General features: G+C 72.1%; 796 protein-coding genes, 2 tRNA genes, 3 rRNA genes, 12 pseudogenes and 3 riboswitches (2 of these 816 only partly in view). Of the genes and pseudogenes, 338 read left to right on the top strand and 475 right to left on the bottom strand.

Going from position 1 to position 912109, the window contains the following annotated elements; translation table 11 throughout:
- Nucleotides 1-432, top strand: the 3' portion of a protein-coding gene (locus tag PYR72_RS38755) for a lysophospholipid acyltransferase family protein (protein WP_037725637.1). It extends 243 nt beyond the left edge of the window; the window shows 432 of its 675 coding nt (coding positions 244-675); its start codon lies beyond the left edge, outside the window; the stop codon is at nucleotides 430-432.
- Nucleotides 433-1139: 707 nt separating this feature from the next.
- Here PYR72_RS38755 and PYR72_RS38750 read toward each other — a convergent pair.
- From PYR72_RS38750 to argH, 4 genes are all read right to left on the bottom strand, one after another.
- A complete protein-coding gene (locus PYR72_RS38750) occupies nucleotides 1140-2663 on the bottom strand; it encodes an MFS transporter (RefSeq protein ID WP_275459628.1) in 1524 nt (507 codons plus the stop codon).
- Nucleotides 2660-3226, bottom strand: a complete 567-nt coding sequence (locus tag PYR72_RS38745) for a TetR/AcrR family transcriptional regulator (protein WP_275459627.1) — start codon at nucleotides 3224-3226, stop codon at nucleotides 2660-2662. Before PYR72_RS38745 ends, PYR72_RS38750 begins: the two co-directional genes overlap by 4 nt.
- 80 nt (nucleotides 3227-3306) lie before the next feature.
- Entirely contained in the window at nucleotides 3307-4278 is a 972-nt protein-coding gene (locus PYR72_RS38740) for an aldo/keto reductase (RefSeq protein ID WP_275459626.1), read from the bottom strand.
- Between the two features lie 169 nt (nucleotides 4279-4447).
- Nucleotides 4448-5881 (bottom strand): argininosuccinate lyase, encoded by a 1434-nt coding sequence (argH, locus tag PYR72_RS38735; RefSeq protein WP_275459625.1) that lies wholly within the window; start codon nucleotides 5879-5881, stop codon nucleotides 4448-4450.
- Between the two features lie 206 nt (nucleotides 5882-6087).
- Here argH and PYR72_RS38730 point away from each other — a divergent pair.
- From PYR72_RS38730 to PYR72_RS38705, 6 genes and pseudogenes are all read left to right on the top strand, one after another.
- A pseudogene (locus tag PYR72_RS38730) lies at nucleotides 6088-6915 on the top strand (hypothetical protein); the annotation flags it as partial.
- 51 nt (nucleotides 6916-6966) lie between these two features.
- A pseudogene (locus PYR72_RS38725) lies at nucleotides 6967-7356 on the top strand (hypothetical protein); the annotation flags it as partial.
- A 246-nt stretch (nucleotides 7357-7602) separates the two neighbouring features.
- Nucleotides 7603-8190 carry a pyridoxamine 5'-phosphate oxidase family protein gene (locus PYR72_RS38720; protein WP_275459624.1) on the top strand — a complete coding sequence of 196 codons (588 nt, stop codon included), beginning with the start codon at nucleotides 7603-7605 and terminating at the stop codon, nucleotides 8188-8190.
- A gap of 190 nt (nucleotides 8191-8380) precedes the next feature.
- Nucleotides 8381-9718 (top strand): ferredoxin reductase family protein, encoded by a 1338-nt coding sequence (locus PYR72_RS38715; protein WP_046773582.1) that lies wholly within the window; start codon nucleotides 8381-8383, stop codon nucleotides 9716-9718.
- 205 nt (nucleotides 9719-9923) lie between these two features.
- Nucleotides 9924-11006 carry an FMN-binding protein gene (locus tag PYR72_RS38710; protein WP_275459623.1) on the top strand — a complete coding sequence of 361 codons (1083 nt, stop codon included), beginning with the start codon at nucleotides 9924-9926 and terminating at the stop codon, nucleotides 11004-11006.
- 4 nt (nucleotides 11007-11010) lie between these two features.
- The gene (locus tag PYR72_RS38705) at nucleotides 11011-11805 is read left to right on the top strand and encodes an FAD:protein FMN transferase (protein ID WP_275459622.1); all 795 of its coding nucleotides are present in this window, start codon (nucleotides 11011-11013) and stop codon (nucleotides 11803-11805) included.
- Between the two features lie 188 nt (nucleotides 11806-11993).
- Here PYR72_RS38705 and PYR72_RS38700 read toward each other — a convergent pair whose 3' ends face one another.
- The 5 genes from PYR72_RS38700 to argC are packed head-to-tail and all read right to left on the bottom strand — an operon-like array spanning nucleotide 11994 to nucleotide 16839.
- On the bottom strand, nucleotides 11994-12530 hold the full coding sequence (locus PYR72_RS38700) for an arginine repressor (RefSeq protein ID WP_275459621.1): 537 nt from the start codon (nucleotides 12528-12530) through the stop codon (nucleotides 11994-11996).
- Nucleotides 12531-12537: 7 nt separating this feature from the next.
- Nucleotides 12538-13755: an acetylornithine transaminase gene (locus PYR72_RS38695; protein WP_275459620.1), complete on the bottom strand. Its 1218-nt coding sequence runs from the start codon at nucleotides 13753-13755 to the stop codon at nucleotides 12538-12540.
- Nucleotides 13752-14660, bottom strand: coding sequence for an acetylglutamate kinase (gene argB / locus PYR72_RS38690; RefSeq protein WP_275459619.1), 909 nt, complete (start codon nucleotides 14658-14660; stop codon nucleotides 13752-13754). The genes PYR72_RS38695 and argB overlap by 4 nt, the downstream gene beginning before the upstream one ends.
- The gene (gene argJ / locus PYR72_RS38685) at nucleotides 14657-15811 is read right to left on the bottom strand and encodes a bifunctional glutamate N-acetyltransferase/amino-acid acetyltransferase ArgJ (RefSeq protein ID WP_275459618.1); all 1155 of its coding nucleotides are present in this window, start codon (nucleotides 15809-15811) and stop codon (nucleotides 14657-14659) included. Before argJ ends, argB begins: the two co-directional genes overlap by 4 nt.
- Entirely contained in the window at nucleotides 15808-16839 is a 1032-nt protein-coding gene (argC, locus tag PYR72_RS38680; RefSeq protein ID WP_275459617.1) for an N-acetyl-gamma-glutamyl-phosphate reductase, read from the bottom strand. The genes argJ and argC overlap by 4 nt, the downstream gene beginning before the upstream one ends.
- A gap of 155 nt (nucleotides 16840-16994) precedes the next feature.
- Here argC and PYR72_RS38675 point away from each other — a divergent pair, with 155 nt between their 5' ends.
- Nucleotides 16995-17735: a VOC family protein gene (locus PYR72_RS38675; protein WP_275459616.1), complete on the top strand. Its 741-nt coding sequence runs from the start codon at nucleotides 16995-16997 to the stop codon at nucleotides 17733-17735.
- A gap of 49 nt (nucleotides 17736-17784) precedes the next feature.
- On the opposite strand, the gene PYR72_RS38670 is transcribed toward PYR72_RS38675, so the two are convergent.
- Both PYR72_RS38670 and PYR72_RS38665 read right to left on the bottom strand, forming a co-directional pair.
- Complete coding sequence (locus PYR72_RS38670; protein ID WP_275459615.1) at nucleotides 17785-19308, bottom strand: hypothetical protein; 1524 nt, start codon at nucleotides 19306-19308, stop codon at nucleotides 17785-17787.
- 171 nt (nucleotides 19309-19479) lie between these two features.
- Entirely contained in the window at nucleotides 19480-19884 is a 405-nt protein-coding gene (locus PYR72_RS38665) for a DUF5997 family protein (RefSeq protein ID WP_275459614.1), read from the bottom strand.
- Nucleotides 19885-19985: 101 nt separating this feature from the next.
- Here PYR72_RS38665 and PYR72_RS38660 point away from each other — a divergent pair, with 101 nt between their 5' ends.
- On the top strand, nucleotides 19986-20750 hold the full coding sequence (locus PYR72_RS38660) for a LysR substrate-binding domain-containing protein (protein ID WP_275459613.1): 765 nt from the start codon (nucleotides 19986-19988) through the stop codon (nucleotides 20748-20750).
- Between the two features lie 58 nt (nucleotides 20751-20808).
- Here PYR72_RS38660 and PYR72_RS38655 read toward each other — a convergent pair whose 3' ends face one another.
- Nucleotides 20809-23292, bottom strand: coding sequence for an alpha-L-arabinofuranosidase C-terminal domain-containing protein (locus PYR72_RS38655; protein WP_275459612.1), 2484 nt, complete (start codon nucleotides 23290-23292; stop codon nucleotides 20809-20811).
- A 169-nt stretch (nucleotides 23293-23461) separates the two neighbouring features.
- On the opposite strand from PYR72_RS38655, the gene PYR72_RS38650 reads away from it, so the two are divergent.
- A complete protein-coding gene (locus tag PYR72_RS38650; protein ID WP_275459611.1) occupies nucleotides 23462-23911 on the top strand; it encodes a DUF6314 family protein in 450 nt (149 codons plus the stop codon).
- Between the two features lie 15 nt (nucleotides 23912-23926).
- Here PYR72_RS38650 and PYR72_RS38645 read toward each other — a convergent pair whose 3' ends face one another.
- From PYR72_RS38645 to PYR72_RS38635, 3 genes are all read right to left on the bottom strand, one after another.
- On the bottom strand, nucleotides 23927-24502 hold the full coding sequence (locus PYR72_RS38645) for a histidine phosphatase family protein (RefSeq protein WP_037725620.1): 576 nt from the start codon (nucleotides 24500-24502) through the stop codon (nucleotides 23927-23929).
- Nucleotides 24503-24606: 104 nt separating this feature from the next.
- On the bottom strand, nucleotides 24607-25044 hold the full coding sequence (locus tag PYR72_RS38640; protein ID WP_275459610.1) for a GNAT family N-acetyltransferase: 438 nt from the start codon (nucleotides 25042-25044) through the stop codon (nucleotides 24607-24609).
- A gap of 17 nt (nucleotides 25045-25061) precedes the next feature.
- On the bottom strand, nucleotides 25062-26534 hold the full coding sequence (locus PYR72_RS38635) for a PLP-dependent aminotransferase family protein (RefSeq protein WP_275459609.1): 1473 nt from the start codon (nucleotides 26532-26534) through the stop codon (nucleotides 25062-25064).
- Here PYR72_RS38635 and PYR72_RS38630 point away from each other — a divergent pair.
- Both PYR72_RS38630 and PYR72_RS38625 read left to right on the top strand, forming a co-directional pair.
- Nucleotides 26533-27543, top strand: coding sequence for a DMT family transporter (locus tag PYR72_RS38630; protein ID WP_275459608.1), 1011 nt, complete (start codon nucleotides 26533-26535; stop codon nucleotides 27541-27543). The genes PYR72_RS38635 and PYR72_RS38630 overlap by 2 nt on opposite strands.
- A 102-nt stretch (nucleotides 27544-27645) precedes the next feature.
- On the top strand, nucleotides 27646-27843 hold the full coding sequence (locus PYR72_RS38625) for a DUF1918 domain-containing protein (RefSeq protein WP_275459607.1): 198 nt from the start codon (nucleotides 27646-27648) through the stop codon (nucleotides 27841-27843).
- Between the two features lie 24 nt (nucleotides 27844-27867).
- Here PYR72_RS38625 and PYR72_RS38620 read toward each other — a convergent pair whose 3' ends face one another.
- Nucleotides 27868-29112, bottom strand: a complete 1245-nt coding sequence (locus PYR72_RS38620) for a family 10 glycosylhydrolase (RefSeq protein WP_275460634.1) — start codon at nucleotides 29110-29112, stop codon at nucleotides 27868-27870.
- 193 nt (nucleotides 29113-29305) lie between these two features.
- On the opposite strand from PYR72_RS38620, the gene PYR72_RS38615 reads away from it, so the two are divergent.
- Entirely contained in the window at nucleotides 29306-30181 is an 876-nt protein-coding gene (locus PYR72_RS38615; protein WP_275459606.1) for a 3-hydroxybutyryl-CoA dehydrogenase, read from the top strand.
- A 192-nt stretch (nucleotides 30182-30373) separates the two neighbouring features.
- Entirely contained in the window at nucleotides 30374-30631 is a 258-nt protein-coding gene (locus tag PYR72_RS38610; protein ID WP_086759337.1) for a hypothetical protein, read from the top strand.
- A gap of 27 nt (nucleotides 30632-30658) precedes the next feature.
- Here the strand turns inward: PYR72_RS38610 and PYR72_RS38605 are convergent, their stop codons facing one another.
- The 10 genes from PYR72_RS38605 to infC form a co-directional block, all read right to left on the bottom strand.
- Entirely contained in the window at nucleotides 30659-31204 is a 546-nt protein-coding gene (locus PYR72_RS38605) for an NUDIX domain-containing protein (RefSeq protein WP_275459605.1), read from the bottom strand.
- A 98-nt stretch (nucleotides 31205-31302) separates the two neighbouring features.
- On the bottom strand, nucleotides 31303-32643 hold the full coding sequence (locus PYR72_RS38600) for a transcriptional regulator (RefSeq protein WP_275459604.1): 1341 nt from the start codon (nucleotides 32641-32643) through the stop codon (nucleotides 31303-31305).
- 209 nt (nucleotides 32644-32852) lie between these two features.
- Nucleotides 32853-33806 (bottom strand): PP2C family protein-serine/threonine phosphatase, encoded by a 954-nt coding sequence (locus PYR72_RS38595; RefSeq protein ID WP_343245554.1) that lies wholly within the window; start codon nucleotides 33804-33806, stop codon nucleotides 32853-32855.
- 299 nt (nucleotides 33807-34105) lie between these two features.
- A complete protein-coding gene (gene pheT, locus PYR72_RS38590; protein ID WP_275459602.1) occupies nucleotides 34106-36619 on the bottom strand; it encodes a phenylalanine--tRNA ligase subunit beta in 2514 nt (837 codons plus the stop codon).
- Nucleotides 36619-37740 (bottom strand): phenylalanine--tRNA ligase subunit alpha, encoded by a 1122-nt coding sequence (gene pheS / locus PYR72_RS38585; protein WP_275459601.1) that lies wholly within the window; start codon nucleotides 37738-37740, stop codon nucleotides 36619-36621. The genes pheT and pheS overlap by 1 nt, the downstream gene beginning before the upstream one ends.
- A 129-nt stretch (nucleotides 37741-37869) precedes the next feature.
- A complete protein-coding gene (locus PYR72_RS38580) occupies nucleotides 37870-39006 on the bottom strand; it encodes an ATP-binding protein (RefSeq protein WP_275459600.1) in 1137 nt (378 codons plus the stop codon).
- Nucleotides 39007-39059: 53 nt separating this feature from the next.
- Nucleotides 39060-39902 (bottom strand): RNA methyltransferase, encoded by an 843-nt coding sequence (locus PYR72_RS38575; protein WP_275459599.1) that lies wholly within the window; start codon nucleotides 39900-39902, stop codon nucleotides 39060-39062.
- Nucleotides 39903-40189: 287 nt separating this feature from the next.
- On the bottom strand, nucleotides 40190-40573 hold the full coding sequence (gene rplT, locus PYR72_RS38570; protein WP_005485307.1) for a 50S ribosomal protein L20: 384 nt from the start codon (nucleotides 40571-40573) through the stop codon (nucleotides 40190-40192).
- 121 nt (nucleotides 40574-40694) lie between these two features.
- Nucleotides 40695-40889, bottom strand: a complete 195-nt coding sequence (gene rpmI / locus PYR72_RS38565; RefSeq protein WP_006374321.1) for a 50S ribosomal protein L35 — start codon at nucleotides 40887-40889, stop codon at nucleotides 40695-40697.
- Nucleotides 40890-41020: 131 nt separating this feature from the next.
- Entirely contained in the window at nucleotides 41021-41749 is a 729-nt protein-coding gene (infC, locus tag PYR72_RS38560) for a translation initiation factor IF-3 (RefSeq protein WP_275459598.1), read from the bottom strand.
- Between the two features lie 331 nt (nucleotides 41750-42080).
- On the opposite strand from infC, the gene PYR72_RS38555 reads away from it, so the two are divergent.
- On the top strand, nucleotides 42081-42437 hold the full coding sequence (locus PYR72_RS38555; RefSeq protein ID WP_013004919.1) for a DUF1844 domain-containing protein: 357 nt from the start codon (nucleotides 42081-42083) through the stop codon (nucleotides 42435-42437).
- A gap of 78 nt (nucleotides 42438-42515) precedes the next feature.
- Here PYR72_RS38555 and PYR72_RS38550 read toward each other — a convergent pair whose 3' ends face one another.
- Complete coding sequence (locus PYR72_RS38550; RefSeq protein ID WP_275459597.1) at nucleotides 42516-43247, bottom strand: SseB family protein; 732 nt, start codon at nucleotides 43245-43247, stop codon at nucleotides 42516-42518.
- A gap of 149 nt (nucleotides 43248-43396) precedes the next feature.
- Between PYR72_RS38550 and PYR72_RS38545 the strand changes: the two genes are divergently transcribed.
- Nucleotides 43397-44473, top strand: coding sequence for a serine hydrolase (locus PYR72_RS38545; protein WP_275459596.1), 1077 nt, complete (start codon nucleotides 43397-43399; stop codon nucleotides 44471-44473).
- A gap of 9 nt (nucleotides 44474-44482) precedes the next feature.
- On the opposite strand, the gene mycP is transcribed toward PYR72_RS38545, so the two are convergent.
- Nucleotides 44483-45742 (bottom strand): type VII secretion-associated serine protease mycosin, encoded by a 1260-nt coding sequence (gene mycP / locus PYR72_RS38540; RefSeq protein WP_275459595.1) that lies wholly within the window; start codon nucleotides 45740-45742, stop codon nucleotides 44483-44485.
- On the bottom strand, nucleotides 45739-47985 hold the full coding sequence (locus PYR72_RS38535; protein ID WP_275459594.1) for a hypothetical protein: 2247 nt from the start codon (nucleotides 47983-47985) through the stop codon (nucleotides 45739-45741). The genes mycP and PYR72_RS38535 overlap by 4 nt, the downstream gene beginning before the upstream one ends.
- 645 nt (nucleotides 47986-48630) lie before the next feature.
- Between PYR72_RS38535 and PYR72_RS38530 the strand changes: the two genes are divergently transcribed.
- Nucleotides 48631-49833: an amino acid deaminase/aldolase gene (locus PYR72_RS38530; RefSeq protein WP_275459593.1), complete on the top strand. Its 1203-nt coding sequence runs from the start codon at nucleotides 48631-48633 to the stop codon at nucleotides 49831-49833.
- 28 nt (nucleotides 49834-49861) lie between these two features.
- Here the strand turns inward: PYR72_RS38530 and PYR72_RS38525 are convergent, their stop codons facing one another.
- From PYR72_RS38525 to PYR72_RS38510, 4 genes are all read right to left on the bottom strand, one after another.
- Complete coding sequence (locus PYR72_RS38525; RefSeq protein WP_275459592.1) at nucleotides 49862-50815, bottom strand: DUF2510 domain-containing protein; 954 nt, start codon at nucleotides 50813-50815, stop codon at nucleotides 49862-49864.
- A gap of 69 nt (nucleotides 50816-50884) precedes the next feature.
- Nucleotides 50885-51667 (bottom strand): 3-oxoacyl-ACP reductase, encoded by a 783-nt coding sequence (locus PYR72_RS38520; RefSeq protein ID WP_275459591.1) that lies wholly within the window; start codon nucleotides 51665-51667, stop codon nucleotides 50885-50887.
- A complete protein-coding gene (locus tag PYR72_RS38515) occupies nucleotides 51664-53040 on the bottom strand; it encodes an aldehyde dehydrogenase family protein (protein WP_275459590.1) in 1377 nt (458 codons plus the stop codon). Before PYR72_RS38515 ends, PYR72_RS38520 begins: the two co-directional genes overlap by 4 nt.
- A gap of 111 nt (nucleotides 53041-53151) precedes the next feature.
- Complete coding sequence (locus tag PYR72_RS38510; protein ID WP_275459589.1) at nucleotides 53152-54510, bottom strand: glutamine synthetase family protein; 1359 nt, start codon at nucleotides 54508-54510, stop codon at nucleotides 53152-53154.
- Nucleotides 54511-54615: 105 nt separating this feature from the next.
- Here PYR72_RS38510 and PYR72_RS38505 point away from each other — a divergent pair, with 105 nt between their 5' ends.
- The 3 genes from PYR72_RS38505 to PYR72_RS38495 all read left to right on the top strand — a co-directional run bounded on the left by PYR72_RS38505 (nucleotide 54616) and on the right by PYR72_RS38495 (nucleotide 57722).
- A complete protein-coding gene (locus PYR72_RS38505) occupies nucleotides 54616-55362 on the top strand; it encodes an FCD domain-containing protein (RefSeq protein WP_275459588.1) in 747 nt (248 codons plus the stop codon).
- A gap of 126 nt (nucleotides 55363-55488) precedes the next feature.
- A complete protein-coding gene (eat, locus tag PYR72_RS38500; RefSeq protein WP_275459587.1) occupies nucleotides 55489-56928 on the top strand; it encodes an ethanolamine permease in 1440 nt (479 codons plus the stop codon).
- Nucleotides 56929-57029: 101 nt separating this feature from the next.
- Entirely contained in the window at nucleotides 57030-57722 is a 693-nt protein-coding gene (locus PYR72_RS38495) for a gamma-glutamyl-gamma-aminobutyrate hydrolase family protein (RefSeq protein WP_275459586.1), read from the top strand.
- Nucleotides 57723-57742: 20 nt separating this feature from the next.
- Here PYR72_RS38495 and PYR72_RS38490 read toward each other — a convergent pair whose 3' ends face one another.
- Nucleotides 57743-58666, bottom strand: a complete 924-nt coding sequence (locus PYR72_RS38490) for a LysR family transcriptional regulator (RefSeq protein ID WP_275459585.1) — start codon at nucleotides 58664-58666, stop codon at nucleotides 57743-57745.
- A 70-nt stretch (nucleotides 58667-58736) separates the two neighbouring features.
- Here PYR72_RS38490 and PYR72_RS38485 point away from each other — a divergent pair, with 70 nt between their 5' ends.
- Entirely contained in the window at nucleotides 58737-59939 is a 1203-nt protein-coding gene (locus PYR72_RS38485) for a TDT family transporter (RefSeq protein ID WP_275459584.1), read from the top strand.
- On the opposite strand, the gene PYR72_RS38480 is transcribed toward PYR72_RS38485, so the two are convergent.
- The gene (locus PYR72_RS38480) at nucleotides 59866-60609 is read right to left on the bottom strand and encodes a helical backbone metal receptor (protein ID WP_275459583.1); all 744 of its coding nucleotides are present in this window, start codon (nucleotides 60607-60609) and stop codon (nucleotides 59866-59868) included. The genes PYR72_RS38485 and PYR72_RS38480 overlap by 74 nt on opposite strands.
- 7 nt (nucleotides 60610-60616) lie before the next feature.
- Nucleotides 60617-61198 carry an XRE family transcriptional regulator gene (locus PYR72_RS38475; protein WP_013004904.1) on the bottom strand — a complete coding sequence of 194 codons (582 nt, stop codon included), beginning with the start codon at nucleotides 61196-61198 and terminating at the stop codon, nucleotides 60617-60619.
- A 665-nt stretch (nucleotides 61199-61863) separates the two neighbouring features.
- On the opposite strand from PYR72_RS38475, the gene PYR72_RS38470 reads away from it, so the two are divergent.
- A complete protein-coding gene (locus PYR72_RS38470) occupies nucleotides 61864-62793 on the top strand; it encodes a 5'-3' exonuclease (protein WP_275460633.1) in 930 nt (309 codons plus the stop codon).
- Nucleotides 62794-62965: 172 nt separating this feature from the next.
- On the top strand, nucleotides 62966-63808 hold the full coding sequence (locus tag PYR72_RS38465; RefSeq protein ID WP_275459582.1) for a siderophore-interacting protein: 843 nt from the start codon (nucleotides 62966-62968) through the stop codon (nucleotides 63806-63808).
- Between the two features lie 184 nt (nucleotides 63809-63992).
- Here the strand turns inward: PYR72_RS38465 and PYR72_RS38460 are convergent, their stop codons facing one another.
- Nucleotides 63993-64793 carry an N-formylglutamate amidohydrolase gene (locus PYR72_RS38460; protein ID WP_275459581.1) on the bottom strand — a complete coding sequence of 267 codons (801 nt, stop codon included), beginning with the start codon at nucleotides 64791-64793 and terminating at the stop codon, nucleotides 63993-63995.
- Between the two features lie 219 nt (nucleotides 64794-65012).
- On the opposite strand from PYR72_RS38460, the gene PYR72_RS38455 reads away from it, so the two are divergent.
- The 3 genes from PYR72_RS38455 (at nucleotide 65013) to PYR72_RS38445 (ending at nucleotide 69092) form a co-directional block, all read left to right on the top strand.
- Nucleotides 65013-66542, top strand: coding sequence for an amino acid permease (locus PYR72_RS38455; RefSeq protein ID WP_275459580.1), 1530 nt, complete (start codon nucleotides 65013-65015; stop codon nucleotides 66540-66542).
- Between the two features lie 523 nt (nucleotides 66543-67065).
- On the top strand, nucleotides 67066-68106 hold the full coding sequence (locus PYR72_RS38450; protein ID WP_275459579.1) for a hypothetical protein: 1041 nt from the start codon (nucleotides 67066-67068) through the stop codon (nucleotides 68104-68106).
- A gap of 44 nt (nucleotides 68107-68150) precedes the next feature.
- Nucleotides 68151-69092, top strand: a complete 942-nt coding sequence (locus tag PYR72_RS38445; RefSeq protein WP_275459578.1) for an RluA family pseudouridine synthase — start codon at nucleotides 68151-68153, stop codon at nucleotides 69090-69092.
- Nucleotides 69093-69110: 18 nt separating this feature from the next.
- Here the strand turns inward: PYR72_RS38445 and PYR72_RS38440 are convergent, their stop codons facing one another.
- The 7 genes from PYR72_RS38440 to PYR72_RS38410 all read right to left on the bottom strand — a co-directional run bounded on the left by PYR72_RS38440 (nucleotide 69111) and on the right by PYR72_RS38410 (nucleotide 74760).
- Nucleotides 69111-70583 carry a cytochrome P450 gene (locus PYR72_RS38440; protein ID WP_275459577.1) on the bottom strand — a complete coding sequence of 491 codons (1473 nt, stop codon included), beginning with the start codon at nucleotides 70581-70583 and terminating at the stop codon, nucleotides 69111-69113.
- Nucleotides 70573-70704 carry a hypothetical protein gene (locus PYR72_RS38435; RefSeq protein ID WP_275459576.1) on the bottom strand — a complete coding sequence of 44 codons (132 nt, stop codon included), beginning with the start codon at nucleotides 70702-70704 and terminating at the stop codon, nucleotides 70573-70575. Before PYR72_RS38435 ends, PYR72_RS38440 begins: the two co-directional genes overlap by 11 nt.
- On the bottom strand, nucleotides 70701-71339 hold the full coding sequence (locus PYR72_RS38430) for an ATP/GTP-binding protein (RefSeq protein WP_059082001.1): 639 nt from the start codon (nucleotides 71337-71339) through the stop codon (nucleotides 70701-70703). Before PYR72_RS38430 ends, PYR72_RS38435 begins: the two co-directional genes overlap by 4 nt.
- Entirely contained in the window at nucleotides 71320-71736 is a 417-nt protein-coding gene (locus tag PYR72_RS38425) for a DUF742 domain-containing protein (RefSeq protein WP_275459575.1), read from the bottom strand. The genes PYR72_RS38430 and PYR72_RS38425 overlap by 20 nt, the downstream gene beginning before the upstream one ends.
- On the bottom strand, nucleotides 71733-72140 hold the full coding sequence (locus tag PYR72_RS38420; RefSeq protein ID WP_275459574.1) for a roadblock/LC7 domain-containing protein: 408 nt from the start codon (nucleotides 72138-72140) through the stop codon (nucleotides 71733-71735). The genes PYR72_RS38425 and PYR72_RS38420 overlap by 4 nt, the downstream gene beginning before the upstream one ends.
- Entirely contained in the window at nucleotides 72137-73777 is a 1641-nt protein-coding gene (locus tag PYR72_RS38415) for an ATP-binding protein (RefSeq protein ID WP_275459573.1), read from the bottom strand. The genes PYR72_RS38420 and PYR72_RS38415 overlap by 4 nt, the downstream gene beginning before the upstream one ends.
- A gap of 347 nt (nucleotides 73778-74124) precedes the next feature.
- A complete protein-coding gene (locus PYR72_RS38410; protein ID WP_275459572.1) occupies nucleotides 74125-74760 on the bottom strand; it encodes a TetR/AcrR family transcriptional regulator in 636 nt (211 codons plus the stop codon).
- A gap of 275 nt (nucleotides 74761-75035) precedes the next feature.
- Here PYR72_RS38410 and PYR72_RS38405 point away from each other — a divergent pair, with 275 nt between their 5' ends.
- The 4 genes from PYR72_RS38405 (at nucleotide 75036) to atzF (ending at nucleotide 81839) form a co-directional block, all read left to right on the top strand.
- Entirely contained in the window at nucleotides 75036-75860 is an 825-nt protein-coding gene (locus PYR72_RS38405; protein ID WP_275459571.1) for an urea amidolyase associated protein UAAP1, read from the top strand.
- Nucleotides 75857-76462, top strand: coding sequence for an urea amidolyase associated protein UAAP2 (locus PYR72_RS38400; RefSeq protein ID WP_275459570.1), 606 nt, complete (start codon nucleotides 75857-75859; stop codon nucleotides 76460-76462). Before PYR72_RS38405 ends, PYR72_RS38400 begins: the two co-directional genes overlap by 4 nt.
- Nucleotides 76459-79989 (top strand): 5-oxoprolinase/urea amidolyase family protein, encoded by a 3531-nt coding sequence (locus PYR72_RS38395; RefSeq protein ID WP_275459569.1) that lies wholly within the window; start codon nucleotides 76459-76461, stop codon nucleotides 79987-79989. The genes PYR72_RS38400 and PYR72_RS38395 overlap by 4 nt, the downstream gene beginning before the upstream one ends.
- Nucleotides 79990-80180: 191 nt before the next feature.
- Nucleotides 80181-81839, top strand: a complete 1659-nt coding sequence (gene atzF, locus PYR72_RS38390; protein WP_275459568.1) for an allophanate hydrolase — start codon at nucleotides 80181-80183, stop codon at nucleotides 81837-81839.
- Between the two features lie 137 nt (nucleotides 81840-81976).
- On the opposite strand, the gene PYR72_RS38385 is transcribed toward atzF, so the two are convergent.
- Nucleotides 81977-84826, bottom strand: a complete 2850-nt coding sequence (locus tag PYR72_RS38385) for a DEAD/DEAH box helicase (RefSeq protein WP_275459567.1) — start codon at nucleotides 84824-84826, stop codon at nucleotides 81977-81979.
- 229 nt (nucleotides 84827-85055) lie between these two features.
- Here PYR72_RS38385 and PYR72_RS38380 point away from each other — a divergent pair, with 229 nt between their 5' ends.
- Nucleotides 85056-85511 (top strand): hypothetical protein, encoded by a 456-nt coding sequence (locus PYR72_RS38380; protein WP_275459566.1) that lies wholly within the window; start codon nucleotides 85056-85058, stop codon nucleotides 85509-85511.
- 78 nt (nucleotides 85512-85589) lie between these two features.
- Here PYR72_RS38380 and tatC read toward each other — a convergent pair whose 3' ends face one another.
- From tatC to PYR72_RS38330, 10 genes are all read right to left on the bottom strand, one after another.
- A complete protein-coding gene (tatC, locus tag PYR72_RS38375) occupies nucleotides 85590-86549 on the bottom strand; it encodes a twin-arginine translocase subunit TatC (protein WP_275459565.1) in 960 nt (319 codons plus the stop codon).
- Between the two features lie 50 nt (nucleotides 86550-86599).
- Nucleotides 86600-86887 carry a Sec-independent protein translocase subunit TatA gene (gene tatA / locus PYR72_RS38370; RefSeq protein ID WP_275459564.1) on the bottom strand — a complete coding sequence of 96 codons (288 nt, stop codon included), beginning with the start codon at nucleotides 86885-86887 and terminating at the stop codon, nucleotides 86600-86602.
- A gap of 259 nt (nucleotides 86888-87146) precedes the next feature.
- Nucleotides 87147-87341: a hypothetical protein gene (locus PYR72_RS38365; RefSeq protein ID WP_275459563.1), complete on the bottom strand. Its 195-nt coding sequence runs from the start codon at nucleotides 87339-87341 to the stop codon at nucleotides 87147-87149.
- Nucleotides 87342-87363: 22 nt separating this feature from the next.
- On the bottom strand, nucleotides 87364-87624 hold the full coding sequence (locus PYR72_RS38360; protein ID WP_275460632.1) for a hypothetical protein: 261 nt from the start codon (nucleotides 87622-87624) through the stop codon (nucleotides 87364-87366).
- A gap of 168 nt (nucleotides 87625-87792) precedes the next feature.
- Nucleotides 87793-88794: a WYL domain-containing protein gene (locus PYR72_RS38355; protein WP_275459562.1), complete on the bottom strand. Its 1002-nt coding sequence runs from the start codon at nucleotides 88792-88794 to the stop codon at nucleotides 87793-87795.
- A gap of 15 nt (nucleotides 88795-88809) precedes the next feature.
- The gene (locus PYR72_RS38350) at nucleotides 88810-89787 is read right to left on the bottom strand and encodes a WYL domain-containing protein (RefSeq protein WP_275459561.1); all 978 of its coding nucleotides are present in this window, start codon (nucleotides 89785-89787) and stop codon (nucleotides 88810-88812) included.
- 150 nt (nucleotides 89788-89937) lie between these two features.
- On the bottom strand, nucleotides 89938-90309 hold the full coding sequence (locus PYR72_RS38345; RefSeq protein ID WP_275459560.1) for an FKBP-type peptidyl-prolyl cis-trans isomerase: 372 nt from the start codon (nucleotides 90307-90309) through the stop codon (nucleotides 89938-89940).
- A gap of 62 nt (nucleotides 90310-90371) precedes the next feature.
- Complete coding sequence (locus PYR72_RS38340; RefSeq protein WP_275459559.1) at nucleotides 90372-91367, bottom strand: FKBP-type peptidyl-prolyl cis-trans isomerase; 996 nt, start codon at nucleotides 91365-91367, stop codon at nucleotides 90372-90374.
- A gap of 131 nt (nucleotides 91368-91498) precedes the next feature.
- A complete protein-coding gene (pafA, locus tag PYR72_RS38335; protein ID WP_013004876.1) occupies nucleotides 91499-92860 on the bottom strand; it encodes a Pup--protein ligase in 1362 nt (453 codons plus the stop codon).
- Between the two features lie 9 nt (nucleotides 92861-92869).
- Nucleotides 92870-94129: an MFS transporter gene (locus tag PYR72_RS38330; RefSeq protein ID WP_275459558.1), complete on the bottom strand. Its 1260-nt coding sequence runs from the start codon at nucleotides 94127-94129 to the stop codon at nucleotides 92870-92872.
- A 108-nt stretch (nucleotides 94130-94237) separates the two neighbouring features.
- Here PYR72_RS38330 and PYR72_RS38325 point away from each other — a divergent pair, with 108 nt between their 5' ends.
- The gene (locus PYR72_RS38325; RefSeq protein WP_275459557.1) at nucleotides 94238-95260 is read left to right on the top strand and encodes a LacI family DNA-binding transcriptional regulator; all 1023 of its coding nucleotides are present in this window, start codon (nucleotides 94238-94240) and stop codon (nucleotides 95258-95260) included.
- Nucleotides 95261-95377: 117 nt separating this feature from the next.
- Here the strand turns inward: PYR72_RS38325 and prcA are convergent, their stop codons facing one another.
- The 3 genes from prcA to PYR72_RS43035 form a co-directional block, all read right to left on the bottom strand.
- Nucleotides 95378-96124 carry a proteasome subunit alpha gene (gene prcA / locus PYR72_RS38320; RefSeq protein ID WP_013004873.1) on the bottom strand — a complete coding sequence of 249 codons (747 nt, stop codon included), beginning with the start codon at nucleotides 96122-96124 and terminating at the stop codon, nucleotides 95378-95380.
- Nucleotides 96125-96193: 69 nt separating this feature from the next.
- The gene (prcB, locus tag PYR72_RS38315) at nucleotides 96194-97039 is read right to left on the bottom strand and encodes a proteasome subunit beta (RefSeq protein WP_275459556.1); all 846 of its coding nucleotides are present in this window, start codon (nucleotides 97037-97039) and stop codon (nucleotides 96194-96196) included.
- A complete protein-coding gene (locus tag PYR72_RS43035; protein ID WP_319364538.1) occupies nucleotides 96991-97224 on the bottom strand; it encodes an endonuclease VII domain-containing protein in 234 nt (77 codons plus the stop codon). Before PYR72_RS43035 ends, prcB begins: the two co-directional genes overlap by 49 nt.
- Here PYR72_RS43035 and PYR72_RS43030 point away from each other — a divergent pair.
- Nucleotides 97153-97326, top strand: coding sequence for a hypothetical protein (locus PYR72_RS43030; RefSeq protein ID WP_319364548.1), 174 nt, complete (start codon nucleotides 97153-97155; stop codon nucleotides 97324-97326). The genes PYR72_RS43035 and PYR72_RS43030 overlap by 72 nt on opposite strands.
- A 299-nt stretch (nucleotides 97327-97625) precedes the next feature.
- Here PYR72_RS43030 and PYR72_RS38305 read toward each other — a convergent pair whose 3' ends face one another.
- From PYR72_RS38305 to arc, 3 genes are all read right to left on the bottom strand, one after another.
- Complete coding sequence (locus PYR72_RS38305; RefSeq protein ID WP_005485230.1) at nucleotides 97626-97841, bottom strand: ubiquitin-like protein Pup; 216 nt, start codon at nucleotides 97839-97841, stop codon at nucleotides 97626-97628.
- A 188-nt stretch (nucleotides 97842-98029) separates the two neighbouring features.
- A complete protein-coding gene (gene dop / locus PYR72_RS38300) occupies nucleotides 98030-99541 on the bottom strand; it encodes a depupylase/deamidase Dop (protein ID WP_343245553.1) in 1512 nt (503 codons plus the stop codon).
- A 234-nt stretch (nucleotides 99542-99775) separates the two neighbouring features.
- Complete coding sequence (gene arc, locus PYR72_RS38295) at nucleotides 99776-101542, bottom strand: proteasome ATPase (protein ID WP_059082021.1); 1767 nt, start codon at nucleotides 101540-101542, stop codon at nucleotides 99776-99778.
- A 246-nt stretch (nucleotides 101543-101788) separates the two neighbouring features.
- Between arc and PYR72_RS38290 the strand changes: the two genes are divergently transcribed.
- Nucleotides 101789-102094: a ferredoxin gene (locus tag PYR72_RS38290; protein WP_275459554.1), complete on the top strand. Its 306-nt coding sequence runs from the start codon at nucleotides 101789-101791 to the stop codon at nucleotides 102092-102094.
- Nucleotides 102095-102184: 90 nt separating this feature from the next.
- On the opposite strand, the gene PYR72_RS38285 is transcribed toward PYR72_RS38290, so the two are convergent.
- The 3 genes from PYR72_RS38285 to PYR72_RS38275 form a co-directional block, all read right to left on the bottom strand.
- Nucleotides 102185-102760: a hypothetical protein gene (locus tag PYR72_RS38285; protein WP_275459553.1), complete on the bottom strand. Its 576-nt coding sequence runs from the start codon at nucleotides 102758-102760 to the stop codon at nucleotides 102185-102187.
- Nucleotides 102761-103005: 245 nt separating this feature from the next.
- Nucleotides 103006-103908 (bottom strand): tRNA (adenine-N1)-methyltransferase, encoded by a 903-nt coding sequence (locus tag PYR72_RS38280; RefSeq protein WP_037725588.1) that lies wholly within the window; start codon nucleotides 103906-103908, stop codon nucleotides 103006-103008.
- Nucleotides 103909-103961: 53 nt separating this feature from the next.
- Entirely contained in the window at nucleotides 103962-106187 is a 2226-nt protein-coding gene (locus PYR72_RS38275; RefSeq protein WP_275459552.1) for a site-2 protease family protein, read from the bottom strand.
- A 220-nt stretch (nucleotides 106188-106407) separates the two neighbouring features.
- Here PYR72_RS38275 and PYR72_RS38270 point away from each other — a divergent pair, with 220 nt between their 5' ends.
- A complete protein-coding gene (locus PYR72_RS38270) occupies nucleotides 106408-107331 on the top strand; it encodes a RecB family exonuclease (RefSeq protein ID WP_275459551.1) in 924 nt (307 codons plus the stop codon).
- A 115-nt stretch (nucleotides 107332-107446) separates the two neighbouring features.
- Nucleotides 107447-108118, top strand: coding sequence for a response regulator transcription factor (locus PYR72_RS38265; protein WP_005485214.1), 672 nt, complete (start codon nucleotides 107447-107449; stop codon nucleotides 108116-108118).
- A 100-nt stretch (nucleotides 108119-108218) separates the two neighbouring features.
- On the opposite strand, the gene PYR72_RS38260 is transcribed toward PYR72_RS38265, so the two are convergent.
- From PYR72_RS38260 to metH, 4 genes are all read right to left on the bottom strand, one after another.
- Entirely contained in the window at nucleotides 108219-109802 is a 1584-nt protein-coding gene (locus PYR72_RS38260) for an ABC transporter substrate-binding protein (protein WP_275459550.1), read from the bottom strand.
- Nucleotides 109803-109892: 90 nt separating this feature from the next.
- Nucleotides 109893-111497, bottom strand: coding sequence for an ABC transporter substrate-binding protein (locus PYR72_RS38255; RefSeq protein WP_275459549.1), 1605 nt, complete (start codon nucleotides 111495-111497; stop codon nucleotides 109893-109895).
- 397 nt (nucleotides 111498-111894) lie between these two features.
- Nucleotides 111895-112608 carry an HAD family phosphatase gene (locus PYR72_RS38250; protein WP_275459548.1) on the bottom strand — a complete coding sequence of 238 codons (714 nt, stop codon included), beginning with the start codon at nucleotides 112606-112608 and terminating at the stop codon, nucleotides 111895-111897.
- A 184-nt stretch (nucleotides 112609-112792) separates the two neighbouring features.
- Nucleotides 112793-116320: a methionine synthase gene (metH, locus tag PYR72_RS38245; protein WP_275459547.1), complete on the bottom strand. Its 3528-nt coding sequence runs from the start codon at nucleotides 116318-116320 to the stop codon at nucleotides 112793-112795.
- Between the two features lie 393 nt (nucleotides 116321-116713).
- On the opposite strand from metH, the gene PYR72_RS38240 reads away from it, so the two are divergent.
- The 5 genes from PYR72_RS38240 (at nucleotide 116714) to PYR72_RS38220 (ending at nucleotide 122633) form a co-directional block, all read left to right on the top strand.
- On the top strand, nucleotides 116714-117478 hold the full coding sequence (locus tag PYR72_RS38240; RefSeq protein ID WP_275459546.1) for an IclR family transcriptional regulator: 765 nt from the start codon (nucleotides 116714-116716) through the stop codon (nucleotides 117476-117478).
- A 326-nt stretch (nucleotides 117479-117804) separates the two neighbouring features.
- Nucleotides 117805-118593, top strand: a complete 789-nt coding sequence (locus PYR72_RS38235; RefSeq protein ID WP_275459545.1) for an MIP/aquaporin family protein — start codon at nucleotides 117805-117807, stop codon at nucleotides 118591-118593.
- Between the two features lie 101 nt (nucleotides 118594-118694).
- The gene (glpK, locus tag PYR72_RS38230; RefSeq protein WP_275459544.1) at nucleotides 118695-120233 is read left to right on the top strand and encodes a glycerol kinase GlpK; all 1539 of its coding nucleotides are present in this window, start codon (nucleotides 118695-118697) and stop codon (nucleotides 120231-120233) included.
- A 54-nt stretch (nucleotides 120234-120287) separates the two neighbouring features.
- Nucleotides 120288-121904: a glycerol-3-phosphate dehydrogenase/oxidase gene (locus tag PYR72_RS38225; protein ID WP_275459543.1), complete on the top strand. Its 1617-nt coding sequence runs from the start codon at nucleotides 120288-120290 to the stop codon at nucleotides 121902-121904.
- Between the two features lie 156 nt (nucleotides 121905-122060).
- On the top strand, nucleotides 122061-122633 hold the full coding sequence (locus PYR72_RS38220; RefSeq protein ID WP_275459542.1) for an SMI1/KNR4 family protein: 573 nt from the start codon (nucleotides 122061-122063) through the stop codon (nucleotides 122631-122633).
- Here PYR72_RS38220 and mtnK read toward each other — a convergent pair.
- From mtnK to PYR72_RS38200, 4 genes are read right to left on the bottom strand one after another with little or no spacing between them, the layout of a single operon-like run.
- Nucleotides 122619-123794 carry an S-methyl-5-thioribose kinase gene (gene mtnK, locus PYR72_RS38215; RefSeq protein WP_275459541.1) on the bottom strand — a complete coding sequence of 392 codons (1176 nt, stop codon included), beginning with the start codon at nucleotides 123792-123794 and terminating at the stop codon, nucleotides 122619-122621. The two genes, PYR72_RS38220 and mtnK, sit on opposite strands and share 15 nt — an antisense overlap.
- Before the next feature lie 15 nt (nucleotides 123795-123809).
- A complete protein-coding gene (locus PYR72_RS38210; protein ID WP_275459540.1) occupies nucleotides 123810-124856 on the bottom strand; it encodes an ABC transporter permease in 1047 nt (348 codons plus the stop codon).
- Between the two features lie 25 nt (nucleotides 124857-124881).
- Nucleotides 124882-126435 carry a sugar ABC transporter ATP-binding protein gene (locus PYR72_RS38205; RefSeq protein ID WP_275459539.1) on the bottom strand — a complete coding sequence of 518 codons (1554 nt, stop codon included), beginning with the start codon at nucleotides 126433-126435 and terminating at the stop codon, nucleotides 124882-124884.
- Nucleotides 126422-127531, bottom strand: coding sequence for a substrate-binding domain-containing protein (locus PYR72_RS38200; protein ID WP_275459538.1), 1110 nt, complete (start codon nucleotides 127529-127531; stop codon nucleotides 126422-126424). The genes PYR72_RS38205 and PYR72_RS38200 overlap by 14 nt, the downstream gene beginning before the upstream one ends.
- A gap of 565 nt (nucleotides 127532-128096) precedes the next feature.
- On the opposite strand from PYR72_RS38200, the gene PYR72_RS38195 reads away from it, so the two are divergent.
- The 3 genes from PYR72_RS38195 to mtnB are packed head-to-tail and all read left to right on the top strand — an operon-like array spanning nucleotide 128097 to nucleotide 130032.
- Nucleotides 128097-128696: a cupin domain-containing protein gene (locus tag PYR72_RS38195; RefSeq protein WP_275459537.1), complete on the top strand. Its 600-nt coding sequence runs from the start codon at nucleotides 128097-128099 to the stop codon at nucleotides 128694-128696.
- Nucleotides 128693-129427, top strand: coding sequence for an acireductone synthase (gene mtnC, locus PYR72_RS38190; protein ID WP_275459536.1), 735 nt, complete (start codon nucleotides 128693-128695; stop codon nucleotides 129425-129427). The genes PYR72_RS38195 and mtnC overlap by 4 nt, the downstream gene beginning before the upstream one ends.
- Nucleotides 129424-130032: a methylthioribulose 1-phosphate dehydratase gene (gene mtnB / locus PYR72_RS38185; RefSeq protein ID WP_275459535.1), complete on the top strand. Its 609-nt coding sequence runs from the start codon at nucleotides 129424-129426 to the stop codon at nucleotides 130030-130032. The genes mtnC and mtnB overlap by 4 nt, the downstream gene beginning before the upstream one ends.
- 59 nt (nucleotides 130033-130091) lie before the next feature.
- On the opposite strand, the gene mtnA is transcribed toward mtnB, so the two are convergent.
- A complete protein-coding gene (gene mtnA / locus PYR72_RS38180) occupies nucleotides 130092-131123 on the bottom strand; it encodes an S-methyl-5-thioribose-1-phosphate isomerase (protein ID WP_275459534.1) in 1032 nt (343 codons plus the stop codon).
- Between the two features lie 250 nt (nucleotides 131124-131373).
- Here mtnA and PYR72_RS38175 point away from each other — a divergent pair, with 250 nt between their 5' ends.
- Nucleotides 131374-132045 carry a FadR/GntR family transcriptional regulator gene (locus PYR72_RS38175; RefSeq protein WP_275459533.1) on the top strand — a complete coding sequence of 224 codons (672 nt, stop codon included), beginning with the start codon at nucleotides 131374-131376 and terminating at the stop codon, nucleotides 132043-132045.
- Nucleotides 132046-132240: 195 nt separating this feature from the next.
- Nucleotides 132241-133278 carry a PAC2 family protein gene (locus tag PYR72_RS38170; RefSeq protein WP_275459532.1) on the top strand — a complete coding sequence of 346 codons (1038 nt, stop codon included), beginning with the start codon at nucleotides 132241-132243 and terminating at the stop codon, nucleotides 133276-133278.
- Between the two features lie 71 nt (nucleotides 133279-133349).
- Here the strand turns inward: PYR72_RS38170 and PYR72_RS38165 are convergent, their stop codons facing one another.
- The 5 genes from PYR72_RS38165 to PYR72_RS38145 form a co-directional block, all read right to left on the bottom strand.
- Entirely contained in the window at nucleotides 133350-134342 is a 993-nt protein-coding gene (locus PYR72_RS38165) for a superoxide dismutase (RefSeq protein ID WP_275459531.1), read from the bottom strand.
- Nucleotides 134343-134921: 579 nt separating this feature from the next.
- On the bottom strand, nucleotides 134922-136151 hold the full coding sequence (gene mshC / locus PYR72_RS38160; protein ID WP_275459530.1) for a cysteine--1-D-myo-inosityl 2-amino-2-deoxy-alpha-D-glucopyranoside ligase: 1230 nt from the start codon (nucleotides 136149-136151) through the stop codon (nucleotides 134922-134924).
- A gap of 169 nt (nucleotides 136152-136320) precedes the next feature.
- Nucleotides 136321-137190 (bottom strand): SCO1664 family protein, encoded by an 870-nt coding sequence (locus PYR72_RS38155; protein ID WP_275459529.1) that lies wholly within the window; start codon nucleotides 137188-137190, stop codon nucleotides 136321-136323.
- Nucleotides 137154-137744: a DUF3090 domain-containing protein gene (locus PYR72_RS38150; RefSeq protein WP_013004841.1), complete on the bottom strand. Its 591-nt coding sequence runs from the start codon at nucleotides 137742-137744 to the stop codon at nucleotides 137154-137156. Before PYR72_RS38150 ends, PYR72_RS38155 begins: the two co-directional genes overlap by 37 nt.
- 97 nt (nucleotides 137745-137841) lie before the next feature.
- A complete protein-coding gene (locus PYR72_RS38145; RefSeq protein ID WP_275459528.1) occupies nucleotides 137842-138528 on the bottom strand; it encodes a histidine phosphatase family protein in 687 nt (228 codons plus the stop codon).
- Nucleotides 138529-138632: 104 nt separating this feature from the next.
- On the opposite strand from PYR72_RS38145, the gene corA reads away from it, so the two are divergent.
- Nucleotides 138633-139625 carry a magnesium/cobalt transporter CorA gene (corA, locus tag PYR72_RS38140; RefSeq protein ID WP_275459527.1) on the top strand — a complete coding sequence of 331 codons (993 nt, stop codon included), beginning with the start codon at nucleotides 138633-138635 and terminating at the stop codon, nucleotides 139623-139625.
- Between the two features lie 51 nt (nucleotides 139626-139676).
- Here the strand turns inward: corA and PYR72_RS38135 are convergent, their stop codons facing one another.
- Nucleotides 139677-140465 carry a ferritin-like domain-containing protein gene (locus PYR72_RS38135; protein ID WP_275459526.1) on the bottom strand — a complete coding sequence of 263 codons (789 nt, stop codon included), beginning with the start codon at nucleotides 140463-140465 and terminating at the stop codon, nucleotides 139677-139679.
- A gap of 282 nt (nucleotides 140466-140747) precedes the next feature.
- Nucleotides 140748-141803, bottom strand: coding sequence for an LLM class F420-dependent oxidoreductase (locus PYR72_RS38130; RefSeq protein WP_059082056.1), 1056 nt, complete (start codon nucleotides 141801-141803; stop codon nucleotides 140748-140750).
- A gap of 196 nt (nucleotides 141804-141999) precedes the next feature.
- On the opposite strand from PYR72_RS38130, the gene PYR72_RS38125 reads away from it, so the two are divergent.
- Together PYR72_RS38125 and PYR72_RS38120 are read left to right on the top strand one after the other, a co-directional pair.
- Complete coding sequence (locus PYR72_RS38125) at nucleotides 142000-142983, top strand: aldo/keto reductase (protein WP_059082161.1); 984 nt, start codon at nucleotides 142000-142002, stop codon at nucleotides 142981-142983.
- Nucleotides 142980-145259 carry a helix-hairpin-helix domain-containing protein gene (locus PYR72_RS38120; protein WP_275459525.1) on the top strand — a complete coding sequence of 760 codons (2280 nt, stop codon included), beginning with the start codon at nucleotides 142980-142982 and terminating at the stop codon, nucleotides 145257-145259. Before PYR72_RS38125 ends, PYR72_RS38120 begins: the two co-directional genes overlap by 4 nt.
- Nucleotides 145260-145316: 57 nt before the next feature.
- On the opposite strand, the gene PYR72_RS38115 is transcribed toward PYR72_RS38120, so the two are convergent.
- Complete coding sequence (locus tag PYR72_RS38115) at nucleotides 145317-145961, bottom strand: hypothetical protein (protein ID WP_275459524.1); 645 nt, start codon at nucleotides 145959-145961, stop codon at nucleotides 145317-145319.
- 48 nt (nucleotides 145962-146009) lie between these two features.
- Between PYR72_RS38115 and PYR72_RS38110 the strand changes: the two genes are divergently transcribed.
- Entirely contained in the window at nucleotides 146010-146198 is a 189-nt protein-coding gene (locus tag PYR72_RS38110; protein WP_005485166.1) for a DUF5703 family protein, read from the top strand.
- 70 nt (nucleotides 146199-146268) lie between these two features.
- Here PYR72_RS38110 and PYR72_RS38105 read toward each other — a convergent pair whose 3' ends face one another.
- The 3 genes from PYR72_RS38105 to PYR72_RS38095 all read right to left on the bottom strand — a co-directional run bounded on the left by PYR72_RS38105 (nucleotide 146269) and on the right by PYR72_RS38095 (nucleotide 149040).
- Nucleotides 146269-147204 (bottom strand): chaplin, encoded by a 936-nt coding sequence (locus PYR72_RS38105; protein WP_275459523.1) that lies wholly within the window; start codon nucleotides 147202-147204, stop codon nucleotides 146269-146271.
- A 132-nt stretch (nucleotides 147205-147336) separates the two neighbouring features.
- Nucleotides 147337-147570 carry a chaplin ChpH gene (gene chpH / locus PYR72_RS38100; RefSeq protein WP_005485162.1) on the bottom strand — a complete coding sequence of 78 codons (234 nt, stop codon included), beginning with the start codon at nucleotides 147568-147570 and terminating at the stop codon, nucleotides 147337-147339.
- Between the two features lie 144 nt (nucleotides 147571-147714).
- Entirely contained in the window at nucleotides 147715-149040 is a 1326-nt protein-coding gene (locus tag PYR72_RS38095; protein WP_275459522.1) for a M20/M25/M40 family metallo-hydrolase, read from the bottom strand.
- A gap of 198 nt (nucleotides 149041-149238) precedes the next feature.
- Between PYR72_RS38095 and PYR72_RS38090 the strand changes: the two genes are divergently transcribed.
- The 4 genes from PYR72_RS38090 to PYR72_RS38075 all read left to right on the top strand — a co-directional run bounded on the left by PYR72_RS38090 (nucleotide 149239) and on the right by PYR72_RS38075 (nucleotide 155405).
- A tRNA-Leu gene (locus PYR72_RS38090) sits at nucleotides 149239-149323 on the top strand.
- A 282-nt stretch (nucleotides 149324-149605) separates the two neighbouring features.
- Nucleotides 149606-153481, top strand: a complete 3876-nt coding sequence (locus PYR72_RS38085) for a Pls/PosA family non-ribosomal peptide synthetase (protein ID WP_275459521.1) — start codon at nucleotides 149606-149608, stop codon at nucleotides 153479-153481.
- Nucleotides 153482-153559: 78 nt separating this feature from the next.
- On the top strand, nucleotides 153560-154951 hold the full coding sequence (locus PYR72_RS38080; RefSeq protein ID WP_275459520.1) for a M1 family metallopeptidase: 1392 nt from the start codon (nucleotides 153560-153562) through the stop codon (nucleotides 154949-154951).
- Nucleotides 154952-154970: 19 nt separating this feature from the next.
- On the top strand, nucleotides 154971-155405 hold the full coding sequence (locus tag PYR72_RS38075; RefSeq protein WP_275459519.1) for a YchJ family metal-binding protein: 435 nt from the start codon (nucleotides 154971-154973) through the stop codon (nucleotides 155403-155405).
- Nucleotides 155406-155424: 19 nt separating this feature from the next.
- Here the strand turns inward: PYR72_RS38075 and PYR72_RS38070 are convergent, their stop codons facing one another.
- Nucleotides 155425-156150 carry a FadR/GntR family transcriptional regulator gene (locus PYR72_RS38070; protein ID WP_275459518.1) on the bottom strand — a complete coding sequence of 242 codons (726 nt, stop codon included), beginning with the start codon at nucleotides 156148-156150 and terminating at the stop codon, nucleotides 155425-155427.
- A 142-nt stretch (nucleotides 156151-156292) separates the two neighbouring features.
- Between PYR72_RS38070 and PYR72_RS38065 the strand changes: the two genes are divergently transcribed.
- Nucleotides 156293-156811 (top strand): gluconokinase, encoded by a 519-nt coding sequence (locus tag PYR72_RS38065; protein ID WP_275459517.1) that lies wholly within the window; start codon nucleotides 156293-156295, stop codon nucleotides 156809-156811.
- A gap of 91 nt (nucleotides 156812-156902) precedes the next feature.
- Nucleotides 156903-158300, top strand: a complete 1398-nt coding sequence (locus tag PYR72_RS38060; protein ID WP_275459516.1) for a gluconate:H+ symporter — start codon at nucleotides 156903-156905, stop codon at nucleotides 158298-158300.
- Nucleotides 158301-158379: 79 nt separating this feature from the next.
- Here PYR72_RS38060 and PYR72_RS38055 read toward each other — a convergent pair whose 3' ends face one another.
- The 3 genes from PYR72_RS38055 to PYR72_RS38045 form a co-directional block, all read right to left on the bottom strand.
- Nucleotides 158380-159003: a cytochrome b/b6 domain-containing protein gene (locus PYR72_RS38055; RefSeq protein ID WP_275459515.1), complete on the bottom strand. Its 624-nt coding sequence runs from the start codon at nucleotides 159001-159003 to the stop codon at nucleotides 158380-158382.
- Nucleotides 158987-159706 carry a molybdopterin-dependent oxidoreductase gene (locus PYR72_RS38050; protein ID WP_275459514.1) on the bottom strand — a complete coding sequence of 240 codons (720 nt, stop codon included), beginning with the start codon at nucleotides 159704-159706 and terminating at the stop codon, nucleotides 158987-158989. The genes PYR72_RS38055 and PYR72_RS38050 overlap by 17 nt, the downstream gene beginning before the upstream one ends.
- Before the next feature lie 217 nt (nucleotides 159707-159923).
- A complete protein-coding gene (locus PYR72_RS38045) occupies nucleotides 159924-161579 on the bottom strand; it encodes an FAD-binding dehydrogenase (protein ID WP_275459513.1) in 1656 nt (551 codons plus the stop codon).
- A gap of 305 nt (nucleotides 161580-161884) precedes the next feature.
- Between PYR72_RS38045 and PYR72_RS38040 the strand changes: the two genes are divergently transcribed.
- From PYR72_RS38040 to PYR72_RS38005, 8 genes and pseudogenes are all read left to right on the top strand, one after another.
- Nucleotides 161885-162787 carry a DMT family transporter gene (locus PYR72_RS38040; RefSeq protein ID WP_275459512.1) on the top strand — a complete coding sequence of 301 codons (903 nt, stop codon included), beginning with the start codon at nucleotides 161885-161887 and terminating at the stop codon, nucleotides 162785-162787.
- A 94-nt stretch (nucleotides 162788-162881) separates the two neighbouring features.
- Nucleotides 162882-163416, top strand: a pseudogene (locus tag PYR72_RS38035) (NUDIX domain-containing protein).
- Nucleotides 163417-163426: 10 nt separating this feature from the next.
- A complete protein-coding gene (locus tag PYR72_RS38030; protein WP_275459511.1) occupies nucleotides 163427-163819 on the top strand; it encodes a DUF202 domain-containing protein in 393 nt (130 codons plus the stop codon).
- Nucleotides 163816-164148 (top strand): DUF202 domain-containing protein, encoded by a 333-nt coding sequence (locus PYR72_RS38025; protein ID WP_275459510.1) that lies wholly within the window; start codon nucleotides 163816-163818, stop codon nucleotides 164146-164148. The genes PYR72_RS38030 and PYR72_RS38025 overlap by 4 nt, the downstream gene beginning before the upstream one ends.
- Before the next feature lie 142 nt (nucleotides 164149-164290).
- On the top strand, nucleotides 164291-164587 hold the full coding sequence (locus tag PYR72_RS38020; RefSeq protein ID WP_275459509.1) for a hypothetical protein: 297 nt from the start codon (nucleotides 164291-164293) through the stop codon (nucleotides 164585-164587).
- Between the two features lie 129 nt (nucleotides 164588-164716).
- A complete protein-coding gene (locus PYR72_RS38015) occupies nucleotides 164717-165628 on the top strand; it encodes an MBL fold metallo-hydrolase (protein ID WP_275459508.1) in 912 nt (303 codons plus the stop codon).
- Nucleotides 165629-165787: 159 nt separating this feature from the next.
- Nucleotides 165788-166822, top strand: a complete 1035-nt coding sequence (locus PYR72_RS38010; protein ID WP_275460630.1) for a phosphotransferase family protein — start codon at nucleotides 165788-165790, stop codon at nucleotides 166820-166822.
- 6 nt (nucleotides 166823-166828) lie between these two features.
- Entirely contained in the window at nucleotides 166829-168049 is a 1221-nt protein-coding gene (locus PYR72_RS38005; RefSeq protein WP_275459507.1) for an acyl-CoA dehydrogenase family protein, read from the top strand.
- 149 nt (nucleotides 168050-168198) lie between these two features.
- On the opposite strand, the gene PYR72_RS38000 is transcribed toward PYR72_RS38005, so the two are convergent.
- Both PYR72_RS38000 and PYR72_RS37995 read right to left on the bottom strand, forming a co-directional pair.
- The gene (locus PYR72_RS38000; protein WP_013004814.1) at nucleotides 168199-168792 is read right to left on the bottom strand and encodes a TetR/AcrR family transcriptional regulator; all 594 of its coding nucleotides are present in this window, start codon (nucleotides 168790-168792) and stop codon (nucleotides 168199-168201) included.
- A gap of 140 nt (nucleotides 168793-168932) precedes the next feature.
- Nucleotides 168933-169697, bottom strand: coding sequence for an SDR family oxidoreductase (locus PYR72_RS37995; RefSeq protein ID WP_275460629.1), 765 nt, complete (start codon nucleotides 169695-169697; stop codon nucleotides 168933-168935).
- A gap of 239 nt (nucleotides 169698-169936) precedes the next feature.
- Between PYR72_RS37995 and PYR72_RS37990 the strand changes: the two genes are divergently transcribed.
- Both PYR72_RS37990 and PYR72_RS37985 read left to right on the top strand, forming a co-directional pair.
- Complete coding sequence (locus PYR72_RS37990; protein ID WP_275460628.1) at nucleotides 169937-171196, top strand: DUF1343 domain-containing protein; 1260 nt, start codon at nucleotides 169937-169939, stop codon at nucleotides 171194-171196.
- Nucleotides 171197-171328: 132 nt separating this feature from the next.
- On the top strand, nucleotides 171329-172648 hold the full coding sequence (locus PYR72_RS37985; RefSeq protein ID WP_275459506.1) for a serine-threonine protein kinase: 1320 nt from the start codon (nucleotides 171329-171331) through the stop codon (nucleotides 172646-172648).
- A 44-nt stretch (nucleotides 172649-172692) separates the two neighbouring features.
- On the opposite strand, the gene PYR72_RS37980 is transcribed toward PYR72_RS37985, so the two are convergent.
- A complete protein-coding gene (locus PYR72_RS37980) occupies nucleotides 172693-175506 on the bottom strand; it encodes a penicillin acylase family protein (RefSeq protein WP_275459505.1) in 2814 nt (937 codons plus the stop codon).
- A gap of 335 nt (nucleotides 175507-175841) precedes the next feature.
- Here PYR72_RS37980 and PYR72_RS37975 point away from each other — a divergent pair, with 335 nt between their 5' ends.
- Nucleotides 175842-176444 carry a hypothetical protein gene (locus tag PYR72_RS37975; RefSeq protein ID WP_275459504.1) on the top strand — a complete coding sequence of 201 codons (603 nt, stop codon included), beginning with the start codon at nucleotides 175842-175844 and terminating at the stop codon, nucleotides 176442-176444.
- A 117-nt stretch (nucleotides 176445-176561) separates the two neighbouring features.
- On the opposite strand, the gene PYR72_RS37970 is transcribed toward PYR72_RS37975, so the two are convergent.
- Nucleotides 176562-177083, bottom strand: coding sequence for a hypothetical protein (locus tag PYR72_RS37970; RefSeq protein ID WP_275459503.1), 522 nt, complete (start codon nucleotides 177081-177083; stop codon nucleotides 176562-176564).
- A gap of 267 nt (nucleotides 177084-177350) precedes the next feature.
- On the opposite strand from PYR72_RS37970, the gene PYR72_RS37965 reads away from it, so the two are divergent.
- Complete coding sequence (locus PYR72_RS37965; protein WP_275459502.1) at nucleotides 177351-178427, top strand: RNA ligase (ATP); 1077 nt, start codon at nucleotides 177351-177353, stop codon at nucleotides 178425-178427.
- A gap of 40 nt (nucleotides 178428-178467) precedes the next feature.
- Here the strand turns inward: PYR72_RS37965 and soxR are convergent, their stop codons facing one another.
- Entirely contained in the window at nucleotides 178468-178968 is a 501-nt protein-coding gene (soxR, locus tag PYR72_RS37960; protein WP_275459501.1) for a redox-sensitive transcriptional activator SoxR, read from the bottom strand.
- Between the two features lie 108 nt (nucleotides 178969-179076).
- Between soxR and PYR72_RS37955 the strand changes: the two genes are divergently transcribed.
- On the top strand, nucleotides 179077-179538 hold the full coding sequence (locus PYR72_RS37955; protein ID WP_275459500.1) for a MaoC family dehydratase: 462 nt from the start codon (nucleotides 179077-179079) through the stop codon (nucleotides 179536-179538).
- A gap of 60 nt (nucleotides 179539-179598) precedes the next feature.
- On the opposite strand, the gene PYR72_RS37950 is transcribed toward PYR72_RS37955, so the two are convergent.
- From PYR72_RS37950 to PYR72_RS37930, 5 genes are all read right to left on the bottom strand, one after another.
- The gene (locus tag PYR72_RS37950) at nucleotides 179599-180327 is read right to left on the bottom strand and encodes a polysaccharide deacetylase family protein (protein ID WP_275459499.1); all 729 of its coding nucleotides are present in this window, start codon (nucleotides 180325-180327) and stop codon (nucleotides 179599-179601) included.
- Nucleotides 180324-181022, bottom strand: coding sequence for a glycoside hydrolase family 11 protein (locus tag PYR72_RS37945; RefSeq protein ID WP_275459498.1), 699 nt, complete (start codon nucleotides 181020-181022; stop codon nucleotides 180324-180326). The genes PYR72_RS37950 and PYR72_RS37945 overlap by 4 nt, the downstream gene beginning before the upstream one ends.
- Before the next feature lie 262 nt (nucleotides 181023-181284).
- Entirely contained in the window at nucleotides 181285-181911 is a 627-nt protein-coding gene (locus tag PYR72_RS37940) for a TetR/AcrR family transcriptional regulator (protein ID WP_275459497.1), read from the bottom strand.
- A 117-nt stretch (nucleotides 181912-182028) separates the two neighbouring features.
- Nucleotides 182029-182316, bottom strand: coding sequence for a YiaA/YiaB family inner membrane protein (locus PYR72_RS37935; protein ID WP_013004801.1), 288 nt, complete (start codon nucleotides 182314-182316; stop codon nucleotides 182029-182031).
- Between the two features lie 142 nt (nucleotides 182317-182458).
- Nucleotides 182459-183610 carry an acyl-CoA dehydrogenase family protein gene (locus PYR72_RS37930; protein WP_275459496.1) on the bottom strand — a complete coding sequence of 384 codons (1152 nt, stop codon included), beginning with the start codon at nucleotides 183608-183610 and terminating at the stop codon, nucleotides 182459-182461.
- Between the two features lie 75 nt (nucleotides 183611-183685).
- Here PYR72_RS37930 and PYR72_RS37925 point away from each other — a divergent pair, with 75 nt between their 5' ends.
- Nucleotides 183686-184333: a TetR/AcrR family transcriptional regulator gene (locus PYR72_RS37925; RefSeq protein ID WP_275459495.1), complete on the top strand. Its 648-nt coding sequence runs from the start codon at nucleotides 183686-183688 to the stop codon at nucleotides 184331-184333.
- A 71-nt stretch (nucleotides 184334-184404) separates the two neighbouring features.
- Nucleotides 184405-185376, top strand: a complete 972-nt coding sequence (locus tag PYR72_RS37920) for a DMT family transporter (protein WP_275459494.1) — start codon at nucleotides 184405-184407, stop codon at nucleotides 185374-185376.
- 2 nt (nucleotides 185377-185378) lie between these two features.
- Here PYR72_RS37920 and PYR72_RS37915 read toward each other — a convergent pair whose 3' ends face one another.
- The 10 genes from PYR72_RS37915 to PYR72_RS37870 all read right to left on the bottom strand — a co-directional run bounded on the left by PYR72_RS37915 (nucleotide 185379) and on the right by PYR72_RS37870 (nucleotide 197664).
- Nucleotides 185379-186719: an MFS transporter gene (locus PYR72_RS37915; protein WP_275459493.1), complete on the bottom strand. Its 1341-nt coding sequence runs from the start codon at nucleotides 186717-186719 to the stop codon at nucleotides 185379-185381.
- A 155-nt stretch (nucleotides 186720-186874) separates the two neighbouring features.
- Nucleotides 186875-187960 (bottom strand): Zn-dependent alcohol dehydrogenase, encoded by a 1086-nt coding sequence (locus PYR72_RS37910; RefSeq protein ID WP_275459492.1) that lies wholly within the window; start codon nucleotides 187958-187960, stop codon nucleotides 186875-186877.
- Nucleotides 187961-188075: 115 nt separating this feature from the next.
- On the bottom strand, nucleotides 188076-189464 hold the full coding sequence (locus tag PYR72_RS37905; RefSeq protein ID WP_275459491.1) for an aldehyde dehydrogenase family protein: 1389 nt from the start codon (nucleotides 189462-189464) through the stop codon (nucleotides 188076-188078).
- Between the two features lie 91 nt (nucleotides 189465-189555).
- Nucleotides 189556-189822: a hypothetical protein gene (locus tag PYR72_RS37900; protein ID WP_343245552.1), complete on the bottom strand. Its 267-nt coding sequence runs from the start codon at nucleotides 189820-189822 to the stop codon at nucleotides 189556-189558.
- Between the two features lie 126 nt (nucleotides 189823-189948).
- On the bottom strand, nucleotides 189949-190761 hold the full coding sequence (locus tag PYR72_RS37895; RefSeq protein WP_275459490.1) for a class F sortase: 813 nt from the start codon (nucleotides 190759-190761) through the stop codon (nucleotides 189949-189951).
- A 58-nt stretch (nucleotides 190762-190819) separates the two neighbouring features.
- Entirely contained in the window at nucleotides 190820-191497 is a 678-nt protein-coding gene (locus tag PYR72_RS37890; RefSeq protein WP_275459489.1) for a hypothetical protein, read from the bottom strand.
- Nucleotides 191498-191597: 100 nt separating this feature from the next.
- Complete coding sequence (locus PYR72_RS37885; protein ID WP_275459488.1) at nucleotides 191598-192872, bottom strand: MFS transporter; 1275 nt, start codon at nucleotides 192870-192872, stop codon at nucleotides 191598-191600.
- Between the two features lie 79 nt (nucleotides 192873-192951).
- Nucleotides 192952-194415: a citrate:proton symporter gene (locus tag PYR72_RS37880; protein WP_275459487.1), complete on the bottom strand. Its 1464-nt coding sequence runs from the start codon at nucleotides 194413-194415 to the stop codon at nucleotides 192952-192954.
- Between the two features lie 121 nt (nucleotides 194416-194536).
- Nucleotides 194537-196804, bottom strand: coding sequence for a molybdopterin oxidoreductase family protein (locus tag PYR72_RS37875; protein ID WP_275459486.1), 2268 nt, complete (start codon nucleotides 196802-196804; stop codon nucleotides 194537-194539).
- 242 nt (nucleotides 196805-197046) lie between these two features.
- Nucleotides 197047-197664 (bottom strand): TetR/AcrR family transcriptional regulator, encoded by a 618-nt coding sequence (locus tag PYR72_RS37870; protein ID WP_275459485.1) that lies wholly within the window; start codon nucleotides 197662-197664, stop codon nucleotides 197047-197049.
- Nucleotides 197665-197949: 285 nt separating this feature from the next.
- Here PYR72_RS37870 and hmgA point away from each other — a divergent pair, with 285 nt between their 5' ends.
- Genes hmgA through PYR72_RS37855 form a run of 3 tightly spaced genes read left to right on the top strand, consistent with a single transcriptional unit; the run spans nucleotide 197950 to nucleotide 201268 of the window.
- A complete protein-coding gene (gene hmgA, locus PYR72_RS37865) occupies nucleotides 197950-199275 on the top strand; it encodes a homogentisate 1,2-dioxygenase (protein ID WP_275459484.1) in 1326 nt (441 codons plus the stop codon).
- 28 nt (nucleotides 199276-199303) lie between these two features.
- On the top strand, nucleotides 199304-200053 hold the full coding sequence (locus PYR72_RS37860) for a GntR family transcriptional regulator (RefSeq protein ID WP_275459483.1): 750 nt from the start codon (nucleotides 199304-199306) through the stop codon (nucleotides 200051-200053).
- 21 nt (nucleotides 200054-200074) lie between these two features.
- Nucleotides 200075-201268, top strand: a complete 1194-nt coding sequence (locus PYR72_RS37855) for a type ISP restriction/modification enzyme (protein ID WP_275459482.1) — start codon at nucleotides 200075-200077, stop codon at nucleotides 201266-201268.
- Here PYR72_RS37855 and PYR72_RS37850 read toward each other — a convergent pair.
- Nucleotides 201255-201995: a TetR/AcrR family transcriptional regulator gene (locus PYR72_RS37850; RefSeq protein WP_275459481.1), complete on the bottom strand. Its 741-nt coding sequence runs from the start codon at nucleotides 201993-201995 to the stop codon at nucleotides 201255-201257. The two genes, PYR72_RS37855 and PYR72_RS37850, sit on opposite strands and share 14 nt — an antisense overlap.
- Before the next feature lie 63 nt (nucleotides 201996-202058).
- Between PYR72_RS37850 and PYR72_RS37845 the strand changes: the two genes are divergently transcribed.
- The 3 genes and pseudogenes from PYR72_RS37845 to PYR72_RS37835 all read left to right on the top strand — a co-directional run bounded on the left by PYR72_RS37845 (nucleotide 202059) and on the right by PYR72_RS37835 (nucleotide 204816).
- Nucleotides 202059-203027: an ATP-binding cassette domain-containing protein gene (locus PYR72_RS37845; protein ID WP_275459480.1), complete on the top strand. Its 969-nt coding sequence runs from the start codon at nucleotides 202059-202061 to the stop codon at nucleotides 203025-203027.
- Nucleotides 203024-203812, top strand: a complete 789-nt coding sequence (locus PYR72_RS37840; protein WP_275459479.1) for an ABC transporter permease — start codon at nucleotides 203024-203026, stop codon at nucleotides 203810-203812. The genes PYR72_RS37845 and PYR72_RS37840 overlap by 4 nt, the downstream gene beginning before the upstream one ends.
- 83 nt (nucleotides 203813-203895) lie before the next feature.
- Nucleotides 203896-204816, top strand: a pseudogene (locus PYR72_RS37835) (CoA transferase).
- A gap of 14 nt (nucleotides 204817-204830) precedes the next feature.
- Here the strand turns inward: PYR72_RS37835 and PYR72_RS37830 are convergent.
- From PYR72_RS37830 to PYR72_RS37820, 3 genes are all read right to left on the bottom strand, one after another.
- Nucleotides 204831-205097 carry a hypothetical protein gene (locus PYR72_RS37830; RefSeq protein ID WP_059082105.1) on the bottom strand — a complete coding sequence of 89 codons (267 nt, stop codon included), beginning with the start codon at nucleotides 205095-205097 and terminating at the stop codon, nucleotides 204831-204833.
- Between the two features lie 115 nt (nucleotides 205098-205212).
- The gene (locus tag PYR72_RS37825) at nucleotides 205213-206025 is read right to left on the bottom strand and encodes an anti-sigma factor (RefSeq protein ID WP_275459478.1); all 813 of its coding nucleotides are present in this window, start codon (nucleotides 206023-206025) and stop codon (nucleotides 205213-205215) included.
- Between the two features lie 82 nt (nucleotides 206026-206107).
- Nucleotides 206108-206650 carry a sigma-70 family RNA polymerase sigma factor gene (locus PYR72_RS37820; protein ID WP_013004778.1) on the bottom strand — a complete coding sequence of 181 codons (543 nt, stop codon included), beginning with the start codon at nucleotides 206648-206650 and terminating at the stop codon, nucleotides 206108-206110.
- 265 nt (nucleotides 206651-206915) lie between these two features.
- Between PYR72_RS37820 and PYR72_RS37815 the strand changes: the two genes are divergently transcribed.
- The 4 genes from PYR72_RS37815 to PYR72_RS37800 all read left to right on the top strand — a co-directional run bounded on the left by PYR72_RS37815 (nucleotide 206916) and on the right by PYR72_RS37800 (nucleotide 213830).
- Nucleotides 206916-208439, top strand: a complete 1524-nt coding sequence (locus tag PYR72_RS37815) for a DUF4331 domain-containing protein (RefSeq protein ID WP_275459477.1) — start codon at nucleotides 206916-206918, stop codon at nucleotides 208437-208439.
- A 136-nt stretch (nucleotides 208440-208575) separates the two neighbouring features.
- On the top strand, nucleotides 208576-210276 hold the full coding sequence (locus PYR72_RS37810; protein WP_275459476.1) for a tetratricopeptide repeat protein: 1701 nt from the start codon (nucleotides 208576-208578) through the stop codon (nucleotides 210274-210276).
- Nucleotides 210273-212018, top strand: coding sequence for a nickel transporter (locus PYR72_RS37805; protein WP_275459475.1), 1746 nt, complete (start codon nucleotides 210273-210275; stop codon nucleotides 212016-212018). The genes PYR72_RS37810 and PYR72_RS37805 overlap by 4 nt, the downstream gene beginning before the upstream one ends.
- A 60-nt stretch (nucleotides 212019-212078) precedes the next feature.
- The gene (locus PYR72_RS37800) at nucleotides 212079-213830 is read left to right on the top strand and encodes a serine/threonine-protein kinase (RefSeq protein ID WP_275459474.1); all 1752 of its coding nucleotides are present in this window, start codon (nucleotides 212079-212081) and stop codon (nucleotides 213828-213830) included.
- Here PYR72_RS37800 and PYR72_RS37795 read toward each other — a convergent pair.
- Nucleotides 213814-214620: an SGNH/GDSL hydrolase family protein gene (locus PYR72_RS37795; RefSeq protein WP_275459473.1), complete on the bottom strand. Its 807-nt coding sequence runs from the start codon at nucleotides 214618-214620 to the stop codon at nucleotides 213814-213816. The genes PYR72_RS37800 and PYR72_RS37795 overlap by 17 nt on opposite strands.
- A 317-nt stretch (nucleotides 214621-214937) precedes the next feature.
- Here PYR72_RS37795 and PYR72_RS37790 point away from each other — a divergent pair, with 317 nt between their 5' ends.
- From PYR72_RS37790 to PYR72_RS37780, 3 genes are all read left to right on the top strand, one after another.
- Entirely contained in the window at nucleotides 214938-216143 is a 1206-nt protein-coding gene (locus PYR72_RS37790; RefSeq protein ID WP_275459472.1) for a S8 family peptidase, read from the top strand.
- Nucleotides 216144-216273: 130 nt separating this feature from the next.
- Nucleotides 216274-217368, top strand: a complete 1095-nt coding sequence (locus tag PYR72_RS37785; protein ID WP_275459471.1) for a DUF5925 domain-containing protein — start codon at nucleotides 216274-216276, stop codon at nucleotides 217366-217368.
- Between the two features lie 56 nt (nucleotides 217369-217424).
- Complete coding sequence (locus PYR72_RS37780) at nucleotides 217425-218201, top strand: DUF72 domain-containing protein (RefSeq protein WP_275459470.1); 777 nt, start codon at nucleotides 217425-217427, stop codon at nucleotides 218199-218201.
- A 29-nt stretch (nucleotides 218202-218230) separates the two neighbouring features.
- Here the strand turns inward: PYR72_RS37780 and PYR72_RS37775 are convergent, their stop codons facing one another.
- Nucleotides 218231-218599 (bottom strand): GntR family transcriptional regulator, encoded by a 369-nt coding sequence (locus PYR72_RS37775; protein WP_275459469.1) that lies wholly within the window; start codon nucleotides 218597-218599, stop codon nucleotides 218231-218233.
- Between the two features lie 71 nt (nucleotides 218600-218670).
- Here PYR72_RS37775 and PYR72_RS37770 point away from each other — a divergent pair, with 71 nt between their 5' ends.
- A complete protein-coding gene (locus PYR72_RS37770) occupies nucleotides 218671-219600 on the top strand; it encodes a GNAT family N-acetyltransferase (RefSeq protein ID WP_275459468.1) in 930 nt (309 codons plus the stop codon).
- Nucleotides 219581-220084 (top strand): DUF402 domain-containing protein, encoded by a 504-nt coding sequence (locus PYR72_RS37765; protein WP_275459467.1) that lies wholly within the window; start codon nucleotides 219581-219583, stop codon nucleotides 220082-220084. Before PYR72_RS37770 ends, PYR72_RS37765 begins: the two co-directional genes overlap by 20 nt.
- A gap of 4 nt (nucleotides 220085-220088) precedes the next feature.
- Here PYR72_RS37765 and PYR72_RS37760 read toward each other — a convergent pair whose 3' ends face one another.
- Entirely contained in the window at nucleotides 220089-220748 is a 660-nt protein-coding gene (locus tag PYR72_RS37760; RefSeq protein ID WP_275459466.1) for a class I SAM-dependent methyltransferase, read from the bottom strand.
- Between the two features lie 137 nt (nucleotides 220749-220885).
- On the opposite strand from PYR72_RS37760, the gene PYR72_RS37755 reads away from it, so the two are divergent.
- On the top strand, nucleotides 220886-221020 hold the full coding sequence (locus PYR72_RS37755) for a hypothetical protein (protein ID WP_275459465.1): 135 nt from the start codon (nucleotides 220886-220888) through the stop codon (nucleotides 221018-221020).
- A gap of 101 nt (nucleotides 221021-221121) precedes the next feature.
- Here PYR72_RS37755 and PYR72_RS37750 read toward each other — a convergent pair whose 3' ends face one another.
- The 3 genes from PYR72_RS37750 to PYR72_RS37740 form a co-directional block, all read right to left on the bottom strand.
- A complete protein-coding gene (locus PYR72_RS37750; protein ID WP_275459464.1) occupies nucleotides 221122-221886 on the bottom strand; it encodes a dienelactone hydrolase family protein in 765 nt (254 codons plus the stop codon).
- A 373-nt stretch (nucleotides 221887-222259) separates the two neighbouring features.
- Nucleotides 222260-223129: an alpha/beta fold hydrolase gene (locus PYR72_RS37745; protein WP_275459463.1), complete on the bottom strand. Its 870-nt coding sequence runs from the start codon at nucleotides 223127-223129 to the stop codon at nucleotides 222260-222262.
- Between the two features lie 173 nt (nucleotides 223130-223302).
- Entirely contained in the window at nucleotides 223303-223749 is a 447-nt protein-coding gene (locus PYR72_RS37740) for a MarR family winged helix-turn-helix transcriptional regulator (RefSeq protein ID WP_275459462.1), read from the bottom strand.
- A gap of 107 nt (nucleotides 223750-223856) precedes the next feature.
- On the opposite strand from PYR72_RS37740, the gene PYR72_RS37735 reads away from it, so the two are divergent.
- Entirely contained in the window at nucleotides 223857-224231 is a 375-nt protein-coding gene (locus PYR72_RS37735) for a cupin domain-containing protein (RefSeq protein ID WP_275459461.1), read from the top strand.
- A gap of 17 nt (nucleotides 224232-224248) precedes the next feature.
- Here PYR72_RS37735 and PYR72_RS37730 read toward each other — a convergent pair whose 3' ends face one another.
- Together PYR72_RS37730 and PYR72_RS37725 are read right to left on the bottom strand one after the other, a co-directional pair.
- Complete coding sequence (locus PYR72_RS37730; RefSeq protein WP_275459460.1) at nucleotides 224249-225217, bottom strand: hypothetical protein; 969 nt, start codon at nucleotides 225215-225217, stop codon at nucleotides 224249-224251.
- Nucleotides 225214-228705: a DNA polymerase III subunit alpha gene (locus PYR72_RS37725; RefSeq protein WP_275459459.1), complete on the bottom strand. Its 3492-nt coding sequence runs from the start codon at nucleotides 228703-228705 to the stop codon at nucleotides 225214-225216. The genes PYR72_RS37730 and PYR72_RS37725 overlap by 4 nt, the downstream gene beginning before the upstream one ends.
- A gap of 185 nt (nucleotides 228706-228890) precedes the next feature.
- Between PYR72_RS37725 and PYR72_RS37720 the strand changes: the two genes are divergently transcribed.
- Nucleotides 228891-229949, top strand: coding sequence for a DUF3533 domain-containing protein (locus tag PYR72_RS37720; protein ID WP_275459458.1), 1059 nt, complete (start codon nucleotides 228891-228893; stop codon nucleotides 229947-229949).
- A 43-nt stretch (nucleotides 229950-229992) separates the two neighbouring features.
- Here the strand turns inward: PYR72_RS37720 and PYR72_RS37715 are convergent, their stop codons facing one another.
- The 5 genes from PYR72_RS37715 to PYR72_RS37695 all read right to left on the bottom strand — a co-directional run bounded on the left by PYR72_RS37715 (nucleotide 229993) and on the right by PYR72_RS37695 (nucleotide 237475).
- On the bottom strand, nucleotides 229993-231072 hold the full coding sequence (locus PYR72_RS37715; protein WP_275459457.1) for a S1 family peptidase: 1080 nt from the start codon (nucleotides 231070-231072) through the stop codon (nucleotides 229993-229995).
- A gap of 664 nt (nucleotides 231073-231736) precedes the next feature.
- Entirely contained in the window at nucleotides 231737-232639 is a 903-nt protein-coding gene (locus tag PYR72_RS37710; protein ID WP_275459456.1) for a S1 family peptidase, read from the bottom strand.
- A gap of 409 nt (nucleotides 232640-233048) precedes the next feature.
- Complete coding sequence (locus PYR72_RS37705) at nucleotides 233049-234011, bottom strand: LLM class flavin-dependent oxidoreductase (RefSeq protein ID WP_275459455.1); 963 nt, start codon at nucleotides 234009-234011, stop codon at nucleotides 233049-233051.
- 55 nt (nucleotides 234012-234066) lie between these two features.
- A complete protein-coding gene (locus PYR72_RS37700; RefSeq protein WP_275459454.1) occupies nucleotides 234067-235878 on the bottom strand; it encodes an FAD/NAD(P)-binding protein in 1812 nt (603 codons plus the stop codon).
- A 382-nt stretch (nucleotides 235879-236260) separates the two neighbouring features.
- Entirely contained in the window at nucleotides 236261-237475 is a 1215-nt protein-coding gene (locus PYR72_RS37695; RefSeq protein ID WP_275459453.1) for a DUF5685 family protein, read from the bottom strand.
- 303 nt (nucleotides 237476-237778) lie between these two features.
- Between PYR72_RS37695 and PYR72_RS37690 the strand changes: the two genes are divergently transcribed.
- Nucleotides 237779-238222 carry a cell division protein SepF gene (locus PYR72_RS37690; RefSeq protein ID WP_059082129.1) on the top strand — a complete coding sequence of 148 codons (444 nt, stop codon included), beginning with the start codon at nucleotides 237779-237781 and terminating at the stop codon, nucleotides 238220-238222.
- Nucleotides 238223-238283: 61 nt separating this feature from the next.
- Here PYR72_RS37690 and PYR72_RS37685 read toward each other — a convergent pair whose 3' ends face one another.
- Nucleotides 238284-239474 carry an acyl-CoA dehydrogenase family protein gene (locus PYR72_RS37685; RefSeq protein WP_275459452.1) on the bottom strand — a complete coding sequence of 397 codons (1191 nt, stop codon included), beginning with the start codon at nucleotides 239472-239474 and terminating at the stop codon, nucleotides 238284-238286.
- Nucleotides 239475-239575: 101 nt separating this feature from the next.
- Nucleotides 239576-241186 carry an MFS transporter gene (locus tag PYR72_RS37680; RefSeq protein ID WP_275459451.1) on the bottom strand — a complete coding sequence of 537 codons (1611 nt, stop codon included), beginning with the start codon at nucleotides 241184-241186 and terminating at the stop codon, nucleotides 239576-239578.
- 349 nt (nucleotides 241187-241535) lie between these two features.
- Between PYR72_RS37680 and PYR72_RS37675 the strand changes: the two genes are divergently transcribed.
- Together PYR72_RS37675 and PYR72_RS37670 are read left to right on the top strand one after the other, a co-directional pair.
- Complete coding sequence (locus PYR72_RS37675) at nucleotides 241536-242729, top strand: glycosyltransferase family 39 protein (RefSeq protein WP_275459450.1); 1194 nt, start codon at nucleotides 241536-241538, stop codon at nucleotides 242727-242729.
- 239 nt (nucleotides 242730-242968) lie between these two features.
- Entirely contained in the window at nucleotides 242969-243997 is a 1029-nt protein-coding gene (locus PYR72_RS37670) for a phosphatase PAP2 family protein (protein ID WP_275459449.1), read from the top strand.
- 106 nt (nucleotides 243998-244103) lie between these two features.
- Here the strand turns inward: PYR72_RS37670 and PYR72_RS37665 are convergent, their stop codons facing one another.
- Nucleotides 244104-244319, bottom strand: a complete 216-nt coding sequence (locus PYR72_RS37665) for an I78 family peptidase inhibitor (protein ID WP_275459448.1) — start codon at nucleotides 244317-244319, stop codon at nucleotides 244104-244106.
- A gap of 377 nt (nucleotides 244320-244696) precedes the next feature.
- Here PYR72_RS37665 and ctaD (PYR72_RS37660) point away from each other — a divergent pair, with 377 nt between their 5' ends.
- The gene (ctaD, locus tag PYR72_RS37660) at nucleotides 244697-246427 is read left to right on the top strand and encodes a cytochrome c oxidase subunit I (protein WP_275459447.1); all 1731 of its coding nucleotides are present in this window, start codon (nucleotides 244697-244699) and stop codon (nucleotides 246425-246427) included.
- On the opposite strand, the gene PYR72_RS37655 is transcribed toward ctaD (PYR72_RS37660), so the two are convergent.
- The 5 genes from PYR72_RS37655 to PYR72_RS37635 form a co-directional block, all read right to left on the bottom strand.
- The gene (locus PYR72_RS37655; RefSeq protein WP_275459446.1) at nucleotides 246336-247346 is read right to left on the bottom strand and encodes a YafY family protein; all 1011 of its coding nucleotides are present in this window, start codon (nucleotides 247344-247346) and stop codon (nucleotides 246336-246338) included. The genes ctaD (PYR72_RS37660) and PYR72_RS37655 overlap by 92 nt on opposite strands.
- A 59-nt stretch (nucleotides 247347-247405) precedes the next feature.
- Nucleotides 247406-248242: a hypothetical protein gene (locus PYR72_RS37650; protein ID WP_275459445.1), complete on the bottom strand. Its 837-nt coding sequence runs from the start codon at nucleotides 248240-248242 to the stop codon at nucleotides 247406-247408.
- Nucleotides 248239-249507: a glycosyltransferase family 4 protein gene (locus PYR72_RS37645; protein ID WP_275459444.1), complete on the bottom strand. Its 1269-nt coding sequence runs from the start codon at nucleotides 249505-249507 to the stop codon at nucleotides 248239-248241. The genes PYR72_RS37650 and PYR72_RS37645 overlap by 4 nt, the downstream gene beginning before the upstream one ends.
- A gap of 192 nt (nucleotides 249508-249699) precedes the next feature.
- The gene (locus tag PYR72_RS37640) at nucleotides 249700-250992 is read right to left on the bottom strand and encodes an ABC transporter substrate-binding protein (RefSeq protein WP_275459443.1); all 1293 of its coding nucleotides are present in this window, start codon (nucleotides 250990-250992) and stop codon (nucleotides 249700-249702) included.
- Nucleotides 250967-251545 carry a hypothetical protein gene (locus tag PYR72_RS37635; protein WP_275459442.1) on the bottom strand — a complete coding sequence of 193 codons (579 nt, stop codon included), beginning with the start codon at nucleotides 251543-251545 and terminating at the stop codon, nucleotides 250967-250969. The genes PYR72_RS37640 and PYR72_RS37635 overlap by 26 nt, the downstream gene beginning before the upstream one ends.
- Nucleotides 251546-251667: 122 nt before the next feature.
- Here PYR72_RS37635 and PYR72_RS37630 point away from each other — a divergent pair, with 122 nt between their 5' ends.
- Genes PYR72_RS37630 through PYR72_RS37620 form a run of 3 tightly spaced genes read left to right on the top strand, consistent with a single transcriptional unit; the run spans nucleotide 251668 to nucleotide 255943 of the window.
- A complete protein-coding gene (locus PYR72_RS37630; RefSeq protein WP_275459441.1) occupies nucleotides 251668-252180 on the top strand; it encodes a hypothetical protein in 513 nt (170 codons plus the stop codon).
- Nucleotides 252180-255302, top strand: coding sequence for an ATP-binding cassette domain-containing protein (locus PYR72_RS37625; RefSeq protein ID WP_275459440.1), 3123 nt, complete (start codon nucleotides 252180-252182; stop codon nucleotides 255300-255302). Before PYR72_RS37630 ends, PYR72_RS37625 begins: the two co-directional genes overlap by 1 nt.
- Nucleotides 255299-255943: an ATP-binding cassette domain-containing protein gene (locus PYR72_RS37620; RefSeq protein WP_275459439.1), complete on the top strand. Its 645-nt coding sequence runs from the start codon at nucleotides 255299-255301 to the stop codon at nucleotides 255941-255943. The genes PYR72_RS37625 and PYR72_RS37620 overlap by 4 nt, the downstream gene beginning before the upstream one ends.
- 17 nt (nucleotides 255944-255960) lie before the next feature.
- Here PYR72_RS37620 and PYR72_RS37615 read toward each other — a convergent pair whose 3' ends face one another.
- Nucleotides 255961-256614 (bottom strand): transglycosylase family protein, encoded by a 654-nt coding sequence (locus tag PYR72_RS37615; protein ID WP_275459438.1) that lies wholly within the window; start codon nucleotides 256612-256614, stop codon nucleotides 255961-255963.
- 534 nt (nucleotides 256615-257148) lie between these two features.
- Here PYR72_RS37615 and PYR72_RS37610 point away from each other — a divergent pair.
- Together PYR72_RS37610 and PYR72_RS37605 are read left to right on the top strand one after the other, a co-directional pair.
- Complete coding sequence (locus tag PYR72_RS37610) at nucleotides 257149-257919, top strand: hypothetical protein (RefSeq protein ID WP_013004736.1); 771 nt, start codon at nucleotides 257149-257151, stop codon at nucleotides 257917-257919.
- 179 nt (nucleotides 257920-258098) lie between these two features.
- Nucleotides 258099-258455 (top strand): hypothetical protein, encoded by a 357-nt coding sequence (locus tag PYR72_RS37605; protein WP_059082142.1) that lies wholly within the window; start codon nucleotides 258099-258101, stop codon nucleotides 258453-258455.
- 111 nt (nucleotides 258456-258566) lie between these two features.
- Here PYR72_RS37605 and der read toward each other — a convergent pair whose 3' ends face one another.
- From der to aroH, 6 genes and pseudogenes are all read right to left on the bottom strand, one after another.
- Nucleotides 258567-260033, bottom strand: coding sequence for a ribosome biogenesis GTPase Der (gene der / locus PYR72_RS37600; protein WP_275459437.1), 1467 nt, complete (start codon nucleotides 260031-260033; stop codon nucleotides 258567-258569).
- A 108-nt stretch (nucleotides 260034-260141) separates the two neighbouring features.
- Entirely contained in the window at nucleotides 260142-260822 is a 681-nt protein-coding gene (locus PYR72_RS37595; protein ID WP_275459436.1) for a lysophospholipid acyltransferase family protein, read from the bottom strand.
- Complete coding sequence (gene cmk, locus PYR72_RS37590; protein ID WP_275459435.1) at nucleotides 260819-261496, bottom strand: (d)CMP kinase; 678 nt, start codon at nucleotides 261494-261496, stop codon at nucleotides 260819-260821. The genes PYR72_RS37595 and cmk overlap by 4 nt, the downstream gene beginning before the upstream one ends.
- A 209-nt stretch (nucleotides 261497-261705) precedes the next feature.
- Nucleotides 261706-261825, bottom strand: a pseudogene (locus PYR72_RS37585) (prephenate dehydrogenase); the annotation flags it as partial.
- 104 nt (nucleotides 261826-261929) lie between these two features.
- The gene (locus PYR72_RS37580; protein WP_275459434.1) at nucleotides 261930-263015 is read right to left on the bottom strand and encodes a prephenate dehydrogenase; all 1086 of its coding nucleotides are present in this window, start codon (nucleotides 263013-263015) and stop codon (nucleotides 261930-261932) included.
- Nucleotides 263012-263374 (bottom strand): chorismate mutase, encoded by a 363-nt coding sequence (gene aroH / locus PYR72_RS37575; protein WP_013004730.1) that lies wholly within the window; start codon nucleotides 263372-263374, stop codon nucleotides 263012-263014. The genes PYR72_RS37580 and aroH overlap by 4 nt, the downstream gene beginning before the upstream one ends.
- 307 nt (nucleotides 263375-263681) lie before the next feature.
- Between aroH and PYR72_RS37570 the strand changes: the two genes are divergently transcribed.
- Entirely contained in the window at nucleotides 263682-264119 is a 438-nt protein-coding gene (locus PYR72_RS37570; RefSeq protein WP_275459433.1) for a Rieske (2Fe-2S) protein, read from the top strand.
- Between the two features lie 22 nt (nucleotides 264120-264141).
- A complete protein-coding gene (locus PYR72_RS37565; RefSeq protein ID WP_275459432.1) occupies nucleotides 264142-264846 on the top strand; it encodes a nucleotidyltransferase domain-containing protein in 705 nt (234 codons plus the stop codon).
- Nucleotides 264847-264865: 19 nt separating this feature from the next.
- Here the strand turns inward: PYR72_RS37565 and PYR72_RS37560 are convergent, their stop codons facing one another.
- The 12 genes from PYR72_RS37560 to PYR72_RS37505 form a co-directional block, all read right to left on the bottom strand.
- Entirely contained in the window at nucleotides 264866-265627 is a 762-nt protein-coding gene (locus PYR72_RS37560; RefSeq protein ID WP_275460627.1) for a nucleotidyltransferase domain-containing protein, read from the bottom strand.
- A 15-nt stretch (nucleotides 265628-265642) separates the two neighbouring features.
- Nucleotides 265643-266665: an ADP-ribosylglycohydrolase family protein gene (locus PYR72_RS37555; RefSeq protein ID WP_275459431.1), complete on the bottom strand. Its 1023-nt coding sequence runs from the start codon at nucleotides 266663-266665 to the stop codon at nucleotides 265643-265645.
- Entirely contained in the window at nucleotides 266665-267390 is a 726-nt protein-coding gene (locus PYR72_RS37550) for an NUDIX domain-containing protein (RefSeq protein WP_275459430.1), read from the bottom strand. Before PYR72_RS37550 ends, PYR72_RS37555 begins: the two co-directional genes overlap by 1 nt.
- Before the next feature lie 188 nt (nucleotides 267391-267578).
- Entirely contained in the window at nucleotides 267579-268700 is a 1122-nt protein-coding gene (locus PYR72_RS37545; RefSeq protein WP_275459429.1) for a pseudouridine synthase, read from the bottom strand.
- The gene (gene scpB, locus PYR72_RS37540; protein ID WP_275459428.1) at nucleotides 268700-269353 is read right to left on the bottom strand and encodes an SMC-Scp complex subunit ScpB; all 654 of its coding nucleotides are present in this window, start codon (nucleotides 269351-269353) and stop codon (nucleotides 268700-268702) included. The genes PYR72_RS37545 and scpB overlap by 1 nt, the downstream gene beginning before the upstream one ends.
- Entirely contained in the window at nucleotides 269350-270465 is a 1116-nt protein-coding gene (locus PYR72_RS37535; protein WP_275459427.1) for a segregation/condensation protein A, read from the bottom strand. The genes scpB and PYR72_RS37535 overlap by 4 nt, the downstream gene beginning before the upstream one ends.
- 18 nt (nucleotides 270466-270483) lie before the next feature.
- Entirely contained in the window at nucleotides 270484-271062 is a 579-nt protein-coding gene (locus PYR72_RS37530) for a hypothetical protein (RefSeq protein ID WP_275459426.1), read from the bottom strand.
- Nucleotides 271047-272183, bottom strand: coding sequence for a ParA family protein (locus tag PYR72_RS37525; RefSeq protein ID WP_275459425.1), 1137 nt, complete (start codon nucleotides 272181-272183; stop codon nucleotides 271047-271049). The genes PYR72_RS37530 and PYR72_RS37525 overlap by 16 nt, the downstream gene beginning before the upstream one ends.
- Nucleotides 272184-272604: 421 nt before the next feature.
- Nucleotides 272605-273729 carry an alanine dehydrogenase gene (gene ald, locus PYR72_RS37520; RefSeq protein WP_275459424.1) on the bottom strand — a complete coding sequence of 375 codons (1125 nt, stop codon included), beginning with the start codon at nucleotides 273727-273729 and terminating at the stop codon, nucleotides 272605-272607.
- A 165-nt stretch (nucleotides 273730-273894) separates the two neighbouring features.
- Nucleotides 273895-275985 carry a tetratricopeptide repeat protein gene (locus PYR72_RS37515; RefSeq protein ID WP_275459423.1) on the bottom strand — a complete coding sequence of 697 codons (2091 nt, stop codon included), beginning with the start codon at nucleotides 275983-275985 and terminating at the stop codon, nucleotides 273895-273897.
- Nucleotides 275986-276182: 197 nt separating this feature from the next.
- A complete protein-coding gene (locus tag PYR72_RS37510; RefSeq protein ID WP_275459422.1) occupies nucleotides 276183-276809 on the bottom strand; it encodes an NUDIX hydrolase in 627 nt (208 codons plus the stop codon).
- Nucleotides 276810-276908: 99 nt separating this feature from the next.
- Nucleotides 276909-278567: a CTP synthase gene (locus PYR72_RS37505; protein ID WP_005484920.1), complete on the bottom strand. Its 1659-nt coding sequence runs from the start codon at nucleotides 278565-278567 to the stop codon at nucleotides 276909-276911.
- Nucleotides 278568-279134: 567 nt separating this feature from the next.
- Here PYR72_RS37505 and PYR72_RS37500 point away from each other — a divergent pair.
- The 3 genes from PYR72_RS37500 (at nucleotide 279135) to PYR72_RS37490 (ending at nucleotide 284224) form a co-directional block, all read left to right on the top strand.
- Complete coding sequence (locus PYR72_RS37500) at nucleotides 279135-280937, top strand: glycoside hydrolase family 15 protein (protein WP_275460626.1); 1803 nt, start codon at nucleotides 279135-279137, stop codon at nucleotides 280935-280937.
- 230 nt (nucleotides 280938-281167) lie between these two features.
- Nucleotides 281168-282550: an FAD-binding oxidoreductase gene (locus PYR72_RS37495; RefSeq protein ID WP_275459421.1), complete on the top strand. Its 1383-nt coding sequence runs from the start codon at nucleotides 281168-281170 to the stop codon at nucleotides 282548-282550.
- A gap of 21 nt (nucleotides 282551-282571) precedes the next feature.
- On the top strand, nucleotides 282572-284224 hold the full coding sequence (locus PYR72_RS37490) for a PucR family transcriptional regulator (RefSeq protein ID WP_275459420.1): 1653 nt from the start codon (nucleotides 282572-282574) through the stop codon (nucleotides 284222-284224).
- A 21-nt stretch (nucleotides 284225-284245) separates the two neighbouring features.
- On the opposite strand, the gene PYR72_RS37485 is transcribed toward PYR72_RS37490, so the two are convergent.
- The 5 genes from PYR72_RS37485 to PYR72_RS37465 form a co-directional block, all read right to left on the bottom strand.
- Nucleotides 284246-285382 (bottom strand): glycosyltransferase family 4 protein, encoded by a 1137-nt coding sequence (locus tag PYR72_RS37485; protein ID WP_275459419.1) that lies wholly within the window; start codon nucleotides 285380-285382, stop codon nucleotides 284246-284248.
- A gap of 269 nt (nucleotides 285383-285651) precedes the next feature.
- Nucleotides 285652-287394: a DNA repair protein RecN gene (gene recN / locus PYR72_RS37480; protein WP_275459418.1), complete on the bottom strand. Its 1743-nt coding sequence runs from the start codon at nucleotides 287392-287394 to the stop codon at nucleotides 285652-285654.
- A 144-nt stretch (nucleotides 287395-287538) separates the two neighbouring features.
- A complete protein-coding gene (locus PYR72_RS37475) occupies nucleotides 287539-288444 on the bottom strand; it encodes an NAD kinase (protein WP_275459417.1) in 906 nt (301 codons plus the stop codon).
- Nucleotides 288441-289256, bottom strand: a complete 816-nt coding sequence (locus PYR72_RS37470; RefSeq protein WP_275459416.1) for a TlyA family RNA methyltransferase — start codon at nucleotides 289254-289256, stop codon at nucleotides 288441-288443. Before PYR72_RS37470 ends, PYR72_RS37475 begins: the two co-directional genes overlap by 4 nt.
- Before the next feature lie 7 nt (nucleotides 289257-289263).
- On the bottom strand, nucleotides 289264-289590 hold the full coding sequence (locus PYR72_RS37465; RefSeq protein ID WP_275459415.1) for a hypothetical protein: 327 nt from the start codon (nucleotides 289588-289590) through the stop codon (nucleotides 289264-289266).
- A 42-nt stretch (nucleotides 289591-289632) separates the two neighbouring features.
- Between PYR72_RS37465 and PYR72_RS37460 the strand changes: the two genes are divergently transcribed.
- Nucleotides 289633-289980, top strand: coding sequence for an SCP2 sterol-binding domain-containing protein (locus PYR72_RS37460; RefSeq protein ID WP_013004707.1), 348 nt, complete (start codon nucleotides 289633-289635; stop codon nucleotides 289978-289980).
- Here PYR72_RS37460 and PYR72_RS37455 read toward each other — a convergent pair.
- From PYR72_RS37455 to PYR72_RS37440, 4 genes are all read right to left on the bottom strand, one after another.
- Nucleotides 289964-290884: an ABC transporter ATP-binding protein gene (locus PYR72_RS37455; protein ID WP_275459414.1), complete on the bottom strand. Its 921-nt coding sequence runs from the start codon at nucleotides 290882-290884 to the stop codon at nucleotides 289964-289966. The two genes, PYR72_RS37460 and PYR72_RS37455, sit on opposite strands and share 17 nt — an antisense overlap.
- Before the next feature lie 46 nt (nucleotides 290885-290930).
- Complete coding sequence (locus PYR72_RS37450; RefSeq protein WP_275459413.1) at nucleotides 290931-291980, bottom strand: iron chelate uptake ABC transporter family permease subunit; 1050 nt, start codon at nucleotides 291978-291980, stop codon at nucleotides 290931-290933.
- A gap of 23 nt (nucleotides 291981-292003) precedes the next feature.
- Entirely contained in the window at nucleotides 292004-293047 is a 1044-nt protein-coding gene (locus tag PYR72_RS37445; protein ID WP_275459412.1) for an iron chelate uptake ABC transporter family permease subunit, read from the bottom strand.
- 102 nt (nucleotides 293048-293149) lie between these two features.
- A complete protein-coding gene (locus PYR72_RS37440; RefSeq protein WP_275459411.1) occupies nucleotides 293150-294178 on the bottom strand; it encodes an HAD hydrolase-like protein in 1029 nt (342 codons plus the stop codon).
- 137 nt (nucleotides 294179-294315) lie between these two features.
- Here PYR72_RS37440 and PYR72_RS37435 point away from each other — a divergent pair, with 137 nt between their 5' ends.
- A complete protein-coding gene (locus tag PYR72_RS37435) occupies nucleotides 294316-295608 on the top strand; it encodes a DUF1015 domain-containing protein (RefSeq protein WP_275459410.1) in 1293 nt (430 codons plus the stop codon).
- A 90-nt stretch (nucleotides 295609-295698) separates the two neighbouring features.
- Here the strand turns inward: PYR72_RS37435 and PYR72_RS37430 are convergent, their stop codons facing one another.
- The 6 genes and pseudogenes from PYR72_RS37430 to PYR72_RS37405 form a co-directional block, all read right to left on the bottom strand.
- The gene (locus PYR72_RS37430) at nucleotides 295699-296568 is read right to left on the bottom strand and encodes a hypothetical protein (RefSeq protein WP_275460625.1); all 870 of its coding nucleotides are present in this window, start codon (nucleotides 296566-296568) and stop codon (nucleotides 295699-295701) included.
- 111 nt (nucleotides 296569-296679) lie between these two features.
- Nucleotides 296680-297882: pseudogene (locus tag PYR72_RS43025) on the bottom strand (hypothetical protein); the annotation flags it as partial.
- A 124-nt stretch (nucleotides 297883-298006) separates the two neighbouring features.
- Nucleotides 298007-298123, bottom strand: a 5S ribosomal RNA gene (rrf, locus tag PYR72_RS37420).
- A 105-nt stretch (nucleotides 298124-298228) separates the two neighbouring features.
- Nucleotides 298229-301348, bottom strand: a 23S ribosomal RNA gene (locus tag PYR72_RS37415).
- Nucleotides 301349-301657: 309 nt separating this feature from the next.
- Nucleotides 301658-303183 (bottom strand): 16S ribosomal RNA (locus tag PYR72_RS37410).
- The 16S, 23S and 5S rRNA genes sit together here, the layout of an rRNA operon.
- Before the next feature lie 553 nt (nucleotides 303184-303736).
- Nucleotides 303737-304378, bottom strand: coding sequence for a DNA-3-methyladenine glycosylase (locus PYR72_RS37405; RefSeq protein ID WP_275459409.1), 642 nt, complete (start codon nucleotides 304376-304378; stop codon nucleotides 303737-303739).
- Nucleotides 304379-304593: 215 nt separating this feature from the next.
- On the opposite strand from PYR72_RS37405, the gene PYR72_RS37400 reads away from it, so the two are divergent.
- The 3 genes from PYR72_RS37400 (at nucleotide 304594) to PYR72_RS37390 (ending at nucleotide 306616) form a co-directional block, all read left to right on the top strand.
- Nucleotides 304594-305376, top strand: coding sequence for a sporulation protein (locus tag PYR72_RS37400; RefSeq protein WP_013004694.1), 783 nt, complete (start codon nucleotides 304594-304596; stop codon nucleotides 305374-305376).
- Nucleotides 305377-305418: 42 nt separating this feature from the next.
- Nucleotides 305419-305958, top strand: a complete 540-nt coding sequence (locus tag PYR72_RS37395; RefSeq protein ID WP_275459408.1) for a YbhB/YbcL family Raf kinase inhibitor-like protein — start codon at nucleotides 305419-305421, stop codon at nucleotides 305956-305958.
- 151 nt (nucleotides 305959-306109) lie between these two features.
- Nucleotides 306110-306616 (top strand): HNH endonuclease, encoded by a 507-nt coding sequence (locus tag PYR72_RS37390; protein ID WP_013004692.1) that lies wholly within the window; start codon nucleotides 306110-306112, stop codon nucleotides 306614-306616.
- A gap of 162 nt (nucleotides 306617-306778) precedes the next feature.
- Here the strand turns inward: PYR72_RS37390 and PYR72_RS37385 are convergent, their stop codons facing one another.
- The 3 genes from PYR72_RS37385 to PYR72_RS37375 all read right to left on the bottom strand — a co-directional run bounded on the left by PYR72_RS37385 (nucleotide 306779) and on the right by PYR72_RS37375 (nucleotide 309253).
- The gene (locus PYR72_RS37385) at nucleotides 306779-307726 is read right to left on the bottom strand and encodes an SPFH domain-containing protein (protein ID WP_275459407.1); all 948 of its coding nucleotides are present in this window, start codon (nucleotides 307724-307726) and stop codon (nucleotides 306779-306781) included.
- Between the two features lie 158 nt (nucleotides 307727-307884).
- Nucleotides 307885-308316: an NfeD family protein gene (locus tag PYR72_RS37380; protein ID WP_275459406.1), complete on the bottom strand. Its 432-nt coding sequence runs from the start codon at nucleotides 308314-308316 to the stop codon at nucleotides 307885-307887.
- Between the two features lie 145 nt (nucleotides 308317-308461).
- Nucleotides 308462-309253, bottom strand: a complete 792-nt coding sequence (locus tag PYR72_RS37375; protein ID WP_275459405.1) for an ABC transporter ATP-binding protein — start codon at nucleotides 309251-309253, stop codon at nucleotides 308462-308464.
- Nucleotides 309254-309403: 150 nt separating this feature from the next.
- Between PYR72_RS37375 and PYR72_RS37370 the strand changes: the two genes are divergently transcribed.
- Nucleotides 309404-310189 (top strand): hypothetical protein, encoded by a 786-nt coding sequence (locus tag PYR72_RS37370; protein WP_275459404.1) that lies wholly within the window; start codon nucleotides 309404-309406, stop codon nucleotides 310187-310189.
- A gap of 418 nt (nucleotides 310190-310607) precedes the next feature.
- On the opposite strand, the gene chpE is transcribed toward PYR72_RS37370, so the two are convergent.
- From chpE to PYR72_RS37355, 3 genes are all read right to left on the bottom strand, one after another.
- Nucleotides 310608-310856: a chaplin ChpE gene (chpE, locus tag PYR72_RS37365; RefSeq protein ID WP_059079463.1), complete on the bottom strand. Its 249-nt coding sequence runs from the start codon at nucleotides 310854-310856 to the stop codon at nucleotides 310608-310610.
- A 157-nt stretch (nucleotides 310857-311013) separates the two neighbouring features.
- Nucleotides 311014-311655, bottom strand: a complete 642-nt coding sequence (locus tag PYR72_RS37360; protein ID WP_275459403.1) for a response regulator transcription factor — start codon at nucleotides 311653-311655, stop codon at nucleotides 311014-311016.
- Nucleotides 311648-312793: a GAF domain-containing sensor histidine kinase gene (locus tag PYR72_RS37355; protein ID WP_275459402.1), complete on the bottom strand. Its 1146-nt coding sequence runs from the start codon at nucleotides 312791-312793 to the stop codon at nucleotides 311648-311650. The genes PYR72_RS37360 and PYR72_RS37355 overlap by 8 nt, the downstream gene beginning before the upstream one ends.
- A 244-nt stretch (nucleotides 312794-313037) precedes the next feature.
- On the opposite strand from PYR72_RS37355, the gene PYR72_RS37350 reads away from it, so the two are divergent.
- The 3 genes from PYR72_RS37350 to PYR72_RS37340 all read left to right on the top strand — a co-directional run bounded on the left by PYR72_RS37350 (nucleotide 313038) and on the right by PYR72_RS37340 (nucleotide 315847).
- A complete protein-coding gene (locus PYR72_RS37350; protein WP_275459401.1) occupies nucleotides 313038-313733 on the top strand; it encodes an SDR family NAD(P)-dependent oxidoreductase in 696 nt (231 codons plus the stop codon).
- Nucleotides 313730-314884, top strand: coding sequence for an S-adenosylmethionine:tRNA ribosyltransferase-isomerase (locus PYR72_RS37345; protein WP_275459400.1), 1155 nt, complete (start codon nucleotides 313730-313732; stop codon nucleotides 314882-314884). The genes PYR72_RS37350 and PYR72_RS37345 overlap by 4 nt, the downstream gene beginning before the upstream one ends.
- 297 nt (nucleotides 314885-315181) lie before the next feature.
- Nucleotides 315182-315847 (top strand): transglycosylase SLT domain-containing protein, encoded by a 666-nt coding sequence (locus PYR72_RS37340; RefSeq protein WP_275459399.1) that lies wholly within the window; start codon nucleotides 315182-315184, stop codon nucleotides 315845-315847.
- Between the two features lie 79 nt (nucleotides 315848-315926).
- On the opposite strand, the gene PYR72_RS37335 is transcribed toward PYR72_RS37340, so the two are convergent.
- Entirely contained in the window at nucleotides 315927-318428 is a 2502-nt protein-coding gene (locus tag PYR72_RS37335) for an FHA domain-containing protein (RefSeq protein ID WP_275459398.1), read from the bottom strand.
- A gap of 242 nt (nucleotides 318429-318670) precedes the next feature.
- Between PYR72_RS37335 and PYR72_RS37330 the strand changes: the two genes are divergently transcribed.
- Together PYR72_RS37330 and serB are read left to right on the top strand one after the other, a co-directional pair.
- Complete coding sequence (locus PYR72_RS37330; protein WP_275459397.1) at nucleotides 318671-320530, top strand: streptophobe family protein; 1860 nt, start codon at nucleotides 318671-318673, stop codon at nucleotides 320528-320530.
- Nucleotides 320531-320681: 151 nt separating this feature from the next.
- Entirely contained in the window at nucleotides 320682-321890 is a 1209-nt protein-coding gene (gene serB / locus PYR72_RS37325; RefSeq protein ID WP_275459396.1) for a phosphoserine phosphatase SerB, read from the top strand.
- Nucleotides 321891-322005: 115 nt separating this feature from the next.
- Here the strand turns inward: serB and PYR72_RS37320 are convergent, their stop codons facing one another.
- The 4 genes from PYR72_RS37320 to PYR72_RS37305 all read right to left on the bottom strand — a co-directional run bounded on the left by PYR72_RS37320 (nucleotide 322006) and on the right by PYR72_RS37305 (nucleotide 324552).
- Nucleotides 322006-322524 carry a histidine phosphatase family protein gene (locus tag PYR72_RS37320; RefSeq protein ID WP_275459395.1) on the bottom strand — a complete coding sequence of 173 codons (519 nt, stop codon included), beginning with the start codon at nucleotides 322522-322524 and terminating at the stop codon, nucleotides 322006-322008.
- A 97-nt stretch (nucleotides 322525-322621) separates the two neighbouring features.
- Entirely contained in the window at nucleotides 322622-322837 is a 216-nt protein-coding gene (locus PYR72_RS37315) for a hypothetical protein (RefSeq protein ID WP_275459394.1), read from the bottom strand.
- A gap of 179 nt (nucleotides 322838-323016) precedes the next feature.
- Nucleotides 323017-323133 (bottom strand): SGM_5486 family transporter-associated protein, encoded by a 117-nt coding sequence (locus PYR72_RS37310; RefSeq protein ID WP_275459393.1) that lies wholly within the window; start codon nucleotides 323131-323133, stop codon nucleotides 323017-323019.
- A gap of 48 nt (nucleotides 323134-323181) precedes the next feature.
- Nucleotides 323182-324552 carry an MFS transporter gene (locus PYR72_RS37305; RefSeq protein ID WP_275459392.1) on the bottom strand — a complete coding sequence of 457 codons (1371 nt, stop codon included), beginning with the start codon at nucleotides 324550-324552 and terminating at the stop codon, nucleotides 323182-323184.
- A 70-nt stretch (nucleotides 324553-324622) separates the two neighbouring features.
- Between PYR72_RS37305 and PYR72_RS37300 the strand changes: the two genes are divergently transcribed.
- Nucleotides 324623-325318: a FadR/GntR family transcriptional regulator gene (locus tag PYR72_RS37300; RefSeq protein ID WP_275459391.1), complete on the top strand. Its 696-nt coding sequence runs from the start codon at nucleotides 324623-324625 to the stop codon at nucleotides 325316-325318.
- On the opposite strand, the gene PYR72_RS37295 is transcribed toward PYR72_RS37300, so the two are convergent.
- The 6 genes from PYR72_RS37295 to PYR72_RS37270 form a co-directional block, all read right to left on the bottom strand.
- The gene (locus PYR72_RS37295) at nucleotides 325293-325628 is read right to left on the bottom strand and encodes a hypothetical protein (protein ID WP_275459390.1); all 336 of its coding nucleotides are present in this window, start codon (nucleotides 325626-325628) and stop codon (nucleotides 325293-325295) included. The genes PYR72_RS37300 and PYR72_RS37295 overlap by 26 nt on opposite strands.
- 198 nt (nucleotides 325629-325826) lie before the next feature.
- Nucleotides 325827-326594 (bottom strand): enoyl-ACP reductase FabI, encoded by a 768-nt coding sequence (gene fabI / locus PYR72_RS37290; protein ID WP_275459389.1) that lies wholly within the window; start codon nucleotides 326592-326594, stop codon nucleotides 325827-325829.
- Between the two features lie 5 nt (nucleotides 326595-326599).
- Nucleotides 326600-327319 (bottom strand): 3-oxoacyl-[acyl-carrier-protein] reductase, encoded by a 720-nt coding sequence (gene fabG / locus PYR72_RS37285; protein ID WP_059079451.1) that lies wholly within the window; start codon nucleotides 327317-327319, stop codon nucleotides 326600-326602.
- 190 nt (nucleotides 327320-327509) lie between these two features.
- Nucleotides 327510-329006, bottom strand: a complete 1497-nt coding sequence (locus PYR72_RS37280; RefSeq protein WP_275459388.1) for a hypothetical protein — start codon at nucleotides 329004-329006, stop codon at nucleotides 327510-327512.
- A gap of 3 nt (nucleotides 329007-329009) precedes the next feature.
- Nucleotides 329010-332642 carry a hypothetical protein gene (locus tag PYR72_RS37275; protein WP_275459387.1) on the bottom strand — a complete coding sequence of 1211 codons (3633 nt, stop codon included), beginning with the start codon at nucleotides 332640-332642 and terminating at the stop codon, nucleotides 329010-329012.
- On the bottom strand, nucleotides 332635-334884 hold the full coding sequence (locus tag PYR72_RS37270) for a hypothetical protein (RefSeq protein ID WP_275459386.1): 2250 nt from the start codon (nucleotides 334882-334884) through the stop codon (nucleotides 332635-332637). The genes PYR72_RS37275 and PYR72_RS37270 overlap by 8 nt, the downstream gene beginning before the upstream one ends.
- A 309-nt stretch (nucleotides 334885-335193) precedes the next feature.
- Between PYR72_RS37270 and PYR72_RS37265 the strand changes: the two genes are divergently transcribed.
- Genes PYR72_RS37265 through tyrS form a run of 3 tightly spaced genes read left to right on the top strand, consistent with a single transcriptional unit; the run spans nucleotide 335194 to nucleotide 339419 of the window.
- Nucleotides 335194-336717 carry a TldD/PmbA family protein gene (locus PYR72_RS37265; protein WP_275459385.1) on the top strand — a complete coding sequence of 508 codons (1524 nt, stop codon included), beginning with the start codon at nucleotides 335194-335196 and terminating at the stop codon, nucleotides 336715-336717.
- Nucleotides 336714-338108, top strand: coding sequence for a metallopeptidase TldD-related protein (locus PYR72_RS37260; protein WP_275459384.1), 1395 nt, complete (start codon nucleotides 336714-336716; stop codon nucleotides 338106-338108). Before PYR72_RS37265 ends, PYR72_RS37260 begins: the two co-directional genes overlap by 4 nt.
- 42 nt (nucleotides 338109-338150) lie before the next feature.
- Nucleotides 338151-339419, top strand: coding sequence for a tyrosine--tRNA ligase (gene tyrS / locus PYR72_RS37255; protein ID WP_275459383.1), 1269 nt, complete (start codon nucleotides 338151-338153; stop codon nucleotides 339417-339419).
- Between the two features lie 80 nt (nucleotides 339420-339499).
- Here the strand turns inward: tyrS and PYR72_RS37250 are convergent, their stop codons facing one another.
- Entirely contained in the window at nucleotides 339500-339781 is a 282-nt protein-coding gene (locus PYR72_RS37250; protein ID WP_013004668.1) for a GlsB/YeaQ/YmgE family stress response membrane protein, read from the bottom strand.
- Nucleotides 339782-340025: 244 nt separating this feature from the next.
- Between PYR72_RS37250 and PYR72_RS37245 the strand changes: the two genes are divergently transcribed.
- Both PYR72_RS37245 and PYR72_RS37240 read left to right on the top strand, forming a co-directional pair.
- Nucleotides 340026-340448, top strand: coding sequence for a DUF3099 domain-containing protein (locus PYR72_RS37245; RefSeq protein ID WP_275459382.1), 423 nt, complete (start codon nucleotides 340026-340028; stop codon nucleotides 340446-340448).
- Nucleotides 340449-340656: 208 nt separating this feature from the next.
- Nucleotides 340657-340896: a hypothetical protein gene (locus PYR72_RS37240; RefSeq protein WP_275459381.1), complete on the top strand. Its 240-nt coding sequence runs from the start codon at nucleotides 340657-340659 to the stop codon at nucleotides 340894-340896.
- An 18-nt stretch (nucleotides 340897-340914) separates the two neighbouring features.
- Here PYR72_RS37240 and moaA read toward each other — a convergent pair whose 3' ends face one another.
- The 3 genes from moaA to PYR72_RS37225 form a co-directional block, all read right to left on the bottom strand.
- A complete protein-coding gene (gene moaA / locus PYR72_RS37235; RefSeq protein WP_275459380.1) occupies nucleotides 340915-341904 on the bottom strand; it encodes a GTP 3',8-cyclase MoaA in 990 nt (329 codons plus the stop codon).
- Nucleotides 341905-342089: 185 nt separating this feature from the next.
- Nucleotides 342090-343715 (bottom strand): cation acetate symporter, encoded by a 1626-nt coding sequence (locus tag PYR72_RS37230; protein WP_275459379.1) that lies wholly within the window; start codon nucleotides 343713-343715, stop codon nucleotides 342090-342092.
- On the bottom strand, nucleotides 343712-344068 hold the full coding sequence (locus PYR72_RS37225; RefSeq protein WP_037728368.1) for a DUF485 domain-containing protein: 357 nt from the start codon (nucleotides 344066-344068) through the stop codon (nucleotides 343712-343714). Before PYR72_RS37225 ends, PYR72_RS37230 begins: the two co-directional genes overlap by 4 nt.
- A 388-nt stretch (nucleotides 344069-344456) precedes the next feature.
- Between PYR72_RS37225 and PYR72_RS37220 the strand changes: the two genes are divergently transcribed.
- The 3 genes from PYR72_RS37220 (at nucleotide 344457) to PYR72_RS37210 (ending at nucleotide 348659) form a co-directional block, all read left to right on the top strand.
- Nucleotides 344457-345989, top strand: a complete 1533-nt coding sequence (locus tag PYR72_RS37220) for a S8 family serine peptidase (RefSeq protein WP_275459378.1) — start codon at nucleotides 344457-344459, stop codon at nucleotides 345987-345989.
- A gap of 86 nt (nucleotides 345990-346075) precedes the next feature.
- A complete protein-coding gene (locus tag PYR72_RS37215; RefSeq protein WP_275459377.1) occupies nucleotides 346076-347497 on the top strand; it encodes a CoA transferase in 1422 nt (473 codons plus the stop codon).
- 235 nt (nucleotides 347498-347732) lie between these two features.
- The gene (locus tag PYR72_RS37210; protein WP_275460624.1) at nucleotides 347733-348659 is read left to right on the top strand and encodes a CopD family protein; all 927 of its coding nucleotides are present in this window, start codon (nucleotides 347733-347735) and stop codon (nucleotides 348657-348659) included.
- Nucleotides 348660-348684: 25 nt separating this feature from the next.
- Here the strand turns inward: PYR72_RS37210 and PYR72_RS37205 are convergent, their stop codons facing one another.
- Nucleotides 348685-349356 carry a lysoplasmalogenase gene (locus PYR72_RS37205; protein WP_275459376.1) on the bottom strand — a complete coding sequence of 224 codons (672 nt, stop codon included), beginning with the start codon at nucleotides 349354-349356 and terminating at the stop codon, nucleotides 348685-348687.
- Nucleotides 349353-350300, bottom strand: a complete 948-nt coding sequence (locus PYR72_RS37200) for a sterol desaturase family protein (RefSeq protein WP_275459375.1) — start codon at nucleotides 350298-350300, stop codon at nucleotides 349353-349355. The genes PYR72_RS37205 and PYR72_RS37200 overlap by 4 nt, the downstream gene beginning before the upstream one ends.
- Before the next feature lie 191 nt (nucleotides 350301-350491).
- Between PYR72_RS37200 and PYR72_RS37195 the strand changes: the two genes are divergently transcribed.
- The 3 genes from PYR72_RS37195 to PYR72_RS37185 all read left to right on the top strand — a co-directional run bounded on the left by PYR72_RS37195 (nucleotide 350492) and on the right by PYR72_RS37185 (nucleotide 352723).
- Complete coding sequence (locus tag PYR72_RS37195) at nucleotides 350492-351487, top strand: DEDDh family exonuclease (RefSeq protein WP_275459374.1); 996 nt, start codon at nucleotides 350492-350494, stop codon at nucleotides 351485-351487.
- Between the two features lie 106 nt (nucleotides 351488-351593).
- Nucleotides 351594-351827 carry a hypothetical protein gene (locus PYR72_RS37190; protein WP_275459373.1) on the top strand — a complete coding sequence of 78 codons (234 nt, stop codon included), beginning with the start codon at nucleotides 351594-351596 and terminating at the stop codon, nucleotides 351825-351827.
- Between the two features lie 98 nt (nucleotides 351828-351925).
- On the top strand, nucleotides 351926-352723 hold the full coding sequence (locus PYR72_RS37185) for an SURF1 family protein (protein WP_275459372.1): 798 nt from the start codon (nucleotides 351926-351928) through the stop codon (nucleotides 352721-352723).
- Nucleotides 352724-352742: 19 nt separating this feature from the next.
- On the opposite strand, the gene PYR72_RS37180 is transcribed toward PYR72_RS37185, so the two are convergent.
- The 4 genes from PYR72_RS37180 to PYR72_RS37165 form a co-directional block, all read right to left on the bottom strand.
- Nucleotides 352743-353702 (bottom strand): hypothetical protein, encoded by a 960-nt coding sequence (locus PYR72_RS37180; RefSeq protein WP_275459371.1) that lies wholly within the window; start codon nucleotides 353700-353702, stop codon nucleotides 352743-352745.
- 300 nt (nucleotides 353703-354002) lie between these two features.
- Nucleotides 354003-354191 carry a YbdD/YjiX family protein gene (locus PYR72_RS37175; RefSeq protein ID WP_275459370.1) on the bottom strand — a complete coding sequence of 63 codons (189 nt, stop codon included), beginning with the start codon at nucleotides 354189-354191 and terminating at the stop codon, nucleotides 354003-354005.
- Nucleotides 354188-356338: a carbon starvation CstA family protein gene (locus PYR72_RS37170; protein ID WP_275459369.1), complete on the bottom strand. Its 2151-nt coding sequence runs from the start codon at nucleotides 356336-356338 to the stop codon at nucleotides 354188-354190. The genes PYR72_RS37175 and PYR72_RS37170 overlap by 4 nt, the downstream gene beginning before the upstream one ends.
- Before the next feature lie 64 nt (nucleotides 356339-356402).
- Nucleotides 356403-356654 (bottom strand): DUF3311 domain-containing protein, encoded by a 252-nt coding sequence (locus PYR72_RS37165; RefSeq protein WP_275459368.1) that lies wholly within the window; start codon nucleotides 356652-356654, stop codon nucleotides 356403-356405.
- A gap of 194 nt (nucleotides 356655-356848) precedes the next feature.
- On the opposite strand from PYR72_RS37165, the gene PYR72_RS37160 reads away from it, so the two are divergent.
- Genes PYR72_RS37160 through PYR72_RS37140 form a run of 5 tightly spaced genes read left to right on the top strand, consistent with a single transcriptional unit; the run spans nucleotide 356849 to nucleotide 361979 of the window.
- Nucleotides 356849-358405: a sodium:solute symporter gene (locus tag PYR72_RS37160; RefSeq protein ID WP_275459367.1), complete on the top strand. Its 1557-nt coding sequence runs from the start codon at nucleotides 356849-356851 to the stop codon at nucleotides 358403-358405.
- The gene (locus PYR72_RS37155; RefSeq protein ID WP_275459366.1) at nucleotides 358402-359067 is read left to right on the top strand and encodes a SigE family RNA polymerase sigma factor; all 666 of its coding nucleotides are present in this window, start codon (nucleotides 358402-358404) and stop codon (nucleotides 359065-359067) included. The genes PYR72_RS37160 and PYR72_RS37155 overlap by 4 nt, the downstream gene beginning before the upstream one ends.
- Nucleotides 359064-359357 (top strand): hypothetical protein, encoded by a 294-nt coding sequence (locus PYR72_RS37150; protein WP_275459365.1) that lies wholly within the window; start codon nucleotides 359064-359066, stop codon nucleotides 359355-359357. The genes PYR72_RS37155 and PYR72_RS37150 overlap by 4 nt, the downstream gene beginning before the upstream one ends.
- Nucleotides 359358-359415: 58 nt before the next feature.
- A complete protein-coding gene (locus PYR72_RS37145; RefSeq protein WP_275459364.1) occupies nucleotides 359416-361218 on the top strand; it encodes a glycoside hydrolase family 15 protein in 1803 nt (600 codons plus the stop codon).
- 5 nt (nucleotides 361219-361223) lie between these two features.
- The gene (locus PYR72_RS37140; RefSeq protein ID WP_275459363.1) at nucleotides 361224-361979 is read left to right on the top strand and encodes an SDR family oxidoreductase; all 756 of its coding nucleotides are present in this window, start codon (nucleotides 361224-361226) and stop codon (nucleotides 361977-361979) included.
- A gap of 25 nt (nucleotides 361980-362004) precedes the next feature.
- Here PYR72_RS37140 and amaP read toward each other — a convergent pair whose 3' ends face one another.
- The 5 genes from amaP to PYR72_RS37115 all read right to left on the bottom strand — a co-directional run bounded on the left by amaP (nucleotide 362005) and on the right by PYR72_RS37115 (nucleotide 364418).
- A complete protein-coding gene (gene amaP, locus PYR72_RS37135) occupies nucleotides 362005-362583 on the bottom strand; it encodes an alkaline shock response membrane anchor protein AmaP (protein WP_275459362.1) in 579 nt (192 codons plus the stop codon).
- 6 nt (nucleotides 362584-362589) lie between these two features.
- Nucleotides 362590-363309 carry a DUF6286 domain-containing protein gene (locus PYR72_RS37130; protein WP_275459361.1) on the bottom strand — a complete coding sequence of 240 codons (720 nt, stop codon included), beginning with the start codon at nucleotides 363307-363309 and terminating at the stop codon, nucleotides 362590-362592.
- A complete protein-coding gene (locus PYR72_RS37125) occupies nucleotides 363306-363680 on the bottom strand; it encodes a hypothetical protein (RefSeq protein ID WP_275459360.1) in 375 nt (124 codons plus the stop codon). Before PYR72_RS37125 ends, PYR72_RS37130 begins: the two co-directional genes overlap by 4 nt.
- A complete protein-coding gene (locus PYR72_RS37120; protein ID WP_013004641.1) occupies nucleotides 363677-363862 on the bottom strand; it encodes a hypothetical protein in 186 nt (61 codons plus the stop codon). Before PYR72_RS37120 ends, PYR72_RS37125 begins: the two co-directional genes overlap by 4 nt.
- 70 nt (nucleotides 363863-363932) lie before the next feature.
- Nucleotides 363933-364418: an Asp23/Gls24 family envelope stress response protein gene (locus tag PYR72_RS37115; RefSeq protein WP_037728233.1), complete on the bottom strand. Its 486-nt coding sequence runs from the start codon at nucleotides 364416-364418 to the stop codon at nucleotides 363933-363935.
- 86 nt (nucleotides 364419-364504) lie between these two features.
- On the opposite strand from PYR72_RS37115, the gene PYR72_RS37110 reads away from it, so the two are divergent.
- On the top strand, nucleotides 364505-365248 hold the full coding sequence (locus PYR72_RS37110) for a nucleopolyhedrovirus P10 family protein (RefSeq protein WP_275459359.1): 744 nt from the start codon (nucleotides 364505-364507) through the stop codon (nucleotides 365246-365248).
- Between the two features lie 70 nt (nucleotides 365249-365318).
- Here PYR72_RS37110 and PYR72_RS37105 read toward each other — a convergent pair whose 3' ends face one another.
- The 3 genes from PYR72_RS37105 to PYR72_RS37095 form a co-directional block, all read right to left on the bottom strand.
- On the bottom strand, nucleotides 365319-366110 hold the full coding sequence (locus tag PYR72_RS37105; RefSeq protein ID WP_275459358.1) for an enoyl-CoA hydratase/isomerase family protein: 792 nt from the start codon (nucleotides 366108-366110) through the stop codon (nucleotides 365319-365321).
- A 159-nt stretch (nucleotides 366111-366269) separates the two neighbouring features.
- A complete protein-coding gene (locus PYR72_RS37100) occupies nucleotides 366270-366491 on the bottom strand; it encodes a helix-turn-helix domain-containing protein (RefSeq protein WP_006123601.1) in 222 nt (73 codons plus the stop codon).
- A 361-nt stretch (nucleotides 366492-366852) separates the two neighbouring features.
- Complete coding sequence (locus PYR72_RS37095; RefSeq protein WP_275459357.1) at nucleotides 366853-368451, bottom strand: ABC-F family ATP-binding cassette domain-containing protein; 1599 nt, start codon at nucleotides 368449-368451, stop codon at nucleotides 366853-366855.
- Nucleotides 368452-368705: 254 nt separating this feature from the next.
- Between PYR72_RS37095 and PYR72_RS37090 the strand changes: the two genes are divergently transcribed.
- Complete coding sequence (locus tag PYR72_RS37090) at nucleotides 368706-369134, top strand: VOC family protein (protein WP_275459356.1); 429 nt, start codon at nucleotides 368706-368708, stop codon at nucleotides 369132-369134.
- 37 nt (nucleotides 369135-369171) lie between these two features.
- Here PYR72_RS37090 and PYR72_RS37085 read toward each other — a convergent pair whose 3' ends face one another.
- From PYR72_RS37085 to PYR72_RS37075, 3 genes are all read right to left on the bottom strand, one after another.
- The gene (locus PYR72_RS37085) at nucleotides 369172-370566 is read right to left on the bottom strand and encodes a hypothetical protein (RefSeq protein ID WP_275459355.1); all 1395 of its coding nucleotides are present in this window, start codon (nucleotides 370564-370566) and stop codon (nucleotides 369172-369174) included.
- 202 nt (nucleotides 370567-370768) lie between these two features.
- A complete protein-coding gene (locus PYR72_RS37080) occupies nucleotides 370769-371896 on the bottom strand; it encodes an alpha/beta fold hydrolase (RefSeq protein WP_275459354.1) in 1128 nt (375 codons plus the stop codon).
- A 116-nt stretch (nucleotides 371897-372012) separates the two neighbouring features.
- Entirely contained in the window at nucleotides 372013-372762 is a 750-nt protein-coding gene (locus tag PYR72_RS37075) for a class II aldolase/adducin family protein (protein WP_275459353.1), read from the bottom strand.
- 308 nt (nucleotides 372763-373070) lie between these two features.
- Between PYR72_RS37075 and PYR72_RS37070 the strand changes: the two genes are divergently transcribed.
- The 7 genes from PYR72_RS37070 to PYR72_RS37040 all read left to right on the top strand — a co-directional run bounded on the left by PYR72_RS37070 (nucleotide 373071) and on the right by PYR72_RS37040 (nucleotide 381646).
- Nucleotides 373071-374321, top strand: coding sequence for an inorganic phosphate transporter (locus PYR72_RS37070; RefSeq protein WP_275459352.1), 1251 nt, complete (start codon nucleotides 373071-373073; stop codon nucleotides 374319-374321).
- A gap of 31 nt (nucleotides 374322-374352) precedes the next feature.
- Entirely contained in the window at nucleotides 374353-374574 is a 222-nt protein-coding gene (locus PYR72_RS37065) for a hypothetical protein (RefSeq protein WP_275459351.1), read from the top strand.
- A 201-nt stretch (nucleotides 374575-374775) separates the two neighbouring features.
- Nucleotides 374776-374859, top strand: a riboswitch (cobalamin riboswitch).
- A 129-nt stretch (nucleotides 374860-374988) separates the two neighbouring features.
- Nucleotides 374989-375948 carry a cobalamin biosynthesis protein gene (locus PYR72_RS37060; protein WP_275459350.1) on the top strand — a complete coding sequence of 320 codons (960 nt, stop codon included), beginning with the start codon at nucleotides 374989-374991 and terminating at the stop codon, nucleotides 375946-375948.
- Entirely contained in the window at nucleotides 375945-377462 is a 1518-nt protein-coding gene (locus PYR72_RS37055) for a cobyric acid synthase (protein ID WP_275459349.1), read from the top strand. Before PYR72_RS37060 ends, PYR72_RS37055 begins: the two co-directional genes overlap by 4 nt.
- A 163-nt stretch (nucleotides 377463-377625) precedes the next feature.
- Nucleotides 377626-379674, top strand: coding sequence for a putative cobaltochelatase (locus PYR72_RS37050; protein ID WP_275459348.1), 2049 nt, complete (start codon nucleotides 377626-377628; stop codon nucleotides 379672-379674).
- The gene (gene cobO / locus PYR72_RS37045) at nucleotides 379675-380274 is read left to right on the top strand and encodes a cob(I)yrinic acid a,c-diamide adenosyltransferase (protein WP_275459347.1); all 600 of its coding nucleotides are present in this window, start codon (nucleotides 379675-379677) and stop codon (nucleotides 380272-380274) included.
- A gap of 4 nt (nucleotides 380275-380278) precedes the next feature.
- Entirely contained in the window at nucleotides 380279-381646 is a 1368-nt protein-coding gene (locus tag PYR72_RS37040) for a cobyrinate a,c-diamide synthase (protein WP_275459346.1), read from the top strand.
- Between the two features lie 44 nt (nucleotides 381647-381690).
- Here the strand turns inward: PYR72_RS37040 and PYR72_RS37035 are convergent, their stop codons facing one another.
- Nucleotides 381691-382419: a ZIP family metal transporter gene (locus PYR72_RS37035; RefSeq protein ID WP_275459345.1), complete on the bottom strand. Its 729-nt coding sequence runs from the start codon at nucleotides 382417-382419 to the stop codon at nucleotides 381691-381693.
- A 130-nt stretch (nucleotides 382420-382549) separates the two neighbouring features.
- On the opposite strand from PYR72_RS37035, the pseudogene PYR72_RS37030 reads away from it, so the two are divergent.
- The 3 genes and pseudogenes from PYR72_RS37030 to cobC all read left to right on the top strand — a co-directional run.
- Nucleotides 382550-382915, top strand: a pseudogene (locus PYR72_RS37030) (cobalamin biosynthesis protein); the annotation flags it as partial.
- A gap of 146 nt (nucleotides 382916-383061) precedes the next feature.
- On the top strand, nucleotides 383062-384003 hold the full coding sequence (locus tag PYR72_RS37025; RefSeq protein ID WP_275459344.1) for a sirohydrochlorin chelatase: 942 nt from the start codon (nucleotides 383062-383064) through the stop codon (nucleotides 384001-384003).
- A complete protein-coding gene (gene cobC / locus PYR72_RS37020; RefSeq protein WP_275459343.1) occupies nucleotides 383993-385090 on the top strand; it encodes an Rv2231c family pyridoxal phosphate-dependent protein CobC in 1098 nt (365 codons plus the stop codon). Before PYR72_RS37025 ends, cobC begins: the two co-directional genes overlap by 11 nt.
- 28 nt (nucleotides 385091-385118) lie before the next feature.
- On the opposite strand, the gene PYR72_RS37015 is transcribed toward cobC, so the two are convergent.
- The 4 genes from PYR72_RS37015 to PYR72_RS37000 all read right to left on the bottom strand — a co-directional run bounded on the left by PYR72_RS37015 (nucleotide 385119) and on the right by PYR72_RS37000 (nucleotide 388747).
- Entirely contained in the window at nucleotides 385119-386210 is a 1092-nt protein-coding gene (locus PYR72_RS37015; protein WP_275459342.1) for an amidohydrolase family protein, read from the bottom strand.
- Nucleotides 386211-386274: 64 nt separating this feature from the next.
- On the bottom strand, nucleotides 386275-387063 hold the full coding sequence (locus PYR72_RS37010; RefSeq protein WP_275459341.1) for an amino acid ABC transporter ATP-binding protein: 789 nt from the start codon (nucleotides 387061-387063) through the stop codon (nucleotides 386275-386277).
- On the bottom strand, nucleotides 387060-387893 hold the full coding sequence (locus tag PYR72_RS37005) for an amino acid ABC transporter permease (protein ID WP_275460623.1): 834 nt from the start codon (nucleotides 387891-387893) through the stop codon (nucleotides 387060-387062). Before PYR72_RS37005 ends, PYR72_RS37010 begins: the two co-directional genes overlap by 4 nt.
- A 2-nt stretch (nucleotides 387894-387895) precedes the next feature.
- A complete protein-coding gene (locus tag PYR72_RS37000) occupies nucleotides 387896-388747 on the bottom strand; it encodes a transporter substrate-binding domain-containing protein (RefSeq protein WP_275459340.1) in 852 nt (283 codons plus the stop codon).
- Nucleotides 388748-388921: 174 nt separating this feature from the next.
- Between PYR72_RS37000 and PYR72_RS36995 the strand changes: the two genes are divergently transcribed.
- From PYR72_RS36995 to thpD, 5 genes are all read left to right on the top strand, one after another.
- Nucleotides 388922-390022, top strand: a complete 1101-nt coding sequence (locus PYR72_RS36995; RefSeq protein ID WP_275459339.1) for an aminotransferase class V-fold PLP-dependent enzyme — start codon at nucleotides 388922-388924, stop codon at nucleotides 390020-390022.
- A gap of 375 nt (nucleotides 390023-390397) precedes the next feature.
- Nucleotides 390398-390949, top strand: coding sequence for a diaminobutyrate acetyltransferase (gene ectA / locus PYR72_RS36990; RefSeq protein WP_275459338.1), 552 nt, complete (start codon nucleotides 390398-390400; stop codon nucleotides 390947-390949).
- 74 nt (nucleotides 390950-391023) lie between these two features.
- Entirely contained in the window at nucleotides 391024-392295 is a 1272-nt protein-coding gene (ectB, locus tag PYR72_RS36985) for a diaminobutyrate--2-oxoglutarate transaminase (protein WP_275459337.1), read from the top strand.
- Between the two features lie 71 nt (nucleotides 392296-392366).
- Nucleotides 392367-392765, top strand: coding sequence for an ectoine synthase (locus PYR72_RS36980; RefSeq protein WP_275459336.1), 399 nt, complete (start codon nucleotides 392367-392369; stop codon nucleotides 392763-392765).
- Nucleotides 392766-392768: 3 nt separating this feature from the next.
- Nucleotides 392769-393665: an ectoine hydroxylase gene (thpD, locus tag PYR72_RS36975; protein WP_275459335.1), complete on the top strand. Its 897-nt coding sequence runs from the start codon at nucleotides 392769-392771 to the stop codon at nucleotides 393663-393665.
- A 94-nt stretch (nucleotides 393666-393759) separates the two neighbouring features.
- Here thpD and PYR72_RS36970 read toward each other — a convergent pair whose 3' ends face one another.
- From PYR72_RS36970 to PYR72_RS36940, 7 genes are all read right to left on the bottom strand, one after another.
- Nucleotides 393760-394785 (bottom strand): maleylpyruvate isomerase family mycothiol-dependent enzyme, encoded by a 1026-nt coding sequence (locus tag PYR72_RS36970; RefSeq protein WP_275459334.1) that lies wholly within the window; start codon nucleotides 394783-394785, stop codon nucleotides 393760-393762.
- A gap of 76 nt (nucleotides 394786-394861) precedes the next feature.
- Nucleotides 394862-395470, bottom strand: coding sequence for a sigma-70 family RNA polymerase sigma factor (locus PYR72_RS36965; protein ID WP_275459333.1), 609 nt, complete (start codon nucleotides 395468-395470; stop codon nucleotides 394862-394864).
- A gap of 56 nt (nucleotides 395471-395526) precedes the next feature.
- Nucleotides 395527-396576, bottom strand: a complete 1050-nt coding sequence (locus PYR72_RS36960; RefSeq protein WP_275459332.1) for an aminotransferase class V-fold PLP-dependent enzyme — start codon at nucleotides 396574-396576, stop codon at nucleotides 395527-395529.
- A gap of 104 nt (nucleotides 396577-396680) precedes the next feature.
- A complete protein-coding gene (locus PYR72_RS36955) occupies nucleotides 396681-397403 on the bottom strand; it encodes a DsbA family oxidoreductase (RefSeq protein ID WP_275459331.1) in 723 nt (240 codons plus the stop codon).
- A gap of 110 nt (nucleotides 397404-397513) precedes the next feature.
- Nucleotides 397514-398041, bottom strand: a complete 528-nt coding sequence (locus tag PYR72_RS36950) for a GNAT family N-acetyltransferase (RefSeq protein ID WP_275459330.1) — start codon at nucleotides 398039-398041, stop codon at nucleotides 397514-397516.
- 64 nt (nucleotides 398042-398105) lie between these two features.
- A complete protein-coding gene (locus PYR72_RS36945; RefSeq protein WP_275459329.1) occupies nucleotides 398106-398714 on the bottom strand; it encodes a DUF1349 domain-containing protein in 609 nt (202 codons plus the stop codon).
- 118 nt (nucleotides 398715-398832) lie between these two features.
- Nucleotides 398833-400362 carry an aldehyde dehydrogenase (NADP(+)) gene (locus PYR72_RS36940; protein ID WP_275459328.1) on the bottom strand — a complete coding sequence of 510 codons (1530 nt, stop codon included), beginning with the start codon at nucleotides 400360-400362 and terminating at the stop codon, nucleotides 398833-398835.
- Nucleotides 400363-400509: 147 nt separating this feature from the next.
- On the opposite strand from PYR72_RS36940, the gene PYR72_RS36935 reads away from it, so the two are divergent.
- A complete protein-coding gene (locus PYR72_RS36935) occupies nucleotides 400510-401283 on the top strand; it encodes an IclR family transcriptional regulator (RefSeq protein ID WP_013004606.1) in 774 nt (257 codons plus the stop codon).
- A gap of 107 nt (nucleotides 401284-401390) precedes the next feature.
- Nucleotides 401391-402842: a penicillin-binding transpeptidase domain-containing protein gene (locus PYR72_RS36930; protein ID WP_275459327.1), complete on the top strand. Its 1452-nt coding sequence runs from the start codon at nucleotides 401391-401393 to the stop codon at nucleotides 402840-402842.
- Nucleotides 402843-402915: 73 nt separating this feature from the next.
- On the opposite strand, the gene PYR72_RS36925 is transcribed toward PYR72_RS36930, so the two are convergent.
- Nucleotides 402916-404367, bottom strand: coding sequence for an NCS2 family permease (locus PYR72_RS36925; RefSeq protein ID WP_275459326.1), 1452 nt, complete (start codon nucleotides 404365-404367; stop codon nucleotides 402916-402918).
- A 269-nt stretch (nucleotides 404368-404636) separates the two neighbouring features.
- On the opposite strand from PYR72_RS36925, the gene PYR72_RS36920 reads away from it, so the two are divergent.
- Together PYR72_RS36920 and PYR72_RS36915 are read left to right on the top strand one after the other, a co-directional pair.
- Complete coding sequence (locus PYR72_RS36920) at nucleotides 404637-405239, top strand: SigE family RNA polymerase sigma factor (protein WP_013004603.1); 603 nt, start codon at nucleotides 404637-404639, stop codon at nucleotides 405237-405239.
- Complete coding sequence (locus tag PYR72_RS36915) at nucleotides 405236-406123, top strand: hypothetical protein (protein WP_275459325.1); 888 nt, start codon at nucleotides 405236-405238, stop codon at nucleotides 406121-406123. Before PYR72_RS36920 ends, PYR72_RS36915 begins: the two co-directional genes overlap by 4 nt.
- A gap of 643 nt (nucleotides 406124-406766) precedes the next feature.
- On the opposite strand, the gene PYR72_RS36910 is transcribed toward PYR72_RS36915, so the two are convergent.
- The 19 genes from PYR72_RS36910 to PYR72_RS36820 all read right to left on the bottom strand — a co-directional run bounded on the left by PYR72_RS36910 (nucleotide 406767) and on the right by PYR72_RS36820 (nucleotide 429317).
- Nucleotides 406767-407879 (bottom strand): right-handed parallel beta-helix repeat-containing protein, encoded by a 1113-nt coding sequence (locus tag PYR72_RS36910; RefSeq protein ID WP_275459324.1) that lies wholly within the window; start codon nucleotides 407877-407879, stop codon nucleotides 406767-406769.
- A 35-nt stretch (nucleotides 407880-407914) separates the two neighbouring features.
- On the bottom strand, nucleotides 407915-409078 hold the full coding sequence (locus PYR72_RS36905; protein WP_275460622.1) for an alpha/beta hydrolase family protein: 1164 nt from the start codon (nucleotides 409076-409078) through the stop codon (nucleotides 407915-407917).
- A gap of 58 nt (nucleotides 409079-409136) precedes the next feature.
- The gene (locus tag PYR72_RS36900; protein WP_275459323.1) at nucleotides 409137-410177 is read right to left on the bottom strand and encodes a pectinesterase family protein; all 1041 of its coding nucleotides are present in this window, start codon (nucleotides 410175-410177) and stop codon (nucleotides 409137-409139) included.
- A gap of 1 nt (nucleotide 410178) precedes the next feature.
- Nucleotides 410179-411300: a pectinesterase family protein gene (locus tag PYR72_RS36895; protein ID WP_275459322.1), complete on the bottom strand. Its 1122-nt coding sequence runs from the start codon at nucleotides 411298-411300 to the stop codon at nucleotides 410179-410181.
- The gene (locus PYR72_RS36890; RefSeq protein ID WP_275459321.1) at nucleotides 411300-412607 is read right to left on the bottom strand and encodes a pectate lyase; all 1308 of its coding nucleotides are present in this window, start codon (nucleotides 412605-412607) and stop codon (nucleotides 411300-411302) included. The genes PYR72_RS36895 and PYR72_RS36890 overlap by 1 nt, the downstream gene beginning before the upstream one ends.
- Nucleotides 412608-412673: 66 nt before the next feature.
- A complete protein-coding gene (locus PYR72_RS36885) occupies nucleotides 412674-413480 on the bottom strand; it encodes a rhamnogalacturonan acetylesterase (RefSeq protein ID WP_275459320.1) in 807 nt (268 codons plus the stop codon).
- Nucleotides 413481-413615: 135 nt separating this feature from the next.
- Entirely contained in the window at nucleotides 413616-414959 is a 1344-nt protein-coding gene (locus tag PYR72_RS36880) for a sugar ABC transporter substrate-binding protein (RefSeq protein ID WP_275459319.1), read from the bottom strand.
- A 72-nt stretch (nucleotides 414960-415031) separates the two neighbouring features.
- A complete protein-coding gene (locus PYR72_RS36875) occupies nucleotides 415032-417029 on the bottom strand; it encodes a pectinesterase family protein (protein WP_275459318.1) in 1998 nt (665 codons plus the stop codon).
- A gap of 32 nt (nucleotides 417030-417061) precedes the next feature.
- Complete coding sequence (locus PYR72_RS36870) at nucleotides 417062-418588, bottom strand: glycoside hydrolase 43 family protein (RefSeq protein ID WP_275460621.1); 1527 nt, start codon at nucleotides 418586-418588, stop codon at nucleotides 417062-417064.
- A 59-nt stretch (nucleotides 418589-418647) separates the two neighbouring features.
- The gene (locus tag PYR72_RS36865) at nucleotides 418648-419529 is read right to left on the bottom strand and encodes a PmoA family protein (protein ID WP_275459317.1); all 882 of its coding nucleotides are present in this window, start codon (nucleotides 419527-419529) and stop codon (nucleotides 418648-418650) included.
- Nucleotides 419526-420701 (bottom strand): Gfo/Idh/MocA family oxidoreductase, encoded by a 1176-nt coding sequence (locus PYR72_RS36860; RefSeq protein WP_275459316.1) that lies wholly within the window; start codon nucleotides 420699-420701, stop codon nucleotides 419526-419528. The genes PYR72_RS36865 and PYR72_RS36860 overlap by 4 nt, the downstream gene beginning before the upstream one ends.
- Nucleotides 420698-421003, bottom strand: coding sequence for a hypothetical protein (locus PYR72_RS43020; protein ID WP_343245551.1), 306 nt, complete (start codon nucleotides 421001-421003; stop codon nucleotides 420698-420700). The genes PYR72_RS36860 and PYR72_RS43020 overlap by 4 nt, the downstream gene beginning before the upstream one ends.
- Nucleotides 421000-421869, bottom strand: coding sequence for a carbohydrate ABC transporter permease (locus PYR72_RS36850; protein ID WP_275460620.1), 870 nt, complete (start codon nucleotides 421867-421869; stop codon nucleotides 421000-421002). Before PYR72_RS36850 ends, PYR72_RS43020 begins: the two co-directional genes overlap by 4 nt.
- 29 nt (nucleotides 421870-421898) lie before the next feature.
- Nucleotides 421899-422855, bottom strand: a complete 957-nt coding sequence (locus PYR72_RS36845) for a sugar ABC transporter permease (RefSeq protein WP_275459315.1) — start codon at nucleotides 422853-422855, stop codon at nucleotides 421899-421901.
- 209 nt (nucleotides 422856-423064) lie between these two features.
- The gene (gene araD / locus PYR72_RS36840; RefSeq protein ID WP_275459314.1) at nucleotides 423065-424804 is read right to left on the bottom strand and encodes an L-arabinonate dehydratase; all 1740 of its coding nucleotides are present in this window, start codon (nucleotides 424802-424804) and stop codon (nucleotides 423065-423067) included.
- Nucleotides 424801-425712, bottom strand: coding sequence for a dihydrodipicolinate synthase family protein (locus PYR72_RS36835; RefSeq protein WP_275459313.1), 912 nt, complete (start codon nucleotides 425710-425712; stop codon nucleotides 424801-424803). Before PYR72_RS36835 ends, araD begins: the two co-directional genes overlap by 4 nt.
- 92 nt (nucleotides 425713-425804) lie before the next feature.
- Entirely contained in the window at nucleotides 425805-426488 is a 684-nt protein-coding gene (locus PYR72_RS36830; protein WP_275459312.1) for a GntR family transcriptional regulator, read from the bottom strand.
- Between the two features lie 165 nt (nucleotides 426489-426653).
- A complete protein-coding gene (locus tag PYR72_RS36825) occupies nucleotides 426654-427403 on the bottom strand; it encodes an MBL fold metallo-hydrolase (protein WP_275459311.1) in 750 nt (249 codons plus the stop codon).
- A gap of 1320 nt (nucleotides 427404-428723) precedes the next feature.
- The gene (locus PYR72_RS36820; protein ID WP_275459310.1) at nucleotides 428724-429317 is read right to left on the bottom strand and encodes a TIGR03086 family metal-binding protein; all 594 of its coding nucleotides are present in this window, start codon (nucleotides 429315-429317) and stop codon (nucleotides 428724-428726) included.
- Nucleotides 429318-429666: 349 nt separating this feature from the next.
- On the opposite strand from PYR72_RS36820, the gene PYR72_RS36815 reads away from it, so the two are divergent.
- Nucleotides 429667-430791: an MFS transporter gene (locus tag PYR72_RS36815; RefSeq protein ID WP_275459309.1), complete on the top strand. Its 1125-nt coding sequence runs from the start codon at nucleotides 429667-429669 to the stop codon at nucleotides 430789-430791.
- A gap of 83 nt (nucleotides 430792-430874) precedes the next feature.
- Here the strand turns inward: PYR72_RS36815 and PYR72_RS36810 are convergent, their stop codons facing one another.
- Together PYR72_RS36810 and PYR72_RS36805 are read right to left on the bottom strand one after the other, a co-directional pair.
- A complete protein-coding gene (locus PYR72_RS36810) occupies nucleotides 430875-432041 on the bottom strand; it encodes a hypothetical protein (protein WP_275459308.1) in 1167 nt (388 codons plus the stop codon).
- Nucleotides 432038-432991 carry a 5-dehydro-4-deoxyglucarate dehydratase gene (locus tag PYR72_RS36805; protein ID WP_275459307.1) on the bottom strand — a complete coding sequence of 318 codons (954 nt, stop codon included), beginning with the start codon at nucleotides 432989-432991 and terminating at the stop codon, nucleotides 432038-432040. Before PYR72_RS36805 ends, PYR72_RS36810 begins: the two co-directional genes overlap by 4 nt.
- A 274-nt stretch (nucleotides 432992-433265) precedes the next feature.
- Between PYR72_RS36805 and PYR72_RS36800 the strand changes: the two genes are divergently transcribed.
- The 8 genes from PYR72_RS36800 (at nucleotide 433266) to PYR72_RS36765 (ending at nucleotide 441039) form a co-directional block, all read left to right on the top strand.
- Nucleotides 433266-434075 (top strand): NAD(P)-dependent oxidoreductase, encoded by an 810-nt coding sequence (locus PYR72_RS36800; RefSeq protein WP_275459306.1) that lies wholly within the window; start codon nucleotides 433266-433268, stop codon nucleotides 434073-434075.
- A gap of 295 nt (nucleotides 434076-434370) precedes the next feature.
- Nucleotides 434371-435141 carry a DeoR/GlpR family DNA-binding transcription regulator gene (locus PYR72_RS36795; protein WP_275459305.1) on the top strand — a complete coding sequence of 257 codons (771 nt, stop codon included), beginning with the start codon at nucleotides 434371-434373 and terminating at the stop codon, nucleotides 435139-435141.
- A gap of 87 nt (nucleotides 435142-435228) precedes the next feature.
- Nucleotides 435229-436596 carry a sugar ABC transporter substrate-binding protein gene (locus PYR72_RS36790; RefSeq protein WP_275459304.1) on the top strand — a complete coding sequence of 456 codons (1368 nt, stop codon included), beginning with the start codon at nucleotides 435229-435231 and terminating at the stop codon, nucleotides 436594-436596.
- Nucleotides 436593-437531 (top strand): sugar ABC transporter permease, encoded by a 939-nt coding sequence (locus PYR72_RS36785; RefSeq protein WP_275459303.1) that lies wholly within the window; start codon nucleotides 436593-436595, stop codon nucleotides 437529-437531. Before PYR72_RS36790 ends, PYR72_RS36785 begins: the two co-directional genes overlap by 4 nt.
- On the top strand, nucleotides 437528-438352 hold the full coding sequence (locus tag PYR72_RS36780) for a carbohydrate ABC transporter permease (RefSeq protein ID WP_275459302.1): 825 nt from the start codon (nucleotides 437528-437530) through the stop codon (nucleotides 438350-438352). The genes PYR72_RS36785 and PYR72_RS36780 overlap by 4 nt, the downstream gene beginning before the upstream one ends.
- The gene (locus PYR72_RS36775) at nucleotides 438349-439338 is read left to right on the top strand and encodes a zinc-dependent alcohol dehydrogenase family protein (RefSeq protein WP_275459301.1); all 990 of its coding nucleotides are present in this window, start codon (nucleotides 438349-438351) and stop codon (nucleotides 439336-439338) included. Before PYR72_RS36780 ends, PYR72_RS36775 begins: the two co-directional genes overlap by 4 nt.
- A gap of 181 nt (nucleotides 439339-439519) precedes the next feature.
- Complete coding sequence (locus tag PYR72_RS36770) at nucleotides 439520-439741, top strand: hypothetical protein (RefSeq protein ID WP_275459300.1); 222 nt, start codon at nucleotides 439520-439522, stop codon at nucleotides 439739-439741.
- Nucleotides 439742-439815: 74 nt separating this feature from the next.
- Nucleotides 439816-441039, top strand: coding sequence for a TerD family protein (locus tag PYR72_RS36765; RefSeq protein WP_275460619.1), 1224 nt, complete (start codon nucleotides 439816-439818; stop codon nucleotides 441037-441039).
- A gap of 84 nt (nucleotides 441040-441123) precedes the next feature.
- Here PYR72_RS36765 and PYR72_RS36760 read toward each other — a convergent pair whose 3' ends face one another.
- The 5 genes and pseudogenes from PYR72_RS36760 to PYR72_RS36740 form a co-directional block, all read right to left on the bottom strand.
- Nucleotides 441124-442143, bottom strand: a complete 1020-nt coding sequence (locus tag PYR72_RS36760) for a 1-aminocyclopropane-1-carboxylate deaminase (protein ID WP_013004572.1) — start codon at nucleotides 442141-442143, stop codon at nucleotides 441124-441126.
- Nucleotides 442144-442725: 582 nt separating this feature from the next.
- A pseudogene (locus tag PYR72_RS43015) lies at nucleotides 442726-443364 on the bottom strand (GntR family transcriptional regulator); the annotation flags it as partial.
- Nucleotides 443365-443481: 117 nt separating this feature from the next.
- Entirely contained in the window at nucleotides 443482-445068 is a 1587-nt protein-coding gene (locus tag PYR72_RS36750) for a TROVE domain-containing protein (RefSeq protein WP_275459298.1), read from the bottom strand.
- 507 nt (nucleotides 445069-445575) lie between these two features.
- Nucleotides 445576-447030, bottom strand: a complete 1455-nt coding sequence (locus PYR72_RS36745) for an alkaline phosphatase PhoX (protein WP_275459297.1) — start codon at nucleotides 447028-447030, stop codon at nucleotides 445576-445578.
- A gap of 453 nt (nucleotides 447031-447483) precedes the next feature.
- Nucleotides 447484-449010, bottom strand: a complete 1527-nt coding sequence (locus PYR72_RS36740) for a hypothetical protein (RefSeq protein WP_275459296.1) — start codon at nucleotides 449008-449010, stop codon at nucleotides 447484-447486.
- A gap of 415 nt (nucleotides 449011-449425) precedes the next feature.
- Between PYR72_RS36740 and PYR72_RS36735 the strand changes: the two genes are divergently transcribed.
- A complete protein-coding gene (locus PYR72_RS36735) occupies nucleotides 449426-451249 on the top strand; it encodes an endonuclease/exonuclease/phosphatase family protein (protein ID WP_275459295.1) in 1824 nt (607 codons plus the stop codon).
- Nucleotides 451250-451285: 36 nt separating this feature from the next.
- Here the strand turns inward: PYR72_RS36735 and PYR72_RS36730 are convergent, their stop codons facing one another.
- Together PYR72_RS36730 and PYR72_RS36725 are read right to left on the bottom strand one after the other, a co-directional pair.
- A complete protein-coding gene (locus tag PYR72_RS36730; RefSeq protein WP_275459294.1) occupies nucleotides 451286-452029 on the bottom strand; it encodes an SRPBCC domain-containing protein in 744 nt (247 codons plus the stop codon).
- 20 nt (nucleotides 452030-452049) lie between these two features.
- Nucleotides 452050-452748, bottom strand: a complete 699-nt coding sequence (locus PYR72_RS36725; RefSeq protein WP_275459293.1) for a winged helix-turn-helix domain-containing protein — start codon at nucleotides 452746-452748, stop codon at nucleotides 452050-452052.
- Nucleotides 452749-452914: 166 nt separating this feature from the next.
- Between PYR72_RS36725 and PYR72_RS36720 the strand changes: the two genes are divergently transcribed.
- Nucleotides 452915-454012 (top strand): YihY/virulence factor BrkB family protein, encoded by a 1098-nt coding sequence (locus tag PYR72_RS36720; protein ID WP_275459292.1) that lies wholly within the window; start codon nucleotides 452915-452917, stop codon nucleotides 454010-454012.
- A gap of 832 nt (nucleotides 454013-454844) precedes the next feature.
- Here PYR72_RS36720 and PYR72_RS36715 read toward each other — a convergent pair.
- Together PYR72_RS36715 and PYR72_RS36710 are read right to left on the bottom strand one after the other, a co-directional pair.
- Nucleotides 454845-455123 carry a DUF3618 domain-containing protein gene (locus PYR72_RS36715; protein WP_013004562.1) on the bottom strand — a complete coding sequence of 93 codons (279 nt, stop codon included), beginning with the start codon at nucleotides 455121-455123 and terminating at the stop codon, nucleotides 454845-454847.
- A complete protein-coding gene (locus tag PYR72_RS36710; RefSeq protein ID WP_275460618.1) occupies nucleotides 455120-455545 on the bottom strand; it encodes a phage holin family protein in 426 nt (141 codons plus the stop codon). The genes PYR72_RS36715 and PYR72_RS36710 overlap by 4 nt, the downstream gene beginning before the upstream one ends.
- Nucleotides 455546-455696: 151 nt before the next feature.
- On the opposite strand from PYR72_RS36710, the gene dapA reads away from it, so the two are divergent.
- Nucleotides 455697-456680 (top strand): 4-hydroxy-tetrahydrodipicolinate synthase, encoded by a 984-nt coding sequence (gene dapA, locus PYR72_RS36705; protein WP_275459291.1) that lies wholly within the window; start codon nucleotides 455697-455699, stop codon nucleotides 456678-456680.
- A gap of 10 nt (nucleotides 456681-456690) precedes the next feature.
- Here the strand turns inward: dapA and PYR72_RS36700 are convergent, their stop codons facing one another.
- The 6 genes from PYR72_RS36700 to PYR72_RS36675 all read right to left on the bottom strand — a co-directional run bounded on the left by PYR72_RS36700 (nucleotide 456691) and on the right by PYR72_RS36675 (nucleotide 461205).
- Nucleotides 456691-457905 carry a WD40 repeat domain-containing protein gene (locus PYR72_RS36700; RefSeq protein ID WP_275459290.1) on the bottom strand — a complete coding sequence of 405 codons (1215 nt, stop codon included), beginning with the start codon at nucleotides 457903-457905 and terminating at the stop codon, nucleotides 456691-456693.
- Nucleotides 457902-458456, bottom strand: a complete 555-nt coding sequence (locus PYR72_RS36695; RefSeq protein WP_013004558.1) for a SigE family RNA polymerase sigma factor — start codon at nucleotides 458454-458456, stop codon at nucleotides 457902-457904. Before PYR72_RS36695 ends, PYR72_RS36700 begins: the two co-directional genes overlap by 4 nt.
- A gap of 175 nt (nucleotides 458457-458631) precedes the next feature.
- Complete coding sequence (locus tag PYR72_RS36690; RefSeq protein WP_275459289.1) at nucleotides 458632-458856, bottom strand: hypothetical protein; 225 nt, start codon at nucleotides 458854-458856, stop codon at nucleotides 458632-458634.
- A gap of 132 nt (nucleotides 458857-458988) precedes the next feature.
- Nucleotides 458989-459978 carry a 2,3,4,5-tetrahydropyridine-2,6-dicarboxylate N-succinyltransferase gene (gene dapD, locus PYR72_RS36685; protein WP_210551443.1) on the bottom strand — a complete coding sequence of 330 codons (990 nt, stop codon included), beginning with the start codon at nucleotides 459976-459978 and terminating at the stop codon, nucleotides 458989-458991.
- 370 nt (nucleotides 459979-460348) lie between these two features.
- Entirely contained in the window at nucleotides 460349-460885 is a 537-nt protein-coding gene (locus PYR72_RS36680; protein ID WP_275459288.1) for a TetR family transcriptional regulator, read from the bottom strand.
- The gene (locus tag PYR72_RS36675) at nucleotides 460885-461205 is read right to left on the bottom strand and encodes a multidrug efflux SMR transporter (RefSeq protein WP_013004553.1); all 321 of its coding nucleotides are present in this window, start codon (nucleotides 461203-461205) and stop codon (nucleotides 460885-460887) included. Before PYR72_RS36675 ends, PYR72_RS36680 begins: the two co-directional genes overlap by 1 nt.
- Before the next feature lie 349 nt (nucleotides 461206-461554).
- Here PYR72_RS36675 and PYR72_RS36670 point away from each other — a divergent pair, with 349 nt between their 5' ends.
- A complete protein-coding gene (locus PYR72_RS36670) occupies nucleotides 461555-462418 on the top strand; it encodes an AbfB domain-containing protein (protein WP_275459287.1) in 864 nt (287 codons plus the stop codon).
- A gap of 86 nt (nucleotides 462419-462504) precedes the next feature.
- Here the strand turns inward: PYR72_RS36670 and PYR72_RS36665 are convergent, their stop codons facing one another.
- The 8 genes from PYR72_RS36665 to PYR72_RS36630 form a co-directional block, all read right to left on the bottom strand.
- Nucleotides 462505-462837 carry a metal-sulfur cluster assembly factor gene (locus tag PYR72_RS36665; RefSeq protein ID WP_005477879.1) on the bottom strand — a complete coding sequence of 111 codons (333 nt, stop codon included), beginning with the start codon at nucleotides 462835-462837 and terminating at the stop codon, nucleotides 462505-462507.
- On the bottom strand, nucleotides 462834-463304 hold the full coding sequence (gene sufU, locus PYR72_RS36660) for a Fe-S cluster assembly sulfur transfer protein SufU (RefSeq protein WP_037728144.1): 471 nt from the start codon (nucleotides 463302-463304) through the stop codon (nucleotides 462834-462836). The genes PYR72_RS36665 and sufU overlap by 4 nt, the downstream gene beginning before the upstream one ends.
- A gap of 16 nt (nucleotides 463305-463320) precedes the next feature.
- Nucleotides 463321-464577 (bottom strand): cysteine desulfurase, encoded by a 1257-nt coding sequence (locus PYR72_RS36655; protein ID WP_275459286.1) that lies wholly within the window; start codon nucleotides 464575-464577, stop codon nucleotides 463321-463323.
- Nucleotides 464574-465338: a Fe-S cluster assembly ATPase SufC gene (sufC, locus tag PYR72_RS36650; protein WP_275459285.1), complete on the bottom strand. Its 765-nt coding sequence runs from the start codon at nucleotides 465336-465338 to the stop codon at nucleotides 464574-464576. Before sufC ends, PYR72_RS36655 begins: the two co-directional genes overlap by 4 nt.
- Nucleotides 465339-465345: 7 nt before the next feature.
- Entirely contained in the window at nucleotides 465346-465666 is a 321-nt protein-coding gene (locus PYR72_RS36645; RefSeq protein WP_045560919.1) for a non-heme iron oxygenase ferredoxin subunit, read from the bottom strand.
- A complete protein-coding gene (sufD, locus tag PYR72_RS36640) occupies nucleotides 465663-466856 on the bottom strand; it encodes a Fe-S cluster assembly protein SufD (protein ID WP_275459284.1) in 1194 nt (397 codons plus the stop codon). Before sufD ends, PYR72_RS36645 begins: the two co-directional genes overlap by 4 nt.
- 84 nt (nucleotides 466857-466940) lie before the next feature.
- On the bottom strand, nucleotides 466941-468365 hold the full coding sequence (gene sufB, locus PYR72_RS36635) for a Fe-S cluster assembly protein SufB (protein ID WP_275459283.1): 1425 nt from the start codon (nucleotides 468363-468365) through the stop codon (nucleotides 466941-466943).
- Nucleotides 468362-469096 carry an ArsR family transcriptional regulator gene (locus tag PYR72_RS36630; protein WP_275459282.1) on the bottom strand — a complete coding sequence of 245 codons (735 nt, stop codon included), beginning with the start codon at nucleotides 469094-469096 and terminating at the stop codon, nucleotides 468362-468364. The genes sufB and PYR72_RS36630 overlap by 4 nt, the downstream gene beginning before the upstream one ends.
- Before the next feature lie 161 nt (nucleotides 469097-469257).
- Between PYR72_RS36630 and PYR72_RS36625 the strand changes: the two genes are divergently transcribed.
- From PYR72_RS36625 to PYR72_RS36610, 4 genes are read left to right on the top strand one after another with little or no spacing between them, the layout of a single operon-like run.
- On the top strand, nucleotides 469258-470091 hold the full coding sequence (locus tag PYR72_RS36625; protein WP_275459281.1) for an AAC(3) family N-acetyltransferase: 834 nt from the start codon (nucleotides 469258-469260) through the stop codon (nucleotides 470089-470091).
- Nucleotides 470092-470101: 10 nt separating this feature from the next.
- Complete coding sequence (locus tag PYR72_RS36620) at nucleotides 470102-471025, top strand: ABC transporter ATP-binding protein (protein ID WP_275459280.1); 924 nt, start codon at nucleotides 470102-470104, stop codon at nucleotides 471023-471025.
- On the top strand, nucleotides 471022-471807 hold the full coding sequence (locus PYR72_RS36615) for an ABC transporter permease (RefSeq protein WP_275459279.1): 786 nt from the start codon (nucleotides 471022-471024) through the stop codon (nucleotides 471805-471807). The genes PYR72_RS36620 and PYR72_RS36615 overlap by 4 nt, the downstream gene beginning before the upstream one ends.
- A 59-nt stretch (nucleotides 471808-471866) precedes the next feature.
- The gene (locus tag PYR72_RS36610; RefSeq protein WP_275459278.1) at nucleotides 471867-472880 is read left to right on the top strand and encodes a COX15/CtaA family protein; all 1014 of its coding nucleotides are present in this window, start codon (nucleotides 471867-471869) and stop codon (nucleotides 472878-472880) included.
- A 36-nt stretch (nucleotides 472881-472916) separates the two neighbouring features.
- Here PYR72_RS36610 and PYR72_RS36605 read toward each other — a convergent pair whose 3' ends face one another.
- The 4 genes from PYR72_RS36605 to PYR72_RS36590 all read right to left on the bottom strand — a co-directional run bounded on the left by PYR72_RS36605 (nucleotide 472917) and on the right by PYR72_RS36590 (nucleotide 476250).
- A complete protein-coding gene (locus tag PYR72_RS36605; RefSeq protein ID WP_275459277.1) occupies nucleotides 472917-473684 on the bottom strand; it encodes a nucleotidyltransferase in 768 nt (255 codons plus the stop codon).
- A gap of 17 nt (nucleotides 473685-473701) precedes the next feature.
- Nucleotides 473702-474808: an amidohydrolase family protein gene (locus tag PYR72_RS36600; RefSeq protein ID WP_275459276.1), complete on the bottom strand. Its 1107-nt coding sequence runs from the start codon at nucleotides 474806-474808 to the stop codon at nucleotides 473702-473704.
- A gap of 55 nt (nucleotides 474809-474863) precedes the next feature.
- Nucleotides 474864-475226 (bottom strand): hypothetical protein, encoded by a 363-nt coding sequence (locus PYR72_RS36595; protein WP_037728135.1) that lies wholly within the window; start codon nucleotides 475224-475226, stop codon nucleotides 474864-474866.
- A gap of 67 nt (nucleotides 475227-475293) precedes the next feature.
- Nucleotides 475294-476250 (bottom strand): heme o synthase, encoded by a 957-nt coding sequence (locus tag PYR72_RS36590; protein ID WP_275459275.1) that lies wholly within the window; start codon nucleotides 476248-476250, stop codon nucleotides 475294-475296.
- Between the two features lie 374 nt (nucleotides 476251-476624).
- On the opposite strand from PYR72_RS36590, the gene tkt reads away from it, so the two are divergent.
- The 17 genes from tkt to fabG (PYR72_RS36505) all read left to right on the top strand — a co-directional run bounded on the left by tkt (nucleotide 476625) and on the right by fabG (PYR72_RS36505) (nucleotide 497137).
- Nucleotides 476625-478712, top strand: coding sequence for a transketolase (gene tkt / locus PYR72_RS36585; protein WP_275459274.1), 2088 nt, complete (start codon nucleotides 476625-476627; stop codon nucleotides 478710-478712).
- A 42-nt stretch (nucleotides 478713-478754) separates the two neighbouring features.
- Nucleotides 478755-479873 (top strand): transaldolase, encoded by a 1119-nt coding sequence (gene tal / locus PYR72_RS36580; protein ID WP_275459273.1) that lies wholly within the window; start codon nucleotides 478755-478757, stop codon nucleotides 479871-479873.
- Between the two features lie 5 nt (nucleotides 479874-479878).
- A complete protein-coding gene (gene zwf, locus PYR72_RS36575; RefSeq protein ID WP_275459272.1) occupies nucleotides 479879-481402 on the top strand; it encodes a glucose-6-phosphate dehydrogenase in 1524 nt (507 codons plus the stop codon).
- Entirely contained in the window at nucleotides 481399-482652 is a 1254-nt protein-coding gene (gene opcA, locus PYR72_RS36570) for a glucose-6-phosphate dehydrogenase assembly protein OpcA (protein WP_275459271.1), read from the top strand. The genes zwf and opcA overlap by 4 nt, the downstream gene beginning before the upstream one ends.
- Nucleotides 482649-483431 (top strand): 6-phosphogluconolactonase, encoded by a 783-nt coding sequence (pgl, locus tag PYR72_RS36565; RefSeq protein ID WP_275459270.1) that lies wholly within the window; start codon nucleotides 482649-482651, stop codon nucleotides 483429-483431. Before opcA ends, pgl begins: the two co-directional genes overlap by 4 nt.
- 579 nt (nucleotides 483432-484010) lie before the next feature.
- Entirely contained in the window at nucleotides 484011-484862 is an 852-nt protein-coding gene (locus tag PYR72_RS36560; RefSeq protein WP_275459269.1) for a class I fructose-bisphosphate aldolase family protein, read from the top strand.
- Nucleotides 484859-486100 (top strand): 3-dehydroquinate synthase II family protein, encoded by a 1242-nt coding sequence (locus PYR72_RS36555; RefSeq protein ID WP_275459268.1) that lies wholly within the window; start codon nucleotides 484859-484861, stop codon nucleotides 486098-486100. Before PYR72_RS36560 ends, PYR72_RS36555 begins: the two co-directional genes overlap by 4 nt.
- Nucleotides 486101-486106: 6 nt before the next feature.
- Nucleotides 486107-487522: a class I adenylate-forming enzyme family protein gene (locus PYR72_RS36550; RefSeq protein WP_275459267.1), complete on the top strand. Its 1416-nt coding sequence runs from the start codon at nucleotides 486107-486109 to the stop codon at nucleotides 487520-487522.
- A gap of 87 nt (nucleotides 487523-487609) precedes the next feature.
- The gene (locus PYR72_RS36545; RefSeq protein WP_173402927.1) at nucleotides 487610-487885 is read left to right on the top strand and encodes an acyl carrier protein; all 276 of its coding nucleotides are present in this window, start codon (nucleotides 487610-487612) and stop codon (nucleotides 487883-487885) included.
- Nucleotides 487882-488199 carry an acyl carrier protein gene (locus tag PYR72_RS36540; RefSeq protein ID WP_275459266.1) on the top strand — a complete coding sequence of 106 codons (318 nt, stop codon included), beginning with the start codon at nucleotides 487882-487884 and terminating at the stop codon, nucleotides 488197-488199. Before PYR72_RS36545 ends, PYR72_RS36540 begins: the two co-directional genes overlap by 4 nt.
- On the top strand, nucleotides 488180-489538 hold the full coding sequence (locus tag PYR72_RS36535) for a beta-ketoacyl-[acyl-carrier-protein] synthase family protein (RefSeq protein ID WP_275459265.1): 1359 nt from the start codon (nucleotides 488180-488182) through the stop codon (nucleotides 489536-489538). Before PYR72_RS36540 ends, PYR72_RS36535 begins: the two co-directional genes overlap by 20 nt.
- On the top strand, nucleotides 489535-490434 hold the full coding sequence (locus tag PYR72_RS36530) for a hypothetical protein (protein WP_275459264.1): 900 nt from the start codon (nucleotides 489535-489537) through the stop codon (nucleotides 490432-490434). The genes PYR72_RS36535 and PYR72_RS36530 overlap by 4 nt, the downstream gene beginning before the upstream one ends.
- Nucleotides 490421-492130, top strand: coding sequence for a long-chain fatty acid--CoA ligase (locus tag PYR72_RS36525; protein ID WP_275459263.1), 1710 nt, complete (start codon nucleotides 490421-490423; stop codon nucleotides 492128-492130). Before PYR72_RS36530 ends, PYR72_RS36525 begins: the two co-directional genes overlap by 14 nt.
- On the top strand, nucleotides 492127-492681 hold the full coding sequence (locus PYR72_RS36520; RefSeq protein WP_275459262.1) for a hypothetical protein: 555 nt from the start codon (nucleotides 492127-492129) through the stop codon (nucleotides 492679-492681). Before PYR72_RS36525 ends, PYR72_RS36520 begins: the two co-directional genes overlap by 4 nt.
- A 113-nt stretch (nucleotides 492682-492794) precedes the next feature.
- Nucleotides 492795-494846, top strand: coding sequence for an FAD/NAD(P)-binding protein (locus tag PYR72_RS36515; RefSeq protein WP_275459261.1), 2052 nt, complete (start codon nucleotides 492795-492797; stop codon nucleotides 494844-494846).
- A complete protein-coding gene (locus PYR72_RS36510; RefSeq protein ID WP_275459260.1) occupies nucleotides 494843-496291 on the top strand; it encodes an adenylosuccinate lyase family protein in 1449 nt (482 codons plus the stop codon). The genes PYR72_RS36515 and PYR72_RS36510 overlap by 4 nt, the downstream gene beginning before the upstream one ends.
- Before the next feature lie 129 nt (nucleotides 496292-496420).
- Complete coding sequence (gene fabG, locus PYR72_RS36505) at nucleotides 496421-497137, top strand: 3-oxoacyl-ACP reductase FabG (protein ID WP_275459259.1); 717 nt, start codon at nucleotides 496421-496423, stop codon at nucleotides 497135-497137.
- A gap of 82 nt (nucleotides 497138-497219) precedes the next feature.
- Here fabG (PYR72_RS36505) and pgi read toward each other — a convergent pair whose 3' ends face one another.
- The 15 genes from pgi to PYR72_RS36430 all read right to left on the bottom strand — a co-directional run bounded on the left by pgi (nucleotide 497220) and on the right by PYR72_RS36430 (nucleotide 518546).
- Nucleotides 497220-498872 (bottom strand): glucose-6-phosphate isomerase, encoded by a 1653-nt coding sequence (gene pgi / locus PYR72_RS36500; RefSeq protein ID WP_275459258.1) that lies wholly within the window; start codon nucleotides 498870-498872, stop codon nucleotides 497220-497222.
- 264 nt (nucleotides 498873-499136) lie between these two features.
- Nucleotides 499137-499472, bottom strand: a complete 336-nt coding sequence (locus PYR72_RS36495) for an RNA polymerase-binding protein RbpA (protein WP_010352468.1) — start codon at nucleotides 499470-499472, stop codon at nucleotides 499137-499139.
- Nucleotides 499473-499700: 228 nt separating this feature from the next.
- Nucleotides 499701-499931: a preprotein translocase subunit SecG gene (secG, locus tag PYR72_RS36490; protein ID WP_029181151.1), complete on the bottom strand. Its 231-nt coding sequence runs from the start codon at nucleotides 499929-499931 to the stop codon at nucleotides 499701-499703.
- Between the two features lie 100 nt (nucleotides 499932-500031).
- Nucleotides 500032-500808 (bottom strand): triose-phosphate isomerase, encoded by a 777-nt coding sequence (gene tpiA, locus PYR72_RS36485; RefSeq protein ID WP_275459257.1) that lies wholly within the window; start codon nucleotides 500806-500808, stop codon nucleotides 500032-500034.
- 6 nt (nucleotides 500809-500814) lie between these two features.
- The gene (locus tag PYR72_RS36480; RefSeq protein WP_275459256.1) at nucleotides 500815-502026 is read right to left on the bottom strand and encodes a phosphoglycerate kinase; all 1212 of its coding nucleotides are present in this window, start codon (nucleotides 502024-502026) and stop codon (nucleotides 500815-500817) included.
- A 135-nt stretch (nucleotides 502027-502161) separates the two neighbouring features.
- Nucleotides 502162-503172 carry a type I glyceraldehyde-3-phosphate dehydrogenase gene (gene gap / locus PYR72_RS36475; protein ID WP_059079307.1) on the bottom strand — a complete coding sequence of 337 codons (1011 nt, stop codon included), beginning with the start codon at nucleotides 503170-503172 and terminating at the stop codon, nucleotides 502162-502164.
- 269 nt (nucleotides 503173-503441) lie between these two features.
- Nucleotides 503442-506396: a M14 family metallopeptidase gene (locus PYR72_RS36470; protein ID WP_275459255.1), complete on the bottom strand. Its 2955-nt coding sequence runs from the start codon at nucleotides 506394-506396 to the stop codon at nucleotides 503442-503444.
- Between the two features lie 178 nt (nucleotides 506397-506574).
- The gene (gene whiA / locus PYR72_RS36465) at nucleotides 506575-507564 is read right to left on the bottom strand and encodes a DNA-binding protein WhiA (RefSeq protein ID WP_275459254.1); all 990 of its coding nucleotides are present in this window, start codon (nucleotides 507562-507564) and stop codon (nucleotides 506575-506577) included.
- On the bottom strand, nucleotides 507555-508634 hold the full coding sequence (gene yvcK, locus PYR72_RS36460; protein ID WP_059079305.1) for a uridine diphosphate-N-acetylglucosamine-binding protein YvcK: 1080 nt from the start codon (nucleotides 508632-508634) through the stop codon (nucleotides 507555-507557). The genes whiA and yvcK overlap by 10 nt, the downstream gene beginning before the upstream one ends.
- The gene (gene rapZ / locus PYR72_RS36455) at nucleotides 508631-509701 is read right to left on the bottom strand and encodes an RNase adapter RapZ (protein WP_275459253.1); all 1071 of its coding nucleotides are present in this window, start codon (nucleotides 509699-509701) and stop codon (nucleotides 508631-508633) included. The genes yvcK and rapZ overlap by 4 nt, the downstream gene beginning before the upstream one ends.
- Nucleotides 509698-511785 (bottom strand): excinuclease ABC subunit UvrC, encoded by a 2088-nt coding sequence (gene uvrC / locus PYR72_RS36450; protein ID WP_037728113.1) that lies wholly within the window; start codon nucleotides 511783-511785, stop codon nucleotides 509698-509700. The genes rapZ and uvrC overlap by 4 nt, the downstream gene beginning before the upstream one ends.
- 96 nt (nucleotides 511786-511881) lie before the next feature.
- A complete protein-coding gene (locus PYR72_RS36445; RefSeq protein ID WP_275459252.1) occupies nucleotides 511882-512553 on the bottom strand; it encodes a response regulator transcription factor in 672 nt (223 codons plus the stop codon).
- Nucleotides 512554-512859: 306 nt separating this feature from the next.
- The gene (locus PYR72_RS36440; RefSeq protein WP_275460617.1) at nucleotides 512860-515547 is read right to left on the bottom strand and encodes a PAS domain S-box protein; all 2688 of its coding nucleotides are present in this window, start codon (nucleotides 515545-515547) and stop codon (nucleotides 512860-512862) included.
- A 213-nt stretch (nucleotides 515548-515760) separates the two neighbouring features.
- Nucleotides 515761-517158, bottom strand: coding sequence for an extracellular solute-binding protein (locus PYR72_RS36435; protein WP_275459251.1), 1398 nt, complete (start codon nucleotides 517156-517158; stop codon nucleotides 515761-515763).
- Nucleotides 517155-518546 (bottom strand): extracellular solute-binding protein, encoded by a 1392-nt coding sequence (locus PYR72_RS36430; RefSeq protein WP_275459250.1) that lies wholly within the window; start codon nucleotides 518544-518546, stop codon nucleotides 517155-517157. Before PYR72_RS36430 ends, PYR72_RS36435 begins: the two co-directional genes overlap by 4 nt.
- Before the next feature lie 202 nt (nucleotides 518547-518748).
- Here PYR72_RS36430 and PYR72_RS36425 point away from each other — a divergent pair, with 202 nt between their 5' ends.
- The 3 genes from PYR72_RS36425 (at nucleotide 518749) to PYR72_RS36415 (ending at nucleotide 521337) form a co-directional block, all read left to right on the top strand.
- On the top strand, nucleotides 518749-519123 hold the full coding sequence (locus PYR72_RS36425; protein ID WP_275459249.1) for a response regulator transcription factor: 375 nt from the start codon (nucleotides 518749-518751) through the stop codon (nucleotides 519121-519123).
- Nucleotides 519124-519357: 234 nt separating this feature from the next.
- Nucleotides 519358-520323: a hypothetical protein gene (locus tag PYR72_RS36420; protein ID WP_275459248.1), complete on the top strand. Its 966-nt coding sequence runs from the start codon at nucleotides 519358-519360 to the stop codon at nucleotides 520321-520323.
- A gap of 102 nt (nucleotides 520324-520425) precedes the next feature.
- Nucleotides 520426-521337, top strand: a complete 912-nt coding sequence (locus tag PYR72_RS36415; RefSeq protein WP_275459247.1) for a carbohydrate kinase — start codon at nucleotides 520426-520428, stop codon at nucleotides 521335-521337.
- A 60-nt stretch (nucleotides 521338-521397) separates the two neighbouring features.
- On the opposite strand, the gene PYR72_RS36410 is transcribed toward PYR72_RS36415, so the two are convergent.
- Nucleotides 521398-522261 carry a helix-turn-helix domain-containing protein gene (locus tag PYR72_RS36410; RefSeq protein ID WP_275459246.1) on the bottom strand — a complete coding sequence of 288 codons (864 nt, stop codon included), beginning with the start codon at nucleotides 522259-522261 and terminating at the stop codon, nucleotides 521398-521400.
- Nucleotides 522262-522459: 198 nt separating this feature from the next.
- Entirely contained in the window at nucleotides 522460-525519 is a 3060-nt protein-coding gene (gene uvrA / locus PYR72_RS36405) for an excinuclease ABC subunit UvrA (protein WP_275459245.1), read from the bottom strand.
- Nucleotides 525520-525744: 225 nt separating this feature from the next.
- Between uvrA and PYR72_RS36400 the strand changes: the two genes are divergently transcribed.
- The 5 genes from PYR72_RS36400 to PYR72_RS36380 all read left to right on the top strand — a co-directional run bounded on the left by PYR72_RS36400 (nucleotide 525745) and on the right by PYR72_RS36380 (nucleotide 530019).
- Nucleotides 525745-526431: a maleylpyruvate isomerase family mycothiol-dependent enzyme gene (locus tag PYR72_RS36400; protein WP_275459244.1), complete on the top strand. Its 687-nt coding sequence runs from the start codon at nucleotides 525745-525747 to the stop codon at nucleotides 526429-526431.
- Between the two features lie 9 nt (nucleotides 526432-526440).
- Nucleotides 526441-527097: an MBL fold metallo-hydrolase gene (locus PYR72_RS36395; protein WP_275459243.1), complete on the top strand. Its 657-nt coding sequence runs from the start codon at nucleotides 526441-526443 to the stop codon at nucleotides 527095-527097.
- Nucleotides 527098-527426: 329 nt separating this feature from the next.
- On the top strand, nucleotides 527427-528326 hold the full coding sequence (locus PYR72_RS36390) for an ABC transporter substrate-binding protein (RefSeq protein ID WP_275459242.1): 900 nt from the start codon (nucleotides 527427-527429) through the stop codon (nucleotides 528324-528326).
- The gene (locus PYR72_RS36385; protein WP_275459241.1) at nucleotides 528323-529240 is read left to right on the top strand and encodes an amino acid ABC transporter permease; all 918 of its coding nucleotides are present in this window, start codon (nucleotides 528323-528325) and stop codon (nucleotides 529238-529240) included. Before PYR72_RS36390 ends, PYR72_RS36385 begins: the two co-directional genes overlap by 4 nt.
- Nucleotides 529237-530019, top strand: coding sequence for an amino acid ABC transporter ATP-binding protein (locus PYR72_RS36380; RefSeq protein ID WP_275459240.1), 783 nt, complete (start codon nucleotides 529237-529239; stop codon nucleotides 530017-530019). The genes PYR72_RS36385 and PYR72_RS36380 overlap by 4 nt, the downstream gene beginning before the upstream one ends.
- A gap of 53 nt (nucleotides 530020-530072) precedes the next feature.
- Here PYR72_RS36380 and aroQ read toward each other — a convergent pair whose 3' ends face one another.
- Nucleotides 530073-530546 carry a type II 3-dehydroquinate dehydratase gene (aroQ, locus tag PYR72_RS36375; RefSeq protein WP_275459239.1) on the bottom strand — a complete coding sequence of 158 codons (474 nt, stop codon included), beginning with the start codon at nucleotides 530544-530546 and terminating at the stop codon, nucleotides 530073-530075.
- A 103-nt stretch (nucleotides 530547-530649) separates the two neighbouring features.
- On the opposite strand from aroQ, the gene PYR72_RS36370 reads away from it, so the two are divergent.
- Both PYR72_RS36370 and PYR72_RS36365 read left to right on the top strand, forming a co-directional pair.
- The gene (locus tag PYR72_RS36370) at nucleotides 530650-531696 is read left to right on the top strand and encodes a S66 peptidase family protein (protein ID WP_275459238.1); all 1047 of its coding nucleotides are present in this window, start codon (nucleotides 530650-530652) and stop codon (nucleotides 531694-531696) included.
- Nucleotides 531697-531819: 123 nt separating this feature from the next.
- Entirely contained in the window at nucleotides 531820-533097 is a 1278-nt protein-coding gene (locus PYR72_RS36365; protein ID WP_275460616.1) for an MFS transporter, read from the top strand.
- 52 nt (nucleotides 533098-533149) lie between these two features.
- Here PYR72_RS36365 and PYR72_RS36360 read toward each other — a convergent pair whose 3' ends face one another.
- The 6 genes from PYR72_RS36360 to PYR72_RS36335 all read right to left on the bottom strand — a co-directional run bounded on the left by PYR72_RS36360 (nucleotide 533150) and on the right by PYR72_RS36335 (nucleotide 541528).
- Complete coding sequence (locus tag PYR72_RS36360) at nucleotides 533150-534250, bottom strand: ionic transporter y4hA (protein ID WP_275459237.1); 1101 nt, start codon at nucleotides 534248-534250, stop codon at nucleotides 533150-533152.
- A gap of 110 nt (nucleotides 534251-534360) precedes the next feature.
- Nucleotides 534361-535362: a TerC family protein gene (locus tag PYR72_RS36355; RefSeq protein ID WP_275459236.1), complete on the bottom strand. Its 1002-nt coding sequence runs from the start codon at nucleotides 535360-535362 to the stop codon at nucleotides 534361-534363.
- Between the two features lie 280 nt (nucleotides 535363-535642).
- Nucleotides 535643-537694, bottom strand: coding sequence for a TerD family protein (locus tag PYR72_RS36350; protein WP_275459235.1), 2052 nt, complete (start codon nucleotides 537692-537694; stop codon nucleotides 535643-535645).
- Nucleotides 537695-537741: 47 nt separating this feature from the next.
- On the bottom strand, nucleotides 537742-538320 hold the full coding sequence (locus PYR72_RS36345; protein ID WP_059079284.1) for a TerD family protein: 579 nt from the start codon (nucleotides 538318-538320) through the stop codon (nucleotides 537742-537744).
- 172 nt (nucleotides 538321-538492) lie between these two features.
- Nucleotides 538493-540622 (bottom strand): excinuclease ABC subunit UvrB, encoded by a 2130-nt coding sequence (uvrB, locus tag PYR72_RS36340; RefSeq protein WP_275459234.1) that lies wholly within the window; start codon nucleotides 540620-540622, stop codon nucleotides 538493-538495.
- A 39-nt stretch (nucleotides 540623-540661) separates the two neighbouring features.
- Nucleotides 540662-541528 (bottom strand): MHYT domain-containing protein, encoded by an 867-nt coding sequence (locus PYR72_RS36335; protein ID WP_275459233.1) that lies wholly within the window; start codon nucleotides 541526-541528, stop codon nucleotides 540662-540664.
- Nucleotides 541529-541808: 280 nt separating this feature from the next.
- On the opposite strand from PYR72_RS36335, the gene PYR72_RS36330 reads away from it, so the two are divergent.
- Complete coding sequence (locus PYR72_RS36330; protein WP_275459232.1) at nucleotides 541809-542681, top strand: glycerophosphodiester phosphodiesterase family protein; 873 nt, start codon at nucleotides 541809-541811, stop codon at nucleotides 542679-542681.
- Nucleotides 542682-542764: 83 nt separating this feature from the next.
- A complete protein-coding gene (locus PYR72_RS36325) occupies nucleotides 542765-543319 on the top strand; it encodes a methylated-DNA--[protein]-cysteine S-methyltransferase (RefSeq protein WP_275459231.1) in 555 nt (184 codons plus the stop codon).
- A gap of 139 nt (nucleotides 543320-543458) precedes the next feature.
- Here PYR72_RS36325 and PYR72_RS36320 read toward each other — a convergent pair whose 3' ends face one another.
- Nucleotides 543459-543893, bottom strand: a complete 435-nt coding sequence (locus tag PYR72_RS36320; RefSeq protein ID WP_275459230.1) for a VOC family protein — start codon at nucleotides 543891-543893, stop codon at nucleotides 543459-543461.
- 99 nt (nucleotides 543894-543992) lie between these two features.
- Here PYR72_RS36320 and PYR72_RS36315 point away from each other — a divergent pair, with 99 nt between their 5' ends.
- Nucleotides 543993-544898: a pseudouridine-5'-phosphate glycosidase gene (locus tag PYR72_RS36315; protein ID WP_275459229.1), complete on the top strand. Its 906-nt coding sequence runs from the start codon at nucleotides 543993-543995 to the stop codon at nucleotides 544896-544898.
- A 1-nt stretch (nucleotide 544899) separates the two neighbouring features.
- On the top strand, nucleotides 544900-545805 hold the full coding sequence (locus PYR72_RS36310) for a sugar kinase (protein ID WP_275459228.1): 906 nt from the start codon (nucleotides 544900-544902) through the stop codon (nucleotides 545803-545805).
- A gap of 133 nt (nucleotides 545806-545938) precedes the next feature.
- On the opposite strand, the gene PYR72_RS36305 is transcribed toward PYR72_RS36310, so the two are convergent.
- Complete coding sequence (locus tag PYR72_RS36305) at nucleotides 545939-546736, bottom strand: methyltransferase domain-containing protein (RefSeq protein WP_275459227.1); 798 nt, start codon at nucleotides 546734-546736, stop codon at nucleotides 545939-545941.
- 309 nt (nucleotides 546737-547045) lie between these two features.
- On the opposite strand from PYR72_RS36305, the gene PYR72_RS36300 reads away from it, so the two are divergent.
- Nucleotides 547046-548173, top strand: a complete 1128-nt coding sequence (locus tag PYR72_RS36300; protein WP_275459226.1) for a magnesium and cobalt transport protein CorA — start codon at nucleotides 547046-547048, stop codon at nucleotides 548171-548173.
- A 129-nt stretch (nucleotides 548174-548302) separates the two neighbouring features.
- Here the strand turns inward: PYR72_RS36300 and PYR72_RS36295 are convergent, their stop codons facing one another.
- Together PYR72_RS36295 and PYR72_RS36290 are read right to left on the bottom strand one after the other, a co-directional pair.
- Complete coding sequence (locus PYR72_RS36295; RefSeq protein WP_275459225.1) at nucleotides 548303-548731, bottom strand: CBS domain-containing protein; 429 nt, start codon at nucleotides 548729-548731, stop codon at nucleotides 548303-548305.
- 131 nt (nucleotides 548732-548862) lie between these two features.
- The gene (locus PYR72_RS36290; protein ID WP_275459224.1) at nucleotides 548863-549504 is read right to left on the bottom strand and encodes a uridine kinase; all 642 of its coding nucleotides are present in this window, start codon (nucleotides 549502-549504) and stop codon (nucleotides 548863-548865) included.
- A gap of 116 nt (nucleotides 549505-549620) precedes the next feature.
- Here PYR72_RS36290 and PYR72_RS36285 point away from each other — a divergent pair, with 116 nt between their 5' ends.
- The 3 genes from PYR72_RS36285 to PYR72_RS36275 all read left to right on the top strand — a co-directional run bounded on the left by PYR72_RS36285 (nucleotide 549621) and on the right by PYR72_RS36275 (nucleotide 552591).
- Nucleotides 549621-550304, top strand: a complete 684-nt coding sequence (locus PYR72_RS36285; RefSeq protein WP_275459223.1) for a DUF2293 domain-containing protein — start codon at nucleotides 549621-549623, stop codon at nucleotides 550302-550304.
- A gap of 153 nt (nucleotides 550305-550457) precedes the next feature.
- Nucleotides 550458-550937, top strand: coding sequence for an anthrone oxygenase family protein (locus PYR72_RS36280; RefSeq protein WP_275459222.1), 480 nt, complete (start codon nucleotides 550458-550460; stop codon nucleotides 550935-550937).
- A gap of 166 nt (nucleotides 550938-551103) precedes the next feature.
- Complete coding sequence (locus tag PYR72_RS36275; protein WP_275459221.1) at nucleotides 551104-552591, top strand: glutamate synthase subunit beta; 1488 nt, start codon at nucleotides 551104-551106, stop codon at nucleotides 552589-552591.
- 101 nt (nucleotides 552592-552692) lie between these two features.
- On the opposite strand, the gene PYR72_RS36270 is transcribed toward PYR72_RS36275, so the two are convergent.
- Nucleotides 552693-553172 carry a carboxymuconolactone decarboxylase family protein gene (locus PYR72_RS36270; protein WP_060879320.1) on the bottom strand — a complete coding sequence of 160 codons (480 nt, stop codon included), beginning with the start codon at nucleotides 553170-553172 and terminating at the stop codon, nucleotides 552693-552695.
- A gap of 47 nt (nucleotides 553173-553219) precedes the next feature.
- Between PYR72_RS36270 and PYR72_RS36265 the strand changes: the two genes are divergently transcribed.
- Complete coding sequence (locus PYR72_RS36265; RefSeq protein WP_275459220.1) at nucleotides 553220-554632, top strand: PLP-dependent aminotransferase family protein; 1413 nt, start codon at nucleotides 553220-553222, stop codon at nucleotides 554630-554632.
- A 416-nt stretch (nucleotides 554633-555048) separates the two neighbouring features.
- On the opposite strand, the gene PYR72_RS36260 is transcribed toward PYR72_RS36265, so the two are convergent.
- From PYR72_RS36260 to PYR72_RS36250, 3 genes are all read right to left on the bottom strand, one after another.
- On the bottom strand, nucleotides 555049-555852 hold the full coding sequence (locus tag PYR72_RS36260; RefSeq protein WP_275459219.1) for an SAM-dependent methyltransferase: 804 nt from the start codon (nucleotides 555850-555852) through the stop codon (nucleotides 555049-555051).
- Nucleotides 555853-555943: 91 nt separating this feature from the next.
- Nucleotides 555944-556234 (bottom strand): DUF397 domain-containing protein, encoded by a 291-nt coding sequence (locus PYR72_RS36255; protein WP_013004472.1) that lies wholly within the window; start codon nucleotides 556232-556234, stop codon nucleotides 555944-555946.
- Between the two features lie 9 nt (nucleotides 556235-556243).
- The gene (locus tag PYR72_RS36250; protein ID WP_275459218.1) at nucleotides 556244-557104 is read right to left on the bottom strand and encodes a helix-turn-helix transcriptional regulator; all 861 of its coding nucleotides are present in this window, start codon (nucleotides 557102-557104) and stop codon (nucleotides 556244-556246) included.
- 293 nt (nucleotides 557105-557397) lie between these two features.
- Here PYR72_RS36250 and PYR72_RS43010 point away from each other — a divergent pair, with 293 nt between their 5' ends.
- The 3 genes from PYR72_RS43010 to PYR72_RS36235 all read left to right on the top strand — a co-directional run bounded on the left by PYR72_RS43010 (nucleotide 557398) and on the right by PYR72_RS36235 (nucleotide 561009).
- Nucleotides 557398-558339 (top strand): ATP-binding protein, encoded by a 942-nt coding sequence (locus PYR72_RS43010; protein WP_343245550.1) that lies wholly within the window; start codon nucleotides 557398-557400, stop codon nucleotides 558337-558339.
- Entirely contained in the window at nucleotides 558330-558800 is a 471-nt protein-coding gene (locus PYR72_RS36240; protein ID WP_059084885.1) for a hypothetical protein, read from the top strand. The genes PYR72_RS43010 and PYR72_RS36240 overlap by 10 nt, the downstream gene beginning before the upstream one ends.
- Nucleotides 558801-559032: 232 nt before the next feature.
- A complete protein-coding gene (locus PYR72_RS36235; RefSeq protein ID WP_275460615.1) occupies nucleotides 559033-561009 on the top strand; it encodes an ABC transporter ATP-binding protein in 1977 nt (658 codons plus the stop codon).
- Between the two features lie 2 nt (nucleotides 561010-561011).
- Here PYR72_RS36235 and PYR72_RS36230 read toward each other — a convergent pair whose 3' ends face one another.
- Together PYR72_RS36230 and PYR72_RS36225 are read right to left on the bottom strand one after the other, a co-directional pair.
- Nucleotides 561012-561197 (bottom strand): hypothetical protein, encoded by a 186-nt coding sequence (locus tag PYR72_RS36230; protein ID WP_037693204.1) that lies wholly within the window; start codon nucleotides 561195-561197, stop codon nucleotides 561012-561014.
- A 276-nt stretch (nucleotides 561198-561473) separates the two neighbouring features.
- Nucleotides 561474-563579, bottom strand: coding sequence for an FUSC family protein (locus tag PYR72_RS36225; protein ID WP_275459217.1), 2106 nt, complete (start codon nucleotides 563577-563579; stop codon nucleotides 561474-561476).
- A gap of 349 nt (nucleotides 563580-563928) precedes the next feature.
- On the opposite strand from PYR72_RS36225, the gene PYR72_RS36220 reads away from it, so the two are divergent.
- Complete coding sequence (locus tag PYR72_RS36220) at nucleotides 563929-564342, top strand: RidA family protein (protein WP_275459216.1); 414 nt, start codon at nucleotides 563929-563931, stop codon at nucleotides 564340-564342.
- A gap of 45 nt (nucleotides 564343-564387) precedes the next feature.
- On the opposite strand, the gene PYR72_RS36215 is transcribed toward PYR72_RS36220, so the two are convergent.
- Nucleotides 564388-565176: an aspartate/glutamate racemase family protein gene (locus tag PYR72_RS36215; RefSeq protein WP_275459215.1), complete on the bottom strand. Its 789-nt coding sequence runs from the start codon at nucleotides 565174-565176 to the stop codon at nucleotides 564388-564390.
- Nucleotides 565177-565178: 2 nt separating this feature from the next.
- On the bottom strand, nucleotides 565179-566657 hold the full coding sequence (locus PYR72_RS36210; RefSeq protein ID WP_275459214.1) for an NCS1 family nucleobase:cation symporter-1: 1479 nt from the start codon (nucleotides 566655-566657) through the stop codon (nucleotides 565179-565181).
- A gap of 191 nt (nucleotides 566658-566848) precedes the next feature.
- On the opposite strand from PYR72_RS36210, the gene PYR72_RS36205 reads away from it, so the two are divergent.
- Entirely contained in the window at nucleotides 566849-567559 is a 711-nt protein-coding gene (locus PYR72_RS36205) for a GntR family transcriptional regulator (RefSeq protein WP_275459213.1), read from the top strand.
- Nucleotides 567560-567650: 91 nt separating this feature from the next.
- Here PYR72_RS36205 and pip read toward each other — a convergent pair whose 3' ends face one another.
- Nucleotides 567651-568610, bottom strand: coding sequence for a prolyl aminopeptidase (gene pip / locus PYR72_RS36200; protein ID WP_275459212.1), 960 nt, complete (start codon nucleotides 568608-568610; stop codon nucleotides 567651-567653).
- A gap of 65 nt (nucleotides 568611-568675) precedes the next feature.
- Nucleotides 568676-569422, bottom strand: coding sequence for a uracil-DNA glycosylase (locus PYR72_RS36195; protein WP_275459211.1), 747 nt, complete (start codon nucleotides 569420-569422; stop codon nucleotides 568676-568678).
- A 63-nt stretch (nucleotides 569423-569485) separates the two neighbouring features.
- Here PYR72_RS36195 and PYR72_RS36190 point away from each other — a divergent pair, with 63 nt between their 5' ends.
- On the top strand, nucleotides 569486-570010 hold the full coding sequence (locus PYR72_RS36190) for an RNA-binding S4 domain-containing protein (protein ID WP_275459210.1): 525 nt from the start codon (nucleotides 569486-569488) through the stop codon (nucleotides 570008-570010).
- Nucleotides 570011-570039: 29 nt separating this feature from the next.
- Here the strand turns inward: PYR72_RS36190 and PYR72_RS36185 are convergent, their stop codons facing one another.
- The 3 genes from PYR72_RS36185 to PYR72_RS36175 form a co-directional block, all read right to left on the bottom strand.
- Nucleotides 570040-570561 (bottom strand): DoxX family protein, encoded by a 522-nt coding sequence (locus tag PYR72_RS36185; RefSeq protein WP_275459209.1) that lies wholly within the window; start codon nucleotides 570559-570561, stop codon nucleotides 570040-570042.
- 109 nt (nucleotides 570562-570670) lie between these two features.
- A complete protein-coding gene (locus PYR72_RS36180) occupies nucleotides 570671-571360 on the bottom strand; it encodes a class I SAM-dependent methyltransferase (protein WP_275459208.1) in 690 nt (229 codons plus the stop codon).
- A gap of 93 nt (nucleotides 571361-571453) precedes the next feature.
- Complete coding sequence (locus PYR72_RS36175) at nucleotides 571454-572443, bottom strand: acyltransferase domain-containing protein (protein ID WP_275459207.1); 990 nt, start codon at nucleotides 572441-572443, stop codon at nucleotides 571454-571456.
- Between the two features lie 109 nt (nucleotides 572444-572552).
- Here PYR72_RS36175 and PYR72_RS36170 point away from each other — a divergent pair, with 109 nt between their 5' ends.
- Entirely contained in the window at nucleotides 572553-572834 is a 282-nt protein-coding gene (locus PYR72_RS36170; RefSeq protein ID WP_275459206.1) for a DUF6343 family protein, read from the top strand.
- Between the two features lie 38 nt (nucleotides 572835-572872).
- Here the strand turns inward: PYR72_RS36170 and PYR72_RS36165 are convergent, their stop codons facing one another.
- The 4 genes from PYR72_RS36165 to rpsA all read right to left on the bottom strand — a co-directional run bounded on the left by PYR72_RS36165 (nucleotide 572873) and on the right by rpsA (nucleotide 576830).
- Nucleotides 572873-573253: a tetratricopeptide repeat protein gene (locus PYR72_RS36165; protein ID WP_275459205.1), complete on the bottom strand. Its 381-nt coding sequence runs from the start codon at nucleotides 573251-573253 to the stop codon at nucleotides 572873-572875.
- 49 nt (nucleotides 573254-573302) lie between these two features.
- Nucleotides 573303-573932, bottom strand: coding sequence for a dephospho-CoA kinase (gene coaE / locus PYR72_RS36160; RefSeq protein ID WP_275459204.1), 630 nt, complete (start codon nucleotides 573930-573932; stop codon nucleotides 573303-573305).
- 85 nt (nucleotides 573933-574017) lie between these two features.
- A complete protein-coding gene (locus PYR72_RS36155) occupies nucleotides 574018-574956 on the bottom strand; it encodes a PAC2 family protein (protein ID WP_013004452.1) in 939 nt (312 codons plus the stop codon).
- A gap of 377 nt (nucleotides 574957-575333) precedes the next feature.
- The gene (gene rpsA, locus PYR72_RS36150) at nucleotides 575334-576830 is read right to left on the bottom strand and encodes a 30S ribosomal protein S1 (RefSeq protein WP_045555221.1); all 1497 of its coding nucleotides are present in this window, start codon (nucleotides 576828-576830) and stop codon (nucleotides 575334-575336) included.
- A 311-nt stretch (nucleotides 576831-577141) separates the two neighbouring features.
- Between rpsA and PYR72_RS36145 the strand changes: the two genes are divergently transcribed.
- Entirely contained in the window at nucleotides 577142-578059 is a 918-nt protein-coding gene (locus PYR72_RS36145; protein WP_275459203.1) for a class I SAM-dependent methyltransferase, read from the top strand.
- Between the two features lie 46 nt (nucleotides 578060-578105).
- Nucleotides 578106-580631 (top strand): ATP-dependent helicase HrpB, encoded by a 2526-nt coding sequence (gene hrpB, locus PYR72_RS36140; RefSeq protein ID WP_275459202.1) that lies wholly within the window; start codon nucleotides 578106-578108, stop codon nucleotides 580629-580631.
- Here the strand turns inward: hrpB and PYR72_RS36135 are convergent.
- The 3 genes from PYR72_RS36135 to PYR72_RS36125 form a co-directional block, all read right to left on the bottom strand.
- Nucleotides 580621-581613 carry a DUF3068 domain-containing protein gene (locus PYR72_RS36135; RefSeq protein ID WP_275459201.1) on the bottom strand — a complete coding sequence of 331 codons (993 nt, stop codon included), beginning with the start codon at nucleotides 581611-581613 and terminating at the stop codon, nucleotides 580621-580623. The genes hrpB and PYR72_RS36135 overlap by 11 nt on opposite strands.
- 95 nt (nucleotides 581614-581708) lie before the next feature.
- Complete coding sequence (locus PYR72_RS36130; RefSeq protein WP_275459200.1) at nucleotides 581709-581843, bottom strand: SPW_0924 family protein; 135 nt, start codon at nucleotides 581841-581843, stop codon at nucleotides 581709-581711.
- A gap of 220 nt (nucleotides 581844-582063) precedes the next feature.
- Nucleotides 582064-583842, bottom strand: coding sequence for a lytic transglycosylase domain-containing protein (locus PYR72_RS36125; protein ID WP_275459199.1), 1779 nt, complete (start codon nucleotides 583840-583842; stop codon nucleotides 582064-582066).
- 397 nt (nucleotides 583843-584239) lie between these two features.
- On the opposite strand from PYR72_RS36125, the gene PYR72_RS36120 reads away from it, so the two are divergent.
- Complete coding sequence (locus PYR72_RS36120; protein WP_275459198.1) at nucleotides 584240-585097, top strand: DUF4184 family protein; 858 nt, start codon at nucleotides 584240-584242, stop codon at nucleotides 585095-585097.
- An 866-nt stretch (nucleotides 585098-585963) separates the two neighbouring features.
- On the opposite strand, the gene polA is transcribed toward PYR72_RS36120, so the two are convergent.
- Nucleotides 585964-588690 (bottom strand): DNA polymerase I, encoded by a 2727-nt coding sequence (polA, locus tag PYR72_RS36115; protein WP_275459197.1) that lies wholly within the window; start codon nucleotides 588688-588690, stop codon nucleotides 585964-585966.
- 724 nt (nucleotides 588691-589414) lie between these two features.
- Between polA and PYR72_RS36110 the strand changes: the two genes are divergently transcribed.
- From PYR72_RS36110 to PYR72_RS36070, 9 genes are all read left to right on the top strand, one after another.
- A complete protein-coding gene (locus tag PYR72_RS36110; RefSeq protein WP_275459196.1) occupies nucleotides 589415-591694 on the top strand; it encodes an FdhF/YdeP family oxidoreductase in 2280 nt (759 codons plus the stop codon).
- Nucleotides 591695-591758: 64 nt separating this feature from the next.
- Nucleotides 591759-592247: a hotdog fold thioesterase gene (locus tag PYR72_RS36105; RefSeq protein WP_275459195.1), complete on the top strand. Its 489-nt coding sequence runs from the start codon at nucleotides 591759-591761 to the stop codon at nucleotides 592245-592247.
- An 81-nt stretch (nucleotides 592248-592328) separates the two neighbouring features.
- Nucleotides 592329-592733, top strand: coding sequence for a hypothetical protein (locus PYR72_RS36100; protein ID WP_275459194.1), 405 nt, complete (start codon nucleotides 592329-592331; stop codon nucleotides 592731-592733).
- Nucleotides 592730-593386, top strand: coding sequence for a Tat pathway signal sequence domain protein (locus PYR72_RS36095; protein WP_275459193.1), 657 nt, complete (start codon nucleotides 592730-592732; stop codon nucleotides 593384-593386). The genes PYR72_RS36100 and PYR72_RS36095 overlap by 4 nt, the downstream gene beginning before the upstream one ends.
- 280 nt (nucleotides 593387-593666) lie before the next feature.
- Entirely contained in the window at nucleotides 593667-594896 is a 1230-nt protein-coding gene (locus tag PYR72_RS36090) for a branched-chain amino acid ABC transporter substrate-binding protein (protein ID WP_275459192.1), read from the top strand.
- A 112-nt stretch (nucleotides 594897-595008) separates the two neighbouring features.
- Nucleotides 595009-595941: a branched-chain amino acid ABC transporter permease gene (locus tag PYR72_RS36085; RefSeq protein ID WP_275459191.1), complete on the top strand. Its 933-nt coding sequence runs from the start codon at nucleotides 595009-595011 to the stop codon at nucleotides 595939-595941.
- A gap of 5 nt (nucleotides 595942-595946) precedes the next feature.
- Complete coding sequence (locus PYR72_RS36080) at nucleotides 595947-597773, top strand: branched-chain amino acid ABC transporter permease (RefSeq protein ID WP_275459190.1); 1827 nt, start codon at nucleotides 595947-595949, stop codon at nucleotides 597771-597773.
- Between the two features lie 5 nt (nucleotides 597774-597778).
- Entirely contained in the window at nucleotides 597779-598690 is a 912-nt protein-coding gene (locus PYR72_RS36075; RefSeq protein ID WP_275459189.1) for an ABC transporter ATP-binding protein, read from the top strand.
- Nucleotides 598687-599403, top strand: a complete 717-nt coding sequence (locus PYR72_RS36070) for an ABC transporter ATP-binding protein (RefSeq protein WP_013004435.1) — start codon at nucleotides 598687-598689, stop codon at nucleotides 599401-599403. Before PYR72_RS36075 ends, PYR72_RS36070 begins: the two co-directional genes overlap by 4 nt.
- Nucleotides 599404-599485: 82 nt before the next feature.
- Here PYR72_RS36070 and PYR72_RS36065 read toward each other — a convergent pair whose 3' ends face one another.
- Entirely contained in the window at nucleotides 599486-600139 is a 654-nt protein-coding gene (locus PYR72_RS36065; RefSeq protein WP_152168037.1) for a response regulator, read from the bottom strand.
- A 99-nt stretch (nucleotides 600140-600238) separates the two neighbouring features.
- Between PYR72_RS36065 and PYR72_RS36060 the strand changes: the two genes are divergently transcribed.
- A tRNA-Leu gene (locus tag PYR72_RS36060) sits at nucleotides 600239-600321 on the top strand.
- Between the two features lie 83 nt (nucleotides 600322-600404).
- A complete protein-coding gene (locus tag PYR72_RS36055) occupies nucleotides 600405-601193 on the top strand; it encodes a helix-turn-helix domain-containing protein (RefSeq protein ID WP_275459188.1) in 789 nt (262 codons plus the stop codon).
- A 6-nt stretch (nucleotides 601194-601199) separates the two neighbouring features.
- On the opposite strand, the gene pyk is transcribed toward PYR72_RS36055, so the two are convergent.
- Both pyk and PYR72_RS36045 read right to left on the bottom strand, forming a co-directional pair.
- Nucleotides 601200-602636, bottom strand: coding sequence for a pyruvate kinase (gene pyk / locus PYR72_RS36050; RefSeq protein ID WP_275459187.1), 1437 nt, complete (start codon nucleotides 602634-602636; stop codon nucleotides 601200-601202).
- Nucleotides 602637-602773: 137 nt separating this feature from the next.
- The gene (locus PYR72_RS36045) at nucleotides 602774-603493 is read right to left on the bottom strand and encodes an SIMPL domain-containing protein (RefSeq protein WP_275459186.1); all 720 of its coding nucleotides are present in this window, start codon (nucleotides 603491-603493) and stop codon (nucleotides 602774-602776) included.
- Between the two features lie 209 nt (nucleotides 603494-603702).
- Here PYR72_RS36045 and PYR72_RS36040 point away from each other — a divergent pair, with 209 nt between their 5' ends.
- On the top strand, nucleotides 603703-605514 hold the full coding sequence (locus tag PYR72_RS36040; protein ID WP_275459185.1) for a 5'-nucleotidase C-terminal domain-containing protein: 1812 nt from the start codon (nucleotides 603703-603705) through the stop codon (nucleotides 605512-605514).
- A 141-nt stretch (nucleotides 605515-605655) separates the two neighbouring features.
- Here PYR72_RS36040 and PYR72_RS36035 read toward each other — a convergent pair whose 3' ends face one another.
- From PYR72_RS36035 to PYR72_RS36015, 5 genes and pseudogenes are all read right to left on the bottom strand, one after another.
- Entirely contained in the window at nucleotides 605656-607092 is a 1437-nt protein-coding gene (locus PYR72_RS36035) for a SidA/IucD/PvdA family monooxygenase (RefSeq protein WP_275459184.1), read from the bottom strand.
- Complete coding sequence (locus tag PYR72_RS36030) at nucleotides 607089-608462, bottom strand: aminotransferase class V-fold PLP-dependent enzyme (protein ID WP_275459183.1); 1374 nt, start codon at nucleotides 608460-608462, stop codon at nucleotides 607089-607091. The genes PYR72_RS36035 and PYR72_RS36030 overlap by 4 nt, the downstream gene beginning before the upstream one ends.
- A 226-nt stretch (nucleotides 608463-608688) precedes the next feature.
- The gene (gene pepN / locus PYR72_RS36025; RefSeq protein WP_275459182.1) at nucleotides 608689-611193 is read right to left on the bottom strand and encodes an aminopeptidase N; all 2505 of its coding nucleotides are present in this window, start codon (nucleotides 611191-611193) and stop codon (nucleotides 608689-608691) included.
- Nucleotides 611194-611283: 90 nt separating this feature from the next.
- A complete protein-coding gene (locus PYR72_RS36020; RefSeq protein WP_275459181.1) occupies nucleotides 611284-611805 on the bottom strand; it encodes a response regulator in 522 nt (173 codons plus the stop codon).
- Between the two features lie 182 nt (nucleotides 611806-611987).
- Nucleotides 611988-612368 (bottom strand): annotated as a pseudogene (locus tag PYR72_RS36015) (chorismate mutase); the annotation flags it as partial.
- 168 nt (nucleotides 612369-612536) lie between these two features.
- Between PYR72_RS36015 and PYR72_RS36010 the strand changes: the two are divergent.
- The gene (locus tag PYR72_RS36010) at nucleotides 612537-613448 is read left to right on the top strand and encodes a hypothetical protein (RefSeq protein ID WP_275459180.1); all 912 of its coding nucleotides are present in this window, start codon (nucleotides 612537-612539) and stop codon (nucleotides 613446-613448) included.
- A gap of 367 nt (nucleotides 613449-613815) precedes the next feature.
- Here PYR72_RS36010 and PYR72_RS36005 read toward each other — a convergent pair whose 3' ends face one another.
- Both PYR72_RS36005 and PYR72_RS36000 read right to left on the bottom strand, forming a co-directional pair.
- Nucleotides 613816-614742 (bottom strand): SDR family oxidoreductase, encoded by a 927-nt coding sequence (locus PYR72_RS36005; protein ID WP_275459179.1) that lies wholly within the window; start codon nucleotides 614740-614742, stop codon nucleotides 613816-613818.
- Entirely contained in the window at nucleotides 614742-615533 is a 792-nt protein-coding gene (locus PYR72_RS36000; protein ID WP_275459178.1) for an SDR family oxidoreductase, read from the bottom strand. The genes PYR72_RS36005 and PYR72_RS36000 overlap by 1 nt, the downstream gene beginning before the upstream one ends.
- A 64-nt stretch (nucleotides 615534-615597) precedes the next feature.
- On the opposite strand from PYR72_RS36000, the gene PYR72_RS35995 reads away from it, so the two are divergent.
- From PYR72_RS35995 to PYR72_RS35980, 4 genes are read left to right on the top strand one after another with little or no spacing between them, the layout of a single operon-like run.
- The gene (locus PYR72_RS35995) at nucleotides 615598-616389 is read left to right on the top strand and encodes an enoyl-CoA hydratase family protein (RefSeq protein ID WP_275459177.1); all 792 of its coding nucleotides are present in this window, start codon (nucleotides 615598-615600) and stop codon (nucleotides 616387-616389) included.
- Nucleotides 616382-617230, top strand: coding sequence for a CoA-transferase (locus PYR72_RS35990; RefSeq protein WP_275459176.1), 849 nt, complete (start codon nucleotides 616382-616384; stop codon nucleotides 617228-617230). The genes PYR72_RS35995 and PYR72_RS35990 overlap by 8 nt, the downstream gene beginning before the upstream one ends.
- Nucleotides 617227-617973, top strand: coding sequence for a CoA-transferase (locus PYR72_RS35985; RefSeq protein WP_275459175.1), 747 nt, complete (start codon nucleotides 617227-617229; stop codon nucleotides 617971-617973). Before PYR72_RS35990 ends, PYR72_RS35985 begins: the two co-directional genes overlap by 4 nt.
- On the top strand, nucleotides 617973-619034 hold the full coding sequence (locus PYR72_RS35980) for a nitronate monooxygenase (RefSeq protein ID WP_275459174.1): 1062 nt from the start codon (nucleotides 617973-617975) through the stop codon (nucleotides 619032-619034). Before PYR72_RS35985 ends, PYR72_RS35980 begins: the two co-directional genes overlap by 1 nt.
- 423 nt (nucleotides 619035-619457) lie before the next feature.
- Here PYR72_RS35980 and PYR72_RS35975 read toward each other — a convergent pair whose 3' ends face one another.
- From PYR72_RS35975 to PYR72_RS35965, 3 genes are read right to left on the bottom strand one after another with little or no spacing between them, the layout of a single operon-like run.
- Entirely contained in the window at nucleotides 619458-620615 is a 1158-nt protein-coding gene (locus tag PYR72_RS35975) for an acetyl-CoA C-acetyltransferase (protein WP_275459173.1), read from the bottom strand.
- A 32-nt stretch (nucleotides 620616-620647) separates the two neighbouring features.
- Nucleotides 620648-621274 (bottom strand): TetR/AcrR family transcriptional regulator, encoded by a 627-nt coding sequence (locus PYR72_RS35970; protein WP_275460614.1) that lies wholly within the window; start codon nucleotides 621272-621274, stop codon nucleotides 620648-620650.
- Nucleotides 621275-621288: 14 nt separating this feature from the next.
- Nucleotides 621289-622083: an SDR family oxidoreductase gene (locus PYR72_RS35965; protein WP_275459172.1), complete on the bottom strand. Its 795-nt coding sequence runs from the start codon at nucleotides 622081-622083 to the stop codon at nucleotides 621289-621291.
- Nucleotides 622084-622274: 191 nt separating this feature from the next.
- Here PYR72_RS35965 and PYR72_RS35960 point away from each other — a divergent pair, with 191 nt between their 5' ends.
- Nucleotides 622275-623414, top strand: a complete 1140-nt coding sequence (locus PYR72_RS35960) for an acyl-CoA dehydrogenase family protein (RefSeq protein WP_275459171.1) — start codon at nucleotides 622275-622277, stop codon at nucleotides 623412-623414.
- Nucleotides 623415-623445: 31 nt separating this feature from the next.
- Nucleotides 623446-624423 carry an acyl-CoA dehydrogenase family protein gene (locus PYR72_RS35955; protein WP_275459170.1) on the top strand — a complete coding sequence of 326 codons (978 nt, stop codon included), beginning with the start codon at nucleotides 623446-623448 and terminating at the stop codon, nucleotides 624421-624423.
- A gap of 15 nt (nucleotides 624424-624438) precedes the next feature.
- Here the strand turns inward: PYR72_RS35955 and PYR72_RS35950 are convergent, their stop codons facing one another.
- Nucleotides 624439-625158, bottom strand: a complete 720-nt coding sequence (locus PYR72_RS35950; RefSeq protein WP_275459169.1) for a VWA domain-containing protein — start codon at nucleotides 625156-625158, stop codon at nucleotides 624439-624441.
- 144 nt (nucleotides 625159-625302) lie between these two features.
- On the opposite strand from PYR72_RS35950, the gene PYR72_RS35945 reads away from it, so the two are divergent.
- Entirely contained in the window at nucleotides 625303-626232 is a 930-nt protein-coding gene (locus tag PYR72_RS35945) for a rhomboid family intramembrane serine protease (protein WP_275459168.1), read from the top strand.
- Between the two features lie 169 nt (nucleotides 626233-626401).
- Here PYR72_RS35945 and PYR72_RS35940 read toward each other — a convergent pair whose 3' ends face one another.
- From PYR72_RS35940 to PYR72_RS35930, 3 genes are all read right to left on the bottom strand, one after another.
- Nucleotides 626402-627862: a glutamate synthase subunit beta gene (locus PYR72_RS35940; protein WP_275459167.1), complete on the bottom strand. Its 1461-nt coding sequence runs from the start codon at nucleotides 627860-627862 to the stop codon at nucleotides 626402-626404.
- Nucleotides 627855-632462 carry a glutamate synthase large subunit gene (gene gltB / locus PYR72_RS35935; protein ID WP_275459166.1) on the bottom strand — a complete coding sequence of 1536 codons (4608 nt, stop codon included), beginning with the start codon at nucleotides 632460-632462 and terminating at the stop codon, nucleotides 627855-627857. The genes PYR72_RS35940 and gltB overlap by 8 nt, the downstream gene beginning before the upstream one ends.
- Nucleotides 632463-632852: 390 nt before the next feature.
- Nucleotides 632853-633581 carry a VIT1/CCC1 transporter family protein gene (locus PYR72_RS35930; protein WP_275459165.1) on the bottom strand — a complete coding sequence of 243 codons (729 nt, stop codon included), beginning with the start codon at nucleotides 633579-633581 and terminating at the stop codon, nucleotides 632853-632855.
- A 256-nt stretch (nucleotides 633582-633837) separates the two neighbouring features.
- On the opposite strand from PYR72_RS35930, the pseudogene PYR72_RS35925 reads away from it, so the two are divergent.
- The 6 genes and pseudogenes from PYR72_RS35925 to PYR72_RS35900 form a co-directional block, all read left to right on the top strand.
- Nucleotides 633838-634845, top strand: a pseudogene (locus PYR72_RS35925) (ADP-ribosylglycohydrolase family protein); the annotation flags it as partial.
- A 746-nt stretch (nucleotides 634846-635591) separates the two neighbouring features.
- Complete coding sequence (locus tag PYR72_RS35920; protein ID WP_275459164.1) at nucleotides 635592-637067, top strand: ADP-ribosylglycohydrolase family protein; 1476 nt, start codon at nucleotides 635592-635594, stop codon at nucleotides 637065-637067.
- Nucleotides 637068-637074: 7 nt separating this feature from the next.
- Nucleotides 637075-638241: an ADP-ribosylglycohydrolase family protein gene (locus PYR72_RS35915; protein WP_275459163.1), complete on the top strand. Its 1167-nt coding sequence runs from the start codon at nucleotides 637075-637077 to the stop codon at nucleotides 638239-638241.
- Nucleotides 638238-639635, top strand: coding sequence for an ADP-ribosylglycohydrolase family protein (locus tag PYR72_RS35910; RefSeq protein ID WP_275459162.1), 1398 nt, complete (start codon nucleotides 638238-638240; stop codon nucleotides 639633-639635). Before PYR72_RS35915 ends, PYR72_RS35910 begins: the two co-directional genes overlap by 4 nt.
- Nucleotides 639632-640831, top strand: a complete 1200-nt coding sequence (locus PYR72_RS35905; RefSeq protein ID WP_275459161.1) for a CoA transferase — start codon at nucleotides 639632-639634, stop codon at nucleotides 640829-640831. The genes PYR72_RS35910 and PYR72_RS35905 overlap by 4 nt, the downstream gene beginning before the upstream one ends.
- Nucleotides 640828-641682: a CoA ester lyase gene (locus PYR72_RS35900; protein ID WP_275459160.1), complete on the top strand. Its 855-nt coding sequence runs from the start codon at nucleotides 640828-640830 to the stop codon at nucleotides 641680-641682. The genes PYR72_RS35905 and PYR72_RS35900 overlap by 4 nt, the downstream gene beginning before the upstream one ends.
- 232 nt (nucleotides 641683-641914) lie before the next feature.
- Here the strand turns inward: PYR72_RS35900 and lgt are convergent, their stop codons facing one another.
- From lgt to hisI, 10 genes are all read right to left on the bottom strand, one after another.
- On the bottom strand, nucleotides 641915-642919 hold the full coding sequence (gene lgt / locus PYR72_RS35895) for a prolipoprotein diacylglyceryl transferase (RefSeq protein WP_275459159.1): 1005 nt from the start codon (nucleotides 642917-642919) through the stop codon (nucleotides 641915-641917).
- 128 nt (nucleotides 642920-643047) lie between these two features.
- Nucleotides 643048-643824 carry a thioredoxin domain-containing protein gene (locus PYR72_RS35890; protein ID WP_275459158.1) on the bottom strand — a complete coding sequence of 259 codons (777 nt, stop codon included), beginning with the start codon at nucleotides 643822-643824 and terminating at the stop codon, nucleotides 643048-643050.
- A 139-nt stretch (nucleotides 643825-643963) separates the two neighbouring features.
- The gene (gene trpA, locus PYR72_RS35885) at nucleotides 643964-644782 is read right to left on the bottom strand and encodes a tryptophan synthase subunit alpha (RefSeq protein ID WP_275459157.1); all 819 of its coding nucleotides are present in this window, start codon (nucleotides 644780-644782) and stop codon (nucleotides 643964-643966) included.
- A complete protein-coding gene (gene trpB / locus PYR72_RS35880) occupies nucleotides 644779-646062 on the bottom strand; it encodes a tryptophan synthase subunit beta (RefSeq protein WP_275459156.1) in 1284 nt (427 codons plus the stop codon). The genes trpA and trpB overlap by 4 nt, the downstream gene beginning before the upstream one ends.
- Nucleotides 646063-646618: 556 nt before the next feature.
- On the bottom strand, nucleotides 646619-647428 hold the full coding sequence (gene trpC, locus PYR72_RS35875; RefSeq protein WP_013004397.1) for an indole-3-glycerol phosphate synthase TrpC: 810 nt from the start codon (nucleotides 647426-647428) through the stop codon (nucleotides 646619-646621).
- Between the two features lie 190 nt (nucleotides 647429-647618).
- Nucleotides 647619-648086 (bottom strand): DUF2752 domain-containing protein, encoded by a 468-nt coding sequence (locus tag PYR72_RS35870; protein ID WP_275459155.1) that lies wholly within the window; start codon nucleotides 648084-648086, stop codon nucleotides 647619-647621.
- Nucleotides 648087-648159: 73 nt separating this feature from the next.
- Nucleotides 648160-648432, bottom strand: coding sequence for an HGxxPAAW family protein (locus tag PYR72_RS35865; protein WP_275459154.1), 273 nt, complete (start codon nucleotides 648430-648432; stop codon nucleotides 648160-648162).
- 167 nt (nucleotides 648433-648599) lie between these two features.
- A complete protein-coding gene (locus PYR72_RS35860) occupies nucleotides 648600-649247 on the bottom strand; it encodes a TIGR02234 family membrane protein (protein WP_275459153.1) in 648 nt (215 codons plus the stop codon).
- Between the two features lie 51 nt (nucleotides 649248-649298).
- Nucleotides 649299-650777: an anthranilate synthase component I gene (locus tag PYR72_RS35855; protein WP_275459152.1), complete on the bottom strand. Its 1479-nt coding sequence runs from the start codon at nucleotides 650775-650777 to the stop codon at nucleotides 649299-649301.
- Nucleotides 650778-650788: 11 nt separating this feature from the next.
- Nucleotides 650789-651244: a phosphoribosyl-AMP cyclohydrolase gene (gene hisI / locus PYR72_RS35850; RefSeq protein WP_275459151.1), complete on the bottom strand. Its 456-nt coding sequence runs from the start codon at nucleotides 651242-651244 to the stop codon at nucleotides 650789-650791.
- 169 nt (nucleotides 651245-651413) lie between these two features.
- Here hisI and PYR72_RS35845 point away from each other — a divergent pair, with 169 nt between their 5' ends.
- Nucleotides 651414-652049 (top strand): TIGR03085 family metal-binding protein, encoded by a 636-nt coding sequence (locus PYR72_RS35845; RefSeq protein ID WP_275459150.1) that lies wholly within the window; start codon nucleotides 651414-651416, stop codon nucleotides 652047-652049.
- Nucleotides 652050-652110: 61 nt separating this feature from the next.
- Here PYR72_RS35845 and hisF read toward each other — a convergent pair whose 3' ends face one another.
- The 8 genes from hisF to hisD form a co-directional block, all read right to left on the bottom strand.
- Nucleotides 652111-652866, bottom strand: coding sequence for an imidazole glycerol phosphate synthase subunit HisF (hisF, locus tag PYR72_RS35840; RefSeq protein ID WP_275459149.1), 756 nt, complete (start codon nucleotides 652864-652866; stop codon nucleotides 652111-652113).
- A gap of 65 nt (nucleotides 652867-652931) precedes the next feature.
- On the bottom strand, nucleotides 652932-653324 hold the full coding sequence (locus PYR72_RS35835; protein ID WP_275459148.1) for a RidA family protein: 393 nt from the start codon (nucleotides 653322-653324) through the stop codon (nucleotides 652932-652934).
- Nucleotides 653321-654049 carry a bifunctional 1-(5-phosphoribosyl)-5-((5-phosphoribosylamino)methylideneamino)imidazole-4-carboxamide isomerase/phosphoribosylanthranilate isomerase PriA gene (priA, locus tag PYR72_RS35830; protein WP_037727990.1) on the bottom strand — a complete coding sequence of 243 codons (729 nt, stop codon included), beginning with the start codon at nucleotides 654047-654049 and terminating at the stop codon, nucleotides 653321-653323. Before priA ends, PYR72_RS35835 begins: the two co-directional genes overlap by 4 nt.
- A complete protein-coding gene (gene hisH / locus PYR72_RS35825; RefSeq protein WP_037727988.1) occupies nucleotides 654049-654690 on the bottom strand; it encodes an imidazole glycerol phosphate synthase subunit HisH in 642 nt (213 codons plus the stop codon). Before hisH ends, priA begins: the two co-directional genes overlap by 1 nt.
- A complete protein-coding gene (locus tag PYR72_RS35820) occupies nucleotides 654687-654851 on the bottom strand; it encodes a hypothetical protein (RefSeq protein WP_275459147.1) in 165 nt (54 codons plus the stop codon). The genes hisH and PYR72_RS35820 overlap by 4 nt, the downstream gene beginning before the upstream one ends.
- The gene (gene hisB, locus PYR72_RS35815) at nucleotides 654848-655450 is read right to left on the bottom strand and encodes an imidazoleglycerol-phosphate dehydratase HisB (RefSeq protein WP_275459146.1); all 603 of its coding nucleotides are present in this window, start codon (nucleotides 655448-655450) and stop codon (nucleotides 654848-654850) included. Before hisB ends, PYR72_RS35820 begins: the two co-directional genes overlap by 4 nt.
- Nucleotides 655447-656556, bottom strand: coding sequence for a histidinol-phosphate transaminase (locus tag PYR72_RS35810; RefSeq protein WP_275459145.1), 1110 nt, complete (start codon nucleotides 656554-656556; stop codon nucleotides 655447-655449). Before PYR72_RS35810 ends, hisB begins: the two co-directional genes overlap by 4 nt.
- Complete coding sequence (gene hisD, locus PYR72_RS35805; protein ID WP_275459144.1) at nucleotides 656553-657875, bottom strand: histidinol dehydrogenase; 1323 nt, start codon at nucleotides 657873-657875, stop codon at nucleotides 656553-656555. Before hisD ends, PYR72_RS35810 begins: the two co-directional genes overlap by 4 nt.
- Before the next feature lie 204 nt (nucleotides 657876-658079).
- Here hisD and PYR72_RS35800 point away from each other — a divergent pair, with 204 nt between their 5' ends.
- The 4 genes from PYR72_RS35800 to ybaK all read left to right on the top strand — a co-directional run bounded on the left by PYR72_RS35800 (nucleotide 658080) and on the right by ybaK (nucleotide 662215).
- Nucleotides 658080-659663, top strand: coding sequence for an oxidoreductase (locus tag PYR72_RS35800; RefSeq protein ID WP_275459143.1), 1584 nt, complete (start codon nucleotides 658080-658082; stop codon nucleotides 659661-659663).
- Between the two features lie 179 nt (nucleotides 659664-659842).
- Nucleotides 659843-660886: a hypothetical protein gene (locus PYR72_RS35795; protein WP_275459142.1), complete on the top strand. Its 1044-nt coding sequence runs from the start codon at nucleotides 659843-659845 to the stop codon at nucleotides 660884-660886.
- 70 nt (nucleotides 660887-660956) lie between these two features.
- Nucleotides 660957-661697 carry an LON peptidase substrate-binding domain-containing protein gene (locus tag PYR72_RS35790; protein ID WP_275459141.1) on the top strand — a complete coding sequence of 247 codons (741 nt, stop codon included), beginning with the start codon at nucleotides 660957-660959 and terminating at the stop codon, nucleotides 661695-661697.
- Between the two features lie 17 nt (nucleotides 661698-661714).
- Complete coding sequence (gene ybaK / locus PYR72_RS35785; protein ID WP_275459140.1) at nucleotides 661715-662215, top strand: Cys-tRNA(Pro) deacylase; 501 nt, start codon at nucleotides 661715-661717, stop codon at nucleotides 662213-662215.
- Nucleotides 662216-662420: 205 nt separating this feature from the next.
- Here ybaK and PYR72_RS35780 read toward each other — a convergent pair whose 3' ends face one another.
- The 4 genes from PYR72_RS35780 to PYR72_RS35765 all read right to left on the bottom strand — a co-directional run bounded on the left by PYR72_RS35780 (nucleotide 662421) and on the right by PYR72_RS35765 (nucleotide 666369).
- The gene (locus tag PYR72_RS35780; RefSeq protein WP_275459139.1) at nucleotides 662421-663074 is read right to left on the bottom strand and encodes a DUF2567 domain-containing protein; all 654 of its coding nucleotides are present in this window, start codon (nucleotides 663072-663074) and stop codon (nucleotides 662421-662423) included.
- Nucleotides 663075-663108: 34 nt separating this feature from the next.
- Complete coding sequence (locus tag PYR72_RS35775) at nucleotides 663109-663969, bottom strand: ABC transporter permease (protein WP_275459138.1); 861 nt, start codon at nucleotides 663967-663969, stop codon at nucleotides 663109-663111.
- 70 nt (nucleotides 663970-664039) lie between these two features.
- Entirely contained in the window at nucleotides 664040-665065 is a 1026-nt protein-coding gene (locus PYR72_RS35770) for an ABC transporter ATP-binding protein (RefSeq protein ID WP_275459137.1), read from the bottom strand.
- Between the two features lie 80 nt (nucleotides 665066-665145).
- Nucleotides 665146-666369 (bottom strand): NYN domain-containing protein, encoded by a 1224-nt coding sequence (locus tag PYR72_RS35765; RefSeq protein WP_275459136.1) that lies wholly within the window; start codon nucleotides 666367-666369, stop codon nucleotides 665146-665148.
- Nucleotides 666370-666613: 244 nt separating this feature from the next.
- Here PYR72_RS35765 and PYR72_RS35760 point away from each other — a divergent pair, with 244 nt between their 5' ends.
- On the top strand, nucleotides 666614-666778 hold the full coding sequence (locus PYR72_RS35760) for a hypothetical protein (RefSeq protein ID WP_275459135.1): 165 nt from the start codon (nucleotides 666614-666616) through the stop codon (nucleotides 666776-666778).
- A gap of 105 nt (nucleotides 666779-666883) precedes the next feature.
- On the opposite strand, the gene dnaE is transcribed toward PYR72_RS35760, so the two are convergent.
- Nucleotides 666884-670423, bottom strand: a complete 3540-nt coding sequence (gene dnaE, locus PYR72_RS35755) for a DNA polymerase III subunit alpha (RefSeq protein ID WP_275459134.1) — start codon at nucleotides 670421-670423, stop codon at nucleotides 666884-666886.
- Nucleotides 670424-670639: 216 nt separating this feature from the next.
- Here dnaE and PYR72_RS35750 point away from each other — a divergent pair, with 216 nt between their 5' ends.
- From PYR72_RS35750 to PYR72_RS35740, 3 genes are all read left to right on the top strand, one after another.
- Nucleotides 670640-671974 carry a DUF2252 domain-containing protein gene (locus PYR72_RS35750; RefSeq protein ID WP_275459133.1) on the top strand — a complete coding sequence of 445 codons (1335 nt, stop codon included), beginning with the start codon at nucleotides 670640-670642 and terminating at the stop codon, nucleotides 671972-671974.
- 98 nt (nucleotides 671975-672072) lie between these two features.
- A complete protein-coding gene (locus PYR72_RS35745) occupies nucleotides 672073-672759 on the top strand; it encodes a hypothetical protein (RefSeq protein WP_275459132.1) in 687 nt (228 codons plus the stop codon).
- A 93-nt stretch (nucleotides 672760-672852) separates the two neighbouring features.
- The gene (locus PYR72_RS35740; RefSeq protein WP_275459131.1) at nucleotides 672853-673653 is read left to right on the top strand and encodes a DsbA family protein; all 801 of its coding nucleotides are present in this window, start codon (nucleotides 672853-672855) and stop codon (nucleotides 673651-673653) included.
- A 107-nt stretch (nucleotides 673654-673760) separates the two neighbouring features.
- On the opposite strand, the gene PYR72_RS35735 is transcribed toward PYR72_RS35740, so the two are convergent.
- On the bottom strand, nucleotides 673761-674393 hold the full coding sequence (locus tag PYR72_RS35735; protein ID WP_275459130.1) for a hypothetical protein: 633 nt from the start codon (nucleotides 674391-674393) through the stop codon (nucleotides 673761-673763).
- A 281-nt stretch (nucleotides 674394-674674) separates the two neighbouring features.
- Here PYR72_RS35735 and PYR72_RS35730 point away from each other — a divergent pair, with 281 nt between their 5' ends.
- A complete protein-coding gene (locus tag PYR72_RS35730; RefSeq protein WP_275459129.1) occupies nucleotides 674675-677935 on the top strand; it encodes a LuxR family transcriptional regulator in 3261 nt (1086 codons plus the stop codon).
- A 152-nt stretch (nucleotides 677936-678087) separates the two neighbouring features.
- Nucleotides 678088-679764 (top strand): alkaline phosphatase D family protein, encoded by a 1677-nt coding sequence (locus PYR72_RS35725; RefSeq protein WP_275459128.1) that lies wholly within the window; start codon nucleotides 678088-678090, stop codon nucleotides 679762-679764.
- A gap of 67 nt (nucleotides 679765-679831) precedes the next feature.
- Here PYR72_RS35725 and PYR72_RS35720 read toward each other — a convergent pair whose 3' ends face one another.
- The gene (locus tag PYR72_RS35720; protein WP_275459127.1) at nucleotides 679832-680401 is read right to left on the bottom strand and encodes a dienelactone hydrolase family protein; all 570 of its coding nucleotides are present in this window, start codon (nucleotides 680399-680401) and stop codon (nucleotides 679832-679834) included.
- Nucleotides 680402-680532: 131 nt separating this feature from the next.
- On the opposite strand from PYR72_RS35720, the gene PYR72_RS35715 reads away from it, so the two are divergent.
- On the top strand, nucleotides 680533-681657 hold the full coding sequence (locus tag PYR72_RS35715) for a mechanosensitive ion channel domain-containing protein (protein ID WP_275459126.1): 1125 nt from the start codon (nucleotides 680533-680535) through the stop codon (nucleotides 681655-681657).
- An 89-nt stretch (nucleotides 681658-681746) separates the two neighbouring features.
- On the opposite strand, the gene PYR72_RS35710 is transcribed toward PYR72_RS35715, so the two are convergent.
- The 5 genes from PYR72_RS35710 to PYR72_RS35690 all read right to left on the bottom strand — a co-directional run bounded on the left by PYR72_RS35710 (nucleotide 681747) and on the right by PYR72_RS35690 (nucleotide 686444).
- Nucleotides 681747-683333, bottom strand: a complete 1587-nt coding sequence (locus tag PYR72_RS35710) for a Na+/H+ antiporter (protein WP_275459125.1) — start codon at nucleotides 683331-683333, stop codon at nucleotides 681747-681749.
- Between the two features lie 72 nt (nucleotides 683334-683405).
- The gene (locus PYR72_RS35705) at nucleotides 683406-683867 is read right to left on the bottom strand and encodes a GNAT family N-acetyltransferase (RefSeq protein ID WP_275460613.1); all 462 of its coding nucleotides are present in this window, start codon (nucleotides 683865-683867) and stop codon (nucleotides 683406-683408) included.
- Between the two features lie 47 nt (nucleotides 683868-683914).
- Entirely contained in the window at nucleotides 683915-684859 is a 945-nt protein-coding gene (locus PYR72_RS35700; RefSeq protein ID WP_013004363.1) for an RluA family pseudouridine synthase, read from the bottom strand.
- Nucleotides 684860-684935: 76 nt separating this feature from the next.
- Complete coding sequence (lspA, locus tag PYR72_RS35695; protein WP_275459124.1) at nucleotides 684936-685550, bottom strand: signal peptidase II; 615 nt, start codon at nucleotides 685548-685550, stop codon at nucleotides 684936-684938.
- Nucleotides 685551-685631: 81 nt separating this feature from the next.
- A complete protein-coding gene (locus PYR72_RS35690) occupies nucleotides 685632-686444 on the bottom strand; it encodes a TraR/DksA family transcriptional regulator (protein WP_275459123.1) in 813 nt (270 codons plus the stop codon).
- 614 nt (nucleotides 686445-687058) lie between these two features.
- Here PYR72_RS35690 and ileS point away from each other — a divergent pair.
- The gene (ileS, locus tag PYR72_RS35685; RefSeq protein ID WP_275459122.1) at nucleotides 687059-690202 is read left to right on the top strand and encodes an isoleucine--tRNA ligase; all 3144 of its coding nucleotides are present in this window, start codon (nucleotides 687059-687061) and stop codon (nucleotides 690200-690202) included.
- A 255-nt stretch (nucleotides 690203-690457) separates the two neighbouring features.
- Here ileS and PYR72_RS35680 read toward each other — a convergent pair whose 3' ends face one another.
- The 16 genes from PYR72_RS35680 to rsmH form a co-directional block, all read right to left on the bottom strand.
- On the bottom strand, nucleotides 690458-691726 hold the full coding sequence (locus PYR72_RS35680) for a DivIVA domain-containing protein (protein ID WP_275459121.1): 1269 nt from the start codon (nucleotides 691724-691726) through the stop codon (nucleotides 690458-690460).
- 52 nt (nucleotides 691727-691778) lie between these two features.
- Complete coding sequence (locus PYR72_RS35675) at nucleotides 691779-692069, bottom strand: YggT family protein (protein WP_059080677.1); 291 nt, start codon at nucleotides 692067-692069, stop codon at nucleotides 691779-691781.
- Between the two features lie 50 nt (nucleotides 692070-692119).
- Nucleotides 692120-692761: a cell division protein SepF gene (gene sepF, locus PYR72_RS35670; RefSeq protein WP_037727976.1), complete on the bottom strand. Its 642-nt coding sequence runs from the start codon at nucleotides 692759-692761 to the stop codon at nucleotides 692120-692122.
- A gap of 128 nt (nucleotides 692762-692889) precedes the next feature.
- On the bottom strand, nucleotides 692890-693609 hold the full coding sequence (locus PYR72_RS35665; protein WP_275459120.1) for a YggS family pyridoxal phosphate-dependent enzyme: 720 nt from the start codon (nucleotides 693607-693609) through the stop codon (nucleotides 692890-692892).
- Nucleotides 693610-693614: 5 nt separating this feature from the next.
- Nucleotides 693615-694343: a peptidoglycan editing factor PgeF gene (pgeF, locus tag PYR72_RS35660; RefSeq protein ID WP_275459119.1), complete on the bottom strand. Its 729-nt coding sequence runs from the start codon at nucleotides 694341-694343 to the stop codon at nucleotides 693615-693617.
- On the bottom strand, nucleotides 694340-695530 hold the full coding sequence (gene ftsZ, locus PYR72_RS35655) for a cell division protein FtsZ (RefSeq protein WP_013004354.1): 1191 nt from the start codon (nucleotides 695528-695530) through the stop codon (nucleotides 694340-694342). The genes pgeF and ftsZ overlap by 4 nt, the downstream gene beginning before the upstream one ends.
- Before the next feature lie 279 nt (nucleotides 695531-695809).
- On the bottom strand, nucleotides 695810-696607 hold the full coding sequence (locus tag PYR72_RS35650) for an FtsQ-type POTRA domain-containing protein (RefSeq protein WP_275459118.1): 798 nt from the start codon (nucleotides 696605-696607) through the stop codon (nucleotides 695810-695812).
- Nucleotides 696608-696631: 24 nt separating this feature from the next.
- A complete protein-coding gene (gene murG, locus PYR72_RS35645; RefSeq protein ID WP_275459117.1) occupies nucleotides 696632-697720 on the bottom strand; it encodes an undecaprenyldiphospho-muramoylpentapeptide beta-N-acetylglucosaminyltransferase in 1089 nt (362 codons plus the stop codon).
- Nucleotides 697721-697726: 6 nt separating this feature from the next.
- Nucleotides 697727-699076, bottom strand: coding sequence for a putative lipid II flippase FtsW (gene ftsW / locus PYR72_RS35640; RefSeq protein ID WP_275459116.1), 1350 nt, complete (start codon nucleotides 699074-699076; stop codon nucleotides 697727-697729).
- A gap of 88 nt (nucleotides 699077-699164) precedes the next feature.
- A complete protein-coding gene (gene murD / locus PYR72_RS35635; RefSeq protein WP_275459115.1) occupies nucleotides 699165-700592 on the bottom strand; it encodes a UDP-N-acetylmuramoyl-L-alanine--D-glutamate ligase in 1428 nt (475 codons plus the stop codon).
- Entirely contained in the window at nucleotides 700574-701647 is a 1074-nt protein-coding gene (gene mraY / locus PYR72_RS35630) for a phospho-N-acetylmuramoyl-pentapeptide-transferase (RefSeq protein ID WP_275459114.1), read from the bottom strand. The genes murD and mraY overlap by 19 nt, the downstream gene beginning before the upstream one ends.
- Nucleotides 701644-703059, bottom strand: coding sequence for a UDP-N-acetylmuramoyl-tripeptide--D-alanyl-D-alanine ligase (gene murF, locus PYR72_RS35625; RefSeq protein WP_275459113.1), 1416 nt, complete (start codon nucleotides 703057-703059; stop codon nucleotides 701644-701646). Before murF ends, mraY begins: the two co-directional genes overlap by 4 nt.
- A 4-nt stretch (nucleotides 703060-703063) precedes the next feature.
- Entirely contained in the window at nucleotides 703064-704725 is a 1662-nt protein-coding gene (locus tag PYR72_RS35620) for a UDP-N-acetylmuramoyl-L-alanyl-D-glutamate--2,6-diaminopimelate ligase (protein WP_275460612.1), read from the bottom strand.
- 123 nt (nucleotides 704726-704848) lie between these two features.
- Nucleotides 704849-706630 carry a penicillin-binding protein 2 gene (locus tag PYR72_RS35615; protein WP_275460611.1) on the bottom strand — a complete coding sequence of 594 codons (1782 nt, stop codon included), beginning with the start codon at nucleotides 706628-706630 and terminating at the stop codon, nucleotides 704849-704851.
- 191 nt (nucleotides 706631-706821) lie between these two features.
- A complete protein-coding gene (locus tag PYR72_RS35610) occupies nucleotides 706822-707418 on the bottom strand; it encodes a hypothetical protein (protein ID WP_275459112.1) in 597 nt (198 codons plus the stop codon).
- A 139-nt stretch (nucleotides 707419-707557) separates the two neighbouring features.
- Nucleotides 707558-708514, bottom strand: coding sequence for a 16S rRNA (cytosine(1402)-N(4))-methyltransferase RsmH (rsmH, locus tag PYR72_RS35605; protein WP_275459111.1), 957 nt, complete (start codon nucleotides 708512-708514; stop codon nucleotides 707558-707560).
- Nucleotides 708515-708840: 326 nt separating this feature from the next.
- Here rsmH and PYR72_RS35600 point away from each other — a divergent pair, with 326 nt between their 5' ends.
- The 4 genes from PYR72_RS35600 to PYR72_RS35585 all read left to right on the top strand — a co-directional run bounded on the left by PYR72_RS35600 (nucleotide 708841) and on the right by PYR72_RS35585 (nucleotide 714590).
- Entirely contained in the window at nucleotides 708841-709386 is a 546-nt protein-coding gene (locus PYR72_RS35600; RefSeq protein WP_275459110.1) for a carbonic anhydrase, read from the top strand.
- Nucleotides 709387-709672: 286 nt separating this feature from the next.
- Complete coding sequence (locus tag PYR72_RS35595) at nucleotides 709673-710713, top strand: MoxR family ATPase (RefSeq protein ID WP_275459109.1); 1041 nt, start codon at nucleotides 709673-709675, stop codon at nucleotides 710711-710713.
- Nucleotides 710710-712068: a DUF58 domain-containing protein gene (locus tag PYR72_RS35590; protein ID WP_275459108.1), complete on the top strand. Its 1359-nt coding sequence runs from the start codon at nucleotides 710710-710712 to the stop codon at nucleotides 712066-712068. The genes PYR72_RS35595 and PYR72_RS35590 overlap by 4 nt, the downstream gene beginning before the upstream one ends.
- Nucleotides 712065-714590, top strand: a complete 2526-nt coding sequence (locus tag PYR72_RS35585; protein ID WP_275459107.1) for a DUF3488 and transglutaminase-like domain-containing protein — start codon at nucleotides 712065-712067, stop codon at nucleotides 714588-714590. Before PYR72_RS35590 ends, PYR72_RS35585 begins: the two co-directional genes overlap by 4 nt.
- Nucleotides 714591-714932: 342 nt before the next feature.
- Here the strand turns inward: PYR72_RS35585 and PYR72_RS35580 are convergent, their stop codons facing one another.
- From PYR72_RS35580 to PYR72_RS35570, 3 genes are all read right to left on the bottom strand, one after another.
- Nucleotides 714933-715334, bottom strand: coding sequence for a DUF3040 domain-containing protein (locus tag PYR72_RS35580; protein ID WP_059080691.1), 402 nt, complete (start codon nucleotides 715332-715334; stop codon nucleotides 714933-714935).
- 286 nt (nucleotides 715335-715620) lie between these two features.
- Entirely contained in the window at nucleotides 715621-716391 is a 771-nt protein-coding gene (locus PYR72_RS35575) for a methyltransferase (RefSeq protein ID WP_275459106.1), read from the bottom strand.
- Nucleotides 716392-716518: 127 nt separating this feature from the next.
- Complete coding sequence (locus tag PYR72_RS35570; RefSeq protein ID WP_059080693.1) at nucleotides 716519-717058, bottom strand: SAV_6107 family HEPN domain-containing protein; 540 nt, start codon at nucleotides 717056-717058, stop codon at nucleotides 716519-716521.
- 193 nt (nucleotides 717059-717251) lie between these two features.
- Between PYR72_RS35570 and PYR72_RS35565 the strand changes: the two genes are divergently transcribed.
- The 4 genes from PYR72_RS35565 to PYR72_RS35550 all read left to right on the top strand — a co-directional run bounded on the left by PYR72_RS35565 (nucleotide 717252) and on the right by PYR72_RS35550 (nucleotide 722943).
- A complete protein-coding gene (locus tag PYR72_RS35565; RefSeq protein WP_275460610.1) occupies nucleotides 717252-718211 on the top strand; it encodes an ATP-binding cassette domain-containing protein in 960 nt (319 codons plus the stop codon).
- A complete protein-coding gene (locus tag PYR72_RS35560; protein WP_275459105.1) occupies nucleotides 718183-720267 on the top strand; it encodes a YhgE/Pip domain-containing protein in 2085 nt (694 codons plus the stop codon). Before PYR72_RS35565 ends, PYR72_RS35560 begins: the two co-directional genes overlap by 29 nt.
- A gap of 35 nt (nucleotides 720268-720302) precedes the next feature.
- A complete protein-coding gene (locus tag PYR72_RS35555) occupies nucleotides 720303-720935 on the top strand; it encodes a TetR/AcrR family transcriptional regulator (protein ID WP_275459104.1) in 633 nt (210 codons plus the stop codon).
- A 499-nt stretch (nucleotides 720936-721434) separates the two neighbouring features.
- Nucleotides 721435-722943 (top strand): NAD(P)/FAD-dependent oxidoreductase, encoded by a 1509-nt coding sequence (locus PYR72_RS35550; protein ID WP_275459103.1) that lies wholly within the window; start codon nucleotides 721435-721437, stop codon nucleotides 722941-722943.
- 14 nt (nucleotides 722944-722957) lie between these two features.
- Here the strand turns inward: PYR72_RS35550 and PYR72_RS35545 are convergent, their stop codons facing one another.
- The 6 genes from PYR72_RS35545 to PYR72_RS35520 form a co-directional block, all read right to left on the bottom strand.
- Nucleotides 722958-723920, bottom strand: coding sequence for a hypothetical protein (locus tag PYR72_RS35545; RefSeq protein ID WP_275459102.1), 963 nt, complete (start codon nucleotides 723918-723920; stop codon nucleotides 722958-722960).
- Between the two features lie 56 nt (nucleotides 723921-723976).
- A complete protein-coding gene (gene metF / locus PYR72_RS35540) occupies nucleotides 723977-724900 on the bottom strand; it encodes a methylenetetrahydrofolate reductase [NAD(P)H] (protein ID WP_275459101.1) in 924 nt (307 codons plus the stop codon).
- Nucleotides 724901-725009: 109 nt separating this feature from the next.
- A complete protein-coding gene (gene thiE / locus PYR72_RS35535; protein ID WP_275459100.1) occupies nucleotides 725010-725654 on the bottom strand; it encodes a thiamine phosphate synthase in 645 nt (214 codons plus the stop codon).
- A 172-nt stretch (nucleotides 725655-725826) separates the two neighbouring features.
- Entirely contained in the window at nucleotides 725827-726192 is a 366-nt protein-coding gene (locus PYR72_RS35530; RefSeq protein WP_013004329.1) for an Rv2175c family DNA-binding protein, read from the bottom strand.
- Between the two features lie 58 nt (nucleotides 726193-726250).
- Nucleotides 726251-727468, bottom strand: coding sequence for an FAD-dependent oxidoreductase (locus PYR72_RS35525; RefSeq protein ID WP_275460609.1), 1218 nt, complete (start codon nucleotides 727466-727468; stop codon nucleotides 726251-726253).
- A 63-nt stretch (nucleotides 727469-727531) separates the two neighbouring features.
- Nucleotides 727532-727891 carry a hypothetical protein gene (locus PYR72_RS35520; RefSeq protein ID WP_275459099.1) on the bottom strand — a complete coding sequence of 120 codons (360 nt, stop codon included), beginning with the start codon at nucleotides 727889-727891 and terminating at the stop codon, nucleotides 727532-727534.
- A 52-nt stretch (nucleotides 727892-727943) separates the two neighbouring features.
- A riboswitch (TPP riboswitch) is annotated at nucleotides 727944-728055 on the top strand.
- Here PYR72_RS35520 and thiO point away from each other — a divergent pair.
- The 5 genes from thiO to PYR72_RS35495 all read left to right on the top strand — a co-directional run bounded on the left by thiO (nucleotide 728053) and on the right by PYR72_RS35495 (nucleotide 733938).
- Nucleotides 728053-729228: a glycine oxidase ThiO gene (thiO, locus tag PYR72_RS35515; RefSeq protein ID WP_275459098.1), complete on the top strand. Its 1176-nt coding sequence runs from the start codon at nucleotides 728053-728055 to the stop codon at nucleotides 729226-729228. It overlaps the preceding riboswitch by 3 nt.
- Nucleotides 729229-729242: 14 nt before the next feature.
- Nucleotides 729243-729443 (top strand): sulfur carrier protein ThiS, encoded by a 201-nt coding sequence (thiS, locus tag PYR72_RS35510; protein WP_037728334.1) that lies wholly within the window; start codon nucleotides 729243-729245, stop codon nucleotides 729441-729443.
- Between the two features lie 4 nt (nucleotides 729444-729447).
- Entirely contained in the window at nucleotides 729448-730242 is a 795-nt protein-coding gene (locus tag PYR72_RS35505; protein WP_037727943.1) for a thiazole synthase, read from the top strand.
- Nucleotides 730243-730433: 191 nt separating this feature from the next.
- Nucleotides 730434-732353, top strand: a complete 1920-nt coding sequence (pknB, locus tag PYR72_RS35500) for a Stk1 family PASTA domain-containing Ser/Thr kinase (RefSeq protein ID WP_275459097.1) — start codon at nucleotides 730434-730436, stop codon at nucleotides 732351-732353.
- A 655-nt stretch (nucleotides 732354-733008) separates the two neighbouring features.
- Entirely contained in the window at nucleotides 733009-733938 is a 930-nt protein-coding gene (locus PYR72_RS35495) for a deoxyribonuclease IV (protein ID WP_275459096.1), read from the top strand.
- 34 nt (nucleotides 733939-733972) lie between these two features.
- Here the strand turns inward: PYR72_RS35495 and PYR72_RS35490 are convergent, their stop codons facing one another.
- Nucleotides 733973-734620, bottom strand: coding sequence for a sulfite oxidase-like oxidoreductase (locus PYR72_RS35490; protein ID WP_275459095.1), 648 nt, complete (start codon nucleotides 734618-734620; stop codon nucleotides 733973-733975).
- A gap of 175 nt (nucleotides 734621-734795) precedes the next feature.
- On the opposite strand from PYR72_RS35490, the gene bfr reads away from it, so the two are divergent.
- Nucleotides 734796-735275, top strand: a complete 480-nt coding sequence (gene bfr / locus PYR72_RS35485; protein WP_013004320.1) for a bacterioferritin — start codon at nucleotides 734796-734798, stop codon at nucleotides 735273-735275.
- A gap of 19 nt (nucleotides 735276-735294) precedes the next feature.
- Here bfr and PYR72_RS35480 read toward each other — a convergent pair whose 3' ends face one another.
- From PYR72_RS35480 to PYR72_RS35470, 3 genes are all read right to left on the bottom strand, one after another.
- Complete coding sequence (locus PYR72_RS35480) at nucleotides 735295-735546, bottom strand: (2Fe-2S)-binding protein (protein WP_275460608.1); 252 nt, start codon at nucleotides 735544-735546, stop codon at nucleotides 735295-735297.
- Nucleotides 735547-735710: 164 nt separating this feature from the next.
- Nucleotides 735711-737060, bottom strand: coding sequence for a 3-deoxy-7-phosphoheptulonate synthase class II (locus tag PYR72_RS35475; protein WP_275459094.1), 1350 nt, complete (start codon nucleotides 737058-737060; stop codon nucleotides 735711-735713).
- 127 nt (nucleotides 737061-737187) lie between these two features.
- Nucleotides 737188-738708, bottom strand: a complete 1521-nt coding sequence (locus PYR72_RS35470) for a hypothetical protein (protein WP_275459093.1) — start codon at nucleotides 738706-738708, stop codon at nucleotides 737188-737190.
- 316 nt (nucleotides 738709-739024) lie between these two features.
- On the opposite strand from PYR72_RS35470, the gene PYR72_RS35465 reads away from it, so the two are divergent.
- Nucleotides 739025-740887: an anthranilate synthase family protein gene (locus tag PYR72_RS35465; protein WP_275459092.1), complete on the top strand. Its 1863-nt coding sequence runs from the start codon at nucleotides 739025-739027 to the stop codon at nucleotides 740885-740887.
- Between the two features lie 202 nt (nucleotides 740888-741089).
- Here PYR72_RS35465 and PYR72_RS35460 read toward each other — a convergent pair whose 3' ends face one another.
- The 4 genes from PYR72_RS35460 to PYR72_RS35445 form a co-directional block, all read right to left on the bottom strand.
- Nucleotides 741090-742118, bottom strand: coding sequence for a 6-phosphofructokinase (locus PYR72_RS35460; RefSeq protein WP_275459091.1), 1029 nt, complete (start codon nucleotides 742116-742118; stop codon nucleotides 741090-741092).
- 165 nt (nucleotides 742119-742283) lie between these two features.
- Nucleotides 742284-742931: a response regulator transcription factor gene (locus PYR72_RS35455; protein ID WP_059080772.1), complete on the bottom strand. Its 648-nt coding sequence runs from the start codon at nucleotides 742929-742931 to the stop codon at nucleotides 742284-742286.
- 134 nt (nucleotides 742932-743065) lie between these two features.
- The gene (locus PYR72_RS35450; RefSeq protein ID WP_275459090.1) at nucleotides 743066-744310 is read right to left on the bottom strand and encodes a DUF5931 domain-containing protein; all 1245 of its coding nucleotides are present in this window, start codon (nucleotides 744308-744310) and stop codon (nucleotides 743066-743068) included.
- Between the two features lie 63 nt (nucleotides 744311-744373).
- Nucleotides 744374-745198, bottom strand: coding sequence for a lysophospholipid acyltransferase family protein (locus PYR72_RS35445; RefSeq protein ID WP_275459089.1), 825 nt, complete (start codon nucleotides 745196-745198; stop codon nucleotides 744374-744376).
- A gap of 198 nt (nucleotides 745199-745396) precedes the next feature.
- On the opposite strand from PYR72_RS35445, the gene PYR72_RS35440 reads away from it, so the two are divergent.
- Entirely contained in the window at nucleotides 745397-746266 is an 870-nt protein-coding gene (locus PYR72_RS35440; protein ID WP_275459088.1) for an alpha/beta fold hydrolase, read from the top strand.
- On the top strand, nucleotides 746259-746975 hold the full coding sequence (locus PYR72_RS35435) for a hypothetical protein (protein ID WP_275459087.1): 717 nt from the start codon (nucleotides 746259-746261) through the stop codon (nucleotides 746973-746975). The genes PYR72_RS35440 and PYR72_RS35435 overlap by 8 nt, the downstream gene beginning before the upstream one ends.
- A gap of 108 nt (nucleotides 746976-747083) precedes the next feature.
- On the opposite strand, the gene PYR72_RS35430 is transcribed toward PYR72_RS35435, so the two are convergent.
- From PYR72_RS35430 to PYR72_RS35405, 6 genes are all read right to left on the bottom strand, one after another.
- Entirely contained in the window at nucleotides 747084-747839 is a 756-nt protein-coding gene (locus PYR72_RS35430) for an endonuclease/exonuclease/phosphatase family protein (RefSeq protein WP_275459086.1), read from the bottom strand.
- A 153-nt stretch (nucleotides 747840-747992) separates the two neighbouring features.
- Nucleotides 747993-748946: an ROK family glucokinase gene (locus tag PYR72_RS35425; protein ID WP_059080715.1), complete on the bottom strand. Its 954-nt coding sequence runs from the start codon at nucleotides 748944-748946 to the stop codon at nucleotides 747993-747995.
- Nucleotides 748947-749040: 94 nt separating this feature from the next.
- Entirely contained in the window at nucleotides 749041-749562 is a 522-nt protein-coding gene (locus PYR72_RS35420) for a DUF5304 domain-containing protein (protein WP_275459085.1), read from the bottom strand.
- A 57-nt stretch (nucleotides 749563-749619) separates the two neighbouring features.
- On the bottom strand, nucleotides 749620-750807 hold the full coding sequence (locus PYR72_RS35415; protein WP_275459084.1) for an ArsA-related P-loop ATPase: 1188 nt from the start codon (nucleotides 750805-750807) through the stop codon (nucleotides 749620-749622).
- A 117-nt stretch (nucleotides 750808-750924) separates the two neighbouring features.
- Nucleotides 750925-751365, bottom strand: coding sequence for an SRPBCC family protein (locus PYR72_RS35410; RefSeq protein WP_275459083.1), 441 nt, complete (start codon nucleotides 751363-751365; stop codon nucleotides 750925-750927).
- An 83-nt stretch (nucleotides 751366-751448) separates the two neighbouring features.
- Nucleotides 751449-752246, bottom strand: coding sequence for a metallophosphoesterase (locus tag PYR72_RS35405; RefSeq protein ID WP_275459082.1), 798 nt, complete (start codon nucleotides 752244-752246; stop codon nucleotides 751449-751451).
- Between the two features lie 307 nt (nucleotides 752247-752553).
- On the opposite strand from PYR72_RS35405, the gene PYR72_RS35400 reads away from it, so the two are divergent.
- Nucleotides 752554-754350, top strand: a complete 1797-nt coding sequence (locus PYR72_RS35400; RefSeq protein ID WP_275459081.1) for an AMP-dependent synthetase/ligase — start codon at nucleotides 752554-752556, stop codon at nucleotides 754348-754350.
- Between the two features lie 31 nt (nucleotides 754351-754381).
- On the opposite strand, the gene PYR72_RS35395 is transcribed toward PYR72_RS35400, so the two are convergent.
- Complete coding sequence (locus PYR72_RS35395) at nucleotides 754382-755968, bottom strand: GMC oxidoreductase (protein ID WP_275460607.1); 1587 nt, start codon at nucleotides 755966-755968, stop codon at nucleotides 754382-754384.
- 194 nt (nucleotides 755969-756162) lie between these two features.
- On the bottom strand, nucleotides 756163-757305 hold the full coding sequence (locus tag PYR72_RS35390; protein ID WP_275459080.1) for a glycosyltransferase family 4 protein: 1143 nt from the start codon (nucleotides 757303-757305) through the stop codon (nucleotides 756163-756165).
- 146 nt (nucleotides 757306-757451) lie between these two features.
- Here PYR72_RS35390 and PYR72_RS35385 point away from each other — a divergent pair, with 146 nt between their 5' ends.
- A complete protein-coding gene (locus PYR72_RS35385; RefSeq protein ID WP_275459079.1) occupies nucleotides 757452-758714 on the top strand; it encodes a glycosyltransferase family 87 protein in 1263 nt (420 codons plus the stop codon).
- Between the two features lie 133 nt (nucleotides 758715-758847).
- Here the strand turns inward: PYR72_RS35385 and PYR72_RS35380 are convergent, their stop codons facing one another.
- The 5 genes from PYR72_RS35380 to PYR72_RS35360 all read right to left on the bottom strand — a co-directional run bounded on the left by PYR72_RS35380 (nucleotide 758848) and on the right by PYR72_RS35360 (nucleotide 764422).
- Nucleotides 758848-760062 (bottom strand): hypothetical protein, encoded by a 1215-nt coding sequence (locus PYR72_RS35380; protein WP_275459078.1) that lies wholly within the window; start codon nucleotides 760060-760062, stop codon nucleotides 758848-758850.
- 92 nt (nucleotides 760063-760154) lie between these two features.
- Nucleotides 760155-761186: an NlpC/P60 family protein gene (locus tag PYR72_RS35375; RefSeq protein WP_275459077.1), complete on the bottom strand. Its 1032-nt coding sequence runs from the start codon at nucleotides 761184-761186 to the stop codon at nucleotides 760155-760157.
- A gap of 311 nt (nucleotides 761187-761497) precedes the next feature.
- The gene (locus tag PYR72_RS35370; RefSeq protein ID WP_275459076.1) at nucleotides 761498-762535 is read right to left on the bottom strand and encodes a C40 family peptidase; all 1038 of its coding nucleotides are present in this window, start codon (nucleotides 762533-762535) and stop codon (nucleotides 761498-761500) included.
- 270 nt (nucleotides 762536-762805) lie between these two features.
- On the bottom strand, nucleotides 762806-764149 hold the full coding sequence (locus PYR72_RS35365) for an NYN domain-containing protein (protein ID WP_275459075.1): 1344 nt from the start codon (nucleotides 764147-764149) through the stop codon (nucleotides 762806-762808).
- 33 nt (nucleotides 764150-764182) lie between these two features.
- Nucleotides 764183-764422: a hypothetical protein gene (locus tag PYR72_RS35360; protein WP_275459074.1), complete on the bottom strand. Its 240-nt coding sequence runs from the start codon at nucleotides 764420-764422 to the stop codon at nucleotides 764183-764185.
- 198 nt (nucleotides 764423-764620) lie between these two features.
- On the opposite strand from PYR72_RS35360, the gene PYR72_RS35355 reads away from it, so the two are divergent.
- Both PYR72_RS35355 and PYR72_RS35350 read left to right on the top strand, forming a co-directional pair.
- Nucleotides 764621-765376 (top strand): rhomboid family intramembrane serine protease, encoded by a 756-nt coding sequence (locus PYR72_RS35355; RefSeq protein ID WP_275459073.1) that lies wholly within the window; start codon nucleotides 764621-764623, stop codon nucleotides 765374-765376.
- Nucleotides 765373-765654, top strand: a complete 282-nt coding sequence (locus PYR72_RS35350) for an Lrp/AsnC ligand binding domain-containing protein (RefSeq protein WP_005478309.1) — start codon at nucleotides 765373-765375, stop codon at nucleotides 765652-765654. The genes PYR72_RS35355 and PYR72_RS35350 overlap by 4 nt, the downstream gene beginning before the upstream one ends.
- A gap of 31 nt (nucleotides 765655-765685) precedes the next feature.
- Here the strand turns inward: PYR72_RS35350 and PYR72_RS35345 are convergent, their stop codons facing one another.
- The 6 genes from PYR72_RS35345 to PYR72_RS35320 form a co-directional block, all read right to left on the bottom strand.
- Complete coding sequence (locus tag PYR72_RS35345) at nucleotides 765686-767056, bottom strand: aminotransferase class V-fold PLP-dependent enzyme (RefSeq protein ID WP_275459072.1); 1371 nt, start codon at nucleotides 767054-767056, stop codon at nucleotides 765686-765688.
- A 119-nt stretch (nucleotides 767057-767175) separates the two neighbouring features.
- Nucleotides 767176-767291: riboswitch (SAM riboswitch) on the bottom strand.
- A gap of 270 nt (nucleotides 767292-767561) precedes the next feature.
- Nucleotides 767562-768626 carry an anthranilate phosphoribosyltransferase gene (trpD, locus tag PYR72_RS35340; RefSeq protein ID WP_275459071.1) on the bottom strand — a complete coding sequence of 355 codons (1065 nt, stop codon included), beginning with the start codon at nucleotides 768624-768626 and terminating at the stop codon, nucleotides 767562-767564.
- Between the two features lie 134 nt (nucleotides 768627-768760).
- Nucleotides 768761-770401, bottom strand: coding sequence for a cytochrome bc complex cytochrome b subunit (locus PYR72_RS35335; RefSeq protein WP_275459070.1), 1641 nt, complete (start codon nucleotides 770399-770401; stop codon nucleotides 768761-768763).
- A complete protein-coding gene (locus PYR72_RS35330) occupies nucleotides 770398-771453 on the bottom strand; it encodes a Rieske 2Fe-2S domain-containing protein (protein WP_275459069.1) in 1056 nt (351 codons plus the stop codon). The genes PYR72_RS35335 and PYR72_RS35330 overlap by 4 nt, the downstream gene beginning before the upstream one ends.
- Nucleotides 771450-772259 carry a c-type cytochrome gene (locus PYR72_RS35325; protein WP_275459068.1) on the bottom strand — a complete coding sequence of 270 codons (810 nt, stop codon included), beginning with the start codon at nucleotides 772257-772259 and terminating at the stop codon, nucleotides 771450-771452. The genes PYR72_RS35330 and PYR72_RS35325 overlap by 4 nt, the downstream gene beginning before the upstream one ends.
- 98 nt (nucleotides 772260-772357) lie before the next feature.
- Nucleotides 772358-772978 carry a heme-copper oxidase subunit III gene (locus tag PYR72_RS35320; RefSeq protein WP_037727920.1) on the bottom strand — a complete coding sequence of 207 codons (621 nt, stop codon included), beginning with the start codon at nucleotides 772976-772978 and terminating at the stop codon, nucleotides 772358-772360.
- Nucleotides 772979-773123: 145 nt separating this feature from the next.
- On the opposite strand from PYR72_RS35320, the gene PYR72_RS35315 reads away from it, so the two are divergent.
- On the top strand, nucleotides 773124-773525 hold the full coding sequence (locus tag PYR72_RS35315; protein ID WP_037727918.1) for a hypothetical protein: 402 nt from the start codon (nucleotides 773124-773126) through the stop codon (nucleotides 773523-773525).
- A gap of 25 nt (nucleotides 773526-773550) precedes the next feature.
- Here the strand turns inward: PYR72_RS35315 and PYR72_RS35310 are convergent, their stop codons facing one another.
- The 4 genes from PYR72_RS35310 to coxB form a co-directional block, all read right to left on the bottom strand.
- Nucleotides 773551-774798: an Ig-like domain-containing protein gene (locus PYR72_RS35310; protein ID WP_275459067.1), complete on the bottom strand. Its 1248-nt coding sequence runs from the start codon at nucleotides 774796-774798 to the stop codon at nucleotides 773551-773553.
- A 144-nt stretch (nucleotides 774799-774942) separates the two neighbouring features.
- Entirely contained in the window at nucleotides 774943-775341 is a 399-nt protein-coding gene (locus tag PYR72_RS35305) for a cytochrome c oxidase subunit 4 (protein WP_275459066.1), read from the bottom strand.
- Nucleotides 775338-777077, bottom strand: coding sequence for a cytochrome c oxidase subunit I (gene ctaD / locus PYR72_RS35300; RefSeq protein WP_275459065.1), 1740 nt, complete (start codon nucleotides 777075-777077; stop codon nucleotides 775338-775340). Before ctaD (PYR72_RS35300) ends, PYR72_RS35305 begins: the two co-directional genes overlap by 4 nt.
- Nucleotides 777074-778009, bottom strand: coding sequence for a cytochrome c oxidase subunit II (coxB, locus tag PYR72_RS35295; RefSeq protein ID WP_275460606.1), 936 nt, complete (start codon nucleotides 778007-778009; stop codon nucleotides 777074-777076). The genes ctaD (PYR72_RS35300) and coxB overlap by 4 nt, the downstream gene beginning before the upstream one ends.
- Before the next feature lie 337 nt (nucleotides 778010-778346).
- Between coxB and PYR72_RS35290 the strand changes: the two genes are divergently transcribed.
- The gene (locus PYR72_RS35290) at nucleotides 778347-779723 is read left to right on the top strand and encodes a cysteine desulfurase/sulfurtransferase TusA family protein (RefSeq protein WP_275459064.1); all 1377 of its coding nucleotides are present in this window, start codon (nucleotides 778347-778349) and stop codon (nucleotides 779721-779723) included.
- Between the two features lie 125 nt (nucleotides 779724-779848).
- Here the strand turns inward: PYR72_RS35290 and PYR72_RS35285 are convergent, their stop codons facing one another.
- On the bottom strand, nucleotides 779849-780823 hold the full coding sequence (locus PYR72_RS35285; RefSeq protein ID WP_275459063.1) for a carbohydrate kinase family protein: 975 nt from the start codon (nucleotides 780821-780823) through the stop codon (nucleotides 779849-779851).
- A 135-nt stretch (nucleotides 780824-780958) separates the two neighbouring features.
- Between PYR72_RS35285 and PYR72_RS35280 the strand changes: the two genes are divergently transcribed.
- Nucleotides 780959-781171 carry a hypothetical protein gene (locus PYR72_RS35280; RefSeq protein WP_275459062.1) on the top strand — a complete coding sequence of 71 codons (213 nt, stop codon included), beginning with the start codon at nucleotides 780959-780961 and terminating at the stop codon, nucleotides 781169-781171.
- Nucleotides 781172-781284: 113 nt separating this feature from the next.
- Nucleotides 781285-782982, top strand: a complete 1698-nt coding sequence (locus PYR72_RS35275) for a hypothetical protein (RefSeq protein WP_275459061.1) — start codon at nucleotides 781285-781287, stop codon at nucleotides 782980-782982.
- A 124-nt stretch (nucleotides 782983-783106) separates the two neighbouring features.
- Here the strand turns inward: PYR72_RS35275 and PYR72_RS35270 are convergent, their stop codons facing one another.
- Nucleotides 783107-783463 (bottom strand): iron-sulfur cluster assembly accessory protein, encoded by a 357-nt coding sequence (locus PYR72_RS35270; RefSeq protein WP_013004278.1) that lies wholly within the window; start codon nucleotides 783461-783463, stop codon nucleotides 783107-783109.
- Between the two features lie 400 nt (nucleotides 783464-783863).
- Between PYR72_RS35270 and nadA the strand changes: the two genes are divergently transcribed.
- A complete protein-coding gene (gene nadA / locus PYR72_RS35265; protein WP_275459060.1) occupies nucleotides 783864-785048 on the top strand; it encodes a quinolinate synthase NadA in 1185 nt (394 codons plus the stop codon).
- An 89-nt stretch (nucleotides 785049-785137) separates the two neighbouring features.
- On the opposite strand, the gene PYR72_RS35260 is transcribed toward nadA, so the two are convergent.
- The 5 genes from PYR72_RS35260 to PYR72_RS35240 all read right to left on the bottom strand — a co-directional run bounded on the left by PYR72_RS35260 (nucleotide 785138) and on the right by PYR72_RS35240 (nucleotide 791634).
- Nucleotides 785138-788266: an efflux RND transporter permease subunit gene (locus PYR72_RS35260; protein WP_275459059.1), complete on the bottom strand. Its 3129-nt coding sequence runs from the start codon at nucleotides 788264-788266 to the stop codon at nucleotides 785138-785140.
- Between the two features lie 201 nt (nucleotides 788267-788467).
- Nucleotides 788468-789154, bottom strand: coding sequence for a response regulator transcription factor (locus PYR72_RS35255; RefSeq protein ID WP_275459058.1), 687 nt, complete (start codon nucleotides 789152-789154; stop codon nucleotides 788468-788470).
- 22 nt (nucleotides 789155-789176) lie between these two features.
- Entirely contained in the window at nucleotides 789177-790415 is a 1239-nt protein-coding gene (locus tag PYR72_RS35250) for a histidine kinase (protein ID WP_275459057.1), read from the bottom strand.
- Between the two features lie 94 nt (nucleotides 790416-790509).
- Nucleotides 790510-790788, bottom strand: coding sequence for a hypothetical protein (locus PYR72_RS35245; RefSeq protein ID WP_059080745.1), 279 nt, complete (start codon nucleotides 790786-790788; stop codon nucleotides 790510-790512).
- 45 nt (nucleotides 790789-790833) lie between these two features.
- Nucleotides 790834-791634, bottom strand: coding sequence for a PspA/IM30 family protein (locus PYR72_RS35240; RefSeq protein WP_060884980.1), 801 nt, complete (start codon nucleotides 791632-791634; stop codon nucleotides 790834-790836).
- 334 nt (nucleotides 791635-791968) lie between these two features.
- Here PYR72_RS35240 and PYR72_RS35235 point away from each other — a divergent pair, with 334 nt between their 5' ends.
- Nucleotides 791969-792598, top strand: coding sequence for a DUF3043 domain-containing protein (locus tag PYR72_RS35235; protein WP_275459056.1), 630 nt, complete (start codon nucleotides 791969-791971; stop codon nucleotides 792596-792598).
- An 80-nt stretch (nucleotides 792599-792678) separates the two neighbouring features.
- A complete protein-coding gene (locus PYR72_RS35230; protein WP_275460605.1) occupies nucleotides 792679-793392 on the top strand; it encodes a methyltransferase domain-containing protein in 714 nt (237 codons plus the stop codon).
- A 287-nt stretch (nucleotides 793393-793679) separates the two neighbouring features.
- Here PYR72_RS35230 and PYR72_RS35225 read toward each other — a convergent pair whose 3' ends face one another.
- Nucleotides 793680-793892, bottom strand: coding sequence for a hypothetical protein (locus PYR72_RS35225; RefSeq protein ID WP_275459055.1), 213 nt, complete (start codon nucleotides 793890-793892; stop codon nucleotides 793680-793682).
- 127 nt (nucleotides 793893-794019) lie between these two features.
- Here PYR72_RS35225 and PYR72_RS35220 point away from each other — a divergent pair, with 127 nt between their 5' ends.
- Nucleotides 794020-795225 (top strand): bifunctional adenosylcobinamide kinase/adenosylcobinamide-phosphate guanylyltransferase, encoded by a 1206-nt coding sequence (locus tag PYR72_RS35220; RefSeq protein ID WP_037727903.1) that lies wholly within the window; start codon nucleotides 794020-794022, stop codon nucleotides 795223-795225.
- Nucleotides 795226-795257: 32 nt separating this feature from the next.
- On the opposite strand, the gene PYR72_RS35215 is transcribed toward PYR72_RS35220, so the two are convergent.
- Nucleotides 795258-796091, bottom strand: coding sequence for a class I SAM-dependent methyltransferase (locus tag PYR72_RS35215; RefSeq protein WP_275459054.1), 834 nt, complete (start codon nucleotides 796089-796091; stop codon nucleotides 795258-795260).
- Nucleotides 796092-796282: 191 nt separating this feature from the next.
- On the opposite strand from PYR72_RS35215, the gene cobT reads away from it, so the two are divergent.
- Together cobT and PYR72_RS35205 are read left to right on the top strand one after the other, a co-directional pair.
- Nucleotides 796283-797401, top strand: a complete 1119-nt coding sequence (gene cobT / locus PYR72_RS35210; RefSeq protein ID WP_275459053.1) for a nicotinate-nucleotide--dimethylbenzimidazole phosphoribosyltransferase — start codon at nucleotides 796283-796285, stop codon at nucleotides 797399-797401.
- 397 nt (nucleotides 797402-797798) lie between these two features.
- Nucleotides 797799-798440: pseudogene (locus PYR72_RS35205) on the top strand (hypothetical protein); the annotation flags it as partial.
- Here PYR72_RS35205 and PYR72_RS35200 read toward each other — a convergent pair.
- Entirely contained in the window at nucleotides 798440-799312 is an 873-nt protein-coding gene (locus tag PYR72_RS35200; RefSeq protein WP_343245549.1) for a hypothetical protein, read from the bottom strand. The pseudogene PYR72_RS35205 and the gene PYR72_RS35200 overlap by 1 nt on opposite strands.
- Nucleotides 799313-799382: 70 nt before the next feature.
- Here PYR72_RS35200 and PYR72_RS35195 point away from each other — a divergent pair, with 70 nt between their 5' ends.
- On the top strand, nucleotides 799383-800192 hold the full coding sequence (locus PYR72_RS35195; protein WP_275459051.1) for an adenosylcobinamide-GDP ribazoletransferase: 810 nt from the start codon (nucleotides 799383-799385) through the stop codon (nucleotides 800190-800192).
- Between the two features lie 65 nt (nucleotides 800193-800257).
- Here the strand turns inward: PYR72_RS35195 and PYR72_RS35190 are convergent, their stop codons facing one another.
- The gene (locus PYR72_RS35190; RefSeq protein WP_275459050.1) at nucleotides 800258-801052 is read right to left on the bottom strand and encodes an endo alpha-1,4 polygalactosaminidase; all 795 of its coding nucleotides are present in this window, start codon (nucleotides 801050-801052) and stop codon (nucleotides 800258-800260) included.
- A gap of 374 nt (nucleotides 801053-801426) precedes the next feature.
- Between PYR72_RS35190 and PYR72_RS35185 the strand changes: the two genes are divergently transcribed.
- The 7 genes from PYR72_RS35185 to PYR72_RS35155 all read left to right on the top strand — a co-directional run bounded on the left by PYR72_RS35185 (nucleotide 801427) and on the right by PYR72_RS35155 (nucleotide 812339).
- Nucleotides 801427-802965: a leucyl aminopeptidase gene (locus PYR72_RS35185; protein WP_275459049.1), complete on the top strand. Its 1539-nt coding sequence runs from the start codon at nucleotides 801427-801429 to the stop codon at nucleotides 802963-802965.
- A gap of 293 nt (nucleotides 802966-803258) precedes the next feature.
- Nucleotides 803259-804647 (top strand): dihydrolipoyl dehydrogenase, encoded by a 1389-nt coding sequence (gene lpdA, locus PYR72_RS35180; protein WP_059080755.1) that lies wholly within the window; start codon nucleotides 803259-803261, stop codon nucleotides 804645-804647.
- Between the two features lie 61 nt (nucleotides 804648-804708).
- A complete protein-coding gene (gene sucB, locus PYR72_RS35175) occupies nucleotides 804709-806502 on the top strand; it encodes a 2-oxoglutarate dehydrogenase, E2 component, dihydrolipoamide succinyltransferase (RefSeq protein WP_275459048.1) in 1794 nt (597 codons plus the stop codon).
- Between the two features lie 256 nt (nucleotides 806503-806758).
- The gene (locus PYR72_RS35170; protein WP_275459047.1) at nucleotides 806759-807397 is read left to right on the top strand and encodes a GntR family transcriptional regulator; all 639 of its coding nucleotides are present in this window, start codon (nucleotides 806759-806761) and stop codon (nucleotides 807395-807397) included.
- Between the two features lie 380 nt (nucleotides 807398-807777).
- Nucleotides 807778-810480 (top strand): pyruvate dehydrogenase (acetyl-transferring), homodimeric type, encoded by a 2703-nt coding sequence (aceE, locus tag PYR72_RS35165; protein ID WP_275459046.1) that lies wholly within the window; start codon nucleotides 807778-807780, stop codon nucleotides 810478-810480.
- Between the two features lie 246 nt (nucleotides 810481-810726).
- The gene (locus PYR72_RS35160) at nucleotides 810727-811728 is read left to right on the top strand and encodes a WYL domain-containing protein (RefSeq protein ID WP_275459045.1); all 1002 of its coding nucleotides are present in this window, start codon (nucleotides 810727-810729) and stop codon (nucleotides 811726-811728) included.
- An 86-nt stretch (nucleotides 811729-811814) separates the two neighbouring features.
- Entirely contained in the window at nucleotides 811815-812339 is a 525-nt protein-coding gene (locus tag PYR72_RS35155; protein ID WP_275460604.1) for a DUF4240 domain-containing protein, read from the top strand.
- Between the two features lie 40 nt (nucleotides 812340-812379).
- On the opposite strand, the gene PYR72_RS35150 is transcribed toward PYR72_RS35155, so the two are convergent.
- On the bottom strand, nucleotides 812380-812664 hold the full coding sequence (locus PYR72_RS35150) for a hypothetical protein (RefSeq protein WP_275459044.1): 285 nt from the start codon (nucleotides 812662-812664) through the stop codon (nucleotides 812380-812382).
- A gap of 116 nt (nucleotides 812665-812780) precedes the next feature.
- A complete protein-coding gene (locus PYR72_RS35145) occupies nucleotides 812781-813560 on the bottom strand; it encodes a peptidoglycan recognition protein (RefSeq protein WP_275459043.1) in 780 nt (259 codons plus the stop codon).
- A 348-nt stretch (nucleotides 813561-813908) separates the two neighbouring features.
- On the opposite strand from PYR72_RS35145, the gene PYR72_RS35140 reads away from it, so the two are divergent.
- A complete protein-coding gene (locus PYR72_RS35140) occupies nucleotides 813909-815093 on the top strand; it encodes a MarP family serine protease (protein WP_275459042.1) in 1185 nt (394 codons plus the stop codon).
- Between the two features lie 83 nt (nucleotides 815094-815176).
- On the opposite strand, the gene PYR72_RS35135 is transcribed toward PYR72_RS35140, so the two are convergent.
- Nucleotides 815177-815665, bottom strand: a complete 489-nt coding sequence (locus tag PYR72_RS35135; RefSeq protein ID WP_275459041.1) for a GNAT family N-acetyltransferase — start codon at nucleotides 815663-815665, stop codon at nucleotides 815177-815179.
- 92 nt (nucleotides 815666-815757) lie between these two features.
- Between PYR72_RS35135 and PYR72_RS35130 the strand changes: the two genes are divergently transcribed.
- Both PYR72_RS35130 and PYR72_RS35125 read left to right on the top strand, forming a co-directional pair.
- Nucleotides 815758-816678, top strand: coding sequence for a TIGR01777 family oxidoreductase (locus PYR72_RS35130; RefSeq protein ID WP_275459040.1), 921 nt, complete (start codon nucleotides 815758-815760; stop codon nucleotides 816676-816678).
- 361 nt (nucleotides 816679-817039) lie between these two features.
- Complete coding sequence (locus PYR72_RS35125; RefSeq protein WP_275459039.1) at nucleotides 817040-818434, top strand: NAD(P)/FAD-dependent oxidoreductase; 1395 nt, start codon at nucleotides 817040-817042, stop codon at nucleotides 818432-818434.
- A 67-nt stretch (nucleotides 818435-818501) separates the two neighbouring features.
- On the opposite strand, the gene PYR72_RS35120 is transcribed toward PYR72_RS35125, so the two are convergent.
- The gene (locus tag PYR72_RS35120) at nucleotides 818502-819941 is read right to left on the bottom strand and encodes a hypothetical protein (protein WP_013004249.1); all 1440 of its coding nucleotides are present in this window, start codon (nucleotides 819939-819941) and stop codon (nucleotides 818502-818504) included.
- A 403-nt stretch (nucleotides 819942-820344) separates the two neighbouring features.
- On the opposite strand from PYR72_RS35120, the gene lipB reads away from it, so the two are divergent.
- The 4 genes from lipB to PYR72_RS35100 all read left to right on the top strand — a co-directional run bounded on the left by lipB (nucleotide 820345) and on the right by PYR72_RS35100 (nucleotide 823836).
- The gene (lipB, locus tag PYR72_RS35115) at nucleotides 820345-821136 is read left to right on the top strand and encodes a lipoyl(octanoyl) transferase LipB (RefSeq protein ID WP_275459038.1); all 792 of its coding nucleotides are present in this window, start codon (nucleotides 820345-820347) and stop codon (nucleotides 821134-821136) included.
- Between the two features lie 330 nt (nucleotides 821137-821466).
- On the top strand, nucleotides 821467-822432 hold the full coding sequence (lipA, locus tag PYR72_RS35110; protein WP_275459037.1) for a lipoyl synthase: 966 nt from the start codon (nucleotides 821467-821469) through the stop codon (nucleotides 822430-822432).
- A 281-nt stretch (nucleotides 822433-822713) separates the two neighbouring features.
- Complete coding sequence (locus tag PYR72_RS35105) at nucleotides 822714-822917, top strand: hypothetical protein (protein WP_013004246.1); 204 nt, start codon at nucleotides 822714-822716, stop codon at nucleotides 822915-822917.
- A gap of 217 nt (nucleotides 822918-823134) precedes the next feature.
- Entirely contained in the window at nucleotides 823135-823836 is a 702-nt protein-coding gene (locus PYR72_RS35100) for a DUF4191 domain-containing protein (protein WP_275459036.1), read from the top strand.
- A 75-nt stretch (nucleotides 823837-823911) separates the two neighbouring features.
- Here PYR72_RS35100 and PYR72_RS35095 read toward each other — a convergent pair whose 3' ends face one another.
- Entirely contained in the window at nucleotides 823912-824379 is a 468-nt protein-coding gene (locus PYR72_RS35095) for an RDD family protein (protein ID WP_059084773.1), read from the bottom strand.
- A gap of 198 nt (nucleotides 824380-824577) precedes the next feature.
- Here PYR72_RS35095 and glnA point away from each other — a divergent pair, with 198 nt between their 5' ends.
- Entirely contained in the window at nucleotides 824578-825987 is a 1410-nt protein-coding gene (glnA, locus tag PYR72_RS35090; RefSeq protein WP_013004243.1) for a type I glutamate--ammonia ligase, read from the top strand.
- Between the two features lie 145 nt (nucleotides 825988-826132).
- Nucleotides 826133-826390, top strand: coding sequence for a hypothetical protein (locus PYR72_RS35085; RefSeq protein ID WP_275459035.1), 258 nt, complete (start codon nucleotides 826133-826135; stop codon nucleotides 826388-826390).
- 11 nt (nucleotides 826391-826401) lie between these two features.
- Here PYR72_RS35085 and PYR72_RS35080 read toward each other — a convergent pair whose 3' ends face one another.
- Nucleotides 826402-826683: a hypothetical protein gene (locus PYR72_RS35080; protein ID WP_275459034.1), complete on the bottom strand. Its 282-nt coding sequence runs from the start codon at nucleotides 826681-826683 to the stop codon at nucleotides 826402-826404.
- 244 nt (nucleotides 826684-826927) lie between these two features.
- Between PYR72_RS35080 and PYR72_RS35075 the strand changes: the two genes are divergently transcribed.
- Both PYR72_RS35075 and PYR72_RS35070 read left to right on the top strand, forming a co-directional pair.
- The gene (locus PYR72_RS35075; protein ID WP_275459033.1) at nucleotides 826928-827869 is read left to right on the top strand and encodes an aminoglycoside phosphotransferase family protein; all 942 of its coding nucleotides are present in this window, start codon (nucleotides 826928-826930) and stop codon (nucleotides 827867-827869) included.
- Nucleotides 827870-828041: 172 nt separating this feature from the next.
- Complete coding sequence (locus PYR72_RS35070; protein ID WP_275459032.1) at nucleotides 828042-829226, top strand: winged helix DNA-binding domain-containing protein; 1185 nt, start codon at nucleotides 828042-828044, stop codon at nucleotides 829224-829226.
- Nucleotides 829227-829648: 422 nt separating this feature from the next.
- On the opposite strand, the gene PYR72_RS35065 is transcribed toward PYR72_RS35070, so the two are convergent.
- Entirely contained in the window at nucleotides 829649-830296 is a 648-nt protein-coding gene (locus PYR72_RS35065) for a DUF4360 domain-containing protein (RefSeq protein ID WP_275459031.1), read from the bottom strand.
- 208 nt (nucleotides 830297-830504) lie between these two features.
- A complete protein-coding gene (locus PYR72_RS35060; RefSeq protein WP_037728323.1) occupies nucleotides 830505-830819 on the bottom strand; it encodes a hypothetical protein in 315 nt (104 codons plus the stop codon).
- 176 nt (nucleotides 830820-830995) lie between these two features.
- Here PYR72_RS35060 and PYR72_RS35055 point away from each other — a divergent pair, with 176 nt between their 5' ends.
- The 6 genes from PYR72_RS35055 to PYR72_RS35030 all read left to right on the top strand — a co-directional run bounded on the left by PYR72_RS35055 (nucleotide 830996) and on the right by PYR72_RS35030 (nucleotide 837593).
- Nucleotides 830996-831355 (top strand): arsenate reductase family protein, encoded by a 360-nt coding sequence (locus tag PYR72_RS35055; RefSeq protein ID WP_275459030.1) that lies wholly within the window; start codon nucleotides 830996-830998, stop codon nucleotides 831353-831355.
- Nucleotides 831356-831515: 160 nt separating this feature from the next.
- Nucleotides 831516-832226 carry a hypothetical protein gene (locus tag PYR72_RS35050; RefSeq protein ID WP_275459029.1) on the top strand — a complete coding sequence of 237 codons (711 nt, stop codon included), beginning with the start codon at nucleotides 831516-831518 and terminating at the stop codon, nucleotides 832224-832226.
- A 314-nt stretch (nucleotides 832227-832540) separates the two neighbouring features.
- The gene (gene glnII, locus PYR72_RS35045) at nucleotides 832541-833569 is read left to right on the top strand and encodes a glutamine synthetase (protein WP_275459028.1); all 1029 of its coding nucleotides are present in this window, start codon (nucleotides 832541-832543) and stop codon (nucleotides 833567-833569) included.
- A gap of 423 nt (nucleotides 833570-833992) precedes the next feature.
- Entirely contained in the window at nucleotides 833993-834625 is a 633-nt protein-coding gene (locus tag PYR72_RS35040) for a winged helix-turn-helix domain-containing protein (RefSeq protein ID WP_275459027.1), read from the top strand.
- Between the two features lie 61 nt (nucleotides 834626-834686).
- Complete coding sequence (locus PYR72_RS35035; protein ID WP_275459026.1) at nucleotides 834687-835727, top strand: NAD-dependent epimerase/dehydratase family protein; 1041 nt, start codon at nucleotides 834687-834689, stop codon at nucleotides 835725-835727.
- A 258-nt stretch (nucleotides 835728-835985) separates the two neighbouring features.
- Nucleotides 835986-837593 (top strand): DUF1996 domain-containing protein, encoded by a 1608-nt coding sequence (locus PYR72_RS35030; RefSeq protein ID WP_275459025.1) that lies wholly within the window; start codon nucleotides 835986-835988, stop codon nucleotides 837591-837593.
- A 219-nt stretch (nucleotides 837594-837812) separates the two neighbouring features.
- Here the strand turns inward: PYR72_RS35030 and PYR72_RS35025 are convergent, their stop codons facing one another.
- Nucleotides 837813-838265 (bottom strand): hypothetical protein, encoded by a 453-nt coding sequence (locus PYR72_RS35025; RefSeq protein ID WP_275459024.1) that lies wholly within the window; start codon nucleotides 838263-838265, stop codon nucleotides 837813-837815.
- A 116-nt stretch (nucleotides 838266-838381) separates the two neighbouring features.
- Between PYR72_RS35025 and PYR72_RS35020 the strand changes: the two genes are divergently transcribed.
- From PYR72_RS35020 to PYR72_RS35010, 3 genes are all read left to right on the top strand, one after another.
- Nucleotides 838382-841510 carry an alpha-N-acetylglucosaminidase gene (locus PYR72_RS35020; protein WP_275459023.1) on the top strand — a complete coding sequence of 1043 codons (3129 nt, stop codon included), beginning with the start codon at nucleotides 838382-838384 and terminating at the stop codon, nucleotides 841508-841510.
- Between the two features lie 253 nt (nucleotides 841511-841763).
- Nucleotides 841764-843707 carry a hypothetical protein gene (locus PYR72_RS35015; RefSeq protein WP_275459022.1) on the top strand — a complete coding sequence of 648 codons (1944 nt, stop codon included), beginning with the start codon at nucleotides 841764-841766 and terminating at the stop codon, nucleotides 843705-843707.
- Nucleotides 843708-843778: 71 nt separating this feature from the next.
- On the top strand, nucleotides 843779-844471 hold the full coding sequence (locus PYR72_RS35010; RefSeq protein WP_275459021.1) for a TetR/AcrR family transcriptional regulator: 693 nt from the start codon (nucleotides 843779-843781) through the stop codon (nucleotides 844469-844471).
- Between the two features lie 18 nt (nucleotides 844472-844489).
- On the opposite strand, the gene PYR72_RS35005 is transcribed toward PYR72_RS35010, so the two are convergent.
- The 15 genes from PYR72_RS35005 to PYR72_RS34935 all read right to left on the bottom strand — a co-directional run bounded on the left by PYR72_RS35005 (nucleotide 844490) and on the right by PYR72_RS34935 (nucleotide 862245).
- The gene (locus tag PYR72_RS35005) at nucleotides 844490-844846 is read right to left on the bottom strand and encodes an isomerase (protein ID WP_275459020.1); all 357 of its coding nucleotides are present in this window, start codon (nucleotides 844844-844846) and stop codon (nucleotides 844490-844492) included.
- Between the two features lie 4 nt (nucleotides 844847-844850).
- The gene (locus PYR72_RS35000) at nucleotides 844851-846458 is read right to left on the bottom strand and encodes a SpoIIE family protein phosphatase (protein ID WP_275459019.1); all 1608 of its coding nucleotides are present in this window, start codon (nucleotides 846456-846458) and stop codon (nucleotides 844851-844853) included.
- Between the two features lie 84 nt (nucleotides 846459-846542).
- Nucleotides 846543-851987, bottom strand: coding sequence for a pullulanase-type alpha-1,6-glucosidase (gene pulA, locus PYR72_RS34995; protein WP_275459018.1), 5445 nt, complete (start codon nucleotides 851985-851987; stop codon nucleotides 846543-846545).
- A gap of 112 nt (nucleotides 851988-852099) precedes the next feature.
- Nucleotides 852100-853482, bottom strand: a complete 1383-nt coding sequence (locus PYR72_RS34990; protein ID WP_275459017.1) for an alpha-amylase family protein — start codon at nucleotides 853480-853482, stop codon at nucleotides 852100-852102.
- Between the two features lie 170 nt (nucleotides 853483-853652).
- Nucleotides 853653-854579 carry a S8 family serine peptidase gene (locus PYR72_RS34985; protein WP_275459016.1) on the bottom strand — a complete coding sequence of 309 codons (927 nt, stop codon included), beginning with the start codon at nucleotides 854577-854579 and terminating at the stop codon, nucleotides 853653-853655.
- Nucleotides 854580-854647: 68 nt separating this feature from the next.
- Entirely contained in the window at nucleotides 854648-854884 is a 237-nt protein-coding gene (locus tag PYR72_RS34980; RefSeq protein WP_275459015.1) for a hypothetical protein, read from the bottom strand.
- A complete protein-coding gene (locus tag PYR72_RS34975) occupies nucleotides 854881-855081 on the bottom strand; it encodes a hypothetical protein (RefSeq protein WP_275459014.1) in 201 nt (66 codons plus the stop codon). Before PYR72_RS34975 ends, PYR72_RS34980 begins: the two co-directional genes overlap by 4 nt.
- Nucleotides 855078-855269, bottom strand: a complete 192-nt coding sequence (locus PYR72_RS34970) for a hypothetical protein (RefSeq protein ID WP_275459013.1) — start codon at nucleotides 855267-855269, stop codon at nucleotides 855078-855080. The genes PYR72_RS34975 and PYR72_RS34970 overlap by 4 nt, the downstream gene beginning before the upstream one ends.
- Before the next feature lie 6 nt (nucleotides 855270-855275).
- Nucleotides 855276-855470: a hypothetical protein gene (locus tag PYR72_RS34965; protein ID WP_275459012.1), complete on the bottom strand. Its 195-nt coding sequence runs from the start codon at nucleotides 855468-855470 to the stop codon at nucleotides 855276-855278.
- Between the two features lie 72 nt (nucleotides 855471-855542).
- Nucleotides 855543-856526, bottom strand: coding sequence for a hypothetical protein (locus PYR72_RS34960; RefSeq protein WP_275459011.1), 984 nt, complete (start codon nucleotides 856524-856526; stop codon nucleotides 855543-855545).
- Between the two features lie 90 nt (nucleotides 856527-856616).
- Nucleotides 856617-856874: a hypothetical protein gene (locus PYR72_RS34955; protein ID WP_275459010.1), complete on the bottom strand. Its 258-nt coding sequence runs from the start codon at nucleotides 856872-856874 to the stop codon at nucleotides 856617-856619.
- A 182-nt stretch (nucleotides 856875-857056) separates the two neighbouring features.
- On the bottom strand, nucleotides 857057-858733 hold the full coding sequence (locus PYR72_RS34950; protein ID WP_275459009.1) for a glycoside hydrolase family 13 protein: 1677 nt from the start codon (nucleotides 858731-858733) through the stop codon (nucleotides 857057-857059).
- Nucleotides 858734-858919: 186 nt separating this feature from the next.
- Nucleotides 858920-859840: an ABC transporter permease subunit gene (locus PYR72_RS34945; protein WP_275459008.1), complete on the bottom strand. Its 921-nt coding sequence runs from the start codon at nucleotides 859838-859840 to the stop codon at nucleotides 858920-858922.
- 13 nt (nucleotides 859841-859853) lie between these two features.
- On the bottom strand, nucleotides 859854-860858 hold the full coding sequence (locus PYR72_RS34940; RefSeq protein ID WP_275459007.1) for a sugar ABC transporter permease: 1005 nt from the start codon (nucleotides 860856-860858) through the stop codon (nucleotides 859854-859856).
- A gap of 115 nt (nucleotides 860859-860973) precedes the next feature.
- The gene (locus tag PYR72_RS34935) at nucleotides 860974-862245 is read right to left on the bottom strand and encodes an extracellular solute-binding protein (RefSeq protein WP_275459006.1); all 1272 of its coding nucleotides are present in this window, start codon (nucleotides 862243-862245) and stop codon (nucleotides 860974-860976) included.
- 489 nt (nucleotides 862246-862734) lie between these two features.
- Here PYR72_RS34935 and PYR72_RS34930 point away from each other — a divergent pair, with 489 nt between their 5' ends.
- Both PYR72_RS34930 and PYR72_RS34925 read left to right on the top strand, forming a co-directional pair.
- Complete coding sequence (locus tag PYR72_RS34930; protein ID WP_275459005.1) at nucleotides 862735-863769, top strand: LacI family DNA-binding transcriptional regulator; 1035 nt, start codon at nucleotides 862735-862737, stop codon at nucleotides 863767-863769.
- A gap of 132 nt (nucleotides 863770-863901) precedes the next feature.
- Nucleotides 863902-864765: a phosphatase PAP2 family protein gene (locus PYR72_RS34925; RefSeq protein WP_275459004.1), complete on the top strand. Its 864-nt coding sequence runs from the start codon at nucleotides 863902-863904 to the stop codon at nucleotides 864763-864765.
- On the opposite strand, the gene PYR72_RS34920 is transcribed toward PYR72_RS34925, so the two are convergent.
- Nucleotides 864755-865690 (bottom strand): LysR family transcriptional regulator, encoded by a 936-nt coding sequence (locus tag PYR72_RS34920; RefSeq protein ID WP_275459003.1) that lies wholly within the window; start codon nucleotides 865688-865690, stop codon nucleotides 864755-864757. The two genes, PYR72_RS34925 and PYR72_RS34920, sit on opposite strands and share 11 nt — an antisense overlap.
- A 71-nt stretch (nucleotides 865691-865761) precedes the next feature.
- Here PYR72_RS34920 and PYR72_RS34915 point away from each other — a divergent pair, with 71 nt between their 5' ends.
- Complete coding sequence (locus PYR72_RS34915; RefSeq protein ID WP_275459002.1) at nucleotides 865762-866706, top strand: DMT family transporter; 945 nt, start codon at nucleotides 865762-865764, stop codon at nucleotides 866704-866706.
- Here the strand turns inward: PYR72_RS34915 and PYR72_RS34910 are convergent.
- Nucleotides 866657-869668, bottom strand: coding sequence for a bifunctional [glutamine synthetase] adenylyltransferase/[glutamine synthetase]-adenylyl-L-tyrosine phosphorylase (locus PYR72_RS34910; RefSeq protein WP_275459001.1), 3012 nt, complete (start codon nucleotides 869666-869668; stop codon nucleotides 866657-866659). The two genes, PYR72_RS34915 and PYR72_RS34910, sit on opposite strands and share 50 nt — an antisense overlap.
- A gap of 256 nt (nucleotides 869669-869924) precedes the next feature.
- Between PYR72_RS34910 and PYR72_RS34905 the strand changes: the two genes are divergently transcribed.
- The 3 genes from PYR72_RS34905 to PYR72_RS34895 all read left to right on the top strand — a co-directional run bounded on the left by PYR72_RS34905 (nucleotide 869925) and on the right by PYR72_RS34895 (nucleotide 871521).
- Nucleotides 869925-870371, top strand: a complete 447-nt coding sequence (locus PYR72_RS34905; protein WP_275459000.1) for a hypothetical protein — start codon at nucleotides 869925-869927, stop codon at nucleotides 870369-870371.
- Between the two features lie 122 nt (nucleotides 870372-870493).
- A complete protein-coding gene (locus PYR72_RS34900) occupies nucleotides 870494-871009 on the top strand; it encodes a pyridoxamine 5'-phosphate oxidase family protein (RefSeq protein ID WP_275458999.1) in 516 nt (171 codons plus the stop codon).
- Between the two features lie 68 nt (nucleotides 871010-871077).
- Nucleotides 871078-871521, top strand: coding sequence for a VOC family protein (locus PYR72_RS34895; RefSeq protein ID WP_275458998.1), 444 nt, complete (start codon nucleotides 871078-871080; stop codon nucleotides 871519-871521).
- A gap of 112 nt (nucleotides 871522-871633) precedes the next feature.
- On the opposite strand, the gene PYR72_RS34890 is transcribed toward PYR72_RS34895, so the two are convergent.
- On the bottom strand, nucleotides 871634-872995 hold the full coding sequence (locus PYR72_RS34890; RefSeq protein ID WP_005478482.1) for a glutamine synthetase family protein: 1362 nt from the start codon (nucleotides 872993-872995) through the stop codon (nucleotides 871634-871636).
- 391 nt (nucleotides 872996-873386) lie between these two features.
- Here PYR72_RS34890 and PYR72_RS34885 point away from each other — a divergent pair, with 391 nt between their 5' ends.
- The 3 genes from PYR72_RS34885 to PYR72_RS34875 all read left to right on the top strand — a co-directional run bounded on the left by PYR72_RS34885 (nucleotide 873387) and on the right by PYR72_RS34875 (nucleotide 876606).
- Nucleotides 873387-874046, top strand: a complete 660-nt coding sequence (locus tag PYR72_RS34885) for a DUF3105 domain-containing protein (RefSeq protein WP_275458997.1) — start codon at nucleotides 873387-873389, stop codon at nucleotides 874044-874046.
- A 27-nt stretch (nucleotides 874047-874073) separates the two neighbouring features.
- The gene (locus PYR72_RS34880; RefSeq protein ID WP_275458996.1) at nucleotides 874074-874694 is read left to right on the top strand and encodes a DUF305 domain-containing protein; all 621 of its coding nucleotides are present in this window, start codon (nucleotides 874074-874076) and stop codon (nucleotides 874692-874694) included.
- A gap of 157 nt (nucleotides 874695-874851) precedes the next feature.
- Complete coding sequence (locus PYR72_RS34875; RefSeq protein WP_275458995.1) at nucleotides 874852-876606, top strand: NAD+ synthase; 1755 nt, start codon at nucleotides 874852-874854, stop codon at nucleotides 876604-876606.
- A gap of 16 nt (nucleotides 876607-876622) precedes the next feature.
- Here PYR72_RS34875 and PYR72_RS34870 read toward each other — a convergent pair whose 3' ends face one another.
- The 5 genes from PYR72_RS34870 to PYR72_RS34850 form a co-directional block, all read right to left on the bottom strand.
- The gene (locus PYR72_RS34870; RefSeq protein ID WP_275460603.1) at nucleotides 876623-877165 is read right to left on the bottom strand and encodes an N-acetyltransferase; all 543 of its coding nucleotides are present in this window, start codon (nucleotides 877163-877165) and stop codon (nucleotides 876623-876625) included.
- Between the two features lie 163 nt (nucleotides 877166-877328).
- Nucleotides 877329-878561 carry an MFS transporter gene (locus PYR72_RS34865; RefSeq protein WP_275458994.1) on the bottom strand — a complete coding sequence of 411 codons (1233 nt, stop codon included), beginning with the start codon at nucleotides 878559-878561 and terminating at the stop codon, nucleotides 877329-877331.
- Nucleotides 878562-878684: 123 nt separating this feature from the next.
- Nucleotides 878685-879734, bottom strand: coding sequence for an endonuclease/exonuclease/phosphatase family protein (locus PYR72_RS34860; protein ID WP_275458993.1), 1050 nt, complete (start codon nucleotides 879732-879734; stop codon nucleotides 878685-878687).
- A gap of 183 nt (nucleotides 879735-879917) precedes the next feature.
- Complete coding sequence (locus PYR72_RS34855; RefSeq protein ID WP_275458992.1) at nucleotides 879918-880553, bottom strand: TetR/AcrR family transcriptional regulator; 636 nt, start codon at nucleotides 880551-880553, stop codon at nucleotides 879918-879920.
- Between the two features lie 78 nt (nucleotides 880554-880631).
- The gene (locus PYR72_RS34850; RefSeq protein ID WP_275458991.1) at nucleotides 880632-882209 is read right to left on the bottom strand and encodes an MFS transporter; all 1578 of its coding nucleotides are present in this window, start codon (nucleotides 882207-882209) and stop codon (nucleotides 880632-880634) included.
- Nucleotides 882210-882398: 189 nt separating this feature from the next.
- Here PYR72_RS34850 and panB point away from each other — a divergent pair, with 189 nt between their 5' ends.
- From panB to PYR72_RS34835, 3 genes are all read left to right on the top strand, one after another.
- Nucleotides 882399-883265, top strand: coding sequence for a 3-methyl-2-oxobutanoate hydroxymethyltransferase (panB, locus tag PYR72_RS34845; RefSeq protein ID WP_275458990.1), 867 nt, complete (start codon nucleotides 882399-882401; stop codon nucleotides 883263-883265).
- A gap of 410 nt (nucleotides 883266-883675) precedes the next feature.
- Entirely contained in the window at nucleotides 883676-884701 is a 1026-nt protein-coding gene (locus PYR72_RS34840; RefSeq protein WP_275458989.1) for an ATP-binding cassette domain-containing protein, read from the top strand.
- Complete coding sequence (locus tag PYR72_RS34835; RefSeq protein WP_275458988.1) at nucleotides 884698-885540, top strand: ABC transporter permease; 843 nt, start codon at nucleotides 884698-884700, stop codon at nucleotides 885538-885540. Before PYR72_RS34840 ends, PYR72_RS34835 begins: the two co-directional genes overlap by 4 nt.
- A gap of 30 nt (nucleotides 885541-885570) precedes the next feature.
- On the opposite strand, the gene PYR72_RS34830 is transcribed toward PYR72_RS34835, so the two are convergent.
- Nucleotides 885571-888951: a BTAD domain-containing putative transcriptional regulator gene (locus tag PYR72_RS34830; RefSeq protein ID WP_275458987.1), complete on the bottom strand. Its 3381-nt coding sequence runs from the start codon at nucleotides 888949-888951 to the stop codon at nucleotides 885571-885573.
- Between the two features lie 203 nt (nucleotides 888952-889154).
- Here PYR72_RS34830 and PYR72_RS34825 point away from each other — a divergent pair, with 203 nt between their 5' ends.
- Nucleotides 889155-889955 carry a site-2 protease family protein gene (locus tag PYR72_RS34825; protein WP_275458986.1) on the top strand — a complete coding sequence of 267 codons (801 nt, stop codon included), beginning with the start codon at nucleotides 889155-889157 and terminating at the stop codon, nucleotides 889953-889955.
- On the opposite strand, the gene PYR72_RS34820 is transcribed toward PYR72_RS34825, so the two are convergent.
- Together PYR72_RS34820 and npdG are read right to left on the bottom strand one after the other, a co-directional pair.
- Nucleotides 889942-890154: a hypothetical protein gene (locus PYR72_RS34820; protein WP_275458985.1), complete on the bottom strand. Its 213-nt coding sequence runs from the start codon at nucleotides 890152-890154 to the stop codon at nucleotides 889942-889944. The two genes, PYR72_RS34825 and PYR72_RS34820, sit on opposite strands and share 14 nt — an antisense overlap.
- Before the next feature lie 83 nt (nucleotides 890155-890237).
- Nucleotides 890238-890954, bottom strand: a complete 717-nt coding sequence (gene npdG, locus PYR72_RS34815; protein WP_275458984.1) for an NADPH-dependent F420 reductase — start codon at nucleotides 890952-890954, stop codon at nucleotides 890238-890240.
- A 215-nt stretch (nucleotides 890955-891169) separates the two neighbouring features.
- Here npdG and PYR72_RS34810 point away from each other — a divergent pair.
- A pseudogene (locus PYR72_RS34810) lies at nucleotides 891170-891310 on the top strand (MFS transporter); the annotation flags it as partial.
- Nucleotides 891311-891342: 32 nt separating this feature from the next.
- Here the strand turns inward: PYR72_RS34810 and PYR72_RS34805 are convergent.
- Nucleotides 891343-891573 (bottom strand): hypothetical protein, encoded by a 231-nt coding sequence (locus PYR72_RS34805; protein WP_013004186.1) that lies wholly within the window; start codon nucleotides 891571-891573, stop codon nucleotides 891343-891345.
- Between the two features lie 67 nt (nucleotides 891574-891640).
- Here PYR72_RS34805 and map point away from each other — a divergent pair, with 67 nt between their 5' ends.
- Together map and PYR72_RS34795 are read left to right on the top strand one after the other, a co-directional pair.
- Nucleotides 891641-892498: a type I methionyl aminopeptidase gene (gene map, locus PYR72_RS34800; protein WP_275458983.1), complete on the top strand. Its 858-nt coding sequence runs from the start codon at nucleotides 891641-891643 to the stop codon at nucleotides 892496-892498.
- 193 nt (nucleotides 892499-892691) lie between these two features.
- Complete coding sequence (locus tag PYR72_RS34795) at nucleotides 892692-893360, top strand: biliverdin-producing heme oxygenase (RefSeq protein WP_275458982.1); 669 nt, start codon at nucleotides 892692-892694, stop codon at nucleotides 893358-893360.
- Between the two features lie 132 nt (nucleotides 893361-893492).
- Here PYR72_RS34795 and PYR72_RS34790 read toward each other — a convergent pair whose 3' ends face one another.
- A complete protein-coding gene (locus PYR72_RS34790; protein WP_275458981.1) occupies nucleotides 893493-894137 on the bottom strand; it encodes a PhzF family phenazine biosynthesis protein in 645 nt (214 codons plus the stop codon).
- 520 nt (nucleotides 894138-894657) lie between these two features.
- Between PYR72_RS34790 and efeO the strand changes: the two genes are divergently transcribed.
- From efeO to PYR72_RS34770, 4 genes are read left to right on the top strand one after another with little or no spacing between them, the layout of a single operon-like run.
- On the top strand, nucleotides 894658-895809 hold the full coding sequence (gene efeO, locus PYR72_RS34785) for an iron uptake system protein EfeO (RefSeq protein WP_275458980.1): 1152 nt from the start codon (nucleotides 894658-894660) through the stop codon (nucleotides 895807-895809).
- A 2-nt stretch (nucleotides 895810-895811) separates the two neighbouring features.
- Nucleotides 895812-897107 (top strand): iron uptake transporter deferrochelatase/peroxidase subunit, encoded by a 1296-nt coding sequence (efeB, locus tag PYR72_RS34780; RefSeq protein ID WP_275458979.1) that lies wholly within the window; start codon nucleotides 895812-895814, stop codon nucleotides 897105-897107.
- Between the two features lie 4 nt (nucleotides 897108-897111).
- A complete protein-coding gene (gene efeU, locus PYR72_RS34775; protein WP_013004180.1) occupies nucleotides 897112-897987 on the top strand; it encodes an iron uptake transporter permease EfeU in 876 nt (291 codons plus the stop codon).
- Nucleotides 897944-899038, top strand: a complete 1095-nt coding sequence (locus tag PYR72_RS34770) for a hypothetical protein (protein ID WP_275458978.1) — start codon at nucleotides 897944-897946, stop codon at nucleotides 899036-899038. The genes efeU and PYR72_RS34770 overlap by 44 nt, the downstream gene beginning before the upstream one ends.
- Nucleotides 899039-899103: 65 nt before the next feature.
- Here PYR72_RS34770 and PYR72_RS34765 read toward each other — a convergent pair whose 3' ends face one another.
- On the bottom strand, nucleotides 899104-899856 hold the full coding sequence (locus PYR72_RS34765) for a bifunctional DNA primase/polymerase (RefSeq protein WP_275458977.1): 753 nt from the start codon (nucleotides 899854-899856) through the stop codon (nucleotides 899104-899106).
- 243 nt (nucleotides 899857-900099) lie between these two features.
- The gene (locus tag PYR72_RS34760) at nucleotides 900100-900735 is read right to left on the bottom strand and encodes a TetR/AcrR family transcriptional regulator (protein ID WP_275458976.1); all 636 of its coding nucleotides are present in this window, start codon (nucleotides 900733-900735) and stop codon (nucleotides 900100-900102) included.
- A 104-nt stretch (nucleotides 900736-900839) separates the two neighbouring features.
- On the opposite strand from PYR72_RS34760, the gene PYR72_RS34755 reads away from it, so the two are divergent.
- The gene (locus PYR72_RS34755; protein ID WP_275458975.1) at nucleotides 900840-901013 is read left to right on the top strand and encodes a DUF6243 family protein; all 174 of its coding nucleotides are present in this window, start codon (nucleotides 900840-900842) and stop codon (nucleotides 901011-901013) included.
- A 40-nt stretch (nucleotides 901014-901053) separates the two neighbouring features.
- On the opposite strand, the gene PYR72_RS34750 is transcribed toward PYR72_RS34755, so the two are convergent.
- The 4 genes from PYR72_RS34750 to PYR72_RS34735 all read right to left on the bottom strand — a co-directional run bounded on the left by PYR72_RS34750 (nucleotide 901054) and on the right by PYR72_RS34735 (nucleotide 905226).
- Entirely contained in the window at nucleotides 901054-901527 is a 474-nt protein-coding gene (locus PYR72_RS34750; RefSeq protein ID WP_275458974.1) for a GNAT family N-acetyltransferase, read from the bottom strand.
- A gap of 65 nt (nucleotides 901528-901592) precedes the next feature.
- On the bottom strand, nucleotides 901593-902609 hold the full coding sequence (locus PYR72_RS34745) for a small ribosomal subunit Rsm22 family protein (protein WP_275458973.1): 1017 nt from the start codon (nucleotides 902607-902609) through the stop codon (nucleotides 901593-901595).
- A 65-nt stretch (nucleotides 902610-902674) separates the two neighbouring features.
- Nucleotides 902675-903853: a serine hydrolase domain-containing protein gene (locus PYR72_RS34740; RefSeq protein WP_275458972.1), complete on the bottom strand. Its 1179-nt coding sequence runs from the start codon at nucleotides 903851-903853 to the stop codon at nucleotides 902675-902677.
- Complete coding sequence (locus PYR72_RS34735; RefSeq protein ID WP_275458971.1) at nucleotides 903805-905226, bottom strand: multidrug effflux MFS transporter; 1422 nt, start codon at nucleotides 905224-905226, stop codon at nucleotides 903805-903807. Before PYR72_RS34735 ends, PYR72_RS34740 begins: the two co-directional genes overlap by 49 nt.
- Nucleotides 905227-905335: 109 nt before the next feature.
- Here PYR72_RS34735 and PYR72_RS34730 point away from each other — a divergent pair, with 109 nt between their 5' ends.
- On the top strand, nucleotides 905336-906361 hold the full coding sequence (locus PYR72_RS34730; RefSeq protein WP_275458970.1) for a Gfo/Idh/MocA family oxidoreductase: 1026 nt from the start codon (nucleotides 905336-905338) through the stop codon (nucleotides 906359-906361).
- A gap of 176 nt (nucleotides 906362-906537) precedes the next feature.
- Here the strand turns inward: PYR72_RS34730 and PYR72_RS34725 are convergent, their stop codons facing one another.
- Nucleotides 906538-908199, bottom strand: a complete 1662-nt coding sequence (locus PYR72_RS34725) for an alkaline phosphatase D family protein (RefSeq protein ID WP_275458969.1) — start codon at nucleotides 908197-908199, stop codon at nucleotides 906538-906540.
- 158 nt (nucleotides 908200-908357) lie between these two features.
- On the opposite strand from PYR72_RS34725, the gene PYR72_RS34720 reads away from it, so the two are divergent.
- Nucleotides 908358-909194, top strand: a complete 837-nt coding sequence (locus tag PYR72_RS34720; RefSeq protein WP_275458968.1) for an SDR family oxidoreductase — start codon at nucleotides 908358-908360, stop codon at nucleotides 909192-909194.
- Nucleotides 909195-909537: 343 nt separating this feature from the next.
- Here PYR72_RS34720 and PYR72_RS34715 read toward each other — a convergent pair whose 3' ends face one another.
- Together PYR72_RS34715 and PYR72_RS34710 are read right to left on the bottom strand one after the other, a co-directional pair.
- The gene (locus PYR72_RS34715; protein WP_275458967.1) at nucleotides 909538-910689 is read right to left on the bottom strand and encodes an aldo/keto reductase; all 1152 of its coding nucleotides are present in this window, start codon (nucleotides 910687-910689) and stop codon (nucleotides 909538-909540) included.
- Between the two features lie 65 nt (nucleotides 910690-910754).
- Nucleotides 910755-911081 (bottom strand): nuclear transport factor 2 family protein, encoded by a 327-nt coding sequence (locus PYR72_RS34710; RefSeq protein WP_275458966.1) that lies wholly within the window; start codon nucleotides 911079-911081, stop codon nucleotides 910755-910757.
- 233 nt (nucleotides 911082-911314) lie between these two features.
- Between PYR72_RS34710 and PYR72_RS34705 the strand changes: the two genes are divergently transcribed.
- A complete protein-coding gene (locus PYR72_RS34705; protein ID WP_037727831.1) occupies nucleotides 911315-911860 on the top strand; it encodes a DoxX family membrane protein in 546 nt (181 codons plus the stop codon).
- A 163-nt stretch (nucleotides 911861-912023) separates the two neighbouring features.
- Nucleotides 912024-912109, top strand: partial view of a MazG-like family protein gene (locus tag PYR72_RS34700; RefSeq protein WP_275458965.1) — the start only. 268 nt of this gene lie beyond the right edge of the window; the window shows 86 of its 354 coding nt (coding positions 1-86); its start codon is at nucleotides 912024-912026; its stop codon lies off the right edge, out of view.

The following is a 912109-nucleotide window of genomic DNA, read 5'->3' as shown; positions in this document are numbered from 1 at the left end:
ACCGGCGTCGGCATGATCCCCGTCGACCGCGACGGCGGCCGGGGCGGTGTCGCGGCGCTGATGACCGGACGGCGGGTGCTGGACGAGGGCCGGATGTTCGGCATCTACCCCGAGGGGACGCGGTCGCCCGACGGCCGTCTGTACCGGGGGCGCACGGGCATCGCCCGGCTGACGCTGATGACCGGGGCGCCGGTCGTGCCCTTCGCGATGATCGGGACGGACAAGATCCAGCCGGGCGGTGCGGGGCTGCCCCGGCCGCACCGGGTGACGGTGCGGTTCGGTGAGGCGATGGAGTTCTCCCGGTACGAGGGGATGGACCGGGACCGGTATGTGCTGCGGGCCGTGACCGACTCGGTGATGGCCGAGGTGATGCGGTTGTCGGGGCAGGAGTATGTGGATATGTACGCGTCCAAGGCCAAGGAAGCGGCGTAGCTCCGCTGGTTGGGCGGGTGGGTGCGTGGGGGTGGGCGTTCGTTGTCGGGTGCGGGGTGGTGGGGGTTCTCGCGCCGTTCCTCGCGCCCCTGAGGGGGTGCCTGTTCGATATCGAGTGACCGGTCGTGGGGGGATTTCGCGCCGTTCCCCGCGCCCCTGAGAGGGTGCCCGTTCGATGTCGAGTGACCGGTCGTGGGGGGGGATCTCGCGCCGTTCCCCGCGCCCCTGAGAGGGTGCCCGTTCAATGTCGAGTGACCGGTCGTGGGGGGGGGATCTCGCGCCGTTCCCCGCGCCCCTGAGAGGGTGCCCGTTCAATGTCGAGTGACCGGTCGTGGGGGGGGATCTCGCGCCGTTCCCCGCGCCCCTGAGAGGGTGCCCGTTCAATGTCGAGTGACCGGTCGTGGGGGGTTTTCGCGCCGTTCCCCGCGCCCCTGAGAGGGTGCCCGTTCGATGTCGAGTGACCGGTCGTGGGGGGTTTTCGCGCAGTTCCCCGCGCCCCTGAGAGGGTGCCCGTTCGATGTCGAGTGACCGGTCGTGGGGGGTTTTCGCGCAGTTCCCCGCGCCCCTGAGAGGGTGCCCGTTCGATGTCGGGTGACCGGTTCTGGGGGGTTTTCGCGCAGTTCCCCGCGCCCCTGAGAGGGTGCCCGTTCGATGTCGGGTGACCGGTTCTGGGGGCCGCGCCCCTGGAGGGGCGCGGGGGGGGCGGGTCAGGTGGGGTTTGGTAGGTGTTGGGGGCGTAGGAGGAGCCAGGCTGTGGCTGCTGTGGCCAGGAGTACTGTCGCTCCTGCGGCTGCGGCCAGGGTCAGGCCGTGCACGAAGGCTTCCTGGGCCGCGGTGAGCATGTGCTGGGCCGTGTGCGGGGGCATGGTCGCCGCCGCCTCCACCGCTCCGCCCAGGGACTCGTGGGCCTCGGCCGGCGTGCCCGCCGGGGCCGTGAAGCCGCGGTAGACGCCCGTCACGATCGAGCCCAGGACCGCGATGCCGAGAGCGGCACCCAGTTCGTACGCCGTCTCAGAGACGGCCGAGGCCGCGCCCGCCTGCTCCTTGGGGACGCTGGAGAGGATGACGTCGGCGGTGACGGTGAAGGAGAGCCCCGCGCCGATGCCGACGATCAGCAGGGCCGCGCCGATCAGGGGGTAGCCGGTGGTGCGGTCGACCAGCGTGAGCAGGGCGAGGGCGACGCCGATGGCCGCCAGACCGCCCGCGACCACGGAACGGACCGAGAAGCGGCGGGCGGCGGCTCCGGCGACCAGGCCCGCGGCCACCGCGCCGACGGCCGCCGGCAGTTCCGCGAGCCCCGCCTCCAGCGGGCCCCGCCCCTGCACGAGTTGCAGGAACTGCGAGAGGAAGAAGACCAGGCCGGACAGGCCGAGGATGGTCAGCAGGTCGGCGAGGACCGCACCGGAGAAGCCCCGGTTGCGGAACAGGCGCATGTCCAGCAGCGGATGCGGCAGCGTCAGCTGACGACGGACGAAGAAGAACAGTCCGGCGAGGCCCAACACGCCCGCGGCGAGCGCGTTGCCGCCCACACCGTGGGAGGCGGTCTCCTTCACGGCGTACACGACACCGATCATGCCGACCAGCGACAGGCCGACGCTGAGCATGTCCCAGGGGCCCGGGCTCGGATGGCGCGACTCGGGGAGCAGCTTGATGCCGACGAGCACGAGGACGGCCATCACCGGCAGGTTGATCAGGAAGACCGAACCCCACCAGAAGTGCTCCAGCAGGAACCCGCCGACGACGGGACCGACCGCCGTGCCGGCGGAGGCCGTGGCGCCCCAGATGCCGATGGCGAGGCTGCGCTCGCGCGGGTCGTGGAAGAGGTTGCGGATCAGGGCGAGGGTGGCGGGCATCAGGGTGGCGCCCGCGACACCGAGCAGGGCCCGCGCGACGATCATCGTCTCGGGCGAGGTCGCGTAGGCGTTGAGCACGGATATCGCGCCGAACGCCGTGGCCCCGACGAGCAGCAGCTTCTTGCGGCCGATGCGGTCGCCGAGGCTGCCCGCCGACACGAGCAGGCCCGCGATGACGAACGAGTAGACGTCACCGATCCACAGGAGCTGGTTGCCCGACGGCTGCAGATCCTCACTGATGTAGGGGGTCGCGAGACCGAGGACGGTCGCGTCGACGGCCACCAGCAGCACGGCGAGCACGAGGACGGAGAGTGCGAGCCAGCGGCCCGGCCTCTTCTCCGCCTCCGTCGCGCCGGCCGGCCGCAGGGTGCTGGTCATGATTCCTCTCTCGGTTGTACGGGATGACGCAGAGCGCCGCCGAGCAGCAGCTCGGCGATCATGTGGGTGAAGTCCTTGGCGGCCACACGGCCGTCCGCGACCGCCCAGGCACCGGAGGCCAGCAGGCCGTAGAGCGCCTCGGTGAGCCAGGCCGGGGTGAGGTCGATACGGAACTCGCCGGCCGCCTGGCCGCGGGCGAAGAGGGCCGCGATGCGGTCGTCGATCCGGGACCAGCCCTCGTGCTGCCCCTCCCCCTCGAACAGCTGCGCCTCGCTGTAGAGGAAGGCGAGGAGCCCGGCGGCCGGTTCGATCTCCCGCACGAGCCGTCGTACGGCCTCGCGCGCGGAGCCCTCGGCGGGACGGGCCGCGTCCAGGGCGGCCTCGCACTCCGCGATGCCGAGCGCCTCCAGCGCCCGTACGAGCGCGTCGCGCCCCGCGAAGTGGCGGTGCAGCGTGGCCCGGCTGATCCCGGCGGCCTTCGCGACCTCGTCCATCGTCGCGGTGGACTTGCGGGTCAGCAGGGCGGCTGCGCTGCGCAGCACGTGTTCACGATCGACGGCCATGAGACAACCATAACCCATGTGAGACATTCTTGTCTCAGTGCGGGCATGGATGTCTCATGACCGTGGTCGGGGAGGCGTGGTCAGTGCCAGGGCAGCTGCGCGCGCTTGTCCCAGTAGGTCCGCGGGTCCTCGGCCAGACCGGCGAGGCCGGCCAGCTGCTCGTCGTCGAGGTCGACGACCGCCGCGTGCAGGTTGGAGGCGAGCTGGTTGGTGGTGGCGGCGCCGGAGAGGACGACACCGGCCCACGGCTGCCGCAGGACCACCGCGAGGGCGACCGCGTCGCAGCCGAGACCCGTCTGCTCGGCGACGGCCCGGAGCGCGTCCGGCGCGTGCGGGCCCGCCAGCCTGCCGTTCGCCATGCCCTCCTTGACGATCACGGTGAGCCCGGCGTCGTGCGCCTCGGCGAGCGCGGGCGCGGCGGAGGTCTCCAGCGCGTTGTACGTCGACTGCACGGTACGGAACAGGGGTTCGCCGTCCACGGTCACCGTGAGGGCGGTGCGGACGGCCTCCGCCTGGGCCGGGCCGCTGGTGGAGAAGCCGATGGTGACGCCCTGGGCGGCGGCCTCCGCCAGCCGGGCGTGGAGTTCCTTGTCGGTGAGGGCCGGGCTGTCCGGGGTCACCGAGTGGATCTGGTAGAGGTCCAGCCGGTCGCCGAGGAGTTCGGCGCTCTCGGCGCGCTGTCGCTCGTACGTCCCGAGGCTGTGGTCCTTGACCTCGTGCCGCTCGGCGTCGGTGGTCCAGCCGGCGGTGTAGGTGTAGCCCCACTTGCTGCCGACGACGATGTCGTCCAGGCCGGGCCGTGCCCTCAGCCAGTCGGCGAGGAACTCCTCCGAGCGGCCGTAGGAGCGGGCCGCGTCGAAGTAGCGGACGCCCTGGGCGTAGGCGGCGTCCAGGAGTTCGTGGGTGCGGGTGCGCAGGGCTTCGACGGTGCGGGTCTCCCCGAGGTCGGCGTCGCGGCCGAGGGTGATGTAGCCGGGGCGGGCGACTGCGGCGAGACCGAAGCCGATGTGGCAGGTGGGGGTGGTGGCTGCGGCCAGTCGGGCGAAGGGCATCGCGGGCTCCGTTCGGTCGGCTCCTTGGGGCTTCCGACCAACGTAACCCGTGATGACCTTCAACTCCCGCCTCAGAACCCGGTCCCCCTGTTCCTGGGCGGGTGCGGGCGCGTCGTGGCTTGTCGCGCAGTTCCCCGCGCCCCTGAAAAACGGGGCGCGGGCTCGGTGCCTACTTGCCGTTCTTGGCAGTGGCCCACGCGTGCTGCGTCGCCACGTCCTGCTTGATGTCCGCCAGTTGGACCGCCACCGCGCTCGGGGCCGTGCCTCCCCGGCCGTTGCGGGAGGCCAGGGCGCCCGGGACGTTCAGGACGGTGCGGACCTCGGGTGTCAGGTGGGCCGAGATCTTGGCGAACTGCTCGTCCGTCAGGTCGTTCAGCTCCTTGTCCTCGGACTCGGCGACCTTGACGCACTCGCCGGCGACCTCGTGGGCGACACGGAAGGGGACGCCCTGCTTGACGAGCCACTCGGCGACGTCGGTGGCGAGGGAGAAGCCGGCCGGGGCCAGTTCCTCCATGCGCTCGCGGTGGACGGTGAGCGTGGCCATCATGCCGGTGAAGGCGGGGAGCAGGATCTCCAGCTGGTCGATGGAGTCGAAGACCGGCTCCTTGTCCTCCTGGAGGTCGCGGTTGTAGGCCAGCGGCAGGGCCTTCAGCGTCGCCATCAGGCCCGTCAGGTTGCCGATCAGACGGCCGGACTTGCCCCGGGCCAGCTCCGCGATGTCCGGGTTCTTCTTCTGCGGCATGATCGACGAGCCCGTCGAGAAGGCGTCGTGGAGGGTCACGAAGGAGAACTCCTTCGTGTTCCAGATGATGACCTCCTCGGCGATCCGGGAGAGGTTCACGCCGATCATCGCGGTGATGAAGGCGAACTCGGCGACGAAGTCACGGGAGGCCGTGCCATCGATGGAGTTCGCGGAGCTGCCGTGCTCGAAGCCCAGGTCCCTGGCCACCGCCTCCGGGTCCAGACCGAGGCTGCTGCCCGCGAGGGCGCCCGAGCCGTAGGGGGAGACGGCCGTGCGCTCGTCCCACTGACGCAGCCGCTCCGCGTCCCGGGACAGGGACTGGACATGGGCGAGGACGTGGTGGGCGAACAGGACCGGCTGGGCGTGCTGGAGGTGCGTACGGCCGGGCATCGCCACGTCCGGGTGGGCCTCCGCCAGACCGATCAGCGCCTCCTGCAGCTCGGCGATCAGACCGCCGACCGTACGGGCGTGGTCGCGCAGGTACATCCGGAAGAGGGTCGCGACCTGGTCGTTGCGGGACCGGCCGGCGCGCAGCTTGCCGCCCAGGTCGGGGCCCAGCCGCTCCAGGAGACCGCGCTCCAGGGCGGTGTGCACGTCCTCGTCGGCGACCGTGCCGACGAACTCGCCCGAGGCCACGTCCGCTTCCAGCTGGTCCAGGCCCGCGATCATCCGGGCCAGCTCGTCCTCGGTGAGCAGACCCGCCCGGTGCAGCACGCGCGCGTGGGCGCGGGAGCCGGCGATGTCGTACGGGGCCAGACGCCAGTCGAAGTGGACCGACGCGGACAGCTTCGCCAGGGCCTCCGCGGGACCGTCGGCGAAACGTGCGCCCCAGAGCCGTACGTCACCGCTGTTGCTGCTCACTCGCGTTGCTCCTCGATCTCCGCGTACTGCGCTGTTCGCTGTCATGCATGAGTATGCAGAACTCTGCATGAATCGTCAATCTGAGAGAACTTTGGGAGATGCGGAGAAAGCTTTGAACAAACGAAACCGCTTGCTCGTAACTCTCACCGAACGCAGGCGCCGCGTTAGTTCACACCGACCACACCCGACCCGAGTGAGGCATCCGCATGTCCAGGGCTCTTCCGAAGTACAACAAGCGTCGCGTAGGGATCATCGGCGGCGCCGCCGCGGTCGTGCTCTCCGGAGCGGTCATCGCGGGTTCCGCTCTTGCCGGTGAGGGTGCCAACAACGACGGTCAGGACGCCGCCGCGTCCCCGGGCACCATCTCGTGCCCGGCGGTCGAGGGCAGCCTGCCGGCCATCCCCGCCTCCGCCAAGGCCGAGGTCGACAGCAACCTCGCCCTGCTGCAGACCCAGATCCAGGAGGCGAACAAGCGCCTCGTCGACACGGTCGGCCAGGGCGGCGCGAACTTCGTGCAGAACGCCATCCTCGGCCCGCTGGAGGACAAGCGCGTCGCGACGCTGAACCGCATCGAGACCGCCATCGGCCGCGCCGCCGCCAAGCCCGAGGGCCTGGAGAAACTCGCCCCCTGCCAGCTCAACCAGGGCGGCGCCGCCGGCGCCGGTGACCAGGCGGGCGCCGGAGCGGGTGCGGACGCCGGGGCCGGAGCGGGCGACGCCGACGCAGGGAACGCCGCGGGTGCCCCGGGCACCATCTCCTGCCCGGCCGTCGAGGGCAGCCTCCCGGCGATCCCCGCCTCCGCACAGGCCGAGGTCGACCGCAACCTCGCCCTCCTCGACACCCAGATCCAGGAGGCCAACCAGCGCCTCGTCGACACCGTCGGCCAGGGCGGCGCGAACTTCGTGCAGAACGCCATCCTCGGCCCGCTGGAGGACAAGCGCGTCGCGACGCTGAACCGCATCGAGACCGCCATCGGCCGCGCCGCCGCCAAGCCCGAGGGCCTGGAGAAGCTCGCCCCCTGCCAGCTCAACCAGGGCGGCGCCGCCGGCGCCGGTGACCAGGCCGGTGCCGGTGACCAGGCGGGCGAGGAGGCCGGAGCCGGCGCCGAGGCCGGTGCGGGCGAGGACGCGGGCAACGCCGGTGACGCGGGCAACGCGGGTGCCGAGAACAACGCGGGTGCCCCCGGCACCATCTCCTGCCCGGCCGTCGAGGGCAGCCTCCCGGCGATCCCCGCGTCCGCCCAGGCCGAGGTCGACCGCAACCTCGCCCTCCTCGACACCCAGATCCAGGAGGCCAACAAGCGCCTCGTCGACACCGTCGGCCAGGGTGGCCCCAACTTCGTCAACAACGCCATCCTCGGCCCGCTGGAGGACAAGCGCGTCGCCGCGCTGAACCGCATCGAGACCGCGATCGGCCGCGCCGCCGCCAAGCCCGAGGGCCTGGAGAAGCTCGCCCCCTGCCAGCTCAACCAGTAGTCCTCCGGCTCGGCCGGAGTGACCTCCTGCGCCCCTGAACGGGGGTGACAGGGGCCGTGGCCGCCCCGCGCGCCGGCCGGGGCGGCCACGGAAGACCCGGTTCCGGGTGGATCCCCGCACGGGGAACCACCCGGAATTCGCTTTCCCCGCCCCGGTTCGCATCCCCGGCTCCGCGCCCGGTCCACTGCCTCGCCTCTCGAAGAATTCCTTAGACAGGCGAAGTTTTTCCGTCAATAATCGTTAGACATGGGAAAGACTTACGAGCGCATCGACGGCCGCCTCCGTACCTTCATCGAGGCCCAGCCCCTCTTCTTCACCGCCTCGGCGCCCCTGTCGGCCGACGGCACGGTCAACCTCTCCCCCAAGGGCCTGCGCGGTTCGTTCGTGATCCTCGACGAACTCACCGTCGCCTATCTGGACTTCGCGGGCTCCAACGCGGAGACGATCGCCCACCTGCGCGAGAACGGCCGGATCACCCTCATGTGGTGCGCCTTCCAGGGCCCGCCCACCATCGTGCGGGTGCACGGCACCGGGGAGGCCGTCTTCCGCGACGATCCGCGCTTCGCCGGACTCCTGGCCCGCTTCCCCGACATCGACCCCACGCGGCACGGCCTGCGCGCCGTCATCGTGGTCCGGGCCGAGCGCATCCGCGACAGCTGCGGCTACGCCGTGCCGTTCATGGCGTACGAGGAGGACCGCGACCTGCACGGCAGGCGCTTCGCGCGCGAGGACGACGACTCGCTGAGCGCCTACTTCGGTTCCAAGGAGCACATCGCGACCAGCCTCGACGGTCTTCCCGGGCTGCCGCTGCCCCTGCCGCCCTCCGGCGGCTGACGCGGGGCGGACGCGCGGGCGGCACACGGGTGGCGCGGCCGTCCCGCGCCACCGGTTCTCCCGCGCGGCGAGTTGTTCACACCGTTGAACACACGGCACTCCCTGCACGTACGTGTGGGCCAAGGGTCCAGCCCACCACGGAGGAACCGTGTCCACGATCGCCGGAGGTCGCGCCGCGCGCCGCCAGACGATGCGCCGCATCCGACCTCGTCGTTCTCCCGCCGTCCCGCTGCTGATCGCCTTCTGGGCGGGCGCGGCGGCGGTGGTGTGGCTGTGGTGGGACAACACCGCGTCCATCGCGGACCAGGGCAGCAAGATGGTGAACGCCGGGCGGATCACGGGCCTGCTCGCCGGATACCTGATGGCCCTGGTGGTGCTCCAGATGGCCCGGGTGCCCGCGCTGGAACGGCGGGTCGGCTCCGACCGGGTGGCCCGCTGGCACGCGATGACCGGCCGCTACACGCTCTGCCTGGTCGTCGCGCACGTCGTCCTCACGATGTACGGGTACGCCCTCCAGGCCGGCCTCACCCACACCGCGATCCTCCAGCAGACGATCGACTCGATCAACCAGCTGCCGGACATGGGCAAGGCGGCCATCGGCACCGGTCTGCTGGTGTTCATCGGGCTCATCTCGATCGGCCCGGTGCGCAAGCGGATCCCGTACGACCTCTGGTACCACACGCACCTGCTGACGTACGCGGCCACGTTCCTGACCTTCTGGCACCAGATCACCACCGGCAACGAGTTCGCCGCCACCCCCGCGGCGAAGACCGGCTGGTACGCGCTGTACGGCACGGTGACCGCCCTGGTCGTCTGGTACCGGATCATCTCCCCGGTCAAGCTGAACCTGAAGCACCGGCTGCGGGTCGAGGCGGTCATCGAGGAGTCGCCCGGCATCGTGTCGGTGCTGATGAGCGGGCGCAAGCTGCACCGGATGGGAGCGGAGGCCGGGCAGTTCTTCCGCTGGCGGTTCCTCGCGCCGGGCATGCGGTTCAGCTCGCACCCGTACTCGCTGTCGGCGGCGCCCCGCCCCAACATGCTGCGCATCACGGTCAAGGCGATCGGCGACCACAGCTCGGCCCTGCGCGAACTGGAGCCCGGTGTCCGGGTGTGGGCGGAGGGCCCGTACGGGGCGCTCACGGCCGGCAAGCGCAGCAAGGGCAAGGTGCTGCTGGTGGCCGGCGGTGTAGGCATCACGCCGATGCGGGCCCTGTTCGAGACACTGCCCGGCGCGGCCGGGGACCTGACGCTGCTCTACCGGGCCAACAGCACCCAGGACCTGGCCCTGTGGGACGAGCTGGCGCAGATCGCCGAGGAGCGCGGGGCGCGGCTGATGTACGCGGTGAACAGCCCGGAGGGCGAACGCCCGGACATCTCGCCGGACTCGCTGCGCCGCAAGATCCCGGACATCGAGAGCCACGACGTCTTCCTGTGCGGGCCGCCCGGCTTCGCGCAGGGCGTCTACGAGGCGCTGCGCGGTGCGGGCGTCCCGACCCGCCGTATCCACCACGAGTCGTTCGAGATGTGAGCGAGTCGGCCGGCCGAAGAGCGTGATCGCGTCCGGCCGTCCGTCCCCGCCGTCCGCCCCCGGACCGTTCCAGCCGTAGGTCCGGGGACCGTCCCAGCGGCAGGTCACCAGGATCTGCCCACCCCGACTTTCTGGCCATGGGTTTCCCCACGGGTTCGCCCCAGGGGCCCCCGCGAGACTTCACACCTCAGGAGCTGAAGGAGCGATGAAGAAGAGCCACCCCATCCGGCGGACCCTGCTCGCCACCGCCGCCACCGTGTCCGGCATCGTGCTGCTGCTGTCGCTGAAGCCGGCCTCGGACGCCGGGTCGGTACAGGCCGGAGCGGCCGGGGGCGTCCCTTCGGCACAGGGCGGGGTGGCGGCGGGCGCGCAGACCCTGACGGGTTCCGCCGTCGACACCGAGTACGGCCCCGTCCAGGTCCGGATCACCGTCGACGGCGGCAGGATCACCAAGGCCGAGGCGGTGCAGCAGCCCAGCGGCGGCCGCTCCACCCAGATCAGCGGCGACGCCATCCCCAAGCTGAACCAGGCGGCGATGACCGCGGGCAGCGCCGACATCGACGCGGTGTCCGGCGCCACCTACACCAGCGCGGGCTACAAGGAGTCCCTCCAGTCCGCCCTGGACCAGGCCGGCAAGGCGCAGGACTCGGGCGCCCAGGTGCTCACGGGGACGACCGTCCAGACCGACTACGGTCCGGTCCAGGTCCGGATCACGGTCAGCGGCGGCAAGATCACCAAGGCCGAGGCCGTCCAGGCGCCGAGCGGCGGCCGCTCCACCCAGATCACCGGCGACTCGGTGCCGAAGCTCAACCAGGCGGCCGTGGCGGCGGGCAGCGCCGACATCGACGCCGTCTCCGGCGCCACCTACACCAGCGCCGGCTACAAGGAGTCCCTCCAGTCCGCCCTGGACCAGGCCGGCAAGGCGCAGGACTCGGGCGGCGGCGAGGTCGAGGCGGGCGGCAAGGCGCAGGACGGGGGCGGCGAGGCCGACAAGTCCGGGGCCGGGCAGGTGACGGGCACGCAGGTGCTCACGGGCTCCGCCGTCAAGACGGACTACGGGCCGGTCCAGGTCCGGATCACGGTCACCGACGGCCGGATCACGAACGCCGAGGCGCTGCAGCAGCCGACCGGCGGCCGTTCCACCCAGATCAGCGGCACCGCCATCCCGCAGCTCAACAAGAACGCCGTGACGGCGGGGAGCGCCGACATCGACGCCGTCTCCGGCGCCACGTACACCAGCGGCGGCTACAAGGAGTCCCTCCAGTCCGCCCTGGACCAGGCAGGATGACCCCATGAGCGAACCCGTCGGAGCCTCCGCGCCCGCCCAGCTGCGGCACGTCGAGGAGGTCATGGGCACCGTCTTCTCGTTCGACGTGCGGGGAGGCGAGCCCGCCGCGGTCAGGGCGGCGCTCGACGAGGCGGTGGCCGGGCTCCACGCCGTGAACGAGGTGTTCAGCACCTACCGCGAGGACAGCCAGATCTCCCGGCTCGCGCGGGGCGAGGTGACGATCGAGGAGTGCGCTCCCGAGGTCGGCGAGGTGCTCGACCTGTGCGCCGAGGCCGAGCGGTCGAGCGGTGGCTGGTTCAGCGCCACGTACGAGGGCCGCTTCGACCCGACCGGGCTGGTGAAGGGGTGGGCCACCGAACGGGCGGCCCGGCTGCTGGTCGACGCCGGGGCGACCGGGGTGAACGTGAACGGGGGCGGTGACGTCCAGTTGTACGGCGTCCCCGGCCCGGAGCGGCCGTGGCGCGTCGGCGTGGCGGACCCGCTGCGGCCCGGAGGGCTCGCGGCCGTCGTCACCGCCGCCGGGGTGGAGCGGCTGGCGGTGGCCACGTCCGGCACGGCCGAACGGGGCGCGCACATCGTCGACCCCCGCACCAGGAAGTCCGCGGTGACCGACCTGGTCTCGGTGACGGTGGTGGCGCCCGGCCTCACCTGGGCCGACTGCTGGGCCACGGCCGCCTTCGCCATGGGCTCCCGCGAGGGCCTGGCGTGGCTGGAGTCGCTGGAGGACACCGAGGCGCTGCTGATCACGGCGGGCGACGAGGTCCGCTGCACGGGAGGGCTGGCCGCGCGGCTGGGCTGAACGGGCCCTGGTCGAGAGGGGCGAGACTGTGCGCCGGTGCTGCCGCCGGACCGGCCGGGGTGTCGCTCACCGGCGCTTGCCGTCCCCCGCCTGCGCCCACCCGCGCCGCCCCAGCGGCACGACTGCCCGCAGGCGGGAGGGGACGGGGTACGGCTTCCGGGTAGCCGCTCCCGCCCCCGGCGCAGCCCTCAGTGCCCGTTCTGGGCGAGCCGCAGCAGATGGTCCGCCAGCGCCTGGCCGCCCACCGGATCGCGGCTGATCAGCAGCAAGGTGTCGTCACCCGCGATCGTCCCCAGGATGTCGTGCAGCTCGGCCTGGTCGATGGCCGAGGCGAGGAACTGGGCCGCGCCCGGCGGTGTCCGGAGCACCACCAGGTTCGCCGAGGCCTCCGCGGAGATCAGCAGCTCCGCGGAGAGCCGTCGCATCCGCTCCTCCTTCGCCGACCCGCCGAGCGGCGCCCTAGGGGTCCTGAAACCCCCCTCGCTGGGCACCGCGTAGATCAGGTCGCCGTCGGTGTTGCGGATCTTCACCGCGTTCAGCTCGTCCAGGTCCCGGCTGAGCGTCGCCTGGGTGACGCTCAGCCCGTCGTCGGACAGCAGCTTCGCCAACTGGCTCTGCGACCGCACGGGTTGCCGGTTGAGGATGTCCACGATCCGCCGGTGGCGTGCGGTGCGGGTCTGCGGCACGGCGGGCCCCGCCTGGTCGTGCTCCTGCGCCTGGCTCATCGTCGTCTCATTCTCCGGCTCGTCCGTCCCCGCTGGCTTCATGAGCCGCCCGTGCCGCGTCGAGGATGCCGGGCAGCGCCCGGAGGAGGGCGTCCACCTCCGCGTCCGCGACATTGAGCGCGGGCATCAGCCTGACGACATCGGGGGCGGGCGCGTTCACCAGGAAACCGGCGTCCTGTGCGGCCTGTTGCGCCAGGGGCGCGAGCGGCTCGGTGAGCACGATACCCAGCAGCAGGCCCGCGCCACGGACGTGGTCGATCATCGGGTCCCCGAGCGACTCGATCCCCTCGCGCAGCTTCTCGCTCTGCCGCTTGACGTTCTCCAGCAGCCCCTCCGCCCGGATGGTCTCCAGGACGGCGAGTCCGGCGGCGCACGCGACCGGGTTGCCGCCGAACGTGGTGCCGTGCTGCCCGGGCCGGAGCAGTTCGGCGGCCCGCCCGAAGGCGACGGTCGCGCCGATCGGCAGTCCGCCGCCGAGGCCCTTGGCGAGGGTGACGACGTCCGGCAGGACGCCCTCGTGCGCCTGGTACTCGAACCAGTGCCCGGTCCGGCCGACGCCGGTCTGCACCTCGTCGAGGACGAGCAGCGAGCCGGTGGCGGCCGTGATGGCCCGCGCCGCCTTCAGATAGCCGGCCGGCGGGACCACCACGCCCTTCTCGCCCTGCACGGGCTCGATGATGACGAGTGCCGTCTCCTCGGTGACGGCGGCGGCCAGGGCCTGCGCGTCGCCGTACGGGACGTGGGTGACGTCGCCGGGCAGCGGGTGGAAGCCGGTCTGTTTGCCGGGCTGGCCGGTCAGCGCGAGCGCGCCCATGGTGCGGCCGTGGAAGCCGCCCTCGGTCGCGACCATGTGGGTCCGCCCGGTGAGCCGGCCGATCTTGAAGGCCGCCTCGTTGGCCTCGGCGCCCGAGTTGCAGAAGAAGACCTTGCCGTCGCGGCCGAAGAGTTCGAGGAGCCGTTCGGCCAGGGCGACCGGCGGTTCGGCGACGAACAGGTTGGAGACATGGCCGAGGGAGGCGATCTGGGTGCTGACGGCCTCGACGACCGCCGGGTGGCCGTGGCCGAGCGCGTTGACCGCGATCCCGCCGACGTAGTCGACGTACTCCCTGCCGTCGGCGTCCCACACCTTGCTGCCGGCGCCGCGGACGAGCGAGAGCTTCGGGGTGCCGTAGTTGTCCATGAGCGACCCCCGCCACCGCTGGGTCAGCTCCTCGTTGGCGGTCATTCGGCGTCCCCCTGTTCCGGGTCCGGCACGACCATCGTGCCGATGCCCTCGTCGGTGAAGATCTCCAGCAGGATCGAGTGCGGGACCCGGCCGTCGATGACACGGGCCGTCTGGACGCCGTTGCGTACGGCGTGCAGGCAGCCCTGCATCTTCGGCACCATGCCCGAGGACAGGTCCGGCAGCAGCTTCTCCAGCTGGGTGGCGGTGAGGCGGCTGATCACCTCGTCGCTGTTCGGCCAGTCCTCGTAGAGGCCCTCGACGTCCGTGAGGACCATGAGGGTTTCGGCGTCAAGAGCAGCAGCGAGTGCCGCAGCCGCCGTATCAGCATTGACGTTGTAGACATGTCCGTCGTCCTGGCTACGGGCGATCGACGAGACGACCGGGATGCGGCCGTCGGCGAGCAGTGCCTCAATCGCGCCCGTGTCGATCGCGGTGATCTCGCCCACCCGCCCGATGTCGATCAACTCCCCGTCGACCTCGGGCTGGTGCCTGGTGGCGGTGATGGTGTGCGCGTCCTCGCCGGTCAGTCCGACGGCGAGCGGTCCGTGCTGGTTGAGCAGGCCGACCAGTTCGCGCTGGACCTGTCCGGCGAGCACCATGCGGACGACGTCCATGGCGTCCTCGGTGGTGACGCGCAGGCCCGCCTTGAACTCGCTGACGATGCCGTGCTTGTCGAGGGCGGCGCTGATCTGCGGGCCGCCGCCGTGCACGACGACGACATTGAGCCCGGCGTGCCGCAGGAAGACGACGTCCTGGGCGAAGGCGGCCTTGAGGTCCTCGTCGACCATGGCGTTGCCGCCGAACTTGATGACGACCGTCCTGCCGTTGTGCCGGGTCAGCCAGGGGAGCGCTTCGATGAGGATCTGGGCCTTGGGGAGGGCGGTGTGCTTCCGCGTCGTGCTCATGACGAGTACGCGCTGTTCTCGTGGACGTAGTCCGCGGTGAGGTCGTTGGTCCAGATGGTGGCCGTCTCGGAGCCCGCGGCGAGGTCGGCGACGATGTGCACCTCGCGGTAGCGCATGTCGACCTTCTCGCGGTCCTCGCCGACACCGCCGTTCTTGCAGACCCAGACGCCGTTGATGGCGACGTTGAGCCGGTCCGGCTCGAAGGCGGCGGACGTGGTGCCGATCGCGGAGAGGACCCGGCCCCAGTTGGGGTCCTCGCCGTGCAGGGCGCACTTGAGGAGGTTGTTGCGGGCGACGGAGCGGCCCACCTCGACGGCGTCGGCCTCGGTCGCGGCGTTCACGACCTCGATCCTGATGTCCTTGCTGGCGCCCTCGGCGTCCCGGATGAGCTGCTGGCCGAGGTCGTCGCAGACCTGGCGTACGGCTTCGGCGAACTCCGCGTACTCGGGGGTGACTCCGGCGGCGCCGGAGGCGAGCAGCAGCACGGTGTCGTTGGTGGACATGCAGCCGTCGGAGTCGACGCGGTCGAAGGTCGTGCGCGTCGCGGCGCGCAGGGCCCGGTCGAGGGCGTCGCTCTCCAGGTCGGCGTCGGTGGTGAGGACGACGAGCATGGTGGCGAGGCCGGGCGCGAGCATGCCGGCGCCCTTCGCCATCCCGCCGACCGTCCAGCCGTCCTTCGTCACGACGGAGGTCTTGTGCACGGTGTCGGTGGTCTTGATGGCGATGGCGGCCTTCTCGCCGCCGTGCTCGGAGAGCTGCGCGGCGGCCGCCTCGACACCCGGGAGCAGCTTGTCCATGGGCAGGAGGACACCGATGAGGCCGGTGGAGGCGACGGCGATCTCGCCCGCGCTGTGGCCGTCGAGGACCTCGGCGGCCTTCTCGGCGGTCGCGTGCGTGTCCTGGAAGCCCTTCGGGCCCGTACAGGCGTTGGCGCCACCGGAGTTGAGGACGACGGCGGAGACCCGGCCGCCCTTCAGCACCTGCTCGGACCAGAGAACCGGTGCCGCCTTGACGCGGTTGGAGGTGAAGACGCCCGCGGCGGCGAGGCGGGGCCCGTGGTTGACCACGAGGGCCAGGTCCGGGTTTCCGTTCTCCTTGATCCCGGCGGCGATGCCCGCCGCTGTGAATCCCTTGGCTGCCGTCACGCTCACGGTGCGACTCCGATCGTCGAAAGCCCCGTCGTCTCGTGGAGTCCGAGGGCGATGTTCATGCTCTGGAGGGCGCCACCGGCGGTGCCCTTGGTGAGGTTGTCGATGGCGCTGATCGCGATGATGCGGCCCGCCGCCTCGTCGTACGCGACCTGGATCTGAACAGCGTTGGAACCGTGGACGGACGCCGTGGCGGGCCACTGCCCCTCGGGGAGCAGATGGACGAACGGCTCGTCGGCGAATGCCTTCTCGTACGCGGCGCGCACGGAGTCGGCCGTGACGCCGGGCCTCGCCTTGGCGCTGCACGTGGCGAGGATGCCGCGGGACATCGGGGCAAGGGTCGGGGTGAAGGACACGGTGACCGGCTCGCCGGCGACCCCGGTGAGGTTCTGGGTCACCTCGGGCGTGTGCCGGTGGCCGCCGCCGACGCCGTACGGGCTCATGGACCCCATGACCTCGCTGCCCAGCAGGTGGGTCTTGGGTGCCTTGCCCGCGCCGGAGGTGCCGGAGGCGGCGACGATCACGGCCTCGTTCTCGGCGAGGTCCGCCGCGTACGCCGGGAACAGCGCCAGGGTGACGGCCGTGGGGTAGCAACCGGGTACCGCGATGCGCTTGGACCCCTCCAGCGCGGCGCGGGCACCCGGAAGTTCGGGGAGGCCGTAGGGCCAGGTGCCGGCGTGGGGCGAGCCGTAGAAGCGCTCCCAGTCGGCGGGGTCCTTGAGCCGGAAGTCGGCGCCCATGTCGATGACGAGCACCTCCGGGCCGAGCTGCTCGGCCACGGCCGCGGACTGCCCGTGCGGCAGCGCGAGGAACACGACGTCGTGCCCGGCCAGGGCTTCGGGCGTCGTCTCCTGCAGCACCCGGTCGGCCAGGGGCAGCAGATGCGGCTGGAGCCCGCCCAGCCGTCGGCCCGCGTTCGAACTGCCGGTCAGCGCACCGATCTCCACCTCGGGGTGTGCGAGCAGCAGGCGCAGCACTTCGCCGCCCGCATAACCACTCGCTCCCGCCACCGCCACACGTACCGCCGCCATGGAATCCTCCTCCTGGATGGCATGACTATACGTTTCGCCGCACGTTTATGCAATCGTTCTTGGTGCGGTGCGCGGGTCTCGGCCGAAAAGCGCGGGGTCCCTCCCGGGCCGGTCCGGCGCCGACGGTGTCACCGGGCGTTGCATAGGATCACCGGATGGCTCTGCGACCTGTTCAGGTGAACATCAAGGCTGTGGACGATGCGGCGCTCGGCCGGTTCTGGGCGCGGGCGCTCGGCTGGGGTGTCTCCGGCTCGGGATCGGGCGCGACCGCCGTCCAGCCCGCCGGCTTCGATTGGCGTGATCCGGTCGGCCTGGCCGTCGACGTCATCGCCGTACCGGAAGCCGGGTCGGCGGCGAAGAACCGGATGCACCTCGATCTGGCCACCACCTCCGCGGCCCATCAGCGGGAGCTGGTCGCACGCCTGCTGGCGCTCGGCGCGACACCCGCCGACGTGGGTCAGGGCGAGGTGCCGTGGACGGTCCTCGCCGACCCGGAGGGGAACGAGTTCTGCGTGCTGGAACCCCGGGAGGTCTACCGGGACACCGGGCCGGTCGCCGCGGTGGTGGTCGACTGCGTGGATCCGCGGGCCATGGCGCGGTTCTGGGACGCGGCCACGGACTGGACCCTGCGCGAGGTCACCGACGACAGTGCGGTGCTGCGTTCCGCCCGGGACGTCGGCCCCTTTCTGGAGTTCCTCCGCACGCCCGGCGCGCGGACCGGGCAGGACCGCGTCCATCTCGACCTGCTGCGGTTCCCCGACGACGACCACGAGGCGGAGACGGCCCGGCTGCGGGCCCTCGGCGCCACCGATCTCGACGTCGGCCAGGGCGAGGTGTCCTGGAGGTGCCTGGCGGACCCGGAGGGCCACCCGTTCTGCGTGCTGGCCCGCTCCTGACGCGGCACCCGCGCGGCGGACGCGTCACGCACCATCGCCCACCGTCCGGCTACGGCAGCAGTTCCTCCGCCAGCCTCCGCATCTCGGCCCGCGGGAGCGCGGGGTTGGCGGCTGCGGACTCCGCCACCTGCGGGTCGGGGTCGGCCAGCAGGGCCGTGACGACCTGGGGCGGAAGGGCCGGATGGCCGGCGGCCAGGGGTTTCGCCCGCTCGTCCGCGAGACAGGCCAGCAGGGCCGGCGCCGTCGCACGGGAGTGGCGGGCGATCTCGCGCAGCGCCCTGCGGGCCGGCGGACTGTGCCGGGACACGTGCTCCAGCAAGGAGGGCGTGGCGTCCGGGTTCGCGGCCACCCCGGCGATCACCCGGACCCCGTGCCGGTCGACCATGGCCCGCAACCGCGCCTCACCGAGGCCGGGGTGCGCGGCGACGGACGCGGCGACCTTGGCGTCGCGGTCGTCGGCCAGGACGGCACCGATCCCGGGCGGCAGATCACGCCGCCGCGCCAGAAGTCCGCGGACGACCGGGTGCGGCGACCTCGCCAGCTCCTCCACCTCGGCGGGTGTGGCGGCGGCGATCCGCGGCAGCAGGGTGCCGCCGATCCGGGTGCCGGCGGCCACGCGCGCGAGCACGTCGAGCGGCACCCGCGGGTTGTGCGCGAGCGAGCGCCGTACGTCGGGGGAGGTGTCCTCGGCGAGCGTGCGCATCAGGGCGTCGTCGATCGCGGGGTTCTCGGCGAGGTCGGCGCGCACGCCTGGCATGGGGTCCTCGGCGAGCCGGGCGTACGTCTCCGGGGGCAGCCCGGGGCGGGAGGCGAGCGCCCCGCGCAGCACCGCCGAGGGGTGCCCGGCGAGTCCCGCGACCGCGTGGGCCGGTGTGGCCGGGTTCTCCAGAGCCGCCCACAGGGTGTCCAGCGCGGTGGATGCGTGGGTGCCGTCGCAGGAGGCGCCCGGCCGTAGCTCGCAGTCATGCCGCGGGCAGTCCGGGGCGTGGGTGAACGGCGGCTCGTCGCGGTCGCAGACCAGGCAGTGCCGCGCGGGCGGCAGCCCTTCACCGCCGACGAGTGCCGCCAGTACGTCCGGCGGCGCCGACTCGTTGGCCGCCACGGCCAGGCGGACCTCGGCGTGCGGATGCCGGGCGAGCCGGGCGGCCACGTGCGGCGGGGCGCACAGGGCCAGCTCGAAGACGACCCGTATGTCCTGGTCGGCCGCGAGGGTCTCCACCACGTCCTCGGGCAGCCCGGGGCAGGCGGCCAGCTTCTCCCGGTGTTCGACCACCGGATCCGCCGCGAGGAGCCGGGCCCACGCGGGGTCGCCGACGCCCTCGTCGAGCAGGGCGAGGGCGGCGCGCGGCTGGGCCCGGGGGTCGACGTCGGCGGCGGTCAGCCGGCCCCGGTACGCCAGGGGCACTCCGTTCAGCTCGCTCCGCGAGGCCAGCGTGAGCGTCTGCGCGTGGCTGAGGTCGTCCCGGCCGGTGAGGTGGTGGTCGATGTCGTCGTCCGCCAGGGCGACGAGCCGGTCGACCAGCTCGGCCGGCAGGGCCGGATTGGCGGCGAGCCCGCACAGGAGGTGATGCACGGGGGCATCCTGCCCCGGGCCCCTGCCGGACGGCTCACGAATTTCCGCGGGCAGCGGGCAGGAGGGCGGCGGCAGGAGGGAGAGTCAGGGAGCGACGGGTCAGGAACGGCAGGGTCGGGAGCGGAGTGTCAGGAACGGGAGGGTCGGGGGCGACGGGCCGGGGACGGCGAGTCAGGACCGGCGGTCGTCCGACCGGGCCGCCCGCTCCGCGTTGCGCCGCTTGATGCGGGCGCCTTCCTTGCGGACCTCGGCCTGGGTGGCCCGCTCCTTCTGCAGCCACTCAGGGCTGTCCTGCCGGAGCGCCTCGATCTGCTCGGTGGTGAGGGCCTCGGTGACTCCGCCGCGTGCGAGGCCCGCGATGGAGACGCCCAGCCTCTCGGCGACCACGGGACGCGGGTGCGGGCCGTTGCGGCGCAGCTCCTCCAGCCAGGCGGGCGGGTCGGTCTGGAGCGCGGTCAGCTCGGCGCGGGTGACGACGCCCTCCTGGAACTCGGCGGGCGTGGCCTGGAGGTACACACCCAGTTTCTTCGCCGCGGTGGCGGGCTTCATGGTCTGGGTGGTCTGGTGCGACGTCATGGGTCAAGGGTATCGACCGCCTGCCCGCCCGCCGACCACGACCGCCCCCGGTCACCGGCCGCGATGACCGGGCCGGTGTCCGCGCCCGTTAGCCTGGTGCTGTGACAGGCTCGGAAGCACCCTCTTCGTTCCGGCTCGCCTACGTCCCGGGAGTGACGCCCACCAAGTGGGTGCGGATCTGGAACGAGCGGTTGCCCGACATCCCCCTGACCCTCCTCCAGGTCTCCCCCGCCGAGGCGTTCGGCGTGCTGCGGGACGGCGGCGCCGACGCCGGTTTCGTACGGCTCCCGGTGGACGGTGACGACCTCAGCGCGATCCCCCTCTACGCCGAGACCACGGTCGTCGTGGTCCCCCGGGACCATGTCGTGGCGGCGGTCGACGAGGTGACCACCGGGGACCTGGCGGACGAGATCGTCCTGCATCCTCTCGACGACACCCTCGGCTGGGAGCGGCCGCCGGGAGAGCCGGCGTTCGAGCGTCCCGCCACCACGGCGGACGCGATCGAGCTGGTCGCGGCCGGGATCGGGCTGCTCGTCGTCCCCCAGTCGCTGGCCCGGCTCCACCACCGCAAGGACCTCACCTACCGCCCGGTCACGGACGCCCCGGAATCGCGCATCGCCCTGTCCTGGCCCCAGGACGCGACCACCGACCTGGTCGAGGACTTCATCGGCATCGTCCGGGGCCGTACGGTCAACTCCTCCCGGGGCCGCGCCAAGCCCGCGGAGGAGAAGAAGCCGCAGCAGAAGCCCAGGCGCCCCGGCACGGGCACGGGCAAGCCGACCGGCCGCAACCCCCGGGGCGGCTCGTCCGGCGGCAGAGGCGCCAAGAGCGGCGGCAGGCCCGGAAAGCCCCGCCGCCGCTCGTAGACGCCCTGGACGGACCCCGGGCCGGCTCACCGAGCCGGGCCCGGGCCCATCCCCGCCCTCACCGCTCCTTGATCCGCAGGAACGTCACGGAGTTCGCCGGAAACGTGTAGCCGAACTTCTCGGCCACCCCGCCGAACGTGGACCTCACCGGAGCGACCGGTGTGGCCGTCTCCGTGTTCACCGCCTCCGGCGCGGCCGTCAGCGTGGTCACGTGGGCGGTGGAACGCACCCGCGCGGTCCCGAGGTCGACGGACGTACGCGCCGCCGACGGCTGGGCGTTGACGACCTTGACGATCAGCTCACCGGTCTCCGCGTCCCGCGTCACCACCTGGCGGAACGGCTCGGCCGGCTTGTCGTCGGTGAAGCTGCCCCACTCCTTGCCGTCCAGGAGCAGGGTCACCTTCCGCCCGCGCACCTCGACCTCGACGTCGTAGGCGCGACCCGTCTCGATCGTGCCCGGCTTGGAGATCAGCGAGGACTTGCCGCCGTCCACGGCCTGCTCGACCGCGCTGGTGGTGTTGTTCCAGCCGCCGAGGTTCCACCAGTAGTAGTTGCCGGTGTCCTTGACGCCGAAGGCGACGAGGAAGCCCTCCTTGCCCGCCTTCTTGGTGGCCTTCACCTTCAGGTCGTAGTCGTGCCAGGCGGTGTCGCCGGCCGAGACCATGGTGTTCTCGGCGGCCACGTCGGTCTGGGTGTACTGCCCGTCCTGGATGCTCCAGCTGCCCCGGCCGGTGTGGGTCCACTGCGAGGCGTCACCGCCGAAGTCGTCGGTGAGCAGGGTCGTGCCGTCGGCCGCGGTCACCTTCACGTCGTCGTACGCCGCCGTCGTCGCCCAGGTGGACAGGCCCACGGCTCCGGTGATGGGGCCGGAGAGGGCGGGTGTGCCGGTCGCCGTCGACGGGACCACGCGGTCGCCGACGTTGTTCATGAAGAGCTTCTGGGTCTCGTAGTTGGCGGAGTTCCATGAGGCGTGGTTGTTGAACCAGATCATGTCGGGGCTCCACTGCACGTAGTCCTCGTTGGCGAGGAGCGGCGCGTAGGAGGCGAGTTTCACGATGTCGGCGTTGCGCTCCAGGCCGGTCATGAAGGCGGCCTCGGAGAGCGCGTTCTTGAAGGCGTTGCCCTGGGAGGCGTACTCGCCGAGGAAGACCTTCGGGCCGCTCCGGTCGTAGGAGTCGTAGCGGTCGTTGTTCTGGAGGAACCACTGCGGGCTGTTGTAGTAGTGCTCGTCGACCATGTCGACCTTCGCCTCGCGGTTCAGCTTCCACGCGGTGTCGAAGGTGGCCCCCGTGTCGTCGGGGCCGGAGTTCGAGATCACCGTGATGTCCGGGTACGTCGCCGCGATGGCGGCCCGGAACTTCTTGAAGTGGGCGAAGAACTCGTTCGGCAGGTTCTCCTCGTTGCCGACGGCGAGGTGGGTGAGGTGGAAGGGCTCCGGGTGGCCCATCTTCGCGCGCTTGGCGCCCCACTCGCTGGTCACGGGGCCGTTGGCGAACTCGATGAGGTCGAGGGTGTCCTGGATGTGCCGCTGGAGGAGGGCCTCGTCCTCGGTGGACCGGTTCTGGCCGCAGCCGGTGACCAGGGCGGGCACGACGGGCAGCGGCATCGCGCCGATGTCCTCGGAGAACTGGAAGTACTCGTAGTAGCCGAGTCCGTAACTCTGGTTGTATCCCCAGAAGTTGGAGTTGGTGGCGCGCTGCTCGACGGGGCCGATGGTGTCCTTCCACTGGTAGGAGCGCTTGCGCTCCCAGTTCGAGGCCGCGCTGTAGTCCTGCATGGAGCCGGTGTTGACGAGGCAGCCGCCGGGGAAGCGGACGAAGCCGGGCTTCAGTGCGGCGATCTTCTCGGCGAGGTCCTCGCGCAGACCGTTCTTGTGGCCCTTGTAGGTGTCGCGCGGGAAGAGGGAGACCTCGTCGAGGGCGGCGGCACCGGCGGCGGCGACGGTCAGCCGGCCCGTGGAACTGGTCCGCGTCGCCCTGAGACGGACCTTGTACTTGGCCCAGCCACCCTTGACCGTGACCTCGGCGGCCTCGGCGAGGGCGCCGTCCGCGTCCTGGAGGGTGACGGTCAGCGCCGTACGGCTCTCGGCGCGTGCCCACACCGAGAAGTCGTACCGCTCGCCCTTCTCGACGCGGACACCCGTGTTGTAGCCGGCGTTGGTGACGGCCGAACCGGCGCCCAGGGAGAGGTAGTTGCGGTTGCGCTCGTTGAGGCGGCCGGCAGCGTTCACGACCCGCGCGGTGCCGTCGACGGACCAGGAGGTGAGCGGGGTGTAGGCGCGGTTGTCGGCGGTCGAGTACTCGAAGGACCGGTTCTGCACCAGCTCGGCGTAGAGACCGCCGTCGGCGGCCCGGTTGATGTCCTCGAAGAAGACGCCGTACATGGTGTCGTCGATCTTCGCCCCCTCGGTGGAGGGGTCGACGGTGATCGCGTAGTCGGTGACGTCCTCGGCGTGTGCGGGTGCCGGGATCAGGGCGGCCGTCGTCAGGAGGGCGGTGGCCGTGAGGCCGAGTCGCCAACGGGCGCGGGCGTTGCGTGACATGAATACTCCGCGGCTCGGGGTGGGGGGCATGGGGCGTGAGAAACAGGGAGTGGTTCGAAATATCAGACAATGATCAGCGCATCGAACGGCAAGATAGGGAGGTGACGAGATCAGCGTCAACGGGTCGCGCGGTACCGAAAGTGTCGGAAGTGTCGGAAGTGAAGGAACGATGAGCGATTTCCTGCCAGTTTCCGATGCCCTGGCGTATCTCTCCGGCGGCTGGCGGGTCGTGCGATCCGTGCGGGACCTCACGAGCGGGGCCGAGGGGGCGTTCACGGGCCGAACGGTTTTCAGCCCACTGAACGACGGTGGACTGCTCCACCGGGAGGCCGGAACTTTCGTGTGGCAGGGCGTCCCCCGCCCCGCCGAGCGCACCCTGCGCTTCCTGCCGGGCACCGCTCCCGGCACGGCCGACGTCCGCTTCGGCGACGGACGCCCCTTCCACGACCTGGACCTGACCACCGGCCACTGGCGTACGGAGCATCCGTGCGCCGCCGATCTCTACCGGGGCACGTTCGAGGTCCACGACGAGGACCGCTGGCGGACGCTGTGGCGGGTCGGCGGTCCCGCGAAGGACCTGCTCCTGGTCACCGACCTCAGCCGCGAGCGAGCGCGCTGAGAAGCCGGCGCCCGCCTACCGCGCGGCGCCCAGCCGCAGGTTCCAGCGTCCGGCGTGCCCCGCGACCGTGACCGTCGACAGGGGGCCGATGTCCATGTTCCAGTACGACGACGGCGGGGCCTTGAGCGCGTAGACCAGGGCGGCCCGCAGGACGGACGGCTCGGCCACGGCGACGATCCGGCAGCCCTCCTCCGCGGGCCGGGTCTCCAGCCAGCCGCCGATGCGGGAGATGAAGGTGATCAGCGACTCCCCGCCGTGCGGTGTGGAACGGGGGTCGGCGAGCCAGGCGTCCACCGCCGAGGGCTCCCGCGCCATGGCCTCACCGAGGGTGAAGCCGCGCCAGCGGCCCATGTCGCAGTCCCGCAGCGCGGGCTGGGCCAGCGGGGCGTAGCCGAGGGCGTCCCCGGTGGCCCGGCTGCGGGGCGTGGGCGAGCAGTAGCGCAGCTCGGCCGCCGCCAGGGGCACCAGCTCATGGGCGGCGCGCTGTACTTCGTCCCAGCCGGCCTGGTCCAGCGGCCGGTCGTCCTCGAAACGTTCCGCGAGCAGCGAGGAGCAGCGCGCGGCGGCGACGAACGTGACCCGAAGTGGCATGCGGCGATGGTGGAACGGGGGACTGCGCAGGTCAAGAGGCGTTACTCAGGAGTTACCAGGGGTATCGCGACGCGTACCGGCAGCGGTCGCCATCGCGCCCGGCCTCACTCGGAGACCAGCGCCATCCACCGGTCGGGCTCGGCCAGCGGCTGGAAGCCGAGCTTGGCGTAGACCCCGTGCGCGTCGTGCGTGGCGAGCAGGACGCGCCGCAGCCCGTACGGCTCCAGGTGGTCGCGGACGGCCGCGACCATGGCGGTGCCCGGCCCCTTCCCGCGCACCGACGGGTCGACGTAGACGTCGCAGAGCCAGGCGAACGTGGCCCGGTCGGTCACCACCCGGGCGTAGGCGACCTGCTCCCCCGAACCCTCCGCGTACACCCCGAAGTTGAGGGAACCGCCGATCGCCCGCTCCAGCTTCTCGCGGGGGCGGCCGAGGGCCCAGTACGCGTCGGTGGACAGCCAGTGGTGGACCCGGGCCACGTCCAGGCGGGCGGGGTCGTCGGACAGCTCGTAGCCCCCGGGGAGGGCCGGTTCGTCGTTCATGGCTGGACGTTCGCAGGTCAGAGGCCCGCTGTCGAACCTTTTACGGCGGTCGCCAGCCGCCGTACCCCTTCCGCGATCTCGCCCGCCCCCGCGACGCCCGCGAAGCTCAGCCGCAGGTGTCCGGCCGGGGGTTCGGCACTGAAGTAGGGGCGGCCGGGGGTGACGGCGACCCCCGCGCGGAGGGCGGCGGCGACCAGGGCCGGCTCTCCCCCAGAGCCGAAAGCCTGGGAGGTGCCCCCAGTGCCGTCGGGCAGGCGCAGCCACAGGTGGTAGCCGCCGGAGGGGATGTGGGGCAGGGCGAGTTCGGGCAGGCGCGTGTGCAGCTCGGTGGCCAGCGCGTCCCGGCGGTTGCGCAACTCCCGGGAGACCGCCCGCAGATGGCGGGGCCAGGCGGGGGAGCCGACGAGTTCGAGGGCGGCCTCCTGGAGGGGGCGGGGGACGAAGAAGGTGTCGACGACCTGGATGGCGCGCAGCCGTTCCAGGACCGGCCCGCGGGCGGCCAGGGCGCCCACCCGGAAGCTGGGCGAGGTGGCCTTGGTGAGCGAGGAGACGTGCACGACCACACCGTCGGGGTCCTCGGCCGCCAGGGGCGCGGGCAGGGGTCCGGCGTCCTCGTGCACGAGCCGGCGGACGAAGTCGTCCTCCACGACGAAGGCCCCCGCCTCGCGGGCGATCCGCAGCACCTCGCCCCGGCGCTCCACCGAGAGGGCGGCGCCGGTGGGGTTCTGGAAGAGCGGCTGGCAGACGAAGACCCGGGCGCCGGAGGCCCGGAACGCGTCGGCGAGCAGGGCGGGCCTGACCCCGTCCGCGTCCACGGGCACGGGCACGGGCCGCAGTCCGGCGGCCCGGGCGATCGCCAGCATGCCCGGGTAGGTGGGCGATTCGACGAGCACCGGCGCTCCGGGCGGCGCGAGGGCACGCAGGGCGGTGGTGAGGGCGGACTGGCCGCCCGCCGCGACGATCACCTCGGCGGCGGTGATCGCCCCGCCGATGCTCCGCGCGAACCATTCCCGCAGTTCGGGGACGCCCTCGACCGGCGGCCGGGCCCACACTCCGGGCCGCCGTCCGGCCCTCGACAGGGCCGCGCCCATGGCCTGCTCCGGCTGCAGGGAGGGGTGCAGATAGCCGCTGTTGAACTCGATCACGCCGGGAGGCGGAGAGGCGAGGGAGACCAGCACCCCGGAGGCGTCCACCGTGCGGGGCGACGGCTCGGCGCTGCCGTCCGCGCTCAGCGCGACCTCCTGCCAGGAGGTGTCCCCCACCGGTGTGCCGCGCTCACGGGGCCGTGCCCGGAAGGCGCCCGCCCCCGGCCGGGTCACCACGAGCCCCTCGGCGGCGAGCTGTGCCAGGGCCCGCGAGACGGTCACCGGGCTCACCCGGAACCGCTCGACGAGCGCCCGGCTCGACGGCAGCTTTCCACCCGGCGAGTAGCGGTCCAGCTCCCTCTTCAGCTGTTCCGCCAGTTCCGCACCACTGCTACGCTCATGCATGAGAGCAGAGAGTAGCGCTATCGCCAGTCCTTCAGTAGCGGTGGACCGTGAGAGCCCTTCGGCAGCGGTGGACCGTGAGCCGCGGACCGGCGGCCGGCGAGCGGAAGCCGCCGGGTCCCGGCCGGCGGACGCAACCGCGACCGTCCCCCGCACCCGCTCGGGCGGCACCCTCCAGGCCGCCCTCGGTGTCACCGCCTTCTCCCTCACCTTCCCGGCCACCGCCTGGGGCCTGGAGAGCTTCGGCCCCTGGTCGCTGGTCGCCGTGCGCAGTGTCCTCGCCGCCGTCCTCGCGGGGGGCTGTCTGCTGGCCCTGCGGGTGCGGCCGCCCGCCCGCCGGCACTGGGCGGGGCTCGCGGTCGTGGCCGCCGGTGTCGTCCTGGGCTTCCCCCTGCTGACCACGCTGGCGCTGCGGACCTCGACCACCGCGCACGCCGCCGTGGTGGTCGGCCTGCTGCCGCTGACGACGGCGCTGTTCTCGGCGCTGCGCACGGGCACGCGCCCCTCGCGCACCTTCTGGACCGCCGCGCTCGCCGGGGCCGCCGCCGTCATCGCCTTCACCGTGACGCAGAGCGGCGGCGCCCTGACCACCGCCGACCTGTACCTCTTCGCCGCCCTGCTGGTCTGCGCGGCCGGCTACACCGAGGGCGGCCGGCTGGCCCGGGTGATGCCCGGCTGGCAGGTCATCGGCTGGGCGCTGGTGCTGTGCCTGCCGCTGAGCGTGCCGGGAGCCCTGCTGGCACTGGCCCAGGAGCCGGTCCGGCTGAGCGCGCACGGGGTGGCCGGGCTGCTGTGGGTGGCGGCCGGGTCCCAGTTCCTGGGGCTGGTGGTCTGGTACCGGGGCATGGCGGCGATCGGCATACCGAAGGCCAGCCAGTTGCAGCTGGCGCAGCCGCTGCTCACACTGGTGTGGTCGGTGCTGCTCCTCGGGGAGCAGCTCACCCCGGCCGCTCCCCTGACGGCCGCCGCCGTACTGGTCTGCATCGCGGTCACCCAGCGTTCCTCCGCCTGAGGACGTCCGGGAGCCGTTCGCCGCACACCGGTCCGACCGGCGCCGCCCGCACCGGGCCGCGGTCGTGGAACGCCACTCCCGTGCGAGACGAGGAGGCCCCCGATGCAGGCAGCCGTAGGCGACACCCTGCTGGTGCACGGCAGGACCGTCGGCCACCACGACCGGACCGCGCGGGTCCTGGAAGTGCTCGGCGACGACGGCAACCCGCCCTACCGGGTGCGGTTCGAGGACGACGGGCACGAGGCGCTGATGTCTCCGGGCCCGGACACGGTCGTCCGTCACCCCGGCGAGCCCGGGTAACGGGTCCGCGCCCGCCCGGTCCCGTCAGCGCGGTGGTTCCGCCGGCCGCCGGTAGTGGTCGGCGACCACGCGGGCCATGGCCCCGATCCTGTCCTCCTCCACCTCCTTGGCGGAGAAGAACACATGTCCCCGGACCTCTGTGTGCTCCTTGGCGAGGGTGAGGTGCCGCGACAGCTCGGCCGGGTCCTGCCAGGCCGCGGGCTGCGCCGGGTCACCCGCCTTGTACAGGGCCTCCCCGATGTACAGCCGCGTCCCGCTGCCCCGGGCGGTCTCCTCCCACCAGGGCAGCAGCTCGGCGTAGTCGGCGGCCGCGAAGCCGATGTTCCAGTACAGCTGCGGGACGATGTAGTCGATCCAGTGCTCCCGGACCCAGGTCCGTGTGTCCGCGTACAGATCGTCGTACGTCTGTACGCCGGCCCGCGTGGCCGAGCCCCGTGCGTCGGTCTCGGCGTTGCGCCACACCCCGAAGGGGCTGATCCCGAACTGTGTGCCCGGGCGGATCGTCCTGATCTCCGCGGCGGTCTCCCGGACCAGCCGGTCGATGTTGTCCCGCCGCCAGGCGGCCCGGCCGGAGAAGCTCCCGCCGTACCGGTCGTACGCCGCGTCGTCGTCGAAGACCTGGCCGGCCACCGGGTACGGGTAGAAGTAGTCGTCGAAGTGCACGGCGTCGACCGGGTACTTCCGCAGGGCGTCGAGCATGGCCTCGCGCACGAAGGCGCGGACGGCGGGGATGCCCGGGTTGTAGTAGAGCTTGCCGCCGTAGGGGACGACCCAGTCGGGGTTCTTGCGCGCCGGGTGCGAGGCGACGAGACGGCTCGGGTCGGCGTGGACGGCGATCCGGTACGGGTTGAACCAGGCGTGCAGTTCCAGGCCCCGGGCGTGCGCCTCCTCGACCGCCGTGCCGAGGGGGTCCCAGCCGGGGTCCTTGCCCTGGGTGCCGGTGAGGTACTGGGACCAGGGCTCGTGCGGGGAGGGCCAGAGCGCGTCGGCGGTGGGACGGACCTGGAAGATCACCGCGTTGAGGCGGCGGGCCACGGCGGTGTCGAGGTGGGCGCGGAGTTCGGCGCGCTGCGCGCCGGCGGACAGGCCGGGGACGGAGGGCCAGTCCCGGTTGAGGACGGTGGCCAGCCACATGCCGCGCAGTTCGCCCTCGGCCGCCCTGCGGCGGCGGGGGCCGGGCCTCCCGCCGGCGACGGCGGTACCGGCCGCCGCACCGCCGGCCGCCACGAGTGTCGCCGCCGCGGTCGCCCAGAACGCCCGTCGTGACATGCGTGGCTTTCGGTGCATGGGGCTACCTCCGCGTCCCGCTTCCCGCGTGTCCGCGCCGTCGCGGACCGGTCCCGGCCAGCCTTCCATGGACACCCGGACTACTGATCGGTAGACGCCACGGGTAACGTGCGGGTTTGGCGCAGGACCGAACCAGGGGTATCTGCCAGGTACGTGGACCAGTGAAAGGGACGATGTGACGGACTTCCCGACGGGAGATCTCGCACGAGTCGGAGTCGTGGGCTGCGGCCAGATGGGAGCGGGCATCGCCGAGGTGTGCGCCCGCGCCGGACTGGACGTGAAGGTCGCCGAGACCAGCGGCGAAGCTCTGGAGATCGGCCGTACCCGGCTGTTCAACTCCCTGTCCAAGGCGGCGGAACGCGGCAAGATCACCGAGGCGGAGCGGGACGGGACGCAGGCGCGCCTCGGCTTCACCACCGACCTCGGCGAGTTCGCCGACCGTGATCTCGTCATCGAGGCGGTCGTGGAGAACGAGCAGGTGAAGACGGAGATCTTCCAGGTGCTCGACCAGGTGGTGACCCGCCCCGACGCGATCCTCGCCTCCAACACCTCCTCCATCCCGCTGGTGAAGCTCGCGGTCGCCACCTCGCGGCCGGACCACGTCATCGGCATCCACTTCTTCAACCCGGCCCCGGTGCAGAAGCTCGTCGAGCTGATCCCGGCGCTCACCACCTCCGAGGGCACCCTCAGCCGGGCACAGCTGTTCGCCGAGAAGGTGCTCGGCAAGCACGCCGTGCGCGCCCAGGACCGCTCGGGCTTCGTGGTCAACGCGCTGCTCGTGCCGTACCTGCTCTCCGCGATCCGGATGTTCGAGTCGGGCATCGCGGGCCGCGAGGACATCGACAACGGCATGGAGCTGGGCTGCGCGCATCCGATGGGCCCGCTGAAGCTCTCCGACCTGATCGGCCTGGACACCATCGTCTCCATCGCCAACAGCATGTACGAGGAGTACAAGGAGCCGCTGTACGCCGCTCCCCCGCTGCTCCAGCGCATGGTGGACGCCGGACGGCTCGGCCGTAAGACGGGGTCCGGCTTCTACTCGTACGCCTGACTACGGACGGTCAGCCCCCTTCGGTGCCCACGGGCCCGGTACCTGGAAAGGTGCCGGGCCCGTCGCATTCACACACCGTGTGCGCGACGGACACGCATATGCCGTTCGCACACTCTCCCCACGCGCCCACCAGGCGAGTTGACTGCACGTGCACAGGCAAGGGATGGAACGACTACGGAGAGGAGCGGACTCGTGGCCATCGACCCCGAGCATCCCGTGCACCACGGCGAACTCGCAGAGTTACGCCGCCGCCTGGATGTGGCGCACACACGCGTCGAAGGAGGGCTGACCCTGCTGAGCCACCGCGCCGAACAGAGCGCCAAGGAACTGGACGACCTGCACACCCGGGTCGTCACCCTGGAGCACGCCCGCTGGCCCCTGCCCGCGGTGGCGGCCCTCACGGCCCTGGGCGCCCTGGTGGTGTCCGTCTGGCAGGCGCTGGGCCGCTAGGGCCCGGGGCGGGACACCCGGAGGCTTTCAGGGCCTGGTGTCCTGCCCGAGACGCAGGTGGTGCAGCAGGAGCAGGGCTGCCGCCATGTTGGCGGCCGGGACCTCGCCGCGGGCGACCATGTCGGGAACGAGCTTGAGGGGGACCCATTCCCTGCGGTCCGACTCGAAGTCGTCCACGGGATGACCGACGTACGCGCCCTCGTCGGCCCAGTAGATGTGGTGCCGGGCGTCGGTGAGCCCGTTGGACGGCTCGACGCTCATCAGGTGGCGCAGGGGTCCCGGCCGCCATCCGGTCTCCTCCTCCAGTTCGCGGGCGGCGGCCTCGGCGACGGCCTCGCCGTCCTCGACGACCCCCGCCGCGAGTTCCCACCCCCAGCTGTCGGTGATGAAGCGGTGCCGCCACAGCAGCAGCACCTCGTTGGCCTCGTTGATCACGGTGGCCACGGCCACGGGCCGCAGCCGTATCAGGAAGTGATCGAGGCGTCGCCCGTCCGGCAACGCGACATCTGCGAGATTGACGCTGAACCAGCGATTCGAGTACACAGTTTGTTCGCTCTGTTTCGCCCACTGCATGGTTCTGCCACCTTCCGCCGATTAAGTGGCAATATCGCAGCAGGAGCTGAGGGACAGCAGGCGCACGGCCGGTGCACGGCCGCACCCCGGGCACCGCGTCAGATCGGTACGCGCAGCGCTCCGTCGATGAGTTCGGCGGCTTCGGAGGTCCCCGCGCAGCCGCTGCGCACCAGGTGTTCGCGCACCGCCCGCAGTCGGTCGCGCAGGCGCATGGACTCCGTTCCCCGCGCCCGCTCGGCCATTTCCACGGCCGTGGCCACCGCCTTGTCCGCGTTGCCCTGGCGCAGCTCGATCTGGCTGAGCATCGCGAGCCGGTGCACCCGCCCCCGGTCGTGCGCCGGGGTGCCGACGGCCGCCGCCGCGTGCTCCGCCGCGGCCGCCAGATCACCGAGGCTGAGCAGTGCCTCCGCCACCTGTACGTTCACCAGACCGGGCTGGACATAGCCGGTCTCATCGGGTTCATGACCGCGCCGGATGTGCTCGGCGGCCTGCTCGGCCCGCCGGATGCAGGACAGGGCACTCGTACCGTCGCCCAGGTGCGCGTACGCCTTCGCCTGCATCGCGTAGAGGTCGGAGGAGAGCGCGGGGGTGATGTGCCGGCCCGCGGTGCGCAGCGCCGCCTCGGCGAAGGCGACGGCCTGACGGTGCTCGCGCATGAACAGCGACTGGTTGACGAGGAGGGCGATCACATAGGCGCCCAGCCCCCGGTCCCCGCTGGCCTTGGCCAGCCGCAGCGCCTGGTGGAAGTACCGCTGGGCGAGCCCGTGGGCGTCGGAGTCGTACGCGCAGATCCCGGCGATGGCCACCAGCCCCCCGGTGGCCCGGTGCAGTTGGCGCCCGGTGGCGTCGGTGTAGCTGCCCCGCAGCAGCGGCGCGGCCTCCGCGTTGAGGAATCCGACGATCCGGGTGCGCGTGGCGACACCGCCGGCCTTGCGGTACATCTGCTCGTAGTGCGTACGGGCCGCGCGCAGCATCTCGATGTCGGCCATGCTCACGTGGTGCCGCCCGCCGCGGGACACGTCGACGTCCTCCGGCGGGTTCTCCCACTCCCAGACCGGCATCACGGCGGGTGTGCCGGTGACGGCGGGGGCACCGAGGACGTGCGGGCGCTGCTGCTCGTCGGAGCGCCACAGGGCGGTGGCGCGCTCCACGAACCCGGAGAGCCCGGCCCCGTGCGAGGAGACCGGCTCGCCGGGCACACCGAGCCCGATGTCGTCGAGGGTGACCGTCCGGCGCAGCCGTCCGGCGAGCACCTCGCAGATCAGGTCGGGCACCTGGCCGCGCGGCCGCTGGCCCTTCAACCACCGTGCCACGGCGGTGTGTTCGTATCTCAGGGCGAGCCCCCGGGCCCGCCCCGCCTGGTTGACGTGGGCGGCGAGACCGGCGTGGGAGATACCGGCTTCGTCGAGGATCGCGTCGAGCAGGGTGTTGGGCTGCATGGAGGCCCTCCGGTGGCTCGGTGCCGGCGCATCGCAGCGTAGCGCCTCCCGTTTCACACGGGGTGTGAAAGGAATGCCCGGATTCGGACGGTGCGCGCGCTGTCGCGGAGAGTTCCGGACGGGTTGACTGGGATGCCTCGCAAGAGGCCGGCCGGGCCGCCGGCTCCCCCTCGTACAGTGCGGTGGCCCTGCCGGGCGGAACGGGGCGACTACGGGGCGGGGGCGACCGGTGGGGTGTCGGGCGCGGACCGTAGGTGGCTGGTCGAGGCCCCCGGCGCAGCCGCGGATGCATGCGGCCCCGGGCCCCTGAGTACCGCCGTGCGTACACGGTCGTTGCGGAGGACCAGTATCGCGATGTCGTCCTTGGGCCGTCCTCCGGCGTGACGCAGGAGCTGGGTGAACACCGAGCGGAGTACCGCCCGGGGCAGGACGGGGCGGCCACGTACGGCTTCCGTCAGGGCGGCGGCCAGGGGGAAGAAGCGGCCCTGGCGGTCCCTGGCGTCCTCCACACCGTCCGTGTGCAGGAACAGGGCCTCGCCCGGGAGGAGCCGGCCGCAGGCGGTGACCGGGAGTTCGGCGGGCAGCGGGAAGAGTCCGAGCGGCGGGAAGGGGTCGGCGCGGGCGACCGGTGTCGCGCGGCCTGCGCCGAGCAGGTACGGCCAGGGATGACCGCAGTTCAGAGCGTGGAGGGCGCCGTCGGGGGCGATCTCCAGGAGGAGGACGGTCACGAAGTCCTCGGTGTCCGCGGTGTCCGCGGTGCTCCCCGCGTGGGCACGGTCGCGGTCCCGCAGATGCCGGGCGAGGGCGCGGTCGAGGCGGGAGAGGACCCCGGCCAGCTCGGCCTCGTCGTGGGCGGCCTCGCGGAAGCCGGCCAGCACGGCGGCGACGGTGCCGATGGCGGCGACGCCGTGTCCCCGTACGTCGCCCATCACCACCCGGACGCCGTGCTCCGTCGGGATCACCTCGTACAGGTCGCCGCCGACCCTCGCGCCCCGGTCGGCGGAGAGCAGCGCGGCGGCGGTGGCCAGTCCGTCGATCCGCGCGGGCAGCGGCCTCAGCAGAGCGCCACGCACGGCGGCCGCGGCCTCACGGGCCTGCCGTGTCTCCCGCAGCAGCACCCGCCCGACGTGCAGCAGCAGTCCGGTGCCGGCCGCGAGGCACACGGCACCACCGGCGATCCGGGCCCCGACACGGGGGGACCGCCGGCCGAACGGCCCGCGTCCCCGGGACCATGTCCTGCGGGGAAGCCCAGCCCTGACTCGAATCATGCCGTTGGCCCCCCATCAGGCCCGGACAGCGCGAAGGCCCCAGAGAGGCCGGTCCGATTCTGTCCACTGCCCGCCCCGACTGAAGTGCCCACCCCGGATTCTCACCCGAACGAGTGAGGTGCCCCCGGGCGTCCCCGGACGGATGGCCGAGCATCCGTCCGGGCACGCGGGGAACAGGGGTGCGGGACGGCGCCCTAGCTGCGCAGCACCGCGCCCGTGCGCTCGCCCGCCAGGGCGACCGCCGCGTCCCGGGCCGCCGTGGCCTCGTCCACGGTCAGCGTCCGGTCCTCGGCACGGAACCGCAGTGCGTACGCCAGGGACTTCCGCCCGTCACCGAGCTGCTCCGCGTTCTCGTAGACGTCGAACAGCCGGATGCCCTCCAGCAGCTCGCCCGCCCCCTCGCGCAGCGCGGCCTCCACGTCGGCGTGCGGCACGAACGCGTCGACCACGAGCGCGACGTCCTGCGTGGCCACCGGGAACGAGGAGATGTGCGGGGCCTGCGGGGTGGTGTTCCCCGCCTGCTCCACGGCATCCAGGTCGAGTTCCATCGCGGCGGTGCGGGCCGGCAGCCCGAGCGCCTTGAGCACCCGGGGGTGCAGTTCACCGGCGTGGCCGACGACCCGCTCGGTGCCGTCGGCGACGACCACGAACTCGGCGCACCGGCCCGGGTGCCAGGGACCGTACTGGCCCTTGCGGACGATCAGTTCGGCACCGGCCTCGCGGGCGACGGCGCGGCCCGCCTCGACGGTGTCGGCCCAGTCGGCCGGACGGCCCCGGCCCCACCAGCCGGCCTGCTCACGGGCCCCGGCGACGACCACGGCGACATGGCGCGGCTGCTCCGGCAGCGCGGCGTTCAGCGCCGCGATCTCCTCGTCGGTGGGCCGGCGGTCGACCGGGAGGGACACCGCGACGGCCTGCTCCTCGCGCGGGAGGAAGACCAGCCCCGTCTCGAACAGGGCCAGGTCGTGCGTGCCCCGGCCGTCGTTGCGCCGCAGCGCGGCCAGCAGGCCCGGCAGCAGCGAGGTGCGGAGCGCGGGCTCCTCGTCGTTGAGCGGGTTGGTGAGCCTGACGACACGCCGGGCCGGGTCGTCGGCATCGAGGCCGAGCTGGTCGAAGACCTGCTCGCCGATGAACGGGTAGTTCGGCGCCTCGACGTACCCGGCGCCGGCCAGCGCGCGGCCGACCCGGCGGTGCAGCCGCTGCCGGTGGGTCAGACCGCGGCCCGAGGGCGGCTTGGGCAGCGTGGAGGGCAGGTTCTCGTAGCCCTCCAGGCGGATGACCTCCTCGGCGAGGTCGTTGACCTCGGCGAGGTCGGGCCGCCAGGACGGCACGGTGACGATCAGGTCGTCCGTCCCGTACACGTCGCAGCCGACCTCCTGGAGGCGGCGTACGACGGTCTCACGCCCGTAGTGGACGCCCGCGACCTTGTCCGGGTGGTCCGCCGGGACGGTGATGGTGTGCGGCGCGGACGGGGTGACCACCTCGGTGACGCCCGCGTCGGCGGTGCCGCCCGCGAGGAGCACCAGCAGGTCGACGGTGCGCTGGGCGGCGGCGGGCGCGGCCAGCGGGTCGACGCCGCGCTCGAAGCGGCGGGACGCCTCCGACGACAGCTTGTGCCGGCGGGCCGTCCGCGCGATGGCGACCTGGTCGAAGTGGGCGGCCTCGATGACGACGTCGCTGGAGGCATTCTCCAGGTCGTCGTGGTCCGCGATCTCGGTGTCGGCGCCGCCCATGACCCCGGCGAGGCCGATGGGGCCGCGCTCGTCGGTGATCACCAGGTCCTCGGCGTGCAGCTTCCGCGTGACGCCGTCGAGGGTGACGATCTTCTCGCCCTCCTCGGCCCGGCGCACGCCGATGGTGCCCTGGACGAGGGAGCGGTCGTAGGCGTGCAGCGGCTGGCCCAGCTCCATCATCACGTAGTTGGTGACGTCGACGGCGAGGGAGATCGGGCGCATGCCGACCTTCTGCAGCCGGCGCTTGAGCCAGATCGGGGAGCGCGCGTCGGGGTCGAGACCGGTGACGGTGCGGGCGGTGAAGCGGTCGCAGCCGAGCGGGTCGGAGACCTGGACGGGGTGGCCGAACGCGTTCGGGCCGGGGACGTCGAGGAGCGCCGGGTCGCGCAGCGGCAGGCCGTAGGCGATGGCGGTCTCGCGGGCGACGCCCCGGATCGACAGGCAGTCGCCGCGGTTGGCGGTGACGGCGATGTCGAGGACCTCGTCGACCAGTTCCAGCAGCTCGATGGCGTCCTTGCCGACCTCGGTCTCCGGCGGCAGCACGATGATGCCCTTGGTGCCGTCGTCGCCCATGCCCAGCTCGTCGCTGGAGCAGATCATGCCGTGCGAGTTGCGGCCGTAGGTCTTGCGGGCGGAGATGGCGAATCCGCCGGGCAGTTCGGCGCCGGGCAGGACGACCACGACCTTGTCGCCGACGGCGAAGTTGCGGGCGCCGCAGACGATCTCCTGGGGCTCGCCGGTGCCGTTGGCGGTGCCGACGTCGACGGTGCAGAAGCGGATGGGCTTCTTGAACTCCGTCAGCTCCTCGATGGTCAGCACCTGACCGACGACGAGCGGGCCCTTGAGGCCGTCGCCGAGCTGTTCGACCGTCTCGACCTCCAGACCGGCCGAGATCAGCTTGGCCTGGACGTCACGTCCGGTCTCGGTGGCCGGCAGGTCGACGTACTCCCGCAGCCAGGAAAGCGGGACCCGCATCAGATCTCCATCCCGAACGGCCGGGTGAACCGGACGTCACCCTCGACCATGTCTCGCATGTCTTCGACGTTGTGGCGGAACATCAGCATCCGTTCGATGCCGAACCCGAAGGCGAATCCGCTGTACTTCTCGGGGTCGACACCGCAGGCCGTGAGCACCTTGGGGTTGACCATGCCGCAGCCGCCCAGCTCGATCCAGCCCTCGGAGGAGCAGGTGCGGCAGGGGCGGTCGGGGTTGCCGACGGACTCGCCGCGGCAGACGTAGCAGACCATGTCCATCTCGGCGGACGGCTCGGTGAACGGGAAGAAGTTCGGCCGCAGCCGGGTCTTCATGCCCTCGCCGAACAGGGCCTGGACCATGTGGTCCATGGTGCCCTTGAGGTCGGCCATGGTCAGGCCCTCGTCGACGGCCAGCAGCTCGACCTGACGGAAGACCGGGGTGTGCGTGGCGTCCAGCTCGTCGGTGCGGTAGACGACACCGGGGCAGATCACGTAGACCGGCAGCTCGCGGCTCAGCAGGGAGCGGATCTGCACGGGCGAGGTGTGCGTGCGCAGCACGACGCCGGACTCGGTGCCGCCTTCGGGACCCTGCACGAAGAAGGTGTCGGCCTCGCCGCGGGCCGGGTGGTCCGGGCCGATGTTGAGCGCGTCGAAGTTGAACCACTCGGCCTCGACCTGGGGGCCCTCGGCGACCTCGTAGCCCATGGCCACGAAGACGTCCTCGATGCGCTCCGACAGGGTGGTGAGGGGGTGGCGGGCGCCGGCCGGTACGCGGTCGTACGGCAGGGTGACGTCCACCGCCTCCTCGACCAGTACCCGGGCGTCGCGCTCGGCCTCCAGCTCGACCTGGCGGGCGGCGAGTCCCTTGTTCACCGCGCCCCGCGCCTGGCCGACCAGCTTGCCGGCGGCGGCCTTGGCCTGCGGGGGCAGGGCGCCGATCTCGCGGTTGGCGAGGGACAGCGGAGAGGTGCCGCCGGTGTGGGCGACCTTGGCCTCCTGGAGCGCTTCGAGGGAGTCCGCGGCGGCGAAGGCGGCGAGCGCCTCGTCCCGCATGCGCTCGATCTCTTCCGGTTTCAAGGCCTCGACCTCTACCGGGTCGTACGACTTATTCGGTGCCGACATCTCTTCCCGTGCTTCCGATTGGCTGACTGAAGGTCCCCGTGACCGGCGCTCAGGGCCGTGTGCAGGACACAAAGGTGCCAAAGGCCGAGTCTAACGGGGTGGTGGTGTCCGGATGCGCCCGCAGGCTGCTCAGGCCAGGTAGGCCGGAGCGCTCACGGGCAACGTAAATCGGAACTCGGCGCCGCCGAGCGGGGCGCGTCCGACGGTGATGGTGCCGCCGTGGGCTTCGACGATGCCCTTGACGATGTACAGCCCGAGGCCGGTGCCGCCGCGCTTGCTGCCCCGCCAGAAGCGGGTGAAGACGCGGTTCATGGACTCCTCCGGGATGCCACTGCCCTCGTCGCTCACCGTGACCGACGTGCCGCTGTCCTCCCCCTCACGGGGGGACGCCGTGGGCGTGACCTCAATCGTGACCGTTCCCTCGCCGTGCCGCACCGCATTTTCCAGCAGGTTGCTCAGCACCTGGTCGATCTTGTCGGGGTCGGCCCACAGGTCGGGGAGCGGCTGTCCGATCCGCAGCAGGAACCGGTCGGCGGGCTGTCCGGCGGCGACATAGGACTGGATGTGCCGTCCGACGGCCGCGCCGATGTCGACGGGCTGCCTGCGCACTTCGAGCCGCCCGGAGTCGATGCGGGAGATGTCCAGCAGCTCGGCGATGAGCCGGGTGACCCGGTTGGCGTCGGCGTCCACGGTCTCCAGCATCAGTTTCTTCTGGTCGTCCGTGAACCGCTCCCACTTGGCCAGCAGGGTGGCGGTGAACCCCTTGACCGAGGTCAGCGGCGACCGCAGCTCGTGGGCGACGGTGGCGATCAGCTCGGCGTGACTGCGTTCGGTGCGGCGCCGGGCCTCGGTGTCGCGCAGGGACACGACCACCCGCCGTACGGGTCCGGTCGGCCCGGTACGGAGGTAGCGGGCCGAGACGAGGATCTCGCGCGCCCCGGGCAGCAGCAGGTTCCGCTCGGGCTGTCCGACGCGGATGGCGAGCCCGCCGTACGGGTCGGTCAGCTGCCACCAGCGGCGGCCTTCGAGGTCCTCCAGGGGCAGGGCCCGCTCCAGCGGGAGACCGAGGGCGTCGGCGGGGGGGGTGGCGGTGATCCGGGCGGCGGCGGCGTTGAAACAGATCACGCGGCCGTGCTCGTCGGCCACGACCAGTCCGTCGGGGAGGTCGTCGGGGTCGATGCCCAGCTCGGCGAGATCATCGTGCCGGGCCGCCGTCGGGGCGGGCACGTCCCGTGCCTCCCGTGTGCCGCTCGTGCCGACCCTCATCCCCGTACCCCACCTCTCGCGTTGTGCAGTGGGCCCCCGAGCCCGTCACCCTACTAGCTGGGCGTGACGGTGCGGCACCCTCCGAAGGCGCGCTGTGCACGGGCGGACGCGTAGAGACATACGGCGGCGGCGGTCGCCAGGTTCAGGCTTTCCGCCTTTCCGTGGATCGGCACCCGTACGACGGCGTCGGCCAGCTCCCGGGTCTCCTCGGGCAGCCCCCACGCCTCGTTGCCGAACACCCACGCCGTGGGCCCGCCCATCGTTCCCTTGTCGAGCTCCGCGTCGAGGTCGTCGTCGCCCGCGCCGTCGGCGGCGAGGATCCGCACCCCGGCGTCCCTGAGCCCCGCCACGGCCTCCTCGACGGGCACGCCGACGGCGACGGGCAGATGGAACAGCGACCCGACCGAGGCGCGTACGGCCTTGGGGTTGTAGAGGTCCACGGAGGCGTCGGTGAGCACGACCGCCTCCGCCCCGGCGGCGTCGGCGCAGCGCAGTACGGTGCCGGCGTTGCCGGGGTCGCGGACGTGGGCGAGGACGGCGACGAGCTTGGGGCGGCCGGCGAGGATCTCCGCGAACGGGGTGTCGAGGAACCGGCAGACCCCGACGAGGCCCTGCGGGGTGACGGTGGTGGAGATGTCGGCGACGACGGTCTCGTCGGCGAGGTGGACGCGGGCGCCGGCCGCGTGGGCCTCGCGCACGATGTCGGCGTAGCGCTCCGCGGCCTCGGCGGTCGCGAACAGCTCGACCAGGGTGTCTCCGTGGCCGGCGGCCTCCCGCACGGCCTGCGGGCCCTCCGCCAGGAACAGGCGGTCCTTCCCCCGGAAGTTCCGCCTCGCGAGCCGGCGGGCCGCGACGACGCGGGCGGACCGAGGGGAGATCAACTCGGGGGTGGGCATGGGTCACCTTTTGGGTCTTGGGTCTTGGATCGGAGAGCTCGGGGGGTTCGGTGCGTTGTCGGGTGCGGGTGGGTGGGGCTTCTCGCGCAGTTCCCCGCGCCCCTAAAAGCATCAGGCCCCTGCGGGCCTGAAAAGCTCGGGGCGCAGCCCGTGCTTTTCAGGGGCGCGGGGAACTGCGCGACCAGCCCCCACTCGCCCGCACCCGACAACGCACCCAAAAGACCCGGGCCCACAGGCGGCTTGCACCTGCGGGCCCGGGTCATACGCGGCTCAGAGCCAGCGCAGCGTCACGCCGCCTTGGGCGCGTTCACGTCCGCCGGCAGCGCCTTCTGCGCGACCTCGACCAGCGCGGAGAACGCCGTGGCGTCGTTGACGGCCAGCTCGGCGAGGATCTTGCGGTCGACCTCGATGTTCGCGGCCTTCAGACCCTGGATGAGGCGGTTGTACGTCATGCCGTTCTGGCGGGCCGCAGCGTTGATGCGCTGGATCCACAGCTGACGGAAGTCGCCCTTGCGCTTCTTGCGGTCGTTGTAGTTGTAGACCAGCGAGTGGGTGACCTGCTCCTTGGCCTTGCGGTACAGGCGCGAACGCTGACCGCGGTAGCCGGAGGCCGCCTCGAGGATCGCCCGGCGCTTCTTGTGGGCGTTGACTGCCCGCTTGACGCGTGCCACTTTTTACTCCTTGTAGCGGGGCCGTGGTTGTCGTCACACGACCCGAAATCGATGGGGTCCCGGTCCTGACGTACGTACGGCGCGCTGCGACCGGCCGGTCAGCCGGTCAGGCGCCGCCGCGTCACTTGCCGAGAAGCTTCTTGATCTTCGCGGCGTCGCCCGGGGCCATCTCGGCGGTGCCGGTGAGGCGGCGCGTCACGCGGGACGACTTGTGCTCGAGCAGGTGGCGCTTGCCGGCGCGCTCACGGAGCACCTTGCCGGAGCCGGTGATCTTGAAGCGCTTGCTGGCACCGCTGTGCGACTTGTTCTTCGGCATAGCGCCGTTCTCTCCTCGTCAGTGGCGCTCCGGTGCCCGGTCGCGAAACCGGGCACGACGGAACGTCATTTCTTTCGGTTGACACCCTGGACCGGTGTCCAGGGCTTCCCCCGGACTCGCGTCCCGGGGACTTACGCCTCCGCAGGCTCCTCGGCCGGCGCCGCTTCGACGTCGGCCTGGCCGGCGTCGGTCTGCTCGGCGGCGTTCTGCGACTTGCCGGGATTGGCCTTCGCTTCCGCCTTCCGGGCTTCCTGCGCCTGACGGGCCTCGGCCATCGCCTCGGTCTTCTTCTTGTGCGGACCGAGAACCATGATCATGTTTCGGCCGTCCTGCTTCGGGTTCGACTCGACGAACCCGAGGTCCTCGACGTCCGAGGCGAGCCGCTGCAGCAGTCGGTAGCCCAGCTCGGGCCGGGACTGCTCGCGACCACGGAACATGATCGTGATCTTGACCTTGTCGCCCTGCTTGAGGAACCGGACGACGTGACCCTTTTTGGTGTCGTAGTCGTGCGGGTCGATCTTCGGCCGGAGCTTCATCTCCTTGATGACCGTGTGCGCCTGGTTCTTGCGCGCCTCACGGGCCTTCATGGCCGACTCGTACTTGAACTTCCCGTAGTCCATGAGCTTGCAGACCGGCGGACGGGCGTTCGCGGCCACCTCGACCAGGTCGAGGTCGTACTCCTGCGCAAGCTCCAGGGCCTTGGCAAGCGGAACAATCCCGACCTGCTCGCCGCTGGGACCGACAAGTCGCACCTCGGGAACGCGAATCCGGTCGTTGATGCGGGGCTCGGCGCTGATGGATCCTCCTCGGTAGCACCACACGACGGTCTGGCGGACCGCCGCGTCATGTCTGGTTGACATCAGGACCAACCGTCGGGAGCCACAAAAAATGCCCCGGACGAGACACAGGCGGGGCTCCATGGAATGCCGGAGCACCGCCGCGGTGTCCCGCGGGGCGCAATATCGGACAGCTCCACCGTCCGTACGGAACGGTGGTGGCCGTCTGACCGGTTGACCTGCCGTCCCGAAGGGCGGTCAGGTGGGAGTTCGGAGCCTCCACTTGCGGGCCGGGCACACAGGTGTCCAGCCGGTCTTTGACACAACCATACCGGGTTGAAACCCGGCGTGCCAATCGAGGTGCGGCGGCCTCCCGCAGGTCGGGGCGTACGCGCCGGGGCCTATCGTGTGGGGCATGAGTGAGACCCCTCCTGAGAACCCCGACTTCGACTCGATGACCCGCGACATCGCCGAGGTCCCCGCGGTCGAGGTGATCGTGACGGTCGCCGTCAACCTGATGAGCGCCGCCGCGGTGAAGCTCGGTCTGACGGAGGAGGGCGACAAGTACAAGGACCTGGACGAGGCCCGCAAGCTGGTCTCCGCCCTCGCCGGTCTGCTGGACGCGTCCGCGACCGAGATCAGCTCCTTCCACGCGGCGCCGCTGCGCGACGGCCTGAAGTCGCTGCAGCTGGCGTTCCGCGAGGCGTCGGTCGTCCCGGACGAGCCGGGCCAGGGCCCGGGCGAGAAGTACACGGGCCCGGTCTACGGCTAGGACCAGCCCCTGGTGCCCGCGCCTGTGACGAGCGCGGGCACAGGTGTGGGCACAGGCACACGCACAGGCGCCCGACCGCTACTCCCGTACGAACAAGGGCTCGCCCGGTGGCGTCGCCCCGGCCGGCAGCAGTGCCAGGTCGAGGCCGCGGACCAGGCGGGCCCGCAGTGTCTCGTCGGCGGCGAGGCGGCCGGCCACGGACCGTGCGGACGCGGCCGGGTCCGCGGACGGGTCGAGGACGAGGGCGAGGGTGCCGTCGGCCTGTCCGGGGCCGAGGTGGGCCCGGAGCACGGTCGGCTCGGCGACGACGGCGGACCGTACGGCGTCGCGGACGGCGGGGTCGGCGAGCGGGTCGGTGGTGGTGCGCCCCTCGGCGAGCGCGCGCAGGGCCGGGCCGGTCAGCTCGTAGGGGACGGGACCCGCGAGGTCGAGGACGATCGTGTCGGCCTTCTCGTGCGCGGCGGCCCGCAGGGCTTGGTGCAGGGGCACGGCGACGGGGCGGGCGGCGGGGTCCCAGCGGGCCAGGGAGTCGGTGGAGGTGAAGGCGGGCAGGGCGGTGCGGCCGCCGGCCTTCAGGGTGGGGACGGCCATGTCACTGGTCTTCTCACGGCGCAACCCGTTCTCGTCCGTCTCGACCTCGCCGAGCACGGCCACGACGGGCACGAGCAGCCGGGCTCCCCCGAGGGCTTCGAGGACGGGGCCCACGGCCGTCCGGTCCTCGGCCCAGGCGGCGAGCGCGGCGCTCAGCCGGGGGTCCGCGGAACCGTCGTCGTCGGAGAAGCCGGGGTCGGGGATGTTCTTGTTCGCCACGGTCGTCGACCCTATCGGGGCAGGTCCGCCGGGCGTCCGGCAGGCCGGAAACACGGCGGTCACCTCGCTCACGGTTTTCTCAGCTCTCCCTGACCGGGATTTAACAACCGGCTCACCACACGCACAGCACGGCACAGAACCATCGCGGCATGCCGTCCTCCCGAGCCCGTCGCCGCGCCCGCCCTGCCGTGCATCGCCCCGCCGTGCGCCGCCCGCTCCTGCACCTCGCGCTCGCCGCCCTCGTCCTGGTCGGCGGCACGGCCGCCGGGTCGGTGTACATGAGGGCCCGGGCCCTGGACGGCGCGGGTTCCGCCGTATCGTCGTCGGCGTCGTCGTCGGTGACGCCGACGGCATCGGCCTCCGCCGTACCGGAGGCGGACATGCCCGCTGAGGAGGCTTCGGTGGAACCGGTCGCGGCGCCCGCGGTGGACCACGACGCGCTGCTCGCGACGGCGCTGGCGGGGGTGACCGTCGAGGACGGGGCGGCCCTGTCGGTGGCGGTGCTGGACATGGCGTCCGGGGAGTCGGCCCGGTACGGGGACGCGCGCTTCGAGACCGCGAGCATCGTCAAGGCGGACATCCTGGCGGCCCTGCTGCTGCGGGCGCAGGACGCGGACCGGCACCTCACCGCGCAGGAGCGGACGTACGCCGCCGCGATGATCCGGGACAGCGACAACGCGTCCGCGACGGCCCTGTGGAAGGCCGTCGGGCAGGCGGACGGTCTCGACGCCGCGAACGAGCGGTTCGGGCTGACGGACACCGAGGGCGGTGACGGCCTGTACTGGGGCCTCACCCGGACCACGGCGGCCGATCAGCTCACGCTGCTCCAGCAGGTGTTCGGTGACGACGACACCTCGGAGCTGAGCGCGGCCTCGCGGGCGTACGTCCAGGAGCTGATGGGAGACATCGCGCAGGGGCAGGACTGGGGCGTCTCGGCGGCGGCGGCGGGCGGGGCCTCCGGGGCCGGGTTCGCCCTGAAGAACGGCTGGTTGCCGCGTACCGCCACCGGGCTGTGGGTGATCAACAGCATCGGCCGGGTGACGGTGGACGGGCGGGCCCTCCTGGTCGCGGTGGTGTCGAACGGCAACACGACGAAGGCGAAGGGGATCTCGCTGGTGGAGTCGGCGGCACGGGCGGCCGTCTCGGTGTTCGAGGACGGAACGGGCGGGGCGGCCGGGGCGCGTGCGGCGGCCGGGTCCGGGGCGGGCGTGGCCGGCACCTCGTAGGCGCCGGTGTCAGACCACGTACTCGTCGGGCCGGCCGCGACCGCGACCGCGCCACACCATCACGGCGACGACCAGCAGGAACGCTCCGAGTCCCCCGGCGGCGGGGGCCACCCAGCCGGCCGTCGGCTCCTCCTTCTCCACCGGGTCCGGCCCGGAACCGAAGTACTTGCCGCCGTACGACGCGGTCTTGAGGTCGTCGGAGGTGAGCGCGGCGCCCTCCCGGATGGCGGCCGCCGGGTCGACGAAGCCGAAGCCGCGGGAGTCGTCGCGGCCGCCGACGGGGGCCTCGCGGGCGGTGTCCTCCAGGAGGCGTTTGACCTGGGCGGGGGTCAGGCTCGGGTGGGCCGCCTTGATGAGGGCGGCGGCACCGGAGACGAAGGCCGCGGCGGCGCTGGTGCCCCAGCCCTCGTAGTACTTGCGGTCCGGGTCGGCGATGACGACGTCGACGCCGGGGGCGCTGACGGTGGCGTACCAGCGGCGGGTCGAGAAGGGGGCGCGGTCGCCGTCCTCGTCGACGGCGGTCACCGCGATCACTCCCGGATAGGCGGCCGGGTAGGAGATGTGGTCGCCCTTCGCGCCGCCGTTGCCGGCCGAGGCGACGACGATCGACCCCTTCGACAGCGCGTACTGGACGGCGGCGTCCTCGGAGGGTTCCGGGTGGGCGGACTCGGAGTCGTCGCCGAGGGAGAGGTTGATGACGTCGACGTCCTGGTCGGCGGCCCAGCGGATGCCTTCGGCGAGGGCGTTGCCCCGGGTGCTGCGGGCCTTGGAGCGGGCCGGGTCCTTGTCCTCCAGGATGACGCGGACGGGGAGGATCTTCGCCTCGGGGGCGATGCCGAGGACGCCGTCGGCGTTGTTCACGCCGTGTCCGTGTCCGGCGATGATCCCGGCCATGGCGGTGCCGTGCCGGGCCCAGGGGCGGTCGCCGCGCGAGGCGCCGAAGCCGACCATGTCCTTCGTCGGCAGGATGTTGCCGGCCAGGTCGGGGTGCTCGTCGTCGACGCCGGTGTCGAGCACCGCGACGGTGATGCCCGCGCCCTTGGTGGTCCGCCACGCCTCCTGGGTGTGCATCGCGTCCAGCGCCCACTGCTGGTCCCGGATGCCGTCGGCGTGCGCGGCGGTGGACGGCAGGAGGGCCAGGGAGGCGGCGAGGGGGAGGCTGAGCAGGGCCAGGCGCGGGCGCCGGGCCCGGGGCCCGGGGTGTCCGGTGTCCTGTGCCGTCGCAGGTGTCCTGGGTGTCCTGGGTGTCCCGGGTTCACCGGTGTTCATGAAGGCTGCTCCGTGGCGGACGCGGCGGTCGCGCGCAGACCGCGTTCGATGCGGTCGGCGAGGCCCTTCGCCTCGTGGCCGAGACCGGACTGGGCGGGGGCGGTGGTGGCGCCGGCCTTCATCGCGTCCTCGGCGGGCTGGGGTTCGGTGACGGTACGGCCGTCGGCGAAACCGGAGACGGCGTAGACGACGACGGGGACGTCGGTGAGGACGGAGACCGTCCAGGAGGCCCGCTGGTCGTCGCCGAAGCCGGCCGCCGCGGTGTCCTCGGCGGCGTACGGCCGCGGCATCAGGTCGGTGCGGCGGTCGAGTCCCTCCTTCGCGAAGCGGTTTCTGAGGGCGGTCATGGCGGCGGCGTCGGACTTGGTGAACATCAGGCCGACGGTGGTGACGTTGCTGCTGGTCGCGTCGGTGTAGGTGGCGCGCAGCAGGCGCAGACAGCCGACGGGGGCGAGGACCTTGCGCAGGAGGGGGTCGAAGGCGTCCGCGCAGCCGCTGTCGGGCGCGACGGCGATCCGGGTCCAGGTGCGGTCGGTGCCGCCGGGTCCGGCGCCCTCGCCCCGCACGGTGGGCGGGAACAGCTCGTCGACGGGTACGCCGTGCCACAGCTGTCCGGCGACCGCGAACGTGTCACGGGAGCCCTCGGTCCCGGAGTCGCCGCTGAGCCAGCTCCCGGCCGCCGCCCCGCCGATGAGCCCGGCGCCGAGCACCACGCACAGCGCCACGGCGGCGGCCCGCGCCGCGGTGGGCCGGGGCTTGCGGGGCTGTGCGCCGTACGGCTCCGGTGGGGTCCACGGCGAGGTGTCGGGCTGTGCGAACGTCACGTAGGGCCGCCCGGGGGATGCGCCGAGGACGCCGTCGAGGGCTTCGGCGGAGCGCCGGGACGAACCCGACGGGGGCTGCCAGGCGCCGGGACGCTCGGGTGTGAGGGGCCGCGGGTGCGGAGTGCCCTCGGGGGCCCGCTCCTCGGGCAGCGGACGACGGAGGGGCGGCGCGGCGGGGGGCGGGCCGGAGGGCGGGGCGGCACCGCCGGATGCCGTCACGCCGTCGCGGGAGGCCGACGGGCCGGGGGTGCGAGGGGGCGCGCCGTCGGTGAAGGAGCCCACCTGCCGGGTGGGCGCGCCGCCGGAGGAGCGCGATGGTGGACCGCCGGCGGAGGCTCCGGTGGCCCGCCGGGTGTCCGCGGCGTCGGAGGACGGGCCGGTGGAACGAGGGGGCGTGCCGTCGGCGGAAGGGCCGGCAGGCCGGGGCGTGCGGCTCGGGAATCCGTCGGCGCCCGGGGCCGGGTCGGCGGCCCGCCCGCCCGGGAGCCGTGCGGAGCCGGAGGACGGTGCGGGGCCGGAGGGCCGTGCGGAACCCGGGGACGCCGCGGATCCGGCGGGACGCGCGGGAGCCGTCCGGCGGGTGGTGTCTCGTGTCGACGGCGGTGCGTCGGGGAAGCGGGCCGAGGCCGGGGGCGGACCGTCCTCCCGGCGGCCGGCGGGCGGGGGGCCGTCCGGGAAGCGGGCCGAGGCCACGGGCGGGGCGTCCGGGAAGCGCGTGGGAGCGGCCGGCGGTGCGTTCAGGAAGCGGGTCCACGCCGGGGGCGGGGCGTCCGGGAAGCGGGCGGAGGCGGCCGGCGGCGGCGGGGTGGCCGGGGTGCCGCCGTTCTGGCCGGTGGTGCGCCGGAAGTCGGAGAAGCGCGGGTGCTCGCCGCGACGCGGGGCGGTGCCGCCGTCCGCGGACGCGTCAGGGGCGACGGGGCTCCGGCCGGCCGGCCGGTCGGCGTCGCGCGCCGGGCTCGGCCCGTCCGGCCGTCCGGCGGAGCCGCGCGCCGAGGTGCGACCGGGCACGGCCTGGCCGGCGCCCCGCGCGGCATCTGGGCCCGGGGCCGCCTCGCCCGGCCTCCGTACGGGGTCGGGCCCGGGCACCGCGCCGGAGCCGCGTACGGGGCCCTGGCCGGCCGGCCGCCAGGAGCCTCGCGGGAAGCCGTTCTGACGGGCAGCCGTCGGGTGGGTGTCGTTCTGACGGGCCGTCGAGGCGGTGCCCTGCGGACGGTTCGGGTCGGTGCCGTGCGGGCGGTTCGGGTCGGTGCCCTGCGGACGGGAGGACTCGGGCCCGTCGGCCGAACTCCGTTCGCCGGCGGGGGTGTTCGGCGTGTCCACCGTGCCGGGGCGTCGTCCGTCCCGGGGCGCGTCCGGCGTCGGCGCGGGCGCCGAGGACGGGAGGGGCGGAGTGCCGGGCCGCGCGGGCGCGGGCGTCACGGGAGGCCGCTGCGGGCGGCGTGGCACGGTCGGGCCGGTCCCGGCCGACGGCGCGCGGTCCGGGCGGGGCGGGGGAACCGGGGAGCCCCCCGTCGGACCGGGCCGGAACGGGGAGCCGGAGCCGGACGCACGGGTGGTGGTGCCCCGCGGAGGTGCGGTCGGGGCGGAGGAGCCGGAGGCCGGCGGACTCGTGTCCGTGGCCCGGCCGTCGGGCCCGGGCTCCCGAGACGGAGGCCGGGGCGGGGTGCTCGGCGCTTCGGCCGGTGGCGTGGCCGCCGGCTCGTGGTCCGGCGGTATGGACGGGCGGGGCGGGACCGGGGGGCGTGGGGGGATGGAGGCACGACGTGCTTCCGTGCTCATGCACCCCCCGTTTCCTCGTCCCGTGCGACCCGGAGGTCGTCCGGGCGTCCGACCGCCCGTGGGGAGCGGTCGTCACGCGTACCCGGGACGCGCCCGCCGGCAGCCGTCGTCACCACGGGCAAGCCATACCCGCGGCAGCGGATCGGCATCCCCGTCGAGGTCGTCCCTGCGTGCGCGTCACTCTACGGGCTGGGCCCCGTGGAACGGGAACCAGTCCGCCGGCCCGTGGCTTCTGCCCGGAACGTCCCCCTACCCTGCGGTAATCATGTCTGGCAGGCTTCGTGCATGACTGCGCGCGCCGCCGACCGGGCCCGGTACGACCGGGCCACAGCTCATCTCGACGCCCCTCTGGCGATCGTCGACCTCGACGCGTTCGACGCGAACGCCGACGACCTCCGGCGCAGGGCCGGCGGCAAGCCGATCCGCGTGGCGAGCAAGTCCGTTCGCTGCCGGGCCCTGTTGGAGCGGGTCCTGGCCCGGGACGGCTTCGAGGGCATCATGTCGTTCACCCTCGCCGAGTCCCTGTGGCTGGCCCGCTCCGGATTCGAGGACGTGCTCCTCGCCTACCCGTCGGCCGACCACGAGGCCTTCGCCGAACTGGCGGGCGACCCCAAGCTGGCCGCCGCCGTGACCGTGATGGTCGACGACCCCGCCCAGCTCCAGCTGATCGACGACTCCCGGCGCGGCGGCACCGAAGTCGTGCGTGTCTGCCTGGAGTTGGACACCTCGCTGAAGCTGCTCGGCGGCCGGGTGCGGGTCGGGGCGCTGCGCTCCCCGCTGCACTCCCCTGCGCAGGTGGCCGACATGGCCCGCGCGATCGCCGAGCGCCCGGGGTTCAAGCTGGTCGGGATCATGGCGTACGAGGGTCATATCGCCGGTGTGGGCGACGCGGTGGCGGGGCGGCCGCTGCGGTCGCGTGCCATCCGGCTGATGCAGGCCACCGCGAAGAAGGAGTTGGCCGCGCGGCGGGCCGAAGTGGTGCGTGCGGTACGGCGGGTGGCCCCGGACCTGGAGTTCGTGAACGGCGGCGGCACGGGCAGTGTGCAGCACACGGCCGCGGAGGACTCGGTGACCGAGATCGGCGCCGGCTCCGGGCTCTACGTGCCGCGTCTCTTCGACAACTACACCTCGTTCAGCGGGCGTCCGGCCGCACTGTTCGCGATGCCCGTCGTACGGCGTCCGGGTGTCGGGGTCGTGACGGTCCTGGGCGGCGGCTACCCGGCCTCCGGCGCGCCCGGCCCCGACCGGCTCCCCGTGCCGTATCTGCCCGAGGGGCTGAGGTACGACCCGCAGGAGGGTCCGGGCGAGGTGCAGACGCCGCTGCTGGGGGCGCCCGCCGACGACCTGCTGCTCGGCGACAAGGTGTGGTTCCGGCACGCCAAGGCCGGCGAGCTGTGCGAGCGGTTCGACGTGCTGCACCTGGTCGAGGGCGACGAGGTGACGGCGGCCGTGCCGACGTACCGCGGTGAGGGCCACACGTTCCTGTAGCCGGGGGCGGCGGGCGCGGCGCGCGGTCTCAGGAGGGGCCGAGGCTGCTGCCCACTCCCCCGCCCGTCCCGGAGTCCGCGCCCTTGTCCCCGCCCGCGTCGCCCACCGCGCGGATGCCCTCGACGATCTCGTCGATGTCGTCGAGCGGCGGGCCGTCGTCGCCCGCGTCGAGGGCGAACCGGACGAGGACCGGGGCCTCGGAGCCGCTGCTGGACGGGAAGACGAGGGACTGGACGTATCCGCCGGGTCCGGCACCGGTCGTGACGCGCCAGCGCACGTAGTAGCCGGCGCGGCCCGCGACGGCGACCGAGCCGGAGCCGACGACCTCGTGGCCGGTGATGCCGTCGTAGGGGCGCCGGTCGAGTCCGTCGCGGTCGTAGGCGTCGTCGGCCGCCTCCTCGATGTCGTTCTCGGCGAGGACCTTCGGGGAGGTCTCGGCGCTGCCGGTGACGGTCCGGGAGACGACCGTGCCCCGGCGGCACAGGCCGTTGTCGCCGGGGCAGTCGTAGAGACCGTCGTCCGTGACGAGCACCGCGTCGTCCTCGGCCGATCCGTCGCCGTTCTCCCAGCCGTCGGGGACGGGGAACGTGATGCCGTTGAGGTCGTCGGTGACGACGTCCGGGTCGCCGGTGGGCGACGCGTCGGCGGGCTTCGTCGGGGTGGGGCTGCCGTCGGGGCCGGAGGCCGGTGAGGTGGTCGCGGCCCTCGTCTCCCGGCCGCCGTCGCCGTCGCCGCCGTCGCCACCGAGCAGGAGGACGCCGCCCGTGACCGCCCCGGCGAGCAGGACGGCACCTGCGGCGGCCAGGGCCACGGCCTTGGTGCGGCCGAGGCCCCCGCGCGCGGGCGGTCCCGGCGGGAGCACCGGCGGCACGGGCTGCTCCGGCTGGCGCCGGTGGTCGGTCCACGCGGTCCCGTCCCACCAGCGTTCGGTGAGCGGGTAGGACGGGTCGCGGTACCAGCCGGGCGGCGGCGAACTGCTCATCCCGGCACTTTAATCACACCGGGCGGGACCGGTGGTCCGGTCCCGCCCGGTGTGCTGCGCCCAGGGCGCCTAGAGCGGGGTGACGTACGCGCCGGAGATGCCGCCGTCGACCAGGAAGTCGGTGGCGTTGACGAACGACGAGTCGTCGCTGGCGAGGAACGCCACGGCGGCCGCGATCTCGGTGGCGTCGGCGAACCGGCCGACCGGGATGTGCACGAGCCGGCGTGCGGCCCGCTCCGGATCCTTCGCGAACAGCTCCTGCAGCAGTGGGGTGTTGACCGGCCCCGGGCAGAGCGCGTTGACACGGATGCCCTCGCGCGCGAACTGGACGCCCAGTTCCCGTGACATGGCGAGCACACCGCCCTTGGAGGCCGTGTACGAGATCTGCGAGGTCGCCGCGCCCATACGGGCCACGAACGACGCGGTGTTGATGATCGAGCCCTTGCCCTGACGGCGCATGTAGGGGATCGCGGCCTTGCAGCACAGGTACACGGAGGTGAGGTTGACCTCCTGGACCCGCTTCCACGCCTCCAGCCCGGTCTCCAGGATGGAGTCGTCGTCGGGCGGCGAGATCCCCGCGTTGTTGAAGGCGATGTCGACACTGCCGTAGGTGTCGAACGCGGCCTTGAACAGCGCTTCGACCTGTTCGGCGTCGGTGACGTCGACCTTGACGAAGAGCCCGCCGACCTCCTCGGCGGCCGCCTTGCCGCGCTCCTCGTCGAGGTCGCCGCAGACGACGTGGGCGCCCTCGGCGGCGAGCCGGCGCGCGGTGGCGAGACCGATGCCGCTGCCGGCACCGGTGATGACGGCGGTACGGCCGACCAGGCGGCGGCAGGTGTTTTCCGATGTCACTGTGCGGAGCCCTCCGTGCTGATGAAGACGTTCTTGGTTTCGGTGAAGGCGGTCAGGGCGTCCGGGCCGAGTTCACGGCCGATGCCGGACTGCTTGAAGCCCCCGAAGGGGGTCCAGTAGCGGACGCTGGAGTGGGAGTTGACGGACAGATTGCCCGCGCGGACGGCCTGGGAGACGCGCAGCGCGCGCCCGACGTCCCGGGTCCAGATGGAGCCGGACAGACCGTAGGGGGTGTCGTTGGCGAGGCGGATCGCGTCGGCCTCGTCCTCGAAGGGGAGGACGACGGCGACGGGGCCGAAGACCTCCTCGGCGGCCACCGGCGCGTCGGACCCGACACCGGTGAGGACGGTCGGCGGGAACCAGAAGCCGGGTCCCTCGGGGGCCTTGCCGCGGATGCCGGGCGCGTCCGGGTCGACGTACGCGCGGACCCGGTCCAGCTGAACCCGGGAGATGAGCGGGCCCATCTGGGTGGCCTCGTCGGCCGGGTCGCCGACCCGGACGGACTCGATGCCGGGGGCGAGGAGGTCGAGGAAGCGGTCGTAGGCGGAGCGCTGGACGAGGATGCGGGTCCGGGCGCAGCAGTCCTGGCCGGCGTTGTCCAGGAACGCCATGGGGGCGGCCGCGGCGGCGGCCTCCAGGTCGGAGTCGGCGAAGACGATGTTGGGGCTCTTGCCGCCGAGTTCGAGGGTGACGCGCTTGAGCAGGGCCGAGCCCTTCGCCAGCACCTGCTTGCCCACGGCCGTCGACCCGGTGAACACGATCTTCGCCACGCCGGGGTGCTCGACCAGGGCGTTGCCGGTGACGCCGCCGAGGCCGGGCAGCACCTGGAACAGCCCCTCGGGGAGCCCCGCCTCTCGGGCCAGCTCGGCGAGGCGCAGCGCGGTGAGCGGCGTCGTCTCGGCGGGCTTGAGGAGCACCGCGTTGCCCGCCGCGAGCGCCGGGGCGACGCCCCACGCCGCGATGGGCATCGGGAAGTTCCACGGGGCGATGACACCGACGACGCCGAGCGGTTCGAGCATGGTGACGTCGAGACCGCCGGCCACCGGGATCTGCCGGCCGGTGAGCCGCTCCACGCCGCCCGCCGCGTAGTCGAGCAGGTCCCGGACGTTGCCGGCCTCCCAGCGGGCGTTGCCGAGGGTGTGTCCGGCCTCCCGGACCTCCAGCAGCGCCAGTTCCTCCAGGTGCTCGTCCACGGTCACCGCGAAGCGGCGCAGCAGCCGGGCACGGTCGCCGGGGGCCAGGGCGGCCCACTGCCGCTGGGCCTTCGCCGCCAGGGTGACGGCGGCGTCGACGTCCGCCGCCGTGGCGGCCGGGACGGTGGCGACGACCTCCTCGGTGGCGGGGTTCAGTACCTGCAGCTCATGCTCGGACAAGACGGGGCCTCTCACAGCGGGTGGGTCACGGGCGGGCCCGGTGACGCGGTGGCTCGGGGATGCGCTCGACGGCTCAGGGCGTACGCGGGGGCCCAGGGCGTGCGCGGGGGCTCACAGACGTTCGAAGGAACGGCGCAGCTCCCAGTCGGTCACGGCGGCGTCGAAGGCGGCCAGCTCGACGCGGGCCATGTTGGCGTAGTGCGCGACGACCTCCTCGCCGAAGGCGGCCTTGGCGACGGGGCTGTTCTCCCACAGCTCGGCGGCCTCGCGGAGGGTGGTCGGCACCTGGTCGTACCCGGCGGCGTACGCGTTGCCCGTGCAGACCTCCGGCAGTTCGAGCTTCTGCTCGATGCCGTACAGGCCGGCCGCGATGAGCCCGGAGACGGCGAGGTGCGGGTTGACGTCTCCGCCGGGGAGCCGGTTCTCGAAACGCATCGAGCGGCCGTGGCCGACGACGCGCAGCGCGCAGGTCCGGTTGTCGTACCCCCAGGCCACGGCGGTCGGAGCGAAGGAGCCCGGCTGGAACCGCTTGTAGGAGTTGATGTTGGGCGCGTAGAGCAGCGAGAAGTCGCGCAGCGCGGCGAGCTGGCCGGCCAGGAAGTGGCGCATGACCTGCGACATGTCGTGGCCGTCGGCCATGACGTTGGTGCCGTCGGCGTTCGCGAGCGAGAGGTGGATGTGACAGGAGTTGCCCTCGCGCTCGTTGTACTTCGCCATGAAGGTGAGCGAGACGCCCTCCTGCGAGGCGATCTCCTTGGCGCCGGTCTTGTAGACGGCGTGCTGGTCGCAGGTGATCAGCGCCTCGTCGTACTTGAAGGCGATCTCGTGCTGGCCGGGGTTGCACTCGCCCTTGGCGGACTCGACGGTCAGCCCGGCGGCCTCCATCTCGTTGCGGATGCGCCGCAGCAGGGGCTCGATCCGGCCGGTGCCGAGGACCGAGTAGTCGATGTTGTACTGGTTCGCCGGGGTCAGGCCCTTGTAGCCGGCGTCCCACGCCTGCTCGTAGGTGTCCTTGAAGACGATGAACTCCAGCTCGGTGCCCACGTTGGCCGTGTAGCCCAGTTCGGCGAGGCGTTCCAGCTGGCGGCGCAGGATCTGGCGGGGCGCGGCGACGACCGGCGAGCCGTCGTTCCAGGCGAGGTCGGCGATCAGCAGCGCCGTGCCCGCGTTCCACGGCACCCGGCGCAGGGTGCTCAGGTCCGGGTGCATGGCGAAGTCGCCGTAGCCGCGGTCCCAGGAGGACATCGCGTAGCCGTCGACGGTGTTCATCTCGGTGTCGACGGCGAGCAGGTAGTTGCAGCCCTCGGTGCCATGGGCGAGGACGTCGTCGAGGAAGAAGCGCGCGGCGAACCGCTTGCCCTGGAGGCGCCCTTGCATGTCGGGGAACGCCAGGACGACAGTGTCGATCTCACCTGCCGCGACGAGGGCGTGCAGCTCCTCGACGGTGAGCGGGGGTGTGCGGTCTGCCACGGGAAAGCCTCCTAGGGGCTTCTTCGGCCACCCCGGAGGCATTCAGCCATCCGGGAGCCATAAGGTATTACCCGTAACCATTAGTTGGGAAGGGGCAACGTCCACATGGCGCAGACAGGGGCGGGACCGGGCACTCCCTGGGCCGACGACCGGCTGGCGTCCGTGCTGCGTCCGGTGCGGGCCGGCAACGGCTTCGAGGAGGCGCTGGAGCAGATCCTCCAGGTCGTCCGGCTCGGCCTGGTGCCGGGCGGCGAACGGCTCCCGGCGGAACGCGAGTTGGCGGAGCGGCTCGGGATCAGCCGGGTGACGCTGCGCGAGGTGCTCAAGGTGCTGCAGGACCAGGGCCTGATCGAGGCGCGCCGCGGACGGTACGGCGGCACCTTCGTGCTGCCGCGCGTGGCCACTCCGGGGGAGGACGAGCTGCGCCGCCGGCTGAAGGGCATCGACGTCGAGGACACGCTGCGCTTCCGCGAGGTGCTGGAGGTGGGCGCGGCGGGGCTGTGCGCGGCACACGGTCTGACCAGCGAGGAGTCCGACCGGCTGCGGACGGCCCTGACCCGCACGCACAACGCGCCGCTCACCGACTACCGCCGCCTGGACACCCTCCTGCACCTCACCATCGCCGAGCTGTCCGGCTCCCCCTCGCTGGCCGGCCAGTATGCGGCCGTCCGTGCGGGCGTCAACGACCTGCTGGACTGCATCCCGCTGCTGGTGCGCAACCTGGAGCACTCCCAGCAGCAGCACACGGCCCTGGTGGAGGCCGTGCTGGACGAGGACGCCGAGGCGGCGCGGGAGATCATGCGGGAGCACTGCTCCGGCACGGCGGCGCTGCTGCGCGGCTTCCTCGGATGAGCCCGGCCCCACCCCGCGACCCCCTCCGATGAGCATGGATTTACGCCCGCTTAACGCAGGGGTATTGCTTTTCGGCCACCCACCCCACAAAGGTATGGATCCATTCCTTTGAGTGGGGAGAGCGCCATGTCCTTGAGAGACGCGGACACCGCCGACGCGGCGGACGACTACCTGGAGCGCCGGACGCTCCGCCGGGGCAGAGCCGGCTGGGTACTGCTGACCGGCCTCGGCGTCGCCTATGTCGTCTCCGGCGACTTCTCCGGCTGGAACCTCGGCCTGGCGGAGGGCGGCTTCGGCGGCCTGGCGATCGCCACGGTGCTGATGGGCACCATGTACGCCTGTATGGTCTTCGCCCTCGCCGAGCTCTCGGCGATCCTGCCCACGGCGGGCGGCGGCTACGGCTTCGCCCGCCGGGCGCTCGGCCCGTGGGGCGGCTTCCTGACCGGCACGGCGATCCTGATCGAGTACGTGCTCGCCCCGGCCGCCATCGTGATCTTCATCGGCGACTACGTCGAGTCGCTGGGCCTGTTCGGCCTGACGTCGAGCTGGCCGGTCTATCTGTTCTGCTTCGCGTTCTTCATCGCCATCCACCTGTGGGGTGTCGGCGAGGCTCTGATCGCGAGCTTCGTCGTCACCGGCTTCGCGGTCTTCGCCCTGATCGTGTTCGCCCTGGGCGCGCTGCCCGACTTCAGCGTGGCCGCGCTCGACGACATCCCGGTGGACACCTCGGCGTACGGCGCCAATTCGTGGCTGCCGATGGGGCTGCTCGGCATCTGGGCGGCGTTCCCGTTCGGCATGTGGTTCTTCCTGGGCGTCGAGGGCGTGCCGCTGGCCGCCGAGGAGACCAAGGACCCGGCCCGCGCGCTGCCCAAGGCGATCCGCTGGTCGATGGGCGTCCTCGTGGTGCTGGCGGTGATCACCTTCTTCGCCGCGGCCGGGGCGCGCGGCTCCGCCGCCATCCAGGACGCCGGCAACCCGCTCGTCGAGGCGCTTCAGCCGGACGGCAAGACCACCCCGCTCAGCCTCTTCGTGAACTACGCCGGTCTGGCCGGCCTCGTCGCCTCGTTCTTCTCCCTGATCTACGCGGGCTCCCGGCAGCTGTTCGCCCTCTCCCGGGCCGGCTACCTGCCCCGGGTCCTGTCGCTCACCAGCAAGCGCAAGGCCCCCTACCTGGGTCTGCTGGTGCCGGGCACGATCGGCTTCGCGCTGGCCACCGCCACGGGGGACGGCGGCCGGATGCTGAACATCGCCGTCTTCGGCGCCACGATCAGCTACGCGCTGATGTCCCTGTCGCACATCGTCCTGCGCCGTCGGGAGCCGGAGCTGGAGCGGCCGTACCGCACGCCGGGCGGGGTGCTCACCTCGTCGGTGGCGCTCGTCCTCGCGTGCTCGGCGCTGGTGGCGACGTTCCTGGTGGACGTGACGGCGGCGGTCATCGCCCTCGTGGTGTACGCGGTGGCGGCGGCCTACTTCGGTCTCTACAGCCGCAAGCACCTGGTGGCGAAGGCGCCGGAGGAGGAATTCGCCGCGCTGGCCGCCGCCGAGGCAGAGTTGGCGCGGGACTGACCGGGTTCCCGAGCCCCACGGGCACCCCAGGTGCCCTCAGTCCCACAGGTCCCACAGGTCCCACGAGTCCCACAGGTTCCACGAGCAAGGAGCAAGCCGGCGTGACCAGGCCGCTGATCGGTGTGAGTACGTATCTGGAGTCCGGCGCACGCTGGGGCGTGTGGGAGCTGGAGGCGGCGCTGCTGCCGGTCGGCTACCCCCGGCTCGTCCAGGCGGCGGGCGGCATCGCCGCGATGCTGCCGCCGGACGACCCGTCGTACGCCGCCGACGCGGTCGCCCGCCTCGACGGCCTGGTCATCGCGGGCGGGCCCGATGTGGACCCCGCCCGCTACGGCGCCGAGCGCTCCCCGCGCTGCGGCCCGCCCGCGCCCGCGCGGGACGCGTGGGAGCTGGCGCTGATCCGGGCGGCGCTGGACGCCGGCACGCCCCTGCTCGGCATCTGCCGCGGCATGCAGCTCCTGAACGTCGCCCTGGGCGGCACGCTCGTCCAGCACATCGAGGACCACGTCGTCGCGGCCGGTGTCTTCGGCCGCCACCCCGTGAAGCCGGTACCCGGCACGCGGTACGCGGACATCACCGCCGAGGAGGCCGAGGTCCCGACCTACCACCACCAGGCGGTCGACCGCCTCGGCACCGGCCTGGTGCCCTCGGCCCACGCTTCGGACGGCACGATCGAGGCCATCGAACTCCCCTTCCCCGCCTGGGCCCTGGGTGTCCAGTGGCACCCCGAGATGGGCGAGGACACCCGGGTGATGCGCGCCCTGACGGAGGCGTCGTCCTGCCGGGTGGGCTGACTCCCCGGTGCGTGCCGGCCTCAGTCGGCCGCGGGTGCGCGGGTCAGGCCCAGGAGGTCCCGGGCCGGGCCCGTGGGGCGGTGGCCGGTGGGCCAGACCGCGCGGAGGGATCGTCGCAGGCGGACGCCGTGGACGGGGATGGGGACCAGACGGCGGGCGGAGAGTTCCTCGCCGAGGGCCAGCTCGCTCAGGACGGCGGGTCCGGCGCCGCTCAGCGCGGAGGACTTGACCGCCGTGGTGGAGGACAGCTCGATCAGGGGGCGCGCGAGGCTGCCGAGCGCCCCCTCCAGGACCTGCCGGGTCCCGGAACCCTTCTCCCGGAGGATCAGCGGCGTGGCGGCCAGTTCGGCCGCCTCCACGGGCTTGCGGCGGCGGGCCCACGGATGGCCGGGCGCGGTCACGACGATCAGGTGGTCGTGGGCGATCACGACCGCGTCCAGTCCGGCCGGCACCGTGGGCCCCTCCACGAACCCCAGGTCGGCCTCGTCGGCGAGCAGCCGCTCCGCGACGACGGTCGAGTTGCCCGCGAGGAGCGACACCGCCGTGTCGGGGCGGGCGGCGCGCAGCGCGATGAGCCAGCCGGGCAGCAGGTACTCCGCGATGGTCATGCTCGCCGCCACCCGCAGCCGGGAGTCGCGGCGGTCCCGCAGCGCCTGCGCGCCGGCGTCGAACGCCTCGGCCGCCTCTACGATCCGCCGGGCCCAGTCCGTCACGAGCGCCCCCGCGTCGGTGAGCCGGGACCCGCGCGGCGACCGGTCGACGAGGGCGACGCCCAGCTGCCGTTCCATCGAGCGGATCCGGCTGCTGGCGGCGGGCTGGGTGATGCCCAGCTCCCGCGCCGCCCGTCCCAGCGAGCCCAGTCGGGCCACGGCCAGCAGCAGTTCGAGGGCTCCGAGATCCGGCACCCGGTGGCCCAGCCCGCCCCGCCCCTCGCTCTCGCTCATAACCCCAGCTTATGTCCCCATACAACCGGACTCCCTGGTGGGCCCCGCCGGACTTCGCGACGCTCGGCACATGGCCACCGCAGTCCGCCCCGCCCGGTCCACTCGCCCCTCCACGCCCCACCCCTCCACGCCCCGCTCCGGCACACGCGTCGGCGCACGCCCCCGCTTCCCCGCCCTCCGCCACCTCGGCCCCCACTGGTACGCCCCGGTCATGGGCACCGCGATCGTGGCCTCGGCCGGCGCCGGTCTCCCCCTGGACCTCCCGGGCCTGCGGACGGCCTGCGCGGCCGTGTGGGCGCTCGCGCTCCTCGCCCTGGCCGCCGTGCTCGGCGCCCGCGCGCTGCACTGGGCCCACCACCGTGACCGGGCCCGCGCCCACCTCCTCGACCCGGCCGTGGCCCCCTTCCACGGCTGCCTGTCCATGGCCCTGCTCGCCGTCGGCGGCGGCGCCCTCGTCGTCGGCCGGGACTGGATCGGAGTCCGGGCGGCCCTCGCGCTGGACGTCGTCCTCTTCGGCGCCGGCACGGTCGCCGGCCTGGCGGTCGCGGTCGCCGTGCCGTATCTGATGATCGTCCGGCACCGGATCGACCCGGCCGGGATCACCCCCGTCCTGCTTCTCCCCCTGGTCGCGCCCATGGTGTCCGCGGCGCTCGGCCCGCTGCTGGTGCCGTACCTGCCGGCCGGTCAGGCGCGGCAGACGCTGCTGCTCGGCTGTCTCGCCCTGTTCGGGCTGAGCCTGCTGGCCACCCTGCTCGTGCTGCCGCTGGTGTTCGGCCGGCTGATCACGGCGGGACCGCTGCCGCTCGCCCTCACACCGAGCCTGTTCCTGGTCCTCGGGCCGCTCGGACAGTCGGCCACCGCCGTCGCCCACCTCGCCGACGCGGCCCCCGGCGCCGTACCGGCCCCGTACCCGCACGGCCTCACCGCGTTCGCCGTCCTCTACGGCGTGCCCGTCCTGGGCTTCGCGCTGCTCTGGCTCGCGCTCGCCGGGGCCATGGTCGTGCGCGCCCTGCGGCGGGGCATGGGCTTCTCCCTGGCGTGGTGGGCCCTCACGTTCCCGGTGGGGACCTGTGCGACCGGCGCGCGGGGGCTGGCCCGGCTCACCGGGCTCATCGCCCTGGACGTCCTCGCCGTGGCGCTGTACGCGCTGCTGCTGGCGGCGTGGGCGACGGCGGCCGTGGGCACCGTGCGCGGGCTGGTCAGCGGCGGGCTGCTCGCAGCGCCGCGCCCAGCATCCGCGGGGCCTCGGCCAGCGACGGCCCGTACCAGGTGAGGTGGCGCCCGCTGACCAGGGCGCACGGCACGCCGGGGAACGCCTCGGGCCCGTCGTCGGCGGTGAAGCGGTACGGCTCGTCGGGCAGGACCACGACGTCCGGCGCGGCGGCCCGCAGGTCCTCGACGGGAACCCGGGGATAGCGCTCCGCGTGCCCGGCGTACAGGTGGTCCACGCCGAGGCGTGCGAGGACGTCGCCGGCGAAGGTGTCCCGGCCGAGGACCATCCAGGGCCGCCGCCAGACGGGCACCACGGCGGTCGTACGGGGGCCGGCACCGGCCACGGCGTCCGGCGGCGCGGACCACGCCGACTCCGCCGCGTCCAGCCAGCCCGGCCGGGAACGGGCTCCGCAGGCCCGCAGCACCCGGTCCAGTTCGAGGAAGGCGCCCGGCACGTCGCGCACCTCGGTGACGAGGACCTCCAGCCCCGCCTCCCGCAGGGCGGCGAGATCGGGCTCGCGGTTCTCCTCCTCGTTGGCGATCACCAGGTCGGGGCCGAGGCGGGCGATGACGTCGGTCTTCGGGTTCTTCGTGCCGCCGATGCGTACGACGTCGAGATCACCCGGGTGGGCGCACCAGTCGGTGGCGCCGACCAGCACGCCCGGCAGCGAGACGGCGACGGCCTCCGTCAGCGACGGGACGAGGGAGACGACACGGGGAACGGAGCGCACGGCGGCCTCACGAGCCCCGGCGGTGACGGTCTTCCAGGGCCTCGATGTGGTCCGCGACGGCCACCACGACCACCCGGGTCTCCGGTTCCGTGGCCCGCCAGCGATGCCGTACGCCACCGGACATGTACAGCGTGTCGCCGCGGCCGAGGCGGTGGGCACGGCCCTCGGCCTCGACCTCGACCGCGCCGTCGACGACGTACATCAGCTCGTCGTTGCGGTGCTGGACCTCGCGGCCCTCGTCGTGGTCGCCGGTGAACTCCATGGCGTGCAGCTGGTGGTGACCGCGCACCAGGGAGCGCGCGTAGGAATCGGGGGGCGTGAAACCGTCCTCGTCGGCCGCCCGCACGACGTCGACACTGCACGCCGGGTCGGCCGCGGCGAGGAGTTCCACGGCGGTGGTGCCGAGGGCGTCGGCGATGCGCTCCAGGGAGGGCCTGCTGGGCCGGGCCCGCTCGTTCTCGACCTGGCTGAGGAAGGGGACCGACAGACCGCTGCGCTCGGCCACGGCGGCGAGGGTGAGCTGCTGTGCCCGGCGCCGCCGCCGGACGGCCGCGCCCACCCGAAGGGGCTGTTCTTTGTGGTCGCCCATCGCTCCGGCTCCCTCCTCAGCTCGTCGGTCGGCTCACGGACGCCCACCGCTGGGCTCGCGAGCGCTCACTGGTCCGGTGACGGATGTCCACCCGTCCGGCACTCGTCGGGAGCACTTCTCCTGAGGAGTTCTCTGCACCCTACGCATGTTCGGCAAACCGTTTCACGCGCCCGTCACATCCCTGTGCACCGGCGGAGGGTCCATGCTCACACTTCGCGCCAGCCCCGTCACCGTCCCGCCCGGGTTTTCCCGGGCCTCCCGGGCTCCCGCGGGGAAGCGGGCGCCGGCTCGGCGACCGCGCCGGGTCGCCGCGCCGGCACACCCCGTCACCGGAGCGGTGGCACGCGCTCCCGCGCCCGCCGGAACCGTCCCGTACAGCCACGACACGGCCCGCCGGACCGCCCGCCTTCTCCTCCGGCCACGAAGTCGCCCACCGGGCAACGCAGTTGACGGTTCGCATACGACCCATCCCACCTGCACGAAGGGGCACCCGAACCGGGGCGGCCGGGCCCCCTGAAGGGTTGTCCGGATCTTTCCCGTACTCCTGTACGGAACCACGCCGGTCCGTTCGGGGCGACCGCGCACGGGCCGGGCACCCCCGGCGACGCGGGCCGGGCGCGCGCGCCGGTTGCGCCGGGACCCGGGTGTCGGTGGCGTACGGCATGATGCGGGGCGTGACCCGACGCCTGATGCTTCTCGACACCGCCTCGCTGTACTTCCGCGCCTACTTCGGGGTGCCGGAATCCGTGAAGGCCCCGGACGGCACCCCGGTGAACGCCGTGCGCGGGCTGCTCGAATTCATCGACCGCCTGGTCAAGGACCACCGGCCGACGGACCTGGTGGCGTGCATGGACGCGGACTGGCGGCCGCAGTGGCGGGTCGACCTGATCCCCTCCTACAAGGCGCACCGCGTCGCCGAGGAGCACGAGGCCGGACCGGACGAGGAGCAGGTGCCGGACACCCTGTCGCCGCAGGTGCCGGTGATCGAGGCGGTCCTGGACGCCCTCGGCATCGCGCGCGTGGGCGTCGCCGGATACGAGGCGGACGACGTGATCGGCACGTTCACCGCCCTCGCGAAGGACCCGGTCGACATCGTGACCGGCGACCGCGACCTGTACCAGCTGGTCGACGACGCGCGCGGGGTGCGGGTGCTGTACCCGCTGAAGGGCGTGGGCACCCTGCAGCTGACCGACGAGGCGTGGCTGCGCGAGAAGTACGGCGTGGTCGGGCGCGGGTACGCGGACCTGGCGCTGCTGCGCGGCGACCCGAGCGACGGACTGCCCGGCGTGCCGGGCATCGGCGAGAAGACGGCGGCCAAGCTGCTCGACCAGTTCGGCGACCTGGCCGGGATCATGGCGGCGGTGGACGATCCGGCGGCGAGGCTCACGCCGTCGCAGCGCAAGAGGCTCGACGAGGCGCGCCCCTATGTCGCGGTGGCGCCCAAGGTGGTCCTGGTGGCGGCGGACGTCCCCCTGCCGGACGTCGACACGGCCCTCCCGCACGCACCGAAGGACCCCGCGGCGCTGGAGGCGCTCGCGGAGCGCTGGGGGCTCGGCGGATCGCTGCAGCGTCTGCTCAGTACGCTGCAGGCATAGGCGCACGCCCCACAGCCGGGGCGTACGCCGGAGGGTTGGGGGCACTTCGGTGGTGAGGACTCTGAGGCGCGATTCACAGAGTGAAGTCCTCCCACGCGCCACGTGCGTGAGGTGTCAACGAGGGGGAGATGCTAACTTAGGCAAGCCTTAGCTAGGTACTTGGGAGGCCGTCATGGCAGAGCGTCCGGTACGCAGGACCCCGAAGCCCCACTCCGCGCGAGTCGTCCGCACCGAGCGGCTCACCCCGCACATGCAGCGCGTCGTACTCGGTGGCGACGGCCTCGCCGAGTTCTCACCGCGCGGGAGCACGGATCACTACGTGAAGCTCCTGTTCGGCCCCGAGGGTGTCACCTACCCGGAGCCGTTCGACATCGAGCGGATCCGCGCGGAGTTCCCCCGGGAGCAGTGGCCCGTGACCCGGACGTACACCGTGCGCGCCTGGGACCGCGAGCTGGGCGAGCTGACCCTCGACTTCGTGCTCCACGGCGACGAGGGCATCGCCGGCCCCTGGGCCACCCGTGTCCGGCCGGGCGAGCCGATCCGTTTCCTCGGCCCCGGTGGCGCCTACGCGCCCAACCCGGAGGCGGACTGGCACCTGCTCGTCGGCGACGAGAGCGCCCTGCCCGCGATCGGCGCGTCCCTGGAGGCCCTCCCCGACGGCGCCCGCGCGCACGCGATCGTCGAGGTCGCGGGCCCCGAGGAGGAGCAGAAGATCAACTCCGATGTGGAGGTCGTCTGGCTGCACCGCGGCGACCGTCCCGTCGGCGCGGCGCTGGTCGAGGCCGTCCGCGCGCTGAGGTTCCCCGAGGGCCGCATGCACGCCTTCGTCCACGGCGAGGCGGGCTTCGTGAAGGAACTGCGCCGACTGCTCCGCGTCGAACTCGCCGTTCCCCGCGAGGACTTGTCGATCTCCGGCTACTGGCGGCTCGGGCACGACGAGGACGGCTGGCAGGCGTCGAAGAAGGAGTGGAACGCGCGAGTGGAGGCGGAACAGGAGGGCACGCCGACGGCGTGACCCCCGCGCCCGGCGACCGCCGCGGCCCACGGGACCCGCACACGACACCGGCGGCCCGGAACCGTGCGGGGCCGACCCCCCCGACCGCCCCGCCTTGTCCTGCGCCGCCCCGCCCTGCCCTGGCGACGCGGGTGGCAGGGCCGCGCGGTGTGCCCGTCGAGGTGTGCGACGGCCCTGGGCGCCCTCACCCGTGCGTGAGCACGTCCACCAGCGCGGCCAGCGCGTCCCCCAGCGCCCCCACCCCCGGCCCCGCCGCCCCGCCCGGCTCGGCCATGTACACATCGCGCCGGATCTCGATCATCAGCGCGCTCACCCGCGGATCCTTCCCGTAGTACGGCAGCGGGACGTACGTGCCCGCGAACGGGCTGTCGACACCCGTGCCGCCGAAACCGGCGAACGCCTCCTCGGCGGCGGCCAGCAGGTCCGCCGGGGTGTGGAAGGGATCGGTGCCCAGACAGACGGGCGGGCGAGGGCCGTCGCCGTGCAGCTCGTAGGGCAGCGGCTCGCTCGGATACGAGTGGACGTCGACGACCACGGCCCGGCCCACGGCCTCCAGCCGGCCGGTCACCGCGGCGGTCACGGCGTCGGCGTAGGGACGGAAGTAGCGCTCCACGAGCGGCTGCCCGTCGTACCCCGGTGCGCGAAGGGGTTCCCGGTGCGTGGTCCGCGTGTAGACGGCCCCCATCCCCACCGCCAGCATCTCCTCCCGCTCGTCCGGGAAGCGCTCGGGGTCGACCACCAGCCGGGACAGCCCGTTGACGAACCTCCAGGGGCGCGCGGACGACCGTCCGGCGGCCCGCTCGGCGATCCGGTCCGTGTACGCGTCGGTGATGTGGTCCAACTCCCGCTCCAGCGCGGCGTCGTCGAGCACGATCCCGGCCCGCACCTCGGCCGGGACGACCCGTGAGCTGTGCGGCACGTGCAGCAGCACGGGCGATCCGGGCGCGCCCGGGAGGAGGCGGTGGGAGAGCGGCGCGTGCGTCATCCGGGGATCCTCGCACGGCGCCGCGGCGCCCCTGACGGTGAGGGGCGCACGCCCGCTGCGAGGCGCGCGCCCGGCGCGGGCGTGAGGATTTGGGCCCCCTCCGGACACGGTCGTGTGACACGCGCGACACAGGTCTCCCCTAATTTCTGTCGCCCGACAGGAATTCGCGCCGCTCGTGCGCGAAGGCTCGCGCCGCCCGTGCGAAAGCAGGTTGCCGCCATGACGAGCACCGCCCCCGACGTCCGCCCGGAGCCGCCCCGCTCCCCCGACGACACCTCCCTGAACGAGTTCGGCTACCGCCAGGAACTGCACCGCAGCCTGAGCAGGTACGCTTCGTTCGCCGCCGGCTTCTCCTTCATCTCCGTCCTCACCACCGTCTTCCAGTTCTTCGCCTTCGGCTACGCGTTCGGCGGCCCGGTCTTCTTCTGGACCTGGCCCGCGGTCCTGATCGGCCAGCTGATGGTGGCCGCCTGCTTCGCGGAACTGGCCGCGCGCTACCCGATATCGGGCGCGATCTACCAGTGGTCGTCCCGGCTGTCGAACCCGACCTTCGGCTGGTTCGCCGGCTGGATCATGGTGATCGGACAGATCGTGGTGGTCGCGGCGGCCGCGCTGGCGCTGCAGATGGTGATGCCCGCCATCTGGCCGGGCTTCCAGATCGTGGGCGGCGACCCCGCGCCCACCACGGCGACGGGCGCGGCCAACGCGGCCGTGCTGGGGGTGATCCTGCTGGCCCTCACCACGTTTGTGAACGTCCTCGACAACCGGGTGCTGTCCGTGATCAACCGGGTCGGCGTGACCGCGGAGATCATCGGCGCGATCCTGATCGTCGTCCTCCTCCTCACGCACTCCGAGCGCTCCCCCGGCATCACCTTCCACACGGCCGGGCAGGGCACCGACCTCCTCGGCGCCCTGCTGGTCGGCTCGTTCACGGCCGCGTACGTGATGATCGGCTTCGACAGCGCGGGCGAGATGAGCGAGGAGACCCATCACCCCCGCCGGGTGGCACCCCGCACGATCCTCACGGCACTCGGCGCGGCCGGTCTGCTCGGCGGTCTCCTCGTGCTGGCCGGTCTGCTCGCCGCGCCCAGCCTGACCGACGGCAGGCTGGGGGTGGACGGTCTGAGCTACGTCCTGACCAGCAGCCTCGGTGACGGAGTGGGGCGCCTGCTCCTCGCCGACGTGGTGGTGGCGATCGCCGTGGCCACGCTCGCGATCCAGACGTCGGCCGGCCGCATGCTCTTCTCGATGGCCCGCGACGGCCGCCTCCCGTTCGCCGCGCGGCTCGCCGCGGTCAACCCGCGCACCGGCATGCCGACCGCCCCCGCCCTGGTCGTCGGCGTCCTCGCCGCCGCCCTGCTGCTCCTCAACTTCGCCTCGCCGGAGGCGTTCCTGGCGATCGGCACCACCTGCATCGTGATGCTGTACCTGGCGTACGCGATGGTCACCGGCCCGCTGCTGATCCGGCGCCTGAAGGGCACGTTCCCCTCCCCCGGCACGGACGAGACCGGCCGCCCCCTCTTCTCCCTCGGCCGCTGGGGCACCCCCGTCAACGCCCTCGCCCTGCTCTACGGCCTCTTCATGACCGTCAACCTGGCCTGGCCCCGCGCGGAGGTCTACGACCCGGCGGGCGGCCACTGGTACTTCCAGTGGTTCACGGTCCTGTTCCTCTTCATCACGGTGACCATCGGCCTCCTGTACCACTTGACTCGAAACAGTCGGGCGCGTTCGACCGGTAACACCACCTGACCCCACCGAGTCATCGTTGACAATCGAACAGCTGTGATCGAAGCAGGGGACAACTCCAGCCAGCCTGGGTATCATTCATGACAAATTTTCAACCGAATGCGCCCCTTATGTGCCGCAGTACGCTGGCCGTACGCCCCTTCCCGGCGACCGGCAGTAGCCCGCACGCTGGGATTGCAGCCAGAAGTGGGGACTTCTTGCGGAGGCTTGGGCTATGGCATCAAGTGGCGTTGAGGTCTCGATGGTCACCCCGGACATGCTCGCTTGGAAGGGTTCCGCGCAAGCGGCTCTCGAACAGCTGTCAAGCGCAAGGGGAATTCAGGAACTGCTTCACCGATCGCACGAACTGTGGTGCGGCTCGGCCTGTGATCGCGGTACGGCCTGCTTGTACCTGCACTACCCGCGGGCCCCGGAGACAACCACCCATCCCACAACGACAAGGTCCCGATACAACAAACAGACCGCCCACCTGTACACCGTCATGGGTGACCATGGGTACGCCGGCCCGGTCACCCAACGTCACGAGGTGAACGTCTGGCCGCTGCTGGAGAAGGTCACGGAGCGGTGGGACGCAGTACGGGCACGAGGTGACAGGCCCCCCGGGCACTATGCCGACTGGACGAAGAAGCACGACGCCCGGGCCTCCGACACCGTGTCGCGCGCCTGTCGGGACACCATCCAATGGATGGCCTGCTGGTGCGGCGAGCAGTACGGCACGGACCCACTGGGGCTCCACTACATAGCCTTCGCCACTGTCATCGACGACATCTGCATACCCCCGCTCGACCTGGTCCGCGGCCGCTTTCGTATGTACGGCCGATCCGTGCCCGACCTGATACGGGCGATGGACATGGCCGGCTGGGGGCGCGACGCGGTGCACGCACTGCTGTCTCTGGTACGGCAGGCCATCGTCCAGTACGCGGAGAAGATGGACTTCCGACCCGGGAACGAACACGTCGGGCTCCAGGAGGAGCTGAATGCCTCGCCGAACATGTGGGACGGGGTCATGTTCCGGGCCAACACCGGCAACGCCTACGGAACCGCCATCATGGTGGCCCGGAACAGTGCGACCGGCCCTGTGAGCTTCCCCTGGCTCATGGACAGCGCGATCTGTGACTGCCTTTCCATGGACCTGTGCAAGTCGACGCTCGGCATCTATTCGGCGGACGACCACCAGCCGACATCGAGCAAGAATCAAGTGGAGGAGCGGAAGGCCAGCTACCGGTCGATCTACCTCGATCTCATCGACGATCTGGTCTTCACCGGCGCGCCCGAACCCCTGGTCCATTTCGGCCGCAGCGGGTTCCTCTTCGTACAGATTCAGGACCGCTACCAGGAGCGACGCCAGGGAAGGCGATTCCCGCTGGCTCCGCCGATGGTTCGCGAGCTGGAGCGACTCTTCGGCAAGGTGCCGACGGACGTATGGCTCGACGATGCGTTCATCGCGGCGAATCGCATCCGGCTCGCGGATTCCCCCGCCCCCAGCCGCTCGCAGGATGTGGATCAGCCTCACCGACTCCGGGCGAGCGACCGGGAGGACACGCGAGGCACACGACTCCTCGCCTGAACCGGCATACCGGTCGGTGCGGGCCGCTCGTATCCTTGATCCTGATGAGCCGCCGCACCTCTCCGCCCCCCTCTCCCCTGCCGCAGCGCGACGGGGTGGACGCGGTGCGGGTACGGTTGCCGGCCGATGGACTGTGGGCGACCGTACGAGATCATCTCGTGGCCCGGCTCTCGGCCGCGACCGAGGCGATCGACGCGATGCTCGACGCCGGGTCGATCGTGGATGTCGACGGACGTCCGGTGTCGAGAGACATGACGTACATGCCTGGAATGTCCGTGTGGTTCCACCGGGACCTGCCGACCGAGGAACGGGTCCCGTTCGAGATAGAAGTGCTGTACCGGGACGAGCATCTGGTGGTGGCCGACAAACCGCACTTCCTGGCCACCACTCCACGCGGCAGCCATGTGGCCGAGACGGCCCTGGCCAGGCTGCGCAGAGAGCTGGGTGTCCCGGCACTGAGCGCGGCGCATCGGCTGGACCGGCTCACCGCCGGGGTGGTGCTCTTCATCGTGCGCCCCGAGGAGCGCGGCGCCTATCAATCGCTGTTCCGGGACAAACGAGTGAGAAAAGCGTACGAGGCGGTCGCGTCCTACGACCCGACACTCGCCCTCCCCCGCACCGTGCGCAGCCGGATCGTCAAGGAGCGGGGGGTCTTGGCGGCGTGCGAGGTCCCGGGTGAGCCGAATGCCGTCAGCCGGATCGAGTTGATGGAGCACCGTGACGGGCGTGCCCGGTACCGGCTGCTGCCGAGGACCGGGCAGACCCACCAACTGCGGGTGCACATGAGTACGTTGGGGGTACCGATCCTCGGCGATCCGCTCTATCCGGTGGTCACCTCGCCCGTGCCCGCCGGCGACTTCCGGCGTCCGCTCCAACTGCTGGCGCGGAGCCTGGAGTTCACCGACCCCGTCACGGGATGCGAGCACCGTTTCGTCAGCCCGCGAGAGCTGCGGGCCTGGTCCTCCTACGAGGCATGGGCGACCTAGCCTGGGTGTCCGGTCGGATCAGGCACCTCCGAACCAGCGCAGGATGCGACGGAGCACGCCCGGCCTACGTGCCGGTTCGGCCCGTGGGACAGTCTGGGCCGCCGGGTCCACGGTGTCCGTGGAGACGGCCTCCGGCTGCTGCGCGGCAGTCCCCCGCTGGTGTGGCGGCTTCGGCGGCGCCGGGTTGACGGCAGGCCTCTGCATGACGTCCTGTGGAGGCCGCGGTGCGAACGTCACCGGCAGCTCCACCAGGTGCCGATTGGAGATGGACTCCCGCCACCGCAGCTCACCCTCCGGACAGGCGAGCCGGACGTCCGGCACCCGGGTGAGCAGGGCATCGACACCGACATCGGCGATGGCGCGACCGATGTCCTGGCCCGGGCACTCGTGAGGGCCACCGCTGAATGCGAGATGCGAGCGGTTTCCCTGCATGTTGGCCTTGAGGTCCGGACGGACTCGGGGGTCGACATTGCCCGGCGCGATGCCGAGAAGGAGTCCGTCGCCCTTGCGGATCCGCTGACCACCCAGCTCGGTCTCCTGCTTGGCGAAGTAGGCGAAGACGGTGCTGAACGGCGGTTCGTCCCACAGGGACTGCTCGACCGCCTCGGGCACGGTCATCTGACCGCCCTTCAGCTGGGCGCGGAAGCCGGGGTCGGTGAGCACCATGCGCAGCACGTTGGCGAGGAGATTGGCCGTGGCCTCGTAGGCGGCGAGAAGCACCACGCGAAGGTGCTCCCTGACCTCGTCGTCGCTGAGCCCTGCCGAGTGGGTGATGAGGTGGCTGGTGAAGTCCTCCTGGGGCTGGGCGCGACGGCGGGCGGTGAGACGGTCGAGTGCGTCCATGACGTAGGCGTGGCTGATGAGGGCGGTCTCGCTTCCCTTCAGGCAGTCACGAGCGGCATGCACCATCCGATCGTCGTACTCGTCGGGCATGCCGAGGATCTCGCACATCACCGCCATGGGCAGGTGCTCGGCGAACTGGCCGACCAGATCCGCCTTGCCGTCCTCGCAGAACTTGTTGACGAGATGCTGGGTCGCACGGTTGATGTAACGGCGGATCCCCCGGTGGTCGATGGTCGACATGGCCCCGGTGACCGCGCCGCGCAGTCGCAAGTGCTCATCGCCCTCTGCGTGGGCGCAGATGGGCTGCCAGGCGAAGTGCGGCATGAGGGGATGGTCGGGCTTGATCGTGCCCTCCCTCATCGGGGCCCACAGACGGTTGTCCTTGCAGAAGTGCGACGGCGTACTCACCATGTGCATGTTCTCGCCGTGCCCGAGCACCACCCAGATCGGCACGTCGTCGTGGAGCAGGGCCGGAGCCACCGGGCCGTGCTCCGCGCGGAGCTTCTCGTACACGGCTCCCAGGTCCTCCGCCTCGGGGCCGTAGAGGCGGCGGATCCCGTCGGGGCCCGTGCCGTGGGCGGGGCAGCCGGGGGGCGGCCCGAGGGTGGGGTCGTCCGTGCCGGTGAGGGAGTGTGATTCAGGCGTCACGGTGATCGCTCCGAGCTGAGGTGGATCCGGTGTCGGTGTCGGTGTCGGTGTCGGGAAGGCCGACGGGGGCGTACGGCGTGTACGGGATGTACGGGGCGTACGGGGATCGGGTGCGGGTCATGCCGGCGCCGCCCCCGGCACCGCCGCCCCCGACATCGCCAGGGAGTGCAGGAAGGTGGTGAGGGTCATCAGGACGTCACGGCTGGACGCCCGGCGGCGGGCGTCGCAGCGGATGATCGGGATCTCCGGGGCCAGGTCGAGGGCCTGACGCAGTTCGTCGAGGGCGTAGCGCGGCGCGTCGGGGAAGTCGTTGACCGCCACGACGAAGGGCACGTCCCGCTCCTCCAGGCGGCCCATGACGTCGAAGCTGACCTCCAACCGCCGGGTGTCGACCAGGACGACGGCGCCCAGCGCGCCCTCGAACAGGCCGTTCCACAGGAACCAGAAGCGCTCCTGGCCGGGGGTGCCGAACAGGTACAGCACCAGCTCGTCGGTGATGCTGATGCGGCCGAAGTCCATGGCCACGGTGGTGGCCGTCTTGGACTTGGAGCCGTAGTTGTCGTCGACGCCGACGCCGGCCTGCGTCATGGTCTCCTCGGTCGTCAGCGGCCTGATCTCGCTGACGGACCCCACCATGGTCGTCTTGCCGACGCCGAAGCCGCCCACGATCACGATCTTCGCCGCGGCCTGCGCGGTGTGCGGCAGGTGGTCCTCGGTCCGTGGACCCGTGATGGTGTCAGAGCTTTTGAAGTCCATGCATCACCGCTTCGAGGAGGGAACGGTCGGCCCGCGCCTGCCGGACGACCGGTGCGCGCGCCTGGACCAGTTCGGCCGTCAGCAGCTCGGTGAGCAGGACGGTCACCACGCTGATCGGCAGGTTGAGGTAGGCCGAGATCTCGGCCACGGACAGGGGTGCCTGGCAGATCCGCAGCAGCGCGGACTGCTCCGGGGCGGCGGACGGCGGCGGGTCGGCGCGCGCCACGATCAGCGTGACGAGGTCGATCGGGGCCCGCTCGCCGTCCTCGCCGGTGAGGATGTAGAGCCGCTCGGGGGCCCGGCGCTCCCCCGTCCCGCTCGGGAGGCCGTCCTCGGGCGGCGGCGGAGGAGGCGGTTCGTGCTGGGGCTGGCGCCGTTGGCGACGCGGAGGCGTCATACGGCCTGGCCGTTCCGCCGGGGCGGACTGGTGAGGTGGGAGCCGATGCGGTCGACGAGGTCGCGCATGCGGTTGCTCATCAGTCCGGGTTCGGCGACCTCGTTGGCGAGCACCGCGAGATAGGCGTTGGAGCCGGCGGCCATCATGTAGAAGTAGCCGCCGTTGATCTCGATGATGACCATCCGCATGTGGCCGTCGCTCTGCGGGATCTCACCGGCCACGGCGCCGGCCAGGCTCTGCAGCCCCGCGCACGCCGCGGCGACCCGGTCGGCGGCGTCCGGGTCGCCGCCGTGGCGGGCGATCCGCAGGCCGTCGGCGGAGAGCACGACGATCTGCTGGATGCCGGGTACGCCGTCGGCCAGATCCTTCAGCAGCCAGTCGAAATTGGCCCGTTGCTGGATCACTTGAGGTCCCCCTCGTCGTCGGCCTCGGTGCGGGCCGGCTCGGTGTTCGCGGTGCGTGCGGTGGACGGCCTCGGGTCGTCCGGGTGGTTCCTGAAGGCGTTCGGGTCGGGGTCGCCCTTGAGTCCGGCCATGAACGCCTCGACCCACATGCCGGGCGGCGGCTGCTCCTTCTCGGGCACGGGCTCCTGCCACACGGGGGCGGCGGCCATGGCGGCCTCGGCGGCGGCCTCCGCGGCGGCGGCCTCGGCGTAGCGCTGGCTGAGCGGGATCTTGCTCCGGCTGCGGCGCTGCGGCAGCCCGTTGGCCGTCCACTCGGTGACGACGGGAACGTCGTCGTCGTCCATGCCCCGGCCCATGTCCTCCGCGGAACTGGGGATACGGGGGCCGGTGGTCGGGCGGCGGCGCTTGGCCTTGCGGTTGGGGCCTTCGACGCCGTCGGTGTCCATGGTCGTCACGGCGCCGGCGCCGATGCCGTGGGCGAGGCCGGGAGCGGGCTCCTCGGTGAGCAGGTTGCGCGGGACGACGACGACGGCGCGGACGCCGCCGTAGGCGGACGGCCGCAGCGAGATCTGCATGTTGTACATGGTCGACAGCCGGCCCACGACGGCGAGGCCGAGGCGCGGGGTGTCGCCCATCTCCTGCATGTCGATGCCCTGCTGGGCCTTGGCGAGCATGTCCTCGACCTTGGCGCGGGTCTCCTCGCTGAGGCTGATCCCGCCGTCCTCGATCTCGATGGCGATGCCGGTCTGCACCTCCACGGCGGTGACGTGCACCTTGGTGTGGGGCGGCGAGTAGCGGGTGGCGTTGTCCAGGAGTTCGGCACAGGCGTGGATGACGGGCTCGACGCCCACGCCGTCGACGTTGACCTTGGCGATCGAGTCGAGCTCGATGCGGCGGTACTCCAGGATGCGGGACATGGCGCCGCGCAGCACGCTGTACAGCGGGACGGGCCGGGACCAGACGCGGCCGGGGCGGCCGCCGCCGAGGACGGCGATGGAGTCGGCGAGGCGGCCGATCAGGGCGGTGCCGTGGTCGATGCGCAGCAGGTCGTCGAAGACCTCGGGGTTGCGCCCGTGGTCCTCCTCCATCTCGCGGAGTTCGTTGTTCTGCTGGTGGACGATCGCCTGGACGCGGCGGGCGATGTTCACGAAGGAGCGCTGCGAGGAGTCGCGCAGTGCTTCCTCGCGGTCGACGATGGTGAGCAGGGTGCGCAGCAAGTCTCGCTGCGAGGACGGGAGTTCGCGCCACTCGGTGTCGCCGTCGACGACGTGCCGAATCACCTCTGAGGGGGATTCTCCGGTGCGCAGCCGGTACAGCGTGGCGGGCAGGATCTCCTTGCCCAGCCGGGTGAACTCCCGGTCGTGGGCGGCGATCCGCTGTTCGAGGAGCGCGGTCCGCCGCTGCTGTTCGGCGCGCAGTTCCCGGACCGCGCGACGGCCGCCACGCACCGCGAGGACCGCGACCGCGGTCAGCAGGAGCGTCGCGGCGGCTCCGCACAAGCCGACGGCGAGCCGGACCGGCCCCGTCACCAGCAGGACGGTGGTTCCGGTCGCCGCGGCCATCAGTATCGCCGGTAGCGGAAGCAAGCGTGCGTAGGGAAGTTCACGGCCACCGGGAGGCGATTGAACACTCACCATGTATGCCCTCTAGAGACGGTTCGGCTGATGGTCGGGTGACTTGCGGGGAGTTGCCGGAGGTTGCTCGGGTTCATCCGCGAATCAAACTGCGTCTTCGGTATTTTTTGGAACAAGCGCCCGAATACATCTCAACTCGGTGCGCTGCGGGCGAGCTTAGTCCGACCGGATCATCGCTGTGTCATATTCAGCAACCGCCTGAAATCACCCTCGCGACAGGAGTACGCTCTGGTCATTTACACGCTGGGACAGCATTCGCACACAGTGCGTGACGACGTACGGGCGTACGGGCCCGGCCTCTTGACAGGGTGAACCGGCACCGGGGAACGGATCGCCGGGGACGCCCTCGCTCAGACGCCGGCGATCCGCAGGGCGGCGTCCGCCGTTGCCTCGGCAAAGACGGAGACGGGCCGGTCGGGATCGGACCGGTGGACGAGGATGACCCCCTCGATCAACCCGAAGACGAGGTCCGTACGCAGCTCCAGGTCACCCTTGGCGAGCGCCCCGCCCGCGGCCGTGGCCGCGATCAGCTGCCGGTAGGCGTCCTTCAGTTCGGCCCGTACGGCGCGGAACCCCGCGAAGCGTTCGGCGCGGACCTCCGGGAGGAGATACAGGGCGCCGAGATTGTGGGTGCCCCCGCACAGGAGGGTGACATCGGCGCGGCACAGCTCCCGGAGCCGGTCCTCGGCAGGTACGCCGTCCCGGGCGAGGAGTTCACGGGCGTACGCGAGCGAGGGGGTGACGGTGGACTCCAGCAGCTCGGCGAGCAGCTCCTCCTTGCCGGAGACGTAGTGGTACATGGACGCCTGCCGCATTCCGGCCCGCTCGGCGACGGCCCGGGTGGTGGTGGCCGCGTAGCCCCGCGTCGTGAACAACTCGGCCGCGGCCGCGAGCAGTTCGTCGCGGGGCGGCAGTCCGCTCTCCGCCCGCCCCTGGGCCCGGGGCCTGCCGACCCGCCGCCCACCGGTGCCACCCGCGCTTCCCATGCGCTCGATCCTCGCACACGGTGTCCGCGCGACCCGGCGACCCGACGCGGGCCGGGACCCGTGCGCCCCGACGACGGGCCGCACGACCCCCGGCCCGCCGGCGAGCCGGACACCCGTGAGGGCTCGGTAACGGCACCGCAACGCACGGGACATGGCGCCGACCCGCCCGGCGCCTAATTTCTGTCGCGCGACAGAAATACATGACGAAGATCCGTGACGGACATCCGTGGCGGACGCCCCTGACAGAGATCCACGCCGCACCCGGAGGTCCCCCGATGGCGACATCGACGACGTACGGAGCACGCGACCACGCCCGCGCGCAGGAGGGCGCCCGGGCCGAGGCCATGCCCGTGGTGCCCGCCGCCCACTGGCCGGACCCGCCCCGCGCGGCCGAACGGCTGGTGTGGGCGGAGACGGTGGCGGGCGGGAACTACACCCACAAGGTGCTCGCCCGGGGCACCGAACTCCGGCTCACCGACGTCCGCGGCGACGCCTGCGCCCATCTGCTGCTGCACCACGCCGACCGCCCCTGGGAGCGGCTGAGCGTCGCCGACACCGTCAAGGTCCAGTGGAACGCCTACCTGGGCGAGGGCGTCCTGCTCCTGTCCGACCAGGGCCGCGTCCTCGCCTCGGTGGTCGCGGACACCTCGGGCCGGCACGACGCGCTGTGCGGCACCAGCACCCTCGTCCGCAACACCGAGCGGTACGGGGACGGCACCCCGCAGTCGCCGTCCCCCGCCGGACGCGAACTGTTCAAGCTGGCCGCCGCCAAGAACGGCCTCGAACCCCGGGACCTCCCACCCTCCCTCTCCTTCTTCCAGGGCGTGGAGGTCCGCGAGGACGGCACCCTCGACTTCACCGGCTCCGCCGGCCCCGGAGCCGCCGTGACCCTGCGCACCGAGCAGGACGTGACCGTGCTGATCGCCAACGTGCCGCACCCGGCCGACCCGCGCCCCGCGTACGTCAGCACCCCGCTGGAGGTGCTCGCGTGGCGCGCCGCGCCGACCCGCCCCGGCGACCCCCTGTGGGAGGCCACGCCCGAGGGCCGCCGCGCCTTCCTGAACACCGCCGAGTTCCTCACCGCGAGGGGGATCGCATGAGCACGAGGACCGTGGTCCCGGCCCGCGCCGCCTGGTCGTCGGTGATCCGCGCCGGCCAGACCCTCACCCTCACCGACCTGCACGGCAACCAGGCCGTCGACTTCCTCGTGTACGACGCCCACGACACGGCCGTCCGCTACAGCGCGCCCGACACGATCCACGCCCAGGGCGGCATCTTCCTCACCACCGGCAGCGTGCTGATGTCCAACGAGCACACCCCGCTGATGACCGTGACCGCCGACGACGTCGGCCGCCACGACACGGTCGGCGGCGCCTGCTCCAAGGAGTCGAACACCCTGCGCTACGGACACCACACCTGGTCCCAGCACGCCTGCGTCGACAACTTCCTCGCCGAGGGCGCGAAACACGGCCTCGGCAAGCGCGACCTGGTGTCGAACGTCAACTGGTACATGAACGTCCCCGTCGAGAAGGACGGCACCCTCGGCATCGTCGACGGCATCTCCGCCCCCGGTCTGGCCCTGACCCTGCGCGCCGAGTGCGACGTGCTCGTGCTGGTCTCCAACTGCCCCCAGATCAACAACCCCTGCAACGGCTTCGACCCGACGGCCGTGGAGATGACGATCACCGGGACGGGCACATGAGCTTCGACACCCTGCTGGTCGCCAACCGCGGCGAGATCGCCGTCCGGATCATCCGCACGGCCCGCGCCCTGGGCCTGCGCACGGTCGCGGTGTACTCCGACGCCGACCGCGCCGCCGCCCACGTCCGGCTGGCCGACGAGGCGGTACGGCTCGGCCCGGCACCCGCGAAGGAGTCGTACCTCGACGCGGACCTGGTCCTCAAGGCCGCCAAGGACACCGGCGCCGGAGCGGTCCACCCCGGCTACGGCTTTCTCTCCGAGGACGCGGCCTTCGCCCGCCGCTGCGAGGAAGCGGGCCTGGTGTTCGTCGGCCCGACCCCCGACCAGCTCGAACTGTTCGGCACGAAGCACACCGCGCGGGCGGCCGCCGAGGCGGCCGGCGTCCCTCTCCTGCCGGGCACCGATCTGCTGCCCTCGCTCGCCGAAGCCCTCGACCGGGCCTCCGCCCTCGGCTACCCGGTGATGCTCAAGGCCACCGGCGGGGGCGGGGGCATCGGCATGTCCGCCTGCCGGTCCGCCGCCGAACTGACCGAGGCGTGGGAGCGGGTGCACCGCGTCGCCGCGGCCTCCTTCTCCACCGCCGGCGTCTACCTCGAACGTCTCGTCGAACGGGCCCGCCACGTCGAGGTGCAGGTCTTCGGCGACGGCGACGGCCTCGTCGTCACCTTCGGCGACCGCGACTGCTCCCTGCAGCGCCGCAACCAGAAGGTCGTCGAGGAGGCCCCGGCCCCCGGCCTGCCGGACCGGGTGCGCGCACGGCTGGCCGCCGCCGCCCGTGACCTGTGCGCGAGCGTGGAGTACCGCTCCGCCGGAACCGTCGAGTTCGTCTACGACGCCGCCCGCGAGGAGGCGTACTTCCTGGAGGTCAACGCCCGCCTCCAGGTCGAGCACACCGTCACCGAGGAGATCCACGGCGTCGACCTCGTCGCGTGGATGCTGCGCCTGGCCCGCGGCGACTCCGCGGTCGTGCGGGCCCCGGCGCAGCCCCGCGGCCACGCCGTCGAGGCCCGGATCTACGCCGAGGACCCCTCGCGCGACCACCGGCCGAGCGCGGGCCTGTTGACCCGGGTGTCGTTCCCGCCGGACGTCCGCGTCGACGGCTGGGCGGAGACCGGCACCGAGGTCACCACCGCGTACGACCCGCTGCTCGCCAAGGTCGTCGCCCACGGCTCCGACCGCGCCGAGGCGCTGCGCCGGCTGGACGAGGCGCTGGCCGGAACCCGGATCGACGGCATCGAGACCAACCTGGGCCTGGTCCGGGCCGCCCTCGCCGACCATGACGTCCGGCACGCCGCCCACTCCACGGCCACCCTCGCCGGCGTGACCGACCCGACCCCCCGCATCGAGGTCGTCTCCGGCGGCACCCTCACCACCGTCCAGGACTGGCCGGGCCGCACCGGCCACTGGCAGGTCGGCGTCCCGCCCTGCGGTCCCATGGACGACCTGTCCTTCCGGCTCGGCAACCGGGCCCTCGGCAACCCCGAGGGCGCCCCCGGCCTCGAATGCACCCTCCAGGGACCGGCCCTGCGCTTCACCCACGCCACCACGGTCTGTGTGACGGGCGCCCCCGCCGAGGTGACCGTGGCCGGTACACCCGTCGCGCGGTGGGAGCCGGTGACCGTACCCGCCGGAGCCGTCCTGACCGTCGGCGCCCCCACGGAACACGGCCTGCGCACCTATGTGCTGTTCGCGGGCGGCGGCCTGGACGTGCCGTCGTTCCTGGGCAGCACGGCCACCTTCACCCTGGGCCGCTTCGGCGGCCACGGCGGCCGGGCACTGCGCACCGGCGACGTGCTGCACGGCGGCGCGGTCACGGACGGGGGCCGCCCGGTCCCGCCGCGCGACCGCCCGTCCCTCACCTCCTCCTGGCGGATCGCCGCCCTCGAAGGCCCGCACGCGGCACCGGAGTTCTTCACCGAGGAGGACATCCACGAGTTCTACGCGGCCGACTGGACCGTCCACTTCAACTCGGCCCGCACCGGCGTGCGCCTGGTCGGCCCCAAGCCCCGCTGGGCCCGCGCCGACGGCGGCGAGGCGGGCCTGCACCCCTCCAACATCCACGACACCCCGTACTCGGTCGGTGCCGTCGACTACACCGGCGACATGCCGGTCCTCCTGGGCCCGGACGGCCCCTCCCTCGGCGGTTTCGTCTGCCCGGCCACGGTCCTGTCCACCGAGCGCTGGAAACTGGGCCAGCTGCGCCCGGGCGACACGGTCCGCTTCCTCCCGGTGGCCGACGACACCGCGCCCCGCCCGGCCATCGTCGACGGCGGCGTCCTGGCCCGCGACGGCGACGTGACGTACCGCCGCAGCGGCGACGACAACCTTCTCGTCGAGTTCGGGCCCATGCAGCTCGACCTCGCCCTGCGGATGCGGGTGCACGCCCTGATGGAGGCGGTCGACGGCGCGGCCCTCGACGGCGTCACCGACCTCACCCCCGGCATCCGCTCCCTGCAGATCCGGACGGATCCGGCCGTCCTGCCCCAGCACGCACTCCTCACCGCGGTACGCCGGATCGTGGCGTCCCTCCCCCCGACGGACCGGCTCGTCGTCCCGTCCCGCACGATCCACCTCCCCCTGTCCTGGGACGACCCGGCGACCCGTGAGGCCATCGCCCGCTACATGGCGGGCGTCCGCGACGACGCGCCCTGGTGCCCCTGGAACATCGAGTTCATCCGCCGCGTCAACGGCCTGGACTCGACGGCCGAGGTCCACGACACGGTGTTCGCCGCGGAGTACCTGGTCCTGGGCCTGGGCGACGTCTATCTGGGCGCCCCGGTCGCCACGCCGCTGGACCCCCGCCACCGCCTGGTGACGACGAAGTACAACCCGGCCCGCACCTGGACGGCGGAGAACTCGGTCGGCATCGGCGGCGCGTACCTCTGCGTCTACGGCATGGAGGGCCCCGGCGGCTACCAGTTCGTCGGCCGCACCACCCAGGTCTGGTCCCCCTGGCAGCAGCGCGGCGCCTTCGAGCCCGGTTCCCCGTGGCTGCTGCGCTTCTTCGACCGGATCCGGTGGTACCCGGTGGACGCCGACGAACTCCTGTCCCTGCGCGCGGACATCGTCTCGGGCCGGTTCGTCCCGCGGGTGGAGCCCGGCACGTTCTCCCTGGCCGAGTACCAGAGCTTCCTCGCCGAACACGCCGACTCCATAGCCGAGTTCAGGGCCCGGCAGCGGACGGCCTTCGCCGCGGAGCGGGCGGCCTGGGAGGAGGCCGGCGAGTTCACCCGGGCGGAGACGGCGTCCACGCCCCCGGCCGCTCCGGCGCGGATCCCGGTCCCCGAGGGCGGCCACCTGGTCGAGGCCGAGTTCACCGCCTCCGTCTGGCAGGTGAACGTACGACCGGGCGACCGGGTGAGCGCCGGCCAGCCCCTGCTGACCCTGGAGGCGATGAAGATGGAGTCCCGCGTCCCCTCCCCCGCCGACGGCGTCGTCGACCGCGTCCTGACCACCCCCGGCACCCAAGTGGAAGCGGGCACCCCCCTGATCATCCTGACCCCGAAAAACCCTGACCCCGCCCCGTAAGGGGCACGGGGAACTGCGCGAGCAACCACGATCCCCCCGCACCCGCCGACGATCCTGCACCCCCACCCCGGATGGCGTAAGGGGGTCGAAGGGGCACAGCCCCTTCGGGAGGGGACGGGTAGGGGCGGCGGGGGCGAAAAAACTCCCAGTACCCCCGCGGCCCCACAGCACCCCACCCACCAGGAGCACGGATGCCACACTCCCCCACCCTCACCAGAGTCCACGCGGCCTACACCCGCATCGAAGCCGTCGACCGCCCCGAGATCTGGATCGACCTGCGCCCCCGCCCGGAGGTGGAGGCCGAGGCCCGAGCCCTCGACGCCCGCCTGGCCGCCGGCGCCCACCTCCCCCTCGCCGGCCGCCTCCTCGCCGTGAAGGGCAACATCGACGTCCACGGCCTCCCCACCACCGCGGGCTGCCCGGCGTACGCATACGCCCCCGCCGCCGACGCCCCCGTGGTCGCCCGTCTGCGCGCGGCCGGCGCGCTCGTCCTCGGCACCACCAACCTCGACCAGTTCGCCACCGGCCTCGTCGGCACCCGTTCCCCGTACGACGCCGTGCGCGGCGCCCACGACCCGTCGCGCATCAGCGGCGGCTCCAGTTCCGGCTCGGCCGTGGCCGTGGCCCTCGGCATCGTGGACCTGGCGCTCGGCACCGACACGGCCGGCTCCGGCAGGGTCCCCGCCGCCTTCAACGGCATCGTCGGCCTGAAACCCACCCGGGGCCTGGTCCCCACCACCGGCGTGGTCCCGGCGTGTGCCTCGATCGACTGCGTCACGGTGTTCGCCCGCACCCTGCCGGAGGCCGAGCAGGCCCTCGCCCACATGGCCTCCCCGCCCGGGCGCCCCCTCCCGCCGCTCGCCGCGCGCCCGCCGGGTCCCTGGCGCGTCGCCGTGGCCCCGCGCGAACAGCTCGGCGAACTGGACGAGGGCTGGGCAGAGGCGTACGAGTCGGCGGTGCACCTTCTGGAGGCCGCGGGCGCGGACGTACGCCCCCTCGACCTCACCCCCTTCACCGAGGCGGCGGCCATGCTGTACCAGGGCGCGTTCGTCGCCGAGCGCTACACGGCCGTCGGCGCGTTCGTCGACAAGGCGCTCGCGGACGGCGTCGACTCCCTCGACCCGACGGTCGCCGGCATCATCAGCGGGGCCCGGGACATCCCGGCCCACCGGCTGTTCGCCGACCAGGACCGGCTAGCGGACCTGCGCGCCCGCGCCCTCGCCGAACTGGGCGACGCGGACGCCCTGTTGCTGCCGACGGCCCCGGGGCACCCGACGCTCGCCGAGGTGGCCGCCGACCCGCTCGGCGCCAACGCCCGGCTCGGCCGCTTCACCAACTCCACGAACCTCTTCGACCTGGCGGCCGTGGCCGTCCCGGCGGGCGAGGTGAACGGCCTGCCCTTCGGTGTGATGCTGATCGGCCCGGCCTTCACCGACGACCGCTTGGCCCGCGTCGCCGCCCTCCTCCGGCCGGAGGCCCGGCTGGCGGTCGTCGGCGCCCATCTCTCGGGCCAGCCCCTGAACCCCCAACTCCTGTCCCTGGGCGCCCGGCTGGAGCGCACGACCACGACCGCGCCCGTCTACCGCCTGCACGCCCTGCGCACGACCCCGCCGAAACCGGGGCTGGTCCATGTGGGCGAGGGCGGCGCCGCCGTCGAGGCCGAGATCTGGCGTCTCCCGGCGGAGGGCCTGGGGCGCCTCCTGGCCGCGCTGCCCCGCCCCATGGCGCTGGGCACCGTCGAACTGTCCGACGGCACCCGGGTCCCGGGCTTCCTCTGCGAGCCGGCGGCCCTGCGCGACGCCGAGGACATCACGGAGTACGGGGGCTGGCGGGGCTACCTGTCCCGCTGACCGACGGCCCGCCCCTGGGCCGAGGCGGACCTGCCCACAAAGCCCGCACCCGGCACCCGGCACCCGGCACCCGGCACCCGGCACCCGGCACCCGGCACCCGGCACCCGGCACCCGGCACCCGGCACCCGGCGAAGCCTCACCCCACCGAGGAGTAGGCCACGACCCCCCTCAGCAGCCCGTCCACGGCCTTCCGCGCGTTCTTCCCCACGCTCGACCCGGCAGGCGCGGCCGCCGAGATCTGACCCAGCACGTCGATGACCTGCTTGCACCACCGCACGAAGTCACCGGCCGGCATCTCCACCTCCCGCAGCACCTCGTCGAGCCCCGCCCCCGAGGCCCACATGTACGCGGCCCAGGCGAAGCCGAGGTCGGGCTCGCGCTGCCCCACCCCTTCGCTCTGCGTGATCCGGAACTCCTCCTCCAGCGCGTCCAGGCGGCCCCAGATCCGCACCATCTCGCCCAGTGCGGCCTTGGCGTTCCCGGACGGCAGCTTCGGCGCCATCGCGTCGTCCGCGGCCCGTGCCTCGTACACCAGGGCGGAGACGCACGCGGCCAGCTCGGCCGGGCCGAGGCCCTCCCAGACGCCCGCGCGCAGGCATTCGCTGGCCAGCAGGTCCAGTTCGCCGTAGAGCCGCGCCAGCCGCTTGCCGTGCTCGGTGACCTCGTCCGCCCGCAGGTAGTCCAGCTCGGTCAGCAGGGCCACGATCCGGTCGAAGGTCCGTGCGATGGTGTTCGTCCGGCCCTCGATACGGCGTTCCAGCTGCGCGGTGTCCCGCTTGAGCCGGTAGTAGCGCTCGGCCCAGCGCGCGTGGTCCTCGCGGTCGCTGCACCCGTGGCACGGATGCGCCCGCAGCTCCGCCCGCAGCCGGGCGATCTCCCGGTCGTCCGCGGCGGCGGCCCGGCGCTTGCGGTGCCGGTCGGGCACGAGATGCCCGGCCTTGGTGCGCAGCGCGGACGCCAGGTCCCGCCGCGACTGGGGCGAGCGCGGGTTGAAGGACTTAGGGATCCGCATCCGCTCCAGCGCTTCCACGGGCACCGGGAAGTCCATCGAGGCCAGCCGCTTGACCTGCCGCTCGGCGGTCAGCACCAGGGGGCGCGGCCCGTCGTGCTGCTCGAACCCGCGGTGGCCGTTGGACCGCCCGGCGGGCAGCCCCGGGTCCAGCACCAGCGCCAGCCCCGCGTACTTGCCGGTGGGCACATGGATGACGTCGCCCGGCTTCAGCCTCTCCAGGGCGACGGCCGCCTCGGCCCGCCGCTGCGCCGCGCCCTGCTTCGCCAGATCGGTCTCACGGTCCTTCAGCTCGCGCCGCAGGCGCGCGTACTCCTCGAAGTCCCCGAGGTGGCAGGTCATGGACTCCTGGTAGCCCTCCAGACCCTCCTCGTTGCGCTGGACCTGCCGGGAGATCCCGACGACCGACTTGTCCGCCTGGAACTGGGCGAACGAGGTCTCCAGCAGCTCCCGCGAACGGTGCCGCCCGAACTGCTCGACCAGGTTGACCGCCATGTTGTACGACGGCTTGAAGCTGGAGCGCAGCGGGTACGTGCGCGTGCCCGCGAGTCCGGCCAGGTGGTCGGGGTTCATCCCGCGCTGCCAGAGCACCACCGCGTGGCCCTCGACGTCGATGCCGCGCCGGCCCGCACGGCCCGTCAGCTGTGTGTACTCGCCCGGGGTGATGTCGGCGTGCTGCTCACCGTTCCACTTGACGAGCTTCTCCAACACCACCGAACGGGCGGGCATGTTGATGCCGAGCGCGAGGGTCTCGGTGGCGAACACGGCCTTCACCAGGCCGCGTACGAAGAGTTCCTCGACGACCTCCTTGAACGTCGGCAGCATGCCCGCGTGGTGGGCGGCGATACCGCGTTCCAGGCCCTCCAACCACTCGTAGTAGCCGAGGACATGGAGATCCTCGTGGGGGATGGAGGCGGTGCGCTCCTCGACGAGGGCGCGCACCTTGAGCCGGTTCTCGTCGTCGTTCAGCCGCAGGCCCGCGTACAGGCACTGCTGGACGGCGGCCTCGCAGGCGGCGCGGCTGAAGATGAAGGTGATGGCGGGCAACAGGCCCTCGGAGTCGAGCCGTTCGATGACCTCGGGCCGGCTCGGGATCCAGATCCTCGACCGCTGTCTGCGCTCGCGCTCACGGTCGGCCTCGCGCATGGCCCGGCCCCGGCGGCGGTCCTGGTAGGAGGGCCGGCTCGCCTCCATCCGCGCCATCCGGGTCAGGTCCGGGTTGACGGCCTTCTTGTTGCCCTCGCCCTCCTCGAAGAGGTCGTACATCCGGCGTCCGGCGAGCACGTGCTGGAACAGCGGCACGGGCCGGTGTTCGGAGACGATCACGTCGGTGTCGCCGCGCACGGTGTCCAGCCAGTCGCCGAACTCCTCCGCGTTGGACACGGTGGCCGAGAGGGAGACGAGGGTGACCGACTCGGGAAGGTGGATGATCACCTCTTCCCAGACGGCGCCCCGGAACCGGTCGGAGAGGTAGTGCACCTCGTCCATGACCACGTACCCGAGGCCCAGCAGCGTCTGGGAGCCCGCGTAGAGCATGTTCCGCAGCACCTCGGTGGTCATCACGACCACCGGGGCGTCGGAGTTGACGCTGTTGTCGCCGGTGAGCAGACCGACCTTGTCGGCACCGTAGCGGCGGCACAGGTCGGAGTACTTCTGGTTCGACAGGGCCTTGATGGGTGTCGTGTAGAAGCACTTCTTGCCCTGTTCCAGGGCGAGGTGGACGGCGAACTCGCCGACGATCGTCTTGCCCGAGCCGGTGGGGGCGGCCACCAGGACGCCCTTGCCCGACTCCAGCGCCTGGCAGGCCTCGATCTGGAAGGGGTCGAGACCGAAGTCGTACATCTCGCGGAAGGAGGCGAGCGCGGTGGCCTGCTCGGCAGCGCGCCTACGTGCTGCCGCGTACCGCTCGGCCGGGGAGAGGTCCTCTGTCATCGTGCTTTCGAGCGTACCGGGCCCCACTGACAACAGGACGATCATTATCCGGATCAAATCCCGTTAAACCTGGGAAAGCGCAGCTCATGCCGCCCGTCGGACGCGACTTGACGACAGCAAGCGCTTTCAGAAACTCCCTTGACAATGCATGTACACAGCGACAACGATCTTCGTCGTCCGTCAGCGGACCATGACCATCTCATCGCATGTCTTCATTACACGGGGAGTTCTCTTGAAGCGTTGGAGCACGCGCGCAGCAACCGCCGGTGCCGCCATGGGGCTTGCCCTGGCCGGCCTCGTCGCCGTACCCGGTACGGCCTCCGCCGCCGCGGCCAACAAGTGCACGGACGAGCAGCACAAGACGTACGACACGATCGGGGCCAACCTCGACGTCTACGTCGTCCTGTGCGTGTCGAGGACGTCGGGCAACGACTACAAGGCCACGGTGAAGTTCCGGTGGTCGGACGGCGGTGGCGGCCTCAGCACCGGCATGGACAAGCTCAAGGTCAATCTGCGCCTGGAGCGCAACGACGTCACCCAGCGGTCCGCCAGCGCCGACTGGGCCGAGGCGACCAACTTCGCCCAGTCGGGCAATCGCGGTTTCTCGACCACGACCTTCCACAGCAACACGACCGGTGGCTGGACGGCCGACGGTGACATCGACTGGGACATCAACAACGACGGAACCGGGGGCGGCACGACTCCTCTGCAGGGCTCGCCCGAGATCTAGCGCCACCCCGGCGTCGTCCGCCGAACAATGACTGAGGGCCTACCGGTTGACCGGTAGGCCCTCACTCATGTTCGCGTCCTAGGTGACGTCGTCGTACCCGTTGATCCGCTCCCGCTCGGGCTCGGCCTGCGCGGGCAGGGCCCGGCTCGCCGAGACCGACTCGATCTCGCCGATGTCCTCGGGGGTGAGATCCAGCTCGGAGGCCTCGTCGTCGTCGGGCTTCAGGGCCTCGACGCGGGCCCGGCGCCGGTCATTGGCCAGCGCGACGCCACAGGCGCAGAAGTACAGGACCCAGATGGGGCCGGCCAGCGCCATCATCGAGATGGGGTCCGTGCTCGGGGTGGCGATCGCCGCGAAGAGCGTGATGCTGATGATCATGCCGCGCCACCAGCCGAACATCCTCTTGCCGGAGAGGACCCCGCCGAAGTTCAGCATCACGAGCAGCAGCGGCAGCTCGAAGGAGAGACCGAAGACGACGATCATCCGCATGATCAGGTTCAGCAGATCATCGAGCGGCAGCTGGTTGTCGCTTCCGATGATCGAGAACTGCAGCATGACCGAGGCCATCTTGGGCAACGACCAGTAGGCGAAGTACGAGCCCATGAGGAACAGCGGGAAGCCCGCCGCCACGAAGCCGAGGCTGTACTTCTTCTCGTTGCGGTGCAGACCCGGGGCGATGAACGCCCAGAGCTGGTACAGCCAGACCGGGGCGGCGAGTACCACGCCCGACGACAGCGAGACCGTAAGGGCGAGCGTGAACGGGCTCAGCAGACCGTTCTGCACGATGCGCGCACACTTGACCGTGCTGGTGTCCTTCGCCAGCTCGGCGAAGCTGTGTTGGCATCCCACCGCCTGGAGAATGGGATCCGTGAAGAACTGGATGATGTCCTTGTAGAACATCACCGCGAGGACCGTCGTGACGACGATCGCCAGCAGGCTCTTGACAAGGCGATTTCGCAGCTCGCGCAGGTGCTCCGCGAGGGGCATCCGCCCCTCGGGATCCTTGTCCTTCTCCGTCTTGCGGGCAGACTTGAGCAACCCACGTCCTCATCTCGTGCGGCAGGCCGGAAACCTTGTCCGGCCTTGCGTCAGCGCTTGGTCGTGTCCGTCGGCTCGGCGACCGGGCGAGCGGTGGTCACGTCGCCGGGAGAGGCCTGGATGGTGCGCTGCGCCGGGGTCTCGCCGCCGGCGTGCTGAGGCGCGGCAGCCGGGGTCGTGTCGTCCTGGCCGTCGGACTTCATGGCCTTGGCCTCGCTCTTGAGGATGCGGGCGGACTTGCCGAGCGAGCGCGCCATGTCCGGGAGCTTCTTCGCCCCGAACAGCAGGACGACGACGACAAGGATCAGAATGATCTCGGTGGGGCCGAGGTTACCCATAGCTGTCTTCCTTCTTCACCGAGGCGGCGGGGTGGGGGCTGTCCGACCGGTCGGACAGGTGTCCGAACGATCGTGCTGGCAGCGATCGTAACGCTCAGGGGTAAACGTCAGGCAATCCCCCTGCGTACTCCCGATTCGCGACCCGGGCCTCGTTCTCCGTGCCGCGACAGGCAGCGTACCTGCCGAAGGTGAGAAGGTGACAGGGCGAAGTGGCGCAAAACGCACTCGCCGGACAAGTCACAGGAGCCTCATCCGGAACTCACAGAGCGTCCGCGGAACGGGCCGCGCTCGCCGCCGCCCGCTCCAGGTCCTCCGCCGCCCGGCTGATCCTGCGCCCGGACTCCGTGACCTGCGTACCCAGCCGCCGGGCCTCCACGAAGACCCGCGCGGCGAACACCCCGAGCACGGCCAGCCCCACGAAACCCACCGTCACCGCGAACATCGCCCAGAACATGAGCCGACCCTAGCCCCTGGCCCTATCCCGCCGAATGCAGCCGCAGGGTCCGCACCCCGCCCCCGGTCAGGAGCTCCACGATCCGCTCGCCCGCGGGCTTGCGGACGGCGATGCCGCACTCCGGGCAGGTGAAGGAGTAGAACGTGGTCTTGCTGGTGGCGCCGATGGCCAGCCGCAGCGCGCTCGCGCCCAGCTCGACATGGGCCCGGCAGTCGGGGCAGCCGGCCCTGAACACCACGTCCACGGCCTTCTTCATGCCCGCGAAGGCGACCGCCACGGTCATCTCCCGGATCTCCTGGATCTCCTGCACCCCGGACTTCACGCCCGACTTCACGCCGGCCTTCACACCCGACACAACCGAACCGCCGCTCACAGCCCTCGCATCTCCTTGTTCCGGTCGTACGCCGTCGTCACGGTCCCGTCGTCGGGGACTCGCGTCAGGGACTCGTCGTCACGTCGTCACCGTCGCGGCGGCCTCGTCATAGGCCGCCAGCGCCTCACGGGCCGCCCTGCGGGCACTGTCCGCCAGATCCTGCGGGGAGACGATCCGGCCGTCGCGCCCGAGCCGCAGCGCCAGGCGGCGCAGCGAGGCCGGGTCGGGGGTGCGCAGGCTGATGCGCAGCCCGCCCTCGGGCAGCTCCTCGGCGGTGTCGTGCGGGTAGTACTCGGCGACCCAGCGCCCGCCCGGCCCGACCTCGACGACGACCTCGGGATCCTCCGCGGCGGGCTGTACCAGCGCCTGGGACAGGTCCCGCAGCTCGATCTCGGGCGGCGCGGACGGCTCGTCGAGGATCTTGATCTCGGCGACCCGGTCGAGACGGAACGTCCGCCGCGCCTCGGAGCGGCGGCACCACGCCTCGACATAGGTGTGACCCACGCTGACCAGACGGATCGGATCGATCTCGCGTTCGGTGACCTCGTCCCGGGCGGGCGAGTAGTAGCGGATCCACAGCCGCCTGCGCTCCGAGATGGCCCGGTCGACGTCCGCGAAGACCCCGCCCTCGGCCTCGAAGGTCACCGACAGCCGCGAGCTGGCACCCGCCGCCTCCCCGGCCGCGCCCTCGACCTTGGCGGTGGCCCGCAGCAGGGCCTGCCGGTCGCTCTCGCGCAGTCCGGGCAGGGTGGCCACCGCCCGGGCCGCCACCAGCAGGGCGGTGGCCTCGTCGGCCGCCAGCCGCAGCGGCTCGGCGGCCTCCGCGCCGAGCGCGGCCGGGTTGTGCCACCAGATGCGCTCGCCGTCGGTGTCGATGTCCAGCAGATCACCGCCGCGGAAGCTGGTCCCGCACATGGGCAGCACATCGAGGTCCGAGACCAGTTCGTCCTCGGTGATCCCGAAGGCGCGGGCGACGTCCTCGATCCGGGCGCCGGGCCGCTCCCGCAGATAGGTCACCAGGGAGAGCATCCGCCGGGTCTGGTCGATGGCGTTCGCCGGCCGGGCCGGTTTTCCCACCACGTTCTTAACTCCCCCTCAACCCTTGGCCACGGCACGCAGCCGGTCCACCACGTCGGCCCGCAGCTCGGCGGGCTCCAGGACCACCACGTCGGGCCCGAACTCGACCAGCCAGGCATCCAGCCCGTGACCGTACGGAATCTCCAACTCGTCCCAGCCGTCCCCGAGTTCCCGTACGGCGGAGGCCTTCGCCCGCAGCGGGTAGCCGGCGCCGGAGCGCAGCCGGATCAGCGCGGACCGGTCGGCGGTCTCCCCGGCCCAGCTCGCGACCGTCTCCCGGACCGTGACGACGTCCGGCACCTCCGCGGTGAAGGCGCCCGCACGGCTGCGGACCCTGCCGGTGATCCGGGAGAGCCGGAAGACCCGCTCCGCGCCCCGGTCACGGTCGAACCCGGCGAGATACCAGTGACCGCGCCAGCACTCCAGCGCCCACGGCTCCACATGGCGGGGCTCGGGACGCGCGGCGGTCGCCTTGCGGTAGTCGAACACGACCGGCCGCCGGTCGCGGCAGGCCAGCATCAGCGGTTCGAAGGCGGCCTCGTGCACCGGGATCCGCGGCTCCAGCGCGCCATGGGCCTCGTAGGGGTCGACCTCCTCGGGCAGCCCGGCCGCGCGCAGCTTCTGCAGGGCGCCGCTCGCGGCTCCGGCGAGACGGGCCTGCTGCCAGACCTTCGCGGCGAGCCCGAGGGCCGCGGCCTCCTCGGCGTCGAGGGTGATGGGCGGGAGGCTGTTGCTGTCGCGGCGGGCCAGATAGCCGACCTCGCCGTCGAGGTTCTCCACCGTCTCGATGACCAGGCCGAGTTCGCGCAGATCGTCCTTGTCCCGCTCGAACATGCGGTTGAAGGAGTCGTCGCTTCCCGCAGCGCCGTGGTCCGGCCTGACGGCCTCGACGTACGCCTCGATCGAATCCCGCAGCTCGCGCTTGCTGAGCGGCCGGCGCGTCCCCAGCAGACACAGCGCCAGGTTCATCAACCGCTCGGCCTTGGCAATGGCCATCGACGCCCTTCCTCCGGGTGTTTCCGCGGCACGAACCTACCGCTACGAAGCGTCGCCGCAAAAGCCGAGGGCCCATGCCCGAACAGGCATGGACCCCAGACAGTCGAGACCGGTCACGACACGGTCGGCCCTGACACGGCTTCCGGCAGATCAGACCCCGAGCAGATCGACCACGAAGATCAGCGTCTCACCGGGCTTGATCGCCGGCGTCGGGCTCCGGTCGCCGTAGGCGAGGTGCGCCGGAATGGTCAGCTGACGACGGCCGCCGACCTTCATGCCCTGCACGCCCTGGTCCCAGCCCTTGATGACACGACCGCCGCCGAGCGGGAAACGGAACGGCTGGCCGCGGTTCCAGCTGGCGTCGAACTCCTCACCGGTGGAGAAGGACACACCCACGTAGTGCACGGTCACGGTCTGGCCCGCCTGGGCCACCTCGCCGTCGCCCTCCCAGATGTCCTTGATCTCCAGGTTCGCCGGCGGCGCGCCCTCGGGGAAGTCGATCTCGGGCTTGTCAATGCTCACGTCTTCAGGCTCCTGCTTGTGTATGTACGGGACAACGCCGGACAGTCTCGCATCCCCGGGCCTCACATCTTGGCGAGGATGTCCACGGTGAACACCATCACGGAGTCCTTCTTGATGTCGCTGCCGCTGGGCGGCGTGTCCCCGTAACCCAGCTTCGGCGGGATGACGATGAGAAGGCGACTGCCCACCTTCTTGCCGGTCATGCCCTGCGACCAGCCCTTGACGACCTGCTTCAGCCCGAACGAGCTCAGCGCCCCCCGGCTGTACGAGGAGTCGAACTCCTTGCCGGTGTCCCAGAGCACGCCCTTGTACTGCACGAGCAGGCTGTCGTCGGGGCCGACCTCGGGGCCGTCGCCCTCGATGATGTAGTTCGCCACCAGCTGCGTCGGCGGGTCGACCTTCGGCACCTCGATGGAGGGGGCCTTGCCGTCGGTGTTGGTGCCCACCTTCGGCAGCTTCGCGTCGTCCTGCGCGACCTTCGTGCCCTTCGCCGAACTCTTGGCGTTGAAGGTGTCCTGGACGTCCACCACGAAGACCAGCGTGTCGGTGCCCTTGATCCCCGCCTGCGCGTTGCCGTCCTTGCCGTAGCCCCAGGTCGGCGGCACGGCCATCTCCACCCGGCTGCCGGCCTTCTTGCCCGTCAGCGCGTACCGCCAGCCGTCGATGATGCCCTGCGGGGAGAGCTGGATGACCAGCGGCGTCTTACGGTCGTAGGAGTTGTCGAAGACCTTCGCCGTCGACCAGATCTGCCCCAGGTAGTTCGCCTGGATGTAGTCGCCCTCGGCGACCGTCTTCCCGCTGCCCGCGATGACCGTCTTGACCGCCAGGTCCTTCGACGGCTCACCGCTGCCCTTGGCCACGGTCGGCTTCTCGTCGAACTTCACCCCGTCCGTGATCGCCGGCAGCGGACCGTCCACGATCTTCGGCGGCTTCGCCGCACCGCTCTCCGACGCGGACGGGCTGCTGCTGGCCTTGGCCGAGTCGGACTCGCCGTCACCACAGGCGGCGAGCGTGACCAGTCCAGCGGGAACAGCGATGAGAAGGGAGCGTCGGCGCACGATGAAGGCCTCGTATCGGTCGATCTTGTCGGATGGCGTGCGCGCAACTCTACGGCGTGCGAAGGGCGCCGTACGGCAAACGTACGGCGCCCCGCGTTGCGTTCCGGCAATCCGGGCCGGAACAATCCGCCTCACATTCCGGCGATCAGCTTCTCCACCCGGTCGTCCACCGAACGGAACGGGTCCTTGCACAACACCGTCCGCTGCGCCTGGTCGTTGAGCTTCAGATGCACCCAGTCGACCGTGAAATCCCGGCGCTGTTCCTGCGCACGCCGGATGAAGTCACCGCGCAACCGCGCCCGAGTCGTCTGCGGCGGAACCGACTTGCCCTCGAAGATCTTCAAGTCATTGCAGATCCGGGTGGCTTGACCTTTCCTCTCCAACAGGTAGTAGAGGCCACGACGGCGGTGGATGTCGTGATACGCGAGGTCTATCTGAGCGACCCGCGGATGCGACATGGTCATGTTGTGCTTGGCCCGGTACCGCTCGATGAGCTTGTACTTCATCACCCAGTCGATCTCGGTGCCGATCCGGTCGAGGTCCTCGGCCTCGATCGCGTCCAGCGTGCGGCCCCACAGCTCCAGGACCTGCTCGACGGTGCCCGTGCGGATGCCGCGGCGCTCCACGAAGTCCACGGCCTTCTCGTAGTACTCGCGCTGCACCTCCAGCGCGGAGGCCTCCCGGCCGCTGGCCAGCCGCACCTTGCGACGGCCCGTGATGTCATGGCTGACCTCGCGGATCGCCCGGATCGGGTTCTCCAGGGTGAGGTCACGCATGACCGTGCCCGCCTCGATCATGCGCAGCACCAGGTCGGTGGCCCCGACCTTCAGCAGCATGGTCGTCTCGGACATGTTCGAGTCACCCACGATGACGTGGAGACGGCGGTACCGCTCCGCGTCCGCGTGCGGCTCGTCGCGGGTGTTGATGATCGGCCGGGAGCGGGTGGTCGCCGAGCTGACGCCCTCCCAGATGTGCTCCGCGCGCTGGCTCACGCAGTACACCGCACCACGCGGGGTCTGCAGCACCTTGCCCGCGCCGCACAGCAACTGCCGGGTGACGAGGAACGGAATCAGGATGTCGGCGAGCCGGGAGAACTCCCCGTGCCGGGCCACCAGATAGTTCTCGTGGCACCCGTACGAGTTGCCCGCCGAGTCCGTGTTGTTCTTGAAGAGATAGACGTCGCCCGCGATTCCCTCCTCGTGCAGGCGGCGTTCGGCGTCGACCAGCAGTCCTTCGAGAATGCGCTCGCCGGCCTTGTCGTGAGTGACGAGTTCGGTCACGTTGTCACATTCGGGTGTCGCGTATTCCGGATGTGAGCCCACGTCGAGATAGAGGCGGGCCCCGTTCCGCAGAAACACATTGCTGCTGCGGCCCCATGACACGACACGGCGGAAGAGGTACCGCGCCACCTCGTCAGGAGACAGACGGCGCTGTCCCCTGAACGTGCACGTGACGCCGTACTCGTTCTCCAGCCCGAAAATGCGGCGGTCCATGACTGAACATTACGCCCGATCCACCGAGCTGAAACGGGGTTCGGCAGCACGGTTTGGATCATTTTCCGATGAGACCGCAACCACCGCACCCCCGGAGGGAACAGCGAGAACCCGTCCGGTGGCCAGCAGAACCAGCAACGACACCGCCCCCGCCGCACCCGGCACCACGAACCCCCACAGCGTTCCGCCCCACTCGACCACCGGCCCCGCCACCGCCGTTCCGGCCGACTGGCCCACCGTGAACGTCGTCACGATCCACGAGAACGCCTCCGTCACCGTGCCACGCGGCGCGTGCCGGTCGACAAGAACGAACACACAGGCGATGGCCGGCGCCAGGAACACCCCCGCGAGCGTCGTCAGCCCCGTCATCCCCACCGGACCCGGCATCAGCGTCAGCGGCACGTAACAGACCGCCAGAAGCGCCACCAGCACCTGCAGACGCCGCTCCGGCGCCCCACGCCACCGCCGCGCCCCGTACACCGCCCCGCCCACCAGCGCGCCCAGCCCGACACCCGCCATCAGCCACCCGTACACCGCGTCCCCACCGTGACCGTCCGCGTACGACACCGCGGCCACCGTGATCGACCCCAGCGCGACACCCACGAAGAAGAACGCGCCCAGCAGCGCCAGCAGCCCCGGAGAGCGCAGCGCACCCAGCCAGTGCGCCTCACGCGGCGCCGAACGCCACGCCCGGGAAGGCGGCGACACGACCACCCACAGCGCGCCGAGCACCCCGACGACACTGAGCACGACGAGCGCCGCCGACGCCGACCACAACGCCACGCACAGGGTCACCAGCAGCGGCCCGACCGTGAACATGACCTCCTGCGCCACCGCGTCCATCGCGTACGCCGTGTGCACCTGCTCCTCCCCGCGCAGCACCGAGGACCACAGCGCCCGCAGCCCGCCCTCCAGCGGAGGCGTGAACAGCCCGGCCACCGCCATGGCGCCATACGCCACCGGCAGCGGATCCAGCCCCGACAGGGCGAAGACGCACATGGCGAGCGCGGAGACGACGGCCGCCGGGAGCTGCACACGCGGCTGGCCGTGGAGATCCACGAGCCGCCCCAGCAGCGGCTGCCCCACGGCGTTGGCGAGGCCGTACACGGCCGCCAGCGCGCCCGCGAGGCTGTAGCTGCCGCCCTCCGCCCGGACGAAGAGCACGATCGCGATCGCCGCCGTGGCGTTCGGCAGCCGGCCCACCAGCGTTCCGGCGAGCAGCCGCGCGGCGTGCCGCGTCCTGAGGATCCCGAGATATCCGGCGGCCATGTCCTGCCTCTCGAAGGGCGCTCGACGAGCGAAGTGTTACGTATAACGTCTCCTGTCATACGTACCATGTGCCCAGCCCACCAGTCCATACGAAGGAGCACGCCGACCGTGGCACGAGGTAGCACCCGGCCCACGAGCCGTGACGTCGCCCAGGCCGCAGGCGTCTCCCAGGCCGCCGTCTCCCTCGTCCTCGGCGACAAATGGCGCGGCCGCGTCTCCGAGACCACCGCCCAACGCGTCCGCGACACCGCACGCGACCTCGGCTACCGCCCCAACCTCGCCGCCCGCAACCTCCGCCTCGGCCGCACCCGCACCGTCCTGCTCGTCGTCCCCGCCCTGACCACCGAATTCTTCGCCGGCGTCTACACCGGAGCCGCCCGCGTCGCCGCCCGCCACGGCTTCGGCGTCGTCCTCTACCCCTCCCCCGAAGGCGTCGGCCCCGCCCGCGACCCCTTCGCCTCCGCCCAGGCCGCCCTCGACGGCGTCATCGCCTCCTCCATGGCCGCCGACGCCCTCACCGCCATCCGCGGCGACCAACTCCCCCTGGTCATGCTCGACAGCGACCCCGACGGCAGCCTCGGCGCCGCCACCGTCAACCTCGACATCCGCGACGGAGTACGCCAGATCGCCGACCACCTCCTCGGCCTCGGACACCGCCGCTTCCTGCACCTCGCCGCCGACATCCCCTCCTGGACCTTCCGCGTCCGCGCGCGAGAACTGGCCACGAGGGTGGCATCGGTACCGGGCACCTCCCTGCACACGGCACCCGCGCCGATCTCCATCGAGGGCGCGCTCGCCGCGGCGGAGACGGCCCTGAGCAGGCCCGGCGGAGCCGAAGAACGACCCACCGCCGTGGTCTGCGACGACGACAAACTCGCCGCCGGCGTCTACAAGGCCGTACGACGCCTGGGACTGCGCATCCCCGAGGACGTCTCCGTCACCGGCCTCGACGACCTCGCCCTCGCCACAGCCCTCGACCCCGAGCTGACCACCGTGCGACTGGACGCGGAACTGTTCGGCGAACGCGGAATGGAGGCCCTGCTGGCCGTCCTGGAAGGACGCACACCGGCAGCAGGCGACATCCCGGTGGAGCTGGTCGTACGGGCGTCCACGGCACGGGCAGGAGCCTGAGCGCGCGCCCCGTCCGAGCACCCTGGCGCAGCCCCCTGCACACAACCACCGAACGCCGCGCGCCCCGGCCTCTACCGGCCGGGGCGCACTACGGGCGAGATCACACGCCGCTACGGACTACTCGTCTTCCTCCTCCGCGGAGCTCTCCGCCTCCGTCGTGGCGCCGTCCGCCTCCAGCAGACGGTCGAGCTGACGGCCGACGATCCGCTTGAACTTGCGCTGCTGCGGACGCGTACGGTCCAGGACCGCCACCTCCAGACGCTCCGCGGGAATCTCCCGCTGCGTGCCGTTGGTGTCACGCGACAGCGCCTGCACCGCCAGCTTCAACGCCTCCGCCAAGGACATCCCGTCCTGATGACGCTGGTCGAGATAGCTGCTGATCTGCTCGGCATTGCCACCGACCGCCACCGAACCGTGCTCGTCGACGATCGAACCGTCATGCGGCAGCCGATAGATCTGATCGCCCTCGGGGGTCTCCCCCACCTCCGCCACGACCAGCTCCACCTCGTACGGCTTCTCGGCCGCCGAGGAGAAGATCGTGCCCAGCGTCTGGGCGTAGACGTTCGCCAGACCACGAGCGGTCACGTCGTCACGGTCATAGGTGTACCCACGAAGATCGGCGTACCGCACCCCACCGATCCGCAGGTTCTCGTACTCGTTGTACTTACCGGCGGCCGCGAAACCGATCCGGTCATAGATCTCGCTGAACTTGTGCAGCGCACGGGACGGGTTCTCGCCGACGAACACGATGCCGTCGGCATACTGCAGCACGACCAGGCTGCGGCCACGGGCGATGCCCTTGCGGGCATACTCCGCCCGGTCCGCCATCGCCTGCTGGGGTGAGACATAGAACGGAGTCGACACCGGTTATCCGTCCCTTTCTGTCGGAGTCACTGGATCACCTTGATAAGGAGGGCCGTCGGGCCGGACCGGCTAGAGCAGCGCGGCCCGGGGACCGTCCGGCTGCTCCAGACGCCGCTCCAGGATCGAACGGGCGATCTCGGAGGACTCCTCGTCGGTGAGCCGGCGGAAGCCGTCCTCGGTGATCACGGTGACGATGGGATAGATCCGGCGGGCCACATCGGGACCACCGGTCGCCGAGTCGTCGTCCGCCGCGTCGTAGAGGGCCTGGACGACCAGGGTCGTCGCCTCGTCCTCGGAGAGATCGGCACGGAACAGCTTCTTCATCGCACCGCGCGCGAAGATCGAGCCCGAACCGGTCGCCGCGTAACCGCTCTCCTCGGAACGACCGCCCGTCACGTCGTACGAGAAGATCCGCCCCCTGTCCCGGTCCACGTCGTAACCGGCGAACAGCGGGACCACGGCCAGACCCTGCATGGCCATGCCCAGGTTGGAACGGATCATGGTCGACAGCCGGTTCGCCTTGCCCTCCAGCGACAGCTGCGCGCCCTCGACCTTCTCGAAGTGCTCCAGCTCCAGCTGGAACAGCTTCACCATCTCCACGGCCAGGCCCGCCGTGCCGGCGATACCGACGGCCGAGTACTCGTCGGCCGGGAACACCTTCTCGATGTCCCGCTGGGCGATCATGTTCCCCATCGTGGCCCGGCGGTCACCGGCGAGCACCACACCACCGGGGAACGTCACGGCCACGATCGTCGTGCCGTGCGGAGCTTCGATGACACCCTGGGTCGGCGGCAGCTGCCGCTTGCCGGGCAGCAGCTCCGGCTGGTGGTCCGACAGGAAGTCCATGAAGGACGACGACCCAGGCGTCAGGAAGGCAGCTGGTAGACGCCCGGTGCTACGAGTGTTGGCTTCCACGCGTTTCCTTCCACATATGTCGCAGCCCGCCTCATGACGTCGGGCCGATCCTTGAACTGCCCCAGCGCCGCGTTGCAGCTGAAGCACAGTACGCCTCGGACCCTACCCGTCTCGTGGCAGTGATCCACATGCTCGGCTGGAGCAGCAAGACAGATACAACAGATGCCCTGCTGCTCGGCGATCATCATGTCCAACTCGGCTGGCGTGAGACCGTACTTGCGCTTGAAGTAGCTGATCCGATTCCGTACAGCGCGGCATTCACGGCAGTAACTGGCCCAGCCGTCTGAAGACGATTTGTTGGGCTCCCACTCCGAGTGAGGCTTCACCTCTTCGCACTGCGGACACCGCTTATATCCCGACGGTACGAAGACCTTCGCGCGGACCTTCTTCCCCTTGGCTTCCTGACGCTGCCGGTAGTACTCGGCAGAGCACTCCCGGCAGTACGCCTGGAGGCCATCTGGCATGGACTTGTTGCTCGCGAATGCCGTACGCGGAAGGTCTTGCCTGCACCGCGAGCAACGCCTCGCCTCTGACTCTTCGTTCAATCCGAGCTTCCCCCGATTTCACCTTTGAATCAAAGGTGAAATCACTCTCCACCCTTCTGAACGAAGGACCTCACGAAATCCTCGGCATTCTCCTCGAGTACATCATCGATTTCGTCGAGTACAGAGTCCACGTCGTCGCTGAGCTTCTCCTGCCGCTCCTTGAGGTCCTCCGATGCCTGCGCCTCCGGCGCCGCCTCGGTCTCCTCGGTGGAACGGGTGGCCTTCTGCTGGCCGCCGCCGGTGTCCTTGGTCGCCATAACCCTCACCCCGCTCTGTTGCCCGACATGGTCGACAGGTCGGCATTCCTGCCGATCGGTGATGATCAGACCCTACAAGCCGGGTCCGACATTGGCCCCGTTGTTTCCACAACGTCCGGGGGCCACCTCGATGATTCCCGGACGGCGGTGTTTCCACCCTGCCCGGCTGATCACGATTGAACCCCGGTTCAGTGCCCGGAAAGCACCCTGACCAGGTCTTCTGCCGTGCGGCAGCGGTCCAGGAGCTCCTTGACGTGATTTCGCGTTCCGCGAAGCGGTTCGAGGGTTGGGACGCGCTGGAGCGAGTCCCGGCCCGGCAGATCGAAGATCACCGAGTCCCAGGAGGCCGCCGCGACGTCGTCCGCGTACTGCTCCAGACAGCGACCGCGGAAGTACGCACGGGTGTCCTCCGGCGGCTTCGTACGGGCCTCGTCGACGTCCTGCTCGGTCAGCAGCCGCTTCATCTTGCCGCGGGCCACCAGACGGTTGTAGAGGCCCTTCTCGGCGCGCACGTCGGCGTACTGGAGGTCGACGAGGTGGAGTCGGGCGGCGTCCCAGTCGAGGCCGTCACGGCGCCGGTAGCCCTCCATCAGCTCCCGCTTGGCGACCCAGTCCAGCTCTCCGGAGAGGCTCATGGGGTCGTTCTCCAGGCGGTTGAGGGTGTCCTCCCACCGGGACAGGACGTCCTTGGTCTGATCGTCCGCGTCGGCCCCGAAGCGCTCCTCCACGTACTTGCGCGACAGCTCGTAGTACTCCATCTGGAGCTGTACGGCGGTCAGGGTGCGTCCGCTGCGCAGCGTGATGAGGCGTTGCAGGGTCGGGTCGTGCGAGACCTGGTGGAGGGTGCGTACGGGCTGGTCGACAGCCAGGTCGACGGCGATGAAGCCGTCCTCGATCATGGAGAGGACCAGGGCCGTCGTGCCCAGTTTCAGGTAGGTCGAGATCTCCGACAGGTTCGCGTCGCCGATGATGACGTGGAGGCGGCGGTACTTCTCCGCGTCGGCGTGGGGTTCGTCGCGGGTGTTGATGATGGGGCGCTTGAGCGTGGTCTCCAGGCCGACCTCGACCTCGAAGTAGTCGGCGCGCTGGCTGAGCTGGAAGCCGTGTTCGTGGCCGTCCTGGCCGATGCCGACGCGGCCGGCGCCGGCGAAGACCTGGCGGGAGACGAAGAAGGGGGTGAGGTGGCGCACGATGTCCGAGAAGGCGGTTTCCCGCTTCATCAGGTAGTTCTCGTGCGTGCCGTAGGAGGCGCCCTTGTTGTCGGTGTTGTTCTTGTAGAGGTGGATCGGCTGGGCGCCGGGGAGCTGGGCGGCGCGTTCGGCGGCTTCGGCCATGATGCGTTCGCCGGCTTTGTCCCACAGGACGGCGTCGCGGGGGTTGGTGACCTCGGGTGCGCTGTATTCGGGGTGGGCGTGGTCGACGTAGAGCCGCGCGCCGTTGGTGAGGATGACGTTGGCGAGGCCGATGTCCTCGTCGGTGAGCTGGCTGGAGTCGGCGGACTCGCGGGCGAGGTCGAAGCCTCGCGCGTCCCGCAGCGGGTTCTCCTCCTCGAAGTCCCAGCGGGCCCGGCGGGCCCGGTGCATCGCCGCTGCGTAGGCGTTGACGATCTGGGACGAGGTGAGCATGGCATTGGCATTGGGGTGGCCGGGGACGGAGATCCCGTACTCCGTCTCGATGCCCATTACTCGCCGTACGGTCATGCGGCCCTCCTTGCCCGGCGGCGTCCTCGGTCGGGGACGCCGCTCAAGTACCGCTGGCGCTCCGGTGCGTGTGCGGTGCCCGTCCCCGCACTGCGCGACTCGGCGGTACGAACGAGCCTAGAACGGCTTCGCGCTGGTGGGGAGATCATTTGCGTCATTGCCTCGCTCCGGCTCGTGCCTGGAAAACAGTCGGCTGCGGGTACCCGGTGAGGGCACCCGCAGCCGCCCTGTGTTTTACAGGTACTGTCCGGTGTTCGCCACCGTGTCGATGGAGCGTCCCGTGTCCGCGCCCTGCTTTCCGGTGATCAGGGTACGGATGTAGACGATCCGTTCGCCCTTCTTTCCGGAGATTCGGGCCCAGTCGTCCGGGTTGGTGGTGTTGGGCAGGTCCTCGTTCTCCTTGAACTCGTCCACGCATGCCTGGAGGAGGTGGGAGACGCGCAGGCCCTTCTGGTTCTTGTCGAGGAAGTCCTTGATCGCCATTTTCTTGGCGCGGCCGACGATGTTCTCGATCATGGCGCCGGAGTTGAAGTCCTTGAAGTAGAGGACTTCCTTGTCTCCGTTGGCGTAGGTGACTTCCAGGAAGCGGTTCTCCTCGGATTCGGCGTACATGTGTTCCACTGCCGTCTGGATCATGCTCTGGACGGTGGTGGCCTTGGAGCCGCCGTGTTCGCCGAGGTCGTCCGTGTGCAGGGGGAGACGCTCGGTGAGGTACTTCTGGAAGATGTCCTTGGCCGCTTCGGCGTCCGGACGCTCGATCTTGATCTTCACGTCGAGCCGGCCGGGGCGCAGGATGGCGGGGTCGATCATGTCCTCGCGGTTGGAGGCGCCGATGACCACGACGTTCTGCAGACCTTCCACGCCGTCGATCTCGGCGAGCAGCTGCGGGACGATGGTGTTCTCCACGTCCGAGCTGACGCCGGAGCCGCGGGTGCGGAAGAGGGATTCCATCTCGTCGAAGAAGACGATGACGGGGGTGCCCTCGCTGGCCTTCTCCCTGGCACGCTGGAAGACGAGGCGGATCTGTCGCTCGGTCTCGCCGACGTACTTGTTGAGGAGCTCGGGGCCCTTGATGTTGAGGAAGAAGCTCTTGCCCTGGGCCTGGCCGGTGACTTCGGCGACCTTCTTGGCCAGGGAGTTGGCGACGGCCTTGGCGATGAGCGTCTTTCCGCATCCGGGGGGTCCGTAGAGCAGGACACCCTTGGGCGGGCGCAGTTCGTGCTCCTTGAACAGGTCCGGGTAGAGGTAGGGGAGCTCGACCGCGTCGCGGATCATCTCGATCTGGTTGCCGAGGCCACCGATCTGCTCGTACCCGATGTCGGGGACCTCTTCGAGGACGAGTTCCTCGACCTCGCTCTTGGGCACGACCTCGTAGACGTAGCCGGAGCGGGGTTCGAGCAGGAGGGCGTCGCCGGGGCGGATGGTGATGTCCAGCAGGGGCTCGGCGAGCCGCACCACCCGTTCCTCGTCGGTGTGCCCCTGGACGAGTGCGCGTTCGCCGTCCTCGAGGATCTCCTTGAGGGTGACGATGTCGCCGACGCTCTCGTACTCCATGGCCTCGACCACGTTGAGAGCTTCGTTGAGCATGACTTCCTGGCCTCGCCGGAGCTCTTCCAGGTCGACGCTGGGGCTGACGTTCACGCGGAGCTTTCGGCCGCCGGTGAAGATGTCGGCGGTGCCGTCCTCGTTCGCCGCGAGGAAGACACCGAAGCCGGCCGGCGGCTGTGCGAGCCGGTCGACTTCCTCCTTGAGGGCCACGATCTGGTCGCGGGCCTCGCGGAGGGTGTTGGCGAGCCGCTCGTTCTGCGCGGACACGCCGGCCAGATTGGTCTGCAGCTCGACGATCCGCTCTTCGAGAATCCTCGTGTGTCGCGGAGAGTCGGCGAGCTTGCGCCGCAGGACGGCGATCTCCTGCTCAAGGTAGGCAATCTGCCCGGACGGGTCGTCGGACCCTCGTCCCGGGCGGATGCCGCGGTTCATGTCGTCGTCGTGGGCTGCCACGGTCCTCACCTCCTCCAAGGGGAGCTGGACGCTTCCAGACCCTACCTGGGTGGGTGTCGATTGAAACCCCTAGATCACAAAGACGGTCGGGGTGTGTCCGATCTTCACCCTTGCGCTCTCCCTCACGCCAGGGGAATACCCACCGAACATGCTCGGGAAGCCGCCCCGGGTAGGGTCGAAGTGTTCAACACCCGTCAGAGCCTGCATCGTTCCCGAGCGGCTCGGCGATCTAGGCGGACAGGAGAGATGACCGTGCAGCAGGAGGCCGTGGCCGAGGGTGAGGCGCTGGAGGTCTGGATCGACCAGGATCTCTGCACCGGTGACGGTATCTGTGTGCAGTACGCGCCCGAGGTCTTCGAGCTGGACATCGACGGGCTGGCGTACGTGAAGGGCGCGGGCGACGAGTTGTTGCAGGCCCCGGGGGCGACAACGCCCGTTCCGCTGCCGCTTCTCACGGATGTGGTGGACTCCGCGAAGGAGTGTCCGGGCGAGTGCATCCATGTACGTCGCGTTTCGGACAGCGTCGAGGTGTTCGGGCCTGACGCGGAGTGACCGGCCGGGCACTCCGCGTCGGGATGTGTCTGCTTTCTCACAGCGGGTTTGCCGGGTGATCACTTCTCGTTCGCCCGGGGGTGGGCGGTGTCAGACGCTTTGTGCTCCGGCGGGCGTCGAGCGCACGAACGTCCCGTTGCGCCACTGCCACTTGACGGGGTCGGTGACGTCGGGGCAGCAGTTGGGTACGTCGGCCGACGAGTAGCCGTGCAGGGTGGCGGTGACGGCGGCGTCACGGACGGCGAGGCCGGTCACGGTCTCGCGGTTCTTCGGGTTCACGAGGGTGGCGACGACGCGGGGGCGGGCGGCGTCGGTGGAGCGGGTGAGGACGTAGACGCCGTCGGGCGGGGTGCCCATGCTGGCGTCGCAGTGCACGACGGCCACGGTTTCGGGGCGGCCGTCCCCGTCGAGGTCCCCGGACGCCTTCTTCTTCACGACGATGCCGACGGGTCCGCAGTCGAGGGGGAGGTCGGCCTCGGTGGGCTCGGGGGCCGCCACCACGGCGGGGGCGGGGTCCGCCTTGGTGACGGGCTGGGCCGCGCGTGCCGCGTCGGGCTGGAGGGCGGACGACAGCGCGACGACTCCGGCGAGGGCGGTGGCCGTGGCGAGCCAGTGGATGGGGCGGGTCTGCGCGTGTGCCAGTTCCGGGACGGCGGATTGCTGCACTAGGAGCGTCTCCTGGGGGTGCTGTGCCGGTGGGGGTGACCCGCATGGTGCCACACGTCACAGCGGGGGTGGAACGGTGGGGTGGGTGGTTTCCGCGGCTTTCCGGTGGCGCGTCAACGGGTGGGCGGCGTGCCGGAGTTCGCGGGCGCCTCCTGGAACTCCGGCACGCCGGGAGCGCGTTGTCCGGCGGGCGGCCGTCCGCGGCGCCGGGGGACGGTGTGGGCCGTCCCCCGGTGGCCGGTGGTTCAGCGGCCGGAGCCGCCGTCGGCGTTGGGGCCGGTGTAGTCCTCGCCGTAGGCGCCCTTGGAGGGGCGGCGGCGGCGCATGGGGGGCTCGACGCCGTCGGCGAGGCGGCGGGCGGTGAGCAGGAAGCCGGTGTGGCCGATCATGCGGTGGTCGGGGCGGACGGCGAGGCCCTCGATATGCCAGTTGCGGATCATCGACTCCCAGGCGCTCGGCTCGTTGAAGCAGCCGATCTCGCGGATGGACTCGACGGTCCGGGCGAGCTGGGTGGTGGTCGCCACGTAGCAGCAGACGATGCCGCCGGGGACGAGGGCCTTGGAGACGGCTTCGAGGCACTCCCAGGGGGCGAGCATGTCGAGGACGACGCGGTCGACCTCGGTGTCGCTCAGGTTGTCCTGGAGGTCGCCGACGGTGAGCTGCCAGGCGGGGTGGGGGCCGCCGAAGTAGCGTTCCACGTTGGCCTGCGCGATCTCGGCGAAGTCCTCGCGGCGCTCGTAGCTGTGCAGCATGCCCTGGTCGCCGATGGCGCGCAGCAGGAAGCTGCTGAGCGAGCCGGAGCCGACGCCGGCCTCGACGACGCGGGCGCCGGGGAAGATGTCGGCGAAGGCGAGGATCTGCCCCGCGTCCTTGGGGTAGACCACGGCGGCGCCGCGGGGCATGGACAGGACGTAGTCGGGGAGCAGGGGGCGGAGCGCCAGGTAGGCGACGTTCCCCGTGGTGCGGACAACACTGCCCTCGGGAGCACCGATCAGCTCGTCGTGCGGGAAGGAACCCTTGTGGGTGTGGAAGTTCTTTCCCTCTTCGAGCGTGAACGTGTAGTGGCGTCCCTTGGGGTCGGTGAGCTGGACCTGGTCCCCGACCTTGAAGGGCCCGCGACGGCGGGCGGCACCGGTCGGTTCGGACATGTGACCCACCCTACCGGCGATTGCGGGGGCCGCCGACCACGGTGGGCGGGAGGTCAGCTGGGCCTGGCCATCGCCTTGACGAAGGCGCGTTCCACGTCGGCGGCGGAGAGGACGCCGTAGATCTCGCCGGAGTCCTCGACCACGAGGTACTCGGTGGCGGGGGCGGCGCGGAGGGCGTCGAGGAGTTCTTCGCCGGCGAGTTCCGCGGAGACCCGCATGCCGTCGGTGAGGTCCTGGGCGAGGCCGCTGACGGCGACCCAGGGGCGGCGGTGCTCGGGGACGCCGACGATGGCGGCCTCGCGGACGAGGGAGAGGGGTTCGCCGTCGGGGTCGACGACGACGAGGGCGCGGGCGCCGGCCTCGTTGGCGCGGCGCAGTGCCTCGGAGAGGGGGGTGTCGGTCTCGACGGGGACCGCGCGGCGGGTGAGGGCGCGGGCCTGGAGTTCGGGCAGGTGTTCGCGCAGGCGCGCCATGCGGAGGCTGTTGCCGGCGCCGGTCCAGATGATGGCGGCGAGGATCGCGGCGAGCAGGGCGTCGAGGACGGTGTCCATGCCGACGCTGTCCTCGGCGGCGGAGCCGAGCAGGCCGGACTGGGTGAGGAGCGGCAGTCCGACGAGGACGGAGAGGGCGAGGGCGCGGCCGACCCAGGCGGCGGCGACGGTGCCGCTCATGGCACTGCCGGTGATCTTCCAGACGACGGCGCGGAGCATGCGGCCGCCGTCGAGGGGGAGGCCGGGGAGCAGATTGAACGCGGCCACGATCAGGTTGGAGACCATCAGTCCGGCGAGCAGGACGCCGGGGACGGTGCCGGGCTCGACGGCGATCAGGGCGAGGTAGAAGACGCCCGCGAGGACGAGGGAGAGCAGCGGTCCGACGAAGGCGAGGACGAATTCGCGGCCGGGGATCTCGGACTCCTTCTCGATCTCCGAGACGCCGCCGAAGAACTGGAGCTGGATGCGGCGGACCGGCAGTTTGTAGCGCAGGGCGGCGATGGTGTGGGCGAGTTCGTGGACGAGGACGGAGGCGTAGAAGGCGACCGCGAAGAAGAGGGCGACGAGGTAGCGCAGGGCGCCGAGTTCGGGCAGGACGCGGTCGAGCTGGCCCCCGAAGACCCAGGTGATCAGGGCGGCGACGAGGAACCAGCTGGGGGCCACGTAGACGGGCACGCCGAAGGGGCGGCCCATGAGGATGCCGCCGCCGGGCTCCTTGGGGCGGCGCCCGGCGGGCTTGGGGTCGTCCGTGTGGGCGTGGGGGCGCGTGAATGCCGCTGTGCGCTCCCGTTCGTCCTCGGGCGCCTTGTCCAGGCCGACGGGGGGCGGGGGCGGAGACGCGGGGTCCGGGTCCGGGGCGGGGCCCGGGTCCGGGGCGGGCGCCGGCTCCGACTGGGGCTGAGCCTCCGGCTGCGGCTGCGGCTGCGGCTGCGGCTGCGGCTGCGGCTGCGGCTGCGGCTGCGGCTGCGGCTGCGGCTGCGAGGAAGGCTCGGGCGCCTGGGCCGCCGAGGGGTCGCCGGCGGTGGGGGACGGCTCCGGGGTGCCGTCGCGGCCGGGGGTGTCCTGCGCGTCGGTGGGATCGGCGAGGTTCCGGCCCGAAGCGCCGGACCGGCCGGTGCCGTCCTGTGCGCCCTCCGGGTCAGCGAGGCTCTGGCCCGCGGCGGCGTCCTGGTCGGCGGGATCGCCGCCTGGCCGGGCGGCTGCCGTCGCCCCGGGGGTGCCGGTCCGCTCGGGGGCCGGCGCTCCGGAGGCCTCTGCGAGGGCGGGACCCTCGGCGGGATCGGCGGGACTCCGGCCCGGGGCGGCGGGCCGGCCGGTGGGGTCCTGCGCGCCCTCCGGGCCGGCGAGGCTCCGGCCCGCGGCGGCGTCCTGGTCGGCGGGATCGCCGCCTGGCCGGGCGGCTGCCGGCGTCCCGGGGGTGCCAGTCCGCTCGGGGGTGCCGGTCCGCTCGGGGGCCGGCGCTCCGGGGGCCTCTGCGGGGACGGGACCCTCGGCGGGATCGGCGAGGTTCTGGCCCGAAGCGCCGGACCGGCCGGTGCCGTCCTGCGCGTCCTCCGGGCCGGCGTGGCTCTGGCCCGCGGCGGCGTCCTGGTCGGCGGGGGCGTCGTCGGGTCGGGCGGCCGGCGGCGTGCCGGGGGCGTCGAGGGGTTCGGCGGGGGCGGGGGGCTCGTGCGGGGCCGGGGTGGGGGCGCCGCTCGTCGCCGGTGGTTCGGCCTCGTCGCGGTGCGCGCGCTCGGGCGCCTCGTCGCTGTCGGACCGCGGCTGCCCGCTCCCGCCGCTCGTCTCCACGATGTCCCCTCGTTCGAAGCGTCTTCCGCGCCCGGTGGCCGGGCGGAAGGGTCTGCCGTCGATGCTATGCGGTCACCGGGGCGTGTTCCGCCCCGGCACCCCCTCTTTTCTCCCCCGCGTCGCCCCGGGCACACGGGTTGCGCGGCAGGGGCACGTCGGCCGGCCGGCGGAGCGGGCCCGTGGCTGTCACTGTCAGTGGTGGGCCGTATGGTCTGAGGTCATGGAAACCAGCACCGACGGCACCGTCCCCGCCCCCGTGGGCGGCGAGGACGCCCGTCCTGCCGCGCGGGCCGCCGCCCCGCCCGCCTCGCTGTCACCGTCGCGCGCCAGTGACTTCATGCAGTGTCCGCTGCTGTACCGGTTCCGGGTGATCGACCGGCTGCCGGAGAAGCCGAGCGAGGCGGCGACACGCGGGACGCTGGTGCACGCGGTGCTGGAGAGACTCTTCGACGCGCCGGCGGCGGAGCGGACGGCGCCGCGCGCCAGGTCGCTGGTGCCCGGGCAGTGGGACCGGCTGCGGGAGACCCGGCCGGAGGTCGAGGAGCTGTTCGCGGACGACGAGGAGGGCGAGCGGCTGGCGCGCTGGCTGGCCGAGGCCGAGCAGCTGGTGGAGCGCTGGTTCACGCTGGAGGATCCGACGCGTCTGGAGCCCGCCGAGCGGGAGCTGTTCGTGGAGGCGGAGCTGGAGTCGGGGCTGAGGCTGCGCGGGATCATCGACCGGGTGGACGTGGCGCCCACCGGGGAGGTGCGGATCGTCGACTACAAGACGGGGAAGGCGCCGCGTCCGGAGTACGCGGAGGGCGCGCTGTTCCAGATGAAGTTCTACGCCCTGGTGGTGTGGCGGCTGAAGCGGGTGGTGCCGCGCCGGCTGCAGCTGGTGTACCTGGGCAGTGGTGACGTCCTGACGTACGACCCGGTGATCGCGGATCTGGAGCGGGTGGAGCGCAAGCTGCTGGCGCTGTGGGAGGCGATCCGGCTGGCCACGGAGAGCGGCGACTGGCGGCCCCGGCCGACGAAGCTGTGCGGCTGGTGCGACCACCGGGCGGTGTGTCCGGAGTTCGGCGGCACTCCCCCGCCGTATCCGCTCCAGGTGAGGCCGCCCGGGTCGGAGGCCGGCGGACAGGGCAGAATGGGGCCGGACTAGGGCCCGCCGCGGAGATCCGTCGGAGGGGCCCGGGGCCTGTTCGGTGATCAGGTCCGGGCCGCGGGGGCCCGAAGACGGTCTGATTCCGCGTCAGGCCCTAGCGAAGGAGACGTTCGTGGCCGTCCGGGTCCTACTGGTCGACGACCAGCCGCTGCTGCGCACCGGCTTCCGGATGATTCTGGAGGCGGAGCAGGACATCGCGGTCGTCGGGGAGGCCGGTGACGGTCTGCAGGCGCTCGACCAGGTACGGGCGCTGCAGCCCGATGTGGTGCTGATGGACATCCGGATGCCCCGGATGGACGGGGTGGAGGCGACGCGGCAGATCACGGGCCCCGGGCGGGACGGTCCGGCGAAGGTGCTGGTGCTGACGACGTTCGACCTGGACGAGTACGTGGTGGAGGCGCTGCGGGCGGGGGCCAGCGGGTTTCTGCTCAAGGACGCGCCGGCCAATGAGCTGGTGCAGGCGATCCGGGTGGTGGCGGGCGGGGAGGCGATGCTCGCGCCGAGCATCACGCGCCGGCTGCTGGACAAGTACGCGGAGCATCTGCCGTCGGGCGACGAGCCGGTGCCGGACACGCTGCACACGCTGACCGACCGTGAGGTCGAGGTGCTGAAGCTGGTGGCGCGGGGTCTGTCGAACGCGGAGATCGCCGCCGACCTGTTCGTCAGCGAGACCACGGTCAAGACGCATGTGGGTCATGTGCTGACCAAGCTGGGGCTGCGCGACCGGGTGCAGGCGGCGGTGTACGCGTACGAGAGCGGGCTGGTGCGCCCCGGCGCCCAGTAGCACGTAGCGCGGCGCGCGCCGCGCGCCGCGTCGCACGCGCCGAGGGCGCCCTCTCCTCCGGTGGAGAGGGCGCCCTCGGTGTGTGTGCCGTGGTGGGGTGTCAGCCCTTGCTCAGCTCCCAGAAGCGGAAGACGGTGGAGGCGTCCAGGCAGTACTCCAGGCCGTAGACGTCGTCGCCGACGACGGCGTACTGCTTGGCCTGCCAGATGGGGAGGAGGGGGACGTCGGTGGCGACGATGTTCTGCAGTTCGGCGTACTCCTTCTCCGTGGCGGAGCGCTCGGTCTGAGCGGCGGTCTTGGGGAGGAGGTCACCGGTGATGGTGGCGTTGCTGTAGTTGTTGTCCAGCACGTTGCCCTTGCCGAAGAAGGGGCCGGTGAAGTTGTCGGGGTCCGGGTAGTCGGGGACCCAGCCCTTGACGTAGACGCCGTACTTGCCGGCGGCGATGTCCTTCTCGTACCGGGCGAAGGGGACGGACTTGACGTCGGCGTCGAACAGGCCGCTGGCGTTGAGCTGCTTCGCGATGGCCTTCAGCTCCTGGTCGGTGGAGGGGCCGTAGCGCGAGGGGGTGGACCAGAGGGTCAGTTCGACCTTGTCGGTGATGCCGTCGGCGCGGAGCGCGGCCTCGGCCTTGTCCTTGGAGGGGCGGGCGCCGTAGGTGTCGAAGAACGCCGTGTTGTGGCCGGTGATGCCGGCCGGGACGATCGAGTACAGGGGCGTGGCGGTGCCCTGGTAGACCTCGTCGACGAGGGCTTCCCGGTCCAGGAGGTAGGCGATGGCCTGGCGGACGCCGAGCTTGCCGGTGACCGGGTCGTCCATGTTGAAGACGAGGTGCTGGACCTCGGCGCCGGTGCCGTCGACGATGTCGATGCCGCTGGCGGTGGAGGTGTCGGTCTCGATGTCGGAGATGTCGGAGGCGCTGAGGCCGCGGTAGGTGACGTCGAGGTCGCCCTCCAGCAGGGCCTTCTTCAGGGCGTCCTGGTCGCCGTGGAAGAACCTGAGGGTGACGCCGCTGTTCTCGACGTCGGCGGGGCCCTTGTAGTTCTCGTTGACGGTGAAGACGGCCTCGTCCTCGCCGAAGGAATCCAGCTTGTAGGGGCCGGAGCCGACGGCCTCGCCGTCCTTGCGGAGTCCGTCGGCGTCGTAGGAGCTCTCGTCGACGATCGAGCCGGCGCCGGAGGCGATCTTGCTGGGGAAGGTGGCGTCGGCGTACTTGAGGTCGAAGCGGACGGTGTGGTCGTCCGGGGTCTCGACCTTGTCGAGCATGGGGAACATGATCGCGGGGCCGGCGTCGTCGTTGATCTTGAGCATGCGGTCGAAGGAGAACTTGACGTCCTTCGCGGTGAGCGCCTCACCGTTGCTGAACTTCAGACCCTTCTTGAGGGTGCACTCGTAGACGCGGGTGCCGCTGTCCGTGAAGTCGCATTCCTCGGCGAGGTCGGGTTCGGGTTCGGTGGCGCCGTTGGGGAAGCTCAGCAACGACTGGAAGACGTTGTTGAACAGGAGCCACGATCCGGGGTCGTAGCCGGAGGCGGGGTCGGTGGCCAGGACGTCGTCGGACATCCCCATCACGATGTCGGATCCGGAGCCCCCCGGGCCCCCCGAGTCGGAGCCGCAGCCGGTCAGCAGGCCGGCGGCCAGCCCTGTCGCGATGGTCAGGACGGGCCACTGGGTGCGTATGTTCACGTATGGATGCCTTGTGTCGTCGGTGCATTGCGGGCGCTCCGGGCTCCCCCGAGGCCGCCGGGCCTCTGTCCGGAGAGTGGTGAGGTCCGGTCAGTCGGCCCGGCCGCGGGCGAGCTCCCAGAGCTGGAGCGTCGAGGCCGCGTTGAGGGCGTACTGGGCACCGGTGATGTCGTCCCGGGTGGCGACGTACTGCTTGCCCTGCCACAGCGGGAGGATCGGCACGTCGTCGGCGACGATGTCCTGGATGCCGGCGAGGCTGTCCGCGGCGGCGAGACGGTCGGCCGCTCGGCGGGACTCGGGGATCAGCTTGGCGCGGATCTCGCTGTTGTCGTACGGCGAGCCGAGGAAGTTGTCCTTGTCGAGGAAGGGGGCGAGGTAGTTGTCGGCGTCGGGGAAGTCCGGGAACCAGCCCATGCCGTAGACCCCGTACTCGCCCTCCTGCTCGGCGGGGCGGAACGTGGACCAGGGGGCGCCCTTGATGGTCACGTCGAACAGGCCGCTGTCGTCGAGCTGCTTCTTCAGCAGCTCGAACTCCTTCTTCGTGGCCGAGCCGTAGTGGTCGGTGGTGTAGTGCAGGGTCAGCTTCACCGGGGCGGTGACGCCGGCGCTCTGCAGGGTGGACTTCGCCTTGGCGACGTCCGGTTCGCCGTACTTGTTGAAGAACGAGTTGGAGTGGCCGGTGATGCCGGCCGGGACCAGCGAGTAGAGGGGTTCGGCCTGGGTGCCGTACACCTTGGCGACGAGTTCGCCGCGGTCGATCACCTCGGCCATGGCGCGGCGGACCGCCGTGCTCTTGACGGGGGCGGCGTCGGTGTTGAAGGCGAGGTAGCGGATCTCCAGGCCGGGGGACTCGATCAGGTCGATGTCGCCGCCGGGGGTGTCGGAGAGCTTGGTGATCTGTTCCGGTGTCATGGAACGGGTCATCAGGTCGATGTCGCCGTCCTTCAGGGCGGCGCCCATGGCGTCGGCGTCCGCGAAGGAGCGCAGTTCGACCTTGTCGTTCTTGGGGTCCAACTGGCCCTTGTAGTGGGGGTTCTTGGTGAACACGGCCCGGACCAGTTCGTTGTTCTCGACCTCGGCGTCCAGGGTGTAGGGGCCGGAGCCGTCGACCGCGAAGCCGTCGCGCAGCCTGCCCTTGTCGTAGTCGGCCGGGTTGACGATGCCGGCGACCGGGGTGGACAGCTTGTACGGGAGGGTGGCGTCGGGGCCGTTGAGGTGGAAGATCACCTCTTTGTCGCCCTTGGTCTCGACGAGGTCGATGGTGGACAGCAGGGCGAAGACACCGCTGTCGGCCTTGAGGGAGCGGGCGCGGTCGATGGAGAACTTGACGTCCTCGGCGGTGACCGGGGAGCCGTCGGCGAACTTCAGGCCGGAGCGCAGCGTGCAGACGTAGCGCTCGTTGCCGCTGTCGGTGAAGGAGCAGCTGGAGGCGGCCTCGGGTTCCGGTTCGCCGTCGCCGCGGGGCTGGACCAGGAGGGTCTGGACGGTCTGGCGGAGGATGTTCCACGTGCCGACGTCGTAGGCGTAGGCCGGGTCGATCGGGGCCGGGGCCTTCTTCGAGGCGGTGAACCGGTCGGTGGTGCCGACGACGATCGCGTCGCCGCTCGCGCCCGCGCCGTCGGTGGCGCCGCAGGCGGCGAGCACCGGGGCGAGCAGTCCGATCACGGCCGGCAGCACCAGGGTCTTGCGGTTCATGCTCGGTTTCTCCAGAGCTGTGGTCCGGGACGGGTGCCTGCGGGGTGGTGCGAGCGCGTCACGGGAAGTACGGCGATGTTCTCGGATCGAGATTAGCCCGCACCGCCGAAGGGGCCCGCGCGCACCGGAGTTGAGTTCCCATCACGCTGCGGAACCGGGTGTGGACACAAACGGTGTAGTGCGCACGGAATGTTTGGGTGCAGCCTTCGCCAATCGGGACACAAGGGCGTGCCGAACAGCCCTGAATGACGGGATTGGCCATGTCCCCGGTGTGTGCCGAACGCCTTGGGGAGTGGCAAACGTCACAGCCGGAAAGGGGTTCCCGGGCGGGGGAATTCAGTCATGCGGAACGCGTCGAATTCCCCGGCCGGGGCCGCTGTGCGTGATCTTGGAATTTCTAGCGCTTTCCGTTGGCCGTCGTCGTCATCAGGCCGTGCAGAAAGGGCAGGTCGACCTCTTCCAGGGAGGTCACGACGGTGCGTCGGACGGCGGGGGCGATGGGGGCGACGGACGGGACGGCGACCACGTGGCAGCCGGCGGCCTCGGCGGCGGCGACACCGGTCGCGGTGTCCTCGATGACGGCGCAGCGGGCGGGCTCCGCGCCGAGGCCGGAGGCCGCGAGGAGGTAGGGGTCGGGGAACGGCTTGGTCCGCTCGACCTCGTCGCCCGCGACGGTCAGTGAGAAGTGCTGGGGGCCGAGGGAGGCCAGGACGCGGTCGATGATGCGCCGGTGCGAGGCGGAGACCAGGGCCGTGGGGACACCGTGTGCGGCGAGTTCGGCGAGGAGTCTGGAGGCGCCGGGCATCAGGGGCAGCGCGCGTCCGATACGGGCCTCGAAGCCGTCGTTGAGCAGCCCGCTCAGCTCGGCGAGGGTGATGTCGGCGCCGGTGGCCTCGATCAGGAAGCCCGCGCTGCGGCTCATGGGGCCGCCGACCACGACATGGCGCCAGGAGTCGTCGAGGGTGTGGCCGAGGCCGGCGAAGACCTCCACCTCCACGTCCCACCAGAAGCCCTCGGTGTCCACCAGGGTGCCGTCCATGTCGAGGAGCACGGCCTGCAGCGCGGAGCCTTCGGCCGTACGGGTTCCTGGCGCGGGAATCGTCGTGGTCATCCGGCGCACCTCCTTGGGGGACGAGCAGGCCGGTTCCCGGGTGGGGAACCGGCCTGCGGTGGACCGACCAGTCTACGACGCCGCGCGGACGAACGCCTCGCGGAGCGGTGGTGCCGGGCCCGGCGGGGGGTCCGACCGGCCACGACGTGGCGCGGGGGCCGGCCGGGGCCCGTCCCGGCGGGGGCTACCGCGCGTTGAAGTACTTCGCCTCGGGGTGGTGGATGACGATGGCGTCGGTGGACTGCTCGGGGTGGAGCTGGAACTCCTCGGAGAGCTGGACGCCGATCCGTTCGGGCTCCAGCAGCTCGGCGATCTTGGCGCGGTCCTCCAGGTCGGGGCAGGCGCCGTAGCCGAGGGAGAAGCGGGCGCCCCGGTACTTGAGGTCGAACATGTCCTCGATCGCGGCGGGGTCCTCCCCGGCGAAGCCCAGCTCCGAGCGGACGCGGGCGTGCCAGTACTCGGCGAGGGCCTCGGCGAGCTGCACGGACAGGCCGTGGAGTTCGAGGTAGTCGCGGTAGGAGTCGGCCTCGAAGAGCTTGGCGGTCTCCTCGCCGATCCGGGAGCCGACGGTGACGACCTGGAGGCCGACCACGTCGGTCTCGCCGGACTCCTCCGGGCGGAAGAAGTCGGCCAGGCACAGCCGGCGACCGCGGCGCTGGCGGGGGAAGGAGAACCGGGTCCGCTCGTTGCCGTCGTCGTCCAGGATGATCAGGTCGTCGTCCTTGGAGACGCAGGGGAAGTAGCCGTAGACGACGGCCGCCTCCAGGAGGTTGTCGGTCTGCAGCCGGTCCAGGAGCCCGCGCAGCCGGGGCCGGCCCTCGGTCTCGACGAGCTCCTCGTAGGTGGGTCCGTCTCCGGTGCGGGCCTGCTTCAGTCCCCACTGGCCCTTGAAGAGGGCGCCCTCGTCGAGCCAGGTCGCGTACTCCTTGAGCTGGATGCCCTTGATGACGCGGGTGCCCCGGAAGGGGGGTGTGGGGACCGGGTTGTCGGTGGCGACGTCGGAGCGGACGTGGCCCTCCTCCGGGCGTTCCTCGACCGCGGTGACGCCGGCCGCGGCCCGGACCCGGCGCTGCCTCAGCTCGGGCAGGACGGCCCCCGGCACACCGCGCTTGACGCCGATGAGCGCGTCCATCAGCCGCAGGCCCTCGAAGGCGTCGCGGGCGTAGCGGACCTCGCCCTCGTAGATCTCGTGCAGGTCCTGTTCGACGTACGCCCTGGTCAGCGCGGCGCCGCCGAGGATGACCGGGTAGTCGGCGGCGAGGCCGCGCTGGTTCAGCTCCTGCAGGTTCTCCTTCATGATCACCGTGGACTTGACCAGGAGGCCGGACATGCCGATGACGTCGGCCCGGTGTTCCCTGGCCGCGTCGAGGATCGCGGAGACCGGCTGCTTGATGCCGAGGTTGACGACGTTGTAGCCGTTGTTGGACAGGATGATGTCGACGAGGTTCTTGCCGATGTCGTGGACGTCGCCGCGGACGGTGGCCAGCACGATGGTGCCCTTGCCCTCGTCGTCGGACTTCTCCATGTGCGGCTCCAGATGGGCCACCGCCGACTTCATGACCTCGGCGGACTGCAGCACGAACGGCAGCTGCATCTGGCCGGAGCCGAACAGTTCGCCGACGACCTTCATGCCGTCCAGCAGGGTGTCGTTGACGATGTCGAGGGCGGGCCGGGTCAGCAGGGCCTCGTCGAGGTCGGCTTCCAGGCCGTTCTTCTCGCCGTCGATGATGCGGCGCTTGAGGCGCTCCTCCAGCGGGAGGGCGGCCAGTTCCTCGGCCTTGCCGGCCTTCAGGGACTTGGCGGTGGCGCCCTCGAACAGCGCCATCAGCTTCTGCAGGGGGTCGTAGCCCTCGGCGCGGCGGTCGTGGATGAGGTCGAGGGCGGTCTGCACCTCCTCCTCGCTGAAGCGGGCGATGGGCAGGATCTTGCTGGCGTGGACGATCGCCGAGTCCAGGCCAGCCTTCGCGCACTCGTCGAGGAAGACGGAGTTGAGGAGGATGCGGGCGGCCGGGTTGAGGCCGAAGGAGATGTTGGACAGGCCCAGCGTGGTCTGGACGTCCGGGTGGCGGCGCTTGAGTTCGCGGATCGCCTCGATGGTGGCGATGCCGTCCTTGCGGGACTCCTCCTGCCCCGTACAGATGGTGAAGGTGAGGGTGTCGATGAGGATGTCCGACTCGTGGATGCCCCAGTTGCCGGTCAGGTCGTCGATGAGCCGTTCGGCGATCTCGACCTTCTTCTCCGGGGTGCGGGCCTGGCCCTCCTCGTCGATGGTGAGGGCGATCAGCGCGGCGCCGTGCTCCTGGGCGAGCCGGGTGACCTTGGCGAAGCGGGACTCGGGGCCGTCGCCGTCCTCGTAGTTGACGGAGTTGATGACCGCCCGGCCGCCGAGCTTCTCCAGGCCGGCCCGGATGACGTCGACCTCGGTGGAGTCGAGGACGATGGGCAGGGTGGAGGCGGTGGCGAAGCGGCCGGCGAGTTCGGCCATGTCGGCGACGCCGTCGCGGCCCACGTAGTCGACGCAGAGGTCGAGCATGTGGGCGCCCTCGCGGATCTGGTCGCGGGCCATCTCCACGCAGTCGTCCCAGCGGGCCTCCAGCATGGCCTCGCGGAACTTCTTGGAGCCGTTGGCGTTCGTCCGCTCGCCGATGGCCATGTACGAGGTGTCCTGGCGGAACGGGACCGTCTGGTAGAGCGAGGCGGCGCCGGGCTCGGGGCGCGGGTCGCGCGCGGTGGGCGTGAGGTCGCGGACGCGTGCGACGACCTGCCGCAGGTGCTCGGGGGTGGTGCCGCAGCAGCCACCGATCAGGGAGAGGCCGTACTCGCGGACGAAGTTCTCCTGTGCGTCGGCGAGTTCGGGGGCGGTCAGCGGGTAGTGGGCGCCGTCCTTGGTGAGCACCGGCAGGCCGGCGTTGGGCATGCAGGACAGCTGGATGCGGGAGTGGCGGGCCAGATAGCGCAGGTGTTCGCTCATCTCGGCGGGGCCGGTCGCGCAGTTCAGGCCGATCATGTCGATGCCCAGCGGCTCCAGCGCCGTCAGCGCGGCACCGATCTCGGAGCCGAGCAGCATGGTGCCGGTCGTCTCGACCGTCACCGAGACGATCAGGGGGACGTCGTAGCCGGCCGTCTCCATCGCGCGGCGGGCGGCGATGACGGACGCCTTGGTCTGCAGCAGGTCCTGGGTGGTCTCCACGAGCAGGGCGTCGGCGCCGCCCGCGAGCAGGCCCTCGGCGTTCTGCTGGTAGGCGTCCCGGATGGCGGTGAAGGTGGTGTGACCGAGGGTGGGCAGCTTGGTGCCGGGGCCGATCGAGCCCAGCACCCAGCGGGGGCGGCCGTCGCGGGCGGTGTACGCGTCCGCCGTCTCGCGGGCGATGCGGGCGCCCGCCTCGGACAGCTCGGCGGTGCGTTCGGGGATGTCGTACTCGCCCAGGGCGGTGAGGTTCGCGCCGAAGGTGTTGGTCTCCACGCAGTCGACGCCCGCGTCGAAGTACGCGGCGTGCACCGAGCGGACGATGTCGGGGCGGGTGACGTTGAGGACCTCGTTGCAGCCCTCCAGCTGCTGGAAGTCCTCCAGGGTGGGGTCCTGCGCCTGGAGCATCGTGCCCATCGCGCCGTCGGCGACCACCACTCGGGTGGCTAGGGCCTCGCGCAGGGCGTCGGATCGGGCCCGGCCGGCGGCGGCGGACGAGGGGGACGGGTTCGGCAACGAGGCCATGGAGCTGCTCCCTGGAGTGCGACGGCTGTCGGCTTTGCGGCCTCCCGGGGAGGCCGCACGCCGCAAGGGTAGCCCGGAGAGCCCCGGATGGTCAGGGCGGTCCACGGGGCGGACGGGCGTGGCGTACACGGCCGAGTGCGGTTTACTCCGACGACGCGATCAACGCCGGACACCGCTCCGACACCACTCGTACACCTCTCGATCACAGGGGCGCCGAAGGCGCACCGGAAGGACACGGGACGGGCACGGAGGTGGCCCCGCGTGGGGACCGTGTCCGAAAAGCTGTTGACGGCCATTAGCGGGAGGTCGGCAACGACCGGTAGTGTTCGGCATTGCCGAACGGTGGAAGTTCAGTCGCGTACGGCGGCCGAAGGGGACGGAGGCAGGACGGCGATGGCACGGAACATCCAGTCGCTCGAACGGGCGGCCGCGATGCTGCGCCTGCTCGCGGGCGGCGAACGGCGGCTCGGCCTGTCGGACATCGCCTCGTCGCTGGGTCTCGCCAAGGGCACCGCCCACGGCATCCTGCGCACGCTCCAGCAGGAGGGGTTCGTCGAGCAGGACGACGCCTCCGGGCGCTATCAGCTGGGCGCGGAGCTGCTGCGGCTGGGGACCACGTACCTGGACGTGCACGAGCTGCGGGCGCGCGCGCTGGTCTGGACGGACGACCTGGCCCGTTCCAGCGGCGAGAGCGTCCATCTGGGGGTGCTGCACCAGCAGGGTGTGCTGATCGTGCACCACGTCTTCCGGCCCGACGACAGCCGGCAGGTCCTGGAGATAGGCGCCATGCAGCCCCTGCACTCCACGGCCCTCGGCAAGGTCCTGGCGGCGTACGACCCGGTGGCGCACAGCGAGGTCCTGGAGGCCGAGCGCAAGCCGTTCACCGACCGGACCGTCCACGCCCTGGAGGACTTCGAGGGGGTTCTGGACCTCACCCGCGCGCGGGGGTACGCGGCCGACGTGGAGGAGACCTGGGAGGGCGTGGCCTCCGTCGCCGCCCCCATCCACGACCGGCGGCGCATGCCCGTCGGGGCGGTCGGCATCACGGGCGCCGTGGAGCGGCTGTGCCGCGCGGGCGAGCCGCGCTCCGAGCTGGTCGCGGCCGTGCGGGACTGCGCCCGCGCGGTATCGCGGGACCTGGGCGCCGCCCGGTTCTGACCGCCGCCCGCCGCGCATACGGCGAGGGCCGGGACACCCTGCGGGGTCCCGGCCCTCGCCGCGTGTGCGCGCGTCCCGCGCCCGCCCGTTCGGCCCCCGCGCGGTTGCTCACAGTGCCCTTGAGCAGCAGTTTCAAGATCGATGGGCCCGTTCGATCAATAACGATCGCGTTTTCGACAACAGAGCCCTTGACGCACCTGAGACACCGAGCAAGACTCCCGTCCATCGGTCGACATTGTCGAACACCTACCGGCAATACGCGCTAGAGTGTGACAACGCCATGGGCCGAACTCTTTCCCCCTGGACGAAGGACAAAGGAGTCGCGGGTGTCCAGCTCCGACATCTTCATCGGCGAGACCATCGGTACCGCCCTACTCATCCTGCTCGGCGGCGGCGTCTGCGCGGCCGTCACGCTGAAGGCCTCCAAGGCCCGTAACGCCGGTTGGCTCGCCATCACCTTCGGGTGGGGTTTCGCCGTTCTGACGGCCGTCTACACCTCCGCGCCGCTGTCCGGCGCCCACCTCAACCCGGCCGTCACCCTCGCGCTCGCGCTGAAGAAGGACGGCATCCCCTGGGGCGACGTTCCGATCTACTGGGGCGGTCAGCTGCTCGGCGCCATGATCGGCGCGGCGCTGGTCTGGGTCGCCTACTACGGCCAGTTCCACGCCCACCTCACCGACCGCGAGATCGTCGGCGAGCCGGTCCCGGCCAAGTCCGTCGAGGCCCGGGAGAAGGGCGCCGGCCCCGTGCTCGGCATCTTCTCCACCGGCCCCGAGGTCCGTGTCGCCTGGCAGAACGTCGCCACCGAGGTCATCGGCACCATCGTGCTCGTCCTCGCGGTCCTGACCCAGGGCCTGAACGGCGACGGCAAGGGCCTCGGCACGCTCGGCGCCCTGATCACCGCGCTCGTCGTGGTCTCCATCGGTCTGTCCCTCGGTGGCCCGACCGGTTACGCGATCAACCCGGCCCGTGACCTCGGCCCCCGCATCGTGCACGCCCTGCTGCCCCTGCCCAACAAGGGCGGGTCGGACTGGAGCTACGCCTGGGTCCCGGTGGTCGGCCCCCTGATCGGTGCCGCCATCGCCGCAGGCCTCTACAACGTCGCATTCGCCTGAGAAACACGTCGAGCCGCCGTTCCGCGGGCCCCGTTCCGCGGAACGCTCAGCACGCGCCGTACGTACAGCCCGTTGACCAGTCGACCTTTCAGGAGCACACCGTGACCGACGCCCACACCGCCGGGCCCTTCATCGCCGCGATCGACCAGGGCACCACCTCGTCCCGCTGTATCGTCTTCGACCGCGACGGACGCATCGTCTCCGTCGACCAGAAGGAACACGAGCAGATCTTCCCGAAGCCGGGCTGGGTCGAGCACGACGCCACCGAGATCTGGACGAACGTCCAGGAGGTCGTCGCCGGAGCCGTCGAGAAGGCCGGCATCACCCGTGACGACATCAAGGCCATCGGTATCACCAACCAGCGCGAGACCACGCTGCTCTGGGACAAGAACACCGGTGAGCCCGTCCACAACGCCATCGTCTGGCAGGACACCCGCACCGACGCCCTCTGCCGCGAGCTCGGCCGCAACGTCGGCCAGGACCGCTTCCGCCGCGAGACCGGCCTGCCGCTGGCGTCGTACTTCGCCGGCCCGAAGGCCCGCTGGCTGCTCGACAACGTCGAGGGCCTGCGCGAGCGCGCCGAGGCCGGCGACATCCTCTTCGGCACCATGGACAGCTGGGTCATCTGGAACCTGACGGGCGGTGTCGACGGCGGCAAGCACTACACCGACGTCACCAACGCCTCCCGCACCATGCTGATGAACCTGCACACGCTGCAGTGGGACGAGAAGATCGCCGAGTCGATCGGCGTCCCGCTGTCGATGCTCCCGGAGATCCGCTCCTCCGCCGAGGTGTACGGCGAGGTCAGCGGCGGCCGCCTCGGCGACCTGCTCGGCGGCATCCCGGTCGCCTCCGCGCTCGGCGACCAGCAGGCGGCCCTGTTCGGCCAGACCTGCTTCGACGAGGGCGAGGCCAAGTCCACGTACGGCACCGGCACGTTCATGCTGCTGAACACCGGTGAGAAGATCATCAACTCCTACAGCGGCCTGCTGACCACGGTCGGCTACCGGATCGGCGACCAGAAGCCGGTCTACGCGCTGGAGGGCTCGATCGCCGTCACCGGCTCACTGGTGCAGTGGATGCGCGACCAGATGGGCCTGATCTCCACCGCCGCCGAGATCGAGACGCTGGCGCTCTCGGTCGAGGACAACGGCGGCGCCTACTTCGTACCGGCCTTCTCCGGCCTGTTCGCCCCGTACTGGCGCTCCGACGCCCGTGGTGTGATCGCCGGTCTCACCCGGTACGTCACCAAGGCGCACCTCGCGCGCGCCGTGCTGGAGGCCACCGCGTGGCAGACCCGTGAGATCACGGACGCCATGACCAAGGACTCGGGCGTGGAGCTCGCGGCCCTCAAGGTCGACGGCGGCATGACCTCCAACAACCTGCTGATGCAGACCCTCTCGGACTTCCTCGACGCGCCCGTGGTGCGCCCGATGGTCGCCGAGACCACCTGCCTCGGCGCCGCCTACGCCGCCGGTCTCGCCGTCGGCTTCTGGAACAGCACCGACGACCTGCGCGCCAACTGGCGGCGGGCCGCCGAGTGGACCCCCCGCATGGACGCGGAGACCCGCGACCGTGAGTACAAGAGCTGGCTCAAGGCCGTCGAGCGGACCATGGGCTGGCTCGAGGACGAGAGCTGAGCCAGAGCCCTCGACGGCTCCGACACCGGCTCTGATGAGGAGTAATAACCCGACATGACCAGTCAGACCACCCTGCAGACCCTGCCTGCCCTGGGGACGCGCCCGGCGTCCGGCTCGAACCCGAGCCGTGCCGAGACCCGGGAGCAGCTCTCCAAGGCGTCGTACGACCTCCTCGTGATCGGCGGCGGCATCCTGGGCATCTCCACCGCCTGGCACGCCGCGCAGTCCGGGCTCAGGGTGGCTCTGGTCGACGCCGGCGACTTCGCCGGCGCCACCTCCTCCGCCTCCTCCAAGCTGCTCCACGGCGGTCTGCGCTATCTGCAGACCGGCGCGGTGAAGCTGGTGGCGGAGAACCACTTCGAACGCCGTGCGGTGTCCCGCCAGGTGGCCCCCCACCTGGCGAACCCGCTCACGTTCTACCTCCCCGTGTACAAGGGCGGCCCGCACGGCGCGGCGAAGCTCGGAGCGGGCGTCTTCGCCTACTCCGCCCTCTCCGCCTTCGGTGACGGTGTCGGTCACCTCCTCTCCCCCGCCAAGGCGGCGCAGGACGTGCCCGAGCTGCGCACCGACAACCTCAAGGCCGTGGCCGTGTACGGCGACGACCAGATGAACGACTCCCGGATGGCCCTGATGACGGTCCGCGCGGCCGTCGAGTCGGGTGCCGTCGTCCTGAACCACGCCGAGGTCACCGGACTGCGGTTCACCCGGGGCCGGGTCACCGGCGCCGAGCTGCGCGACCGTCTCTCCGGCGACGAGTTCGGCGTCAACGCCCGTCTCGTCCTGAACGCGACCGGCCCCTGGGTCGACCACCTGCGCAAGATGGAGAACCCGGACGCGGCCCCCTCCATCCGCCTCTCCAAGGGCGCGCACCTGGTCCTGAAGCGCACGTCGCCGTGGAAGGCCGCACTCGCCACGCCCATCGACAAGTACCGCATCACCTTCGCCCTCCCCTGGGAGGACATGCTGCTGCTCGGCACGACCGACGAGATGTACGAGGGCGACCCGGCGGATGTCGCGGTCACCGAGAAGGACACCGCCCAGATACTCGACGAGGCCGCGTTCTCCATCCGCGACCAGCAGCTCGACCGTGAACTGATCACGTACTCCTTCGCCGGACTGCGGGTCCTGCCGGGCGGTCCCGGCGACACCGCGAAGGCCAAGCGCGAGACGGTCGTCACCGAGGGCCGGGGCGGCATGCTGTCCGTGGCGGGCGGCAAGTGGACGACCTTCCGGCACATCGGCCGCACGATCATGAAGAAGCTGGAGGCCCTGCCGGGCCACCCGCTGGGCGAGGACTTCGAGCCGGTCGGCTCGCTGCCGAAGAAGCTGCCGCTGCCGGGTGTCGCCAACCCGCGCGCGGTCGCCCACCGCCTCCTCGTCGACCGCCCGGCACCCGGCCCCCGCATGGGCGCCGACACGGCCCGCCACCTGGCCACGCACTACGGCTCCCTGGCCTTCGACATCGCCCGCCTCGCCAACGAGAACCCCGAACTGGGCGAGCGCGTCCACCCCGACGCCCCCGAGATCTGGGCGCAGGTCGTCTACGCCCGCGACACCGAGTGGGCCGAGACGGCCGACGACGTCCTGCGCCGCCGGACGACGCTGACGATACGAGGTCTCGCCACGGACGAGGTCCGCACCAAGGTCCAGGACCTCCTCGACAAGAAGTGACCGACTCTCGGCGTCGGCCCCACCCCCTGACCGGGGCCGACGCCGAGCGGGACGGCCCCCTCCGGGGCGGTACCACGGCGAAGGGGCGGCTCTCCACCGAGAGAGCCGCCCCTTCGCGTCTGCCCGGATGTCAGTGCCGGGTGTTCTCATGAGCGCATGAACATCGATCACGCCGATCCCGTCGAGCTGGCCGCCCTGCGTGAGGCGTTCGCCGTGGACGACGGTGGGGAGTCGGCGCTCGGCTGGGCTGCCGTGCACGCCTTCGAGGCGGAGCACGGGGTGGTGCTCCCGGAGCCGTACCGGACCTTCGTGGCGGAGATCTCCGACGGCTCTGCACAGGGGCCGCCGGAGTACGGGCTCGTGGGGCTGGCCGCACTGCCGGACGACTGGGGGAACGACGGGGCGGACCGGGCCCTGGGCAAGCCGTTCCCTCTCACCGCGCCGTGGTTGTGGGAGGAGGACGACGGTCCGTACGAGGACGAGGACGAGGCCGTCGAAAGGGTCTTCGACCACGGCTCGATCGTGCTGGGTACGGACGGGTGCGCCATGAACTGGCATCTCGTCGTCACCGGCCCTCATCGGGGACACATATGGCATGTCACCGACGTGGGTGCCATGCCGTTCGGCGCGGAGTTCGGGCACACGACGTCCGCGCCCGGCTTCGGCGGCTGGGTGGCGCACTGGGCCGCCGGGAAGGAGTGGTTCGACGCCGAGTCAGCCCAGGGGTGAGGTCACGAGGTCGCGTACGGCCTCCGGGGAGGCCAGCTCCGTACGGCGGACGATGAGTTCGCGGCCGAGGAGCAGGGCCCGGCGGGACGCCGGGACCGGATCGGCCAGCGTCGTCAGGTCCGTCAGGTGGGCGAAGCCGATGACGCGCCGGACGAGTTCCGTACCGGCGAAGCCCAGGGACTCCGTCCACACCCGGGCGAGGAACCGCTCCAGATACGCGTCGTCGAAGAAGGGGTCGACACGGGTGGGCCAGAGCCGGCGGAACTCGGTCTCGAAGGCGTCCCAGGACAGTCCGAGCTGGTCGCCGTGGTCCGTGAGGGTGCCGAGGGCACGGGCCCGTTCCTCGGAGACGAGCGCGTTGGCCCAGTACAGGCCGAGGTCGAACCCGATGGGACCGACGAAGGAGAACTCGGGGTCGAAGGCCCGTACGACGGGGGCGCCGTCGCGTGTCCCGACCATGACGCTGCCCGAGTGGAGGTCGCCGTGCAGGAGGGCCTGGGCGCTCGTCATGAAGACATGGCGCAGGTCGGCGACCTCGGTGCGCAGGGCGGTGTCCGCGCGGAAGGCGGCGGCCAGGTCGTCCAGCCCCGGGTGCCAGTGGTTGTGTTCGTGCTCGATGTACGGCTCGGAGAGGACGACGTCCTCGGTGATCCCGCACAGCTCGGGGTTGACCGAGACGGCGATCAGCGCCTTCCGGTCGGCGGAGTCCATGCCGAAGTCGCTGGTGGCGAAGGAGAGCCGGGCGACGAGGCGGCCGATCTGTGGCGAGGTGTGCGGTCCGTAGGAGGCGCCCTCGTTCAGCAGCGTACGCAGAACCTCCAGGTCGGAGAGGTCCTCCATGACGAGGGCGAAGTTCTCGGGGTCGTAGCCGTGGATCGCGGGGATCTCCTCGGGCGCGACCTTCCCCAGCTGCTCGTACGCACGCGCCTCCGCGTCCGCCCGCTCAGGGCTCAGCGGCCAGGACGGGCCGGCGACCCGGACCCAGGGCAGCGCCTGCTTGAGGGCGAGGCTGCGGCTGCCGTCGCGGTTCGAGGCGAGGAAGACCCGGTTGACGTTGCCGTCCGACACCTCGCGGACGGTGATGTCGCCCACGTCCTCCCAGTGGCCCCGCTCGCGCAGGTACGCGGGAATGTCGTCGGTCTCCAGGATGCGGTAGCCCATGGTCGGTGAACTCCCTTATGCGGTGCGGCGCTTGGACAACGTGAAGCTGAAGACCAGGGCGAGGATGAGGACCGCGCCCTCGACGACGTCCTGGGTGTAGTACGGCAGGCCCTTGATGGTCAGGCCCGTGGTGATGATGCCGATGAGGACGGCGCCGAGGGCGGTGCCCCAGACGTTGGGGCGGCCCCGGCCGAGGACCGAGGTGCCCACCAGGGCCACGGCGACCGCCTCCAGCAGCTGGGAGGTGCCGGCGCTCACGTCGCCCTGGCCGATGCGGGAGGCCAGGATCAGGCCGCCGACGGAGGCGAGGACGCCGGAGAGGACGTAGGCCAGCGCGCGGTACGCGCCGACGCGGATGCCGGCCAGGCGGGACGCCTCGGGGTTGGCGCCGATCGCGTAGAAGACGCGGCCCCAGCGGGTGCGGGCGAGGAAGACCCAGGCGGCGACCGTCAGCGCGCCGAAGATCAGGACGGAGACGGGGATGCCGAGGACCGTGCCCCGGTCGATCTTCAGGAAGCCGGCGGTGAACCTGCCGGGGGCGGTGGTGCCGTCCTCCAGGGTCATGCCGGGGGTGATCGACTGGCCGTCGACGAGGATCAGCTTGGTGCCCTGGATGACGAACATGGTGCCGAGCGTGGCCAGCATGTCGGGGATCTTCAGGACCACGATCAGCAGGGCGTTGAGCAGGCCCGCGAGGGCGCCCGCCGCGAGGACGGCGAGGATCGCGACCGTGCCGATCTGGTTGAACACGACCATGCTCTGGGCGGCGACCGAGACACCGAGGCCGGCGACCGCGCCGACGGACATGTCCATGCCCCCGACGGCCATGGTGAGGGTGACGCCGAGGCCGAGGATGGCGGCGACGGAGACGTACCGGAGGGTGTCGAGGAGGGTCGCCGACTCGCGGAAGGATCCCTCGCTCAGCGCGAAGTACGCGAACAGCGCGACCGTGACGAAGATGAAGCCGTACTTGATGACGGCGTTCTGGACGCGTACGGCGGTGCCGGTGGCGGGCGGGAGCGTCGCCTTCGTGGGGACTTCCGTGCTCTGGGTGGTGGTCATGGCGTAGTTCCTCAGGGGGCCGGGGTCACACGGACGCCGAGATGGTCTGGATGACGCGGTCGCGTTCCGCGTCCGCGCCGTACGCGTCGAGGTGGATCTCTCCGGCGGCGAGCACGACGACCCGGTCGGCGACCTCCAGGACCTCGTCGACGTCGGCGGACAGGACGAGGACGGCGGCGCCCTCGGCGGCGAGGGCACGGGCCCGGCGGCCGATGTCGCGCCGGGCGCCGATGTCCACGCCTCGGAACGGCTCGTCCAGGATGAGGACGCGCGGAGTCTCGGCGAGCCAGCGGCCGACGACGACCTTCTGCTGGTTGCCGCCGGACAGTTCCTCGACGGTGCTGTGCTCGTCGCGGGCGACGACGCCGAGGGCGTCGACGGTGGCGCGGCCGAGGGCGTTCTCCCGGGCCGTGTTCATCAGGCCCAGCCGGGACAGGGACCTCAGGAACGGCAGGGAGATGTTCTGGGCCACCGACCAGCCGGGGACGAGGGCGTCGGCGTGCCGGTCCTCGGGGACGAGGTGGACGCCGCCGCGGATGGCGTCGGCGGGGCGGCGGGGCGTGTAGGGCCTGCCGTCCAGTGCGACCGTGCCGGTGGTGAAGGGCTCGGCGCCGAAGAGGCCGCGGGCCAGTTCGGTCTTGCCGGCGCCCAGCAGGCCGACGACGCCGGTGACCTCGCCGGTGCGCAGGTCGAGGTCGAGCGGGGTGCGGCCCTCGAAGAGGCGTACGCCCCGCAGGGAGAGGACGACATCGCCCTGGTCGCCCTCCCGGACCGGGCGTGCGGTGGTCGCCCCGTGGGCCTGGGCGAGCATCGCGCGCAGGGCGGCGTCCCAGTCGAAGGGGCGGGCCTGGTCCTCGGTGAGGCGGCCGTCCCGCAGGACGACCAGCCGGTCGGCGAGGGCGTCGATCTCGCCGAGGCGGTGGGAGACGTAGAGGACCGCGATGCCGTCGTCGCGCATGCGCTCCACGAGGGCGAACAGGCGCTCGGCCTCGGCGGCGGAGAGCGCGGAGGTCGGCTCGTCGAGGATCAGCAGGCGGGGGCGGGTGGCGAGGGCGCGGGCCAGGATGAGCAACTGGCGGTCGGAGATGCCGAGTTCGGTGACGTCCTGCTTGAGCACGGCGTCGCTCCAGTCGAGGCCGAGGCCGGCCTGGATCTCCCGGGCGCGGGCCAGCAGCCGGCCGCTGTTCAGGAACGGGTTGCCGCGGCTCTGGGCCAGTTCCTCGAAGACGAGGTTCTCGGCGACGGTGAGGCCGGGGACCACGCCCTCGCCGATGCGCTGGTGGACGGTCTGGATGCCCAACTGCCGTGCGGCCAGGGGGCTCTGCAGGGCGGCCGGGGCGCCGTCGACGAGGATCTCGCCGCCGTGGTCGGCGTGCACCCCGGAGAGGATCTTGATCAGCGTGGACTTGCCGGCGCCGTTCGCGCCGAGCAGCGCGACCACGCTGCCCGGGGCGATGTCCAGGGAGACGGAGGCGAGGACCGTCCTGCCGCCGAAGGACTTGCTGATGTCCCGCAGGCGGACGGCGGGGGCGTGCCCGCCGCCGTCCGCCCGCCCGGCGCCGGTGTCAGTGGGCGACATTCGCGATCCAGTCGGCGGTCGAGACCTGCGACAGGTTCAGCGCGGGCAGCGCCTTGCGCAGCTGGTCCATGTTGGCGATCTTCTTCTCGCGCAGGAAGTCCTGGGTGATGGCGACGGCGGGGAACTCGACGGAGGTCTTGTTCAGCTGACCGGCCAGCTCCAGGGCGGTGGTGCGGACGACGGCGGCGCCGACCGCGGACGGGTCCGTGCCCGCGGTGGCGACCCAGGGGCTGCCCTCGGCGGTGATGGCCTGGATGTCGGCGTTGGAGACGTCCGCGCCGAAGACCTTCACCTTGTCCTGGAGCTTCTTGTTCTGTACGGCGAGGACGGCTCCCTTGGCCAGCTCGTCGTAGGGGGCGAACACGCCCGCCACGTCGGGGTGCTGGGTGAGGGCGGCGGAGACGAGGGGAACGTTGTCGGTGGCCGTGGAGTCGGTGACCTTGCCGACCTTGAACTCCTGCTTCCAGCCCTGGTCGCCGACCGTGGACTTCCAGACGGTGTCGCGCTTGTCGAGGGCCGCGTAGCCGGCGACGTTGACGTAACCGACCTTGGCGTCCTTGCCGACCTCCTTGGCCATGACGTCGAGGACGGCCTTCGCCATGCTCGCGTCGTCCTGCTTGGTGGAGACGACGCCCTTGGTGCCGGTCTCCACGTCGTAGACGACGACCTTGATGCCCTTCTTCACGGCCTTGTCGATCTCCGGCTGGATCGTCGCCGGGAAGCCGTGGTCGATGATGATCGCCTTGGCGCCGGAGTTGATCGCGGAGGACAGGTCGGTGGCCTGCTTGGCGTTGTCGGCCTGGGCGTCGTAGACGGTGAGGTCGATGCCGAGGGCCTTGGCCTGCGCCTTGGCGCCGTTGCCCCACTGCTCGAAGTAGTCGCCGGCGCCGCTCTGCCGGACCAGCGCGACCTTGACCGGGCCGTCGGCGAAGGGGGCGGGCTTCTTGCCGGTGGCGGCGGCGGCCTTGGCGGCGGTGTCACCGGTGTCCTTGGAGGCGTCCGTGGACTGCGCGCAGGCCGACAGCAGCAGGGCCGAGGCGGAGGCGAGGGAGAGGGCGGCGAGGGGAAGGCGGGTACGGCGGGACGAGCGGGGCATGACGGCTCCAGGTGCGGTGCGAGGGGAGGAAGGGAGTACTCGACCCGGAGCAGGGGCGGAAATGCGCCACCGTGCGGTGCACGGCGAACGCCCGGGACGTCAGGGCGTGTCGGGGCGCGTCGGGGCTCCGGGAGTGGTCAGCGACAGCTGGCCGTGGTCGACCGGAGCAGGTCCACGTACAGCCGCCGCACGAGCAGCAGCGTCTTCATACGCAGATCATGAGAACGATTTCAGCCATGCGTCAAAGAAATGAGAGCGGTTTCTCACCACGTGAGACAACGACTACGTCACACATGGCCGGTACACGGACCGGAGTTACGATCGCGGTACCGGCACCCGGCCGGCACCCCAGTGAGGCCCCGATGACGACGATCGACGCGACGGCGCAGCGCCTGCCCGCCGGTACGCGCTGTTGTCCCGGCGCCGGTACGCGCTGTTGTCCCGGCGCCCTGTGTCACCGCTGACCGGTCGCTCGCCCCTCACGTCCCGCTCCTCCCCTCCCCCAGCCTCCCGGGTGCTTGTCTCGGTATCCGGACATCCCTTCCAGATTCATGGAGTTGCTCTCATGACCCTGCTGACCACCTGGCCCGAGTCCGGACCGGAGACCCTGGTGCGCCGCACCTCCGACCCCGTCGAGATCGCGGCCGCCCTGGCACCGCTCGGGGTGCGCTACGAGCAGTGGCCGATCCGCGAGGACGTCCCGGCCGACGCCGACAGCGAGACCGTGTTCGCCGCGTACGGCCCGGAGATCGACCGGCTCAACGCCGAGGAGGGCTTCACCACCGTCGACGTCCTCGGACTGCACCCGAGCGACGACCCCGAGTACCCGGCGCGGGCGCGGGCAGCGCGGGCCAAGTTCCTGCAGGAGCACACGCACGACGACGATGACGAGGTGCGCTTCTTCGTCTCCGGCTCCGGCATCTTCTATCTGCACGTGAACGGCGAGGTGCACGCGGTCTACTGCGAGAAGGGCGACCTGCTGGGGGTGCCGCGCGGGACGACGCACTGGTTCGACATGGGCACCACCCCGTCGTTCACCGCGATCCGCTTCTTCCACGAGGAGGACGGCTGGATCGGCAACTTCACCGGCTCCGCCATCGCCTCCCGCTTCCCGGACTACGACACGATCGACGCCGGCTACCGGCAGGACGGGGCGGCGGCGTGAGCCAGGCCCTCGGCCTCCACGCCGTCGACTCCGTGGTGCTCGACATCGAGGGCACCACGAGCGCCACGGGGTTCGTCGTGGACGTGCTCTACCCGTACTCCCGCTCTCGCTTCGGAGCGCTGCTCTCGGAGCGGAGCGGTGATCCGGAGGTCGCGCGGGCGGTGGCGCAGGTACGGGACCTCATCGCCGAGCCGGACGCCGACGAGGCGCGCGTCGAGCAGGCCCTCCACACATGGCTCGACGAGGACCGCAAGGCGACCCCGCTGAAGACCCTCCAGGGCGTCATCTGGTCCGAGGGCTTCGCCCGCGGCGACCTCGTCTCCCACTTCTACGACGACGTCCTCCCGGCGCTGCGCGCCTGGCACGCGGCGGGCGTACGCCTCCACGCGTACTCCTCGGGTTCCGTGGCCGCCCAGCGCGCCTGGTTCCGGTCGAGCCCCGAGGGCGATCTGCTGCCGCTGGTCGAGGGGTTGTACGACACCGAGAACGCGGGACCGAAGCAGGAGGCCGCCTCGTACCGCGCGATCGCGACGGCCCTCGGGCTCGCCGCGGCGCCCGAGCGCGTCCTCTTCCTCTCCGACCGGCACGGCGAGCTGGACGCGGCGCGGGAGGCGGGCTGGCGGGCCGTCGGCATCCGCCGGCCCGGGGAGCCGTACTACGAGCAGGGCGTCGGCGACCACCCCGAGGCGGGGACGTTCGACGAGATCACCATCACGAGGAGCAGCGCATGACCACCGAGATCTCGGCACTCGACCTGGAGGAGGCCGGTGCCGTCCTGGCCGCCGAGTCGGCCCGCTTCGCCTCCTTCGGCTGGATGCGCGGCACCTCGGGCAACCTGTCGGTGGTGCTGTCCCGCGACCCGCTGCGGCTGGCGGTCACCGCGAGCGGCCACGACAAGGGGGAACTGACACCGGCCGACGTGGTGCTGGTCGACGGTGCCGGTGCCGCCGTGCGGGGCGGCAAGCCGTCCGCGGAGGCCGAGCTGCACGCGCGCGTGGCCGCGCTGACGGGGGCCGGCGCGGTGGTCCATGTGCACACCGTCGCCTCCGTGGCGATGGGCCGCCGCGAGCCCGGCGGCATCGTCTTCAGGGATCTGGAGATGCTCAAGGGCATCGGCCGTCCCGCCCACGACGTGGAGGTCACCCTCCCCGTCATCGCCAACAGCCAGGACATGAAGGTCCTCGGCGACCGGCTGGAGGCCGCCCGCGACCCGCACATGCCGGCGGTGGTCGTCGCCGGTCACGGCCTGTACGTCTGGGGCGCCACGCCCCGCCAGGCCCGTCACCACACCGAAGTGGTGGAGTGGCTGCTGGAGCTGGAGCTCACCGGGCGCTGACCCACGGGCAGAGGGGCGGCCCGGTCGGTACGACCGGGCCGCCCCTCTCTGCCGCCTGCCTACCGCAGCCGCTCCCCCGGCAGTTCGCCCGCCGAGACCTCCCACACGCCCTGCTCGGTGACCAGACCCGTCACCAGACGGCCCGGGGTCACGTCGAAGGCCGGGTTGTGGCCGCGCGAACCGGCCGGGGCGGTGCGGACGCCGCCCCACTCCAGCACCTCGTCCTCGCCCCTCAGTTCGATGTGGATGTCGGCGCCGGTGGCGGTGGCGACGTCGACCGTGGTCGTGGGAGCGGCGACGAGGAAGGGGATGCCCGCGTCGGCGCAGGCCAGGGCGACGCCCACGGTGCCGACCTTGTTCGCCGTGTCGCCGTTGGCCGCGATGCGGTCCGCGCCCACGATCGCCGCGTCGACCTCGCCCCGCAGGATGGTGCCGGCGGCGGCGCCGTCGACCTGGACGTAGTGGGGTATCCCCTCCTGGAGCAACTCCCAGGCGGTCAGCCGGGATCCCTGGAGCAGGGGGCGTGTCTCGTCGGCGTAGACCACCTCCAGGCGGCCGCGCGCGTGCAGTTCCCGGACGACGCCGAGAGCCGTGCCCCATCCGGCGGTCGCGAGCGCCCCCGTGTTGCAGTGCGTCAGCACCCGCAGCGGACGGTCGACGTCCACCCGCTTCAGCAGCCAGTCGGCGCCGTACGCGCCCATCGCCCGGTTCGCCTCGACGTCCTCGCGCTGGACGGCGGCGGCCTCCTCCAGCACCGCCTCCAGCCCCTCGTCGAAGCGGGTCATGACACGGTCCACGCAGACCATCAGGTTCACGGCGGTCGGGCGGGCCGCACGGACCCGGGCCACGGCGGCGCGCACCTCCTCGGCCGGCCAGCCCTCGCGCTCCCCCTGCAGCAGCGCGAGTGCCACGCCGTACGCTCCCGCCGCCCCGATCGCGGGCGCGCCGCGCACGACGAGGCGCTGGATGGCGGATATCAGCGCGTCGACCTCGCGGATCTCGACCGTCTCGGTGCGCTGCGGCAGAACCGTCTGGTCGATGAGCGCAAGGCTGTTTCCGGTCCAGTCGACGGCGCGCAATTCCTGGGGCATAGCGGGGCACTCCTGGTGTTCCGACGGTGCCCGACACCGTACATGACCTCGGAGAATCGACGGGAACCACAGTTCGAAGCCGCGAGGGCCGGTGTGCCGGAATCCGCTGGTGCCCCGCCCACAGCGCCCGCGCGGCCGTCCGTCGCGAACGGGACCTCGGCCGATCCGGAGACTTTGGCCTGATAGAGGCGGGGAAGCCCCCATAATGGCCTGAGACATCGGATGTCTGAACGACAGGGAGGGGTCACCCATGGCAGTCACCGACGAGGCGATCGAGAAGATCAAGGGAATGATCGTCTCCGGCGCCCTGCGCCCCGGCGACCGGCTCCCGAAGGAGAGCGAGCTGGCCGCCGACCTCGGGCTGTCCCGCAACTCCCTGCGCGAGGCCGTGCGCGCCCTGTCCCTGATCCGCATCCTCGACGTACGGCAGGGCGACGGCACCTACGTCACCAGCCTCGACCCGCAGCTCCTCCTCGAAGCGCTGAGTTTCGTCGTGGACTTCCACCGCGACGACACGGTCCTGGAGTTCCTCGCCGTGCGCCGCATACTCGAACCCGCGGCGACGGCGATGGCCGCCCTGAGGATCGGCGAGCAGCAGCTGGACGCGCTGACGACCCAGCTGGACCGGCTCGGCACCGCGCCGTCGGTGGAGGAACTGGTCGCCTGCGACCTGGAGTTCCACCGGGGCATCGTGCAGAGTTCCGGCAACTCGGTGCTGTGCTCGCTCCTCGACGGCCTGTCGGGGCCGACCACCCGGGCCCGCATCTGGCGCGGTCTGACCCAGGAGGACGCCGTCAGCCGGACCCTGCACGAGCACCGCGCCATCCTGGCCGCCCTGCGCGACCGGGACGCCGACGCCGCGCGTTCCTGGGCCACGGTGCACATCGCGAGCGTGGAGCAGTGGCTGCGGTCCACACTCTGAGAAGTCGATCCGAGAAGTCGACGTAGAAGTCGATGTAGAAGTCGATCATCCGCGGCCCTCGTCGCCCACGAGGGTTTGTGCCGTGCGAACGGGGCATTGATCCGTTCACTCCCCCGTGCAAGGGGGCTGCGGAGGCTCCCGCCGCACGCCGTAAGGTTGGGGCGTACGCGAGGGCACGTCGGAAGGAGGCGCTGGGTGATCGAGCTGGAGGGGGTTCCCGAGCTGATCGACCCAGTGATGGTGGCAGCGTTCGAAGGCTGGAACGACGCCGGCGACGCCGCCTCCACCGCGGTCGCGCATCTGGACAAGGAGTGGAAGGGCGAGGTGTTCGCGGCGCTGGACGCCGAGGACTACTACGACTTCCAGGTGAACCGCCCCACGGTGTGGCTGGACGGCGGCGTGCGGAAGATCACCTGGCCGACGACAAGGTTGTCGGTGGTGCGGGTCGGCGGCGACAAGCCTCGCGATCTCGTCCTCGTCCGCGGCATCGAACCGTCGATGCGCTGGCGCTCGTTCTGCAACGAGCTGCTGGGCTTCGCCCACGAGCTGGGTGTGGAGCTGGTGGTCATCATGGGCGCGCTGCTCGGGGACACCCCGCACACGCGTCCGGTCCCGGTCAGCGGGGTCACGTCCGATCCGGACCTGGCGCAGCGGATGGACCTGGAAGAGACCAAGTACGAGGGGCCCACGGGCATCGTCGGCATCCTGCAGGAGGCGTGCACGCACGCGGGCGTCCCGGCCGTCTCGCTCTGGGCGGCGGTGCCGCACTACGTGTCGCAGCCGCCGAACCCGAAGGCGACGCTCGCCCTGCTGAACCGGCTGGAGGACCTGATCGACGTGCGCATCCCGCTGGGCGAGCTGCCCGAGGACGCGCGCGCCTGGCAGGTGGGGGTGGACCAGCTGGCGGCGGAGGACAGCGAGGTCGCCGAGTACGTGCAGACGCTGGAGGAGGCCCGGGACACGGCGGAGCTGCCGGAGGCGTCGGGAGAGGCGATCGCGCGCGAGTTCGAGCGGTATCTGCGGCGCCGTGACGGGGGCGGTCCCACGCCGGGCGGTCACGCCACGGTCGACGGCGGCGACGGGCCCGGCGGGGCGTGGAACCCCAAGGACAATCCCGGCGGGCGTACGCGGCCGCCGAAGCCGGCGCGGCCCGAGGCCGACACCGAGGCGGGGTCCGGGACCGAGGCGGGGACCGAGGCCGGAGCCGAGGACGAGGATTCGTCGGACGACTGAACGCCCCTCCGGCGACCGGTTCCCCGCGCCCGTCACCGGGCGCGAGGAACCGGCCGACGGTCACCGCGCGCTCAGCGCTTCACGGCCACCACCGCGTACGCCGTGTCCGGGGTCGGGGTCGTCGTGAAGCGGGCGTTGGGCAGGTAGAGGCGGTTGCCGTGGGCGGCGGCCGTCGTCGGGACGTCGAAACCGGCGTCGATGAGACGGTCCTCGAAGATGCCGCTGCGCCCGTCCGCGGAGAGCTTGAACACGTCGATCGCGTTCTGGCGGTTCTGGACGACGTACAGCCGCCGTCCGAGGAGCAGCAGGCCGTCACCGTTGGTGAGGGGGGCCGCGTCACCGAGGTCGACGAGTTCGGTGACGCCGGTCCCGGGGTCGACCCGGTGCAGGCCGCCCGCGCCGGACTGGACGACGAGGAGTGCCTTGCCGTCCGGGGTGCCGGTGATGCCGTTGGCGTTGACGACCTCACCGGGAGCCTGGGACCAGGCACCGCTCAGGGTGAGCGTCACGACCTTGTCCGGGGCCGGCAGCCGCCCGTGGGCGCCGAGCGGCAGGGCGTACAGGGTGGGCTGGAAGGAGTCGGTGAACCAGGCGGCGCGGGGCGTGAGGAAGACGTCGTTGGCGAAGGTCGGCGTCTTCGTGGTGAGTCGGTACGAGGCGAGGACCGCGCCGGTGCGGGCGTCCACCACCCGGGCGCCCTGGGCCCGTCCGGCGACGAACAGCCGCCCCCGGTCGTCGAGTTTGAGCCCGACGGAGGGCGTGCCGGGGCCCGCGGAGATGATGCCGCCCTGGCCGGTGCGCAGGTCGGCGCGGTAGATCGAGCCGTCGCCGAGGGAGCCCAGGTAGGCGTGGTGGCCGCCGATGGCGATGCCCTCGGGGCGGAAGCCGGGCGGCAGCGGGATGCGGTCGGGCCACGTGCTCCTGGGGGAGGCGGAGGCGGTCGCGGCGGACGAACCGACGAGCAGCGCGGCCGCGCCCGCGGCGGACGTCGTGAGCAGGGTGCGCCGGCTGAGGTGACGGGCTGAGGGGGGTTGCGGGGCCTGCGGAGGTTGCGGGGGTGCCACTGATCGTCCCTTCCACGAAGGGACCGGCAGCTGGCCGGTCCGGCCTTTCGACTGACGTGTGTCATGCCATCACATGCCGACCGGCCCCGCAGCCCTTCACGGGTCGGCCGACAGGGCCTTGACAGCCCCGGAGCGGCTTCCGACCGGATTGTGCCGGTCCGGCCCAAGCACCGCTCACGCACGGGCGGTTGCCCGGGCCCGGGGGCCCCGAGTTCCGTCCCGCGCCCGCGGAAGGCCGGAGGGAGCGGCGCGCGACGACCGGACGGTTCGGTGTCCGGGGGACGGTCGGGTACGGCCTGCCGGGGTGGCGGGCGAGGCGGGGGCCGGGCCGGGGATGTCCTCGGTGGCGGGCGCCCCGGAGCCTGTTCGCCTCCGGCTCCGCGGCGGGTGACGTTCGTGAACTCCCGCCCGGGCCGGGCCTCTTCGTGCCCCCGGCGGAACCGGGGCCGGAGCCCGGGAAAGGCGAAGGGGTGCCTCCCCCGGGCCGGAGGAGGCACCCCTTCGTCGTCGTCCCGTGTGCGAGGCACGGGATACGGGTGTCGGCTGCGACACCCGTGCAGAGTCGTTACTTCAGGTGGGTCACAGGGCGACGCCGAGCAGCGCGTCCACCGCGCGGGACACGACGCCGGGCGCACCCTCGTCCGTGCCGCCCCGCTCCTCCTGGAGCGCGGCCCAGCGGTCGACCGCGGCCAGCGCGGCGGGCGCGTCCAGGTCGTGCGCGAGGGCCTCGCGGATCTCCTCGACGAGGGCCTCGGCGGGCGGTCCGTCGGGCCGGGAGACGGCGGCGCGCCACCGGCCGAGGCGGTCGACGGCGTCCTGGAGCACCTGGTCGGTCCACTCCCAGTCGGCCCGGTAGTGGTGGGCGAGGAGCGCGAGCCGTATCGCGGCCGGGTCGACTCCGTCGCGGCGCAGCGCGGAGACGAAGACCAGGTTGCCCTTGGACTTCGACATCTTCTCGCCGTGCAGCGCCACCATGCCCGCGTGGACGTACGCCTTGGCCATGGGGAACTCGCCGGTCAGGGCCTGGGCGTGCGAGGCGCCCATCTCGTGGTGCGGGAAGGCGAGGTCGGAGCCGCCGCCCTGGACGTCGAAGCCCATGCCGAGGTGGTCGAGGGCGATGGCGACGCACTCGATGTGCCAGCCGGGCCGACCGCGGCCGAGGGAGCCGCCGTCCCAGCTGGGCTCGCCCTCGCGCGCGGCCATCCACAGCATCGGGTCGAGGGGGTTCTTCTTCCCGGCCCGGTCCGGGTCGCCGCCCCGCTCGGCCGAGAGCATCCGCATCGTGGCCGCGTCCAGGCGCGAGACCTTGCCGAAGTCGGGGTCGGCCTCGACGGAGAAGTAGACGTCCCCTTCGAGCTCGTACGCGGCACCGGCGGCGAGGAGCCGCTCGACGAGCGGGACGATGCCGGGGATGGCCTCGACGGCGCCTATGTAGTGGCGCGGCGGGAGCATCCGCAGGGCGGTCATGTCCTCGCGGAAGAGGGCGGTCTCCTTCTCGGCGAGGGCCACCCAGTCGATGTCGTCGCGCGCGGCCCGCTCCAGCAGGGGGTCGTCGACGTCCGTGACGTTCTGGACGTAGTGAACCTGCCGCTTGGTGTCGAGCCACACGCGCTGGACGAGGTCGAACGCGTTGTAGGTCGCCGCGTGACCCATGTGGGTCGCGTCGTACGGGGTGATCCCGCAGACGTAGATACGGGCGACGGGACCGGGGTCAAGGGTGATGAGCCCATCGGTCGCGGTGTCGTGGATCCGAAGGTCGCGGCCCTTGCCGGGCAGGGCGGGGACCTCAGAAGCGGGCCAGGCATGCATGCCACGAGCCTAACCCGATCGACGCGCGGCTATGCGGGGTCCCTCCGGGGGATCGGCGGGGCGCCTGCCCGCTCGGAGGTACGCCCTGTCCTGCGGCTGCGGCGGGTACGTGGCTGATCGCGCCGTTCCCCGCGCCTCCGACAGGACACGGGGCAGGCCCCCGCCCCCGTCAGACCGGGGGCCAGGGGATCGCCGGCCAGTCGCCGCTCGGCTCCGGGTGGCGTCCGCTCTTCAGCAGGGCGGCCACCCGCTCCCGCGTGGCGTCCAGCTCGGCCGGTGTGATCAACGCGACGAGCTTCGCGGCGAGCGGGCCGCCCTCGCCGAGCGCGTGGCGCAGCCGCTCCAGGACGTCCACGGCCTCGTCGGTGAGCGGTTCCCCCGCCCAGCCCCACAGCAGCGTGCGGAGCTTGTTCTCGACGTTGAAGGTGACGCCGTGGTCGATGCCGTAGAGCCTGCCCCCGGCGGCGGGCAGCAGGTGTCCGCCCTTGCGGTCGGCGTTGTTGACGACCGCGTCGAGGACGGCGAGCCGCCGCAGCCGCTGGTCGTCCACGTGCACGAGGAGCGCGGTCTCCCCCTCCCCGACCTCGGCGAAGCCGACGGCCTTCCAGCCCTCCCCGGCCTCCTCGCCCTCCACGAGGGCCAGCAGCTCGGAGCCGGGCTCGCCCTCGATCCACAGCTGGCACATGCCCTGCCCGTACGGGCCGTCCCGCAGGACGGTGGGAGGGACCAGCCCCCAGCCGGTCGCCTCGGACACCTCGTAGGCCGCGACCTCCCGCTGGGCGAGCGTGCCGTCGGGGAAGTCCCACAGGGGCCGCTCCCCGGCGACGGGCTTGTAGACGCAGGCGGCCTCGCGGCCCTGATGGGCGACCGTGCAGTACAGCACGGCGTTGGACGCCTCCCGCACCCGTCCGCGCACGGTCAGCTCGCCCTCGGCGAGCAGCAGCTCGGCGGAGGGCGGGTCGGGCGGGTACGAGCCGGCGGAGGCAGCGGAGGCGGAGGGGGTCACGCCCCGCGCCGGTATCCGTTCTGGCGCGGACATACGTGTCCCTCCGGATCGAGCGGCAGGCTGCACAGCGGGCACGGCGGCCGGCCCGCGTTGACGACGTCGAGGGCGCGCTTGGCGAAGGCACGGGCCTGCGAACCGGTGAGGCGGACGCGGAGCATCGGCGGGCCGTTCTCCTCGTCCTGGAGCATCCGCTCCTCCGCCTCGGCGAGATCCTCCTCGGAGTCCGCGTCCAGCTCGACCAGGGCCTGGGCCTCGACGATCATCCGCTCCTCGTCGCCGTCCCAGGCCAGCGCCATGGTGCCGACCCGGAACTCCTCCTCGACGGGGGCCTCCAGCGGCGCCGTGTCCGACACCTCGCTGGGCGCGACGGCCGGTACCGCGGCGCTGCCGCCGCTGCGCCGCACGACCTCGTCCAGCAGTTCGTCCATGCGCTCGGCGAGCGCGGCGACCTGCGTCTTCTCCAGCGCGACACTGGTGACGCGCTGCCCGGAGGACGCCTGCAGGAAGAAGGTCCGGCGCCCGGGCAGCCCGACCGTACCGGCCACGAAGCGGTCCGGGGGGTCGTAGAGGAACACCTGACGGGACACGTCCTGTCTCCATTGGAATCGACGTCGGGACCGGCCGCACCGGCTGCTGACTGGTTTCAGCGCCGCCGCGACCGCTTCACCCTACTGCGGTTGACGATCACGGTGCCCCCGCACCGCCCCCGACGGTGGCGTCACCGCTCGGGGGCTGCTCGCGCGGCGCCAGGGACGCGAAGTCCCCGGTGTCGCCGAGCCGGACGAGAAAGGGCCTGAGCCGGGTGTAACGGATCGCGGTGATGGAACACGGTTCGACAGAGATCCGCTGGAAGAGGTCCAGATGAAGTCCGAGTGCGTCGGCGACGAGCGACTTGATGATGTCGCCGTGCGAGCACATCAGGTACACGGCGTCGGCCCCGTGCTCGCGCTCCACGCGCGCGTTCCACTCCCGCACCGCCTCCGCGGCCCGGTGCTGCATGGTCCTCATCGACTCGCCGCCCGGGAACTCGACGGCCGTCGGATGCGTCTGGACGACCTCCATCAGCGGCTCGTCGCTCAGCTCGGCGAGCTTGCGGCCGGACCAGTCGCCGTAGTCGCACTCGCCGATGCGTTCGTCGGTGTGCGCGACGAGCCCCGGCCGGGCGTCCAGCAGGGGCCGGATCGTCTCCTCACAGCGCTGGAGCGGGCTGGTGACGACCTCGGCGATCGGCAGACCGGCCAGGCGGCCGGGCAGCGCCGCGGCCTGGGCGGCGCCGCGCTCGTCGAGCGCGATCCCGGGCGTCCACCCGGCGAGCACGCCCTCGGTGTTGGCGGTGGAACGTCCGTGCCGGACAAGGATCAACGTGGGCATGCGTCCCAGCGTAGACGTCCGCCCGACGGCCCCTCGCGGACCTGTGGACAAAGCCTGCGCGTACGGGGCGGCTGTGGACGAAGTGCCCGAGAAAGGAACCCCCTGTGATCGTCGACTGTGCCGTCTACCGCGACGGGCACCGCACCGAGGGCCCCGAGGACCTCTCCGACGCCCTCGCCACGGCCCGCGCCTCGGGCGGCTTCGTGTGGATCGGCCTGCACGAACCGTCGGAGAAGGAGTTCGCGCTGGTCACGGAGGAGTTCGCGCTGCATCCGCTGGCCGTGGAGGACGCCCTGAAGGCGCACCAGCGGCCCAAGCTGGAGGTGTACGACGATTCGCTGTTCATGGTCCTCAAGCCGGTGGCCTACGAGCAGTCCACGGACACCGTGACCGCCGGCGAGGTGATGGTCTTCCTCGGCGACGCCTTCGTGGTGACCGTCCGCCACGGCGAGGGCTCGCCCCTGGGCGTCGTCCGCCGTCGGCTGGAACAGGAGCCCGAACTGCTCGGCAAGGGGCCCACGTCCGTGCTGTACGCGATCACGGACGCCACCGTCGACCACTACCTGGACGTGGCGACCGAACTCCAGACGGACCTGGAGGAACTGGAGGCGGAGGTCTTCTCGCCCGACATCGGCGGCTCACGCAACACCGCCTCCCGGATCTACACCTTCAAACGCCAGGTCCTGGAGTTCCGCCGGGCGACCGGGCCGCTCGCCGCACCGCTCAACCGGCTCTCCTCCACGGGGAACGCCGCCGCCGTGCCCTTCGTCGACGAGAAGGCCCAGCCCTTCTTCCGTGACGTCAACGACCACCTCACCCGGGTCAACGAGTCCGTGGAGGGGCTGGACCGGCTGGTCTCCGACATCCTCTCCGCGCATTTGGCCCAGATGAGCGTCCGCCAGAACGACGACATGCGGAAGATCTCCGCCTGGGCGGCCATGGCCGCGATCCCGACGATGGCCGCCGGGGTCTACGGCATGAACTTCGAGCACATGCCGGAACTGCACTGGGGGTGGTCGTATCCGGCGCTGATGGCGCTGATGGTCGTGGCGGAGGTGCTGGTGTTCCGCCTGTTCAAGCGCCGGGGCTGGCTGTAGCCACGGGGCGGGTCTTCCGTGTCCACGCGCGCGTGGACACGGACAGGGACGTCAGGCGAACTCGGGGGCAGCCGTCGCCGGTCCGCCCAGGGCGTCGCGACGGACCGGCATCTCCAGGCTGACCATGCGGCGCCAGCCGAGGACCCGCTCGTAGGCGTACACCGCGTGGATGCCCGCGGCGAGGACGGCGGCCTTGGCCTTCGGCCAGCCCAGGATGCGGCCCATGTGGTCCATCACGGCGAGGCTGACGTCCCGGTAGACGGCGATCTCCGCGAGGGCGCACTCGCGCAGGGTCCGCTGGATGAAGCGGCCGTGTCCGGCCGCCGCGTACCGCAGCAGTTCCTCGTGGGTGTAGGCGAGGTGGTTGTCCTCGTCGTCGGAGATCATCCGGACGGCCTTGCCGATCTCGGGGTGGCGCGCGAAGTGCTTGCGGAGCATCACCATCTGGTCGGCGGCGCGCTGTTCGGTGACGCGGCTGTGGCACAGGTAGACGATGACGTCCCGCACCGAGAGGGGGTCCTCGGCCTTGAGCTTCTCGTGCGCGAGCCCGATGCCGCCGCGCTCCAGGAGCATGGTGTAGTCGGTCTCGGCCGGGACCTCCACGGGCTGCAGGCCGCGCTTCTTCATCAGGGCGTTGAAGATCCGCCCGTGCTTGTCCTCGTCGGCACCGTGGCGGGTGATCTTGGGTGCGAGCGCCCGCTCGCTCGGCGGGACGAGCGCGGCGATGCGCGCGTTCTCCCAGCCGCCCTGGGTCTCCCCGCCGGCGGCGATGGAACAGAACAGCCGGAACGACTCGTCGTTGTCGACGATCTCCTGGAACAGACTCTTGGCCGAAAGCATCGAAGGACACCTCTCTGCAGGGGGCCTGGCAGGGTCCTGCAGAAAACGAGTCAAATGGGGTGACACGAGCCGGGCAACAGCTGTGTCGGACAAATCCGCCGAACGAATGACGCCGGAACCGGGCGGGGGGCGTAACCGGGTGGAGCGTTGCCGCGTTGTCCCGGTGACGGCCGTGGCGGGGAAGACCCCCGAGCCCCCACCACGGCCGTAGTACTTTCGGATCAGTCCGCTGGGCCGATTCCCGCCGCTTCGCGGCTCTCGTCGGCCACTGCGCCGTTCGGGTTACGCGAGCCCGGCCAGCTCCATGGCCCGCGAACCGGCCCGCAGCGAGGCGATCCGCTCGTCGAGGGTGAAGCCCGCCGGGGCGAGCGTGAGGGTGGTGACCCCGGCCGCGGCGTAGGCCGTCATCCGGTCGGCGATGCGCTCCACGGAGCCGAGCAGCGTCGTCTGGTCGATCAGCTCGTGCGGGATGGCGGCCGCGGCCCCGGCCTTGTCGCCGGCCAGGTACTTGTCCTGGATCTCGGCGGCCTCCTTCTCGTATCCCATGCGCCGGGCGAGCTGGTTGTAGAAGTTCTGCTTGCGGCTGCCCATGCCGCCCACGTACAGCGCGGTGTACGGGCGGAAGGTGTCGGCGAGGGTCGTGACGTCCTTGTCGTCGCCGACGGCGAGGGGCAGGGTCGGGCAGATGTCGAAACCGTCGAGGGTCTTGCCGGCCTTCTCCCGTCCCGCTCGCAGGTACGAGACGGCCGTGTCCTCCAGGTGCGCGGCCGAGGGGAAGATCAGCAGGGCGCCGTCGGCGATCTCGCCGGTCTGCTCCAGGTTCTTGGGGCCGATCGCGGCGATGTACAGCGGGATGTGCTCACGGGTGGGGTGCACGGTCAGCTTCAGCGGCTTGCCGGGGCCGCCGGGCAGCGGCAGCGTCCAGTGCTCGCCGTCGTGCGACAGGCGCTCACGGGTCATCGCCTTGCGGACGATCTCCACGTACTCGCGGGTGCGGGCGAGCGGCTTGTCGAACTTGACGCCGTACCAGCCCTCGGAGACCTGCGGTCCGGAGACGCCGAGGCCGAGCCGGAAGCGGCCGCCGGAGAGCGAGTCCAGCGTCGCGGCGGTCATCGCGGTCATCGCGGGCTGACGGGCCGGGATCTGGAAGATGGCCGATCCCACGTCGATGCGTTCGGTCTTGGCGGCGACCCAGCTGAGCACGGTGGCGGCGTCCGAGCCGTACGCCTCCGCCGCCCAGCACACCGCGTAGCCCAGCCGGTCGGCCTCCTGGGCCACGGCCAGGTTGTCCCCGTCCATCCCGGCGCCCCAGTAGCCGAGGTTGATCCCGAGCTTCATTGAGACCCGCCTTCCCTTACCGATCAGTAACGTCCTTGTCGCCGCCGACCCTACCGGGCCGTGCCGTGTGAGAGCCCGGGAGGCCGGGGTCGTACGGCGAGCACGGGTGGGGCGGGGTTTTCTCGTGCGAGTCCTGGGGAAATCGGTTATCCACAGGCCACCACGTGACCAACCGTGGCCAGTAATGTCGCCGTTCATGGAGCAGAGACATCTCGGCCGTACCGGCCTGCGTGTGTCCCGGATCGGGCTCGGCACCCTGACATGGGGCCGCGACACGGACGAGCATGACGCCGCGGACATGCTGAAGCTGTTCTGGGAGGCGGGCGGCACGCTCGTCGACACCGCCGACGTGTACGGGGACGGCGAGGCGGAGTATCTGCTCGGGCAGTTGATGGACGGGCTCGTGCCCCGCCGTGACCTCGTGATCTCCACGAAGGCCGGCAGCGTCCCGGACCCCGACCGGCGGTTCGACGGCTCCCGCGGCCATCTCCTCGCCGCCCTCGACGCCTCCCTGGCCCGCCTCGGCACCGACTACGTCGACGTGTGGCACATCCACGCCTACGACCCCGAGACCCCGCTGGACGAAACGCTCCAGGCCCTCGACCTGGCCGTCAGCAGCGGCCGGGCCCGTTACGCCGGGGTCTCCAACTTCTGCGGCTGGCAGCTCGCGAAGGCGGCCACCTGGCAGCTCGCGGCCCCCGGGATACGCACCCGCCTGGCCAGTACGCAGCTGGAGTACTCGCTGCTGCAGCGCGGGGTGGAGCGCGAAGTGCTGCCCGCCGCACTGGACCTGGGCATCGGTCTGCTCCCGTCCTCCCCGCTCGGCCGGGGCGTGCTGACCGCCAAGTACCGCCACATCACGCCCCCGGACTCGCGGGGCGGCTCGGAGCACATGGCCCCGTTCGTCGCGCCGTACCTCGACGACACGGCGACCAGCATCGTGGACGCGGTGCAGACCGCCGCGGACGGCCTCGCGGTGACCCCGATCCAGGTGGCCCTCGCCTGGGTCCGCGACCGGCCCGGCGTGGCCGCGCCCATCATCGGCGCGCGCAACGCGCTGCAGCTCACGGGGGCACTGTCAGTGGAGAGCCTTAGTCTTCCTGACGAGATCTGCCGGGCTCTCGACGACGTGTCGGCGCCCGTGCACCGCTATCCCGATCACGACTGGAGCACGCTGTGAGCACGGAGCCCGCGACCACGGAGCCGGACGAGCCGGGGGGACGGGGCGAGGGGACGCCCGCCGACGGCACCGACGCGCCCGGCGGCCGGGAGGCCGGGGGTGAGGGCGAGGTCGCCGCCGGGGACGGGACCGACGGGAAGGACGGCACCGACGGCGACACCGGCGAGCCCGCGGGCGACACCGGCGGGGCCACGGCCGACGGAGCCGAGGCCGCGCCCGAAACCTCCGAAGCGCAGGCCGAGTTGGCGGCGCAGCGGCTGGAGCGGGAGCGGATCGAGCGGCGCAAGGCGGAGAAGACCGCACCGATCGCGAGCGGGGCCAAGCTGAGCGGCACGGCCGCCGATCTGCTGGCCGCCGTACGGGCCGTGGAGGGCGGGCAGAAGCCCACGGCCACCGCCTTCGCGGAGCCGGACCCGACTCCGCGCCGGCCGGCGCCGGAGGCCGTGCGGCGGCCGCAGCCGGTGACGCCCGCGGCCGGTGCGACGGCTCCCTCGGCGGAGACCGTCGAGGACGTCCGCGCGGTACTGGCCGAGGGCGGCGCCCCCGAGGCGCTGGTGGCACAGGTCGCGGAGGCGCTGGGAGAAGGCGCCGGCGCCCGACTGCGCGCGGATCCCTGGCAGTTGCTGCGGGTCGCCGGTGTACGGCCGGAGCAGGCAGACGGGTTCGCGCGGGCGCTGCTCGGCGCGGAGTGCGGCCCGGACGACGAGCGGCGGGGCCGCGCGGTCACCGTGTGGCTGCTGGAGCAGGCGGCCGTCGCCGGGCACACGGCGCTGGAGGCACCGGCGCTGGCGGCCGCGCTCGCCCAGCGTTCCGTGCCCGGCCCCGACGAGGCCGTCCAGAACGCCGTCGCCGAGGGCGAGGCCCTGGTCTTCCAGGACGCGCTCGACGACACCCCGGCCGCGGCCCGGCCCGCGCGCCCGTCCCACGGGACCGAGGACGACGAGGAGGACGCGGCGGAGGAACGCCCGGTCCGTGTCCTGGTCGGCCTGGAGCGGTACGCCCTCGCCGAGGAGAGCCTCGCCGACGGACTCGCCCGCGTCATGAACGCCCTGCCCAAGCAGGACACCACGGACTGGGAGGAGGCGGCCGCCTCGGCACCGCGCTCCGCCGGGGAGCTGATCCGCGCCGTCGCCGGACACGGACTCGTGCTGCACACCGGCGGCGAGGCGGCCCGCGCGGAACCGGCGGCGCTGCTCACGGCCGCCCGGGCCCTGGGACTGCGGGCGTACGCGGCGACGCACGCCGCGGACGGAAGACGGCGCCTCGTCTCCCCGCCGGACACCGCCGGGGGGCCGGGGACCGCGGACGGGGCCGACCCCGCCGCCGTCACGACCCTCGCCGGGCTGCTGTCCGGCGCCGAGGGACCGGGCCGCGACGGGGACGGGGCCCTCGCCCTCGACCTGCTGGTGGTGCTGGACGCGCCGCAACTGGACGTCGAGACCGCCGCCCTGCTGGTCGAGTCGCTGCCCGACGGGGCCCGGCTGGTGCTCAGCGGCGACCCGGGGGTGCTCTGGTCCGCCGGGCCGGGCCGGGTCTTCGCGGATCTGCTCGCCGCGCGCGTCTGCCCGCAGATCGCCTCGCGGACACCCGACCCCGGGCCCGTCGGCGAACTGGTCTCCGGGATCGGCATCGGGGAGCTGAACCAGGTCGAGGCGCCCGGCAAGGAGGTGGTGATCGTGCCGGTGCGGGACGCGGGCGAGGCGGTGCACCGGACCGCGCAGCTCGTGGTGGACTCGGTGCCGAGGGCGTTCGGGATCCCCCCCGAGCAGGTGCAGGTGATCACTCCCGGGCACGGCGGGGCGGCCGGCACGCGCGCGCTCAACACCGCGCTCAAGGAACGGCTGAACCCCGGCCCGGGCCGCTTCGGCGGGTTCGACCCGGGCGACCGCGTGGCCTACTCCCCCACGCCGGGCCGTTCGACGCCCGGCCGGGTGGTGAAGGCCGACGCCGAGGGGCTGCACCTGGAGTGCGCGGGCTCGGCCGTCGTCGTACCGAAGGAGCGGGTCGAGCAGACCGTGCGGCACGGGTGGGCGCTCACCGCGCACCAGGCCGTGGGGCAGCGGTGGACTGCCGCGGTCGTGGTGCTGCCCGGCGACGCGGCACGGCTGCTCACCCGCCCATGGGTCTACACCGCGTTCGGGCGGGCCGAGCGGCACCTGTCCGTGGTGCACGGCGTGGAGCAGGCGCTGCCGCGCGCGGTCGCCGAGACACCGGCGAAGCCCCGCACCACGAGACTGCCGGCGTTGCTGCGGGCCCAGGTGCCCCCGGTGGGCTGACGGTGCCGTATCGCCGGAACGGGGCGCCCCGCCAGTCGCCGGGCGCCCCGGGTACCTCTACCGGTCCGCGTCCAGCGGCTCCAGGTCCTCGTCGTCGTCCGGCTCGTCGTCGAAGACCGCGCTGACGTCGAAGCGGCAGACGACGCGCTGCGGATCGACCCCGTCGAAGGGTGCCTCCAGCCACTCGCCGGGTTCGGCGCTGTCGTCCGCGGCGGTCACCCAGAGCGTGGAGTCGCCCTCCTCCAGGCCGAACTCCTTGTGCCGGGAGACGATCTCGTCCGGTTCGAACTCACCGAACAGCAGCCCCAGCGCGCCGTGCACGGTGCTCGCCGCCCCCTCGGAGCCGGCCGGCTCCTCCGCCGCCTCCACGCGCCGGCCCTGTGCCAGCAGCCGCTGCGGCTCGGCCACCGTGTAGTCCCGGCGGATCAGCACGCTGAGCGCGCCGGGTTCCTCGGGGCCGGTGTACGGCGGCATGTCCTCGGTGCCGGGGATCTCGAAGGGGGTGACCTCGTCGTAGCGGTCGTAGAGCAGTTCGTCGTACTCCTCGGCGGCCGCGGCCAGCTCGTTGAACGCCTCGTAGACGGCCGGGTCGTCCTCCCCCGACCGGCGTTCGACCGCGGCCAGGTGGCGGTCGAGCGCGGTCTTGACCGCCTCGGCGGCGGCGCGTACCTCGGCAGCGGTGGGCTGCGCAGCATCAGACATAGTGCAGACGCTATCCGTACCGGGCCCCAGCCCGCACAATAGATACCGATGCCGGAATACGAATTTGTCGACGTGTACGTACCGCGCGGGGTTTCCCGCAAGGACGCCACACGCCTGCTGACGGACCATGCCGAGTACGGACACTGGGAGTTGGACCGACTGAGTCTGCTGCGTGACGGCAGCCGCAGGGTGCGGTTGCGCCGACGGATCATCCGCCAGGTGCGCGCCACCTGGTGATGCGCGCGGCATGACGGAAGCGGGCCCCGCAGTCGCGGGGCCCGCTTCCGTCATGCGGGGCGGGGGCCGGTCACAGAGCGGCGGCCCGCGCCTTGCGGTAGATCAGGGCGCCCCCGATCAGAGCGCCCGCGCCCATCGGGAGGGCGAGGCCCAGCGGCAGGTCGCTGCCGGTCCGGGCGAGCTGCGCGAGGCCGTCGGGCCGGTCGACGGTCTGGGTGCCGGGGGTGTTGGTGTCCCCGCGGGGGATCTCGTCGCCGGGCCGGACGGGCTTGTCGGGCGTCTGCGGGGACGCCTCCTCGGAGTCGCCGCCGCCGGGGTTCTCGTGCGCGCCCGCGCCGCCCCCGTTCCCGCAGTCGTTGCCCGTGACGCCGTTGCCGAGTCCGATCACGGAGATGCTGTTGCCGCACACGTTGACCGGGACGTCGATCGGGACCTGGACGCTGTTGCCGGAGCCCACGCCCGGCGATCCGCCGGTGTGACCGTCCGCGTGGGAGCCGTCGTACGACGGACCGTGACCGCCGTGGCCGTGGTCGCCGTACCCGCCGCCGCCCCCGCCGTTGGAGCAGTCGTTGCCGGTGGCCGGGTTGCCGACGCCGACCACGTCGACGGTGTTGCCGCACACGTTGACCGGGACGTGCACCGGAGCCTGGACGTGGTTGCCGGAGGCCACGCCCGGCGATCCGTGGGCGCCGCCGTCCGCGTGGGAGCCGCCGTACGACGAACCCTGACCGCCGCCCTGGCCGCCGCGTGCGTGCTTGCCGCCTCCGCCGTTGGAACACTTGTTGCCCGCCGCCGGGTTGAGCAGTCCGACCACGCTCACCGTGTTGCCGCAGACGTTGACCTCGGACTCCACCGGCGCCTGCACGGTGTTGCCGGAGAGCACGCCGGGCGAGTGGGTGGCGGAGCCCTGCGCACCGGCGTCGGCGTGCGCGGCACCGCCCGCCGCGGCGAGCACACCGGACGCGGCCGCCATCGTCATGAGGCCTTTGCGGGTGACCTGTCGCATTGCTGAATTACCTGCCTTAGCCCTGATGTTCTGAATTCTGCGCCTTGCGGGAATACCGGTCGGCCCCGGAGTGCATGGCGCGCACTCCGGGGCCGGCGGTTGTGTCAGACCCTCACCTGGTGAGGTACGACGTCACTTGTTGATGCAGGTGTTGCCGAAGGCGGGGTTCAGCAGCCCGATCACCGAGATCGTGTTGCCGCACACGTTCACGGGGACGTGAACCGGCACCTGGACGACGTTGCCGGACGCGACACCCGGGGAGCCGATGGCGGCACCCTGAGCCCCGGCGTCGGCGACGGCCAGACCCGCGCCCGCGAGAACCAGACCACCGGTGGCAGCCGCAGCGGCGACGACCTTCTTGAGCATTATTCCTCCTTGTTGGCAAAGCGACCCCAAGTAGCGAGTCACACCACCTGTAACGAGGAGGGGCAATTGGAGCTACGAGCTTATGGTCCGATTCACTCGACCCGGTCGATCTTCGTACGCGCTGCCGAATAAAAGCCGAACACGTCAGGACGCGTCGATGAAACGGTCGAGGACGCGCACGCCGAACTTCAGGCCGTCCACCGGCACCCGCTCGTCCACGCCGTGGAACATGCCCGCGAAGTCCAGCTCCGGCGGCAGCTTGAGCGGCGCGAAGCCGAAGCCCCGGATCCCGAGGTCGTCGAAGGACTTGGCGTCCGTACCGCCGGAGAGCATGTACGGGACCGCCTTCGCGGCCGGGTCCTCGGCGAGCAGCGCGGACTGCATGGCGTCCACGATCGTCCCGTCGAAGGAGGTCTCCAGCGCCTTGTCGGAGTGCACGTCCTCGCGCCGCACGTGCGGGCCGAGGATCTTGTCGAGATCGGCGAGGAACTCCTCCTCGAACCCCGGCAGGAACCGTCCGTCGACGTGTGCGGTGGCCTCGCCCGGGATGACGTTGACCTTGTAACCGGCGCCGAGCTGGGTGGGGTTGGCGGTGTTGCGCAGGGTCGCGCCGATGAGCTTGGCGATCCCGCCGAGCCGGGCGAGGGTGCCCTCCATGTCCTCCGGGTCGAGCGTGGTGCCGAGCGCGTCGCCGAGTTCGTCGAGGAAGGCCCGGGTGGTCTTGGTGACCCGTACCGGGAACTGGTGGCGGCCGAGGCGGGCGACGGCCTCCGACAGCTCGGTGATGGCGTTGTCCCGGTGGATCATCGAGCCGTGCCCGGCCGTGCCGGCCACGGTGAGCTTCATCCAGTGCATGCCCTTCTCGGCCGTCTGGATCAGATAGAGCCGGCGCTGCTCGTTCACGGTGAACGAGAACCCGCCGACCTCGCTGATCGCCTCGGTGACGCCCTCGAAGAGATCGGCGTGGTTCTTCACCAGGTGCTTCGCCCCGTAGGTACCGCCGGCCTCCTCGTCCGCGAGGAAGGCGAGCACGATGTCGCGCGGGGGCCTGCGGCCGCTGCGCAGCCGGTCGCGGACGACCGCCAGTGTCATCGCGTCCATGTCCTTCATGTCGACGGCGCCCCGGCCCCACACGCAGCCGTCCGCGACCTCGCCGGAGAACGGGTGGTGGGTCCAGTCCGCCGCGTTGGCCGGTACGACGTCGGTGTGGCCGTGGATGAGCAGTGCGGGCCGCGACGGGTCCTCGCCCTCGATCCGGGCCACCGTCGAGGCGCGGCCGGGGTGCGACTCGAAGATGCGCGGCTCCAGCCCCACCTCGGCCAGCTTCTCGGCGACGTACTCGGCGGCCTTGCGCTCCCCGGGCCCCGAGTGGTCGCCGAAGTTGCTGGTGTCGATCCGGATCAGCTCGCGGCAGAGGTCGACGACCTCGTCCTCGCCGGTCACGTGCCTGCCCGTGTCCGTCTCGTTCACGCTGGTTCCTCCCGCTGTCGCTGCTGGTGGTTCCCCCTCATCCTCCCCCCGCCCCACCGCCCGCCCCAAGACCGGGACCGGCCGGGTCACACGCCGTTCACACCCGGCGGCCCGGGGTCGGGGGGTGATCGGGGGCCCTGGAAAGCCTGGTAATGTTTCCTTCGTCGCCGCGGGGGAAACCCACACGGCACACACCCTGTCCGGGTGGCGGAATGGCAGACGCGCTAGCTTGAGGTGCTAGTGCCCTTTATCGGGCGTGGGGGTTCAAGTCCCCCCTCGGACACAGAGTGGCGAAGGCCGCGACCCCAGGGTCGCGGCCTTCGTCGCGTGAGACTGACGAAATGTGGGCGACATCTCCCCCACCAGGAAAACCCCAGGTCACGGCCCGCCCCCTTGCCCCTTCGGGCCATCCGGTGGACGCCCCCGCTTGGCCGACACGACAGGCCGTAGTCACCCGAGCACTAGAGTATTGGGCTTGTTCGGTGCCGATACGGAAATATCCCCAGGCAGACCTGCGGGCCCGTCGGCGCCCCCGGATGGTCCGGGTTCGAGAGGCGAGGATCCGATGGCCGCCGTTCACGAGAGTCCTGATCTGACGCTGCTCGACGGGGAGCTGGCGGAGGCGACCGGGGGGTTCGACGGGGCGGCGCTGTTCTCGGCCGGTCCGGCTGCGTCGCCGCGCACGCTCGTGGACGTCTTCGAGGCGTCCGTGCGGTCGTACCCGGACGAGCCGGCGCTGGACGACGGGAAGCGGCGGCTGACCTACCGGGCGCTGGCGGTCGAGGTGGAGCACCTGCGGCAGCGCCTCGGGGCGGCCGGGGTCGGGCGGGGCGACCGGGTCGGGGTGCGGGTGCCGTCGGGCACGAACGACCTGTACGTCGCGATCCTCGCGGTGCTGGCGGCCGGTGCCGCCTATGTGCCCGTCGACGCCGAGGACCCCGATGAGCGGGCCGAGCTGGTGTTCGGGGAGGCGGAGGTGCGGGCCGTCGTCGGGGCCGGGCACGAGCTGACCGTCCACGGCGCGTCCGAGGTGCCCACCGCCCGGCCCGGGGCCGGTGACGACGCGTGGATCATCTTCACCTCCGGGTCGACCGGGAAGCCCAAGGGCGTGGCCGTCAGCCATCGCAGTGCCGCCGCGTTCGTGGACGCCGAGGCGGCGCTGTTCCTGGCCGAGGAGCCGATCGGGCCCGGGGACCGGGTGATGGCCGGGCTGTCCGTGGCCTTCGACGCGTCCTGCGAGGAGATGTGGCTGGCGTGGCGGTACGGGGCCTGTCTGGTGCCGGTACCGCGCGCTCAGGTCAGGAGCGGCGCCGATCTGGGGCCCTGGCTGGTCGAGCAGGAGATCACGGTCGTGTCGACCGTGCCGACGCTGGCGGCGCTCTGGGAGCCCGAGACCCTCAACGACGTCCGGCTGCTGATCTTCGGCGGTGAGGCCTGCCCGCCGGAGCTGGCGCAGCGCCTGGTGACGGAGGGTCGTGAGGTGTGGAACACCTACGGGCCGACCGAGGCCACCGTCGTCGCCTGTGCCTCGCTGATGTCCGGCGAGGAGCCGGTCCGGATCGGGCTGCCGCTCGACGGATGGGACCTGGCCGTGGTCGACGAGGCCGGGGAGCCCGTGCCGATGGGCGGCAGCGGGCAGCTCGTGATCGGTGGCGTGGGGCTCGCGCGGTATCTCGACGCCGAGAAGGACGCGGAGAAGTACGCGCCGCTGGAGTCGCTGGGCTGGGAGCGCGCGTATCGCAGCGGTGACCTGGTGAAGGCCGAGCCGGAGGGGCTGGTCTTCCTCGGGCGCGCCGACGAGCAGATCAAGCTCGGCGGGCGGCGGATCGAGCTGGGCGAGGTCGACGCCGCGCTGCAGGCGCTGCCCGGCGTCGCGGGCGCCGCGGCGGCCGTACGGACCGCGCGGAGCGGGAACCAGCTGCTCGTCGGCTATGTGGTCACCCAGGACGGCTGGGACCAGGCGGCGGCCGTGGAGAAACTGCGGGCGGAGCTGCCGGCCGCGTTGGTGCCGCTGCTGGCGCCGGTGGCGGAGCTGCCGACCCGGACCTCGGGGAAGGTGGACCGCAATGCCCTGCCGTGGCCGCTGGCGGAGCTGGAGAGCACCGGCCCGGCCGAGGAGCTGTACGGGACCGAGGCGTGGCTCGCCGAGCAGTGGGCGGAGGTGCTGGGTGTCCCGGTCGGCAGCGCGCAGGACGACTTCTTCGCGATCGGCGGCGGCAGTCTCGGCGCCGCGCAGCTGACGACCCGGCTGCGGACCCGGTACCCGAGCGTCGCGGTGGTGGACATCTACCAGCGGCCCACCCTGCGCAAGCTGGCCCGGTATCTGGAGGAGTCGGGCGAACAGGACGGTCCGCGCCGGGCGGTGGAGCCCGTGCCCGTGCGAGCACGGCTGGTCCAGTTCCTGCTGCTCCTGCCGCTGTTCACCCTGCTCGGGCTGCGGTGGGTCGTTCCGCTGGCGGCGCTCGGGAACCTGCTCGGGCCGTACGCCTGGCTGCCGACCGCGCCCTGGTGGGCCGTGGTGGCGGGGGCGGTGCTGCTCCACACGCCGCCGGGGCGGCTGGCGGTCGCGGCGGGCGGGGCACGCCTGCTGCTGCGCGGTGTCGCGCCCGGGCGGTACGCGCGCGGCGGGAGCGTGCATCTGCGGCTGTGGGCGGCGGAGCGGCTGGCCGAGTTCAGCGGGGCGACCTCGCTGACCGGGGTGTGGCTGGAACGGTACGCGCGGGCGCTGGGCTGCCGGGTCGGTACGGATGTCGATCTGCACGCGCTGCCGCCGGTGACCGGGATGCTGAAGCTCGGGCGGGGCGCGGCGGTGGAGTCCGAGGTGGACCTCTCCGGGTACTGGCTCGACGGGGACCGGCTGGAGATCGGGACCGTCAAGGTCGGGGCCGGCGCGGTGGTGGGGACGCGCAGCATGCTGCTGCCGGGCGCCCGGGTCGGCAAGCGGGCCGAGGTGGCGCCCGGGTCGGCGGTGGCCGGGCAGATCCCCACGGGGCAGCGCTGGGCCGGGGCGCCGGCGGGCAAGCTGGGCAAGGCGAAGCGGAACTGGCCCAAGGAGCGGCCGCAGCGTGGCCTGTTCTGGCGGGTCTCGTACGGCGTGACGGGGTTCGGGCTGACCGCGCTGCCGGTGCTCGCCGGATGTGCCGCGCTGGCCGTGCTGAGCCTGTGCGTGGCCCCGGACGCCGGGCTGGGTGCGGCGATGCGGGGCGCGGCCCTCGGGCTGGTGCCGGCCACGCTGGCGTTCGGGGCGGCGTACGCGCTGCTGCTGCTCGCGGCCGTACGGCTGCTGAGCCTGGGGCTGCGGGAGGGCACACATCCGACGCACAGCCGGGTCGGCTGGCAGGCGTGGACGGTCACGCAGCTGATGGACCGGTCGCGGCAGACGCTGTTCCCGCTGTACGCCGGGCTGGTGACGCCGGTGTGGCTGCGGCTGCTCGGGATGCGGATCGGCAAGGGCGCCGAGGTGTCCACCGTCCTGGCGCTGCCGAGTCTGACGACGGTCGGCGACGGGGCGTTCCTCGCGGACGACACGCTGACCGCGCCGTACGAGCTGGGGGGCGGGTGGCTGCGGATCGGGCGGGCGGAGATCGGGCGGCGGGCGTTCCTCGGGAACTCGGGGATGACCGCGCCGGGGCGGTCGGTGCCGGACGGCGGTCTGGTGGGGGTGCTGTCGGCGACGCCGAAGAAGGCGAAGAAGGGCAGTTCGTACCTGGGGCTGCCGCCGGTCAGGCTGCCCCGGTCGGCCGCGGACGGTGACCAGAGCCTGACGTACGAGCCGCCCGCGCGGCTGCTGTGGGCGCGGGCGCTGGTGGAGCTGTGCCGGATCGTGCCGGTGTTCTGCTCGGCGGGTCTGGCGCTGCTGACGGTGGCGGCGCTCAGCGCGCTGGGCGGCTGGGCGTGGCTGCTGGGCGGGGCGGTGCTGCTCGGCGCCGGCGTTCTCGGATGTGTGCTCTCGGTCGTCGCGAAGTGGCTGCTCGTGGGGCGGCACCACCGGGGCGAGCATCCGCTGTGGAGCGGTTTCGTGTGGCGCAACGAGCTGGCGGACACCTTCGTGGAGGTGCTGGCCGTGCCGTGGCTGGCCGGGGCGGTGCCGGGCACGCCGGTGCTGAACGTCTGGCTGCGGGGGCTCGGGGCGGCCATCGGCCGGGGGGTGTGGGTGGAGAGTTACTGGCTGCCCGAGACCGACCTCGTCACGCTCGGCGACGGGGCGACGGTGAACCGGGGGTGCGTGCTCCAGACCCACCTCTTCCACGACCGGATCTTGCGGACGGATACTGTGGAACTCCGTGAGGGTGCCACCTTGGGCCCGGGCGGAATCGTCCTGCCCGGCAGCGTGGTCGGGGCCCGCACCACGCTGGGACCGGCGTCGCTGGTCATGGCCGCGGAGTCCGTTCCCGACGACACCCGGTGGCTGGGCAACCCGATCGAGGTGTGGCGCCGCTGAGTGCGGCTCGTGCGGCGACGGGGGACTCGGGGGACGATGGACGTCGTACGAGATGCGGAGCGGGGAGCAGAAGCGGCAGTGGCGGTTCAGCAGTCAGTGGGTCCGGACCCGTACTTCCCGGCGAACGGTGATGCCCGTTACCGGGTGCATCGGTACGAGCTGGCTGTGGACTACCGGCCGGGGCCGAACCGGCTGTCCGGCACCGCGCGGCTCAACGCCATAGCGGGCCGGGCGGCGCTCACGGAGTTCCAGCTGAACCTCGCCGACTTCAAGATCGGCCGGATCCGGGTCGACGGCCGGGCCCCGCACTACACCCACCGGGGCGGGCGGCTGCGCGTCCGGCCCGCCAAGCCGGTCCGGCCGGGGGCCGCGTTCACGGTCGAGGTGCACTGGTCGGGCAACCCGAAGCCGGTGAACAGCCCCTGGGGCGGGCTCGGTTGGGAAGAGCTGACGGACGGGGCGCTGGTGGCGAGCCAGCCGGTCGGGGCGCCGTCCTGGTATCCGTGCAACGACCGGCCCGCCGACAAGGCCTCGTACCAGATCTCGGTCACGACACCGTCCGCGTACCAGGTGGTGGCGGGCGGGCGGCTGCTCACCCGGACGGCGAAGGCGTCCACCACGACGTGGGTGTACGAGCAGTCGGCGCCGACGTCGAGCTATCTGGTGGGCCTGTCGATCGGCAAGTACCAGACCGTGCTGCTCGGCGACCCCGGGCCGGGCGGGGTGCCGCAGCACGGGCACATCCCGGCGCACCTGCTGACCGAGTTCTCGCGGGACTTCGCGCGCCAGCCCGCCATGATGGAGCTGTTCGAGGACCTGTTCGGGCCGTATCCCTTCGGGGAGTACGCGGTCGTGGTGACCGAGGAGGAACTCGATGTCCCGGTCGAGGCCCAGGGGTTGTCGCTGTTCGGCGCCAACCACGTGGACGGGGCGAGGGGTTCGGAGCGGCTGGTCGCGCACGAGCTGGCCCACCAGTGGTTCGGCAACAGCGTGTCCATCGCCGACTGGCGGCACATCTGGCTGAACGAGGGGTTCGCCAAGTACGCGGAGTGGCTGTGGTCGGAGCGTTCCGGCGGGCGCAGCGCGCAGCAACTGGCCGCCGCCGCGCACCAGAAGCTCGCCGCGCTCCCCCAGGACCTGCGGCTGGCGGACCCAGGCCGCAAGCTGATGTTCGACGACCGGCTCTACGAGCGCGGCGGTCTCACCGTCCACGCGGTGCGCTGCGCGCTGGGCGACGAGGCGTTCTTCCGGATGCTGCGCGGCTGGGCGGGCCTCCACCGCGGCGGCGCCGTCACGACGGCCGGCTTCACGGCCCACGCCGCCCGTTACGCGGACGGGCCGCTGGACGCCCTGTTCCGGGCCTGGCTCCAGGAGCCCGCGCTGCCGCCCCTGCCGTCCCCGCCGTCCGTCAGGGCCCCCGGGGTCCCGGCGCGGCCGCCGTATCCGCCGACGAACGCGGGGCCGGCGTAGGCGGGGCACAATGGCTGCCATGTCGTCGCGCCGCAGTGGTTCCAGGGCCGGGTCGAAGAATGCCGCACGGGGCTCTTCGCCGGGCCCCCGCGCCTGCCCCTGCGGGCTGCCCGAGGCGTACGAGAGCTGTTGCGGGCGCCGGCACGCGGGGGCTGCCGCGGCGCCGACCGCCGAGGCGCTGATGCGGTCGCGGTACAGCGCGTTCGTGGTGCGTGACGAGGCGTATCTGCTGCGCAGCTGGCACCCCCGGACGCGGCCGGCCGCCGTCGCCTTCGACACCACCATGCGCTGGACCGGCCTGGAGATCCTGGACACCCGGGACGGGTCGGCCTTCCACAGCACCGGCACGGTCACCTTCCGCGCCTCGTTCCGGGGCGGCTCGCTGCACGAGCGGAGCCGGTTCGAGCGGGTGGACGGGGCCTGGGTGTACGTGGACGGGGAGTTCCTGGACTAGGGCCCTTCCCTGACCCCGGTCAACCGGCGGCCGGGGAACGGCCGTTGGGTGCCAGGATGTCGAGTTCCTGGAGGGCGCCCGCGGTGATCTCCCGGGTGAGGCGTTCGGCCCGGGGGGCGTCGTGTTCGCGGATGGCCTCGGCGACCTGGACGTGGAGGCTGACGGCGGCCGGGTCGGGGTCGTGGAACATGACGTCGTGGTGCGTGCGGCCGGCGAGGACCTCCTCGACGACGTCCCCGAGGCGGGCGAACATCTCGTTGCCGGAGGCGTCGAGGATCAGGCGGTGGAAGGCCACGTCGTGGTGGAGGTAGCCCTCCAGCTTGTGCCCGCGCGAGTGGGCGACCATGCCGATGGCGCACTCGGTGAGCGCGGCGCACTGCTCGTCCGTGGCGTGGCGCGCGGCGAGGCCGGCGGCGATCGGTTCGACGGCGCCGCGCAGCACGGTCAGTGAGCGCAGCTGGCGGGGGCGGTCCGCGCCGGCCAGGCGCCAGCGGATGACCTGCGGGTCGTAGACGTTCCACGCGGCGGACGGGCGGACGATCACGCCGACCCGGCGGCGGGACTCGACCAGGTGCATGGACTCCAGGACGCGGACCGCCTCGCGCATCACCGAGCGGGACACCTCGAAGCCGTGGGCGAGTTCGTCCGTGCGCAGCACGCTCCCGGGCGGGTACTCGCCCGCCGTGATCGCCGGTCCGAGGGTGTCCAGTACTCGGCCGTGCAGCCCCCGGCCCGCTGTGGTCATGGGGATCAGGGTACGAGGAGGAGAGGGCGAAGAAAAAGTCAGACTTATATGGGTCCAGGGCTTGAATTCGTCGTACCTAATGAGTTTCAGTGTCGTCGACGTCGGGTGACGTTCAGATGTCGACGTAGACAGCGAGGTAGTGATGCGTACCCCTCATGTCGTCGTGGTGATGGGCGTGGCAGGAACCGGGAAGACCACGATCGGTCCCCTGCTCGCGTCCCGGCTCGGCGTTCCGTACGCCGAGGGCGACGACTTCCACCCCGAGGCCAACATCGCCAAGATGTCGGCCGGGACACCGCTGGACGACGCGGACCGGGGCCCGTGGCTGGACGCCATCGGCGCGTGGGCCCACGGCAGGGACGGGCTCGGCGGGGTGGTCAGCTGTTCCGCGCTGAAGCGCGCCTACCGGGACCGGCTGCGGGCCGCCGCGCCCGGTGTCGTCTTCCTGCATCTCGCGGGTGACCGGGCGCTCGTCGAGGACCGGATGTCCCACCGGCAGGGCCACTTCATGCCGACGGCGCTGCTGGACTCGCAGTTCGCCACGCTCCAGCCGCTGCAGGCGGACGAGGCGGGCGTCGCGGTCGACGTGGCGGGCTCGCCCGAGGAGATCGCCGAGCGGGCGGTCGCCGCGCTGCGGGAGATCGACCCGACCGTGCCGTAGGGCCGCGGTCGCCGTCACGTTCCGTTCCCCCCTCCCCCTCTTCCCCCCCACCTTCCCCACCTTCCCCACCTTCCCCACTCAAGGAATCACCGTGACCAGACTCAATGTCGAGCTGCTGGCAGCGGACCCCGTCGAGCCGATCACCTCGGCGGGACACGCGCAGCTGGGCCTGGCCGTACTGGCCGGCATCGCCGTGATCGTCGTCCTCATCACCAGGTTCAAGGTGCACGCCTTCCTGGCGCTGACCATCGGCTCGCTCGCGCTCGGCGCGTTCGCCGGGGCCCCGCTGGACAAGGCGATCCTGAGCTTCACCACCGGGCTCGGGTCGACCGTGGCCGGGGTGGGTGTGCTCATCTCGCTGGGTGCGATCCTCGGCAAGCTGCTGGCGGACTCCGGGGGCGCCGACCAGATCGTGGACACCATCCTCGCCAGGGCCGGCGGGCGGGCGATGCCCTGGGCGATGGTGCTGATCGCCTCCGTGATCGGGCTGCCGCTGTTCTTCGAGGTCGGGATCGTGCTGCTGATCCCGGTGGTGCTGATGGTCGCCAAGCGCGGCAACTACTCGCTGATGCGTATCGGCATCCCGGCCCTCGCCGGCCTGTCCGTGATGCACGGGCTGATCCCGCCGCACCCGGGCCCGCTGGTCGCGATCGACGCGGTGAAGGCCAACCTGGGGGTCACGCTGGCGCTGGGGCTGCTGGTGGCGATACCGACCGTGATCATCGCCGGACCGCTGTTCTCGAAGTACGCGGCGCGCTGGGTGGACGTGCCCGTCCCCGAGCGCATGATCCCCGCGCGGGCCTCGGAGGAACTGGAGAAGCGGCCGGGGTTCGGCGCGACCATCGCGACCATGCTGCTGCCGGTGGTGCTCATGCTGGCCAAGGCGCTGGTGGACATCGTCGTGGACGACCCCGAGCAGATGGTCCAGCGGGTCTTCGACGTGGCCGGTTCGCCGCTGATCGCGCTGCTCGCGTCCGTGATCGTGGGCATGTTCACGCTGGGGCGGGCGGCCGGGTTCACCAAGGAGCGGCTGGGTGCGACGGTCGAGAAGTCCCTCGCCCCCATCGCGGGCATCCTGCTGATCGTGGGCGCCGGCGGCGGCTTCAAGCAGACCCTCATCGACTCCGGGGTCGGGCAGATGATCCTGGAGATCTCCGAGGACTGGTCGATCCCCGCGCTCGTGCTGGCCTGGCTGATCGCGGTCGCGATCCGGCTGGCCACCGGCTCGGCCACGGTCGCCACGATCTCGGCGGCGGGGCTGGTGGCCCCGCTCGCCGCGGACATGTCGACCACGCACACCGCCCTGCTGGTGCTCGCGATCGGCGCCGGCTCGCTGTTCTTCAGCCACGTCAACGACGCCGGGTTCTGGATGGTCAAGGAGTACTTCGGGATGACCGTCGGCCAGACCGTCAAGAGCTGGTCGGTGATGGAGACGATCATCTCGGTGGTGGCGGGGGCGATCGTGCTGCTGCTGTCGCTGGTGATCTAGGGCCTGTCGTTCGGATCACGCCCGGGCCGGCTTCGGGCCGGGGAGGTGCGGAACCGGGGGCTCCCGGCCGTGTGCGGCGTCACGGCCGCCACAGCGGGTGTTCCCGGTCCGCCCATTCCCTGCTCACCGACCCGGTCCGCAGCCCCCGCCGTGCCTCGGGGTCGCCCAGGGCCATGCCGATGTGGCCGGCCAGGACGATGCCGATGGTCAGGGCCAGCCAGTCGTGGACGAAGGTCGCGCTGGTGCGCCACATCAGCGGGGTGAGGTGGGTGAACCACATCATCAGGCCGGTGGCGAGCATGACGAGGGTGGCGCCGGCGATCCAGGAGGCGTAGAGCTTCTGGCCGGCGTTGAACTTCGCGGCGGGGCGTGCGCCCGGGGTGCGACGGCGGGCGGCGCGCAGCCAGACGCGGTCGTGCGGGCCCCAGCGGTTCAGCCGGCCGAGGTCCGCGCGGAACGCGCGGGAGGCCAGGCCCGCCAGGACGGGGAGGGGCAGGAGCAGTCCGGCCCACTGGTGGACCGTCACCACGAGCGCCCGGCGGCCGACCAGTTCGGCGAAGGCGGGGATGTACAGGCAGGCCGCCGTGGCCACGCAGAGGCCCATCAGGGCGGCGGTCGTGCGGTGGATCCAGCGCTCGGCGGCCGTGAAGCGCGCGACCCGGGTCCGCGCCGGGACGGGTGGGTCCTCAAGTCGTCGGTGCATCGTCCCGCCCGTTCGATCGGCCGACCCACGCGTCGATGTCGTAGCCGCGCTCCTCCCAGTAGCCCGGCTCGACCTTCTCGGTGACCTCGATGCCGGAGAGCCACTTGGCCGACTTGTAGAAGTACATGGGGGCGACGTACAGCCGGACCGGACCGCCGTGGTTGTGGCTGATGTCCTTGTCCTGCATGCGCAGGGCGACGAGGACGTCCGGGCGGCGGGCCTGCTCCAGGGTGAGGCTCTCGGTGTACGCCCCGTCGAAGCAGGTGAAGCGGATCGCGCCCGCGGAGGCGCGCACCCCGGCCGCGTCCAGCAGCGTGGAGAGCCGTACGCCCTCGAAGGGGGTGTCCGGGACCCGCCAGCCGGTGACGCACTGCACGTCCTTGACCATCCGGGTCTGTGGGAGGGCGCGCAGGTCGGCGAGGGTGTAGGAGCCGCGTCTGTCGACGAGGCCGCCGACCGTGAGGCGGTAGTTCTCCGCGGTCCTGCGGGGGACGGACGAGGTCACCGAGTAGTAGCGGAAGCCGCCGCCGTTGGGCAGCAGGCCGGTCAGTCCGGTGGGGTCCTTCTCGGCCGCCTCGCCGAGGAACGCCTCCATGCCGCGCTGGAGGACGGGCGCGGCGACCACGCCGAGGGCGCCGAGTCCGAGGGTGCCGAGGAGGACCCGGCGGCCGACGGGCGCGCCGCGCCCCGGGTCCCTGTCCACGTCTTCGGGGTGTTCCGGCGGCGCCTGTCGCGCCGCGGGATGTTCGGGGTTCACCCACTGATTCGAACATCCGCCGCCCCCGTCGGGCCAGCGACGGCGGAGATTCGTCAGGATTCCGTAAGGCTCCCGGGGCCTCGGCGCGCTTTCCCGGGCCTCCGGCTCGATCGGTCGTGTCCGGCGCAATCGGTCGCGTCCGGCGCAACCGATCGCGTCCGGCTCAGCCCGTCGCCTTCGCCGCCGCCCGGCCCGCCGTACGGCCCGAGAACAGGCAGCCGCCGAGGAACGTGCCCTCCAGCGAGCGGTAGCCGTGGACACCGCCGCCGCCGAAGCCCGCGGCCTCGCCCGCCGCGTACACGCCCTCCAGCGGGTCGCCGCCCTCGGTGAGGACGCGGGAGGACAGGTCGGTCTCCAGGCCGCCGAGGGTCTTGCGGGTCAGGATGTTCAGGCGGACGGCGATCAGCGGGCCGGCCTTGGGGTCGAGGATGCGGTGCGGGGCGGCGGTGCGGATGAGCTTGTCGCCGAGGTAGTTGCGGGCCCCGCGGATCGCCATGACCTGGAGGTCCTTGGTGAAGGGGTTGGCGACCTCCCGGTCCCGGGAGACGATCTCGCGGCGCAGCTCGGCCTCGTCGATCAGCGGTTCCTTCGTGAGGGCGTTCATCCCGCGGACGAGGGAGCCGAGGTCCTTCTCGACGACGAAGTCGACGCCGTGGTCCATGAACGCCTTCACCGGGCCGGGGACGTCCGCGCGGGCCCGGATGAAGACGTCCTTGACGGACCTACCGGTGAGGTCGGGGTTCTGCTCGGAGCCGGAGAGGGCGAACTCCTTGCCGATGATCTTCTGGTCGAGCACGAACCACGTGTAGTCGTACCCGGTCTTCATGATGTGTTCGAGGGTGCCGAGGGTGTCGAAGCCCGGGAACAGCGGGACCGGGAGCCGCTTGCCGCGGGCGTCCAGCCAGAGCGAGGACGGGCCGGGCAGGACGCGGATGCCGTGGTTCTCCCAGATGGGGTTCCAGTTCTGGATGCCCTCGGTGTAGTGCCACATCCGGTCACGGTTGATGAGGTGGGCGCCCGCCTCCTCGGCGATGCCGAGCATGCGGCCGTCGACGTGCGCGGGCACGCCGGAGATCATCTTCTCCGGGGGGCTGCCGAGCCGCTCGGGCCAGTTGGCGCGGACGAGGTCGTGGTTGCCGCCGATGCCGCCGGAGGTGACGATCACGGCCTGGGCCCTGAGTTCGAAGGCGCCGGTGACGGTGCGGGTGCTCGGCTGACCGCGTTCGATGGCCGACGGCTCCAGGATCTCGCCGGTGACGGTGTCGACGGCGCCCGCGCTGCGGGACAGGCCGGTCACCCGGTGCCGGAACTTCAGCTGGACGAGCCCCCGGGCCACGCCCTCGCGCACCCGCCGCTCGAAGGGTTCGACGAGGCCGGGGCCGGTGCCCCAGGTGATGTGGAAGCGGGGGACGGAGTTGCCGTGTCCGTTGGCGTCGTAGCCGCCGCGCTCGGCCCAGCCGACGACGGGGAAGAACCGGACGCCCTGCCCGTGCAGCCAGGACCGCTTCTCACCGGCCGCGAAGTCCACGTACGCCTCGGCCCACTTGCGCGGCCAGTGGTCCTCCTCGCGGTCGAAGGCGGCCGTGCCCATCCAGTCCTGGAGGGCGAGCGCGTGGCTGTCCTTGATCCGCAGGCGGCGCTGCTCGGGCGAGTCGACGAAGAAGAGCCCGCCGAAGGACCAGTGCGCCTGGCCGCCGATCGACTGCTCCGGCTCCTGGTCGAGGAGGATCACCTTGCGGCCCGCGTCGACGAGCTCCGCGGTCGCCGCGAGCCCCGCGAGGCCCGCCCCGATCACGATCACATCTGCGTCGTACGACATTCGAGGACGTCCTCTCGGGAACGGGTCGGTCGAAGAAAGACAGGCCGAAGCAGGCCGGGCACGGCCTCACGCCTTGTTACCGGCCGGTCAGCAGCGCTGGCCTCAGATCCTTCGGCAGAAGGAGCGACCTAGTCAACTGCCGAGGTGGGTCCGCTCCCGCCGACAGGTTCCGGCCGGGGCGGATACAGTCGGTCCAATACGTATCGGTCCGCCCGCCGGGGCACAATTCGCTCCCCGGCCGGGATGCCTGGCGGATGCCCCGTGGCATTCCGCCGCGGCCCGTCCGACGACCCGAGGTACTCCGCGTGTCGGTTCTCGTACTCCTCCTCTCCGTCGGCGCCGCCTGCTGTCTGGGCTTCGGCTTCGTCCTCCAGCAGCAGGCCGCCGCGCACGCCCCGCTGGGCGACTTCCTCTCGCCCCGGCTGCTGCTCGACCTGATCCGGGTGCCGCGCTGGCTCGGCGGGATCGGGCTGATGGTGTGCGGGATGGCGCTGGGCGCGGTCGCGCTCGGCCGGGGCGAGGTCACTCTCGTGGAGCCGATCCTCGCGACCAACCTCCTCTTCGCGCTCGCCCTCTCCCGCCGGCAGACCCGTCAGCCGCTGGGCCGCCAGGGATGGGCGGGGCTGGTGCTGCTCGCGGGCGGGGTCACCGCGTTCATCGTCGCCGGGCGGCCGGAGGGCGGGGCGGCGGTCGGCGGTCCCTTCCGGCAGTGGCTGATCATCGGTGTCATGGTGGGGCTCGCCCTGCTGCTCACCGCCTACGCGAAGCGGTCGCGCAGGAGCGCCGCGCCGGTGCTCCTGGCGGTCGCCGCCGGGCTCCTGTACGGCGTCCAGGACGCGCTCACCCGGATCAGCGGGCAGCTGTTCGGCGCGGGCGGCTGGAGCGGGCTGCTCACCTCGTGGCAGCCGTACGGGGTCGTCCTGCTCGGGGTGACCGGGCTCCTCCTCGTGCAGAGCGCGTTCGAGGCGGCCCCGCTGCGGATGTCGCTGCCGGCGCTGACCGCCGCACAGCCGCTGGCGGGCATCGCGTGCGGGGTGGGGTTCCTGGGGGACCGGCTGCGGACGGACCCGGGGGCGCTCGCCTGGGAGGCGGCCGGGCTGGCGGGGGCCGTGGTGGGGGTGGTGCTCCTCGGGATGCATCCGGCGATGCCGTGCGGCTCCGCCGGGGCGCGGGAGGGCGTGGTGGGGGCGGGCGCGAGCGCCGTGTAGGCCGGGAGCGCGGGTCGCACGCCGGTGCGACCGGGTGGGGGCGGGCGCGCGAAGGGGCCGCACTCCCCGTTCCCGCGGCGCCCACAATGGGGCCATGAGTGCCGCCGACGAGATCCTCGACATCGTGGACGAGAGCGACCAGGTCATCGGGCAGCTTCCGCGGGGGGGAGGTGTATGCCCGGGGGCTGCGGCATCGGGCCGTGTTCGTGCTGGTCAGGGACGGTTCCGGGCGGCTGTTCGTGCATCGCAGGACCGCCACGAAGCTGGTCTTCCCCTCGCTGTACGACATGTTCGTGGGCGGGGTGGTGGGGGCCGGCGAGTCCTACGACGACGCGGCGCTGCGCGAGGCCGAGGAGGAGCTGGGCGTCTCCGGGCTGCCCCGGCCGGACCCGCTGTTCCTGTTCCTGTACGACGACGGGGCCGGGCGTACCTGGTGGTCGGCGGTGTACGAGGTGCGCTGCGAACTGCCGGTGGACCCGCAGGCGGAGGAGGTCGCCTGGCACGGCTTCCTGACCGAGGCGGAGGTGCGGCGGCGGCTGGACGAGTGGGAGTGGGTGCCGGACGGGAGGGCGGCGTACGAGCGGCTGAGGGCGCGGGAGGGCGGCCTGCCCTTCGAAGCCGACCGGTAGTGTCCTGTACGTGATCGAATTTGCACGGAACGTCCGCCTCTGGTTCGTCCCCGAGGAGGTCCGGGCGGAGGGCCGGACCCCGGACTACCGGTTCTCCCTGGCCAACGAGCGGACGTTCCTGGCCTGGCTGCGCACCGCGCTCGCCCTGATCGGCGGCGGTTTCGCGGTGGACCAGTTCCTGCCGGACCTGCGCTGGGGCTGGCGCGTCGGGCTCGCCCTGGTCCTGCTGGGCTCCGGGGTGCTGTGCGCGTTGCGGGCGGTCAACCACTGGGTACGCTGCGAGCGGGCGATGCGGCGCGGTGAGGACCTTCCGGTGTCCCGCTTCCCGGCCGTGCTCGGCATCGTCGTCGCCGTGGTGGCCGTGGCCATGGTCGTCGTGGTCCTGCTCCGGCGGGAGGGATGAGCCCGTCGTCCGCTCCCCCGGAGTCCGCCGACCGGGACCCCGGCCTGCAGCCCGAGCGGACCCGGCTCGCCTGGCGGCGTACGACCCTGACGGGTGCCGTGGTCGCCGTCCTCGCCGTCAAGTCCGCGCTGCACGGCGGGCCGTCGGCCGCGGGCATGGTGGCCGCGGCGCTGTGCGCGGTGGTGTGGCTGGGCTCCCTGGCCCTCGCCCATCGCCGCATCCAGGCCCTGGCGGCCTCCCGCCCGCCCGTTCTCACGCCCCGGATCGCCACGACGGCCGCCCTGTGCGTGATCGCCCTCGCGGTGTGCGGCGCGGCCCTGGTGTTCTGACCGCGCGGGCGCGACGGGGAGCGGCCGGGCCTGTGGAAGCCTGGGCAGATCTTGGCCTGTGCATGGAGTTTCCAAAGGGAGAATTGGGGCTTGTGTGACTAGCCTGGATATGTCACCCCCTGCCCCACCGAAGGTGAGCGCGATGACCACCCTGCACCAGGAGCACCCTGTCCACGACCACGACCACGGCCCCGCCTGCGGGCACACCGCCGTGTCGCACGGGGACCACACCGACTACGCGCACGACGGGCATCTCCACCGCGAGCACTCCGGCCACTGGGACGAGTGCGAGCCGAGCGGGCACACCGCGCACGACGAGCACGGCCATGAGCACGGCGAGGACTGCGGGCACCAGGCGGTCACGCACGGGGACCACGTGGACTACGTGCACGACGGACACCGGCACGCCGCCCACGACGGGCACTGGGACGACCACTGACCGACGGCACGTACGGCACGGGCGCCGCCGCCCGTGCCGCTTCCGTACCCCCGGTTTCCACCGGTTCGTCGCCGACTGGCAGGCTCTGACCACCAGTTGGCGACGACCGGGGGGACGAAAGGGGTCACGATGACCGCGGAAGAGCCGTACACCGTCGAGCTCGCGAGCGACGTGTACGCGTATGTGCAGCCGGACGGCGGTTGGTGCCTGAACAACTCGGGTTTCGTGAGCGACGGGACCACCACGCTGCTCGTGGACACGGCGGCGACCGAGCGCCGGACCCTCGCCCTGGGCGCCGCGCTCGACGCGACCGGCGTCCCGAGGCCCCGCCTCCTGGTCAACACCCACCACCACGGCGACCACACCTACGGCAACGGCCACTTCACCCCCACCGCCACCCTCGTCTCGCACACGGCCTGCCGCCGCGAGGCGCTCGCCAGTGGACAGCACCTCCATCTGCTGTGGCCCGGCACCGACTTCGGCGATGTGGAGATCCGGGGCGCCGACCTGACGTACGACGACCGTGTGACGCTCCACGTCGGTGACATCGAGGCCCGGGTGATCCACCCCGGCATCTCGCACACGGTCGGCGACTCCGTGGTGTGGCTGCCGCACCGGCGGGTGCTGTTCGCGGGGGACCTGGTCTTCGAGGGCGGGACGCCGTTCTTCCTGATGGGCTCGCTCAGCGGTTCGCTGCGGGCGCTGGCGCTGCTGCGCGAACTGGGCGCCGAGACCGTCGTCCCGGGGCACGGTCCGGTCACCGACCCGTCCGCGTTCGACCGGGCCGAGCGGTACATCCGGTTCGTGGCCGAGGTCGCGGAGAAAGCGCACGCGGCGGGGCTGACACCGCTGGAGGCCGCCCGGAGCACGGATCTCGGCGAGTACGCCGCGCTGCCCGAGAGCGAGCGGCTGGTGGCGAACCTGCACCGGGCCTACGCCGAGCTGGACGGGCAGCCCGAGGGCGAGGGCGTCGACCCCTTCGCCGGGTTCATGGACATGGCCACCGTGAACGGCGGGGAGATGATGACCTGCCACGCCTGACGGCAGGGTGGGCCGGAGGTGCGGATGGAGCGGACGGAGCGGACGGAGCGACGGTCCGATCACGCCGAGACTCCGATCACTTTCGGGTCACCCACTGGACGACATACCGACCGGTCGGCATCATGGACGGGTCCCGGTACGCCGCGTGGAGGAGCGATGATGCACCCAGACCACCCGCCAGGTCTCGATCCCGACCGGCTCCGCGTCCTGCTCGACGCCGAGCGGCCCGGCCTCGTGCGCGGCCCGCTCACCGGCCGGCTGATCGAGGGCGGACGGTCGAACCTGACGTACGAGGTCACGGACGGCACCGCGAAGTGGGTCGTACGGCGGCCCCCGCTGGGCCATGTGCTGGCGACCGCGCACGACATGAGACGCGAGCACCGTGTCATCAGCGCGCTGCACGCCACGGACGTGCCGGTCCCGAGCCCCGTGCTGTTCTGCGACGACGAGGACGTGCTCGGCGCGCCCTTCTACGTCATGGACTTCGTCGAGGGCACCCCCTACCGCACCGCCGAGCAGCTGGCCCCGCTCGGCCCGGAGCGCACCCGGGCCGCCGTGCTGAGCCTGGTCGACACCCTCGTCGAACTGCACGCGGTGGACCCCGCCGAGGTGGGCCTCGCCGACTTCGGGCGCCCGGAGGGCTTCCTGGACCGGCAACTGCGGCGCTGGGGCAAGCAGTTGGACGCGTCCCGCAACCGCGACCTGGCCGGCATCGACGAACTGCACGCGGTGCTGGGACGCCGGCTGCCCCGCTCCCCCGCCCCCACGGTCGTGCACGGCGACTACCGCCTCGACAACGTGCTGCTCGGCGACGACGACCGGATCAGGGCCATCCTCGACTGGGAGATGTCCACGCTCGGCGATCCGCTGACCGACCTGGGCCTGCTGGTGATGTACAGCGTCCCACTGGCCACGCCCGACTCCCCCGTCTCCACGACCGCGGCGGCCGCCGGGCACCCCGACCCGTCCGAGATCGTGGAGCGGTACGCGGCCCGTTCGGGCCGTGACGTCTCCTCGGTGTCCTGGTACACGGCGTTCGCGTGGTTCAAGCTCGCCGTGATCCTGGAGGGCATCCACTACCGGTACACACTCGGCCAGACGGTCGGCCGCGGCTTCGACCGCATCGGCGACCTGGTCCCCGTCTTCATCGACCACGGCCTGACGACGCTCGGCGCCGGCACCCAGGAAGGCTGACCCGCCATGGACTTCGCATTCGACGCCCGCACCGAGGAGCTGCGCGCCAGGCTCCTCGCCTTCATGGACGCGTACGTGTACCCGGCGGAGGCCGTGGCCGAGGAGCAGCGGGCCCGGCTGGCCTCGCCGTGGGACACGCCCGCCGTGGTGGAGGAGCTGAAGGCCGAGGCCCGCCGGCAGGGCCTGTGGAACCTCTTCCTGCCCGACTCCGAGTACGGGGCGGGGCTCACGAACCTGCAGTACGCGCCGCTCGCCGAGATCACGGGCCGCTCCCCGCAGCTGGCGCCGACCGCGCTGAACTGCGCCGCGCCCGACACGGGGAACATGGAGGTGCTGAGCCAGTTCGGCGACGAGGCGCAGAGGAAGCAGTGGCTGGAGCCGCTGCTCGCCGGTGAGATCCGGTCGGCGTTCGCGATGACCGAGCCGGAGGTGGCCTCCTCGGACGCCACCAACATCACCACGCTGATCGAGCGGGACGGCGACACGGGCGACTACGTCGTCAACGGGCGCAAGTGGTACATCTCCGGGGCCATGAACCCCGACTGCAAGATCTTCATCGTCATGGGCAAGACGGACCCGGACGGGGCCGACATCCGCCGTCAGCAGTCGATGATCCTGGTCCCGCGTGACACTCCGGGTGTCACCGTGAAGCGGGCGATGCAGGTGTTCGGGTACGAGGACCACTCGCACGGCGGCCACGCCGAGGTGGTCTTCGAGAACGCGCGGGTGCCGGCCGCCAACCTGATCGGCGAGGAGGGCGGCGGTTTCGCCATCGCGCAGGCGCGGCTCGGCCCCGGGCGCATCCACCACTGCATGCGGCTCATCGGGATGGCCGAACGGGCGATCGAGCTGATGTGCCGGCGCGCGGTGGCCCGGGAGGCGTTCGGCAAGGCGCTGGCGCAGCAGGGGGTCGTGCACAACTGGATCGCCGACGCGCGGGTGGCGGTGGAGCAGCTGCGGCTGCTGGTGCTGAAGACGGCGTGGATGATGGACACGGTGGGCAACAAGGGGGCCCACACGGAGATCCAGGCGATCAAGATCGCCACCCCGCGGACGGTGGTGGACATCATCGACCGCGCGATCCAGCTCCACGGCGCGGGGGGTGTCAGCCAGGACTTCCCGCTGGCCGAGCTGTACGCGGGGGCGCGGACGCTGATGATCGCGGACGGGCCGGACGAGGTGCACCAGCGGTCGCTGGCGCGGCGGGAGCTGAAGCGGTACGTGTGAGCGGGGGGGGTGCGTTGTCGGGTGCGGGTGCGTGGGGGCTGGTCGCGCAGTTCCCCGCGCCCCTGAAAAGCAGGGGCTGGGCTTTTAGGGGCGCGGGGAACTGCGCGAGAAGCCCCACCGGGCCCGCGGTCGCAGACGAACCCGCACCCCTACGGCCGGAGCGCCCGCAGCAGCAGGTCGGCCAGATGGTCCGCGACCTCCTGCGGGCCCATCGGCCCGTCGGGGCGGTACCACGTCGACAGGTGGTGGACCGAACCGAAGTGGTAGTCGACGACCAGGTCGGCCGGGGTCGCCCGCGAGAAGACGCCGGCCTCCTGCCCCTCCTCCACGAGCGCCCGGAACCGCTCGTGGTACCGCCGGCGTTCCGCACGGACCTGCTTGTTCTTCTCCGGGCTCAGATGGTGCATGGACCGGAAGAAGATCATCGCGTCGTCGAGGTTGTCGATGGTGGTGACGACGACATCGGCGGCGGCCCCCCGCAGCCGTTCCTCGACGGGCGCGTCGGCCCCCGCGAACGCGTCGAGCCGCTCCTGCTGGATGCGCAGCACGCGCGCGTACACCTCGTGCAGCAGATCGTCCTTGGAACCGAAGTAGTGGTACAGCGCGCCCTTGGTGACGCCCGCCGCCTCGACGATCTCCTGCACCGAGGTGCGGTCGTAGCCCCGCTCGGCGAAGAGCCGGGTGGCGGCGGCGAGCAGCCGCTGCGGGACGGGCGTACCGTCTCCGTCCGTCGTCCTGGGCACTGCCGCCACCTGCCTTCCGAGGTTCTGTCGTCGCCTGCCGGTCGCCCGCCGGCCGTCGGCCGGTCCCGGACCGGCCGGAATCGGGCGCTTCCGCCGGAGGATCATCCCACCCTCCGGCCCGCGCCCGCCGGGCAGGGCGGTCAGCCGGTCGTCTCCCACTTCTGCTGGATGTGGTTCATGTTCGTCAGCCAGCGGTCCGGATCGGCCGCCCTGGCCCGGTAGAAACCGGCCACCTCGGGGTGCGGCAGGATCAGGAAGCGGTCCTGGTCGATGCCCTCGAAGAGCGCGTCGGCCACGTCCTCCGGGTCGATCGCGGTCGGCGCGAGCACCAGGTCGCCCGCGCTGCCGGAGGCCGTCAGCATGTCGGTGCGCACGCCCTGCGGGCAGATCGCGTGGACCTTGACGCCCCGGTGGCGGTAGGTGAGGGACAGCCATTCGGCGAAGGCGTACGCCCCGTGCTTGGTGACGCTGTAGGGCGCCGCGCCGATCATGGTGAGCAGCCCGGCGGCGGAGACCGTCGAGACGAAACGCCCGCTGCCCCGCTCCAGCCACGCCGGCAGCAGTTCGTGGGCCGCCCGGACGTGGGCCATGACGTTGACGTCCCAGGCGAGCGCCCACACCTTCTCGTCGGCCGCCTCCGTCCCGCCGGAGGCGAGTCCGGCGTTCGCGCAGTACACGTCCACGGTGCCGCCGAGGGCCTCGCGCGCCGCCGGGACGATGGTGGACGCGTCCCCGGGGACCGCGATCCCGCCGATCTCGTCGGCCACGGCCTTCGCCCGGTCGCCGTCCAGATCGTTCACGACGACCCGGGCGCCCTCGGCCGCGAACCGGCGGGCCAGGGCGGCCCCGATCCCGCCACCGGCGCCCGTGACGACCACACCCGCACCCTGCACGGCTCCCACGATCGGTCTCCTTCGCCTTCGACACGACGTATCGAGAATCGGTCCACCAGGACGACCAGACTAACCGGTCGGTATGTCTGCGAGGAAGGGTGGCGCCCACGCCGTCCCGAAGGGGCGTGGCGAACCGCGCGACCGGCCGCCCACCGCCCGCGGACGACAAACCACCCACGGAACCGCTTAGCTTGCACCGAGCACCGAGCACCGCTTCCCGCGAACGCGTCCGCGACCCGGAGGTCACCCCCATGCGCCTCTCCCGCCGCACCTTCCTCGCCGCCTCCACGGCCACGGCGGCCACGGCGGCCACGGCCACCACCGCCGGCCTCACCGCCTCGCCCCCGGCCGAGGCAGCCCGTCCAGGGCTCCGCACCGGGTTCGAACGCCTCGTACGGGACGGCTACGGCGTCCTGGACGGCCAGAAGGTCGGCATCGTCACCAACCCCACCGGCGTCACCCGGGACGCCCGCCACATCGTCGACGTGATGCACACCGACGACCGTGTGGACCTCAGGGCGGTCTTCGGCCCCGAGCACGGGTTCCGGGGCACCGCCCAGGCCGGCGGCTCCGAGGGCCGGCACGACGACCCGGCGACCGGGCTGCCGGTCTACGACACCTACCTGAAGAGCGGCCGCCCCCTCGCCGACGTCTTCACCGCCTCCGGCGTGGACACGGTCGTCTTCGACATCCAGGACGTCGGCGCCCGTTTCTACACGTACATCTGGACGCTGTACGACTGCATGGAGGCGGCCCGGCTGGCGGGGAAGCGTTTCGTCGTGCTGGACCGGCCGAACCCGGTGACCGGGCGGAGCGCGCAGGGGCCCGTGCTGCACAAGGAGTTCGCGACCTTCGTCGGGCGGCAGCCCATCGCGCAGGCGCACGGGATGACGGTCGCGGAGCTGGCACGGCTGTTCAACGGGGAGTTCCTCACCTCGCCCGTACCGCTGGAGACCGTACTGATGTCGGGGTGGAAGAGGTCGCGGTTCTTCGACGACTCCGGGCTGCCCTGGGTGCCGCCGAGCCCGAACATGCCGACACCGGACACCGCTCTCGTGTACGCGGGGACGTGCCTGTTCGAGGGGACGAACCTGTCGGAGGGGCGCGGCACCACGCGGCCGTTCGAACTGCTCGGCGCGGAGGGCGTCGACCGGAGGTGGGCGGCCGCCGTCGAGGAACTCGGCCTGCCCGGAGCCCACTTCAGGGAGGCGTACTTCGCGCCGTCGTTCTCCAAGTTCCAGGGGAAGACCGTCGGCGGCGTACAGATCCATGTCCACGACCGCGCCGCGTACGACCCCGTGCGCACCGGGATCGGCCTCCTCGTGACCGCCAAGCGGGTGTGGAGCGGGTTCGCCTGGCGGCCGGACCACTGGATCGACAGGCTGACCGGCTCGGCGCGGGTGCGGACCATGATCGACGCGGGGGCGGACACCGACGAGGTCGTGGCGGGCTGGCAGGAGGAGCTGGCGGCGTTCCGCAGGGTGCGCAAGGAGTATCTGGTGTACCGGTAGCGGGGCCGGACAGATCGCGCGTTGGCGCGCCCTCCGCGCCGAAGCCCTGCGTACGGGACGTATGGCCATCCTTCGCCGGCTGCAGGACCATGCGCGTGAGCGCAGGACCAGCGGGGCCGAAGGGGGCTCGTCATGGCGGATCCGGTAATGAGCGTGACTCCCTACTGGGAACTGACCTTCGACGCCGACGGCGACGTCGACACCGGCGGGCGGGACCGGCTGTTCGCCGGGGTCCGCGGCCGCGGGATCGCCGACCTGGTGGTCTTCGCGCACGGCTGGAACAACGACCGGTCCGGCGCGACCGCGCTCTACAGCCGTTTCTTCGCCCCGTTCCCGGACCTCGTGCCGCACGCGCGGCTCGGGTACGCGGGCGTGCTGTGGCCCTCGATGCGGTTCTCGGACGAGCCGATCCCGGACATCGAACCGGCCCCGGCCGTGGCCCCCGGCCGCCCCGCGCTCGACAAGCGGACCCGGAACGCGCTGTCGGAGGTGTTCCCGGGGCGCTCGGTCCTCGTGGAGCGGCTCGCCGGGCTGCTGGAGAGCCGTGCGGACGACGGTCCGTCGCTGGAGGAGTTCGGGCGGCTGGTACGGCTGCTGGTGGAGGTGCCGCCCCAGGGGCCGCAGGGCGCGTGCGCGGGGGACACCGTCGGGGCGGGGGTGCCGGAGGGTCCGCCCGGGATGCTGTGCGGGGACACGGCGGCCGTGTGCGCGGAGTTCGCGGCGGCGCTGGCGGAGGTCGGGACCGCGGGGATGATGACCGGGACCGTGCCGGCCCCTCCCCAGGTGTGGGACGGCGCGCACGAACTCCTGCGTCAGGCAACGTACTTCGCGATGAAGCGGCGGGCGGGGACGGTCGGCGAACGAGGGCTCGGGCGGCTGCTCGGACAGCTGGCGCGGACGGCACCTGACGTACGGGTGCATCTCGTCGGGCACAGCTTCGGCGCGCGCCTGGTGTCGTTCGCGCTGCGCGGGCTGCCCGAGGGCGTGCGCACGGTGAAGTCGGTGACGCTGCTCCAGGCGGCCTTCTCGCACTACGCGTTCGCCGCGCGGCTGCCCCACGACCACGGTGCGAGCGGGGTCCTCGACGGCCGGTACCGAAGGATCGACGGGCCGTTGGTGTGCTGTCACTCCCGGCACGACTCGGCGCTCGGGACCATCTACCCGCTGGCCTCCCGGATGGCGGGCGACGCGCGGACGGTGCTGGGGCTGAGCGTGAACAGCCTCCTCGGCACCAAGTGGGGTGCCCTCGGCTACGACGGGGTGCGGGCGGTCGAGGGCACCCGGTCGTTCACCCTGGCCGACGCCCTGCGGGCCCGGCTGCCGGTCTCGGGGTGTGTGAACGTCGACGCGTCGGCGGTGGTGCGACGCGGCGGGGCGCCGTCGGGAGCGCACGGCGACATCTGTCACCGGGAGCTGGCGCGGGTGGTGCTGGCGGCGGGCCGTATCGCCTGATCCCGGCCCGCCGCCGTCACACGGACTCGCTCACCCCGGTTCGCTCACCGGTGCGAGGTGAACTCCACGACCTGCTGGAAGGTCGGCCGGTTCTGCCAGCTGATCTTGTTGTGCTTGATGCCGCCCAGGGTCCGCTGGATGATCGAGTCGGCGCACCACTGGTCGCCGGCCGAGCAGTTCGCGTCGCCGGGGTAGACCTGCGCGGCGGTCTTGCCGGCCGCCGCCTTGAGGGTGTCGATCAGGGTGGTGCGGCAGGCGCCGAGACTGCCGCCGCCGCAGTACTGCTTCGCCAGCGGGCCCCGCACCGTCTCCCCCAGCACCGAGCGGATGTCCTTGTCGACGTAGCTCCACCAGCCGTACTGGAAGGAGCTGCCGGCGTGGGAGCCGGTCGGGCCGTGCGCGGCCGACGGGGACTCGTCGACGGGCAGGTTGGCGGTGATGGCGTTGTACAGGCCGGTGCCGAGGCCGGGTTCGAACTCGGCCTTCACCAGCAGCGGCCACCAGGCGTCCAGGATGCGGATCGCCTCGGCGTGGGCGTAGGTCTTGGAGCCGGCGGAGGTCTCCGTGCGCTTCGACCCGGAGGTGACCCAGGTCTGGAGCTTGGTGACCGCCGCGGCGGCCGCCGAGTCGGTGACGGTGCTGCTGTTGATGACCTTGAGCAGGTCGGGGACGACGTCCTCGGCCCGCAGGTCGGCGAGGCCCGCCTCGGCCATGGCCTTCGTCAGCGAGGCCCGGGTGACGCCGCCCGCGGCGACCAGCTTCTTCACCCGGTCGTCGAGGAGGTTGCCGCGGTGGACGGAGCCGTTGCCCCAGGGGGCGGTGGTGTAGTCGGCGGCCTGCTTGTTGTTCCAGGAGATGTAGTAGTCCTGGTCGATGGAGTTGGGGTGCTGGGCGGGCGGGGTGTAGTCGGCGGTGTTGGTGGCCGGGTCCCAGCCCCGCCACTCGTACGCGGACCGGGCCCAGGCCGGGAACTCGGGGTCGACGCTCGCGGGCCGCACCGGGTTGTCGCCGCTGTTGTAGTAGGCGGTGTGGGTGGAGTCCGCGTAGAACCAGTTGAAGGTGTAGTTGATGTTCTGGACGGCCTTCTGGAAGGTCTCGGGGCCCTTGACGTAGTCCGGGTCGTTCAGCATCTGGAAGCCGATGATCGACTCGGCCTCGTTCATGTACGAGGAGCGCAGGGTGGTGTAGGCGACCTTCTTGCCGCCGACGGTGGCGCGGTGGGTGACGGGGCCGTACTTGGTGCGCCAGACCTGCATGCGGTAGGAGCCGGCCGCGGTGGAGTCGGCGGTGGTCGGCTTCCAGGCGTTGGTCTGTTCGATCTTCTCCATGGCCGTGCAGGTGCCGTGGTAGAGGTAGTGGACGTCGTCCTGGCACAGCTCGACCGCGTACGCGTCGATGATGTCCTGGCCGGAGGTGGTGGCGCTCCAGGCGTAGTCCTGGCCGCGGCCGAGTTCGACGTACATGCTCAGGCCGGCGAAGGAGGCGCCGCGGGCGCTGATGCCCGGGCCCTGGATCTCCTGGAGCATGAGCAGCTGGGGGGCGAAGTAGCCGGTCTGCGGGCCGAAGACGGCGACGGGGTGTCCGCTCGCGGTGTGCTTGCCGCTGACGACGAGGGCGTTGGACATACCGCGCCGGGCGGAGGTGAGGGCGTTGTCGGTGGCCTTGGCGGACAGGCTCTTGGAGGTCGAGCCGGCCGCGCTGCCGGTGCGGTCGTACACGAGGGGCTCCTCGGCCACCGTGCCGGCGTCGGGGAGGGCCATGCCCTGCGGGTCCGCGGGCTTGGTGGCGTACGGGAAGCTGCCGTCGTGGACGGTGAGGGCGGCCTCGGGGTCGTTGCGCTCGCGGAAGGACTCCCAGACCTTGGTGCCCTCGGTGACGCCGTACTTCTCCTGGGCGGCCAGCAGGGAGAGGGCGTTGTTGACCTCGCCGCCGCCGCCCGAGCCGAAGAGGGCGCCGATGACGGAGGCCAGGGCGACCAGGTCGGTGGGCTTGAACTTCTCGATGGTGCCGGCGTTGGTGATGGAGTCCTTGTGGCCGGTCAGGACGTACTCGCCGGGGAAGTAGCGGCCGCTGTCAGAGGCGTCGATGTAGGCGTTGATGCCGGCGACGTAGGCGTTGACGTCGGCGAGGGCCGTCTGCCCGCGCTCGCCGTTGGCGGCCACCGCCTTGTCGATCTGGGCCTGCAGGTCGGCCTCGGTGTAGGGGGCGTGGCGCCAGAACTCCTGCTCCAGGCCCTGGTTGGAGGGGGCGCCGCCGGCGAACGGGGTGAGCTTGCCGCGGCCGACGTGACGGAAGACGTCCATCAGCCACAGCCGGTCCTGGGCCGCCGCGTAGCCCGCGCCGAACTCGGTGCCGTACCGGGTGGTGCCCGTGATGTGCGGCACACCGGTCTTCTTGTCGCGGACGATCGTGACGTCCGTGCGGCCCGCCGGGTTCAGGGTGGAGGCGACCTGGCCGGAGGGGACGCCGAAGGAGGCGTCGTTGAAGAAGGTGTTGATGGTGGAGTTGGTGAGGCCCGGGTAGCCGGTGGCCAGGTTGTTGTAGGGGCCCAGCTGGTTGCTCGCGTTCTCCGGCATGGAGCCGAACGCCTGGTTGAGCAGGATCTGGGCCAGGGTGGCGTTGCCGTTCTGGCCGGGCGGCAGGATGTCGGAACACTGTCCGCCGCAGTGGTCGGTGACCGCTGCCGCCGCGTCGGCGGACGCGTCGGCCGCCACGGCCTGGGCAGCAGGGGAAAGAGGCGACAAAAGACCGGCAACGAGTGCGCATATCGAAGCGGCCTTGAGGAACTCCGGGAATCTGCGGGGAGTTCTCAGTCTGTCGAGGGCGGTGCGTGAGGTGCGTGGGGTGCGCCGGTACATGGCAGCTCCTGCCGACGAGGGTGGGCCGGATGTTACCGCCGGTATCCCCGGCTTTGAAGATGAACATGCGTCACGTTTTTTTGGATCATCACCTTCGGACAGGCAACGCACAGAGTGAACGGGTACTCAGAAGTAGGCGTAAGCAGACAAGAAGAAGTCAGAGGCAGTCAGACGTAGGCGGGAACGGCCCATGAACGGCTCAATGGACGACTTATGGAGGTCATCGGAAATCGGATGGAGCCGAATCGCGTGTCGATACGTCTATTCGGCGACGTCCCGACGACGACGCCGAAGTGACCGAAGTACAGGTGCAGGTGTGACGGAGGTGCAGGGCGATGGCTGGTTTCCGGAGTCTGGCAAGACAGGTGCGAGATCCCAGGTGCGATCTGGCGCTGCGGCGCTATTCGCTGCGCAAGTGCCTTGAGCGCTTCGCCCCCTACGGGCATCGGGCGACCTGGGACCACCTGTGCTCACGGGCCGGGTTCGGCCCCGAGGACCGCAACCCCGACCCGGCGCGGCTCGTGGCCGCACTGGAGGAGTTGGAGGCGGCCCGCTCCGTGTGGCTCGACTACGAGGTGGAGTTCGCGCGGCGCCGCAAGAAGGAGAAGCACGACGGGCTGCGCAGGCCGGGCAGCGTGGACGACTGGCACCGCCTGACCTGGGGCGGGTTCGGGGTCGCCTGGTGCGACGATCCGGGGGTCCACCCCCGTGAACCGCTGGCGGAGGTGTTGCGCCGGCTCATCGCCGCCCTGGAGCGCGAGCCGGGCTCGACCTGCCCGGTGTGCGAGGGCGAGCGGCTCGTCTGGAGGTACGACCTGGCCCACGAACCGTCCTCGGGCCCGGTCTGCACGGAGTGCGGAATCGTGGTGCCGCGTCCGGTGCTCACACCCGAGGCCCTGGCGGAGTCCAGGCGCGGACGGCTGCTGATCTCGGCGTAGCGCGACGGGGGTGCGCCGGGGATGCCGCACCCCCGTGCAGGTGCGGACGCGACCGCACGGGCCCCGGTCCGCGTGGAGCAAGGACGGACGGGCACGCCCACCGGCACGCTCCGGCGTCTACGGCTCGGCCACGTCCGTGTGGATGGCGAGCTTGAACTCGGCGAGGGTGAGTGCCGTGGCCCGCCTGGTGTCCCTGGGCCCCCGCGCGGTCACCTTCAGCCCGAGCGGCATGCCCTGGTGCACGAACATCTGCCACAGGAAGGTGCGGTACTGCCCGCCCCGGGTGGAGACGCTGTCCGTCGTGCCCGTCGAGTCGTACTTCTCCTGCGTCAGGTTCAGCGGATCGCGTACGAAGCGGGCGCGGTACTCCACCGCTTTCGGATCCGCGTCCCAGAAGACCATCGCCGAGAGCACGCCCCAGCCGTCGTGGCTGGGCCAGATCAGCCCGGAGCGCGGATCGGGGAACGCCGACGCGGCGGCGCCGCCGTTCGCCGGATCGTGCATCTTCCAGGGGTCGTAGGACTCCCCGGTCCGCTCGTACGGGAAGCGCACCAGGTGGTAGCCGTCGGAGTCGTAGGTGATCCGCTGCCGGCCCGCGTGGGCCTTCTCCCACTTCAGCGAACATACGACGACGCTCATCGCCGCCCCTTTCCCTTTGCCGGAGGATGCCGTTCCGCCCCCTCGTGTGCATGACACGGTTACGGGGCGAGCGGTTGCGGCACAGGGCGAGAACACGACGGGGAGCCGGGGATGCACCGGTTCGCCCCGGGCGCGCCCGGGCGCCTGCCGGTGACGGGGGGCGGGACTGTACCAGCGCCAAATCCCCTCGCTCCACCGCTTTCCCCTGACGACAGTTGAGGGCGATGACACCGCCCTGAGCGAGCCAGGAACCGAGGGAGAGCCCCGATGTCGACGCTGCGCGTCACCGCCGAAGTGCTGACGATCCACGACCACCCGAACGCCGACGCGCTCGAACTGGCCCAGGTCGGGCTGTACCGGGCCGTCGTGGCGAAGGGCGTGTACCGCACCGGGGACACCGCGCTCTACATCCCCGAGCAGTCCGTGCTCCCGGCCGAACTGATCGAGGAGCTGGGGCTGACGGGACGGCTCGCGGGAAGCGGCGCGGACCGGGTGAAGGCGGTACGGCTGCGGGGCGAGCTGTCGCAGGGCATCGTCTGCCTTCCCCGCGCGCTCGCGGACGTGGACCTCACGGCCGCCGTGACGGACGGCACGGACTTCGCCGAGCGGCTCGGCATCGTCAAGTGGGTGCCGCCGATCCCGCCGACGATGAGCGGCGAGGTCGAGTCGGCGCCGGAGCTGCTGCCCTGGGTCGACATCGAGAACATCCAGCGCTACCCCGACATCTTCACGCCCGGCGAACGCGTCGTCCTGACGGAGAAGCTGCACGGCACGGCCTGCCTGGTGACCTACTTCGCCGAGGACGGCCGCGTACAGGTCTCCTCGAAGGGCTTCGGCGCCAAGTCCCTCGCGCTGAAGGAGGATCCGCGCAACCTGTACTGGCGCGCGGTCCACGGCCACGGGGTCGCCGCGGTCGCGGCCCGGCTCGCCGAGCGGCTGGGCGCCCGCCGGGTCGGGATCTTCGGCGAGGTCTACGGCGCCGGGGTGCAGGACCTGTCGTACGGCGCCGACGGCCGTCGCGACACGCTCGGGTACGCCGTGTTCGACGTCTGCGCCGACATCGACGGCCGGGTCCGCTGGCTGGACCCGGCCGAGCTGTCCGGACAGCTCGACGGCGAACTGCCGCTGGTACCACGGCTGTACGAGGGCCCGTACGCCATCGACCGGGTGCTGGAGGTGGCCACCGGCCGGGAGACGGTCTCCGGGAGCGGGCTGCATCTGCGCGAGGGTGTCGTGATCAGGCCGGCCACCGAGCGGTACAGCCCGGTGACCGGCGGGCGGGCCGTCGCCAAGGCGGTCAGTCCGGCGTATCTGACCCGCAAGGGCGGCACCGAGTACGAGTGAGGACCGCGGCGCCCGGGTCACGGGGCCCGGGCGCCGCGGCTCAGCGGCGGCTCCCGGGCTCCTGGCGCTGCGGCCCGGCCGGTCTCGGGGGCTCGACCAGCAGACGGGAGCCGCTCTGCCACTGGCCGAAGGCGTCGTCGGGGTTGGACAGCACACAGGTGGCCAGGGAGAGACAGCCGCAGCCGATGCAGTCGGTGAGGTGGTCGCGCAGCCGGTTGAGCTGCATGATCCGTTCGTCCAGTTCGGACCGCCACGCCTCGGAGAGACGGGCCCAGTCCTCGCGGGTCGGCGTCCGCTCCTCGGGCAGCTCGGCCAGCGCCTCCCGGATCGTCGCGAGCGGGATGCCGACGCGCTGCGCGGCCCGGACGAAGGCGACCCGGCGCAGGGCGTCCCGGCTGTAGCGGCGCTGGTTGCCGGCGGTGCGGCGGCTGCTGATCAGCCCCTTGGACTCGTAGAAGTGCAGCGCAGAGACGGCGGCACCGCTTCGGGCCGACAGCTGGCCGACGGTCAACTCGTGGATCTTCTCAGGGATCTGGGGCACCCCTCCGACCTTACCCACCCCCGAAAGGGTCAGGGTCCGTTGACAGGGACCCGGACGCCGACCATGCTAAGCAGTCGCTTAGAGATTTGGGATCAGGGAGGCCGGGACATGGCAGAGCCGAGGATCTTCACGTCCGCCGAGGAGCTGAAGGCGGCGGTGGGCGAGCAGCTGGGGCACAGCGACTGGCTGGAGGTGGACCAGAAGCGGATCGACCTCTTCGCCGAGGCCACCGGCGACCACCAGTGGATCCACGTGGACCCGGAGAAGGCGGCGGCCGGCCCCTTCGGCACGACCATCGCCCACGGCTATCTGACCCTGTCGCTGCTCCCGCTGCTGGTGCCGCAGGTCCTCCGGGTCGAGAACGTGAAGATGGGCGTCAACTACGGCACCAACAAGGTCCGTTTCCCGGCGCCGGTGCCGGTCGGTTCACGGCTGCGGGCCACGGCGATCCTCCAGGAGGTCACGGAGGCCGGCGGCGGCGTGCAGGTCACGGCCGCGGTCGTCGTGGAGCGCGAGGGCGGGGACAAGCCGGTCTGTGTCGCGGAGTCGGTGTCCCGGTACTACTTCTGAACCGAGCGGCGCCCCCACCGCACCGTCGCCGGGTGCCGTGCGGGCGCCGAACCCGGCGGGCTAGGCGGGTGCCACGGCCCGGCCGGTCTGCGGTGAGATCATCCCGGCGCACAGGCCCCGGCCCGCCAGGCCCCGCGCGATGCGCGGGATGGCGGCGAGGGTGTTCGCGGACCAGTCGTGCATGAGGATGACCTGGCCGTTGGTGAGCCGGGCGGCGGCCTGCACGATGGCGTCCGCGGACGCCCCGTTCCAGTCCTGCGAGTCGACGTTCCAGAGGATCTCGGTCAGCCCGTACCGGGCGGCCACCGACCGCACCGTGGCGTTGGTCTCGCCGTACGGCGGCCGGAACAGCTTCGGCGTGCCGCCGCCCGCCGCGGCGATCGCCTGCTGGGTCCGGGAGATCTCCGAGTCGATCTGCGCCTGGCCCAGCTGGGTCAGGTGCGGGTGGGTGTAGCTGTGGTTGGCCACCCACATGCCGGCGGCGGCCTGCGCCCGGACCTGGGCGGGGTTGCCGGCGGCGTTCTGGCCCTGGTTGAACATCGTGGCCCGCAGCCCGTTCTGCCGCAGCGAGTTGAGCAGGGCCGGCGTGTTCGCGGACGGACCGTCGTCGAAGGTGAGACCGACGTACCCGCCGCAGGCGGCGGGCCGGGCCGGGGCCGCCTCGGCGGCGGTGAGCACGAAGGGCACGGTGCTCGCGAGGGCGGTGGCGACGACGAGCGACCGCTTCCCCGCCCGCCGGAGCGAGCGCCTCCCCGCCCGCCGGAGCCGGCGGCCCCGTCCGCCGCTCACGGGGCCACCGTGATCGAGGAGTTGCCGCTGCTCCGGTATCCCTCGGTGGCCATGATCATGTAGTAACGGAAGGCGCCGAGGGGCATGCCCGCACGGCCCCAGGCGTCGAAGTGGTTGCCGGTGGTGATGGTCCCGCCCGTCCGGCGCGACTGACGGACGCTCCAGTACTGGTCGAAGGTGCGGACCCCTTCGACGGAGGGGGCGTTGTACCGCGTCGTCCGGTAGATGTCGTACGTGCCGCCGTCGCTGTTGACCGTGCCCCGGTAGGTTCCGGTGGGCCGGTAGTTGCCCCAGTTGTCGACGATGTAGTACTCGACGAGCGGGTTGGCCGTCCAGCCGTAGAGGGTCAGATAGGCGTTGCCGGACGGATTGAACGAGCCGGAGTAGCTCACGGTCCTGCGGGAGCCGTTGCTCCAGCCCTTGCCCGCGACGAAGTTCCCGGTGTTGCTCCAGGAGGTCCGGTAGGAGCCACCGGAGGCCAGGGTCATGGAGACCGTGCCGGGGGCGTCGGTCCAGAAGGAGTAGTAGAACCCGTTGTCGGTGCCGGTCCGGTTGCTGGTGATGACCGTGTCCGCGTGGGCGGTGCCGGGCAGGGCCACCGCGGTCGCGGCGGCCAGCGCGGTCGTGCACAGTCCGCCCAGGAAGAGCCGGCGGCTCGGGGGCGGGGTGGGAGTGGGTGCGGATGCGTCGTTCATGCGCGCGTCCTCCTCGGGCTGTCGGGGGTTCGCCCTGTCACCCCCGGAGTGTTGGCCTGCCCCTGTCAACTGTCAATGCTTTCGGCAATGATCCCGAAACATTCGCGGGCTGTACCAGCCATGATCCACCCCACGCGAGGAGCACCGATCGCTTTCGAGCCTCAGATCCTCGAATGTTTCGAAGGCTCTGCCGACTGAAGAACCCGGGGATGAGCAGGGGAAGCGAAGGCGGCGAGGAGCGCGAGGACAGCGGGGTGCCGGGCTACTTCGGCGCGGTCACCATGCGCAGGACGAGGTCCGCGTAGAGGGAACCGACCTCGTCGGGGGTGCGCGGACCGTTGACGTTGAACCAGCGGGCGACGTCGATGCAGAGGGAGAGGATGGCGACGGTGGTACCCCGGACGTCGGGGACGTCGAAGTCACCGGCGGCGACGCCGTCCTCGATGATGCCGCGCACGGCCGCGTCGTTCTGACGGCGCAGGGTGACGATCTCGGCGCGGGCGTCGGGGCCCAGGGCGTCCAGCTCGTACTGCACGACGCGGGCCACGGTGTGCTGCCCCGCGTGCCAGCGGACGAAGGAGCGGACGGCCTCGGCGAGGCGGTCGGCCGGGCTGCCCTCGCCCCCGGCCGCCGTGCGCAGCACGTCGAGGGCCTTCTCGTGCCCGATGCGGCTGATCCGGTGGAGCAGCTCTTCCTTCGTCTTGTAGTGGATGTACAGCGCGGCGGGGCTCATGCCCGCGCGGCCCGCGATGTCACGGGTCGTCGTCGCGTGGTAGCCCCGCTCGGCGAAGGCCTCCACGGCGGCCACCAGCAGCCGCCGGGCCGCGTCCGGGTTGACCTCGCCCCACGGCTGCGGCTCGCCGCCCGCCGTCTCCTCCGCCGTACTCATCGCTCGTGCGCCCCTTCCGATGGCTGGTCACCACCATACCGTCGAAGGTGAGCGGGCGCTTAGAAGGCCCGTTCAGGGCGGTTCCGTACGGGCCGCGCCCCGCGGGGACGGGGCACGTCAGAGCTTCTCGAAGGGGTCGTGCTCCGCGAGGAGCTTCTCCAGTCTGGCCTGGTCGACCCGGCTGACGATGCGCCCGGCCTCCTGGCGGTCACGGATCACCTTGGCCAGGGTGAAGGAGGAGGTGACGAGGTAGAGGACCGCGACGGCCAGGAAGGCGCGGACCCAGGTGTCCGCGTCGAGGTGGTAGATACCGACGGTGGTGGCCGTGATGGCGACGGCGAAGGACGCGACGGACTGGCCGTAGAAGGCGGCCGTGTTCTGCTGCTTGACCGGTGTCTCACTCATGGGGACATGGTCCGGCGGCTGTGGCCCCCGCCACATCCGTCGGGATACTCAGACGGCGGCCCCTCGTACTCAGACCGGAGCGGACCCGGGTCTGCTCAGACCGGAGCGGACCCGAGTCCGCTCAGCCCGGAACGCACCCGCATCAGAACGCCGAGACTCCCGTCAGCGCCCGCCCGATGAGCAGTCTCTGTATCTGGCTGGTGCCCTCGTAGAGGGTCATCACACGGGCGTCGCGCAGGAGCTTCCCGACCGGGTACTCGTCGATGTAGCCGTATCCGCCGAAGACCTGGAGGGCGTTGTTCGCCGCGCGGACGGCGGCCTCGGAGGCGAAGAGCTTGGCCTTGCTCGCCTCGGTCGCGAAGGGCTGCCCCCGGTCGACGAGGTCGGCGACACGCCAGGTCAGGAGCCGGGCGGCGTCGACGTCGACCGCGATGTCGGTGAGGAGTTCCTGGACCAGCTGGTGGTGGGCGATCGTCCTGCCGAACTGCTCGCGCTCCCCCGCGTACCGCACCGCCGCGTCCAGGGCGGCCTGGGCGATGCCGACACAACCCGCCGCGACCGACATCCGGCCCTTGGCGAGCGCGGACATGGCGACGGTGAAGCCCTTGCCCTCCGGGCCGAGCAGGGCGGAGGCGGGGACGCGGACCTCCTCCAGCACCAGTTCGGCGGTGGCCTGGCCGCGCAGACCGAGCTTGCCGTGGATGGGCCGGCGGGTCAGACCGGGGGTGTCGGTGGGGACCAGGAAGGCGGAGATCCCCTGATGGCCGGGGGCGTCGGTGGAGCGGGCGAAGAGGAGGACGACGTCGGCCCAGGTGCCGTTCGTGATGAACGTCTTGGTGCCGCTGATGACGAACTCGTCGCCGTCCCGGACCGCCCGGGTGGTGAGGTTGCCCGCGTCGGAGCCGGTGCCGGGTTCGGTGAGGCCGAAGCAGCCGACGTACTCCCCCGCCGTGAGCCCCGGCAGCCAGCGACGCCTCTGCTCCTCGTCGCCCCAGGCCGCGACGGTCTTCGCGACCAGGCCGAGGGAGACGGAGACGATCCCCCGCACGGAGGAGTCCCCCCGGCCCAGCTCCTCGGTGACCAGGCAGTACGCGAGATGGTCGCCGCCGGAGCCGCCGTACTCCTCGTCGACGGTCAGCCCCAGGAAGCCGACCTCGCCGAGCTTCTTCACGAGGGACCGGTCGACCTGCTCCGCCCGGTCCCAGGCGACGACGTTCGGGGCGATCTCGCGCTCCACGAAGTCCCGCGCGAGCCGGCGTACGGCGGTCTGCTCCTCGCTCAGCTCCAGGTTCACGGGACCCGCCTCTCGTTCGCCGACCATTAAATTACCACTGCTAGTTTTAGGTGCGCAGCCCCTACTATGTGCGCCATGGCCAGACCGCGCAAGCCCCTGCTGAGCACCGACCGCATCGTTCAGACGGCGCGGGCGCTGGTGGACGAGGAGGGGCTGGCGGCGGTCTCGACGCGGCGGCTGGCCGCCGAACTGGGCGTGAGCGGGCCCTCGCTCTACAACCACTTCCGCACCATGGACCAGATCCTGGAGGCCGTCGCCGACTCGGTGAGCGCACAGGTCGACCTGTCGATGTTCGAGGACGGACGGCCGTGGCGGACCGCGCTGCACGACTGGGCGGTCTCGTACCGGGCCGCGCTGCGCGACCATCCCCACATCGTGCCCGTCCTCGCGCGGGGTCCCGGGCGGCGGCCCGCCGGACTGAAGGTCGCCGACGTCGTGTTCGGGGCGATGGTCGAGGCGGGCTGGCCGGCGGCGCAGGCCACCTCCATCGGGGCGCTGATGCGGTACTTCGTCATGGGGTCCGCGGTCGGGTCGTTCGCCGGGGGCTTCGTGGACGACGAGAGCGCCTACGACCCGGCCGACTATCCCCATCTCGGGCAGGCACACCTGCTGGCCGAGCAGCAGGAGAAGATCGACGAGCGGGCGTTCGAGGTGGGCTTGCGGGCGTTGCTGGACGGGCTGGAGCAGCAGTACGAGGCGGTGACCGGGCGGCAGGACGCCTGAGCCGCGTCCGGCCGAGGCCCGCGTCGGAAAACCGCGAGCCCCGACCGGGCCCCCGCCCCTAGCCTCGACCCATGGCGAACACCTCCCGGCCCGCACCCACCCGCAAGGTCGAACTGCTCGCGGCGGGGGCGGCGGCCGTCACCGTCGTGCTGTGGGCCTCGGCCTTCGTGTCCATCCGCAGCGCCGGGGAGGCGTACTCCCCCGGCGCGCTGGCGCTCGGACGGCTGCTGGCCGGGGTGGTGGCGCTGGGGGCGATCTGGTGGTGGCGCGGGGAGGGGCTGCCGCCGCGGAGTGCGTGGCGGGGCATCGCCGTGTCCGGGGTGCTGTGGTTCGGGTTCTACATGGTCGCCCTGAACTGGGGCGAGCAGCGGGTCGACGCGGGGACGGCGGCGCTGGTCGTGAACATCGGGCCGATTCTCATCGCGCTGCTCGGCGCCCGGCTGCTGGGCGACCCGATGCCGCCCCGGCTGCTCGCCGGCATGGCGGTGTCGTTCGCGGGGGCGGTCGCCGTGGGCCTGTCGATGTCCGGCGAGGGCGGCGCCTCCGTCCTGGGTGTCGTCCTGTGCCTGCTCGCGGCCGTCGCCTACGCGGCCGGGGTCGTCGCGCAGAAGCCCGCGCTGGGCGCGGCGAGTCCCCTCCAGGTGACCACCTTCGGCTGTCTCGTGGGGGCCGTGGTGTGTCTGCCGTTCGCCGGGCAGCTGGTGCGCGAGGCCGCGGCGGCGCCCGTCGCGTCGACCCTGAACATGGTGTACCTGGGCGTGTTCCCGACCGCGCTGGCCTTCACGACCTGGGCGTACGCCCTGGCCCGTACGACGGCGAGCCGGATGGGCGCGACCACGTACGCCGTGCCCGCGCTGGTCGTGCTGATGTCGTGGCTGGCGCTGGGCGAGGTGCCGGGACCGCTCACCCTCGCCGGTGGCGCGCTGTGTCTGGCGGGGGTGGCGGTGTCGCGGTCCCGGGCGCGTACGCGGCGGGCGGCACCGGACGCCGGGGCCGCGGCCCCGGACGTCGTTCCGGAGCCGCGGCCGGGGCCGTCGGCGTGAGGCTAGGACCCCGCGTCCCGGCCCTCCCCTCGTGAATCCGCCCTCCCGGCGAGGATCTTGATCGACACGAGGGCGACGACCGAGAGCCCGATGATGTACGCGGAGACCGCCATGGACGTGCCGGTGGCCTCCAGGAGCAGGACCATCAGGAACGGGGCCAGGCCGCCGCCGAGGACCGCGGCGATCTGGTAGCCGAGGGACGCGCCCGTGTAGCGCATCTCCGGGGTGAACAGCTCGGCGAACAGGGCGGCCTGCGGGCCGTACATGATGCTGAGGAAGCAGCTGGCGACGAAGGTGCCGACGGCGAGCCACAGCAGCGAGCCGGTGTCGATGAGCAGGAACAGCGGGACGGCCCACAGGGCGATGCCGGCCGCCCCGAACGCGTAGATCCGGATCCGGCCGACCCGGTCGGACAGGGCCGCGGCGGCGGGGATCAGCACCAGCTGGGTGAGGCTGACGCAGAGCGACACCGCGAGGACCGCGCCGCGTTTCATGTCGAGTTCGCGGGTGGTGTAGTCGAGGACGCCGGTGATGAGGATGTAGAACGTCGCGGTGTTCACGGCGAAGGAGCCGCCGGCCAGGAAGACCGTGCCGAGATGACCGCGCAGGATCGTCCGGAGCGGGGAACTCTTCTCCCCCTTCTCCTGCTCCGCCAGCTTCCGTTCCGCCGCCCGGAACTCGGGGGTCTCCTCCACGTGACGGTGGATGTACCAGGCGAGGCCGAGGACGAACAGGCCGACCAGGAAGGGCACGCGCCAGCCCCAGGCGGTGAACGCCGAGTCGTCGGTGGTCGCGCCCACCACGAGGAACATCGTGTTGGCGCTCACCACACCGATGGGGACGCCGAGTTGGACGAAGCTGCCGTAGACCCCGCGTTTGCCCTCGGGGGCGTACTCGGTGGCCAGCAGCATCGCACCGCCCCACTGGGCGCCGACGGCGACGCCCTGGGCGACCCGCAGGAGGACGAGCAGGACCGGAGCGGCGATCCCGATCGTCTCGTACGTGGGGAGGAGGCCGATGGCCGTGGTGGCCAGGCCCATCAGGGTGAGGGCCAGCACCAGCATGGGCTTGCGGCCGCGTTTGTCACCGAGGTGACCGGCGACGATGCCGCCGAGGGGGCGGGCGAGGAAGCCGACGGCGAACGCGGCGAACGCGGCGAGCACGCCCGCGGAGGAGCTGCCGGCCGGGAAGTAGAGATCGCCCAGGACGAGGGCGGCGGCTATGCCGAAGACGAAGTAGTCGTACCACTCGACGGCCGAGGCGAGTGCCGCGGCGGTCGCGACCCTGCGATGACTCTGGGGGCGGGACGTGGTGGTGGGGGAGGAAACGGGAGCGGTGTCCATACGAGCACACTCCGGTGGGGACGGGGACGTTCCGGGGAACGTACTGACCGGACGGTATGGAGGTCAACGGTCGTGCGGGTATCAGTTCGGGGAGGGGTTTCTGCCTGCGGGTGAGTGGGGGTTGCCCGCGCGGCCCCCACCCGCCCGCAGCCGGATCAGAAGGTCACCAGGGCCCGGCCGCCCTTGCCCGCCCGCATGTTGTCGAAGGCCAGCGGGATGTCGTCCAGGGCGATGCGGTCGGTCACCAGGACGGACAGGTCCAGGCGGCCGGTCCTGATGTGCTCCGCGAGGACCGGGAGGTCCCGGGCCGGGTCGGAGTTGCCGTAGACGCAGCCGGAGAGGGTGCGGCCCCAGTGGAAGATCTCCAGCGCGTTGAAGGTGACCTGCTGGTCCTTGCCGCCGATGCCGACGACCGTGGTGCGGCCGCCGCGCCGGGTCGACTCCCAGGCGGTGCGGATGGTGACCGCGCGGCCGACGCACTCCACGGCGACGTCGACCCCCTGCTTGCCCGTCAGGCCACGGATCTCGCGGGCGGTGTCCTCGGAGGCGATCACGTAGTCCGTGGCTCCCGCGGCGCGGGCCAGCTCCTCCTTCGCCGGGGAGACGTCCACGGCGACGATCCGGGACGCGCCCGCGATCCGCGCGGCCTGCAGGGCGGCCAGTCCCACACCGCCCACCCCGAACACGGCGACGGTCTCGCCCTCGCGGACCCGTGCCGCGTGGTGGACGGCGCCGTATCCGGTGAGGACGGCACAGCCGAGCAGGGCCGCGTCGGTGAGCGGGACGCCGTCCGGGGCGGGCAGCACACACCCGGCGGCGACCACCGTCTCCTCCGCGAAGGCGGCCACGTTCAGACCGGGGTGCAGATCAGCGCCGTCGGAGGCCCGGCGGGCGTACACCTCTCCGGTGCCGAGCAGCGCGTTCGCGCACAGCCACACCTCGCCGAGCGAGCAGGCGTGGCATGTCCCGCAGGAGGGCGCCCAGTTGAGGACCACGCCGTCGCCGGGCGCGACATGGGTGACCCCGTCGCCGACCGCGAGGACCGTGCCCGCGCCCTCGTGGCCGAGCACGGCGGGCACCGGCACCCGCATGGTGCCGTCGGAGAGCGACAGGTCGGAGTGGCAGACCCCGGCGGCGGCGAGCCGCACCCGGACCCGGCCGGGCCCGGGGTCCGGCAGTTCGATCCCGGTGATCTCCAACGGGGCACCGACGGCGGGCAGTACGGCGGCTCGGACGGCCATGAGGGACGACTCTCCTACGTTCGCGGGGTGACGGTTCACGGGGGTGACGGTTCGCGCGGAACCGATCGGCTCAGAACCGATCGACTCAGAACCGATCAGGCCAGAACTGATCGGGTCAGAACTGGAGGGACTTGGTCTGCAGGTACTCCGCCAGGCCGTGGGCGCCGAGTTCGCGTCCCACGCCCGACTGCTTGTAACCGCCGAACGGGGCCAGCGGGTTGAAGCGCCCGCCGTTGATGTCGACCTGGCCGGTGTCCATCCGGCGGGCGAAGGCCACGGCCTCGCCGTCGTCACCGGCCCAGACCGCTCCGGCCAGCCCGTACACCGTGCCGTTGGCGATCCGAAGGGCCTCCTCCTCGTCCTCGTAGCGCAGGATCGACAGGACCGGGCCGAAGATCTCCTCCTGGGCGACGGTCATCTCCGGCGTCACGTCGGCGAGGACGGTGGGGCTGACGTACCAGCCGCGCTCGCGCGGGGACTCGGGGCCGCCCGCGACCAGCCGGGCGCCCTCGGCGACACCCTTCTCGATGTAGCCCCGCACCCGCTCCCGCTGCCTGGCGCTGACGAGCGGGCCGATGCGGTCGCCGTACTTCGCGGCGGCCTCCGCGGCCAGCCCGACGGCCTCGTCGTACTGCGAGGTGTGGACGAGCATGCGGGTCCAGGCGCTGCACGTCTGACCGGAGTTGGACATGACGTTGGCGACACCGGTGGCGACCGCCCGGCCCAGGTCCGCGCTCGGGAGGATGACGTTGGCGGACTTGCCGCCGAGCTCCAGCGCCACCTTCTTGACGGCGGCCCCGGCGGTCGCGGCGATGCTCCGGCCCACGGCCGTGGAGCCGGTGAAGGAGACCAGGTCGACGCCCTCGTGCTCGGCGAGTGCCTGCCCGGCGACCGGGCCCAGGCCGGTGACCAGGTTGAACACCCCGGCGGGTATGCCCGCCTCGTGGACGGCCTCGGCGAAGAGCTGCGCCACGAGCGGGGTGTCCTCGGCGGGCTTCAGCACGACCGTGCAGCCGGCGGCGAGGGCCGGGGCGACCTTGGCCACGATCTGGTGGAGGGGGTAGTTCCAGGGGGTGATCGCGCCGACGACGCCGATGGGCTCGTGGTGGACGGTCGAGTTGCCGATCCGCTCCTCGAAGACGTGCCCGGCGGCCAGTTCGGCGTACGAGCCGGCGACCGCGACCGGCAGGTCCGCGTGCACCCGCTGGGAGAACGTCAGCGGGGCGCCCAGCTCGGCCGTCACCGTCTCGGCGATCTCCTGCCGGCGCGCGGCGAGCACGTCGCGCAGTGCGCCGATGAGCGCGCCCCGTGCGGCGGGCGGGGTCGCCGCCCAGCCGGGCAGGGCGGCGCGCGCGGCGCGTACGGCGGCGTCGACGTCCTCGGCGGTGCCCGCCGGCACCCGGTCGATCACCTGCTCGTCGGCCGGGTTCACGACCTCGATCGTGCCGGTCCCGGCGGCGGGCCGCCAGGCGCCGTCGATGTACATACCGTCGTGTGCTTTCATCGCGCTGCCTTCCGAGCGGGCATGGTCGTCCGCCCCAAAAACTAGCCCTGATAGTTTTCCGGCACCAGAGCCTCGGGCCGTGAGGCAGGACTCAGAGATCGAGGAACCCGGGGGTGCCCTCGCGGTCGACGAACGCCGGGAACGGCTCCGCGGTGACGGCCGGAGCGCCGCCCGGGCGCTCGGTGCCGAAGAACAGCCGTGTCTGGATGTACGGTGTCCCGCGCGCCGGGGCGACCACGGGACCGGCGGGGGCGTCCTCGGCGAGGGCGGCGTACGCGGCCGGGGCGCCGACGGCCAGCAGACAGGCGGCGAGCCCGAGGGGGACGCGGGGACGGGTGGGGCTGGAGTGCTGGGTCATGCGTTCAGCTCTAGCGGTGCCGCCGGTTCCGGATCGGTCGGCCGCGCCGGTGCCGGGCCGTGTGTGCGCCCGTACGCCCCCGGGGTTCACCGGGGGCGTACGCGCGCATGTCCCGCGCCGCCGGGTTCACGGCCTGCGCGCGGGCTCCCGCGTCGCGGTGAGGTGGGCGAAGACGACGACGTTGCTCGCGTACCCCTTGCGCCGGTCGTAGGTGCCGCCGCAGGTGATCAGACGCAGCTCGGGCCGGCCGCGGTGCCCGTACACCTTCTTGTCGGGGAAGCGGCTCTTCTCGTACGTCCGCACGGCGTCCACGGTGTAGACGGCGGTGCGGCCGTCGGCCCGCAGGACCTCCACGATCCGGCCCGGCTTGATCATGTCCAGCGCGGCGAAGACGGCGGGACCGGTCCGGGTGTCCCGGTGGCCGACGACGACCGCCGTGCCGGGCCCGCCGGGGGCAGGCCCCTGCGTGTACCAGCCGACCAGCGTGGGCTTGTCGTCCGGCGGTGCGGGCAGCCGCCGCCGGCTGTCCAGCCGGAGCCCGGTCACCGGTGCCTCGATGCCGAGGTAGCGGATGGCCAGGGTCCTCGCCGGGGAGGGCGGCAGCGTACGGGGGCGGGCGGACCGCTTCGGCGTGGCCCGTCCGGTGCCGGGGAGGGGCCGTTCCCCCTCGGCGGGAGCCCGGCTCGCCCGCCCGGGCGGGGGCGTGCGCCCGCTCGGCCCGGTGTCCGGGCCGGGTGCCGTGGCCGGGGGCGCGTCGGACGGCGGGGTGCGTGCGGGCTCACCCGAGGGCGGGGGCGTGACGTACGGGGACGGCCGGCCGCCGGGCGCCCCCGCGGCGCGCGCCCCGGAGCCGGGCGGGGCGGAGGGGGCCTCCGCGGCCGTCGCCCGCTCCCGGTGCTCCGCCAGGTGGACGCCGCCCACCACCAGCGCCGCGGTCATCACGACCGTCCGTGCCAGGCGGTAGGCGCGCGTCCGGTACCAGGGCCTCGGCCGGCGTCTACGCGGCGCCATCGGCGCGGCGACGGCGCAGCCGCAGGTAGGCCACCCCGCCGGCCGCGGCGAGGCCCACGGCGGCCGCGCCCGCGACCGGCGCGAAGTCCTGGGTCAGGGCGAGCCCTCCGGCGCCCGCGGGGACGGCACCCTCGGGCACGGCGCCCGCCTCCACGACACGGTCCGGCCCGGGGCCTCCGGGCCGGCCGGCTCCGGGTCCGGTGAGCGGGCAGTCGACGTGGATGTCCCTGCGCCCCTCCTCCAGCGGCCCGGTCATCGTTCTCCAGGTCAGCACGTAGTTCCCGTTGGGGACCCGTGCGGCGTTCTCGGGCGCCACGGGTGTGCTGTGTCCGGTGCCGTCGGCCGCGAGGGCGATCTGGCCCGTGGCGACCGGGTCGGTGCGCTGTGCGGGAGGCTGCCGGTCGACGGTCCAGCTGATGCGCTGCGTCGGCCTGGGGTCCTCGGGGAAGTTGAAGGCGGAGAGATAGAAGTCGCAGACCAGCGGCTGGTTGCGCTGGTTGTCGAACGGGAAGCCCACCTTGTGGATCACGACGTCGGGGTCGCCCGGGGCGGCGACGGCGGCCGGTGCCGTGATCAGGCTGGCTCCCGTGACGGTGAGTGCCGCGAGGACGGTGGCGGCACTCGCGCGCACTCCGGCGGGGCGCGGGCGGGACGAGGTGGACATGCAGAACCTCCGAGTCAGACGATTTTCACACAAATCGTTCTTTCGCCTGACTCTCTGTCACATCCCACCGGGCACGGGAGGAGCCGCGCCCGACGCCCCGTCAGATGTCCCCCTTCCGGCCCAGGCGGGCGCCGCACCGGGCAGCCTTCCCGCCCCCTTTCCTCTTCCCCTCGCGGGTCCCGGCCTCCGGCGCACCGCTCCCCCGCCCCGGCTGGGCCGGTGAACGCAGGGCGATGCCCGCCGACACCAGCAGCAGCGCGCCGAGCATCACGAACGGCGCGGCCACACCGGCCACACCGGCGATCAGACCCGCGGCGGCGGGTGCCCCGGCCTGCCCGAGCCGGTTCCCCGTCAGCCGCAGCGCGAGGGCGGTGGAGCGGGCCTCGGCCGGCGCGGCCTGCACCACCGTCGTCATGGACAGCGGCTGTCCGACCCCGAGGCAGAACCCGAGCGCGGCGAGGATCAGGGCCAGTCCCCACACCGGCACCGGCAGCGCGATCCCGGCGCACAGCACGGCCCCGAGCACACAGGTGACGGTGAGCAGGGCGGTCCGGCCGAGCAGGCGCAGCATCGGCGTCATCACCAGACGGCAGGCGATGGTCGCCGCCGCCCGCAGGCTGAGCAGGACACCGATCACCGAGGGCGCGATGCCCCGGTGCTCGCCGACGACCGGCAGATACGCGGTGAGGATGTCGGTCGCCGACAGCACGGCCAGGCTGATGAAGATGCCGCCCGGCACGCCCCGGGTGCGCAGGATGCGGTGCACGGGCACCCGGTCCCCCCGCCCCGTTCGGGACGCGGGCTCGACCGGGCGCTCGATCCGCCACAGCGAGGTGAACGCGACCGCGGCCCCGGCGCCCGCGACCACCAGGGCCAGGGCACTCGTGCGGGCCATGTCCGGGCCGCCGATCAGGGCGCCCGCGGCGATCGGGCCGACCAGTTGGCCGAGGGACGCGCCGATGGTGAAGTGACCGAAGTTGCGGTCGTGTTCGTGCGGCGCGGACTGGCGGGCCACCAGCGACTGCGCGCCGATCACGAAGGAGAGGTGGCCGAGGCCCATCACCCCGCTCCACACGGCCATCGCCGGCAGCGAGTTCGCCAGGCCGCTCAGCACACAGCCGCCGGCGATGAGCACGACGCCGACCGGCAGCAGGGGCGCGCACCGGCCGTGGTCGGTCCGGCGGCCGAGCGGGACCGCGGCGAACAGCGGGAGCAGGGCATAGACCCCCGCGATCACACCGACGGCGCGCTCGTCGGCGCCCAGCGCGAGGGCCCGGTAGGAGACGGCGGGCCGGGCCATCGACACCGCCCCCTGCGCGAAGCCGAAGGCGATGACGAGACGGAGCAGCCAGCCGCGGTTCCTGCCGGGCCTCACGATGCGGTTCCTCCTGGGGGACGTGCCCTCCGGTGCGCGGCGCGTCCGCGCCGGACGGGGGCAGTCGGGCCGACGGGGTTCAGATGATGCCGAACAGCACACCGGAGCCGAGGATGATGAGCGAGGTCACCGCCGCCCACTTCACCACGAACCTCGTGTGGTCGCCGAACTCGACCTTCGCCATGCCGACGAGCACGTACACGGCCGGCACCAGCGGGCTGGACATGTGCAGCGGCTGGCCCACGAGGGAGGCGCGGGCGATCTCCAGCGGCGAGACGCCGTGGGCGGCACCCGCCTCGGCGAGGACCGGGAGGACACCGAAGTAGAAGCCGTCGTTGGACATGAAGTAGGTGAGCGGCAGGCTGAGGAAGCCGGTGACGAGCGCCATGTGCGGGCCCATGCCGCCGGGGATGCCGTCGACGATCCACTCGGCCATCGAGTCGACCATGCCGGTGCCCTGGAGGACGCCGGTGAAGACGGCGGCGGCGAAGACCATGCCGGAGACGTTCAGGACGTTGTCGGCGTGGGCGGCCAGCCGTTCCTTCTGGTCGGGGATGTGGGGGAAGTTGACCGTCAGGGCGAGCGCGGCGCCGAGCAGGAAGAGGACCGGGATCGGCAGCCACTCCATGATCATGGCGGTGAGCAGCGCGACCGTGAGCAGCGCGTTGAACCAGTACAGCTTGGGGCGCAGCGTCGGGCGGTTGGGGTCCAGGCCCTGGAGGCGGACGTCGTCCACGTCGTCGTCGGCCTCGTCGGCGTCGCTGCCGGAGCCCGCGCCGCCGGTGGTCTTCGCCGTACGGGCCCTGTCGTCACCGGAGCCGGATCCCTCGGCGGAGGCGCCGGCGCCGACGAGCACGGTCTCCTCGGAGCCGGAGGTCTCCTCGTCCTTGACGATCTTCTCCTGCTCCAGCACCTCGTCGAGGCTCAGCACACCGAGGCGCTTGCGCTCCCGCAGGCCCAGGAAGTAGGCCAGGACGAAGACGAAGAGCAGGCCCACGAGGAGCGCGGGGATCATCGGGACGAAGATGTCGGCGGCGTCCAGCTTGAGCGCGGTGGCCGCGCGGGCGGTCGGACCGCCCCAGGGCAGTGTGTTCATCACGCCGTTGGCGGTGGCGGCGACACCGGTCATCACGACCAGGCTCATCTTCAGACGCTTGTAGAGCGGGTACATCGCCGAGACGGTGATCATGAAGGTCGTCGAGCCGTCGCCGTCCAGGGAGACGATGGCGGCGAGCAGGGCCGTGCCGACGACGATGCGCAGCGGGTCGGCCTTGCAGAACTTCAGGATGCCCCGGACGATCGGGTCGAAGAGACCGACGTCGATCATCAGGCCGAAGTAGACGATGGCGAACATCAGCATCGCGGCGGTGGGCGCGAGGTTGCCCACCCCCTCGATGACGTAGTCGCCGAGATGGGCTCCCTTTCCGACGAACACGCAGAAGAGCGCGGGGATCAGTACGAGTGCCGCGATCGGCGACATCTTCTTCATCATGATCAGGACCAGGAAGGTCGCGATCATGGCGAAGCCGAGGATGGTCAGCATGTGGATACCTAACGTTCGCCCTTGAACTCCCACCAGGGCACCGGCGGTGCGTCGACGTTAGGGCGGCTCCACAAGTCTTAACAAGGAGTTGACATGCGAGCAATAAGAGCAGAACTCCTGGTCACAGCGTTGCGCCTGCTCGGGCGGTGACAGGGGCCAGCTCCACGGGGACCCCGTTGAGGACCGCGTTGCCCGACAGGGGGTCCAGCAGTGACCCGTCGAGGAGCTGGTTCACGTTCACACCGGGGTCGATCGCGGCGTGCCGCATCCGGGTGCCCGGACGGTCGTGTCCCCAGCCGTGCGGCAGGCTCACGACTCCGCGCCGTACGACGTCGGTGACCTCGACGGGTGCGGTGACCTCTCCCCCGGCGCCCTTGATCCGTACGGGGTCGCCGTCGGCGAGCCCGAGGCGGCCGGCGTCGTCCGGGTGGATGTGCAGGGTGCAGCGGTTGGTGCCGCCGGTGAGGGCGGGGATGTTGTGCAGCCAGCTGTTGTTGGAGCGAAGGTGCCGCCGGCCGATGAGGACCAGGCCGTCGGGGCGCTCGCGCAGGGCCGTGCGGAGCCTCGGCAGATCGTCGACGATCGGCGCGGGCAGCAGTTCGATACGGCCGCTGACCGTCTTCAGCGGCTGCGGCAGGCGCGGCCGCAGCGGGCCGAGGTCGATGCCGTGCGGGTGGGCGAGGAGCCTGTCCAGCGTCAGCCCGTCCGGCTCCGCGCCGAAGCCGTCGCCGTACGGGCCGAGGCGCAGCATCATGTCGAGGCGGCGCTCGGGGCCGCTGTCGCCGGTGAGCAGGCCGGCGAGTTCCTTCGGGTCGCGGCCGTGGACGGGTGAGTGGGCCTCCTTGACGACCTTGCCCAGGGTCTGGCCGATGACCAGGTCGTCCACGGCGGAGGGGTCGGCGCCGTGCAGGCCGGTGGCGGCGAGGACGAGACGGGCGAGGATCTCCGTCTCGGCCATGCGGCCGTCCTCCAGGGGGACGGCAGCGCGGTTGTAGCGGACCTGGTTGCGCACGGCGAAGGAGTTGAAGGCGAAGTCGTAGTGCGGGGCCTGCGAGGGCGGGGGCGGCGGCAGGACGACGTCGGCGTGGCGGGCGGTCTCGCCGAGGTAGGGGTCGACGCTGACCATGAAGTCCAGGGAGTCGAGCGCCTTGTCGAGGCGGTCGCCGTCGGGTGCCGAGAGCACGGGGTTGGCCGCGATCGTGATCAGGGCGCGGACCGGGCTGCCCTCGGGGGTGGCGGTGTCGATCTCCTCGGCGAGCGCGGACAGCGGCAGTTCGCCCTTCGCCTCCGGGTGGCCGCCGACCCGGCTGCGCCAGCGGCCCAGCGCGAAGCCGCGGCCGGGTCCGGCGGGCCGGGCCGGCTTGTCGGTCGCGGACCGCGGGAAGAGGGCGCCGCCGGGCCGGTCGAGGTTGCCGGTGAGGATGTTGAGCACGTCCACGAGCCAGCTGGCGAGGGTGCCGTGCGGGACGGTGCAGCTGCCGATGCGGCCGTATACGGCGGCGGTGGGCGCGGCGGCCAGTTCGCGGGCGAGCGCGCGGATGGTCCCGGCGTCGACGTCACACGCCTCCGCGACGGCCTCGGGCGTGAACTCCCCTACGGCGGCGGCCAGTTCCTCGGTTCCCTGCACCAGCGGGGCGAGGTCGCCGAGGTCGACGAGGCCCTCCTCGAAGAGGACCTGCGCCATCGCCGCGAGCAGCAGCGCGTCCGTGCCGGGGCGGATCGCCACGTGCCGGTCGGCGAGCTTGGCCGTACGGGTCGTGCGCGGGTCGACGACGGTGAGGGTGCCGCCGCGTGCCCTGAGGGCCTTGAGCTTGCCGGGGAAGTCGGGGGCGGTGCACAGACTGCCGTTGGACTCCAGGGGGTTGGCGCCGAGGAGGAGCAGGTGGTCGGTGCGGTCGAGGTCGGGCACGGGGATGGCGTTGGCGTCGCCGTAGAGCAGTCCGCTGGAGACGTGCTTGGGCATCTGGTCGACGGTGGAGGCGCTGAACAGGCTGCGGGTGCCGAGGCCGGCGATGAGGGCGGGCGGGTAGAGGGCGCCGGCCATCGTATGGACGTTCGGGTTGCCGAGGACGATACCGACGGCGTCGGGGCCGTGGGCCTCGACGACGGGCCGGAGTCCGGCCGCGACGGCGTCGAACGCCTCCTGCCAGGTGGCCTCCCGCAGTTCGCCGTCCACGCGGACCAGCGGGGTGCGCAGCCGGTCGGGGTCCGCGTCGGCCGCCCCGAACGAGGCGCCCTTCGGGCAGATGAACCCCTTGCTGAACACGTCGTCCCGGTCACCGCGGGCCTTGGTCACCCGGGTGCCCTCGACGGTGAGGACGAGGCCGCAGGTCGCCTCGCAGAGCGGGCAGACGCGCAGGGCGGTGCGGGAGTCGGCGGTGGTGGACACGGGTCCTCCCGAAGGGGCGGCGGCGACGGTGACGCTCGGACAGGCGCGACGGGCGGTGAGGCCCGCGGCACCGAGGCCGAGCATACCGACCGGTATGCACCGAGGGGAGGGGGCCCGGGGTCTCGCCGGGAATCCGCGAGACCGCCGGCCCGGGGGCGGGGCCCTGCGGGCCGTCGGCCGGGCGGCCGTCCGGCGTGCGCAGGCGCACGCCGGCGGCTGGAGCGGCCCGCGCGCGGGGCCGGTCAGTCCAGCACGCGCGCGAGATACGCCCGCAGCAGTTCCCGCATCTCCTCGATGATCCGCGGATCGCCCTCCGGGGCCACCCGGAAGGCCAGGTGGACGAGGGTGTCGGCGGTCTCGACGGCGATGAGGAACGTGCGGCGGAGGTCGTCGTCGGGGGTGCGGTCGATGAAGGCGGAGAGCAGGTCGGACAGCCGGTCGGCGACGAGGTGGTTGGGCTGCTGCCGGCTGCCGCCGACCGGGATCTGGTTGCCGAAGTCGATGAGGGCGAAGCCGGGGGCGTTGCGCTTCATGTCGAGGTACTCGTCGAGGACGGCGTCCATCGCGGTGCGCCAGTCCCGGCCGCCCGTCTCCCGGAGGCGGTGGGTGACCCGGTCGGTGAAGCGGTCCAGGTTGCGTTCGGCGAGCGCGTCGGCCATCGCGCGCTTGTTGCCGAAGAAGCGGTAGACGGAGCCGATGGGCACACCCGCGCGCAGGGCCACGGCACGGGTGCTCAACGCGTCGTAGCCCACCTCGTCGAGGAGGTCGGCACAGGCGTCGAGGATCCTGGTCAGTCGTTCGGCACTGCGCCGCTGCACGGGTGCGCGGCGCAGGGAGGTCGCCTGGGACACGGGCTTCATGATGCCTTTCCGCCGAGGTCCGATGAACTGTCCGAATATCAGTACGGCCGGTACCACCGCTCCCGCTCAGCCGTGGCGCACGACCGGCCTCGGACGTCCGCGCGTCCGTGGCCTGCCGGGAGACTAGAGCACCGCACTGACAGGACGGATCCCCCGGCGATCCGGTTCTCTCCCCGCACCCGATACATCCGGTGCACCCGGCCGCACCCCGGGACGCCCCCTTGCGCCCGCCCCGACGGAATCCTACGGTGAAGCATAGGAATCGAGAACGGTGAGGGAGCGGGCATGAGCGGGGACGCGAGGAAGACGGCCGAGGGGCTGGAGTACCTCACCGGATTCGGCAACGAGCACGCCTCGGAGGCGGTCCCCGGCGCCCTGCCGCACGGCCGCAACTCCCCCCAGCGCGCCCCGCTCGGGCTCTACGCCGAGCAGCTCAGCGGCACCGCGTTCACCGAGCCGCGGGCCCACAACCGCCGCTCCTGGCTCTACCGCATCCGCCCCTCGGCCGCCCACCCCGCCTTCACCCGCGCGGACAACGGCGCCCTGCGCACGGCCCCCTTCACCGAGACCGTCCCCGACCCCAACCGGCTGCGCTGGAACCCCCTCCCGGAGCCCCCGGCCGGCACGGACTTCCTCGCCGGCCTGTGGACCCTCGGCGGCAACGGCGACGCGGCCCAGCGCTCCGGCATGGCCGTGCACCTGTACCACGCCACCTCCTCGATGGAGCGGGTCTTCAGCGACGCCGACGGCGAGCTGCTGATCGTCCCGGAACACGGCGGCCTCCTCCTGCGCACCGAGTTCGGTCTGCTGCACGCCGAGCCCGGCGAGATCGCCCTGATCCCACGGGGCGTCCGCTTCCGCGTCGAACTCCTCGACGCCACCGCCCGCGGCTACGTCTGCGAGAACCACGGCGCCGCCTTCCGCCTCCCCGACCTCGGCCCGATCGGCGCCAACGGCCTGGCGAACGCCCGCGACTTCCGGGCGCCGGTGGCCGCGTACGAGGACACCGAGGGTCCGGTGGAGGTGGTGAACAAGTACTGCGGCAACCTCTGGACGGCCACCTACGACCACTCCCCCCTCGACGTGGTCGCCTGGCACGGCAACTACACGCCGTACGTCTACGACCTGCGCCGTTTCAACGTCATCGGGACGATCTCCTACGACCACCCGGACCCGTCGATCTTCACGGTGCTGACGTCGCCGAGCGACACCCCCGGGCTGGCCGGGGTGGACTTCGTCGTGTTCGCGCCGCGCTGGCTGGTCGGCGAGGACACGTTCCGTCCGCCGTACTTCCACCGGAACGTGATGAGCGAGTACATGGGCCTGATCGAGGGCGCGTACGACGCGAAGACGGCCGGGGAAGGGGGTTTCGTGCCCGGGGGCGGCTCGCTGCACAGCATGATGTCGGCGCACGGACCGGACCGGGAGACCTTCGACCGGGCGAGCGCGGCGGCGCTGGAGCCGCAGCGGGTCGACGACGGCCTCGCCTTCATGTTCGAGACGCGCTGGCCGATCCTGCTGACCGGGCAGGCGGCCCGCGCGGAGCACCTGCAGCAGGGGTACGACGACGTGTGGTCCGGGCTCCAGCGCCACTTCGGCCCGTTGCACTGAACGTGTCGCGCCGGGTACGGATAGCGTCGTGACCTCATTCGCTCCGGACTCGATCGTCCTGAACCGCAAACTGCCGCTCTGGTATCAGGTGTCGCAGTCCCTGCGTGCCTCGATACTCGGCCGGTCGCCCCGGGACCCCCTGCGGCTGCCCACCGAGGAGCAGCTGGCCGGGCACTACGGGGTGAGCGTGCTGACCATGCGGCAGGCGCTGAAGGAGCTGGAGGACGAGGGGCTGATCACCCGGCACCGCCGGCGCGGTACGTTCATCGAGCCGAGCGCCCGGCGGGGCTCGCCGGTGCGCCTGCTCGGTTCGGTGGACGCGATCGTGGCCCAGCAGTCGGGCATGACGACCGAGCTGCTGGACCACGGCAGCACCCCTCTGTCGGGTGAACTCGCCGAGTACTTTCCGGACTTGACCGAGGTCGCCACGTACCACCGGCTGCGCGGCGACGAGAAGACCGGTGAGCCCACCAACCACGCCCGCAACTACGTCCGCCCCGAACTGGCCGCCCGTATCGACCGCGACGACCTGCTCCGCTGGCCGATGACGAAGGTCCTGCGCGATGCCGTGGGCGTGGCCATCGGCCGGATCACCGACACCGTCGAGGCGCGCATCGCCGACCCGGAGACGGCCCGCCTCCTCCAGGTCCCGCTGCTCAGCCCGATCCTCCACTACACGGGTGTCACCTACGACGAATCCGGCCGCGTCCTCGACGTGGCGGTCATCCACTACCGCGGCGACCGCTTCTCGTTCACGGTCACCCTCGACGCCCACTGACCCGGAGGACCAGGTCGTACGATGCCCCCCGTGACGCTCGACGACACCCCGCTCCTCGCGGACCTCATGCCGTGGTCGGTCGCACCGCCACGGCTGGGCCGGGGGTGGCCGGCGGCCCCGGACGCGGCCTCCCTGAAGGTCCGCTGGGACGCGCTGATGAAGGCGGAGGGCCCGGACCGCGAGGCCCTGTTCGCCCCCACCCGTTCCCGTACCCCGGCCACGGCCGTGGCCCAGCTGCCGGGCCGGTCCGGCGGCACCGGCCGGCTGGCCCGCGAGTCGGGGCCCTGCGCCGAGCCGGTCCGGGTCCTCGCCGCCCCGTTCGACGAGCAGTGGCTCATCCCCGACCACCGGCTGATCGACGCCGCCCGGCCCGAACTGTGGCGGGTGGCGGACGAACGGCAGGTCTTCGTCGTCGAGCAGACGGCCGCCCCGGACACGTCCGGCCCCGTGCTCCTCGCGTCGGGCGTCCTGCCGCTCGCCCCGCCGCACGGCCCGCGCGCCGGCCGTGTCCGCCCGCTGTACCGCCGCCCGGGGGCCGTCGAGCCGAACCTCGCGCCGGGCCTGCCGGAGTACCTCGGCGGGCGGCTGGGCGCCGGCCCCCTCGACCCCGTGGACGTGCTCGCCTGGATCCTGGTCGCCGCGCGCTCCGGGCCGCGCGGCCTCGGGGTGCCGCTGCCCGCCGAGCCGGAGGTCTGGTCCCGCGGCGTGGAGCTGGGCCGGCGGGCCCTGTGGCTGATGCGCCGCGACGGCGACCGTCCCAAGCTTCCGGGCGGCCGCCGCCCGTATGTGCGCGCGCCGCTGCCCGCCCGGCCCGTGGAGATCCGCTACGACCGCGAGGAGGAGACCCTCTTCGTCGACGAGGGCCGCATCTCCCCCGTCCCCTCCGACGCCTGGGACCTCCACGTCGGCGGTGTGCGGGTGCTGGAGGAGTGGCTGGCCCGCAGAACGGAACAGGGGGAGCCGGGCACACTGGAGGCGATCCGCCCGACGACCTGGCCGCAGACCTGGACGTCGGAGCTGCTGGAGCTGATCACGGTGCTGGCGCTGCTGACGGAAGTGTGCCCCGCGCCGGAGGAGTTGACGGCCGGCCGGCCGATCACAGCTGCGGACCTGCGCGAGGCGGGCGTGCTCCCGGTCCCGGAGCCGGCCCGCAGGCCCGCCTCGGTCCTGGACCACCAGGAGGAGGGCCCGGAGGGCCAGTTCACGCTGCTGTAGGGCCGCCCTGCGGCCGGTCCTCGGGCGCGAACGAATCCAGGACCCTCCCCACCATCCACGCGAACACGGCCTCCAGATCGATCGGCCCCGGGTCCTCCGTGAACGCGGCGGCCAGCCGGGGGTAGGCGCCGCTCGCGATCTGCGCCCCGAGGTACGCGATCCGGATCTCGTTCTCCCGGTCCTCCGACCACGGCAGCGACCGCACCCGCTCGGCCGTCGCCAGCTCGTTCGCCACATACGTCGTCACGCAGCCGTTCAGCATGCCCAGGAGCTGCATCTTCGTCCCGTAGGGCGCGTCGAGCGGGTCCATGCAGGCGAGGCAGTGCTCCAGGTACCGCATCGCCTGGGGGCTGAACCCGTAGACCGGCGACATCAGCCGGGGCATCCACGGGTGCCGGCGCAGCAGATCGCGGGTCTGGTACGCCACCCGCCGCATCTCGGCCCGCCAGTCCTCGCCGGGCTCCCACAATTCGTGCTCGCCGCCGACCGCGTCGACCATCAGCTCGTACAGGTCCTCCTTGCGGGGGACGTAGTTGTACAGCGACATCGTGCCGCAGCCCAGTTCGGCCGCGACGTGGCGCATGGACACCGCGTCGAGACCGCCCTCGTCGGCGAGCCGGACCGCGGCCGCCGCGATGTCCGCCCGCGTGAACGCGGGTCTGGGGCCCCGGCCGGTGCGCTCGGGGCGCGCCCAGATCACCGCGGGTTCGTCCGCTCGGCCAGCCATCGATCATCACCTCGGTCACCATCCTAGTTACGTACGGCGCACGTAGTGCGCTATGGTCACCCCATGACAACTACGTACGCTGTACTTAGTGAAGGTCTGGAGAAGCGTTTCGGAGACGTCCGTGCCGTGCGCGGCCTCGATCTGGCCGTGGCGGCGGGCACCGTGGTCGGGATGCTCGGCCCGAACGGGGCGGGCAAGACGACGGCCGTACGGCTGCTGACGACGCTGCTGCGGCCGGACGCGGGCTCGGCGCGGATCGCGGGTCACGACCTGGTGCGGGAGCCGGGCGCGGTCCGGCGGGCGATCGGGGTGACGGGGCAGTACGCGTCGGTGGACGGCGATCTGACCGGGCGGCAGAACCTGCGGCTGTTCGCACGGCTGCACCGCGTCCGCGACACGGCGGGCCGCGCGGGCGACCTCCTCGACCGCTTCGGCCTGACCGAGGCCGCCGACCGTCCGGTCTCCACCTACTCGGGCGGTATGCGCCGCCGGCTCGATCTGGCGGCCAGCCTGATCCGGCGTCCGGCGGTGCTCTTCCTGGACGAGCCCACCACCGGCCTGGACCCGGTCAGCCGCAACCGGATCCGGGACGCCGTGCGCGACCTGCGGGAGGAGGGGACGACCGTGCTGCTCACCACGCAGTACCTGGAGGAGGCCGACCGACTGGCCGACCGGATCGTGCTGATGGACCGGGGCCGCATCGCGCACAGCGGCTCACCGCCCGAGCTCAAGGCGCTCGTCGGCTCGTACGCGGAGGCCGTCGTCGCCCACCCGGGCGCGATGACCCAGGCGGCGGCCGTCCTCGACCAACTCACCGGCGCGTGCCCGTCGTTCGACGAGGAGCGGCACGCGGTCGGCGTGGTCACCCTCGACCCGACGCTGACGCTCCCCCGGCTGGTGCGCGAACTCGACGCGGCGGGCGTGCCGTTGCTGGATGTCAGCCTGCGCCCGCCGACCCTCGACGACGTGTTCCTGCGCCTCACGCAGGGCCCGGCCGGGAGCCCCGCCGACCTCAAGGAGCGTGCCGCGTGAACGCGTTGGCGTACGACGGCACGGCGATGCTGGGCCGGCAGCTGCGGCGGCTGCGGAACAACCCGGGGCTGCTGATCCTCACGCAGACCATGCCCGTGTCGATGCTGCTGTTCTTCGGCTACGTCTTCGGCAGCGCGCTCGCGGTGCCGGGCGAGGAGTACCGGCGGTTCCTGGTGCCCGGCCTGCTGGTGGCGACGGCCTCCGGCGGGATCATGACCGGCATGTTCGAGGCCGCCCGGGACACCCACCGGGGCGTGATGGACCGCTTCCGCTCCCTGCCGATGAGCCGGGCCGCCGTGCCGCTCGGGCAGGCGCTGGCCGACGTGCTCGTCACGGCCGCCGGGTCGGTGCTGTTCCTGCTGGTCGGGCTCGCGGTGGGCTGGCGGGTGGAGGGGGGCGCGCTCGCGGCGGTGGGGGCGTTCGGGCTGGTGCTGCTGTTCCGGTTCGCCGCCGTGTGGACGGGCATCTTCCTGGGCCTGCTGACCCGTAACGAGGAGGCCGCCGGGCAGCTGGGCGGGGCGACGTTCCTGCTGCCGCTGCTGTCCACCGCGTACATCCCGGCCGAGGGTCTGCCGGGCCCCCTGCGGACGGCCGCCGAGTGGAACCCGATCAGCGCGGTCGCCACGGCCCTGCGCGACCTCTTCGGCAACGCGCCCGTCCCCGAGGGCGCCGCCTGGCCGGTCGCCCACCCCGTCGCCGGGTCGCTGCTGTGGTGCGGCGTCCTGCTCGCGGTGTTCGTGCCGCTCGCGGTCCGCACCTACGCGGCCGGGCCCCGGGGCACGTGAGACGCGGCACGCCCGATGACAACGGCGTCCCCGCGGGGACATGATCCACGGCCACCCGGCAGCTCGCCGCCCCGGGGGCGCGGGTGATCAAGGTCGAGCGGGTGGACGGGGGCGACTTCCCCCGCGGCTGCGACACCGCCGCCCGGCCCGGTCTGGACGCGGCCACGCCGGGCGCGGCTCATCCCCGGCTGATCGCGGTGGACGTCTCGGGGTACGGGGCGTCGGGACCGTACGCGGGCAAGCGGGCGTACGACATGCTCGTGCGGTGCGAGGCCGGGCTGGTGTCGGTGACGGGGACACCGGAGCAGCCGGTGTAGGCGGGCACCCCGGCGGCGGACATCGCCGCCGGGATGTACGCGTTCTCGGGGGTGCCGGCCGGCACGCGTCCGGCGGGGGACGACCGGGCGGGGCGGGCCGGTGGAGGTGTCGATGCTGGAGGCGCCGGCCGTGAGGGTCCCCCCACGCCCTTGAGGCAGTGGAGGAGGATGGGGCACCCGCTGCACCACACCCCGCACGGCGGGACCGCGCCCGCGCGCACGGGGCTCGGGCACGCGGTGATCGCGCCGTACGACGCCTATCCGACGGCGGACGGCGGGCGGGTGCTGCTGTCCGTGCAGAACGACCGGGAGTGGCGGCGGCTCGTCGAACAGGTGCTGGGGCGGCCGGAGTTGACGGACGATTCGGCGTTCGCGACGAATCCGGCGCGGGTCGCGCGCAGGGAGCGTACGGACGAGCCGGCCACGGCGGCGCTCGGGGCGCTGGACACCGACACGGCCCTGGAGCGGCTGCAGGCGGCGGGGATCGCCTGTGCGCGGCCGAGGGACGTCACGGAGGTGGCGGAGCATCCGCAGCGGGGACGGGGCACGGAGGAGAGCGGTGCCCGCGCTCGGGGAGCACACCGGTTCGCTGCTCCGTGCCGCGGGGATGACGGACGAAGGGATCGCAGCGTTGCGCCGGGACGGTGTGGTCGCCTGAACGCGGGCCTCTGCGGAAAAGGCCCTTGAGGTGCGAGCAGGGGCTAGCGGCTGCCGAACAGCGAGCGGCGCAGCCTCTTCAGCGGAGCGAACAGCGAGACGCGGCCGACGCGTGTGTCCTTGCGGCTGCTGCGTTCCTGCGGGGAACGTGACGTTATCTCACGCATCAGCGAGGTCGCCTCGGCCGCCTCGCGCTGCGGCACGGCGGGGCCGCTCAGCACCGAGAGATGGCGGTCGAGCCGCGAACTGGTCGCGGTGCTCCCGCACGTGATCGCAGGGACTCGCGCCCTACGCACTGCTATCTGTTCCATGTCACTCCCCACCCGTACGAGTCCACCCGGCCCGGGCAGCGTAACCATATCGCCCCGTTGGAGCACTCGGGAATCACGGCCCCGCTATTCCTCTACCCCGTAAGGGGGTTGTTGACTACTCTCCGAATCCGACCGATTCCAGGGCGAGTTGGACAACCGGCTGGCCGGTGGGCTGCACTGACCCGCCGTCGGGCTCGACGGTCACGGCGAGTGACGTCGCATCGGCGTTCATTCCGTCCGCGACCAAGGGCGTGTCGCCGACGAAGAGACCCAGGGAGCGTGGTTGCACGTCGGGGCGCATGAGCCAGAGCTGGTGCACCCGGTTCTTCGGGAGGTTCTCGAATCCGCTGAGGGTCACGACCGCGCTCCCCTCCTCCGCGGAAGCGATCACTCCGATCGCATGCCCCTCCGCGTCCCGGTCGCTGCTCGCCCGGACGTCCGGCGCGGCGAGAACGTGGGCGATCTCACTGGCCCGCGTCCGCTCGGAGGCCAGCTCGTCCCGGGTGCGGTCGGCCTGGACGGCGAACAGGGAGGCCACCACGAGCGCGGCGGCGGCCGTGACGGTGGCCAGCGGAACGAGCCAAGAGCGCAGACGGGGCGCACGGGCGCGCGACTTCGGCGGCGGCTCGGTGCCCCACACATGGCGCGGCAGATGCTGCTGCCGCGAGGGCTGCGCGCTCCAGGACCGGTTCTCCTGGGGGGTGTTGCGTACGGCGGCGAAGACCCGGTCGCGCATCGCCGCCGGCGCCGGGGCGGCCGTCGACCAGGCGAGGCGGACGGCGTCCTCGGACAGGACGCGCACCTCGGCGGGGCAGCGGTCGCAGCCCTCCAGGTGCCGCTCGAAGCGGCGCCGCTCGTCGGGGTCCAGGGCGTCGAGCGCGTAGGGAGCGGCGAGCGAGTGGAGGTCCTCGCGGCGGAAGAGGCTCATGCCGCCCCTCCCCTCGGCGCGCGTATCCGGCGGGCCGCGCGGGCGCGCGGACCTCCGGGTCCCGCGCGGTGGATCAGGGCGCTCATGCGACTCCTCCCAGGCATTCGCGCAGCCGAGTGAGTCCGTCGCGCATACGGGTCTTGACCGTGCCGAGGGGGCAGGAGAGCCGCTCGGCCACTTCACGGTAGGTGTAGCCGTCGTAGTAGGCGAGGGTGACGGACTCGCGCTGGAGGGTGGTCAGTTTGTCCAGGCAGTGGCGCACCCACTGGCGTTCGAGGCCGGCCTCGACCTCCTCGGCGACCTGGTCGAAGGCGGGGTGGTGGTTGCGCCGTCCCTCGCGCTGCTCGCGCTCGGTGGCGGCACGGGCGCTGCGCACCCGGTCCACCGCGCGCCGGTGCGCGAGGGTGAGTATCCAGGACAGGGCGCTGCCCCGGGCCGGGTCGAAGCGGCCCGCGGAACGCCAGAGTTCGAGCAGCACCTCCTGAGCCACCTCCTCCGACTGCGCGGGGTCGCGCACGACCCGGCGGACCAGTCCGAAGACCGGACCGGACACCACTGCGTACAAGTCCTCGAACGCCCGTTGGTCGCCCCCGGCCACCCGGACCAGAAGCCTGTCCGCCTCCACACGCTCCCCCTCGTCTCCGGCCGAGCACGGCCATCCCCGCGCGTAAGGCATTCGCAACCGACCCACCTCCGGATGGGGTTACGGATCAGGCTGCCCAAAACGCGGGTCTCCCGTCGACCGATCCGAACTTCGGATCAACGAATCGTGCTCTCCGCTGAGACAACCTTTCAAACGCTCCGTAAGAACGTTTGGGATTCGACCAATCCACCCTGCCGACCGCTCCGAATGGCGTTCGTCAGGCAAGTTGGGACAGAGGACGGACGGCATGACGACACCTACTTCCAGGAGCGGCTCGGGACGGCGGAGCATCGCGTCCCTCATCTGTGCTTCGCTGGCCGCCGGAGGGCTCGCAGCCGCCGGCGTGACCGTGCTGGAGCCGGGGGCCGCCTCCGCATCCAGCCACCGCGAGGCACCGCTGATCTCGGGGCAGCCCCAGTTCGACAACACCGACGTCTACGCCTTCGTCAGCCCCGACAAGCCGGACACGACGACGGTCATCGCGAACTGGATCCCCTTCGAGGAGCCCGCGGGCGGCCCGAACTTCTTCACCTTCTCCGAGGACGCGCAGTACGACATCCGCGTCGACCAGGACGGCGACGCGCGGGAAGACCTGATCTTCCGGTACACGTTCGACACGAAGACGAAGAACGACAAGACCTTCCTGTACAACACGGGCGTCGTGGAGAGCCTCGACGACCCGGACCTCAACATCACGCAGACCTACGACATCGATCTCTTCAAGCTGAAGAACCGCCGCGTGGTCTCCAAGACGAAGCTCGCGGACGACGTGTGGGTGGCGCCGTCGAACGTCGGCAAGGCGTCGATGCCGAACTACAAGAAGCTGCGCGACGAGGCGGTCTACAAGACGGCGAGCGGGGTGACGACGTACGCCGGCCAGGCCGACGACCCGTTCTTCCTGGACCTGCGCGTCTTCGACCTGCTGTACGGCGGCGACCTCTCCGAGGTCGGGCGGGACACCCTCAAGGGCTACAACGTCAACTCGATCGCCCTGCAGGTCCCGAGCGCCGCGCTCGTGCAGCACAAGAACCAGCCGATCGTCGGTATCTGGTCGACGACCCAGCGGGTGGGCGCCGACGGCCAGTACCGCCAGGTCTCGCGCCTCGGCATGCCGCTGGTGAACGAGGTCGTCAACCCCATCGGCGACAAGGACAAGTTCAACGCGTCCTCGCCGGCGGACGACGCCCAGTTCCTGAAGAACGTCACCGAGCCGGAGCTGCCCAAGCTCATCGAGGCGATCTACAAGATCCCGGCCCCGAAGGAGCCGCGCAACGACCTCGTCGACGTGTTCCTCAAGGGTGTCGAGGGCCTCAACCAGCCGCCGCGCGTGACCCCGTCGGAGCAGCTGCGCCTCAACACGTCCATCAAGCCCACCGCGAAGCCGAAGCGGCTCGGTGTGCTGGACGGTGACAACCAGGGCTTCCCGAACGGACGCCGGCTCACCGACGACGTGATCGACATCGCGCTGCAGGTCGTCGAGGGCGAGCTGGTCGACGCGCCCAACGACCTGGGTGACGCGGTGAACAAGAACGACAAGAAGTTCGGCCACTCCTTCCCGTACGTCGGTCTGCCGACGGCCGGTTCGCGTGGCAAGACCGTCAAGGGCAACACCACCAACAGCGTCCGCAGCGCGATCGGCACCGGTGTCGAGAGCGGCAGCGACGACACCACGCTGATCGCCGCCTCGGCCGGCGCCGGCGCGGCCGGTGTCCTGCTCATCGGCGGTGGCCTGCTGTGGTGGCGCCGTCGGAACGACCGCGCCTACTACTAGGCCGCTCCGGCCGGGCCCTCCCCCAGGGGGCCCGGTCATCGAGGCCGGCGCGGCCCGCCCGTATCCATCCCCCACGGTGCGGGCCGCGCCCCACGATCACGAACACCGCGCTCGGCAAGGATGTTGAGGAGAGGGCATGTCCCCGCGTACGAACGACAGCGCGTCGCAGGACGGGCGTCCGCGTCCCGGCGAAGGGGCTCCCGAGGCCGAGGCCGGCGACGGCGCCCCCGCCGCGTCCGCCTCCGCCCCGTCCGCCCCCGCCGCCGGACCCGACGGGTCCTCGGCGGACGTGTCCTCTCCTGACCTGTCCTCTGCCGATGTGCCCTCTCCCGGCACGCCCTCTGCCGGCGTCTCCCCTTCCGGTGCCACCGGGGCCGACGCCGCGTCCGACGCCTCCTCCTCCGCTCTCTCCGCGGCCGACGCGGAGCCGGACACCGTCCCGGCCGATGCCACCGCGGCCGGGCCAGGGCCGGTGCCCGTCGGGTCCGGGCGCGGACGGCGGCCCGAGTCCGCGCGGCGGCGGGCGGCGCGGCTCACCGCGTGCGCGGCCGCGCTGGCCGTCGCGTTCACCGGGTTCGCCGTGGCGCTCGGGGCCAAGGACGACGACCGGGCCACGGTGGCCGTCTCCACCTCGCCGGGAGTCTCGGCCGCCCAGCTCTCCCACGGCGACCTCGACACGGGCGTCAAGCTGCTCCAGGCCCACCTCAAGGAACAGCCCAAGGACTTCGGCTCCTGGTCCACGCTCGGCCTCGCCTACGTCGAGCAGGCCCGCGTCAAGGGCGACTCCTCCCGCTACCCCCAGGCCGAGAAGGCCCTGCGGCGGTCGCTGAAGCTGCGGCCGGACAACGACCCGGCGCTCGCGGGCCTGGCCGCCCTCGCCGCCGCCCGCCACGAGTTCGGCGACGCGCTGAAGTACGCGGACCGGGCCCTGAAGGAGAACCCCTACAGCGAGCGGGCGTTGTGCAGCCGCGTCGACGCCCTGGTCGAACTGGGCCGCTACGACGACGCGCTGAAGGCCGTGAAGCTCGCCGACGCCCGCCGCCCCGGCATCCCGGTGTTCACGCGGTACGCCTACGTCCACGAGCTGCGCGGCGACGTGAAGACGGCCCGCCGGGTCCTGAACCTGGCCCTGGACTCGGCGGCCGGCCGGGGTGACATCGCCTACGTGGCCACCCAGCTCGGCCAGCTCTCCTGGCGGCAGGGCGACTACAAGGCGGCGCTCGCCCACTACGCACGCGCCCTCGGCGCCGACGACACCTACCTCCCCGCGCTGGAGGGCCGCGCCCGCGCGCAGGCCGCGAGCGGCGACACCGCGCAGGCGATCCGCGGCCTGGAGCAGGTCGTGGCCTCCTATCCGCTGCCGGGACCGCTCGTCGTCCTCGGCGAGCTGTACGAGGCCAGGGGCGACAAGGCCAAGGCCCGCGACCAGTACGCGCTGGTGGACGCCTACACCGCCATCGCCCGGTCCTACGGCGTCAACGCCGATCTCGACACCGCGCTGGCCGCCGCCGACCACGGCGACCGCAAGGCCGCGCTCAAGGCCGCCGAGGCCGAGTGGAAGCGCCGCGAGACGGTCCACACCGCGGACGCCCTCGCCTGGGCCCTGCACGTCAACGGCCGCGACGACGAGGCCCTGCCGTACGCCCGCCGCGCCACCGCCACCGGCTACCGGGACGCGACGTTCCTGTACCACCGGGGCATGGTCGAGAACGCGGCCGGAGACCGGAGGAAGGCCAGGGCCTCGCTGAAGGAGGCGCTCGACCTCAACGCGGGCTTCTCGCCGCTCGGCGCGGCCCAGGCACGTAAGACCCTGAAGGCTCTGGAGACCGCCAAGTGATCACGCCCCGGCGCCTGTTCGCCTCCGGCACGGCGGTCTTCACGGCCGCCTGCGCACTCGTCCTCGTCCCCACCGGGACGGCGAGCGCGCACCCGCTCGGCAACTTCACCGTCAACCGCTACGACGGTCTGGTCGCCGCCCCCGGGCAGCTGAGGATCCTCCATGTCGAGGACCTCGCGGAGATCCCGGCGACCCAGGCCGCGCCCGCCATCGAGCGGCAGGGCACGGACGACTGGGCCCGGGAGCGGTGCGAGAAGGCCGCCGGAGGCAGCGAGGTCACCGTCGACGGGAACGCCGTCGACGTGCGGGTCGGGTCGAGCCGGGCCGAGGAACGGCCCGGCCAGGCGGGGCTGAAGACGCTGCGCGTGGAGTGCCGGCTGACGGCCGCGCTGCCCGACCGGGCCGTCGACGTGCGCTTCCACGCGGCCGTCGACTCCGGGCCCGGCTGGCGCGAGGTCACCGCACAGGGCGACCGGACGACCCTGACCGGGTCGGACGTGCCCGAGGAGTCGGTCTCGAAGCGGCTCACCAGCTACCCCGAGGAGTTGCTGCAGTCGCCGGAGGACACGGCGACGGCCTCGCTCCAGGTGAAGCCGGGCGGCCCGGCGCTGGCCGAGCAGCGCGGCGACGCACCCGGCGCCTCGATCCTGCCGCGGGGCGCGGACCGCTGGACCAGGGCCCTGGACGACCTGGTCTCCAGCCACGACCTCACCCTCGGCTTCGGCGCCCTGGCCTTCGGCATCGCCATGTTCCTGGGCGCCATGCACGCGCTCGGCCCGGGTCACGGCAAGACCCTGATGGCCGCGACGGCCGCCGCCCGCGACCGGGCCCGGATGCGGGACGTGCTGCCCATGGCCGCGTCCGTGACGGTCACCCACACCCTGGGCGTCGTCGCCCTCGGCCTCCTCGTCCTCGCCGGCTCCGCCGCCGCCCCGTCCGTGATCACCTGGCTGGGCATCGCGAGCGGCCTGTTCGTGATGGGCGCGGGCGTGACGCTCGCCCGGCGCGCCTGGCTGAACCGCAAGCTGACGCTCACACAGGCGAAGACACACGGTCACGACCACAGCCACACGCACGACCACGGACACGGCCACACGCACCCGCACGAGCACGAGCACCACCATCACGACCACGACCACTCGCACAGTCACGGCGAGGACCACTCCTCCACGCACGACCACGCGCCCGAGCCCGACCGCGAACTCGTCCTGGCCGCCCCGTCGACCGCCCACGCCCACACCCACGCGTCGGTCGCGCCCCACACCCACACCCACGACCACGCACCGGCCGAGACCCACAGCCACGACCACGAGCACGCCTCCGGCCGGAAGAGCTCCCTCTTCGGCGGCGGCGTCACGCACACCCACGGCGGCTTCACCCACACCCACCCCACCGCCCCCACCCTGCGCGGCACGATCCTGCTCGGCTTCGCGGGCGGCATGGTGCCGAGCCCGTCGGCCGTGGTCGTCCTGGTGGGCGCGGCGGCGCTGGGCAAGGCGTGGTTCGGGCTGCTGCTCGTGGTGGCGTACGGCATCGGGCTGGCTCTCACGCTGACGGCGGCCGGGTACGCCGTCGTGAAGGCGGGCGGCTGGGTGACGCGGGTGATGGACCGCGGCGAGGGCCGGCTCGGCGGGCCGACGGCCGCGCTGGTGCGCCGGACCGTGCCGCTGGCGTCGGCCCTGCTGGTTGTCGCCCTGGGGGCTGGTTTGGTGTTCAGGGGGGCAACATCCGCCCTCGGCTGAGCTACTTTTGTGGGGATATCGCTCGGAGTGGAGATGTCGGACGGATGCGAGTGACGGGGGATGGCCGTGTCCGAAGAACCGGGCAGTGAACGGGTGATCGCGGGCCGGTACCGGCTGCTGACCCCGCTGGGCGAGGGCGGCATGGGCACCGTGTGGCGGGCCCGTGACGAGGTGCTGCACCGCGAGGTCGCCGTCAAGGAGGTGAAGGCGCCGGGCGGGATCCCGGCGTCCGACGTCGAGCGGATGTACGCCCGGCTGGAGCGCGAGGCGTGGGCGGCCGCCCGGGTCGCCAACCGCAATGTGGTCACCGTGTACGACGTGGCCATGGAGGACGGCCGCCCGTGGATCGTGATGGAGCTGGTGCGCGGGGTGTCGCTCGCCGACCTCCTGGACGCCGAGGGCCCGCTGGACCCCCGGCGCGCCGCGCACATCGGCGCCGAGGTGCTGTCCGCGCTGCGCGCCGCGCACGAGGCCGGGGTGCTGCACCGGGACGTGAAGCCGGCCAACGTGCTGATGTCCAACGACGGCCGGGTCGTCCTCACCGACTTCGGTATCGCGACGGTCGAGGGCAGCTCCGCGCTGACCATGACGGGCGAGGTCATCGGCTCCCCCGAGTTCCTCGCCCCCGAACGCGCGCTCGGCCGCGCCTTCGGCCCCGAGTCGGACCTGTGGTCGCTCGGCGTGCTGCTGTACGCGGCGGTCGAGGGCAACTCCCCCTTCCGGCAGAACACCCCGCTGAGCACCTTGCGCGCGGTCGTCGACGAGGAGCTTCCGCCGCCGCACCGGGCCGGTCCGCTGGCCCCGGTGATCGAGGGGCTGCTGCGCAAGGACCCGGCCGAGCGGACACCCGCCGAGCAGGCGGAGCGGGACCTGCGGATCATCGGCGCGGGCGGTACGCCGGCGGGCGCGGGCACCACGCGCTCCGACACGCCGGCGTCGGGGCCGTACGACCCGACGGTGGCCGCCTTCCCCGCCGCGGACGCGGGACGGGGCACGAACCGGTACGGGGCGCCGACCCCGCCCGGTCCCGTCCCGGCCGCCGTGACGCACCCCTCCGCGGTGCCGGCCGGAGGCCCGGGGCGCGACCGCCGCGCCCTCGTCTTCCTGGTCGCCGGTATCGCGGCGATCGCCCTCGCCGTCGCCGGACTGACGTACGCCTGGGTCAACCGTGACGACGGCGCGAAGGACGGCACCCCCACCAACGGGGCGGGCACGGTGGGCGGGACCGACGGCGGGACGACGGACGGCGGTACGGGCGAGGAGGAGCCCGGCGGCGGGACCACGGACGACGAGAGCGAGACCCCGTCCGAGACGCCCGAGGAGAAGCCGACCACCAAGCCGCCGGCGCAGTCGGTCGAGGTGACGGTGACGGGCACGAACACCGATTACACCGGCGCCTGTCCGCCCCCCGAGGGCCGGGTGCCCAGCTTCACCGCGACGTTCACCGTGGGCAGCGTCCCCGTGGAGGTCCAGTACCGGTGGGTGGCGAAGAACGGCCGGATCGACGACAGCGGCTGGAAGACGCTGTCCTTCCCGGCCGGCGGCGAGAAGACCAGACGGGACCAGGTCGTCGTCTCGACGAACGACAGTCACGAGGACGAGATCGGCGTCGAGGTCCGCGGCCCGGTGAACAAGAAGTCCAACTCCGTGGCGTTCTCGGTGACGTGCGAGTCCGAGCCCCCGACCACGGGCGGGACCTCCCCCGACGACGGGGAGAACCCCGGCGAGTACAGCGACTCCGACGCCGACTACGACGACGAGGCCGGTGCCCTCACCGGGGTCCGGGACGGAGCGGTCAGGCGGCGTTCCTGAAGACCGGCAGATAGCCTCCCGACTGCCCGGCGGCCTTCGGGTGGTAGGACTCGCCCACGTTCAGCAGGTTGAGGCTGTGCAGCCACGCGCTGCCCGAGCACAGTTCGTGCCCGGTGAACGCGGAGCGGACGTCGCCGAAGGTGAAGCCGTGGTCGGCGGCGCGCTTGGCGATCGCGGTGTTCAGGTAGTCGGCCGCGTTGTTGATGGCGGACCGCTTGGCCTGCGAGAGGCCGGGGCAGGTGCCGCCGAGCTGGTAGAAGCGGGGGTAGCCGAGCACCACCACGTGGGCGGCCGGTGCCTTGGCGCTGATCGCCGAGTAGACCTCGTCGAGCCGGCCGGGGAGGGTCGAGTCGACGTACGCCTTCGCGGTGTTGATGCGTGCGAGGCAGGAGCTGTCGGACTGCAGCACGCAGGTGGTCATCACGTCGGCGAAGCCGGCGTCGTTGCCGCCGACGCTCACGGAGACCAGCCCCGTGCCCGGGCCGAGCGGTGCCAGCTGGTTCGCCAGAACATCACCCGTTCGGGCGCCCGAGCAGGCCGTGAAGTGGAAGGACGAGGGTGAGTTCGCGGCCGCCCAGAGGTACGGGTAGGCCTTCGTGCTGCGCTTGCAGTCGCCGCTGGAGGAGAGGTAGCTCCCCGCGCCGACGCCCGAGGAGTAGGAGTCTCCGAGCGCCACATAGCCGGTGGCGGCGGCCTGTTGGGACGCGTGCGCCGTCGCGGCCCCGGTGAGGGCGGCGCCGGCGGCGAGGAGGAGTGAGGTCAGGTATGCCGCAAGTCGGGAACGTCTCATGGAACCTCCCTTTAGCAGGATCTCTGCCTCAACCGTCGTAGCAACTACGCGTGTTGATCGGAAGTGTTCATGTCAATACTTTCCGGTCCGCAACCGGGCACACCCACCCCGCTCCACGTCCGCTCGATTGCCTGCGTGTGACAGAAACATGACAAGGCGTCAACTCTCTTGAGCCGCTTGCCGTCCATCGCCCAGGCTGCTGTTCGGCCGGGAACGGAACGCGACGCTCCAGGCCATGTGTGCGCGTACGCACGCATCCCCCACAGACGCGCGCCCCCATCCGGGCGCGCGCCGCCCATGAGGAGGAACCCCTCGTAATGGCACACCTGCGTATCGAGAACATCCGTGTCGCCGCCGTCACCGCCGTGGCGACCGCCGCCCTGCTCGGCGGCCTCACCGCCCTCCCCGCCCAGGCCGCCCCGGCCGAGGGCAGGGTGCTCGCGGCCGGCTCCCCCACCGCCGTCAAGGGCAGCTACATCGTCACGCTCAAGAAGGGCTCGGGGCTCAAGTCCGCGTCGGGTGCGGGCAAGGACCTCGTCGAAGGCTACGGCGGCACGGTGAAGCGGACCTTCCGGTCCGCGCTCAACGGCTACGCGGCCGAGCTGTCCGCGGCCGAGGCCAGGAGACTGGCCGCCGACCCGGCGATCGCCTCCGTGGAGCAGAACCAGGTCTTCACCGCCGACGCCACCCAGTCGAACGCCCCCTGGGGCCTGGACCGTTCCGACCAGGCGTCGCTGCCGCTCTCCGGCACGTACACCTACCCCGACAGCGCGGGCGGCGGCGTGACGGCGTACGTCATCGACACCGGCGTACGCATCTCGCACTCCCAGTTCGGCGGCCGGGCGGTCAACGGCTACGACGCCGTGGACGGCGACAACGTCGCGCAGGACGGCAACGGCCACGGCACCCACGTGGCGTCCACCATCGCGGGCTCGACCTACGGCATCGCCAAGCAGGCGAAGATCGTGGCCGTGCGGGTGCTCAACAACGCCGGTTCCGGCACCACGGCCGGCGTCGTCGCGGGCATCGACTGGGTGACCGCGAACCACAGCGGCCCGTCCGTCGCCAACCTGTCGCTCGGCGGCGGTGCCTCCACCGCCATCGACACGGCCGTCCGCAATTCCATATCGAGCGGGGTGACCTACGCCGTCGCGGCCGGCAACAGCAACGCCAACGCCTCCTCGTACTCCCCGGCCCGTGTCACCGAGGCGATCACGGTCGGCGCCACCACCAGCACCGACGCGCGGGCGAGCTACTCCAACTACGGCTCGGTCCTGGACATCTTCGCCCCCGGTTCGTCGATCACGGCCGGCTGGTACACCAGCGACACCGCGACCAACACCATCTCGGGCACCTCGATGGCCACCCCGCACGTCGCGGGCGCGGCCGCGGTCTACCTGGCCGGGCACCCCTCGGCCACCCCGGCCCAGGTCGCCTCGGCCCTGACCGCCGGTGCCGTCACCGGCAAGGTCACCGGCCCGGGGACCGGTTCCCCGAACCGTCTGCTGCAGATCGTCCCGTGACGACAACCACCCCCGCGTGAACAGGGGTTCCCCGGAGGAGGCGCGCGCCTCCTCCGGGGAACTCCCGTGCCCGGCGGCGCGCCGCGGAAAGCGGGTGCGCGGGGAGCCCCCGGTGACGGATCATGGCGCCATGTCTGCCAACCCGCACGACGCACTGCCGATCCGGCTCACCGTCGACGACAGCGACTCACCGTCCGATGTCGTCGACGCGCTGTTCCTCGGCCGTTTCGCGACGGGCGAGCAGCCGTACGCGCACGCGGCGAACATCGACCGGGTACGGTCCGGTGCCACCCTGCTGCCGCCGGGCGCCCGTGTCCTGCGCGCCGCACGGGACGACGACCGCAGCGCGACCCTCGCCGAGGGCGACGGCTGGACCGTCCTGGTCTCCCGCTGGAACAGGGGCGCCGACGTCACGGTCACCGCGACCACCGCCGAGCTGGCCCAGAAGGTGCTCGGCCAGGCCACCGACGGCGCGGCCGACGAGCCCGAACCGCAGCCGGAGAACGTGACGATGGGCTTCTGGTACGTCTCGCCGCGCCGGGGCCCGCACCGCACGACCCGGCAGATCTCGGCGGGCACCTGGGAAGAGGTGCGGCCGAACTACACCGCGCCGGTGGCGGACGCGATGGACCGGCTGATGAAGACGACCCCCGAGGACATCGCGGGCCGCCTCCTGCTGCTGCACGGCCCGCCCGGCACGGGCAAGACCTCCGCCCTGCGCACGCTGGCCCGTTCCTGGCGGGACTGGTGTCAGGTCGACTGCGTCCTGGACCCCGAGCGGCTGTTCTCCGACGTCGGCTATCTGATGGACATCGCCATCGGCGAGGACGACACGAACGGCAAGGGCCGCTGGCGGCTGCTGCTCCTGGAGGACTGCGACGAACTGATCCGCGGCGAGGCCAAGCACACGGCGGGCCAGGCCCTCTCCCGGCTGCTGAACCTCACGGACGGCCTCCTCGGGCAGGGCCGCAACGTCCTGGTCGGCGTCACCACCAACGAGGACCTGGAGCGCCTGCACCCCGCCGTGGTGCGCCCCGGCCGCTGTCTGGCCCGGATCGAGGTGGGCGCGCTGACCCGCGCGGAGGCGGTGGGCTGGCTCGGCACCGAGGAGGGCGTCGGCCGCGAGGGCGCGACCCTGGCCGAGCTGTACGCGCTGCGCCGCGGCACGTCACCGACATCGCTGCCGGAGCCGAGGGGCGGGGCGGACGCGGGCCTGTATCTGTAGGCGACCGCCCGCGGGCGTCGTCGTGGGCGGTCGCACTTCGGTGTTTTCATGGATGTATGACCTTGTTCGTCGGCACGTCGGGGTGGCAGTACAAGGACTGGCGCGGCGCCCTCTACCCGCAGGGCTGTCCCACCCGGCTGTGGCTGGAGGAGTACGCGGCCCGCTTCGCCACGGTCGAGCTCAACAACGCGTTCTACCGGCTGCCGACGCGGGAGAACTTCGCGGCGTGGCGGGAGAGGGTGCCGGCGGACTTCGTGGTCGCGGTCAAGGCGAGCCGGTACCTGACCCACATCAAGCGGCTGCGGGACCCCGGGGAACCGGTGCACCGCCTGATGAGCCACGCGGAGGGCCTCGGCGACCGGCTGGGCCCGGTCCTGCTCCAGCTGCCACCGACCCTGCGGGCCGACGCGGACCTCCTGCGTGCCTGCCTGGCCTGCTTCCCCTCCGGCACCCGGATCGCGGTCGAGCCCCGCCACGACTCCTGGTGGACCCCCGAGGTCCGTGAAGTGCTGGAGTCCCGCGGCGCGGCCCTGTGCTGGGCCGACACCCGGTCCCGCCCGGCGACCCCGCTGTGGCGCACCACCGACTGGTGCTACCTCCGCCTCCACCAGGGCCGGGCCCGCCCCTGGCCCCACTACGGCCGCCAGGCCCTGACGACCTGGGCCCACCGCATCGCCGACACCTGGCCCGCCACCGCCGACGCCTACGTGTACTTCAACAACGACCCCCACGCGGCGGCCGTACGGGACGCGACGGCGTTCGCGAGCGCGGCACGCGGCGCGGGCCTGCGGCCGACCCGCACACCGGAACCGCGAAGGGCGGCGCGGACCTGAGCCCCCTTCCGTGGGCCCCGCCCGGGGCGCTACTCCGCGTACGCGGCCCGCAGCGCGTCCCGGGCCACCGCCAGCGCCTCCGCCTCGTCGAGGCCGAGCCGGCGCACGCGCTCCGCGTACGCTCCGGCGGCCGCCGCGGCCTCGCGCTCCGCGGCCGAGCCGGCGGCCGCCACGAACGTGCCGTTGCGCCCCCGCGTCTCGATCACCCCGTCCGTCTCCAGCGCCCGGTACGCCTTGGCGACGGTGTTGGCCGCGAGCCCGAGCTGCTCGGCGAGCCCCCGTACGGTCGGCAGCCGGTACCCCACGGGCAGCACACCGGAGCGAGCCTGCTCCGAGATCTGGGCGCGCACCTGCTCGTAGGGCGCGCCCCCCTCCACGATGCGAATCTTCAAGGTCACGCGGCGATTGTCCCGTACCCGGCGGAAATTCGGAGGCAGCCCGCCCGTGCGGGCCCGTAGCGTGCGCACCCATGACAGTGATCGTGCGCGCCCTCCGCGCCGCCGACCCCGTGGACGCCGCGGCCTTCGTCGACGTACGGCGCCGGGCCCTGCCCTTCATGGTCAGCACCCCCGAGTCCCTGCTGCACGACGTGACCCACGCGGCTCCCGAGGCCCACTACCAACAGTTGGTGGCCGAGGCGGACGGCGAGGTGATCGGCACCGCGCAGCTGGGCATCGCCGACGACAGCCCCGTACCGGACCAGGGCTACCTGAACGTGTACGTGCACCCGGACCGGGCGCGCCGGGGTGCCGGCGGGCTCCTGGTGCGCGCCGCCGAGGAACGGCTGGCGGCGGCGGGGGCGCAGCGGCTGCTGACCTGGGTGCTGGACACCCCCGAGAACCGGGCGTTCGCGGAGCGGCGCGGCTACACGCCCAGCCGCTCCGCGCACTTCCTCCGGCTGGACCTGGCCCACGGCACCCTCCCCCCGCTCGCGGACCCGCCCCCGGGCGTGGAGCTGCGGACGGCCGCCGACTACGCCGACGACCCGCGCCCCCTGTTCGACCTGGACGCGGAGGTCACGGCGGACGAACCCGGCGATCTCGCGGCGGAGTTCGACGACTACGAGTCGTGGCTCGCGGAGACCTACCGTCACCCCCTCCTGGACCACGCCCTGAGCACGGTGGTCGTCGTGGACGGCGCACCCGTCGCGTTCACCGCGGTGCGCACCGACGGCCGGGACCGCTACTTCACGGGGATGACGGGCACCGCCCGCGCCTTCCGCGGCCGGGGTCTGGCCAAGCTCGCCAAGAACGCCTCCCTGCACCGCGCGCGGGCCGCCGGCTGCACGGAGGCGTTCACGGGCAACGACACCGGCAACGGCCCGATGCTCGCGGTCAACACATGGTTCGGATACGAGGTCTGTGCGACGGAGGTGCGGTATGTCCGTGAACTCGGCTGAGCCGACGGTGGAGGTGGAGGTCGTCCTGCTCAAGGCGGGCCGGACGAAAATCCGTTACCCCGCGCGGCTGGTGAGCGACGACGGCACGCGGGTGGTGGTCCGCGCCGCCTGGGCGAGCGAGGGCGTACGCGACTTCGGCTTCGTACGCTTCGAGCCCGGTGACGTGTTCACCGAGTACTACTGGCGCGACCGGTGGTACGCCGTGAAGGAGGTCAGGGACGCCCGGGGCGTGCTGAAGGGCTGGTACTGCGACATCACCAGGCCCGCCACGCTCTCGGGCGGGGAACTCGTCGTCGAGGACCTCGACCTGGACCTGTGGCGCTCCGCCGACGGTACGGACGTGCTGCGGCTGGACGAGGACGAGTTCGAGGAGAGCGGGCTCACGGCGAGCGACCCGCAGGCCGCGGCGGCGGCCGTGGCGGCCCTCGACGAACTGGAGGTGGTCGCCACCGTGGCGGGCGGCCTGGAGTCGCTGCTGGCCTAGCCGGTCACAGCCGGGCCACCACCGCGTACCGCTCGTCCTCGACCTCCCTCCCCCAGAGCGCTGAGTCGTGCCCGAGCCGTACGACCTCCGCGTCGGCGACCAGCGGGGCCACCAGCCCGTGCAGCCGCTCGGCGGGTATGCCGACCGGGGAGAGCGTGCCCCACACGCCCTCGACCAGGACGAGGCGGCCTCCGGGCCGCAGCAGGCCGCACCAGTGGCGCAGGGCGCGGCCCGGGTCGGGCAGCGTCCACAGCACATGACGGACGAGGACCGTGTCGAAGCGTTCCTCCCCCACGGGCGGGGCCGCCGCGTCCCCGACGAGGAACACCGCGGGGCGTCCGGCGAGTTTGGCGCGCGCGAGGGCGACCATGGCCGGGGAGGCGTCGACCCCGGTCACCCGGTGGCCCTGCTCGGTGGCGAGGAGTGACAGGCTCCCGGTGCCGCAGCCGAGGTCCAGCACGTCGCAGCCCCGGTTCGGCAGCCAGTCCCGCAGGCGGGCCGCCCAGGCCTCCCGGACGGCGGGTTCCCGCAGGCCGTGATCGGGTTCGTCGTCGAAAGAGGGGGCCTGCGCGTCCCAGTCGACGGCTCCCGGAGGGTCATCTGCCGCCGCGTCGTCCGGTGTTCGCAGGGCCGGGGAGGTTTCACCGTCGTCGATGTTGGTCATGCCGCCAGAGTGACACCTGCCACTGACAGTCCCGATGGTGACAGCCGCCACTGACACAGCACGAACGATGAGTAACGCTCCCGGAAAGGGTCTACCTCCGTGAAAAAGCGGAACCCGGTAGACGCAAGGAGGCAGCCATGCGCCGTACGACCGTGCAGAAGCCCCTGAGGAAGTCCACCTCCCGCCGGGTGCGGGACGAGGCCGAGGAACGTCCCGTCGAGCGCGGGGAAGTCCGCAAGGACATCGCGCGCACCTGGTGGCCGGACGGCTGACCGCCCGTCGCTGCCCCCGCACCACCTCTCCGCGTCACCGCGGACCGGGTCGGTGCCCTCGGCCGGACCGAGGGCACCTTCGCGTGCGGCCCGGGTCCGGGTCAGGCCCGCTTCAGGTTGCGGTCCAGCAGGTCCAGCAGCGCGGTCCAGTGGCGTGCCGTCGCCTCGGCGTCGTAGGCGGCGGTGTCGGCCTGGGTGTAGCCGTGCGAGGCACCCGTGTAGACCTCGGTGCGGTGGCGGACCCCCGCCTCGGTGAGCGCCTTGTCGAGCAGAGCGATCTGCTCCGGCGGCAGGGACGGGTCCTCGTCGGCGTGGCCGAGGTACACCTCGGCGGTGATCCGGGCCACCGCCAGGTGCGGGCTGTCGGGCGCGTCGGTGGCCAGACCCCCGCCGTGGAAGCCGGCCGCGGCGGCGACCCGTTCCGGGAAGGCACCGGCGGTGTGCAGGGCGAGCCGGGTGCCCATGCAGTACCCCGTGATCCCGACGGGCCCGACGGCGGCCCGCGGACTGCCGGCCAGCGTGTCCAGGTAGGCCGGCGCGTCGCGCAGCGCGAGCTCGGGGGTCAGTGCCTGCATGGCCGGGAGGATCTGCCCCCATATCTCCGGCCGTGCCGCCGGGTCGATGAACTCGGGCAGGTCGAACACCGGGGTCCGCCCCGACCGGTAGAAGACGTTCGGCACGAGGACCGTGTACCCGGCACCGGCCAGCCGGTCGGCCATTCCCCGCAGATGGGGCCGCAGCCCGAACGCGTCCATGTAGAACAGGACCGCCGGATGCGCGGCGTCGTCGTCGGGGTGGACCAGGTAGGCGTCGGCCGTGCCGTCCTCGGTGGTGATGTCCACGGTGGTTCCGCGTACGGCGGTCATGGGCGCTCCTCATTCCTCTGGGCGACTGGTCCTCGACCGGTCATCAACCGACGCGAGCGACCGCATTGTTCCGCGCGGAGGTAAGAGAAGGATCACCGGCCGGACCGAACCCCCTTTCCTGAGCCCTCGGTTAGCCCATCCTTAACGCCACCATAAAGATCGGCCGCACCCGCCCCGAACAGGCGATTCCACGGTTTCCCGGGGCTAGTTTGCTGATCGTCCCCGACGCCCGGGACCGGTCCCGGAGCCGACTTCGGAGCCGGTTCCAAGGCCGCGCGAACCTCCGGGGCCTGTCGGGCGGCTCAGGCCGGACAGGCCCCGGCAGCACGCGTACGCACCGCGGGGCGGCCCCGGCGGTGCGTACGCACACGTGTCAGCCGGCGACCGAGAGGCAGGTCGTCGGGGTGGCGTGGGCCGGGTCGAGGGCGTTGACGACCTCGTGGAACGCGATGCGGTCGAGGAGTCCGATCGCCGCGTGCTCGGAGAGGTCGAGCGCGCAGAGGTCCTGGATGACGATGTTGCGCACGTTCGGTCCGCTGAGGAACTGGGACCGGTAGGGGGTGACCACCTCGTCGTACTTGGTGGCGAGGACCGTGTACGTGACGCCGGGGACGGTGTCGCCGCCCGCGTTGAGCTTGGTCAGGAACGGGGAGCCGACCACCTGGTCGGCGAGGGCCGGGGTCGCGCCGGACAACAGGTCGCCGGCGCCGGGGAAGTACTGAAGAAGTCCGGTGAGGCCGTTCAGGGTGGTGCCGTGGTTGGAGGGGGCGATGCCGACGAGGGCGTTCACCTCCGCGGCTCCGCCGAGGAACTTGAGGTAGTAGCGGGGCATCATGCCGCCCTGCGAGTGACCGACGAGGTCGGCCTCGGCGGCGCCGGTGGCGGCGAGCACACGGTCGACGAAGGCGTCGAGCTGTTCCGCCGACTTCTCGATCGGGCCGAGGCCGTTGAAGAAGGCGACGCCGGGGAGTTGGCCATAGTCGAGGGAGTAGACGCAGTAGCCCCGGTTCACGAGGTACGGCGCGAGGCCCAGCCAGTTGTCGACGGAGTTCGCGAACGTTCCGTGGACGAGGACCACGGGGCGGGGGTGGGCGCTGGAGGGTTTGCAGGAGTAGTCGTTCCAGCCACGGCCGGGTGCGGCGGCCGTGTCGGCGGCCCGGGCGGCGGTGGCGGGGACGACGGTGGCCGCGGCGGCCAGGCACAGGGCGGCCAGCGGTCTGATCAGGCGCTTCCAGGGCAGCATCGAGTGATCTCCTTGCGGCTCAAGGGATGTGCGACGGCGTACGCCCTGTGATCCGGATCACGAGGATGCTGTTCTTCTTCGCCAAGTTACGGGCGAGTAGAAAAAGTGGGAAGTTACGCGTCAGTAAAAACTTCAAGTGAAGGTCGGGAACACTGACACGTGACGCGGGATCGTCACCAGGCGGGCCTGATCGGACCGTACGGCGCGATCCGCGCCAGCCGGTCGCGCAACGCCCGCACCTCACCCTCCCCGCCGAGCGATTCGGCCCACTCCGCGACGACCTCGGCCGCCGCCTCCTCCGCCGCGCGGGTGCAGGCCCACCCGTGCCCGGTCAGCACGACCAGGCGGGCCCGCGCGTCGGCGGGGTGCGGCCGCCGCTCGACGTACCCCTTGCGCACCAGCTCCTCGACGAGCTGACTGGCCGCCTGCTTGGTCACCCCGAGATGGGCGGCGAGGTCGGTGACCGTCGCCCCGTCCGGGGCGAGCCGGGCGAACGCGAAGCCGTACGAGGGCCGCGCCTGGAAGCCGCGGGCGGCGACCCTCTCGTCGATGCGGCGCGTCAGGTCGCCGGCGGCGGCGAGCAGGGCGGCGGTCAGAGCCAGGGCCTCGGAGTTCTGCACGCCTGCATTGAAACACCCTTGACCCATTGGTCAAGCTGCTTGACCATATGGACGGATGGTCAAGCAGCTTGACCATCCAGTCACCTTCCATGCCCCAGGAGGCCCCTATGCCTGTCGTCCGTCCGTCCGAAGCCGTCACCCACGAGATCCACGGCGCCCGTTTCGTCTCGTACGCCACCCCGCGCACCGGCAGCCGGGAACTGGCCGCCTGGCGGGGCGAGATCCCACCGGGGACCAAGGCGCCCGCGCACACCGTCACCAGGGAGGAGATCCTGCATCTGCTCAGCGGCGAGTTGGTGGTCACCCTGGACGGCCGCACCGAACGGGTCGCGGCCGGTGACACCCTGATCGTCAACGCGGGGGCCACCCTCACCGTCGAGAACCCGGCCGCGGAGACCGCCGTCACCTGGGTCGCCACCTCCCTCGGCCTGGAGGCGGAGCTGGCCGACGGCACCCGGATCGTGCCCCCGTGGGCCAACTGACCGCCGCACGAAGGCGGTTACGCGGCCAGCGTGCCCGGCATCACCGCATGGGGACCGAACTTCGCCCGGGCCCGGTCGGCGACCTCCTCGATACGGCGGACCTTCTCGTCGACGGGGTCGAAGGCGAGCTGGTGGGAGGCCCGGTCGGCGGGGGTGAGGCCCTCGGCGCGCAGGGCGATCGCGCGGACACGGGCCCGCTGCAGGCCGAGCGCGTCGTACAGGGCGTAGGCCGTCGAGGTCAGCGCCGGGGAGTGCGCGGTCGGCTCCTTCAGGGTGCGGGTGCGGGTGGTCGAGGACCGGTCGGCGTAGCGGACGGTGAGGGTCAGGGTGCGGCAGACCTTCTCCAGGGCGCGCAGCCGGGAGCCCAGTTCCACGGCGCCGGCGAGCAGGGCGCGGCGGTGCCGGTCCGGGTTCAACTCGTCGCGGGAGAAGGTCTGTTCGGTCGCGAGTGAGCTTGCGACGGCGTTCGGTACGACCCGGCCCCGGTCGACGCCGTTGGCCTTCTCGTGCAGGTCGCGGCCGGTCCTCGCCCCGACCAGGCGCTGGAGCGTGGACAGGGGGGCGTGGGCGACGGCGCCGAGGGTCTCCAGGCCGTACTCGCCCAGGGTGCGGGCGGTCGCGGTGCCGACGCCGGGCAGTGCGGCGACGGGCAGTTCGGCGAGGAAGTCCACGACGAGGTCCTCGGGCACCGCGCACGGCGACCCGGGCGCCGCCGCACCCAGCGCCAGCCGTGCGGTCAGCGGCCCTGGTCCGGCGCCGATCAGGCAGTCGACGCCGTACAGCGCGAGGGCGCGGACCCGGATCAGCCGGGCCAGCTCCCCGGCGTCCCGGCCGAAGTACCGTTCGGCGCCCCGCAGATCGGCCAGTGCCCCGTCCGGCGGCAGCGCCTGGACGACCGGGGTGAAGTCCTCGACCACACCGAGGAGACCGGGCAGCGCGGCCTCGTACTTCGGCGGCAGCTGGAAACGTACACAGAGGATGGTCATCCCGCACTCCCTGGACTCTGGTGCCACAACTTCCGTATCCGAGAAGGACCTTGCGAGGGCTCTTCGCCCGCGGGCCGCAGATCGGCCCATGGATTCAGCTGATAGCCGGTGGACATGCGGATCCGCCGGCCGGGGTCACCGCGCCGGCCGCCGCCCGAGGCCGCGTCCTCGGAGGCGTCACCGGTGTCCACGGGTTCCGCCAGCCGGGGGGCCACCGCGTCGAGGCCGCCCTCGCGCCGCAGTTCCACCAGCTCGGCGAGGTTCCAGGCGGCGGCGCCCACCACGCTGAGGCTGCGCGGGCCGCGCCGCTGCACCACCCCGCGCACCAGCAGCAGCCAGGAGTGGAAGACGGTGTGGGCGCAGGCGTCGTGGGAGTCGTCGAAGAAGGCGAGGTCGACCAGGCCGGTGCCGTCGTCGAGGGTGGTGAAGACGACCCGTTTGCCCGAGCGGATCGGCGGGGTCTGGGTCGCCGCCTTGGCGCCCGCGACCAGGACCGTCTCCCCGTGCCGTGTCTCGCGCAGCCGCCGCGCCGACACCACGCCCAGCTCGTCGAGGAACGCCCGGTGGTCGTCCATCAGATTGCGGGAGACATCCATCGACAGCACGCCCAGCTCGGCGCTGAGCCGCTCGGCGGAGGACAGGTCCGGCAGCCCGGCGGGGGCGGTCCTGCGACCGCCGGACAGCGGCAGTTGCCCGCCGCCCGCACCCCGGGCGCCCCGGTGCAGCTCGGTCAGGTGCAGTTGCAGATCACGCCGGTTGGCCCCGAAGGCGTCCAACGCGCCGACCTGGGCCAGCCGCTGGGCGAGCGGCCGGCTCGGCCGCGCCCGCTCCCAGAAGTCCAGCAGCGAGGCGTACGGCTGCCGGTCCGCGATCCGCGCCGCCTCGGCCTCACTGATCCCGTGCACATCGGAGAGCGCGAGCCGCAGCCCCCACACCGCAGGGGAATAAGACACCAGTTCGATACGATGGGCGACCGCCGACCGGTTCACGTCCAGCGGCAGCACCGGCACCCCCCGCCGCCGCGCGTCCGCGAGCAGCAGCCGCTTCGGGTACATCCCGGGGTCGTGCGTGAGCAACCCCGCGTAGAACGCCGCCGGATGGTGCGTCTTCAGCCACGCCGACTGGTACGTCGGCACCGCGAACGCCACCGCGTGCGCCTTGCAGAAGCCGTACGACCCGAAGGCCTCGACGATCTCCCAGGTCCGCCCGATCGTCTCGGCGTCGTACCCCTTCGCGGCGGCGTGCTGCGCGAACCAGACCCGGATCCGCCCCTGCGACTCCGGGTCGGACAGCCCGCGCCGCACCCGGTCCGCCTCGTCCCGGCCGCAGCCGGTCATGAGGTGCACGATGTCGATGATCTGCTCGTGGAAGACGACCACGCCGTACGTCTCCCGCAGCGGCTCCGCCAGATCCTCGTGCGGGTAGCGGACCGGCGCCCGCCCGTGCCGGGCCGCGATGAACGGCCGCACCATGTCGGCGGCGACCGGACCGGGCCGGAAGAGGGAGATGTCGACCACGAGGTCGTGGAACGTGGCCGGCTGGAGCCGCCCCACCAGATCCCGCTGCCCCGGCGACTCGATCTGGAAGCAGCCCAGCGTCTCGGTGGAGCGGATGAGTTCGTACGTCGCCGGGTCGCCCTCCCCCCGTTCGAAGTCGAGCGCGTCCAGGTCGACCCGCTCCCCCGTGGCCCGCGCCACCTCCGCCACCGCGTGCGCCATCGCCGACTGCATCCGCACGCCCAGCACGTCGAGCTTGAGCAGCCCGAGATCCTCCACGTCGTCCTTGTCGAACTGGGACATGGGCAGCCCCTCGCCGCTGGTCGGCATCACCGGCGTACGGCTCAGCAGGGACGCGTCGGACAGGAGCACCCCGCACGGATGCATGGCGACTCCGCGCGGGAGGGCGTCGAGGGCCTCGACCAGCTCCCACAGCCGGCCGTACCGCTGCTTCTCCCCCGCCAACTGCCGCAGCTCGGGCAGCTCGTCGAGTGCCGCCCGCGCGTCGCGGGCCCGGATGTGCGGGAAGGACTTGGCGATCCGGTCGATGTCGGCGGGGTCCAGGGAGAGGGCCGCGCCCACGTCGCGGACGGCGTGGCGGACGCGGTACGTCTCCGGCATCGCGACGGTCGCGACCCGCTCGGTGCCGAAGCGGCCGATGATCGCGCGGTAGACCTCCAGGCGGCGCGCGGACTCCACGTCGATGTCGATGTCGGGCAGCGCGACCCGTCGTCTGGACAGGAACCGCTCCATCAGCAGGCCGTGCTCGACGGGGTCGGCGTGCGCGATGTCCAGGAGGTGGTTCACCAGGGAACCCGCGCCCGAGCCGCGCGCGGCGACCCGGATGCCCATCCTCCGTACGTCGTCGACGACCTGGGCGACCGTCAGGAAGTAGGAGGCGAAGCCGTGGTGGGCGATCACGTCCAGCTCCTGGTGCATCCGCTCCCAGTAGGCGCGCCGGGCGCCGTAGCCGTGCCGCACCATCCCGGCCGCGGCCCGTGAGGCGAGCGCCCGCTGGGCGGTGCGGCGGCCCGCGCCGACGAGGCGCGGCTCGGGGAAGTGGACGGTGCCGAGGCCGAGGTCGTCCTCCGGGTCGACCAGGCACTCGGCGGCCGTGGCCCGGGTCTGCTCCAGCAGCCGGTGCGCGGTGTCGCGGCGGAACCCGGCGGCCTCGACGACCCGCTCGGCGACGCCCAGCATGGCGTCGGCCCCCTTGAGCCATGCCTCGCCGGAGTCCAGCTCGCCCCGGGGGTCGACGGGGACGAGCCGCCGGGCCGCGTCCAGGACGTCGGCGACCGGCCCCATGCCGGGGTCGGCGTACCGGACGGCGTTGCTGAGCACGGGCCGTACGCGCTGCTCGGCGGCGAATCCGACGGTCCGGGCGGCCAGCCGCAGCGAACCGGGGCCGGTGCCCTCGCGGCCGTGCCACACCGCCTCCAGCCGCAGCGCGTCGCCGTACCTCTCCCGCCAGGGCACCAGGAGCTTCGCGGCACGGTCGGGGCGCCCGGCGGCCAGCGCGCGCCCCACGTCGGAGGCGGGACCCAGCAGCACGGTCAGGCCCTCGGCGGCCGACTCCGACCAGGGCAGCAGCGGCGGGACCTCGCTGCCGCCGCCCGGGCGGCTGTCCGCATGCGCCGCCGAAACGATTCTGCATAGCTCGGCCCAGCCGGTCGCACCCTCGCGCGCGAGGAACGTCACCCGGGGAGCCGACTCGTCGAGGAAGGCGCCCCCGCGCACGGGCGCGCGCCGCCGCGCACGGCGTACGGCGGCCTCGGGCACCTCCACCGCCAGCTCCGCCCCGAACAGCGGACGGATCCCGGCCCCGGCACACGCCTTGGCGAACCGGACGGCCCCCGCGAGGGTGTCCCGGTCGGTCAGCGCGAGGGCGTCCATGCCCCGCTCGGCGGCACGCTCGGCCAGCCGCTCCGGATGCGAGGCCCCGTGACGCAACGAGAAACCGGAGGCGGTGCGCAGATGCGTGAACCCCGGCACACACACCTCCCGCACTCGATCCACCACTCGACCGGCCACCCGCCCGGTCCCCGTCAGCCACTCGGCTCGAACATCAGTTCACTACCCCCTCGTCTCCACCATAGACCACTTTTCGAACTTCTGTACGACAACCATTCGGCCCCGCCCCACCTGCGCAAACACCGCCCGCGCCAGACCGTGGGGACATGACACAGACGGCCGGCCCCGCCCCCAGATCCTTCGTCGAGGAGCTCAAGGACGGGATCACCCCGCGGGCCACCCTGCTCGTCGTCGGGGTCCTCGCCCTGCAGCTGCTCTTCATCGCCTCGTACGTGGGAGCGCTGCACAACCCGAAGCTCAGGGACGTGCCGTTCGGCGTGGTCGCGCCGCGGGCCGCGGCGGCCGAGCAGGCGGTGGACCGGCTGGAGCAGCTGCCGGGCGAGCCGCTGGACCCGCGCACGGTGAGCGACCGGGCGGCGGCACGCCAACGGATCCTGGACCGGGAGATCGACGGCGCCCTGCTGATCGACCCGGCCGGGACCACCGACACCCTGCTGGTCGCCTCCGGGGGCGGCCGCTCCCTCGCCACCGCGCTGGCCACGCTCGTCACCGCGCTGGAGCGGTCCGAGGGCCGCACCCTGCGCACGGTGGACGTGGCCCCGGCCGATACCGGGGACGCCAACGGGCTCACGTCCTTCTACCTGGTCGTGGGCTGGTGCGTGGGTGGCTATCTGTGCGCGTCGGCGCTGGCGATGAGCGCCGGGGCGCGGCCCACCAACATCCGGCGCGGCATCATCCGGCTGGCCGCCCTGGCCATGTTCGCGATCGTCGGCGGACTCGGCGGCGCCGTCATCGCCGGGCCGGTCCTGACCGCCCTGCCGGGCAGCGTGGCGGCGCTGTGGGGGCTGGGGGCACTGATCGTCTTCGCGGTGGGCGCGGCCACGCTGGCCCTCCAGTGCGTCTTCGGGATCGCGGGCATCGGCGTGGCCGTCCTGCTGGTGGTGATCGCGGGCAACCCGAGCGCCGGCGGCGCGCTGCCGCCGCCGCTGCTGCCACCGTTCTGGGCGGCGATCGGCCCGGCACTGCCCCCGGGCGCGGGCGTCTGGGTGGCCCGCTCGATCGCCTACTTCGAGGGCAACGACACCACCGGCGCGCTGCTGGTGCTCTCCGCCTGGGCAGTGGCGGGGGCCGCCATCACCGTGGCGATGGCGGCCCTGAGAAGAAGACCGGCGGATCCGCCGGCAGCCGATCGGCCGGTCGGCTGACTGAGCAACTGACCGACCGGCTGACCGACCGACTGACCGGCTGTCAGCCGATCTGTGTGCCGGTGGCCGACAGCGCCTCGGTGACGGGCTGGAAGAAGGTCTCGCCGCCCGAGGTGCAGTCGCCGCTGCCGCCGGAGGTGAGGCCGACGGCCTTGTCGCCGGAGAAGAGCGAGCCGCCGCTGTCGCCGGGCTCGGCGCAGACGTCGGTCTGGACGAGGCCGTTGACGATGTCGCCGTTGCCGTAGTTCACGGTGGCGTCGAGACCGGTGACCGTGCCGCTGTGGACCTGGGTCGTCGAGCCGCTGCGGGTGACCTTCATCCCGACGGTGGCCTCGGCGGCCCCGGAGATGGCCTGCGCGGAGCCGTCGTAGAGGTTGACCTCGCTCGGGTGGTCGACGTCCGCGGTGTACTTGACCAGGCCGTAGTCGTCGCCCGGGAAGCTGGAGTCCGCGTTCTCGCCGATGACCCGCCCGCCGGCCGACCAGGTGGAGATGCCCTCGGTGCAGTGACCGGCCGTCAGGAAGAACGGCTCGCCGCCCTTGACCACGTTGAAGCCGAGGGAGCAGCGGCCGGTGCCACCGGTGATGGCGTCGCCGCCCGCCACGAAGGGCTTGTACTCACCCGCGGTGCGCTTGAGTTCGGCCTTGGTGCCGAGGCCGTCCACGACCTCGGTGAGTCTCGCCAGCTCGGCCTTGGAGACGGTGCGGTCCGCGGTGACGACGACCTTGTTGGTGGTCGGGTCGGTGGCCCAGGCGGTGCCGGGGATGGTGGCGTCCGCCTTCAGGGTGGTCCGGGCGCTCTTCAGCTCGGCGAGGGAGTTCTCCACGACGCGGGCCTTGGCGCCGGCCGCCTCGACCGTCTCGGCGGCGGCCTCGTCGAGCACGTTCACCACGAGGAGCTTGCTCTTCGCGTCGTAGTACGTTCCCGCCGCGTCGGCGCCGAGGTCCGTGCCGAGCGTCCGGGCGAGCTTTCCGGCCGCCAGGACGGAGAGCGCTTTCGGCTCGGCGGTCGGTGTGGTCTCGCTCGCGTTCGCAGTCTGGAAGGTCACTCCCGCGGCGACCAGTGCGGCGATGCCGGCACCCGTCACGACGGCACGGCGCCTGGATATGCGTCGGTGCTTCAACTCGCGTCCTCCTGTGGGGGGTTGACCGAAAGGGGCGTGGGGGCCCGGATCGGCCGGAGTTCATGCGGGCAAGGAGGCGGTGAACGAACGAAAACGCCGCGTCCATGCCAACTGTGCGGCGCCCACTATTCCTAGGCGCACAGGGGGCACACAAGGTCGACTTCCGGCCCCCCGCGCCACGAGGGCGCACGCCCCCTATGTCATTACCGTCCGGTAACGCACCGCCCCGCCCCCAGGGAAATTCACACTGCAAACACAGGAAGCAACGACCTCCTTCGCACCGAGCGAGGTCTAGTCCTGTCTTGAAACAGCCCCTCCGAAGGCCGAACTCGACGACACACAACGGCCCGCGGGGCCGTCGCCCCCAGGGCACGGGGGCAGGGGCGCGGCCCCGCCCTTTCAGGGGCGCGGGGAACCGCCCGAGAAGCCCCACCGGCCCGCAGCCGCCCGCACGCGCGCCGCCCGCACGCCCGCACGCGTGCCGCCCACCCGTTCGCACGCGCGCCGCCCGCATCCCGAAGGTGACTCCGCCGCACGAAACGAGGACGAGCCCCCGCACACATGGTGTGCGGGGGCTCGCCCGTGATGGCCGGCTGCCGCCGGGTGGGGGGTCCGGCGCCGGGGGGAAGAGCGCCGGTTCCGTTCGGCCTGGATCCCGTTCGGCCTAGTAGACGCTGACCCCGTACGCGCTCAGGGCCTCGGTGACCGGCTGGAAGAAGGTCGTGCCACCGGAGGTGCAGTTGCCACTGCCGCCGGAGGTCAGACCGTACGCCACGCCGTTGCTGCCGTAGAGCGGACCGCCGGAGTCGCCGGGCTCGGCGCAGACCGTGGTCTGGATCATGCCGTAGACGATGTCGCCGCCACCGTAGTTCACGGTCGCGTTGAGGGCGGTCACCCGTCCGGTACGGGTACCGGTGGTGGAGCCGGTACGGATGACATTGGTGCCCACGCTCGGGGTGGCCGCGCTGGTGATGTCGACGCTGCCCGCGGTGCCGTCCTTGGCGATGGACGTGTTGCTGTAGCGCACGAGACCGTAGTCGTTGGTCGGGAAGCTCGACCCGGCGGTCGACCCGAGGACCGTGGTGCGGCCGGAGTTGGAGTACCAGGTGCCCGCACCGTCGGTGCAGTGACCGGCCGTCACGAAGTAGTAGGTGCTCCCGCTGCGGACGTTGAAGCCGAGGGAGCAGCGCCAGCTACTCGCATAGATGGCGTCGCCGCCCTTGATCAACTTGTTGAACTTGCCAGGTGTCCGCTTGATCGTCAGGGCGCCGGCGTTCTCGCCCGCCGCCTCCTTGATCTTCGCCAGCTCGCCCTGGGAGACGGTGCTGTCGATGGTGACGACGACCTTGTCCGTGGCCGGGTCGATCGCCCAGGCGGTACCCGGGATGTCAGCCTTGAGCACCGATGAGCTGGCACTCTTCAGCTCGGACGCGCTGAACGTCTGGGTGCCTGCCGCACTGGCGGTGGGGACCGTGACGGCGGCGGCGGCAACGAGTCCGGTGGCCACGGCGATCAGCCGGGTACGTCTCGTTATGCCGCTGCGGGGGGTGGTGCGCTTGATCCTCACTGTTCGTTCCCTCCAAAGGGAAGTCGGGGGCCCGCGTGGGGTCGGGGCCCGTGAGGCGCAGATCAGGGAGACGGTCCGGATTCCGGACACGCCGTGTCCCTGACAAGGCGCTGGGGGGAAGTATTCGGCCGTACCGCCGACCCACGCAAGGGTGCCTTTCGGCCTCTCGGAAGCCCAACCGGCGCGCCCTCCACTCCAGTTGAGTCCGTCAGGCCATATGTGCGGGTTATGTGCAGATCCTCATCGGCTCCCGGCGGGGCCGGATGACGGGTCGTCGGAGCAGGCCGCAGGGCCCGGGAGCGTCGAGCACCACTATCGTCGGCCGCGGCGCGGGACACCCTCCGGGGCGCCCGGTCGGAGTACGCGGGTCCACCGCCCGGGGGTGTCCGGAAGTCATCCGTTGGGCCGTTCAGCCCTTCGCCGCCCCCGTCGCCCTCGTCGCCCCGCCTCCGGCCGCTCTCTCCCTGACGCCGTACGGGTCGACGGGCCGGGCGAGGCCCAGGTGCTCGCGGAGCGTGCTGCCCGGGTAGAAGGTCCGGAACAGGCCACGGTGCTGAAGGAGCGCCACCGTCCCGTTGACGAGCCGTTCCAGGTCCCGGCGCGGCTCGACGGGGACGAGATGGAAGCCGTCGACGGCCCCGGCCCGGTGCCAGGCGGCGACCAGCTCGGCGAGATCGACGGGCCCGCCCCGGTACAGCGGACCGTCGGCGGTCTGCCGCGGCCCTCCCCCGCCGTGCCCCGGCTCGGCCGCGTGCTCGCCGCCGCCGAGATCCACTCCGAGACTCGCCAGAACCCGCAGTTCACCGGGGTCCCGCCCGAACCGGACCGCCGTGTCCCGCAGTTCCTCCCGTACGGCGTCGGCGCGGGCCGGATCGGCGACCCGCAGCAGGGCCACGTCCGCGTGACGGGCGGCGGTGTCACGGCTCTCCCCGTCGGTCGCGTCGACGACCCGTACGGGGTGGCCCTGCGGCGACCGGGGCACGACCGAGGGCCACGCGACGGAAGCCACGACGCCCTCAAGACCTCCAGGGCCCTCAAGACCCCCCGGACCGGGCACCCCGGTCCACCATCCGGCCCGGCCCCGGCTGACCCAGTCGAGCGTCGCCACGGCGTCCGGTGCCCGCGACGGGTCGGCGCACGCCGTCGCGACGGCCGGCACCAGTCCGATCCGGCCCGTCTCCGGCGCCACCCGCGCCAGCACCGCGGACGCGTCCGGCCCTGCCCGCCCGCCCACGTCCTTCAGCGTCACGAAATCCAGCACGCCCCGCTCCGCGAGCCGGGCGAGTTCCACGAACGCGCCCGCGTCCCGCCCCGGACGCTGATCCATGGCAGCGGCCAGGTGCAGCCGCCCCCGACCGTACGACGACCCCATACCGACCGACCCCTCTTTCGTTGCTCCGCCGTCCCGCCCGACACCCCCGGCCTCCTCACGCGGCCGCGCGGCACTCCAGGTCGCGCAGGAACGCGAGGACGGCCCGGGCCGTGGCGTCGTTCTGCCGGAAGGCGGGTCCGCCCGTCCGCGGGCGGGTGAAGGCCCCCGGTGTACGGCTGTTCGTGTAGGGCCCGAGCGCGAAGCGCCGGGGGTGGGGGCGTCCGGCCCGGTCCAGCACACGTCCGTCCGCGGGGTCGACGGCGACCAGCCCCTCCGCCGTCTCGACGATCCCCCCGTCGTCGTACAGCTCGCGCAGCAGCCCGTCGCGGACCCGCGCCACCGTCGGCTCCGGCAGCCGTGCCTCGACCAGGGCCCGTGCCTCGACCGAGGCCCCGGGCACGGTGGGGCTGGACGCCCGGAACACCCCGCCCTCGGCGGTCACGGCCATGTCCGCGCCGACGAAGTTCAGGACGCCGGCCCGCGACAGGGCGAGCAGCTGCCGCAGCCGGGGGCCCGGCGGTCCGGAGGCGAGGAAGCTGAAGAACCCGTGCCACCAGGTCCCGACGTCGCCGAGCCGGATCAGCTGCCCGTAGACAGACAGCAGCCCGAAGAAGACACCCAGGTCGGCGCTGAAGGAGTCGTCGTGGCGGCGTGCCAGGTCGGCCTCGACATGACCGCGCAGCCCGACCTGGAACTCCTCGTGCGAGGCGTACCGCACGCCCTGCAAGGGGCGGTCCAGCGCGGCCAGGTCCAGCCGGTCGGCGGGGTCCGGCACCGCCGACGCCACCAGCACCGCACGCTCGCCCGCGTCCGCCGCCGCGTACTTCTCCTCGAAGTCCGCCCAGGCCATGGCCGTCCGTCCGGGATGGGCCGTGAACAGCCGGTGGTAGTGCGCGAACCCCAGCTCCTTCTCGACCAGCGGCCACACATCGCTGCGGAAGTCGAACCCGGCCGCCCGCGCCAGCAGTTGGTCGACCTCGGCCGGTCCGAAGAACCTCGGCAGGGGCGGCCGTTCCCCGTCCAGGTCGTACCCGATCTTCGAGTGGTACGGCACCCCGCGCCGCGACCCGACGTACAGCACGGGCTCCCGTCCCGAGGGGCGGTACGTCAACTCCCCCTCCCCGTCGGCCTCGTACCGTCCGCCGCGCCCCTCCGTCAGCAGCACCAGCAGGTCGACGAAGGCGAGCCCGAAGCCCCGCACGAGCACGGGTTCCCCGGGGACCAGCGGTGACAGGTCGCTGTCGGCGGTGAAGTCCGGGGGCATGTGGACCAGCCCGTGCGTGCGGGCGTATTCCGCCAGTTCCCGCTGCTCGTCGTCGAGTTCGGCGTCCAGATGGCCGAGCGCGAGGATGACGAGGTCCGCGGGCAGCGGGCGCGGACGGCCTTCCAGCCACACCTGCTGACGGCCTTCGGCCGGTCCGCTCACCCGGACGGCCCGCCGCGGATGATGGTGGACCACGACCCCCTCGGGAAGGTCGGCGACGGCGTTCTCGTGCACCCAGCGCAGATACTCGCCCTGGATGCGCCGGTCGGGAAAGAGCCGCCCGTCGAGCCCCGCCCACTCGTGCAGCGTGGGCCCCTCCCGGACGGGCCCGTCCATCCGCACCGTCTCGTCGGTGAACATGGTGACGTCCTCGGCCTGCGAGTTCATCCACAGCAGCGGCGACTGGTCCGCCCGCCAGATACGCCCGGCCCCCGGCGGATGCGGGTCGACGAGATGGATGTCGAAGCCCGCGCCGGCGTACAGCGCACCGGCGTTGGCGGCGATCCGCTCGATCAGTCCGGTGGCGCGCGGTCCGGCCCCGACGATCACCAGGGACGGGCGCGAGGAGGGCAGGGCGGAGTGGGAGGAAGAGGCAGACGGCATGCGAAAGGCTCCGTGAGTCCGAGTCGAACACGGGTGCCTTCACACGGGCGCGTCCGACGGGACGGACGCGGGCGACCGAGCCCCTCAGCAGCGGTCTGCGCCGAGAGTACGGCTGTCTTTCCCCTCGCTGTCAAGGTTGTCCGAACTGTGAGCGTCACATCTCAGGTCGGTTGACTCGCTTTCGGATGCCTGTTCCACTTGCTCCATGCATCCGCAGCAGTGGCTGGTCAAGCGCTCCCACATCGACCTCGGTCGCGTGTGGTCCTCCTCCTGTTGAGCTGAGCCGACCCCACCGCGCGCCCCGATTCCCGAGGGGCGCCGTTCGTGTTCTCTCCCTTGGCCTTCACACGCGCACCCCCTCCCCTCGCGTTCCCTTTTCTTCTCAGCAGTCGCAACCGCAGCACTCGCACGCATCGCAGCAGTCACAGTCGCAGTCCCGGCAGCAGCCCTCGCGCCGCTTCCGGGACCAGGGCCCCTCGTACTCCTTCGCACAGCACAACCGGCAGGTGCAGCACAGCAGGGTGAACATCCCGCACCCCGCCCAGAATCCCCGACGCCGCGGCGGCGGACCGAAGCCGCCGCCCCCGCCACCACCACCGCCGCCGCCGCCGCCGCCGAAGGGATTCCCCGTGCCGCCGGCGTACGGATTCCCACCGGCCCCGGCAGAGAGGTCGCCGGCACCGCCCGCGTACGGATTCCCCGGCCCCGGCACTCCGCCGTGCGGATGGCTCGCACACACCGGCACCGTCCCGAACGCCCGGTCCACCGACCTGCGCACCTCGTGCACCAGCAGCAGATGGGCGAGCCCGCCGTCGACGAAGTCGGCCTCGCGCAGGGCGAGCCGGATGCCGTGCAGGGCGTCGTCGGCGAGCCGCCGGGCCTCGGCGAGCGAGGTCCCCGTGGCGGTCAGCGGGTTCCAGGCTCCGGCGGCGGCGTCTGCGGCCCGGTCCTCCACCGCGTCCAGCAGATGGGCGAGGCGCCCGAAGAGGCGTCCGGCCTCGGCGAGCGGTGCGGCGTTGCCCGGCCGTCCGGCCAGGACCGCGGTGTGCGCGAAGGCCGCCGCCGTGGCCGTCTCGGTGGGTTCGGTGACCGCGAGCAGCGGGGTGCCCGGCCCGGCCAGCGCCTCGACTCCGGTCTGCCGGTCGACCGCGTCGACCAGCACGGCCGTGTCGAACCCGATGTCCGATCCCGTACGCGCCCCCGCGCGCCCCCAGTTCGTCGCGATCCGGCGCGCGGCGCGCGCCACCGGCTTGCGCGCGAGCATTCCGTCCCCGTCGGTGACGTGGTCACGGACCTTGGCGGAGGCGAGCACCAGCGAGACGGCGGCAGCGAGCCGCGCGCCCTCGCCGTGTGCGACGGAGGCGGTGCGCATCCCGCGCAGCGGGCAGGGCCCCGCGGTGCGCCGCCCGGCGGCGGCGCTCCCGGTCTGAGCCTCCGTCAGAATCGAGACCAGCAGACCGTCATAATTGGTGACGACCCGGGCGAACTGCCCATGGTCGGTGCGCAAGGCGAGGCAGAGACCGCACAGATGCGCCATCCACTGGGCGCGCAGTCCTTCGCCGAGGCGATGACCGCAGGGCCTCACGATTCCGAACACGACACTCCCCCGTGTCTCGCGCTGTCGCCGCGGGCTCGTCGGCGTCGCGGCATCGTAGCCGCCGGAACGTTCACCCGGACGGCCCCCGACTCACCCAAACGCCATGAACAATATTATTTCACTCCCTGTCAGCAGGTGTGTACAGCGGAGCCCTTGGGGCACATGGACTCTCGACGAATTCGTTCTGCACCAGTACCGTCACGAAACCCCCGTGCGGCGTCTATCCACTTGGCGAGACATCCGCATCATGGACGACGATAGGGATGCGGAAAGCACGAAAGACCGCTGCGAGAGGAGGCGTCCATGGGATCGGTGCGCAAGGCGAGTGCCTGGCTTGGCCTCGTCGACGACAACGATGACGAGCGTTACTACGACGACGACTACGCCGATGAGCGGGAGGCCGGCTCCGGCGAGGCATGGGTCACCGACCCTCGCGTCAAGGTGGCGTCCGAGTCGGCGCAGGACCACGGCCGCCGGATCGGCACGGTCACGCCGGACAGCTTCCGTGACGCCCGGCACATCGGCGAGCTCTTCCGGGACGGCGTCCCGGTCATCATGAACCTCACGAACATGGACGCCGCCGACGCCAAGCGTGTCGTCGACTTCGCGGCCGGCCTGATCTTCGGTCTGCGCGGCTCGATCGAGCGGGTGTCCAACCGCGTGTTCCTGCTGACCCCGGCCGACACGGAGATCGTCAGCGGCGAGGTCGCGAGCCGTCCGGTCGACGGCTTCTTCAACCAGAGCTGAGGCAGGGCCGCTCGTCGGCCCTGCCTTTCCCCTGCCTTTCGGTGCCCGGTTCAACCGTCGCTCACCGGAAGGCGTCGAGACCGGTGAGCGCCTTGCCCAGCACCAGTTGGTGCATCTCGACGGTGCCCTCGTAGGTGAGCACGGACTCCAGGTTCGTCGCGTGCCGCATCACCGGGTACTCCAGGGAGATCCCGTTCGCGCCGAGAATCGTCCGGGCGGTACGGCAGATCTCGATCGCCTCCCGCACGTTGTTCAGCTTGCCGAAGCTGATCTGCTCGGGCCGCAGCCGTCCCGCGTCCATCCGCCGCCCCAGATGGTGGGCGAGCAGAATCCCCTTGTGCAACTCGACCGCCATGTCGGCGAGTTTGGCCTGGGTGAGCTGGAATCCGCCGATCGGCTTCCCGAACTGCTCTCTGGTCCTCGCGTAGGCGACGGCCGACTCGAAACTGGCCCGCGCGGCGCCCATCGAGCCCCACACGATTCCGTAACGGGCGTGCGAGAGACAACTCAGCGGGCCTTTCAGTCCCTTGACCTCCGGCAGTACGGCGTCCGCGGGCAACCGCACGTCGTCCAGCACGAGTTCACTGGTGACGGAGGCGCGCAGGGACCACTTGTGCTTGATCTCCGGCGCGGAGAACCCGGGCGTGTCCGTGGGGACGACGAACCCCCGTACACCGTCCTCCGTCTGCGCCCACACCACGGCGACCCCGGCGACGGACCCGTTCGTGATCCACATCTTCCGGCCGTTCAGGATCCAGTCGCCGCCGTCCCGCTTGGCGTACGTGCGCATCGACGCCGGGTCGGACCCGTGGTCGGGCTCGGTGAGCCCGAAGCAGCCGATGACCTCACCGGCGGCCATGCGCGGCAGCCACGTCCGCTTCTGCTCCTCGCTGCCGAAGCGGTGGACGGCGTACATCGCGAGCGACCCCTGCACGGAGACCAGCGACCGGATGCCCGAGTCCGCCGCCTCCAGTTCCAGGCAGGCCAGCCCGTACTGCACGGCGCTGGCTCCCGCGCACCCGTAGCCCTCCAGCGACATCCCCAGTGCCCCGATGGCGCCCAGCTCCCGGGCCAGCTCCCGGATGCCGGGCAGCTCCCCCCGCTCGTACCAGTCGGCCACGTGCGGCAGGACCCGGTCGGCCGCCCAGCTGCGCACGGTGTCCCGCACGGCGAGGTCCTCGGGGTCCAGCAGTTCGTCGAGGCCGAGGAAATCGGCGGGGTCGAAGGACGGCGACTTCGCGGGCGCGGCCATGGGACAACCTCCGGCTCGTAAAACTAGCGATGCTCAGCACCCTACTCATGCTCCGCCGCCCCGGCCGTGCCGACCGGTCGCACCGACGGTTCGGGGGCGCCTCAGTGGAGCGATTCCGCGCGCACGGACGGCGCGGTCTTGGCCTCCCGCGGCCCCGGCAGGTCCGCGGCGGACCCGCACTCCATCCCCCGGGGCAGTCTCAGCGCCATCACCGCGCCGAGCACCAGCAGTGCCGCGCTCACCAGCAGCGTCACGTGCAGCCCGTGGACGAAGGAGTCCCGGGCGGCGTGCCGCAGTGCCTCTCCCGCGGGGCCGCCCAGCCGGTCCGCGACCTCGTACGCCTCGCCGAGCGAGTGCCCGGCGGCGGCGGAGGCCGACGCCGGCACCCCCGGCACGGAAGCCAGCCCCGGCGCGTACGCCGCGTTCATCACGCTCCCGAGGAGCGCGATCCCGATGCCGGCGCCCAGTTGGTACGAGGTCTCGCCGATCGCCGCCGCCCCGCCCGCCGAGGACGCCGGGGCCTCGCTCAGCATCGACTCGTACGCGCCGAAGAGGGTCGTCTCCAGGCCGAAGCCCAGCAGCACGAACCCGGTCAGCAGGAGTCCCGCGTTGTCGTGGCGTCCCATGGCCGTCAGCAGGACGACGGCGAAGGCGGTGAGGCAGAAGCCGAGGCCGACCATGCGGCGCGGCCCGAAGCGGTGCAGCAGGGCGGAGCCGACGAGTCCGGCGGCCATCGCGGCGACGGTCAGCGGCAGCAGGCGCAGCCCGGTCTCCAGCGGGGACAGCCCGAGGACGAGTTGCAGGTACTGGGCGGCGATCAGTTCGAGGCCCACCAGGGCGAGCATCGCGAGGACGATGCAGCCGACCGAGGTGCTGAACGCGGGCCGCGCGAACATCCGCAGGTCGACCAGGGGATGCGTGCGGCGCCGCTGCCGTCGTACGAACGCGGCCAGCAGTCCGCCGCCGCCGAGGAGGGCGAGCGCGGTGCCCGGGTCGAACGGAGGGTGCCCGCCGCCGAGCCGCTTGACCGCGAGGACGACACCGAAGAGACCGGCGGCCGCCATCAGGGCGCCGACCACGTCCCAGGGGCCGTCGCGGTCGCCCGTCGACTCGGGCAGCAGCAGCCGTCCGATCGGCAGACTCACCAGCATCAGCGGGATGTTGACCAGGAAGACCGAGCCCCACCAGAAGTGCTCCAGCAGGAACCCGCCGAGCAGCGGTCCCACGGCCGCGCCGACGGCGGCGACCGCGCTCCAGACGCCGATGGCGAGCGCCCGTTCGCGCCGGTCGGGGAAGACCTGGCGCAGGATCGACAGCGTGGCGGGCATGATCATCGCGCCGCCGACACCGAGCAGGGCGCGGGCCGCGATCAGGACCTGCGGGTTGTCGGCGAAGGCCGCGAGTCCGGAGGCGACGCCGAAGAGGGAGTATCCGAGGAGCAGGATGCGTCTGCGGCCGACCCGGTCGCCGAGCGTGCCGAAGAGGATCAGCAGCGAGGCGCAGACCAGCGGGTAGACGTCGACGATCCAGAGCAGCTCCATGCCGCTCGGCCTGATGTCCTCGGTGACGGCGGGGACCGCCACGTGCAGCACGGTGGCGTCGACGGCGACGAGCAGCAGGCTGACGCAGAGGACGACGAGGACGACCCAGCGGTGGGCACCGGCCCCGGTGCCCGGACGGCGTCGTGCGGCGGCCGTGGGCGTCCCGGACATGTACGTACCTCCCAGAATGCTCTCGCGTTCGGCGGAACCACGGGGCGGGGACTCCCCTGCGGCCACGGCCCGGGAGGGGCGGCGTCCCGGACCCGCGCAACGAAAGGCGAGCGAGCCGACAGCGTACGCGAGTCCGGGCGGGCGCAGCGTGGCGGGTGTCTCATGGACGTCTCGTGCGTGGTGTGGCGTGCGCCACGCACCGGGCCGTCCATCAGGCCGCCCACCGGTCCTCCACGGCTCCTTCGTCACTCGTCCGTGGGTCGTCCGCGGGGCGTCCGCCCCCGTCCGTTCCGGATCCACCACGCGGCCACGTCCCGGCCGGTTCCCGGCTCCGCCGATAATCGAGCGCGTGACCGACCTTGCCACGCGCCCGGCGCCGCCTTCCCTGCGGCGGGCCGCCCCCGCGCTCCTCGGGTACGCCGCCGTGCGCGCCCTGGGCCTCGTCGCCCTCGCCGGGTGGAGCGCGGCGCGCGACAAGAGCGCCCTGACCCTGCTGTCGGCCCGCTGGGACTCGCTCTGGTACACCCGCGTGGCCGAACTCGGCTACGGCTACGAGGTGCGGCTGCCGAACGGCGACGTCCACTCGAACCTGGCGTTCTTCCCCCTGCTCCCCTGGCTAGAGCGGGCGGTGTCGGCGGTGAGCCCGCTCTCCCCCGCGCACGCCGGCCTCGCCGTCGCCACGCTCGCCTCGCTGGCCGCGGCCTGGGGGATCTTCGCGGTCGCCGACCATGTGTACGGCAGACGGGCCGGGGTCTGCGCCGTGCTGCTGTGGGCCGTGCTGCCGGTGGGGATCGTGCAGTCGATGGCGTACACGGAGTCGCTGTTCACCGCGCTGGCCGCCTGGTCGCTGTACGCCGTCCTGACCGGCCGCTGGGTGACGGCGGGCGCGCTGGCGGCCCTGGCCGGGCTGACCCGCCCGGTGGGCCTCGCGGTGGTCGCGGCGCTCTGGGCGGCCGCGATCGGATCGTACGTACGGGAACGGCGGCCCGCGTCCCCTCCCCCGTCCGAACGGAACCGGAGCGCGGAGGCGCCGAACGGCGCTCGCCCCTGGTCACGCGCCCTCGGCATGTTCCTCGCACCTCTGGGGGCCCTCGGCTACGTCCTGTGGGTCGGCCGGCGCACGGGCGGGGGCCCGCTCGGCTATCTCGACGTCCAGGCCGGCTGGCGCAACGGCTTCGACGGCGGCTACGCCTTCGCGCGTTTCGTCACCGGCAAGTTCACGTCGTTCCCGTCGGCCCTGGCGGGCGTCGGGCTGATCGTCGCAGTGGCGCTGGTCATCTGGCTGTACGTCGTGTGCGTACGGCAGGGGCAGCCGCTGCCGTTGCTGGTCTACGCGGGGGTCGTCACCGCGCTGGCGCTGTGCGCGTCGAGCTACTTCGGCTCCAAGCCCCGGCTGCTGATGCCGGCCTTCCCCCTGCTGCTGCCGCTCGCCCGGGCGCTCGCCCGGACCCGTGTGCCCAGGTCGGCGGCGATCGTCGGGGCGGCCGGGGTGGTGTCGGCGCTCTACGGGGCGTTCTGGCTGAACGGCTCGGGTCCGCCCTGACCGGCCGGTGACGGACCGCGAGCGAACGGGTAATTCCACGCAAGCATTCGGTGAACGAATTCAAAAGGGCCGCAAAACGGCCGCTCAGTATTCGGTCATGGAATTGAAGGCCAACCGGCGCGACGATTCGCCATTCAGTAGAAATAAACATCAATATGAGAGGAATCCCACATCACGGCGTCATCACAAAGCCGGTGATTCGCGTCGCGTCGCAGCTCACTCGCTGTAACGTCGATTGAGTGCGTACCGAACCAAAGCCGACCCGTCTGGACCGGGTCTTCTCCAGGCTGGACCGTGAGCCGGAACGACCGGCTCACATCGACGTGCCGGTGATGACCCGCCACCGGGTGGTCCTCTTCGCCTCCACCCTGGCCTTCTACGTGGCCATCGTGTGGGCCGTCGTGATCACCTCGTGGCTGGTCCGCCTCGACTGGCAGATCATGTTCTTCCGGCCGTACCAGCAGTGGCAGCAGATCCACGCCTTCCTGGACTACTACGTCGTCCTGGGCCAGCGCGGCCCCACCGCCGTGATGGTCGCCGCCTGGCTGGGCTGGCGCTCCTGGAGACAGCACACCCTGCGCCCGCTGCTGGCGCTCGGGGTCTCGTTGCTGCTGCTGAACATCACGGTCGGCGCCGCCAAGCTCGGCATGGGCCGGCTCGGCCCGCACTACGCCACCGAGATCGGGTCCAACGAGATGTGGCTCGGCGGCGACATATTTCCTTCGGGCCACACCGCCAACGCCGTGGTGACCTGGGGCATCCTGGCCTATCTGGCGTCGACGCCGAGGGCCCGGCGCTGGCTCTCCGCGCTGTCCGCCGTGATCTCGCTCGGGGTGGGCCTCACCACGGTCTACCTCGGGACGCACTGGCTGAGCGACGTCCTGCTGGGCTGGGCCGCCGGCCTGCTGATCATGCTGGCGCTGCCCTGGTTCGAGCCGCTGATCGCCCGCGCCGAGGCCAGGATCCTCTCGCTGCGCGACGCCTTGCGCGACCGTCGCACGCGCCCCGTCCCGGCACCGGCACCGGCACCGGTCGCCGCGGGAACGGCCGTGGCGCGCGGGCCCGTCGAGGAGCCCGCGGGCCTGCGGGAGACCGGCATCGCGGCCCGCACCGCACATCCGTCGATCGTGCCGCTGCATCTGTCCACCGGACCGCATCTGACCAGGTCGGAGAGGGCCCCGGTCACCCCGGCCGGCTCCCGTCGGCCGCCCCACGCCGACCGGGTCGCGCACAACGCGGCCCCGGCCCGGCCGGTCGCGGGCGGCTGACACGAGACAGCGGGGCCGGTACGCACAGCCCATGCCCCGCACGGACGAAGGCCCGGCTCGCCACGAGCCGGGCCTTCGTCCGTCCCGCATCCCTCGATGCCGGGTCTCAGCCCTTCCAGGCGCGCCTCACCCGGCCGTCCTCGACCTCCAGGTTCAGCCTCCCGAAGCGGTACTCCATGGTGACGATCGCGCCCGGCGGCAGCTGTCTGACGGTGGACCAGCCGCGTTCCACGGCGCGGCGCTCGGCGTCCGGCGCCTGGAGTCCGACGTACCCGTCAGGGTCGTCCCGGGGCTCTTCGGAGGGGGTGGGAATCGGTGCCATGGCCGCCACGGTAGGCGGCCGGAGCTTCCCTGTCCTCCCGCAGTCACGCTTCTGTCACAGAACCACGACACCCGTTTCGGCCCAACGCAGTCACACGTTCGAGCGGTTCCTTACGCGTCGCCCGCGCTGCCGTACGGAATTCCCGGCGGCTTCGGCACCATCGCGAATAGCCCGTCGGAAAGCAGTCCGGGCCGTGTATGTCCGGTGCATGTCCAGCCTTTTCCCACCGATTCCCGGACGGCTGCCGGAAGCCCCCACCTCATGGGAAATACACGGTTCCCGCACACTTCCCCCGTACGCCCCCTGTCGGAGCCGCGGGGGCGCGAGCATCATGGCGTGCGGTACGGGCCCGGGACGCGGCGGCGAAGGGACGAGCGATGGGGACCGAGACCGCGCGGGCGGTGGCACGACCCGTCCGGGCGAAGGCGCCGGGACGGCTGGCGGCCGACTGGCTGACCACGACGGACCACAAGAAGATCGGCCACCTCTACCTGGTCACGTCGTTCCTGTTCTTCCTGGCGGCCGGCGCGATGGCGCTGGTCATGCGGGCCGAACTGGCCCGGCCGGGCACACAGATCGTGGACAACGAGCAGTTCAACCAGCTGTTCACGCTGCACGGCACGATCATGCTGCTGCTCTTCGCGACACCGACCTTCGCCGGGTTCGCCAACGAGATCATGCCGTTGCAGATCGGCGCGCCCGACGTCGCCTTCCCCCGGCTGAACATGCTGTCGTACTGGCTGTTCCTGTTCGGCGGGCTGATCGTGATGGGCTCGCTGCTGGTGCCGTCCGGGCCCGCCGACTTCGGCTGGTTCGCCTACGCGCCGCTGAACAGCCTGGAACGGTCACCGGGCATCGGGGCCGACATGTGGATCATGGGGCTGGCGCTGTCCGGTTTCGGCACGATCCTCGGCGCGGTGAACTTCCTGACCACGATCATCGGGATGCGCGCCCCCGGGATGACGATGTTCCGGATGCCGATCTTCACCTGGAACACGCTGTTCACGTCGATCCTGATCCTGATGGCGTTCCCGGTGCTCGCCGCCGCGCTCCTGGTGCTGGAGGCGGACCGGCGGTTCGGGTCGCAGGTCTTCGACGCGGCCAACGGCGGCGCGCTGCTGTGGCAGCACCTGTTCTGGTTCTTCGGGCACCCCGAGGTCTACATCATCGCCCTGCCCTTCTTCGGGATCATCACGGAGATCATCCCGGTCTTCAGCCGCAAGCCGATCTTCGGCTATCTCACGCTGGTCGGGGCCACGATGGCGATCACCGGGCTGTCGATCGTGGTGTGGGCGCACCACATGTTCGCCACGGGCGCGGTGCTGCTGCCGTTCTTCTCCTTCATGAGCTTCCTGATCGCCGTGCCGACGGGGGTGAAGTTCTTCAACTGGACGGGGACGATGCTGAAGGGCTCGCTGTCCTTCGAGACACCGATGCTGTGGGCGACCGGCTTCCTGGTGTCCTTCCTGTTCGGCGGCCTGACGGGGGTGATCCTGGCATCGCCGCCGATGGACTTCCACGTCACCGACTCGTACTTCGTGGTCGCGCACTTCCACTACGTCGTCTTCGGCACGGTCGTCTTCGCGACCTTCGCGGGCTTCTCCTTCTGGTGGCCCAAGTTCACCGGGAAGATGCTCGACGAACGGCTCGGCAAGATCCACTTCTGGACGCTGTTCGTCGGCTTCCACACCACCTTCCTGGTGCAGCACTGGCTGGGCGCCGAGGGCATGCCCCGGCGGTACGCCGACTATCTGGCCGCCGACGGCTTCACGGCCCTGAACACGGTCTCGTCGATCGGCGCGTTCCTGCTGGGCCTGTCCACGCTGCCGTTCCTCTACAACGTCTGGCGCACGTCCCGGTACGGGGTGCGGGTCGACGTCGACGACCCCTGGGGGTACGGCCGGTCGCTGGAGTGGGCGACCTCGTGTCCGCCGCCGCGCCACAACTTCGTGACGCTGCCCCGGGTCCGCTCCGAGGCGCCCGCGTTCGACCTGCACCATCCGCGGTTCGCGGCGATCACGCCGCCCCAGACGCGGAAGGGCCAGGAGCGGACGCCGCATCCCCGGTTCGGTCAAGAGCGGCCGACAGACGGTCCCGGAGGGTCCTGATGGTTCCGGTCAGCTCCGCCGGTTCGACGACCTCGAAGTCGACGCCGGTCATCATCACGTGAATGGCCATCACGTCCAGGCTCGGCGCCCCGGTGCGCAGCAGACAGCTGTGCTCGTCGTACGCCTCCAGGGTGCCCGCCGACGGCGAGATCAGTTCGGCGGCCTCGTCCAGGGGCACCAGCAGCCGTACGACGGCGTGCGCGGCGTACGCGGTGGTGGAGACCCCGCGTGAGACGTACGCGGCGAGGTCCTCGGCGGGTGGCTCGCGCGGGGTGAAGCGCGGGCCGTGCGGCGGTGTGGGCGTGACCCGGTCGACGCGGAAGGTGCGCCAGCCGGCGCGGTCGACGTCCCAGGCGACCAGGTACCAGCGGCGCTCGGTGCACACCAGGCGGTGCGGCTCGACGGTACGGCGGGTCGCGGTGCCGCCGTGGTCGCGGTACTCGAAGCGCAGCCGCTCGGCGTCCCGGCAGGCGTTGGCGAGTTCGGTGAGCACCGCGGGGTCGACCGCGGAGAGCTGCGGGCCGCGCAGCAGCGGCACGGTGAAGGCGTTCAGGGCGCCCACCCGGCGGCGCAGCCGGTGGGGCAGCACCTGTTCGAGTTTGGCGAGGGCGCGGACGGAGGACTCGCCGATGCCGTCGATGCCCTGCCCGGCGGCCGAGCGCAGCCCGACGGCCACCGCGACGGCCTCCTCGTCGTCGAGGAGCAGCGGGGGGAGTTCGGCCCCGGCGCCGAGCTGGTAGCCGCCGCCCGTGCCGGGACTGGCGTTGACGGGGTAGCCCAGCTCGCGCAGCCGGTCCACGTCGCGGCGGACCGTGCGCGCGGTGACCCCGAGGCGGCCGGCCAGTTCCGACCCGGACCATTCGCGGTGGGCCTGCAGCAGCGAGAGCAGGCGGAGCAGCCGTGCCGATGTCTCCAACATGGCAGGAGTCTCGCAGGGGTCGAGGACAGGTCGTGTCCTCGACCACCGCGGAACCTGGTTCAGCTCACGGCGACGACCGTGACCGACAGGTCGTTGTCGGCCGTGTAGAACGGCGCCGCCCGCACCGGGCCGTGCCCGGTCTCGACCCGCTCGTCGGGATAGACGAGGACGGGAGCCTTCTCGACGATGTCGTCGAGCAGCCGTGCGACACGCGCGCGCGGGCCGGTCTCCCCCCGCGGGCGCAGCCACAGGTCCCAGGTGCCGGGCCGCAGGGCGCCGTAGGGCACCGCGAAGCGCAGGGCGCCCCGGTCGTCCGGGACGAGGGCGGCCCGGACGGCGGGCGAGCGCCCCGCCCGGTCGGTCAGCTCGGCGTACGCCTCGGGCGTGGGTGCGGCGCCGTACACGCGGACGGTGACCTCCAGTCCACCCTCGCCGATGTGGAGCGCGCCCGCCTCGGCGTGCGGGGAGCGCTCCCAGCTGCGGACGCTGAGGTTGCCGTGCTTGGTGCCGTACGGGATGCGGACGGCGACCCGGCCGGCGGCGGGGGCCGGGGCGCGGTCGACGAGGGAGCGCAGGTCGTTGAGGCCGGGGGCGAGCCGGTGCGGCTCGTCGCCGACGACCTGGAGGTAGACGTCCCAGCGGCCCTCGGGGAGGTCCGTGCCGGTGGGCAGCGCGGTCCGCAGCCGGCCGTGGCCGGCCGGGGTCAGCGGCAGACGCGTCCGGTGATCGCCGCCGCGCAGGTGGAGCACGAGGTGGGCGGCGCCGGTCACCCCCGGGTCGGCGAGGTCGAAGGTCAGACCGCCGGCGAAGTCGGCGACACAGTCGGCGCGCGCCGGTGTGTCCCCGTCCCCCGGGTCGTCGCGGCGGGTGGGCTGCGGCGGAGGCGACATCATCATGCCGGGCGGCCCTTCCTGATCGCGGAGCGCGCGGAACGTCCGGCATCCCGAACGGCGTACGCGCTGCTGAGCAGAGCGCCACGGGTGCGGTGCAGTGAGCCGCGGACCCGGCCCATCGGCGAGGCGCCGCCCCGGGCGCGCAGTTCACCGAAGAGCGTCTCGTACCGCTCGGCGATACGGGCCGGGTCGAAGCGCTCGGAGTCCTGGAGCGCGGCGTGCGCCATCCGCCGCCGCTTGTCGTCGTCGTTGATGAGTTCCAGCAGGCCGTCGGCGATGGCCTCGACACTGCCGACCTCCACCAGACGGCCGTCGACGCCGTCGTCGATGATCTCGCCGGGGCCGTGCGGGCAGTCGGTGGAGACCACCGGCAGCCCGCAGCGCATCGCCTCGACGATCGTCATGCCGAAGGACTCCAGGCTGGAGGTGACGGCCGCGATGGACCCCTTGGCCCACTCGGGCTCGATGGGGGTGGCGGGGCCCATCAGGTACACGTGGTTGTAGAGGCCCATCGTGTCGACGAGGGAACGGAGCTTGTCCTTCTGCCTGCCGCTGCCGTAGATCCGCAGGCGCCAGTCGGGCCGCTCCCTGCGCACCTTGTCGAAGGCCCGCACGAGCAGGTCGTAGCGCTTCACGGGCGCGAGCCGGCCGGCGGCGACGACCCACTTGCCGGAGCCGTCGGCCGGGTCGACGCCCGGGGCGGGCACCGGGTTGGGCACGGCCTGCACGCGTACGCCGGGCAGGCGCATCCGCCCGTAGGCGCGCGCGTCGGCCTCCGTGGTCGTGGTGAGCGCGTCGAGCCGCGGGTAGACGCCGCGCAGGGTGGCGCGCAGGGCCGGGGAGTGGCTGTCGAGCGTGAGGTGCTCCTGGCCGACCCGGACCGGGCCGCGGCGGGTCTGCCGGGCCATGTGCACGTTCAGCCCGGGACGGGTGCCGACCAGGACGTCGGCGTCGACCGTGGAGAGGTACTCGGCGATGCGGCGGTCGGTCAGGGCGCTGTACTGGCCGTGACGGCCCTCCGCGCGCGGGAAGACCTTGGCCGGGCGCTCCAGGTCGGCGTGCCCCTGGTCCGCACCGCCCTTGCGGATGTCGACGAGGCCGCGCAGCCGGACCCTCGGGTCGATGTCGAAGACCGGCCCGTCACGGTGGCGGAAGACGGAGACGATCTCCACGTCGTGCTGTTCGGCGAGGGTGTTCGCGAGGTTGTACGTCGTGCGGATCGTTCCCCCGATGTTGTACGCGTTGTGTAGGAGAAAGGAAATGTGCATGCGTCCCCCGGAACCCCTGATTTCCCTGTTCATCCGTCGATTTCCCCGGTCATCCGTCCATGGCGGTGCTGGTCCACCACCACCCGGTTAGATCCGGTATCCCTGGGGAGGGTTGGAAGGCATCATCAACTTGTGCCGGAACGGTTGCCCGATCGATAGCCGGACGAGGGAACCTGTTCGCCCCTCGACGCATCAGGGGCTGTAGGGGAGTTGCGGGACGTCGAAGCAGTTCTCGGTCATGTCCCCCTGGGTCACCCAGCCCTTCCCGTCCTGCCAGCGGGCCACGGACACGCAGCTGCGGCGGGTGTGCGGGGGCTCGGCGAGCCGCTCGAAGCGGACGGGCAGAAGGAGGCCGTCGGCGGTGTAGGGCTCCTCGCGGTTCATGAACCGGTCGACGCACGCACGGGTGACGCCGTCCGGGTTTCCGGCGCACGAGCGCGCCGCGTCCGTGAACCACATCGCGGCCGCCCAGCCCTCCAGCTGCCACTGGGAGTGCGTCTTCAGCGTCTTCGTCGCCTCCCGGAACTCCCGCACGGCCCCGTCCCGCAGGTCCGCGTGGTTGCGGCTGGAGCCGGTGGCCCACAGGGCGTTGCGGCAGCGCGGGGCGTCCGCGTAGTCCTCGGCGATCGTGGAGGTCCAGTTCTGCACGTTGGTGACCTTGGCGGTGAGATCGACGCCCGCCGCGTCCAGCGCCGCGCACAGCCGGGCGTTGCCGTGGCCGTCGATGGCGTCGAAGACCAGGTCCACGCCCCGTTCCCCGATGTCGGCGGCGACCGCGCGGAAGTTGGGCAGCGCGAAGTCGACCTGTTCGGTGACGACCTCGTACCCCTCGGCCCTGAGCCCCCGCACGACCAGGCGGGCGTACGCGGCCGACGCGGGCTGGTTGTACGAGACGACGGCCGCGGTGCGGGCGCCGTGCTCGCGCCGGAAGTAGCGGTAGACCTCGGTGCCGCCGTACTGCTTCCCGTCCCAGCCCGTCGTGCCGTTCCGGGGCGCGAGGCTGCCGTAGAGGCTGTAGAGGTACGGGTAGGTGTCGTAGGCCGGGCCGATGGGCTGGCCCCCGATGTCGGGCACGTGCGCGCGGGCGACGCGGGAGGCGCCCGCGTAGTCGAGGGCGGTGGTGGCGACCAGCGCGACGACGCCGTCCTCCTCGACGAGCCGGTGCACGCACTCGTTGTTGCCGACGCCGCTGCCCCCGTCGTCGCACTCGCGCACCTCGACGCGGCGGCCGTCGATGCCGCCGCGCGCGTTCAGCGCGGTGAAGTAGGCCCTCGCCCCGTCGCGCGGCCCGGTGAACGCGCTCCCGCCGACCGGGCTGGTGACGCTGGTGATGATCCCGACGCGCAGCGGCTCGGCGCTCGCGGACGCCGTGCCGCGCCCCCGGTGCTCGAACTCGCTCTCCGGGAGCCGGCTGCCGCAGGCCGTCACCAGCAGGAGCAGCAGACCCGCGGCGGCCGTCTCAGCAGCCCGGACCCGGTGTCGCATTGCCGCTCAGCGCGACCAGTCCGCACAGCGTCTTGACGGAGAGCTTCCAGGTTCCGTCCTGCTCCACGGCCGTGCCCGCCGCGTCCGGCAGTGCCGTGGCACCCTCCAGCAGCAGGGTGTACGTCACGTCGGCGCCGGTCGCCGAGGTGAACGTCACCTTCTTGACCTCGGCCTCCACCTGCCCGCCGCGTTTGTCGCCGCTGAACGCGGCGAGGACCGGGCCCATCTTGTCGCCGTTCTCCAGCACGGCCTGCTTCTCCTTGGTGGAGGTGGCCGGGTCGAAGAACGTCTTCCAGTTCTTCTCGATCTGTTTCTCGGCGGCCGCGGGGTCGGCGGGTCCGCTCACGGTCACGGTCGTCTCGCCGGGCTCGGCCGTCGTGCGTTCCACGGTCGGCGTGGGCGGCGCCGTGTCGCCGCCTCCCCCGCTCTCGTCGCTGCACGCCGCGAGGGCCGGGGCGAGGAGGAGCAGCAGGGCGGCCGCCAGGGCCGTACCCCGTCCCGCCGTTGCGGGTCCGCGCCCGTTCGCCCGCCTGAGGTCGCTCCCGAGAACCATCTGGCTCACCACCGGGTGTCGGTCCGGGCGGTGCGCGCCCGGTGCTTTCAGGGTCAGGTTGCAGGGGGCATAGTGCAAGCCATCGGCTGAGATGGACAGACACACGACGTGTGGAGGCCCTGATGCGGACAGCCCGACCGCGCGACGCGCACCCCGTTCTCCGGGCCGCCTGGGCCGGCTGGGCCGCGCTCGCCGCCGGCGCGGTGCTGTGCGTCGTCGGCTGGTACGGCGTCTCCGGCGAGCGCTTCGCCGAACGCCAGCTCCCCTACCTGGCCTCCTGCACCGTGCCCGGCGCCGCACTGATCGTCGCGGGCGCGGTCCTCCTCGCCCGCGGCCGGGACGCCCTGGCCGCCTCGCGTGTCGAGGAGCTGTACGGCCTGCTGGTCGCCGCGGAGCCGTCCGCCGCCGAGGCCGAGGCGGCCGGGCGGGCGGCCACCGCGCCGCTCGCCGTCAGCGGCAGGCTGCTGATGGTGCCCGGGGGCACCCTCTGGCACCGCGCGGACTGCCCGCTGGTGGCGGGGAAGGCGGAGGCGGTACCGGTGGACTCACGGGTCCTGACCAGCGGTGAACTGCGCCCCTGCCCGATCTGCGAAGCACCGGACGGGAGCGGCCCGGCCGAGCCCGCGGAGGGCTGATGGCCTCGCTGACGTACGACCTCACGCTGGCGGGGCTGTCGGTCGGCAGCGCGGCGGCCCTCACCGGAATCGGCCTGATCGTCACCTACCGGGCGACGGGCGTCCTCAACTTCGCGCACGGGGCGATCGCGATGGTGTGCGCCTATCTGCTGCGCCAGTGCACCGTGGAGTGGGGGTGGCCGCTCTGGCTCGGCACCCTCGTGACCCTGCTGCTGGCCGCCCCCGCCCTCGGCCTGGCCCTGGAGCGCCTCGTCTTCCGCCCGCTCGCCGTGCTCGGCGGCGACCCCGCGCAGAGCCTCGTCGCCTCCCTCGGCGTCTTCGTCCTCCTCGTCGGCGGGGCCGTGCTGGTGTGGGGGCCGGGGGCGCGGGACGACGCGCCGACGCTGGTGCCGGGCGACCCGTGGGGCCAGCTGGCGGTGGTCGTGGCGGTCGCGGCGGCGGTGGGCACGGTGACCCGCCGGACGCGGTTCGGCCGCGAACTGCGGGCCGTCGTGGACGACCGCTCCCTCGCCGTCCTCGCCGGTGTCGACGCGGACCGGGTCGCCGCCGCGGGCTGGGCGTTCGGCTCCTTCACCGCGGGCCTGACGGGGGTCCTCCTGGCCCCGTACGTCCGCCTCGACCCCTACGGCATGCCGCTGCTGGTGATGGAGGTGGTCGCCGTGGCGGTCGCCGCCCGGATGCGCAGCCTCCCGGTGGCCGTGCTGGTCGCGCTGGGCATCGGGGTCGCCCAGAGCCAGTTGACCCGGTTCCACCCGCCGGGATGGGCGGAACCGCTGCTGCAGGCCGTGGGCGCCAACCTCTTCGTGGTCGCCCTGCTGGTCGCGGCGCTCGTCCTGCCCGGCGTGGGCGGCCGGGACACGCTGCCCCGCCCGGCGCCCGCGCGGGGCGGCACCCCCGCGGGCGTCTGGATCGTGGCGCTCGCGCTGTTCCTGCTCCCGCTCGGCTTCGCGGGCGGGGACCTGCACACCGCCGTCCAGGTCCCCGCGCTGGGCGTGATCCTGCTGTCCCTGGTCGTGGTGACGGGCCGGGGCGGCCAGATCTCCCTGGGCCAGGCCGCTTACGCCGGTCTGGGCGCGCTCTTCACGGCCCTGCTGTCGGCCGGCCGCCTCCCCTTCCTCCCGGCCCTCCCGGAGCTGACCGCCCTCCTCGTCGCCGTCCTCCTGGTGGCCCCGCTCGGCCTGCTGACCGGGGGGCCGGCCGTCCGCCGCCACGGTCTGGCGCTGGCCCTCGCCACCTTCGCCGTGGGCGTCGGCGTCAGCCGCTTCGTCTTCGCCCAGCCCTACGCGGCCTCGGGCCCGGCCCCGACCCGCCCCGCGGGCTTCGAGGGGGACCGCGCCTACTACGCCCTGGAGCTGGTCCTGCTGCTCCTGGCCCTGCTGGCCACCCGCGCCCTGCGCCGGGGCCGCACCGGCCGGGCCCTCGCCGCCCTGCGGGACCACGAGCCGGGCGCGTCGGCGGCGGGCGTGCGGGTGCCGTCGCTGAAGCTGGCCGCGTTCGTGGCGGGAGCCGCGCTGGCCGCCCTCGGCGGCGGCATGCTCGCCATGGGCGTCCGCGCCTTCGACCCGGCCGCCTTCGACCCCGTCCGCGGCCTTCTCTGGTTCGCCGCGATCGTCGTCCTGGGCGCCGACAGCACCCTCGGCGCCCTCGCGGCGGCGGCCCTCCTGGTGGGCCTGGACGCGGGCACGAAGGGCGGCGTGGCGGCGGCGCTGATCGGCCTCCTGGCGGCCCTGGTGGGCCGCTTCCCGGGCGGCCTCCAGGAGGCCCTGGCGCGCCTGCGTGCCGGGCCGGGCCACCGGCACGCACTGACGCCGACGGGGGTACGGGCCCGGCAGCGGGTCCGGGCGGGCAGGGCGAGCGGCGGGGATGCCGCGCGGGCGGGCCGGGGCGCTCCACTCAGGGCGGCGGAGGCCCGGGGCACGCCCGGCACCACCGAGGCAGAGCGGGGCGTGTCCGGGGCTCCGCCGCCCCCACGGGCCGGGAACGAGCCCGGCCCGGCCCACGCCGAGCGACCGGCCGGGACCGGTACGACGGGAACGGCCCCAGGCACACCCGCCACGCCGGAGGCCGGCCAGGGCGAGCCACGTACGGCCGGGGTGGGCCGGGGCGGATCCGACGCGCCACCGCCGCCACCGCCACCACAGCCACCACAGACCGGGAACACGCCCGGCGTCGCCCGCACCACCGGACCGGCCGGAACCGAACCCGGCACGGATGCGGGCGCGGATGCGGATGCGGATGAGGGCGCGGTCGGGTCGCCGACGGACGGGCCGGGCGCCCCCCGGCCCGCGGCTCGCGGCGGGGAGCGCCCCGGCACCCCGTCCCCGCCGCCCCGGTCCGGGACGGACCCCGGCACCGGCACCGGCGTCGGACCCGCTCCGCCCGGTGCCCGCACAGGTGCCCCGTCCTCGGCGGTCGCCCTCCAGGCCCGGCGGCTCCGCGTGGGGTACGGCGGCCTCGTCGCGCTCGACGGGGTCGACCTCGACGTGCATCCCGGGCGGGTCGGCGCGGTGGTGGGCCCCAACGGGGCCGGGAAGAGCACCCTCTTCCACTGTCTCGCCGGGACGTTGCGGCCCGGCGAGGGGCGGGTGCGGCTCGGCGGACGGGACGTCACGAGGCTTCCGGCGCACGCGCGCACACGGCTCGGTATCGCCCGGACGTTCCAACAGCTCGCGGTCTTCCCGTCGTTGACCGTGGCGGAGAACGTACGCGTGGGCGCCGAGCAGGGTCGCGTGTCCGACCCCGCGGCCGCGGAGCGGGCGTTGCGGCTGTTCGGGCTGGACGGGGCGGTACGGACGGCCCCGGCGGCCGGGCTGCCGACGGGGACGCTGCGGCGGGTGGAGCTGGCGCGGGCCCTCGCCGGAAGCCCCCGGGTGCTGCTGCTCGACGAGCCCGCCGCAGGACTCGACACGGCCGAGGTGGCCGCCCTGGCCCGCGTCCTGCGCGCCCTCGCCGACGACGGCACGGCCCTGCTGGTCGTCGAGCACGACCTCGACCTCGTCGCGGACCTCGCCGACGTCGTGCACGTCATGGCGGCGGGCCGGATCGTCGCCTCCGGTCCCCCCGGCCACGTCCTGCGCGCACCGGGCCCGCTCGGCCCGCTCGACCCGGCGGTGGACCGATGACCCTCCTCTCGCTGCGCCGCGTCCGCGTGCGCTACGGCCCCCTGGAGGCCCTGCACGGCATCACCCTCGCCGCCCCGGGCCCCGGTCTCACCGTCCTGCTGGGCCGCAACGGCTCCGGCCGCACGACGGCACTGCGGGCCCTCGCCGGCACGGTCCCGCTCTCCGGCGGCGCCGTGGTGTGGGACGGGGCCGACGTGACCCGGACACCGGCGTACGAGCGGGCCCGGCGGGGTCTCGTCCTCGTCCCCGAGCGGCGGGCGGTCTTCGGTTCGCTCACCGTGCGCGAGAACCTCGAACTGGCCACGCCGGACCTCTCGTACGCCCTGGACGCCTATCCGCGGCTCGGTGCCCTGCTCCCCCGCCGCGCCGGCACCCTCTCCGGGGGCGAACAGCGCATGCTCGCCCTCGCCCGGGCCCTGTCGGTGCCCACGCGGCGGGTCGTGCTCGTCGACGAGCCCGCCCAGGGGATGTCACCGGCGGTCGCGGCCCGCACGTACCACCTGCTGAGCCGCCTCGACGCCTGTGTGGTCGTCGCCGAACAGCGCCTGCCGCCGGGGCTGCGGGACGTGCCGGGCGTCCTCGTGCACGAACTGCGGCGCGGGACGGTGGTGTTCGCCGGCGAGGCGGCCGAGCTCGCGTGACGGGCCCGGCGGACGGGTCAGAGGTCGAGCCGCTGGCCCGGCACGATCAGGTCGGGGTCGCCCCCGATGACGGCCCGGTTGGCGGCGTAGACCTGCCGCCAGGTGGTTCCGTGCCGGGCGGCGATGCCGTTCAGCGTGTCGCCCTGCCGGACGGTGTAGTCGCCGCGGGACGAGCCCCGGTCCGCGTGGCCGACGGGCCGTGACGGGGTCGTTCCGGCGGACTTCTCCGGCCGCGCGGGGGCGGCCCGGTCCGATCCGGTCGTGGCCGCTCCGGCGGAGGGCGCGCCGGGCGCGCTGCCGGTCGCCCCGGCCCGGCGGGAGCAGGTGGGCCACGCTCCCCAGCCCTGGGCCCGCTGGACCTTGGTGGCGATCTCGATCTGCTGGGACCGGGAGGCCCGGTCGGCGGTCGCCGCGTAGGCGGTGCCGCCGTAGGCACGCCAGGTGGAGGCGGCGAACTGCAGGCCGCCGTAGTAGCCGTTGCCGGTGTTGATGTGCCAGTCGCCGCCGCTCTCGCACCGGGCGATGCGGTCCCACACCCCGCCGTCGGCCGCCGAGGCGGTGCCGGTCAGGGTCAGCAGTCCCAGCGGGGCGAGCAGCGCCGCCCCGGCGAGGACGGCGGTCGTACGCGTCCTGCGGGCGTCGGCGCGGGTGGTATCAGCACATTCGGACATGAAGATCCCTCTCCACGGACCCGGGGTCCCCCCGAGCGGGGCGCTTCCCGCGCATGGACGCGGGTGTCGCGCTCCGCCCCGTCCGCCGGAGATGGTGCTGCGCGCAGTCTGGCTCTGCGCGGCCGGCGGACGTACCCGAGCGGTGCTCGTTGCACACGGCCGGGAATCTAGGGAGGTTGACGAGCTGTCAGCAAGCGATCGCCCGTCCCGGGAGGCCAGTTCGCCGTTACCGCGAGTAGCGGCCAGATCCGGCCACCCATTTCATTCCCTGATTTCCGGATATGTCGACCAAGTGACCCGATGGCCTGTGACCCACCTCACCGGATCAACTTCCCCGGACCTCGGGGAAGTTGGCGCGGAGTAACCGATTCCACCCAAGGATTCACGCTGCGCTGCGGTTGGTTCGATTCCGTTCGTCGTCGGGCGTGACTCCGGCCACAGATCGCCCGTTGTCTTCTGCATGAGCCGGAACCTCCGTGCTCATGGGCCGGGCGCCACCCGGCACCGACACGCACCGCATCCCGAGGAGCCACCGTGCCGCGCATGCTCGACGTCAGCGACGAGGTACGCGCCGAGATCGGCGACGAAGAGGCCGACCGGCTGCTCGCCGGAGAGAACGCCCCCGGCGGCTACGACTGCACGTCGTGCCGCACCCCCGGCGACTCCGAGCAGGAGCGCACCAGCACCGTCCTCTTCGTGGGCGACGAGACAGCCGTGCTCGCCTTCGCCCACTCCACCTGTCTGCCCTCCCAGGTCGTCCAGGTCACCGAGGAGCAGTTGCAGGGCGCCGCCCGTTCCATCGCCGGGGACAGCCCGGCCCAGGCCGCGCCCGAGCAGGCCGTGCTCGGCGTCACCAGCGGACTGATCCTGCTCAGCGGCGAGCTGCACCCGGCGCTGGTCGTCGAACCGACCGCCCCCATCGCCCGCCCCGGCAGCACCGGCGCCGGTGACGACTTCCTGCCGCTGCTCATCGAGCAGGGCTTCATGCCGCTCCCCCAGATCGACTCCGTCCCGCCCGTGCTGCACGGCTGGTCGGTCCTGCTCGCCATGGGGCAGCTGCACGCCATCCTGCAGCCGGGCACCACCGGCGGTTCACCGGTCGCCTGGTGGCAGGCCCACCAGGCGCTGCAGGTCGCCGACGCGTGGCGGGCCGCCGCCAACAAGCACCAGCAGGTCCTGATGTTCGCGGCGCCGGTGGGGTCGATCGGGCGGCAGCCCCGGGAGGACCTGCTGCGGGACGCCCTCGACAAGGCCGCGGCGAACGGGAAGCTGGTGGCGGCGACCCTGCCGCTGGCCGGCACCTGAGCGGCCCCGCCCGCCGGAGCCGTCACGCCCCGCCCCTCGGGGCGCGATCCCTTCCCGGAGCCCGACTTCCCGGAGGCCGAATGGTTGAGGCAGCGCATCCCTTCCGGGGCGGGGTCGTTGGCACAGGCGTGCACGCATACGACGCTCCCCGCCGCCCGTCCTACCAGTCGATCCCGTCCATGCGGCCGACCCAGGATCCTTCGGCCACGCCCATCTACGACACGCTCTACGCGGAGTGGGTCAGGAGCTACCGGACCCTGCCGGGCGACCGGCACGGGGAGGAGGATCTGGGGTTCACGGGCTTCGGCACCCCGGCGCACGGCTCCGGCGGACCACGCTCCACCGGGTCGTACACCTCCGGTTCGTACGGCGCCCGGCACGCGGCGGGGCATCTCGCCACCCAACGCGAGACCCAGCCCGGTCACACGTCCGGGACGACGGCCGTGTGGCAGCCGGTCGGCCGCATCCCCACCGGGCACACGGGGATGCACCACATCCCGTCGCCCCTGCCCCCGAACCCGCGCCGGGGTCTGTGACCACGCGGAGACGCGAAGCGGCGCGCAGGGACACAGGAGGAGGGCGGCCGCCCGAGGGTCCGATGACCTCGGGCGGCCGCCCTCCTCACACGCGTGCCGTGGGCGCCGACGCTACTTCTTCTTCTGGCCGCCGCGCTTCTCGCGCACCCGGACCGAGATGTGGATCGGGGTGCCCTCGAAGCCGAACTCCTCCCGCAGACGGCGCTCGATGAAGCGCCGGTAGCCCGCCTCGATGAAGCCGGAGGCGAAGAGGACGAAACGCGGGGGCTTGGTGCCGGCCTGGGTGCCGAACAGGATGCGGGGCTGCTTGCCGCCGCGGATCGGGTGCGGGTGGCTGGCGACCAGCTCGCCGAGGAAGGAGTTCAGACGGCCCGTCGGGACGCGGGTCTCCCAGCCGGCGAGCGCCGTCTCGATCGCGGGGACCAGCTTCTCCATGTGCCGGCCGGTGCGCGCCGAGACGTTGACCCGGGGCGCCCAGGCGATCTGGCCGAACTCGGTCTCGATCTCCCGCTCCAGGTAGTAGCGGCGCTCCTCGTCGAGGGTGTCCCACTTGTTGTACGCGACGACCAGCGCGCGGCCGGCCTCGACCGCCATCGTCACGATGCGCTGGTCCTGGACCGAGATGGACTCGGAGGCGTCGATGAGGATGACCGCCACCTCCGCCTTCTCGACAGCCGCCGCGGTGCGCAGCGAGGCGTAGTAGTCGGCGCCCTGCTGGAGGTGGACCCGCTTGCGGATGCCCGCGGTGTCGACGAACTTCCAGGTGACACCGCCGAGTTCGATCAGCTCGTCGACCGGGTCACGGGTCGTGCCCGCGATCTCGTTGACGACGACGCGCTCCTCGTTGGCCACCTTGTTCAGGAGCGAGGACTTGCCGACGTTCGGACGGCCGATCAGCGCGATGCGGCGGGGGCCGCCGACCACGGTGCCGAAGCTCTGCTCGGGCGCCTCCGGCAGGGCCTCCAGGACGGCGTCCAGCATGTCGCCGGTGCCGCGGCCGTGCAGCGAGGAGACCGGGTGGGGCTCACCGATGCCGAGGGACCACAGGGCGGTCGCGTCGGCCTCGCCGCTCGGGCCGTCCACCTTGTTGGCGCACAGCACCACGGGCTTGTTGGCCTTGCGCAGCAGCCGGACGACGGCCTCGTCGGTGTCGGTGACGCCGACCTTGGCGTCCACGACGAAGACGACGGCGTCGGCGGCCTCGATGGCGTACTCGGCCTGCGCGGCCACGGAGGCGTCGATGCCGAGGACGTCCTGCTCCCAGCCGCCGGTGTCGACGACCTTGAAGCGGCGGCCCGCCCACTCGGCCTCGTAGGTGACGCGGTCACGGGTGACGCCGGGCTTGTCCTCGACGACCGCCTCGCGGCGGCCGATGATGCGGTTCACGAGCGTCGACTTGCCGACGTTCGGACGGCCGACGACGGCGAGGACGGGCAGCGGGCCGTGCCCCGCCTCCTCGATCGCGCCCTCGACGTCCTCGACGTCGAAGCCCTCTTCCGCGGCGAGCTCCATGAACTGCGCGTACTCGGCGTCGCCAAGCTCTCCGTGCTCGTGCTCGGAGGGAAACTGGTCGTTCATGAAGTCCGTACCTCGTAGTTCATCGTGGTGATCGGTGGAGCGCCCGGCTCGTCCGCCGGATGGTCCACTACTCAGTGTCGCCCAGCGCCCGAGCGGACGCCCGGCGTTTTACCGACGGCCGGTGAGCCGCCGGGCATGCTCCAGGTGTGCGCCCAGCTGCTGCTGGATGCGCACGGTCGCCTCGTCGAGTGCCTTGCGCGTACGCCGCCCGCTGCCGTCGCCCGCGTCGAACGGGGCACCGAAGACCACGTCGACGCGGGAGCGCAGCGGGGGCAGCCCCTTGATCAGCCGTCCGCGCCGCTCCGTGCTGCCCAGCACGGCCACCGGCACGATCGGCGCTCCGCTGCGGACGGCGAAGTAGGAGAGCCCGGCGCGCAGCGAGGCGAAGTCGCCCTCGCCCCGGGTGCCCTCCGGGAAGATGCCCAGCACACCGCCGCCCTCCAGGACGGCCAGGGCGCGGGTGACGGCGGTGCGGTCGGCGGTCGAGCGGTCGACCTCCACCTGGCCGACGGCGCGCATGAACGGGCCGAGCGGCCCGACGAACGCCTCCTTCTTGACCAGGAAGTGCGAGGGCCGGGGGGCCACGCCGATGACCATGGGGCCGTCGACGATGTGGGAGTGGTTGGGGGCGAGGATCACCGGGCCGGTCGTGGGGACCCGCCAGGCGCCCAGCACGCGCGGCTTCCACAGCCCGTACATCAGGCCGACGCCGATACGCCGCCCCACCTCGGCGCCGAGCGCCGTGGGGGCTTCGTACGCGGCGGCCCGGTCCGTGGCGGCCTGGCTCACTTGCCCGCCCGCTTCTCCTCGACGAGGGTGACGACGCACTCGATGACCTGCTGGAGGGTGAGGTCCGAGGTGTCCACCTCGACCGCGTCGTCCGCCTTGGCGAGCGGCGAGGTCGTACGGCTGGAGTCGGCCGCGTCCCGCTTGAGCAGGGCCTCGCGGGTGGCCTGGACGTCGGCGCTCTTCAGCTCGCCGCTGCGGCGGGCGGCGCGGGCCTCGGGGGAGGCGGTGAGGAAGATCTTCAGGTCGGCGTCCGGCAGCACGGTCGTGCCGATGTCGCGGCCCTCGACGACGATGCCGTCCGCGGCGTCCGCCGCGATGGACCGCTGCAGCTCGGTGATCCGCGTCCGCACCTCCGGCACGGCGCTCACCGCGCTGACCTTGGAGGTGACCTCCTGGGTGCGGATCGGCCCGGCGACGTCCGTGCCGTCGACCGTGATGGTCGGCGCGGACGGGTCCGTCCCCGACACGATCTCCGGCTTGCCGGCCACGGCCGCGATCGCCGAGGGGTCGTCTATGTCGATGCCGTTGTTGACCATCCACCAGGTGATCGCCCGGTACTGGGCGCCCGTGTCCAGGTAGCTCAGCCCGAGCTGCGCGGCCACGGCCTTCGAGGTGCTCGACTTGCCCGTGCCGGAGGGGCCGTCGATGGCAACGATCACTGTGGCGCGTTCCACTGGGGAGCACCTTTCCTGGTCCGAGGTGGCGGGGCGGGACGGAAAGCGCCCCGGACAAGGGTACTGGTTGCACGTACCCCACCCGTCCGGCCCCACCACCCCACCACCACGGCCACCCCGGCCCTACCGCAGGACCCCCCAGCCCCTCCCCTCCCGGGCAGCGGGATGGCTGCGCCGGCCTCCGACCGACGACCCACCGGCCCCACCCCCTACTGCCGGATCGCCCAACCCCGCTCCCGCAACGCCCCCGTCAACACCACCGCCGCCTTCGGCTCCACCATCAACTGCACCAGACCCGCCTGCTGCCCGGTGGCATGCTCGATGCGGACGACCCACCCCCGACGCCGCCCTCGCACCACTCGGCGCCGAGGCGCCTCCCGGGCAGCGGGACGGCTGCGCCGGCCTCCGACCGGCGACCCACCGGCCCCACCCCTTACTGCCGGATCGCCCAACCCCGCTCCCGCAACGCCCCCGTCAACACCACCGCCGCCTTCGGCTCCACCATCAACTGCACCAGACCCGCCTGCTGCCCGGTGGCATGCTCGATGCGGACGTCCTCGATGTTGATGCCGGCGGCGCCCGCGTCGGCGAAGATGCGGGCCAGCTGGCCGGGCTGGTCGTCGATCAGTACCGCGACCACCTCGTAGACCCGTGGTGCGGACCCGTGCTTGCCGGGGACGCGGACCTGACCGGCGTTGCCGCGGCGCAGGACGTCCTCGATGCCGGTCATGCCCTCGCGGCGCTTGGCCTCGTCGCCCGCCTGGAGGGCGCGCAGGGCCTGGACGGTCTCGTCGAGGTCGGCGGAGACGTCGGTGAGGAGATCGGCGACCGGGCCCGGGTTGGCGGAGAGGATGTCCATCCACATGCGCGGGTCGGAGGCCGCGATCCGGGTCACGTCCCTGATGCCCTGCCCGCACAGCCGCACCGCCGACTCCTCGGCGTGCTCCAGCCGCGCGGCGACCAGGCTGGACACCAGATGCGGCATGTGGGAGACGAGTGCCACGGCCCGGTCGTGGCTGTCCGCGTCCATGACCACCGGGACGGCCCGGCAGTGCGAGACCAGCTCCAGGGCGAGGTTCAGGACCTCGGTGTCGGTGTCCCGGGTCGGCGTGAGCACCCAGGGACGGCCCTCGAAGAGCTCGGCCGTGGCGGCCAGCGGACCGGACTTCTCCCGGCCCGACATGGGGTGCGAGCCGATGTAGCAGGAGAGGTCGAGGCCCAGCTCCTCCAGCTCGCGGCGCGGTCCGCCCTTGACGGAGGCCACGTCGAGGTAGCCGCGCGCGAGACCCCGCCGCATGGCGTCGGCGAGGGTCGCGGCCACGTGCGCGGGCGGGGCGGCGACGATCGCGAGGTCCACCGGGCCCTCGGGCGTCTCGTCCGTGCCGGCGCCGAGCGCGGCCGCCGTACGGGCCTGCTCGGGGTTGTGGTCGACGAGGTGGACGGTGACACCGCGCTGGGCCAGGGCGAGGGCGGCGGAGGTGCCGATCAGTCCGGTGCCGATGACGAGGGCCGTTCTCACTGAGCGATGTCCTTGCGGAGCGTGGCCGCGGCCCCCAGGTACACGTGTGCGATCTCCGAGCGCGGCCGGTCGGACTCTATGTGCGCGAGGATCCGCACGACCCGGGGCAGGGCGCCCTCGATGTCCAGCTCCTGCGCGCAGATCAGCGGTACGTCGACGATGCCCAGCTTGCGGGCGGCGGCGGCCGGGAAGTCGCTGTGCAGGTCGGGGGTGGCCGTGAACCAGATGCTGATCAGGTCGTCCGGGGTGAGTTCGTTGCGCTCCAGGACCGCGGTGAGCAGCTCGCCCACCTGCTCGTCCATGTGCCCCGCCTCGTCCCGGTCGAGTTGGACGGCGCCCCGGACCGCTCGTACCGCCACGGCTGTGCTCCTCACTGCTGGACATCCCGGCTGGTTGTACGAACAGCCTAGTCACCCGCCCCGGGCCACCGCGCGACGCCCGCCTGCCGAAACGCCTGGCCGAAAGACGTCCACGGGGGACGGGTCACCGCCGCGAATCGTCACAAGATCACGCGAACGTCACCGTCCCGACAGTCGGGGCGGATCAGCCCCGTACGCCGCCGTACCGCCCGCCCTCGACTGTCGGACGTACGAAACACACGTTTTGTGGCACTCTCTCCTGAGTTGCCTCCCCTTCGGGGTTCTTCCGCACGTACGGAGTGACGACATGACGATGGGTTCCACGCGGCGCACGGTGCTGGCCACCGGCGCGGCGGGCACGGCGGCGCTGCTGGCGGGCTGCGGCGGGCAGGACGGCGGTGACGGCGGCGGGGACACCGCGGAGAAGTCCTCGCCCGCGGGCACCGGCGCGGACGGCGGCGAGGAGCTGGCGACGACGGCCGACATCCCGGTGGGCGGAGGAAAGATCTTCGACGAGCAGAAGATCGTCGTGACCCAGCCCGCGGAGGGCGACTTCAAGGCGTTCTCGGCGATCTGCACCCACATGGGCTGCGTCGTCAGCAGCGTCTCGGACGAGACGATCAACTGCGCGTGCCACGGCAGCAGGTTCGGCATCACGGACGGGGCCGTGGCCCATGGACCGGCCACCCGACCGCTGCCCGCCGAGAAGATCACGGTCGCCGGAAATTCGATTCTGCGCCCCTGATCCACCCCGTACGCTCCGGCCTATGCAGCCCCCGCACCCGCACGACCTGGTCCGCGACCACACCGTCTACGCCTGTGTGATGGGGTCGCGTGCCTTCGGTCTCGCGACGGACGGCAGCGACACGGACCGGCGGGGGGTCTTCCTGGCCCCCACCGAGCTGTTCTGGCGCTTCGAGAAGCCGCCGACGCACGTGGAGGGCCCGGAGCGGGAGCAGTTCGGCTGGGAGCTGGAGCGCTTCTGCCATCTGGCCCTGCGCGCCAACCCCAACATCCTGGAGTGCCTGCACTCCCCACTGGTGGAGCACGTCGACGACACGGGCCGTGAACTGCTCGCCCTGCGGGGGGCGTTCCTGTCCCTCCGGGCCCATGGGACGTTCGCCCGTTACGCGCTGGGCCAGCGCAAGAAGCTCGACGCGGACGTCCGTACGCACGGCGCCCCCCGCTGGAAGCACGCGATGCATCTGCTCCGTCTGCTGATGAGCTGCCGGGACCTGCTGCGCACGGGCGAGCTGACCGTCGACGTGGGCGAGCAGCGCGAGCCCCTGCTGGCGGTGAAGCGCGGCGAGGTGCCGTGGGCCCGGGTCGAGAGCCGGATGGCGCGGCTGGCCGCGGAGGCCGACGAGGCGGCGGACCGCAGCCCCCTGCCGCCGGAACCGGATCTGGCCAGGGTCGAGGACTTCCTCGTCCGGACCCGACGCGCGTCGGCGCTCCGCGCCGCCCGGGACTGAGCCGCAGTCCTTCAGCCCATCAGTCCTTCAGTCCTTCCAGCCGGACGCGGACCACGAAGTCGTGCAGGGCGTCGTACGCGGCCGGGTTCTCGGGCAGCGCCGACAGGGCCTGCTCCTCGTCCAGCACGCGGTGCAGCCGCTCCACGTCCGCGGCCACGCGCTCGGGGTCGACGTCCGCCTTGCCGTGCTCCTCGGCCGCCTTCGCCGCGACGAGGTCCGGCAGATAGGCGGGGGCCTCCTCGGTCTGCGGCACCAGGGTCGGCAGATGGGCCTGCACCTCCCCGCTGCGCATGAGGTGGATGCCGGTGAGCAGCACCCGGAACGTGTAGAGCAGCGGCTTGAGTTCGCCGGTCTTCTCGAAGAGCCGCCACTGGGTGGTGGCGAACCCCCGGTAGTGGTGGGCGTGGTGGCGGGTGAGGACCCCGGGGGCGAGCGCGACCAGTTCGCGGTGCGTCTCGCCCGTGTGCACGACGAGCGGGGAGAGCAGCTGCTCCAGCACATAGCCGTTGCGGCGCAGCATCAGGCGGGCGAACTTGCGCAGGTCGTGCGTGACGAGGTCCATCTCGACGCCGTCCCGGTCCCACATCCTCGACCGGGTCTCCTCCGGCTCGCGCAGCCCGACCAGTTCGGCCGCGGGCAGCAGATGCACACCGCGCAGGTCGACGTCCGAGTCACGCGAGGGGAAGCCGTACAGGTGGGCTCCGGAGACGGTGGCGAACAGCAGCGGGTCGGGCTGTTCGGCGACCACCGGGGCCAGGTCGATGTCGGGGGCGTCGGTCAGGGCGTCGGTCATCCCTCAAGCGTCCCAGAGGGCTCCCAGCGAGACGAGGTCGCCCTGGTACTCGATCCGGTCGGCCCACTCGACGGGCCAGGCGTCCGGCCCGTGGTAGGCGCCCGCGAAGGCACCGGCGAGGGCGGCGATGGAGTCGGAGTCGCCCGCGGTGCAGGCCGCGCGTCGCAGCGCGGTGACGGGCTCGTCGACGAAGAGCAGGAAGCACAGCAGACCGGTGGCGAGCGCCTCCTCGGCGATCCAGCCCTCCCCCGTGGCCGTGCAGGGGTCGGTCTCGGGCGAGGGGAGCCGCAGGGCCGCCTGCACGCGGTCCAGGGCCTCCAGGCAGTCGTCCCAGCCCCGGGCGATGTAGTGCTCGGGCGAGGGGTCCTGGCTGTAGGTCCACAGGTCGCCGAGCCAGCGCGCGTGGTAGTGGGAGCGGTTCTCGTAGGCGTACGACCGCAGCCGGCCGATCAGGCCCATCGGTTCGGCGCCCTGGGCGAGCAGCCGCACGGCGTGGGCGGTGAGGTCGGACGCGGCGAGGGCGGTGGGGTGGCCGTGGGTGAGCGCGGCCTGCAACTGGGCGGCGCCCGCGCGCTGTTCGTCGCTGAGCGGGCCGATCAGTCCGAGCGGGGCGACCCGCATGTTGGCGCCGCAGCCCTTGGAGTGGATCTGGCTGGCGAACTGCCAGGGGTGGCGCTCGACCGCGAGGAGGTCGCAGGCGACCAGGCAGGTGTGGCCGGGGGCGCGGTTGTTCTCCGGGGAGCGGGACCACTCCACGAACTCCTTGCGGACGGCCCGCTCCAGGGTCTCGGGGCCGAGCGAGCCCCGGTCCATGGCCGCGCGCAGCCCGTGCCCGAGGGCCAGGGTCATCTGGGTGTCGTCGGTGACGATCGCGGGCTTGGGCAGCGCCATCTTCCGCCAGGGGCCGCACTTGGCGAGGATCGCGGGGACGTCGTCGAACTCCGTCGGGTGGCCGAGGGCGTCCCCGAGGGCGAGTCCGATCAGGGAGCCGGTGGCGGAACGTTTCGTGCGGAGCGTCATGGTCATCAGGACCGTCCTTCCGTGGTGGGTCGCAGCAGGGGCGGGTGCAGGGCGGTGGCCCCACCCGCGCGGTACAGCGCGGCGGGCTTGCCGCGACCGCCGGTCAGGCGGGCGGCGCCGGGCACCTGTTCGACGAAGCCCGGCGTGGCCAGCACCTTGCGCCGGAAGTTGGGCCGGTCGAGCGGAGTGCCCCACACCGTCTCGTAGACCTGCTGCAGCTCGCCGAGGGTGAACTCGGGAGGGCAGAAGGAGGTGGCGAGACAGGTGTACTCCAGCTTGGCGCCGACGCGTTCGTGGGCGTCGGCGAGGATGCGGTCGTGGTCGAAGGCGAGCGGGCCGATGGCACCGAACCGCAGCCACTGGGCCTGGGCCGCGTCGCCGCCGCCGTGCGGGACCGGCGGGTCGGGGAACAGCGCGGCGAACGCGACGGTGACGACCCGCATCCGGGGGTCCCTCCCCGGCTCGCTGTAGGTCCGCAGCTGCTCCAGGTGGAGCCCGGCGACGTCCTTGACGCCGGTCTCCTCCGCGAGTTCCCGCCAGGCGGCCTCCTCCGCGGACTCGTGCGGCAGCACGAACCCGCCGGGCAGGGCCCAGCGGCCCTCGTACGGCTCCTGCCCGCGCTCGACGAGCAGCACCTGGAGGGTGCCCGCGCGGACGGTGAAGACGGCCAGGTCGACGGTGACGGCGAAGGGCTCGTAGGCGTACTTGTCGTATCCCGCCGGGGAACTCATCTCCATCACCCTCCTTTATGGTCACCATGACTAATAGTCAGAACGACTATAAAGGGGCGGAGTGCGGCAGCACAACCCTCTTACGGGGAAGGGAAGGCCAAGACCGGCACCGGGAACGGCAAAGGGCCGGTCCTGGAGGCAAACCCGGAACCGGCCCCTGCTCGTTCTGCTCGTACGCGCCGCTCGACCTAGAGGTCGACCTCCTGCATCAGCATCCCGACCTCGGTGTTGGACAGCCGGCGCAGCCAGCCCGACTTCTGGTCGCCGAGGGTGATCGGCCCGAAGGCCACGCGCACCAGCTTGTCGACCGGGAACCCGGCCTCCGCCAGCATCCGGCGCACGATGTGCTTGCGCCCCTCGTGCAGGGTGACCTCGACGAGGTAGTTCTTGCCGGTCTGCTGCACGACCCGGAAGTGGTCCGCGCGCGCGTACCCGTCCTCCAGCTGGATGCCGTCCTTGAGCTGCTTGCCCAGGTCACGCGGGATCGGGCCCACGATGTGCGCGAGGTAGACCTTCTTCACGCCGTACTTGGGGTGGGTCAGCCGGTGCGCCAGCTCGCCGTGGTTGGTGAGCAGGATGACACCCTCGGTCTCGGTGTCGAGCCGCCCCACGTGGAAGAGCCGGGTCTCACGGTTGGTGACGTAGTCGCCGAGGCACTGACGGCCCTCGTTGTCCTCCATCGTGGAGACGACACCGGCCGGCTTGTTCAGCGAGAAGAACTGGTACGACTGGGTCGCGACGGTCAGCCCGTCGACCTTGACCTCGTCCTTCTCCGGGTCGACCCGCTTGCCCTGCTCCAGCACGATCTCGCCGTTGACCTCGACGCGCGCCTGCTCGATCAGCTCCTCGCAGGCACGCCGGGAGCCGTAGCCCGCGCGCGCGAGGATCTTCTGCAGCCGCTCGCCCTCCTGCTCGGCGCCCGGGAAGGTCTTGGGCAGCTTGACGTCCTTCTTGCCCGCGTACCGCTCCCGGTTGCGCTCCTCCGCCCGCGCGTCGTACTCGCGGGAGGTCGCCGGGGCCGACCGGCCGCGCCCGCCGCTCGGGGACTGCCGGGGGCCGCCCTTCGCGCCACCCCGCGCGGAGGCACCGCGCCCCGACTTCGGCCCGTCCGGCGAGGCGCCGGGGCCCACGTCGTAGCGGCGCTCCTCGGGGCGGGGCTTCTTCGGCCGGCCGCCCTGCCTGTCGTCGCGGTCGTTCCCCGCGCCGCGGTAGTTACCGCGGCCACCGCCGCTCCCGCCGCGGCCGCCGCTGTTGCCACCACGGCTCCCGCCGTTGTTTCCGCTGCTGTTCCTGCCGCTGCTGCTTCGCATCAAAGTTCCGTCTTGTCGTCTGCGTCCTCGGAATCCGGAGCGTCCGGATCGAACGACGGTACGGCCTCCTGGGTCTCGGCCTCGATCGCCTCAGCCTCCGGGAGGAAGGGCGCGAGTTCCGGGAGCTCGTCCAGGCCGCGCAGGCCCATCCGCTCCAGGAAGTAGTTCGTCGTCCTGTACAGGATCGCACCTGTTTCGGGTTCCGCGCCCGCCTCCTCGACCAGACCCCGCTGCAGGAGGGTCCGCATGACCCCGTCGCAGTTGACTCCTCGCACGGCGGAGACCCTGCTCCGGCTCACCGGCTGCCGGTAGGCGACCACCGCCAGCGTCTCCAGCGCGGCCTGGGTCAGCCGGGCCTGCTGGCCGTCGAGCACGAAGCGTTCGACGGCGGCGGCGTACTCGGGCCGGGTGTAGTACCGCCAGCCCCCGGCGATCCGCCGCAGCTCGAAACCGCGCCCCTGGACCGCGTAGTCGTCGGCCAGTTCCCTGAGCGCCTTGACGATCTGCCGCTTGGGCCGTTCCAGGATCTTCGCCAGGTGCTCCTCCGTCGCGGGCTCGTCCACGACCATGAGGACGGCCTCCAGCGCGGGCTTCAGGTCGAGGCCGGCGACGGTACGCGCGCGCCCGGGCCCCACGGCTGTCTCGTCGCTCATGCCTTCTCCTCCTTGGCCGGCCAGGCCGGGCGGTCCGATGCGGGCGGCTCGGGCGGCCGGTCGAACTCGTCCGTGACCACGGGCTCCGCGTCCCCGTCCCCGCCGGTCCAGCGCACGAGCAGGTCCCCGAGCGCGGTCTCCTGGTCGAGGGCCACCGCCTTCTCCCGGTAGAGCTCCAGCAGGGCGAGGAAGCGGGCGACGACGGTGAGGGTGTCGTCGGTGTCCTCGACGAGCACCCGGAACGACGCCTCCCCCAGCACCCGCAGCCGTGCGACGACGATCCCGGCCTGTTCCTGCACGCTCACCAGCGGCGCGTGGATGTGGTCGACGTACACCTGCGGCCTGGGCCGGGGCTGCATCGCCTTCACGGCCAGCCTGGCGAATCCTTCCGCCCCGATGCTGATGACCACCTCGGGCAGCAGCTCCGCGTGCTGCGGCTCCAGCCCCACGGTCCGCGGGTACCGCCGCGCCTCCTCCTCCAGCCGGCGGTGGAAGATCTCCGCGATCTGTTTGTACGCGCGGTACTGCAGCAGGCGGGCGAACAGCAGGTCCCGGGCTTCGAGGAGCGCGAGGTCGGCCTCGTCCTCCACCTCGGCGGCGGGCAGCAGCCTGGCCGCCTTCAGGTCCAGCAGGGTGGCCGCGACCACCAGGAACTCGGTGGTCTCGTCGAGGTCCCAGTCCGGTCCCATGGCCCGCAGGTGCGTCATGAACTCGTCGGTGACCTTGGAGAGCGCGACCTCGGTGACGTCCAGCTTGTGCTTGGAGATGAGCTGGAGGAGGAGATCGAAGGGGCCCTCGAAGTTGGCGAGCCGCACCGTGAAGACGCCGTCGTCGGAGCCCTCGGCGTTTTCGGTGTTCTCGGAGCCCTCGGAACCGCCGGGGTCGTCGGGGCCACCGGCCGTCCGCTCGACCGCGTCCGGCACATCGGCACTGCCGGCTTCGGCTTCGGCTTCGGCTTCGGCTTCGGCGAGAACGGCGGCGGGCGGCGCCTCGTCGCTCTCGGGCGGCTCCGCCGGTGCGGCCTGGGGCGCGGCCGCGGGCCCCTTCCCCAGCGCACGCCGACGGCCGGCAGAACCACCGGAAGCCGGGCCAGAGGAGTCGAACGAGGTCATAGCCCCCGCAGGCTACCTCTACCGCCCGCGCAGTCGTCGGACGAGGATGCTCGCGTCCCCGCGGGACTCCAGATCCGCCAGCACCACGGCGACGGCCTCCCGCACGATCCGCCCGCGGTCCACGGCCAGCCCGTGCTCCCCGCGCAGCACCAGCCGCGCGTGTTCGAGGTCCATCAGCTCCTCGGCGGAGACGTACACGGTGATCTTCTCGTCGTGCCGCTCCCGCCCGCTGGGCCGGCGCCCGGAGGCCCGCCCCTTCTTGCGGGGCGCGGCGGCGGCAGAACCTTCCTGCGGCTTCGGCAGACGCCCGGCGGCGCCGGCCCGCTCGGCTCCTGCGGCGGCGGAGCGGCTGCGCGGCTGTTCACCGTCGGACTCGGCGTCCGCGGCCACATGCTCGGACCCCTCGCCGTCGCCGCCGCGCACGGGCACGGACGGCGGCGCGTCCTCCGCGCCGGCGGCCCCGTCGCTGTCCCCGGCGGGCGCGGGCACACGGACTTCCCCGTTGGCCCCCCGCCGGGGAGTGGACGGCTGCAGCGCCATTCCCCCTGTCGTACGGAAGAGTTCGTCGGCCCCCGGCAGACTCACTCGGCGTGACACCGGGCGAGCACCTCCCTGGCGAGCTGGCGGTAGGCGGCGGCACCGACGGAGTTGGAGGCGTACGTGGTGATCGGCTCACCGGCGACCGTGGTCTCCGGGAAGCGGACCGTGCGCCCGATGACCGTGTGGTAGACGTGCTCGTCGAACGCCTCGACGACCCGCGCGAGGACCTCACGGCTGTGCACGGTGCGCGAGTCGTACATGGTGGCGAGGATGCCGTCGAGCTCCAGGTCGGGGTTGAGACGCTCCTGGACCTTCTCGATGGTCTCCGTCAGCAGCGCGACACCGCGCAGTGCGAAGAACTCGCACTCCAGGGGCACTATCACCTTGTGGGCGGCCGTCAGGGCGTTCACGGTGAGCAGGCCGAGCGAGGGCTGACAGTCGATCACGATGTAGTCGTAGTCGGCCATCAGCGGCTTGAGCGCCCGCTGCAGCGTGGACTCGCGCGCGACCTCGGAGACCAGCTGGACCTCGGCGGCCGACAGGTCGATGTTGCTCGGCAGCAGGTCCATGTTGGGGACCGCGGTCTTCAGCAGGACCTCGTCGGCCGACATGCCCCGCTCCATGAGCAGGTTGTAGACCGTGAGGTCGAGCTCCATCGGGTTCACGCCGAGGCCGACCGAGAGGGCACCCTGCGGGTCGAAGTCGACGAGCAGGACCCGGCGCCCGTACTCCGCGAGCGCGGCACCCAGGTTGATGGTCGACGTCGTCTTGCCGACGCCGCCCTTCTGGTTGCACATCGCGATGATCTTCGCGGGACCGTGGTCGGTCAGCGGGCCCGGGATCGGGAAGTACGGCAGCGGGCGCCCGGTCGGGCCGATGCGCTCGCGGCGCTGACGGGCCGCGTCGGGCGCGAGCGTGGCCGCGTACTCCGGATCGGGCTCGTACTCGGCGTCGGGGTCGTAGAAGTGCCCGTCGGGCAGCTCGTCGTAGTCGGCGAAGTGGTTGTGGACTCCGCCACTTCCGTCGCCGGCCATGGCGTTCACGTGTTGGCCATCCATGCTCTGGTGTGCTGAGGGAGTGAGCCCGGCCGGCTGCGGACTCTGGTGGGCCGCGAAGGTGCGGACAGCGACCGAGCCGACAGCCGCGAACCCCGTGGGACCCGAGACCGGCGCAGGCATTCCTGGTTGACCACCCCCGGGAGTAAATGTCGACTCATTCACAAGTCGTCTTACCTCCTTGGTGACCAGGAAACTTCTAGACAGGTCAGCGTGGCACCATGCCGACAGCTGGCGACTCTATGGCGTGTCGGCGGTCCGCAGCAACACAATCCGCCGGACCCGGCCCGATGTGTCGGCAATGAAACATGCGGCTGTCAAGGGCGTAGGGCCGTCGCACGGCAGGTTTCACCGGTGCACGAAACATACGAACGGTTACGTTCGAGGCGAGTTGCGCGAGTGTCGCAAAGTGACCATACACACATCCGGCCGGACCTTGTCGGGCAAGATCCGGCCGGTAAAGCGCTGTTGACGACCTGTGTTGACGTATCGCCTTTTACCGAAAGGTGACTTGAAGCAGCCGGTCGACGGCTCGCCGGTGGGGTCAGACGAGCAGCGACGCCAGCTCGACGTGCTCCAGTCCGTGCGCCTCGGCGACCTCGCGGTAGACGACCTTGCCGTCATGGGTGTTGAGACCCCTGGCCAGGGCGGGGTCGCGGCGCGCCGCCTCGGCCCAGCCGTGGTCGGCGAGCTCCACGATGTAGGGCAGCGTGGCGTTGGTCAGGGCGTAGGTGGAGGTGTTGGGCACCGCGCCGGGCATGTTGGCGACGCAGTAGAAGACCGATCCGTGGACGGGGAAGGTCGGCTCGGCGTGGGTGGTGGGCCGGGAGTCCTCGAAGCAGCCGCCCTGGTCGATCGCGATGTCGACAAGGACACTTCCGGGCTTCATCCGCGAGACCAGCTCGTTGGTGACCAGCTTCGGGGCCTTGGCGCCCGGGATGAGGACGGCGCCGATGACGAGGTCGGCCTCCAGGCACGCCTTCTCCAGCTCGAAGGCGTTGGAGACGACGGTCTGGATCTTCGTGCCGAAGATCTTGTCGGCTTCCTTGAGCTTGTTGATGTCCTTGTCGAGCAGGGTCACGTGGAAGCCCATGCCGATGGCGATCTGCGCGGCGTTCCAGCCCGACACGCCGCCGCCGATGACGACGGCCCGGCCGGCGAGCACTCCCGGCACACCCCCGGGCAGCACACCGCGGCCGCCGTTGGCGCGCATCAGGTGGTAGGCGCCGACCTGCGGGGCGAGCCGGCCCGCGACCTCGGACATGGGCGCGAGCAGCGGCAGCGCGCGGCTCGGCAGCTCGACGGTCTCGTACGCGATCGCGGTCGTGCCCGACTCGACGAGCGCGTCCGTGCACTCCTTGGAGGCCGCGAGGTGCAGGTACGTGAAGAGTGTCTGGTCCTTGCGGAGGCGGTGGTACTCCTCGGCGATGGGCTCCTTGACCTTGAGCAGCAGGTCGGCGGTGGCCCACACCTCGTCGGCCGTGGCCAGGATCCCGGCGCCCGCGGCGACGTACTCGGCGTCCGGGATCGACGAGCCGACTCCGGCGCCCTGCTCGACGACGACCTGATGCCCGTGGCGCACCAGCTCGTGCACACCGGCGGGGGTGATGGCCACCCGGAACTCGTTGTTCTTGACCTCGCGGGGGATGCCGACCTTCACGTCGATCACGGTCCTTGGCTCGGAGGGGTGTGGGGGCTCGCCCTTACAGCGGCACATGCCCACGCAGTGCAGGACATACCCGTACGCATCGGAACGCATCGGGAGACACCGCAGGAGAACCGGCGGCACAGCCAGTCTAATGAAGGTGTCCCCGCTGTCTAGCCTTTCAATGCATCAATCTTTCGCGGATGCACTACGGATTTCGCAGGCGTTAGCGTCCTGTTCCGGCTCGGTCTCCTGGGTTTCGGGCTCCGGGGCCCCTTCGTCGAGGAGTCGCTCGGCGGCCGCCCGGTGCAGCCGGGCCGCCGCCGGGTCGCCGAGCCGCTCCAGGGTGTCGGCGGTCCGCAGCTGGATCGCGGCCTGCAGCCGGGTGTCGTCGGCGCGGCGCGCCCACTCGGCCGCCTCCTCGCAGGTGCGCAGCGCCTCCTCGGGCCGCCCCGCGTACTCCTGGACGCGCGCCATCTCGCTCAACGCCCTTGCCTGGCCGCCCACATCGCCGAGTCTGCGATGGCCGGTGAGGGCCGAGCTCCAGTTGCGCAGCGCCTCGCCGTAGCGGCCCGCGTAGGTGTGCGCGGCGGCGATCCGGCCGTACAGCCGGGCGGCGTCCTCGCGCTCGTCCCGGGCGAGCCGCTGGGCGAGCGCCCGGCCGTACCAGTCGGCGGCCCGGTCGTAGTCCTCCAGCTCCTGGTGGGCACCGCCTACGGATTCCATCGCGCGGCCGGTCGCGTACGGGTCGTTCGCCCGCCGTCCGGCGTCGAGCGCGGCCCGGTAGCGGGCCAGCGCCGCCCTGGTACGGCCGGTGCGGGCGTCCAGGTCGCCGAGGTTCAGCAGGGCCGCCGCCTGCTCGCGGGGCAGGTCGCGGCGCTCGGCGACGTCGAGGACGAGCCTGTGGACGCCGTACAGGTCGGGGGCCGCGGCCTGGGTGCCGAAGTGCGCGACCATGGCCCGCACCAGCTGGGACATCAGCCGCCGGGCGAGGGTGTCCAGCTCCCCGTCGGCGACCGCGAGCCGGGCCGCGGCCAGCAGTGCGGGCCGCCGGGCGCGCAGCCACTCCTCCGCGGCCCGCGGGGTGGGGAACCGCAGTGCCTTGGGCATGGCGAGGAGCCTCTCGCGGGCCTGCGGGCTGTCGGTCTCGGTGACCGCCCGGCAGGACTGCAGCAGCCGTACCGTCCGCTCCAGCATCCGTGCCCGGGCGAGCCGCAGCTCACCGGGCCGCTCCTGGTTCTCTGCGAGGGACCACAGCAGCGGCTGGAGGCAGCCGGGGACCTCGTACTGCGGGAGCGCCGGATCGGCCTGGTGCAGGAAGCCGAGGGCGACGAAGTCGTCCAGCGCGGTGCGGGCGGCGCCCACCGAGCAGCCGGCGAGCCCGGAGGCGGTGTGCGGGTCGACCAGGCCCGCCGGGGCGAGGGCGAGCAGGCGCAGTGTCCGGGCGGCGGCGGTCGGCAGCGAGGCGTACGCCAGCCTGAGCATCCGGGCGAGCGGCGGACTGTCGTCCTCCTCGGCGCGCAGCTGTTTCGCCAAGTCGGAGACGGCCACGGTGGGGCGGGCGGCCAGCCAGCCGCCGGCCAGCCGCAGCGCGGCCGGCTGGTTCCCGCACACCTCGGCGAGCCCCTCGGCCGAGCGCGGGTCCACGGTGATGCGCACGGACCCGCTGAAGCGTTCCAGCAGCTCCACGGCGGACTTGGTGTCCAGTCCGCCCAGGGTGCACGGGCGGACGTCGGAGATGCCCGTCAGCGGCCCGCCGGAGACCGCCACGACCAGCGCGTCGGGGGTGTCCGGGAGCAGCGCGTCGACCTGCTCGGCGTCGGCCGCGTCGTCGAGCAGCAGCACCACCCGGCGGTCGGCCAGCGCCTCCCGCAGGGCCTCGCTGAGGTCGTCCTCGTCGGCACCGGCCGGCGCCGGCAGCCCGAGTTCCCCGAGCAGTTCCCGCGCCGCCCGTTCGACGGGCACCCGGGTGCCGTCGGGCTCGGTGAGCCGGGTCCGCAGCACCCCGTCGGGATAACCATCGGTAACCTGCCGGACGAGTTCCTCGGCGAGCGCGGTCCGTCCGAAGCCGGGGCGGCCGGCGATGAGCAGCACGCGCGCGTGGGGCGCCTTGCGGCCCGCGAGGGTGTTCAGTCCCGCCCGGTCGATGTCGGCCCGCAGTTCCTTCAACTCGCGTGTCCTGCCGAGGAACTGACTGTCCGTGGGGGCGGCCTCGACAGCCGGGGGCCGCCCTGTTCCGGACGCCCGGGCACCCCCGAGGTCCACCGCCTGATCCGCCACGGGTCACTCTCCCGTCCCACCGCACGAGCAAGCCCGCCGGGACTCCGGTGCGGGCGATTCCCGAGCCTAGTTCACGCTCTGCGACGATCCGGGCGGAGCCGGGCGGTGAGATCGCTCGATCGGATCAGCAGATCGTACGACTGGCATCGTCGGGATGCCGTGAAGGCGCCCGCGGCTCGCTCCGACCCCGGGCGCCCCTAGATCTCGAACGGCCGCGCGGGCCACGGCGCCTCGGCCGGCCGCAGCGACTCCACCCCGTCCCCGCCGCGCGCCGCCACCAGCGACAGCACCCCCACCACCAGACAGTTGTTGTGCAGCTCCCCCGCGAGCACCCCGCGCACCAGCTCGTCCAGCGGCACCCGGGCCAGCTCCATGTCGGCCTCCTCGTCCTCCACCTCGAACTTGCGGCCCTCGGCCTCGGAGAGGTCCCGGGCCAGGAAGATCCGCACGGCCTCGTCGCAGCCGCCGGGCGTGGTGTAGACGTCGGTGAGGACCCGCCAGTCCTCCGCCTTGACGTGCGCCTCCTCGTACAGCTCGCGCTGGGCGGCGTGCAGCGGGTTCTCCCCCGGCACGTCGAGCAGCCCCGCCGGGATCTCCCACAGCTTCTCGCGGACGGGGTGGCGGTACTGGCGGATGACCAGCACCCGGTCCTGGTCGTCGACCGCGAGGACGGCGACGGACCCGGGGTGCACCTGGTAGTCGCGGCGGACGACCGACCCGTCGGGCATGACCACGTCGTCGGTGCGGACGGAGGTCTTCTTGCCGACGAACGGCGTCTGGCTCGCCCGGACCTCCCACTGCTCGGCGATGTCCTTGATCGTCATGGCGACTCGTCCTCCCACACGTACACAAAAGAAACCGGGGCACACGTCCCGAAGGACGCGCACCCCGGTCACCGTACAAGCTCCGGCGCCGCCCGGTTTCTACTTACCGGTCTTGCGCTCCACGGCCGCCTTCACCAGCCCCGCGAACAGCGGGTGCGGGCGGGTGGGGCGGGAGCGCAGCTCGGGGTGCGCCTGGGTCGCGACCAGGTACGGGTGGACCTCGCGCGGGTACTCGACGTACTCGACGAGCTTGCCGTCGGGCGAGGTTCCGGTGAACTGCAGACCGGCCTTCTTCTCCAGTTCCCCGCGGTAGGCGTTGTTCACCTCGTAGCGGTGGCGGTGGCGCTCCTCGACGTACTCCTTGCCGTCGTACACCTCGCGCACGATCGAGCCCTCGGCCAGCTTGGCCGGGTACATGCCGAGCCGCATGGTGCCGCCCATGTCGCCCTCACCGGCGACGATGTCGAGCTGCTCGGCCATGGTGGAGATGACCGGGTGGGCGGTGGCGGAGTCGAACTCGGTGGAGTTGGCGTCCGGGATGTCGGCCAGGTTGCGCGCGGCCTCGATCACGATGCACTGCAGGCCCAGGCAGAGGCCGAGCAGCGGGATCCGGTTCTCGCGGGCGTACCGGATGGCACCGACCTTGCCGGACACGCCCCGGTCGCCGAACCCGCCGGGGATGCAGATGGCGTCGACGTCGGCGAGCTGGGCCGCGGCGCCGGCCGGGGTCCGGCAGTCGTCCGAGGTGACCCACTTGATCTTCACGCGGGCCTTGTTGGCGAAGCCGCCCGCGCGCAGGGCCTCGGTGACGGAGAGGTAGGCGTCGGGCAGGTCGATGTACTTGCCGACCAGCGCCAGGTTGATCTCGTGGAGCGGGTTGTGGACGCGGTCGAGCAGGTCGTCCCAGGTCGTCCAGTCCACGTCACGGAACGGCAGGTCCAGCTTGCGGACCACGTAGGCGTCCAGGCCCTCGCGGTGCACGGTCTTCGGGATGTCGTAGATCGAGCGGGCGTCGGGGCACGCGACCACGGCGTCCTCGTCGACGTCGCACATCAGGGAGATCTTGCGCTTGATCGCGGCGGGCACCTCGCGGTCGCAGCGCAGCACGATCGCGTCCGGCTGGATACCGATGTTGCGCAGCGCCGCGACCGAGTGCTGGGTCGGCTTCGTCTTCAGCTCTCCCGACGGACCGATGTACGGCAGGAGCGAGATGTGGACGACGAAGACGTTGTCCCGGCCGACCTCGTGCCGGACCTGCCGGACGGTCTCCAGGAACGGCAGCGACTCGATGTCGCCGACGGTGCCGCCGACCTCGGTGATGACGACGTCGACCTCGTCGGAGGCCATGCGCCGGATGCGGTGCTTGATCTCGTTGGTGATGTGCGGGATGACCTGGACGGTGTCGCCGAGGTACTCGCCGCGCCGTTCCTTGGCGATGACCGTGTTGTAGACCTGGCCGGTGGTGACGTTGGCCGAGCCGTCCAGGTCGCGGTCGAGGAAGCGCTCGTAGTGGCCGATGTCCAGGTCGGTCTCGGCGCCGTCGTTGGTGACGAACACCTCACCGTGCTGGAAGGGGTTCATCGTGCCCGGGTCGACGTTCAGGTAGGGGTCGAGCTTCTGCATGACCACGCGCAGACCGCGGGCCTTGAGCAGCATGCCGAGGCTGGAGGCGGTCAGACCCTTGCCGAGCGAGGAGGCGACACCCCCGGTGACGAAGATGTGCTTGGTCGTCGTGTTTCGAAAAGCAGCGGGCGGCATGGCCAAGAGGGGGCTCCCGTGGTCGCGGTTCGGTGTGCGGGTCGGCCGCCGCCCGAACTCATCCGTCGGGGGTGCCTTCGCTGCGGTTCGGGGGTCCCTGCTTGCGTCGGGGCGCCCACCGGTCCACGGGCTACCAGGGTATCAGCGACACGACACGATCGCTTCCGGCCACGCTCCGCGCACGGGCCGACACGGACCTCGTACGACAGTCGGCGGATCTTCGCCGATCTTCACCAGGGGCTCACCCGTTCGGCCCACTCGTGTTGCCGGGAGCGGGACGCGCAGCCCTCCGCTGCGTCGTATCCTCTTCGGACACTCGCTGCCGAGCGCGGCCGGCGCGACGGCACCACCCCCGCCCGTCTCCGGCAATCATGAGAGCTCGTCAGTCCGTTGAGCAACGACCGCCTCATTTGCGTTGAGGATCGTTGAGCGACATCGCATGACACCGTCCCTTGGATCACTCTGGAAACATGGTTCCTTTGCCGATCCCATGGGTCCCTTGACCGCACACCGCACAGCGACCGCCCCTCGGGGGGCGACGACGTGGCCGTTCGACTGGAGTTGCACGTGGCCGGGCGCATCGAAGACTACGCACTCATCGGAGACATGCAGACAGCGGCGCTGGTCTGCCGGGACGGCACGGTCGACTGGCTGTGCCTGCCCCGCTTCGACTCCCACGCCGTCTTCGCGGGACTGCTCGGCACCGAGGAACACGGATTCTGGAGACTGGGACCCGCGCACGCCGCGGACGCCGAGCCGCCGACGGCCTCCCGCCGCCGGTACCGCGGCGACTCGCTGATCCTGGAATCCGAGTGGGACACCCCGCGCGGCACGGTCCGTGTGACGGACTTCATGCCGCCGCGTGACGGCGCCCCCCAGCTGATCCGGATCGTGGAGGGCGTCAGCGGCCGGGTGCCGATGCGCTCGGCCCTGCGGATGCGTTTCTCGTACGGCCGGGTGGTGCCCTGGGTGCACAAGCACGAGGGGCGCACGGTGGCCGTGGCCGGGCCGGACTCGGTGTGGTTCGACACCGAGTGCGAGACCTACGGCAAGGCGCTGACCACCTACGCCGACTTCACCGTGACGCCGGGCGACCGGATCGCCTTCACGGTCTCCTGGGAGCCCTCGCACAAGCAGCCCCCGCCGCTGCCGGAGCCCGAGCCCTCACTGCGGGCGACCGAGGAGTTCTGGCGCGACTGGGTGGACCAGTGCACGTACCACGGCCCCTACCGTGAGGCGGTGGTCCGCTCCCTGATCACGCTGAAGGCCCTGACGTACGCGCCCACCGGCGGCATCGTCGCCGCGCCGACCACCTCGCTCCCGGAGCACATCGGCGGCGTCCGCAACTGGGACTACCGCTACACCTGGCTGCGGGACGCGGCCATCACCCTCTCCTCGCTGCTGCGCACCGGCTACCGCGACGAGGCGCGCGCCTGGCGCGAGTGGCTGCTGCGGGCGGTCGCCGGCGACCCGGAGAACCTGCAGATCATGTATGGCATCGCCGGTGAGCGGGAGCTGGGCGAGGCCGAGCTGGAGTGGCTGCCCGGCTACGAGAACTCCGCGCCGGTCCGGGTCGGCAACGGCGCCGCGCACCAGCTGCAGCTGGACGTGTACGGCGAGGTCACCGAGGCCCTGCACCTGGCCCACATGACGGGCCTGGCCCGCAACGACTACGCCTCCCTGCTCCAGCTGAAGCTGATCCGCTACCTGGAGGACCACTGGGACGAGCCGGACGAGGGCATCTGGGAGGTGCGCGGTCCGCGCCGCCACTTCGTGCACTCCAAGGTCATGGCCTGGGTGGCGGTGGACCGCACGATCAAGCTCATCGAGTCCGGTGACGCGGACGGCCCGCTGGAGAAGTGGCGCGAGCTGCGCGACGACATCCACCGGGACGTGTGCGAGAAGGGGTACGACAAGGAGCGCAACACCTTCACCCAGTCGTACGGCTCCAAGGAGCTGGACGCCTCGCTGCTCCTGATCCCCCAGATGGGGTTCCTGCCGCCGGACGACAAGCGGGTCATCGGCACCATCGAGGCGATCCAGCGCGAGCTGTCGACCCCGGACGGCTTCATCCTGCGCTACCCGACCTCCGGCGAGGACGAGGGCGTGGACGGACTGCCGGGCGACGAGGGCGCGTTCCTCGCCTGCTCGTTCTGGATGGCCGACGACCTGGCGATGATCGGCCGCGTGGACGAGGCCCGCAAGCTCTTCGAGAAGCTGCTCTCCCTCCGCAACGACCTGGGGCTCCTCGCCGAGGAGTGGGACCCGGTCCTCAAGCGCCAGGTCGGCAACTTCCCGCAGGCGTTCAGCCACGTCCCCCTCATCGACACGGCCCTGCGGCTGACCGCCTCGGGGGCGTACGGCGGCTGAGCGCGCCCTCCGGTCCGGCGGGCACGGCGGCGGACCGGGGCGCGGGGCGGCGGACCCGGGCGCGGGCAGGCGCGAGCGGCAACCGCTTGCGCTCGCCGGTACGGGTGGCCCGCGCCCCTCGCCCGTACCTCTCGCCCGCGCCCCTGGCCGGTCCCCGAACAGGCCCGATCCGGCGCCCCCGCCTAGCCTGGAAGGAGCCCTGTCCCCCGACCGAAAGGGGGCGGCTCGCCATGGCTCCCCTCTCGAAGGCGCACGCGGCTCTCAGCGCGCTGCGCGAGGATCTGACCGGCGACGTGTTCGCGCCGGAGGATCCGGGGTACGACGAGGCCCGTACCGTCTTCAACGCCATGATCGACCGGCGTCCGGCCGTGATCGCGCAGTGCGCGGACGCCGGCGACGTCGTCCGTTCCGTGCGCTTCGCCCGTGACCTGGACCTGCCGATCGCGGTGCGCGGCGGCGGTCACAGCGTGGCCGGAATGGCCCTCAACGACAACGGGCTCGTCATCGACCTGCGTCGGATGCACGCCGTCACGGTCGATCCCGGCTCCCTGAGCGCCCGGGTCGAGGGCGGCGCCACGATGAGCCATCTCGACCGCGCCACCGAGCCCCACCATCTGGCGACCACCGGCGGCCGGGCGTCGACCACCGGGGTCGGCGGTTTCGTCCTCGGCGGCGGCAGCGGCTGGCTGGACCGCACCTTCGGGCTCGCCGTCGACAACCTGCTCGGCGTCGACCTGGTGACCGCCGACGGTCAGACCGTCCGTGCGAGCGCCGAGGAGAACCCGGACCTGTTCTGGGCGCTGCACGGCGGCGGCGGGAACTTCGGCGTGGCCACCGCCCTCACCCTCCGGCTGCACGAACTGCCCGCGTTCGCCATCGCCCTGCTGCTCTTCCGCCCGGAACACGGCCCCGAGGTGATCCGCGTGTACCGCGAGGTCATCGAGACGGGACCGCGGGAGGCGAGCGGCGGTGTCCTGTACTTCACCGGCCCGCCGGAGGAGTTCGTGCCCGAGCACCTGGTGGGCGAGCTGGTCTGCGGTGTGCTGCTGACGTACGCGGGCACCGAGGACGACATGCGCAAGACCGCCCAGCCGCTGCTGGCGATGGCGCACGAGGCCGAGATCGTCGGCGCGATGCCGTACGCGGACGTGCAGTGCATGATCGACGATCCGCCGGGCATGCGGAACTACTGGTCGGCGGAGCATCTGACCGGTCTGCCGGACCCGTTGGTGGACGTGTTCGCCACCCGCGCCTGGTCGATGCCCGTGCCCACCGGCACCCAGCACGTGCTCTTCCCGCTGGGCGGCGCGATCGCCGACGGCCCCGCCCAGTACCCCGTGCCGTACCGGGACGCCCCCTGGGTCGTGCATCCCTTCGGCGTCTGGGCGGACCCGGCCGACGACGAGCGGTGCGTGCGGTGGGTGCGGGACGTGCGCGCCGACGTACGGCCGTGGAGCACCGGAGCGGTCTACCTGAACTTCGTCGGCGACGAGGGCGCGGACCGGGTGGTGGCCGGCGTCGGCGTCGACAACCACCGGCGGCTGACGGCGGTGAAGGCCCGGTTCGACCCCGACAACGTCTTCCGCTTCAACCACAACATCCCGCCGGCCTGAGGACCGGGTACCGTCCGCTGCATGGACACCCGTGACAGCCGCGCACCAGGTGACGGCCGCGAGGCGCAGGGCGGTATCACCGTGCGGCGGGCCCTGGAGCTGCCCGGGCTGCGCGGCGGGCTGCCGGAGGTCCTGGCCGGCGCCGACCGGCTGCACCGGACCGTGCGCTGGGTGCACGCGGGCGAGGTCCCGAACATCGCCTCGCTCCTCAAGGGCGGCGAGCTGCTGCTGACCACCGGCTACGGGCTCGGAACCCGGCCCGCCGACCAGCGCGCGTTCGTGCGGACCCTCGCCGAGCGCGGCATCTCGGCCCTGGTCGTCGAACTGGGCCCGCGCTTCGCCCGGTTGCCGGCGGCCCTCGTCGAGACGGCGCGCTCGGCCGGGCTCCCCCTCGTCCAGCTGCACCGCGAGGTGGCGTTCGTGACGGTCACCGAGGAGATCCACACCGAGATCGTCAACGGCCACTACGCGCTGCTGCAGCAGGCCGAGGAGGTGCACCGCCGCTGCACCGAGGCGCTGCTCGGCGGGGGCGGGATCCCCCAGGTCCTCGACATCCTGGCCGACTTCAGCGGCAATCCGGTGTTCCTGGAGACCGCCGACGGACAGCTCCTGTACGCGGCCGGGGCGGGCCCGGCGGACACCGATCCGCTCCAGGTGTGGGAGGGGGTGCGCGACCGGCACCAGGACGCACCCCCGGCCGGGACGACCCTCGTCGACGTCCCGGGCGGCGGTCCGGGCACCGGCTCGGTACGGGCCCGTCTGGTCCTGCTGCCCGTCGTCGGCCCTCTGGCCCCGGTGCACCGGATGGCCGCCGAGCGCGCGGCCGGGGTGCTCGCCGTCGTCCTGATGCAGGCCCGGCAGGAGGAGGAGCTGGCGGCGCGCGGACGCGGCGACTTCCTCACCGACCTCGCCGAGGGCCGTGTCCGGGCCGAGGACGCACCCGCGCAGGCCCGCGTCCTGGGTTTCCGGCCGGGTGCGGGCCCGCTGCTCCCCGTGGTCATGAAGCTCGCCGACGGGCTCGCCCCCGACGGGGGCGGCTGGGCCGTCCTCGCCCGAGCGGTGGCCGAGGAGCTGGCCTCGGTGGGTGCGCCCCTCCTGCTCGGCGTACGCCCGGTGGAGGGCCGTGTCCCGCTGCTGCTGGGCCTGCGCGCGGAGGCGGAGCGGCCGGCGGTCGCGGACCGGGCCGCGGCGGCGCTGCGGGCCGGGGCGGAGCGGGCCGGGATGCGACGCCCGGGCGGGCGGCCGCCCGTGGTGGTCGTGGGCGTGCCCGGGGGCTGGGCGGCCGCCTCGGCGGGGCTGCGGCACGCGGCGGAGACGGCGACGGCCGCGCAGGGCCTGGCCGACCGCCCCTGGTACGACGCCCGGCGCCTCGACATCGACCTGCTGCTGTGGCGGCTGCGCGACCACCCCGACCTGGCCGCGTTCGTGGACCGCGCGATCGGCCCCCTGCGTGACCACGACGACCGGGCCAAGCCTCCGCTGCTGCCCACCCTGGAGACGTATCTCGCGCACGCGGGCCGCAAGGCGGAGACGGCCCGCGAACTGCACCTCAACCGCCAGACCCTCTACAACCGCCTCGCCCGCATCGGCGAACTGCTCGGCACCGACCTGGACGACCCCCAGGCCGTCCTGGCCCTGAGCCTGGCCCTGCGGGCCCGCCGGCACGTCTCCTGAGGCGGTGCCGGGCGGCGGAGGTCAGCCGAGGGGCCGCGGCCGGGTCAGCTCGTCGTAGACGCTGAGCACCTGGGCCACCGTGTCGTCCTCGGTCGGCCAGGTGGCGGCCTGCCGCGTGCCCCGCTCCCGCAGCCGCGCGCAGCGGGCCGGGTCGTCGAGCAGCCGGACGACGGCCCGGGCGAGCGCCCCGGCGTCGCCGTGGGGGACGAGTTCGGCGCCGTCGCCGACCAGGTCGGTCACCGCTCCGACGGCGGCCGCGACGAGCGGCACGCGCGCGTGCAGCGCCTCCTGCGCGAGGGCGGGGCGGGCCTCGGGGCCGCCGGGCAGCAGGGCGAGGTCGGCGGCCGCGATCAGCTCGGGGACGTCGTCGCGCCGCCCGGCCAGCCGTACGGGCAGTTCCTCCTGCGTGATACGGCGCTGCAGCACGCTCCGCAGCGGTCCCTCGCCCACGACGACGAGCAGCGGCGCGGGGTCGAGGGCGCGCCAGTCGCGGGCGGCGTCGAGCAGGGTCTCGTGGCCCCGGTGGCGTTCGAGCGCGCCGACGGCGATGAGCAACGGTCGTGCCGTGGCACCCAGTTCGGCCCGGACCTTGCTGGCGGGACGGTCCGGGTCCGCGTCGGCGGCGGCCCGGCGCGGCGCGGGCAGGGCGACCGCGGCGAGCCGGGCGTCGCGCGCGCCCCGGCTGCGGGCCCGGTCGACCAGGTCGGAGGAGGTGCCGAGGACCACGGCGGCGGCCTTCGCGACCCGGCGCTCCAGCAGCCGCAGCAGATGCGCCCGCGCCCCCTCGGCGTGCGCACGCGTGTGCCAGGTGACGACGAGCGGGGTGGTGCGCCGGCCGAGCGCGAGGGTGGCGCGGAAGCCGGCGTGCAGGCCGTGCGCGTGCACCAGGTCGGCGTCGGCGCAGGCGTTGCGCAGACTGGCGACCGAGGCGGGGTCGCTGCTGCGGGGCACGTGGACGTGGTGGGCGCCGACGCCGGTGAAGTCGTACAGACCGTCGGCCTCCCCGGGGGCGCACACGGTGACCCGCACGCCCCGGGCGACCAGCCCCGAGGCCAGCGACCGCACATGCGCACCGCTCATCGCGCTGCCACCGCCGAGCACTTGTACGGTTCGCAGCGGCGACTGGCCGTGCGGTGAGTGGCTGCTCACGTGGCTCACGTGGCCGGGGCTCCTGGCTCGGGGTCGGACGGTCACGAAGAGACGTACGAGGGATGCACCGGTGGGGTGAACCGTTCGAGGCCCTTCCGCACGGTCCACGCGGCACGTCCCGCTACGTCGCTCCTGTCCAAGGATGCCAGGCCGCAAGGGTGTTCCGGCACAACGGGACGCGACGGGAGGCGGAGCGCCGGGCAACCCCGGACCCAGGGTCACCCACACGAGTGAACTCCCGTACGCGGTTGCCCCTCCGCACCCCTCCCGCCCCTCCCCTACGCGTCCGCGCGGGCCGCCGCGAGCAGCTCCTCCGCGTGCGCCCGTGCCGTCTGGGAGTCCTCCAGGCCGGCGAGCATGCGCGACAGCTCCCGCACCCGCTCCTCGCCCTCCAGGACCTTCACCCCGGACCGGGTCACGGACCCGTCGTTCGTCTTCTCCACCAGCAACTGCCGGTCGGCGAAGGCGGCCACCTGCGGCAGATGCGTGACGACCACGACCTGCGCCGACCGGGCGAGCCGGGCCAGCCGCCGGCCGATCTCGACGGCGGCCTTGCCGCCGACACCGGCGTCGACCTCGTCGAAGAGGTACGTCGGCACGGGGTCGGTCCCCGCGAAGACCACCTCGACGGCCAGCATCACCCGCGACAGCTCACCGCCGGACGCGCCCTTGGCGATGGGCCGGGGCGGCGCCCCCGGATGCGGGGCGAGCAGCAGCTCGACCTCGTCGGCCCCGGACGGCCCGTACGCGACCGTACGCCCGCCCACCTCGACACCCTCGGGATCGTCGCTCTGCCGGATCTCGAACGACACGCGCGCGTGCGGCATGGCGAGCGAGGCCAGCTCCGCCGTCACGGCGGCGGCGAACCGCGCGGCGGCCTCCGTCCGCGCGTCGGTCAGGGCCTGCGCGAGTCCGCCCAGTTCCGACCGCAGCGCGTCCCGCTCGGCGGTCAGCTCCTCGATCCGCCCGTCGTCGCCGTCGAGTTCGGTGAGCCGCCGGGCGCCCTCCGCGGCCCACGCCAGCACGGAGGTGATGTCCTGCCCGTACTTCCGCGTCAGCGCCGTGAGCGCGGCCCGCCGCTCCTCCACGGCCGCCAGCCGCAGCGGGTCGGCGTCCAGGTCGTCGGCGTACCCCGCCAGCTCCCCCGCCACATCGCCCAGGAGGATCCCGATCTCCCCGATGCGCTCGGCGAGCGCCGCGAGCGCCGGGTCGTGCGACCGCACGGCCTCCAGCGCCCGGTGCGCGCCCGCGACGAGCGTGGCGGCTTCCACGCCCTCCGGGTCCTCGGGGTTGCCCGCGAGCGCGGCGTGCGCGGCCGTCGCGGCGGAGGCCAGCGCCTCCGCGTGCCCGAGCCGCTCGGCCTCCTCGGCCAGCTCCACGTCCTCACCGGCCCGCGGCTCGACCCCCGCGATCTCGTCGAGGCCGTACCGCAGCATGTCGGCCTCCTGGGCCCGCTCGCGCGCCCGGGTGACGATCTCGTCGAGTTCGCCGGCCACCGCCCGCAGCCGCCGGTAGGCCTCGCCGTACTTGGTCAGCGGCACGGCCACCGCGTCGCCCGCGTACCGGTCGAGCGCCGCCCGCTGCCGGGACAGCTTCAGCAGCCCCTGCTGGTCGGTCTGCCCGTGCACGGCGACCAGTTCGTCGGCCAGCTCGGCGAGCACGCCCACCGGTACCGAACGACCGCCCAGGTGGGCCCGCGACCGTCCCTCGGCGGAGACGGTACGGCTGATCAACAGCGCCCCGTCGTCGAGTTCGGCCCCGGCCTCCTCGGCCCGGACGACCGCCGCCGCGCCCTCGGGCACGGCGATCCGGCCCTCCACGACGGCGTTCTTCGCACCGATCCGCACGAGCGCCGGGTCCGCCCGCCCGCCGAGCAGCAGGCCGAGGCTGGTGACCACCATGGTCTTGCCCGCGCCCGTCTCACCCGTCACGGCAGTGAAGCCGGGCGACAACTCGACGACAGCGTCGTCGATGACTCCGAGCGACCGTATCCGCATCTCCTCCAACACGGACACGACCATACGAGGTCCGGAGAGGGAAGTGCGACGCCCCCCGTCCCCAATGTCACTCCGGAGAGCTACAGCCCGCCGTTCCGAAGGACACGGGGCCGCCCCGGCAGGCGGCCCCGCCTGGCTAGAAGGCTCATGAAGATCTTGGTGAGCCTTCTAGTGCCGGGCCCCCCGCCACCCCGAGACCGGCAGCGCGAACTTCGCCACCAGCCGGTCCGTGAACGACGCGTGGTGCAGCCGGGCCAACCGCACCGGCACCGCCCCCCGCCGCACCTCCACCCGAGCCCCCGGCGGCAGTTCGACGGTCCGCCGCCCGTCGCACCACAGCACTCCCGGCGGAACGTGCGGCAGGACCTCGACCGCCAGCACCGAGTTCGGCGAGGTCACCAGCGGCTTGGCGAACAGCGCGTGCGCGGAGATCGGCACCATCAGCAGCGCCTCGACCTCGGGCCACACCACGGGCCCGCCCGCCGAGAACGCGTACGCCGTGGACCCGGTCGGCGTCGACAGGACGATCCCGTCGCACCCGAACCCGGTCACCGGACGGCCGTCGATCTCCAGGACGACTTCCAGCAGCTTCTCGGCGCCGGCCTTCTGCACGGCCGCCTCGTTGAGCGCCCAGTCCGTGTGGACGATGTCCCCGTTCTGGTGAACGACGACATCGACGGTCATACGCTCCTCGACCTCGTACGCCCGGGTCACCACCCGGTCGACGACCTTGTCGAGGTCGTCCCGCTCGGCCTCCGCGAGGAAGCCGACGCTGCCGAGGTTGACGCCGAGCATCGGCACCCCGGACGCGCGGGCGAACTCGGCGCCGCGCAGCAGCGTGCCGTCACCGCCGAGGACGATCAGCAGCTCGCACCCGTCGAGGCACTGCGGGGTGGCCTCCTTGACGAGCTCCACCTCCTCCGGCACGGGGATGTCCTCGGCCTCGTGCTCCAGGACCCGCACCGTGATGCCGTGGTGCAGCAGCCCCTTGACGACGAGTTCGGCACTGCGGATCGCCGCCGGCCGCCCTGTGTGGGTCAGCAGGAAAACGGTTCGCGATCGGTCCTGGGTCAACGCGGCCCCTCCGCCACTGCTCGGTCGACATCGGCCGGGTCCAGCGCGGGAGCCCCGGCACGCAGCCACAGAAAGTACTCGACATTGCCCGAGGGCCCGGGCAGCGGACTGGCCGTCACACCCTTCACCCCGAGCCCCAACTCCCCCGCCCGGCGGGCCACCCCGCGCACCGCCTCGGCGCGCAGCTCCGGACTCCGTACGACTCCCCCACTGCCCAGCCGCTCCTTGCCCACCTCGAACTGCGGCTTGACCATCATCACCAGATCGGCGTCCGGCTTCACGCACCGCACCAGCGCGGGCAGTACCAGGCCGAGCGGGATGAAGGACAGATCCCCCACGACTAGATCCACAGGCTCCCCATCGATCGCTTCGAGCGTCAACTCGCGTACGTTCGTACGGTCCTTGACGGTGACGCGTTCATCGCCACGCAGAGTCCAGGCGAGTTGTCCGTATCCGACGTCCACGGCGACGACGTGCGCGGCTCCGGCGCGCAGCAGGACGTCGGTGAAGCCGCCGGTCGAGGCACCGGCGTCCAGCGCCCGCCGCCCCTCGACCGCGAGCCCCTGCGGGACGAAGACCTCCAGGGCGCCGGCGAGCTTGTGTCCGCCCCGGGACACGTACTCCGGGTCGCCGTCGTCGGCCGTGACCACGATCGCGGCGGCGGTCTCCACCTGGGTGGCGGACTTGGTCGCGACCGTCCTGCCGACGGTGACCCGCCCGGCGGCGATCAGCTGGCTCGCGTGCTCACGCGAGCGCGCGAGCTTGCGCCGGACCAGTTCGGCGTCCAGACGGCGGCGTGCGACTCCTGCCACGGTGGGTTCAGCTCCTGCTCTCGTAGGTCCGTGGGGGCTCCGGAGGTCCCGGGCGGGCGTCGAGCGCGGTGAGCGCGTCGCGCAGCCCCCGGTGTACATCCTCGTACACCTCTCCGTGGCCGTCGGTCGCCAGGTGGTCGGCGTCGGCCAGCCGCTCCAGGGCGGTGTCGACCTCGGGGTGGCCGGTGGGGGTGCGGGGCACGTTCAGCGGAGCCGGGCCGGCGGGGTCGTCCTCGGGTTCGGCGACCGGGGGCTCCGGATGGGGGACGGACCCGCCCGCCACCGGAACCGCTGCTTCCGACCCGGCCTCGACCTCGGGCAAAGAGTCGCTCATAGCCAGACGCTACCGCGAAGCTCTGGGGTACCGTCGACCGCGATGGCAACGATTGAGGAGTGCCGCGCCGCACTCGAAAAGCTTTCGGACAACATGGCAGGCGCCCAGGGACACGTGGGCGAGGCGACGGCTCTCGACCGCTCGGTGAGCTGCCACGTCAAGGATCTCGACGTCACCTTCGTGGGCCGGATGCGCGAGGGGCGCATCGAGGTGCACGACACCCTGCAGGGCCCGCCGGCCGAGAAGGCCCAGATCCGCCTCGCCATGACGGGCGACGACCTGGTGGCCCTCGTCGCCGGCGAGCTGAACTTCGCCAAGGCCTGGGGTTCGGGCCGGGTGAAGCTGGAGGCGGGCTTCCGGGACCTGCTCCAGCTCAGGAAGCTGCTGTAGCGGCCGCCCGCCCGGTCCGCACGGCGCCGGCCCGCGCCCCGCGCGCCGCGGGCACCACCAGCGGCGTCCCCGTCTCCGGGTCGTCGATGACCTGACAGCGCAGCCCGAACACCTCCTCGACCAGCTCGGCCGTGACGATCTCGGAGGGCGCGCCCTCGGCGATCACCGCGCCGTCGCGCAGGGCGATGAGGTGGGTGGCGTAGCGGGCGGCGTGGTTGAGGTCGTGCAGCACCGCGACCAGGGTGCGGCCCTGTTCCTCGTGCAGTTCGGCGCACAGGTCGAGCACGTCGATCTGGTGCTGGATGTCCAGGAAGGTGGTCGGCTCGTCGAGCAGCAGCAGCGGGGTCTGCTGGGCCAGCGCCATGGCGATCCAGACCCGCTGGCGCTGGCCGCCGGACAGCTCGTCGACGTACCTGTCGGCCAGTTCGGCGACCCCGGTCGACTCCATCGACTCGCGCACGATCCGCTCGTCCTCGGCGGACCACTGCCGCAGCAGCCCCTGGTGCGGGTACCGGCCCCGGCCCACCAGGTCGCCGACGGTGATCCCGTCCGGCGCGATCGACGACTGCGGCAGCAGACCGAGCGTCCGGGCCACTTTCTTGGCGGGCATCGACTGGATGACCTGCCCGTCCAGCAGCACCCGCCCCCGGGACGGCTTCAGCATCCGCGACAGGGCCCGCAGCAGCGTGGACTTGCCGCAGGCGTTGGGGCCGACGATCACGGTGAACGAGTGGTCGGGTATCTCCACCGACAGCTGCTCGGCGATGACGCGCTGGTCGTAGGCGAGGGTGACGTTCTCGGCGGACAGACGGTTCACGGTGCTCCTCTTGTCGTTCGCGTGCGCCGGCGCGCGGCCATTCGCACGGTCGTTCGCGTGCGCCGGCGCGCGGTCGTTCTCGTTCATGTCCGCCCGGCGTTCCTGTCCGCCTGGCGTACGCGGGCGCCCGGCTTCATATGCGTCCGGCCTTGCGCTCGGTGACCAGCAGCCACAGCAGATAGACACCGCCGAGGACCCCGGTGACGACGCCGACGGGCAGCTGATCGGCGCCGAAGGCCCGCTGCGAGGCCAGATCGGCGACGACCAGCAGGGTCGCGCCCATGCACATCGCGGCCACCAGGTTCGGGCCGGGCGAGCGGGTGAGCCGCTTGGCGAGCTGGGGCGCGGTGAGGGCGACGAAGCTCACCGGTCCGGCGGCCGCGGTGGCCCCGGCGGTGAGCAGCACGGCCGACACCATCAGCAGCAGCCGTACGCGCTCGACGCTCACCCCGAGCGCGTACGACACGTCGTCGCCCATCTCCGTCATCCGCAGCCCGCGCGCGTTGCCGAGCACCAGCGGCACGAGGATCACGCACATGACCAGCAGCGGCCCGACCTGGGCCCAGTCGCGGCCGTTGAGCGAGCCGGTCATCCAGACGACCGCACGGGCCGCGTCGACGAGGTCGGCCTTGGTGATCAGATAGCCGTTGACCGCCGTGACGATCGCGGAGACACCGATGCCGACCAGCACGAGCCGGTAGCCGTGCACGCCCCGCTTCCACGCCAGCGCGTAGATCGCGAGGCCGGTGACCAGTCCGCCGGCGAGTGCACCGAGGGCGACCTGGTTCGCGCTGCCGGAGAACAGCACGATGACGACCAGCGCGCCGGCGGTGGCGCCCTGCGAGAGGCCCAGCACGTCCGGGCTGCCGAGCGGATTGCGGGAGAGGGACTGGAACAGCGCCCCGCCGAGCCCGAGCGAGGCCCCGACGAGGAGCCCGACCAGGACCCTGGGCAGCCGCAGTTCCCGGACGATGAACTCCTGGCCGGGGTCGCCGTCGCCGATCAGCGTCCGCAGGACGTCACCGGCCGGGATCGGGAAGTCGCCGGTGCCGATCAGGACGACACTCGCGGTGAGCGCCACCGCCAGCAGCGACAGGACGACGGTGAGCGCTCGTACGTCCAGGCGGACCGACAGCCCGCCGGGAGTGCGCAGTGTCCGGGTGCGTAGGGCGGGCCTGCTCATGACTCGCGTCTTCACTGCCGTCCTCACAGCTGCGCCGTCCTTCGCCGTCGTACGAGAAAGATGAAGACCGGTCCGCCGAGGATCGCGGTGACGATGCCGACCTGCAGCTCGGCGGGCCGCACCACCATGCGGCCGACGACGTCGGCGCCGAGGAGCAGCACGGGGGACAGGACGGTCGCGTACGGCAGGATCCAGCGCAGGTCGGGTCCGGTGAAGGAGCGCACGGCGTGCGGGACCATCAGCCCGACGAACACGATCGGCCCGCAGGCGGCGGTCGCGGCGCCGCACAGCACGGTGGCGGCGGCCATGGAGAGCACCCGGGTGCGGTTGAGGTCGGCGCCGAGTGCGCGAGCGGTGTCATCGCCCATGGCCACCGCGTTCAGCGGCCGGGCGAGCAGCAGCGCGACGACCGTGCCGACGGCCAGGAACGGCAGCACCTGCGTGATCGTCTCGTCGGTCGCCGACGCGAGCGACCCGACCGTCCAGAACCTCATCTTGGAGAGCGCCGCGCCGTCCATGATCATCACGGCCTGCAGATAGCCGTAGAGGGCCGCGCTGACGGCCGTGCCCGCGAGCGCGAGCCGTACGGGTGTCGCGCCGCGGCTGCCGCCGAGGAACCAGACCAGCGCCCCGACGGCGGCGGCGCCGGCGAACGCGAACCACACGTACCCGCTCAGCGAGGTGACGCCGAAGTAGGTGAGGGCGGTGACGACCGCGGCGGAGGCGCCCGCGTTGATACCGAGCAGTCCCGGGTCGGCCAGCGGGTTGCGGGTGAGCGCCTGGAGGACGGCCCCCGCGAGCCCCAGCGCGGCGCCCGCGAGGAGTCCGAGCAGGGTGCGCGAGATCCGTTCCCCGACGACGGCGTCCCCGTACGTCCCCGTGTTCGCGGACAACCCGTGCCAGACCTGCCCGAGGGACAGCTCCTTGGCACCGATCGCGATACTCGCCAGGGCGACCGCGACGAGGACCAGGAGGGACACGAGGAGCCCGACGACGCGGACCGCCCGGCGGTTCGATGGCGCGGGGGCGGTCTCCGCGCTCGGTTCAGGAGGACTGTCGACCAACACCCGGTTAGGTTAGCCTACCCTCCCTAAGTGTCCCCGTCGGGTCCGCGCTCGCGAGACGGCCCATCCCCCGGACCACGGCGAACCGGGTCGCCGGGCAGGCACTCACAGCCCCAGCCGGGCCAGCGCCTTCCCCCCGTCCAGCTCGCACGAGCCCTCCCCGGCAGCCGTCCAGGCCGCCGCGCACAGCGCTCGCAGCCCGTCCAGGGCCTCGCCCTCGCCGTCCAGTTCCAGCTGCTCCGCGCCCGCCGTCGCCGTCCAGCCACCGCAGCGGAAGCCCGCGCCCGCCTCGACGACCTCCGGCTGCCCGGTGAGCATGCCCCGCAGATCGGCGTCGACATAGGTGGGCCGGTGCTGCGGGGGCGCGGCCAGCAGCTGCGCGCCGTCGGTCACGCCGGTCAGCACGAGCAGCGAGTCGACCTCGCCGTTGAACGCGCCCTCGATGTCCGTGTCCAGGCGGTCCCCGACCACCAACGGCCGCTCCGCACCGGTCCGCAGGATCGTCTCCCGATGCATCGGGGGCAGCGGCTTGCCAGCCACCTGCGGTTCGGCCCCGGTCGCGATCCGCACGACCTGCACGGCCGCCCCGTTGCCCGGCGCGATGCCCCGCGCGCTCGGAATCGTCAGATCGGTGTTGGACGCGTACCACGGCACCCCGCGCGCGATGGCGTAGCTGGCCTCCGCGAACCGCCCCCAGGGCAGATCGGGCCCGCCGAACCCCTGCACCACGGCCGCCGGATCGTCGTCCGCCGACTCGACCGGCTCCAGACCTCGCTCGCGCAGGGCCACCCTCAGCCCCTCGCCACCGATGACCAGCACCCGCGCACCCGCGGGCAGCTGCTCGCTGATCAGCCGGGCGACCGCCTGCGCCGAGGTGATCACGTCTCCCGCCACGGTCGGTATCCCGAGCGCGGTGAGGTGCGCGGCCACGGCGTCGGGCGTCCGCAGCGCGTTGTTGGTGACGTACGCCAGGTGCATACCGCCCGCGCGCGCCGTCCCCAGGGAGTCCACGGCGTACGCGATCGCACTGCCGCCCGCGTACACCACCCCGTCCAGATCGAGCAGCGCCGTGTCGTACGCCTCGCTCAGGGCCTGCCCACAGCCGTCGGGCCGCGTCCTGACTGTCCGGCTCATCGCACTCCGCTCCTCGCTCGGTCCCACCGGCCGGCCGGTCACCCGGTGACGCCCGGGCGACCTCCGATGGGTCAACAATCGGTTAGGTCACTTTCCCCGATCATCCCTCACCGCACCGACACCCCTACGATGCATCAATGAACTATGCAGGTCCCGCGGAGGAGACCCCGGCGCGCAGCGGCCTGGAACTGACCCCGTTCCGGGGGCTTCGCTACGACCCCGACCGGGTCGGCAGCCTGGCCGCCGTGACATCACCGCCGTACGACGTCGTCGTCCGGCCGGACGGTCTGCTCCATCTCGAATCCGCCGATCCGCACAACATAGTCCGCCTGATACTCCCTCAGGCCGGATCGCCCGCCGCCCGCGACGAACAGGCGGCGGACACCCTGCGCCGCTGGCTCGCCGACGGCGTCCTCGCCCCCGACAGCGAGCCCGGCCTCTACGTCTACGAGCAGGCGGACGGCAGCATCCTCCAGCGCGGCCTGATCGGCGCCCTGCGCCTGTCGGAGCCGGACGCCGGAGTGGTCCTCCCGCACGAGGACGTCATCCCCCATGTGATCACGGACCGCGCGGCCCTGATGCGCGCCACCTCCACCAACATGGAGCCCCTGCTGCTCACCTACCGGGGCGACGGCGCCGCGGCCGGGGCGACGGCGGTGGTCGAGCGGACGGCGCAACGGGCTCCGCTCCTCGCCACGACCACGGAGGACGGCTTCAGCCACCGCCTGTGGGCGGTCACCGACCCCGCCGACCTCGCCGAGATCCAGGCGGACCTCGCCCACCACCAGGCCCTGATAGCCGACGGCCACCACCGCTGGGCGACCTACCTCCGGCTCCGCGCGGAACACCCCTCCCCCAGCCCCTGGGACTACGGCCTGGTGCTCCTCGTGGACACCGCCCGCTACCCGCTCCGGGTCCGCGCGATCCACCGCCTCCTGCACCGCCTCCCGCTCGCCGACGCGCTCGCCGCCCTGGACGGCCGGTTCCGCGTACGCCGACTGCGCGTCCCGCTCCCCGAGGCGCTGGAAGCCCTGGCGGAAGCGGCCGCCGCGGGCAACGCCTTCCTCCTCGCGGGCGACGGCTCGTTCCACCTCGCCGACCGCCCGGACCCGGAGCTTCTCACCCGTACGATCCCCGCCGACCGCCCGGCCGCCTGGCGCACCCTCGACGCGACGGTCCTGCACGCGACCCTCCTCGACCACGTCTGGCGCATCCCCGAGGACTCGCCGGCGCACGTCGCCTACATCCACGACACCGCCGCGACCGTCGAGAAGGCCGAACGCGACGGCGGTACGGCCGTCCTGATGCACCCGGTCCGCGAGGAGGTCGTGCGCGACCTCGCCCGCCAGGGCGTCACGATGCCCCGCAAGTCCACCTCGTTCGGCCCGAAGCCGGCGTCGGGGCTGGTGCTGCGCGCGCTGGACCTCTGACCTCCGGGGGCCCGGAGGAGGGCATACGAAAGGGCGGGACCCGTGTCGGCACGAGTCCCGCCCTCACCGTGTCACCGTCACCGCCGGACGTCAGTCCTTGTCGTCCTGGACCTCGACGACGTCACCGGACACGTCGTCCTTCACGTCCTCGTCGGTGTCCTCCACGTCCTCGTCGGTGACATCGTCCTCGTCGTCGTCTCCGCGGTCCGGGCCGGCGTCCGGGGCGGGGGCGCCCTGTGCCGACGCCTCGTCGCCCGCGGCCCCGTTGCCGCCCTCTTCGTCACCGAGGGCGTCGACGAACTCGACTCCGTCCATCTCGGCGAGGCGGTCCGACGCGTCCGTGCTGCCGTCCTTGTCGGCCTCGACGGCCTTGGCGAACCACTCCCTCGCCTCGCCCTCACGCCCGGCCTCGAGCAGCGCGTCGGCGTACGCGTACCGCAGGCGTGCGGTCCACGGCTGGACGGAACTGGAAGCCAGCTCCGGGCTCTGCAGGGTCACGATGGCCGCGTCGAGCTGGTCCATGTCGCGCCGCGCTCCGGCCGCCACGAGCCGCATCTCGACCTGCCCGGCCTTGTCCAGCTTGTGCACCTCGGGGGCCCCGGCCATGTCCAGCGCCTTCTCGGGCCGCCCGAGCCCACGCTCGCAGTCGGCCATGACGGGCCACAGGTCGACGTTGCCGGTCATGCGCCGGGCCGCCCGGAACTCGGCGAGGGCCTCGCTGTACTTCTGGGTGGCGTACGCGGCGAAGCCGGCCGCCTCGCGCACGGCGGCGACACGCGATGCCAGCCGCAGAGCGACCCGGGAGTAGCCGTACGCGCCCTCGGGGTCCTCGTCGATGAGCCTGGCGACCATCACAAGGTTCTTGGCGACATCGTCGGCCAGCGTCTTGGGCAGGCTCTGCAACTCCTGCCGTACGTCCTTGTCGATCTCCTCGCCGGTGACGTCCTCCGGGATCGGCAGCCGCTTGATCGGCTCCCGGTCCCGGTCCCGCTCGTCACGGAACCGGCCGCCACCGCGCCGGTCGTCGCCGCCCCGCCGGTCGTCACGGTCACGGAACCCGCCGGGGCGGCCTCCACGATCGTCCCGACGGGGACCGCCGCGACGGTCGTCGCCACCGCGTCGGTCGTCACGGCCCCGGTCGTCACGGCCTCGGAAGCCGCCGGGGCGGTCGCCACCACGGCTGTCATCGCGACGGAAGCCGCCGGTGCGCTCACCGCCACGGTGGTCGTCCCGGCGGAAGCCGCCGCGGTCGTCGTCACGACGGTAGGAGGGACGGTCGCCCTCACGACGCTCAGGACGCGCGGGACGGTCGTCACGGCGGTCATCGCGACGGTCGTCACGGCGGAAGGCCGGGCGGTCGCTGCCCCCGCGGTCGTCACGACGGAAGTCGTCACGCCGGTCGTCCCGCCGGAACGGCGGACGGCCGCCCCGGTCGTCACGGCCCCGGTCGTCACGGCCTCGGAAGCCGCCGGTGCGGTCGCCGCCGCGGTGGTCGTCCCGGCGGAAGCCGCCGCGGTCGTCGTCACGACGGTAGGAGGGACGGTCGCCCTCACGATGCTCAGGACGCGCGGGACGGTCGTCACGACGGTCGTCGCGACGGAAAGCCGGCCGGTCACCGTCACGGCGGAAGGCCGGGCGGTCACTGCCGCTACGGTCGTCACGACGGAAGTCGTCACGCCGGTCGTCACGCCGGAAACCGCCGCGGTCCCCGCTGTCCCGGCGGTCGTCACGCCGGAACGCGGGACGGTCGTCGCGGCGCGCGAACCCGCCACGGTCGTCACCACGACGGTCGTCACGCCGATCATCTCGGCGGTCATCGCGCCGGTCGTCGCGACGGAAAGCCGGCCGGTCACCGTCACGGCGGAAGCCACGGTCGCGATCCCGGTCGTCACGACGCGGACCCGCACCGGCGGGGCGGTCGTCACGCCGGAACGCAGGGCGAGGCCCACGGTCGTTGCCTCCACGGTCGTCCCGTCCCCGGAAACCACCGCCACCGCCGCGCTGCTCACCACGGTTGTCGTCGCGCCGGAAGCCACCACGGTCGTCCCGGCGATCATCGCGCCGGAAACCGCCACGGTCACCGCGGTCGTCACCACGTCGGTCGTCGGGACGTCGGTCGTCCCGACGGCCGTAGCCGCCACGGTCGTTGTCCCGCCGGTCGTTGTTCGGACGATCGTTGTTCGGACGCGGCCCACCGCGGTAACCACCACGATCGCCACTGTCCCGTCGCCGCTGGTCGCGCTCCGGTCGATCGTCGGGAGAGTTGGTGGACATGGTGACTCCTGTCATCGGTACCGCAAGTCATTCTCGCGCAGCCGGATAGCCGGCGCGCCCCGGAAAACAAAAAAGGACCCCTGGTCCCAGCTGTACGCTGGTGACCAGGGGTCCTTCAAAGATTGTTCGGCGGCGTCCTACTCTCCCACAGGGTCCCCCCTGCAGTACCATCGGCGCTGTAAGGCTTAGCTTCCGGGTTCGAAATGTAACCGGGCGTTTCCCTCACGCTATGACCACCGAAACCCTATTGGTTTCGAGCGAACAAGCACACTTTTCAGTTTGATGTTCTGCTCTGAGCCGACAACTGTTCGTTGTCTCAGAACTAACACAGTGGACGCGAGCAACTGAGGACAAGCCCTCGGCCTATTAGTACCAGTCAACTCCACCCATTACTGGGCTTCCATATCTGGCCTATCAACCCAGTCGTCTACTGGGAGCCTTACCCCATCAAGTGGGTGGGAATACTCATCTCGAAGCAGGCTTCCCGCTTAGATGCTTTCAGCGGTTATCCCTCCCGAACGTAGCCAACCAGCCATGCCCTTGGCAGAACAACTGGCACACCAGAGGTTCGTCCGTCCCGGTCCTCTCGTACTAGGGACAGCCCTTCTCAATATTCCTACGCGCGCAGCGGATAGGGACCGAACTGTCTCACGACGTTCTAAACCCAGCTCGCGTACCGCTTTAATGGGCGAACAGCCCAACCCTTGGGACCGACTCCAGCCCCAGGATGCGACGAGCCGACATCGAGGTGCCAAACCATCCCGTCGATATGGACTCTTGGGGAAGATCAGCCTGTTATCCCCGGGGTACCTTTTATCCGTTGAGCGACGGCGCTTCCACAAGCCACCGCCGGATCACTAGTCCCGACTTTCGTCCCTGCTCGACCCGTCGGTCTCACAGTCAAGCTCCCTTGTGCACTTACACTCACCACCTGATTGCCAACCAGGCTGAGGGAACCTTTGGGCGCCTCCGTTACCCTTTGGGAGGCAACCGCCCCAGTTAAACTACCCATCAGACACTGTCCCCGATCCGGATCACGGACCCGGGTTAGACATCCAGCACGACCAGACTGGTATTTCAACGACGACTCCACCCGAACTGGCGTCCGAGCTTCACAGTCTCCCAGCTATCCTACACAAGCCGAACCGAACACCAATATCAAACTGTAGTAAAGGTCCCGGGGTCTTTCCGTCCTGCTGCGCGAAACGAGCATCTTTACTCGTAGTGCAATTTCACCGGGCCTATGGTTGAGACAGTCGAGAAGTCGTTACGCCATTCGTGCAGGTCGGAACTTACCCGACAAGGAATTTCGCTACCTTAGGATGGTTATAGTTACCACCGCCGTTTACTGGCGCTTAAGTTCTCAGCTTCGCCAAGACGAATCCTGACTAACCGGTCCCCTTAACGTTCCAGCACCGGGCAGGCGTCAGTCCGTATACATCGCCTTACGGCTTCGCACGGACCTGTGTTTTTAGTAAACAGTCGCTTCTCGCTGGTCTCTGCGGCCACCCCCAGCTCACCGAGTAAATCGGATCACCAGTGATGGCCCCCCTTCTCCCGAAGTTACGGGGGCATTTTGCCGAGTTCCTTAACCATAGTTCACCCGAACGCCTCGGTATTCTCTACCAGACCACCTGAGTCGGTTTAGGGTACGGGCCGCCATAAAACTCGCTAGAGGCTTTTCTCGACAGCATAGGATCATCCACTTCACCACAATCGGCTCGGCATCAGGTCTCAGACTATTGCCAGGCGGATTTACCTACCTGACGTCCTACACCCTTACCCCGGGACAACCACCGCCCGGGATGGACTACCTTCCTGCGTCACCCCATCACTCACCTACTGCAAGTCTGGTTCGTCGGCTCCACCACTCCCCTTTGCCCGAAGGCTCCGGGGCGGCTTCACGGACTTAGCATCGCCTGGTTCGATGTTTGACGCTTCACAGCGGGTACCGGAATATCAACCGGTTATCCATCGACTACGCCTGTCGGCCTCGCCTTAGGTCCCGACTTACCCTGGGCAGATCAGCTTGACCCAGGAACCCTTGGTCAATCGGCGCAAACGTTTCTCACGTTTGTATCGCTACTCATGCCTGCATTCTCACTCGTGAACCGTCCACCACTGCCTTCCGGCGCGGCTTCACCCGGCACACGACGCTCCCCTACCCATCCATACAGGCGTTGGCCCTATTGTATGAATGACACGACTTCGGCGGTACGCTTGAGCCCCGCTACATTGTCGGCGCGGAATCACTAGACCAGTGAGCTATTACGCACTCTTTCAAGGGTGGCTGCTTCTAAGCCAACCTCCTGGTTGTCTCTGCGACTCCACATCCTTTCCCACTTAGCGTACGCTTAGGGGCCTTAGTCGATGCTCTGGGCTGTTTCCCTCTCGACCATGGAGCTTATCCCCCACAGTCTCACTGCCGCGCTCTCACTTACCGGCATTCGGAGTTTGGCTAAGGTCAGTAACCCGGTAGGGCCCATCGCCTATCCAGTGCTCTACCTCCGGCAAGAAACACACGACGCTGCACCTAAATGCATTTCGGGGAGAACCAGCTATCACGGAGTTTGATTGGCCTTTCACCCCTAACCACAGGTCATCCCCCAGGTTTTCAACCCTGGTGGGTTCGGTCCTCCACGAAGTCTTACCTCCGCTTCAACCTGCCCATGGCTAGATCACTCCGCTTCGGGTCTTGAGCGTGCTACTGAAGCGCCCTGTTCGGACTCGCTTTCGCTACGGCTACCCCACCCGGGTTAACCTCGCAACACACCGCAAACTCGCAGGCTCATTCTTCAAAAGGCACGCAGTCACGAGATATGTGCAAGCACATATCCGACGCTCCCACGGCTTGTAGGCACACGGTTTCAGGTACTATTTCACTCCGCTCCCGCGGTACTTTTCACCATTCCCTCACGGTACTATCCGCTATCGGTCACCAGGGAATATTTAGGCTTAGCGGGTGGTCCCGCCAGATTCACACGGGATTTCTCGGGCCCCGTGCTACTTGGGTGTCTCTCAAACGAGCCGCTGATGTTTCAGCTACGGGGGTCTTACCCTCTACGCCGGACCTTTCGCATGTCCTTCGCCTACATCAACGGTTTCTGACTCGCCTCACAGCCGGCAGACTGTGAAAGAGAGATCCCACAACCCCGTATACGCAACCCCTGCCGGGTCTCACACGCATACGGTTTGGCCTCATCCAGTTTCGCTCGCCACTACTCCCGGAATCACGGTTGTTTTCTCTTCCTGCGGGTACTGAGATGTTTCACTTCCCCGCGTTCCCTCCACTTGCCCTATGTGTTCAGGCAAGGGTGACAGCCCATGACGACTGCCGGGTTTCCCCATTCGGAAACCCCCGGATCAAAGCCTGGTTGACGACTCCCCGGGGACTATCGTGGCCTCCCACGTCCTTCATCGGTTCCTGGTGCCAAGGCATCCACCGTGCGCCCTTAAAAACTTGGCCACAGATGCTCGCGTCCACTGTGCAGTTCTCAAACAACGACCAACCACCCATCACCCCGAACCAGCAGATTCGAGTGCACTGGGGCCGGCACTGAAGGCAGCCGTACGGCCATACCCTCAGACACCCAACAGCGTGCCCGACCACTCCCCGTCCGGAGATCATGCTTTCCACACCCGCAAGGGGCAGTACTCACAGCCTCCGGCCCGACGAACCGGCCGAATAATCAACGTTCCACCCATGAGCAACCACCGTCGGACGTTCGCCGACGTTGTGGCCCTGGCTGCCTTGCGGCAGCTAGATGCTCCTTAGAAAGGAGGTGATCCAGCCGCACCTTCCGGTACGGCTACCTTGTTACGACTTCGTCCCAATCGCCAGTCCCACCTTCGACAGCTCCCTCCCTTGCGGGTTGGGCCACCGGCTTCGGGTGTTACCGACTTTCGTGACGTGACGGGCGGTGTGTACAAGGCCCGGGAACGTATTCACCGCAGCAATGCTGATCTGCGATTACTAGCAACTCCGACTTCATGGGGTCGAGTTGCAGACCCCAATCCGAACTGAGACAGGCTTTTTGAGATTCGCTCCGCCTCACGGCTTCGCAGCTCATTGTACCTGCCATTGTAGCACGTGTGCAGCCCAAGACATAAGGGGCATGATGACTTGACGTCGTCCCCACCTTCCTCCGAGTTGACCCCGGCAGTCTCCTGTGAGTCCCCATCACCCCGAAGGGCATGCTGGCAACACAGAACAAGGGTTGCGCTCGTTGCGGGACTTAACCCAACATCTCACGACACGAGCTGACGACAGCCATGCACCACCTGTACACCGACCACAAGGGGGCGACCATCTCTGGCCGTTTCCGGTGTATGTCAAGCCTTGGTAAGGTTCTTCGCGTTGCGTCGAATTAAGCCACATGCTCCGCTGCTTGTGCGGGCCCCCGTCAATTCCTTTGAGTTTTAGCCTTGCGGCCGTACTCCCCAGGCGGGGAACTTAATGCGTTAGCTGCGGCACCGACGACGTGGAATGTCGCCAACACCTAGTTCCCACCGTTTACGGCGTGGACTACCAGGGTATCTAATCCTGTTCGCTCCCCACGCTTTCGCTCCTCAGCGTCAGTAATGGCCCAGAGATCCGCCTTCGCCACCGGTGTTCCTCCTGATATCTGCGCATTTCACCGCTACACCAGGAATTCCGATCTCCCCTACCACACTCTAGTCTGCCCGTATCGAATGCAGACCCGGGGTTAAGCCCCGGGCTTTCACATCCGACGCGACAGACCGCCTACGAGCTCTTTACGCCCAATAATTCCGGACAACGCTCGCGCCCTACGTATTACCGCGGCTGCTGGCACGTAGTTAGCCGGCGCTTCTTCTGCAGGTACCGTCACTTTCGCTTCTTCCCTGCTGAAAGAGGTTTACAACCCGAAGGCCGTCATCCCTCACGCGGCGTCGCTGCATCAGGCTTTCGCCCATTGTGCAATATTCCCCACTGCTGCCTCCCGTAGGAGTCTGGGCCGTGTCTCAGTCCCAGTGTGGCCGGTCGCCCTCTCAGGCCGGCTACCCGTCGTCGCCTTGGTGAGCCGTTACCTCACCAACAAGCTGATAGGCCGCGGGCTCATCCTTCACCGCCGGAGCTTTCCACACTCATCGGATGCCCGAGAGTGTCGTATCCGGTATTAGACCCCGTTTCCAGGGCTTGTCCCAGAGTGAAGGGCAGATTGCCCACGTGTTACTCACCCGTTCGCCACTAATCCCCACCGAAGTGGTTCATCGTTCGACTTGCATGTGTTAAGCACGCCGCCAGCGTTCGTCCTGAGCCAGGATCAAACTCTCCGTGAATGTTTACCCGACTGTGCTTAATTAAAAGCGTCGGTGCACACATCACGAGAGCGGAACCACCGGAGGAATAGTCCGATGGTTCACAGCGTCCTCGCTGTGTTTATTTCAAAGGAACCTCGTCCCAGCGAATGCTGGAGACGGGGTATCAACATATCTGGCGTTGATTTTTGGCACGCTGTTGAGTTCTCAAGGAACGGACGCTTCCTTTGTACTCACCCTCTCGGGCTTTCCTCCGGGCTTTTCCCTTCGATCTTGCTGTCTTGCGTTTCCGACTCTATCAGACCGTTTCCGGTTCCGATTCCCAGTCGGGAGGTTTGCCTTTCGGCTGTCTTTTGACCTCTCGGTTTCCCTTGCGGCCTTTCGACATTCACTACGTTAGCCGATTCCCTCGGCAAACTCATAATTGAGTTCCGCGGGCTCGCATCAGGGCATGCCTGATGCGCCCCCGCTGAGGGGATGTCGTAGGTAGTGGGTTGGCCGCTCTCGGCTGCTGGCTGATCGCCGTAACCGGTTCAAGCGGCTCGGGCTACGTTACGGACCCCCCAGGGGCGAGTCAAGTTGAGCGCCGACGGGGGGCGTGTGCCCGGTAGGGGCTGACCGTCGGGTCGTCGGCGATCCAGAAGCGCCAGGGATGGACTCCGCCGTCGCCGGCGACACCGGTGCGAGGGCCACTGAGTACCTGGTCAGGACCGACGGGGGCGCCGGTCAGGACGGTGATGGGCGAGGCGTCCGACGCGCAGGCGTCCGTTCCGTCCAGGGCGCGGTCCACGTCCAGGGCCGTGGCCAGACGGGCAGGCCCTTTGGCCAGTTCCTTGTCATTTCGGGCTGAGATTCGACGTTTGCGGGCGAGGTCGACGCCCTCGGTGATCTCGCCCGCGCGCAGCAGGACCCCGCTCGCCCGCCCCTCGGGACCGCACACGAGGTTCATGCAGTGCCACATGCCATAGGTGAAGTAGACGTACACATGACCGGGCGGACCGAACATCACGTCGTTTCGGGCCGTGCGGCCCCGATAGGCGTGGGAGCCGGGGTCGTTGGCGCCGTCGTAGGCCTCGACCTCCGTGAGGCGCAGTTCGATCGGCCCGTCGGGCGTGATGCGTACGAGGACGCGTCCCAGGAGGTCCGGCGCCACCTCCAGTACGGGGCGGTCGAAGAACTCGCGGGCCAGGGGCGTACGGTCGGTGCTCGCGATCATGGCGTCCGAGCGTAGTCCAGACGGGTGCGTGCCGATGGGTGGCGGGAGGGCGTCCGCCTTGGAAGGGTGTGGGGCTGGAGGACGCGGAACCGGTCGACGCCGGTTTGCGTTGGTAGGGATCAAGGATCCACGCCATGCCGAGCGATCCACGCCACACAACACAGCAGAACCACACAGAACAGATATGCAGGCATTGCCTGACGGGAGGAACAGACATGGGGTTCAAGCGGCTGCTCGCGAGCCTGGGAGCCGGTGGGGCTTCGGTCGAGACGGTGCTGACCGAGGTCAATGTCGTCCCGGGCGGCGTCGTCCAGGGTGAGGTGCGGATCCAGGGCGGTTCCGTGGACCAGCAGATCGAGGGGCTGTCCGTGGGCCTGCAGGCCCGGGTCGAGGTGGAGGGCCAGGACGCGGAGTACAAGCAGGACATGGTGTTCACCAAGCAGCGGCTCGGTGGTGCCTTCGAGCTGAAGGCCGGGGCGGTCCATGTGGTGCCGTTCGGTCTGGAGATCCCGTGGGAGACGCCGGTCACCACCATCCAGGGCCACAGCCTGCCGGGGATGCACATCGGTGTGACCACCGAGCTGGAGATCGCGCGCGCGGTCGACTCCGGTGACCTGGACCCGATCAACGTGCACCCGCTGCCGGCGCAGCAGGCGATCCTGGACGCCTTCATCCAGCTGGGCTTCCGCTTCAAGAACGCGGACCTGGAGCGCGGCCACATCCGGGGCACCCGGCAGAAGCTGCCCTTCTACCAGGAGGTCGAGTTCTACCCGCCGCAGCAGTACCACGGCCTGAACCAGGTCGAGTTGAGCTTCGTCGCCGACGACCGCGAGATGGACGTCGTGCTGGAGATGGACAAGAAGCCGGGGCTGTTCAGCGAGGGCAGCGACTCGTTCCGTTCGTTCCGGGTGGGGCTGCACGACTACCAGGGCACGGACTGGGCCGCGTACCTGAACCAGTGGCTGTCGGAGGTCGGCAGCAAGCGCAGCTGGTTCTAGGCTCTGAGCACACCTACCCCGGATCCATCAGGAGGTACTGAGGTGACCGAGCCGAAGAGGCCGCCGCTCCCCCACGATTTCCACCCGGTCGTGCCGTCCTTCACGGTCGCGAGCGAGGACGTCGAGGCGGGTGCGATGCTCAAGGACGCCCAGGTCCACGCGGCGGGGAACACCTCGCCGCAGCTGAGCTGGGCGGGCTTCCCGCCCGAGACCAAGAGTTTCGCCGTGACCTGTTACGACCCGGACGCCCCCACGGGCAGCGGGTTCTGGCACTGGGTGGTGTTCGACATCCCGGCGTCGGTGACGGAGTTGCCGACGGGCGCGGGCTCGGGGAAGTTCGAGGGACTGCCCGAGGGTGCGGTCCAGGTGCGCAACGACTACGGGACGAAGGACTTCGGCGGGGCCGCGCCGCCGCCCGGGGATCCCGCGCACCGCTATGTGTTCACGGTGTACGCCGTGGATCAGGAGAAGCTCGGTCCCGACTCGGACGCCTCACCCGCGGTGGTCGGCTTCAACCTGCGGTTCCACACCTTGGCTCGTGCTCATCTCATCGGCGAGTACGCCGCTGAGGCGGAAAAGTAACGAAGCCGGACGTTCATTGAACGTTTGCCCGTCTCTGGTCTTGGAAGTGATCAGGGACGGGCATTTTTTATTGCGTTGTCCATCTCGGCGTGCCCGGCCAGAGTTGATCCAAGCCCGCCGGGGGGTGGGCTGGCACAGGAGGTGGGCTGGGATGCGGGACACGCTGGTACTGAACGCGAGCTTCGAGCCGCTGTCGACGGTGACGCTCAACCGCGCCGTCGTTCTGGTGCTGCAGGCCAAGGCCGTCGTCGAGCAGACCCACCCCGAACTGCGCATGCGGGGAGCCGAGGTCGACATACCGGCGCCCCGGGTGATCAGACTCTGCAGGTATGTCAGGGTGCCGTTCCGAAGACAAGCGCCCTGGTCCAGGCGGGGTGTCCTGGTACGGGACAGGCACAGGTGCGCGTACTGCGGGAGGCGGGCGACGACCGTGGACCACGTGGTGCCGCGCTCGCGGGGCGGCGGCGACACCTGGCTGAACACGGTGGCCTCCTGTGCCGAGGACAATCACCGCAAGGCCGACCGGACTCCGGAACAGGCGGGTATGCCGCTGCTGCGGCAGCCGTTCGAGCCGACGCCGGCCGACGCGATGCTGCTGTCGCTGGGACACGAGGACTACGACGCGCTGCCGGCCTGGCTGTCGCAAGGGGCCGCGTAGGGCCCCGCCGGTAAGGCCGTTGAGCGCCGTCGTGGCCTCTGTCATTTGCGGGCTGCGGGTCCGTTCTGGCTGATCGCGCAGTTCCCCGCGCCCCTCAAAGCAAAAGCCGAAAAGACATCGGGACCACCCTCTTCTTCGAGGGTGGTCCCGATGTCGTCTGCTCTAGTCGATCGCCGGCTTCTCGCGGCGGTCGCCGTTGCCGTCGGCGGGGCGGGGGACGGACGGGCCGCCGCCCAGGTTGCCGAAGTTGCCCATGGCGCCGGAGAGGCCCTTGAGGGCGTCGCCGATCTCGCTGGGGACGATCCAGAGCTTGTTGGCGTCGCCCTCGGCGATCTTCGGGAGCATCTGGAGGTACTGGTAGGACAGGAGCTTCTGGTCCGGGTCACCGGCGTGGATGGCCTCGAAGACCGTACGGACGGCCTGGGCCTCGCCCTCGGCGCGCAGGGCGGCGGCCTTGGCCTCACCCTCGGCGCGCAGGATCTGGGACTGCTTCTCGCCCTCGGCGGTGAGGATGGCCGCCTGCCGCGTACCTTCGGCGGTGAGGATCGCGGCGCGCTTGTCGCGGTCGGCGCGCATCTGCTTCTCCATCGAGTCCTGGATGGAGGTGGGCGGCTCGATCGCCTTCAGCTCGACGCGGTTGACGCGGATGCCCCACTTGCCGGTGGCCTCGTCGAGGACGCCGCGCAGGGCCGCGTTGATCTCCTCGCGGGAGGTCAGGGTGCGCTCCAGGTCCATGCCGCCGATGATGTTGCGCAGGGTGGTGACGGTGAGCTGCTCGATGGCCTGGATGTAGCTGGCGACCTCGTAGGTCGCGGCGCGGGCGTCGGTCACCTGGTAGTAGATGACGGTGTCGATGTTCACGACCAGGTTGTCCTGGGTGATCACCGGCTGGGGCGGGAACGGCACGACCTGTTCGCGGAGGTCGATCCGGTTGCGGATCGAGTCGATGAACGGGACGACGATGTTGAGGCCCGCGTTGAGGGTGCGGGTGTAGCGGCCGAACCGTTCGACGATGGCCGCGCTGGCCTGTGGGATCACCTGGATGGTCTTGATCAGGGCGATGAAGACCAACACCACCAGAATGATCAGGACGATGATGATCGGTTCCATCGTTGCTCCCCGTGCCCTTCTCCGCCGTGGCGCTTCCGGAAGATCTTATGCCTGTTCGGACTGTTGAAGATCTTGCTGGTCGAGTCTGGCAGAACACCGCCTGCCAGGTGGGTCGTTCAGGTCATTGCGTCATCGCCTCGTGACCGCGTCGTGCGAGGTCACATGACGATGGCCGTCGCTCCCTCGATCTCCACGACGTCCACTTCCTGACCCACCTCGTAGGCCGTGCCGGTGTCGAGTGCGCGGGCGGACCAGACCTCGCCGGCCAGCTTGATGCGGCCGCCCGAGCCGTCGACCCGTTCCAGGACGACGGCCTGTCTGCCCTTCAACGCGTCGATGCCGGTCGCGAGTTGGGGCCGCTGGGACCGGTGCCGGGCCGCGATGGGCCGTACGACCGCGATGAGCGCGACGGAGACGGCCGCGAAGACGAGGACCTGGAGGACCACGCCTCCGCCCAGCCCCGCGGTCGCGGCGCCGGCGACCGCGCCCAGGGCGAGCATGCCCAACTCGGGCATCGCGGTCACGACGAGGGCGATCCCGAGCCCGGCCGCGCCGATCAGCCACCACACCCATGCGTCGATGCTGTCCACGTCGGCCATGGTAGAACCGCGATCGGGCCGCCGAACAGAGCGCACGGTCAAAGATCACGTACAGAGTGGGTCCAAGTCGGTTGCTCCTGGGGCCGGTTGTGGCCCCAGGGCATTCGACTGGCCGGGGATCGCGGGAAGTCGGCGGTCAGGTGAGCGGCAGACCGTGGGCGGTCCAGCGCTCGCCGAGCTGGTCGACGACGAGCGGGAGGCCGAAGCAGAGGGAGAGGTTGCGGGAGGTGAGTTCCAGCTCCAGCGGGCCCGCGGCGAGGACCTTGCCCTGACGGATCATCAGGACGTGGGTGAAGCCCGGCGGGATCTCCTCGACGTGGTGCGTGACCATGATCATGGAGGGGGCGATCGGGTCGCGGGCGAGGCGGCCGAGCCGGCGGACGAGGTCCTCCCGGCCGCCGAGGTCGAGGCCGGCGGCCGGCTCGTCGAGGAGCAGCAGTTCGGGGTCGGCCATCAGGGCGCGGGCGATGAGGGTGCGCTTGCGCTCGCCCTCGGAGAGGGTGCCGAACTTGCGGTCGACGTACTCGGTCATGCCGAGGCGGTCGAGGAAGGCGCGGGCGCGCAGCTCGTCGATCTCCTCGTAGTCCTCGTTCCAGGTGGCGGTCATGCCGTACGCGGCGGTCAGGACGGTCTGCAGGACCGTCTGGCGCCGGGGGAGCTTCTCCGCCATGGCGATGCCCGCCATGCCGATGCGGGGGCGCAGTTCGAAGACGTCGACCTTGCCGAGGGTGTCACCGAGGATCGTGGCGGTGCCCTTGCTGGGGTAGAGGTAGCTGGACGCGATGTTCAGGAGGGTGGTCTTGCCCGCGCCGTTCGGACCGAGGATGGCCCAGCGCTCGCCCTCCTTGACCGACCAGGAGACCTGGTCCACCAGAGCCCGGCCCTCGCGGACCACGGATACGTCCTCCAGCTCCAGAACATCGCTCATGAGCGCGCTGTCTCCCCTTGCAGTGTCGGCCTGTCTCGGCTGTCGCGTACGCCTGTGGTCGGAGCCACCGCCGGGTGGGCGCAGCCCATGGGGAAATCTACGCCACCGGTCGGGCGGTCCATCCCCTCGGTCGGTCCTTAGGGTGGGGGCATGCTCTCGGAACCGCGCTCTGGACGCCTTGCCTCGTGGGGAAACGCCCTTCTTGCCGGACTTGTCTCGCCCGATGACGCGGTGCTCGCGATCGTCGGGGAGGACGCCGTGCACCGGGTCGAGGGGCTGCCCGGTGAGTCGGGGCCGGTCGGACTGACGCTCGCGCTGGGGCGTCTGCGGGCGCTGGGGGCGCGCGGGCTGCGCGTCGCGCTGCCGGCGGCGGGGCATCCGCTGGGGCTGAGCGGGCCGCCGGAGTTCAACAAGCGGGCGCTGGAGGCGGAGGAGGCGGTCGTCTGCCACGGGGGTGCGCTGGGGCTGGTGCCGGAGGTGCACACGGCCGGGCGGGCCGGTGACGAGCACGTGGAGGTCGTCTGGCACTGCCTGGAGGTGCGGGAGGCGCCGCCGGCCGACGTGCCGTCCCTGGGGGAGGCCGAGCGGGAGTTGGCGGAGGCGTTGCGGGAGGCGACGGCGGTGTTGTCGCGACTGGACGTGGCCGCGTCCGGGCCGGTGGCGGAGGCGGCGATCGACGCGTACCGCGCACGGGCCGAGCGGGGCCGGGAGGTGCTGGCGCCCGGGTATCCGCCGCGTGCGGTACGGGTGCTGGAGCTGGCGCAGCGGGTGGGGCTGCTGATCTCCGTGGCGTACGAGAACGGGCACGGCGGGGCCGTGAGCGCATCCGAGATGGCTTCCCGGAGCGCCGCACTGCGGCCGGTGGAACGGACGGCCCGGCGGGCGCAGGTGGCGGCGTACAACGCGTTCGTGGAGGAGCGGGAGCGCGGGCGCTAGCCGGGCGAGGGTCGGGCGCTGGCCGGGCGGGAGCGCGGGCGCTGGCCGGGCGGGGGTGCGGTGAGCCTTGGCTGTGCGTTGGCCGGCGGCTGCGGCTGGGCGGGGGTCGGCTGCGCAACTCGGCGCTGCGAGGTGCCGCTGCGCCCACCCGTGCCGCCCCGGCGGCACGACTGCCCGCAGTTGGGACGGCTGAACGGGGACGTCGGGGGGGGCCTGGACGTCGAGGCCGGAGGTGACGCCCGGGGAGCCCGCGGCCGCGCTGTCCGCCGAGGAGTCGGCGACGGCGGCGACGGTGGCGCCGGAGGTGGCACGGAGGGGCGGCGCGAACGGTCCGTCCGGCGCATGGGCGCGACAACCTGACCGGCCCTCCAGGGATGCCTGGAGGGCCGGTGGTCACTGGTGCTCCGGGGCGGGAACGTCAGTGGTTGACGCCCAGGTTGCCGAAGGCCGGGTTCAGGGCGCCGATGACGTTCACGCTGTTGCCGACCACGTTCACGGGGACGTGGACGGGGGCCTGGATGACGTTGCCCGAGACGACACCCGGCGAGCCGATGGCCTTGCCGTCGGCGTGCGCCCCGCCGTCGGTGGCGGAGGCCATGCCGGCACCGGCGGCGACGAGGCCACCGGCCACCATCGTGACAGCGGCGGCCTTCTTCAGGTTCTTCACGGTGAGCCCTTCCTAGCGGTCGCTGCGGCGGTCGCACGCAGCACGCACTGAAGAACGGCGGGACCCACCCGAGGATGCGCCACCCGGGGGACATACACCCGACAGTATGAATCTCAGCCCGGCGCGGAACCTTTCGTATTGCCGGACGGTCCGATCCTCATCCCGCCATACCGTGGCGTACCGCCCACAGCGCGGCCTGCGTGCGGTCCGCCAGGTCGAGCTTCATCAGGATGTTCGAGACGTGGGTCTTCACCGTCTTCTCGGAGAGGACCAGAGCGCGGGCGATCTCGCGGTTGGAGCGCCCGTCGGCGATCAGACCGAGCACCTCCCGCTCCCGCTCGGTGAGGGAACTTCCCCTGCCCTGGCCCGAGTTGGCCTCCTCCTGGGACAGCAGCGCGTCGGCGACCTCCGGCTGCAGCAGGATGTGTCCCGCGTACACCGAACGGATGGCGCCGGCGAGCGCGTCGGGGTCCACGTCCTTGTAGACGTACCCGGCGGCTCCGGCGCGCAGGGCCGGGACGACCGTGCGCTGCTCGGTGAAGCTGGTGACGATGAGCACGCGCGCGGGGTTGGCGAGTTCCCGGAGCCTGCGCAGGGCGGCGACGCCGTCCATGACCGGCATCTTGACGTCCATCAGGACGACGTCGGGCCGGAGCTCCTCGGCGCGGGCGACTCCCTCGGCGCCGTCGGCGGCCTCTCCGACGACCTCTATGTCGTCCTGCACCTCCAGGAAGGTGCGCAGGCCGCGCCGGACCACCTGGTGGTCGTCGACCAGCAGCACCTTGATCGTCTCAGCCACCGGGGACCTCCATCTCGATCGTGGTGCCCTTTCCGGGCGCCGATTCCACGGTCAGCCGGCCGCCGACCCCGCTCGCCCGGTCGCGCATGGAGACCAGACCGAGGTGGCGTCCCGCGTGGCGCACGGCCTGGGTGTCGAAGCCGATGCCGTCGTCCGTGACGCGCAGGACGGCTCCGCCGCCCCGGCGGTCGAGGGTGACGTCCACCCGCTCGGCCCGAGCGTGCCGCAGGGCGTTGTGCAGGGCCTCCTGGGCGACCCGCAGCATGGCCTCCTCCTGGGCGGCGGGCAGCGCGCGGGCGCCGCGGCCGGAGAAGGTGACGCGGGCGCTGTGGGCGCGGTCCAGGACGTGGATCTGGGTACGCAGGGTGGCGGCCAGGCCGTCCTCGTCGAGCCCGGCGGGGCGCAGCTCGACGACGGCGGCACGCAGTTCGTCGGCGGCCTCGGCGGCGAGGGCGGCGACCTGCTGGAGTTCGCCCTTGGCCCGGGAGGGGTCGCGGTCCACGAGGGCGGCGGCGGCCTGGGCGGTCAGGCGCAGGGAGAACAGCTTCTGGCTGACGGCGTCGTGGAGTTCGTGGGCGAGCCGGGAGCGCTCCTCGGCGATGGTCAGTTCACGGCTGCGCTCGTAGAGGCGGGCGTTGGTCAGGGCGATCGCGGCGTGCTGGGCGAGGATCGACAGCAGGTCCTCGTCGTCCTCGGTGAAGCCGCAGCCGCCCTCGGGCCTGGGGCACCGCTTGTTGGCGAGGAACAGGGCGCCGATGACCTCGTCGCCGTCGCGGATCGGCAGGCCCAGGAAGTCGACCAGGTCGGGGTGGGCGCTCGGCCAGCCCTCGAAGCGGGGGTCCTCGCGGACGTCGGCCAGCCGCTCGGGGGTGGCCTCGTGGAGCATGGCGGCGAGGATGCCGTGCTGGCGCGGGAGGGGGCCGATGGCCTTCCACTGGGCGTCGCTGACCCCGTCGACGACGAACTGGGCGAAGCCGCCGTGGTCGTCGGGGACGCCGAGCGCCGCGTACTCCGCGTCGAGCAGCTCCCGCGCGGAGGCGACGATCGTCTTGAGGACGTCGCGCACCTCCAGGTGCCTGCTCATGGCCAGCAACGCGGCGCTCACCGCGGCGAGGCCGGATCGTGGACCGTGACTCATGAGCTCACCGTACCGGCGGGGTCCGGCACCGCGGATCGGACCGCCGGGGGTCTCCTGCGGGGCCTCGGACCTAGGCCGCGGTCCTACGACCGTGCCTAGGTCCCGGGGGTCGGGCCGGCGGCCTAGGGCGAAGGGCCCCGGTGCTCTGCGGCCCGCGCACGAGGCGGCGGGACCGGTCCCGTTCCTACGTTGGGATCACCGCCGCCCGGGTCGGGTGGCGGCCGAGGACGAGGGGACGGATGTCATGCCCGTAGCGATCATCACGGGGGCTTCGAAGGGGCTGGGCCGGGCGCTGGGCGCGGCGCTGGCGGAGCGCGGCTGGGATCTGGTGCTGGACGCCAGGACCCCCGGGGCCCTGAAGGAGGCGGCGGCGGAGCTGTCGGCGTACGGGACGCGGGTGGAGGCACTGCCGGGCGACGTGACCGACGCGGGTCACCGGGCCGGGCTGGTGGCGGCGGCCCGGGCGCTGGGCGGGGTGGACCTGCTGGTGAACAACGCGAGCGCGCTGGGTGCCGAGCCGCTCGTACGGCTGGAGGAGCTGGCCCTGGACGGGCTGCGGCGGGCCCTGGAGGTCAATGTGGTCGCGGCGCTGGGGCTGGTCCAGGAGGCGCTGCCGCTGCTGCGGGCGTCGGGGGCGGGCTCGGTGATCGACGTCAGTTCGGACGCGGCGGTCGAGGCGTACGGGACGTGGGGCGGGTACGGGGCCTCGAAGGCGGCGCTCGACCAGCTGTCGGCGGTGCTGGCCGAGGAGGAGCCGGGGCTTCGGGTGTGGGCCGTCGATCCCGGGGACATGGGCACGGATCTGTACGCGGCGGCCGTACCGGACGACGACGACCCGCGGCCGAGCCCGGAGAGTGTGGTGCCGGCGTTTCTGCGGCTGCTGGACGAGCGGCCGGTCAGTGGCCGCCACGCGGCTCCGTCCCTGCTGGAGGGGCGATGACGACGGCGGCGGTACGGGTGCCGGAGGGGCTGCACGCGCGGGTGCCCGCCGAGCAGCGCGGTCCGGGGCTCGACCGGGACGGCGTACGGCTGATGGTCTCGCGGGGCACGGAGGTGTCGCACCACGCGTTCGCGGCGCTGCCGCGGCTGCTGGGGGCGGGGGACCTGCTGGTGGTCAACACCTCGCCGACGCTGGCGGCGGCGGTGGACGGGACGGTCGGGGACGCGCGCGTGGTGGTGCATTTCTCCACACGGGGCGACGACGGGCGGTGGGCGGTGGAGCTGCGGGATCCGGACGGGCGCGGCACCACGCGCGTGCGCGCGGGCGGTCCGGCGGGGACGCGGGTGCGGCTCCCGTGTGACGTGTGGCTCGTCCTGGAGGAGCCGCTGAGCGCGCGCGGCGAGCGGCTGTGGTGGGCCAGGGTGCTGCTGCCGTCGCCGGAGTCCGCCGCGTCCTCCGCGTCGCCGGGGCCCTCGGCGGCCTCGGAGGCCGTCGCCGAGGTGCTGCGGGAGCACGGGCGGCCCATCCGGTACTCCTATACGGAGCGGGACCAGCCGTTGTCCGTCTACCAGACGGTGTTCGCGTTGCCGTCGCGGGACGGGGCGGGCAGCGCCGAGATGCCGAGTGCGGGGCGGCCGTTCACGGCGCGCATGGTGGCGGAGCTGGTGAGCCGGGGGGTGCAGTTCGCGCCGGTCACGCTGCACACCGGGGTGGCGTCGGCGGAGGCGCACGAGCCGCCGTATCCGGAGCGGTTCACGGTGCCCGAGGCGTCGGCGCGGCTGGTCAACGCGGCGAGGGCGGGCGGCCGGCGGGTGATCGCCGTGGGGACGACGGCGGTGCGGGCCGTGGAGTCGGCGGCGGGGTCCGACGGTGTCGTACGGGCCCGGGACGGCTGGACGGATTTGGTGGTGACGCCGGAGCGCGGGGTGCGGGTGGTGGACGGGCTGCTGACCGGGCTGCACGAGCCGGAGGCGTCGCATCTGCTGATGCTGGAGGCGGTCGCCGGGCGGCCGGCGATCGACCGTGCGTACGAGGCGGCGGTCGAGGGGCGTTATCTGTGGCACGAGTTCGGGGACGTGCACCTCGTCCTGCCGGGGATCCCGCCCGTGCACGGCCCTCACGGAGCGCATTGCGACAGCAACTGCCCGTGAAGCGCGGGGCGAGGCCGTGTGAGCCCGCCCATAGGGTGCGCATCACGTACGAACCTGCCTAGGAGAGGGATAAGGGCGGTTTGAGCGGGAAGGACGCGTTGGTCTGTCCCGTTTTGCCCTTTCCGGTTCAACTAAGCAGCATCGTACGTCACACCTTTGCCACACGATTTTGCGGCCGCTAAGAATTGCTGCTGTCGCTCGACGCCGCGGGTCGCCCCGCGGCGTTTGTGCTGGAACAGCAATGTCCCCACCCGGCACGAGAGCGACCTCCGCGCTATTCGAAGAGGTCCCTCACTCATGCTCAAGAACGCCAAGAACCCCGGCCACAGTCTCGCGCTGACCAAGACCCACAAGCTCTCGCTCGCCGGTGTGGCCACCTTCGGTGTCGCCGCCCTCGCGTTCTCGCTGGTGCCGGCCGAGGCTCAGACCGCCACGCAGACCGTGTCCGCGGCTCCGGCGGCGTTCAGCCAGAACCCGGCCCAAGCCGCGAAGGTCAGCGTCACGAACCAGGCCGCCGACGCCGACAAGAAGGCCGCCGTGGCCGCCGCGCAGAAGAAGGCCGCCCAGGAACGCGCCAAGAAGGAGGCCGCGAGCCGGGCCGCCCAGCGCGCCAAGATCGCCAAGGCCGCCGCCAAGTCGTACCCGAACAACCTCGACGGCTGGATCCGCGAGGCGCTCGACATCATGAAGAAGCACAAGATCCCGGGCACGTACCACGGCCTGCACAAGAACATCATGCGGGAGTCCTCGGGCAACCCGAACGCCATCAACAACTGGGACATCAACGCCCAGAACGGCGTCCCGTCGATCGGTCTGCTGCAGGTCATCAAGCCGACCTTCGACGCCTACCACGTCCCGGGTACGAAGAAGAGCCAGTACGACCCGGTCGCCAACCTGACGGCCGCCGCGAACTACGCCGCCCACCGCTACGGCTCGATCGACAACGTCAACAGCGCGTACTGAGGCCCGCGCGGGACCTCTGAGAACGTGGAAGGGCGGCACCCGGTGCGGGTGCCGCCCCTCGTTCGTCAGTGGCCGCCGGTCACTTCCGCATGACCTCCGGCTCGTGGCGGCGCAGGAAGCGGGCCACGAGGACTCCGCAGATCACGCCGAGCACGATGAGAGCGATCATGTCCAGACTGTAGGCGCCGACCGTGTGGTTCCACAGCGGGTCGGTGTCCCCCGCCTCCTTCGGCGGGCTGATGTTGTTGAAGTCCAGCGTGGCACCGGCGGCGGCGACCGCCCAGCGCGAGGGCATCAGGTACGAGAACTCGTTGACGCCGGGGCTGCCGTGCAGGGCGAAGAGGCAGCCGGTGAAGACGACCTGGACGATCGCGAACATCACCAGCAGCGGCATGGTCTTCTCGGCGGTCTTCACCAGCGAGGAGATGACCAGGCCGAACATCATGGACGTGAAGCCGAGCCCCATGATCGGGATCGACATTTCGAGCATGACGGCGACCTTGCCCTCGCCGAAGATCAGGGACTCGTCCGGGATGGTCCGGCTGGAGAACCCGATCGCGCCGACCATGGCGCCCTGGAACACCGTGACCGCGCCCAGGACGATCACCTTGGACATCAGGTACGCCGAGCGCGACAGACCGGTGGCCCGCTCCCGCTCGTAGATCACCCGTTCCTTGATCAGCTCTCGGACGGAGTTGGCGGCGCCCGCGAAGCACGCGCCGACCGCCAGGATCAGCAGCACCGTGGTGGCCGTGCCGTTGGGGATGGGCAGGCCGGTCGCCTTGTTCACCCCCCGCACCAGCAGGTCCTTGTCCGGGTCGATGAGCAGGCTCACCGCGCCGAGCACGGCCGGCAGGATCACCGTCAGCGCCAGGAAGCCCTTGTCGGAGGCGATGACGGAGACATAGCGCCGGACCAGGGTGCCGAGCTGTGACATCCAGCTCTGCGGCTTCGGCGGGCGCATCGCCTGCGGCGGCGGCATGTGCACCGACTGCGGGGCGACGGCGTCGATGTCCGCGGCGTACATCTGGTAGTGCTGCGAGCCCTTCCAGCGGCCCGCCCAGTCGTAGTCGCGGTAGTTCTCGAAGGCGGAGAAGACGTCGGCCCAGGTCTCGTAGCCGAAGAAGTTCAGCGCCTCCTCGGGCGGACCGAAGTACGCCACCGAGCCGCCCGGAGCCATCACCAGGAGCTTGTCGCAGATCGCCAGCTCGGCGACCGAGTGGGTGACCACCAGGACCGTGCGGCCGTCGTCGGCGAGGCCGCGCAGCAGCTGCATGACGTCGCGGTCCATGCCCGGGTCCAGACCGGAGGTCGGCTCGTCCAGGAAGATCAGCGACGGCTTGGTCAGCAGCTCCAGGGCGACCGAGACGCGCTTGCGCTGGCCTCCGGAGAGCGAGGTGACCTTCTTGTCCTTGTGAATGTCGAGCTTCAGCTCGCGCAGCACCTCGTCGATGCGGGCGTCACGCTCGGCGGCCGTGGTGTCGGCCGGGAAGCGCAGCTTGGCCGCGTACTTGAGGGCCTTCTTGACGGTCAGCTCCTTGTGCAGGATGTCGTCCTGCGGGACCAGACCGATGCGCTGCCGCAGCTCGGCGAACTGCTTGTACAGGTTCCGGTTGTCGTAGAGGACGTCGCCCTGGTTGGCCGGGCGGTAGCCCGTGAGCGCCTTCAGCAGGGTGGACTTGCCGGAGCCGGAGGGGCCGATGACCGCGATCAGCGACTTCTCCGGGACACCGAAGGAGACGTCCTTCAGGATCTGCTTGCCGCCGTCGACGGTGACCGTCAGATGGCGCGCGGAGAAGGAGACGTCACCGGTGTCGACGAACTCTTCCAGGCGGTCGCCGACGATACGGAACGTCGAGTGGCCGACGCCGACGATGTCGTTCGGGCCGAGGAGGGCCGTTCCGCCCTTGGCGATCGGCATACCGTTGACGAACGTGCCGTTGTGCGAACCGAGGTCGCGGATCTCGAAGCGCCCGTCGGGCGTCGCGTGGAACTCGGCGTGGTTGCGCGAGACCTGGAGGTCGGAGACCACCAGCTCGTTCTCCAGCGCACGGCCGATGCGCATGACCCGGCCGAGCGACAGGTGGTGGAACGTGGTCGGGCTGCGGTCGCCGTAGACCGGCGGCGCCCCCGCGCCACCACCGGGGCCCTGCTGGTGCGGGACCTGTGCCTGCGGCTGCTGCCAGCCCGCCTGCGGAGCCTGCTGCTGCGGGGCCTGCTGGCCGGCGTATCCGGCGTTCGCGCCCTGCGCCGCGTAAGGCTGCTGCTGGGGCTGCGCCACGGACGCGGCGGTGCCGGAGAGGCTGAGTCTCGGGCCGTCGGTCGCGTTGCCCAGGTGCACGGCCGAGCCGGGACCGATCTCCAGCTGGTGGATCCGCTGCCCCTGCGCGAAGGTGCCGTTGGTGCTGCCGTGGTCCTCGATCACCCAACCACGGCCGCTGAAGCTGATCGTGGCGTGACGCCAGGACACCCTGGCGTCGTCGAACACGATGTCTCCCTGCGGATCACGTCCGAGGGTATATGCCCTGGACGGATCGAGCGTCCAGGTTTGTCCGTTCAATTCCAGTACGAGTTCCGGCACTCCATGCCCCACTGAGTTGTCCCCCGAATTACCCCCGTCACAGGGAGTCTAGGGATGTCGAACATCGGGGGGAACTATTTCAGGCTCGGCCCCCTGACCGAAAGTCGGGCCTTGTGAAGAGTGCGTACGGGGGTCGTCGGCCGGTCCCGTTGACGGGGTTGAAACCGGGCCGGAGAGTGGTAATCCCACGCGAGAGGGACATCGGCGGTCCAACGCCGCGATGCGGATCGGGGGGTCCGACCATGAGCGACCGAAATGCCGGCCGGGGCGGCGGGGTGCCGTGGGGGGACGTCGTGTTCTCCGCGATCGCCTCCGTGAGCTGGGCGTTGATCGGAATGGCGGGTACGGCGGCGCTCGGCCTGCATCTGCTGGAGGCCGACACCGCGGGCGAACTCGGGCCCATGACAGCGGCGGTCGTGGCGCTGGGGGCAGGTGGGTCGGTGACCCCGTCCGGCGACGTGTCCGTCTTCGGCCTGGAAGGCGCGCAGGCCACCACCTCCATCGAGATCACGCCACTGGGTGTCTCGCTGGTGGGAGCACTGCTGCTGGCCTGGTTCTTCCTGCGGTCCCTGCGGGGCGCGGGAGTTGTCGTCACCGCCGGCGAACTCCTCGCGCGGGCAACGGCGGTGCTCGCGCTCTTCGTGGCGCTGATGGGCGGGCTGGCCTGGGCCGGGCACGCCGTCGTCACCCTCGACGGTGACCGTCTGGGGCTCGACGGCGCGCTGCCGGGCGGCGGCGCCCTCGACGACGTGGGGATCCCCGGGCTCGGCGACATCGGGGACATCGGCGGCGGTCTGCTGCCGGACCGGCTGGGCGACCTGGCCGACGCGCGGGCCCATGTCGGCTTCACCGTCGACGCCGTGCCGACCCTCCTCGGCGGCCTGACCTGGTGCGCTTGCGTGCTGCTCGTCGCCCTGGCGGCCTCGCGGCACACCCCGCTGCCGCCCGCCCTGGACGCGCTGCACCGCGTCGTACGGCCCGCCGTGTCCGCCGTGGTCTCCGTGCTGCTGGTGGCGGTCCTGGCCGGGCTCGCGGCGGCGGCGTACGCGGCGACCGGCGACCCGCATCCGCGACGGATCGCCGGCGCGGCCCTCCTCGGCGCGCCCAACGGCGTCTGGCTGGGCGTCCCCCTCGGCCTCCTCGTCCCCTTTGACGGCAGGGCCACCGGCGCGCTCGCCACCCTCCTGCCCGACCCGCTCGACGAGCTGCTGCGCGTCGACGCGGGCGAACCCGTCACGCTCGGCCGCCTCGCCGAACTGGACGACAGAGTCTGGCTGTTGGGCCTCGCGGCCGCGCTGATGATGGTGTACGCGGGAGTCCTCACCGCCGTCCGTACGCCTTTCGTACGGCGGACCGCTGCCGCCGCTGCCGGTGACGGGTCGGGTGCGGATGTACGGGGCGGGGGCGTCCTCGGCTTCGTGGGGAACTGCGCTCTTCGGCTGGGCCTCGCGACGGCGGTGGCGCTGCCGCTGCTCGTACGGCTGACGGAGGTGTCGGTGGACGCCTCGCTGGGTCTGTTCGGCATCGACGCGTTCGACGCGGGCGTCGAGCTGCGCGGGCAGGCCGCGGCGGCGCTGGTGCTGGGCGCGCTGTGGGGCGCGGGTGCGGGGGCCGTCGGGGCGTCGCTGGCCTGCGCGACGCGCACCGCGGGGCTGCGGGCCACGCCGTGGGCGCGCGGGGACGCCGGTGCCGGGCGGGCCGGGGGCTCAGCGGCCGCGGGGGCGGCCTCCCTCTCGGGACCGTACACGCCGGGCATGCCGTACCGGCCGCCCAACCCCGACACCAATCCTTATCTGCGGCTGCCGGAGGAGTTGCGCGAGACGCGGGAGACGAGAGGGGCGCGGGAGGCCCGGGAGGCGTGGGGGCCGGGCGGGGGCGAGAGCGGTGCCGGAGGTCCGGGGGCGCCGCCCGATGTGTACGGGGCGCCCACGGTGGCGCGGCGGTTCACACCCCCGCCGCGACGGCCCGGGCAGCGGCCGGGATCAGGAGCAGGGTCGGGGTCGGGGTCGAGCGTCTGGCCCGCCCCGCCACCACCACCGGAGGAGGGGCCGCCGCCTCCGCCGCCTCCGTCACGGGGGCCCCAGGGGCCCCGGGGCCGGTGAGATGCCGGCGACGGGAGTGGTCCGGGCGGGCGCTCCCTGGGTGTCGTACACGATCCGGGCGGGCGTCGACCGACCGTAACCCAGTGTTCTCCGTCCGCTGGGCGGACCTCAGGGGCAAAAGGCACGGGACGCCGGATACGGTGGGAACATCATGAGCGCTTCGCAGATCTCCTCTGACGTCCCCACTCTCCTCGTCAAGATCTTCGGCAAGGACCGGCCGGGCATCACCGCCGGGCTGTTCGACACCCTCGCCGCGTACTCCGTCGACGTGGTCGACATCGAGCAGGTCGTCACCCGTGGCCGGATCGTGCTGTGCGCGCTCGTGACCGAGCCGCCCGCCGGGCAGGAGGGCGACCTGCGGGCGACCGTCCACAGCTGGGCGGAGTCGATGAGGATGCAGGCGGAGATCATCTCCGGTCTGGGCGACAACCGTCCCCGCGGACTCGGCCGCTCGCACGTCACGGTGCTGGGCCACCCGCTGACCGCCGAGTCCACCGCCCGCATCGCCGCCCGGATCACGGCGACCGGCGGCAACATCGACCGTATCTTCCGGCTCGCCAAGTACCCGGTGACGGCCGTCGAGTTCGCGGTCTCCGGTACGGAGCCGGAGACGCTGCGGACCGCGCTGGTCACCGAGTCGGTGGCGCTGGGCGTGGACGTGGCCGTGGTCGCGGCGGGGCTGCACCGGCGGGCGCAGCGGCTGGTGGTCATGGACGTGGACTCCACCCTCATCCAGGACGAGGTGATCGAGCTCTTCGCCGCGCACGCCGGGTGTGAGAAGGAGGTCGCCGAGGTGACCGAGGCCGCGATGCGCGGCGAGCTGGACTTCGAGCAGTCGCTGCACGCGCGCGTGGCGCTGCTGGAGGGCTTGGACGCCTCGGTGGTGGAGAAGGTGCGCAGCGAGGTGCGGCTCACGCCGGGGGCGCGCACGCTGATCCGCACGCTGAAGCGGCTGGGTTTCCAGGTCGGTGTCGTCTCGGGCGGGTTCACCCAGGTCACGGACGATCTCAAGGAGCGGCTGGGGCTCGACTTCGCGCAGGCCAACACCTTGGAGATCGTGGACGGCAGGCTCACCGGCCGGGTGGTCGGGGAGGTCGTGGACCGGGCGGGCAAGGCGCGGCTGCTGCGCCGGTTCGCCGCCGAGGCGGGGGTGCCGCTGGCCCAGACCGTGGCGATCGGTGACGGCGCCAACGACCTCGACATGCTGAACGCGGCCGGGCTGGGGGTCGCCTTCAACGCCAAGCCGGTGGTCCGCGAGGCCGCGCACACCGCGGTGAACTTCCCCTTCCTCGACACCGTGCTGTACCTCCTCGGCGTGACCCGCGAAGAGGTCGAGGCGGCGGACACGCACGACGAGTAGTGGGGCGTATGCGGCACGGAGGCCCGGCACCGAAGGGGTGCCGGGCCTCGGTCGTGCCGTGTGCGGTGTTGCCGGGTGCCGTGTTGCCGGGTGCCGGTGGGCTGCCGGGGCGGGGTTACTCCGTCGGCGCCCAGTAGTCGGCGAGGGTGGCGACGCCCGGCTCCAGGCTCTTCCAGGCGCCCTCGAAGGAGAGCACCGCGAAGGCGGCGGCGGGGAATCCGTGGCGGTTCAGGCGCGTGCGGGTGTCGCCCTCGGCGCTGCCCGCGAGGATGTCGGCGAGGCTCTGGATCCCGGGGTTGTGTCCGATCAGGACCACGTTCCGGGCGTCGTCCGGGGTCTCGTTGAGCAGGGCGATCAGCTCGCCGGGCGAGGCCTCGTAGATCCGCTCCTCGTAGACCGTTTTCGGCCGCTCGGGCAGTTCGTGGACGGCCAGCTTCCAGGTCTCGCGGGTTCTGACGGCGGTGGAGCAGAGGGCAAGGTCGAGGGGGATGCCGGAGTCGGCCAGCTTGCGCCCGGCGACGGCGGCGTCCGTGCGGCCCCGGTCGGCGAGCGGCCGCTCGTGGTCGGAGACCTGTGGCCAGTCGGCCTTCGCATGCCGGAAGAGGACGATCCTGCGGGATTCTGCGACGCTCATGCGTCCCAGCTTCGCACGAAACAGGCCATGGGGCGCAGGGAGTTGAAGTGCGGATACCCGGCACCGGTACTGGTGATTCCGGTGGGCCGGTCGGTCGTCACCGCGCGTGGCCCGGCAGCACCTGGCGTATGAGCTCCAGGAGGTGGGTGATCGCGGGATCGCCGCCCGCCGCCTGGGCCTGGGCGGGGTTGAGGATCATCAGCAGGAGGGTGACGAAGCCGAGGGCGGGCAGGGCGAGCGCCCACCAGGGGAGCCGGAAGTCGACACCGGCTGCGGGCGCCGGGTGGGGCCGGGTGTGCGTACGGGCCGACATGCCGCCTCCGTGGTCTGGGAGTCCTCGTGGCCCGGTCCTCCGTGGGCCCTCGCGGGTCCCCTGCGGCCACATCTCGACGTTACGGACCGCGAGCGGTCCGGCCCATCAGGTGATCCACCCACTTCACCCTGAGACTCACCCCCTAGGGGACGGGGGGTTAACCCCACCCCGCGGCGGGGTCACGGTGACGCGAGGGCGGCGATGATCCCGATGACGACGAAGATGGCGAGGAACGAGCCGAAGACCAGGAGCATCTTCTTCTGGCCGTTCTGGGGGTTCGGGTCGAGCACTGGCATGGGCCCAGTCTCGCACCCCGGGTCCCGGGCGGGGCCGCCGGGGGCGCGTCAGCGGGCCGCCTCGTCCTCGACGACCCGGTTCCGGCCCGCGAGGAGGCCCGCCGCCATCTGCGGGATCATCAGGGCGGCCATGAGGGCGAGGGGCAGCCCCCAGCCGCCGCTGTGCTGGTAGAGGACGCCGACCAGGAGCGGGCCGGGGATCGAGATGAGGTACCCGGTGCTCTGCGCGAAGGCGGACAGCTGGGCCACCCCCGCACCGCTCCTGGCCCGCATGCCGACCATGGTGAGGGCCAGCGGGAAGGAGCAGTTGGCGATGCCGATCAGTACGGCCCAGGCCCAGGCTCCCCCGGCCGGGGCGGCGTACAGGCCGGCGTACCCGAGGAGCCCGCAGACTCCCAGGCCGACCACGATGGGCCCCTGGTGCGGCAGCCGGCCGGCGAGCCGGGGGATCACGAAGGCCAGCGGTACGCCCATCACCATCGTGACGGCCAGCAGCAGCCCCGCCTCGCCCGCCGGGACCCCGGCGTCCCGGAAGATCTGCGCCATCCAGCCCATCGTGATGTAGGCGGCGGTGGCCTGGAGTCCGAAGAACACGGCGAGTGCCCGGGCGGTGCCGCTCCGGGTGACGCGGACGGTCCCCTCCTCGCGCGCGGGGGCCGGCCCGGCCGTGTGCGGGGAGCGGTCGCGGACGAAGGGCAGCCAGGGCAGCACCGCGGCCGCCGCGAGGCCGGCCCACACCGCGAGGCCGGTCTGCCAACCGCCGCCCAGGGCCGCCGTCATGGGCACGGTGACGGCCGCGGCGGTGGCGGTGCCGAGGGAGAGGGCCATGGAGTAGAGGCCGGTCATGGTGCCGATCCGGTCCGGGAACCAGCGCTTGACGATGACCGGCATCAGGACGTTGCTGACGGCGATGCCCATCAGGGCGAGGGCGCTCGCGGCCACGAAGCCCGCCGTGCCGCCGGCGTACGGCCGCAGCAGCAGACCTCCGGCGATCGCGGCCATGCCGGCGCAGACGACGGCGGCCGGGCCGAAGCGGCGGGCGAGCCGGGGCGCCATGACGCCGAAGACGGCGAAGCAGAGCGGCGGCACGGAGGTGAGGAGGCCGGCGACGCTGCCGCTCATACCGAGCCCGGCGCGCGCCTCTTCGAGGAGGGCGCCGAGGCTGGTGATGGCGGGGCGGAGGTTGAGGGCCGTCAGGACGATGCCGACGACCAGCAGCCGTGCGGTCCACGCGCGCGTACCGCGCGTCGGGCCCTCGGGTGCGGGGCCGCCGTCCGGTGCGGGGCGTACGGGCACGCCCCGTTCGGATGTCGTACGTCCCCGTGCCGCTGCCGGTACCGACGGCGATGTCGCCGCCGGTATCGGTGCCGCCGCCGGTGTGGGTGTCAGGGTCTCCTCGCTCGCCATGACACCCATCATAGAATCATAGGATGATTGGTTGTCCATGGGTCGGACTCCCCCGGTCGGCCCGCGCGTGCGAAGGTGTGCCATGCCGCTGAGCCATCCCCGCCGATCGGCGCTGTCCGAGCAGGTCATCGCCGCCCTGCGGAACCAGATCACCTCGGGCGAGTGGCCGGTCGGCTCCCGCATCCCCACCGAGCCCGAACTGGTCGAACAGCTGGGCGTCGCCCGGAACACGGTCCGCGAGGCCGTCCGCGCGCTCGCGCACAACGGGCTGCTCGACATCCGCCAGGGCTCCGGCACCTATGTCGTCGCCACCAGCGAACTCGCGGGCGTGATGCACCGCCGCTTCGCCGGCGCCGACCCGACCCACATCGCCGAGCTGCGCTCCGCCCTGGAGTCGAGCGCCGCCGGGCTCGCCGCCGAGCGGCGCACCGAGAAGGACCTCAAGCAGCTGGACGCGCTCCTCGTGCGCCGGGAGGAGGCGTGGGCCTCGGGCGACGCGGAGGCGTTCGTGGCCGCCGACGCGACCTTCCACATGGCGGTCGTGGCCGCCTCCCACAACGACGTCGTCACGACGGTCTACGCGGACCTGGGCGAGGTCCTGCGGGACTGGCTGCGCGGTGACGTGGGCGAGGAGCTGAGGCCGGAGACGCACATGGACCACTCCCGGCTGGTGGACGCCATCCGCGCGGGCGACACCGCGACCGCGGCGGCGGAGGCGGCCGGGTACCCCTTCCACTGCCGCCCGGGGCGGGTCAGCCCTCCCCCCGCCGATGGCTGAACCACACCGAGCGGACCTCCTTCCAGCAGCGCCCGGCGAGCCGCACGGTCTGCGCCGGTCCCGCCGCGACGGCGGCGCTGTCGCTGTCGATGTCCCACCAGCGCGCGCACTCGATGTGCAGCCGGACGCGGTCGACGGAGGCGTAGGGGTTGTAGCAGTGCGCCGTCACCCGGGAGCCGGTGACGGTGCTGCGGCAGGCCGCGCCGAACGGGTCGGGCCTGTCGGCCGGACGCGCCTCGGACGGGAGGGCGGGGAGGAGAGCCAGGGCGAGGGCGAGGACCGCCGGGGCGATGCTGCGGAAGACGCGCACAAGGGGACCTCCTCAGGCCGAGCGGCTGAGCGGTACAGCTCCAATGTGCGGGGCACCGGGCCCCGGCGCCCCGCCGGCTGGGCCGAACGAGTGATCGTCCCCGGGAAGAGGAGTACGGCGAGGGCGCGCACCCGAATGGATGCGCGCCCTCGTACGCCGGTGGAGCCAGGCGTATGCCGATGGAGCCGGACGGCGGTGCTACGCGCCGATCGCGTGCAGCCCGCCGTCGACGTGGATGATCTCGCCGGTGGTCTTCGGGAACCAGTCGCTGAGCAGCGCGACGACACCGCGGCCGGCCGGCTCGGGGTCCTTGAGGTCCCACTCCAGCGGCGAACGGTCGTCCCACACCGCGGCCAGCTCGCCGAAGCCCGGGATGGACTTGGCGGCCATCGAGGCGAGGGGGCCGGCGGAGACGAGGTTGCAGCGGATGTTCTGCTTGCCCAGGTCACGCGCCATGTACCGGCTGGTGGCCTCCAGGGCGGCCTTGGCCGGGCCCATCCAGTCGTACTGCGGCCAGGCGTACTGCGCGTCGAAGGTGAGGCCGACGACCGAGCCGCCGTTCTGCATCAGCGGCAGGCAGGCCATGGTCAGCGACTTCAGGGAGTACGCCGAGACGTGCATCGCGGTGGCGACGGACTCGAACGGCGTGTTCAGGAAGTTGCCGCCGAGGGCGTCCTGCGGGGCGAAACCGATGGAGTGGACGACGCCGTCGAGGCCGCCCAGCTCCTCGCCGACGATGTCGGCCAGCCGCCCGAGGTGCTCGTCGTTGGTGACGTCCAGCTCGATGACCTTGGTCGGCTTGGGGAGCTTCTTGGCGATGCGCTCGGTCAGCGTGGGCCGCGGGAACGCGGTCAGGATGATCTCCGCGCCCTGCTCCTGGGCCAGTTTGGCGGTGTGGAAGGCGATGGAGGACTCCATCAGCACACCGGTGATCAGGACGCGCTTGCCTTCGAGGATTCCGCTCATGGTGATCAGTGACCCATTCCCAGTCCGCCGTCTACGGGGATGACGGCTCCAGTGATGTACGAGGCGTCGTCCGAGGCGAGGAACCGCACCGTCGCGGCGATCTCCTCGGGCTGTGCGTAACGGCCGAGCGGCACCTGCTTCACGATGCCCGCGCGCTGCTCGTCGGTGAGCACCTTGGTCATGTCGGTGTCGACGAAGCCGGGCGCGACGACGTTGAAGGTGATGTCACGCGAACCCAGCTCACGGGCGAGGGAGCGCGCGAAGCCGACCAGGGCGGCCTTGGAGGCGGCGTAGTTGGCCTGCCCGGGCGAGCCGTAGAGGCCCACGACCGAGGAGATGAGGACGACGCGCCCCTTCTTGGCCCGCAGCATGCCGCGGTTGGCGCGCTTGACCACCCGGAAGGTGCCCGTGAGGTTGGTGTCGATGACCGAGGTGAAGTCCTCCTCGGACATGCGCATCAGGAGCTGGTCCTTGGTGACGCCGGCGTTGGCGATCAGGACCTCCACGGGGCCGTGCACGGCCTCGATCTCCTTGTATGCCTGCTCCACCTGCTCGGGGTCGGTGATGTCGCACTTGACCGCCAGGCAGCCCAATTCGGTGAGGGCGGCCGGCGGCTCCCCGGAGCGGTACGTGATGGCGACCTTGTCGCCGGCGTCGGCGAACGCGCGGGCGATGGCGAGGCCGATGCCCCGGTTGCCTCCGGTGACGAGAACCGAGCGGCTCAACGGATCACCCTTTCCATAGGGGTCTGACACACCCGCCCGAAAACCTCGATGACAGGCGGCTTCTCCGAAAACCTATCGGTCCGTCCCCCGCGAAGGGCATTCGGGCACCGACAGTGGGAGACAGCCAGTGCTGTGGGATCCCTACATGCCTGACGTCAGCGGCGACCGGTGACGCGGTGCCACCGGTTTCTCACATGTCCCCGGTCCAGCGCTGATCCGCCCCGGCCAGTTCGTCGCACAGGATGTGCAGAGTGCGGTCGAACAACACCCCCCGATGCGACAACACGTTCCGGGCCAGGACGAGCTGCTCCAGCAGCCGTCGATCCTCGACAGGGAGGTTGAGGTGGCCCTGGCGGCAGGCACGGAGCAGGGGTCCGACCTCGATGGTGCGGAACACCTCCTGCGCGCGGGCGCGGTATCCGGCCGGAGGCCGCTCGACATAGCGGTCGATCAGCTCGGCCAGGGGTCTGGTCGCCGCGGAGAGGGCGCGCGATGCCACACGCCGGCGAGCCTCCTCGATCCAGGGCAGCAGCACCCGCGCCTGGGCCTGGCTGACAAGGATCTTCAAGTGGTCCGAGCGACTCCGATCGCCGCACCAGACCACCGGATGGACGCGTGAGCGGCCGTCCCAGGCCTGCAGCAGCCCGCGTGCCCAGGCCGGGCGCAGCCCGGTCGCCGGCCGGTGCCCGGAGCCGACGCCCGAGAGAACGGTCAAGGGCTCCTCCGGCGGGACCGCCCGCACGCCGTCCAGGCACGCCCGCAGGCTGTCCTCCAGCGTGCCTTGGCTGCCGTCCCAGCGCCCGGCCAGTCGCCAGCCGAGCACGGGATCGGGCCCGCACACCTCGCTCACCACCTCGTCGCGGACGGCGCGCAGGATGCGGTCGCGAGGCATCTCGCCGCGTCGGCGGGTGTCGCGGGAGGCGTCGGCGGCCACGGCCGAGACGACCGTCGCGCTGTCGAGCCGATCGACCGTCCCCCACCACCAGTGCACGGCCGAGGTGGCCAGGTCGAGTTCGAGTTCGTCGGGAAACCGGGGCGGAAGGTCGTCGACTCGGGCCGTCACCAGCAGCCGGGGACGGTTCTCGGGCGGCAGACCTGCCTGTTTCGCCGCCGCGTTGAGCGAGCGGATGAGACGGGCCACCTCCCGGCCGCGCTCCTGCTCCGGATCGCCGGAGGCCGCGCTTGCCGCCGACTCCTCCCATGCCCGGACGCCGATCACCGGCCGCCATCGCCGGTCGGGGTCCACGAGGGTGTCGACGGCCTCCCTGGGAGGCACGGACAGTTCCTCGGCCAGCCGGGCGAGGAGTCCGGACTCCGGCGCTTCTGGTGCATCAGTGAGTCGTGGCGCGCTGCGCTGGCGCGGGAGGACCGGCTCCCGTCCGAGGTCGAACCCGTCGTCGTAGTCCTCCAGGAGGGGCAGATCGTCCAGGGCCCAGCCTGTCTGCTCGGGAAAAACTTCCAGGGGCGGGACCGACAACGTCTCCGACTCGGAGCGTGCCGGTATGTCGAGGCGATCGGGTGCCGCGCAGAGCGCCACATGGTGCAGTTCCTCGGCGTAGCCTCCCTCGACCAGGTCGTCCGGGAGCAGCCAGAGGCAATGAATGCCTGCCGCCAGATCAGCCGCGATCCTGCTGATCTGGCGCCGCACACCAGGCAGTTCGGACAGCGCTCGGGCGCTGAGCTCCACGCGTCACCCTCCGGCCGTACGAGCGCGTGCCGCGCGGAAGGTGACGGCGTCCACAGCGTGTCCCCCAGACAGGGAGTCCAGCACCCCGAGCAGGTCGAGACGGCCCAGCCAGAGCCTGGCCTCCTCCAGGGGCCGCTCGATCGCCGCCGCCACGTCGTCCAGGGGCACCCCTTGCCCCTCGTCGACGTACGACGTCCACATGGCGAGGAGTTGCTCGTCGCGCGTGTCGAGTCCGGTCTGTTTCCAGTGCGCGGCAAGGTTTCTCGGTTTGGCGATGGCATGGCGCACGGCGTCCAGTGAGCTGTCCAGGGTCGCGCCGTTGACCGACACCTCGGTGATGGCCAGCTCGACCCAGGGAGCCCATCCGCCGGTCACCCGGATCAGACTCGTTCGCTCGGCCCTCGACACGAACGGACATTCGGGCCAGGCGCGGAGGCTGTCCACGGTCCACCGCTCGGGGTGCAGGAACCGCACCGGCAGTCGCGTCCCCTCGCGTGCCTCGTCCGCCAGTGCGCCCGTCGCGAGCGCGTCGCCCAGCAGGAACACCGAGCGGTTTCCCGTGTGCTTGCGGACAGCGGAGCGCCCCCGGACGTCGGCCGCGGGTCCGGCGTGTTCCGCACACAGGTGCACCGCGGTGGCCAGTTCCTGTTTGCTCAGGCCGGACAGGTCGGCCACGAGGACGTAGTTGCGCCGCAGCCGCGCGGCGTCCCGGAGCGCCACGCGCAGGTCATCGGGTGCCTTGACCTTGCGTACCTCCACCCCGCGCGCCTCGGCGAAGGCCTCGGCCGCCCTGATCATCAAAGGCGGCCGATAGGACTCGGTCACTCCGATGAGGGTCACGCCGGGCTGGGCCGCCTCGTGCAGTTGTCCCTCGGTCAGAGGGCTGTATCGCTGGATACGGTCCTTGGGGTCCCGTCCCAGGAGTCGGCGCGCGGCGCGCGGGTCATAGTCGTAGGGAAGGCTGAACTCCGTCTCCTTGAGCTCCAGTTCCAGTTCCTCGCGGGTCCCCAGCATGTTCACCACGTTGGGGCTGCGCACCGCGAACCGGGACCGGTCGCCGAGTTGGACGAGCAGACCCAGGCCCACCATTTCGGTGAGGTAGATCTCGACACGCTTCACACCCAGGCCGTCAAAGCCCTGCGGCCAGGCATCCCGGGCCAGGTCGAGCAGTTGCTCGGCGGTGTAGTCGCCCCGGTACTTGTCGGCGAGGCTGCGCAGGGCGATCACCAGGGTGAGGACCCGGTAGCGGTCCTCCAGGTTGATGGTGAAGCGCAGCCGCTCCGCCAGACGCCGTCGGACCGTCTCGGAAGCGGCGACGCCCTGGACGTCCTCCTCCGTGATCCGCATGGGCCGCTCGGGCTCCGGGTGCGCGCGCCCCTGGAGGGTCCGAATGAGCTCGCTGCAGAAGATCTGCACCAGATTGGCCTGGTAGTTGGTGATGGCGAGGATCCGCCACACCAGCTCGGGCCGGTCGAAGACGAAGCCCAGGGCGGCCATCGGCTCGGTCACCAGCCTGACCGCGGCGTGCGGCTTGAGCGGTCCCACCAGGACGTCCGGGCCACCGTGGGCGGTGGAGACGTTCGACAGGTCGCCGAAGCGCTGCACCTGGTGGAGGCCGGCGAACACCACTTTCAGGCGCCGGTTGGTCTGTTCCATGAGCTGCTGGAACCGCTTGACGTTCTGGAACGTCGACTCGCCGCCGCTGCGGAAGACACGGCGCGAGTCGGCGGTGAGGAAGGCGTCCGCCTCGTCCGCGAGGATCAGCAGTCGTCGGGACTCGTCCGCGTCCAGCCAGTCACGGATCCGCTTGGCCACCACGTCGGGGCCGCCACGTTCGGACATCTTCGCGTCGAAGACCCCACGCCGCTTGAGCCCTTCGGCCAGCAGCGACCAGATCTGCTCCGGCGGCTCGGCCTGGCCGATCTCGGCCTTGAGCAGGTCGAGGTAGACGGCGACATTGGCCTCCGACCGGCTGGGGAACAGCTCGGCCACCCGCTGGAGCAGTGCGGACTTGCCCAACTGCCGCCCGCCGTAGAGAAAGAGCCCTCCGTTGGGGTCCATGACCTCCCGGAGCTCGTCGTCACGCCCGTAGAAGACCTCCGGCGGTACCAGTCCGGCGACGAAGGGGGTGTACGGGTTGAACGACGTCCACGGCAGGGTGATCCGCTGCAGGGACCGGAACGAGCGGGGAGCCCGGGCCACCATCCAGCCGAAGACGGCCGGGTCGATGACCAGTGCCTGCTGAGCACGTCCGGAGGCCGCCTCGACGAGCGCCTGCCGGCCGGCCAGGCCCAGCGGATGGAGGTACAGCACGATGTTCGCGTCGACATCGGCGTCCTCCAGGTGCGTCAGCGGGCCGCCCGCACGCTGTTCCTCCCACACGAGCAGGATCGTGTACGACGTGGCACGAGATCCGAGGGCCGCGACGTAACCGGCGTCCTCGGCGACGGTCGCGCGGACCTTGAGCCGGCGGATGCCCTGGCCAGGGCGGTCGGAGTGGAGCTGTCCGGCGGGTTCCAGACCCAGCAGGCGCAGTACGCGCGGGATGTGCTGCTGCCATTCGCTGCTGCGGCCCTTCTTGGTGCACAGCGCCTGCCAGGATTCGAGTGCCTGCGCCGCCGCGGCTGTGAGCCGTTCGCCGGAATCGTAGTTGTGGACCCACCACGAGGCATGGACGCCCTCGCCGCCGGGCCGGGGCATGCCGGGGCCTGTGAGCCCCGACACGAACTCGACGAGTTCGGTCGCATCGTGCTCGGGACGATCGGGGAGGCTGTGCCCCCCGATCGCCAGGGCCAGGAACTCCTGGGCGGTGACCGTGTCCCCTTCGTCGATGAGCGCCCGGATGCGGTCGTGGTCGTTCTCCGTCAGAACACGTTCCCGATCGAGGCGCAGGCGCTCCAGGTCCTGCCGCAGGCGCCCGGTCGAGTCCTTGACCAGACCCGCGAGTTCCCGCACCAACCGGGCCAGCTGCTCGCGTGCGTACCGGTAGCGTCCGGCCTCGTCCCCGTCTGCGAACTCCTGGAGCCGGCCGGTCAGGTCGCGTTCGACGTCCGGTGCCATCAGGTTGAGCGTGCGGATCTGGGCAAGGTGTCCGGCGGCCCGGCGGTGGTACTCGGAGGTGCGGTCGCGCCAGCCCTTCTCCGCCTCACGGCAGCGACGGGTCGCCTCATCGGCCCAGTCCTCCGGCAAGGACGCCAGGAGGGACGGGTTGCGCTCGACCCACGCGATCAGCCCTTTGGCGAGGTGCAGGTCTCCGGTTTCCACGTAGGTGCTCAGGGCGGCGTCCGGTGACGCGGGCGCGAGGAGCGCGGCCATCGCCCGCGGGGTGCGCGGGTCGGCGAGGTCGGGTCGTCCGTCGATGTCCCTGGGGAGGTCCGGGGCGAGCAGCAGGCAGTCCGCGGACGGGGCATGGTGGGACGGGGTGCGTTCCGCCGACGCCCAGGTGTCGGCGACGTACTGACCGACGAGCCACTCTCGCAGCAGGCCCAGCGTGGCTCCGCCCACGCCGGGCGGCGGACCGTACGACTCCAGCTGGTTGATGGCGGTGGCCAGTTGAGGCAGGTCGCTCCCGTGGGCGGCGCCACGGCTACGGATCGCTGTGGCCACCGCGTCGGCCTTGGTCAGCAGTTCACTCACGGACCGCACTGCGGCGTGGAGCTGACGCAGTGCACCGGAATGGATGGCCTCCTTCGAACTTCGGCGTGCGGAAGCGGCTGTCGGCCTCCTCGATGAGCCGGTCCACGTACTCCGGTCGCCGCATGTTCTCGCTGAGTACCGCCAGCGGGGCGGCGTCGCCGCCCTGGGACCAGTCGACCACCGCCTTGAGTGCCTTGTGGGGCGCGCCCGACGGGCCGGTCAGGTACTGCAGCACCCGGGAGGCCCGCTGGTACTTGATCTTCCGGCGGGGCAGGTCCTCCAGCAGAGCGCGTGCCTCCTCACCGAGATCGCCCAGGGTGACGGTGTCCCCCGGGCCCGCCAGGTCACCGATGGCGCCGGGGACGAAGGTCCGGCAGTCCCGCACCGCCGTGACCAGCACGGTGAGCAGTTGCTGCCAGGGCTCGGAGAGTCCGGAAGGCGTAGCGAAGTCGCTGATCAGGACATGCGGCCAGCCTGCGGTGAGGCCGGCCCTCAGCGCGGCGACCGTGGCCACGATCGCCGCCTCCCTGTCCTCGGCGACGCGCTCCGGCGTGATGTCGTAGTCGATCTGCACCTGGGTGGCCTCGTCGCTGCCGACACAGCCGAAGGCCGCGGCGGCGAAGGCCAGCGCCTGGGCGCGTGGTTCCGGCTCCTGGGACGCGGCCGTCATCCAGTACGCGTGCGGCAGCTGCCCTGCACCGATCAACCGCGCCACCGGCGAGTCCTGGCCGGTCTCCCAGGGAGCCGCAGGGTCCCAGGCCGCGTGGTCCATGCCGACGGGCCACGGCACGTCCGCGGTCTGCGGGCCGGGCGGGGCGGCGTGCGCAGCCCTCGACAAGGCGTCCTCAGGGGCCGCAGGCGGCTGCGGGGAGGTGTCCTGCGCGGCGGTGTCCGGTGAGGGCGGGACGGCGGGGGCTGCCGCGGCGGGCCCCTGCGGTACGGCCTCCGGCGTGCCCGTGGGCTCCGCGGCCACAGCCGGGCCCGCGTCGGTCGGGCCGGTGGCGGTCAGGCCGGTGTCGGCCTCCTCGGCGACGGTCTCCTCCGCGTAGGTCACGCCGGAGTGGGTCTCCTCGGCGACGGTCGGGCCCGCGTCGGCCTCCCCGGCGTCGATACCGCCCGCATCGGTCTCCCCGGCGACGGCCACCTCGTCCGGACCGAGGACATCGGGCTCCTCCGCGGCGGCTTCATCGCTGGGCGCCTCACCGGATTCAGCGGGCGGAACGCCGTGCCCGTCCAGCGCGGAGACCTGGGAGGGAGCTGCCACAAGGACCGCGTCCGCCGACGTGTCCGGTCTCGTCACCGGGCGGGGTTCGGTCTCCTCATCGGCCGGCTCCGCAACCGAGGCTCCATCCTCACCCCGACCACTCGCCAAGTCGGCGATCTGTACGGCGAGTTGCTCCAGCGCCTGCTCGAGATGCGCGGCGACAGCGGCGTCCGACACGGCGACCAGCGTCTGCAGCTGGGCCTCTCGCCGACGCAGCTCCTCCAGCCGACGCTCGCGCGCCTGCGAGGCCTCGACCTGCAGACGGTCGAACTCGGCCTCCAGTTCCTCATGTCCGGAGTCCGAGCCCCAGGTCCCACCCGCCTCGGCCACACTCCCTGCCAGCAGCGTGCGCTGCCGCTGCCAGTCGGCCACCGCGTCGGCCGTCCACGCCTGCGTCGACAGGTGGCGTCCCTCGCTCAACAGCTGGGCCGTCTCGCGCAGCGCGCACGCCAACTCTGCACCTAGGGTGCGTAGTTGGGCGGCGGAGTCGCGAAGCGCGCGCAACCGACCGTCATCAGGGATTCGGAAGTCCTGTTGCTCCGGCGACGTCATCGTGGCGACTTCCGCTTTCTGGTCGGACTCGGCGGGCGGGGCGGGAACGCTCAGCGCGGGACCGATGTCCCGGGCATCGGGCGGCGGCTCGCTGTCTGCCGCTCCGAAGTACACCTGCGGACGGCGCGTGACGAGAACGGCGGCAGGCAGGGTCTTGAACGCCGGGTTCGACAGTCCGAGCACGACACAGTGCGCGAACTCCGGGTCAAGCACGCTCAGCATCATGACCAGTTGTTCCTCGGACGGCTCGGCCACCACCTCTTCAGGGAAGCCGTACTCCGCCCGCAGCGCCCGGGCCGCGGTGACCAGCGCACACTGTGCGGTGTCGGTCAGCTGGGATTCCCGAGCCCTGGTCAGCCACACTCGCGCCGACTGGGCCTCCTGGCGGGTGACGGGCTGCCCCGCCCCCGCGGTCTTTCCGTGCACACACCTTCGCTGGCGCAGGCACGTGTGTCGCGTCAGTAATCGCCGCATGCGGATGTCGTCCAGGGACAACGACCACGTGCGGAACTCAAGTCCCCACCCCTCCATGCCCAGATATTGCCATGAGCATCTGACAGTCCGTGAGGCAACCGCGCATCAGATATGACCGACGTGCGCCAGAGGGCGCGAGATCACCGGCCGATGGGGAAACGGACGCGGTCATCCGCGGGCGTGGCGCATCATTGCACTTCGGTGCGCCCGCTCCGGCGACGGCGTGCCTGCCCAACGGGGTCGAAGAGGAGGAGGGCCATCGTGCCCCATGAGATTGACGCGACGTTTCTCGCACTGCCGCTGCGCGCCCTCGCCGACGCCGCGCTCGCCCGCGCGCGTGCCCTCGGCGCCGATCACGCGGACTTCCGGTTCGAGCGAGTGCGCAGCGCTTCCTGGCGGCTCAGGGACGCCAAGCCGGCCGGGTCCTCGGACACCACTGACCTGGGGTACGCGGTGCGGGTGGTGCACGGCGGGACCTGGGGGTTCGCCTCCGGGGTGGACCTGACGATGGACGCCGCCGCGAAGGTCGCCTCGCAGGCCGTGGCGATGGCCAAGCTGTCCGCGCAGGTCATCAGGGCGGCCGGGTCCGACGAGCGCGTCGAGCTGGCGGACGAGCCGGTGCACGCGGAGAAGACCTGGATCTCCTCGTACGGGATCGATCCCTTCACCGTCCCCGACGAGGAGAAGACCGCGCTGCTCACGGAGTGGAGCACGCGGCTGCTGGCGGCCGACGGGATCGACCATGTGGACGCCTCGCTGCTCACGGTGCACGAGAACAAGTTCTACGCGGACACCGCCGGGACCGTCACCACCCAGCAGCGCGTCCGGCTGCACCCGTCGCTGACCGCCGTCTCGGTCGACGAGTCCAGCGGCGAGTTCGACTCGATGCGGACCCTGGCACCGCCGGTGGGGCGCGGCTGGGAGTACCTCACGGGCACCGGCTGGGACTGGGACGACGAGCTGGCGCGGATCCCGGAGCTGCTCGCCGAGAAGATGCGGGCGCCGAGCGTGGAGTCGGGCGTGTACGACCTGGTCGTCGACCCCTCCAACCTGTGGCTCACCATCCACGAGTCCATCGGGCACGCCACCGAGCTGGACCGCGCGCTCGGCTACGAGGCCGCGTACGCCGGCACGTCCTTCGCCACGTTCGACAAGCTCAACAGACTCCGGTACGGCTCCGAGCTGATGAACGTCACCGGTGACCGCACCGCCGAGCACGGGCTGGCGACCATCGGGTACGACGACGAGGGCGTGGCGGGCCAGAGCTGGGACCTGGTGAAGGACGGCACCCTCGTCGGGTACCAGCTCGACCGGCGGATCGCGAAGCTGACCGGTCTCGGCCGCTCCAACGGCTGCGCGTACGCCGACTCCCCCGGGCACGTGCCAGTGCAGCGCATGGCCAATGTGTCGCTGCGGCCGGACCCGGCCGGGATGTCCACCGAGGATCTGATCGGCGGGGTCGACCGGGGGATCTACGTCGTCGGGGACCGGTCGTGGTCCATCGACATGCAGCGCTACAACTTCCAGTTCACCGGTCAGCGGTTCTTCAGGATCGAGAACGGGCGGATCACCGGGCAGCTGCGGGACGTCGCCTACCAGGCGACGACCACCGACTTCTGGGGTTCCATGGCGGCCGTGGGCGGCCCGGGGACCTACGTCCTGGGCGGCGCCTTCAACTGCGGGAAGGCCCAGCCGGGCCAGGTCGCCGCCGTGTCGCACGGCTGCCCGTCGGCCCTCTTCAAGGGCGTCAACATTCTGAACACCACGCAGGAGGCCGGCCGATGAGCGCCCGTACGAACAAGCCGCACGAGATCGTCGAGCGGGCGCTGCGGTTGTCGCGGGCCGACGGCTGTGTGGTGATCGCCGACGAGTACTCGACGGCGAACCTGCGCTGGGCCGGCAACGCGCTGACCACGAACGGGGTCACCCGGGGCCGGTCGGTGACCGTGGTCGCCACCGTCGACGGCAAGGAGGGCACCGCCTCGGGAGTGGTGTCGCGGTCCGCCGTCACCGCCGAGGAGCTGGAGCCGCTGGTGCGGGCCGCCGAGGCCGCCGCGCGCGGCGCCGGACCCGCCGAGGACGCCCAGCCGCTGGTCACCGGCGTGGCGCACTCCCCCGACTTCGAGGACGCGCCCGCCGAGACCTCCTCCGCCGTGTTCGCCGACTTCGCGCCGGCGCTCGGGGAGTCGTTCGCCCGCGCGCGGGCCGGCGGCCGCGAGCTGTACGGCTTCGCCAACCACGAGATGGTGTCGAGCTACCTCGGTACGTCCACGGGGCTGCGCCTGCGGCACGACCAGCCGAACGGCACGCTGGAGCTGAACGCCAAGTCCCCGGACCGCCGGCGTTCGGCCTGGGCGGGGCGCTCCACGCGGGACTTCAAGGACGTCGACCCGGCGGCCCTGGACGCGGAGCTGGCCGTGCGGCTGGGCTGGGCCGAGCGGCGGGTTCCGCTGCCGGCCGGCCGGTACGAGACGCTGCTGCCGCCGACGGCGGTGTCCGACCTGCTGATCTACCAGATGTGGTCGGCGTCGGCGCGGGACGCGGCGGAGGGCCGCACGGTGTTCAGCAAGCCCGGCGGCGGTACGCGGATCGGCGAGCGGCTGACCGATCTGCCGCTGACCCTGCGCAGCGACCCGGACGAGCCGGGCCTGGAGTCCGCGCCCTTCGTGCTGGCGCACTCCTCCGGCGGCGACAGCTCGGTGTTCGACAACGGCCTGCCGCTGCGGGGGACCGAGTGGATCAGCCGGGGCGAGATCGCGCATCTGCCGACCACCCGGCACAGCGCGGGCCTGACCGGGCTGCCGGTGGTGCCGACGATCGGCAACCTGATCCTGGACGGCGGCGAGGACCGCTCCCTGGAGGAGATGGTCGCGAGCACCCGGCGCGGGCTGCTGCTGACCTGCCTGTGGTACATCCGGGAGGTCGATCCGGCGACGCTGCTGCTGACCGGGCTGACCCGGGACGGGGTCTACCTCGTGGAGAACGGCGAGGTCACGGGCGAGGTCAACAACTTCCGGTTCAACGAGTCGCCGGTGGACCTGCTCGGCCGGGCCACGGAGGCCGGGCGCACCGAGAAGACCCTGCCGCGCGAGTGGAGCGACTACTTCACCAGGGCGGCGATGCCCGCGCTGCGGGTGCCGGATTTCAATATGAGTTCTGTCAGCCAGGGCGTATAACCTCGTACCTGATTACGACCCACCCGAGGAGACAAGAGAACCGTGACGGACATCGTCGACGAGCTGAAGTGGCGGGGGCTGTTCTCCCTGTCCACCGACGAGGACGCTTTGCGCAAGGCTCTCGCGGACGGTCCCGTCACGTTCTATTGCGGTTTCGACCCGACCGCGCCGTCCCTGCACGTCGGGCATCTGGTGCAGGTGCTCACCGTGCGCCGGCTCCAGCAGGCCGGGCACCGGCCGCTGGCGCTGGTCGGCGGGGCGACGGGCCTGATCGGCGACCCCCGCCCGACGGCGGAGCGCACGCTGAACGACCCGGAGACGGTCGCGGGCTGGGTCGGCAGGCTGCGTGCCCAGATCGAGCCGTTCCTCTCCTTCGAGGGGGAGAACGCGGCCGTCATGGTCAACAACCTCGACTGGACCGAGGGCCTGTCGGCCATCGAGTTCCTGCGGGACATCGGCAAGCACTTCCGCGTCAACAAGATGCTGGCGAAGGACTCGGTCGCCCGTCGGCTGGAGTCCGAACAGGGCATCAGCTACACGGAGTTCAGCTACCAGATCCTCCAGGGCATGGACTTCCTCCAGCTCTACCGCAGGTACGGCTGCACGCTCCAGCAGGGCGGCAGCGACCAGTGGGGCAACCTCACGGCCGGTCTGGACCTGATCCACCGGATGGAGCCGGGGGTGGAGGCACACGCGCTGGCCACACCGCTGATGACCAAGGCGGACGGCACGAAGTTCGGCAAGACCGAGGGCGGTGCCGTCTGGCTCGACCCGGAGATGACGTCGCCGTACGCGTTCTACCAGTTCTGGCTGAACGTGGACGACCGGGACATCAGCGGCTACATGCGGATCCTGTCCTTCAGGTCCCGTGCGGAGCTGGAGGAGCTGGAGCGGCAGACCGAGGAGCGGCCGCAGGCGCGTGCCGCGCAGCGCGCGCTGGCCGAGGAGCTGACGACGCTGGTGCACGGGGCGGAGCAGACGGCCGCCGTGATCGCCGCGTCCCGTGCCCTCTTCGGGCAGGGCGAGCTGGCGGAGCTGGACGAGAGGACGCTGGCCGCGGCCCTGTCCGAGCTGCCGCGTGTGAAGGTGCCCGAGCCGGCGCCGGTCGTGGATCTCCTCGCGGAGGTCGGTCTGGTGCCGAGCAAGTCGGCCGGGCGGCGGACCGTGAAGGAGGGCGGGGCCTACGTGAACAACGTGAAGGTCACCGCGGAGGACGCCGTGCCGGCGGCGGAGGACCTCATTCACGGGCGGTGGCTGGTGCTGCGACGCGGGAAGAAGAACCTGGCCGCGGTCGAGGTGACCGGGGCCTAGACGCCCTCGGGGCGTGGGTGAACCGGCGAGTGCCGCGGCGTTGTGGTTGCTCGCGCCGTTCCCCGCGCCCCGCTCGGGGCTCAGGTCCGGCGTTGTTTCCTCTTGCCCAGGGTCGCCACGTAGGCCATGTCGCCGAAGGCCACGATGACGATGGCGGCGACCAGCTGGAAGATGTGGCGGCTCCAGTCGATGCCGGCCGTCTCCTCGACCCCGAAGCCGCGTGCGATCGCGTTGCCGATGACGGCGCCCAGCATGCCGAAGATCGTCGTCAGCCAGAGCGGGCTGTGCTGCTTGCCCGGGAGGATCGCCTTGGCCAGCAGGCCCAGGATGAATCCCACGATGATCGCCCACAACCAGCCCATGGCTGCCTCCTCGTACGGCTCGACGTGAGCAGTACGCCCAGTGTCGGCCTGCCCGCGATACGCCGCATGTCGGGCCCTGCCGTACGCGCCGTGGCGCAGGGGCTCCGCTCCCCGTCGGAGGCGACCCGGTCTCGTGGGCGGCGCAGACGCGGCGTACCGTGGACCGTGTCCGGACCGCGTTCCGTGGGGCGGCGCGGACGGGCACGGGCCGGGAGCGTCCGAAACAGGCGGGTGGTGGAACGTGATGCGGAAGCAGGGCAACGTCGAGGTCTTCCGGATCACGGGCGCCCGGCAGAGCCTCGCCGACGACGTCCGCGGCCGGCAGCGCCGCTACATCATCTCCATGTCCGTCCGTACGCTCGCGGTGATCGCCGCCGCGGTCCTCTGGAACGTCGAACGGCACGTCGCGGTCGTCGCACTGGTGCTCGGCGGGGTGCTGCCGTACGTCGCCGTGGTGATCGCCAACGCGGGACGGGAGAACGCGCCCTCGCTGCCGTCCACGTTCGTGCACGCCCCGACGCGGCCGATGATCACACCGCCGCGGGAGACGGACGCCGCGCCGGCGGCCGGTTCCGGGGCCGGGGGGCGCTTCGCGGAATCCGTCCCGGAGGACGTCACGACCGACCCGGCGGGCGGCCGGCACGGCGAGTCGCACGAGCGCATCTGAGCGCCAGGGGGCCGGCGGAAGCGGAATCCGGCCACCCGCCAAGCTCAAGAAATGCTCAGATCAATCATGTAGTTCCTGTGCCGGGTGGAGGCCCACCCGTGACATACTTCGTACGCGCTCCGCATCCCCCGTCGGAGCGACAGACCGACGCCGGGCAGCTCCCCCCGTGGCTGCTCGGCGTCGCCTTTTCTGCGGCTAGGGTCGGGGTGTGAACATCCTCGACGCCGCCGGTCCCGATCCGTCCTCCCCCATCTGTTCGGCCAAGGGCTGCCGGGCCGACGCGGTCTGGGTGCTCGCCTGGAACAACCCGAAGCTGCACACGCCGGAGCGCCGCAAGACATGGCTCGCGTGCGACGAGCACCGGGAGCATCTCTCGCAGTTCCTGGGGGTGCGGGGTTTCCTGAAGGACGTCGTCGAGCTGGACGCGTGGGAGGAACCGGCGCCGTGACGCGCCCGGTCCTTCCGGTCAGCCGCCGATGGCCGACATCGGGCGGTCCGGCTGGACGAAGGACGGGTCGTCCAGGCCCGCTCCCGCCTTCTTGCCCCACATCGCCAGGCGCCAGATCCGGGCGATCTCCTCGTCCGGCGCGCCGTCACGCAGCGCCGCCCGCAGGTCCGTCTCCTCGCGGGCGAACAGACAGGTGCGGACCTGGCCGTCGGCGGTCAGGCGGGTGCGGTCGCAGGCCGAGCAGAACGGGCGGGTGACGGAGGCGATGACGCCGACGCGGTGGGGGCCGCCGTCGACCAGCCAGCGTTCCGCGGGGGCCGAGCCGCGTGCGTCCTGGCCCTCGGCGGTGAGGTCGAAGCGGGTGCGCAGGGAGGTCAGGATGTCGCCGGCCGTCACCATGCCGTCGCGCTTCCAGCCGTGCTGGGCGTCCAGGGGCATCTGCTCGATGAAACGCAGCTCGTAGTCGTGCTCGACGGCCCAGGCCAGCAGGTCGGGGGCCTCGTCGTCGTTCAGCCCCGGCATCAGGACCGAGTTGACCTTGACCGGTGTCAGGCCCGCGTCACGGGCGGCCTCCAGACCCTCCAGGACGTCCTTGTGGCGGTCGCGGCGGGTGAGGGTCTTGAAGACGTCGGGGCGCAGGGTGTCCAGGGAGACGTTCACCCGGTCCAGGCCCGCCGCCTTCAGGGCCGTCGCCGTGCGCTTGAGGCCGATGCCGTTGGTGGTCAGGGACATCTGCGGACGGGGGGCGAGACCCGCCACCCGCTCCACGATGCCGACCAGGCCGGGGCGCAGCAGCGGCTCACCGCCGGTGAAGCGGACCTCCGTGATGCCCAGGGTGCGCACGGCTATGTCGATCAGGCGGACGATCTCGTCGTCGGTGAGCAGGTCGGGCTTGGCCAGCCACTGCAGCCCCTCCTCGGGCATGCAGTACGTGCAGCGCAGGTTGCACCGGTCGGTCAGCGAGACCCTCAGGTCGGTGGCCACTCGGCCGTAGGTGTCGATGAGCACGTGGGCCCCCTCCCTCGAAAGCGATCACTGGTGTGCCGACACTTGCGAGCCTACGTGACACCACCGACAACTCGACCGGCCCGATCGCACGAGATGTGGCGCACGATCGCCGTAGATCCCTACGACCGGACACGGCGCGGGGCCGCCGTAGGGTTCTACGACGGCCCCGTGCGCGGTGGGCCGGATCAGTGCGCGCCGGTGCCCGTGAGGGAGCGAACCTCCAGCTCCGCGTACTTGGCCTCGTCGGGCTTCTCCTTGGACAGGACGGTGCCGAGGAAGCCCATGAGGAAGCCGAACGGGATGGAGATGATGCCCGGGTTCTTCAGCGGGAACCAGTGGAAGTCGACGTCCGGGAACATGGCCTTCGGGTCGCCGGAGACGACGGGCGAGAACAGCACCAGGCCGACGGCGACGATCAGACCGCCGTAGATCGACCACAGCGCGCCCTGGGTGGTGAACCTCTTCCAGAAAAGGCTGTAGAGGATCGTCGGGAGGTTGGCGGAGGCCGCGACCGCGAAGGCGAGCGCGACCAGGCCGGCCACGTTCAGGTCGCGGGCGAGGGCGCCCAGGCCGATGGAGACGATGCCGATGAAGACGGTCGCCCAGCGGGCCGCCCGGACCTCCTCGGCGCCGGACGCCTTGCCCTTGCGGATGACGTTGGCGTAGATGTCGTGCGCGAAGGACGACGACGAGGCGAGGGTGAGGCCGGCGACCACGGCGAGGATCGTCGCGAACGCCACCGCCGAGATGGTGGCGAGCAGGATCGCGCCCCAGGCCGAGTCGACGCCGCCGAGGTGCAGGGCGAGCAGCGGGGCGGCCGTGTTGCCCGACGGGTTGGAGGCGATGATCTCGTCCTGGGAGATCAGCGCGGCGGCGCCGAAGCCGAGGGCGATGGTCATCAGGTAGAAGCCGCCGATGATGCCGATGGCCCAGTTCACGGACTTACGGGCGGCCTTGGCGTTGGGCACCGTGTAGAAGCGGATCAGGATGTGCGGCAGACCGGCGGTGCCGAGGACCAGGGCGATGCCGAGGGAGATGAAGTCCAGCTTGGAGGTGCCGGTCGCGCCGTACTGCAGGCCGGGCTCCAGGAAGGCGGCGCCCTTGCCGCTGTTCTCGGCGGCGGTGCCGAGCAGGTCGGAGATGTTGAAGTTGAACTTCAGCAGCACCAGGAAGGTGATCAGGAGCGTGCCGCCGATCAGCAGGACGGCCTTGACCATCTGGACCCAGGTGGTGCCCTTCATGCCGCCGATGGAGACGTAGACGATCATCAGGATGCCGACGAGGGCGACGATGAGGATCTTGCCCGCGTCGGAGGTGATGCCGAGGAGCAGGGAGACGAGGACGCCCGCTCCCGCCATCTGGGCCAGCAGGTAGAAGATCGACACGACGATCGTGGAGGTGCCGGCGGCGGTGCGCACGGGGCGCTGGCGCATGCGGTACGCGAGCACGTCGCCCATGGTGTAGCGGCCGGAGTTCCTGAGCGGCTCGGCGACCAGCAGGAGGGCGACCAGCCAGGCGACCAGGAAGCCGATGGAGTAGAGGAAGCCGTCGTAGCCGAAGAGGGCGATGGCGCCGGCGATGCCGAGGAACGACGCGGCGGACATGTAGTCGCCGGAGACCGCGAGGCCGTTCTGGAAGGCGCTGAACTGGCGTCCGCCCGCGTAGAAGTCGGCGGCGTCCTTGGTCTGGCGGCCGGCCCAGATGGTGATGCCGAGGGTCGCCAGGACGAACAGCGCGAACAGGGTGATGATGAGCGGCCGGTGCTGGCTGGCCTCGTTGGCCGCGAGGAGCGTCTGCTGTGCGGGGCTCATGCGCCGCCCTCCATCCGGGACTTGATGGCCTCGGCCTTGGGGTCGAGCTTCGCGGCGGCGTGCCGCGAGTACCACCAGGCGATGAGGAACGTGGTGACGAACTGGGCGACGCCTAGGACGAAGGCGACGTTGATGTTGCCGAAGAGCTTGGTGCCCATGAAGTCGCCCGCGTAGTTGGAGAGCAGGACGTACAGCAGGTACCAGGCGATGAATCCCACGGTCAGCGGGAAGGCGAACGAGCGGTAGGAGCGGCGCAGTTCGGCGAACTCGGCGCTCTCATGGACCGCGGCGTACTCCTCGGACGAGGGGAGGTGATGCTCGGTCTTCGAGGGGGGCGGTGCGTCGGTTGCCACGGAGTCTCCTCGCGTCTGCGCCGCCGTCGCGACGGCGGACGGTGGCTGCTTCGCCGTCGGGTCGGGGGACGGCTGGGGTACGGACATGGGGTGGGCTCTGTTCCTTGGGTGACGGGATGCACGATCGTGCTCGGGCTCCCTGCACAACGTCACGGCGGCGCGGTGGGACCGGTTCAACCGTGTGTGGTTCTTTCGAAAACCGATGCGGAACCGGTCGGGACGTGCGGTGACTTCGAGGGTTACCCCTCTACTTCGGCCTCCCGCCCGTGAAGTCATTGCTGGCCGGCGACGACCAGGGATAGCTTCGGGCTGCACCACCAACGTCATGTACCTGCCCAGGCACCCGTGTGCCCTGGGCCGGTTTCTTTGAAGCTGATGTGGAGAACCCATGGCTCATCTGCGCTCCAGACGACGGCTCGCTCTCGCGGTGCCGGTCGTCCTGTCGCTGACCGCCTCGCTCGGTTTCCTGCCGGGTGTCGCCTCGGCGGCGCCGGTCGCGAAGTCCACCGCCGCGACCGCGGAGGGCCCGAACCTCTCGTACGTCGTGAACACGAAGACGAACAAGCGCACGATAGCCGCGGTCCAGGAGGCGATAGCCGAGGCCGGCGGCAAGATCGTGATCACGTACGACGAGATCGGCGTGATCGTGGTCCACTCGACCGACCCGTCCTTCGGTGCGAAGATCCGCGCCGTGCGCGGTGTGCAGTCCGCCGGTGCCACCCGGACCTCGCCGCTGACGCCGGCCGGGACGACCGAGGTGGGCGGTGTCGACTACCTGACGGCCAAGGAGGCCGCGAAGGTGAAGGCCGCCTCGGCCGACATCCCCGGCGCCGAGCCCCTCGAGGCCGACCAGTGGGACCTGCGCGCCATCGGCGCCGACAAGGCCGCGAAGATCAACCCGGGCAGCAGGAACGTCACCGTCGCCGTGATCGACACCGGCGTCGACGACACCCACCCGGACCTCGCGCCCAACTTCTCCAAGTCGCAGTCGGCGAACTGCAACGGCGGTGTCGCGGACACCAGTGAGGGCGCCTGGCGTCCCTACACCGCGGACGACTACCACGGTACGCACGTGGCCGGTGAGATCGCCGCGGCCCGCAACGGCGTCGGTGTCGCCGGTGTCGCACCGGGTGTGAAGGTCTCCGGCATCAACGTGACCGACCGCGTCAGCGGCCTGTTCTACGCGGAGAGCGTCGTCTGCGCGTTCGTGTTCGCCGCCGACCACGGCGTCGAGATCACGAACAACAGCTACTACGTCGACCCGTGGCTCTACAACTGCATGGACGACCCGGACCAGAAGGCGATCGTCGACGCGGTCAACCGCGCCCAGGAGTACGCCACCAAGGAAGGCACGCTGAACCTGGCGTCTGCGGGCAACTCCAACCACGACCTCGCCTCCGACGCGATCGCGGACGCCTCCAGCCCCAACGACACCACTCCGGTCCCGCGCACCATCGACCCGAGCGAGTGCTTCGACGTGCCCACCCAGCTGCCGGGTGTCGTCACGGTCAGCGCGACGGGCGTGAAGAACGAGAAGTCGTACTACTCCACGTACGGCAACGGCGTCGTCGACATCGCGGCCCCGGGCGGCGACGCCCGCTACCAGATTCCGGACACGCCGTCGAAGAACGGTCGCATCCTGTCCACCATGCCGAACGGCGGGTACGGCTTCCTGCAGGGCACGTCGATGGCGTCGCCGCACGCCGCCGGTGTCGCCGCGCTGCTGAAGTCCACGCACCCGGGGGCCAACCCGGGCCGGCTGCAGCGGCTGCTGAAGGCCGAGGCGGACAAGCACGCCTGCCCGACGTCGTACGACCAGAACGGTGACGGCAAGCAGGACGCGGTGTGCCAGGGCACCCTCGACCAGAACGGCTTCTACGGCTTCGGCATCGTCAACGCCCTGAAGGCCGTCGAGAAGTAGTCGTCGGCACATAGCTCAACCTCTCCACGCAGGCCGGGCCGGGCGGTGACACACCGCCCGGCCCTCGCGTTGCGTAGGTTCGGATCATGACTGACATGGACTGGGTGTGGGCGGCCCTGGGCGGAGATCCCGCGCTCCCGTCACGGGTCTCGACCGTCGTACGGGACGGAGTGCTGGAGTCCCGGCTGCCGGTACGGGAGCTGGCGCGGACCTGCGTCGGGGTGTGCGCGCTGGCGGCGGCCGAGCTGGGGACGCGGCGGGCCGGACTCGCGGAGGTGCCCCGGGTGCGGGTGGACGACGGGGCGGTCGGCACCGCCTTCGTGAGTGAGCGTCATCTGCTGGTCGACGGACGGGCACCGGTCGCCTTCGCTCCGCTGTCACGGTTCTGGCGGACGGCGGACGGCTGGGTGCGCACGCACGCCAACTATCCGCACCACCGGGAGCGGTTGCTGTCCGCGCTGGGTGTGCCGGAGACCGCTCCCGACCCCGTCGCCGCGGTCGGGGCGGCGCTCGCCGGGCGGACGTCCCTGGAGGTCGAGGAGACGGTGTACGCGGCCGGGGGCCTGGCGGTCGCCCTGCGGACGGCCGCGCAGTGGGCGGCGCACGAGCAGGCGCGGGCGGTGGCGGCCCGGCCGCTGGTCGAGCACGAGCGGCTGGACACGGCACCCGCGCGCGTGCTCGCGCCGGTCGGGGACGCCTCCCCCCTGCTTCCGGCGGCCGGACTGCGGGTGCTGGATCTGACCCGGGTCATCGCGGGGCCGGTCGCCGGCCGCGCCCTCGCCCTGCTGGGCGCGGACGTGCTGCGCCTGGACCCGCCGGGGCTGCCGGAGATCCCCGACCAGCACACCGACACCGGTTCCGGGAAGCGGTCGGCGCTCCTCGACCTGGGCCGTGCCGCCGACCGGCGCTCCTTCGGGGAACTGCTGGCCGCCGCGGACGTCGTCCTCACCGGCTACCGGCCGGGCGCCCTCGACCGCTTCGGACTGTCACCGGACGCGCTGGTCGCCCGACGGCCCGGCCTGGTCGTGGCACAGCTCTCGGCGTGGGGCGCGTACGGGCCGTGGGCCGGGCGCCGGGGGTTCGACAGTCTGGTGCAGGTGGCGACGGGCATCGCGGCGATCGAGGGCACCCGGGAGCAGCCGGGCGCGCTGCCGGCCCAGGCGCTCGACCACGGCACGGGGTACCTGCTGGCGGCGGCGGTACTGCGGGCTCTCACCGAGCAGGCGGAACAGGGGTACGGCCGGGTCCTGCGGCTGTCCCTCGCGCGGACGGCGGCGTGGCTGACCGGCGGGATGGGGCAAGCCGCGAAGGCGGACGCGGAGACGGAGACGGAGACGGACGGGGACGAGGGCGTGGCGTACGACGGACCGGAGGCATGGCTCGCCGAGCGGGACAGCCCGCTCGGGCGGCTGCGGTACGCACTGCCTCCGATGTCCTTCGAGGGCGGGCCCGGCGACTGGGCACGGCCGCCGGGGCCCTGGGGCACGGACGAGCCGCGCTGGACCTGAGTCACCCGGGCCGCTCACCCGTACGTATGGGGGCAATGTCGAACTGCCAGTTGTTTTCCGTCACTTGCGTGGTTCTGGTGCGACTGGTGAACTTTTCGGGGTGAGCCTGACGAGTGGGACCGCTGAGTCGACGGAGGCGGGGGCGGACGAGCCCGGACGGGATGCCGAGCGGGATGCCGAGCGGCGGACGGGGTGGCCCGGAGGCGGTGCCGTCCGGGCGGTCGCCGTCCTCGTCCTGGTGGGTGCGGGCGCGCTGATCCCCCTGCTCGGGCCGCGTGCCGCGCTGGCCGGTACGGGGGAGGCAGGGGCGCCCGGCGCCGGGTTCGTCGCCCTGGCGCGGACGGTGGCGCTGGCGGCGCTGTGCGTGCCGGCGGGCGAGCTGTTCGTGGGGTGGCTCGCCCGGCGGGTGCCCGGCGAGCGCGGGGCGGCGCCGCGCAGTTGGGCTCCCTGGGCGGCGGGAGCCGGTTTCCTGGCCTCCCTGGGGTCGGCCGCGGTCGTGGCCACGGGCAATCTGATACCGGGCTCCCCCGCCGACCTGGACATCGGCGGCCTCTACGACAGCCGGGACGGCCGACTGGCGCTGCTGGAGGTGAACGCCTTCGCGGCGGCCGGGCTGCTCGCGCTCTCCCGCCGGCCTGCCGCCCAGGCGGTGCCCGTGGCCGCGCTCGTCGTCGCCGAGGCGCTGCGGGCGCATCCCCCCGCCGAGGACGGTCCGCTCGTCGGCACCTGCCTGACCCTGGTGCATCTGACCTGCGGGGCGTTGTGGGCGGGCGGTCTGCTCCACGTCCTGCGGACCCTGCGCACACGCGCGTGGCGCTCGACCCGGGCGGGCACCGCGCTGCTGGGCCTCTACGCGCGCGTGGCCGCCGTGCTGCTCGCCGCCGTCACCGCCACCGGGGTGTGGAGCACCCTGCGCCGGATGCCGCCGGAGACGGTCGGGGACCAGGTGACGCAGACGGCGTACGGGCGCGCCCTGTTGGCCAAGGTGCTCCTGGTGGCCGTCGTGGCCGCCCTCGCCCTGCGGGCCCGCCACCGACTGCGCCGCACGACCGGGAACCCGCTGGACGCCTGCGCCCCCGCACGGGCCGAGGTGGCCGTACTCGGCACGGTCGTCGCGGTCTCGGCCCTGCTGACGGCCCTGCCGCTACCGATCCGCTGGTGACCGCCCCCTACGGGACTGCCGACGATCACGCCCTCCGGCCCGGGCGGACCGGGTGGGCCGGGGTGGGTGGCCCGCCGGCGCCGGGGTGGCCGAGGGTGCCGCGGACCAGGAGGTACTGGGCGGCCAGATACGTGAGCATGATCCACAGGTCGGGGCGGGGTGGTTGCGGCCAGTCGGCGACGCCGGTCGCGATGAGCATGTCCGACAGCACGAAGAGCGCGCCGCCCAGCGCCGCGACGGGCCCGAGCCGTGTGGCGGACCACGCCATCGTGGTCAGCAGGGCGCTGTAGCCGGCGACGGGGAGCCGTAGGTCCGCCGGCAGACCGGGCCACAGACTCGCCACGGCGGCGACCAGGGCGAGGCCGTACCCGATGGCGTACGCGAACCGTGCGGGTCGGGCGGACCTGTGGAACAGCACGAGGTAGCAGACGTGTCCGGCGGCGAAGGACGCCATCCCGGCGAGGAAGGCCGGCTCGGCGTCGGACAGGAGCAGGACGTCACCGCCCCAGCCGAACAGCAGGGCCGCGAGCAGCGGCCGGGGCGCGCCGCGCGTGTACGCGTACGCCGCGAGCAGCGGCATCAGCAACGGCTTGGCGACGGTGTGTCCGGGGGCGAGACCGAGGGCGAGGGCGCCGAGGTCGGCGACGGCGGCGATCCCGAAGGCGACGAGGAGGACGGACGCCCGGTCCGGTCTCACGCGGCGGTCTCCTCGACGGCGGCCGGACCCTTCCCGGCGGGCGCGTCCTCCCCGACCGGCGCGCCCTTCCCGACCGGCGCGTCCTCCCCGGCCGCCGCGGCCCGCTCGGGCGGCCGCACGGGCTGCCAGCCGGGCCCGCGCAGCACCCGGCCCGCCCGTTCGCCCCAACCGCTGGCCCGCTTCAGGTCCTTGGCGATGGCGACGTATTCGTGGGTGGCGACCCGCAGCGGGTTGTACGTGTCGATGTTCTTCGTCAGCCCGTACACCGGCCGTTCGGTCTCCTCGACGAAGGACCCGAACAGCCGGTCCCAGACGATGAGGATGCCGCCGAAGTTGCGGTCCAGGTAGCCGCCCTGGGAGGCGTGGTGGACCCGGTGGTGCGAGGGCGTGTTGAACACGAACTCGAACGGCCGGGGCAGCTTCCCGATCCGCTCGGTGTGGATCCAGAACTGGTAGACGAGGTTGGCGGAGGAGCAGAACGCGAGCGCGGCCGGGTGCACGCCGAGGGCTATGAGCGGGACGTAGAAGGGCCAGACGGTCCAGGTGGTCCAGGGCTGCCGCAGGGCGGTCGTCAGGTTGAACCTGCGGCTGGAGTGGTGGACGACGTGGCAGGCCCACAGGATCCGGATCACGTGGTGGCCGCGGTGCGACCAGTAGTAGAAGAAGTCCTGCGCGAGCAGCATCAGCGGGATCGTCCACCACAGGACGGGGACGCGCAGCGGCGTCAGTTCATGGACGGCCGTGTAGACGGCGAGGATCGGGATCTTCCAGAGGAAGTCGAAGACGAGGCTCCCGAGCCCCATGCCGACACTGGTCGCGGCGTCCTTCGCCTCGTACCCGGCGGCATCCTCGTCCGGATGGATCCGGACACTGATCACCTCGATCACGGTGAGCAGCACGAAGGCGGGTATGGACCACAGCACGACATCGGGCAGGTTCGGCATGGGGGCACGGTAGATCCGCCGGTCGGTGAGGGCTAGACGTTGTTACTGACAAGTATTTCCGGTGGCACGCGCTTGCTTCTTGGCGTCCTCCGCCAATCCGGGCGAGGCGGGGCGGCACTGTCGCTCCGTCACCCCTCCCTCATCGGCGCCGGGTAACAGGCTGTCAGTCGCGGCCCGTATCCTCAGGGACCATGCTCGAAGACCACACGACCGCAGCGCCGCAGGCGCCTTGGCCGACCGCGTATCCCCAGGGGTACGCGGTCGTCGACGTGGAGACGACCGGTCTGGCCCGGGACGACCGGATAATCTCCGCGGCCGTGTACAGACTGGACGCGCGGGGCGAGGTCGAGGACCACTGGTACACGCTGGTGAACCCGGAGCGGGACCCGGGGCCGGTATGGATCCACGGGCTGACCAGCGACGTGCTCGAAGGGGCGCCGCTCTTCCGGGACATCGCGCAGGAGTTCTCCGCACGGCTCGCGGACCGCGTCCTCGTCGCGCACAACGCGGTGTTCGACTGGTCGATGATCGCCCGGGAGTACGCGCGGGCGGAGACCGAGGCGCCCGTGCGGCAGCGGCTGTGCACCATCGCGCTGTCGAAGGAGCTGGGCCTGCCGCTGCCCAACCACAAACTGGAGTCGCTGGCGGCGCATTTCGGGGTGGTCCAGCAGCGGGCGCACCACGCGCTGGACGACGCGCGGGTGCTGGCGGAGGCGTTCCGGCCGAGTCTGCGGGCCGCCGCCGCGAGCGGCGTACGGCTGCCGCTGCACGAGTGCCGGCCGCTGACCGAGTGGCGGGAGAGCCCCGCGGCGCCCCGGATCGGACAGCAGGCGGGCCCCGGCGGCTACGGCGCCCACCGGCCCACCAGTTGGCGGCCCTCACGGAAGCGGCCCGCCTGCCCCCATCCCAACCCCGGGCGTTACGAGGACGGCAAACCGCTCAAGCAGGGCATGCGGGTCGCCTTCTCCGGGGACACCTCGGTCGAACGCGACCTGCTGGAGGACCGCGCGATCGAGGCCGGGCTGCACGTGGCGACGAGTCTGTCCCGGGTGACCAGTCTGCTGGTCACCAACGACCCCGACTCGCACACGTCGAAGGTCGTCAAGGCCCGGCAGTACGGGACGCCCGTCGTGGACGAGGCGGCGTTCGGGCAGCTGCTCCGCGACGTCGAGCCCGCCGACGGGTGAGCGGCGGGACGGCCCGTGCCGGCGGGGCCGTACGGACGGGTGATTGGCGCGCGACTCGCCCGCCGCCCGCTCGCCCGCGCGGTGGTGACGGCTCACCCTGTGGCGCATGGCGAGATGCGAAGTTTGCGGCAATGACTACGGAATGACCTTCGAGGTCCACGCGCAGGGCGCGGTGCACGTCTTCGACTGCTTCTCCTGCGCGATCCACCGTATGGCCCCCATCTGCGAGCACTGCCGGGTGCAGATCATCGGCCAGGGCGTCGACGTCGACGGCCACTGGTACTGCGGCGCCCACTGCGCGCGGGCCGAGGGGAGGGCGGGCATCGTCGACAAGGTCTGAGCCGAAACGTCACCGTGCGCTCTCCGCAACCGCGGAGGTGACGGCCCTCGACGGGACCCTCCCGCCGGGGGCCGAATGACGCGAGGTACGGTCAAGACGTGTACCGCTTCCTGTTGTCCCGGCAGTGGGTGACCCTCACGCTGCTCTCGCTCGTCCTGATCCCGACCATGGTCAGGCTGGGCATCTGGCAGATGCATCGCTACGAGGAGCGCAGCGCCCGGAATCAGCTCGTCGCCGACGCGCTGGCCGCGAAGCCGGTGCCCGTGGAGCGGCTGACCACGCCCGGCCACACCGTCACCAGCGCCGAGCGCTACCGCACGGTGACCGCCAAGGGCCGCTTCGACACCGACGACGAGGTCGTCGTCCGCCGTCGCGTCAACGCCGACGACGAGGTCGGCTTCCACGTCCTGACCCCGTTCGTGCTCGACGACGGCAAGGTGCTGCTCGTCAACCGGGGCTGGATCCCGGCGAACGGGCCGAGCCAGACCGCGTTCCCCAAGATCCCCGCGCCCGCCGCCGGCGAGGTCACCATCACCGGGCGGCTGATGCCCGACGAGACGACCGAGGCGAGCGGCATCAAGGATCTCCAGGGCCTGCCGGACCGGCAGATCATGCTGATCGACAGCGGGCGGGAGGCGGACCGCCTCGGCGTCCCCGTGCTCGGCGGCTATCTCGCGCAGACGGCACCGGACCCGAAGGGCGGCACGCCGCAGCAGCTCGGCAGCCCCGGTGACGAGAACGCCGCGCTGAACTACGCCTACGCCCTGCAGTGGTGGCTGTTCGCCCTCGGTGTCCCGATCGGCTACGTCGTCCTCGTCCGCCGTGAGCGCCGCGACCGCGCGGAGGCCGCGACCGCCGCGTCGGAGGAGAAGGAGACGGAGCCCGCGCCCGCGTGACCGGAGGCCCGGGCCTGTCTCAGGTCCGGCCGCGGCCGTCGGCCGCTCTCTCCCGCCAGTACGCGAACGTGCGGTCCGGCTCGGGCAGCAGGTCCCACGGGTGACGGGTCATGTGACGGCCGAGGCGCCGGAAGACGGGGGCGGCCTCCGCGGGGCGGTGGGCGCGGGTCAGGGCGAAGGCCAGCAGGTTGAGGTCGGTGACGGCTTCGGCGTGGGGCGCGGTGCCGGCGTCGAACCAGTTCCCGAGGGCCAGGTCGATCTCGCGCTCGGCCCGGGGCTCGTGCCAGTTGCCGCCGCCCGAGCCGAGCGCGTCGAACGGCGCCGCGTCCTGGCGGTGGGCCATGAGTTCGACACGGGCCGCCACCGGGAGCAGGGCGAGCGGGGAGCCGTGCGGGGCCCGGGCGGCGGCCTGCCAGGCGAAGTCCATCATGTCGGGGACCGTGCCGTGTCCGCGCGGCGACAGGTAGCGGAGCAGACGGTGGTGGGCCGTCCGGAGCCAGGGCGCCCGGTCGACGGCCTCGGTCCACACCGGCACGGCGTCCCTGACCGGTACGGCGCACGTGTGCATCAGGGCCAGCAGCGCCAGCCAGGGGCTGGGGTCCTCGGGGCGGGCTTCGGCGGCGCGGAGGCAGGCGTGCTCGGCCCGGCGGACGGCGGCCCGGTCGGTGGCGGGGGCACGGCAGGACTCGACGAAGGCCCGCAGGGTCAGGGCGTCGCCGTCCTCGGGGCGGTCGGCCGTCCAGCGTTGGGGGACGGCGGCGGGGAGGTGCCGGGCCAGTACGGCGAGGCGGTGTGCTCGGCGGTCCCAGTCGCGGCCGGTGTCCCGGAGGAGGTCGGCCACGGGTTCCCAGGAGGGGCGGGTGCGGCCGGCTCCGAGGCCGTGGAGCTGCGGGGCGGGGCGGAGTTCGGTCAGGGTCCTGTGCAGGGGGTCGTCGTCGAGTTCGGGACGGATCAGGAGGGCGGGTCGGCGTCTCAGCATCTCTGGATCCGGGGTCGGGGGGAATGGACGGTGGGGGTGGGTTCGGGTGCGCGGCCGGGTGCGGGCCGGTGGGGCTTCTCGCGCAGTGCCCTGCGCCCCTGAAAAGCCGGGGCTGCGCCCCGCGCTTTTCAGGCCCGCAGGGCCGTTGGCTTTGAGACCCGCGGGGCCTGGGCTTTCAGGCCCGCAGGGGCCTGATGCTTTTAGGGGCGCGGGGAACTGCGCGACCAGCCCCCACGCACCCGCACCCAAAGACGCACCCGAAGACGCACCCGACCACGCCCCCCGACCCGCACGGCGCGATCAGCAGCAGCGCCCCTCCGGGTGCTCCTCCCTCCGCCGCGTCCGCAGGACGTCGTACTCCCTGCGGGTCGGCACCGGGGCCCCGGGGTGACGGCGGCGACGGCGGTCGCAGTAGCGGTCGTACTCCGCCTCGCCGGTCAGCTCCCGCAGGTACCAGCGCACCCCGCGCACCCAGTTCCGGACGCTCACCGGCGAGCCCCCACCAGCTCCTTCTCGGAGTCCCCCGCGTCGATGCGCGACTCCACGTACGGCGCCTCGGTGGACGGCAGCGGGACCGGCGAGCGGACGGCGCGGACGCACACCACGGCGCAGTTGACGAGGACGGTGAGGACCAGGATCAGGAAGATCGCCATGATCACGCCGTCGACCGTGTTGTTGGTGACGATCGTGTGCATGTCGTCCATGGTCGTGGCGCCGGGCAGGAGTTCGCCCCTGTCGATGGCCGCCGCGTACTTGTCGCGCAGGGCGAAGAAGCCGATGGCGGGGTTGTCGGAGAAGATCTTCTGCCAGCCGGCGGTGAAGGTGACGGCCACGTCCCAGGCCAGCGGGATGCCGGTGACCCAGGCCCAGCGCAGCTTCCCGGACTTGATGAGCACGGTGGTGGTGACGGCGAGGGCGACCGCGGCCAGCAGCTGGTTGGCGATGCCGAAGAGGGGGAACAGCTGCTTGATCCCGCCGAGGGGGTCGGTGACACCGGCGTACAGGAAGTACCCCCAGGCGCCCACGACCAGGGCGCTGGTGATCCAGATGCCCGGCTTCCAGGTGACGCGGCCGATCGGCTTCCAGACGTTGCCCAGCATGTCCTGGAGCATGAAGCGGCCGACGCGGGTGCCGGCGTCCACGGTGGTGAGGATGAACAGGGCCTCGAACATGATCGCGAAGTGGTACCAGAACGCCTTCATCCCGGCGCCGCCGAAGACCCCGGCGAAGATCTCCGACATGCCCACGGCCAGGGTCGGCGCGCCGCCCGAGCGGCCGACGAGGGTCTGCTCCTCGACCGCCTTGGCGGCAGCCGTGAGCTGGTCCGGGGTGATGGTGAAGCCGAGGTTCTTGACGGCCTCGGCGGCGGTGTCGACGGTGGGGCCGAGCAGCGCGGCCGGGGAGTTCATGGCGTAGAAGAGGCCGGGTTCGAGGACGCACGCCGCGATCAGGGCCATCACGGCGACGAAGGACTCCGTGAGCATGGAGCCGTAGCCGATCATGCGGACCTGGGACTCCTTCTGGATCAGCTTCGGCGTGGTGCCGGAGGAGACCAGGGCGTGGAAGCCGGACAGGGCGCCGCAGGCGATGGTGATGAAGAGGAAGGGGAAGAGGGAGCCGGCGAAGACCGGCCCGGTGCCGGTGTGGGCGAACTCGGTGACCGGCTCGGCGTGCAGGTTCGGGGCGGCGATCACGACCCCGACGGCCATCAGGGCGATGGTGCCCACCTTCATGAAGGTGGAGAGGTAGTCGCGCGGGGCCAGCAGCATCCACACGGGGAGCACGGAGGCGACGAAGCCGTAGCCGACCAGGCAGAAGACCAGGGTCTCGGGGCTCCAGACGAAGTACTCGGCGAGCGAGGAGTCCTGGATCCAGCCGCCGCCGAGGATGGCGAGCAGGAGCAGGGCCACGCCGATGAAGCTGGTCTCGACGACCCGGCCGGGGCGCAGGTAGCGCAGGTAGAAGCCCATGAAGAGGGCGATCGGGATGGTCATGGTCACCGAGAAGGTGCCCCAGGCGGACTCGGCGAGGGCGTTGACGACGACCATCGCGAGGACCGCGAGCAGGATGATCATGATGGCGAAGACGCCGATCAGCGCGGCGGCACCGCCCACCTTGCCGATCTCGTCGCGGGCCATCTGGCCGAGGCTCTTGCCGTCCCGGCGCATGGAGAGGAAGAGGACGATCATGTCCTGTACGGCACCGGCGAAGATGACGCCCGCGATGATCCAGATGGTGCCCGGCAGATAGCCCATCTGGGCCGCCAGCACCGGTCCGACCAGCGGGCCCGCGCCGGCGATCGCCGCGAAGTGGTGGCCGAACAGCACCCGCTTGTCGGTCGGGTGGTAGTCGACGCCGTCCTCCAGGCGTTCGGCCGGGGTGGCCCGGGTGTCGTCGGCCTGGAGGACGCGGCGCACGATGAACCGCGAGTAGAAGCGGTAGCCGATCGCGTAGGACCCGAGGGCCGCCATGAGCAGCCAGACGGCCGAGATCTCCTCGCCCCGGGACAGCGCGAGCACGGCCCAGCCGATCGCGCCGACGAGGGCCACGGATATCCACAGCGCGATCGATTTCGGCGACATACGGGATTTCTCCGGCGTCTCGGGACCGGATTCGGGCATGGCTGACACAGACATGGCGGCTCCTGATTTCAACGGGTGTGCGGCGGTGCGCGGCAGGGAGATACGGGGGCGGTGCGGTTCAGTGAGGTCGGCCGGGGCGCCGCCCGTCCGAGCGGCGGTCGGTCAGTGCGTACGCGGCGAGCAGACACAGGCCGCATCCCGGGACCCAGGCGAGCTGGTACCAGTAGAAGAACGGCGTTCCGGCGAGCCGTGGCTCCGCACCGGCGTACCAGGGGACCCAGAGCAGTCCCGCGGCGGGGGCGAGGAGCAGGACGGCACGCGCGACGCGTCGTAGTCGCTGGTGAGCGTGGTGTGCCGGGGTACGTGTCACGGGCCGTTCTCCTCTCCCGGTCGCTGCGGGTCTGTGCAAGAGTTGCCCACCCGACGGATCCGGTTGACAGCGAATTCCAGAAGATTCCCCGAAGATTTCCCGCCGCCGCGTGTCCTCCGAACCGGCCGTCCGCGCAACCAACACGCGAGGGCCGAGGTACACCCGGGGCCCAGGCACACCAAGGACGGTGACCCGTGGCGGACGCAGCCATGACCGCGACGTTCCTCGCCGTGATCGGCGGAGCGTCGCTGCTCGCCGTCACCGCGCGCCGGCTGCGCCCCTCGGACCGGCTGCCGTCGCTGGAGGGGTGGGCGCTGGCCGACCGGAGCCTCGGCCCGGTGTGGACCTGGCTGCTGCTGGGCGGGACGATCTTCACCGCGTACACCTTCACCGCCGTGCCGGGCCTCGCGTACGGCAACGGGGCGCCCGCCTTCTTCGCGGTGCCGTACACGGTGATCGTCTGCCCGCTGGCCTTCGTGCTGCTGACCCGGCTCTGGGAGGTCGCCCGCCGGCACGGCTATGTGACGGCCGGGGACTTCGTGCGCGGCCGGTACGGTTCGGCGCCGCTGGCCCTGGTGGTGGCGCTGACCGGGATCCTCGCGACGATGCCGTATCTGGCGCTGCAACTGCTGGGCATCAGGGCGGTGCTGACGGCCGGGGGCGTCTACCCGAGGGGCGCGGCCGGTGATCTCGTGATGGTGGCGCTGTTCGCGGGGCTCGCGGTGGCGACGTACCGGCACGGGCTGCGGGCTCCCGCGGTGATCTCGGCGCTGAAGGCGGTGGCCGTCTTCGTGTCGCTGACCGCCGTGTGCTGGCTGGTGCTGGAACGGTTCGGCGGTCCGGGCGCGGTCTTCGAGGGCGCGGCCCGGCGGCTCGGCGGCACCGGGGTGGAGGGGTCCGCGCTCCTGCTGGCCCCCGAACAGCAGCCCGCCTACGCCACCCTGGCGCTCGGTTCGGCGCTGGCCCTGCTGATGTACCCGCACGTCCTCACCGCCGGGTTCGCCGCCGACGGGCCGCGGACGGTCCGCAAGGTCTCCGTGGCGCTGCCCGCCTGGACGGGACTGCTGGCCCTCTTCGGGTTCCTCGGCATCGCGGCGCTCGCGTCCGGGGTGCGGGCGCCCGAGGGCGGTGCCGAGGCGGCCGTGCCCATGCTGGTGGACCGGCTGATGCCGGGACCGCTGGCCGGACTGGTGTTCGGCGCGATCACCGTGGGCGCGCTGGTCCCGGCGGCGGTGATGTCGATCGCGGCCGCCACGGGCTTCGTCCGCAACGTGTACGTCGAGTACTTCCAGCCCACCGCCACGCCCAAGCGCCAGGTGCGCATCGCCAAGGTGGTCTCCCTGACCGCGAAGGTGGGGGCGGTGGCGTTCGTGTTCGGACTGCGGGACCAGGACGCCATCAACCTCCAGCTCCTCGGCGGGGTGTGGATACTGCAGATCTTCCCGGCGGTGGCCGTCGGCCTCTTCACCGGACGGCTGCACCCCCGGGCACTGCTCGCCGGCTGGGGCGTGGGCATGCTGACCGGCACGTTCCTGGTGGTGCGCGAGGGCTTCTCGTCCATCGTGCTCCTGGGCGGCGGCTCGCTGGAGATCTACGCCGGCCTGCTCGCGCTCCTGCTCAACCTGACCGTCGCCGTCGTCGGCACCACGGTCCTCGAACGGCTCGGTGTCCCGCGCGGCGCCGACGCGACCGACCTACCGTCCCGCCTGACCGTCAGGCGGCGCCCCGAGACGGGAGCGAGCAACCCGTGAGACGCAGACAGCACCTCGGTGTGCCGGTGCCCCCGGCCGCATCCGCGCCCCTGGCCGCCGCCGGGCAGCCCCTGAGCCAGGTACCGGCCCCGGCCGAACCCCTGGCGGCGCACCCCGCGACGGTCCCGGGCCCCGCCCTGCCGCCGGGCGCCCTCGGTGATCCGGCAGACGTGGAGCGCGAGGCGGGCGTCGCCCGGCTGTTCGAGCTGCACTACGCCTCGATGCTGCGGCTCGCGGTGCTGCTGGGCGCCGACGACCCCGAGAACGTGGTGGCCGAGGCGTACTACCAGATCTACCGCAAGTGGCGGCGCCTGCGGGACGCCGAGGCGGCGGAGGCGTATCTGCGGTCGACGGTCTGCAATCTGACCCGGATGCGGATACGGCACCTCCAGGTCGCCCGCAGGCACGTGGAGACGCCGGCGGCGGAGGAGCCGGTCGCCTCCGCCGAGAGCACCGCGCTGCTCCACGACGACCAGCGCGTGCTGATCGACGCGCTCCAGCACCTGCCGGCCCGGCAGCGGGAGGCCCTCGTGCTGCGCCACTGGCTGGGGCTGAAGGAGAGCGAGATCGCGGCCGCGATGGGCATCTCCTGCGGCTCGGTCAAGACCCACACCGCACGCGGCCTCGCCGCCCTGACCCAGGCGATGGAGGCCCGGCGATGAACGACACCACCGGCAACGACACCGGCCGGGACCGCACCGAACGGGAGCTGGCCGAGGCACTCGCCGCACTGGCGGGCGGGGTCCATGCCGCCCCGGACGCGTACCGGACGGCGCGCGGGGACTGGCTCCGCCGGGAGCGGCGGCGGCGGCTGGTGCTGGCCGTCCTGGTGCTGCTGGTCTTCGCCCTCGCCACGTTGATCGGCCTCTGGGTCCTCAACCAGGCCCCCTCCGGTTCCGGGGTGATCTTCTCGGGGGTGGGAGGGACGACGGCGGGGACGGGGCCGGGCTGACGCTCCCCCTCCGCATCCCGCCGGATTGATCACCCCGGGCTCCGGGAACCCGCACCCCGTGCACCCCCGCATCGAGGACTACGCGCTGATCGGCGACCACCAGACGGCCGCGCTGGTGAACCGCCACGGTTCCATCGACTGGCTCTGCCTGCCCCGCTTCGACTCGGCGGCCTGCTTCGCCGCGCTGCTCGGAGACCGGGAGAACGGGCACTGGACGCTCGCGCCCCGAGGAGGCGGAACCTGCGCGCGGCGGGCGTACCGGCACGACTCGCTCGTCCTCGACACCGAGTGGGAGACCGAGGACGGCGCGGTACGGGTCACCGACCTGATGCCGCAGCGCGACCGCTCCCCCGACGTCGTACGGATCGTGGAGGGTCTGTCGGGCCGCGTGACCATGCGCAGCACGGTGCGGCTGCGCTTCGACTACGGCTCGGCCGTGCCGTGGATGCGCCGGTCGGACGGTCACCGGGTGGCGGTCGCCGGCCCGGACTCGGTGTGGCTGCGCAGCGAACCCGGGGTGCGGTCCTGGAGCGAGGACCGCGCCACGTACGCGGAGTTCACCGTCGAGCCGGGCGAGAAGGTCGCGTTCGTCCTGACCTGGCACCCCTCGCACGAACCCCGGCCCCGCCTCGTCGACCCGTACGATGCGCTGGAGACGAGCCTGCACGACTGGCGGGCCTGGGCGGCGCGCTGCCGGTACGACGGCCCGCACCGGGACCTGGTGGTCCGCTCGCTGATCACCCTCAAGGCCCTCACCTACGCCCCGACCGGAGGGATCGTCGCGGCGGCCACCACCTCCCTGCCGGAGGAGATCGGCGGGGTCCGCAACTGGGACTACCGCCACTGCTGGCTGCGGGACTCCACCCTCACCCTCGGCGCGCTGCTGTCCTGCGGCTACCACGAGGAGGCGGAGGCCTGGCGCGACTGGCTGCTCCGCGCGGTCGCGGGCGACCCGGCCGACCTGCAGATCATGTACGGCCTGGCCGGGGAGCGCCGTATCCCCGAGTACGACCTGCCCTGGCTGTCCGGCTACGAGGACTCGCGTCCGGTCCGGGTCGGCAACGACGCCGTACGGCAGTTGCAGCTGGACGTGTACGGCGAAGTGATGGACTCCCTGTTCGTGTCCCGGCGTTCGGGACTGCCCGACAAGCCGGACATGTGGCGCATGCAGTGCGCGCTGATGGACTACCTGCGCACGGCCTGGCGCAAGCCGGACGAGGGACTGTGGGAGGTGCGCGGGCCGCGCCGCCACTTCACGCACTCCAAGGTGATGTGCTGGGTGGCCGCCGACCGGGCGGTGCGCGCCCTGGAGGCCGACCCGGAGCTGACCGGCGGCGACCTGGAGGGCTGGCGGGCCCTGCGCGACGAGATCCACCGCGAGGTCTGCGACCGCGGCTACGACCCGGAGCGGAACACCTTCACCCAGTCGTACGGCTCCACGGAGCTGGACGCCGCCCTGCTGCTCATCCCCCTCATGGGTTTCCTGCCGCCGGACGACCCCCGGGTCGTCGGGACCGTCGACGCGATCCGTGCGGAGCTGAGCCACAAAGGGCTGGTGCGCCGCTACGGACTCGACCACCGCACGGCGGCGACCGCCTCCGTCGACGGCCTGCCGGGCGGTGAGGGCACCTTCCTCGTCTGCTCGTTCTGGCTGGCGGACGCGCTGCACCTGACCGGCCGCACGGCCAAGGCACGCGAGCTGTTCGAACGGCTCGTGGGGCTGGCCAACGACGTGGGCCTGCTGGCGGAGGAGTACGACCCGGTGGCGGGCCGGCAGCTCGGGAACTTCCCGCAGGCGTTCAGCCACGTCGGACTCGTCGGGACCGCCCTCGCCCTGTACGGCGGGCAGGAGGCAGGATAGGGGTCATGGATCTTGGGCTGAAGGACCGTGTGTACATCGTCACCGGGGCGACCCGCGGGCTGGGCCACGCGGTCGCGCGGGAACTGGTCGCCGACGGCGCGAAGGTGGTCCTCACGGGCCGTGAGGAGGAGAGCGCCGGGGCGGCTGCGGCCGCGCTCGGGGCGAACGCGGTGGGGGTCGCCGTGGACAACGCCGATCCCGGGGCCGCCGGGCTGCTGATCGCCGCCGCGCGCGACCGCTTCGGGCGTTTCGACGGCATCCTGGTCAGCGTGGGCGGGCCGGCGCCCGGGTTCGTCGCCGACAACACCGACGAGCAGTGGACCGCCGCGTTCGAGTCGGTGTTCCTCGGAGCGGTCCGTCTGGCGCGGGCCGCGGCCGAGGAACTGGGCGAGGGCGGTGTCATCGGGTTCGTGCTGTCCGGGTCCGTGCACGAGCCGATTCCCGGGCTGACCATCTCGAACGGGCTGCGGCCCGGGCTCGCCGGGTTCGCCAAGTCGCTCTCCGACGAGGTGGGGCCGCGGGGCATCCGGGTCGTGGGGCTGCTCCCGGCCCGCATCGACACGGACCGGGTGCGCGAGCTGGACGGGTTGTCGGCGGATCCGGAGGCGACGCGGGCCGCGCACGAGTCGCGCATCCCGCTGCGGCGGTACGGGCGGCCGGAGGAGTTCGGGCGGACGGGGGCGTTCCTGCTCTCCCCCGCCGCCTCCTATCTGACGGGGATCATGCTGCCGGTGGACGGCGGGATGCGGCACGGGTTCTGACGCCTCCGCGCGGCGGGGCGGGGCGTCAGCTGACCCGCTCCGCCCGGTGCCGGGCCGCCTGCAGCCTGACCTCCGCCGGGAGTTCGGCCAGTCCCGCCGAGTCCCTGGCGTGCGCCAGGGCCTGCGAGGTCAGGGTGTGCAGGGCCTCGCCCGGGTTCACATGGGGCTGGAGGAGGAGGCGGATGCGGGCCTCGGGGGCGTCCCGGCGGCCCGTCAGGCGAGTGTGGGCCCGTTCGACGCCGTCCGCCTCGGCCGCCTCGGTGGTGAGGACGCCCTCCATCGCCCGCCCGCGCAGCAGCGCGCCCTCACCGTCGCCGGTGTCGACGAGCACCTCGGCGAGCCGGTGGCGGCGCAGGACCGCCGTCAGCCACCACAGGGCGAGCAGCACGAGCACGGCGAGCACCGCGATGACGGTGGGCCACCACCAGCCGGAGTCGTGCCACCGGGTCCGTTCGGCGTCGCTGAGCAGGACGTCCTCGCGGCCGTCGTGCGGCCACCACGAGGGCGGGCGCACACCGAGTCCCACGGCGAGCACGGCGCCGCCGGCCACCACCAGCACAAGACCCACCAGACCGAGCAGCACCCGGTTCACGGTGCGCAGCATCACGCCTCACCCCTTCCGGCCGGGCCGGCGGACATGCACCGACAGGGCGGGCGGCCGGGACAGGCCGAGCCCTCGGATGCCGTCGGCGAGCGTGACGTCCAGGTCGGCGCGTACCTCGTCGAGTTCCCGGAAGTGCGAGACCGCGCGGACGTCGACCCGCTTGCGGCCCGCCCGGACCCGTACGGACCGCACTCCGGAGACCTCCATGGCCCGGTCGCGCAGGGCCAGCGCGGCGGCGCCCCGGTGCAGTCCGGCCCGGACCCGGGGGCGGACGCGCCGCATCGGCAGGACGTCACGCAGCCCGGGGGTCGCGGCGAGCAGCAGCAGCCACAGCCCGAGGAGCACGGCGACGGACGCGCCGGCCAGTACCCAGGGGTCGTCGAGGGGGCGCTCGGCGAGTTCCCGGGCCAGCGAGCGGCGCCACTGCATGGCGGGCCGCCCGGCGCGGACGGCGACGACGTCGTACAGGAGCAGGCCCGCGCCGCCGAGGAGCAGGGCGGCGAGGATGCCCGCGGGGATCCTGCGCGCGGACCAGAAGCGTTTCTCGTCACCGCCGTCGTCCTCGCGCGGGGGCGGCGGATCGTAGGCGGCGGCGGACGCGGACTGGTCGGCGGCCCGGCCGGCGGCCGTCCCGCCCGTGCCCGCCGCGTCCGCGTCCGTGTCGTCGGTCTTCTCGATGACGGGTAGTCGTCGCGTGGTGCCCTCGGAACGCCGGGGTTCGCTCATCGCGTCCTCCCCTGTGCCGCGTCGTGTGCGTGCGCCGGGTGCAGCCGTTCCACCGTGACGGCCACCTCCGACACGTGCATTCCCGCCAACGTCCCTACCCGCTCGATGACATGACGACGCACCGCAGCGCATTGGCCACCGATGTCCGAGGGGTACGGGAGCCCGAGCATCACATGGACACGCGCGGTCCCGTGGGCGACCAGGACGGTGGCGTTCGGGGGCGCGGAGTCCCGCGCCGGCGCCACCAGTGCCTCGCGCGCCGCCTGCGCGGCGATCTTCGCGACCACCCGGTCGGCGATCCGGATCGCCCCGCGCTCACCGGGGTCGACGGCTCCGCGCACCGCGGGCCGGCCGCTGTCCACCGGGTTCACCGGCGTCGGTCGTCGCGCGGGCGGAAGAAGTCGCCCAGTTCCAGGTCCCCCTCCAGGAACCGGCCGACGACGAGGCCGACGGCACCCAGCGCGGCCACCAGCAGGAAGGCACCGAAGCCGCCGAAGTACCCGGCGAAGCCCAGCGCCATCCCGGCGATCATGCCGATCATGGCCAAGCTCATCCTGCGCTCCTAGACACTCGCGGACTCCTGACGTACGGGGTGGGCCGGGTGCTCACGGCCGGGGCCGCGCCTACTGCAGCCGGGAATCGGGCTCCTCGTCCTCCTCGTCGGGCAGCTTCACGTCGCTGACCGCGATGTTGACCTCGACGACCTCCAGGCCGGTCATCCGCTCGACGGCCGCCACGACGTTCTCGCGCACGTCACGGGCCACATCGCCGATGGACACCCCGTAGTCGACGACGATCTCCAGGTCCAGCGCGGTCTGCACCTCGCCGACCTCGACCTTCACACCCCGGGTCACGGACTTGGCCCCGCCGGGCACCCGGTCCCGCACGGCCCCGAAGGTCCGGGACAGTCCGCTGCCCATGGCGTGGACGCCCACGACCTCCCGCGCGGCGAGTCCGGCGATCTTCTCCACGACGCCGTCGGCGATGGTGGTACGCCCCCGGCTCGCCGGATCCCCACCGCCGCGCCGGGTGGCCCTGCGTCCGGCCTGCGGCGATTCCTTGGTGGTGTCGGGCCCTTCCGTCCGGTTCCGCTCCGTCATGTCAGTCATGCCGTACGTCCCTTCCGGTCATCCCCCTCAGCCCACAGTAAGCGCGGTTGCGGTGCCGCGCGCCGGGGATGCGGCAGGCTGGAGGAATGACGGCGGACGGTTGGACCAAGGCGGTACGCCGGCAGCTCGGGCCGGGCCGTGTGCTCCCCCTGGGCGGCCCGCGGGACGGTGCGTGGATCACGGAGCGGGCGGCCGAGTCGGTGCTGCGCCGCGCGGCCGCCGGGCTGCGGGGGCTCGGTCTCGGCACGCTCCGCATCTCGGTGGCGGACCCCGACGGGCTGGAGCCGGCGGTGCCCCCGCCGCCGAGCGCGCTCCCGTCCGGGCCGCTGCGTGTCACGGCCGATTTCGCGGCCCTGGCGGACCTGACCGCCGAACCCTTCCCGGCGTCGGCGGCCCGGTTGCGCGGTGTCCTCGCCACCGCGGCCGAGGCGGGGCTCGGCCTGCGGGTGGCGGAGGTGGACCTCCGGCTGACGCGCCTGCTGGACGACGGGGACGAAGGGACGGTCCCCCCGGCCGGTCCGGCCGCCGCGCCGCCGGACCCGCCCGCGCCCACCGGCGACGACGAGCAGGCGCGTGCGGCCGCCGCGGGGCTCTCGGTTCCCGGGGTGAGCCGTCTGGCCACCGTCCTCGGCGCCGCCGGCACGACGGCGCCCGTCCTCCCCCGCCGCCATGTGCTGGTGGATCTGAGGGTGACGGAGGAGCGGCGGACGCTGGACGTGGCACGCGAGGTGCGGGCGGCGGTCGGCGCGGCCCTGCCGGACCACCCGTCGGTGGCGGTGCTCGTCACGGCGGTGACGGGCGGGGCAGCCCGGGGCACCGCCCTGCTCTGAGCGGCACGGACCTCGGTGCGGGACCGCCCGTCGCGGACCCTGGTACGGGCCGCCCGTCGCGGACCGTCGGTTACTCGGCGATCCCGGCGAGGTCCCGCAGGCGCCGCGTCTGGGCCGCACGCTCCGCCGCGCGCTGCTGGTCGTAGTCCCGGTCCACCGCTCCCCGCAGCAGCGCCTTCGTCTCGATCACCGCGTCCCGCGGGGCGGAGACCAGCGCGCCGGCGAGATCGCTCACCGCGTCGGCGAGCCGGTCACCGGGCACAGCGAGGTTCGCGAGCCCGATCCGCTGCGCCTCGTCCGCCTGGACGAAGCGTCCGGTGAGGCAGATCTCCAGCGCGCGGGCGTACCCGACGAGGCCGACCAGGGGGTGCGTGCCCGTGAGGTCGGGCACCAGTCCGAGGCTGGTTTCGAGCATGGCGAACTGCACGTCGTCGGCGACGACGCGCAGATCACAGGCGAGGGCGAGCTGGAAGCCCGCACCGACGGCGTGTCCCTGCACGGCGGCGATGGACACGATGTCGTTGCGCCGCCACCAGGTGAATGCCTCCTGGTACTCGGCGATGGTCGTGTCGAGCCCGGCGTCGTCACGGCGCGCGAGATCGACGAAGGACGGCTCCCCTTCGATGCCTTCGGGCGTGAACATCTGCCGGTCGAGACCGGCGGAGAACGACTTGCCCTCGGCACGCAGCACGACCACACGGACGGAGCCCGGCACCGACCGCCCGGCCTCGGTGAGCGCCCGCCACAGAGCGGGGCTCTGCGCGTTGCGCTTGGCCGGGTTGGTCAGCGTCACCGTGGCGATGGCGTCGTCGACGGTGAGCCGTACGCCGTCCTGGTCGAGCAGCGGTTCGAGCGAAGCCATGGGGCGCCTCCGATGAGTGCGGTCAGCCGAGCGTTGGAGCATGCTAAGTGACTGCACAGTAACCACCCGGCCGATCGGGGCTCCCCCCAGGTCCCTCACGGGCCCTGGGGGACGACCGACCGGACGGCCGCCATCGAAGCCGATGGACCGCCCGGCGCGTCAGGCCGAGGCGGCCTTCTTGCCCCGCGTCGCGCCGCCACGCCCACGGAGCGTGACGCCCGATTCGCTGAGCATCCGGTGTACGAAGCCATACGAGCGGCCGGTTTCCTCGGCCAGTGCCCGAATGCTCGCACCGGAGTCGTACTTCTTCTTCAGGTCTGCCGCGAGCTTGTCGCGCGCGGCGCCGGTAACCCGGCTGCCCTTCTTCAGAGTCTCGGCCACCCGGTCCTCCTCATGGGAAGTGCGCTCTGGTCTCCTCATGATCACCCCTCCGGGGCGTGATGGCCACCCATTCGGCAAGGTCCGTGGGACAAGGTTGTGACGACAGGAGTGCGTACTCACGAGCGGAAGCTGTGATTCCACCCAGGCTTGTCCGTACACCCGAACGGGCTGTTTCGCGAAGTGCCTGGTCAGAGACGCACGACGGCCGAGCCCTGCACACACAGGGGCTCGGCCGTGAAATCGCTGGAGGACACACCCCGGTACGAGGAGATCTCACACAGATGGTGGATCACGGATGGGCCGAATGATCCAGAGGCAGTTGATCAACCCCGACCGCCGGCCCATCCGATCGGCTGTTCGCTCAGGCGAGCGCCACGAGATCCGCGTAGTCCGCGCCCCACAGGTCCTCGACGCCGTCCGGCAGCAGGATGATCCGCTCCGGCTGGAGCGCCTCGACGGCTCCCTCGTCGTGGGTGACGAGCACGACCGCGCCCTTGTAGGTGCGCAGCGCGCCGAGGATCTCCTCGCGGCTGGCGGGGTCGAGGTTGTTCGTCGGCTCGTCGAGCAGGAGGACGTTCGCGGAGGACACCACCAGGGTGGCGAGCGCGAGACGGGTCTTCTCGCCGCCGGAGAGGACTCCGGCGGGCTTGTCGACGTCGTCGCCGGAGAACAGGAACGAGCCGAGCGTCTTGCGGATCTCGACCAGGTCCAGGTCCGGGGAGGCGGAGCGCATGTTCTCCAGGACCGTGCGCTCGGGGTCGAGGGTCTCGTGCTCCTGGGCGTAGTACCCCAGCTTGAGGCCGTGGCCCTCGATCACCTGGCCGGTGTCGGGCTTCTCGACCCCGCCGAGCAGGCGCAGGAGGGTGGTCTTGCCCGCGCCGTTGAGGCCGAGGATGACGACCCGGGAGCCCTTGTCGATGGCCAGGTCGACGTCGGTGAAGATCTCCAGCGAGCCGTACGACTTCGACAGGCCCTCGGCCATGAGCGGGGTCTTGCCGCAGGGGGCGGGCTCGGGGAAGCGCAGCTTGGCGACCTTGTCGGAGACCCGGACCGCGTCGAGGCCCGCGAGGAGCCGGTCGGCGCGCTTGGCCATGTTCTGCGCGGCGACCGTCTTGGTGGCCTTGGCGCGCATCTTGTCGGCCTGCGAGTGCAGCGCGGCGGCCTTCTTCTCGGCGTTCTGCCGCTCGCGCTTGCGGCGCTTCTCGTCGGCCTCGCGCTGCTGCTGGTAGAGCTTCCAGCCCATGTTGTAGACGTCGATCTCGGCGCGGTTGGCGTCCAGGTAGAACACCTTGTTGACGACCGTCTCGACCAGGTCGACGTCGTGGGAGATCACGATGAAGCCGCCGCGGTAGGTCTTCAGGTAGTCCCGCAGCCAGACGATCGAGTCGGCGTCGAGGTGGTTCGTCGGCTCGTCGAGGAGCAGGGTGTCCGCGTCGGAGAACAGGATCCGGGCCAGCTCGATCCGGCGGCGCTGGCCACCGGAGAGGGTGTGCAGCGGCTGGCCGAGCACCCGGTCGGGCAGGTTGAGCGCGGCGGCGATGGTGGCGGCCTCGGCCTCGGCGGCGTACCCGCCCTTGGTGAGGAACTCCGTCTCCTGGCGCTCGTACTGCTTGAGCGCCTTCTCCCGGGTCGCGCCCTGGCCGTTGGCGATCCGCTGCTCGTTCTCGCGCATCTTGCGGATCAGTACGTCGAGGCCGCGCGCGGAGAGGATGCGGTCGCGGGCGAGGACGTCGAGGTCGCCGGTGCGGGGGTCCTGCGGGAGGTAGCCGACCTCGCCGGAGCGGGTGATGGTGCCGCCGGCCGGGATGCCCTCGCCGGCCAGGCACTTGGTGAGGGTGGTCTTGCCGGCGCCGTTGCGGCCCACCAGACCGATGCGGTCGCCCTTGGCGATGCGGAAGGTGGCGGACTCGATGAGGACGCGGGCACCGGCGCGCAGCTCGACGGCGGAGGCGGAGATCACGGACAGACTCCAGGGCGGATCGGGGGTGGCGGGTGGGCGGCTGAGGACGTTCCCGCCGTCTAATGCGCGAGGAGAATGGCCATGGGCCGATTCTAACTGGGGGCGGCAAGCGGTTTTCCGCCCGTGTGACAAGGGATCACGTGGTCTCGGTCACCGGCGCACCGGGTCCCGCCGCGGCCCGTCCGCCGCCCGGGCGTTGTCGGTGGCCGGTGCGAAACTGGGCAGCGGGTCGTATTCCGGACGACGGAGAGGTCGTGATCGGTATGGCGGGCAGGAGCACGGAACGTCCGAGCATCTATCCGACGCTGCTGTACGCGGACGCCAGGGCCGCCATCAGACAGCTCACGGAGGCGCTGGGCTTCACCGAACTGTCGGTCTACGAGGGCGAGGACGGCGTGGTGCAGCACGCCGAGCTGACGCAGGGCAACGGCGCGGTGATGATCGGCTCCAAGGGCAGCGGCAGCGTCTTCGACGGTGCGATGAAGGGCGCGGGGCCCGCCGGGGTGTACATCGTCGTGTCCGCCGACGAGCTGGACGCCCACCACCGGCGGGCCGTGGAGCACGGCGTGGAGATCCTGACGCCCCCGACGGACCAGGAGTACGGCTCGCGGGACTACATGGCCCGGGACGCCGAGGGCAATGTGTGGAGCTTCGGCACGTACGCCCCCGAGACGGGAGGCTGAGGCGCCCTCCCGCCTCTCCCCCGCGCCTCTGGCCCGGTCAGCTGCCTCCGGTGTGCACCTGGAAGGCGGCGCGCCGGACGGCCTTGGCGAGGGCCGGGTCGGGGTGGGCGGCGGCGAGGGCGACCAGCACCTGGACGGTGCGGGGGTGGCCGACCGCGCGGACCTCGGCCAGCAGCGCGGGGACCGTGGGCTGGACCGCGGACTCCAGGTGCCGGACGAGGAGCGGGGCCTCGCCGTGGTCGGCGACGGCGGCGGCGGTGTCCACCCAGAGCCAGGTGGACTCCTCGCGGGTGAGGACCTCGTGGGCGTCCTCGGGGTCGGCGCCGTCGTGCTCGGCGAGCCAGAGCAGGGCGTAGGGGCGCAGCGGGGTCTCGTCGGCGACCGTGCGGACGTCGGGCTCGGCGGGGGCGCCGACGACCCGCAGGGCCTCGAAGGCGAGGCCCCGGATGAGGGCGTCCTCGCCGCGCGCGGCGGCGATCAGTTCGGTGACGGCGCCGCCCACGGGGCGGGCGGCGAGCCAGGCGCGGTACTCGGCGCGGGCCGCGTTCGGACGGAGCTGGGCGCAGCCTCTGAGCATGTCCTCGGCGGAGACCTCGATGTTCCCGGCGGGGCTCTGCGCGGCGACGCAGATCTGCTCCAGCTTGACCCAGACCGCCCAGCTGCCGAGCGGGGTGAGGGTGGCCTGGGCGTCGCCGTAGGTGAGGGCGCCCACGGAGGCGAGGGCGCGCAGGGACCAGTCGAGGAGCGGGGCGAGGGGGGTGTCCTCGGCGGGCTCGGGGCTCGGCTCCGGCTGGGGCCCGTAGGGGACCTCGCAGCGTTCGGTGCGCAGTTCGGTGACCCGCTGTTCCAGGAGGTCCAGGAGCTGCTCGACGGGGACGGGCCCGGCGGAGAGCTGGAGGAAGGAGAGCACCTGGGGCATGGCCGACACGACCTCGGCGACCGCCGCGGGCTCGCGGTCCTCGGGCTCGGGGTAGGCGATGGACCAGGCGTCGAAGAACGCGACCCAGCCGCGCAGCACGGCGCTGTCGTCGCGGTGCCAGGCGCGCAGTCGCCAGCCGGGGCGCGCGCTGTCACCGTGCACCTCGACGAGGCCGGCCAGCCGTGCCGTGTCCCAGTCGTGGCGGACCTGATCCGGGGTCAGCCCCAGGTCGGCGGCGGCCCGTTCCGCGGTCGCGGCGGAGAGGGTGCCCTTGCCGTCGGGGTTGGCGCCCTCGCGGCCGGGGCGCAGGGCGGTGTCGGCCCAGTGGGCGACGCGGGCCGCGTCCGCCAGGACGGCGCGGGCCATGCGGGCGAGCTCCGCGGGCGGTGGTGTGCCCTCCGGGGGCCGGGGGGCCGGTCGGCGGCGCTGGGTCACTGCTGCTCGGGGAGCGGCGGCCAGGGTTCGCGGGCCGACGAGGCGGAGCCTGGAGTCGCGCGGGTTACGGGACGTCACGGGGGCAGTCTTCCGGTTGACGGTCCGAAAACCCAAACGGAATGTCACAGCGGGCGACAGGGGTGGCCAACGCACCGGGTCTTCACGGGCTCCCCGGGGGTCGGTGCGGACGGGGATCGCGTCGGCGCGGCGCTAAGCGGAATGTGGCGTACCTCTCTGTCGCGACCGGGTCCCGGCGGGTTTCCCGGGGGCTCGCGGCCGCCTAGCCGAGCGGGGTGAGGAAGCGGCGGAGGCTCTCCTCGTACGCCTTCGGGTCGGCGTTCCACATGGCGCCGTGCGGGGCCTGGCGGACCGTGCGCAGGGTGACCCGGTCGGGGCGCAGGGCGGCGAGGCGGCGGGAGGGGGCCCAGGGGGCGACGGTGTCGTCGGGGCCGTGGAAGAGCAGGGTCGGCACCCGGAGGTCCGACGGCGCGGCGTCGTGGCCGGCGGGGGCGGCGCGCAGTCCTGTGCGCCCCTGGGCGGCGCGCACCGCGAGGGGCAGCAGGGCGCCGGGTGTGCGGCGGGCGGCGGCGAGGGCCCGCAGGGTGGCGGTCCAGTCGAGGACCGGTGAGTCCAGGACCAGTCCGGCGACGCGGCCGCGCAGCGCGGAGTGCGTGGCGGCGCGCAGGGCCATGGTGGCTCCGGTGGACCAGCCGTACAGGACGACCCGCCCGGCGCCGTTGCGCACGGCGTACCTGAGGGCGGCGTCCACGTCGCGCCACTCGGTCTCGCCGAGGTGGTTCAGGCCGTCCGGGGAGCGGGGGGCGCCCGGGTCGCCCCGGTAGGCCGGGGCGAGGACCGGGAAGTGGTGGCGGTGCAGGGACTCCATGACGTTCAGGGTGTGCTCGCGGGTGGCGCCGAGCCCGTGCACGGCGATCACCCAGGTGTCCCGGGCCGCGGGCACCAACCAGGCGGGCAGGGTGCCGAGTTCGCCGGGGATCTCGACGTCGTCGTGGTCGAGGCCGAGCGCGGTGCGGGGGTCGCCGACGTGGAGGCCGGGGGTGAGCCACACCTTGTCGCCGGGCTCCAGGGTGCCGCGGCTGACGCGCTCCAGGCGGCGGACGACCGCGTCCGGGGCGTGCGGGGCGCCGTTCAGCACCCCGCCGACGACCGCGTGGGAGCCGTTGCCGGTGAGGCCGTAGGTACCGGGCCGCCGGGAGGCGAAGGCCCGGGTCAGGGCGATGCGGCCGGCCGCGGTGGAGTGCACGGTCAGCCGGGGTTCGGTGGGCAGGGGTGCGCCCGGCGGCGCCTTCAGCGCGACGTCGCTCGCCAGCCGGCCCGCGGCGACACTGGCCGCTCCGGCGGCGAACGCGACCCCGAGGGCCGATGCTGCCGCTCTCACTCCACGCACGGCTCCAGTGTCCCGGCGGACCGCGCCGGGGGCCAGTGGGCGTACGCCCGGGGGTGACCGGGACAGGCGGCCGGGGCGGGACCGCCGGGACGGCTCCGTCGTCCGGGGGCCGGTGGTCAGCCCGGCTGTCCGTAGCCCTTCAGGCGCTCGCCCGTCTCGGCCAGTTGTCCGGGGGTGAGCAGGTGCGGGGTGAGGTGGGGGACGGAGGACGCCTTCAGCCAGACCTGGCACATCCATTCGAGCTGGGTCGTGCGGTCGTAGGCCGCGTCGAGACTGTCGCCGAAGGCGATCGTGCCGTGGTTCTGGAGGAGGCAGGCGGTGCGGCCCCGCAGGGCGCGGAGCATGTTCTCGGCCAGCTCCGGGGTGCCGTAGGTCGCGTAGGGGGCGACCCGGACGGGACCGCCGAGCGCCGCGGACATGTAGTGGATCAGCGGCAGCTCGTCCACGAGGGTGGAGACGGCCGTCGCGTGCACGGCGTGGGTGTGGACGACGGCGCGGGCCCCGGCCGTGGTGTGGATCGCCAGGTGCATGGGAAGTTCGCTGGTGGGACGGAGCGTGCCGAGGACCTGCCGGCCGGTGAGGTCGACGCCCGTGACGTCGTCCGGCGTCAGGCGGTCGTACGGCACTCCGGTCGGTGTCACCAGGAGGGTGTCGCCCACGCGCACGGACACGTTGCCGGAGGTGCCGACGACCAGACCGTCGGCCACCGTCCGCCGGGCGGTGGCGACGAGTTCGCCCCACGCCCGCGCCACCTCGTCCGGCACCTCCCGCCGTCCCGCGCCCCGCGCGTCCCGCGCGGCCTCGTCCGTCTCGTCCGCCTCGTTCACGCCCCGCTCGTCCCGGATGTCGCGCCGCTGCTCAGCCATGCCGCGATCCTGCCAGGAGCGGTCGCCCCGATGGCCAGAACTTTACCCACAGCCGTGCGTGCCGACCGTACGCAGTCCATCGAGGACAGGGGGTGAGCAGAGGGGTGCGCGAGACCCCCGGACCTGGGCATTCCGCCTGCGTTCGAACGCCGGGCCACCGCCCCGCCGGGCCCGGTTCCCGCACGCGCGCACAAGCGGAGGGGCCACCCCTCATTCACTACACCCGCGCGCCCGCCCCAGTTCATCTTCCGTTCACCCAGGTTGCCTACGGTCCTCGTGCCAATGACGTCCGAAAGAAGCCCGGGTAAATGGAAAACTTCTCGCTGATCCTCGCGATCGTGGTCATCACCGCGCTTGCGTTCGATTTTACGAACGGTTTCCACGACACCGCCAACGCGATGGCCACCACCATCTCGACAGGCGCGATGAAGCCCAAGGTCGCGGTGGCCATGTCCGCCGTGCTCAACCTTGTCGGCGCGTTCCTTTCCATCGAGGTCGCCAACACCATCTCCAAGGGGCTCGTCGACGAGTCCGGCATACAGCCAGAGGTCATCTTCGCGGCGCTCGTGGGCGCCATCCTCTGGAACCTGTTGACCTGGCTGGTCGGACTCCCCTCCAGCTCCTCGCACGCCCTGATGGGCGGCCTCATCGGTGCCACGATCGCCTCGGTGGGCGTGGGCGCGGTGCACGGGGACGTGCTCGTCACCAAGGTGCTGATCCCGGCCGTCGCCGCCCCGCTGGTCGCCGGCGTCGCGGCGATGCTCGCCACCCGGCTGACGTACAAGCTCGGCAAGCACACCGACGAGAAGGCGAGCGGCAAGGGGTACCGCGCCGGCCAGATCGCCTCGGCGGGTCTGGTCTCGCTGGCCCACGGCACGAACGACGCCCAGAAGACGATGGGCATCATCACGCTGGCCCTGGTGGCCGGTGGCACCCTGGCGCCCGACTCCGACCCGCCGGTGTGGGTCATCGTCTCCGCCGGTACGGCCATCGCGCTCGGCACCTACCTGGGCGGCTGGCGCATCATCCGCACGATGGGCAAGGGCCTGACCGACCTCCAGCCGCAGCAGGGCTTCGCCGCCCAGACCAGCGCGGCCACGGTCATCCTCGCCTCCTCGCACCTCGGTTTCTCGCTCTCCACCACGCACTCGGTCTCGGGTGCGGTGATGGGCGCGGGTCTGGGCCGCAAGGGCGGTGTGGTCCGCTGGTCCACCGCGACCCGGATGTTCGTCGCCTGGGGTCTGACCCTGCCGGCGGCGGCGCTGGTCGCCGCGCTGGCCGAGTGGGTCACGTCCTTCGGCACCTGGGGCACGGCCGTCGTCGCGGTCTTCCTCGTCGCCTCCAGCGCGGCGATCTGGCTGGTCTCCCGCCGCGAGGTGATCGACCACACCAACGTGAACGACACCGAGGAACCGCCCGGGGTGGTGACGACGGCGATGGCCGCCGTGACCCCGCCGCCGGTCGGCACCGTGACCGAGGACCTGACGGCGACCATCCCGGCCCCCGCCGCCGAGACCGCCGCACCGGCGGGCTCGTCCACGCCGACGCCCGCCGTCTGAGCCCCACGACTCCCTGAGGAAGATCACCACCATGCACATCGACTGGGCAGCTCTCGGCTCCGTCTTCGGAGTCAGTCTCGTGGTCACCGTGGCCCTCGTCGGCCTGTTCACCCTCGGCATCGTCGGCCTCTCCAAGCGGGAGGAGGCGTCGGCCCGGGGCGACTCGGTGGCGCTGGCCACCACGGGCGCGTACGCGTGCTTCGCGCTGTGCGCGGCGGCGGTGGCGTACGGCATCTCCCTGATCATGGCCTGATCAGCCGCCGGTCCGGCCCCTGGGACCGGACCGAACGAGCAGCCCCCGTGCGCGTCCCTCGACGCTCACGGGGGTTCTTCGTGCCCGTGGACGTGATGTCGGCGGTGTGGGGCTGAGCACACCCTTGCGCCGCAGGTCAACGGCAAGTTGACGGGTCTTCCGGGGGCGTGGTGGACTGCCGGGGCCATGTACGACGGCAGGAGAGGAAGCCGGTGCGAGTCCGGCGCGGTCCCGCCACTGTCACCGGGGAGCGGCTGTCGAACGCCTCCCGGGAGCCAGGAACTCTCGCCGTCGGTCTCGTCGAACCAGGGCGTGGACACCCTGAGTGAGGACATAACGCCATGCGCGTCCTGTACGGCTGCCCCCCGGGGATCGGCGTCCGGCCCCCGACCGACCCCGTGAACGGCTGAACGGGTGCGTGCCGATCGCGTCTTCGCGTACGGCGCCGCCGCCGGGCTCCTCGGTGATCTGCTGCTCGGCGACCCGCGCCGGGGGCATCCGGTCGCCGCGTTCGGCCGGGCCGCCGGGGCCGTGGAGCGGGTGCTGTGGCGGGACCACCGGGGATGGGGCGCGCTGCACACCGCGGTGTGCGCGGGCGGCGCCGTCGCCCTGGGGGCCGTCGCCTCGGCCGCCGTGCGGCCGTCGCGGGCCGCTTCCGTCGGGCTGACCGCCGCCGCCACCTGGGCCGTCGTCGGGGGCACCTCGCTCGGGCGGGAGGCCCGGGCGATCGGGCGGTCCCTCGACGCGGGTGATGTCGAGGGCGCGCGGGCGCGGTTGCCCCATCTGTGCGGGCGGGATCCCCAGGCGCTGGACGCGGACGGGATCGCGCGGGCCGTCGTGGAGTCCGTCGCCGAGAACACCTCCGACGCGGTGGTGGGGGCGCTCGTGTGGGGCGCCGCCGGCGGGGTGCCGGGGCTGCTGGGGTTCCGGGCCGTCAACACCCTGGACGCCATGGTCGGGCACCGCTCGGAGCGGTACCGGCGCTACGGCTGGGCCTCCGCGCGGCTGGACGACGTCGTGGGATGGCCGGGTGCCCGGCTGACGGCCGTGCTGGCCGCGGCCTGCGGCGGGGACGCCCGGGGCGCCGTACGGGCCTGGCGGGCGGACGCGGGGAAGCATCCGAGTCCCAACGCGGGGCCGGTGGAGGCGTCGTTCGCGGGGGCGCTCGGAGTGCGGCTGGGGGGCACGTTGTCGTACGGGGGGCGGGTCGAGCACCGCCCTGTGCTGAACGGGAGGGGACGCGCCGTCGCCGTGGCGGACATCGAGCGGGCCGTCCGGCTGTCCCGGCGGGTGAGTTGGCTCGCGCTGGGTGTCGGCGCGGGTGCGGCGGCGCTGCGCGGAAGGATCGCGAGCCGGTGGAGGAGTCAGGGATGAGTGGCGGGTTGCTGGTCGCCGGGACCACCTCCGATGCCGGCAAGAGCGTGGTGACCGCCGGGATCTGCCGGTGGCTCGTGCGGCAGGGCGTCAGGGTCGCGCCCTTCAAGGCGCAGAACATGTCGCTCAACTCCTTCGTGACGAAGGAGGGCGCCGAGATCGGCCGGGCGCAGGCCATGCAGGCGCAGGCCTGCCGGGTGGAGCCCACCGCGCTCATGAACCCGGTGCTGCTCAAGCCCGGGGGCGAGCGCAGCAGTCAGGTCGTGCTGCTGGGGAAACCCGTGGGCGAGATGAGCGCGCGCGGCTATCACGGCGGGCGGCAACAGCGGCTGCTCGGCACCGTGCTGGACTGCCTCGCCGAGTTGCGGGGCACGTATGACGCGGTGATCTGTGAGGGGGCCGGCTCCCCCGCCGAGATCAATCTCCGGCGGACCGACATCGTCAACATGGGGATCGCCCGGAACGCCGGGCTCCCCGTGCTCGTCGTGGGCGACATCGACCGCGGCGGGGTCTTCGCGTCCTTCTTCGGGACCGTGGCGCTGCTCTCCCCCGAGGACCAGGCCCTCGTCGCCGGGTTCCTCGTCAACAAGTTCCGGGGCGACGTCTCGCTGCTGGAGCCCGGGCTCGACATGCTGCACGGGCTCACCGGGCGGCGGACGTACGGGGTGCTGCCGTTCCGGCACGGGCTCGGGATCGACGAGGAGGACGGGCTGCGCGTCTCGCTGCGCGGGACGGTCCGGGAGTCGAACGTGGCGCCGCCCGTCGGGGAGGACGTGCTGCGGGTCGCCGTGTGCGCGGTGCCGCTGATGTCCAACTTCACCGACGTGGACGCGCTCGCCGCCGAACCCGGTGTCGTGGTGCGGTTCGTGGACCGGGCCGAGGAACTGGCCGACGCCGACCTCGTCGTCGTGCCGGGGACCCGGGGGACGGTGCGGGCGCTGGAGTGGCTGCGGGAGCGCGGGCTCGCCGACGCCCTCGTACGCCGGGCGGCCGAGGGGCGGCCGGTGCTCGGGATCTGCGGCGGCTTCCAGGTGCTCGGGGAGCGCATCGAGGACGACGTCGAGAGCCGGCGCGGGCGGGTGGAGGGGCTGGGAGTCCTTCCGGTCCGGGTGCGGTTCGCCGAGGACAAGACCCTCACCCGCCCGGCCGGCGAGGCTCTCGGGGAGCGGGTCGAGGGGTACGAGATCCATCACGGGGTCGCCGAGGTCCTGGGCGGGGAACCCTTCCTGGACGGATGCCGGGTCGGCCAGACCTGGGGCACGCACTGGCACGGGTCGCTGGAGTCGGACGGGTTCCGGCGGGCGTTTCTGCGCGAGGTGGCGGCGGCCTCGGGGCGCCGGTTCGTCCCGGCCCCCGACACGTCGTTCGCGGCGCTGCGCGAGGAGCAGCTGGACCGGCTCGGCGATCTGATCGAGGAGCACGCGGACACGGACGCGCTGTGGCGGCTCATCGAGTCGGGGGCGCCGACGGGGTTGCCGTTCGTACCGCCGGGGGCGCCGGGGGTGCAGGGATGAGGGCGCCGGGTCGTCCCCGCCAGGAGAGGGAACGTCGTCGGCCGGCCGGTGGGGCTTCTCGCGCAGTTCCCCGCGCCCCTGAACAGCAGGGGCTACGCCCCGTGCTGTTCGTCCCGCCGGTCCGCACTCGTCTCATTCATTCACCCCTAGGAGGGACCACCGCGTGAGCACGCACTTCCCCTTCACCGCCGTCGTCGGGCAGGGCGACCTGCAGCTCGCCCTGCTGCTCAATGCCATCTCGCCGCGCATCGGCGGCGTGCTCGTGCGCGGCGAGAAGGGCACCGCCAAGAGCACCGCCGTGCGGGCGCTCGCGGCGCTGCTGCCGCCGGTGGAGGTCGTCGTCGGGTGCCGGTTCTCCTGCGACCCCGTGGAGCCGGACCCGGCGTGCCCGGACGGACCGCACGAGCCGGCGTTCGAGACCCGGCCCTCCCGCATGGTCGAACTGCCCGTCGGCGCCTCCGAGGACCGGCTCGTCGGCGCCCTCGACATCGAGCGGGCCCTGTCGGAGGGCGTGAAGGCGTTCGAGCCCGGCCTGCTGGCGGACGCGCACCGGGGCATCCTCTACGTCGACGAGGTCAACCTGCTCCACGACCACCTCGTCGACCTGCTGCTCGACGCGGCCGCGATGGGCGCCTCGTACGTGGAGCGCGAGGGCGTCTCCGTACGGCATGCCGCGCGGTTCCTGCTCGTCGGGACAATGAACCCCGAGGAGGGCGAGCTGCGGCCGCAGTTGCTCGACCGGTTCGGGCTGACCGTGGAGGTCGCGGCCTCGCGGGAGCCGGACCAGCGGGTGGAGGTCGTACGGCGGCGGCTCGCCTACGACGACGATCCGGCGGGTTTCGCGTCCCGTTGGGCCGCCGAGGAGGCCGAGGTACGGCAACGGGTCGTCGCCGCACGGGAGTTGCTGCCGTCCGTGGTGCTGGGCGACGGGGTGCTGCGGCAGATCGCGGCGACCTGCGCGGCCTTCGAGGTGGACGGGATGCGCGCCGACATCGTGATGGCCCGTACGGCGACCGCGCTGGCCGCCTGGGCCGGGCGGACCGAGGTGCTCGCGGAGGATGTGCGGCAGGCGGCGCTGCTGGCGCTGCCGCACCGGCGGCGGCGGAACCCGTTCGACGCGCCGGGACTCGACGAGGACAAGCTCGACGAGACGCTGGAGGAGTTCGCGGAGCCGCCCCACGACCCGCGCGACCCGCAGGACCCCCAGGACCCGCAGGGCGACGATCCTGACCCCGGGCCCGACGGCCCCGGTGGCGGTGGCGGGCAGCCCCCCGCCCCCGAGCCGGAGGGGCCGCAGGGCGGCGACGGCGGCGCCCGGCCCGAGTCCGGCGAGGGTGTGCCGGCGCAGGCTCCGGCCGCCGGGGAGCAGTCCGCCGTACGGGCCGCCGAGCCGTTCCGGACGAAGGTGCTCAGTGTGCCGGGGCTCGGGGAGGGTGCCGCCGGGCGGCGCTCGCGGGCCAGGACCGAGCACGGGCGCACCACCGGGGCGCGCAGGCCGCGTGGCACGCTGACCAAGCTGCATCTGGCGGCGACCGTGCAGGCCGCCGCTCCGCATCAGCGGACGCGCGGACGCTCCGGGCCGGGCCTGGTGGTCCGGCGCGACGATCTGCGGCAGGCGACCCGGGAGGGACGCGAGGGCAACCTCGTGCTGTTCGTGGTCGACGCCTCCGGGTCGATGGCGGCCCGACAGCGGATGAGCGCCGTGAAGGGCGCGGTGCTGTCGCTGCTCCTCGACGCCTACCAGCGGCGGGACAAGGTGGGTCTGGTGACCTTCCGGGGGGCGTCCGCCGAGGTGGCGCTGCCGCCGACCTCGTCCGTGGACGCGGCGGCGGCCCGGCTGGAGTCGCTGCCGACGGGCGGGCGGACACCGCTCGCGGCCGGGCTGCTGAAGGCGCACGACGTGCTGCGGGTGGAGCGGCTGCGCGACCCCGCGCGCCGGCCGCTGGTCGTGGTGGTGACCGACGGCCGGGCGACCGGCGGACCCGAGCCCGTCGCGCTCGCCGGGCGGGCGGCACGGCTGTTCGCGGCCGAGGGCACCGCGTCCGTGGTCGTCGACTGCGAGTCGGGCCATGTCCGGCTGGGGCTCGCCGGGCGGCTGGCCGGTGAACTGGGCGGTACGGCGGTGACGTTGGACGAGCTGCGGGCGGACTCCATCGCCGGGCTGGTACGGGATGTGCAGGGAACGCAGAGGACTTCAGGGAGGGCCGCGTAGATGCCACAGGGACAGCCGAGTGTCGTACCGGACGACGGACTGACGACGCGTCAGCGGCGCAACCGTCCGCTGGTGTTCGTGCACACCGGGATCGGGAAGGGCAAGTCCACCGCCGCGTTCGGGCTCGCGCTGCGCGCCTGGAACCAGGGGTGGCCGATCGGGGTGTTCCAGTTCGTCAAGTCGGCGAAGTGGAAGGTCGGCGAGGAGAACGCGCTGCGCGTGCTCGGGGCGTCCGGCGAGGGCGGGTCCGTGGACTGGCACAAGATGGGCGAGGGCTGGTCGTGGGTGCAGCGCGACGGTCAGATGGACAACGAGGAGAAGGCCCGCGAGGGCTGGGAGCAGGTCAAGCGGGACCTCGCGGCCGAGACGTACAAGCTGTACGTGCTGGACGAGTTCGCGTACCCGCTGCACTGGGGGTGGATCGACACCGACGAGGTCGTCGACGTGCTGCGCGACCGGCCCGGGACCCAGCATGTGGTGATCACCGGGCGGAACGCGCCGGAGAAGCTGGTGGACTTCGCGGACCTCGTGACCGACATGTCGAAGGTCAAGCACCCCATGGACGCGGGCCAGAAGGGCCAGCGGGGCATCGAGTGGTGACATCGTGACGTCTCACTCCTCCGTGGCCTCCGTCCCCCGGCTGGTGATCGCCGCGCCGTCCTCGCGCAGCGGCAAGACCACCGTGGCGACGGGGCTGATGGCCGCGCTCACCGAGCGGGGACTCGCCGTGTCCCCGCACAAGGTGGGGCCGGACTACATCGACCCCGGGTACCACGCGCTCGCGAGCGGGCGGGTGGGCCGCAACCTCGACGCGTACCTGTGCGGACCGGACCTGGTCGCGCCGCTGTTCGCGCACGGGGCCCGCGGGTGCGACATCGCCGTCGTCGAGGGCGTGATGGGGATGTACGACGGGGCCTCGGGGCAGGGGGAACTGGCCTCCACCGCGCATGTGGCGAAGCTGCTGCGGGCGCCGGTCGTGCTGGTCGTGGACGCGTCCTCGCAGTCGCGGTCGGTGGCGGCACTGGTGCACGGGTTCGCCTCCTGGGACCCCGGGGTGCGGATCGGGGGCGTGATCCTCAACAAGGTCGCCTCCGACCGGCACGAGGAGCTGCTGCGGGACGCCCTGGAGTCGACCGGGGTGCCGGTGCTGGGGGTGCTGCGGCGGGCGCCCCAGGTGGACACGCCGTCCCGGCATCTGGGGCTGGTGCCGGTCGCCGAACGGCAGGCCGCGGCGGTGGAGGCGGTCGCGGCGATGGCCGCACAGGTACGGGCGGGGTGCGACCTGGACGCGCTGGTCGCGCTCGCCCGGAGCGCCGGGGCGCTGTCGGGTCCGGCGTGGGAGCCGCCCGTCGTCGCACCCGTGGGCGGGCGGCAGGTGGTCGCCGTGGCCGGCGGGCCCGCGTTCACGTTCTCCTACGCGGAGCACGCCGAGCTGCTGACCGCCGCCGGCGCCGAGGTCGTCGTCTTCGATCCCCTGCGCGACGAGCGACTGCCGGAGGGCACGAGCGGGCTGGTGATCGGGGGCGGGTTCCCCGAGATGTACGCGGCCGAGCTGTCCGCCAACGAGCCGCTGCGCAAGGCGGTCGCCGAGCTGGCGTTCGGCGGGGCTCCGGTGGCCGCCGAGTGCGCCGGTCTGCTGTATCTGTGCCGGGAGCTGGACGGGCGGCCCATGTGCGGGGTGCTCGACGCGACGGCCCGCATGGACGAGCGGCTGACGCTCGGCTACCGGGACGCCGTGGCCGTCGGCGACAGCGTGCTCGCGCCCGCCGGGACCCGGATGCGCGCCCACGAGTTCCACCGGACGGTCGTGGAGCCGGGCGCGGGGCCGGCGCCCGCCTGGGGCGTACGGACGCCCGGGCCGCGGGTCGAGGGGTTCGTCCAGGGCGGGGTGCACGCGAGCTATCTGCACACCCACTGGGCGGCCGAACCCGGGGTCGCCGCGCGGTTCGTGGAGAGATGCCGGACGTCGTGAACACCCGCCCGGACGGCGGCGCGCACGGTCCGGCGTCCCGCCCCTCACTCCGCCACGCCCACCACCAGCCAGATGAAGGCCGCCCCGGCGATGGTGCACAGCAGGGTGGAGCGGGCGGGGTGGGCGTGGTGGGCCTCGGGCAGGATCTCGGCGGCGGCGAGATAGAGCAGCGCGCCCCCGAAGAACCCGAGGTAGCAGCCGAGGGGCCCCTCCGGGATCGTGAACAGCAGGGTGGACGCGGCCCCCAGTACCGGGGCCACGGCGTCGGCGAACAGCATCGCGAGCGCCCGGCGACGGGCGTTGCCGTACAGGCTGGTGAGCGTGTAGGTGTTGAAGCCGTCCGCGAAGTCGTGGGCGATGACCGCGAGCGCGACCGCGACGCCCATGCCCTCCCCGACCTGGAAGGCGGCGCCGATCGCGACGCCGTCCATGGCGCTGTGCCCGACCATCGCGGCCGCGGCCGTCAGACCCACCTGGGGCGAACGGCCGTCGTGCTCCTCGGCGCCGTGCGCGGCCTGGCGTGCGGCCAGCAGACGCTCCACGAGGTGGGCCAGCAGGAAACCGGCGACGAACAGCAGCAGCGCGGCCGGTACGCCGAAGACCTCGTCACCGGCGGCCTCCAGGGCCTCGGGGAGCAGGTCGAGGCCGACCACGCCGAGCATCAGGCCGCCGGCCAGGCCCAGCACCAGATGACGGCGGTCCGTCACCCGTTGTGCCGTCCAGCCGCCGACCAGCGTCATCAGGAACGCGCCGAGTGCCACGAAGACCGCCATGCGTCCTTGCTACCGGATCGGCGGGGTCTGCCGGCCGCGGCACCCCGTACGAGGCGGGAGCGGCCCGCGCGGCGGGGTCTCCTTCGCTCCCCCGCGGGGTGCGGCCGTGGGTGAGCACGCGCCCGGCCCCGTCGTCGTGGGGGTGGGTGCCTCCCGGGGCGTGCCGGTGGCGGAGGTCGTCGGCCTGATCGAGGACGTGCTGCGGGAGGCCGGCCTGCCGGCCGGGGCGGTCGCCGCCCTCGCCACGGTGGACGCCAAGGCCGGCGAACCCGGCCTCGTCCGCGCCGCCGCACGGCTCGGCGTGCCCCTGGTGACGTACTCGGCGCGGGAGTTGGCCGCGGTCGAGGTGCCGCACCCCTCCGAGCTGCCCCTGGCCGCGCTGGGCACCCCGTCCGTCGCGGAGGCCGCCGCGCTCGTGGGCGGCGGCGAACTCCTCGTACCCAAGCGGAAGTCGGCCCCGGCGGACGGCCGGCCGGCGAGGGTCACCTGTGCCGTCGCCTCGGCCGGGGCGGGCGCTCCGGGGACCCCTGGTTGCGTCGGACCCGCCACCGGTCGGCATGATGATCATCACGCACGGGGCACCTCCGCTCCCGTCGCGGCACCACCGTCACCCCCACCGCCGTCCGCATCCGAGGAGACATCGTGACCACCCCGCCGCCCGCCCTGCTCGTCGCCGGTGATGATCCCCGGGGCGAGGCCGGGGCCGAGGCGTTCCGCGGCTTACTGCGCGAACTGGGGCGCCGTCACCCCGGGTTGCCCGTCGGAGGCGGCTTCGCCGGCACGTCCCGGCCGTCGCTGGGCACGAGCGTGGACGAGCTGGTGGAACGGGGGGTACGGCGGTTCGCCGTGGTCCCGCTGACCTCGGAGCGCACCGCGCGGGCCGGCCGGGACACGGCGGCGGCGCTGGATCTCGCCCGGGAGCGGCACCCGGGGACCGCGTTCACGTACGGCAGGCCGCCGGGCCCGCACCCGGCCCTGCTGGACCTCCTGGAGCGGCGGGCGGAGGAGGCGCTGGCGTCGGCCGCGCCCCGGACGCCGGGCGACCGGGCCGGGATGACCGTGCTCCTCGTGGGGCACGGTTCCACCGACGCCGGCGCCAACGCCGAGGTGTCCCGGGCGGCCCGGCTGTTGTGGGAGGGGCGCGGATACGCGGGCGTGGAGACGGCGTTCGTGTCGCTGGCGGCGCCGGACGTGCCCGGCGGCCTCGACCGGTGCGTGCGGCTGGGCGCGCGGCGCGTCGTCGTGCTGCCGTACGTCCCGCTCGCCGGCGAACCGGCGGACCGGGCACGGATGCAGGCCGAGGGCTGGGCTGCCGCTCACCCGGAGATCGAGGTACGGTCGGCCGATGTCATCGGACCCGAGCCGGACCTGCTCGACCTGGTCGTGAAGCGGTACCGGGAGGCGCTGGAGGGCGACCCGCACATGAACCGCGCACCCGGCGAACCCTCCGTCCACGACGCCGTCCCGTCCGGCGCCGGGGGCACCACCGGGCTGCCGCGGCAGCCGCGCGTCCAGCCGGACGAGGACGGGCACCACCGCCACGATCATCACCCTCGGGGACACACGAACTCCCATGCACACTGAATCCGGCACCGAGAACGGACACGCCCCCCGGCACACGGGGCACGACCTTCGGCATCACGGCGACGCCGAGGTGCGGGACGACGGCGCGCGACTCGTCGACCTCGCCGTGAACGTCCGGGCCGGCACCCCGCCCGCCTGGCTGCGGGAGCGGATAGCCGGGTCGCTGACCGGGCTCGCCGCCTACCCCGACGGCCGGGCGGCCCGCGAGGCGGTGGCGGCCCGGCACGGGCTGCCGGCGGACCGGGTGCTGCTCACGGCGGGTGCCGCCGAGGCGTTCGTGCTGCTCGCCCGCGCCCTGCGGGTCCGCCGCCCGGTGGTCGTACACCCGCAGTTCACGGAGCCGGAGGCCGCGCTGCGGGACGCCGGGCACACCGTGGGCCGGGTGCTGCTGCGGGCGTCGGACGGCTTCCGGCTGGACCCGGCGGACGTGCCCGGGGACGCGGACCTCGTCGTCATCGGCAACCCGACGAACCCGACGTCGGTGCTGCACCCGGCGGAAACCGTCGCCCGACTGGCCCGGCCGGGGCGGACGTTGGTGGTCGACGAGGCGTTCATGGACGCGGTGCCCGGGGAGCGTGAGGCGCTCGCCGGGCGGACGGACGTGCCCGGCCTCGTCGTCCTGCGCAGCCTCACCAAGACCTGGGGCCTGGCCGGCCTGCGGATCGGCTATGTCCTCGCCGACCCCGGCACGATCGACGAGCTGCAGCGCGCCCAGCCCCTGTGGCCGGTCTCGACGCCCGCCCTCGCGGCGGCCGAGGCGTGCGTGTCGGACCGGGCGCTCGCGGAGGCCGCCGACGCGGCCGCCCGGATCACCGCGGACCGGGACCATCTGGTCGCCGGGCTCCGGGAGTTCGCCCCCGACGGGCTCGTCGTGGCCGAGCCCGCCGAGGGCCCCTTCGTACTGATCCGGCTGCCCCGCGCCACCGCCGTACGACGGCATCTGCGCAGCCTCGGCTACGCGGTCCGGCGCGGCGACACCTTCCCGGGGCTGGACGAGGAGTGGCTGCGCCTGGCGGTCCGGGACCGGGTCACGGTCAACGGTTTCCTCCAGGCGCTGGACCGGGCGATGACCCTGGCGGACCGCTGAGAAGCGCGAGGCTCCACCCGAGGGGGCCCTAGCCGACGACCCGTCCGTTCAGGACCACCCTCGACGGGGCCGCCAGCACGCGCACGTCCGCGCGGGGGTCCTCCGCGTAGACCACCAGGTCGGCGGGGGCGCCCTCGGTGAGGCCGGGGCGGGACAGCCAGGCGCGGGCGGCCCAGGAGGTGGCCGAGAGCGCCTCGACGGGCGGGATCCCGGCGGTGACCAGTTCCGCGACCTCGGCGGCGACCAGGCCGTGGGCGAGGGAGCCGCCGGCGTCGGTGCCGACGTAGACGGGGATGCCGGCGTCGTAGGCGTCGCGGACGGTGTCGTAGCGGCGCTCGTGCAGGCGGCGCATATGGGCGGACCAGCGGGGGAACTTGGCCTCGCCGCCGTCGGCCATGGACGGGAACGTGGCGATGTTGACGAGGGTGGGGACGATCGCGACCCCGCGGGCGGCGAAGAGCGGGATCAGGTCCGGGGTCAGCCCCGTCGCGTGCTCGACGCAGTCGATGCCCGCCTCGACGAGATCCCGCAGGGAGTCCTCCGCGAAGCAGTGGGCGGTGACCCGGGCGCCGAGCACGTGCGCCTCGGCGATGGCCGCCTCGACGGCCTCCCGGGGCCAGCACGGGGCCAGGTCGCCGACGCCCCGGTCGATCCAGTCCCCCACCAGCTTGACCCAGCCGTCCCCGCGCCGGGCCTCCTGGGCGACGTACGCGACGAGTTCGTCCGGTTCGATCTCGTGGGCGAAGTTGCGGATGTAGCGACGGGTGCGGGCGATGTGGCGGCCGGCCCGGATGATCTTCGGGAGGTCGTCGCGGTCGTCGATCCAGCGGGTGTCGGAGGGGGAGCCCGCGTCGCGGATCAGCAGGGTGCCGGCCTCGCGGTCGGTCAGCGCCTGCTTCTCGGCGACGTCCTCGGGGACCGGGCCGTGGGGGCCGAGGCCGACATGGCAGTGGGCGTCGACCAGACCGGGGAGGGCCCAGCCCTCGACGGTACGGATGTCGCCCGCGACGAGGGGACGGTCGTAGGAGACACGGCCGTCGATGACCCAGAGTTCGTCGCGGACGTCGTCCGGGCCCACGAGGATCCGGCCTTTCACGTGCAGCACCGGCAGATCGTTCATGCCACGCACGATAGTTCTTCGGGTGCGGGTCCGTCGTAGCTGGTCGCGCAGTTCCCCGCGCCCCTCAGGCGTCCTCCTCCTCCACGTTCGCCATCGCCGGGTCCAGCAGGCGGGAGAGGAAGTGGCGGGTGCGCTCGTGCCGCGGGCTGCCGATGACCTGGTCCGGGGTGCCGTCCTCGACGACGACCCCGCCATCCATGAAGACCACCCGGTCGGCGACCTCCCTCGCGAACGTCATCTCGTGCGTCACGACCATCATGGTCATGCCCTCCTGGGCGAGCATGCGCATCACGGCCAGGACGTCCCCCACCAGCTCCGGGTCCAGGGCCGACGTCGGCTCGTCGAAGAGCATCACCTCGGGGCCCATCGACAGCGAACGGGCGATGGCGACCCGCTGCTGCTGGCCGCCGGAGAGGGAGGCCGGATAGGCGTCCGCCTTCTCGGACAGGCCCACGCGCTCCAGGTTCTCGGCGGCCACCTTCGCCGCCTCGGCCTTGCCGCGTCCGAGGACCCGGCGCTGGGGCAGCGTGAGGTTCTCGGTCACCGTGAGGTGCGGGAAGAGGTTGAACTGCTGGAAGACCATGCCGATGCGGCGGCGTACGGCGTCGATGTCGACGTCGGGGTCGGTGAGTTCGGTACCGCCGACGAAGACCTGGCCCCTGGTGGGTTCCTCCAGCAGGTTCACGCACCTGAGCAGCGTCGACTTGCCCGATCCCGACGGGCCGATCACGCAGACGACCTCGCCGCGGGCGATCTCCAGGTCGATGCCCTGGAGAACCTCGTTGTCGCCGAACGACTTGTGCAGACCGCGGACCTGGATCTCGGGGCCGCCCCGAAGCGACGTCTCGCTCATTTCACGGCCTCCTGGGCCTTCGCCTCCATACGGCGCACGACGAAGCCGAGCGGGATGGTCACCAGCAGGTAGCACAGGCCGGCGACCAGGATCGGCGTGGAGTTGGCGGTGGTGCTGGCGAGGTCCCGTCCGTACTTGGACAGTTCGCGCTCCTCCAGCGTGACACCGAGGAACAGCACGAGCGAGGAGTCCTTGAACAGCAGCACCAGTTCGTTGGTGAGCGGCGGCAGGATGATCCGGAACGCCTGCGGAACGATGATCGAGACCATCGCGCGCGCGGGTGAGAAGCCCAGCGAACGGGCCGCCTCCAGCTGCCCCTTGGGGACCGCCTGGATGCCCGCGCGGATCGTCTCCGCCATGTACGCGGCGGCCACCAGACCGAGTGCGAGGGCCACCTTGCCGTAGGTGCCGCCGGGGATCTCCGTGCCGGGGAAGGCCAGGGGCACGGCGACACCGATGAAGATGAAGATCAGCAGGGCGGGCAGGCCCCGGAAGATCTCGATGTAGACACCAGCGAACCAGCGGTACGGGCCCACCGACGACAGCCGCATCAGCGCGATGACCATGCCGAGGACGAGTCCGAACACGAAGCCGGACAGGGTGTAGAGCACGGTGTTCTTGAGCGCCAGCGTGATGACGTCGGGGAACATCTGCTCGGCGATGTCCCACTGGGCGAACTGGTTCTTCAGCCGGGCCCAGTCCGCCGACACCGCGAAGGCGATGACGGCGGCCACGAAGACGGCGTACTGCGCGCCCCGGGACAGGGCGCGCCTGCGGCTCCGGCTGAGGCCCTTGCGCTTCGGCTGGAGGGGTGTGTCGGGGTCGGTCACGCTCATGAGGCGGACGGGGCGGCGGAGGCGGCGCTCTCGTCGTACGGGCCGATCCACTGCTCGTACAGCTTCTTGTAGGTGCCGTCGGACTTCGCTTCCGCCAGCGCCTTGTTGATGGCGGCGACGAGCTTGGTGTTGCCCTTCCTGACCGTGAAACCGTACTGCTCACCGGTGTTGAGCTGCTCGGCGACCGTGAAGGCGGCGGCGTTGGCCTTGTCCTTCAGCCAGCCCTGGACGACCGGGTAGTCGATGATCACGGCGTCGACCTGCCGGGTGCGCAGGCCGTTGAGGACGGCGTCGGAGGACTCGAAGGAGACGGAGTCGATGCCCTTGCTCTTGGCGTAGTCCTCGCCGGTGGTCTGCGCCTGGGTGCCGACCTTCTTGCCCTTGAGGTCCGCGAAGGAGGAGATGCCGGCCTTCTTGTCGGCGAGGACGGCCTGGGTGGCCTCGAAGTACGGGTCGGAGAAGTCGACGTTCTTCTTGCGCTCGTCGGTGATCGTCATACCGGCCGCGGCGAGGTCGCACTCGCCGGAGTTGAGGAAGGCGCCCGTCTTGAAGTTCTCGAAGGGGGTGTCGAGGATCTCCTGCTTCACTCCCAGGTCCTTGGCGACGAGGTCGATCAGGGAGACGTCGAAGCCCTGCACCTTGCCGTCGATCTCCGACTGGAACGGCGGGTACGGCAGGTGGGTGCAGGTCGTGAGCTGACCGGCCTTCACCAGTTCGACCCCGCCGGCCGCGGTCTTGGTGCCGCTGCTGCCGCCGTCGTCCGAGCCACAGCCGGCCACGAGCAGCAGACCGGCCGCGGCGGTGGTGGCGGCCAGGATGCGGGTCCGGCGTCCGAGGACCGAGTTCACGGGGAGACCTCCTGTGGGGGGACTTGAGACAACCGATTATAAGGAGATGTTTGACTATCCCAAACCAATCCGATGGTCATCGAGCTGCTTGACCTCGGATGTCGCCGGTGAGGGGCGCGAGGGCGCCGTCGGTACCCTCGACACCATCTACCCCATCGGTGAAGAGAGCACCCCGTGACACACCCGTTTCTGGATCTGGCCCCGCTGAGCGCGGCGCACTTCGCGTCGATCGAGGACCGGGTGGCCCGGCTGCTCTCCACCGCCCAGGACGTCGTGATCACCCAGGGCGAGGCGCTGCTGCCGCTGGAGGGGGCGATCCGCGGGGCCGCCGGGCCCGGCACGACCGCGCTGAACGTGATCACCGGCCCTTACGGGCAGACCTTCGGGAACTGGCTGCGGGACTGCGGGGCGACCGTGATCGACCTGGCGGTGCCCTTCCACACGGCGGTGACGGCCGCGCAGATCCGGGACGCGTTCGCCGAGCACCCGGCGATCGACTTCGTGTCGCTGGTCCACGCGGAGGCGGCGACCGGCAACACCAACCCCGTGGCGGAGATCGGCGAGGCCGTCCGCGAGCACGGCGCCCTCTTCTCTCTGGACGCGGTGGCTTCCGTCGGCGCCGAGCCGGTGCTGCCGGACGCGTGGGGCGTCGACCTGTGCGTGATCGGGGCACAGAAGGCCATGGGCGGGCCCGCCGGGGTGTCGGCGATCTCCGTGAGCGAGCGGGCGTGGGCGCGGATGGCGGCCAACCCGCGGGCACCGCGCCGCTCGTACCTCTCCCTGCTGGACTGGAAGGAGCGCTGGATCGACGGCGGCCGCCGCGCCCTCCTGCACGCGCCGGCCCAGCTGGAGATGCTGGCGCTGGAGGCGTGTCTGGAACGCATCGAGAAGGAGGGGCTCGACGCGGTGACGGCCCGGCACGCGTCGGCCGCCGCGGCGACCCGCGCGGGGGTGCTCGCACTGGGCGGGGGCCTGGAGCCGTACGTCCACGAGGCGGCCGACGCGGCGCCGGTCGCCACGACCCTGCGGACGCCCGCCGGGGTCGACGCCGCGGAGCTGGTGGCCGGGGCACTGGCCGTGGACCCCGCCCTGCCGCTGGCCGCGGGCGGCGGCGCCCTGGCCTCGGAGATGATCCGGGTGAACCACTACGGCCCCGACGCGACCCCGGAGACCGTGGACGCGTGTCTCGCGGCGCTGGGAACGGCACTGGCCGGGCGCGGAGGGACGGCCGATCCGGAGGCGGCCCGTCGCGCGGCGGCGGAGGTCTGGGCGTAGGCGTAGGCGTAGGCGTAGGCGTAGGCGTAGGCGCTAAGAAACACCCGCCGAAGCAATTCACCCCACCATTCGCGCGCCATAGAATCCATGAATTCAGCGGGTAGGGTCCCGTATTCTTCTGCCCGCTGATCCCTTCCCTAAACGCAAAGATTTCGCGAACGCGACGGGGCGCAATTCGAGCAGATCCTGTGAGGGTCGCACACGTGTGACCGACTCCACAACGCGCCCTTTTCATCCGGTAATTTCCGGACGAAACCCATCAGAACATCCGCGCCTCGACAGGGCGCTCACGCCCGCGTGATAACACGCGTCCGGCGCATACGTAACCCCGCGGGGCGATGCAATTCGAAATTTCGCTGGGTAAATTCAAGCCGTATGACTGCCGCACAAGCAGACCTGCACACCCAGCCTCTGGAAGCCCCTCGGGAAATCGCGGAAGGGATTCGGATCGACCGCCCGGACGTGGCGGACGGCGCGGCGCTGTGGCGCATCGCCGGTGACTCGAAGGCCCTGGACCTGAACTCCTCGTACAGCTATCTGCTGTGGTGCCGGGACTTCGCGGACACCTCCGCCGTGGCGCGGGACGAGTCCGGGGAGCCGGTCGGTTTCGTCACCGGGTACGTGCGGCCCGGGCGGCCGGACACCCTGCTGGTGTGGCAGGTGGCCGTCGACGAGGCGCACCGCGGGCTCGGCCTCGCGGGGGCGCTGCTGGACGGGCTCACCGAACGGGTCGCGCGACGGCACCCCCTGACCACCGTCGAGACCACCATCACGCCGGGCAACACCGCCTCCGAGCGGCTGTTCGCCGCGTACGCCGCACGGCACGGCGCGGACATCGAGCGCACGGTGCTGTTCGAGACGGCGGACTTCCCGGACGGCCCGCACGCGCCCGAGATGCTCCACCGCATCGGCCCCCTCTCCACCTGAGCCCCACCGCACTCCCCTCCCCCTCCCCCCTCCCCCTCTCACTCCCTCCCCCACGCACCGAGGAGCGATTCGACGTGACCATCACCCAGCCGGACCTGAGCGTCTTCGAGACCCTGGAGTCCGAGGTGCGCAGCTACTGCCGCGGCTGGCCCACCGTCTTCGACCGCGCGCAGGGCAGCCGGATGTTCGACGAGGACGGCCACACCTACCTCGACTTCTTCGCCGGAGCCGGCTCGCTCAACTACGGCCACAACAACCCCGTACTCAAACGCGCGCTCATCGACTATCTGGAGCGGGACGGCGTCACCCACGGGCTCGACATGTCGACGACCGCCAAGCGGACGTTCCTGGAGTCCTTCCAGAACCTGGTGCTGCGGCCGCGCGACCTGCCGTACAAGGTGATGTTCCCGGGGCCGACGGGCACCAACGCGGTGGAGTCGGCGCTGAAGCTGGCGCGGAAGGTGAAGGGCCGTGAGTCGGTCGTCTCCTTCACCAACGCCTTCCACGGCATGTCGCTCGGCTCGCTCGCCGTCACCGGCAACGCCTTCAAGCGCGCCGGCGCGGGCATCCCGCTGGTGCACGGCACCCCGATGCCCTTCGACAACTACTTCGACGGCACGGTCGAGGACTTCCTGTGGTTCGAGCGGCTGCTGGAGGACCAGGGCTCCGGGCTCAACAAGCCCGCCGCCGTGATCGTGGAGACCGTGCAGGGCGAGGGCGGCATCAACGTCGCCCGCCCCGAGTGGCTGCGCGCGCTCTCCGAGCTGTGCGAGCGGCAGGACATGCTGCTCATCGTCGACGACATCCAGATGGGCTGCGGTCGCACGGGTGCCTTCTTCTCGTTCGAGGAGGCGGGCATCACCCCCGACATCGTCACCGTCTCCAAGTCCATCAGCGGCTACGGACTGCCGATGTCGCTGTGCCTGTTCAAGCCGGAGCTGGACATCTGGGAGCCGGGCGAGCACAACGGCACCTTCCGCGGCAACAACCCGGCGTTCGTGACGGCGACGGCCGCGCTGGAGGCGTACTGGGCCGACGGCTCCGCCATGGAGAAGCAGACCCGCAAGCGCGGTGAGCAGGTCGAGCAGGCGCTCATCTCCGTCACGGAGGAGAACCTGGCCGACGTGAAGGAGTACCGGGGCCGCGGCCTGGTGTGGGGCCTGGAGTTCCACGAGAAGGAGCGCGCGGGACGGGTCGCCAAGCGGGCGTTCGACCTCGGGCTGCTGATCGAGACGTCCGGCCCGGAGAGCGAGGTCGTCAAGCTGCTGCCCGCGCTCACCATCACCCCCGAGGAGCTGGACGAGGGCCTGCGCGTCCTCGCCCGCGCCGTACGGGAGACCGTCTGAAGCCGTACGGGAAACCGTCCGAGCCGTACGGAAACCATCCGACAAGGCTGAGAAGGAGGCCAGGAACCACCGTGATCGTCCGTTCTTTCAAGGACCTGGAAGGCACCGACCGGCACGTCAAAGCGGCGTCCGGCACGTGGGAGAGCAAGCGCATCGTCCTCGCCAGGGAGAAGGTCGGCTTCTCCCTGCACGAGACGGTCCTCTACGCCGGTACGGAGACGTCGATGTGGTACGCGAACCACGTCGAGGCCGTGGTGTGCGTCGAGGGCGAGGCCGAGCTGACCGACGACGAGACCGGGCGGACGTACACGATCACGCCCGGGACCATGTACCTCCTCGACGGGCACGAGCGGCACACGATGCGGATCAAGGAGGACTTCCGCTGTCTGTGTGTGTTCAACCCGCCCGTGACCGGCCGGGAGGACCACGACGAGAACGGCGTCTATCCCCTGCTGACGGAGGAGGGCTGACCCATGACCACCATGACCACACGCACCGATCTCTACCCGACCCGCGGCGCCACCGAGGTGTCGGTCCCGCGTCAGGACCCGGTCGTCTGGGGCTCCCCCGCCACGCCCGGCCCGGTCTCGCTCGCCGAACTCCAGGCGTACGAGCGCGACGGCTTCCTGCCCGTCGAGCAGCTCATCGCGCCGGACGAGGTGGCCGTGTACCGGCAGGAGCTGGAGCGTCTCGTCGCCGATCCGGCGATCCGCGCGGACGAGCGCTCCATCGTCGAGCCGCAGTCGCAGGAGATCCGCTCGGTCTTCGAGGTCCACCGGATCAGCGAGCTGTTCGCGCGGCTGGTGCGCGACGAGCGGGTCGTCGGACGGGCCCGGCAGATCCTCGGCTCGGACGTCTACGTCCACCAGTCGCGGATCAACGTCAAGCCGGGGTTCGGCGCGTCCGGCTTCTACTGGCACTCCGACTTCGAGACCTGGCACGCCGAGGACGGTCTGCCGAACATGCGGACGGTGTCCGTCTCGATCGCCCTGACCGAGAACCACGACACCAACGGCGGTCTGATGATCATGCCGGGGTCGCACCGCACGTTCCTCGGCTGCGCGGGCGCCACCCCGAAGGACAACTACAAGAAGTCCCTGCAGATGCAGGACGCCGGCACCCCGTCCGACGAGGCGCTGACGGCCATGGCCTCCGAGTACGGCATCAAGCTGTTCACCGGCAAGGCCGGTTCGGCGACCTGGTTCGACTGCAACTGCATGCACGGCTCCGGCGACAACATCACGCCGTTCCCGCGCAGCAACGTCTTCATCGTCTTCAACAGCGTGGAGAACACGGCCGTCGAGCCCTTCGCGGCGCCGATCCGGCGTCCGGAGTTCATCGGCGCGCGGGACTTCACCCCGGTGCGCTGAGCACCGGGTCCGGGCCCGTGCGGTGACCTCACCGTCACCCGGGCCGGGCCGGGCGGCCGCCGCCCCCGAGCGGCCGCCCGGCCCTTTCGCGCGTTCAGAGCCAGGCCAGTGACGCGGCCCGCTCCAGGACGTCCCGGGCGGCGGCCTCGTCGCCGGTGACGCTCCTCGGGACGTCCGCCGGGGTGTGGCGGCCGCCGACCAGGAGGCAGAGGTCCACGGGGTCCAGGGTGAGGGCGGCCAGCACGGGACCGCTGTCGTCGCCGAGGATCCAGCCGGTCCCGGTGGGGCCGGTGACCTCCAGGCGCACCGGGGCCGCGTCGTGCAGGGCCAGGCCGAGGATGCGGACGGCCAGGCGGACCAGGGACCACAGGTGCTCGTCCGGCGGCGGGGGGACGGACAGGCCGAGCGCGCGGCCGATGTCGTCGGTGTGGATCCACGCCTCGAAGGCGCGGACCAGGAAGTGGTCGGCGACCGGCAGCCGCAGGCCCATCACCGTGACCGGGCGGGCGGCGAGTTCGGGGGCGCCGGCCTCGGGGGTGGCCAGCAGCGCGGCGGCCTGCGCCGCCCAGGCGGCGACCGTCTCCCCCGGTGCCCGCCCGTGCTCGTGCGCGATGACGTCGGCGGTGCGCCGGGCCCAGGCGTCCGCCGGGGGCGTCCCCTCCGGGATCTGCGAGGGGGGCAGCGGCGTGTCCAGGCCGAGGCGTACGGCGAGGTGTTCGTCGGCGGCGAGCAGGTGCGCAACGGTGGCGTGCGCGTCCCAGTCGTGCACCACCGGCGTGCCCCAGCGGCCCTCCAGTTCCGGTACCAGTGCCTGGAGTCCGGCCACGGCGGCGGCGTAGGGGGCGGCGTGGTGGGCCAGCTCGGCGGCGCGGGGGCGGCGGGAGCCCAGGGCGAGCGCGAGGACGCCGTCGGCGTTCCCGTCCGGGGCGGCGGCGCCGTCGCGGGCGGGGGCCGGACCGCCGTCCAGCAGGCGTACGGTGTCGCGGAGCCGTTCGGCCTCCGCGGCGCACGACTCGCAGCCGGCCAGGTGCAGGGGGACCGTACGCCGGTCGGCGGGGGGCAGCGCGCCGACCGCCCAGGCGGCCAGCAGCTCCCGTACCCCGTCGTGGTCGTTGGTCATCGCGCGCCGCCCTTTCGCCCTGCCGCGTCCACGATACGCACGCCCGGCGCGGTCCAGACGGTCACGTACGCCCCCATCACGCGCCCCTCACCGCCGCCGGGTCCGGTGGGTCGGCGAGGGACCGGGCCAGGGAGCGCAGGGCGGAGCGCAGCCGCGTCTTCGCGGTGCCCTCGGGTATGCCCAGTTCGACCGCGGCCTGGCGGTAGGTGCGGCCCGCGAAGTACGCGAGGTGGACCACCTCCCGCTGCGGGCGCGGCAGTCCGGCGAGCGCGGTGTGCAGCAGCAGGGAGCGCTCGCGGTCGACGACCGCCTCGTCCGGGCCCGGCCCGGCGTCGGGGATGGCGTGCAGCTCGGAGTCGTCCGCGCACGCGTCCTTGCGGTGCCGGGCCTCACTGCGCACCCAGTCCACGGCCCGCCGGTGGGCGACCATGGAGAGCCAGGTGCGCAGCGAGCCCCGGCGCGCGTCGAAGCCGTACGGTCTGCTCCACAGCTGGGCGAAGACCTCCTGCGCCACGTCCTCGGCGGCCGCCGGGCTGCGGGTGACCCGGACGGCCACCCGCCGGACGAGCCCCCCGTACGCCGCGTACGCCTCACGCAGCGCGGACTCGTCCCCGTACACCAGCCGCCGATGCAACTCCACATCGATGGACGGCTGTTCGAGCGTCGGCTCCACCGGCACCACCACCTCGTGATGCCTTCCTAGCGCCCCCGCCCGGTCCCGCGCCAGTGGGTCCGGGCAAGTCAGCCGGACAGGACGTCCAGCAGACGGTCGACATCCGCGGGCGTGTTGTACAGGTGGAAGGCGGCCCGCAGATGGCCGGCGCGGTCCGAGACCTCGACGCCCGCCCGGCTCAGCTCCGCCTGCCGGTGGCCGAGTCCGGGCACCGAGACGATCGCCGATCCGGGCGCCGGAACCGGCTCCCGGCCGAGGCGGGCGAGGCCCGCGCGGAACCGGTCGGCCAGCGCCAGGTCGTGGTCCCGCACCCGTGTCACGCCCAGTTCCTCGATCAGCGCCAGGGACCGGCGGGCGCCGGCGTACGAGAAGAGGCTGGGGCTCTCGTCGAACCGGCGGGCGGTGCGGGCGAGTTCCTCCACCGGGCCGTAGCAGCTGTCCCACGGGACCTGTCCCGCGACCCAGCCGGCGAAGAGGGGGGTGAGGCCGCCGAGGTCCTCCGGGACGACGAGGAAGGTCACCCCGCGCGGGCAGACGAGCCACTTGAAGGCGACGGAGACGACGTAGTCGTACGCGTCGGCCCCGATCGGCAGCCAGCCTGCGGACTGCGACGCGTCGACGTACGTCCGCGCCCCGTGCGCCCGCGCGGCCTCCCGGATGGCGGCCAGGTCGGCGATCCGGCCGTCGGCGGACTGGGCGGCGCTCACCGCGACGAGCGCCGTGCCGGGGCGCACCGACTCGGCGACGCGCTCCAGCGGCACCTGGCGCACCTTGAGGTCGCCGCGCACGTGGAAGGGATTCACGAGGGAGGTGAAGTCGCCCTCGGCGGTCACCACCTCGGCGCCCTCGGGCAGCGAGGCGGCGACCAGTCCGCTGTAGACGGCGACCGAGGCACCGGCCGCCACCCGGGCGTCGGGCACCCCGACGATCCGCCCGAAGGCCGCCCGCGCGGCCTCCACGTCGGCGAACATGTCCTGCGGCCGGCCGGCCGCGACCGACTCCACGCCGTCCTTCATCGCGGCCACCGTGCGGGCCGGCAGCAGTCCGGTGCTCGCGGTGTCCAGATAGGTGTTCTTCGGGGCGAACTCGGTCCTGACGAGGCTCTCGAAGGTCTCCATGGCACCACTGTGGGGTCCGCGCGCACCCCCCGTCCATGGAGATGTTCTGCGCGTTTCCCCCAAGCGATACTTATGGATGGCCGCTGACCTGCGCCGTTCGTCTGCTACGCCTGCTGCGGGACGGCACACCCGTCCGGCCCGCAGACCTCCGCACCCTCGGCCGCGACGGCCTTCAGGGGCGCGGGCCTCTCGCCCCACGCCTGCGTGAGCGCCCGCTCGAACACCTCGGCGGGCTGGGCGCCGGAGACGCCGTACTTGCGGTCCAGGACGAAGAACGGCACCCCGTTCGCCCCCAGCTCCGCCGCCTCGCGCTCGTCGGCACGGACGGCGTCGGCGTACGCGTCGGGGTCGGCGAGCACCCCGCGGACCGCGCCCTCCTCCAGCCCCGCGCCCACGGCCAGCTCGACCAGGTACTCGTCCGCGTCGGCGTACACGGACCGCTCCTCGGCGAAGTTCGCCCGGTAGAACGCCTGGAGCAGCTCGCTCTGGCGTCCCTCCTCCTTGGCGAGGTGCAGCAGGCGGTGCATGTCGAAGGTGTTGCCGTGGTCGCGGCCCTCGGCCCGGTAGGCGAGGCCCTCGGCGCCGGCCTGCTCGCGCAGGTTGTGCTCGCCGGCCTGGGCCTGCGCCTCGCTCATCCCGTACTTCTTGCTCAGCATGGTGAGGACCGGCTGGATGTCGTCCTTGGCGCGGCCCGGGTCGAGCTCGAAGGAGCGGTGCACCACCTCGACGCCGTCGCGGTGCGGGAAGGCGGCGAGCGCCTTCTCGAAGCGGGCCTTGCCCACATAGCACCAGGGGCAGGCGATGTCGCTCCAGATCTCGACGCGCATGGTTCAGCTCTCTCCAGGTCGTACGGGGACGGAGTCGGCCTCCGCTTCTACGGTGGATGAACGTTCAAGCAGCCCGCCTCATTCCCGGCCGCGTCCATGCCCGGCAGCGCTCATTCGCGGCCGGAATCGTCTTCGGTCACCGTGTAGGAGAGCAGGACGTGGTGGTCACCGGCGGCGGGCGGGTGCCGTGGGTCCGGGATCCAGCCCAGGCGGGCATAGAAGGCCCGCGCCCGGAGGTTGTCGACGTGGACGGAGAGACCGGCCGTGTGCACGTCGTCCGCCCGCCACGCCTCCACGCAGGCCGCGTGCAGGGCCCGGCCGGTGCCGCGGCGCCAGTGGCCGGGGTCGACGTGGAACTGGGCGAGGTGGATGGTGCCGGCGGGGGCGTCGCTCTCCGTACGGAAAGACGCGACGGCAGTGATGCGGCCGCCCTCCACGGCGCACAGGACATGGCGGTCCGGGCGTTCGACGGCCTCCCGCCAGGCGGCCGGCCAGTCGGGGCCGTCCGCGGGGACACCGTCCGGGTAGTACGTGGCGCGGGCCCGGGCGTGCAGGGCGATGACGGCCGGGGCGTCGGCGGGAAGCGCAGTCCTGATCACTCGCGCTCCGGTGCCGCGGGTCACACGGTCGTTGATCATGTGAGGGAGGACGTGCCGGGAGGCGGCACGGTTCCCCGCACCCCGAAGGACGCACGGACGCGGCTCAGCTGCCGTTGCGCAGGTCCTCGGGCCAGTTCGGGCGGAACTCGATCTCGTCGTAGGTGACCACGCAGCCCTCGCCCATCGGGGACTGGGTCATGAAGCCGACGAGGGCGGCACCGCTCTCGTAGGGGTCGGAGAGGGTGAAGAGGCGGACGAAGATCCAGCGCTTGCCGTCGCGCGAGGCGTGGAAGGCGAAGGCCCGGCCGGTGCGGCTGACCCGCAGCCAGACCGAACTGCCCTCCACGGTGAAGGAGTTGGCGTCGTCCGAGTGGCCCCGGGTGACCACCGTGCACACGGTCGGCACGTCGGGCGAGTACTCCAGGCAGAGCTTCGCCCAGGCCCGCGGCCCCACGTGGACGTACAGCACACCCGCGTCGAACCCGGCGGCGAAGCCGACGGTGACCTTCGCGATCAGCTGGAAGTCCCCCTCCGGCGCCCCCAGCAGCCGGGGCGCGTCCGACGCGGGGTCCAGCCCGTCACCGGTGGGCGGCACGAACCGGTCCTGCCGGGCACCGGCCCACCCGGTGAGCACCCCGTCCTCGTAGGACCAGTGCCCGTCGGGGCCGTAGGTGCGGAGGGAGAAGGGGAGTTCGGGGATTTCAAGGTCCATCGGGGGATTCTCGCAGCTCCCGGCCCCCTGCCGCGCCCCGATGGGGCGCGGGGAACTGCGCGAGCGACCACGACGCTCGCGCAGTCCGAAACCGAACCGAACCCCTACGGCGCCGCCGTCATCGTTCCAGCACTCCGTTGAACCGCCGCGGCAGCCCCAGCGGGTTCTCGTCCCGCAGCTCCGGCGGGAGCAGCGCCGAGGGCGCCCCCTGGTAGGCCACCGGCCGCAGCCACCGCTCGATCGCCGTACCGCCGACGGAGGTGGACGTCGAGGTGGTGGCGGGGTAGGGACCGCCGTGGTGCTGGGCCGCGGCCACGGCCACACCGGTCGGCCAGCCGTTCACGAGCACGCGCCCGGCCAGCGGCGTCAGCTCGGCCAGCAGCTCCGGTCCGCGCCCGCCCTCCGCGGCTTCCTCGCCGGACACGTGCACGGTCGCGGTGAGGTTGCCGGGCAGCCGGGAGAGTACCGACTTGGCCTCGTCCTCGTCCGTGTAGCGCGCCACGACCGTGAGCGGCCCGAAGCACTCCTCCAGGAGCAGGTCGTGCTCGCCCTCGGCCGCCAGCCTGCCCGCGGGGACGGTCAGGAAGCCGGGGCTGACGGTGTGGTCGCCGCCCGCGCCGGCGGTCACCGGCGACTCCACGTCGGGCAGTTCGGCGCGCTCGGCGACCCCGGCGAGGAAGTTGTCGCGCATCCGGTGGTCCAGCAGCACCCCGGAGCCGACGTCGCTGACCGCGTCGGTGAGCGACTTGAGCAGGCGGTCACCGGCGTCACCGGCGGGCGCCAGCACCAGGCCGGGCTTCACGCAGAACTGGCCGACGCCGAGGGTCATCGACCCGGCGAGTCCGGCACCGATCGCCTCGGCGCGCTCGGCGGCGGCGGCCTCGGTGACGAGCACGGGGTTCAGGGAGCCCAGCTCGCCGTGGAACGGGATCGGCACTGGCCGGGCGGCGGCCGCGTCGAACAGGGCCCGGCCGCCGCGTACCGAACCGGTGAAGCCGGCGGCGGTGACGAGCGGGTGCTTGACCAGCTCGACGCCCGCCTCGAAGCCGTGCACGAGGCCGAGGACGCCCTCGGGGATGCCGTGCTCGGCGGCGGCCCGGCGCAGCACGATCGCGACCAGCTCGGACAGCGCCGGGTGGTCGGGGTGGGCCTTGACGACCACCGGGCAGCCGGCGGCCAGCGCGCTCGCGGTGTCGCCGCCGGGGACGGAGAACGCGAAGGGGAAGTTGGACGCCGAGTAGACGGCCACGACGCCGAGCGGGACCTTGTAGCGGCGCAGGTCCGGGATGGGCGGCGTGGCGGTGTCGTCGGGGTGGTTGATCACCACGTCGAGGAAGGCGCCCTCGTCCACGATGTCGGCGAAGGCCCGCAGCTGGTAGCAGGTGCGGGCGAGTTCGCCGGTGAGCCGGACCGGGCCGAGCGCGGTCTCCGCGTCGGCGACCTCGACGAGCTGGTCCTTGGCCGCCTGGAGCTGGTCGGCGGCCGTGCGCAGGAAGGCCGAACGGACGGTCCGGTCGGCGAGGGAGGCTCGGGCGGCGTGCGCCGCGCGGACGGCGGCGTCCACCTCCTGGGCTGTGGCCTCCACCGCAACCTGCTCGCGCTGCTTCCCGGTTCGGGGGTCGACACTCCAGACTGGTGCTGCTGCCACCGCGGGTTCCTCCACGTATATCTGGGTCAATTCCCAGAGGTGTTTCTGGGTCATTCACCAGGGTCGTTCGATATGCTGAACGCTGTCTCTGATGATGAATACTCGGTATCGGAGACTATTTCCCGTCCAACGAAGGGGTCAAGGGCGATGTCGGCAGTCGAGACGGGCGGCGGAGCGCAGGTCAAGTCGGCGGTGAGGACCGTTGAGCTGCTGGAATACTTCGCCGGGCGCCCCGGAATGCACTCGCTGGCGGCCGTCCAGGAAGCCGTCGGTTACCCCAAGTCCAGTCTCTACATGTTGCTCCGCACCCTCGTGGAGCTGGGCTGGGTCGAGACGGACGCGACGGGCACCCGCTACGGCATCGGGGTGCGGGCCCTGCTCGTGGGCACGTCGTACATCGACGGCGACGAGGTGGTGGCCCTCGCCCGGCCGACGCTGGACCGGCTGTCGGACGACACCACGGAGACCATCCACCTGGCCCGCCTCGACGGCACGAACGTCGTCTATCTGGCCACCCGGCAGTCGCAGCACTATCTGCGCCCCTTCACCCGGGTCGGCCGCCGGCTGCCCGCGCACTCCACCTCGCTGGGCAAGGCACTGCTGGCCACCCACACCGACGAGCAGGTGCGCAAGATGCTCCCGGAGACGCTGCCGGCGCTGACCGAGCACACGATCACCGACCGGGAGCGGCTCATCGAGGAGCTGCGCCAGATCCGCGAGCAGGGCTTCTCCGTGGACCGCGAGGAGAACACGCTCGGGCTGCGCTGCTTCGGTGTGGCGATCCCGTACCGCACGCCGGCCCGTGACGCCATCAGCTGCTCGGTCCCGGTGGCCCGGCTGACCCCCGCACACGAGCAGCTGGTCAAGGACGCCCTCTTCGACGCCCGCGACCGGCTGACGCTGGCGACGCGCAGACTCTGACCCGCCTCGCGGAACGGCCCGGTGGCAACCCCGGCCACATGAGGACCCCATGAGAAAGCCGGGCGAACGGAACGACCGATCGCATCCCGCTCGTCTTCTCAGGTGCCATGAACAAGACGATCAGGCGCTCCGCCGTCTTCTGCCTGCTGCTCGTGCTCGCCCTGCTGGTCCGGGCGACCTGGGTGCAGTTCTACGAGGGCACGGCCCTCGCGGACTCCCCGGACAACCGGCGCAACGCGATCAGGACGTACGCGGACCCGCTGGGGAACATCATCGTGGCCGGCGACGCGATCACCGGCTCGGCCCGCACCAAGGACAGCGACCTCGCGTACAAGCGCACGTACACCGACGGTGAGCTGTACGCGGCGGTCACGGGCTACGCCTCGCAGGCCTACGCGCCGACGCAGCTGGAGGGCGTCTACCAGGACCTGCTCGACGGCACCGACCTGCGGCTGCGGAACGTGATGGACACGGTCACCGGGCAGCGGGCCGAACCGGGCGATGTGATCACCACGATCGACCCGGCCGTGCAGAAGGCGGCCTACGACGCGCTCGGCGACAAGAAGGGCGCGGCCGTCGCCATCGACCCGGCGACCGGGAAGATCCTCGCGGTGGTGTCGACGCCGTCGTACGATCCGTCCTCGCTGACTGACGCGAACACCGCCGGCACGGCCTGGAAGAAGCTGAACGCCGACCCGGACAAGCCGCTGACCAACCGGGCGCTGCGTCAGCCGCTGCCGCCGGGGTCGACGTTCAAGCTGGTCGTGGCGGCGGCCGCGCTGGAGGACGGGCTGTACGCGTCGGTGGACACCAGGACGGTGAGCCCGGACCCGTACACCCTGCCGGGCACGACCACACCCCTGTCGAACGAGAACCCGAGCGCGCCCTGCGAGAACGCCACGATCCGTACGGCGCTGCAGTACTCGTGCAACAACGTCTTCGCGAGGATGGCGGTCTCCCTCGGCCAGGACAAGGTGCGGGCGATGGCGGAGAGGTTCGGCTTCGACGACAAGACACAGGACGTGCCGGTACGGGCCTACGAGAGCGTCTATCCGACGGGCATGGACAAGTCCTCCACGGCCCTGACGGGCATCGGTCAGTACGACGTCACCGCGACGCCGCTGCAGATGGCGATGGTGTCCGCGGCGATCGCCGACGGCGGCAGGCTGGTGGCGCCGCACATGGTGGCGCAGATCACCGACGGAAGCGGTGACGTCCTGGAGGACTACGACTCCGAGGCCGGCTCGCAGCAGATCATGAGCGCCCGCACGGCGGAGCAGCTGCAGTCGGCGATGCGGACGGTCGTCGAGGACGGCACGGGCACGAATGCCCGGATCGGCGGGGTGACCGTGGGCGGCAAGACCGGTACGGCCCAGCACGGCGAGAACAACAGCAAGACGCCGTACGCCTGGTTCACGTCGTACGGGAAGGCCGGCGGCAAGGCGGTCGCCGTCGCGGTCGTCGTGGAGCAGTCGAACGCGGCGCGGTCGGAGGTCAGCGGCAACGGGTTGGCCGCGCCGGTCGCGAGGGCTGTGATGGAGGCGGCGTTGAAGGGGTGAGACCACCTGAAGAAGAAGGGCCGCCCTCACTCCCCCCGGAGGGCGGCCCTTCGCCGTCAGCGTGCGAACGGCGTCACCGCACGCCGAACAGCTGCTGGATCGGGTTGATCGCGAAGTAGACCAGGAACAGCGCCGAGGTGGCCCACAGCAGCCAGTGGATCTCCTTGGCCTTGCCCAGCACCGTCTTGATCAGGACGAAGGCGAGGAAGCCGGCGCCGATGCCGTTGGTGATGGAGTAGGTGAACGGCATCACCGCGATGGTGAGGAACGCCGGGATGGCGATCTCGTACTTGTCCCAGTCGATGTGCTTGACCTGGGTCATCATCAGGAAGCCGACGGCGACGAGCGCGGGCGCGGCGGCCTGCATGGGGACGATGGTCAGCAGCGGGGTCAGGAAGAGGGCCACCGCGAAGAGGCCGCCGGTGACCAGGTTGGCGAAGCCGGTGCGGGCGCCCTCGCCGACGCCGGCCGCGGACTCGATGTAGGAGGTCGCGGAGGACGAGGAGGAGGCGCCGCCGGCGACGGCCGCCGCGCCGTCGATGAGGAGGACCCGGCCGAGGTTCGGGACCTTGCCCTCCTCGTCCAGCAGCCCGGCCTCGGCGGTGATGCCGACGACCGTGCCCATGGTGTCGAAGAAGTCCGAGAGCAGCAGGGTGAAGATGAGCAGGACGACCGTGATGACGGTGGTCTCGCCGAAGGAGCCGAACAGGCTGAAGTCGCCGATCAGTCCGAACTCGGGGGCGGCGACGAGGTCGCCGGGGACCTTCGGGGTGGTGAGGCCCCAGCTCTTGATGTCGGCCACCGAGTTGATCACGATCGCGACGACCGTCATCGTCAGGATGCTGATGAGGATGGCGCCCCGCACCTTGCGGGCGAGGAGGGCGACGGTCAGCAGGACACCGGCGCAGAACACCAGGATCGGCCAGCCGGAGAGCGCGCCGCCGGCGCCGAGCTGGACCGGCACGGTGGTGTTCGCGATGTCGGGGATGCGGGTGACGAACCCGGCGTCGACGAAGCCGATGAAGGCGATGAACAGGCCGATGCCGACGCTGATCGCCTGCTTGAGCGGCTGCGGTATGGCGTGCATGACGGCCTCGCGCAGACCCGTGACCACCAGGACGCAGATCAGCAGACCTTCGAGGACGACCAGGCCCATCGCGTCGGGCCAGCTCATCAGCGGGGCTATCTGGAAGGCGACGACCGCGTTGAGCCCGAGGCCGGCGGCGAGGGCGAGCGGCAGGTTGCCGCCGACGCCCATGACGATCGTCATCACCGCGGCCACGAGGGCGGTGGCGGTGACGAGTTCGGCGCCGTCGAGGGTGTGGCCGTACTTGTCCTTGGCATTGCCGAGGATGATGGGATTCAGGACAAGGATGTACGCCATCGTGAAGAACGTGGCGAGGCCGCCGCGTATCTCACGGGCGAAGGTGGACCCCCGGGCGCTGATCCTGAAGAAGCGATCGACGCTGTTCGCCCCGGGCGGTTCGGGTGCGGGCCGGTCGGCAGCCTTCTGTGCCTCGGACATGAACGGTGCTCCTAGTGACATGCGTTGACCACGCGCGGATGCTGGCTGGATTGTTCCCCCGTTGAACCTGGTTCAGGTTTTCTCCGTGTTACGAAAACGGAGTTCTCCCTGCAAGACGGCGTTCGAAGCCACGTACGAACCCCTTTCACGATCACTGCTACTCTTCCGGATCTCGTCGGGGGTCGACCTCGGACGATCACATGTCGTTCACCCGACACACACGGCCGGCCGCCTCGGCCGCTGTGGCCGCAGCGAGAAGAGAGGTCCCCGTGGGCACTGTCGTCGACGACGCAGCCTCCGTGGAGTTCCACGCCTTCTTCGAACGGCACTATGCCGAACTCTCGCGCCTCGCCCACCTGTTGACGGGTGAGGCGGACGCCGCCGACGACCTGGCCGCGGACGCGCTGCTCGCGATGTGGCACCGCTGGGACCGGGTCCGCGCGGCGGACCATCCGGTGGCGTACGCCCGTGGCGTCGTCGCCAATCTGGCCCGTACCCGCATCCGCAGCGCGGTCCGCGAGCGCCGCCGGATCACGCTGTTCTGGTCGCAGCGCGAGGAGAAGGCCGACAATCCCGACGTGCCCGGCGTGGTCGACGTCCAGTCGGCGCTGCGCAGACTGCCGTTCCGCAAGCGGGCGTGCGTGGTCCTGCGGCATGCTTTCGACCTCTCGGAGAAGGACACGGCGCTGGCCCTCGGCGTCTCGGTCGGTACCGTGAAGAGCCAGACGTCCAAGGGGATGGCCGAACTGCAGAAGCTGCTCGGCACCGAGGACGCGCCACGGCGGATGCACGCGGGCATCACGGGCGGGGGCGTGCGGGGCGCGAGTGTGACCGGTGCGGCCGCGCCGGGCAGCGGAGGAAGGGACCGATGAGGGACGTGCACGAGGACCTGCGCGCCCGGCTGCGTGAGTCGGCCGAGGCGCACGAGCCCGACCGCGCCCGCATCCTGGCCCGGATCGAACGCGGTATGACGGCCCCCGCGGAGCGCCGGAGCCGCAGGTCGGCGACGCGGCCGCCGCTGTGGGGCTGGGTGCGGGTGGTCACCGCCACCGCCGGTGTCGCGAGCGTGCTCGCGGTCGGCGGCTACGCGGTCGCCTCCGCGGTGAAGGGCGAGGAGACGGCGCCGGCCGACCGGGGGACCGTGGTGGTCTCCCCGACCCCGCTCGACTCCCCGGCCGCCACCAGCCGGGCCCCGCTCCCCCCGGACCGGCCGAGCCCGAGCGACGGCGGCAAGCAGGAGAAGAAGCCCCGCTCGACCCCGTCGCAGAGCCCGTCCGCCCGGGCCACGCCCGCGCCGAGGCTGCCCTCCTCAGGCAAGGAGCAGGACGGTCCGCTCTGGTCGGACGGCTCGGTCGACCCGCACAGCAACGACTTCTGGGCGCAGAGCAATCTCACCCTGCGGACGAGCGCGCAGCTCACCGAGCTGACCGTGCAGCTGCGGATCGCGCGGACCGGCGGGGTCAGCTCGGCGGGTGCCTGGCGTTCGCTGCCGGAGCAGGACTTCGATCTCACGGTCGCCACGGACGACGGGTTCCTGGTCTACACGTGGGTGCTCAAGGACGGCCGTACGGTCCCCAAGGGCGAGTTCGTCTTCGCCGCGCAGTACAACCACGAGCGCGGCGGCCGGGACGCGGGCGGCGACCGCTACGCGATGACCGCGAAGGCGGGCGGCGACGACCTCGCGGTGGCGGGCGACTTCGAGGCGCACGACGACAAGGGCTCCTCCGACGGGGACGAGGACGAGGACGGCTCGTAGGAAGATCCACGGCGGCGGCAACCTTCTCCCCGCCGGTGGCGACCAGCAGACGCGAGAGTCACCACCGGCGAGGGATCGGGTGCATGAGCACAGCCGCGCGGCGGATCCGTTCGGGCCGGGAGCACAACCCCGCGTTCGCGTCCGGCGTCTTTGTCAGTGCGTGGCAGTCGAACGCCAGACGGACGAACACCAGGAGGTGCGAGCTGTCCGGTCCCGGCGTCCCGGCCCGCCGCGAGGACCTGCCGGCCCGAGCCCCCCTCGGCCGGCAGCGGTGCCGACCGGAGCCCCCCTCGGGGTCGGCACGCACAGCGCCCTCCGCCGGTGACGACCGGCGGGGGGCGCCTGCGCGCGCGTGCCCGGCCGGTTCACCTCATCGTGGCGCCGACGGCCGTGGAACCCGTGGTCAGGAACGTGGTGACGGCGTCAGGAGGGTGGCGGCGGCGATCGACCGGGTCCGCGCTCCTCGATGGTGTCCGTGACGGTGACGCACGGTGTTCCTTCCGCAGGCGACGCGTCTCGGCCGAGGCGGGGAACGAAGCGGACCGGAGGGGCCGCTCCGGCCCGCTTCGGATCACTGGTCGCCGCCCGGCGGGAAAAGGTTGCCGCGTCCCCCGGCCGCCGTCCGTCCACGGCGGCGGCCGCCTCAGTCCATGGTCGCGCCGATCGTCGTGCTGCCCGTGGTGAGGAAGGTGGTCGCGGGCAGGGTGCCGCTCGACGAGCGGGCGTTGAACGTCGTCGAGGCGCTGGTCGAGCGGAAGGCCGGGGTCGGGACGCCCGAGTCCCAGTTGTTGCCGGAGGACACGACCGACGAGCCCTTGTTGACCGGGCCGCCGCTGTTGCCCACCGCCAGGTTCCTGCCGAGGCGGGCCGCGCCGGTGGCGAAGTAGTACCCCCACTTGGCGTTGGCGTAGGCGGTGGTCCGGTTGATGACGATGGCGCCCTTGTTGCTGTTCTCGGTGAAACCGTTGCCCGCGTTGTCCCAGGCGGCCGAGTTGTTGAGGACATGGGCGACGGTCTCGCCGTCGCCGCCCAGCTTGTAGCCGTTGCCGTCGCCCGCGAACGCGGAGTCGCCCCAGCGGTTCCTGCCGTTGCCCATCGCCCAGGTGTGCTCGACGGTGACGGGCGAGGAGAAGGACCAGAAGTCCAGACCGTCGTCCGCGTTGTTGTAGAGACGGGCCCCGGTGATGAGGTTGCCGCCGCCGGAGCCGAACTTCACGGCGATGCCGTCGGCGTTCTCCCCGTGGTTGGCGCGGTCGTAGTGGCCGTAGGAGTCGATGTTGCGGACGGTGTTGTTGGTGGTGCCGTCGCCGGTGAGCGTGAAGCCGGAGTCTCCGCCGTTGATCGTCTTGATGTTGTCCCAGACCGTGGAGGCGCAGGACTGGCAGACGACCGCGCTGTCCGGGGAGTTCTGGAAGGTGATCCCGGAGACGGTCCAGTAGTCGGCGGTCAGCTTGAAGATCCAGCCGCCGGCGGGCAGGTTCGAGCCGTCGATCCGCACGGTCTCCGAGCCGTAGGGCTGGAGGCTGATCCGGCTGGAGGAGCTGCCGTTCACCGTCGACTGCAGGGTCGCCGTCGGGTGGTACGTGCCGCCGCGCACCTGGATGGTGGTGCCGGGCGTGGCGTTCTTGATGGCGTTGGACAGGTCGGTGACGTTGGCGACGACCACGGTGGCGGCGTGCGCCTGGGTGGGGAGCACGGCCAGGCCGGCACCGAGGGCGAGGGCCGTGCCCAGGGCGAGAGGGGTAGGACGAGACATGGAGAGCGGTTCCTTTCTCGTGCGGGTGGGGTGGTTCACAGGACGGAGCCGAGCCAGTCGAAGACCTCGTCCTGCAGGGGCGCGGTGAAGACGTGGCCGAGGTCCGGCCAGGTCTGCAGCCGCAGCCGCTCCTCGGCGTGGCGGGAACGCCAGACGGCGCGCAGCTTGTCGTGGGCCACGCGGACCCCGTCGGCGGGGAACAGCGGATCGAGGCCGCCGTTCAGGAAGAACATCGGCTTGGGGGCGCCGATGCTCGCCACGTCGGGGAAGTCGAGATGCCGGGCGAGCCCGGGGTGGAGCATGTAGTAGGAGGACTGGCCGCGCAGGATGTTGTTGCCGGGGACCATGACCTCCTTGAGGCCGGTCATCCAGCAGACGCTCACGGCGGCCGCGATGTCGTCGCTGAGCGCGGCCGTCTGCCAGGCCCGGAACGCGCCCATCGAGAACCCGAGGGCCGCGACCCGGCGCCGGTCGACCCGGTCGAGTCCGGCCAGGAAGCCCGCCGCGCGCACGTCCTCCCTGGCCATGAGCCCGGCGAGGGAGGAGCCGAGGTGGTAGAGGTTGCTCGCGAGGGCCTGCTGCTCCTCGTAGCCGACCGGGCCCCGGTCGCCCCAGCCGAGCGCGTCCACGGCGAGGACGACATGGCCGCGCCGGGCGAGTTCGTCGCCGACGAACCGGCCGCCGAAGTACCGGTCGGCCCAGGCCCGCGCGGACGGCAGGCGGCTCTCGTCGTACCAGGGCTCGACCAGCTTCTCCTTCCCGATGTCGAACCTGGCCCCGTGGTCGTGCAGGAGGAGGACGGCGGGGAAGGGCCCGGTGCCGTGCGGGGTGAGCAGGGCGCCCCGGACCCGGCCGTACCGGGTGAGGGAGAAGGTCACCGTCTCACGGGTGAAGCCGTCGCCCTCGGCCCGCCGGCCGCCGAACTCCGGGGCGTACGGGGTGTCGTCCCGTCCGGCGACCAGATGCTCCTCGACCTTGGCCCGGGCCGCCCGCCGCCAGGCGCGGAAGTCCCGGATCGGTGAGGTGCCCCAGGCGAGCGGGAAGCGCAGCTCGTCCTTGAGCAGGGGGTGGAAGTCGGGGAGGGCACCGGCCGGGGCGGCACCGGCGGCGCCCGGGGGCTCCGCGCCGGCCGCCGGTGATCCCCCGCCGGTGCCGAGCGCCGCCGCCCCCGCGCCCACCACGAAGGCCCGGCGTCCCACGGATCGGCGGGTCCCCGGCGGGTCGGGGGCGCCCGCCGGGTCGGGGGCGCCCGCCGGTTCACCGGCCGGCATACGGCCTCCAGTCGCCGAGATAGGTCCGCCGTGAGTGCTCCCTCGCCTCGGCCGCCGTCAGCTGCGGCCGGTTCTCCGGTACGGAGACGACCGCGCCCGGACCGGAGTTGGCGTACTCGCGGAAGCGCATGGTCTGCCAGGGGTAGGTCTCCCGCATGTTGATGTACGGGGCGGCCGCGTCGATCCCCGGGCCGATCCAGGTGTCCCGCACGACCAGCGAGGGCCAGGCGGTCGTCTCGTACGAGGGCACCCAGGGCCGGGCGATCTTGTAGGCGGCGTCCTCGGCGCCGGAGGTGATCCGGCCGCGCACGGCGAGGAAGCCGTAGGGGTTGGCGCGGGCGGTGGCCGGGGCGAAGACCATGCCCTTGGGTGTGAAGGGCACGTCCCGCCGGAGGGTGCGGAAGTGGCACGTGTCGAAGACGGCCCTGGCCCGCCCGAACACGAAGTCCACGTCGCCCTCGATGTGACAGTGCCGGTAGTACTGCCGGTCGAAGGCGTGAAGCGCGGTGGTGTCCGCGAAGAGGGTGTCCTGGTGGGCGAGGAACCGGACGTTGTCGAAGTGCGAGCGGTCGCCGGTGACGTACGCGGCGACGGCCTGGGTCCCGGTGTAGTCCGGATGGTCCGCGCGCAGCCAGTCGTTGGCGAGCGTCAGGTCCCGTACGGTCAGGCCGGGCGCCGCCGAGGTGAAGGTGGCGGAGCCCGCGGTGCCGTACGTGCCGCCTTCGGGCCTCGGGGTCCCGTTGGCCCGGGCGAAGACGACGACGGCGGCGCGGGGGTCGCGGGACGCGCCGCGCAGGGTCAACTCCCCTTTTGCCGATGGGATGTTGACGACCTCCCGGTACGTCCCCGGGTGGACGACGATCGTCCACCCGGGGCCGGTGACGGCGTCGACGGCGGCCTGGACGGACCCGCCGGGCCGCACGTGCAGCACCCGGCGGGGTCCGTGGGCGAGGGCGGGGGTGGTGCCGGCGGCCGTCAGGCCGCCGGCGAACCCCGCCAGGCCGGTGAGCAGGGTGCGCCGGCGCATGTCAGAACCCCTCCCAGGGAGTCCAGTCGCCGAGGTACGCCTCGCGGGTGGCCGCCCCGGCCTCCGCGCGGGTGAGCTGGGGCCGGTTCGCGGGGACGGTGACGGCGGCGCCCGGCCCGCTGTTCCGGTACTCGGCGAACCGCTGCTCCTGCCAGGGGAAGCCGGACGACATGTTCGCGTACGGCGCGACCGCGTCGATGCCGGCGTCGAGGCGGGTCCGGCACACGGTGAGCATGGGCCGGGCGGTGGTGTCCGAGCTGGGCACCCAGGGGCGGGCCAGCTTGTAGAAGGCGTCCGGGGCCTCGCTGGTGATCCGGCTGCGGGTCACCAGATAGCCGCGCGGGTTGGCTCCCGCCGTGGAGGGCGCGAACACGAACCCGTACGGGGCGGACCCCAGATCGGTCCTGGTCAGCGTACGGAAGCGGCAGCGTTCGAAGACGGCCGTGGCCCGCCCGAAGACGAAGTCCACGTCCCCCTCCGCGTAGCAGTCGCGGAAGTACTGCCGGGCGAAGGTGCCGAGGGCCGTCGAGTCGGCGTACAGGGTGTCCTGGTGGCCGAGGAAGCGGCAGCGCAGGAACGCCGACCGGTCGCCCTGCACCTTGAGGGCGACGGCCTGGGTGCCGGTGATCCCGGGGTGGTCGGCGCGCAGCCAGTCGTTGGCGAAGGTGATGTCCCGCGCGGTGAACCCGTCGGCCTGCACCAGGGTCGTCGCGGACCCGGTGGTGCCGTAGGTGCCGCCGCCCGGCTTCGGCGTACCGGCCGCGTTGTCGTACACGACCACCACGTCCCGGGCGTCCCCGGAGGCCCCGATCCAGGTCATCCCGGTCCGGGTGACGCCGACGGCGACGGTCTCGCGGTACACGCCGGGTGCGACGACCAGGGTGTACCCGGTTCCGGTCGCGGCGGTGACGGCGGCCTGGACGGTGGTGAAGTCGCCGGCGCCGGCGGCGTCCACGTACAGGGTCCGCTCGTCGAGGCGGGCGGCCGGCGAACCGTACGGCCCGAAGGCGCCGCGGCCGCCCCGGGCCGCCTCGGCCCGGGGCGCGACGGCGAGCGCGAGCACGGTCCCCGCCCCGGCGGCCAGCAACGACCGTCTGCCCGGGCCCGGGGGGCGCCCGGTCATCAGCAGACCTTCCCGGCACCCGCGCCGTTGCCGACGATGCCCGGTACGGCACGCGGGGAGTCGACCCTGGTCCGCAGGGTGGGTGTCCACCCGGCGCCGGACTGCAGGAACTCCTCGGGGATCTCGGCGTTGTGGACGGCGATCAGGTCCGTGCGCTTGCCGTTGACGTAGTTGTTCTCGGCGGTGAGCGGGGCCTCCTTCCACTTCTTCAGCACCTTGCCGACACTGGCGCCGGCCGGCAGCGAGATGGCGTTGTCGGTGGCGTGGAGCTGCGAGGAGATGCCGATGCCGAAGAGGTAGTAGTCCGACTTCTGCGCCTCCTTCACCACGTAGTGGTTGTTGTAGACGTCGACCTGGCCGAACCGCACGCGCGGGGAACGCTGGAGGATCCCGTCGAAGCGGTTGTGGTGCAGGGTGACCTTGAGCTTGCCGGAGTCGGTGGTGGCGGTGCTGTCGCTGTTGCCGATCAGCATGTTCTTGTCGTGGTCCTGGAAGCGGTTCCAGGACACGGTCACGTGGTTGGCGCCGCGCACGATGTCCGTCAGCCCGTCGTGCTGCTGGAACACCTTGCCGAAGTACACCGGCCGCTCGCTGTCCGGGTAGCGCCCGTCGGTGAACGTGTTGTGGTCGAGCCACACGTGGTCGGTGCCGTAGACCACCACGGCGTCGTACTCGGAGTTCCAGTTGCCGGTGTTGTCGTCGTCGGTGGGGTCCCACTTGGGGAAGCAGTCGAGCGGCGCCTCGACGGTGAGGTTGCGCATGATGACGTTGGAGACGCCCTTGATCTGGATGCTGCCGCCGAGGATGCCGGAGTTCCTGCCGACGCCGACGATGGTGGTGTTGCTGGGGATGTTGGCCTTGATCTCGGTGTCCTGCCGGGCGGCGGAGGCGACCCGCGCGTCCTCCTGGGGGCCCTTGGCGACCTCGTCGTTGCCGTAGACGGCCGGGTCGTAGTCCTTGAGGTACTGCTGGAGGTCGTAGCCGCCGGTGACGAAGGCGTCGCAGCCCTCGGAGACGGCGTCGATCATGCCCTTGACCTTGATGATCTTCGGCGCGTCACCGCCGTCCCGCAGGGCGGCCTTGAACTCGGCCCAGGTGGTGACGGTGTAGACGTGCTCGGCGGTGGCCGCCGAGCCGCCGGTGGTGCCGCCTTCCGCCGAGCCCCAGCCGTCACCCGCGCCGAGGACCTGCCGGCCGAGATCGCGCCCCTGGGGCTGGGCGACACCGGTGCCCGTGACGCCGAGGACGAGCGCGGAGCAGCCGACGAAGGCAGTGATGGCATGGGCATGCCAGATACGGGGACGCATGGATGCGGTTCCTTTCGGAGCGGAGCGAGGGGGTGAGGAAAGTTCTCGGGACAGCGCGTGGTGCGGCTACGCCTCGGGCCAGGTGATCCAGGACTCCGGGATCTCCTCGACCAGCCGGCGCACGTCGAGCCGCGACAGGACCCGGCGGCGCAGCAGCTCGGAGGCGACCAGCCGTGCCACGGCGATGGCGCCGGGCGGGTTGAAGTGCGTGTTGTCCTGCTCGGTCGCGGTCCAGTTGAAGTACTTCTTGGTCTCCTCGACGCCGAGCCTCTGCCACAGCGCGATCGACAGCGCCTGGATGTCGAGCAGCGGGACACCCTCCTGCGCGGCGAGCGCGATCGCCGCGGCCGGGTAGTCGCCGTGCGTGGGCAGGGCCTTGCCGGCCGCGTCGAACTTCCTGCGCTCGACGGAGGTCGCGAGCACCGGCCGGGCGCCCCGGTCCCGGGCGCCGTCGAGGTAGCGGAGCAGATGCTCCTGGTAGGTCGTCCAGGGCTCGGTGTAGCGCGTGGGGTCGGCGATCTTGGAGTCGTTGTGCCCGAACTGGACGAGGAGGAGGTCCCCGGGCCTGATCGCGGCGAGGATGACGTCCAGCCGCCCCTCGTCGATGAAACTCTTGGAACTGCGGCCGTTCACCGCGTGGTTGGAGACCTTCAGCCCCGGGGCGAGGAAGAACGGGAGCGCCATGCCCCACCCCGTCTCGGGGGCGGCGTCGGCGTACTTCTGCGCGGCGGTGGAGTCACCGGCGATGTAGAGGGTGCGGTCGCGGCGGGGGCGGCGGAACGGGGCCGCGGCGGACGCGGGCCCCGTGGCCGCGACGGTGAGGGGTACGGCGGCGAGCGCCGCGGTGGTGACCTGTCTACGGGTGAGGGACACGTGCGGGTGCCTTTCCAGTAGGGCCCCGCGCCCCGTACTCGGGGGCGCGGGGACTGTCACATGTGCGGCTCGGCCGCGTGGGCGCGGCCGGCCGCGACGAACCTGCGGCCGGCCACGGACGACCGGCCCGAGCCGTCAGCCCTTCTGCTCGTTCCACTCGGCCTGCGCCTTGTTCAGCTGCTCGGCCATCGCGTCCAGGAACTCCTTCGCCGTGCTCTTCCCGTCCATCACCTTCTGGAAGGCCGGCTCGTTGTCGGCCTTCGAGATCGTGTTCCAGTCCGGCAGGTAGTACGGCAGCTGCACGATCGTCGTCGACCCGTCGGTCAGCGCGGCGGCGGCCAGCTTCGTGGGCTCGGCCTCCGCGATCCACGTGTCCTTCGCGGCGTCGTTGTTCGACGGCACCTGCCCGGCCGACTTGTTGAACTTGGAGTTCTCCTCGTGCGAGGTGGCGAACTCGACGAACTTCCAGGCGGCGTCCTTGTTCTTGGAGCTCTTGAACACACCGAGCCCGTCGACCGGGTTGGACACCTGCACCCGCTTGCCACCGGGCCCGGTCGGCTGCGGGATGCCGCGGAACCTGTCGCCGAACGCCTTCACATGGTCCTGGTAGGAGCCCAGGTTGTGGTTGAGCATCCCGATCGTGCCGGAGTCGAACTGCGCGACCATCTTGGTGAAGTCGTTGTTGAGGTCGGCCGCGGGCGTGACCTTCTTGTAGAGGCCGACGTACTTCTCCAGGGCCGCCACGTTCTTCGGGTCGTTCACGGTGGTCTTCTCACCGCTCGCGTCCCAGAACGAGGTGATCCCCGACTGCCCGTACATGGCGTCCAGCGCCTGCGCGATGGAGCCGGCGCCACCGCGGATGGTGTAGCCGAACTTGTTCTTGTCCTTGTCGGTGAGCTTCTCGGCGGCCTCGTAGAACTTGTCCCAGTCGGTCGGCTCGGGCAGGCCCGCCGCCTTGAACAGGTCGGTGCGGTAGTAGAGGACACCGTTGTTGGCGGAGGTCGGGATCGAGTAGAGGGCGTCGCCGCCGCCGGCGGACTTCAGCGACTCGACCATCGACTCGTTGAGCTTGCCGCTCAGGGAGGACTTGGAGAGCCGGTCGTCGAGCGGCTCCAGCGCGCCCTGCGCGGCGAATCCCGCGGCCATGGCCGCGCCGATACCGCCGACGTCCGGCAGGCCGCCGCCCTGGATGGCCGTGTCCACCTTGGACTGGTACTCCGTGGAGGCGATCCCGACGTACTGGACGTCGATGTCCGGGTTGGCCTTCTCGAAGTCGGCGATGACCTCCTTCCAGATCTCGGTGCGGACACCGCCGTTGTTGTCCCAGAAGACGATCTCGCCCTTGCCGCTGCCCTCGGAGCCCTTGTCCCCGCCGGCGCCGCTGCCGTCGTCACCGCAGGCGGTGGCGGTCAGGGCGAGGACGGATCCGAGGGCGACGGCCGCGGCGGCACGCCTGCTTCTGCGAATGCTGATCTTCATTGAACGGCTCTCTTCTTCTGGATACGAGGGTTGTGAAGTTGTGGGGGGTCTGTGCTGTCTCCGGGGCGGAACTCAGTGGCCGGCGCGACCGCGGTGCGGTGCCCAGCCGTCCTTCCCCGCGAGGTACTCGGCGACCGTGTGGGCCCGTGCGTCCGCGCGGTCGAGCTGCGGCCGGTCGGCGGTGACGCCCGATCCCGGCCCGTACGTCCGGTACTCCGTGAACCGCGCGTCCTTCCAGGAGAAGCCGCTCATGTCCGTCCACGGCGAGGACTTGACCGCGGCGGGCAGTTCGGTCTCCCGGAACAGCACCTGGGCGACGGCGTCCGGCTCGCCGCCCGGGTGCCAGGGCCTGCCGAGGTGGTACGTCCCGGCGGGCGCGTCGCTGACGACCTTCGACCGGGTGATCAGGAACCCGTAGGGGTTGTGCTTCCAGGTCGAGGCGGCCGTGATGTAGCCGTTGTTGCTGTCCGAGCCCCGGCTGAGCGCCTTGATCAGGGAGCGCTCGACGACGGTGGTGGCCCGGCCGTAGAGGAAGTCGACATCGCCCTCGATGTACGAGTCGCGGATGTAGACGCGGCTGACGACGTCCAGCTTGGGGCTGTCGGTCATCAGCGTGTCCTGGTTGCCCAGGAAGGCCGTGTTCTCGAAGACGATCCGGTCGCCGGTGGTCTTCATCGCGAGGGCCTGCTCGCCCTTCAGCTCGTGCGCGGCCTCGTCGAAGTCGTTGCTGAAGGTGAGGTTGCGGGCGGTCACGTCACTGGCGAGGATCCGCACGGTGGCGCTGCCGTTGGAGCCGCCGTACTCCGCGGGTGTGTCGAAGACGAGGACGGTGTCCGAGCGGTGCCGTCCGGTGCCGCGCAGCACCAGGTTCGGCTTGTCCGCCGGGATCAGTACCTTGGCGCGGTAGGTGCCGGGCGCGATGCGGATCGTGACCGTGCCGTCGTTGCCGGCGGGCACGGCGTCCACGGCGGCCTGCACGCTCGCGTAGTCGCCGGGGACGTTCAGCACGGTGTTCGTGCCGAGCGTCTTCTGCGGGCCGGAGAACCGGGTGACCAGCGCGGGCACGGCGGCGGCCGGGTCGAGCCGGTAGCGGTAGAAGTCCCTCGGCCGGAAGGCGTCGCCCCAGGCGTCCTGCCGCCCGTCGGCGTTCCTCAGGATCGACCCGCGCTGCACCAGTTCGGCGGTGGCGTCGGCCTGGTAGGGGTGCTGGACCCCGTCGTAGTAGCTGTTCTCGATGACCATCTTCGTGCGGCCGCGCGCCCAGTTCCCGTACGTCCACACCGGGTCGCCGTCGGCCACCTGCGCCGAGAGGTAGTTGTTGTAGAGGTGCGCGTAGGCGCAGTTGTCGGCGGAGGGGTTGCGCTGCTTGGTGCCGGTGAACCAGTTGTGGTCGATGGTGATCTCGGTCCGGACGTTCGTCGTCCAGCCGATGCCGAGGGCCTTGTTGTGGTTCCTGAACTGGTTGTGGGAGACGGTGACGTACCGGCTGTCCTTGCGGATGTCGAGCAGCCCGTCGCCCATGTGCTCGAAGCGGTTGTGGTCGATCCAGACGTGGTCGGCGGAGTCCATCTGGATCGCGTCGAAGTCGGTGGTCTTGCCGTCCCAGTCGCCCTCGACGTAGGAGTCCCGGATCGTCAGGTTGCGGATGATGACGTTGCTGGTGCCGGGGTTCAGGTGCAGTTCGCCGTGGACGATCTCGCCGGTGTCGCCGACGCCGATGATCGTCTTGTCCGAGGCGACGTCGATGTCCGAGCCGAAGGGCGCCACGTCGATGGACCCGGCCACCCGGATGACGTAGGGCTCCTCGGCGGACGCGTACCGCGCCAGCGCGGCCTGGTCGGTGACGGTCACGACCTTGCCGCCGGCGCCGCCGGTGGTGCCGCCGTCGAGGGAGGCGAAGCCGTGCGGCCGGTCGCTCCAGCGGGGCGCCGCCTGGGCGGAGGCGGTCCCGGCCGGGCTCGCGGCCTCGGCCGGGGTGAACGCGCCGGACACGAGCGAGGCGAGCAGGGCGGTGACGGCGGCCAGGGCTCCGCCACGGTGCGGTAAGCGCTTGCCACGGAGGTGCGTCATTGCGGCTCCCAACAGGCGTACGAAAGGCGGGGTCAGGCGGTGGTGGCGCGTGCGGCGGTGATCCGGAACCGGGTGAACGTGGCCGCTCCCGCGTGTCCGCCGCCGGTGGGCGCGACCGCGAAGAGGCCGAGCAGAGCGCCGACCCAGCGCCAGGGGGTGGCGGCGAAGACCTGTCCCGAGGACTCCCACCCCTCCCCCACGTCGTAGGAGAAGCGGCAGCGTGCCCCGGCGGAGGTCTCGATCCGCAGCCGGGCCCGTCCCGCGGGCGCCGGGCGCGAAGGGCCGGCGTCCCGCTCCCCCTCGGCGACGCTCTCGGCGAAGCGGTGGACCAGGCGCACGCTCCCGTCGGCCTCCCGCTGGAGTCCGATCCAGCGGAACGCGTCCCCGAGCACGGCGAGCCCGGCGCGCGCCCCCGGTTCCTCGCTGTCGAGCCTCAGTCCGACCTCGATGGAGGCCGGGATCCCCGGCAGCCGCTGTGTGAGCACATTCGCCAGTTTCCGCAGGTCGTGCGCGTGCACGGAGCGCACGCACGTGAGCCGCAGCCCGTCCCCGGAGTGCTGGGTGGCCCAGCCGTCCTGGGGGTTCGCGGTCCACTGCCACTGGCGTCCGAAGCGGCCGCCGGGGAAGTCGTCGTCGGTCGCGGGCGCGGCGACCGGCTGCGCCGGCAGCGCCGGCTTGCGGTGGACGGCGACCGGGGCGCCGTCGTCGCCGATCACCGGCCAGCCGTCCGCGCGGTCCCAGCGCATCGGCTGGAGGTGGACGACCCTGCCGTACGCGCCCCGCTGCTGGAAGTGCAGGAACCAGTCCTCGCCGGCCGCCGTGCGCACCCAGCCGCCCTGGTGCGGACCGTTGACCTCGGTGTCCTTCTGCTCCAGGGCGATGTGCTCCTCGTACGGGCCGAAGAATCCGCGGGAGCGGAAGACGCCCTGCCAGCCGGTCTCCACGCCCCCGGCGGGGGCGAAGATCCAGTACCAGCCGTCGTGGCGGTAGAGCTTGGGTCCCTCCAGGGTGAACCAGCCGGGCAGCCGGTCCGCGTCGACGACGACCTCGCCCTCGTCGAGCAGCCCGGTCCCGTCGGGCCGCATACGGTGCCCGGTGAGCCGGTTCTTGATCCCCGAACGGGACTTGGCCCAGGCGTGCACCAGATACGCCTCGCCGGTCTCCTCGTCCCACAGCGGGCAGGGGTCGATCAGACCCTTGCCCTCCTTGACCAGGTGCGGGCGGGTCCAGGGGCCCCTGATCCCGGGGGCGTTGACCTGGAAGACGCCCTGGTCCGGGTCGCCCCAGAAGATCCAGAACCGGTCGTCGAAGTGCCGCAGCGAGGGCGCCCACACGCCGCAGTCGTGGCGCGGGGCCCGGAACTCGGAGGCCGGCTCCAGGAGTTCGAGCGCGTGGCCGACGAGCGTCCAGTTGACGAGGTCCCGGGAGTGGAGCAGGGGAAGACCCGGGGCCCGGCCGAAGCTGGAGGCGGTCAGGTAGAAGTCGTCGCCCACGCACAGGACGTCGGGGTCGGACCAGTCGGCGTCGAGGACGGGGTTGCGGTAGGTGCCGTCGCCCAGGTCGGCGGAGAAGGCGGGCGCGGTGACGGCGCCGGTGGCGGTCGCGGTGGCCGTGTCGCTCACGCGTTCACCGCCTTGCGCGCGAGGGCCGCGGCCTCGTCCCGGTCGAGGGTGCCGTCGGCGACGACGGTGACGATCCGGCGTACGGCCGTCTCGCCCGGCCCGATCGGCAGCCGCTCGGTGTGGGCGAGGGAGGACCCGACTCCCGGGTACTCCTCGGCGCGGACGAACCACGGGTCGCGGCGCGTGGTCCCGGTGGCCCCCGTGAAGACGAGCGTCCAGTTTCCCCCGCTCTCGGCTCCGCTCGACCGGGGTGACCCCCGTCCGGACAGGGCCACCCAGTCGGCGCGGCGCCCGTGGACCGCCGCCTCGCCCTCCGCGTCGGCGGAGAAGACGCGGGGCGCGGCGGCCTCCTTGCGGGCCCGCCAGAAGAAGCCGCCGTACGCGGCGCCGGGGCGGCCGTTGGTGGCCGGGCTGCCGATGGACACGGGGGCGTCGGTGATGTTGGTGAGGGAGAAGGTGAAGTCCAGTGCCCAGGCGGACGCGGTGAGTTCGGTGGCCGCGACCGTACGGCGCTCGCGCAGCAGCTCCCGGGAGGAGGCCACCCAGCGCAGTTCCTCGACGAAGCCGTCGGGGTCCCGCAGCTGGAAGGAGGTGTGGCGCTGGGAGCCGTGGTTGGCGAGTTCGGTCGGGCCCTGGTCGCGGACGTAGGTGCGTCCGCCCCAGAAGTTGTGCCCCTCGACGTCGGGAACGGCGACACCGACGCCGAGGTGGTGGAGGTGGTCGGCGGGGCTCAGCTCGGTGACCGCCGTACCGGCCAGGGTGGTGACGGGGTGCAGATAGGGGCGGGGCGAGTGCCGCTCCGGCAGTTCGGGCCGGGTGAGGTAGCGGCCCACCGGACGGCCCGCCACCCGCAGGACGAGGGACCCGTCGGTCATCATGTGCTCACCTCTTTCGCCGGTGGTGCGGGAAGCGCCCAGGGGGCGCCGAGTTCGGAGTAGAGGGCGAGGTCGTCGGCGGCGGCCGCGACCAGGCCGTCGATGCCGTCGACGACCCGGCGCTCCTCGTCGGGCAGCCGGTGCCAGGCGTCCGCCGGGAGGGCGACCGGGTCGGGGGCGACCCGGATCGCCTCGACGACCTTCATGAACGCGCCGGTCACCTCCGGGGGCGCCAGCAGCTCGGTGCCGTCGACGAGGTGGTCGACGAGGTTCTCCAGCAGATCGGTGCGGCCGTACTCGATCTCCTCCGGGCCGTGCCCGGCGCGCTGGACCAGGACGCGGTCCTGCTTGTACCAGAAGGTGATCCGGCCGCTGGTGCCGTGGACGACGTTGTACGGCTCGTCCGGGTCCTCGGCGCACAGCGTGGCGGCGACGGTGATCCGGCCGCCGTCGGCGGTGGTGACCCGTACGCACGAGGTGTCGTCGGACTCGATGTCGTTGGCGCGCAGCAGTTCGGTCTCGATGGCGGCGACGTCCTCGGCGCGGTCGGCGCCGGCGAGCGCGAGCCCGGTGGCGACGGCGTGCGCGAGGGGGTTGGTGAGCGCCCCGTCGATCACGTCCACGCCGTTCAGGCGCCGCTTCCCGGCCCAGGGCGCGCGACGGTAGTACGCCTCGGCGCGCGCCCAGGCGCCCGCTCCGCCGATGCCGACGACCTCGCCGATCAGCCCGTCCGCGACCATCCGCCGGATCGCGGGCAGGGCGTGCGAGCCCAGCGACTGGAAGCCGATCTGGCAGACCGTGCCGGCGTCCGCGACGCCGTCCGCCATCCGGCGGAACTCGGCGTACGACGGGGCGGGCGGCTTCTCCAGCAGGACGTGCACGCCCCGCCGGGCCGCCGTCAGCGCCAGGTCGGTGTGGGTCGGGATCGGGGTGCAGATCACCGCGATCGCGGCGCCGGTGGAGTCGAGGAGCGCCCCGAAGTCGGCGGACTGCTCGGGCGTGCCGAGGCCGTCCGGGATCTCGTCCGCGCCCAGCGGGGTCAGCTCGCAGATCCCGGCGAGCCGGACGATCCCCTTGTCCGCGAGGCGCCGGATGTTCTCCAGGTGCCAGCGGCCGTGGCCGCGCGCTCCCGCGAGGACGAGCGGAAGCGGGCTCTCGTACGTCGTGGTGTTCATCGGATCCTCCCTGCGCCCGCGCCGCGGGCCACCTCTCGGTCGGTCCTCCCGGCGCTGTCGATCTTCTGGTGCAGGGTAGGCGTCCGGCCGGCGCCGGCGGTGCGATCACGCTCGCTGCCGGAGTGGGCGGCGTGGTGGATGGCCTGGAGATCCACCGGAGAGCCACCGTCGGCGGCCGCCCGGCCGTCGTCCGTCGCGCGCGTGTCCCGGCCGATGGGCCGGGCCCCGGCCGGGGTGGTGGGCGGGGCGCCCGGCGCCCCCGAGAGGAGCATGAGCCGAGCCGCCCTCCGGCGTGCGGTCATCCCTTCACCGCCCCGGCGCTGAAGCCCGTGATCAGCCACTTCTGGATGAAGGCGAAGACGATGACCACCGGGACGGCGGCGATGATGCCGCCGGCCGCCAGGGCGCCCAGGTCGACGCTGTCCGCGCTGAGCAGGGTGTTGAGGCCGACGGGGATCGTCTGCTTCTCCTGGTTGCTGAGGAACATCAGGGCGAACAGGAAGTGGTTCCAGGAGTGCACGAAGGCGAAGGAGCCGACCGCGATCAGGCCGGGCCGCAGCAGCGGCAGCACGACCACCCGGAACGCGGTGAACCGGTTGCAGCCGTCCACCCAGGCCGCTTCCTCCAGCGTGTACGGCACGTTCTTGATGAAGTTGCTGATCAGGATGATCGACAGCGGCAGCTGGAAGACCGTCTCGGCGAGGATGACACTGCCGAGCGAGTTGATCATCCGCAGCTCGGCGAAGATCTGGAACAGCGGGACCAGGAGCAGCGCGCCCGGCACGAACTGGGAGCACAGCAGCGCCAGCATGAACCCGCGCTTGATCTTGAAGTCGAAGCGGGCGAGGGCGTAGCCGCCGGCGAGGGCGACGAGCGTGGTCATCAGCAGGGTGACGACACCGACGAGCACGCTGTTCTGGAAGTAGGTGCCGAAGCTGCGCTCGTTCCACACCTTCTCGAAGTGCTCGAAGGTGACGGGCCAGGGCACGAGCGAGGTCGAGCCCGGCTTGCGCAGCGCGAAGAGCAGGATCCAGTAGAAGGGGACCAGGGTGAAGACGAGGTAGATCGACAGGGGCAGGTAGATCTGCCAGCGCGGGACCTCGTCCCAGGCGCGGCGGGTCTTGTGCGGGCGCTGCGGGGGCTCCTCGGCCGCGGGCGCGGGCCGCACGGGGGCGACCTTCTCGACGTCCTTGGTGATCACTTGGACTCGCCTCCGAACTTGCTGAGCCGCAGATAGACCATCGAGCAGAAGAGCAGGATCACGAACGCGACCGTGGTCAGGGCGGACGCGTAGCCGAAGTTGTGGGCGTCGACCGAGGTGTTGGCGATGTAGAGGGGGAGCGTCGTGGTCACTCCCGCCGGTCCGCCGCCGGTCAGGGTGTAGAGGAGGTCGACGTTGTTGAACTCCCACACCGCGCGCAGCAGCGTGGAGAGGATGATCGCGTCCTTCAGGTGCGGCAGCGTGATGTGCAGGAACTGCCGGACGCGGCTGGCGCCGTCCACCTCGGCGGCCTCGTACAGGTCCTTGGAGACGGACTGGAGGTCGGCGAGGATGAGGATCGCGAAGAAGGGGACACCGCGCCACAGGTCGGCGACGACGGCCGCCGAGAAGACGGTGGAGGTGTCGGAGAGCCAGCTGGTGCCGTACTCGCCGATGCCCATGTCCGCGAGGTAACGGGTGATGCCCGTCTGGGAGTTGTAGAGGAGCACCCAGATCGCGGAGGTGAGCACGCCGGAGACGGCCCAGGGCGAGAAGACCATCGCCCGGCCGACGGCCCGGCCGACGAAGGTCTGGTTGACGATGAGGGCGAGGGCCAGACCGAACAGCAGCTGCAGCGAGACCTCGACGACCACCCACTTGGCGCTGAAGACGAGGGTGTCCCAGAAGAGGGGGTCCTCGGTGAAGGCGTGGACGAAGTTGTCGAAGCCGGCGAAGCCGTTCCGCCAGGGTTTCGTGGGGTTGTAGTGCTGCAGGCTGTAGTAGAAGACGCTGATGACCGGGTAGGCGATGAAGCCCAGCATGAGCAGGGCGGCCGGGGCGATCAGCAGGTAGGGAAGCCTGCGCGGGGTCGCGGAGGCACGGCGCGCACGGCTCCGCGCACGGCTCCGCCGGGGCGGCGCGGGCGGCTTCGCCACGGCTGCGGCTTGGGCCATGACTGGGGCTCCGTTTCTGGGTACGTCGTCGTACGTCGTGGTGCGTGGTGCGTGGTGTCGCCTGGCGCAGGAAGCGCTTTCTCGACGGGTGTGGGTGTGCGCGGTGCGGGGTGCCACGTGCGGTGCGTCGGCGAGTGCGGGTACGTGGGGGCTTGTCGCGCAGTTCCCCGCGCCCCTGAAGGACCTGGGGCTCGGGTCGGTCGGGTTGTTCAACCGGCGTACGGGTCCGGGACCTTGCCCGGTCTGGCCAGGAACTCGAAGTCGCAGCCGGTGTCGGCCTGGGTGATCTGGTCGTTGTAGAGAGCGCCGTAGCCGCGTTCGTAACGGGTGGGCGGTGGCGTCCACTCGGCTCGGCGGCGCTCCAACTCCTCGTCGTCCACGTTGAGTCGAAGCGTCCGGGCCTGGACGTCGAGGGTGATGGAGTCGCCGGTGCGGACCAGGGCGAGGGGTCCGCCGACGTACGACTCCGGGGCCACGTGCAGGACGCAGGCGCCGTAACTGGTGCCGCTCATCCGGGCGTCGGAGATCCGCACCATGTCCCGGACGCCCTGCTTCAGCAGGTGGTCGGGGAGGGGCAGCATCCCGTACTCGGGCATGCCCGGCCCGCCCTTGGGGCCGGAGTTGCGCAGCACCAGCACGCTGTCGGCGGTGATGCCGAGCGACGGGTCGTTGATCGTGCGCTGCATCGTCCGGTAGTCGTCGAAGACGACCGCGGGACCGGTGTGCTGGAGCAGGTGCGGTTCGGCGGAGATGTGCTTGATGACCGCGCCGTCCGGGCAGAGGTTGCCGCGCAGCACGGCGACGCCTCCCTCGGCGGCGACCGGGTTGTCGCGGGTGCGGATCACGTCGTCGTTGTGCACGAGCGCGCCGTCCAGCTGTTCGCGCAGCGTGTCGTGGGAGACGGTCGGCCGGTCGAGGTGCAGCAGGTCGGTGATCCGGGACAGGAACCCGGGCAGGCCGCCCGCGAAGTGGAAGTCCTCCATCAGGTACGTCCGGCCGCCGGGCCGGACGTTGGCGAGCACCGGCACGGTCCGGGCCACACGGTCGAAGTCGTCGAGGGTGAGCTTGACGCCCGCGCGGCCGGCCATGGCGATGAGGTGGATGACGGCGTTGGTGGAGCCGCCGAGTCCGAGGACGGTGGTGACGGCGTCCTCGAAGGCGTCCGCGGTGAGGATGTCGCTCAGCTTCCGGTCCCGGTGGACCAGTTCGACGATCCTGAGGCCGGCGGCGGCCGCCATGCGGTCGTGGCCCGAGTCGACGGCCGGGATGCTGGACGCGCCCGGCACCGTGACACCGAGCGCCTCGGCGGCGGCGGTGAGCGTGGAGGCCGTGCCCATCGTCATGCAGTGGCCCGGCGAGCGGGCGAGGCCGGACTCCAGTTCGGTCATCTCGCAGTCGCCGATGAGCCCGGCGCGCTTGTCGTCCCAGTACTTCCACATGTCGGTGCCGGAGCCGAGGACCTCGTTGCGCCAGTGACCCGGCAGCATCGGCCCGGCGGGCACGAAGACGGCCGGGAGGTCGACGCTCGCCGCGCCCATCAGCAGCGCGGGGGTCGACTTGTCGCAGCCGCCCATCAGCACGGCACCGTCGACCGGGTAGGAGCGCAGCAGCTCCTCCGTCTCCATCGCGAGCATGTTGCGGTAGAGCATGGGGGTCGGCTTCTGGAAGGTCTCGGAGAGGGTCGAGACCGGGAACTCCAGCGGGAAGCCGCCCGCCTGCCACACACCCCGCTTGACCGCCTGGGCACGGTCCCGGAGGTGCACATGACAGGGGTTGATGTCGGACCAGGTGTTGAGGATCGCGATGACCGGCTTGCCGAGGTGCTCCTCGGGGAGGTAGCCGAGCTGGCGGGTGCGGGCGCGGTGACTGAAGGAGCGCAGCCCGTCCGTGCCGTACCACTGGTGGCTGCGGAGTTCCTCCGGCCTCTTCGTACGCTGCTCGTGCTTCATATCGACCACCCGGCGGCGATGGCGGCGACCTCGGCGCGTTCGTCCTCGGGCAGCTGCCTGCTGGGGGCCCGGACGTCGCGGCGGCACAGGCCAAGGGAGGCGAGGGCCTCCTTGACGACGGTGACGTTGTTGGCGGAGCCGTTGGCGGCGCGCAGCTCCTCGAAGCGGCGGATCTGCTCCCAGATCTTCATGGCACCCGGGAAGTCACCGGACCGCAGCGCCTCGATCATGTTCAGCGAGACGGCCGGGGCGACGTTCACCAGGCCCGACGTGAAGCCGGTGGCCCCGGCCGAGAAGTAGGAGGGCGCGTACGGCTCGGCGAGCCCGGCCACCCAGACGAAGCGTTCCAGGCCGGCGTCGCGGGCGAAGGCCGCGAACCGGGCGGCGTCCGGTACGGCGTACTTGACCCCGACCACGTTGGGGCAGGTGTCGGCGAGCCGGGCGAGCCGTTCGCCGGTGAGCTGCGCGTTGCGGATGTAGGGGACGACGCCCAGCTCGGGCACGGCCCGCGCGATCGCCCGGTGGTAGTCGACCCAGCCGTCCTGCGACACGTACGGGTGCACCGGCTGGTGGACCATCACCATCTGCGCCCCGAGCTCGCGGGCGTGCTCGGCGGAGGCGACGGCGGTGGGCACGTCGTGGCCGACGCCGACCAGGATCACGGCCCGGTCGCCGGCCTCGTCCATCGTCAGCTCGGTCACCAGACGGCGCTCTTCGGGGGTCAGGGCGTAGAACTCGCCGGTGTTTCCGTTCGGGGTGAGGGTGGTGATCCCTCCGTCGAGCAGCCGGCGCAACAGGGCCCGGTGGGCACCCTGGTCGACGGTGCCGTCCTCGGCGAACGGAGTCACCGGGATCGCCACCACGTCGGCCAGGGCCGCCCGTTGGGTCTCGAACGTCACGCTGCTCATGGATGACCTTCCTCTGCTGGAGCTGGAGGACTGCGGAGGCCGGCGGGTCCGCCGTGTCGTGCGGGTTCGCCGTGCCTCGTGGACTCGGGGGCTTACGGGGCCTGCTGGGGCCGCCGGGGCGGGTGGGACTGCTCGTCCTCCCGTGCCCCGGGGAAGGCCCGTTCGACGAACGAGGCGATGTGGGCGTGCAGGGCGGCGGCCGCGCCGTCGGCGTCTCCGTCGAGGGCGAGACGCAGGATCTCCCGGTGCTCGGCGGCCTCCCGTTCCCAGGAGGGGTCGGCGGCCCAGGCCACGGCCGACACCAGGGCGGCCTGGTCGCGCACCTCGTCGAGCATCCGGCCGAGCAGCGGGTTGCCGCAGGGCACGTACAGGGCGCGGTGGAACTCCCGGTTGGCCAGCGATCGTTCGGCGGTGTCCGTGGCCTCGTCGGCCCTGGTCAGCGCGTCGCTCGCCGCGTCCCACGGGGCGCCGCGGCGCACCGAGCGTCGCAGGGCCTCCGGCTCCAGGAGCAGTCGGACGTCATAGACCTCGCGCGCCATGTCCGCGTCCACCATGCGCACCGTGACGCCCTTGTACTGGCTCATCACGACGAGCCCGGTCCCGGCCAGCGTCTTGAGTGCCTCGCGCACGGGTGTCTTGGACACCCCGAACTGCGCGGCCAGCTCGGTCTCGACCAGGGCCTGACCGGGCGTCAACTGCCCGGTGAGGATGCGGTGCTTGATCCCCTCCAGCACGAACTGCGTGCGGGACGGGATCGGCGTGGGCACAGAGGTCATGCGCGCCTCTCGGTTCTCACGTGCGGGATCCCAGGGAGGAGATCTCACATATCGCGTCTCATATATGACGTACGAAGTACGACGCGTTGAAGGTAGGGAGGGGTCTGATGTTTCGTCAATGCTTCTGACAGAAGAAGATGTGCCCGCGGTCACATGATCTTGGAATCACACGGTCCTGGTGTCGCCCTCGCGTGCGCTCTCGGTGGGCCCGCCGAAGATCACGGCCGCCCGGCCGGTCGCCCCCTCCCGGGTCAGCGTGGGCCCCACATGGGTGATCAGCAGCCGGCTCGCGCTCTTCGCGTACGTTCCGGCCTCCTCCGGCGTGAGATGCACCCGGGGTTCACCTTCGCGATGGGTGTCGACGTCCGCCTCGCACAGGAAGAGGTCCGCGCCGCCGGCGAGCCGGCTCAGCGCCTCGCACGGGCCGCTGTCCCCCGAGTACGCGAAGACCCGCCCCTGGCATTCGGCGCGCAGTCCGTACGCCTCCACGTCGTGGACGACGGCACGGGCGGTGAGGGTGAGGTTCCAGTGCCGCACGGTGTGGCCGTCGTACAGGGTCCGGAAGTCGAAGACGCTGCTCAGGAAGGCCATGTCCGGCCCTCCGAGGAACCCTGCGAGGCGCTGCGCGCAGCCGTCGGGCGCGTAGACGGGCAGCGGCGCGGGCAGGGTGAGGCCGCCGTACGCGAAGCCGTACAGCGCGGCCGCGAGGTCCGCACTGTGGTCTGCGTGCAGATGGGAGATCCAGATCGCCGTGAGCCGGGTGGGATCCGTGTGCCGCTGCAACTCGGCGAACGTCCCGAACCCCGCGTCCACCCATATCTCGGCGCCCCCGCCACGCAGCAGATACCCGGAGGCGGGCCGGCCCGGGCGGGGATACGGAGAGGCGGTGCCGAGGACGGTGAGACTCAGGGGCATGTCGGGGAGCGTACGGAGCGGCGGGGGGCGCGCGCCGCGTTTCGCGGGTTCTGTCCTGGATGCGCCCACGAGGGGGCAGCGGGTCAGGGCGAGTCCCGGCCCCGCCCCCGGCGCAAGGCCGTTCCGCCCCGAAGAAGCCCGCCGAACAGCACCGCCGCACGACGCCGCCACCCACCGCCCCGCCACGAACGCGCCGCCGCGCCGCCGTGGACGTCCCGGTGAGGCCGCCCCACCGCGCGGGTCCGCCGAGGTCCCGGCCGGCAAGCCGTCGCGCCCGGCACACCGGTTCGGCCGGCACACCCTCGCGGTCGTCTCCGCCGCGCCGGTCCGCCCGTCATCATGGCCCGTCAGCCGCCCTGGACGCCCTGGGACACCCCACCACGCCGGCCCGTCGGCGGTCGCGACCGCGCGGTGAGGCCGCCCCACCGCGCGGGTCCGCCGAGGTCCCGGCCGGCAAGCCGTCGCGCCCGGCACACCGGTTCGGCCGGCACGCCGGTTCGGCCGGCACGCCGGTTCGGCCGGCACGCCGGTTCGGCCGGCACGCCGTCGCGGTCGTCTCTTCCGCGCCGGTCCGCCCGTCATCGTGGCCCGTCAGCCGCCCTGGACGTCCTGGGACACCCCACCACGCCAGCCCGTCGGCGGTCGCGACCGCGCGGTGAGGCCGCCCCACCGCGCGGGTCCGCCGAGGTCCCGGCCGGCAAGCCGTCGCGCCCGGCACACCGGTTCGGCCGGCACGCCGGTTCGGCCGGCACGCCGTCGCGGTCGTCTCTTCCGCGCCGGTCCGCCCGTCATCGTGGCCCGTCAGCCGCCCTGGACGTCCTGGGACACCCCACCACGCCAGCCCGTCGGCGGTCGCGACCGCGCGGTGAGGCCGCCCCACCGCGCGGGTCCGCCGAGGTCCCGGCCGGCAAGCCGTCGCGGCCAGCACACCGGTTCGGCCGGCACACCGTCGCGGTCGTCTCCGCCGCGCCGGTCCGCCCGTCACCGTAACCCCGTCAGCCGCCCTGGACGCCCTGGGACACCCCACCACGCGGGCGCGTCGGCGGTGCCGACCGCCGGTCATGGCCGTCCCGCCGACATGGCTCCCCCCTGTCGCGGCGCAAGGACCGTTCCGCCCCCCGAAGGGCCAACGGCACCGCCGCCCGCCGCCGTAGCCGTACAGCGTCGCGCCGCCTGCCGTCCTGGGCCTCCCGGTGGGGCGCCCCACCGCACGGGCCCGCCTTGCGGGCTCCCGCTTCGTCGCCGTCACTCCGCCCGCGCCTCTCCCCGCCGGGCCGCTCTCCGCCGCCGGTGCCCCCGGGGCCGCCCCCGTCGTGCGGCCTACGGCTTCCAGAGTGGGTCGCGGCCGCTCAGGCCGATCGCCCGGTCCAGGAGGGGCGCCTCGTCCGGTACGGGCTGCACCGGGCCGAAGATCTGGTCGCGTGAAGGGTCGTCGGCCGAGGCGGCGAGGAAGGCGTGGGCCGCGGTGAGGGCCACGGGGTCGGGCTCGTACGCCTGGCCGGTCGCGCGGGCCAGGTCCCAGCCGTGGACGACCAGCTCGTCCACCGCCACCGCTCCCGCGATCTCCCCCGGCAGGGACACCCCGCCCGCCCGGGTCTCCCCCGTCCACGCGGCCGGGTCCCGCCAGGCCCCGGCGAGTTCGTCGAGCACCCCCGGCAGCGCCTCGCGCCAGCCCGGCCCGATGTCGGGCAGCGCCGCCTGCGGATCGGTGTCCGTCGTGGGCCCCAGCTCCTTGCGGCCCGCGTCGCGGAAGGCGACGGCCAGGCCGAGCAGGTGCCCGAGGAGGTGCCGCACGGCGTACTCCGGGCACGGGGTGCGGCCGGTCAGCTGATCGTCGCGGACCCCTCGGACGAGACGGGCGACCACACGGGCCTGTCCGGCGAGGTCGAGGGGGGCCGGAGCCTGGTCGGTCATGCGGAACTCCTTGGATACGTCTCGAAGGTGCGTCGGCGTGGAGCCTCGGATGCGCGCGGCCGGGGTCCGTGTCGTCGGGCTTCCTGTCTGTAGACCCCCGGCGCCCCGAGAACTCATCGCTCGACCCGCGTCCGTCCCTCCCGGCGACGATTTCTAGGGCATCCGCCCGATCCGCAGGACCGGGCCTCAGCACCACGATCGACGGGCATGAGCACCCCACCCGGCGACGGTCCCGCGCCCAAGACCCCACCCGCACCCCACCCGACCGGGCGGGCCGCCCGCGTTCTCGGGGACCGGGCGGGCCGCCCGCGTTCTCGGGGACCGCGACGCGGGGCCGTACCTCGCGGGGGTGGTGGTCTCGGGCCTGGGCTCGTCCGCGACGTGGCTGATGGCGGGCGTCTGGGCCAAGGACCTCACCGGCTCGAACGCCCTGGCGGCACTGTGCGGGCTCGCCCTGTGGGCGCCGCTGCTCGCCGGCCCGCTCCTCGGCACCCTCGCGGACCGCCCCCGCCGCCGCGCCGTCCTGATCACCGCCAACCTGGTCCCGGCCGCCGTCCTCCTCACCCTCTTCACCGTGGACGGCCCGGGCGACCTGTGGCTCCTCTACGCGGTGCTCCTCGTCCACGGCGCGGCCGGCGTCGTCGCCGACGCGGCCGAGTCGGCCCTGGTCGCCGGCGCCGTCGACCCGTCCCTCCTCGGCGACTTCAACGGTCTGCGCATGACGGCCAACGAGAGCATGAAGCTGGTGGCCCCCCTGGCGGGAGCCGGTCTGTACGCGGCGTACGGCGGCGCCACGGTGGCCCTGCTGGACGCGGTGACGTTCGTCGCGGCGGCAGGGCTGTACGCACTGGTGCGGGAGCGAGGGACACGCCCCGCCCCCTGTGAGGGCCCGGCCCGGGGCCTGTACGCCCGCACCGCCGAAGGCGCCCGCCACCTCCTGGCCGATCCCCGCCTGCGCCCCCTGGTCCTGGCCGGCGGCACGACGATGCTGCTCGCCGGGGTGAACGGCGCCCTGATCCACGCGGTGGTGGAGTCCCTGGGCCGCTCCCCCGCCCACACCGGCCTCCTCTTCCTCGCCCAGGGCGCCGGCTCGGTCACGGTCGGCCTGGCCACGGGCCCCCTCCTGCGGCGCCTGGGCGAAGTCCCCTTCGCGGCCTACGGCATCGCCCTGACGGGAGCGGCGGTGGCGGCCCGCACCGTCCCCGACGACATCATCGCCCTGGCTTCGAGCGCGGCGATCGGCGTCGGACTCCCCTGTGTCCTGACCGCCGCGCTCACCGCTGTCCAGCGCGAGACCCCGCCCGACCGGCTGGGCCGCACCACGGCCACCGCCCACACCCTCCTGTTCGCCCCGACCGCGGTGGGCATGGCGATCGGTGCGGGCCTGGTCGGCGTGGCCGGCCTCCCGGTGCTGCTGCCGGCCGTGGGCGCGCTGCTGCTCGGGACGGCGGCCCGGCTGCTGCGTCACCGCTGAGCGGCGGGAAACCCTCGGATGTTCGACACCCCGGCCCCGGCCCCGACCCCGGCCTCGTCACCGACACCGGCACCGGCACCGGCTCACCCCACCGCCGTCAGCGCCTCCCGCACCGCCGCCAGGTCCTGGTCGGACGCCAGCCCCGCGTGGTACAGCCGGAGTTCCGTGGCCCCCAGCTCCACCGCCCGCCCCGCGTCCTCCGCCAGGGTCACCGGGCTGCCGCCCATCCCCGACACCACGGGGAAGTTGGCGGCCAGCACGGCCCCGTCCGCCCCGGCCTCCGTGAACGCCGGCAGCAGCCCCGGCCCGCCCCCGCAGGGCACGACGACCCCGTCGGCCACGCCGAGGATGTGTCCGGGGTCCACACCGGGGTTGGCCCCGCAGTGGTACGTCACCGGGTCCGCGTGCAGCAGCACCTGGAACCCGGCGGGCGCGGCGGCCCGTACGGCCGCGACGGTCTCCTCCTGGAGCGAGCGGGCGATCGCGTCCCGCCACACCCGCGTGGCCGCCGCCCGGTCGGTGCCGAGCAGTTTCTCCACGGCCGGCCAGCCCTCGTCGACGCTCTCTCCGCGCCACAGCGGTTCCAGTCCCGTGCGGACGGCGGCCGCCAGCTCCTCGGGGTCCTGCCCGGCACCGGCGTACCCGTCGCGGCAGGTGGCGCAGAAGCACAGCGACATCAGGTACTGCCCGGCGTCGCCGAGCCCGACCCCGCCCGTCTTGTCGTGGGCGTGCAGATGGGAGACGCCGTACCAGCCGAGCGACTCCAGCTCCGTGCCGCGCGCGCCCGGCCGGACCGCCGCCTCCACCGCGAGGTCGACGAGGTACTCCCGGGTGTCCGGCTGCGCGATGCAGGGCGCCCACGGATACCGGTCCCCGTAGGCGTTGACCACGGAGGTCGAGGGGTGCTCGGCGCCCAGCCGGGAGTTGTGCGCGAGGACCACCCAGGTGTGCACTTCGAGCCCGGCGTGCGCGAGCGCCGTCGCCGCCTCGCCGAACGCGTCGCCGAACGCCCAGTCCCCCGCCGCGTACGGCCGCAGCGTACGGCCCTCCCACCGCGCGCCCGGCGGGTACAGCACGGCCGCGTGCTCGGCCGTGACGATGCGCTGCCGGGGGTGGCGGGGGGTGAGCGCGCGGGTGGAGTGGTAGGCGGAGGCGAGCGTGGCCTGCCGTACTCCCAGCCCCGCCACGCGCTCGGCGGCGGCCGGATCCCCGATGACGTCCCACGGATAGACGAACGTCGACGCCTTCACTTGCCCTCCTGGCACTCTTCCAGCAGCGCGTGGCCGCGCTCGATCAACTCACCCAGCCGCTTGACGTGTTCCCCGGCCGGCTCGTGCAGCGGCGGCCTCACCTCTCCCACGTCCAGCCCCCGTAGCCGTACCCCGGCCTTGACCAGTGACACCGCATAGCCGCGTCCCAGGGAGCGGAGTTCGACGAAGGGGCGGTAGAAACCGTCGAGCAGCCGCCGCACGGTCGCCTCGTCCCCCGCGCCGAGCGCCCGGTGGAACGCGAGGGCGATCTCCGGGGCGAAGCAGAAGACGGCCGACGAGTACAGGGGCACCCCGACGGCCCGGTACGCGGGCTGCGTCAGCTCGGCGGTCGGCAGGCCGTTGAAGTAGAGGAAGTCCGGGCCGGGCACCGCCTCGCGCACGGCGCTCACGATCCGCGTCATGAGGTCCAGGTCGCCGAGGCCGTCCTTGAGGCCGACGATCCCTTCCGTGCGGGCGAGTTCGACCACGGTGTGCGGGGTGAACACGGCGTTGTCGCGCTGGTAGACGACGACGGGGAGGGAGGTCCCCGCGGCGAGTTCCCGGTAGTGGCGCAGCAGCCCCTCCTGGGCGGCCACGACGAGGTACGGCGGGAGGGCGAGCAGTCCGTCGGCCCCGGCCTCCTCGGCGAGGCGCGCGTAGCGCACGGCGAGGGCGGTGCCGTAGCCCGCGCCGGCCACCACCGGCACCCGGCCCGCCGTCTCGGCGACGGCGGCCCGTACGCACTCCTGGAACTCCTCGGGCGTGAGCGCGTGGAACTCGCCGGTGCCGCAGCAGACGAAGACCGCGGCCGCTCCGGCCTCGACGCCCCGGCGGACGTGCGCGCGGCAGGCGGCAGGATCGACCGCGCCGTCCGGGCCGTACGCCGTGACGGGGAAGAACAGCGGTCCACGGGGGACCCTGAGCCGGGCGGCGAGCGGGGCTGACGTCACGGGCTCTCCCAAGTCCACGGGCTGACCCGACTGCACGGGCTCTCCCAGCCCTGTCGGTCATGCCGCTGATCGATGTTTATATTTCTGAACGACCCCACGCTAGGGCGGGCGCTCGGGACCGGTCAAGCCGGACAACCCGCTCCGCACCAGCGATTTCGCGCCTCCGCGCCCTCCCCGCGCCCCCCTTGACGCACGGGGGCACACTCCCTAGCGTGTCCATGAATGTGAATGCCGGACGCCCATGTGCACGGCTGGCGATGCAAGGAGATCCTGGATGCCCGCTCCCCGCACCGTTCTGCTCACCGGCGCAGCCGGCGGGCTCGGCACCCTGATGCGGGACCTGCTCCCGGGCCACGGCTACGAGCTTCGCCTCCTGGACCTGCTTCCCGTCGACGGCGCGCCGGACGCGATCACGGCCGACCTCGCCGACCGGGAGGCCCTGCGCGAGGCCGTCCGGGGCGTCGACGCGATCATCCACCTCGCGGGCATCTCCCTGGAAGCCTCCTTCGAGAAGATCCTCGCGGCGAACATCGAGGGGACGTACAACCTGTACGAGGCCGCCCGCGCGGAGGGCGTGCCCCGTATCGTCTTCGCGTCCTCCAACCACGCCGTGGGCTTCACCCCCCGCCCGCTGGGCGAGGATCCGCCGATCCCGGTCGACACCCCGCACCGCCCCGACACCTTCTACGGCCTGTCCAAGTCCTTCGGCGAGGATCTGGCACAGCTCTACTGGGACAAGTACGGCCTGGAGACCGTCTCCGTACGCATCGGCTCCTGCTTCCCCGAGCCCACCAGCGTCCGGATGCTCTCGCTCTGGATGAGCCCGGCCGACGGCGCCCGCCTCTTCCACGCGGCCCTGACCGCCGAACACGTCGGCCACACCGTCGTCTACGGCTCCTCCGCCAACACCCGTCTGTGGTGGGACCTGTCCACCGCCCGCGCCCTCGGCTACGACCCGCAGGACGACTCCGAGCCGTACGCCGAGAAGCTGATCGCCGAGCAGGGTGAGCTGGACCCCGAGAACGTGGCCCACGCCAACCTCGGCGGCCACTTCGTGAGCGACCCGCCGATCTGGCCGTACTGACCGCACCGGCACGGACCCCAACAGCTCGTGCGCCGTACGGGAAACGAGGGCCGTACGCCGTGCGGAGGGAGCGGGCGGGCACCGAACGGGCCCGCCCGCTCCCGTGTTCGGGCACGCCCGTCGCCCGATCCCCCGCCCGCCCCAGGTCCGTGACGGGCCCGGGCACCGCGAAACGGTCAGGGACGGGCATCATCCGTCGCGGAACAGACCTGGTCGGCGCCGCGCACCGGCTGTAGAACTTCCCCCAGGGCCCGCACCGGGCCCGAACGGGCAGCACTACGGCGGAGGAGAGCGGGTGTCGGCCATGAGCGCGGCGGAAAGGCAACGCGAGATCGTCCGGGCCGCCCGCCGCACGGGCGCGGTCGACGTCGCCGGGCTCGCGGCCGCCCTGGGCGTGGCCAAGGAGACCGTACGACGTGATCTGCGCGCGCTGGAGGACCACGGGCTGGTCCGCCGCACGCACGGCGGGGCGTATCCGGTGGAGAGCGCCGGGTTCGAGACGACGCTCGCCTTCCGTGCCACCAGCCATGTTCCCGAGAAGCGCCGGATCGCCACCGCGGCGGCCGAGTTGCTGGGCGACGCGGAGACGGTCTTCGTCGACGAGGGCTTCACCCCGCAGCTCATCGCCGAGGCACTGCCCCGGGACCGGCCCCTGACCGTGGTCACGGCCTCCCTCGCGACCGCCGGGGCGCTCGCGGAGGCGGGCAACACCACCGTGCTGCTGCTCGGCGGCCGGGTGCGCCCCGGCACCCTCGCCACCGTCGACCACTGGACGACGAGGATGCTGTCCGGCTTCGTCATCGACCTGGCGTACATCGGCGCCAACGGCATCACCCGCGACCACGGCCTCACCACCCCCGACCCGGCCGTCAGCGAGGTCAAGGCCCAGGCGATCCGCGCTTCCCGGCGCACGGTCTTCGCGGGCGTCCACACCAAGTTCGGCGCCGTCAGCTTCTGCAGGTTCGCCGAGGTGGGCGACCTGGACGCGATCGTCACGAGCACCCTGTTGCCGGTCTCGGAAGCCCACCGCTACTCACTGCTCGGCCCCCAGGTCACCCGGGTCTGACCGTCCCCGCCCGCCCCTTCCGCACCTCCACCACACCGTCCGACACCCCTTATCTCCCGAAATCCCCCAAACGTTCAGGAGTGATCCATGCGCATCGCGAGCCGACGGAGGCCGCGCACGCTCGCCGCGGCCGCCGCGGGGGCGCTGCTCGCCCCCCTTCTCTCCGGCTGCTGGACCGGAGCGGGCGGGGCGGCATCCGGCGGCGACACCATCAACGTGCTGATGGTCAACAACCCGCAGATGCAGGAGCTGCAGAGGCTCACCGCCGCCCACTTCACCGAGGAGACCGGAATCGGGGTGAACTTCACCGTGCTGCCGGAGAACGACGTCCGCGACAAGATCAGCCAGGACTTCGCCAACCAGGCGGGCCAGTACGACGTGGCCACCCTCAGCAACTACGAGATACCGATCTACGCCCGCAACGGCTGGCTGGCGGAGCTGGACCCGTACGTCGCGAAGGACCCGGGCTTCGACCAGCAGGACATTCTCGCGCCCATGCGCGAGTCCCTGACGGGCGACGACGGCAGGCTCTACGGGCAGCCCTTCTACGGCGAGTCGTCCTTCCTGATGTACCGCAAGGACGTCTTCGCCGAGCACGGGCTGACCATGCCCGAGCGTCCCACCTGGCGGCAGGTCGCCGACCTCGCCGCGAAGGCCGACGGGGCCGAGGACGGCATGAAGGGCATCTGCCTGCGCGGCCTGCCCGGCTGGGGCGAGGTCATGGCGCCCCTGACCACGGTCGTGAACACCTTCGGCGGCACCTGGTTCGACAAGGACTGGAAGGCGCAGCTGGACTCCCCCGAGTTCGGGCGGGCGACCCGGTTCTACGTGGACCTCGTGCGCGAGCACGGCGAATCCGGCGCCGCCCAGGCCGGCTTCGCCGAGTGCCTCAACAACATGACCCAGGGCAAGGTCGCCCTGTGGTACGACGCCACGTCGGCGGCCGGTTCGCTGGAGGCCGACGACTCCCCGGTGAAGGGGAGGATCGGCTACGCACCGGCCCCGGTCGAGCGGACCGAGTCCTCCGGCTGGCTCTACACCTGGGCCTGGGGCATCCAGCAGGCGTCCCGGAACCCCGACAAGGCATGGAAGTTCGTCTCCTGGGCGTCGAGCAGGGAGTACGAGGAACTGGTCGGCGAACGGATCGGCTGGTCGAACGTGCCCGCCGGCAAACGCGCGTCGACGTACACGAACGCGGACTACCGCGAGGAGGCCGCCGCCTTCCAGGAGATGACCCGCGAGGCCATCGAGGGCGCCCGGCCCACCGACCCCGGCGTGCAGCCGCGCCCCGCCCCCGGCATCCAGTTCGTCGGCATCCCCGAGTTCACCGACCTCGGCACCAAGGTGTCCCTGGAGATCAGCGCGGCCATCGCCGGACACCAGTCCGTGGCGTCGGCCCTGCGGAAGGCCCAGGCGCTCGCCGAGCAGACCTCCGAGGAGTACGAGGGACGATGACCGCCACCACGACGGCGCCGAGGGCGGCGACCCCCGTCCGCACCCTGGGCGCGCCGAACGCCCGGCTGCGCGCCTGGGCCACCCGCGCCCCGCTCCTGCCCGCCCTGATCTTCATGATCGCCGTGACCCAACTCCCGTTCGTGGCCACGCTGGTGATCTCCTTCTTCGACTGGAACTCCCTCTATCCCGACGCCCGCGCGTTCGCCGGCCTCGCCAACTACGGCGAGGTCCTCACCGACCCCGACCTGCGCCGCTCGGTGGGGACGACGATCCTGCTGACGGTCGCCGTGGTCCTCACCAGTCTCGTCCTCGGCCTGCTGCTGGCCCTGCTCCTGGACCGGAGGTTCCGGGGCCGGGGCATCGTCCGCACCCTCCTCATCGCCCCCTTCCTGGTGGTCCCGGTGGCGGCCGCCCTGCTCTGGAAACATGTGCTCTACAACCCCGAGTACGGCCTGTTCAACGGGCTGTTGCACTACGTGGGCGGCCCCCAGCCGGACTGGATCTCGGACACCCCGCTGCTCGCGGTCGAGGCATCGCTGGTGTGGCAGTGGACGCCGTTCATGATGCTGATCCTGCTGGCGGGACTGCAGTCCCGGGACCAGCAGCAGATCGAGGCCGCCCGGGTCGACGGGGCGAGCGACTGGCAGATCTTCCGTCACCTGACGCTCCCGCACCTGCGCCGCTACCTCGAACTGGGCGCGCTGCTGGGCTCGATCCACATCGTCCAGAACTTCGACGCGGTCTTCACGATCACCTCGGGCGGCCTGGGCACCGCGAACCTCCCGTACACCGTCTACCAGACCTTCTACCAGGCCCACGAGAACGGTCTCGCCTCGGCCGCCGGGGTCCTGGTCGTCATCGGTTCGCTCGTCATCGCGACGTTCGCGCTGCGCGTGGTCTCGTCGCTGTTCCGTGAGGAGGCGGGGCGCTCATGAACGCCGTACGACGCAAGGGGGCCGGTCTGCTGGCCTGGTTCGCCGGGGTCGTGTTCTTCCTGCCCGTCGCCTGGATGGCGCTGACGTCCCTCCACTCGGAGTCGGACGCGGCGACCAACCCGCCGTCCTTCGCGGCGGCGCTGACGCTGGACGGCTACCGCGAGTTCTTCGGCGTGGACGGCGGGGCGAGCCCCTGGCCCGCGCTGATCAACTCCACGGTGGCCTCCCTGGCCTCGACCCTGCTCGTCCTCCTCCTCGCCCTCCCGGCGGCGTACGCGCTGTCGATCCGCCCCGTGAAGAAGTGGACGGACGTCCTGTTCTTCTTCCTCTCCACCAAGATGCTGCCGCTGGTGGCGGGCCTGCTCCCGATCTACCTCTTCGCGAGGAACACGGGTCTCCTCGACAACATCTGGCTGCTCGTCGTCCTCCACACCTCCATGAACCTGCCGATCGCCGTGTGGATGATGCAGTCCTTCCTGGCGGAGGTGCCGGTGGCGGTCATCGAGGCCGCGCACCTGGACGGCGCCCGGCTGCCGACCGTGCTGGCCCGTGTGGTGGCGCCGATCGCGGCCCCCGGGATCGCCGCCACGGCCCTGATCTGCTTCATCTTCAGCTGGAACGAGTTGCTGTTCGCGAGGGTGCTGACGGGCGTGGTGGCGGAGACCGCCCCCGTCTTCCTGACCGGCTTCATCACCAGCCAGGGCCTGTTCCTGGCCAAGGTGTGCGCCGCGTCGCTCGTGATCTCCCTGCCGGTGCTCGCCGCGGGGTTCGCCGCCCAGGACAAACTCGTCCAGGGCCTCTCCCTGGGAGCCGTCAAATGAAGGCCGCCGTCATCGAGTCCGTGGGCAGGGCCGTCGTCACCGAGGTCCCGGACCCGGCGCCGGGGCCCCGAGACGTCGTCGTCGAGGTCGCCGCGTGCGGACTGTGCGGGACCGATCTGCACATCCTCCAGGGCGAGTTCGCCCCGAAGCTGCCGATCGTTCCGGGACACGAGTTCGCGGGCGAGGTGGTGGGCGTGGGTGGCCGGGTCACCGAACTGTCCGTCGGCGACCGGGTGGCCGTCGACCCGTCCCTGTACTGCCACGAGTGCCGCTACTGCCGTACCGGCCACAACAACCTGTGCGAGCGCTGGGCCGCGATCGGGGTCACCACGGCCGGCGGCGCGGCGCGGTACGCGGTGGCACCGGTCGCGAACTGCGTACGGCTGCCGGACCACGTCCGCACCCAGGACGCGGCGCTGGTGGAGCCGCTGTCCTGCGCGGTACGGGGCTACGACGTGCTCCGCGCCCGGCTGGGCGCCCATGTCCTGATCTACGGGTCCGGGACGATGGGGCTGATGATGCTGGAGCTGGCCAAGCGGACGGGTGCGGCGAGCGTGGACATGGTGGACGTGAACCCCGCGCGTCTGGAGACGGCGCGACGGCTGGGCGTCTCGGGAGCCGCCGCCGGCCCCGACGAGCTGGACCGGCCGCAGGGCTGGGACGTCGTCGTGGACGCGACCGGCAACGCGGCGGCGATCCAGGACGGCCTGGGGCGGGTGGCCAAGGCGGGCACGTTCCTGCAGTTCGGGGTGGCGGACTACGCGACCCGGGTCACGATCGACCCGTACCGGATCTACAACCAGGAGATCACCATCACCGGGTCGATGGCCGTGCTGCACAGCTTCGAGCGGGCGGCGGAACTCTTCGCGGGCGGGGTCCTGGACCCGGACGTCTTCATCAGCGACCGGGTGCCGCTGGAGCGCTATCCCGAGGCGCTGGAGCAGTTCGCGTCGGGGGTGGGCCGGAAGATCGTCGTGGTGCCGTAGTGGGTGGTGCAGGGGGTGCCGTAGGTGCCCATAGGTGCCGTGGGTCGCGCAGGCGGCGTAGGTGGCGTGCGGCCGTGGGGTCCCGGGAGGGGGCGGGGGCGGCGAGGGAGGTGGCCGGGCGGCTCGGCGGGCGACCGAAATTCGCTGGGCCGCCGGTGCCGCCGCCCCTACCATCCGGGACATGCCACGCCCCAGCGGATTCACCTACACCGAGCACGCCGACCAGACCGTGACGATCGACCACCACGGCCGCGCGGCCACGACGCTGCGCGGCCCCCGAGCTGCCCGGTTCCTCGCCGAGGTGGCCGCGGGCGACCCGCAGCTGGTCATGGCCCGCTGGACCGGGAACTACCGCCGGGGCAACGAACGCACGGCCCGGGAGCACCCCCGCAACCGCCGCTGACCCGAACGGCCGCCGGGCGCGCCCGGGTAAGGGAACGGTAAAGCGGCCTGAATCGTTCACCACGCATGACCGCTATGACCCCCGGCTCGAACATCCCGCTGCCCGTCACCCGCGTCGCGGTGGACGTCTCCGCCCCCGTGCGGCTCGACGTGTCGGGCCTGCTGCTCACCGCCGACGGCAAGGTGCGCTCGGACGACGACTTCATCTTCTACAACCAGCCGTCCGGCCCGGGCGTGACGTACCGCTCCGGCGGCGGCGCCACGCCCGACTCGATCACGGTGGACACCTCGGCCGTGCCCCCGGGGATCGAGAAGATCGTGGTCACGGCCAGCCCGGACGCGGCGGGCCAGACCTTCCAGGGCATCGAACCGACGGCGACGATCCGCGACGCGGCGAACGGCTCCGTGATCTCCACCTTCACCCCGCCCCAGCTGGGCACGGAGACCGCCCTGGTGATCGTCGAGATCTATCTGCGCAACGGCGCGTGGAAGGCCCGCGCGGTCGGCCAGGGATACGCGAACGGTCTCGCGGGCATCGCGACGGACTTCGGGGTCACGGTGGAGGAACCCGCCCCGGCCGCCCAGCCGGCTCCCGTCCCGCCCGCTCCCGCCCCGCATGTCCCGGCGGCCCCGCCCGCCCCCGCCATGGACCCGCGTGTCATGGCTCCCCCGGTCCCGCCCGCCCCGCCGGCCGCACCCCCGGCCCCCGCCCCGGGCACCGGCAAGATCAACCTGGACAAGGGCCGCGTCAGCCTGCAGAAGAACCAGACGGTCTCCCTCGTCAAGGGCGGCCGCCCGCTGCTCTCCCAGGTCAAGATGGGGCTCGGCTGGGAGCCGGCGTACCGGGGCAAGGACATCGACCTCGACGCGTCGGTCATCGCGTACGGCCCGCAGCGCAACCACATCGACAGCTGCTACTTCGGCAAGCTGTCGATCGTGAACGGCGCGATCAAGCACTCCGGTGACAATCTCACCGGCGAGGGCGGCGGGGACGACGAGGTGATCGTGGTCGACCTCGGACGGCTGCCGCAGGAGGTCACCGGCCTGGTCTTCACGGTCAACTCGTTCTCCGGCCAGAAGTTCACCGAGGTCGCCAAGGCCTACTGCCGGCTGCTCGACGCCGCGACCGGCGAGGAGCTGGTCCGCTTCGACCTCACCAACGCCGAGGCGCAGACCGGCGTGATGATGGCCAAGCTGATCAAGCAGTTCAGCGGTGAGTGGGAGATGACCGCGATGGGCGACTTCGTGAAGTCCCGCACGGTCAGGGGGATGGTGAAGCCGGCGGCGCAGGCCCTCTGAGACGCGCGTACGTGACGCCGGGCGCCTCCCGCGTGCGGAGGGCGCCCGGCCGGCCGGCGAGGGGTGGGGCGGAGCCCCTGCCTTCTACTGGATCACTCCGCTGTACGCGTTCAGCGCGGGCTGGCCGCCGAGGTGGGCGTAGAGCACGGTCGACTCCGGGCCGATCTCACCGCGCTCGATGAGATCGATCATCCCGGCCATCGACTTGCCCTCGTACACGGGGTCGGTGACCATGCCCTCGGTGCGGGCGGCGAGCTGCATGGCGACGAGGGTGGCGTCGTCCGGAACCCCGTAGATCCCGGCGTGGTAGCGCTCGTCCAGCTCGACGTCGTCCACGGTCAGCTCCCGCTCGACACCGATGAGCTTGGCGGTGTTCCGGGCGATGCGGGCGACCTGCTCCCGGGTGGTGGTCGGCTTGGCCGAGGCGTCAATGCCGATCACCCGGCGCGGCCTGCCGCCCGCCTCCTCCAGCGCGGCGAAGCCGGCGACCATGCCGGCCTGGGTCGAGCCGGTCACCGAGCAGACGATCACCGTGTCGAAGAAGACGCCCAGCTCACGCTCCTGATCGGCGACCTCGTACGCCCAGCCGGCGAAGCCTAGGCCGCCGAGGGGGTGGTCGGAGGCGCCGGCCGGGATGGCGTACGGCTTGCCGCCGCCCTCCTCGACCTCCCGGAGGGCCAGCTCCCAGCTCTCCTTGAAGCCGATCCCGAATCCGGCCCGGACGAGCCGTACGTCGGCGCCGGCCAGCCGGCTGATCAGGATGTTGCCCACCTTGTCGTAGACGGAGTCCGGCCAGTCGACCCAACTCTCCTGCACGAGCACGCACTTGAGCCCGGCGCGGGCGGCGACGGCGGCCACCTGGCGCGTGTGGTTGGACTGCACACCGCCGATGGAGACGAGGGTGTCGCAGCCCTGGGCGAGCGCGTCGGCGACGAGGTACTCCAGCTTGCGGGTCTTGTTGCCGCCGTACGCGATACCGGAGTTGCAGTCCTCGCGCTTGGCCCAGACGGAGGCTCCGCCGAGGTGCGCGGTCAGCCGCTCCAGCGGGTGGACCGGCGAGGGCCCGAAGAGGAGGGGGTAGCGCTCGAAGGAAGACAGGGACACGGGTTCTCCCAGGTGGGGTGCGGCGGAGCGGGGACGGACGGGACGGGGCGGGGGCGCGGGTCGGTCGGGTCAGCGGTCCGCTCGGCGCACGGGCACGTCGCCCGGTTCGCGGGCGGGCTGGTGGGCGTGCTGATGGGCGGGCTCATGGCCGAGCCGCCGCGCGGACGCGCCGACGGTCTCGTCGGCGGACCCGGCGGAAACGCCGCCGGCCTGTCCGGCGGAGACGGGGGAAGCGCCGCCCGCCTCTTCGGCAGAGGCGGAAGACGCATGACCCGCTTCTTCGGCGGAGACGGGGGATGCATGGCCCGCCTCTTCGGCGGAGACGCGGGAACCATGGCCCGCCTCTTCGGTGAAGGCGGGAGAAGCATGGCCCGCCTCTTCGGCGGAGGCGGGGGACGCACCGGCCTCCGCCCCGGTAGATACGGGGGATGCACCGGCCTCCGCCCCGGTGGACGCGACAGACGCACCGCTCTCCGCCGCGGCAGACACGGCGGACAGACCCTCCGACGGTCCGGTGGACACGGCGGAGGCGCCGCCCGCCGGCTCGCTCTGCCGGCCCTGCTCGCTCCGCTCGTCGGGTTCGTCGGCGAGGGCGGCCAGGCCGCGCCAGATCTCCGCCGTGACGCGGACCGCCCCGTCCGTGTCGCCGGCCGCGCAGGCGGCGATCAGCTGCTCGTGCAGCCCGGCCGAGCGGCAGTTGCCGCCCTCGCCGAAGCGCCGCCGCTCCAGGCGGCGGATGAGCGGGGTGTAGCGGGCGACGGTGGCGGCGGCCGCGCGGTTGCCGCTCACCCGGACGAGTACGTCGTGCAGTTCGTCGTCGGCGACCAGGGCCGCGTCGACGTCGCCCGTGCGGACGGCCGCCGCGAACCGCTCGTTGGCCGAGCGCATCATCTCCACGTCCGCCGCGAACAGCCGGGGCACGGCGGTCCGGGCGACCAGCTCGTGCATGGCCCCGACCACGGCGGCGGCGTCCCGCACGTCGGAGGCGACGACGGCCGTGACCCGGGTGTAGCTCTGCGGCTTGCTCTCCAGGAGCCCCTCGTCCACCAGCCGGGAGAACGCCTCCCGCACGGGCGCCCGGGACAGTCCCAGCAGCTCCGCGAACTCGGCGTCGCGCACCACCGCGCCCGGCTCGATCTCGCCGGCCACGATGGCGTCCCGGATGGCTTGGTAGGCGCGGTCCCTCAGCAGGGTGCGCGCGACCGGTCGTATGGCCTCCATGAACTGAAATGTTAGATGCCAGTGCGGCCGCCGAACAAGAGTGTGGCCCGCGTCCCCCTTGGGACACGGGCCACACTCATCCCCCGTTCTCGTGGAACGCCGGTCCGCGGACCGGCGTCACCCGGCCGCCCACGGCCACTGGGCCCGCCGCGCCCCCTCCAGCAGCGGCACCATGCGGAAGGCCGCGTCGGAGAGCCCGCCGAAGGTGTGGCGGTTCGCCGTGCCGGAGGGGCCGTGGCCCGCCCGGTACCCGGCGAGGTTCCAGGTGTAGACGGGGACGTCGGCCGGGATCCGCGCGGTCGGATCGCCGTAGTGGCTGTAGGTGGCCTGCTCGTCGGTGACGATCAGGACCCGGTCGTGCTTCTTGTAGTGCCGGCGGACGGCCTCGGTGGTGTCGGTGCCGCCCAGGTCGCCGAACCGGCCGACGATCTTCAGCACCGACTCCCCCGCGCCGAACCGCACCACCCGGCTCGTGCTCCCGAACTCGACGAGATCCGCGTGCGCCGCCCGCAGCGCGAGCGCCGTGCCGAAGACCGCCGCCGCGTCCGCGTAGGTGAGCGAGGAACGGTCGGTCAGCCGCGAGTGGAACATCGAGCCCGAGCGGTCGACCAGGACCAGGGTCCGGCCGGGCAGCGCGGGCACGTTGGCCAGCGAGTGGCCGAGCGCCTGCTCCAGCGGGTACGCCCAGCGCAGCGAGGGCGCGTGGCGGTAGGCCGAGAGGTAGCGGAAGGGGAACTGCCGCGACCGCGCGACCTCCGCCGGATCGCTGATCCGCGCCGCGACCCGGGCCGCGACCTCGTCGCCGACACCGGCCTCGTCGAAGTTCCGCAGGTTCCGGGTCAGCGCCATGGCGCCCATGGACGGGATGACGGCCTCCCAGGCCGCCTTGTCCATCGGCCCCTGCAGCCAGCCCGCCAGCGCCTCCCAGGTGAGACCCGCGTCCGCGAGCCGCTGGGCGCCCCCGGCGCCGGTCACGACCCGGCGCCGCTTCGCGGGCCGCAGCTCCATCAGGTCACGGTGCGCGGCGAGCATGGGCAGCGACCGGGGCACGACGGCCGTGTCCGGGTTGTGGCGCCGGTCGAGGGCGTACCGGAACAGGTCTCCCTGCCACGGCTTGTCCGGGTCCGGTGCCGCGTGCACCAGGTTCAGGATGTCGCCGAAGCGGTAGCCCTTGGACGCGGTGTCGTACTTCAGCAGCGTCTTGGGGCTGTAGAGCCGTCGTACGGCGTCGGCGACGCCCCGCTTCACGGGCTTGGGCAGGTTGCGGCCGTACCGCGAGGTCCAGTAGGCGAGCAGTTCACCGGGCTCGTCGGGGCGCCGCAGCACCGAGGCGACGACCTCGCGGTTGGTGGGGCCGTCGGTGACACCCGCGTCGAGCCGCGCCTTCACGTACTCTGCGGCACCCACGAGGGAGGCCGTACGGAGGTTGCCCTCGCCGCGCAGCCAGCCGAGCAGGCCGGCCGTCCACGCCGGGTCGGTGACGGCGAGCCGGCGCACCAGCGCGGCGAACCGCTCGTCCCGGTCCTCGGCGCTCTCGTAGAAGGTCTTCTGCGCCACGAAGTTGGCGATCGACAGCAGGAAGAGCTCGGAGCGCTCGTCCCGCTCACGGCCCCTGCCGCCCTCGTAGGTACGGAGGACCCGCCCCGTGGAGGTGACACGGGAGGCGGGCCGGGCCGTGCCGGCCTTCGTGTTGAATCGCGCCATGATGAACTCCCCCGAATTCCTCGCCGCAGCACACGTCGTGCGGGGAATCCCTGTTCCTGATTTCTGAATTCTGGTTCGGGGGAGGCACGGCAGAGGGAGGGTGTCCGAGGTCGAAGTCGGCGGCGGTTCTTATCACTGGCGCGTCTTCCGTTCCGCCACACCGACCGGACGTCGGTGACGGGATTCGAACCCGCACGAGGATTTCTCCCCATCAGTTCCCGAAGTATCCGCTGCCTGCGCACCGGGCACCCACCGTCTGCCGCGCCTCCCGAGATCGAAACGCACCGGGAGGTGCGTGAAGCATGAGGTGTCCAGAGATCGAAGCCGGCGGAACCGACGTAGGTGCTCTAACCCCTGAGCTACACCGGCGTGTTGGTGCCGGTGGCGGGACTCGAACCCGCGGCCGCCCCATGATGAGTGGAAGTAGGTCCTGCCTTCGCACCTGGACGTGCATCACTCTAGGAGGCGTACCACGGGCCGGGCCAATGAATTAACCGCCGCTTCCCGCTATCGCTTCTGCCGCTTCCAGGGGCCGGTGATCGCGAGCAGAATGCCCGGCGTCTGGATGTTGGCGTACAGGGTCTTTCCGTCGGGTGAGAAGGTGACCCCGGCGAACTCGCTGTATTCCGGCTCCTCCTCGGTGCCGATATTGAGATCGTTGCGGGCGATCGGGTAGGTCCGGCCGCTGTCGGTGGCGCCGAAGAGGTGCGAGATCCCCTCGCCGTCCTCGGCGAGGACGATGCCGCCGTACGGGGAGACGGTGATGTTGTCGGGGCCGTCGAAGGCACCGTCGACGGACGGGTCCGGGTTGACACCGAGCAGGACCTTCAGGGTCAGGGTGCGGCGCTTGGGATCGTAGAACCAGACCTGGCCGTCGTGCCGTACGGGGCTCTCGGCACGGGCGTACGAGGAGACGACGTACGCGCCGCCGTCGCCCCACCACATGCCCTCCAGCTTGCGGGCGCGGGTGATCTCGGAGTCGGCGAACTGCTTGCGGACGGCGACGGTCCCGGCGTCCCGGTCGGGCACGTCGATCCAGTCGACGCCGTACACCGTGCCGATCCGCGTGGCGCGGGACAGGTCGTCGACGAAGCGGCCGCCGGAGTCGTAGCAGCGGGGGGCCTGCAGGACGCCCGCGTCGTCGGCGAGGGTACGGAGCCTCCCGGGCCCGTAGGTGAATCCCCTGGGCGGGGTCCAGCGGTAGAAGAGGCCGTTGGGGGCGGCCGCGTCCTCGGTGAGGTAGGCGTGGCCCCGCTTGGGGTCGATGACGACGGCCTCGTGGTCGTAGCGTCCGAAGAACTTCAGCGGCTTCGGGGCGCGGTTGGCGCGGCGGTCGCAGGGGTCGACCTCGAAGACGTAGCCGTGGTCCTTGGTCATGCCGTTGACGCCGGCCCGGTCGGAGTTCTCCTCACAGGTGAGCCAGGTGCCCCACGGGGTGCTGCCGCCCGCGCAGTTGGTGGACGTGCCCGCGATGCCGACCCACTCGGCGACCCGGCCGCCCGGCCGTACCTCCACCACCGTGCAGCCGCCGGCCGCCGCCGGGTCGTACACGAGCCCCTCGGTGAGCGGCACCGGGAACTCCCAGTTGGCCCGGGGGCCCTTCAGCTCGTGGTTGTTGACGAGGAGAGTGGTGCCGCGGGGGCCGGGGAAGGCGCCGGTGCCGTCGTGCTTGCCGGGGGTGAACTCGCCCGACTCCAGCTTGGTCCTGCCGCTGTACGTGAGGATGCGGTAGGTGAACCCGGCGGGCAGCGCCAGGATGCCCTGGGGGTCGGGCACGAGGGGGCCGTAGCCGACTCGTGCCGCCGCGTGTTCGCTGCGGAGGGGCGTCTCCGGAGTGCGGTCCGGGTCCGTAGAGGCGAGGGCGTTCGGCGCGGTGGCCAGGGCGCCCACGCTTCCGGCCAGCACGACACCGGCTCCGGTGGCCGCGGATCGTCCGGCGAAGTCCCTGCGGGTGAGCGGCATGCTGTCTCCTGTGTGGCGGTGGAGGACCGTGGGGGCGGACCCGAGGTGTCGCGCCACGGTCGCGCCCGCGCCTGAACACGCCCTGAACGCGGGGAGAAGGGTGCCCGGTGTCTTCGGTGAACCACCGCCTCATGTCCGGGACGTCCGGGCACGTCGGCGAGTGCGGCTCGGTGGGGGCTGGTCGCGCAGTTCCCCGCGCCCCTGAAAAGCGAGGGCTACGCCCCACGCTTTTCAGTCCCGCAAGGGCCCACGCTTTTCAGGCCCGCAGGGACCCGGGCTTTTCAGGCCCGCAGGGACCCGGGCTTTTCAGGCCCGCAGGGGCCTGATGCTTTCAGGGGCGCGGGGAACTGCGCGACAAGCCCCCACCGGACCCGCAGCCGCCCACGCACCCACACCCCCGCCCCCCTAGGCGCCCGAACCACCGGGCACCCCAGAACCACCGGGCACCCAGACCTACTGCGCGGCACCCCCCGTCCCCTTCTGCGACCGCGCCTTGAACGCCGCCTTACGGGCCTCCTTCGCCACCCTCTTGTCGGGATGGATCCGCCCCATCGCCTCAAGGACATCGGGCGTGGCGGGATGATCCACCCGCCACGCCGCCGCGAAGAACGAGCCGTGCTGCGCGGCCAGCCCCTCCACCAGCGCCCGCAGCTCCGCGGAGTTCCCCTCGGCCGCCAGCTGCGCGGCGACCGTGTCGATGGTCAGCCAGAAGACCATCGCCTCGGACGGCACGGGCACATCGGCGGCCCCGTGCTCGGTCAGCCACACCCGGGCGAGCCCGCCCAGCTCGGGGTCGTCCAGCACCTCCCGGAGGGCCGGCTCGGCCACGCCCCCCACCAGGGACAGCGCCTGCTGGCAGCGCAGCCGCCGCAGCGGGGCGCCGGCGTCGGTGCCCCGCGCGGCGGACAGCAGCTCACGCGCCGCGGCCGACGGCTCCCGGCGGGCGAGCCACTGCTCGGTCTCGGCCTGGGCGGCGGCCGGCGGGAACCCTGCGGTGCCGTCCAGCAGCGCGTCCGCGCCCTTGTCGACGAGGTCCCCGACCGCCGGCGCCGGCACGCCGGCCTCCAGGAGCCGGGCCCGCACCCCGAACAGCCCGAGCGGGGTGAGCCGGACCATGCCGTACCGCGTGACATCGGTGTCGTCGACCGCGGCCGCGCCGCCCTGCCCCTCGGCGGCGGCCTCCTCCGCGTCCGTCATCAGCGCCTCGTCCACCGGCTGGTACTCCACCAGCCCGATCGGCTCCAGCACCCGGAACTGGTCGTCGAGCCGCATCATCGCGTCCGAGACCTGTTCCAGTACGTCGTTGGTGGGCTCCCCCATGTCGTCGGGGACGATCATCGAGGCGGCGAGGGCGGGCAGCGGCACGGGCCCGTCGGGGCCGTCCTCGCTGACGGTGAGGAGGTACAGGTTGCCGAGCACCCCGTCGAGGAACTCCGCCTCGGCCTCGGGGTCCCAGTCCAGCTCGGAGAAGTCGATCTCGCCGCCGGCCTCCATCGCGTCGACGAGGCCGTCGAGGTCGGGCACGGCCGCGTCGGCGAGGACGGTCTCCAGGGCCGTGAGCCAGATGCCGAGCACGTCCTGCGGCCCACCGGAGGTGAGGAGGGCGAGTTCCTCGCCCACGGCGACCGTCCCCTCCCCCGCTCCCCCGGGCCCGTCGGCCCCCTCGGCTCCGTCGGCTCCCTCGGGGTTGACGATCTCGACGAGCCCGGTGTCCACGGCCACCCGCCACGCCTCACTGGCCGACGCCGCCGCGTCGTCGCCGTCGTCGCCCCCGGCGCCCGCTCCGACGAGCCCGAGCGCCTCGGCGGCGGCGGGCAGCTGCTCGTCGACGAGTTCGCCCCCGGTGCCCACCCGCGTGTCGGGCCCGGCCCAGCGGGCGAGCCGCGCGGCGCGCGAGAGCAAGGGGGTGGCGAGTGCCTCTCGCGCCAGCTCCGCTGCGGGAAGAAGCCGCACCGGCGGCAGTGGCGAGCTGTCTGACATCGGCGGGGATCTCCTCGGAACGGGTGCTGACGAACGACTGCCGAGCGACGGGTGCGCCCCCGCGAGGGGGCTTCCGTACGCGCTCCGCGTACGCCTACGGCTACGCGAACGCCTACCGGTACGGGCACGGGTACGCAGCCGCTCAGCCTAGACGGATTTGGACCCATGCCGCCCGGTTCATGTACCTGCCAGGAGTTGGACATGGCCGAAACCTTGACAACTGACCTGACCAGGCAGGAGATTGACGCGCGTAGAAACTCACGGGTAGCTCTGGGACGATTCCGGGGCTCCCACAGGCAGGACTGTCGGAGTTGATAGGTCCGCCGGCTTCTACGCGCGTCGCACCGCCCCACCGGTCGCAGGCCACCCCGTCCACTCTCGTCCCGGCGCCACGTACGTCCCCGGAGGGATCCCCTTGCCGAGCAAGAGAACTGCGCGCATCGGCGCGCTGACCGTCGCCACCATCTGCTCCACCGTGTCCGCCGTGGTCCTGACCTCGCCCGCCGAGGCGGACTCCATCCGTATCCACGACATCCAGGGCACCACCCGGACGTCCCCGCTCGTCGGCCAGCAGGTCGCCGGGGTGCAGGGCATCGTCACGGGCGTGCGCACCTACGGCTCGCGCGGCTTCTGGATCCAGGACCCCGAGGCGGACGCGAACCCCGCCACGAGCGAGGGTGTCTTCGTCTTCACCAGCTCCCGGCCGACGGTCTCGGTGGGCGACGCGGTGACGGTCGCGGGCACGGTCGGCGAGTTCATACCGGGTGGCACTTCGTCCGGAAACCAGTCTGTGACGCAGATCTCCCGCCCGACGATCACGGTCGTCTCCACGGGCAACGCCGTCCCGGCCGCGACCGTCGTCGACACCAAGTCCGTGCCGAAGAAGTACGTCCCGGCCGGCGACCCCGCCGCCGCCGGCTCGATCAACGGCCTGAAGCTCGCCCCGGCCACGTACGCCCTGGACTACTACGAGTCCCTGGAAGGCATGAACGTCCAGGTCGCCGACACCCGTGTGGTCGGTGCCAGCGACCCGTTCACCGAGCTGTGGGTCACGGTGAAGCCCCGGGAGAACGACAACCGCCGCGGTGGCGCGCTGTACGACTCCTACACCTCGCAGAACACCGGCCGGCTGCAGATCCAGTCGCTGGGCGCGGTCGCCGACTTCCCGAAGGCGAACGTCGGCGACGTGCTGAAGGGCACGACGGCCGGCCCGCTGGACTACAACCAGTTCGGCGGCTACACCCTCGTCGCCAACCGGATCGGCACCCTCAAGCAGGGCGGTCTGGAGCGCGAGACGACGGAGAAGCAGGCGCGCGGCGAGCTCGCGGTGGCGACGTACAACGTCGAGAACCTGGACCCCTCGGACGCCTCCTTCGGGGACCACGCGGCCGCGATCGTGCACCACCTGCAGTCGCCCGACATCGTGGCCCTGGAGGAGATCCAGGACAACAACGGTGCCACCAACGACGGTACGGTCGCCGCCGACAAGACCGTGAAGAAGCTGATCGACGCGATCAAGGCGGCCGGCGGTCCGGCGTACGACTGGCGCTCCATCGACCCGGTGAACCTCGCGGACGGCGGTGAGCCCGGCGGCAACATCCGCCAGGTCTTCCTGTTCAACCCCGCGCGGGTCTCCTTCACCGACCGCGCGGGCGGCGACGCGACGACCGCCGTCGGCGTGACGAAGGTGAACGGCAAGGCGCGGCTGACGGTGGCCCCGGGCCGCATCGACCCGGCGAACGCGGCCTGGACGAACAGCCGCAAGCCGCTCGTCGGCGAGTTCTCCTTCCGCGGCAAGTCCGTCTTCGTGGTCGCGAACCACTTCGCGTCCAAGGGCGGCGACCAGGCGCTGCACTCGGAGTTCCAGCCGCCGAAGCGCAGCTCGGAGACCCAGCGCCACCTGCAGGCGAAGGCCGTGAACACCTTCGTCAAGCAGGTCCTGGCGAAGGACAAGAAGGCGTCCGTGATCGCGCTCGGCGACATCAACGACTTCGAGTTCTCCGACACCGCGAAGCAGTTGGAGGACGGTGGCGTCCTGTGGTCGGCGATCAAGTCGCTGCCGAAGCGGGAGCGTTACTCGTACGTCTTCCAGGGCAACGCGCAGGTCCTCGACCAGATCCTGGTCAGCCGCTCGGTCCGGCGCGCCACCGGGTTCACGTACGACAGCGTGCACATCAACGCCGAGTTCAACGACCAGATCAGCGACCACGACCCGCAGGTGGTGCGGTTCGAGCCGTAGTCCCCGCGCTCGGGGCCGGCTGAACACGTCGTGTCCTCAGGGCCGGCTGAACATGCCGTTCAGCCGGCCCTGCCACGCGTTCTCGTCCGCCCCGGCGTCGGCGCCCGGCGCGAAGTCGTGGACGCTCATGCCCACCCGGTGGCCCCAGTGGTTGCGGCCGAAGACGCGGATGAGGGCGTCGTCGGTGCGCAGACCGATGAAGTACGGGTCGCGGTAGTCGAGTACGGCGTCGAGGGGCTGCCCGCCGGGACCCTCGACCCGGACGCGGGCCCCTTCGGGTGTGTCGTCCGCGAGGCCGAGCGCCCGTCCGACGGTGACGAGCGCGTCGGGGGCCCCGGCCGCCTCGGGCCCGTCGAAGGTGGCGAACGCGGTGAGCGGACGGCCCCTGAAGCACGTCAGGTACTGGCGCAGGGTGTGCAGATAGAAGCCGGTGTGCTTGGCGGCGCCGTCGTACTGGTTGTCCCAGTCGTCGACGAACATGCCGCTGTGCACGTACCGCACCCAGGCCCGCTCGCCCTCGTCGCGCGGTTCGATCGTGTAGTCCAGCTGGTTGAGGGTCTGTTCGGAGATGCCCTCGACGTCCTCGACACGGTTGGTGTACCGGTGCGGCGGATCCCAGGCGATGACGTCGGAGCCGAAGGGCCCCTTGCCGCCGACGCGCGGTTCGGGGGCCTCCATCGGCCACAGCCACCCGCCGGTCCCGGCGGTGACGGCCTCCCACACTTCGGCGGGGGTGGCGTCGACCTCGAACTCCCGGGCGATCTCGAATTCCTTGGGCATGACGTGCTCCTCGACAGGTCTCACCGACCGGACGGTCCGGTCCGGTCGGGCAGGGGGATCCGGGTGGGCCGGTCGGACAGGGGCGCCTGCGCCGGCCGGTCGGGCGACGGGGCGGGCGCGGGCCGGTCGGCGGACTGCGGTTTGACCGTCGGGTGGAGGGCGACGACGATCCGGTGCGCCCGGCCGGCCTCGGCGCCGGGCGCGTCGTACTTGCGCAGGAGCGCGCTCACCCCGGCCGTCAACTCCTGGACGAACGCGGCACGGTCGGCGGCCGAGGCGAAGGTGACCTCGCCGTCCAGCGCGTAGGTCGCGAGTCCCTTGCGGGCCCGGGCCGCGCCCGTGACGAGCGACCCGACGTCCCGGACCAGCCGCGCCCCGAGCGCCAGCAGCCAGCGCGCGGAGAGCTGGTCCCGGAAACGGTCGGGATCGGGCTGGACGGCGGCGAGCGCGAGCGGCGAGATCACGTACGACGCGGCGGTGGCCCGCATCAGCCGCTCGGTGACATTGCCCTTGCGCCGCTCTCCCGCCAGCTCGACGAGGCCGTGCCGCTCCAGCGCTTTGAGGTGGTAGTTCACCTTCTGACGCGGCAGCCCGACCTTCCCGGCCAGCATGGCGGCCGAGGCGGGCCCGGCCGCCAGCTCGGCCAGCAGCCGGGCACGTATCGGATCCAGCGAGACCGCCGCGGCCTCGGGGTCCTCGATGACGGTGACGTCCAACATGACCCCACCCTCTCACCGAAAACTTTCCTTGTCCAGACGATCCGAGTTTTCGGTACCTCCCCTGATCACGGCGCTCGGTGTGCGTGCGCCGACCGCCTTTCGACCTCGACCATGATTCAGGCCAACTCCGCGATTCGGGCCCCGCTTTCGGGAGACCCGCCCGGTCATGGACGAGAAGCGGCCCGAGGCCGAGCGGGTGGGGACGGAACCGGATTCCGGGGCGAAGGACGGGACGAGGGCCGGGCCCGGGGCGGAGGAGGGGACCGGCGTGGACGGCCCCACCGGGCTGCCGAAACGGTCGTGGTGGGCGGTGGTGCGGCGCACGGCCAAGGAGTTCCAGGACGACGAACTCGCCGACCGGGCGGCCGCGTTGACGTACTACGGCGTCCTGTCGCTGTTCCCCGCGATCCTGGTGCTGGTGTCGATGCTGGGCGTCGTCGGACAGCAAGCGACCGACAAGATCCTGGACAACATCGGCGACCTGGCGCCCGGCCCGGCGCGGGACATCCTGCGGGACGCGGTGGTCCAGCTGAGCGACAGCGGCGGCACGGGCGGACTGCTGGCGATCGTCGGCCTGTTGGCGGCGGTGTGGTCGGCGTCGGGGTACGTGGCCGCGTTCATCCGTACGTCCAACGCGGTGTACGACCTGCCGGAGGGCCGGCCGGCGTGGAAGGTGACGCCGCTGCGGATCGGCCTGACCCTGGTGCTGATGGTGATGCTGGCGGCGAGCGCGCTGATCGTGGTGTTGACCGGGCCGCTGGCCGAGCGCGCGGGCACGACGATCGGGCTCGGCGACGCGGCGATCGCGGTGTGGAACATCGCGAAGTGGCCGGTGCTGCTGGTGCTGGTGACGCTGATGATCGCGCTGCTGTACTGGGCGGCGCCCAACGTCCGCGGCCGGGGCTTCCGCTGGGTCAGCCCCGGTGGCATCGTCGCCACACTGATCTGGCTCGCCGCGTCCGCCGGTTTCGCCGTCTACGCCGCCAACTTCGGCTCCTACAACAAGACGTACGGCACCCTCGCCGGTGCCGTGGTCTTCCTCGTCTGGCTCTGGCTCACCAACCTGGCGATCCTGCTGGGCCTCGAATTCGACGCGGAACTCTCGCGCGAGCGGGCCATCGCCGAGGGCCGCTCCGCCACGGACGAGCCGTACGTCGAACCCCGGGACACCCGCAAGTGGCCGTCCCGACTGCGGGCCCTGCGAGAGGCTCGCGCCAGGACGGACACGGCCCCGAGGGACCGGGACCCGCTGACGAAGGGCTGAACCCGGGGGTCTCCCCCGCCCGTAGCCGGGGAATCGGCTGCGGGCGGGGCGGGGCGTGGGCGTCGGAGGCGCGATGGGCGCGGGGCGAGGGGGCGGAGGGACGCCGGGGGGCGGCCGATCGGCGTCGACACGGGCGGGGTCGGCCGCACCTGGCGCCCCCTGCTCACGGCGGTCGGCTACCGCCCGGCATCCGGCATCGCGCAGTCCCGGCGGACGACTGCCGCCCAGGAACGCCCGCGCCACGGCCCACCTCCGCCCCGCATCGCACACTCACGGCGGACGGTCGCCGCCCACCACCCCCGGCCACGCGCAGTCCCGGCGGACGACTGCCGCCCAGGAACGCCCACGCCACGGCCCACCTCCGCCCCGCATCGCACAGATCACGGTGGACGGTCGCCGCCCACCACCCCCGGCCACGCGCAGTCCCGGCGGACGACTGCCGCCCAGGAACGCCCACGCCACGGCCCACCTCCGCCCCGCATCGCACAGATCACGGTGGACGGTCGCCGCCCACCGCCCCGGCCACGCGCAGTCTCGGCGGACGGCTGTCGCCCAGCACCACCCGCTCGCCACAACCCACTACAGCCCGGCACCGCGCAGGGGCGGCGGTCGGCTGCCGTCCGACCGCGTGGTTCCGCCCGTCGGCCATGACCCGGCGCGTCCGGGATCGGCCCGCCCCCGCGCCGCACGCACCGGCGTCCGCGCACACGAACCGGGCCGCCCGCAGCTGCCGCACGCGGGCAGGCCAAAGGTCCCCCTGACTCCCCGCCCCCTCCCGCACCCGTCGCGCGGTCCTCGCGTGGCGTCCGGGAAGGCGACCCGGCGCGCCCTCCTAACGGTGGTGGCGCCAGACCAGCACTCCCACCGTGGCCACGGCGACACCCGCCCCGCCCACGATCAGCATCTCCCGGGGCACCCGCTCCCACGCCGAGTGGGCCTTCGCCCGTACATCGGCCTGGGCCGCGTGCACCCTGGCCTTCACATCCGCCTTGGCGGCCAGTTCCTCGACCGTGTCGCCGAGCTGCGCCCGTGTCTGCTCGATCTGCCGCCGGAGTTCGTCGGGACCCTTCGCACCCACCGCACCGTCGGTGCTGCTCGATGCCTGTGTCATCGCCGGGCCCTCCCCTTGATCTCGTCCACGTCCGCCTTCACGCTGTCCATGGCCCGCTCCGGCCTGGGCGGGGTGGCCCGGCGGAGCTGCGCACGGCCGAGCACGGCCAGCACGCCCGCGATCACGAACAGCACGGCCATGACGATGAGCGCGGCGGCCCACACGTCCAGCACGAGAGAGAGCGCCCCGACCGCGGCGGCGGCGAGGGTCATGAACCCCACATAGGCGACCGCGCCGGCCGCGCCGAGCAGCCCGCCGCCGCGTCCCGCGCGCCGCCCCTTCTCGGCCAGCTCCTCCTTGGCGAGGGCGACCTCCTGTCGTACGAGCAGGGAGAGCTGTTCGGTGGCCTGCCCGACCAGCTCGCCCACGGAGTGGTGGTCGTGTTCGCCCGGCCCCGGACGCGCGGATCGCGCGGAGCGCACGAATCGCGTGGGCCTGGTCTCGGTGGTCCCGGTCACGGTGTCGCCTCCTCACACATCGGGACGCCCCGAGTACCCGCCCCGCCCACCGCTACCCCTGCGACATCCACCCATCCTCGTAGCAGAACTCCCACGCATCTCGTAGAAAATTTAAGTGGAGCTTCACAATGGAGCCCCCGAGACTACCCGTATGACCCGCACCCTCACCCACGCTCACACGCACGCTCACGGCCCCACGCCCGCCTCCCCGGCGCGCTCCGCCCCCTTCGGCCGCGCCCTCTGCGCGATGATCACGCCTTTCACCCCCTCCGGCGCACTCGACCTGGACGGAGCCCAGCGGCTGGCCGACCGGCTGGTGGCCGAGGGGTGCGACGGGCTGGTGCTCTCCGGGACGACCGGCGAGTCGCCGACGACGACGGACGCGGAGAAGACGGAGCTGATCCGGGCCGTGCGCGGGGCGGTCGGCGACCGGGCCGTGATCGTGGCCGGGGTGGGCACCGCCGACACCCGGCACACCGTGGAACTGGCGCTGGCGGCCGAGAAGGCCGGCGCGGACGGTCTGCTGGCGGTCACGCCGTACTACAGCACGCCCCCGCAGGACGCGGTCGAGGCACACTTCCTGGAACTCGCCGACGCCTCGGGACTGCCCGTCGCCCTGTACGACATTCCCGGCCGCACCGGCACCCGCATCGCCCCGGAGACCATGATCCGCCTGGCGGACCATCCGAGGATCGTGGCGGTGAAGGACTGCGCGTACGACCTCCTGGGCACCCAGAAGGTGCTGGCGGAGACGGAACTGGCGTACTACACCGGCTGCGACGAGTACGTGCTCGCGCTGTACGCGATCGGCGGGTCCGGTTACGTCAGCACGGTCGCGAACGCGGTCCCCCGCCAGGTCCGGGCGGTGATCGACGCGTTCGACGCGGGCGACACCGCCGGGGCGGCCCGGCTCCAGCGGCGCGCCGTCCCGCTCATCGAGCTGATGATGGCCTCGGGCCTGCCCGGCACGGTCACGGCCAAGGCGCTCCTGGGACGGCTCGGCCTGCCCGCCGGCCCGGTCCGCGCACCCCTGCGGCCCGCCGGTCAGGAGGCGACCGACGGGCTGCTGGCGGCGTACGAACGGGTGGTGGCCGTCTGAGGGCTGTTGGTCAGCGGGTGGCGAAGATCGGGTTCCAGCGACCGGGTGCCCCGTCGTTGCCCTTGAGGGCGCCGCTGAGCTTGAGCGTCGTGTCACTGCCGATGGTGACGAGCACCAAGGCGCTGTGGAACTCGTTGTCGCCGGGCTTGATGTCCCAGGCGATGAGCCGCTCGTTGTCGACCCAGGCGAGCAACTGCTGTCCACGGACCTTGTGGAGCCGCTTGCCGGTGTAGGGGTCGAGGATCTCGGGGCCGGTCGCCCCGGCACCGGCGGCGAGCTTACCGTCCGGGGAGAGCCGCGCCGGCAAGGACCAGGTCAGATACTTCTCGTTGGCCGGCTTGGCGACCTTGTTGCCCTGGAGGTCGTAGTACTGATCGTGCGGCTCCACAGCCAGCCCCGAGCGGACCAGCGTGCCGTCGCCGCTGAAGGAGAAGTCCTGACGGGAGTTGACGATCGGCAGCTCATCGTCCTTCTCCGGTGGGGTCTCGCTCCACGTGGTCCGGCCGGAGTCGACATCGACGAGGTAGAAGCCGGTCCGGTACGACTCGGAGAACTGGGGCACGAAGTCGTTCTTCTTGCCGTCGCCGTCGACGTCGTTGGACGCTTTGGTCAGCTCGTCAGGGTTCTTGCTGTAGGTGGTGGCGACCAGCCTGGCGCCGTCGGACGAGAACGAGACGGCCGCTACACCCCGATCGACGGAAATCCAGCGCTCGATGTCACCGGTGAGCAGGTTGAGGAGCCCGATCCGCCGGGCGGGCAGGTTTTTCTCCAGGACGGCGGCGGTCCGCATGCCGGGGGCGACGGAGATCTGGGACCAGCGGGTGTCCTTGACGTACTTGCCGGTCTCTTGGTCGAGGATGTGGTAAGCGCGCGCGCTGACCGCGGTGTCCTTCGAGGTCTTGACGGTGTCGAGGGTGTAGTAGCCCGCCAGCGCCACGTCCCCCGCCGCGATCAGATCGCGCGGCGGCGACTGGTCGGGGTGGGCGATGATGTCGCTCCGGTTCATCTCGGTGGCGAGCCGCACCTCGTGCTTGCCGGAGTCCAGCAGGGGGACGGCCACCGCGACGGCGACCACGGCGGCGGTGGCCGCGGCGACGGTCGCGATCGACCGGTTCCGGCGGCGGCGCCGGGCGGTCAGGACCCGGTCGGCGAAGCCCGGCCCCAGGGGCGGCTGTTCGGCGGCCTGCTCCCGCAGGGAGTCGCGCACCAGTTCGTCGACGTTCACGGACGCACCTCCACGGGTGAGAAGTCACGGGTCGGGGTCTGCTCGGCCGCGGCGGGCCCGAGCATGCCCAGCTCGGGCGCGAGTTCGCGCAGCCGGGCGAGCGAGCGGTGTGTCGTGGACCGGACGGTCCCGACGGAGCATCCGAGGATCCGGGCCACCTCTCCCTCGGGCAGGTCCTCGAAGTAGCGCAGGACGAGAACGGTCCGCTGCCGGGCGGTGAGCCGGGCCAGTGCCCCGCGCATCACGAGCCGCAGCTCCACCCCGGCCGCCCCGTCGGCGGCGCCGCTCTCGGGCGGCTCGGCGACGGTCAGCTCCCGGCGCCGCCACTTCAGCCGCCATCGGCTGACCTGCTGCCGGTAGAGGATCCGCCGTACGTACGCCTCCGGTTCGTCGATGCGCTGCCAGCGCCCGGCGGCTTTGATCAGCGCGTTCTGCAGCAGATCCTCGCCGGCGTGCCGGTCCCCGCCGCTCAGCAGCACGGCGGTCTTCAGCAGAGCCGACGACCGCCCTGCCACGAATTCCCGGAAACTCTCCTGCCCTGCGGCATCCATCGTCACCTTCTCTTCCCCGGCGGGCCCCGTGTCCCGCCCCTGTGCCCCTAGTGACGCGCGGACCCGCACCCGGCTATGCCGCGACGGGGAAGAAAGCCGTGCGGGCGCCGGAGAACGACGCCGGGCCCGTACGCGCGTCTGCGCGTACGGGCCCGGAACCCCGACGACGGCCGGGTCAGCCCCAGCGGTACCCGTCACCGAACAGCAGGGTGTGCTCCAGCACGTCCTCCATCGGGTCGTCGACCTGGCCGACGTTGACGAGCCCGATACGGGGGCCGTTGTGCGAGGCGGTGTTGCTCTCGTCCGCGTGCGCGGCCCCGACGGGCAGCCAGCACACCGTCGCCCCGGCCAGCACCCCCGTGACCACGCGCGCCGCGCTCCTCACCCGGTCATTCCTCATCCCTCGGCCCCTCATCTCGTCGGCCCCTCATTTCGTCGGCTCGGCAGCTGATCGGACTCCGTGTCCGCCCGTTCATCTGCCGAAACAGCCCGAAGGTCACGCCGAGTAACCCGTACGTGGGGCCGTGGGGGGTCAGTTGTGGCTGTGCAGGATCTCGTTCAGGCCGCCCCAGACCGCGTTGTTCGGGCGGGCCTCGACCGTGCCGGTGACCGAGTTGCGGCGGAAGAGGATGTTCGAGGCGCCGGAGAGGTCGCGGGCCTTGACGACCTGTCCGTCGGGCATGGTGACGCGGGTGCCGGCGGTGACGTAGAGGCCGGCCTCGACGACGCACTCGTCGCCCAGCGCGATGCCCACGCCCGCCTCGGCGCCGACCAGGCAGCGCTCGCCGATGGAGATGATGACGTTGCCGCCGCCGGAGAGCGTGCCCATGGTGGAGGCGCCGCCGCCGATGTCCGAGCCGTCGCCGACGACGACACCGGCGGAGATCCGGCCCTCGACCATGGACGTGCCGAGGGTGCCCGCGTTGAAGTTGACGAAGCCCTCGTGCATGACCGTGGTGCCCTCGGCGAGGTGCGCGCCAAGACGGACGCGGTCTGCGTCGGCGATCCGGACGCCCTTGGGGGCGACGTAGTCCGTCATGCGCGGGAACTTGTCGATCGAGGTGACCTGGAGGTGCAGGCCCTCGGCGCGGGCGTTGAGGCGCACCTTCTCGATGTCGTCGACGGCGACCGGGCCGAGCGAGGTCCAGGCGACGTTGGCGAGAAGGCCGAAGACGCCGTCCAGGCTCTGGCCGTGCGGCTTGACCAGCCGGTGGGAGAGCAGGTGGAGGCGCAGGTAGGCGTCGTGCGTGTCGAGCGGCTTCTCGTCGAGCGAGGAGATGACCGTGCGGACCGCGACGACCTCGACGCCCCGGCGCGCGTCCTGACCGAGCGCGGCGGTCGCGCCGCCGCCCAGCAGCTCCGCGGCCCGCTCGGCGGTCAGCCGCTCGGTGCCGGAGGGGCCCGGCTCGGCGGCCAGCTCGGGCGCGGGGAACCAGGTGTCGAGAACGGTGCCGTCGGCGGCGATCGTGGCGAGGCCGGCGGCCACGGCGCCGGTGGAGCGGGGAGCAGTCGTGTCGGTCATGAGGGCAACCTAACCGCCCGGAGGCGGTACGGGCCAACCCATGGCACGGCCGTCTCAGGAGCCGGGCACTTTACGGACATACGGTGCCGGGCGGCGGCCTGCCTGGCAGGCCGGGCACGGTGGCCCGCCGACCCGCCAGCGGGCCGCACGGACACGAGAGCACGCGGCCGTGTACGCCGGGCCCCTCCCCGACGATGCCGCCCGATGACCACGGCCGACAGACGGCCAGCGGCTGACGGCTGACGGCTGACGGCTGACGGCTGACGGCTGACGGCTGACGGCCACACTGCCGCCCATCGCCCCTCCCCGCCAAGGGCCCGCGCCCAACCGAGAACCCGCTACGGCCGACCGCACCGGCCGCACCGGCCGCTCAGGGAATCACCCGCGCCAGCACCTCCCGCGCGTACCCCTCGTCGTAGGGCGTCCCCGTCAGCAGGACCTGCAGACAGATGCCGTCGACCAGGGCGACCAGCGCCCGCGCGGTCACCGGGTCCGTGCGGCCGGTCAGACAGTCGGCGAAGGCGCGGCCCCATTCGTCGGCGACGGGGCGCAGCGCGGGCCGGCGCAGCGCGGCGAGGTACAGCTCGTACTCCACCTCCAGGCCCGTCCGGTCGCCGGTGAACCATTCGCCGCCCAGCGCGGCCAGTTCGGCGGCGAGGTCGGTGCCGGGGTCCCGCAGGGCCTCGCGTGCCGCGACGCTCCGGGCGAAGCGCTCGTTGGCCTGGCGCAGTGCGGCGACCATCAGGTCGTCGAGGGTCTTGAAGTGGTACGTCGTCGAGCCGAGCGGCACGTCCGCCTCGGCGGCCGCGCTCCGGTGGCTCAGCCCGGCGATTCCCCGGTCCGCGACGACCCGGATCGCCGCGTCGATGATCCGCTGGCGCCGCTCGGGGTCATGACGCCGGGCCATCAGTGGGCGCCTCCCAGGTTCAGCACCACGACTCCCGCGACGATCAGCACGATCCCGGCGACCTTGGCGACGCTCAGATGCTCCCCGAAGAGCATGAGCCCGAGCGCGGCGACGGCCGCGGTGCCGACGCCGGACCAGATCGCGTACGCCGTGCCGATGGACATCGACTTCAGCGCCTGGGCGAGCAGGACGAAGGAGACGAGGTACCCCACACCGGTCACCACCGACGGCCACAACTTGCTGAAGCCCTCGCTGTACTTCATGGCGGTGGTGGCGGCCACCTCGGCGGCTATGGCGCCGACGAGCAACAGATATCCCATGTGTACGAGCGTACACATCATATGTACGGTTGTACACATCGGGTGTACAGGCGTGCTTATGGGCGGAATTGGCCGCCACCAAACCTCAAGAGGCCCCCGTTTCGGGGCCGTTCCGTTATGGAAGCGCTCACTGAAAGGGCTCCCCGCACCTCACTTGGTGAACTACTGTTTCAACGGTCAATCTCCCGGATGCGTGACGACCGCCAGGGTTTGCACACACCGGTGACACGTACCACCCTCCCTGATCCGCATGACGAATTTGCGTCCGCCTGTGGCGACGCCGAGGGAACCGCGCATGCCGCCGACTAAGCCCGGACCTGATCCGGACCAGACCCCGCCCAGCCTTCCGATGCTCAGATCCGCGAAGGTGTGGGAGACCGGGGTCGCCCCGAACGACACCCGCATACCGGGCACCCGCCGCCTCTGGCTGGCCGGTGCCCTCGCTCTCGCCGTGGTCTCCTCCTGCGTGACGGCGATCACCCTGCAGGGCTCGGGGCCTGACGACTCGTCGGAGAAGAACGGCCGCACCACCGCCGCCGACGACCGCGTCCCCACCGTGTCCCTCCCGCCCACGTCACCCGCCGCGACCTCGGCGCCGGACGGCAAGAGCGGTCTGTCGGAGCCCCAGGGCGCCGACGGCGACGCCAAGAAGGACGCCGCCGGGAAGGACAAGAAGGGCGCGAGCAAGGACGAGGACAAGGGCAAGGACGACAAGGAACCCGACGCCTCGGAGAGCCAGCAGGGCGGGGCGGAGTCGCCCAAGCCCACCAAGAAGCCGAGCACCTCCACCCGGTTCAAGTCCGTACAGTCCGCCTCCTTCCGGGACCGGTACTGGCACCTGCGCGACGGCATGATCCAGCTGGACCAGGTGAGCAGCGGCAGCGACCGCGGGACCCGGCAGGACTCCTCCTTCACGGTCGTCTCCGGCCTCGCGAAGTCCTCCTGCATCTCGTTCCGTCTGAAGGACGGCCGGTACGCGCGGCACCAGAACTTCGTGCTGCGCGCGTCCTACGACGACGGCTCCCAGCTCTTCAAGCAGGACGCCACCTTCTGCCCCCGCAACGAGCAGACGGACGTGGTCGGGCTGGAGTCGGTGAACTACCCCAACCACTACATCCGCGTCCGCTACAACCAGCTCCGTCTGGAGCGCTACGAGCACAACCAGCAGTACTGGATGGAGACCGGCTTCCGGCTGGTCAAGGGACTGGCCTGAGCGGCCGGCCCAGCGCGCGGACAGGGGTGTGGCCCCCGGCGAACGTCTCGTTCGCCGGGGGCCACACCCCTGTCACGGATCGGATCTCAGACGTTGAACCCGAGCGCCCTCAGCTGCTCACGGCCGTCGTCGGTGATCTTGTCGGGGCCCCACGGGGGCATCCAGACCCAGTTGATGCGGAGTTCGTTGACGATGCCGTCCGTCGCGGACTTGGCCTGGTCCTCGATGACGTCCGTCAGCGGGCAGGCCGCCGAGGTCAGGGTCATGTCGATCGTCGCGATGTTCGCGTCGTCGATGTGAATGCCGTAGATGAGGCCGAGGTTGACGACGTCGATGCCCAGCTCGGGGTCGACGACGTCGTACAGGGCCTCGCGGACCTCCTCCTCGGAGGCCGGCTTCATCTCCAGGGTCTCGCTCATGCCGTCTTCCTTTCGACGTCGGCGTCGGCGCCCAGCGCCTGGGCCGTCGCGTCCTTCCACGCCATCCAGCTGAGGAGGGCGCACTTGACCCGGGCGGGGTACTTGGAGACACCGGCGAACGCGACCGCGTCCTCCAGCACCTCCTCCATCGCGTCGTCCGGCTCGATCTTCCCCTTGGACTGCATCAGCTCCAGGAAGGTCTCCTGGATCTTCCGCGCGTCGGCGAGGTCCTTGCCGACGAGGAGGTCGTTCAGCACGGAGGCCGACGCCTGACTGATCGAACAGCCCTGGCCCTCGTACGACACGTCCTCGACGGTCGTGCCGTCGTACTTCACTCGGAGGGTGATCTCGTCGCCGCACGTCGGGTTCACGTGGTGCACCTCGGCGTCACCGTCCCGCAAGCCCCGGCCGTGCGGGTGCTTGTAGTGGTCCAGGATGACTTCCTGGTACATCGAGTCCAGCTTCATGCGATCGCTCGTCCCCTCAGCCGAAGAAGTTCCGTACGTGCTCCAGGCCGTCGACCAGGGCGTCGATCTCGGCCGGGGTGGAGTACAGATAGAACGACGCCCGGGTGGTCGCGGGAATTCCGTAGCGCAGGCAGACGGGACGGGCACAGTGGTGGCCGACCCGCACCGCGATGCCCTGCTCGTCGAGCACCTGACCCACGTCGTGCGGGTGGATGTCGCCGAGCGTGAAGGAGATCGCCGCACCGCGCTCCTCGGCCGTGGCCGGGCCGATGATCCGCAGGTCGGGGACCTCGGTGAGCCGCTTCACCGCGTACTCGGTGATCGCGTGCTCATGGGCGAGGATCTTGTCCATGCCGATGGAGTTCAGGTAGTCGATCGCCGCACCGAGACCGACCGCCTGGGCGATCGGCGGGGTGCCCGCCTCGAACTTGTGCGGGGCAGGGGCGTACGTCGACGAGTGCATCGACACCGTCTCGATCATCTCGCCGCCGCCGAGGAACGGAGGCAGGTCCTCCAGCAGCTCCTGACGGCCCCAGAGCACACCGATGCCCGTCGGACCGCACATCTTGTGGCCGGTGAAGGCCACGAAGTCGGCCTGGAGGGCCTGCACGTCCAGCGGCATGTGCGGCGCGGCCTGCGAGGCGTCGATGCAGACCAGGGCGCCGACCTCCTGCGCCCGGCGCACTATCGCCTCGACGGGGTTGACCGTGCCGAGGATGTTGGACACGAGCACGAAGGAGACGATCTTCGTCTTCTCCGTGATGATCTCGTCGATGTTCGAGAGGTCGAGGCGGCCGTCGTCGGTCAGCCCGAACCACTTCAGCTTCGCGCCCGTGCGCTGCGAGAGCAGCTGCCACGGCACGATGTTGGAGTGGTGCTCCATCTCCGTGATGACGATCTCGGTCTCGGAGTCCACCCGGTAGGGCTCGTCGGCCCAGCCGAGCATGTTCGCCACGAGGTTCAGCGACTCGGAGGCGTTCTTGGTGAAGATCACCTCGTCGCGCGAGGGCGCGTTGACGAACGCGGCGACCTTGTCGCGCGCACCCTCGTACAGCGCCGTGGCCTCCTCGGCGAGCACATGCACACCGCGGTGGACGTTGGCGTTGTAGCGCTCGTAGTACTCGCTCAGGGCGTCCAGCACCTGGCGCGGCTTCTGCGAGGTCGCCGCGTTGTCCAGGTACACGAGCTTCTTACCGTCGTGGACCTGGCGGTCCAGGATGGGGAAGTCCTTGCGGATCGCCTCGGTGTCGAGGAGGCCCGGCAGCTGTGTCACGCGGATGCGCCACCCTTCACGTACTTGTCGTAGCCCTCGGCCTCGAGCTGGTCCGCGAGCTCCGGGCCGCCGGACTCGGCGATCCGGCCGTTCGCGAACACGTGGACGTGGTCGGGCTTGATGTAGCGCAGGATGCGCGTGTAGTGGGTGATCAGCAGGGTGCCGACCTCGCCGGTCTCGCGGACGCGGTTGACGCCCTCGGAGACGATGCGCAGCGCGTCGACGTCGAGGCCGGAGTCCGTCTCGTCGAGGATCGCGACCTTCGGCTTGAGCAGCTCCAGCTGGAGGATCTCGTGGCGCTTCTTCTCACCGCCGGAGAAGCCCTCGTTGACGTTGCGCTCGGCGAAGGAGGGGTCCATGTTCAGGCGCGCCATGGCCTCCTTGACCTCCTTGACCCAGGTGCGGAGCTTGGGGGCCTCGCCGCGGATGGCGGTGGCGGAGGTGCGCAGGAAGTTGGAGACCGAGACGCCGGGGACCTCGACCGGGTACTGCATCGCCAGGAACAGGCCCGCGCGGGCGCGCTCGTCGACGGACATCTCCAGGACGTCCTCGCCGTCGAGGGTGACGGTGCCGCCGGTGATCGTGTACTTCGGGTGACCCGCGAGGGAGTAGGCGAGCGTCGACTTGCCGGAGCCGTTGGGGCCCATGATGGCGTGCGTCTCGCCCTGCTTCACGGTGAGGTCGACGCCCTTGAGGATCTCCTTCGTGGCGTTGTCGGCCTCGACGGTGACGTGCAGGTCGTGGATTTCAAGCGTTGCCATGGGTTCCTCAGGACTCCTGGGTGAGGGAGACGAGCACGTCGTCCCCTTCGATCTTTACGGGGTATACGGGGACGGGGCGCGTCGCGGGAAGGCCGGACGGCTTGCCGGTTCTGAGGTCGAACGCGGAGCCGTGCAGCCAGCACTCGATCTGGCAGTCCTCCACCTCGCCCTCGGAGAGCGAGACGTTCGCGTGGGAGCAGATGTCGTGGATGGCGAACACCTCGCCCTCGGTCTGTACGACCGAGACCGGCGTGCCGTCGAGTTCCACCCGCTTCGGGGTGTCCTCCTCCAGCTCGCTCAGCCCGCAGGCGCGTACGTAGGTGGTCATCGGCCGGATCCAGTCACAGTCTCCAGCTCCTCGTCGATCTTCGCGAGGAGGCGTTCCTGGATGTCGTCGACGCCGATCTGCTGGACCAGCTCGGCGAAGAAGCCGCGGACGACCAGGCGCCGGGCCTCGTCGGCCGGGATGCCGCGGGCCATCAGGTAGAACAGCTGCTCGTCGTCGAAGCGGCCGGTCGCGGAGGCGTGGCCGGCGCCGACGATCTCGCCGGTCTCGATCTCCAGGTTCGGCACCGAGTCGACCCGGGCGCCGTCCGTGAGGACCAGGTTCCGGTTCATCTCGTAGGTGTCGGTGCCCTCGGCCTTGGCCTCGATGAGCACGTCGCCGATCCAGACGGCGTGGGCGCCCTCGCCCTGGAGCGCGCCCTTGTAGACGACGTTCGACTTGCAGTGCGGGACGTTGTGGTCGACCAGGAGGCGGTGCTCCTGGTGCTGGCCGGCGTCCGTGAAGTACAGCCCGAACAGCTCGGCCTCGCCGCCGGTGCCGGCGTAGGACACGCGCGGGTGGAGGCGGACGACGTCGCCGCCGAAGGTGACGACGACCGACTTGAAGCTCGCGTCCCGGCCGATCAGCGCGTTGTGCTGGGCCACGTGCACGGCCTTGTCGTCCCAGTCCTGGACGGAGACGACGGTCAGCTTGGCGCCGTCACCGAGGACGTAGTCGACGTTGGCCGCGAGGACGGCGTCACCGGTGTGGTCGATGACCACGACGGCCTCGGCGAAGGCGCCCAGCTCGATCACCTGGTGGGCGAAGGCGGTGCCGCCCTCGCCGTGCACGGCGATCCGGATCGGCTCGGTGAGGACCGTCTCCTTGGGGACGGTGATCACGCCGGCCCTCTCGAACGCCGAGTAGGCCTGCGCGGCGATGCGGTCCACGGGGGTGCCCGCCCTGCCGAGGCGCGCGTCGTCACGGCCGACGCCCTCGACGATGACGCCCTCGGGGGCCTGCACGTCGACCTTCAGGCCGCCGTCGCTCGCGACGGCGGTGCCGTCGTGCAGCCCGCGCAGCCGCTCCAGCGGGGTGAACCGCCACTCCTCCTCGCGGCCGTGCGGGACCGGGAAGTCCGCCACGTCGAAGGACGGGGGCGCGCTCATGCGCGTGGCGACGGTCGACTCGGCGGCAACGGCCACCGCGCCGGCGGTGGTGGACCCCACCGGGATATTCTGAGCCTCAGCCATGGCTGTCGGTCTGCTCTCTTCCTACGTTTTCGAACGTCGGCCCGCCCGGGGAGGCGGGCCGCTAGCCGCTGATCCGGTGGCGCGTCAGCCGACCGCGCCTTCCATCTGCAGCTCGATCAGCCGGTTGAGCTCCAGCGCGTACTCCATGGGCAGCTCCTTCGCGATGGGCTCGACGAAGCCGCGCACGATCATCGCCATCGCCTCGAACTCGCTCAGGCCGCGGCTCATCAGGTAGAAGAGCTGGTCCTCGGAGACCTTGGAGACGGTCGCCTCGTGGCCCATGGACACGTCGTCCTCGCGGACGTCGACATAGGGGTAGGTGTCCGAGCGGGAGATCGTGTCGACGAGCAGCGCGTCGCACAGCACGTTCGACTTGGAGCCGGGCGCGCCCTCGCCGATCTCGACGAGACCACGGTAGGAGGTACGGCCGCCGCCGCGCGCCACCGACTTGGAGACGATGTTGGAGGAGGTGTTCGGCGCCATGTGGACCATCTTGGAGCCGGCGTCCTGGTGCTGGCCCTCGCCCGCGAAGGCGATGGAGAGCGTCTCGCCCTTGGCGTGCTCGCCCATCAGGTAGACGGCCGGGTACTTCATGGTGACCTTGGAGCCGATGTTGCCGTCGATCCACTCCATGGTCGCGCCCTCGTACGCCACGGCGCGCTTGGTGACCAGGTTGTAGACGTTGTTCGACCAGTTCTGGATGGTCGTGTAGCGGCAGCGGGCGCCCTTCTTGACGATGATCTCCACGACCGCGCTGTGCAGGGAGTCCGACTTGTAGATCGGGGCCGTGCAGCCCTCGACGTAGTGGACGTAGGCGTCCTCGTCGACGATGATCAGCGTCCGCTCGAACTGGCCCATGTTCTCCGTGTTGATACGGAAGTAGGCCTGGAGCGGGATCTCCACGTGCACGCCCTTCGGCACGTAGATGAAGGAGCCGCCGGACCACACCGCGGTGTTCAGCGACGCGAACTTGTTGTCGCCGACCGGGATGACCGTGCCGAAGTACTCCTTGAACAGCTCCGGGTGCTCCCTGAGCGCGGTGTCCGTGTCCAGGAAGATGACGCCCTGCTCCTCCAGGTCCTCACGGATCTGGTGGTAGACGACCTCGGACTCGTACTGGGCCGCGACGCCCGCGACGAGGCGCTGCTTCTCCGCCTCGGGGATGCCGAGCTTGTCGTACGTGTTCTTGATGTCCTCGGGCAGGTCCTCCCAGGACTCCGCCTGCTTCTCCGTGGACCGCACGAAGTACTTGATGTTGTCGAAGTCGATGCCGGAGAGGTCCGAGCCCCAGTTCGGCATGGGCTTCTTCTCGAACAGGCGCAGGCCCTTGAGACGGAGCTTGGTCATCCACTCCGGCTCGTTCTTCTTGGCGGAGATGTCTCGGACGACGTCCTCGTTGATACCGCGCTTGGCAGAGGCACCGGCCACGTCGGAGTCGGCCCAGCCGTATTCGTAGTTGCCCAGACCCTCGAGCTCGGGGTGGGCGGTCTCCTCGATGGGGAGCGTCATGCGGGGTTCCTCCCGGCGGTACGTGCAGATGCGGTGTCGGTGGCTGTCTTGGGAATTCTGGGGATGAACGTCGTGCAGACGCCGTCGCCGTGGGCGATGGTGGCCAGCCGCTGGACGTGTGTGCCGAGCAGTTCGGCGAACAGCTCGGTCTCGGCCTCGCAGAGCTGCGGGAAACGCTCGGCGACATGCGCCACCGGGCAGTGGTGCTGGCAGAGCTGCTCCCCCTGGTGGGGGTGGGGCGCGCTGCGCGCCGTAGCAGCGTACCCGTCGGCACTCAGGGCCTTGGCCAACGCTTCGGTCTTCTCGTCGGGGTCCGCGGCCTCGACGGCCCGGCGGTAGGCACCGGCCTCGGCGGCGACCCGGGCGCGGGCGAAGGCGGCGACGGCCTGCTCCCCGCCCTCGCGGTCCGCGATCCAGTGGAGCGCGTCCACCGCGAGCTTGTCGTAGGACTGGTCGAAGGCGTCCCGTCCGCAGTCCGTCAGGGCGAACACCTTGGCGGGGCGCCCGCGCGTGCGCGCGCCGTACACGCGCTGCTCGCGGGGCTGCACGACGTCGTCGCCGACCAGTGCGTCGAGGTGCCGGCGGACGGCGGCCTGGGTGAGCCCGAGGCGTGCGGCGAGGTCGGCGACCGTGGACGGGCCGTGGGACAGGATGGACCGCGCGACCCGGTTGCGGGTGGACCGCTCACCGGTCGCGAGTTCCTCCTGCGGAGCCTCGCCGACGTTTTTCACAACGCCATTGTTGCGTAATTCCTCAGACAGGGGCAAGCCGCGTCCGGACGGGCGGCCGGTGCCGTACATCACTTAGGCAAACCTAAGCTGACCTGGGAGAACGATCACTGATCGATCAACTCGGTGGCGTCGCGCGAGCCGCTCCGGAAGACTGCCACACCATGCCCACACCCCCTCCCACCGGCCCGCTCGTCACCCGCGCCGGCCTGGCGGCGGACCTGCGCGCCGCCGGTGTCGAACCCGGCGAGACCCTCCTCGTGCACTCCTCGCTCAGCGCGCTCGGCTGGGTCTGCGGAGGCGCCGTCACGGTGGTCCTGGCGCTGCTCGACGCGCTCGGTCCGGACGGCACCCTGGTCGTCCCCACCCAGACCGGCGACCTCTCGGACCCCGCGCTCTGGGCCCGTCCGCCGGTGCCCGAGGAGTGGTGGGAGCCCATACGGGCGACCATGCCGGGCTACGACCCCGCGATCACGCCGTCCCGGGGGATGGGAGTGATCCCCGAGACGGTACGGACCTGGCCGGGCGCCCTGCGCAGCGCGCACCCCCAGACGTCCTTCGCGGCGCTCGGCCCGGCCGCGGCCGGGCTCCTCGCCGACCACGCCCCGGACTGCAGCCTCGGCGAACGCAGCCCGCTGGCCCGCCTGGAACGGGCGGGCGCCCGGGTGCTGCTGCTCGGCGCGGGCTGGGACACCTGCACCTGTTTCCACCTGGCCGAGTACCGCACGCCCGCGCCGCTGGTCGAGCTGGGCCGTCCGGGTGCGGAGGGCTGGGAGGTGGTGACCGAGGTGGCGGTCGACTCGGACCGGTTCGACGAGCTGGGCCACGACTTCGAGCGCGACCGGGAGGTCCGCCGGGCCAGGGTGGGCGCGGCGGACGTACGTCTGTTCCCGGTGGCCGACGCGGTGGCGTACGCCGAGCGCTGGCTCCCCGTGCACCGGCCCCGTGAGGAGGAGATCTCCGGACCCGGCCGCCTCGGCGCCCGGCCGCGTCCCTAGACTCGGGCGCATGCGAAGTGACCCCGTGGTCCAGGTCCGCTCCCTGGTGAAACGGTACGGCGACAAGACCGCGGTGGACGGCCTGGACCTGACGGCCGGAGCGGGCGTCACCGCCGTCCTCGGCCCCAACGGCGCGGGGAAGACGACCACGATCGAGACCTGCGAGGGCTACCGGAGCCCGGACTCCGGCTCGGTGTCCGTCCTCGGTCTCGACCCGGTCCGCGAGGCCGCCGCCCTGCGCCCCCGGATAGGCGTGATGCTCCAGTCCGGCGGCGTCTACTCCGGCGCCCGCGCCGAGGAGATGCTCCGGCACGTGGCCCGGCTGCACGCCCACCCGCTCGACGTGGACGCCCTCGTCGAGCGGCTGGGTCTCGGCGGCTGCGGCCGTACGGCCTACCGCCGGCTCTCCGGCGGCCAGCAGCAGCGGCTCGCCCTCGCGATGGCCGTGGTCGGCCGCCCCGAGCTGGTCTTCCTCGACGAGCCCACCGCCGGCCTCGACCCGCAGGCCCGCCGGGCCACCTGGGAGCTGGTCCGGGACCTGCGCGCGGACGGCGTCGCGGTCATCCTCACCACGCACTACATGGACGAGGCCGAGCAGCTCGCGGACGACGTCGCGATCATCGACGGCGGCCGGGTCGTCGCCCAGGGCTCGCCCGAGGAACTGTGCCGGGGCGGCGCCGAGAACACCCTGCGCTTCACCGGCCGCCCGGCCCTCGACGTCGGCTCCCTGCTCAAGGCCCTCCCGGCGGACTCCGCCGCCGTCGAACTGACGCCCGGCGTCTACCGGGTGACCGGCAAGATCAACCCGCAGCTCCTGGCCACCGTCACCTCCTGGTGCGCCCAGCACGGGGTGATGCCGGACCGCATCTCGGTGGAGCGGCACACCCTGGAGGACGTCTTCCTGGAACTGACCGGCAAGGAGCTGCGTTCATGAGCGCGACCACCGACAGGGGCGCCGGGACCTACGCGCCGAAGCCGGGCGCCGCCCCCCTCCCCCGCATGATCGCGGCCCAGGCGGCCCTGGAGACGCGGATGCTGCTGCGCAACGGCGAGCAGCTGCTCCTCACCGTGGTCATCCCGACCCTGCTGCTGGTGCTGTTCGGCTCGGTGGACATCGTCGACACCGGCGAGGGCGCGGCGGTCGACTTCCTGGCGCCGGGCGTCCTGGCGCTCGCCGTGATGTCGACGGCGTTCACCGGTCAGGCCATCGCCACCGGCTTCGAGCGCCGCTACGGCGTGCTGAAGCGGCTGGCGGTCTCGCCGCTGCCCCGCTGGGGCCTGATGGCGGCGAAGACCCTGTCCGTGCTGGTCACGGAGGTCCTCCAGGTCGTCCTGCTCACGGTGATCGCGTTCGCGATGGGCTGGGACCCGCGGGGCAATCCCTTCGCCGTGCTGCTCCTGCTGGTCCTCGGCACGGCCGCCTTCTCGGGCCTCGGTCTGCTGATGGCGGGCACGCTGAAGGCGGAGGCGACGCTCGCGGCGGCGAACCTGGTCTTCCTGCTGCTGCTGGTGGGCGGCGGTGTCGTGGTCCCGCTGGAGAAGTTCCCGGACGCGGCGCAGAGCCTGCTCGGGCTGCTGCCGATCGCGGCCCTGTCGGACGGGCTGCGGGACGTGCTCCAGCACGGCGCCGGCGTGCCCTGGGGCGACCTCGGGATCCTCGCGGTGTGGGCGGTGCTCGGGCTGGGCGCGGCCGCCCGCTACTTCCGCTGGGAATAAGCGCACGTCAGCACCCCGGCCGTACCCTCGTGAACGCGTGCACAAGCGACGGGCCTACCATGGTGCGCGTGCCGAAACCGACCCGCGACGACCTCGTCTCCGCTGCGCGCAACCCGCTCGCCTTCATCGCCGAACGCTGGACCCCGGACCCCAGAACGGTCCGGCGGGCGGCTCTCGCCGCCCTCGTCATGGCGGTGGTGATCGTGGTGACCGGCGGTGCGGTGCGGCTCACCGGGTCGGGCCTCGGCTGCCCGACCTGGCCCAAGTGCACCGACGACTCGCTCACCGCGACCCATGAGATGGGCGTCCACGGCTACATCGAGTTCGGCAACCGCATGCTGACGTACGTGCTGTGCGCGGCGGTCGGCTGGGCGATCGTCGCCGCGCGCTCGCAGAAGCCGTACCGGCGCAGCCTGACCCGGCTGGGCTGGGCGCAGTTCTGGGTCGTCATGGGCAACGCGGTGCTCGGCGGCATCGTGGTCCTGGTCGGCCTCAACCCGTACACGGTGGCCGCGCACTTCCTGCTCTCCACCGCGCTCATCGCCGTCGCCGCCGTGATGTGGCACCGCACCGGCGAGGGCGACACCGCCCCGCGTCCGCTGGTCGGCCAGGCCGTGCGGCAGCTGGTGGCGATCCTGGTGGGCGTCACGCTGCTGCTGATCGCGGTGGGCACGGTCGTCACGGGGGCCGGCCCGCACGCCGGCGACTCCAGCGAGGTCCATCGCATCCCGCTGAACTGGGAGAACGTCACCAAGCTGCACGCGGTGCTGGCCTGGATCGTGGTGACGCTCACCTTCGCCCTGTGGTTCGTCCTGAAGGCGGTGGACGCCCCGCGCGAGCCGCTGCACCGCACGCGTGATCTGTTCCTGGTCCTCCTGGCCCAGGGCGTCGTGGGCTACGTCCAGTACTTCACCGACCTCCCCGAGATCCTGGTCGGCGCGCACATGCTGGGTTCCTGCCTGGTGTGGATCGCCACGCTCCGCGTCCTGCTGTCCCTGCGGGAACGCCCGGTGGACGAGGCGGACGTGCCGGGCCCGGCCGTCACGGAGACGCCGGTCGCCGCGCACGGCTGAGACGCGGCCGGGGCCGGGGCGGGCCCGCCCGACGATTCAGCCGTACGTCCGTACGAGGTCGTCGATCGCCGGGCCGAGGAACCGCCGGGTCAGCTCGCCCCGGTGCGGCACCGGCTCGGCCCGGCGTCCGTACCGGCGCCGGCGGATGTCCTCGACGATCTCCACGGGTGCGCCCAGGTCGGGCAGCAGGTCCAGGGCCTCGCGCTTGGAGATCAGCCGGCCCTCGCGCAGGGTGGCGGTGGCGCGGGCCAGGGTGAGCGGTCCGAGGTCGACCCAGACGTCCTGGTCCCACAGACTGGCCCGGTCGACCGCCGGGCGCCAGAAGTCCCGCTGGTCGCGCACGACGAAGGCGTACAGCTCGGTGTCGGAGACCGGCGGCAGCAGCGCCCCGGGCGGTTCGCCGTGCAGGACGAGACCGAAGGTGTGCAGCTCGCGCCGGGTGACCGGGGTGACCGTCCGCCGGAACAGCCGCTCGTGCGCCCAGGTGAGGTGAGTCCGGCCGGGGTCGGACGCCGTGCCGGGCGTCAGATACGTGCAGTGCAGGTGCGCCGCCAGGGGTGCGTGGCGCAGCCCGGCGTGCAGGCGCCCCACCCGCCAGGCGGTCCGGGCGGTGACCGTGCCGTCCAGGACCGCGATCAGGTCCAGGTCGCTGCGGCCCTCCTGGTAGTCGCCGCCGCCGAGGGAGCCGTGGGCCCAGACGGCGAGCGGCGTGAGGTCCCGCAGTCCGTCAAGGAACCGTCCGACCAGGGCCGCGGTGTCGGTGGCGGGGGCGGGTAAACCGCCCGGCGCGTCGCTGTGGGTCATACGGCCAGTCTCACCGGCTACCCCAGCCCGTACACCCGCCGCGCGTTCCCCGCCGCGACCAGTCCCGCCACGCGCTGCGCGTCCGCCGGCGACCAGGCGCCCTCCGCCACCCAGGTCCCCAGCACCCGGGCCAGCGCCTCACGGAACAGCCGGGCCCCGACCACGTGCAGCTCGGGCAGGCCGTGCGCGCCGCTGGAGAAAAGGATCTTGCCGAAGGGGGCGAGTTCCAGGACCTCGGCGAGCACGGCGCCGGCACGTGCGCCGGTGCGGACGAGTTCGGCGCCCAGGTCGACGTGGACGTGCGGGAAGACGCCGGCGAGATGGGCCGCGTGACGGTGGTACGGGTAGCCGTGCAGCAGGACCAGGTCGGTGCCGAGGCCGGCCGTGGCGCGGGCGAAGTCGGTCAGCAGGACCGGGTCGGTGGCGTCGAGGCGCAGGCCCGGTTCGCCGAGGCCTGCGTGGAGCTGGAGGGGGCGGCCCGAGGCGACGGCGATCCACAGCAGATGGCGCAGGAGGACGGGGTCGGTGAGTGCCCCGCCGACCGGCCGGTGCGCGAGCCAGCGCCCCACCGCGCCGCGCACCTCCCCCGGCCCGGGCGGCTCCGGCGCGAACGCCAGGCCGTGCCGTACCCCCGCCACCGAGGTGAAGGCGACGGCGTGCGCGGCGGCCGCGTGCACCGACTCGGCGAGATTGGCCAGGAACGCGTCGACGGTGCCGGAGGTGTCGGCGACCTGTTCGGCGAGGAGTTCGAGGCGGACGATCTCATGGGCGTCGGCGTCCGCGGTGGAGGCCATCTCGCCCGGACCGGTGAGGTCGCCGGGCAGGCCGGTGTCGACGAGGTAGGTCGTGATGCCGCTGCCCCGCAGGAGTCTGCGGCCGGCCTCCAGGACGCCCAGTTCGCGGCGCCGGGCCAGATAGCGGGCCGGCGGGCAGTGGGGCTCCAGGCCGAGCAGGGGCGGGCACCAGCGGCGTACGGCGAACCCGGTCTGGGTGTCGAAGAAGGTGGTGCCGGGCGCCGGCGGGCCCTCGCTGCGCGCCAGGTGGGCCTCGAAGGTGCCGAGGCCCAGTTCCGTGCGCAGTACGCCGTGGCAGTACTGGTCCACGAGGGACGGCGTTTCGATCATCCGGGCTCCCCGAGGACGACTCCGTCGTTCACGGGGCCTAACGGGTGAGCCGGGCTCAGGTGTTGCTGTTCTTCGGACCGCCGAGCTGGATTCCGGCCATCCGGGACCATTCGTAGGGGCCGGTCGTGACCTTGGCGGCGAACTCGCCGTCGAAGTCCTCGTGGACGGTGACTCCGGCCTTGGCGACGGCCGCCTCGGCGATCGCGTAGGACGGTGCCACCAGGTCGCCCCAGCCGCCGTCCTCGCCGACGAGGACGATACGGGCGCCCTGTTCGCCGATGTAGGCGACCTGGGCCTCGGCTCCGCGGTGCTCCTTGGCGAAGGCGCCGATCTGCCTGGCCAGCTTGGCCGCCTTGCGGTCGGCCTTCGCGGCGGCCTTGGCGTCCTTGGCCTCGTCTGCCTGCTTGGTGTCTGCCATGGTCAGGATGCTACCGATGGGTAGGGCGGGCGGCGACGGTGGGGTTTGTGGGCTTGGCCACTCGCCGTCAGCGCAGGAAGGGGTCCACCGCCACCGCCACGAACAGCAGCGAGACATAGGTGATCGACCAGTGGAAGAGGCGCATCTCCTTGAGCTTGGCGCCGGTGGTGCCGTTCTTCGCGCGGTTCTGCAGGGCGTGCGCCTCCCACAGCCACCAGCCGCCGGTCACCAGGGCGACCGAGGTGTAGAACCAGCCTGTGTAGCCGAGGGGGGTCAGCAGCAGGGAGACGGCGACCATGACCCAGCTGTAGAGGACGATCTGCCGGGCGACGACCTTGTTGGAGGCGACCACGGGGAGCATCGGGACGCCGACGCGGGCGTAGTCGTCCTTCACCTTCATGGACAGCGGCCAGTAGTGCGGCGGGGTCCAGAAGAAGATGACGAGGAAGAGGATGACCGCGGCCCACGACATCGAGTTCGTCACCGCGGACCAGCCGATGAGGACCGGCATGCAGCCGGCGATGCCGCCCCAGACGATGTTCTGCGACGTACGCCGTTTGAGGATCATCGTGTAGACGACGACGTAGAAGAGGAGCGCTCCGAGCGACAGCCACGCGGACAGCCAGTTCACCAGCAGGCCGAACCAGGCGGTGGAGACGGCGGCGAGGGTGAGGCCGAAGACCAGGCCCTCACGCGGGGTGACCATGCCGGTGACCAGCGGCCGCTGCGACGTGCGCTCCATGAGCGCGTCGATGTCGCGGTCGATGTACATGTTGAGCGCGTTGGCGCCGCCGGCCGAGAGGTAGCCGCCGACGCAGGTGGCGAGCACCAGCCAGAGGTCCGGGACGCCCTGCTCCGCGAGGAACATCACCGGAACGGTGGTGATCAGCAGCAGCTCGATGATCCGTGGCTTGGTGAGCGCCACGAACGCCATGACTCGGGCCCCGATCGGCCGCTGACCCCGGCTGCTGCTCGTGCTGCTCGTACCCAGCACGCCCGGTGGACGGGATTCGACGGCCGTCACGCACACCCCTGACAGAGACTCCTCAGCAAGCCTTCGGTTGTGAACTCCCCGTGACGGCTCGCGCGTACCACGCCACTGTAGACGTTGCCCAGAGCCAGCCTTTCAAGGGGGTGGGGTCGTGTTGGCGGGTGCTCCGGGGCGAGCCGGACACACGTGCGTTGAGCAGTCGGATGAGCGGCTGCGTATTCACATGTCGAACAGCGGAACCCCCTGGTCTCAGCATGCGAACCACTGGTCGGGAGGCGGGCGGGACACAGTCCCGGCAGTCTGGAATGACTCGAAAAAATGCGCGTTCCTACGGGGGTAGGCTCGACAACGGCCGGTGCCGTGAAGAACACCGGCACGAGACATGTGGAGAGGAGCCCTGACCCAGGGTGAGCACCAAGCCGACCACTACAGACCTCGCGTGGAACGAATTGGACCAGCGGGCCGTCGACACCGCCCGGATCCTGGCCGCCGACGCCGTCCAGAAGGTCGGCAACGGCCATCCGGGTACGGCGATGAGCCTCGCGCCCGCCGCGTACACCCTCTTCCAGAAGGTGATGCGCCACGACCCCGCCGACCCCGACTGGGTGGGCCGTGACCGGTTCGTCCTGTCCGCCGGCCACTCCTCCCTGACCCTCTACATCCAGCTGTACCTGGGCGGCTTCGGCCTGGAGCTCCAGGACCTGGAGTCCTTCCGCACCTGGGGATCGAAGACCCCGGGTCACCCCGAGTACGGGCACACCAAGGCCGTCGAGACGACGACCGGGCCGCTCGGCCAGGGTGTCGCCAACGCGGTGGGCATGGCGATGGCCGCCCGCTACGAGCGCGGCCTGTTCGACCCGGAGGCCGCCGTCGGCGAGTCCCCGTTCGATCACCACATCTTCGTGATCGCCGGTGACGGCTGCCTCCAGGAGGGCATCTCCGCCGAGGCGTCCTCGCTGGCCGGTCACCAGAAGCTCGGCAACCTGGTCCTGCTGTGGGACGACAACCACATCTCGATCGAGGGCGACACCGAGACCGCCGTGTCCGAGGACACCGTGAAGCGGTACGAGGCGTACGGCTGGCACGTGCAGCGTGTGGAGCCCCAGGAGAACGGCGACCTCGACCCGGCGGCGCTGTACGCGGCGATCGAGGCCGCGAAGGCCGTCACCGACCGGCCGTCGTTCATCGCGATGCGTTCGATCATCGCCTGGCCCGCCCCGAACGCGCAGAACACCGAGGCCGCGCACGGCTCGGCGCTCGGCGCGGACGAGGTCGCCGCCACCAAGCGGGTCCTCGGCTTCGACCCGGAGCAGAGCTTCGAGGTCTCCGACGAGGTCATCGCGCACACGCGCGCCCTCGGCGAGCGCGGCCGTGAGGCCCGTGCCGTCTGGGAGAAGCAGCTGCAGGAGTGGCGTGACGGCAACGCCGAGCGCGCCGCCGAGTTCGACCGGATCAGCGCGGGCGAACTGCCCGAGGGCTGGGAGTCGCACCTGCCCGAGTTCGAGACGGGCAAGGGTGTCGCGACGCGTGCCGCGTCCGGCAAGGTGCTCCAGGCGCTCGGCGCGGTGATCCCCGAGCTGTGGGGCGGCTCCGCCGACCTCGCCGGCTCGAACAACACCACGATCGACAAGACGTCGTCCTTCCTGCCCGCGGACAACCCGCTGCCGGAGGCGAACCCCTACGGCCGCACGATCCACTTCGGCATCCGCGAGCACTCCATGGCCGCGGAGATGAACGGCATCGCGCTGCACGGCAACACCCGCATCTTCGGCGGCACGTTCCTCGTGTTCTCCGACTACATGCGCAACGCCGTCCGTCTGTCGGCCCTGATGCACCTGCCGGTGACCTACGTGTGGACGCACGACTCCATCGGTCTCGGCGAGGACGGCCCCACCCACCAGCCGGTCGAACACCTCGCCTCCCTGCGGGCCATCCCGGGCCTGAACGTCGTCCGCCCGGCCGACGCCAACGAGACGGCGATCGCCTGGCGCGAGATCCTCAGGCGCTGGACCAAGGAGTTCGGCAGGGGCGCCCCGCACGGTCTGGCGCTGACCCGTCAGGGCGTGCCGACGTACGAGGCCAATGAGGCGGCCGCCAAGGGCGGTTACGTGCTCTTCGAGGCGTCGAACGGCGCGCCGGAGATCGTTCTCATCGCCACGGGTTCCGAGGTGCATGTGGCCGTCGAGGCCCGTGAGCGGCTGGAGGCCGACGGGGTGCCCACCCGCGTCGTGTCCATGCCGTCCGTGGAGTGGTTCGAGGAGCAGGACCAGGGGTACCGGGACAGCGTTCTGCCGCCGTCCGTCAAGGCACGTGTCGCGGTCGAGGCCGGGATCGGGCTCACCTGGCACCGTTACGTCGGTGACGCCGGACGCATCGTCTCGCTGGAGCACTTCGGCGCTTCGGCCGACGGCAAGGTCCTCTTCCGGGAGTTCGGCTTCACCGCCGAGAACGTGGCCGCGGTCGCGCAGGAATCCCTCGCCGCCGCCCGGCGCTGACGCTCACAGACGCTTCCATCCACACGTAGGAGATGTAATTCCATGACAGACGCACTCAAGCGCCTCTCCGAGGAGGGCGTCGCGATCTGGCTGGACGACCTGTCGCGCAAGCGCATCACGTCCGGCAACCTCGCCGAGCTGCTCGACCAGAGCCACGTCGTGGGCGTCACCACGAACCCGTCGATCTTCCAGAAGGCGATCAGCAGCGGTGACGGCTACGAGCAGCAGGTCTCCGACCTCGCCGCCCGCAAGGTCACCGTCGAAGAGGCCATCCGCATGATCACGACGGCGGACGTCCGTGACGCCGCCGACATCCTGCGCCCGGTCTTCGACGCGACCGGCGGCCAGGACGGCCGGGTCTCCATCGAGGTCGACCCGCGCCTGGCGCACGACACCAAGGCGACGGTCGCCGAGGCCAAGCAGCTGGCGTGGCTGGTGGACCGGCCCAACACGCTGATCAAGATCCCGGCCACGATGGGCGGCCTGCCGGCCATCACCGAGGTCATCGGCCTCGGCATCAGCGTCAACGTGACGCTGATCTTCTCGCTGGAGCGCTACCGCCAGGTCATGGACGCCTACCTGGCCGGCCTGGAGAAGGCCAAGGAGCGCGGCCTGGACCTGTCGAAGATCCACTCGGTGGCGTCCTTCTTCGTGTCCCGCGTCGACACCGAGATCGACAAGCGCATCGACGCGCTCGGCACCGACGAGGCCAAGGCCGCCCGCGGCAAGGCCGGTGTCGCCAACGCGCGGCTCGCCTACCAGGCGTACGAGGAGGTCTTCTCCACCGACCGCTGGAGCGCGCTGGAGAGCGCGGGCGCCAACAAGCAGCGTCCGCTGTGGGCCTCGACGGGTGTCAAGGACCCGGCGTACAAGAGCACGCTGTACGTGGACGAGCTGGTCGCGCCCAACACGGTGAACACCATGCCGGAGGCCACGCTGGAGGCGACCGCCGAGAGCGGTGAGATCCGCGGCAACGCGATCGCCGGCACGTACGAGCAGTCGCGTGCCGAGCTGGACGCGGTCGAGAAGCTCGGGATCTCGTACGACGAGGTCGTGCAGCTGCTGGAGGACGAGGGCGTCGAGAAGTTCGAGGCGTCCTGGAACGACCTGCTCAAGTCGACCGAGGCGGAGCTCCAGCGCCTCGCACCCTCGGAGGGCTGAACACCTTGTCGAGCAGCAATCCGCTGCGTGACGCCGCGGACCGACGGCTCCCGCGTATCGCGGGGCCGTCGGGCCTGGTCATCTTCGGCGTCACAGGCGATTTGTCACGTAAAAAGCTGATGCCTGCCGTGTACGACCTCGCCAACCGCGGACTGCTGCCGCCGGGCTTCTCGCTCGTCGGCTTCGCGCGCCGGGAGTGGGCCAACGAGGACTTCGCGCAGGAGGTGCACGACGCGGTCAAGGAGCACGCCCGCACGCCCTTCCGCGAGGAGGTCTGGCAGCAGCTCATCCAGGGCATGCGGTTCGTCCAGGGCACCTTCGACGACGACGAGTCCTTCGAGCGGCTGCGCGACACCATCGAGGAGCTGGACAAGGCACAGGGCACGGGCGGTAACTTCGCCTTCTACCTGTCCGTGCCGCCGTCCGCGTTCCCGGTCGTGATCCAGCAGCTGAAGAAGCACGGCCTGGCCGACCAGAGCAGCGGCTCCTGGCGGCGCGCGGTCATCGAGAAGCCGTTCGGGCACGACCTGGCCTCCGCCGAGGACCTCAACAAGGTCGTGCACGAGGTCTTCGCCCCGGACCAGGTCTTCCGCATCGACCACTACCTGGGCAAGGAGACCGTCCAGAACATCCTGGCGCTGCGCTTCGCCAACACGATGTTCGAGCCGATCTGGAACCGGTCCTTCGTGGACCACGTGCAGATCACGATGGCCGAGGACATCGGCATCGGCGGCCGGGCGGGCTACTACGACGGCATCGGCGCGGCCCGTGACGTCATCCAGAACCACCTGCTGCAGCTGATGGCGCTGACCGCGATGGAGGAGCCCGCCTCCTTCGACGCGGACGCGCTGGCCGCCGAGAAGACCAAGGTGCTCGGCGCGGTGCGGCTGCCGAAGGACCTGGGCCGGGACACCGTGTTCGCGCAGTACGCGGCCGGCTGGCAGGGCGGCGAGAAGGTCATCGGCTATCTCGAAGAGGACGGTATCGACCGCCGGTCGAAGACCGACACCTACGCGGCGATCAAGGTCGAGGTCGACAACCGCCGCTGGGCGGGCGTCCCCTTCTACCTGCGGACGGGCAAGCGCCTCGGCCGCCGGGTGACCGAGATCGCGGTGGTCTTCCAGCGCGCCCCGCACTCCCCCTTCGACTCCACGGCCACCGAGGAGCTGGGCCAGAACGCGATCGTCATCCGCGTCCAGCCCGACGAGGGTGTGACGGTCCGCTTCGGCTCCAAGGTGCCGGGCACGTCGATGGAGATCCGTGACGTGTCGATGGACTTCGCGTACGGCGAGTCCTTCACCGAGTCGTCGCCCGAGGCGTACGAGCGCCTCATCCTCGACGTCCTGCTCGGCGACTCGAACCTCTTCCCGCGCACCGAGGAGGTCGAGCTGTCCTGGAAGATCCTCGACCCGATCGAGGAGTACTGGGACAAGAGCGGCAGGCCCGCGCAGTACCAGGCGGGCACCTGGGGTCCCGTCGAGGCGGACGAGATGCTGGAGCGAGACGGACGGAGCTGGCGCCGGCCATGAAGACGGACCTCACGGACACCACGGCCAGCAAGATCAACAAGGCGCTGGTCAAGGCCCGCCGGGAGATAGGCACTCCGGCGGTGGGCATGGTGCTCACGCTCGTCATCGTGACGGACGAGGAGAACGCGTACGACGCGCTCAAGTCCGCCAACGACGCCTCGCGCGAGCACCCTTCGCGCACGATCGTGGTCATCAAGCGCGTCTCCCGCTCCCCCCGCGACCGCACGAAGTCCCGCCTCGACGCCGAGGTGCGGGTGGGCGCGGACGCCGGCACCGGTGACACGGTCGTGCTGCGGCTGTACGGCGAGGTCGCGGACCACGCCCAGTCGGTGGTGCTCCCGCTGCTGCTGCCGGACGCGCCCGTGGTGGTCTGGTGGCCGGTCAACGCGCCGCTCGACCCTGCCCGCGACCCGCTGGGCGCGCTCGGCCAGCGCCGGGTGACCGACAGCTACGCCGCCGAGAAGCCGATCGAGGAGCTGCGGACCCGCGCCGACAACTACGAGCCCGGCGACACGGATCTGGCCTGGACCCGGATCACCCCCTGGCGTTCCATGCTGGCCGCCGCGCTCGACCAGGTGGACTGCGAGGTCATCTCCGCGGAGGTGCAGGGCGAGCAGTACAACCCGAGCGTGGAGCTGCTGGCGATGTGGCTGGCGGACCGGCTGCACGTCCATGTACGGCGTGGGGTGTCGTCCGGGCCCGGCCTCAACGAGGTGCGGATGCTGACCAGCACCGGACCCATCCGGCTGTACCGGCCCAACGGGGGCCTCGCCCTCCTGACACTGGAGGGCCAGCCGGACCGGGCGGTCGCGCTGAAGCGCCGCGAGACGTCCGAGCTGCTGGCGGAGGAGCTGCGCAGGCTCGACCCCGACGACACGTACGCGTCCGCGCTGCGGTTCGGGGTGGACCGGCTGGGCGGCGCCTCCGGCAACACGCCGGGCGGTGCGCCGACGGCCGCGCCGGCCACCGCTCCGGCCACCGCGGGTGGCGCTTCGGGGGCCTCCGTGGTTCCGGGTGCGGGACCCGGCTCGGTCTCCGGTTCCGGCCCGGGGCTGGGGTCCGCCGTCGCGTCGGCCGCCGCCGCGGCCCGCGCGTCCGCGGCCGCGTCCGCGCCCGCACTGCCGCCGGCCGCTCCGTCGGGTCCGGTCGCCTCCCCGGCCTCGGCCGGGTCCACGGGGGCCGCCGGTGACGACGACTCCGAGCGGCCCACGCCGGCGCAGATGCCGCCCGTGAAGAAGGCCACGCCATGAGCACCCCCCAGCTGGTCGTGCACCGCGACAAGGAGCTGATGGCCCAGGCCGCGGCGGCCCGGCTGATCACCAAGGTCGTGGACGCGCAGGCCTCGCGCGGGTACGCCTCGGTGGTCCTCACGGGCGGCCGCAACGGCAACGGGCTGCTCGCGGCGCTGGCGGCGGCGCCCGCCCGGGACGCGATCGACTGGGCGCGGCTGGACCTGTGGTGGGGCGACGAACGGTTCCTGCCCGAGGGCGATCCCGAGCGGAACGTCACCCAGGCCCGCGAGGCGCTGCTGGACTCGGTGCCGCTGGACCCGAAGCGGGTGCACGCCATGCCCGCGTCGGACGGGCCGTGGGGTGCCGACGTGGGCGCGGCGGCCGCGGCCTACGCGGAGGAGCTGGCGCGCGCGGCGGGGCCCGAGAACCACGGGTCGGTGCCGACGTTCGACGTACTGATGCTCGGGGTCGGGCCGGACACGCATGTGGCCTCGCTGTTCCCCGAACTGCCGGCCGTGCGGGAGACCGAGCGGACGGTGGTGGGGGTCGGCGGCGCGCCGAAGCCGCCGCCGACGCGGGTCACGCTGACGCTGCCCGCCATCCGGGCCGCGCGTGAGGTGTGGCTGCTCGCCGCGGGTGAGGACAAGGCGCGGGCCGCGGCCATCGCCCTGTCCGGCGCGGGGGAGATCCAGGCACCCGCCGCGGGCGCGTACGGACGGTCGCGGACCCTGTGGCTGCTGGACGCGGCGGCGGCGTCGCAGCTGCCCCGGTCGCTGTATCCGCCCGCCTCGCCCTGAGTCCGTCCGTGCGGGCCCGGTGAGGGTGGTCGCGCAGGTCCCCTCGTCCCTGGGAATCAGGGGCGGGGGGACCTTGCTTTTCCGGCCCGCGGGGCGACCCGCACCGGATTGCCGACCGGTGAGCCACGGGACAGCGGGCTCAGCCTATGCCGGGGAATTCGTCCCCCACAAGGAAGTCCGCCAAAAGACCGCCCGGAGACGTCATCGAATTCTTTCGACGGAAGACCGGGGCTCACCGATGACACGCGACAACGACATATTTATAGCGTCCCGGGGCGATCCCATGAGATCTCCCTATGCGTGCGGGCAGATCGCCCCGAGCCACCACGAACACCACCCTCCGCCGCCGTCAACCCACGTGGTCCTGTCGATTCGCTATCAGATAGTCATGTGCGCACCCGCATAAAAATTTGCGCACGGCCACCGCTTGCCAACGCGCGATCACGCACGGAATGCTGGGCCTCCTGGCGGAACTTGAAAGTTCTACGACCATCGTTTTTCGGACATGGAGACCCGCGTCGGGTTGCCGCGGTTCGACTTTCTGAAATGCAGCCTCGGAGCTGGGAAGGCGCATTACCCATGCTGAAAACCGGCAAGCCATTACGTTGGAGAAGGCTTTCCCGGGCCGGTGATGACCGGCATTTGCTCATACCTCTGGACCACAGCGTCTCGGACGGCCCGGTGGCCCCTCCGGGACAGTGGGAGGACCTGCTGCGGGAGCTGGTGGCCGGCGGGGCCGACGGGATCGTCGTCCACAAGGGCCGGGCCCGCACCCTCGCGCCCGAGCTGCTCGGCGACTGCGCGCTGGTGGTGCATCTGAGCGCCAGTACGGCCTGTGCCGCCGACGTGGACGCCAAGGTGCTGGTCGGGGATGTCGAGGAGGCGGTGGCACTCGGCGCGGACGCGGTCAGCGTCCATGTGAACATCGGCTCGGACACCGAGGGCCGTCAGCTCGCCGACCTCGGCGCGGTGGCCCGCTCGTGCGACACCTGGGGCATGCCGCTGATCGCGATGGTCTATCCGCGCGGCCCCCGGATCGAGAACCCGCACGATCCCGCCCTGCTCGCCCACGTCGTGAACGTCGCCGCGGATCTGGGCGCCGACATGGTGAAGACCACCGTCGCCCTGCCGCTGGAACGGATGTCCGAGGTGGTGGCCCACAGCCCCATCCCCGTCCTCGCGGCCGGTGGCCCGCCGGACGGCTCCGACCTGATCGAGTACGGCACCGCCGTGATGGCGGCCGGCTGCCGGGGGCTCGCCGTCGGCCGTCGTGTCTTCTCCTCCCCCTCCCCCGCCTCCCTGGTCTCCCGCCTCGCCGCCGTGGTGCACGGCACCGCCGGCGACGGCCTCCCGGACGGCATCGGCATGTCCGAGCCGTCTTCTTCCTCTTCCTCTCCCCGTTACTCGACGATCGTGGCAGGTGTCGCATGAGGTTCGCGTGGATCGATCTCCGTGAAGTCCCCCGTCCGCAGCTCCAGGCGGTGGTGGACGCCGCCGTCCACGCCCGGATGGCCGGAGTGGTCTCCGCGGACGCCGAGCTGCTGGGGACCCTGCCGCCGACGGTGACCCGGGTGCTGGCCTCCGAGTCCCGGACCGCGGCCCCCGCGAAGAAGCCCGCGGACAAGAACACCAAGGGCGACAGGAACGACGCGGGCCAGGGGGGCGGCAAGGACACGCAGGCCGCCGCCGGCGCCGGGTCCGCGAGCGGCGCCCCGGCCGGCACCGGATGCGACCTGCTGCTGCGGAGGTTCGCCACCCAGGACGAGCTGGACGCGCTCGCCGCCGAGAACCGGGGCACCACCGGCACAGCGGTGACCCGTACGCCCGTCGCCGGCTTCGTCGACGTACGGGACGACCGCACCCTCCAGCTGTCGTGCGTCGGCGCGATGGCACTGCCGTACACGGTGATCCATTTCGCCGACCCGACGAAGATCCCGCTGGAGATCGTGCTCGCGGCGGCCGAGTCGGCCGAGGGGAAGCTGGTGACCGTCGTCGGGGACCTGGAGGAGGCGGCCATCGTCTTCGACGTCCTCGAACGCGGTTCCGACGGCATCCTGTTCACCCCCCGGAGCGCGGACGACGTGTTCGCGCTGGCCCGGCTGCTGGAGGCGACGACCCCGCAGCTGGAGCTGTCCACGCTGACGGTGGAGAGCATCCGGCACGTCGGGCTCGGCGACCGGGTCTGTGTGGACACCTGCTCGCACTTCGAGGAGGACGAGGGCATCCTCGTCGGCTCGTACTCGTCCGGTTTCGTGCTCTGCTGCAGCGAGACGCACCCGCTGCCGTACATGCCGACCCGGCCGTTCCGGGTCAACGCCGGCGCCCTGCACTCGTACACGCTCGGCCCCGACAACCGCACCAACTACCTCAGCGAGGTCGGCTCCGGCAGCGCCCTGCTCGCGGTCGGGGCCGACGGCCGCACCCGGCGGGTGGTCGTCGGGCGGGCCAAGCTGGAGTCCCGGCCGCTGCTGGAGATCCGCACGCACGCGGAGGACGGGCGGCTGGTGAGCCTGACCGTGCAGGACGACTGGCACGTGCGGGTGCTCGGGCCGGGCGGCAAGGTCCTCAATGTCACCGAACTGCGGGCCGGGGACGAACTGCTCGGCTATCTGGCGCAGGACAAGCGCCATGTGGGCCTGCCCATCGGCGAGTTCTGCAAGGAGGTCTGAGGCCCCATGGGCGAACTCGTGGCGGCCGCATCCGGCGAGGACGGGATGCCCGTCCTGGTCCGGCGGCTGTTCGACGCACGGGACGACGGCCTGCCCTATCTGACGCACCGGCGGGAGACCGTCGCCCGGGGCGGGTTACGGGAGCGGGTGGCCCGGCAGGCCGCCGTTTTCGCCGGCTACGACATCGGCCCCGGCAGCACGGTGGGACTGCAGACGCCTCCCAGCTTCACCCAGGTCGAGGTGCTGCTCGCGCTCTGGCGGCTGGGCGCCCAGGTGATGCTGTTCGACTTCCGGCTGAAGCCCGCCGAGGTGGACGCGCTGTGCGCCGGCTGCCGGCCGCAGTTCATGGTCCGGGCCGGGTCCAACGTCCGGGCGGCGTTCGGTTTCCGGCCCGAGTACGAGGTCGCCACCGAGTGCCGCAGGGCCGGCCGACCCGCCGCGGGCGCGCACCGGCTGGTCCAGTTCAGCTCGGGCTCCACCGGGCGGCCGAAGGTGATCGGCAGGACCGCCGGGTCCATCGCCGCCGAGATCGAGGCGTTCGCGGCGGTGCCCGGGATGCCGGGCGAGGGCGACCGGCTGCTGCTGCTCAGCTCCACGGCGCACAGCTTCGGCCTGATCGGCGGGCTGCTGCACGCCCTGGCGGCCGGCGTCCGCGTCGTCTTCGCGCCCCGGGTCTCCGCCCGCGAGATCCTGCGGACCTCGGCCGACCACCGGGTGACCCACCTGTTCGGGGTGCCGATGCACTACGAGCTGCTCTCCGCCGCCCTCGACCCGCCCGGGCTGCCCGAGCTGCGGGCCGCCGTCTCCGGCGGCGAGCTGATGCCGCCGGAGGTCGCCGCACGGTTCGCGGAACGGTACGGCGTGCGGGTCGGCGAGGCCTACGGCACCACCGAGACCGGCATCGTCGCCATCGACGTCGGCGGCACGCTCCGGCCCACCGTCGGGCGGCCCGCGCCGGGCGTGCTGGTCCGGGAGCACAAGGGTGAACTGGACGTCGCGCTCGACGCGTCGCCGTACCTCTTCGACTCCGGCGGCACCCAGTACGAGGACGGCTGGCTGCACACCCGCGACCGGGCCGGCGTGGGCGCCGACGGCACGGTCACCGTGGGCGGCCGCGCCGACTCGCTCGTCGTCGTCGGCGGCCTCAAGGTCGATCTCACCGAGGTCGAGCACGTCCTGCGCGCCCACCCGGCCGTCGAGCAGGCCGTGCTGGTCCACGAGGGCGTGACCGAGGCGTACGTGGCGGTCGCCGCCGGAGCCGCGAGCCCGTCGGCGGAGGAGCTGCTGCGCTGGTGCCGGGAGCGGCTGGCCGACCACAAGCTGCCCCGCGTGATCCGGCTGCTGGACACCCTGCCCCGCACGTCGAACGGGAAGCTGGTCCGCCGGGCGGCCACGCTCCAGGCGGCGGCGAGCGGCGCGTAGCGACCCGGTGCGCAGCCCCGCGACGGGCGGTCCCCGCACGACTTTTCGCATGACCTTCTCACGACATTCCCCCTGGAGATGGCGATCATGAGCACGTCCACCCTGGACAACGAGATCCGCGAGTTCGTCCTGACCACGGTCATCGACGAGATGAACATCCTGCTGAGCCGCGACGGCATCACGGACGAGAGCCCGGTGACCGTCGGCGGGCTGGAGCTGGACTCCCTCAGCCTGATCGAGCTGACGCTGCGGCTGGAGTCGCGGTTCGGCGTGGAGATCCCGGACACCGACATCGAGCCGCTGGCCTCCCTGACCCTCGGCGGGCTCGTCTCCGAGGTCGTCGGGCGCGGGGCGAAGGCATGAGCGCGGAGGTCTCCGCACCGTCCGCCCCCCAACCGACCGCACCGGCCGTCATCACGCTCGGCACGGTCCGGGAGCTGCTGTCCGACCGGAAGATCTTCCCCGGTGTCCCGGACGACCTCGGTGACGACTCCGAACTGGTCCTGGACTCCCTGGGGCTGGTGTGGCTGCTGCACGTGGTGGAGGAGCGGTACGGCCTGGTGGTGGAGCCCGGCGACGAGGACATCGCGAACCTGACCTCGCTGCGGCGGCTCACGGAGTTCCTGAGCGCGTCCGCGGCGGGCGCGGCGCAGGGGGGTGACCGCGGTGACCGGTGACGTGACGGTGACCGGGTTCGGTGTGCGCACCGCCTTCGGCGCGGGCGCGGACGCCCTGCGCCGCGGGGTCTTCGCCGGTGTCCCCTCCTTCGCCCCCACCACCCGCTTCGACACCGGCCCGTACCGCACGCCGATGGCCGGGGCCGCCCCCGACGGCGCCGACGCGGCCGAGGGCTGGGCCCTGCGCCCAGCCCTCGCGCACTGCGGAAGGGAGGCCCTCGACATGGCGGGCCTGCCCACGGGGACGGAGGCCGCGGTGCTGCTGGGCATCGCGGGCGACTGCACGGGCGTCACGCGCTTCTGGCGGGAGGCGTCCGAGGAACCGGGGAACGGCGTGAGCGCGGGCTCGGGCGCAGGCTCGGGCTCGGGCTCGGGCGCAGGCTCGGGCTCGGGCTCGGGCGCAGGCTCGGGCTCGGGCTCGGGCCGGGCCGACCTCGGCGGCGGCACGGGTCCGGCGGCTTCGAGAAGCAGCACGGCCCCGGCCCACGGCGACGGCGAGGGGGGCACGGGCGCGCAGCTCGCCGACGCCGTCCCGGCGCACCTCGCCGAGTCGATGGCCCGGAGCCTCGGGCTGACGGGCCCTCGGCTCACGTTCACCAACGCCTGCGTGGCCTCCGCCGCCGCGATCATCCACGCCTGCCGGCTGATCTCGTCGGGGCGGGCCGACGTGGCGGTGTGCGCCGGCGGCTACCTCGTGGAGGAGGAGACGTTCGGGAAATTCGACTCGGGGCGGGCGCTGTCCCGCGACGGGCTGGTGCGGCCGTTCAGCGCGGACCGCACCGGGCTGCTGCTCGGCGACGGGGTCGCGGCGGTCGTCCTGGAGTCCGCCGAGCACGCGCGGCGGCGCGGGGCCCGGCCGCTGGCGGGCGTGACCGGCTGGGGCGCGGCCACCGACGCCCACCACATCGCCCAGCCGCACCCGGAGGGCGTGGGCCTGGCCCGCGCCGCCCGGCAGGCCCTGCGGCTGGCCGGCGACCCCGACGGGGCGGCCCTCGGCTACGTCAACGCGCACGGCACCGGCACCCGGTACAACGACGGTGCCGAGACCCGGGGGCTGCGCGCCGCCCTCGGGGACCGGGCCGAGTCGGTCCCGGTCAGCTCCACCAAGAGCACCACCGGCCATCTCCTGGAGGCGGCCGGTGTCGTGGAGTTCGTGATCACGGTGCTGGCCCTCATGGACGGCGTCCTGCCGCCGACCGCGAACCTCACACGGCCGGACCCGGAGTGCGACCTCGACTACGTGCCGGACGGGCCCCGGCAGGCCGACCTGCGCCGGGCCCTCACCATCAACGCCGCCTTCGGCGGCGCCAACACCGCACTCGTCCTGGAGCGGCCGTGACGACGACGGACCACGGCGGCGCGACCGCGCCGCCCGGCACACCCGCGGACGCGGAGAAGACCGGGCCGGCCGGGAAGGGGCCGCTGCGCTCTCCCCTCGGTCTCCTCACCACCGCCACCGCGACCCACGGCACCGGACGGCCCGGCGACATCCCGCCGCCGCGGCTGCCGGGGTTCGTGGAGTCGGCGTTCAGCCCCCTGGCGTACGAGGTCACCGCCCGGTGTCTGACCGAGCGGCCCGGGGACGACGCGCGCACGGCCGTCGTGCTGGCGAGCCTCCTGGGGGACACCACCACGGCCGATCTGGCGAGCCGGCGGATGGTGTCCGGGCGGGTCCACAACCCGCTGCTGTTCATGCAGGCGACCCCCAACTCCGTGCTCGGGCACCTCAGCCGGGAGTTCGGGATCACCGGCCAGATGTTCAGCCTCTCCACCCTCGACGACCCGGTGGCCGAACTGCTGGCCATGGCGGACCTCCTCCTGGAGGACCCGGAGCTGGACCGCGTCCTGGTGGCCGGCGTGGAACTGGGCGGCGGAGCGCGGACGGCGGCCGTGCACCGGGAGCTGTCCGCCGGGACCGGCCGGCCGCGCCCGGATCTCCCGGAGGCCGCCGCCCTCGCGGCGGCCGTCCTCCTCGGCCGCCCCGGCGCGGGCGCGCCCGTGACCGTCCGCGCGGCGCGGCCGCAGGACGGCCGGCCGCCGGCGGTGCCCGTGCACGCCGGCAGCGTCCAGGGCCTGTTCGACCTGGCCGACGCCCACCGGCGGCTGCTGCGGGACGGCGGCACCCATGTCCTGGCCACCGCGCCCGGGGCACCCGCGTTCCTCCTCGACGCCGAACGGCTCCCGGACCGGGACGAGACGGAAAGAGACGAGACGGAGACCCATGCTCATCAGTAGGCAGGAGCGGGCGCGGATCTGCTCCGACACCGCACTCGGCGCCGGCAACATCCTCGCGCGGCTGCGCGCGTACGAACGTCCGCTCGACGAGCCGGTGCTGCGGACCGACGGCACCTGGCGGGCGCCGGACGGCAGCCACCCCGAGGTGCTCACGCTCGGGCAGCTGTACGAGGCGGTGGAGACGTACGCGGGCTGGTACGCGTCCCGGGGCGTGCGCCCCCGCGACCCGGTGGCCGTCCACTCCTTCTCCGCCGCCGAGTTCGCGGTGAACTTCCTGGCGCTGACCTCGCTCGGCGCCGTCCCGTCGTTCGTCAACGGCAATCTGGCCCCGGAGACCGCCCGGGAGTACGTCCGCCGCCAGGGCGCGGTGGGCGCCTTCACCGACGAGGCCCACCGCGAGGTGCTGCCCGGCGGCGCCGACGGCCCGGCGGGCGAGGCGGGACCCGGCTTCCGGGTGACCGCCGCCGACATCCGGCCGGAGCACCGGGCGTCGCTGCCGGCGTCGTACCCGTACCGGCACGACGCGAGCGACCCGGTGCTCATCTCCCACTCGTCCGGCACCACCGGCATGCCCAAGGGGGTGCCGCACACCCACCGGACGCTGATGTACGCCCAGGTGCACCGGCTGCGGTTCTCCACCGGCACCGACATGGAGCGCACGCTCGTCGGACTGCCCGGTGCGCACAACGCGATGGTGGCGACGCTGCTGTACTGCCTGCTGCTGCGCGCGGACATCAAGCTGCTGTCCAGCCAGCGCGGGGCGGACGTGCTCGACGCGGTCGAGGAGTTCCGGCCGACGACGGTCCTGGCCTTCGCCGGGACCTTCGGCGAGATGGCGGCGGAGAACCTCGCCACGCGGGACCTGTCCAGCGTGCAGGTGTGGTTCAACACCGGGGACGCGGCGCACGAGGCGCACATCCGGGCGCTCGTGGAGCACGGGAGCCACATCGAGATCCGGCGCGATCTGAGCCGTGTCCGGGTCGACGGTTCGGTCTTCGTGGACGGTCTCGGTTCGTCGGAGGCCGGCTACTCCGTCTTCCACAACCGGCACACCAAGGACACCTCGGCCTACTCGCGCCGCGTCGGCAGGCCGATCAGCTTCGCCGAGGCCGCGGTGCTGGCGGAGGACGGCACCCCGCTGCCGGCCGGGCAGATCGGCCGCCTCGGTCTCAAGTCGCCCACGCTGACGCCCGGTTACTGGAACGACTCGCTGACCTGGAACCGGATGCGGCTGGGCGGCTACTGGCTCACCGGCGACCTCGCGCACCAGGACGAGGAGGGCAACTTCTACCACCTCGACCGGGTCCCGGACGCGGTCCGCACCCGCGCCGGGATCGTCTTCAGCACCCGTACCGAGGAACTGCTCCTCGCCGAACTGCCCCGGCTCGCCGACTGCACGGTGGTCGGGGTCGCCCCCGACGGGGTCCGCGCGGACTGGGACGGCGACGGCGAGGCGGAGGCGTACGCGCTGCTCCAGCTCACCGGGGAGGAGGGCGAGGACGGCGACGAGGTGTGGACCGGGCGGGTCAACGCCGTGCTGGCGGCCGCCGGTTTCCCGCCGGTCACCCGGGCGCTGCGGATGCGGCCCGAGGACGTCGCCAAGGGCGCCACCGGAAAGGTTCTCAAACGAGTGATGCGCGACCGGCTCGCCGCCGCCCCGGCCGCCGCGGACACCGCCGAGGAGCAGCAGGCATGAGCACCGACAGCGACGCCGACGGCGTCAACCACCGCGCCCGCGCCGGTGAGGCGTACCGGCTGTGGTGGCAGCACGACGCCCACTGGTACCAGGGGGTCGCCGCACGGTACGGCCAGGAGGTCGCGAACGAGATCAACGCGGAGGCGATGGGGAAGATCGCCCGGCACGTCGGGCAGCGTGTCGCCCGGCTGCACGGGCCGCTCCCGGACACCGGGGACGCCCGCAAGGACCTGGAGGAGCTGCGCCGCCGCTACGACGACTGCGGCGACCGGATGTTCCCGCCGGAGCTGCGCAACGCCTCCACGGAGGTCGAGGACGACGACACGATCGTGCTGACCCTGAAGCGGAGCTTCGCGATCACCATGGTCCGGATGGCCGGTTCGCTGGAGGGCTACCGCTGTCCGTGCACGGCCGTCCACGCCGGCTGGTCCGAGGGCCTCGGCGCGACCCTCACGGAGAACCGGGCCGAAAGCTGTCTGCGGGACGGCGACCCGGCGTGCCGTCTGATCATGCGCGTGTGCGGCAGCGCCGCGGCCGGTACGGAGGGCTGAGCGGTGCGGTTGATCGTCGCCGGGGCCACCACGGTGAGGGGACATCCACGGGCCCGTACGGTCCGGGGGCGGAAGCCGGCCGGGCCGGGCCGGCGCGACGGGCTGGGCCGGGAATGACCCGGACCGGGGACGCGCTCGCGATCTGTGTGATCGGCGCCGGTCCGCGTGGCCTGTCCGTGCTGGAGCGGATCTGCGCCAACGCGGACGCGGCCGGACGGCCGGTCGAGGTCCACCTGGTCGACCCGTACCCGCCGGGCCCGGGCGCGGTGTGGCGCACGGACCAGCCGGGCGAGCTGCTGATGAACACGGTCGCCTCCCAGGTGACCCTGTTCACCGACGACAGCGTGGACTGCGCCGGACCGCCGGTGCCGGGGCCGAGCCTGTACGCGTGGGCGTGCGCGGTGCGCGAGGGGACCGCCGGGCAGGACCCGCGGCGGGACCTTCCGGCGCGGGCCGTGGAGGAGGCCCGGCGGCTGGGCCCCGACACCTATCCGACCCGCGCGTTCCACGGCCACTACCTGGCATGGGTGTTCCGGCACCTGACGCGCACGGCCCCCGCCCGGGTGACGGTCCGCACCCACCGGACGACGGCGGTCGCGCTGGCCGACGACACCGGGCCCGGCGAGCACACCGCGGGCCGGTACGGCGCCGGGGCCCCGCCGCAGCGGGTGACGCTGGCGAACGGCGACCGGCTCACGGGGCTGGACGCGGTGGTGCTGGCCCTCGGCCACGGTGCCCTGACGCCGTCGCCGGAGGAACGCGCCCTGCGCGCCTTCGCCGACCACCACCGTCTCGTCCACGTGGCCCCCGCCAACCCGGCCGACGCCGACCTGAGTCGGATCGCGCCGGGCACCCCGGTGGCCCTGCGCGGACTGGGCCTGAACTTCTTCGACTGCCTGGCCCTGCTCACCGAGGGCCGCGGCGGCACCTTCAAGGAGGGCGAGTCCGGCCTCGTGTACCTGCCGAGCGGCAACGAGCCCGTGCTGTACGCCGGTTCGCGGCGCGGCGTCCCGTACCACGCCCGGGGCGAGAACGAGAAGGGCGCGCTCGGCCGCCACGAGCCGCGCTTCCTGACCCCGGACGTCATCGCGGGGCTGCGGCGCCGGGTGGCCGGCGGGCGGCCGCTCGGCTTCCGGCAGGACCTGTGGCCGCTCGTCGACCGTGAGGTGCGGACCGTCTACCACGAGGCGTGGATCCGCGCCGCCCGCGGACCGGAGGCGGCCGGGGAGTTCGTACGGTCCGCGCTCGCGGACCCGCGGGGACGGGACGAGGCGGCCCTGCTGGACCGGCACGCGGTCCCGCCCGGCGAGCGCTGGGACTGGACCCGCGTCGAACGGCCCCACGGCGGGCGGCGGTTCGCCGGCCGCGCCGACTTCCGGCACTGGCTGCTGGCGTATCTGCGCCGGGACGTCGCCGAGGCCCGGCGGGGCAATGTGAGCGGACCGCTGAAGGCGGCGCTGGACGCCCTGCGGGACCTGCGCAACGAGATCCGGCTCGTCGTCGACCACGGAGGGGTGTCCGGCGATTCGTACCGTGCCGAACTCGACGGCTGGTACACCCCGTTGAACGCCTTCACCTCGATCGGCCCGCCCGCCTTCCGCGTGGAGCAGCTGATCGCGCTGATCGAGGCGGACGTCGTGCGGGTGCTCGGCCCGGGCATGCGGGTGCGGGCCTGGGCGCCCGGGGCGGAGGGCGCCGGCGAGGGCGGTTTCCTCGTGGACGCGGAGTCGGTGGACGAGGCTCCGGTGCGGGTGCGCGCCCTGATCGAGGCCCGGCTGCCCGCCGTCGACCTGCGGCGGAGCACCGACCCGCTGCTCCGGGGGCTGCTCGCGTCCGGCGCGTGCGGCCCGTACCGGCTCCCGGGCGATCCGGGCTACGAGCCCGGCGGGCTGGCGGTCACCGACGGCCCGCCCCGGCTGGTGGACGCGGCCGGCCGGGCGCATCCGCGCCGGTTCGCCTTCGGGGTGCCGGTGGAGGGGGTGCGCTGGGTGACGGCGGTCGGCGTCAGGCCCGGCGTCGGCTCGGTGACGCTGGAGGACTCGGACGCGATCGCCCGGGCGGCGCTGGGGCTGGGACCGGAGGCGGAACCGGGGACGGAGCCGGGGGGCCGCGAGGACACGGTTGTTCCCTCCCCGCGCTCGGCATCAGGCACAAGGAGTCGATGAGCATGAACGCGATCGCCGTGGGCACCGACGCGGGCCTGCTCGCCCCCACGTGGGCGGGCACACCCGTGGCCGCCGAGACGACCGACGAGGCGTGGCTGCAGGCCATGCTGGACGCCGAGGTGGCGCTGGCCCGCGCCCAGCACGCGGTCGGACTGACACCCGCCGGCGCCGTGGCGGTGATCGCCGCGACGGCGCGCGCGGAACGGCTCGACCTGGTGGCCCTGGCGCACGCGGCCCGGGCGGCCGCCAACCCGGTGGTCGCCCTGGTGACCGTCCTCACCGAGGCCGTCGCCGCGCAGGATCCGGCCGCCGCGGAATACGTGCACCGGGGGTCCACCAGCCAGGACATCCTGGACTCGGCGGCGATGCTGATCGGCCGCCGGGTGCTCGGCCTGATCGCGGCGGACCTGCGCCGGGTGGCGGCCGCCCTCGCCGCCCTGGCCGACACCCACCGCGGCACCGTCCTCGCCGGACGCACCCTCGCCCAGCACGCGGTGCCGACGACCTTCGGGCTGAAGGCGGCGGGATGGCTGGAGCTGGTCGCCGACGCGTGGGTGCGGGTGCGGGCGGTGGCCGCGCGGCTCCCGGCCCAGCTCGGCGGGGCGGGCGGGACGCTGGCCGCGTACCGCGAGTACGCGGTGGTGGACCGCGGCGGCCCGGACGCGCCGGAGGGCGGACCGGACGGCGGCCCCGGCGAGGGCGGGCTGGAGCTGGTCAAGCCGTTCGCCGAGGCGCTGGGACTCGCCGAGCCCACCCTCCCCTGGCACACCGTCCGCACCCCGGTCGCCGACCTGGGGTGCGTGCTCCAGCTCGTCACCGGCGCGCTCGGGAAGTTCGCGCTCGACGTGCAGACGCTGTCCCGTACGGAGATCGGTGAGCTGTCCGAGCCGGCCGGGACCGGGCGCGGCGCCTCCTCGGCCATGCCGCAGAAACGCAATCCGGCGCTGGCCACACTGATCGTGTCGGCCGCCCGGCAGGTCCCCGCGCACGCCCTGGTGCTGGCGCAGTGTCTGCTCGCCGAGGACGAACGGCCCGCCGGGGCCTGGCACGCGGAGTGGCAGCCGCTGCGGGAGGCGCTGCGGCTGACGGGCGGGGCCGCGCACACCGCCGTCGAGCTGGCGGAGGGGCTGATCGTGCATCCCGGCCGCATGCGGGCCAACCTCGAACTGACCGGCGGCGCCATCGTCAGCGAACGCCTGAACGTGGCGCTGGCCCCGGTGCTGGGCAAGGTCCGCGCGAAGAAGCTCCTGACCGCCGCCTCGGCCGAGGCGGCCGCCACCGGTCGGCCGCTGCGGTCGGTGCTGGCCGCCGACCCGGAACTGTCCGCCCGCTTCTCCCCCGACCGCATCGCGGGGCTGCTCGATCCGGCCCGCTACACGGGCGCGGCCGAGGCCCTGGTCGACCGGGCCCTGCGCAGGTACGGCGAGCTGAGCGCGGAACCGTGAGCCGGACCACCGCGCTCGTCAGGGGCGCGGGGAGCGGCGCGAGAAGCCCCACCGGGGCCGCACCCGGCACCGATCCCCTCCCCATACGCACGCAGACCCGCACACACGCACGAAGGGGAACATCACTCCATGACACAGCCCACGCCCCGTTCGGTCCTCGTCACCGGCGGCAACAGGGGCATCGGACTCGCCGTGGCCCGCCGGTTCGCGGCGGCCGGGGACCGGGTCGCGGTGACCTGCCGCGGCGAGGAGCCCCCGGCCTCGGAGAACCTTCTCGCCGTACGGTGCGACGTGACGGACAGCGCCCAGGTCGACCAGGCGTTCAAGGAGGCCGAGACCGCCCACGGCCCGGTCACCGTCCTGGTGGCGAGCGCGGGCGTCGCCCGGGACCGTCTGCTGGTCCGGATGACCGAGGAGGACTTCACCTCGGTCGTCGACACCAACCTCACCGGGGCCTTCCGGGTGGCCCGGCGCGCGGTGCGGGGCATGCTGCGCACGGGCCACGGCCGTATCGTCCTGGTCTCCTCCACGGCCGCCCTGCGCGGCGCCCCCGGCCAGACCAACTACGCGGCGGCGAAGGCGGGGCTGGCCGGCTTCGCGCGCGCCCTCACCCAGGAACTCGGGCCCCGCGACATCACCTGCAACGTCGTCGCCCCCGGCCTCACCGAGACCGACATGAGCCGCGCACTCACCCCGGAGCAGCGCGACGCACTGCTGCGCACCACTCCCGCCGGACGCCCGGGCACCCCCGAGGAGGTGGCCGACGCGGTGGCCTTCCTGGCCGGCGCCGGATACGTACGCGGTGCGGTGCTCCCGGTCGACGGGGGCGCCGGACTGGGGCACTGAGACCCGGCGGGGCCGGCCCGCAACAGGAGGGGGTGGGGAAGTGGACGTCGCGCGGCCGCCCGCTTCCCCGCCCCGGGTACGGCTACCGTCCGCGCAGCGCCCGGTAGGTGGCGACCAGCGCCTGCGTGGACGTGTCCAGGCCCGGCACCTGTGCCCCCTCCGTCAGCGCCGGCTCCACGCGCTTGGCGAGGACCTTGCCCAGTTCGACGCCCCACTGGTCGAAGGAGTCGATGTTCCAGACGGCACCCTGGACGAACACCTTGTGCTCGTACAGCGCGATCAGCTGGCCGAGGACCGACGGGGTCAGCTCCTTCGCCAGGATCGTGGTCGTCGGGTGGTTGCCGCGGAACGTCTTGTGCGGCACCAGCTCCTCCGGCACGCCCTCCGCGCGGACCTCGTCCGGCGTCTTGCCGAAGGCCAGCGCCTGGGTCTGGGCGAAGAAGTTGGCCATGAGCAGGTCGTGCTGGGCCTTCAGCGTGTCGCTCAGTTCGGCGACCGGCTCGGCGAAGCCGATGAAGTCCGCCGGGATCAGCTTCGTGCCCTGGTGGATCAGCTGGTAGTAGGCGTGCTGCCCGTTCGTCCCCGGCGTGCCCCACACCACCGGCCCGGTCTGCCACGTCACCGGCTCGCCGTCGCGGCCCACGGACTTGCCGTTGGACTCCATGTCCAGCTGCTGGAGGTAGGCCGTGAACTTGGACAGGTAGTGGCTGTACGGCAGCACCGCGTGGGACTGGGCGTCGTGGAAGTTGCCGTACCAGATGCCCAGCAGGCCGAGGAGCAGCGGCACATTGGACTCGGCGGGTGCCGTCCGGAAGTGCTCGTCGACGATCCGGAACCCGTCGAGCATCTCGCGGAAGCGGTCCGGGCCGATCGCGATCATCAGGGACAGCCCGATCGCCGAGTCGTAGGAGTAGCGTCCGCCGACCCAGTCCCAGAACTCGAACATGTTGTCCGTGTCGATTCCGAAGTCCGACACCTTCCCCGCGTTCGTCGACAGGGCGACGAAGTGCTTGGCGACGGCGTCGGGACCGGCCTTCAGCTCGGCGAGCAGCCACTCGCGCGCGGAGGTCGCGTTGGTGATCGTCTCGATCGTGGTGAACGTCTTGGAGGCGATGACGAAGAGCGTCTCCGCCGCGTCCAGGTCGCGCACCGCCTCGTGCAGGTCGGCGCCGTCCACGTTGGACACGAAGCGGACCGTCAGGTCGCGGTCGGTGTAGGAGCGCAGCGCCTCGTACGCCATCGCCGGGCCCAGGTCGGAGCCGCCGATGCCGATGTTGACGATGTTCTTGATGCGGCGCCCGGTGTGGCCGGTCCACTCCCCGGAGCGGATGCGCTCGGCGAAGCCGCTCATCCGGTCGAGCACGGCGTGCACGGCCGGCACCACGTTCTCGCCGTCGACCTCGATCACCGCGTCGCGCGGGGCGCGCAGCGCGGTGTGCAGGACGGCGCGGTCCTCGGTGGTGTTGATCTTCTCGCCGCGGAACATGGCGTCCCGCAGCCCGAACACGTCGGTCGCGGCGGCCAGCTCGCGCAGCAGCCGCAGCGTCTCGTCGGTGACCAGATGCTTGGAGTAGTCGACGTGCAGATCGCCGACCTCCAGCGTGTACCCGGCGCCGCGCCCGGGGTCCGCCGCGAACAGCTCGCGCAGCTGGACCTCACCCTGCTGCTCCCGGTGCTCGGCCAGCGCGGTCCATGCGGGCGTCTGGTCGAGCCTGGTACGGCTTTCTGCGTTCATCTCGGACTTCAGCCTTCTTTCCTACCTGGTCCTGCGTACCTTGCCCCGCTGCCGGTCCCAACCTAATTGATCACAGCGGAACACGAGCTGTCGTCCCGCGGTCGTCCGGGGCAACAACAGATACGTCCGTGCCGGGCGCCCGTGTCAGCGCGGCGCGGGACGGAACGGGAAGGCCGAGCCGACACGCCCGGGCGGCCCGCGGCGGGAGACCGGCCCCGGAACAGCTCCGGCCGGGCACCCAGGGTGCCCGGCCGGTGTCGACTTCTAGATCTCGCCCCGCAGTTTGGCGAGCGCCTCGGCGAGGATCGCCTCGCCGTCCGCGTCGCTGCGGCGCTCCCGCACATAGGCGAGGTGCGTCTTGTAGGGCTCGGTGCGGGGTGGGGCCGGGGGGTTGTCCCGGTCCTGTCCGGCCGGGAAGCCGCAACGCGGGCAGTCCCAGGTGTCGGGGACCTGTGCGTCGCTGGCGAAGCTCGGCTGGGTCTCGTGTCCGTTGGAGCACCAGAAGGAGATGCGCAGCCGGGGTGCGGACTCGCCGCGCTCGGCTTCGCCCATCGGCCCCGCCCCGACCCGGCTTCCTCGGATCGCGTTGCCACTTGCCACGGTCGTAACTCCCTGCGTGATGGTGCGACGAAGCGAGTCGGCGTTTCGCTTCGCTGCGAGCGCCACAGTCTACGTAAGGCCCAACGCGCGTCCAGTGATGGGAGTTACATCCCGCACACAGACGCAAGCCCCATGATAGGCCGCGTTCGAAGTCGCGTACCCGTCATGGGGCTTTACGTGCGGATTGGTGCGTCCGTGACGCGTTGTCTCGTCGGCTCGGCCTGACGGTCAGTTGTTGACCTTCATCAGGATGCCGAGGACGACGATGCACGCGAACCACAGCAGACCGACCACGACGGTGATCCGGTCGAGGTTGCGCTCGGCGACCGAGGAGCCGCCGACGGAGGACTGCATACCGCCACCGAACATGTCGGAGAGGCCGCCGCCCTTGCCCTTGTGCATCAGCACCAGCAGCATCATCAGCAGGCTGAAGACGATCAGGGCGATCGAGAACCCCATAACCACGGCTGGACCAACTTCCTCGGATTCTGATGGACTGCGGGGACCGGCCGCGTGGCCGGTCCCCGCAAGAGTACGACGTTACGCCGTCAGGGCCTACTCACTGGTCGCGGAAGCGCACGATCTTGACGAACTCGTCGGCGTCCAGCGAGGCACCGCCGACGAGGGCGCCGTCGATGTCGGCCTGGGCCATGATCTCGGCGACGTTGCCGGCCTTGACCGAGCCGCCGTACTGGATGCGGACCTTGTCGGCCAGTTCCTGACCGTACAGCTCGGCGAGTTTGGCGCGGATGGCCGCGCACACCTCCTGGGCGTCCTCGGCGCCGCAGACCTTGCCGGTGCCGATGGCCCAGACGGGCTCGTAGGCGACCACGACGGTCTCGGCGTGCTCGGCGGGGACGTCCTTCAGGCCGCCCTCGACCTGGGCGAGCGTGTGGGAGACGTGGTCGCCCGCCTCGCGGACCTCCAGTTCCTCGCCGACGCACAGGATCGGGGTCAGTCCGTGCTTGTAGGCGGCCTTGACCTTGGCGTTGACGATCTCGTCGGTCTCGTCGTGGTATTGACGGCGCTCGGAGTGGCCGATCGCCACGAACGTGCACTTGAGCTTGGCCAGCATCGGACCGGAGATCTCGCCGGTGTAGGCGCCGGAGTCGTGGGCCGAGAGGTCCTGGGCGCCGTACTTGATCTTGAGCTTGTCGCCGTCGACCAGGGTCTGGACCGAGCGCAGGTCGGTGAAGGGCGGCAGGACCGCGACCTCACACGCCTCGTAGTCCTTGTCGGCGAGGGCGAAGGCGAGCTTCTGGACGTGCGCGATGGCCTCGAGGTGGTTGAGGTTCATCTTCCAGTTGCCCGCCATCAGGGGCGTACGCGTGCTCATTGAGGGTCAGTCCTCCAGTGCGGCGAGGCCGGGGAGCGTCTTGCCCTCGAGGTATTCGAGGGAGGCGCCGCCACCGGTCGAGATGTGGCCGAATGCGTTCTCGTCGAAGCCCAGGATGCGCACGGCCGCGGCGGAGTCGCCGCCGCCGACGACCGTGAAGGCCTTGGAATCGAGGAGTGCCTGGGCGACCGCCTTGGTGCCCTCGGCGAAATCGGGGTGTTCGAAGACGCCCATGGGGCCGTTCCAGAAGACGGTGGCGGCGTCGGCGATCTTCGAGGCGTACAGCGTGGCGGACTGCGGACCGATGTCGAGGCCCATCTGCCCGGCCGGCATGGCGTCCGCGGCGACCGCGGTGGCGCCGGCCGGAGCCTTGGTCTTCAGGTCGGGGAACGCGGGCGCGACGACGGCGTCCACGGGCAGGACGATCTCGACGCCGGTGCGCTCCGCGCGCTCCAGGTACTCGGTGACCGCGCCCAGCTGGTCCTCCTGGAGGAGGGAGCCGCCGACCTCGTACCCCTTGGCCTTGAGGAAGGTGAACGCCATGCCGCCGCCGATGAGGATGCGGTCGGCCCTGCCGAGCAGCTGGTCGATGACCGCGAGCTTGTCGGAGACCTTGGCGCCGCCGAGCGCGACCACGTAGGGGCGCTGGACGTCGTCGGTGAGCTTGCGCAGGACGCCGACCTCGGTGGCGATGAGGTGACCGGCGTAGTGCGGCAGCCGGGCCGGGAGGTCGAAGACCGAGGCGTGCTTGCGGTGCACGGCGCCGAAGCCGTCGCCCACGTACACGTCGGCGAGGGCGGCCAGCTGATCGGCGAAGGCGCCGCGCTCGGCGTCGTCCTTGCTCGTCTCACCGGCGTTGAAGCGCAGGTTCTCGACGACGGCGACCCGGCCGTCGCCCAGCGCCGCGACCGTGGCCGTCGCGGAGTCGCCGACGGTGTCCGTCGCGAACGCCACGTCGGCGCCGAGGAGTTCACCGAGACGGGCGGCGGCCGGGGCGAGGGAGAAGGCGGGGTCCGGGGCGCCCTTGGGGCGGCCCAGGTGGGAGGCGACGACGACGCGCGCGCCCGCCTCGGCCAGCGCCTTGACGGTGGGCAGCACGGCGCGGATGCGGCCGTCGTCGGTGATCGTGGTGCCGTCCAGCGGCACGTTGAGGTCGGCGCGGACGAAGACCCGCTTGCCGGCGACTGACTCGGCGAGGAGTTCGTCGATCGTCTTCATGAAGGAGGGCTCCCGGGGAGGACTGGTGGTGCTCGTGATCGTAGGAGGGCCTTTTCCTACGTGAGTCAGGGCCCGGGCGGCGCGTCCCTGCGCCGCACGGGCCCTGCCTTCACATCGAGGTGCCTGCTCTGTCGGTCAGAGCTGCTCGCCGACGAAGACCGTGAGGTCGACGAGGCGGTTGGAGTAGCCCCACTCGTTGTCGTACCAGCCGAGGATCTTCACCGTGTTGCCCTCCTGGACCATGGTCAGGGAGGAGTCGAAGGTGCAGGAGGCCGGGTCGCTGACGATGTCCGAGGAGACGATCTCGTCCTCGGTGTAGGCCAGGTAGCCCTTGAGGGCGCCGTCCTCGGAGGCCTTCTTGAACGCGGCGTTGACCTCGTCCTTGGTGACCTCGCGCTGCAGCGTGACGACCAGGTCGGTGGCCGAGCCGGTCGGGACCGGGACGCGCATCGCGATGCCGTCCAGCTTGCCCTTGAGCTGCGGGAGGACCAGCGCGGTGGCCTTCGCGGCACCCGTGGTGGTCGGGATGATGTTCTCGGCGGCGGCGCGGGCGCGGCGCAGGTCCGAGTGCGGGAAGTCCAGGATGCGCTGGTCGTTGGTGTACGCGTGGACCGTCGTCATCAGACCCTTGACGATGCCGAAGTTCTCGTCGAGGACCTTGGCCATCGGCGCCACACAGTTGGTGGTGCAGGAGGCGTTGGAGATGACGTGGTGGTTGGCCGCGTCGTACTTGTCCTGGTTGACGCCCATCACGATGGTGATGTCCTCGTCCTTGGCCGGAGCCGAGATGAGGACCTTCTTGGCGCCGCCGGCGAGGTGCTTCGCGGCGTCGGCCTTCTTCGTGAAGATGCCGGTGGACTCGATGACGATGTCGACGCCCAGCTCGCCCCACGGGATGTCGGCGGGGTTGCGCTCGGAGAGGACCTTGATGGTGTGGCCGTCCACGGTGATCGTGTCGGCGGTGTGCGACACCTCTGCCTTGAGACGGCCCAGGATGGTGTCGTACTTCAGCAGGTGAGCGGTGGTCGCGGTGTCACCCAGGTCGTTGACAGCCACGATCTCGATGTCCGCACCCTGCTCCAGCAGCGCGCGGAAGTAGTTACGACCGATGCGGCCAAAGCCGTTGATGCCTACGCGGATCGTCACGAACCGATCTCCTCGTTGGTACGCCGGCTCAGTGCCGGCGAGCTGTATGGGATGTCCCCGACCGCCTACGACCCTACAGCCCCGGCGCCCGGCGAGTGACATCGAGATGCCCTATACATGCCGGTGCGGTCCGTACTCGCCGGTAGGGGTACGGACCGCCCTGGTTTTACAAGGTGATTACCTTTTGAGCGGCCCCCCGATCATCTGATTCCAGACGTCCGGAGGGCCGCTCACGAGGGCTTTCGCCACCCGTTCGGCGCAGTCGGCGGTCAGTTCTTCAGGGCCGCCAGCGCCTTGCCGAGCAGTGCCTTGCGGTCGGCCGCCGCGGGGACCTGCTCCAGACCGAAGCCCAGCAGCACGGTGTCGTCCGTGGTGACCGCGCCGAAGGTCTTGAACAGTTCACCCGACAGGCCCCAGTCCTTCACCACGGCGGGGCTGCCCGCGGGCGGGCCGGGCGTGCTCCAGGCGCCGAGCGACGTCTCGAAGCCCTCGACCGTGCCGGCCGTGCCGCCGATGACGACGGTGGCGTTGTCGGCGAGGACGCCGCGACCGCCGGAACCGGGGTCGGTGACGTAGCTGAGCGAGACCTCGACCTTCTTCCCGGCGTAGGCGGAGAGGTCGAACTCGACCTTCTGCCAGCCGTCCGAGGCCCCGGTGAAGCTGTTCCAGGCGCCGCTGGTGCCGGTGGGCGTGCAGCCCCCGGAGCCCAGGGTCAGGTACCGCTTCAGCGCGGGGTGGCCCTGGATGAAGTACCCGGCCTCGCACTCGACGGGCACGGCATTGGAGGTGGCGCCGCCGGCCTCCGGCAGCGTCGTCCAGTCGTCCGCCCCCACCGTGTGCGCCTCAAGGAGGGCGTGGTCATACCCTTCCTCGGTGTTCCACAGGAGCTGGGTGCGCAGGGTGGGCTTGTCCGCCGCGGCCACCGAGGTGAGGTCGATGGTGCGGGTGAGACGGTTCCACGCGTAGTCGGTGTGCGTGGCGGCCGCCATGGACGCGCCCTCGTACGGGCCGTACGGGTTGACGGTCCCGGGGTACTGACCCGCGCCGGCGCTCTTGAACTGCGGGAACGTCTCCACGGGCAGGGCGTCCGAGGTCACCCCGAACGAACCGGCGGTGTTCAGCGGGTTCCCGGGCGCGTCGCCCAGCTTGCCGCTGAAGCCGCCCAGCTTGCCGAGGCCCGCGAAGGCGGTGGCGTTCGGCAGGGAGGTGCGGTTGTAGGCGCCCAGGTAGTACTGGCTGAAGTCGTTCGACAGGGTGCCCCCGCCGAGGTCGACGGAGCCGCCGGCGCTCTCGCCCGCCTCGATCAGCTTGCCGCCCTCGTTGAGGTAGGCGCGCAGCGCGAGCTGGGTGGCGACGCCCGGACGGACGGCGCCCGTGTAGTGCACGACGGTCTTGAAGTGCTCCAGTACGCCGAGCGCGTCGGGAGCGCCCTGGGTCGCGACGTCCCAGACGAGCGCCCTCTTGTTGTTGGCCTTCAGGGCGTCGACGTAGGCCTGCGTCTGGGTCGCGGTCGCGCCTTCCTCGGCGACGACGAGGATGTCGCCCTTGGGGCGTTCGGCCACGGTGTAGGTGAAGCGCTCGCTCCTGGTGGGCTTGCCCTTCTTCGTCTCACCGGTGAACCAGACCTCGACCTTGTCGCCGGGCTCACCCTCGCGCACCCGGGCCCGGTACTCGTCGAACCAGAGGTTGTCCTCGCCGCCGTAGGTCTCGCCGCCCTTCCAGGGCTTGAGCCGCTCCTCGTAGGTGCGGCCGCGGCCGTTGATCCGGTAGTTCAGCTCCTTGTCGGTCACCGACCTGCGCGCGACGACGGAGACCTCCTGCTTCTTGCCGCGCGAGTACGACGTGGCGAACGTGGCAGGGGTGAAGTCGGGGGCGTCGATGCCGACCGAGGACTTCGGCCGGTCGGGCGTGACGGCGGACTCGGCGACGGAGAGCGCGAAGGGGATGTTCTTCGCGAACTCCTGCTGGATCAGCTTCTCGTCGTCCGGGAACGTGAAGACGGAGGCGCAGTCCTCGGGCTTCCAGGCGTCGTTCGGGTCGATGCTCGACGCGGTCTGGCAGGTCGACATCTCGGGGGTGAACATCGCCGTGCCGTTGACGTTGGCCGCGTGGCCGTCCGCCTCGCCGTTGGTGGTGTACAGCTCGGAGGAGAGCTGGGGGTGGTAGCCGGGGACCGCGGGGTTCTCCGGGGTGCCGGCCAGCGACTTGTAGAGCACGTCGTCCGGGCTGGGGCTGGCCACCTGCCAGCCGACCCCGTAGAGGATGAGTTCGGCGGCCGAGTGGTAGTTGATGCCGTACTCGAAGCCGATGCGCTTCTCGAAGGCGTCCAGGGCCTTGGTCTCGGGCTCCGAGCCGGGGCCGGCGCCGCGGTAGGTCTCGCTGGTGGGGAACGGGGAGGAGCCCTCGTTGTCGTAGCCCCACTTGTAGGCGAAGTTGCGGTTGAGGTCGACGCCGTCACCGACGGTGATGACGCTGTCGCCGTTGACGTCCCGCAGGTTCTTGCGCCACTGGCGGTTGGCGGCGTCGCGGTGGGTGAAGTCGTAGCCGTCGGGGTTGGCGGAGATCACGAACCACAGCTCGGTGGAGTCTACGATCTTCTTGATCCGCTGGTCCGTCTTGTAGTTGTCCAGGTAGTGGTGCAGCAGGCGCCGGGTCATCTCCGGAGTGATCCACTCGCGCGCGTGCTGGTTGGACATGTACAGCACGGACGGCTTGGCGCCGTCCTTGGTCTTCTTCGCGTCCTTGGTCAGCTTGACCGCGAGGATGTCCTGCCCCTGGAGGGACTTGCCGATGGAGACCACCTTGGTCAGGGAGGGGTTCTCCTGACCGGTGCGGAGGATCTCCTCCTTGATGTTCCCCGCTCCGCTGTACGGGCGGTAGACCCCGTCGGCGGCGGCGTCCACACGCGCCTCCGCCTTGCGCGTGAGCTGGTGCTCCCTCAGCTTGACACCCTGTTCCTGAAGGGCGTCCGCCTGCTTGTCGGTGAGGTAGACCTCGACCGACGCAGTGCCCTTCTCCGGCGCCTGCTCGCTGAGTTCGTGGCCGTCCTGCCCGGCGGCGAGCAGCAGCGGTATCTGCTTCTTCGTCACCTCGGCCCGGAAGACCTTGACCTCGTCGGTGTCCGAGCCGTCGTTCTCGGCAGCCTGGGCCAGCGGCGCGAGACCCGCGCCACCGCCCAGCAGGAGCGCGCCGGCAGCGAGGATCGATCTCGCTCTTCGTCTCATGAGCCCCCCTTGCGTGGTTCGCCCCAGTAGCGAACAGACGCCAGGCTCATGTCAGATCTGGGCCAAGTCAAGGAGGCGACACAGGCCAATCACATAATTCACGCGGAAAGCAGAAAGCCGGTGCCGACAGGCCCAAGTAGGCGTCGGCACCGGCGAGTTGAGATCTCCTGGCGGTCTGTCACCCCACGAGGTTTTCGGCCATCTCCTCGGTGATGCTGGCCTCGGTCCCCGGGATGCCGAGGTCCGAGGCGCGCTTGTCGGCCATCGCCAGCAGACGGCGGATCCGGCCCGCGACGGCGTCCTTGGTGAGCGGCGGGTCGGCGAGCGCGCCCAGCTCCTCCAGGGACGCCTGCTTGTGCTCCATCCGCAGCCGCCCGGCCGCCGCGAGGTGCTCGGGGACGTCGTCGGCGAGGATCTCCAGCGCCCGTCCGACACGGGCGCCGGCGGCGACGGCGGCACGGGCCGAGCGGCGCAGGTTGGCGTCGTCGAAGTTGGCGAGCCGGTTCGCCGTGGCCCGGACCTCGCGGCGCATCCGCCGCTCCTCCCACGCCAGCACCGACTCGTGCGCGCCGAGGCGGGTCAGGAGCGCGCCGATGGCGTCCCCGTCCCGGACGACGACCCGGTCCACGCCCCGGACCTCGCGCGCCTTCGCCCCGATCGACAGCCGGCGGGCGGCGCCGACCAGCGCGAGGGCGGCCTCCGGTCCCGGGCAGGTGACCTCCAGAGAGGACGAGCGGCCGGGCTCGGTGAGCGAGCCGTGGGCGAGGAAGGCCCCGCGCCAGGCCGCCTCGGCGTCGCAGGTGGCCCCGGAGACGACCTGCGGGGGAAGGCCCCGGATGGGGCGGCCCCGGCCGTCCACCAGACCGGTCTGCCGGGCCAGCTGGTCGCCGCCCGCCACCACGCGGACGACGTAGCGCGAGCCTCTGCGCAGGCCGCCGGGTGCCATCACGATCAGCTCGGAGCTGTGGCCGAAGATCTCCAGGATGTCCCGCTTGAGTCTGCGGGCCGCCATCGCGGTGTCCAGCTCCGCCTCGATCACGATGCGGCCGCTCACCAGGTGCAGCCCGCCGGCGAACCGCAGGATCGCCGAGACCTCCGCCTTTCTGCAGCAGGTCCGGGTGACGGGTAGCCGGGAGATCTCGTCCTTCACCGCTGCCGTCATCGCCATGGGCCGATCCTTCCATGCATCCGAAAAATACGGTCGTACGCGGCGGCCAACAGCTCCGGGTCGTGCCGCGGAGAGCCGTCGGTCCGGGCCACCGGCGCCAGCTCGACCGCGGCCCCGAACCGTTCGGCGGCCTCGGTCAGGGAGTCGCGGTCGGGCACGGCGGCCTCGTCGGCCAGCACCACGTCCAGGGCGAGTTTAGGGGCGTGTCGTGCCAAAACCTCCAAATGACGCTGCGGGGAGAAGCCATCGGTTTCTCCCGGCTGCGGTGCGAGGTTCAGCGACAGCACGAGCCGGGCCTTGGTCTCGGTGAGCGCGTCGAGCAGCTCGGGCACGAGCAGGTGCGGGATCACGGAGGAGAACCAGGAGCCGGGGCCGAGGACCACCCAGTCGGCGTCCCGGACCGCCGCCACGGCCTCGGGCACGGCGGGCGGGTCGCCGGGCACGACGTGCACGGACTGCACCTCGCCGGGGGTGAGCGCGACGGTCGCCTGCCCCCGTACGGTCCGCACCTCCTCCGGGCGGGCCGGGTCGTGCCCCTTGACCAGGGCCTGGAGCTCCAGCGGTACGGCCGACATGGGCAGCACCCGGCCCTGGGCGCCCAGCAGCCTGCCGACCAGGTCGAGGGCCTGGACGTGGTCGCCGAGCTGCTCCCACAGGGCGACGATCAGCAGGTTGCCGACCGCGTGCTCGTGCAGTTCGCCCTGGGACTGGAAGCGGTGCTGGATGACGCGGGCCCAGGTCTGGCCCCAGTCGTCGTCGCCGCACAGCGCGGCCAGCGCCTTGCGCAGATCGCCGGGCGGCAGGACCCCCAGCTCGTCCCGCAGGCGTCCGCTGGAGCCGCCGTCGTCGGCCACGGTGACGACGGCGGTGAGGTCGCCGGTGATCCGGCGCAGCGCGGCGAGCGAGGCGGACAGGCCCATGCCGCCGCCGAGCGCGACGACCTTGGGCTGGGCGCCCCGGCGGCGCGGCCGGGCCCCGCGGATCTCGGCGGGCCTCTCCGTGCGGCCCTCCGGGACGACCCGGCGCAGTCTGCTCAGCCGGCTCAGCCGCGACGAGGTGGGTCCGGTCACTCCCGCCCCATGTCCCGGTGCACGACCACGGTCTCGACGCCCTGGGAGGCGAGGCGGGCGGCGAGCTTCTCGGAGGTGGCGACCGAGCGGTGCTTGCCGCCCGTGCAGCCGACCGCGATGGTCACGTACCGCTTGCCCTCGCGGCGGTAGCCGGCGGCGATCATCTGCAGCAGCTCGGTGTAGCGGTCGAGGAACTCCTTGGCGCCGGGCTGGTTGAAGACGTACGCGGAGACCTCCTCGTTGAGTCCGGTGAACGGGCGCAGCTCCGGGACCCAGTGCGGGTTCGGCAGGAAGCGCATGTCCACGACCAGGTCGGCGTCGACCGGCAGGCCGTACTTGAAGCCGAAGGACATGACGGTGGCCCGCAGCTCCGGCTCCTCCTCGCCGGCGAACTGGGCGTCCATCTTGGCGCGCAGCTCGTGCACGTTGAGGCTGGAGGTGTCGATGACCAGGTCGGCGTCGCCGCGCAGCTCGCGCAGCAGTTCCCGCTCGGCGGCGATGCCGTCGGTGATGCGGCCGTCGCCCTGGAGGGGGTGCGGGCGGCGGACCGACTCGAAGCGGCGCACCAGGGCGTCGTCGGAGGACTCCAGGAAGACGATGCGCCGGGTGACGTGCTTGGTCGCGAGGTCGGCGAGGGAGTCCCGGAGGTTGTCGAAGAAGCGGCGGCCGCGGACGTCGACGACGACCGCGATCCGGGCCACGTTCCCCTGGGAGCGCGCGCCCAGCTCCACCATGGTGGGGATCAGCGCGGGCGGCAGGTTGTCGACGACGAACCAGCCGAGGTCCTCCAGACACTTGGCGGCCGTGGACCGTCCGGCGCCGGACATGCCGGAGATGATGACCAGCTCGGGGATGGCCGCCTCGGGGACCCCGGCTGTTTCGATGCCCGTACTCACGTGTGCTCCGTCTTCCTGTGCCGCTGGGTGCCGCGGGACACCGTCGCCCACCGCGCTGTGGGCCGCCCCGTGCTCCGCCGTGTGCTCGTGCTGCTGTTCTTCCGGACGCTCCGCGCGCTCCGGCAGTTCTGGCTGCTCCGGGGGATCCGGTCGCTGCTCGTGCTCGGTCATGTCTCCTGCCCTCGCCGCCGGTCCGGGGTGCCCGCGGCCACGGGCTCCCCAGAGGGGTCCGCGGTCGTACCGGGCTCCTCTTCCTCCATGATCTCTCCCGTGGCGGTGTTCACGGCGGGTGCCGCCGGAGCCGCCTCGGCGAGGGCCACGGCGATGGTCTCGGCCGTCTTGCGGCCTATGCCGGGGACCTCGCAGATCTGGTCGATCGTGGCGGAGCGGAGCTTCTTCAGCGAGCCGAAGTGCTTCAGCAGGGCCTGCTTGCGAGCCTCCCCGAGGCCGGGCACGTCGTCCAAGGGGCTCGCCCGGAAACGCTTGGCGCGTTTGGTGCGCTGGTAGGTGATCGCGAAGCGGTGGGCCTCGTCGCGGACCCGCTGCAGGAGGTAGAGGCCCTCGCTGCTGCGGGGCAGGACCACCGGGTCGTCGTCGCCCGGCACCCAGACCTCCTCCAGGCGCTTGGCGAGACCGCAGACGGCGATGTCGTCGATGCCCAGTTCGTCGAGGGCCCGCCGGGCGGCGGCGACCTGCGGCTGCCCGCCGTCGACGACGACGAGCTGGGGCGGGTAGGCGAACCGCCTGGGGCGGCCGTCGTCGTCCTTGAGACCGCCCGCCGGGCCCTCGGCCCCCGCCGCGTCCTCCTCGACCCACTCGCCGGTCTTCTCCTTCTCCGCGAGGTAGCGCCGGAAGCGGCGCGCGATGACCTCGTGCATGGAGCGGACGTCGTCCTGGCCCTCGCCGTGCCAGACCTGGGTGTCCCCGACCCGGCCCTTGATCTGGAAGCGGCGGTACTCGCTCTTGCGGGCCAGCCCGTCCTCGAAGACGACCATGGAGGCCACCACGTCGTCGCCCTGGAGGTGGGAGATGTCGTAGCACTCGATCCGCAGCGGGGCGCTGTCCAGGTCGAGGGCCTCGGCGATCTCCTCCAGCGCGCGGGAGCGGGTCGTGAGGTCGGAGGCCCGTCTGGTCTTGTGCAGGACGAGCGACTGCTGCGCGTTGCGCTCGACGGTCTCCATGAGCGCCTTCTTGTCGCCGCGCTGCGGGACGCGCAGCGAGACCTGGGCCCCGCGCCGCTCGGTGAGCCACTCCTGCACGGGTCCGACGGGGTCGGGCAGCGCCGGGACGAGGACCTCCTTGGGCACGGCGTCGCCGGTCTCCTCGCCGTACAGCTGCTGGAGGGCGTGTTCGACGAGGTCACCGGTGGTGACGGCCTCGACCTTGTCGGTGACCCAGCCGCGCTGGCCGCGCACCCGTCCGCCGCGGACGTGGAAGATCTGGACGGCCGCCTCCAGCTCGTCCTCGGCGAGGGCGATCAGGTCGGCGTCGGTCGCGTCGGCGAGCACGACCGCGTTCTTCTCCATGGCCTTCTTCAGGGCCTCGATGTCGTCGCGCAGCCGGGCGGCCCGCTCGTACTCCATCTCCTCGGCCGCGTCCGTCATCCGCTTCTCCAGTCGGCGGATGTAGGTGCCGGTGCGCCCCGCCATGAAGTCGCTGAACTCGTCGGCCAGTTCGCGGTGGTCCTCGGCGGAGATCCGCTCGACGCAGGGGGCCGAGCACTTGCCGATGTAGCCGAGCAGACAGGGCCGGCCGGTGCGGGCGGCGTTCTTGAACACCCCGGCCGAGCAGGTGCGGACGGGGAAGACGCGCAGCAGCAGGTCGACCGTGTCCCGGATCGCCCAGGCGTGCGCGTACGGCCCGAAGTACCGCACGCCCTTCTTCTTGTGGCCGCGCATCACCTGCACGCGCGGGTACTGCTCGTTCATCGTGACCGCGAGGTACGGGTAGCTCTTGTCGTCGCGGTACTTGACGTTGAACCGGGGGTCGAACTCCTTGATCCAGGAGTACTCCAGCTGCAGCGCCTCGACCTCCGTGGACACCACGGTCCACTCCACGGAGGCGGCCGTGGTGACCATCGTGCGGGTGCGCGGGTGGAGGCCGGTCAGGTCCTGGAAGTAGTTGGCCAGGCGCTGGCGCAGGCTCTTCGCCTTCCCGACGTAGATCACCCGGCGGTGCTCGTCACGGAACTTGTACACCCCGGGAGAGTCCGGGATCTGCCCCGGACTGGGGCGGTAGCTGGAGGGATCGGCCATGCTCCACACCCTACTGGCGGGGAGTGACAGCCCGGGGCCCTGTGGACGGGCCCGGTGGACGGCGATCGGGGGCGGCGGGCGCCCGCCCGGAGGGCTCTAGCGTGTCTCCAGGAACGTCAGCACCGCCAGCACCCTGCGGTGGTCGTCCGGCTCCTCGGGCAGCCGCAGTTTCCCCAGGATGCTCCGCACGTGCTTCTCGACGGTGCCCTCGGTCACCCACAGCCGCCGGCCGATGCCGGAGTTGGACCGGCCCTCGGCCATCAGGCCGAGCACCTCCCGCTCACGGTTGCTGAGCATCGACAGCGGGTCGTCACGGCGCTGCGCCGCCACGAGTTCCTGCACCAGCGACGGGTCGACGACGGAGCCGCCCCGGCGGATGCGGTCGAGGCTCTCCAGGAACTCGTCCACGACCGTGATCCGGCTCTTGAGCAGATACCCGATGCTGCGTCCGCCGGCCAGCAGTTCCAGCGCGTCCTCGACCTCGACGAACGCCGACAGCACCAGGATCCCGACCGAGGGATACCGCTCCCGGATGGTGCCGGCGGCCTTCAGTCCCTCCGTGGACTGCGTCGGCGGCATGCGGATGTCGACGATCGCGATGTCCGGCAGCTCCCTCTCGACGAGGTCCAGGAGCCCGTCGCCGTCGCCCGCCTGTCCCACCACCTCGTAGCCGACGCGCTCGCACAGGCTCGCCAGCCCCTCCCGCAGGAGCACGTCGTCGTCCGCGAGCACCACCCGTCCGCGTACCGGATGCTGATCGGCCTCCATGGTCCCGGCCTCCCCCTTGCCCGACCTGTCCGTTCGTTCCGACAGCCTGCCCGAACCGGGGTCTTACGGCTAGCCGGAAGCCTAGTTGGGGGAGGACCGTGAAGACACCGGAACGTGTGTCCGTCATGCTCACGGATGTGCGGCCGCGGGTGGACCGACGCCTCCGACGGGAGACGGCGAGCCATCCGCCTGCCCAGGGACCGGACGGCCGTCTCCGCCGTCCGATTCGGCCGCCCGGAACGTACGCCCGTACCGAGTCCCGAACTCCCCCCTTTGAACGGGCCTCACCGCGTACGCTTCGGGCGGTCATGAACGCGGCAGGACGGCCGCCGCGACCTCCTCGGGCGGGGTCGGCGGCAGCCGCACGCTCAGCGTCGTACCGCCGCCGGGCGGGCTGGCGATCGTCAACCTGCCGCCGATCGCCTCCACCCGGTCGATGAGCCCGATGAGCCCCGAGCCCTTGTCGGGTTCCGCTCCCCCGGCGCCGTCGTCGCGGATGACCAGTTCCAGTACGCCCGCGCGCTCCCGGCCCGCCACGGTCACCACGCTCGCGCGTGCGTGCTTGACGGCGTTGGTGAGGCTCTCGGAGATGACGTAGTAGGCGGCCACCTCGACCTGTTCCGGGAAACGGGCCCTGCCGAACGCGAGATCGAGTTCCACGGGCACGGCACAGCGGCGGGCCAGGGCGCGCAGGGCGGGCCCGAGGCCGCCCCGGGAGAGGATGGACGGGTGGATGCCCCGGGCCACCTGCAGCAGGTCCTGGAAGGTGTCGTCGAGGCCCTTGGCCAGCTGGTCCAGCCGGCGGGCGAGTTCCGAGGAGGGGTCCTCCACGAGGGTCTGCGTCATCCGCAGCTCCAGTTGCAGGGAGACGAGGCGCTGCTGGACGCCGTCGTGCAGATCGCGTTCGATGCGCCGCCGGGAGGCGTCCCCGGCGGCGACCACGCGCGCGCGGGACGCGGCCAGCTGGGCGCGGCTGTCGGCGTTGGCGATCGCGGTGGCGATCAGTTCGGTGAAGTCGGCGAGCCGGGACTCGGTGCCGCCGGGCAGCGGGTCGAGGAGCGAGGCGGCCACGACGACCCCCCACAGACAGCCCTCGACGACGATGGGGGCGCCCACACAGGTGCCCGACCGGGCGGAGCGCCGGGTGCGGGCCACCGCGGCGATGGTCCTGCGGGCCGCGTCGCGGCGGGTGGTGCGGACGACCTCGGCGGCCGCGTCCCCGCGCGGGTGCGCGATCCCGAGGATCTTGACGTCGCCGTCGGGCTCGTAGCGCAGGACGGCCGCGGCGGTGCCCAGCAGGGACGCCACCTCCTCGGCGACCCTGCGGAACACGTCGGCCGGCGGCTCCCCGCGCGCGACCGAGGTGGCGACCCGGCGCAGCGCGCTCTGTTCGAGCGCGGCCCGGCGGCTCTCGGTGACGTCGCGGGCGGCCGCGTAGATGAGGCCCTCCTCGGGGACCGGCCGGGCGCTCCACTGCAGCCAGCATTCGGTGCCGTCGGCGCGGACGTACCGGTTCTCGAACTCGGCGACCTCGGTGCCGCTCGCCAGCAGCGCGATGGCCTCGCGGGTCTTGTCCCGGTCCTCCTCGTGGACGAAGTCGAGCAGGGGCCGGGAGGTCAGCGTCTCGATCGGATAGCCCAGGGTGCGTTCGAAGGCCGGGTTGACGCGTTTGAAGTAGCCGTCGACGCCGCTGATGCAGAGCAGGTCCATGGAGAGGTTGAAGATGCCCTCCAGTTCCTGTTCGGCCCGTCTGCGCCGGCCGTGGGCGGCCGCGAAGGAGGCCATGGTGCCGTTCATGCCGCCCAGCAGCTGGGCCCAGGTCCCGTCGAAGGAGTCGACGTCCGCCCGGTGTCCGAGGCGGCCCGCGTCGATCGCGGTGTTCATGGCCCGGATCTCGTCGGCCAGCCGTTCCCCGGTCACCCGCAGCTCGCGGAACGTGTCCGCCACGTCCCCGAGTTCGTCGCGTCCCGTGTAGCGGATGTCGTACGAGAGGTCGCCCTCCGACAGGGCGCGGGCGCCCTCGGAGACCTGGCCGAGGGGGCGGGTGATCGAGCGGCGCAGGGCCAGCGCGAGGAGGGTGACGAAGGCCAGGACGGCGAGGGAGATGCCGAGTTCGGTGAGGGCGCGGACCCGTATGGCGTGCAGATCCCGGTGGGCGGTGTCGTCGAGTTCGCGGGCGGCCCGGTCCTGGATGCCGCGCAGGGCGTCGACGTAGCGCTCGGAGTGGGCGAGCCAGCTGTCGTACGAGGGCCAGGCGGCGGGCCGGGGGTCGGTGTCGGCGAGCAGGTCGCGGACCGCGCGGACCTCGCGGCCGGGGGCCTCGAAGATCGCGGCGTGCAGTTCGGCCTTGAGTCCGTCGGATGCGGTCAGCTGGAACCTTCTGAGCTGGGACTTCTCCAGTTCGGTCCAGCGGCCCGCGCCGGCGGTGGTGCGCCGTTCGCCGGGGGTGTGGAAGAGGATGGCGAGTTCCGCGCGTTCGCTCTCGGTGGCGGCCACCGCCCGCAGCATCGCCATGTGGGCGTCGGCGGCGCGGCCCGCGGCCCGGGTGGGGCGTCCGGCTTCGAGGCCGGCCACCGTGTCGAGCACCTTGTTCTGGATGACCTCGTACCGCCGGGTCAGGGTCCGGGCGTCCAGCGAGCCGGTGCCCGTCTGGACCCGCAGCGCGTGCAGCTGACGGCGTACGGAGTCGAGGACTCCGGCGACGTCGGAGCCCACCTCCCGGTCGACGGCCTGGCCGAAGGCGTGCCGCAGCGCGTCGTCGGTGGCGCGCTGGGCCGCCGCCCGGCCGCTCAGCGTGTCCGGTCCGGGGCCCAGCCGTGCCTGGACCGCGGCGATCCGCTCCCGGGCGACGGCGCCGCCGACCTCGCTGGTCGCGAACGACACCTCGATCGCGGTGTCGAAGTCGCGCAGGGTCCGCGCCTCCTGCCACTGGGTCATGGCGGTGAACGCCGTGAACGACAGCAGGACGGTGACCGGCAGCAGGACGAGCAGCATCAGCTTGGGGCCGACGCGCAGCCGGGCCAGGAACGGGACGGTGGCCGCGCCCGCGTTCGTGCCTGCGTTCGTGTTCGTGCTGGCGTTCGTGCTCGCGCCCGCGTTCGTGCTCGCGCCCGCGTTCGTGCTCGCGTGCGTGGCAGGCCGGCGGGGCACGGCGGGGCGTGGGGCGGGGGTTCGTCCGGGGGACGGCGGGCGGAGCACGGCCGGGCCTCACGGTCCGGTCGGGGGGTAGTGGCCGTGGTCCGCCAGGTCCTGGTCGACGGCCCGCACCGCCTCGTCCAGCGCGGGCCGTACGGCCCCTCCCCGCATGATCTTCGCGAAGGCGTGGGAGAAGGCCTCGGTGATCGCCGGGTAGGCGGGGGTCTGCGGCCGGGGACGCGCGGTCCCGGCGCGCAGCTGTTCTATGTAGAGGTGTGCGCGGCCGCCCTCGGCGAAGGCGTCGGTCCGCTCGATCGCGGTGGTGGTGGCGGGGATCGCGCCGTTGGCCCCGGTCATCCGCAGGATCTCCTCGGGGCGCAGCAGGAACTCCAGGAACCGCCACACCGCGTCGCCGTCCGCCGGGCCCGCGGGGATGCCCCACTGCCAGGAGCCCATGCCCGTGGCGCTGCCCGTGCCGAAGTCGGGCAGCGGCACGATCGCCACGTCGCCCGGGTGGGCCTCGGTGTAGCGCCCGTACGACCAGTGGCCGGCCCAGGACACCGGGGTCCTGCCCTTCTGGAAGGCCGCGAAGTCCTTGTTCGCGTCCACGTAGCCCGCCTTCACCCAGCTCTGCAGCGTGGTCAGCGCCTTGGCCGACCGCGGCCCGTTGAGCACGCCGTCGGCCGTGCGGTAGGTGGAGCGGTCGATGAGGTCGCCGCCCGCCGACCACAGCACCGGCGCGAAGCCGTACGTCCCCCACTCGGTGTCGGCCCACTGCAGCTGGAGGTCCAGCGGCCGCTCGTGGCCGTGGGCGCGCAGCTTCTTCAGTACGCCGGTGAACTCGTCGGCGGTCCAGGCGTCGCCGATGCCGCGCGGGATGCGCACGCCCGCCTTCTTCAGCTCCGACGGCCGTACGTACAGGCCGAGTCCGGAGTCGAAGGTGCCCAGGCCCCACAGCCTGCCCCGGTAGGTGCCCTGTTCGACGACGGAGGGCAGCAGGTCCGCGCGCAGGGCCTCGGGGACGCAGGAGTCGATGGGCCGCAGGTCGCCCGCCCAGGCGTGGCTGAACAGCTTCGGGGCGTCGAAGTCGAGCAGGTCCGGCAGTTCACCGTCGGCGGCCGCCTGACGGACCAGTTCGTCGTGGTCGCCCTTCGGGTGGCGCACGAGGCGGACGGTGACGTCGTCCTGGGCGGCGTTGAAGGCCCTGACCTGGGCGCGCAGGGCCTTCAGCTCGCCGCGTGCCGACGGCCGGTGGTACCACATGGTGATCTGCGCGGGTCCGTCGATCCGCCCGTCGCAGGTCGCGTCGGAGACCCGCCGGACGCCCTGGCCGCCGCCGTCCGCCTCGCAGCCCGCGAGCAGCAGGGCCGTGCAGAGCAGCAGCGCCCACGGGGCCCGGCGGGCACGCCTCGGCGGGCCGGGCCGGGCCGGAGGGCGGGGCGTGGGCCGGGGGCCGGCGGCCCGGGTCACGGTCCGCTCTTCGGATAGCCGTCGTGGGCGGCGAGATCCTGGTCGATGGTCTCGACCGCCTTGTCCAGGGTCCGTTCGACGGGGGCGCCGGAGAAGACGATGTCGGCGACCGCGTGCGAGAAGGCGACGGTGACCGCCGGGTACGCCGGTGTCTGCGGTCTCGGCCGGGCGGCGCCGCTGCGCAGCTGCTCGATGAACAGCCGCTCCGCGCCGTCCTCGTCGAACAGCGGGGACAGCTTCACGCCCCCTTCCGTCCCCGGGATCGCGCCGTTGGCCTCGCTCATCCTCGCCACCTGTGCGGGCCGCAGCAGGTACTCCAGGAAGCGCCACACCGCGTCGCCGTCGGCGTCCCCCGAGGGGACGCCCCACTGCCAGGACCCCATGCCGGTCGTACTGCCCGTGCCGAAGTCGGGCAGCGGCACGATCGCCACGTCGCCGGGGTGGGCCTCGCTGAACTCGCCGTACTTCCAGTGCCCCATCCAGGAGATGGGGCTGCGGCCCTTCACGAACGCGCTCCTGTCCTTCTTCTCGTCCCGGTCGACATAGCCCTCCTCCACCCATTTCTGCAGGGTGGTGAGCGCCCCGACGGCCTGAGGGCCGTTGAGGAAGCCGTCGGCCGTACGCCCACGGGGGTCGATGAGGTCACCGCCCGCCGACCACACCGCCGGTGCGAAGGCGTAGGTGTTCCACTCGTCCGCGCTGCGGGAGTCGGTGAAGTTCAGGTCGAGCGGCGCCCGGTAGCCCCGGGCGCGCAGCTTGCGCAGGATGCGCGTCAGTTCGTCGGCGCTCCAGGCGTCGTCGACGCCCTTGGGGATGCGCACGCCGGCCTTCCTCAGCACCGACGGCCGCACGTACAGCCCCAGTCCGGAGTCGAACGTGCCGACGCCCCACAACCGGTCGTCGTACGTGCCCTGTTCGCGGATGGAGGGCAGCAGGTCCTCGCGGGTCCTGGCGGGTACGCAGGAGTCGATCGGCTTGAGGGTGCCGGACCAGGCGTAGCTGTAGAGGTTGGGGCCGTCGAAGTCGAGCAGGTCGGGCAGGTCGCCGCTGGCCGCCGCGGACAGGACGAGTTCGTTGTACGGGCGCTGCTCGGGCAGGGTGACCAGTTCGACCCGTACCTGCCGCTGGGACCTGTTGAACTCCCTGACCTGGCTCTTGAGCGTGCTCTGTTCACCGCTCTGGCCGGCGTGGAACCACATCGTGATGTGGGCGGTGCCCTCGATCCGCCCGTCGCAGGTGGTGTCGCCCGCCGCCTTGCCCTCCTCGTCCGTCCGTCCGCCGCCGTCCTCGCCGCTGCATCCGGCCAGCAGCAGCGCGGCGGCCGCCGCACCCGCCATCAGGGCACGGCGTACGGGACGTCCTCCGAGGTCCCGGCGCTGCCTGTTCATCGCACACCCCCACTCCACGGGCCTGTTCGGCCCCAGGGCAGCGACATGCTACTCCTCGTGTCGCCGCCGACTCCCAGGGTGAGAGTGAACCCGTCGTTCCGGCACGGGACATGGGCACATTCCGGCGGACGGGGTCTCGGGGCGGCGCGTCTTTCCCGCTAGCCGCAATGTGCGCCCATGGCCGCCTTGGGAGGCTGTGCGCATGTCCACGCGCTGTCTCATCGTCGACGACAGCACCCGGTTCCTGGAGGCTGCCCGTACGCTGCTGGAGCGCGACGGGATCCGCGTCGTCGGTGTGGCCCGCTCGGGCACGGAGGCGCTGGCACGGGCCGCGGAGCTGGTCCCGGATCTCGTCCTGCTGGACGTCTTCCTCGACGGCGAGTGCGGTCTGGAGCTCGCGCCGAGGCTCGCGGGCACCGTCCCGACCGTCGTCGTGCTCACCTCCACGCACCCGCCGGACGACATCGAGGAACTCGTCACCGCCGGTCCGGCCCGGGGATTCCTGCACAAGTCGAAGCTCTCGGGGCAGGCACTGCGGGACCTGCTGCGGCCCGGCCACGGGCCCGGAACGCGTTGAGGATCTTGCCGATGGTGTCCGGCCATGTCACGCGCCAGGTGTTGTCGGGACTTGGTCAACACGCTTCAATGCGGGGGAACTCGGGGCAAGAGGCCCTCTCCCGTGGATGTACGGACGGACGCAGGTGCGGACGGAGGCCGCCGACGGCGCCCGAGCCCCGGGGACCCGCCGGGCGCCCCCTCGGCCCCGTGGTCCGGCCACCCGTCGCGCCCTCCTCTACAGAAAGGTCTCTGCATGCGGCACGCCACAGAGCACGCGGACGTCGCGGCGGTCCGGGACGTCTCCACGGTGCAGCTGGAGTCGGTCCTGCGGGGCGGCCCCTTCCATGTCGCCCTGCGCGCCGCCATCGCCGCCCGCGGCCTGCCGCTGCAGCGCGTGCAGCACCATCTCTCGCGCCACGGGGTCAAGGTCGGCGTCACCAGCCTCAGTTACTGGCAGCAGGGCGCCCGGCGTCCGCAGCGTCCCGAGTCGCTGCGTGCCGTGCGGGCCCTGGAGGAGATCCTCCAGCTCCCGGACGAGTCCCTGATCCGGCTGCTCGTCCGGGCCGACGAGCAGCCCGGCCCGGAGCGCCCCGCCGGCCGCTCGTACCGCTCGGTCGTGGAGGCCTCGGGTGTCCTGGAGCGCCTCTTCGACGAGCTGGGGATGCCGCTCGACGGCGGTGTGCACACCGTCGGCCACCACGAGCGGGTGCGGGTCGGCGCGGGCCGGGAGCTGCTGGGCCGCGAGTCCCAGCACATCGTGCGCGCCCACAGGGACGGCGTGGACCGCCATGTGGCCGTCCACCACGGCGACCCGGGCTGCGCGCCGGAGCGGATCACCGTCCGTGCCCTGGAGAACTGCCGCAGCGGCAGGGTGCGCTGGGACCGGGAGACCGGTGTCCTCGTCGCCGAGCTCCTCTTCGACACCCGGCTGCGCAGCGGTGACACGTACCTCTTCCGCTACGGCTTCGACGACGGCACGGCCGGTGTGTGCACCGAGTACGTCCGCGGCTTCCGTGCCGGCGGCGGCCAGTACGCCCTCCAGGTCCGCTTCGACGAGCGGGCGCTGCCCCTGCGCTGCCACCGTTTCAGCCAGCCCTCCGCCGCGGCTCCCCGCGGCGGGCGGCAGATCCTCCCGCTGAGCGGCCCGCACCGCTCGGTGCATCTCGTCGAACCACGGGTGCGGACGGGGGTCGTGGGGATCGGCTGGGACTGGGAGTGACGGCCCCGCGGACCGGGGCCCGGGCGGCGACCGCCGTCCGGCGTGGTGCGCGCGCCTTTGCGATACTTTCCGGCCGACAGCCCTCGAGAAAGGATCCGCCTCGTGATCGTCGTCGCCGGTGAAGCCCTGATCGACCTGGTCCCGCGAGGTGCGGGCACGCTCGTGGATCTGCGGCCGGCGCGCGGCGGCGGCCCCTACAACACGGCCGTGGCGCTCGGCCGCCTCGGCTCCCCCACCGCCTTCTGCTCACGGGTCTCCCAGGACGTCTACGGGGAGGCCCTGCTGGCCGGGCTGCGCGAGGCGGACGTGGACGTGACGTCCGTGCAGCGCGGGCCCGAACCCACCACTCTCGCCCTGGCCTCGATCGGCGAGGACGGCTCCGCCCGGTACTCCTTCTACGTCGAGGGCAGCGCCGACCGCCTGTTCGAGACGCCCGAGCGGCTGCCCCTCGGCACGCGTGCCGTCTCCTTCGGGACCTGCTCCCTCGTGCTGGAGCCCGGCGCGAGCGCCTACGAGAAGCTGCTGCACGCCACCGCCGCCCAGGGGGTGTTCACCGCCCTCGACCCCAACATCCGGGCCGGGCTGATCCCCGACGCGGACGCCTACCGGGCCCGGTTCATGAGCTGGCTGCCCTCGGTGTCGCTGCTCAAGCTCTCCGAGGAGGACGCCCGGTGGCTGGGCGGCACCCCGCGCGCGTGGCTGGACCGCGGGCCCGCCGCGGTCGTCGTCACCCGGGGCGGCGACGGCCTGACCGTCCACACCCGCGCCGGCGCGGAGCACTCCGTACCGGGCGAGAGGGTCGACGTCGTCGACACCATCGGCGCCGGTGACACCGTCAACGCGGCCCTCCTGCACGGTCTGTCGGCCCGGGACGCGCTCTCCGCCACCGCCCTCGCGGCCCTCGGCGCCGACGACTGGACCCGCCTGCTCCGCTTCGCCGCGCGCGCGGCGGCGATCACCTGCTCCCGGGCGGGCGCGGAGCCGCCGTACGCGGCGGAGGTGGGGGAGGTCTAGACGCTCCCCGGTGCGGCGGCCGAGGTCCCACGACCCACGCCCCCGCGGGTGCGCGTCCGTTCAGCCGGCGACCGGGCTCGGGGCCTCCTGCGCGCGGCCGTGCAGGGGGTCGAGGCGGGCGAGGGCGGCGGCCGTGGCCTCGTCGGCCGGGAGGTGGACCACCAGGCGCCGGCCGTCGTCCGGCAGCGCGAGCGTCTCGTACGCCAGGCGCAGTCGGCCCGCCTGCGGATGCTCGACGAGATCCGTGCCGTTGCGCAGCGGCATGGCCGGTACGCCCTTGAGCCGCAGGGTGAACCTGGCTCCCGCGGTGACCGTCAACTCGTCGGTCAGGGCGGCGACCCACGGGTCGTGCGGCGGGGCCTCGTGGCGCAGGTGGGCGACCTGTTCGTCGGCGAGCCGCTCCCAGCCCGGGTAGACCGTGCGGGCCCGCTCGTCGGTGAACAGATACCGCGTGATGTTGGGCGGGTCGCCGTCGAGCAGTCCGAGCGGGCGGGCGAAGCGCTCGTAGCCCGCGGTGTGGGCGACGATGTCGCCGAGCCAGTTGAGCAGCACCGCGGGGGCGGGTTCCAGCCGGTCGAGGAGGGCCCGGACGGTGGGCCGTACGTTCCGGGCGGGCGGAGCGGCCGCCGGGCGGACCGTGGTGCGGTCGCCGCTCCGCTCGGCGAGCCGGCGCAGCAGGAGCCGGTCCGGCACGGGCAGGCACAGCGCGTCGGCGAGGGCGCCGAGCACCTGGGGGGAGGGGCTGAGGTCGCGGCCGTGTTCGAGCCGGGTGAGGTACTCGACGCTGATCCCGGCGAGCGTGGCCAGCTCGGCGCGGCGCAGGCCGGGGTCACGGCGGCGGGGCCCTGCGGGCAGGCCCGCCTCGACGGGGGTCATGGCTTCGCGGCGGCCGCGCAGGAAGGCGGCCAACTCGTTGTCGCTCACGCGTCGAACGTACAGGGTGCGCACCGCCCGGGGTGACCCTTCCGCCACCCCCTCGGCCGGGGGGCGACGCGCGGTGGCCCCGCGGGAAGTTCCCGCGGGCCACCGTATGGTCCGGGAGATCGCCGGGCCGGTCGTCCGGGCGCCCGGGGTCTCCTTGCTTCCCGGGGCGCCCGGGGTTTCCCGGGCGCCCCGGTCCTCTCAGTCCTCGCGGGCCCGCGTGGTCCGCTTGGCGGGGGTGGCCTTCTTCGTGGCCGTGGCCGCCTTCTTGGCCGTGGCCGCCTTCGTGGCCGTGGCCGTCTTGCCGGCGGCCGTCGTGGTGCGGGCCGAGGCCGTCTTCTTCGCCGTCGCGCCGGCGGCGACCGTCCGCTTGGCGGCGGCCTTGCGCGGGGCCTTCACCTGGGCCGCGTCGCTGATCCGGTCGGCGCCCAGGATCTCCCGCAGGAACTTGCCCGTGTGGCTGGCCGGCACCCCGGCGACCTGCTCGGGCGTGCCCTCGGCGATGACGAGGCCACCTCCTGCGCCGCCCTCGGGCCCCATGTCCACGACCCAGTCGGCGGTCTTGATCACGTCGAGGTTGTGCTCGATGACGATGACCGTGTTGCCCTTGTCGACCAGGCCGGACAGCACCTTGAGGAGCTTGCTGATGTCCTCGAAGTGCAGGCCGGTGGTCGGCTCGTCCAGGACGTAGACCGTGCGTCCGGTGGAACGGCGCTGCAGCTCGCTGGCGAGCTTGACGCGCTGCGCCTCACCGCCGGACAGGGTGGTCGCGGACTGCCCGAGCCGGACGTAGCCGAGGCCGACGTCCTTCAGCGTGCGGAGGTGGCGGGCGATCGCGGGGACGGCCTCGAAGAAGTCGGTCGCCTCCTCGATCGGCATGTTCAGCACGTCGGCGATGGACTTGCCCTTGTAGTGGACCTCCAGGGTCTCCCGGTTGTACCGGGCGCCGTGGCAGACCTCGCACGGGACGTAGACGTCCGGGAGGAAGTTCATCTCGATCTTGATGGTGCCGTCGCCCGCGCAGTTCTCGCAGCGGCCGCCCTTGACGTTGAAGGAGAAGCGGCCGGGCAGATAGCCGCGGACCTTCGCCTCGGTGGTCTCGGCGAACAGCTTGCGGACGTGGTCGAAGACACCGGTGTACGTCGCCGGGTTGGACCGGGGGGTGCGGCCGATCGGCGACTGGTCGACGTGCACGACCTTGTCGACGAGGTCGTCGCCGTCCACGCGCGTGTGCCGGCCGGGCACGTTCCTCGCGCCGTTCAGCTCGCGGGCCAGGTGCGTGTACAGGATGTCGTTGACCAGCGTGGACTTGCCGGAGCCGGACACACCGGTGACGGCGGTGAAGACGCCCAGCGGGAACGAGACGTCGATGTCCTGGAGGTTGTTCTCCCGGGCGCCGTGCACCGTGAGCCGGCGGGAGGGGTCGAGCGGGCGGCGGATGTCGGGCAGCGGGATGGCCTTGCGGCCCGAGAGGTACTGCCCGGTCTGCGACTCGGCGTTGCCCAGCAGCTCCTTGAGCGAGCCGCTGTGCACGACCTTGCCGCCGTGCTCGCCGGCGCCGGGACCGATGTCGACGATCCAGTCGGCCATCTTGATGGTGTCCTCGTCGTGCTCGACGACGATGAGCGTGTTGCCCATGTCGCGCAGCCGGACCAGGGTCTCGATGAGCCGGTGGTTGTCGCGCTGGTGCAGACCGATGGACGGCTCGTCGAGGACGTAGAGCACGCCGACGAGACCGGAGCCGATCTGGGTGGCCAGCCGGATGCGCTGGGCCTCGCCGCCGGAGAGCGTGCCCGCCGCGCGGTTCAGCGAGAGGTAGTCGAGGCCGACGTCGACCAGGAACCGCAGCCGTTCGTTGACCTCCTTCAGCACGCGCTCGGCGATCTTCTTGTCGCGGCTGTTGAGCCTGAGCTTGCCCAGGAAGTCGGCGCAGTCGCTGATGGACATGGCGGCGACCTCGGCGATCGACTTCTCCATGACCGTGACCGCGAGGACGATCGGCTTCAGCCGGGTGCCCTCGCAGGTGGGGCAGGGCACCTCGCGCATGTAGCCCTCGAAGCGCTCGCGGCTGGCGTCGCTCTCGGCCTCGCCGTGCCGCCGCTTCACGAAGGGCACGGCACCCTCGAAGGCGGTCGTGTAGACCCGCTCGCGCCCGTACCGGTTGCGGTAGCGCACCTCGATCTGCGTCTTGTGGCCGTACAGCAGCGCCTTCCGCGCGCGCTGCGGGAGTCCGGCGAAGGGGATGTCGGTGCGGAACCCCAGGGCCTCGGCGAGGGCGCCGATGAGACGGCCGAAGTAGTCCTTGGTGTGGCCGTGCGACCAGGGGTGGATGGCTCCCTCGTCGAGCGACTTGTCCTCGTCCGGGACGATCAGCTCGGGGTCGACCTCCATGCGCGTACCGATGCCGGAGCAGTCGGGGCAGGCGCCGAAGGGCGAGTTGAAGGAGAAGGAGCGGGGCTCCAGCTCCTCGAAGGACAGGTCGTCGTACGGGCAGTACAGGTGCTCCGAGAACATGCGCTCGCGCTCGGGGTCGTCCTCGGGGAGGTCGACGAAGTCGAGCACGACCATGCCGCCGGAGAGGCCGAGGGCCGTCTCCACGGAGTCGGTGAGGCGGCGCTTGGCGGAGTCCTTCACCGTCAGGCGGTCGACGACCACCTCGATGGTGTGCTTCTCCTGCTTCTTCAGCGTGGGCGGGCTGGAGAGCTGTACGGTCTCGCCGTCCACCCGCGCGCGGCTGTACCCCTTGGTCTGCAGATCCGCGAAGAGGTCGACGAACTCGCCCTTGCGCTCGCGCACCAGCGGCGAGAGGACCTGGAAGCGGCTGCCCTCGGGCAGCTCCAGCACCCGGTCGACGATGGCCTGCGGCGACTGGCGGGAGATCGGGCGGGAGCACTCGGGACAGTGCGGCTTGCCGATGCGCGCGAAGAGCAGCCGCAGGTAGTCGTAGACCTCGGTGATCGTGCCGACCGTCGAGCGCGGGTTGCGCGAGGTCGACTTCTGGTCGATGGAGACCGCCGGGGACAGACCCTCGATGAAGTCGACGTCCGGCTTGTCCATCTGCCCGAGGAACTGACGGGCGTAGGAGGAGAGCGACTCGACGTACCGGCGCTGCCCCTCGGCGAAGATCGTGTCGAAGGCCAGCGAGGACTTGCCCGACCCCGACAGGCCCGTGAAGACGATGAGCGAGTCGCGTGGCAGGTCGAGCGAGACGTTCTTCAGGTTGTGCTCGCGCGCGCCACGGACGATGAGACGGTCGGCCACGCCGGTCCGCACCTTTCTTGAGTGAGTGACAGGGGCCGGAGCCCCCGTCTTCCACAGACTAGGGGGAGCCACTGACAGCGCCGGTCCCGTTTCCCCGTTCCAGAACAATTCCCGGGTCTTCCAGCATGCCCGACGCCGCTCCCGACCATATAGCACGTGCATTCGATTTGTGGGCGCGGCCGGACTCCTTCACCCGAAGGTGTGGCCGGGGCTAGGGTCGACGGCATGATGGATCACGCGCGTGACCTGGCCTCTGTACGAGAAGCGACGGACCGGCTGCTCACCGCGGCCGCCCGACTGGACAACGCCGCTGTGACCGAGGCGTCACGGCTGCCCGGCTGGACCCGGGGGCACGTCCTGGCCCATCTCGCGCGCAACGCGGACGCCCTGGTGAACGTCTTCGAGGGCCGCCCCATGTACGCCTCCGCCGAGGCCCGGGACGCCGACATCGAGCGGGACGCGCCGCGCCCCCTGAAGGAGCAGCTCGCCGACGTGCGCGACAGCGCGGACCGCTTCCAGGACGCGGCCGCGCTCCCCGCGGACTGGTCCCGCACGGTGGAGCTGCGCAACGGCGTCACGGACTCCGCGGCGCGGGTGCCGTTCCGGCGCTGGATCGAGGTGGAGATCCATCACGTGGACCTCGGCATCGGCTACGAGCTGGAGGATCTTCCGCCGGAGTTCACCGAGCGGGAGATCGGCTTCCTCGTCGACCGGTTCACCGGGCACCCCGGCGTGCCGCACACCCGCGTGACGGACGGTACGCGCGCGTGGACCACCGGTGGCGCCGCTTCCGGATCCGGGGTGACGGTGACCGGCACCGCGCCGGAGCTCCTGGGCTGGCTCGCGGGCCGCACCGACGGCACCGCACTGCGCGCCGAAGGAGGGACTCTCCCCTCGCTGCCCCCGCTATAGGCTGCTCCCATGACGTACAGCGGAGCGGTGAAGGTCGGCGGTCCTGCGGATGTGCACGAGCTGCGGGACCTGATGATCTCCAAGGTCGCCGTCGGCCCGATGGACAACAACGCGTACCTGCTGCGCTGCCGGGCCACCGACGAGCAGCTGCTGATCGACGCCGCCAACGACGCGGGCACCCTGCTCACCCTGATCGGTGACGACGGGATCGCGTCCGTGGTCACCACGCATCAGCACGGCGATCACTGGCAGGCCCTCGCCGAGGTCGTGGCGGCCACCGGCGCCCGCACCTACGCGGGCCGGGACGACGCCGAGGGCATCCCGGTGGCCACCGACGTCCCCGTCGGCGACGGCGACACCATCCGGGTCGGGCACGTGGAACTCACCGCACGCCACCTGGTGGGCCACACCCCGGGCTCGATCGCCCTGGTCTACGACGACCCGCACGGGCACCCGCACGTGTTCACCGGGGACTGTCTCTTCCCCGGCGGGGTGGGCAACACCCGCAAGGACCCCGAGGCGTTCGCACGGCTCATCCACGACGTGGAGACGAAGATCTTCGACGCCCTGCCCGACGAGACCTGGGTCTACCCGGGTCACGGCAACGACACCACGCTCGGCGCGGAGCGCCCGCACCTGCCCGAGTGGCGTGCACGGGGCTGGTGAACTCCCGAGCGGCGCAAGGCAGTTGGTGAGGCGACGGACAGAGGGGCGTGCGCCCGACCGCGCGCGCCCCGTGTGAATCGAACACACACGCCGACATCCCGCGCGCGCTCCCGGCGTACGCCGTGGCGTAGTCCACTGGAAGCAGGTCCGCACGGGATGACGGCTCCCGCGCGGATGGGCCGCCGGCCACCCATCCCCGCCCTCGGCCGGCGGCCCCGCCCGGCAGGCGCGGGAGCGGTGTTCACAGAAATGCAACACGCGTTCCCAGAATGCGGACAGTTACCGAGGTGACCTCGACAAACGGGACGTCCCGCTGTCAATCTCACGCCATGTCTCCCGTCCTGCGAGCCTCGCGCACCCCGCGCCGTGCCGCCTCCGCCGCCCTAGCCGCCCTGCTCACCGCCGTCGCGGTGGGCTGCGCCCCGCAGCCGGAGGGGGACGCCTCCGGCTCGGCCTCCGCCTCGGCGTCCGGGACGTCCTGCGCCAAGGGCGAGTTGGACACGAAGACCCCGGGCAAGCTGACCGTCGCCACCGACGAGCCCGCGTACGAGCCCTGGTTCAAGAAGGACGACCCGAAGAACGGTGAGGGCTTCGAGTCGGCCGTCGCCTACGCCGTGGCCGAGCGGCTCGGTTACGCGAAGCAGGACGTGGTCTGGCAGAGCGTGCCCTTCAACAAGGCGTTCGCGCCGGGGGCGAAGACCTTCGACTTCGACATCAACCAGGTCTCGATCAGCGACGAGCGCAGGAAGGCCGTGGACTTCTCCTCGGGCTACTACGACGTGCGCCAGGCCGTCGTCGCGCTGAAGGGCTCCGCGGCCGCGAAGGCCAAGAGCATCGCCGACCTCAGGAAGCTGCATCTGGGCGCCCAGGTCGGCACCACCAGCCTCGACTACATCGACGACGTGGTGAAGCCGTCCCAGGACGCCGCCGCGTACGCGAAGAACGACCAGGCCAAGTCCGCGCTGAAGAACGGCCAGATCGACGCGATCGTGGTCGACCTGCCGACCGCGTTCTACATCACGGGGGCCGAGGTGACGGACGCGAAGGTCGTCGGCCAGTTCGAGAACCAGGGCGGCACCCCCGAGCAGTTCGGGCTCGTCCTCGACAAGGGCAGTGCCCTCACGTCCTGCGTGACCTCCGCCGTGGACGCGCTGCGCAAGGACGGCACGCTCGCGAGGACCGAGCAGCGGTGGCTCTCCGAGGCCGTGGACGCCCCGGTGCTCAAGTGACGGTCGCCGAGAAGGAGTCCGGGCAGGAGGACGCGGGCGGCGACGGCGACATGCCCGGCGGGGACGACGGCTACGTCCCCTCACGGCGGCGCCTGGACCGGGAGCGCTACCGGCGCGACCGGGCCCGCCGCGCCACCGGGATCGCCGCCCTGTCGACCCTGGCCACGGCCGTCGTCCTGTATCTGGTCGTCGTCAACGCCCCCGGCTGGCCGCGCACCAGGGAGACGTTCTTCAGCGCCGAGTACGCGCGCGAGGCGCTCCCGAAGGTGCTCGAAGGGCTGTGGCTCAACGTCCGGCTGCTGCTGGTCTGCGGTGTCGCCGTGCTGGTCCTCGGCATGCTGATCGCCGTCGCCCGCACCCTGCGCGGCCCGGTGTTCTTCCCCGTACGGGTGCTCGCCGCCGCGTACACCGACTTCTTCCGCGGTCTGCCGCTGATCATCAACCTGATGATCGTGGTGCTGGGCGTCCCGGCGCTCCGGCTCCAGGGGGTGACCGTGGACCCGGTGCTGCTCGGCGGCACGGCGCTGACGCTCACGTACTCGGCGTACGTGGCCGAGGTGTTCCGGGCCGGCATCGAGTCGGTGCACCCCTCGCAGCGCGCGGCGGCCCGGTCGCTGGGCCTCACGAACCGGCAGGCGCTGCGGCACGTGGTGCTCCCCCAGGCGGTACGCCGCCAGGTGCCGCCCCTGCTCAACGACCTCGTGTCGCTGCAGAAGGACACCGGACTGGTCTCGATCGGCGGCGCGATCGACGCCGTACGGGCCGCCGACATCATCGTCGGACGCAGCCTCAACTACACGCCCTACATCGTCGCGGGACTGGTCTTCGTCGCCCTGACCATCCCCATGACCCGCTTCACCGACTGGGTCACGGCCCGGATGGACCGGCAGCGGGCGCAGGGAGGAACGACATGAGCGACACCCCGGAGACCCGGGACGCGCGCGCGGTCTCCCCCGTGCTGCGGATGGAGGCCGTGCGCAAGACGTTCGGCGGCTCGGTCGTGCTGCGGGACGTCGACCTGGAGGTCGCCCCGCACACCGTCACCGCGCTGATCGGCGCGTCCGGGTCCGGCAAGTCGACGCTGCTGCGCTGCGCCAACCTGCTGGAGGACATCGACGACGGGGCGATCTGGCTGGACGGCGAGGAGATCACCGATCCGCGCGTCGACCAGGACGCGGTACGCCGCCGCATCGGTGTGGTGTTCCAGTCGTACAACCTGTTCCCGCACATGACGGTGCTGGACAACATCACCCTCGCTCCGCGGCGGGTGCACGGAGTGGGCCGGGCGGAGGCCGAGGAACGCGCCCACGGCCTCCTGGAGCGGCTGGGGCTGGCCGGCAAGGCGGGCGCGTACCCCGACCGGCTCAGCGGCGGCCAGCAGCAGCGGGTGGCGATCGTGCGCGCCCTGGCCGTACGCCCCCGGCTGCTGCTGCTCGACGAGATCACCGCGGCGCTCGACCCGGAGCTGGTGGGCGAGGTCCTGAACGTCGTCCGTGACCTGAAGGCCGACGGCATGACGATGGTGCTCGCGACCCACGAGATGGGCTTCGCCCGCGACGTCGCCGACCAGGTCTGTTTCCTGGACGGAGGCGTGGTGCTGGAACGCGGCACCGCGGAGCGGGTCTTCGGCGACCCGCGCGAGGAACGCACGCGGCGGTTCCTGCGCCGGATCGTGGAGGCGGGCCGCCTGTAAGGAGCGCCCACCTGGCGATGGGGCATTACAGCCGGCCTCGGGCACCGCAGGACTCAGGCGTCCGCCCGGCCCGCCCCGGCGAGCGCGGCGACCCGCTCCACACCGAACACATAGCCCTGCACCCCGCACCCGGCGATCACCCCGTCGGCGCGCAGCGAGACGTAGGAGTGGTGCCGGAACGCCTCCCGCCGGTGGATGTTGGAGATGTGCACCTCCAGCACGGGCAGACCGTCACAGGTGTTGAGCGCGTCGAGGATCGCCACGGACGTGTGCGAGTAGGCGCCGGGGTTGATGACGATCCCGCTGTGGTGCAGCCGTGCCTCGTGGATCCAGTCGACCAGTTCGCCCTCGTGGTTGGACTGCCGGAAGTCCACCGTGCCGCCGTGCGCGGCGGCCGCCTCGGCGCACATCGCCTCGACGTCGGCGAGCGTGTCGGAGCCGTAGATCTCGGGCTGCCGCTGTCCCAGCAGGTTCAGGTTGGGGCCGTTGAGAATCATGATCGGGGCGTGGGCCAGGCTGCGGGGCACGGTTCCTCCGGTCCGTTCGGGGTGCGCGGCCCGTCGCAGACCGCTGCTCGACCCCGGTTTATCACGGTGAAACGGCACGGCAGGAGGCCGTACCCTCCCTCGCATGACCCTGCCCTCGTACCCGCCGAAGCCCGCTCCCGGTGATCGTGTCGCCGTCCTGTCGCCCGGCGCCGGCCTGCCCGGACTCTTCCCGCGCCCCTTCGAACTGGGGCTGCGGCGGCTGCGCGAGGAGTACGGACTCGAACCGGTCGAGTACCCGACGACCCGGAAGATGGGCGCCACCCCGCGGCAGCGGGCCGACGACATCCACGCCGCCTTCGCCGACCCGGACGTCAAGGCGGTGCTGACGTCGATCGGCGGTGACGACCAGATCACCGTGCTGCCGCTGCTGGACCGGGAGTTGCTGCGGGCCCACCCCAAGCCGTTCTTCGGGCTGAGCGACAACACCAACCTGCTGGCGTATCTGTACGCCACCGGGATCGTCGGCTACCACGGCGGCACCGTCATGACCGCGCTCGGCAGGTCCGTCGCCATGGACCCGCTGACCGCTCACTCCCTGCGCGCCGCGCTGTTCACCTCCGGCCCCTACGACCTGCGGCCGGCCGACCGCTTCACCGACGTCGACCGGGACTGGGCCGACCCTGCGACTTTCGACGCGGAGCCGGAGACCGTCCCCGGCACCGGATGGACCTGGGTGAACGCCGACCGTGTGGTGGAGGGCCGGAGCTGGGGCGGCTGTCTGGAGATCCTGGCGTGGCTGCTGATGGCCGACCGCGAGATACCGCGCGACCTCTCCGTGTTCGACGGCGGTGTGCTGTTCCTGGAGACCTCGGAGGAGCTGCCGAGCGGCGAGGAGGTCTTCCGCACCCTGCGCAACATGGGCGAACGCGGCCTGCTCCACCGGTTCTCCGCCCTGCTGATGGGACGCCCCAAGGCATGGTCGCTGGAGCGGCCCACCACCCCGGAGGAAGCGGCCCGTTACACGGCCGGCCAGCGGGAGGCCGTCCTGCGCGCCATGCGGACCTACGCCCCCGACACCACGATCGTCTTCGACGTGGATCTCGGACACACCGATCCGCAGGTCGTCATCCCCTACGGCGGCGTGATCCGGGTGGACGGTCCCGCCCGGCGCATCACCGTGACCTACTGAGGCCGCCGGCACCTCCTGACGCACAGTGAGCTCGTACGAGCCTCCGCACGCCCCCCGTAACCGCCCGTCACCGTGGGTAGTTGACGCGGTATGCACCCCGCACGCACCGTGAGCCCACCGTCCATGCTGCGCCTCGCGTCCGCCTCGCTCGCCGGGACGGCCATCGAGTTCTACGACTTCTTCGTGTACGGGACGGCGGCGGCGCTCGTCCTCGGGCCGCTGTTCTTCCCCACGTTCTCGCCCCTGGCCGGGACCCTCGCGGCCTTCGCCACCTTCGGGGTCGGGTTCGTGGCACGGCCGCTGGGCTCGGTGCTGTTCGGGCACATCGGGGACCGGCACGGGCGGCGCCCGGTGCTCGTCGCCTCGCTGCTGCTGACCGGGGGCGCGACCGTGGCGGTCGGCTGTCTGCCCACGTTCGGCTCCATCGGCGTGACGGCTCCCCTTCTGCTGCTCGTGCTGCGCTTCCTGCAGGGGCTGGGGCTGGGCGGCGAGTGGGGCGGGGCGGTGCTGCTGACGGCGGAGCACGCACCGGCCGAGCGGCGCGGGCTCTGGTCGAGCTTCCCGCAGGTCGGGCCCGCGGTGGGGTTCCTGCTGGCCAACGGAGTGATGCTGGGGCTGTCGGCGACCCTGACGGAGAGCGAGTTCGCCGCCTGGGGCTGGCGGGTGCCGTTCTGGGCGGCGGGCGTCCTGGCCGTGGCGGGGCTGTGGCTGCGGTCCTCGCTCACGGAGAGCCCGCAGTTCCTGCGGATCGAGGAGCCCGCGCGCGTGCCGTTCGCCGAGGTCGTACGCGGTCACTGGCGGCTCGTCCTGCTGACGGCCGGGGCGCTCGCGATCGGGTACGCGGTGTTCTACACGGTGACGACCTGGTCCCTCGCGTACGGCACCGAGCGGCTCGGCGTCAGCCGGACGGTCATGCTGACCTGCGTCATGGCGGCCGTGGTCGTGAAGGGTGCCCTGACGCCGGTGGCGGCGGTGCTGGGCGACCGGTACGGGCGGCGCCCGATGTGTCTGATCGGCTGCGGTGTCACCGTACTGTGGATGTTCCCGATGGTCGCGCTGCTGTCCACCGGTGAGCCGGTGCTGATCTTCTGCGGTTTCCTGGTGGCGATGCTCGCGTTCGTCACGATGTTCGCCGTCGTCGCCGCGTATCTGCCGGAGCTGTACGAGCCCCGGGTGCGCTGCACGGGCGCCGCCGTCGGCTACAACCTCGGCGGGGTGCTGGGCGGCGCCCTGACCCCGATCGTGGCCACCGCCGTGGCCCAGGACGGGCGAGTGCCCTGGGGGGTGGGCGCGTATCTGACCGGGATCGCGGTGCTGAGCCTGGGCTGCTTCGCGCTGCTCCCGGAGACCCGGCCGGTTCCGACGGCGGCGACGGCGCAGGCGGAGGCCGCTGCGGTGTGAGCGCGGCGGGTTCATGGACCCCGGTGGACCCCGAAGACCGCGGGCCCCGGGTCTACGGGTTCACCGCCAGCTCCAGGTACGCCGCGAACAGCACCAGGTGGACGCCTCCCTGCAGGGGTGTGGCGCGGCCGGGGACGACGGTCAGTGAGGCGACCACGACGGTGAGGGCGAGCAGCACCATGTGGGTGGAGCCGAGGCCGAGGACGAGCGGGCCGGAGAGCCAGACGGAGGCCAGGGCGACGGCCGGGATGGTCAGGCCGATGCTGGCCATGGCGGAGCCGAGGGCGAGGTTGAGGCTGGTCTGGACGCGGTCGCGGCGGGCCGCGCGCAGAGCGGCGATGGTCTCGGGCAGCAGCACGAGCAGCGCGATGACCACACCCACGACGGCGTGCGGCATGCCCGCGGCGTCCACGCCGGACTCGATGGTGGGCGAGACGCCCTTGGCCAGGCCGACCACGCCGACGAGGGCGAGACCGAGCATGCCGAGGCTGATCTTCGCGGTGCGGGCCGAGGGTGCCTCGGCGTGGTCGTCCTCGGCGATCACCTCGCCCATGCGGGTGATGGGCAGGAAGTAGTCCCGGTGCCGCACGGTCTGGGTCGCGACGAACAGCCCGTACAGGGCCAGTGAGGACAGTGCGGCGAAGGTCAGTTGCGCGGTGGAGAACTCCGGGCCCGGCTTGCTGGTGGTGAAGGTGGGGAGCACCAGGCTGAGTGTGGCCAGCGTCGCGACCGTGGCGAGGGCGGCGCCGGTGCCCTCGGGGTTGAAGACCGCGAGTCCGTGGCGCAGTGAGGCGACCAGCAGACAGATGCCGACGATGCCGTTGCAGGTGATCATCACGGCGGCGAAGACGGTGTCGCGGGCGAGGGTCGCGCTCTTGTCACCGCCGTCGATCATCAGGGTGACGATCAGGGCGACCTCGATGATCGTGACGGCGACGGCGAGGACGAGGGAGCCGAACGGTTCACCGACGCGGTGGGCGACGACCTCGGCGTGGTGGACGGCGGCCAGTACGGCTCCCGCGAGCACCAGTGTCACCAGCGCGACGGCCCCGGGGGGAAGGTCACGTCCCCAGGTGAGAGTGAGCAGGACGACCGCGGCCACCGGGACGACATCGGTCCATCGTGTCGTGAGCGACCGGAGCCGAGCGAGCATACGGTGATCCTTTCAGACGTGATGGGGCCCCGCACTCCGGTGGACGCCTGGGAACTGCGTCTCCGTCGTGCGGGGCCCCATCAGAGAGTGCTGTGCGGTACGGGCCTGTGTCAGGCCTCGACGCTGTCCTTCTCGGTGCCTTCGGCCTTCTCCGACGCAGCCTCGGCCTCCGCCTGCTTCTTGGAGGCGATCAGGCTGGTGATCGTGGTGACCACCAGGACCGCGCAGATCACGCCGAGCGACACGGGGATGGAGATCTCCGGCACGTGTACCCCGGACTCGTGCAGGGCATGCAGCACCAGCTTCACCCCGATGAAGCCGAGGATGACCGACAGGCCGTAGGACAGGTGGACCAGCTTCTTCAGCAGTCCGCCGATCAGGAAGTACAGCTGCCGCAGGCCCATCAGCGCGAACGCGTTGGCCGTGAACACGATGTACGGGTCCTGGGTGAGGCCGAAGATCGCCGGGATGGAGTCCAGGGCGAAGAGGATGTCGGTGGTGCCGATGGCGAGCATCACGACCAGCATCGGCGTCATGACGCGCTTGCCGTTCTGCTCGATCCACAGCTTGGTGCCGTGGTACCGGTCGGCGACACCGAAGCGCTTCTCGGCGGCCTTGAGGAGCTTGTTCTCCTCGTACTCCTCCTCCGACTCGTCGGCCCTGGCCTCCTGGATGAGCTTCCAGGCGGTGTAGATCAGGAACGCGCCGAAGATGTAGAACACCCAGGCGAAGCTGGCGAGGATCGCCGCGCCCGCGGCGATGAAGATCGCGCGGAGCACCAGAGCTATCAGCACACCGACCAGCAGCACCCGCTGCTGGTACTGCGACGGCACCGAGAACTTCGCCATGATCAGGACGAAGACGAAGAGGTTGTCGACACTCAGCGACTTCTCGGTGATGTAGCCCGCGAAGAACTCTCCGGCCGGCTGGCCGCCGGAGAAGACGAGCAGCCCGAGTCCGAAGAGGGCGGCCAGGACGATCCAGACGATCGTCCAGATGCCGGCTTCCTTGACGGACACGTCATGGGGCTTGCGGCCGATGAAGAAGTCGACCGCGATGAGGGCGGCAAGGCCCACAACTGTGAGGACCCAAAGGGTCGTCGAGACATCCACTGCGCCTCCGGCAGTACGTAACGGCAAATAGCAGCGTCATCGCTACCGGAGGTCTCTTCCACCCGGTCCTCCAGGGCGTTCCTCAACGCCTGGTGCCGCCGGGCCGACGCCCCGGGATCAGGATTGATCCGTATTGACGGGTACGCCGCAGCATGTAGGGAGTACTCCCCTCCGCACCAGAAGAGTACCCCCATCACCAAGAAAAGGTAAAGGGCCAGGCAAAGGAAGAATCAAAACCGCAGGTCATCGGGCTTTGCAAGGGCTTGGTACAGAGCGGTCCTCACCGGTTCCAGGAGCGGCGGGCGTCCGCGACGCGGGCGAGGACGTCCCTCATGACCCGGCTGCCGGGCGGGATGTTCGACGGCTCGTAGGTCCAGGCGTGCCCGACCCAGGGGTCGGCGAGGTGGTCGTCGGGGGTGGGTGTCAGTCGCATCAGCGAACGCCACAGCGGGTCGAGCAACGGCCCGTAGGCGGCGGCTTCCTGCCGGTCGGCGACCATCATCAGGTGGACGCCGAAGGCCGGACCCTCGTCGGCGAGATAGCGGAGCTGGGTGACGGCGCGGTCGTCGAAACCGTGCGGGAAGTCGTTGACGATCAGCAGCTGCTCGGCCGTGTCGAAGCCGGGGGGCAGGGCGTCGGGCGCGCCGCCGCGCACCGCCATCTGCACGAGGTCGACGCGCTGGGTGAGCCGTCCCAGCAGGTCGGAGACGCCCGCGGCTCCGGCGGCGGGCGGTCCGGCGAGCACACCGGCGCCCACCAGCGGGGCCAGCGCGGACACGCCGGCCCCGGCCGCGTCCACGACGTGCACGGTGAACTCGCCGGGCGGGTAGACCGCGAGCAGACGCGCGGCGAGCGCCACGGCGGTGTCCAGCGCCCGGCGGCGCAGTTCGTCGGAGTCGGCGAGCGAGTCGCGGGAGCCGGAGCGGCCGCTGTCGACCCACAGGCCGCGTTCCAGCGGCAGCCGGACCAGCATCGGTATGCGTACGTCCTCGCTCTCCGGGAGGCGCAGGTCGCCCAGGCGCAGCGCCATCGGGATCTCCATCGGCACCCGGTAGCCGTGCCAGACCGGGTTGTCCCAGCTCGCGAAGGCGGGCGGCAGCGCGGGTTCGACGACGTCGGCCTCGGCCCGCAGCTGGGCGAGGTCGCGGTCGAGGGCCTCCCTGGCCCGGTCGACGAGCTGGGCGTGCTTGGCGCGGGCGGCCTCGCGCACCGCGTCGCCCTGGCCGCCGATCCTGCTGCGCGGGTCGGACAGGGCCTTGTCCAGCTCCTGTTCCATGCGTGACTCGGCGAAGTCGACGGCGCTGCGGTAGGCGGCGGTGGTGCGGGCGAGGTCCTCGAACATGCCCCACACCTGGTTGTAGAGGCGCTCCTCCATGGACCAGCCGGTCGCGTCACCGGCGACGGGCGGCGCGGGCTGTCCCGGCGCGGCCGGTGGCGCGGTCGGCGGCGGAGGCGGTGGCGCGGTGGTCTGGCGGCCGGGGTGGCTGTAGTTGACGGGGCCGCCGGTGCCGGTCGCGGCGGGCTGGGTCCCGGCGGACGGGTCGGCGGGGGCGGGGCCGCCGAGCTGCGGCGACGCGTGGTCGGGCAGGGTGGCGTCGGGCGAGGAGCCGTACGGGGGCGTGGCGCCGTACGGGTGTCCCTGCTGCGGCGGGGTGGTCCCGGGCAGGCCCTGGGGTGCCGGACCCCCGTGGGTCTGGTCGGGGCCCTGCGCGGGGGCGGCCGTCCGGCGGGGGCGGTCCGGCTCCGCGAGGCGGGGCGGGGGCGCGGCCACGGATCGGGCGAGGCCCTGGAGCACGGCCTCGTGGATGACGTCGGCGAGCTGCCGGGCCTGCGGCAGGCCCTGGTCGGCGAGCAGTTCGGCGAGGCCGCCCGCGTACCCCTGGCCGACCGCGCGGACCTTCCACGCACCCTGTCTGCGGTACAGCTCCAGGGCGATGACGGCGGACTCCGACTCCAGGTCGGTGAGGGTGTAGCTGACGACCTCCGTGCCGTCGAGGCCGGTGACGGCGACGAAGGGGGCGGCGACGGCGCCGAACCGCGCCGGGCCGCCGCTGCCGGACGGCAGGGCGAGCAGCACCGTCGCCCGGTGCACGGACGGCGTCAGGGCGTCGAGATCCACGGCGAGGCGGTGGTCGGCCGCCGCCTGTCTCGGCACCTCGACGCCCGGCAGGGTGGGCGCGCCCGGGTGGGCGACCCATTCCACGCCCTGCACCCGGCCGCCCTCGTCGCCGAGGGTGACCCCGGCCACGATCGGCGTGCCGGCCGAGACGCGGATCTCCAGTCGGGCCTCGGGCAGCGGATGGTTCTGCCCCCGGACCAGCTCGGCCGTCATCGACTTCGTCCCCCTGTGTCGCTCACCGCGTGCCGCGTCGATCTCGCCTAGAGAACCGGCAGGATCGCCGGCATCAGGTCCTGGAAGGTGCGCCCGTTGGCGGGTGTGCCGATGGCGGTCATCTGCCATCCCGCGCCCGCGCGGTGCACCTTGGCCATGATCTGGGCCGTGTACTGGCCGCCGCCCGCGAGGGTGTAGCGCGCGAGCTCCTGGCCGTTGGTCTCGTCGACCAGACGGCAGAACGCGTTCTGCACCTCCTGGAAGGTCTGGCCCGTGAAGGAGTTCACGGTGAAGACGATCTGGTCGATGTGGACGGGCACCCGGGCCAGGTCGACGAGGATCGCCTCGTCGTCGCCGCCCTGTCCCGCGCCGCCGACGAGGTTGTCGCCGGTGTGGCGGACGGAGCCGTCGTCGCTCACCAGGTGGCGGAAGAAGACGACGTCGACGGGCTGCTTGTCCGCGAACAGCACGGCGGAGGCGTCGAGGTCGATCTCACGGGTGCGGGATCCGAACAGGCCGCGCCTGGGGGCAGCCTGCCAGCCGAGACCCATGCGTACCGCGGTCAGGCTGCCTCCGTCGTTCTTCTGCAGACTGATGGCCTGACCCTTGGTCATGTTGACGGTCACGCGCTGTTTCCCCTCTCGAACTGTCCCCTGTTTCCGCGGAGTCCGCGGATGTGCAGCACCTTACGCAGCGGCACCGGCGTTGCCGCAGCCTGTGTGGCACTTTGTGTCGGTCTTGCAACACATCGCGTCCGTGCCGGGGGTGTGCCCCGCGCCCCGGCGTCCGGCCCGGCCGTCAGGCCTGCCCCGCCTCCCTCATCTGCCGCAGTTCCTTCTTCATCTCCGAGACCTCGTCCCGCAGCCGGGCGGCGATCTCGAACTGCAGGTCGGCGGCGGCCGCGCGCATGCGCTGCGTCATCTCCTCGATCTGCTGGGCCAGCTCGGCGGCGGGGCGGTCGGTGGGGGCGGCTTCCTTCGTCGCGCCCCTGGCGGCCCCGGCCGCCCTGCCCTTGAGGGCGGGGACGGGGGCCTTGGCGGCCTTGCCGTCCTTCTGCTGCCGGTAGCCCGTGCCGAGGAGCTGCTCGGTGTCGACGTCCTCGCGGGCGATCCGCGCGACGATGTCGTTGATCTTCTTGCGCAGCGGCTGGGGGTCGATGCCGTTCGCCTTGTTGTAGGCGACCTGCTTCTCCCGGCGGCGGTTGGTCTCGTCGATGGCCTTCGCCATCGCCGGGGTGATCTTGTCGGCGTACATGTGGACCTGCCCCGACACGTTGCGCGCCGCGCGGCCGATGGTCTGGATCAGTGAGGTCCCGGAGCGCAGGAAGCCCTCCTTGTCGGCGTCGAGGATCGCCACCAGGGAGACCTCGGGGAGGTCGAGGCCCTCCCGCAGGAGGTTGATGCCCACCAGGACGTCGTACTCACCGGCCCGCAGCTCGCGCAGCAGTTCGACGCGGCGCAGGGTGTCGACGTCGCTGTGGAGATAGCGGACCTGGATGCCCAGTTCCAGGAAGTAGTCCGTGAGGTCCTCGGCCATCTTCTTGGTGAGGGTGGTGACCAGGACCCGCTCGTCCTTCTCGGTGCGCTGCCGGATCTCGTGCACCAGGTCGTCGATCTGGCCCTCGGTGGGCTTGACGACGACCTCGGGGTCGACCAGGCCGGTGGGGCGGATGATCTGCTCGACGTGGCCGTCGGAGCGGGACAGCTCGTACTGTCCGGGGGTCGCCGAGAGGTAGACCGTCTGGCCGACGCGCTCCTGGAACTCCTCCCACTTCAGGGGGCGGTTGTCGAGGGCGGAGGGCAGCCGGAAGCCGTGGTCGACGAGGGTGCGCTTGCGGGAGGCGTCGCCCTCGTACATCGCGCCGATCTGGGGCACGGTCACATGGGACTCGTCGATGACGAGGAGGAAGTCGTCCGGGAAGTAGTCCAGCAGGGTGTTCGGCGGGGAACCGGGCTCGCGGCCGTCGAAGTGCATCGAGTAGTTCTCCACGCCGGAGCAGGAGCCGATCTGGCGGAGCATCTCCAGGTCGTAGGTCGTGCGCATGCGTAGCCGCTGGGCCTCCAGCAGCTTGCCCTGCTTCTCCAGCTCGGCCAGGCGCTCCCCCAGCTCCTTCTCGATGTCGTTGGCGGCGCGCTCCAGGCGCTCGGGGCCGGCGACGTAGTGCGAGGCGGGGAAGACGTACAGCTGCTGGTCGTCGCTGATGATCTCGCCGGTGAGGGGGTGGAGCGTGGAGAGGGCCTCGATCTCGTCGCCGAACATCTCGATGCGGACCGCGAGTTCCTCGTAGACCGGGAAGATCTCGATGGTGTCGCCGCGGACGCGGAAGGTGCCGCGGGTGAACGCCAGGTCGTTGCGGGTGTACTGGATGTCCACGAAACGGCGCAGCAGCTCGTCCCGGTCGAACTCCTCGCCGACCCGCAGGGGGACCATGCGGTCCACGTACTCCTGGGGTGTGCCGAGGCCGTAGATGCAGGAGACCGAGGCGACCACGACGACGTCCCGCCGGGTGAGCAGCGAGTTGGTCGCGGAGTGGCGCAGGCGCTCCACCTCCTCGTTGATCGAGGAGTCCTTCTCGATGTAGGTGTCCGACTGCGGAACGTACGCCTCGGGCTGGTAGTAGTCGTAGTACGAGACGAAGTACTCGACCGCGTTGTTCGGCAGCAGCTCGCGGAACTCGTTGGCCAGCTGGGCGGCCAGGGTCTTGTTCGGCGCCATCACCAGGGTGGGGCGCTGGAGCTTCTCGATCATCCACGCGGTGGTGGCGGACTTGCCCGTACCGGTCGCGCCGAGCAGGACGACGTCCTTCTCACCCGCCCCGATGCGCCGGGCGAGCTCGGCGATGGCGGTGGGCTGGTCACCGCTCGGCTGGTAGGGGCTGACGACCTCGAGGGGCGCCACCGTGCGTTCGATCTTGGAAACGGGCCGCATGAACCCACCGTACGACCCCGCACTGACAACGGGCTCCGATCAGCGGTTCTGCGGGGTCCGGGAACCGCGCTCGCGGTGCTCCCGGGCGAGGCGGGACTCCGGGTGCCGGCAGGTGTGCGCGGTGGCCTGGGCCGGAATGCCGGGCCGCCGCTCGACCGGAACCGTGTGGAACCTTCCCATGATCATGAACGGGTCGAACATCACGACGACGCCGGCCAGCAGCAGGAAGACCAGCGGGCCGATGATCAGCGGGGCAAGCAGACCGGCGGACGAGGCGCCGTCGGCGGGGGCGGTGGTGGTGCCGTGCACCTGGACGTCGAGGGCGGCCATGCCCGTGTAGTGCATGCCGCTGACGGCGATCCCCATCACGAGGCCCGCGCCGACGCTCCACAGGAAGCCGCGGACCTGCCCGGCGGCCCACAGGGCGGCGATGGCGGCCACCACGGCGATCACGACGGACGCGGCCACGGTGACCGTGTCGTATTCCAGCGTCCCGTGCAGGCGCAGTCCGGCCATGCCCAGGTAGTGCATGGAGGCGATGCCCAGTCCGGTGATGGTGCCGCCGGTGAAGAGCGCGGCCCCGGTCGCCCCCTTGGAGGTGACCATGAAGATGCCGATACCGACCATGACGATCGCCACGGCGAGACTCGCGAAGGTCATCAGGGGGTCGTAGCCCACCGGGGTCTGCAGGACCTTGAACCCCATCATCGCCACGAAGTGCATCGTCCAGATCCCGGAGCCGATGGCCGCCGAGCCCAGGGCGAGCCAGCCGATCCGCCGGCCTCCGTCCACGAGCATCGATCTGGTGGTGCAGCGCAGACCGAGCGAGCCACCGAGGCAGGCCATGAGATAGGCCACCACCGGTGTGACGAGTCCGTAGCTGAAGCCGTCGACCGTGCCCTGCATTCGCGGCTGCCTTTCCCGCCCTGTCGCGTCCCTGTCGGTTTCCCTGTCGTGCCCCGCCCCGGGACCGCCACGACGGTCAGGGTGTCGCAGAGAGTATGACCCCCACCGGAATGGTCGAACGATTTTCCGGCAAAGAAACACGTCCTTGCCCCACTTGTGCGGTGCCCGTGAGCGGACTTGGGCAACTCCATTCAATTCGTGGTCATCCTGCGCCCCTCTCCCGTTGACCCTCTGCTGTCACTCTTGAGCTGACCGTGATCGTTCGACGCGAGGAGTACGCATGCACGTGCGCGCAGTTGCCGCCGCGACCACAGCGTTCTTGGGGGCCACCGTCCTCCTGCTCCCCTCTTCCGCCGCCCATGCGGCCGCCGATGCCGAGAATCCGCTGGTCGTCGTCGCCCACCGCGGAGCATCCGCCTACGCGCCCGAGAACACCCTGGCCGCCGTCGACAAGGCCGACGAGATGGGCTTCGAGTGGGTCGAGAACGACGTCCAGCGGACGAAGGACGGCAGACTCGTCGTCCTCCACGACGCGACGCTGACGCGGACGACCAACGTCGAGGAGCTCTACCCCGAGCGCGCGCCCTGGAACGTGGCGGACTTCACCGCCGCGGAGATCGCCCGTCTGGACGCGGGCAGCTGGTTCGGCAGCGACTACGCGGGCGCGCGCGTGCCGACGCTGGAGCAGTACATGAGGCGCGTGACGCGCAACCACCAGAAGCTCGTCCTGGAGATCAAGAACCCGCAGCTGTATCCGGGCATCGAGCAGCAGACCCTGAAGGTCCTCGGCAACGAGGGCTGGCTCGGCCCGGAGCAGCTGGAGCGACTGGTGATCCAGAGCTTCGGCGCCGACACCGTCCGGCGGGTGCACGAGCTGCGCCCGGCGGTGAAGACCGGCCTCCTCGGCACCCCGGACATCGCCGACCTGCCCGAGTACGCGACCTTCAGCGACCAGATCAACTCGTCGTACACGACGATCTCCGAGTCGTACGTCGCCACGCTCCACGCGCTCCAGGGCCCGCACGGCAAACCGCTGGAGATCCTCACGTGGACCGTGAACGACGCGACCAACGCCCGCCGGGTGGCGGGCTACGGGGTGAACGGCATCATCACCAACAAACCCGACGTGGTCAGAGACGCCACACAGGGCTGAGGGAGTCCGACGGCGAGGGCGTGCGCACCCGGACCGGAACGCACGCCAGCGCCGTTGTCGGTGACGCCCCGTACGGTGGTCGCATGAACAGCCATGCGCAGGACGAGCAGCGGGTCGTGTGGGCCGTCATCGGCACGGACATCGGGCCGCTGCTGCTCGCCGCGACGGACGAGGGCCTCGTGCACGTCGCGTTCCACGCCACGGACGCGGTGCGCGGGCGCACCCTCGACCGGCTCGCCTCCCGCCTGGGCACCATCCCCGTGGAGGCACCCGGCGCTCCGGTTCTGGCCGAGGCGATACGCCAGGTCGAGGCGTACTTCGCGGGCGAACGCCATGACTTCGACCTGCCGCTGGACTGGTCGCTGATCTCGGGTTTCAACCGTCAGGTGCTGCGCGAGCTGGCGTCCGGCGTGCGCTACGGCTCGGTCGTGGGCTACGGCGACCTCGCGCGGCGCGTGGGGCAGCCGGGCGCGGCCCAGGCCGTCGGGATCGCCATGGGATCGAATCCGCTGCCCGTGGTCGTGCCGTGCCACCGGGTGGTCGAGAGCGACGGCGGCATCGGCGGGTTCGGCGGCGGGCTGGAGACCAAACGGAAGCTGCTGGCCCTGGAGGGTGTGCTTCCGGAGCCCCTGTTCTGAGTCCGAGCCGGCGACGGGCGGCTTCGTCCGCCCGCGTGCGGCCCGTGCCGGGGTGCCAGAGGCCGCCGAGGACGGGGACCCCCGGCGCGAATCGGTCATCGGGCGCCGTTCCGGTCACCGCGGAGTGACCGAAAACCGATCATGGTCCGTCGTAGTGTCGGGCCTCCAGGACGTTGCCGTCCGGGTCCCGGAAGTAGAAGCTGCGCCGGGCCGCTCCCCGTGCGCCGAAGGAGTCGTAGGAGAAGGCGGAGACGGGAACCGCCCTTTCCTCCAGACGGGCGCGCAGGTCGTCGAAGGCGTGGCCGGGCAGGGCCAGGCAGACGTGGTTGACCGGGTGGCCCGCGCTGTCGGCGGCGCCGGGCACCATGGTCAGGGTCTCGGCGATGGCGAGCGGCATGAGGTCGAGCAGGGTCTCGTCGTTGAGGCGCACGGAAGGGAAGGGCGCTCGCCCCTCCGCGTACGCGCTCACCCTCACGGGCTCCAGGCCGACGGCCTCCTCGTAGAAGGCGGCCGCGGCGACCGGCTCCCGCACCCAGAGGACCACGTGGTCGAGACGTGTCGTGTTCTCCTTCATGCACCTCAGGCTGGTGTCCTGCACCACAGGGCGCAAGGGTTTGGCCGGGCGCGCCGTCCGCCAGGGATGAGGGAAGAACGACAGACAGGAGGCGAGCGCGTGCTGGTGGTGTCCGAAGAGGTGCGGGAAGCGGTGGACGCGCGTCGACCCGTGGTGGCGCTGGAGTCCACGATCATCGCGCACGGGCTGCCCCGCCCGCGCAATCTGCAGGTGGCACGGGAACTGGAGGAGGTCGTCCGGCAGGAGGGTGCCGTCCCCGCGACGATCGCCGTGCTCGACGGTCGGCCGCACATCGGCCTCGGCAAGGACCAGTTGGAGCGGGTCGCGAACGAGGACGGCATCCGCAAGCTCGGGCACCGGGACCTGCCCCTGGCGGTGGCCTCCGGGGCGAGCGGCGCGACCACCGTGTCGGCGACCGCCCAACTGGCGGCCCTGGCAGGCGTACGGGTGTTCGCGACGGGCGGGCTGGGGGGCGTGCACCGGGAGTGGACGTCGACCCAGGACGAATCCGCCGACCTGGGGCTCCTCGCCCGCACCCGGATCACCGTGGTGTGCGCCGGCGTGAAGTCGATTCTGGACGTCCCGGCCACCCTGCAGCGCCTGGAGACGCTGGGAGTCGCCGTCGCCGGTTACGGCACCGACCGTTTCCCCGGCTTCTACCTCTCCGACTCGGGCCATCCGGTGGAGTGGACGCTCCGTTCCCCGGGCGAGGTCGCGGACGTCATGCGGGCGCAGGACACGCTCAAGGGCCCGGAGTCGGCGCTGATCGTCGCCAACCCCGTACCGGAGGAGGAACAGCTCGACCCCGAGCTGCACGCGCGCGTGCTCGCCGAGGCGCTGCGGGCCTGCGAGGCGGAGGGCGTCACGGGACAGGGTGTCACGCCGTTCCTGCTGAGCTACCTGGTCAGGCACACCGACGGCGCCTCCCTCACCGCCAACCTGGCGGCGGTGCGCGGAAACGTACGGCTCGCGTCACGGATCGCCACGGCCTGGGCCGGGGCGTGACATGAGCGGGGCGCTGCTCGTCGTGGGCGACGTCGTCACGGACGTCGTCGCCCGGCACCGCGGACCGCTCGCCGCGGGCACCGACACGGCCTCCGCGATCCGGACCCTGCCGGGCGGGGCGGGCGCCAACGTGGCCTGCTGGGCGGCCAACTGGGGCTGCGCCGACGCACGGCTGCTGGGGCGTGTGGGCACGGACGGCGCCGAGTGGCACGAGCGGGAGCTGCGGGCCGCAGGGGTCCGCCCGCATCTCGTCGTCGACCCGGACGCGGCCACGGGCACGGTGATCTGCCTGGTGGACACGGGCGACGCGGCCGAACGCACGTTCCTCACCGACAGCGGCGCGGCCCTGCGGTTCGACCTCGACGACTGGTCGCCGTCGCTGCTCGACGGGGTCGCGCGGCTGCATCTGTCGGGCTATCTGTTCTTCTCGGAGCCGAGCCGCGCGCTCGTGTCCGTCGCTCTGCGGTCCGCCCGCGCGCGTGGCGTGCCGGTCAGCGTCGATCCCGCGTCGGCGGGGTTCCTCCGACGGCTGGGCGTGGCCCGTTTCCTCTCGCTCGTCGAGGGGGTCGACCTGTTGCTGCCCAGCCGCGACGAGGCGAGCCTGCTGACCGGACTGCCCGATCCGGCCGACGCGGCGGCCAAGTTGAGCCGTCTCGTTCCCCTGGTCGTGGTCAAGCACGGCGCGGAGGGCGCGCTGATCGCCCGGAACGGAGGCCGTTCCGTGTCACGGATTCCGGCGACTCCCGCGGCGCCCCGCGACACCACCGGCGCCGGCGACGCCTTCACCGGGGCCTTCCTGGCCACGCTGCTCACGGGCGCCGAGGCCGAGGAGGCGGCGACGGAGGGGTGCCGGGCGGGGGCACGGGCGGTGGAGAAGGTGGGAGGGAGGCCGCCGGGGGCGGGCTGAGAGGGCGGGTCATCAGGTGGCGGTGCGGGTTGTGGTCCTGTGGCGCGCGCGGGTGGGCGGACGGTAGGGCCGTGTCCGTGACTCACGGGTCATGGGGGCCTCTGGGGCGCCGGGTACGGGGTCCGGACGTTCGCTACGCCTTCCGGCCCCAGGCCGAGATCAGCGGCGGGGCGGCGACGTCCAGAGTGCCGGAGGCGACGTCGGCCAGGTGCCGGTCGATCTCCTCCTCTGTGGCGAGGTTCGCCGTGACGAGCGCCGCCCGCAGCCGGCCGACGGTCGTCGACTCCAGCGCGGCACAGGCGGGTGAGGCCACGGGGAAGTACGCGTCGGCCCCCACACCGCGCAGCCCCGCCGCGCGCAGCAGGCGCGGGAGCCGGCGGCCGTGCGCCGGGTCGATACCGCGTTCGACGAGCAGCGTGCGGACGGCCTCGCGGAGCCGGTTGGCCAGCTGCTGCTCGGGGCCGGACTCCTCCAGGCAGGCCAGGGGCTGGAGAGCCGGGTCGGCGTCCTCGATCAGGAGCCGTCCGCCGGGGCGCAGGGACCTGATCATCGACAGCAGCGCGTTCTCGCGGTCCGGCACATGAGCCAGGGCGAGGCGGGCGTGGACGAGGTCGAAGCCGTCACCCGGTGGCTGGTCGACGCCCAGGTGGTGGACGAGGGCCTCCACCGGTGGGCGGGTGACCGAGGGAACGGCCCAGGAGATGTCGGTGTCGGTCGCGATGACCTTGCCGGTCGGTCCGACCTTCTTGGCCAGCCAGGAGACCACGGTGGTGCCACCCGCGCCGACCTCCCAGCAGCGCCAGCCCGACCCCAGGCCGAAGCCCTCCATGTGCCGGAACGTCGTGGGGTCGAAGAGCGTGGCGAAGGCGTCGGGGCCCTGGCCCGTCTCGGCCCGCCGTTGGTCGAGGAGATACCCGTCGGTTCGCATCATGGAGAGATCATCCCATTTGACCGACTTGTCACCGATGGCGACGCTCCAGCGGCACGCGAGGCAGCCCGACGGCGACCGGATCCGGCGGGCCGGACGGGGGCGGTCGAACGAGGGCCGCGGGACGAGAACGGCCGGACGAGGACGGCCGGACGAGGACGGCAGACCGGAACGTTCGGACCGGCAGGCCCGTCTACAAACGAAGTGGAGCGTTCCGTTCCCACAGCCTTACCCGGCACTCGTCCGGCCCTGGCAAACTGGCGCGACAGGGCACGAAGTGCGGTGCGAGGGGATTCACGCGAGGAGATCCAGATGTCCATGGCAGGGAATCTGCGGAAGGTCACCGGCCTCGACAAGGTCGGTGGTCTCCGCAGGATGGCACGGCTGGCCCGACGGCGTCCCCGCGTCGACCTCAGCCATCCCGCCCGCTCCCCACTGGGCACCTCGGTGGTGAACTGCGTGACGTACCACAAGGGTGTCCGCTCCCCCGGCGGCCGCGATGTCGTCGAGGCCGTCAAGCAGGTCCGCAAGCACGACCACGGCTTCGTCTGGCTCGGACTGCACGAGCCGACGCAGCGGGAGTTCGCCGGCATCGCCGAACTCTTCGACCTGCACCCCCTGGCGGTCGAGGACGCGGTCGAGGCGCATCAGCGTCCCAAGCTGGAGCGCTACGGCGACACTCTGTTCGCGGTGTTCAAGACGGTCTGCTACGTCGAGCACACGGAACTGACCGCGACCAGCGAGGTGGTGCACACGGGCGAGATCATGGTGTTCGTCGGCACCGACTTCGTGATCACGGTCCGGCACGGGCGGCACGGCTCGCTCGGTCCGCTGCGGGAGGAACTGGAAGCGAACACCGAGCAGTTGGCGAAGGGGCCGGCCGCGGTGCTGCACGCGATCGCGGACCACGTGGTCGACGACTACCTGAACGTCACGGACTCGGTCCAGACGGACATCGACCAGGTCGAGACGGATGTGTTCGCCGCCAACGGCGCGCGCGTCGACCCGGGACGGATCTACCAGCTCAAGCGCGAACTGCTCGAACTGAAGCGGGCGGTGGCCCCGCTCGCCCGCCCGCTGCTGGAACTGACGTCACGGCCGATCCGGGTGGTGGAGCCGGAGATACAGGCCTACTTCCGGGACGTCTCCGACCACCTGCTGCGGGCCACGGAGCAGATCGCCGCGTTCGACGAACTGCTCAACTCGATCCTGCAGGCACACCTGGCGCAGGTCAGCGTCGCGCAGAACGAGGACATGCGCAGGATCACCGCCTGGGCGGCGCTGATCGCCGTGCCGACGATGGTGTGCGGGGTCTACGGCATGAACTTCAGGTACATGCCCGAACTGCACTGGAAGTTCGGCTATCCGCTCGTCCTGGGAGTCATAGCCATGGCCTGCGCCACCCTCTACCGGGGATTCAAGCGCAACGGGTGGCTGTGACCCTCGGAGGGAAACGGGGACGGCGCGGCGGCACATAGGTCGTCGGACGGCCGGATCGGGCGGACGGATCGGGCGGACGGAGGTTGGTCGGACGGCCGGCTCGGTTGGTCGATCGGTCGGTCGGTCGGATCAGGGCGCTGTGGTCTTGGCGTACACGCTCTCGACCCACGCGGCGATCTGGTCGTCCGACAGATGACGGGCGAGGTCGGCCTCGCTGATCATGCCGACGAGCCGCTTGTTCTCGATCACCGGAAGCCGGCGGATCTGATGCCCCTTCATCTCCTCCAGCACCTCGGCGATGTCGGCGTCGGCGTCGATCCAGCGAGGGGTTCCCTTGGCCATCTCGCCCGCCGTGATCGTCGACGGGTCGTGGCCCAGGGCGACACAGCCGACGACGATGTCGCGATCGGTGAGGATGCCGCAGAGCCGTTCGTTCTGGTCGCTGATGGGGAGTGCTCCGACGTTCAGCTGACGCATCAGCTGCGCGGCGCGGTCCAGGGTCTCGTGAGCGGGGATCCACTGGGCTCCGCGGTGCATGATGTCTCCGGCGGTGGTCATGTGGTACCTCCCGGTGCCGGACGGCCGGCGCGGCGCAGGAGGCACCGCTGGTCCCGGCGCCCTTCATTCTTGCCGCGACCGGAGCGAAGCGCACTCGCAGAGGCTCACCCCCGCCACGTGGGACGCGTGCGTCAGCCGTTCCAGGCCGGGTGGCGCGGGTCGTCTGCGCGCACCAGCACATCCGCGGCGGCGGCGGGGTCCGTCTCGGCCTCGTAGCGCTCGAACGCGGGGAGCGTCCAGTGCTCGCGCTCGGGGGTGCGGCGGCGCAGGGCGCCCGAGGAGAGGAGGACGTGGACGGTCAGGTCGAAAGGGAACCAGTGCTTGAGGAGGAGAGGTCCGTGCGTCAACAAGATGGTGCCGGGCGGGAGTTGCACGTACGGGCTCCGGGTCGCCCGGTCGGTGGTGGGATCCCAGAGATCGGGCAGGACCCGCCCCGTGCCACCGGGGTCGAGAGGGCCGAACACCTCACGCCACAGGGCGGCGGTGTCGAACCAGCCGTCGTAGTAGGCCTCCACGTCCTCGTGGCCGTACTCGAACCGGAGCGAGGCGGGCCGGAGGAACCCCTCGGTGCCCACGACGAGCGAGGGCCTGCCGCGTATGCGCAGGGCTTGCGACACCCGGTCGGCGAGATCTCCCGGGCGGGCGGCCGGGGCTCCGTCGAAGGCGATGCGTGGCCAGGGCGATCCGTCGTCCGGCTCCAGGTCGACGATGCGGTCGGCAAGGAGGTCGCCGAGCCGTTCCCAGGTGATCGCTTCGAATCGCACACGGCCCATGATGCCGCGCCCGTCAGACCGCACCCGGGCCGGTCGGGACCCCGGGCCGCGCGCGGAGCCGGACGCCGCCTCGACGACGGCGTGACCGTGCGGCCACCAGGGGGAATGAACCGCGTATGGCAGCGCTCGCTACTCCCCCGCACCGTACCGGGATCGTCGTCGTGCAGGCACTCAGGAAGAAGCACTGCGCCGAGTGCCGGAGCGGACCGGTGCCGATGCTGGTGCTGGAGGAGGGCGCGCCGCGCTGCCTGGACTGCGCGGACCTGGGGCACCTGGTGTTCGTGCCCCGCGGTGACACCGCACTCACGCGGCGGGCCCGGGAGGAGAGTGCGCTGTCGGCGGTGGTCGTACGGTTCAACCGGCGCCGGAGCCGGTATGAGCGCCAGGGAGTCCTGGTCGAGGACGCCGCGCTCGCCCGCGCCGAGGAACGGTGCCTGGCGGACGCCGAGGTGCGGCGCCGGCGTCGGCTGCGGGACGCGCGGCGGCGGGCGGTGGAGGACGTGCGTTTCACGGACGCGTTCGCGGCGGAGATACGACGGCTGTTCCCCGCGTGTCCGGACGGGCGCGCCCAGGAGATCGCCGCCCACGCGTCGTTGCGCGGCAGCGGCCGCGTCGGTCGCAGCGCGGCCGGCCGCGCGCTGACACAGGTCGCGGTGACCTCCGCCGTCATCGCGTCCGTACGGCACGTGGACACGCCCTACGACCGGCTGCTGATGACCGGCGTGCCTCGGCACGAGGCGCGACGACGGATCGCGGGGGCGGTGGAGGCGAAGCTGCGGGAGTGGCGGGGGGTGGGGTGAGGGGGCGGGGTGGGAGGGGAGGGGGAGGGGGAGGGCCCCCTCCCCTCCCCCGGCGCCTGCGACTGTGACCGTGACCGTACGGATGTTCACTTGTGGTGACAGTGGGTGCGGGGCAGGATCTTGGGGATTCGGGGGATCGAGGTGGGAGCGGACATGGTCGATGGGCCGTACTTCGTGCTGACGGTGCTGGGGCTGCTCGGGACGGCGATCGTGGCGGGGGTGTTCTGCGGGTTCTCGACGTTCGTGATGAAGGGGCTGGCGTCGTTGCCTCCCGCGCAGGGTGTGGCGGCGATGCAGGCGATCAATGTGAGCGCGTTGACTCCGGCGTTCATGCTCCTGTTCGTGGGGACGGCGGTGCTGTGTGCCGTGCTGGCGGTGGTGACGTTCGTGCTGTGGCCGGATGAGGGCAGGGTGGAGCTGCTGCTGGGGAGCGCGCTGTATCTGTTCGGCTGTTTCGGGGTCACGATGGTGGCGAACGTGCCGCGCAACGAGACGCTCGCCGGGCTGGACGCGGGTACGGCGGAGGCCGCGTCGTACTGGCGTGAGTACGTGAGCCTGTGGACGGCGTGGAACACCGTTCGGGCGGTCGCGTCGGCCGGGTCCGCCCTGGCGTATCTGCTCGCGCTGGCCTGAGGCGGGGGCGGCGGGCGCGTCGTATCGTGGCGGGGAGAGAGTGCCGCCCGACGGCGCGTACGGCCTCGCGCTTCGCGCCCCCAGCCCCTGGTGCCGGTCCAGTCCGTCGGCTGCTGCCGTGCACGGCCGTAGCCGTACGCGTACGTCATACGTGAGGGAGACGGCCATGGCCGATCCCAAGGGTTTTCTGACCACGCCGCGCGAGGAGTGGCCCCGTCGTCCTGTGGAGGAGCGGGTGCGGGACTGGGACGAGGTGTATGTCCCGGGGGCGCTTCTGCCGATCGTGAGCCGGCAGGCGGACCGGTGCATGGACTGCGGGATCCCGTTCTGTCACGACGCCTGTCCGCTGGGGAATCTGATCCCCGAGTGGAACGACCTGGTGTCGCGGGAGGACTGGCGGGCGGCGAGCGACCGGCTGCATGCCACGAACAACTTTCCGGAGTTCACCGGACGGTTGTGTCCCGCGCCGTGCGAGGCGGGTTGTGTGCTGGCGATCAACCAGCCCGCGGTGACCATCAAGAACGTGGAGGTCGCCATCGCGGACCGGGCCTGGGCGGACGGTTTCACGCCGCCGCGTCCGCCGGACCGGCTGTCGGGGAGGACGGTCGCGGTCGTCGGCTCCGGGCCCACGGGGCTGGCGGCGGCGCAGCAGCTGACGCGGGCCGGTCACACGGTGGCCGTGTACGAGCGGGCGGACCGGATCGGGGGGTTGCTGCGGTACGGGATCCCGGCGTTCAAGATGGAGAAGCGGCATCTGGACCGGCGGTTGGAGCAGATGCGGGCGGAGGGCACGAAGTTCCGTACGTCGACCGCGGTGGGGAGGGATGTCGGGGCGGCCGAACTGCGGGCCCGGTACGACGCGGTGGTGATCGCCACGGGGGCCACGGCTTGGCGTGAACTTCCGGTTCAGGGACGGGAGTTGGGCGGTATTCATCAGGCGATGGAGTATCTGCCGCTGGCGGACCGGGTGTGCGAGGGGGATCTGGAGGTGTCGCCGCTGTCGGCCGCCGGGAAGCATGTGGTGATCGTCGGGGGTGGTGACACGGGGGCGGACTGTCTGGGGACGGCGGTGCGGGAGGGGGCCGCGTCCGTGACGCAGCTGGACATCTATCCGCTGCCGGAGGCGGAGCGTGACGAGGATGTGGAGCCGTGGCCGACGTATCCGAAGATCTACCGGCTCTCGGCGGCGCACGAGGAGGCGCGTGATCTTCGGTCGGCGCCGGCGGCGGACGCGGACGCGCGGCTCTTCGCGGCGTCCACGCTCCGGTTCACGGGGGACGCGTCGGGGCGGGTGAGGGCGTTGCATCTGGTGGAGGTCGACGGAGGGCGGCGGGCCCGGCCCGGTACCGAGCGGACACTGCCCGCCGATCTGGTCCTGCTGGCGTTGGGTTTCTCCGGGCCGGACCGTGATGACGGGCTGGTGGAGCAGCTGGGGCTGACGCTTGATCCGCGCGGGACGATCACGCGGGGGCCGGATTTCGCGACCACCGTGCCCGGTGTGTACGTGGCCGGGGACGCGGCGCGTGGGCAGTCGCTGGTCGTCTGGGCGATCGCCGAGGGGCGTGCGGTGGCGGCCGCGGTGGACCGGCGGCTGACGGGTACGGCGCGCCTGCCTGCTCCGATAGGACCGTACGACCGGCCCATGACGGCATGACGGGCGAGACGGCATGACGGGCGAGACGGCATGACGGCGTGATGGCGTGATGGCGTGACGGCCCGACCGGTTGGGGGCCGTACATGCCGGGACCGGGCTGTTCAGCGGGTGTCGGTGCCGGCTCGTTTGGCGGTGGCGAGGGCGATGCGGTTCCACGTGTTGATGGTGAGGATCAGGGCGAGGACGTGGGCCAGTTCGGTGTCGTCGAAGTGGGCGGCGGCTTCCGCGTAGACGTCGTCGGGGACGCCGGTGTCGGCGACGAGCGTGACCGCTTCGGTGAGGGCCAGAGCGGCCTGTTCGCGGGCGGTGAAGAAGTGCCGGGCCTCTTTCCAGACCGGGATCATGTGCAGCCGGTCCTCGCTCTCGCCGGCCTTGCGGGCGTCGGTGGTGTGCATGTGGAGGCAGTAGGCGCAGTGGTTGAGGTGGGAGGCGCGGATCTGGATGAGTTCCACCAGGGCCGGGTCGAGGCCCTCGCGGGCCGCCGCGTCGAAGCCGACGAGGGCGCGGAAGGCGGTTCGGGCGGACTTCGCGAAGTCGAGGCGGGGAAGTGCGGTGGCGGGGCCTGTCGTGTTCGTCGTCATGACCATGAATCTATGGCGCGGAAAGACCTCCTGTAGGGTGCACTTCCATGGCGGATTCGTGGGTCAATTCGGCGGAGCGGATCGGGGCCGATCTGCATCTGGAGCTGTCGGGCGGGGGTGGGCGGCGGGCGGCGTTGATCCGGGCGTTGCGGGACGCGGTGCGGGGTGGGCGGCTCGCGCCGGGGACCCGGTTGCCTCCGTACCGCTCGCTGGCCGCGGATCTGGGGGTCGCCCGGAACACGGTGGCCGACGCGTACGCGGAGCTGGTCGCGGAGGGCTGGCTGACGGCGCGGCAGGGCTCGGGTACGCGGGTCGCCGAGCGGGCCGAGCCGTCGGGTGTTGCCGCGCGGCGGCCGAGGGAGGTGCCGGCCCGGGCGCGTGGGCCCCGGCACGATCTGCGGCAGGGCGTGCCGGACGCGTCAGCGTTCCCGAGGGCGGCCTGGGCGGCGTCGTATCGCAGGGCGTTGACGCGGGCGCCCAACGAGGTGTTCGGGCCGGGTGATCCTGCCGGGCGGGTCGAGCTGCGGGAGGCGCTGACCGAGTATCTGGCGCGTGCGCGGGGCGTGCGGACCGGGCCGTCGCGGATCGTGGTCTGTTCCGGTTTCGCGCACGCGTTGCGGCTGCTGTTCCAGGGGCGGGTGCTGCGGGGGCCGCTGGCCGTGGAGTCGTACGGTCTGGGTTTCCATCGTGAGCTGCTGTCGGCGGCCTCGGTCCGGACGGTTCCGTTGCCGCTCGACGAGGACGGGGCCGGGGTGGACGGGCTGGGCCGGGAGCGGGCCGTGCTGCTCACTCCGGCGCATCAGTTCCCGACCGGGGGTCCGCTGCATCCGGTCCGGCGGGCGGCTGTCGTGGACTGGGCACGCGCGCGTGGCGGGCTGGTGCTGGAGGACGACTACGACGGGGAGTTCCGTTACGACCGTAGGCCCGTCGGGGCGTTGCAGGGGCTGGATCCGGAGCGGGTGGTGTACATCGGTTCGGTGAGCAAGAGCCTGTCGCCGGCGTTGCGGCTGGGGTGGATGGTGCTGCCGGAGCGGTATGTGGGTGCCGTGCTGGAGGCGAAGGGGGAGCGGGAGGCGTGGGCGAGTGTGCCGGAGCAGTTGGCGCTGGCGGACTTCGTGGTCTCCGGGGCGTACGACCGTCATGTGCGGCGGATGCGGCAGCGGTATCGGGCGCGGCGTGACCGGCTCGTCGCGGCCCTCGCCGCGCAGGCGCCGCACATCGAGGTCACCGGGATCGCCGCCGGGCTGCACGCCGTGCTGCGGCTGCCGCCCGGGACCGAGCGGTCCGTGGTGAGGGCGGCGGTCTGGCGGGGGGTCGCGCTCGACGGCCTCGCGGAGTTCCGGCATCCGGGGGCCGTGGGGGACGCGCCGGACGGGTTGGTGGTGGGGTACGCGACGCCGCCGGAGCATGCGTACGGGGCGGCGGTGGAGGCGTTGTGCGGGGTGTTGCCGCCGGGGTGAGAGGGGCGCCTCCGGCGTGTGTGTGCGGAGCGCCCCCGGCGTGCGTGGGCGGGGCGCTCCCGGCGTGCGTGGTGCGGGGCGCCTCCCTGTGCTGTGGGCCGGGTGGGGAGGTCAGGGTGGCGGGGTGATCGCCGGTGTGCCGGAGTCTCTCGACGGCCTGATCGCGGGGGTTCCCGGTCGCCAGGCTTCCGGCACACCCGAACGCGCCCCGGCGCCCCGGCGCCCCTGCGCCCTCCGCGCCCCAGGCACCCACTCCCCCACGCACCCGTGCCCGGCGATCACGCACCCGTGCGCGGGGGACACCTTCCCGGCGGCGGCGATCACGTCCCCGCCGATCACGCGCCCGGCGTTCACATGCACGCGCGGCGCGTGCCGGGAGGCACGCGCCGCGCTCGTCGCAGGAGAATCCGCGAGCCTTACGGTTTGCGCGCCACCGCTCCGTAGCCGGGGATGATCCCGTCGTCCTGGCCGGGGACGGGGTCGCCGAGTTCGGGGTGCCAGTGCTGGGGGACCTCGACGCCGGGGTCGATCAGTTCGAGGCCGTCGAAGAAGCGGGTGAACTCCTCGCGGGAGCGCAGGGCCAGGGTGACGCCGGCGGCCTTGAGCTTCTCCGTGGCCGCCTCGGACTCCTCCGGGGTGAAGTCGGCGGTGGCGTGGGTGACGACCAGGTAGCTGCCGGAGGGCAGCTGGGACATGAGTCGTCGGACGAGGGTGTGTGCGCCGTCCTGGTCGGAGACGAAGTGGAGCAGTGCGATGAGGGAGAGCGCCACGGGCCGGGTGAGGTCCAGGACCTTTGCGGCGCCCTCGATGATGGCGTGCGGGTCGCGCACGTCGGCCTGCAGGTATTCGGTGCGCCCCTGGGGGGTGCCGCGGAGCAGGGCGGCGGCGTGGGCCAGCACGATGGGGTCGTTGTCGCAGTAGACGACGTTCGCGTCCGGGGCGACGCGCTGGGCGATCTGGTGGAGGTTCGGTTCGGTCGGGATGCCGGTGCCGATGTCGAGGAACTGGCGTACGCCGTTTTCCGCGAGCCAGCGTGTGGAGCGGTGCATGAAGGCCCGGTTGACCTGTGCCATCACCGGTACCCGGGGGTCGAGGGCCAGCATCTGTCGGCCCATGGCCTCGTCGACGGGGTAGTTGTCCTTGCCGCCGAGATACCAGTCGTACATGCGTGCGGGGTGGGGCCTGCTCGTGTCGATCTCGACGGGGGGACTCCCGTTCATGACGGACTCCAGGGGAAGGTGCGGCGGTAGGTGATCAACTCAAGGCCAACTTAGGGAAAACGGCTGAACAACAGGGAGTGCGCAACAGGCCTCAGGAGAGGAGGAAGTCGGCCACCCCCGCCTTGGCGCCCTGGATGAAGGCGTTCATCTCGTCGGGTGTGTAGATCAGCGCCGGTCCGTCGGGGTCGGTGGACTGCCGTACGGCGATGCGGCCGTCGGCGAGTTTCATGGCCTCCAGGCAGTTGCCGCCGTTGCCTCCGCTCCAGGGCTTGTGCCAGCCCTCGCTGCCGAGTTCCCTCGCGGGCATGCCGTTGTAGACGCGTGTGCGCGACTGCTTGCGCGTGCGCGGCTGCGACTGCGGCTGCGACTTGATGTATTCCATTCGGTGTCTTCAGAGCTCCTTGCGGAGATCCCGGAGGATCTCCTTCGTGCGTTGTGCCGTGGCGGCCTGCGCCGCCATGCGGTCCATGACCTCGAGGTGGGTCGCCACCTCGGAGCGGTCGTCCAGATAGACGGCGCCGGTCAGGTACTCGCTGTAGACCATGTCCGGGAGTTCGGGCATGGCGAAACGGAACAGGACGAACGGCCCGTAGGTGCCGGGGTGCGGTCCTGTGTCGAAGGGGGCGACCTGGAGGGTCACATGTGTCATTTCCATGGCCTCCAGCAGTCGGTCGATCTGCGCGCGCATGACGGCCGGTCCTCCGACGGAGCGGCGCAGGACGGTCTCGTCCATGACGCACCACAGCCGGGGTGCGTCGTCACGGGTGAGCAGTTCCTGCCGTTGCATGCGCAGGGCGACGTGGCGTTCGATGTCGTCGGGCTTGGTCTGGCCGATCGCGCCCGAGGTCATGACGCCACGCGCGTAGTCCTCGGTCTGCAGCAGTCCGGGGACGAAGTGGGGGTCGTAGCCGCGGATGAGGCCGGCGGCGCCCTCCAGGCTGACGTACATGGAGAACCAGCCCGGCAGGATGTCGTGGTAGCGCTGCCACCAGCCGGGTTTGTTGGCGTCCTCGGCGAGCCGGACGAAGGTCTCGGCCTCCTCGTCGGCCACTCCGTACGCCTTGAGCAGGAGCTGGAGGTAGGGGATCTTGAGGGCGACCTCGGCGGTCTCCATGCGGCGGACCGTGGCGGCCGTGACGTGCAGGATGCGTCCGGCCTCCTCGCGCCGGATGCCGGCGCGCTCGCGCAGGTCCAACAGGCGTCGGCCCAGCACGACCTGGCCGACCGTCGGCGCGGACCGCGGCTCGCTCATCTCGCCCCTCTCCGTCTCTGAACTCTGCGCCGGCCTGTGTCGGACGGGCGGCGTGTCCGGTCTTGCGGTCCCGGCAGCCGGGCGGCGCCTTGGGGGGTCGCGTGCCACGCGGGTCCGTGTACACACATGAACACTGTGCGTGCTTATGAATGTTGTGCGAGGGATTTCCAACTGGCGCCGCTACACGTGCTGTTGCGTGCAGTGTGCCATGAGCGTTCAGAGAGTCATACGGCACTCTGCAATTTTCAGAGTGACACTTGCCAAGTGTTCACGGCGGGGCGATAGTGGCAAGCGTGATTCCGCCCCCTGCGCCGTTAGGAACAGACGCCGCCGGAGACCGTGTCGGTCCCGGTCCGGCCGCCGGGGCGCGCCCCGAGACCATCGCCGAGCGCCGGTTCCGCTTCGAGCTGGCCGCGCACCCGGGTGCCGTGGCCCAGGCCCGGCGTGTGACCCGCACCCAGCTCACCGGCTGGGCCGTCTGCGAGGACGCCTGCGACACGGCCGCACTGGTCGTGTCGGAGCTGGTGACCAACGCGATCGTGCACACCGCGAGCGCCCAGATCGTCTGCGAGCTGGTCGACGGCGACGAACTGGTGCGCATAGCGGTACGGGACGAGGGCTGCGCGCCCGGTGAGCCGCACCCCTCGCCGCAGCGTCCGGAGGAGGAACACGGCAGAGGGCTGCTCCTCATAGAGTCGATGTGCCGTTCCTGGGGGGCACAGCCGGTGGGTCTGGGCCTGCTGGTGTGGGCGGACGTGCCGCGCGGGCTGGTCCCGGACGCGGTCTCCCCCGGCCCGGGCACGAGCGCGGTCGTCGTCACGGGTCCGGCCGCGAGCGCGGACACCGCGGCGCGGTCCGATCTGGGCTGGGGCGCGAAGAAGCCGCCGACGGAGGACCGGGACGGTGAGCCGGAGGCGTTCCGGCTCCCGGGTGCCGGCGGCCCCGACGAAGCCGGGGCCCGCGGAGGCACCGCGCCCCGCCGTAGTGCCGAGGTCCGCAGGAGCACCGAGTCCTGTGCGGCGGGCGACGCCCGCCGAGGCGCGGAGGGCCGTGCGGGTGGCGACGTCCGCAAGGGTGCGGACGTCCGCGCGGGTGGCGAGGTCCGCCGGGGCGCCGAGGTCCGCAGGGGCATCGTCGGTCTCGCCGTGGCCGGGGGCCGTGCGGGTGCGGAAAGTCGTACGGAAGTCGAGGTCCGGCCGGAAGTCGGACGGTGGTCGGGGGCCGAATGGGTGTGAGCGCGTCGATCGGTCCCGCTCGGCCCCCCGGTGGGGGCAGAGTGGCTCGCGTGGTGAGCCTCGACACCCTGACCCGACTGCGCCGCGCCCAGCGAACCGCTGCGACGCCCCGCCCCCTCGCCCTGCCCGAGGGCATGACCGCGCCGATGGGCTGTGACGCGGTGGCCGTCCCGGCCCGCTTCGGGCCGCTGGTCCTGCCCCGGCTGCCCCGCGTGGGCTGCGTCTACGCCGACCGGGCGCACTGGTGGTGGATCGTGCCCGCCGACTCCGACTACGCGCTGCAGTGGCCCGCGCCGGTGCGCTACACCACCGGAGCGCTGGTCCCCGACGGCGCGGACGTGCCCGGGCTGATCCTGCGGCCGGAGGGTGCCATCCCGTACACCCCGCCGATACCGCTGTACCTGGCGTTGTGCCGGGTCACCGGGACGACTCCGTCGTGGTCCCGGACGATGACCGCGTAGCGCTCCGGCGACCGGGCCGCGCTCCAGCGGCCGAGCGGTGCTCCTCCTGCGCCCCCGCTCCCCTTCTCCCCTCCCCCCTTCGCCTCGCCTCCCCCCCTTCGCGCCCCGCGTGCTCCGGGCGGGTGGGGTCGCTTCGTCGCGCGCCCTGGCCGGGGGCCGGGCGCGCCGGGATAGTGGCCTGTCGGCGACGACTCGGGGGAGGCCGCGGGTGGGCACAGCGCGTGACGGGGACATGCCGGAGACGTCGGAGTCGGAGCTGCTGCTGTTCGGGGGGCCGCTGCGGTACGACATGGGCTGGTCGCAGCATGCGAACGCGTTTCTGGAGCTGAACTTCCGCGCGATGGTGCGGCGGCTGCCGTCGCTGCTCGCGTCGAGTTTCCGGTTGGCCTGGCAGGCAGACCGGTGGGCCGCCCGGACCGTACTGGCGTCCGAGACGGGCCGCGGTCTCGCCCAGGCGGTGAGTCTGCTCGCGATGAACGCGGTCCTGGCCCGGCTGATCGCGGACGGCACCGTCGAGCAGCGGCTGCGGGAGGCGGCCCCCGCGCTCGTCGCCATCGCCGCCGTGATGCTGGTGTCCACCCTGCTGCGGGCCGCGTCGACGTACGCGACGGGCCGGCTGGAGCCGAAGGTGGAGCGCGTCGCGACCGAGCTGTATCTGGAGCGGGCGGCGGCCGTGGAGCTGTCCGCGATCGAGGACGACGGTTTCCACAAGCTGCTCGACACCGCGAAGTACGGTGCCCAGTCGGCCCGCAGGATGATCAGCTATTCGGCGCGCGTGGTGAACGCGCTGATCTCGCTGATCGCGGCGGCCGGTGTGCTGACCGTGCTGCACCCGGCCCTCCTGCCGCTGCTGGTGACGATGACGCTGCCGAGCGCCTGGAGTTCCCTGACGATCGCCCGCCGCCGCTACACGTCCTTCCACGCCTGGGTGCAGCACGCGCGCGCGGGGTATCTCATCGGCTCCCTGCTGATCGAGCCGGAGGCGGCCCCGGAGATCCGGGTGCACGGCGTCGGCCCGTTCCTGCTGCGCCACTTCCGCTCCATGTCGGAGACGGCGGACGCCGAGCAGGCCCGGCTGGCCCGGCTGGCGGCCCGTACGGGCCTGTACGCGGCGCTGTGGACGGGGCTGGCCACCGTGGCGACGTACGCGACGCTCGGTGCTCTGCTGCTCGGCGGCGCGATGGCACTGTCGGTGGCGGGGACGGCGGTCATCGCCATCCGCACCGGTTCCGCGAGCCTCGACACCCTGGTGCTGGAGGTGAACTCCCTGCACGAGGAGGCCCTCTTCGTGGGCGACATGCAGCGCCTGTACGTGGAGGCCGCCAGGCGTGCGATCCCCGAGGGCGGTGATCCGCTGCCCGAGAACCCGCGGGAGATCCGGGTGGAGAACGTGACCTTCACCTACCCGGGCAAGGCCGCGCGGCCCGCGCTGGACGACGTGACCCTGACCGTGCCGCTGGGCAAGATCGTGGCGCTCGTCGGTGAGAACGGATCGGGCAAGACGACCCTGGTGAAGCTGCTCGCCGGGCTGTACGCCCCCGACCGGGGCAGGATCATGTGGGACGGCGTGGACGCGGCGCGCGTGGACCGGCGGCTGCTGGCCGAGCGCATCGCGATGCTCGCGCAGGACTTCAAGCGGTGGCCGTTCACGGCCCGCGTCAACCTGGCGATCGGCCGCCCGTCGGCACCGCTGACGGACGAACGGCTCGCCGCGTCCGTCGCTCAGGCCGGGGCGCAGGACGTCGTGGAGGACCTGCCGCGCGGGCTGGACACGCTGCTGGGCAGGGGGTTCAGCGGCGGGCACGAACTGTCGGGCGGGCAGTGGCAGCGCCTCGGGATCGCGCGGGCGGCCTACCGGCGCGGGCGCGTCCTGATCGTGGACGAGCCGACGGCGGCTCTCGACGCCCGCGCCGAGCTGGAGGTCTTCGAGAAGATCCGCGCGCTGGCGGGCACCGGTCAGACGGTCGTCCTGATCACGCACCGGCTGGCGTCGGTGCGCCACGCTGACCTCGTGCACGTCCTCGACCAGGGCCGCCTCGTGGAGTCCGGCACCCCGGACGAGCTGCTGGCCTCGGGCGGGGTGTACGCGGAGCTGTACTCGCTCCAGGCGGAGCAGTTCGCGGCGAAGGTGCCCGCGCCCGCGCGGGGCGCCACGACGGCGCCGGCCGGGACCTCCGCGACGAAGGTGCCCGCGCCGAAGCCGGGGTGAGGTCAGGCCGACGCGGTCACGGCGGTGTCGGCGCCGCGCACGATGACCAGGAACATGTCGGTCGCGATGTCCATCACGACCTCGGCCTGCTGCCCCTCGAGGCGGGCCGCGTGCGCCAGCTCCTCCGCCGGCCACGAGCCGCGCGGCCCACCGGCGGGAAAGCGCCCCAGCACCGTTCGCCCGTTCACGCTGCACCTCCATGTCCCGCTGCACCCGTGGTTCCGTGATCACGGCCGGGCAGCTTGTAGATTTAAACGCCAACCACGGGGTGAACGGCTCGGGAAGTGACGGTACTGAGACGTAGTTGACACGAGGTCAACGGCGGATCGTGAGGTACCTCTCGGAAACCACACATTCCGGTGACGCTACGTGCCGAATCTTGCGCTTATAGTCACTCCTCGCGCTCGTCGTGGGCAGCGGACTCCGGACCCCTCCCGCCCGATGCGCGGATCACGCCCGGCGCGTCAGCCGAGCCCCCGGCCGCCCTGCGCGCCGCCGACGCCCATGGCACCCGCCCCGCCCATGGCACCCGCCCCGCCCGTCGCACCCGCCCCGCCCGTCGCACCCGCCGCACCCGGCACCCCGGCCAGGTCCGGCGCCTCGGGAAGGCTGGGGCCGATGTGCCTGCGGTGGCGGGTGAGGTCGTCGAGGAGTGCGGTGAGGCGGTCGGTGTGGTGGCGGCTGAGGCGGCCCGTGTCGTCCAGATGCACGGCGCAGGCGGTGGTGGTGTCGACCAGTCGTTCGAGGACGGCGGCGACCTCGTCGGTGCCCTCGGTGTGCCGGGCCAGGGCGGGCAGTTCGGCACCGGAGAGGGCGATCGCCCCTCGGGCGCGGGCGAGCGCGCGGTACGCCTCGCGGCGCAGGGCCCAGCGTGCCGCCCGCTCGTCGGCGGCCCCCGGCAGGGCCGCGCCGACGGACACGGTGACTCCGTTGGGGGTGGCCGAACCGCGCGCCGGGGACGCCCCGTCCGCCCCGGAGCGGGCGCCCGGCGCGCGCGACTCGTCCAGGACGTGCGCGAGATAGGCGTACGCCGCTGTCCCCGCCTCGGTGAGCCGGGTGCGCACGCCCCCGCCGCGCTGCCCCTTCGGCATCGGCAGATGGCCGACGACGAGGACGATGGCGCAGGCCAGCAGCGTCTCGCCGATACGGCTCCAGGACGCCTGGGGGTCTCCGCCGACCATGACGAGGGCGAGGACGAGGACGGTGACGACGGCTGTCTGGGCGGCGAAGTGCCGGGTGGCGACGGGGATCAGCGCCCCGCTGACCGCGACGAGCGCGACGAGCCCTTCGGGCCGGGGCAGTACGGCGGCGAACCCGGCGAAGAGCACCGCGCCGAGCACGGTCCCCGCGGCCCGGCACAGCACGCGGGACACCAGCGGCCCCAGGTCGGGCTTGACGAGGAAGACGGCGGTCGCGGGCAGCCAGTACCAGTGCTCGTGGTGCAGCGCCTGCGCCACGGCCGCCGCCGCACCGAAGGACAGGGCGACCCGCAGCCCGTACTCGCGGCCGCCGGCCCCGAGGCCGAGCCGGAGCAGGGAGCCGAGCGTGCGGCGGCGGGTGTGCAGGGCGCGGGGATCACCGCCCCGGTCGAAGGTCTCGGCGGCGCGCAGGAGCGCGTCGTCGAGGGCGCGCAGCGCCGGCTCGACGGGGGCGCCGGCCGACGGACGGGGAAGGGCGCGGGGCAGGACGGGCGCGGGCAGCGGTCCGGTCGTGGTGTTGCCCCGTACGGCCGCGGCGAGCCGCCGGGGTCCTTCGGAGGCGCGGCCGACCACGGCGTCCCCGGCCCAGGCCAGCGCCGTCGCCGCCTCCGCCAGGGGCAGCGCGGCGGCGTACTGGGCGTGCAGCCGCCACTCGGCCGACGAGCCGGCGTGGCGCCGCAGCCGGGGGCCGGCGAGCGCGTCCTGGGCGTGGTCGAGGGCGGCGGTCAGCTCGGCCCGCCGGGCGGGCGCGCCGGGGGCGCCGACGGCGTCCAGCAGTGCGGCGATCGCGTCGTAGACGGCGGCGACGGCGTCCCGTTCGCCGTCGAAGCGGTAGTCACCGGCGGTGAGGACGGCGGGTGTGGGCAGGGCGAGGCGCAGGGCGAGCAGCCATCCGGCGCCGGCCAGGTAGGCGAGCGCCCGCTGCCAGCCCGTCTCCGGCAACGGCATGCCCGCGCCGACGGCGGCCGCGACCAGCAGTTGGGTGCCCGCTCCGGAGGCCACGAGTCCGACCGCGCTCATCCCGCCGGCGAGGAGTCCGAGTGCGGTGAGCAGCAGGGTGAGGACCACGGCGCCGGTGTACTGCCCGGCGTAGGTGCCGGCGAGCAGGCCGACCGCTCCCGCGAGCGCGGGCACCCCGAGGCGCTGGACGGCCACACGTCGGCTTCCGGGGCGGTCGTTGATCCCGGCGAGCATGGCGCCGAGCGCGGCGAGGACCCCGGCAGAGGGCCGGCCCAGCAGCACGGCGGCCAGCAGCAGCGGCCCGCCGGCCAGCGCCCCGCGCACCATCGCGTTCCAGGGCACCGGGCCTGTTTGCGCGCGCAGAGCATGGGCGAGCCAGGGTGGCAGGGCGGGGGCGGCGGGGCGGGACACGGGGCTCCTGTCGTCGGGTGAGGGCGGGGTGTGCCTTCGGGCGACGGTGGCCGGGGCGTGGGCGGGGGCGTGGACGCGGCGCGTGCGGTGCGGCGGCCCCGGTGGGGGCGCCGCGCGTCGTACCGGTTCTCGGTGCCCCCACGGTAGGTGCCCGGCCTGGAGGATATGGAACGCTCGTATTACCGCGATGTGACGATCGCTGCAGATGCCACGTTCTTTATGAACGCAATCGGCAGAGGCAGTGGGAGACAAGCACAGGCGGTCGGAGACCAGAGGTGGCCCGGAATTCGGATGCGGCCGTGGCGGGAGGTCCGCATCATCGACGGGTCGTCCATCACGAGGAGCCTTCATGATCCAGCGCACCACCGTCCCCGGTCTCTTCACGCCGCCCGTGTACGCGCACGCGTCCGTCGTCGAGGCCGGGACGAAGCTCGCGTTCCTCGCCGGGGCCGTTCCGCTGGACGCCGACGGGAAGCTGGTCGGGGAGGGGGACCCGGTACGGCAGGCCGAGCAGGTGCTGGTGAATCTCGGGGAACAACTGCGGGCGGTGGGCAGCGACTTCGAGCACGTCGTGTGCACCGACGTGTATGTCGTCAGCGGTGAGCCCGCGGCCCTCGCCGCGGTCTGGGACGTCGTCGAGGCGTCCGGCCTCAGCATCGGCCCCCACTCCTCGACCCTCCTCGGCGTGGCCTGCCTGGGCTACACGGGCCAGCTGGTGGAGATCACGGCGACGGCGGTGGTGCCGGAGCCCCCGGCCGCGTAGGCGAGGGCCCCGAACGGTGAGCAGGGCGCTTTCACCCCGCCCTGCTCACCCGCTTCCCGGTTCGGCCGGTTCGACCGGTTCAGCCGGTTCGACCGGTGCCACCGGTTCAGCCGGTTCGACCGACCCCGCCGCCCCCCAGCTCCTCCGCTTCGGCAGCGGCTTCGCGTACCCGCCCACGCGGCTGGTGTTGAGTCCCAGCGTCACCAGCGACTCGGCGAGCTTCACGGCCGCCGCGACCCCGTCGACGACCGGCATCCCCAGCTTCTCCCCCACCGTCCGCTGCAGTCCGGTCATACCGGCGCAGCCGAGGACCAGCACCTCGGCCCCGGCGTCGCGGGCGCGCTGTCCGGCCGCGAGGAAGGCGCGGGTGGTGCGGTCGGTGTCGGCGAGGTCGAGGACGCCCAGCCCGGTGCCGACGACCGCCGCGCAGTTGCGGCCCACTCCGGCGGCGTCGAGGCTGTCCTCGATCTGTCCGCGGGAGCGTTCGAGGGTGGTGACGACGCCGTAGCGACGGCCGAGGAGGCACGCGAGGTGGGCGGCGGCCTCGGTGATGTCGACGACGGGGACGTCCACCAGTTCGCGTGCGCCCTCGCGCCCGTGTTCGCCGAACCCGGCCATGACGACGGCGTCGTAGGGCTGGTCGTAGGTGCGCAGGGTGTCGAGGACGGCGGCTGCGGAGAGGTAGCTGTCGAGCCAGCCCTCCGCGGACTCGGGGCCCCAGGCCGGGGTCAGTCCGGTCACGGTGGTGCCCGGGCCTGCGGCGGCCCGGGCACCTCGCACGATCTCCTCGGTCATCCCCTGCGTCGTGTTGCAGTTCGTGACGACGATGCGCACGCTCAGCCCTCCACGGCTGCCGGTCCGGACGGGGCCGGGGCGGCGGCCCGCTCGTCCCGGCAGAGCACCGCGTACAGACCGGCGGACAGCGCGGTGCCGATGAACCAGGAGTAGGGGGCGACGTCACCGAAGGTCGGCACCAGGGCGAGGACCGCCGAGACCGCGGCGGCCGGCAGGAACGCCCACAGAGCCTTGGGGTTGACGCCCTTGCGGTAGTAGTAGCGGGAGCCGGGCGTCGCGTCGAAGAGCTGGTCGACGTCGATGCGGCCGCGCTTGACCCAGAAGTAGTCGAGCATGATGACGCCGAACAGCGGGCCGAGGAAGGCGCCCAGGCCGCCGAGGAAGTACTGGACGACGGTGGGGTTGGAGAAGAGGTTCCACGGGGTCACGACCAGTGCCGCGACCGTGCTGATCATGCCGCCGACCTTGAAGGTGATCTTCTGTGGCCAGACGTTGGCGAGGTCGTACGCCGGTGAGACGAAGTTGGCGACGATGTTGACGCCCATGGTGGCGATGGCGAAGGTCAGGGCGCCCAGCACGAGGACCCAGGTGTTGCCGACCTTGGCGACGAGTTCCGCGGGGTCGGTGATGGCCTCGCCGAACACCTCCAGCGAGCCGGCCGTGACGATGACCGACACGACCACGAAGGCGGTCGAGTTGATCGGCAGGCCCCAGAAGTTGCCGCGCTTGACGGTCCTGTAGTCGGGGGCGAAGCGGGAGAAGTCGCAGAAGTTGAGCATCAGGGTGCCGTAGGTGGCGAGGACGAGTCCGATCGCGCCGAACCACTGCCGCCACTGCTCGCCCACGGAGACCGGGTGGGGGGTGGTGGTGAGGGAGATGGTCCAGCCGGCCTTGGCGAGGATCCAGACCGCCAGCGCGATCATGACGAGCCAGATCGCGGGGCCGCAGAAGTCCTGGAACTTGCGGACGGACTCCATGCCCTGGCTGATGATCAGTGCCTGGATGAGCCAGAGGGCGACGAAGGTGCACCAGCCGAGCTGATGCAGGCCGAGGAAGGAGTTGTGCGTCCAGGACTCCAGGCCCGGCCAGGCGGCCATCAGCATGATGTTGACCGCGACGGAGGCGAGGTAGGTCTGGATGCCGTACCACATGATGGCGATCACGGCCCGGATGATGGCCGGGATGTTGGCGCCCCAGACGCCGAAGCTGATGCGGCTGACCACGGGGAACGGCACGCCGTGGCGCTGCCCGATCTTCCCCATCCAGTTCATCCCGATGTAGATGATCACGAAGCCGACGAGCAGCGAAGTGAACACCTGCCAGACGTTCATGCCGAGGACGAGCAGGCCCGCGGCGAACGTGTAGTTGCCGAGGTTGTGGACGTCGGACATCCACAGGGCGAAGAGGTCGAAGACCTTCCAGTTCCGCTTCTCGGCGGGGGCGAGGTCTTCGTTGGTGAGGCGGGGATCGGGGACGAACGCTGTGGTGCCGGTGACTTCGGCACGGTCGGCGAGGGACACGGAGCCTCCAGGAGCGTCAGGAGACGGGGTCGGGTGACGGGGAGGGGCGGCACCGGAGTGGGGGATCAGGGGAGCACCTCGACTGTTTGGTATACCAAACTGCGCTCATCGTCCTCCCGTCAACAGTTCTGACCGATGTCGTTGTTGTTAACGGTCGGTAAAAGCCCTCCGGAGTCGGCGAAGATTGCCCCATGAGCTCCCTGGCTCCGGAAGGAGCGAAGATCGAACCCCTGGGCGCGGTGCGTGAACGTGTGCTGGGCACGCTGCGGCAGGACATCATCGCCGGACGCCTGCGTCCGGGCGACCGGCTCGTCGAGCGCGAGCTGGCCGAACGCTTCGGGGTCTCGCGCGTCCCGGTCCGTGAGGCGATCCGCGCGCTGGTCGCCGAGGGCTTCGTCCACTTCGAGACCCCGCGCCGTACGGTCGTGCGCCGGCTGACCCGGGCGGACGTGGCCGAGCTGTTCGAACTGCGCGAGGCGCTGGAGGTGTACGCCGCCGGGCTCGCCGCCTCCCGCGCCACCGCGGAGTCCCTGGCGGAGCTGGCGGCGCTGCTGGACCGGGCGGCGGAGGCGACCCGCGCCGACGACGCCGAGACCATCACCGACATCAACACCCGCTTCCACGACCGCGTCCTCGCCATGGCCGGCAACAGTCTGCTCATCTCCGTCATGGAGCCGGTCGACGGCCGGCTGCGCTGGCTGACCAGGCAGAACACCGAGTGGCCGCAGCTGCTCACCGAGCACCGCGAACTGTACGACGCCATCGCCTCGGGCGACCCCGCCCGGGCCCGCGCGCACGCCCTCACCCATGTGCGGACCAACTACCGGTCGACGGTGCGGCATCTGTTCGGCGAGGACGGCACGGACGACGACGGCACCGGGGAGAGCGGCCTCGGCGCGTAGGGCGAGGAGGCCACGGGAACCACGGGCCGCGCGGGCCGAACAGGGAACGCGCTCGGCGGTCCGTGACCCCCGACGGCTCGGCCCCGCCGGATCAGCCCCTGGCGTACCGGTCCGTCGCCGCCACCAGCGCCTCGGCCAGGTCCGGGGCGCCCGCGTCGTGCCCCACGTCGTCGACGAGGATCAGCTCACTGTCCGGCCAGGCGTGGTGGAGGCGCCAGACGATACCGAGCAGGTTGCCGGGGTCCAGGCTGCCCTGGACGAGGGTGCCCGGGATGCCCGTGAGCAGCGGCGCGTCCCGCAGCACCACACCGGCTCCGCTGCCGTCGAGGAAGTGGCCGTTGCCCCAGTAGTGGGTGACGGTGCGGGCGAACGCGTAGCGGAAGACGGGGTCCTCGTAGCGGGGTACGGAGCGGGGCGGCTGCGCGGCGATGGCCGTCTCCCAGTCGGTCCAGGCCCGTGCGGCCCGGGCCCGCACCGCCTCGTCGGGCGACTCGATCAGCCGGTTGTAGGCGGCCGCGAGGTTCCCGTCCCGGTCGTCCTCGGGCAGTTCGGCGAGGAATCGTTCGAACGCCTCCGGGAAGTACTGTCCGAGTCCCCGGGTCAGCAGGGCGACTTCCGCGTCGGAGGCCGAGGTGACCCCCGTCAGTACCAGCTCCGTCACGGACCCCGGATGCGTCTGCGCGTACCGCAGGCCGAGCGCCGACCCCCACGACACGCCCCACACCAGCCATCGCCCGATCCCCAGGTGCCGCCGCAGCAGCTCCAGATCGGCGATCAGGCGCTCCGTCGTGTTGACGCTCATGTCGGTTTCGTACGCGCTCGCGGGCGGCGTCGAGCGCCCGCAGCCGCGCTGGTCCAGCAGCACGATCCGGTACGCCTCGGGGTCGAACAGACGCGGGAACCAGGCGTTGGCCCGGGACCCCGGACCGCCGTGCAGCACGACCGCCGGCCTGCCGCGCGGATTCCCGCAGACCTCCCAGTACACGCGGTTGCCGTCGCCGACGTCGAGCAGGCCGTGGTCGTACGGTTCGATCTCGGGGTACAGGGGCATCGCGCGACTCTAGACGGCCCGGGGCGCGGTCGGCAGCCGGTTTTCCCGGCCCCCGGACACCGCCGCTACGGGGTGACGGCCGGCCCCGCGGACCGTGCCGCCGTCCGCAGGACCTCGCGCAGCATCGCCGGGGTCAGCCGGCCGGTGAAGGTGTTGCGCTGGCTGACGTGGAAGCAGCCGTACAGGTCGAGGCCGTCGAGCGGTACGTGGGTGCCGTGCCCGAAGACCGGTCGCGGCCGGGGGACGTCCCAGCCGGCCTCGGCGAGCGCGGGCAGCGTGGCCTGCCAGCCGAACGCCCCGAGCACGACCACGGCCCGCAGCGTCGGCCGCAGCAGCTCCAGCTCCCGGACCAGCCAGGGCCTGCACGTGTTCCGTTCCTCGGGCGTCGGCTTGTTCGCGGGCGGCGCGCAGTGCACGGGCGAGGTGATCCGCACGCCGTACAGCTCCAGGCCGTCGTCCGCGCCGACCGCCGTGCCGCGCGAGGCGAGCCCCACGTCGTGCAGGGCCGCGTACAGCACGTCGCCCGAGCGGTCGCCGGTGAACATCCGGCCCGTCCGGTTCGCCCCGTGCGCGGCGGGCGCGAGTCCCACGATCAGCAGCGCGGCGTCCGGCGGTCCGAAGCCCGGCACCGGCCGCCCCCAGTACTCCTGGTCGGCGAACGCGGCCCGCTTGGTGCGCGCGACCTCCTCCCGCCACTGCACCAGCCGGGGGCAGGCCCGGCACCCGGCGATCCGCGCGTCCAGTGCGGCCAGCCAGGCCGCCCCTCCGCCACCGTCGCCGTTGCCGTCGTCGTCACCGCTGCCGCCGCCCATGTCCCCACCGTACGTCCGGTGATCGCCCGCCCCGCACGGCCGGCCGGGGGCTAAGGTCGGGGCATGGCTTCTGAAGGTACGGAGGAGCGGACGAGCGGTCCGGACACCGCGGGCGAGGGCGTTCACCGGCCGGGGGCGGCGTCCTCGGCGGCCGAGGCCGCCAGGGCCGCCGGTCCGGCGAGCGGCGAGACCGTGCGCGTGGACAGCTGGATCTGGTCGGTCCGCCTGGTCAAGACCCGCTCGACGGGCGCCACCGCCTGCCGCGGCGGGCACGTCCGTGTCAACGGCGAACGCGTCAAGCCCGCCCACGCGCTGCGGGTCGGCGACGAGGTGCGGCTGCGCCAGGCAGACGGGCACGAGCGGATCGTCGTCGTGCGGCGTCTGATCCGCAAGCGGGTCGGGGCACCCGTCGCCGCCGAGTGCTACGTCGACAACTCCCCGCCTCCCCCGCCCCGCGAGGCCGTCGCCCCGGCGGGCCTGCGCGACCGGGGAACCGGCCGCCCCACCAAGCGCGACCGCCGTGACCTCGAACGCCTCCGGGGTCTGGCCGAGGCCGCGAACGCCGACCGTCACCGCCGCCCGACGTAGACCGCCCGGATCCACCGGGGCCGCGCCTCTCACACGTCCCGGCTCGGCCGGCGCAGCCACTGCGCCGGCCCCGCCACGTCCTGGCGGCGCGTCCAGGCGATCAGGGCGAGCGGGATCATCAGGATGAGCGGGGTCGCCGCGTACTCCCCGTCGAAGGCGGTGATCTGTGCGATGAACGCGCCCACCATCAGCGCGGCCAGCGACACCGCCGCGACCGAGGCCAGCGTGGGGAGCAACAGCCCGATGGCACCGGCCAGTTCCAGCGCGCCGATGGTGTACATGCCCGCGCTGCCCCAGCCGAGCGTGTCGAAGGACTCGACGGCCGACGGGTGGGCGATCAGTTTCGGCAGCGCGCTCGCACCCGCGTAGAACAGCGCGAGCGCGATCTGCAGTGCGCGCAGCGAGACGCGTGCGGCCCTGCCGCGTGCGGTGCCGTGAGTGCCGGCGGCGGGTGCGGGGCCTGTGGTGCCGGCGGCGGGAGCGGGGCCTGTGGTGCCGGCGGCGGGAGCGGGGCCTGTGGTGCCGGCGGCGGGAGCGGTGGTCTCGGACATGGGATCTCCTGGGGGAAGCGGTTCGGGGTGCTGTCGCAGAGGTAGACCGGGCCTCTGCCCCGAACTCATCGCCGCCCGCGGGAGATTCACGCCGGGCCCCGCGCCCGCCTCACCCCGCGGGCACGGCCGGCACCGCCTTCGCCCACGTCCGGTCCCGCGTCGGATACCGCTCGACGCGCAGTCCCGCCTCCGCCAGCGCCTCCTCGAACTGCTCCTCGGTCAGCGCCCGCGCCCGGAACGTCTGGGTCCACTCACCGTCCGGGAAGAGGTACTCCACGAACACCGAGTCGACCCCGTCCCCGACCGGTTCGGCCGAGACCACGCGGACGGTGAAGCCCCGGGGATCGACCCGCTCCCTCGGCACGTTCGTGTGGTAGTCCTCCCCCTCGCGCTGGATCAGCACGAAACCGTCGTCCTCGACATGCCGCAGACAGGCCGCGAGCATCCCGCGCCGCACCTCCGGGTCCCCGGTGTGGACGAGGAACGACGCGAGCAGCACCACGTCGAACCTCTCGCCCAGGTCCAGTCCCTCGATGGGGCCGCATATCGTGCGGGCCCCGCGCACCCGCTCCAGCATCTGCGCCGACTCGTCGACGGCCGTGACGGTGAACCCCCGCTCGATCAGGGGGTGGGTCATCCGGCCCACCCCGCAGCCCAGTTCGAGAATGCGCGCGCCCGCGGGCGCGACGCCCGCGATCACGTCCGGCTCGTCTCCGACCGGCAGCCGCGTGTACAGCTCGACCGCGCAGCCGTCCGGGGTGATCGCGCCGGGTCCGGTGCCCTCGTGTCCTTCACGCATGCGTGTCCTCATGTCCGTCCAACGGGCGGGCGGACGCGGGCCGTTCCTGTCACGTTTCACCCGATGGAGTGAACCTGGCCGGTCAGCCGGGTCTCACCAGGCGAACCAGCCGTGTCCGCTGTACCAGTGACCGCCCGCCCGCAGATGATCGGCCACGGCCCGTTCGAGGGTCGTCCGGCGGGGCAGGGTCTCCACCGGCAGCTCCGGGTCCCCGAACACGAAGCGGACCGGCAGGTCGTCCTCGGGTTCGCCGGTGCCGCAGGAGACCTTGAACCGCTCCTGGAACCGGACGATGTTGGCGTCCGCGGGCAAATACCGCTTCAGCTGCGGGTCGAGGAGCCAGGAGTGGCAGCAGCCCGCCGTGTAGCGCTCCCGGGGGAAGTACCGTGCGAGGAACTCCCGGGCGGACGCCAGCGAACGGTCGATCGCCCCCGGGGTCAGGGGTCCGGCGTAGTCGGGGACGTGCAGGTCGACGCAGGGTTCCCCGGGGCCCAGCGGCAGGCCCGCCGCCGCCAGCGCGACGCCCTCCCGTCCGCTCACGCGGGAGCGCTGGTACTGCAGCCGGCCGAGCTGGAACAGCTCCCCGTGGAAGTGCAGCGAGTACCAGCCCGGCGCGACGAGCCCGCCCACCCCGTACCGTCGGCGGTGCAGCACCAGGCCGCGGCCGAGGTCGGCGAGGGTGCGCCGGGAGATGTCGTCGGGGATGCCGCGCTCGCGGTGGTAGGCGCGCACGTACGGCAGGGCCGCGACGAAGACGTACACGTGGAAGTAGCGGCCGAGCGGGCCGGAGTCCTGGGGCAGCGGCAGGAGTCTGGGGCCCTTGCCGATCCTCCCCATGTCCCGCACGAGTCCGTCGGCGCACCGCCCGAGCAGCCAGGCCGCCCCCTCGTCGGCGGCCAGTGCGCCGCGCAGCGCGACCAGGTCGTTGATGTCCTCGTAGGGCACGGCGAGGTCCACCAGCACGTCCGGCAGGTCGTCGGCGTCCGGCACCCGGGCCTCCGTCGCCGGAAGGCTCGCGTCCTCCTCCAGGCCGTTCAGCCAGTCGGCGAGCCTCTCGTCCGCCCGCACCGCGTCCAGCAACACCGTCGTCTCCCCCGTCGCACCGCCTCGGTCTCCTGGAGAACGTACGGGGCGGGGAGTACGTTTCCGAGGAGGACGAGGGAGGGGACGACGAGGACGGAGCGTCGATCCGATGCGTACCGGCAGTGAACCCGTGACAGCGCGCAGTCCTCTGCGGATGCGGTTCTGGCTGAGCGTCTGGGGGCTGGTCTGGTCGGCCGCGGGGACGGCCGCCTTCGCTCTGGCCGGCCGCCCCGGCTGGGCCGCCGCCTGCGGGGTGCTGTGGCTGATCGTCACCGTCGACCTGGCCGTGGTCCTGCGGCACATCCGTCAGGGCCCGCACTACCAGCCGGGCCGCGACGTCCCACCCTACGAGCCACCGCGGCCACCGCGGCCGCCCGGCCGCCGCCCCTAGACGACAGCGCCGCCGGAGCGCGCGGGCGGGCCCGGTCGTCAGGAGTCGAAGCGTGCGGCTTCCAGGTACTGCGGGTTGGGGTCGAGGGCCGCGGCGAGCCGGAAGTGACGCTTGGCCTCGTCGTCGCGGGCCTGGCGCTGGTAGGTGCGGGCGAGCGCGAAGTGCGCGAACGCGTTGTCCGGCTCGCGCTCCAGGACGATGGTGAACTCCAGTTCGGCGGGCCGCAGTTGGGCGGCCGCGAAGAACGCGCGGGCGCGCAGGAGCCGGGCCGCCGTGTTCTCGGGGTGCTCGGCTATGACACGGTCGAGCAGCTTGACCGCACCCCGCGGATCGCGCGCGGCAAGCAGCTGCTCGGCGGCGCGGAAGTCGATGACGTGCGTCTCCGGGGTACGTCCGGTGGAACCGCTGGTCTCGGGCACGGCTGAGTCCTTCCCTTGCAGGACGGGTTCAACGCGCCCCGGGACCCGGCTATTCCTGTGTGTGTTCGGATCGTTCCCCGGCCGGGTGGGCCCGTCGGGTGAGATCCGCCCAGACCTCCCGCACCCGCCGCCGGAGTGCGTCCAGGGGGACGTCGTTGTCGATGACGATGTCGGCGATCTCCAGACGCTTCTCGCGGGTCGCCTGGGCGGCCATGCGCGCGCGGGCGTCCTCCTCCGTCATCCCGCGCAGCCGCAGGAGGCGGTCGAGCTGGGTCTCGGGGGCCACGTCCACGACGACGACCAGGTCGTACAGCGGGGCGAGGCCGTTCTCCGCGAGCAGGGGGACGTCGTGGACGACGACGGAGTCCCCGGCGGCGGACTCCTCCAGTTCGCGGGAGCGGGCCCCGACCAGGGGGTGCACGATCGCGTTCAGCGCGGCGAGCTTCGCCGGGTCCGCGAAGACGAGGGAACCCAGCCTGGGCCGGTCGAGGCCGCCGTCCGGCGCGAGCACGTCCTCACCGAAGGTCTCGACGACCGCCGCGAGGCCGGGGGTGCCCGGTGCGACGACCTCGCGCGCGATGCGGTCCGCGTCGATCAGGACGGCGCCGCACTCCACGAGCAGCCGGGACACCTCGCTCTTGCCGGCGCCGATACCGCCGGTGAGACCCACTTTCAGCATGCCCGGCAGCTTAGGCCCTGCCGCCTGCGGAGCCGAGGCCGCCCCGGGCGCGAGGCCGACCCAGGCGCCCCGGGCAGGCGCGGGCTCAGCCCTCGCCCTCCCGCTCGGCCAGGAACTTCTCGAACTCGCGCCCGATCTCGTCGGCGGACGGGATGTCGACGGGCTCGGCGAGCATGTTGCCCCGCGTCTCGGCACCCGCGGCGGCGTCGTACTGGTGCTCGAGCCCCTGGACGAGGGCGACCAGTTCCTCGTCGCCCTCCCGGATCTGCCGGTCGATCTCCGTCTGGGTGCGGTGGGCCTCCGTGCGCAGGGCGTGCGCGACGGAGGGGAGCACCAGGCCGGTGGCGGCCGTGACGGCCTCCAGGACGGTGAGTGCCGCGTCCGGGTAGGGCGAGCGGGCGATGTAGTGGGGGACGTGCGCGGCGACGCCCAGCACGTCGTGCCCGGCCTCCATGAGGCGGTACTCGACGAGGGCCTCGGCGCTGCCGGGCACCTGGGCCTCCTCGAACGGGCTGCGGTGGCCGGGGACCAGTTCGGCCCGGTTGCCGTGCGGGGTGAGGCCGACCGGGCGGGTGTGCGGCACGCCCATGGGGATGCCGTGGAAGTTCACCGACAGGCGTACGCCGAGCCGCTCCACGATCTGCTGGACGGCGGCCGCGAAACGCTCCCACTCCACGTCCGGCTCGGGGCCGGACAGCAGCAGGAAGGGCGCTCCGGTGGCGTCCTGCACGAGCCGCACCTCCAGGGACGGCTCCTCGTACTCGGTCCAGCGGTCGCGCTTGAACGTCAGCAGCGGGCGGCGGGCCCGGTAGTCCACGAGCCGGTCGTGGTCGAAGCGCGCCACCACCTGGTGGGGCAGCGAGCCGAGGAGCCGTTCGACGATCTGGTCGCCCGTCTCACCCGCGTCGATGTAGCCGTCGAAGTGGTAGAGCATGACCAGTCCCGCCGACTCCTGGGCGAGCGCCACGTCGACGACGGCCAGGCCCTTCGGCTCCCATGCGTACAAACCCTGCGGATCAAGCACTGTGACCGCTCCTCCTCGTGTTCCTACTCCACAACGCGGATCGGGGGCGGGGCATTCCCCCGACGGTTCCACGCATGCGGGGTGCCCCGCCACGAGTGCGTGACGCGCGCGGGGAGCACGGTCACGCCGCCGCGCGTACCCGCGCACGCCGGGCGGCCACGGCTCACGCCCCCGGTCGTCGACTCCGCGCACGGGCACGGGAGTTCGGGCCTTCCGGGCGGCAAGTCCCGGAGGCGGCAGGAGGATTGAGGACCGGTGCGGAGGCGGCAGCGGAGTCGGGGGCCGGTGCCGGCGCTGTCCGGGGACGCACTTCGGGCCCGCATCCTGGTGGATGCGGGCCCGAAGTGCTATCGGCTAGTGCTCAGCCGTGTGTGCGTTCAGCTCTGGCCGCCGGCCAGCTTCTCGCGCAGCGCGGCCAGGGCCTCGTCCGAGGCGAGGGCACCGGAGGTGTCCGCACCCTCGGAGGAGTACGAGCCACCACCCGCGGCCGGAGCCGCACCCGCGGCGTCGCCGCCCTCGGCCGCGGCAGCGGCGTCGGCCTCGCGGGACTTGATGACCTGGGCCTGGTGCTGCTCGAAGCGCTGCTGCGCCTCGGCGTACTGGCCCTCCCAAGCCTCGCGCTGGGTCTCGTAGCCCTCGAGCCAGTCGTTGGTCTCGGGGTCGAAGCCCTCGGGGTAGATGTAGTTGCCCTGGTCGTCGTAGGACGCGGCCATGCCGTACAGGGTCGGGTCGAACTCGACCGAGGCCGGGTCGGCGCCGAAGGACTCGTTGGCCTGCTTGAGGGACAGCGAGATCCGGCGACGCTCCAGGTCGATGTCGATGACCTTGACGAAGATCTCGTCGTTGACCTGGACGACCTGCTCCGGGATCTCCACGTGGCGCTCGGCCAGCTCGGAGATGTGGACCAGACCCTCGATGCCCTCGTCCACGCGGACGAACGCACCGAACGGAACCAGCTTCGTGACCTTGCCGGGCACGACCTGGCCGATCTGGTGGGTCCGGGCGAACTGCTGCCACGGGTCTTCCTGGGTCGCCTTCAGCGACAGGGAGACGCGCTCGCGGTCCATGTCGACGTCGAGGACCTCGACCGTGACCTCCTGGCCGACCTCGACGACCTCGGAGGGGTGGTCGATGTGCTTCCAGGACAGCTCGGAGACGTGGACCAGACCGTCGACGCCACCCAGGTCCACGAAGGCACCGAAGTTGACGATCGAGGAGACGACGCCGGAACGGACCTGACCCTTCTGGAGGGTCGTGAGGAACGTCTGGCGGACCTCGGACTGGGTCTGCTCCAGCCAGGCACGGCGGGACAGGACCACGTTGTTGCGGTTCTTGTCCAGCTCGATGATCTTCGCCTCGAGCTCCTTGCCCACGTAGGGCTGGAGGTCGCGGACACGGCGCATCTCGACGAGGGAGGCCGGCAGGAAGCCACGGAGGCCGATGTCGAGGATGAGACCACCCTTGACGACCTCGATGACGGTACCGGTGACGATGCCGTCCTCTTCCTTGATCTTCTCGATGGTGCCCCAGGCGCGCTCGTACTGGGCGCGCTTCTTCGAGAGGATCAGGCGGCCTTCCTTGTCCTCCTTCTGGAGAACGAGGGCTTCGATCTCGTCGCCGACCTTGACGACCTCGTTGGGGTCGACGTCGTGCTTGATCGAGAGCTCGCGGCTCGGGATGACACCTTCGGTCTTGTAACCGATGTCGAGCAGGACCTCGTCCCGGTCGACCTTCACGATGACGCCGTCGACGATGTCGCCGTCGTTGAAGTACTTGATCGTCTCGTCGATCGCGGCGAGGAAGGCTTCCTCGTTACCGATGTCGTTGACCGCTACCTGCGGGGTGGTGGCGGTGGTCTCGGTGCTGCTCGTCATGTGGGAAAGGGCTCCGGTACGGACGGTGAGTCGTAGGTACTGCTACGCCGGGAGCCCGTATCGCTCTGAAGAAGCCGGACAGCCTAGGAAGCGCCACGGAAATCCGGTGGCGCCTCGACAACCGAGGGGACATACGACAGATGCGAGCGCAGCCTGCTACGTCTGAGGTGCGCAGGCCCGCAGCGCAACTTGTAGCATACGGGGGCAGCCAGGCAGGGTCAATGCGCGAAGGCGCACACCCGGGGCGGAACGCCGCATACCCGGCACAAAACCTGTCCCTTGAGGCCACGCAGGCCTGGGGGACCCCTTCCTTGACACCACCGGAGCCGGTCGCGCCACGCGGGTTACGGAAGAGTACGACGAGGGAGCCGATCATCCAAGAGCCCGAAGTCCACGAAACCCCCGAGGTCCACGGGGCCCCCGGCGCATCCGGGGCCGACGAGGCGGAGGCCACCCGGCGCGAGGCCGGCGTGACCGAGAGTTCCCGGGCCAACCGGGGCTGGTGGGACCGCAACGCCGACGAGTACCAGATCGAGCACGGCACCTTCCTGGGCGACGACCGCTTCGTGTGGGGCCCGGAGGGGCTCGACGAGGTGGAGGCGGAACTGCTGGGGCCGCCCGAGGACCTGAAGGGCAAGGACGTCCTGGAGATCGGTGCCGGCGCCGCGCAGTGCTCGCGCTGGCTGGCCGCCCAGGGTGCCCGCCCGGTCGCCCTGGACCTCTCCCACCGCCAGCTCCAGCACGCCCTGCGCATCGGCGGGTCGTTCCCGCTGGTGTGCGCGGACGCCGGCGATCTGCCCTTCGCGGACGGCTCCTTCGACCTGGCGTGCTCGGCGTACGGGGCGCTGCCCTTCGTCGCCGACCCCGTGCGCGTGCTGCGCGAGGTCCGCCGTGTGCTGCGCCCCGGCGGCCGCTTCGTCTTCTCGGTGACCCATCCGATCCGCTGGGCGTTCCCCGACGAGCCCGGCCCCGAGGGCCTGTCGGTCTCCGGCTCCTACTTCGACCGCACTCCCTACGTCGAACAGGACGACAGCGGCCGGGCCGTGTACGTCGAGCACCACCGGACGGTCGGCGACCGGGTCAGGGACGTCGTGGCGGCGGACTTCAGACTGGTCGACCTGGTCGAGCCGGAGTGGCCCGCCTGGAACACCTCCGAGTGGGGCGGCTGGTCCCCACTGCGCGGGAACCTGATCCCGGGGTCGGCGATCTTCGTGTGCGAGCGGGACTGAGACGAGGCCGGGAGGCCGTGCTCCGGGGGCGTACGACACTGGGGGCGTGATCCGTTACGACGCCCTGGACGCGCTGCCCGTGCGCGACGCCCTGCCCGCGCTGCACGAGGCCCTGGCCGGGCACGGCACGGCGGTGCTCGTCGCACCGCCCGGCACCGGCAAGACGACACTGGTGCCCCTGGCCCTGGCGGGGCTGCTGGACGGCGGCCCGGTACGGCGGGTGGTCGTCGCCGAGCCGCGGCGGATCGCCGCGCGGGCGGCGGCGCGGCGGATGGCCTGGCTGCTGGGCGAGGAGGTCGGCGCGAGCGTCGGCTACACCGTGCGCGGCGAGCGGGTCGTCGGGCGCCACGCGCGCGTGGAGGTCGTCACGACCGGGGTCCTGCTGCAACGGCTGCAGCGGGACCAGGAACTGCCGGGCGTCGACGTGGTGGTGCTCGACGAGTGCCACGAGCGGCATCTGGACGCGGACACGGCGGCGGCGTTCCTGCTCGACGTGCGGGCGGCGCTGCGGCCCGGGCTGCGGCTGGTGGCCGCGTCGGCGACGACGGACGCGGAGGGCTGGGCGCGGCTGCTGGGCGGGGCGCCGGTGGTCGCGGCGGAGGGTGTCTCGCACCCGGTCGAGGTGGTGTGGGCGCCGCCGTCGCGGCCGGTGCGGCCGCCGCACGGGATGCGGGTGGACCCGGCGGCTCTGACGCATGTGGCGTCGGTGGTGCGGCGGGCGCTGGCCGAGCGGGAGGGCGACGTGCTCTGTTTCCTGCCGGGGGTGGGGGAGATCGCGCGGGTGGCCGGGCAGTTGGGGGACCTCGGTGACGTGGAGGTGCTCCAGGTGCACGGGCGGGCGCCGGCGGCCGTGCAGGACGCGGTGCTGGCGGGCGGGGACGGGCGCCGGGTGGTCCTCGCGACCTCGGTGGCCGAGTCCTCGCTGACCGTGCCCGGGGCGCGGGTGGTCGTCGACTCCGGGCTCGCGCGGGAGCCGCGCGTCGACCACGCGCGCGGGATCGGCTCGCTGACGACGGTACGGGCCTCGCGGGCGGCGGGCCGGCAGCGGGCCGGCCGGGCCGGACGCGAGGCTCCCGGCGCGGTCTACCGCTGCTGGGCGGAGGCCGAGGACAGTCGTCTGCCGCGCTTCCCCGCCCCGGAGATCAAGGTGGCCGACCTGACCGCGTTCGCCCTCCAGGCGGCCTGCTGGGGCGATCCGGACGCCTCTGGGCTCGCGCTGCTGGACCCGCCGCCGGGCGGGGCGATGGCGGCGGCCGGGAACGTCCTCTCCGCGATCGGCGCGGTCTCCCCCACCGGGCACGCCACGGACCGGGGCACGCGCATGTCCCGGCTCGGCCTGCACCCCCGGCTGGCCCGTGCGCTCCTGGACGCGGCACCGCTGGTGGGGGCCGAGCGGGCCGCCGAGGTCGTCGCGCTCCTGAGCGAGGAGCCCCCGCGCGCGTACGGCGACGACCTCGGCGGGGCGCTGCGGACCGCCCGGCGCGGGGGCGACGCCTACGCGGCCCGCTGGCGCGCGGAGGTGCGGCGGCTGCGGACCGCGGCGGCGGCCGGGTCCGCGGCGGCGGCCGGTCCGGGGGCCGGAGGCGGCGCGGGTGTCGGTGAGGAGTGGGGTGTGGGGGTGGTGGCGGCGCTGGCGTTCCCCGAGCGGGTGGCGCGGGAGGACGGGGGCGCGTACCTGATGGTGTCCGGGACGCGGGCCGAGGTGGCCGAGGGGTCCGGGCTGCGCGGGGCGCCCTGGATCGCCGTGGCCGTCGCCGACCGGGCGGCGGGGGCGGGGCACGCGCGCGTGCGGCTCGGTGTGGCGGTCGACGAGGGGATCGCGCGGGAGGCGGCCGGGAGTCTGTACGACCGCGGCGAGGAGGTCGGGTGGCGGGACGGGGACGTCGTCGCCCGGCGGGTGGAACGGCTGGGGGCCGTGGAGCTGGCGGTGCGGCCCTTGCGGGAGCCGGCCCCCGGGCTCGTACGGGAGGCGTTGCTGGAAGGGCTGCGGGTCGAGGGGTTCGGGCTGCTGCGGTGGTCGCAGGACGGTACCCGGCTGCGGGAGCGGCTGGGGTTTCTGCACGCGCGGCTCGGCGCGCCCTGGCCCGAGGTGTCCGACACCGCTCTGCACGCGCGCGTGGAGGAGTGGCTGGAGCCGGAGCTGGGGCGGGCCCGGCGGCGGGCGGACCTGGCGCGGATCGACGCCGGGGAGGCGCTGAAGCGGCTGCTGCCGTGGGCCACGGGGGACGCCGTACGGCTGGAGGAGCTGGCGCCCGAGCGGATCGAGGTGCCGAGCGGGTCCCGGATCCGGGTCGACTACGCGCGGCCCGAGCAGCCGGTGCTGGCGGTGAAGCTGCAGGAGATGTTCGGACTGCGGGAGTCGCCGGTGCTGGCAGGGGTGCCCGTGCTGGTGCATCTGCTGTCCCCCGCCGGGCGGCCCGCCGCCGTCACCGCCGATCTCGCGTCGTTCTGGAAGGACGGGTACCGGGCGGTGCGGGCAGAGTTGCGCGGGCGGTATCCCCGGCATCCGTGGCCGGAGGACCCGGCGACGGCCGAGCCCACCCGGTACACGAACGCGCGGCTCAGGCGTTGACCGGCGCGGACGCCGGGGGCCTGCTGGACGCGGCCGCGCCGGGCCGGCGGCCGCGGGCCTCGACCCACAGGGAGAGGGCGAGGAGGGCGATGCCGAGGCCGAGGAAGCCCCAGGGCAGGTAGGAGGTCATGAGGAGGACGATCCGGCGCTGGGACGTCACCAGGTCGACGGTGTGCTCGATGTAGTCCTCGCGCATCTTCACGTGCCCGGCGAAGGCGGTCACCTTCTCGCGGTCGCCCAGGAGCGTGCCGCCGCGGAGTTCCTCCTTGTGGATCTCCTCGCCGTAGACGGGGGCACCGGTGACGGGTTCCACCCAGAACTTGCGGACCGTGGTGTACCAGCGGGTCGTGCCGGTCTGGGCGACGGTCTCCCGGGTGATGCCCTTCACGGGCATGGTCCGGGGGAAGGGGACCTGGGTCCAGGGGATGGTCTGCTCGAAGTAGTAGACCTCGACGCCCCGGAAGTCCTGGGTGCCCTTGTAGTGGATGGGGGCGGTGATCCGGGCCTGGGCGTCGAAGTACTCGTAGTCCCTCTTCTCCGTGAGGAAGGGCCACTTGAATTCCAGGCCCTCCCGTTTCACGGGGTCGCCGTCGACCGACTCGCCCTTGGCGTGCACGGGTTCCTGGGTGTGGGCGTCGAAGATGTAGCGCTCGGGGATGCGGGAGACCATCTCGCCGTCGGGGCCCTGGACGTACGACAGGCCGTCCCAGACGACGACGTCCCGGTCGGTGTGCTTCTCGATCTCCTCGGACGCCTCCACATTGCCCTTGAGGGTCTGCACGATGGTGACCTTCGGGACCGTGCGGGCCGTCATGGTGCCGTAGTCGAGGAGGGTGGCGTCCTTCGCCTCCAGGACCATGTCCTGGTACTGGTTCGCCGGGATCTTGGCCAGGCGCGGGAAGGCGTACCAGCGCGTCAGCGGGGACAGAGCGGTGAAGAACACGGCGAGCGCGAGCAGGATCAGGCCGGCCCTACGACGCATCTCGGCCTCCCTCCCAGGCGGTTGCGGGCGTGCGGCCGCCCTCGGCCGTGCGGCCGTGGACGTGCGGCTACGGACGTGCGGCTACGGACGTGCGGCTACGGATGTGCGGGGACCGTCGTCAGCAACGGCTTCGGTGAGGTCTCGCCCGTCGGTGAGCCCAGCGCCGTGACCGTGAACACCAGGGCGAAGGCGAGGACGAGACCGGTGGCGGCGGCGATCAGGGCGCGCATACGGACCTCCCGACTACGGCCTGACGAGTACGGCCTGACGAATACGGCCTGACGAACAGGGCCTGACGAATCAGCCCGACGAGGAAGGGAACTGATGCTTCGTCAGGTCCGGCACCGTAGCAACGGCCGGGCGAGATGAGAACACGTTGCACACACAACGACGGCGGCGCCCCTGCGGAAGAGGGGCGCCGCCGTCGTGGCCGCGGGACGGCCGTGCGGGTCAGGACTCGTCGGGGCTCGGCGTCGCGGGCTCGTCCGGCTCGGTCGGCTCGGTCGGCTCCGTCGGCCCGGACGTTCCGGCGGCCGCCTGCACCGTCAGTTCGAGGGTGAGGGTCGCGCCGCCCTCGGTCTCGACGCGGAGCAGGAACGTGCCGGTGGTGTCGTCCGCGTAGAGCTTCGGGAGCTTGAGGACGCCGCCCGCGTCGGACTCCAGGGCGAAGGTGCGCACCGGCTTGCCGGCCGCGTCCTCGAAGTAAGGGCCCTTGTCGTTCTCGGTGGCGTCGACGAGCGAGGTGACGAGGGTCGCCCGGGCGGCGACCTTGTCCGCGATCTCTCCCCGGTAGGTGGCCTTCACCGCGATCTGCTCCGCGAACTCCCCGCCCGGCACGCAGGTCAGAGCGGTGGTGCCGACGCGGGCGAGGGCGTCCGCCGCGCGGGCGGTGACGGTGGCCGTGCGGTTCAGGGCCGGCACGGTGCGGCCCACGACGGTGGCGCGGATCGTGACGTCGCCGGTCTTCTCGCCGGCCACGAGCGCGGGCGCGGCGGCCTTGCCCGTGCTGTCGGTGAGAGCGGTCGCGACCTTCTCGCCGCCGGTGAAGGTGGTGTCCGTGTCGCCGACGACGGTGAAGCGGACCCGGACCTTCGCCACGGCCTTGCCCGCCTTGGTCTCCGTGCGGGCGGCGAGCTTGCCGGTGAAGGTGTCGCCGGCCATGGCGGTCAGGGTCGCCGCGCCCGCGTTCTCCAGGTGGTGGACCGAGTCGGTGGGGGTGCCCGGGGTGGTGGGCGGGTTGGTGCTCGGCGGGGGCGGGGTGGTGCCGCCGCCCGGCTGGCCGGGCTTGGGCTTGCCCGGCTTGCCCGGCTTGGGCGGGGTGGGCTTGGGGCTCGGCGTGTTGCCGCCGGTGCCTCTGCCGTTCCCGGTGCCGCCGGTGTTGTTGCCGGTGCCGGGGCTGCTCGGGGTCTGGGGCAGGGAGCCGGTGCCGTCCGGGATCTCGTGGGCGCCCTTGCGGTAGTGCGACAGCCACGACATGACGGTGTTGTAGTACTCCGTCGAGTTGTTGTAGCTGAGGATCGCGCTGCGCAGGTTCGCGGCGTTCGACAGGTCCCAGTCGAAGCGGCACAGGTAGTGGCCGGCGGCGAGGGCGGCGTCGTAGACGTTGTTGGGGTCCTCGACGCCGTCGGCGTTGCCGTCGCGGCCCGCCCACTTCCAGGTGGACGGGATGAACTGCATGGGGCCGACCGCGCGGTCGTGCGTGGTGTCGTCGTCGTGCACGCCGTTGTCGGTGTCGCTGATCTTGGCGAAGCCGTTGCCGTCGAGCGGAGGGCCGAGGATCTTCTTGCCGATCGTGGTGCCCTCGGCATCGACACGGCCGCCACCGGCCTGACCGGACTCCACCTTGCCGATGGCGGCGAGGAGCTGCCAGGGCAGGTTGCAGCCGGGCTTGGACTCCCGCAGGGCCGCCTCGGCCTTCTTGTAGGCGTCGAGGACGGTCGCCGGTATCCCGCTCTCGCCGGCGCCGGCCGCATCCGGGGCGCCACCCGGTCCGGTGGTCGGGGTGGGGCTGTCCAGGGGCGGGAGGTCGGTGTAGTACTGCGAGTTGCCCGTGGCGGTCTCGTCGGCCTGGGTGCTCATCTCCGGCGAGGGCGAGCCCATGGTCTGTCTGCCCGAGCTGTCGGTGGTCACCCCCGGGGCCTGGGAGGCGGCGAGCGCCGCCACCGTGGCCGCGGCCAGGGCGGTCGTGGCCGCCCCCTTGCGGAGCCTCAAACCGAACTGCGCCGCCATTGAGTGAACCCCTCCCCGGTGGTCGAACGCGTCAACGTTCATTCCGCTTACTGCCGTGCATTACCGCTTCTTGGCGTCTTGGGCGTTTTTCCGGTTTCGACGGACCGGCTTTCCCGCACAGGTACACCGACTCCCAAGTTCCGGTCTTGGTTGCCCTGTTCCGGCATTCCTTTTCCAGAACTCCGGCGGCCAACCCTTCGACCGGGGCGACGACCCAGGCGACCCTACGACAACTTCCGTTGCCCGGACACCCGTTCGCGCCCGATATTCACCTATTGGCCATATCGGTTTGCTGTCACGCGGGCACCCTTCGGACGGGCGGGGACAGGTCACGCATACTGGCGACCGGTCATCGCCGGGCCGCGCGTCCGGCCAGAGTCCGTCACAGGGGGACGACTTGCCCTTCACGCTCAGCCACGCGGCCGCCGTACTGCCCGCCCTGCGGGGGAACGGGACCGGGCGTGGGCCTCTGGTGCCGTCGGTGCTCGTCGCCGGTTCGTTCGCGCCCGACATGACCTACTACATGGCGAGCGTGCTGCCGGAGGCCATGGAGTTCGGCGACGTCACGCACTCCTTCGCCGGGGTGTTCACCGTGGACGTGCTCGTCACCTGGGCGCTGGTGGGGCTGTGGCTGGTGCTGCGGGAGCCGCTGGTCGCCCTGCTGCCGAGGGGGCGGCAGGGGCGGGTGGCCGCGCTGGTGCGCTGCGGCGCTCGGGCGCGGGGGTTCAGCCCCTCGCGGGCCCTGTGGTGGTACGTCTCCGCGGTCCTCGGCTCGCTGACCCATGTCGTGTGGGACGCGTTCACCCATCTCGACCGGTGGGGGATGCGGCTGTTCCCCGTCCTCGGGGAGGAGATCGCGGGCTCGCCGCTCTACTGGTACCTCCAGTACGGCGGCTCCGCGGTCGCGGCGGTCGTGATCGCCGTCTTCGTCGTGGCCGCCCTGCGCCGGCAGCCGTCGGCGGACCCCGTGGGCGTGCCCGTGCTGTCCTCGGCGGACCGATGGGTGGCGGGCGCCGTCATCGGGGGCTGTGCGCTGGTCGCGGCCGTCCAGCGGGTGGCCCGCTGGTGGGCGGTGTGGGGGTCGGTCGCCAAGCCGTACGAGGTGATCCCGACCGTGTGCTTCGGGGCGGGCGCCGGGCTGGTGGTCGGCCTGGTCCTCTACGGCGTGGGCGTCAGGGCGCGGCGCCCGGTTCCTGCCGCTGGTGCGTCCGTGGTGGACGCGGAGGCGGAGGCGGGCAGCCCGGTCCGCCGCTGACCGCCGGGCGCCGGGCCGGGGCGCCGCTGGGGATGCGGGGTCTGGCGGCCCGGGCCGCGTACGGGGGGACGTGGCCGAGGAGGGCCGCGAGGGGGTGGGTCAGCGGCCAGGGGTAGAGGCTGTGCGGCCGCCGGACGCGTGGGCGGGCCCAGGGGCCCCGGGTGAGACGGGTCCGCACCCCTGACAGGCGGGTGGCAGCTGTCGCTGTACGGCGGCGGAGCGTGCGTATGCCCATGCGGGCATCCTTGCGGTTGGGCTCCGCCGGGGGCGCGGTGGTGGGGGCCGGTCGGGTGACCGTGGGGTGGGCCGGGAGTGGAGTCGGGAGTGGAGTCGGGGGTGGGGTCGGGGGTGGGGTCGGGGGTGGGGTCGGGGGTGGGGATTCGGGTGGGGATTCGGGTGGGGATTCGGGTGGGGATTCGGGTGGGGGTGCGTGTGTGTCGGGTGCGGGTGCGTGGGGGCTGGTCGCGCAGTTCCCCGCGCCCCTGAAAAGCAGGGGCTGCGCCCCGTGCTTTTCAGGCCCGCAGCCCCGTCGGTCTTCACACCCCGCAGACCCGTCGGCCTAGGCGCACCGAAGGCCCGTCGGCCTCAGCGCCCCGAAGACCTTTGGCCCTGGCCCCTCCCAGCCCCTCGGCCATCACGCCCCGCAGACCCTTGGTGCCGACGCCTTGCAGGACCGCGGACCCGTCACCGCCCGGCTCCGCAGGGCCGTCGCCTCACAGATCCACGGACCCGTCACCTGTCAGATCCGGACCCTCCTCCCCGCAGATCCACAGGGCCCGGTCTTCCCGGGGCGCAGGGAACTGCGCGCCCCCTGTACCGGGCCCTCACTGGAACAGCCCCGCCCGATCGAGCCGAGGCCACGGGTGTCAGTGGGCCGCTGATTCCCAGTCCGGGCCGTGGCCCACCGAGACGTCCAGCGGGGCCCTCAGGTGCACCGCGTTGGCCATCTCGTGGCGCAGGAGCTGCTCGGTGCGGTCGCGTTCGCCGGGGGCGATCTCCAGGACGATTTCGTCGTGGACCTGGAGGAGCATCCGGGAGGCGAGGCCGGCCTCGTCCAGGGCGCGGCCGACGTTCAGCATGGCGATCTTGACGATGTCGGCGGCCGTGCCCTGGATGGGCGCGTTGAGCGCCATCCGCTCGGCGGCCTCGCGACGCTGGCGGTTGTCGCTGTTGAGGTCGGGCAGATAGCGTCGGCGTCCGAACAGCGTCGCCGTGTACCCGGTCGCCCGTGCCTCGTCCACGACCCGGCGCAGATAGTCCCGTACGCCGCCGAAGCGTTCGAAGTACGCGTCGATCAGGGCACGCGCCTCGCCCGCCTCGATGTTCAGCTGCTGGGAGAGGCCGAACGCGGACAGCCCGTAGGCCAGTCCGTACGACATCGCCTTGATCTTGCGGCGCATCTCCGCGTCCACCGCCGACTGCTCCACCCCGAAGACCTGTGCGGCCGCCGTGGTGTGCAGGTCCTCGCCGGAGGTGAACGCCTCGATCAGGCCCTCGTCCTCGGAGAGGTGCGCCATCACCCGCAGTTCGATCTGGCTGTAGTCCGCCGTCATCAGGGACTCGAAGCCCTCGCCGACGACGAAGCCGCGTCGGATGGCGCGGCCCTCGTCGGTGCGGACCGGGATGTTCTGGAGGTTCGGGTCCACGGACGACAGGCGGCCCGTGGCGGCGACCGTCTGGTTGAAGGTGGTGTGGATGCGGCCGTCCGCGGCGACGGTCTTGATCAGGCCCTCGACCGTGACGCGCAGCTTCGCCTGCTCACGGTGACGGAGCATGATCACCGGCAGTTCGTTGTCCGTCTGGCCGGCGAGCCAGGCGAGGGCGTCCGCGTCGGTGGTGTAGCCCGTCTTGGTCCGCTTGGTCTTGGGCAGGCCCAGCTCGCCGAAGAGGACTTCCTGGAGCTGCTTGGGCGAGCCCAGGTTGAACTCGTGCCCCGCCGCCGCGTGCGCCTCCTTCACCGCCTGCTGCACGGCGCCCGCGAACATCTGCTCCATGGCCTCCAGATGGGCCCGGTCCGCCGCGATGCCGTGGCGCTCCATCCGGGCCAGCAGCGCGGAGGTGGGCAGCTCCACGTCCCGCAGGAGGTCGGCCGCGCCGACCTCCTCCAGGCGCTCGCCGAAGGCCGCGCCGAGGTCGAGGATCGCGCGGGCCTGCACCATCAGCGCGTCGGCCTCGGCGCCCTCGTCCGCGCCGAAGGCCAGCTGGCCGTCGGCCGTGGCGGCGGGGGCCAGCTCGCGTCCCAGGTACTCCAGGGTGAGCGCGTCCAGGTCGAAGGAGCGGCGGCCCGGCTTGACCAGGTACGCGGCGAGGGCGGTGTCCATCCCGACGCCCTCGACGCTCCAGCCGTGCTCGGCGAAGACCCGCATCGCGGACTTGGCGTTGTGGAACACCTTCGGCCTCGCGGGGTCGGCGAGCCAGGCCGCCCACGCGGTCTCGTCCGCCTCGTCCAGCGCGGTCGGGTCGAACCAGGCGGCCGCTCCCCCGGCCGCGGCGAGCGCGATCTCGGCGACCGAGCCCGCGCCGAGCGCCCAGCTGTCGACCGTGGCGACACCGAGGATCTCCGTGCCGTGCTCGGCGAGCCAGGGGGCCAGCTCGCCGGAGCCGAGGACCGTGCCGTCCACCTCGACGCCCGGGGCCGCCGGCGGGCCGGCCTCGGCCTCCTCGGCGCCCGGGTCGACGGCCAGCAGGCGCTCGCGCAGCGACGGGTTGCGGATCTCCAGGGTGTCCAGGACCATCGCGACGGCCTTGCGGTCGTACGGGGCGCGCTCCAGGTCGGCGACGCCCTTGGGCAGGTCGACCGTGCGCACCATCTCGGTGAGTCGGCGGTTGAGCTTGACGGCCTCCAGGTGGTCGCGGAGGTTCTGCCCGGCCTTGCCCTTGACCTCCTCGACGCGCTCGACGAGGTCGGCGAACGAACCGAACTGGTTGATCCACTTCGCGGCGGTCTTCTCGCCGACGCCGGGGATGCCGGGGAGGTTGTCGGACGGGTCGCCGCGCAGGGCCGCGAAGTCGGGGTACTGGGCCGGGGTGAGGCCGTACTTCTCGTACACCTTCTCCGGGGTGAACCGGGTCAGCTCCGAGACGCCCTTCGTCGGGTAGAGCACGGTGGTGTGCTCGCTGACGAGCTGGAAGGAGTCGCGGTCGCCGGTGACGATGAGGACCTCGAAGCCCTCCGCCTCGGCCTGGGTGGCGAGGGTGGCGATGATGTCGTCGGCCTCGAAGCCGTCCACGGCGAAGCGGACGGCGTGCATCGCGTCGAGCAGCTCGCCGAGCAGCTCGACCTGGCCCTTGAACTCGTCCGGGGTCTTCGAGCGGTTCGCCTTGTACTCGGTGAACTCCTCGGAGCGCCAGGTCTTGCGGGAGACGTCGAACGCGACCGCGAAGTGGGTGGGGGCCTCGTCGCGCAGCGTGTTGGCCAGCATCGACGCGAAGCCGTAGATCGCGTTGGTCGGCTGGCCCGTCGCCGTCGTGAAGTTCTCCGCGGGCAGCGCGAAGAACGCGCGGTAGGCCAGCGAGTGCCCGTCCATGAGCATGAGCCGGGGACGGCTGCCGCCGGGGGTGCTGTCGGTCTTCTTCGATCCAGTCTCTGCCACGAACCCGATCCTGCCACGTACCACTGACAGCCGGACCCCAGGGACGTATCGAGCCCCGCTCCGGACCGCAGAGACGTACCGAGCACCGCGCAGGACCTTCAGAGACGTACCGAGCCCCGCCCCGGACCCCAGGGACGTACCGAGCCCCGCTCCGGACCGCAGAGACGTACCGAGCACCGCCCCGGACCTCAGAGACGTACCGAGCACCGCCCCGGACCTCAGAGACGTACCGAGCCCCGCTCCGGACACCGGCGCCCCGGAGCCGGGGCCGGGCGGACGCCGCCGGGCGGGGCCGTGTCCGGCGCACCGGCCGACCGCGCGGCCGCCCCGGCCGAGACGCCGTCGGCCACCACCGGGAGACGGGCCCCGCCGTCGCCCCCGACGAGCCCACCCCGACAGGCCCCGCGCGGCATCACCCCGCACCGCATGACGACTCGGCGCCCACCGGAGCCGCCACTCCCACCCCTGCGAACCGCCTCCGCCGGGCACAACCCGGACCGACGCGGCGAGCCCGCTCGATCAGAAGGGCCGGTCCGCCGCAGTGCCCGCGCGGCCCGGCCCCGACACACACAGCACGACGCCCCGGCGCCCGCAGGGCGGGACGCCTCAGGCCCCGGGGCCGTCGGCCACCCACCGTCCCGCCCCCTCCCCGTCGCTGACACGTGCGAGGATCGAAGGCGTAGCCCACGCCCGAACAGCACGTGTATGCGAATGGGGAGCAGCGATGGCCGGCAAGGCGCCGAAGAGTGATCCGGTTCAGGACGCGCCGCAGGTCGCGGAGCCCAAGCACGCGGCCGCCGGCCTGCCGGCGATCGGGCACACCTTGCGGATCGCGCAGCAGCAGATGGGGGTGAAGCGGACCGCGCTGACGTTGCTGCGGGTGAACCAGAAGGACGGCTTCGACTGCCCGGGCTGCGCCTGGCCGGAGCCGGAGCACCGGCACGCCGCGGAGTTCTGCGAGAACGGGGCCAAGGCGGTCGCCGAGGAGGCCACGCTGCGCCGGGTCACCCCCGAGTTCTTCGCCGCCCACGGCGTGGCCGACCTCGCCACGCGCAGCGGCTACTGGCTCGGCCAGCAGGGGCGGCTCACCCACCCCATGTACCTGCCCGAGGGCGGCGACCGGTACGAGCCGGTGACCTGGGAGCGCGCCTTCGACATCGTCGCCGAGGAGCTGAAGGCCCTCGCCTCCCCCGACGAGGCCCTCTTCTACACCTCGGGCCGGACGAGCAACGAGGCCGCGTTCCTCTACCAGCTGTTCGCCCGTGAGTTCGGCACCAACAACCTGCCGGACTGCTCCAACATGTGCCACGAGTCGTCGGGCTCCGCCCTGTCCGAGACGATCGGCATCGGCAAGGGCAGTGTCCTGCTGGAGGACCTGTACAAGGCCGATCTGATCATCGTGGCGGGGCAGAACCCGGGGACGAACCACCCCCGGATGCTCTCCGCGCTGGAGAAGGCCAAGGCGAACGGCGCGAAGATCATCACCGTCAACCCGCTGCCCGAGGCCGGCCTGGAGCGGTTCAAGAACCCGCAGACGCCGCAGGGCATGCTCAAGGGCGCCGCCCTCACCGACCTGTTCCTGCAGATCCGCATCGGCGGCGACCAGGCCCTGTTCCGGCTCCTCAACAAGCTGGTCCTGGAGACCGACGGCGCGGTCGACGAGGAGTTCGTCCGCGAACACACCCACGGGTACGAGGAGTTCGCCGAGGCGGCCCGCGCGGCCGACTGGGACGAGACGCTCACCGCGACCGGGCTGACCCGCGAGCGGATCGACGAGGCACTGCGCATGGTCCTCGCCTCGAAGCGGACCATCGTCTGCTGGGCGATGGGCCTGACCCAGCACAAGCACTCGGTGCCGACGATCCGCGAGGTAGTCAACTTCCTCCTGCTGCGCGGCAACATAGGCCGCCCCGGCGCCGGTGTCTGCCCGGTGCGCGGCCACTCGAACGTGCAGGGCGACCGCACGATGGGCATCTTCGAACGGCCCGCCCCGGCCTTCCTGGACGCCCTGGAGCGGGAGTTCGGCTTCGCCCCGCCCCGCGAGCACGGCTACGACGTGGTCCGGGCCATCCGGGCCATGCGCGACGACAGGGCGAAGGTCTTCTTCGCCATGGGCGGCAACTTCGTGTCGGCCTCCCCCGACACCGAGGTCACCGAGGCGGCCATGCGCCGGGCCCGGCTCACCGTGCACGTGTCCACGAAGCTGAACCGCTCGCACGCGGTCACGGGCGCGCGGGCCCTGATCCTGCCCACCCTCGGCCGCACCGAGCGTGATCTCCAGGGCGGCGGCGAGCAGTTCGTGACCGTCGAGGACTCCATGGGCATGGTGCACGCCTCCCGCGGCCGCCTGGAGCCCGCGAGCGGACAGCTCCTTTCCGAGACGGCGATCGTGTGCCGGCTGGCCCGCCGGGTGCTCGGCGAGGACAGCCGTACGCCGTGGGAGGAGTTCGAGAAGGACTACGCGACGATCCGGGACCGCATCGCGCGCGTGGTCCCCGGTTTCGAGGACTTCAACGCGCGCGTGGCCGACCCCGCCGGCTTCGCCCTCCCGCACGCCCCGCGCGACGAGCGGCGCTTCCCCACCGCCACCGGCAAGGCCAACTTCACGGCCGCGCCCGTGGAGTACCCGCGGCTGCCCGAGGGCCGTCTGCTGCTGCAGACGCTGCGCTCGCACGACCAGTACAACACCACGATCTACGGCCTGGACGACCGCTACCGGGGCATCAGGAACGGCCGCCGGGTGGTCCTGGTCAACCCGGAGGACGCGCGGGCGCTGAAGCTGGCGGACGGCGCGTACGTGGATCTGGTGAGCGAGTGGCGGGACGGCGTGGAGCGCCGGGCCGCCGGCTTCCGGGTGGTGCACTACCCGACGGCCGCCGGCTGCGCGGCCGCCTACTACCCGGAGACCAACGTGCTGGTGCCGCTGGACTCCACCGCGGACACCAGCAACACCCCGGCCAGCAAGTCCGTCGTGATCCGTCTGGAACAATCGTCGACCGACTGAGCGTTTGCTCAGGGGCCGGCACCCGACGCCGGCCGCTCTTTCGACCGACGACGGACGGAGCCCCATGGGCGAGCAGCACGACGTGAAGTTCCCGCAAGAGGTCATCGACGAGTACGCGGCCCTCGGCGTCGACCTGGTGGCCATGTTCTCCGCCGGGCACCTGGGCACGCGCATGGGCGTGCGGATCGTGGAGGCGTCGGCGGACCGGGTCGTCGGGACGATGCCGGTGGAGGGCAACACCCAGCCGTACGGGCTGCTGCACGGGGGCGCGTCCGCCGTGCTGGCGGAGACGCTGGGGTCGGTCGGCTCCATGCTGCACGCCGGCAGTTCCAAGATCGCCGTGGGTGTGGACCTGAACTGCACGCACCACCGGGGCGTGCGCTCCGGGCTGGTGACCGGTGTCGCCACCCCGCTGCACCAGGGGCGCTCGACGGCCACGTACGAGATCGTCGTCAGCGACGAGGCCGGCAGGCGGGTGTGCACGGCCCGGCTGACCTGCCTGCTGCGCGACGCCCCGGCGGCCGCGGACGGGCGGACGGGGACGTCCGGCTGATGCGTGCGGGCGGGGGGCGGGCCGCGGCGAAGGCGACGTCGCCTCTGGCCCCGCACGGCGGACAGGCTCTAGCGTCGGGGCATGGCAACGGGAAGAGCACCCTGGCCGCGGGCGGCGCTCGCGCCGGCGCTGCTGGCCGGCGTCCTCGCCACCGGGTGCGCGGCGCCGGACACTCCGGACGCGTCGGCGTCCGCGCGGAACGACGGGGCACCTTCGCCGTCCGCCACCCCGCGCGAGGAGGTGTGCGCGAAGCTCGTGACGTACTGGGCGCGGGAGGCGCTGGACAGCGGCACTTACGGCGACTACCAGTCGATGGGGCTGTCGAACGGGCAGTACGAGATCCTGCGGACGGTCGTGGACGCGGCACGGGCGGAGCGCCGGCGCACCGACGCCGGGGCCGCGGACCGGCTGATCGAGCGGCGGGCCCGGACGGACTGCGAGGCGTGGTACCGCTCGGGCGGGCCCGGCGAGGAACCCTGGCGGTGAGCGGGATCGGTCCCGTGGAGCCGGGCGAGGGGACGCACCCCCGGGACCTCCACGAGGCGGACATCGCGCCCGCCCCGGCCTCTTCCCACGGGCGGTGCGCGCGGGCGTACGCCCGGCATCGCCGTGCCGTGCTCCCGGTGGCGGCGGCCGTCGTCGCGCTGGCGGGCGGCGGCTATCTGTATGCCACCCGGCCCGAGCCGGCACCCCGGCCCGAGCCCGCGCCGCGGCGCGGGACGGCCCCGCCCTACCCCTCCCAGGCCGTCGGCGTCCGCTATCTGGGCCGGGTGACCCCGCCCGCCGGAGCACCCCGCACACACTTCGACTTCGAGGTGGAGCTGCGCGTGCTGTCCGGCCCCCCGGTGACCGTCGAGCGGGTGACCCAGCCCTATGCGGGGCTCTCCCTGCGCACGGACCCGCGCACTCCGGTACGGATCGGGACCGACCGCCCCCGGCGGATCGCCGTCACCATGCGCGTCACCGAATGCGGGAAAGCGCCCGACAGCCCCGGGCTGCCTTTCCTGGACGTAACTCTACGTAATACGCGCGCAATGGAAGCGCACAGTTTCATGCTGGGCGAGCGCTACGCACAGGACCTCTCGGACACCCTCGAAGTCGCCTGTAGCAACGATTCCACGTCATCACCAAAAACTTGAACACTCCTGAACCTACCCGCGTCGACCCTGCACATTCTCACCATGTGGACAGGGCGAATCGGCCTGAATTCCGCGCATCCACCCACTGAGTACCGCTCTGCATTACCTCGTGTCATAACAAGAGCGTCACAGCCTTGGCCAGACTCTCCTCCACATTCCCTACACCCGCTTAGAGTCACGGCCAGTCACCGCGCCACAGGAATCGAAGTCACGTCTTCGGCCCAGCGCTCGACTCGGCCCCTTTCAAACAGGAAGGGCCGTGCCAGGGAAAGGACTGATCGTGCGTCAACGTTCGCTCATAGCCATCACCGCCGCGCTGGCGGCGGGAGCACTCACTCTCACCGCCTGTGGTTCGCGCGACGAGGACAAGGGCGGCTCGGACACCGGCAGTGGCACCACTGTCGTCATCGGCGTCGACGCCCCGCTCACCGGCGACCTGTCCGCGCTGGGCCTCGGCATCAAGAACTCCGTGGACCTCGCCGCCAAGACGGCCAACAAAGAGAAGTACGTCGAAGGCGTCACCTTCAAGATCGAGGCCCTCGACGACCAGGCCCAGCCCTCCTCGGGCCAGCAGAACGCCACCAAGCTCGTCGCCGACAAGAGCGTCCTCGGTGTCGTCGGCCCGCTGAACTCCTCCGTGGCCGAGTCCATGCAGAAGGTCTTCGACGACGCCAAGCTCGTCGAGATCTCCCCGGCCAACACCAACCCGGCGCTGACGCAGGGCCCGGACTGGCAGAAGAGCAAGGTCCGCCCGTACAAGTCGTACTTCCGCACCGCGACCACGGACGCCATCCAGGGCCCGTTCGCCGCGCAGTACGTCTTCAAGGACGCCAAGAAGAAGAAGGTCTTCGTCATCGACGACAAGAAGACCTACGGCGCCGGTCTGGCCGCCACCTTCTCCGACGAGTTCAAGAAGCTCGGCGGCAAGATCGTCGGCACCGAGCACATCGACCCCGACACCAAGGACTTCTCCGCGGTCGCCACCAAGGTCAAGACCTCCGGCGCCGACGTCGTCTACTACGGCGGCGAGTACCCCCAGGCCGGTCCGCTCAGCAAGCAGATCAAGGCCGCGGGCGCCAAGGTCCCCGTCGTCGGCGGTGACGGCATCTACAGCGCCGACTTCATCAAGCTCGCCGGCGCCAGCGGCGCCGGCGACCTCGCCACCTCCGTCGGCGCCCCGGTCGAGGAACTCGACTCCGCCAAGGAATTCGTCGCCAACTACAAGACCGCCGGCTACAAGGAGGCCTACGAGGCCTACGGCGGCTACTCCTACGACTCCGCCTGGGCGATCATCGAGGCCGTCAAGAAGGTCGTCGAGGACAACAACGGCAAGCTCCCGGACGACGCCCGCGCCAAGATCACCGAGGCCGTGCAGAACGTCTCCTTCGACGGTGTGACCGGCAAGGTCTCCTTCGACGAGTACGGTGACGCCACCAACAAGCAGCTCACCGTGTACGCCGTCGAGGGCGGCGAGTGGAAGGCCGTCAAGTCCGGCACCTTCGAAGGCTGACACCTACCCGCATCATCCCCAGAGCCGCGCGGGGCGCCGCACCACTGGCGCCCCGCGCGGACTCACATCCGGTCACATCCCTCGATATATCCGAAGTCTCGGAGGACATGCGGTGAACGAACTGCCGCAGCAGCTGGTCAACGGCCTGCTACTGGGATCCATGTACGGGCTGGTCGCCATCGGCTACACGATGGTCTATGGCATCGTCCAGCTCATCAACTTCGCCCACGGTGAGATCTTCATGGTGGGCGGATTCGGCGCCCTCACCATGTACCTGTACGTGCTGCCCGACGGCACGTCCATGTGGGTGGCACTGCCCCTCATGCTCATCGGCGGCATCCTCGTCGCCGTGCTCGTCGCGGTCGGAGCGGAACGATTCGCCTACCGCCCCCTGCGCACGGCACCCCGCCTCGCACCCCTCATCACCGCCATCGGCCTCTCCCTCGCCCTCCAGCAGGCGGTATGGGCCTGGTACCCCAACGCCCGGTCCGCGATCACCTTCCCCCAGATCGAGGGCGGCCCCTTCCAGATCGGCAACGTCACCATCCAGACCGGTGACATCTTCCTGCTGCTCGCCGCCCCCATCAGCATGGCGATCCTCGCCTACTTCGTGATGAAGACCCGCACCGGCCGCGGCATGCAGGCCACCGCGCAGGACCCCGACACCGCCAAGCTCATGGGCATCAACACCGACCGCATCATCGTGGTCGCCTTCGCCCTCGGCGCCGCCTTCGCCGCCGTCGGCTCCGTCGCCTACGGACTCAAGTACGGCGAAGTCCAGTTCCGCATGGGCTTCATCCTCGGCCTCAAGGCCTTCACCGCGGCCGTCCTCGGCGGCATCGGCAACATCTACGGCGCCATGCTCGGCGGCCTGGTCCTCGGCGTCGCCGAAGCCCTCTCCACCGCCTACATCTCCGACATCCCCGGGATGGAGCAGTTCGGCAGCCAGTCCTGGGCCAACGTCTGGGCGTTCGTACTCCTCATCCTCGTCCTCCTCGTCAGGCCACAGGGCCTGCTCGGCGAGCGCGTGTCGGACAGGGCGTGACACCGATGACCACACAGACCACCGCACCCCAGGCAACCGGCGACACCACCGCCGGCACCCAGCACAGCCTCGTGGGCATCCCCCCGCACATCGGCCGCGCCCTCGCCACCGGCGGCGGAGCACTCACCATCGTCTCCACCTTCCTGGCCTGGACCTGGACCTCCGCCTTCCCCGGCGACCTCACCGTCTACGGCTACCCCGGCGGCCTCCAGGTCCTCGTCCTCATCGGCGGCGCCCTCACCACCCTCCTCGGCCTGTCCTCCTACGGCATCAAGGGCCTGCGCTGGCTCACCCCCGCAGGCGCCGACAGCGCCCTCAAACTGGCCGCACTCGGCACCTTCGCCACCGCCTGGTACACGATCATCGCGATCAGCGCCAAGCTCGGCGGCGCCGTCAACCTGGAGCCCGGCGGCTGGATCGCGGGCATCGCGACCCTCCTCGCCCTCCTCGGCGCCCTCTCCCTGCCCTACACACGACCCGAGACCGAACCCGGCGACCCCGACGACACCGGCTGGGACCAGTACCGCCACCGGGCACGCAACCAGCGCACCGTCATCAAGGCCGCCTTCGCCTCCGGCACCGCCGCCCCCGCGCGCCAACTGCCCGCGTACGCCGAGATCCTGATCATCGTCGCCGCACTCGCCCTCGGCCTCACCGTCTTCACCTACGGCATCGGCACCGAGTACGACGAACTCTTCATCGGCTTCCTCATCACCGCGGGCTTCAGCTTCGGCGCAGCCGCAAAGGCCGGCCTCGTGGGCCGGATCTCGGCGCTCACCGCCAAGCACCGCAACGTCACCATGATCGGCGCGTTCGTCGCAGCCGCCGCCTTCCCCTTCACCCAGTCCGACGACCAGTACGCGACCATCGGCGTCTACATCCTGATCTTCGCCACCGTCGCCCTCGGCCTCAACATCGTCGTCGGCCTCGCCGGCCTCCTCGACCTCGGATACGTCGCCTTCCTCGGCGTCGGCGCCTACACCGCGGCCATGGTCTCCGGCTCCCCCTCCTCCCCCTTCGACATCCACCTGCCGTTCTGGGCCTCCGCCCTCCTCGGCGCCGCCGTCGCCATGATCTTCGGCGTCATCATCGGCGCCCCCACCCTGCGCCTGCGCGGCGACTACCTCGCCATCGTGACGCTCGGCTTCGGTGAGATCTTCCGGATCACCGTCCTCAACATGGACGGCACCTCCGGCCCCGACATCACCAACGGCTCCAACGGCATCTCCTCCATCCCGAACCTCAACATCCTCGGGTTCGACTTCGGCCAGGAACACACCTTCGCCGGCTTCACCATCGCCCGCTTCGCCAACTACTTCCTGCTGATGCTCCTCATCACGCTGGTCGTGGTCGTCGTCTTCCGGCGCAGCAGCGACTCCCGCATCGGCCGCGCCTGGATCGCCATCCGCGAGGACGAGACCGCCGCCCTCGCCATGGGCATCAACGGCTTCCGCGTCAAGCTCATCGCCTTCGCCCTCGGCGCCGCCCTCGCCGGCCTCGCCGGCACCGTCCAGGCCCACGTCACCTACACCGTGACACCCGAGCAGTACCAGTTCGCCGCGGTCGTCCCGCCCAACTCGGCCTTCCTCCTCGCGGCGGTCGTCCTCGGCGGCATGGGCACCATCAGCGGCCCCCTCGTCGGCGCCGCACTGCTCTACCTCATCCCGTCCAAGCTCCAGTTCCTGGACGACTACCAGCTCTTCGCCTTCGGACTCGCGCTCGTCCTCCTGATGCGCTTCCGCCCGGAGGGCCTCATCCCCAACCGGCGCCGCCAGCTCGAATTCCACGAAGAGGCCGAAGCGCCCGCAGTGCTCAGCAAGGCAGGGGCCTGACCACCATGACTACCGACACCACCATCAAGGACACCGCCCCCGGCTCCGACGCCACCGGCGAAACCGTCCTCGACGCCCGCGGCGTCACCATGCGCTTCGGCGGCCTCACCGCCGTACGCAACGTCAACCTGACCGTCAACAGCGGCGAGATCGTCGGACTCATCGGCCCCAACGGCGCCGGCAAGACGACCTTCTTCAACTGCCTCACCGGCCTCTACATCCCCACCGAGGGCGAGGTCCGCTACAAGGGCCAGGTCCTGCCGCCCAAGTCCTTCAAGGTCACCGCGGCCGGCATCGCCCGCACCTTCCAGAACATCCGCCTGTTCGCCAACATGACGGTCCTGGAGAACGTCCTCGTCGGACGCCACACCCGCACCAAGGAAGGACTCTGGTCCGCCCTCCTGCGCGGCCCCGGCTTCCACAAGGCCGAAAAAGCCTCCCGCGAACGCGCCATGGAACTCCTGGAGTTCGTCGGCCTCGACGCCAAGGCCGAACACCTCGCCCGCAACCTCCCCTACGGCGAACAGCGCAAGCTGGAGATCGCCCGGGCACTCGCGAGCGAGCCGGGCCTGCTTCTGCTCGACGAACCCACCGCGGGCATGAACCCCCAGGAGACGCGAACCACCGAAGAACTGGTGTTCGCCATCCGCGACAAGGGCATCGCCGTCCTCGTCATCGAGCACGACATGCGGTTCATCTTCAACCTCTGCGACCGCGTCGCCGTCCTCGTCCAGGGCGAAAAACTCGTCGAGGGCGACAGCGCCACCGTCCAGGGCGACGAACGCGTCGTCGCCGCCTACCTCGGCGAACCCTTCGAGGACGCACCCGGCCAGGACGAGGTCGCCGAAGTCGAAGCCGCCGAAGCGAACGCCGAGCCCACGACGGACACCGTGCCCGGCAAGGAGAACGACCGATGACCGCACTGCTCGAAGTAGAGGACCTCCGGGTCGCCTACGGCAAGATCGAAGCCGTCAAGGGCATCTCCTTCAAGGTCAACGCCGGCGAGGTCGTCACCCTCATCGGCACCAACGGCGCCGGCAAGACCACCACCCTGCGCACCCTCTCGGGCCTCCTCAAGCCCGTCAGCGGCCAGATCAAGTTCAACGGCAAATCGCTCAAGAAGATCCCCGCGCACGACATCGTCGCGCTCGGACTCGCCCACTCCCCCGAGGGGCGGCACATCTTCCCGCGCATGACCATCGAGGACAACCTCCGCCTCGGCGCCTTCCTGCGCAGCGACAAACCCGGCATCGAGAAGGACATCCAGCGCGCCTACGACCTCTTCCCCATCCTGGGAGAGCGCCGCAAGCAGGCCGCCGGAACCCTCTCCGGCGGAGAACAGCAGATGCTCGCCATGGGCCGCGCACTCATGTCCCAGCCCAAGCTCCTCATGCTGGACGAGCCCTCCATGGGCCTCTCCCCCATCATGATGCAGAAGATCATGGCCACGATCGCCGAGCTGAAGTCCCAGGGCACCACCATCCTGCTCGTCGAACAGAACGCACAGGCCGCGCTCTCCCTCGCCGACCAGGGCCACGTCATGGAGATCGGCAAGGTCGTCCTCTCCGGCACCGGCTCCGACCTGCTCCACGACGAGTCCGTCCGCAAGGCGTACCTCGGCGAGGACTAGCCGGTTCCCGTATGTACGACGAGGCCCGCACCCCCATCTGATGGGGGTGCGGGCCTCGTCGTAGGCACGTGTACCGGGTCGGTCAGCCCTTCGCGGCCTTCTTCTCGTCCGCGTCCTGGATGACCGCCTCCGCCACCTGCTGCATCGACATCCGACGGTCCATCGACGTCTTCTGGATCCAACGGAACGCCGCCGGCTCCGTCAGCCCGTACTCCGTCTGCAGAATCGACTTCGCCCGGTCCACCAGCTTCCGCGTCTCCAGCCGCAGCGTGAGGTCCGCGACCTCCTTCTCCAGCTCCTTCAGCTCCGTGAACCGCGACACCGCCATCTCGATCGCCGGCACCACGTCACTCTTGCTGAACGGCTTCACCAGATACGCCATCGCCCCCGCGTCCCGGGCGCGCTCCACCAAGTCGCGCTGCGAGAACGCGGTCAGCATCAGCACCGGCGCGATACGCTCCTCGGCGATCTTCTCCGCCGCCGAGATCCCGTCCATCTTCGGCATCTTCACATCGAGGATCACGAGGTCGGGCCGGTGCTCCCGGGCCAGCTCGATGGCCTGCTCCCCGTCACCGGCCTCCCCGACGACGGAGTAGCCCTCCTCTTCGAGCATCTCCTTGAGATCGAGACGGATCAGCGCCTCGTCCTCGGCGATGACGACACGGGTCGTCAGCGGAGGCACGTGCGACTTGTCATCGTCGTCGGCGACGGGCTGGGGCGACTCGGGGGCGGTCACGGGGGCTCCTTGTTCGGGGCAGGGGTACTGCTGACATGAGGGTACCTAGCTGCGGCGCAGCTAGGTGAACCGGTAGAGTTCCGTTCAGCTACACAGCTTGCCCGGTTGGAGGAACTGGTCAGACTCGCGGTGCTCAAACCACCGTGCCTTAGGGCATGTGGGTTCGAATCCCACACCGGGCACTCCTAGAAAGCGGATGTTCACGTTCTCGTGAACATCCGCTTTTTACTGCACACGGTCGCGATCAGTGACACAGAGTGGCCACATGAACTTCCATGGCACTGAAGTGCGACAGAACGCTTTGACCTTGCTGCGCGGCGGCACCAAGAACGCAGAGGTCGCCCGGAGGCTGAACGTGCCGCTGGGGACCATCGGCTACTGGAAGCATCTCGACCGGGCCAAGCGCGGCGAGTGCCCCGGACGCCACAGCCCGCCCTGCCCTCGTTGCGACGGACGAGAACTCGACGAGTCGGCGTACAGCTACCTGCTCGGGCTGTATCTCGGCGACGGTCACATCATCCAAAACCGCGCGATGAGGGTGCCCAGTCTCTCCATCGCCTGCGCCGATGCGCACCCAGGGCTCATGGACGAGTGCGAGAAAGCCATGCGTGCAGTCTTCCCCGGAAACTCGGTCTGTCGAGTCCGCCGAAAGGGCTGCCGAGAGGTGAAGCTGTACTCCAAGCATCTACCGTGCCTGTTCCCGCAGCACGGCCCCGGGGTGAAGCACGAGCGCCTCATTCTCCTCGAACCCTGGCAACAGGAAATCGTCGACGCCTACCCCTGGGACTTCATCCGCGGCCTCATCCACTCCGACGGCTGCCGCATCACCAACTGGACGACCCGACTCGTCGGGGGCGAGCGCAAGCGGTACGAGTACCCGCGTTACTTCTTCACCAACAAGTCCGACCACATCCGGCAGCTCTACACCGACGCCCTCGACAAGCTGGGCATCGAGTGGACTCACTGCACCCGCGACGGCAACCCCTACAACATCTCCGTCGCCAAGAAGGCCTCCGTCGCTCTCCTCGACACCCACGTGGGCCCGAAGTACTAGCCCGCCCTACCTCGAACCCCCGCCCTCCCCGATGTGATGCACCCGCACCATGTTCGTCGTGCCCGCCACCCCCGGCGGTGAGCCCGCCGTGATGATCACCACGTCGCCCTTCTTGCAGCGGCCGTACCGCAGCAGCAGTTCGTCCACCTGGTCGACCATCGCGTCCGTGGAGTCGACGCGTGGCCCCAGGAACGTCTCCACGCCCCACGTGAGGCTCAGCTGCGAGCGCGTCGCCGGGTCCGGGGTGAAGGCCAGGACCGGGATCGGGGAGCGGTAGCGGGAGAGGCGGCGGGCGGTGTCGCCGGACTGGCTGAAGGCGACGAGGAACCTGGCGTCGAGGAAGTCGCCGAGTTCGGCGGCGGCGCGGGCCATGGCGCCGCCCTGGGTGCGGGGTTTGTCGTGCTCGGTGAGGGGCGGGAGGCCCTGGGCGAGCATGTCCGACTCGGCGGCCTCGGCGATGCGGCTCATCGTGCGGACCGTCTCGACCGCGTGCTTGCCGACGCTGGTCTCGCCGGAGAGCATCACCGCGTCGGCGCCGTCGAGGACGGCGTTGGCGACGTCGCTGACCTCGGCGCGGGTGGGCCGGGAGTGGTGGATCATCGAGTCGAGCATCTGGGTGGCGACGATGACCGGTTTGGCGTTGCGCTTGGCCAGTTTGATCACGCGTTTCTGGACCAGCGGGACCTGTTCCAGGGGCATTTCGACGCCGAGGTCACCGCGCGCGATCATGATGCCGTCGAAGGCGGCGACGATCTCGTCGATGGTGTCGACCGCCTGGGGTTTCTCGATCTTGGCGAGGACGGGGAGTCGGCGGCCCTCCTCGTCCATGATCTGGTGGACGCGTTCGATGTCGCGGCCGGAGCGGACGAACGACAGGGCGATGGTGTCGAAGCCGGTGCGCAGGGCCCAGCGGAGGTCTTCCTCGTCCTTGTCGGAGAGGGCGGGGACCGAGACGGCGACGCCGGGCAGGTTGAGGCCCTTGTGGTCGGAGACGATGCCGCCCTCGACGACCTTCGTGCGGATGCGGGGGCCGTCGATCGCGGTGACTTCGAGGGTGACCTTGCCGTCGTCGACGAGGATGGGGTCGCCGGGGGTGACGTCGGTGGCGAGGCCGGCGTACGTGGTGCCGCAGCCCTCGCTGTCGCCTGCCGCGCCCTTCTCGACGCTGATGGTGAAGGTGTCGTCGCGTTCGAGGAGTACGGGGCCTTCGGTGAAGCGGCCGAGGCGGATCTTCGGGCCTTGAAGGTCGGCGAGGGTGCCGACGCTGCGGCTGGTCTCGTCGGCGGCCTTGCGGACGTGGCGGTACCGCTCGTCGTGTTCGGCGTGGTCGCCGTGGCTGAGGTTGAAGCGGGCAATGTCCATGCCGGCCTCGACCACTGCCTTGATCTGGTCGTACGAGTCGGTGGCGGGCCCGAGGGTGCAGACGATCTTTGCTCGGCGCATGGGTCGACCCTAGGGCTTACCGGCGGGTAGTGATGTGGTGGGGCGTGACTACTCAACGGCCTCTGGATGAAGGGTATTTGACAAGTAGTCATCAGGGTTTGAAGGGTGCCCCGGCCGGGTGGTGGCCGGGGGTCGGGTCACAGGGTCGGGGGGTGCATGGTGAAGCGTGCGTTGACCTGTGCGTAGACGTGTTGGCGTTGGGGTTCGAGGTCGAGGGGTGGGGCGTCGGTGTCGTCGGCGCTCTTGGCTCGGGCGGAGCGCATGAGGCCGCCGGGTGCTGCGGGGCGGAGGGGTTGGGGGGCTTCGGCGCCGATGTCGGCGAGTTCGACGAGGGCGGCGAGGGTGGTGCCGAGGGCTTCGGCGTATTCGCGGGCGCGTTGGACGGCTTCCTTGACGGCTTGTTGTCTGGCTTTGCGGTGGGCGGGTGAGGCGGGGCGCAGGGACCACCAGGGGCCGTCGACGCGGGTGAGGTCGAGGTCGGCGAGGCGGGTGGTGAGTTCGCCGAGGGTGGTGAAGTCGGTGAGGTCGGCGGTGATGTGGACGCGGCCGTGGTAGGCCTGGATGCGTTCGCCGCGGCCTTTTTCCTTGAGTTCGGGGGTGAGGGAGAAGGCGCCGGTCTCGAGTCGTTCGACGGCTTGGCCGTAGGTTTTGAGGAGGTCGAGGACGGTGGTGTTGCGGCGGGTGAGGTCGTCGAGGGCGGTGCGTCGGTCCTTGCCGCGGGCGAGGACGGTGACGGTGATGCGGGCTATCTCGGGGTCGACTTCGAGGTGTGCTTCGCCGCGGACGGCGATGCGGGGTGCGTCGGGGGTGCCGTAGGGGACGGGGGTGGGTGGGGCTTCTTCTGGGCTGGTGGTCATACGCCCCACTCTGTCACTGATGGCCTGGTGGCAGGGTTGTGCAGGTCACCAGATCGAAACCCTGGGGGTCTGTTGCGGTGGGGGTGGTACGGGTCAGAATCTACGCGCGTCGTCCCCTTTGGCCCTGTGTTCCGTCGTCGATGGTTCACGCTGGTCGCTGCTGGTCTACGCGCGTCGAGATCGTCCCGTTCCTCCGAGGAGTACCTGAGATGCCCCTGAACCGCCGGAAGTTTCTGAAGAAGTCGGCCGTGACCGGTGCGGGCGTGGCCATCGCCGGTTCGGCGATGGCTCCGAGCGCGCAGGCGGCGGAGGCGAAGGCCGGTGGCCGGAAGAAGGACACCGACCGGTACAGCTTCACGGTGATGGGGACGACGGACCTGCACGGGAACGTCTTCAACTGGGACTACTTCACGGACAAGGAGTTCGACGACAAGGCGCACAACGACGTCGGTCTGGCGAAGATCTCGACGCTGGTGAACCGGATCCGCAAGGAGAAGGGCCGGCGGAACACGCTGCTGATCGACGCGGGCGACACGATCCAGGGCACGCAGCTGTCGTACTACTACGCGAAGGTGGACCCGATCACCGCCAAGGGCGGTCCGGTGCACCCGATGGCGCAGGCGATGAACGCGATGGACTACGACGCGGCGGCGCTGGGGAACCACGAGTTCAACTACGGCATTCCGGTGCTGCGGAAGTTCCAGAAGCAGTGTCGTTTCCCGCTGCTGGGGGCGAACGCGCTGGATGCCAAGACGCTGCTGCCGGCGTTCCCGCCGTACAGCATGCACCGGATGCGTACGCCGCACGGGCCGGATGTGCGGGTGGCGGTGCTGGGGCTGACGAACCCGGGGATCGCGATCTGGGACAAGGCCAATGTGCAGGGGAAGATGACGTTCCCGGGTCTGGAGGAGCAGGCGGCGAAGTGGGTGCCGAAGCTGCGGTCGATGGGCGCGGACGTCGTGATCGTGTCGGCGCACAGCGGTTCGTCGGGGACGTCGTCGTACGGTGACCAGCTGCCGTACATCGAGAACGCGGCCGGGCTGGTGGCCGAGCAGGTGCCGGGGATCGACGCGATCCTGGTGGGGCACGCGCACACGGAGATCCCGGAGTACTTCGTCACCAACAAGGAGACCGGCAAGCAGGTCGTGCTGTCGGAGCCGTTGAAGTGGGGGCAGCGGCTGACGTTGTTCGACTTCGAGATGGTGTGGAGCAAGGGTTCCTGGAAGCTGGAGAAGGTCGGCGCGAAGGTGCTCAACTCCAACACGGTGGAGGAGGACCCGGCGATCGTGTCGATGCTCTCGGACGAGCACAAGAAGGTCGTGGCGTACGTCAACCAGGTGATCGGGACGAACGCGGCGGAGATGACGTCGGTGGAGGCGCCGTACAAGGATGTGGCGATCATCGATCTGATCAACCACATCCAGGCCGACACGGTGAAGCAGGCGCTGGCGTCCACGCAGTACGCGTCGTTGCCGGTGCTGTCGCAGGCGGCGGCGTTCTCGCGGAGTGCGGTGATTCCGGCGGGCAATGTGACGATCCGGGACGTGGCGGGTCTGTATGTCTTCGAGAACACGCTGGAGGCGCGTCTGATGACGGGTGCGCAGATGAAGGCGTATCTGGAGTTCTCGGCGAACTACTTCGTGCAGACGGCGGCGGACGCGGTGGTCGATCCGGCGAAGCTGACGAACGCGAACGGGACGCCGGACTACAACTACGACGCGGTGAGCGGTCTGTCGTACGAGATCGACATCGCGAAGCCGGCGGGGTCGCGGGTGACGAACGTGCGGTTCGAGGGTGCGGCGCTGGCGGACGACCGGAAGTTCGTGTTCGCGGTGAACAACTATCGGGCGAACGGTGGCGGCAACTTCCCGCATGTGGCGGCGTCGCCGCTGCTGTGGTCGAACTCGGACGAGATCCGTAACACGATGATCGCGTGGGTGAAGGCGAAGGGGTCGATCGATCCGGCGGCGTTCGCGTCGGTGGACTGGAAGCTGACGCGGAACGGTACGCCGGTCTTCTAGGACGCCGGTCTTCTGGTCCGGCGGTACGGCAGGGCGGTCGTCGCCGCTGTCGGGGTCGTCGCGGATGCGGATACGGATGCGGGGTTGGGTCCGGGTCCGGGTTCGTGACGGCCGCGGCGGCGGCGATGTCGCGTTCGTCGGTCAGCGCACCTCGACGAGGGGGGTCAATGAGGTGGGGACTGTGGCCTGCCGTGCGGCCGGGATCCGGGGTCGGGGTTCGAGGCCGAAGGTGGTGAAGGCGGTGCGGCCGGGCAGGGGGTAGGGGTCCTTGCCGGTGAGGGTGTTGAGGATGGTGGCGCTGCGCCAGGCGGCGAGGCCGAGGTCGGGGGCGCCGACGCCGTGGGTGTGGAGTTCGGCGTTCTGGACGTAGACGTGGCGGTCGGCGGCGGTGACGGAGGGGTCGAGGATCATCCGGAAGTTCTCGTCGACGCGGCATCGTTCGCGGTGGTCGCGCCGCATGTAGGGGTCGAGGCCGGCGAGGACGCGGTCGAGGGGGCGTTCGCGGTAGCCGGTGGCGAGGACGACGGCGTCGGTGGTGAGGCGGGAGCGGGTGCCCTGTTCGCTGTGTTCGAGGTGGAGTTCGACCCTGGTGGTGGCGAGTCGGCCGGCGGTGCGGACGTGGACGCCGGGGGTGAGGACGGTGTCGGGCCAGCCGCCGTCGAGGGTGCGGCGGTACAGCTCGTCGTGGATGGCGGCGATGGTGTCGGCGCCGATGCCCTTGTGGAGCTGCCATTGGGCGGCGACGAGCCGGTCCCGGGTGGGTTCGGTGAGGGCGTGGAAGTAGCGGGCGTAGTCGGGTGTGAAGTGTTCGAGGCCGAGTTTCGAGTACTCCATGGGGGCGAACGCCTCGGTGCGGCCGAGCCAGTGGAGTCTTTCCCGGCCGGGGGGCCGGTGGCGGAGCAGGTCGAGGAAGACCTCGGCTCCGGACTGTCCGGCGCCGATGACGGTGATGTGTCCGGCGGCGAGGAGGCGGTCGCGTGCGTCGAGGTAGTCGGCGGCGTGGACGACGGGGACGCCGGCCGCTTCGACGAGGGGTTTGAGGGGTTCGGGGACGTGGGGTTCGGTGCCGACGCCGAGGACGATGTTGCGGGTGTAGGTGCGGCCGGGTTCCTCGGTCCGTCCGTCGCCGTCGAGGCGGGTGTGGTCGACTTCGAAGAGGTCGCGTTCGGGGTTCCAGCGTACGGAGTCGACTTGGTGGCCGAAGCGGAGGCCGGGCAGGTTCTCGGCGACCCAGCGGCAGTAGGCGTCGTATTCGGCGCGCTGGATGTGGAAGCGTTCGGCGAAGTAGAACGGGAAGAGCCGGTCGCGGGTTCTGAGGTAGTTGAGGAACGACCAGGGGCTCGTGGGGTCGGCGAGGGTGACCAGGTCGGCCAGGAAGGGGACCTGGAGGGTGGCGCCCTCGATGAGCAGTCCGGGGTGCCAGTCGAAGCCGGGGCGTTGTTCGTAGAAGACGGCGTCGAGTGTGGTGAGGGGCTGGGCGAGGGCGGCGAGGGAGAGGTTGGCGGGGCCGATGCCGATGCCGACGAGGTCGCGGGGGGCTTCGGGGTCGGGCCGGTCGTGTGCGGGGGTCGGGCTCATGCGGGGGTGTGTCCTTCGGCGGCTGTGGCGAGGTCTACGAGCTTCAGCAGGGTGGCGAGGTCGTCCGGCCGGGTGTGGGGGTTGAGCAGGGTGGCCTTGAGCCAGAGCCGGCCGTCGAGTGCGGCGCGGCCGATGACGGCCCGGCCGTCGTTCAGGAGTCGGCGGCGGACGGCTGCCACGGTGGTGTCGGTGGCTGCGGTGGGCCGGAAGAGGACCGTGCTGATGGTGGGCCGGTCGTAGAGCTCGAAGCCGGGGTGTGCTTCGACGGTGTCGGCGAACTGCTGGGCGAGGGCGCAGACGTGGTCGACGAGTCGGCCGAGTCCGCTGCGTCCCAGGGTTTTGAGGGTGACGGCGGTCTTGAGGATGTCGGGCCGTCTGGTGGTGCGCAGCGAGCGGCCGAGGAGGTCGGGCAGGCCGGCTTCGGTGTCGTCGTCGGCGTTGAGGTAGTCGGCGTGGTGGTCCAGTGCGGTGAGGTCGGTGGTGTCGCGTACGGCGAGGAGTCCGGCGGCGACGGGCTGCCAGCCGAGTTTGTGCAGGTCCAGGGTGATGGTGTGGGCGTGGGTGAGGCCGTCGAGCCTGGGCCGGTGCCGGTCGCTGAACAGGAGTCCTCCGCCGTAGGCGGCGTCGATGTGCAGCCGGGCTCGGTGGGTGCGGCACAGGTCGGCGAGGGCGGGCAGGGGGTCGATGAGTCCGGCGTCGGTGGTGCCGGCGGTGGCGGCGACGAGGAGGGGGCCCTGGAGGTGGGTGAGGGCGTCGTCCAGGGCGGTGGGGTCGAGGGTGCCGGCGGGGGTGGGGATGACGACGGGGTCGGGCAGGCCGAGCAGCCAGGCGGCGCGGACGAGGGAGTGGTGGGCGTTGGCTCCGCAGACGAGGCGGACGCCCGGGTGCGCCTCGCGGGCGAGGAGGAGGGCGAGTTGGTTGGATTCGGTGCCGCCGGTGGTGATCAGTGCGTCGGCGGCGCCGGCCTCGGCGGCCAGGGCCCGGGTGACCAGGGTTTCGAGGGCGGAGGCGGCGGGGGCCTGGTCCCAGGAGTCGAGGGAGGGGTTGAGCACGGAGACGGCGAGGTCGGCCGCGGCGGCGACGGCCAGGGGCGGGGTGTGGAGGTGGGCCGCGCACAGGGGGTCGGCCGGGTCGGCGGTGCCGGCGGCGAGGGCCCGGACGAGGCGGTGGAGGGCGTCCGGGTCGCCGTCGGCGGGCAGCGGTTCGCCGAGTGCGTCCCGCACCAGGGCCGTGACCGTGTCGGGGCCGCCGGCGGGGAGGGGGCCGCCCCGTGCTCCGGCCCCTTCCCGCAACGCGTCGAGCACGGTGTCGAGCAACGGCCGGAGCGCGTCGGGACCTTGGGGTCCGGAGGCGAGGGGCGCAGCGGTCATGGATTCCTCCGAGCACGGGGAGTTCCATTTTGTACGCCGATCGGGTGCCGGACCCGAAAAGGCCGTTCTTTACAGCCGAAAGAGGGTACGGGTGGACGCCGTCCACGACAGCGGCCCCGTCAGGGGCGCGGGGCTGTATCGCTATGCGGCTCCGCCGCGGGGCGCGATCAGTCGCAGTCGGCCTCAGGCCCGCAGAACCCCCGAGCCCTCAGCGGCGGAACCCGGGCTACGCCTCCCGCACCCGCAGCGCCCGCGCCAGGTCGTCCAGCTGGTCCACCAGCTTGCGGCGCAGCGCCGGGATGACCTCGTCGTCCTGGAGGCATCGCTCCCCGAGCCCCAGTGTCTCCGGGTCGACCGCGTACACCGGGAACGCCCAGCGTCCGGCGGCTTCCGCGATCGCCGGTCCGCGGCGGGCGGCCAGGGTCACCGCGTCGGCCCAGTACCGCTCGACGTACTCGGTGAGGAGTTCGGCCTGTTCGGGCTGCCAGAAGCCCTGGGCGGTGGCGGTGAACAGGTAGTTGGAGAGGTCGTCGGTGGTGAACATGGCCTCCCAGGCGGCCTGTTTGGCCTCGGGTTCGGGCAGTGCGGCCCGGCAGCGGGCGGCGCCCTCGCGGCCGCTGGCGCTGGGGTCGCGTTCGAGTTCCTCGTCGATGGTGGCGGTGTCGACGGCGCCGAGGACGGCGAGCCGGCCGAGGACGCGCCAGCGCAGTTCGGGGTCGAGTTCGGGTCCGCCGGGGACGGTGCCGTCGGCGAGCCAGGCGGCGATGGTGTCGGGGTGGGCGGCGACGTCGATGAAGTGGCGTACGGCGATGAGACGCAGGCCGGGGTTGTCGCCGTCCTCGGTGCGGCGGATGAGGTCGCGGCACAGGGAGCCGAGGGTGGCGAGGCCGGCGGGGCGCTGCTCGGGGGTGAGGTAGCGGTCGGCGACCTGGGTGGTGGCGAAGGAGAGGACGCCCTGGACGATGGCGAGGTCGCTCTCGTGGGGGAGGTGGGTGCGGGCGGCCTCCAGGTAGGCGGTGGCCGGGAGTTCGGCGTCGCGTACGGCGTCGCGCAGGGCGTTCCAGACGACGGCGCGGGTGAGGGGGTCGGGGAGGCCGCTGAGGTGGGCGGTGACGGCGGCGGCGGATTCGGTGTCGAAGCGGATCTTGGCGTAGGTGAGGTCGCCGTCGTTGAGGAGGAGGAGTGCGGGGCGCTTGCCGATGGGCTGCTCGGCGGGCTGGGGGAGGTCGAGTTCGACGCGGTCGCGGAGGGTGAGGTGGCCGTGGTCGTCGCCGGGGTCGCGGTCGTAGACGCCGACGGCGATGTGGTGGGGGCGGCTGCCGGTGCGGTCGACGGTGAGGGTGTGGGTGCCGTCGGCGGTGCGGGTGATCTTCGGGGTGAGGGTGTCGACGCCGGTGGTGCGCAGCCAGGCGTCGGCCCAGGCGTGGACGTCGCGTTCGGTGGCGCCGGCGAGGTTGTCGATGAAGTCGGCGAGGGTGGCGTTGCCGAAGCGGTGGCGGGTGAAGTGGGCGTTGATGCCGGCGAGGAAGTCCTTCTCGCCGAGCCAGGCGACGAGTTGGCGCAGGGCGGAGGCGCCCTTGGCGTAGGAGATGCCGTCGAAGTTGAGGAGGGCGGCGGCGGTGTCGTCGACGTTCTCGGGGGCGACGGGGTGAGTGGAGGGGCGCTGGTCGGCGTCGTAGCCCCAGGCCTTGCGGGCGACGCCGAAGTCGACCCAGGTGTCGGTGAAGCGGGAGGCTTCGGTGAGGGTCTGGTAGCCCATGTACTCGGCGAAGGACTCGTTGAGCCAGATGTCGTCCCACCACTTGAGGGTGACGAGGTCGCCGAACCACATGTGGGCCATCTCGTGGGCGATGACCATGGCGCGGGTCTGGCGTTCGGTGTCGGTGACGGCGGAGCGGTAGACGAACTCGTCGCGGAAGGTGACGAGGCCGGGGTTCTCCATGGCGCCGGCGTTGAACTCGGGGACGAATGCCTGGTCGTAGGAGTCGAAGGGGTACGGCTCCTCGAACTTGGCGTGGTAGCGGTCGAAGAGGGCGCGGGTGATGTCGAGGAGTTCGTCGGCGTCGTTGTCGAGGTGGGGGGCGAGCGAGCGGCGGCAGTGGATGCCGAAGGGCAGGCCGCGGTGTTCGGTGCGCACGGAGTGCCAGGGTCCGGCGGCGACGGCGATGAGGTAGGTGGAGATCGGCGGGGTGGTGGCGGCCCGCCAGGTGCCGTCGTCCTGTCGTTCGGTGATGCCGTTGGCGAGGACGGTCCAGCCGTCGGGGGCGGTGACGGTGAGGTCGAAGGCGGCCTTGAGGTCGGGCTGGTCGAAGGCGGCGAAGACGCGTTGGACGTCGTCCATGAAGAGCTGGGTGTAGACGTAGGTCTCGCCGTCGGTGGGGTCGGTGAAGCGGTGCATGCCCTCGCCGGTGCGGGAGTAGCGCATGGCGGCGTCGACGCGTAGTTCGTGGTCGCCCGGGGTGAGGCCCTTGAGGGTGAGGCGGTTGCCGTCGAGGGTCCCGGGGTCGAGGGGTTCTCCGTCGAGGGTGACCGAGCGCAGTTCGGCGGGCTTCAGCTCGACGAAGGTGTCCGCGGCCTTTTTCTTCCCTCGTACGGTGAACTGGATGACGGTACGGGAGTCGAAGGTCTCGTCGTCGCGCGTGAGGTCGAGTGCGATCTCGTAGCGGTGGACGTCGAGGAGCCGAGCACGGGCTTGCGCTTCGTCGCGCGTCAGTACGGACATGAGGGACATGCTGCCTGATGGCCCTGGCGCAGGACAGGGGCGGGCCTGGTACGCGACCTATGTCCGGTCGTGTGCGCCGCGTGTCCGGCCGTATGCGGCCTATGCCCGGTCGTTCGCGCCGTCGTGCTGGGCGGGGACGCGCCCCCGTTCGCGGTGGTCGGCGCCGGTTGCCTGGAGGTTCTCGTGTTCCTTGAGGCGGGCGCGGAGGTCGCGGACCTCGCGTGCCAGGGTGTCGGAGCGGGCGTGGGCGTCGTAGAGGTAGCGGACCTTGGTGCGCAGGGCCCAGGGGTCCACGGGTTTCATGACGAGGTCGGCGACGCCGAGGCGGAAGGCGGCGGCGGTGAGTTCGGCGTCGGGGCCGAAGCCGGTGAGGAGGATGACGGGGATGTGCTGGGTCTGTTCCACGCCGCGCATGTAGCGGACGACGTCGAGTCCGCTGACGCCGGGCATGCGGACGTCGAGGAGGAGCAGGCCGACCTGGCCGCGGAGGACTTCCTTGAGTGCCGCGTCGCCGCTGGTGGCGCGCGTCAGCCGGTGGCCGAGGGGGGCCAGGGCGCTCTCCAGGGCGTACAGCGTGTCCTCATGGTCGTCGACGATGAGGATCGTGGCTTCGGACGGCATGACCTCTCACCGCGTGTAGTCGTTCCCTGACAAGGAGTGTGCACGCAGGATGCCCGTCGGCGGGCCGGATGTCACTCCCCCGTGTCCGGTGCGGTGCCGGTGGTGCCGGTGGTGCCGGTGGTGCCGGTGGTGTCCGTCGTTTCCGTCGTTTCCGTCGTGTCCGTGGTGCGGGTCGTCCCGGCGGTGCCGTTGAGGGCGTCGTCCGCGATGCGTTCGTGGTGGCGGATGACCTCGGCGATGATGAAGTTCAGCAGCTTCTCCGCGAACGCGGGGTCCAGCTTGGCACTGGTCGCGAGTCCGCGCAGCCGGTTGATCTGCTGGGCCTCGCGGCCGGGGTCGGCGGGCGGCAGTCGGTGCGCGGCCTTGAGGTGGCCGACCCGTTGGGTGCACTTGAAGCGTTCGGCGAGCATGTGGACGACGGCGGCGTCGATGTTGTCGATGCTGTCGCGCAGGCGGGTGAGTTCGGCCTGCACGTCCGCGTCGATCTGCGCGTCGTTCTCCGCGTCGTTCTCGGTGGCCGGGGTGGTCGTGGTGTTCGCGCCGTCGGTGTCGCTGGTGGTCATGGTCGTCACCCTAACGACGCGGTGGCCGGCCGGTCGCGTGGGGCGGGGTTCGGCGCTCGGGTGGACGGGTGCGCAGCCGGGCGGGCGGGATGTGGGTGCGCGGCCGGGGGCGTGGGTGGGCACCGGCTTAGAGTGGAACGTATCGAGGCGTCTTGGGGGGGTACGGACGTGGCGGACGGCGGACCTGTCGAGCACGGCTACCCGCATCTGGACATCGTGCGGGCGTCGATCACCGCGCTGTACAGACGTCTGTCCTACGACACGATCCAGCTGTTCGCCACGAGTGTGGCGCCGGTCGACGTGGCGTTCCACGACGGCGACGATCTTCATCTGGGTGCGCAGCGGGTGGCGCGGGAGCTGGTGCGGCACTACCGGCTGCCGCAGGCGCGGATGGTCGTCGGTTTCCGGGAGATGACCCATGCGGCGAGTGTGGAGCTGGCGGCGGGGCCCGAGTACTTCGTCGAGCTGAACGACCGTTTCCGGACGCATCGGCGGGACATCGGGGCGGCGCTCGCGCACGAGGTGATGCATGTGTATCTGCACCGGCTCGGGCTGTCGTTCCCCGGCACCCGTGAGAACGAGATCCTCACGGACACGGCGGCGACGTATCTGGGGGCGGGGTGGCTGCTGCTGGACGCGTACCGGGAGGATGCCGCGTCGTCGCAGAAGCTGGGGTATCTGACGCCGGAGGAGTTCGGGTACGTGCTGGCCAAGCGGGCGCAGGTGTTCGGGGAGGACCCTTCGGTGTGGTTCACCAGTGCCCAGGCGTACACCGCGTTCGCCGAGGGGCGGGTGCGGGCGCTGCGGGACGGGCGGCAGCCGCCGCTCACGGCGGCGGGGTGGGCGGGGCGGCGGCGGTACGCGCGCGACCGGCGCCATGCGCGGGACGACCTGCGGTCGGCCTCGCCGCACGAGGGGGTGCCGTATGTGTTCTCGTCGGAGGAGCGGGGGGCGGGGCGGGGGGCGTTGCGGGTGTCGTTTCCCTGTCCGACGTGTCATCAGCGGATTCGGGTGCCGGTGCGGGGGCGGGTGCGGGCTCGCTGCGGGCTGTGTCGGACGGTGTTGGAGTGCGATACGTAGGTCTGGGGGTGCGGGGTGCGGGGCGCGGGAGGGGCGGGTTGGTTCGGTGCGTGGGCGGGTGCGGGTGCGTGGGGGCTTGTCGCGCAGTTCCCCGCGCCCCTTTGAAGCTCCGGCACGGTCATGGGGCGCCGTAGGCCCTGGGTGGGGGCGCGGGAGGGGCGGGTTGGGGCGGTGCGTGGGCGGGTGCGGGCTCGGTGGGGGCTTGTCGCGCCGTTCCCCGCGCCCCTTTGATGCTCCGGCGCGGTCATGGGGTGCCGTAGGCCGTGGGCGGGGGCGCGGGAGGGGCGGGTTGGTTCGGTGCGTGGGCGGGTGCGGGTGAGTGGGGGCTTGTCGCGCCGTTCCCCGCGCCCCTTCAGGGCCCGGGCGGTCATGAGGCGCCGTACACCGGGCGGGGCCTGGCGGCCTCGGCCAGGAGTTTGCGTGCGGTCTCTCCGGCCTCCTCGGGGGTGCGGCGGGCGCCCTTGTCCTCGGTCGGGCCCGGGTGCCAGCCCTCCATGACGGTGATGCGGCCCGCCTCCGTCTCGAAGACGCGGCCGGTGACGCCGTCGCTCGCGGCGGAGCCCAGCCAGACCACGAGGGGGGAGACGTTCTCGGGGGCCATGGCGTCGAAGCCGGTGTCCGGGGCGGTCATCGTCCCGGCGAAGACCGTCTCGGTCATCCGGGTGCGGGCGGCGGGGGCGATGGCGTTGACCTGGACGCCGTAGCGGGCGAGTTCGGCGGCCGCGACGAGGGTGAGGCCGACGATGCCGGCCTTGGCGGCGCTGTAGTTGCCCTGGCCGAGGGAGCCCAGCAGGCCCGCGCCGCTGCTGGTGTTGACGATCCTGGCGGTGGGGGTGCGGCCGGCCTTGGCCTCGGCGCGCCAGTGGGCGGCGGCGTGCTTCAGGGGGAGGAAGTGGCCCTTGAGGTGGACGCGGAGGACGGCGTCCCAGTCGTCCTCGTCGAGGTTGACGAGCATGCGGTCGCGCAGGAAGCCGGCGTTGTTGACGAGGGTGTCGAGGCGGCCGTAGGTGTCCAGGGCGGTGCGGACGAGGGAGGCGGCGCCGTCGGCGGTGGCGATGTCCCCGCCGTGCGCGACCGCTTCCCCTCCCCGGGCGCGGATCTCCTCGACGACCCGGGCGGCCGGGCTGTCGGGGTCCGGCGTGCCGTCGAGTCCGACCCCGAGGTCGTTGACGACGACCCGGGCGCCCTCGGCAGCGTACGCGAGCGCGTGCGCCCGCCCGAGCCCTCGCCCGGCGCCGGTCACGATCACGACCCGCCCTTCGCAGAGCGGATGCGCGCTGCTGGTCACGCTCATCAGGGTTCGCCTTTCTCGTCGTGGTGGTGGGAGGGGAGGGGGTGCGGGACGGGTCCAGGGGCGGAGGCCGTCGCCGCGTCCAGGAAGGCCGGGCGTTCGCCGCCGCCGTGGACGTGGAGGGACGCGCCGGTGATGTAGGCGGCCGCGTCGGAGGCGAGGAAGACCGCGGCGTCGCCGACGTCGGCGGGGGTGGCGAGGCGGCCGAGGGGAACCGTGCGGGCCACGGCGGCGATGCCCTGCTCGTCCCCGTAGTGCAGATGCGAGAGTTCCGTGCGGACCATGCCGAGGACGAGGGTGTTGACCCGGATGTCCGGGGCCCACTCCACCGCCATGGAGCGGGCCAGGTGTTCCAGGCCGGCCTTGGCCGCGCCGTAGGCCGCCGAGCCGGGCGAGGGGCGGCTGCCGCTCACGCTGCCGATCATGACGATCGCGCCCCGGGCCCGCCGCAGGTGCGCGTACGCGGCGAGGGAGACGGTCAGCGGGGCGGTGAGGTTGAGTTCGAGGACGCGGGCGTGGTGGCGTGCGTCGGCCTGGGCGAGGGTGCGGTGGGGGGTGCCGCCGGCGTTGTTGACGAGGACGTCCACGCGGGGCAGTCCGGCGAAGAAGGCGTGCACGGCGTCCGGGTCCCGGACGTCCAGGGGCATGAACTCGGCGCCCTTGAGCGGCACTTCGGGCGGCCGACGGGCGCAGGTCACGACCTCGGCGCCGGCGTCGGCGAAGGCGCGGGCGAGGCCGGCGCCGACCCCGCGCGTGCCGCCGGTGACGACGGCGAGCTTCCCGTCGAGCCGCATCCGCTGCTACCTTCCACCCAAGACGTACCTAACAAACGTTAGGTGGAAGGTAGCCGATGCGCCGATGAGTGTCTCCACCTCGTCCCCGGAAAAGGGGATTTCCGTCGTCACGGTCGACCACCCGCCGGTGAACGCGCTGCCGGTGCGCGGCTGGTTCGAGCTGGCCGGCGCCGTGCGCGACGCGGGCCGGGATCCGGAGGTCCGGTGTGTGGTGCTGGCCGCCGCGGGGCGCGGATTCAACGCCGGGGTCGACATCAAGGAGATCCAGGCGGCGGGCCACGACGCGCTGATCGGCGCCAACCGGGGCTGCGCGGCGGCCTTCGCCGCGGTGTACGAGTGCGAGGTGCCGGTGGTCGCCGCCGTGCAGGGCTTCTGTCTGGGCGGCGGCATCGGGCTGGTGGGCAACGCAGACGCGATCGTGGCGGGCGAGGACGCGGTCTTCGGGCTGCCCGAGCTGGACCGGGGCGCGCTGGGCGCGGCGACGCATCTGGCGCGGCTGGTGCCGCAGCATCTGATGCGGACGCTGTACTACACCTCGCGGACGGTGACGGCCGCCGAGCTGCGGGCGCACGGCTCGGTGTGGCGGGTGGTCCCGCCCCCGGAACTGCCGGGTGCGGCGCTGGAGTTGGCGCGGGAGATCGCCGCGAAGGACGGCCGGCTGCTCCGGCTCGCCAAGACCGCCATCAACGGCATCGACCCGGTCGACGTCCGCCGCAGCTACCGCTTCGAGCAGGGGTTCACCTTCGAGGCGAACCTCAGCGGGGTGGCCGATGAGGTCCGCGCCGCCTTCGGGACGCCGGGGGCGCGCGGGCGGGTCGACGGTGACGAGGTCGTTCAGGAGGAGCCGGGTGAGTGACAAGACGATGACCGCCGACGAGGCCGTCTCGCGGCTGGCGAGCGGGATGACCCTGGGCATCGGCGGCTGGGGCTCGCGCCGCAAGCCGATGGCCCTGGTGAGGGCGCTTCTGCGGTCCCGGATCACCGATCTCACCGTCGTCTCGTACGGCGGTCCGGACGTGGGCATGCTCGCCGCCGCCGGACGGGTGCGCAAGCTGGTCGCCGCCTTCGCCACCCTCGACTCCATCCCCCTGGAACCGCACTTCCGCGCGGCGCGCGAGCGGGGCGCGTTCGAGCTGATGGAGGTCGACGAGGCGATGTTCATGTGGGGGCTGCGGGCCGCCGCGCACCGGCTGCCCTTCCTGCCGGTGCGGGCGGGTATCGGCTCGGACGTGATGCGGGTCAATCCCGGTCTGCGGACGGTCACCTCGCCGTACGAGGACGGGGAGACCTTCGTCGCCATGCCGGCGCTGCGCCTGGACGCCGCGTTCGTGCACGTCAACCGGGCCGACCGGCAGGGCAACGGCCAGTACCTGGGCCCCGATCCCTACTTCGACGACCTCTTCTGCGAGGCCGCCGAGGCCGCGTACCTCTCCTGCGAACGGGTCGTGGACACGGCCGAGTTGACGAAGGACGCCCCGCCCCAGTCGCTGCTGGTGGGCCGCCATGTGGTGACCGGCGTGATCGAGGCCCCGAACGGCGCGCACTTCACGTCCTGCGCTCCCGACTACGGCCGGGACGAGCCCTTCCAGAGGGCGTACGCGGGCGCGCCCTGGGAGGACTTCGCGGGGCGGTTCCTGGCGGGCGACGAGCCCGCGTACCAGTCGGCCGTGCGGGCGTGGCACCGGGAGGACGCATGAGCGCGCCGGCCCTGAACGGAGTCACCCGCGCCGAGTACTGCGTGATCGCGTGTGCCGAGACCTGGCGCGGCGCCGGGGAGATCCTCGCCAGTCCCATGGGGCTCGTTCCGTCGCTGGGCGCGCGCCTCGCCCGGCGGACGTTCTCACCGGATCTGCTGCTGACCGACGGCGAGGCGCTGCTCGTCGGTGTCGACGGCACGGTCGAGGGATGGCTGCCCTACCGGCGGCATCTGGCCCTGGTCACGGGTGGCCGCCGGCACGTGATGATGGGGGCGAGCCAGATCGACCGGTACGGCAACCAGAACATCAGCTGTGTCGGCGACTGGGAGCGGCCGAGGCGGCAGCTGCTCGGGGTGCGGGGCGCTCCGGTCAACACCCTGAACAATCCGACCAGTTACTGGGTCCCGAAGCACTCCCGGCGGGTCTTCGTGGAGAAGGTCGACATGGTGTGCGGGGTCGGCCACGACCGGGTGGCCGAGTATCCGGCCGCCGCCCGCTTCCACCACCTGGCCCGGGTCGTGTCCGACCTCGGGGTCTTCGACTTCGCCACCCCGGACCGCACCATGCGGCTGGTGTCGCTGCACCCCGGTGTCACGGTGGAGCAGGTGGCGGAGGCGACGGGGTTCGCGCTCACCGTCCCGGACGAGGTGCCGTACACCCGTGATCCGACCGGGGAGGAGCTGCGGCTGATCCGCGAGGTGCTCGACCCCGGGAACACGCGTGCGCGGGAGGTGGCCGGCTGATGGAGACGGCTCTGACCCGGCTCGTCGGCGTCCGCCGGCCGATCGTGCAGACCGGGATGGGCTGGGTGGCCGGGCCCCGGCTGGTCTCCGCGGCGGCGAACGCGGGGGCGCTCGGCGTGCTGGCCTCGGCGACCATGTCGACCGGGCAACTCCGTGCTGCCGTACGGGAGGTGAGGGCCCGGACGGGCGGGGCGCCCTTCGGGGTGAATCTGCGGGCCGACGCGGGGGACGCGCGGGAGCGGGTGCGGATCATCGTGGAGGAGGGCGTGCGCGTGGCGTCGTTCGCGCTGGCGCCGTCGCGGGAGCTGATCGCGGAGCTGAAGGACGCGGGGGTGGTCGTGATCCCGTCCGTGGGTGCCCGGCGGCATGCCGAGAAGGTGGCGGCGTGGGGCGCGGACGCCGTGGTCGTCCAGGGGGGCGAGGGCGGCGGGCACACCGGGGAGGTGGCGACGACCGTCCTGCTGCCGCAGGTCGTGGACGCCGTCGACATCCCGGTCGTCGCCGCGGGGGGCTTCCACGACGGGCGGGGGCTGGTGGCCGCGCTGGCGTTCGGGGCGGCGGGGGTGGCGATGGGCACCCGGTTCCTGCTCACCTCGGACTCGACGGTGCCCGACGCGGTGAAGGCCCGCTATCTGGCGGCGACGGTCAAGGACGTCACCGTCACTCGGGCCGTGGACGGGCTGCCGCACCGCATGCTGCGCACGGAGTTCGTGAGCGCGCTGGAGGCGTCCGGCCGGGCGCGCGCCCTGGTGCGCGCCGTGCGCCACGCGGCGGGTTTCCGCCGGCTCTCCGGGCTGACCTGGCGGCGTATGGTCCGCGACGGCCTCGCCATGCGGCACGGCAAGGACCTCACCTGGAGCCAGGTCCTCCTCGCCGCCAACACACCGGTGCTGCTCAGGTCCGCGATGGTCGACGGCCGTACGGACCTCGGGGTGATGGCGGCCGGGCAGGTGGCCGGGGTGATCGACGACCTGCCGTCGTGCGCGGAGCTGGTGGACCGGATCATGAAGGAGGCCGAGGAGACGCTGGCGTCCCTGGGACGGCTCGACACCCGACACTGACCGGACGACCGCCCGGGCCACTCGACCCCGGACACCGCCCGCCACGGCCGCCCGGGCACCCTTGGCCACCGGACACCGCCCGCCACAGGCACCCGGGACCGACCGTCACAGCCACCCAAAAGCCCCTGACCGCCCCGCACCCCCCGTCACGACCGCCTAGGAGCCCCTGGCCACCGGACACCCGCCCGTCACAGGCACCCGGGGCCCCTGGTCACCCACAACACCGGCCGGCACGACCGCCGGGAACCCCTGCCCCCACACACCCGACACGGCCACCCAGGGCCCCTGACCACCCCACACCGCCCGGCACGGCCGCCCGGCGGCCGTCGCAGCCGCCCGGGGCCCGCCCCTCATCGCCGGGCGGTGAGGGCGGCCCTCACCCGTGCGGGGGTGACGGCGGTCCTCACCCCCGCACGCCGGCAGTCACAGGCGTTCGATGATCGTCACGTTCGCCTGCCCGCCGCCCTCGCACATCGTCTGGAGGCCGTACCGGCCGCCGGTGCGTTCCAGTTCGTGCAGGAGCGTCGTCATCAGCTTGGCGCCGGTCGCGCCGAGCGGGTGGCCGAGGGCGATCGCGCCGCCGTTGACGTTGACCTTCTCCGGATCGGCGCCCGTCTCCTTCAGCCAGGCGAGGACGACCGGCGCGAAGGCCTCGTTGATCTCGACGAGGTCGATGGCGTCGAGGGTGAGGCCGGTCTTCTTCAGGGCGTGGGCGGTCGCGGGTATCGGCGCGGTGAGCATCCGGATGGGGTCCTCACCGCGCACGGAGAGGTGGTGCACGCGGGCGCGCGGGGTCAGCCCGTGCTCCCGTACGGCGCGTTCGGAGGCGAGGAGGAGCGCGGCGGCGCCGTCGGAGACCTGGGAGGAGCAGGCGGCGGTGACGGTGCCGCCCTCGATGACCGGTTTCAGGGCGGCCATCTTCTCCAGGGAGGTGTCCCGGCGCGGCCCCTCGTCGACGGTGACGTCCCCGTAGGGCACGGTCTCGCGGGCGAAGCGGCCCTCGTCCACGGCCCGTACCGCCCGGCGGTGGGAGCGCAGCGCGTACTCCTCCTGCTCATCGCGGCCGATGCCCCACTTGGCGGCGATCATCTCGGCGCCGGCGAACTGGTTCACCGGCCGGTTCCCGTACCGCGCGCGCCATCCCTCGCTGCCCGCGAAGGGCCCGTCGGTGAGGCCGAGGGGGACGGCGGCCTGGCGGGAGGCGAAGGCGATGGGGATCATCGTCATGTTCTGCACGCCGCCCGCGACCACCAGGTCCTGGGTGCCGGAGAGCACTCCCTGCGCGGCGAAGTGCACGGCCTGCTGCGAGGAGCCGCACTGCCGGTCGACGGTCGTGCCGGGCACCTCCTCGGGCAGCCCGGCCGCCAGCCAGCTGGTGCGCGCGATGTCGCCGGCCTGCGGTCCGACGGTGTCCAGGCAGCCGAAGACGACGTCCTCCACGGCGGCGGGGTCCACGCCCGCGCGCGCGACGAGCGCGGTGAGGACGTGCGCGCCGAGGTCGGCCGGATGGACCCGGCCGAGCCCTCCCCCGCGCCGCCCGACGGGCGTCCGGACCGCTTCGACGATGTAGGCCTCGGCCATGTCGACTCCCTCGATGTCAGAGGATGTTCACGTCACGTACCGCTCTCCCGTACGGCGATCCCGTCCAGGACCATGGACAGGTACTGGCGGGCGATCTCCTCGGGGCCGTACTGTCCGCCGGTCCGGTACCAGGACGCGGCGACCCAGACCGTGTCGCGCACGAACCGGTAGGTGACCCGCGTGTCGAGGTCGGCCCGGAAGTCCCCCCGGGCGACCCCGTTCTCCAGGGTGGTCAGCCACGCCTTCTCGAACTTGGTCTGCGACTGCTCCAGGAAGAGGAAGCGCGGTTCCCGGGCGATCAGCTGCTGCGCCTCGTTCTGGTAGATCCGGACGGCGTCGCAGTGCCGGCCGATGGCCCGGAAGGACTCGGTGACCAGGGCCTCGAAGGTCTCCCGGGGGCCCGTTCCGGCGTCCAGGACGGCGTCGTAGCGCTCCCAGAGTTCGTCGAGGAAGGTCCGCAGGATCTCCTCCAGCATCGCGTCCTTGGACGAGAAGTAGTAGTAGAGGCTGCCCGCGAGCATGCCCGCGTCGTCCGCGATCCGGCGCACGGTGGTGGCGTTGTAGCCCTGGTCGGCGAAGACCCCGGCGGCCTTGTCGAGGAGTTCGCGCCGGCGGGCGAGCCCGGCGGCGGGGACCTGGGGGTTCTTCTTGCTCGGCACGCTGTTCGTCGTCCTCACGGGTGCTGGTTGCTGACGGAGACGGTCTCGCCCGTCATGTACGAGGAGTAGCCGGACGCGAGGAACACGATCACGTTGGCCACCTCCCAGGGTTCGGCGTACCGCCCGAAGGCCTCCCGCGCGGTCAGCTCGGCCAGCAGCTCGGGGGTCGTGACCTTCACCAGGTGCGGGTGCATGGCGAGGCTGGGCGACACGGCGTTGACCCGGACCCGGTACGGGGCCGCCTCGACGGCCGCGCACCTGGTCAGTGCCATCACGCCCGCCTTGGCGGCAGCGTAGTGCGCCTGACCGGCCTGGGCGCGCCAGCCGACGACGGAGGCGTTGTTGACGATCACGCCGCCGCCTCCTTCGTCCTCCCGCATCAGCCGCAGGGCGGCCCGCACGCACCGGAACGTGCCGTTCAGGGTCACGTCCAGCACCCGGGACCACTGCTCGTCGGTCATGTCGGCGACCTCGGCCGTGCCGCCGAGACCCGCGTTGTTGACGACGATGTCGAGCCGTCCGTGCAGTCGGGCGGCCGCCTCGAACAGCGCCCGCACCTGGTCGTCGTCGGTGACGTCGCACGGCACCGCGTCGACGGACCGCGCGCCGAACTCGGCGGCCAGCTCGGTCCTGGTCTCCTTGAGCCGGCGCGTGTGGGCGTCGCTGATCAGCACGCGCGCGCCCTCCTCCAGGAAACGCCGCGCGGTCGCCCCGCCGATGCCCGCCCCGGCCGCGGCGGTGATGACGGCGGTGCGGCCGGCGAGGAGGCCGTGGGCCGGGGGACACGCCGGGGGGTCGACGTTCGTCATGGGGGCACGCTAACCTACCAAACACTTGTTAGGGAAGGCCGGGCATGCGTCCGGTACGCCGTCCCCGCGTCCGCCGCACCGGCCGGACGCTCCACGGACCCGCACGCCCAACGGACCCGCACCCCCAACGGACCCGCACGCCCCACGGACCCGCACCCTCCACCCCCGGCCAGGCAAAGAGGCGCGCCCCCATGGACCTCACCGACTCCCCCGCCGACGAAGACTTCCGCGCCGAGGCCCGCGCCTGGCTGCGCGCGCACGTCCCGGCCGAGCCGCTGCCCTCCCTGGAGACGGCGGAGGGCTTCGCCGCCCACCGCGTCTGGGAGGCCGAACTGGCCGCCGGCCGCTGGTCGGTGGTCGACTGGCCGGCCGCGTACGGCGGCCGTGACGCGGGCCTGCTGGGCAGGCTGGCCTTCGAGGAGGAGTACTACGCGGCGGGCGCCCCGGGCCGCGTCGGCCAGAACGGCATCAGCCTCCTCGCCCCGACCCTCTTCGACCACGGCACGCCCGAGCAGCGGGCCCGGGTGCTGCCCCCGATGGCCTCCGGCGAGGTGGTGTGGGCGCAGGCGTGGTCGGAGCCCGGGGCCGGGTCCGACCTCGCCGCGCTCGTCTCCAAGGCCCGGCGCACGGACGGGGGCTGGCTGCTGACCGGCCAGAAGACCTGGTCGTCGCGGGCCGCCTTCGCGGACCGGGCGTTCGGCCTGTTCCGCAGCGAGCCGGGCACCCCGAAGCCCCACCAGGGCCTGACGTACCTGATGTTCGACCTGCGCGCGCCGGGGGTGACGGTCCGCCCGATCGGCCGCCTGGACGGCAGGCCCGCCTTCGCCGAACTCTTCCTCGACGACGTGTTCGTACCGGACGGGGACGTCATCGGCGAGCCCGGCCAGGGCTGGCGCATCGCCATGTCCACCGCCGGCAACGAGCGCGGCCTGACGCTGCGTCCGCCGGGACGGTTCCTCGCCTCCGCGGACCGGCTGCTGGACCTCTGGCACGCCCAGGGCAGCCCGGCGTCCGCCCGGGACCGGGTGGCCGACGCGCTGATCGGCGCCCGCGCCTACCAGCTGTTCACCTGCGCGGCCGCCTCCCGCTTCCTGGACGGCACCCCGGTCGGCCCCGAGTCCAGCCTGAACAAGGTCTTCTGGTCCGAGTACGACCTGGCCCTGCACGAGACGGCACTGGACCTGCTCGGCGAGGAGGGCGGGCCGGCGGACGCCCACTGGTCCGAGGGGTATGTCTTCGCCCTGGCCGGCCCGATCTACGCCGGCACCAACGAGATCCAGCGCGACATCATCGCCGAGCGCCTCCTCGGCCTGCCGAAGGGCCGCCGCTGATGGGCGGCCTCCTGCTGAAGGGCCGCCGCTGATGCGTTTCCTCCTGGACACCGAGCAGCGGGCGTTCGCCCGGTCGCTGGACGCCATGCTGACGGCGGCGGACACCCCGAAGGCCGTACGGGCGTGGGGGCGGGGCGAGCACACGGCCGGGCGGGCGCTGTGGTCCCGGGTCGCGGAGGCGGGGGTCTTCGCGCTGGCGGCGCCGGAGGCGTACGAGGGGGTCGGCCCCCTCCCGGTGGAGCTGGCCGTCGCCTTCGTGGAGCTGGGGCGGCACGCGGTACCGGGTCCCCTCGTGGAGACGGTCACGGCGGTGGTCCTGCTGACCGGTCCGGGGGACCCCGGCCCGGCCGCACGCCTGCTGCCGGCGCTGCTGTCCGGCACGGCGATGGCGACGGTGGCACCGTCACCCGGGGCGTACGCGCTGGACGGGGACGCGGCGAGCACCCACCTCTCGCTCGACCCGGAGCGGGGTGAACTGCGTCTGCGCCCCGGTCACGGCCCCGTCCGCCCGTCCCTCGACCCGGCCCGGCGCCCGACCCCGCTCTCCCCGGGCGGCACCCTCCTCGCCACCGACCCGGCCCTCCTGGCCCGGGCTCTCGTCTGGGCCCGGCTGGCGGTGGCCGCGCAGGCCCTCGGTGTCGGACTGGCGCTCCTGGACAGGACGGTGGCGTACGTCCGGCAGCGCACCCAGTTCGGGGTGCCCGTCGGCTCGTTCCAGGCGGTGAAGCACCGGCTGGCGGACGCGAAGGTGGCCCTGGAGTTCGCGCGTCCGCTGGTGTTCGGGGCGGCGGTCACGCTGGACCCGGCGGACGCGGCGGCGGCCAAGGTGACGGCGTGCGAGGCGGCGTACACGACCGCGCGCACGGCGCTGCAGCTGCACGGCGCGATCGGCTACACGGCGGAGTACGACCTGTCGCTCTGGTTCACCAGGGCCCGAGCGCTGCGGACGGCGTGGGGCACCCCGGCCGAGTGCCGGGCCACCGTGCTCGACGGCGCCCGTCGCCGCTGATTTTCGGGCACGCCCTCAGGCGACGATGCCCTCGGCACGGGCCGCCGCCAGCCACTGCGGGAACTCCCCCACCAGCCGGTCGTACAGCTCGGCGTCGGACACCTTCCGCGGGTCCGCACCCGCGGGGAAGAAGCCGGCGTTGTCGACGACCCGCTTCCCCGGCACGGCCAGGTCGTCGAGCCGCCGCAGGAAGTCGAACTGCTTGCTGCCCGGGTCGCCGAAGCCGATGAACTGCCAGAAGAGGGGGAGCCGGGCGGCCTTGCACATGTACCGCTCGGCGGCGAGCCTGCTGGTGGGCCCGCCGTCGGTCTGGAAGACCACGAAGGCCGGGTCCTCGGCGCCGCAGTCGAGGTAGTGGTCGATGACGGCGTCCATGGCCAGGTGGTAGTCGGTCTTCCCCATGTGGCCGAGCCCGGCCACGATACGGTCGATCCGGCCGTGGTGGTCGGCGAGGGAGATCTCCGTGACCGCGTCGACCCCGGTGGAGAAGAAGACGACCGGAACGGTGCCGTCGTCGTCGAGCTGCGCGGACAGTCCGAGGACCCGGTCGGCGAGGGCCTGCACGCTGCCGTCCTTGTAGTAGGGCCGCATGGAGCCGCTGTGGTCGATCACGAGATAGACGGCGGCCCGCTGCCCCGTGAGCCCGTGCCGGTCGAGGGAGTTTCCGGCCGCCTTGTAGAGGTCCACGAGCGCGGGGGCGGTCTCCATCATCTTGGTGAGACTGATCGCGGGCATACGGCGGTCCTCCTGACCCCAGGGCTCTGCGAAGCCCCGAGGTTAGGGCACTCCCCCTGTCCCCTCCACCCTGATCGTTCGCTACTTTGTTCGCCGCCGTCCTCACCGGCTCGTCATCAGCCCCGCACCCCCAAGGAGCCGGCCGTGGAACCCGAGTCCCCGTCGTCGTCCGAGCCCGTCGTCACCACCTGCTACCGCCACCCGAAAGTGGAGTCGTACGTCCGCTGCACACGCTGCGAGCGGTTCATCTGCCCGGACTGCATGCGGGACGCGGCCGTGGGCCACCAGTGCCCGGAGTGCGTGAAGGAGGGCGCGAGGACCGTCCGGCAGGCCCGTACCGCCTTCGGCGGCCGGATCTCGGCCGTCCCGCTGGTGACGTACATCCTGATCGGCCTGAACGTCGTCGTCTACGTCGCCGAGCTCCTCCGCCCGTCGGTCGTGGACGACTTCGCGATGCTGGGCCGGGGCCTGCTCGGCCCGGACGGGCTGCACTACGTCTGGCAGGGCTCCTACCCCGCCGACTTCCGCCTCGAAGGCGTGATCGACGGCGAGTGGTACCGCCTCCTCACCGGCGCCTTCCTCCATCTCCCGCCCACCGAGGGCACGTTCGGCATCCTGCACATCGTGATGAACATGGTCACGCTGTGGAACGTCGGCAGGATCGTCGAGGCCCAGCTCGGCCGCGCCCGCTACCTCGCCCTCTATCTCCTGTCCGCCCTCGGCGGCTCCGTCCTGGTCCTCCTGCTCGCCCCCGACACCAGTACGGTGGGCGCCTCCGGCGCGATCTTCGGCGTGTGCACGGCGTACTACGTGCTGGCCCGCCGCCTGGGCGCCGACCCGGCGGGCATCAACCGCTTCATGGCCGGCCTGCTGATCTGGCTGGTCGTCTCGGCGGTCGTCACGTCCTGGCAGGGCCACCTCGGCGGCCTGCTGACCGGCGGCCTGATCGCCGCGGGCTTCGCGTACGCGCCCCGGGACCGGCGGCGGGTGCTGGTGCAGGCGGGGGTGTGCGCGGCGACGGCGGCGCTGCTCGTGGTGCTGGCACTCGCCAAGGCCGCGCAGATGACGACCTGAACGGCGGCGGGCGCCGGCGCTCCCGGCGGCCTCCGGACGTGCGACGGCGCCTGCCCAGTCGTCCGGTCGGGGACTGGCGGGCAGGCGCCGTCTCGGGGGGTCTGGGGAAGTACCCCCAGATGACCCGCCCGTACGCCGTTGTACGGGACGTGTGTGGCGGTCCGAGGGGTCAGACCATCAGGGAGCGGTCGGTCGGGCGGATCGGGGCCGGCAGGTCGCTCGCGCCCGTCAGGAAGCGGTCGCAGCCCCGGGCCGCCGAGCGGCCCTCGGCGATCGCCCAGACGATGAGCGACTGGCCGCGACCCGCGTCACCGGCGACGAAGACGCCCGGCACGTTGGTCTGGAAGTCGGCGTCGCGGGCGATGTTGCCGCGCTCGTCGAGGTCCAGGCCGAACTGGTCCACGAGACCGTTCTCGCGGTCGGTGCCCGTGAAGCCCATGGCCAGCGTCACCAGCTGGGCGGGGATCTTCCGCTCCGTGCCCGGCTTCTGCGTCAGCTTGCCGTCGACGAACTCGACCTCGACGAGGTGCAGGAACTGGACGTTGCCGTCCTCGTCGCCCTCGAAGTGGGTGGTGGAGACGGAGTAGACCCGCTCGCCGCCCTCCTCGTGCGCCGAGGTGACCTTGTAGAGCATGGGGAAGGTCGGCCAGGGCTGGTTCGGGGCACGGTCCTCGCCGGGCTGCGGCATGATCTCCAGCTGGGTGACCGAGGCAGCGCCCTGGCGGTGGGCGGTGCCCACGCAGTCCGCGCCCGTGTCGCCGCCGCCGATGACCACGACGTGCTTGCCCTCGGCCGTGATGGGGGGCGCCACGAAGTCGCCCTCCTGGACCTTGTTGGCCAGCGGCAGGTACTCCATGGCCTGGTGGATGCCGGCCAGCTCGCGGCCGGGGACCGGGAGGTCACGGGCGGTGGTGGCGCCCGCGGCGATGACGACGGCGTCGTACCGCTTCCTCAGGTCCGTGGCCTTGAGGTCGCGGCCGATCTCGATGCCCGTCCGGAAGCGGGTGCCCTCCGCGCGCATCTGCTCGATGCGGCGGTTGATGTGCCGCTTCTCCATCTTGAACTCGGGGATGCCGTAGCGCAGCAGACCGCCGACGCGGTCCGCGCGCTCGTACACCGCGACCGTGTGACCGGCCCGCGTCAGCTGCTGCGCCGCCGCGAGGCCCGCCGGGCCGGAGCCGATGACCGCGACCGTCTTGCCGGACAGCCGCTCCGGGGCCTGGGCCGCGACGTCGCCGCTGTCCCACGCCTTGTCGATGATGGAGACCTCGACGTTCTTGATGGTGACGGCCGGCTGGTTGATGCCGAGCACGCACGCCGACTCGCACGGGGCCGGGCACAGCCGCCCGGTGAACTCCGGGAAGTTGTTCGTCGCGTGCAGCCGTTCCGACGCCGCCGCCCAGTCCTCGCGGTAGGCGTAGTCGTTCCACTCGGGGATGAGGTTCCCGAGCGGACAGCCGTTGTGACAGAACGGGATGCCGCAGTCCATGCAGCGGGACGCCTGCTTCGAGATGATCGGGAGCAGCGAGCCCGGGACGTAGACCTCGTTCCAGTCCTTCAGGCGTACGTCGACGGGGCGGGACTTGGCGACCTCGCGCCCGTGGTTCAGGAAGCCCTTCGGGTCAGCCATTGATCGCCGCCTCCATCATCTTCTCGGTGATCTCGGTCTCGGAGAGACCGGCCTGCTCGGCGGCGGCCTTGGCGGCGAGCACTGCCTTGTACGTGCTGGGGATGATCTTGCTGAAGCGCGTCACGGCGACGGGCCAGTCGGCGAGCAGCTTCTCGGCGACCGTGGAGCCGGTCTCCTCCGCGTGGCGGCGCACGACGTCGTGCAGCCACTGCTCGTCGGTGTCGTCGAGGGCCTCGACGGCGCCCAGGTTGCCGACGTTGACGTTGTCGCGGTCGAGGTCGATGACGTAGGCGATGCCGCCGGACATACCGGCCGCGAAGTTGCGGCCCGTCTCGCCGAGGACGACCGCGTGGCCACCGGTCATGTACTCGCAGCCGTGGTCGCCCACGCCCTCGGACACCACCAGGGCGCCGGAGTTGCGGACACAGAACCGCTCACCCGTACGACCGCGGAGGAACAGCTCGCCGCCGGTGGCGCCGTAGGCGATGGTGTTGCCCGCGATGGTGGAGTACTCGGCGAGGTGGTCGGCGCCCCGGTCGGGACGGACGATCACCCGGCCGCCGGAGAGGCCCTTGCCGACGTAGTCGTTGGCGTCGCCCTCCAGGCGCAGGGTGACACCGCGCGGGAGGAAGGCACCGAAGGACTGGCCGGCCGAGCCGGTGAAGGTGATGTCGATGGTGTCGTCGGGCAGACCGGCCCCGCCGAACTTCTTGGTCACCTCGTGGCCGAGCATGGTGCCGACCGTGCGGTTGATGTTGCGGACCTTGACCTGGGCGCGGACCGGCTGGGCGTCGGTGGCGTCCGAGGCGGCCAGGGCGTCGGCGGCGAGCTTGATCAGCTCGTTGTCGAGCGCCTTCTCCAGGCCGTGGTCCTGCTCGATCAGCTGGTGGCGGACGGCGCCCTCGGGCAGGGCGGGCACGTGGAACAGCGGCTCCAGGTCCAGGCCCTGCGCCTTCCAGTGCTCGACCGCGCGGGTCACGTCGAGCGTCTCGGCGTGGCCGACGGCCTCCTCGATGGAGCGGAAGCCCAGCTCGGCGAGGATCTCGCGGACCTCCTGGGCGACGAACTCGAAGAAGTTCACGACGTACTCGGCCTTGCCGGAGAACCGGTCGCGCAGCGTCGGGTTCTGGGTGGCGATGCCGACCGGGCAGGTGTCCAGGTGGCAGACGCGCATCATGACGCAGCCGGAGACGACCAGCGGAGCGGTCGCGAAGCCGAACTCCTCGGCGCCGAGGAGCGCGGCGATGACGACGTCACGGCCGGTCTTCAGCTGGCCGTCGGTCTGCACGACGATACGGTCGCGCAGGCCGTTGAGCAGCAGCGTCTGCTGGGTCTCGGCGAGACCCAGCTCCCAGGGGCCGCCCGCATGCTTCAGCGAGGTCAGCGGGGACGCGCCCGTTCCGCCGTCGTGGCCGGAGATGAGCACGACGTCCGCGTGCGCCTTGGAGACACCGGCGGCGACCGTGCCGACGCCGACCTCGGAGACCAGCTTCACGTGGATCCGCGCCTGCGGGTTCGCGTTCTTCAGGTCGTGGATGAGCTGGGCGAGGTCCTCGATGGAGTAGATGTCGTGGTGCGGCGGCGGGGAGATGAGGCCCACGCCCGGCGTCGAGTGCCGGGTCTTGGCGACCCACGGGTAGACCTTGTGGCCGGGCAGCTGGCCGCCCTCGCCGGGCTTGGCGCCCTGGGCCATCTTGATCTGGATGTCGTCCGCGTTGACCAGGTACTCCGAGGTCACGCCGAAGCGGCCGGAGGCGACCTGCTTGATCGAGGAACGGCGCGCCGGGTCGTACAGGCGGTCCGGGTCCTCGCCGCCCTCACCGGTGTTGGACTTGCCGCCCAGCCGGTTCATGGCGATGGCGAGCGTCTCGTGCGCCTCGCGGGAGATCGAGCCGTACGACATGGCGCCGGTCGAGAACCGCTTGACGATCTCGGTGACCGGCTCGACCTCGTCGATGGAGATCGGCTGCCGCTCCCCGGCCTTGAAGCCGAACAGGCCGCGCAGCGTCATCAGGCGCTCGGACTGCTCGTTCACGCGGTCCGTGTACTTCTTGAAGATGTCGTAGCGGCGCGTGCGCGTGGAGTGCTGGAGGCGGAAGACCGTCTCCGGGTCGAACAGGTGCGGCTCGCCCTCGCGGCGCCACTGGTACTCGCCGCCGATCTCCAGGGCGCGGTGGGCCGGCGCGATGCCGCTGGCCGGGTACGCCTTGGCGTGGCGGGCGGCGACCTCCTTGGCGATGACGTCGATGCCGACGCCGCCGATCTTGGTGGCCGTGCCGTTGAAGTACTTCTCGACGAACTCGTCCGCGAGACCGACGGCCTCGAAGACCTGGGCGCCCCGGTAGGAGGCGACCGTGGAGATGCCCATCTTGGACATGACCTTCAGGACGCCCTTGCCGAGGGCGTAGATCAGGTTGCGGATGGCCTGCTCGGACTCGATGCCGGAGAGGAAGGTGCCGGCGCGGACGAGGTCCTCGACGGTCTCCATCGCCAGGTACGGGTTGACGGCGGCGGCGCCGAAGCCGATCAGCAGGGCGACGTGGTGGACCTCGCGGACGTCACCGGCCTCGACGAGCAGCCCCACCTGGGTGCGCTGCTTGGTGCGGATGAGGTGGTGGTGGACGGCCGCGGTGAGCAGCAGCGACGGGATCGGCGCGTGCTCGGCGTCGGAGTGGCGGTCGGACAGGACGATCAGCCGGGCGCCGTTGGCGATGGCGGAGTCGGCCTCGGCGCAGATCTCCTCGATGCGCGCGGCGAGGGAGTCGCCGCCGCCGGAGACCCGGTAGAGACCGGAGAGCGTGGCCGCCTTCATGCCGGGCATGTCGCCGTCGGCGTTGATGTGGATGAGCTTGGCCAGCTCGTCGTTGTCGATCACCGGGAAGGGCAGGGTGACGCTGCGGCAGGACGCGGCGTTCGGCTCCAGGATGTTGCCCTCGGGGCCCAGCGACGAGCGCAGCGAGGTGACGAGCTCCTCGCGGATGGCGTCCAGCGGCGGGTTGGTGACCTGCGCGAACAGCTGGGTGAAGTAGTCGAAGAGCAGCCGCGGGCGCGAGGACAGCGCGGCGATGGGTGAGTCGGTGCCCATGGAGCCGAGCGGCTCGCCGCCGGTCTTGGCCATCGGCGCGAGGATGACGCGCAGCTCTTCCTCGGTGTAGCCGAAGGTCTGCTGGCGGCGGGTGACCGAGGCGTGGGTGTGCACGATGTGCTCGCGCTCGGGCAGGTCGGACAGCTCGATCTCGCCGGCCTCCAGCCACTCCGCGTACGGGTTCTCCGCGGCGAGCTGGGCCTTGATCTCGTCGTCCTCGATGATGCGGTGCTCGACGGTGTCGACGAGGAACATCCGGCCGGGCTGCAGCCGGCCCTTGCGGACGACCTTGGCGGGGTCGATGTCGAGGACGCCGACCTCGGAGCCGAGGACGACGAGTCCGTCGTCGGTGACCCAGTAGCGGCCGGGGCGCAGACCGTTGCGGTCCAGGACCGCGCCGACCTGGCGGCCGTCGGTGAAGGTGACACAGGCCGGGCCGTCCCAGGGCTCCATCATCGTGGAGTGGAACTGGTAGAAGGCGCGGCGGGCGGGCTCCATGGAGTCGTGGTTCTCCCACGCCTCCGGGATCATCATCAGCACGGAGTGCGGCAGGGAGCGGCCGCCGAGGTGGAGCAGTTCCAGGACCTCGTCGAAGGACGCGGAGTCGGAGGCGTCCGGCGTACAGATCGGGAAGATCCGGTCCAGCGTCTCCTGCGGGCCGAAGAGGTCGGAGGCGAGCTGGGACTCGCGGGCGACCATCCAGTTGCGGTTGCCCTTGACCGTGTTGATCTCGCCGTTGTGCGCGACGAAGCGGTACGGGTGGGCGAGCGGCCACGACGGGAAGGTGTTCGTGGAGAACCGGGAGTGCACGAGCGCGATCGCGGAGGCGAAGCGGCGGTCGGACAGGTCCGGGAAGAAGGGCTCCAGCTGGCCGGTGGTCAGCATGCCCTTGTAGACGATGGTCCGCGCGGACAGCGAGGGGAAGTAGACGTCGACCTCGCGCTCGGCGCGCTTGCGCAGCACGAAGCTCTTGCGGTCGAGGTCGATGCCCGTGGCGGGCGCGGCCGATCCGTCGGCGACGAAGATCTGGCGGAAGGCGGGCATCGTCGAGCGGGCGGTGGCGCCCAGCAGCGCGGGGGCGACGGGCACCTCGCGCCAGCCGAGGACGGTCAGGCCCTCCTCGGTCGCGATGGCCTCGATACGGGCCGCGGCGTCGTCGGCGCCGTGCTCGGGCAGGAAGGCGATGCCGACGGCGTACGCGCCTGCCTCGGGCAGCTCGAATCCGGCCACCTCGCGGAAGAACGCGTCGGGGACCTGCGAGAGGATGCCGGCGCCGTCACCCGAGTCGGGCTCCGAACCGGTCGCCCCGCGGTGCTCCAGGTTGCGAAGAACCGTGAGCGCCTGCTCGACCAGCGCATGGCTCGCCTCGCCGGTGAGGGTGGCCACGAAACCGACGCCGCAGGCGTCCTTCTCGTTGCGGGGGTCGTACATACCCTGCGCAGCAGGGCGAGCATCCATGAAGGACCACTTCTGGCCGTTCGCGGAGTGCTGGGACGGCTGGCGCGGCGTACGCATCGGCTCTCCCGTCGTCGTCATCTGGCATGTGCGTGTGCCGAGGGACGACGTTGGCCCTCTGCGTAAGGTGCAAAATTTCGTGCAGGTTACATGATGGAACGGTTCTCGGGAAGCGGATACCGCGTCCCAACATGCGGACGCCACGGGCGCGGAGGGGTGCCGCGCGCAGTGGCGTGGACAGGCGTCGACAGGCGTGGAGCTGGGGGGTCGGCCGGACAGATCCGTGTCGGCAGACCGCGGGGCGCAGAAGGCGTCGTCGCCACTGCTTACAGGTGCTAGGCAGGCGTCATTGCCTGCGGCGCTTACGGCTCATGCCCAGCGGTTAAGCGTTCGAAACCGCCTGGTAACGACTATTTATGCGGTCCCGCGCATACGTAGCCATCCGATCCATCATACGGCCGCCCCGATCAGGCTGCCCAGGGCGTACGTCACACCCGCCGCGGCACCCCCGAGGGCGAGCTGCCGCAGACCGCTGAACCACCAGCTCCGGGCCGTCACCCTGGCCACCACCGCCCCGCACCCGAAGAGCCCCAGGAGCGCCACCAGCACCGCGGGCCACAGCGCCCCCGCGCCCAGCAGATACGGCAGGACGGGGAGCAGGGCGCCCAGCGCGAAGGAGCCGAAGCTGGACACGGCGGCCACGGTCGGTGACGGGAGGTCGCCGGGATCGATGCCCAGTTCCTCGCGGGCGTGGATCTCCAGGGCCTGCTCGGGATCGCGCGAGAGCTGGCGCGCGACCTCCCGGGCGAGCCCCGCCTCGACGCCGCGGCTCTCGTAGAGCGCGGCCAGCTCCCGCTCCTCGTCCTTGGGGTGCTTGCGCAACTCCCTTCGCTCGACGTCGAGTTCGGCCTCGACGAGTTCCCGCTGGGAGGCCACCGAGGTGTATTCGCCGGCGGCCATCGAGAAGGCGCCGGCGGCGAGCCCCGCGAGCCCGGCGACGACGACCGCCTCCCGGCCGGCCGAGCCGCCCGCGACACCGGTCATCAGGGCCAGGTTGGACACGAGCCCGTCCATCGCACCGAACACGGCGGGGCGCAGCCAGCCTCCGTTCACGTCCCGGTGGGTGTGGTTGTCGCGGTGCGCCTCGTGCAGCGCGGCCTCGGTGTCGATGACGGCCATTCCGGTCCCCCAGAGAAGCTAAGCCAAAGCTAACTTTGGACAGAATCTAATCTTTAACAACGCCCACAGTACGCCGCGTCATTCCCGTCCGCCAGCAAGGAAAGGCTGGACTAACCTGCGGTTTTACCGTCGAATGCGCAGACGATCACGGCACCGCTCATATGTCGACCGGGTGACGTTGAGGGCTCGCAGGCTCAGGTCAACCGCCGATGGTGGGACACATCCGCAAAAGGTGTCCCTGTGGAAAGGCCCGCGTATGGCATCCGTCGCCCGCATCCCCTCGGTCCCGGCGCCTCAGGACGCCACCGACCTCCGCGAGCGGGCCCGCGGCGCCCTGCTGGGCCTGGCGGTCGGAGACGCCCTCGGCGCCCCCGCCGAGAACCTGAAGCCGTCGGAGATCCGCGCCCGCTGGGGCCGTATCGAGGGCTATGTGGTGGACGAGCCCAGCGGCACGGACGACACCGAGTACGCGATCTTCTCCGGGCTCCTGCTGGCCCGGCACGGCTCGGCGCTCACCGTCACGCATGTGGAGACGGCCTGGCACCAGTGGATCGCGGACCGGGACGAGGGTCCGTTCCGGGGCGCCGGCTTCAGCGAACGCGGCACCCTGGAGAACCTCCGCCGGGGCCTGGCCGCGCCGATCTCCGCACAGCACCGGCATGCCTGGAGCGACGGGCTGGCCATGCGCGCGGCCCCCTTCGGCGTCTTCGCCGCGGGCCGCCCGGCGGAGGCCGCCCGGCTGGTCGCCGTCGACGGCTCCGTCAGCCACGACGGGGAGGGCATCTACGGCGGTCAGGCGGTCGCGGCCGGAGTCGCGGCGGCGATGGCGGGCGCCCCCACCATCGCGGTCGTGGCCTCCGCGCTCGCCGTGATCCCCGAGGACTCCTGGACGGCCCGCTCCCTGCGCCGGGCGGTCGCCGTCGCCCACCGCGGCGAACGCGCGGTCCGCTCCGCCGTCGTCATCGGCGGCTACCCCTGGACCGACCTCGCCCCCGAGGCCGTCGCCCTCGCCTTCGGTGCCTACGCGGCGGCCGACGGCGACTTCACGGAGTCGGTGCTGACGGCGGTCAACATGGGCCGCGACGCCGACACCACCGCCGCCGTCGCCGGCGCGCTGGCCGGGGCGACCCGGGGCGCGTCCTCGATCCCGTCCGAGTGGGCGGCGGCCATCGGCCCGGCGCGGGGCAGCTGCCTGCCCTCCATGGCGGGCCACCACGTCCTGGACGTGGCCGAGCTGCTGACCCCCGGCGAGGGCGGCAAATGGACCACCGACACACCCCACTTCCCCCGGAACACCCGCCCCCTCCCCACCAGAACCGACTTCACCCCGCCCACCCCTACGCCGGTCGACTTCAACCCGGCCGCCCCCGCCGCGGCCCCGGCCGACTTCACGCCGGGCGCCCCCGACCCGGCCGACTTCACGCCGGTCGCTCCCGCCACGGGCGCCTTCACCCCGGGCGCCCTCGCCCCGGCCGACTTCACGCCGGGCACCCCCGCCGCGGTCGCCCCCGCTCCGGCCGACTTCACGCCGGGCGCCCTCGCCGCGGTCGCCCTCGCCCCGGTCGCCCCGGCCCCGGCCGACCTCACGCCGGGCACCCCCGACCCGGCGGTCTTCACCCCGACCGCTCCTACGCCGGTCGACTTCAGCCCGGTCGCCCCCGCCCCGGCCACCCTGGCCCCGATCGACTTCACCCCGGTCGCCTTCGCCTCGGACGCCCCCACTCCGGGAGCCTTCGCCCCGGGCTCTCCCGACCCGGCCGACTTCACCCCAGTCGCCCTTGTCCCGGGCACCCCCGACCCGGCGGTCTTCACCCCGACCGCCGCCGCCACTGCCGCCCCCACTCCGGTCGCCTTCACCCTCACCGCCCCCACCCCGGGCGCTCCCGCCCCGGCGGTCTTCACCCAGACCGCCTGCACCCTGACCGCCCCCACTCCGACCGCCTTGGCCCCGACCACCCCCGCCCCCACCGCCTTCACCCCCACCCCCGCCGACACGACGGAGACCCCGGCATGACCCCGCCCACCCCGTGGGACGACACCACACCCGCGCCCTCCGCACCGCACGACGAGCCGCCCCTCCGGAGACCGGTCGCACCGCGCGCGGCCGCGGCGCCCGGGACCGCAGCCGACTCCCTCGCCCCCGAGGACGTCGAACCCGCACGCCCGGTCTCGGCGAAGCCGCTCACCCACGGCGCCGCGGCCGCCGACGGCGGGGAAGCCCCACAGGGGCCACCCGCACCCGACGACGAGAGCCGCACGGGCGGTGCGGGTGGGGAGACGACGGCCGATGGCGAAGCCGAGGCCCGTCGGGTGGCGCCGGAGGCCAAGGGCGGAGCCGAGGCCCGGCGGGCGGCGTGCCGCCCGCCGGGCACCCGTATCGAGGGCCTCCTCCTCGGCCTCGCCGCGGGCGACGCCGCCGGCTGGCCCGCCGCCCGCCACCGGGCCGCCCGTATGCCGGAGTGGACCCGCCGCCTCACCCGCGAACTCGACACCTTCGCCGAGCAGAACGCCACCACCACCCTCCCCGTCCCCATCGCCCTCAACCAGCCCCCCGAGCCCCTGCGCCTCGGCCCCTCCGACGACGCCGAATGGGCGGCCTTCGCCGCGGAGGCCCTGCTCCGCGCCGGCGACGCCGCGGCCCTGGGCGACCTCAGCCTGGAACGCCGCACCCGCGCCTCGATCGACCTCTCCTGGAACGCCGTGGCCAGCGAGATCGCCGCCGCCGCCGAACGCGCCCCCGAGGTCGAGTCCGCCGTACTCCCCCTGCGCGCCCGTATCTCCGTACGCGCCGGCCTCGGCAACCTCGCCACCGGCCTGCGCCCGCCCGCCACCGGCCACGACAACCCGCACTACTTCGACGACGCGGCCTGCGTACGCGCCTGCGTGCTCGCCGTCGCCCACCCCGGCGACCCGCGGGGAGCCGCCGAACTCGCCGAGTTCGACGCCCGCTACACCCAGGACGGCGACGGCGTGCACGGCGCACGCGCGATGGCCGCCGCGCTCGCGCTGGCGCTCGTCGGCGCGAACGTCGACGACTGCACGGCGGCGGCCCTGGCCGAACTCCCCGCCGGAACGGAGATCGGCCGCAACGCCCGCCACGCCCTGGACCTCGCCCACCGCCACCGAAGCGAAGGAACCTTCGCGCTCGTACCGCTCCTGGAGCACCAGATCGTCGACCACGTCTACAGCTACGGCATCGCCGCCGCCGAGACCGTCCCCGTGGCACTCGCCCTGGCCACCGCCGCCGAGGGCCGGATCGCCGAGGCCGTCCCCGCCGCCGCCTGCCTCTCCCGCGTCGCCGACTCCGCCCCGGCCCTCGCCGGCGCCCTGACCGGCGCGCTAGGCGGCGGCACCGCCGTCCCGGCCTCCTGGCGGGACGCCTGCCGCACCCTCTCCGGCTGCGCCCTCCCCCGCCTCACCGGCACCGATCTCGTACACCTCGCCGAACTTCTCGCAACCACGGAACTCGCCACCCCGGGGGGATGATTCGGGCATGACGCCCTCGAAGGAACCCCCCACCGCGACGACCCTCGAAGAACGCATCACCGGTGCCCTGGTCGGCGCCGCCGTCGGCGACGCCCTCGGCGGCCCCGTCGAGGGCTACACCCCCGAGCAGATCACCGAACGCCACGGCGGCCGCGTGCACGGCATCGTCGGCCCCTGGAACGGCGACGACTGGCGCACCGCCCGCCCCATCGCGCCGTACCACAAGGGCGACGGCCACGTCACCGACGACACCCTCATGACCCATGCCCTGGTCCGGGTGTACGACCGCGTCCGCGACCACCTGGACGCGTACGCCGTCGCCGAGCACCTGGTGCCGGACATGATGACGACCCCGCGCTGGATCCCCGAGCTGGAGGCGGAGGCCCTCCCCCTCCAGCGGGTCTTCCTGGCCGAGAAGTGGCTGGTGGCCCGTCTCCACTACGGCCACGTCGACCCGCGCGAGGCCGGCACCGGCAACATCGTCAACTGCGGCGCCGCGATGTACATGGCCCCGGTCGGCCTGGTCAACGCGGCCGATCCGCGCGGCGCGTACGCGGAGGCCCTCGACATCGCCGGCGCCCACCAGTCGTCGTACGGCAGGGAGGCCGCGGGCGTGTTCGCGGCGGCGGTCGCGGCGGCGTGCACGCCGGGCGCGACCGCCGCGTCGGTGGTCGAGACGTGTGTCGACCTGGCCAAGGACGGCACCCGCGCGGCGATCGAGGCCGTGTGCGAAACGGCCGCCCGCCACACGGACTTCGAGTCGGCGCTGCGCCCGCTGCGTGAGGCGGTGGCCCCGTTCGACACGGTCGGCCCGGACTACCGCGCCCCCTCCCTGGGCGCCCGCCGCCCCTCCCGCCTCCACTCCATCGAGGAACTCCCCGTCGCCCTGGGCATGTTGCTCGTCGCCCACGGCGACTACCGCCACGCCGTCCTCGGTTCCGTGAACTACGGCCGCGACTGCGACTCGATCGCCACCATGGCGGGTGCCCTCGCGGGCGCCCTGGGCTCGGACGTCCCGTCCGACTGGGCCAAGACGGTCGCCGAGGCCAGCCGCCTGGACCTGCACGCGCCGGCCACGACCCTGGCCGAGGTGGCCCGCGAGATCCACACGCGGGACGTACGGCGCCGCCGCGCCCACGAGTCCGCCTTCGCCACGCTGGCCTCCCTCCGGTGACCCCGCTGCGTCTGACCTGGGTGCAGCCGGAGGACCTCCTGGGCCACGAACTCCACCAGGCGGTCCAGGACGGCCGCGCACCGTCGGCCGTCGCCGCCCGCTGGCGAGCCGCGGGCGGCCCCCCGGCCCCCCCGCGCGCCGGCGCCTCCCCGGGGCGCGTCTCCCGCTACCTGCGGCAGCTCGCCGAGGATCTGCTGGACGAACTCGCCGATCTGCCGAGCGGGTTGAGCGAGGCCGAGCCGACGGCCCTGAGCGGGATCAAGGCACTGTGCCCCCACTGGCCGGCGCCCCCGCCCGCCCCCGGCGCCCCGGGCGCGCCACCCCGCTCCACCCCGGCCGCGTACCTCCCCCGCCTGGAGGCCGCGTGGCTGGGGCGGGCCGCCGGCTGCCTCCTCGGCAAGCCCGTCGAGAAGCTGCCCCTCGCCGCGATCCGCGACCTCGCGCGGGCGTCCGGCAACTGGCCCCTCACCACCTGGTTCACCGCCCGGGGCGTCCCCGCGGAACTCCTCGCCGCCCACCCCTGGAACCGCCGCTCGGCCCCCACCTCCCTCGCCGAGAACATCGACGGCATGCCCGAGGACGACGACCTCAACTACCCCCTCCTCAACCTCCTCCTGCTGGCCCGTCACGGCCGCGACTTCACCACCACCGACGTGGCCACGCTCTGGCTGGACGAACTCCCCGCGGGCCGCACCTTCACCGCCGAGCGCGTCGCCTACCGCAACCTCCTCTGCGGCATCGACCCCCCGCACACCGCCCGCCACCGCAACCCGTTCCGCGAGTGGATCGGCGCCCTCATCCGCGCCGACGTCCACGGCTGGACCAACCCCGGCGACCCGGGCGCCGCCGCCGAACAGGCCCACCGCGACGCCACCCTCACCCACACCGCGAACGGCGTCTACGCGGCCATGTTCGTCGCGGCCACCATCGCGGAGGCGGCCACCGGCACCCACGACATCCACCACTGCCTGCGCACCGGCCTGACGGTCGTCCCCCCGGGCTCCCGTCTGGCGGGGGCGATCACCCACGCCGTCCGTCTCGCCGGCCGTACCCGGGACTTCGAGGCGGTCGTCGACGCCCTCCACACCACCTACGCCGGCCACCACTGGGTGCACGCCCTGCCCAACACCGCGCTGCTCACCGCCGCCCTCACCCACGCCGACGGCGACTTCACGGCCTCCATCTGCCGTGCGGTGTCCGGCGGTTGGGACACCGACTCCAACGGCGCGACGGCGGGCAGCATCGCCGGCCTCCTCGCCGGCTCCCCCGACGCGCTCCCCGAGCGCTGGACGGCCCCCCTCAAGAACCGCCTGGCCACCTCGATCGCCGACCTCAACGGCGTCGGCTTCGACACCCTGGCCCACCTCACCCTCCGGGAGACCCCCCACTCATGACCCAGGCGCACACCCCTCCGCTCTCCCACCTGCGGGTCCTCGACCTCGCCACCCTGTTCGCCGGCCCCCTCGCCGCCACGATGCTCGGCGACTTCGGCGCGGAGGTCATCAAGGTCGAGCACCCCACGAAGCCGGACCCGTCCCGCGGCCACGGCCCGTCGAAGGACGGTGTGGGTCTGTGGTGGAAAATGCTGGGCCGCAACAAGCGCACCCTGACACTGGACCTCTCCACCCCCGGCGGCCGGGACACCCTCCTGCGCCTGGCCGCCACCGCCGACGTGGTCATCGAGAACTTCCGCCCCGGCACCCTGGAGAGATGGGGCCTGGGCTGGAAGGAGCTGTCGGCCGCGAACCCCCGCCTGGTCCTCACCCGGGTCACCGGCTTCGGCCAGTTCGGCCCGTACGCCCACCGCCCCGGCTTCGGCACGCTCGCCGAGGCGATGAGCGGCTTCGCCGCCATCACCGGGGAGCCCGACGCCCCGCCGGTCCTGCCGCCCTTCGGACTCGCCGACTCCATCGCGGGCCTCGCGACGGCGTACGCGGTGATGACCGCGCTCGCCGCGCGTGACCGGACCGGTCAGGGGCAGACGGTCGACATGGCGATCATCGAGCCGATCCTCACCGTCCTCGGCCCCCAGCCCCTCTGGTACGACCAGCTGGGCCACGTGCAGCCGCGCACCGGCAACCGCTCCGCCAACAACGCGCCCCGCAACACCTATCGCACGGCGGACGGCTCCTGGGTGGCCGTCTCCACCTCCGCCCAGTCGGTCGCGGAACGGGTGATGCGGCTGGTCGGCCGCCCCGAGCTGATCGACGAGCCCTGGTTCGGTTCGGGGGCGGAACGGGCCCGGCACGCGGACGTCCTGGACGAGGCGGTCGGCGCGTGGATCGCCCGGCACACCCGCGAGGAGGTCATCGAGGTGTTCGAGAAGGCGGAGGCGGCCGTCGCCCCCGTCCAGGACATCACCGACGTGATGGCCGACCCGCAGTACCGGGCCCTGGACACGGTCACCACCGTGGACGACCCCGACCTCGGACCACTGCGCATGCAGAACGTCCTCTTCCGGCTCTCCGCCACCCCCGGCGCGATCCGCTGGGCGGGCCGCGCCCACGGCGCCGACACGGACGCGGTCCTCACCGAGCTGGGCCTGTCGGAGCCGGACATCGCGGCCCTGCGCCAGGAGGGCGCCCTGTGACCCCCCGGCCGGCCACCCCGTTCCCCCTGACCTGGCTGTACGTCCCCGGCGACCGCCCCGAAGTGGTCGCCAAGGCCCTGGCCTGCGGCGCCGACGTGGTGATCGTGGACCTGGAGGACGCGGTCGCCCCGGACCGCAAGGGCTACGCCCGGGCCGCCACCGCCGACCTGCTCTCGGTCCCTCCGCCCGTGCCGGTCCACGTCCGCGTGAACGCCCTGCACACCCCGGAGGCCGAACAGGACCTCAAAGCCCTCTCGCCCCTGCCCGGTCTGTCGGCGCTCCGCCTCCCGAAGGTCACGTCACCGGCCGAGATCGTCGCCGTCGCGGAAGGGACGGCCCCCGCGGAAGGAGGCGCGATCCCCCTGTACGCCCTCCTCGAATCGGCCCTGGGCGTCGAGCGCGCCTACGCCATCGCCGGCGCCCACCCCGCGCTGCACGGCATCACGCTGGGCGAGGCCGACCTCCGCGCCGACCTGGGCGTCCACCACGACCGGGCCCTCGACTGGCCCCGCTCCCGGGTGGTCGTCGCCGCGCGCGCCGCGGGGCTGCCGTCCCCGGCCCAGTCGGTCCACCCGGACACGAGGGACCTCGACGGCCTGGCCGCCTCCTGCGCCCACGGCCGCTCCCTCGGCTTCCTGGGCCGCGCCGCCATCCACCCCCGTCAGCTCCCGGTCATCGAACGCGCCTACGCCCCGACCCCGCAGGAGGTGGAGTCGGCCGAGGAGACCCTGCGGGCCGCGACCGCCGCACCCGGCGCCCAGGCCCTGCCCGACGGCCGCTTCATCGACCCGGCGATCGTGGCCGCCGCCCACAGAACCCTCTCCCTGGCCGCCCGCCCCACCCGGCCGTGATCCCTCCGCCCGGTGGGGCTTCTCGCGCAGTTCCCCGCGCCCCTGAAAAACAGGGCTGCGCCCACTGCTTTTCAGGCCCGCAGGGCCGATGGCTTTCAGGCCCGCAGGGGCCTGATGCCTTTAGGGGCGCGGGGAACTGCGCGACCAGCCCCCACCGAACCCGCAGCCAAAAACCCACCCGCCCCGAAGGGACAGGTGGGCAGGCATCACATCGACCGAACCGACCGTCGCGTCAGCTCTTCTTCGCCGACTCGGGCTCCTTCTTCTCGCCCTCGGCCACAGCCTTGTCCTCGGACTCCCCCGACTTCGACTTCGACTCCGAATCCGATTTCGACTCCGACTTCGACTCCGACTTCGGCTTCAACTCCGACTCCGGGTCCTCCACCGACACGGCAGCACCCTCGTCCCCGTCACCGTCGGAGACCCCCGGCTCGACGACCTCTTCCCGCCCCGGCCGCTTGCGGGCCGACAGGACCAGGTAGATCACGGCGAGGACGAAGACGAGCAGCGCGGTCCAGTTGTTGAGGCGCAGCCCGAGGATGTGGTGGGCCTCGTCGACCCGCATGTACTCGATCCAGAACCGCCCCGCGCAGTACGAGGCGACGTACAGCGCGAACGCCCGTCCGTGCCCGAGGGTGAAGCGGCGGTCCGCCCAGATGACGAGGAGCGCGACGCCGATGCACCACAGCGACTCGTAGAGGAAGGTCGGGTGGTAGGTGCCCGGCAGCCGCCCGTCCGTGGAGGACGTGATCTCCACGGCCCACGGCAGGTCCGTCGGCTTGCCGTACAGCTCCTGGTTGAACCAGTTGCCCCACCGTCCGATCGCCTGGGCCAGCGCGATACCGGGTGCGACGGCGTCGGCGTACGCGGGCAGCGGGATGCCGCGCCGACGGCAGCCGATCCACGCGCCGACCGCGCCGAGCGCGATCGCGCCCCAGATGCCGAGTCCGCCCTCCCAGACCTTGAAGGCGTCGACCCAGTCACGGCCCTCGCTGAAGTACAGCTCGTAGTCCGTGATCACGTGGTAGAGGCGCCCGCCGACCAGGCCGAAGGGCACGGCCCAGACAGCGATGTCGGCGATCGTGCCGGCCTGTCCGCCGCGTGCGACCCAGCGTTTGTTGCCGAGCCAGACGGCTACGAAGACACCGATGATGATGCAGAAGGCGTAGCCGCGCAGCGGGACGGGACCGAGGTACAGCACCCCGCGCGACGGGCTGGGAATGTAGGCAAGTTCCATGGCAGGGTCGACGCTACCTTGCCGGGCCCGGCCGACGGCGGGCGGCCCGGCAACGGGTCCATAACGCCGCGTCACACCCGCCTTGACACCCCACGGCCCCCAGCAGTCCCCGCCGCCTCACCCGTGACTCACCCCTGGGCCTTCGCCTCCACCATCTGCTTCAGCTTGGCGGGGGTCATGGACTGGTCCGCGTAGATGTTGGTGCCGTTGAGGAAGACGCTCGGCGTGCCGGAGAAGCCGCCCTTCTGGAACGCCTCGTTCGACTTGGCGACCCAGCTGTTGTGTCTGCCGTTCTCGACGCAGGTGCGGAAGGGGGCGGTGTCCAGTCCGTCCACCTTCTTCGCGAGGTCGAGCAGCCTGGCCTCACCGGCGAAGTCGTCGTTCGTCTCGGGCGGCTGGTTCTCGTAGAGCACGTCGTGGTACTCGGGGAACTTGCCCTCGTTCTGCGCGCACGCGGCGGCGTTGGCGGCCTTGCGGGAGCCGCTGCCGCCCATGTTCCCGTCGATCAGGGTGGCGAGGTGGTACTCGACCTTCAGCTTCCCGGCCGCGGTCAGCTCGTGGATCGTCGAGCGGTAGGCGTCCTCGAAGGACTTGCAGGCCGGGCAGCGGAAGTCCTCCCACACGGAGAGGGTCGACCTGGCTCCGGCGTCCCCGACCGGGATCGCGAGGCTGTCCTCGCCGTTCGCCCCCGAGGGCGCCACGACCGGGCCCGAGGCGGAGGACTCGTCGTCCTTGCCCGCGTTCGCCGCCACCACGCCGATGACGGCGGCCAGCCCCAGGACGCACACCACGGAGGCGCCCACGATCAGGACCCGGCGGCGCTTCTCGGCGGTCTTCTGCTTCTCGCGCTCCTCCGCCAGCCATTCACGGGCGGTGCGCTTTCCCTCACGGTTCTTCTCGCTCACATCCCGCAGAACGAACCGGGGAGGCGCACCGCGCCTCCCCGGTCCCACTTCCACCCGTTCGAGTGAGCGGATCGCCCGTGACGTCCAGCTACCCCCGTACGACAAACGGGTGAACGTCACGCGCGTCCGACGCGCCGGGTCAGGCGCCCCGGCGCACCCCCTTGGCGAGGTCGCCCGCCAGAACCCGGACGGCGTCCAGGCCGGCCGCCTCGTCGGGGGCGTCCAGCATCAGCTTCACGAACGCGGAGCCGACGATCACGCCGTCGGCGAACCCGGCGACCTCGGCGGCCTGCTCGGCGTTGGAGACACCGAGGCCGACGCAGACCGGCAGGCCGGAGCCCGTGGCCCGGGTGCGTTCCACCAGGTCCTGGGCCTGCGCGCCCACCGACTCCCGGGTGCCGGTGACCCCCATCAGCGAGGCGGCGTAGACGAAGCCGCTGCCCGCCGCGGTGATCTCGGCGAGCCGGGCGTCCTTGCTGCTGGGCGCGACGACGAAGACCGTGCCGAGGCCGTGCTTCTCGGCGTGCTCCCTCCACAGCGCCGACTCCTGGACGGGCAGGTCGGGCAGGATGCAGCCCGCGCCGCCCGCCTGAGCCAGCTCGGCCGTGAAGCGCTCGACGCCGTAGCGGTCGATGGGGTTCCAGTACGTCATGACGAGGACGGGCTTGCCGGTGGCCTCGAACGCCTCCCGGACGGTCCGCATCACGTCCGCGATCTTGACACCGCCGCGCAGGGCGATGTCGTCGGCGGTCTGGATCACGGGCCCGTCGAGGACCGGGTCGCTGTGCGGCAGACCGACCTCGACGACGTCGGCGCCGCCCTCGAAGACCGCCTTGATCGCGGCGATGCCGCCGTCGACGGTCGGGAACCCGGCCGGCAGATAGGCGATGAGCGCGGACCGCCCCTCCCCCTTGGCCGCGGCGAGCGTGTCGCTCAACAGCTGGATGTTGCCGCTCACTTGGCGTCCCCCTCGATCTCGGCGAGATCGGCCGCGTCGGCCGCGACCTCGGCGTCGGTGTCGTACAGGCCGAAGTAGCGCGCCGCCGTGTCCATGTCCTTGTCGCCACGGCCGGACAGGTTGACGACGATCAGCCCGTCCTTGCCCAGTTCCCTGCCGACCTCCAGGGCGCCGGCGAGCGCGTGGGCGCTCTCGATGGCCGGGATGATGCCCTCGGTGCGCGACAGCAGACGCAGTGCCTGCATGGCCGCGTCGTCGGTGACGGCGCGGTACTCGCCCCGGCCGCTGTCCTTGAGGTACGCGTGCTCGGGGCCGATGCCGGGGTAGTCCAGGCCCGCCGAGATCGAGTACGGCTCGGTGATCTGGCCCTCCTCGTCCTGCAGGACGTAGGAGCGCGAGCCGTGCAGGATGCCCGGTTCACCGGCGGTGAGCGTCGCCGCGTGCTCACCGGTCTCGACGCCGTGGCCGGCGGGCTCGCAGCCGATGAGCCGTACGGAGGCGTCGGGGATGAAGGCGTGGAAGAGGCCGATGGCGTTCGAACCGCCGCCCACGCAGGCCACGGCCGCGTCGGGCAGCCGCCCGGCGCGTTCGAGGATCTGGCGGCGCGCCTCGACGCCGATGACCCGGTGGAAGTCGCGGACCATCGCGGGGAAGGGGTGGGGCCCGGCCACGGTCCCGAACAGGTAGTGCGTGCGGTCGACGTTGGCGACCCAGTCCCGGAACGCCTCGTTGATGGCGTCCTTGAGGGTCCGCGAACCGGACTTGACCGCGATGACCTCGGCGCCCAGCATGCGCATGCGGGCGACGTTCAGGGCCTGCCGCTGTGTGTCGATCTCACCCATGTAGATGGTGCAGTCGAGGCCGAACAGCGCGCACGCCGTGGCGGTGGCGACGCCGTGCTGGCCCGCTCCCGTCTCGGCGATGACCCGGGTCTTGCCCATGCGCCGGGTGAGCAGGGCCTGCCCGAGCACGTTGTTGATCTTGTGTGATCCGGTGTGGTTCAGGTCCTCGCGCTTGAGGAACACCCGCGCCCCGCCGGCGTGCTCGGCGAACCGGGGCACCTCGGTGAGCGAGCTGGGCCTGCCGGTGTAGTGGACGAGCAGATCGTCGAGCTCACGCGCGAACTCGGGGTCGTGCTTCGCCTTGTCGTACTCCACGGCGACCTCGTCCACGGCGGCGACCAGCGCCTCCGGGATGAACTTGCCGCCGAACGCGCCGAAATACCCCTCGGCGCTGGGAACCTGACCCTCGGGGTCGGGAATGAAGAACTCACTGGACATGCGCATACCTCGCAGGGGCGTCGCCCCGTCGTTGGTCGGACTCCGGCTGACAGCGATCACGTACGCGCGCTGCCGGGCACCGCCGGTCACCCCGTCCGTACTCCCCCGCCGCGACGGCGAGCGAGTACGACGGCGTCGACCGGCGGTGCCGAACCGACCGTCTCCGCTCCCGCCTGCCGCCTGCCGCCGGGGACGCGACACCCGGCGTTCAGCGAAGGGAAACGCGGTTCAGCTGCCCGCAGGGCGCCGCGTACGTGTCCTGGGCCATCGCATGCCGTTCACCTGACCCGGCTCGTCACCGATGACATAGCGGACCCGGCGCCCGTGGACGCGACGGGCGGGGGCCCGGCAGCCACGGGGACGGCACCCGCGCGCGAGGCGGGCGTAGGGGTCCCTGGGAGTCATGGTGATCGAGAACATCGGGGCACAGCCTACCGGCCCCGGCTCACCCGTGTGGGTGACCACGACCGCTACGGCGGCCCGGCCGCACCCCGGCGCCCCGGCCGGGACGGATCCCGGCCGGTCGGCGGTGGGGGTACGACCGGTCATGTCCGGGTCAGCCCCGCCCGTGCCGCAGCGCGGGGTGCTCGCCCGCGGCGACGAGGTCGGCCACGGCGGTCCGGGGGTCCTTGCCGGTGACGAGGGACTCGCCCACGAGGACGGCGTCGGCACCGGCGTTGGCGTAGGCGATGAGGTCGTGCGGGCCCCGGACACCGGACTCGGCGATCTTGACGATGGAGTCCGGGATCTCGGGGGCGACCCGCTCGAACGTGGAGCGGTCGACCTCCAGGGTCTTGAGGTTGCGGGCGTTGACGCCGATCACCCGCGCGCCGGCGTCGACCGCGCGCTCGACCTCGTCCTCGTCGTGGACCTCGACGAGCGGGGTGAGCCCGATGGACTCCGCGCGCTCGATGAGCGATTCCAGCGCCGGCTGGTCGAGCGCGGCGACGATGAGCAGGACGACGTCGGCGCCGTAGGCCCGTGCCTCCCACAGCTGGTACGAGGTGACGATGAAGTCCTTGCGCAGGACGGGGATGTCCACGCGCGCGCGGACGGCCTCCAGGTCGGCCAGCGAGCCGCCGAAGCGGCGCTGTTCGGTGAGGACGGAGATGATCGCCGCGCCACCCGCCTCGTAGTCGGCGGCGAGACCGGCCGGGTCGGCGATCGCGGCGAGCGCGCCCTTGGAGGGGCTGGACCGCTTGACCTCGCAGATCACCTTGACGCCGTCGCCGCGGAGCGCGGCCGCGCCGTCCTTGGCCGCCGGAGCCTTCGCCGCGCGCTCCTTGAGCTCGTCGAGGCTGACGCGCGCCTGCCGTTCCGCGAGGTCGGCACGGACTCCGTCGATGATCTCGTCGAGCACACTCACGCGAGCGGCCCCCTTTCAGACGGTGAGAACGATGAAAACGGCAAAAATCAGTGACAACGTTTGACGGTCATGTATTGACAGTCGGGCGGTTCTCGGGGTTGAGGCAGTTCACTGCGATGGTATCCGCAGGAGGGCGTGGGCCTCGCATCCGGTTGACGGCGGTCCCAGTACCTGGACCTTCATGGTTCGATCAAGGGTGGAGCCAGCCACCGAACGGCAGGTTCCGGACAACCGTGAAGACCAGCGCCAATACGCCGAGGGACCACAGCTGGAGGGTGCCGAGGCGTAGGCGGAGGGGCCGTCCGCGCGCCGCGCGGACCACCCAGACGGTCCACAGCACCGCGAAGCCGAGGAAGCCGGCGACGGCCAGCGCGTTGTCGGTGAGGGCGGTCGCGATGTCCCCGTGCGCGAAGGCGTGTGCGCTGCGCAGACCGCCGCAGCCGGGGCAGTACAGGCCGGTGAGGCGCCACAGCGGGCAGACCGGGTAGTGGCCGGGCTCGTTGGGGTCCACGGCCGCGACGTACGCGAAGGCACCGGCGACGGCCGCGAGCACTCCGGCGGGCACCGCGAGCGAGCGGAGCGCGCGGCCCGTCGTCGGGGCGGTCACGCCGCGGGGCGGTGGCGCGGTCGGCTGGGTCTCGGCGTTCACACACCGCATTGTGCCCCGCGCGGGGCACAGGCGCGCCGGAGGGACGGCCCGCGGTGAGGCGGAACCGTCCCTCGGGCGGGTGTCAGCCCTTGGCGCCGGCCGGCTCGGGGGTCGTCCCGGTCTGCGCGCGCACCGTCGCCGTCTCGTACACGGCGTGCGCGTCCTTCGGCTGGCCCATGCCCATGGCACGCATGATCATGCCGACGACGCCGCCGAGGACGGTGATGACCATGCCGGCCCAGAATCCCAGCGGCTCGGCCATCACCATGAAGGCGCCCGAGACGCAGAAACCGATGAAGGCGATGGTGACGCCGGTCCAGGCGGCCGGGGTGTGACCGTGGCTGCTGCCCGCCATGACTTGCTCCTCGTTGTCCATTGCGTGGTGCTCGATGCGTGTCGCTCGATGCCTGTGCTGAGTCGGACGCTCGTCGTCCATTGTCCCGTACGGGTACGGGTGCCTTGAGCGGGGGTGTCCACTCCCGCGTTCGGGGGGTCGTCCGGTGCGTGCGACCCGGTGGTGGCCTAGGCGGGACCGGGTCCCGTCGGGTCCTCGCCGCGGTCCAGGGCCTTCCACATGTCCTCGGGCCGGTCGGGGTCGACGGGCCGGGCCCGGCGCGGCCGGGGGGTGCCGTCGCGTTCGTAGCGGCCGGACATCGCGGGCCACCGCCGTCCGTGGCGCAGCGCGAGCAGTCCGGCGAGCAGGATGAGCGCGCCGCCGACGGCCGCGACGTACGGCCAGCCGGTGTGGCCGAGCGCGTCGACGGTCGCGGCGGTGTCGCCGGACGCCTCGGCCGCCTTGTCGTCGAGCGCGGCGCTGTCCTGGGCACCGAGCAGCGCGGCGGCGATCGTGCCCGCCCCGGAGAGGGCGAGCAGCGCGGAGACCAGGACGCGCCCGGAGCGGCGTACGGCGAAGACGGCGACGAGCGCGGCCAGGCCCACCACGGCGAGCGCCGCGGGCACGCCCGTGACGTCGCTGCCCTGGGCGGTCAGCGGGAAGTCGCCGCCCGCCACCGAGATGGTGCCCTGCGACCAGCGCTGCCGGCTGGCGAGCAGCACGACGGCCGCGCCCAGGGCGCCGCTGAGCAGCGCCAGAGCGAGACTGCGCCGGCCGGCGCGGACGGACGCGGGTTCGGGACGGGGGTGGTCAGGGCTTGCGGTCACGTACTCCACTATCGCCTGCTCCCCGGGTGGGTCGGCACCCGGGGCGACGTGAGAAGCGCCCTACTCGCCCAGCCGGTTGGCCGTGTGCACCGCGCGCAGGACCGCCGCCGCCTTGTTGCGGCACTCGGTGTCCTCGGCGAGGGGGTCGGAGTCGGCGACGATGCCGGCGCCGGCCTGGACGTACGCCGTGCCGTCGCGCAGCAGTGCCGTGCGGATGGCGATGGCGGTGTCGGAGTCCCCGGCGAAGTCGAGGTAGCCGACGCAGCCGCCGTACAGGCCCCGGCGGGACGGTTCCAGTTCGTCGATGATCTGCATCGCGCGCGGTTTGGGGGCGCCGGAGAGGGTGCCGGCGGGGAAGCAGGCGGTCAGGACGTCGAAGGCCGTGCGGCCCGCCGCGACCCGGCCGGTGACGGTGGACACGATGTGCATGACGTGGGAGTAGCGCTCGACGGACATGAAGTCGACGACCTCGACCGAGCCCGGCTCGCAGACCCGGCCCAGGTCGTTGCGGCCCAGGTCGACGAGCATCAGGTGCTCGGCGCGCTCCTTGGGGTCGGCGAGCAGTTCGTCGGCGAGGGCCTGGTCCTCCTGCGGGGTCGCGCCCCGGTGCCGGGTGCCGGCGATGGGGTGGACCATGGCCTGCCCGTCCTCGACCTTGACCAGGGCCTCGGGGGAGGATCCGACGACGTCGAAGCCGTCGAAGCGGAACAGGTACATGTACGGGGAGGGGTTGGTCGCCCTCAGGACGCGGTAGACGTCCAGCGCACTGGCCGTGCACGGGGTTTCGAAGCGCTGGGAGGGGACGACCTGGAAGGCCTCGCCGGCCCGGATGCGTTCCTTGATGTCCTCGACGGCGTCCTGGAAGTCGGGGCCGCCCCACAGCGCGGTGTACTCGGGCAGTTCGGAGGGCGGGAGCGCCGCCGGGGGCTGGGCCACGGGCCGGGCGAGGTCGGCCTCCATGGCGTCGAGGCGGGCGATCGCGTCGGCGTGGGCCTCGTCGACACCGGTGTCGAGGTCGTTGTGGTTGATGGCGTTGGCGATCAGCAGGACCGAGCCCTCCCAGTGGTCCATCACCGCCAGGTCGCTGGTGAGCAGCATGGTCAGCTCGGGCAGCCGCAGGTCGTCCTGCCCGCCGGGGCCGATCTTCTCCAGGCGGCGCACGATGTCGTAGCCCAGGTAGCCGACCATGCCGCCGGTGAAGGGGGGCATGCCCTCCTGGTGGGGGGTGTGGAGGGCCTCGATGGTGGCGCGGAGGGCGGCGAGGGGGTCGCCGTCCACGGGGACGCCGACGGGCGGGGTGCCGAGCCAGTGGGCCTGACCGTCGCGGGCGGTGAGGGTGGCGTGGCTGCGGACGCCGACGAAGGAGTAACGGGACCACGAGCGGCCGTTCTCCGCGGATTCCAGGAGGAAGGTGCCGGGGCGCTCGGCGGCGAGCTTGCGGTAGAGCCCGACGGGGGTGTCGCCGTCGGCGAGGAGCTTGCGGCTGACGGGGATGACACGGCGGTCGCCGGCCAGCTTGCGGAACGTCTCGAGGTCCATGGCGGCTGACCTTACTGATCCAGTGACGGTACGTCGGAATCGGCGCCGCCCGGGGCGCCTTCCTCGGCCTTGAGGACGTCCTCGTCGAAGCAGGTGCGGGCGCCGGTGTGGCAGGCGGCGCCGACCTGGTCGACCTTGACGAGGACGGTGTCGGCGTCGCAGTCCAGGCTGACGGACTTCACCCACTGGACGTGGCCGGAGGTGTCGCCCTTGACCCAGTACTCGCGGCGGCTGCGCGACCAGTAGGTGCAGCGGCCGGTGGTGAGCGTGCGGTGCAGGGCCTCGTCGTCCATCCAGCCGAGCATGAGCACCTCACCGGTGTCGTACTGCTGGGCGATGGCGGGCAGGAGCCCGTCGGCGCCGCGCTTGAGGCGGGCGGCGATCCCGGGGTCCAGCGCGCTGGACGTGCCGGGGCCGGCGGGGGCTCCGGGACGGTGGGGGCTGCTGGAGGACGGCGTGCTGGTCATGCCTGCCATTGTGCCGCGCCGCGCCGGCCGGCCTCGCCGGTTGTCCACAGGCCGGACCCTCTTGTCGTACGTATGACCGGCCCGTGGGGCGACCGTCCGGGTACCGGCGGGCCGGGTTCGGCGCGACCTGTGCTGGGCGGGGTGGTGGCCCGGTCGTAGGGTGGCTGGCATGTCTACCCATGCCAAGCGTGAACGGCTTCTCTTCGCCGACCTGTTGGAGACCGCCGGACCCGAGGCCCCCACCCTGTGCGAGGGCTGGACGACCCGTGATCTGGCCGCACACGTGGTCGTGCGCGAGCGTCGCCCCGACGCCGCCGGCGGCATACTCATCAAACAGCTCGCGTCGCGCCTCGACCGGGTGATGGAGGAGTTCGCCGCCAAGCCGTACGAGGAGCTGATCCAGCTCGTACGGACCGGTCCGCCGCGTTTCTCGCCCTTCAACCTCAAGCAGATCGACGAGGCGTCGAACACGATCGAGTTCTACGTCCACACCGAGGACATCCGCCGGGCCCGGCCCGACTGGACCCCGCGCGAGCTCGACCACGTCTTCCAGGACGCGCTGTGGTCCCGTCTGGAGCGCACGGCCCGCCTCATGGGCCGCCGCTCCCCCACGGGTCTGGTCCTGCGCCGCCCCGACGGGCGGACGGCGGTGGCCCACCGCGGGGCCCCCGTCGTCACCGTCACCGGCGAGCCCGCCGAGCTGCTGCTGTTCCTCTACGGGCGCCAGCAGGTCGCCGATGTGGAGCTGGAGGGCGAGAAGGAGGCGATCGCCAAGCTGCACGAGACGAAGCAGCTGGGGATCTGAGCCGGGTCGGTGGGGCCCGGTCACCAGGTGACCGGGCCCCACCGCCCGGGGTCCGACGGCGTCAGCGCACCGGGTGCCCGGCCGTCCGCAGCGCGTTCTTGACCTCGCCGATGCGCAGGTCGCCGAAGTGGAAGACGGAGGCGGCGAGCACGGCGTCGGCGCCCGCCTCGACGGCCGGGGCGAAGTCGGCGAGCCGGCCGGCGCCGCCGGAGGCGATGACGGGGACCGTGACGTGCTGGCGGACGGCGGTGATCATCTCCAGGTCGTAGCCGTCCTTGGTGCCGTCCGCGTCCATGGAGTTGAGCAGGATCTCGCCCGCGCCCAGCTCGGCGGCCCGGTGGGCCCACTCGACGGCGTCGATACCGGTGCCCTTGCGGCCGCCGTGGGTGGTGACCTCGAAGGATCCGGCCTCCGTGCGGCGGGCGTCGACCGACAGGACCAGCACCTGGCGGCCGAAGCGCTCGGCGATCTCGCGGATGAGCTCGGGGCGGGCGATCGCCGCCGTGTTGACGCCGACCTTGTCCGCGCCCGCCCGCAGCAGTTTGTCCACGTCCTCGGCCGTGCGGACGCCGCCGCCGACCGTCAGCGGGATGAAGACCTGCTCGGCGGTGCGGCGCACCACGTCGTACGTCGTCTCGCGGTTGCCCGACGAGGCGGTGATGTCCAGGAACGTCAGCTCGTCGGCGCCCTCGGCGTCGTAGACCTTCGCCATCTCGACGGGGTCGCCCGCGTCGCGCAGGTTCTGGAAGTTGACGCCCTTGACGACCCGGCCGTTGTCCACGTCCAGGCAGGGGATGACTCGGACCGCCAGGGTCATGAAATCCACGGCTCCTTAGGATTGGCCAGATGGCCTCGGGAGGGCCGGCGAAGGCCCGCGAGCGCCTAGCCTCTGAATGCTTCGATCTCTACTTCGACGAGGATGCGGGGGTCGACGAAACCCTCCACGACCAGCAGGGTCGCGGCGGGACGCACCGGGTCGAAGATCTCCTTGTGGGCCCGCCCCACCGCCTCCACGTCCCGCATGTGGGTCAGGTACATCCGGGTACGGATCACCGACTCGGCGCCGAGCCCGAACTCGCCTAGCGCCTCGACCGCGTGGGTGAAGGCCGCCCTGGCCTGTTCGTAGGGGTCGCCCTCCCCGTGCAGCACCTCGCCCCTGAAGGCCGTCGTACCCGCCACCAGGACACGGTCGCCCGCCGCGACGGCGCGCGCGAAACCGAAGGACTCCTCCCAGGGACTCCCGCTCTGCACCCGCCGCACGGCGTCGGACGTCATGACGACACAACCTCCAGGGCCTCTTCCAGGGTGAACGCCTTCGCGTACAGGGCCTTGCCGACGATGGCCCCCTCGACACCGAGGGGCACCAGCTCGGCGATGGCCCGCAGGTCGTCCAGGGACGACACGCCCCCGGAGGCCACGACCGGGCGGTCGGTGGCCGCGCACACGTTCTTCAGCAGCTCCAGGTTGGGGCCCTGGAGGGTGCCGTCCTTGGCGATGTCGGTGACGACGTACCGCGCGCAGCCCTCCTTGTCGAGGCGCTCCAGCGTCTCGTAGAGGTCGCCGCCGTCGCGGGTCCAGCCGCGGCCCTTCAGCGTCGTGCCGCGCACGTCGAGGCCCACGGCGATCCTGTCGCCGTGCTCGGCGATGACCTTGGCGACCCACTCGGGGGTCTCCAGGGCGGCCGTGCCCAGGTTGACACGGGTGCAGCCGGTGGCCAGGGCCTTCGCCAGGGAGGCGTCGTCCCGGATGCCGCCGGACAGTTCGACCTTGATGTCCATGGCCCGGGTGACCTCGGCGACCAGGTCCCGGTTGTCGCCGGTGCCGAACGCCGCGTCCAGGTCGACCAGGTGCAGCCACTCGGCGCCCGCGCTCTGCCAGGCGAGGGCGGCCTGCAGCGGGGAGCCGTAGGAGGTCTCCGTACCGGACTCGCCGTGGACGAGCCGGACCGCCTGGCCGTCACGGACGTCCACGGCGGGCAGGAGTTCGAGCTTCGAAGCCATCAGAGGGTTCCGATCCAGTTGGTCAGCAGCTGCGCTCCGGCGTCGCCGGACTTCTCGGGGTGGAACTGGGTGGCCCACAGCGCGCCGTTCTCCACGGCCGCCACGAAGGGCTTGCCGTGCGTCGACCACGTGACCTTCGGCGCGGTGAGCGCGGGGTTGTGCGTCTCCAGGGACCAGTCGTGGACGGCGTAGGAGTGCACGAAGTAGAAGCGGGCGTCGGCGTCCAGGCCGGCGAACAGCCGGGTGCCGGCCGGGGCCTCGACGGTGTTCCAGCCCATGTGCGGCACGATCTCGGCCTGGAGCGGCTCGACGGCGCCGGGCCACTCGTCGAGGCCCTCGGTCTCCACACCGTGCTCGATGCCGCGGGCGAAGAGGATCTGCATGCCGACGCAGATGCCCATCACGGGGCGGCCGCCGGAGAGCCTGCGGTCGATGATCCAGTCGCCGCGCGCCTCCTTCAGCCCCTTCATGCAGGCGGCGAAGGCGCCGACGCCGGGCACCAGCAGGCCGTCGGCGTTCATGGCACGGTCGAAGTCGCGGGTGATCTCGACCTCGGCGCCGGTGCGGGCGAGGGCGCGCTCGGCGGACCTCACGTTGCCGAAGCCGTAGTCGAAGACGACGACCTTCTTGGGGGCGCTCAACTCCACACCTCCAGCCTCATGACACCGGCGACCAGGCACATCGCGGCGCCGACGGAGAGCAGCACGACGAGCTGCTTCGGCATGCCCTGCTTGACGAAGGAGATGATCCCGCCGACCAGGAAGAGGCCGACGACGATCAGGACGGTCGACAGGCCGTTCACAGCGCGCCCTTCGTGGAGGGCAGGATGCCTGCCGCGCGCGGGTCGCGCTCACAGGCGTAGCGCAGGGCCCGCGCCAGCGCCTTGAACTGGCACTCGACGATGTGGTGGGCGTTGCGCCCGTACGGCACGTGCACGTGCAGCGCGATCTGGGCCTGGGCGACGAAGGACTCCAGGGTGTGCCGGGTCATCGTGGTGTCGTACTCGCCGATCATCGGCGCCATCTTCTCGGGCTCGGTGTGCACGAGGTAGGGGCGGCCGGAGAGGTCGACGGTGACCTGGGCGAGGGACTCGTCCAGCGGGACCGTGCAGTTGCCGAAGCGGTAGATGCCCACCTTGTCGCCGAGGGCCTGCTTGAAGGCGGCGCCCAGCGCGAGCGCGGTGTCCTCGATGGTGTGGTGGGAGTCGATGTGCAGGTCGCCGTCGGTCTTCACGGTCAGGTCGAACAGACCGTGGCGGCCGAGCTGGTCGAGCATGTGGTCGTAGAAGCCGACCCCGGTGGAGATCTCCGTCCGTCCGGTGCCGTCGAGGTCGACCTCGACGAGCACCGACGTCTCCTTGGTCGTCCGCTCTATCCTGCCGACGCGGGCTTGGCGAGTCATGCGTCCGTCTCCTTCTTCAGTTCACGTACCGCGTCGAGGAACGCGTCGTTCTCTTCCGGGGTGCCGGCGGTGACCCGGAGCCAGCCCGGTACTCCGTTGTCCCGGACCAGGACACCCCGGTCGAGGATCGCCTGCCACACGCTGTGGGAGTCGTCGAAGCGGCCGAACTGCACGAAGTTGGCGTCGGACGCGGTCACCTCGTAGCCGATCGCCAGCAGCTCGCCGACCAGCCGGTCCCGCTCCGACTTCAGCTGTTCGACGTACTTCAGCAGCGTGCCGGTGTGCTCCAGGGCGGCCAGGGCGGTCGCCTGGGTGACGGCGGAGAGGTGGTACGGCAGGCGGACCAGCTGGACCGCGTCCACGACCGCCGGGTGCGCGGCGAGGTAGCCCAGGCGCAGGCCCGCCGCGCCGAACGCCTTCGACATCGTGCGCGAGACGACGAGGTTCGGCCGGCCCTCGATGAGGGGCAGCAGCGAGTCGCCGTGGCTGAACTCGACGTACGCCTCGTCGACCACGACCAGCGAGGGCTTCGCCGCCTGCGCGGCCTCGTACAGCGCGAGGACGGTCTCGCCCGGGACGGCGGTGCCCGTGGGGTTGTTGGGGGTGGTGACGAAGACGACGTCGGGCCGGTGCTCGGCGATCGCCTTCTCGGCGGCGGCGAGGTCGATGGTGAAGTCGTCGTTGCGGGGGCCGGAGATCCACTCGGTGCCGGTGCCGCGGGAGATCAGGCCGTGCATGGAGTACGAGGGCTCGAACCCGATCGCGCTGCGGCCGGGCCCGCCGAAGGTCTGCAGCAGCTGCTGGATGACCTCGTTGGAGCCGTTGGCGGCCCATACGTTGGCGAGCCCTACCTCGTGGCCGGAGGTGTCCGTCAGGTACTCGGCGAGGCGGGTCCGCAGCTCCACCGCGTCCCGGTCCGGGTAGCGGTTGAGGTCGCGCGCCGCCGCCCGCACCCGCTCGGCGATCCGCTCGACCAGCGCCTCGGGCAGGGGGTACGGGTTCTCGTTCGTGTTCAGCCGTACGGGGACGTCGAGCTGGGGCGCGCCGTAGGGGCTCTTGCCGCGCAGTTCGTCCCGTACGGGGAGGTCGTCGATTCCGAAGCTCACTTGCCGGGTACCTTCCAGCCGAACCGTGCCTTGATCGCCGCGCCGTGCGCGGGCAGGTCCTCCGCCTCCGCCAGCGTCACCACGTGGTGCGCGACCTCGGCCAGCGCGTCCTCGGTGTAGTCGACGATGTGGATGCCGCGCAGGAAGGACTGGATGGACAGACCGGAGGAGTGGCAGGCGCAGCCGCCGGTCGGGAGCACGTGGTTGGAGCCGGCCGCGTAGTCGCCCAGGGAGACCGGGGCCCAGGGGCCGATGAAGATCGCGCCGGCGTTGACGACGCGCTCGGCGACGGCCGCGGCGTCGGCGGTCTGGATCTCCAGGTGCTCGGCGCCGTAGGCGTTGACGACGCGCAGGCCCTCGTCGACGCCGTCGACCAGGACGATCGCGGACTGCCGCCCGGCCAGGGCGGGCCGGATGCGGTCCTCGATGTGCTTGGTGGCGCCGACCTGCGGCTCCAGCTCCTTCTCGACCGCGTCGGCGAGGGCCACGGAGTCGGTGACGAGCACCGCGGCGGCGAGCGGGTCGTGCTCGGCCTGGCTGATCAGGTCGGCGGCGACGTGCACCGGGTCGGCGGTGTCGTCGGCGAGGACGGCGATCTCGGTCGGACCGGCCTCGGAGTCGATGCCGATGACGCCGGTGAAGTACCGCTTGGCGGCCGCCACCCAGATGTTGCCCGGCCCGGTGACCATGTTGGCGGGCGGGCAGGACTCGGTGCCGTACGCGAACATCGCCACGGCGGTGGCGCCGCCGGCCGCGTACACCTCGTCGACGCCGAGCAGCGCGCAGGCCGCGAGGATGGTGGGGTGCGGCAGCCCGTCGAACTCGGCCTGCGCCGGGGAGGCCAGGGCGATCGAGGGGACGCCGGCCTCCTGCGCCGGGACCACGTTCATGATCACGGAGGAGGGGTACACCGAGCGGCCGCCGGGGGCGTAGAGACCGACGCGCTCGACCGGTACCCACTTCTCGGTGACCGTGCCGCCGGGGACGACCTGGGTGGTGTGCGTGGTGCGGCGCTGTTCGCGGTGGACGATCCGGGCGCGGCGGATCGACTCCTCCAGGGCCGCGCGGACGGGCGGGTCGAGCTGCTCCAGGGCCTCGGTGAGGGCCTTCTCCGGGACCCGTACGGAGGTCAGGCGGACCCCGTCGAACTTCTCGGCGAAGTCGATCAGCGCCGCGTCGCCCCGATGATGCACGGCCTCGCAGATCGGACGCACCTTCTCCAGGGCGGCCGAGACGTCGAAGTCGGCTCGGGGCAGCAGGTCGCGCAGGGCGGGTCCCTCCGGGAGGGCGTCGCCGCGCAGATCGATTCGGGAGATCACGTTCCCAATTCTCTCAGACCCGCGTCGGCCGACATCCGCGCGTTCCACTGGCTGATACAGGACGGCCCGGGAACCCGGAAGATCACCTTCACGTCTTGCGTTCAGGACGTCACGCAGCGGGCATCACCAGCGTAACCAGTTGCGCGATACACGTGAGTGCACTCGGGTGCGCCCGAGTGGCACAGGACGGGGGAAGGAAGAGCTGTGAGCGAGGGGCCCGGCATCCGGGACGAAGGAGAGCTGCCGGACGATCTGACGGCCGCCGAAGCGGGCATGTGGCAGGCATTCCGCAACGGCAGTGTGTACGACCTGCGCGACGGCGACCTCGCCGTGGACGACCCGCACGGGGGCCACCCCTGGGGGCCCGAGCGGACCGTACGGGCCCGGATCGTGGCCTGGCTGCTGCTGGACGGGCCGCCCGCGCTGGCCGGCCGGGTCTCGGCGCTGAAGCTGGTCGGTGTCCAGGTCAAGGGCGTCCTGGAGCTGGCGGGCGGCCAGGTGGTGCCGTACGTGGAGATGAAGGGCTGCCGGTTCGAGAAGGAGATCCTGCTGCCGGAGGCCCGGTTCACGACCGTGCGGCTGGTGGACTGCTCGGTGCCCCGGCTGGAGGCGGCCCGGCTGCACACGGAGGGTGATCTGCATCTGCCGCGCTGCCGGTTCCACAACGGGGTGCGGCTGGCGGACGCCCACATCGGCACCGATCTGCTGCTCAACCAGGCGGTCGTCTACCGCGACCGGCACGGCCGCTCGCTCTCCGCCGACGGGCTGACCGTGGCCCAGGACGTCCAGGCCGAGATGCTGGAGTCGCACGGGGAGCTGAGCCTGCGCGGCGCGACCGTCGGCGCCTCGCTCAGTCTGCGCGGCAGCCGTCTCGCCAACCCCTACGGCCGCCTCGCGCTGAACGCGCCCCAGCTGACCGTCGAGCGCACCCTCTATCTGACGCCGGCCGGCATCGGCAATCCGCTGCACACCAGCGGCAGTACGCCCGCGCGCGGGACCCGCGTGCAGCGGTTCGAGTGCACGGGCGGCATCCGGCTGGACGACGGGCGGTTCGGTGACTCCGTCGACCTGGAGCGGGCCCGCTTCACCTTCACGGACGAACAGGAGCTGTCGCTGCGCCGGGTCCAGGTGCCCGAGCTGCGGTTCCTCGGCGACCGGCCGGAGCGCGGCAAGGTGGTGCTGTCGGGGGCGCGCGTCGGCGTGCTGATCGACAGCTCGGAGAGCTGGCCGGGCCCCGGCAACCTCCACATGGGCGGTTTCCAGTACGAGTCGCTGGTGCCGCGCGACCGGTTCCCGCTGGCCAGGCGGCTGGAGTGGGTGGCGGCGGCGACCGCCGAGTACAGCCCGGAGCCGTACGAGCGGCTGGCGAGCGTGCTGCGGGCCGGCGGGGACGACGAGGGGGCCCGCGAGGTGCTCCTCGCCAAGCAGCGCCACCGGCGGCAGGGCCTGCCGCTCGCGGCCAAGCTCTGGGGCCACGCGCAGGACTGGACCGTCGCCTACGGGTACCGGCCGGGCCGGGCGGCGGTGTGGATGGCGGTGCTGTGGGCGCTGACGTCCCTGGCCTTCTCGCAGTCGGACCATCCGCCGATGAAGAGCGGCGAGCACCCGCACTGGAGTCCCTCCCTGTTCGCCCTGGACCTGCTGCTGCCGATCGTCGACCTCGGCCAGGTCGGCTACTGGCAGCTGGACGGCGGCTGGCAGTGGCTGGCCGCGGTGGTGATCATCCTGGGCTGGGTCCTCGCGACCACGGTGGCGGCGGGCGCCACCCGGCTCCTGAGCAGGAACTGAACCCGTTCTCCCCGCAGGCCGCCCGGTGCCGGGGACCTTAATGTGGGCAGCACACAACCGGAGTCGTCGTCCCGTCGTCTTGCTGGCAGAACCGCCGGTCGCGACAGCGCCGACCGCGCGGCACGACCGCGGGAACCCGGTCCGCGCGAGCGGGGCCGGTGCGAGCGCAAGGGGGTGTCATGGGGCCGCTGCGCGCGTTCGTGCGTACCGTCCGGATGGCACGTCACACCTCCCGGCTCGCCGCCGGACTGGTCCCCGACGACGAGGTGCTGCTCGACGCCCCGGACGAGCGGCTCGGGCCCGCGCTGGTGGCGGCCGGCCGCGGTGAGTACGCGCCGGCGGCGAAGCTGCTGGCGACCACCCGGGAGGCCGCCGAGTGGGAGAGCCGCGACCGGTACGCGTCACGCCTCGCCGCCTTCGCCCACGCCCGCGACACGTGGCTGCGGGCCTGGCACGCGGCGGCCCCGCACGACCCGGACGTCCTGCTGCTCAGGGCCGAGCTGGCGGTGGCCCGCGGTCTGTGCTCCCCCGCGCGTGTCGAAGTGCTGCGCGAGGCCGGTCCGTTGATCGCCGCCGCCACGGAGGCCGGGCCGCGGGACCCGGTGCCCTGGCGGATCGCCCTCGACCACGCCCGGGGCACGGGCCTCGGCCCCACCGGGTTCGAGCGGCTGTGGGCGCAGGCCGTCCGCCGCTCCCCGCACCACTACGGATGTCATGTGGCGGCCCTGAGGTACCTCTCGGCCGCCTGCTGCGCCCGCTGGAACGACACCCCGCACACCTCCGGGTGCTCGCACGGCGGATGCTTCGACTTCGCCGAGCGGGCCGCCGAGGACGCGCTGCCCGGCTCCCTCGTGCGGGCCCTGCCGGTGCGGGCGGCCCTGGCGTACCTCACCGAGGACGGCGGGACCGTGATCCCCCGCGCACGGCTGGACGCGGCGGCGGACGGCGCGCTCGCGCTCTCCGCCGCGTACGCGCCGGGCGACCCCTGGCCGGCGGAGGTCCGCAACCTGCTGACGTACGTCCTGGTGCGCCTGGAGCGCTGGCCGGACGCCCTGGCCCAGCTGCGCATGATCGGCCCGTACGCCACGTCCTTCCCGTGGGACGGGATGTCGGGCGATCCGCTGGGCCAGTTCCTGCAGTTGCGGGACGGCGTACGGCTGGAAGTGGCGTGCTCGATCCCGCTGCGCGCACGGCCAGAGCCGCCGGGGCGGGCCGCAGGATAGCGCCCGCGGGAGGTCACCAAACGAGTACGGACGAACGCGCGCGCCCCGACGACCATTAGGCTCTGGCCTCGTGACCACCGTCCGGCTGCCGCTCTTCCCCCTGAACTCGGTGTTGTACCCGGGGCTCGTGCTACCTCTGAACATCTTCGAGGAGCGCTATCGCGCCATGATGCGCGAGTTGCTGAAGACCCCCGAGGACCAACCCCGCCGCTTCGCCGTCGTCGCCATCCGCGACGGCCACGAGGTCGCGCCGAGCGCTCCCGGCATGCCCGATCCGACCGCGCAGCCCGACCGGGGCCCCACCGCGGGCTTCGGCGGCGAACCGACCAAGGCGTTCCACTCCGTGGGCTGCGTCGCGGACGCGGCGACGATCCGGGAACGCGACAACGGCACCTACGAGGTGCTCGCGACCGGGACGACCCGGGTGCGGCTGCTCTCGGTGGACACCTCGGGCCCGTTCCTCGTGGCGGACCTGGAGGAACTGCCGGAGGACGCCGGTGACGAGGCGGGCGCGCTCGCGGAGGGTGTGCTGCGGGCGTTCCGCCAGTACCAGAAGCGGCTCGCGAGCGCCCGGGAGCGCTCGTTGTCCACGGGTGCGGACCTGCCGGACGAGCCGGCCGTCGTCTCGTACCTGGTCGCCGCCGCGATGATGCTCGACACGCCCGCCAAGCAGCGGCTGCTGCAGGCTCCCGACACGGCGTCCCGGCTGCGGGACGAGCTGAAACTCCTGCGCGCCGAGTCCGCCATCATCCGTAGTCTGCCGTCGTTGCCCGCGTCGGAGCTGACGCGGAGCCCGACGAGCCTCAACTGACGTACACGGATAGGCCGATGGCGAAGAAGTCGAAGAAGCAGCAGGCGGGCGGCACGCCCGCCACGGTGGCCCTGAGCGCGGCGGGCGTGGAGTTCACCGTGCACGCGTACGAGCACGATCCGGCGCATCCGTCCTACGGCGAGGAGGCGGCCGAGGCGATGGGCGTGTCCCCCGAACGGGTCTTCAAGACCCTGGTGGCGGACGTCGACGGCGCGCTCGTGGTCGCGGTCGTGCCGGTGGCGGGCTCGCTGGATCTGAAGGCGCTGGCGACGGCGGTCGGCGGCAAGCGGGCGGCGATGGCCGATCCCGCGCTGGCGGAGCGCACGACGGGCTATGTCCGGGGCGGGATCTCCCCCCTCGGCCAGCGCAAGCGGCTCCGCACGGTGCTGGACGCGTCCGCGGAGGGCCACGAGACGATCTGCGTCTCGGCGGGGCGGCGCGGTCTGGAGGTCGAGCTGGCCCCTCGGGACCTGCGGACGCTGACGGAGGCGGTCACGGCACCGATCGGCCGGGGGTGACGCTCCGGGGGGCGGGTGGGGGTGCGTTCTCGGGTGCGGATGAGTGGGGGCTGGTCGCGCAGTTCCCCGCGCCCCTGAAAGCCCAGGCCCTGCGGGCCTGAAAAGCGCGGGGCGCAGCCCCGGTTTTTCAGGGGCGCGGGGAACTGCGCGAGAAGCCCCACCGGACCCGCACCCGACAACGCACCCCACCCGCACCCCGGAGGGCCTACGTACCGTGGCCGTCCTCGAACACCGGCGGCTCCGGATCCCGCGGCCCGAACACCGCCGTCAGACACAGATGGACCAGCATCGCCGCCATCGGCCACACCAGCAGCGCCCCCTTCGCCGCCAGTTTCAGCGGCGCGGAGAACGTCACCCCCTGCCCGACCTCCTTCGCCCGCGCCGCGACGTCCGTCTCGGGCCCGAGCCAGACCCCGAGCCGCCACGCCAGCACGCCGCCCAGCAGGCCGCCGACGGTGAGCGCCACGACGAGCGGAACGCCGCCGTGCCGGCGCAGCAGGAAGACGACGAGCGCGGACAGCGCGCCGGCGCCGAGGGCCAGCAGGACGAACGTCCCATCGACCCCCACGGCCTGTTCGCCCTCGGTGTCCTTGAAGTAGACCGCCGACCCGTCGGAGACGAGCGGTACGTGCGGCGCGAGCCACCACCACAGCAGACCGAGCAGCACCCCGCCGACCAGCGCGGTGACCACGGTGACGACGGCGGCCTCGGTCAGCTCGGTCCGCAGTCCGGGACCGGCCGGCTTCTGCGGCTCGTACCAGAGATCCGCCCCGCCCCCGCCGCCCGCGGGCGGCGGACCCCAGGGGTCGTTCGGGGACTGGTCGTGCGGCGGCGGAGGGGGAGTCAACGGTGCGGTCACCCTGCCATCGTGCCAGGCCCGGCAGCGCGCCGCGTCACCGGACGGCGGCCCGCCGGTACGCCCAGGTGGCGACGGCGAGCGAGACGACGCCGACCCCCGCGCACACGGCGAGGTCCCCGAGCACGAACGCCCAGTCGGGGTGCGGCCCGAAGGTCCGCGCGAGGGCCTCCACGCCGTACGTCGAGGGCAGCAGGTCCCGTGCGAACTGGATGAAGCCCGGCATCCGGTCGGCCGGCAGCACGCCCAGCAGCAGCGCCGCGGACATGCCCAGCTGTCCGAGGACGGTGGCCAGTTCCGGACGCGGGGCGAGCAGGCCCAGCGCGGCGCCGAGCCCGGCGAGCGCGGCCCCGGCGAGCGGGATCACCGCGGCGAGCACCCAGAGGTGGGCCAGCGGCAGTCCGAAGAGCACACAGCCGAAGACGGCGGTCACGACGGTCCCCGGCACGGTGAACGAGGCGTACGCCCCCGCCGCGCCCAGCACCACCGCCGCCGGCGGCACCGGCAGCGTCGCGTAGTGGTCGAGGCCGCCGCTGGAGCGCAGCTGCCCGAAGTACTGGGCCAGCAGGTTCAGGGCGACGAAGGCGACCACCAGGACCGCCGAGCCGGCGACCACGGCGTGGGCCTCGGCCCCGCCGTCCACCACTCCGCGCATCAGGACCATGATCCCGACGGACTGGAACGTGGCCACGAACAGCAGCGGGATCCGCGCGACCCGTGCCCGGGACAGCTGCGCCCGGTACACGGCGCAGAGCGAGGGCCACAGGCGCGCACGGGGCCCCAGCTCGGCGGCCGCGCGCTCCACGCGCCCCTCTGCGGCCAGGGCCTGACCCGGCAGGATCTCGGCGGGTACGACACTCACGTCGAGCTGCTCCTCTGCGCTTCGGCTGTCGCCCATTGTCGTACGGCCGCGGCAGCCCTGCCGTTCACGTCCGCACCGGCCTTGCTCCGGTCCACGCCCGTGACCCTCACCCCTTGACCAGTCCGTGTGCGCTGCCCGCGCTGCCGCCGAGGGCCAGGTAGACGTCCTCCAGGCTCGGCGTGGCGAGGGTGAAGTCGTCGAGCGCCACGAAGGCGGCACCGCCGGTCACCGTGGCCACCACCGCCCGCGCCTCCTCGGGGGCGAGCCGGAGCGTCCAGCGGCGCCCGGACTCCACGGCACGCGGGCGCAGCGCGGCGACCTCGGGCACGTCCAGCGGGGCGGTGTCCCGCCACACCAGCTCGACGCGCACCTCACCCGCGACCTGCTCCTTCAGCCCGGCCGGGGTGTCGCAGGCGATGACCCGTCCCTGGTCGAGGACGGCGACGCGGTCGAGCACGGTCTCCGCCTCGATGACGTTGTGGGTGACCAGCAGGACGGTGGTCCCGGACTGCGCCCGGCGGCGGTCGACGGCGGCCCACACGGCCCGCCGGGCCACCGGGTCCATGCCGCTGGTCGGCTCGTCGAGCACCAGCAGGGGTCGCTCCCCGACGAGCGCGGTGGCGAAGCAGGCGAGCCGCCGCTGCCCGCCGGACAGCTTCTTCAGCGGCCGTGCGGCGAGCCCGGTCAGCCCCAGCTCCTCCAGCACGGCGTCCCGCTCGGCCCGGGCCCGTCGTACCTCCAGCCCGCGCAGCCGCCCCGTGGTCTCCGCGGCGAGCGCCACGGTCAGCTCGTCCAGGGCGGTCGACTCCTGCCCCAGGTAGGCGAGGATGCGTGCGGCCCGTTCGGGGTGGCGCACGATGTCGTGGCCCAGGATCTCGACGGTGCCGTCGTCGGGCCGCATCAGTCCCGTGAGCTGCCGCACGAGCGTGGTCTTGCCCGCCCCGTTGGGGCCGAGCAGTCCGAAGATCTCACCGCGCCGGATCTCCAGCGCCACCGCGTCGTTGGCCCGCACCTCGGGAGTCCCCGGTGTCCCGCGGCGTCCCCGGGTCGCCGGATACGTCTTGGTGAGCCCCCGCACAGCACACACGACATCCCCGCCATGCCGGACCGCCTGTGCCGTACGCGTACTCACGAGGAACGAGCCTAAGGGGTCCGGGGGGCCCTCCTGTCCTCGGGGCACTGCAGCACGCCCCTTCAGGGGGTCAAGCGCCCCTACCGCTCCCCCGCCGGCGCGTGCTCGACCCCCGTCCGCACGTCGATCTCCCGCCAGAACCCGGCCCTGATCGCGTACCGGTCGTGCTCGTCGATCTGGTCGTCCTTGTGCGCCAGCAGTCCGAACCGTGCCGCGTACCGCAGCAGCTCCCCGTCGACCCGGTGCGGCACCCGCGGGTACATCCCCGACAGCTTCTGCAGATGCGTCTGGTCGGTCAGCCGGGCCATCCATCGCCGGGCGAACACCTGTCCGACCTCGAAGGGGTCGCCGCCGACCGTGGTGATGTCCTCCTCCCGGTCGGCCCAGCGCTGCTCCGCGCTGGTCAGCTGGGCCAGGGTCGGCATCGCCGCCGCCTCGGGCGGCTCCGCCGCGGCGCCGGGCCGGTCCACCCAGCCCTTGTCGGAAGACCACCGCAGGGTGGCCGTCGCCGGGTGCTGGGCGGTGTGCGCCCCCGGTCCCCGCATCGCCGCGAGGTCCTTCGGTGTCGGTACGCCCTTGTGCGGGGCGGCCCGCTCCTCGGTCCCGTTGCGCGCGGCACCCGCGGCCGAGGCGTGCTCGGGCTCCCCCTGCGGCCGCTCGGCGGCGGCCGCGAGGGCCGACTCGGGCAGCGGCGCCGAGAGGATCGCGGCGATCTCCGGCCGCGGCACCGGCTGCGGCGCGCAGACCCCGCCGACGTCCTTGGCCCGCACTGCCTTGGTGATCCACATCCGGTCGAGCACACGCCGCTCGTCGGCCTCGGCGACCAGGTCCTCGGACTGGTTGTAGTCCCCGTCGGCGGCCTGCACGGCCCACAGGTGGACGGCGACGCCGTGCTCCTTGGCGGCCATCATCCCCGGCAGCAGATCTCCGTCGCCGGTCACCAGGACCACGTCGGAGCAGGCACGGTTGCGGGCCAGCTCGGTCAGTTCGGCGTGCATGGCGGCGTCCACGCCCTTCTGGGCCCACCGCCCGTCGCTGCGGGTCAGCGCGCCGAGCCGCACGGTCACCCGGGGCATCACGCGCAGCCTGCGGTGCTCGGGCTGCGGGACGCGGTCGGGGGCGCCGTCGAACCAGTAGATGCGCAGCAACGGCCGCTCGGTGTCGGCCTCGGCGCGCTCGCGCAGCCCCTGGATGAGGGCGGCGTGATCGACGGTGATGCGGGAGCGGGAGGGTTCCCCGGCGAGGAGACTGGCGGCCGCGCCGAGCAGATACCCGGCGTCCACCAGGACGATGCAGCGGTCCACGCGATCCACCCTCTTTCCGGGAGGTTTGCTTCGGGCTTCCTTCGAGTCTGCCCGACCGCGCGGAGGTTAACGGCCGGAACTCGATCTTCGGCGTGGCGTCTTCGCCGCGCGTCCTCCCGTGACACGGCACACGGTCCGACAACTCTCGTCACGGACGGTGATTTTCCGAAATGCGCGCCTTGTCATGCTATGTGAATCTGGTCGCGGCCCTGGCCCCTAGACCCCCTTCAGGAGGCAGATCCCCATGGCCAAGAACAAGAAGCAGGACCGTAAGCAGCCGCAGTCCGAGCGTGGTCGGCAGGAGGCCCAGCACTCCTCGATGGAGTCGCAGACCGAGACCCGCATGACGCAGGTGACACCCGGCGACATGGCCCGCAAGGGCCGGCAGAAGCGTTTCGGTCACAACTGACATCGGCGCAACGGGCTGTTGCAGCCCGGACACACCGAGGGGCGCGTCCGGAACACCGGATGCGCCCCTCGCGCGTTCACGCCGCCCCGGCCCGCCGGGGTCCGCTCAACCGGCCAGGCAGGACGGGCCGAGCAGCACCTTCAGATCGCCGAACAGGGCCGGGTCCGGCTTCACCCGGTGCCGGTCCAGGCGCAGCACGGTCGTCTTGGTGGGGCCCTGGAGCCTGATCCGGACCTCGCTGTCGCCCTTGTGGTGCGTGAGGATCTCACCGAGCCGGCTGACCATGGGCGGGGTGACACGGGTGGCCGGGATGGTGAGAATCACCGGCGCGTTGGTGCCCGCGTTCGACAGGTCGGGGACCTGCATCTCCATGGCGACCAGCCGCGGAACCTCCTCGCGCTTGTCGAGGCGGCCCTTGACGAACACGACCGCGTCCTCGACGAGTTGGGTCGAGACGAGCTGGTAGGACGCCGGGAAGAACATGCACTCGATCGAACCGGCGAGGTCCTCCACCGTGGCGATCGCCCAGGCGTTGCCCTGCTTGGTCATCTTGCGCTGCAGGCCGGAGATGATGCCGCCGATGGTGACGACCGCGCCGTCCGCGTGCTCGCCTCCGGTGAGCTGGGCGATGCCCGCGTCGGCCTTGTCGGAGAGCACGTGCTCCAGGCCGAAGAGGGGGTGGTCGGAGACGTAGAGACCGAGCATCTCCCGCTCCTGGGCGAGGAGATAGGTCTTCTCCCACTCGTCGGTGGTGAACTCGACGTCGAGCCCGAAGCCCGGCTCGCTGCTCTCCTCCTCGCCCATGCCGCCGAAGAGGTCGAACTGGCCCTCGGCCTCCTTGCGCTTGACCGCGACCACGTTGTCGATCATCGAGTCGAAGTGCGCGGTGAGGCCCTTGCGGGTGTGCCCCATCGTGTCGAAGGCGCCCGCCTTGATCAGCGACTCCGTGGTGCGCTTGTTGCAGGCGACGGCCTCGACCTTGTCGAGGTAGTCGGGGAAGGAGGCGTACTTCCCCTTGGCCTTGCGGCTGCGGATGATCGACTCGACCACGTTGGTGCCCACGTTGCGCACGGCTTCGAGGCCGAAGAGGATCACGTCGTCGCCCTGGGCGGCGAAGTTGTGCTCCGACTCGTTGACGTTCGGCGGGAGCACCTTGATCTTCATACGCCGGCACTCGTTGAGGTAGACGGCCGACTTGTCCTTGTCGTCCTTGACCGAGGTCAGCAGCGCGGCCATGTACTCGGCCGGGTAGTTGGCCTTGAGGTACGCGGTCCAGTAGGAGACGAGGCCGTACGCGGCGGAGTGGGCCTTGTTGAAGGCGTAGCCGGCGAAGGGCACCAGGACGTCCCACAGCGCCTGGATGGCCTCGTCGCTGTAGCCGTTCTTCTTGGCACCGGCCTGGAAGATGGTGAAGTTCTTCGCCAGCTCCTCGGGCTTCTTCTTGCCCATCACGCGGCGGAGGATGTCGGCCTCGCCGAGCGAGTACCCGGCGATGATCTGGGCGGCCTTCTGCACCTGCTCCTGGTAGACGATCAGGCCGTAGGTGACCGCGAGGACCTCTTCGAGCGGCTCCTCCAGCTCCTTGTGGATCGGTGTGATCTCCTGGCGCTTGTTCTTGCGCTCCGCGTAGTTGATGTGCGAGTTCATGCCCATCGGGCCCGGCCGGTAGAGGGCCGAGACGGCGGAGATGTCCTCGAAGTTGTCGGGCTGCATCTGGCGGAGCAGGGAGCGCATCGGGCCGCCGTCGAACTGGAAGACGCCGAGGGTGTCACCGCGGCAGAGCAGTTCGAAGGTCTTGGGATCGTCCAGCGGCAGGGCGAGCATCTCCAGGTCGATGCCCTTGTTGGCCTTCACCATCTTGATGGCGTCGTCCATGATCGTGAGGTTGCGCAGGCCCAGGAAGTCCATCTTCAGCAGGCCGAGCGACTCGCACTGCGGGTAGTCCCACTGGGTGATCGTGACGCCGTCGGTGTGCCGCACCCAGATCGGGGCGTGGTCGACGATGGGCTCGCTGGACATGATCACGCCGGCCGCGTGCACACCCATCTGCCGGACCAGGCCCTCGACGCCCTTGGCGGTGTCGATGACCTTCTTCACGTCCGGTTCGTTCTCGTACATCGACCGGATCTCGCCCGCCTCGCTGTAGCGGGGGTGGGAGGGGTCGGTGATGCCGTTGAGGTCGATGCCCTTGCCGAGGACGTCGGCGGGCATCGCCTTGGTGAGCCGGTCGCCCATCGCGTACGGGTAGCCCAGCACGCGCGCGGAGTCCTTGATGGCGTTCTTCGCCTTGATCTTGCCGTAGGTGCCGATCATGGCGACCTTGTCGGCGCCGTACTTCTCGGTCACGTACCGGATCACCTCGACGCGCCGGCGCTCGTCGAAGTCGATGTCGACATCGGGCATCGAGATGCGCTCGGGGTTGAGGAACCGCTCGAAGATCAGTCCGTGCGGGATCGGGTCGAGGTCGGTGATGCCCATGGCGTACGCGACGATCGAGCCGGCGGCGGAGCCTCGTCCGGGGCCGACGGCGATGCCCTGGCTCTTGGCCCACATGATGAAGTCGGCGACGACGAGGAAGTACCCCGGGAAGCCCATCGAGATGATGGTGTCCATCTCGTACTCGACCTGCTTCATGCGGTCGTCCGGGATGCCGTCCGGGAAGCGGCGGTGCATGCCGCGCATGGTCTCCTCGCGGAACCAGGTGACCTCGGTGAAGCCCTCGGGGATGTCGAACTTCGGCATGAGGTTCTTGGCCTCGAACATGCCGGAGGTGTCGATCTGCTCGGCCACCAGCAGGGTGTTGGCGCAGCCCTCCTGCCAGGCGTCCGAGGAGTCGACGGCGTACATCTCCTCGGTGGACTTGAGGTAGTAGCCGGTGCCGTCGAACTTGAAGCGGTCCGGGTCGGAGAGGTTCTTGCCCGTCTGGATGCACAGCAGCGCGTCGTGCGCGGTCGCCTCGTGCGCGTAGGTGTAGTGCGAGTCGTTCGTGACCAGCGGCGGGATGCCGAGCTTCTTGCCGACCCGGAGCAGGTCCTCGCGGACCCGGTGCTCGATGTCGATGCCGTGGTCCATCAGCTCCAGGAAGTAGCGGTCCTTGCCGAAGATGTCCTGGTACTCGGAGGCCGCCTTCACCGCCTCGTCGAACTGGCCGAGGCGCAGCCGGGTCTGCAGCTCGCCGGAGGGGCAGCCGGTGGAGGCGATGAGCCCCTCGGACCACTGGGAGATGGTCTCCTTGTCCATCCGGGGCCACTTCTGCAGCCAGCCCTCGGCGTACGCGTCCGAGGAGAGCTTGAAGAGGTTGTGCAGACCCGTCCTGTTCGCCGCCCAGATCGTCTTGTGCGTGTAACCGCCCGAACCGGACACGTCGTCCCGCTTCTGGTGCGGCTGGCCCCACTGGATCTTGCGCTTGTTGCGCCGGGACTCGGGGGCGACGTACGCCTCGATGCCGATGATCGGGGTGACGCCGGCCTTCTTGGCGGAGTGGAAGAAGTCGTAGGCCCCGTGCAGGTTGCCGTGGTCGGACATGGCGATGTGGGTCATGCCCATCTGGTTGCACGCGTCGAACATGTCCTTGAGCCGCGCGGCACCGTCCAGCAGCGAGTACTGGGTGTGGACGTGCAGGTGCGTGAACGGCGGCTTTGACACGGCTTCGGCCTCCAGGGGACACAACAGGGGAAACAGGCGTGAACGACTTCCCCACCGGCTGCGGACAGTCCGGGGGACAGCGTCGAAGTCTATGCCTCGGGACTGACACCGGGAGGGGTGTCCCCCGTACCTTTCGGGGAGGAGCCGCGGGCACTCGCGCGCGCCTTCGCACGTTCAGAAGTCGACCCACCCGTGATCACCAGGAGGCACCCCGCGATGTCGGTCCCCCAGCTCGACGACGAGCGACGCGGCGAGGAGATCCTCGCCGTCTTCGACACCGCCTTCGGCCAGCTCCTGGCCGCCGACCCGGCCGCGTTCCGCGTGAAGTTCCGGAAGATGGCGGCCTCGGCCTTCGCGTTCTACCGGGGCACGGCGTGCCTGTTCTACAAGGACCTGGACGACGAGAAGGGCTCCGGTCCGTATCTGGACGAGCGCACCTCGCGCGTGTGGATCCACGGCGACCTGCACGCGGAGAACTTCGGCACGTACATGGACTCCACGGGCCGCCTGATCTTCAACGTGAACGACTTCGACGAGGCGTACGTCGCGCCCTTCACCTGGGACCTGAAGCGGTTCGCCGCCTCCGTGGCGCTCATCGGGTACGCGAAGGCGCTGAGCGACGAGCAGATCACGGAGCTGGTGGAGACCTACGCGGCCGCCTACCGCGAGCGGATCCACGCCATAGCGGCCGGCGCCAAGCGGGACGAGGTCCCTCCGTTCACGCTGGACACCGCCCAGGGCCCGCTGCTGGACGCGCTGCGCGACGCCCGCTCGCTGACCCGCTTCGGCCTCCTGGACTCGATGACGGAGATCCGTGACTTCGAACGCCGGTTCGCGCCGGGCGGCGGCTCCATCGAGCTGGACGCGGCCACGCGCTACAAGGTGCTGGCCGCCTTCGACGGCTATCTGGAGACGCTCCCGGAGTCCTCGCTGACCCGCCCGGACTCCTACCGGGTGAAGGACGTCGTGGGCCGCCGGGGCATCGGCATCGGCTCGGCGGGCCTGCCGTCGTACAACATCCTGCTGGAGGGGCAGAGCGACGCCCTGGAGAACGATGTGGTGATCTACATCAAGCAGGCCCAGACCCCGGCCGTCTCCCGGCACATCACCGACCAGCGGATCCGGGACTACTTCCAGCACGAGGGCCACCGCACGGTCATCTCCCAGCGGGCCCTCCAGGCGCACGCGGACCCGTGGCTGGGCTGGACCGAGCTGGACGGCGCCGGGCAGCTGGTCGCCGAGGTGTCGCCGTACGCGGTGGACCTGGACTGGAGCGACATCGACGACCTGGAGGAGATCGCGGCGGTCGTCGCCGACCTCGGCCGGGCCACGGCCACCATGCACGCGGCGGCGGACGACCTGACCGGGCAGTCCCTGGTGCCGTTCTCCACGGAGCGGGCCATCGACGCGGCGATCGCGGCCGACGAGGAGGGCTTCGCCCCGCTCCTGGTGGACTTCGCGCACGCCTACGGGGCACGCGCGCGCAGGGACCACCAGATCTTCGTCGACCTCTTCCGCAACGGCCGGATCCCCGGCCTGCGCAACCACTGAGGCCCGGGGGAGGGACGTCGGCGGGGACGAGACCTCGCGCACTCACAGGGACCTTTTAGCGGTCCCTTACGTGCCCGCGTGGGAGACTCTCCTACGGCATGGACATATCCGGGACCCCCTTCAGAGCCGTACGCGCGGCGCTGTTCACGGCTGTCGTCGTGACGCTCAGCACCGCGTCACACGTGCTGCTGTCCGGGGTCCCGCTGCCGTTCACGACCGTCGCCGCCATCACCGCGGCGGTCTTCCTCGCCGCCTTCGCCCTGGCCGGGCGCGAGCGCGGCTTCGGGCGGATCGCCGGAGTGCTGATCCCGCTGGAGCTGGCCGCCGACACGGTCTTCACCACCGGTCAGCACGCCTGCTACGGCGAGGCGGGCGGCCCGGTCACGGGGCCGCTGCGCCAGGTCGGACTGGACGTACTGTGCGGCGGCGGGGGCGTCGGCGTGCCACTGGCGCGGGTCGCCGGGGGCTCCGAGCGGGCGGCCGCGCTGCTCGCGGGCGCCGGTCCGGGGGCCGCCTGGCTGCTGCTCGCCGCGCACGTCGGCGTCGGTCTGCTGGCCGCCGCCTGGCTGCGGCGCGGTGAGCGGGCGCTGGCCCGGCTGCTGGACGCGGCGGTCGCCACCGGCTTCCGCCCGCTGCTGATCGCGTTCGCCGCGGTCCTGGTACGGCCTCTGCGGGCGCAGCACCGGCCGACGCGCACCGCGCACCGTACGGCCGGCGCGCGCACCCTCCTCCACACGCACTCCCTGGGGCGGCGTGGACCGCCGTGCTCGGTCACCTTCGCGTGACCACCTCCTGAGCACGAGCAGGTCCCCCTCACACCCCCTCACACCCCATCGCGCACCACACCTGTGCGCGTTTTTCCCAGGGAGTTCATCCACATGAGCAAGCGGAACAGCAGCGCGGCGAAGTCGGCGGCCCGTGAGCGGCTGCGTCTGGAGCGCGAGCGTCAGGCCAAGCGCGCCAAGGTCAGGCGGCAGGCGATCGTCGCCTCCTCGATCGTCGCGGTCCTCGCGATAGCCGGCGGCATCGGCTACGCCGTCGTCCAGAACAACAAGCCGGGCAAGTGGGAGGAGGCGGCCAAGGCCACGGTGGTCGCCCCGGCGAACACCTCGGGCAAGAACGGCACCACCGTGCTGATCGGCGACTCCAAGACCAAGAACGTCGTCCACCTGTACGAGGACCCGCGCTGCCCGGCCTGCGCCGCCTTCGAGCAGACCGTCGGCGAGACGGTCAACAAGGGCATGCAGGACGGCGACTACAAGCTCTCCTTCACGATCGGCACCTTCCTCGACGGCAACCTCACCGGAGAGGGCTCGAAGAACGCGCTGAGCGCGCTCGGCGCCGCCCTGGACGTCAGCCCCGAGGCGTTCCTCGACTACAAGACCGCGCTGTACTCGGTGAAGTACCACCCGGAGGAGTCGACCGACGAGTTCGCCGAGGACGGCTATCTGATCAAGGTGGCGAACACGGTCGACGCGCTGAAGAACAACAAGAAGTTCCAGGACGCCGTGAAGAAGGGCACCTACGACGCCTGGGCGATGCGGATGAGCAAGTCCTTCGACGACGCCGACGGGGTCAAGTCCACCCCCACCATCAAGATCAACGACAAGGTGATCAGCAACCCGTCCACGGTCGAGCAGTGGCAGACGGCGCTCAAGGACGCGGGCGTCACCAAGTAGCCGCCGCGGGGCGCACATGAGCGGGCGGGCGCCCCCGGAGCCGTACTCCGGGGGCGCCCGCCCGACGGCGGCGGCGACAGCAGCAGCGGCCACGACGGTCGCGGCGGCTACGGCGCGATGTACGGCTTGACCCGCTTGCGGTAGTCCTCGGGACGGACCTCGTTGTAGTACTTGTCGGCGTCCTCGTCGTCCGAGGTGAAGATGTAGGCCGGGCACTCGTCCGACTCGGCCTTGCCCCTGTACCCGAACCGCTCCTTGCCCGTGCGGGCCTCGACGACCCGCACCCGGTACGAGGTGTTGTACGTCCGGATCTTCAGCGGCTTGCCGTCGGCCTCCATGTCGCAGACCTTGCCGGTCGCGGTGGCCTTGGTGCGCTCGACGCAGACGACCAGCTCCGCCTTCTCCACCTTGTCCTCGTAGTCGAGGAACCAGCCCTTGGGGAAGTCGCCGTCCACGGGCACGCTGCTCGTCCACCCGTCGCCGGTGCTGTTCATGAGCTGGGCCGGGTGCACGGTCTTCTTGCCGCGGTCGTAGGCCGGCAGCCCCTTGAAGCCGAGGTTGTCGGCGCAGACCCGCTCCAGGTCCTGGGTCGTCACCGGGACCTCCGGCCCGTCCGCGGCGGCTCCGCCCGACGACGATCCGCCGCCGCTCCCGGCCCCGGTGGTCGAGGCGGGTGACGAACACCCGCACAGGACCGCGCCCAGCACTCCCGCGGCGACCCAGATCCGGGCACGCTGCATGACGACCTCCCTGCCGAAAGAAAAAGAGGCAGGCAGGGCATGTCCCCCCGGGTCATGCCCTGTCCCCCCTGCCCTGCCGAACAGCAGCCTGCCGGGCGCCGGGCCCCCGGGCATCGGGGAAGATCCCCCATGTAGTGGTGCGACCCCCGCGGAAGTGGGGGCTACCCTGTACGCGCCTCGAAGACGCTTTCGAGGGATGCCCGACGGGGGTGCGTACGCGGGCGTACGAGGGCGTACGAGGGTTGCCACGACCATCCCGACAGGGCGCAGGGGGCCTGCAGTTGTCGTCGTTCTCTTCGGTGCCGTCGCCGTTCTCCCCGACGCCGTCCTCGTCGGCCGCTTCGTCCGCGCGGTCCGCGCCGTCCGCGCCGTCCGCGCGGTCCGCGCCGTTCGCGTCCACGTCGAACGACCCCTTCGCGTCCTTCTCGTCGCTGTCGTCGCCCGAGCTGGTCGGCCGGCGGGCCGAGCGGGAGCTTCTGGCGGCCGCCGTCCGGGCCGCCCGGGACGGGCGGGGCTCGTCGGTCTTCGTGCTGGGCGAGCCCGGTATCGGCAAGTCCCGGCTGGTCGAGGACGCGGCGTCGGCCGCCGCGGGCGCGGGCGCACGGGTCCTGCGCGGGCGCGCCGCGTCCGCCGGGCGCGCGGTGCCGCTGCGCCCGCTGGCGGAGGCGGTGTTCTCGGGCTTACGGGGCGAGGGGGCGCCCTCGGACGGGGACCTCGGCCTCTACGAGCCGCTGCTCTCCCGGCTGTGCGGATCGGCACCGCAGGACGGCGCACCCCTGGTCGGGTACGCCGAGGCGGTGCTCCGGCTCCTGCACGTCCTCGGCCGGGACGGCGGCTGTGTCCTGGTGCTGGAGGACCTGCACGACGCGGACGCCGACACGCTCGCCGTCGTCGACTACCTGACGGACAACCTCACCGCTCAGCGGGCCGTTCTGCTGGCCACCCTGCGCGGCGGGTCCGGCCCGGCGCTCGACCTCGCCGAGGCCGCCGCGTCCCGTCGTACGGCCCGTACGGTCCGCCTCGCCCGCCTCGGGCCGGCCGGCACCGCCGAGCTGGCCGCCCGGTGCCTGGGGCACGACACCGCCGAGGAGGTCCCGGCAGCGGTGCTGGAGCGGCTGCACGGCGTCTCCGAGGGCGTTCCCTTCGTGGTGGAGGAGCTGCTGCGGGCCATGGTCGACGGCGGCGGTCTCGTCCGGGACGAGAGTTCCCGCTGGACGGTGGCGGGCTCGCTGGACGCCGACGTGCCGGACACCGTCGCCGCCGCCGTGCTGCAGCGCGTGGACCAGCTGCCCCCGGCCGGCATCGCCCTGCTGGAGGCCGCGGCGGTGCTCGGCCGGCGTTTCCCCGTCGACATCGCCGCCCGCGTGGCGGGCCTGGACCACGCCACCGCCCTCACCCAGCTCCGCCATGCGGCCCGGGCCCACCTCGTCTCCGGCGCCACCGCCGCCTCGGACCCCGGCTGGCACACCTTCCGCCACGCCCTCACCGCCGACGCCATCACCCGGCGCCTCCTCCCCCCGGAACGCGCGGCCCTGTGCCTGGCGGCCGCGGACGCGATCGAGGCGGCGAAAGGGGTGGGGCGGGACGAGGGCACAGCGCGTCCCGCCGCGACGGGCCTCGACGGCGCGACCGCCGACGGGGACGGTCCGACACGCCCGAGCACGCCGGACGGGACGTACCCCGACACGCCCGCCGCCCCCGCTCCGTCCCCGGATCCGGGCCGACCGCGCCCGCCCCTCGGCGCGGAGGCGGGCGACGATCTGTACCGGCTCGCCGCGGAGCTGTGCGTGGCCGCGGGGCGGCCGGCGCGGGCGGCGGTGCTGCTCGTGCGGGCCGGGCGGCAGGCGGTGGCGCGGGGTGCGCTGCTGACCGCCGTCGAACTCCTCGACCGGGGCCTGGAGCTGACCGCCGGCGCGCCGGACGCGCCGCCCGAGGCCGTGGCCCGGCTGCTGGAGGAACTGCTCGGCACGCTGGTCCTCACCGGTGACGTACGGCGCGTGCCCGAGCTCGGGGACCGGCTGGACCGCGTCCTGACGGTGTGGGGCGCGCCGGCCGCGCGCCGGGCGGCGGGGTTCCTCGCCCGTGCGCGGGCCGCCGCGACCGCCCAGCAGTGGGAGGAGGGCCTGACCGCCGTACGGCAGGCGCGGGAGCTGCTCGGTGAAACGCCCGACCCGGCGGCACGCGCCGCCCTGGACGCGGTCGCCGCCCACCTGGTGCTCAACTCGCAGCGCCCGGACCGGCTGGAGAGCGCCCGCGCACTCGCCGAGGGTGCCGTCGCGACCGCCGAGGAGGTGGGGCTGCCGGAGGTGGCGTGCAAGGCGCTGAACATGCTCGGCTACTGCCTGCGGCCGCGGGACCTCGGTGCGGCGGAGGAGGCGTTCGCCCGGCTGGTGGCCACCGCCGAGGCCCACGCGCTGCCGGTCTGGCGGATCCGCGGCCTGCTGGAGCTGGGCGTGCTCGACCGTGTCCGGTCCACCGGCACGGACCGGCTGCTCGCCGCACGGGGAGCGGCCGAGGACACGGGCGCCGTGCTCATGACGGCCTGGGCCGACATGCATCTGACCCTCGCCCACATCCTGCGCGACGAACACGACCGGGCGGCCGAGTCCGCCGCCCGGCTCCGGGCGACGGCCCGCAGACTGCGGCTGCGGGAGGTGGAGCTGATCGGTGCCGGAGTGGACGGCATCATCGCCGCCTCGCTCGGGGAGCGGGAGAAGCTCGACACCACGCTGCGCACCCTGGAGCGCGCGCTCGCCGGGCGCAGCGCCGGGGCGCTCTGGGGCTACGCCGACACCTCGGTGTGGGGCTGGGCGCAGGGCATCTGCTCCCTGCTGCGCGAGGAACCCGACCGCGCGCTGGCCGAGTTCACGGAGGCGGACGGCGTGATGCGCGCGCTGCCCAGTACCGGCGGCGTCACCGGCTTCCTCGGCCCGTACCTGCTGTTGCGCACCCTGCGCGGCGCGATCGGCTGGGGCGAACTGGACGGCCCCGGCACCGAACGGCTCGCCCAGGTCCAGTGGGACCGCCCCTTCGTCGGCTGGTCCCGGGCCGTCCTGCTGGGCCGCGAGGGCCGCGCCGCCGAGGCCACCAAGACGGCCGAGGAGGCACTGACCGGGACGGACACGGTCCCGCTGGCCGCGCACCTGTGTCTGCGCCTGGGGGCCGAGGCCGCACTCGCCGACGGCTGGGGCCGGCCCGTCGCATGGCTGCGCACCGCCGAACAGTTCTTCCACGAGCGGGGCACCACGCGGGTGTCCGCCGCGTGCCGGGCCCTGCTGCGCGAGTCCGGCTCGCCGGTGCCCCGCCGCCGTCAGGGCCACGACGCCGTCCCGGGGGAACTCCGGCGTGCGGGGGTGACCGCGCGGGAGTACGAGGTGCTGCGTCTGCTGGGCGCCCGACTCGGCAACCAGGAGATCGCCGAGCACCTGTTCCTCTCTCCCCGCACCGTGGAGAAGCACCTCGCCAGCCTCCGGGACCGCACCGGTCGCCCCGACCGTGCCGCGCTGATCGCCCTGGCCAGGAAGTACGCCGACGAGAGGTGACCCACGGGCCGCGCCGAGACGGCTGACGCCCCCTCAGCCGGCCCCGCTCGCCCCCTGCTCACCCGACGTGCGGCGAACAATCGCCCGAACTTCGCACGGAATTCAGGCTTCTGTCTTACCCCTGGCCCTACCGATCAGTAATCTCATCGGCCGTGACCAGTCGCAGATCTCACTCCAGCCCCGACTCCCCCGCCCAGCCCGTGGGTTCGGCCGCGCCGAGCCGCCGTACGGTCGTCAAGGCGGCCGCCGCCGGGGCCGTGCTCGCCGCGCCGCTCGCCGCCGCCCTGCCGGCCCTCGCGGCGGAGTCCCCGGCCTTCCTGCACGGCGTCGCCTCCGGTGACCCGCTGCCCGACGGTGTCCTGCTGTGGACCCGCGTGACGCCCACCGCCGCCGCCACACCCGGCTCCGGTCTCGGCCCGGACGTCGAGGTCGGCTGGACCGTCGCCCTGGACAAGGCGTTCACGAACATCGTCGCGAAGGGGTCGACGACCGCGACCGCCGCCTCCGACCACACCGTCAAGGCCGACGTGCGCGGTCTCGCGCCCGCCACCACCTACTGGTTCCGCTTCTCGGCGGGCGGCACCGACTCGCCCGCCGCCCGCACCCGCACCGCCCCGGCCGGCGAGGCCGCCACCGCCAACCTGCGCTTCGGCGTGGTCTCCTGCGCCAACTGGGAGGGCGGCCACTTCGCCGCCTACCGCCATCTGGCCGCGCGCGGCGATCTCGACGCCTGGCTGCACCTCGGCGACTACATCTACGAGTACGGCACCGGAGAGTACGCCACGCGCGGCAAGGTCGTACGGCCGCACGCGCCGGCCCACGAGATCGTCTCCCTGGCCGACTACCGCGTCCGGCACGGCCGTTACAAGACCGACCCGGACCTCCAGGCTTTGCACGCGGTCGCGCCGGTCGTCGCCGTCTGGGACGACCACGAGATCGCCAACGACGCGTGGTCGGGCGGCGCCGAGAACCACACCGAGGGCGCGGAGGGCGCCTGGGCGGCCCGGCAGTCTGCGGCCAAGCAGGCGTACTTCGAGTGGATGCCGGTGCGCCCGGCGGTCGCGGGCACCACCTACCGCCGCCTGCGCTTCGGCAAGCTCGTCGATCTCTCGCTGCTGGACCTGCGGTCCTTCCGCTCGCAGCAGGTGGGCATAGGCGACGGCGAGGTCGACGACCCCGACCGCACGTTGACCGGCCGGGCCCAGCTCGACTGGCTGAAGGCCGGGCTGAAGTCGTCCGACACGACGTGGCGGCTGGTCGGCAACTCGGTGATGATCGCGCCGTTCGCCCTCGGCAACCTCACGGCCGACCTCTTCGAGCCCCTCGCGGAGCTGCTCGGTCTGCCGAAGGAGGGCCTCGCCCTCAACCCCGACCAGTGGGACGGCTACACCGACGACCGCCGCGAACTCCTCGCCCACCTGCGGCAGAACGCGATCCGCAACACGGTCTTCCTCACCGGCGACATCCACATGGCCTGGGCCAACGACGTGCCCGTGAACGCCGGGACGTACCCGCTGTCGGCCTCCGCGGCCACCGAGTTCGTCGTCACCTCGGTCACCTCCGACAACCTCGACGACCTCGTGAAGGTCCCCGAGGGCACCGTCTCCGCGGTGGCCTCCCCACTGATCCGCGCCGCCAACCGGCACGTGCACTGGGTCGACACCGACCGGCACGGCTACGGCGTCCTGGACATCACCGCCGCGCGGGCGCAGATGGACTTCTACGTCCTGTCCGACCGCACGAAGGCCGACGCGACGTCGTCCTGGGCACGCTCGTACCGGACCCGGAGCGGGACGCAGAAGGTGGAGAGGACGTACGACCCCGTGTAGGGCGTACGGACCCCGTGCAGGCCGCGGGAGCGGGTGCCCCGCGGCCCTAGGGCCCTTCTGACGGGCGCTAGAGGGTTTCGAGGAAGCCGAGCGCCACCCGCCAGGTGGCCTCGGCGGCCTCCGCGTCGTAGTCCGGCAGCTCGGGGTCGGTGTAGAGGTGGCCCGCCCCGGCGTACCGGTAGACCTCGACGTCGGCGCCGGCCCTGCGCATCTGGAGGTACCAGGCGCTCAGCCAGTCGTCCGGCTCGAAGGGGTCGGGCTCGGCGACGTGCAGCTGGACGGGCAGCTCGTCCACGGTCGCGGTGGCGGCGATGTCCGAGGTGCCGTGCAGAAGCAGCAGCCCCCGCGCGTTCTTGTCGCCCAGGGCCAGGGTCTGGGCGGTCGCGGCGCCCAGGGAGAACCCGGCGTAGACGAGCCCTCGCTCCGAGTAGGGCGCGGCGGCCAGGACCGCCCGCTTGAGAAGCTCCTCCCTGCCCAGCTCCTGGTTGAAGGCCATGCCGTCCTCGACCGTGTCGAACGTCCGCCCGGCGAAGAGGTCGGGGGTCCACACCTCGTGTCCGGCGGCGCGCAGCCGGTCCGCGGCCTCGCGCACCGCGGGCCGCAATCCGTAGGTCGAATGGAAGAGCACGATGTTCATGAGGCCATCGTGCCAGCCGGGCCGGACGACCGGTCGCCCGGCCGGTCCGGGGGCCCGCCCCGGCGCCCGTACCCAAAGGGCGTCGGAAGTCACATGTTCATCACCCCGCGAGGCCGGTTACGTTCGAAGGCATGGAGAATCTGCTCCGTCCATTGATCGTCATCGGTGGCTCGGTCGTCCTCACGCTGCTCATCGGCTGGACGACCGACCTGCTGCTGCGCAAAGCGGACCAGCGGCACCACGAGACACCTCTGTGGGGCCTGCTGCGCCGCGGTCGCATCCCCTACCAGCTGGTCCTGTGCGCGGCCTTCCTCAGAGCGACGTACGACGAGGCGCAACTGCTGGAGCAGCACCGGACCGCCATCGGCCGCGGCCTGACGCTGGTGCTGATCGGCGCCACGGCCTGGCTGGTGATCCGGATCGCGGCGGCGGTCGTGGAGACCACGTACAGCCGCTATGCCCGCGCCCACCGCGATGCCGCCCGGGTGCGCCGGGTGCGGACGCAGGTGACGCTGATCATGCGGGTGGTCTCGGCGATCGTCGGGGTGGTGGCCGCGGCCTCGATGCTGCTGACCTTCCCGGCGATGCGCGCGGCCGGCGCCTCACTGCTGGCCTCGGCCGGGCTGCTCGGCATCGTCGCCGGTATCGCCGCCCAGTCCACGCTGAGCAACCTCTTCGCGGGGCTGCAGATCGCCTTCGGCGACATGGTCCGCCTCGGTGACGTGGTCGTGGTGGAGGGCGAGTGGGGGACGGTCGACGAGATCACCCTCACCTTCCTGACGGTCCGCACCTGGGACGAGCGCCGCATCACGATGCCGGTCTCGTACTTCACCTCGAAGCCCTTCGAGAACTGGTCCCGCGGCGGTGCCCAGATGACGGGCACGGTCTTCCTCCACGTCGACCACGCCGCACCGCTGCCCGCGATGCGGGACCGGCTCCGCGACATCCTGCGGTCCTGCCCCGCGTGGGACGGCCGCCACTACGACCTGACCGTCACGGACGCGACCCCCTCCACCATGGAGGTCCGCGCCCTGGTCACGGCCAAGGACCCGGACGACCTGTGGACCGTCCGCGTCACCGTCCGCGAACAACTCATCCACTGGCTCACCGAGACCCACCCGTACGCCCTCCCGCGCGTCAACACGGCCGACGCGGTGCTTCCCCCGAACCATCCGAACGGCCACGCCGACGGCCGCGTCCCGCGCCTGCCCCGCAGCCGCGTCCACGAGCCGCCGAGGTCGACGGGCCGAGGATGACCGGTGGCGGGTGCGGGCCCGACCGGGGGCCACAACCCCCGGATCCGCACCCGCCGACGGCGGGAGGCCCACCCGCCCGCACCTGCACCTCACCGCAGACTGCGCACGTCCAGATGCCGCAGTACCCGGTCCACCACCTCGGGGTTCGCCCCCGGCTCGCTCCGCGCGGCCAGCACCTCGTGCCGGGCCGCGCTCAGCATCTCCCCCTGGATCCGGCGCATCCGCCGCAGCCGCCGCACGCGCTGCTCGTGCCCCTCCCGGCGCTCGTCCTCCCCCACCTCCGGGCTGATCCGCACCCCGATCTCGAAGGCCCGCCGCAGCAGCCGCTCGGACATCTCCTCCGGCAGCTCCTCCGTCTCCTCGATCTCCTTCAGCCGCCGCTTCGCCGCCTTCGCCGCCCGTACGGCCAGCACCTTCTCGAACTCCTTCTCGGCCCCCTCGTCCGCCCGCACCCCCAGCCGCCGCACCAGCGCTGGCAGGGTGAGCCCCTGCAGCACCAGCGTCGCCATGATCACCCCGAACGCGATGAACACGATCTCGTCCCGGTCGGGGAACGGCGCCCCGCTCTCGGTCTCCAGCGGAATCGCCAGCGCCAGCGCCACGGACGCCACCCCCCGCATCCCCGACCACCACATCACCACGGTCTCGCGCCACGACACCGGGATCTCCTCGTCGTAGTCCCGTTTCGCGTGCAGCCGCCGCGCCAGCCAGGTGGCCGGCAGCAGCCAGGCCAGCCGGACGAGCACGACGACGGCCACCACGGCCGCCGCCCAGCCGAGCATCTCCTGCCAGCGCCCGGACGCCGTACGGATCGCGTTGTGCAGCTCCAGGCCGATCAGGCCGAAGGCGACCCCGGTGACGAGGGTGTCCACGACGTCCCAGACGGTGTGCCCGGCCAGCCGCGTCAGGACGTCGTCCGCCCCGAGCGCGTACTCCGCGAGGAACAGCGCCGTCGTGAGCACCGCGAGGACCCCCGACCCGTGCAGCTCCTCGGCCGTCACGTACGCGGCGTACGGCACGAGCAGGGTCAGCCCGATCTGCAGCGTCGCGTCCTCCAGGAAGTCCATCAGCTTGTTGGCGGCCCAGCCGAGCGCGATCCCCACGGCGACGGCGACGACCCCCGACAGCACGAGCTGGAGCGCGGCGTGGGGCCAGGAGAACGATCCGCTGACGGCCGCGGCGATGGCCACGTGGTAGAGCACGATGGCCGTGACGTCGTTGAAGAGGCCCTCGCCCTCCAGGATGGACACCAGCCGGCGCGGCAGCCCGAGCTGTCCCGCCACGGCGGTCGCCGCCACCGGGTCGGGCGGTGCGACGAGTGCGCCGAGCGCGAGGGCCGCCGCGATCGGCAGCCCCGGCACGATCGCGTGCGCCACGGCGGCCACCGCGGCGGTGGTCACGAACACCAGGGCCACGGCCAGCAGGAGGATGGGCCGCAGGTTCGCCGTGAACTGCCGCCAGGAGGTCCGCCGCACCGCCGCGTACAGCAACGGCGGCAGCAGCAGCGGCAGGATCAGCTCCGGCGGGATCTGCACATTGGGCACGAACCCGGGTACGGCGAGCGCGATGCCCAGCAGTGTCATCAGCACCGGCGCGGGCAGCTTCAGCCGCTCCCCCACCGGCACACTGACCACGGCTCCGACCAGCAGGACGAAGAACAGGGCCAACTGATCCATGGGGGCGCTCCGCTGGTGCTAGACGATCAAGACCGGCCGGTTCTCAGGGTGCCCCACCCGCACCGCCGGACGCTAAAGGGTCCGGCGCATCGCCCGGTGCGGTATCCCGGCGTCCAGGAACTCCGCACCGTACGCCGCGTATCCCAGCCGCTCGTAGAACCCGAGGGCGTGGGTCTGGGCCCCCAGGTCGACCGCGGTCAGCCCGCGTTCGCGCGCCGCGTCCTCGACAACCCGCACCAGCGCGACGCCGACGCCCAGTCCCCGGGCCTCCGCAACGACCGCGAGCCGCCCGAGGGAGCCCACGCCCGGAGCACCGCCGGTCTTCCCGGCGGCGGCCTCCCCGTACAGCAGCCGCCCGGCCCCGAGGGGCGTTCCGTCGTCCCGCACGGCGAGCACGTGGACGGCCCCGGCGTCGTACGCGTCGTACTCCAGGTCCTCCGGCACCCCCTGCTCGACGACGAAGACCTCCTTGCGCACCGCGAAGCAGGCCGCGCGGTCGCCGGGACCGTCGGCGACACGCACCGCGTAGGACACGGGCACGGGGGCGGGCACGGGCACGGGAACGGGGACCGGTTCGGGACTCACGCGTACGTCTCCTCCCGCACCTTGTCGAGGGCCTTCTGCAGGTCCGCGGGATAGTCGCTCTCGAACTCGACCCATTCGCCGTCCCCGGGGTGCTCGAAGCCGAGCCGCACCGCGTGCAGCCACTGGCGGGTGATGCCGAGCCGCTTGGCGAGCGTGGGGTCGGCGCCGTAGGTCAGGTCACCGACGCACGGGTGCCGGTGGGCGGACATGTGGACGCGGATCTGGTGGGTGCGGCCGGTCTCCAGCTTGATGTCGAGCAGCGAGGCGGCCCGGAACGCCTCGATCAGGTCGTAGTGCGTGACCGACGGCTTGCCCTCGGCGGTGACGGCCCACTTGTAGTCGTGGTTCGGGTGCCGTCCGATGGGCGCGTCGATGGTGCCGCTCGTCGGGTCGGGGTGACCCTGGACCAGCGCGTGGTAGCGCTTGTCGACGGTCCGCTCCTTGAACTGGCGCTTCAGGGAGGTGTACGCCCGCTCCGACTTGGCGACCGTCATCAGTCCCGAGGTGCCCACGTCGAGCCGGTGCACGATGCCCTGGCGCTCGGCGGCACCCGACGTCGAGATCCGGTACCCGGCGGCGGCGAGCCCGCCGATGACGGTCGGCCCGGACCAGCCGGGGCTCGGGTGCGCGGCCACGCCGACCGGCTTGACGATCACCACCACGTCGTCGTCGTCGTGCACGATCTCCATGCCCTCGACCGGTTCGGCGACGATCTGCACCGGCGCGGGCGCCTGGGGCATCTCGACCTCCAGCCAGGCCCCGCCGTGCACCCGCTCCGACTTGCCGACCACCGACCCGTCGACCGTGACCTTCCCCGCGGCGGCGAGTTCGGCCGCCTTGGTGCGGGAGAAGCCGAACATGCGGGAGATGGCGGCGTCGACACGCTCGCCCTCCAGGCCGTCGGGCACGGGCAGGGTACGGATCTCGGGAATCGTGCTCACCCGTCGAGTATGCCGGACGGGTGAGAGGCGCCCGACCGTGCCTGTGGACAACCTCCCCGGCGCGGCCCGGCCGCCCTCAGCCCTTGTGGACGGTCCCGTCCGGGTCGAGCCCCCGGAACGACAGCAGCACGATCAGGATGCCGCCGCAGACGATGGCCGAGTCCGCGAGGTTGAACACCGCGAAACCCTTCGGCGCGATGAAGTCGACGACCGCTCCCTCGAAGACGCCCGGCGCCCGGAAGATCCGGTCGGTGAGGTTGCCGAGCGCGCCGCCGAGCAGCAGGCCGAGCGCGATCGCCCAGGGCAGGCTGTAGAGCTTGCGGGCGAGCCGGGCGATCACCACGATCACGATGGTCGCGATGACCGTGAAGATGATCGTGAACGCCTCGCCGAAACCGAAGGCCGCACCCGCGTTGCGGATCGCCTCGAACTTCAGCCACTCCCCGATGATCTCGATCGGCTCGTGGTGCTCCAGCCTGGCGACCACGATCATCTTGCTGACCAGGTCGAGCGCGTACGCCAGCGCGGCGACCCCGAAGAGCACGGCGATGCGGCGCCTGCCGCGCGGCCGGGCGGCCGCGTCGGCCCGCTCCGCCGCCGCGGCACCGCTCCCGTCGTCGGACTGCTCCGGGCCGGCCCCCGCCGCGTCTGGGATGTCCGGCGTACCGATGATGCGCTCCGCCTCTGCCACGTGAGTCCCTCAACCTAGGTTCCTGACTGAGGACAAAGGTACGACACGACCCTCACGGACCAGGGGCTCAGGCCGTGATCGCTACCGGCGTTCCTGCTTCTGCTTGCACTCCACGCAGAGCGTCGCCCGGGGGAACGCCTGCATCCGCGCCTTTCCGATCGGATTGCCACAGTTCTCGCAGAGGCCGTACGTGCCCGAGGCCAGCCGGTCCAGGGCGCGCTCGGTCTGGTCGAGCATCTCGCGCGCGTTGTGGGCGAGCGAGAGCTCGTGCTCACGCGTGATGTTCTTGGCCCCGGTGTCGGCCTGGTCGTCGCCGGCGCCGTCCCCCGAGTCCCGCATCAGGCCCGTGAGCGAGCGCTCGGACGCCTCCAGCTCGGCCTTCAGCCGCTCGGCCTCGGACTGCAGCTCCGTGCGGGCCTCGGCGACCTCGTCCGGGCTCCAGGGGTCCTCACCGGGCCGTACCGCCAGCTCGCCGGGCTCCACCGCCGCGGGCCGCGCCTTGGGGACGGCGGAGGGCTTCCTCTTCGCCGCCGTAGCCGTACCAGGAGTGTTCTTCGCAACCACTGTCGTGGCTCCCGTCGTCTCGGCGGCCTGGGCCGCGTCCGCCTTCTTTTCCGTGCTCTTCTTCGCAGAGGGGCTCTTGGCCGCGCTCTTCGCCGTGCTCTTCCCGGTCGTGGCCTTCTTCCCGGCCGTGGCCTTCTTCACGGCTTTCGTCACGGCCTTCTTCACGGCCGTCTTCCCGGCCGCCGTCTTCTTCGCCACCGCCTTCTTCGCCACCGTCTTCCTGCCGGCCGCCTTCACCGCCGCGGCCTTCGTGCCCTCGCCTCCGCCGCCGGAGGCCACCGTGGATCTGCCGGACGCCGGCTGCTGTACGGCGGTCTTCTTCGCCACCATGGCCGCGGCCCCTTCACATATGGTGATCTTGCACGCGAATCGTGCTGGGACGATAAATCGAGCGGAGTCCCCGGGCAACGGGACAGACCACCCGATTCTCCCACCTCACGACCGCCGTGCGACGAGCCTGCAAGCGTTGTGCCCAGCTCCCCGCCGGGTATTCCGCCCCGGCGGACGTCCCAGGATCCGGACGCGCGTCCCGCTCCATTCGGGTCACCCCGCAGGTCACCGGGGCCCCGGCCGCGGCCCCGGAAATCCGGTCGGCCGCGGCCCGCGCGGCGCCGTACACTGGGCGCAGCGAGAAGCGTGGATGGGGACGAGTAGCGTCGTACGCAGCCCAGAGCGACCCGGGGACGGTGGAAGCCCGGGGGCGAGCGCGATGTGAAGATCACCCCGGAGCCGCCGGAAGAAAGCCGCACCCCCTGCCGCCGCGCACGGGACACGGCGAGTAGACCCGGTATCGCGACCCCAATGAGGGGGCTCATCGGCGCGTACGGCGCGCAGGGGAGCCAAGGAGGGTGGTACCGCGGGAGCGCGCCGCACACGGCGTACGAAGGATCGAAGCTCTCGTCCCTCCGACGGAAGGCAGCAAGTCCGTTGGAGGAAGCCCGCTCATGACAGAGCCGACGTACCGCCAGGTGCCCGCCCAGGTCGATCTGCCCGCGCTCGAGCACGCGGTGCTCGACTTCTGGCGCGAGCAGAAGATCTTCGCCAAGAGCCTGGAGCAGTCCGAGGGCCGCCCCGAGTGGGTGTTCTACGAGGGCCCGCCCACCGCCAACGGCATGCCGGGCGCCCACCACATCGAGGCACGCGTCTTCAAGGACGTCTTCCCCCGCTTCCGCACGATGCGCGGCTACCACGTGGCCCGCAAGGCCGGCTGGGACTGCCACGGCCTCCCGGTGGAGCTGGCGGTCGAGAAGGAACTCGGCTTCAACGGCAAGAAGGACATCGAGGCGTACGGCATCGCCGAGTTCAACGCCAAGTGTCGCGACTCGGTGACCCGGCACACCGACGCCTTCGCCGAGCTGACGACCCGCATGGGCTACTGGGTCGACCTCGACGACGCCTACCGGACCATGGACCCCGAGTACGTGGAGTCCGTCTGGTGGTCGCTGAAGGAGATCTTCGACAAGGGTCTGCTCGTCCAGGACCACCGCGTCGCCCCCTGGTGCCCCCGCTGCGGCACCGGCCTGTCGGACCACGAGCTGGCGCAGGGCTACGAGACGGTCGTCGACCCCTCGGTGTACGTCCGTTTCCCGCTCACCTCCGGTCCGCTCGCCGGTGAGGCAGCGCTCCTGGTGTGGACGACCACGCCGTGGACGCTGGTGTCCAACACCGCGGTCGCCGCCCACCCCGAGGTCACCTACGTGGTCGCCACGGACGGCACGGAGAAGCTCGTCGTCGCCGAGCCGCTCGTCGCCAAGGCGCTCGGCGAGGGCTGGGAGACCACCGGCCAGACCTTCACCGGCGCCGAGATGGAGCGCTGGACCTATCAACGTCCGTTCGAGCTGGTCGAGTTCCCGGAAGCGGCACATTTCGTCGTCAACGCGGAATACGTCACGACCGAGGACGGTACAGGTCTGGTCCACCAGTCCCCCGCCTTCGGTGAGGACGACCTCAAGGTCTGCCGCGCGTACGGCCTGCCCGTGGTGAACCCGGTCCGCCCCGACGGCACCTTCGAGGAGGACGTCCCCCTCGTCGGCGGCGTCTTCTTCAAGAAGGCCGACGAACAGCTCACCGCGGACCTCCAGCAGCGGGGCCTGCTCTTCAAGCACATCCCGTACGAGCACAGCTACCCGCACTGCTGGCGCTGCCACACCGCGCTGCTGTACTACGCGCAGCCGTCCTGGTACATCCGCACCACCGCCGTCAAGGACCGTCTCCTCCAGGAGAACGAGAAGACCAACTGGTTCCCCGACTCGGTCAAGCACGGCCGCTTCGGCGACTGGCTGAACAACAACATCGACTGGGCGCTCTCTCGCAGCCGCTACTGGGGCACCCCGCTGCCGATCTGGCGCTGCGAGGAGAACCACCTGACCTGCGTGGGCTCCCGCGAGGAGCTGAGCCGGCTCTCCGGCACCGACCAGTCGGAGCTGGACCCGCACCGCCCCTTCATCGACGCGGTCACGTTCGCGTGCCCCGAGGCCGGCTGCGGTGCGACGGCCACCCGCGTCCCGGAGGTCATCGACGCCTGGTACGACTCGGGTTCGATGCCGTTCGCGCAGTGGGGCTACCCGTACAAGAACAAGGAACTCTTCGAGTCCCGCTACCCGGCCCAGTTCATCAGCGAGGCCATCGACCAGACCCGCGGCTGGTTCTACACGCTGATGGCCGTCGGCACGCTCGTCTTCGACAGGTCGAGTTACGAGAACGTCGTCTGCCTCGGCCACATCCTCGCCGAGGACGGCCGCAAGATGTCCAAGCACCTGGGCAACATCCTGCAGCCGATCCCGCTCATGGACCAGCACGGCGCCGACGCCGTCCGCTGGTTCATGGCCGCCGGCGGCTCCCCCTGGGCGGCCCGCCGCGTCGGCCACGGCACCATCCAGGAGGTCGTCCGCAAGACCCTCCTCACGTACTGGAACACGGTCGCCTTCCAGGCCCTGTACGCCCGCACGTCGAACTGGGCGCCCAGCGCGGCGGACCCGGCCCCGGCCGACCGCCCGGTCCTGGACCGCTGGCTGCTGTCCGAGCTCCACGCCCTCACCGACCAGGTGACCGGCGCCCTGGAGGCGTACGACACCCAGCGCGCCGGCAAGCTCCTCTCGGCGTTCGTGGACGACCTGTCGAACTGGTACGTACGCCGCTCGCGCCGCCGTTTCTGGCAGGGCGACAAGGCCGCGCTGCGCACCCTGCACGAGGTCGTCGAGACGGTCACCCGGCTGATGGCCCCGCTGACCCCGTTCATCACCGAGCGGGTCTGGCAGGACCTGGTCGTGCCGGTCTCCCCGGAGGCTCCCGAGTCCGTGCACCTGGCCTCCTGGCCGGAGGCCGACCTCTCCGCGATCGACCCCGGGCTGTCGAAGCAGATGGTCCTGGTCCGCCGCCTGGTGGAGCTGGGCCGCGCCACGCGCGCGGAGTCGGGTGTCAAGACCCGTCAGCCCCTCTCCCGCGCCCTGGTGGCCGCCACGGGCTTCGACTCACTCGACCCCGAACTGCACGCGCAGATCACGGAGGAGCTGAACGTCAGCTCGCTCGCCTCGCTCTCGGAGGTCGGCGGCTCCCTGGTGGACACGACCGCCAAGGCCAACTTCCGCGCGCTGGGCAAGCGCTTCGGCAAGCGCGTCCAGGACGTGGCCAAGGCCGTCGCGAACGCCGACGCCGCCGCGCTCTCCCTCGCCCTGCGCGAGGGCACGGCGTCGGTCGAGGTCGACGGCGAGACCGTCACCCTCGCCCCCGACGAGGTCATCATCACGGAGACCCCGCGCGAGGGCTGGTCGGTGGCGTCCGACTCGGGTGCCACGGTCGCTCTCGACCTGGAGATCACGGAGGAGCTGCGGCGGGCGGGCCTCGCCCGTGACGCGATCCGTCTGATCCAGGAGGCCCGCAAGAACAGCGGCCTCGACGTCGCCGACCGTATCGCCCTGCGCTGGACCGCCACCGACCCGGCGGTCACCGCGGCCCTGACCGAACACACGCCGTTGATCGCCGACGAGGTCCTCGCCACGGACTTCGCCGCCGGTGAGGCCGACGCCGCGTACGGCTCGCCCTTCACGGACGAGGCCCTGACGCTGACCTTCCGTCTGCGCAAGGTCTGACCGACAGCACCGTCGGCGGCACCGGTCGACAGCACCACCTGGCACCCGGGAGGCCCGGGGCACCGGATCCGTTCCGGCGCCCCGGGCCTTCGGCGTCCCGGCCGCGCACGGACGGGAACGGGACGCGCCGGGGATGCCCACGGAGACGCGCACGAGGACGCGCACGGGGACGCGCACGGCAAAAGGGCGGGGCCCCGGAGGAAATCCGGGGCCCCGCCCTGAACGCTGCCGACGCCTACGGCGTACCAGTAGTCGTCAGTTGTCGTCCTCGTCGATCAGGAACCCGCGCATCGGCGAGGGAGCCTGTCCCATCGGAGACGGACCCTGCGGCCGGACCGGAGCCATCGGCTGGGTCATGGCGGGCGACATCTGCTGCTGACCGCCGTAGGAGGGGGCGGCCGGAGCGGGAGCGCCGCCCATGCCTCCACCCATGCCTCCGCCCATACCGCCCGGGTTGCCGCCGTACGACGGGGCGCTCGCGCCGGCCGGTGCCATGGAGGGCGCCGGGGACGGCGGCAGCGACGCGGCGGCCGGGGTGCGCGGCGGAGCCAGCGAGTCGTCCGCCTGGGTCTCCAGCTGACGCAGCTGCGACTCCAGGTACGACTTCAGACGCGTGCGGTACTCGCGCTCGAAGCCGCGCAGGTCCTCGACCTTGCGCTCCAGCGTGGCGCGGGCGGACTCCAGGGAGCCCATCGCGACGCGGTGCTTCTCCTGCGCGTCCCGCTCCAGCGCGTCGGCCTTGGCGCGGGCGTCCCGCTCCAGACCCTCGGCGCGGCTGCGGGCCTCACCGACGATCTTGTTGGCCTCGGAACGGGCCTCGGCGATCGCCTGGTCGGCGGTCTGCTGGGCCAGCGAGAGCACACGCGCGGCGCTGTCGCCGCCGGGACCCTGACCGGGGCCGCCCATGGGACCACCCATGGGGCCGCCCATCGGGCCACCCATCTGCTGCTGCATCTGAGGCGGACCGCCCATGGGACCCTGGCCCATCTGGCCCTGGCCCATCTGCGGCTGCATCTGGCCCTGACCCATGGGGCCCTGGCCCATCGGTCCCTGACCCATCGGGCCGGGACCCTGCTGCCCACCCTGGCCACCGGGGCCGGCGGGCAGCTGCGGAGCACCGCTCGGCAGCTGGGGCGGGCCACCCATGGGGCCCCCCATCTGCTGCGGCGGGCCCGATATGCCGGCGGGTACGGGTCCACCGGGACCGCGCATACCCTGCTGCTGCATACCGCCTTGCTGCATACCGCCCTGCTGCATGCCACCTTGCTGCATGCCGCCCTGCTGCATACCGCCCTGCTGCTGGTCCTGAGGCTCCGGGGGCTTGCGCATGTTCTGCTGGTTCTGGGCAGCAGCACGCGTGGCCGCGGCCAGTTTGGCGCGCAGATCCTCGTTCTCGCGTAGCAGGCGCGTCAGTTCGGCTTCGACCTCGTCGAGGAAGGCATCGACCTCGTCCTCGTCATAGCCTTCTCGGAGGCGGACGGTCGTGAACTGCTTGTTCCGCACGTCCTCGGGGGTCAACGGCATCTCTTCACCTCAACGTAGTCATCGGCAGTCGGCAAGACCGGGTCGTCCACAGTCACCTCGCGAGTCCACCCACGATGTTGATCAGGATGTAGACGATGATCATCAGTACGAAGAAGGACAGGTCGAGCGCCACGCCCCCGAGACGCAGCGGCGGGATGAACCGCCGCAGAAGCTTCAGCGGTGGATCAGTGACAGTGTAGGTGGCCTCCAGAACGACCACCATCGCCTTGCCGGGTTGCCACGAGCGGGCGAACTGGAACACATAATCCATGACCAACCGGAAGATCAGCACGATGAGGAAACACATCAGAGCGACCCAGAGCACTTGCCACACCACGCTCATGATCCGTGCTTCCCTCTCCCCTGTCCCACGTCTTGATCCGGTCCTGCGTCTCAGCTCTGGTTGAAGAACCCGCCCTCTGCGATACGGGCCTTGTCCTCCGCCGTGACATCGACGTTAGCAGGCGACAACAGGAACACCTTCTGCGTCACCCGCTCGATGCTGCCGTGAAGACCAAACACCAAACCGGCCGCAAAGTCGACAAGTCGCTTCGCGTCTGTGTCGTCCATCTCAGTCAGATTCATGATCACCGGGGTGCCCTCACGGAAGTGTTCCCCGATGGTACGGGCCTCGTTGTAGGTCCGCGGGTGCAACGTGGTGATCCGGTAAGGCTCTCGCTCGGACACGACCTTGGGCATGATCACCGGTGCGTTCTTCTCCAGACTCGAACGTTCTTGTGTGATGGACGCCACGGGCGCGATCCGGGCGGGTCGCACCGATTCCGCGGGAAGCGAAGTGGCGTGCGACACCGGTTCACGCTGGACGGGGGGCTGCACCACTCGCACCGATTCATCCCTTTGGGACTGGTGTGACTGGTGTGCCTGGTGCGCCGACTCGTGCCGGCGGTGGTCCCGCTCGGGCTCCGGGTCGAGCTCGGGCTCGAAGTCGTCATCGGGGTCGAATCCCCTGCCGTCGTACCCATCGTCCTCCACGAGGCCGAGGTAGACCGCCATCTTGCGCATCGCGCCGGCCATGCTCTGAGTCCTCCGCTCTGTGGTGGATCCACCGACGACTTCCAAGTGCCCGCGATCCACGAGGTCGTTGCGCCCGCCTCTCGGCGGAATGACCATATTTTCTGCTGTGGTCCGACTTCTTGGCGACGTTACCCGAGCCCGGGACGGACTCCGAGTACCGCGGTGCCGACGCGCACATGTGTCGCTCCGGCCGCCACGGCCTCCTCGAGGTCCGCACTCATCCCGGCGGAGACCATGGTGGCAGCCGGATGGGTTCGGCGCAGGTCGGTCGACAAATCCATCAACCGCTCAAAAGCGGCCCGTTGCCGTCCGGCGTACTCCCCGGTGAGCGGCGCGACGGTCATCAGACCATCGACCCGCAGCCCCGGCGCCCGCGCGAGGAGGTCGGCCAACTCCCCGATGCCGTCCGGCCCGACACCCCCGCGCTCCCCCCGGCCGCTCGCGTCGGCGTCGAGCGCGACCTGGACCAGACAGCCCACCTCGCGCCCGGCCCGGACGGCCTCCTTCGACAGCGCGGTGACGAGCCGGGAACGGTCGACGGACTGCACGAGATCCGCATAACGCACCACAGAGCGGACTTTGTTGGTCTGCAACTGCCCGACGAAATGCCACACAAGGTGCAGGTCCGAACATTCGGCCGCCTTGGGGGCCGCGTCCTGGTCCTTGTTCTCGGCGACGTGACGCACACCGAGTTCCGACAGGATCCGCACATCGTCCGCCGGGTAGGTCTTGGTCACCACGACCAGGGTGACCTCGTCCCGCCCGCGCCCCGCCGCCGCGCACGCGGCCGCGATACGACTCTCCACCTTCGCCAGGTTCGCGGCGAGTTGTGCCTTACGGTCCGTCATGCCCCTCAGTCCAGCCAGACATATCCCGCGAGTCGCCCTGTGGCGCCGTCGCGACGGTACGAGAAGTGGTCGCGCGACTCCAGCGTGCACACGGGCGACTGCTCCCGGTCGCACACCCCGAGGCGCTCCAGCTGTGCGTGCACTCCGGCGCACACATCGACCGAGGGCGTGCCCCAACTGGTCTCGGCGTACGCCGCCGGCTCGACGGTGGCCACCTCGGCGCGCATCGCCTCGGGCACTTCGTAACAGCGGCCGCAGACGGCGGGTCCGGTGTGGGCGACGATCCGGGCGGGGTCGGCGCCGAGTCCGGTCATGGCCCGTACGGCGGCGGGGACGACCCCGGCGACCATGCCGGGGCGGCCCGCGTGGGCGGCGGCCGCGACCCCGGCGACGGGGTCGGCCAGCAGGACGGGTACGCAGTCGGCGGTGAGGACGGCGAGCGCGAGACCGCGCCGGGTGGTGACGACCGCGTCGACGGAGGGCAGGTCGCCGGTACCCCAGGGTCCGTCGACCACGGTCACGTCCGCGCCGTGCACCTGGTTCATCCAGACGACCCGGTCCGGCTCCAGGCCCAGCGACTTGGCCGCCAGCTCCCGGTTCGCCGTCACGGCGCCGGCGTCGTCACCGACCGCCCCGCCGAGGTTGAGCTGCTCATACGGAGCGGCGCTCACCCCGCCCCACCTGTCGGTGAAGGCGAAGTGCGCGCCGCTCACGGATCCGCGCCGTTCTATCACTTGAGGAAGTCCGGCACGTCCAGCTCCTCCGCCGCACTGTCCGAGTAGGACCGGGACGGCGGGACGGGCGGGGCGACGGCCACGTCGTTCGCCGGCTCCGGGGCGGGCGCCGGCTCCTCCTTCGGCTTGACGCTGCCGAGCGAGCCGAAGGACGGCCGGGTCTCGGCGGGCCGGACCGGCGCCGGCTCCTCGCGCTTGGCCGCGGCCGAGCCGAGGATGTTGTCCCGCTTGGCCGGAGGCTGGCCGCCGTCGAAGCCGGCCGCGATGACCGTGACCCGGACCTCGTCGCCGAGCGCGTCGTCGATGACCGCGCCGAAGATGATGTTGGCCTCGGGGTGGGCGGCCTCGCTGACCAGCTGCGCGGCCTCGTTGATCTCGAAGAGGCCGAGGTCGGAGCCGCCGGAGATGGAGAGCAGCACACCCCGGGCGCCGTCGATGGACGCCTCCAGGAGCGGCGAGGAGATCGCCATCTCGGCGGCGGCCACGGCGCGGTCGTCGCCGCGGGCCGAGCCGATGCCCATGAGGGCCGAACCGGCCTCGGACATGACCGACTTGACGTCGGCGAAGTCGAGGTTGATCAGGCCGGGGGTGGTGATGAGGTCGGTGATGCCCTGGACACCGGAGAGCAGGACCTGGTCGGCCGACTTGAACGCGTCGAGCACCGAGACCTGGCGGTCCGAGATGGACAGCAGCCGGTCGTTGGGGATGACGATGAGGGTGTCGACCTCTTCGCGGAGCTCCGCGATGCCGTCCTCGGCCTGGTTGGCGCGGCGGCGGCCCTCGAAGGTGAAGGGGCGGGTGACCACGCCGATGGTGAGGGCGCCGAGCGAGCGGGCGATGTTGGCCACGACGGGCGCGCCGCCGGTACCGGTGCCGCCGCCCTCGCCGGCCGTCACGAAGACCATGTCGGCCCCCTTGAGGACCTCCTCGATCTCCTCGCGGTGGTCCTCGGCCGCCTTGCGGCCGACGGCCGGGTTGGCACCGGCGCCGAGTCCGCGGGTGAGTTCGCGGCCGACGTCGAGCTTGACGTCGGCGTCGCTCATCAACAGAGCTTGCGCGTCGGTGTTGATGGCGATGAACTCGACGCCCTTGAGACCGACCTCGATCATCCGGTTGATGGCATTGACACCACCGCCGCCGACACCGATGACTTTGATGACTGCGAGGTAGTTCTGCGGTGCTGCCACGTCGAAGGCCTCTCGCCTCGAGTTACGTGTCGCCGCTTCCCGGGGTACCCGTGATGCGACGACTGATGCCGAAGTGGGACGGTCCGAACGCCGACTCGAACCCTAACGCTGAAGTTTAGGGTTACCAGTGTGACTGTTCCTTGGACTCTTCCGAACAGGACACTAAGTCGACAAGTGGCGCACGTTCAACGAACACGCCGAACCTCCCGTTTTTCTTTTCACCCTATGTGATCAGCCATAGCGATGCCCAACCAGGGTGCTGGCCTGCGGCGATGCGCGTCAACTCCCTGATGACGCGGGGGCGGTGGGAACGCTCACGTCGAAGTGCCCCGCGTCCGGGGCGGCTTTGATCAGGGCCGTGAGCGCACGGCCCTTCGCGCGCCCCTTCTCCGCGCTTCCCCACGCGACCGTGCGGTCCCCGGTCAACTCCAGCGAGATGGCGTCGTAGGAACGGACCTTGACCACCAGGGTGTCGTGCGCGATCACGGCCGGAACGGCACCGGCGACCCGCACGGCCTCCCGTACGAGCCGGGCCTCTCCGAATCGCCGCAGACCCGCGGCCGACGAACCGGAACGGGATACCGCCATTTCCAGTAGGGGCACCCCTTCCGGAGCACGCGAAACCGTGGCGAAACGCACCCCTTTCGCGTCCACTTCGACGTACTTGCCCGCATTTCCGGCCGCTTCGACAATGAGGACCGGAGTACGTTCGCGCACTTTCAGCCCGATTCCGTGCGGCCAGGAACGCGTCACCTCGACGGAGTCGATTCGGGGCAATTTCCGGAGCAGTCGTGACTCGATCCCGTCGAGGTCGACGGAGATCAGCGGATCGCCGAGGGGGACGCCGGCAGCCTCGCGCACCTGCGCCTCGGTGAGCACGCGGGTGCCCGACACGGACACCCGCTCGGCCCGCAGCCACGAGGAGCCGTACAGGGCCCAGAGCGAGGCGCCGAGGAGCAGCACCAGCGCGACCGCCGCGGCGATCAGCGCCCGGGGGCCGGGGAGCCGCCGCCGGGGCGGCGGGCCGGGGTCCAGATCCTCGTCTGCGCCGCGTTCGGCGGTGGTCGGTCCGGCCACGCTCCCCTGCCTCCTGCCGCGCCCTTAACGGCGCGACGCGATCGCCTCGTACACCATCCCGACGAGCAGGTCGTCGGCGTCCCTGCGGCCGAACTCGCTGGCCGCGCGGGACATCTCGTACAGCCGGTGCGGGTCGGCGAGGACGGGCAGCACGTTCTGCTGCACCCACTGGGGGGTCAGCTCCGCGTCGTCGACCAGCAGTCCGCCGCCCGCCTTGACCACCGGCTGGGCGTTCAGCCGCTGTTCGCCGTTGCCGATGGGCAGCGGGACGTAGGCGGCCGGGAGTCCGACGGCGGAGAGTTCGGCGACGGTCATCGCGCCCGCGCGGCAGAGCATCATGTCGGCCGCCGCGTACGCGAGGTCCATCCGGTCCACGTACGGTACCGGGATGTACGGGGGCATCCCCGGCATCTGGTGCACCTGCGGCAGTTCGTTCTTCGGGCCCACCGCGTGCAGGATCTGGATCCCGGCCTGCTGGAGGTAGGGCGCGACCTGCTGGACGACCTCGTTGAGGCGGCGGGCGCCCTGGGAGCCGCCGGAGACCAGCAGGGTCGGCAGGTTGGGGTCGAGGCCGAACATCGCGCGGGCCTCGGGGCGGGCGGCGGCCCGGTCCAGGGTGGCGATGGCGCGGCGCAGCGGGATGCCGATGTAGCGGGCGTCGCGGAGCTTGCTGTCCGGCGTGGAGACGGCGACCTGGGCCGCGTACCGGGAGCCGATCTTGTTGGCGAGACCGGGGCGGGCGTTGGCCTCGTGGACGACGATCGGCACGCCGAGACGCTTGGCGGCGAGATAGCCGGGCAGGGCCACGTAGCCGCCGAAGCCGACGACGGCGTCCGCCTTGGTGCGCTCCAGGATCTGCTCGGTCGCCTTGATCGTGCCGCGCAGCCGGCCGGGCACGGTGATCAGCTCGGGGGTGGGCTTGCGCGGCAGGGGTACGGCGGGGATCAGCGCGAGTTCGTAGCCGCGCTCGGGGACGAGGCGTGTCTCGAGGCCGCGCTCCGTGCCCAGGGCCGTGATGCCCACGGTCGGGTCCTGCCTGCGCAGGGCGTCCGCGAGGGCGAGCGCGGGCTCGATGTGACCGGCGGTTCCGCCACCGGCGAGTACGACATGCACCGAAATTCACCGCTCTCCGGACGAACGTGCCGAGACACGCCGTCGCATCGTGTTCCATCTCCCGGGCCCCGAAGGGCCGCCGCCACGCTTTCTGCCAAAGCGGGGTTGCCGCATGGCGAGCGCCGCCCGCGCAGCGGGTTCGTCGCGCGCGAAGGCGATCAGCAACCCGATGGCGAACATGGTCGGCAGCAGGGCGGATCCCCCGTAGGAGAACAGCGGGAGCGGGACTCCGGCGATCGGCAGCAGACCGAGCACCGCACCGATGTTGATCACTGCCTGAGCGGTGATCCAGGTGGTCACGCCTCCCGCGGCATACCTGACGAAGGGGTCCTCCGTGCGTCCGGCCACGCGGATACCCGCATAGCCTAGAGCCGCGAAGAGGGCGAGCACCGACAGCGTCCCCGCGAGGCCCAGTTCCTCACCGGTGACGGCGAAGATGAAGTCGGTGTGCGCTTCCGGGAGTTGGCCCCATTTTTCCACACTGGCGCCCAGTCCCGAGCCGAAGATCCCGCCCGAGGCGAGTGCGTAGATCCCGTGCACGGCCTGCCAGCAGTCGGCGCCGTCGGTACGGGGTTCGGTGGCTCCGATGCAGGCCAGGCGGGCCATGCGGTTCTCGCTGGTCCTGATCAGGACGAACCCGATGAGCCCGGCGACGGACAGCACGCCGACGAACAGCCGCGTCGGCGCCCCGGCCAGCCACAGCAGGCCGAACAGGATCGCCGTGAGAATGATCGCGGTGCCCATGTCGCCGCCGAGCATGATCAGCCCGAGCAGCATGAACGCCACCGGAACGAGCGGTACCAGCATGTGCTTCCACTGTGTCAGCAGCCGCTTGTCCTCCTTGCGGGCCATCAGGTCGGCCCCCCAGAGCACGAGGGCCAGCTTGCCGAACTCACTGGGCTGGACCTGGAACGAGCCGCCGATGGCGATCCAGTTCTGGTTGCCGTTGATCGACTGCCCTATTCCGGGCACCTGAACCAGGGCCATCAGGAACACGCAGCCGGCCAGCAGCGGGTAGGCCAGTGCCCGGTGCAGCTTGACCGGCATCCGGGAGGCCGTGAGCAGCAGCGCGGTGCCGATGGCGGCCGCGAGGAACTGTTTGCGGAAGAAGAAGGTCCCGGGCAGCGACTTCTGCAGCGCCGTGATCTGCGAGGCCGAGTAGACCATGACCAGTCCCAGGACGGTGATCAGCAGACTTCCGCCGAGGATCAGGTAGTACGCCGTCAGCGGGCGGTCCCAGGCCCTGCGGGCCCGCGTGAGGAACCGCCGCAGGGGGTTCTCGCGCGGCGGCCGGGAGACGGGCGGCCGCCGGGTGACGCGCTGGAGGGGCGCACGGCTCGTACGGCTACTGGGCATCGGGAGTGCCCTCGCCGCCGACCGACCGGATCCGTGTCACGCGTCCCTCCCAGTGTCACCCGGCTCCGCCAGGCCAGGCCGGGCCGGGTCAGCCGTCCGCGGAGGAGAGTTCGCGGACAGCCTCCGCGAACGCGTCCCCACGCTTGTTGTAGTTGACGAACATGTCCATCGACGCACAGGCCGGCGCCAGGAGCACGGTGTCGCCCGCCCGCGCCAGCGTCCGCGCCTCGCGGACCGCGGCGGGCATCGCCCCAGTGTCGGTCCGGTCGAGGTCGACGACCGGCACTTCGGGCGCGTGTCGCGCGAGCGCTTCCCGGATCAGCGCGCGGTCCGCGCCGATCAGCACGACGCCCCGCAGCCGCCCGGCCGCACCGGCGACGAGCTCGTCGAAGGTGGCGCCCTTGGCGAGGCCGCCGGCGATCCACACGATCGACTCGTAGGCCGCCAACGAGGCCTGCGCCGCGTGCGTGTTGGTGGCCTTGGAGTCGTCGATGTAGGCGACGCCGTCCACGTCGGCCACGTGCGCGATGCGGTGGGCGTCCGGTGTGAAGGCCCGCAGCCCGTCCCGTACGGCCTTGGCGGGCACCCCGTAGGCCCGCGCGAGGGCGGCCGCCGCGAGGGCGTTGGCGACGTTGTGGGGGGCCGGCGGGTTCACGTCCCCGACCTCGGCCAGCTCCTGGGCGTTCTTCTGCCGGTTCTCCACGAAGGCGCGGTCGACCAGGATGCCGTCGACGACGCCGAGTTGGGAGGGTCCCGGGGTGCCGAGGGTGAACCCGACGGCCCGGCAGCCCTCCTCGACGTCCGCCTCGCGCACCAGGTCCTCGGTCGCCTTGTCGGCGACGTTGTAGACGCAGGCCACCCGGTTGCCCTCGTAGACGCGGCCCTTGTCGGCGGCGTACGCCTCCATGGAGCCGTGCCAGTCGAGGTGGTCGGGGGCGAGGTTGAGGACGGCGGCGGAGTGGGCGCGCAGGGAGGGCGCCCAGTGGAGCTGGTAGCTGGACAGTTCCACGGCCAGCACGTCGTAGGGCTCGTCACCGAGGACGACGTCCAGCAGCGAGACGCCGATGTTGCCGACGGCGGCCGTGCGCAGGCCCGCCGCCGTCAGGATCGAGGCGAGCATCTGGACGGTCGTGGTCTTGCCGTTGGTGCCCGTGACGGCCAGCCAGGGGGCGGCGTCGGGGCCCCGCAGCCGCCAGGCGAGTTCTACGTCGCCCCAGATCTCCAGACCGGCCGCGCGTGCCGCGTCGAACAGCGGCTTGTCCGGCTTCCAGCCCGGGGCGGTGACGACGAGTTCGGTGCCCTCCGGCAGGGTGGCGCCGTCGCCGAGGCGCACGGTGATGCCGAGCGCCTCCAGGTCGGCGGCCTGGGCGCGGGCGCGTTCGTCGTCGCCGTCGTTGACGACCGTGACGGCGGCGCCGAGTCCGTGCAGGACCTTGGCCGCCGGGATGCCCGAGACGCCGAGTCCGGCGACGGTGACGCGCTTGCCCTGCCAGTCGGTCACTTCTCGGCCGCCCATCCCGCGTAGAAGAGGCCCAGTCCGACGATCACACAGATGCCCTGGATGATCCAGAAGCGGACCACGACGAGGACCTCGGACCAGCCCTTGAGTTCGAAGTGGTGCTGGAGCGGGGCCATCCGGAAGACCCGCTTGCCGGTCAGCTTGAACGAGCCGACCTGGATGACGACCGACATGGTGATGAGGACGAACAGACCGCCGAGGAGCGCGAGGAGCAGCTCGGTGCGGGAGCAGATGGCGAGACCGGCGAGCGCGCCGCCGAGGGCGAGGGAGCCGGTGTCGCCCATGAAGATCTTGGCCGGCGAGGTGTTCCACCACAGGAAGCCCAGGCAGGCGCCCATCAGCGCGGAGGCCACGATCGCCAGGTCGAGCGGATCTCGTACCTCGTAACAGGCGCCCGGGTTGGTCAGGGTCAGCGTGTTGGCGCAGGACTCCTGGAACTGCCAGACGCCGATGAACGTGTACGCGCCGAAGACGAGGACGGAGGCGCCGGTGGCGAGGCCGTCCAGACCGTCGGTCAGGTTCACGCCGTTGGACATGGCGAGGATCATGAACAGCGCCCAGACGACGAACAGCACCGGGCCGATGGTCCAGCCGAAGTCCTGCACGAAGGAGAGCTTGGTGGAGGCCGGCGTCTGGTCGCGGGCGTCCGGGAACTGCAGCGCGAGCACCGCGAAGCCGATGCCGACGATCAGCTGGCCGGCCATCTTCGCCTTGGCCCGCAGGCCGAGCGAACGACGCTTGACGATCTTGATGTAGTCGTCGAGGAAGCCGACGAGGCCCATGCCCGCCATCAGACCGAGCACCAGCAGCCCGGAGAAGGTCGGCGGCTGGCCCGAGATCACCTTGGCGAGGAAGTACGCGACGATCGTCGCCAGGATGAAGGCGATACCACCCATGGTCGGCGTACCGCGCTTGCTGGCGTGCTCGCGCGGGCCGTCGTCGCGGATGTACTGGCCGTAGCCCTTGCGGGCCAGCAGCTTGATCAGCAACGGGGTGCCGACCAGGGTCAGGAAGAGACCAATGACTCCTGCGAACAGGATCTGATTCATCATCGGGCGGCGACCTCACCCTCGTTGCCGCTGTCGAGCAGCGCCTGCGCCACGCTCTCGAGCCCGACCGACCGGGACGCCTTCACGAGCACGACGTCCCCCGGGCGCAGCTGACTGCGCAACAGGTCGATCGCCGCCTGTGCGTCGGACACGTGCACCGACTCCTCACCCCACGAACCCTCGTTATATGCGCCCAGTTGCAGCCAGGACGCTTCCCTGCCCCCGACCGCGACGAGCTTGCCGACATTGAGCCGGACGGCGAGCCGTCCGACCGCGTCGTGCTCGGCGAGCGCCTCGTCCCCGAGCTCGGCCATCTTGCCGAGCACCGCCCAGGTCCGCCGCCCCTTGCCCATGGCCGCGAGCGCGCGCAGAGCGGCCCGCATGGACTCGGGGTTCGCGTTGTAGGCGTCGTTGACGACCGTCACGCCGTCCGGGCGCTCGGTGACCTCCATGCGCCAGCGGGAGAGGGAGCCCGCCTCGGAGAGCGCGGTGGCGATCTCACTTGCGGACATGCCCAGCTCATGGGCGACGGCGGCCGCGGCGAGCGCGTTCGACACGTGGTGCTCACCGTACAGGCGCATGGTCACATCACTTGCACCGGAGGGTGTGTGAAGCCGGAAGGCGGGCTGTCCGGCGTCCGTGAGCGTCACGTTCTCGGCCCGTACGTCCGCTTCGCCGGACTCGCCGAAGAGGATCACGCGGGCCTTCGTACGGGACGCCATGGCGCGCACGAGGGGGTCGTCGGCGTTGAGGATCGCGGCGCCCCCCTCCTCCGCGGACGGCAGGGCCTCCACCAGTTCGCCCTTGGCCTGCGCGATCTGCTCGCGGCCGCCGAACTCGCCGATGTGGGCGGTGCCGACGTTGAGCACGAGACCGATCTTCGGCGGTGTCAGCTCGGTGAGGTACCGGATGTGGCCGATGCCGCGGGCGCCCATCTCCAGGACGAGGAAGCGGGTCTCCTCCGTGGCGCTGAGGGCGGTGAGGGGCAGCCCGATCTCGTTGTTGAGGGAGCCGGGCGTGAACACGGTCGGCGCCTTGCGCCGGAGCACCTGGGCGACGAGGTCCTTGGTGCTGGTCTTGCCCGCGGAGCCGGTCAGGGCCACGAGGGTGGTGCCGAGCTTGCGGACGACGTGCCGGGCGAGGGCGCCGAGCGCCGCTTGGACGTCGGGCACGACGATCGCGGGCACGCCGACGGGACGGGACGCCAGCACGGCCGCCGCACCCGCCTCGACGACCGCGGCCGCGAAGTCGTGACCGTCCACGCGCTCGCCCGCGAAGGCGACGAAGAGGCTGCCGGGCACCACCTCACGGGAGTCCCGGACGACCGGTCCGGTGACCTGCGCCGACGGATCCGGTATGTCGTGCGTCTGCCCGCCGACGACGTCTGCGATCTCGGCGAGGGAGAGGGCGATCACAAGTTCATCCCTGGGTCTGCTGGATAGCTTCGCGAAGCACCTGGCGGTCGTCGAAGGGACGGACCACGCCGGCGATGTCCTGGCCCTGCTCGTGGCCCTTGCCCGCGACGAGCACGGTGTCGCCCGGCTGCGCGCGCGCCACCGCCGCGGCGATCGCGGCGGCCCGGTCCTCGAACAGGAGGACCTCGCCGCGCTCGTGCGCCGGGACGGACGCCGCCCCTTCGAGCATGGTCGCGAGGATCGCGAGAGGGTCCTCGGAGCGGGGGTTGTCGGAGGTCAGTACGGCCGTGTCGGAGAGCCGGGCCATGGCGGCGCCCATCGGCGCGCGCTTGGTCGTGTCCCGGTCGCCGCCGCAGCCGAGCACGATGTGCAGGCGGCCGTCGGTGACCTTGCGCAGCGCCTTGAGGACCGACTCGACGGCGTCCGTCTTGTGGGCGTAGTCGACGACCGCGAGGTAGGGCTGTCCGGCGTCCACGCGCTCCAGCCGGCCCGGCACGCCGGGTACGGCGGCGACGCCGTCCGCGGCGGTCTGCGGGTCGATCCCGGCGACGGCCAGCGCGGCGACGGCCGCGAGGGTGTTGGCGACGTTGAAGGAGCCCGGCAGCGGCGACCTGGCGGAGATCCGCTCGCCCTTCGGCCCGACGACCGTGAACGTGGAGTCCAGCGGGCCGACCCGGACGTCCTCGGCGCGCCAGTCGGCGTCCGGGTGTCCCTCGGCGGAGAAGGTCACGACCGGGACGGTGGCCTCGTCCACGAGTCGGCGGCCGTAGTCGTCGTCGAGGTTGACGACGCCGAGCCTGCTGCGTCCCGGGGTGAACAGCTGAGCCTTGGCCTGGAAGTAGTCCTCCATGCCGGAGTGGAACTCCATGTGCTCCGGGCTGAGGTTGTTGAAGACCGCCACGTCGAAGACGCAGCCGTCGACCCGGCCGAGGACCAGGGCGTGGCTGGACACCTCCATGACGACCGAGTCGACACCGCGTTCGCGCATGACCGCGAACAGGGCCTGCAGGTCGGTGGCCTCGGGGGTGGTCCGCTCGGACTTGATGCGCTCGTCGCCGACGCGCATCTCCACCGTGCCGATGAGCCCCGTGGAGCGCACGGTCCGCAGGCCGCCCTCGACGAGGTAGGCGGTGGTGGTCTTGCCGGAGGTGCCGGTGATGCCGATCTGGAGCAGGTCGCGGCCCGGGCGGCCGTAGATGGTGGCCGCCAGCTCGCCCATCCGCCCGCGCGGGTCGTCCACCACGAGCGCGGGGAGTCCCGCGGCGGCGGCGCGCTCGGCGCCGCTCGGGTCGGTGAGCACGGCGACGGCGCCGAGGCCGGCCGCCTGGTCCGCGAAGTCGGCTCCGTGCAGACGGGCGCCGGGCAGGGCGGCGTACAGGTCGCCGGGGCGGACGGCGCGCGAGTCGTGGGTGATGCCCGTGACCTCCGCGGCGCTTCCCGGCTGCTCGGCGCCCAGCTGGCCGGCGAGGTCCGCGAGGGATGTGGCGGAGACCTGGAGCGGCCTGGGCGGTCCCGGGTAGGTCACGGGAACGTCCTTCTGGGTGGTTTGGGACTGATCAGCGTGTGGCACGGCGGTGAGCGTACCGGGCGCACCCCCGGAGGGGCGAAGCGAGGGTTTGTGCGAGCGGGGCCGCGGCGGGTGGTCCCCCGGGCCGGGAGTGATCATGGTCACGAGGCGGTTCCTGGCTGGTTGCGCTGATCGGCGGACGGATCGGGCGGGGGCGAGAGGCGGGTCAGGGGCGGGCCGGGCAGGTCGGGCGGGCCGGGCGGGTCGGGCGGGTCGGGCGGGTCAGGGAGTGAAGGCGACCGGCAGGTTCGCCGGCTTCGCCCCGGTGGGCGGGACCTGGAGGGTCTTCAGGGCGAACTCCATGACCTCCTTGTAGATGGGTCCGCAGATCTGGCCGCCGAAGTAGTTGCCCTTGGTGGCGTTCTGGATCGCGCAGTAGACGGTGATCCTCGGCTTGTCGGCGGGCGCGAACCCGGCGAAGGACGAGGTGTAGCCGCGGTAGCGGCCGGTGGCCGGATCCACACGGTTGGCCGTACCCGTCTTGCCCGCGACCCGGTAGCCGGGGATGCGCGCCTTGGTACCGGTGCCCTCCTCGTCGTCCACCACGGACTCCAGCATCCGGGCGAGGGTCTTCGCGGTCTTCTCGCTCACGACCCTGCTCTTGCGGGGTTCGGGGGAGGGAGTGAAGCGGCCGTCCGGCCCCTTGGTGCCCCGTACGAGGGTCGGTTCGACGCGGACGCCGCCGTTGGCGATCGTCGAGTAGACGGAGGCCGCCTGCATGGCGTTCATCGACACGCCCTGACCGAAAGGAATCGTGTACTGCTGCGAGGTCGACCAGTCGCCGGGCGCGGCCAGGATGCCCTTGGTCTCGCCGGGGAAGCCGAGGCCGGTGTAGCTGCCGAGGCCGAACTTGCGCAGGTAGGAGTAGAGGATCTTGTTGGACTCGCGCTGGTTCCTGCCGAGTTCGCCGGTGGCGAGGATGGTGCCGATGTTGCTGGACTTGGCGAGGACGCCGTTGAGGGTCAGGTACCAGGTCGGGTGGTCGATGTCGTCCTTGAACAGCCGGTCGCCGCGGTGCAGCCGGTTGGGCACGGTGACATGGGTGCCGGGGGTGGCGACGTTCTCCTCCAGCACGGCCGCCATCGACATGACCTTGGCGGTGGAGCCGGGCTCGTAGGCGTCCTGGAGGGCGGCGTTGCCGAGCGCGTCCGGGTTCGCCTTCGTGAGGTCGTTGGGATCGAAGCCGGGCGAGTTGGCCATGGCGAGGACCTCGCCGGTGCGGGTGTCCTGCACGATCACGTAGCCGCGGTCGGCCTTGGACTTCTTCACCTGCTCGCTGATGGCGTTCTGCGCGGCCCACTGGATGTCGCGGTCGATGGTCAGCTCCACGTCGGAGCCGGCCACGGCGGGGGTCTCGGTGGAGCCCGCGGTGGGCACGAGACGGCCGCCGGACTGGGCGTAGCGGATCTTGCCGTCCTTGCCCGACAGCCGGCTGTTCAGTTGCTGCTCGATGCCGCCGCCGCCCTTGCCCTCGGCGTTGACCCAGCCCAGTATCCCGGCGGCGAGCCCGCCGTTGGGGTACACGCGCTGGCTGCTGGGTTCCTGGAAGACGCCGGCCAGGACGTTGACCGTGCCCTTCTCCTCGCCGGACCGCTTGACGAGGGCGGACCGCAGGTCGCTGATCTGGTTCCAGACCTGGGGGGTCTGGCGGCGGGCGAGGACGACGTAGCGCGTGTTGCGGGTGCTCAGTTTCTCGGTGAGCGCCTCCTGGTCCGCGCCGAGGATCGGCGCGAGGAGGGCGGCCGCCTGCTCGGGCCCGTCGTCGATCTTCAGCTGTTCGCGCGTGAACATCGTCGGGTCGGCCGTGATGTCGTTGGCGTCGGTGCTGATCGCGAGGTCGACGCCGTTGCGGTCGGTGATCCCGCCCCGCTCGGCGGCCAGCACCCGGCCGACGTAGCGGTTCCGGTCGGCCTTGGAGGCGTACTCGCTCGCGTCGACGGCCTGCACCTGCAGGAGCCGTACGACGAAGGCGATCATCACCAGGGTCAGCGCGAGGCTGACCATGCGCAGCCGGGGCCGGGGGCTGCCCAGCCGGATGGTGCGCGCGGCCGGCGGCCGGGGCGGGGCCGGGCGGCGCTGCGCGGTGGGCCGCGCGCCGGGGCCCGGCCGGCGCTGCCCGCCCCCCGGACGCGCCGGCCGGGCGGGTCCGGGTACGCGGCGGCGGGGGGGCTGCCTGCCTGAATCGGCCACTTCCGTCACCTGCCGGGGGTCGTCGGGAGCTGGGGGGACTGTACGGGCGGGCTGCTGGGCGTGGGGGGCGGGGCGGGGGCGTCCCCGGCGGCCGGGGTCCGCGCGGGCGGCTGCGACGGCGCCTGCGCCGGCGTCGGGGAAACCGGGGGCGGGGGGCTCGTGCTGGGAGCCGGGCTCGGGGGCGGGCCGGGGTCCAGGATCTCGGGCGCGAGGACGAGCGGCATCCGGGCCACGGTCTGCCGGGCGGGGCTCGGTACGCCCTCGACCGTGCCGTCGGGGTTCAGGAAGGCCGGGTCCCCGCCGGGGACCATGCCCAGTTCGCGGGCGCGGCGCTGGAGGGCGTCGGGCGCGGAGTAGGCGTCCACGTCGCGCTGGAGCGCCTGTTCCTCGTCGGTGTAGCTCTTGACGTCGTCCTGGAGGTCGTCGAGCTTGAACGACCCTTCACTGAGCGCGGAGTTCAGTACGAGGAGACCGATCAGGCCGCCGCCCAGCAGCAGCACGACGAGGAGGACGAAGGGCGTGCGCGCCGCCCCTCTGGGCCGCACGGGCAGGAGCCGCGCGAGACGGGCGGCCCTGCCTCTCAGTTCGGGTTTCCTGCTCACGCGTCCTCCCAGTGAGTTCGGTACCCGGACTCACTCACCGTCCCCGCGAGTTCGCTTGTCGGACTCACTCACCGTCACCCTTCACGCACCGTGTACGGCCGCCTCGTGGGCCTCGTGCGGCTCGTTCGCCTCACGCACCTCATTCAAGGTGCTCCCGCACGCGCTCCGCACCGCGCAGACGCGCGGGGGCGGCGCGTCGGTTCTCGGCGACCTCTTCCTCGGTGGGAAGTTCGGCACCGCGGGTGAGGAGCTTGAGCCTCGGCTGGTAGCGCTCGGGGACCACGGGCAGTCCGGGGGGCGCGGTGACGGCGGCGCCGGCGGCGAACACCTGCTTGACGAGGCGGTCCTCCAGGGAGTGGTAGGACAGCACCGCGATCCGGCCGCCGACCGCGAGGGCCTTCACGGCGGCGGGGACCGCCCGCTCCAGGACGGTGAGTTCGCCGTTGACCTCGATGCGCAGCGCCTGGAAGGTGCGCTTGGCGGGGTTGCCGCCGGTGCGCTTGGCCGCCTGCGGCAGGGAGTCGCGGATCAGTTCGACGAGGCGGGCGCTGTGGGTGAAGGGCTCCTTGTCGCGCTCGCGCACGATCGCGGAGACGATCCGCTTGGCCTGCTTCTCCTCGCCGTACGCCCGCAGGATCCGGACGAGTTCGCCCGCCGGGTAGGTGTTCAGGACCTCGGCGGCGCCGATGCCGGTCGTCTGGTCCATCCGCATGTCGAGGGGGGCGTCCTGGGCGTACGCGAAGCCCCGGTCGGCCTCGTCAAGCTGCATGGAGGAGACGCCGAGGTCGAACAGGACGCCCTGGACGCGCGGGAGGCCCAGGCGGTCCAGCACCTCGGGGAGTTCGTCGTAGACGGCGTGCACGAGGGTGGCGCGTTCGCCGAAGGGGGCGAGCCGTTCGCCGGAGAGGCGCAGGGCCTCCTTGTCGCGGTCGAGGGCGACGAGCCGGGCCTCGGGGAACCGGGTGAGGAGGGCCTCGCTGTGGCCGCCGAGGCCGAGCGTGCAGTCGACCACCACCGCGCCGGGCTCCGTGAGGGCCGGGGCCAGCATGTCCAGGCAGCGCTGGAGCATGACGGGGACGTGGCGGCTGTTGCTCAAGGGGCCCTCTCAGGTCCGGCGCGAGCCGCACGTACGCGCCGCGCACGCGGGGAGACGCCGGGGTCTCGCCGGTTCTCCTGGGGATTCAAGTCCAGCAGGGGGCCTCGCCCCCGCTCCGCGTCACTCTAGTCCACGGCCTGTCGCGGTCAATCAACCGGCCTGCGCGTCGCGGCGCCTCCTGCGGGTGAACCGGGGACGCCGGAGAAATCACCTGGACGGTCGAGATTCGGCCACTCCTGTGGGTTACCTCACAACAAGCCTCGATGACGTTCTTTGTCCTCTCTCACAGAGCGCCCCCGGCGGCCGTGACCAGTACCGTCATGGTTATGACGACCTCCGCAGCAATTCCCACCGGCCCCGAAGGCGCCATATCCGACGGCACCGTCACCGACCGTCTCGTCGAGGCGAACCAGCGCTACGCGGCCGCGTTCACCGACCCCGGGATGGACGCCCGTCCCGTCCTGCGCGTCGCCGTCGTGGCCTGCATGGACGCCCGGCTCGACCTCCACGACGCGCTCGGCCTGGAGCTGGGCGACTGTCACACCATCCGCAACGCGGGCGGCGTGGTCACCGACGACGTGATCCGCTCCCTCACCATCAGCCAGCGCAAGCTCGGCACCCGCAGCATCGTCCTCATCCACCACACCGGCTGCGGCCTGGAGGCCCTCACCGAGGACTTCCGCACCGAACTGGAGACGGAGGTCGGGCAGCGTCCGGCCTGGGCGGTGGAGTCCTTCCGGGACGTGGACCAGGACGTCCGGCAGTCCATGCAGCGGGTGCGCACCAACCCGTTCCTGCTGCACTCCGACGACGTGCGCGGCTTCGTCTTCGATGTGAAGACGGGTCTGCTGCGGGAGGTCGACCCGGCCTGAGCGCCGTCGAACCGGGCCGTGCGGGGCTCTTCTCCTACCGCCGGAGAGCGGTCCCGCGCAGCCCCGGCTTCCTGTCAATCTGCTGGCATCTCGACCGACAAAAGCCCACAGATCCGACATATCGCGGACCGTTGTCCACAGGCGAGTGACACGGATTGGTAACGGCAGCAAGAATGCGGATGTGACGTCACGCTGAGCAGTTCTCGCGTGGTGTCCGTGTTTCGGGGTGGGCCGGTCCGCATCGCAGAGCGACGGCCCGGAGAAAGAACGGGCCGAGGAGGGCCGGGTGACGACCTATGACGATCGAGCGAGCCTCACTGATCTGACCAGCACTGTGGAGCGAGTCCGCAGTTCGGTCGAACAAGTGATCGAGGGCAAGCCTGAGGTCGTACGGCTTTCGCTGACAGTGCTGCTCGCCGAGGGACATCTTCTGATCGAGGATGTGCCCGGCGTCGGCAAGACCATGCTGGCCAAGGCACTGGCGCGGTCCATCGACTGCTCGGTGCGGCGTATCCAGTTCACGCCGGACCTGCTGCCGTCGGACATCACGGGCGTGTCCATCTGGGATCAGCAGCGCAAGGAGTTCGAGTTCAAGCCCGGCGCGATCTTCTCTCAGATCGTGATCGGCGACGAGATCAACCGTGCCTCGCCGAAGACGCAGTCCGCGCTGCTGGAGTCCCTGGAGGAGCGCCAGGTCACCATCGACGGGACGACCTACGAGCTGCCCCACCCCTTCATGGTGGTGGCCACGCAGAACCCCGTGGAGATGGAGGGCACCTACCCGCTGCCGGAGGCCCAGCGCGACCGCTTCATGGCCCGCGTCTCGGTCGGCTACCCGAGCCCGGAGGCCGAGCTGCAGATGCTCGACGTCCACGGCGGCCTCTCGCCGCTGGAGGACATGCAGCCGGTGGCGCACGCGCACGAGATCGTGAAGCTGATCGAGGCCGTCCGGGGCGTGCACGTCGCCGAGACGGTCCGGCGGTACGCGGTGGACCTGGTCGGCGCCACCCGCAGCCACCCGGACCTCAGACTCGGCGCCTCGCCGCGCGCCACGCTGCACCTGCTGCGCGCTGCGCGGGCGACCGCCGCCCTGAGCGGCCGGGACTACGCCCTGCCGGACGACATCCAGTCGCTGGCCGTGGCCATCCTCGCCCACCGGCTGCTGCCCACCGCCCAGGCCCAGCTCAACCGCCGCACACCGGAGCAGGTCGTGCAGGAGATCCTGCAGCGCACGCCCGTACCCCAGGCACCCCAGGCGCAGAGCGGCTTCGGCTCGGTCCGCTCCACGCCCGCGTATCCGCAGCAGCCGCCGCGGAGGCTTGGATGACCACCCCCGGGCCGGCGCCCACCCCGGAGCAGGACAAGGGCGGGCTGCGGACGGCCCTCGCCGGCCTCACCACCCGCGGGCGCTCGTTCCTGGCCGCCGGCGTGGCGGCCGCCGTCTGCGCGTACGTCCTCGGGCAGAGCGATCTGCTGCGGGTGGGCCTGCTGCTGGCCGTGCTGCCGCTGGTCTGCACGACCGTGCTGTACCGCACCCGCTACCGGGTCGCGGGCAGCCGCCGGCTGTCGCCCGCGCGGGTGCCGGCGGGCGGCGAGGCGCGGGTGCACCTGCGGATGGACAACGTCTCCCGGCTGCCCACCGGGCTGCTGATGCTCCAGGACCGGGTGCCCTACGTACTCGGTCCGCGCCCGAGGTTCGTGCTGGACCGGGTGGAGGCGGGCGGCCGCCGCGAGGTGTCGTACCGCGTCCGTTCCGATCTGCGCGGCCGGTATCCGCTCGGCCCGCTCCAGCTGCGTCTGACCGACCCGTTCGGCATGTGCGAGCTGACCCGCTCCTTCTCCACCTTCGACACCCTGACCGTCGTCCCGCGCGTGGAGGCGCTGCCGCCGGTCCGCCTCGGCGGGGAGGCGAAGGGGTACGGCGACGGCCGGCAGCGCTCCCTGGCGCTGGCCGGCGAGGACGACGTGCTCCCGCGCGGCTACCGGCACGGCGACGACCTGCGCCGGGTGCACTGGCGCTCGACCGCGCGCTACGGCGAGCTGATGGTGCGCCGCGAGGAGCAGCCGCAGCGGGCCCGCTGCACGGTGCTGCTGGACACCCGGGCCGAGGCGTTCCTCGGCGCGGGCCCGGACTCGGCCTTCGAGTGGGCCGTCTCCGGCGCCGCCTCCGCGCTGGTCCACATGCTCGAACGGGGCTTCTCCGTACGGCTGCTGACGGACACCGGCAGCTCGGTGCCCGGCGAGGGGGCGGACGGGTTCGCGGGGGCCGGCCAGGGGTCCGCCGACGCGGCCGGGCTGATGATGGACACCCTCGCGGTGATCGACCACTCCGAGGGCTCGGGCCTCTCCCCCGCCTACGACGCGCTGCGCGGCGGCAACGAGGGGCTGCTGATCGCCTTCCTCGGCGATCTCGACGAGGAGCAGGCGACGGTGATCGGCAAGATGCGCCGGCGCGGCGGCGGCGCGGTCGCCTTCCTGCTGGACAGCGAGACGTGGACGACCGAGACGGGCGAGGTGCCCGGTGCCGGGAGTGCGAGCGAGGAGTCGCTGCGGCTGCTGCACGAGGCGGGCTGGACGGCACTGACCGTCCCGCGCGGCGCCTCGCTGGCGGAGTTGTGGCGGCAGGCGGACCGACAGCGTCTCGGTGTGCTGTCCACGAGCGGCCAGGAGGGACGGTCATGAGCGGGCGGGCGAAGCTGGCGCTGTGTGCCTGGGCGGCGACGATCATGGCGGCGTGCGCGCTGCTGCCGCTGGTCGACCCGGCGACGTGGATCTTCCAGGCGGCCCTGATGCTGGGTGTGCTGACCGCCGTGGGAGCGCTCACCCGCCGGGTCCCGCTGGCCCGGCCGCTGACCGTGGCCGCGCAGGCGCTGGCCGCGCTGATGATGCTGACGCTGGTCTTCGCCCGGGAGCAGGCGGTGGCCGGCATCGTGCCCGGCCCGGAGGCGTTCCAGCACTTCGCGGAGCTGCTGCGCTCGGGCGCCGACGACGTCGGGCGGTACGCCATCCCGGCGCCGCTGAGCGACGGCATCCAGCTGATGGTCCTCGGCGGTGTGCTGCTGATCGGTCTCATGGTCGACGCGCTCGCGGTGACGTTCCGCAGCGCGGCCCCGGCCGGCCTGCCGCTGCTCGCGCTGTACTCGGTCGCGGCGGGTCTGTCCGACGGCGCCGCGTGGCTGTGGTTCCTGATGGCCTCCGCCGGCTATCTGCTGCTGCTCCTGACCGAGAGCCGCGACCGGCTCTCGCAGTGGGGCCGGGTCTTCGGCGGCGCGCCGCACGGCCCGCGCGCGGAGTCCGCGGGCGGCGCGGTGGCCCCGGTCCGCACGGGGCGGCGCATCGGCGCGGTCGCGCTGGGCATCGCCCTGGTGGCGCCGCTCGGACTGCCCTCCCTCGACGGGGGGCTGCTGAGCGGCACGGGCGCCGGCATCGGCGGGGGCTCCGGCGGCGGCACGATCTCCGCGGTGAACCCCGTGGTGGCGCTGAGCGGCAGCCTGAACGTGGACGAGGACCGCCAGGTGCTCTCCTACCGCACCAACACGGACGACACGCAGGAGATGTATCTGCGGATCGTGTCCCTGGACAGGTTCGACGGCACGTCCTGGACGCCGACCGAGCGCTCCATCACCGAAGTGCCGGACGAGTTCGGCGCGCCCATCGGACTCGCCGCGGACGTGAAGCGGACCTCCATCGAGACCCGGATCGTCGCGGCGGGGGACTACGAGCAGAACTGGCTGCCGATGCCGTACCCGGTCTCCGGCATCGACATCGACGGCGACTGGCGGTACGAGCCGGTCGGGCGCACCCTGGTCGGTGACCACGGCCAGGACACCAAGGGCGCCCGGTACACGGTCGAGAGCCTGATCGTGCAGCCCACGGCGGAGCAGCTGGCCTCGGCGCCGGAGCCGCCGCCTTCCCTGCGGCGGGAGTTCACCAAGGTGCCGGCCTCGCTGCCGCCGGTGGTGGCGCAGACCGCGCTGAAGGTGACCGAGGGCGCGACGAACGACTACGAGCGCGCGGTGAAGCTGCAGGACTGGTTCGCGTTCAGCGGCGAGTTCACGTACGACACCGAGGTGCGTTCCGGGACGGGCGCGCGGGCGATAGCCCGGTTCCTCCAGGACAAGGAGGGCTTCTGCGTCCACTTCTCGTTCGCGATGGCGTCGATGGCCCGCACCCTGGGCATACCGGCCCGGGTGGCCGTGGGCTTCACACCCGGCACCCCGCAGGCGAACGGCACGATGTCGGTGGGTCTGCGGGACGCGCACGCCTGGCCCGAGCTGTACTTCGAGGGGGTGGGCTGGACCCGCTTCGAGCCGACCCCCAACCGGGGCTCGACTCCCCCGTACACGGTGGCGGAGGACACCGGCCCGGGTGGCGTGCCCGACGTGCCCCGGCCCTCGCAGTCGGCATCCACGGCGCCGTCGGCCGCGCCGTCCCAGAGCGAGAGCTGCACCCCGCAGGAGGTGAAGCTGGAGGCCTGCGCGAGCGAGTCCGCGGCGGCCGTCGCGGGTCCCGGCGACGAGGAGCGTTCGTTCTGGGGGCTGCTGTTCTTCTCCCCCTGGACCCTGTTGATCCTGCCGGGGGCGCTCCTGCTGCTCGCGATCCCGCTGCTGCCCATGCTGTGGCGGATGCGGGTCCGTGCCGTGCGGCTGGGCGCGCATGACGGCGCGCTCCCGAAGGGGGCCCGCGCGCCCGTCGGCACGCGGGAGGTGACCGAGGAGGCGGACGGGCCACGGGGCTCGCCCGCGCATCCGGGCGGAGCCGGTCACGGCCGTACGGAGGCCGCGGCGGCGCACGCGCTGGCCGCCTGGCAGGAGGTGACGGACACGGCCTGGGACTTCGGGATCACGCCGGACGAGTCGCAGACGCCTCGCAAGGCCGCCGCGCGGATCGTGCGGCTCGGGGAACTCGAACCGGCGGCCGCGGACGCGGTGCACCGGGTGGCGGCGGCGGTGGAGCAGGTCCTCTTCGCTCCGCGTCCGCAGGTGCCGGCCGGTCTGGCCCGGGACGCGCACCAGGTCGGGGTGGGCCTGCGGGCACACGCCGACCGGCGGACGAAGCTGCGGGCGCTGCTGCTGCCGCGTTCGACCGTTCGGGTGATCTGGGCCCTCACCGCACGCTGGGGCCGGGCCCTGGACGAGCTGCTGGCCCGCGTCCAGACGCTGCGGCTGCCCCGGCGACGCCCCTCGCCGGGCCGGCCCGGCTAGCCGCGGCCGGCCGACGCTCCGCACGTGTCTGCCCCCGCCGGGTTCGCCCGGCGGGGGCAGACGTGCGTCAAGGGCGGACGAGCGTCAGGGGTTGCGGGCCTCACGGACAGAGGGGCCTCACGGGCAGAGGGGCGCGGGGGCAGAGGGGCGTCACGGGCGGAGGGGCGCGGGGGCAGGGGCGGGCCGGGTGAAGGGGCCGCCGTACGAGGCTGGGCTCGGCCGCCCGGAAGCGGCCGAGCTGTTCGAATTTCGGGCATGCGCGAAGGGTGACCGCCCCTGGGGTGGTCACCCTTCGTCCGTGTTCAGTTCAGCCGAGGCTGTCGGATCGGCGATCCGGCGGGCTCAGTGGCCGCCCTGCTCGTCACGACGACGCTGCCAGCGCTGTTCGATTCGGTCCATCATGGAGCGGCGCTGTCGGGCCTGACGACGCCCACCGGCGGAGCCTGCGGCACCCGCGGGCTGCTCACCCGGCTTGGGGGCCTTGCGCCAACCGGTGACGGCGAGCACGGCGCAGCCCAGCATGACGAGGAAACCCACCACGCTGACCCAGATCTGCTGTGCGACCATTCCGGCCATGAGGAGCGCGATACCCACCAGAAAGCCCGCGACCGCCTGGTAGACCCGCCGCCGGGTGTACGTACGCAGCCCGCTTCCCTCGAGCGCTGACGCGAACTTGGGATCTTCGGCGTACAGCGCTCGCTCCATCTGCTCGAGCATGCGCTGCTCGTGCTCTGAGAGCGGCACGGAGTCCTCCTCATCGTGCGGTCGCCGGGGCGACCCGGGGGGTCCTCTTCAGGATAGGCAGGGAATCGCCCCCTTGAAACCCGCCCCTCTACGCCAATTCGCCAACCGGGACCCGCCATGGCACCCCGACTCGCTGAGGTGTGAATTCCCCAGCGGACGGCCCGTCATGCCGGAACGGTCTCCCTCGATCATACGGCTCCCGGCGCCCGATCGGGGGGCCTGTGGCGTACTCCATCCGCCGTCGAGCCGCTGATCAGGGGGTCACCCCATTCGTCCCGGGGGCCGATCAGGACCCGGCGGCCCCTCGCGTCTCGCCCAGCACATGCAGTTGGGTGGCCACGGAGTGGAAGGCGGGCAGTTCGGCGACCGCGGCCTCCAGCTTGAGCAGGGCGTCCATGGCACCGGGCTCGGTGTCCACGAGGACGCCGGGGACCAGGTCGGCGAAGACCCGCACGCCGTGCACGGCGGCGACCTCCAGGCCCGCGCCCTCGACGAGCGCGGTGAGCTGCTCGGCGGTGAACCGGTGGGGAACCGGATCACCCTCGCCCCAGCGTCCGTTCGGGTCGTCCAGCGCCTGCCGGGCCTCCTTGAAGTGTCCGGCGAGGGCGCGCGCGAGGACCGCGCCGCCCAGGCCGGCGGCGAGCAGGCTGAGCACACCCTCGGGCCGCAGCGCGGCGACCGCGTTGCCGATGCCCTCGGCGGGGTCGTCCACGTACTCCAGGACGCCGTGACAGAGCACGGCGTCGTACCCGCCGCGCTCGGCGACGTCGAAGAGGCCGTGCGCGTCGCCCTGGACGCCGCGCACCCGGTCGGCGACGCCGGCCTCGGCGGCCCGGCGCTCCAGCGCGAACAGCGCGTTCGGACTGGGGTCGACGACGGTCACGCGATGGCCGAGACGGGCCACGGGCACGGCGAAGTTGCCGCTGCCGCCCCCGGTGTCCAGGACGTCGAGCGACTCGCGGGCCGTGGCCTTCACCCGGCGGTCGAGGGCGTCTCGCAGGACCTCCCAGACCACGGCGGTACGGAGGGAGGCGCGGGGGCGCATCGGGTCCGACACGGCAGTTGACTCCTCGGCGCGGCTCCGCCTGGTGTCCGGCGGAGCGATGGGCTTGCGCTCCGCCGGGCCGGGGCCGCGGCGGAGGTGCGACTGCCCCAACCCTAATGGGCGGCGCCGGGGCGGTCGGTCAGCCCGCGTCCGGGACCCCCGGACCGCCGTCCCGCCGGGGCTGGGGCAGCACCGGCTGGAGGACCAGCATCCGTTCGACCAGGCGCAGGAACATCGCGACGTCGCGTATGAGGTCGTCGGCGTCCCGGGCGCTCGCCGCGCCCCGGATACCCGCCTCGGCCCGCGCCCTGCGGGCCGCGCCGGAGGCGAACAGCGCGCTCCACTCGGCGAGTTCCGGTGCTATCTCGGGGAGCACCTCCCAGGCGCTGCGGATCTTCGCGCGGCGCTTCGGGGTGGGTTCCGGGCGGCCGCGGGCGGCGAGCACCGCGGCGGCGGTGCGCAGGGCGGCGAGGTGCGCGGTGGCGTACCGCTCGTTGGGCGCCTGGTGGGCGTACGCCTCGTCGAGTCCGGAGCGGGCCTGGGCGAGCAGGTCGAGGGCGGCGGGTGGGGCCGTCGCCCGGCGCAGCACGGGGTGCACGTCGCTCGCCGGGCCGGTCAGTGAGGGGGCAGGGCCGGTGGCGCGGCGCCGGTTGGCGGCTGCCGCGTGGTGGCTGGCCATGACGAACCTCCTGTCGTCTTCGGACGGCACGCTCTGATACGAGGTGCCGTATGTGCTCATCGTGCGGTATGCCACTGACAATCCGTTCTGACCTGCCCTTTTGCTTCGAGCAGAAGTTCGGAGTAGTTTTTGCACTGACCAGTCAGTTCAAAGAAACGCAGAGGGGCTTGAGGGCATGGGAGAGCCGGAGGGCATGGGAGAGCCGCGGGAGGCGGACGCCCGGCAGGGGACGGCCGAGGGCGTCGCCGTCGGTGCCGAGGGGTTCGGGCTGAAGGGGCCGCGCGGGTGGGCGTTCCGGGGTGTCGGGTTCGACGCCGCGGCCGGTTCGCTGATCGCGGTCGAAGGGCCGTCCGGGTCGGGCCGCACCTGTCTGCTGCTCGCGCTCACCGGCCGGATGAAGCCGAGCGAGGGCCACGCCACGGTCGGCTCCCTGCGGCTGCCGAAGCGGATGGCGGCCGTACGCCGGGTCAGCGCCCTCGCCCACGTCCCCGGCGTGACCGACCTGGACCCGGCCCTGACCGTCGGCGAGCACCTGCGCGAACGGGCGCTGCTGCAGCGGCGGTTCGACGGCTCCCTGCGCGGGCTGCTGCGGCCCCCCGCCGAGCGCGCCGCCGAGGCCGAGGGCCGGATCGAGGCCGCCCTGACCGCGGCCGGGCTCGACCGCGCGACCCTGCCCAAGGGCTCCCGGACCGCGGTGCGCGACCTGGACCGGACGGAGGCCCTGCGGCTGTCCGTCGCCCTCGCCCTCGTCGGCCGGCCCCGGCTGCTCGGGGTCGACGACACCGACCTCAAGCTCTCCGACGCCGAACGGGACGGGATCTGGGCCCTGTTGCGGTCCCTCACCGAGTCGGGCATCACGGTGGTCGCGGTCTGCAGCGAAGCGCCCGCGGGAGCGGTCGTGGTGTCCACGGCGCCGGAGAAGCGGGCACGCACGCGTACGGACGCGGATGCAGACGCACCCACGGAGGCGGAGGCGGACGCGGAGGACGGCGGCGACCGCACCGGCCACAGCGTCACCACCGACGACACCGAGACCGAGACCGCCGCCGACACCCACACCCACCCCCACGCCAACACCGACACCGACACCGACACCGACACCGACACCGACAAGGAGACGGCCGATGCGCTCGCCGAAACTCGCCGCGCTTGAGCTGAGGCGCTTCGGCCGCGGAAAACTGCCGCGCGCCGCGCTGGTCTCGCTCCTGCTGCTGCCGCTGCTGTACGGCGCCCTGTACCTGTGGTCCTTCTGGGATCCCTACGGGCGGCTCGACCGCATCCCCGTGGCCCTGGTGAACGACGACAAGGGGGCGTCGGTCGGCAAGGAGAGGCTGACGGCGGGCGACGACATCGCCGAGGGGCTGCGCGAGAGTGACACCTTCGCGTGGCACCGGGTGAGCGCCGCCGAGGCCCGCGCCGGGGTCGAGGACGGCACGTACTACCTGTCGCTGACCATGCCGAAGGACTTCAGCGAGCGGATCGCGTCGAGTTCCGGGGACGTTCCGGAGACGGGCGCCCTGCAGGTGCGGACGAACGACGCGAACAACTACATCGTCGGGCAGATCTCGCGGACCGTGTTCTCTGAGGTACGGACGGCGGCGTCGACGAAGGCGTCGCGGTCGTTCCTGGACCGGATCTTCATCTCGTTCTCCGACCTGCACGGGAAGACCGAGGAGGCGGCCGACGGCGCCGACGACCTCAAGGGCGGCATCGACAAGGCCGAGAAGGGGTCCAAGGACCTCGCGGACGGTCTGCGGACGGCCAAGGAGGGCAGCGGAAAGCTGTCCGGCGGCCTCAGCGACCTGGACAAGGGCGCCGGGGACCTGGAGGACGGCGCCCAGCAGGTCGCGGACGGCACCGGGAAGCTCGCCGACAAGGTGGGCGCTGCGGCGGACCAGGTGCGGCCCTTCCTCGCGAAGAACGGCGACACGATCGCCCACACCGCCACCCTGGTCGCCGACTCGGCGGCCACGATCCGCGAGCACCTCGACGCGTTCGTGACGACGGCCCCGGCCGCCGCGACCGGCACCCGGGCCGCCTCCGACACCCTCGACGACGTCTATCAGCGCAGGTGCGAGGAGGCGGCCCTGCCCGACCCCGCCTGCGCTGACCTGAAGAAGGCCAAGGACGCGGCGGCGAAGGCGGCCACGCTCGCCGAGGACGTCAACACCGTGGTGAAGAACTACGGCGGTGACATGAAGACCTTCGACAAGGACCTGCGGACCCTGGAGAAGCAGGCCCGCGCCCTCGCGAAGGCCGCCCCCACCCTGTCCACCGACCTCGACAACGCCGTCGCCAAGGTGAACGCGCTCGACACGGGTGCCACGAAGGTCGCCAAGGGGGCCAAGACCCTGCACACCGGCCTCGGCACCGCCAAGACCGGCGCGGCGGACCTGGACACGGGGGTGGGCGCGCTGAAGACGGGCGCGGCCGACCTCAAGGGCGGCATGTACAAGCTGGCCGACGGCTCGGGGAAGCTGGCGGGCGGTCTGCACGACGGGGCCGCGAAGATCCCCGACTACGACGAGCAGGACCGCGACAAGCGCACCGAAGTGATGGCCGATCCCGTGCAGTTGGCCACCAAGGACCTGCACAAGGCGCCCAACTACGGCACCGGGTTCGCCCCGTACTTCATCCCGCTGTCCCTGTGGGTGGGCGCCATGGTGGCCTACATGCTGATCCAGCCGCTCAACCGGCGGGCCCTCGCGGCGGGCGCCTCGGCCTGGCGGATCGCGCTGGCGGGCTGGCTGCCGGTGGCCGCGCTGGGTGTGCTGCAGACGGTCGCGCTGATGGCGGTGCTGCACTGGGCGGTCGGCCTGCAGATGGCGCGGGCGGCCGGGACGGTGGGTTTCCTGTTCCTGGTGACGGCGTGCTTCGCGGCGATCGTGCAGTGGCTCAACGCCCGGTTCGGGGCGGCGGGCCGGATCCTCGTCCTCGCCTTCCTGATGCTGCAGTTGACGTCCGCGGGCGGTACGTACCCCGTGCAGACCAGCCCCGGATTCTTCAACGCGGTCCATCCGTTCCTGCCGATGAGCCATGTCGTCGACGCGCTCAGGAGGCTCATCACCGGCGGCGGCCTCGGCCCGGTCTGGCAGGCGTGCGCGGTGCTGGTGGCCTTCACCGTCGGCTCCCTCGCGCTGACCGCCGTGTCCGCCCGCCGCAAGCAGGTGTGGACCCTGGACCGGCTGCACCCGGAGCTGAGCCTGTGACCGCGCACGGCACGGTTCCTGTGACAATCAGGGCCATGGAAAGCAGCAACTCCCCCGGCGGCGCGGGCGGGGGCCGTCGCGAGGCGACCCGGCAGAAACTCTACGAAGCGGCCGTCACCCTCATCGCGGAGCAGGGGTTCTCCGCGACCACGGTCGACGAGATCGCCGAACGCGCCGGTGTCGCCAAGGGCACGGTCTACTACAACTTCGCCAGCAAGTCGGTCCTCTTCGAGGAGCTGCTGCGGCACGGCGTGGGACTCCTCACCGCCTCCCTCCGCGAGGCCGCCGAGCGGACCGCGCAGGCGGGCGGCAGCAGGGTCGACTCGCTGGACGCGATGATCAGGGCCGGGCTCCTCTTCATCGACCGCTACCCCTCCTTCACCCAGCTCTACGTGGCGGAGCTGTGGCGGACCAACCGTGCCTGGCAGTCCACGCTGATGGTGGTCCGGCAGGAGGCCGTCGCGGTCGTCGAGGGGGTGCTGCGCGAGGGCGTCGAGGGGGGCGAGCTGAGCGACGAGATCGACATCGGCCTGACGGCGTCGGCCCTGGTCGGGATGGTCCTGGTGGCCGCGCTGGACTGGAAGGCGTTCCAGCCGGACCGTTCCCTGGACGACGTGCACGCGGCGCTGTCCCGGCTGCTCCAGGGCCGGGTGGCCGGAACCCGCTGACCGGCATGGGACGAGCGGACGGGAGCGCCAGGCCGGACGAGCGGGCGGGAGCGCCGGGCGGGACGGGCGGACGGGAACGCCGGGCGGGACGGGCGGACGGGAGCGCCGGGCGGGCGAACGAAAGCGCCGGTCCGAACTGGCAGCGTCCCCCGCGTGCCACCTCGGACCGGCGCTCTCCCCGTTCCCCCGTGCCCCCGTGCTCCCCCGTTCCCCGTGCTCCCCCGTGCCTCGCTCCCGTCGACTCGCGTCGCCGGAAGGAGCCGGTGGGGGCGCGTGTGCCGTTCCGCCGCCCCGTGTCGGCGGTACCGCGGCCGCGCCCCTTCCCGTGTCTCCACCTTCTCCTTCGCACAGGTGGGAGCCCATCCGCGCGCGTACTCATCTCACCGGCTGAGTACGTGTACTCAGCCCTGGGTACTCAGCCCCGGCCCCGGCTGTTGCCGACCGGTGACGATCACGCCCGCGGGACTCCCGGGAGGCGGCGCCCGATAGGGTCGCCGGCATGGCAAGAATCGCGGTGATCGGCGCCGGTCTCGGCGCCATGGCGGCCGCCGCCCGGCTGGCCGTCGCCGGCCATGGCGTGGTGGTGCACGAGCGCACGCAGACCTACGGCGGGGCCGTGGGCCGCTTCGAACGCGACGGCTTCGCGTTCGACACGGGCCCCGGACTGCTGCCGCTGCCCGCCGTGTACCGCGATCTGTTCCTCAAGACGGGCAAGGAGCCGCTGGAGAGCCGCGTCGAGCTGGTCCAGGTGGACCCGGCGGCACGGCACGTCTTCGCGGACGGCACCGATCTGCTGCTGCCCAACGCCTCGCGCGCGGGCGTGGTGACCGCCCTGAACGCCGCGCTCGGCCCGGGCGCCGGCGACCGCTGGGGCGACTTCCTCGTGCGGGCCCGCGAGGCCTGGGACCGCACCCGCCGGCCCCTCCTGGAGGAGCCGCTGTGGCCCGACTGGCGGGTCCTCGCCGAGCGCGAGCCGTACCCCTCGGTGCCCCACAGGCGTCTCCTGCGCACCCGCCGCGCCACCACGCTGGCCGAGGTCGGCGCGTGGGAGCTGCGCGACCCCCGGCTGGCGGCCCTGCTGGAGAGCCACGCCCTCGCGTACGGCCTGGATCCCCGGAGCGTGCCGGCGAGCGCGGCGGTCCTGCCGTACATGGAGCACGCCTTCGGGACCTGGTACGTCCGGGGCGGCATGCGGGAGCTGGCGCGGGCGCTGTACGAGCGGTGCCTGGCCCGCCGGGTCACGTTCGTCTTCGGCGCCGAGGTCACCGGGATCGTCGAGAAGGACGGCCGGGCGGCCGGGGTGGAGCTGGCCGACGGCACCGTCGCGGAGGCCGACTTCGTGGTCGCCGGGGTCGCGCCCGAGGTGCTGGGCCGATGGGTGCGGCAGCCGGCCGTGCGGAGCGAGGGCGAGGTCCCGGCCCAGCGGGGGGCGACGAGCCGGCTGACCGTGCTGCTGGCGCTGCGCGGCCCCCGGCCGGACGGCGTGCCCCACCGGACCGTGGTGCACACGCGGGACCGTGACACGGAGCTGGATCTGCTGTTCGGCTCCTCCGCCGAGGCGGCCGCGGGGCCCACGGTGACGGTGCTGCGCCCCGACGACCCGTCCCTGGTGCCGGACTCCGGCCACGAGGCGGTCACGGTCACCTGCGCGGTCCCGGCCGGGCACGAGGCGAGCGGGACGGAGGCGGTGGAGGAGTACGCGCAGCGGCTGATCACCGCGGCCGAGCGGGCCGTCCCCGATCTGCGGGAGCGCCTCGCCTGGCACGAGGTCCGCACCCCGGCCGACATCGCGCGGGCGACGGGTGCCGAGGGGGGCGCGGTCCCGGCGCCGGCCCTGGCCGCGGGCGACGGGCTGCTGCTGCATCCGTCCAACAGCACCGCCACACCGGGCCTGTTCACCGTGGGCGGCTGGTCCCACCCCGGTGGCGGGCTGCCGCACGCCGGGATGTCGGGCGCGCTGGTGGCCGGGCTGATCGTGGAAGGACCCGGTTTCCGCGGCTCACAGTGAGGCGCCGGGGTCCTTCAGAAACGGTACTGCTGCTCGTCGTAGCCGTTCTGGCCATTGCCGTTGCCGTTCCCGTTCCCGTTGCCCTGGTACGGGTACTGCTGGTCCGCCGGGAGGTCGGAGCCGAACGGGTCGTCGGTGTTGCGCTGCTGCGGGACCCACACACCGCCGGGCGGGGTCTCGCCGCCGTAGCCGCCGTTGCCGTACTGGTCCTGGCCGTAGCCCTGCTGCCCGTACCCCTGCTGGCCGTAGGACTGGTCGTACGAGGCCGTGGCGTCGTACGTCTGCGTGCCGATGTACGGGTCGGAGTAGGCGGCGTACTGCTGCTGGTTGGGGTCGTAGCCGTACCCCTGCTGGTCGTAGCCGTAGTAGGCGAAGGCCTCGTCCTGCGCGGACCGGTCGGCCGTCGCGTAGGACTGGTCGCCCGCGCCCGCGTAGCCGTTGTCGTCGCGGTAGACGCCGTAGGTGCTGGTGTCGTCCGGCATGGGCTCCGGCGAGTAGACGGTGGCCGCGGCGGGGGTGGACTGCGGGCGGACGAACACGTCGTCCTCGTGGTCGTCGTCGAGCGGGTCGTCGCCCCGGCGGTACGTTCCGGCAGCCGTCGGGTCCAGGTCCATGGACTCCAGGGCCGGGTCCTGGCGGTCCGGCTCGCCGCGCCGCCGCTTCTTGCCCGCCTTCGGGAAACCCGCCCGGGCCGGCTTGGCGCCGTCCCCGCCCTCGTCGGAGCGCGGGCGGACCGCCCAGCCCGCCTCGAAGCCGCGGCGGAACGACAGGGTCACGTACGTCTGCCCGACCGCGAAGGTGATGGCGCCCAGCGCGATGACGATCACGTTCGGGATGAGCACACCGAGGACCACGCACAGGAAACCGGCGAAGGCGAGCAGTCGCCAGCGCAGCCGCGCCTTGTACTGCAGCAGCACCTCGCCCAGCAGCCACAGCGCGACGACACCGAACGCGATGTAGAGGACCGTCCAGCCCATGTACGCCCCTCTCCCTGTGGCCGCAACGCAGTGTGTCGTACGCGAGTGCGACCGGTCTAGGCCCGTGGTGGATGGTGCGGGCCCAGGTTCTCGTAGATTTCCAGAGTCGCGGTGGAGTTGTTCAGGGTGATGAAGTGGAGCCCGGGGACTCCCTCGTCCAGCAGCCTCGCGCAGAACTCCGTGGCGAACTCGATGCCAATGGAGCGTACAGCGGCCGGATCGTCTTTGGCTGTGACGATCCGCTCTTTCAGGGCGTTCGGGATGGCGGCGTTACTGAGTTGCGGCAACCGTTCCAGCATCTTCACGCTGGTGACGGGCATGACCTCGGGAATCACGGGCGTCTCGCAGCCGGCCTTCGCCACCGCGTCCCTCAGACGCAGGTACGACTCCGGCTGGAAGAACATCTGCGTGATCGCGTAGTCGGCGCCGGCGCGGCACTTGTCGACGAAGCGCGCCACGTCGCTGTCCCAGTCCGGGGAGCGCGGGTGCATCTCGGGGAAGGCCGCGACACCCACGCAGAAGTCGCCCGACTCCTTGATGAGCTGGACGAGTTCGGCGGCGTACGTCAGGCCCTGCGGGTGCGCGACCCACTCGCCCATGGGGTCGCCGGGCGGGTCGCCGCGGACCGCGAGCATGTTGCGGATCCCTGCGTCGGCGTACTGGCCGATGATGTTGCGCAGTTCGGCGACGGAATGGCTGACGGCCGTGAGGTGCGCGACCGGGGTGAGCGTGGTGTCGGCGGCGATCTGCTCGGTGGCCTTCACCGTGCCGGCGCGGGTGGAGCCGCCGGCGCCGTACGTCACGGAGACGAAGCTGGGTGCGACCGCCTCGATCCTGCGCAGGGCGTTCCACAGGTTCCGCTCGCCCTTCTCCGTCTTGGGCGCCCAGAACTCGAAGGAGTACGTGGTCCTGCCCGTGGCGAGCATCTCCCGCACGGTGCGTGCGTGATCAGTCCTGGTCGAAGCGGTTCCTAGGGCCATACCGGCAGGTTAGTCAGGTCGGGGCCGTCCCCCAACCAGAGCGGGGGATTTTGTCCGGTTTGCCGACCAGCTGTCCACGCCTTGGACAGCCGTGGGCAGGGCGGGCCGGTCAGAGGGCGCGCAGGCGCTTGCCGAACTCGGCCGCGGCGGCCCCGGGGTCGTCGGCCTCGGTGAGGGCCCGGACGATGACGACCCGGCGGGCGCCCGCCTCGACGACCTCGTCGAGGTTGCCGAGGTCGATGCCGCCGATGGCGAACCAGGGGCGGTCGGTGCCCAGACCGGCGGTGTACCGCACGAGGTCGAGGCCGGGGGCGTGGCGGCCGGGCTTGGTGGGGGTGGGCCAGCAGGGGCCCGTGCAGAAGTAGTCCACGCCCTCCTGGACGGCAGCGGCGGCGGCCTCCTCCTCGGCGTGCGTGGAGCGGCCCACCAGGACACGGTCACCGAGGACGGCGCGGGCGGCCGGGACCGGAAGGTCGCCCTGGCCGAGGTGGAGCACGTCCGCGCCGATGGCGTGGGCGACGTCCGCGCGGTCGTTGACGGCGAGCAGCCTGCCGTGCCGGCGGCAGGCGTCCGCGAGGACCTGGAGGTGCTCCAGCTCCTCGGCGGCCTCCATGCCCTTGTCGCGCAGCTGCACGATGTCCACACCGCCACCCAGGACCGCGTCCAGGAACTCCGGGAGGTCGCCCTGGCGCTTGCGGGCGTCCGTGCAGAGGTAGAGCCGGGCGTCGGCGAGCCGGGCGGCTGCGTCGGGCATACGAGGGTCCCCCGTCGGGCGGTGCGCCGCCGGCACGGCGGGACGGGGGCCACGCCCCTCGCGGGCCATGGCTCCCGTACGCCGTCCGGGCGACTGCTTCGGTGTCTGTCCAGGTGTCGCGCGTTCGGCTGCCGCGCGTCTCAGGTGGTGCGAGCGTTCCCGGTGGGCCGGGTCAGACGGCGAGCGCCTGGGCGCGGCGCTTCACCTCCGTGCCGCGATTCTCGCTCAGGGCCTGGGCCGGCGTGCCGGGCAGGCTCGGGTCCGGAGTGAAGAGCCACTCCAGCATCTCCTCGTCGGTGAAGCCGTCGTCCCGCAGCAGGGTCAGGGTGCCGGTCAGGCCCTTGACCACCTTGTCCTCGTCGATGAAGGCGGCGGGGACGTGCAGTGCGCGGTTCTCACCCCGGCGTACGGCGATGAGCTGGCCTTCCTTCACCAGCTGCCGCACCCGGGTCACCTCGACGTCCAGCATCTCTGCGATGTCGGGGAGGGTCAGCCACGCGGGGACGAGAGCATCGATCTTTGCGTCAATCTCGGTCACGTCTCCAAGACTGCCATCTGGGACTGACAGTGGGTAGCCGGGGCGCCCGTGGCCGGCTCTAGAGCGCCGCCGCCTTCAGGGGCCGGGCCGGGTCCCGGAGCAGTTCGGGGTCCACCGGCGTGCCCGCCTCGATCAGGCGGCGGCCCTGGGCCAGGTCCCGGGGGCGGCCCACGGCCAGCAGGGCGACCAGCCGGCCTTCGCGGAGCCAGCACACCGACCAGGCGGCACCGGCGGGGTCGCCGCGCCGGACCGTGGTGTCGGCCGAGGCGTGGTCACCGGCGTACTGCACGAAGCGGCCGAACTGCTCGGACCAGAAGTAGGGAACCGGGTCGTAGGGCCCGGGGGTCTCGCCGACGATGTTCGCGGCGACCGTGCGGGGGCCCTGGAGGGCGTTGTCCCAGTGGTGGACGAGGAGGCGCCGGCCGTAGCGGCCCGAGGGGAAGGAGGCGCAGTCGCCGACCGCGTAGACGTCCGGCGCGGAGGCGCGCAGGTGGTCGTCGGCCACCACCTCGCCGTGCGCGCCCAGCTCGATGCCGGAGCCCTGCAGCCAGGCCGTGGCCGGGCGGGCACCGATCCCGACGACGACCGCGCCGGCCGGCACGCGGGTGCCGTCGTCCAGGACCACCGTCCCGGGCTCGACGCGCGCCACGCGCGCGTGGGTGCGCAGGGTGGTCCCGCTGTCGGCGTACCAGGCGGTCATCGGCGCGGCCACCTCCGCCGGGAGCGCGCCCGCGAGCGGGCGGTCGGCCGCCTCGACGACCGTCACGGCGCAGCCCGCCTCGCGCGCGGCCGTGGCGAACTCGGCGCCGATCCAGCCCGCGCCGACGACCACGATGTCGTGCTGCCGGGCCAGTACGGGCCGCAGCCGTTCGGCGTCGTCCAGGGTCCGCAGCAGATGCACCCCGGGCACGCCCTCGGCGCCGGGCAGCATGACCGGTTCCGCGCCGGTCGCGAGGACGAGGACGTCGTAGGGGACGGGTCCGGCGGGCGTGTCGAGCGCGTGGTCGGCGGGGCGCAGACCGGACACCTCGCGGCCCAGCAGGAGTTCGATGCCGAGCGCCTCGAAGTCGACGTCGAAGGCGGAGCCCTCGGCCTTGCCGAGCAGGACGGCCTTCGACAACGGCGGGCGGTCGTACGGCTGATGGGGCTCGGCCCCGATCAGTGTCACGTCACCGGTGAAGCCCTGTTCGCGCAGCGCGACCGCGGTCTGCACACCCGCCATGCCCGCGCCCACCACGACCACGCGCCGCGTCGGCGTCCCGCCCCTGTGCCGCATCTGCTCGCTCACCCGGTCACCATAGACAACCGGCATCCGCTCGGTCAGCCGGTGGGGCGACGGTCACGCCCCCATGACCTCCTCCCCCGCGATCTCCTCCACCACGCTCGTCCCGCTGCCCGGCCGCGACTCCCACTCCCAGGTCTCCTCCAGCCGGACGCGCCCGTCGGGCAGTTCGACCACCAGCGAGGCGCAGTGCCCGGACGCGGTGGTCCCGTCGGTCTTCAGCTGCACGTACCGGAAGTCCAGCCGGTCCCCCGCGCGCGTGCCCACGAGACGGCCGCGCACGACGTCGCCGCCCGCGTACTCGGCCCAGATCTGGCCGTCCTTCTCGTGGTACCAGAACCGGGTGCGGGTGCCCACCTGGCCGGGGGCCTGGTCGGCGACGGGGGCGAGGACGAGACCGTCGAGCGAGCGGGCCATGGGACGAGGCTCCCTTTCTGAGGCGAACGGCGAGGGCTAGGGTGGGCCACCGTAGAGCACTCGCGGGAGCCCGGACGCACCGGGCTGAGAGGGAGGCTGGCGGCCTCCGACCGTACGAACCTGATCCGGGTCATGCCGGCGAAGGGAGGGGCTGGACGCCCATGTCGCGTACGCACACGTCAGACGTCCTCGTCGTGGGGGGCGGAATCATCGGGCTCGTGACGGCGTGGCGGGCCGCGCTGCGCGGGTTCACGACGGCCGTGGTCGATCCCGAGCCGGGCGGCGGGGCCGCGCAGGTGGCGGCCGGGATGCTCGCCGCCGTCACCGAACTGCACTACGGCGAGCAGACGCTGCTGGGACTCAACGTGGAGTCCGCGCGCCGCTATCCGGCGTTCGTGGCCGAGCTGACGGAGGCGACCGGCCTCGACCTCGGCTACCGCCGCTGCGGCACGCTCGCCGTCGCGCTGGACGCCGACGACCGGGCCCATCTGCGCGAACTGCACGCCCTGCAGCGCCGGTCGGGCCTGGACCCGGAGTGGCTGAGCGGCCGCGACTGCCGCCGGCTGGAGCCGATGCTCGCACCGGGGGTGCGGGGCGGACTGCGGGCCGACGGGGACCACCAGATCGACCCGAGGCGGCTCTCCAGGGCCCTCGTCGCGGCCTGCGGGCGGGCCGGCGTGGTCTTCCACCGCACGCGGGCCGAGGAGCTGACGGTGGACCGGGAACGGGCCACCGGGGTCCGCACCCGCGAGGACGACCGGCTGTCCGCGGGGCGGGTCGTCCTCGCCGCCGGCAGTCTCAGCGGGCGGCTCGCCGGGGTCCCGGACGACGTGGTGCCGCCGGTGCGGCCGGTGAAGGGACAGGTGCTGCGGCTGACCGTACCGGGGCCGTACGCGCCCTTCCTGAGCCGTACCGTGCGGGCCGTGGTGCGCGGCAGCCACGTCTATCTGGTGCCGCGCGAGAACGGCGAACTCGTCGTCGGCGCGACCAGCGAGGAACAGGGCTGGGACACCACGGTCACCGCGGGCGGGGTGTACGAACTGCTGCGGGACGCCCATGAGCTGGTGCCCGGGATCACCGAACTGCCGCTCACCGAGACCCGCGCGGGCCTGCGCCCCGCGTCCCCGGACAACGCGCCGCTCCTCGGACCCACCGGGCTCGACGGCCTGATCCTCGCCACGGGGCACCACCGCAACGGGGTGCTCCTCACCCCGGTCACCGGCGACGTCCTGGCGCATGTGCTGACCACCGGCGAACTGCCGGAGGAGGCACGCGACTTCACACCGCTGCGGTTCCGCGCCGGCGCGGCCCGCCGACTCATGGAGCAGCCCGTATGAACACCACCGGGACCCTGACCGTGCTCGTGAACGGGGAGCGCCGGCTGATCGCTCCCGGCACGGCGCTGGACGCCCTGGTGCGCACGCTCGCCCCGTCGCCCTCCGGTGTCGCCGCCGCGCTCAACGAAACCGTCGTCCCGCGCGCGCGGTGGACGACCACCGCCCTCGCCGAGGGGGACCGCGTCGAGGTCCTCACCGCCGTCCAAGGAGGCTGACCGCATGGCAGACGACCCCTTCGTCCTCGGCGGTACGACCTACTCGTCCCGTCTGATCATGGGCACCGGCGGAGCGGCCGGGCTGGACGTGCTGGAGCGCGCGCTGGTGGCCTCCGGCACGGAGCTGACGACCGTGGCGATGCGCCGCGTGAACGCGTCCGTGCACGGCTCGGTGCTGTCCGTGCTCGACCGGCTCGGCATCCGGGTGCTGCCCAACACGGCCGGCTGTTTCACGGCGGGCGAGGCCGTGCTGACGGCCCGCCTCGCGCGGGAGGCGCTCGGCACGTCGCTGGTCAAGCTGGAGGTGATCGCCGACGAGCGCACGCTGCTGCCCGATCCGATCGAGCTGCTCGACGCCGCCGAGACACTCGTCGACGACGGTTTCACCGTGCTGCCGTACACGAACGACGATCCGGTGCTCGCGCGGAAGCTGGAGGACGTGGGCTGTGCCGCGATCATGCCGCTCGGTTCGCCGATCGGGTCGGGGCTCGGCATCCGCAATCCGCACAACTTCCAGCTGATCGTGGAGCACGCGGGCGTACCGGTGATCCTCGACGCGGGCGCGGGGACGGCGTCGGACGTCGCTCTCGCGATGGAGCTGGGGTGCGCCGGGGTGATGCTCGCCTCCGCCGTGACCCGGGCCCAGGAGCCGGTCCTCATGGCGGAGGGCATGCGGCACGCGGTGGAGGCGGGCCGGCTGGCGTACCGGGCGGGCCGCATCCCCCGCCGGCACTTTGCCGAGGCGTCGTCGCCGGGCGAGGGGCTGGCCCGGCTGGATCCGGAGCGCCCCGCGTTCTGAGCCGGATCCCCCTCCGTATCCCACTCCGCCCCGTGTCCCACTCCGCCCCGCCGTCACCCGAACAGCCGAACGAATACCGTCGCGCGTGCGCCCGTCACGGGCCTTCGGCCCGGGTCACAGCTCTGCTGCAGTACGGCCCCGGTGCCGTGCGGCCCGTGGGCCCGCGGGCGGCGGCTCGTACACTCGCCTGCGTGGACACGACCCTTCAGGACCCGCTTGTCGGCCAGGTGCTCGACGGCCGGTATCGAGTCGAGGCGCGGATCGCGGTCGGCGGGATGGCCACGGTCTACCGGACCGTGGACACCCGCCTCGACCGCGTGCTCGCGCTCAAGGTGATGCATCCGACGCTGGCCGCGGACCGGACGTTCGTCGAGCGGTTCATACGCGAGGCCAAGTCGGTGGCCCGGCTGTCCCACCCGAACGTGGTGGGGGTCTACGACCAGGGCACGGACGGCTCGTACGTCTATCTCGCGATGGAGTACGTGGCCGGCTGCACCCTTCGTGACGTGCTGCGCGACCGGGGGGCGCTGCAGCCCCGCGCGGCGCTGGACATCCTGGAACCGGTGCTCGCCGCGCTCGGCGCCGCGCACCGCGCCGGGTTCGTGCACCGGGACATGAAGCCGGAGAACGTGCTGATAGGGGACGACGGCCGGGTCAAGGTCGCCGACTTCGGGCTCGTACGGGCCGTGGACACCGTCACCAGCACCACCGGCAGCGTCCTCGGCACCGTCTCCTACCTCGCGCCCGAGCAGCTGGAGCACGGCACGACCGACGCCCGCGTCGACGTGTACGCGTGCGGGGTGACGCTCTACGAGATGCTCACCGGCGGCAAACCGCACGCCGGGGAGTCCCCCGCGCAGGTGCTCTACCACGCGCTGCACGACGACGTGCCGCCGCCGTCGGCCGCCGTGCCGGGGCTGCCGTACGCGCTGGACGCGCTGGTCGCCTCCGCGACCGCGCGCAATCCGGAGCTGCGGCCCTACGACGCCGTCGCGCTGCTCGCGCAGACGCTGGAGGCGCGGGCCGCGCTGAGCGAGGAGCAGCTGGACGCGGTGCCGCCGCAGGCGACGGCCGGCGGGCACGACACCGCGGAGGACCGGACGAGCGTGATCCCGCGCTCGCTGGCCGTGTCGCGGTCCGTGGGGCTGGACCCCGACCCGATCGACCGCACGAGTCGCTTCCAGTCGCCCCCACCGCCGCCGTCCCGGCGCCCGCGCGGTGTCTCGGCGCCCCGGCGCGGGGTGCTGGCGGCCGTCGTGGCGGTGCTGCTCGTCCTCGGTGTGGGCGGGGCCGTCTGGTACATCAACTCGGGGCAGTTCACGCAGGTCCCGGCCGTGCTGCGGCAGAGCGAGGCGGCCGCCATCGAGCGGCTGGAGGGCGCGGGGCTGGACGTCGACGTGAAGAAGGCGTACAGCGACACCGTCGAGCGCGGCAAGGTGATCAGCACCGACCCGGCCCCCGGGGAACGGATCCGGGACAACGACTCCGTGACGGTGACGGTCTCCAAGGGCCCGGAGACCGTGAAGGTGCCCGACCTGAAGGGTCTCCGGCTGGACCTCGCGAAGAACCGGCTGAGCGACGACGGGCTCGAACCGGGCCTGGTGACCAGGGAGTTCAGCGACGAGGTCGTCCGCGGGCAGGTGATCAGCACCCGTCCGGGCATCGGCACCGAGGTCGCCTCCGGGACGGTGGTCAGGATCGTGGTCAGCCGGGGAGCCCCGGTGGACGTGCCCGACCTGTCCGGGGCCTCGGTCGAGGACGCCACCTCCCAGCTGGAGGCGGAGGGCCTCAAGGTGAAGATCGCGCCGGGACGGGTCAACTCCGAGTTCGACAAGGGTCTGGTGGCGGAGCAGTCGCCGGGCGTGGGCAAGCAGGTCGGCACGGGCGACACCGTCACCCTGACGCTCTCCAAGGGCCCGGTGCTGGTCGAGGTCCCGGACGTCGTGGGCGACAGCGTCGACGAGGCCACGAAGCGGCTGAAGGCCGCCGGTTTCGAGGTCGAGGAGGACCGGGGCATCCTCGGCTTCTTCGCCGACGAGGTGAAGGGCCAGTCGGTCGACGGCGGCGACACGGCCCCCAAGGGCTCGAAGATCACGATCGAGATCGGCTGACGGGGGCCCGCCCCGCGCATCCACAGCGCGGGACGGGCCGTCGACACGGGCGGCCCGGGGGCGACGGCCGGAGGGCCGCGAAGCACGCACGCCCGGCCGCCCGGGACCGGCCGGAAGCCCGCCCGGCCGGTCGGCGGATGGAGGGACGGACGGACGCGAGGCTCCGGCCGACGCGCCTCGGTCGAAGCACCCTGATCGACGGACCCCGCACGGCGCACCCCGGTCGGCGGGCGCACGGCTCCGCTCGACGCACGGTCGCAGAATCCTGATCCACGGACCCCGGTCGGCGGACTCCCGGGCGCCGGGCACCACGCCCGCGAGCCGAGGGGGCGACCACGCCCGACCGACCCGACCGGCGAGCGCGCGGCTCCGGTCGACGCACCTCGGTCGAGGAACCCCGATCGGCGGCACCGCGCGACGGGCACGGCCGGCGGCCCCACCCGGCGGGCACCGGTCGACGGGCACGGGTCGACTGGTGCCGGTCGACGAGCGCCGGAAGGCAGGCCCCGCCCACCCGCTCCGGCCAGGATGGTTGCCTCCGTGCGCCCGCCCCGCCGGTCCGGGCTCGGCGGGGGCGGGGGCTGGGTCGGGGGCGGGGCCGGCTCCGCGTAGGTGGTGGTCGGGGGGGCGGCGGGCGCATGACACCCTGGGTGCCGTGAGCATCCAGCAGTCCCCCAGCCTCCCCGGCTCCGCCACCGCCTCCCCCAGCCCTTCCGGTCCCTCGCGTGCGTCCCGGAACCCCGTCGGCGGGCATGTCCCCGTCGCCGGGGGGCTGAACTCCGTCGGGCTGACGTACGCGCGTGAGCTCCGGGCCGAGACGGTCCAGGTCTTCGTCGCCAATCCGCGGGGCTGGGCCACTCCGGTGGGCAACCCCCGGCAGGACGAGGAGTTCCGGGCGGCCTGCGCCGAGGAGTCGATCCCCGCGTACGTACACGCGCCGTACCTGATCAACTTCGGCTCGCACACCGAGGCGACGGCGGAGAGGTCCGTGGAGTCGATGCGGCACTCGCTGCGCCGGGGCCGGGAGATCGGCGCGCTCGGGGTGGTCGTGCACACGGGGAGCGCGACCGGCGGGCGGGACCGGTCGGTGGCGCTGAAGCAGGTGCGGGAGTACCTGCTGCCGCTGCTGGACGAGCTGACCCATGACGACGACCCGTTCCTGCTGCTGGAGTCGACGGCCGGCCAGGGGTCCTCGCTGTGCTCGCGCACCTGGGACTTCGGGCCGTACTTCGAGGCGCTGGACGCCCATCCGAAGCTGGGCGTCTGCCTGGACACCTGCCACATCTTCGCGGCGGGACATGACCTGACCGGCCCCGACGGCATGCACCGGACGCTGGACCTGCTCGTGGACACGGTCGGCGAGGGCCGGCTGAAGCTGATCCACGCCAACGACTCCAAGGACGTGGTCGGCGCCCACAAGGACCGCCACGAGAACATCGGCTCCGGTCACATCGGCGAGGACCCGTTCCGCGCCCTGATGACCCACCCCGCCACCGAGGGCGTCCCCCTGATCATCGAGACACCCGGCGGGAAGGAAGGACACGCGGCGGACGTCGAGCGCCTGAAGAAGCTCAGGGACGGCTGAGGGGCCGGCGGCGCGGGGCCGGGAAAAGACCCGGTCAGAGCTCGGGGCCGTCCCCGGGCTCCTCCTGGTACGAGTAGCGCTGCTCCTGCCAGGGATCGCCGATGTTGTGGTACCCGCGCTCCTCCCAGAAGCCACGGCGGTCGGCGGTCATGTACTCGATGCCGCGGACCCACTTGGGGCCCTTCCAGGCGTACAGATGGGGGACGACGAGGCGGAGCGGGAAGCCGTGCTCGGCGGTGAGGAGTTCGCCGTCCTTGTGGGTGGCGAAGATCGTGCGGTCGTCGGCGAAGTCGGCGAGGCGGAGGTTGGAGCTGAAGCCGTACTCGGCCCACACCATCACATGGGTGACCTCGGGGGCGGGCGGCGCGGTCCCGAGGATCGTGCGGGCCGGGATGCCGCCCCACTCGGCGCCGACCATGCTGAACTTCGTCACGCAGTGCAGATCGGCGACGACCGAGGCGTACGGCAGGGCGGTGAACTCGTCGTGGTTCCAGGCGTGCTTCTCGCCGTCGGCGGTGGCGCCGAAGACCCGGAAGTCCCAGCGCTCGGGACGGAACTTGGGGACGGGCCCGTAGTGGGTGACCGGCCAGCCGCGCTGGAGCCGCTGCCCCGGCGGAAGCTGCGAGGACGCCGCGTTCTCAGCTGCGCGATCTCCTGATGCGCGTTCCACCGGCTGACCCATGACTCCATCCTGACAGACCCCGGCCGGTGCACATGACCAGGGTCCACCCGACTCGGACATTTAGAACTAAGGCTGCACTTACTTACTAAGCCCGCACTTACTGGACGATCTTCGACGGCGGTGCAATCATCGCGGCGCAACCTCCCAGTTCCCCCGCTTGGAAGGAGCTTCTGCGATGCAGGGCGACCCCGAGGTCATCGAATTCCTCAACGAGCAGCTGACCGCGGAGCTCACCGCGATCAACCAGTACTTCCTGCACGCGAAGATGCAGGAGAACTTCGGCTGGACGAAGCTCGCGAAGTACACGCGCCACGAGTCCTTCGACGAGATGAAGCACGCGGAGATCCTCACCGACCGGATCCTGTTCCTGGACGGCCTGCCGAACTACCAGCGGCTGTTCCACGTCCGGGTGGGGCAGACGGTCAAGGAGATGTTCGAGGCCGACCGCCAGGTCGAGGTCGAGGCCATCGACCGCCTCAAGCGCGGCATCGAGGTGATGCGCAACAAGGGTGACATCACCTCGGCGAACATCTTCGAGTCGATCCTCGCGGACGAGGAGCACCACATCGACTACCTCGACACCCAGCTGGAGCTTCTGGAGAAGCTGGGCGAGGCGCTCTACATCGCCCAGCTGATCGAGCAGCCGGAGAGCTGAACCGGGCCGCGCCCCTGGGCTAGGCCGCTTCCCCGAGTTCGGCCGCTTCCCCGAGATCGGCGTAGACCGCCGCACCCCGGCCGGCCGTCTCCGGGCGCGGGTACGCGCCCCTGCCGAGGATCGCCTGGATCCGGCGTACGCACGAGCCGCAGTCGGTGCCCGCCTTGCAGGCCGACGCGATCTGGCGAGGTGTGCAGGCGCCGTCCGCCGCATGTTTCTTGACCTGCTGCTCGGTGACACCGAAGCAACTGCAGACGAACACGCGGTCCACCTCCCGCCGGGATCGAGTACGAGGCGCCATCCCCATGATCGGTGAGGCTAACCTAACCTTACCCGGCGGGCGGGAACGGCAAAAGTGGAGTGGGGCGCGGATCGTATGTGATCCGCGCCCCACCTCGCGCTCCTGTAACAGGCGCATCCCCTGCTGATCAGCTACTAGTCCCGGTACAGCTCCGCGACGAGGAACGCCAGGTCCAGGGACTGGCTGCGGTTGAGCCGGGGGTCGCAGGCGGTCTCGTAGCGCTGGTGCAGGTCGTCGACGAAGATCTCGTCGCCGCCGCCCACGCACTCCGTGACGTCGTCGCCGGTCAGCTCCACGTGGATGCCGCCCGGGTGGGTGCCGAGGCCCTTGTGGACCTCGAAGAAGCCCTTGACCTCGTCGAGCACGTCGTCGAAGCGGCGGGTCTTGTGGCCGGAGGCCGCCTCGAAGGTGTTGCCGTGCATCGGGTCGGTGACCCAGGCCACGGTCGCGCCGGAGGCGGTGACCTTCTCGACCAGCTCGGGCAGCTTGTCGCGGACCTTGTCCGCGCCCATGCGCACGATGAAGGTGAGCCGGCCCGGCTCGCGGTCCGGGTCGAGGCGCTCGATGTAGCGCAGCGCGTCCTCGGCCGTGGTCGTCGGGCCGAGCTTGATCCCGATCGGGTTGCGGATCTGCGAGGCGAACTCGATGTGCGCGTGGTCCAGCTGCCGGGTGCGCTCACCGATCCACACCATGTGCGCCGACACGTCGTACAGGCGGCCCGTGCGCGAGTCCACGCGGGTCAGCGCCGACTCGTAGTCGAGCAGCAGCGCCTCGTGCGAGGAGAAGAACTCGACGGTGCGGAACTCCTCCGGGTCGGTCCCGCAGGCGTGCATGAAGTTCAGCGCGTTGTCGATCTCGCGGGCGAGCTGCTCGTAGCGCTGGCCGGACGGGGACGACTTCACGAAGTCCTGGTTCCAGGCGTGCACCTGGCGCAGGTCGGCGTAACCGCCGGTGGTGAAGGCGCGCACCAGGTTGAGCGTGGAGGAGGAGGCGTGGTACATCCGCTTCAGACGCTCGGGGTCCGGGATGCGGGCGGCCTCGTTGAAGTCGAAGCCGTTGACCGAGTCGCCGCGGTAGGTCGGCAGGGTCACGCCGTCACGGGTCTCGGTGCCCTTGGAGCGCGGCTTGGAGTACTGCCCGGCGATCCGGCCGACCTTCACGACCGGCACGGAGGCCGCGTACGTGAGGACCGCGCCCATCTGGAGCAGGGTCTTCAGCTTGTTGCGGATGTGGTCGGCCGACACGGCGTCGAATGCCTCGGCGCAGTCGCCGCCCTGGAGGAGGAACGCCTCTCCCTTGGCGACGGACGCCATCCGGGCGCGCAGCTGGTCGCACTCGCCCGCGAAGACGAGCGGCGGATACGACTCGAGCTCCGCAACGACTGCGCGCAGAGCCTCGGTGTCGGGGTACTCGGGCTGCTGCGCCGCGGGCAGGTCTCGCCAGGTGTTGCCAGCGCTCGCGCTGGACTTAGCGTTCACGGTCACGACCTCCACATTACGGGGTCGTGTCGGGCGTCCATCCCCATGCTCATCAAGTGAGACGAACCCCGCTCGATCGGGAGCGGGGTTCGTCGGACGGTCGGCCCGGCCGGTGACGGCGGGGCCGCCGGGGTCAGTGCAGGTTCATGACCGCGCTGTCGTCGAAGCCGACGGCGAAGACCGTGCGCAGCGAGAGGTTCGCGGCGGCGTCGTAGCCGTCACAGGCGTTCTTCTTCTCGTCCGGCTCCTCCACGGCCTGGAACTCGTGGGGGAAGCTCCCGCGCAGCGTCGTACCGGCGCAGATGTGCTCGGTCAGCCCCCACAGCTCCTCCACCTGTTCCGTGCCGAGCCTCGGCCAGTAGCTCAGGGCCTGGGGCGTGCCGACCGCCCAGTTCCCGTTCGCGTACACCGTCGTCCCGACCGTGCGGTTGCAGGCCGTGGTGGCCCGGGTGTCGCCCACCCAGGTGTGCGAGAAGACGGCGGGCTGCAGGGCGCAGCCCTTGTGGAAGGCGAAGTTCAGCAGTCCGGCGCTGTCGGTCCAGGTCATGCCGCCCTGCAGGCCGACGTAGCGGGACGCGGCGTAGGCGTCCTGGATCACGGTCTTGCCGCCGGACATGTTGAGCAGCCCCGGGTAGGTCGAGGCGCTCGTCGGATTGAGCTGGTAGCGGACCACCCGGCCGCCCGCGGCGGTGCCGAACCACTCACCGGTGACCAGCTTGTACGGGCTGCCGCCGGACTTGTCGAGGGAGAGCCAGGAGTAGCACAGGGAGTCGGCGTCGGGCGTGCCGTTGACGGCGTCCGCGTCGCACGCGCCGGAGGGCGGCGGCGAGGTCTGCTTGTAGTAGTGGACCTGTGGCAGCACGTACGGGTAGCCGCAGGCGCTGGACTTTCCGGAGCCGTCGATGCCGTAGGAGTTGATGCCGGAGCCGTAGGTGTCGACCTTGCCGAGCTTGTCGATGTCGAAGACGCGGATGCCGTTGGAGGTGTCCGTGACGTAGAGGTAGTTGCCGTACCAGACGATGCCGCCGCCGTGGCCGGTGACGAACTTGAAGTCCGCGCCGCCCTCCGTGGGCTCCGCGAGGAGGATGTGGCGGTACTTCTTGGTGTCGCGGTCGATCAGGGTGAGCTTGAGCAGGTTGTTCGTCTTGCACTTGTCGTTGGCCTCGTAGTCGCCGGCCGCGTTCGTCTTGAACGTCTCGTAGTGCCAGGCGACCGCGGTGACGCGCTTGCCCTGGATGGCGCCGTCGGCCCCGTCGGCGGCGCCGGTGCTGCTCATGCCCTGCGGCCACCAGCGCGGGGTGGTGTCGTCGCCGTGCGCGGAGGACCAGCACCAGGAGACCTTCCGGCTCACCGGGGGCAGTGCCTTCGTCTCGTCGCCGGCGCACGCGCGCATGGTGCGCAGGTTCATCCAGGGGTCGCTCGCCCCGGCGGAGTTCTTCGTGTACTCGGTGGTGACGACGTCGGCGAGGTCGGCGTCCGCCAGCTTGCCGTCGAGGGTGGTGGCCGCCGACACGGTGCTCGTGTCGGTCATCTTGAACCTGTCGCCGCTCAGCGTCAGCTTCGTCATCACCGGCTCGTCCACGGCCGCCGCCGGCTGCGCAGTGAGTCCGGTGAACAGGACGGCCGCCGCCGCGACGAAGGCCAGGGGCCTCATTCTCCCTATCGGTGACACACTCGCCCTTCCGTATCCACAAATCGACTCGAACATGTCAAGACTGGAACCGTAGAGGATCTTAGGACGAACGCCCGCGCGGATCACATGAGTTCTCGCGGGATGTCCGGTAGGGTGCGGCGCATGTTCGCGCACTCGATCCAGAACTGGTGGTGGACCGCTCATCCGGCGGCCCACTGACTGCGCGTACGCAAGACTTCGCGAAGGCCGCCCGAGGGGCGGCCTTCGGTGTTTCCAGGGCCCGGCCGCTCCTCCCCGATCACCGCGACGACCGTGATCCGCAAGGGAAGAGGAACCCATGGACCTGACCCGGCTGCTGTCCGACGACCGCCCGTTCGCCCTGCTGCGCCGCCGCACACCCGGTCTCGACGACCACGACACGGTGGAGTTGCTGATCGGCCCGGTGACCACCTGCGAGCGGCTCGCCGACCTCCCCGACGAAGGGCTGGCGCTCGTGCCCTTCCGGCAGATCCGCGAACGCGGCTTCGACGTCCGCGACGACGGGACGCCCCTGTCGGTGCTGGTGCCGGAGGAGACCTGCGAGCTGCCCCTGCACCGGGTCCTCACGGAGCTGCCCGCCCATGACGTCCGGGTCGAGGACGGGGGCTTCGACGTGGACGACGAGGAGTACGCGCGGATCGTGGACCGGGTGCTGCGCGAGGAGATCGGGCGGGGCGAGGGCGCCAACTTCGTGATCCGGCGGACGTACGAGGGCGAGGTCCGGGGTTTCGGCCGCGCCGACGCGCTGGCGCTGTTCCGGCGCCTGCTGGAGGGCGAGCGGGGCGCGTACTGGACGTTCGTGGTGCACACCGGTGAGCGCACGCTGGTCGGCGCCAGCCCGGAGGTGCACGTGCGGATGTCGGGCGGGACGGTGGTGATGAACCCGATCAGCGGGACCTACCGCTATCCGGCCGGGGGGCCGACGGCGGAGGGACTGCTGGCCTTCCTCGCCGACGGCAAGGAGATCGAGGAGCTGTCGATGGTCGTCGACGAGGAGCTCAAGATGATGTGCACGGTCGGCGACATGGGCGGGGTCGTGGTGGGGCCCCGGCTGAAGGAGATGGCCCACCTCGCCCACACCGAGTACGAACTGCGCGGGCGGTCCTCGCTGGACGTGCGGGAGGTGCTGCGGGAGACGATGTTCGCCGCCACGGTCACCGGATCGCCGGTGCAGAACGCGTGCCGGGTGATCGAGCGGCACGAGGTCGGTGGGCGCGGGTACTACGCGGGGGCGCTGGCGCTCCTGGGGCGGGACGCGGGAGGGGCGCAGACCCTGGACTCGCCGATCCTGATCCGCACGGCCGACATCGCGGCGGACGGGCGGCTGAAGGTGCCGGTGGGGGCCACGCTCGTGCGGGGGTCCGACCCGGCGGGGGAGGTCGCCGAGACGCACGCGAAGGCGGCGGGGGTGCTGGCCGCGCTGGGGGTACGGCCGGGGCGGCCCGGCCCCGAACGCGTGGCGCCGGCGCTGGCGGACGACCCCCGGGTGCGGGCCGCGCTGGACGGGCGGCGGGGGGCGCTGGCGCCGTTCTGGCTGCGGATGCGGGAGCGGACGGCCGAGCTGACCGGGCACGCGCTGGTGGTGGACGCGGAGGACACCTTCACCGCGATGCTCGCGCATCTGCTCAGGTCCTCGGGGCTGGAGGTCACGGTACGGCGGTACGACGAGCCGGGGCTGCGGGCCGATGTGCTGGCGCACGAGGGGGTGGTGGTGCTGGGGCCGGGGCCCGGGGACCCGCAGGACGTGCGCGACCCCAAGATGCGGTTCCTGCGGTCGCTGACCGCCGAGGTGCTGCGGGGGCATCGGTACGGGGTGCTCGGTGTGTGCCTCGGGCACGAACTCATCGCGCTGGAGCTGGGGTTGGAGATCGTACGCAAGGAGGTGCCCTACCAGGGCGCGCAGACCGGGATCGATCTGTTCGGGCGCTCCGAGACCGTCGGGTTCTACAACAGCTTCGTGGCCCGTTGCGACGACGGGGCGGCCGGGGAGCTGGCGGCCCACGGGGTGGAGGTCAGCCGGAGCGGGAGCGGTGAGGTGCACGCGCTGCGCGGGCCCGGGTTCGCGGGGGTGCAGTTCCATCCGGAGTCGGTGCTGACGCTGGACGGGGTGAGTGTGGTGCGTCGGCTGGTGGCGGGGGTTCAGTCACTGCGGGCCGTGTAGGGCTGCGGGGTCATGGCTCGGGTGCGGGTCCGGTGGGGGCTGGTCGCGCAGTTCCCCGCGCCCCTGAAAAGCAGGGGCTGCGCCCCGTGCTTTTCAGGCCCGCGGGGCCTGGGCTTTTAGGGGCGCGGGGAACTGCGCGAGAAGCCCCACCGGGCCCGCGGTCGCAGACGAACCCGCACCCCCGACCCATGACGCGCCCGCCTCAGCCGAAGAAGACGCCGACCTCCTCGTACAGCGCCGGATCCACCGTCTTCAGACGGGCCGTCGCGTCGGCGATCGGGACGCGGACGATGTCCGTGCCCCGGAGCGCGACCATCTTGCCGAAGTCCCGGTCACGCACCGCGTCGATCGCGTGCAGCCCGAAGCGCGTGGCGAGCCAGCGGTCGAACGCGGACGGGGTGCCGCCGCGCTGGACGTGGCCGAGGACGGTCGTCCGGGCCTCCTTGCCCGTCCGCCGCTCGATCTCCTTGGCCAGCCATTCGCCGACCCCGGAGAGCCGGACATGGCCGAAGGAGTCGAGCGAGCCGTCCTTGAGGACCATCTCCCCGTCCTTCGGCATGGCCCCCTCCGCGACGACCACGATCGGCGCGTAGGAGGCCTTGAAGCGGGATGTCACCCAGGCGCACACCTTGTCGACGTCGAAGCGCTGTTCGGGGATGAGGATGGCGTTGGCGCCGCCGGCCAGGCCGGAGTGGATGGCGATCCACCCGGCGTGGCGGCCCATCACCTCCACCACCAGGACACGCATGTGCGACTCGGCGGTGGTGTGGAGGCGGTCGATGGCCTCCGTGGCGATGCCGACGGCCGTGTCGAAGCCGAAGGTGTAGTCCGTGGCGGACAGGTCGTTGTCGATCGTCTTCGGGACGCCCACGCACGGCACCCCGTACTCGTCGGACAGCCGCGCGGCGACCCCGAGCGTGTCCTCGCCGCCGATGGCGATGAGCGCCTCGACCTCCTGCTTGGCGAGGTTGTCCTTGATGCGGCGGATGCCGTTCTCCTCCTTGAGCGGGTTGGTGCGCGAGGAGCCGAGGATGGTGCCGCCACGGGGCAGGATGCCGCGGACGGCGGGGATGTCGAGCCGGACGGTGTCGTTCTCCAGCGGACCCCGCCAGCCGTCCCGGAAGCCCACGAAGTCGTAGCCGTACTCCTGCACGCCCTTGCGGACGGCGCCCCGGATGACGGCGTTGAGCCCGGGGCAGTCGCCGCCTCCGGTGAGTACTCCGACGCGCATGGAAAAGTCCCTTCGCCGCGGTTGCCTGGTGAGGGTCACGCTAATAGTGATCCAGGTCACTTCGACATGTGCGGGAAGGTCAATTCCGGCGAATTACTGTTGATAGAGGGTGAGTTGATCGTAGTTGATCAAATCGCCTTCACTCTATGGGGTGATTCGCGGCGTTTACTCGTCGTCGAGACCGCGCTCTATGGCATAGCGGACCAGTTCCACCCGGTTGTGGAGCTGGAGCTTGCCGAGGGTGTTCTGCACATGGTTCTGGACCGTGCGGTGCGAGATGACGAGGCGTTCGGCGATCTGCTTGTAGCTCAGCCCCTTGGCGACGAGCCGGAGCACCTCGGTCTCCCGGTCGGTGAGCTGCGGGGCCTTGGGCTCGTCGGCACCCGGCGCCGGGGCGGGCTCGGAGGCGAGGCGGCGGTACTCGCCGAGGACCAGGCCCGCGAGCCCCGGGGTGAAGACGGGGTCGCCGGCCGCGGTGCGGCGCACGGCGTCGATCAGCTCCTCCGTCGAGGCCGACTTCAGCAGGTAGCCCGTCGCTCCGGACTTCACCGCCTCCAGGACGTCCGCGTGCTCCCCGCTCGCCGACAGGACCAGCACCCGCAGCGCCGGGTTCGCGCCGACCAGTTCCTTGCAGACCTGCACCCCGGGCTTCGCGGGCAGGTTCAGGTCCAGGACGAGGACGTCCGGTGCGGCGGCGCGGGCGCGCCGGACCGCCTGCTCGCCGTCGCCCGCCGTGGCGACCACGTCGAAGCCCGACTCGGCCAGGTCGCGGGCGACGGCGTCGCGCCACATGGGGTGGTCGTCGACCACCATGACCCGGAGCCGACCGTTCCCCCCGGGCCGTGCGCCCGCGTCCGCCGGCCCGCCGCTCCCCGCGTTCCCGACGCCCTCCTCGGCCCTCGCGCCTTCCTCGCTCATGACGTTCTCTTCGCTCCGCACGTGCTCCGTCACCGCTTCTCCGCCTTCCCCCGCACACCCTTGGGCCGTTCCACGGCCCTGGGCACCTTCAGTTCGACTTCGGTGCCCTGGCCGGGCACCGAGATCAGTTCGGCCGTACCGCCGATGTCACGCAGCCGGCCCCGGATCGACAGCGCCACGCCGAGCCGCCCCTCGCCCTCGGCCTGGACGAGCCGGCCCTCGGGGATGCCGGGGCCGTCGTCCCGTACGGTCACGACGATCTCCTCCGGCCAGTCCTCGACCAGGATCCAGGCCCGCGCCCCGTCACCCGCGTGCGCGCGCACATTGTCCAGGGCCGCGCCGACCGCCGCCGCCAGCTCCCGCGCGGCCCCCGGGGCCAGCGGCACCGGGCCGCCGGGCTCCGAGAAGGTGACGCGCGCGCTCGCGTAGGGCGCGAGGAGGGCCCGCAGGTCCACGGGGTCCCCGCCGTCGCCGGCCTCGTCCGGTTCGTCCACCGCCCGCACGAGCGCTCCCTCGGCCGCGTCCCGCGAGACGCGCGAGACGGGGACCAGGCCGCCGGAGACCAGGGTGCGCAGCGCCACCTCCTGCTCGCCCGCCATCCGGCCCAGCTCGGCCGCCTCGCCGCCGAGGGCGCTGCCGCGCCGCTGGACCATGGCGAGGACCTGCAGCACACCGTCGTGGATGTCCCGGGCGAGCCGCTCGCGTTCGCGGGTGGCGGCCTCGATCTCCAGGGCACGGGCGAGGGTGCGCTCGGAGGCGCGGGCGACCTCGACCACGTACCCGATGGCGATGGAGGCGACCCAGACCAGGAGCACGTTGTGGATGGTGTCGCGGGTGGGGGCGCCGCGGTGGATCAGGTTGGCGACGGCGACGAGCGTGGAGGCGAAGGCCGCCCAGCGCCAGCCGCCCTTGATGGCGAAGGCCAGCACGGCGCCGGCGGTCCATATCGACGGCAGGGTGGGGCCGCCGGCCTCGACCCGAGCGGCGGAGTCGGCGAACCGCGTGAGCAGGATGCCGGCGATCGCGACGGTGAGGTCCGCCGCGAGGAACCGCTTGGTGCAGCCGGCCGCGCTCGCCACCCTCGGCAGGGTCAGCAGCGTCCAGGCGGCCAGCACCGCCAGGTAGGCGATGGCCAGCCAGGGGCGCTGGAACTTGTCGTACGCGCTGGCGAAGAGGCCGATGGCGTAGATCGCCGTCAGGACCCGGTAGCCGGTGAGGGCACGCCACAGCGGCTGCTCGACCGACATGCGCATGACTCGTTCACGCTCAGGCATATCCCCCACCCCACCCCACGACGATCGCGTCCGGGAACGCGACCGTACCCGGGAAAGCGGCCGTTACGAAGCCGGCCGGTCCCGGTCCGCCCGGGTGTTCTCCGCCTGTTCCGCCTGTTCTGCCTGCTCCCCGGCAGGGCGGCCCCGGCCGGGCTGTTCCTTCCCGGCCTTGGCGAGGGCGGCTTTGGCGGCCTTGTCGGCCTCCTTGCCGGCCTTCGCCGCCTCCGCGATCTGGCGCTTGGCGGCGGTCGCGTAGATGTCGACGTACTCCTGGCCCGAGAGCTTCATGATCTCGTACATGACCTCGTCGGTCAGCGCCCGCAGGACGAAGCGGTCGTGCTCCATGCCCTGGTAGCGGCTGAAGTCGAGGGGCCTGCCGATCCGGATCCCGGGGCGCATCACCTTCGGCAGGACCTTGCCGGGGGGCTGGATCTTCTCCGTGTCGATCATGGCGACGGGGATGACGGGCGCGCCGGTGGCGAGGGCCACGCGCGCCAGACCGCCGGGCTTGCCCCGGTAGAGGCGGCCGTCGGGCGAACGGGTGCCCTCGGGGTAGATGCCGAACAGCTCGCCGCTCTCGATGACCTTTATGCCGCTGTTGATGGCGGCCTCACCCGCGCCCCGGGCCCCGGAGCGGTCCACCGGGAGCTGGCCGACACCCTTGAAGAAGGCGGCCGTGAGCTTGCCCTTGACCCCGGGGGTGGTGAAGTACTCCGCCTTCGCGATGAACGTGACCTTGCGGTCGAGGACCGCGGGGAGGAAGAACGAGTCCGAGAAGGACAGGTGGTTGCTCGCGAGGATCGCCGCGCCCTCGGGCGGAATGTTCTCCAGGCCCTCCACCCAGGGCCGGAAAGTGACCTTGAGCGGTCCCCCGATAGCGACCTTCATCGCGCCGTACAACACCCGAGTGCCTCTCTTCGTTCCGTGGATCAGACCTTAACCCGGACGCCCGCCGGAAGAGTCCCGCACCCCTGGCCGGTGTCGGCCCCCGCCGCGCGAAGCCCCTGGTCGGTGTCGGAGCGGTCGCGTACGGTGAACCACATCCGGACTGTATTCACACCCTTCTCACGAACAGGAGACCGAACCGTGCCGGTCCTTCCTGGAGCCGAGCCGTACCACCACGAGGGCGGGGAGGTCGGTGTCCTCCTCTGCCACGGATTCACCGGGTCGCCGCAGTCGATGCGCCCGTGGGCCGAGTATCTCGCCGCGCAGGGGCTGACCGTCGCGCTGCCCCTGCTGCCGGGGCACGGCACCCGCTGGGAGGACCTGCGTCCGACCGGCTGGCAGGACTGGTACGCGGAGGTGGACCGCGAGCTGCGGGCCCTGCGCGAGCGCTGTGCGCACGTCTTCGTCGCGGGGCTCTCCATGGGCGGCGCGCTGGCGCTGCGCCTGGCCGCCAAGCACGGGGACGCGGTCGACGGCGTGGTGGTCGTCAACCCGGCGAACAAGGTGCACGGCCCGGCCGCGCACGCCCTCCCGCTGCTCCGGCACTTCGTCCCCACCACCAAGGGGATCACCAGCGACATCGCGAAGGAGGGCGTCGAGGAGGTGGGGTACAGCCATGTGCCGCTGCACGCGGCGCACTCGCTGCGCAACTTCCTCCGTCTCGTCGACGGCGAACTGCCCCAGGTGACCCAGCCGTTGCTGCTGCTGCACAGCCCGCGGGACCATGTGGTGCCGCCCGTCGACTCCGAGCGCGTCCTCGGCCGGGTGTCGTCCACGGACGTCACGGAGATCCTGCTGGAACAGAGCCACCACGTCGCGACGTTGGACCACGACGCGGGCCGGATCTTCGAGGAGAGCCTCGCGTTCGTCACGCGGCTCGTCCCGGAGTCCGGGGCGGCGCGGGTGAAGGAGTCCGACGCGGAATCCGTACAGCAGTCCGACCCGGGTTCCGCGGAGCGGACCGGCCCGGGGCCTTGGGAGCAGAGGGAAGGGACGGCCACTGGTGGCTGAGCACGACTCCGAGCGTGAGCCGGAGGAGAAGGGAGCGCCGCTCGGCGCCTCGCCCGGTGACACCCCGGGCGGCTCCTCGGGCGGCTCCGCGGGCGCCTCGTCCGGCGAGTCGCCGGGCGGGTCCGCCGGTGAGGAGCGGCATACGGGCGAGGAGCAGCACGTGCCGTTCGACGAGGACGCCGCGTGGCGGGCCATCGTGGCCGGGTTCGGCACCGAGCCGCCGGACCCGCCGGGCGCCAAGCCGTTCCGGTCGGTGGAGGATCTCGCGCTGCTGGAGGCCGAGCCGGAGGACGCCGAGGACCCGTCCCCGGGCGCCGGCGGTCCCGCGGCTCCCCGGCCGCTGGGCAGCTCGGTCGCGTTCGCACCCGGCGTCGGCGCGGGTCCGCGTGACTACAGCGTGCCCGACCCGGTCGGCGAGGACCCGGACCAGGACGACCCGGACGCCGACGACGAGGACGGGGAGGGTCACTTCGTGCCGCCCGAGCCGCCCCCGCTGCCGGAGGCCGACACCACCGCCAAGTTCGCCTGGCTGGGGGTGATCGGCGGCCCGGTGCTGCTGCTGCTCGCCGTGCTGCTCGGCTGGGACATGACCTGGTGGCTCACCACCCTGGGCATCGGCGGTTTCCTCGGCGGTTTCGCCACCCTGGTCATGCGGATGAACGGGGGCGACGAGGACGAGGACGACCCGGGCCGGGGAGCGGTCGTCTGACCCCATGGCATCGTCCTGCGAGGGCCCGTCCGGGAGTGTTCCGGGCGGGCCCTCCCCGTTGCCGCGGAGAGGCCGGGGGCGGGTCGCCCCGGCGGTGCCCGCCCGGTGTCAGGACTCGGCGGGGACCCTGAGGGCGGCCAGGACCGGCAGGTGGTCCGTGGCCGCCCGCAGGTCGTCCTCGCCGATACCGGGGTGGTCCAGGGGGACGCCGCAGCCGAGGACTTCGATGCCGGAGGTGGCCAGGATCGCGTCGATGCGCTGGTGGGGGTCGGTGGGCGTGGAGCTGTACTCGCCGCCCCAGGGCGTGGTGGTCCAGCAGTCCTGGAGTTCACCGGCGAGGCGGCGGAAGGTGCGGCCGTCCGGGCGCTCGTTGAGGTCGCCGCCCGCGACCGCGTGGGTCACACCCAGACCGGCCAGCCGGTCCAGGAGGAGGCCGCCCTGCTCGTACCGCTCGTCCTTCTGCAGGGAGAGGTGGCAGGACAGGACGCCGAGGCGGGCGCGGCCGAAGCGGACCACCGCCGTGGCGAAGCCGCGCCGGTGCAGGCCGGGGGTGAGGGGCAGCAGCACGTCCTCGGTGCGTTCGACCGTGGCGCGCAGGCCGCACAGCAGCGCGGGGCCGGACGCGGTGGCGCCGCCGGAGAGGGTGACCAGGCCGGACGCGGCGGCGAGCCGTGCGAGCTTCTTGCGCCAGCGGAAGAACCGGGGGGCTTCCTGGATCAGGACCAGGTCGGGGGCGCAGGCGGTGATCACTCGGGCGAGGGCGTCCGTGTCGTCGCGCATCGAACGGATGTTGTAGCTGAGGACGCGGATGATCGCCGAACCGTCGGGTTCGGTGCGGGAGTTGGGCAGCGGGGTGGTCGCCATATGGATCAAGATACGCCCAGGAGCGCGGGGCATTTGTCCGTTTGCGGCTACAGGTGCGACAGGTGCGTCGCGCCATCCCGCGCCCACGCGGCGGAGCCGCACATCGACACAGCCCCGCGCCCCTGAAGGGCGCGGGGTCACCGCTGACGGTGTCTACATGATCGGGTCGGGTTCTCTCGCCAGGTCCGCCGCGCCCACCAGGCCCGCGTCGTTGCCGAGCCGGGCGGCGACGACCTCGGCCACCGGACGCCAGTTGCCGCCCACGAGCCAGCGCTTGTAGGACTTGCGGATCGGGTCCAGGACCAGCTCGCCCTCGTCCGAGAGGCCGCCGCCCACGATGAACGCCGACGGGTCGAAGAGGGAGGCGAGGTCGGCGAGACCGGCGCCGGCCCAGCGGGCGAGTTCGCGGTAGGAGTCGACGGCCACGGGGTCGCCCTGGCGGGCGGCCATGGAGATGTGCTTGCCCTCGATGCCGTCGGGGGTGCCGTCACCGAGGCCGAGGAGGAGTTCCGCGTTCTCGGGGGTGGCGTTGGCGCGCTGCTGGGCGTACCTGACCAGGGCCCGCCCGGACGCGTACTGCTCCCAGCAGCCCTGGGAGCCGCAGCCGCACATCAGCCCGTCGGGGACCATCCGGATGTGGCCGAACTCGGCGGCGACGCCGTAGTGGCCGCGGCGCAGCTTGTTGCCGATGATGATGCCGCCGCCGAGGCCGGTGCCGAGGGTGATGCAGATGACGTTGCGGTGGCCCTTGCCGCCGCCGAACTTGTACTCGCCCCACGCGGCGGCGTTGGCGTCGTTCTCCACGACGACCGGCAGGCCCACCCGGGCCTCGACCTTCTCCTTGAGCGGCTCGTTGCGCCAGTCGATGTTGGGGGCGAAGTAGACCATCGACCGCTGCCGGTTGACGTAACCGGCCGCGCCGATGCCGACACCGACGATCTCGTGTCCGGCTCGCGCGCCCTCGACGGCGGCGGCGATGGCGTCCACGATCCCCTCGGGCGTGCCCGGGGTCGGCACCTTGTGGGTCGAGAGGATGTTGCCTTCCTCGTCGACCACACCAGCCGCGATCTTGGTACCGCCGATGTCGACGCCGATGGTGAGTCCCATGAATCCCTCAGTTTCGGTCGAGCCCCGCTACGGCCAACCGTACCCGAGGCCCTGCCCCCGCAGTCCCGGCGTCCGCCGGGCGGACGGCCCGGCGTCAGTCCAGGTCGATCCGCTCTCCGGGGCCCGGATCGTCGCCCTGGCCGCGGTCCTCCCGGTGGGAGGCGTCCCGGCTCGTCCAGCGGCGCTCCTGGGCCTCGACGGCCGAGCGGTACGCGGCGAGCAGTTCGCTGCCCGCGGAGGCGAGATGGTCGAAGACGTCGGGGTTGCGTTCGATGACCGGTTCGACGGCGGCCTTGGCCTGCCGGACGACCTGGCTGACCATCTGCTGGGCCGCTCCGCCGGCGACCGCGCCGAGCAACGGCGACTGCAGCCCGGACAGTTTGTCCGCGACGGTGTCGACCAGCCTGCGCAGTTCCTCGGCGGCCGAGCCCGGCTGCGGACCGTACGCGGCCCGGCGGCGGGCCTTCTCCGCGGCGAGGTCCTCCTCGCAGGCGGTGGCCCAGGCGTCGGAGTCGGTCGCACGCACCCGGTCGGTCGTGCGGTCCTGCCGGGCCGACCGCGCCTCCTCGGCCGCGTCCTGACGACCGGCGTCGGACGTGGGGCGCTCTTCGCTCATGGCGGGCTCCTGCCTACGGTTCGTACTGTCGACGTTACCCGAACGGGCGTATGCGGTTCACCGTGTCCGGGGCCACAACTGCGGGTCGGGCGCGAAGCGGATCCTCAGTTCTCCCTCGCGCAGGGCCGCGCCGTCGACCGTGCAGCGGCGCAGTGCCGACGGGAGCGGAACGATACGACGGAACGGTCCCGCCGTGAGGACCAACTCGTCGCCGCGCCGGACGAGATCCAGCTCGTCCCGTATCGCCCCGGGCAGCGGGATGTGCCACACCAGCACGCCCTCGCCGGCGAGGTTGTCGGTGACGGCCCACTCGACCCGGGCCGGCACGTCACCCGTGCCGGGGACACCGAGGGCGGCGAGATCGTCACCGCCTCGGGGGTCGTGGCCGAGGTGGGCGACGCGCCGTACGGAACGGGCGCCGCCCGCGGCGGGCCGCTCCTCCCATTCCTCCAGCGCCTTGCGCTGCTGGGCCACGAGGCCGGCGAGCCAGGTCTCGTGCGTGCCCTCGGGCAGCACGCGGTTGGCGATCAGCGCGTCCACGGGCAGGGCCCGCAGGGCGAGTCCGACGCCCGCGAGGCGGACGTGGTCGGCGCCGGCCGGGCCCGGCTCGGCGACCAGCCGTACGGTCGTCGACGGGTCCTCGACGACCGCCGCGACGGCGGCCAGCTCCACGTCCCAGCGGGCGGCCGTCTCGTACAGCCACTCGGAGGGCATCGGCACTCCGGCGAGGCGCCCGAGGACGGGCCGCAGCGCGCGGGCCGCCTGCCGCTCGGGCGGGAGCAGCCGCCGCAGATACCGCCGCAGCTCCTCCGGGAGGGCCAGCAGCGCGAGGGCCTGCGGGGCGGGCGGCAGGTCGACGACGAGCAGGTCGTACGCCTCCGAGAGCGCGGCGTCGCGCAGTGCGCGCAGCAGGGCCAGTTCCTCGGCACCGGGAAGGGGGGTGAGTTCCTCGGCGTCCAGCCGGGCGGCGCCGAGCATGCCCAGGACGGACGCGGCACGGTCCTGGAAGGCGACGAGGTCCTCGCGGAACCCGGCCGCGGCGTCGGGCCGCCAGGCGGTGAGGTTCGGCGCCGCCCGCACGGGCTCCGGTCCGGTCGCCACCCCGAGCACCGCCCCGAGGCCGTCGGCCCGGTCCGCGCTCAGCACGAGCGTCCGCGCGCCCTCGCGGGCCGCCTCGGCGGCCGTGGCCGCCGCGACCGTCGTACGGCCGCTGCCGCCTGGCCCGGTGATCAGGATGGTGCGCATGAGGGTGAACGGTAACCCAGCGGAAGGGGGGTCACCGACACACCGGCACCGCGGGAGGGCCGGGCCCGGCCGCCCCGGCCGGACGGGTGTCCGCGGCCGGGGCGGCGGCCGGGCGGTCTACTTCCCGGACTCGACGCGCTTCTTCAGACCCGCCAGCGCCCGGTCGATGATGACCTTCTCCGCCTTGCGCTTGATCATCCCGAGCATCGGGATCTTGACGTCGACGGTGAGCTGGTACGTCACCTCGGTCACCGAGTCGCCGACCGGCTTGAGGATGTAGGAGCCGTCGAGCGAGCGCAGCATCTGGGACTTGACCAGCGTCCAGGAGACCTCGTTCTCCCCGGTCCAGGTGTAGGCCAGCGTCTGGTCGTCCTTGATGGCGCCCGCGTCCATGACGAGCCGGACCTGCTCGGCGCGGCCCTGGCCGTCGGCCTGCAGCACCTCCGCCTCCTTCACCTCGCCCGTCCAGTCGGGGTAGCGGGCGAAGTCGGCGATCACTCCCATGACGTCGGCCGCCGCAGCCTCGATCGTGATGCTCGAACTGGTGAATTCCGCCATCGCCGTGGCTCCTCCAGAGACTGTCCGGTGAGGGAGGTGGGTGCGCACGTATGTGCAGCGTGAAGGCTACCGCCTGTCAGGGCTCACCATTCCAGCGCCCACGGCTTCCCGGTCCCCGCGAAGTGCCCCACGTTCACACACTCGGTCGCGCCGATCCGCATCCGCCGTGCCAGGGGCTGGTGGACGTGCCCGAACAGGGCGTACCGGGGCCGGGTCCTGCGGATGGCGTCCAGCAGCGCCCGGCTGCCCCGCTCGAAGCGGCGCGCCACCGTGTCGTAGACCAGTTCGGGGACCTCCGGCGGGATGTGCGTGCACAGCACGTCCACCTCCCCCAACGCCTCGATCTTGGCCGCGTACTCCTCGTCGCCGATCTCGTACGGCGTGCGCATGGGGGTGCGCAGGCCGCCGCCGACGAAGCCGAAGACCCGTCCGCCGATCTCCACGCGTTCGCCGTCCAGCACGGTCGTTCCCGGGCCGGCGTACTCGGGCCAGAGCGTGGGCATGTCGACATTGCCGTAGGTGGCGTACGTCGGAGTGGGGAAGGCCGCGAACATCTCGGCGTACTGCTTGCGGACGGCCTTCTCGATCACCGCGGAACGCTCCTCCTCGACGCCCGCCCACAGCCGGGCCCCGAGTTCGCGCGCCTCCTCGAAGCGGCGTGCGGTGCGCAGTTCGACGAGCCGGGTGGCGTTCTCGGCGCCGAAGAGGTCGGGGAAGATGCCCCGGGAGTGGTCGGCGTAGTCGAGGAAGAGGACGAGGTCGCCCAGGCACACCAGGGCGTCGGCGCCCTCACCCGCCCTGGCCAGGTCGCGTGCGTTGCCGTGCACGTCGCTGACCACGTGGATGCGTGTCCTGCCGTTACCGCCCGGTGTGCGTGCCATGACGATCAAGCGTAGGCGTGTGCGGCATACGTGAACAGAGCCGGTCGGACGTGCGGTTACTGGCCAGTCAGTAAGTTGGGGGATTATTCTGCTCGGGAACCCCCCGTGTGTGACGCGAAGAACATCTCGCCCGGCCCCCCTCGCGGAGAGGCCATACCGACGGGTAACGTCCGGGCAGTCCAGTTGTGCTCAGGTTTTCAACCAGTAGGAACAAGAATAAGGCGGACCTGAGCGCTCCCCCGTCCTTGGACCGCACCGTCGCAGCACACAGAGTCGTGGCGCCGGCGCCCTATGAGGAGCAGCAGTCTTGCGCGAGTTCAGCCTTCCGGCTTTGTACGAGGTCCCGACGGACGGCAATCTGACGGACATCGTCCGTAGAAACGCCGCGCAGCACCCCGATGTCGCCGTCATCGCCCGCAAGGTGGACGGCGTCTGGCAGGACGTCGACGCCGTCCGGTTCCTGGCCGAGGTGCGGGCGGCCGCCAAGGGGCTCATCGCCTCCGGGGTGCAGCCGGGCGACCGGGTCGCCCTGATGTCCCGCACCCGGTACGAGTGGACCCTGCTGGACTTCGCGATCTGGACGGCCGGCGCGGTGACCGTGCCGGTGTACGAGACCAGCTCGCCGGAGCAGGTGCAGTGGATCCTCTCCGACTCGGGCGCCACCGCCATGATCGTGGAGCTGGACGGGCACTCGGCCGGGGTCGAGTCGGTGCGCGACCGGCTGCCCGCGCTGAAGCACGTGTGGCAGATCGAGGGCGGCGGGGTGGAGGAACTGGGCCGCCTCGGCCAGGACGTCACCGACGCGGCCGTCGACGAGCGCAGCTCACTGGCCAAGGCCGACGACCCGGCGACCATCGTCTACACCTCCGGCACCACGGGCCGCCCGAAGGGCTGTGTGCTCACCCACCGCAGCTTCTTCGCCGAGTGCGGGAACGTGGTGGAGCGGCTGCGGCCCCTGTTCCGCACGGGCGAGTGCTCGGTGCTGCTCTTCCTCCCGCTGGCCCATGTCTTCGGACGGCTCGTGCAGATCGCGCCGATGATGGCGCCGATCAAGCTGGGCACCGTGCCCGACATCAAGAACCTCACCGACGAGCTGGCCTCCTTCCGGCCGACGCTGATCCTCGGCGTGCCGCGGGTCTTCGAGAAGGTCTACAACTCGGCGCGGGCCAAGGCGCAGGCCGACGGCAAGGGCAAGATCTTCGACAAGGCCGCGGACACGGCGATCGCGTACAGCAGGGCGCTGGACGCCCCTTCGGGCCCGGCCCTCGGCCTGAAGCTCAAGCACAAGGTGTTCGACCGGCTCGTCTACAGCAAGCTGCGCGCGGTGCTGGGCGGCAAGGGCGAGTTCGCGATCTCGGGCGGCGCCCCGCTGGGCGAGCGCCTCGGCCACTTCTTCCGCGGCATCGGGTTCACGGTCCTGGAGGGCTACGGCCTCACCGAGTCCTGCGCGGCGACCGCGTTCAACCCCTGGGACCGGCAGAAGATCGGTACGGTCGGGCAGCCGCTGCCGGGTTCCGTCATCCGGATCGCGGACGACGGGGAGGTGCTGCTGCACGGCGAGCACCTGTTCAAGGAGTACTGGAACAACCCGGGCGCGACCGAGGAGGCGCTGGCCGACGGCTGGTTCCACACCGGGGACATCGGCACCCTCGACGAGGACGGCTACCTCAGCATCACCGGCCGCAAGAAGGAGATCATCGTCACCGCGGGCGGCAAGAACGTCGCCCCGGCCGTGATCGAGGACCGGATCCGGGCGCACGCCCTGGTCGCGGAGTGCATGGTGGTGGGCGACGGACGGCCGTTCGTCGGCGCGCTGGTCACCATCGACGAGGAGTTCCTGGGCCGCTGGGCCGCCGAGCACGGCAAGCCCGCGGGCTCCACCGCGGCGTCACTGAGCGCGGACGCCGATCTGAACGCGGCCGTGCAGGCCGCGATCGACGACGGCAACGCCGCGGTGTCGAAGGCGGAATCGGTGCGGAAGTTCCGCATCCTGCCTTCCCAGTTCACGGAGGAGACAGGTCATCTGACGCCGTCCCTGAAGCTCAAGCGCAACGTGGTGGCGAAGGACTACGCGGACGAGATCGAGGCGATCTACCAGAAGTAACCACCAGTGCCGGTCGTACGGACCGGCACGCTCATGGCGCGGTGTCCTCCACGAGGACCCGCGCCATCGTGCGTTCGGCGAGCGCGGTGATCGTGACGAACGGGTTCACCCCGATCGAACCGGGCACCAGCGAGCCGTCGGTGACGTACAGGTTCGTGTACCCCTTCACCCTCCCGTAGTCGTCGGTCGCCCTGCCCAGCACGCAGCCGCCCAGCGGGTGGTAGGTGAAGTCGTCGGCGAACACCTTGTTGGACGAGCCGAACAGGTCGTACCGGTAGATCGTGGAGTTGGCGGAGTTGATCCGGTCGAAGAGCTTCTTGGCCATGGACGAGGAGACCGCGCTCTGGGCGGCGCTCCAGCCGAGCTTCGCCGAGTCGGTCGCGGCGTCGTAGGTGAAGGAGGCGCGCTCGGTGTTCTTGGTGATCGCCAGGTAGAGGCTCACCCAGTGTTCGAGGCCGGTGGGCAGCGGGGCGATCTCGGCGAAGACGGGGTTGGCGGTGTTGGCCCAGTCGTCGATGCCCATGACCGGCATGGTCGACTGGTTCGCCCCGACCGTGTCCCACAGGTGGTTGGCCCGGCCGAGCATGACGTTGCCGTTGGGCCCCCAGCCGGCGCCGACACTGGCGTTCAGCGCGGGCAGGGTGCCCTTCGCCCGGGCGCGGACGAGGAGTTCGGTGGTGCCGACGCTGCCGGCGCCGAGGAACAGGTAGGTGCAGCCGTACTCCTTGGTCTCGACGACCGCGCCGGTGCCGTCGATCCGGTCGGCGGTGACGACGTACGTCCCGTCGCCCAGGCGGCGGATGCCCCTGGCCCGTTCCATGGTGTGGATCGTGACGTTGCCGGTGCCGAGGGCGGCGGCGAGGTACGTCTTGTCGAGGCTCTTCTTGCCGTGGTTGTTGCCGTAGATGACCTCTCCCGCGAGGGCCGACTTCGTCGCGGTGCCGGCGGCCTCGCGCTGCATGTGGTCGAAGTCGTAGACGCTCGGCACGAAGGTGGTCCTGAGCCCCGCCTTCGCGGCGTGGGCGCGGGAGACCCGGCTGAAGCGGTACCACTCCGTGGACTCGAACCACGCGGGGTCGACGGTGTTGACGCCGAGCATCGAGCGGGCGCGCGGGAAGTAGGTGGAGTACATCTCGGCGGTGTCGACGGTCGGGAACTGCTCGGCGAAGTACGACCGGAGCGGGGTGACGGCCATGCTGCCGTTGACCAGGGAGCCGCCGCCGACACCGCGGCCCAGGAAGACCGACATGTTGGCGTGGCGCACACGGTCCAGGACGCCGGGGTAGCGGCTGATGTCCTGGTTGACGACGTCCAGCCAGAGGAAGGTGGCGAGCGGGGCCTCGGTCCGGGTCTTGAACCACATGGACCGCTCGTCGGGTTCCTTCGTCGAGCAGAAGATCTTGCCGTCGGCGCCGGGGGTGGTCCAGGCGCGGCCCATCTCCAGGACGAGGGTGCGGATGCCGGCCTGGCCGAGGCGGAGGGCGGCCACGGCGGCGCCGTAGCCGGAGCCGATGACGAGGGCGGGGGCGTTGTCGACGGCGGGGGGTTCGGCGGCCTGTGCGGACTGGAGGCCGATGCGGGTGAGGCCGAGGCCGGCCGCCGTCTGGAGGGCGGCCATACCGAGTATGTGACGTCTCGTCAGCTGACGCTGCATCAGTTTTGCTGTCATGTGCGCAGCATGTGCGGATTCTCGGGCTCCGGCTAGGGGCTGGTCCGGACCGCTCGCCCACTATCGGGGTACAGGGTGATCCCGGAAGGCGACTTCCGGTCGTCTTGTGGCTGGTCGCGCAGTTCCCCGCGCCCCTTACGGGGCTACAGCAGCGTTTTCAAAGTTTCTGCCAACAGGTCCCAGCGCCATTTCTCCTCGACCCACTCCCGCCCCCGCTGCCCCATGCGTTCCCGCAGCTCCCGGTCGCCGAGGAGGGTGGTGATGCGGTCGGCGGCCTCCTCCGGGGAGCCGCCGCGCACGACCCAGCCGGTCTCGCCGTCCAGGACGGCGTCGGGGGCGCCGCCGGAGTCGCCCGCGACGACGGGCAGTCCGGTCGCGGACGCCTCCAGGTAGACGATCCCCAGGCCCTCCACGTCCAGCCCGCCCCGGCGGGTGCGGCACGGCATGGCGAAGACGTCACCGGCGCCGTAGTGGGCGGGCAGCTCGGCCCAGGGGACGGCACCGGTGAAGCGGACGGAACCGCCGACCCCCGTCTCCTCGGCGAGCCGGCGCAGCTCCTTCTCGTACGGTCCGCCGCCGACGACCAGCAGGACCGTCTCCGGCTCCTTCGCCAGGATGCCGGGCATCGCCCGGATCAGCGTGTCCTGCCCCTTGCGCGGCACCAGCCGGGAGACGCAGACGACCACCGGGCGGTCGGTGAGCCCGAGCCGGGCCCGGACCTCCGCGCCGCCGGAACCGGGATGGAAGGTCTTCTCGTCGACCCCGGGCGGCAGCTGGACCATGCGCCCGGCCGCGTCCGGCGTGAGCGCCGTGGCGATCCGGGAACGGGTGTACTCGCCCAGGTAGGTGATCGTGTCCGTGCCCTCCCCGATCCGCCGCAGCAGCTGCCGGGCGGCGGGCAGCTGCGCCCAGCCCGCCTCGTGGCCGTGCGTGGTGGCCACCAGCCGCCGGGCGCCCGCCCGGCGCAGCGCGGGGGCCATCAGACCGAGCGGGGCCGCGGCACCGAACCACACCGACGTACAGCCGTGTTCCCGCAGCAGCGAGACCGCGCGGCGGGTGACGGCGGGCGTCGGCAGCAGCATGGTCGTCCGGTCGCGGACGACGGTGAAGGGCTGCTCGGCGTCGAAGTCGGCCGTCGCCCGGACGCCCTCGCGGCTCCGCTTCCACGTCGACGCGTAGACGACGACCTGCTCGGGGTCCAGCCGCAGCGCCATGTTGTGCAGGAACGCCTGGATACCGCCGGGCCGGGGCGGGAAGTCGTTGGTGACGATCAGGGTCTTGTGCATCGCCGCCGACCCTACCCAACCGCCGCCGGCGCCCGCCCCCGGGCACCTCGCACCGGCCCGGCCACGCCGCACGGCCGCTTCACAGGCGGGCGGGGGATCATGTCCCCCACAGACGCGGAACGCGGCGCGGACGGACAGGGACTCACGTGGCTCACAGGGACGGGACGGGCGCGCTACGGCTCCCGTCGGGACTGCTCACGCTCTGGGCCGCCACCCGGCTGCTCCTGCTGCTGTTCGTCTTCAAGGTGTACGTCTTCCCGGGCCCGGACGTCACCGGCGACGTCTCGGTGATCTACCGCGGCTGGTACGAGACCCTGCGCACGGGAACGTACCCCCAGGGCGACGTCACCTGGCAGTACCCTCCCGCCGCCGCCCTCGCGATCCTCTCCCCCGCGCTGCTGCCGTTCCTGGACTACGCGTCGGCGTTCTTCGTCCTCGCCCTCCTCGCCGACCTGACGGTGTTCGCGCTGCTCCTGTACGCGGGCACCCGCCCGGGGAGGACCCTGCGCGGCGCCGGGGTGTGGGCGGTGGGCCTGCCGCTGCTCGGCCCGACCGCGTACGCCCGCTACGACGTGATGGTGACGGCGGTCGCGGTCGCGGCCCTCCTCGCCGGGAGCCGCCATCCGCGCGCGATGGGGGCGCTGACGGCCTTCGCGGCCCTGCTGAAGGTCTGGCCGGCGCTGCTGCTCCTAGGCGTGCGCGGGCGTACGGCCTGGGCGTGGGCGGTGGGCACCGGTGTCCTGCTGGCCGGCCTGTTCGCCGTCTCCATGCCCGGCGCCTTCGCCTTCCTGACGTTCCAGCGGGACCGGGGCACCGAGGTGGAGTCGCTGGGCGCCCTCGTGTTCCACGTGGCCCGGCAGTTCGGCTGGGACGGCGAGGTGCTGCTCAACTACGGGTCGGTGGAGTTCCTCGGCGCGCATGTGGACACCGTGAGCGACGCGGCCCTGCTGCTGAGCGGGGTGGCGTTCGCCTGGCTGCTGCTGTGGCGGGTGCGGGCCCGGCGGTTCGCGCCGCACACGCTCGCGGACGCGGCGTTCGTGGCGGTGCTGATGTTCACGGCCACGAGCCGGGTGATCAGCCCGCAGTACATGGTGTGGCTGGTGGGCCTCGCCGCGGTGTGCCTCTGCTTCCGGGCGAGCCGTATGGGTGTGCCCGCCGCGCTGGTCCTGGTGGCGTGCTTCGTGACCGTCCTGGAGTTCCCGATCTGGTTCGACCGTGTGGTCGCGAGTGACTGGCTGGGGGTCACGCTCCTCTTCGTCCGCAACGGGCTGCTCGTGCTCGCGGGGCTGCTCGCGGCGGTGCGGCTGTGGCGGGAGACGGTGCGGGGGGCTGTGCCGGGGAGTGTGTCCGGGGGCGTGGTCGGGGGCGGGTCCGGTGGGGGCTTGTCGCGCAGTTCCCCGCGCCCCTAAAAACCCAGGCCCCTGCGGGCCTGAAAAGCATCGGGCGCGGCCCATGCTTTTCAGGGGCGCGGGGAACTGCGCGAGAAGCCCCACCGGGCCGCACCCGACCACGCACCCCGGCACACCCCAACACACCCCACCCTCAACCCAGTTGGGCCCGCACATACTCCCGCCACCACCCCGTGAAGTCCCCGACCGTCGTCCCCAGCACCTCCCGCAGCGCCCCCTCCACCGCCCCCTCCCGGGACGGGTGCGCGCCGACCGCCCGGTAGAACGCGTCGAGGCGGGCCTCGCCCCAACGGTCGGCGATCATGCGGCAGGCCAGCCAGCCCCCCTCGTACGCCTCGGCGAGCCGGCCGGAGTCGCCGGAGAAGCCGAAGTCGGCATCGGCGGGCAGGCCGGCCGGGGCGTCGCCCTCCGCGACGGCGCGCCGCAGTTCGGGGGCCACGTCGGCCGCCGTACGGCCGGTCCCGCGGTAGCCGACCCAGTCCGCGTAGCCCTCGGAGAGCCAGAGCGGGGTGGAGGCGCCGGTATGGGCGCGGGTGGCGACATGGGTCGTCTCGTGGGTGAGGACGACCTGTTTGCCGAGGTCGCCGAGCAGGGCGTACGCGTCGGGGTTGACGACGATCCGGTCCGCCGGGGCCTTCGCCGCGCCTCCCGCCTCCCCGGTGGTGACCGCCGCGATGCCCCGGTACCCGGACGCGGGCGCCCCGAGCAGCCCGGCCATCTCCCGCAGCGACCCGGGGACGACGACCACGACCCGCCGCGCCCAGTCCCGGCCCCACGCCTTCGTGACGGCGGGCACGGCCCGGTCCGCCAGCGCCGCGTACGGCCGCAGGTCCGCCGCCGGCCGCCCGACCCCCAGCACGAGGCTGTGCGCCCCGCGTACGGCCCGTATCCGCCCCTGCTCCCACAGCTGTTCGGTGCCCTCCCGCGAGGGCTCGTCGGCGGCGACCCGCCATCTGCCGTCCTCGTCCCGGACGAGGCTCAGCGTCCGGGCGGCGGTGACGGGGGCCCGGTCGTAGCCGCGTATCCGGTAGCGGAGGGCGGCCTCGGCCGTGGCCCGGTCGCCGGTCCGGTGGAAGGCGGTGAGGTCGTAGGACCAGGAGGCCAGCGGGAGGCTGCGGAGGTTGGTGAACTCGGCCTCTCCGGTGGCCAGTTGACCCGGGGCGGGGGTGGCCGCCTCGGTGGCGCGGTAGGCCGCCCCGTCCCGTTCCAGCACCGCCGTGGCCCGGCGGTCGAGCATCCGCCGTACATCGGCGCGGGAGGTGTCGGGCGGCGCGGTCCCCCCGCAGCCGACCAGGAGGGCGAGGGCGAGCGCGACCGCCGGAAGGGCACGTCCGGGGCCCGGGAGCATCCCGGCCCCTCCCCGTGTCGCGCGCCTTCGACCAGCCACGTTCCGATCGTACGGGGCCCCGGCCGGCGGGACGGCCGGCGACCGGGCCGCGGTCAGGGGCGGGTGACCGAGGCGATCGGCATCATGCCGACGGGGTCGTAGCGGACCGGGGCGCCCGGGTAGGGGGCGTGGATGACCTGCCCGTTGCCGACGTACATGCCGACATGGCTGGCGTCGGGCCGGTAGGTCACGATGTCACCGGGCTGGGCCTGGGAGAGCGGGACCTGGGTGCCGGCGTACCGCTGGGCCTGCGAGGTGCGCGGCAGACCGACACCGGCCTGTCCGTACGACCAGACCATGAGGCCGGAGCAGTCGAAGCCGTGGGGGCCGGTCGAGCCCCAGATGTACGGCTTGCCGAGCGCGGAGCGGGCGGCGGCGACGGCGGCGGCCGCGCGGCCGTTCGGTGCCACGGCGCCGGAGGGGTCGGACATGCCGGCCCGGCCGTCGGCGGAGGAGCGGGAGGCGCGGTCGTACGCGGCGCGCTCCTCGTCCGGGAGGGAGTCGAGCAGCCGGCGGGCCGCCGCGAGCTTCCCCTCGACGGCCCGCTTGTGCGCGGCGACGGCCTTGCGGCTCTTCTCCAGCTCGGTGAGCTTGCCGCGGGCCTCGGCACGGTCCTGGGAGAGTTCGCGCATGGCCTGCCGGAGGTCGTGGAGTTCGCCCGCCTGGTGGACGCTGATGCGGTCCAGGGCGGCGGCGGTGTCGAGGTAGTCGTCCGGGTCGTCGGAGAACAGCAGCGCGATCGAGGGGTCCACCGCGCCGGAGCGGTACTGGGCGCCGGCGAGCGAACCCAGCGACTCCCGCATGGTGTTGACGCGGTCCTGCTGGCGGGCGATCGAGTCCTGCGCGGTGCCGACCTGCTCGCGCAGCTCGTCGGCGCGCTCGTCGGCCTTGTTGAACGCCTCGGTGGCCCGCTCGGCCTCCTCGTACAGCCGGTCCACCTCGGCCCGGGTGGTGTCGTGCGGCGCGGCAGCGGCCTGCTGGACGGGGATGGCGCCGAGGGCGGCGGCAGCGGCGGACAGCACACCGAGGGCGGCGGCCGCGCCCCGGTCGAACCCGGACGGTACAAGGCGACTGTGGGACACCACGGGAAGCCGCACTCCCTTCGACGACGGACAGGGCCCTCCCGTGGCCGTGCACGGCCCCGCAGGGGGTGTGCTCACGGCGGGTGAGGGAGGCGCGGCCGACAGTAGCCGCGCCACCGTGTCACAGCCAAAGACCTCCGCGACCACACAGCGTGACGTCCGGGCTGGGACCCAGGTCACCGGCGGGGGAAGGGGTCAGCGCGTGGTGCGGGAATTCGCCCGTTCGGGCGGCACTGTGTCCTGATCTTGAAGAAAAACAGGGCCGACCGTCACGTTGTGTGACGAGCGGCCCTGTTCTCTCAGGCGCGGGGGTGTCAGCCGACGACGCGGACACCGAACTGGAAGGAACCGATGGTGTCCATCGACTCGTAGCGGACGACCTTGCCCGGGTACGGGGCGTGGATGACGGTGCCGTTGCCCGCGTAGAGGCCGACGTGCCCGAGGTTGTTGAAGAACACCAGGTCGCCCGGCATGAGCTGGTCGCGGCCGATCTTCGTACCGTCGTTCTGCTGCGTGTACGTGGTCCGGCTGATCGAGACACCGGCCTGGGCGTACGCCCACTGGGTCAGCCCGGAGCAGTCGTAGGAGTTGGGGCCGCTGCCGCCGGAGACGTAGGGCTTGCCGAGCTGGGTGTCCGCGGCGGCGAGGGCGGCGGCGCCCCAGCTGGAGGCGGGCGTCTCCTTGCCGAGGTCGACGCGGTCCCCGGCGTCGCGGCTCGCGCGGGTCTCCTGCTCGTCCAGGGACGCCTTCTCCGCGGCCGTCAGGCTGTTGAGGAGCCTGTTCGCCGCGGCCAGCTTGTTCTGGACTTCCTTCTTCTTCTTGGCCAGGGTCTCGCGGGTGTCCGCGAGGTCCTCCAGCTTCTCCGTGGCCTCCTGGCGCTGCTGCGCGAGGGCGCGCTGCTTGTCCTGGATCTTCTTGAGCGCGTCGACCTGCTGGCTGGTCAGCTGGTCGAGCGTGGCGGCCTTGTCGAGGTAGTCGTCCGGGTCGGCGGAGAGGAAGAGCTGGATCGAGGAGTCGATGCCGCCCGAGCGGTACTGGGCACTGGCCGCCAGACCTATGCCCTCACGCAGCTCGTTGAGTTCTTCCTGGCCCTTGGCGACGTTGTCCTGGATCGCGGAGATCTCCTTCTCGAGCTTCTCCTGCTTCTCCTCGGCACCGTTGAGCTTGTCCGTGGCCCGCCCGGCGTCCTCGTAGAGCTTGTGGACCTTGGCCTTGACCTCGTCCTTGCTGGGCTTCTCCGAGGGCGCGGCGTTGGCGGCCTGCGAGGAGATGGCCACGGCAGCGGCGGCAGCGGTGGTGAGCACGGTCACGCGCGCACGGCTCGGCTGCTTCGGTCGACGGTGGGACGCCACGGTAGGTGAACTCCTTCATAGGAGCGACCGGCCGGCGGGGACTCCGGCGACGATCACCCGTTCAGAGGTTTGAGCCCAGACCCTAGTGACCCAACGGTGATCACTTCAAATCCCCCACAGGAAAAATCCCACCCCACGGCGCACAATTTACACTCAACACACATCCAGTAATGCTCGGTTGACGCTACGTTGCGCAACAGTTCCGTCAATTCGGGCATAGCGCCTGTTCGTTGCCGTTGCGGGCGGACGGCAACGAACGATCCCGAAGGGTCAGGAAAGCCGCTTGAGGAGCACCGCGGACGCCACCGGGCGGGCGCCCGCCTTGGCGATCCCGTCGGCCACCTCGCGGTCGGTGGAGGCGACGATGACGGGCCGGCCGGGCGGCTCGGCCCGCACCAGCTGACGGATCAACTCGTCGGCGGTGACACCCGGCTTGGAGAACAGCACCCGCACCCCGCGCGGCGGCGCGAGCAGCACCGGCGCGGCCAGCTCGGCCCCGTCGAAGACACAGGTGACCTCGGCGCCGGTCTGGGCGGCGAGCTGGGAGAGCTGTCCGAGGAGTCTGAGGCGCTGCTTCTCCAGCGGCATCTGCGGATAGCCGGTCTTGGTCACGTTGTAGCCGTCGACGACGAGGTGCGCCTGCGGCAGCGCCAGCAACTGGTCCAGGATCGCCGGGTCGTTCTCCGACAGGGCGCGGGCGGCGATGTCCTTCGGGGTCATCCGCCCGGGCTCGACCGCGTCGACGGTCTCGGCGGGCCGTACGGAGACCGGCGGCAGCGCCAGCTCCCGCCGCAGCCCCTGGGCGGCGTCCAGCACCGTGTCGAGCAGCAGCCGTACGCGCATGTCCTCGACGCTGCGGCCCTCGCGGGCGGCCCGCCGGGCGGCCTCCAGGGCGGCTTCCGCCTCACCGAGTCTCGCCTTGAGCCGACGGCTCTCGCTCTCGGCCGCGGACACCTGGGCATGGCCCTCGGCGCGCACGGTCTCCGTCTCGGCGTGCAGCTTGCGCAGGGCGGCCTCGCCCCGCTTGACGTCACTGAGGGCGGCCCGGAGCTTGCGGTGCAGGGAGTCGGTCTCCTTGCGCGCCGCCTCCAGCTCCGTACGCAGCCGCTCCGTCTCGGACTTGGTGTGGGCGCGGGCCTCGGCGAGCTGCTCGCGCAGCCGGTCCAGCTCGGCCCGGCTCTCCTCGTCGGCGCGCTCGGCGTCGGCCCGCAGGGCCTCCTCACCGGCGGCGGCGACCAGCTTCACCCAGCCGGTGGGACGCAGCACGTAGGCCGCGGCCGCCACGTCCAGCGGGTCCGCCGCCGGGGGCGGCGCACCCGTGTCGAGGGCGCCGGCCAGCTCCGGGTGGGCCTCACGGAACCGCTCGCCGATCCGCTGTCTGAACAGCGTGTCGCTCTCCACCGCGGCCGCCATCGCGTTCCCGGCGAACTTCACCCGACGGGTCGGGGTGAACCGGGCGTACTGCCTGAGCTGTGCGGGCAGTTCGGCGACCGTCAGGCCGCCGAACCCGTCCGAGACGATCTGCACGACCCGTCTGCGCACGCCCTCGGGCAGCGGACGGTCGAGCACCTCGGCGGCGCCGTCGGCCGGCTCCCCGCCTGCGGTCTCCACCATCCGTCACCCCAATGTCTGTGCGGACCGGCTCCCTCAGGAGTCGGCGTCCGGCCTGTCCACGAGTTCCACCTGGTCCACGGCGTTGCACCAGCGGCAGCGCACCGACTCGATGGTCTCACTGACCACCTCGCGCTCCTCGACGTCGGGCTTTCCGGCGAGGTCGAGGTGCACGTACTCGACGACCTTCGACGAGCGCGTCACGTCGAACCTCGTGAGGTTGCCACAGAGCGTGCAGCGCCAGCGGGTGGTGTCCGTCGGCAGGGGAACCGTCATCGTGGCTGCTCTTCCTTCTTCCAGTCTCCGTGAAGCGCCGGCGTCCCGGTGCTTGTGGCTCGTAACCCTACGGCCTGACCGGCACCGGACGCCTGTTCGCCCACGGTGGGGGCGCCGATCGGTTCCGGCGGGGCGGCCGATCCTCGCGGGCGGCGAGGCGGTCTGTGCGGGTGGGTCCGGTTACGTCATGCTCTGCGCATGATCGGCAAGTGGGTCACCCCGGCCGCCCGGGCCGTACGGAACGAGTCGGCGCCCGTCACGTACGGGCTGATCGCCGTCTGCTGTGCGATCTTCCTGATCGGCCCGGCGGCGGGCCTCAACCCCGTGTACGGCACCGGGGACGAGCTGCTGGCGGCGCAGCGGGCGTACTTCCACCGCTGGGGCGTCGTCCCCGTGGAACTCTTCGGCGGCGCCCCGCGGGCGGCGCTCACCCCCCTCACCGCCCTCTTCGTCCACGGCAGCTGGCTGCACCTGCTGGGCAACATGCTCTTCCTGTTCGTCTTCGGGGCGATGGCCGAGGAACGCATGGGCCGGGTCGCGTTCGCCCTGTTCTACGTGAGCTGCGGCTACCTCGCGCTGGTGGCGTACGCGGCGGCGCACGCCGGGTCGCCCCAGTCGCTGGTCGGCGCCTCGGGGGCGATCTCGGCGGTCCTCGGCGCGTTCCTGTACCTGTTCCCCCGGGCGCGGGTGACGAGCCTCCTGCCGTTCCTCTTCTTCCTCCCGCTGCGGTTCCCGGCGTGGGTGACCCTGCCCTTCTGGGTGAGCCTGCAGTGGCTGGCGGCGGGACGGCAGACCGCGGGGCCGGGCGTCGCCTATCTGGCGCACCTGGTGGGGTTCGGACTGGGGTTCGTCTACGCATGGGGGCGTTACGGCCGGAGGGCTAGAGTGACACCGCCAGCGGACGCGTCGAAGAACGTCCCTGCTCCGGCCCCCGAGGGAGAGAACCAGCCGTGATCACCGCGATCGTCCTCATCAAGACCAGCGTGGACCGGATTCCGGAGATCGCGGAGTCGATCGCCGCGATCGACTCCGTGACCGAGGTGTTCTCCGTGACCGGTACGTACGACCTGGTCGCCATGGTCCGGGTGAAGGAGCACGAGGACCTCGCGGACGTGATCCCCGGCCGGATCAGCAAGATCCCGGGCGTCCTCGGCACGGACACGCACGTCGCCTTCCGCGCCTACTCCCAGCACGACCTGGAGGCCGCCTTCGCCATCGGGCTGGACGGCTAGCGGCCTCTCGCGCGGCCGAACGCTCCGGCGGTCAGACCGCCGGGACGCAGCGGCCGTCCTCCGTGCGGTAGTTCCACTTCGCGCCGTCACGCACCAGCTCCTTGACCGCCCCCAGGAACCGCTCCACGTGCTCGTCGGGGGTGCCCGCTCCGAAGCTCACCCGGATCGCGTTGAGGGAGCGTTCGCCGGGGGCCGCCTCGGGGGCACCGCACTCGCCCTGGCTCTGCGGATCGGTGCCGAGGAGCGTACGGACGAGGGGGTGGGCGCAGAAGAGGCCGTCGCGTACGCCGATGCCGTACTCGGCGGAGAGGGCGGCGGCGAAGTGGGAGCTGTTCCAGCCCTCGACGACGAAGGAGAGGACGCCGACGCGCGGGGCCTCGTCCCCGAACAGGGAGAGGATCCGCACCTCGGGCACCTCGGCGAGCCCTGCCCGGACGGTGTCGATCAGGTACCGCTCCCGGGCGACCAGGGTGTCGAACCCGGCCTCGGTGAGGGCCTTGCAGGCGGAGGCGATGGAGTAGGCGCCGATGACGTTGGGCGAGCCGGCCTCGTGACGGGCGGCGCTGTCGTGCCACTCGACGTCCACGCCGCCGTCCGTCCGCCGGGTCACCTTGCGGCTGGCACCGCCGCCCGCGAGGTACGGGTCGGCCTCGCGCAGCCAGTCGGCGCGCCCGGCGAGCACACCGGACCCGAACGGCGCGTACAGCTTGTGCCCCGAGAAGGCGACCCAGTCCACGTCCAGCTCCTGCACGGAGACGGGGTGGTGGGGCGCGAGCTGGGCCGCGTCGAGCACGATCCGCGCGCCGTGCGCGTGGGCGGCCGCGGCCAGCTCCCGCACCGGCCAGATCTCCCCGGTGACGTTCGAAGCACCGGTGACGCACACCAGGGCCGGCCCGTACGGGTCGCGGGCGGCGAGGGCGGTCTCCAGGGTGGCGACGGCCTGCTCCGGCGTCCGGGGCGCGTCCAGGTACGTCACCCGCGCGTCCCGCCAGGGCAGCAGCGAGGCGTGGTGCTCGGTCTCGAAGACGAAGACCTGGCAGTCGGCGGGCAGGGCCTCGGCCAGGAGGTTCAGGGAGTCCGTCGTCGACCGGGTGAAGATCAGCTGGTCGTCGTCACGGCAGTCGAGGAACTCGGCGACGGTCTTCCGGGCGTTCTCGAAGAGGTCCGTCGACAGCTGGGAGAGGTACCCGGCGCCCCGGTGCACGCTCCCGTAGTACGGCGCGTACGCGGCCACGTCGTCCCAGACGCGCTGCAGGGCGGGGGCGCTGGCGGCGTAGTCGAGCGCGGCGTAGGTGACCTCGCCACCGGTGACGAGCGGGACGGTGACATCCCGTCCCAGAACGGGCAGGGAGGCGCAAACCGACTGGTCGGCGGCAAGGGTGGAGACGCTGGAGACAGACATGGGGAACTCCCGTGAGAGGACATGCCGAAGAAGGGCACGCTGAAGAAAGGAAAAGGGGTGCGCGGAGGCGGGGCTCGGCGGCCCTATCGCATTCGCTTGCTCACGGAAGAACTCCCTCGAAGCCGCGCTTGCCGTAGACCTCGCTGCCTACGGCCCGGTCTTCACCCGGGGCACCCCGCCACGGAAGGAGGGTTGCCGGACAGCCAGCCGGGGCTATGGGCTGTCACTCATGACCTGGACCAGAACGTACGCGAGGTGATCGCCGCGCCGCAACTCTTGTCCGGATTCCGGGACGGGTGCGCCTTGGGGCTCGGGGGCGGCTCGGTTCGTTGTCGGGTGCGGGTGCGTGGGGCTTCTCGCGCAGTTCTCCGCGCCCCTAAAAGCCCAGGCCCTGCGGGCCTGAAAAGCAACGGCCTGCGGGCCTGAAAAGCACGGGGCGCAGCCCCTGCTTTTCAGGGGCGCGGGGAACTGCGCGACCAGCCCCCACTCACCCGTACCCGACCGACTACCTGTTCGTCGCCGCGACCCACCGCTCGAGAGCCTGCCGGGCCGCCCCGGAGTCGATGGACTCCGCGGCCCTGGCCATCCCGCCCCTCAACTGCTCCGCCAGCGGCGCGGACGTCGGCTCCAACGCCACCAACGCGGCCGCCGAGTTCAGCAGCACCGCGTCCCGCACGGGCCCGGTCTCCCCGCCCAGCAGCCGCCGCGCGACATCCGCGTTGTACGAGGCGTCGGCCCCCCGCAGCGCCTCCACGGGCACCAGCTCCAGGCCCACCTCGCGCGGGTCGAACGCCTCCTCGGTGACCTTGCCGTCCCGGACGACCCACACCCGTGAGGTCGCCGTGGTCGTCAGCTCGTCGAGTCCGTCGTCGCCGCGGAAGACCAGCGAGGAGTTGCCGCGTCCGGCGAAGACACCGGCCATGATGGGCGCCATCCGGGGGTCGGCGACCCCGACCGCCTGGGCCCGCACCTTCGCCGGGTTCGCCAGCGGCCCGAGCGCGTTGAAGACCGTACGGATGCCCAACTGCCCACGCGCGGCCGCCACATGACGCAGCGCCGGATGGAACTTCACCGCGAAGCAGAAGGTGATCCCGGCCTCCTCCGCGACCTCGGCCACCCGCTTCGGCGTCAGCTCCAGATTGACGCCCAACTTCTCCAGGACGTCGGAGGCCCCGGACGCCGAGGACGCGGCCCGGTTGCCGTGCTTGACGACCTTCGCGCCCGTACCGGCGACGACGATCGAGGACATCGTGGAGATGTTGACCGTCTTGGCCCCGTCCCCGCCCGTGCCGACGATGTCGACGGTCTCCCCGGCCACCTCGATCACGTTGGCGTGCTGGTACAGCGCGTCGACGAGACCGGTGATCTCGTCGACGGTCTCCCCCTTGGCCCGCAGCGCCACCACGAACCCGGCGATCTGCGCGTCCGTCGCCTCGCCGCGCATGATCTGGTCCATCGCCCAGAAGGTGGCACCGGCGTCCTGGTCGTGTCCGGAGAGCAGCGCGTTCAGGACCGCCGGCCAGGAACGGCCCGCCGCGGTGTCGCCTCCAGCGGGGGTCACAGCGCTCATAGCCGCTCCTGGGTGTCGTAGACGAGACGTGGAAGAAGGTGAACCCCACCCTATCCAGCCCCGGGCACGGCGAAGGGCCCCCGTCCGAAGATCGGACGGGGGCCCTTCGACCGTGGTGTGGCGAAGCGGGACGATCAGTGGTGGCCGTGGCCGCTCGTGATCTCCTTGTACTCCTCGACGGTGGGCTTGGCGATCTGGTTGTCCTCGCCGTAGTAGCCCTTGCTCAGCTTGACGCGGGCCTTCTCCAGGCGCGAGACCTTGCGGGCGACACCGTTCTCGTCGACCGCGGCACCGATCTCGGCCGGCGCGTACTGCTCGTGCGCCGTGAGCGTGTGCAGCTGCTCCTGGCTGAGCGGCTCGTGGACCTCGATGAACTCACCGTGCGGCAGGCGCTTGATGATGCCGGTCTCGCGACCGTGCAGCACCTTGTCCTTGTCCCGGCGCTGCAGGCCGAGGCAGATGCGCTTGGTGACGACGAACGCGAGGACCGGGGCCACGAAGAACGCGATCCGGACGAACCAGGTGATCGAGTTGATCGACAGGTGGAAGTGGGTCGCCCAGAGGTCGTTTCCACCACCGATCAGCAGGACCATGTACCAGGTGATCCACGCGACGCCGAAGGCCGTACGGGTCGGCGCGTTGCGCGGGCGGTCCAGGATGTGGTGCTCGCGCTTGTCGCCGGTGACCCAGGACTCGATGAACGGGTAGACCGCGATCGCGACCAGGACCAGCGGGAAGATCACCAGCGGGATGAAGACGCCCAGGACCAGCGTGTGACCCCAGAAGTTGATCTCCCAGCCCGGCATGACACGGATCAGGCCCTCGGAGAAGCCCATGTACCAGTCGGGCTGGGCGCCGGTGGACACCTGGTCCGGCCGGTAGGGGCCCATGGTCCAGATCGGGTTGATCGTGGCGATCGCGGAGATGACCGCGATGACGCCGAAGACCAGGAAGAAGAAGCCGCCGGCCTTCGCCATGTACACCGGGAGCAGCGGCATGCCGACGACGTTGTTGTTCGTCTTTCCGGGGCCCGCGAACTGGGTGTGCTTGTGGTAGAAGACCAGGATCAGGTGCGCCACCATCAGGCCCAGCATGATGCCCGGCAGCAGCAGGATGTGGACCGAGTAGAACCGGGCCACGAAGTCCCCGCCCGGGAACTCCCCGCCGAAGAGGAAGAACGACAGGTACGTGCCGACGATCGGCACGGACAGGACCGCGCCCTCCATGAAGCGGACACCGGTGCCGGAGAGCAGGTCGTCCGGGAGCGAGTAACCGGTGAAGCCGGTGAACATGCCGAGGACGAACAGCAGGAAGCCGAACAGCCAGTTGACCTCACGCGGCTTGCGGAACGCGCCCGTGAAGAACACGCGCATCATGTGCACGAACATGCCGGCGAGGAAGACCAGCGCGGCCCAGTGGTGGATCTGGCGGATCAGCAGACCACCGCGCACCTCGAAGGAGATGTGCATGGTCGAGTTGAACGCCTCGGACATCAGCTGGCCCTGCAGCGGGACGTAGCTGCCGTGGTACTCCACCTCGTTCATCGACGGGTGGAAGAACAGCGTCAGGTACACACCCGTGAGGATGATGATGATGAAGCTGTACATGCAGATCTCGCCCAGCATGAACGACCAGTGGTCGGGGAAGATCTTGCGCATGTTGGCCTTGGCCAGGGAGTAGATCCCGAGCCGGCCGTCGGCCCAGTCGGCGACGCGCTCGCCGGCCGGTGCCTTCTCGCGCTTGTCGCGCGAACCGGTGGTGTTCGTAGTACTCATCCGCGCTCCCAGAAGGCAGGACCGACGGGCTCTTCGAAGTCGCCGACCGCTTCGAGGTAGCCGTCTTCACCGACGGTGATCCTCAGCTGAGGCAACGCGTGACCCGCGGGGCCGAAGATGACCCGTCCGCCGTCGGCGAGGTCGAAGGTGGACTGGTGGCAAGGGCAGAGCACGTGGTGCGTCTGCTGCTCGTACAGGGAGATCGGGCAGCCCACGTGGGTGCAGATCTTCGAGTACGCCACGATGCCCTCGTGCGACCACTCCAGCTCGCGCTTGTCCTTGATGTCGCCCGGCTGGATCCGGACGATCATCAGGGCGTCCTTGGCGATGTTCTTCTGGAAGTCGTGGTCGTGCTCGCTCAGGCCGTCCGGCATGGCGAAGGTCAGCGACCCGACCGCGACGTCCGACGGGCGCAGCGGCTCGTTGGTGTTCATGTTGACGAGCTTCTTGCCCTTGGCCCAGGTGGTGTGCCGCAGCTTGGTGCCGGGCGCCGGGCCCAGACCGCCGAGCAGGAAGACACCGGAGAGCGGGAACAGGGACAGCGCGCCGAACATCGTGTTGCGGATCAGCTTGCGGCGGCCGAGCGCGGACTCCTTGGCGCCCTGCTTGAAGTCCGCCAGGACCTTCGCCTTGACCTCGGGGGAGGCCTCGATCGGGTGGCGCTCGTCGGCGATCTCCTCGTCCGACATCAGCGTGCGGGCCCAGTGGACCGCGCCCGCGCCGATGCAGAACAGCGACAGGCCCAGCGTCATCCCCAGCGCGAAGTTCAGCGCGCTGATGTGACCGATCGGCCAGACGTAGATCGACTTGTCAACGTCGATCACCAGGTACGAGGCGATGAAGGCGACGGTGGCCAGCATCGACACCGTGAACAGCAGGGCGACCGTGCGCTCGGACCGCTTCGCGGCCCGCTCGTCGATGTCCTGGACCCGGTGCTCGTGGGGCGGGAGGCCGGGGTCCGCGAAGGGGTTCTTCTCGTCCGCGACCTGGACCGCGCCGTGCGCGTCCTGCTCGGTGGGCAGGTTCTCTTCTGGAATCTCTTGGCTACTCATGACTTCTTGGCCTTTGCGGTCCGAGCGGCGACCCAGACGGCGACGGCGATCAGCGCGCCGAGCCCGAACACCCAGCCGAAGAGACCTTCGCTGACCGGGCCGAGTCCGCCGAGGCTGAGGCCACCGGGCTCCACGGTTTCGTCGCCGTTGACCGCGTCGAGGTACGCGATGATGTCCTTCTTGTTCTCCTCCGACAGCGTGGTGTCGGGGAAGGACGGCATGTTCTGCGGGCCCGTCTGCATGGCCTCGTAGATGTGCTTCGGGTCGACACCCTCAAGGCTCGGCGCGTACTTGCCCTCGGACAGCGCACCACCCTTGCCGGTGAAGTTGTGGCACTGCGCGCAGTTGGTGCGGAACAGCTCGCCGCCCTCGGCGATGTCCGCGCCCTCGGGGTCGTACTCGTTCTCGGTCGGGATCTCCGGACCGGCGCCCAGCGACGAGATGAACGCCGCGAGCTGGTCGATCTCGGCCTGCGAGTAGATGACCTTCTTCTTCGGGATCTGCGCGCCCGGCTGCTGGGCCGGCATACGGCCGGTGCCGACCTGGAAGTCGACCGCCGCCGCGCCCACACCCACCAGGGAGGGACCGTCGGAGGTGCCCTGACCGCCGGTGCCGTGGCAGCTGGCGCAGCCTACGGCGTAGAGCTTCTTGCCCTCCTCGATGGTGAGGGTCTGGGCGGTTTCATCGGCCTGCGCCTTGTCCGCGGGGGCGAAGGCGGTGTACAGCCCCGCGCAGGCCGCCAACGCGATGAATAGGACGACGACCGCCGCCAGCGGATGGCGTCGTCGTGCGGAGAGCTTTTTCACGGATTACCCCGGTGTCAGGATCTTCTGCGTCGGTGCTTCTGGAAGGGTCGTTCTCGGTTCGAGGCAGGCGTACGGTCCGCCCGGCCCGGCCGCCCGGTCTACTTGATCATGTAGATCGTGGCGAACAGGCCGATCCAGACGACATCGACGAAGTGCCAGTAGTAGGACACGACGATGGCCGCGGTCGCCTGCTCGTGGGTGAACCTCTTCGCCGCGTAGGTGCGTCCGAGGACCAGCAGGAAGGCGATGAGACCGCCCGTCACGTGCAGGCCGTGGAAGCCGGTGGTCAGGTAGAACACCGAGCCGTACGGGTCGGACGAGAGCGACAGGCCCTCGTGCTTGACCAGCTCGGTGTACTCGAAGACCTGACCGCCGATGAAGATCGCACCCATCACGAACGTGACGATGAACCACATCCGGAGCTTCTTCACGTCCCCGCGCTCGGCGGCGAACACACCGAGCTGGCAGGTGAGGGAGGAGAGCACCAGGATCGTGGTGTTGGTCGCCGAGAACGGGAAGTTCAGGGTGCTGGCCTTCTCGTGCCAGAACTCCGGACCGGTCACCGATCGCAGGGTGAAGTACATCGCGAAGAGGGCCGCGAAGAACATCAACTCGGAACTCAACCAGATGATGGTTCCGACGCTGGTGAGGTTCGGCCGGTTGACCGACGGGTGCGCGTGCCCGGTTTCTACTGTCGTTGCTGTCGCCACGACCGACATTATGTCGGTCGCTTATCCCGCCCTCACTCCGGGGGGTGCCGTTCGGAGTGTTGCTCCCTTCCGTACCGGTGCTGACGTGGTCTTCGAGGGAGTAGCATCCGCGCATCGGGCCTGTCCTTAAAGACGCTGACGTCACGGAGGAACAATGCAGCCGACCGCCACGGTGCTGGTCTACAGCGACGACTCCAACACCCGGGAGCAGGTGCGGCTCGCGACCGGTCGCCGCCCCGCTCCGGATGTGCCGGCCGTGGAGTTCATCGAGTGCGCGACCCCCGCCGCCGTCATCAAGGAGCTGGACAGGGGCGGGATCGACGTCTGCGTCCTGGACGGTGAGGCCGTGCCCATGGGGGGCATGGGCGTGTGCCGGCAGATCAAGGACGAGATCTTCGAGTGCCCGCCCTCGCTGGTACTGATCGGACGGCCGCAGGACGCGTGGCTGGCGACGTGGAGCAGGGCGGACGCGGCGGTGACGCTGCCGGTGGAGCCGGTGGAGTTCGCGTCGGCGCTGGCGTCGCTGCTCCGCGGGAAGCGGGCGCTGAGCGCCTAGCCGGCTTTCGGGGACGGGCCCGCCGCTACACCGACTCGGGTCTCAGGCGGGCCTGGACCTGGGGGGCGGGCACCTCGGCGGTGCCGCCGACCAGGGCGCTGCCCTCGCGCCAGTTCTTCCAGTCGAGGTTCCAGTCGCCGTAGCCGTTGCCGAAGGGGGCCATGGTGTCGCCGGCCGAGTTGACGACCTCGACGATGTCGCCCTCGTTGATGGTGTCGTAGAACCACTCGGCGTTGCCCATGCTCATGCCGGTGCAGCCGTGGCTGACGTTCGCGTATCCCTGGGACCCGGTCGACCAGGGGGCGGCGTGGACGTACTCGCCGCTGTTGGTGACCCTGACGGAGTGGTGCACGGTCAGGTCGTAGAAGTCCGACGCGCCTATGCTGGCGCTGGTCATGCGGACGGTGCCTTCCTTGGCCAGGACGACCTTGACCCCGTTGCGGGTGTCGTAGCCCGGCATGCCGGTGGTGACCGGTATCTGCTTGATGACCTCGTCGTTCTTGTAGACGGTCATCTGGTGCGAGGCGGCGTCCGTGACGGCGACTATCTTGGCGCCGGTGGTGAGCTGGATGGGCTCGGCCCTCCCGCCCCAGAGCCGGTCGCCTATCTTGAGGCCCTCCAGGTTGCTGTGCACCCGGATGGTGGCGTCGGCGGGCCAGTAGTCCTTGGGGCGGAAGTGGAGCTTCTTGTCGTCCACCCAGTGCCAGGCGCCCTCCGCCGCGGGGGTGGAGTCCACCTTCAGGGCGCGTTCGACGACGGCCCTGGCGGCCCTGTCCTTGACGGGCCGGCTCAGTTCGGCGGTGACGGGCTGGCCGACGCCGTACCTGCCCTCCTTCGGTCCGAAGGTGACGTTCAGGCGCTTCTTGGTGAGGGGGCGGCCGGTGGCGAAGGCGACGGTCTCGCGGCCGGGGGCGCCGTCCTCGTCCTCGGTGCTCACGCGGACCGTGTAGCGGGCGTTGGCGGCGAGCGGCGAGGTGGAGTGCCAGCGGTCTCCGTCCTCGGAGAGTTCGCCCGCCACATAGCGTCCTGCGGCGTCCACGGCGGTGACGTCGGTGATGCGGCCGTCGTCCTTCGCGGTGATCTCCAGCGGCCTGTCGGGGTCGGCCTTCTCGCCCTGGCCGGTCGGGGTGTTGAAGGAGACCTGGTCGGCCGCGTCGTAGGGCGTGCCCGAGAGCGGGTGGCCACCGGAACCACAGGCGGTGACGCCCGCTCCCAGGGAGACCACCAACAGGGTGCAGCCGGCGACCGTGCGGTTACGGGGTGATGTGCTCATGAGTTCACCGTAGGAACGCCCGTCAAGCGTGGCGCGCCGGGTGACCCGACCGAGCGACGGACGGCGTGGCAAAAGGGGGAAGCCCGGACCTCCTGTCGGAGTGTCCGGGCTTCCGTCCGCTCTGCGCGTGCTACGGGCGCGGTGTCACTGGTTCTGGTTCTCGCCGCGGTAGTACTCGAAGACCCAGCCCCACAGACCGATCAGGATGATCGGGGTGGAGAAGTACAGCAGCCACCAGCCGAAGACGACGCCCATGAAGGCGAGCGCGCCGCCCACGCCGAGGGCGAGGGGCTGCCAGCTGTGCGGGCTGAAGAACCCGATCTCACCGGAGTCGTCCGCGACGTCGGCCTCCTTGTCGTCCTGCGCGCCCACGTCGACCCGCCGGGCCGTGAAGGCCAGGTAGTAGCCGACCATGATGCACAGGCCGAAGGCCAGGAAGAGCGCCGTGGTACCGGCCGGCTCCTTCGACCACACGCCATAGACGATCGCCATGGCGAGGACGAAGACGCTCAGCCAGATGAACATCTTGCCTTGGACCTTCACTTGCCGGCCTCCTTGCCGCTGGCAGCGAGCTCGCCTGCCGCCGGGCCGCCGTGCGCGAGCTGTTCGAGCGCGGCGATCTCCGGGTGGTGCAGGTCGAACGCCGGGGATTCACTGCGGATCCGCGGCAGGGTGAGGAAGTTGTGCCGGGGCGGCGGGCAGGAGGTCGCCCACTCCAGCGAACGGCCGTAACCCCACGGGTCGTCGACCTCGATCTTCTTGCCGTACTTGGCCGTCTTCCACACGTTGTAGAGGAACGGCAGGATCGACAGACCGAGGACGAACGAGGCGATCGTGGAGATCGTGTTCAGCGCGGTGAACCCGTCGGCCGCGAGGTAGTCCGCGTAACGACGCGGCATGCCCTCGGCGCCCAGCCAGTGCTGGACGAGGAACGTGCCGTGGAAGCCGATGAACAGCGTCCAGAAGGTGATCTTGCCGAGGCGCTCGTCGAGCATCTTGCCCGTCATCTTCGGCCACCAGAAGTGGAAGCCGGAGAACATCGCGAAGACCACGGTGCCGAACACCACGTAGTGGAAGTGGGCCACCACGAAGTACGAGTCCGAGACGTGGAAGTCCATCGGCGGCGAGGCCAGGATGACGCCGGTCAGACCACCGAAGGTGAAGGTGATCAGGAAGCCGGTGGCCCAGAGCATCGGTGTCTCGAAGGACAGCGAGCCCTTCCACATCGTTCCGATCCAGTTGAAGAACTTCACGCCTGTGGGGACGGCGATGAGGAACGTCATGAAGGAGAAGAACGGGAGGAGCACGCCGCCGGTGACGTACATGTGGTGCGCCCACACCGTCACCGAGAGGCCGGCGATCGCGATGGTCGCGCCGATCAGGCCCATGTAGCCGAACATCGGCTTACGGGAGAAGACCGGGATGACCTCGGAGATGATGCCGAAGAACGGCAGGGCGATGATGTACACCTCTGGGTGGCCGAAGAACCAGAAGAGGTGTTGCCACAGCAATGCGCCGCCGTTGGCCGCGTCGAAGACGTGCGCGCCGAACTTGCGGTCCGCCTCCAGGGCGAACAGCGCGGCCGCGAGGACCGGGAAGGCGAGCAGGACCAGGACACCGGTCAGCAGCACGTTCCACACGAAGATCGGCATGCGGAACATGGTCATGCCGGGCGCGCGCATGCAGATGATCGTGGTGATGAAGTTGACCGAGCCGAGGATCGTGCCGAAGCCGGAGAAGGCCAGACCCATGATCCACATGTCGGCGCCGATGCCCGGGCTGCGGACCGCGTCCGACAGCGGGCTGTAGGCGAACCAGCCGAAGTCGGCCGCGCCCTGCGGGGTGAGGAAGCCACCGACCGCGATGAGCGAGCCGAAGAGGTACAGCCAGTACGCGAACATGTTCAGCCGCGGGAACGCCACGTCGGGCGCGCCGATCTGCAGCGGCATGATCCAGTTCGCGAATCCGGCGAACAGCGGCGTCGCGAACATCAGCAGCATGATCGTGCCGTGCATCGTGAACGCCTGGTTGAACTGCTCGTTCGACATGATCTGCGTGCCCGGGCGGGCGAGCTCGGCGCGCATGAAGAGCGCCATGACTCCGCCGATGCAGAAGAACGCGAACGACGTGACCAGGTACAGCGTGCCGATCGTCTTGTGGTCGGTCGTCGTCAGCCACTTGACGACGACCTCACCACGCCGCTGGCGCCGGACCGGGAGCTCGTCCTCGTAGTGGGAACCCGCCCCCTCGGCACCCTGAGGTTCGTTGAGGATGCTCACAGTACGTTCGTCTCCCGGTTCTTCTCGTGCTGCGTCTGCTCGATGCCGGCCGGGACGTAACCGGTCTGCCCCTTCTCCACGAGCGACTTGAGGTGCTCCTCGTAGCGCTCCTGGGAGACGACCTTCACGTTGAAGAGCATCCGCGAGTGGTCCACGCCGCAGAGCTCGGCGCACTTGCCCAGGAAGGTGCCCTCCTGGTTGGGGGTCACCTGGAAGGCGTTGGTGTGGCCCGGGATGACGTCCTGCTTCATGAGGAACGGCACCACCCAGAAGGAGTGGATGACGTCACGCGAGGTCAGGACGAAGCGGACCGTCTTGCCCTTCGGGAGCCAGAGCGTCGGGCCCGGGTTGCCGGTCTGCGGGTTCTTGTCGCCGGGAATGCCGCAGGTGTAGACGCCGCCGGCGTTCGCCGGGAAGTCCTTCTTGTACCGGTTCGGGATCGCGGCCAGGTTCTTGTCGGTGGCCGCGTCGCCGGTGGAGCCTTCGACGTTCTCGATGTAGTTGAAGCACCAGCTCCACTGGAAGCCCACCACGTTGACCGTGAGGTCGGGCTTCTTGGACGTGTCGAGCAGCTTCGACTCGTCACGGGCGGTGAAGTAGAACAGCACCGAGACGATGATCAGCGGGACGACCGTGTACAGCGCCTCGATGGGCATGTTGTACCGGGTCTGCGGGGGAACTTCGACCTTGGTGCGGCTGCGCCGGTGGAAGAAAGCACTCCACAGGATCAGGCCCCACACCAGCACGCCCGTGGCGAGCGCGGCCGCCCACGACCCCTGCCACAGGGAGAGGATCCGCGGAGCCTCTTCCGTGGTCGGGGTGGGCATACCCAGGCGGGGGAAGTCCTCCCATGTGCAACCGGTGGCGGTCGCCAGGACCAGGCCTGCGGTCATCGCCTGCAGCAGCCTCCGCCGCATCGGGCGCCGCGGCATGGGGGTACCGCCCGCGCCCTTCAGGCAGCGGGGGAGGTCGGAGCCGTTGGGACTCACGTAGCGCCTTCCCGAGAGTCTCGCCCGCGCGGTATGGCTGCGGCCTTCTCGCTGGTCGGTCGCCGCCCTGCGACGGGCAGGGGTTTGGATGTTTATGCGGACCAAACCCTACTGGACGCGTTTTGGGGTCGCGCGGGGAGGGGGTGCCCAACACTCCGTGGGTTACGCCGGGCGCCTAATAGCTCGGTAGTTCGGGTGATTTGGCGGGTGCGGTGCGTCGTGGTCGTTCGCGCAGTTCCCCGCGCCCCTCTGGGGGCAGCCCTGCTTATAGCGTGGAGGTGTGGCGTACTTCGACTCTGCATCCTCCGCTCCCCTTCATCCCGTCGCCCGGCAGGCGCTGATGGCTTCGCTGGACGAGGGGTGGGCCGATCCCGCACGGCTCTACCGGGAGGGGCGGCGGGCCCGGCTGCTGCTCGACGCGGCACGCGAGGCGGCCGCCGAGGCGGTCGGATGCCGGGCCGACGAACTGGTCTTCACCTCGTCGGGGACCCGGGCGGTGCACACGGGGATCGCGGGAATGCTGGCCGGGCGGCGGCGGGTGGGGCGCCACCTGATCGTGTCGTCCGTCGAACACTCGTCGGTGCTGCACGCGGCGGAGACGCACGAGGCCGACGGCGGGACGGTCACCCGGGTGGCGGTGGCCCGTACCGGGTCGGTGGCCGCTTCCTCCTACGCCGAGGCCCTGCGCCCCGACACGGCGCTGGCGTGTCTGCAGTCGGCCAACCACGAGGTGGGGACCGAGCAGCCGGTGGCCGAGGTCGCGCGGGCGTGCCGGGAGGCGGGCGTGCCGTTGCTGGTGGACGCGGCGCAGTCGCTCGGGTGGGGCCGGGTGGACGGTGACTGGTCGGCGCTGACCGCCAGTGCGCACAAATGGGGCGGCCCGTCCGGGGTCGGCCTGCTCGTGGTGCGCAAGGGGGTGCGCTTCGCGGCGCAAGGGCCCGCCGACGAACGGGAGTCGGGGCGGGCCGCCGGGTTCGAGAACATCCCGGCGATCGTGGCGGCCGCCGCCTCGCTGCGGGCCGTACGGGCGGAGGCGGACGCGGAGGCGGTACGGCTGCGGGAGTTGACGGAACGGATCCATGCCCGGGTGCCGTCGCTGGTGCCCGATGTGGAGGTGGTCGGCGACCCGGAGCACCGGCTGCCCGGGGTGGTCACCTTCTCCTGTCTCTATGTCGACGGGGAGACCTTGCTCCACGAGCTGGACCGCGAGGGTTTCTCCGTCTCCTCCGGGTCCTCCTGCACGAGCAGCACGCTGACGCCCAGCCATGTGCTGCGGGCCATGGGGGTGCTGAGCGAGGGGAACGTGCGGGTGTCGCTGCCGGCGGGGGCGGCGGAGGCGGACGTCGAGCGGTTCCTGGCGGTGCTGCCGGGGGCCGTCGCGGCGGTCCGGGAGAAGCTGGGGGCACCGGCCCCCGCGGCCGTGGTGCACGAGGACGTCCTGGTGGTGGACGCCCTCGGCAAACGGTGCCCGATCCCCGTCATCGAGCTGGCCAAGGTGATCGGGGACGTCCCGGTCGGCGGCACGGTCCGCGTCCTGTCCGACGACGAGGCGGCCCGGCTGGACATCCCGGCGTGGTGCGAGATGCGGGGCCAGGAGTACCTGGGGGAGGAACCGGCGGAGCGGGGTTCGGCGTACGTGGTGCGCCGGGTGGGCTAGCGGGGCGGCCCGCGCCCCTGGGAAAGCCGGGGGCGCGGGCCGCCCGGCCCGTCCGGTTCAGGTACTTGCCTGCCTCTGGTTCAAGGGCGCCCTCACCTCGTTCTGGTTCGGGTGCGCCCTCACCTCTAGTTCAGGTGCTTCTTCACCTCGGCCGCGGCCTCGTCCCCGTACGCCTTCTCGAACCGGTCCATGAAGTGGCCCCGGCGCAGCGCGTACTCCTGCGTCCCCACCGTCTCGATCACGAGGGTGGCGAGCATGCAGCCGACCTGGGCCGCCCGCTCCAGCGAGACGCCCCAGGCCAGCCCGGAGAGGAAGCCCGCGCGGAACGCGTCGCCGACTCCGGTGGGGTCGGCCTTGCGCTCCTCCTCGGCACAGCCGACCTCGATCGGGTCCTGACCGGCGCGCTCGATGCGCACGCCCCGCGCGCCGAGCGTGGTCACCCGGTGGCCGACCTTGGCGAGGATCTCCGCGTCGGACCAGCCGGTCTTGGACTCGATGAGGCCCTTCTCGTACTCGTTGGAGAAGAGGTACGTGGCGCCGTCCAGCAGTATCCGGATCTCTTCGCCGACCATCCGGGCGATCTGCTGGGAGAAGTCCGCGGCGAACGGGATGCTCCGGGAGCGGCACTCCTCGGTGTGCCGGAGCATCGCCTCCGGGTCGTCCGCGCCGATGAGGACGAGGTCGAGGCCGCCCACGCGGTCGGCGACGGTCTGCAGCTCGATGAGGCGGGCCTCGCTCATCGCACCGGTGTAGAAGGAGCCGATCTGGTTGTGGTCGGCGTCCGTGGTGCAGACGAAGCGGGCCGTGTGCAGCGTCTCGGAGATGCGCACGGAGGCGGTGTCCACCCCGTGCCGGTCGAGCCACGCGCGGTACTCGTCGAAGTCGGAGCCCGCCGCGCCGACCAGGATGGGGCGCGTGCCGAGCTGCCCCATGCCGAACGCGATGTTCGCGCCGACACCGCCCCGGCGCACGTCGAGCTGGTCGACGAGGAAGGAGAGGGAGACCGTGTGCAGCTGGTCCGCGACGAGTTGGTCGGCGAAGCGGCCCGGGAAGGTCATCAGATGGTCGGTGGCGATGGAGCCGGAGACTGCGATACGCACGGCGAGGACACACTCCTGCGAAGGGAGAGGGGATTGACAGTTCACGCTACCGGGTCGGCCACCCGCTCTGAAGCAGGCGAAACTACCCGATAGTAGGTCTTTCTTCGCAGGGTTCGCGGTGCGTACGGTGCCCGTATGACGAACACCAAGATCAATGGCACCGTTCCGTTCGACCCGGACGGCGGCAGCCTCGCGGCGCTGCGCGGCGACTGCGCCCGGATGGCTCCGCACTGGGCGGCCCCCGCGAAGGTCATTACGGCTCCCGTCTCCCCTTCGCTCATCCACGGGGTCACGGTGCCGGTGACGTCCGCACGGCTGGTGGACGCGATGCCGGAATACGGCTACTGAGGGAACCGCCCGCTCCCTACGGTCACTGAGGGAACCGCCCGCCCCCCCGCCGCGTCCCATCGCCGTCCCCCGAAGAGGGGATGCGGTGTACGACCTGCCGAAGGAGCGATGCGGTGAACTCCGAGCGACCCGACAACCCCGAGAACCCGGACGAGGGCCCGGAGCCCGACGCCACCGAGGCGCTCGGGGCTGCCGGGGACGACGCCACCGGGACGGACGGGGCCGATCCGGCCGACCGGGCCGACCAGCCCGGTGGGCCCGCGGGCGAGGCCGAGACCGCGGAAGCGGATACGGCCGGTGACGCCGACATCGTGAGCGGCGGCGGTGGCGGCCGGCCGGGCGCCCGGCGCACCCGGGTGGTCGTCGCGTCCGTGGCCGCCGCCGTGCTGCTGGTCGGAGGCGGCGGGGCGCTCCTCGCCAACACGGCCTCCGACGGGTCCGGGGGCGACGGCAAGGGCTCCGGCGCGCCGGGCGGTGACGGCACTCCCCCGCCCCTCGCGCTCGACGGACAGGGCGGCGGTGGTTCGAACGGCATCGCGCCCGGTGAACCGAACCCCTACGGGGTGACCTATCGCGCGGACGACGAGCTGCCCGAGGGCCCCGGCTCGGCCCCGGTGTACGCACTGAAGGGCGAGGTGACGGCCTCCGCGGTGGCGCGGCTCGCCAAGGCGCTCGGCGTCGAGGGCAAGCCCACCGCCGAGGGCGAGAGCTGGCGGGTGGGAGCGGCCGGGGACGGCACGGAACCGGTGCTGCGGGTGAGCCGTGAGGCGCCGGGGGCATGGACGTTCGAGCGGTACACGCCGGGCACCGACGACTGCCGCAAGGCCGAGGTCTGCGCGTCCGACGGCTCGGCCGGGGCCGGTGACCCGGTGAGCGAGGCGGTGGCCAGGAAGGCCGCGATGCCCGTGCTCAAGGCCGTCGGCCAGGACGACGCCAAGCTCGACGCCACCCAGCTCATGGGCGCCGTACGGGTGGTGAACGCCGACCCCGAGATGGGCGGGCTGCCCACGTACGGCTGGGCGACCGGCATCCGGATCGGCGCCGACGGGCAGGTGCTCGGCGGCAGCGGCAACCTGACGCCGCCGAAGAAGGGCGACACGTATCCCGTCGTGGACGCCGACCGGGCGCTGAAGCTGCTGAACGACTCGGGGCAGGGTGTGGGCCCCGGGCGGGGCGGCATCGGCGGCTGCACCGGTCCCGTCCCGCTGGAGGGGGAGAACGGCTCGGCCGTGGAGAGCGGGACGGTCGCGTCGGGCGAGACCCCGTGCGAGCGGGTGAGCACGGCCCCGAAGCGGGAGACGGTCGCCGTCGAGAAGGCGGTGTTCGGGCTCGCCTCGCAGCAGGTGGACGGGCAGCCGGCGCTGGTGCCGTCCTGGCTGTACGAGGTACGGCCGGCCAAGGCGGCGGAGACCTACACGGTGACGCAGCCGGCGGTCGATCCGGCGTACCTGGCGAGCCCCGAGTCCCGCTCGAAGCCGACCGACAAGCCCGGTGGGCCGCGTGACACGCCCCCCGCCGACGCCTCCTGGCGCGATGTGCGGATCGAGGGCTACACGGCCGCCGGCGACGTGCTGACCGTGTCGTTCTGGGGTGGCGCGTGCAGCGACTACGCGACCTCGGTGCGCGAGGAGTCGGGTGAGGTGACGGTCACCGTGACCGACACCTCGCAGGAGAACACCACCTGCATCATGATCGCCAAGGCGTTCGAGCGGACGGTACGGCTCGACAAGCCGCTCGGCGACCGGAAGGTGGTCGGGTCGGACGGCGAGGAGCTCCGGAAGGGCGGCATCGCGGAGTTCGAGCCGCGGTAGACGCCACCGCCGGGCCGGGCCCGGACGGCATGACGGAAGGCGGCGCCCCCCTCGCGGGGGACGCCGCCTTCGTCGTGCCCGATCGTCGCCGTACGCGTGGTGCTGCCGCGCGCGGGCGGGGACCCTAGCTGAAGGAGTCGCCGCAGGCGCAGGAACCCGTCGCGTTCGGGTTGTCGATGGTGAAGCCCTGCTTCTCGATGGTGTCGACGAAGTCGATCGTGGCGCCACCCAGGTACGGGGCGCTCATGCGGTCGGTGACGACCTTCACGCCGTCGAAGTCCTTCTCCACGTCACCGTCGAGCGAGCGCTCGTCGAAGAAGAGCTGGTACCGCAGGCCGGAGCAGCCGCCGGGCTGAACCGCGACGCGCAGCGCCAGGTCCTCACGGCCTTCCTGGTCGAGCAGGGCCTTGACCTTGGCCGCGGCGGCGTCGGTCACGATGATGCCGTCGGTGACGGTGCCGGTCTCGTCCGATACGGACATCTACATCTCTCCCGGGTTGTACGGAGACTGCTTGCCGACGGGTGCAACCGCCGGAGCCCCGGATTCATTCCGGGCCGCGTGGATTCGCCACGCTTCTGTCTTCATGCTCGCACATGGCCCGTGACAGGGGCACGGGGTCGCCGGGGGCTGTGGACAACGCCACGCGCCGGAGCGGGGCGGGGACGCGGCGAGGGCGGGGCGGGGCGGGGACGCGGCGAGGGCGGGCCGGGGACGCGGCGTGCGGGCCGCCGGGATTCATGTCACATGGACACTATGGGCATCGTCAAACTGACGTGAAGCGGTTATGATAGATAGCGTCAAATCGACGAAAAGGATCGTCCGCATGTCCCGCCGACCCTCCCCCGGGGCGGCGAGCCGCAGAACAGAAAGGGTGCGTGCCGTGACCACCGCCCAGACCCAGGAGCTCGACGTACAGCCGACGCCCCTCGCCCTGCTGCTGCTCGGCCGCGAGGCCGACCCGCGGAGCGAGCGGGGCGTCGAGTGCCCGGGCGACCTCCCCTCCCCGTCCGACCCCGACCTGGTGGAGCGCGCCCGCGCCGCCAAGGAGAAGCTCGGGGACAAGGTCTTCGTGCTGGGCCACCACTACCAGCGCGACGAGGTCATCCAGTTCGCGGACGTCACCGGCGACTCCTTCAAACTCGCGCGGGACGCGGCGGCGCGGCCCGAGGCCGAGTACATCGTGTTCTGCGGTGTGCACTTCATGGCCGAGTCGGCGGACATCCTCACCGGTGACGAGCAGAAGGTCGTGCTGCCGGACCTGGCCGCCGGGTGCTCCATGGCCGACATGGCCACCGCCGAGCAGGTCGCCGAGTGCTGGGACGTGCTGACCGAGGCGGGCGTGGTCGAGCAGGTCGTGCCCGTGTCGTACATGAACTCCTCGGCCGACATCAAGGCGTTCACCGGCAAGCACGGCGGCACGATCTGCACCTCGTCGAACGCGAAGCGGGCCCTGGACTGGGCCTTCGAGCAGGGCGAGAAGGTGCTGTTCCTGCCGGACCAGCACCTGGGCCGCAACACGGCCGTACGGGACATGGGGATGTCGCTGGACGACTGTGTCGTCTACAACCCCCACAAGCCGAACGGCGGCCTCACGGCCGAGCAGCTGCGGGCCGCGAAGATGATCCTGTGGCGGGGTCACTGCTCGGTGCACGGCCGCTTCAGCCTGCAGTCCGTGAACGACGTGCGGGAGCGGATACCGGGCGTCAACGTGCTGGTCCACCCCGAGTGCAAGCACGAGGTCGTGGCGGCGGCGGACTTCGTCGGCTCGACCGAGTACATCATCAAGGCGCTGGAGGCCGCGCCGGCCGGTTCCAAGTGGGCCATCGGCACCGAGCTGAACCTGGTGCGGCGGCTGGCGAACCGTTTCGCGCCGGAGGGCAAGGAGATCGTGTTCCTCGACCGCACGGTCTGCTTCTGCTCCACCATGAACCGCATCGACCTCCCCCACCTCGTGTGGACCCTGGAGTCCCTCGCCGAGGGCACCCTGGTCAACCGCATCGAGGTCGACAAGGAGACGGAGGCGTTCGCGAAGCTGGCGCTGGAGCGGATGCTGGCGCTGCCGTAGGGGCGTGACCGGCAGAAGCAGAAAAGCCGGGAAGAGCCGAAAAGCCGGGGCAGCGCCCCGGCTTTTCGTCGTTCCGTGTCCGTGCCGCGTCAGACCTCCGCGGGCTCCGGCGACTCCGCGTCGGCCCCCGCCGTCGCCGGACCGGACTCCTTGCCCGCCCGCTTCAGGGCCTTCTTCTTCGCCCGGCGCTCCTTGCGGATCTCGATCATCGTGTAGAGGGTCGGGACCAGCAGGAGCGTCAGCAGCGTCGAGGTGATCAGACCGCCGATCACCACCACGGCCAGCGGCTGCGCGATGAAGCCGCCCTCGCCGGTGATGCCGAGGGCCATCGGCAGCAGCGCGAAGATCGTCGCCAGTGCCGTCATCAGGATCGGACGGAGGCGGTGGCGGCCGCCCTCGATGACCGCCTCGACGGTGCCGTAGCCCTGGCGGCGGTACTGGTTGATCAGGTCGATCAGCACGATCGCGTTGGTCACCACGATGCCGATCAGCATCAGCATGCCGATCATCGCGGGGACACCCATGGGCGTGCCGGTGACGATCAGCAGGCCGATGGCGCCGGTGGCCGCAAACGGGATGGAGACCAGCAGGATCAGCGGCTGGACCAGGGACCGGAAGGTCGCGACCAGCAGCATGAAGACGATCGCGATCGCCGCGAGCATCGCGAGGCCGAGCGAGGCGAACGCCTCGTCCTGGTCCTCGGAGACACCGCCGATGGAGGCGGTGGCGCCCTCGGGCAGCTTCAGGGCGTCCAGCTTGGCGGTGAGGTCGGTGCTGACCGCGCCGGTGTTGTCGCCCTTGGGCTTCGCCGTGATCGTCGCGGCCCGCTGGCCGTCGATCCGGGTCATGGCCACCGGGCCGTCCACCAGCTCGACGTCCGCGATGTCGCCGAGCTTCACCGCGCCGAGCCGCAGGTTCCGCAGCTCCTTCAGCGTCCGGGCGGGCTTCGCCGACGTGATGACGATGTCCCGCTCGGTGTCGCCGAGAACGGCCCGGCCGCTCGTGGTCCCGCGCACCGCCTGGGAGACGGCCGCGCCGAGACTCTGGTCGTCGAAGCCGGCCGCGGCCGCCTTGTCGGTGGCCTTCACCGAGATCCGGGGGACGCTCTGGGAGAGGTCGCTGGTGACGTCCGAGACGTTGTCCATCGTCGAGACGGCGTCCCGGACCTGCCCGGCGGCCTTGCGCAGGACGTCGGCGTCGGCGGCCTTCACGACCACGCTCAGGTCCTGGCTGCCGAAGGCGTCGCCGACCGCGACGGTCGTCGTACCGATCCCGGAGAGCCCGGCGAGGCCCTTCTCGATGGTCTCCTGGACGTCCGAGGCCGTGGCCGAGTCGTCCAGCATGACGCTGTACGAGGCCTGGTTGGAGTCGGTGCCCCCGCCGAACGCGGCCAGGAAGCCGGAGGAGCCGATGGTGACCTGGTAGTCCTTGACGCCCTCGGTGCCGGCGAGCAGCTTCTCGACCTTCTTCGTCTGCGTGTCGGTCGCCGCGAGGCTGGTGCCGGGCTTCAGCTCCTGCTTGAGGCTGAGGACCTCCTGGTCGCCCGGGTCGAAGAAGTTCGTCTTCAGCAGCGGGGCCATGCCGAAGGTGCCGACCAGCACGACGGCCGCGATGGCCAGGCTGGTCAGCCGGCGGCGGGTGGCGAAGCGCAGGACGGGGACGTAGAAGCGCTGGAGGCGGCTCTTCGCCTCCTTCTCCTCGGCCTGGCGGCGGGCTTCCTCGGCGTCCTCGGGCGTGCCCTTCGGGGCGCGCAGGAACCAGAACGACAGGACCGGGACCACGGTCAGCGAGACCACGAGGGAGGCCAGCAGGGCCGCCGTCACGGTCAGCGAGAAGCTGCCGAACAGTTCGCCCACCATGCCGCCGGTCAGGCCGATCGGCAGGAAGACCGCGACGGTCGTCAGGGTGGAGGAGGTGACCGCGCCGGCGACCTCGCGGACCGCCTTGAGGATGGCCTCCTCGCGCTCCTCGCCGTAGCCGAGGTGCCGCTTGATGTTCTCCAGCACCACGATCGAGTCGTCGACGACCCGGCCGATGGCGATGGTCAGCGCGCCGAGGGTGAGCATGTTGAGGGAGAGGTCGCGGGTCCACAGCACGATCAGCGCCAGGACCACCGACAGCGGGATGGAGACCGCGGTGACCAGGGTGGAGCGGATCGACGCGAGGAAGACCAGGATGACCAGGACCGCGAAGAGCAGACCGAGGGCGCCCTCGGTGGTCAGGCCGTCGATGGACTTGGAGACCGCCGGGCCCTGGTCGCTGACCACGGTGACGGTGGCGCCGGAGCCCAGGTCGCGGCGCATGTCCGCCAGCTTGTCCTCGACGGCCTCGGAGATGGCCACCGCGCTGCCGTTCCGGTCCATGGTGACCATCACGGCGAGGCTCGGCTCACCGTTGGTGCGGGTGAGGGAGTCGGCCTTGGCCTGCTCCTCCTTGACGTCGGCGACATCGGCGAGACGTACGGGCTTCTTGGCGCCCTCGCCGCGCACCCGCAGGTTCTCGATCTGTTCCAGCGAGGTGTAGCCGCCGCCGACCCGGACGGTGCGGTTGGCGCCGTCCTCGTCGAAGGAGCCCGCGGGGATCGTGACGCCGCCGGCCTGGAGGGCCTGGGAGAGGGCCAGGGTGGTCAGGCCCGCCCTGGCGAGCTTCGCGTCGTCGGGGGTGACGGTGACCTGGACGTCCCGTACGCCGTCCACGGTGACCTGGCCGACGCCGTCGATGCCCTCCAGCGTGGGCACGACCGTCCGGTCGAGCCGGTCGGCGAGGGCCTGCTGGTCCTCGTCGGAGGAGACGGCGAGGACGACGGTCGGCATGTCGTCCGTGGAGCCCGCGATCACCTGCGGGTCCACGTCGTCCGGCAGCTGCGCCCGGACCCGGTTGACGGCCTGCTGGACGTCGGCGACGAGCTGCTCGGTGCCGGGGCCGTAGTCGAAGGACGCCATGATCAGGGCGTTGCCCTCACTGGCGGTGGAGGTGACGCCCGTGATGCCGTCGACGGCTTCGAGGCTGTCCTCGATCGGCTCGACGACCTGCTTCTCGACCACGTCCGGGGACGCGCCCTGGTAGGGCGCCAGCACGGACACCACGGGCAGTTCGATGGTGGGCAGGAGCTGTTGCTTGAGCTGCGGTATCGCGATCGCCCCGAAGACGAGCGCGATGATCGACATCAGACCGACGAGGGCCCGTTGTGCGAGGCTGAACCGGGACAGCCAGGACATGGGTCAGGGTCTCTCTTCCGTGGCGTGAGCGGAGGACGAACGCCCGTGCCACATGCGGCTGGATCCCCCATGTGTCGCCCGTGTGAAGCGAGTGTGAGCGCTCACCTCATACCCTGGGCCATGGGAGTGCCCCTCTCCCTCGCTCCGCAGGGCCATTTCCTTATGCCGCGCCTACTCCGGGTGGAGTAGTCCCGGGCGCGCTCAGTCCACCTTCGGTCGTACCAGGCCCGACTCGTACGCGAAGACCACCAGTTGGGCCCGGTCGCGGGCGCCCAGCTTGGCCATGCCCCGGTTGACGTGCGTCTTCACGGTCAGCGGGCTGACCTCCAGCCGCTCGGCGATCTCGTCGTTGGAGAGCCCGCCCGCCACCTGCACGAGCACCTCGCGCTCGCGGCCGGTCAGGGTGGCGAGGCGCTCGGAGCGGGCGGCGCCCTGGTCGCCGTCGGCCGAGTCGTCGGGCTGGGCGAGGAAACGGGCGATCAGGCCCTTGGTCGCGGTCGGCGACAGCAGGGCGTCGCCGTCGGCGGCGACCCGGATCGCGTTCAGCAGTTCCTCCGGCTCGGCGCCCTTGCCGAGGAAGCCGGAGGCACCGGCGCGCAGCGACTGCACGACGTAGTCGTCGACCTCGAAGGTGGTGAGGATGACGACGCGTACCCGGGTGAGCGTGGGATCGGCGCTGATCAGGCGGGTGGCGGCGAGTCCGTCGGTGCCCGGCATCCGGATGTCCATCAGCACGACGTCCGCCCGCTCCTCCTTCGCGAGCCGCACCGCCTCCGCCCCGTCCGACGCCTCCCCCACGACCTCCATGTCCGGCTCCGAGTCGACGAGCACCCGGAAGGCGCTGCGCAGCAGGGCCTGGTCGTCGGCGAGCAGGACACGGATCGTCATACGGGGTCCCCCGGGGCGCTGGTCACGGTCGGGCCGCCTGCGCGGCGGTCGTACGGGTCGTGAGCGGCAGGATCGCATGGACGCGGAACCCGCCGCCGTAGCGGGGACCGGTGGTGAGGGTGCCGCCCAGCGCGGTGGCACGCTCCCGCATGCCGAGAAGTCCGTGGCCGCCGCCGTCGGCCGTCCCGCCCCCGGCGCCCGTCCTCGTCCGCCCGGTGCCGTCGTCGAGGACGGTGATCTCCACGTTCGGGCCGACGCGGACCACGCTGACCTCGGCCTTCGCCGACTCGCCCGCGTGCTTGTGCACATTGGTGAGGGCCTCCTGGATGACGCGGTACGCCGCGAGGTCGACCGCGGCCGGGAGGCTCACCCCCTCGTCGGCGCGGACCACCTCCACCGCGAGGCCCGCGCTGCGGAAGGTGCCGACGAGTTCGTCGAGCCGCACCAGGCCGGGGGCGGGTTCGGTGGGGGCCTCGGGGTCGCCGGACTGGCGCAGCAGACCGACCGTGGCCCGGAGTTCGCCCAGTGCGGAGCGGCTGGCCTCGCGGACGTGGGCGAGGGCCTCCTTGGCCTGGTCGGGCCGCTTGTCCATGACGTGCGCGGCGACCCCGGCCTGCACGTTGACCAGGGCGATGTGGTGGGCGACGACGTCGTGCAGGTCGCGGGCGATCCGCAGGCGTTCCTCGGCGACCCGGCGGCGGGCCTCCTCCTCGCGGGTGCGTTCCGCCCGCTCGGCGCGTTCCCGGATGGCGTGCACGAAGTCGCGGCGGCTGCGCACCGCGTCACCGGCCGCGGCGGCCATGCCGGTCCAGGCGAAGAGGCCGATGTTCTCCTGGTCGTACCAGGGCAGCGGGCCGGCGAGCATGGCCGTCCCCGTCAGCACGGTCATCGTGAGCAGGCCCACGCGCCAGGTGGTGGGGCGGTCGGTGGTGGAGGCGACGGTGTACAGGGCGATGACGGCGGACATCGCGACCGGGGCGCGCGGGTCGCCGGTCACCAGTTCGGCGAGGGTGAGGGCGGAGGTGGCCCCCAGCACGGCCAGCGGGGCCCGGCGCCGGGCGATCAGGACGGCGGCGGCCGGCACCATGAGCGTGATGCTGAGGGGAGCGGGGCTCCGGGCGCCCCATCGGGCGCCGTGCTCGGCGTGGGGGTCCACGAAGGCGCCCGCCACCATGGCGGCGAGGACGCCCAGGGCCAGGGCGGCGTCCAGCGCGAGGGGGTGCGCCGTCAGCCAGGACCTGGCGCGGTGGAGGGTGCTCACGACCGTTTACGGTACGGGGCGCCGGCCGGGGGCGGAACGGGTGGTGGCGGTACCCGTGCGGGCGCAGGGCCCCTGCGGGCCCGTCCCGCGGTCGTCACCCGGGGATCAGGCCGTCGTCGCTCAGCATCTCCCGGACCTCCTCCAGGGTCGCGTCCGGGGCCGGGAGGATCAGCTCCGAGGGCTCCAGGGCGTCGTCGGGGAGGGGTGTGCCCAGCTCGCGGACCTTGTCCAGGAGGGCGTGGAGGGTGTGGCGGAAACCGGGGCCGTCACCGACCTCCATCTCCGCCAGGAGGACGTCGTCCAGTGTGTTCAGCTCGGCGAAGTGGGCGTCGTCCAGCCTCACCTGCCCCTCCCCCATGATCCGTACGATCATGTCGCCCTCCTCGGGACGCGTGACGGCTGCTCGCCGACGTGACGGCTACTTGTCGAAGCGCGGGGTGTCCTGCCGCTGGGACTGCTGCTGCGGGGCCGACTGGCCCGTGCCGCCCTCGATGGCCTGCTGCTGCGCGGACGGGCCTCCCGCCAGCTCCGCCTTCATGCGCTGGAGCTCCAGCTCGACGTCCGTACCGCCGGAGAGACGGTCCAGCTCGGCCTGGATGTCGTCCTTGTGCATCCCGGACGGGTCGTCGAGGGCGCCGGAGGCGAGCAGCTCGTCGATGGCGCCGGCGCGGGCCTGGAGCTGTGCCGTCTTGTCCTCGGCACGCTGTATGGCGAGACCGACGTCGCCCATCTCCTCGGAGATGCCGGAGAACGCCTCACCGATCCGGGTCTGGGCCTGGGCGGCGGTGTACGTGGCCTTGATGGTCTCCTTCTTCGTCCGGAAGGCGTCGACCTTGGCCTGCAGCCGCTGCGCGGCGAGAGTGAGCTTCTCCTCCTCGCCCTGGAGGGTGGAGTGCTGCGTCTCCAGGTCCGTCACCTGCTGCTGGAGCGCGGCACGGCGGGAGAGCGCCTCACGGGCCAGGTCCTCGCGGCCGAGGGCGAGCGCCTTGCGGCCCTGGTCCTCCAGCTTCGAGGACTGGGACTGGAGCTGGTTGAGCTGGAGCTCCAGACGCTTGCGGGACGTGGCCACGTCGGCCACACCGCGGCGTACCTTCTGGAGCAGCTCCAGCTGCTTCTGGTACGAGTAATCGAGGGTTTCGCGCGGGTCCTCGGCCCGGTCAAGGGCCTTGTTCGCCTTCGCGCGGAAGATCATCCCCATACGCTTCATGACACCGCTCATGGGCTTCGCGCGCCCCCTTCTGACGGAACTCCAGCTCACAGGTCTGCGACAGAACCCACAGTACGGGCCCTGCTTCTATTACCGCACTGTTCGGGGACCGATGCGCTCATCCCCAAGGACGACTGTGTACGGCGGCGCTCCGGCGTAGGGAGTAGGTGCTCCCCGGGGTCGTGTACGCACCGATCCCGCGGAATACCGCAGCCCCTCTACGGACGGGACGTCACCGCGCTCCCCCTTTTCCGGTTCCCGGGCTGCCCCGGCCACTGTCGCCCCACCTCTGTCTCCAGTACGGACGCCGGGTGTTGCCGGATCGTTCCCCACTCGGCTGGGGTCCATGCCCCGGCACCCCGTACCCTTGGGTTTTGTGTTCCGTAGCCGCGCCAAGAACGAGAAGGAATCGGCCGCCGCCAAGGCGTCGGTGACCGACTCCCAGCAGACCCGTCACCCGCAGGCCCCCAAGGGCCGGCCCACTCCCAAGCGGAGTGTGGCCCAAGGCCAGCGTCGGAGCGTCGCGCATACGCCGACGACGCGCAAGGAGGCCGCCAAGCGCTCCCGCGACGAGCGCCGCTCCGCCATGGAGAAGCAGCGTCAGGCCCTGGCCACCGGCGACGAGCGCTACCTGCCCGCCCGGGACAAGGGTCCGGTGCGCAGGTTCGCCCGTGACTACGTGGACTCGCGTTTCCACATCGCCGAGTTCTTCCTGCCGCTGGCCGTGCTGATCCTCGTGCTGAGCATGGTGCGGGTGGCGTCGCTGCAGAACGTCGCGCTGCTGCTGTGGCTGTTCGTGATCGTGCTGATCGTGGTCGACTCCATCGGCCTCGCCTTCCGTCTGAAGAAGCAGCTGAACGAGCGCTTCCCCGACGCGAACAAGAAGGGCGCCGTCGCCTACGCCCTGATGCGCACGCTCCAGATGCGTCGCCTCCGGCTGCCGAAGCCGCAGGTCAAGCGCGGAGAGCGGCCCTGAGCACGACTCCCTTCTCCGGCAGTGCCGCCGAAGCCTGGCTGAACCGGCTGGGCACCCTGCGTGAGGTCGTCCGCCAGGAGCTGGTCTCCCGGCAGGTCGACGAGCAGATAGCCGGCCGTTTCCCGGTCGGGCAGCGGCTCCGGGTCCTCGACGTGGGCATGGGGCAGGGCACGCAGGCACTGCGCCTGGCCCGCGCCGGGCACGCGGTGACCGGGATCGAGCGGGAGGCGAGGCTGATCGCCGTCGCCCGTGAGGCGCTGGCGGCCGAGCCCGAGGGCATCCGGGGCCGGGTGCGGATCGTCGAGGGCGACGGCCGCGACACCGGTGTGCACTTCCTGCCGGGCAGCTTCGACGTGGTGCTCTGCCACGGGGTTCTGATGTACGTCGAGGAGCCGGACGCGCTGCTGGCGGGGCTGGCGCGGATGCTGGCGCCCGGGGGGCTGCTGTCGCTGCTCGTGCGCAACGGCGACGCGCTCGCGATGCGGGCGGGGCTGGCCGGGGACTGGGCCGGCGCGCTCGCCTCCTTCGACACCACCGCGTACCGCAACCGGCTCGGGCTGGACGTACGGGCGGACCGGCTGGCGACGCTGACGGACGCGCTGGCGGGGATCGGGGCGCCGTTGCACGCGTGGTACGGGGTGCGGGTGTTCACGGACCTGGCCGCGGACGACGCGGGGGTCCCCGACGGTCAGGGGGACCTGGAGGTGCTGCTCGCGGCGGAGGAGCGGGCGGGGCGGACGGATCCGTATCGGCAGGTGGCGGCGTTGCTGCACCTGTGCGGGGTGCGGGGCTGAGGGCGCCTGGGAGCTCGGGGGTGGCTGCCTCGTCGGCGGCTGCGGGTGCGTGGGGGCTTCTCGCGCAGTTCCCCCCGCCCCTAAAAACATCAGGCCCCTGCGGGCCTGAAAAGCGACGGCCCTACGGGCCTGAAAAGCACGGGGCGCAGCCCCTGTTTTTCAGGGGCGCGGGGAACTGCGCGAGAAGCCCCACCGGACCCGCACCCGACCACGCACCGAACCCCCCGAGCTCTCCCACGGGGATCGGGGCGGAGCCCCGGACAGGGACCCCGCCCCACCGCGGAGCGCTACGCGTCCTGCGCATCCAGACTCATCGGCCCGTAGATCTCCGTCGTGTCCTCGAACAGACGGACCTGGTCGGCGCCGCCCTCCAGAAGCGCCTTCCAGTGTTCACCGATCCACGACTCGGCGTCCCCCTGGGTCGTGAACTCCTCGGGCTGGACCGCGGGCTGGACCTCCGTCCCGTCGGCCTTCTCGAACCGCCACGTCCATGCCGCCATGTGAGCCTCCGTAAGTACCGGCCCGGCACCACACACAGGGCGCCGAGCAAGATCCGGTTCCTCCCCTGAGCCTAGTCGGACGCACAAGACCTGCGGGTGTTCATCGGGACACGCGAAAATCGGGGGCGTGGAACTGACTTTGCTCGGCACCGGCGCCCCCGCGGGGCTTCCCCGCCCCGACTGTCCGTGCGCGGCGTGCGCGACCGCGCTCGGTGATGCCGCGCGCGGGGCGACCGCGCTGCTCGTGGACGGCTCACTGCTGCTCGACCTCACGCCGGGCGCCGCCCTCGCGGCCGCCCGCGCCGGGCACTCGCTGACCGGGGTGCGGCAGGTGCTGCTCTCCCATCCTCACGACGGGCCCCCCGTCGAGGTGCCGCCGGGGCTGCCGCAGCCGGGCCGGGTGCCGGACGGACGGGAGTTGACGCTGCTGACCGGGCACCGGGTCCGGGCCCTGTCCCTGGACGCGCCGGGCACCGGGTACGAGGTGACGGGGCCGGGCGGGCAGCGGCTGCTGTACCTGCCGCCGCGGGGCGCGCCCGCCGGCCTGGAGGAGCACACGACCGAGCCGTACGCCATGGTGCTCGCCGATGTCCTGGGCCGGCCGGACGCGCTGGCGCGGCTGCGCAGGGTGGGCGCCGTCGGGCCGACGACCGATGTCGTGGCCGTGCACATCGACCACGACGTGCCGCCGGACGGCGAGTTGCCGCGCCGGCTCGCGGCGGCGGGCGCGCGGGCCGTGCCGGACGGGACGACGCTGACGGTGGGCGTCTACGAGGACGTGCCCGACGTACCCCGGCGCACGCTGGTGCTCGGCGGGGCGCGGTCGGGAAAGTCGGTGGAGGCCGAGCGGCGGCTGGAGGCGTTCCCGGACGTGCTCTACGTGGCGACCGGCGGAACGCGGGGCGGCGACGGGGAGTGGGCCGCGCGGGTCACCGCCCACCGGGAGCGGCGGCCCGGTTCCTGGCGCACGGTCGAGACCTGTGACCTGGTCCCCCTGCTGAAGGACGACGACGGGGCGCCGCTGCTCATCGACTGTCTCTCGCTGTGGCTGACGGACGTGATGGACGAGGTGGGGGCGTGGGACGACGCGGAGTGGGCCGACGGCGGGGAGCGCGCGCTCCGGGCGCGTGTCACCGAGCTGACGGACGCCGTGCGGAACACGCGCCGCACGGTGGTCGCCGTCTCCAACGAGGTCGGCTCCGGCATCGTCCCCACCACCGCCTCCGGCCGGCGTTTCCGTGACGAACTCGGCCGGCTCAACGCGTCCTTCGGGGCGCAGTGCGAGCACGTGCTGCTGGTGGTGGCGGGGCAGGCCCTGCCCCTACGGGGGTGAGGAACGGTTCCCGGGGTTTGCGGGGGCGCTTGTCATGCGGTGCGGCGCGCGAGGACGCGGTGGGCGCGGGACCGGAGCGGGGCGCAGCGGCGGGCGGCGAGGATCTCGTAGCCCAGGGAGCCCAGTTCGGCGAGCAGGTTGCGCAGCGGCACGAGGTGGAGGGGGCGGGGCCGGTCGCGCGGTCTCCAGTAGCGGCGGCTGCCGAACGGCCGTGCCGGGTCCGGGACTTCGAGGAGGAGATGGCCGCCGGGGCGCAGGACGGCGTGGGCGGCGCGGAGTTCGTCGCGCGGGTCGGCGGTGTGTTCGAGATGGTGGAGCATGCTGACCACGTCGTAGCGGGCGCGCAGCCGGGCGGTGATCTCCGGGTCGGTCAGCAGGCCCTGGTACGCCTCCTCCACCCGCTCCTCCTCCCACGCCCGTCGGACGCCCCGGGTCGCGTCGATGCCGTCGAAGGAGGTGTACGGATGGACGGCCCGCGCCGCCTCGGGGAAGTGGCCGTGTCCGGTGCCGACGTCCAGCCAGCTCTCCGGTTCGAGGTACGCCGGCAGCGCGCGGGCGGCGCCCCGGTGGTGTCCGCGGCGCCGGCGTGCGTCGAGTGCGGCCCGTTCGTCGTCCTCCGCGGGGTGCCGGTGCCGCCCGAGCAGCAGAGCGTCCGCGGTCGGCCGGGGGTTCTGGAAGGCGTGCGCGCAGTCCCGGCACTCGTCCACCACGAACGTGCCCGGCGTGCGCCGCCCGCCCTCCGGCGCGCGCACCCGGGTGCGCACCTGCCGCGAGCCGCACCAGGGGCAGTCGTCCCGGCGCGGTTCCCGGAAGGGGTCGGCTCCCGTGGCGGGTCGGCCGGGCTCCGGCCGCGGGGTGGGGGGCATGGCGGCTCCTGGGAACGACGGGATCCCGTACGCGCCGGGGTGACGGCGTACGGACATTCGCCCCAAAAAGGTACGTACGCGAGAGGGATACCGGGCGCAACGACGTGCCCGTGGCGCGGTGGGACGTGCGTACGCCGCGGGGGCACGGTGTGGCGCGGTCGTGTTCGATCCCTGCCGGTACTGTTCGGCGAATGAGCTCGCTTAATCTCGACGACTTCACCGATCTGATCGAGCGCCCCGACGGCGGGGTGCGCCGCGACGCCGAGGCGCGGCGGGAGCGGCAGACCGTGCCGCCCGGGGCGCTGGGCCGCCTCGACGAACTGGGTGAGTGGCTGGCGGCGGCGCAGTCGGCCGTACCGGTGCGGCCGATCGGCCGGGCCCGGGTGCTGCTGTTCGCGGGCGACCACGGGGTCGCCGAACTCGGTGTCTCCGCGCGGGCCGCGGGCACCGCGGACGAGCTGGTGCGGTCCGTTCTCGACGGGAGCAGCCCGGTGGCGGTGCTGGCCCGGCAGCTCGACGTACCCGTACGCGTGGTGGACCTCGCGCTGGACTGCGATCCCGAGACCCTGCCCGCGGAGGTCGTACGGCATCGGGTGCGGCGCGGGTCGGGCCGGATCGATGTCGAGGACGCGCTGACGGCCGAGGAGGCGGAGGCCGCGTTCCGGGTGGGCGTCGCCCTCGCGGACGAGGAGGCGGACTCCGGGACCGATCTCGTCGTCCTCGGCGACATCAGCGTCGGCGGGACCACGGCGGCGGCCGTCCTCGTGGCCGGACTGTGCGGGACCGACGCGTCCGTCGTCACCGGGCGGGGCGGCCGGACGATCGACGACCTGGCGTGGATGCGCAAGTGCGCGGCGGTCCGGGACGCCCTGCGGCGGGCCCGGCCGGTGCTCGGGGACCAGCTCCAGCTGCTCGCCACCGTGGGCGGGGCGGATCTCGCGGCGATGACCGGCTTCCTGCTGCAGAGCGCGGTGCGGAAGATGCCGGTGATCCTGGACGGCGTGGTGTCGGCGGCGTGCGCGCTGGTCGCCCAGCGGGTCGCCTTCCGGGCGCCGGACTGGTGGCTGGCCGGACAGAACAGCGGGGAGCCCGCCCAGGCCAAGGCGCTGGACCGGATGGCCGTCGAACCGCTGCTCGACCACGGGGTGAAGGTCGGGGAAGGGGCAGGGGCGCTGCTGGCGCTGCCGCTCGTACGGGCGGCTGCGGCGCTGGCGGCGGAGCTGCCGGAGCGCGAGCCGGATGCGGCGGAGGCGGACGCGGTTCCCGCGCCGGACGCGGCGAAGCCGGCCGTGGAGTACGACGCGACCTGAGTCCCGGCGCGGGGGGCGGTTCTTCGGCTGCCGGCCCGGTGGGGGCTTCTCGCGCAGTTCCCCGCGCCCCCAGAGCCCAGGCCCTGCGGGCCTGAAAAACGATGGCCCCGCAGCCCTGAAAGCCAACGGCCCTGCGGGCCGGAAAGCGCGGGGCGCAGCCCCTGCCTTTCAGCGGCGCGGGGAACTGCGCGACCAGCCCCCACCGGCCCGCACCCGACCACGCACTCCACCCCCCGGCACCCTCGCGCGCACAGGCAGAGCGAGCCGGGAGAGACCTGGATCACGCGGCCCCCGCTCAACGCCTCACCCTTCCGGCCGGTCTTCGAACACGGCGGGCGGCACAGCCCGCCGGTACCCGAAGTCGCATGGACGAGGTCGCACGGATGAGGACGGACCGTTGAACAGGGCCGCCCGCCTGGCCCGCGCCGAATGGGGCCACCTGTACGGAACCGTGCGCGCGGCCGTGGCGGCCCGGCGCCTGCGGGCCGCCCCCATGACGCTCGCCGCCGTCTGTCTCGCGACGGTCGTGCACCTGGTGCACCGGCAGCCCTGGGGCTACCGGTTCATCGAGGACGCCGGTGCCGTACGGGCCGAGGACCCGCTCGGGCTCGCGCTGCTGCGGACGCCGCTCTCCCTCTTCGTACCGGCGCTGGACCTGCCCGTGTGGGGCGCGCTGGCGCAGATCCTGCTCGTGTTCGGGATCGCGGAGATCTCACTGGGCCGGCGCCGGACGCTGGCGATCGCGTACGCCGCCACCCTGGCCGGCACGCTGTACGCGCGCGTGGGCATCGCCCTCGGCCCGGACGTCCTCCTCGTGGGGCTGCCCGCGTCGGACGCGCGGGTCGTGGACACCGGGCCGTCGGCGGCCGTGGTGGGACTCGCGGTGTACGTCGGGTGGCGGCACCGGGCGTACGTCACGGCGGGCGCGGTCGTGCTGGCGATGGTCGTCGAGGTGCTGGTGAAGGAGAACCTCGCGGGCAAGGAGCATCTGGCGGCGATCGCGGCGGTGCTGCTGGTGTGCGGGATCGAGGCCGCGCGTCAGCGGCGGTCCGGCCGTCCGGCCGGGCCCGACGGACCGGTGCGTCCGGACGGACCGGTGCGCCCGACCGGTCCGGACGGGCGCGGCGGACCGGCCGGAAGCGCGGGGCGGGTGGCGGACTCCAGTGCCGGTGCCCTGTCCGGGGTGCCGCCGAGCCAGTCCTGAAGGCGCCGGCTGGGGCCGGTCCAGCGGCGGTCGTGGCGGTAGGCGCGTCTCCAGGAGCGGGCGCGGGCGCGCGGACGGCGGCGGTAGAAGCGGCGCGCCCAGACGGAGGTGGGGCGGGCCAGGCGCACGGCTCCGACGACGGCGATGAACGGGATGACCACCCCGAAGATCGCGGTGCGGGTCTTGCCCTTGGCCAGGGCGATCAGGGCGATGAGGAAGTTCGTCCCCATGGTGAGCATGACCGCGCCCCGGTCCTGCATCTCCTCCTCGTCGAGGTCGTTGACGCCGAAGGGGAGGAAGCCGACCAGCAGCAGGCCCACCAGGGCCGCCGTCAGCACGACCACCTCGACGCTCTGCCGGCCCTCCTCGCTCCAGTACACGTCGTCCAGGTGCAGGATCAGCGCGAACTCGTCCAGCACCAGGCCCACCCCCATGCCGAACAGCACGGCGGAGATCAGCGCGCCGAAGCCGTGCCCGTCGCCCGCCACCGAGCCGAAGCCGCCGACGACGGCGAGGACGATGCCGGGGACGACGTGGTGGATGTGGACCCCGCCGCTGCCGCTGATGTTCCGGAAGGGGCCCTTGCCCGCGCGGATGAGGCGGGTGATGACCCGGGTGATCAGGAACGTCAGGACGAACGCGGTGAGGGCGAGGAGCAGGGGCAGCTTGCCCGGCTCGATGATGTTCCGCTCCCACCAGGTACCCATATGCGCACTTTATCCAGGGCCGCCCTCGGCCGCCGCCGAGGCCGCCCGGCCCGCCGGGTAGCCTGCGCCGGTGTCCACGCCCCCCGAGCCCCCCGTCCCGCCCCGCGCCGCGCCCCTCGACGGCCCGCGTTTCGCGTTCGGCACCCTGACCGTGCTGCCGGTGACCGTGCACCGCTGGGACCGGGAGGCCGCGCGGGCCGGGATGCTGTGCGCACCGGTCGCCGGGCTGACTGTGGGCCTGGGCGCGGCCGGGCTCGGCGGTCTGCTGCTGCTCCTCGGCGCCGGTCCGCAGCTCGCCGCCGTGGCCTCCGTCGCCGTACCGGCCGTTCTCACTCGGGGCCTGCATCTGGACGGGCTCGCCGACACCGCCGACGGGCTGGGCAGCGGCCGGCCCGCCGAGGACGCCCTGCGGATCATGAAGCAGTCGGACATCGGGCCCTTCGGGGTCGTCACCCTCGTCCTGGTGCTGCTGGCCCAGACGGCCGCGCTCACCGGGGCGTACGGCGAGTCCTGGGCGCTGGGCGCGCTCGCGACGGTCGTCTCGGCGACCGCCGCACGGCTGGCCCTGACCCTGGCCGCGCGCGCCGGCGTTCCCCCGGCCCGGCCGGAGGGGCTGGGGGCCGCGGTGGCGGGGGTGGTGCCGCCGGGGTCCGCGCTGCTCGTGGCCGCCCTGGTGGGGTGCGCGGCGGCGGGCGCGGGGGCGCTCCTCGGGCCGTACGACCTGGGCCGCGCGGTGCTCGCGGTCGTCGTCGCCTGCGGTGCCGCCGAGCTGCTGCTCCGCCACTGCGTGCGGCGGTTCGGCGGTGTCACCGGGGATGTCTTCGGCGCTCTGGCGGAGACGGCGGCGACGGCGGCCCTCGTGGTGTTCGCCCTCGGGTGACCTGCTCCCCCTCGGGTGACCTCAGGAGTGCTTTCGGGTGACCTCGTGGGTGTTCTCCCAGGTGGTCAGCAGGCCCTGCGCCACACCCCCAGATCCCACTTCTTCAGCAGCGAGCTGAGTTCCAGGCGCCGGGCCTCGGGGCAGAAGTCCGCCGTCCTCATCTCGTACTCGACGTGGAAGACGGCCTTGCCGGCCTCGATGAACGGGGTCAGGTCCTCGCACTCCTCGAACTGGGCGCACTGTTCGTTGACGGCGAAGTCGAAGTCGTCGACGAGGGCCGGTATCTGGTCGAGGTCGTTCTTCAGGCCGACCGCGAGGCCGCGTTCGTGGGCCAGGCGGGCGACGAGACGGTTGTAGCGGAGCTGGTCGGCGGCCTTGAGCGGGAAGCCCGTCCGGTTGCGGTAGCCGTCCATGTTGTCGGGTTCGACCGCGTCGAAGCCCTTCTCCGCGCACATGTCGATGCGGGCGGCCATCAGGGGTTCGAGCACGTCGGTCTCGCGGATGTCGAGCCAGCGCTCGCCGTCCCAGCCGTTGCCCTTCCCCAGGACCGACTTCGGGAACTCCCCGGCGTCCGGGCGCCAGTCCTCCCAGGCGCCGGTCGACAGGTAGCAGATGACCTTACGACCGTCGTCGTGCAGCTCGGCGACCGTGCCGGCCGACTGGTCGAAGCCGTCGATGTCGTACACGGGGACGTCGACGGAGGTGTCCAGGCGCCCGCTGAGCTGCCACTGCCACGGGGTGCCGGGCCTCGGCCGCCAGTGGGCGCCCGGCTCCTCCCCGGCGCCGTCGGGGGCGGTGGTGCATCCCGCTGTCAGCAGGAGCAGGGACAGCAGGAGGCTGCGGGCGGGGGCGCGGCTCATCGGGTGGGCTCCAGGGCGTGCGACGGCGTACCCCCGTGATGATCCCCCACGCCGGATGCCGCGCCGGTGCGCGGGCGCTTCGTGCGCCCCCGTGGTCGGGAAGCCGTGCCGGGAGCGGCGGGCGCGAGAATCCTCAACAGCGCCTCGTGCAGGGCGATAAGGGATCCCCCTATCTCTGAGACATGGGGATCTCCCTGCACGTCCGGAGCGGAAAGTCAGGGAGGCTGGTCGCAGCGGACGCCGCGCGGACGGCAGGAACGCGACCGGCCCACGCCCCAGGTCCGAGGGGCCGAACAAGGGCCTAGGCTCGTTCCCGGCACGTCGACCCATCCGTTCGGCCACCGAAACTCAATCGGAAGCGAGATTTCACCACCGTGACTGCTCTCACTCTCAGCACCGCCGCCGCGCCCGGCCTCCGCGCCGACGCGATCGTGGTCGGTGTCGCGAAGGGCCCCGCATCTCGGCCCGGGGGCCTGGTCGTAGCGCCGGGCGCCGAAGCTGTGGACAAGGCCTACGACGGCAAGCTCGCCGGCCTTCTGGAGACCCTCGGTGCCTCGGGCGCCGAGGGCGAGGTGACGAAGCTGCCCGCGCCGTCCGGTTTCAAGGCGCCGCTCGTGCTGGCGGTGGGCCTGGGCGCGGTGCCCGAGAAGGACGGCGCGTTCGGCGCGGAGACGCTGCGCCGCGCGGCCGGTGCCGCGGCCCGTGCCCTGTCCGGGACGAAGAAGGCCGCGTTCGCGCTGCCCGTCGCCGACGCCGACGCCGTGGGCGCCGTCGCCGAGGGCGCGCTGCTCGGCGCGTACTCCTTCGACGCCTACAAGGGCAACGCCAAGGACCCGAAGGCGAAGGACGCCAAGGGCCCGCTCGCCGACGTCGTCCTGCTCGGCGCGAAGCCGCGCGACAAGGCCCACAAGGCCGCCGCCGAGCGCGCGACCGCGGTGAGCGAGGAGCTGAACCGCGCCCGCGACCTCATCAACACCCCGCCGAACGACCTCGACCCCGAGGCCTTCGCCGCCGTCGCCCAGACCGCGGCCAAGGAGCACGGCATCAAGGTGACCGTCCTCGACGAGAAGGCGCTCGCCAAGGGCGGCTACGGCGGCATCCTCGGCGTCGGCGCGGGCTCCGCGGCCACGCCCCGCCTGGTGCAGCTGTCGTACACCAGCTCCAAGGCGAAGAAGCACCTGGCGTTCGTCGGCAAGGGCATCACCTACGACTCGGGCGGTATCTCCCTCAAGCCCGCCGGGCACAACGAGACGATGAAGTGCGACATGAGCGGTGCCGCCGCCGTGTTCGCCGCGGTCGTCGCCGCCGCCCGGCTGGGGCTGGAGGTCAACGTCACGGGCTGGCTCGCCCTCGCCGAGAACATGCCGTCCGGCTCCGCCACCCGCCCGGGTGACGTGCTGCGCATGTACAGCGGCAAGACGGTGGAGGTGCTGAACACCGACGCCGAGGGCCGGCTGGTGCTGGCCGACGCGCTCGCCAAGGCGTCCGAGGACAAGCCGGACGCGATCGTCGACGTGGCGACGCTGACCGGGGCGATGATGCTGGCGCTGGGCAACCGGACCTTCGGGATCATGGCGAACGACGACGCGTTCCGCTCCGCGGTGCACGAGGCGGCCGAGGAGTCCGGTGAGCCGGCGTGGCCGATGCCGCTGCCGGACCACCTGCGCAAGGGGATGGACTCCCCGACCGCCGACATCGCGAACATGGGCGAGCGCTACGGCGGCGGGCTCGTCGCCGGGCTGTTCCTGAAGGAGTTCGTCGGCGAGGGGATCACCTGGGCGCACCTGGACATCGCGGGGCCGGCGTTCAACGAGGGCGGGCCCTTCGGGTACACGCCCAAGGGCGGCACCGGGACGGCCGTGCGGACGCTGGTGCGGCTGGCCGAGCGGGCCGCCTCCGGCGACCTGGGGTGATGTCCGCCCCCTGGCTCGACACCTGAGGGACGCGGGCGACTGCGGGCCGGCTGTGGCCGGTCGCGCAGTTCCCCGCGCCCCCGACGGGGCGCGGCCCCTCGGCCCCCCCGTCACATCTGAGCGTGTGGTGTCTCACACCCCGGCCCGGCGTCTCGTTCCCTTCCGACAAGTGCGAAGATGGGGCTCGGCAGGACAGGGCCCCCACCACAGGGCCGAAGAAGAGCGGCCGGACACCAGCCGCCGCGCGGGTCTCGGACGACCGGCGTACGGCGCACATGCATGGAGGACGTGACGTGGCGAACGACGCCAGCACCGTTTTCGACCTAGTGATCCTCGGCGGTGGCAGCGGTGGTTACGCCGCGGCGCTGCGCGGGGCCCAGCTGGGCCTGGACGTCGCCCTGATCGAGAAGGACAAGGTCGGCGGCACCTGCCTGCACCGGGGATGCATCCCCACGAAGGCCCTGCTCCACGCGGGCGAGATCGCCGACCAGGCCCGCGAGAGCGAGCAGTTCGGCGTGAAGGCCACCTTCGAGGGCATCGACGTGCCCGCCGTGCACAAGTACAAGGACGGTGTGATCTCCGGCCTGTACAAGGGTCTGCAGGGGCTCATCGCCTCCCGCAAGGTCACCTACATCGAGGGTGAGGGCCGTCTGTCCTCCCCGACCTCCGTGGATGTCAACGGCCAGCGCATCCAGGGCCGTCACGTCCTGCTGGCGACCGGCTCCGTGCCGAAGTCGCTTCCGGGCCTGGAGATCGACGGCAACCGGATCATCTCCTCGGACCACGCCCTCGTCCTGGACCGGGTCCCGAAGTCGGCGATCGTCCTCGGCGGCGGTGTCATCGGCGTCGAGTTCGCCTCCGCCTGGAAGTCCTTCGGCACCGACATCACGATCATCGAGGGGCTGAAGCACCTCGCCCCCCTCGAGGACGAGAACTCCTCCAAGCTTCTTGAGCGCGCCTTCCGCAAGCGCGGCATCAAGTTCAACCTGGGCACCTTCTTCTCGAAGGCCGAGTACACCCAGGACGGTGTCAAGGTCACCCTCGCCGACGGCAAGGAGTTCGAGGCCGAGCTGCTGCTGGTGGCCGTCGGCCGCGGCCCCGTCTCCGCCGGTCTCGGCTACGAGGAGCAGGGCGTCGCCATGGACCGCGGCTACGTCCTGGTCGACGAGTACATGCGGACCAACGTCCCGACCATCTCCGCCGTCGGTGACCTGGTCCCGACGCTCCAGCTCGCGCACGTCGGCTTCGCCGAGGGCATCCTGGTGGCGGAGCGTCTGGCCGGCCTGAAGGCCGTTCCGATCGACTACGACGGTGTGCCGCGGGTGACGTACTGCCACCCGGAGGTCGCCTCCGTGGGCATCACCGAGGCCAAGGCCAAGGAGATCTACGGCGCGGACAAGGTCGTCGCTCTGAAGTACAACCTCGCGGGCAACGGCAAGAGCAAGATCCTCCAGACCGCGGGCGAGATCAAGCTCGTGCAGGTCAAGGACGGTGCGGTGGTCGGCGTCCACATGGTCGGCGACCGCATGGGCGAGCAGGTCGGCGAGGCCCAGCTGATCTACAACTGGGAAGCGCTGCCCTCCGAGGTCGCCCAGCTCATCCACGCCCACCCGACGCAGAACGAGGCGCTCGGCGAGGCCCACCTGGCCCTCGCGGGCAAGCCGCTGCACTCGCACGACTGACCCCTCGGTCGACGAAGCGACGATCCAGACTTCCGCAATTCGTTAAGGAGCAACAGAAACCATGGCGGTTTCCGTAACCCTTCCGGCGCTCGGCGAGAGCGTCACCGAGGGCACTGTCACCCGCTGGCTGAAGGCCGAGGGTGAGCGCGTAGAGGCCGACGAGCCGCTGCTCGAGGTCTCGACCGACAAGGTCGACACCGAGATCCCCTCCCCCGCCGCGGGCATCCTGGCCTCCATCAAGGTCGCCGAGGACGAGACGGTCGAGGTCGGCGCCGAGCTGGCCCTGATCGACGACGGCTCGGGCGCGCCCGCCGCCGCCCCGGCCCCCGCCGCCGAGGAGGCCTCGGCTCCGGCCCCCGAGCCCGCCGCGGCCGCGCCCTCCACCGAGCAGGAGACCCCCGCTCCGGCCCCGACCGCGGAGGCGGCCACCGGCGCCGGCTCGGCCGAGGGCACCGACGTGGTCCTCCCGGCGCTCGGCGAGTCCGTCACCGAGGGCACCGTCACCCGCTGGCTGAAGGAGGTCGGCGACTCGGTCGAGGCCGACGAGCCGCTGCTGGAGGTCTCCACCGACAAGGTCGACACCGAGATCCCGGCGCCCACCTCCGGTGTGCTGCTGGAGATCACGGTCGCCGAGGACGAGACCGCCGAGGTCGGCGCCAAGCTGGCCGTCATCGGTGCCCCGGGTGCCGCTCCGGCGGCTGCCCCGGCCGCCCCGGCTCCGGCGCCCGCCGCCGCTGCCCCGGCCCCGGCGGCCCCCGCGCCCGCCCCGGCCGCCCCCGCGGCTCCGGCCCCCGCGCCTGCCGCCCCGGCCGCTCCGGCCCCGGCGCCCGCCGCCGCTGCCCCGGCCGCTCCGGCCGCCGCGCCCGCGCCCGTCACCCCGGCCCCGGCCGCCGCGGCCCCGGCTGCCGCCAAGGCCACCGACGAGGGCGCCTACGTCACCCCCCTGGTGCGCAAGCTCGCCGCCGAGCACGGTGTCGACCTGGGCTCCGTCAAGGGCACCGGCGTCGGCGGCCGTATCCGCAAGCAGGACGTCGTCGCCGCCGCCGAGGCCGCGAAGGCCGCTGCCGCCGCTCCGGCTCCCGCCGCCGCACCGGCCGTCGCCGCCAAGAAGGCTCCGTCCCTGGAGGCGTCCCCCCTCCGTGGCCAGACCATCAAGATGCCGCGCATCCGCAAGGTCATCGGCGACAACATGGTCAAGGCGCTGCACGAGCAGGCGCAGCTGTCGTCGGTCGTCGAGGTCGACGTCACCCGCCTGATGCGGCTGCGCGCCCGCGCGAAGGACTCGTTCGCGGCGCGCGAGGGCGTGAAGCTCTCCCCGATGCCGTTCTTCGTGAAGGCAGCGGCCCAGGCGCTGAAGGCGCACGCGCCCATCAACGCCCGGATCAACGAGGCCGACGGCACGATCACCTACTTCGACGCCGAGAACATCGGTATCGCGGTGGACTCCGAGAAGGGCCTGATGACCCCGGTCATCAAGGGCGCCGGCGACCTCAACATCGCCGGTATCGCCAAGGCCACCGCCGACCTGGCGGGCAAGGTGCGTGCCAACAAGATCACGCCGGACGAGCTGTCCGGCGCGACCTTCACCATCTCCAACACCGGTTCGCGCGGCGCGCTGTTCGACACGATCATCGTGCCGCCGAACCAGGTCGCGATCCTCGGCATCGGCGCGACGGTCAAGCGCCCCGCCGTGATCGAGACGGAGGAGGGCACGGTCATCGGCGTCCGCGACATGACGTACCTGACCCTCTCCTACGACCACCGTCTGGTCGACGGCGCCGACGCGGCCCGTTACCTGACGGCGGTCAAGGCGATCCTGGAGGCGGGCGAGTTCGAGGTCGAGCTCGGTCTGTAGTCCCCGGGCGCACGCGCCACGACGATGCCCCGTCCGGAGTTCTCCGGGCGGGGCATCCGCGCGTGCGCGCCCTGTCGCCGAGGGGCCCCTCAGCCTGGCCGGTACGGGTCTTTACAAACCGGCGCTCCTCGGGGGCGTGTAAGTCTCGTCTCACCTGCGCGAAAGCACGCCCGTGCGCCTCTCCCCCGGAGGGCCGCGGCTTTATTGTCTAGAGGTCACCGCCCTTGGGGCTCTGTCCCCCGCCGAAGGAGCCCGCATGACCACCGCGCCCGTCGTCCACTCGCTGCGCGAACAGATCCGCGAGCACATCGTGGAAGGCATCGTGAGCGGGCGGTGGAAGCCGGGTGAGCGGATCGTGGAGCGGCGGATCGCGACGGAGCTGGAGGTCAGCCAGACGCCCGTGCGGGAGGCACTGCGCGAGCTGGAGTCGCTGCGGTTGATCGAATCCGCGCCGAACAAGGGCGTACGGGTGCGGAACCTGACGGCGGCCGACCTGGAGGAGAGCTACCCGGTCCGGGCCGGCCTGGAGGCGATCGCGGCGGAGCTGGCGGCGGAGCGGCTGGCGGAGGACTGCTCGGCGCTGGAGCCGCACGTGGCCGCGCTGTACGAGGCGGACCGCAACGCGGACGGGACGTCCCAGGTGCGGCACACGGTGGCGTTCCACCGGGAGCTGGTGCGGGCGGCGGGCAACTCGGTGCTGCTGCACACGTGGGAGGGGCTGGGCATCGAGGTCTTCACGGCCCTGTCGATCCGCTGGCTGGGGACGGTGCAGCAGTCGTACGCCGAGGAGCACGAGGAGCTGGTCGCCGCGTTCCGTCGCCGCGACCCGCGGATCGCGGACCTGGTCAAGTCCCACGTCCTGGGCTGCGCCCCGCACACGGACGAACCGGCCTAGCCACCGGGGGGTTAAAAGCATGGGGGGAGCCCGGGTGACCAAGGGGCGCGGGGAACTGCGCGAGAAGCCCCCACCGGAGCCGCACCCGCCTACGCACCCAGACGACCCACCCCCTGAGCGAACCCCCGCTCAAACGCCGCCCCACCTGCACAAACCCGGGGTCACACAGGTCACCCGGTGCCACCGCCGGAGGCACCCCGTGCCGACTTTCTCGTGATCAAGATATTTTGCCCGCAACCCTTTGATCGATCATCGATCAGCGGGTTACAGTCACCGACGGGCTTCCACAGGAGCCCGTCGCCCTGTCCTGCCAAAGACCAAGGGCAACCCCCGAACGCTTACCGATGAGGGAACCCCCTTCGACTGAGGAAGGCGGCGCAATGACCGACTCCCACGCCATCCAGCCGAGCGCGCTCGACCAGCTCCCCGACCGGGACCCGGAGGAGACCGCCGAATGGCAGGCCTCCCTGGACGCCGTCGCCAAGGCGGCCGGACCGCACCGCGCGGCGTACCTGATGCGGCGCACCCTGGAGCGCGCGGAGGGCAACGGCATCGCGCTGCCCAAGCTGCTCGAATCGGACTACGTCAACACCATCCCCACCGCCGCCGAGCCGGGCATCCCCGGTGACGAGGCGATGGAGCGCCGTATCACCGCGTGGAACCGCTGGAACGCCGCCGCGATGGTGACCCGCGGCAGCAAGTACGGCGTCGGCGGCCACATCGCGACGTTCGCCTCCGCGGCCTGGCTCTACGAGACGGGCTTCAACCACTTCTTCAAGGGCAAGGAGGCCGACGGCTCGGGCGACCAGCTCTACATCCAGGGCCACGCCTCCCCCGGCATCTACGCCCGCGCCTTCCTCGACGGCCGGCTGAACGAGTCCCACCTGGACAACTTCCGCCGCGAGTCGGGCGGCGACGGCCTCCCGTCGTACCCGCACCCCCGCCGCCTGCCCTGGCTGTGGGAGTTCCCGACGGTGAGCATGGGCCTCGGCCCCCTCTCCGCCATCTACCAGGCGCGCTTCAACCGCTATCTGACCAGCCGCGCCATCAAGGACGTCTCGGCCTCCCACGTCTGGGCGTTCCTCGGCGACGGCGAGATGGACGAGCCCGAGTCCACGGCGGCACTCGCCCTGGCCTCCCGTGAGGGTCTCGACAACCTCACCTTCGTCATCAACTGCAACCTGCAGCGCCTCGACGGCCCGGTCCGCGCCAACTTCAAGATCGTGCAGGAGCTGGAGGCCCAGTTCCGCGGCGCCGGCTGGAACGTGATCAAGACCCTGTGGGGCTCCGCCTGGGACGAGCTGTTCCAGCTCGACACCACGGGCGCGCTCGTCCGCCGCCTGCGCGAGGTACCGGACGCGCAGGTGCAGACGTACCAGACCCGCGACGCCGCCTACATCCGCCAGGACTTCTTCGGCAAGGACCCGGCGCTCGTCGAGATGGCGAAGCTGCTGAGCGACGACAAGATCCTGGAGTGCTTCCACCTCTCGCGCGGTGGTCACGAGGCGCGCAAGGTGTACGCCGCCTACAAGGCCGCCGTCGAGTTCAAGGGCGCCCCGACCGTGATCCTGGCGCAGACCGTCAAGGGCTTCACCCTCGGCGAGGGCTTCGCGTCGAAGAACGCCAACCACCAGATGAAGAAGCTGTCGACGGACGAGTTCAAGCAGATGCGTGATCTGCTCGAACTCCCCATCAAGGACAGCGACTTCGTCGACGGGGTCGTGCCCTACGGCCACCCGGGCGCCGACTCCCCCGAGGTCCGCTACCTCCAGGAGCGCCGCGCGGCCCTCGGCGGCCCGGCGCCCGCCCGTCGTACGCACGCCCTGGCGCCGCTCCCGGCCGCCGCCGACAAGACCTTCGCCGCCTTCGACAAGGGGTCCGGCTCGCAGAACGTGGCGACGACCATGGCCTTCGTCCGGCTCGTCAAGGACCTGGTCCGCGACAAGCAGACCGGCCGCCGCTGGGTGCCGATCGTCCCCGACGAGGCCCGCACCTTCGGCATGGAGTCGCTGTTCCCGTCGCTCGGGATCTACTCCCCCAAGGGCCAGACGTACGAGCCGGTCGACCGTGACCAGCTGATGTACTACAAGGAGGCCAAGGACGGGCAGATCCTCAACGAGGGGATCACCGAGGCCGGTTCGATGGCCGACTTCATCGCCGCCTCGACGTCGTACGCGACGCACGGCGAGGCGATGATCCCGTTCTACATCTTCTACTCGATGTTCGGCTGGCAGCGCACGGCCGACCAGATGTGGCAGCTCGGCGACCAGCTCGGCCGCGGCTTCCTCGTCGGCGCCACGGCCGGCCGTACGACCCTGACGGGCGAGGGCCTGCAGCACGCCGACGGCCACTCACCGGTCATCGCGGCGACGAACCCGGCCGCGCTGACGTACGACCCGGCGTTCGCGTACGAGGTCGCGGCGATCGTCAAGGACGGTCTGCGCCGGATGTACGGCGAGGCGGCCCCGGGCGAGGACCCGAACGTCTTCTACTACCTGACCGTCTACAACGAGCCGCTGCCGCAGCCCGCGAAGCCGGGCGTGGCCGGGGTGGACGAGGGCATCGTCAAGGGCCTGTACCGCTTCAACACGGCCGAGTCGGCGGGGCTGTCCCCGGTGGCGAACGCGCCGCGCGTCCAGCTGCTCGGTTCCGGTACGGCGATCCACTGGGCCCTGGAGGCGCAGAAGCTGCTCGCGGAGGAGTGGGGTGTCGCGGCGGACGTGTGGTCGGCGACGTCCTGGAGCGAGCTGCGGCGGGACGCGCTGGAGGCGGATGCCGCGCTGCTGCGCGGGGAGGAGCGGACGCCGTACGTCCGGCAGGCGCTGCAGGGTGCCGAGGGGCCGGTGCTGGCGGTGTCCGACTACATGCGCCAGGTTCCGGACCAGATCGCGCAGTGGGTGGAGCAGGACTACTCCTCGCTCGGTGCGGACGGGTTCGGCATCTCCGACACCCGGGAGGCGGCGCGGCGCCACTTCGGCGTCGACGCGCAGTCGGTCGTGGTCGCGGCGCTCGCGCAGCTCGCGCGGCGGGGTGAGGTCAAGGCGACCTCCGTGAAGGAGGCCCGGGAGCGGTACGGGCTGTAGGGAGCCGGGGGCGCCTCATGACTCGGGGGTGCGGGTTCGTCGGCGGGTGCGGCTCCGGTGGGGGCTGGTCGCGCAGTTCCCCGCGCCCCTGAAAAGCAGGGGCTGCGGCCCCTGCTTTTCGGCCCGCAGGGGCCGTTGCTCTTAGGGGCGCGGGGAACTGCGCGAGCAACCCCCACCCACCCGCAGCCGAAGAACGCACCCGACATCCCACCCCCTTTTGTCACATCGGCCCGGCATCATGGCCCCATGCGTGCTGCCCGGCTGATCAAAATGGTGTTGCTGCTTCAGGCCCGGCCCTCCATGACCGCCGCCGAACTCGCCCGGGAGCTGGAGGTGTCCGAGCGCACCGTCACCCGGGACGCCCAGGCGCTGTCGGAGGCGGGGGTCCCGGTGTACGCGGACCGGGGGCGGGCCGGTGGGTACCGGCTGATCGGCGGGTACCGGACCCGGCTCACGGGGCTGGCCCGCAGCGAGGCCGAGGCGCTGTTCCTCAGCGGTGTGCCGGGTGCGCTGCGGGAGATGGGGCTGGAGGACGCCGCCTCCGCCGCCCGGCTGAAGGTGTCGGCCGCCCTGCTGCCCTCCCTCCGCGACGCCTCCCGTACGGCCGCCCAGCGTTTCCACCTCGACGCACCCAGCTGGTTCCAGGAGCCGAAGACCCCCGAGCTGCTGCCGGCCGTCGCGGACGCCGTGTGGGACGACCGCCGGATCGTCGCGCGGTACCGCAGGGGCGACGTGGAGGTCGGGCGGGAGCTGGAGCCGTACGGTCTCGTCCTCAAGGCCGGTGTCTGGTACCTGTGCGCCCGTGTGCCCGCCGCGGGCGACGGCACCGGTGAGGGCACCGGCTCGTTCCGGACCTACCGCATCGACCGCTTCCTCTCCGTCGAGGACGGCGGCGAGCGCTTCGCCCGCGACGAGGAGTTCGATCTGCCGGGGTACTGGGACGAGCAGACGGAACGGTTCGCCCGGTCGATCCTGCACACCGAGGTCGTCGTACGGCTGTCGGCGCGGGGGCTGCGGAGGCTGGCGTACGTCGTGGATCCCGTGTCCGCGCGCGACGCCCTGGCGGCGGCCGGCTCCCCCGACGAGCTGGGCCGGACCACCGTCACCCTCCGGGTCGAGTCGTGGGAGGTGGCCCACACCCAGCTCACGGCGCTGGGGCCGGAGGCCGAGGTGCTGGCCCCGGCGGAGCTGCGGGAGCGCTTCGCGGACGACGCGCGCCGGCTCGCCGGGCTCTACAGCGACGCGTGAGTCCGCCGGGCGCGTCCGCATCGGTCATAACGATCCGCCGTCCTCCGCGTGCGTCCCACCCGCCCAGGCACGATGCTGGACCCGTGATGGACGAGACGGAGTTCTGGGAGCTGGTGGACACGTCCCGCGAGGACGCCGAGGGCGACCCCGAGGACCAGGCCGACCTGCTCGTGGAACGGCTCGGCCGGCTGGACCCGGAGGCGGTGCTGGACTTCGCCCGGCACTTCGAGTCCCGCTACAACCGCGCCTACACCTGGGACCTCTGGGGCGCCGCGTGGGTGCTGCTGGACGGTGCCAGTGACGACGCGTTCGACTTCTTCCGGTGCTGGCTGATCGGTCAGGGCCGGGAGGTGTTCGAGGGCGCGGTCCACGATCCCGACTCCCTCGCCGGTCTGCTGGACGACTTCGACGACGAGGTCGACGGGGACGGCGAGGAGCTGGGCTACGCCGCGGACGAGGCGTACGAGCAGCTCACCGGTGTGGTCGCCCCGGACCTCGGTCTCCCGCCCCCGCCCCGTGAACCGGAGGGCACCCCGCTGGACTTCGAGGACGAGGCGGCGCTCGCCGAGCGCTGCCCGAAGCTCTGGGAACGCTTCCGGGGCGAGGGCTGAGACGGGTCCCTTCGGGGGCGAGAGCCGCGGCTGCCGCCGTTCAGGGGCGTGAGCCGCGGTTCCCCGCGCGCGGCACGTACGCGTACTGCCCGTCGGTGGACGGCCGGGCGTGCCGTCCCCGCTCCTGACCGGGGGCGGGGTGCTCGGGGGCCGAGGCCCCGTGCAGGGGCGCGGCGTTGGCGCGGTCCAGGGCGGACGCGGTCACGGCGGACGGGCCGAGGACGACGACGGCTGCCGCGCAGGCCACCGTCCAGGGGCTCCGCAGGGCCGAGGTCCAGGACCGCCTCGGGTCGCGGGACGTGTTCTTCGTACGGCTGCCGGTCATTTTCCCCACCACTTTCCCAGGCTCCGGTCGGCGTGACACCGACGAAGTTAGGGCGCGTGTCTGGGAGAAGTCTGTGAGGCCCGGGCGCGCTGTCTGTGAACCCGATGAGATCCGGTTCAGCGCCGGCCCTGGAGGTGCGCCGCCCGTTCCCTGATGGCGGGCAGGCGTTCCGCGAGGGCCGCGCCCGGACAGCTGGTCATGTAGCCGTCGCTGTGGCCGGCGAGGGTGGGCAGCAGCACGGTGGTGCCGGAGGGGTAGCGGCTGAGGCTGTTGCTGGAGGTGAGCCGGACGCTGCCGCGCGGGTCGGTGTCGGAGAGGCCGAGTTTCCAGGCCGCCAGGGCGGCGATCGCGTCGGTCATGGCCTGGGGGACGGGGACCCCGGCGGTGAAGGTGCCGAGAGCGGCGATGCCGGTGGTGCGGTGGTTGAAGCCCTGGGTGTGGGCGCCGGTGACGGCGCGGGTGATGCCGCCCGCACGGCCCTCGTAGATGGTGCCGCAGCGGTCGACGAGGAAGTTGTAGCCGATGTCGTCCCAGTCCTTGGCTCCGGTCTGGCCCGCGTACAGGTAGCGGATGATGCGGGGCGCGTCGGCGCAGTCGTAGCCGTTGGGCGAGTCCGTGTGGTGGATGAAGACGGCGGCCACCTCGTCGTCGTAACGGGCAGGCGGCTGGCTGGGCGCCTCCTTCTCCAGCCAGCGGGACCGCGGCACGATCGGCGGCATGGGCGCCTGGTGCGGCGGCACGGGCCGGGCGGCGGGCCGGCCCGCGCGATGCGCCGGGCGGTCCGCGCCGACCGCGAGCAGGACGACCACGAGGACGGCCGCCAGGCCGGGCAGACAGGCCAGCAGCACCAGCAGGACGCGCCGGGGCGGATCCGCGTGCTCCCAGGCCAGGCGCACACGGTCACGGGCCGGGCGCGAGCGCCGGTGGAGCGGGCCCGGGGCGCGCGGGGTCCGGGTACGACGGCGCCACGCGCGGCGCAGCCGCCGTATTCGCGCCCCCCGTGACATCCGGAACACACGCATGTCCCCAGAGTCACCCGGACGCGCCCCGCCCGCGATGTGGGGTGGGCCACCCGGGGGAAGCGGAAGGAACCAACGCCGTGGCCCGGGGCGTTTTCACTGTTCGAGGCGGATGCGGCACGGTGGTGGCCGGTTCGCGCGGACCGGCGGGCCGCCGCGGGGGCCCGGCTGATCACTGGGGCCGCCGCGCGCGTACTACAGGGTCCCTAGAGAGAGGCGGCTGGAGTGGACGTGCTCGACATCCTGCTGATGCTGGTGATCCTCGCCTACGCGGCGTCGGGTTACCGTCGCGGCCTGGTGGCGGGATGTGTGTCCCTCGCCGGATTCGTGGGCGGCGCGGCCACCGGCGTCTGGGTGCTGCCCTGGATGATGGAGCTGGTGGAGGCGGGCACTCCGGCGGCGACGGTCACGGCGGTGCTGACGGTGCTGGTGCCGGGGGTGATCGGACACGAGCTGGCGGGCAGGCTGGCGCTGCGGCTGCGCCGGGAGATCGACCGCAGTCCGCTGCGGGTGGCGGACGGCATCGGCGGGGCGGCGGCCAACACCCTCGCCGTGCTCATCGTGGCCTGGGTGGCCGCGAGCGTCCTCGGGGCGTCCTCGTCGGCGGTGGTGACCAACTCGATCCGTAACTCCGTGCTGCTGGGCGCCGTGCAGGACACCATGCCGGACACCACGCCGGCCTGGTTCTCGGACGCCACGTCCGCGCTCACCGAGGCGGGCTTCCCGCAGGTCTTCAACCCGTTCGAGAACGAGGCGACGGCCGAGGTCGCCAAGCCGTCCGGCGACAGCGTCACCGCGGCCGCGACGAGCGCCGCCAAGCGGAGCACGGTGAAGATCGAGGGCGTGGCCGGCACCCAGGGCCGCGAGGGCAGCGGTTTCGTGTACTCCACCGAACACGTGATGACCAACGCCCATGTGGTGGCGGGCATCGACGACCCGAGCGTGCGGGTGGGCGGCGTGGGCAGGGCGTACGAGGCGAAGGTCGTGCTCTTCGACTCGGACAAGGACGTGGCGGTCCTCTACGTCCCGGGGCTGAAGGCCCCCGTGCTGCGCTTCGACGACAGCGCCGGGCGCGGCGACGCGGCGGTCGTCGCCGGTTACCCGGAGGACGGCGGTCTGGACCTCCAGGCGGCCACGGTCGCCAGCCGTATCGACGCCACCGGCCGGAACATCTACAACACCGACTCGGTGACCCGCGACATCTACTCCATCCGTTCCACGGTCCGCCCCGGCAACTCCGGCGGCCCCCTGCTCACCACCGAGGGCCGGGTGTTCGGCGTGGTCTTCGCGCGCTCCACCTCGGACGCCGAGACGGGGTACGTCCTCACGGTGGACGAGGTCCTCCCGGACGCGAAGCGCGCGGCGAACGCGACGGCGCCGGTGGACACGGGCGAGCTCGTGACCTCGTGACCCGGTGACCTCGCGACCCGTCGGTGACGGCCGGTCAGGTCGGTCAGATCCGATCAGGTCAGGTCAGGTCAGGTCAGGTCAGGTCAGAGCCGACGGCCCATCAGCACGTCGTCCACGTACTGCCCGTCGAGCAGGAACTCCTCGGGCAGGACGCCCTCCACCACGAACCCCTCGGACTCGTAGAGCTTCCTGGCCGCGGTGTTGTGGCCGAGGACCCGCAGGGTCAGCCGGCGGGCGCCCCGGCGGCGCGCCTCGTCCTGCACGGCGCGCAGCAGCGCTCGCGCGACGCCCGCCCCGCGCGCCCGGTCGGCGACGGCGAGGCCCTGGACCTGGCGGACGTGCGTGTGACACGCCAGGCCGGAGGCCACGGCGAGACGGACGTACCCGACGACCGTCCCGTCGAGTTCGGCGACCAGGTGGTCCCCCGGGCCGTGGCGCTCGTTGAAGAACGGCGGGTACGGCTGCTCGGGGCGGGCCTGGACGGAGTGCAGGGTGGACCAGGTGTCGCGGTCGAGCCGGCTGAGCGTGTCCTCGTCGTCCGAGGTCGCGACGCGTATGTGGGGAACGGGCATGGCGGCCACTGTACGGCGGCGCCGACGCGGCCGGACGGCCGGTTCGCGCCCCCGGGACCACTGTCGTGCCGCGGGGCGGGCAGGATGGAGGCATGACGGATGAATCACCCGTTCCACCCGGCTCCCGTATCGCGATCGCCGGGGCGTCCGGCCTGATCGGTTCGGCGCTCGCCCGCTCCCTCACCGACGACGGCCACGAGGTGCTCCGGCTCGTACGCCGGGCGCCCCGGGCGCGGGGCGAGGTGCACTGGGACCCGGAGGCGGGGCAGGTCGACACGGCCGGCCTCGCGGGCTGCGCGGCCGTGGTCAATCTCGCCGGCGCGGGGGTCGCGTCCCGCCGCTGGACGGAGTCGTACAAGGCGACGATCCGCGACAGCCGGGTGCACGGCACCCGGACGCTCGCCGAGGCCGCCGCCCGTCTCGACACCCCGCCGAGCGTGTTCGTCAACGGCAGCGCCATCGGCTTCTACGGCTTCACGGGCGACCGGGTCGTGGACGAGTCGGCGGAGCCGGGGTCGGAGTTCCTGTCCGCGTTGTGCGTGGAGTGGGAGGGGGCGACCGAGGCGGCGCGGGAGGCCGGGATCCGTACCGCGTTCGCGCGTACGGGGCTGGTGGTGGCCCGGGGCGGGGGCGCCTGGGGTCCGCTGTTCCCGCTGTTCAAGGCCGGGCTCGGCGGGCGGATGGGCGACGGACGCCAGTACTGGAGCTTCATCTCCCTGCACGACGAGGTCGCGGCCCTGCGGCATCTGCTCTTCACGCCGTCGCTGTCGGGCCCGTTCAACCTGACCGCGCCGGCCCCGCTGACGAACCGTGAGATCACGGCGGCGATGGGGCGGGTGCTGCGCCGGCCCACCGTGTTCACGGTGCCCGCGCCGGCGCTGCGGCTCGCGCTCGGCGGCGTCGCGGGCGATGTCCTCGGCAGCACGCGGGTGGTGCCGACGCGGTTGCTGGAGTCGGGGTTCACGTTCACGTATCCGGAAATCGACGACGCGATTCGAGCGGCGCTCGGCTGAGGGGGTGGGTCCGTGGTCGGTGCGGGTGTGATGTCGGGTGCGGGTGCGTGGGGCTTCTCGCGCAGTTCCCCGCGCCCCTGAAAGCCCAGGCCCCGCGGGCCTGAAAAGCACGGGGCGCAGCCCCTGCTTTTCAGGGGCGCGGGGAACTGCGCGACCAGCCCCCACCGGACCCGCACCCGAAGACGACGTCCCCGCCCCCGAACGCCCGGCGCACACGCACCCCGTCCATGCCCCCGTGCGAGGGTCCCGCGCTCCTTCCCCGGGACCGGCTCCCGCCTTCACTCTCAAGCCGAACTCAGGTGTTTCAGAAGGATGTTGGGGGCATAACGTCCCCGCAGCCGCGCGACCTCGGGAGGGGCACGTGCTTGAGTCGGTGCACCAGTCGGCGTTCCCGGCGGACACAGAGGACGCCGAAAGCACAGACGTCATCGTCGTAGGAGCCGGTGTGGCCGGCCTCGCGGCGGCCGGACATCTGACCAGGGCGGGGCTGAGGACCACCGTCCTGGAGGCCGGCCCCGCCGTCGGCGGCCGGATGTCCACCGAGAAGGTCGACGGCTTCCGTCTGGACCGGACGACGCGGCTGCTGTCCACGTCGTACCCGGAACTGCGCCGCACGCCGGGCCTGGACGGGCTCCCCCTGCGTCCGTTCGCCCCGGGCGTCCTGCTGCACGCCGACGGCCGTCATCAGCGCGCCGGCGCCACCCCTGTCCTGCGGAGCGCGAGGGGCGCACTCACGGCCGCACGCGCCCTCGCAAGCGCCCCCAGGCTCCCCCGGAACCAGGGCCGTTCCACGAGCACCCGGCCCGGCCGGCTGGGCGCCCCCGCCGACCAGTCCCGGCTGGCCATGGCGCTGGCCCGGCTCGCCGCGACCGCGCCCGAGCGGCTGCTCACCCGGACGGAGGTACCGGTCGCCCAGGCACTGACCACCCGGGGTTTCCCGCCCCGCACGATCGACGGTTTCGTACGGCCCCTGCTGGCCGCGCTGCTCGCCGACCCGGCGCTGGAGACCTCCAGCCGCTGCGCCGACCTGGCGCTGCACACCTTCGCGACGGGCCGGCTGTGCATCCCGGAGGGCGGCGCCGACACCCTTCCGGAGCTGCTCGCGGCCGCGCTGCCGCCGGGCTCGGTCCGCACGGGGGTGGAGGTCACCGCGATCAGCACGACCTCGGTGACGACGGCGCACCACGGTGTGCTCACCTGCCGTGCCGTGGTGCTGGCCACCGACGCCCGGTCCGCCGCCGCCCTGCTGCCGGGGCTGCGGGTCCCGGCGTTCCACCCGGTGACGGTCCTGCACCACGCCACGGACGAGCCCCCGTTGACGGAACCGGCGCTGCTGCTGGACGCCGACCGCAGCGGACCCGTCTCGCACACGGCGGTCATCAGCCAGGTCGACCCGAGCCGGGCACCGGTGGGCCGCTCCCTGATCACCTCCGTGGTCCTCGGCACTCCCCCGGACCCGGCGCACCTCGACGCCACGGTCCGCGCCCAGCTGGCCCGTCTCTACCGGACGTCCACGACCCGCTGGGAGCTCCTGGCCGCGCACCACGTCCCCGAGGCGGTCCCCGCGATGCCCGCGCCGCACGACCTGCGCCGGCCGGTGCGTCTGCTGGCCGGGCTCTACGTCTGCGGCGACCACCGCGACACCAGCACCGTGCAGGGCGCGCTGCACTCCGCCCGGCGGGCCGCCCACGCCGTCCTGACCGACCTGGACGTCCGCCCGGCGCTCGCGGAGGAGTTCCTGGAAACGGCCGCGTGACAGGCCACCGAAGACCCCTCAGGGGCGCCCGGCACATCACCGGGCGCCCCTGAGGTGGTTCCCGCGCCTACCCCAGCGCCGCCACCTTGTCCCGGTACCCCCTCACCGGGGCCGCGTCGCGGTAGGGCTCCAGCCGGCGCTCGAAGTCGCGGACGTACTCCACGGCCCGTACGGACCGCATCTCCGATGCCTGACCGGCGGCCTCCGCGCCCAGCTGGCAGGCCTGGTCGAGTTCGCCGAGGCCCAGCCGGGCGGAGGCGAGGACGACGCGGCAGAACAGGCGGCTGCGGGCGTAGGCGGGCGCCCGCAGCTGCAGGGAGCGCTCGGCGTGCTGGGCGGCGGCCCGGTACTGCTGGAGGTCGCGGTGGCTGTGCCCGAACTCGTCGGCGAGCTGGGCCTCGTCGAAGAACCGCGCCCAGTGGGGGACCTCGTCCCCGGGGCGGGCCGTCTCCAGGGCGCGCTCGGCGCGCACGAGCGCGGCCGTGGAGGCCCGTACCTCGCCGAGCACCGCGTGCCCCCGCGCCTCGACGGAGTGCAGCAGCGACTGCACCACCGGCGGCACGGCGGACCCGACACCCTGCTGGGCCACGCGCGCGAGCTGCACGGCCTCCCTGCCGTGCCCGAGGTAGACCGCCTGACGGCTCATCGTGACGAGCACGTACGCCCCGTACGCCCGGTCGCCCGCCGCCTGCGCCAGTCGCAGCGCCTGCACGAAGTACCGCTGGGCGAGACCGTGCGCCCCGATGTCGTACGAGGTCCAGCCGGCCAGCCGGGTCAGGTCGGCGGCGGCCGCGAACAGCCGTCGGCCGACCTGCTCGCCGTAGGCGCCGCGCAGCATGGGCTCGGCCTCGTGCTCCAGGTAGCGCACGAGGGCCTGGCGGGCGTGCCCGCCGCCGTAGGCGTCGTCGAGGGCGCGGAACAGCTCCCCCACCGAGCGCAGGGCGGCGATGTCCCCGCCGGTGACCTTCTGGCCGGGGCCGCGCTCGGTCTGGCTGCGCTGCCGGGGGACGGCCGGGCGGCCCTGCGGGGGGACCCGGGTGGCGCCCGGATCACCCCGGCCGACCCGGTCGTCGGCGCGGCCGATCAGCCAGTCCCGGCTGGGGACGACCAGCCCGGCGGGCGTGAACGCGATCTTGCGGAGTTCGGCGTGGCTGCCGGAGTCCTTGCGCCACAGGCCGCCGACGATGTCGATGGCCTCCTCGGGGGTGGCGGCGAACTCCAGGCCCGCGTACACGGGGGCGCAGGCGTCCAGGCCGAGGTCCTGGGCGGTGAGCCGGCGGCCGAGGCGGCGGGTGAACACCTCGGCGATGAGGGCGGGTGTCGTCCCCCGGGGCTGCTGACCACGCAGCCAGCGGGTGACCGACGTCTTGTCGTATCTGAGGTCGAGGCCGTGTTCGAGACCGAGCTGGTCCACACGGCGCGCTAGTCCCGCGTTCGAGAACCCCGCTTCTGCGATGAGGGCGGCGAGCTGGCGGTTGGGGGTGCGCTGCGCGGGTCGTTCCGTCATCTGCGGTGCGGTCTCCTGCCTTCCGGGTGTCGGCGGGGTTTCCCGGATTGCCTGGTGAGAAGCCTTTTGCGGCCTTGTGAACGGCGCGAATGTAGCGGAGAGTAAGCGTCCGATCGCACACTTCCGCGTCCATTCATCCGATCGTGTGAGGATTTGCCGCACGGCTGACGTGCCCGGCCTCCGACACGCGCCGGCCGGGCCCCTCGTACGCCCGGCGGCCGGGGCGTACGACGAGCGTCGGGCTCCGCCTCCGCGCCCTGCACCACGGGGGCCGGCGCCGACGTCGCGGACCGCTCGAACACCGCCCGGTCGCGCGGTCGTACAGTGGCTTGGGCGCGTCACGCGCCTGACAGGGCTATCGCGGTGCCGCCGCCCGGCGCCACCGCCGAGGGAGGCGCTTGCCGTGAGTGGGTTGCGGTTCGTCCGCATGGGGTTCGGCACGGAGGCCGTCGAGTACCAGGAGGCGTGGGACGAGCAGCGCCGGGTGCACGCGGCGCGCTTCGCCGACGAGGTCCCCGACACCGTGCTGCTCCTGGAGCACCCGCCGGTCTACACGGCCGGCCGGCGCACGGCCGACAGCGAACGCCCCCTCGACGGCACGCCCGTCATCGACGTCGACCGCGGCGGCAAGATCACCTGGCACGGCCCCGGCCAGCTGGTGGGCTACCCGATCCAGAAGCTCCCCCGCCCGGTGGACGTGGTCGCCCACGTGCGGCGCCTGGAGGAGGCCCTGATCCGCACGTGCGCGGAGTTCGGGGTGGAGACCACGCGGGTCGAGGGGCGCAGCGGGGTGTGGGTGCTGGGCGACCCGGTCGAGCGGCGGCTCGGCGGGCTGTCGCTGGACCTCGACCCCCGGATGACCGACGACGAGTTCGACCCGCGGATGAACGGGCCGGAGTACGCGCCCTCCAACGCCGGGCAGCGGCGCGAGGACCGCAAGATCGCCGCGATCGGGATCCGGGTGGCGAAGGGCGTCACGATGCACGGCTTCGCGCTGAACGTGAACCCCGACAACAAGTGGTTCGACCGGATCATCCCGTGCGGGATCCGTGACGCGGGGGTCGCGTCCCTGGCGGGTGAGCTGGGCCGGGACGTCACGATCGACGAGGTCCTGCCGGTGGCCGAGCGGCATCTCCGGGACGTTCTGGAGAACGCGGACCTGCAGCCGCGGGTGGTGGAGCGGGCGTCGGCGTAGCCCGGGGCGGGGTGCGTTGTCGGGTGCGGGTCCGGTGGGGGCTGGTCGCGCAGTTCCCCGCGCCCCTGAAAAGCAGGGGCTGCGCCCCGCGCTTTCCAGGCCCGCAGGGCCGCCGTCTTTCAGGCCCGCAGGGGCCTGGTCTTCAGGGGCGCGGGGAACTGCGCGAGAAGCCCCACCGGAGCCGCACCCGACAGCGCACCCCCGCGCGGAGCGCGAAAGGGGGGCCGGGGGAATGCCACCCCGAAGCCGAAGGTTGCCCACCCCGGGGACCGAGAACCGTACGGGCGTACCCTGGGGGACGCCGAAGAATCGAATGCACAGGGAGCCGATGTGTCCGCAGTCGCACCCGACGGACGCAAGATGCTGCGCCTGGAGGTCCGGAACAGCCAGACCCCCATCGAGCGCAAGCCCGAGTGGATCAAGACCCGGGCGAAAATGGGCCCCGAGTACACGAAGATGCAGGCCCTGGTGAAGAGCGAGGGGCTGCACACGGTCTGCCAGGAGGCGGGCTGCCCCAACATCTACGAGTGCTGGGAGGACCGGGAGGCCACCTTCCTCATCGGCGGCGACCAGTGCACCCGGCGCTGCGACTTCTGCCAGATCGACACCGGCAAGCCCGAGGCGCTGGACCGCGACGAGCCCCGCCGCGTGGGCGAGTCCGTGGTCACCATGGACCTGAACTACGCCACCATCACCGGCGTCGCCCGCGACGACCTGGAGGACGGCGGCGCCTGGCTGTACGCGGAGACGGTCCGCCAGATCCACGAGCAGACCGCCGGGCGTGAGACCGGCCACACCAAGGTCGAGCTGCTCGCCCCGGACTTCAACGCCGTACCGGAGCTGCTCCAGCAGGTCTTCGAGTCCCGCCCCGAGGTCTTCGCGCACAACGTCGAGACGGTCCCGCGGATCTTCAAGCGCATCCGTCCCGGCTTCCGCTACGAGCGCTCCCTCAAGGTGATCACCGAGGCCCGTGACTTCGGTCTGGTGACCAAGTCCAACCTGATCCTCGGCATGGGCGAGACCCGTGAGGAGGTCAGCGAGGCGCTCAAGCAGCTGCACGACGCCGGCTGCGAGCTGGTGACCATCACCCAGTACCTGCGTCCGAGCGTCCGCCACCACCCCGTGGAGCGCTGGGTCAAGCCGCAGGAGTTCGTGGAGCTGAAGCAGGAGGCCGACGAGATCGGCTTCTCCGGCGTGATGTCCGGCCCGCTGGTCCGCTCCTCGTACCGGGCCGGCCGGCTCTACCAGATGGCCGTCGAGAAGCGGGGTGCGTACATCGCCTCGCAGGCCGTCTGACCCCTCCGACGGACGCTCGGCCAAATGGCACGCAGTGCCATCTGGTCGTGTGAATCCCAGCACAAGCAGCTACTCGCCAGTAATGGCCGATTGACCGCGGTCCTGACCGTCCTCGCAGATGAGGGCACTGTCAGGGCCGCGTCGGGGTTTAAAGGGCGCGAAGCAAGGCTTCACCCTCGTTTGACCGGTCGGTCATGCCCTGGTAACACCAATCAGTGACCCTGGTTTCACACCCGGTACAGAGCCCTAGCCCGAGCAGCCATCCCGAGGGGGGACCTCCCATGCAGGCCGCACCCGTCCGCGCCACTCCGATCCCGTCGTTCACCGATGCACTCCGTGCCGTCGAGTCGCTGCTGCTGAGCAGCGGCCAGCGCACCGCCCGCCGCAACGCGTGGACCTCCGTGCTGGAGGACCGCCGCCGCGCCAAGGACCGGTTCGAGGCCGAGCGCGTGCTCGAGGCCGCCGTCGCCTCGCGCACCTCGTAACCGCCGCAACCCCTCCGCACCACCCCGCACACCGCACCACCCCGTACACCGCACGAAACCCGTACACGGCACCACCCGTACGCAGCACGACCCCGCTCGCAGCACCACCGTCGGCACCGCCGCCGCCCGGCGCCGCTTCCCCGGCGCAGTCGCCGGTCTCCGGTCCCCACCGGCACCGCCGTCGTCCTCGCTTCCCCGGACACGTAGACTTCGTGCCATGGCGAGGAAGGAACCGGCAGCGGACGCTGCGAACCCCGGGCGACTCAAGCAGATCGCTCTGACGTACAAGATGACCCGCAGGGCCGACAAGAAGATCGGTCTTGTACTCGCGGCTGTCGGAATCATCACCTTCGGTGTCTTCCTCGCGATCGGTTTCTTGATCGGTCACCCCATCTATCTCGGCATCCTGGGCCTTCTGCTCGCCTTCCTCGCGACGGCGATCGTGTTCGGACGGCGGGCCGAGCGGGCCGCGTTCGGGCAGATGGAGGGCCAGCCGGGTGCCGCCGCGGCGGTGCTGGACAACGTGGGCCGTGGCTGGACCACCACCCCCGCGGTGGCGATGAACCGCAGCCAGGACGTGGTGCACCGCGCCGTCGGCAAGGCCGGCATCGTCCTGGTCGCCGAGGGCAACCCGAACCGGGTGAAGAGCCTGCTGGCCGCCGAGAAGCGGAAGATGGCCCGCATCGTGGCGGACGTCCCGGTGCACGACCTGGTCGTGGGCACCGGCGAGGGCCAGACCGAGCTGAAGAAGCTCCGCACCACCATGCTCAAGCTGCCGCGCGTCCTGACCGGCCCCCAGGTGACCGCCACCAACGACCGGTTGCGCGCGATGGGCGACCTGATGAGCAACATGCCGCTTCCCAAGGGCCCGATGCCGAAGGGCATGCGCATGCCCAAGGGCGGCCCGAAGGCCCGCTGACGAGACGCCGTACGACGAGGGGGCGCCCGGGATCACTCCGGGCGCCCCCTCGTCGTACGGCGTCGTACAGCGGCGCTAGACGCGCACCTCCACCGTGCGCGCCAGCCGGTCGTGCAGACCGCGGCCGTCGCGGTCCCAGACCAGGGCGGGGATGGCGAGGCAGAGCAGGACCGTGCGGACGAGGGCGCGCCAGGGGGTGACCGTGCCGGTGTCCTGGGCGACCACACGGAGGCCGAAGAGGCGCTTGCCCGGGGTGAAGCCGACCGTGCCCAGGGTGAGGGCGTGCAGCAGGAAGAAGATGAGCAGGGCCCAGTTGCTGGTGGCCTGGTCGTAGCCGTCGGTGATGAGGCCGTATGCGATCAAGAGACACAGGCCCCAGTCGACGGCGAGGGCGCCGAGACGGCGTCCGGGGCGGGCGATGGAGCCGGGCCCCTCCTCGGGCAGACCGAGCTGCTCTCCCCTGTATCCGAAGTCGACTCCGGCCGCCTCCGCGGCTTCGCGGGGGCCGGAGAGCCACGATCCGAGTGCTTGCCTCTTGTCCACGCGTCCACCGTACTGCGAGCGTTTTGCCATACGGACAGGTGGGGTGCGGGGCGGGATGTCCGGTTAACTTGTGCGAAACAAATGGGTCACGTACGAGAAATCACCCGTCCCTAGTGTCGAGAAGAGCGTGTGCCACCGCACTGGCAGCACGAACGAACTACCACCCCGGCAGGAGACGTCGGGAGTAGGAGGAGCTGGATGTTCCAGAACGCCGACGAGGCCAAGAAGTTCATCGCGGACGAGGACGTCAAGTTCGTCGACGTCCGCTTCTGCGACCTGCCGGGCGTGATGCAGCACTTCACGATCCCGGCCGAGGCCTTCGACCCGGCCGAGGAGCTCGCGTTCGACGGCTCCTCGATCCGCGGCTTCCAGGCCATCCACGAGTCCGACATGGCGCTCCGCGCCGACCTGTCCACCGCGCGCGTCGACCCGTTCCGCCGCGACAAGACGGTCAACATCAACTTCTTCATCCACGACCCGATCACGGGCGAGCAGTACTCCCGTGACCCGCGGAACGTCGCGAAGAAGGCCGAGGCGTACCTCGCCTCCACCGGCATCGCCGACACCGCGTACTTCGGCCCCGAGGCCGAGTTCTACGTGTTCGACAGCGTGCGCTTCAAGACCTCGGAGAACGAGTCCTTCTACCACATCGACTCCGAGGCGGGCGCCTGGAACACCGGTGCGCTGGAGGACAACCGCGGTTACAAGGTCCGCTACAAGGGCGGGTACTTCCCGACCCCGCCGGTCGACCACTTCGCCGACCTGCGTGCGGAGATCTCGCTGGAGCTGGCCAAGTCCGGCCTCCAGGTCGAGCGCCAGCACCACGAGGTGGGCACCGCCGGCCAGGCCGAGATCAACTACAAGTTCAACACGCTGCTCGCCGCGGCCGACGACCTCCAGCTCTTCAAGTACATCGTGAAGAACGTGGCCTGGCGCAACGGCAAGACCGCGACCTTCATGCCGAAGCCGATCTTCGGCGACAACGGCTCGGGCATGCACGTCCACCAGTCGCTGTGGGCGGGCGGCTCGCCGCTCTTCTACGACGAGGCCGGGTACGCGGGCCTGTCGGACATGGCCCGCTACTACATCGGCGGCATCCTCAAGCACGCCCCGTCGCTGCTGGCCTTCACGAACCCGACGGTGAACTCGTACCACCGCCTGGTTCCGGGCTTCGAGGCCCCGGTCAACCTGGTCTACTCGCAGCGCAACCGCTCCGCCGCCATGCGTATCCCGATCACGGGTTCGAACCCGAAGGCCAAGCGCGTCGAGTTCCGCGCGCCCGACTCCTCCGGCAACCCGTACCTCGCCTTCTCGGCCCTGCTCCTCGCGGGCCTGGACGGCGTCAAGAACAAGATCGAGCCGGCCGAGCCGATCGACAAGGACCTCTACGAGCTGGCCCCCGAGGAGCACGCGGGCGTCCCGCAGGTCCCGACCTCCCTCCCGGCCGTCCTCGACTCGCTGGAGCGCGACCACGAGTTCCTCCTCCAGGGCGACGTCTTCACGCCGGACCTGATCGAGACGTGGATCGACTACAAGCGCGCCAACGAGATCGCCCCGCTGCAGCTGCGCCCGCACCCGCACGAGTTCGAGCTGTACTTCGACGTGTGATCGAGCCCGTGAGCCCGCGTCGTAGGCGTGTGGTTCCGGTCGGTCGCCGAGTTGGTCGACGGCGCCCCCGTTCCCGCTTTCCGGGACGGGGGCGTCGTCGTATGGTTCTGGCACGACTGTTCGATGAATGACGGGGGACACGGGGATGCCCGAACAGGACGATGACGAGCGCGAGTTCGACATCAAGTGGGCGGACAACGCCGCGCACAAGGAGCCCTCCGCGCGGGCCCGGATGCTCGCCGCGCGGTGGAAGGAGAACCCGCCCGCGCCCCAGCCGTTCCGGGCCGATCCCGGTCCGGCCGGACCGCGGCGGTCCTCGTGGGTGTCGACGGTGATCGTCTTCGGCTGCGTGGCGGGGCTCATCGCGCTGATCGGTTACGTCAACTACCGGTCGTCGTACTGAGCGGTCCGCGGCTACCGGCCGCCCTTGTCGCGGTCCTGCCGCCGGGTCGCCAGCGGGCGTTCGCGGCGGTAGCGGCGCTCCCACCTCGCCTGCTGGTCACGGCGATCGCGGTACGCGCGGTAGGAGCCGGGCTGGGTCGGGTTGCCGGCCGTCGGGGAGCCCGACGAGCCTCCCTCCGTGCGGCCGGACCGGACGTACAGGTAGAGCAGGGCGACGGCGGCCAGCCAGAGGACGTGGTCGGTGAATCCCATGACGACCAGGACCGCGGTCGCCGAGAGGATCAACGTGCCCATGACGGGACTCCTCGGAGCGTGGCGTGGGTGAGGGCTGTGCGGGGAGGAGCCTGCGGGCAGGCGCGGCCCCGGCGTCGGCGCGTGATGGCCGTCCCGTGCGGGCCCGGGGCCCGAGGGGCTTCGCTCCGCGTGTCCAGGATGCTCGTGCGGAGCGTGCGCGGGCATCTCATTATTCGCGGCCGACGCGGCCCGTCGCCGGTCGGTGAGGTCCGACGGGGCGCCGGTTCCGGGGGATGCTGCTCCCATGGGATCAGAGGATCATGAGTGGGACGCCACCCTGGCATGGGTGGCCGCGCAACTCCCCGAGGGCCGTTCCGTACGCAACTGGGCTGATCTGCAAGGTGGCTGGACCTCGCGGATGCGCCGGCTGACGCTGGACGACGGCTCGGATCTCGTCCTGCGGTCGTTCGTGCGGCCGTTCTTCCGGCGGCACGCACCCGGGCTGCTGGAGCGTGAGGCCGCGGTCCTCGCGTCGCTCGCGCCGTACGACGGCATCCCCGCGCCGCGTCTGCACGCCGTCGACCCGTCCGCCGAACTCGCCGGTCTGCCGTCGTTGTTGATGTCCCTGCTGCCGGGATCGCCGCGGGTGGAGGAGGACGGGGACCTGGAGGCACGGCTGGACCTGCTCGCCGGGCAGCTCGCGCGGATCCACGCGGTGGTTCCGGAGCGGCGGCCCCGCACGTACCAGCCCTGGACCTCGGCCGAGCGGGTCACCGCGCCGGGTGGTGGGCCGTGGGAGCCGGCGGTGGAGGTGATCCGGCGGGAGGCACCCGCGTACGAAGGGTGCTTTCTGCACCGGGACTTCCATCCCGGGAACGTCCTGTTCGCGGGTACGGGTGGCGGTGCGGACGGTGGTCTGCGGATCAGCGGGGTCGTGGACTGGGTGGAGACCTCGTGGGGGCCGGCGGACCTCGATGTGGCGCACTGCTCGACCGCCGTGGCGTTGTTGTACGGGGCGGAACACGGCCTCGGGTTCCGTGAGCGGTACGAGACCCGAGGCGGGCGCCGGCTGGCCGGGGACCGGGATCACCTGTACTGGCGGCTGCTGGACGCGCTGGCCTACGCACCCGACGCGGAGAAGCTCGCGGTGCCCTGGCGGGAGCTGGGCCGGACGGATCTGACGCCGGAGGTGCTGGGGGCGCGGCTGGAGGCGTACGTGGGCGGGCTGTTGGAGCGGTACGCGTAGGGGATGGGGGTGGAGAGGGGGCGGGGGGCGGGGGGCGTGGTTCGGAGTCCCATTGTCAGTGGGGTCCGGGAGGATGCGGGTGGAGGTCCTGGACCCGATCGCCACTCGGGTCCTCACGTTCTCGCGTCCTCGGAACGGGGACGGGCACGGGGCACGGGTGAAGGCGGTGGACATGGCTGGTGAGCGGCTGCGGTATGTCGCAGTGGCCGAGCGGCGGGTGCGGCTGGGGCTGAGGCAGCGGTTGGCCGGATCCGTACGGGCGGAGAGGCCCGAGGAGGTGGCTGATTCTCTCGTGGCGTTGCACGGCTCGGACCCCGCGACGGTGCCTCTCGCGGTGGGCGCGCGGCTCGCCGATGCGGAGCGGACGGTGTCCGAGACCGAGCGGGCGCTGTACGAGGACCGCTCACTCGTCCGTATGCACGGGATGCGGCACACCGTGTTCGTTTTCCCGGCCGGGCTGACGGCCGTGGTGCATGCCTCGACCGGCCTCACGGTCGCCGCGCGGGAGCGGGCCTCGCTGCTGAAGGACATGGCCGCGGCCGGGGCGCCGGACGCGGCCTGGCTGAAGGAGGTCGAGGAGTCGGCGCTGGCCGCGCTGGCCCGCCGGGGCCAGGCGACCGCGTCCGAACTCGCCGAGGACGAACCGAGGTTGCGGGAGAAGTTCGTGTACGCGGCGGGGAAGAGTTACGAGGGGACGCACACGGTCTCGACGCGGCTGCTGAGGGTGCTGGGGGTGGAGGGCAGGGTCGTGCGGGGGCGACCCCTGGGCTCCTGGACGTCGAGCCAGTTCCGGTGGGCGGTGGCTCCCGCGCACCCCGAGCTGGATGCGGCGCAGGCGCAGGCGTCCCTACTGGAACGGTGGTTGGCGGCCTGCGGCCCGGCGACCGAGGCGGACCTGAAGTGGTGGACGGGGTGGCGTGTCACCGAGGTCCGCCGGGCGCTGGCGGCGATCGGGGCGCGGGCCGTGGCACTGGACGAGGGCACGGGGTATGTGGCTGCCGAGGACGAGGCGCCGGTGTCCGGTCCCGGTGAGTCCTGGGCGGCGCTCCTGCCCGCCCTCGACCCGACGGCGATGGGCTGGCAGCTGCGCGACTGGTATCTCGCCCCCGGACTCCGGCCGGCCCTCTTCGACTACAGCGGCAACGTCGGGCCGACGGTGTGGTGGAACGGCCGGGTGATCGGCGGCTGGGCCCAGCGCTCCGACGGGGAGATCGTCTGGCGGCTGCTCGACACGGAGGGGGTGGGGCGGGAGGCCGAGGAGGCGATCCGGGCGGAGGCCGCGCGGCTGCGGGGGTGGGTGGGTGACACCAGGGTCACCCCGCGCTTCCGGACGCCGTTGGAGAAGGAGTTGGTGTGATCGGGGTGGGGTGGGGTGAGGTGAGGTGGGAGGGGGTGGGGGTTCGGGCTCGTCCGCGGGTGCGGGTCCGGTGGGGCTTCTCGCGCAGTTCCCCGCGCCCCTAAGAGCATCAGGCCCCTGCGGGCCTCAAAGCCACCGGCCCCGCGGGCCTGAAAACCACCGGCCCTGCGGGCCTGAAAGCCCAAGCCCTGCGGGCCTGAAAAGCCACCGGCCCCGCGGGCCTGAAAGACCACCGGCCCCGCGGGCGCGAAAAGCACGGGGCGCAGCCCCTGCTTTTCAGGGGCGCGGGGAACTGCGCGACCAGCCCCCACCGGACCCGCACCCGGCGACGAAGCGAAACCCCACCCCGCCGACACCGACACCGACACCGACACCGACGACCGCCGGGTGCCCCCACAGCAGGGGGCACCCGGCGAACCGGCTCACTTGGAGGCGCACTGCTTCCACGCCAGGTGATAGATCGTGCTGATGTCACCGTCCGTCGAGTCCATGGTCATGAAGCTCGTGCTGCCGGCCGGCGACGACCCCCGGTTGACCCTCAGCTCGGTGTTGATGTTGAAGTTGCGCTCGACCCCACAGGGCGACCACACCAGCTGGGCCCAGTCGGTCTCGTCCGTGGCCTGCCAGTTGTCCTCCTTGGGACCGGTGAACGTGTGGGTCCTGGAGGCCGTGTCCGGCGAGCCCTGGAAGTAGTACGAGGCCTTCTCGACGCCGCTCGCGCCGCGCGCGAGAGAGGCGAAGCCGCGGTAGTCGGCGCTGGCGATGGCGTAGGTGAAGCCACCGGGGACATGGACGATCAGGCTGAGCTGGCAGTTCTTGCGGAACGCGGTGGACGGGGCGCCACCGCCGACCTGTGCGAGGTAGTCGCTGTAGGTCACGGTGAACGCGGTGTTGTCCGCTGAGACGGCGACCGCGGCCGTGCCCTGGGGACAGCCGGAGCCGTTCACCGTGGCGACCTTGATGACGATCTTGTCCGGGGGCGGGTCCTCGAAGGGGGACTCGGCCTGCGCGGGAAGCGCACTGGCGAACAGGGCGGCTACGGCGCCGCCCAGGAGGAGACCACGAACCATGGGGGGGTTCTCCCATCAGAGTCATGCACATGTCAATAGACAAGCGCGAGGACCCCACGGCCTGCGAGAACACCACCCGTGCGGATCGCGGGCTGTGAAGCAGCTGTGAAGACCGAGGGGCGACCGCATCGTATGGACCCCCGACGGGCAGGGCTAGGGCGATCTCCGGCCAACCCTGGCGGCCGGAGATCGCCCCCTTTTTTTCGGCCTAGCGGGTGTAGCGCATCAGCGCCCGGACCATGTGGCACGTGGTGTCCGACGGCGGGTGCACTCCGATGACCTCCGCCGTGCTCCGGATCGTCTCGTTGCGCGCCTGGTTCGGCACGTGGACGCCGGAGTCGAGCAGGGCGATCGCCAGACGCATGGCCTTCAGACGCCGGTTGTGGGTGATGTACCACTCGCGCGGACGGCCGGGCGGCAGGGTGTGCTTCACCACCGGCGCGTAGGGCAGGTCGAGCAGGACGGGGTGCTGGACGGTGGACTGGGTGGGCAGCGGCTTGGACTTCAGTGCGGCAGCGGGCACGGACATCCTCCTGTCGCGGTCTGGGCACCGCCGGAATCCCCCGTCGGCAACCCTCGAACACTGCTTCTATTTTACTACCCCCCACTGACAATCGCCCCTGGCCAGAAGGCATCTGAGGGGTCCTGTGACAGACGTGGAACACGAGTTTTCGGGACCGGTTGGCTACCGTGGGCGGCATGGAGATCTGGATCAATCCCGCCTGTTCCAAGTGCCGCAGCGCGATCAGCCTGCTCGACGCCGAGGGCGCCGACTACACCGTCCGCCGCTACCTGGAGGACGTCCCGAGCGAGGACGAGATCCGCGCCGTACTCGACCGCCTCGGGCTCGAACCGTGGGACATCACCCGCACCCAGGAGGCCGCGGCGAAGGAGCTGGGCCTCAAGGAGTGGGCGCGGGACGCCGGTTCGCGCGACCGGTGGGTGACGGCGCTCGCCGAGCACCCGAAGCTCATCCAGCGGCCGATCATCACCGCCGAGGACGGTACGGCGGTGGTGGCCCGCACGGACGAGGCGGTACGGGACGCTCTGTCCAGGTAGCGGGTGGTTCACGCGACCCGCTCCTCGACCACGGTGTGACGTGCGTTACTTGAGAGTTTGCTGTGACCGTTGAGTAGCTTCGTTCGACATCTCGTACATAGCGGCGTACTCGTCCGATCCGGTGGCCGATCCGAAGGTGCGCCGGGAACAGGAGGCGCGCATGTCGCGTAGGAGAACGCTCGGCACGAAGAAGAAGGTCGCACTGTTCGTGACCGCGGCGGCGATGGCGGGAGGCGGGGCCTTCGCCATGGCGGCCACGTCGAACGCGGCGCAGACCGCGGTGGAGTCCAGTGTCTGTCAGGGCCTGGCCACCGCGCTCGGCAACAACGAGCGGTTCATCGCGGACCAGAAGGCGAAGCCCGACGCCCAGTCGGCGGCGCGGATCGCCAACCGCGAGGCGGTCATCGCTCAGATCAAGGTCCAGCAGGGCGCGTCGGACTGCGTGGTCGGGGAGTCGGCTCAGGGCTCCCAGGCCGCACCGCCGGCGCAGCCCGCCCAGCCGTCCGCGCCGGCCACGGAGACCGGGGGGTCGGCTCAGGACCCCCAGGGCGACGAGGCGGCGGGGAACGCGAGTGGAGTGGGGAACGCCGGCGGCGCGGGTGACACGGGCGACGCCGGGGCCGGCCGGCAGGTCTGCAACGGCTCCACCGTCACCCTCTCCGGCGAGGGCGGCGCCCCGGCGGCGTCCAGCAACCAGTTCCCGGCCGGCACGAAGCTGCGGGTGACCAACCTGGACAACAACAAGTCCACGACCGTCGAGGTCACGTCGGTCTCGGGCAGTTGCGCCCTCCTGAACAACGCCGCCTTCGAACAGGTCCGGGAACCCGGCAAGTTCCTGATCCGCCGCGCGCTGATCGAGCAGGTGGGGTGAGACCGGCCCGGGACCGCGGAGCACCGAGGTACGGAGCGGGCCCCCTCGTGACGGTGAGGTGACGGAGGGCGGCCGAGGTCCGGGGAGGCCGGCCATCGCGCGCAGCGGTGGCCGGCCTCGTACATGCGGACGACCTGCGCGTCCGCCGGGGAGTGAGTCGTGCCACAGCGACACCCGGTAACACGGGGTTCACATTCGAGCAACGGCCGGGAAATCGCGCGTTGACAGGCTGCGCGGCATCAGCGGCGTTTCAGTGCCGCAGCGCCGCAGCACCCGCACATGCGCCTAGTGACCCACCCCGAAGGATGTGTCCCGTGACCTTCAAGGCTGAGTACATCTGGATCGACGGCACCGAGCCGACGGCCAAGCTCCGCTCGAAGACGAAGATCTTCGCCGACGACGCCAAGGGTGCGGAGCTGCCGATCTGGGGCTTCGACGGGTCCTCCACCAACCAGGCCGAGGGGCACTCCTCGGACCGCGTGCTCCAGCCGGTCTTCTCCTGCCCGGACCCGATCCGCGGCGGCGACGACATCCTCGTGCTCTGCGAGGTCCTGAACATCGACATGACGCCGCACGAGTCCAACACGCGTGCCGCGCTGCGCGAGGTGGCCGAGAAGTTCGCCGCCCAGGAGCCGATCTTCGGCATCGAGCAGGAGTACACCTTCTTCGACGGCGAGCGCCCGCTCGGCTTCCCCAAGGGCGGCTTCCCGGCCCCCCAGGGCGGCTACTACTGCGGTGTCGGCGCCGACGAGATCTTCGGCCGTGACATCGTCGAGGCCCACCTGGAGAACTGCCTGGACGCCGGTCTCGCCATCTCCGGCATCAACGCCGAGGTCATGCCCGGCCAGTGGGAGTTCCAGGTCGGCCCGGTCGGCCCGCTGGAGGTCGCCGACCACCTGTGGGTGGCCCGCTGGCTGCTCTACCGCACCGCCGAGGACTTCGACGTCTCCGCGACGCTGGACCCGAAGCCCGTCAAGGGCGACTGGAACGGCGCCGGCGCGCACACCAACTTCTCCACGAAGGCGATGCGCGAGGGCTACGACGCGATCATCACCGCGTGCGAGTCGCTGGGCGAGGGCTCGAAGCCACTCGACCACGTCAAGAACTACGGCGCCGGCATCGACGACCGTCTGACCGGTCTGCACGAGACCGCCCCGTGGAACGAGTACTCCTACGGTGTCTCCAACCGTGGCGCCTCGGTCCGTATCCCCTGGCAGGTCGAGAAGGACGGCAAGGGCTACATCGAGGACCGCCGCCCGAACGCCAACGTCGACCCGTACGTCGTGACGCGACTGATCGTCGACACCTGCTGCACCGCGCTCGACAAGGCCGGCCAGGTCTGATCCACCCCGGGGCTCCGCGAGCCCGCGCTGTCCGAGAGGGCGTCCACCGGTCCGGTGGGCGCCCTTCGGCGTCACCGCGCGCGCCGGAGCGGACCGGCGCGCGCGGAGGTGATGTCAAAGAAGCGTCCAAGCAGTGAGAGGAGACTGATGCGACGGGCGTGTGTCTGCTTCAATGAACCCATGGCCGGCTTCCAGAACCCACGCGCGACGGGTCGTCATGACCTGGAGCCCTTCTGGCCTTCCCGTCAGCACCACGACTTCGACCGGGTGTGTTGCCGCGCGACGAACGCGCCGGCCCTCTAAAGCCGTACACCCCGGCCTTCGGTCGGCGCGGAACGACGTACGCCCCTCGGCGGGACCGATCACGAACTCGGTCGCCGAGGTCTCCCGGACGATCCTCCCGCGCGAAAGAGCTGACCTCTCATGGCGAACACCCGTTCTCTGTCGACCGCCGCCCCGCTGACCTCCGCGTCGGCCCCCGCGCCCGTCGCCGTCCCCTCGCCCGGCGCCTCCCCCCGGCACCGGCTGCGTGCCGTGGGCCGGGACGAGGTCGTGGACATCACGGACTTCCTGCCGCCGGGCGCCACCTGGCTGCCCGCACCCCAGCACACCCTGCCCACCCTGCCCGGCCGGCCCCCGATGGTCGGCTACCTGGTGCTCCTGCCGGCCGACCAGCAGCCGCCGGCGGCGCCGTTCGCGGTCCCGGACGAGCCGCCCCTCGACCAGGCCGGGGCACCCGCCGGTGCCGGTTCCGCCGGGTCGGCGGAGCTGGTCCGGGTCGACACCGTGCAGCGCACGGCCGAGGTCGGCGGGCGTCCGCTCGACCTCACCTACCTGGAGTTCGAGCTGCTCGCCCACCTCGTCGCGCACCCCCACCGGGTGCACACCCGCGACCAGTTGGTGACGACGGTGTGGGGCTACGGACACGTGGGCGACGGGCGGACGGTCGACGTCCACATCGCCCGGCTGCGCCGCAAGCTCGGCGCGGAGTTCCGTCAGGCGATCCAGACGGTACGGCGCGTCGGGTACAAGTACACGCCGCCGCTGGGTGGTTGACGAATCTCCTGAGAGCAGATTCCCGTTCCGTAGCGGCCGCCCGGCGGGCAGAGTCTGCGGCATGAGACTTCTGATGCTGGGTGGTACGGAGTTCGTGGGCCGCGCCGTCGTGGAGTCGGCGTCGGCCCGCGGCTGGGAGGTGACCGTCTTCCACCGGGGACGGCACGCACCTCCGGCCGGGGTGCGGTCGTTGCTGGGCGACCGCACCGCACCGGACGGGCTCGCGGCACTGGCCGACGCCTGCGCCGCGGCCTCCGCGGCCGACGGCGGGTGGGACGTCATCGTCGACACCTGGTCAGCCGCGCCGCGAGCCGTCCGGGACACCGCGCGTCTGCTGTCCGGCGTGGCCGACCGGTATGTGTACGTGTCGAGTTGCTCGGTGTACGCCTGGCCGCCGGCCCCCGGCTACGACGAGTCGGCACCTCTGGTGGACGGCGCGTCGGCGGACGCCGACGGGACGGACTACGCCCGCGACAAGCGGGGCGGGGAGCTGGCCGCGGTCGAGGCGTTCGGCGCCGACCGCTCGCTCCTCGTGCGCTGCGGTCTGATCCTCGGGCCGTACGAGAACATCGGCCGGCTGCCCTGGTGGCTCACCCGTGTCGCCCGGGGTGGCCCGGTCCTGGCGCCCGGCCCCCGCGATCTCCCCCTGCAGTACGTCGACGTCCGTGATCTCGCCGCCTGGATCCTCGGCGCCGCGGAACGGGGAGCGAGCGGCGCGTACAACCTGATCGGCCCCACCGGTACGGCCACCATGGGCGAACTGCTCGACGCGTGCGTAAGGGCGACCGGCGGTAGGGCCGAACTCCGCTGGACGGCACCGGAGTTGATCCTGGAGGCCGGGGTCGAGCCATGGACGCAGCTGCCGGTGTGGGTGCCCGAGGACAGCGACCTGCACGGCGCGCTGCACCGGGCGGACGTGTCCCGCGCCGTACGGGACGGGCTCCACTGCCGGACCGTGGAGGAGACCGTCCGGGACACCTGGGAGTGGCTGACGGAACTCGGCGGAGTCGCGCCGCACCGGCCGGACCGGCCGGCGGTCGGACTGGACGCGTCGGTGGAGGCGCGGCTGCTGGGGCTCCGGCCGGGCGAAACGGCACGATGACGGCGGTTCTCGCGCATCCCGGCCGGAGTCGCCGAAACACCCCCTTCGCGGGCCCCTTCGGGGCCGCTCATCATGTACACGCCGTAGGGGATCGACAACTCCCGGTGCCGTGCGGGGTGTTGAAACCAGTTTGTCCCACGAATCTCTCATCAATTTCTGAGTCGCCTGAACACTCCTGGGAATCAGCGCGTACTTGATGGAGCCGCTTCACTCCTGTCGGGCGCCTCGATAGCCCCGCAAGGAAGTCAGAGGAGTTCCATGGGACGCAACACACGCAAACGACGTTCGCCGCTGGCCGTTCGGGCCATTGCCGCATCCGCGGCGCTCGCGGTCGCGGGCGGCGGCCTGGTCTGGGCGAACTTCTACGCCTCAGCGGGCGAGTCGAAGTCCAAGCCCAACGCGACGCTGGCCTCCGCCCAGGTGGCCACCATCGCCTGCCCGGACGTCGGCCAGAAGCTGACGAACGTGCCGACCAAGGCGCGCGCGGGTGTCGCCAAGGAGCTGGCGCTGCTGGACCGGCAGATCACCGAGGCGTACAAGCGCCTGGCTGACACGCGCCAGGCGCAGGCGGGCGACGCCAACTTCGTCAACAACGCCATTCTCAACCCGCTGAAGTCGAAGCGGACGGCCACCATCGACCGGATCGGCATCAACATCCGGCGCGTGGGCGGCCAGGCTCCGCAGGGGCTGCAGCAGCTCGCGGCCTGCCAGGGCAAGGGTGACCAGGCTCAGACCAACGCCGGCGGGGGCCAGGGTCAGAACCAGGGTGGCCAGAACCAGGGCCAGAACAACGGCGGCCAGGGTCAGAACCAGGGCGGTCAGAACCAGGGCCAGAACAACGGCGGCCAGGGTCAGAACCAGGGCGGCCAGAACCAGGGCGGCCAGAACAACGGCGGTCAGGGCCAGGGCCAGGGTGGCAACGGCCAGGGCGGCAACGGCCCGGTCGCCGGCGACTTCATCAACATCAACCAGGTCCAGCCCAACGGCGGCCCCAAGGGCGTGAACGGCAACGGTCTCGCCGCCAACGGCAACGGTGGCTCGCGGGGCAGCTTCACCACGAGCTGTGGCGTCAACAAGAACGAGCTGCGCAACTCGGACAACGTGATCGTCGCCCCGGGTGTCAGCAACGGCGCCCAGCACCAGCACGACTACGTGGGCAACCAGAGCAACAACGCCTTCGCGAGCGACCAGCAGCTGGCCAACGCGCAGACGTCCTGCCAGAACCAGGGCGACAAGTCGTCGTACTTCTGGCCGGTCATCCGCATCCAGGACGGCTCGAACGACATCGACGCCAACAAGCCCGGCGGTGGCGCGGACAAGAACGTCGGCAAGATCGTCGAGCCGAGCCAGGCCCAGCTGAAGTTCGTCGGCAACAAGCGTGGCAACGTCGTCGCGATGCCGCAGGCCCTGCGCATCATCACCGGTGACGCCAAGGCCTTCGTGAACGGCCTGGGCAACGCCAACACGAACTGGAGCTGCACCGGCTTCGAGGACCGTGTGGTGACGGACAAGTACCCGATCTGCCCGCAGGGCAGCTCCGTGGTGCGGACGTCCTTCTTCCAGAGCTGCTGGGACGGCAAGAACATCGACAGCGCCAACCACCGCACCCACGTGAGCTTCGTCAAGGGTGACGGCAGCTGCGCCAACGGCTTCCAGGCCATCCCCCAGCTCCAGGTCCGCCTGGTCTACAACGTCCCGGCCCCGCAGATCCAGAACGGCCAGGTCGTGAAGCCCTACGCGGTCGACTCCTTCCCGGAGAACCTGCACAAGCCGATCACCGACCACAACGACTTCATCAACTTCTTCAACCAGCAGACGATGAACAAGATGGTCCAGTGCATCAACAACGGCCAGAACTGCAAGTAGTGCCCGAGCGCTTCTGAGCCACGGACGAGAGCCGGCGGTGGGAGATCCCACCGCCGGCTCTCGCATGTCCCGGATCCCCCGGCTCGCCCGGATCACACCGGACCGCCGCGCGCGCGTCGGCGCGCATACGCGTGTGCCCCGTCCCCGGAGTTCCGGGACGGGGCACACGGCTCAGCGGCTCAGTGGCTCAGCGGCTTAGCGGCTCAGTGGCTCAGCGACTCATCCGCTGTGACTGCCGTCGTTGTGGCTGCCGCCGGGGTTCATGTGCTCGGACCCCTCCTGCATCTCCCCGCCGAGGGTGCCCTGCAGTCCGCCCACCGTCTTCTTCGGGCCGACGGCGACCCACTTGCGGCCGACCAGGTAGTAGCCGCCGTAGTCCTTGGCGCCGGCGAGCCATTCCGCCTGGCCCCGGTCGGTGGCGAAGGTCGCGAGGACGAACTTGCCGTCGAAGTCGCCGTCCTTGTTCGTGCACAGGGCCTGGCGGATGGTGTCCGCGTCCGTCTGCATGTCCGGCTTGCAGCCCACCTCGCCCGCGATGTGCTCCAGCGTCCCCGTCGCCGTCTTCGGGACGGCGGCCTCCGCGTCGTCGGCCCCACCGCAGCCGGTCAGCGCCAGCAGCGCGACGACCGCGCCCGCCGCGGCCCCCGCAAGCCTCTTCCTCGTCAAACTCATCCGTACCCTCCGGGTCCGTTCAGGCGACATGAACGCGCCAGCTCCGTGCGCACCGTTGTTGACGGACGGTCGCCCCGTTAGCGTGCCGCCCCTGTCGACACAGGGGGCACACAGACATGAACGGTCCGTCGCGACGTACGGTGCTGGGCTCGGCCGGTGTCCTCGGCCTCGGGACCCACCTGCGGTGGTCGGCCCCGGCCCACGCCGCGGAGAGCCCTGGCGAGGGCCCCGCCTTCGATACGGCTCCCGCGCGCTCGGCGCTCAATCGGCTGCTGCCCGGCCATGCCGGACAGTTCCGGATCAGTCTGCTCGACCGGAGCGGCACCGTCGACCGGTTCCTCGTCACAGGCACCAAGGGGGACATCCGGGTCCGGGCCACCACACCGGCCACAGCGCTCATGGGCGTCCACTGGTACCTGAAGTACGTCTGCGGGGCCCATCTCGCCTGGAACGGCGGCCAGCTGGACCTGCCGAGCCGCCTCCCCGCCCCAGCCCGCCCCCTGGAGGGCTCCACCGCCCTCCCCCACCGCTTCGCCCTGAACGACACCAACGACGGCTACACCGCCCCGTACGCGGACTGGCCGTACTGGGAACACCAGATCGACCTCCTGGCGGCGCACGGCTGCAACGAGGTGTTGGTCACCGCGGGGACGGAGGCCGTCTACCACCGGCTGCTGAAGGACTTCGGCTACTCCGACGAGGAGTCCCGCGCCTGGCTCCCCGCCCCCTCCCACCAGCCGTGGTGGCTGCTGCAGAACCTCTCCGGGTACGGCGGCCCGCTCTCCCCCGCGCTGATCGCCCGCCGGGCCGCACTCGGCCGCCGCATCGCCGACCGGCTGCGCGAGCTGGGCATGTCCCCCGTGCTCCCCGGCTACTACGGGCACGTGCCCCGGCAGTTCGTCGAACGCAACGGCGGGGACGCGCACGTCGTCCCGCAGGGCGTCTGGCACGGCTTCGAACGCCCCGACTGGCTCGATCCGCGCACCGACTCCTTCGCCCGGGTCGCCGCCTCCTTCTACGGTCATACGCGGGACGTGTTCGGTGCGGCGGCGCACTTCAAGATGGACCTCCTGCACGAGGGCGGCGCGGCGGGCGACGTCCCCGTCCCGGACGCGGCGCGGGGTGTCGAACGCGCCCTGCACAAGGCCCACCCGGGCGCCACCTGGGTGATCCTCGGCTGGCAGGAGAACCCGCTGCCGGAGCTGCTGGACGCCGTCGACCGGTCGAGGATGCTGATCGTGGACGGCGTCTCCGACCGCTACGCCGGTGTCACCGACCGCGAACGCGACTGGGGCGGCACCCCGTACTGCTTCGGCACGATCCCCAACTTCGGCGGCCGGACGACCATCGGGGCCCGCGCGCATCTGTGGAACGACAAGTTCTTCGCCTGGCGGGACAAGCCCGGCAGCGCGCTCGTGGGCACGGCGTACCTGCCGGAGGCCACCGACCGCGACCCGGCGGCCTTCGAACTCTTCTCCGAACTGGCCTGGACGCCGGGGAAGATCGACCGGGCCGCATGGTTCTCCGCGTACGCCGACTTCCGCTACGGCGGACGCGACGAGGCGGCGCGCGCGGCCTGGCGGGCGCTGCACGACACCGCGTACCAGCAGCGGGCCGTGGAGCGGAGCGATCCGCACGACTCGCTGTTCTGCGCCCGCCCGGACCTCGCCGCGGACCGCGCCGCCGCGTACGCCCCGCGCACTCTGACCTACGACCCCGGCCGCTTCGACGCGGCGCTCGCCGGACTGCTGGACGTGGCGGCCGGGCGGCGCCGCAGCCCGGCGTACCGGTACGACGTGGTGGACGTGGCGCGGCAGGCGCTCGCGCACCGGAGCCGTCAGTACCTGCCCCAGCTGCGGGCGGCCCACCGGCGGGGTGACCTCGCCACGTTCCGCGCACTGGCCACGCTCTGGCTGCGGCTGATGCGGCTGTCCGACGAGGTCACGGGGACGAACGCCGGGTTCCTGCTGGGCCCGTGGGTGAACGACGCGCTGCTGATGGGGACGGACGACGCCGAGCGGGCCGAGTTCGAGCGGACCGCGAAGGTCCTGATCACGGTGTGGGGCGGGCGGGCCACCTCCGACGCGGGGGATCTGCACGAGTACGGCAACCGGGAGTGGAGCGGCCTCATGGCCGACTTCTACGTCCCGCGCTGGCAGAAGTGGCTCGATGCCCTGGAGGACGCGCTCGTCACGGGGACCTCCCCGGCGCCGGTGGACTGGTTCGCGTTCGAGGAGCCGTGGACCCGGGAGCGCAAGGACTATCCGCTGCGGCCGGTCGGCGACGCGTACCGGACGGCGGCGCGGGTGCGGGACGTACTCGCGCGGGCGCCGTACCAGGGGACGCTGACCGTCACCGCGGAGCCGCCGGTGCTGCCGCCCGGCGGGAGCGCGCGGCTGTCGGCGGTCCTGCGCAACGTCAACGGGCTGCGGGCCACCGGGCGGGTCGACTTCACGCTCGGCGGCTTCGCCGGCACGGCCGAGCCGGAGGGGCCGACCGCGCTGCCGGGCATCGCGGCGGCCGGGTCGGGGACGGTGCGCTGGCGCGCGGACGCGCCGGGCACCCCGCTCGACCGGCCGCTGAGGCCGCTGCCCTACACGGTGACGGCGGTGTACGGCCCCCGGGGCGAGGACCGGGTCGAGGGGCGCTTCGACGGGACGCTCTTCGAGGCGGGGGCGCTGGAGGCCGGGTGGCGTACCTACACCAGTAACGGGGCGGTCTTCGGACAGCTCGGGGGCCGGTTCGCGATCGACGGGGCGGGGGCGGACCTGTGGCGGGGGACGTCGGAGTTCGGCACGGCCTACCGGGCGGGGGCGCTGCGGGACGGTACGTCCGTGACGCTCCGGGTCGACTCCCAGGCGGCGACCGGGAACTGGGCGCGGGCGGGCATCGTGGTCCGCAACGGCCTCGGTACGGCCGGGTCGGCGGGGTTCCTGAACCTGGCGGTCACTCCCGCCGCCGGGGTGGTGCTGTCCTACGACTCCTCGGGGGACGGGACGCTCGACACGTACCGGCGGATCACGGGGCTCCGGGCGCCGGTGGTGCTGCGGCTGAGCCGGGTGGGGGTGGGGGCGTACGTCGGCGAGTGCTCCGTCGACGAGGGGGCGACCTGGCGGGCGGTGGCGTCCGTGAGCGTGCCGGGGGCGGCGAGCGGGGGCCAGGACGTGGGGTTCTTCATGAGCGCGGCGAACGGGGGGAGCGGGGTGCGGGGCCTGGTGGAGTTCAGCGGGTGGTCGCTGACGTAGGGGTGCGTTCTTCGGCTGCGGGCGAGTGGGGCTTCTCGCGCAGTTCCCCGCGCCCCTGAAAAGCCGGGGCTACGCCCCGAGCTTTTCAGTCCCGCAGGGGCCTGATGTTTTTAGGGGCGCGGGGAACTGCGCGACCAGCCCCCACCGGACCCGCACCCACCCACGCACCCAGGTACCCCTCCCCCCAGGCGCCCCCGCCCCACCCAGCAGAGCGCTCTGGTGACCATCGGACCATTCGCTCGTTTTGCTGAACGTGCAGTCACAGGATGTCGCCCCGCGCCCCGCATCGTCCCGCGCCCAGGAGTCGGTCGTGGACGTCGAGCAGGCGGAGGCCGCGCTCGTCGAGCACTATCCGCGTCTGGTCCGGCTGGCCTATCTGACGTTGCCGTCGAGCCTGGGCCGCAGCCGCCGCGTGCTGACGGCGCACGCGCTGACCCAGCGGGCGCTGCCCAGGGGCCGCAGGTCCACCTCGCTCATCCCGGCACAGGCGACGGGCGCGGACCGGGAGCGCAACCCCGGGTACGCCTACGTCCGGCTGCAGGTCGTCCGCACCGCGCTGGAAGCGGGCCTCCCCCTGCGGCGCCGGGCGTGGCCGAAGCGGTCCCAGCTGCCGCCGCCGCTGCCCCGGGTGTGGGGCCTCAGGCTGTTCCCCCGCTCCGGCGGCGCCGACGAACTGGCCCTGGACCAGCGGCTGTCGGCGCTCTCCGGGCCGGGACGCGCCGCCTATGTGCTGCGGGGTCTGGAGCGGCTCCCCGACCCGGTGATCGGCTCGCTCCTCGAAGAGGCGGGCGTCGACGCCCCGGACGCCGCGCTGAAGGAGGCCGACTCGGTGCCGGCGCGGCAGTACGCGCTGCTCACCTCCCCCGAGTACGACCCCTGTTCGCTGCACGCCCGCCCCACCGATCTGATGCGCCGCCGCCAGCACAAGCGGGCGGCGCTGGCCGCGACGGCCGCCGTGATCGTGTCCGGGGCGCTCCTCGGCCTGCCCGGGGAGAGCTGGGGGCCCGACGGCGCGGCGGCACCGCCGTACGCGCGGAACCCGGCGGCCCAGGCGGCGCTGGATCCGGGGCAGCTGACGACGGCGACGGCCACGGCATGGCGGGCGACGGGGCGCACCGACTTCACCACCTGGCCCGCGCGCGGCGATCTCGTCAAGGACCGGGCCCTGCTGCGGCGCGCCCTCGCGGTCTGGGCCCGCCCCGGTGAGTCCGTGCAGGTGGCGGTCACCCTCGGCACCCAGGCGGGACCCCCGCCCGGCCCGCCGCAACTGCTGTACGCGGGCGTCGTCGACAACCTCCGGGTCGTCCTGCTCCACGACGGCCTGCGGATCGCCCGGTACGCCGAGCCCCTCGACGACCAGGGCGCGGCCGCCCTGGACCTGACCCGGGCCGACGGGGCGACCGGCGCCGGCGCGAGCGCGCTGGTGCTGGGCCGGTCCGACGGCAACGTCCGCTATCTGACGGCACCCTGGGTGCGCGCGGCGGCCGTACGGGATCTGGCGGAGCCCGGGGGCCGGGCGCGTCCGCTCGCGCTGGCGAAGGACGGGACGACGGCGCCGTTCGCCAGTCCGGCGGTGCGGACCGGGGAGTGCCGGTCCTGGGACGTGCTGCAGGTCACGGACGCGTCGGGGGGTACGCGGCTGCTGACGGACCTGTTGGAGGTGACGCCGGCGCACCTCACGATCGGGCGCCCGTCGGCCGTTACGGCGCGGCGTGACGCGTCGGCCGCGCCGGCGGTCTGGGCGCCCTTCGCCTGCTCGCTGGCCGCCGTACGGTCGCAGGGGGTGCGGACGGTGAACGCCTGGCAGTTCGCCCGCCAGCCGCTGCCCGACGGCAGCGGCACGGCCGACTGGGTGTGCACGCGCACCGAGACGTGGCGGGGCGCGGGCACGCGGGCGCTGGCCCAGTTCAACACTCCGGCGGGCGCGTACGTCACCGCAGCCGCCGACGAGGTTCCCGCCTGCGGCCCGGCGGACCCGCACGTCCTCGCGGCCGGCCCCTGGACGTCGGCGGCCGGCGACTCGTACGTACTGGCCGCCGGCGGCAAGGACACGGTGTCCGTCGAACTGAGCGGCGGGGTCAGCGGTTCGGCGCCCGGCAACCTGCTCGCCGTACCGGCCGGGGCGGGCGTGCGGGCCGAGTTGAAGGGCACGCTGGCGAACGGCCGGGAGATCAGCGGCCTGCGGTCCGCCCGGTGACCGCCCGCGCCTCGGAGGTCTCCGCCCGGTCCCACCCCTGGTGGGCCGGAATGAATCGGTAGAGTGTTCGTATGCGAACCGGTGCGCGCCGCAGGATGGGTGTGGAGGAGCGGCGGCAGCAGTTGATCGGGGTCGCCCTCGAACTGTTCAGCCGGCGCTCGCCCGACGAGGTCTCCATCGACGAGATAGCGTCGGCGGCGGGCATCTCACGCCCGCTGGTCTACCACTACTTCCCGGGCAAACTCAGCCTGTACGAGGCCGCGTTGACGCGTGCCTCCGACGATCTGGCGAACCGTTTCGTCGAGCCCCGGCAGGGTCCGCTCGGGGCCCGGCTGCTCCGCGTCACGCACCGGTTCTTCGACTTCGTCGACGAGCACGGCCCCGGTTTCTCCGCCCTGATGCGCGGCGGCCCGGCCGTCGGCTCGTCCCGCACGAACGCCCTCGTCGACGGTGTCCGCCAGGCCGCCTATGTCCAGATCCTTTCGCACCTCGACGTCGACACCGCTCCCGCCCGCCTCGAACTCGTCATCCGCTCCTGGATCTCCCTCGCCGAGTCCACGGCCCTTCTCTGGCTGGACGGGCGCCGTATCCCCCGCGAGGAGCTGGAGGTCCAGCTCGTCCACGACTTCGCGGCGCTGGCGGCGGTGAGCGCGGCCCAGGACGAGGGGATGGCGGCCCTGCTGCGCGGCATCCTCGCCGACGAACCGCCGGACGGCCCGTTCAGCGACCTCGCGGGCCGCCTGCTCGCCCTGGGACGCGGCTAGTCCGCTCGGGCCTGGCGCTCAGACCTCGAACTTCCGGTACGACGGGTCGAGGTCGCGTACCTCCGCCGACGCGTGCAGCGCCAGCCCCGCCGACGGCTTCACGTACTGCCGGACCAGTTCCAGCACGTTCTCGGTCAGCGTCACCTTCGTGTCGTCGGTGCGCCCGGCGAGCAGCCCGAGCGTGATGTGCACGATCGCGTGGCCTTCGGTGTCGGGCCCGACGACCGTGTCCTCGGTCGCCCGGAACTGCGTCTTGCACGCCTCAGGCTTCGCGGCGGCGGTCCGCACGACCTCCTCGTGCAGGGCCTTGGCGAACGTGGGCCGGTCGAAGCCCTCGGAGAGGACGGCGGAGTAGTCAACAGTGATCTGCGGCATGAGGTCACCCTAACCGCAGCCGTGACGCCAGCATGGCGATGTCGTCCTCCCGGTCCCGGCCGAAACAGTGCAGCAACGTGTCGCACAGCGCGGCCGTCCCCGAGGGGGCGTCCGCCGCGGCGGCCCGCAACTGCTCCAGGGAGAGCGCGAGGTCGATCCCCCGGGTCTCGACGAGCCCGTCGGTGACCATGAGCAGCCGGTCCGTCGGCCCCAGCGACGCCAGGGTGGGCGCGGGCCGGTCGAGGCCGAGCCCGAGGAGCGGGCCGGCGGCCGGCACGTACGCGGCCTCTCCGCCGTCGCGGACGATCAGCGGCGGGATGTGGCCCGCGTTGGCGATCCGGACGCGCCCGCTGTCCGGCTCGATCAGGGCGAGACAGACGGTGGCGGTCAGGTCGGGGTGGTAGTGCTGGAGCATCCGGTCGAGACGGTGGGCGAGCGCCGCGGGGTCGGACTCCTCCACGCAGTACGCGCGCAGGGCGTGCCGGATCTCCACCATCACGGTGGCCGCGTCCAGCGAGTGCCCGACGACGTCGCCCACGGCGGTGAGGACGCCGCCGGGGGTGGACAGGGCCGCGTAGAAGTCGCCGCCGATCTCGGTCCGGCTGGAGGCCGGCACATAGCGGACGACGACGTCGAGGCCGGGGAACTCGGGCACCCGTTTGGGCAGGAAGCTGTGCTGGAGGGTGAGCGCGACATGGCGTTCGACCTGGTACATCAGCAGGGGCTGCGCGGCCAGCGCGGTGGCCTGGGCGAGGCGCGCGACCAGACCCGTGGCACCGCTCGCCGCTCCCGACCCGCCGTGCGCGGGTGTGGCGACGCAGACGGGGGTGCCGCTCTCGGTGCGGGCCAGGACCAGCCGGGCGTCCTCGGTGACGCCGGGCCGGAAGAAGCCCGGGGGCCACAGGGGCGCGGGGACGACGGTGTCGTGCGGCCCGGGATCGCCGTCGGTGAGACGGCGGATGAGCCGGGCCACGGCCTCGTGCGCGCCGGCGTCGGGCAGGGTGGTGCGGGCCCGTGCCCGGGAGGTGCCGCTGCAGAGGTGGCCGTCCTCGCCGAGTACGAACACGGCGGCGGGCGAGCGGGTGAGCCGGGCGGCTCCTTCGGCGGCGGCCGCGGCCAGCTCCTCCAGGGTGCGGGCGGCCTGCACGTCGACGACGGTCTCGGACAGCAGGGTGAGCCGGCGGGCGAGGGCCTCGGCGTCGTTGCGGGTCCGGGCGCCGCGCACGGCCGCGCGGACGACCGCCTGGATCTCCTCCGGCTCGGCGGGGACCGTCAGATACGCCTCGCCGCCGGCGTCCAGCCCACGGCAGCGGTCGACGGGGGCGAGGGAGGCGGCGGAGAAGTGGACGACGGGCAGGGCCGCGGTCAGGGGGCGGGCCTTGAGCCAGCGGCACAGTTCGAAGCCGCTCATGTCGGGGAGGCCGACGTCGACGAGGGCCAGGTCGGGCAGGGTTCCGGTGCGCAGCCGCAGGTCGAGTTCGGCGAGGGCCTCGCCGGCGCTGGCGACCGGGACCACACCGTGTCCGGCCCGGCGCAGGACCGCACCCATCGCGTACCGGCCGGCGGCCGCGTCGTCGACCACCAGCACCGTGGTGCCTGTTGCGTCGCCCATCGCACTCATCAGGGTCTCGTCGTGGCAGAAGCCCGGGTGGTGCGGCCGGTCCCCTCACCGCCCGCACCACCCAAGCTAGCGCTCCTATCGACCGGTTCGCGCGAAGACCGCCACGGTCCGCCCCGGAACGACGAAGGTCCCCGATTCCGCTTCGTACGACGACGTCCGGACGGTAGAGTCCGCCCCCGCCGCCTGCACCCGGTGCAGGGCGTACTCCGTCCCGGCCAGGTCGTCCACGGTCTGCTCGCGCCGCTCGGGAGTGGCGTTGAAGACGACGACCAGGTCACCGAGTTCCATGGTGATCACGCCCGGCGTCTCGTCCTTCCCCGACAGCGGGAAGGACAGCTTCGACTGCACCTGCCCGGCGGTGTCGAGGGAGAAGACGTCCTCCGTGGTACGGATCCTCAACAGGTCCCGGTAGGCGGCCGAGGCGCCCTCGATCTGCTCGCAGCCGACCCTCACCGACGTCAGCAGAGGTTTGGCGTAAGGCCATTTGGAACGGTTGTCGGCGGCGAGGGGCAGTCCGCGCCCGAAGCCGTTGCCGTCCCGGCAGTCCCAGTGGATCGCGTTGAACCAGTCGCCGCTGTCGTAGGAGTTGCGGTCCAGGGACTTGGACCGCAGCAGGTCGGTGCCGGCCTGGGAGAGCGCCGGGCCCTGGGAGAGGGCGGCGGTCGCCAGCGCGAGGACCTGCATCCGGGCCCGGTCGGCCGGGCTCGTGGACTTCGGGAGCTTGAAGGCCAGGGCGTCGAACAGGGACTCGTTGTCGTGGGCGTCCACATAGGCGAGGGCGTCGCCCGGCGCGTCCGCGTATCCGGCGGCGGTCCCGTTGTAGTCGACCTCGGAACCCTGGACCTCCTTGCCGTCGGTGTCGGTGAACCGGTAGTGCGCGAGGTTGCCGCTGAGCCCGACCTTGATGAGGTCCTGGTAGTGCAGCAGCCGGGCCTTCTGCTCGGCCGGAGTGCCGTTGTCCGCCGCGGGGTTGGGGTCCGTCCAGAGGCCGGACGCGAAGCCCTGGACGCCGGGGTCCTCGTCGAAGGGGCCGCCGCCGCGCACCGCGTCCCGGGCCCGGTCGGAGAAGGTGGCGACGCCCGTGCCGGCCATGTTCTTCTGCGTGGCCTGGACGAAGCGGGCGTCGTCGGCCACCTCGCCGAAGTTCCAGCCCTCCCCGTACAGGATGATCTTCTTCCCGTCGACGCCGTCCTTCTTGGGGGTGAGCGCGTCGAGGGCCTTGCGGACGGCCAGGATGTTGGCCTTCGGGTGGTGCCCCATCAGGTCGAAGCGGAAGCCGTCGACCTTGTACTCCTTCGCCCAGGTGACGATGGAGTCGACCACCAGCTTGCCCATCATGGTGTTCTCGGGCGCGGTGTTGGCGCAGCAGGTGGAGGTGGCGACCGCACCGTCGGCGAGGAGCCGGTGGTAGTAGCCGGGGACGACCTTGTCGAGGACGCTCTTGTCGGCCTGACCGCTGGCCGGGGTGTGGTTGTAGACCACGTCCAGCACGACGCCGAGGCCGTCGGCGTTGAGCGCCCGCACCATCTTCCGGAACTCGACCGTGCGCCGGGTGCCGTCCGGGTCGGTCGCGTACGAACCCTCCGGGACCGTGTAGTGGTAGGGGTCGTAGCCCCAGTTGAAGCCGTCCTTCGCGGCGGCCTTCGCCACGCACTCCTGCTGCTTCTCGGAGTCCGCGGGGTACGAGGTGAGGTCGCAGTCGACGGTCGCCCGGTCGGCCTTCCGCTCGGGGATGGTGGCGATGTCGGCGACGGGGAGGAGGTGCACGTACGACGTTCCGGCCTTCGCCAGTCGCCGCAGGTGCCGGGAGCCGTCGCTGCCCTTGCCGGTGAAGGCGAGGTAGGTGCCCCTGTCCTTCGGGGGCACGGTGCCGTCACCGATCGAGAAGTCCCGGACGTGCAGTTCCTGGATCTGCGCGTCCTTCAGCGGTACGGCCTTGGGCTTGGTGTACGACGACCAGCCGCTCGGCGCCAGCGACTTGTCCGCCAGGTCGACGACGAGGCTGCGCTCGGAGTCGGCGGTCAGGGCGACGGAGTACGGGTCGGTGACCTTGTTGGTGACGATCTTCCGGACGCTGGGCGCCCACACCTTCACGACGTACCGGTAGGGCTTGTTCTTCCAGGACTTCTTGCCGGTGACGGACCAGACGCCGGTGGCGTCGTCCCTCTTCATGGGGAGGGTCTTCCCGTCGAGTTCGAGCTGCACCGACTGTGCCGTGGGCGCCCAGACGGCGAGTGTCGGACGGCCCTTGCGGAACGTGGGGCCGAGGTCGGCGGCCGAACCGTCGTAGAGGTCGTCGAGCACGCCGGCGATCTGGACGCCCGTCGCCGTGAGCACAGCTCCGTTCGCGGCCCGTTGGGAGGCTACGACCTGGCCCCGCAGGGCCTCGCGGACCCGGTCGCGGTCGCGCGGGTCGACGGTCCAGGCGGTGTACGCCTTCAGGTGCGGGAACTTCGCCTTCTGGGCGTCGGTGAGCACCGCCCTGCTCAGGCGCAGCCACCGCTCGTCGGTGCCGGTGAGAGCGCCGTCCTTCGCCGTGATGGAGCCGGTGCGGGAGTACAGCAGCTGGGTGGAGGCTGCGGTGTCGTTGCCGTTCCAGGCGACGGTGTTCCGGTCGATCCAGACCGCCTTGGAGGTGGTGAGGTCGAGGGCGGCGGCGGACCCGGCGGGCTGCGGCAGCAGGTACTTCTCCTGCCCGCTCAGCAGCCACGCCTCATGACCGGTGGCCTTGAGGTCGAGTGCCTGGTCGGTGGGGAGGTCCTTCTCGTCGCCCTTGTGGAGGATGTAACTGAGGCTGGATGCCCCGTCGGTGAGGGGCACCTCGAAGACGGCGCCGTAGGGGTCGGTCCGCACGGGCTCCAGGGGCTCGGCCCAGTCCGTGGGGTTCGCGGCGCCGGACCAGACGTGCAGGCCCCAGCCGTCGTAGTTCCCGTCGGCGCGGTGGTAGTGGAGGACGGCCTTGGTCCTGTCCTGCTCGGGGTAGTCGGCGATGGGTTTCTCCGTGCGGACCGCCTCCTTGCCCTGCTCGACCCAGATCTCGCCCGTCGTGGTCACGTCGATCGAGCGGTCGGCGGAGACGTCCTTGGTGCCGTCCTTGTCGATGACGAGGTAGTTGACGCTCGTGGCACCGGGCTTGAGCTTCACGTAGGCGAAGGCACCGTACGCGTCCCGCCCGATGAAGTCGTGGCCGTCGGGCCAGGTGGTCCCCTCGCCCTCGGCGAGGTCGCCCCAGGCGTACAGCCGCCAGTCGGTGTAGTCGCCGTCGGCGCGCTTGTAGTGGACGATCGCGTGGTCGCGCGAGGAGGCGGTGGGGTTCTCGGGGGCGGGCGGGGTTCCGGTGGTGGAGGTCGCGGTGGCGCTCGCCGTACGTCCGGTTCGGTCGATCACCACCGCTTTGTACCGCAGAGCCGTTCCGGCCGGCACCTTCTCGTCGATGGTCTGGGTGACCTTGTAGGGGGCGTGGTCGGCGGAGCCCAGCGTCTTCCACGGGCCGTTGCCGATCTGCGCGGCGAACACGACCCGGTTGAGCTGTCCGCCGTCGACGTCCGCGCCGATCTCGACCGTGCCGGTGGCACCGGCGGCCGGGGCCTTGAGGGCCAGGGACGGCTTGGCTGCGGGCTTGGCGAGAGGACCGGCGGCCTTGAGGACGATCGCCGAGCGGGCCGGGACGGTGACGGTGACCTTCTTGTCCGCCGCGCTCGTCACCTTGCCGTCGGTGCCGTACACGCCCTTGAAGGTCATGCGGGCCGACCCGGTGGCGAAGGTGGCCTTCTCGGCGTCGTCCGCGTTGTTGAAGGCGACGACGTACTCGGTGCCGGTGCGGGCATCGGTCCGCGAGACGGCGTAGACGCCCGCCCCGTCGGCCGCGTAGCGCTCGGTCTGCACACCGTCGGCGAGGGCCGGGTGGGCCCTGCGGAGCTTGGCAAGGGCGCTGATCTGCTGGTACAGCGGCGCGCTGGTGTCGTACGCGTCCGTGGCGTGCGTACGGTCCGTGCCGAGCAGGTCGTCGTCCAGGTAGTCGGCGGTCTTCGAGGCGAACATCGTCTGGCGGGCGTCCTTGTCGCCGCCCGCGCCGGTGAAGCCCTGCTCGTCGCCGTAGTAGACGACCGGGTTGCCCCGACTGAGGAACATCAGCTCGTTGGCGAGCCTGTCCTTGGCGAGCAGTTCGGCGTCGGACGCCTTCGGGGCGTCCTGCTTCAGGAAGGTCCCGATGCGGCCCATGTCATGGTTGCCGAGGAAGGTGACCTGCTCGTAGGCGTTGGCCTTGTCGGTCGTGTACCTGTAGTCGTCCCCGAAGACCGAGGCCAGCCTCTGCGCGCTGCCGCCCTGGGAGGCGTACGCCCGTGCCGCGTCCTGGAAGGGGAAGTCGAGCGTGGAGTCGAGGCGGCCCCGGGTGACGTACGGGGAGGTCACGGCGGTGTCGGCGGAGTAGACCTCGCCGAACATGAAGAAGTCGTCGCGGCCCTTCCTCGCGGCGTACGCGTCGAGCGCGGTGGCCCACTGCGTCCAGAACTCCATGTTCACGTGCTTCACGGTGTCGATCCGGAAGCCGTCGATGTCGAAGTCCCCGACCCACTTCTCGTAGATCTTCTCCATGCCGGAGACGACCTCGGGGCGTTCGGTCCACAGGTCGTCCAGGCCGACGAAGTCGCCGTGGCCGGCGGACTCGCCGGCCCAGGTGGAGTCGCCCCGGTTGTGGTACATCGTCGGGTCGTTGAGCCAGGAGGGGACCTTGGTCTTCCTCTCGGCGGCCGGGACGACGGGGGTCCGAGGGAAGGAGTCCCGGTCGACGGACGGGAAGTTCTTCCCGCCGTCCGCGTAGTCGGTGTCGTCGAAGGGCTTCCCGTCCTCGGTCAGGTAGGGGAAGGCGCCCTTGGAGAGGTAGTCGTAGGACTTCTCGTCGTAGTCGACGACGTCGGCGGTGTGGTTGGTGATGACGTCGAAGAAGACCTTCATGCCCTTGGCGTGGGCCTTGGAGATGAGGGTCTCCAGGTCCTTGTTGGTGCCGAAGTGCGGGTCGACCTGGGTGAAGTCGGTGATCCAGTAGCCGTGGTAGCCGGCGGAGGCGTCGGCCCCCGTCCCCTGCACGGGCTGGTTCTTGAAGATCGGGGCCATCCAGATGGCGGTGGTGCCGAGGCCCTTGATGTAGTCGAGCTTCCTGGTCAGGCCCTTGAGGTCGCCGCCCTGGTAGAAGCCCTTGTCGGTGGGGTCGTAGCCGGTGGCGAGGCGCGAGCCCGTCAGGCCGCCCCTGTCGTTCGCCCGGTCGCCGTTGGCGAAACGGTCCGGCAGGACGAAGTAGAACTGCTCGCGGGTGAGGTCGTGGCGGGCGGCGGTCTTCGCCAGCCTCGCGTCGGACGGAGGCGCGGGCGGCGCGGCGGCTCCCGCGGCTCCGGCGGCTCCCGCGGTGAGCGGCTGGACGAGCGCCGCGGTCAGCGCGGTCACGGTGACCGCGGCGACCGCCGCGACCCGTCCGGCGTGGGTGGTTCGGCGCCTGAACGGCGCCGGCCATCTCGGTATCACGGATGGACTCCTTGCGATGACGGCTCTGGTGGTTCGACCCCGCGCGACCGTATCGCCGCCGAAAGCGTTTCAGCAAGAGTCCTGAAAGTAACGGTAAGGGCTTACAAGCCGGTCAGCAGCTGGACTTGCCCGCGTAGATCGCGAGGGCGGTGTGGGCGCCGAGGGTCGCGGTGAATCGGCCGGAGCCGTCGACGGTGACCGTCGTGTTGTTCTGCACGTTGCAGTAGGTGCCCGCCGCGAGGGAGGTCTGGTAGGTGCGGCTGAGGCCGCTCGACTCGTGGTTGATGGCCACGAAGCCCTTGGCTCCGCGCCCGAAGGCGATCGCGTCGCCCCCGTTGTCCCACCAGTCGGTGACGGCCGCACCGCGGGTGGCGTTGCGGAAGGCGACCATGCGCATGATCTCCGGCCAGGCGTGCTGGCACTTCCAGCCGCTTTGCCAACAGGCGCTCACCGCACCGCCGTTGGGCGGGCCGGCGTCGTGGTCGGTGAATTCGTACCCGGAGTTGATGTCGGGCGCGCCGTACGGGTACGCCAGCATGAAGACGTTGGCGAGGGTGTAGGTGGCGTTGTCCTTGTAGCTGAGGGTGGAACCGTTGCGCTCGGTGTCGTGGTTGTCGACGAAGACCCCGGCGACGGAGCTGTTCATGTAGCCCCAGCCCTCGCCGTAGTTCTTCAGGTAGGCGAGGTTCTCGTTGGTGAAGACCCGCTTGAGGTCGAAGGCGTAGCGGAACTCCTGCACGTCCCCGTTGCCGGTGTACTCGCTCGGCTGGACGGCCTCGCCGGAGCCGAAGATGGCCTCCTGCTTCCAGTACACGGACGGGTTGTCGAGCCGTGACTTGATGTGGGCCAGGTCGGCGGCGGGGATGTGCTTGGCGGCGTCGATCCGGAAGCCGTCGACGCCGTACCCGAGCAGGCTGTTCATGTACCCGGCGATGGCCGACCGGACGTACTCCTCGCCGGTGTCGAGGTCGGCGAGGGTGACGAGTTCGCAGTTCTGGACGTTGGCGCGGTTGGTGTAGTCGCTGATGGTGGCGGTGCAGTCGTCGAAGTCGAAGGAGGAGTACAGGCCGGGGTAGTCGTACTTCGTGTACGACGAGCCGCCGGTGCCGGTGCCGCTCCCGGCCGACATGTGGTTGACGACGGTGTCGGCGACGACCTTGACGCCGGCCGCGTGGCACGTGTCGACCATGTTCCTGAAGGCGCCGGCGTCACCGAGCCGTCCGGCGATCCGGTAGCTGACGGGCTGGTACGACGTCCACCACTGCGCGCCCTGTATGTGCTCGGCGGGCGGCGAGACCTGCACGTATCCGTAGCCGTTCGGTCCGAGGGTGCTGGTGCACTCCCTGGCGACGGAGGCGAAGTTCCACTCGAACAGGACGGCGGTCACGTCCTTGGTCCCGGGTGGTGACGCGTACGCGCTTCCGGCGGGTGCCGCGAGCGCGATCGACGCGCCCGCCGCGAGGGCGAGCGCGCCGGACAGGGTTCTGCTGGTCATGTGTGGGGTCCTTCTCCGTTGAAGGGTCCGAAGGGCGGGGAGCCGGGCCGGCGAGGGTCCGTACGACAAGATCCCTTGCCGGTTCTTGCTGCAAGATGGCTGAAAACTTTCAGCCGTCAGGAAGGTACGAGTCCCCTTGACGCACGGTCAACCCTCCGGACACGCCTTCTTCACATGCCCGAAATCTCTTCACAGGGAGGGGTGTTGGGGCGGGACGGCCCCGTGTCACCGGCTCCGCAGCCACCGGGACCGCGGAGTGCCTGGTACGCGGCCCACGCGTCCAGCAGCGGCGGGGTCACCGAACGCCGGGGGCCGGGGCCGTGGGTGACGGCGTAGCGCACGGCGGCCGGGGTGGCGTGCGGGAAGGCCGAGCGGAGCAGGGCGAAGGCGCCGGCGACGAAGGGCGCGGCGGCGCTCGTGCCGCTCAGCAGGAAGGGCCGGCCGTCGGGGCCCGGCCCGGGAATCCGGTCGCCGGGGGCGCCGACTCCGTGGCGGCCGATGGACGCGGCCAGGTTGGACCGGGGCAGGGGACGCCCGGCACGGTCGTACGCGGTCACCGGGACGACCCACGGGTGGTCGGTGAGCACGGAGGAGCCCACGCGGCCCTGGTTCCCGGCGGCGACCACCAGGATCACCCCCCGGTCGGCGGCGCGGTCGAGGGCCGCCCGCAGCGCGGGGTCACGGACTCCGGACGGCGCGGGCTGGGCCATGCTGAGGTTCACGATGTGGGCGCCCGCGTCGACGATCTCCGTGAGCGCGCCGGCGAGTTCGCCGGTCCGCACGCCGGAGAGACAGGTCGCGGGACCGTCGTCGGTGGGGTGGTCCGTGAAGAGGGGCCGGGACAGCAGGGTGCAGCCGGGGGCGACCCCGCCCTCGCCGGCGAGGATGCCCGCGACGGCGGTGCCGTGCGCGCAGCAGACGTCGGCGCGGCCGCACCGTCCCGGGCCGGCGGGCCGGCCCAGTTCCCGCACCGCGTGGCCCGCGAACGCGGGGTGGTCCAGGGCGACACGGCCGTCGATCACCCCGACGACCACCGAGGACCTGCCCGGGGTGCGTGCCATGAGCGGCCGGAGGCCGACCAGGTCCACGGGGTCCATGGCACGCCCCTCTCCTCCGGGCCGCTCGACGGCACGACGGTCCATCCGGTCCACCCGGTCCACCCGGTCTAGCCGTTCACGGGCTCGGGCTCGGGTGGGAGGCAGGCCGCGAGGCAGTCCTCCGCGCAGCGGTTCAGGCAGTCGCCCGCCTCGTAGGGCGGTACGTCCCGGCACGCGTCGGCGCAGAGGTGGGAGCACAACGTGGCGCAGTGCGTGTCGAGTTGGACGTACAGCCGGTCGCCGACGTCGCTGTCCCGCCGGCCGGGCGGAACGGGGGCCGCGGCGCTGAACCCGGGGAGGGTCATGGCGTACCTCCCCACCACGCCGGGTCCCGGCACCGGTCCGCCAGGCAGGCGGCGTAGCACGCGTCGGCGTCGTCGTACCCTTCGCAGCGCGACCTGCAGTCCGGTCCCTCGACGCGCTCGCAGGTGATCTCCTGCGGGTGCAGGAGATCACCCTGGCCGGCGAGGGCGGAGACCCGCGCGAATCCGGGGAGGGTCATGACGCTTCCCAGGAGCCGGAGCAGTTCTCCTCGATGCACTCGCTGACGCAGAGCGCGGGATTCCAGGAGTCCTCGCACGCGGTCTCGCACGGCGGGCGCAGTTCCTCCTCGCAGGTGATCTGCTGGGGGACGAACCGGTCACCGGCCGTCACGCGTGCCGGTGCCCCGGTGAATCCGGGCAGGCTCATCGCGGGTCACCACTTCTGCTCGTCGCAGAGCCTCGCCAGGCACTTCCGTACGCACGCGGCGGGGTGGTGGGAGTACCGGCACTGGTGGCGGCAGACCGGCCTCAGCTCCTCCTCGCACGTGAACTGCTGCGCAACGAGCAGATCACCGGCGTTCGCTCCGTGTGCCGCCGTCGGCTCGACGGCGAATCCGGGGATACGCATGTCCGTTCGCCTCTTCTCCCTCTCGTGTGCGTCGTGTTCATCTCTTCGTCGTCGCTGTCGGGGGGCCGTCGCTCAGCGGTCGTAGTACTCCTGGACCGGGGTCACCCGGTAGGGGAACAGCCCGGAGACGCCGACCCGGACGAACAGCTTCTCGGTGACATTGGTCCGGCGGTGGGCGTAGGAGAGGATGACCGTGACGACGCTCTGGGATCCGACGCTGAGCCGGGAGGGCACCGCTTCCACCTCGGACAGGGCGTAGCCCTCGGCGCGCAGTTCACTGGTCCTCCGGTAGATGTCCTGCTCCCGCACCGTCAGGTAGTTGAGGGCCCGGTGGGTGGGGTCGAGACCGGCGTTGTTGTTGAGCTGGAGCACCCGGTCGAGCACCTCTCTGGCGGTCCTCTGGAACTCCTTGCGGGATGTGTCCTCGGGGCGGTCGATCGCCTCCAGCAGCTCCCTGCTGTCGAACGCCCAGATCTTCTCGACGCGGACGACCGGGAGGGAGAGTCCCTGACACGCGCCCGGCGGCACGAGCGGGCCGAGCGTGCCGACGACCACGGCGAGGTCGCGGTGGTCCCGTACCGGGCGCAGGGCGTCCACCAGGTCGTCCAGGCCCGCGGGTTCGGCGGGCTCCACCACGTAGGTCTCGACGTCCTGGACGGACAGGACGTAGCACATCTGGCGGGCGAGGTAGCGGTTCTCCGGAGCGGAGAGGACCCGGTACAGCGTGTCGGCTTCGGTGGCGTCACGGCTTCCGCCGGCATCCGCCACCAGCGAGAACTCCTCCTTGACGGAGCGATCGGGGAACACGGCGTGCACGCGACCGAGGACGTAGACGTACGCGGGGCCGGTGTCACCGTGCCCGGCCCCCTCCCCCGGATGGGAACCCGCCTCGGCACAGCCGCAACACGCCTGTGTGACACGGGACTCGCCGGCGGCGGGACGGACGTCGTCCGGTTCGGACGCCGGGGCCGGGGCGGGAGCCGGGGACGCCGGTCGTGGCCCGGTCTCCGGCGGAGGACTCGTGTCGGTGACGCCGTCGGTGGTCTCGGGGTCCATGGGTCACTCCTCACGCACGTTTCGTCGGGCTCCGGCCCGGGGCGGTCGCGCGCCGGGCGTCCTGGTCGTGCACGCGTCTCGCGCGGTGCCTCAGCGTTCTCGTCGGCCTTCGACGGTCATCCAGCGGTTGAGGGCCGCGGCCCTGCGCGCGCAGCCGCCGCAGGGCCGGATCCCCACGGCCGCGGTCGCACGGGCGACGGCGTCGCCCAGCCCGATGTCCCCGTCCGCGGGGGCGAAGCCGGGGATACGGACCCGGTGGGGGGACCGGCGGTGCCGGGACGGCTCGTGCGCGTCGCGGGCCGCGGGCTCCTCGGCCGGGTCCCGACCACTCGTTGTGCCGTCAACCATCTAGCTCACATCCCGGTGTTGGCCGATCGCCCCGTCGCCCCCACCTCCTTCCACTGTCCTCCTGAGGCACACGGGACGCACCCCGGACCGGGGACGCGGCAGGGCCCGCCGCCCCGGGTGCGGGGCGGCGGGCCCTGGAGACCGGCCGCGGGTACGCCCGCGGCCGCCGTGGTCCGGCCGGCTCAGCCGGTGGTCCACCAGACCGTCGTGTCGGCCGGCAGCTTCGCCTCGTCCCCGGCCACGGCCACCTCGGCGGAGGCGAGCAGGACACGGCCGTACGCGGGGATCGTGACCGCCTCGCCCGTGGTGTTCGCGGCGCACACGAAGTCGCCCCGGCGGAAGGCCAGGACGCCCTCGGGCGCCTTCAGCCACTCCACCGAGTCGCCCGCGCCGAGTCCGGGCTCCCGCCGGCGGACGGACAGGGCGGTGCGGTACAGCTCCAGGGTCGAGTCCGCCGCGCCCGTCTGGGCCTCGATGCTGAGGTCGCCCCACTCGGCGGGCTGCGGCAGCCAGGAGCCGCCGTCGCCGAAGCCGTACGACGAGCCGTTCCGGGTCCACGGGATCGGGACGCGGCAGCCGTCGCGGAAGCCGTCCTGGCCGGCGCCCCGGAAGTACGCCGGGTCCTGGCGGACCTCGTCCGGGAGGTCGACGACGTCGGGCAGGCCCAGTTCCTCGCCCTGGTAGACGTAGGCCGAGCCGGGGAGCGCCAGCATCAGCAGCGAGGCGGCGCGGGCCCGGCGCAGGCCGAGCGCGCGGTCGCCCGCGAGGCGGATCTGCGTCCCGAGGCCCGGTTCGTTGGCGAAGCGGGTCGTGTGGCGGGTCACGTCGTGGTTGGACAGGACCCAGGTGGCGGGGGCGTTCACGGGGCGCATCGCGTCCAGGGTGCGGTCGATGACGGTCTTCAGCTCCGCCGCGTCCCAGTAGGTCGCCAGGTACTGGAAGTTGAACGCCTGGTGGAGCTCGTCCGGGCGGACGTAGTTCGCGGTGCGTTCGACCGTGGGGGTCCACGCCTCCGCCACGAAGATGCGCTCCCCGGCGTACTCGTCCAGCACCAGGCGCCATTCGCGGTAGATCGCGTGGACGCCGTCCTGGTCGAAGAACGGCATGACATCGTTGCCCAGCAGTTTCAGCTGGTCGTGGGCGCCGAGGTCGGGGAGGCCGGCGGCCTTCACCAGGCCGTGGGCCACGTCGACGCGGAAGCCGTCCACGCCCATGTCGAGCCAGAAGCGCAGCACGGAGCGGAACTCGTCGCCGACCGCCGGGTGGTCCCAGTTGAAGTCGGGCTGTTCCGGGGCGAACAGGTGCAGGTACCAGGCGCCCGGCGTGCCGTCCGGCTCCGTGACCCGGGTCCACGCCGGGCCGCCGAAGATGGACTCCCAGTCGTTCGGGGGGAGTTCGCCGGAGGCGCCCTTGCCCTCACGGAAGTGGTAGCGGTCGCGCAGCGGCGAGCCCGGCCCCTCGGCGATGGCCCGCCTGAACCACTCGTGCTGGTCGGAGGAGTGGTTGGGGACCAGGTCGACGATGATGCGCAGCCCCAGGTCGTGGGCGTCGCGGATCAGGGCGTCCGCGTCCAGCAGGGACCCGAACATCGGGTCCACCGCGCGGTAGTCGGCCACGTCGTAGCCGGCGTCGGCCTGGGGGGAGGCGTAGAAGGGGCTGAGCCAGACGGCGTCGATGCCCAGGTCGCGCAGGTACGGCAGCCGGGAGCGTACGCCCTCCAGGTCGCCCATGCCGTCACCGTTGCTGTCGGCGAAGCTGCGCGGATAGACCTGGTAGATCACCGCGTCGCGCCACCAGTCGCTGCGCTGCGCCTCGGCGGGGGTCGCGGTGGAGGTGGTGGTGGAGTGCTGGTGGCTCATGACGTCCTTGATGCGTGGCGGGTCGTTCGGGCAGAAGGATGAGGAGGGGAAGGGGGGCGAGGCGGCCGCGGTGACAGCGGGGTCTGGGGTCCCCCCGGCCGGAGGCTGGGGAGGTCACCACGACCGCCTCGGGTTCTCGGGAAAGGGGGCCTGCGCGCCGCTTCAGGGGCCTCCCCCAGCGGAGCGTCACCCCTTCGTGCCGCCCGCGGTCAGGCCGGTCACCAGGTTCTTCTGTACGAGGTAGAAGAACGCGGAGACGGGGATCGCGACCAGGACCGCGGTGGCGGCCATCAGGTTGCGCTGGGCGTCGTGTTCGCTGACGAAGCTCTGCAGGCCGACGGCGAAGGTGTACTTCGTGTCGGACAGCATGAACGTCGAGGCGAAGGCGACCTCCCCGAACGCCGTGATGAAGCTGTAGAAGGCGGCGACGGCGAGACCCGGCTTGGCGAGCGGCAGGATCAGCCGCGCGAACGTGCCGAAGGGGCTCAGCCCGTCGACGCGTCCGGCCTCGTCGATCTCGAACGGGATCGTGTCGAAGTAGCCCTTGAGCAGCCAGGCGCAGTACGGCACGGCCGTCGAGCAGTAGACGAGGACGAGGCCGAGGTAGCTGTCGATGAGCCTCAGTTCGGAGAGGATCTCGTACATCGGCACCATCAGCACGGCCACCGGGAACATCTGCGTGACCAGGAGCACCCACATGAACTTGCGGTAGCCCGGGAAGCGCATGCGGGAGACGGCATAGCCCGTGGTCGCCGCGATCAGCACCCCGATGACGGTGGTGCCGAGCGAGACGACGAGGGTGCTGACGAGCCAGTCGAAGAACGGTGTCTCCTGGAGCACGTACGAATAGTTGGCGAACGTCATTTTGCCGAAGATGCGCCCGGGATGCAGGTAATCGTCCTTGTCCGGGCCGAGGGACAGGAAGAGCAGCCAGGCGATCGGGAACAGCGCGGCCAGGCTCGCCAGGACGAGGATCGTGTGGGAGGCGAGGGTGCCGGCGGGGCTGTTCTCGCCGCGGCGGCGGGTGCGGCGCGCGGGCGCGTTCCCGGCGGCCCGCGCCGACGGGGAGTCGGGTTGCGCCTCGGTGGTGACGGTCGTGGTGCTCATGGGGGCTCCTGCCTCAGATCGCGAGCTGCTGCTCATCGCGGTTCAGCCAGCGGCGGTAGACGGAGGTGAAGACGATCAGGATGGCCAGCAGCAGGATGCCGTAGGCTGCCGACTGCGCGAAGTCACGCGGCTGCTGACCGAAGCCGAGGTAGTAGGCCCAGGTCACGAGGATCTGCGCCTCGGGCGCGGTGTCGCCGAACAGCAGGAAGATGACGGCGAACTGGTTGAACGTCCAGATGACGCCGAGGAGGACGACGGTGGAGCTGACCGAGCGCAGGCCGGGCAGGGTGACGTGGCGGAAGCGCTGCCAGGCGCTCGCGCCGTCCATCTCGGCGGCCTCGTACAGGGTCGAGTCGATGGACTGCAGTCCGCCGAGCAGCGAGACCATCATGAACGGCACCCCGCACCAGGTGTTGACCATGATCGCGGCGAACCGCTGCCAGAAGGTGTCCTCCAGCCACAGCGGCGCCGGCAGGTGCAGTGCTTCGAGGCCGGCGTTGATGACACCGCCGTCGGCGAGCATGAACCGCCAGCCGAACACGGTGACGAAGGTGGGGACGGCCCACGGCAGGACCAGGATCAGCCGGTAGAGGGTGCGGCCGCGCAGCTTCTGGTTGAGCAGCAGCGCGAGGCCGAGTCCGATGACGTAGTGCAGGGCGACACAGAGCGCCGTCCAGAGAATCGTCCAGATGAAGTGCGACCAGAAGCGGTCGTACGACGTCGGGCCCCACAGGATGTCGGCGTAGTTGTCGAAGCCGATGAACTCGTAGGTGGCCTCGACGTGGTTGACGCCGATCGTGCGCGCCGAGTTGAGGCTGTTGGCGTTGGTGAGGGTGAGGTAGAACCCGCGGACCAGCGGGTACAGCACCAGGACGCCGAGCACGAGGACCACCGGGGCGATCATCGCGTACGCGTACCAGTACCGCTGGTACGACTGCCTCAGACGCGTCAGCCGGCCGGGGCGCCCGCCCGGTTCACCTCGGCGCTTGCCGGTCGCGCGGTCGATGGCGACTGTCATCGTTCGACACCTTCTGGAAGATCACGGAGAGAGCGGGGAGACAGCGGGGAGTACGGGCCGGTGACCGCCGCGTCCGTCCCCCGAGGGGCGAGCCGGACGCGGCGGTCACACGGGGTCACTTGCTGTAGTCCGGGACCAGCTTGGCGATCGCGGTCTCGGCGTTGCCGAGGCCCTTGTCGAGGGACTCCTTGCCGCCGGCGATCGCGAGCAGCTCGGTGTCGAGCGGGCCCCACAGGGAGCTGTACTCGGGCAGCTCGGGGCGCGGCCGGGCGGCGGCGAGCACGGTCTGGTAGCCGGCGATGCCCGGGTCGGCCTTCACCTCGGCGGTGTAGGCGTCGTCGCGCGTGGGCAGCGTGGAGTTCTTCAGGGCGATGGTCTCCTGGGACTTCGCCGAGGTCATGAACTCGATGAACTTCAGCGACGCCTCCTGGTGCGCCTTGTCGGAGCCGGCGTACACGGAGAGGTTGTGGCCGCCGGTGGGGGCGCCCGCCTTGCCGCTGGTGCCGGCCGGGACGGTGGCGATGCCGAGGTTGGCCTTGTCCTTGAACGCCGAGCCCTTGTAGAAGTTGGTGATCTCCCACGGGCCCTGGATGATCGAGGCGACCTTGCCGTTGACGAAGGCGTCCTGGATGTGGGCGTAGGCGTCGGCGGTGGTGTCCGCCTTGTGCAGGCCCTTGCCGTCGAAGAGGCCGAGCCAGGTGCCGTACGCCTTCTTGGCCTCGGGGGAGTTGACGGTGATCTTCTTGGCGGGGACGTCGACGGTGTCGGTGCCGTCGCCGTAGAGGAAGGACTGGGCGTAGTACGCCTGGGTGGAGCCCCAGTAGCCGTCGACGCCGGTCTTGCCCTTGATCGTGGCGGCGGCCTTCTTCAGGTCGTCCCAGGTCCTGGGGGCCTCGGTGAGGCCGGCCTTTCCGAAGAGCTGCTTGTTGTAGACCAGCGCGAGCGTGTCGGTGACGAACGGGACGCCGTAGGTCTTGCCGTCGTACTGGGCCTGCTTGATCAGGCTGGGCTGGAACTTGTCCTGGTCCTTGAGGGCCTCGGTGCCGTCCAGCGGCAGGAAGAAGCCCTTCTTGGCGAAGGCGGGGGTCCAGCCGACCTCGGAGCGCAGGATGTCCGGGGCGCCGGTGGCGCCGGCGGCGGTGTCGAACTTGTTCTGCGCCTGGTCGAAGGGCACGTTGACGTACTTGACCTTGATGTCCTTGTGGGCGGCCTCGAACTCCTTGACCAGGGCCTTGTACGTCGGCGCCTCGTTGGTGGCGTTGGACGTGTCCCACCAGGTGAGGGTGACCGGACCGCCGGCCGAGTCGCCGCTGTCGCTTCCGCCGCAGGCCGTCGCCGTGAGGGCGATCGACGCCGCCAGCGCGGTGGCCGCTATGCCACGCCGCATGAGATCTCCTTGAGGGTGAAAGCCCGTGTGCCGGGAGGGAGGGCCCCGTCTGCCGTCCCCGCCGAGTGCCGGCGCGCCGTTGCCGCCGCCGGGCGTGGCCGAACGTAACAGCGATGTAAGCCGGACGAAAGACCTTGCTGCAAAAAAATGCAAGAACCGATGACGGTTACCCCTCCGTGACCTGCCGATGATCCCCACGAAACCCTGCATCCGGGCCGATCAGCGGAGTTCCGGACGACCATGAAAGACTCTGCAAGCTCTTGCCACGACACGCGCGCAGGGGCAATCATCACTTTCGTCAGCGCCTTGCGGGCGCGGGTCGTGGGCTGCGGCAGCCACCCCGCTCCCGTGCGAGGGCGCCCCCACGGACACCGACCAGAATCACGAGGGACCGCGATGACGCAGCAGCCCGCAGCGGGCCGCACCCCCGCCCGCACCCGACGCAGGGCCGGTGGGCAAGCGCAGGCCCGGCCGGTACAGTCCCCTGCTGTGACCACACGGCTTGCCGACATCGCAGCCCAGGCGGGGGTCAGTGAGGCGACTGTCAGCCGCGTCCTGAACGGGAAGCCGGGCGTCGCCGCGACCACTCGCCAGTCCGTTCTGGCCGCCCTCGACGTGCTGGGCTACGAGCGGCCGGTCCGGCTGCGGCAGCGCAGCGCGGGGCTGGTGGGCCTCATCACCCCGGAGCTGGAGAATCCCATATTCCCGGCCCTGGCCCAGGTCATCGGCCAGGCGCTGACCCGGCAGGGCTACACCCCGGTCCTCGCCACCCAGACCCCCGGCGGCTCGACCGAGGACGAGCTGACGGAGATGCTCGTCGACCGCGGGGTCGCCGGCATCATCTTCGTCTCCGGACTGCACGCGGACACCTCGGCCGACATGCAGCGCTACGAGCAACTGCGGGCCCAGGGCGTGCCGTTCGTCCTCGTGGACGGTTTCTCGCCGAAGGTGCAGGCCCCCTTCATCTCGCCGGACGACCGGGCGGCGATGTCCCTCGCGGTGACGCATCTGGTGTCGCTGGGACACACCCGGATAGGGCTGGCCCTCGGGCCGAAGCGTTTCGTGCCGGTGCAGCGCAAGATCGAGGGGTTCGTCCGCACGATGCAGGACCAGCTGGGGCTGGCGGCCGCGGCGGTCGAGACGGAGCTGGTCCAGCACTCCCTGTACACCCTGGAGGGCGGCCAGGCCGCGGCCCTCGCGCTCATCGACCGGGACTGCACGGCGGTGGTGTGCGCGAGCGACATGATGGCGCTCGGCGCGATCCGGGCGGCCCGGCAGCGCGGTCTGCAGGTGCCGCAGGACGTCTCGGTCGTCGGCTTCGACGACTCCCCGCTGATCGCCTTCACCGATCCCCCGCTGACGACCGTCCGCAAGCCGGTCCCGGCGATGGGGCAGGCGGCGGTGCGCACGTTGCTGGAGGAGATCGGCGGGACCCCCGCACCGCACAGCGAGTTCGTGTTCATGCCGGAACTGGTGGTGCGGGGATCGACCGCTTCGGCCCCTGGGGACCGGAGTCGTCCCTAGGACGGAGAAGACGGGGGTGGGCGCCATACGTACGGAGGACAGGTATCTCCGCAGTACCCCGACGAACGTGCGTGATGAACCCGACCAGAGGATGATCGGTGGGGTACCGCTTATCTGGCAGACTCTGTGCCCATGGGTGAGGCGACCGTGACGACACTGGAGGAAGGCCGGGAGCAGGCCGCTCCGCGGTCCGTCACGGACGCGCCGGAGCGGGGGTTCCTGCACCGGCTGAGGGCTCCGCGCCGCCCGCGTCTGTGGTTCGAGATCCTGCTGATCGCCGTGAGTTACTGGACGTACTCGCTGATCCGCAACGCGGTCCCCGAGCAGAAGGCGCAGGCCCTCGCGAACGCCGACTGGATCTGGAAGGTGGAGCACCACCTCGGGATCGCGGTCGAGGAGACGATCAACCACTCCGTGAACTCGGTGACATGGCTGATCGTCGGCATGAACTACTACTACGCGACCCTGCACTTCGTCGTCACGCTCGGTGTCCTCACGTGGATCTACCGTAGTCATCCGGGCCGCTACGCGGCGACCCGTCTGGTCCTCTTCGCCACCACCGCCGTGGCCCTGGTCGGCTACTACTTCTACCCGCTGGCCCCGCCGCGGCTGATGAACGGCGAGCACTTCATCGACACGGTCGTCGTCCACCAGACCTGGGGTTCGATGGCCTCGGGCGACCTGAAGAACATGTCGAACCAGTACGCCGCGATGCCGTCGATGCACATCGGCTGGTCGCTGTGGTGCGGGCTGACGATCTTCGCGCTGGCGTCGGTGCCGTGGGTGCGGGTGCTGGGCCTGCTGTACCCCACGCTGACGCTCGTCGTGATCGTCGCCACCGCCAACCACTTCTGGCTGGACGCGGTCGGCGGCATGCTCTGCCTCGCCTTCGGCTACGCGGTGGCCCGCGTCTGGTACGGGTCGCTGCCGTACGCGCTGCCGCGCCGGGTCGCGGCGGGGGCCGGGGAGAGGGACCCCGCCCCGCTCAAGGCGTAGCGCCGGCTGCCGTGCCGCGCGGGCCCGAGGCGTCGGCGGCGTCGGCGGCCTCCCGCAGCGCCCGCACGAACGTGGTCAGGGCCGGCTGCGGTGGAGCCGTCGCGCGTACGGCGACGTGGAGGGAGCGCCGGGGTTCCGGGCCGGTGAGGCGGCGGACGACGACGTCCGGGTGGGGGGTGCCGAGACCGAGGCCGGGGACCAGGCCGACGCCCAGTCCGGCGGCGACGAAGCCCTGCGCGGTCGTGTAGTCCTCGCTCTCGACCACGAACCGGGGCCGGAAACCGGCCTCGGCGCACGCCTCCAGCTGCGCGTCCAGGCACGGCCCCGGCCGCTCGCTGCCGACCCACGGTTCGGCGGCGAGGTCGGACAGCGCCAGGCCGGTCCGGCCGGCGAGGGGGTGCGCGGCGGGCAGGACGGCGAAGTAGGTGTCGTCGAGCAGGTGCAGCAGCCGTACGCCGTCGGGGGTGTCACCGCGCGGCCGTACGACGAGGGCGAGGTCGGCCGCGCCCTCCTTGACGGCCGGGAGCGGGTCGTCGGGGTCGATGAGCCCCAGCTCGATCCGGACGCCGGGGTGCTCGGCGCGCAGCCGGGCGACGGCGGGGGCGACCAGGGCGGCGCCGGCGGTGGCGAAGTACCGCACGGCCAGCCGTCCCGTGCGCCCCGCCCGCAGGTCGGCCAGCGCGGTCTCCGCCTCCGCGACCTGCCGGCCGATCGTGTCGGCGTACTCGGTGAGCAGCAGCCCGGCCGCCGTGGGCCGCACGCCGCGTCCGACCCGCTCCAGCAGCGCGGTCCCGGCCTCCTTCTCCAGGGCCGCGACCTGCTGGCTGATCGCGGAGGGGGTGTAGCCGAGGGCGGTCGCGGCGGCCGTCACCGAGCCGCTGGTCACCACGGTCCTGAGCACCTGCATCCGACGCACATCGAGCATGTAGACCAGCTTAAAGGTATGTGCACCATTCTTCGCTTGTCCTTATCTGTCCGCCGTCCGATCGTGGGTGCATGCCTCTCGCGTCCACACTCCGCATGGCCGTGCTCGCCCTGCTCTGGGGCTCCGGCTTCCTCTGGATCAAACTCGCCCTCGACCACGGGCTGTCCCCGCTGGCGATCACCGTCACGCGCTGCGCGCTGGGCGCCGGGGTCCTGCTCGTCCTCGCCCTCGTCATGCGTCAGCGCCTCCCCCGCGACCGGCGGACCTGGGGGCACCTGGCGGTGGCGGCCTTCTTCTGCAACGCCCTGCCGTTCGCCTTGTTCGGCATCGGCGAGCAGACGGTCGACTCGGGCACGGCGGGTGTCCTGAACGCGACGACCCCGCTGTGGGCCCTGCTGCTCGGCCTTCTCCTCGGCACCGACCGCCCCCTGTCCCCCGCCCGCCTCACCGGACTGCTGCTCGGCTTCACGGGAGTCCTGCTGATCTTCGCGCCCTGGCAGCGTTCGGGGCTGATGACCCAGGGCGCGCTCGCCCTGCTCGGGGCGGCCCTCAGCTACGCGGTGGCCTTCGCGTACATGGGCCGCCGTCTGACGGGCCGCGACGCCCCGCTGGCGGTGTCCGCCGCGCAGCTCCTCGCCGCGACGGGGTGGGCCGCCCTGGCCCTGCCCGCCGGCGGTCCGGGTACGGCGGGGGCGGACGCGACCGCCGTGGTCGCGGTCGTCGTCCTGGGCGTCTTCGGCACGGGCGTGACCTTCTACCTCAACTACCGCCTGATCGAGGACGAGGGCGCCACGAGCGCGGCGACGGTCGGCTATCTGCTGCCGGTGGTGTCGGTCACGCTGGGCGCGCTGTTCCTGGACGAGCGGGTGGGGGCGCGGGTGATCGCGGGGATGGCCGTGGTGCTGACGGGAGTGGCACTGACACGGCGGGGCACGGGGGCGACGAGGGCGGCCGCGACCGTGCGGCTCACCCCCCGTAGAACAGCTCCTCCACCACGCCCCGAGCGCGTCGGGTGATCCGGCGGTAGTCGTCGAGCATGTCGCCCACATGGCCGGGGCCGTAGCCCAGGTAGCGGCCCACGGCGCCGAGTTCGCGGCCGTCGGAGGGGAAGGTGTCGCCCGCCCGGCCCCGGACGAGCATGACGGCGTTGCGGACGCGGGTGGCCAGCACCCATGCCTCGTCCAGGGTCGCCGCGTCCTCGGCGCTCACCAGGCCGGCCGCGAGCGCGGCGGCCAGGGCCTCGCGGGTGCGGGTCGTGCGCAGGCCCGGCTCGCCGCGGGCGTGCCGGAGCTGGAGGAGCTGGACGGTCCACTCCACGTCGGACAGACCGCCGCGGCCGAGCTTGGTGTGCAGGGTCGGGTCGGCGCCGCGCGGCAGCCGCTCCGACTCCATCCGGGCCTTCAGACGCCGGATCTCACGGACCGCGTCGTCGCCGAGTCCGGCCGCCGGATAGCGCAGCGGATCGACGAGTTCGACGAAACGGCGGCCCAACTCCTCGTCACCGGCCACGGGTTCGGCTCGCAGCAGGGCCTGCGACTCCCAGACCAGCGACCAGCGGCGGTAGTACGCCTCGTACGACTTCAACGTCCGTACGACGGGGCCGGACTTGCCCTCGGGGCGGAGGTCCGCGTCGATGAGGAGGGGCGGGTCGGCGCTGGGGATCTGGAGCAGGCGCCGCATCTCGGCGACGACCGCGTTCGCGGCGCGGGCCGCCTCCTGCTCGTCGACGCCCTCGCGCGGCTCGTGGACGAACAGGACGTCGGCGTCGGAGCCGTAGCCCAGTTCGTGACCGCCGAAGCGGCCCATGCCGATGACGGCGAAGCGGGTGGGGAGGGTGTCGCCCCAGCGGTCGCGGACCACGGCCCGCAGCGTGCCGGCCAGGGTGGCGGCGTTGAGGTCGGAGACCGCGCCCCCGACGAGGTCCACGAGGGCGCCCTGGTCGGCGGTGGCCGGGGTCTCCTCGGTGCCGTAGGAGCCGACGATGTCCCTGGCCGCCGTACGGAACAGTTCGCGGCGGCGGACCCCGCGCGCGGCCGTGACCGCCTGCTGGGCGCCGTCGGCGCGGTTCACGGCGGCGAGGATCTCCTGCTCCAGGTGGGCGCGCGTACGGGGTTCGAGCCCGCCGGCGCCACCGGCGGCCCCGTCCCCGTCGCCGAGCAGCGAGACGGCCTCGGGGGCGCGCATCAGCAGGTCGGGGGCGAGGCGGCCGGCGGAGAGCACCCGGGCCAGGTTCTCGGCGGCCGCCCCCTCGTCGCGCAGCAGCCGCAGGTACCAGGGCGTCTTGCCGAGCGCGTCCGAGACCTTGCGGAAGTTGAGGAGCCCGGCGTCCGGGTCGGCGGAGTCGGCGAACCAGCCCAGCAGGACCGGCAGCAGTGTGCGCTGGATAGCCGCCTTGCGGGAGACGCCGGAGGCCAGGGCCTCCAGATGGCGCAGGGCGGCCGCCGGGTCCGCGTACCCGAGGGCGACGAGCCGCTCGCGGGCCGCGTCGGCGCTCAACCGGGTCTCGCCGGGGGCGAGTTGGGCGACGGCGTCGAGGAGCGGACGGTAGAAGAGCTTCTCGTGCAGGCGGCGGACGACGGCAGCGTGGCGCCGCCATTCCCGGTTCAGTTCCACGACCGGATCGGTGCGCAGGCCCAGGGAGCGGCCGATGCGCCGCAGGTCCTCCTCGTCCTCGGGGACGAGATGGGTGCGGCGCAGCCGGTAGAGCTGGATGCGGTGTTCCATGGACCGCAGGAAGCGGTAGGCGTCGTCGAGCTGGGCCGCGTCGGCCCGTCCCACGTAACCGCCGGCCGCCAGCGCCCCCAGCGCGTCGAGCGTGGTCCCGCTGCGCAGCGAGGTGTCGCCCCGCCCGTGCACGAGCTGGAGCAGCTGGACGGCGAACTCGACGTCCCGCAGGCCCCCCGGCCCGAGTTTGAGCTGCCGGTCGACCTCGGCGGCCGGGATGTTCTCGACGACCCGGCGGCGCATGCGCTGCACGTCGGCGACGAAGTTGTCCCGCTCGGCGGCCTGCCAGACCAGCGGCTGGAGCGCGCTGACGTACGCCTCGCCCAGCTCCAGGTCCCCCGCGACCGGCCGGGCCTTGAGCAGCGCCTGGAACTCCCAGGTCTTCGCCCAGCGTTGGTAGTACGCGAGATGGCTGCTCAGCGTGCGGACGAGCGGCCCGTTGCGGCCCTCGGGCCGGAGATTGGCGTCGACGGGCCAGATGCTGCCCTCGACGGTCGTCTCCGAGCAGATCCGCATCATGTGCGAGGCGAGGCGGGTGGCGGCACGGATCGCCTTCTGCTCGTCGGCGCCGTCCGCGGTCTCGCCCACGAAGATGACGTCGACGTCGGAGACGTAGTTCAGCTCGTGGCCGCCGCACTTGCCCATCGCGATCACCGCGAGCCGGCACAGCGCCGCGTCGTCCGGCGCGGCGGCGCGGGCGATCCCGAGGGCGGCGCGCAGGGTGGCGGTGGCGAGGTCGGCGAGTTCGGCGGCGGTCTGGGCGAGGTCCGTCGTCCCGCAGACGTCACGGGCGGCGATGGAGAGCAGACAGCGGCGGTAGGCGATGCGCAGCGAGACCGGGTCGGTGGCCTCGGCGAGCCCCTGTTCGAACTCCGCGACGCCCGGATGCAGATCCTGCGGCTCGTACGTCACGAGCGCCTGCCAGTCCTGCGCGTGCCGGGCCAGATGGTCGCCGAGCGCGGCGGACGCGCCGAGCACCCCCAGCAGCCGGTCCCGCAGCGGCTTGGCCGCTATCAGGGTGTCCAGCACCGCCTGCCGCGCCGTACGGTCCGGCTGGGCCTCCAGCAGCCGGACGAGGCCCAGCAGCGCGAGGTTCGGGTCGGCGGTCGCCCCCAGCGCGTCCAGCAGCACCGGGTCGTTGCGTACGGCGGACAGTTCCTCGCTCTCCAGCAGCCGCTCGGCGGCGCTCGGATCGGTGAACCCGTGCCGCAGCAGTCGCGTGAACGTGCTGCTCCTGCGCCCCGGCGCCGTCATCCCCGGCCTCCCGTCGGATCAAGCCCGCTCATCCGTTCACCCGATCACCCGACTTCATCGATCAAGGTCGTACGGGCACGAGCCTAACCGGAGTGGCGCACGGAAGCGCCGGTCGGCCGTCGGCGGGCCGGGCCGCCCGTCCCCCGGCGACGACCGCGGCTCACGGACCGCGGCCCGGCGGGCATTCCGGTACCGACGTCCCGGTACCGGCGTCCCGGGGGGCCGCATTCTCCCGCTCCGGGGCTAACCTGCCGTCGTGGGGGACGAAGAAGACGCGACGGGCGACGGGGGCGGCGAGGGTGCGGCACGGACCCGGTCGTGGCGGGCGGCGGTGTCGTCACCGACGGTGGCGTCCACCGTGCTGCTGGAGCTGGTCGGCGGCGTCGTGGCCGGCCTCATCGCCCTGGCGGGGTGGCCGTTCGGATGGCTGCCCGACCCCGGTCTGCTCGCGCTCACGCTGAGCATTCCCGCGTGGCAGCCCTCGGCGGAGCTGTACCGGGACGCGCGACCGCCGCGCGGTCGCGCCCTGACGGCCGCCTTCCTGACGCTGGCGACGGTGTCGCTGCTCCTGGCCGCGGCCGTGAACGGGGCCCTGCCCGCCACGGCCGACCCGGGCATCGGCCTCCTCGTCGGCTACGCCCTCGCGATCCCGGTCGCCGCGACCGTGCTGGTCCGGTTCCTCGGCACCCCGGAGGCGGGCTGACCGCCGGTCCGCGCTCCGCGCCGACGGGGCGGGGATGAGTTTCCGGGCCCCGCGGGGTCTGCCCCTGTGACAGCACCTGACAGGGATCAGGTGACCGGCGGCAGAAGACAGGAAGCGATCCCATGTCCGACATCGGCACCCCGCAGACCCGGCTCGACCCCCGCTACAGCGATCCCGCCGCCACCGCGCTCCCCTGGCCGGAGGCCGAGGCGCTGCTGTCCGCCTCCGCGATGTTCTGGATCTCGACGGTACGGCCGGACGGGCGGCCGCACGTGACGCCGTTGCCGACCGTGTGGTCACAGGGGGCGCTGCATTTCTGCACCGGCCCGGAGGAGCGGAAGGCGAGGAACCTCGCGCGGAACCCGCACGTCGTGCTGACGACCGGCACGAACACCTGGGACGAGGGATACGACCTGGTCGTGGAGGGCGAGGCCGTACGCGTGAGCGACGACTCCCGGCTGCGGGAGCTGGCGGCCGGGTGGGAGGCCAAGTACGGCGGTTTCTGGCACTTCGACGTACGGGACGGCTGTTTTCACCACGGCGCGGGACACGCCTACGTCTTCTCGGTGGCGCCCGGCACGGTTTTCGGCTTCGGTAAGGGGGAGCCGTTCAGCCAGACGCGCTGGCGGTTCGGCTGAGGAACCGTGAGAGCCGTTGCACGCCCTCGCACAGGCACTCTCGTCAACGGCGACTTGGAGGACCAGGGATGCAGTACACGCTCGAAGTGATTCCGCTGCCCGTCAGCGACATCGACCGGGCCCGGGACTTCTACCGGGACAAGGTCGGCTTCCACGTCGACATCGACCAGGAGGTCATGCCGGGCATGCGGATCGTGCAGCTGACTCCCCCGGGCTCCGGCTGTTCCATCGCCCTCGGCGACGCCATCTGGGACATGGCCCAGGGGACGAAGCCGGCTCCCGGCGCGTACCAGGGTCTCCAGCTGTGCGTCGCCGACATCAAGGCGGCCCACGCCGAACTCCGCGAACGCGGCCCGGACGTCTCGGACCCCGTCCAGTACGCCCCGGACGACGGCGCCACCTTCATGTACTTCACGGACCCGGACGGCAACGGGTGGGCGATCCAGGAGTACCGCCGCCGGGCCACGGAACCCCTGCACCGGGTACTGACGGACCTGGCGGAGCAGCGCTAGCGACAGCACGCCCGTACGCCCGCGCTCCGGCGGGCGACATGCCGAGGGGCCGACGGTCCACGACCGTCGGCCCCACGTGCCGTCACAGCGGGAAACCCGCTCTGCCCTGCGCCTACAGCACCGGCAGGTTCTTCCGCAGCTCGAAGGCGGTCACCTCGCTGCGGTACTCCTCCCACTCCTGGCGCTTGTTGCGCAAGAAGAAGTCGAAGACGTGTTCGCCCAGGGTCTCGGCGACCAGGTCGCTGCGCTCCATGAGGGACAGGGCCTCGCCCAGGTTCTGGGGGAGCGGCTCGATGCCCATCGCGCGGCGTTCCGCGTCCGAGAGGGCCCAGACGTCGTCCTCGGCGCCCGGCGGCAGCTCGTAGCCCTCCTCGATGCCCTTGAGGCCGGCGGCCAGGAGCATCGCGTACGCCAGGTAGGGGTTCGCGCCGGAGTCCAGGGAGCGGACCTCGACCCGGGCCGAGCCGGTCTTGCCGGGCTTGTACATGGGGACGCGGACCAGGGCGGAGCGGTTGTTGTGACCCCAGCAGATGTACGAGGGGGCCTCGCCGCCGGCGCCCGCGGTGCGCTCGGAGCCGCCCCAGATGCGCTTGTAGGAGTTGACCCACTGGTTGGTCACGGCGGCGATCTCGGCCGCGTGCTTGAGCAGGCCCGCGATGAAGGAACGGCCGACCTTGGAGAGCTGGTACTCCGCGCCGGACTCGTAGAACGCATTGCGGTCGCCCTCGAAGAGGGAGAGGTGGGTGTGCATGCCGGAGCCGGGGTGCTCGGAGAACGGCTTCGGCATGAACGTCGCCTGGACGCCCTGCTCCAGCGCCACCTGCTTCATGACCAGGCGGAACGTCATGATGTTGTCGGCGGTGGAGAGCGCGTCGGCGTAGCGGAGGTCGATCTCCTGCTGGCCGGGGGCGCCCTCGTGGTGGGAGAACTCGACCGAGATGCCCATGGACTCCAGCATGGTGATCGCCTGGCGGCGGAAGTCCATGCCGACGTTCTGCGGGGTGTGGTCGAAGTAGCCCGAGTTGTCGGCCGGGGTCGGGCGGGAGCCGTCCGTCGGCTTGTCCTTCAGCAGGAAGAACTCGATCTCGGGGTGGGTGTAGAAGGTGAAGCCCAGGTCGGAGGTCTTCGCCAGGGCGCGCTTGAGGACGTAGCGCGGGTCGGCGAAGGACGGGGAGCCGTCGGGCATGAGGATGTCGCAGAACATCCGGGCGGTGCCGGGGGCCTCCGCGCGCCACGGCAGGACCTGGAAGGTCGACGGGTCCGGCTTGGCGATCATGTCGGACTCGTACACACGGGCGAAGCCCTCGATGGCCGAGCCGTCGAAGCCGATGCCCTCGTCAAACGCCTGTTCCAGCTCGGCGGGGGCCACGGCGACGGACTTCAGGAAGCCCAGCACGTCCGTGAACCACAGGCGTACGAAACGGATGTCGCGCTCCTCCAACGTACGGAGCACGAACTCCTGCTGCTTGTCCATCTTCCGCTTCCACCCATTCCTTGCTGGTCAGGCCGCCTTGCTCCCGAGCGACGGGAGGCGGTCGGGCACCTGAGCATCCCACCACAACACCATTTCGTACGCGTTGCGCACCTTGATCGACTGACCGACCTCCGGCCGAACGCCCGGCATACGGCAGGTGTACCTCCCGCTGTGCGGGTGTACCGCTCTCGGTGCGGTTCAACCGCTCTGCCGACCATCTTGCCTGCTCGGGCCGACATCCGTAACGCCCGTGTCGTTCCGTGGGCGGGCCGCGGGGCCGACGGGGCAGCATGGGAGGCGGGATCCCTCGTTTACGAGAGGGAGCCGATCAAATTACGATCAGCTGATCCGACCGTCCCATCCGACCCATCCCCCACTAAGGACACACCCCATGGCCGCCAAGACCAACAGCAGCGGGGACCGCAAGGCACGCATCGAGGCGATGCGCCGTGCCGAGCGCTCCCGTGAGCGCCGGAACCGGATCCTCACGATCGGCGCCAGCGTGCTGATAGTCGCCGGCCTCGTGGTGGGCGGGACCGTCCTGATCCGCTCGCAGTCCGACGACGGCGACAGCGTGGCGAGCGACTCCAAGTCGACGGGCAAGTGGAAGACCGGGTCCGACGGCGTCAAGACCTGGAGCACCAAGCTCACCCAGAACCACGTCACCAAGAGCGTGACGTACCCGATGGAGCCCCCGGTGGGCGGCGACCACAACCCGGTCTGGCAGAACTGCAACGGCGACGTCTACGACAAGGCGATCAAGAACGAGAACGCCGTGCACTCGCTGGAGCACGGCGCGGTCTGGGTGACGTACAACAGCAAGGCTTCCGAGGCCGATGTGAAGGCGCTCGCCGAGAAGGTGAAGAAGACGCCGTACACGCTGATGAGCCCGGTCGAGGACCAGAAGGACCCGATCATGCTCAGCGCGTGGGGCCACCAGCGCACGGTGACCGGCGCGAAGGACCCGGACGTCGCCAAGTTCTTCGAGTCCTACGTCCAGGGCAAGCAGACGCCCGAGCCGGGTGCCGCCTGCACCAACGGCATCTCCTAGCGGCAGCGGCCTGGGACAGTGGGAAGCATGAAGCACATCGGTTGGATCGCCTCCGGGGCCGCGGCGGTGCTCGTCGCGGCCGGAGCGATCACCTACGCGGTCGCCGACGGCGACGATTCCGGGCTCAAGGCCCCCGCGGCGGACTCCGCGGACGCGGGGTTCGCCCGGGACATGGCCGTCCATCACCAGCAGGCCGTCGAGATGTCGTACATCGTGCGCGACCGGACGGACGACGAGGAGGTCAGGCGGCTCGCGTACGACATCGCGCAGACGCAGGCCAACCAGCGCGGCATGATGATCGGCTGGCTCGATCTGTGGGGCCTGCCGAAGGTGTCGTCGGACAAGCCGATGGCCTGGATGGGCATGGCCGACATGGCCTCCGGCGAGGACGGCGCGCTGATGCCGGGGATGGCCACGAACGCGGAGATGGACAAGCTCGGCAAGCTGAACGGCAAGCAGGCCGAGATCTTCTACCTCCAGCTGATGACCGACCACCACAAGGGTGGCGTGCACATGGCGCAGGGCTGCGTCTCCAAGTGCACGGTCGGCGTGGAGAAGAAGCTCGCGCAGGGCATGGTCAACGCCCAGGAGTCCGAGATCTCGTTGATGACGGGGATGCTGAAGGAGCGAGGGGCCGCGCCGCGGTAGCGGCCGTTGGCCGCGGTAGCGCACGCCCGGCGTGCGGGGCGCGTGGGAGCGCCGGCGTACAGGGGCGCGATGGCGCCGGAGCGCGGAGGCACGGGGGCGCACCGAACGTGGGGCGCCCCACACCCCATAATGTCGCTCTGACGATTACACTGGCCCCGTGCCTCAACTTCGTCTCGCTTTGAATCAGATCGACTCGACGGTCGGCGACATCGCCCAGAACGCCGAGGCGGTGGTCCGCTGGACCCGGCACTCCGCCGAGCAGGGAGCGCATCTGGTCGCGTTCCCCGAGATGGTGCTGACCGGGTATCCCGTCGAGGACCTGGCGCTGCGCCAGTCCTTCGTGGAGGCGTCCCGCTCCGCGCTGGGGGCGCTCGCCGCACGGCTCGCCGACGAGGGCTTCGGGGAGCTGCCGGTGGTCCTCGGCTACCTCGACCGTTCCGAGTCCGCCGCCCCGAAGTACGGCCAGCCCGCGGGGGCTCCGCGCAACGCGGGGGCGGTGCTGTACCGGGGCGAGGTGGCGCTCACCTACGCCAAGCACCACCTCCCGAACTACGGCGTGTTCGACGAGTTCCGCTACTTCGTGCCCGGCGACACCATGCCCGTCGTCCGGCTGCACGGCGTCGACATCGCCCTCGCCATCTGCGAGGACCTCTGGCAGGACGGCGGCCGCGTGCCGGCCGCCCGGTCCGCCGGGGCCGGGCTGCTGCTCTCCATCAACGCCTCGCCGTACGAGCGCGACAAGGACGACACCCGCCTCGAACTGGTCCGCAAGCGCGCGCAGGAGGCCGGCTGCACCACCGCCTACCTGGCGATGATCGGCGGCCAGGACGAGCTGGTGTTCGACGGCGACTCCATCGTGGTGGACCGGCACGGCGAAGTGGTCGCGCGGGCGCCGCAGTTCTCCGAGGGGTGCGTCGTCCTCGACCTGGACCTGCCGGCGGGCGCCGCCGAGCCGGTCGCCGGGATCGTCGACGACGGGCTGCGCGTGGACCGGCTCGTCATCTCCGAGGAGCCGCTGCCCGCGTACGAGCCGGAGCTGACCGGCGGGTACGCGGAGCGCCTCGACGACGACGAGGAGGTGTACTCGGCGCTGGTGGTCGGTCTGCGGGCGTACGCGGCGAAGAACGGCTTCCGGTCCGTCCTGATCGGCCTCTCGGGCGGCATCGACTCGGCGCTCGTCGCGGCGCTCGCGTGCGACGCGCTGGGGGCGCAGAACGTGTACGGCGTGTCCATGCCGTCGAAGTACTCGTCGGACCACTCCAAGGGCGACGCGGCGGAGCTGGCGCGCCGCACCGGGCTCAACTTCCGGACGATCTCGATCGCTCCGATGTTCGACGCGTACATGGCGTCGACCGAGCTGACGGGACTGGCGGAGGAGAACCTCCAGTCGCGGCTCCGGGGAACGCTGTTGATGGCGATCTCCAACCAGGAGGGCCACATCGTGCTGGCGCCCGGCAACAAGTCGGAGCTGGCGGTGGGGTACTCGACGCTGTACGGCGACTCGGTGGGGGCGTACGGCCCGATCAAGGACGTGTACAAGACGTCGGTCTTCCGGCTCGCCGAGTGGCGCAACCGGGCGGCGGCGGAGCGGGGGCAGACCCCGCCGATCCCGGAGAACTCCATCTCCAAGCCGCCGAGCGCCGAACTGCGTCCCGGGCAGGTCGACACGGACTCCCTGCCGGACTACCCGGTCCTGGACGCGATCCTGGAGCTCTACGTCGACCGCGACCAGGGCGCCGACGCGATCGTGGCCGCCGGGTTCGACCGGGAGCTGGTGGTCAAGACGCTCCGCATGGTCGACACCGCCGAGTACAAGCGGCGCCAGTACCCGCCGGGCACGAAGATCTCCCCGAAGGGGTTCGGCAAGGACCGCCGGCTGCCGATCACCAACCGGTGGCGCGAGCAGGCGTAGGCGGGCTTCGGGGCCCTCAGGCCGCCGGGTCGCGCAGCCCGACGCAGTCGAGGGCCCAGAACGGCTCCGCGTAGACGAAGGTGCCCGTCATCCACGGCTCGTACGCGGACAGACGGGCGACCTGGAACGCGGCTTCGGGTATGCGCAGCGACGGCGGGCGGAAGCCCGCCGCGACGGCGCCCTCGAAGCCGCGCGTGCCGTAGTAGTGCGGTGAGCCCTCCAGGAAGACCAGCGGCACCCCCTGGCCGTCGGCGGCCGCGAGCGCGTGCGCGACGAGCCGGGTGCCGATGCCCTGCCCCTGGAGGCCGGGGACCACGCCCAGCGGTGACAGGGTCAGGACGTCCACGATCCGGCGCGGCGCGTCCAGCCGCGCCGCGCTCAGCAGGACGTGTCCGACGACCCGGTCGTCGACGGTGGCGACGAAGGACAGCGGCGCCGTCGCGGCCTGGGCGGTGCGCAGCGCCTCCACGAGCCCGGGGACCCGCTCGCCGTCCTCGAACGCACGGGTGTGCACGTCCCGCACCGCTCGGTGGTCGTCGGCGGTCTCCCGCCGGATCACCGGCCCCGTGGTGAGGGGACCGGTCCGTGCGCCCGCGGGCGTGCCCTGTGCCGTCATGGCCGCGAGGGTAGGCCCGGGGCGGCCCGGACCGCGAACGGATTACCGTCCGCGGGAGGGGGAGGTGACGTACCGCTCGGCTCCGGCCCGTACCTCTTCGCGCGTGTCAGACGCGTACGGTCTCGCGCTCGCCCGGCACGTGGGAGGCGACCACGCGGGCGTGGCTCCGGCCGGTGTGGGCCGGGGCCGTGGCGCGGCGGGCGTCCACGGTGCGGGCCACGGCCGCGACCGCCAGGCCGACCAGCGCCAGGCCCGCGCCCACCGTCGCCGGGGCGGTCGCGCCGAGGCCGGCGGAGAGGGCCAGTCCACCGGTCCAGGCGCCGCCGGCGTTGGCGAGGTTGAAGGCGGCCTGGTTGGCGGAGGAGGCGAGGGAGGGGGCCGTGGCGGCCTTCTCCATCACCATCAGCTGCAGGGGCGAGCCGGTGGCGAAGGCCGCGACGCCCAGCAGCAGGACGGCCAGGGCCGCGCTCCACTGCGCGGACATCAGGACCGGGAACAGGGCGAGGACCAGGATCAGCGAGGCCAGGCCGCCGAAGAGGGTGCCCCGCAGGGAGTGGTCGGCGAGCCGGCCGCCGGCCAGGTTGCCGATGGTCGCGCCCACGCCGAACAGCGCGAGCAGCAGGGTCACGCTGCCGGCGGCGAACCCGGCGGACTCCGTGAGCATCGGCGTGATGTAGCTGTAGGCGGAGAAGAGCGCGCCGAAGCCGGCGACGGTCGTGCCGAGGGCGAGCCAGACGGGAAGCGAGCGCAGGGCGCCCAGTTCGCCGCGCAGACCGGCCGTCGGGGCGGCCGCGCGGTCGCGGGGCAGCAGGAACGCCAGGGAGGCGATGGCCGCCAGGCCGATCGCGCCGACGCCGAGGAAGGTGATCCGCCAGCCGAAGTGCTGGCCCACGAGGGTCGCGGCCGGTACGCCGGCGACGTTGGCGATCGTCAGGCCCAGGAACATCAGCGAGACCGAGCGGGCCTTGCGCTCCGGGGCGACGAGGCCGGTGGCGACGACCGCGCCCACGCCGAAGAAGGCGCCGTGCGGCAGACCGCTGAGGAAGCGGGCGGCGAGCAGCCAGTGCTCGTCGGGGGCGAGCGCCGACAGCGCGTTGCCGGCGACGAAGAGGACCATCAGCCCGATCAGGACCTTGCGGCGGGGCAGCCGGGCCGTGAGCGCGGCGAGCAGCGGGGCACCGATGACGACACCCAGCGCGTAGGCGGAGACGAGGTGGCCGGCGGCGGGGATCGAGATGCCGAGATCGGCCGCGACCTCGGGGAGGAGGCCCATGATGACGAACTCGGTCGTGCCGATTCCGAAGGCGCCTACGGCGAGTGCGAGCAGGGCCAAGGGCATGGCGGGACCTTTCGGGAAGAGCGGGGGGGATGTCGGGGTTCCGTTTCATCGTATGTTCCTCTGCGGAACAAACTCGAACCGGCGACGTATTCCCTGCCGCCCGCGGCCGCCCCACCAGCGGCGTCAGCTCCCGGACGTGTCGATCGTCACCCGTGCGGCCACCGGCAGATGGTCGCTGCCGGTGGCCGGCAGGGCCCAGGACGCCCGCGGCTCCATGCCCCGGACCATGATCTGGTCGATACGGGCCATCGGGAACGAGGCGGGCCAGCTGAAGCCGAAGCCGTCGCCCGCCGCGCCCTGGGTGGAGCGCATCTGGGCGGTGACGGCGTTCAGCGCCCGGTCGTTCATGGTGCCGTTGAGGTCGCCGAGGAGGACGACCTGCCGGATCGGCTCGTCGGCGATGGCCTCACCGAGGGCGTTGGCACTCTTGTCGCGCTGGCGGGCGGTGAACCCGGCCTCCAGCTTCACCCGCACCGAGGGCAGATGGGCGACGTACACGGCGACCGGCCCGTCCGGCGTCGCCACCGTCGAACGCATCGCGCGCTCCCAGCCGAGCTTGATGTCGACCGGCTCGGTGCCGCTCATCCGGTACTTGCTCCACAGGCCGACGGTGCCGACGACCTCGTGGTACGGGTACGTCGCCGCCAGCGCCTTCTCGTACACCGGCACCGCGTTCTCGGTCAGTTCCTCCAGGGCCACCACGTCCGCGCCGGAGGAGGCGACCTCGCGGGCCGTGCCGGACGGGTCGGCGTTGTCCGCGTTGACGTTGTGGGTCACGACGGTGAAGTCGCCGCCGCTCGCGGTCTTGCTGGTGACGAGTCCGCCGAAGGTGTTCAGCCAGACCACCGTGGGCACCAGGAGCGCGACGAGCGCGGTCGCCGATTTGCGCACCAGCGCGAGGATCAGCAGCAGCGGGATCGCGACGCCCAGCCAGGGCAGGAACGTCTCCGTCAGACTGCCGAGGTTTCCCACGGCGTTGGGGACCTGGGCGTGCAGCACCATGACCAGGGCGACGAGGACCGCGAGGACCGCGAGGACGATGCCGCGCCGCCAGATCCGGCGGTCCCCTCTCCAGCCGCCGAAGAGGCGGCCCAGCAGGCGCCGGAGCCGGTTTCGTTCGCGGCCCTGGCCCGTGTCGCCGCCGCCCGTCTCCGTCATGTACGCCTGCGCCATACCGTCGCCTCACTGCCTGCCGTGCACTCTTCCCCGCGCCTCAAGACCCTAGGGGATGATCGCCGCCGATCCCGACGCCGCGTCGCGGCCTCACGGGGACGAGGACGAACAACGCGCTGTTCGGAGTTCCGAACCGGCCGTCAGGGCCCGACGTCTGTAACGAAACGCGCACATCGCTGTGACTCACTTCGCAGGGGGACGGAGCCCTTCGAGCACGGTGTCGACGATGGTCTCCGCGAGATCCTCGGGCAGCGGGGCCTCCGGGCGCATGACGGTGCGCACGAGCATGGGACTGAAGACCAGGTCGCCGACGAGGTCGAGGTCGACGTCGGCGCGGAGTTCGCCGTTGTCCCGGCCCCGGCGCAGGACTTCGGCGAGGGCCCGGCGGCGGGGGGCGACGACCTCCGCGTGGTAGGCGTCCCAGATCTTGGGGCTGCTCTTCATCTGGGCGATGACGTTGTGCAGGATCGCCGACGGCCGGTTGAGCAGGCCGCGCCTGCGTGCCGACTCCAGGAAGACGACCAGGTCGTCGCGCATCGAGGTGCCGGGCAGCACGGGGTCCGGGGGTTCGGCGGCGCGCAGTACGTCGACGAAGAGGGCCTCCTTGCCGCTCCAGCGGCGGTAGATGGTCGCCTTGCCGACGCCGGCGGTGCGGGCGACCCGTTCGATCGACAACTCCGCGAGCGGCACGCCGTCTTCGAGGAGCTTCATCACGCCTTCGACGATGGACCGCTCCACGGCCTCGCTGCGGGGACGCCCGCGGACGGGGCCCGCGTCCCGGACGCGCCCGTCTGCGGCGTGGCTCTCGGCGAGGCTCAAGGTCGACTCCGTCTCTGTGTGGCGCGGTCTCCGTGTGGCGTGGTCTCCGTGTGGCGTGGGACCGGACCGATTGTCGGGTCAGTGCTCCACGGCCGCCAACTCGGGCTCCTCCTTGCCCTCCTGGCCGCCCTTCGGCCGTCCCGGCAGGAACACCGCCATGGCCACGGCGCCGAGCAGGGCGATCCCGGCCCCGCACAGGGCGGTGACGTGCATGGCGTGCAGGAAGGCGTCGTGGGCGGGGCCGACCAGGGCCTCGCCCCGTTCGCCGAGACGGGCGGCGAGGCCGAGGGTGGCCTCGATGGACTCGGCAGCGGCGTGCGGGGCGCCCGGGGGGAGTTCGCCCTCGATGCCGCCGCGGTAGGCGGTGGACAGCACCGAGCCGAGGACCGCGATGCCGAGGGCGCCGCCGACCTGGCGGAAGGTGTTGCTGAGCGCGGAGGCGGAGCCGGCCTTCTCCCGGGGCAGCGCCTGCATGATGAGGACGCTGAGCGGGGTCATCACATGGGCCATGCCCACGCCCATGAGGAAGAAGATGACTTCGAGGACCCAGATCGGCGTGTCCGCGTCCAGGACGGCGAACGCGGCCAGCATCCCGGCGATCAGCGTCATGGCGGCCGTGCACACCGCGCTGTTGCCGAAGCGGTCCACGACGAGGCGGGCGCGCGGCGCGAAGACGAACTGCGCGACGGCCAGCGGCAGCATCAGCAGACCGGTCTGGAGCGGGGAGTAGCCGCGCACGGTCTGGGTGTAGAAGACCGAGAAGAAGGTCACGCCCATCAGGGCGAAGAAGACCAGGCCGATGACGCCGATGGACGCCGAGAAGACCCTGTTCCTGAAGAACGTCATGTCGATGGACGGGTGGTCGCTGCGCTTCTCGAACACCACGAAGGCGGCGAGGACCGCGAGTCCGGCCGCGATGGTGGCGAGGACCGTGACATCGGCGAAGTCGGCGAGCTGGCCGCCGCGGATGATGCCGTAGACGAGGAGGACGAGGCCGACGACGGAGAGCACCACGCCGACGGGGTCGATACGGCCGGGGTCGGGGTCGCGCGAGTCGGGCACCAGCCAGATCATCAGACCGAGCGCGAGGACGACGATCGGCACGTTGACCAGGAAGACCGAGCCCCACCAGAAGTGGTCGAGCAGGAGGCCGCCGGTGATCGGGCCGATGGCGATGGCGAGACCGACGCCGCCCGCCCAGATGCCGATGGCCTTGGGCTGCTCGTCGCGCTCGAAGACGTTCATCAGGACGGCGAGGGTGGCGGGCATCACGAAGGCGGCGCCGAGACCCATCACCGCACGGAAGACGATCAGCTGGGCCGGGGAGCCGGACATGGCGGCCAGCGCCGAGCCGAGGCCGAAGACCACGAGTCCGCCGAGCAGCACCTTCTTGCGGCCCAGCCGGTCGCCGAGCAGCCCCGCGGAGAACAGCAGGCCCGCGAAGACGAGCGTGTAGGCGTTGATCGCCCACTCCAGCTCGCTCTGGGTGGCGCCCAGCCCGGTGGGCTCCGGGGTGGAGATCGTCTTGATGGCGACGTTGAGGATCGAGTTGTCGAGCACCACGATCAGCAGGCTCAGCATCAGCACACCGAGGATCACCCAGCGGCGCCGGTGCACCACCGCCGGTATACGGGAGTCAGGGACTGCGGTAGTCATGTCGTCGAGCCTAGACCTATTTCGATACGGGACCGTCTCGTATCGTTAATCTTTTACCCTGTTCTTAACAGCCGCATGCCGGGACGGTCACACGTGCGTGCCCTAGCCGTCCTTTAGCCGAAGTGCCACCATGGACGTGGTCCGGGGACACCGTCAGGGTGCCTCGAGATGACATGAAGGAGCTGGACGATGACGCAGCTTTCGGCTGCCCGGACGAACCCCTCCGACGGCAGCAAGGCGCTGTACGGGGGCAAGGGCACGCGTCGGATCACCGTCAGGGACATCGCCCTCGCCAAGGAGCGCGGCGAGAAGTGGCCCATGCTCACCGCGTACGACGCGATGACCGCCTCCGTCTTCGACGAGGCCGGCATCCCGGTGATGCTCGTCGGCGACTCCGCCGGCAACTGTCACCTCGGCTACGAGTCGACCGTGCCCGTCACCCTCGACGAGATGACCATGCTGTCCGCGGCCGTCGTCCGGGGCACCAGCCGGGCACTGATCGTCGGCGACCTGCCCTTCGGCTCCTACCAGGAGGGCCCCGTACAGGCGCTGCGCTCGGCGACCCGCATGGTCAAGGAGGCCGGGGTCGGCGCGGTCAAGCTGGAGGGCGGCGAGCGCTCGCACCGCCAGATCGAACTGCTGGTCGAGTCCGGCATCCCCGTCATGGCCCACATCGGCCTCACGCCGCAGTCCGTCAACGCGATGGGCTACCGCGTGCAGGGGCGCGGCGAGGAGGCCGCGCAGCAGCTGCTGCGCGACGCCAAGGCCGTCCAGGACGCGGGCGCGTTCGCGGTCGTCCTGGAGCTGGTCCCGGCCGAGCTGGCGGCCGAGGTCACCCGGGTGCTCCACATCCCGACCGTCGGGATCGGGGCGGGCCCCGAGACCGACGCGCAGGTCCTCGTGTGGACCGACATGCTCGGACTGACGGGTGGGCGGATGCCGAAGTTCGTGAAGCAGTACGCCGATCTGCGGGCGGTCATGGGGAACGCGGCGAAGGCGTTCGCGGAGGACGTCGTGGGTGGTGCGTTCCCGTCGGAGGAGCACTCCGTCCACTAGCCCGGAAGCGTCACTGAGCCATAGCGGTACGACTGCGGCCCGCCGATCTTCCCCCGTCGGCGGGCCGCGGCTTCGTTTTGGCCGGGCGCGGGAGGGGTGGGGGTGCGGGGGTTCGTCGGCGGGTGCGGGGGTTCGTCGGCGGGTGCGGGTGCGTGGGGCTTCTCGCGCAGTTCCCCGCGCCCCTGAAAGACCAGGCCCTGCGGGCCTGGAAGACGGCGGGGCTGCGGCGGATGGAAAGCACGGGGCGCAGCCCCTGCTTTTCAGGGGCGCGGGGAACTGCGCGAACGGCCCCCACTCACCCGCACCCGCCGACGAGACCGCACCCCCCACCCCCTCCCGCGCGCCCGGCCCCACACCCGTGTCGGCGACCTGTAGGTGGTTTGTCGGTGGGGGCTGGGACCGTCGTCCTCATGACACGAATCGACAAGAACTCCGGCGGCGCGAAGGGCGCTGTGACCGTGCGGGGGCTGGTCAAGCACTACGGCGAGACCAGGGCGCTGGACGGTGTCGACCTCGACGTGCGCGAGGGCACGGTGATGGGGGTCCTCGGCCCCAACGGCGCGGGCAAGACGACGCTCGTACGCTGCCTGTCCACCCTGATCACCCCCGACGCCGGCAGTGCGACGGTGGCCGGCTACGACGTCCTGCGGCAGCCGCGGCAGCTGCGCCGCGTGATCGGGCTGACGGGCCAGTACGCCTCCGTGGACGAGAAGCTGTCCGGCTTCGAGAACCTGTACATGATCGGCCGGCTGCTCGACCTGCCCCGCAAGGAGGCCAGGAGCCGCGCCACCGGCCTGCTGGAGCGGTTCTCGCTGACCGACGCCGCCGGACGCCCGGCGGCGACGTACTCCGGCGGCATGCGGCGGCGGCTCGACCTGGCCGCGTCCATGATCGGGAGCCCGGCCGTGCTGTACCTGGACGAGCCGACCACCGGCCTCGACCCGCGCACGCGGAACGAGGTGTGGACCGAGGTCAAGCGCATGGTCGGCGACGGCGTGACCGTCCTGCTGACCACGCAGTACATGGAGGAGGCCGAGCAGCTCGCCTCCGAACTGACCGTGATCGACAAGGGCAAGGTCATCGCGGGCGGCCGTATCGAGGAGCTGAAGGCCCAGGTCGGCGGTCGGACGCTGCGGGTCCGGCCGGCCGATCCGGTGCATCTGCGGCCCCTGGCCACGGAGCTGGACGGCCTCGGTATCACCGGCCTCGCCACGACCACCGTGGACACCGAGACCGGCACCCTCCTCGTGCCGATCCTCAGCGACGAGCAGCTGACCGCCGTCGTCGGCGCGATCACCGCGCGCGGGGTGACCATCGCCTCGATCAGTACCGAACTGCCCAGCCTGGACGAGGTGTTCCTGTCCCTCACCGGCCACAAGACCGGTGCGGCGCAGGACGCGGCCCCGTCCCCCGCCTACGAGGAGGTCGCCGTATGAGTGCCGCCACCACCGTCCCCACGACCGCCCCCGCGACCGGCGACACCGTCCGGGCCGACGGCCGGATCGGGCTGCGGGCGCACGCCCGGCACACCGGCGCGCTCGTCCGGCGGAACCTGCTGTGGATCCGGCAGGACCCCGAGTCGATGTTCGACGCCGTCCTGATGCCGATCGTGTTCACCCTGCTGTTCGTGTACGTCTTCGGCGGCTCCATCGGACAGGCGCTGGGCGGCGGCCAGGAGCAGTACGTGCAGTACGTCGTGCCCGGCCTGATGGCGATGATGGGCATGAACATCGCCATGGGCGTGGGCACGGGCTTCAACGAGGACTTCCAGAAGGGCGTCATGGACCGCTTCCGGTCCCTGCCGATCGGCCGGTCCTCGGTGCTCCTCGCGAAGATCTCCGTCGAGCTGCTGCGCATGCTGGTCGCCACGACGATCCTGCTGACGGTCGGGGTGCTCATCGGCTTCGACATCACCAGCTGGCCGGGGCTGTTCGGCGCGGTGGGCCTCGCCGTCGTCTTCGGGTCGTCCCTGATGTGGATCTTCCTGGTGCTGGGCGTGACCATGAAGAACGCCCAGTCCGTGCAGGCCATGGGGTTCCTGGTGCTGTTCCCGCTGCAGTTCGGGTCGTCGATCTTCGCACCGACCCAGTCGATGCCGGGCTGGCTGCAGGCGTTCACCGACTACAACCCGCTGTCGTCCCTGGCGGACGCGGCGCGCGGGCTGATGACCGGTGGCCCGATCGCGCACGACCTGCTGGTCACGCTCGGCTGGTCGGTGGGCCTGACGGCGGTGATGGCACCGATCGCGATCCACAAGTTCAAGACCAAGAGCTGACCGCCGGGCCTGTACGGGCGGGGCGAAGGGTCACACGAGGGCGACGGCCTCCTCCAGGGTGAGGGCGCCGCCCTCGGCGTACGCGGTGTCGTAGGCCGTGTCGTCCAGCGAGGCCCGGGTCACGGTCTCGGCCATGGCCCGGGCCTCGGCCTCCATCGGGCTGGAGAAGTGTCCGGGCGGCAGCAGCGCGTCGGCCGCGCCGAGGAGCCGGGCGGCGTCACGGGCGCGCTCGCCGCCGTCGACGCTCGCGACGGACAGGGCGGCGGTCACCAGATGGACGGCCGGCATATAGGGCGCGACCGTCAGGGACAGCCGGTCCAGGCTCCGCTCCAGCGCCCGGCGCATCAGCCGCAGCGCCTCCTCGTGGTGCCCGGACACCGCCTCCAGCCAGCCCTCGACGCCGATGACGTACCCGGCGAAGAGCACGTAGTCGGCGGCGTGGAAGTCCTGGCGCAGCAGGGTGAGCTGCTCCCTGGCCTCGGTCGTGCGCCCGGTGCGGCCGAGGCGGGCGGCGAGGTAGAGGCGGGCGATGGGCACCGCCTCGCGGGCGGCCGTGCGGCGCCCCCGCCCCGACTCCAGCACGTCGAACAGCATCTTCTCGCCGCGCTCCGGGTCGCCGCTCTCGATGTACGCACCGCCGAGCCGGACGCCGAGGACACCCAGCTGAGCGTTGGTGCCGAGCCGTTCGGCGTACTCGATGGCCCGCTCGTAGTCCGCGGCGGCGAGCGCGAACTCGCCCCGGCGTTCCAGGGACTCGCCGCGCGCGGAGAGCGCCTCGGCGGCGCCCCAGGCGTCCCCGAGCCGGTCGAAGATCTCCAGCGCGCCGTCGGCGTCCGCGAGGGCGTCGCCCGCCCAGTCGGAGCGGTTGGCGAGGATGTTGGCCCGCAGCTGCAGGGTCTGCGCCAGCTCCCAGGTGAAGCCCAGTGAGCGGCAGGTGTCGATGTTGGTGTCGAGGATGGCGCGCAGCCGGTCGATGTCGCCGGTCAGCAGGACGGCGTAGAACCACATGAAGCCGGGGAAGCGGCAGGTCTGCGGCTGGCCCGGCCGGTAGGTGGCGCTGATGACCCGCAGTTTCTCCTGGGCCTCGGCGGTCTGCCAGGCGGGCAACTCCATGTCCATGCAGGCCAGATGGACGAGGTGCACCCCGCGCCGGGCCTCGTCGAGGACGGCGGGGCTCATCGGCGGCGGCTGGTCCACGAGGCGTTCGCGCAGGTCCGGGACGGGGCGCGCGGGCGCGGTGAAGGGGTTCGGGCCGAGTTCCTTGACCTGGGCGGACCAGTGCCGGGCCTCGGACTTCAGGTCCCTCATCTGCCAGTACCAGCACAGCGACAGCGCCAGGCAGAGCGCCTCCTGCTCGTCCCGCTCGGCGACGGCGTACCGCAGGGCGGTACGGATGTTCTCGTACTCCAGCTCCAGCAGCCCGATCGCGGCGCGCTGCCCGGCGCCGCGCAGCAACGGGTCGGTGGCGCGCACGAGTTCGCGGTAGTACGTGAGGTGGGCGCGTTCGGCGGCCGGGCGGGTGCCGGTCTCGTCGAGCCGTTCGCCCGCGTACTCGACGACGGTCTCCAGGAGCCGGTAGCGCATCTCACCGCCCGTCCCGGCCGCGGAACCCTCCGAAGGGGCCGCCACCACCAGGGACTTGTCGACGAGCGAGCCGAGCGCCTCCAGCGCCGCGGGTCCGCAGACGGCCTCGGCGGCGGCCAGGTCGCAGCCGCCGGCGAACACCGACAGGCGCCGAAGGACGTACCGCTCGTCCTCGTCGAGCAGCTCCCAGGACCAGTCGACGACCGCGCGCAGGGTCTGCTGCCGGGGCAGGACGGTACGGCTGCCCGAGGTGAGCAGCCGGAAGCGGTCGTCGAGGCGGTCGGCGATCTGGCGGGGCGTCAGCATGCGCAGCCGGGCCGCAGCCAGCTCGATGGCGAGGGGCAGTCCGTCGAGGCGGCGGCAGATCTCGGCGGCGGCCTCCGGGTCGGCGTCCACGGTGAAGCCGGGCCGGGCGGCGGCCCCCCGGTCGGCGAGCAGCCGCAGCGCGTGGGGCTGCGTCAGCGGTTCCACCGGGCGCAGCAACTCCCCCGGTACGCCGAGGGGTTCGCGGCTGGTGGCGAGGACGGTCAGCTCCGGGCAGCGCTGGAGGAGCTGGTCGACGAGGTGGGCGGCGGCGGCCACGACGTGTTCGCAGTTGTCGAGGATCAGCAGCATGCGGCGTCCGGCGCAGTGTTCGGCGAGGCGGGCCAGCGGGTTGTCCTTGCGGTCCGCCGCGACCCGCATCTCCTCGGCGCCGGCGCCCCGCAGGACGGTCTCGCGGGCGCCCAGGGCGGTGAGGACGGTCTCCGGGACGTTCGCGGGGTCGTCCACGGGGGCTAGTTCGGCGAGCCAGACACCGTCCGGCATGGCGGCGGCGACCGCCTCGCCGGCCTCCTGGGACAGGCGGGTCTTGCCCGCGCCGCCGGGGCCGAGGAGGGTGACGAGGCGGGTGGTGGTGAGGTCGTGGCGGATGGTGTCGATGTCGGTGTCCCGGCCGACGAACGAGGTGAGGCGGGCGCGGAGGTTTCCCGGGGGGCGGGTGGGATGGGGGTGCGGCTCCGGGTGCGGCCGTGGCCCGGGGCGGGGAGACGGGGCGCCGGGTGCGGGTTCGTGGGCGTTCTCGCGCGGTTCCCCGCGCCCCTGACGGGGCGCTGGTCGGTCGAGGCTCAGGAGGTCCGCGTGGAGTTCGCGCAGGGCGGGACCGGGGCTCGTGCCCAGGCGGTCGGCCAGCAGACGGCGCACCTCCTCGTACGCGGCCAGCGCCTGCGCCGTGCGGCCGGTGTCGCGCAGGGCGCGCAGCCGGAGGGTCTGGAGGGGTTCGTCGAGGGGGTGGGTGCCGCAGAGGGCGGTGAGGTCCGGGAGGGCGGAGGCGGCGCGGCCCAGGGCGAGGGCGGCGGTGAGACGGGTGCGGTGGGCGTCGAGGCGGCGGGTCTCCCAGCGGGCGGCCTCGGCGGCACGGTCGGGGAGGTCGGCCAGCGGCGGGCCCTGCCAGAGGGCGAGCGCGTCGTCGAGGAGACCGGCGGCCGTGCCCGGATCGCCGTCGGCGAGCGCGCGGGCGCCCTCGTCCGCGAGGCGGGCGAAGCGATGCAGGTCGATGTCGTCCGGGGCGGCGGCGAGACGGTAGCCGCCGTTCAGCGAGGCGATCGCGTCCGGGCCCAGCGCCCTGCGCAGCCGGCCGACCAGCGCCTGCAGCGCGGCCGGCGCGTCGGCGGGCGGATCGTCGGCCCACACCTCGTCGACGAGCGCGGCCACGGGCACCGCACGCCCCCGGCGCAGCGCGAGCACGGTCAGCAGGGCACGCAGCCGGGCACCCCCCACGGGAACGGGGGTGCCGTCGGACTGCAGGGCCTGGGTGGTGCCGAGGATGCGATAGCGCACGAGGTCCATTGTCTCTGTCGGTCGTCTCTACGGAGTCGGTTCGCCTGGCCGGTCCATCGGGCCGAGCCGGACTCTCCCGCGCGACCGCCGACCGTTCGTCCCCACCTTCCTAGGAACCGGGAGGGGATCGCGAGACGTTTTCGGCGTGTGCCCGGTACCGTCGGGCAGTCCGGTCGGGTGATCGACCGTCCGCCGAGCGTCCTAGGAGCCCCATGACCACCGCCGCGTCCCGCCGGAGCGACCGGAGGATCAGTCCCGTCTTCGTGGGGATCGTGGCCGTCATGGCGGTCACCGGATGGGCCACCTGGACCGGGTTCGCCGAGCAGCCCGGGCTGGCGGTCTTCCTGTTCGTGACCTCGGCCTGGGTGGTCTCGCTGTGTCTGCACGAGTACGCGCACGCCCGTACCGCGCTGCACAGCGGTGACATCACCGTTGGCGCAAAAGGCTACTTGAGCCTCAATCCACTCGCCTACACCCACGCCCTGCTCAGCATCGTGCTGCCCGTCGTCTTCGTGATCATGGGTGGGATCGGGCTGCCCGGTGGCGCGGTGTTCATCGAGCGTGGCCGGATCCAGGGCCGTTGGAAGCACAGTCTGATCTCGGCGGCGGGCCCGCTGACGAACGTCGCGTTCGCGGCCGTCTGCACCGCGCCCTTCTGGCTGGATGCCACGGACGGTGTGCCGGCGGCGTTCCTCTTCGCGCTCGCCTTCCTCGCGATGCTGCAGGTCACGGCGGCGATCCTGAACTTCCTGCCGGTGCCGGGGCTGGACGGCTACGGCGTCGTCGAGCCCTGGCTGTCGTACAAGATCCGCCGCCAGGTGGAGCCGCTGGCGCCGTTCGGGCTGCTGCTGGTGTTCGCGGTGCTGTGGATCCCGGCGGTGAACGGGGTGTTCTGGGACGTGATCGACGCGTTCATGCGGGGCCTGGGCATCCAGGACCAGCTGTCCGACTGCGGCTACTGGCTCTACCGGTTCTGGCGCGCGGACAGCGACGTCTGCCTCACCGGGGTGTGACCGCCCCGGGCCCCTGCCGGGCCTTGCGCACGTAGTACCAGGTCATGTTGGACGACAGGCCGGCCATCAGCAGCCACACCACACCCAGCCAGCTGCCGCGGCTGAAGGAGACCACGGCCGCGGTGACCGCGAGGAGACAGACGACGAGGGCGTAGACGGCGAGCCGCCGGGCCGGGCCGGGCGGGAGCGAGGGGGGCATGGGGGTCGGCTCCTGGGAGGGCGGTCGGACGAGGTGGTACGGCGTCCAGTGTCCCCCATGCCCGTACGCGTACGTACGTCGCCTCACACGTCGGTGAGGCGGATGCCCGCGTGGGCCTTGTAGCGGCGGTTCACCGAGATCAGGTTGGCGACCAGGGACTCGACCTGGTGGGCGCCCCGCAGTCGGCCGGCGAAGATGCCGCGCATGCCGGGGATGCGCCCGGCCAGCGCCTGCACGATCTCGACGTCGGCCCGCACCTCGCCGAGCACCATCACGTCGGTGTCGATCTCGTCGATCTCCGGGTCCTCCAGGAGGACGGCGGAGAGGTGGTGGAAGGCGGCGGTGACGCGCGAGTCCGGGAGCAGGGCGGCGGCCTGCTCGGCCGCGCTGCCCTCCTCCGGCTTCAGGGCGTAGGCGCCCTTCTTGTCGAAGCCGAGCGGGTTGACGCAGTCGACGACGAGCTTGCCGGTCAGCTCCTCGCGCAGCGACGCGAGGGTGTCGCCGTGCCCGTCCCACGGGACGGCGACGATCACGATGTCGCTGCGGCGGGCGGTCTCGGCGTTGTCGGCGCCCTCGACGCCGTGCCCGAGTTCCTCGGCGACGCCCCGGGCGCGGTCGGCGGCCCGCGATCCGATGATCACCTTCTGGCCGGCCTTGGCGAGCCGGTAGGCGAGGCCCTTGCCCTGCGGCCCGGTGCCGCCGAGCACGCCGACGACGAGCCCCGACACGTCCGGCAGGTCCCAGGGGTCCTTCGCCGGGGCCTTCGCGGGGGGCTGCTGTGCACTGTCAGTAGAGGTCATGGGCCGACTTTACGTGCGTGACCGCCGGGCGTGACGATCAGGTGAGCGCGGTCACGGTGTGCCCGGTCGGGGGCCGCCGAAAAGCGGTTGCCGCAGTCGGGGGAGGCCGCCCAGCATGGCCCGTCGTGACTGCTTCCGACGATGCCGCTCCGGGTGACACGGCCTCCTCTCCTCCCGCCTCCTCCCCTCCCCCGGCCGGGTCGCGCCTCGGCGCGTTGTTGCCCGATCTCGGGCCCTGGCGGGTGTCCGTGGACTTCCGGCGGTTGTGGGTGGCGGGGCTGATCACCAACTTCGGGAGCTTCCTGACCTTCGTGGCCCTGCCCGTGCAGATGAAGGAGCTGACCGGGTCGTCCGCGCGCGGCGGGCCCGGCGGGCCCGCCGGGGCCGGTCAGTCGGTGTTCGAGTCCGTCGTGGGGGTGTCGTGCCAGCGGGGGTCGTTCTCCCACTCGGCGTTGCGCTCCTGGGCCGTCTCCATGGCCCGGGTCGCGTCCTGGCGGGAGGCGTAGGGGCCCATCCGGTCCTTGCCGGGGCAGTCGGGACCTTCCTCGACCTTCTTGTGCTCCAGGCAGTAGAACCACTCGCCGGGCTTGCCGGCCGTACGCCGTTTGAACAGAGGCATGACCTGAGTTCCCTTCCGCAGTCGTCCCCGACATGGTCCCCCACCACCGCTGGTTAAACTCGCTGGCATGTCTGGCCAGTCGCTGCTCGCACCGGGGAAGCTCTCCCCCACCCGTACCGTCCCGGGACACATCCGCCGACCCGAGTACGTGGGCAAGCCCGCCCCGACTCCGTACACCGGGCCGGAGGTGCAGACGCCCGAGACCGTCGAGGCCATGCGGATCGCCGGCCGGATCGCGGCGCGGGCGATGGCCGAGGCGGCGAAGCACATCGCCCCCGGGGTGACCACGGACGAGCTGGACCGGGTCGCGCACGAGTACATGTGCGACCACGGGGCCTATCCGTCGACGCTCGGCTACCGGGGCTTCCCCAAGTCGCTGTGCACCTCGGTCAACGAGGTCATCTGCCACGGCATCCCCGACTCGACCGTGCTGCGCGACGGCGACATCGTGAACCTGGACGTGACGGCGTACATCGGCGGTGTGCACGGCGACAACAACGCCACGTACCTGGTGGGCGACGTGGACGAGGAGTCGCGGCTGCTCGTGGAGCGGACCGAGGAGGCCCTCGCGCGTGCCGTCAAGGCGGTCAGGCCCGGCCGGCAGATCAACATCATCGGGCGGGTCATCGAGTCGTACGCGAAGCGGTTCGGGTACGGGGTCGTGCGCGACTTCACCGGGCACGGGATCAACTCCTCGTTCCACTCCGGCCTGATCGTCCCGCACTACGACTCCCCGCACGCGACCACGGTGATGCAGACGGGGATGACGTTCACGATCGAGCCGATGCTCACGCTCGGGTCGTACGACTACGACATGTGGGACGACGGCTGGACGGTCGTCACCAAGGACCGCAAGCGCACCGCCCAGTTCGAGCACACGCTGGTGGTGACGGAGACGGGCGCGGAGATCCTCACGCTGCCCTAGGGCCCCTTTCGTTCCCGCGGGACAGCCCGCCTCCGGCTCAGGCCGGCGGCGGGCTTTTCGCTGGGCGGATGCTTCGGCCGGACTCGGGGTACCGTTTTACCGACAGGGAGTCGGGAACCTGTTGACTTAGGCAAGCCTAACCGCGGAAAATGGCGTCAGCTTCTCGTCTTCCCACTTCGGCACCGGAGGCCCCATGAACACGTCGGTCGCATCGGACACGGCGTTCTCCACGCTCATCCGCACCGCTTCACACGAGCAGCACACCGAGGCGGAGTCCACGACGTTCATGGGCGACATGCTGGGCGGCAAGCTCGGCGTCGAGGCGTACGCGCGGTACACCGAGCAGCTGTGGTTCGTGTACGAGGCGCTGGAGAGCGCGGCGCCGAGGCTGGCGGCCGACCCGGTCGCCGGGCCGTTCGTCCAGCCCGAGCTGATGCGGCTGACCGCGCTGGAGCGGGACCTGGCACACCTGCGCGGCCCCGGCTGGCGCTCGACGCTCACGGCGCTGCCGGCGACCGAGGAGTACGCGGCGCGGGTCGCCGAGTGCGCGCGTACGTGGGCCGGCGGCTATGTGGCCCACCACTACACGCGGTACCTCGGCGACCTCTCCGGCGGGCAGATCATCCGGGACCGGGCCGAGAAGACCTGGGGCTTCGCCAGGAAGGGCGACGGCGTCCGGTTCTACGTCTTCGAGCAGATCACCAACCCGGCCGCCTTCAAGCGGGGCTACCGGGAGCTGCTGGACCGGGTGCGGGCCGACGACCTGGAGAAGCAGCGGATCGTGAGCGAGTGCAAGCGGGCGTTCGCGCTGAACACCGCGGTCTTCCGCGCCCTGGGCGACGAGTTCCCGTTGAGCGCGTGAGCGCGTGAGCGCTGCGCTCGCCGGGGCGGGGCATTGAGGTTGTGGGTCCGTGCGGGTCGGTGGGGGCTGGTCGCGCAGTTCCCCGCGCCCCTTGGAGGTGACCCCTTGCCGGCAAAGGCGCCCTGGCGTGCCCTAGCGCTCCAGGAACACCCGGCCCCCGACCTCCACCCACCCGTGCGGCTGCGGGGCGGTGAGCAGCTGGGAGCCCGTGCCCTGGGTGATGTTCAGGGCCCGGCCCAGTTGGGCGGTCAGCTGCAGGGCCGCCGCGCCCGTGGCCTCGTCCTCGTCGATGCCGTCACCCCGGCCGGGGAAGGCACGGGCACGGACACGGCCGGCCGCCTCGTCCTCCCAGGCCCAGGCATAGATCCACTCGCCCGGCGGCGGTACGCGCAGGTCGTCGACCTCGGCGGCGGTCGCGTACTGGCGGAAGGTGCGGGGCGGGGCCCACTCCGGCAGTGCCTCGATCCAGCTGAACTCGCCGTCCAGCCGGGCCCCGACGACACCGGCCGGGGTGACCAGCTCGGGCACGTCCAGCAGCCAGGCCGCGCCCACGCAGGGGTATCCGGCGAAGGGCAGGCGCAGCGAGGGGGTGTAGATGTCGATCACACCGCGCTCGGGGTCGTCCACGAACACGGTCTCGCTGAAGCCGAGTTTGGCGGCGAACTCCTGGCGGTCGGCGCGGTCGGGCATCACGGAGCCCTCGCGGACGACGCCCAGCTCGTTGCCGTATCCGCCGCGGGGTCCGCAGAACACCCGCAGCACATCGAAGTCGGTCACCCCGGCATTGAAACATCAACCGGGCCCCGGGTCGTACCAGGTCACCCCCCTTCCGTACGGCGACCGGGCCGGTCCCGGCCCCACGGAGGGGTGGATCAAGTGACGTACGGGACAAGCCGGTTGAGCCGGAGAGGCCCGACGGGCCCGCGGAGGGCGGCCGCCCGGCGGGGACCCCTGCCGGGGCCGGACGCGGGCCGGGGCGCGGGCCGGGGCGCGGGCCGGGGCGCGGGCCGGGGCGCGGTGGTGGTCACCCACGGACCGGCCCTGTCCCGATCACGCGGATACATGACGAAAGTGGATCTTGGGAGTGAAACCGCGTTCTTGACCGGCGATTGGGCCTCTTGACCCTCTCTTGACCGGACTATGGGGGCTGTTTTGAGCCACCGTGATCGGCCCGTGCTCGTACGGCCCCGGGGAGGGGGTTTCACTGGAAGGACAGCAATTGGTGAGGTAAGCCTCAGATAACTGAGGCCCGCCTCACCTTCTCTGTGTGTCCTCCGTGTACTGCCTTGGAGCCGAAATGCGCCCCCTCAGACTGTCCGTCGTCACCGCCGCCACCACCGTGGCGGCCCTGACCGCTCTCACCGGCTGCACCGAGAAGAGCAGCGCGGGCGCGGACGGGGCGATCGCGGTCACCGCGACCGACACCACGTGCGAGGTGTCGAAGAAGGAGTTCCCGGCCGGTCACGTCGAGCTGGACATCGAGAACAAGGGGTCCAAGGTCACCGAGGTCTACCTCCTCTTCCCCGACGACCGCGTGGTCACCGAGCGCGAGAACATCGGCCCCGGCACCAAGCAGAAGGTCACCGCCGAGGTGAAGGCGGGCGACTACCGGATCGCCTGCAAGCCGGGCATGAAGGGCGACGGCATCCGGCAGGACGTCAAGGCCACCGGCGGCGGCAAGGTCGCCGCGCGCGATCCGCGTCTGGACGAGGCCGTCGCCTCCTACCGGAAGTACGTGCAGACCCAGGCCGACGAGACGATCCCGCTGGTGAAGGTGTTCGCCGACGCCGTCAAGGACGGGGACGTGGAGGCCGCGAAGAAGGCGTACGCGCCCTCCCGTATCGGCTGGGAGCGCACCGAGCCGGTCGCCGAGTCCTTCGGTGACATCGACCCGAAGGTCGACGTGCGCGAGGACGGGCTGGAGGAGGGCCAGGACCCGGAGAAGGACTGGACCGGCTGGCACCGTCTGGAGCGTTCGCTGTGGAAGGACGGCAAGCTCACCGCCCGTGACTCCGAGCTGGCCGACCAGCTGGTGAAGGACCTGGTCGACTGGCAGAAGCGGGTCGGCAAGGCCGAGATCACCCCGACCTCCATGGCCAACGGCGCCAAGGAGCTCCTCGACGAGGTCGCCACCGGCAAGGTCACCGGCGAGGAGGAGCGCTACTCGCACACCGACCTCGTCGACTTCAAGGCCAACGTCGAGGGCGCCGAGAAGTCGTACGCGCTGCTGAAGTCCGTCGCCGCCGAGAACGACCCGGAGCTGACGAAGGAGCTCGACCAGCAGTTCGCGGCCCTGAACACGCTGCTCGACAAGTACCGCGAGGACAGGACCGGCTACGACTTCGTCTCCTACGACAAGGTCGGCAAGCCGGAGCAGAAGGAGCTGTCGGACGCGGTGAACGCGCTCGCCGAGCCCCTCTCGCAGCTCGCGGCAGCCGTGGTGAAGTGACGATGACCGCCGACGACTCCCCCGAGCCCGGCCCCGCGCCGGAGCACCCCCGTACCCCGTCCCGGCGTGCGCTGATCGGCTGGGGTGGTGCCGGGCTCGCGCTCGGTGCCGCCGCGGCCGGCGGCGCGGTCGCCGCGGCCCGCCCGGACGGCGACGACGACACGGCCCCCGCGGCCGGGGCGGCCGTCGCCTTCCACGGCGCCCACCAGGCCGGGATCGCCACGCCCGTGCAGGACCGGCTGCACTTCGCCGCGTTCGACGTGGAGACCGAGGACCGCGACGCGTTCGTGGCCATGCTGAAGGACTGGACGGTCGCCGCGCGCCGGATGACCGCCGGGAAGGCGGTCGGCGACGGCGCGTACGGCGGTCTGGCTCAGGCCCCGCCGGACGACACCGGCGAGGCGCTGGGGCTGAAGCCGTCGCGGCTGACGCTGACCATCGGGTTCGGGCCCTCCCTGTTCGACCGGTTCGGGCTGGCCGGACGGCGGCCCGAGGCCCTCGTCGACCTGCCGCAGTTCGCCGGCGACAACCTCGACCGGGCGCGCAGCGGCGGCGACCTGTGCGTGCAGGCGTGCGCGGACGACCCCCAGGTCGCGGTCCACGCCATCCGCAACCTCGCCCGCATCGGCTTCGGCAAGGTCTCGGTGCGCTGGTCCCAGCTCGGGTTCGGCAAGACCTCCTCCACCACCCCCGAGGCGCAGACCCCGCGCAACCTCATGGGGTTCAAGGACGGCACCCGCAACATCGCCGGCACGGAGACGGACCGTCTGAAGAAGTTCGTGTGGGTGGGCGAGAAGGACGTCGACGCGGACTCGGCCTGGATGAGGGACGGTTCGTATCTCGTCGCCCGGCGCATCCGTATGCACATCGAGACCTGGGACCGGACCTCGCTGCAGGAGCAGGAGGACATCTTCGGCCGCGACAAGGGCGAGGGCGCCCCGGTCGGCAAGGCGAAGGAACGCGACGAGCCGTTCCTGAAGGCGATGCTGCCGGACGCGCACGTGCGGCTCGCGCACCCCGACTCCAACCACGGGATCACGCTGCTGCGGCGCGGCTACTCCTTCACCGACGGCACGGACGGGCTCGGCCGCCTGGACGCGGGCCTGTTCTTCCTCGCCTACCAGCGCGACGTGCGCGAGGGGTTCATCCCGGTCCAGCGCAACCTGGCCAAGGACGCGCTCAACGAGTACATCCAGCACGTGGGTTCGGCGATCTTCGCGGTGCCGCCGGGCGTCCGGGACGCGGACGACTGGTGGGGCCGGGCGCTGTTCTCCTCTTCAACGGCCACGGAGGACTGACACCGTGTTCGCGAACTATCTGATCGGTCTGCGAGAGGGCCTGGAGGCCAGTCTCGTCGTCTGCATCCTCATCGCCTACCTGGTGAAGACGGAGCGCCGGGACGCGCTGAAGCCGATCTGGACCGGCATCGGCGTCGCCGTCGGACTCGCCCTCGCCTTCGGCTGCGTCCTCGAATTCGGCTCCCAGGAGCTGACGTTCAAGGCGCAGGAGGCGCTCGGCGGCTCCCTGTCGATCATCGCCGTGGTCCTGGTGACCTGGATGGTCTTCTGGATGCGGCGCACCGCCCGCCACCTCAAGGCCGACCTGCACGGCAAGCTGGACGCGGCCCTGCGGATGGGCACGGGCGCACTGGTGGCGACCGCGTTCCTCGCGGTGGGCCGGGAGGGCCTGGAGACCTCGCTGTTCGTGTGGACGTCGGTGCGGGCCTCCGGTGACGGCACCGAGGGCCCGCTGGTCGGCGTCCTGCTGGGCCTGGCGTCGGCGGTGGTGCTCGGCTGGCTGTTCTACCGGGGCGCGCTGCGCATCAACCTCGCCCGGTTCTTCACCTGGACCGGCGGCATGCTCGTGGTGGTCGCGGCCGGAGTCCTCGCGTACGGGTTCCACGACCTCCAGGAGGCGGACTTCCTGCCCGGCCTGACGGACAAGGCGTTCGACATCACCGGGACGATCCCGCCGGACAGCTGGTACGGCACCCTCCTGAAGGGCGTCTTCAACTTCCAGCCCGACCCGACGGTCCTCCAAGTCACGGTCTGGCTCCTCTATCTGGTCCCGACGCTCGCGCTGTTCCTCGCCCCGGTAGGGTTCGCCTCCGGGAAGGGGAAGGTGAAGATTCCTGATGAGCAGGGTTCTCGGGGTTCCGAGCCCACGAAGGCCTCGTGAGGTTCGTCCGGTGCGTACAGGCGGAAGGTCCCCCGGACCCCGCCGGCAGGACGGACGTCCGCGGTCCGGCGGGTTTCCGTCGTACGGCCGCGGTGCGCTGCTGACCACGGCGGTGACCGCGCTGGCGCTGACGGCGAGCGGGTGCGTGGTGGTCCGCGGCGACCTGGAGGTCGTCCCCACGACGACCCAGGGGGAGGCGGCGCGGGCTCTGAAGGACTTCACCACCGCCTACAACAAGGCGGACAAGGCGTACGACCAGAGCCAGGACGCCTCCCGGGTCACCGGCGCGCTCGCCGACATCGACGGCGGCAAGCTCCGCTCGGGCGCCAAGCTCCACCCGGGCGGCAACCCGGACCATGTGGCGCTGAAGCTGACCGACGTCACGTACACGATCCCGAAGAAGGCGGGCTGGCCGCGCTGGTTCGTGGCCGACGCCGACGCCAACAAGGGGAACAAGACGGACCGTTGGCTGTTCGTCTTCACCCGGGACGGGCTGACCGACCTGTGGGAGGTCTCCTTCCTCACCGTCGTGCCCCGCGCCGACCTGCCCGAGTTCAAGAAGGACGAGAACGGCTACGCGCGGGCGGTCACGCCCGACGACCCCGAACTCTCCGTCGCCCCGGCGGAGTTGCCCGAGAAGTACGTGACGTACCTGCGGGAGGACAGCGCCCTCTTCGCGGACGGCCCCTACACCTCGGAGAAGCGTTCCGAACGCCGGCGGAACGCCACGAAGCCGGGCCTGGCACGGCAGTTCATCGACGAGGCCCTCACCAACGGCGACTACGCTCCGGTCGGCCTGCGCACCACGGACGGCGGGGCACTGGTCTTCTTCACCACCCGGCACTACCAGAAGCAGACCGCCGCGCAGGGGGTGAGCATCCCCGTCCGGGACTCGGCCGTCAGGGCGCTGATGACGGGCGAGCCCAAGCAGTCCCTGACCCTGGAGTTCGTGAACAACCAGGCGGTCCTCGACCCGGCGAAGACGAACTCGGAGCAGCCGGTGAAGTTCCTGAGCCAGGTGGGCGGGCTCACGGGGGCCAAGGGCGAGTGACGGCGGGGCGCCGGTGACGTGGAGCCCGGTGCGAGGCGCACGGCCGCCGGGCCGGGCGCGGGGTGTCAGCCCCGGGAGGGCCAGGCCGTGTTCGCATCGTCCGGCTGCTCGTCCAGGTGGCGGGAGCAGGCGTCGGTGAGGATCTCCAGCAGGGTCAGCGGGTCCGGCAGCGGGTGCTCGGGGCCGCGCACCCAGTGCACGGCGAGGTCACCGGGGAGCCGGGCCGGCGGTACGAGGACGTAGGAGCCCCGGCAGTGCCAGCGCAGCCCCGGGTGCTCGTCCATGGTCTCCGGGTGGCAGTCCAGTTCGCAGGGCCACCACTCGTCCTCGTCCTCGGGCGTGCCCCGGGTGTGGGTGAAGAACAGCAGCCGTCCCTCGCCCGACTCGGACTCGGACTCCGCGACGGGGCCCACCTCGATCCCGGCGGCGAGCAGCCGCTGAAGGGCCTCGCTGCCGGCGGCGAGCGGCACGTCCAGCACGTCGTGGACCATGCCGGTCGCGGTGACGAAGTTGGCCTGGGGCTGGTGCCGGGCCCAGCGCTCGATCTGGCCGCGGTCGGTGGTCGACTGCGTCTGCCAGGCGAAGGACACCGGGTGCCGGGCGGGGGTGGGACAGCCGACGCGGTCGCAGGAGCACCGGTAGCCCGAGGGGTGGGCGGCGGGCGCGAGCGGGAGTCCGGCGGCGGCCGCGGAGAGCAGCAGTTCCTCACGCCCGGCTTCGTCGGCGGCCCCGTCGAGCGGGCGGCCGGTACGACGGGCGCGCAGCCACTCGGAGAACCTGCCCTGCCGACCGGTCCGGCCGCCGAACGTCGCGCTCATCTATCGCCTCGCCTCGCTGTGGTGCGGACAGCATGTCCCCATGGTCCCACCATCCTGCGCCGGGGACGGCCGGAGCCCGCGTCCGGGGTGGGCGGGGCGGCGCCGGAGCACGGACAGGGATGGCGGACTATCACCCGCTTTGACGGTGTTTGGCGACTGACGCGCGGCCCGGGCCGCCGGTGTCCGGTCGGATTGATCACACCCACTCGGGAGCGGGCCCCGGGGGCGAGGTGTTGACCGGCCTCAGCGGGGCGCGAGGCCGTACAGGGCGTAGTCGACGAGCGCGTCCGTGTACGCGTAGGAGATGGGTCCCGTGTACTGCAGCCAGCGCTGGGCGAGCGGGGATACGAAGAGTTCCAGGGCGATCCGCGGGTCGATGTCGGCGCGGACGGCGCCCTGTTCCTGGGCCGCGCGCAGGCGCTTCACGTACAGCTGGAGCTGGGGTTCGAGCAGCTTGGCCACGAACTCGGTGCCGAGCTGCCGGTTGACGACTCCCTCGGCGGCCAGGGCGCGGGAGGGGACCTCGAAGCGGGGGTCGAGGAGTTCGTCGACGGTGGCCCGCAGGACCGCCTTGAGGTCGGCCGCGAGGTCACCGGTGTCCGGGATCTCGTACTCGGCCCGCTCTCCGATGACCTCGGGCCGGGCGGCGGCCTCCGCCGCCTGGGCGCTCAGGTCGACGAACGCCTCCAGCAGCACCTCCGCCTTGGAGGACCACCACCGGTAGATCGTCTGCTTGCCGACTCCGGCGCGGGCCGCGATGCCCTCGATGGTCGTCTTCTGGTAGCCGACCTCACCGACGAGTGCGAGGGCGGCGTCGTAGATGGCGCGGCGCGACTTCTCGCTGCGCCGGGCGGAGTCAGGGGCGGTCTTGTTGGCCATGCTCCGAATCTAGCAGGTTGACAAGACGGTGCGTCTCGCCTCATGGTGGTGAAGCAAGCGAGACGGACCGTATCGTCTAATCAGCCTGATCGTAGGAGGCAGTCATGGCCCGTGGTGGAGCAGGCAACATGCTGGGAGTGGGCGGCTCCCGCCGGAACCTCGGCCGCAAGGCCCTGCGCGGCGGTCCCGTGCACGGCCGCGTCGGCGGCGGCCAGGACCCCCAGGCACAGAAGCGGGAGCTGCTGCGCAAGCTCCAGGAGAAACGCCGGGAGACGTGAGGCCCGCGCCGGGGCTCACGCATCGCACACCGGGCGGCGGTCAGCCGATCAGCTCAAGCACCCCGACCGTCTGGCCTCCGCTGGTCTCCCCCGTCGTGCGGAAGCCGAGGCCGAGGTAGAAGGGCTCCGGGCCGTCGGGGCCGGGGTGCCAGGTGACGAAGAGACGGTCGCCGCCGCGGCGGCGGATCTCGGCGGCGACCGACTCGACGGCGAAGCGGCCGTAGCCCCGGCCCTGCGCGTCCGCGGCGATGTTGAGCCGCCAGAGCCCGGAGCGGAGGTCGGTGCCCGAGCCGTCGCCCTTCCAGTCGATGTCGAGGAAGGCCATCAGGAAGCCGACGGCCCGGTCACCGTCCAGGACGAGCCGGGGCCAGGCGACACCGGGGTGGACGTACGCCTCGGCCAGCGACTTCTCGACCGACTCCACCAGGTGTTCCTGGTCGGGCCGGACGCGTACGGCGAACGCCGCTTCGAGGTTGGCGGAGGTGATCTCGGCCAGCTGTGGAGTGATGGACATGATCCATGAGATAGCCGGACGGCACACCGGCTCCGCAACCGGATTACGCGGCGGGCGCCCCCGTGTCAGACCTCGCCCGGCTGTTCGTCGTCCCGGGGCGGCGGCCAGGCGTCGCCCCACTCGGTGTCACGGGCCGCCCGGTAGAGGGGGCCGTGGCGTTTGGTGACGGTGGTCCGGGCGAGGGCGGGCTCGGTCTCGCAGAGGTCGAGCAGGACCTGGCCCTTGCGGATCTGCGGCTTGCGGACCACGCGGGCGGGGGCCGGGGCCGGAGGGAAGCGGGTGGCGGCGACGTAGCTGAACTTCTCGTCCTCGTACGGCAGGGAGCCGCCCTTGACCCGGCGGTGCAGCGAGGAACGGCTGACACGGGCGGCGAAGTGGCACCAGTCCTCGCCGGGGACGATGGGGCAGGCGGCGCTGTGCGGACAGGGCGCGGCGATGTGGAACCCGGCGGCGACGAGACGGTCACGTGCCTCGATGACGCGGGCGTATCCCTCGGGGGTGCCGGGCTCGATGATCACCACGGCCCGGGCGGCGGTCGCGGCGGCCTCCACCACGGCCGTGCGGTCCTCGGCGGTCAGCTCGCCCAGGACGTAGGAGACCGTGACGAGATCAGTGCTCTCGATGGTGAGCGCCGCTCCGATACGAGAGCGCTGCCACTCGGCGGCCTTCAGCTCCGGGTTCGCCGCGGCAATCTCCCGTCCGAGCGCCAGCGCCGGTTCCGCCCAGTCGAGCACCGTCACCGGACGGCCGCCCGCCCAGGTCGCGTTCACCGCCCAGGTCGCCGCGCCCGTACCGCCGCCGACGTCGACATGACCGCCGGGCACCCAGCCCGGCACCGCCGCCGCGAACGCCTCCAGCGCCGAGCACACCGCCTCGAACGTCGCCGGCATCCGGTACGCCGCGTACGCCACCACGTCGGAGCGGTCCCTGAGCACCGGCGCGTCCGTCGGCGTGCGCCCCCGGTAGTTCGCGATCAGCCGCTCCACCGCCCGCGTGGCCGACTTGGGCGGGAGACCGTCGAGGAGGCCGGCGAGGGCGGTGCGCAGGGTGTCGGCGGCGGAGGCGGGGGCGGGGGCGTTCACGGGGCGATTCTAGGGCGCCGCCGCCGGCCGCCTTCCCTGCGCCCGCCCACACCCGTGCGGGCGGCTCACCTGCCCCGCACCGCCCGCGCCAGCCGGGTCCCGGCCGCCGCCCGCGCCGCGTTGACGGGGCCGCGGCGGCGGGGATGGACCGCGTTGGTGAGGAGCACCAGGAACGTGTCCGTCGCCGGGTCCAGGACCAGGGACGTGCCCGTGAACCCGGTGTGCCCGGCCGCGCCCCGGCCCGCCAGCCCGCCCATGAACCACGCCTGGTCGAGGGCGAAGCCGAGGCCCGGCGGGGTGAGCATCAGCTCGACGAAGTCGGGGCCGAGGATGCGCGCGGGGCCGTAGGAGCCGCCGGCCAGCAGGGTGCGGCAGAAGACGGCCAGGTCCCGGGCGGTCGAGAAGAGGCCCGCGTGGCCGGCCACACCGCCGAGGGACCACGCGTTCTCGTCGTGGACCCGGCCGCGGACCATGCCCCGGTCCGCCTTCGCCCAGGGGCGTCGCTGGTCCTCCGTGGCCGCGGCGGCCGGGCAGGGGCCGAAGGCCGTCGACACCATGCCCAGCGGATGCGTGATGCCGTCACGGATCAGGGCGTCCAGGGTCCGGCCCGTCAGACGCTCCAGGACGTGCTGCAGGAGCAGCAGGTTCAGGTCGGAGTAGAGGTGGACCGTCCCGGGAGGCTCCGTCGGCGCCTCCGCCCGGAGCATCGCCAGCCGGGCGGCCGCCGACGGGCAGTCGTACAGCGGGAGTTCGGGGCGCAGTCCGGAGGTGTGGGTGAGGAGGTGGCGGACGGTGAGGCCGTGGTCGGCGGCGCCCGTGAAGTCGGGGAGGTACGCCCCCACCTTCGCGTCGATGCCGAGGGTGCCGCGCTCCAGTTGCTGCACGGCGGCCACCGCGGTGAACAGTTTGGTGAGGGAGGCCAGGTCGAAGGGGGTGCACGGGGTCACCGGGACGCGGGACTCCGGCGGGAGTTCCCGTCCCCGGTCGGCGCGTTCGTCGTAGGAGTCGTAGCGGACCGCCCAGCCCGCCGCCTCCTCGACGGCGACGACGGGGCCGCGTCCGGCGAGGACGACCGCACCGGGGGCCAGGGGGCGTTCGCCCTCCGTCAGCGCGCGCACGTCCCGTACGAGACGGCGCAGTTCCTCGGGGTCCAGTCCGGCCCGTTCCGGGGTGTCCGTGCGCAGTCTCGGCGCGCTCAGCTCTCCGCTCCCTCCGCTTTCGTACGCCTGTTCCAAGGACGGCACAGTGCCACGAAGCAGGTCGCGGCCACCAGTGCCGAGGCCAGTTGGACCACGGCCATGGGCACGGCGGTGTCCTCGCCCGCGATGCCGACCAGGGGCGACGCTATCGCGCCGATCAGGAAGGACGAGGTACCCAGCAGCGCCGACGCCGAACCCGCCGCGTGGCGCACCCGCATCAGGGCGAGCGCCTGGGTGTTGGGGAGCGTGACGCCCATCGCCGACATCAGCACGAACAGGGCCGCCGCGACCGGGGCCAGACCAACCTGGCCGAAGACGCCCAGGGACATCAGCAGCAGCGCGGTCGCCGACAGGGCGACGACGGTGAGGCCCGCCGCGAACACCTTGTCCAGGCTCACCCGCCCCACCAGGACCTTGCCGTTGATCTGGCCGACGATGACGAGGCCGACGGAGTTGACGCCGAACAGCAGGCTGAACGTCTGCGGGGAGGCGCCGTAGATCTCCTGGATCACGAACGGCGAGGCGCTGATGTACGCGAAGAGGGCGGCGAAGGCGAAGCCGCCGGCCAGCGTGTAGCCCATGAAGACCCGGTCGGCGAGCAGGCCGCGCATGGCGTGCAGCGTCTCGCCCATGCCGCCGCCGTGGCGTTCGGCGGGGGCGAGCGTCTCGGGGAGTTTCGTCCAGACGACCGCGAGGAGCGCGATGCCGATGACCGTCAGGACGACGAAGACGCCCCGCCAGTCCGTGACACGCAGGACCTGGCCGCCGATCAGCGGCGCGACGATCGGGGCGACGCCGGAGACCAGCATCAGGGTCGAGAAGAAACGGGCCATCGCGTCGCCGTCGTACAGGTCCCGGACCACGGCCCGGGCGATCACGATCCCGGCCGAACCGGCGAGGCCCTGCACCAGCCGGAGGGCGATGAGGGTCTCGATGGAGGGCGCGAGGGCGCAGAGCGCGGTGGCGACGATGTAGACGGCGAGACCGAGGAGCAGCGGGCGGCGCCGGCCGAACCGGTCGCTCATCGGACCGATCAGGAGCTGGCCGAGCGCCATGCCGGCGAGGCAGGCCGTGAGGGTGAGCTGGACCGTGGTGGCGGGGGCGTGCAGGGAGGCGGTGACCTCCGGCAGGGCCGGGAGGTACATGTCCATCGCGAGGGGCGGCGTCGCGGTGAGGCCGCCGAGGATGAGGGTGACGAGGAGGCCGGTACGGCGGAGGGCGGTCGTCGCCTCAGCGGGGGCGGGGGTCGACGGCTGTGACTGCGGCTGCTGCGGCGGCGATTGCGGCTTCGACAGCCGCGGTGCCGGTTGCTGCGCTGTCGACGCCCGGGGGTCCGCCGCCGCGGCGGGTTGCGGGTGCTCCCCCGCCGTCGTGGTCGGCTCGGCGGGTGCCGAGCCCGGTATGTGCCCCTCGGGCATGTGCCCCTCCCTCTGTGTTCGGTCCGCCACCTATGCTCTCAGCTCGTACGACGTGGGCGGGGTCACACACCCGCCCCGGAGCCGAGGACAGCCGAGGACAGGGGTGGCGATGTCGAACGACGGACGTGTGCGGTGGGGGATCCTGGCGACCGGGGGGATCGCCGCGGCCTTCACGGCGGACCTCGTCGACCTGCCGGACGCCGAGGTCGTGGCCGTGGCCTCACGGAGCGAGACCTCGGCGAAGACCTTCGCGGAGCGCTTCGGGATACCGAGGGCCTACGGCGACTGGCGCGCGCTCGCCGAGGACGCGGACGTGGACGTGGTGTACGTCGCCACGCCGCACGCGGCGCACCGGGCCGCCGCCGGGATGTGTCTGGAGGCGGGGCGCGACGTCCTGTGCGAGAAGGCGTTCACGCTGAACGCGCGGGAGGCGGAGGAACTGGTCGCCCTGGCCCGGGAACACGGGCGGTTCCTGATGGAGGCCATGTGGATGTACTGCAATCCGCTGGTGCGGCGGCTGGCCGAGGTGGTGCGGGACGGCGCGATCGGTGAGGTGCGCACCGTGCAGGCCGACTTCGGGCTGGCGGGGCCCTTCCCGCCCTCGCACCGGCTGCGGGACCCGGCACAGGGCGGGGGCGCGCTGCTGGATCTCGGTGTGTATCCGGTGTCGTTCGCGCAGCTGCTGCTCGGGGAGCCGTCGGACGTCACGGCGAGAGCGGTGCTCTCCGACGAGGGCGTCGATCTCCAGACCGGAGCACTGCTCTCGTGGGAGAGCGGTGCCCTCGCCTCGCTGCACTGCTCCATCGTGGGCGGCACGGGCACGTCCGCCTCGGTGACCGGTTCCGAGGGCCGCATCGACATCCCGTCCGGGTTCTTCTTCCCGGAGCGGTTCGTCCTGCACCGGGACGGCCGCGAGGCGCAGACGTTCACCGCCGATCCGGCCGACGGCCCCCGCAACAGCCTGCGCCACGAGGCCGTCGAGGTCATGCGGGCCCTGCGCGCCGGCGAGACCGAGTCCCCGCTCGTGCCCCTGGACGGCACCCTCGCCGTGATGCGCACGCTGGACGCGCTGCGGGAGCGGGTGGGGGTGCGGTATCCCGGCGAGGAGCGGCTGAACGAAGGTTCGTTCGTTTAGAGGGGGTTGGGATGAGGGGTTGGGGGTGAGGGGGTGTGGCGGAGGTAGGGCGGGGCGGGACCGGGTGGGGGCCGCGAAAACGAAGGTTCGTTCCGCACCGGCACCCGCACCGGCACCGGCCCCGCCTCACCGCCAGCCCACCCCACCCCACCCCACCCCGCTCCACCCCGCTCCACCTACACCGGCTGCAGCCCCGGCACCCCCGCCTCCACCGCGAAGGACGCCACCGTGGAGATGTCCGCGCCCGTCGTCGTCACGTACGGCACCGCCTTGAAGTCGGCGCGGGCGGACCGGCGGTCGAGGGTGACCGTGGTGTAGCCGCGGCGGCCGTTGTAGAAGCGCATGTGGGGGTTGGCGGTCATGTAGGTGTCCCAGTTGGCGGGCTTGTCGGAGCCGTTGCCGCCGCTGCTGATGGAGGAGGCGACGAGTTCCGTGCCGACGATCCGGGAAGAGCGGTCGTCGAAGTCGCGCTTGATGTCGAAGGCGTAGCCGACGTGGACGTCTCCGGTGAGGACCATGAGGTTCTCGATGCCGGCGGCCTCGGCGCCGGCGAGGAGGCGTTCGCGGGAGGCGCGGTAGCCGTCCCAGGAGTCCATCGACACCTTGTAGACCTCGCCGACGGCGTTGCGGCGCTGGGAGAAGGTGACCTGCTGCGGGACGACGTTCCAGACCGCGTCGGACCGGTCCCAGCCGTCCAGGAGCCAGCGCTCCTGGGTCGCGCCCGTCATCGTGCGCGCCGGGTCGGCGGACTCCGGGCCGGGGATCTGCCAGCCGTCGCCCTGCGCCTGGTTGGACCGGTACTGCCGGGTGTCGAGTATGTCGAACTGGGCGAGGCGGCCCCACCGGAAGCGGCGGTACAGCTTCATGTCGGGGCCGTCGGGGCGCTGGGGGCGGCGCAGGGGCTGGTTCTCCCAGTACGCCCGGTAGGCGGCGGCGCGGCGCAGCAGGAACTCCTCGGAGGGCTCGCCGCCGTCGGGGTTGTCGCCCGCGTAGTTGTTCTCGGTCTCGTGGTCGTCCCAGGTGACGACGAAGGGGTGCGCGGCGTGGGCGGCCCGCTGGTCGGGGTCGGTCTTGTGGAGGGCGTAGCGCAGACGGTAGTCCTCCAGGGTGACCGTCTCGTGGTTGAAGACGTCGGGCAGGACGCGGTCGGTGTACTTGCGGGCGCCGCCGACGGAGTTCACGGCGTACTCGTAGAGGTAGTCGCCGAGGTGGAAGACGACGTCGACGTCCTCGCCCGCGAGGTGCCGGTAGGCGGTGTAGTAGCCCTGGTCGTAGCGCTGGCAGGAGACCGCGGCGAAGGTGAGCGCGGTGGAACCGGTGAGGTGGAAGCGGCCGGGGGCGGTGCGGGTGCGGCCGGTCTCGCTGATCCAGGTGCCGACGCGGAAGCGGTAGTAGTAGACGCGGCCGGGGGCGAGGAAGCCGACCTCGACGTGGACGGTGTGGTGGAACTCGGGGTGGGCGGTGGCGGTGCCGCGTCTGACGACGCGTCGGAATCTGTCGTCGTGGGCCAGTTCCCATTCGACGCGGACGCGTTCGGCGGGCAGTCCGCCGTCCGGCTGGTAGGGGGCCGGGGCGAGCCGGGTCCACAGGAGCACGGAGTCGGCCAGCGGGTCACCGGAGGCCACGCCGAGGGTGAACGGGTCCTCGGTGATCTGCCCGGGGTCCAGCGTGGCGGCGGCCGCGGCACCGGCCGCCGGCAGGTTGGTGGCGAAGGCGAGCGCGGCGGCGGCTCCCGTGACGGTGAGGAAGCGCCGGCGGTCGAAGTGCCGTGCGGCGGCGCACAGTTCGGGCGCGTGGGACGAGCGGGACGGCGTCGGCCCAGGGGTGGGGAGTGGCATCTGGCCCTCTTCTGAAGGTAGTTGTGTTCGACAGTGGAGTGGCCAGGTTCGACGATCTTGTGGCACGTACACAACACCCACATGGCGGACGAATGAGTTCCATATATCGGGCCCCACCTGCGCGGCCGGATCCGCGGCCTCCCCTACGCTGCGAGCCCATGAAGGCTGAAGAGACCAGGATTGCGATCGTCACGGGTGCGGGCTCCGGTATCGGCCGCGCCGTGGCGGTGGAACTGCTGCGCGCCGGCTGGTCGGTGGCGCTGGCGGGCCGCCGCGAGGAGAAACTCGCCGAGACCGCGGCCCGGGCCGGCACGGACACCGACACGCACACCGGCACGCACACCGGCACAAACCCCGGCACGGACACCGGCACAAACCCCGGCACCGCCGCCCCGAAGGCGCTGTGCGTCCGTACGGACGTCTCACGGCCCGGCGACGTGGACGCGCTGTTCGCCGCCGTGCGCGAGCGGTTCGGGCGGCTGGACCTGCTGTTCAACAACGCGGGCACGTTCGGGCCGGGCGGGGTGCCGGTGGAGGAGCTGGACTACGCGGCCTGGCGGCACGTCGTGGACACCAATCTCAACGGGGCGTTCCTGTGCGCGCAGGCGGCGTACCGGCAGATGAAGGAGCAGGACCCGCGGGGCGGCCGGATCATCAACAACGGCTCTGTCTCCGCGCACACGCCCCGGCCGCACTCCGTGGCGTACACCGCGACCAAGCACGCGCTGACCGGCCTGACCAAGTCCCTCTCCCTGGACGGGCGGCCGTACGGCATCGCGGTCGGTCAGATCGACATCGGCAACGCGGCGACGGACATGACCGAGCGCATGGCGAACGGCGTGCTGCAGGCCAACGGGCAGCTCCTGCCCGAGCCGGTGATGGACGTGACCGACGTGGCGCGGACGGTACGGCACATGGCGGAGCTGCCATTGGAGGCGAATGTGCAGTTCGCGACCGTGATGGCGACGACGATGCCGTACGTCGGACGGGGCTGAGCCGCGGCCGGGAGGCCCGGTCCACGGCCCGGACGCCGGCGTGCCCGGCCCCCGGACCGTCACCACACGGTCCTCCAGACCTCAACTTCCACAAACGGAAGCTGTTCCTCCGGTCCATTCGGGCACGTGGCGGGCATATGCTCAGGGCTCGTCTCCACGAGAGCTTCACACTTGGAGGCGGAGGCTTCCGTGACCAACCCGAGGGGGGAGGTGGCAGCCGTTCCATGCTCCGGAAGGGGGCGGACCTCGCGTGGGACCGCGGGGTGAGCACCGGAGCGCGGAACGGCTGCCCACCGGCGTTTCCGTCAGGACGAGGTGGCTCCCTCGCCGCCGTGCGGGCCGTTCACCGTCCCAGGATCCGGTCGATCTCGGCCACCTGGTCCGCGGTGAGCGGTCCCTTCGCGAGGGCGCCCGCGTTCTCCTCGGCCTGGGCGACCGAGCGGAAACCGGGGATGGGCACGGTCCGCGGGCTACGGGCCCAGATCCACGCGAGCGCGCCCTGCGCGAGCGTACGGCCCCCGGTGGTCAGGATCTCGCGCAGCGCCTCGACCCGGCCGAGCCACTCGGGGTCGCCGCCTCCGCCGGCGGTGAAGCCCTCCAGCCACGCGGGCGGGGTGCTGCGGATGTCTCCGGCGTCCAGGGCGCGCCCCGGGGTGTGCTTGCCGGTGAGCAGCCCCATGGCGAGGGGGCTGCGGTTGATGCTCGCCAGGTCGTACTCCTCGGCCAGCGCGAGGAGTCCGGGCGCGTCCTGGAGGATGTTCAGCCGGTGCTGGACGGCCGCGCAGTGCGGTCCCTCGGCGAACACGGCGGCGCGGTCCGGGTCGTCGGTGCTCCACGCGTAGGCCCGGATCAGCCCCTCGCGCACGAACTCCTCGCAGGCGTCGCGCAGCAGGGCCGCGCGCTCGGGATCGGCGTCGGAGAGGTGGAACTGGTACAGGTCGACGTGGTCGGTGCCCAGACGGTCCAGGGAGGCGGTGAGGGCGCGGCGCGCGTGGGCCGGGGTGTCGTCCTGGCCGGTGAGGGTGCGGGTGGCCGTGTCGAAGACGTTGCCCCACTTGGTGGCCACGACGACGTCCGCGCGGCGCTTGCCGAGGGCGCGGCCGAGGACCCGCTCGCTGTGCCCGGTGCCGTACGCGTCGGCCGTGTCGAAGAAGGTGACGCCGAGGTCGAGGGCGCGGTGGACCGCCCGTACGGACTCCTCGTCGTCCACCTTCCCCCAGCCGAGCGGCTGTCCGTCGGCGGCCTGCCACTCGCCGCCGATCGCCCAGCAGCCGAAACCGAGGGCACTGACCCGGATGCCGCTGCGGCCGAGGGACCTGGTGTACGGGTCGGGGTGCGCGTGCGGGGGCGTGTGCGCGTGCGGGGGCGTGTGCGCGTGCGGGGGCGTGTGCGCGTGCGGGGGCGTGTGCGCGTGCGGGGGCGTGTGCGCGTGCGGGGCCGTGTGCGTGTTCGGGGCCGTGTGCGTGTCCTGCCCGGGGTGCGTGTTCGTCTCCATGCCCACGAACGGTAGGAGTTGGAGCGCACGCGAACACAAGCCCCCGGCCCCGGCTTCGCGCGCTCCTACGCCTGGCCCGTCTCGAAGCGGCTGATCCGGCCGTCCTCCGACACCGTGAAGCGCCACGCGGTGCGCATCTCGCCCCAGGTGTCGTTGCGGTAGTTGGCGACCAGGGCGCGACCGCCGGCGGACTCGCGCTGGACCTCCATGTGGCCGTGCGAGGAGAAGATCTCCCGGTCGGTCCAGTCGGTGAGGTCGCGGTCGGAGCCGTCGTCCGACATGGTCGCGTCGTCCGTGAGGAGCGCGAAGAAGGCGTTCTGGTCGTGGGCGTTCACCGCGGCGACGAAGGCCCGGACGGCCGGGTCGCTGAGTTTGGCGGGTGCGATCGTCATGGCGGCCAGCCTCACACCGGGGGCGACGGTCCGCCACCGGAGGCGCGCGACGGGACGGCCGGCACTCGAACGGGCACCCGAACGGGCGCGCGAGCGGGTCGGGAAGGTGTCATCGGTGCGACGGTGGATACGCGGGGGGACGTACGCGTGTGTCCACGGGGGATGTACGCACGTGCGCACTGTCGTCTTCTCCGCCGGTACCGCCGCGGTACCTCTGCTGTTCGGGAGTGGTCATGACCTCGTTCGACCGACGTGATCTGGGGCTGTTGCTGCTCCGGCTGGGTACGGGCGGCGTTCTCGCCGCGCACGGCACGCAGAAGCTGTTCGGCTGGTTCGGCGGGCACGGCATCGAGGGGACCGGCGCCTTCATGGAGTCCGTCGGGTATACGCCCGGCCGGGCGAGCGCCACCGCCGCCGGGCTGGCCGAGACGGGTGGCGGGGCGCTGCTCGCACTGGGCCTCGCGACGCCGGCGGCCGGTGCGGCCGCGGCGGGGGCGATGGGCGGCGCGACCGCGATCCACACGCCCAACGGGTTCTTCGCCGCCGAGGGCGGCTACGAGTACGCCGCGACCCTGGGTCTGGCCGCGGCCGGCCTCGCGGTCACCGGCCCCGGCCGGCTCTCCCTCGACCACGCGTTCCGTCATGTCTTCGACCGCGGCTGGATGGTCCCCGTGGCGCTGGCCGGTACGGCCGCGGTGACGGCGGTGGTCGTGGGGATGCGCAACCAGCGGGTGCGCAAGGAGAAGGAGGGCGAGCAGGAGGCGCTGTTCGAGGAGTGACCCGTCGCTCCCGGGCCCGGGGAACCCGAGAAGCCCGGTAACCGCCCTTCGCCCGGCGGCAACTGCCCCGGCTCCTGCCGGAGGACAGCCTCGACTCCCGCCGGACAGCGGTCACTTACGCGGTCCGCCCCTGGCTGCCACCGGGGCGTGACAGGCTGCGCCCATGAGCGAGCAGCGGCACTCCGCCGACCCCGACGACCACCTCTGGCAGTCCGTCTCCCGCCTGCACGCCTGGCTGGAGGCGGACCA

The sequence above is a fragment of the Streptomyces sp. VNUA24 genome (assembly GCF_029167005.1).
Classification (GTDB): domain Bacteria; phylum Actinomycetota; class Actinomycetes; order Streptomycetales; family Streptomycetaceae; genus Streptomyces; species Streptomyces scabiei.
Note: the sequence above shows the minus strand (reverse complement) of the source record. Positions and strands in the feature narration are given on the sequence as shown.

Bases quoted from the DNA above. Each gene is read 5' to 3' on its own strand.
- fabG (WP_275459259.1), top strand. From the start codon at position 496,421: ATGACACAGCCCACGCCCCGTTCGGTCCTCGTCACCGGCGGCAACAGG.
- PYR72_RS36205 (WP_275459213.1), top strand. From the start codon at position 566,849: ATGAGCTCCCTGGCTCCGGAAGGAGCGAAGATCGAACCCCTGGGCGCG.
- PYR72_RS36125 (WP_275459199.1), bottom strand. From the start codon at position 583,842: ATGGCGGCGCAGTTCGGTTTGAGGCTCCGCAAGGGGGCGGCCACGACC.
- PYR72_RS36845 (WP_275459315.1), bottom strand. From the start codon at position 422,855: ATGGCCCAAGCCGCAGCCGTGGCGAAGCCGCCCGCGCCGCCCCGGCGG.
- PYR72_RS37215 (WP_275459377.1), top strand. From the start codon at position 346,076: ATGACTGACATGGACTGGGTGTGGGCGGCCCTGGGCGGAGATCCCGCG.
- PYR72_RS36310 (WP_275459228.1), top strand. From the start codon at position 544,900: ATGAGCGGGGCGCTGCTCGTCGTGGGCGACGTCGTCACGGACGTCGTC.
- PYR72_RS35380 (WP_275459078.1), bottom strand. From the start codon at position 760,062: ATGCTCCCGGGCCCCGGACGTGCCCTTCCGGCGGTCGCGCTCGCCCTC.
- PYR72_RS37800 (WP_275459474.1), top strand. From the start codon at position 212,079: ATGGCCGTGTCCGAAGAACCGGGCAGTGAACGGGTGATCGCGGGCCGG.
- PYR72_RS37985 (WP_275459506.1), top strand. From the start codon at position 171,329: ATGGCGGATCCGGTAATGAGCGTGACTCCCTACTGGGAACTGACCTTC.
- PYR72_RS34970 (WP_275459013.1), bottom strand. From the start codon at position 855,269: ATGAGCCTGCCCGGATTCACCGGGGCACCGGCACGCGTGACGGCCGGT.
- mtnA (WP_275459534.1), bottom strand. From the start codon at position 131,123: ATGCCCCAGGAATTGCGCGCCGTCGACTGGACCGGAAACAGCCTTGCG.
- PYR72_RS36080 (WP_275459190.1), top strand. From the start codon at position 595,947: ATGACCACACAGACCACCGCACCCCAGGCAACCGGCGACACCACCGCC.
- PYR72_RS37790 (WP_275459472.1), top strand. From the start codon at position 214,938: ATGGCACACCTGCGTATCGAGAACATCCGTGTCGCCGCCGTCACCGCC.
- PYR72_RS37455 (WP_275459414.1), bottom strand. From the start codon at position 290,884: ATGAACGAGAACGACCGCGCGCCGGCGCACGCGAACGACCGTGCGAAT.
- PYR72_RS38055 (WP_275459515.1), bottom strand. From the start codon at position 159,003: ATGCACCGACGACTTGAGGACCCACCCGTCCCGGCGCGGACCCGGGTC.
- coaE (WP_275459204.1), bottom strand. From the start codon at position 573,932: ATGCTGAAAGTGGGTCTCACCGGCGGTATCGGCGCCGGCAAGAGCGAG.
- PYR72_RS36290 (WP_275459224.1), bottom strand. From the start codon at position 549,504: ATGGGCCGTGTGCGATTCGAAGCGATCACCTGGGAACGGCTCGGCGAC.
- PYR72_RS36135 (WP_275459201.1), bottom strand. From the start codon at position 581,613: ATGCGTCGTAGGGCCGGCCTGATCCTGCTCGCGCTCGCCGTGTTCTTC.
- PYR72_RS37405 (WP_275459409.1), bottom strand. From the start codon at position 304,378: ATGATCGCGAGCACCGACCGTACGCCCCTGGCCCGCGAGTTCTTCGAC.
- PYR72_RS37110 (WP_275459359.1), top strand. From the start codon at position 364,505: ATGACGGCGGACGGTTGGACCAAGGCGGTACGCCGGCAGCTCGGGCCG.
- PYR72_RS37620 (WP_275459439.1), top strand. From the start codon at position 255,299: ATGACCCTCCTCTCGCTGCGCCGCGTCCGCGTGCGCTACGGCCCCCTG.
- PYR72_RS36515 (WP_275459261.1), top strand. From the start codon at position 492,795: ATGACCCGGACCGGGGACGCGCTCGCGATCTGTGTGATCGGCGCCGGT.
- PYR72_RS34945 (WP_275459008.1), bottom strand. From the start codon at position 859,840: ATGAGCACCACGACCGTCACCACCGAGGCGCAACCCGACTCCCCGTCG.
- PYR72_RS36380 (WP_275459240.1), top strand. From the start codon at position 529,237: ATGAGCGACACCCCGGAGACCCGGGACGCGCGCGCGGTCTCCCCCGTG.
- tal (WP_275459273.1), top strand. From the start codon at position 478,755: ATGACAGACGCACTCAAGCGCCTCTCCGAGGAGGGCGTCGCGATCTGG.
- PYR72_RS37440 (WP_275459411.1), bottom strand. From the start codon at position 294,178: ATGAGCCGGACAGTCAGGACGCGGCCCGACGGCTGTGGGCAGGCCCTG.
- PYR72_RS36730 (WP_275459294.1), bottom strand. From the start codon at position 452,029: ATGCCCAAGGAATTCGAGATCGCCCGGGAGTTCGAGGTCGACGCCACC.
- PYR72_RS38435 (WP_275459576.1), bottom strand. From the start codon at position 70,704: ATGACCCGCACCCGATCCCCGTACGCCCCGTACATCCCGTACACGCCG.
- PYR72_RS35100 (WP_275459036.1), top strand. From the start codon at position 823,135: ATGGCGAGGAAGGAACCGGCAGCGGACGCTGCGAACCCCGGGCGACTC.
- PYR72_RS38115 (WP_275459524.1), bottom strand. From the start codon at position 145,961: ATGTCTGATGCTGCGCAGCCCACCGCTGCCGAGGTACGCGCCGCCGCC.
- PYR72_RS37300 (WP_275459391.1), top strand. From the start codon at position 324,623: ATGCCGCTGAGCCATCCCCGCCGATCGGCGCTGTCCGAGCAGGTCATC.
- PYR72_RS38155 (WP_275459529.1), bottom strand. From the start codon at position 137,190: ATGTCCGCGCCAGAACGGATACCGGCGCGGGGCGTGACCCCCTCCGCC.
- PYR72_RS35105 (WP_013004246.1), top strand. From the start codon at position 822,714: ATGCAGGCCGCACCCGTCCGCGCCACTCCGATCCCGTCGTTCACCGAT.
- PYR72_RS35430 (WP_275459086.1), bottom strand. From the start codon at position 747,839: ATGGCGACCACCCCGCTGCCCAACTCCCGCACCGAACCCGACGGTTCG.
- PYR72_RS35955 (WP_275459170.1), top strand. From the start codon at position 623,446: ATGCGTTTCCTCCTGGACACCGAGCAGCGGGCGTTCGCCCGGTCGCTG.
- PYR72_RS38675 (WP_275459616.1), top strand. From the start codon at position 16,995: ATGGCTCTGCGACCTGTTCAGGTGAACATCAAGGCTGTGGACGATGCG.
- PYR72_RS36800 (WP_275459306.1), top strand. From the start codon at position 433,266: ATGCCCGCTCCCCGCACCGTTCTGCTCACCGGCGCAGCCGGCGGGCTC.
- PYR72_RS43035 (WP_319364538.1), bottom strand. From the start codon at position 97,224: ATGATCGCCGAGCAGCAGGGCATCTGTTGTATCTGTCTTGCTGCTCCA.
- PYR72_RS36055 (WP_275459188.1), top strand. From the start codon at position 600,405: ATGAACTTCCATGGCACTGAAGTGCGACAGAACGCTTTGACCTTGCTG.
- PYR72_RS36625 (WP_275459281.1), top strand. From the start codon at position 469,258: ATGCCCACACCCCCTCCCACCGGCCCGCTCGTCACCCGCGCCGGCCTG.
- PYR72_RS35675 (WP_059080677.1), bottom strand. From the start codon at position 692,069: ATGAGCGTGGTGTGGCAAGTGCTCTGGGTCGCTCTGATGTGTTTCCTC.
- PYR72_RS36470 (WP_275459255.1), bottom strand. From the start codon at position 506,396: ATGAGACGAAGAGCGAGATCGATCCTCGCTGCCGGCGCGCTCCTGCTG.
- PYR72_RS37915 (WP_275459493.1), bottom strand. From the start codon at position 186,719: ATGGACACCGCTCCCGTTTCCTCCCCCACCACCACGTCCCGCCCCCAG.
- PYR72_RS37755 (WP_275459465.1), top strand. From the start codon at position 220,886: ATGCGCCGTACGACCGTGCAGAAGCCCCTGAGGAAGTCCACCTCCCGC.
- PYR72_RS34750 (WP_275458974.1), bottom strand. From the start codon at position 901,527: ATGTCCATCACTCCACAGCTGGCCGAGATCACCTCCGCCAACCTCGAA.
- PYR72_RS37955 (WP_275459500.1), top strand. From the start codon at position 179,077: ATGGCAGAGCCGAGGATCTTCACGTCCGCCGAGGAGCTGAAGGCGGCG.
- PYR72_RS38200 (WP_275459538.1), bottom strand. From the start codon at position 127,531: ATGCCCCGCTCGTCCCGCCGTACCCGCCTTCCCCTCGCCGCCCTCTCC.
- PYR72_RS37795 (WP_275459473.1), bottom strand. From the start codon at position 214,620: ATGAGACGTTCCCGACTTGCGGCATACCTGACCTCACTCCTCCTCGCC.
- mtnB (WP_275459535.1), top strand. From the start codon at position 129,424: ATGACCACCGAGATCTCGGCACTCGACCTGGAGGAGGCCGGTGCCGTC.
- PYR72_RS35870 (WP_275459155.1), bottom strand. From the start codon at position 648,086: ATGCGGTGTGTGAACGCCGAGACCCAGCCGACCGCGCCACCGCCCCGC.
- pgl (WP_275459270.1), top strand. From the start codon at position 482,649: ATGAGCACCCCCCAGCTGGTCGTGCACCGCGACAAGGAGCTGATGGCC.
- PYR72_RS38605 (WP_275459605.1), bottom strand. From the start codon at position 31,204: ATGCAGTGGGCGAAACAGAGCGAACAAACTGTGTACTCGAATCGCTGG.
- cobC (WP_275459343.1), top strand. From the start codon at position 383,993: ATGCACACTGAATCCGGCACCGAGAACGGACACGCCCCCCGGCACACG.
- PYR72_RS36835 (WP_275459313.1), bottom strand. From the start codon at position 425,712: ATGAGCAGCGTGACGTTCGAGACCCAACGGGCGGCCCTGGCCGACGTG.
- eat (WP_275459587.1), top strand. From the start codon at position 55,489: ATGTCCTTGAGAGACGCGGACACCGCCGACGCGGCGGACGACTACCTG.
- PYR72_RS38015 (WP_275459508.1), top strand. From the start codon at position 164,717: ATGACCGCGGAAGAGCCGTACACCGTCGAGCTCGCGAGCGACGTGTAC.
- PYR72_RS36185 (WP_275459209.1), bottom strand. From the start codon at position 570,561: ATGTCCGAGACCACCGCTCCCGCCGCCGGCACCACAGGCCCCGCTCCC.
- PYR72_RS36280 (WP_275459222.1), top strand. From the start codon at position 550,458: ATGGTCGATGGGCCGTACTTCGTGCTGACGGTGCTGGGGCTGCTCGGG.
- PYR72_RS36445 (WP_275459252.1), bottom strand. From the start codon at position 512,553: ATGGAGGCCGATCAGCATCCGGTACGCGGACGGGTGGTGCTCGCGGAC.
- PYR72_RS37825 (WP_275459478.1), bottom strand. From the start codon at position 206,025: ATGAGCCTCTTCCGCCGCGAGGACCTCCACTCGCTCGCCGCTCCCTAC.
- pepN (WP_275459182.1), bottom strand. From the start codon at position 611,193: ATGTCCCTCATGTCCGTACTGACGCGCGACGAAGCGCAAGCCCGTGCT.
- pafA (WP_013004876.1), bottom strand. From the start codon at position 92,860: ATGGACCGCCGCATTTTCGGGCTGGAGAACGAGTACGGCGTCACGTGC.
- PYR72_RS36000 (WP_275459178.1), bottom strand. From the start codon at position 615,533: ATGCGGCTCGACGGGAAGCTCGCCGTCGTCACCGGCGGCACGCGCGGG.
- PYR72_RS35160 (WP_275459045.1), top strand. From the start codon at position 810,727: ATGCGTGCTGCCCGGCTGATCAAAATGGTGTTGCTGCTTCAGGCCCGG.
- PYR72_RS36525 (WP_275459263.1), top strand. From the start codon at position 490,421: ATGCTCATCAGTAGGCAGGAGCGGGCGCGGATCTGCTCCGACACCGCA.
- PYR72_RS36750 (WP_275459298.1), bottom strand. From the start codon at position 445,068: ATGGCGCGATTCAACACGAAGGCCGGCACGGCCCGGCCCGCCTCCCGT.
- PYR72_RS36860 (WP_275459316.1), bottom strand. From the start codon at position 420,701: ATGAACACCACGACGTACGAGAGCCCGCTTCCGCTCGTCCTCGCGGGA.
- PYR72_RS37690 (WP_059082129.1), top strand. From the start codon at position 237,779: ATGGGATCGGTGCGCAAGGCGAGTGCCTGGCTTGGCCTCGTCGACGAC.
- PYR72_RS37115 (WP_037728233.1), bottom strand. From the start codon at position 364,418: ATGACTGACATGACGGAGCGGAACCGGACGGAAGGGCCCGACACCACC.
- PYR72_RS35010 (WP_275459021.1), top strand. From the start codon at position 843,779: ATGCGAACCGGTGCGCGCCGCAGGATGGGTGTGGAGGAGCGGCGGCAG.
- PYR72_RS35585 (WP_275459107.1), top strand. From the start codon at position 712,065: ATGAGCGGGCGGGCGAAGCTGGCGCTGTGTGCCTGGGCGGCGACGATC.
- map (WP_275458983.1), top strand. From the start codon at position 891,641: ATGTCTGGCCAGTCGCTGCTCGCACCGGGGAAGCTCTCCCCCACCCGT.
- PYR72_RS34950 (WP_275459009.1), bottom strand. From the start codon at position 858,733: ATGAGCCACCAGCACTCCACCACCACCTCCACCGCGACCCCCGCCGAG.
- lgt (WP_275459159.1), bottom strand. From the start codon at position 642,919: ATGGAACTTGCCTACATTCCCAGCCCGTCGCGCGGGGTGCTGTACCTC.
- PYR72_RS37525 (WP_275459425.1), bottom strand. From the start codon at position 272,183: ATGCCTGCGCCGGTCTCGGGTCCCACGGGGTTCGCGGCTGTCGGCTCG.
- PYR72_RS34915 (WP_275459002.1), top strand. From the start codon at position 865,762: ATGCCTCTCGCGTCCACACTCCGCATGGCCGTGCTCGCCCTGCTCTGG.
- panB (WP_275458990.1), top strand. From the start codon at position 882,399: ATGACGCAGCTTTCGGCTGCCCGGACGAACCCCTCCGACGGCAGCAAG.
- metF (WP_275459101.1), bottom strand. From the start codon at position 724,900: ATGGCCCTAGGAACCGCTTCGACCAGGACTGATCACGCACGCACCGTG.
- PYR72_RS36925 (WP_275459326.1), bottom strand. From the start codon at position 404,367: ATGTCCGAGGCACAGAAGGCTGCCGACCGGCCCGCACCCGAACCGCCC.
- PYR72_RS35520 (WP_275459099.1), bottom strand. From the start codon at position 727,891: ATGGCCCGCTCGCTCGACGGTCTCGTCCTCGCCCCCGTCGCCGACCAG.
- PYR72_RS37010 (WP_275459341.1), bottom strand. From the start codon at position 387,063: ATGAGCGAGACGTCGCTTCGGGGCGGCCCCGAGATCCAGGTCCGCGGT.
- PYR72_RS36020 (WP_275459181.1), bottom strand. From the start codon at position 611,805: ATGCCGTCCGAAGCCACGATCCTCATCGTCGACGACCATGAGGACACG.
- PYR72_RS37630 (WP_275459441.1), top strand. From the start codon at position 251,668: ATGCGGACAGCCCGACCGCGCGACGCGCACCCCGTTCTCCGGGCCGCC.
- PYR72_RS36395 (WP_275459243.1), top strand. From the start codon at position 526,441: ATGACGTACAGCGGAGCGGTGAAGGTCGGCGGTCCTGCGGATGTGCAC.
- PYR72_RS37140 (WP_275459363.1), top strand. From the start codon at position 361,224: ATGGATCTTGGGCTGAAGGACCGTGTGTACATCGTCACCGGGGCGACC.
- serB (WP_275459396.1), top strand. From the start codon at position 320,682: ATGAGCGCTTCGCAGATCTCCTCTGACGTCCCCACTCTCCTCGTCAAG.
- PYR72_RS35245 (WP_059080745.1), bottom strand. From the start codon at position 790,788: ATGATCGTACGGATCATGGGGGAGGGGCAGGTGAGGCTGGACGACGCC.
- thiO (WP_275459098.1), top strand. From the start codon at position 728,053: ATGTCGCGTACGCACACGTCAGACGTCCTCGTCGTGGGGGGCGGAATC.
- PYR72_RS34900 (WP_275458999.1), top strand. From the start codon at position 870,494: ATGTCCGACATCGGCACCCCGCAGACCCGGCTCGACCCCCGCTACAGC.
- PYR72_RS36335 (WP_275459233.1), bottom strand. From the start codon at position 541,528: ATGCAGGGCACGGTCGACGGCTTCAGCTACGGACTCGTCACACCGGTG.
- PYR72_RS38360 (WP_275460632.1), bottom strand. From the start codon at position 87,624: ATGACCGTGGCGGTCGCCTTCGCGGGCATGAAGAAGGCCGTGGACGTG.
- PYR72_RS35745 (WP_275459132.1), top strand. From the start codon at position 672,073: ATGGACATATCCGGGACCCCCTTCAGAGCCGTACGCGCGGCGCTGTTC.
- PYR72_RS38460 (WP_275459581.1), bottom strand. From the start codon at position 64,793: ATGACGCACGCGCCGCTCTCCCACCGCCTCCTCCCGGGCGCGCCCGGA.
- PYR72_RS36170 (WP_275459206.1), top strand. From the start codon at position 572,553: ATGCGTACCGGCAGTGAACCCGTGACAGCGCGCAGTCCTCTGCGGATG.
- pgi (WP_275459258.1), bottom strand. From the start codon at position 498,872: ATGAACGCAGAAAGCCGTACCAGGCTCGACCAGACGCCCGCATGGACC.
- PYR72_RS36670 (WP_275459287.1), top strand. From the start codon at position 461,555: ATGCTCAGATCCGCGAAGGTGTGGGAGACCGGGGTCGCCCCGAACGAC.
- PYR72_RS37075 (WP_275459353.1), bottom strand. From the start codon at position 372,762: ATGGCTGAGCAGCGGCGCGACATCCGGGACGAGCGGGGCGTGAACGAG.
- PYR72_RS38740 (WP_275459626.1), bottom strand. From the start codon at position 4,278: ATGCCCTTCGCCCGACTGGCCGCAGCCACCACCCCCACCTGCCACATC.
- PYR72_RS38105 (WP_275459523.1), bottom strand. From the start codon at position 147,204: ATGCGACAGGTCACCCGCAAAGGCCTCATGACGATGGCGGCCGCGTCC.
- PYR72_RS36180 (WP_275459208.1), bottom strand. From the start codon at position 571,360: ATGCGTGAAGGACACGAGGGCACCGGACCCGGCGCGATCACCCCGGAC.
- PYR72_RS35135 (WP_275459041.1), bottom strand. From the start codon at position 815,665: ATGCCCGTTCCCCACATACGCGTCGCGACCTCGGACGACGAGGACACG.
- PYR72_RS37625 (WP_275459440.1), top strand. From the start codon at position 252,180: ATGGCCTCGCTGACGTACGACCTCACGCTGGCGGGGCTGTCGGTCGGC.
- opcA (WP_275459271.1), top strand. From the start codon at position 481,399: ATGAAGACGGACCTCACGGACACCACGGCCAGCAAGATCAACAAGGCG.
- PYR72_RS36615 (WP_275459279.1), top strand. From the start codon at position 471,022: ATGAGCGCGACCACCGACAGGGGCGCCGGGACCTACGCGCCGAAGCCG.
- PYR72_RS35080 (WP_275459034.1), bottom strand. From the start codon at position 826,683: ATGGGCACGTTGATCCTCTCGGCGACCGCGGTCCTGGTCGTCATGGGA.
- tpiA (WP_275459257.1), bottom strand. From the start codon at position 500,808: ATGAGCACGCGTACGCCCCTGATGGCGGGCAACTGGAAGATGAACCTC.
- PYR72_RS43020 (WP_343245551.1), bottom strand. From the start codon at position 421,003: ATGACCGCACGCCGGAGGGCGGCTCGGCTCATGCTCCTCTCGGGGGCG.
- PYR72_RS36480 (WP_275459256.1), bottom strand. From the start codon at position 502,026: ATGAAGACGATCGACGAACTCCTCGCCGAGTCAGTCGCCGGCAAGCGG.
- PYR72_RS36075 (WP_275459189.1), top strand. From the start codon at position 597,779: ATGACTACCGACACCACCATCAAGGACACCGCCCCCGGCTCCGACGCC.
- PYR72_RS38630 (WP_275459608.1), top strand. From the start codon at position 26,533: ATGAGAGCAGAGAGTAGCGCTATCGCCAGTCCTTCAGTAGCGGTGGAC.
- PYR72_RS36820 (WP_275459310.1), bottom strand. From the start codon at position 429,317: ATGACCGACCAGGCTCCGGCCCCCCTCGACCTCGCCGGACAGGCCCGT.
- PYR72_RS35155 (WP_275460604.1), top strand. From the start codon at position 811,815: ATGGACGAGACGGAGTTCTGGGAGCTGGTGGACACGTCCCGCGAGGAC.
- dapD (WP_210551443.1), bottom strand. From the start codon at position 459,978: ATGACCGACACGACTGCTCCCCGCTCCACCGGCGCCGTGGCCGCCGGC.
- PYR72_RS38075 (WP_275459519.1), top strand. From the start codon at position 154,971: ATGTCGTCGCGCCGCAGTGGTTCCAGGGCCGGGTCGAAGAATGCCGCA.
- PYR72_RS34830 (WP_275458987.1), bottom strand. From the start codon at position 888,951: ATGGACCTCGTGCGCTATCGCATCCTCGGCACCACCCAGGCCCTGCAG.
- PYR72_RS37370 (WP_275459404.1), top strand. From the start codon at position 309,404: ATGCTCTCGGAACCGCGCTCTGGACGCCTTGCCTCGTGGGGAAACGCC.
- PYR72_RS36030 (WP_275459183.1), bottom strand. From the start codon at position 608,462: ATGACCGCTGCGCCCCTCGCCTCCGGACCCCAAGGTCCCGACGCGCTC.
- PYR72_RS35550 (WP_275459103.1), top strand. From the start codon at position 721,435: ATGGCAAGAATCGCGGTGATCGGCGCCGGTCTCGGCGCCATGGCGGCC.
- npdG (WP_275458984.1), bottom strand. From the start codon at position 890,954: ATGACCTCTACTGACAGTGCACAGCAGCCCCCCGCGAAGGCCCCGGCG.
- PYR72_RS34910 (WP_275459001.1), bottom strand. From the start codon at position 869,668: ATGACGGCGCCGGGGCGCAGGAGCAGCACGTTCACGCGACTGCTGCGG.
- PYR72_RS36945 (WP_275459329.1), bottom strand. From the start codon at position 398,714: ATGGACCTTGAAATCCCCGAACTCCCCTTCTCCCTCCGCACCTACGGC.
- PYR72_RS37465 (WP_275459415.1), bottom strand. From the start codon at position 289,590: ATGAGCGACTCTTTGCCCGAGGTCGAGGCCGGGTCGGAAGCAGCGGTT.
- PYR72_RS38400 (WP_275459570.1), top strand. From the start codon at position 75,857: ATGAGCACGAGGACCGTGGTCCCGGCCCGCGCCGCCTGGTCGTCGGTG.
- PYR72_RS37355 (WP_275459402.1), bottom strand. From the start codon at position 312,793: ATGAGTCACGGTCCACGATCCGGCCTCGCCGCGGTGAGCGCCGCGTTG.
- PYR72_RS37390 (WP_013004692.1), top strand. From the start codon at position 306,110: ATGCGGGACACGCTGGTACTGAACGCGAGCTTCGAGCCGCTGTCGACG.
- mraY (WP_275459114.1), bottom strand. From the start codon at position 701,647: ATGATGAATCAGATCCTGTTCGCAGGAGTCATTGGTCTCTTCCTGACC.
- PYR72_RS35690 (WP_275459123.1), bottom strand. From the start codon at position 686,444: ATGGTGGCGAAGAAGACCGCCGTACAGCAGCCGGCGTCCGGCAGATCC.
- PYR72_RS35680 (WP_275459121.1), bottom strand. From the start codon at position 691,726: ATGCCGTTGACCCCCGAGGACGTGCGGAACAAGCAGTTCACGACCGTC.
- PYR72_RS35750 (WP_275459133.1), top strand. From the start codon at position 670,640: ATGTCGGTCCCCCAGCTCGACGACGAGCGACGCGGCGAGGAGATCCTC.
- PYR72_RS35995 (WP_275459177.1), top strand. From the start codon at position 615,598: ATGAGTGTCTCCACCTCGTCCCCGGAAAAGGGGATTTCCGTCGTCACG.
- PYR72_RS38135 (WP_275459526.1), bottom strand. From the start codon at position 140,465: ATGCTTTCGGCCAAGAGTCTGTTCCAGGAGATCGTCGACAACGACGAG.
- PYR72_RS37685 (WP_275459452.1), bottom strand. From the start codon at position 239,474: ATGGCCGCGCCCGCGAAGTCGCCGTCCTTCGACCCCGCCGATTTCCTC.
- whiA (WP_275459254.1), bottom strand. From the start codon at position 507,564: ATGGCGATGACGGCAGCGGTGAAGGACGAGATCTCCCGGCTACCCGTC.
- PYR72_RS36605 (WP_275459277.1), bottom strand. From the start codon at position 473,684: ATGACCCACAGCGACGCGCCGGGCGGTTTACCCGCCCCCGCCACCGAC.
- PYR72_RS34755 (WP_275458975.1), top strand. From the start codon at position 900,840: ATGGCCCGTGGTGGAGCAGGCAACATGCTGGGAGTGGGCGGCTCCCGC.
- PYR72_RS37890 (WP_275459489.1), bottom strand. From the start codon at position 191,497: ATGTCCACCTCGTCCCGCCCGCGCCCCGCCGGAGTGCGCGCGAGTGCC.
- PYR72_RS34765 (WP_275458977.1), bottom strand. From the start codon at position 899,856: ATGAGCGCGACGTTCGGCGGCCGGACCGGTCGGCAGGGCAGGTTCTCC.
- PYR72_RS35740 (WP_275459131.1), top strand. From the start codon at position 672,853: ATGAGCAAGCGGAACAGCAGCGCGGCGAAGTCGGCGGCCCGTGAGCGG.
- PYR72_RS36915 (WP_275459325.1), top strand. From the start codon at position 405,236: ATGAGGGACGTGCACGAGGACCTGCGCGCCCGGCTGCGTGAGTCGGCC.
- PYR72_RS36260 (WP_275459219.1), bottom strand. From the start codon at position 555,852: ATGAACGGGAGTCCCCCCGTCGAGATCGACACGAGCAGGCCCCACCCC.
- PYR72_RS34990 (WP_275459017.1), bottom strand. From the start codon at position 853,482: ATGACCAGCAGAACCCTGTCCGGCGCGCTCGCCCTCGCGGCGGGCGCG.
- PYR72_RS35260 (WP_275459059.1), bottom strand. From the start codon at position 788,266: ATGTCCTGGCTGTCCCGGTTCAGCCTCGCACAACGGGCCCTCGTCGGT.
- PYR72_RS36100 (WP_275459194.1), top strand. From the start codon at position 592,329: ATGGCAACGGGAAGAGCACCCTGGCCGCGGGCGGCGCTCGCGCCGGCG.
- PYR72_RS37850 (WP_275459481.1), bottom strand. From the start codon at position 201,995: ATGGCTGGCCGAGCGGACGAACCCGCGGTGATCTGGGCGCGCCCCGAG.
- PYR72_RS36555 (WP_275459268.1), top strand. From the start codon at position 484,859: ATGAGGTTCGCGTGGATCGATCTCCGTGAAGTCCCCCGTCCGCAGCTC.
- atzF (WP_275459568.1), top strand. From the start codon at position 80,181: ATGCCACACTCCCCCACCCTCACCAGAGTCCACGCGGCCTACACCCGC.
- PYR72_RS38020 (WP_275459509.1), top strand. From the start codon at position 164,291: ATGACCACCCTGCACCAGGAGCACCCTGTCCACGACCACGACCACGGC.
- PYR72_RS38290 (WP_275459554.1), top strand. From the start codon at position 101,789: ATGACCGTGCAGCAGGAGGCCGTGGCCGAGGGTGAGGCGCTGGAGGTC.
- PYR72_RS38220 (WP_275459542.1), top strand. From the start codon at position 122,061: ATGAACATCGATCACGCCGATCCCGTCGAGCTGGCCGCCCTGCGTGAG.
- PYR72_RS34770 (WP_275458978.1), top strand. From the start codon at position 897,944: ATGAGCAGGGTTCTCGGGGTTCCGAGCCCACGAAGGCCTCGTGAGGTT.
- PYR72_RS34940 (WP_275459007.1), bottom strand. From the start codon at position 860,858: ATGACAGTCGCCATCGACCGCGCGACCGGCAAGCGCCGAGGTGAACCG.
- bfr (WP_013004320.1), top strand. From the start codon at position 734,796: ATGCAGGGCGACCCCGAGGTCATCGAATTCCTCAACGAGCAGCTGACC.
- PYR72_RS37375 (WP_275459405.1), bottom strand. From the start codon at position 309,253: ATGAGCGATGTTCTGGAGCTGGAGGACGTATCCGTGGTCCGCGAGGGC.
- PYR72_RS35005 (WP_275459020.1), bottom strand. From the start codon at position 844,846: ATGCCGCAGATCACTGTTGACTACTCCGCCGTCCTCTCCGAGGGCTTC.
- PYR72_RS38350 (WP_275459561.1), bottom strand. From the start codon at position 89,787: ATGGCCATTGCCAAGGCCGAGCGGTTGATGAACCTGGCGCTGTGTCTG.
- ftsW (WP_275459116.1), bottom strand. From the start codon at position 699,076: ATGCCCAGTAGCCGTACGAGCCGTGCGCCCCTCCAGCGCGTCACCCGG.
- PYR72_RS37400 (WP_013004694.1), top strand. From the start codon at position 304,594: ATGGGGTTCAAGCGGCTGCTCGCGAGCCTGGGAGCCGGTGGGGCTTCG.
- PYR72_RS38065 (WP_275459517.1), top strand. From the start codon at position 156,293: ATGCGTACCCCTCATGTCGTCGTGGTGATGGGCGTGGCAGGAACCGGG.
- PYR72_RS35450 (WP_275459090.1), bottom strand. From the start codon at position 744,310: ATGCCTGAGCGTGAACGAGTCATGCGCATGTCGGTCGAGCAGCCGCTG.
- PYR72_RS37665 (WP_275459448.1), bottom strand. From the start codon at position 244,319: ATGGCACCGATTCCCACCCCCTCCGAAGAGCCCCGGGACGACCCTGAC.
- PYR72_RS37490 (WP_275459420.1), top strand. From the start codon at position 282,572: ATGGACACCCGTGACAGCCGCGCACCAGGTGACGGCCGCGAGGCGCAG.
- PYR72_RS36865 (WP_275459317.1), bottom strand. From the start codon at position 419,529: ATGATGACCGACGGGTCCCTCGTCCTGCGGGTGGCGGGCCGTCCGGTG.
- PYR72_RS38330 (WP_275459558.1), bottom strand. From the start codon at position 94,129: ATGGCCGCCGGATATCTCGGGATCCTCAGGACGCGGCACGCCGCGCGG.
- PYR72_RS37035 (WP_275459345.1), bottom strand. From the start codon at position 382,419: ATGGCGGTCTTCGTGGCACTCGGCGCGTTCCTGATGACGCTGGTCGGC.
- PYR72_RS38070 (WP_275459518.1), bottom strand. From the start codon at position 156,150: ATGACCACAGCGGGCCGGGGGCTGCACGGCCGAGTACTGGACACCCTC.
- trpB (WP_275459156.1), bottom strand. From the start codon at position 646,062: ATGTCCAGTGAGTTCTTCATTCCCGACCCCGAGGGTCAGGTTCCCAGC.
- PYR72_RS38415 (WP_275459573.1), bottom strand. From the start codon at position 73,777: ATGGTGAGTGTTCAATCGCCTCCCGGTGGCCGTGAACTTCCCTACGCA.
- PYR72_RS35330 (WP_275459069.1), bottom strand. From the start codon at position 771,453: ATGAGTAGCCAAGAGATTCCAGAAGAGAACCTGCCCACCGAGCAGGAC.
- PYR72_RS38655 (WP_275459612.1), bottom strand. From the start codon at position 23,292: ATGTCACGCAACGCCCGCGCCCGTTGGCGACTCGGCCTCACGGCCACC.
- PYR72_RS38490 (WP_275459585.1), bottom strand. From the start codon at position 58,666: ATGAGCGAGAGCGAGGGGCGGGGCGGGCTGGGCCACCGGGTGCCGGAT.
- pheT (WP_275459602.1), bottom strand. From the start codon at position 36,619: ATGCGGGTCCCGCTTTCCTGGCTGCGGGAGTACGTCGACCTGCCGGCC.
- PYR72_RS34960 (WP_275459011.1), bottom strand. From the start codon at position 856,526: ATGGACCCCGAGACCACCGACGGCGTCACCGACACGAGTCCTCCGCCG.
- PYR72_RS34805 (WP_013004186.1), bottom strand. From the start codon at position 891,573: ATGCCTCTGTTCAAACGGCGTACGGCCGGCAAGCCCGGCGAGTGGTTC.
- PYR72_RS36960 (WP_275459332.1), bottom strand. From the start codon at position 396,576: ATGGAGACCTTCGAGAGCCTCGTCAGGACCGAGTTCGCCCCGAAGAAC.
- PYR72_RS37945 (WP_275459498.1), bottom strand. From the start codon at position 181,022: ATGAACGACGCATCCGCACCCACTCCCACCCCGCCCCCGAGCCGCCGG.
- PYR72_RS37550 (WP_275459430.1), bottom strand. From the start codon at position 267,390: ATGAGTTCCCCGGCGGGATACGACAAGTACGCCTACGAGCCCTTCGCC.
- PYR72_RS34920 (WP_275459003.1), bottom strand. From the start codon at position 865,690: ATGCTCGATGTGCGTCGGATGCAGGTGCTCAGGACCGTGGTGACCAGC.
- PYR72_RS36005 (WP_275459179.1), bottom strand. From the start codon at position 614,742: ATGAGCGTGACCAGCAGCGCGCATCCGCTCTGCGAAGGGCGGGTCGTG.
- PYR72_RS37570 (WP_275459433.1), top strand. From the start codon at position 263,682: ATGACGATGGGTTCCACGCGGCGCACGGTGCTGGCCACCGGCGCGGCG.
- PYR72_RS35215 (WP_275459054.1), bottom strand. From the start codon at position 796,091: ATGCCCCCCACCCCGCGGCCGGAGCCCGGCCGACCCGCCACGGGAGCC.
- sufU (WP_037728144.1), bottom strand. From the start codon at position 463,304: ATGAAGCTGGACTCGATGTACCAGGAAGTCATCCTGGACCACTACAAG.
- PYR72_RS38600 (WP_275459604.1), bottom strand. From the start codon at position 32,643: ATGCAGCCCAACACCCTGCTCGACGCGATCCTCGACGAAGCCGGTATC.
- PYR72_RS36320 (WP_275459230.1), bottom strand. From the start codon at position 543,893: ATGAAGGAGAACACGACACGTCTCGACCACGTGGTCCTCTGGGTGCGG.
- PYR72_RS35035 (WP_275459026.1), top strand. From the start codon at position 834,687: ATGAGACTTCTGATGCTGGGTGGTACGGAGTTCGTGGGCCGCGCCGTC.
- PYR72_RS35225 (WP_275459055.1), bottom strand. From the start codon at position 793,892: ATGGCGGCATGGACGTGGCGGTTCGAGAAGGCCGACGGGACGGAGGTC.
- PYR72_RS37245 (WP_275459382.1), top strand. From the start codon at position 340,026: ATGCGGAAGCAGGGCAACGTCGAGGTCTTCCGGATCACGGGCGCCCGG.
- PYR72_RS37150 (WP_275459365.1), top strand. From the start codon at position 359,064: ATGAACGACACCACCGGCAACGACACCGGCCGGGACCGCACCGAACGG.
- PYR72_RS35320 (WP_037727920.1), bottom strand. From the start codon at position 772,978: ATGTCGGTCGTGGCGACAGCAACGACAGTAGAAACCGGGCACGCGCAC.
- PYR72_RS38665 (WP_275459614.1), bottom strand. From the start codon at position 19,884: ATGACGTCGCACCAGACCACCCAGACCATGAAGCCCGCCACCGCGGCG.
- PYR72_RS36910 (WP_275459324.1), bottom strand. From the start codon at position 407,879: ATGTCTCGTCCTACCCCTCTCGCCCTGGGCACGGCCCTCGCCCTCGGT.
- hisF (WP_275459149.1), bottom strand. From the start codon at position 652,866: ATGACCCTGGCGGTCCGAGTCATCCCCTGCCTGGACGTGGACAACGGC.
- PYR72_RS37920 (WP_275459494.1), top strand. From the start codon at position 184,405: ATGGCGAACACCTCCCGGCCCGCACCCACCCGCAAGGTCGAACTGCTC.
- PYR72_RS38710 (WP_275459623.1), top strand. From the start codon at position 9,924: ATGAAGAAGAGCCACCCCATCCGGCGGACCCTGCTCGCCACCGCCGCC.
- PYR72_RS35620 (WP_275460612.1), bottom strand. From the start codon at position 704,725: ATGATCACTCCCGGCCCGGGGGACCACCCGCCGCGGCCCCGCTCGCAC.
- PYR72_RS37345 (WP_275459400.1), top strand. From the start codon at position 313,730: ATGACGACGGCGGCGGTACGGGTGCCGGAGGGGCTGCACGCGCGGGTG.
- PYR72_RS35190 (WP_275459050.1), bottom strand. From the start codon at position 801,052: ATGAGCCGCGCCCCCGCCCGCAGCCTCCTGCTGTCCCTGCTCCTGCTG.
- PYR72_RS35615 (WP_275460611.1), bottom strand. From the start codon at position 706,630: ATGGTCAGCCTCGCGCTGACCCTGGTGATGATCGCCTTCGTCGTACGG.
- rpsA (WP_045555221.1), bottom strand. From the start codon at position 576,830: ATGACGAGCAGCACCGAGACCACCGCCACCACCCCGCAGGTAGCGGTC.
- PYR72_RS35845 (WP_275459150.1), top strand. From the start codon at position 651,414: ATGTCTACCCATGCCAAGCGTGAACGGCTTCTCTTCGCCGACCTGTTG.
- PYR72_RS35130 (WP_275459040.1), top strand. From the start codon at position 815,758: ATGACGGATGAATCACCCGTTCCACCCGGCTCCCGTATCGCGATCGCC.
- PYR72_RS34935 (WP_275459006.1), bottom strand. From the start codon at position 862,245: ATGCGGCGTGGCATAGCGGCCACCGCGCTGGCGGCGTCGATCGCCCTC.
- PYR72_RS37105 (WP_275459358.1), bottom strand. From the start codon at position 366,110: ATGGCTTCGCTCGAACCGCTGCTCGACCAGGACGGCGTACGGCTCACC.
- uvrB (WP_275459234.1), bottom strand. From the start codon at position 540,622: ATGCGGCCCGTTTCCAAGATCGAACGCACGGTGGCGCCCCTCGAGGTC.
- fabI (WP_275459389.1), bottom strand. From the start codon at position 326,594: ATGAGCGGAATCCTCGAAGGCAAGCGCGTCCTGATCACCGGTGTGCTG.
- PYR72_RS35560 (WP_275459105.1), top strand. From the start codon at position 718,183: ATGCGCTCGCCGAAACTCGCCGCGCTTGAGCTGAGGCGCTTCGGCCGC.
- PYR72_RS37330 (WP_275459397.1), top strand. From the start codon at position 318,671: ATGAGCGACCGAAATGCCGGCCGGGGCGGCGGGGTGCCGTGGGGGGAC.
- sufB (WP_275459283.1), bottom strand. From the start codon at position 468,365: ATGACGCTCCCCATCGAGGAGACCGCCCACCCCGAGCTCGAGGGTCTG.
- PYR72_RS38485 (WP_275459584.1), top strand. From the start codon at position 58,737: ATGGCCACCGCAGTCCGCCCCGCCCGGTCCACTCGCCCCTCCACGCCC.
- PYR72_RS37980 (WP_275459505.1), bottom strand. From the start codon at position 175,506: ATGTACCGGCGCACCCCACGCACCTCACGCACCGCCCTCGACAGACTG.
- PYR72_RS36600 (WP_275459276.1), bottom strand. From the start codon at position 474,808: ATGATCGAAACGCCGTCCCTCGTGGACCAGTACTGCCACGGCGTACTG.
- sufD (WP_275459284.1), bottom strand. From the start codon at position 466,856: ATGGCTGAGGCTCAGAATATCCCGGTGGGGTCCACCACCGCCGGCGCG.
- PYR72_RS35000 (WP_275459019.1), bottom strand. From the start codon at position 846,458: ATGGGCGACGCAACAGGCACCACGGTGCTGGTGGTCGACGACGCGGCC.
- PYR72_RS37385 (WP_275459407.1), bottom strand. From the start codon at position 307,726: ATGGAACCGATCATCATCGTCCTGATCATTCTGGTGGTGTTGGTCTTC.
- PYR72_RS36270 (WP_060879320.1), bottom strand. From the start codon at position 553,172: ATGACGACGAACACGACAGGCCCCGCCACCGCACTTCCCCGCCTCGAC.
- coxB (WP_275460606.1), bottom strand. From the start codon at position 778,009: ATGCCGCGGCGCCCGATGCGGCGGAGGCTGCTGCAGGCGATGACCGCA.
- PYR72_RS37680 (WP_275459451.1), bottom strand. From the start codon at position 241,186: ATGTCCGGGACGCCCACGGCCGCCGCACGACGCCGTCCGGGCACCGGG.
- PYR72_RS35975 (WP_275459173.1), bottom strand. From the start codon at position 620,615: ATGGCCGAGGCCTACATCGTCGAAGCGGTCCGGACGCCCGTCGGGCGG.
- PYR72_RS35775 (WP_275459138.1), bottom strand. From the start codon at position 663,969: ATGGGCGACAGCCGAAGCGCAGAGGAGCAGCTCGACGTGAGTGTCGTA.
- PYR72_RS38715 (WP_046773582.1), top strand. From the start codon at position 8,381: ATGCGCCGCATCCGACCTCGTCGTTCTCCCGCCGTCCCGCTGCTGATC.
- PYR72_RS37615 (WP_275459438.1), bottom strand. From the start codon at position 256,614: ATGTCCGAATGTGCTGATACCACCCGCGCCGACGCCCGCAGGACGCGT.
- PYR72_RS35075 (WP_275459033.1), top strand. From the start codon at position 826,928: ATGGGATCAGAGGATCATGAGTGGGACGCCACCCTGGCATGGGTGGCC.
- PYR72_RS34795 (WP_275458982.1), top strand. From the start codon at position 892,692: ATGAACACGTCGGTCGCATCGGACACGGCGTTCTCCACGCTCATCCGC.
- PYR72_RS35345 (WP_275459072.1), bottom strand. From the start codon at position 767,056: ATGTCTGTCTCCAGCGTCTCCACCCTTGCCGCCGACCAGTCGGTTTGC.
- PYR72_RS36725 (WP_275459293.1), bottom strand. From the start codon at position 452,748: ATGTTGGACGTCACCGTCATCGAGGACCCCGAGGCCGCGGCGGTCTCG.
- PYR72_RS36110 (WP_275459196.1), top strand. From the start codon at position 589,415: ATGGCCGGCAAGGCGCCGAAGAGTGATCCGGTTCAGGACGCGCCGCAG.
- PYR72_RS38635 (WP_275459609.1), bottom strand. From the start codon at position 26,534: ATGCATGAGCGTAGCAGTGGTGCGGAACTGGCGGAACAGCTGAAGAGG.
- PYR72_RS37730 (WP_275459460.1), bottom strand. From the start codon at position 225,217: ATGACCATCCTCTGTGTACGTTTCCAGCTGCCGCCGAAGTACGAGGCC.
- PYR72_RS38010 (WP_275460630.1), top strand. From the start codon at position 165,788: ATGCACCCAGACCACCCGCCAGGTCTCGATCCCGACCGGCTCCGCGTC.
- PYR72_RS37845 (WP_275459480.1), top strand. From the start codon at position 202,059: ATGACAACTACGTACGCTGTACTTAGTGAAGGTCTGGAGAAGCGTTTC.
- PYR72_RS35545 (WP_275459102.1), bottom strand. From the start codon at position 723,920: ATGGGCTGGACGGTCCTCTACATCGCGTTCGGTGTCGTCGCGCTGTGG.
- PYR72_RS38250 (WP_275459548.1), bottom strand. From the start codon at position 112,608: ATGACCACGACGATTCCCGCGCCAGGAACCCGTACGGCCGAAGGCTCC.
- argB (WP_275459619.1), bottom strand. From the start codon at position 14,660: ATGAGCACGACGCGGAAGCACACCGCCCTCCCCAAGGCCCAGATCCTC.
- PYR72_RS34895 (WP_275458998.1), top strand. From the start codon at position 871,078: ATGCAGTACACGCTCGAAGTGATTCCGCTGCCCGTCAGCGACATCGAC.
- PYR72_RS37310 (WP_275459393.1), bottom strand. From the start codon at position 323,133: ATGCCAGTGCTCGACCCGAACCCCCAGAACGGCCAGAAGAAGATGCTC.
- hisB (WP_275459146.1), bottom strand. From the start codon at position 655,450: ATGACTCGCCAAGCCCGCGTCGGCAGGATAGAGCGGACGACCAAGGAG.
- PYR72_RS34820 (WP_275458985.1), bottom strand. From the start codon at position 890,154: ATGCCCCCCTCGCTCCCGCCCGGCCCGGCCCGGCGGCTCGCCGTCTAC.
- dop (WP_343245553.1), bottom strand. From the start codon at position 99,541: ATGACCGTACGGCGAGTAATGGGCATCGAGACGGAGTACGGGATCTCC.
- PYR72_RS38695 (WP_275459620.1), bottom strand. From the start codon at position 13,755: ATGACCGCCAACGAGGAGCTGACCCAGCGGTGGCGGGGGTCGCTCATG.
- PYR72_RS36520 (WP_275459262.1), top strand. From the start codon at position 492,127: ATGAGCACCGACAGCGACGCCGACGGCGTCAACCACCGCGCCCGCGCC.
- PYR72_RS36365 (WP_275460616.1), top strand. From the start codon at position 531,820: ATGCTGCGCCTCGCGTCCGCCTCGCTCGCCGGGACGGCCATCGAGTTC.
- PYR72_RS35960 (WP_275459171.1), top strand. From the start codon at position 622,275: ATGGACCTCACCGACTCCCCCGCCGACGAAGACTTCCGCGCCGAGGCC.
- efeB (WP_275458979.1), top strand. From the start codon at position 895,812: ATGACCGCCGACGACTCCCCCGAGCCCGGCCCCGCGCCGGAGCACCCC.
- PYR72_RS36255 (WP_013004472.1), bottom strand. From the start codon at position 556,234: ATGGAATACATCAAGTCGCAGCCGCAGTCGCAGCCGCGCACGCGCAAG.
- PYR72_RS34980 (WP_275459015.1), bottom strand. From the start codon at position 854,884: ATGACCCTCCCCGGGTTCAGCGCCGCGGCCCCCGTTCCGCCCGGCCGG.
- PYR72_RS35200 (WP_343245549.1), bottom strand. From the start codon at position 799,312: ATGGGTACCTGGTGGGAGCGGAACATCATCGAGCCGGGCAAGCTGCCC.
- argC (WP_275459617.1), bottom strand. From the start codon at position 16,839: ATGGCGGCGGTACGTGTGGCGGTGGCGGGAGCGAGTGGTTATGCGGGC.
- PYR72_RS38380 (WP_275459566.1), top strand. From the start codon at position 85,056: ATGGGGCTTGCCCTGGCCGGCCTCGTCGCCGTACCCGGTACGGCCTCC.
- PYR72_RS35410 (WP_275459083.1), bottom strand. From the start codon at position 751,365: ATGGCGGAATTCACCAGTTCGAGCATCACGATCGAGGCTGCGGCGGCC.
- PYR72_RS37635 (WP_275459442.1), bottom strand. From the start codon at position 251,545: ATGGTTCTCGGGAGCGACCTCAGGCGGGCGAACGGGCGCGGACCCGCA.
- PYR72_RS38405 (WP_275459571.1), top strand. From the start codon at position 75,036: ATGGCGACATCGACGACGTACGGAGCACGCGACCACGCCCGCGCGCAG.
- PYR72_RS38385 (WP_275459567.1), bottom strand. From the start codon at position 84,826: ATGATCGTCCTGTTGTCAGTGGGGCCCGGTACGCTCGAAAGCACGATG.
- PYR72_RS35420 (WP_275459085.1), bottom strand. From the start codon at position 749,562: ATGAGCGAAGAGCGCCCCACGTCCGACGCCGGTCGTCAGGACGCGGCC.
- PYR72_RS36545 (WP_173402927.1), top strand. From the start codon at position 487,610: ATGAGCACGTCCACCCTGGACAACGAGATCCGCGAGTTCGTCCTGACC.
- PYR72_RS36790 (WP_275459304.1), top strand. From the start codon at position 435,229: ATGCGCATCGCGAGCCGACGGAGGCCGCGCACGCTCGCCGCGGCCGCC.
- uvrC (WP_037728113.1), bottom strand. From the start codon at position 511,785: ATGGCCGATCCCTCCAGCTACCGCCCCAGTCCGGGGCAGATCCCGGAC.
- PYR72_RS36560 (WP_275459269.1), top strand. From the start codon at position 484,011: ATGCTGAAAACCGGCAAGCCATTACGTTGGAGAAGGCTTTCCCGGGCC.
- PYR72_RS36875 (WP_275459318.1), bottom strand. From the start codon at position 417,029: ATGACGCACCTCCGTGGCAAGCGCTTACCGCACCGTGGCGGAGCCCTG.
- PYR72_RS35570 (WP_059080693.1), bottom strand. From the start codon at position 717,058: ATGGCCAGCCACCACGCGGCAGCCGCCAACCGGCGCCGCGCCACCGGC.
- PYR72_RS38645 (WP_037725620.1), bottom strand. From the start codon at position 24,502: ATGCCACTTCGGGTCACGTTCGTCGCCGCCGCGCGCTGCTCCTCGCTG.
- recN (WP_275459418.1), bottom strand. From the start codon at position 287,394: ATGGTCGTGTCCGTGTTGGAGGAGATGCGGATACGGTCGCTCGGAGTC.
- PYR72_RS37830 (WP_059082105.1), bottom strand. From the start codon at position 205,097: ATGGAACAGATAGCAGTGCGTAGGGCGCGAGTCCCTGCGATCACGTGC.
- PYR72_RS37640 (WP_275459443.1), bottom strand. From the start codon at position 250,992: ATGCGACACCGGGTCCGGGCTGCTGAGACGGCCGCCGCGGGTCTGCTG.
- PYR72_RS35280 (WP_275459062.1), top strand. From the start codon at position 780,959: ATGACGAACACCAAGATCAATGGCACCGTTCCGTTCGACCCGGACGGC.
- PYR72_RS35070 (WP_275459032.1), top strand. From the start codon at position 828,042: ATGGCTGGTGAGCGGCTGCGGTATGTCGCAGTGGCCGAGCGGCGGGTG.
- PYR72_RS34890 (WP_005478482.1), bottom strand. From the start codon at position 872,995: ATGGACAAGCAGCAGGAGTTCGTGCTCCGTACGTTGGAGGAGCGCGAC.
- ileS (WP_275459122.1), top strand. From the start codon at position 687,059: ATGACAGAGCCGACGTACCGCCAGGTGCCCGCCCAGGTCGATCTGCCC.
- PYR72_RS38410 (WP_275459572.1), bottom strand. From the start codon at position 74,760: ATGGGAAGCGCGGGTGGCACCGGTGGGCGGCGGGTCGGCAGGCCCCGG.
- trpD (WP_275459071.1), bottom strand. From the start codon at position 768,626: ATGAGCGCTGTGACCCCCGCTGGAGGCGACACCGCGGCGGGCCGTTCC.
- PYR72_RS36895 (WP_275459322.1), bottom strand. From the start codon at position 411,300: ATGACCGGGCGCCCCCCGGGCCCGGGCAGACGGTCGTTGCTGGCCGCC.
- PYR72_RS37015 (WP_275459342.1), bottom strand. From the start codon at position 386,210: ATGAACGATCTGCCGGTGCTGCACGTGAAAGGCCGGATCCTCGTGGGC.
- PYR72_RS36045 (WP_275459186.1), bottom strand. From the start codon at position 603,493: ATGACCACCAGCCCAGAAGAAGCCCCACCCACCCCCGTCCCCTACGGC.
- gltB (WP_275459166.1), bottom strand. From the start codon at position 632,462: ATGCGTACGCCGCGCCAGCCGTCCCAGCACTCCGCGAACGGCCAGAAG.
- PYR72_RS36440 (WP_275460617.1), bottom strand. From the start codon at position 515,547: ATGCTGCTCGTCCTGCTGCCGGTCACCGTCCTGCTGTCGTTCACGGCG.
- hmgA (WP_275459484.1), top strand. From the start codon at position 197,950: ATGAGCGGGGACGCGAGGAAGACGGCCGAGGGGCTGGAGTACCTCACC.
- PYR72_RS35965 (WP_275459172.1), bottom strand. From the start codon at position 622,083: ATGACGAACGTCGACCCCCCGGCGTGTCCCCCGGCCCACGGCCTCCTC.
- PYR72_RS34825 (WP_275458986.1), top strand. From the start codon at position 889,155: ATGACCACCGCCGCGTCCCGCCGGAGCGACCGGAGGATCAGTCCCGTC.
- rapZ (WP_275459253.1), bottom strand. From the start codon at position 509,701: ATGACCGAGCACGAGCAGCGACCGGATCCCCCGGAGCAGCCAGAACTG.
- sufC (WP_275459285.1), bottom strand. From the start codon at position 465,338: ATGGCAACGCTTGAAATCCACGACCTGCACGTCACCGTCGAGGCCGAC.
- PYR72_RS35255 (WP_275459058.1), bottom strand. From the start codon at position 789,154: ATGACGATCCGTGTCCTGCTCGCCGACGACCAGGCCCTGCTGCGCAGC.
- PYR72_RS34835 (WP_275458988.1), top strand. From the start codon at position 884,698: ATGAGTGCCGCCACCACCGTCCCCACGACCGCCCCCGCGACCGGCGAC.
- PYR72_RS36540 (WP_275459266.1), top strand. From the start codon at position 487,882: ATGAGCGCGGAGGTCTCCGCACCGTCCGCCCCCCAACCGACCGCACCG.
- PYR72_RS34720 (WP_275458968.1), top strand. From the start codon at position 908,358: ATGAAGGCTGAAGAGACCAGGATTGCGATCGTCACGGGTGCGGGCTCC.
- PYR72_RS34860 (WP_275458993.1), bottom strand. From the start codon at position 879,734: ATGGCGCAGGCGTACATGACGGAGACGGGCGGCGGCGACACGGGCCAG.
- PYR72_RS36680 (WP_275459288.1), bottom strand. From the start codon at position 460,885: ATGGCCCGGCGTCATGACCCCGAGCGGCGCCAGCGGATCATCGACGCG.
- PYR72_RS37320 (WP_275459395.1), bottom strand. From the start codon at position 322,524: ATGAGCGTCGCAGAATCCCGCAGGATCGTCCTCTTCCGGCATGCGAAG.
- PYR72_RS38225 (WP_275459543.1), top strand. From the start codon at position 120,288: ATGACCAGTCAGACCACCCTGCAGACCCTGCCTGCCCTGGGGACGCGC.
- rpmI (WP_006374321.1), bottom strand. From the start codon at position 40,889: ATGCCGAAGAACAAGTCGCACAGCGGTGCCAGCAAGCGCTTCAAGATC.
- PYR72_RS37990 (WP_275460628.1), top strand. From the start codon at position 169,937: ATGCGCCTCTCCCGCCGCACCTTCCTCGCCGCCTCCACGGCCACGGCG.
- PYR72_RS35040 (WP_275459027.1), top strand. From the start codon at position 833,993: ATGGCGAACACCCGTTCTCTGTCGACCGCCGCCCCGCTGACCTCCGCG.
- PYR72_RS37705 (WP_275459455.1), bottom strand. From the start codon at position 234,011: ATGGGGTCGTCGTACGGTCGGGGGCGGCTGCACCTGGCCGCTGCCATG.
- PYR72_RS36825 (WP_275459311.1), bottom strand. From the start codon at position 427,403: ATGCCCCTGAGTCTCACCGTCCTCGGCACCGCCTCTCCGTATCCCCGC.
- PYR72_RS36890 (WP_275459321.1), bottom strand. From the start codon at position 412,607: ATGCGTCCCCGTATCTGGCATGCCCATGCCATCACTGCCTTCGTCGGC.
- PYR72_RS37770 (WP_275459468.1), top strand. From the start codon at position 218,671: ATGACAGTGATCGTGCGCGCCCTCCGCGCCGCCGACCCCGTGGACGCC.
- PYR72_RS38580 (WP_275459600.1), bottom strand. From the start codon at position 39,006: ATGAGGGTCGGCACGAGCGGCACACGGGAGGCACGGGACGTGCCCGCC.
- PYR72_RS34850 (WP_275458991.1), bottom strand. From the start codon at position 882,209: ATGACTACCGCAGTCCCTGACTCCCGTATACCGGCGGTGGTGCACCGG.
- PYR72_RS35405 (WP_275459082.1), bottom strand. From the start codon at position 752,246: ATGGCACGCACACCGGGCGGTAACGGCAGGACACGCATCCACGTGGTC.
- PYR72_RS36420 (WP_275459248.1), top strand. From the start codon at position 519,358: ATGCGGCACGCCACAGAGCACGCGGACGTCGCGGCGGTCCGGGACGTC.
- PYR72_RS35120 (WP_013004249.1), bottom strand. From the start codon at position 819,941: ATGACGGAACGACCCGCGCAGCGCACCCCCAACCGCCAGCTCGCCGCC.
- PYR72_RS37435 (WP_275459410.1), top strand. From the start codon at position 294,316: ATGAACTATGCAGGTCCCGCGGAGGAGACCCCGGCGCGCAGCGGCCTG.
- PYR72_RS36285 (WP_275459223.1), top strand. From the start codon at position 549,621: ATGGCAGCGCTCGCTACTCCCCCGCACCGTACCGGGATCGTCGTCGTG.
- PYR72_RS37810 (WP_275459476.1), top strand. From the start codon at position 208,576: ATGTCCCCGCGTACGAACGACAGCGCGTCGCAGGACGGGCGTCCGCGT.
- PYR72_RS37765 (WP_275459467.1), top strand. From the start codon at position 219,581: ATGTCCGTGAACTCGGCTGAGCCGACGGTGGAGGTGGAGGTCGTCCTG.
- PYR72_RS37055 (WP_275459349.1), top strand. From the start codon at position 375,945: ATGAGTGGCGGGTTGCTGGTCGCCGGGACCACCTCCGATGCCGGCAAG.
- PYR72_RS36430 (WP_275459250.1), bottom strand. From the start codon at position 518,546: ATGAACAGGCAGCGCCGGGACCTCGGAGGACGTCCCGTACGCCGTGCC.
- PYR72_RS36550 (WP_275459267.1), top strand. From the start codon at position 486,107: ATGGGCGAACTCGTGGCGGCCGCATCCGGCGAGGACGGGATGCCCGTC.
- PYR72_RS38640 (WP_275459610.1), bottom strand. From the start codon at position 25,044: ATGAACGACGAACCGGCCCTCCCCGGGGGCTACGAGCTGTCCGACGAC.
- PYR72_RS37780 (WP_275459470.1), top strand. From the start codon at position 217,425: ATGACCTTGTTCGTCGGCACGTCGGGGTGGCAGTACAAGGACTGGCGC.
- PYR72_RS36610 (WP_275459278.1), top strand. From the start codon at position 471,867: ATGGTGCGCGTGCCGAAACCGACCCGCGACGACCTCGTCTCCGCTGCG.
- PYR72_RS35915 (WP_275459163.1), top strand. From the start codon at position 637,075: ATGACGCCCTCGAAGGAACCCCCCACCGCGACGACCCTCGAAGAACGC.
- PYR72_RS37495 (WP_275459421.1), top strand. From the start codon at position 281,168: ATGGCTCCCCTCTCGAAGGCGCACGCGGCTCTCAGCGCGCTGCGCGAG.
- ectA (WP_275459338.1), top strand. From the start codon at position 390,398: ATGACTGCCGCACAAGCAGACCTGCACACCCAGCCTCTGGAAGCCCCT.
- PYR72_RS34725 (WP_275458969.1), bottom strand. From the start codon at position 908,199: ATGCCACTCCCCACCCCTGGGCCGACGCCGTCCCGCTCGTCCCACGCG.
- PYR72_RS36645 (WP_045560919.1), bottom strand. From the start codon at position 465,666: ATGACCACCTACGTACGCGCCTGCGGGCTGAGCGAGCTGGAGGAGGAC.
- PYR72_RS36780 (WP_275459302.1), top strand. From the start codon at position 437,528: ATGAACGCCGTACGACGCAAGGGGGCCGGTCTGCTGGCCTGGTTCGCC.
- PYR72_RS36425 (WP_275459249.1), top strand. From the start codon at position 518,749: ATGTCCACGCGCTGTCTCATCGTCGACGACAGCACCCGGTTCCTGGAG.
- PYR72_RS36740 (WP_275459296.1), bottom strand. From the start codon at position 449,010: ATGTCAGACAGCTCGCCACTGCCGCCGGTGCGGCTTCTTCCCGCAGCG.
- PYR72_RS36955 (WP_275459331.1), bottom strand. From the start codon at position 397,403: ATGCGCGTCGAGATCTGGAGCGACATCGCCTGCCCCTGGTGCTATGTG.
- PYR72_RS36745 (WP_275459297.1), bottom strand. From the start codon at position 447,030: ATGCCGCTCACCCGCAGGGACTTCGCCGGACGATCCGCGGCCACCGGA.
- PYR72_RS35590 (WP_275459108.1), top strand. From the start codon at position 710,710: ATGACCACCCCCGGGCCGGCGCCCACCCCGGAGCAGGACAAGGGCGGG.
- ctaD (WP_275459447.1), top strand. From the start codon at position 244,697: ATGGGGACCGAGACCGCGCGGGCGGTGGCACGACCCGTCCGGGCGAAG.
- PYR72_RS35980 (WP_275459174.1), top strand. From the start codon at position 617,973: ATGGAGACGGCTCTGACCCGGCTCGTCGGCGTCCGCCGGCCGATCGTG.
- PYR72_RS38240 (WP_275459546.1), top strand. From the start codon at position 116,714: ATGGCACGGAACATCCAGTCGCTCGAACGGGCGGCCGCGATGCTGCGC.
- PYR72_RS37935 (WP_013004801.1), bottom strand. From the start codon at position 182,316: ATGAGTGAGACACCGGTCAAGCAGCAGAACACGGCCGCCTTCTACGGC.
- PYR72_RS35360 (WP_275459074.1), bottom strand. From the start codon at position 764,422: ATGACGGTTCCCCTGCCGACGGACACCACCCGCTGGCGCTGCACGCTC.
- PYR72_RS35600 (WP_275459110.1), top strand. From the start codon at position 708,841: ATGACGACCTCCGCAGCAATTCCCACCGGCCCCGAAGGCGCCATATCC.
- priA (WP_037727990.1), bottom strand. From the start codon at position 654,049: ATGGCTTCGAAGCTCGAACTCCTGCCCGCCGTGGACGTCCGTGACGGC.
- scpB (WP_275459428.1), bottom strand. From the start codon at position 269,353: ATGAGCGACGAGACAGCCGTGGGGCCCGGGCGCGCGCGTACCGTCGCC.
- PYR72_RS37905 (WP_275459491.1), bottom strand. From the start codon at position 189,464: ATGAAAGCACACGACGGTATGTACATCGACGGCGCCTGGCGGCCCGCC.
- PYR72_RS38455 (WP_275459580.1), top strand. From the start codon at position 65,013: ATGACGAGCACCGCCCCCGACGTCCGCCCGGAGCCGCCCCGCTCCCCC.
- PYR72_RS34965 (WP_275459012.1), bottom strand. From the start codon at position 855,470: ATGCGTATCCCCGGATTCGCCGTCGAGCCGACGGCGGCACACGGAGCG.
- PYR72_RS37180 (WP_275459371.1), bottom strand. From the start codon at position 353,702: ATGCTGAGACGCCGACCCGCCCTCCTGATCCGTCCCGAACTCGACGAC.
- PYR72_RS36240 (WP_059084885.1), top strand. From the start codon at position 558,330: ATGGGTGTGAGCGCGTCGATCGGTCCCGCTCGGCCCCCCGGTGGGGGC.
- PYR72_RS38025 (WP_275459510.1), top strand. From the start codon at position 163,816: ATGAGCCCGTCGTCCGCTCCCCCGGAGTCCGCCGACCGGGACCCCGGC.
- PYR72_RS38545 (WP_275459596.1), top strand. From the start codon at position 43,397: ATGCCGTCCTCCCGAGCCCGTCGCCGCGCCCGCCCTGCCGTGCATCGC.
- PYR72_RS36265 (WP_275459220.1), top strand. From the start codon at position 553,220: ATGGCGGATTCGTGGGTCAATTCGGCGGAGCGGATCGGGGCCGATCTG.
- PYR72_RS35150 (WP_275459044.1), bottom strand. From the start codon at position 812,664: ATGACCGGCAGCCGTACGAAGAACACGTCCCGCGACCCGAGGCGGTCC.
- PYR72_RS37130 (WP_275459361.1), bottom strand. From the start codon at position 363,309: ATGAGCGAACCCCGGCGTTCCGAGGGCACCACGCGACGACTACCCGTC.
- PYR72_RS34710 (WP_275458966.1), bottom strand. From the start codon at position 911,081: ATGACGATCGCACCCGCCAAACTCAGCGACCCGGCCGTCCGGGCCTTC.
- PYR72_RS37510 (WP_275459422.1), bottom strand. From the start codon at position 276,809: ATGACGATCAAGGACATCGCCGAGCAGTGGGAGGTCCGGGCGAGCCAG.
- PYR72_RS38365 (WP_275459563.1), bottom strand. From the start codon at position 87,341: ATGTTCTGGGCGATGTTCGCGGTGACGGTGGGTTTCGTGGGGCTGGCC.
- PYR72_RS35065 (WP_275459031.1), bottom strand. From the start codon at position 830,296: ATGGTTCGTGGTCTCCTCCTGGGCGGCGCCGTAGCCGCCCTGTTCGCC.
- PYR72_RS36665 (WP_005477879.1), bottom strand. From the start codon at position 462,837: ATGAGCGAGACCCTGGAGATGAAGCCGGCCTCCGAGGAGGAGGTCCGC.
- PYR72_RS35905 (WP_275459161.1), top strand. From the start codon at position 639,632: ATGACCCAGGCGCACACCCCTCCGCTCTCCCACCTGCGGGTCCTCGAC.
- PYR72_RS37220 (WP_275459378.1), top strand. From the start codon at position 344,457: ATGGCTCATCTGCGCTCCAGACGACGGCTCGCTCTCGCGGTGCCGGTC.
- mtnK (WP_275459541.1), bottom strand. From the start codon at position 123,794: ATGGGCTACCGCATCCTGGAGACCGACGACATTCCCGCGTACCTGCGC.
- PYR72_RS35390 (WP_275459080.1), bottom strand. From the start codon at position 757,305: ATGCACAAGACCCTGATCGTCACCAACGACTTCCCGCCCCGGCCCGGC.
- PYR72_RS36295 (WP_275459225.1), bottom strand. From the start codon at position 548,731: ATGACCACCGCCGGAGACATCATGCACCGCGGAGCCCAGTGGATCCCC.
- PYR72_RS34880 (WP_275458996.1), top strand. From the start codon at position 874,074: ATGAAGCACATCGGTTGGATCGCCTCCGGGGCCGCGGCGGTGCTCGTC.
- PYR72_RS36695 (WP_013004558.1), bottom strand. From the start codon at position 458,456: ATGGATGCCGCAGGGCAGGAGAGTTTCCGGGAATTCGTGGCAGGGCGG.
- PYR72_RS38130 (WP_059082056.1), bottom strand. From the start codon at position 141,803: ATGAAGCTCGGGATCAACCTCGGCTACTGGGGCGCCGGGATGGACGGG.
- PYR72_RS37900 (WP_343245552.1), bottom strand. From the start codon at position 189,822: ATGACCCAGCACTCCAGCCCCACCCGTCCCCGCGTCCCCCTCGGGCTC.
- PYR72_RS37450 (WP_275459413.1), bottom strand. From the start codon at position 291,980: ATGAGCAGGCCCGCCCTACGCACCCGGACACTGCGCACTCCCGGCGGG.
- PYR72_RS34730 (WP_275458970.1), top strand. From the start codon at position 905,336: ATGTCGAACGACGGACGTGTGCGGTGGGGGATCCTGGCGACCGGGGGG.
- PYR72_RS35030 (WP_275459025.1), top strand. From the start codon at position 835,986: ATGGGACGCAACACACGCAAACGACGTTCGCCGCTGGCCGTTCGGGCC.
- PYR72_RS38005 (WP_275459507.1), top strand. From the start codon at position 166,829: ATGGACTTCGCATTCGACGCCCGCACCGAGGAGCTGCGCGCCAGGCTC.
- PYR72_RS35085 (WP_275459035.1), top strand. From the start codon at position 826,133: ATGCCCGAACAGGACGATGACGAGCGCGAGTTCGACATCAAGTGGGCG.
- PYR72_RS37505 (WP_005484920.1), bottom strand. From the start codon at position 278,567: ATGCCGCCCGCTGCTTTTCGAAACACGACGACCAAGCACATCTTCGTC.
- PYR72_RS35665 (WP_275459120.1), bottom strand. From the start codon at position 693,609: ATGACGGACCGTAAGGCACAACTCGCCGCGAACCTGGCGAAGGTGGAG.
- PYR72_RS37785 (WP_275459471.1), top strand. From the start codon at position 216,274: ATGTCTGCCAACCCGCACGACGCACTGCCGATCCGGCTCACCGTCGAC.
- PYR72_RS37965 (WP_275459502.1), top strand. From the start codon at position 177,351: ATGTCGACGCTGCGCGTCACCGCCGAAGTGCTGACGATCCACGACCAC.
- PYR72_RS37460 (WP_013004707.1), top strand. From the start codon at position 289,633: ATGGCAACGATTGAGGAGTGCCGCGCCGCACTCGAAAAGCTTTCGGAC.
- PYR72_RS38745 (WP_275459627.1), bottom strand. From the start codon at position 3,226: ATGGCCGTCGATCGTGAACACGTGCTGCGCAGCGCAGCCGCCCTGCTG.
- PYR72_RS35760 (WP_275459135.1), top strand. From the start codon at position 666,614: ATGGCCAAGAACAAGAAGCAGGACCGTAAGCAGCCGCAGTCCGAGCGT.
- PYR72_RS38620 (WP_275460634.1), bottom strand. From the start codon at position 29,112: ATGTCACGACGGGCGTTCTGGGCGACCGCGGCGGCGACACTCGTGGCG.
- PYR72_RS35170 (WP_275459047.1), top strand. From the start codon at position 806,759: ATGACCACCGCGCCCGTCGTCCACTCGCTGCGCGAACAGATCCGCGAG.
- PYR72_RS38625 (WP_275459607.1), top strand. From the start codon at position 27,646: ATGCAGGCAGCCGTAGGCGACACCCTGCTGGTGCACGGCAGGACCGTC.
- PYR72_RS35335 (WP_275459070.1), bottom strand. From the start codon at position 770,401: ATGAGTACTACGAACACCACCGGTTCGCGCGACAAGCGCGAGAAGGCA.
- PYR72_RS35940 (WP_275459167.1), bottom strand. From the start codon at position 627,862: ATGGCTGACCCGAAGGGCTTCCTGAACCACGGGCGCGAGGTCGCCAAG.
- PYR72_RS37065 (WP_275459351.1), top strand. From the start codon at position 374,353: ATGCACATCGACTGGGCAGCTCTCGGCTCCGTCTTCGGAGTCAGTCTC.
- secG (WP_029181151.1), bottom strand. From the start codon at position 499,931: ATGGGGTTCTCGATCGCCCTGATCGTCTTCAGCCTGCTGATGATGCTG.
- PYR72_RS37350 (WP_275459401.1), top strand. From the start codon at position 313,038: ATGCCCGTAGCGATCATCACGGGGGCTTCGAAGGGGCTGGGCCGGGCG.
- PYR72_RS37870 (WP_275459485.1), bottom strand. From the start codon at position 197,664: ATGAAGCCCGTGTCCCAGGCGACCTCCCTGCGCCGCGCACCCGTGCAG.
- PYR72_RS36785 (WP_275459303.1), top strand. From the start codon at position 436,593: ATGACCGCCACCACGACGGCGCCGAGGGCGGCGACCCCCGTCCGCACC.
- PYR72_RS35415 (WP_275459084.1), bottom strand. From the start codon at position 750,807: ATGCGCACCATCCTGATCACCGGGCCAGGCGGCAGCGGCCGTACGACG.
- PYR72_RS38210 (WP_275459540.1), bottom strand. From the start codon at position 124,856: ATGACCACCACCCAGAGCACGGAAGTCCCCACGAAGGCGACGCTCCCG.
- PYR72_RS36765 (WP_275460619.1), top strand. From the start codon at position 439,816: ATGACCCCCGGCTCGAACATCCCGCTGCCCGTCACCCGCGTCGCGGTG.
- PYR72_RS37545 (WP_275459429.1), bottom strand. From the start codon at position 268,700: ATGCGAAGCAGCAGCGGCAGGAACAGCAGCGGAAACAACGGCGGGAGC.
- PYR72_RS36400 (WP_275459244.1), top strand. From the start codon at position 525,745: ATGATGGATCACGCGCGTGACCTGGCCTCTGTACGAGAAGCGACGGAC.
- PYR72_RS36935 (WP_013004606.1), top strand. From the start codon at position 400,510: ATGTCGGCAGTCGAGACGGGCGGCGGAGCGCAGGTCAAGTCGGCGGTG.
- PYR72_RS35715 (WP_275459126.1), top strand. From the start codon at position 680,533: ATGGAGAATCTGCTCCGTCCATTGATCGTCATCGGTGGCTCGGTCGTC.
- PYR72_RS38085 (WP_275459521.1), top strand. From the start codon at position 149,606: ATGGCCGCCGTTCACGAGAGTCCTGATCTGACGCTGCTCGACGGGGAG.
- PYR72_RS38045 (WP_275459513.1), bottom strand. From the start codon at position 161,579: ATGTCGTACGACGCAGATGTGATCGTGATCGGGGCGGGCCTCGCGGGG.
- PYR72_RS37555 (WP_275459431.1), bottom strand. From the start codon at position 266,665: ATGACCATGACGCTCCGCACGAAACGTTCCGCCACCGGCTCCCTGATC.
- PYR72_RS35240 (WP_060884980.1), bottom strand. From the start codon at position 791,634: ATGAGCGGTGTCATGAAGCGTATGGGGATGATCTTCCGCGCGAAGGCG.
- PYR72_RS38505 (WP_275459588.1), top strand. From the start codon at position 54,616: ATGGCGCAGACAGGGGCGGGACCGGGCACTCCCTGGGCCGACGACCGG.
- PYR72_RS35710 (WP_275459125.1), bottom strand. From the start codon at position 683,333: ATGGATCAGTTGGCCCTGTTCTTCGTCCTGCTGGTCGGAGCCGTGGTC.
- PYR72_RS35565 (WP_275460610.1), top strand. From the start codon at position 717,252: ATGGGAGAGCCGCGGGAGGCGGACGCCCGGCAGGGGACGGCCGAGGGC.
- PYR72_RS36900 (WP_275459323.1), bottom strand. From the start codon at position 410,177: ATGCGCCGGCGCACCCTGCTCACCGGCCTGGCGGGGTTCGCCGGCGGC.
- PYR72_RS37975 (WP_275459504.1), top strand. From the start codon at position 175,842: ATGGCTGGTTTCCGGAGTCTGGCAAGACAGGTGCGAGATCCCAGGTGC.
- PYR72_RS36105 (WP_275459195.1), top strand. From the start codon at position 591,759: ATGGGCGAGCAGCACGACGTGAAGTTCCCGCAAGAGGTCATCGACGAG.
- PYR72_RS38445 (WP_275459578.1), top strand. From the start codon at position 68,151: ATGAGCCGCCGCACCTCTCCGCCCCCCTCTCCCCTGCCGCAGCGCGAC.
- PYR72_RS37940 (WP_275459497.1), bottom strand. From the start codon at position 181,911: ATGAGTACGGCGGAGGAGACGGCGGGCGGCGAGCCGCAGCCGTGGGGC.
- PYR72_RS35490 (WP_275459095.1), bottom strand. From the start codon at position 734,620: ATGGGTCAGCCGGTGGAACGCGCATCAGGAGATCGCGCAGCTGAGAAC.
- PYR72_RS36330 (WP_275459232.1), top strand. From the start codon at position 541,809: ATGCACGTGCGCGCAGTTGCCGCCGCGACCACAGCGTTCTTGGGGGCC.
- PYR72_RS34760 (WP_275458976.1), bottom strand. From the start codon at position 900,735: ATGGCCAACAAGACCGCCCCTGACTCCGCCCGGCGCAGCGAGAAGTCG.
- PYR72_RS35525 (WP_275460609.1), bottom strand. From the start codon at position 727,468: ATGCGGCACAGGGGCGGGACGCCGACGCGGCGCGTGGTCGTGGTGGGC.
- PYR72_RS37735 (WP_275459461.1), top strand. From the start codon at position 223,857: ATGCCTGTCGTCCGTCCGTCCGAAGCCGTCACCCACGAGATCCACGGC.
- PYR72_RS38700 (WP_275459621.1), bottom strand. From the start codon at position 12,530: ATGAGCCAGGCGCAGGAGCACGACCAGGCGGGGCCCGCCGTGCCGCAG.
- der (WP_275459437.1), bottom strand. From the start codon at position 260,033: ATGAACGACCAGTTTCCCTCCGAGCACGAGCACGGAGAGCTTGGCGAC.
- PYR72_RS38425 (WP_275459575.1), bottom strand. From the start codon at position 71,736: ATGACGCCTCCGCGTCGCCAACGGCGCCAGCCCCAGCACGAACCGCCT.
- PYR72_RS37645 (WP_275459444.1), bottom strand. From the start codon at position 249,507: ATGCACATTTCCTTTCTCCTACACAACGCGTACAACATCGGGGGAACG.
- PYR72_RS35395 (WP_275460607.1), bottom strand. From the start codon at position 755,968: ATGGCCGCCCTCCAGACGGCGGCCGGCCTCGGCCTCACCCGCATCGGC.
- PYR72_RS36305 (WP_275459227.1), bottom strand. From the start codon at position 546,736: ATGATGCGAACCGACGGGTATCTCCTCGACCAACGGCGGGCCGAGACG.
- PYR72_RS37170 (WP_275459369.1), bottom strand. From the start codon at position 356,338: ATGTCTGTGTCAGCCATGCCCGAATCCGGTCCCGAGACGCCGGAGAAA.
- PYR72_RS34715 (WP_275458967.1), bottom strand. From the start codon at position 910,689: ATGGAGACGAACACGCACCCCGGGCAGGACACGCACACGGCCCCGAAC.
- PYR72_RS36390 (WP_275459242.1), top strand. From the start codon at position 527,427: ATGTCTCCCGTCCTGCGAGCCTCGCGCACCCCGCGCCGTGCCGCCTCC.
- ybaK (WP_275459140.1), top strand. From the start codon at position 661,715: ATGGCGAAGAAGTCGAAGAAGCAGCAGGCGGGCGGCACGCCCGCCACG.
- PYR72_RS35855 (WP_275459152.1), bottom strand. From the start codon at position 650,777: ATGGACCTCGAGACGTTCCGCAAGCTGGCCGGCGACCGCCGTGTCATC.
- PYR72_RS35985 (WP_275459175.1), top strand. From the start codon at position 617,227: ATGAGCGCGCCGGCCCTGAACGGAGTCACCCGCGCCGAGTACTGCGTG.
- PYR72_RS35455 (WP_059080772.1), bottom strand. From the start codon at position 742,931: ATGGTGGTCGACGACCACCCCATGTGGCGCGACGCCGTCGCCCGCGAC.
- PYR72_RS35465 (WP_275459092.1), top strand. From the start codon at position 739,025: ATGGACCTGACCCGGCTGCTGTCCGACGACCGCCCGTTCGCCCTGCTG.
- PYR72_RS36595 (WP_037728135.1), bottom strand. From the start codon at position 475,226: ATGGCAGACACCAAGCAGGCAGACGAGGCCAAGGACGCCAAGGCCGCC.
- tatA (WP_275459564.1), bottom strand. From the start codon at position 86,887: ATGGGTAACCTCGGCCCCACCGAGATCATTCTGATCCTTGTCGTCGTC.
- PYR72_RS38430 (WP_059082001.1), bottom strand. From the start codon at position 71,339: ATGGACTTCAAAAGCTCTGACACCATCACGGGTCCACGGACCGAGGAC.
- PYR72_RS36930 (WP_275459327.1), top strand. From the start codon at position 401,391: ATGAACAAGACGATCAGGCGCTCCGCCGTCTTCTGCCTGCTGCTCGTG.
- thiE (WP_275459100.1), bottom strand. From the start codon at position 725,654: ATGCCCGACGCAGCCGCCCGGCTCGCCGACGCCCGGCTCTACCTCTGC.
- PYR72_RS38305 (WP_005485230.1), bottom strand. From the start codon at position 97,841: ATGGCGACCAAGGACACCGGCGGCGGCCAGCAGAAGGCCACCCGTTCC.
- PYR72_RS35460 (WP_275459091.1), bottom strand. From the start codon at position 742,118: ATGCGCGTCGGAGTACTCACCGGAGGCGGCGACTGCCCCGGGCTCAAC.
- amaP (WP_275459362.1), bottom strand. From the start codon at position 362,583: ATGCTGCGCACCGTGAACCGGGTGCTGCTCGGTCTGGTGGGTCTTGTG.
- thpD (WP_275459335.1), top strand. From the start codon at position 392,769: ATGACCACCATGACCACACGCACCGATCTCTACCCGACCCGCGGCGCC.
- PYR72_RS38175 (WP_275459533.1), top strand. From the start codon at position 131,374: ATGGCAGTCACCGACGAGGCGATCGAGAAGATCAAGGGAATGATCGTC.
- PYR72_RS35735 (WP_275459130.1), bottom strand. From the start codon at position 674,393: ATGCAGCGTGCCCGGATCTGGGTCGCCGCGGGAGTGCTGGGCGCGGTC.
- PYR72_RS37745 (WP_275459463.1), bottom strand. From the start codon at position 223,129: ATGCTGCCCTGGAAGCGCCTGATCAGACCGCTGGCCGCCCTGTGCCTG.
- PYR72_RS38530 (WP_275459593.1), top strand. From the start codon at position 48,631: ATGACTGCGCGCGCCGCCGACCGGGCCCGGTACGACCGGGCCACAGCT.
- PYR72_RS36350 (WP_275459235.1), bottom strand. From the start codon at position 537,694: ATGACGGCCGAGCTGGTCCGGGGGCAGAACCATCCGCTGCCCGAGGCC.
- PYR72_RS38470 (WP_275460633.1), top strand. From the start codon at position 61,864: ATGCGGGGCGTGACCCGACGCCTGATGCTTCTCGACACCGCCTCGCTG.
- PYR72_RS37340 (WP_275459399.1), top strand. From the start codon at position 315,182: ATGCTCAAGAACGCCAAGAACCCCGGCCACAGTCTCGCGCTGACCAAG.
- PYR72_RS37750 (WP_275459464.1), bottom strand. From the start codon at position 221,886: ATGACCGCCGTACGCGGAACCACCGTGGACATCACCACCGAGGACGGC.
- PYR72_RS35505 (WP_037727943.1), top strand. From the start codon at position 729,448: ATGGCAGACGACCCCTTCGTCCTCGGCGGTACGACCTACTCGTCCCGT.
- PYR72_RS35050 (WP_275459029.1), top strand. From the start codon at position 831,516: ATGTCGCGTAGGAGAACGCTCGGCACGAAGAAGAAGGTCGCACTGTTC.
- PYR72_RS38475 (WP_013004904.1), bottom strand. From the start codon at position 61,198: ATGGGCGACCACAAAGAACAGCCCCTTCGGGTGGGCGCGGCCGTCCGG.
- PYR72_RS37700 (WP_275459454.1), bottom strand. From the start codon at position 235,878: ATGCCGTCTGCCTCTTCCTCCCACTCCGCCCTGCCCTCCTCGCGCCCG.
- mshC (WP_275459530.1), bottom strand. From the start codon at position 136,151: ATGCATGCCTGGCCCGCTTCTGAGGTCCCCGCCCTGCCCGGCAAGGGC.
- PYR72_RS36220 (WP_275459216.1), top strand. From the start codon at position 563,929: ATGATCCAGCGCACCACCGTCCCCGGTCTCTTCACGCCGCCCGTGTAC.
- PYR72_RS38125 (WP_059082161.1), top strand. From the start codon at position 142,000: ATGGAGCAGAGACATCTCGGCCGTACCGGCCTGCGTGTGTCCCGGATC.
- PYR72_RS37120 (WP_013004641.1), bottom strand. From the start codon at position 363,862: ATGAGCTTGGCCATGATCGGCATGATCGCCGGGATGGCGCTGGGCTTC.
- murD (WP_275459115.1), bottom strand. From the start codon at position 700,592: ATGGGCGGCCGAGAAGTGACCGACTGGCAGGGCAAGCGCGTCACCGTC.
- PYR72_RS38720 (WP_275459624.1), top strand. From the start codon at position 7,603: ATGGGAAAGACTTACGAGCGCATCGACGGCCGCCTCCGTACCTTCATC.
- PYR72_RS36775 (WP_275459301.1), top strand. From the start codon at position 438,349: ATGAAGGCCGCCGTCATCGAGTCCGTGGGCAGGGCCGTCGTCACCGAG.
- PYR72_RS34705 (WP_037727831.1), top strand. From the start codon at position 911,315: ATGACCTCGTTCGACCGACGTGATCTGGGGCTGTTGCTGCTCCGGCTG.
- cobO (WP_275459347.1), top strand. From the start codon at position 379,675: ATGCCACAGGGACAGCCGAGTGTCGTACCGGACGACGGACTGACGACG.
- PYR72_RS38465 (WP_275459582.1), top strand. From the start codon at position 62,966: ATGGCAGAGCGTCCGGTACGCAGGACCCCGAAGCCCCACTCCGCGCGA.
- PYR72_RS36950 (WP_275459330.1), bottom strand. From the start codon at position 398,041: ATGATCAACGACCGTGTGACCCGCGGCACCGGAGCGCGAGTGATCAGG.
- PYR72_RS35720 (WP_275459127.1), bottom strand. From the start codon at position 680,401: ATGAACATCGTGCTCTTCCATTCGACCTACGGATTGCGGCCCGCGGTG.
- metH (WP_275459547.1), bottom strand. From the start codon at position 116,320: ATGGCCTCGTTGCCGAACCCGTCCCCCTCGTCCGCCGCCGCCGGCCGG.
- PYR72_RS35235 (WP_275459056.1), top strand. From the start codon at position 791,969: ATGCCCCGGCACCCCGTACCCTTGGGTTTTGTGTTCCGTAGCCGCGCC.
- PYR72_RS35425 (WP_059080715.1), bottom strand. From the start codon at position 748,946: ATGGGACTCACCATCGGCGTCGACATCGGCGGTACCAAGATCGCGGCT.
- PYR72_RS34840 (WP_275458989.1), top strand. From the start codon at position 883,676: ATGACACGAATCGACAAGAACTCCGGCGGCGCGAAGGGCGCTGTGACC.
- PYR72_RS35055 (WP_275459030.1), top strand. From the start codon at position 830,996: ATGGAGATCTGGATCAATCCCGCCTGTTCCAAGTGCCGCAGCGCGATC.
- PYR72_RS36035 (WP_275459184.1), bottom strand. From the start codon at position 607,092: ATGAGCCCGACCCCCGCACACGACCGGCCCGACCCCGAAGCCCCCCGC.
- PYR72_RS37605 (WP_059082142.1), top strand. From the start codon at position 258,099: ATGCGGCCGACCCAGGATCCTTCGGCCACGCCCATCTACGACACGCTC.
- sucB (WP_275459048.1), top strand. From the start codon at position 804,709: ATGGCGGTTTCCGTAACCCTTCCGGCGCTCGGCGAGAGCGTCACCGAG.
- PYR72_RS37760 (WP_275459466.1), bottom strand. From the start codon at position 220,748: ATGACCAACATCGACGACGGTGAAACCTCCCCGGCCCTGCGAACACCG.
- glnA (WP_013004243.1), top strand. From the start codon at position 824,578: ATGTTCCAGAACGCCGACGAGGCCAAGAAGTTCATCGCGGACGAGGAC.
- chpH (WP_005485162.1), bottom strand. From the start codon at position 147,570: ATGCTCAAGAAGGTCGTCGCCGCTGCGGCTGCCACCGGTGGTCTGGTT.
- PYR72_RS37880 (WP_275459487.1), bottom strand. From the start codon at position 194,415: ATGCTGACCATCCTCGGCTTCGCCATGATCGCGACCTTCCTGGTCCTG.
- cobT (WP_275459053.1), top strand. From the start codon at position 796,283: ATGAGCTCGCTTAATCTCGACGACTTCACCGATCTGATCGAGCGCCCC.
- PYR72_RS36360 (WP_275459237.1), bottom strand. From the start codon at position 534,250: ATGCTCGCTCGGCTCCGGTCGCTCACGACACGATGGACCGATGTCGTC.
- PYR72_RS36190 (WP_275459210.1), top strand. From the start codon at position 569,486: ATGGCTTCTGAAGGTACGGAGGAGCGGACGAGCGGTCCGGACACCGCG.
- PYR72_RS36690 (WP_275459289.1), bottom strand. From the start codon at position 458,856: ATGAGGAATGACCGGGTGAGGAGCGCGGCGCGCGTGGTCACGGGGGTG.
- PYR72_RS38750 (WP_275459628.1), bottom strand. From the start codon at position 2,663: ATGACCAGCACCCTGCGGCCGGCCGGCGCGACGGAGGCGGAGAAGAGG.
- PYR72_RS37650 (WP_275459445.1), bottom strand. From the start codon at position 248,242: ATGATGATGTCGCCTCCGCCGCAGCCCACCCGCCGCGACGACCCGGGG.
- PYR72_RS38575 (WP_275459599.1), bottom strand. From the start codon at position 39,902: ATGCCCACCCCCGAGTTGATCTCCCCTCGGTCCGCCCGCGTCGTCGCG.
- PYR72_RS38195 (WP_275459537.1), top strand. From the start codon at position 128,097: ATGACCCTGCTGACCACCTGGCCCGAGTCCGGACCGGAGACCCTGGTG.
- PYR72_RS37655 (WP_275459446.1), bottom strand. From the start codon at position 247,346: ATGTTGGAGACATCGGCACGGCTGCTCCGCCTGCTCTCGCTGCTGCAG.
- PYR72_RS35555 (WP_275459104.1), top strand. From the start codon at position 720,303: ATGGAAAGCAGCAACTCCCCCGGCGGCGCGGGCGGGGGCCGTCGCGAG.
- PYR72_RS36195 (WP_275459211.1), bottom strand. From the start codon at position 569,422: ATGGGCGGCGGCAGCGGTGACGACGACGGCAACGGCGACGGTGGCGGA.
- PYR72_RS35865 (WP_275459154.1), bottom strand. From the start codon at position 648,432: ATGGCGGGCAGCAGCCACGGTCACACCCCGGCCGCCTGGACCGGCGTC.
- sepF (WP_037727976.1), bottom strand. From the start codon at position 692,761: ATGGCCGGCGCGATGCGCAAGATGGCGGTCTACCTCGGCCTCGTGGAG.
- PYR72_RS35315 (WP_037727918.1), top strand. From the start codon at position 773,124: ATGCAGCCGACCGCCACGGTGCTGGTCTACAGCGACGACTCCAACACC.
- PYR72_RS36970 (WP_275459334.1), bottom strand. From the start codon at position 394,785: ATGACCAACGACCACGACGGGGTACGGGAGCTGCTGGCCGCCTGGGCG.
- PYR72_RS38555 (WP_013004919.1), top strand. From the start codon at position 42,081: ATGAGTGAGACCCCTCCTGAGAACCCCGACTTCGACTCGATGACCCGC.
- PYR72_RS35445 (WP_275459089.1), bottom strand. From the start codon at position 745,198: ATGAAGGTCGCTATCGGGGGACCGCTCAAGGTCACTTTCCGGCCCTGG.
- PYR72_RS35795 (WP_275459142.1), top strand. From the start codon at position 659,843: ATGGGGCCGCTGCGCGCGTTCGTGCGTACCGTCCGGATGGCACGTCAC.
- PYR72_RS37970 (WP_275459503.1), bottom strand. From the start codon at position 177,083: ATGAGCGTCGTCGTATGTTCGCTGAAGTGGGAGAAGGCCCACGCGGGC.
- mycP (WP_275459595.1), bottom strand. From the start codon at position 45,742: ATGAACACCGGTGAACCCGGGACACCCAGGACACCCAGGACACCTGCG.
- PYR72_RS36235 (WP_275460615.1), top strand. From the start codon at position 559,033: ATGCCGGAGACGTCGGAGTCGGAGCTGCTGCTGTTCGGGGGGCCGCTG.
- PYR72_RS36675 (WP_013004553.1), bottom strand. From the start codon at position 461,205: ATGGGATATCTGTTGCTCGTCGGCGCCATAGCCGCCGAGGTGGCCGCC.
- PYR72_RS38205 (WP_275459539.1), bottom strand. From the start codon at position 126,435: ATGTCGCCCACTGACACCGGCGCCGGGCGGGCGGACGGCGGCGGGCAC.
- pyk (WP_275459187.1), bottom strand. From the start codon at position 602,636: ATGCGCCGAGCAAAGATCGTCTGCACCCTCGGGCCCGCCACCGACTCG.
- PYR72_RS34885 (WP_275458997.1), top strand. From the start codon at position 873,387: ATGGCCGCCAAGACCAACAGCAGCGGGGACCGCAAGGCACGCATCGAG.
- PYR72_RS38270 (WP_275459551.1), top strand. From the start codon at position 106,408: ATGGAAACCAGCACCGACGGCACCGTCCCCGCCCCCGTGGGCGGCGAG.
- PYR72_RS36720 (WP_275459292.1), top strand. From the start codon at position 452,915: ATGGACGAGAAGCGGCCCGAGGCCGAGCGGGTGGGGACGGAACCGGAT.
- PYR72_RS36715 (WP_013004562.1), bottom strand. From the start codon at position 455,123: ATGACACAGGCATCGAGCAGCACCGACGGTGCGGTGGGTGCGAAGGGT.
- PYR72_RS35950 (WP_275459169.1), bottom strand. From the start codon at position 625,158: ATGCCCGCGATCAGTCTCACCAAGATGATGGAGACCGCCCCCGCGCTC.
- PYR72_RS34865 (WP_275458994.1), bottom strand. From the start codon at position 878,561: ATGCCCTTGGCCCTGCTCGCACTCGCCGTAGGCGCCTTCGGAATCGGC.
- PYR72_RS35835 (WP_275459148.1), bottom strand. From the start codon at position 653,324: ATGACGTCCGACGCCGTGCGGCGGGTGCAGAGCGGGAGTCCCTGGGAG.
- PYR72_RS37925 (WP_275459495.1), top strand. From the start codon at position 183,686: ATGGCCAGACCGCGCAAGCCCCTGCTGAGCACCGACCGCATCGTTCAG.
- PYR72_RS38395 (WP_275459569.1), top strand. From the start codon at position 76,459: ATGAGCTTCGACACCCTGCTGGTCGCCAACCGCGGCGAGATCGCCGTC.
- PYR72_RS37305 (WP_275459392.1), bottom strand. From the start codon at position 324,552: ATGATGGGTGTCATGGCGAGCGAGGAGACCCTGACACCCACACCGGCG.
- PYR72_RS38145 (WP_275459528.1), bottom strand. From the start codon at position 138,528: ATGCCCACGTTGATCCTTGTCCGGCACGGACGTTCCACCGCCAACACC.
- PYR72_RS35310 (WP_275459067.1), bottom strand. From the start codon at position 774,798: ATGAGCACATCACCCCGTAACCGCACGGTCGCCGGCTGCACCCTGTTG.
- hisI (WP_275459151.1), bottom strand. From the start codon at position 651,244: ATGACCAGCACGCCGTCCTCCAGCAGCCCCCACCGTCCCGGAGCCCCC.
- PYR72_RS35920 (WP_275459164.1), top strand. From the start codon at position 635,592: ATGACCCCGCCCACCCCGTGGGACGACACCACACCCGCGCCCTCCGCA.
- PYR72_RS38280 (WP_037725588.1), bottom strand. From the start codon at position 103,908: ATGTCCGAACCGACCGGTGCCGCCCGCCGTCGCGGGCCCTTCAAGGTC.
- PYR72_RS36880 (WP_275459319.1), bottom strand. From the start codon at position 414,959: ATGAAGATCAGCATTCGCAGAAGCAGGCGTGCCGCCGCGGCCGTCGCC.
- PYR72_RS37200 (WP_275459375.1), bottom strand. From the start codon at position 350,300: ATGCCGAACCTGCCCGATGTCGTGCTGTGGTCCATACCCGCCTTCGTG.
- PYR72_RS35355 (WP_275459073.1), top strand. From the start codon at position 764,621: ATGATCGGCAAGTGGGTCACCCCGGCCGCCCGGGCCGTACGGAACGAG.
- PYR72_RS37855 (WP_275459482.1), top strand. From the start codon at position 200,075: ATGCCCCCCGTGACGCTCGACGACACCCCGCTCCTCGCGGACCTCATG.
- PYR72_RS37315 (WP_275459394.1), bottom strand. From the start codon at position 322,837: ATGTCGGCCCGTACGCACACCCGGCCCCACCCGGCGCCCGCAGCCGGT.
- PYR72_RS36370 (WP_275459238.1), top strand. From the start codon at position 530,650: ATGACCCTGCCCTCGTACCCGCCGAAGCCCGCTCCCGGTGATCGTGTC.
- PYR72_RS36325 (WP_275459231.1), top strand. From the start codon at position 542,765: ATGAACAGCCATGCGCAGGACGAGCAGCGGGTCGTGTGGGCCGTCATC.
- PYR72_RS35020 (WP_275459023.1), top strand. From the start codon at position 838,382: ATGAACGGTCCGTCGCGACGTACGGTGCTGGGCTCGGCCGGTGTCCTC.
- PYR72_RS36275 (WP_275459221.1), top strand. From the start codon at position 551,104: ATGGCCGATCCCAAGGGTTTTCTGACCACGCCGCGCGAGGAGTGGCCC.
- PYR72_RS36040 (WP_275459185.1), top strand. From the start codon at position 603,703: ATGCCCCTGAACCGCCGGAAGTTTCTGAAGAAGTCGGCCGTGACCGGT.
- PYR72_RS37565 (WP_275459432.1), top strand. From the start codon at position 264,142: ATGCAGCCCCCGCACCCGCACGACCTGGTCCGCGACCACACCGTCTAC.
- PYR72_RS34975 (WP_275459014.1), bottom strand. From the start codon at position 855,081: ATGACCCTCCCCGGATTCGCGCGGGTCTCCGCCCTCGCCGGCCAGGGT.
- pip (WP_275459212.1), bottom strand. From the start codon at position 568,610: ATGCCCCTGTACCCCGAGATCGAACCGTACGACCACGGCCTGCTCGAC.
- PYR72_RS36770 (WP_275459300.1), top strand. From the start codon at position 439,520: ATGCCACGCCCCAGCGGATTCACCTACACCGAGCACGCCGACCAGACC.
- PYR72_RS38705 (WP_275459622.1), top strand. From the start codon at position 11,011: ATGAGCGAACCCGTCGGAGCCTCCGCGCCCGCCCAGCTGCGGCACGTC.
- PYR72_RS37720 (WP_275459458.1), top strand. From the start codon at position 228,891: ATGACACAGACGGCCGGCCCCGCCCCCAGATCCTTCGTCGAGGAGCTC.
- PYR72_RS34955 (WP_275459010.1), bottom strand. From the start codon at position 856,874: ATGGTTGACGGCACAACGAGTGGTCGGGACCCGGCCGAGGAGCCCGCG.
- PYR72_RS35365 (WP_275459075.1), bottom strand. From the start codon at position 764,149: ATGGTGGAGACCGCAGGCGGGGAGCCGGCCGACGGCGCCGCCGAGGTG.
- PYR72_RS36070 (WP_013004435.1), top strand. From the start codon at position 598,687: ATGACCGCACTGCTCGAAGTAGAGGACCTCCGGGTCGCCTACGGCAAG.
- PYR72_RS37250 (WP_013004668.1), bottom strand. From the start codon at position 339,781: ATGGGCTGGTTGTGGGCGATCATCGTGGGATTCATCCTGGGCCTGCTG.
- PYR72_RS37815 (WP_275459477.1), top strand. From the start codon at position 206,916: ATGACGACACCTACTTCCAGGAGCGGCTCGGGACGGCGGAGCATCGCG.
- araD (WP_275459314.1), bottom strand. From the start codon at position 424,804: ATGAAGCACGAGCAGCGTACGAAGAGGCCGGAGGAACTCCGCAGCCAC.
- PYR72_RS36130 (WP_275459200.1), bottom strand. From the start codon at position 581,843: ATGCGCGCCCTGATCGCCGCCGCCACCGGTCTCGTCCTCGCCTTCGCC.
- PYR72_RS34925 (WP_275459004.1), top strand. From the start codon at position 863,902: ATGGGTGAGGCGACCGTGACGACACTGGAGGAAGGCCGGGAGCAGGCC.
- aceE (WP_275459046.1), top strand. From the start codon at position 807,778: ATGACCGACTCCCACGCCATCCAGCCGAGCGCGCTCGACCAGCTCCCC.
- efeO (WP_275458980.1), top strand. From the start codon at position 894,658: ATGCGCCCCCTCAGACTGTCCGTCGTCACCGCCGCCACCACCGTGGCG.
- PYR72_RS35470 (WP_275459093.1), bottom strand. From the start codon at position 738,708: ATGAGGCCCCTGGCCTTCGTCGCGGCGGCGGCCGTCCTGTTCACCGGA.
- PYR72_RS38525 (WP_275459592.1), bottom strand. From the start codon at position 50,815: ATGAGCAGTTCGCCGCCGCCCGGCTGGTACCGCGACCCGTCCTACCCG.
- PYR72_RS37895 (WP_275459490.1), bottom strand. From the start codon at position 190,761: ATGACCGCGGCGCTGGTGGTGGGCGGCGTCCACCTGGCGGAGCACCGG.
- PYR72_RS37910 (WP_275459492.1), bottom strand. From the start codon at position 187,960: ATGGCCGTCCGAGCCGCCGTACTGCCCGCCGTCGGTGCCCCGTTGGAG.
- infC (WP_275459598.1), bottom strand. From the start codon at position 41,749: ATGTCAACCAGACATGACGCGGCGGTCCGCCAGACCGTCGTGTGGTGC.
- PYR72_RS36510 (WP_275459260.1), top strand. From the start codon at position 494,843: ATGAGCATGAACGCGATCGCCGTGGGCACCGACGCGGGCCTGCTCGCC.
- PYR72_RS36300 (WP_275459226.1), top strand. From the start codon at position 547,046: ATGTCCATGGCAGGGAATCTGCGGAAGGTCACCGGCCTCGACAAGGTC.
- PYR72_RS35930 (WP_275459165.1), bottom strand. From the start codon at position 633,581: ATGGCCGTCATCGACACCGAGGCCGCGCTGCACGAGGCGCACCGCGAC.
- PYR72_RS37230 (WP_275459379.1), bottom strand. From the start codon at position 343,715: ATGAGCCCCGCACAGCAGACGCTCCTCGCGGCCAACGAGGCCAGCCAG.
- PYR72_RS34735 (WP_275458971.1), bottom strand. From the start codon at position 905,226: ATGCCCGAGGGGCACATACCGGGCTCGGCACCCGCCGAGCCGACCACG.
- PYR72_RS38110 (WP_005485166.1), top strand. From the start codon at position 146,010: ATGCCGGAATACGAATTTGTCGACGTGTACGTACCGCGCGGGGTTTCC.
- PYR72_RS36620 (WP_275459280.1), top strand. From the start codon at position 470,102: ATGCGAAGTGACCCCGTGGTCCAGGTCCGCTCCCTGGTGAAACGGTAC.
- PYR72_RS37070 (WP_275459352.1), top strand. From the start codon at position 373,071: ATGGAAAACTTCTCGCTGATCCTCGCGATCGTGGTCATCACCGCGCTT.
- PYR72_RS36250 (WP_275459218.1), bottom strand. From the start codon at position 557,104: ATGAGCGAGCCGCGGTCCGCGCCGACGGTCGGCCAGGTCGTGCTGGGC.
- pheS (WP_275459601.1), bottom strand. From the start codon at position 37,740: ATGTCGGCACCGAATAAGTCGTACGACCCGGTAGAGGTCGAGGCCTTG.
- PYR72_RS37190 (WP_275459373.1), top strand. From the start codon at position 351,594: ATGGCGAGATGCGAAGTTTGCGGCAATGACTACGGAATGACCTTCGAG.
- PYR72_RS37535 (WP_275459427.1), bottom strand. From the start codon at position 270,465: ATGACCTCGTTCGACTCCTCTGGCCCGGCTTCCGGTGGTTCTGCCGGC.
- PYR72_RS36830 (WP_275459312.1), bottom strand. From the start codon at position 426,488: ATGACCTCTGTGCCCACGCCGATCCCGTCCCGCACGCAGTTCGTGCTG.
- PYR72_RS38650 (WP_275459611.1), top strand. From the start codon at position 23,462: ATGAGCGATTTCCTGCCAGTTTCCGATGCCCTGGCGTATCTCTCCGGC.
- PYR72_RS34985 (WP_275459016.1), bottom strand. From the start codon at position 854,579: ATGGACCCCGTGGACCTGGTCGGCCTCCGGCCGCTCATGGCACGCACC.
- PYR72_RS35025 (WP_275459024.1), bottom strand. From the start codon at position 838,265: ATGAGTTTGACGAGGAAGAGGCTTGCGGGGGCCGCGGCGGGCGCGGTC.
- PYR72_RS37260 (WP_275459384.1), top strand. From the start codon at position 336,714: ATGAGCGCCCGTACGAACAAGCCGCACGAGATCGTCGAGCGGGCGCTG.
- PYR72_RS38255 (WP_275459549.1), bottom strand. From the start codon at position 111,497: ATGAACCGCAAGACCCTGGTGCTGCCGGCCGTGATCGGACTGCTCGCC.
- PYR72_RS37195 (WP_275459374.1), top strand. From the start codon at position 350,492: ATGCTCGAAGACCACACGACCGCAGCGCCGCAGGCGCCTTGGCCGACC.
- PYR72_RS35270 (WP_013004278.1), bottom strand. From the start codon at position 783,463: ATGTCCGTATCGGACGAGACCGGCACCGTCACCGACGGCATCATCGTG.